This window comes from Olivibacter sp. EAT-5, assembly GCF_044784325.1.
In the GTDB taxonomy this organism is placed as follows: Bacteria; Bacteroidota; Bacteroidia; order Sphingobacteriales; family Sphingobacteriaceae; genus Olivibacter; species Olivibacter oleidegradans.
This window is the reverse complement of the sequence record NZ_CP173028.1, coordinates 5,880,285-6,694,695: the sequence shown is the minus strand read 5'-3', so window position 1 is coordinate 6,694,695 and position 814,411 is coordinate 5,880,285. Positions and strand designations below refer to the sequence as shown.

737 protein-coding genes, 7 tRNA genes, 3 rRNA genes, 2 pseudogenes and 1 riboswitch (1 of these 750 running past the window's edge) are annotated in these 814,411 nt (G+C 41.2%); of the genes and pseudogenes, 431 read left to right on the top strand and 318 right to left on the bottom strand.

Annotated elements, in window-relative coordinates:
- Positions 1-899 precede the first annotated feature (899 nt).
- The 6 genes from ACH11B_RS28365 to rrf all read left to right on the top strand — a co-directional run bounded on the left by ACH11B_RS28365 (position 900) and on the right by rrf (position 6,411).
- Entirely contained in the window at positions 900-1,061 is a 162-nt protein-coding gene (locus ACH11B_RS28365; RefSeq protein WP_157622172.1) for a hypothetical protein, read from the top strand.
- 162 nt (positions 1,062-1,223) lie between these two features.
- Positions 1,224-2,745: ribosomal RNA gene (locus ACH11B_RS28360) — 16S ribosomal RNA — on the top strand.
- A 116-nt stretch (positions 2,746-2,861) separates the two neighbouring features.
- Positions 2,862-2,935: transfer RNA gene (locus ACH11B_RS28355), tRNA-Ile, on the top strand.
- A gap of 58 nt (positions 2,936-2,993) precedes the next feature.
- Positions 2,994-3,067: transfer RNA gene (locus tag ACH11B_RS28350), tRNA-Ala, on the top strand.
- Between the two features lie 213 nt (positions 3,068-3,280).
- Positions 3,281-6,157, top strand: a 23S ribosomal RNA gene (locus tag ACH11B_RS28345).
- A 142-nt stretch (positions 6,158-6,299) separates the two neighbouring features.
- Positions 6,300-6,411: ribosomal RNA gene (gene rrf / locus ACH11B_RS28340) — 5S ribosomal RNA — on the top strand.
- Together the 16S, 23S and 5S rRNA genes with 2 tRNA genes alongside form the textbook arrangement of a ribosomal RNA operon.
- A gap of 366 nt (positions 6,412-6,777) precedes the next feature.
- Here rrf and ACH11B_RS28335 read toward each other — a convergent pair.
- Complete coding sequence (locus tag ACH11B_RS28335; protein ID WP_130858591.1) at positions 6,778-8,043, bottom strand: pseudouridine synthase; 1,266 nt, start codon at positions 8,041-8,043, stop codon at positions 6,778-6,780.
- 211 nt (positions 8,044-8,254) lie between these two features.
- On the opposite strand from ACH11B_RS28335, the gene ACH11B_RS28330 reads away from it, so the two are divergent.
- The 4 genes from ACH11B_RS28330 to ACH11B_RS28315 all read left to right on the top strand — a co-directional run bounded on the left by ACH11B_RS28330 (position 8,255) and on the right by ACH11B_RS28315 (position 13,142).
- Positions 8,255-9,049, top strand: a complete 795-nt coding sequence (locus ACH11B_RS28330; protein ID WP_013668456.1) for a lytic transglycosylase domain-containing protein — start codon at positions 8,255-8,257, stop codon at positions 9,047-9,049.
- A gap of 221 nt (positions 9,050-9,270) precedes the next feature.
- Positions 9,271-12,129 (top strand): excinuclease ABC subunit UvrA, encoded by a 2,859-nt coding sequence (uvrA, locus tag ACH11B_RS28325; RefSeq protein ID WP_377611584.1) that lies wholly within the window; start codon positions 9,271-9,273, stop codon positions 12,127-12,129.
- Between the two features lie 11 nt (positions 12,130-12,140).
- Complete coding sequence (locus ACH11B_RS28320; protein ID WP_013668454.1) at positions 12,141-12,461, top strand: iron-sulfur cluster assembly protein; 321 nt, start codon at positions 12,141-12,143, stop codon at positions 12,459-12,461.
- Between the two features lie 9 nt (positions 12,462-12,470).
- Entirely contained in the window at positions 12,471-13,142 is a 672-nt protein-coding gene (locus ACH11B_RS28315; RefSeq protein WP_377611581.1) for an MgtC/SapB family protein, read from the top strand.
- Positions 13,143-13,158: 16 nt separating this feature from the next.
- Here ACH11B_RS28315 and ACH11B_RS28310 read toward each other — a convergent pair whose 3' ends face one another.
- Both ACH11B_RS28310 and ACH11B_RS28305 read right to left on the bottom strand, forming a co-directional pair.
- A complete protein-coding gene (locus ACH11B_RS28310; RefSeq protein WP_130858589.1) occupies positions 13,159-14,427 on the bottom strand; it encodes a cation:proton antiporter in 1,269 nt (422 codons plus the stop codon).
- 30 nt (positions 14,428-14,457) lie between these two features.
- Positions 14,458-14,952, bottom strand: a complete 495-nt coding sequence (locus ACH11B_RS28305) for a cation:proton antiporter regulatory subunit (protein WP_013668451.1) — start codon at positions 14,950-14,952, stop codon at positions 14,458-14,460.
- A gap of 178 nt (positions 14,953-15,130) precedes the next feature.
- A riboswitch (cobalamin riboswitch) is annotated at positions 15,131-15,333 on the top strand.
- A 142-nt stretch (positions 15,334-15,475) separates the two neighbouring features.
- On the opposite strand from ACH11B_RS28305, the gene metE reads away from it, so the two are divergent.
- Positions 15,476-17,797 (top strand): 5-methyltetrahydropteroyltriglutamate--homocysteine S-methyltransferase, encoded by a 2,322-nt coding sequence (metE, locus tag ACH11B_RS28300; RefSeq protein ID WP_130858588.1) that lies wholly within the window; start codon positions 15,476-15,478, stop codon positions 17,795-17,797.
- Positions 17,798-17,966: 169 nt separating this feature from the next.
- Positions 17,967-19,466, top strand: coding sequence for an NAD(P)H-hydrate dehydratase (locus ACH11B_RS28295; RefSeq protein ID WP_130858587.1), 1,500 nt, complete (start codon positions 17,967-17,969; stop codon positions 19,464-19,466).
- An 11-nt stretch (positions 19,467-19,477) separates the two neighbouring features.
- Here the strand turns inward: ACH11B_RS28295 and lipA are convergent, their stop codons facing one another.
- The gene (gene lipA, locus ACH11B_RS28290) at positions 19,478-20,359 is read right to left on the bottom strand and encodes a lipoyl synthase (protein ID WP_130858586.1); all 882 of its coding nucleotides are present in this window, start codon (positions 20,357-20,359) and stop codon (positions 19,478-19,480) included.
- A 105-nt stretch (positions 20,360-20,464) separates the two neighbouring features.
- Between lipA and ACH11B_RS28285 the strand changes: the two genes are divergently transcribed.
- Positions 20,465-20,878: an OsmC family protein gene (locus ACH11B_RS28285; protein WP_377611579.1), complete on the top strand. Its 414-nt coding sequence runs from the start codon at positions 20,465-20,467 to the stop codon at positions 20,876-20,878.
- Here ACH11B_RS28285 and ytxJ read toward each other — a convergent pair.
- The 4 genes from ytxJ to ACH11B_RS28265 form a co-directional block, all read right to left on the bottom strand.
- Positions 20,862-21,194 (bottom strand): bacillithiol system redox-active protein YtxJ, encoded by a 333-nt coding sequence (gene ytxJ, locus ACH11B_RS28280; RefSeq protein WP_013668446.1) that lies wholly within the window; start codon positions 21,192-21,194, stop codon positions 20,862-20,864. The genes ACH11B_RS28285 and ytxJ overlap by 17 nt on opposite strands.
- 9 nt (positions 21,195-21,203) lie before the next feature.
- Positions 21,204-21,923 carry a hypothetical protein gene (locus ACH11B_RS28275; RefSeq protein WP_130858584.1) on the bottom strand — a complete coding sequence of 240 codons (720 nt, stop codon included), beginning with the start codon at positions 21,921-21,923 and terminating at the stop codon, positions 21,204-21,206.
- Between the two features lie 370 nt (positions 21,924-22,293).
- The gene (gene ribH / locus ACH11B_RS28270) at positions 22,294-22,788 is read right to left on the bottom strand and encodes a 6,7-dimethyl-8-ribityllumazine synthase (protein WP_013668444.1); all 495 of its coding nucleotides are present in this window, start codon (positions 22,786-22,788) and stop codon (positions 22,294-22,296) included.
- Positions 22,789-22,820: 32 nt separating this feature from the next.
- Positions 22,821-23,474, bottom strand: a complete 654-nt coding sequence (locus tag ACH11B_RS28265; RefSeq protein ID WP_013668443.1) for a tol-pal system YbgF family protein — start codon at positions 23,472-23,474, stop codon at positions 22,821-22,823.
- Between the two features lie 184 nt (positions 23,475-23,658).
- Here ACH11B_RS28265 and recF point away from each other — a divergent pair, with 184 nt between their 5' ends.
- On the top strand, positions 23,659-24,756 hold the full coding sequence (recF, locus tag ACH11B_RS28260) for a DNA replication/repair protein RecF (RefSeq protein WP_130858583.1): 1,098 nt from the start codon (positions 23,659-23,661) through the stop codon (positions 24,754-24,756).
- A gap of 245 nt (positions 24,757-25,001) precedes the next feature.
- A complete protein-coding gene (locus ACH11B_RS28255; RefSeq protein WP_013668441.1) occupies positions 25,002-25,292 on the top strand; it encodes a DUF721 domain-containing protein in 291 nt (96 codons plus the stop codon).
- Here the strand turns inward: ACH11B_RS28255 and ACH11B_RS28250 are convergent.
- From ACH11B_RS28250 to ACH11B_RS28240, 3 genes are read right to left on the bottom strand one after another with little or no spacing between them, the layout of a single operon-like run.
- Entirely contained in the window at positions 25,287-25,799 is a 513-nt protein-coding gene (locus ACH11B_RS28250; protein ID WP_130858582.1) for a shikimate kinase, read from the bottom strand. The two genes, ACH11B_RS28255 and ACH11B_RS28250, sit on opposite strands and share 6 nt — an antisense overlap.
- A gap of 13 nt (positions 25,800-25,812) precedes the next feature.
- On the bottom strand, positions 25,813-26,997 hold the full coding sequence (locus tag ACH11B_RS28245) for a BT_3928 family protein (RefSeq protein WP_130858581.1): 1,185 nt from the start codon (positions 26,995-26,997) through the stop codon (positions 25,813-25,815).
- 6 nt (positions 26,998-27,003) lie between these two features.
- The gene (locus ACH11B_RS28240) at positions 27,004-27,564 is read right to left on the bottom strand and encodes a DUF1599 domain-containing protein (protein ID WP_013668438.1); all 561 of its coding nucleotides are present in this window, start codon (positions 27,562-27,564) and stop codon (positions 27,004-27,006) included.
- Between the two features lie 227 nt (positions 27,565-27,791).
- On the opposite strand from ACH11B_RS28240, the gene folP reads away from it, so the two are divergent.
- On the top strand, positions 27,792-28,649 hold the full coding sequence (gene folP, locus ACH11B_RS28235) for a dihydropteroate synthase (RefSeq protein ID WP_013668437.1): 858 nt from the start codon (positions 27,792-27,794) through the stop codon (positions 28,647-28,649).
- On the top strand, positions 28,642-29,667 hold the full coding sequence (locus ACH11B_RS28230) for a YCF48-related protein (RefSeq protein WP_130858580.1): 1,026 nt from the start codon (positions 28,642-28,644) through the stop codon (positions 29,665-29,667). The genes folP and ACH11B_RS28230 overlap by 8 nt, the downstream gene beginning before the upstream one ends.
- A 96-nt stretch (positions 29,668-29,763) precedes the next feature.
- Here ACH11B_RS28230 and ACH11B_RS28225 read toward each other — a convergent pair whose 3' ends face one another.
- Together ACH11B_RS28225 and ACH11B_RS28220 are read right to left on the bottom strand one after the other, a co-directional pair.
- A complete protein-coding gene (locus ACH11B_RS28225) occupies positions 29,764-30,909 on the bottom strand; it encodes an MFS transporter (protein ID WP_149106250.1) in 1,146 nt (381 codons plus the stop codon).
- Between the two features lie 59 nt (positions 30,910-30,968).
- Positions 30,969-32,087: a M42 family metallopeptidase gene (locus ACH11B_RS28220; RefSeq protein WP_013668434.1), complete on the bottom strand. Its 1,119-nt coding sequence runs from the start codon at positions 32,085-32,087 to the stop codon at positions 30,969-30,971.
- Between the two features lie 256 nt (positions 32,088-32,343).
- Here ACH11B_RS28220 and ACH11B_RS28215 point away from each other — a divergent pair, with 256 nt between their 5' ends.
- Both ACH11B_RS28215 and ACH11B_RS28210 read left to right on the top strand, forming a co-directional pair.
- Positions 32,344-33,186 carry an alpha/beta fold hydrolase gene (locus tag ACH11B_RS28215; protein WP_130858578.1) on the top strand — a complete coding sequence of 281 codons (843 nt, stop codon included), beginning with the start codon at positions 32,344-32,346 and terminating at the stop codon, positions 33,184-33,186.
- Positions 33,187-33,335: 149 nt separating this feature from the next.
- Entirely contained in the window at positions 33,336-34,304 is a 969-nt protein-coding gene (locus ACH11B_RS28210; protein ID WP_013668432.1) for an isopenicillin N synthase family oxygenase, read from the top strand.
- A 108-nt stretch (positions 34,305-34,412) separates the two neighbouring features.
- On the opposite strand, the gene ACH11B_RS28205 is transcribed toward ACH11B_RS28210, so the two are convergent.
- On the bottom strand, positions 34,413-35,849 hold the full coding sequence (locus ACH11B_RS28205) for an NAD-dependent succinate-semialdehyde dehydrogenase (RefSeq protein WP_130858577.1): 1,437 nt from the start codon (positions 35,847-35,849) through the stop codon (positions 34,413-34,415).
- A gap of 238 nt (positions 35,850-36,087) precedes the next feature.
- On the opposite strand from ACH11B_RS28205, the gene ACH11B_RS28200 reads away from it, so the two are divergent.
- From ACH11B_RS28200 to gldN, 4 genes are all read left to right on the top strand, one after another.
- On the top strand, positions 36,088-37,095 hold the full coding sequence (locus ACH11B_RS28200) for a DUF4271 domain-containing protein (RefSeq protein ID WP_130858576.1): 1,008 nt from the start codon (positions 36,088-36,090) through the stop codon (positions 37,093-37,095).
- A gap of 21 nt (positions 37,096-37,116) precedes the next feature.
- Positions 37,117-37,881 carry a uroporphyrinogen-III synthase gene (locus ACH11B_RS28195; protein WP_013668429.1) on the top strand — a complete coding sequence of 255 codons (765 nt, stop codon included), beginning with the start codon at positions 37,117-37,119 and terminating at the stop codon, positions 37,879-37,881.
- A 296-nt stretch (positions 37,882-38,177) separates the two neighbouring features.
- On the top strand, positions 38,178-39,473 hold the full coding sequence (locus ACH11B_RS28190) for a gliding motility-associated lipoprotein (protein WP_013668428.1): 1,296 nt from the start codon (positions 38,178-38,180) through the stop codon (positions 39,471-39,473).
- A gap of 10 nt (positions 39,474-39,483) precedes the next feature.
- Complete coding sequence (gene gldN, locus ACH11B_RS28185) at positions 39,484-40,350, top strand: gliding motility protein GldN (protein WP_130858575.1); 867 nt, start codon at positions 39,484-39,486, stop codon at positions 40,348-40,350.
- Positions 40,351-40,415: 65 nt separating this feature from the next.
- Here the strand turns inward: gldN and uvrC are convergent, their stop codons facing one another.
- Genes uvrC through ACH11B_RS28170 form a run of 3 tightly spaced genes read right to left on the bottom strand, consistent with a single transcriptional unit; the run spans position 40,416 to position 47,202 of the window.
- Positions 40,416-42,215: an excinuclease ABC subunit UvrC gene (gene uvrC / locus ACH11B_RS28180; protein ID WP_377611576.1), complete on the bottom strand. Its 1,800-nt coding sequence runs from the start codon at positions 42,213-42,215 to the stop codon at positions 40,416-40,418.
- Between the two features lie 2 nt (positions 42,216-42,217).
- On the bottom strand, positions 42,218-44,458 hold the full coding sequence (locus tag ACH11B_RS28175; protein ID WP_130858573.1) for a transglycosylase domain-containing protein: 2,241 nt from the start codon (positions 44,456-44,458) through the stop codon (positions 42,218-42,220).
- A 14-nt stretch (positions 44,459-44,472) separates the two neighbouring features.
- Positions 44,473-47,202, bottom strand: coding sequence for a tetratricopeptide repeat protein (locus ACH11B_RS28170; protein WP_377611574.1), 2,730 nt, complete (start codon positions 47,200-47,202; stop codon positions 44,473-44,475).
- Between the two features lie 461 nt (positions 47,203-47,663).
- Between ACH11B_RS28170 and ACH11B_RS28165 the strand changes: the two genes are divergently transcribed.
- The 11 genes from ACH11B_RS28165 to ACH11B_RS28115 all read left to right on the top strand — a co-directional run bounded on the left by ACH11B_RS28165 (position 47,664) and on the right by ACH11B_RS28115 (position 55,662).
- A complete protein-coding gene (locus tag ACH11B_RS28165; protein ID WP_013668423.1) occupies positions 47,664-47,894 on the top strand; it encodes an AtpZ/AtpI family protein in 231 nt (76 codons plus the stop codon).
- An 18-nt stretch (positions 47,895-47,912) separates the two neighbouring features.
- On the top strand, positions 47,913-48,302 hold the full coding sequence (locus tag ACH11B_RS28160) for a hypothetical protein (protein WP_130858571.1): 390 nt from the start codon (positions 47,913-47,915) through the stop codon (positions 48,300-48,302).
- Between the two features lie 14 nt (positions 48,303-48,316).
- Positions 48,317-49,489 (top strand): F0F1 ATP synthase subunit A, encoded by a 1,173-nt coding sequence (gene atpB / locus ACH11B_RS28155; protein ID WP_013668421.1) that lies wholly within the window; start codon positions 48,317-48,319, stop codon positions 49,487-49,489.
- A gap of 48 nt (positions 49,490-49,537) precedes the next feature.
- Entirely contained in the window at positions 49,538-49,744 is a 207-nt protein-coding gene (gene atpE / locus ACH11B_RS28150) for an ATP synthase F0 subunit C (protein ID WP_010601523.1), read from the top strand.
- Between the two features lie 111 nt (positions 49,745-49,855).
- Positions 49,856-50,350 (top strand): F0F1 ATP synthase subunit B, encoded by a 495-nt coding sequence (locus tag ACH11B_RS28145; RefSeq protein ID WP_013668420.1) that lies wholly within the window; start codon positions 49,856-49,858, stop codon positions 50,348-50,350.
- 22 nt (positions 50,351-50,372) lie between these two features.
- Positions 50,373-50,909, top strand: a complete 537-nt coding sequence (atpH, locus tag ACH11B_RS28140) for an ATP synthase F1 subunit delta (protein ID WP_013668419.1) — start codon at positions 50,373-50,375, stop codon at positions 50,907-50,909.
- 44 nt (positions 50,910-50,953) lie between these two features.
- Positions 50,954-52,528: a F0F1 ATP synthase subunit alpha gene (atpA, locus tag ACH11B_RS28135; RefSeq protein ID WP_130858570.1), complete on the top strand. Its 1,575-nt coding sequence runs from the start codon at positions 50,954-50,956 to the stop codon at positions 52,526-52,528.
- Between the two features lie 103 nt (positions 52,529-52,631).
- Positions 52,632-53,519 carry an ATP synthase F1 subunit gamma gene (gene atpG / locus ACH11B_RS28130; protein ID WP_013668417.1) on the top strand — a complete coding sequence of 296 codons (888 nt, stop codon included), beginning with the start codon at positions 52,632-52,634 and terminating at the stop codon, positions 53,517-53,519.
- 267 nt (positions 53,520-53,786) lie between these two features.
- The gene (locus ACH11B_RS28125; RefSeq protein WP_013668416.1) at positions 53,787-54,005 is read left to right on the top strand and encodes a hypothetical protein; all 219 of its coding nucleotides are present in this window, start codon (positions 53,787-53,789) and stop codon (positions 54,003-54,005) included.
- An 86-nt stretch (positions 54,006-54,091) separates the two neighbouring features.
- Positions 54,092-54,859 (top strand): 5'-nucleotidase, lipoprotein e(P4) family, encoded by a 768-nt coding sequence (locus ACH11B_RS28120; protein ID WP_013668415.1) that lies wholly within the window; start codon positions 54,092-54,094, stop codon positions 54,857-54,859.
- A 143-nt stretch (positions 54,860-55,002) separates the two neighbouring features.
- Positions 55,003-55,662, top strand: a complete 660-nt coding sequence (locus ACH11B_RS28115; RefSeq protein ID WP_377611571.1) for a hypothetical protein — start codon at positions 55,003-55,005, stop codon at positions 55,660-55,662.
- Positions 55,663-55,679: 17 nt separating this feature from the next.
- Here ACH11B_RS28115 and ACH11B_RS28110 read toward each other — a convergent pair whose 3' ends face one another.
- Entirely contained in the window at positions 55,680-56,723 is a 1,044-nt protein-coding gene (locus ACH11B_RS28110) for a gliding motility protein (RefSeq protein WP_013668413.1), read from the bottom strand.
- Positions 56,724-57,119: 396 nt separating this feature from the next.
- Here ACH11B_RS28110 and ACH11B_RS28105 point away from each other — a divergent pair, with 396 nt between their 5' ends.
- From ACH11B_RS28105 to ACH11B_RS28095, 3 genes are all read left to right on the top strand, one after another.
- A complete protein-coding gene (locus ACH11B_RS28105) occupies positions 57,120-57,806 on the top strand; it encodes an outer membrane beta-barrel protein (protein ID WP_013668412.1) in 687 nt (228 codons plus the stop codon).
- Positions 57,807-57,829: 23 nt separating this feature from the next.
- Positions 57,830-59,473, top strand: coding sequence for an NAD+ synthase (locus ACH11B_RS28100; protein WP_377611569.1), 1,644 nt, complete (start codon positions 57,830-57,832; stop codon positions 59,471-59,473).
- A 95-nt stretch (positions 59,474-59,568) separates the two neighbouring features.
- Entirely contained in the window at positions 59,569-60,123 is a 555-nt protein-coding gene (locus ACH11B_RS28095; protein WP_013668410.1) for a DUF4136 domain-containing protein, read from the top strand.
- A 210-nt stretch (positions 60,124-60,333) separates the two neighbouring features.
- Here ACH11B_RS28095 and lnt read toward each other — a convergent pair whose 3' ends face one another.
- The 3 genes from lnt to rsmI form a co-directional block, all read right to left on the bottom strand.
- Complete coding sequence (gene lnt / locus ACH11B_RS28090; protein ID WP_377611567.1) at positions 60,334-61,974, bottom strand: apolipoprotein N-acyltransferase; 1,641 nt, start codon at positions 61,972-61,974, stop codon at positions 60,334-60,336.
- Position 61,975: 1 nt separating this feature from the next.
- Entirely contained in the window at positions 61,976-62,614 is a 639-nt protein-coding gene (locus ACH11B_RS28085) for a PH domain-containing protein (protein ID WP_013668408.1), read from the bottom strand.
- A gap of 133 nt (positions 62,615-62,747) precedes the next feature.
- A complete protein-coding gene (gene rsmI / locus ACH11B_RS28080; protein WP_013668407.1) occupies positions 62,748-63,413 on the bottom strand; it encodes a 16S rRNA (cytidine(1402)-2'-O)-methyltransferase in 666 nt (221 codons plus the stop codon).
- Positions 63,414-63,636: 223 nt separating this feature from the next.
- Between rsmI and serS the strand changes: the two genes are divergently transcribed.
- A complete protein-coding gene (gene serS / locus ACH11B_RS28075; protein WP_013668406.1) occupies positions 63,637-64,908 on the top strand; it encodes a serine--tRNA ligase in 1,272 nt (423 codons plus the stop codon).
- Positions 64,909-65,247: 339 nt separating this feature from the next.
- Here serS and ACH11B_RS28070 read toward each other — a convergent pair whose 3' ends face one another.
- Positions 65,248-65,958 (bottom strand): hypothetical protein, encoded by a 711-nt coding sequence (locus ACH11B_RS28070; RefSeq protein WP_013668405.1) that lies wholly within the window; start codon positions 65,956-65,958, stop codon positions 65,248-65,250.
- Between the two features lie 481 nt (positions 65,959-66,439).
- Here ACH11B_RS28070 and ACH11B_RS28065 point away from each other — a divergent pair, with 481 nt between their 5' ends.
- Positions 66,440-68,497 (top strand): dipeptidyl-peptidase 3 family protein, encoded by a 2,058-nt coding sequence (locus ACH11B_RS28065; protein WP_377611564.1) that lies wholly within the window; start codon positions 66,440-66,442, stop codon positions 68,495-68,497.
- A gap of 103 nt (positions 68,498-68,600) precedes the next feature.
- The gene (locus ACH11B_RS28060) at positions 68,601-69,257 is read left to right on the top strand and encodes an HAD family phosphatase (protein WP_013668403.1); all 657 of its coding nucleotides are present in this window, start codon (positions 68,601-68,603) and stop codon (positions 69,255-69,257) included.
- An 84-nt stretch (positions 69,258-69,341) separates the two neighbouring features.
- Here the strand turns inward: ACH11B_RS28060 and ACH11B_RS28055 are convergent, their stop codons facing one another.
- The 5 genes from ACH11B_RS28055 to yihA all read right to left on the bottom strand — a co-directional run bounded on the left by ACH11B_RS28055 (position 69,342) and on the right by yihA (position 74,462).
- Positions 69,342-69,938, bottom strand: a complete 597-nt coding sequence (locus ACH11B_RS28055) for a TIGR00730 family Rossman fold protein (RefSeq protein WP_377611562.1) — start codon at positions 69,936-69,938, stop codon at positions 69,342-69,344.
- Positions 69,922-71,643, bottom strand: coding sequence for a M3 family oligoendopeptidase (locus ACH11B_RS28050; protein WP_377611560.1), 1,722 nt, complete (start codon positions 71,641-71,643; stop codon positions 69,922-69,924). The genes ACH11B_RS28055 and ACH11B_RS28050 overlap by 17 nt, the downstream gene beginning before the upstream one ends.
- A gap of 51 nt (positions 71,644-71,694) precedes the next feature.
- Complete coding sequence (locus tag ACH11B_RS28045; RefSeq protein WP_377611558.1) at positions 71,695-72,531, bottom strand: hypothetical protein; 837 nt, start codon at positions 72,529-72,531, stop codon at positions 71,695-71,697.
- Between the two features lie 410 nt (positions 72,532-72,941).
- Positions 72,942-73,796: a UbiA-like polyprenyltransferase gene (locus tag ACH11B_RS28040; RefSeq protein ID WP_377611556.1), complete on the bottom strand. Its 855-nt coding sequence runs from the start codon at positions 73,794-73,796 to the stop codon at positions 72,942-72,944.
- 63 nt (positions 73,797-73,859) lie between these two features.
- Positions 73,860-74,462 (bottom strand): ribosome biogenesis GTP-binding protein YihA/YsxC, encoded by a 603-nt coding sequence (gene yihA, locus ACH11B_RS28035; RefSeq protein ID WP_041387796.1) that lies wholly within the window; start codon positions 74,460-74,462, stop codon positions 73,860-73,862.
- 199 nt (positions 74,463-74,661) lie between these two features.
- On the opposite strand from yihA, the gene ubiE reads away from it, so the two are divergent.
- The 21 genes from ubiE (at position 74,662) to ACH11B_RS27930 (ending at position 96,548) form a co-directional block, all read left to right on the top strand.
- Positions 74,662-75,396 (top strand): bifunctional demethylmenaquinone methyltransferase/2-methoxy-6-polyprenyl-1,4-benzoquinol methylase UbiE, encoded by a 735-nt coding sequence (gene ubiE / locus ACH11B_RS28030; RefSeq protein ID WP_013668396.1) that lies wholly within the window; start codon positions 74,662-74,664, stop codon positions 75,394-75,396.
- A complete protein-coding gene (locus ACH11B_RS28025) occupies positions 75,393-76,220 on the top strand; it encodes a hypothetical protein (protein ID WP_013668395.1) in 828 nt (275 codons plus the stop codon). Before ubiE ends, ACH11B_RS28025 begins: the two co-directional genes overlap by 4 nt.
- 142 nt (positions 76,221-76,362) lie before the next feature.
- Entirely contained in the window at positions 76,363-77,130 is a 768-nt protein-coding gene (locus ACH11B_RS28020; RefSeq protein ID WP_377611554.1) for an SDR family oxidoreductase, read from the top strand.
- Between the two features lie 226 nt (positions 77,131-77,356).
- Complete coding sequence (locus tag ACH11B_RS28015) at positions 77,357-77,812, top strand: GatB/YqeY domain-containing protein (RefSeq protein ID WP_013668393.1); 456 nt, start codon at positions 77,357-77,359, stop codon at positions 77,810-77,812.
- Positions 77,813-77,870: 58 nt separating this feature from the next.
- Positions 77,871-78,632: an alpha/beta fold hydrolase gene (locus tag ACH11B_RS28010; protein ID WP_013668392.1), complete on the top strand. Its 762-nt coding sequence runs from the start codon at positions 77,871-77,873 to the stop codon at positions 78,630-78,632.
- A gap of 142 nt (positions 78,633-78,774) precedes the next feature.
- Entirely contained in the window at positions 78,775-79,440 is a 666-nt protein-coding gene (locus tag ACH11B_RS28005; protein ID WP_013668391.1) for a CBS domain-containing protein, read from the top strand.
- A gap of 88 nt (positions 79,441-79,528) precedes the next feature.
- A complete protein-coding gene (locus tag ACH11B_RS28000) occupies positions 79,529-80,419 on the top strand; it encodes an NAD kinase (RefSeq protein WP_377611552.1) in 891 nt (296 codons plus the stop codon).
- 286 nt (positions 80,420-80,705) lie between these two features.
- A complete protein-coding gene (locus ACH11B_RS27995; protein ID WP_377611550.1) occupies positions 80,706-81,521 on the top strand; it encodes a DUF6089 family protein in 816 nt (271 codons plus the stop codon).
- A gap of 7 nt (positions 81,522-81,528) precedes the next feature.
- Positions 81,529-82,269 (top strand): isoprenyl transferase, encoded by a 741-nt coding sequence (locus ACH11B_RS27990; RefSeq protein ID WP_377611548.1) that lies wholly within the window; start codon positions 81,529-81,531, stop codon positions 82,267-82,269.
- Between the two features lie 117 nt (positions 82,270-82,386).
- Entirely contained in the window at positions 82,387-84,954 is a 2,568-nt protein-coding gene (bamA, locus tag ACH11B_RS27985) for an outer membrane protein assembly factor BamA (RefSeq protein ID WP_013668387.1), read from the top strand.
- Positions 84,955-85,239: 285 nt separating this feature from the next.
- Positions 85,240-85,776, top strand: coding sequence for an OmpH family outer membrane protein (locus ACH11B_RS27980; RefSeq protein WP_013668386.1), 537 nt, complete (start codon positions 85,240-85,242; stop codon positions 85,774-85,776).
- A gap of 140 nt (positions 85,777-85,916) precedes the next feature.
- Positions 85,917-86,513 (top strand): OmpH family outer membrane protein, encoded by a 597-nt coding sequence (locus ACH11B_RS27975; protein WP_013668385.1) that lies wholly within the window; start codon positions 85,917-85,919, stop codon positions 86,511-86,513.
- A gap of 363 nt (positions 86,514-86,876) precedes the next feature.
- Positions 86,877-88,121, top strand: a complete 1,245-nt coding sequence (hemA, locus tag ACH11B_RS27970) for a glutamyl-tRNA reductase (protein WP_130856470.1) — start codon at positions 86,877-86,879, stop codon at positions 88,119-88,121.
- Positions 88,122-88,394: 273 nt separating this feature from the next.
- Positions 88,395-90,035 (top strand): hydroxymethylbilane synthase, encoded by a 1,641-nt coding sequence (gene hemC, locus ACH11B_RS27965; protein WP_013668383.1) that lies wholly within the window; start codon positions 88,395-88,397, stop codon positions 90,033-90,035.
- Positions 90,036-90,200: 165 nt separating this feature from the next.
- Positions 90,201-91,169, top strand: coding sequence for a porphobilinogen synthase (hemB, locus tag ACH11B_RS27960; RefSeq protein ID WP_289552346.1), 969 nt, complete (start codon positions 90,201-90,203; stop codon positions 91,167-91,169).
- A 133-nt stretch (positions 91,170-91,302) separates the two neighbouring features.
- A complete protein-coding gene (gene hemL, locus ACH11B_RS27955) occupies positions 91,303-92,667 on the top strand; it encodes a glutamate-1-semialdehyde 2,1-aminomutase (protein ID WP_013668381.1) in 1,365 nt (454 codons plus the stop codon).
- Positions 92,668-92,751: 84 nt separating this feature from the next.
- Positions 92,752-93,615 (top strand): sensor histidine kinase KdpD, encoded by an 864-nt coding sequence (locus ACH11B_RS27950; RefSeq protein WP_013668380.1) that lies wholly within the window; start codon positions 92,752-92,754, stop codon positions 93,613-93,615.
- A gap of 2 nt (positions 93,616-93,617) precedes the next feature.
- Positions 93,618-94,328, top strand: coding sequence for a response regulator transcription factor (locus ACH11B_RS27945; RefSeq protein ID WP_013668379.1), 711 nt, complete (start codon positions 93,618-93,620; stop codon positions 94,326-94,328).
- A 3-nt stretch (positions 94,329-94,331) separates the two neighbouring features.
- Positions 94,332-94,844 (top strand): tol-pal system YbgF family protein, encoded by a 513-nt coding sequence (locus ACH11B_RS27940; protein WP_013668378.1) that lies wholly within the window; start codon positions 94,332-94,334, stop codon positions 94,842-94,844.
- A gap of 13 nt (positions 94,845-94,857) precedes the next feature.
- Entirely contained in the window at positions 94,858-95,883 is a 1,026-nt protein-coding gene (gene hemE / locus ACH11B_RS27935; RefSeq protein WP_377611599.1) for a uroporphyrinogen decarboxylase, read from the top strand.
- A 128-nt stretch (positions 95,884-96,011) separates the two neighbouring features.
- Positions 96,012-96,548 carry a CopD family protein gene (locus tag ACH11B_RS27930; RefSeq protein WP_377611546.1) on the top strand — a complete coding sequence of 179 codons (537 nt, stop codon included), beginning with the start codon at positions 96,012-96,014 and terminating at the stop codon, positions 96,546-96,548.
- 1 nt (position 96,549) lies between these two features.
- On the opposite strand, the gene ACH11B_RS27925 is transcribed toward ACH11B_RS27930, so the two are convergent.
- From ACH11B_RS27925 to rpmB, 8 genes are all read right to left on the bottom strand, one after another.
- On the bottom strand, positions 96,550-99,576 hold the full coding sequence (locus ACH11B_RS27925) for a DUF2723 domain-containing protein (RefSeq protein WP_377611545.1): 3,027 nt from the start codon (positions 99,574-99,576) through the stop codon (positions 96,550-96,552).
- Positions 99,577-99,663: 87 nt separating this feature from the next.
- Positions 99,664-100,017: an MmcQ/YjbR family DNA-binding protein gene (locus ACH11B_RS27920; protein WP_013668374.1), complete on the bottom strand. Its 354-nt coding sequence runs from the start codon at positions 100,015-100,017 to the stop codon at positions 99,664-99,666.
- Between the two features lie 90 nt (positions 100,018-100,107).
- Positions 100,108-101,700 (bottom strand): bacillithiol biosynthesis cysteine-adding enzyme BshC, encoded by a 1,593-nt coding sequence (gene bshC / locus ACH11B_RS27915; RefSeq protein ID WP_377611543.1) that lies wholly within the window; start codon positions 101,698-101,700, stop codon positions 100,108-100,110.
- A gap of 110 nt (positions 101,701-101,810) precedes the next feature.
- On the bottom strand, positions 101,811-103,139 hold the full coding sequence (gene rimO, locus ACH11B_RS27910) for a 30S ribosomal protein S12 methylthiotransferase RimO (RefSeq protein WP_013668372.1): 1,329 nt from the start codon (positions 103,137-103,139) through the stop codon (positions 101,811-101,813).
- 13 nt (positions 103,140-103,152) lie between these two features.
- A complete protein-coding gene (gene ftsY, locus ACH11B_RS27905) occupies positions 103,153-104,115 on the bottom strand; it encodes a signal recognition particle-docking protein FtsY (protein WP_013668371.1) in 963 nt (320 codons plus the stop codon).
- 205 nt (positions 104,116-104,320) lie between these two features.
- On the bottom strand, positions 104,321-104,503 hold the full coding sequence (locus ACH11B_RS27900; RefSeq protein WP_013668370.1) for a DUF4295 domain-containing protein: 183 nt from the start codon (positions 104,501-104,503) through the stop codon (positions 104,321-104,323).
- Between the two features lie 44 nt (positions 104,504-104,547).
- Positions 104,548-104,730, bottom strand: coding sequence for a 50S ribosomal protein L33 (rpmG, locus tag ACH11B_RS27895; protein ID WP_013668369.1), 183 nt, complete (start codon positions 104,728-104,730; stop codon positions 104,548-104,550).
- Between the two features lie 80 nt (positions 104,731-104,810).
- Positions 104,811-105,044 carry a 50S ribosomal protein L28 gene (rpmB, locus tag ACH11B_RS27890; RefSeq protein ID WP_013668368.1) on the bottom strand — a complete coding sequence of 78 codons (234 nt, stop codon included), beginning with the start codon at positions 105,042-105,044 and terminating at the stop codon, positions 104,811-104,813.
- A 466-nt stretch (positions 105,045-105,510) separates the two neighbouring features.
- Here rpmB and ACH11B_RS27885 point away from each other — a divergent pair, with 466 nt between their 5' ends.
- The 7 genes from ACH11B_RS27885 to lpxB all read left to right on the top strand — a co-directional run bounded on the left by ACH11B_RS27885 (position 105,511) and on the right by lpxB (position 112,662).
- Positions 105,511-107,088 carry an MFS transporter gene (locus ACH11B_RS27885; protein ID WP_130856477.1) on the top strand — a complete coding sequence of 526 codons (1,578 nt, stop codon included), beginning with the start codon at positions 105,511-105,513 and terminating at the stop codon, positions 107,086-107,088.
- Between the two features lie 24 nt (positions 107,089-107,112).
- Positions 107,113-107,331 (top strand): DUF6814 family protein, encoded by a 219-nt coding sequence (locus ACH11B_RS27880; RefSeq protein ID WP_130856478.1) that lies wholly within the window; start codon positions 107,113-107,115, stop codon positions 107,329-107,331.
- A 258-nt stretch (positions 107,332-107,589) separates the two neighbouring features.
- A complete protein-coding gene (gene acs, locus ACH11B_RS27875; protein WP_013668365.1) occupies positions 107,590-109,509 on the top strand; it encodes an acetate--CoA ligase in 1,920 nt (639 codons plus the stop codon).
- A gap of 111 nt (positions 109,510-109,620) precedes the next feature.
- A complete protein-coding gene (locus ACH11B_RS27870) occupies positions 109,621-109,806 on the top strand; it encodes a CsbD family protein (RefSeq protein ID WP_013668364.1) in 186 nt (61 codons plus the stop codon).
- A 526-nt stretch (positions 109,807-110,332) separates the two neighbouring features.
- Positions 110,333-111,103: a 5'/3'-nucleotidase SurE gene (gene surE / locus ACH11B_RS27865; protein WP_013668363.1), complete on the top strand. Its 771-nt coding sequence runs from the start codon at positions 110,333-110,335 to the stop codon at positions 111,101-111,103.
- A 134-nt stretch (positions 111,104-111,237) separates the two neighbouring features.
- A complete protein-coding gene (locus tag ACH11B_RS27860) occupies positions 111,238-111,504 on the top strand; it encodes a hypothetical protein (protein WP_013668362.1) in 267 nt (88 codons plus the stop codon).
- 18 nt (positions 111,505-111,522) lie between these two features.
- Positions 111,523-112,662 carry a lipid-A-disaccharide synthase gene (lpxB, locus tag ACH11B_RS27855; protein ID WP_377611540.1) on the top strand — a complete coding sequence of 380 codons (1,140 nt, stop codon included), beginning with the start codon at positions 111,523-111,525 and terminating at the stop codon, positions 112,660-112,662.
- 27 nt (positions 112,663-112,689) lie between these two features.
- Here the strand turns inward: lpxB and ACH11B_RS27850 are convergent, their stop codons facing one another.
- The 5 genes from ACH11B_RS27850 to ACH11B_RS27830 all read right to left on the bottom strand — a co-directional run bounded on the left by ACH11B_RS27850 (position 112,690) and on the right by ACH11B_RS27830 (position 122,927).
- On the bottom strand, positions 112,690-114,351 hold the full coding sequence (locus ACH11B_RS27850) for a BNR-repeat neuraminidase N-terminal domain-containing protein (protein WP_377611538.1): 1,662 nt from the start codon (positions 114,349-114,351) through the stop codon (positions 112,690-112,692).
- A 10-nt stretch (positions 114,352-114,361) separates the two neighbouring features.
- Positions 114,362-115,843: a sulfatase gene (locus ACH11B_RS27845; protein ID WP_377611536.1), complete on the bottom strand. Its 1,482-nt coding sequence runs from the start codon at positions 115,841-115,843 to the stop codon at positions 114,362-114,364.
- Positions 115,844-115,893: 50 nt separating this feature from the next.
- Positions 115,894-117,348: a RagB/SusD family nutrient uptake outer membrane protein gene (locus tag ACH11B_RS27840; RefSeq protein ID WP_377611534.1), complete on the bottom strand. Its 1,455-nt coding sequence runs from the start codon at positions 117,346-117,348 to the stop codon at positions 115,894-115,896.
- Positions 117,349-117,359: 11 nt separating this feature from the next.
- On the bottom strand, positions 117,360-120,530 hold the full coding sequence (locus tag ACH11B_RS27835) for a SusC/RagA family TonB-linked outer membrane protein (protein WP_377611532.1): 3,171 nt from the start codon (positions 120,528-120,530) through the stop codon (positions 117,360-117,362).
- Between the two features lie 309 nt (positions 120,531-120,839).
- Positions 120,840-122,927 carry a TonB-dependent receptor gene (locus tag ACH11B_RS27830; protein ID WP_377611530.1) on the bottom strand — a complete coding sequence of 696 codons (2,088 nt, stop codon included), beginning with the start codon at positions 122,925-122,927 and terminating at the stop codon, positions 120,840-120,842.
- An 81-nt stretch (positions 122,928-123,008) separates the two neighbouring features.
- Between ACH11B_RS27830 and ACH11B_RS27825 the strand changes: the two genes are divergently transcribed.
- The gene (locus ACH11B_RS27825; RefSeq protein WP_377611528.1) at positions 123,009-123,845 is read left to right on the top strand and encodes a hypothetical protein; all 837 of its coding nucleotides are present in this window, start codon (positions 123,009-123,011) and stop codon (positions 123,843-123,845) included.
- Here the strand turns inward: ACH11B_RS27825 and ACH11B_RS27820 are convergent.
- From ACH11B_RS27820 to ACH11B_RS27805, 4 genes are all read right to left on the bottom strand, one after another.
- On the bottom strand, positions 123,835-124,011 hold the full coding sequence (locus tag ACH11B_RS27820) for a hypothetical protein (protein WP_377611526.1): 177 nt from the start codon (positions 124,009-124,011) through the stop codon (positions 123,835-123,837). The genes ACH11B_RS27825 and ACH11B_RS27820 overlap by 11 nt on opposite strands.
- A gap of 332 nt (positions 124,012-124,343) precedes the next feature.
- The gene (locus tag ACH11B_RS27815; RefSeq protein WP_013668353.1) at positions 124,344-124,718 is read right to left on the bottom strand and encodes a GreA/GreB family elongation factor; all 375 of its coding nucleotides are present in this window, start codon (positions 124,716-124,718) and stop codon (positions 124,344-124,346) included.
- A 330-nt stretch (positions 124,719-125,048) separates the two neighbouring features.
- Positions 125,049-125,525: an OsmC family protein gene (locus ACH11B_RS27810; RefSeq protein ID WP_377611524.1), complete on the bottom strand. Its 477-nt coding sequence runs from the start codon at positions 125,523-125,525 to the stop codon at positions 125,049-125,051.
- A gap of 63 nt (positions 125,526-125,588) precedes the next feature.
- The gene (locus ACH11B_RS27805; RefSeq protein WP_013668351.1) at positions 125,589-126,056 is read right to left on the bottom strand and encodes a nucleoside triphosphate pyrophosphohydrolase family protein; all 468 of its coding nucleotides are present in this window, start codon (positions 126,054-126,056) and stop codon (positions 125,589-125,591) included.
- 211 nt (positions 126,057-126,267) lie between these two features.
- Here ACH11B_RS27805 and ACH11B_RS27800 point away from each other — a divergent pair, with 211 nt between their 5' ends.
- The gene (locus ACH11B_RS27800) at positions 126,268-126,618 is read left to right on the top strand and encodes a single-stranded DNA-binding protein (protein ID WP_130856485.1); all 351 of its coding nucleotides are present in this window, start codon (positions 126,268-126,270) and stop codon (positions 126,616-126,618) included.
- 50 nt (positions 126,619-126,668) lie between these two features.
- Here the strand turns inward: ACH11B_RS27800 and ACH11B_RS27795 are convergent, their stop codons facing one another.
- The 4 genes from ACH11B_RS27795 to ACH11B_RS27780 form a co-directional block, all read right to left on the bottom strand.
- The gene (locus tag ACH11B_RS27795; protein WP_013668349.1) at positions 126,669-127,187 is read right to left on the bottom strand and encodes a hypothetical protein; all 519 of its coding nucleotides are present in this window, start codon (positions 127,185-127,187) and stop codon (positions 126,669-126,671) included.
- Positions 127,188-127,265: 78 nt separating this feature from the next.
- The gene (locus ACH11B_RS27790) at positions 127,266-127,970 is read right to left on the bottom strand and encodes an SDR family NAD(P)-dependent oxidoreductase (protein WP_377611522.1); all 705 of its coding nucleotides are present in this window, start codon (positions 127,968-127,970) and stop codon (positions 127,266-127,268) included.
- A 77-nt stretch (positions 127,971-128,047) separates the two neighbouring features.
- Positions 128,048-128,950, bottom strand: a complete 903-nt coding sequence (locus ACH11B_RS27785) for a lysylphosphatidylglycerol synthase transmembrane domain-containing protein (RefSeq protein ID WP_377611520.1) — start codon at positions 128,948-128,950, stop codon at positions 128,048-128,050.
- Between the two features lie 5 nt (positions 128,951-128,955).
- Positions 128,956-129,306: a hypothetical protein gene (locus ACH11B_RS27780; protein WP_013668346.1), complete on the bottom strand. Its 351-nt coding sequence runs from the start codon at positions 129,304-129,306 to the stop codon at positions 128,956-128,958.
- 250 nt (positions 129,307-129,556) lie between these two features.
- Here ACH11B_RS27780 and ACH11B_RS27775 point away from each other — a divergent pair, with 250 nt between their 5' ends.
- Together ACH11B_RS27775 and ACH11B_RS27770 are read left to right on the top strand one after the other, a co-directional pair.
- Positions 129,557-130,078 (top strand): hypothetical protein, encoded by a 522-nt coding sequence (locus ACH11B_RS27775; RefSeq protein WP_013668345.1) that lies wholly within the window; start codon positions 129,557-129,559, stop codon positions 130,076-130,078.
- Positions 130,079-130,267: 189 nt separating this feature from the next.
- Positions 130,268-131,452: an aminopeptidase C gene (locus ACH11B_RS27770; RefSeq protein WP_207303764.1), complete on the top strand. Its 1,185-nt coding sequence runs from the start codon at positions 130,268-130,270 to the stop codon at positions 131,450-131,452.
- 64 nt (positions 131,453-131,516) lie between these two features.
- Here the strand turns inward: ACH11B_RS27770 and ACH11B_RS27765 are convergent, their stop codons facing one another.
- Positions 131,517-134,552: a DUF2723 domain-containing protein gene (locus tag ACH11B_RS27765; RefSeq protein WP_377611517.1), complete on the bottom strand. Its 3,036-nt coding sequence runs from the start codon at positions 134,550-134,552 to the stop codon at positions 131,517-131,519.
- A gap of 283 nt (positions 134,553-134,835) precedes the next feature.
- On the opposite strand from ACH11B_RS27765, the gene ACH11B_RS27760 reads away from it, so the two are divergent.
- The 7 genes from ACH11B_RS27760 (at position 134,836) to ACH11B_RS27730 (ending at position 140,590) form a co-directional block, all read left to right on the top strand.
- Positions 134,836-134,906 (top strand) — tRNA-Gln (locus ACH11B_RS27760).
- A 67-nt stretch (positions 134,907-134,973) separates the two neighbouring features.
- On the top strand, positions 134,974-135,930 hold the full coding sequence (locus ACH11B_RS27755; RefSeq protein ID WP_013668342.1) for a ribose-phosphate pyrophosphokinase: 957 nt from the start codon (positions 134,974-134,976) through the stop codon (positions 135,928-135,930).
- Between the two features lie 90 nt (positions 135,931-136,020).
- Positions 136,021-136,608 carry a 50S ribosomal protein L25/general stress protein Ctc gene (locus ACH11B_RS27750; RefSeq protein ID WP_013668341.1) on the top strand — a complete coding sequence of 196 codons (588 nt, stop codon included), beginning with the start codon at positions 136,021-136,023 and terminating at the stop codon, positions 136,606-136,608.
- A 68-nt stretch (positions 136,609-136,676) separates the two neighbouring features.
- Positions 136,677-137,237: an aminoacyl-tRNA hydrolase gene (pth, locus tag ACH11B_RS27745; protein ID WP_013668340.1), complete on the top strand. Its 561-nt coding sequence runs from the start codon at positions 136,677-136,679 to the stop codon at positions 137,235-137,237.
- Between the two features lie 61 nt (positions 137,238-137,298).
- Positions 137,299-137,643 (top strand): ArsC family reductase, encoded by a 345-nt coding sequence (locus tag ACH11B_RS27740; RefSeq protein WP_377611515.1) that lies wholly within the window; start codon positions 137,299-137,301, stop codon positions 137,641-137,643.
- Positions 137,644-137,778: 135 nt separating this feature from the next.
- Positions 137,779-139,743: a M1 family metallopeptidase gene (locus ACH11B_RS27735; protein ID WP_130856491.1), complete on the top strand. Its 1,965-nt coding sequence runs from the start codon at positions 137,779-137,781 to the stop codon at positions 139,741-139,743.
- Between the two features lie 82 nt (positions 139,744-139,825).
- Positions 139,826-140,590, top strand: coding sequence for a hypothetical protein (locus ACH11B_RS27730; protein WP_013668337.1), 765 nt, complete (start codon positions 139,826-139,828; stop codon positions 140,588-140,590).
- Here ACH11B_RS27730 and ACH11B_RS27725 read toward each other — a convergent pair.
- The 9 genes from ACH11B_RS27725 to hisG all read right to left on the bottom strand — a co-directional run bounded on the left by ACH11B_RS27725 (position 140,583) and on the right by hisG (position 148,963).
- Positions 140,583-141,500, bottom strand: coding sequence for a WD40 repeat domain-containing protein (locus ACH11B_RS27725; protein ID WP_377611513.1), 918 nt, complete (start codon positions 141,498-141,500; stop codon positions 140,583-140,585). The two genes, ACH11B_RS27730 and ACH11B_RS27725, sit on opposite strands and share 8 nt — an antisense overlap.
- A gap of 2 nt (positions 141,501-141,502) precedes the next feature.
- Entirely contained in the window at positions 141,503-142,090 is a 588-nt protein-coding gene (gene hisIE / locus ACH11B_RS27720; RefSeq protein WP_013668335.1) for a bifunctional phosphoribosyl-AMP cyclohydrolase/phosphoribosyl-ATP diphosphatase HisIE, read from the bottom strand.
- Positions 142,091-142,107: 17 nt separating this feature from the next.
- The gene (gene hisF / locus ACH11B_RS27715) at positions 142,108-142,896 is read right to left on the bottom strand and encodes an imidazole glycerol phosphate synthase subunit HisF (RefSeq protein ID WP_013668334.1); all 789 of its coding nucleotides are present in this window, start codon (positions 142,894-142,896) and stop codon (positions 142,108-142,110) included.
- The gene (locus ACH11B_RS27710; RefSeq protein WP_130856495.1) at positions 142,866-143,615 is read right to left on the bottom strand and encodes a HisA/HisF-related TIM barrel protein; all 750 of its coding nucleotides are present in this window, start codon (positions 143,613-143,615) and stop codon (positions 142,866-142,868) included. The genes hisF and ACH11B_RS27710 overlap by 31 nt, the downstream gene beginning before the upstream one ends.
- Positions 143,616-143,627: 12 nt before the next feature.
- Positions 143,628-144,218 carry an imidazole glycerol phosphate synthase subunit HisH gene (gene hisH / locus ACH11B_RS27705; protein WP_013668332.1) on the bottom strand — a complete coding sequence of 197 codons (591 nt, stop codon included), beginning with the start codon at positions 144,216-144,218 and terminating at the stop codon, positions 143,628-143,630.
- A 108-nt stretch (positions 144,219-144,326) separates the two neighbouring features.
- Complete coding sequence (gene hisB / locus ACH11B_RS27700) at positions 144,327-145,484, bottom strand: bifunctional histidinol-phosphatase/imidazoleglycerol-phosphate dehydratase HisB (protein WP_242627218.1); 1,158 nt, start codon at positions 145,482-145,484, stop codon at positions 144,327-144,329.
- A gap of 73 nt (positions 145,485-145,557) precedes the next feature.
- Entirely contained in the window at positions 145,558-146,622 is a 1,065-nt protein-coding gene (gene hisC, locus ACH11B_RS27695) for a histidinol-phosphate transaminase (RefSeq protein ID WP_377611510.1), read from the bottom strand.
- 59 nt (positions 146,623-146,681) lie between these two features.
- Positions 146,682-147,980 (bottom strand): histidinol dehydrogenase, encoded by a 1,299-nt coding sequence (gene hisD, locus ACH11B_RS27690; protein WP_377611508.1) that lies wholly within the window; start codon positions 147,978-147,980, stop codon positions 146,682-146,684.
- A gap of 131 nt (positions 147,981-148,111) precedes the next feature.
- Complete coding sequence (hisG, locus tag ACH11B_RS27685; protein ID WP_377611506.1) at positions 148,112-148,963, bottom strand: ATP phosphoribosyltransferase; 852 nt, start codon at positions 148,961-148,963, stop codon at positions 148,112-148,114.
- A 391-nt stretch (positions 148,964-149,354) separates the two neighbouring features.
- Here hisG and ACH11B_RS27680 point away from each other — a divergent pair, with 391 nt between their 5' ends.
- The 10 genes from ACH11B_RS27680 to ACH11B_RS27635 all read left to right on the top strand — a co-directional run bounded on the left by ACH11B_RS27680 (position 149,355) and on the right by ACH11B_RS27635 (position 162,784).
- The gene (locus ACH11B_RS27680; RefSeq protein ID WP_377611504.1) at positions 149,355-150,620 is read left to right on the top strand and encodes a condensation domain-containing protein; all 1,266 of its coding nucleotides are present in this window, start codon (positions 149,355-149,357) and stop codon (positions 150,618-150,620) included.
- A gap of 153 nt (positions 150,621-150,773) precedes the next feature.
- Positions 150,774-153,221, top strand: a complete 2,448-nt coding sequence (locus ACH11B_RS27675) for a glycoside hydrolase family 31 protein (protein WP_013668326.1) — start codon at positions 150,774-150,776, stop codon at positions 153,219-153,221.
- Between the two features lie 143 nt (positions 153,222-153,364).
- Entirely contained in the window at positions 153,365-155,275 is a 1,911-nt protein-coding gene (glgB, locus tag ACH11B_RS27670; RefSeq protein WP_377611502.1) for a 1,4-alpha-glucan branching protein GlgB, read from the top strand.
- Positions 155,276-155,287: 12 nt separating this feature from the next.
- Positions 155,288-156,709, top strand: a complete 1,422-nt coding sequence (locus tag ACH11B_RS27665; RefSeq protein WP_377611500.1) for a glycogen synthase — start codon at positions 155,288-155,290, stop codon at positions 156,707-156,709.
- A 1-nt stretch (position 156,710) separates the two neighbouring features.
- Positions 156,711-157,982, top strand: coding sequence for a glucose-1-phosphate adenylyltransferase (locus ACH11B_RS27660; protein ID WP_013668323.1), 1,272 nt, complete (start codon positions 156,711-156,713; stop codon positions 157,980-157,982).
- Positions 157,983-158,248: 266 nt separating this feature from the next.
- Positions 158,249-159,520, top strand: a complete 1,272-nt coding sequence (locus ACH11B_RS27655) for a dihydroorotase family protein (protein ID WP_377611498.1) — start codon at positions 158,249-158,251, stop codon at positions 159,518-159,520.
- A 1-nt stretch (position 159,521) separates the two neighbouring features.
- On the top strand, positions 159,522-160,193 hold the full coding sequence (locus ACH11B_RS27650; protein WP_377611497.1) for a hypothetical protein: 672 nt from the start codon (positions 159,522-159,524) through the stop codon (positions 160,191-160,193).
- 6 nt (positions 160,194-160,199) lie between these two features.
- The gene (locus ACH11B_RS27645) at positions 160,200-160,784 is read left to right on the top strand and encodes a DUF4199 domain-containing protein (RefSeq protein WP_013668320.1); all 585 of its coding nucleotides are present in this window, start codon (positions 160,200-160,202) and stop codon (positions 160,782-160,784) included.
- Between the two features lie 38 nt (positions 160,785-160,822).
- A complete protein-coding gene (locus ACH11B_RS27640) occupies positions 160,823-161,773 on the top strand; it encodes a glycosyltransferase family 2 protein (RefSeq protein ID WP_013668319.1) in 951 nt (316 codons plus the stop codon).
- A gap of 21 nt (positions 161,774-161,794) precedes the next feature.
- Complete coding sequence (locus ACH11B_RS27635) at positions 161,795-162,784, top strand: glycosyltransferase (RefSeq protein ID WP_377611597.1); 990 nt, start codon at positions 161,795-161,797, stop codon at positions 162,782-162,784.
- 8 nt (positions 162,785-162,792) lie between these two features.
- Here the strand turns inward: ACH11B_RS27635 and ACH11B_RS27630 are convergent, their stop codons facing one another.
- Both ACH11B_RS27630 and ACH11B_RS27625 read right to left on the bottom strand, forming a co-directional pair.
- Positions 162,793-163,149 carry a PleD family two-component system response regulator gene (locus ACH11B_RS27630; RefSeq protein WP_013668317.1) on the bottom strand — a complete coding sequence of 119 codons (357 nt, stop codon included), beginning with the start codon at positions 163,147-163,149 and terminating at the stop codon, positions 162,793-162,795.
- Complete coding sequence (locus ACH11B_RS27625) at positions 163,124-164,686, bottom strand: PAS domain-containing protein (protein WP_377611494.1); 1,563 nt, start codon at positions 164,684-164,686, stop codon at positions 163,124-163,126. The genes ACH11B_RS27630 and ACH11B_RS27625 overlap by 26 nt, the downstream gene beginning before the upstream one ends.
- Before the next feature lie 642 nt (positions 164,687-165,328).
- Here ACH11B_RS27625 and ACH11B_RS27620 point away from each other — a divergent pair.
- From ACH11B_RS27620 to ACH11B_RS27605, 4 genes are all read left to right on the top strand, one after another.
- Positions 165,329-165,700: a PleD family two-component system response regulator gene (locus ACH11B_RS27620; protein ID WP_157622309.1), complete on the top strand. Its 372-nt coding sequence runs from the start codon at positions 165,329-165,331 to the stop codon at positions 165,698-165,700.
- Between the two features lie 31 nt (positions 165,701-165,731).
- Positions 165,732-165,932, top strand: a complete 201-nt coding sequence (locus ACH11B_RS27615; RefSeq protein WP_013668314.1) for a YwbE family protein — start codon at positions 165,732-165,734, stop codon at positions 165,930-165,932.
- Positions 165,933-166,089: 157 nt separating this feature from the next.
- Positions 166,090-166,806 carry an exonuclease domain-containing protein gene (locus tag ACH11B_RS27610; protein ID WP_377611492.1) on the top strand — a complete coding sequence of 239 codons (717 nt, stop codon included), beginning with the start codon at positions 166,090-166,092 and terminating at the stop codon, positions 166,804-166,806.
- Between the two features lie 49 nt (positions 166,807-166,855).
- Complete coding sequence (locus ACH11B_RS27605; protein ID WP_013668312.1) at positions 166,856-168,343, top strand: DUF294 nucleotidyltransferase-like domain-containing protein; 1,488 nt, start codon at positions 166,856-166,858, stop codon at positions 168,341-168,343.
- Between the two features lie 11 nt (positions 168,344-168,354).
- On the opposite strand, the gene ACH11B_RS27600 is transcribed toward ACH11B_RS27605, so the two are convergent.
- The 5 genes from ACH11B_RS27600 to ACH11B_RS27580 all read right to left on the bottom strand — a co-directional run bounded on the left by ACH11B_RS27600 (position 168,355) and on the right by ACH11B_RS27580 (position 179,771).
- On the bottom strand, positions 168,355-169,668 hold the full coding sequence (locus ACH11B_RS27600; protein ID WP_013668311.1) for a gluconate:H+ symporter: 1,314 nt from the start codon (positions 169,666-169,668) through the stop codon (positions 168,355-168,357).
- A 209-nt stretch (positions 169,669-169,877) separates the two neighbouring features.
- The gene (locus ACH11B_RS27595; RefSeq protein ID WP_130856506.1) at positions 169,878-171,509 is read right to left on the bottom strand and encodes a RagB/SusD family nutrient uptake outer membrane protein; all 1,632 of its coding nucleotides are present in this window, start codon (positions 171,507-171,509) and stop codon (positions 169,878-169,880) included.
- Positions 171,510-171,521: 12 nt separating this feature from the next.
- Positions 171,522-174,599 (bottom strand): SusC/RagA family TonB-linked outer membrane protein, encoded by a 3,078-nt coding sequence (locus ACH11B_RS27590; RefSeq protein WP_377611490.1) that lies wholly within the window; start codon positions 174,597-174,599, stop codon positions 171,522-171,524.
- A 459-nt stretch (positions 174,600-175,058) separates the two neighbouring features.
- Positions 175,059-176,576, bottom strand: a complete 1,518-nt coding sequence (locus ACH11B_RS27585) for a RagB/SusD family nutrient uptake outer membrane protein (RefSeq protein ID WP_289552310.1) — start codon at positions 176,574-176,576, stop codon at positions 175,059-175,061.
- Between the two features lie 18 nt (positions 176,577-176,594).
- Positions 176,595-179,771, bottom strand: a complete 3,177-nt coding sequence (locus ACH11B_RS27580; protein WP_013668307.1) for a TonB-dependent receptor — start codon at positions 179,769-179,771, stop codon at positions 176,595-176,597.
- Positions 179,772-180,143: 372 nt separating this feature from the next.
- On the opposite strand from ACH11B_RS27580, the gene ACH11B_RS27575 reads away from it, so the two are divergent.
- A complete protein-coding gene (locus ACH11B_RS27575; protein WP_013668306.1) occupies positions 180,144-181,166 on the top strand; it encodes a LacI family DNA-binding transcriptional regulator in 1,023 nt (340 codons plus the stop codon).
- Between the two features lie 44 nt (positions 181,167-181,210).
- Here ACH11B_RS27575 and ACH11B_RS27570 read toward each other — a convergent pair whose 3' ends face one another.
- Both ACH11B_RS27570 and ACH11B_RS27565 read right to left on the bottom strand, forming a co-directional pair.
- On the bottom strand, positions 181,211-181,771 hold the full coding sequence (locus ACH11B_RS27570; protein ID WP_130856508.1) for a UbiX family flavin prenyltransferase: 561 nt from the start codon (positions 181,769-181,771) through the stop codon (positions 181,211-181,213).
- A 14-nt stretch (positions 181,772-181,785) separates the two neighbouring features.
- On the bottom strand, positions 181,786-183,702 hold the full coding sequence (locus ACH11B_RS27565) for a gamma-glutamyltransferase family protein (RefSeq protein WP_377611488.1): 1,917 nt from the start codon (positions 183,700-183,702) through the stop codon (positions 181,786-181,788).
- 169 nt (positions 183,703-183,871) lie between these two features.
- Here ACH11B_RS27565 and glk point away from each other — a divergent pair, with 169 nt between their 5' ends.
- The gene (glk, locus tag ACH11B_RS27560; protein ID WP_013668303.1) at positions 183,872-184,906 is read left to right on the top strand and encodes a glucokinase; all 1,035 of its coding nucleotides are present in this window, start codon (positions 183,872-183,874) and stop codon (positions 184,904-184,906) included.
- A 7-nt stretch (positions 184,907-184,913) separates the two neighbouring features.
- On the opposite strand, the gene ACH11B_RS27555 is transcribed toward glk, so the two are convergent.
- A complete protein-coding gene (locus ACH11B_RS27555; RefSeq protein WP_289552306.1) occupies positions 184,914-185,309 on the bottom strand; it encodes a VOC family protein in 396 nt (131 codons plus the stop codon).
- Between the two features lie 224 nt (positions 185,310-185,533).
- Here ACH11B_RS27555 and ACH11B_RS27550 point away from each other — a divergent pair, with 224 nt between their 5' ends.
- The gene (locus tag ACH11B_RS27550) at positions 185,534-187,048 is read left to right on the top strand and encodes an arylsulfatase (RefSeq protein ID WP_289552305.1); all 1,515 of its coding nucleotides are present in this window, start codon (positions 185,534-185,536) and stop codon (positions 187,046-187,048) included.
- Positions 187,049-187,197: 149 nt separating this feature from the next.
- Entirely contained in the window at positions 187,198-188,127 is a 930-nt protein-coding gene (locus ACH11B_RS27545; protein WP_149106238.1) for a DNA-3-methyladenine glycosylase, read from the top strand.
- Here ACH11B_RS27545 and ACH11B_RS27540 read toward each other — a convergent pair.
- Both ACH11B_RS27540 and ACH11B_RS27535 read right to left on the bottom strand, forming a co-directional pair.
- Positions 188,102-188,815 carry a 2OG-Fe(II) oxygenase gene (locus ACH11B_RS27540; protein ID WP_130856512.1) on the bottom strand — a complete coding sequence of 238 codons (714 nt, stop codon included), beginning with the start codon at positions 188,813-188,815 and terminating at the stop codon, positions 188,102-188,104. The genes ACH11B_RS27545 and ACH11B_RS27540 overlap by 26 nt on opposite strands.
- 1 nt (position 188,816) lies before the next feature.
- On the bottom strand, positions 188,817-189,092 hold the full coding sequence (locus ACH11B_RS27535) for an Ada metal-binding domain-containing protein (RefSeq protein WP_289552300.1): 276 nt from the start codon (positions 189,090-189,092) through the stop codon (positions 188,817-188,819).
- 205 nt (positions 189,093-189,297) lie between these two features.
- On the opposite strand from ACH11B_RS27535, the gene aqpZ reads away from it, so the two are divergent.
- The gene (gene aqpZ / locus ACH11B_RS27530; RefSeq protein WP_013668298.1) at positions 189,298-190,008 is read left to right on the top strand and encodes an aquaporin Z; all 711 of its coding nucleotides are present in this window, start codon (positions 189,298-189,300) and stop codon (positions 190,006-190,008) included.
- A gap of 108 nt (positions 190,009-190,116) precedes the next feature.
- Here the strand turns inward: aqpZ and ACH11B_RS27525 are convergent, their stop codons facing one another.
- Positions 190,117-191,433, bottom strand: coding sequence for a MutS-related protein (locus ACH11B_RS27525; RefSeq protein WP_377611484.1), 1,317 nt, complete (start codon positions 191,431-191,433; stop codon positions 190,117-190,119).
- 173 nt (positions 191,434-191,606) lie between these two features.
- On the opposite strand from ACH11B_RS27525, the gene ACH11B_RS27520 reads away from it, so the two are divergent.
- Positions 191,607-193,712, top strand: a complete 2,106-nt coding sequence (locus ACH11B_RS27520) for an HRDC domain-containing protein (RefSeq protein ID WP_377611482.1) — start codon at positions 191,607-191,609, stop codon at positions 193,710-193,712.
- A 22-nt stretch (positions 193,713-193,734) separates the two neighbouring features.
- On the opposite strand, the gene ACH11B_RS27515 is transcribed toward ACH11B_RS27520, so the two are convergent.
- Positions 193,735-194,235, bottom strand: a complete 501-nt coding sequence (locus ACH11B_RS27515) for a hypothetical protein (protein WP_130856516.1) — start codon at positions 194,233-194,235, stop codon at positions 193,735-193,737.
- A 404-nt stretch (positions 194,236-194,639) separates the two neighbouring features.
- Between ACH11B_RS27515 and ACH11B_RS27510 the strand changes: the two genes are divergently transcribed.
- The 3 genes from ACH11B_RS27510 to ACH11B_RS27500 all read left to right on the top strand — a co-directional run bounded on the left by ACH11B_RS27510 (position 194,640) and on the right by ACH11B_RS27500 (position 199,617).
- Entirely contained in the window at positions 194,640-197,207 is a 2,568-nt protein-coding gene (locus ACH11B_RS27510; RefSeq protein ID WP_377611480.1) for a TonB-dependent receptor, read from the top strand.
- Between the two features lie 422 nt (positions 197,208-197,629).
- On the top strand, positions 197,630-198,832 hold the full coding sequence (locus ACH11B_RS27505) for a myo-inositol-1-phosphate synthase (protein ID WP_013668292.1): 1,203 nt from the start codon (positions 197,630-197,632) through the stop codon (positions 198,830-198,832).
- Positions 198,833-199,005: 173 nt separating this feature from the next.
- The gene (locus ACH11B_RS27500) at positions 199,006-199,617 is read left to right on the top strand and encodes an FMN-binding negative transcriptional regulator (RefSeq protein ID WP_377611477.1); all 612 of its coding nucleotides are present in this window, start codon (positions 199,006-199,008) and stop codon (positions 199,615-199,617) included.
- Between the two features lie 33 nt (positions 199,618-199,650).
- Here the strand turns inward: ACH11B_RS27500 and ACH11B_RS27495 are convergent, their stop codons facing one another.
- On the bottom strand, positions 199,651-200,139 hold the full coding sequence (locus ACH11B_RS27495; protein WP_377611475.1) for a DinB family protein: 489 nt from the start codon (positions 200,137-200,139) through the stop codon (positions 199,651-199,653).
- Between the two features lie 234 nt (positions 200,140-200,373).
- Between ACH11B_RS27495 and ACH11B_RS27490 the strand changes: the two genes are divergently transcribed.
- Positions 200,374-200,841, top strand: coding sequence for a MarR family winged helix-turn-helix transcriptional regulator (locus ACH11B_RS27490; RefSeq protein WP_013668289.1), 468 nt, complete (start codon positions 200,374-200,376; stop codon positions 200,839-200,841).
- A gap of 2 nt (positions 200,842-200,843) precedes the next feature.
- Entirely contained in the window at positions 200,844-201,347 is a 504-nt protein-coding gene (locus ACH11B_RS27485) for a transposase (protein ID WP_289552289.1), read from the top strand.
- A gap of 11 nt (positions 201,348-201,358) precedes the next feature.
- Here ACH11B_RS27485 and ACH11B_RS27480 read toward each other — a convergent pair whose 3' ends face one another.
- Entirely contained in the window at positions 201,359-202,456 is a 1,098-nt protein-coding gene (locus ACH11B_RS27480; protein ID WP_130856521.1) for an acyltransferase, read from the bottom strand.
- A gap of 371 nt (positions 202,457-202,827) precedes the next feature.
- Here ACH11B_RS27480 and ACH11B_RS27475 point away from each other — a divergent pair, with 371 nt between their 5' ends.
- The 3 genes from ACH11B_RS27475 (at position 202,828) to ACH11B_RS27465 (ending at position 204,469) form a co-directional block, all read left to right on the top strand.
- Entirely contained in the window at positions 202,828-203,367 is a 540-nt protein-coding gene (locus ACH11B_RS27475; protein ID WP_289552288.1) for a chromate transporter, read from the top strand.
- A 25-nt stretch (positions 203,368-203,392) separates the two neighbouring features.
- Complete coding sequence (locus tag ACH11B_RS27470) at positions 203,393-203,917, top strand: chromate transporter (RefSeq protein ID WP_246860326.1); 525 nt, start codon at positions 203,393-203,395, stop codon at positions 203,915-203,917.
- Positions 203,918-204,040: 123 nt separating this feature from the next.
- A complete protein-coding gene (locus ACH11B_RS27465) occupies positions 204,041-204,469 on the top strand; it encodes a molybdenum cofactor biosynthesis protein MoaE (RefSeq protein ID WP_377611472.1) in 429 nt (142 codons plus the stop codon).
- A 53-nt stretch (positions 204,470-204,522) separates the two neighbouring features.
- On the opposite strand, the gene ACH11B_RS27460 is transcribed toward ACH11B_RS27465, so the two are convergent.
- Complete coding sequence (locus ACH11B_RS27460; protein ID WP_377611470.1) at positions 204,523-205,287, bottom strand: DNA alkylation repair protein; 765 nt, start codon at positions 205,285-205,287, stop codon at positions 204,523-204,525.
- Positions 205,288-205,499: 212 nt separating this feature from the next.
- Between ACH11B_RS27460 and ACH11B_RS27455 the strand changes: the two genes are divergently transcribed.
- Positions 205,500-206,777 (top strand): Gfo/Idh/MocA family protein, encoded by a 1,278-nt coding sequence (locus ACH11B_RS27455; protein ID WP_377611468.1) that lies wholly within the window; start codon positions 205,500-205,502, stop codon positions 206,775-206,777.
- 8 nt (positions 206,778-206,785) lie between these two features.
- Here the strand turns inward: ACH11B_RS27455 and ACH11B_RS27450 are convergent, their stop codons facing one another.
- A complete protein-coding gene (locus tag ACH11B_RS27450; RefSeq protein ID WP_377611466.1) occupies positions 206,786-206,998 on the bottom strand; it encodes a hypothetical protein in 213 nt (70 codons plus the stop codon).
- A gap of 303 nt (positions 206,999-207,301) precedes the next feature.
- Between ACH11B_RS27450 and ACH11B_RS27445 the strand changes: the two genes are divergently transcribed.
- The 4 genes from ACH11B_RS27445 (at position 207,302) to gap (ending at position 210,390) form a co-directional block, all read left to right on the top strand.
- On the top strand, positions 207,302-207,676 hold the full coding sequence (locus ACH11B_RS27445) for a DoxX family protein (RefSeq protein WP_041388762.1): 375 nt from the start codon (positions 207,302-207,304) through the stop codon (positions 207,674-207,676).
- A gap of 187 nt (positions 207,677-207,863) precedes the next feature.
- Positions 207,864-208,370, top strand: coding sequence for a hypothetical protein (locus tag ACH11B_RS27440; protein ID WP_130856526.1), 507 nt, complete (start codon positions 207,864-207,866; stop codon positions 208,368-208,370).
- Between the two features lie 420 nt (positions 208,371-208,790).
- Positions 208,791-209,249: a MaoC family dehydratase gene (locus ACH11B_RS27435; protein ID WP_130856527.1), complete on the top strand. Its 459-nt coding sequence runs from the start codon at positions 208,791-208,793 to the stop codon at positions 209,247-209,249.
- A gap of 142 nt (positions 209,250-209,391) precedes the next feature.
- Positions 209,392-210,390, top strand: coding sequence for a type I glyceraldehyde-3-phosphate dehydrogenase (gene gap, locus ACH11B_RS27430; protein WP_377611464.1), 999 nt, complete (start codon positions 209,392-209,394; stop codon positions 210,388-210,390).
- Positions 210,391-210,441: 51 nt separating this feature from the next.
- On the opposite strand, the gene ACH11B_RS27425 is transcribed toward gap, so the two are convergent.
- Together ACH11B_RS27425 and ACH11B_RS27420 are read right to left on the bottom strand one after the other, a co-directional pair.
- Entirely contained in the window at positions 210,442-211,431 is a 990-nt protein-coding gene (locus tag ACH11B_RS27425) for a GlxA family transcriptional regulator (RefSeq protein WP_130856529.1), read from the bottom strand.
- A gap of 96 nt (positions 211,432-211,527) precedes the next feature.
- Positions 211,528-211,875 carry an ABC transporter permease gene (locus tag ACH11B_RS27420; RefSeq protein ID WP_256377679.1) on the bottom strand — a complete coding sequence of 116 codons (348 nt, stop codon included), beginning with the start codon at positions 211,873-211,875 and terminating at the stop codon, positions 211,528-211,530.
- Between the two features lie 150 nt (positions 211,876-212,025).
- Here ACH11B_RS27420 and ACH11B_RS27415 point away from each other — a divergent pair, with 150 nt between their 5' ends.
- From ACH11B_RS27415 to ACH11B_RS27390, 6 genes are all read left to right on the top strand, one after another.
- Entirely contained in the window at positions 212,026-215,118 is a 3,093-nt protein-coding gene (locus ACH11B_RS27415) for a TonB-dependent receptor (RefSeq protein ID WP_130856531.1), read from the top strand.
- Positions 215,119-215,135: 17 nt separating this feature from the next.
- Positions 215,136-216,668, top strand: coding sequence for a RagB/SusD family nutrient uptake outer membrane protein (locus tag ACH11B_RS27410; RefSeq protein ID WP_130856532.1), 1,533 nt, complete (start codon positions 215,136-215,138; stop codon positions 216,666-216,668).
- 37 nt (positions 216,669-216,705) lie between these two features.
- Complete coding sequence (locus tag ACH11B_RS27405; protein ID WP_377611461.1) at positions 216,706-219,549, top strand: sugar-binding domain-containing protein; 2,844 nt, start codon at positions 216,706-216,708, stop codon at positions 219,547-219,549.
- A 260-nt stretch (positions 219,550-219,809) separates the two neighbouring features.
- Positions 219,810-220,706, top strand: coding sequence for a glycoside hydrolase family 43 protein (locus ACH11B_RS27400; RefSeq protein ID WP_377611459.1), 897 nt, complete (start codon positions 219,810-219,812; stop codon positions 220,704-220,706).
- A gap of 122 nt (positions 220,707-220,828) precedes the next feature.
- Positions 220,829-221,332 carry a hypothetical protein gene (locus ACH11B_RS27395; protein WP_377611457.1) on the top strand — a complete coding sequence of 168 codons (504 nt, stop codon included), beginning with the start codon at positions 220,829-220,831 and terminating at the stop codon, positions 221,330-221,332.
- Between the two features lie 203 nt (positions 221,333-221,535).
- Entirely contained in the window at positions 221,536-221,754 is a 219-nt protein-coding gene (locus ACH11B_RS27390; RefSeq protein ID WP_013668270.1) for a hypothetical protein, read from the top strand.
- 166 nt (positions 221,755-221,920) lie between these two features.
- Here the strand turns inward: ACH11B_RS27390 and ACH11B_RS27385 are convergent, their stop codons facing one another.
- On the bottom strand, positions 221,921-222,148 hold the full coding sequence (locus tag ACH11B_RS27385) for a hypothetical protein (RefSeq protein WP_149106223.1): 228 nt from the start codon (positions 222,146-222,148) through the stop codon (positions 221,921-221,923).
- Positions 222,149-222,384: 236 nt separating this feature from the next.
- On the opposite strand from ACH11B_RS27385, the gene ACH11B_RS27380 reads away from it, so the two are divergent.
- Positions 222,385-223,371 carry a family 43 glycosylhydrolase gene (locus tag ACH11B_RS27380; protein WP_165446995.1) on the top strand — a complete coding sequence of 329 codons (987 nt, stop codon included), beginning with the start codon at positions 222,385-222,387 and terminating at the stop codon, positions 223,369-223,371.
- Positions 223,372-223,742: 371 nt separating this feature from the next.
- Here the strand turns inward: ACH11B_RS27380 and ACH11B_RS27375 are convergent, their stop codons facing one another.
- Positions 223,743-223,895, bottom strand: a complete 153-nt coding sequence (locus ACH11B_RS27375) for a lmo0937 family membrane protein (RefSeq protein ID WP_013668267.1) — start codon at positions 223,893-223,895, stop codon at positions 223,743-223,745.
- 199 nt (positions 223,896-224,094) lie between these two features.
- Between ACH11B_RS27375 and ACH11B_RS27370 the strand changes: the two genes are divergently transcribed.
- From ACH11B_RS27370 to ACH11B_RS27360, 3 genes are all read left to right on the top strand, one after another.
- Positions 224,095-224,418: a hypothetical protein gene (locus ACH11B_RS27370; protein ID WP_130856537.1), complete on the top strand. Its 324-nt coding sequence runs from the start codon at positions 224,095-224,097 to the stop codon at positions 224,416-224,418.
- 257 nt (positions 224,419-224,675) lie between these two features.
- Positions 224,676-225,227 (top strand): ferritin-like domain-containing protein, encoded by a 552-nt coding sequence (locus tag ACH11B_RS27365; RefSeq protein WP_130856538.1) that lies wholly within the window; start codon positions 224,676-224,678, stop codon positions 225,225-225,227.
- 12 nt (positions 225,228-225,239) lie between these two features.
- Positions 225,240-227,426, top strand: a complete 2,187-nt coding sequence (locus ACH11B_RS27360) for a catalase (RefSeq protein WP_377611454.1) — start codon at positions 225,240-225,242, stop codon at positions 227,424-227,426.
- Between the two features lie 30 nt (positions 227,427-227,456).
- Here the strand turns inward: ACH11B_RS27360 and ACH11B_RS27355 are convergent, their stop codons facing one another.
- A complete protein-coding gene (locus ACH11B_RS27355; RefSeq protein WP_289552279.1) occupies positions 227,457-227,942 on the bottom strand; it encodes an ankyrin repeat domain-containing protein in 486 nt (161 codons plus the stop codon).
- 119 nt (positions 227,943-228,061) lie between these two features.
- Complete coding sequence (locus ACH11B_RS27350) at positions 228,062-228,304, bottom strand: SGNH/GDSL hydrolase family protein (RefSeq protein ID WP_377611452.1); 243 nt, start codon at positions 228,302-228,304, stop codon at positions 228,062-228,064.
- 162 nt (positions 228,305-228,466) lie between these two features.
- Between ACH11B_RS27350 and ACH11B_RS27345 the strand changes: the two genes are divergently transcribed.
- Positions 228,467-228,537, top strand: a tRNA-Cys gene (locus tag ACH11B_RS27345).
- 423 nt (positions 228,538-228,960) lie between these two features.
- On the opposite strand, the gene ACH11B_RS27340 is transcribed toward ACH11B_RS27345, so the two are convergent.
- From ACH11B_RS27340 to ACH11B_RS27330, 3 genes are all read right to left on the bottom strand, one after another.
- A complete protein-coding gene (locus tag ACH11B_RS27340; protein ID WP_013668262.1) occupies positions 228,961-229,311 on the bottom strand; it encodes a DUF2200 domain-containing protein in 351 nt (116 codons plus the stop codon).
- A 10-nt stretch (positions 229,312-229,321) separates the two neighbouring features.
- The gene (locus tag ACH11B_RS27335; protein ID WP_377611450.1) at positions 229,322-229,879 is read right to left on the bottom strand and encodes a dihydrofolate reductase family protein; all 558 of its coding nucleotides are present in this window, start codon (positions 229,877-229,879) and stop codon (positions 229,322-229,324) included.
- Positions 229,880-230,111: 232 nt separating this feature from the next.
- The gene (locus ACH11B_RS27330) at positions 230,112-230,696 is read right to left on the bottom strand and encodes a class I SAM-dependent methyltransferase (RefSeq protein WP_377611448.1); all 585 of its coding nucleotides are present in this window, start codon (positions 230,694-230,696) and stop codon (positions 230,112-230,114) included.
- A gap of 234 nt (positions 230,697-230,930) precedes the next feature.
- On the opposite strand from ACH11B_RS27330, the gene ACH11B_RS27325 reads away from it, so the two are divergent.
- The 3 genes from ACH11B_RS27325 (at position 230,931) to ACH11B_RS27315 (ending at position 234,742) form a co-directional block, all read left to right on the top strand.
- Positions 230,931-231,467, top strand: coding sequence for a DUF4168 domain-containing protein (locus tag ACH11B_RS27325; RefSeq protein WP_013668259.1), 537 nt, complete (start codon positions 230,931-230,933; stop codon positions 231,465-231,467).
- 401 nt (positions 231,468-231,868) lie between these two features.
- The gene (locus ACH11B_RS27320; RefSeq protein ID WP_289552273.1) at positions 231,869-234,331 is read left to right on the top strand and encodes a TonB-dependent receptor; all 2,463 of its coding nucleotides are present in this window, start codon (positions 231,869-231,871) and stop codon (positions 234,329-234,331) included.
- Positions 234,332-234,343: 12 nt separating this feature from the next.
- Positions 234,344-234,742 carry a hypothetical protein gene (locus ACH11B_RS27315; RefSeq protein WP_149106220.1) on the top strand — a complete coding sequence of 133 codons (399 nt, stop codon included), beginning with the start codon at positions 234,344-234,346 and terminating at the stop codon, positions 234,740-234,742.
- Positions 234,743-234,920: 178 nt separating this feature from the next.
- Here the strand turns inward: ACH11B_RS27315 and ACH11B_RS27310 are convergent, their stop codons facing one another.
- Both ACH11B_RS27310 and ACH11B_RS27305 read right to left on the bottom strand, forming a co-directional pair.
- On the bottom strand, positions 234,921-235,646 hold the full coding sequence (locus ACH11B_RS27310) for a hypothetical protein (RefSeq protein ID WP_377611445.1): 726 nt from the start codon (positions 235,644-235,646) through the stop codon (positions 234,921-234,923).
- A gap of 130 nt (positions 235,647-235,776) precedes the next feature.
- Positions 235,777-239,784, bottom strand: a complete 4,008-nt coding sequence (locus ACH11B_RS27305) for a two-component regulator propeller domain-containing protein (RefSeq protein WP_149106219.1) — start codon at positions 239,782-239,784, stop codon at positions 235,777-235,779.
- A 165-nt stretch (positions 239,785-239,949) separates the two neighbouring features.
- On the opposite strand from ACH11B_RS27305, the gene ACH11B_RS27300 reads away from it, so the two are divergent.
- The 5 genes from ACH11B_RS27300 to ACH11B_RS27280 all read left to right on the top strand — a co-directional run bounded on the left by ACH11B_RS27300 (position 239,950) and on the right by ACH11B_RS27280 (position 249,192).
- Positions 239,950-241,620, top strand: coding sequence for an arylsulfatase (locus ACH11B_RS27300; RefSeq protein WP_246860323.1), 1,671 nt, complete (start codon positions 239,950-239,952; stop codon positions 241,618-241,620).
- A 144-nt stretch (positions 241,621-241,764) separates the two neighbouring features.
- On the top strand, positions 241,765-244,860 hold the full coding sequence (locus ACH11B_RS27295) for a SusC/RagA family TonB-linked outer membrane protein (RefSeq protein ID WP_377611443.1): 3,096 nt from the start codon (positions 241,765-241,767) through the stop codon (positions 244,858-244,860).
- A gap of 46 nt (positions 244,861-244,906) precedes the next feature.
- Positions 244,907-246,379 (top strand): RagB/SusD family nutrient uptake outer membrane protein, encoded by a 1,473-nt coding sequence (locus ACH11B_RS27290; protein WP_377611441.1) that lies wholly within the window; start codon positions 244,907-244,909, stop codon positions 246,377-246,379.
- Between the two features lie 27 nt (positions 246,380-246,406).
- A complete protein-coding gene (locus ACH11B_RS27285) occupies positions 246,407-247,564 on the top strand; it encodes a family 43 glycosylhydrolase (RefSeq protein ID WP_377611439.1) in 1,158 nt (385 codons plus the stop codon).
- Between the two features lie 107 nt (positions 247,565-247,671).
- Positions 247,672-249,192: an arylsulfatase gene (locus tag ACH11B_RS27280; protein WP_377611437.1), complete on the top strand. Its 1,521-nt coding sequence runs from the start codon at positions 247,672-247,674 to the stop codon at positions 249,190-249,192.
- Positions 249,193-249,223: 31 nt separating this feature from the next.
- On the opposite strand, the gene ACH11B_RS27275 is transcribed toward ACH11B_RS27280, so the two are convergent.
- Both ACH11B_RS27275 and ACH11B_RS27270 read right to left on the bottom strand, forming a co-directional pair.
- Complete coding sequence (locus ACH11B_RS27275; RefSeq protein ID WP_130856552.1) at positions 249,224-250,141, bottom strand: AEC family transporter; 918 nt, start codon at positions 250,139-250,141, stop codon at positions 249,224-249,226.
- Entirely contained in the window at positions 250,141-251,664 is a 1,524-nt protein-coding gene (locus tag ACH11B_RS27270) for an FAD/NAD(P)-binding protein (RefSeq protein ID WP_377611435.1), read from the bottom strand. Before ACH11B_RS27270 ends, ACH11B_RS27275 begins: the two co-directional genes overlap by 1 nt.
- A 178-nt stretch (positions 251,665-251,842) precedes the next feature.
- Here ACH11B_RS27270 and ACH11B_RS27265 point away from each other — a divergent pair, with 178 nt between their 5' ends.
- The 3 genes from ACH11B_RS27265 to ACH11B_RS27255 all read left to right on the top strand — a co-directional run bounded on the left by ACH11B_RS27265 (position 251,843) and on the right by ACH11B_RS27255 (position 254,144).
- Complete coding sequence (locus tag ACH11B_RS27265; protein ID WP_377611433.1) at positions 251,843-252,280, top strand: hypothetical protein; 438 nt, start codon at positions 251,843-251,845, stop codon at positions 252,278-252,280.
- Position 252,281: 1 nt separating this feature from the next.
- On the top strand, positions 252,282-253,001 hold the full coding sequence (locus ACH11B_RS27260) for a DUF3891 family protein (RefSeq protein ID WP_130856555.1): 720 nt from the start codon (positions 252,282-252,284) through the stop codon (positions 252,999-253,001).
- A 120-nt stretch (positions 253,002-253,121) separates the two neighbouring features.
- Complete coding sequence (locus tag ACH11B_RS27255) at positions 253,122-254,144, top strand: LLM class flavin-dependent oxidoreductase (protein ID WP_013668244.1); 1,023 nt, start codon at positions 253,122-253,124, stop codon at positions 254,142-254,144.
- A 1-nt stretch (position 254,145) separates the two neighbouring features.
- Here ACH11B_RS27255 and ACH11B_RS27250 read toward each other — a convergent pair whose 3' ends face one another.
- Genes ACH11B_RS27250 through ACH11B_RS27235 form a run of 4 tightly spaced genes read right to left on the bottom strand, consistent with a single transcriptional unit; the run spans position 254,146 to position 255,779 of the window.
- On the bottom strand, positions 254,146-254,604 hold the full coding sequence (locus ACH11B_RS27250; RefSeq protein ID WP_404273993.1) for a glyoxalase: 459 nt from the start codon (positions 254,602-254,604) through the stop codon (positions 254,146-254,148).
- On the bottom strand, positions 254,594-254,977 hold the full coding sequence (locus ACH11B_RS27245; RefSeq protein WP_013668242.1) for a DUF1801 domain-containing protein: 384 nt from the start codon (positions 254,975-254,977) through the stop codon (positions 254,594-254,596). The genes ACH11B_RS27250 and ACH11B_RS27245 overlap by 11 nt, the downstream gene beginning before the upstream one ends.
- Positions 254,970-255,344: a DoxX family protein gene (locus ACH11B_RS27240; protein WP_013668241.1), complete on the bottom strand. Its 375-nt coding sequence runs from the start codon at positions 255,342-255,344 to the stop codon at positions 254,970-254,972. The genes ACH11B_RS27245 and ACH11B_RS27240 overlap by 8 nt, the downstream gene beginning before the upstream one ends.
- 12 nt (positions 255,345-255,356) lie before the next feature.
- Positions 255,357-255,779 (bottom strand): SRPBCC family protein, encoded by a 423-nt coding sequence (locus tag ACH11B_RS27235; protein WP_130856559.1) that lies wholly within the window; start codon positions 255,777-255,779, stop codon positions 255,357-255,359.
- 145 nt (positions 255,780-255,924) lie between these two features.
- Between ACH11B_RS27235 and ACH11B_RS27230 the strand changes: the two genes are divergently transcribed.
- On the top strand, positions 255,925-256,902 hold the full coding sequence (locus ACH11B_RS27230) for a GlxA family transcriptional regulator (RefSeq protein ID WP_377611428.1): 978 nt from the start codon (positions 255,925-255,927) through the stop codon (positions 256,900-256,902).
- Positions 256,903-257,024: 122 nt separating this feature from the next.
- On the opposite strand, the gene ACH11B_RS27225 is transcribed toward ACH11B_RS27230, so the two are convergent.
- Positions 257,025-257,411, bottom strand: a complete 387-nt coding sequence (locus ACH11B_RS27225) for a VOC family protein (protein ID WP_013668238.1) — start codon at positions 257,409-257,411, stop codon at positions 257,025-257,027.
- A 37-nt stretch (positions 257,412-257,448) separates the two neighbouring features.
- Positions 257,449-258,132 carry an RNA polymerase sigma factor gene (locus ACH11B_RS27220; RefSeq protein ID WP_377611426.1) on the bottom strand — a complete coding sequence of 228 codons (684 nt, stop codon included), beginning with the start codon at positions 258,130-258,132 and terminating at the stop codon, positions 257,449-257,451.
- Positions 258,133-258,328: 196 nt separating this feature from the next.
- On the opposite strand from ACH11B_RS27220, the gene ACH11B_RS27215 reads away from it, so the two are divergent.
- On the top strand, positions 258,329-258,775 hold the full coding sequence (locus tag ACH11B_RS27215) for a DUF1572 family protein (protein ID WP_377611424.1): 447 nt from the start codon (positions 258,329-258,331) through the stop codon (positions 258,773-258,775).
- A 175-nt stretch (positions 258,776-258,950) separates the two neighbouring features.
- Here the strand turns inward: ACH11B_RS27215 and ACH11B_RS27210 are convergent, their stop codons facing one another.
- The 6 genes from ACH11B_RS27210 to ACH11B_RS27185 all read right to left on the bottom strand — a co-directional run bounded on the left by ACH11B_RS27210 (position 258,951) and on the right by ACH11B_RS27185 (position 264,063).
- On the bottom strand, positions 258,951-259,883 hold the full coding sequence (locus ACH11B_RS27210; RefSeq protein WP_377611422.1) for a transporter: 933 nt from the start codon (positions 259,881-259,883) through the stop codon (positions 258,951-258,953).
- A 6-nt stretch (positions 259,884-259,889) separates the two neighbouring features.
- Positions 259,890-260,957 (bottom strand): cytochrome-c peroxidase, encoded by a 1,068-nt coding sequence (locus tag ACH11B_RS27205; protein WP_377611420.1) that lies wholly within the window; start codon positions 260,955-260,957, stop codon positions 259,890-259,892.
- A gap of 7 nt (positions 260,958-260,964) precedes the next feature.
- Positions 260,965-261,843 (bottom strand): MbnP family protein, encoded by an 879-nt coding sequence (locus tag ACH11B_RS27200; protein WP_377611418.1) that lies wholly within the window; start codon positions 261,841-261,843, stop codon positions 260,965-260,967.
- A 165-nt stretch (positions 261,844-262,008) separates the two neighbouring features.
- Positions 262,009-262,383, bottom strand: coding sequence for a hypothetical protein (locus tag ACH11B_RS27195; RefSeq protein WP_149106210.1), 375 nt, complete (start codon positions 262,381-262,383; stop codon positions 262,009-262,011).
- 132 nt (positions 262,384-262,515) lie between these two features.
- A complete protein-coding gene (locus ACH11B_RS27190) occupies positions 262,516-262,980 on the bottom strand; it encodes a hypothetical protein (protein WP_013668231.1) in 465 nt (154 codons plus the stop codon).
- Positions 262,981-263,040: 60 nt separating this feature from the next.
- Positions 263,041-264,063, bottom strand: coding sequence for a YafY family protein (locus ACH11B_RS27185; protein WP_013668230.1), 1,023 nt, complete (start codon positions 264,061-264,063; stop codon positions 263,041-263,043).
- Positions 264,064-264,241: 178 nt separating this feature from the next.
- On the opposite strand from ACH11B_RS27185, the gene ACH11B_RS27180 reads away from it, so the two are divergent.
- Positions 264,242-265,717, top strand: a complete 1,476-nt coding sequence (locus tag ACH11B_RS27180) for an RtcB family protein (protein WP_377611416.1) — start codon at positions 264,242-264,244, stop codon at positions 265,715-265,717.
- A gap of 126 nt (positions 265,718-265,843) precedes the next feature.
- Here the strand turns inward: ACH11B_RS27180 and ACH11B_RS27175 are convergent, their stop codons facing one another.
- Both ACH11B_RS27175 and ACH11B_RS27170 read right to left on the bottom strand, forming a co-directional pair.
- Positions 265,844-266,620, bottom strand: coding sequence for an SDR family oxidoreductase (locus ACH11B_RS27175; protein ID WP_377611414.1), 777 nt, complete (start codon positions 266,618-266,620; stop codon positions 265,844-265,846).
- A 67-nt stretch (positions 266,621-266,687) separates the two neighbouring features.
- Complete coding sequence (locus ACH11B_RS27170; protein WP_041388747.1) at positions 266,688-267,266, bottom strand: TetR/AcrR family transcriptional regulator; 579 nt, start codon at positions 267,264-267,266, stop codon at positions 266,688-266,690.
- Positions 267,267-267,536: 270 nt separating this feature from the next.
- Between ACH11B_RS27170 and ACH11B_RS27165 the strand changes: the two genes are divergently transcribed.
- Positions 267,537-268,649, top strand: coding sequence for an acyltransferase (locus ACH11B_RS27165; RefSeq protein WP_130856567.1), 1,113 nt, complete (start codon positions 267,537-267,539; stop codon positions 268,647-268,649).
- A 28-nt stretch (positions 268,650-268,677) separates the two neighbouring features.
- Here the strand turns inward: ACH11B_RS27165 and ACH11B_RS27160 are convergent, their stop codons facing one another.
- From ACH11B_RS27160 to ACH11B_RS27140, 5 genes are all read right to left on the bottom strand, one after another.
- Positions 268,678-271,068 (bottom strand): ABC transporter permease, encoded by a 2,391-nt coding sequence (locus tag ACH11B_RS27160; protein WP_149106206.1) that lies wholly within the window; start codon positions 271,066-271,068, stop codon positions 268,678-268,680.
- Between the two features lie 369 nt (positions 271,069-271,437).
- A complete protein-coding gene (locus tag ACH11B_RS27155) occupies positions 271,438-271,890 on the bottom strand; it encodes a VOC family protein (RefSeq protein ID WP_149106205.1) in 453 nt (150 codons plus the stop codon).
- A 367-nt stretch (positions 271,891-272,257) separates the two neighbouring features.
- Positions 272,258-272,467, bottom strand: coding sequence for a hypothetical protein (locus tag ACH11B_RS27150; RefSeq protein ID WP_130856570.1), 210 nt, complete (start codon positions 272,465-272,467; stop codon positions 272,258-272,260).
- A gap of 488 nt (positions 272,468-272,955) precedes the next feature.
- Entirely contained in the window at positions 272,956-273,459 is a 504-nt protein-coding gene (locus ACH11B_RS27145) for an SRPBCC domain-containing protein (RefSeq protein WP_149106204.1), read from the bottom strand.
- A gap of 150 nt (positions 273,460-273,609) precedes the next feature.
- The gene (locus ACH11B_RS27140) at positions 273,610-273,924 is read right to left on the bottom strand and encodes an ArsR/SmtB family transcription factor (protein ID WP_377611411.1); all 315 of its coding nucleotides are present in this window, start codon (positions 273,922-273,924) and stop codon (positions 273,610-273,612) included.
- A 441-nt stretch (positions 273,925-274,365) separates the two neighbouring features.
- On the opposite strand from ACH11B_RS27140, the gene ACH11B_RS27135 reads away from it, so the two are divergent.
- The 4 genes from ACH11B_RS27135 (at position 274,366) to ACH11B_RS27120 (ending at position 277,536) form a co-directional block, all read left to right on the top strand.
- On the top strand, positions 274,366-275,469 hold the full coding sequence (locus ACH11B_RS27135; RefSeq protein ID WP_289552252.1) for a sensor histidine kinase: 1,104 nt from the start codon (positions 274,366-274,368) through the stop codon (positions 275,467-275,469).
- The gene (locus ACH11B_RS27130) at positions 275,466-276,233 is read left to right on the top strand and encodes a LytR/AlgR family response regulator transcription factor (protein ID WP_377611409.1); all 768 of its coding nucleotides are present in this window, start codon (positions 275,466-275,468) and stop codon (positions 276,231-276,233) included. The genes ACH11B_RS27135 and ACH11B_RS27130 overlap by 4 nt, the downstream gene beginning before the upstream one ends.
- A 176-nt stretch (positions 276,234-276,409) precedes the next feature.
- Entirely contained in the window at positions 276,410-276,811 is a 402-nt protein-coding gene (locus ACH11B_RS27125) for a hypothetical protein (protein ID WP_130856574.1), read from the top strand.
- Between the two features lie 233 nt (positions 276,812-277,044).
- Positions 277,045-277,536: a cupin domain-containing protein gene (locus tag ACH11B_RS27120; RefSeq protein WP_377611407.1), complete on the top strand. Its 492-nt coding sequence runs from the start codon at positions 277,045-277,047 to the stop codon at positions 277,534-277,536.
- An 11-nt stretch (positions 277,537-277,547) separates the two neighbouring features.
- Here ACH11B_RS27120 and ACH11B_RS27115 read toward each other — a convergent pair whose 3' ends face one another.
- The 3 genes from ACH11B_RS27115 to ACH11B_RS27105 all read right to left on the bottom strand — a co-directional run bounded on the left by ACH11B_RS27115 (position 277,548) and on the right by ACH11B_RS27105 (position 281,457).
- Positions 277,548-278,096: a hypothetical protein gene (locus ACH11B_RS27115; protein WP_246860320.1), complete on the bottom strand. Its 549-nt coding sequence runs from the start codon at positions 278,094-278,096 to the stop codon at positions 277,548-277,550.
- Positions 278,097-279,669: 1,573 nt separating this feature from the next.
- Positions 279,670-280,305: an ATP-binding cassette domain-containing protein gene (locus tag ACH11B_RS27110; RefSeq protein ID WP_377611404.1), complete on the bottom strand. Its 636-nt coding sequence runs from the start codon at positions 280,303-280,305 to the stop codon at positions 279,670-279,672.
- Between the two features lie 645 nt (positions 280,306-280,950).
- Entirely contained in the window at positions 280,951-281,457 is a 507-nt protein-coding gene (locus ACH11B_RS27105; RefSeq protein WP_149106201.1) for an O-acetyl-ADP-ribose deacetylase, read from the bottom strand.
- A gap of 230 nt (positions 281,458-281,687) precedes the next feature.
- Here ACH11B_RS27105 and ACH11B_RS27100 point away from each other — a divergent pair, with 230 nt between their 5' ends.
- Complete coding sequence (locus ACH11B_RS27100) at positions 281,688-281,861, top strand: hypothetical protein (protein WP_157622304.1); 174 nt, start codon at positions 281,688-281,690, stop codon at positions 281,859-281,861.
- Between the two features lie 17 nt (positions 281,862-281,878).
- On the opposite strand, the gene ACH11B_RS27095 is transcribed toward ACH11B_RS27100, so the two are convergent.
- Complete coding sequence (locus ACH11B_RS27095) at positions 281,879-283,237, bottom strand: sulfatase-like hydrolase/transferase (RefSeq protein ID WP_289552249.1); 1,359 nt, start codon at positions 283,235-283,237, stop codon at positions 281,879-281,881.
- Positions 283,238-283,635: 398 nt separating this feature from the next.
- Here ACH11B_RS27095 and ACH11B_RS27090 point away from each other — a divergent pair, with 398 nt between their 5' ends.
- The 6 genes from ACH11B_RS27090 to ACH11B_RS27065 all read left to right on the top strand — a co-directional run bounded on the left by ACH11B_RS27090 (position 283,636) and on the right by ACH11B_RS27065 (position 294,625).
- Positions 283,636-284,223, top strand: a complete 588-nt coding sequence (locus ACH11B_RS27090) for an RNA polymerase sigma-70 factor (RefSeq protein WP_377611400.1) — start codon at positions 283,636-283,638, stop codon at positions 284,221-284,223.
- A gap of 63 nt (positions 284,224-284,286) precedes the next feature.
- On the top strand, positions 284,287-285,225 hold the full coding sequence (locus ACH11B_RS27085) for a FecR family protein (protein ID WP_377611398.1): 939 nt from the start codon (positions 284,287-284,289) through the stop codon (positions 285,223-285,225).
- Between the two features lie 256 nt (positions 285,226-285,481).
- On the top strand, positions 285,482-288,964 hold the full coding sequence (locus ACH11B_RS27080) for a SusC/RagA family TonB-linked outer membrane protein (RefSeq protein ID WP_377611396.1): 3,483 nt from the start codon (positions 285,482-285,484) through the stop codon (positions 288,962-288,964).
- 40 nt (positions 288,965-289,004) lie between these two features.
- Positions 289,005-290,453, top strand: a complete 1,449-nt coding sequence (locus ACH11B_RS27075) for a RagB/SusD family nutrient uptake outer membrane protein (protein WP_377477747.1) — start codon at positions 289,005-289,007, stop codon at positions 290,451-290,453.
- Positions 290,454-290,464: 11 nt separating this feature from the next.
- Positions 290,465-293,008: a zinc-dependent metalloprotease gene (locus ACH11B_RS27070; protein WP_377611394.1), complete on the top strand. Its 2,544-nt coding sequence runs from the start codon at positions 290,465-290,467 to the stop codon at positions 293,006-293,008.
- A 9-nt stretch (positions 293,009-293,017) separates the two neighbouring features.
- Positions 293,018-294,625, top strand: a complete 1,608-nt coding sequence (locus ACH11B_RS27065; RefSeq protein ID WP_377611392.1) for an amidohydrolase — start codon at positions 293,018-293,020, stop codon at positions 294,623-294,625.
- Positions 294,626-294,817: 192 nt separating this feature from the next.
- Here ACH11B_RS27065 and ACH11B_RS27060 read toward each other — a convergent pair whose 3' ends face one another.
- Entirely contained in the window at positions 294,818-295,729 is a 912-nt protein-coding gene (locus tag ACH11B_RS27060) for an AraC family transcriptional regulator (RefSeq protein ID WP_289552240.1), read from the bottom strand.
- A 55-nt stretch (positions 295,730-295,784) separates the two neighbouring features.
- The gene (locus ACH11B_RS27055) at positions 295,785-296,591 is read right to left on the bottom strand and encodes an SDR family oxidoreductase (RefSeq protein WP_377611390.1); all 807 of its coding nucleotides are present in this window, start codon (positions 296,589-296,591) and stop codon (positions 295,785-295,787) included.
- A gap of 380 nt (positions 296,592-296,971) precedes the next feature.
- On the opposite strand from ACH11B_RS27055, the gene ACH11B_RS27050 reads away from it, so the two are divergent.
- Both ACH11B_RS27050 and ACH11B_RS27045 read left to right on the top strand, forming a co-directional pair.
- On the top strand, positions 296,972-297,277 hold the full coding sequence (locus ACH11B_RS27050; protein WP_130856586.1) for a helix-turn-helix transcriptional regulator: 306 nt from the start codon (positions 296,972-296,974) through the stop codon (positions 297,275-297,277).
- 49 nt (positions 297,278-297,326) lie between these two features.
- The gene (locus ACH11B_RS27045; protein WP_377611387.1) at positions 297,327-298,292 is read left to right on the top strand and encodes a zinc-dependent alcohol dehydrogenase family protein; all 966 of its coding nucleotides are present in this window, start codon (positions 297,327-297,329) and stop codon (positions 298,290-298,292) included.
- A 156-nt stretch (positions 298,293-298,448) separates the two neighbouring features.
- Here ACH11B_RS27045 and ACH11B_RS27040 read toward each other — a convergent pair whose 3' ends face one another.
- Positions 298,449-299,819, bottom strand: coding sequence for an alginate export family protein (locus ACH11B_RS27040; RefSeq protein ID WP_377611385.1), 1,371 nt, complete (start codon positions 299,817-299,819; stop codon positions 298,449-298,451).
- Positions 299,820-300,325: 506 nt separating this feature from the next.
- Here ACH11B_RS27040 and ACH11B_RS27035 point away from each other — a divergent pair.
- Positions 300,326-302,863: a tetratricopeptide repeat protein gene (locus tag ACH11B_RS27035; protein ID WP_377611383.1), complete on the top strand. Its 2,538-nt coding sequence runs from the start codon at positions 300,326-300,328 to the stop codon at positions 302,861-302,863.
- A 137-nt stretch (positions 302,864-303,000) separates the two neighbouring features.
- Here ACH11B_RS27035 and ACH11B_RS27030 read toward each other — a convergent pair whose 3' ends face one another.
- The 4 genes from ACH11B_RS27030 to ACH11B_RS27015 all read right to left on the bottom strand — a co-directional run bounded on the left by ACH11B_RS27030 (position 303,001) and on the right by ACH11B_RS27015 (position 305,777).
- Complete coding sequence (locus ACH11B_RS27030; protein ID WP_130856590.1) at positions 303,001-303,426, bottom strand: VOC family protein; 426 nt, start codon at positions 303,424-303,426, stop codon at positions 303,001-303,003.
- 82 nt (positions 303,427-303,508) lie between these two features.
- Positions 303,509-304,276, bottom strand: coding sequence for an AraC family transcriptional regulator (locus ACH11B_RS27025; RefSeq protein ID WP_130856591.1), 768 nt, complete (start codon positions 304,274-304,276; stop codon positions 303,509-303,511).
- A gap of 244 nt (positions 304,277-304,520) precedes the next feature.
- Positions 304,521-305,351, bottom strand: coding sequence for a sialate O-acetylesterase (locus tag ACH11B_RS27020; RefSeq protein ID WP_377611381.1), 831 nt, complete (start codon positions 305,349-305,351; stop codon positions 304,521-304,523).
- An 81-nt stretch (positions 305,352-305,432) separates the two neighbouring features.
- Positions 305,433-305,777: a helix-turn-helix domain-containing protein gene (locus tag ACH11B_RS27015; RefSeq protein ID WP_149106187.1), complete on the bottom strand. Its 345-nt coding sequence runs from the start codon at positions 305,775-305,777 to the stop codon at positions 305,433-305,435.
- Positions 305,778-305,863: 86 nt separating this feature from the next.
- Between ACH11B_RS27015 and ACH11B_RS27010 the strand changes: the two genes are divergently transcribed.
- Entirely contained in the window at positions 305,864-306,373 is a 510-nt protein-coding gene (locus tag ACH11B_RS27010) for a dihydrofolate reductase family protein (protein ID WP_149106186.1), read from the top strand.
- A 77-nt stretch (positions 306,374-306,450) separates the two neighbouring features.
- On the opposite strand, the gene ACH11B_RS27005 is transcribed toward ACH11B_RS27010, so the two are convergent.
- Both ACH11B_RS27005 and ACH11B_RS27000 read right to left on the bottom strand, forming a co-directional pair.
- Entirely contained in the window at positions 306,451-307,338 is an 888-nt protein-coding gene (locus tag ACH11B_RS27005; RefSeq protein ID WP_377611376.1) for a helix-turn-helix domain-containing protein, read from the bottom strand.
- Positions 307,339-307,346: 8 nt separating this feature from the next.
- A complete protein-coding gene (locus tag ACH11B_RS27000) occupies positions 307,347-308,285 on the bottom strand; it encodes an aldo/keto reductase (protein WP_377611595.1) in 939 nt (312 codons plus the stop codon).
- Between the two features lie 326 nt (positions 308,286-308,611).
- On the opposite strand from ACH11B_RS27000, the gene ACH11B_RS26995 reads away from it, so the two are divergent.
- Both ACH11B_RS26995 and ACH11B_RS26990 read left to right on the top strand, forming a co-directional pair.
- Positions 308,612-309,559 (top strand): AraC family transcriptional regulator, encoded by a 948-nt coding sequence (locus tag ACH11B_RS26995; RefSeq protein WP_289552229.1) that lies wholly within the window; start codon positions 308,612-308,614, stop codon positions 309,557-309,559.
- Positions 309,560-309,656: 97 nt separating this feature from the next.
- Entirely contained in the window at positions 309,657-310,850 is a 1,194-nt protein-coding gene (locus ACH11B_RS26990; RefSeq protein ID WP_377611374.1) for an MFS transporter, read from the top strand.
- Between the two features lie 137 nt (positions 310,851-310,987).
- On the opposite strand, the gene ACH11B_RS26985 is transcribed toward ACH11B_RS26990, so the two are convergent.
- Complete coding sequence (locus tag ACH11B_RS26985) at positions 310,988-311,335, bottom strand: helix-turn-helix domain-containing protein (RefSeq protein WP_013668201.1); 348 nt, start codon at positions 311,333-311,335, stop codon at positions 310,988-310,990.
- 87 nt (positions 311,336-311,422) lie between these two features.
- On the opposite strand from ACH11B_RS26985, the gene ACH11B_RS26980 reads away from it, so the two are divergent.
- The 3 genes from ACH11B_RS26980 (at position 311,423) to ACH11B_RS26970 (ending at position 313,673) form a co-directional block, all read left to right on the top strand.
- A complete protein-coding gene (locus ACH11B_RS26980) occupies positions 311,423-311,839 on the top strand; it encodes a hypothetical protein (RefSeq protein WP_149106181.1) in 417 nt (138 codons plus the stop codon).
- 88 nt (positions 311,840-311,927) lie between these two features.
- Positions 311,928-312,782, top strand: coding sequence for a helix-turn-helix domain-containing protein (locus tag ACH11B_RS26975; RefSeq protein ID WP_377611372.1), 855 nt, complete (start codon positions 311,928-311,930; stop codon positions 312,780-312,782).
- Positions 312,783-312,845: 63 nt separating this feature from the next.
- Entirely contained in the window at positions 312,846-313,673 is an 828-nt protein-coding gene (locus ACH11B_RS26970) for an NAD(P)-dependent oxidoreductase (protein ID WP_013668198.1), read from the top strand.
- Positions 313,674-313,835: 162 nt separating this feature from the next.
- Here ACH11B_RS26970 and ACH11B_RS26965 read toward each other — a convergent pair whose 3' ends face one another.
- Positions 313,836-314,732: a flavin reductase family protein gene (locus ACH11B_RS26965; RefSeq protein WP_377611370.1), complete on the bottom strand. Its 897-nt coding sequence runs from the start codon at positions 314,730-314,732 to the stop codon at positions 313,836-313,838.
- A gap of 22 nt (positions 314,733-314,754) precedes the next feature.
- A complete protein-coding gene (locus tag ACH11B_RS26960; protein ID WP_377611368.1) occupies positions 314,755-315,432 on the bottom strand; it encodes an ATP-binding cassette domain-containing protein in 678 nt (225 codons plus the stop codon).
- A 740-nt stretch (positions 315,433-316,172) separates the two neighbouring features.
- Here ACH11B_RS26960 and ACH11B_RS26955 point away from each other — a divergent pair.
- Positions 316,173-316,616 carry a GNAT family N-acetyltransferase gene (locus tag ACH11B_RS26955; protein WP_149106177.1) on the top strand — a complete coding sequence of 148 codons (444 nt, stop codon included), beginning with the start codon at positions 316,173-316,175 and terminating at the stop codon, positions 316,614-316,616.
- 298 nt (positions 316,617-316,914) lie between these two features.
- Here the strand turns inward: ACH11B_RS26955 and ACH11B_RS26950 are convergent, their stop codons facing one another.
- Both ACH11B_RS26950 and ACH11B_RS26945 read right to left on the bottom strand, forming a co-directional pair.
- Positions 316,915-317,763 (bottom strand): AraC family transcriptional regulator, encoded by an 849-nt coding sequence (locus tag ACH11B_RS26950; protein ID WP_130856601.1) that lies wholly within the window; start codon positions 317,761-317,763, stop codon positions 316,915-316,917.
- Between the two features lie 148 nt (positions 317,764-317,911).
- Complete coding sequence (locus ACH11B_RS26945; protein WP_377611365.1) at positions 317,912-318,880, bottom strand: SDR family NAD(P)-dependent oxidoreductase; 969 nt, start codon at positions 318,878-318,880, stop codon at positions 317,912-317,914.
- A gap of 681 nt (positions 318,881-319,561) precedes the next feature.
- Here ACH11B_RS26945 and ACH11B_RS26940 point away from each other — a divergent pair.
- From ACH11B_RS26940 to ACH11B_RS26880, 13 genes are all read left to right on the top strand, one after another.
- Positions 319,562-321,169, top strand: coding sequence for a vitamin K epoxide reductase family protein (locus ACH11B_RS26940; protein WP_168204601.1), 1,608 nt, complete (start codon positions 319,562-319,564; stop codon positions 321,167-321,169).
- Between the two features lie 368 nt (positions 321,170-321,537).
- Positions 321,538-322,803, top strand: a complete 1,266-nt coding sequence (locus ACH11B_RS26935; protein ID WP_377611363.1) for a site-specific integrase — start codon at positions 321,538-321,540, stop codon at positions 322,801-322,803.
- Between the two features lie 671 nt (positions 322,804-323,474).
- Entirely contained in the window at positions 323,475-323,867 is a 393-nt protein-coding gene (locus ACH11B_RS26930; protein WP_003012830.1) for a single-stranded DNA-binding protein, read from the top strand.
- 44 nt (positions 323,868-323,911) lie between these two features.
- On the top strand, positions 323,912-324,985 hold the full coding sequence (locus ACH11B_RS26925; protein ID WP_003012828.1) for a DUF932 domain-containing protein: 1,074 nt from the start codon (positions 323,912-323,914) through the stop codon (positions 324,983-324,985).
- A 51-nt stretch (positions 324,986-325,036) separates the two neighbouring features.
- Positions 325,037-325,234, top strand: coding sequence for a DNA-binding protein (locus ACH11B_RS26920; RefSeq protein ID WP_081445179.1), 198 nt, complete (start codon positions 325,037-325,039; stop codon positions 325,232-325,234).
- Between the two features lie 9 nt (positions 325,235-325,243).
- Positions 325,244-325,441 (top strand): hypothetical protein, encoded by a 198-nt coding sequence (locus ACH11B_RS26915; protein ID WP_003012824.1) that lies wholly within the window; start codon positions 325,244-325,246, stop codon positions 325,439-325,441.
- Positions 325,442-325,453: 12 nt separating this feature from the next.
- Positions 325,454-325,993: a PRTRC system protein E gene (locus tag ACH11B_RS26910; RefSeq protein ID WP_003012822.1), complete on the top strand. Its 540-nt coding sequence runs from the start codon at positions 325,454-325,456 to the stop codon at positions 325,991-325,993.
- Between the two features lie 18 nt (positions 325,994-326,011).
- Positions 326,012-326,230 carry a PRTRC system protein C gene (locus tag ACH11B_RS26905; RefSeq protein ID WP_003012820.1) on the top strand — a complete coding sequence of 73 codons (219 nt, stop codon included), beginning with the start codon at positions 326,012-326,014 and terminating at the stop codon, positions 326,228-326,230.
- Positions 326,231-326,247: 17 nt separating this feature from the next.
- A complete protein-coding gene (locus ACH11B_RS26900) occupies positions 326,248-327,402 on the top strand; it encodes a hypothetical protein (RefSeq protein WP_003012818.1) in 1,155 nt (384 codons plus the stop codon).
- 12 nt (positions 327,403-327,414) lie between these two features.
- Positions 327,415-328,128: a PRTRC system protein B gene (locus ACH11B_RS26895; RefSeq protein WP_377611359.1), complete on the top strand. Its 714-nt coding sequence runs from the start codon at positions 327,415-327,417 to the stop codon at positions 328,126-328,128.
- The gene (locus ACH11B_RS26890) at positions 328,128-328,934 is read left to right on the top strand and encodes a PRTRC system ThiF family protein (RefSeq protein ID WP_003012815.1); all 807 of its coding nucleotides are present in this window, start codon (positions 328,128-328,130) and stop codon (positions 328,932-328,934) included. Before ACH11B_RS26895 ends, ACH11B_RS26890 begins: the two co-directional genes overlap by 1 nt.
- A 317-nt stretch (positions 328,935-329,251) precedes the next feature.
- Positions 329,252-331,204, top strand: a complete 1,953-nt coding sequence (locus ACH11B_RS26885) for an AAA family ATPase (RefSeq protein WP_003012813.1) — start codon at positions 329,252-329,254, stop codon at positions 331,202-331,204.
- Complete coding sequence (locus ACH11B_RS26880; protein WP_003012811.1) at positions 331,201-332,049, top strand: HNH endonuclease; 849 nt, start codon at positions 331,201-331,203, stop codon at positions 332,047-332,049. The genes ACH11B_RS26885 and ACH11B_RS26880 overlap by 4 nt, the downstream gene beginning before the upstream one ends.
- 17 nt (positions 332,050-332,066) lie before the next feature.
- Here the strand turns inward: ACH11B_RS26880 and ACH11B_RS26875 are convergent, their stop codons facing one another.
- The 17 genes from ACH11B_RS26875 to ACH11B_RS26795 form a co-directional block, all read right to left on the bottom strand.
- Entirely contained in the window at positions 332,067-332,459 is a 393-nt protein-coding gene (locus ACH11B_RS26875; RefSeq protein WP_003012809.1) for a response regulator transcription factor, read from the bottom strand.
- A 277-nt stretch (positions 332,460-332,736) separates the two neighbouring features.
- The gene (locus ACH11B_RS26870; RefSeq protein WP_003012807.1) at positions 332,737-333,030 is read right to left on the bottom strand and encodes a helix-turn-helix domain-containing protein; all 294 of its coding nucleotides are present in this window, start codon (positions 333,028-333,030) and stop codon (positions 332,737-332,739) included.
- Positions 333,011-333,322 carry a helix-turn-helix domain-containing protein gene (locus tag ACH11B_RS26865; RefSeq protein ID WP_003012805.1) on the bottom strand — a complete coding sequence of 104 codons (312 nt, stop codon included), beginning with the start codon at positions 333,320-333,322 and terminating at the stop codon, positions 333,011-333,013. The genes ACH11B_RS26870 and ACH11B_RS26865 overlap by 20 nt, the downstream gene beginning before the upstream one ends.
- A 151-nt stretch (positions 333,323-333,473) precedes the next feature.
- Positions 333,474-334,274 carry a TIGR02391 family protein gene (locus ACH11B_RS26860; protein ID WP_003012803.1) on the bottom strand — a complete coding sequence of 267 codons (801 nt, stop codon included), beginning with the start codon at positions 334,272-334,274 and terminating at the stop codon, positions 333,474-333,476.
- Between the two features lie 25 nt (positions 334,275-334,299).
- Positions 334,300-334,572, bottom strand: a complete 273-nt coding sequence (locus ACH11B_RS26855) for a hypothetical protein (RefSeq protein WP_003012802.1) — start codon at positions 334,570-334,572, stop codon at positions 334,300-334,302.
- A 130-nt stretch (positions 334,573-334,702) separates the two neighbouring features.
- Positions 334,703-335,152 (bottom strand): DUF3872 domain-containing protein, encoded by a 450-nt coding sequence (locus ACH11B_RS26850; protein ID WP_377611355.1) that lies wholly within the window; start codon positions 335,150-335,152, stop codon positions 334,703-334,705.
- A 12-nt stretch (positions 335,153-335,164) separates the two neighbouring features.
- Positions 335,165-335,725 carry a conjugal transfer protein TraO gene (locus tag ACH11B_RS26845; protein WP_377611353.1) on the bottom strand — a complete coding sequence of 187 codons (561 nt, stop codon included), beginning with the start codon at positions 335,723-335,725 and terminating at the stop codon, positions 335,165-335,167.
- A 20-nt stretch (positions 335,726-335,745) separates the two neighbouring features.
- Positions 335,746-336,645 (bottom strand): conjugative transposon protein TraN, encoded by a 900-nt coding sequence (gene traN / locus ACH11B_RS26840; RefSeq protein ID WP_003012796.1) that lies wholly within the window; start codon positions 336,643-336,645, stop codon positions 335,746-335,748.
- Between the two features lie 24 nt (positions 336,646-336,669).
- On the bottom strand, positions 336,670-338,010 hold the full coding sequence (gene traM, locus ACH11B_RS26835; protein ID WP_003012794.1) for a conjugative transposon protein TraM: 1,341 nt from the start codon (positions 338,008-338,010) through the stop codon (positions 336,670-336,672).
- Positions 337,997-338,281, bottom strand: a complete 285-nt coding sequence (locus ACH11B_RS26830) for a hypothetical protein (RefSeq protein ID WP_003012792.1) — start codon at positions 338,279-338,281, stop codon at positions 337,997-337,999. Before ACH11B_RS26830 ends, traM begins: the two co-directional genes overlap by 14 nt.
- Before the next feature lie 18 nt (positions 338,282-338,299).
- Complete coding sequence (locus ACH11B_RS26825; RefSeq protein ID WP_003012791.1) at positions 338,300-338,728, bottom strand: hypothetical protein; 429 nt, start codon at positions 338,726-338,728, stop codon at positions 338,300-338,302.
- Between the two features lie 12 nt (positions 338,729-338,740).
- Positions 338,741-339,364 (bottom strand): conjugative transposon protein TraK, encoded by a 624-nt coding sequence (traK, locus tag ACH11B_RS26820; protein WP_003012789.1) that lies wholly within the window; start codon positions 339,362-339,364, stop codon positions 338,741-338,743.
- A 19-nt stretch (positions 339,365-339,383) separates the two neighbouring features.
- A complete protein-coding gene (gene traJ, locus ACH11B_RS26815; protein WP_003012787.1) occupies positions 339,384-340,379 on the bottom strand; it encodes a conjugative transposon protein TraJ in 996 nt (331 codons plus the stop codon).
- 3 nt (positions 340,380-340,382) lie between these two features.
- Positions 340,383-341,015 (bottom strand): DUF4141 domain-containing protein, encoded by a 633-nt coding sequence (locus tag ACH11B_RS26810; RefSeq protein WP_003012786.1) that lies wholly within the window; start codon positions 341,013-341,015, stop codon positions 340,383-340,385.
- 28 nt (positions 341,016-341,043) lie between these two features.
- Entirely contained in the window at positions 341,044-343,548 is a 2,505-nt protein-coding gene (locus ACH11B_RS26805) for a TraG family conjugative transposon ATPase (RefSeq protein WP_377611349.1), read from the bottom strand.
- Positions 343,545-343,874 carry a DUF4133 domain-containing protein gene (locus ACH11B_RS26800; protein WP_003012779.1) on the bottom strand — a complete coding sequence of 110 codons (330 nt, stop codon included), beginning with the start codon at positions 343,872-343,874 and terminating at the stop codon, positions 343,545-343,547. Before ACH11B_RS26800 ends, ACH11B_RS26805 begins: the two co-directional genes overlap by 4 nt.
- An 11-nt stretch (positions 343,875-343,885) precedes the next feature.
- Positions 343,886-344,191: a DUF4134 domain-containing protein gene (locus ACH11B_RS26795; RefSeq protein WP_003012776.1), complete on the bottom strand. Its 306-nt coding sequence runs from the start codon at positions 344,189-344,191 to the stop codon at positions 343,886-343,888.
- 182 nt (positions 344,192-344,373) lie between these two features.
- On the opposite strand from ACH11B_RS26795, the gene ACH11B_RS26790 reads away from it, so the two are divergent.
- Together ACH11B_RS26790 and ACH11B_RS26785 are read left to right on the top strand one after the other, a co-directional pair.
- Complete coding sequence (locus ACH11B_RS26790) at positions 344,374-345,510, top strand: DUF3800 domain-containing protein (protein ID WP_003012773.1); 1,137 nt, start codon at positions 344,374-344,376, stop codon at positions 345,508-345,510.
- An 85-nt stretch (positions 345,511-345,595) separates the two neighbouring features.
- Positions 345,596-346,432 carry an IS982 family transposase gene (locus ACH11B_RS26785; RefSeq protein WP_377611346.1) on the top strand — a complete coding sequence of 279 codons (837 nt, stop codon included), beginning with the start codon at positions 345,596-345,598 and terminating at the stop codon, positions 346,430-346,432.
- Positions 346,433-346,526: 94 nt separating this feature from the next.
- Here the strand turns inward: ACH11B_RS26785 and ACH11B_RS26780 are convergent, their stop codons facing one another.
- From ACH11B_RS26780 to ACH11B_RS26740, 9 genes are all read right to left on the bottom strand, one after another.
- Positions 346,527-346,946 (bottom strand): DUF6527 family protein, encoded by a 420-nt coding sequence (locus tag ACH11B_RS26780; RefSeq protein WP_239016316.1) that lies wholly within the window; start codon positions 346,944-346,946, stop codon positions 346,527-346,529.
- Positions 346,930-348,111 (bottom strand): ThiF family adenylyltransferase, encoded by a 1,182-nt coding sequence (locus ACH11B_RS26775; RefSeq protein WP_003012767.1) that lies wholly within the window; start codon positions 348,109-348,111, stop codon positions 346,930-346,932. Before ACH11B_RS26775 ends, ACH11B_RS26780 begins: the two co-directional genes overlap by 17 nt.
- On the bottom strand, positions 348,086-348,787 hold the full coding sequence (locus tag ACH11B_RS26770) for a multiubiquitin domain-containing protein (RefSeq protein WP_003012765.1): 702 nt from the start codon (positions 348,785-348,787) through the stop codon (positions 348,086-348,088). The genes ACH11B_RS26775 and ACH11B_RS26770 overlap by 26 nt, the downstream gene beginning before the upstream one ends.
- A gap of 317 nt (positions 348,788-349,104) precedes the next feature.
- Positions 349,105-349,350: a DUF2188 domain-containing protein gene (locus ACH11B_RS26765; protein ID WP_003012762.1), complete on the bottom strand. Its 246-nt coding sequence runs from the start codon at positions 349,348-349,350 to the stop codon at positions 349,105-349,107.
- A 24-nt stretch (positions 349,351-349,374) separates the two neighbouring features.
- Positions 349,375-351,855 carry a S8 family peptidase gene (locus ACH11B_RS26760; protein WP_003012758.1) on the bottom strand — a complete coding sequence of 827 codons (2,481 nt, stop codon included), beginning with the start codon at positions 351,853-351,855 and terminating at the stop codon, positions 349,375-349,377.
- A 3-nt stretch (positions 351,856-351,858) separates the two neighbouring features.
- On the bottom strand, positions 351,859-352,977 hold the full coding sequence (locus tag ACH11B_RS26755; protein WP_157600624.1) for an AAA family ATPase: 1,119 nt from the start codon (positions 352,975-352,977) through the stop codon (positions 351,859-351,861).
- A gap of 269 nt (positions 352,978-353,246) precedes the next feature.
- The gene (locus ACH11B_RS26750) at positions 353,247-353,882 is read right to left on the bottom strand and encodes a hypothetical protein (RefSeq protein WP_003012752.1); all 636 of its coding nucleotides are present in this window, start codon (positions 353,880-353,882) and stop codon (positions 353,247-353,249) included.
- Positions 353,883-353,893: 11 nt separating this feature from the next.
- Positions 353,894-354,343 carry a DUF3408 domain-containing protein gene (locus ACH11B_RS26745; RefSeq protein WP_201694357.1) on the bottom strand — a complete coding sequence of 150 codons (450 nt, stop codon included), beginning with the start codon at positions 354,341-354,343 and terminating at the stop codon, positions 353,894-353,896.
- 4 nt (positions 354,344-354,347) lie between these two features.
- Positions 354,348-355,115 (bottom strand): ParA family protein, encoded by a 768-nt coding sequence (locus ACH11B_RS26740; RefSeq protein WP_003012747.1) that lies wholly within the window; start codon positions 355,113-355,115, stop codon positions 354,348-354,350.
- A 747-nt stretch (positions 355,116-355,862) separates the two neighbouring features.
- Here ACH11B_RS26740 and mobA point away from each other — a divergent pair.
- Together mobA and mobB are read left to right on the top strand one after the other, a co-directional pair.
- Positions 355,863-356,300 (top strand): conjugal transfer protein MobA, encoded by a 438-nt coding sequence (gene mobA / locus ACH11B_RS26735; RefSeq protein WP_003012739.1) that lies wholly within the window; start codon positions 355,863-355,865, stop codon positions 356,298-356,300.
- Between the two features lie 2 nt (positions 356,301-356,302).
- Positions 356,303-357,589, top strand: coding sequence for a conjugal transfer protein MobB (mobB, locus tag ACH11B_RS26730; RefSeq protein WP_003012738.1), 1,287 nt, complete (start codon positions 356,303-356,305; stop codon positions 357,587-357,589).
- Between the two features lie 18 nt (positions 357,590-357,607).
- Here the strand turns inward: mobB and ACH11B_RS26725 are convergent, their stop codons facing one another.
- A complete protein-coding gene (locus ACH11B_RS26725) occupies positions 357,608-357,772 on the bottom strand; it encodes a hypothetical protein (protein WP_003012737.1) in 165 nt (54 codons plus the stop codon).
- A gap of 605 nt (positions 357,773-358,377) precedes the next feature.
- Between ACH11B_RS26725 and mobC the strand changes: the two genes are divergently transcribed.
- From mobC to ACH11B_RS26595, 26 genes are all read left to right on the top strand, one after another.
- Positions 358,378-360,378: a conjugal transfer protein MobC gene (gene mobC, locus ACH11B_RS26720; protein WP_003012731.1), complete on the top strand. Its 2,001-nt coding sequence runs from the start codon at positions 358,378-358,380 to the stop codon at positions 360,376-360,378.
- 133 nt (positions 360,379-360,511) lie between these two features.
- A complete protein-coding gene (locus ACH11B_RS26715) occupies positions 360,512-361,135 on the top strand; it encodes a Crp/Fnr family transcriptional regulator (RefSeq protein ID WP_003012728.1) in 624 nt (207 codons plus the stop codon).
- Positions 361,136-361,195: 60 nt separating this feature from the next.
- Entirely contained in the window at positions 361,196-361,993 is a 798-nt protein-coding gene (locus tag ACH11B_RS26710) for a sulfite exporter TauE/SafE family protein (protein WP_201694358.1), read from the top strand.
- 12 nt (positions 361,994-362,005) lie between these two features.
- Entirely contained in the window at positions 362,006-363,265 is a 1,260-nt protein-coding gene (locus ACH11B_RS26705) for an FAD/NAD(P)-binding oxidoreductase (protein ID WP_377611339.1), read from the top strand.
- Between the two features lie 98 nt (positions 363,266-363,363).
- Positions 363,364-364,782, top strand: coding sequence for a rhodanese-like domain-containing protein (locus tag ACH11B_RS26700; RefSeq protein ID WP_377611337.1), 1,419 nt, complete (start codon positions 363,364-363,366; stop codon positions 364,780-364,782).
- An 11-nt stretch (positions 364,783-364,793) separates the two neighbouring features.
- Entirely contained in the window at positions 364,794-365,108 is a 315-nt protein-coding gene (locus ACH11B_RS26695; protein WP_003012713.1) for a rhodanese-like domain-containing protein, read from the top strand.
- Entirely contained in the window at positions 365,101-365,739 is a 639-nt protein-coding gene (locus ACH11B_RS26690) for a methyltransferase domain-containing protein (RefSeq protein WP_003012711.1), read from the top strand. The genes ACH11B_RS26695 and ACH11B_RS26690 overlap by 8 nt, the downstream gene beginning before the upstream one ends.
- On the top strand, positions 365,736-365,945 hold the full coding sequence (locus tag ACH11B_RS26685; RefSeq protein WP_003012710.1) for a DUF2892 domain-containing protein: 210 nt from the start codon (positions 365,736-365,738) through the stop codon (positions 365,943-365,945). Before ACH11B_RS26690 ends, ACH11B_RS26685 begins: the two co-directional genes overlap by 4 nt.
- On the top strand, positions 365,942-366,181 hold the full coding sequence (locus ACH11B_RS26680) for a hypothetical protein (RefSeq protein ID WP_003012708.1): 240 nt from the start codon (positions 365,942-365,944) through the stop codon (positions 366,179-366,181). Before ACH11B_RS26685 ends, ACH11B_RS26680 begins: the two co-directional genes overlap by 4 nt.
- Positions 366,165-366,395 carry a DUF6132 family protein gene (locus ACH11B_RS26675; RefSeq protein WP_003012707.1) on the top strand — a complete coding sequence of 77 codons (231 nt, stop codon included), beginning with the start codon at positions 366,165-366,167 and terminating at the stop codon, positions 366,393-366,395. Before ACH11B_RS26680 ends, ACH11B_RS26675 begins: the two co-directional genes overlap by 17 nt.
- The gene (gene trxA, locus ACH11B_RS26670) at positions 366,364-366,657 is read left to right on the top strand and encodes a thioredoxin (protein WP_003012703.1); all 294 of its coding nucleotides are present in this window, start codon (positions 366,364-366,366) and stop codon (positions 366,655-366,657) included. The genes ACH11B_RS26675 and trxA overlap by 32 nt, the downstream gene beginning before the upstream one ends.
- An 8-nt stretch (positions 366,658-366,665) precedes the next feature.
- Complete coding sequence (locus ACH11B_RS26665) at positions 366,666-367,229, top strand: YeeE/YedE family protein (RefSeq protein WP_003012699.1); 564 nt, start codon at positions 366,666-366,668, stop codon at positions 367,227-367,229.
- Positions 367,230-367,241: 12 nt separating this feature from the next.
- Positions 367,242-367,742, top strand: coding sequence for a DUF6691 family protein (locus tag ACH11B_RS26660; RefSeq protein WP_003012696.1), 501 nt, complete (start codon positions 367,242-367,244; stop codon positions 367,740-367,742).
- A gap of 8 nt (positions 367,743-367,750) precedes the next feature.
- On the top strand, positions 367,751-368,482 hold the full coding sequence (locus ACH11B_RS26655) for a DUF2490 domain-containing protein (protein ID WP_003012694.1): 732 nt from the start codon (positions 367,751-367,753) through the stop codon (positions 368,480-368,482).
- A gap of 97 nt (positions 368,483-368,579) precedes the next feature.
- On the top strand, positions 368,580-370,055 hold the full coding sequence (locus ACH11B_RS26650; RefSeq protein WP_157600622.1) for a rhodanese-like domain-containing protein: 1,476 nt from the start codon (positions 368,580-368,582) through the stop codon (positions 370,053-370,055).
- Between the two features lie 723 nt (positions 370,056-370,778).
- Positions 370,779-372,146 (top strand): TolC family protein, encoded by a 1,368-nt coding sequence (locus ACH11B_RS26645; protein ID WP_232279867.1) that lies wholly within the window; start codon positions 370,779-370,781, stop codon positions 372,144-372,146.
- A 10-nt stretch (positions 372,147-372,156) separates the two neighbouring features.
- Positions 372,157-375,333, top strand: a complete 3,177-nt coding sequence (locus ACH11B_RS26640) for an efflux RND transporter permease subunit (protein WP_113663476.1) — start codon at positions 372,157-372,159, stop codon at positions 375,331-375,333.
- A gap of 23 nt (positions 375,334-375,356) precedes the next feature.
- On the top strand, positions 375,357-376,466 hold the full coding sequence (locus ACH11B_RS26635) for an efflux RND transporter periplasmic adaptor subunit (RefSeq protein WP_003012682.1): 1,110 nt from the start codon (positions 375,357-375,359) through the stop codon (positions 376,464-376,466).
- A gap of 4 nt (positions 376,467-376,470) precedes the next feature.
- Positions 376,471-377,037, top strand: a complete 567-nt coding sequence (locus ACH11B_RS26630) for a TlpA disulfide reductase family protein (protein ID WP_003012680.1) — start codon at positions 376,471-376,473, stop codon at positions 377,035-377,037.
- Positions 377,038-377,085: 48 nt separating this feature from the next.
- Positions 377,086-377,532: a protein-disulfide reductase DsbD N-terminal domain-containing protein gene (locus ACH11B_RS26625; protein ID WP_003012678.1), complete on the top strand. Its 447-nt coding sequence runs from the start codon at positions 377,086-377,088 to the stop codon at positions 377,530-377,532.
- Positions 377,533-377,542: 10 nt separating this feature from the next.
- The gene (locus ACH11B_RS26620) at positions 377,543-379,219 is read left to right on the top strand and encodes a protein-disulfide reductase DsbD (RefSeq protein ID WP_003012676.1); all 1,677 of its coding nucleotides are present in this window, start codon (positions 377,543-377,545) and stop codon (positions 379,217-379,219) included.
- Between the two features lie 30 nt (positions 379,220-379,249).
- Positions 379,250-379,825 carry a TlpA disulfide reductase family protein gene (locus ACH11B_RS26615; RefSeq protein ID WP_003012674.1) on the top strand — a complete coding sequence of 192 codons (576 nt, stop codon included), beginning with the start codon at positions 379,250-379,252 and terminating at the stop codon, positions 379,823-379,825.
- Between the two features lie 18 nt (positions 379,826-379,843).
- Positions 379,844-380,470 (top strand): TlpA disulfide reductase family protein, encoded by a 627-nt coding sequence (locus tag ACH11B_RS26610; RefSeq protein ID WP_003012672.1) that lies wholly within the window; start codon positions 379,844-379,846, stop codon positions 380,468-380,470.
- 21 nt (positions 380,471-380,491) lie between these two features.
- Complete coding sequence (locus tag ACH11B_RS26605; RefSeq protein WP_003012668.1) at positions 380,492-380,947, top strand: DsrE family protein; 456 nt, start codon at positions 380,492-380,494, stop codon at positions 380,945-380,947.
- A 33-nt stretch (positions 380,948-380,980) separates the two neighbouring features.
- Complete coding sequence (locus tag ACH11B_RS26600) at positions 380,981-382,399, top strand: bifunctional UDP-sugar hydrolase/5'-nucleotidase (protein WP_003012665.1); 1,419 nt, start codon at positions 380,981-380,983, stop codon at positions 382,397-382,399.
- Positions 382,400-382,454: 55 nt separating this feature from the next.
- A complete protein-coding gene (locus ACH11B_RS26595) occupies positions 382,455-383,282 on the top strand; it encodes an RteC domain-containing protein (protein ID WP_039990588.1) in 828 nt (275 codons plus the stop codon).
- Positions 383,283-383,356: 74 nt separating this feature from the next.
- Here ACH11B_RS26595 and ACH11B_RS26590 read toward each other — a convergent pair whose 3' ends face one another.
- Both ACH11B_RS26590 and ACH11B_RS26585 read right to left on the bottom strand, forming a co-directional pair.
- Complete coding sequence (locus ACH11B_RS26590) at positions 383,357-388,792, bottom strand: N-6 DNA methylase (protein ID WP_003012661.1); 5,436 nt, start codon at positions 388,790-388,792, stop codon at positions 383,357-383,359.
- On the bottom strand, positions 388,779-389,216 hold the full coding sequence (locus tag ACH11B_RS26585) for a DUF1896 domain-containing protein (RefSeq protein WP_003012658.1): 438 nt from the start codon (positions 389,214-389,216) through the stop codon (positions 388,779-388,781). Before ACH11B_RS26585 ends, ACH11B_RS26590 begins: the two co-directional genes overlap by 14 nt.
- 226 nt (positions 389,217-389,442) lie before the next feature.
- On the opposite strand from ACH11B_RS26585, the gene ACH11B_RS26580 reads away from it, so the two are divergent.
- From ACH11B_RS26580 to arsB (ACH11B_RS26565), 4 genes are read left to right on the top strand one after another with little or no spacing between them, the layout of a single operon-like run.
- The gene (locus ACH11B_RS26580) at positions 389,443-389,772 is read left to right on the top strand and encodes a helix-turn-helix transcriptional regulator (RefSeq protein ID WP_003012655.1); all 330 of its coding nucleotides are present in this window, start codon (positions 389,443-389,445) and stop codon (positions 389,770-389,772) included.
- 58 nt (positions 389,773-389,830) lie between these two features.
- Entirely contained in the window at positions 389,831-390,295 is a 465-nt protein-coding gene (locus tag ACH11B_RS26575; protein WP_003012652.1) for a DUF6428 family protein, read from the top strand.
- A 19-nt stretch (positions 390,296-390,314) separates the two neighbouring features.
- A complete protein-coding gene (locus ACH11B_RS26570) occupies positions 390,315-390,926 on the top strand; it encodes a low molecular weight phosphatase family protein (RefSeq protein ID WP_003012649.1) in 612 nt (203 codons plus the stop codon).
- 6 nt (positions 390,927-390,932) lie between these two features.
- On the top strand, positions 390,933-391,961 hold the full coding sequence (gene arsB / locus ACH11B_RS26565) for an ACR3 family arsenite efflux transporter (protein ID WP_377611326.1): 1,029 nt from the start codon (positions 390,933-390,935) through the stop codon (positions 391,959-391,961).
- Between the two features lie 74 nt (positions 391,962-392,035).
- On the opposite strand, the gene ACH11B_RS26560 is transcribed toward arsB (ACH11B_RS26565), so the two are convergent.
- The 6 genes from ACH11B_RS26560 to ACH11B_RS26535 form a co-directional block, all read right to left on the bottom strand.
- Positions 392,036-392,917: an ORF6N domain-containing protein gene (locus ACH11B_RS26560; RefSeq protein WP_003012645.1), complete on the bottom strand. Its 882-nt coding sequence runs from the start codon at positions 392,915-392,917 to the stop codon at positions 392,036-392,038.
- A complete protein-coding gene (locus tag ACH11B_RS26555; RefSeq protein ID WP_003012643.1) occupies positions 392,917-395,004 on the bottom strand; it encodes a type IA DNA topoisomerase in 2,088 nt (695 codons plus the stop codon). Before ACH11B_RS26555 ends, ACH11B_RS26560 begins: the two co-directional genes overlap by 1 nt.
- Positions 395,005-395,010: 6 nt before the next feature.
- Positions 395,011-396,486, bottom strand: coding sequence for a DUF3945 domain-containing protein (locus ACH11B_RS26550; RefSeq protein ID WP_003012642.1), 1,476 nt, complete (start codon positions 396,484-396,486; stop codon positions 395,011-395,013).
- Between the two features lie 85 nt (positions 396,487-396,571).
- A complete protein-coding gene (locus ACH11B_RS26545; protein WP_002996071.1) occupies positions 396,572-396,880 on the bottom strand; it encodes a helix-turn-helix domain-containing protein in 309 nt (102 codons plus the stop codon).
- Between the two features lie 25 nt (positions 396,881-396,905).
- The gene (locus ACH11B_RS26540) at positions 396,906-397,259 is read right to left on the bottom strand and encodes a helix-turn-helix domain-containing protein (protein ID WP_003012640.1); all 354 of its coding nucleotides are present in this window, start codon (positions 397,257-397,259) and stop codon (positions 396,906-396,908) included.
- Positions 397,260-397,506: 247 nt separating this feature from the next.
- Positions 397,507-398,358, bottom strand: coding sequence for an RteC domain-containing protein (locus ACH11B_RS26535; RefSeq protein WP_003012636.1), 852 nt, complete (start codon positions 398,356-398,358; stop codon positions 397,507-397,509).
- A gap of 318 nt (positions 398,359-398,676) precedes the next feature.
- On the opposite strand from ACH11B_RS26535, the gene ACH11B_RS26530 reads away from it, so the two are divergent.
- From ACH11B_RS26530 to ACH11B_RS26505, 6 genes are all read left to right on the top strand, one after another.
- The gene (locus tag ACH11B_RS26530) at positions 398,677-399,912 is read left to right on the top strand and encodes a DUF262 domain-containing protein (RefSeq protein ID WP_377611593.1); all 1,236 of its coding nucleotides are present in this window, start codon (positions 398,677-398,679) and stop codon (positions 399,910-399,912) included.
- A gap of 320 nt (positions 399,913-400,232) precedes the next feature.
- Positions 400,233-401,459 (top strand): caspase domain-containing protein, encoded by a 1,227-nt coding sequence (locus ACH11B_RS26525; protein ID WP_377611321.1) that lies wholly within the window; start codon positions 400,233-400,235, stop codon positions 401,457-401,459.
- 616 nt (positions 401,460-402,075) lie between these two features.
- Positions 402,076-402,258 carry a hypothetical protein gene (locus ACH11B_RS26520; protein WP_377611319.1) on the top strand — a complete coding sequence of 61 codons (183 nt, stop codon included), beginning with the start codon at positions 402,076-402,078 and terminating at the stop codon, positions 402,256-402,258.
- A gap of 260 nt (positions 402,259-402,518) precedes the next feature.
- On the top strand, positions 402,519-403,166 hold the full coding sequence (locus tag ACH11B_RS26515; protein WP_377611317.1) for a hypothetical protein: 648 nt from the start codon (positions 402,519-402,521) through the stop codon (positions 403,164-403,166).
- 1,037 nt (positions 403,167-404,203) lie between these two features.
- Positions 404,204-404,917 (top strand): toll/interleukin-1 receptor domain-containing protein, encoded by a 714-nt coding sequence (locus ACH11B_RS26510; RefSeq protein ID WP_377611315.1) that lies wholly within the window; start codon positions 404,204-404,206, stop codon positions 404,915-404,917.
- 111 nt (positions 404,918-405,028) lie between these two features.
- The gene (locus ACH11B_RS26505; protein WP_377611313.1) at positions 405,029-405,424 is read left to right on the top strand and encodes a hypothetical protein; all 396 of its coding nucleotides are present in this window, start codon (positions 405,029-405,031) and stop codon (positions 405,422-405,424) included.
- Between the two features lie 338 nt (positions 405,425-405,762).
- Here the strand turns inward: ACH11B_RS26505 and ACH11B_RS26500 are convergent, their stop codons facing one another.
- The 4 genes from ACH11B_RS26500 to ACH11B_RS26485 form a co-directional block, all read right to left on the bottom strand.
- Complete coding sequence (locus ACH11B_RS26500) at positions 405,763-406,620, bottom strand: helix-turn-helix domain-containing protein (protein ID WP_377611311.1); 858 nt, start codon at positions 406,618-406,620, stop codon at positions 405,763-405,765.
- A gap of 34 nt (positions 406,621-406,654) precedes the next feature.
- Positions 406,655-407,515: an AbiJ-NTD4 domain-containing protein gene (locus ACH11B_RS26495; RefSeq protein WP_377611309.1), complete on the bottom strand. Its 861-nt coding sequence runs from the start codon at positions 407,513-407,515 to the stop codon at positions 406,655-406,657.
- Between the two features lie 254 nt (positions 407,516-407,769).
- Entirely contained in the window at positions 407,770-408,162 is a 393-nt protein-coding gene (locus tag ACH11B_RS26490) for a hypothetical protein (protein WP_377611307.1), read from the bottom strand.
- Between the two features lie 195 nt (positions 408,163-408,357).
- Positions 408,358-408,603, bottom strand: a complete 246-nt coding sequence (locus ACH11B_RS26485; protein WP_377611305.1) for a helix-turn-helix transcriptional regulator — start codon at positions 408,601-408,603, stop codon at positions 408,358-408,360.
- A 378-nt stretch (positions 408,604-408,981) separates the two neighbouring features.
- On the opposite strand from ACH11B_RS26485, the gene ACH11B_RS26480 reads away from it, so the two are divergent.
- The 4 genes from ACH11B_RS26480 to ACH11B_RS26465 all read left to right on the top strand — a co-directional run bounded on the left by ACH11B_RS26480 (position 408,982) and on the right by ACH11B_RS26465 (position 415,806).
- Positions 408,982-409,122: a hypothetical protein gene (locus ACH11B_RS26480; protein ID WP_168204594.1), complete on the top strand. Its 141-nt coding sequence runs from the start codon at positions 408,982-408,984 to the stop codon at positions 409,120-409,122.
- Positions 409,123-409,407: 285 nt separating this feature from the next.
- The gene (locus tag ACH11B_RS26475; RefSeq protein ID WP_377611303.1) at positions 409,408-411,267 is read left to right on the top strand and encodes a TlpA family protein disulfide reductase; all 1,860 of its coding nucleotides are present in this window, start codon (positions 409,408-409,410) and stop codon (positions 411,265-411,267) included.
- Positions 411,264-414,449 (top strand): SusC/RagA family TonB-linked outer membrane protein, encoded by a 3,186-nt coding sequence (locus ACH11B_RS26470; RefSeq protein ID WP_377611301.1) that lies wholly within the window; start codon positions 411,264-411,266, stop codon positions 414,447-414,449. The genes ACH11B_RS26475 and ACH11B_RS26470 overlap by 4 nt, the downstream gene beginning before the upstream one ends.
- 4 nt (positions 414,450-414,453) lie before the next feature.
- Positions 414,454-415,806: a RagB/SusD family nutrient uptake outer membrane protein gene (locus ACH11B_RS26465; RefSeq protein ID WP_377611299.1), complete on the top strand. Its 1,353-nt coding sequence runs from the start codon at positions 414,454-414,456 to the stop codon at positions 415,804-415,806.
- 116 nt (positions 415,807-415,922) lie between these two features.
- Here the strand turns inward: ACH11B_RS26465 and ACH11B_RS26460 are convergent, their stop codons facing one another.
- The 3 genes from ACH11B_RS26460 to ACH11B_RS26450 all read right to left on the bottom strand — a co-directional run bounded on the left by ACH11B_RS26460 (position 415,923) and on the right by ACH11B_RS26450 (position 417,581).
- The gene (locus ACH11B_RS26460) at positions 415,923-416,252 is read right to left on the bottom strand and encodes a hypothetical protein (RefSeq protein ID WP_377611297.1); all 330 of its coding nucleotides are present in this window, start codon (positions 416,250-416,252) and stop codon (positions 415,923-415,925) included.
- Between the two features lie 65 nt (positions 416,253-416,317).
- Positions 416,318-416,797 (bottom strand): MauE/DoxX family redox-associated membrane protein, encoded by a 480-nt coding sequence (locus ACH11B_RS26455; RefSeq protein ID WP_377611296.1) that lies wholly within the window; start codon positions 416,795-416,797, stop codon positions 416,318-416,320.
- A gap of 187 nt (positions 416,798-416,984) precedes the next feature.
- Positions 416,985-417,581, bottom strand: a complete 597-nt coding sequence (locus ACH11B_RS26450) for a Crp/Fnr family transcriptional regulator (RefSeq protein ID WP_377611294.1) — start codon at positions 417,579-417,581, stop codon at positions 416,985-416,987.
- 499 nt (positions 417,582-418,080) lie between these two features.
- On the opposite strand from ACH11B_RS26450, the gene ACH11B_RS26445 reads away from it, so the two are divergent.
- From ACH11B_RS26445 to ACH11B_RS26430, 4 genes are read left to right on the top strand one after another with little or no spacing between them, the layout of a single operon-like run.
- Positions 418,081-419,115, top strand: coding sequence for a hypothetical protein (locus ACH11B_RS26445; RefSeq protein WP_377611292.1), 1,035 nt, complete (start codon positions 418,081-418,083; stop codon positions 419,113-419,115).
- The gene (locus ACH11B_RS26440) at positions 419,103-420,188 is read left to right on the top strand and encodes a sensor histidine kinase (protein WP_377611290.1); all 1,086 of its coding nucleotides are present in this window, start codon (positions 419,103-419,105) and stop codon (positions 420,186-420,188) included. The genes ACH11B_RS26445 and ACH11B_RS26440 overlap by 13 nt, the downstream gene beginning before the upstream one ends.
- Positions 420,189-420,190: 2 nt before the next feature.
- On the top strand, positions 420,191-420,925 hold the full coding sequence (locus tag ACH11B_RS26435) for a LytTR family DNA-binding domain-containing protein (protein WP_130856664.1): 735 nt from the start codon (positions 420,191-420,193) through the stop codon (positions 420,923-420,925).
- The gene (locus tag ACH11B_RS26430; protein ID WP_377611287.1) at positions 420,926-421,519 is read left to right on the top strand and encodes a hypothetical protein; all 594 of its coding nucleotides are present in this window, start codon (positions 420,926-420,928) and stop codon (positions 421,517-421,519) included. It abuts the gene before it with no gap.
- On the opposite strand, the gene ACH11B_RS26425 is transcribed toward ACH11B_RS26430, so the two are convergent.
- A complete protein-coding gene (locus ACH11B_RS26425) occupies positions 421,500-421,751 on the bottom strand; it encodes a hypothetical protein (RefSeq protein WP_130856666.1) in 252 nt (83 codons plus the stop codon). The two genes, ACH11B_RS26430 and ACH11B_RS26425, sit on opposite strands and share 20 nt — an antisense overlap.
- 289 nt (positions 421,752-422,040) lie before the next feature.
- On the opposite strand from ACH11B_RS26425, the gene ACH11B_RS26420 reads away from it, so the two are divergent.
- Entirely contained in the window at positions 422,041-422,355 is a 315-nt protein-coding gene (locus tag ACH11B_RS26420) for a hypothetical protein (protein ID WP_377477611.1), read from the top strand.
- Between the two features lie 76 nt (positions 422,356-422,431).
- On the opposite strand, the gene ACH11B_RS26415 is transcribed toward ACH11B_RS26420, so the two are convergent.
- The 4 genes from ACH11B_RS26415 to ACH11B_RS26400 all read right to left on the bottom strand — a co-directional run bounded on the left by ACH11B_RS26415 (position 422,432) and on the right by ACH11B_RS26400 (position 427,915).
- Positions 422,432-423,604, bottom strand: a complete 1,173-nt coding sequence (locus tag ACH11B_RS26415; protein WP_377477609.1) for a PepSY-associated TM helix domain-containing protein — start codon at positions 423,602-423,604, stop codon at positions 422,432-422,434.
- 50 nt (positions 423,605-423,654) lie between these two features.
- Positions 423,655-426,243 carry a TonB-dependent siderophore receptor gene (locus ACH11B_RS26410; RefSeq protein WP_377611285.1) on the bottom strand — a complete coding sequence of 863 codons (2,589 nt, stop codon included), beginning with the start codon at positions 426,241-426,243 and terminating at the stop codon, positions 423,655-423,657.
- 93 nt (positions 426,244-426,336) lie between these two features.
- A complete protein-coding gene (locus ACH11B_RS26405) occupies positions 426,337-427,302 on the bottom strand; it encodes a FecR family protein (RefSeq protein WP_377477605.1) in 966 nt (321 codons plus the stop codon).
- Between the two features lie 58 nt (positions 427,303-427,360).
- The gene (locus ACH11B_RS26400) at positions 427,361-427,915 is read right to left on the bottom strand and encodes an RNA polymerase sigma-70 factor (RefSeq protein ID WP_168204590.1); all 555 of its coding nucleotides are present in this window, start codon (positions 427,913-427,915) and stop codon (positions 427,361-427,363) included.
- A gap of 685 nt (positions 427,916-428,600) precedes the next feature.
- On the opposite strand from ACH11B_RS26400, the gene ACH11B_RS26395 reads away from it, so the two are divergent.
- From ACH11B_RS26395 to ACH11B_RS26330, 14 genes are all read left to right on the top strand, one after another.
- Positions 428,601-429,242 carry a DUF6266 family protein gene (locus ACH11B_RS26395; protein WP_377611283.1) on the top strand — a complete coding sequence of 214 codons (642 nt, stop codon included), beginning with the start codon at positions 428,601-428,603 and terminating at the stop codon, positions 429,240-429,242.
- A gap of 51 nt (positions 429,243-429,293) precedes the next feature.
- Positions 429,294-429,839: a DUF6266 family protein gene (locus ACH11B_RS26390; protein ID WP_377611281.1), complete on the top strand. Its 546-nt coding sequence runs from the start codon at positions 429,294-429,296 to the stop codon at positions 429,837-429,839.
- A 263-nt stretch (positions 429,840-430,102) separates the two neighbouring features.
- A complete protein-coding gene (locus ACH11B_RS26385) occupies positions 430,103-430,534 on the top strand; it encodes a DUF5675 family protein (protein WP_377611279.1) in 432 nt (143 codons plus the stop codon).
- A 422-nt stretch (positions 430,535-430,956) separates the two neighbouring features.
- Positions 430,957-431,178, top strand: coding sequence for a hypothetical protein (locus ACH11B_RS26380; RefSeq protein WP_377611277.1), 222 nt, complete (start codon positions 430,957-430,959; stop codon positions 431,176-431,178).
- A 65-nt stretch (positions 431,179-431,243) separates the two neighbouring features.
- Positions 431,244-431,456 carry a hypothetical protein gene (locus ACH11B_RS26375; protein ID WP_377611275.1) on the top strand — a complete coding sequence of 71 codons (213 nt, stop codon included), beginning with the start codon at positions 431,244-431,246 and terminating at the stop codon, positions 431,454-431,456.
- A 236-nt stretch (positions 431,457-431,692) separates the two neighbouring features.
- Positions 431,693-433,003, top strand: a complete 1,311-nt coding sequence (locus ACH11B_RS26370) for an NAD(P)/FAD-dependent oxidoreductase (RefSeq protein ID WP_377611273.1) — start codon at positions 431,693-431,695, stop codon at positions 433,001-433,003.
- 189 nt (positions 433,004-433,192) lie between these two features.
- A complete protein-coding gene (locus ACH11B_RS26365) occupies positions 433,193-433,933 on the top strand; it encodes an SDR family NAD(P)-dependent oxidoreductase (RefSeq protein WP_377611271.1) in 741 nt (246 codons plus the stop codon).
- Between the two features lie 136 nt (positions 433,934-434,069).
- Complete coding sequence (locus ACH11B_RS26360) at positions 434,070-434,714, top strand: response regulator (RefSeq protein WP_377477593.1); 645 nt, start codon at positions 434,070-434,072, stop codon at positions 434,712-434,714.
- Positions 434,715-434,820: 106 nt separating this feature from the next.
- On the top strand, positions 434,821-435,651 hold the full coding sequence (locus ACH11B_RS26355; protein WP_013668115.1) for an AraC family transcriptional regulator: 831 nt from the start codon (positions 434,821-434,823) through the stop codon (positions 435,649-435,651).
- A 202-nt stretch (positions 435,652-435,853) separates the two neighbouring features.
- Entirely contained in the window at positions 435,854-436,453 is a 600-nt protein-coding gene (locus tag ACH11B_RS26350; protein WP_041387768.1) for a TetR/AcrR family transcriptional regulator, read from the top strand.
- A 78-nt stretch (positions 436,454-436,531) separates the two neighbouring features.
- Positions 436,532-437,668 carry an efflux RND transporter periplasmic adaptor subunit gene (locus ACH11B_RS26345; protein WP_013668113.1) on the top strand — a complete coding sequence of 379 codons (1,137 nt, stop codon included), beginning with the start codon at positions 436,532-436,534 and terminating at the stop codon, positions 437,666-437,668.
- Positions 437,669-437,686: 18 nt separating this feature from the next.
- The gene (locus ACH11B_RS26340) at positions 437,687-440,884 is read left to right on the top strand and encodes an efflux RND transporter permease subunit (protein ID WP_149106102.1); all 3,198 of its coding nucleotides are present in this window, start codon (positions 437,687-437,689) and stop codon (positions 440,882-440,884) included.
- 28 nt (positions 440,885-440,912) lie between these two features.
- Positions 440,913-442,328 (top strand): TolC family protein, encoded by a 1,416-nt coding sequence (locus ACH11B_RS26335; RefSeq protein WP_013668111.1) that lies wholly within the window; start codon positions 440,913-440,915, stop codon positions 442,326-442,328.
- Positions 442,329-442,477: 149 nt separating this feature from the next.
- A complete protein-coding gene (locus ACH11B_RS26330) occupies positions 442,478-443,260 on the top strand; it encodes an alpha/beta hydrolase (RefSeq protein WP_013668110.1) in 783 nt (260 codons plus the stop codon).
- A gap of 82 nt (positions 443,261-443,342) precedes the next feature.
- Here ACH11B_RS26330 and ACH11B_RS26325 read toward each other — a convergent pair whose 3' ends face one another.
- The 3 genes from ACH11B_RS26325 to ACH11B_RS26315 are packed head-to-tail and all read right to left on the bottom strand — an operon-like array spanning position 443,343 to position 445,735.
- Positions 443,343-444,296 (bottom strand): helix-turn-helix domain-containing protein, encoded by a 954-nt coding sequence (locus ACH11B_RS26325; protein ID WP_149106101.1) that lies wholly within the window; start codon positions 444,294-444,296, stop codon positions 443,343-443,345.
- Positions 444,297-444,338: 42 nt separating this feature from the next.
- Positions 444,339-444,785, bottom strand: a complete 447-nt coding sequence (locus ACH11B_RS26320; protein ID WP_377477585.1) for a hypothetical protein — start codon at positions 444,783-444,785, stop codon at positions 444,339-444,341.
- Positions 444,782-445,735, bottom strand: coding sequence for a heme-binding domain-containing protein (locus ACH11B_RS26315; protein ID WP_377477583.1), 954 nt, complete (start codon positions 445,733-445,735; stop codon positions 444,782-444,784). Before ACH11B_RS26315 ends, ACH11B_RS26320 begins: the two co-directional genes overlap by 4 nt.
- Before the next feature lie 500 nt (positions 445,736-446,235).
- Here ACH11B_RS26315 and ACH11B_RS26310 point away from each other — a divergent pair, with 500 nt between their 5' ends.
- On the top strand, positions 446,236-446,601 hold the full coding sequence (locus ACH11B_RS26310) for a helix-turn-helix domain-containing protein (protein ID WP_149106098.1): 366 nt from the start codon (positions 446,236-446,238) through the stop codon (positions 446,599-446,601).
- Here ACH11B_RS26310 and ACH11B_RS26305 read toward each other — a convergent pair.
- From ACH11B_RS26305 to ACH11B_RS26290, 4 genes are all read right to left on the bottom strand, one after another.
- The gene (locus tag ACH11B_RS26305) at positions 446,598-447,596 is read right to left on the bottom strand and encodes an alpha/beta hydrolase (protein ID WP_013668104.1); all 999 of its coding nucleotides are present in this window, start codon (positions 447,594-447,596) and stop codon (positions 446,598-446,600) included. The genes ACH11B_RS26310 and ACH11B_RS26305 overlap by 4 nt on opposite strands.
- Positions 447,597-447,840: 244 nt before the next feature.
- A complete protein-coding gene (locus ACH11B_RS26300) occupies positions 447,841-451,527 on the bottom strand; it encodes a sigma 54-interacting transcriptional regulator (protein WP_377477580.1) in 3,687 nt (1,228 codons plus the stop codon).
- Positions 451,528-451,806: 279 nt separating this feature from the next.
- A complete protein-coding gene (locus tag ACH11B_RS26295; protein WP_168204587.1) occupies positions 451,807-452,793 on the bottom strand; it encodes an alpha/beta hydrolase in 987 nt (328 codons plus the stop codon).
- An 80-nt stretch (positions 452,794-452,873) separates the two neighbouring features.
- Entirely contained in the window at positions 452,874-454,406 is a 1,533-nt protein-coding gene (locus ACH11B_RS26290; RefSeq protein ID WP_377611265.1) for a catalase, read from the bottom strand.
- Between the two features lie 218 nt (positions 454,407-454,624).
- On the opposite strand from ACH11B_RS26290, the gene ACH11B_RS26285 reads away from it, so the two are divergent.
- Entirely contained in the window at positions 454,625-456,763 is a 2,139-nt protein-coding gene (locus ACH11B_RS26285; RefSeq protein WP_377611263.1) for a sigma 54-interacting transcriptional regulator, read from the top strand.
- A 188-nt stretch (positions 456,764-456,951) separates the two neighbouring features.
- Positions 456,952-457,644 (top strand): LytTR family DNA-binding domain-containing protein, encoded by a 693-nt coding sequence (locus tag ACH11B_RS26280; RefSeq protein WP_149106093.1) that lies wholly within the window; start codon positions 456,952-456,954, stop codon positions 457,642-457,644.
- Positions 457,645-457,661: 17 nt separating this feature from the next.
- On the opposite strand, the gene ACH11B_RS26275 is transcribed toward ACH11B_RS26280, so the two are convergent.
- Complete coding sequence (locus tag ACH11B_RS26275) at positions 457,662-458,183, bottom strand: RNA polymerase sigma-70 factor (RefSeq protein ID WP_013668098.1); 522 nt, start codon at positions 458,181-458,183, stop codon at positions 457,662-457,664.
- Positions 458,184-458,763: 580 nt separating this feature from the next.
- Between ACH11B_RS26275 and ACH11B_RS26270 the strand changes: the two genes are divergently transcribed.
- Positions 458,764-461,394, top strand: coding sequence for a sigma 54-interacting transcriptional regulator (locus ACH11B_RS26270; protein ID WP_377611261.1), 2,631 nt, complete (start codon positions 458,764-458,766; stop codon positions 461,392-461,394).
- A gap of 33 nt (positions 461,395-461,427) precedes the next feature.
- Here ACH11B_RS26270 and ACH11B_RS26265 read toward each other — a convergent pair whose 3' ends face one another.
- Complete coding sequence (locus tag ACH11B_RS26265; RefSeq protein WP_377611259.1) at positions 461,428-462,006, bottom strand: NUDIX domain-containing protein; 579 nt, start codon at positions 462,004-462,006, stop codon at positions 461,428-461,430.
- A gap of 204 nt (positions 462,007-462,210) precedes the next feature.
- Here ACH11B_RS26265 and ACH11B_RS26260 point away from each other — a divergent pair, with 204 nt between their 5' ends.
- The 11 genes from ACH11B_RS26260 (at position 462,211) to ACH11B_RS26210 (ending at position 468,449) form a co-directional block, all read left to right on the top strand.
- Positions 462,211-462,975: an SDR family oxidoreductase gene (locus ACH11B_RS26260; protein ID WP_013668094.1), complete on the top strand. Its 765-nt coding sequence runs from the start codon at positions 462,211-462,213 to the stop codon at positions 462,973-462,975.
- A gap of 183 nt (positions 462,976-463,158) precedes the next feature.
- Positions 463,159-463,593: a hypothetical protein gene (locus ACH11B_RS26255; RefSeq protein WP_377477572.1), complete on the top strand. Its 435-nt coding sequence runs from the start codon at positions 463,159-463,161 to the stop codon at positions 463,591-463,593.
- Entirely contained in the window at positions 463,562-464,446 is an 885-nt protein-coding gene (locus ACH11B_RS26250) for a pirin family protein (protein WP_149106092.1), read from the top strand. Before ACH11B_RS26255 ends, ACH11B_RS26250 begins: the two co-directional genes overlap by 32 nt.
- Positions 464,447-464,575: 129 nt before the next feature.
- On the top strand, positions 464,576-464,917 hold the full coding sequence (locus ACH11B_RS26245; RefSeq protein ID WP_013668091.1) for a YciI family protein: 342 nt from the start codon (positions 464,576-464,578) through the stop codon (positions 464,915-464,917).
- A gap of 53 nt (positions 464,918-464,970) precedes the next feature.
- Positions 464,971-465,330, top strand: coding sequence for a YciI family protein (locus tag ACH11B_RS26240; RefSeq protein ID WP_013668090.1), 360 nt, complete (start codon positions 464,971-464,973; stop codon positions 465,328-465,330).
- Positions 465,331-465,430: 100 nt separating this feature from the next.
- The gene (locus ACH11B_RS26235) at positions 465,431-466,102 is read left to right on the top strand and encodes a succinate dehydrogenase cytochrome b subunit (protein WP_377611257.1); all 672 of its coding nucleotides are present in this window, start codon (positions 465,431-465,433) and stop codon (positions 466,100-466,102) included.
- A 36-nt stretch (positions 466,103-466,138) separates the two neighbouring features.
- Positions 466,139-466,543 carry a thioesterase gene (locus ACH11B_RS26230; protein ID WP_013668088.1) on the top strand — a complete coding sequence of 135 codons (405 nt, stop codon included), beginning with the start codon at positions 466,139-466,141 and terminating at the stop codon, positions 466,541-466,543.
- 56 nt (positions 466,544-466,599) lie between these two features.
- A complete protein-coding gene (locus ACH11B_RS26225; protein WP_013668087.1) occupies positions 466,600-467,052 on the top strand; it encodes a carboxymuconolactone decarboxylase family protein in 453 nt (150 codons plus the stop codon).
- Positions 467,053-467,068: 16 nt separating this feature from the next.
- A complete protein-coding gene (locus tag ACH11B_RS26220) occupies positions 467,069-467,410 on the top strand; it encodes a YciI family protein (protein ID WP_013668086.1) in 342 nt (113 codons plus the stop codon).
- Between the two features lie 138 nt (positions 467,411-467,548).
- On the top strand, positions 467,549-467,734 hold the full coding sequence (locus ACH11B_RS26215; protein ID WP_013668085.1) for a hypothetical protein: 186 nt from the start codon (positions 467,549-467,551) through the stop codon (positions 467,732-467,734).
- 43 nt (positions 467,735-467,777) lie between these two features.
- Positions 467,778-468,449, top strand: a complete 672-nt coding sequence (locus tag ACH11B_RS26210; protein WP_149106089.1) for a potassium channel family protein — start codon at positions 467,778-467,780, stop codon at positions 468,447-468,449.
- A gap of 39 nt (positions 468,450-468,488) precedes the next feature.
- On the opposite strand, the gene ACH11B_RS26205 is transcribed toward ACH11B_RS26210, so the two are convergent.
- Positions 468,489-469,505: a bestrophin family protein gene (locus tag ACH11B_RS26205; RefSeq protein WP_149106088.1), complete on the bottom strand. Its 1,017-nt coding sequence runs from the start codon at positions 469,503-469,505 to the stop codon at positions 468,489-468,491.
- A 295-nt stretch (positions 469,506-469,800) separates the two neighbouring features.
- Between ACH11B_RS26205 and ACH11B_RS26200 the strand changes: the two genes are divergently transcribed.
- Complete coding sequence (locus ACH11B_RS26200; protein ID WP_377611255.1) at positions 469,801-470,712, top strand: oxidoreductase; 912 nt, start codon at positions 469,801-469,803, stop codon at positions 470,710-470,712.
- A 26-nt stretch (positions 470,713-470,738) separates the two neighbouring features.
- Positions 470,739-471,539 (top strand): helix-turn-helix domain-containing protein, encoded by an 801-nt coding sequence (locus ACH11B_RS26195; RefSeq protein WP_377611253.1) that lies wholly within the window; start codon positions 470,739-470,741, stop codon positions 471,537-471,539.
- 63 nt (positions 471,540-471,602) lie between these two features.
- On the opposite strand, the gene ACH11B_RS26190 is transcribed toward ACH11B_RS26195, so the two are convergent.
- The 3 genes from ACH11B_RS26190 to ACH11B_RS26180 all read right to left on the bottom strand — a co-directional run bounded on the left by ACH11B_RS26190 (position 471,603) and on the right by ACH11B_RS26180 (position 473,645).
- On the bottom strand, positions 471,603-472,064 hold the full coding sequence (locus ACH11B_RS26190) for a DoxX family protein (RefSeq protein ID WP_377611251.1): 462 nt from the start codon (positions 472,062-472,064) through the stop codon (positions 471,603-471,605).
- A gap of 2 nt (positions 472,065-472,066) precedes the next feature.
- Entirely contained in the window at positions 472,067-472,816 is a 750-nt protein-coding gene (locus tag ACH11B_RS26185) for an SDR family oxidoreductase (protein ID WP_377611249.1), read from the bottom strand.
- Between the two features lie 193 nt (positions 472,817-473,009).
- Positions 473,010-473,645, bottom strand: coding sequence for an FMN-dependent NADH-azoreductase (locus tag ACH11B_RS26180; RefSeq protein WP_149106084.1), 636 nt, complete (start codon positions 473,643-473,645; stop codon positions 473,010-473,012).
- Positions 473,646-474,101: 456 nt separating this feature from the next.
- Here ACH11B_RS26180 and ACH11B_RS26175 point away from each other — a divergent pair, with 456 nt between their 5' ends.
- The 5 genes from ACH11B_RS26175 to ACH11B_RS26155 all read left to right on the top strand — a co-directional run bounded on the left by ACH11B_RS26175 (position 474,102) and on the right by ACH11B_RS26155 (position 480,139).
- Positions 474,102-474,974 (top strand): AraC family transcriptional regulator, encoded by an 873-nt coding sequence (locus tag ACH11B_RS26175; protein WP_149106083.1) that lies wholly within the window; start codon positions 474,102-474,104, stop codon positions 474,972-474,974.
- Positions 474,975-475,086: 112 nt separating this feature from the next.
- Complete coding sequence (locus tag ACH11B_RS26170) at positions 475,087-476,466, top strand: TolC family protein (RefSeq protein WP_168204586.1); 1,380 nt, start codon at positions 475,087-475,089, stop codon at positions 476,464-476,466.
- The gene (locus ACH11B_RS26165; protein WP_377477568.1) at positions 476,456-477,502 is read left to right on the top strand and encodes an HlyD family secretion protein; all 1,047 of its coding nucleotides are present in this window, start codon (positions 476,456-476,458) and stop codon (positions 477,500-477,502) included. The genes ACH11B_RS26170 and ACH11B_RS26165 overlap by 11 nt, the downstream gene beginning before the upstream one ends.
- 2 nt (positions 477,503-477,504) lie before the next feature.
- Positions 477,505-479,085 (top strand): MFS transporter, encoded by a 1,581-nt coding sequence (locus tag ACH11B_RS26160; RefSeq protein WP_377611247.1) that lies wholly within the window; start codon positions 477,505-477,507, stop codon positions 479,083-479,085.
- 100 nt (positions 479,086-479,185) lie between these two features.
- Complete coding sequence (locus ACH11B_RS26155; RefSeq protein ID WP_149106079.1) at positions 479,186-480,139, top strand: aldehyde reductase; 954 nt, start codon at positions 479,186-479,188, stop codon at positions 480,137-480,139.
- Between the two features lie 14 nt (positions 480,140-480,153).
- Here ACH11B_RS26155 and ACH11B_RS26150 read toward each other — a convergent pair whose 3' ends face one another.
- From ACH11B_RS26150 to ACH11B_RS26135, 4 genes are all read right to left on the bottom strand, one after another.
- Positions 480,154-481,965, bottom strand: coding sequence for a RagB/SusD family nutrient uptake outer membrane protein (locus ACH11B_RS26150; RefSeq protein ID WP_377611244.1), 1,812 nt, complete (start codon positions 481,963-481,965; stop codon positions 480,154-480,156).
- 11 nt (positions 481,966-481,976) lie between these two features.
- Positions 481,977-485,462, bottom strand: coding sequence for a TonB-dependent receptor (locus ACH11B_RS26145; RefSeq protein WP_377611242.1), 3,486 nt, complete (start codon positions 485,460-485,462; stop codon positions 481,977-481,979).
- A 16-nt stretch (positions 485,463-485,478) separates the two neighbouring features.
- On the bottom strand, positions 485,479-486,453 hold the full coding sequence (locus tag ACH11B_RS26140) for a FecR family protein (RefSeq protein ID WP_149106076.1): 975 nt from the start codon (positions 486,451-486,453) through the stop codon (positions 485,479-485,481).
- A 75-nt stretch (positions 486,454-486,528) separates the two neighbouring features.
- On the bottom strand, positions 486,529-487,077 hold the full coding sequence (locus ACH11B_RS26135; protein WP_149106075.1) for an RNA polymerase sigma-70 factor: 549 nt from the start codon (positions 487,075-487,077) through the stop codon (positions 486,529-486,531).
- Positions 487,078-487,480: 403 nt separating this feature from the next.
- Between ACH11B_RS26135 and ACH11B_RS26130 the strand changes: the two genes are divergently transcribed.
- Entirely contained in the window at positions 487,481-487,936 is a 456-nt protein-coding gene (locus ACH11B_RS26130) for a DUF305 domain-containing protein (protein WP_377611240.1), read from the top strand.
- Positions 487,937-488,004: 68 nt separating this feature from the next.
- Here ACH11B_RS26130 and ACH11B_RS26125 read toward each other — a convergent pair whose 3' ends face one another.
- The 7 genes from ACH11B_RS26125 to ACH11B_RS26095 all read right to left on the bottom strand — a co-directional run bounded on the left by ACH11B_RS26125 (position 488,005) and on the right by ACH11B_RS26095 (position 495,003).
- Positions 488,005-488,337 (bottom strand): helix-turn-helix domain-containing protein, encoded by a 333-nt coding sequence (locus ACH11B_RS26125; RefSeq protein WP_377611238.1) that lies wholly within the window; start codon positions 488,335-488,337, stop codon positions 488,005-488,007.
- A 103-nt stretch (positions 488,338-488,440) separates the two neighbouring features.
- Complete coding sequence (locus ACH11B_RS26120) at positions 488,441-488,878, bottom strand: hypothetical protein (RefSeq protein WP_377611236.1); 438 nt, start codon at positions 488,876-488,878, stop codon at positions 488,441-488,443.
- Positions 488,879-489,252: 374 nt separating this feature from the next.
- The gene (locus ACH11B_RS26115) at positions 489,253-490,008 is read right to left on the bottom strand and encodes a M17 family peptidase N-terminal domain-containing protein (protein WP_377611234.1); all 756 of its coding nucleotides are present in this window, start codon (positions 490,006-490,008) and stop codon (positions 489,253-489,255) included.
- A 100-nt stretch (positions 490,009-490,108) separates the two neighbouring features.
- Positions 490,109-491,473 carry an alginate export family protein gene (locus tag ACH11B_RS26110; protein ID WP_377611232.1) on the bottom strand — a complete coding sequence of 455 codons (1,365 nt, stop codon included), beginning with the start codon at positions 491,471-491,473 and terminating at the stop codon, positions 490,109-490,111.
- 43 nt (positions 491,474-491,516) lie between these two features.
- Positions 491,517-493,292: an amidohydrolase gene (locus ACH11B_RS26105; protein ID WP_377611229.1), complete on the bottom strand. Its 1,776-nt coding sequence runs from the start codon at positions 493,290-493,292 to the stop codon at positions 491,517-491,519.
- Positions 493,293-493,349: 57 nt separating this feature from the next.
- Positions 493,350-494,039 (bottom strand): hydrolase, encoded by a 690-nt coding sequence (locus ACH11B_RS26100; RefSeq protein ID WP_149106072.1) that lies wholly within the window; start codon positions 494,037-494,039, stop codon positions 493,350-493,352.
- Between the two features lie 385 nt (positions 494,040-494,424).
- Positions 494,425-495,003 (bottom strand): Crp/Fnr family transcriptional regulator, encoded by a 579-nt coding sequence (locus ACH11B_RS26095; protein ID WP_130856675.1) that lies wholly within the window; start codon positions 495,001-495,003, stop codon positions 494,425-494,427.
- Between the two features lie 469 nt (positions 495,004-495,472).
- Here ACH11B_RS26095 and ACH11B_RS26090 point away from each other — a divergent pair, with 469 nt between their 5' ends.
- The gene (locus tag ACH11B_RS26090) at positions 495,473-496,570 is read left to right on the top strand and encodes a Fic family protein (protein ID WP_377611227.1); all 1,098 of its coding nucleotides are present in this window, start codon (positions 495,473-495,475) and stop codon (positions 496,568-496,570) included.
- 103 nt (positions 496,571-496,673) lie between these two features.
- Here ACH11B_RS26090 and ACH11B_RS26085 read toward each other — a convergent pair whose 3' ends face one another.
- Together ACH11B_RS26085 and ACH11B_RS26080 are read right to left on the bottom strand one after the other, a co-directional pair.
- Complete coding sequence (locus ACH11B_RS26085) at positions 496,674-497,390, bottom strand: LytR/AlgR family response regulator transcription factor (protein ID WP_377611225.1); 717 nt, start codon at positions 497,388-497,390, stop codon at positions 496,674-496,676.
- Positions 497,387-498,463 carry a sensor histidine kinase gene (locus ACH11B_RS26080; protein ID WP_377611223.1) on the bottom strand — a complete coding sequence of 359 codons (1,077 nt, stop codon included), beginning with the start codon at positions 498,461-498,463 and terminating at the stop codon, positions 497,387-497,389. The genes ACH11B_RS26085 and ACH11B_RS26080 overlap by 4 nt, the downstream gene beginning before the upstream one ends.
- Before the next feature lie 302 nt (positions 498,464-498,765).
- On the opposite strand from ACH11B_RS26080, the gene ACH11B_RS26075 reads away from it, so the two are divergent.
- The 4 genes from ACH11B_RS26075 (at position 498,766) to ACH11B_RS26060 (ending at position 503,681) form a co-directional block, all read left to right on the top strand.
- On the top strand, positions 498,766-498,990 hold the full coding sequence (locus ACH11B_RS26075) for a hypothetical protein (RefSeq protein ID WP_130856679.1): 225 nt from the start codon (positions 498,766-498,768) through the stop codon (positions 498,988-498,990).
- 59 nt (positions 498,991-499,049) lie between these two features.
- The gene (locus ACH11B_RS26070; protein ID WP_377611221.1) at positions 499,050-501,374 is read left to right on the top strand and encodes a carboxypeptidase-like regulatory domain-containing protein; all 2,325 of its coding nucleotides are present in this window, start codon (positions 499,050-499,052) and stop codon (positions 501,372-501,374) included.
- Between the two features lie 17 nt (positions 501,375-501,391).
- Positions 501,392-502,204, top strand: a complete 813-nt coding sequence (locus ACH11B_RS26065) for a DUF4249 domain-containing protein (protein WP_377611219.1) — start codon at positions 501,392-501,394, stop codon at positions 502,202-502,204.
- Positions 502,205-503,102: 898 nt separating this feature from the next.
- The gene (locus ACH11B_RS26060) at positions 503,103-503,681 is read left to right on the top strand and encodes a GNAT family N-acetyltransferase (RefSeq protein WP_377611217.1); all 579 of its coding nucleotides are present in this window, start codon (positions 503,103-503,105) and stop codon (positions 503,679-503,681) included.
- Between the two features lie 28 nt (positions 503,682-503,709).
- On the opposite strand, the gene ACH11B_RS26055 is transcribed toward ACH11B_RS26060, so the two are convergent.
- From ACH11B_RS26055 to ACH11B_RS26035, 5 genes are all read right to left on the bottom strand, one after another.
- Complete coding sequence (locus ACH11B_RS26055) at positions 503,710-504,798, bottom strand: serine hydrolase domain-containing protein (protein WP_377611215.1); 1,089 nt, start codon at positions 504,796-504,798, stop codon at positions 503,710-503,712.
- A gap of 893 nt (positions 504,799-505,691) precedes the next feature.
- Positions 505,692-505,919 carry a type II toxin-antitoxin system RelE/ParE family toxin gene (locus ACH11B_RS26050; protein WP_207303773.1) on the bottom strand — a complete coding sequence of 76 codons (228 nt, stop codon included), beginning with the start codon at positions 505,917-505,919 and terminating at the stop codon, positions 505,692-505,694.
- On the bottom strand, positions 505,913-506,128 hold the full coding sequence (locus ACH11B_RS26045) for a hypothetical protein (RefSeq protein ID WP_130856692.1): 216 nt from the start codon (positions 506,126-506,128) through the stop codon (positions 505,913-505,915). The genes ACH11B_RS26050 and ACH11B_RS26045 overlap by 7 nt, the downstream gene beginning before the upstream one ends.
- Before the next feature lie 353 nt (positions 506,129-506,481).
- The gene (locus ACH11B_RS26040; RefSeq protein ID WP_377611212.1) at positions 506,482-507,330 is read right to left on the bottom strand and encodes a transporter; all 849 of its coding nucleotides are present in this window, start codon (positions 507,328-507,330) and stop codon (positions 506,482-506,484) included.
- 148 nt (positions 507,331-507,478) lie between these two features.
- Entirely contained in the window at positions 507,479-508,771 is a 1,293-nt protein-coding gene (locus tag ACH11B_RS26035) for a sensor histidine kinase (protein ID WP_377611210.1), read from the bottom strand.
- Between the two features lie 215 nt (positions 508,772-508,986).
- Between ACH11B_RS26035 and ACH11B_RS26030 the strand changes: the two genes are divergently transcribed.
- The 6 genes from ACH11B_RS26030 (at position 508,987) to ACH11B_RS26005 (ending at position 518,292) form a co-directional block, all read left to right on the top strand.
- Positions 508,987-510,024, top strand: coding sequence for a LacI family DNA-binding transcriptional regulator (locus tag ACH11B_RS26030; protein ID WP_130856695.1), 1,038 nt, complete (start codon positions 508,987-508,989; stop codon positions 510,022-510,024).
- Between the two features lie 142 nt (positions 510,025-510,166).
- Positions 510,167-513,283: a SusC/RagA family TonB-linked outer membrane protein gene (locus tag ACH11B_RS26025; protein WP_377611208.1), complete on the top strand. Its 3,117-nt coding sequence runs from the start codon at positions 510,167-510,169 to the stop codon at positions 513,281-513,283.
- Between the two features lie 96 nt (positions 513,284-513,379).
- Complete coding sequence (locus tag ACH11B_RS26020; RefSeq protein WP_130856697.1) at positions 513,380-514,861, top strand: RagB/SusD family nutrient uptake outer membrane protein; 1,482 nt, start codon at positions 513,380-513,382, stop codon at positions 514,859-514,861.
- A 38-nt stretch (positions 514,862-514,899) separates the two neighbouring features.
- Positions 514,900-516,057, top strand: a complete 1,158-nt coding sequence (locus ACH11B_RS26015; protein ID WP_377611206.1) for a glycoside hydrolase family 130 protein — start codon at positions 514,900-514,902, stop codon at positions 516,055-516,057.
- A gap of 37 nt (positions 516,058-516,094) precedes the next feature.
- Complete coding sequence (locus ACH11B_RS26010) at positions 516,095-516,958, top strand: ROK family protein (RefSeq protein ID WP_377611204.1); 864 nt, start codon at positions 516,095-516,097, stop codon at positions 516,956-516,958.
- Between the two features lie 11 nt (positions 516,959-516,969).
- Positions 516,970-518,292, top strand: coding sequence for a sugar porter family MFS transporter (locus ACH11B_RS26005; RefSeq protein ID WP_149106061.1), 1,323 nt, complete (start codon positions 516,970-516,972; stop codon positions 518,290-518,292).
- A gap of 175 nt (positions 518,293-518,467) precedes the next feature.
- On the opposite strand, the gene ACH11B_RS26000 is transcribed toward ACH11B_RS26005, so the two are convergent.
- The 3 genes from ACH11B_RS26000 to ACH11B_RS25990 all read right to left on the bottom strand — a co-directional run bounded on the left by ACH11B_RS26000 (position 518,468) and on the right by ACH11B_RS25990 (position 521,983).
- The gene (locus tag ACH11B_RS26000) at positions 518,468-519,394 is read right to left on the bottom strand and encodes an AraC family transcriptional regulator (protein WP_149106060.1); all 927 of its coding nucleotides are present in this window, start codon (positions 519,392-519,394) and stop codon (positions 518,468-518,470) included.
- A 72-nt stretch (positions 519,395-519,466) separates the two neighbouring features.
- Positions 519,467-520,342, bottom strand: a complete 876-nt coding sequence (locus tag ACH11B_RS25995; protein ID WP_377611202.1) for an SDR family oxidoreductase — start codon at positions 520,340-520,342, stop codon at positions 519,467-519,469.
- A 408-nt stretch (positions 520,343-520,750) separates the two neighbouring features.
- The gene (locus tag ACH11B_RS25990; RefSeq protein WP_377611200.1) at positions 520,751-521,983 is read right to left on the bottom strand and encodes a thioredoxin family protein; all 1,233 of its coding nucleotides are present in this window, start codon (positions 521,981-521,983) and stop codon (positions 520,751-520,753) included.
- A 406-nt stretch (positions 521,984-522,389) separates the two neighbouring features.
- Between ACH11B_RS25990 and ACH11B_RS25985 the strand changes: the two genes are divergently transcribed.
- The 3 genes and pseudogenes from ACH11B_RS25985 (at position 522,390) to ACH11B_RS25975 (ending at position 524,319) form a co-directional block, all read left to right on the top strand.
- Positions 522,390-522,593 carry a DUF2281 domain-containing protein gene (locus ACH11B_RS25985; protein WP_149106057.1) on the top strand — a complete coding sequence of 68 codons (204 nt, stop codon included), beginning with the start codon at positions 522,390-522,392 and terminating at the stop codon, positions 522,591-522,593.
- 24 nt (positions 522,594-522,617) lie between these two features.
- Positions 522,618-522,980: pseudogene (locus ACH11B_RS25980) on the top strand (type II toxin-antitoxin system VapC family toxin); the annotation flags it as partial.
- A 430-nt stretch (positions 522,981-523,410) separates the two neighbouring features.
- Positions 523,411-524,319 carry a carbohydrate kinase gene (locus tag ACH11B_RS25975; protein WP_377611198.1) on the top strand — a complete coding sequence of 303 codons (909 nt, stop codon included), beginning with the start codon at positions 523,411-523,413 and terminating at the stop codon, positions 524,317-524,319.
- A 12-nt stretch (positions 524,320-524,331) separates the two neighbouring features.
- On the opposite strand, the gene ACH11B_RS25970 is transcribed toward ACH11B_RS25975, so the two are convergent.
- On the bottom strand, positions 524,332-527,100 hold the full coding sequence (locus tag ACH11B_RS25970) for a substrate-binding domain-containing protein (RefSeq protein ID WP_130856707.1): 2,769 nt from the start codon (positions 527,098-527,100) through the stop codon (positions 524,332-524,334).
- Positions 527,101-527,417: 317 nt separating this feature from the next.
- On the opposite strand from ACH11B_RS25970, the gene ACH11B_RS25965 reads away from it, so the two are divergent.
- From ACH11B_RS25965 to ACH11B_RS25945, 5 genes are all read left to right on the top strand, one after another.
- Positions 527,418-528,755, top strand: a complete 1,338-nt coding sequence (locus ACH11B_RS25965) for a sugar porter family MFS transporter (RefSeq protein WP_130856708.1) — start codon at positions 527,418-527,420, stop codon at positions 528,753-528,755.
- Between the two features lie 53 nt (positions 528,756-528,808).
- A complete protein-coding gene (locus tag ACH11B_RS25960) occupies positions 528,809-531,931 on the top strand; it encodes a SusC/RagA family TonB-linked outer membrane protein (protein ID WP_377611195.1) in 3,123 nt (1,040 codons plus the stop codon).
- A gap of 39 nt (positions 531,932-531,970) precedes the next feature.
- Positions 531,971-533,692, top strand: a complete 1,722-nt coding sequence (locus tag ACH11B_RS25955; RefSeq protein WP_377611193.1) for a RagB/SusD family nutrient uptake outer membrane protein — start codon at positions 531,971-531,973, stop codon at positions 533,690-533,692.
- Between the two features lie 85 nt (positions 533,693-533,777).
- Positions 533,778-535,349, top strand: coding sequence for a glycoside hydrolase family 172 protein (locus ACH11B_RS25950; RefSeq protein ID WP_377611191.1), 1,572 nt, complete (start codon positions 533,778-533,780; stop codon positions 535,347-535,349).
- A gap of 84 nt (positions 535,350-535,433) precedes the next feature.
- Complete coding sequence (locus ACH11B_RS25945; RefSeq protein ID WP_377611189.1) at positions 535,434-537,077, top strand: 2,6-beta-D-fructofuranosidase; 1,644 nt, start codon at positions 535,434-535,436, stop codon at positions 537,075-537,077.
- Between the two features lie 166 nt (positions 537,078-537,243).
- Here the strand turns inward: ACH11B_RS25945 and ACH11B_RS25940 are convergent, their stop codons facing one another.
- A complete protein-coding gene (locus ACH11B_RS25940) occupies positions 537,244-538,248 on the bottom strand; it encodes a terpene synthase family protein (protein WP_377611187.1) in 1,005 nt (334 codons plus the stop codon).
- Between the two features lie 1,144 nt (positions 538,249-539,392).
- Positions 539,393-539,488, bottom strand: a pseudogene (locus ACH11B_RS25935) (hypothetical protein); the annotation flags it as partial.
- Between the two features lie 398 nt (positions 539,489-539,886).
- Between ACH11B_RS25935 and ACH11B_RS25930 the strand changes: the two are divergent.
- The 7 genes from ACH11B_RS25930 (at position 539,887) to ACH11B_RS25900 (ending at position 544,168) form a co-directional block, all read left to right on the top strand.
- Positions 539,887-540,216, top strand: a complete 330-nt coding sequence (locus ACH11B_RS25930; protein WP_013667996.1) for a helix-turn-helix transcriptional regulator — start codon at positions 539,887-539,889, stop codon at positions 540,214-540,216.
- A gap of 37 nt (positions 540,217-540,253) precedes the next feature.
- On the top strand, positions 540,254-540,817 hold the full coding sequence (locus tag ACH11B_RS25925; protein WP_377611184.1) for a DUF6428 family protein: 564 nt from the start codon (positions 540,254-540,256) through the stop codon (positions 540,815-540,817).
- Between the two features lie 13 nt (positions 540,818-540,830).
- On the top strand, positions 540,831-541,322 hold the full coding sequence (locus ACH11B_RS25920; RefSeq protein ID WP_130856715.1) for a GNAT family N-acetyltransferase: 492 nt from the start codon (positions 540,831-540,833) through the stop codon (positions 541,320-541,322).
- 17 nt (positions 541,323-541,339) lie between these two features.
- Entirely contained in the window at positions 541,340-541,777 is a 438-nt protein-coding gene (locus tag ACH11B_RS25915) for an arsenate reductase ArsC (RefSeq protein WP_130856716.1), read from the top strand.
- Positions 541,764-542,822 (top strand): ACR3 family arsenite efflux transporter, encoded by a 1,059-nt coding sequence (gene arsB, locus ACH11B_RS25910; RefSeq protein ID WP_130856717.1) that lies wholly within the window; start codon positions 541,764-541,766, stop codon positions 542,820-542,822. The genes ACH11B_RS25915 and arsB (ACH11B_RS25910) overlap by 14 nt, the downstream gene beginning before the upstream one ends.
- A gap of 305 nt (positions 542,823-543,127) precedes the next feature.
- On the top strand, positions 543,128-543,691 hold the full coding sequence (locus tag ACH11B_RS25905; protein ID WP_130856718.1) for an AraC family transcriptional regulator: 564 nt from the start codon (positions 543,128-543,130) through the stop codon (positions 543,689-543,691).
- Between the two features lie 258 nt (positions 543,692-543,949).
- On the top strand, positions 543,950-544,168 hold the full coding sequence (locus tag ACH11B_RS25900; protein ID WP_130856719.1) for a heavy-metal-associated domain-containing protein: 219 nt from the start codon (positions 543,950-543,952) through the stop codon (positions 544,166-544,168).
- Positions 544,169-544,322: 154 nt separating this feature from the next.
- Here the strand turns inward: ACH11B_RS25900 and ACH11B_RS25895 are convergent, their stop codons facing one another.
- On the bottom strand, positions 544,323-544,766 hold the full coding sequence (locus tag ACH11B_RS25895) for an SRPBCC domain-containing protein (RefSeq protein WP_130856720.1): 444 nt from the start codon (positions 544,764-544,766) through the stop codon (positions 544,323-544,325).
- A 325-nt stretch (positions 544,767-545,091) separates the two neighbouring features.
- Positions 545,092-547,443, bottom strand: a complete 2,352-nt coding sequence (locus ACH11B_RS25890) for an ABC transporter permease (RefSeq protein WP_377611181.1) — start codon at positions 547,441-547,443, stop codon at positions 545,092-545,094.
- A 253-nt stretch (positions 547,444-547,696) separates the two neighbouring features.
- Here ACH11B_RS25890 and ACH11B_RS25885 point away from each other — a divergent pair, with 253 nt between their 5' ends.
- Both ACH11B_RS25885 and ACH11B_RS25880 read left to right on the top strand, forming a co-directional pair.
- Positions 547,697-548,698: an aldo/keto reductase gene (locus tag ACH11B_RS25885; RefSeq protein WP_149106049.1), complete on the top strand. Its 1,002-nt coding sequence runs from the start codon at positions 547,697-547,699 to the stop codon at positions 548,696-548,698.
- An 80-nt stretch (positions 548,699-548,778) separates the two neighbouring features.
- The gene (locus ACH11B_RS25880; RefSeq protein ID WP_377611179.1) at positions 548,779-550,299 is read left to right on the top strand and encodes a GH3 auxin-responsive promoter family protein; all 1,521 of its coding nucleotides are present in this window, start codon (positions 548,779-548,781) and stop codon (positions 550,297-550,299) included.
- On the opposite strand, the gene ACH11B_RS25875 is transcribed toward ACH11B_RS25880, so the two are convergent.
- The 3 genes from ACH11B_RS25875 to ACH11B_RS25865 form a co-directional block, all read right to left on the bottom strand.
- Positions 550,291-550,902 carry a hypothetical protein gene (locus ACH11B_RS25875; RefSeq protein WP_165447006.1) on the bottom strand — a complete coding sequence of 204 codons (612 nt, stop codon included), beginning with the start codon at positions 550,900-550,902 and terminating at the stop codon, positions 550,291-550,293. The genes ACH11B_RS25880 and ACH11B_RS25875 overlap by 9 nt on opposite strands.
- 359 nt (positions 550,903-551,261) lie before the next feature.
- Positions 551,262-552,110 carry an oxidoreductase gene (locus ACH11B_RS25870; protein WP_130856724.1) on the bottom strand — a complete coding sequence of 283 codons (849 nt, stop codon included), beginning with the start codon at positions 552,108-552,110 and terminating at the stop codon, positions 551,262-551,264.
- A 64-nt stretch (positions 552,111-552,174) separates the two neighbouring features.
- On the bottom strand, positions 552,175-553,077 hold the full coding sequence (locus ACH11B_RS25865) for an AraC family transcriptional regulator (protein WP_130856725.1): 903 nt from the start codon (positions 553,075-553,077) through the stop codon (positions 552,175-552,177).
- Positions 553,078-553,268: 191 nt separating this feature from the next.
- On the opposite strand from ACH11B_RS25865, the gene ACH11B_RS25860 reads away from it, so the two are divergent.
- Positions 553,269-553,505: a hypothetical protein gene (locus ACH11B_RS25860; protein ID WP_130856726.1), complete on the top strand. Its 237-nt coding sequence runs from the start codon at positions 553,269-553,271 to the stop codon at positions 553,503-553,505.
- 109 nt (positions 553,506-553,614) lie between these two features.
- Here the strand turns inward: ACH11B_RS25860 and ACH11B_RS25855 are convergent, their stop codons facing one another.
- The 9 genes from ACH11B_RS25855 to ACH11B_RS25815 form a co-directional block, all read right to left on the bottom strand.
- A complete protein-coding gene (locus ACH11B_RS25855) occupies positions 553,615-555,030 on the bottom strand; it encodes an arylsulfatase (RefSeq protein ID WP_130856727.1) in 1,416 nt (471 codons plus the stop codon).
- 50 nt (positions 555,031-555,080) lie between these two features.
- Entirely contained in the window at positions 555,081-556,589 is a 1,509-nt protein-coding gene (locus ACH11B_RS25850) for a RagB/SusD family nutrient uptake outer membrane protein (protein WP_242627241.1), read from the bottom strand.
- Between the two features lie 34 nt (positions 556,590-556,623).
- Positions 556,624-559,701, bottom strand: a complete 3,078-nt coding sequence (locus ACH11B_RS25845) for a SusC/RagA family TonB-linked outer membrane protein (protein ID WP_377611176.1) — start codon at positions 559,699-559,701, stop codon at positions 556,624-556,626.
- Between the two features lie 212 nt (positions 559,702-559,913).
- Positions 559,914-560,540: a TlpA disulfide reductase family protein gene (locus ACH11B_RS25840; protein WP_130856730.1), complete on the bottom strand. Its 627-nt coding sequence runs from the start codon at positions 560,538-560,540 to the stop codon at positions 559,914-559,916.
- Positions 560,541-560,569: 29 nt separating this feature from the next.
- Complete coding sequence (locus tag ACH11B_RS25835; protein ID WP_149106043.1) at positions 560,570-561,136, bottom strand: TlpA disulfide reductase family protein; 567 nt, start codon at positions 561,134-561,136, stop codon at positions 560,570-560,572.
- 115 nt (positions 561,137-561,251) lie between these two features.
- Positions 561,252-561,647 carry a hypothetical protein gene (locus tag ACH11B_RS25830; protein WP_149106042.1) on the bottom strand — a complete coding sequence of 132 codons (396 nt, stop codon included), beginning with the start codon at positions 561,645-561,647 and terminating at the stop codon, positions 561,252-561,254.
- Between the two features lie 173 nt (positions 561,648-561,820).
- Positions 561,821-564,031 carry a molybdopterin cofactor-binding domain-containing protein gene (locus ACH11B_RS25825; protein WP_377611174.1) on the bottom strand — a complete coding sequence of 737 codons (2,211 nt, stop codon included), beginning with the start codon at positions 564,029-564,031 and terminating at the stop codon, positions 561,821-561,823.
- Positions 564,032-564,059: 28 nt separating this feature from the next.
- A complete protein-coding gene (locus tag ACH11B_RS25820) occupies positions 564,060-564,683 on the bottom strand; it encodes a hypothetical protein (RefSeq protein ID WP_377611172.1) in 624 nt (207 codons plus the stop codon).
- Positions 564,684-564,696: 13 nt separating this feature from the next.
- Positions 564,697-565,167, bottom strand: coding sequence for a (2Fe-2S)-binding protein (locus ACH11B_RS25815; RefSeq protein WP_130856735.1), 471 nt, complete (start codon positions 565,165-565,167; stop codon positions 564,697-564,699).
- A gap of 747 nt (positions 565,168-565,914) precedes the next feature.
- Here ACH11B_RS25815 and ACH11B_RS25810 point away from each other — a divergent pair.
- The 5 genes from ACH11B_RS25810 to ACH11B_RS25790 all read left to right on the top strand — a co-directional run bounded on the left by ACH11B_RS25810 (position 565,915) and on the right by ACH11B_RS25790 (position 570,582).
- On the top strand, positions 565,915-567,066 hold the full coding sequence (locus tag ACH11B_RS25810; protein WP_149106040.1) for a histidine decarboxylase: 1,152 nt from the start codon (positions 565,915-565,917) through the stop codon (positions 567,064-567,066).
- 47 nt (positions 567,067-567,113) lie between these two features.
- Positions 567,114-567,758 carry a GNAT family N-acetyltransferase gene (locus tag ACH11B_RS25805; protein WP_149106039.1) on the top strand — a complete coding sequence of 215 codons (645 nt, stop codon included), beginning with the start codon at positions 567,114-567,116 and terminating at the stop codon, positions 567,756-567,758.
- A 519-nt stretch (positions 567,759-568,277) separates the two neighbouring features.
- Positions 568,278-568,922, top strand: a complete 645-nt coding sequence (locus ACH11B_RS25800; RefSeq protein WP_289552133.1) for a response regulator transcription factor — start codon at positions 568,278-568,280, stop codon at positions 568,920-568,922.
- A gap of 203 nt (positions 568,923-569,125) precedes the next feature.
- Positions 569,126-569,938 (top strand): AraC family transcriptional regulator, encoded by an 813-nt coding sequence (locus tag ACH11B_RS25795; RefSeq protein WP_130856736.1) that lies wholly within the window; start codon positions 569,126-569,128, stop codon positions 569,936-569,938.
- 74 nt (positions 569,939-570,012) lie between these two features.
- Positions 570,013-570,582: a DUF417 family protein gene (locus ACH11B_RS25790; protein ID WP_377611170.1), complete on the top strand. Its 570-nt coding sequence runs from the start codon at positions 570,013-570,015 to the stop codon at positions 570,580-570,582.
- Between the two features lie 197 nt (positions 570,583-570,779).
- Here the strand turns inward: ACH11B_RS25790 and ACH11B_RS25785 are convergent, their stop codons facing one another.
- Both ACH11B_RS25785 and ACH11B_RS25780 read right to left on the bottom strand, forming a co-directional pair.
- Positions 570,780-571,301 carry an N-acetyltransferase gene (locus tag ACH11B_RS25785; protein ID WP_013667966.1) on the bottom strand — a complete coding sequence of 174 codons (522 nt, stop codon included), beginning with the start codon at positions 571,299-571,301 and terminating at the stop codon, positions 570,780-570,782.
- A 139-nt stretch (positions 571,302-571,440) separates the two neighbouring features.
- On the bottom strand, positions 571,441-572,667 hold the full coding sequence (locus tag ACH11B_RS25780) for an alkaline phosphatase family protein (RefSeq protein WP_149106035.1): 1,227 nt from the start codon (positions 572,665-572,667) through the stop codon (positions 571,441-571,443).
- A 330-nt stretch (positions 572,668-572,997) separates the two neighbouring features.
- Between ACH11B_RS25780 and ACH11B_RS25775 the strand changes: the two genes are divergently transcribed.
- The 5 genes from ACH11B_RS25775 (at position 572,998) to ACH11B_RS25755 (ending at position 579,827) form a co-directional block, all read left to right on the top strand.
- Positions 572,998-573,591: a TetR family transcriptional regulator gene (locus ACH11B_RS25775; protein ID WP_130856739.1), complete on the top strand. Its 594-nt coding sequence runs from the start codon at positions 572,998-573,000 to the stop codon at positions 573,589-573,591.
- A 243-nt stretch (positions 573,592-573,834) separates the two neighbouring features.
- Complete coding sequence (locus tag ACH11B_RS25770; protein WP_377611168.1) at positions 573,835-577,146, top strand: SusC/RagA family TonB-linked outer membrane protein; 3,312 nt, start codon at positions 573,835-573,837, stop codon at positions 577,144-577,146.
- A gap of 11 nt (positions 577,147-577,157) precedes the next feature.
- Positions 577,158-578,990: a RagB/SusD family nutrient uptake outer membrane protein gene (locus ACH11B_RS25765; protein ID WP_377611166.1), complete on the top strand. Its 1,833-nt coding sequence runs from the start codon at positions 577,158-577,160 to the stop codon at positions 578,988-578,990.
- A gap of 238 nt (positions 578,991-579,228) precedes the next feature.
- Positions 579,229-579,480, top strand: a complete 252-nt coding sequence (locus ACH11B_RS25760) for an NAD(P)H-dependent oxidoreductase (RefSeq protein WP_377611164.1) — start codon at positions 579,229-579,231, stop codon at positions 579,478-579,480.
- Complete coding sequence (locus tag ACH11B_RS25755; RefSeq protein WP_377611162.1) at positions 579,480-579,827, top strand: FMN-dependent NADH-azoreductase; 348 nt, start codon at positions 579,480-579,482, stop codon at positions 579,825-579,827. The genes ACH11B_RS25760 and ACH11B_RS25755 overlap by 1 nt, the downstream gene beginning before the upstream one ends.
- Before the next feature lie 106 nt (positions 579,828-579,933).
- Here ACH11B_RS25755 and ACH11B_RS25750 read toward each other — a convergent pair whose 3' ends face one another.
- Complete coding sequence (locus ACH11B_RS25750) at positions 579,934-580,662, bottom strand: LytTR family DNA-binding domain-containing protein (RefSeq protein WP_149106031.1); 729 nt, start codon at positions 580,660-580,662, stop codon at positions 579,934-579,936.
- The gene (locus ACH11B_RS25745) at positions 580,659-581,741 is read right to left on the bottom strand and encodes a sensor histidine kinase (protein WP_149106030.1); all 1,083 of its coding nucleotides are present in this window, start codon (positions 581,739-581,741) and stop codon (positions 580,659-580,661) included. Before ACH11B_RS25745 ends, ACH11B_RS25750 begins: the two co-directional genes overlap by 4 nt.
- A 304-nt stretch (positions 581,742-582,045) precedes the next feature.
- On the opposite strand from ACH11B_RS25745, the gene ACH11B_RS25740 reads away from it, so the two are divergent.
- The 10 genes from ACH11B_RS25740 (at position 582,046) to ACH11B_RS25695 (ending at position 591,380) form a co-directional block, all read left to right on the top strand.
- The gene (locus tag ACH11B_RS25740; RefSeq protein ID WP_149106029.1) at positions 582,046-583,080 is read left to right on the top strand and encodes a hypothetical protein; all 1,035 of its coding nucleotides are present in this window, start codon (positions 582,046-582,048) and stop codon (positions 583,078-583,080) included.
- Between the two features lie 14 nt (positions 583,081-583,094).
- The gene (locus ACH11B_RS25735; protein WP_149106028.1) at positions 583,095-583,316 is read left to right on the top strand and encodes a hypothetical protein; all 222 of its coding nucleotides are present in this window, start codon (positions 583,095-583,097) and stop codon (positions 583,314-583,316) included.
- Positions 583,225-583,515, top strand: coding sequence for a tyrosine-protein phosphatase (locus ACH11B_RS25730; RefSeq protein WP_354004747.1), 291 nt, complete (start codon positions 583,225-583,227; stop codon positions 583,513-583,515). Before ACH11B_RS25735 ends, ACH11B_RS25730 begins: the two co-directional genes overlap by 92 nt.
- Positions 583,516-583,632: 117 nt before the next feature.
- On the top strand, positions 583,633-583,905 hold the full coding sequence (locus ACH11B_RS25725; protein WP_130856748.1) for a hypothetical protein: 273 nt from the start codon (positions 583,633-583,635) through the stop codon (positions 583,903-583,905).
- A gap of 374 nt (positions 583,906-584,279) precedes the next feature.
- Complete coding sequence (locus ACH11B_RS25720; protein ID WP_377611160.1) at positions 584,280-584,747, top strand: hypothetical protein; 468 nt, start codon at positions 584,280-584,282, stop codon at positions 584,745-584,747.
- Positions 584,748-584,869: 122 nt separating this feature from the next.
- The gene (locus ACH11B_RS25715) at positions 584,870-585,559 is read left to right on the top strand and encodes a LuxR C-terminal-related transcriptional regulator (RefSeq protein ID WP_149106025.1); all 690 of its coding nucleotides are present in this window, start codon (positions 584,870-584,872) and stop codon (positions 585,557-585,559) included.
- 169 nt (positions 585,560-585,728) lie between these two features.
- Positions 585,729-587,291 carry a PAS domain-containing sensor histidine kinase gene (locus ACH11B_RS25710; protein ID WP_246860312.1) on the top strand — a complete coding sequence of 521 codons (1,563 nt, stop codon included), beginning with the start codon at positions 585,729-585,731 and terminating at the stop codon, positions 587,289-587,291.
- Between the two features lie 50 nt (positions 587,292-587,341).
- A complete protein-coding gene (locus tag ACH11B_RS25705) occupies positions 587,342-587,698 on the top strand; it encodes a PleD family two-component system response regulator (RefSeq protein WP_130856752.1) in 357 nt (118 codons plus the stop codon).
- A 168-nt stretch (positions 587,699-587,866) separates the two neighbouring features.
- The gene (locus tag ACH11B_RS25700) at positions 587,867-588,472 is read left to right on the top strand and encodes a response regulator transcription factor (protein WP_149106024.1); all 606 of its coding nucleotides are present in this window, start codon (positions 587,867-587,869) and stop codon (positions 588,470-588,472) included.
- 88 nt (positions 588,473-588,560) lie between these two features.
- Positions 588,561-591,380 (top strand): SdrD B-like domain-containing protein, encoded by a 2,820-nt coding sequence (locus tag ACH11B_RS25695; protein ID WP_149106023.1) that lies wholly within the window; start codon positions 588,561-588,563, stop codon positions 591,378-591,380.
- A gap of 3 nt (positions 591,381-591,383) precedes the next feature.
- On the opposite strand, the gene ACH11B_RS25690 is transcribed toward ACH11B_RS25695, so the two are convergent.
- From ACH11B_RS25690 to ACH11B_RS25680, 3 genes are all read right to left on the bottom strand, one after another.
- Entirely contained in the window at positions 591,384-592,787 is a 1,404-nt protein-coding gene (locus ACH11B_RS25690) for a hypothetical protein (protein ID WP_377611158.1), read from the bottom strand.
- Positions 592,762-593,442 (bottom strand): hypothetical protein, encoded by a 681-nt coding sequence (locus ACH11B_RS25685; protein WP_149106021.1) that lies wholly within the window; start codon positions 593,440-593,442, stop codon positions 592,762-592,764. The genes ACH11B_RS25690 and ACH11B_RS25685 overlap by 26 nt, the downstream gene beginning before the upstream one ends.
- Before the next feature lie 178 nt (positions 593,443-593,620).
- A complete protein-coding gene (locus tag ACH11B_RS25680; RefSeq protein WP_130856757.1) occupies positions 593,621-594,154 on the bottom strand; it encodes a hypothetical protein in 534 nt (177 codons plus the stop codon).
- A 293-nt stretch (positions 594,155-594,447) separates the two neighbouring features.
- Between ACH11B_RS25680 and ACH11B_RS25675 the strand changes: the two genes are divergently transcribed.
- The 5 genes from ACH11B_RS25675 (at position 594,448) to ACH11B_RS25655 (ending at position 598,739) form a co-directional block, all read left to right on the top strand.
- Complete coding sequence (locus ACH11B_RS25675) at positions 594,448-595,275, top strand: PstS family phosphate ABC transporter substrate-binding protein (RefSeq protein WP_377611156.1); 828 nt, start codon at positions 594,448-594,450, stop codon at positions 595,273-595,275.
- Between the two features lie 11 nt (positions 595,276-595,286).
- On the top strand, positions 595,287-596,177 hold the full coding sequence (pstC, locus tag ACH11B_RS25670; RefSeq protein WP_013667950.1) for a phosphate ABC transporter permease subunit PstC: 891 nt from the start codon (positions 595,287-595,289) through the stop codon (positions 596,175-596,177).
- Between the two features lie 2 nt (positions 596,178-596,179).
- On the top strand, positions 596,180-597,025 hold the full coding sequence (pstA, locus tag ACH11B_RS25665; RefSeq protein WP_013667949.1) for a phosphate ABC transporter permease PstA: 846 nt from the start codon (positions 596,180-596,182) through the stop codon (positions 597,023-597,025).
- Entirely contained in the window at positions 597,015-597,776 is a 762-nt protein-coding gene (pstB, locus tag ACH11B_RS25660) for a phosphate ABC transporter ATP-binding protein PstB (RefSeq protein WP_130856758.1), read from the top strand. The genes pstA and pstB overlap by 11 nt, the downstream gene beginning before the upstream one ends.
- A gap of 243 nt (positions 597,777-598,019) precedes the next feature.
- Positions 598,020-598,739: a metallophosphoesterase family protein gene (locus ACH11B_RS25655; RefSeq protein WP_377611154.1), complete on the top strand. Its 720-nt coding sequence runs from the start codon at positions 598,020-598,022 to the stop codon at positions 598,737-598,739.
- Between the two features lie 19 nt (positions 598,740-598,758).
- Here ACH11B_RS25655 and ACH11B_RS25650 read toward each other — a convergent pair whose 3' ends face one another.
- The 3 genes from ACH11B_RS25650 to ACH11B_RS25640 all read right to left on the bottom strand — a co-directional run bounded on the left by ACH11B_RS25650 (position 598,759) and on the right by ACH11B_RS25640 (position 600,150).
- Entirely contained in the window at positions 598,759-599,151 is a 393-nt protein-coding gene (locus ACH11B_RS25650; RefSeq protein WP_377611153.1) for a response regulator, read from the bottom strand.
- Positions 599,152-599,264: 113 nt separating this feature from the next.
- Positions 599,265-599,549 carry a hypothetical protein gene (locus tag ACH11B_RS25645; RefSeq protein ID WP_377611151.1) on the bottom strand — a complete coding sequence of 95 codons (285 nt, stop codon included), beginning with the start codon at positions 599,547-599,549 and terminating at the stop codon, positions 599,265-599,267.
- Between the two features lie 355 nt (positions 599,550-599,904).
- Positions 599,905-600,150 carry a hypothetical protein gene (locus tag ACH11B_RS25640; protein ID WP_377611149.1) on the bottom strand — a complete coding sequence of 82 codons (246 nt, stop codon included), beginning with the start codon at positions 600,148-600,150 and terminating at the stop codon, positions 599,905-599,907.
- 418 nt (positions 600,151-600,568) lie between these two features.
- On the opposite strand from ACH11B_RS25640, the gene ACH11B_RS25635 reads away from it, so the two are divergent.
- The 11 genes from ACH11B_RS25635 to ACH11B_RS25585 all read left to right on the top strand — a co-directional run bounded on the left by ACH11B_RS25635 (position 600,569) and on the right by ACH11B_RS25585 (position 615,193).
- A complete protein-coding gene (locus tag ACH11B_RS25635; protein WP_377611147.1) occupies positions 600,569-601,051 on the top strand; it encodes a Crp/Fnr family transcriptional regulator in 483 nt (160 codons plus the stop codon).
- Between the two features lie 82 nt (positions 601,052-601,133).
- Positions 601,134-602,405 (top strand): adenylosuccinate synthase, encoded by a 1,272-nt coding sequence (locus tag ACH11B_RS25630; RefSeq protein WP_377611145.1) that lies wholly within the window; start codon positions 601,134-601,136, stop codon positions 602,403-602,405.
- An 82-nt stretch (positions 602,406-602,487) separates the two neighbouring features.
- Positions 602,488-603,528: a succinylglutamate desuccinylase/aspartoacylase family protein gene (locus tag ACH11B_RS25625; RefSeq protein ID WP_377611143.1), complete on the top strand. Its 1,041-nt coding sequence runs from the start codon at positions 602,488-602,490 to the stop codon at positions 603,526-603,528.
- A 286-nt stretch (positions 603,529-603,814) separates the two neighbouring features.
- Entirely contained in the window at positions 603,815-605,248 is a 1,434-nt protein-coding gene (locus ACH11B_RS25620; protein ID WP_377611141.1) for a phytoene desaturase family protein, read from the top strand.
- A 267-nt stretch (positions 605,249-605,515) separates the two neighbouring features.
- Positions 605,516-608,569: a SusC/RagA family TonB-linked outer membrane protein gene (locus ACH11B_RS25615; protein ID WP_377611139.1), complete on the top strand. Its 3,054-nt coding sequence runs from the start codon at positions 605,516-605,518 to the stop codon at positions 608,567-608,569.
- A gap of 11 nt (positions 608,570-608,580) precedes the next feature.
- A complete protein-coding gene (locus tag ACH11B_RS25610; RefSeq protein ID WP_242627243.1) occupies positions 608,581-609,915 on the top strand; it encodes a RagB/SusD family nutrient uptake outer membrane protein in 1,335 nt (444 codons plus the stop codon).
- 13 nt (positions 609,916-609,928) lie between these two features.
- On the top strand, positions 609,929-611,296 hold the full coding sequence (locus ACH11B_RS25605) for a DoxX family protein (RefSeq protein WP_377611137.1): 1,368 nt from the start codon (positions 609,929-609,931) through the stop codon (positions 611,294-611,296).
- A gap of 12 nt (positions 611,297-611,308) precedes the next feature.
- Positions 611,309-612,937, top strand: a complete 1,629-nt coding sequence (locus ACH11B_RS25600) for a hypothetical protein (protein WP_377611135.1) — start codon at positions 611,309-611,311, stop codon at positions 612,935-612,937.
- Positions 612,921-613,493 (top strand): c-type cytochrome, encoded by a 573-nt coding sequence (locus ACH11B_RS25595; RefSeq protein WP_377611133.1) that lies wholly within the window; start codon positions 612,921-612,923, stop codon positions 613,491-613,493. The genes ACH11B_RS25600 and ACH11B_RS25595 overlap by 17 nt, the downstream gene beginning before the upstream one ends.
- Positions 613,494-613,495: 2 nt before the next feature.
- Positions 613,496-614,758 carry a sulfite dehydrogenase gene (soxC, locus tag ACH11B_RS25590; protein WP_377611131.1) on the top strand — a complete coding sequence of 421 codons (1,263 nt, stop codon included), beginning with the start codon at positions 613,496-613,498 and terminating at the stop codon, positions 614,756-614,758.
- 72 nt (positions 614,759-614,830) lie between these two features.
- A complete protein-coding gene (locus ACH11B_RS25585; RefSeq protein ID WP_377611129.1) occupies positions 614,831-615,193 on the top strand; it encodes a response regulator in 363 nt (120 codons plus the stop codon).
- A 76-nt stretch (positions 615,194-615,269) separates the two neighbouring features.
- On the opposite strand, the gene ACH11B_RS25580 is transcribed toward ACH11B_RS25585, so the two are convergent.
- The 4 genes from ACH11B_RS25580 to ACH11B_RS25565 form a co-directional block, all read right to left on the bottom strand.
- Positions 615,270-616,031 (bottom strand): hypothetical protein, encoded by a 762-nt coding sequence (locus ACH11B_RS25580; RefSeq protein WP_377611127.1) that lies wholly within the window; start codon positions 616,029-616,031, stop codon positions 615,270-615,272.
- 112 nt (positions 616,032-616,143) lie between these two features.
- On the bottom strand, positions 616,144-616,440 hold the full coding sequence (locus ACH11B_RS25575; RefSeq protein WP_377611125.1) for a hypothetical protein: 297 nt from the start codon (positions 616,438-616,440) through the stop codon (positions 616,144-616,146).
- On the bottom strand, positions 616,415-616,933 hold the full coding sequence (locus ACH11B_RS25570) for a hypothetical protein (protein ID WP_377611123.1): 519 nt from the start codon (positions 616,931-616,933) through the stop codon (positions 616,415-616,417). The genes ACH11B_RS25575 and ACH11B_RS25570 overlap by 26 nt, the downstream gene beginning before the upstream one ends.
- 561 nt (positions 616,934-617,494) lie before the next feature.
- Positions 617,495-617,710, bottom strand: coding sequence for a hypothetical protein (locus ACH11B_RS25565; RefSeq protein ID WP_377611121.1), 216 nt, complete (start codon positions 617,708-617,710; stop codon positions 617,495-617,497).
- Between the two features lie 488 nt (positions 617,711-618,198).
- Here ACH11B_RS25565 and ACH11B_RS25560 point away from each other — a divergent pair, with 488 nt between their 5' ends.
- Positions 618,199-618,924: an MBL fold metallo-hydrolase gene (locus tag ACH11B_RS25560; RefSeq protein WP_377611119.1), complete on the top strand. Its 726-nt coding sequence runs from the start codon at positions 618,199-618,201 to the stop codon at positions 618,922-618,924.
- Between the two features lie 157 nt (positions 618,925-619,081).
- Positions 619,082-622,111, top strand: a complete 3,030-nt coding sequence (locus ACH11B_RS25555; RefSeq protein WP_377611117.1) for an amino acid adenylation domain-containing protein — start codon at positions 619,082-619,084, stop codon at positions 622,109-622,111.
- Between the two features lie 37 nt (positions 622,112-622,148).
- On the opposite strand, the gene ACH11B_RS25550 is transcribed toward ACH11B_RS25555, so the two are convergent.
- From ACH11B_RS25550 to ACH11B_RS25480, 15 genes are all read right to left on the bottom strand, one after another.
- On the bottom strand, positions 622,149-622,676 hold the full coding sequence (locus ACH11B_RS25550; protein ID WP_130856775.1) for a GNAT family N-acetyltransferase: 528 nt from the start codon (positions 622,674-622,676) through the stop codon (positions 622,149-622,151).
- A gap of 87 nt (positions 622,677-622,763) precedes the next feature.
- Entirely contained in the window at positions 622,764-624,158 is a 1,395-nt protein-coding gene (locus tag ACH11B_RS25545) for a PLP-dependent aminotransferase family protein (RefSeq protein ID WP_377611115.1), read from the bottom strand.
- Between the two features lie 110 nt (positions 624,159-624,268).
- A complete protein-coding gene (locus ACH11B_RS25540) occupies positions 624,269-626,248 on the bottom strand; it encodes a glycoside hydrolase family 127 protein (protein ID WP_149106017.1) in 1,980 nt (659 codons plus the stop codon).
- A 7-nt stretch (positions 626,249-626,255) separates the two neighbouring features.
- Positions 626,256-628,331: a beta-L-arabinofuranosidase domain-containing protein gene (locus ACH11B_RS25535; protein WP_377611112.1), complete on the bottom strand. Its 2,076-nt coding sequence runs from the start codon at positions 628,329-628,331 to the stop codon at positions 626,256-626,258.
- A gap of 19 nt (positions 628,332-628,350) precedes the next feature.
- Positions 628,351-629,958: a RagB/SusD family nutrient uptake outer membrane protein gene (locus tag ACH11B_RS25530; RefSeq protein WP_377611110.1), complete on the bottom strand. Its 1,608-nt coding sequence runs from the start codon at positions 629,956-629,958 to the stop codon at positions 628,351-628,353.
- Between the two features lie 11 nt (positions 629,959-629,969).
- The gene (locus tag ACH11B_RS25525) at positions 629,970-633,242 is read right to left on the bottom strand and encodes a TonB-dependent receptor (RefSeq protein ID WP_149106014.1); all 3,273 of its coding nucleotides are present in this window, start codon (positions 633,240-633,242) and stop codon (positions 629,970-629,972) included.
- A gap of 173 nt (positions 633,243-633,415) precedes the next feature.
- Positions 633,416-634,612 (bottom strand): FecR family protein, encoded by a 1,197-nt coding sequence (locus ACH11B_RS25520; RefSeq protein ID WP_377611107.1) that lies wholly within the window; start codon positions 634,610-634,612, stop codon positions 633,416-633,418.
- Between the two features lie 91 nt (positions 634,613-634,703).
- Positions 634,704-635,270, bottom strand: coding sequence for an RNA polymerase sigma factor (locus ACH11B_RS25515; protein WP_168204581.1), 567 nt, complete (start codon positions 635,268-635,270; stop codon positions 634,704-634,706).
- Between the two features lie 118 nt (positions 635,271-635,388).
- The gene (locus tag ACH11B_RS25510; RefSeq protein ID WP_149106011.1) at positions 635,389-636,042 is read right to left on the bottom strand and encodes a DUF1349 domain-containing protein; all 654 of its coding nucleotides are present in this window, start codon (positions 636,040-636,042) and stop codon (positions 635,389-635,391) included.
- Between the two features lie 53 nt (positions 636,043-636,095).
- Entirely contained in the window at positions 636,096-636,584 is a 489-nt protein-coding gene (locus ACH11B_RS25505; protein WP_149106010.1) for a hypothetical protein, read from the bottom strand.
- A gap of 1 nt (position 636,585) precedes the next feature.
- Positions 636,586-637,740 carry a zinc-dependent alcohol dehydrogenase gene (locus ACH11B_RS25500; RefSeq protein WP_149106009.1) on the bottom strand — a complete coding sequence of 385 codons (1,155 nt, stop codon included), beginning with the start codon at positions 637,738-637,740 and terminating at the stop codon, positions 636,586-636,588.
- Between the two features lie 138 nt (positions 637,741-637,878).
- Positions 637,879-639,060, bottom strand: coding sequence for a lycopene cyclase family protein (locus tag ACH11B_RS25495; RefSeq protein ID WP_130856785.1), 1,182 nt, complete (start codon positions 639,058-639,060; stop codon positions 637,879-637,881).
- Positions 639,023-639,514 (bottom strand): sterol desaturase family protein, encoded by a 492-nt coding sequence (locus ACH11B_RS25490; protein WP_130856786.1) that lies wholly within the window; start codon positions 639,512-639,514, stop codon positions 639,023-639,025. Before ACH11B_RS25490 ends, ACH11B_RS25495 begins: the two co-directional genes overlap by 38 nt.
- Before the next feature lie 20 nt (positions 639,515-639,534).
- Positions 639,535-640,380, bottom strand: a complete 846-nt coding sequence (locus ACH11B_RS25485; RefSeq protein WP_130856787.1) for a phytoene/squalene synthase family protein — start codon at positions 640,378-640,380, stop codon at positions 639,535-639,537.
- Positions 640,381-640,388: 8 nt separating this feature from the next.
- Entirely contained in the window at positions 640,389-641,888 is a 1,500-nt protein-coding gene (locus ACH11B_RS25480) for an NAD(P)/FAD-dependent oxidoreductase (RefSeq protein WP_149106006.1), read from the bottom strand.
- Between the two features lie 111 nt (positions 641,889-641,999).
- Here ACH11B_RS25480 and ACH11B_RS25475 point away from each other — a divergent pair, with 111 nt between their 5' ends.
- Positions 642,000-642,698, top strand: a complete 699-nt coding sequence (locus tag ACH11B_RS25475; protein WP_130856789.1) for a winged helix DNA-binding protein — start codon at positions 642,000-642,002, stop codon at positions 642,696-642,698.
- Positions 642,695-643,147 carry a DUF2141 domain-containing protein gene (locus tag ACH11B_RS25470; protein ID WP_130856790.1) on the top strand — a complete coding sequence of 151 codons (453 nt, stop codon included), beginning with the start codon at positions 642,695-642,697 and terminating at the stop codon, positions 643,145-643,147. The genes ACH11B_RS25475 and ACH11B_RS25470 overlap by 4 nt, the downstream gene beginning before the upstream one ends.
- Position 643,148: 1 nt before the next feature.
- Here the strand turns inward: ACH11B_RS25470 and ACH11B_RS25465 are convergent, their stop codons facing one another.
- The 5 genes from ACH11B_RS25465 to ACH11B_RS25445 form a co-directional block, all read right to left on the bottom strand.
- Positions 643,149-644,639: an alpha-L-fucosidase gene (locus ACH11B_RS25465; protein WP_149106004.1), complete on the bottom strand. Its 1,491-nt coding sequence runs from the start codon at positions 644,637-644,639 to the stop codon at positions 643,149-643,151.
- A 12-nt stretch (positions 644,640-644,651) separates the two neighbouring features.
- The gene (locus ACH11B_RS25460; RefSeq protein ID WP_377611103.1) at positions 644,652-645,890 is read right to left on the bottom strand and encodes a glycoside hydrolase family 88 protein; all 1,239 of its coding nucleotides are present in this window, start codon (positions 645,888-645,890) and stop codon (positions 644,652-644,654) included.
- Positions 645,891-645,915: 25 nt separating this feature from the next.
- Positions 645,916-647,673 (bottom strand): RagB/SusD family nutrient uptake outer membrane protein, encoded by a 1,758-nt coding sequence (locus ACH11B_RS25455; RefSeq protein WP_130856793.1) that lies wholly within the window; start codon positions 647,671-647,673, stop codon positions 645,916-645,918.
- A gap of 12 nt (positions 647,674-647,685) precedes the next feature.
- Entirely contained in the window at positions 647,686-651,210 is a 3,525-nt protein-coding gene (locus ACH11B_RS25450; RefSeq protein ID WP_377611101.1) for a SusC/RagA family TonB-linked outer membrane protein, read from the bottom strand.
- 209 nt (positions 651,211-651,419) lie between these two features.
- A complete protein-coding gene (locus ACH11B_RS25445; RefSeq protein WP_377611099.1) occupies positions 651,420-652,589 on the bottom strand; it encodes a FecR family protein in 1,170 nt (389 codons plus the stop codon).
- A gap of 99 nt (positions 652,590-652,688) precedes the next feature.
- Between ACH11B_RS25445 and ACH11B_RS25440 the strand changes: the two genes are divergently transcribed.
- Positions 652,689-653,270, top strand: coding sequence for an RNA polymerase sigma factor (locus tag ACH11B_RS25440; protein WP_377611097.1), 582 nt, complete (start codon positions 652,689-652,691; stop codon positions 653,268-653,270).
- A 21-nt stretch (positions 653,271-653,291) separates the two neighbouring features.
- Here ACH11B_RS25440 and ACH11B_RS25435 read toward each other — a convergent pair whose 3' ends face one another.
- Both ACH11B_RS25435 and ACH11B_RS25430 read right to left on the bottom strand, forming a co-directional pair.
- A complete protein-coding gene (locus ACH11B_RS25435; RefSeq protein WP_013667910.1) occupies positions 653,292-653,780 on the bottom strand; it encodes a DUF6097 family protein in 489 nt (162 codons plus the stop codon).
- 4 nt (positions 653,781-653,784) lie between these two features.
- Complete coding sequence (locus tag ACH11B_RS25430; RefSeq protein WP_130856797.1) at positions 653,785-654,492, bottom strand: hypothetical protein; 708 nt, start codon at positions 654,490-654,492, stop codon at positions 653,785-653,787.
- A 348-nt stretch (positions 654,493-654,840) separates the two neighbouring features.
- Here ACH11B_RS25430 and ACH11B_RS25425 point away from each other — a divergent pair, with 348 nt between their 5' ends.
- From ACH11B_RS25425 to ACH11B_RS25410, 4 genes are all read left to right on the top strand, one after another.
- A complete protein-coding gene (locus tag ACH11B_RS25425) occupies positions 654,841-655,134 on the top strand; it encodes a hypothetical protein (protein WP_013667908.1) in 294 nt (97 codons plus the stop codon).
- A gap of 71 nt (positions 655,135-655,205) precedes the next feature.
- Entirely contained in the window at positions 655,206-655,418 is a 213-nt protein-coding gene (locus ACH11B_RS25420; protein ID WP_013667907.1) for a hypothetical protein, read from the top strand.
- A 235-nt stretch (positions 655,419-655,653) separates the two neighbouring features.
- Positions 655,654-656,106: a carboxymuconolactone decarboxylase family protein gene (locus ACH11B_RS25415; protein WP_377611095.1), complete on the top strand. Its 453-nt coding sequence runs from the start codon at positions 655,654-655,656 to the stop codon at positions 656,104-656,106.
- Between the two features lie 180 nt (positions 656,107-656,286).
- Positions 656,287-656,541 (top strand): hypothetical protein, encoded by a 255-nt coding sequence (locus tag ACH11B_RS25410; RefSeq protein ID WP_377611093.1) that lies wholly within the window; start codon positions 656,287-656,289, stop codon positions 656,539-656,541.
- An 89-nt stretch (positions 656,542-656,630) separates the two neighbouring features.
- On the opposite strand, the gene ACH11B_RS25405 is transcribed toward ACH11B_RS25410, so the two are convergent.
- Both ACH11B_RS25405 and ACH11B_RS25400 read right to left on the bottom strand, forming a co-directional pair.
- Positions 656,631-657,449 carry an NYN domain-containing protein gene (locus ACH11B_RS25405; RefSeq protein ID WP_130856800.1) on the bottom strand — a complete coding sequence of 273 codons (819 nt, stop codon included), beginning with the start codon at positions 657,447-657,449 and terminating at the stop codon, positions 656,631-656,633.
- A 185-nt stretch (positions 657,450-657,634) separates the two neighbouring features.
- Positions 657,635-657,826 (bottom strand): cold-shock protein, encoded by a 192-nt coding sequence (locus ACH11B_RS25400; RefSeq protein WP_013667904.1) that lies wholly within the window; start codon positions 657,824-657,826, stop codon positions 657,635-657,637.
- Positions 657,827-658,093: 267 nt separating this feature from the next.
- Between ACH11B_RS25400 and ACH11B_RS25395 the strand changes: the two genes are divergently transcribed.
- Complete coding sequence (locus ACH11B_RS25395) at positions 658,094-658,477, top strand: PAS domain-containing protein (protein ID WP_083812330.1); 384 nt, start codon at positions 658,094-658,096, stop codon at positions 658,475-658,477.
- A gap of 41 nt (positions 658,478-658,518) precedes the next feature.
- Here the strand turns inward: ACH11B_RS25395 and ACH11B_RS25390 are convergent, their stop codons facing one another.
- The 7 genes from ACH11B_RS25390 to ACH11B_RS25360 all read right to left on the bottom strand — a co-directional run bounded on the left by ACH11B_RS25390 (position 658,519) and on the right by ACH11B_RS25360 (position 662,570).
- Entirely contained in the window at positions 658,519-658,779 is a 261-nt protein-coding gene (locus ACH11B_RS25390; protein WP_013667903.1) for a hypothetical protein, read from the bottom strand.
- A gap of 97 nt (positions 658,780-658,876) precedes the next feature.
- On the bottom strand, positions 658,877-659,323 hold the full coding sequence (locus ACH11B_RS25385; RefSeq protein WP_013667902.1) for a hypothetical protein: 447 nt from the start codon (positions 659,321-659,323) through the stop codon (positions 658,877-658,879).
- A complete protein-coding gene (locus ACH11B_RS25380; RefSeq protein ID WP_130856803.1) occupies positions 659,323-659,880 on the bottom strand; it encodes a hypothetical protein in 558 nt (185 codons plus the stop codon). The genes ACH11B_RS25385 and ACH11B_RS25380 overlap by 1 nt, the downstream gene beginning before the upstream one ends.
- Positions 659,881-660,006: 126 nt before the next feature.
- Positions 660,007-660,447: a carboxymuconolactone decarboxylase family protein gene (locus ACH11B_RS25375; protein WP_013667900.1), complete on the bottom strand. Its 441-nt coding sequence runs from the start codon at positions 660,445-660,447 to the stop codon at positions 660,007-660,009.
- 70 nt (positions 660,448-660,517) lie between these two features.
- Positions 660,518-661,093, bottom strand: a complete 576-nt coding sequence (locus ACH11B_RS25370) for a Crp/Fnr family transcriptional regulator (RefSeq protein ID WP_377611089.1) — start codon at positions 661,091-661,093, stop codon at positions 660,518-660,520.
- A 388-nt stretch (positions 661,094-661,481) separates the two neighbouring features.
- On the bottom strand, positions 661,482-661,958 hold the full coding sequence (locus ACH11B_RS25365) for a hypothetical protein (RefSeq protein WP_377611087.1): 477 nt from the start codon (positions 661,956-661,958) through the stop codon (positions 661,482-661,484).
- Positions 661,959-662,096: 138 nt separating this feature from the next.
- Positions 662,097-662,570, bottom strand: a complete 474-nt coding sequence (locus tag ACH11B_RS25360) for a helix-turn-helix domain-containing protein (RefSeq protein WP_377611085.1) — start codon at positions 662,568-662,570, stop codon at positions 662,097-662,099.
- 86 nt (positions 662,571-662,656) lie between these two features.
- Between ACH11B_RS25360 and ACH11B_RS25355 the strand changes: the two genes are divergently transcribed.
- The 39 genes from ACH11B_RS25355 to ACH11B_RS25165 all read left to right on the top strand — a co-directional run bounded on the left by ACH11B_RS25355 (position 662,657) and on the right by ACH11B_RS25165 (position 690,121).
- The gene (locus tag ACH11B_RS25355; protein WP_377611084.1) at positions 662,657-662,893 is read left to right on the top strand and encodes a hypothetical protein; all 237 of its coding nucleotides are present in this window, start codon (positions 662,657-662,659) and stop codon (positions 662,891-662,893) included.
- Positions 662,894-662,914: 21 nt separating this feature from the next.
- Entirely contained in the window at positions 662,915-663,154 is a 240-nt protein-coding gene (locus tag ACH11B_RS25350; RefSeq protein ID WP_377611082.1) for a hypothetical protein, read from the top strand.
- 84 nt (positions 663,155-663,238) lie between these two features.
- A complete protein-coding gene (locus ACH11B_RS25345; protein ID WP_377611080.1) occupies positions 663,239-663,394 on the top strand; it encodes a hypothetical protein in 156 nt (51 codons plus the stop codon).
- A gap of 13 nt (positions 663,395-663,407) precedes the next feature.
- Complete coding sequence (locus tag ACH11B_RS25340) at positions 663,408-663,869, top strand: hypothetical protein (protein WP_377611078.1); 462 nt, start codon at positions 663,408-663,410, stop codon at positions 663,867-663,869.
- Between the two features lie 194 nt (positions 663,870-664,063).
- Complete coding sequence (locus tag ACH11B_RS25335) at positions 664,064-664,435, top strand: hypothetical protein (protein ID WP_377611076.1); 372 nt, start codon at positions 664,064-664,066, stop codon at positions 664,433-664,435.
- 4 nt (positions 664,436-664,439) lie between these two features.
- On the top strand, positions 664,440-664,823 hold the full coding sequence (locus tag ACH11B_RS25330; protein ID WP_377611075.1) for a hypothetical protein: 384 nt from the start codon (positions 664,440-664,442) through the stop codon (positions 664,821-664,823).
- A gap of 2 nt (positions 664,824-664,825) precedes the next feature.
- Positions 664,826-665,176 carry a DUF4406 domain-containing protein gene (locus ACH11B_RS25325; protein ID WP_377611073.1) on the top strand — a complete coding sequence of 117 codons (351 nt, stop codon included), beginning with the start codon at positions 664,826-664,828 and terminating at the stop codon, positions 665,174-665,176.
- Positions 665,177-665,287: 111 nt separating this feature from the next.
- Complete coding sequence (locus ACH11B_RS25320) at positions 665,288-666,154, top strand: HNH endonuclease signature motif containing protein (RefSeq protein WP_377611071.1); 867 nt, start codon at positions 665,288-665,290, stop codon at positions 666,152-666,154.
- Positions 666,151-666,561, top strand: coding sequence for a hypothetical protein (locus ACH11B_RS25315; protein WP_377611069.1), 411 nt, complete (start codon positions 666,151-666,153; stop codon positions 666,559-666,561). The genes ACH11B_RS25320 and ACH11B_RS25315 overlap by 4 nt, the downstream gene beginning before the upstream one ends.
- A 2-nt stretch (positions 666,562-666,563) precedes the next feature.
- Complete coding sequence (locus tag ACH11B_RS25310) at positions 666,564-666,788, top strand: hypothetical protein (RefSeq protein WP_377611067.1); 225 nt, start codon at positions 666,564-666,566, stop codon at positions 666,786-666,788.
- A 180-nt stretch (positions 666,789-666,968) separates the two neighbouring features.
- The gene (locus ACH11B_RS25305; protein ID WP_404273992.1) at positions 666,969-669,815 is read left to right on the top strand and encodes a primase-helicase family protein; all 2,847 of its coding nucleotides are present in this window, start codon (positions 666,969-666,971) and stop codon (positions 669,813-669,815) included.
- A gap of 2 nt (positions 669,816-669,817) precedes the next feature.
- On the top strand, positions 669,818-670,045 hold the full coding sequence (locus ACH11B_RS25300) for a hypothetical protein (protein WP_377611063.1): 228 nt from the start codon (positions 669,818-669,820) through the stop codon (positions 670,043-670,045).
- A gap of 1 nt (position 670,046) precedes the next feature.
- The gene (locus tag ACH11B_RS25295) at positions 670,047-670,799 is read left to right on the top strand and encodes a hypothetical protein (protein ID WP_377611061.1); all 753 of its coding nucleotides are present in this window, start codon (positions 670,047-670,049) and stop codon (positions 670,797-670,799) included.
- Positions 670,800-670,809: 10 nt separating this feature from the next.
- Positions 670,810-671,001, top strand: coding sequence for a hypothetical protein (locus ACH11B_RS25290; protein WP_377611059.1), 192 nt, complete (start codon positions 670,810-670,812; stop codon positions 670,999-671,001).
- A gap of 252 nt (positions 671,002-671,253) precedes the next feature.
- Complete coding sequence (locus tag ACH11B_RS25285) at positions 671,254-671,790, top strand: hypothetical protein (protein WP_377611057.1); 537 nt, start codon at positions 671,254-671,256, stop codon at positions 671,788-671,790.
- Positions 671,791-671,795: 5 nt separating this feature from the next.
- Entirely contained in the window at positions 671,796-672,182 is a 387-nt protein-coding gene (locus tag ACH11B_RS25280; protein ID WP_377611055.1) for a hypothetical protein, read from the top strand.
- Positions 672,183-672,400: 218 nt separating this feature from the next.
- Positions 672,401-673,360, top strand: a complete 960-nt coding sequence (locus ACH11B_RS25275; protein ID WP_377611053.1) for a reverse transcriptase domain-containing protein — start codon at positions 672,401-672,403, stop codon at positions 673,358-673,360.
- Positions 673,347-673,637: a hypothetical protein gene (locus ACH11B_RS25270; RefSeq protein WP_377611051.1), complete on the top strand. Its 291-nt coding sequence runs from the start codon at positions 673,347-673,349 to the stop codon at positions 673,635-673,637. The genes ACH11B_RS25275 and ACH11B_RS25270 overlap by 14 nt, the downstream gene beginning before the upstream one ends.
- A 46-nt stretch (positions 673,638-673,683) precedes the next feature.
- Positions 673,684-673,854, top strand: coding sequence for a hypothetical protein (locus tag ACH11B_RS25265; RefSeq protein WP_377611049.1), 171 nt, complete (start codon positions 673,684-673,686; stop codon positions 673,852-673,854).
- A 151-nt stretch (positions 673,855-674,005) separates the two neighbouring features.
- Complete coding sequence (locus tag ACH11B_RS25260) at positions 674,006-674,302, top strand: hypothetical protein (RefSeq protein WP_377611047.1); 297 nt, start codon at positions 674,006-674,008, stop codon at positions 674,300-674,302.
- 86 nt (positions 674,303-674,388) lie between these two features.
- The gene (locus tag ACH11B_RS25255; RefSeq protein WP_377611045.1) at positions 674,389-674,832 is read left to right on the top strand and encodes a hypothetical protein; all 444 of its coding nucleotides are present in this window, start codon (positions 674,389-674,391) and stop codon (positions 674,830-674,832) included.
- Between the two features lie 558 nt (positions 674,833-675,390).
- The gene (locus tag ACH11B_RS25250; protein WP_377611043.1) at positions 675,391-675,912 is read left to right on the top strand and encodes a hypothetical protein; all 522 of its coding nucleotides are present in this window, start codon (positions 675,391-675,393) and stop codon (positions 675,910-675,912) included.
- A gap of 95 nt (positions 675,913-676,007) precedes the next feature.
- Positions 676,008-676,403: a hypothetical protein gene (locus tag ACH11B_RS25245; protein ID WP_377611041.1), complete on the top strand. Its 396-nt coding sequence runs from the start codon at positions 676,008-676,010 to the stop codon at positions 676,401-676,403.
- 59 nt (positions 676,404-676,462) lie between these two features.
- Complete coding sequence (locus ACH11B_RS25240; RefSeq protein ID WP_377611040.1) at positions 676,463-677,380, top strand: S49 family peptidase; 918 nt, start codon at positions 676,463-676,465, stop codon at positions 677,378-677,380.
- A 25-nt stretch (positions 677,381-677,405) separates the two neighbouring features.
- The gene (locus ACH11B_RS25235) at positions 677,406-679,007 is read left to right on the top strand and encodes a hypothetical protein (RefSeq protein WP_377611038.1); all 1,602 of its coding nucleotides are present in this window, start codon (positions 677,406-677,408) and stop codon (positions 679,005-679,007) included.
- Between the two features lie 98 nt (positions 679,008-679,105).
- Positions 679,106-679,657, top strand: a complete 552-nt coding sequence (locus ACH11B_RS25230; protein ID WP_377611036.1) for a hypothetical protein — start codon at positions 679,106-679,108, stop codon at positions 679,655-679,657.
- 63 nt (positions 679,658-679,720) lie between these two features.
- A complete protein-coding gene (locus ACH11B_RS25225; RefSeq protein ID WP_377611034.1) occupies positions 679,721-680,671 on the top strand; it encodes a hypothetical protein in 951 nt (316 codons plus the stop codon).
- Positions 680,671-681,171, top strand: coding sequence for an N-acetylmuramoyl-L-alanine amidase (locus ACH11B_RS25220; protein WP_377611032.1), 501 nt, complete (start codon positions 680,671-680,673; stop codon positions 681,169-681,171). Before ACH11B_RS25225 ends, ACH11B_RS25220 begins: the two co-directional genes overlap by 1 nt.
- Positions 681,168-681,920 carry a hypothetical protein gene (locus ACH11B_RS25215; RefSeq protein WP_377611030.1) on the top strand — a complete coding sequence of 251 codons (753 nt, stop codon included), beginning with the start codon at positions 681,168-681,170 and terminating at the stop codon, positions 681,918-681,920. Before ACH11B_RS25220 ends, ACH11B_RS25215 begins: the two co-directional genes overlap by 4 nt.
- A 45-nt stretch (positions 681,921-681,965) precedes the next feature.
- Positions 681,966-682,895 (top strand): hypothetical protein, encoded by a 930-nt coding sequence (locus tag ACH11B_RS25210; RefSeq protein ID WP_377611029.1) that lies wholly within the window; start codon positions 681,966-681,968, stop codon positions 682,893-682,895.
- Positions 682,864-684,606, top strand: coding sequence for a hypothetical protein (locus ACH11B_RS25205; RefSeq protein ID WP_377611027.1), 1,743 nt, complete (start codon positions 682,864-682,866; stop codon positions 684,604-684,606). Before ACH11B_RS25210 ends, ACH11B_RS25205 begins: the two co-directional genes overlap by 32 nt.
- Before the next feature lie 163 nt (positions 684,607-684,769).
- Positions 684,770-685,087 carry a hypothetical protein gene (locus ACH11B_RS25200; RefSeq protein WP_377611025.1) on the top strand — a complete coding sequence of 106 codons (318 nt, stop codon included), beginning with the start codon at positions 684,770-684,772 and terminating at the stop codon, positions 685,085-685,087.
- A 348-nt stretch (positions 685,088-685,435) separates the two neighbouring features.
- Complete coding sequence (locus ACH11B_RS25195) at positions 685,436-685,678, top strand: hypothetical protein (RefSeq protein WP_377611023.1); 243 nt, start codon at positions 685,436-685,438, stop codon at positions 685,676-685,678.
- Between the two features lies 1 nt (position 685,679).
- A complete protein-coding gene (locus ACH11B_RS25190) occupies positions 685,680-687,059 on the top strand; it encodes a hypothetical protein (protein WP_377611021.1) in 1,380 nt (459 codons plus the stop codon).
- 1 nt (position 687,060) lies between these two features.
- Positions 687,061-687,420, top strand: coding sequence for an MW1434 family type I TA system toxin (locus tag ACH11B_RS25185; protein WP_377611019.1), 360 nt, complete (start codon positions 687,061-687,063; stop codon positions 687,418-687,420).
- A 20-nt stretch (positions 687,421-687,440) separates the two neighbouring features.
- On the top strand, positions 687,441-688,421 hold the full coding sequence (locus tag ACH11B_RS25180; RefSeq protein WP_377611017.1) for a DUF6712 family protein: 981 nt from the start codon (positions 687,441-687,443) through the stop codon (positions 688,419-688,421).
- Positions 688,390-689,370: a hypothetical protein gene (locus ACH11B_RS25175; protein WP_377611015.1), complete on the top strand. Its 981-nt coding sequence runs from the start codon at positions 688,390-688,392 to the stop codon at positions 689,368-689,370. Before ACH11B_RS25180 ends, ACH11B_RS25175 begins: the two co-directional genes overlap by 32 nt.
- The gene (locus ACH11B_RS25170; RefSeq protein WP_377611014.1) at positions 689,367-689,792 is read left to right on the top strand and encodes a hypothetical protein; all 426 of its coding nucleotides are present in this window, start codon (positions 689,367-689,369) and stop codon (positions 689,790-689,792) included. The genes ACH11B_RS25175 and ACH11B_RS25170 overlap by 4 nt, the downstream gene beginning before the upstream one ends.
- An 11-nt stretch (positions 689,793-689,803) precedes the next feature.
- Entirely contained in the window at positions 689,804-690,121 is a 318-nt protein-coding gene (locus tag ACH11B_RS25165; RefSeq protein ID WP_377611012.1) for a hypothetical protein, read from the top strand.
- A gap of 509 nt (positions 690,122-690,630) precedes the next feature.
- On the opposite strand, the gene ACH11B_RS25160 is transcribed toward ACH11B_RS25165, so the two are convergent.
- On the bottom strand, positions 690,631-690,894 hold the full coding sequence (locus ACH11B_RS25160; protein ID WP_377611010.1) for a hypothetical protein: 264 nt from the start codon (positions 690,892-690,894) through the stop codon (positions 690,631-690,633).
- A 146-nt stretch (positions 690,895-691,040) separates the two neighbouring features.
- On the opposite strand from ACH11B_RS25160, the gene ACH11B_RS25155 reads away from it, so the two are divergent.
- A complete protein-coding gene (locus ACH11B_RS25155; protein ID WP_377611008.1) occupies positions 691,041-691,439 on the top strand; it encodes a hypothetical protein in 399 nt (132 codons plus the stop codon).
- Complete coding sequence (locus tag ACH11B_RS25150) at positions 691,432-695,769, top strand: phage tail tape measure protein (protein ID WP_377611006.1); 4,338 nt, start codon at positions 691,432-691,434, stop codon at positions 695,767-695,769. Before ACH11B_RS25155 ends, ACH11B_RS25150 begins: the two co-directional genes overlap by 8 nt.
- A gap of 51 nt (positions 695,770-695,820) precedes the next feature.
- On the opposite strand, the gene ACH11B_RS25145 is transcribed toward ACH11B_RS25150, so the two are convergent.
- Positions 695,821-696,861, bottom strand: a complete 1,041-nt coding sequence (locus ACH11B_RS25145; RefSeq protein WP_377611004.1) for a serine protease — start codon at positions 696,859-696,861, stop codon at positions 695,821-695,823.
- 106 nt (positions 696,862-696,967) lie between these two features.
- On the opposite strand from ACH11B_RS25145, the gene ACH11B_RS25140 reads away from it, so the two are divergent.
- The 6 genes from ACH11B_RS25140 to ACH11B_RS25115 all read left to right on the top strand — a co-directional run bounded on the left by ACH11B_RS25140 (position 696,968) and on the right by ACH11B_RS25115 (position 703,816).
- Positions 696,968-698,779: a hypothetical protein gene (locus ACH11B_RS25140; protein ID WP_377611002.1), complete on the top strand. Its 1,812-nt coding sequence runs from the start codon at positions 696,968-696,970 to the stop codon at positions 698,777-698,779.
- A 77-nt stretch (positions 698,780-698,856) separates the two neighbouring features.
- Entirely contained in the window at positions 698,857-699,141 is a 285-nt protein-coding gene (locus ACH11B_RS25135) for a hypothetical protein (protein WP_377611000.1), read from the top strand.
- A gap of 2 nt (positions 699,142-699,143) precedes the next feature.
- Positions 699,144-699,872: a hypothetical protein gene (locus tag ACH11B_RS25130; protein ID WP_377610998.1), complete on the top strand. Its 729-nt coding sequence runs from the start codon at positions 699,144-699,146 to the stop codon at positions 699,870-699,872.
- A gap of 2 nt (positions 699,873-699,874) precedes the next feature.
- Positions 699,875-701,104 carry a hypothetical protein gene (locus ACH11B_RS25125; protein ID WP_377610996.1) on the top strand — a complete coding sequence of 410 codons (1,230 nt, stop codon included), beginning with the start codon at positions 699,875-699,877 and terminating at the stop codon, positions 701,102-701,104.
- The gene (locus tag ACH11B_RS25120) at positions 701,101-702,969 is read left to right on the top strand and encodes a hypothetical protein (protein WP_377610994.1); all 1,869 of its coding nucleotides are present in this window, start codon (positions 701,101-701,103) and stop codon (positions 702,967-702,969) included. Before ACH11B_RS25125 ends, ACH11B_RS25120 begins: the two co-directional genes overlap by 4 nt.
- A 1-nt stretch (position 702,970) precedes the next feature.
- A complete protein-coding gene (locus ACH11B_RS25115) occupies positions 702,971-703,816 on the top strand; it encodes a hypothetical protein (protein WP_377610992.1) in 846 nt (281 codons plus the stop codon).
- Between the two features lie 358 nt (positions 703,817-704,174).
- Here the strand turns inward: ACH11B_RS25115 and ACH11B_RS25110 are convergent, their stop codons facing one another.
- The 4 genes from ACH11B_RS25110 to ACH11B_RS25095 form a co-directional block, all read right to left on the bottom strand.
- Entirely contained in the window at positions 704,175-705,431 is a 1,257-nt protein-coding gene (locus tag ACH11B_RS25110) for a tyrosine-type recombinase/integrase (RefSeq protein WP_377610990.1), read from the bottom strand.
- A gap of 124 nt (positions 705,432-705,555) precedes the next feature.
- Positions 705,556-705,641, bottom strand: a tRNA-Leu gene (locus ACH11B_RS25105).
- A gap of 51 nt (positions 705,642-705,692) precedes the next feature.
- A tRNA-Gly gene (locus ACH11B_RS25100) sits at positions 705,693-705,765 on the bottom strand.
- A gap of 100 nt (positions 705,766-705,865) precedes the next feature.
- The gene (locus ACH11B_RS25095) at positions 705,866-706,354 is read right to left on the bottom strand and encodes a regulatory protein RecX (RefSeq protein ID WP_377610989.1); all 489 of its coding nucleotides are present in this window, start codon (positions 706,352-706,354) and stop codon (positions 705,866-705,868) included.
- A 154-nt stretch (positions 706,355-706,508) separates the two neighbouring features.
- Here ACH11B_RS25095 and ACH11B_RS25090 point away from each other — a divergent pair, with 154 nt between their 5' ends.
- Both ACH11B_RS25090 and ACH11B_RS25085 read left to right on the top strand, forming a co-directional pair.
- A complete protein-coding gene (locus tag ACH11B_RS25090; protein WP_377610988.1) occupies positions 706,509-708,971 on the top strand; it encodes a bifunctional UDP-N-acetylmuramoyl-tripeptide:D-alanyl-D-alanine ligase/alanine racemase in 2,463 nt (820 codons plus the stop codon).
- A gap of 19 nt (positions 708,972-708,990) precedes the next feature.
- Positions 708,991-709,623 (top strand): DUF502 domain-containing protein, encoded by a 633-nt coding sequence (locus tag ACH11B_RS25085; RefSeq protein ID WP_013667895.1) that lies wholly within the window; start codon positions 708,991-708,993, stop codon positions 709,621-709,623.
- 17 nt (positions 709,624-709,640) lie between these two features.
- Here ACH11B_RS25085 and ACH11B_RS25080 read toward each other — a convergent pair whose 3' ends face one another.
- From ACH11B_RS25080 to ACH11B_RS25060, 5 genes are all read right to left on the bottom strand, one after another.
- On the bottom strand, positions 709,641-710,819 hold the full coding sequence (locus ACH11B_RS25080; RefSeq protein WP_130856807.1) for a class I SAM-dependent methyltransferase: 1,179 nt from the start codon (positions 710,817-710,819) through the stop codon (positions 709,641-709,643).
- A 104-nt stretch (positions 710,820-710,923) separates the two neighbouring features.
- Complete coding sequence (locus ACH11B_RS25075) at positions 710,924-712,192, bottom strand: aspartate kinase (RefSeq protein ID WP_013667893.1); 1,269 nt, start codon at positions 712,190-712,192, stop codon at positions 710,924-710,926.
- Positions 712,192-712,968 carry an RsiV family protein gene (locus tag ACH11B_RS25070; RefSeq protein ID WP_377610986.1) on the bottom strand — a complete coding sequence of 259 codons (777 nt, stop codon included), beginning with the start codon at positions 712,966-712,968 and terminating at the stop codon, positions 712,192-712,194. Before ACH11B_RS25070 ends, ACH11B_RS25075 begins: the two co-directional genes overlap by 1 nt.
- Before the next feature lie 122 nt (positions 712,969-713,090).
- Complete coding sequence (locus ACH11B_RS25065; protein WP_013667891.1) at positions 713,091-713,531, bottom strand: GNAT family N-acetyltransferase; 441 nt, start codon at positions 713,529-713,531, stop codon at positions 713,091-713,093.
- An 825-nt stretch (positions 713,532-714,356) separates the two neighbouring features.
- Entirely contained in the window at positions 714,357-715,022 is a 666-nt protein-coding gene (locus tag ACH11B_RS25060; RefSeq protein WP_130856810.1) for a YggS family pyridoxal phosphate-dependent enzyme, read from the bottom strand.
- A 149-nt stretch (positions 715,023-715,171) separates the two neighbouring features.
- Between ACH11B_RS25060 and ACH11B_RS25055 the strand changes: the two genes are divergently transcribed.
- The 5 genes from ACH11B_RS25055 (at position 715,172) to ACH11B_RS25035 (ending at position 720,680) form a co-directional block, all read left to right on the top strand.
- Complete coding sequence (locus tag ACH11B_RS25055; protein ID WP_130856811.1) at positions 715,172-715,828, top strand: DUF4296 domain-containing protein; 657 nt, start codon at positions 715,172-715,174, stop codon at positions 715,826-715,828.
- Between the two features lie 141 nt (positions 715,829-715,969).
- The gene (locus ACH11B_RS25050; protein WP_149106000.1) at positions 715,970-718,339 is read left to right on the top strand and encodes an endonuclease MutS2; all 2,370 of its coding nucleotides are present in this window, start codon (positions 715,970-715,972) and stop codon (positions 718,337-718,339) included.
- A gap of 474 nt (positions 718,340-718,813) precedes the next feature.
- Positions 718,814-719,509 (top strand): CoA transferase subunit A, encoded by a 696-nt coding sequence (locus ACH11B_RS25045; RefSeq protein WP_130856813.1) that lies wholly within the window; start codon positions 718,814-718,816, stop codon positions 719,507-719,509.
- A gap of 70 nt (positions 719,510-719,579) precedes the next feature.
- The gene (locus tag ACH11B_RS25040) at positions 719,580-719,945 is read left to right on the top strand and encodes a four helix bundle protein (RefSeq protein ID WP_130856814.1); all 366 of its coding nucleotides are present in this window, start codon (positions 719,580-719,582) and stop codon (positions 719,943-719,945) included.
- Positions 719,946-720,020: 75 nt separating this feature from the next.
- On the top strand, positions 720,021-720,680 hold the full coding sequence (locus ACH11B_RS25035; protein WP_377610984.1) for a CoA transferase subunit B: 660 nt from the start codon (positions 720,021-720,023) through the stop codon (positions 720,678-720,680).
- Here ACH11B_RS25035 and ACH11B_RS25030 read toward each other — a convergent pair.
- The 3 genes from ACH11B_RS25030 to ACH11B_RS25020 form a co-directional block, all read right to left on the bottom strand.
- The gene (locus ACH11B_RS25030) at positions 720,677-721,309 is read right to left on the bottom strand and encodes a uridine kinase (RefSeq protein WP_013667883.1); all 633 of its coding nucleotides are present in this window, start codon (positions 721,307-721,309) and stop codon (positions 720,677-720,679) included. The genes ACH11B_RS25035 and ACH11B_RS25030 overlap by 4 nt on opposite strands.
- 188 nt (positions 721,310-721,497) lie before the next feature.
- A complete protein-coding gene (locus ACH11B_RS25025) occupies positions 721,498-722,454 on the bottom strand; it encodes a LysM peptidoglycan-binding domain-containing protein (RefSeq protein WP_013667882.1) in 957 nt (318 codons plus the stop codon).
- A gap of 11 nt (positions 722,455-722,465) precedes the next feature.
- Positions 722,466-723,209 (bottom strand): DUF4905 domain-containing protein, encoded by a 744-nt coding sequence (locus ACH11B_RS25020; RefSeq protein WP_130856817.1) that lies wholly within the window; start codon positions 723,207-723,209, stop codon positions 722,466-722,468.
- Between the two features lie 144 nt (positions 723,210-723,353).
- Between ACH11B_RS25020 and ACH11B_RS25015 the strand changes: the two genes are divergently transcribed.
- From ACH11B_RS25015 to ACH11B_RS25005, 3 genes are all read left to right on the top strand, one after another.
- The gene (locus ACH11B_RS25015) at positions 723,354-724,730 is read left to right on the top strand and encodes a nodulation protein NfeD (RefSeq protein ID WP_377610982.1); all 1,377 of its coding nucleotides are present in this window, start codon (positions 723,354-723,356) and stop codon (positions 724,728-724,730) included.
- Between the two features lie 84 nt (positions 724,731-724,814).
- The gene (locus ACH11B_RS25010; RefSeq protein ID WP_013667879.1) at positions 724,815-725,294 is read left to right on the top strand and encodes a Dps family protein; all 480 of its coding nucleotides are present in this window, start codon (positions 724,815-724,817) and stop codon (positions 725,292-725,294) included.
- 204 nt (positions 725,295-725,498) lie between these two features.
- The gene (locus ACH11B_RS25005) at positions 725,499-725,774 is read left to right on the top strand and encodes a hypothetical protein (RefSeq protein WP_377610980.1); all 276 of its coding nucleotides are present in this window, start codon (positions 725,499-725,501) and stop codon (positions 725,772-725,774) included.
- Positions 725,775-725,832: 58 nt separating this feature from the next.
- Here ACH11B_RS25005 and ACH11B_RS25000 read toward each other — a convergent pair whose 3' ends face one another.
- From ACH11B_RS25000 to ACH11B_RS24990, 3 genes are read right to left on the bottom strand one after another with little or no spacing between them, the layout of a single operon-like run.
- Entirely contained in the window at positions 725,833-726,798 is a 966-nt protein-coding gene (locus tag ACH11B_RS25000; RefSeq protein ID WP_377610978.1) for a DUF5777 family beta-barrel protein, read from the bottom strand.
- Positions 726,799-726,806: 8 nt separating this feature from the next.
- The gene (locus ACH11B_RS24995) at positions 726,807-727,364 is read right to left on the bottom strand and encodes a YceI family protein (RefSeq protein ID WP_377610977.1); all 558 of its coding nucleotides are present in this window, start codon (positions 727,362-727,364) and stop codon (positions 726,807-726,809) included.
- A gap of 12 nt (positions 727,365-727,376) precedes the next feature.
- Positions 727,377-727,751 (bottom strand): hypothetical protein, encoded by a 375-nt coding sequence (locus ACH11B_RS24990; RefSeq protein ID WP_130856821.1) that lies wholly within the window; start codon positions 727,749-727,751, stop codon positions 727,377-727,379.
- Between the two features lie 137 nt (positions 727,752-727,888).
- On the opposite strand from ACH11B_RS24990, the gene ACH11B_RS24985 reads away from it, so the two are divergent.
- Both ACH11B_RS24985 and ACH11B_RS24980 read left to right on the top strand, forming a co-directional pair.
- Positions 727,889-728,533: an RNA polymerase sigma factor gene (locus ACH11B_RS24985; RefSeq protein WP_246860311.1), complete on the top strand. Its 645-nt coding sequence runs from the start codon at positions 727,889-727,891 to the stop codon at positions 728,531-728,533.
- Between the two features lie 5 nt (positions 728,534-728,538).
- Positions 728,539-729,693: a hypothetical protein gene (locus ACH11B_RS24980; RefSeq protein WP_377610974.1), complete on the top strand. Its 1,155-nt coding sequence runs from the start codon at positions 728,539-728,541 to the stop codon at positions 729,691-729,693.
- A gap of 388 nt (positions 729,694-730,081) precedes the next feature.
- On the opposite strand, the gene ACH11B_RS24975 is transcribed toward ACH11B_RS24980, so the two are convergent.
- From ACH11B_RS24975 to ACH11B_RS24965, 3 genes are all read right to left on the bottom strand, one after another.
- On the bottom strand, positions 730,082-730,546 hold the full coding sequence (locus ACH11B_RS24975) for a hypothetical protein (RefSeq protein WP_377610972.1): 465 nt from the start codon (positions 730,544-730,546) through the stop codon (positions 730,082-730,084).
- A gap of 180 nt (positions 730,547-730,726) precedes the next feature.
- A complete protein-coding gene (locus tag ACH11B_RS24970) occupies positions 730,727-732,259 on the bottom strand; it encodes an OmpP1/FadL family transporter (protein WP_130856825.1) in 1,533 nt (510 codons plus the stop codon).
- Between the two features lie 110 nt (positions 732,260-732,369).
- The gene (locus ACH11B_RS24965; protein ID WP_149105994.1) at positions 732,370-733,566 is read right to left on the bottom strand and encodes a hypothetical protein; all 1,197 of its coding nucleotides are present in this window, start codon (positions 733,564-733,566) and stop codon (positions 732,370-732,372) included.
- A 231-nt stretch (positions 733,567-733,797) separates the two neighbouring features.
- Here ACH11B_RS24965 and proS point away from each other — a divergent pair, with 231 nt between their 5' ends.
- The 3 genes from proS (at position 733,798) to ACH11B_RS24950 (ending at position 737,483) form a co-directional block, all read left to right on the top strand.
- Positions 733,798-735,270, top strand: coding sequence for a proline--tRNA ligase (gene proS, locus ACH11B_RS24960; protein ID WP_377610971.1), 1,473 nt, complete (start codon positions 733,798-733,800; stop codon positions 735,268-735,270).
- Between the two features lie 133 nt (positions 735,271-735,403).
- The gene (locus ACH11B_RS24955; RefSeq protein WP_377610969.1) at positions 735,404-736,546 is read left to right on the top strand and encodes a cystathionine gamma-synthase; all 1,143 of its coding nucleotides are present in this window, start codon (positions 735,404-735,406) and stop codon (positions 736,544-736,546) included.
- Between the two features lie 70 nt (positions 736,547-736,616).
- A complete protein-coding gene (locus ACH11B_RS24950; protein ID WP_377610967.1) occupies positions 736,617-737,483 on the top strand; it encodes a TIGR02757 family protein in 867 nt (288 codons plus the stop codon).
- Positions 737,484-737,606: 123 nt separating this feature from the next.
- On the opposite strand, the gene mnmD is transcribed toward ACH11B_RS24950, so the two are convergent.
- Positions 737,607-738,284, bottom strand: a complete 678-nt coding sequence (gene mnmD / locus ACH11B_RS24945) for a tRNA (5-methylaminomethyl-2-thiouridine)(34)-methyltransferase MnmD (protein WP_130858506.1) — start codon at positions 738,282-738,284, stop codon at positions 737,607-737,609.
- Between the two features lie 40 nt (positions 738,285-738,324).
- On the bottom strand, positions 738,325-739,662 hold the full coding sequence (locus ACH11B_RS24940) for an MBL fold metallo-hydrolase (protein ID WP_377610965.1): 1,338 nt from the start codon (positions 739,660-739,662) through the stop codon (positions 738,325-738,327).
- Positions 739,663-739,735: 73 nt separating this feature from the next.
- On the opposite strand from ACH11B_RS24940, the gene ACH11B_RS24935 reads away from it, so the two are divergent.
- The 4 genes from ACH11B_RS24935 to ACH11B_RS24920 all read left to right on the top strand — a co-directional run bounded on the left by ACH11B_RS24935 (position 739,736) and on the right by ACH11B_RS24920 (position 746,998).
- Positions 739,736-740,617, top strand: a complete 882-nt coding sequence (locus ACH11B_RS24935; RefSeq protein WP_377610963.1) for a hypothetical protein — start codon at positions 739,736-739,738, stop codon at positions 740,615-740,617.
- A 344-nt stretch (positions 740,618-740,961) separates the two neighbouring features.
- Positions 740,962-743,790: a TonB-dependent receptor gene (locus ACH11B_RS24930; protein ID WP_377610961.1), complete on the top strand. Its 2,829-nt coding sequence runs from the start codon at positions 740,962-740,964 to the stop codon at positions 743,788-743,790.
- A gap of 160 nt (positions 743,791-743,950) precedes the next feature.
- Positions 743,951-745,585 (top strand): tetratricopeptide repeat protein, encoded by a 1,635-nt coding sequence (locus ACH11B_RS24925; RefSeq protein WP_130858502.1) that lies wholly within the window; start codon positions 743,951-743,953, stop codon positions 745,583-745,585.
- Positions 745,586-745,903: 318 nt separating this feature from the next.
- Positions 745,904-746,998, top strand: a complete 1,095-nt coding sequence (locus ACH11B_RS24920) for a phytase (RefSeq protein WP_013667861.1) — start codon at positions 745,904-745,906, stop codon at positions 746,996-746,998.
- 85 nt (positions 746,999-747,083) lie between these two features.
- Here the strand turns inward: ACH11B_RS24920 and ACH11B_RS24915 are convergent, their stop codons facing one another.
- From ACH11B_RS24915 to ACH11B_RS24905, 3 genes are all read right to left on the bottom strand, one after another.
- Positions 747,084-747,332, bottom strand: coding sequence for a hypothetical protein (locus ACH11B_RS24915; RefSeq protein ID WP_377610958.1), 249 nt, complete (start codon positions 747,330-747,332; stop codon positions 747,084-747,086).
- Positions 747,333-747,489: 157 nt separating this feature from the next.
- Positions 747,490-748,197, bottom strand: coding sequence for a LytR/AlgR family response regulator transcription factor (locus ACH11B_RS24910; protein WP_377610956.1), 708 nt, complete (start codon positions 748,195-748,197; stop codon positions 747,490-747,492).
- Complete coding sequence (locus tag ACH11B_RS24905; RefSeq protein WP_289552020.1) at positions 748,194-749,219, bottom strand: sensor histidine kinase; 1,026 nt, start codon at positions 749,217-749,219, stop codon at positions 748,194-748,196. The genes ACH11B_RS24910 and ACH11B_RS24905 overlap by 4 nt, the downstream gene beginning before the upstream one ends.
- Positions 749,220-749,589: 370 nt before the next feature.
- Here ACH11B_RS24905 and ACH11B_RS24900 point away from each other — a divergent pair, with 370 nt between their 5' ends.
- The gene (locus ACH11B_RS24900; RefSeq protein ID WP_377610954.1) at positions 749,590-750,669 is read left to right on the top strand and encodes a PLP-dependent cysteine synthase family protein; all 1,080 of its coding nucleotides are present in this window, start codon (positions 749,590-749,592) and stop codon (positions 750,667-750,669) included.
- Between the two features lie 78 nt (positions 750,670-750,747).
- Here ACH11B_RS24900 and ACH11B_RS24895 read toward each other — a convergent pair whose 3' ends face one another.
- Positions 750,748-752,802, bottom strand: coding sequence for a M13 family metallopeptidase (locus ACH11B_RS24895; RefSeq protein WP_377610952.1), 2,055 nt, complete (start codon positions 752,800-752,802; stop codon positions 750,748-750,750).
- 333 nt (positions 752,803-753,135) lie between these two features.
- On the opposite strand from ACH11B_RS24895, the gene ACH11B_RS24890 reads away from it, so the two are divergent.
- From ACH11B_RS24890 to ACH11B_RS24850, 9 genes are all read left to right on the top strand, one after another.
- A complete protein-coding gene (locus ACH11B_RS24890; protein ID WP_013667855.1) occupies positions 753,136-753,786 on the top strand; it encodes a TetR/AcrR family transcriptional regulator in 651 nt (216 codons plus the stop codon).
- 31 nt (positions 753,787-753,817) lie between these two features.
- On the top strand, positions 753,818-755,182 hold the full coding sequence (locus ACH11B_RS24885) for a TolC family protein (protein ID WP_377610950.1): 1,365 nt from the start codon (positions 753,818-753,820) through the stop codon (positions 755,180-755,182).
- 4 nt (positions 755,183-755,186) lie between these two features.
- Positions 755,187-756,230, top strand: a complete 1,044-nt coding sequence (locus ACH11B_RS24880; RefSeq protein ID WP_377610948.1) for an efflux RND transporter periplasmic adaptor subunit — start codon at positions 755,187-755,189, stop codon at positions 756,228-756,230.
- A gap of 188 nt (positions 756,231-756,418) precedes the next feature.
- Positions 756,419-759,463, top strand: coding sequence for an efflux RND transporter permease subunit (locus tag ACH11B_RS24875; RefSeq protein WP_377610946.1), 3,045 nt, complete (start codon positions 756,419-756,421; stop codon positions 759,461-759,463).
- Positions 759,464-759,484: 21 nt separating this feature from the next.
- Positions 759,485-760,633, top strand: coding sequence for a glycerate kinase (locus ACH11B_RS24870; protein ID WP_377610944.1), 1,149 nt, complete (start codon positions 759,485-759,487; stop codon positions 760,631-760,633).
- Positions 760,634-760,707: 74 nt separating this feature from the next.
- Positions 760,708-760,781, top strand: a tRNA-Pro gene (locus ACH11B_RS24865).
- Positions 760,782-761,359: 578 nt separating this feature from the next.
- Positions 761,360-761,683 carry a helix-turn-helix transcriptional regulator gene (locus ACH11B_RS24860; protein ID WP_242627407.1) on the top strand — a complete coding sequence of 108 codons (324 nt, stop codon included), beginning with the start codon at positions 761,360-761,362 and terminating at the stop codon, positions 761,681-761,683.
- Positions 761,683-762,522 (top strand): SRPBCC domain-containing protein, encoded by an 840-nt coding sequence (locus ACH11B_RS24855; protein WP_377610942.1) that lies wholly within the window; start codon positions 761,683-761,685, stop codon positions 762,520-762,522. The genes ACH11B_RS24860 and ACH11B_RS24855 overlap by 1 nt, the downstream gene beginning before the upstream one ends.
- A 223-nt stretch (positions 762,523-762,745) precedes the next feature.
- Entirely contained in the window at positions 762,746-763,387 is a 642-nt protein-coding gene (locus ACH11B_RS24850; RefSeq protein WP_377610940.1) for a DNA alkylation repair protein, read from the top strand.
- Between the two features lie 85 nt (positions 763,388-763,472).
- Here the strand turns inward: ACH11B_RS24850 and ACH11B_RS24845 are convergent, their stop codons facing one another.
- The 4 genes from ACH11B_RS24845 to ACH11B_RS24830 form a co-directional block, all read right to left on the bottom strand.
- The gene (locus ACH11B_RS24845) at positions 763,473-764,420 is read right to left on the bottom strand and encodes a hypothetical protein (RefSeq protein ID WP_130858491.1); all 948 of its coding nucleotides are present in this window, start codon (positions 764,418-764,420) and stop codon (positions 763,473-763,475) included.
- Between the two features lie 337 nt (positions 764,421-764,757).
- The gene (locus ACH11B_RS24840; RefSeq protein WP_130858490.1) at positions 764,758-765,870 is read right to left on the bottom strand and encodes an AraC family transcriptional regulator; all 1,113 of its coding nucleotides are present in this window, start codon (positions 765,868-765,870) and stop codon (positions 764,758-764,760) included.
- A 518-nt stretch (positions 765,871-766,388) separates the two neighbouring features.
- Entirely contained in the window at positions 766,389-767,132 is a 744-nt protein-coding gene (locus tag ACH11B_RS24835) for an SDR family oxidoreductase (protein WP_130858489.1), read from the bottom strand.
- Positions 767,133-767,150: 18 nt separating this feature from the next.
- Positions 767,151-768,113 carry a ketopantoate reductase family protein gene (locus ACH11B_RS24830; protein WP_013667816.1) on the bottom strand — a complete coding sequence of 321 codons (963 nt, stop codon included), beginning with the start codon at positions 768,111-768,113 and terminating at the stop codon, positions 767,151-767,153.
- Between the two features lie 238 nt (positions 768,114-768,351).
- On the opposite strand from ACH11B_RS24830, the gene ACH11B_RS24825 reads away from it, so the two are divergent.
- The 7 genes from ACH11B_RS24825 (at position 768,352) to ACH11B_RS24795 (ending at position 776,710) form a co-directional block, all read left to right on the top strand.
- Positions 768,352-769,788, top strand: a complete 1,437-nt coding sequence (locus ACH11B_RS24825) for a PLP-dependent aminotransferase family protein (protein WP_289552008.1) — start codon at positions 768,352-768,354, stop codon at positions 769,786-769,788.
- Between the two features lie 112 nt (positions 769,789-769,900).
- On the top strand, positions 769,901-771,163 hold the full coding sequence (locus tag ACH11B_RS24820) for an exo-alpha-sialidase (protein WP_242627406.1): 1,263 nt from the start codon (positions 769,901-769,903) through the stop codon (positions 771,161-771,163).
- Positions 771,164-771,233: 70 nt separating this feature from the next.
- The gene (locus tag ACH11B_RS24815; RefSeq protein ID WP_289552005.1) at positions 771,234-772,196 is read left to right on the top strand and encodes a dihydrodipicolinate synthase family protein; all 963 of its coding nucleotides are present in this window, start codon (positions 771,234-771,236) and stop codon (positions 772,194-772,196) included.
- Positions 772,193-773,338 carry an exo-alpha-sialidase gene (locus ACH11B_RS24810; RefSeq protein WP_130858486.1) on the top strand — a complete coding sequence of 382 codons (1,146 nt, stop codon included), beginning with the start codon at positions 772,193-772,195 and terminating at the stop codon, positions 773,336-773,338. The genes ACH11B_RS24815 and ACH11B_RS24810 overlap by 4 nt, the downstream gene beginning before the upstream one ends.
- Before the next feature lie 74 nt (positions 773,339-773,412).
- A complete protein-coding gene (locus ACH11B_RS24805; RefSeq protein WP_377610938.1) occupies positions 773,413-774,348 on the top strand; it encodes a dihydrodipicolinate synthase family protein in 936 nt (311 codons plus the stop codon).
- A 26-nt stretch (positions 774,349-774,374) separates the two neighbouring features.
- Positions 774,375-775,490 (top strand): galactose oxidase, encoded by a 1,116-nt coding sequence (locus ACH11B_RS24800; RefSeq protein WP_130858484.1) that lies wholly within the window; start codon positions 774,375-774,377, stop codon positions 775,488-775,490.
- Complete coding sequence (locus tag ACH11B_RS24795) at positions 775,490-776,710, top strand: MFS transporter (RefSeq protein ID WP_013667809.1); 1,221 nt, start codon at positions 775,490-775,492, stop codon at positions 776,708-776,710. The genes ACH11B_RS24800 and ACH11B_RS24795 overlap by 1 nt, the downstream gene beginning before the upstream one ends.
- A gap of 2 nt (positions 776,711-776,712) precedes the next feature.
- Here ACH11B_RS24795 and ACH11B_RS24790 read toward each other — a convergent pair whose 3' ends face one another.
- The 6 genes from ACH11B_RS24790 to ACH11B_RS24765 all read right to left on the bottom strand — a co-directional run bounded on the left by ACH11B_RS24790 (position 776,713) and on the right by ACH11B_RS24765 (position 782,101).
- Positions 776,713-777,684, bottom strand: coding sequence for a 2-dehydro-3-deoxygalactonokinase (locus ACH11B_RS24790; protein WP_130858483.1), 972 nt, complete (start codon positions 777,682-777,684; stop codon positions 776,713-776,715).
- Positions 777,684-778,991: an MFS transporter gene (locus ACH11B_RS24785; protein WP_130858482.1), complete on the bottom strand. Its 1,308-nt coding sequence runs from the start codon at positions 778,989-778,991 to the stop codon at positions 777,684-777,686. Before ACH11B_RS24785 ends, ACH11B_RS24790 begins: the two co-directional genes overlap by 1 nt.
- A 97-nt stretch (positions 778,992-779,088) precedes the next feature.
- Complete coding sequence (gene dgoD / locus ACH11B_RS24780) at positions 779,089-780,237, bottom strand: galactonate dehydratase (RefSeq protein WP_013667806.1); 1,149 nt, start codon at positions 780,235-780,237, stop codon at positions 779,089-779,091.
- An 11-nt stretch (positions 780,238-780,248) separates the two neighbouring features.
- Complete coding sequence (locus ACH11B_RS24775) at positions 780,249-780,872, bottom strand: bifunctional 4-hydroxy-2-oxoglutarate aldolase/2-dehydro-3-deoxy-phosphogluconate aldolase (protein WP_377610935.1); 624 nt, start codon at positions 780,870-780,872, stop codon at positions 780,249-780,251.
- A 230-nt stretch (positions 780,873-781,102) separates the two neighbouring features.
- A complete protein-coding gene (locus ACH11B_RS24770) occupies positions 781,103-781,774 on the bottom strand; it encodes a YceI family protein (protein WP_013667804.1) in 672 nt (223 codons plus the stop codon).
- 153 nt (positions 781,775-781,927) lie between these two features.
- Positions 781,928-782,101: a hypothetical protein gene (locus ACH11B_RS24765; protein ID WP_013667803.1), complete on the bottom strand. Its 174-nt coding sequence runs from the start codon at positions 782,099-782,101 to the stop codon at positions 781,928-781,930.
- Positions 782,102-782,174: 73 nt separating this feature from the next.
- On the opposite strand from ACH11B_RS24765, the gene ACH11B_RS24760 reads away from it, so the two are divergent.
- Both ACH11B_RS24760 and ACH11B_RS24755 read left to right on the top strand, forming a co-directional pair.
- Entirely contained in the window at positions 782,175-782,894 is a 720-nt protein-coding gene (locus tag ACH11B_RS24760) for a DUF92 domain-containing protein (RefSeq protein WP_404273991.1), read from the top strand.
- A gap of 63 nt (positions 782,895-782,957) precedes the next feature.
- The gene (locus ACH11B_RS24755; RefSeq protein WP_013667801.1) at positions 782,958-784,208 is read left to right on the top strand and encodes a PQQ-dependent sugar dehydrogenase; all 1,251 of its coding nucleotides are present in this window, start codon (positions 782,958-782,960) and stop codon (positions 784,206-784,208) included.
- A gap of 75 nt (positions 784,209-784,283) precedes the next feature.
- Here ACH11B_RS24755 and ACH11B_RS24750 read toward each other — a convergent pair whose 3' ends face one another.
- The 4 genes from ACH11B_RS24750 to ACH11B_RS24735 form a co-directional block, all read right to left on the bottom strand.
- Entirely contained in the window at positions 784,284-784,553 is a 270-nt protein-coding gene (locus ACH11B_RS24750) for a hypothetical protein (RefSeq protein WP_130858478.1), read from the bottom strand.
- Positions 784,554-784,622: 69 nt separating this feature from the next.
- On the bottom strand, positions 784,623-784,835 hold the full coding sequence (locus ACH11B_RS24745) for a hypothetical protein (protein ID WP_377610931.1): 213 nt from the start codon (positions 784,833-784,835) through the stop codon (positions 784,623-784,625).
- Between the two features lie 90 nt (positions 784,836-784,925).
- Positions 784,926-785,309: a co-chaperone GroES family protein gene (locus ACH11B_RS24740; protein ID WP_013667798.1), complete on the bottom strand. Its 384-nt coding sequence runs from the start codon at positions 785,307-785,309 to the stop codon at positions 784,926-784,928.
- 131 nt (positions 785,310-785,440) lie between these two features.
- Positions 785,441-786,226, bottom strand: a complete 786-nt coding sequence (locus tag ACH11B_RS24735) for an alpha/beta fold hydrolase (RefSeq protein ID WP_377610929.1) — start codon at positions 786,224-786,226, stop codon at positions 785,441-785,443.
- Between the two features lie 202 nt (positions 786,227-786,428).
- Between ACH11B_RS24735 and ACH11B_RS24730 the strand changes: the two genes are divergently transcribed.
- The 5 genes from ACH11B_RS24730 (at position 786,429) to ACH11B_RS24710 (ending at position 795,771) form a co-directional block, all read left to right on the top strand.
- The gene (locus tag ACH11B_RS24730) at positions 786,429-786,743 is read left to right on the top strand and encodes a hypothetical protein (protein WP_130858475.1); all 315 of its coding nucleotides are present in this window, start codon (positions 786,429-786,431) and stop codon (positions 786,741-786,743) included.
- A 192-nt stretch (positions 786,744-786,935) separates the two neighbouring features.
- Positions 786,936-790,841, top strand: a complete 3,906-nt coding sequence (locus ACH11B_RS24725; RefSeq protein WP_377610927.1) for a PAS domain S-box protein — start codon at positions 786,936-786,938, stop codon at positions 790,839-790,841.
- A gap of 7 nt (positions 790,842-790,848) precedes the next feature.
- Positions 790,849-791,211, top strand: coding sequence for a response regulator transcription factor (locus ACH11B_RS24720; RefSeq protein ID WP_130858473.1), 363 nt, complete (start codon positions 790,849-790,851; stop codon positions 791,209-791,211).
- Between the two features lie 19 nt (positions 791,212-791,230).
- The gene (locus ACH11B_RS24715) at positions 791,231-792,307 is read left to right on the top strand and encodes a hypothetical protein (RefSeq protein WP_377610925.1); all 1,077 of its coding nucleotides are present in this window, start codon (positions 791,231-791,233) and stop codon (positions 792,305-792,307) included.
- A 119-nt stretch (positions 792,308-792,426) separates the two neighbouring features.
- Positions 792,427-795,771 carry a sulfatase-like hydrolase/transferase gene (locus ACH11B_RS24710; protein ID WP_377610923.1) on the top strand — a complete coding sequence of 1,115 codons (3,345 nt, stop codon included), beginning with the start codon at positions 792,427-792,429 and terminating at the stop codon, positions 795,769-795,771.
- Here ACH11B_RS24710 and ACH11B_RS24705 read toward each other — a convergent pair.
- Positions 795,768-797,006 carry a YaiO family outer membrane beta-barrel protein gene (locus ACH11B_RS24705; RefSeq protein WP_377610921.1) on the bottom strand — a complete coding sequence of 413 codons (1,239 nt, stop codon included), beginning with the start codon at positions 797,004-797,006 and terminating at the stop codon, positions 795,768-795,770. The genes ACH11B_RS24710 and ACH11B_RS24705 overlap by 4 nt on opposite strands.
- A gap of 419 nt (positions 797,007-797,425) precedes the next feature.
- Between ACH11B_RS24705 and ACH11B_RS24700 the strand changes: the two genes are divergently transcribed.
- A complete protein-coding gene (locus ACH11B_RS24700; protein ID WP_013667795.1) occupies positions 797,426-797,869 on the top strand; it encodes an SgcJ/EcaC family oxidoreductase in 444 nt (147 codons plus the stop codon).
- Between the two features lie 88 nt (positions 797,870-797,957).
- On the opposite strand, the gene ACH11B_RS24695 is transcribed toward ACH11B_RS24700, so the two are convergent.
- On the bottom strand, positions 797,958-798,074 hold the full coding sequence (locus tag ACH11B_RS24695; protein WP_377611591.1) for a helix-turn-helix domain-containing protein: 117 nt from the start codon (positions 798,072-798,074) through the stop codon (positions 797,958-797,960).
- A 77-nt stretch (positions 798,075-798,151) separates the two neighbouring features.
- On the opposite strand from ACH11B_RS24695, the gene ACH11B_RS24690 reads away from it, so the two are divergent.
- The gene (locus ACH11B_RS24690) at positions 798,152-798,478 is read left to right on the top strand and encodes a hypothetical protein (protein ID WP_377610919.1); all 327 of its coding nucleotides are present in this window, start codon (positions 798,152-798,154) and stop codon (positions 798,476-798,478) included.
- An 11-nt stretch (positions 798,479-798,489) separates the two neighbouring features.
- Positions 798,490-800,925: a glycoside hydrolase family 2 TIM barrel-domain containing protein gene (locus ACH11B_RS24685; protein WP_377610917.1), complete on the top strand. Its 2,436-nt coding sequence runs from the start codon at positions 798,490-798,492 to the stop codon at positions 800,923-800,925.
- 141 nt (positions 800,926-801,066) lie between these two features.
- Here ACH11B_RS24685 and ACH11B_RS24680 read toward each other — a convergent pair whose 3' ends face one another.
- The gene (locus ACH11B_RS24680; RefSeq protein WP_377610915.1) at positions 801,067-803,346 is read right to left on the bottom strand and encodes a GH92 family glycosyl hydrolase; all 2,280 of its coding nucleotides are present in this window, start codon (positions 803,344-803,346) and stop codon (positions 801,067-801,069) included.
- Between the two features lie 121 nt (positions 803,347-803,467).
- Complete coding sequence (locus ACH11B_RS24675) at positions 803,468-804,442, bottom strand: helix-turn-helix domain-containing protein (protein ID WP_377610913.1); 975 nt, start codon at positions 804,440-804,442, stop codon at positions 803,468-803,470.
- A 73-nt stretch (positions 804,443-804,515) separates the two neighbouring features.
- Between ACH11B_RS24675 and ACH11B_RS24670 the strand changes: the two genes are divergently transcribed.
- From ACH11B_RS24670 to ACH11B_RS24660, 3 genes are read left to right on the top strand one after another with little or no spacing between them, the layout of a single operon-like run.
- Complete coding sequence (locus tag ACH11B_RS24670; RefSeq protein WP_377610911.1) at positions 804,516-804,917, top strand: hypothetical protein; 402 nt, start codon at positions 804,516-804,518, stop codon at positions 804,915-804,917.
- Positions 804,918-804,922: 5 nt separating this feature from the next.
- Positions 804,923-805,351 carry a nuclear transport factor 2 family protein gene (locus tag ACH11B_RS24665; RefSeq protein ID WP_377610909.1) on the top strand — a complete coding sequence of 143 codons (429 nt, stop codon included), beginning with the start codon at positions 804,923-804,925 and terminating at the stop codon, positions 805,349-805,351.
- 46 nt (positions 805,352-805,397) lie between these two features.
- Positions 805,398-805,757, top strand: a complete 360-nt coding sequence (locus tag ACH11B_RS24660) for a hypothetical protein (protein WP_013667789.1) — start codon at positions 805,398-805,400, stop codon at positions 805,755-805,757.
- 50 nt (positions 805,758-805,807) lie between these two features.
- On the opposite strand, the gene ACH11B_RS24655 is transcribed toward ACH11B_RS24660, so the two are convergent.
- The 3 genes from ACH11B_RS24655 to ACH11B_RS24645 all read right to left on the bottom strand — a co-directional run bounded on the left by ACH11B_RS24655 (position 805,808) and on the right by ACH11B_RS24645 (position 810,383).
- A complete protein-coding gene (locus tag ACH11B_RS24655) occupies positions 805,808-808,120 on the bottom strand; it encodes a GH92 family glycosyl hydrolase (RefSeq protein WP_377477500.1) in 2,313 nt (770 codons plus the stop codon).
- A gap of 41 nt (positions 808,121-808,161) precedes the next feature.
- On the bottom strand, positions 808,162-809,094 hold the full coding sequence (locus ACH11B_RS24650; protein WP_130858460.1) for an endonuclease/exonuclease/phosphatase family protein: 933 nt from the start codon (positions 809,092-809,094) through the stop codon (positions 808,162-808,164).
- A gap of 254 nt (positions 809,095-809,348) precedes the next feature.
- Positions 809,349-810,383 carry an LLM class flavin-dependent oxidoreductase gene (locus ACH11B_RS24645; RefSeq protein WP_130858459.1) on the bottom strand — a complete coding sequence of 345 codons (1,035 nt, stop codon included), beginning with the start codon at positions 810,381-810,383 and terminating at the stop codon, positions 809,349-809,351.
- Positions 810,384-810,584: 201 nt separating this feature from the next.
- On the opposite strand from ACH11B_RS24645, the gene ACH11B_RS24640 reads away from it, so the two are divergent.
- Entirely contained in the window at positions 810,585-811,949 is a 1,365-nt protein-coding gene (locus tag ACH11B_RS24640; RefSeq protein ID WP_130858458.1) for a sulfatase-like hydrolase/transferase, read from the top strand.
- 119 nt (positions 811,950-812,068) lie between these two features.
- Here the strand turns inward: ACH11B_RS24640 and ACH11B_RS24635 are convergent, their stop codons facing one another.
- Positions 812,069-812,539, bottom strand: a complete 471-nt coding sequence (locus tag ACH11B_RS24635) for a hypothetical protein (RefSeq protein WP_130858457.1) — start codon at positions 812,537-812,539, stop codon at positions 812,069-812,071.
- A 155-nt stretch (positions 812,540-812,694) separates the two neighbouring features.
- The gene (locus ACH11B_RS24630; protein ID WP_013667783.1) at positions 812,695-812,889 is read right to left on the bottom strand and encodes a hypothetical protein; all 195 of its coding nucleotides are present in this window, start codon (positions 812,887-812,889) and stop codon (positions 812,695-812,697) included.
- A gap of 469 nt (positions 812,890-813,358) precedes the next feature.
- Here ACH11B_RS24630 and ACH11B_RS24625 point away from each other — a divergent pair, with 469 nt between their 5' ends.
- Positions 813,359-814,411 carry the 5' portion of a gluconokinase gene (locus ACH11B_RS24625; protein WP_130858456.1) on the top strand. It continues 441 nt past the right edge of the window, so the window shows 1,053 of its 1,494 coding nt (coding positions 1-1,053); the start codon lies at positions 813,359-813,361; its stop codon lies off the right edge, out of view.

The window sequence follows — 814,411 nt, the reverse complement described above, 5'->3', positions numbered from 1 at the left end:
ACCGTAAATTCTAATATTCTGATTATCAATAATCGAAGGTTAAAATGTTAATAACCTATCGGAGAGTCGAAGTTCACAAAAAAAAACAACTAAAAAAATTAAAATTTAAATAATGTTTTAACTGATTGTTTTATAGTTTATTATATCGTTTATATGCTGTTTATCTATACTTGTTTTTTGGAATGTGAAATTTTTCCACAACCAGATAAAGTGTGGTTTTTTTCACCCATGTTTTTGTGCTTTTTTTTGGTAAAAAATGATAGTTGAATTCCCTTCGGTGAGGGTTCTATGTCTGCCATAAATTTCTCAAATTAATCCTAAAAAAAAAATAAAAATTTAAATTGGCTTTTTCTTTTGTCCCGCTGTTCGATAAGGGAGTTTATGAAGCAGTTTAAAAAATGAGTGACTATTATATATAGGCGATAAGATTGGCTATCAATCGCAGCGGACAATTATCATGCTGTTTAAATGTCATTTAACAGAGCTTACTTGTCTAGTACTATAAAAGGTGTTATGAATCTATTCATAGTACCCCTAAATGGAGCTAGATCTTTTTTCGGCGCTGCCTTCCCGCATGGTCTGTAGATCGCGTAAGTACAAATGGTGCATCAAATAACGAAAGGAGTAAAGGATAAGATACGGCAGGTTCTAAGTTATACGATTTATGAATGAATCCATATTCAAAGCTTGCATAGCGGGAGGAAAAAAAACGATTTGATTTCCAGTTTGTTGTAAAAAAAGCTGTGGTCCGGGGCGCGAAACATTTGCGGGAACGGCGGAGATTCGTACCTTTGCCATCCCGTTCGGAAGGCGGGCGCTCCGCAAACGAAGGGATGCGGTTGTTTTTTGAGGTACGGAGGTGAACGGCAGGGGAGGAAAAAATATTTTAAAAAAATATTTTGGAGAAAAGAAAAAAGCTGTTACCTTTGCACTCCCAATCGGGAGAGAGGGGACGACGGAACGGGCGCGATGCCCGGGAAGGTGAAAGAAAAAAGCAGGAAGTACCGGAGGGGAGACCCGATGGATACGGCGGAGGCCGAAGCGTGAGCGGAGGCGTTTAAAGTTCTTTAAGAAATCAGATTCATGTAGCGTAACGGACGGCCTGTTTTTTGGCGGAAGTCAAAAGGACAGGCCTGAACGGTCCGTCGGCCGGAAGATACAAAAAAGATCGGAAGGCTGCACTGAAAGAAGTGCGAAAGCCGAGATCGGAAACTTAACATTATACAATGGAGAGTTTGATCCTGGCTCAGGATGAACGCTAGCGGCAGGCCTAATACATGCAAGTCGAACGGGATCGGGGGCTTCGGTCCCCGTGAGAGTGGCGCACGGGTGCGTAACGCGTGAGCAACCTGCCCGTCCCAGGGGGATAGCCCGGAGAAATCCGGATTAATACCGCATGAGAATGCAGGTCCGCATGGGCCTTCATTTAAATATTCATAGGGGACGGATGGGCTCGCGTGACATTAGCTGGTTGGCGGGGTAACGGCCCACCAAGGCGACGATGTCTAGGGGCTCTGAGAGGAGAAACCCCCACACTGGTACTGAGACACGGACCAGACTCCTACGGGAGGCAGCAGTAAGGAATATTGGTCAATGGGGGGAACCCTGAACCAGCCATGCCGCGTGCAGGAAGACGGCCCTACGGGTTGTAAACTGCTTTTGCACGGGAATAACCCCCGGTATGTATACCGGGCTGAATGTACCGTGAGAATAAGGATCGGCTAACTCCGTGCCAGCAGCCGCGGTAATACGGAGGATCCGAGCGTTATCCGGAATTATTGGGTTTAAAGGGTGCGTAGGCGGCGCGCTAAGTCAGGGGTGAAAGACGGTGGCTCAACCATCGCAGTGCCTTTGATACTGGCGCGCTTGAATGTACCTGAGGTAGGCGGAATGTGGCAAGTAGCGGTGAAATGCATAGATATGCCACAGAACACCGATTGCGAAGGCAGCTTACCAAAGTACGATTGACGCTGAGGCACGAAAGCGTGGGGATCGAACAGGATTAGATACCCTGGTAGTCCACGCCCTAAACGATGAACACTCGATGTCGGCGATAGACGGTCGGCGTCCAAGCGAAAGCGTTAAGTGTTCCACCTGGGGAGTACGCCCGCAAGGGTGAAACTCAAAGGAATTGACGGGGGCCCGCACAAGCGGAGGAGCATGTGGTTTAATTCGATGATACGCGAGGAACCTTACCCGGGCTTGAAAGTTACTGAATTGTCCAGAGATGGACAGGTCCTTCGGGACAGGAAACTAGGTGCTGCATGGCTGTCGTCAGCTCGTGCCGTGAGGTGTTGGGTTAAGTCCCGCAACGAGCGCAACCCCTATGTTTAGTTGCCAGCACGTCAAGGTGGGGACTCTAAACAGACTGCCTGTGCAAACAGAGAGGAAGGCGGGGACGACGTCAAGTCATCATGGCCCTTACGTCCGGGGCTACACACGTGCTACAATGGGGGGTACAGAGGGCAGCGACACCGCGAGGTGAAGCCAATCTCAGAAAGCCCCTCACAGTTCGGATCGGGGTCTGCAACTCGACCCCGTGAAGTTGGATTCGCTAGTAATCGCGTATCAGCAATGACGCGGTGAATACGTTCCCGGGCCTTGTACACACCGCCCGTCAAGCCATGAAAGCCGGGGGTACCTAAAGCATGTAACCGCAAGGAGCGTGTCAGGGTAAAACCGGTAATTGGGGCTAAGTCGTAACAAGGTAGCCGTACCGGAAGGTGCGGCTGGAATACCTCCTTTCTAGAGGGCCCTCGGGCCGTTCGGTTACGCCATGAAGATTTCTTGAAAAAAGAGAAAGAGAAAAAAGAGGAAAGTGCCACAGTGCCCCTTCGGGGTCACCGGTGCGGAAGCGAAGCAGTCCCGTAGCTCAGTTGGTCAGAGCACTACACTGATAATGTAGGGGTCAGCAGTTCAAATCTGCTCGGGACTACCTGAAAGAGGGAGGCCGTCCGGGAAACCGGAGGCGGGCGGTCCTGTCCACGTAACGGGGGGAATTAGCTCAGCTGGCTAGAGCACCTGCCTTGCACGCAGGGGGTCAACGGTTCGAATCCGTTATTCTCCACGCTTTTCAAATTCAAAAGTAAAAATTCAAAATTCAAAAACGCGGTACGCCGGTCGTTTTTACTTTTTGATTTTGACTTTTTAATCTGAAAAAAAAGTTCTTTGACATATCGGAAGAAAAAACACAAGAGAAGACAACAGCAGAGACGTTTCTTTCCTACGGGGAAGGGACATGACACAAAAGCATCCCCGTACGGCAAAAGGGTACGGGGAGAAGAAAGTAAGAAAGGGCACACGGGGGATGCCTAGGCTCTCGGAGGCGATGAAGGACGTGATAAGCTGCGATAAGCGCCGGGGATCTGCAAATGAGATGAGATCCGGCGATTTCCGAATGGGGAAACCCGGCATGTTGAAGACATGCCGTTTAACAACGCGAACGCGCCGAACTGAAACATCTAAGTAGGCGCAGGAAAAGAAAATAATAATGATTTCCTGAGTAGTGGCGAGCGAAAGGGAAAGAGCCCAAACCGGATATGTTACGGCATATGCGGGGTTGTAGGACCACAATGTGGTACAGTCGGAAGAAGTGGAAGGGTCTGGGAAGGCCCGCCGTAGAGCATGAGAGCTGCGTACACGCAATGAAGACCGGCCTAGTGAGTTCCTGAGTACCGCGGGGTCGGAGACGCCCTGTGGGAATCCGGCGGCACCATCCGCCAAGGCTAAATACTACCGAGAGACCGATAGTGGACCAGTACCGTGAGGGAAAGGTGAAAAGAACCCCGAACAGGGGAGTGAAAGAGAACCTGAAACCGTGTGCTTACAAACTGTCGGAGCCCCAATGGGGGTGACGGCGTGCCTTTTGCATAATGAGCCTACGAGTTACACTTCACTGGCGAGGTTAAGCGGTTAAGCCGCGCAGCCGAAGCGAAAGCGAGTCTGAACAGGGCGTACAGTCAGTGGAGGTAGACGCGAAACCTTGTGATCTACCCATGGGCAGGTTGAAGGTGCGGTAACACGTACTGGAGGACCGAACCGATAAACGTTGAAAAGTTTCCGGATGACCTGTGGGTAGGGGTGAAAGGCCAATCAAACTGGGAAATAGCTCGTACTCCCCGAAATGTTTTTAGGAACAGCGTGGACATTGAGTCTTCCGGAGGTAGAGCTACCGATTGGGTGCGGGGGAGTCACATCCTACCAAATCCAGACGAACTCCGAATACCGGGAGATATGGTCCGCAGTGAGGCGCAGGGTGCTAAGGTCCTGCGCCGAGAGGGAAAGAACCCAGACCACCGGCTAAGGTCCCCGAGTGTACGCTAAGTTGAACTAACGAGGTCCGGTTGCCCAGACAGCTAGGATGTTGGCTTGGAAGCAGCCATTCATTTAAAGAGTGCGTAACAGCTCACTAGTCGAGCGGCCGGGCGTGGATAATAAACGGGCATAAAGTGTACCACCGAAGCCGTGGGATAGAAATATCGGTAGGGGAGCATTCCGGCACGGGAGAAGCGGTTACGTGAGTATCCGTGGACGTTCCGGAAAAGCAAATGTAGGCATAAGTAACGATAAGGCGGGCGAGAAACCCGCCCACCGAAAGACCAAGGTTTCCTGATCAACGCTAATCGGATCAGGGTAAGTCGGGACCTAACGCGGACCCGAAAGGGGCAGCGGATGGCCAACGGGTAAAGATTCCCGTACTCTTGTATGCTGCGAAGCGGGGACGGAGGAGTGACACCGCCGCGCACTGACGGAATAGTGCGTTGAAGGCCGTAGGTAAACGTGACCCAGGCAAATCCGGGTCGTGTGCCGAAGGCCGAAAGTACGGCAAACCTCCGGGGGCGCCGATAGCGCGGGTAACCATACTCCCGAGAAAAGCCGCTAAGCTTCAGGCATATAAGACCCGTACCGCAAACCGACACAGGTGGTCGGGGAGAGAATCCCAAGGTGCTCGAGTGAATCATGGCTAAGGAACTCGGCAAAATGGCCCTGTAACTTCGGGAGAAGGGGCGCTTCCTCCGGCGACGGAGAAGCCGCAGTGAAAAGGCCCAGGCGACTGTTTAACAAAAACATATGGCTTTGCCAAATCGAAAGATGACGTATAAGGCCTGACACCTGCCCGGTGCCGGAAGGTTAAGAGGGGATGTCAACCTTCGGGTGAAGCATTGAATCGAAGCCCCGGTAAACGGCGGCCGTAACTATAACGGTCCTAAGGTAGCGAAATTCCTTGTCGGGTAAGTTCCGACCTGCACGAATGGTGTAACGATCTGGGCGCTGTCTCGGCCATGAGCTCGGTGAAATTGTGGTACCGGTGAAGACGCCGGTTACCCGCAACGGGACGGAAAGACCCCATGAACCTTCACTATAGCTTAACATTGGGACTGGGTGCAGGATGTGTAGGATAGGCGGGAGATTGTGAAGCGGGTTCGCCAGGATCCGCGGAATCGTCCTTGAAATACCGCCCTTTCTGTATCCGGTTCCTAACCCCCCTTTGGGGGGGACATTGTTTGGTGGGTAGTTTGACTGGGGTGGTCGCCTCCAAAAAGGTAACGGAGGCTTTCAAAGGTAAGCTCAGTACGCTTGGTAACCGTACGCGGAGTGCAATGGCAAAAGCTTGCTTGACTGTGAGACATACAAGTCGGACAGGGTCGAAAGACGGACATAGTGATCCGGTGGTTCTGCATGGAAGGGCCATCGCTCAAAGGATAAAAGGTACTCTGGGGATAACAGGCTGATCTCCCCCAAGAGCTCATATCGACGGGGAGGTTTGGCACCTCGATGTCGGCTCGTCACATCCTGGGGCTGGAGAAGGTCCCAAGGGTTCGGCTGTTCGCCGATTAAAGTGGCACGCGAGCTGGGTTCAGAACGTCGCGAGACAGTTCGGTCCCTATCTGTTGTGGGCGCAGGAAGTCTGAGTGGGGCTGACCTTAGTACGAGAGGACCGGGTTGGACCGGCCGCTGGTGAATCTGTTATGCCGCCAGGTGTACGGCAGAGTAGCTATGCCGGGAATAGATAAGCGCTGAAAGCATCTAAGTGCGAAACTAGCCACGAGATGAGACTTCCTTACAGGGCCGTGGGAGACTACCACGTCGATAGGCGGCAGGTGTAAAGGTAGAGATACCACAGCCGAGCCGTACTAATAGCCCGAAGCTTTCTCAAGCGCAGCAGGCTGTTGTCTTCCTGTTTTTTTTCTTCCGTTATATATGTCGACCGGGTTATAAGTTGTAGGTTATAGGTTATAAGTTGCAGGTTATGGGAACTTAAAACGAATAACTTAAAACGTAAAACTCAGATAAGATATTCAGGTGCCTATATCGGCGGTGTCCACCTCTTCCCATCCCGAACAGAGAAGTTAAGCCCGCCAGAGCCGATGGTACTGCAGTAACATGTGGGAGAGTAGGTCGGTGCCGATCTTTACAGAAGGCCGCCGTGCATTGCACGGCGGCCTTTCCTGTTTTGATGTCCATCGGTTTGTAATCATGTCGGAGCAGCTTATCGTAAGCCGTCAAAGTTACCCTCGGCTGCGGAGAAACTTCCCATGTGGCAGGACTTGAATTTATTAACCTGAAAATCCTTTCCCAGTTGATTATAAAGGAAAAAAGGATCGGCACGGAATTGATGCCAATGCTGTAATAATTGCTTTTCTAAGGAATTTCCTTGTAAACAAGGAATCAGTGTTAACTAAAGAAATCGTAACGGGAAGGAATGAGATTTTTTTAAATATAAAAAGGCGCTTATTAGTATGATAAGCGCCCTTTCTTTTTATGCGCAAAATTGAATTATTTAATAAAATGCTTTAGCTGGATAATTTCTTTTTCTTCTAGATACCTCCAACGGCCTCTTGGTAAATCTTTTTTAGTTAGGTTCGCATATATTACACGATCTAGTTTTATAACATCATAGCCTAAAGATTCAAATATGCGCCGCACGATTCTATTTCTACCACTATGAATCTGTATCCCAATTTCCCGTTTACTTGCTCCTTGAATATAACTTACTTCATCGGGTTTAATGAAGCCATCTTCTAGTTCAACCCCATAGCCTATTTTGTTGAAATCTCCCTGGGTTAAGCTCTTATTTAGCTCCACATGATATATTTTCATGATGTTGTTTCTCGGATGAGAGAGCTTCTCTGCCAGATTACCATCGTTTGTCAAAAGCAGAAGGCCTGTCGTATTTCTGTCTAATCGACCTACAGGATAAATCCGCTCTCTTGAGGCCTTTTCAACCAAATGCATCACCGTTTTTCTTTCTTGTGGATCATCAGTTGTGGTAATATAGTCTTTAGGCTTGTTCAGAAGCACATACACCATTTTTTCCCTTTTCAACTTCTCACCATTATATCTTATTTCATCTTTCGCAGCATCGACCTTTGTGCCTAATTCCGTAACAACCACACCGTTCACTGTCACAACTCCTGCCTGTATGAGTTCGTCCGCCTTTCGGCGTGAACAAACACCTGAATTCGCAATATAGCGGTTAAGCCTGATTAAACCATTTTCTTCTCTTTCTTTTGAAAAGCGCTGTTCGTTGGATTTAAATTTATCACGCTTTGTGTTGCCATAAGATCGGTTACCCATTTTTTCATCGGAACGATACCTTGATCCCTCAGCAAAATTGTTGTCAGACTTAAACCTCGTATTTTGATTTTTCCTGTCCGACGAGTAAGGCCGTTCGTCTCTTGTGTTTCTTCTAGTTCCCGAATAGGACCTTTCTTGTTTATTATATCTATCTGTTTTGTTCGTTTGATTTGTACTGGAAGATCGGTCGTCCCTTTTGTGTTTTTGACTTCCGTAATTCGATTTTTTTGAAAAGGCCGATTTTTCCTCTTTGTCTCTAAATTCTTTGTTGTTATCGCTTTGTGAGAACGAACGCGTAGAATAAGGTTTATCGCTTCGTTGATTCCTGTCTTCATCCCTCGAAGAAGAACGTTTTACATAGGGGGACTTGTCATCTCGACTGTTCCTGGTGTCGTTCCTTGAAGAAGAACGTCTTGAATAAGCGGATTTGTCATCTCGACTGTTCCTTTTGTTGCTGAATGGCATAATTATTTTATCCGTAAAATTATCTCGCAAAGGTACTCAAAATAATGAGTATTAAAGTACTTTGAATGTGAATTTTACCAAAATATTAGACTTATATTATACGTATAAAATTTCACATAATCAAGGTGTGTTTTGTAAGTGTTTGTATTGTAAGGAAATAATTTTTATATTTGCTGCGCTTTTTTGCATAACCAAAACAGAAAGGTAAAAAATGATAAAAAAACACCTATGTACAAGCGTGGTGGTTTTAGTTGTTTTAGTTCTTTCAAAAATGTTTATTTACAGCCGGCCTGTAGTTGAGCATCGAACTTATAACGCCATACCAGCAAGTACAAAAAGTGGGTCAAAAAGTAAGAGATCTTTATTTGCGAGCTTAAATTTTGCAGATGAATATCTTCCAGTAGGAGATGAAAATGTTGAACGAAAGATTAAGCGTTCTTTAAAAGCACACTCCTTTGAGCGACTTAAGACTCACAAACTTCACAAGAATGCGAAAGCATGGTTCCCAAAAATTGAACCTATTCTTCGCGCATACGGAATCCCAGAAGACTTCAAGTATTTGCCACTTGTCGAAAGTGGGTTGATCGAAGGCACCTCACACAAAGGAGCGGCAGGTCTATGGCAATTTATGCCAGCTACCGCGAAGGCTTTCGGATTAAAAGTTGGACCGTCCTTCGATGAGCGCCTTGACGTAGAAAAGTCTACTGAGGCAGCATGCAAGTATTTGAAAGTCTTATATAAAGATTTTGGAAACTGGACACTCGTAGCTGCGGCTTATAATGTAGGAGGAGGGAGCCTTAGAAAGACTATCCGTCGACAGAACGAGGAAGATTACTATAAACTGAAGCTGAATAAAGAGACAGCTAATTACGTTTATAAACTAATTTCTACGAAAGAGGTTATTGAAAACCCAACAAGCTACGGATATAAGGGTGTCAGCAGCCCAAACTCAAAACTTGCGCTTGATGCCAACCATGAAAGCGAGGGACATTCCGATCGGCTGTAGCTTATTACGCTGATATAAAAAAAGTCGCAGCTTATGCTGTGACTTTTTTTGTTAATTTTTTTAGCAAAAATGGTTAGTATTGACGTAGCTTTGATTGTATATCGAAGTAATTTACCTAAGTTTGTACTATGCTTTGGCTGTTGAGGAGAGGTTAAAAATACTAAATAAAAGCATCAGCGATTATCCCTTGACAGATTCACAATTTATATCCTTTTTTATACATGAGTAATCGGAATACACCTGATTTAGGAGAGCAAAGTGAACTTGAAGTTTTTGGCGCGCGTGTTCACAATCTAAAGAATATAGACGTTGTGATACCACGGAACGAGCTGATAGTAATAACAGGTTTAAGCGGAAGTGGTAAATCGTCACTTGCATTTGATACAATTTACGCCGAGGGACAGCGGCGTTATATGGAGACTTTTAGTGCTTACAGTAGGCAATTTATGGGGGGCATGGAACGCCCTGATGTAGACAAAATTGCTGGTCTAAGTCCTGTAATTGCAATCGAGCAGAAAACAACCAGTAAAAATCCGCGGTCTACAGTTGGCACTATTACTGAAATATATGATTTTATGCGATTACTGTATGCCCGTATTGGCGAAGCATATTCATATGTTACGGGCCGTAAAATGGAACGGATGTCCGAAGATCAGATTATTACAAGAATATTAACACAATTTGATGGGCAAGCCGTGAATATTTTGGCCCCTTTAGTAAAAGGCCGAAAAGGGCATTATAGAGAACTGTTTGAGCAGATTCGCAAACAAGGCTTTGTTAAAGTGAGAGTTGACGGTGAGATGATGGATTTAGTACCTAAAATGCAGGTTGATCGATACAAGATTCATGATATCGAAATGGTTATCGATCGGTTGACGATTAGTGAGCAAGAGAGAAAGCGGCTTCAAGCATCTATTCAACAGGCTATGAAAGCAGCCAAAGGAATCATAAAGCTGAGTGACCAAGATAATAATGAATATTTCTTTAGTCGTTACTTAATGGATCCGGAAAGTGGCATTTCTTATGATGAGCCACAGCCCAACACTTTTTCTTTTAATTCGCCGTATGGTGCCTGTGACCAATGCGACGGTCTAGGTTATGTGTTTGAAATCGACAAGGAGTCCGTTATACCTAACCCAAAATTAAGCATTCTTAAAGGAGGAATAGCTCCGCTGGGAGAGTATAAAGACAATTGGACCTTTCAGCAGTTAAAGGCTGTTGCCAAGAAATATGAGTTTTCATTGTCTGAGCCTCTAAATAAGCTTACAGAAGAACAGTTGGACATATTGTTAAATGGTTCGCCTGATTTAATAACAGTGCCCGTTGCCTATAACAAGTGGAATGTTAAAGAATACAAGATAACCTTTGACGGAATATTTAAACTACTGGAAGAACAATCTGAACGGAAAACGGAAGACATTGAACTTTTCAGGGTGATGAAGAAATGTCCAGCTTGCAGTGGTGCACGACTAAAAAAAGAATCTCTTCATTTCAAGCTTGCTAATAAGAACATATCCGAACTGGCAAATATGGATGTTGTAGCGCTTAGCTCTTGGTTTTCTTCTTTAAAAGAGAAACTAAATGAACGTCAGATCGTGATAGCCGAGGAAATTTTAAAAGAAATCATTAATCGTTTGAATTTTCTGTTAAACGTTGGTTTAGGTTATCTTACGTTGGATCGTACTGCAAAAACGCTATCTGGTGGGGAGGCACAGAGGATACGTTTGGCTACTCAAATAGGATCACAGTTAGTTAATGTACTATATATTCTGGACGAGCCGAGCATTGGTTTGCACCAACGAGATAATGCGCGTCTAATTAATGCATTAAAAGATCTTCGCGACATCGGTAATTCAGTGCTTGTTGTGGAGCACGATAAGGATATGATATTAGAAGCTGATTATGTTATCGATATGGGCCCCGCGGCCGGCCTCAATGGCGGGGTGGTCGTTGCACAAGGGAAGCCTACGCAGATTAAAGAAGCTGATACGTTAACCGCCGCATATTTAAATGGCACAAAGCAAATCCGTGTACCGAAAAATAGAAGAACAGGCAATGGCTTTCATTTACGCTTAAGAGGGGCTACGGGCAACAATTTAAAAAATGTTTCAGTAGATTTTCCATTGGGAACGTTGATTTCGGTTACTGGTGTGTCAGGAAGTGGTAAATCAACTTTAATTACGGAAACTCTTTATCCAATTCTTAACCACCATTTTTTTAGGGCAAAAAAGACTCCGATGCCTTATGCGAAGATTGAGGGCTTAGAGCATATTGATAAAGTAATCGAAATAGATCAGACTCCAATAGGCCGGACACCTCGGTCAAATCCATCAACGTATACTGGCGTATTTTCAGACATTCGAAGTCTATTTGTTCAGCTTCCTGAAGCTAAAATTCGTGGATATAAGCCAGGTAGATTTTCATTCAATGTTAAAGGTGGACGTTGCGAAGTTTGTCAGGGAGCCGGAATGAAGGTGATTGAAATGAATTTTTTGCCGGATGTACAAGTACCATGTGAAGGATGTAATGGAAAACGTTATAATAGGGAAACGCTCGAAGTAAGATATAAAGGAAAATCTATCAGCGATGTGCTAGATATGAGTATTGACGAAGCTGTTCCGTTTTTTGAGTCAATTCCTGCAATTTATCGGAAAATCAAAACATTGCAAGATGTTGGCCTGGGATATCTCACTTTAGGACAATCTTCCGTAACTTTATCCGGAGGTGAGGCACAACGGGTAAAATTAGCAACTGAATTATCAAAGAAAGATACCGGGAATACATTCTATATACTTGATGAACCCACAACAGGACTACACTTCGAAGACGTTAACGTTCTGTTGGGTGTTTTAAATCGATTAGTAGATCGGGGTAATACCGTTCTGGTTATAGAGCATAATTTAGACGTTATTAAGGTTTCGGACTGGATTATAGATTTAGGCCCTGAAGGTGGAGCGGGTGGGGGAAAAATTCTTTTTAGCGGAACGCCTGAGGAGATGGTGAAAAATAAGAAGAGTGAGACGGCTCGTTTTCTTAAAACAGAGCTTCTGGAAAGCGTCAAAGAGAGTATTGCTAAATAATTCGATATAACATGATAGTTTTAGATAAACTTGGAATAGCGGATAAAATCAAGTCAGAGTTAGAAACAGTTTTCGATCCTGAGATTCCTGTTAATATATGTGAGCTAGGACTTGTCTACGAGATTATTACCAAAGAGGATGGGACGGCTAAAATAGTTATGACGCTTACAGCACCAGCCTGTCCGGTTGCAGGTGAGTTGTTGGATGAAGTGCAACGAAAGGTAGCGAAGGTGGAGGGAGTAAAGAATGCTCTTGTGGAGCTTACGTTCGAGCCTAAATGGGATAAAAGTATGATGAGTGAGGAAGCTCGATTGGAGTTGGGATTTATGTAAAAATGTTTTATGTTATCCTATCAGGAAACCGTTATACGTCTTGTGCTGGCAGCTGCATTTGGCGCTGCTGTGGGATTAGAGCGCGAGCGTAAGAATTGGGCTGCGGGTATGCGCACCCATATGATGGTCTGTCTTGGCGCTTCTTTGATGATGATGGTGTCGTCTTTCGGTTTTTCGGATATTCTCAAAACAGGGCATGTAACTTTAGATCCTTCTCGTGTCGCGGCTCAGGTAGTGAGCGGTATAGGTTTCTTAGGTGCAGGCACCATTATGTTTCTAAAACAGGGCATTGTGAAGGGGCTTACGACAGCCTCAGGATTATGGACCGTTGCCGGAATTGGTTTGGCCTGCGGTGGTGGCATGTATTTTGCCGCGCTAATTGCAACAATCTTTGTTCTTATTATATTGTGGGTTTTGCAACCGCTAGAAAAGCGACTTGTACAACGTTATGCACCTCGTATCCTACGTTTAACGCTTACCAACGATACCAATCCGATGAGATTCGTTGACGAATGGTTAGATACGGAGCAATTAAAGCTGGCCAATTTGTTTTTTGATAAGGCTAATAATGAGATCACTATTGAAATTGGGTTTCAGGGGCAGAAAGACAAAGAGATCTTGGCTGCCATAGACAAAATTCAACATCATAGTTCCATCAAAGAGATTGCTTGGAGAAAATAATAATAATATTTGTAGGTTATTTATCTTCTACCTGTACTTGCTCCGCACTCTTCGCTTCTAATGCCTCAAGCGTTTTCGCTGGTTGCTTATCCTTCGCATATAATCCTCCTCCAAATATTCCATGCCAGATATTTCTGGATTCTTTGGTTAATATTGGAGCAACGATAGCTAGAATTAGCACGTATACGACCACAAAAGACTGGATAATCGGATTAAGCCCTCCCGCTTTGCCTATGTTAGCCATGATAATGGAAAACTCTCCTCTAGCAGATAAGGTAAAGCCAATATCAAAAGAAGTTTTCTTTTTCAACCCAGCAAAATGTGAAGCAAAATAACCAGAGGCGAGATTTCCGAAGATAGTTATCAATGCAGCTATAGCTCCCCACATGACGGCGCCTCCAAGGGAAAAAGGATCAATGGATAAACCGAAGCTAAAGAAGAACATCGCACCAAAATAGTCTTTATATGGCAATACGATTTGTTCTATTCGTTTAATATATTGAGAATCAGCAAGAACGAGGCCTGCCATCAGCGCCCCAATCGCTTCAGCAACGTGAATTGTTTCCGAAAAGCCAGCAACTAAGAATAGAAGTGAGAAAATTATCAGTATAAATAGTTCGCCCGATTTAACATTTAGTACCTTATCGATATAAGGGATCACCTTCCTTCCGAGAACCAAAAAAAGCAGAATGAAGGCAAGTGCTAGTAAGGAGGTGCTGGCTACGGTCCAAAATGAGCCACCACCGGTTAGAACCAAACCGGAAAGAAAAGAGATATGCATGGCTATAAACAAGTCGTCAAACATGATCATACCCATAATAACCTCCGTTTCCGGGTTTGCGGTTCGCTTTAAGTCTGTCAACACTTTTGCAACAATTGCTGTGGACGAGCTGGTCATGATGCCGCATAGAATCATCATTTCCGCAAAAGGTAAATTCATCATCCACCCCACTAATAAACCGGAAACAAAATTTAGAAACACATAGATTGATCCGCCGGATACAATTGCTTTTCCCGATTTTATGAGCCGTCCAACTGAAAACTCAAGACCTAGATAGAAAAGTAAAAACAAAACACCTAATCTGCCCATGAAATCGATAAAGGGTTTGCTTTCAGTGAATTGCAAATCGATTAAACCGATTGTTGGTGCGTGTTCTCCCAAGGCCATGCCAATCAAAATAAAGAAAGGTATAACTGAAAAACGCAGTTTATTGGCTAATAGACCTACTAAAGCAACAAGTCCAACGGCTATTCCAATTTCTAAGATCAGGGTTTCTGTATGCATACTTTCACATGGGTTTTCCTATAAGGTTAACTATACAACTTGATAGCTTTTTAATAATTCTTTTAACGCTTTTATATTACTCCGCTTTCCAGCAACCACTAACGTAGTACCGGGTGTTATTAAATAGTCAGGACCTGGGTTTATTACGCTGTCTTCATTTTTAATCGCTGCAATAATAGAAGCCCCGGTTTTTTGCCTAACGCCTAATTGTCCGATAGTTTGTTGATTAATGACTGCCTTTTCTTCGATTTTATACCATTCAATAACAAGATCATTAACTGCTAACTCCATCGTCTCAAGAGCCTTGGGTTTGTAAGATAAACCACCTATAATACCTGCTACTTGACGAGACTCCTCATCATTTAGTGTCATTACACATTTAGATTCATTCTCTTCCTCATCTAAACGATACAACTCGCGATTACCATCATCGTGGATAACCACTACCATGTTATCACCGGCTCCGGTTTCAATTTGGTATTTCTTACCTATACCAGGTAAGTCACTTTCCCTAACTATAGACATTTTGATCCTTAATTTAGTTAACAATATATGAGTTGGGCGCCATTGCCAACCCTGTACTATCTGTTTGGCGGAAATTTTATTATTGTAGTAGTCTACCTATTATGTCGAATACTTTGTAAACAAATTGCAAAGTTACTAAAAATATCTTAGGTTTGGAGACTTGTTAATCAAGTAATACTCAGATTGAGCGTTTAATGGTTTCCCTTAACGGGAATTAATAAGGAACCATGTGCAAATCATGGGCTGTCGCGCAACTGTAAGCATTCTCCCTCTTGGGATAGGTTTTACATACCACAGTCACTGTTCAGGAAAATCCAGAATGGGAAGACGTAAAACGGACGAATGCAAGCCAGGAGACTTGCCATTGAATTTTCAACAGGCTTTCGCGAGAAGAAGCTGTGTTGAGGCCCATTTAGTATACTACTCCTTTATCGGAGCCTGTCGTACTATGCCTTAAACTTCCTTCTTTACAAGCCGCGGGTTTTTGAAAAAGAACAAGTGTTATTCATTAAATTATTTAACTATGTTGTTTACAAACAATTTAGGGTACCCGCGCATTGGTGCCCAACGGGAATTAAAAAAGGCAAGTGAGGCCTTTTGGAGCGGTAAGATTACGAGAAAAGAGCTATTGGATGCAGGACTTAAAATCCGCGCTACTAATTGGAAAATTCAAAAGGAAATAGGAATAGATCTTATCCCTTCGAATGATTTCTCTTTCTATGATCAAGTATTGGACACAACACTGATGGTAGGGGCTATCCCTGCGCGGTATCACGGACTTGCAGCAAATAAGAGTTCGGAACATGAACTAGATCTCTATTTTGCTATGGCAAGAGGTTTCCAACATGAGGGTATCGATGTCACTGCAATGGAAATGACTAAATGGTTTGACACCAATTACCATTACCTAGTGCCGGAATTTACAAAGAATCAGCAGTTCAGTCTTTTTTCGGAAAAAATTATCAACGAATATTACGAGGCGAAACAATTGGGTGTCGATACCAAACCGGTATTGATCGGGCCAATAACTTATCTTCTATTGGGTAAAGAAAAGGAAGCGGGTTTCGATCGCTTAGATTTAATCGAGGCATTACTGCCTGTTTATGAAGAGGTGATTGGGAGATTGCGAAAGTATGGGGTGAAATGGATTCAATTCGATGAACCTTTTTTGGCATTGGATTTACCTGATAAAGCTCGCAAGTTATATCAGCAGGTCTATAAGCGTTTAGCTAAAAGTGCCGGGGATACTAAACTTTTAATTGCAACCTATTTCGAGGGAGTAAATGATAATTTAGAGGTCGCTTTGTCACTTCCTATTAATGCGTTACATTTAGATCTTGTCAGGGCAGCAAATCAACTCGAAGCAGTGCTGGATAACATACCGAACGAGCTTATTTTGTCTTTAGGAGTCGTGGATGGTCGAAATATTTGGAAAAATGATTATGAACGCTCTCTCACACTGATTGACAAAGCAATCCGGAAAATCGGTAAGGAGCGGATATGGATTGCCCCTTCATGTTCGCTGTTACATGTTCCATGTGACTTGGCTTATGAGGATAATGAAGAGACATTACCACTGGAAGTGAAGGACTGGCTTGCTTTTGCTAAACAAAAATTGGAAGAAGTAAAAGATCTGGCCTTGTTACGAAGCGAGTATGAAGATACAGCTGTTCTTCAGCGATTTAAGGATAACAAAGTTTCGCAAAATCGGCGTAAGACTTCTGCCTTAATTCATCATCAAGAGGTAAAAGACCGTGTTAATGCAATTTCAGATAAAGATACAAACAGGCGTAGCGTTTTTGCGGAGCGAAAAGCAAAGCAGCTCGAAACGTTAAACCTGCCCTTATATCCAACCACTACCATCGGTTCATTTCCGCAGACAAAAGAAGTGAGGGGCTGGCGGGCGAAATTTAAAAAAGGAGAAATCACCATTGATGAATACGAAAATCTAATTAGAGCAGAAACAAAAGAGGCGATTGCCTGGCAAGAGCAGGTCGGTTTGGATGTCCTGGTACATGGGGAGTTCGAAAGGAATGATATGGTTGAATATTTTGGCGAGCAATTACAGGGCTATGCCTTCACAAAGAACGGATGGGTGCAAAGTTACGGATCACGTTGCGTAAAACCGCCCGTTTTATTTGGTGATGTTAGCCGACCAAAAGACATGACGGTATATTGGACGTCTTATGCCCAGTCAATTACTCGACTGCCTGTAAAAGGGATGTTAACGGGGCCGGTCACCATTCTACAATGGTCATTTGTAAGAGATGATCAACCTCGCTGGCAAACTGCTTTTCAAATCGCACTAGCCATAAGAGATGAAGTACTGGCATTGGAGCACGCAGGTATTAAGATAATACAGATAGATGAGCCAGCTATTCGGGAAGGACTGCCCTTGCGTCAAAAAGACCAACGAGATTATTTAAACTGGGCAGTAAAAGCTTTTAGATTAACTGCTGCTGGTGTCGAGGATGATACCCAGATCCATACTCATATGTGCTACTCTGAATTTAATGACATTATTTCAGACATCGCTGCTATGGATGCTGATGTTATTACTATCGAAACGTCTCGTTCACAAATGGAATTACTGGACGCTTTTGCTAACTTTAACTATCCAAATGACATCGGTCCGGGAGTTTATGACATCCATTCCCCGAGAATTCCAAGTAAGGAGGAGATGATCTCGCTAATGGACAAAGCATCGGCTGTAATAAATCCTAAACAATTATGGGTAAATCCGGACTGTGGACTAAAAACAAGAGCTTGGCCGGAAACAAAAGCAGCGCTGGAAGCAATGGTGGACGCTGCAAAAACACTCAGAGGTGTCATAGAAGTCGTTTAATAATGAATAGGCTTTTTTCAGTTTGAGCTGTGCAGCTTGTTTTCTTCTAAATAAGCCTCAATAGCGACGGATATTGATGAGTCCCTTATTAATAGATAACGTATTACGTTTCCTATAATAAGGGATTTATCTATGTTTAATATGCCACTTTTTTTGGTTAACTTACGCTATGCAAAATTTATTGACAGCTTCTCAAATTCGGGAGGTGGATGCTTATACGATAATAAATGAACCAGTTTCGTCCATTGATTTAATGGAACGAGCAGCCGAGGCTTTTGTGAATAAGTTTGTTAGTTTATATACAGACCGCCCATCTGTAATAATTTGCTGTGGCACGGGAAATAATGGTGGAGACGGTCTAGCCATAGCTCGTTTACTTTTCGAAAGAGGTTATACCAATATTGTGGTATGGATAGTTAGGTATAATAATAAAAAAACTGATGACTTTGAGGTCAACTATAAACGATTATTGACCTATTCTATTCAAGTTCAAGAATTATTTCCCGCTGAGCAGCTCCCTTCGATAACAGCTGACGTTGTGATTGATGCACTTTTCGGTTCAGGATTGAATAAGCCACTAATTGATCCTTGGCGTTCCCTTGTTAGATACATTAATAAAGAGGCAAAGGTGGTAGTTTCGGTCGATATTCCAACCGGAATGCCTGCAGAAGGCAATATGGAGACTTTCGAAAATGTTATTATCGCGCAGGATGTGATTACTTTTCAAGCACCTAAGATAAGTTTCTTATTTCCCGAAAGCGGAAAGTTTTTGAAACGCTTCCATGTGGTGGATATCGGTTTGCACCAAGGTTTTATGGCCTCCTTGGATACTGAATTTTGTTCGATTATGAATGACGATATCCGTTCTCGCTTAAAGGTGCGAGAGAATTTTAGTCATAAGGGTACCTATGGACATGCCTGCATATTGGCTGGCAATGAGCATACAATGGGAGCTGCATTGCTGTCTGCTGAAGCTTGTTTATATACAGGAGCGGGGCTGACTACTGTTTGTATCCCGTCAAGCGGATTAAGCGCCCTGAATACTCGATTGCCCGAGGTAATGGCACTTGACCGATCAAAACTATCAGAATTAGGAACAGGGAAGTATAAGTCATTAGGCATAGGCCCGGGTTTAGGAACGGGAGAGGAAATAAGGGGATGTTTAAGCGAATTGTTAGCAGATGATCTCCCCCCCCTCGTGTTGGATGCAGATGCGTTAAATGTAGTGGCAGCAAATAAAAACTTGCTGACGCTATTAAAAGCGGAAACAATCCTTACACCTCATATGAAAGAATTTGACCGCCTTTTTGGACATAGTGATCACTGGTGGGATCGTGTCATAAAAGCAAGAACAGAAGCTTCAAGGAGGAAACTAATCATTGTACTAAAAAATCGATATACCTTTGTGGCTCTGCCTGATGGCAAGATATGGGTTAACTTTACGGGAAATCCCGCTATGGCGAGTGGCGGTATGGGCGATGTATTGACGGGCATTTTAGTAGCCTTATTGGCGCAGGGTTATAAAGCAGCAGATGCTGCAATATTAGGTGTTTTTATACATGGAAAAGCAGGAGACCTATTAGCTGCAGAGGGCATGGGTGTAATACCCGCAAGCTGTTTGATAAAAAAAATCCCCAATGTTATTGAGGATTTTTCGTCGTCGATATAGACATAAATCAATTATTGCATATCGAATAAATGCTTTTCTGCATGGTAAGAAGAACGTACCAAAGGTCCACTTTCTACATATTTAAAGCCCATCTTTAAGCCAATATCCTGATAATGTTTAAATTGCTCGGGCGTAATCCATTCAATTACGGGGTGATGAGCTTTCGTCGGTTGTAAATATTGTCCCAACGTGAGAATATGCACACCGGCATCATATAAATCCTGCATCGCCTCAATCACATCAGCTTCCGTCTCACCGAAACCAAGCATTATACCAGACTTCGTGCGTAAGCCTGCAGCAGATATTCTTCTTAAACATTCAAGGCTTCTGTCATATTTGGCTTGTATACGTACTTCTCTTGTGAGACGTCGAACAGTCTCTAAATTATGAGATACGACTTCAGGACGTACCGCTAATACCCGATCTAAATTCTCCCAAATGCCTTTAAAATCCGGTATGAGTGTCTCTAGAGTTGTTCCGGGACTTTCCCTTCGAATGGCATTTACTGTTTCGGCCCAAATAGTCGATCCACCATCTTTCAAATCATCTCGATCTACCGAAGTAATTACGCAATGCTTTACCTGCATGAGCTTAACAGAGGTGGCTACACGCATGGGTTCATCTAATTCAACCGCTTTTGGCCGGCCAGTCGCTACTGCACAAAACGAGCACGACCGGGTACAGATATTCCCGAGAATCATAAATGTCGCTGTACCTGCACCCCAACACTCACCCATATTAGGACAATTACCACTTTCGCAGATGGTATGGAGTTTATGTTCGTCTACTAAACCTCTTACATGTTTATATTCTTTACCTACAGGAAGCTTAACACGTAACCAATCTGGCTTGCGCTGCAATTGATTGGCAGGGATAACGGGTAGTTCAATCATAACACAAAAGTAATTAATAATTTTCTAAATTAGCGGCGTATTTTGTGTCAACTTGGACAGTTGCACACACAGACAATAGCTTATTACATTCTAATTATATTTACAATGACTACTGTTCGAACAACCTATTTAGGCGATTTGCGTACCGAAGCAATACACCTGCAATCGCAATCGAAAATAATAACCGATGCACCGGTTGACAATCAAGGTAAAGGAGAGGCTTTTTCGCCGACCGATCTCTTGGCTGCTTCGCTTACCAGCTGCATGCTAACTATCATGGGTATTGCTGCGCAAGCTCACGAGATCTCACTTGGAAAAATAGAAGCAGCCACCACGAAGATTATGCAGTCAAACCCACGAAAAATTGCAGAAATACAAGTTGTACTGAATTTCGCTGATAATGTAAACTATTCGGATCATGACCAACGCATTTTGCAAAAGGCAGCGGAAACCTGTCCAGTTTACTTAAGCTTACATCCTGATATTAAGAAAACCCTAACTTTTAATTGGCCATCTTAACAACAATCTTGGCGACTTCTATTTCATTGTGCGATTCGTTATATACACAATCATCGCCCTTAATTAACAGTACCTGGGGAGATTCGTGCCGTACTTTCCATTTATCAGCGATTTGATTAGATATCTCACGATATTTAATCAAATCGACCAAGTACACTGGGGTTTCTTCTGGTATCAGGGACGACTCAAATTCGAACGTTCTTTTTGCCATACTGCTCACAGGACAGCGCGTACTATGTTTGAAAATAATGGCATACGAGTTTGATGCCGCTATCGTTTCAAGCGTATCTTGTGTGTTCAGTTCAATCCACTTCATATGTATCAGCTATGGTTTTGAAAATTTATCAGATTCTACGTTAATAAGGGCGGAAACAATGGGGAATTTTATAAAAAAGCCATCGTTTGTATCTGTAAAGGTAGTAGCAAGGGTGAGTCCGCCTCCTACATCTTTGAAATCAGATGTCACAAAATTGTATTTAATATAGCCACCCTCGTCCAGTGTTTGCCATTGAAAGATCCGACCCGTATTGGTATCGATGTATATTTTTGTACGGAATTCTGCGCTATCTGTAGGTGACTGTCGAATTTCAATTACGTTGTATCGAACGCTTCCTATTAGCTCGGCTTCTTTTACGGTGAGTAGGGACGATTCTGTCAGATTCCTGGGCGGAAATAACCAAAATGTTTCTGTATTAAAGGCATTGATTATGGAAGAAATTAGAAGAGCCGCCGAATCACTATTGTTTATTGTTTTATTATCTACAAAGGCTCTGCCTTTATTATTTTCCGTATTAAATAATGCAATAATTTTCTGCTCTTGCTCATTTGTTCCCTCAAAACGACAGTTGCCGGTGTTTCGATCCCATATATATGCATGTTCCCGGGAGAGTGTTTTGTTTAGGTTCGATTTACAGCTAAACATAAAGTAACGAGCTTCATTCCAACCTTGTTTGCCACCCAGCCCCTGCCATATTAGATCAACTATTTGATCCTTGGTTTGGGCAGAAGTTTGTTTTTCGGAAAAGAAGGAAAGTAAAAACAGCATTAAAAAAAAAGCATGTTTAATCTTTAGAATACACATTTTCCTTTGTTTGTTAATTTATATGCTAAATTTCCAGGTTCGCTATAAATCATAGGTGAACTAACTGAAAAAACTTGGCACATTATTCGGGAACAAGTTATGCGTTAAATTGTTTCAAGCGAGGGTATTTAAGATTAAAAACTACCGCTTATCGTAGCCTTTTTGCCTTCGGATAGGAGTTGTAAGCCGGACATGTTTTACGAGCGCAGCCCTGGGATAAAAGCATACCTAAAGCGAGCACTAACATATAAATCAGTAAATTTCTCATGATCCATTTATTATATAAAACACGTAAACATAGCCTAAATATAGGTAATTTACAAATATTTTATAGCTAAGCTTGTATTGATTTGCTCAAGTTGGCCATTTGAATGGCAGTAACCGCTGCCTCTTCGCCCTTATTGCCATGTTTACCTCCCGCTCGTTCCAACGCTTGTTCCAATGTGTTGGTAGTGAGTACGCCGAAGATGACCGGTTTATTGTGTTTCAGGGATACATTTGTAATACCATTTGCTACGGCATCGCATATGAAAGTAAAATGCGGAGTATCACCCTGGATAACACAGCCTATGCATATTACTGCATCAATTTGCTTTTTACGCAGAATAATATCGGCGCCGGCGCTTAATTCATAGCTCCCAGGTACGTTCAAGATGTGAATTTTATGATCAGCGGCGCCTTGTTTCAAAAGCAGATTGTATGCGCCTTCTAAAAGGGGAGAGGTCACTTGTGCATTCCATTGTGCAACAACAATAGCAATCTCCAAATCGGATGCAGAGCCCACTTCAATATGGGAGAAGTCAGACAAATTTTTTAAGTTCGTTGCCATTTAAATAGTCTCAGTCGTATAATCGCACAAGATTAACGGGCTTCACATCGAGCAATATAACCATCAATGATAGAAGCTTCATAGCTCTGTGGGTAGTCTTTTTTAATTTTTTGGTAATTCTCTAATGCCGATTTATAATCGTTTTGTGCTTCGTACACCAAGCCCAATTTTTTTAGAAATAAAGGAGCCGTAAAAGAGTTGTCGCTCTTACTTGCCGCTTTTTTGTATTGATCGGCCGCCTTTTTATAGTCTTTTAATTCAGTGTAGGCGTCACCCAATAGACCTGTTACCAGCGGGTCTATAATTGGGCTTCCGGTATCTGAATATTTTGATAAGGCATTGACAGCTTCCTGGTATTTACCTTGACGCAAATACAAACCACCTAAGTACGCATTCGCCACATTAGCCGATTTTGTGTTCGAATATTCTTCTGCAATTTCTTTAAAGCCAGGGTAAGAACCATCTCCATCAATCGCTCTATTCTGTAAAGAATCTACCATAGCGTACTCTTCTGCCTTAAACATTTCATTGGTAGCTCTTTCTGCCCTTGGTGCCAGATAGAAACGTTGATAACCGATATAAAGTAAAATTAAAACAACAATTCCAATGGCAATAAATGCTAGACTCTTTTGATTATCGCGGATAAAACTTCCTGTTCCGCCGTTTTTTGTATTATTAACGCTCACGTTATTTTTTGGTTAATTTGAGTTCAGTTTTTTAAGATTGCAAAAATACATTTTTAAACCTTAGATACAAGAACCTAAGGTAAAAGATTTTTAGCAGAGGTATAAGCCCGTATCCCATCCAGCTTATAACCTCGCCTTCCAACCTAATTTGTGTCTTGCTGCTTATTTATCTATGTTTGTACCTATGTGGGTTAAAGAATTAACGGTAATCAATTTTAAAAATTATGAAGAGGCGTCGTTGACATTTGCACCTGGCGTAAATGCTTTCACCGGTGATAATGGTGCAGGGAAAACGAATATTTTAGATGCATTGCATTACCTTTCCTTGTGTAAGAGTTACTTTAACCCAATAGATTCGCAGCAAATCAAACAACAAGCTGACTTTTTTATGGTACAGGGTGTGTTTGAAAAGGGCGATCAGGAAGACGTTTTAGCTTGTAGCTTAAAACGAAACCAAAAAAAACAATTTAAGAAAAATAAAAAGGATTACCAGCGCTTAGCCGATCATATAGGCGTATATCCCTTGGTAATGATTTCTCCTAATGATTCTTTTATTATTTCAGAAGGAAGCGAGGAGAGGCGTAAGTTTATAGATAATGTCATCTCACAAACGGATAATCGATATCTGGACGATTTGATCTTATATAATAAGTATCTTCAAAGTAGAAATAGCTTATTGAAGCAACAAGCGTTGAGCAAAAACTACGATGATGATTTATTAGCAGTATATAATGAACAACTAGTTTTGGTAGGTGAGCAGATTTTTGAGAAACGTAAACTTTTTATTAATCCCTTCATAGAAATTTTTAACAAACACTATCAATACCTTACCAATGATACCGAACCAGTTGAGCTGGTTTACGAATCGCAGTTGTTTGAGAACAGGTTTGTCGATTTGCTGAACAACACGTTATCAAAGGACCGTGCCTTGGAACGAACTACGACAGGTATCCATAAGGATGATTTGTTATTTACTATTCATGGGATGCCATTGAAGAAGTTCGGTTCACAGGGGCAGCAAAAGTCGTTTTTAATTGCATTGAAGCTGGCACAATATAGCTTTTTGCGCGAAAGAAAAGGATTTAAGCCTTTGTTACTGTTAGACGATATTTTTGATAAATTAGATGACAAGCGTACCAGAAAGTTAATGGAAATGGTTTCCCACGATGATTTTGGGCAGATTTTTATTACTGATACCAGTGCTGAACGTGTTCGAAATACCTTTCATGGAATTGATGTTGACGTTCGTATTTTTGAGGTTTCCAACGGAAAAATACGATAACGGAGGCCAATAATGCAAACTAGCTAATATGTCAGTTAGCGTTTCGGTTAATGTTGAAAACTTTTGCTTAAAATGACTAGTCTATTTGTAACTTTGACGTCAATACGTGAGCCAATAATAGTTTTTGATACGAATGACAAGCGGAAATAAAAAGAATAGGTTGGCTTAATCTTTTGGTCAAATAAAAAGCCATCGTTGAGCAGGCTTTGCTATATTTTGACATCAATATTTTATCCAAATTACAAATGGGCCGTACAAATGATAAGACATTGAAAGAAGCGATTAGTCAATACCTAGACGCATTGAAACTGCGGCGGAAATTTGATGAAACTTCTATATTGGCTGCATGGCCCGACTTAATGGGAACTGCGATCGCCAATCGCACGAGACAATTATTTATACGGGACAAGAAGCTGTTCGTAAGAGTAGAATCGGCTGTTATAAAAAATGAGCTGATCCTGATGCGTTCTCAGATTATAGGCAAACTTAATGAATATGTAGGCCGAGTAGTAATCGAAGATGTAGTTATTCTATAAGTTCAAGTTTTTTATAAGCTCATCAATATTGAGATCGATGACATTGATATGATGATGTGCTTGAGCATAATATGGATGCCGAACGAGCATTCGCTCATTGATGAATTCAAAAATTTGTTCTTCACTCAAATCCTGTATCAATGGTCGTTTATGTCTTTTGCTTGCGGCTAATCGTTTCGCCAAAGCGGCTGTGGGGATTTGCAGATAGATCGTGATGCCATTTTTATTCATCCATTCCATATTGTCGAAGAAGCAAGGCGCTCCACCTCCAGTCGCTATCACTGCAGCTTCGGGAGCCGAAAGATTTTGTAGGATATCTCTTTCTTTGACACGAAAAGCTTCCTCTCCATGCTTCTTAAAATAGTCAGTAATGGACATACCTGCCTGCTCTACGAAAGTTTCATCTAAGTCTATGAATTTTCTATTTAACGCTTGGGCCAGCTTTTTACCATTCGTAGTTTTTCCAACACCCATAAAGCCCACTAGGAAGATATGTTTTTTTAACATGAAATATAACTGCTTATTCTAAATGTTCAAAATATCGTTTGGCTAAGGTTTCAAAAGTAGGAAGCGTGCGATAGTGCCACTTTTTGACAACGACGCCATCTTTAAGTAAAATGATACCGGGATTCGCCCGTACCATGCTTTTTAGAGGAACCGCATCGGCAAAAAAGGTTTCTGCATAAAGTTTAGTCTGATGGTCAAGTTCGCTCACGTCTTGTGCTGTACTAGCCGTGAGTAGCACCGCTCGAACATTATACTCTTCCGAAGCCCGTTTCGCAAGATCATTCACTTTATTCAATGCCTTTGGATTTGTCTGATCAAGATTATAGGCAACAAATATCAGGTTGTAATAAGGGTTTTCAATGATTTCCTTTGTATAATCAACACCCTGAGCATCGGTTATACTCAAATCTTTAATGGGGGCTTGATATCCCTCTTTTATTAAACGGCTTGTGGGTTCGCCTATAACTTCCCAATTTTCATCTTTCCAAAGCTCCTGCTGAAGATAAACCTTATCTGTCACCGATTTGGTCTCCTGAGTCGTTTTATTTTGAAGTGTATAGGTGATTTCATATTCATCCAACGGTGCTCCTTTGGGAACGTGCATCAAGGCAGGTAGATTATTTCCTTCTTTATAAGGGAGGAAATCGATGAAGGGTAAAAAACTGTAAGTGTAAACTCCAATTCCTATGCTTAGAACAATGGCAGCCGAAAGGGTAAGTGCTTGGCTGATCTCATTGGAAAACAGAGGCTGTATTTTTTTTCTGTTCAAAAAAATAATGAGAATGAAAAATGACAGAATCAAATCCTTGCTAAAAGACTGCCACGGTGTCAGTTTTATAGCATCGCCGAAGCAGCCACAAGAAGTTACTACATTGAAAAATGCCGAATAAAAAGTAAGAAAGGTGAAAAACACTATAAGTAGCAGTAGGCCGAGAGCCACCTTTTTGCTATATAAGCCGAAAAGCAATAAAATTCCGAGCACTATTTCCAAACTGCATAAAACAATGGCAAAAGCAACGGCATAGTTGTTAAGGAATGCTACATGAAAGACCTCAAAATATTCTTGAAGTTTGTATGAAAATCCTATCGGATCATTCGCTTTGATTAATCCGGAGAAAACAAATAAAAAGCCAACGAACAAACGGGAAAATATCAATAGAAAGGAACTTTTATGTTGCTTTACGGTTGTAGCGTTCATAGCATTTTATATGTTTGGAACTTGTTCTTCCTCCAGGTGCCTTAATTTTATAAGTGCGAAAACGGAGTAGTTAAGCATATCCTGATAATTAGCTTTTACGCCCTCAGAGGCAAGAGTTAATCCGCTGTTATCCTCAATTTGTTTTACCCTGAATATTTTCATCAAAATCAAGTCAGTGAGTGAGCCGATACGGAGGTCTCTCCAAGCCTCACCATAATCGTGATTTTTTGAAAGCATTAGCTCTTTTGTTTCGTTAATATATCGGTCATACAATTCTTTCACTTTTTCAATAGGCAAATTCTCCTCTGTATCGGCCGGCAGCTCGAGTTGAATCATGGCAATTATACAGTAATTGATAATACCAATGTACTCAGACGGAATATCATCGGGAATTTTGGCGAATTTGTTTTCTTCAATTGTCCGGATCCGTTGGGCCTTAATGAAAATCTGATCGGTAACAGAGGGCAGCCGCATAATGCGCCAAGCCGTCCCATAGTCCGCCGCTTTTTTCACAAACAGATCTCTACACTTGCTAATTATTATATCGTAAGCCGTCGATGTATTCATTTGGTTCCTGTTCACGTGTATTTATCATTCTCTTAAGTCTTGCAAACCTAACACAAAAAAAAATCTATTTCGAATATATCGAATTGAAATTTAAAAAAACACATCGGAATGTAAAAGCCCCTTGTCAGAAATCAATTTATTGCATGATAATCGCTTTTTCTCTAAGTTTGCAAAAGATAGTCGATCCTAAGCATTAACTCGGGTTCAATACCTGCTCAATTAGATATATGAAATTTTGCAATGTAGGCGGTAAATTGTTGGATTTCCACATACCCAAGATAATGGGGATACTCAATATGACACCCGATTCTTTTTTTGATGGTGGAAAGCATAACAACCTTAATAATGCATTGGATAGAGTGGGAACGATGTTAGAAGAAGGGGCGGATATAATAGATGTTGGTGCTTACTCGTCGCGACCTGGTGCACGCGTGGTGGATTTCCAAGAGGAGTTGGACCGATTACTACCAATAGTTGATGCTATTCGAAAAACTTACCCAAACGCTGTTTTATCCATTGATACCTTTCGTGCGGATGTTGCTATCGAGGCAGTTAAATACGGTGCTCATATAATTAACGACATTGGAGGAGGAAATCTTGACGAAAAAATGTTTACTACTATCGCCAGACTGGGTGTTCCCTATGTACTTATGCACAGTAAAGGGACGCCCGAAACCATGCAAAATGAAACCGCTTATCAAGATCTGATAAACGATATTACCAGTGATCTAACAAAGAAGATAGAGGCGTTGCGTTCAGCAGGGGTCAAGGATATTATAGTTGATCCCGGCTTCGGTTTTGCCAAAACATTAGAACAGAACTATCTGTTACTGAGTAGGATTGAAGAGTTGAGAGTCTTGGGGCTTCCCATATTGGGTGCCGTGTCGAGAAAATCAATGATATATAAGCTGTTAAATAGCAGTCCTCAAGAAGCATTAAACGGAACCAGTGTATTAAATACAATCTTACTGTTTAAAGGCGTTGAAATGATCAGGGTACATGATGTTAAAGAAGCGGTTGAAGTCAGAAAACTCGTCATGAAAACCCGTGCCGGTGAAGCTAAAAGGAGTTCATACTATGAATAAATTTATACTATCTTTTATTTTTTTTATTGTTATAGATGCCGCAAAAGGTCAGCAATACAAGCTAGAGAAACTGCAAGAAGGAAACGAAGTCAGCTTCAGAGGAATGTCTATTCCAAATGACAGTGTGGCTTGGATTACCGGAACGAAAGGAACCATCGCGAAAACAACAGATGGAGGCAAAAACTGGACTTGGCTAATTGCCAAGGGTTACGAAGATTTCGATTTTCGGTCAGTAGTGGCTTTTTCAGATAAAAAAGCGGTTATGGTAAATGCGGGAAGCCCTGCTGTCATTCTATTAACTGAAGATGGAGGAGAGTCGTGGGAAAAAGTGCATAGTTACGATATCAAGGAGATATTTTACGACGGCATGGGGTTTTGGGATGAGAAAAGGGGAATCGTATTTGGCGACCCTATAGAGGGGAAACTTCAGCTTGTCGCGACAGAGGATGGTGGACGTACTTGGCTAAATATTAGTGACGAAGCTAACGTCCAAATGAAAGCAGGAGAAGCGGGCTTTGCGGCAAGTGGTACCAGCATTCGAACAGTAGGAAATGGTTTAGTGTGGATTGGAACCGGTGGAACGCAAGCACGTTTGTTGTTTTCTTATAACTTCGGACAATCTTGGACGAGTTATAAAGTACCTATTGAACAGGGCGAAGCTTCGCAAGGTATATTTTCGTTAGCGATAAACGGACAAAAACAGCTCGTTGCTATTGGAGGTGATTATAAGAATTTTAAAAACAACAACAATGTAATCCAATTATCAGGCAATGGCATAACATGGAATGCACCCAAAACCAGGTTGTCTGGCTTTAAATCCTGTGTTGAATTTATTAATGATACGTTAGTTATTGCAACAGGCACATCAGGCACCGATCTTTCCATGGATAGCGGACAATCATGGAAATTAATGGATGAAAAAGGTTATAATGTGGTCCGATCTTCCGAAAGCGGCCGTTTTGTTCTGTTAGCAGGCGATAAAGGAAGTATTTATCGGTTAGTGGAACCAAATAAATAGTTTTTGAACGATGGAAGAGTCGGGAATGATCATTTTGAATCTCTATTTCCATTAACTATCAACTAACAGGTAATTATTTCTGTATAAAATTAATACCTACTGCCGTTTCGTATTAATAAGAATATTGCATAAGATTAGTATGCTAATGCCTATACAGAATATATTCCAACCGCCCATATGAAACAGAAAAATCCCAATAGCTGATCCCGCGGCACCTCCTATAAAGGTGGAGGTCATAAATACAGTGTTGAATCGATTTCTAGCGTCCGGTTTTAACGAATAGATGAGCGTTTGATTGCTAATCTGTAAAGCTTGATGACCTATATCTATTAAAACGATGCCTATGATGAGCAGGATTATTTTACTACCCGTAAAATAAAAAGCAACATATCCAAGTAGTTGTGCTAATAAACCTAATAAAGATATCTTTTTAACAACCGCTATACTTCCGCTACTTCGCTTACCAACCAAAGGGGCTGCCAATGCACCGGAGGCCCCAATAATGCCAAATAAACCGATCTGAACTGTATTGTATTCAAAGGGCTTAGCCGATAAAAATAAAACCATAGTAACCCAAAAGGCACTCATGCTGGCAAATGATATGGCATTGCTGATCGATGCGATTCGTAGTTGCGAAAATGTTTTTACATAGTAGATAATCGATAACATAAGCGATTGATAAGTACCTTGGTAGGTAGGCTTGCTTTTCACAAATACCCTTTGCATGATTAATACTAGGAGAAAGCAGATAGTGGCGGCTGTATAATACATTTGTCGCCAACCGAAAGTGTACCCAATATAGCCACTTAATGATCTGGAAGAGACAATGCCTATCAACAGCCCTCCCATTACCAGGCCGATCACACTGCCTCGTTTTTCCTCGGGAGCAAGGCTGGCCGCTAGCGGAATAATCAGTTGCGGGACAATCGAAAACAATCCGATGAGAAAGCATAGTACCTGTAGAAGAAGGAATGATTTTGTAAAGGCCGCACCGAGGAGGACAATAACGGAAAAAGTGGTTGTAACGATAATCTGTTGTTTCTTTTCCAATAGGTCACCTAGCGGAACAAAGAGTAACAGACCTGCTGCATAACCTAATTGGGTAATATAAGTAATGCTTCCGGCTTCTGCCTCCCGTATACCAAAATCGTCTGCTATAAGAGGTAGCAGAGGTTGGCAATAATACAGGTTAGCAACGACCAAGCCGCAGCAAATGGCCATAAACAACGTGAGGTACTTCATTAAGATATAGCTAAGCATCTCGTACGCCTAAGTGATATAGGCATACGAGTGCAATTAAATTATTTGGCAAAAGTTCTGAAGTCCTGATCAGCTTTGATATTTAAAAGTACTTCGTATATTAATCGAATTACATTATCAACATCTTCTTTATGAATCATTTCGACCGTGGTATGCATATATCGGAGTGGGAGAGATATGAGCGCCGATGGCACCCCCCCATTAGAATAGGCGAAAGCGTCTGTGTCGGTACCGGTTACTCGTGAAGAAGCCTGTCGTTGGAAAGGAATTTTCTTTTCAATGGCTGTATCGATCAGGAGCTTGTTTAAGTTAATTTGAATTGACGGCGCATAAGAGATGACGGGACCTTTTCCGCATGCCAAATCACCTTGTGTGATTTTGTTGATCATCGGCGTCTGCGTGTCATGCGTCACATCCGTTATAATAGCGAGATTAGGTTTAATGGTTTGGGTGATCATTTCGGCACCGCGTAAACCAACCTCTTCTTGTACCGCATTTACAATATATAAAGAGAAAGGTAATTTCTTTTTGTTTTCTTTCAGCAATCTGGCAACTTCTGCAATCATAAGACCTCCGGCCCGATTGTCGAGCGCACGGCCGACATAGTAACGGTCGTTCAATAACATGAACTCATCCTCATAGGTAATAACTGATCCCACATGAATACCCAGCGCTTCAACTTCTTCTTTGCTTGTACAGCCACAATCGAGAAAAATGTTTTTTAAAGAAGGCGCTTCTTCTTTTTCCCCGCCTCTGGTATGAATGGCAGGCCAACCAAATACAGCCTTGACAACGCCCTTGTCGCCATGTATATTCACGCGTTTAGACGGTGCAATTTGATGGTCAGAGCCGCCATTCCTGATAACATAAATGAGACCGTCATTTGTAATATAGTTAACAAACCACGAAATTTCATCTGAATGAGCCTCTATCACCACCTTATAAGTAGCCTTTGGATTAATTACTGCTACCGCCGTGCCATAGCTGTCTGTAAATGTTTCGTCTACATAAGGTTTTATATAATCTAACCAAATACGTTGCCCTTCCCATTCGTAGCCTGTAGGTGAAGGATTGTTTATGTACTTCTCGAAAAAGCGCAGAGCTTTTTCATTGACAATTGCAACCGGATGCTGATCGGTATTCTTTTTTGATTTTGCCATATATGTGATAATGTTCCTTAAAAAAGGCTTAATACTGTAAAGTTAGCAAAAGTACAAAGTTTTAATTAATTACGTTCGTCGATCACCGTCACGTAGGCAACCGGATTGGGTCTTTAATAGGATGTTTCATTCGGGAAACATTAAAGGTCTTTCTCTATATCGTAATTAAAGAATGGACCCCACGTATGGGTGTGACTTACAAACATTTTAGTTTTCTCTGCGTTATTGGAAGAAACTCACCTTCAAGGTAAAAAATATGAATTTCATAGAAAGGTTTGATCAGGGAAGTCAAGATCGCATTATTTTATGCTACGAAGACATAGGAGAGGGTCAGCCTCTTGTGTTTATTCACGGATGGCCGTCCAGTCATCTAATGTGGGAGCCGCAGGTGGACTTTTTTGTTCAGCAAGGTTTTAGGTCCATCGCCTATGACAGAAGAGGTTTTGGCATGTCGTCCCGTCCATTACATGGTTATGATTATGATACGCTGGCTGATGATTTGAATGATATATTGGTGCAGCTTGATTTACACCAGGTGATCTTAGTCGGATTTTCAATGGGTGGAGGTGAAGTTGCTCGATACTTTACTCGTTATGGTAGCAGTCGGATTCATAAGGTTGTGTTACTTAGCTCTGTTACACCTTATATGCTTAAAACTGCTGATAACCCGGATGGTCTGGAGGCAAAGGTATTTAATGAAATGATTGACGGGCTCGTGAGCGATCGACCTGCCTTTTTGGAAAGCTTCTTTAATGATTTTTTTGGTGTTAATTTGGTTAATAAACCGGTAAGTAAAGCGATGTTGGAATATCAAATGTCGATTGCACTTACAGCGTCTCCCATAGCCACCAAGCAATGCGTAAAAGCTTTTTCGGAAACCGATTTCCGTGATGACCTAGCTAATATTTCGGTTCCCACGCTCATCGTTCATGGCGATGCCGACAAAATTGTTCCGGAAGATATAAGTGCTAATGTGGCTTGTACATTAATAGCAAATTGCCAATTTATTCTTTATCCAGGTGCCCCACATGGTCTGTTTTTGACACACAAAGAAAGATTGAATAACGATTTGTTGTTATTCTTTCGTGATTCGCTGTGATAAGTTTAAGGTGTATTGATACGTCTTCTCAATAGATGTATATAGGAGATTAAATCGCTGATCATAAATCAGATAGTTGGAATATTTTCTTCATCATTCACATATTTAAAAAAGCTTCGTATCTTTAATTTCGATTAAGAGCCACCAATATGCTGAATACTACAATTAATATCCCTCGTCTCAACCTGTTAGATTTTACAGAAGGGACCGCTGAACAACGGAAGCAATTTTCTGATGATATCGGGAAAGCTTTTACAGATACCGGGTTTGTCACTGTTGCCAATCACGGAATGAACAAAGAACTCATCGATGAATTATATGAAGTTGTTAAACAGTTTTTTGCTTTACCGGAAGAGGCAAAGCGTGCTTATGAGATACCCGGTTTAGCTGGACAGCGTGGTTACACAGCAAAAGGCAAAGAAAAGGCAAAGGATGCGAAGACCCCGGACTTGAAAGAATTTTGGCAGCGCGGCCAAACGATTATTGGCGATGAAACGTTGAGAGCATCGTATCCTGAAAATGTAGAAGTACGGGAGCTACCGCGCTTTAATGCTGTAACAGAGGAAGTTTACCGTCGTCTGGAAACTGCCGGACGTGCGTTATTAAAAGCAATTGCCGGTTTTTTGGAATTGGAAGAGGATTATTTTGAAGACAAAGTCATTAACGGCAATTCCATCTTGCGCGCGATACATTATTTTCCTATTGAAAACCCGGATGAGATAGCGCCCGATGCCGTTAGGGCCGGGGCGCACGAAGATATTAATTTAATTACCTTACTGATAGGTGCGAGTGCAGATGGATTAGAGGTACTAACAAGAAACGGTACATGGTATCCGGTAAAAGCATATGGCGAGGATATTGTCGTTAACGTTGGGGATATGCTGCAAAGACTTACTAACAATAAGTTAAAATCTACAACGCATCGCGTGGTCAACCCGCCTAAAGAGCTCATGAAAACCTCACGTTATTCTGTGCCATTTTTTTTACATCCTAAAGCTGAAATGAGTCTGGCTGCTTTAGAAAATTGTGTCGATGCAAGCCATCCTAAGATTTATCCGGATTGTACCGCTGGTGAATATTTAGATGAACGACTCCGGGAGATTGGGCTGAAGATGTAGTTTAAGGTGTAAAGTATAAGGTTTAGATATGAGGTATTAGGTGTTAGGTAGGTGAAAACTTAAGAAAGCCCTCAAATCCTAACGCCTAACGCCTAACTCCCATCCTCCCTAAACCCCAAAACACAAATATTTTATTTCCATATATTCTTCAAGTCCGTATTTGGAACCTTCGCGGCCAAGCCCGGATTCCTTTATGCCACCAAATGGTGCAACCGCTGTTGAAATGGCTCCTTCGTTTATACCCACCATACCGGCCTCCAATGCTTCTGCTACACGCCAACAACGTTTAACGTTTTCACTGTAAAAGTAAGCAGCAAGCCCAAATTCCGTATTGTTCGCCAAATTTATAGCCTCTTGTTCCGTTTTAAATCGAAATAGGGAGACGATCGGACCAAAAGTTTCTTCATGTGCAATCTTTGCATTTAAGGGAACGTCACTTAGCACAGTCGGTTCAAAGAATAAATTAGCGATGGGTTTTCCGCCTGTAAGCACTATTGCACCCTTTTTTACAGCGTCTTGTACATGGTCTTCAACCTTTTTTAGTCCATTTTGATTGATTAACGGGCCAACTTTTACTCCTTTTTCTAAGCCATTTCCGACTTTTAAATCCGCAATGGCTTCACTTATTCGCTGCGCAAACTTTTCGTAAATTGCATCCTGCACCAAAAATCGGTTTACCGCGACACAAGTTTGGCCCGAGTTTCTGAATTTTGAGGCAATAGCACCTTGAACTGCCAACTCTATGTTTGCATCATCAAACACAATAAACGGTGCATTTCCTCCAAGCTCTAATGAGATTTTTTTAATAGTAGATGCAGCTTGTTGCATAAGCGTTTTACCAACCGCGGTTGAGCCGGTAAAAGATATTTTCCTTATGGCGGGACTGGTACATAAAAGCTTACCGATACCAGCTGAATCCTTTCCCGTTACAACATTGAGTACACCTTTTGGCAAGCCTGCCTCTACTGCGAGACGAGCAACGGCTATGGCTGTAAGTGGTGTTTGAGAGGCTGGTTTTAATACAACCGTACAGCCAGCGGCCAGTGCCGGTGCCACCTTCCTAGTTACCATAGCTAACGGAAAATTCCAGGGAGTAATAGCGGCACTAACGCCCACCGGCTGTCGTAATGTCACAATTTGTTTATCATTCGTAGGCGATGGGATGTGATCACCGTAGGCACGATACGTTTCTTCTGCAAACCAACTAACGAATGAGGCACCATAGTTTACCTCAATTCTGCTTTCTTCCAATGGCTTACCTGACTCCATCGTTATAATTTCCGCTATTTCTTCGGTGTGCTTGATAAGTAAATCATACCATTTCTTTAAAACAGTACTGCGTTCGGCAATCGAAGTCGCTTTCCACGATATCCAAGCCTCCTCAGCAGAATCTATAGCTTGCTCAATGTCTTTAGCTGTAAGATCAGTTACGGAAATGATCGCTTCGCCTGTTGCAGGATTGATGACATCAAATGTTTTTCTTCCGGTTATTGGCTCGCCATTTATAAATGCGGCACCATTAATCAATTTATTTCTTGTTTTCATTTCGTAATCTTTAAAGCGGTTTTAACACCTCAAATAGCCAGCGGCTCAATATAATCGTTATAAAGTTAACACTAATTTCGTTTCTTGGTTTTTGTCTATAGAACCGATTATGGCGATCGAGGGCTTCTAAATACGTTTATTAAATGATTCCATTGATGAAGCTAGCTAAAGTATCGTTTTGTCTATTTCTTTTAGCTGGAAACAACTAACTTTGCAGCTTAAATCCGATTCAATATAGATGCTAAAAATTCGGCTGGTTTTTCTATTACTGTTTAGTTTTGCTTTTTTTTCTGCCATTGCCGTTCAGGACACGTCGTCACGTAAACCAGTGCCTCTCTCTTTGAAGTACCTAGTAAGAGACTCAGCCCGTTTTGCACGGGCCATTGAAAAGCAGCGTGTTAAGGACTCGCTAGAGCGAGTTGCAGATTCACTGGCGCTAGTCCGTGATTCGATGCGTATGCACTATATAAAACCCCTTGCTCGCGGAAGTAAGAACCAATTTTTAGATAGTTTGAGAAAGGTTTACATTATTACGGATGGGAATACACTTGTATGGGGGAAAAATATTAACTACAGCGGAAGTAAGCAACTGGGGGTACGAAAGGTACATCGGCCTCGGTGGGTTTTATATACTGTGTTTTCCCTGTTCTTGTTTTTTGCACTCATTAGAATGTTTTTTATGAAAGACCTAGAAGCAATAGCTACGTCTTTTTATAGTAATAGAGTCCTTTTGCAGGTTAGTAAAGAAGATAATCTAATCACGTCTTGGCCTTTCGTGTTTCTATATCTATTATTCGGATTCACCATTGGACTTTTTTTGTATTTGTACGTTTCGTATGGCCAGCTTCAACTGGGATATTCGGAAATAGGTCTTTTTTTTACTATTACTGCGCTTGTATTGATGCTATTTGTCGTTAAAATATTAATAACCCGAGCAATCGGTTTTGTATTTGGTATTCAAAAACTTGTGAGAGACTATATTTCTATATTATATTTAAGTTATTTTAATGCTGCTATAATTTTTCTTCCTTTACTTTTGGTATTGAGTTTAGTGCCGACAAATCATGTAAAAGTTTGGATACTAGTTTCTTGTGCTGTAGGTCTTTTTGTCTTTGCTATGCAGTTTTTGCGCGCCTCAAATACCGTTTTAAAAAGCTATCAGTTTTCAAAGTTTTATTTATTTATTTATCTTTGCACCCTCGAAGTTGGTCCAATACTTATTTTGATCAAGTTATTAGGCATTTAACCGAAACAAAAATAAACACACGTGGCAGCAGAAGATAGAGAAAAAAAAGTAAAAAGCATCTTAGTAACCTTACCGAGACCTGAGAATGATAAATCGCCTTATTTTGCTTTAGCTAGCAAGTATAATTTGAAGCTCGATTTCAGAGCGTTTATTCATGTTGAGGGTGTTCCGGCTAGAGAATTTAGAAAGGAAAGGATTAATCTGGCCGATTTCACGGCAGTGATTTTTACCAGTAGAAATGCTGCGGATCATTTTTTCCGGATTTGCGAAGAGATGCGGTATGAGGTTCCGGCCGACCTTAAGTACTTCTGTTTATCGGAAACAATAGCACTTTATTTACAAAAGTACATCCAATACAGAAAGCGGAAAATTTTCTTCGGTAAGCAGACTGCCCAAGATTTGGAAGAAGTACTCAAAAAGCATGCAAAGGAGAAATTTTTGTATCCTTGTTCGGATGTAGCCAATGAAGAAACGCAAAATTGGTTACAGGAAAACGGTTACGATTTTACTCCTGCAGTATTATTCAGAACTGTTGTAAGTGATCTGTCTGATCTTGCAAATGTGTTTTACGATATTATTGTGTTTTTCAGTCCATCAAGCATTCAATCACTATTTGAGAACTTTCCTGACTTTAAACAAAATGATACGCGTATTGCTGCTTTCGGACCCAGCACCCATCAAGCAATAGCCGATAGAAATTTGATACTAGATATTGCCGCACCTACACCTGAAGCTCCAAGTATGACCATGGCCGTTGAACAGTACATTAAGAAAGTTAATAAGTAGTATAGTTTTAGAAAACTGAAATAATATATAGTAGCAGAACCTAAAAAGTTCTGCTTTTTTTATGGTTATTAAATTGAAGTAGAATTTGATAACCTTATTCGTTTGCATCGAATTACTTTTCTATTTGTAATTCAGTTAGTCGCATCCCTGAAAAATCTGTCAGTTCAAATAATGAACAAAATGAACAAAGTTTAGCCTGATAAGTCAAATTATATTTGTTACAAGGCTGTAATGCGTTCTAAGAGCTGCTTTACTTTTGCTGATTGAGTGATTATGAGGTGGTTATAATGATCAATATGAGGAAAATTTACTATTGTTGTTTTGCGTTGTTGTCCTTTTTTGTTTGTGCGTGTGGTAATCGTAAAGCAGGCGGTGAACTTACAGGTGTTAGACTGAAAGGACTTAAATCGAGTAAGGCCCCAAAAGGAATGGTTTTTATTCCTGCTGGAAGCTTTATAGCCGGTCAGTCTGATGAAGATATCACCAGTGCACAAATCGCACAAAACAGGCAGTTTACACAATCTGCTTTTTTTATGGACGAGACTGAGATTTCAAATAGTCAATATAGGCAGTTTGTCAATTGGGTAAGGGATTCCATCGCCATCACCCAGTATTTAAATGATCCTTCATATTTTATACAGGGAAAGGAAGGTGATAATGCGGGGCAACGTTTTATCGATTGGCAAAAGGTAGGGGACGGCAATGGTTTATGGGGAAAGAAGAATGATAATAAAGATGCCTTAAATCAGATGTACTATCAGGGAGATGATCGCATTTTTGGTCGAGACGAGTTAGATGTACGTTTGCTCAAATATCATTACGAAATTTATAATCATCGCATGGCCGCCGCTAATAAAAATAACAAAAACATGCGACGCTCGGATTTTATTATTCGCGACACGATCGGGATTTATCCGGACACCTTGGTATGGCTAGCCGATTTCTCTTATGCTCAAAACGAACCTATGGTAGAAGGATATTTTTCGCATCCGGCTTTTCAGGATTATCCTGTGGTGGGAGTCAATTGGCGACAAGCGAGAGCGTTTGCTGTATGGCGTACTCGTTTATATGAAAATTACGCCCAAAGGGTTGGCCTTTCTCGATTAGCTCGCTTATCGTACGAATTACCTTCAGAACACCAATGGGAATACGCAGCCAGGGGAGGACTAAATGGGGCCCCTTATCCGTGGGGCGGACCAACTATCCGAAATGCAAAAGGGTGTTTAATGGCAAATTTTAAACCTGGCAGAGGGAATTATGCAGATGATGGAGGTGCTTATACGGTGCCTGTACACTCTTATTTTCCCAACGACTATGGACTTTACAATATGGCAGGAAATGTGGCAGAATGGACAGCCTCTTCATTCGAGGAATCGTCATCATCGTTTATCCACGATATGAATCCAACGTATTCATATGAGGCGAAAAGTAATGATCCTGAAATACTTAAACGGAAAGTTGTTAGAGGTGGGTCGTGGAAGGACATTGGTTACTTTTTACAGAACTCTACCCGAACTTATGAGTACCAGGATACAGCCAAATCTTATATCGGGTTTAGATGTGTAACTTCATACGCGGGACGCGATTTATAGAACGATAGATATGAAACGACTATTTTTTACTTGCATCGGTTTATTGGTTCTATGTCAGGCATATGGACAACAGGAAAATTTATCGAACAGCGTTACACCGATACAGGATGGACCGCCGGTAGACGGCTACTATGTTAAGTCTGACATCGAGAATAGGAAAGTGATTCCTTATTCGCACATAAGAAGTGTTGACGTAATGTATAGTAAACGAGTATGGCGTGAAATTGATCTGCGCGACCGGTTAAATGCTAGTTTCGCTTCTCCTAAATCGCGGCTCATGGATATTTTGATGGAAGCAATTAAAGCCGGTGAGCTGACAGCCTATGATCCTACACCCTCTAAGGACGATCCAAACGGCGACAGCTTTAAAACAACTTTAGATCCGTCTAAGCTAATGAGCAACTTGGCTGATAGTGTATTTGTTCCTGAATTTGATGCTGAGGGCAACCAGATCGGCGGGAGTTTTCAATCAGGTGAATTCAATACTGATAGCGTGTTAAAATTCAGAATCAAGGAAGATTGGATATTTGATAAGCAACGATCGGTTTTTGAACCCCGTATTATTGGGATTGCACCTTTAGTTTCCGTGAAGGCTGCTGATGTTTATTTAGACCCGCAGCCAGCATTTTGGGTATACTTTCCGGAAGCTAGACACATATTGGTAAATAAAGAGGTAGTAAACAGAAACAACGATGCTACCGGTTTAAGCTATGATGATGTATTTACAAAAAGGATATTCGCTAGCTATATCGTTAAACAATCAAATCCTGAAGACCTGCGAATTAAGGATTACAAAGAAGGAATCGATAAGCTATACGAATCGGAACGCATCAAGCAAGCCTTGATGGATTACGAGCACGATTTGTGGAGTTATTGATATAACTTTTTAGGATTAGCTATTACGTGTTAGTTGTCCTTTTTAAGTATTAACAACGGAAATCGTTAGCTGTTAAAATACGCTAGTACCGCTTCGGCTTGTTTTGTATTGACCACTTCCATAAGCTGCTCTTTGGATGCTTCCCTGATCTTTTTTACAGATTTAAAGTTTACTAACAACTTCTCTGCACTTGTTCTGCCAATACCGGGAATTTGCTCTAATTCCGTTTGGAAAGTTTTTCTGCTGCGCTGGTTTCTGTGGAAAGTGATCCCAAATCGATGGGCTTCATCACGTAAATGCTGTATGATTTTTAAAGTTTCCGATCTTTTGTCAAGATATAAGGGATACTGATCTCCGGGGTAGTAAAGCTCTTCTAAACGTTTAGCAATACCGATAACCGTAACTTTTGATTCGATACCTAGTGTTTTAAGGCTTTTTAAGGCTGCCGATAATTGTCCTTTACCTCCGTCAATAATAATTAGTTGCGGTAATGAACTACCTTCATCTAACATGCGTTTATACCGACGGAACACAGCTTCTTCCATCGTAGCAAAGTCGTTCGGGCCTTCAACAGTTTTAACATTAAAATGCCTATAATCTTTTTTAGACGGCTTGGCATCTTTAAATACGACAATTGCTGATACAGGATATTTACCCTGAAAGTTCGAATTATCGAAACATTCGATGTGTTTAGGTAATACATTGAGCCGTAAATCCTCTTTCATCTTATTAAGCAGCCGTTCTGTTTTGAGCTCCGGATTTAACTTTTCATACTGGTCCAAGCGTTCCCGTTTGAAAAAACTTACGTTTTTATAAGAAAGGTCCAATAACTTTTTCTTATCGCCTAACTGAGGAACGGTCTGTTTGAAGTTGGGGCTTTCAATGTCGAGGTTAAAAGGAACGATAATTTCTTTGGATGTACTATTGAAGCGGGTGCGAAGTTCCTGAACGGCTAAGCTGAGCAATTCCTGATCACTTTCATCTAATCTCTTTTTCAGCTCAAGAGTTTGCGTTTGTATAACCGTTCCGTTCATTACCTTTAAGAAATTAACAAAAGCATATCCTTCTTCAGAGGCAATATTAAACACATCTACATCGTTGATGGTGTTGCTTACGATCGTAGATTTACTTTGATAATTACTCAGAAGCTCTAACTTTTGCTTAAGAACATGTGCTAACTCGAACTGGAGATTATTGGTGGCATGTTCTAAATTGGCTTTTAATTGCTTGAATACGACACCGGTTTTCCCATTGAGGATATCTTTTATACTTTCGATATTCTGATTATATTCTTCTTCTGTTTGGTACGCTTGGCAAGGACCTTTACAATTGCCGATTTGATATTCCAAACAAACCCGAAATTTCCCTTGTTCAATATTGTTAACCGTTAATGGTAGGTTACAGGTACGCAGTGGAAAAATTTCTTTGATTACACTTAAAATGGCGTGCATCATCCCTACCGAAGCGTAGGGCCCAAAGTATTTTGAACCGTCTTTAATAATTTTACGTGTCCAGAAAATTCGAGGGAAGCGCTCATTTTTAATGACAATCCACGGGTAAGTTTTATCATCTTTTAAGAGAACATTATACCGAGGTTGATGCTTTTTGATAAGGCTGTTTTCCAATAGCCACGCATCGATCTCCGTATCTACAATAGTAAAGGAAATCTTGTTGATCTTTCTAACGAGAACACGTGTTTTCGCATTGTGCAGGTATTCGTCTTTAACGAAGTAAGAGCTTACTCGATTTTTTAAGTCTTTGGCCTTCCCAATGTAAATGAGCGTACCTTGCTTATCGTAATATTGATAAACACCGGGCTTATGGGGTATTTTTTTTAACTCTTCCCTGTAGTCAAATGTGCCCATAACTAAAAATCCAGCCGATCGTCAATCTTACCTTCCTCTTCTGAAGGGTAGTCATATTGGTATTTGCCACAGTCCAGTTCCCGTTGCAGGCCACCTGGCGGCAGTTCAAAATCACCCTGACTATATTTTAAATTCTTGTCGGCGTATACTTTTTGCATGAAGAGGGCAAACATCGGTAATGCGGCATTAGCACCTTGGCCAAGCCTAGTGCTGCTAAAGTGTATACTTCGCTCGTCGGCTCCTGTCCATACCCCACTTACCAACTGCGGTGTTACGCCAATAAACCAGGCATCGGAGTTAGCTTGGGAAGTACCGGTTTTTCCGCCGATCGGATTAAGCAATTTGTATTTCCATCGAATTCGGCCGCCGGAGCCACTTTGCACCACACCTTTCAGCATATCAACCATAACATAGGCTGACTGATCGTTCATGACCACTTTGACTTTTTTCGTGTGTTCGTAAATCAGCGCACCATTCTTGTCCTCGATGCGTAAGAGATAGATAGGTTCTGTCCAAACCCCGTGATTTACAAAGGTAGAATAGGCGCCTACCATATCATAAACAGAGGCATCAAAAGTTCCCAGGGCGATGGAGGGGTAGGCTGGTACCTCCGAAGTGATGCCCATATTTTTTATCAAGTTAGCTACATTCTGCGCACCAACACGTTGGATAACATCGGCTGTAGCCCAGTTTTGCGAATGCGCTAATGCCGTTTTAAGGGTAATAGGACCGGCAATTGTACCCTCACTTTTCGGTGCCCAGCCGTCGACATTAATGGGCGTATTGGGCACTTTAAAGCAAGGTGAATAGCCATTGTCAATAGCAACTGCATAAGTAAAAGGTTTTGCCGTAGACCCAACTTGACGTGTTCCCATTTTGACTTGGTCGTATTTATAATGCGAGAAGTTAATGCCTCCAACCCAAGCTTTTACATGCCCGGTTTGCGGCTCCATCGACATCATGGCATTCCGCAAAATCAGTTTGTTGTATTTGATAGAATCAAGCGGCGTCATGGTGGTGTCCAAATCGCCCTTCCAACTGAACACGGTCATTTTAACCGGTGTATTGAAATTCTTCTTAACTTCATCTTCAGAAAGGTCACCTTGTTTTAACCATCTGTAGCGATCCGATTGTTTTACCGCTCTATCGATCAGGGTTTCCAGGCCTTTAAATGGGTCTCGACCCTTATATTGGTTGTTGAAAGTTACTTGCAACTCGCGCATCATTTCCTTTTGGGCCTCTTCGGCATAGACTTGCATTCTCGAATCGATGGTGGTGTAAATTTTCAAACCATCACGATCCAGGTCGTATGGGGTACCATCCGCTTTAGTGATCGATAGCTTATTAAATATATTCTTTATGTCGCTTTTTAATACAGCCCTTAAATAAGGCGCAACACCGTCACCATATACATTTGGTCGGAATGCGAGTCCCAGCGGTTGTTCTTTATAGTTTGCAGTTTGTTCGGCTGTAAGAAAACCTGCTTTTCGCATATTTTCCAAAACAGTATTTCGTCTATTCAATGAATTTTTGGGATAGCGGATAGGTGAATAAATACCTGGTCCTTTTAACATTCCGACTAAAACGGCCGCTTGTGGTGCCGTCAACTTCGAAGGAGTTGTATTGAAATACGTACGCGCTGCGGATTTAATGCCATAGGTGTTATAGGCTCCGAAGTCGACCGTATTCAAATACATGGTTAATATCTCCTCTTTGGTGTAATTACGTTCTAAACGTACTGCTATGATCCACTCCTGGAGTTTTTGAATAAATCGTTTGGAAAAGGAACGTGCTCTTCCTTCCTCTTGAAACAGATTTAAGGCCAATTGTTGCGTAATGGTGCTTGCGCCTTGTTTCTTGCCAATAAGGTTATAAAAGAGTATCGTGAAAGTACGCTTGAAATCAATACCGGAGTGAGTATTAAAGCGAATATCTTCCGTCGCAATCAGTGCTTGAATGAGAGCCGGTGATAATTCTTTATAAGTAACATTCGATCTATTTTGGACATAATAAGTGCCGAGAACGACGCCGTCGGCTGAGATAATTTCGGAAGATAAGTTGCTTTTAGGGTTTTCGAGGTCCCTAAAGGAAGGTAACTCACCAAATAAGCCAAGGCCTACACTTGTAAGAAACAAGAAACCTAATATAATGAGTCCTACAACCAATTTCCAAAAAGAAAAGGTGTAGCGTCTAATGTCGTTGTTTGTTAATTTATTGTTTTGCTTTTTTGTGTTTCTTTGCATTTTTCTATATGCCTTTAGCGTTGTTCCTGATATTTGATGAAATAATCATTCACTTTATCGAAATCATCGAGTCCTTGCAGAAATTGCTCTGTTATAAGGAACGTATTATAACTCGCTGATGGTATTTTCATAATATTTTTTAATTGTGTTACCATTTTCTCGGCATAAGCGTTTGCCTCGTCATAGGTGAAAAATTTGCCAATATACAACAGCTGTAATTCATCATCAATCTTTTTTAGTTGATGGATTAGGTTTTTTGAAGGATACTGCCCTCGGTTAAATTGACCAATTCCATATCGAGAGGGACTTAGATTTACGTTTGGATGTTGTACGTTGATAACGAAATAGTACACTGCCGAATCCGGTAAAAGGGCCAAATCCCTATAACTATTGACATGTTCACCAGGCTTATATTCCGCCACTTGAATGCTTCCTTGAAGATTCACTTTTTTATTGAAAGGAGTTACCTGAATGCCTGGTTGATTTTTAGACAAATTTCCTGCCAAATTTCGACGAGGAGTAGGAGTAGGCGCAGCCATTTCCCGATTAAAGGCCAATTCGGGCCACTTAGTGAGAATAGGTTCATCTACAAATTGCTCTCTGCCTGCTTCAATGTCCATTATTGCGACTTTCCTCTCCTGCAAAGATAGTCTATTCGAATCAATATAGCTTAGATGTTGTTCTATTAGAGGTGTAATCAATTCATTATTAGGATAATCGGATTTAATTTGTTTTAATTCTTGTTCAAAAGTGTCTAATGGGCTCGTTCTGCCAATTGCCAATGCCTTTAGATAGGCCAATTGAGCTGCAATAGCGGGTCTATCATCTCCGTCTATAAGGGTGTTAATGCTATCGGTTAATGCAATCACTTGGTCGAACTGTTTTTCCCCATAAAGTGTATATACTTCGCCATAAAGGTTGTTCAATGTTTGTGATTCCTGATTCAACTTATTGAGGTAATCAGGATCTTGAATAACTTTGGCATAAATTGACTGTGGAGAAGAAGACAGGAGCTGGTTTTTATAGCGCGAGCTTTTCTCGAGCTCGCCTAGCTCGCTATACAACCTGTAAAGATTATAGTTAATCAGATCTTTTTCTGTCAACTGTGGAAAGCGAGCTAATAACGTGGTGTAAACTTTGGCGGCAGCTTCTTTATCTTGTAGGTTATCGCGGTAAATTTCGCCCAGCTTAACATAAGCGTAAATTATTTTCCGGTTAGACTCTTTTAAAGACTCTTCTGTCAAGGGAATCGCCTGAATAAAGTTTTCCTTTTCCGCTAATGCGGCCAACTCGTTCGTCATCGAATCTTTCTTGATCTCCAAGAGCTCTGTCTCGTTGGCATATGACGCATCCGTACCCTTATTTTTAAAACGCCAATTATCTTCCAATGAACGATTGCCCCACCGTCTTCGAAAGGCACTGAGCCCACTGCTTACGGCTGCCGGATTATTGAAATAGAAGCTTGTTGAAGTCGCCCCCTTATTCGCTGCATCACGAAGGGGTACATCGTTAAAGTTTAGGTTTTGCGTTTGATTGGCTGATACATTTGTCTGAGCAACGGATTTTTCTTGAAGTTTTCGGTGCTCAAAGATACTGTCTATTTTTTTTACTCTGGCCTCATCCGGTAATTTTGCCAGCATTTGAAGGGTGTCTTGTGTGGAAATGGTATTTAAATGAAGCACTAGCTCATCTAAGTGGCTGACTTTTGATCGAATCAGTTCATAGTTCGGAAAATTGGTGTCTATAAGCGTTGAGGTACTGTCATAATAAAGTTTCGATTTTTCATAGGCACCCTGTTCAAAATAAAGATCGGCCATCTTCAAATAGGTGAGGGCTCGCTGAAAATTATTGGTACTCTGCTCTTTTAATGATGAATTGAAACTTTTCAAGGCTTCTTCTTTCTTTTCTGCCTGCAGATAGGTCTCGCCTATGATATAGTGGATTTGGTCAGTGAACCCCCTGTTTTTATCGTCTTTGAGCATCCTTTTAAGCTTGGATATGGTATTAACATACGAGGAGTCCCCCTCATTTTTTTGCATAAAGACCTCATTCAATTGTGCGTTGAAAGCCATTTCAAAAGAAGCGTTGCTTTTGATAACCCGCTTAAAATGAGCCGAAGCTCCAACGTAGTCTTTTTGCTTTTGCAATAATTGACCTAGCAGGTAATGCCAGCGTAATTTCTCTTTCGCGTCCTTACTTTCGTCAATAGCTAGATTAAGCGACTGTATCGCATGGTCAAGGTCGCCAGTTTCAATGTCATATTTAGCTCTTGTTGCGTAAGCCAAGGCCGAAGTGTGTTTATTTCCGGCGGCGACACTAAAAGTAGAATCCAGTACTTTTGCGGCTTGCTTTACATAGCCAATTTGGAGAAGTGCCCGACATTTCCAGGCCAAAGACGCTTCTAGTAGCTCGGTTTTACCTGGAGTTACGGTATTGATTACATAGGAAAAAAATTCGGCGGCGTTGTAATAGTTGCCCTTTTCGTAGTTAGCTCTTGCCATGATAAAATAAGCATCATCTATATACTTGCTGTCGCTCTTATCATTGATAATAGTAACTGCTTTCTGTATAACAGAGTCCATCAGTTTGGCATTTGAGGAAATACTCGCTTCATTCGGTTCAATAAAAACCGGCAATGGATGTTGATAATTGGGCTTTGCCAAGCTAATCCGGTTTTGTTCCGCATCATGCAATATTTTTTTTGAATTATATAGAATATTGAACTTGGTGGTAATGTTTTGCATCAAGTCTGTTTTTACCCCCTTTTCTTTTTTATTAAGGAAGCAGCTCGATAAGAATAGTACGCTGATAAACAGGATATGGAATGTAATTTTAGGCTTTTTCAATGGATAATTGGTGGATAAAATGGTTTCTGGAAAGATATAATGCGGATTTATGCTTCTGCGTCGATGAGTCATCAATTTAAAAATATATACAAAGTTAAATCTCTTTTGCTAATCTGAAAATCTTATTATAACTCCGCTGATCCGCTTTCAACACTAATTATAAAGATACAGTTTTTGTTATTGCTAACAAAGGATTCTTCCAGATACGTTGTAGTTTTAGATGACCTTTTTTAAAAAATATTCAATGCCTAATTGTCAGTCATCATCCGGACGCAAGCACTGTTAAAAGACGCCTATTTTATTTTGGATTGCTCGAATAATAAGCATTTTAGCTAAGTTTGCATCTTCAAGGATACAACATGAAACCTAAAAGAGATCGATCAGACTTTCAGAAGGAAGGAAAAGCATATGTCTATTATACGGGATTAGGATTTCAAATGATTGCGACCATTGGTGTATTTGCTTTTATTGGTTATAAGATCGATATGGCAAAAAAGGGGGATGTGGGTATTTACACGGGCCTGTTTTCGCTAGTAGGCGTTTGTGTAAGCCTATATTCTACCATTCGATCGGTTTTGAATAAAAAATAGCATATATTAAGAAGGCGCATGACATTACTAAGATTTACCCTCTTTTACGGAATTTTCGGGTTGGTATTAGCCTTATTATCTTATTTGCTTTCTGTGCTTTTTCAAGGGCATGCGTTGTTGGCGTCCAATTATTGGCTCATTTTTCTTTTTCTTTTTTTTCTTACCTACATTGCCTATCTGGTTTCTTACTTCGGGATTCAAAAAACACCTCAAACAGGGGTTTTGGCCATAATGGGAGGGATAATTTTGAAGCTACTCTTTGCCCTATCCTTTGCTTTGGTGATCTTGATGAAAACAGCTGAAAACCAGCTAGTTTTTGCGTTGAATTATTTTTCTTTATATTTATTATTTACACTCTTTGAAGTTATGTCTTTGTTGCGTAACTTGCGCCACCAAAATAATAAGTAAAAATCACGGAATAAATGAAATTTAGCCACTTTTTGACTTCAAAAAAATCAGGAATACTAGCGTTTTTTGCCGTTTTCTTCGCTTTTTTGAACGCCAATGCCCAAAATCATGATCATGGTCAACATGCAGATTCGACCGCAGTAGAACAGGTGGAAGCAGGCCATCATGAAAACCATGAAGAAAAAGAGTTTGATATTACGAGTTTTATCTTTCATCATATAGGTGATTCGCATGAATTTCACTTTTGGGGACATGGCGAAAGTTGGACAGGTTTGTATCTTCCGGTTATTCTTTATACACATAATGGGTTGGTTACTTTTAGTGCAAAAGAATTTCATTTGAATGATGATGGCAGTGTAGTAGTGGAAAAGGCGGGTATGCGTTTTGCTCGCTCGCACGGAAAAATCTATTACGCCGCAGAGGAGGCAGTGCATGGAAGTTATGTACATCATGAGCAGAACACTGATGGACAAGAGGTGGTGACGAATTCCCGTCCGATTGACTTATCGATCACCAAGAACGTATTTACGATTTTCTTATCGGTTGCTATTTTGCTTATTGTATTTCTAACGGTAGCGAAAGGTTACAGGAAACGCGAAGGTAGGGCTCCGAAGGGGTTACAGTCTGTATTGGAACCGATCATTATATTTGTTAGGGACGATATTGCAAAACCTAATTTAGGACATAAATACGAGAGATATATGCCGTATCTTTTAACGGTTTTCTTTTTTATTTGGTTGAATAATATGCTGGGTTTGGTACCTTTCTTCCCGGGAGGTGCCAATGTTACCGGGAATATTGCTATTACTATGATATTGGCTTTATTTACATTGATTATCATCTTGTTCAGTGGTAATAAGTATTATTGGGGCCATATTTTTAACCCCCCCGTTCCATGGTGGTTGAAACCGTTGATGATCCCTGTTGAAATTTTCGGAATCTTTACAAAGCCTTTTGCTTTGATGATCCGTTTGTTTGCGAATATCACCGCAGGTCACATACTTGTGCTGTCTCTACTATGTTTGGTATTCATTTTTAAATCGCTAGCTGTAGCACCGGTATCCGTGTTTTTTGTTGTATTTATCGGTGCCATTGAATTGTTAGTAGCCTTTATTCAAGCTTTTATCTTTACCATTTTATCTGCGCTTTTTATTGGAATGGCTATAGAAGAGCATGCTGACCACTAGAAAATTATTAAACATTATTGTTAAACTAAATATATAAATTAAATCAAAATGACTGGAACATTAGCTGCAATTGGAGCAGGTCTAGCTGCGATAGGCGCTGGATTAGGTATTGGTAAAATCGGTGGTTCTGCAATGGAAAGCATCGCTCGCCAACCTGAGGCTGCTTCAAAAATTCAAACTGCGATGTTGATCGCTGCTGCCTTCATTGAGGCTGTTGCGTTATTCGCTGTGGTTGTTTCTTTAATTGCAAAATAAGGAAACCCCGAATGAAAAAAGGGAGCCTATCCTCGGGATTGCCGTTTATAGGCTCTTTTCACAGACATTAAAGCACCGTTTATATATAAAAGCACTTAATTAATACACAATATGGATTTACTCATCCCTGAGATTGGCTTAATTTTTTGGCATACCCTTTCGTTTTTGCTATTGTTGTTTTTACTGGCAAAATTTGCATGGAAGCCGGTGATGAAAGCGATTGGAGATCGCGAACGCTCAATTGAAAATGCGTTAGATGCAGCGGAAAAAGCGAAACAGGAAATGGCACGCTTAACAAATGAAAATGAACAATTGTTAAAAGACGCCAGAGCCGAGCGCGATCTTATTTTAAAAGAGGCTCGCGAAATAAAAGAGCAGCTATTGAAAGATGCAAAAGAACAAGCGCAGTTGGAAGGAAACAGAATGATTGAAAAGGCACGTATTGAAATTAACAATCAAAAGGCCATCGCAATGGCTGATGTTAAAAACCAAGTGTCTAAGCTTTCATTGGAAATTGCCCGTAAAGTTTTACAACAAGAGTTAGCGGATAAGAACAAGCAAGAAGCTTTAGTCGGTGAGTTGTTGAAAGAGGTGAAATTAAACTAATCAGCTAAATCCTATTAAAGATATGTCAGAATTTAAGGTTTCATCTAGATACGCTAAAGCACTGTTGGATTTATCCATCGAGCAAGGTGCGCTTGATCAGGTACGAGCGGAAATAGGGCAGCTAATCGCCGTAGTTAAAGACCACGTGGAATTGCAGGCGGTATTGAAGAATCCGATTATCAAACACGATAAGAAAATCAACATACTTACTGCACTTTTTGGAGCGAAGTTTAGCTCGGTTGTGATCGGATTTTTTAAAATTATGATCAACAAAGGACGAGGAGATATTCTGTATGCAACTGCACAGGAGTTTGTCCGCGAATACAATGAATACAAAGGCATTGTTACCGCCAAGGTAAGCTCGGCTGCTCCATTATCAGCTGAGAATGTGGCTCAATTGAAGCAGCTTATTGCCTCTTCAACAGGCAAGGAAGTAATCCTTGAGAACTCGGTTGATGCCGATTTAATAGGCGGTTTTGTGGTAACTGTAGGCGACAGGCAAGTTGATGCGAGTTTAGCAGGTCGTCTGAATAAGTTAGATAGGGCTTTTCATGCCTAATTATTGTAAAGGTTTAAAAGAGAAATATATAAAATAAAGATAAAATGGTAGAGGTAAGACCAGATGAAGTATCGGCAATCTTAAGAGAACAATTGTCGAACTTTAAATCAGAAGCCGAACTAGAAGAAGTTGGTACCGTACTCCAGGTGGGAGATGGTATTGCTCGGGTTTACGGCCTAACCAAAGTCCAATCAGGTGAATTGGTTGAATTTGAAAACGGATTACAAGGAATTGTACTTAATCTTGAAGAAGATAATGTAGGGGTGGTGTTGCTAGGACCTTCAGATGAAATCAAGGAAGGTGATACCATTAAACGGACCAATAAAATTGCTTCCATCAACGTTGGTGAAGGAATGCTTGGACGTGTTGTAAATACGTTGGGACAGCCGATAGACGGAAAAGGTCCGATTACCGGTAAAACTTATGAGATGCCTATTGAGCGAAAAGCTCCAGGCGTTATCTATCGTCAACCAGTAAATGAACCGCTTCAAACGGGAATTAAAGCTATCGACGCAATGATTCCGATCGGTCGTGGACAACGGGAGTTGGTGATCGGCGATCGTCAGGTGGGTAAAACGGCAGTTTGTATCGATACCATTCTTAATCAAAAGGAATTTTACGATGCAGGTGAACCCGTATATTGTATTTATGTGGCTGTGGGACAAAAGAATTCAACCGTTGCCAATATCGTTCGTACTTTAGAAGAAAGGGGAGCATTGGCTTATACGATCGTAGTTTCAGCTTCTGCTTCCGAACCGGCACCTATGCAATTCTATGCGCCCATGGCAGGTGCTGCAATTGGTGAATTTTTCCGCGATACAGGTCGCCCGGCCCTGATTGTATATGATGACTTGTCTAAACAGGCTGTGGCTTATCGCGAAGTATCTTTGTTACTTCGTCGCCCTCCCGGACGTGAGGCTTATCCTGGGGATGTATTTTACCTTCACAGCCGCCTTTTAGAGCGCGCTGCAAAGATCAATGCGTCTGATGAAATTGCACGCAACATGAACGACCTTCCGGAATCATTGAAAGGCATTGTTAAGGGAGGAGGATCGTTGACAGCGTTGCCTATTATAGAAACACAGGCAGGCGATGTATCTGCTTATATTCCAACAAATGTAATTTCAATTACTGATGGTCAGATATTCCTAGAGTCTAACTTGTTCAATGCTGGTGTAAGACCTGCTATTAACGTTGGTATTTCGGTGTCTCGTGTTGGAGGTAATGCGCAAATAAAGTCGATGAAGAAAGTTGCCGGAACTCTCAAATTAGATCAGGCACAATATCGCGAATTGGAAGCTTTTGCCAAGTTCGGATCGGATCTGGATGCTGCAACAAAGGGCGTGCTTGACAAAGGTGTGAGAAACGTTGAGATTTTGAAGCAAGGTCAGTTTGCACCGGTGCCTGTGGAAAAACAAGTTGCTATTATCTACGCAGGTGTCAAGGGCTTGTTCCGTAGTGTTCCTGTAAATAAGGTGAAGGAGTTTGAGGCTAACTATCTGCAACAGTTGGAGTTACGTCATCCTGAAGTGCTTAAGGACTTGAAGGCTGGTAAATTCACGGATGATATTACCGCTGTTTTAGATAAGGTAGCTAAAGAGATAGCTGCTAGTTATTAATTTTTTGGTATCAAGACGCAGATATCAGGACATAAGACTAAATGCAGGCAGATGGAAGGTGTAGTCTTGATACTTATTACCTGATACTCGCTACTAATAAAATATGGCTAATTTAAAAGAAGTTAGAAATCGAATTGCATCTGTAAGCTCTACACAGCAGATTACAAGAGCCATGAAAATGGTGTCAGCTGCGAAGTTAAAGCGCGCTACCAATGCGATTGTACAATTACGACCTTACGCTGAAAAGTTGAAAGACATTTTAGCTAATTTATCAGCTTCAGTGGAAGGTACTTCTTCTCCGTTTATGGCTGTTCGGAAACCAAAAAAGATTTTACTGGTTGTAGTAACTTCTAACCGTGGTTTAGCGGGCGCTTTTAACGCAAATGTGATAAAGGCAACCAATCTGTTGATTACCGAGAAATATCAAGAGCAACATCGCAAAGGAAACGTAAAGATTATTGCTATTGGAAAGAAGGGACAGGATTATTACCGAAAGAATAAATATGAGGTTTTAGGTAACCATACCGAGCTGTTTTCGAAACTGAATTTTGAGAATACCTCAAAGATCACCGAAGAAATCATGGATGGTTTTATAAACGGTGAATTCGATCGAGTTGAACTTATCTATAATCAGTTTAAAAATGCTGCTGTCCAATTCTTAAAGACCGAGCAACTTTTACCTTTGCTTCCTGCTGAAAAGGATGAAGCAAAGACTTCTCAGAATGTAGTCGATTATATTTTGGAGCCGTCGAAAGAAGAGATTATTCAGGAGTTAATACCAAAGTCCATAAAAATACAGTTATATAAGGCGGTTCTGGATTCGCATGCTTCAGAGCATGGGGCCCGGATGACTGCAATGGATAAAGCTACCGACAATGCGGGGGAATTGCTTAAATCACTTAAGCTTTCTTATAACCAAGCACGTCAGGCGGCTATTACTACTGAGCTTACTGAAATTGTCAGTGGCGCAGCGGCTTTGTCCAACGGCTAGTAAGCTACGACTATTTAAAAAAGGCCTCCACAATACACTGTGGAGGCCTTTTTTTATTTGAAGGACAGACCCGTCTTATCTATCCGTTAACAATGGTTATGCGACCGTAGGAAGCCATGAAAGTCTATTAAAGAGAACGTTTATGAATAACACCGTATTGACTAGCTAACAAGCGTCCCTGCTATTTTTCTACTTAAATACGTAACAAAGCACCAAATATTTTTATTCCATCAAAAAAAGTTTATTTTTGCATACAAAGAAATTATTATGGCAAATTCAGCAGAGCAGAGACCTCACGTCAGTACCGATAATAATGCAAATCAGACTCATTATTACGTAACCTTGGTTGTGGCTATAGCCTTTGGCTTAGCCGGTACCTTTTTCCGTTTCATACAGGATTCTTTTTTGTTCACTTCCATTTCTAATATTCTATTGATTATCGGTAGTTTTATAGCTTTCCGTACGGTTTTCAGAATAATGAAATAAAGCAACCGAATCTTAAAATATAAGAAGGCGTGAAGTTTTTCGCGCCTTTTTTATTGCCGGTAATTTCAAAAAAATCTTATAAACAAATGGTTAGCAAATATCTATTTACAGTGAGTGTTCTCTTTGCCATAGCAAGCGCCCATGGGCAGGAGTTCCATCGGGATTATACCAATGCGGTTTTATGGCAACAACAATCGGGAGAATATCGGGCTTTATGTTTTCAGGCCTATAATTACGCGCATAGTAGTCTTGATAAGGCCTTAAAAGAGTACTCGAAGTTACCTAAATGTGTTATTGTAGACATCGATGAAACGTTATTGGATAATTCTCCGCAAAGCGGTCAGGCTGTTCTATCGAAGAAAGCCTTTGATTTGGCTGAATGGAAGCGTTGGACCGGAATGGCCATTGCTGACACGGTTCCTGGAGCGTGCTCATTTCTCCAATATGCCGCTTCAAAAAAAGTCGCAGTTTTTTATATCAGTAATCGGGATCAAAGCGAAATTCCCGCCACCATGCAGAATTTGAAGCAATTTGGATTTCCTTATGTCGATACGGACCACCTATTGTTTAGAGATAGTACCTCTAATAAACAATCAAGAAGAAACCAAGTGGCTAAAACGCATCATATAGCCATGTTGGTCGGTGACAATTTAAGTGATTTTTCTACCATTTTCTATCAAGAAGGTAAGGATACAAAGAAAGTGGTGGATCAACATGCGGGGAAGTTCGGAACCACGTTTATTATGCTTCCAAACCCCATGTATGGGGATTGGGAACAATCTTTATATCCAAAAGGGAATTTAACAGAAGCAGAGAAGGCAACTATTCGATTGAAAAAAATAAAAGGCTATTAAAGGTCGCTGTTTTGCTTAAACCTATTACCGGATTTTCTGTCTAATTAGCAGCTGAACAAGTTAAGTGATAGAAATAGCTATGCGTTTTTGGCGAACAATTGACAAAAAACGAGGTTATCATCTATATCAAATTAGATATGGTTATGAAGGGTAAAATGATTTTGACACTCCTATTACTTTTGGTAGGTAGTACATGGGGATTTGCCGGTTCTCAGGATTCGGTGCAACATATTCAAAAACTAGAGATTGGGCATAAGAAGAAAAAGAGCTTCACTACAAAACGTCAAGATTCTACTTTGGTGCTAACTATCGATACATTGATTATGCAAGACAAATCTTCCCTTGAATTCTTCGGAAAGAAAAAGGTGAAGCTAAAAATTCACTATGCGGAAATTCCAAAGCAAGCTTATATTATTGGTACCGATAGTAAGAACAATGGGTCGGATATGGATATTCAAATCCATTTTGCAAAACTTGGAGCACTTTACGTATTAGCAGGAGGACGTGATGCCAACAATGGGACACGTACTTACCCTAACGGGAACGGGGGAAATGTTACATTCCGCTACGATAAGTCGGGCATTAACCCCCAGCAGGAAGATAAAGAGCAAACTGCTTACTTACGAATAGATACGCGGGCCGGTGGTTATCGAGTAAATCCCCAATCCGATCTATACAATATTTACACACAGATCGGAATGGGAATTCGGGCTGGCGGCGGCCGGTTGGGCGGTGTGCCTCAAGGACAAATCTATTCCGGATCCCCGGGTAAGGATGGTAAAGTTACTGTAGAAAGCTTCTAACTGAAATCGGATAGCGATTAGTTAATGCCTTTATAGCGAGCATCTCGCAGTAGTTGTTGAGCATCTTCAATACGGAGTAAGTCCATTAAAGACGTTTGAGGATGCGCTTCCATATATTTTTTTACTATTTGCCAGCCTAAATAAATACCTAACTTCGGCGCTGACTCGTTGTGACTGCCAAGTTCGGGTGTAAAAGGAGCTTCGCCAAAGTGTTTCTGAATTTTATAGTAGTCAGTTTCGTACAGCAAATTCTCCTCTAAAAACCAGGCCCATATATCTTTTTCGTAAGTGTTAGCCCAATTTATCTGCGCGGCGGTATAGCCGATTTTTAAACTATCAGCTAGGAGAGGCATCGACCTGTCCATGAGGTACATGATTTTTCCATTGTACAGCATTAGATCCAGCATACTTGGATTTCCTTTATCCGGTTCCGGAAATAGCTCTTCCCGCAGGTAAGTTTCAACCGTACGAGGCACGATATTCTCCTGCGTAAATCTTCGCGATATATAGAGTGGGATGCTTTTAATTAAAGCTGGATAAAACGGCGAGTTGGCACCTAAGAACATGTCTAGTCCAATACCAATATAATGCTCGTTAATGGGGGATTGGACGGTGAAGCCTGAGAAAAAGGCGATGAATTTTGGAATCTCTATGTTTGGGAAATAATACTTTAGATGTTTAAAGGCAATCGTTAGCTGCTCTTCTTGTGCGTTTAAAGTTGGATAAGTTTGTGAAATACTTTTTTTCAGCGCTATAAAATCACGACTCTGTAATATTTTTCTATAATTGTTGAAAAGCTCCGAGGTGTCTTGTAGATTTCCTGCTTGGAGCATATGCGTTATAAAGTCGCTATAAAATTGATCGTATTTTTTTTGCCATTGCGAATGCTTTTCAGATAGGTTATACGCGGTAAGGCTATCCAAGGATTGGTCGAAACGTTCGATTTTAATGTCAAGTTGGATGTTGCTTACATCAGGCTCTTGCCTATGCTTACATGCCATCAAAGTAATAGTCAAAAAAAAGAGGTAGATTTGTGCGCCTTTCAAATTAAGTGCCTTCATGCTTGTGATGATAGGCCGCTAAATTAATAATATAAAAAGTAAAAAGTGGAAAGGAAAGTTTATTTCGAGGTACGTGGAATAGGGAAATGGTTAAGTAGAGGAATAGTTGAGTAGTTAATGAGCCGATTAGCCAATGTGATGATGGGCTTATGCGAGCTTAAAGCATACTGCTTAGAGCTGATAAAATGGTTGAGTAGTTAATTAGAGCCGGTTAGCCAATGTGATGATGGGCTTATGCGAGCTTAAAGCATACTGCTTATGGCTTAGAGCCTTAGTACAGTAACTGTAATACATCAAAGCACTCGACACTCAACGTCTCAACTACTTAACGTCTTGACCATTCAACATTTTAACGACTAACGTTTTTTAATAACTTCAACGAATAACAAAAGATCAATGAAAATAAACATACCATTTAAAAAATTGGCGCTTATTACAAGCATATTTTTTTTCATGTTATCAAGTGCTAATAGCCAGGATTACTATGCATCAAAGTATGATAATAAGCGTATCAGTTTAGGAATTATGTTGTCGCCCAACATTAACTGGTTGCGGTACGGCGACTTTGATGTGAAGTCAAATACAGCTAAAATAGGTTACAATTACGGCTTAGTCGCCGATTTTGCGTTTTCAGAGAATTATTATTTTTCAAGTGGTTTGTTGATTGATAACTTGCGCGCTCAATCAGAAACCTATCAGAATGGACCTGAAGGGAACGATTTTGTGATCAATAACTATCGATTACAATATGCCCAAATTCCCTTAGGCGTAAAACTAAAAAGCACCCAAAAATATTATAGAAGTTATTATGGCCAGTTCGGCTTTACTTTAGGCGTTAAATTAAGTGCGAAGCAAGAAATATTAAACAGTAACAGGGTCGTAGTCCAAGAATCCAATAATATGAAAGGTAGCGCCGATATTTTCAGATTAGGTCTCCAAATAGGAGGAGGGGTCGAATGGCTGTTAGATCATAATTTGCGGCTTATGACGGGACTAAGCTTTAATAACGGATTTACACGTGTCATTAAACACGGAGGGGCTAATAATTCTTATTTTGCCTTTAATCTTGGTATACTTTTTTAATAAACGGATAGGTTCAGTAACATATGATTATAGCGATTGCGCAGACAAACTACCATATTGGTAATTTTGAGAGAAACACAGAAAAAATTATAGCAACAATAGCTGAGGCTAAAAGGAAAGGCGCTGATCTGGTGGTGTTTCCGGAAATCACAATAGGCGGCTATTTAGCTAAAGATTTATTTCGATATCGTTCTTTTCTGGATGCCTGCGAGACAAGTATTGAACAGATTGCAGCATCTTGTGTTGGGATCGCCTGTATTATTGGTGCTCCTGTAAGGAGTAAGCTGACCAAAGGAAAGCAGCTATATAATGCTGCGCTTTTTATCGTAGACGGAGCGGTAAAGGACACGGTTCACAAAACCCTTTTGCCGGATTATGATGTATTTGACGAATACCGGTATTTTGAACCAAATAATACCTTTAAGTGTGTCGATTATAAAGGGAACCGCATTGCACTTACTATATGCGAAGATTTATGGAATGAGCATTTCCCTTCCCTTTATCCGCAAGATCCCATGATCGAACTGGCAAAGCAACAGCCGAACATTATGATCAATGTCGCCGCTTCTCCATTTTCTGAAAGCCATTTTGAAGCTCGCTGCGCCGTTGTAACCGCCCATAGCAAGCGGCATGCATTGCCTGCGCTGTATGTCAATACCATAGGTGCTCATGCAGACATCATCTTTGATGGACGTTCGTTAGTGTTTGATGAGAAAGCTAAATTGATAGATGTGCTGAATCCTTTCGCCGAGGATCTTCGTTATTACCAGCTCAACGGGAAAGAGCTTGTTGCACGACAGTTAACCACTGTTTATAAAGAACCTGAGTCAATTGTTAATATTCATGAAGCTTTGGTTCTCGGAATCAAAGATTTTTTTGCAAAATCGGGCTTTAAAAAAGCCATATTAGGATTGTCTGGAGGCATCGATTCTGCAGTGGTTGCGGCTTTAGCCTGTGAGGCATTGGGATCTACGAATGTTATGGGAGTGTTGATGCCTTCCATTTATTCAACCGGGCATTCCGTAGACGATGCCATGGATTTGGTAGGGAATCTAGGGTGTTTACATGAAGTGATTCCGATTAAAGAGGCGACGGAAGCTTTCGATAATATGATGATGAAGGCCTTCAAAGGAAAGGAAAACGATATTACCGAAGAAAACATACAAGCACGTGTACGTGCAATCGTTTTGATGGCTATGTCTAATAAGCATGGCTATATTTTATTGAACACTTCTAATAAAAGCGAGGCAGCCGTTGGTTATGGAACCCTCTATGGAGATATGGCCGGTTCCTTGGGTGTTATCGGCGATGTACTCAAAACGAAAGTCTATCAGCTTGCCCATTATATTAACCGTAACGGCATTGTTATTCCGGAAAATACTATTACTAAAGCACCGTCGGCTGAATTACGACCCGATCAAAAGGATTCGGATTCGTTGCCTGAGTATAACGTGCTCGACGCGATACTGCATCGTTATGTAGAACTTGAGATGAGCAGCAAAGAAATTATAGCTGATGGTTTCGATGAAGCTTTGGTACAACGTGTTATTAAGTTAGTAGTAGGTTCAGAATTTAAGCGATTTCAGTCGCCTCCCATTTTACGTGTTACACGAAAAGCATTTGGCGTAGGTCGGGCGATGCCTTTGGTAGCTAAACATCCTTTTTAAAGTAAAATATTGTTACAATGCATTAAATTTTTCTAATCTGTAGCAACTTGGCATTAAATTCGTTATTTTTATAACACAATTGGGAGGTAAGTAAAATGAAAACAAAGTGGTTCCTGTTGGTTGTGGCAGTCGTGATGATAGCTGCCTGCTCACCATATAAATACTATACAACACAGAGTAAAAACGGGGCTTTTTCTCAGTATAAAACCTATGCTTGGTTACCGGGATTAGATTCGCTTTCTAAATCGTACTACAATAACTCAATAGCTGAGGAGAATATTTACGAAGCAGCGGATGCTGCGCTGAAAGCGAGGGGTTTGACTTATGATAAAAGCAATCCTGATTTGCTCTTTAGATATAAAGCGATCGTAAACAACACCAGTAGAACTATCTATGCGCCAATGTATGGCGGATGGGGTTGGGGCTGGGGTTGGGGTCCTTACTGGGGTTGGGGCATGGGAGGTGCTGTCGGTAGAGAGCGCTATCGTGCCGGTCATATTATCATAGAGGCAATCGATGCCAAAACAAAGAAGATTGTATGGCAAGGAAGAGGTACGGGTGAAGTTAGAAATCCTGAAAAAGCAGTAAATGACCTGCCGGTAGTTGTGCAAAATATTATGAAACAATATCCGGTAATGGCCCAGAACTAAGAATTTTTTAAGTGATGATTTGAAAAGGGGTTCTTCTGTTAGATTGAGCCCCTTTTTTAGTTTATAGTTGTGGTCTATACCGTCATGCTATTCTTTATTTGTTTATTCCAGTACTTATGAACTGACTTCGTTCATTATCACATGCGCTAATTATCTACTGAGTGATCTTCTACACAACAACGCAACCTCATGGGCTAATTAACTCATACCTCATCGACTAACCACTCCACGACCAAACCGTTTAAAAAAAGTTCCCAAAAGTAAAACCAAGTAGATTGCACATCCAAAGCAAGCTGCATAAGCAAAATAGTCGCCCGTTGCTGTATAGAACGTTATTTCTTCATTCAGATTAATATCTGCTTTAAGCGCAGTTGGTACCCACCATTCGCTCTGGCTAACGATATCCCCCCGTTGGTTGATAAAGGCTGAAATACCCGTATTAGCTGCCCGCGCCACCCATCGTCGGTTTTCTATAGCTCTCAATTTAGCGTAAGCCAAATGTTGGCTTTTACCGGAGGTGTTGCCCCACCAGCCGTCGTTTGTGATTACAGCGATAAATTGAGCGCCCTGTCGTACGTATTCAGCTACATAATTTCCCCAAATGGATTCATAACAAATGACGGGGGCAGCTCCAATGCCGCTTTGCGAGTAGAAGACCGAAGGTTTTTCTTGCGAACCATAACTCCCGGTGCTACCGCCGAATGCGGCAAATAAAGGTTTTAAAAAGGATAGATACGAAAATGGTGTTTGTTCAACACCTGGTACCAATTTCGATTTATGATAGAATTGCACTTTTGAGGAATTGTCAATTAGTACGGCAGCATTAAAAACGTCATAGTATTTGGATACGTTACTGAATTGACGAGCAGATGGTGTTTGAAGCGAATCGTACAACTGCATTGATTCAATCCCGGATAATACATTTCCGTTTTTATAATTATACAGAAAATCCCGTATGCGAAGATAGCTGTCGTTATTCCTTATTTCCTCTTCATTTACTCCGGGCGGTCTTTCAGGAATTGCTGATTCGGGCCAAATAAAAAATTCGGTATTTGTTTGTGCTTTATCTCTTGATAGTCGAATAAGGTTCTCAACTTGAGTGGCGACAGGTATATTGCCGAATTTGCCATAGGGGTCAATATTTGGTTGTACTACCACCACATTAGAGGGACTTTCATGCTCCTCATACGAGAAATATTGTACTAACGAAATAATAGATGGAATTAGAACTGCTAAGGCAAAACGTATAAATTGTTTGAAGTTTAGCGTGGAAGTTTTCTCATAAATTCGTTTACGTAGTACAAGAAATAAAGCAATGTTGCACAACCAGATCCAAGCCGTTCCGCCATAAACTCCGGTGTAGGCATACCATTGAATTAATTGATGTGTATTGGAAAAACCGTTTCCCAAGGTCATCCAAGGAAATGCGAGATCCCAGCTTTGATGGAGATATTCATAACCGATCCACAAGCACACAAGTCCAACGAGGCTACCGGATACACTATATCGTTTTCTGAGTTGATAGTAGAGCCTAAATACGATAGCTATCATTAAGGCGGCCAAGCCAAAAGGTATTAAGCTAATAAAAATAGCGATATAGGCTGGCATTACTGCACTTATTGCATTATATACCCAGTAAATTGAAGTTGTATTCCATATCAGCGCTGTAAAACCGGCTAAAAGAAATATTTTTTGTCCTTTCTTTGTTGTGTCATCTAAAATAACACGTTCAATAGCCATTAATAAAGGGACGAAAGCTATCAAAAGAAGTAGAGCAGAATAAGGAACGGGCGGCCAGCCCAGCCATAATAAAAAGGCACTTATTAGGGCCCAAATGTAATTGTTCTTCACCTTAAAATTGAGATAGGATTTCGTTTTTCTTATTTTCGTATTCGGCTTGTGTGATTAGCTGCTTTTCAAATAGCGTTTTCAGCTTCTTCAATTTGATGGTTACTTCGTCCTCCTGTTCGGCGGGTGTTTTAAGGACCGGCTCTTCTTCCGGTTTCAGTGGTGGTTCAATAGGTAATTCCTCCGGTAATGATTTTAACATAACAGGAGGTGTCGCGGCCTTTTTTAATTCTATTTCTCGTAGACGTTGCTCTTCCCGCTTCCTTTCGAGTGCTTCATTAGCTAGTTGATAAAGTTTTCTAGCTTGCACTTTCGGAATATATTCTACCGTTAAGTTCTCGCCACTTTGCGGAATTACCGTAAATTTTGCTCCAAAGAATTCCTCTTTAAACGTCACATCTTTTACATCCTGCCAAGTAAATATCTCAAAATTGGTAGTAAGACCTAGTTTAGCAGACTCACAAAGAATGATTCGCTTGCTGGTAATTACAACACAATCAGGTAGCAGTGTAACCGCTGGTTTTTTTTGTACAGCAATATAAGTGATCACTTCACCGGAAGTAAGCATGTCTTTTAACTTGCTTACGAGTTTTTCTACCACTTTAGGGTCTTGTTCCTCGTTTAGATATTGTTCTATGTACATCTTTTAAGTAAAATTCAAAATTCAAAATAAAGAATATAGGGTAAGTCGTTGAGACGTTAAGTCGTACATTCGACCATTCCCATTTCCTATTCAATTCACTCACATCGGCAACTCACAACTAAGCCATGCTAATTTACGATTTTCCTGCCACACAAATTACAAACTCCCCTTTTATCGGATTGTTTTTAAAATGTGTCAATACAGTTTCGATTGTGCCCCTTACATTTTCCTCGTATATTTTACTGATCTCTCGTGATACAGAAATAAAGCGGTCTTTCCCGAAATATATACTAAATTCCTCCAAGGTTTTTAGAATGCGGTGGGGCGACTCGTAAAAAATAGTAGTTCTCTCTTCGTCAATGAGCGATTTGAGTTTTGTTTGTCGGCCTTTTTTTATCGGTAGAAAGCCTTCAAAGACAAAGCTGTCTGTAGGTAATCCCGAATTTACCAATGCCGGAACAAAAGCTGTTGCGCCGGGAAGGCAAGAAACTTCCAGTCCATTTTTTATAGCTTCTCGGACTAACAGAAAACCAGGGTCAGAAATGGCGGGTGTTCCCGCATCGGATATGAGTGCTACTTTTTTACCTTCTTTTAAAAAGCGAATAATCTCGTTCAAGGCCTTATGCTCGTTATGTTGATGGTGAGCATAAGCCTTTTTATCAATCCCAAAATGCTTGAGAAGAGGCGCACTTGTACGTGTGTCCTCAGCCAAAATGATATCAGCCTCTTTTAGAATACGTATGGCACGGAATGTCATGTCTTCTAAATTGCCGACGGGTGTTGGAACGATATAAAGCATTTGTCTGTTATTAAGATCAAGTCATGGGTGTGAGGTGTCAAGAGATACCTGGATGCTACCGATGGCTTTTTATGAACATATCTTACTTACTTTTAAAGATATCAATGAGCTCGCTTTTTGCCATCCCTACAGGAGGGCAGGCCATCCCTACGGGAGCCAAGTTTTTGAATTTTTACTTTTTACTTTTTACTTTTAATATCTTTGTCTGCAAAAATAAGAATATATGTTGCAAATTAGCTATATCCGCGAGAATAGAGAGGATGTGATTAAGCGCTTACAAGTGCGTAATTTCGGTCAATTGGAATTGGTAGATGAAGTCATTCGTTTAGATGAAGACATTCGTTCCATCAAAACCCGATCAGAGTCCATTGCAGCGGAAGGTAATGCAGCAGCGAAACAAATTGGCGAATTAATGCGTCAAGGGAAAAGAGAAGAAGCGGAAGAAATCAAAACCCGGTCAGGAGAATACAAAGAACAGCTAAAAGTATTAAACGAAGAGTTAGGCTCTTTGGAAGAGCAGTTTTTTCAGAAAATTGTTCAATTACCCAATCTCCCCTACAAAGATGTACCCATGGGTAAAACAGCGGAAGACAATGAAATTGTATTGGAGCACGGTGAAAAGCCTGTTTTACCTGAAAATGCGTTGCCACATTGGGAATTGGCAGCCAAATATGATATCATTGATTTTGAGTTAGGAGTTAAGGTTAGTGGGGCTGGTTTTCCTGTTTATAAAGGAAAAGGAGCTAAACTTCAACGCGCTTTGATCAATTTCTTTTTGGATCAAGCAATTGAAAATGGTTATCGGGAAGTACAGGTGCCTATTTTAATCAATGGGGATTCGGGTTTTGGAACAGGACAATTACCGGACAAAGAAGGGCAAATGTATTACGTAACCGATGATGACTTATACCTTATTCCTACAGCGGAGGTGCCGGTAACCAATATGTATAGAGGGGAGATTCTCAAGGAGGAGGATTTTCCTATAAAAAATACGGCATATACACCTTGTTTTAGACGAGAAGCCGGATCCTATGGAGCACACGTTCGAGGATTGAATCGGCTACATCAGTTTGATAAAGTAGAATTGGTTCAGATCGTTCACCCCGAAAAATCGTATGACGTATTGGAGGAAATGAGCAAGTATGTGCAATCACTGTTGCAAAAGCTACAACTACCGTACCGAGTGTTACGCTTATGTGGCGGGGATATGGGCTTTGCCTCTGCTATGACCTATGATATGGAAGTATGGAGTGGCGCACAGCAACGATGGTTGGAGGTTTCTTCTGTTTCTAATTTTGAAACTTTTCAAAGTAACCGTTTAAAGGCACGATTTAAAGGACAGGATGGGAAAATGCATTTAGCCCATACGCTCAATGGAAGTGCTTTGGCACTTCCGAGGATTGTTGCTTGTATTTTGGAGGAAAACCAAACAGATCAAGGAATCAAAGTCCCATCGGTACTTGTGCCTTATACAGGTTTCGAATGGATTGATTAAGAAAAGTGGAATAGTTGAGTGGCTAATTAGCCGATTAGCCAATGGGATGATGGGTTTATGTGGGTTTAAAGTGTTACTGTTTATGGCTTAGAGCTGGTAAATGGTTGAGTGGTTAATTAGCCGATTAGCCAATGGGATGATGGGTTTATGTGGGTTTAAAGCATTACTGTTTATGGCTTAGAGCTGGTAAATGGTTGAGTGGTTAATTAGCCGATTAGCCAATGGGATGATGGCCTTATGTGGGTTTAAAGCGTTACTGGTTATGGCTTCTTGGTACTGTAACTGTAATACATCAACCACTAACCACTAAACATCTTAACTAGTTTACCACTCAACAACTTAAGATATATGCTTCATCAATGTGCGCTTGGCCAGCGGTAACAATGTCTGATCGAGTGGAAAAGTAATATCGCTTTCCACATGGTAAACCGCCGGATTGGGTAGCTTTTTCCGTTTGTGTATAAGATCTTTACGAATCGACTCCGGTGTTCCGTAAAGAAAATGCCGATCGTATTTGGTAACGTAATGCATATGAACGCCACGATATTTTTCGTCTTTTCCTTCAAACAAAGTCACTTGATATTCATATACTAAAATGCCTTTCTCATCTCCGTTTTTTAATAGCATATATCCATTATATGGGTAAAGCGGCATTACTCCAATCGACTCAATGGTCAAACGGCTCTCTACAAAATCATAAATCTCTTTTCCTTCTTTTAAGACGCTACCTAACTTTACGATAGCGTAACTGATAATGCGTTCGATCTCCATCATTAATTCATCGTCGTTCACTAGCTTTTCATAGGTTAATTTTACTGCTTCCGTATCGGCATGGGTTAAACGCACCGGAAAAGAATCTTGCAGTGTTGTCTTATCCTTCTTGAACTTTTGTAAATTATTATAATGAAAGACCAAATCATTTAAGTTAGGATATAGCCTATTTTTGTGGAAATGATGGTTGATTTCTTTAAGATAGGCTAAAAGGTGATATTTCTTGTATTCAAAATCCAAGGGAATTTCGATAAACCAATCGGCATTTAATTTAGACATATTAACCTCCGGTTTTATATGTTTAAGTTATGAAAAATTTATCGAATATACAAATCAGCTATCCATCAGCTTTTTTACCTGTATTAAAAGCAACTAACTACTCAACCATTGCCGATGCTCTAAGCCATAAGCAGTACGCTTTAAGCCCGCAATAAGCCCATCATCACATTGGCTCATCGGCTCATCAACTACTTAACAATTTCCCTACTCAACCATTGCCGATGCTCTAAGCCATAAGCAGTACGCTTTAAGCCCGCAATAAGCTCATCATCACATTGGCTCATCGGCTCATCAACTACTTAACAATTTCCCTACTCAACCATTGCCGATGCTCTAAGCCATAAGCAGTACGCTTTAAACCCGCAATAAGCTCATTATCACATTGGCTCATCGGCTAATCAACTACTTAACAATTTCCCTACCAACTATTTCCTACTATTTCCTAAACTAGTACCTTTACAAGCTAAATTAGAACCACAATATGATGAAGAAAAAAAATCGGAGCATTTGGCTCTTTAGTGTACTAGCAGTCGCACTTTTACCCGCTTGCAATACTTCTGAAAAGCAAACTTCAGTTAAGGACACGTTTAAAGTTTCCGTCGATTCCTTCGCAGACCTCGAAATCTTACGTTATCAGGTACCGGGCTGGGAACAACTTACATTAAAACAAAAGACTTTCGCGTATTATCTCTATCAAGCGGCACTTTCGGGTCGTGATATTATCTATGATCAAAGAGGAAAGTATAATTTAACAATTAGGAAGACGTTAGAAGCCATTTGGCATAACCCTAAAACGGAGCAATCCGGAGATGAATGGGAGAAATTTAAGGTTTATTCAGGACAATTTTGGTTCAGTAACGGGAATCATCATCATTATTCAAACGATAAATTTGTGCCTACTTGCACTTTTGACTACTTTGCTAAATTGGTGAAGGCTTGCGACGAAAAGTCGCTCCCGTTAAATGAAGGCGAGACTGTAGAAGCCTTTTTGGCAAAAATGAAAGAGATCATCTTTGATCCGTCGGTTGAGTCTAAAATGGTTAACTTGACAGAGGGTATTGATCACGTTGCGCAGTCGTCTAACAATTTTTATGAAGGTGTTACACAACAGGAAGTCGAAAATTTTTACAATTCATTTCCACATACAGGGCAAGATCCGGAATGGGGCCTGAATAGTAAAGTTACCAAAGAATCGGGCAAGTTGATTGAACGTGTTTGGAAAATGGGCGGCATGTATGATGCAGCCATCAAGCAGATGGTGCATTGGATTGAGAAAGCTATTCCATTAGCGGAAAATGACCAACAGAAAAAATCGCTGTCGTTGCTCGTAGATTATTATAGAACGGGCGACTTAAAAAAATGGGATGAGTACAATATTGCATGGGTACAAGATACCACTGCTACCATTGATTTTGCGAATGGTTTTATCGAAGTTTACAACGATGCCATCGGCATGAAAGGTAGCTATGAAGCCGTTCTTTCCCTAAAGGATTTCGAAAGTACCAAACGAATTAAAGCCATCGCGGATCAGGCGCAATGGTTCGAAGACAATTCACCATTGATAGCAGAGCATAAGAAGAAAAAAGTAAAGGGAATCAGTGCCAAAGCTATCACGGCAATTGTAGAAGCAGGTGATGCCGCTCCTAGTACTCCTATCGGAATTAATTTACCGAACTCTGACTGGTTACGCAAAGAGTATGGCTCAAAGTCAGTGTCTTTGAGCAATATCATACATGCTTATAATGAAAGTAGTGCCAGCAGCGGGTTCTTGGATGAGTTTGTTAATAATCCGAAAAAATTGGAGCGTATGAAACAATTTGGGAACCTGGGAAGCGATTTGCATACCGATATGCATGAATGTATAGGTCACGCTTCGGGCCAGATAAATTCGGGAGTTGGAACTCCGGACAAAACCTTGAAAAGCTATGCTTCGTGCCTAGAAGAAGCTCGCGCTGATCTCGTTGCCTTGTACTATGTGATGGATCCTAAATTAGTTGAAATAGGCGTTATGCCTTCTTTAGAGGTCGGGAAAGCCGAATACGATAACTATATGATGAACGGTTTAATGACGCAGTTGACACGGCTAAAGTTAGGTGATAATATAGAAGAAGCCCACATGCGCAATCGTGCGTTGAATGCTTACTGGGTATATGAGCGCGGGAAGAATGATAAAGTTGTTGAATTCATCAAAGCTAACGGTAAAACCTATGTGCAGATCAATGATTATGAAAAATTGCGTACTTTGTTTGGCGAGCTGCTAAGAGAAATCCAACGCATTAAATCTGAAGGTGATTATGAAGCGGGTAAAAATCTCGTTGAAAACTACGGCGTGAAGGTTGATCAAGCGCTGCATAAAGAGGTGTTGGAGCGGTATGCGAAATTAAATCTCAAGCCGTATAAGGGCTTCATACAGCCAAAATTGATTGCAATAGAAGAAGATGGACGAATAACGGATGTTAAAATCGAATATCCCACTTCTTTTTACGAACAAATGTTGGAATATGGGAAAACGTATGGCTTCTTACCGATAAAGAATTAGAACGGTGCGAGAAGTACGGTATAGGGTGTAAGGTCTAAGGAGTACGGTATAGGGTGTAAGGATTAGGCTTTTCACCTTATACCTTTATCACTATCTTTGCGGCATGAATCATCGAGCCGTAATTTTCGATATGGATGGAGTCATTTGTCATACCAACCCATATCATGCAGAAGCGTTTAAGCAATTTTTTGATAAAAGATCAATTCCGTATACCGAACAGGAATTCATAGATCATATGTATGGTAAGCATAATAGCTATATCATGAAGTATTTTCTAAAAAAAGAGCTTAGTGATGAGGAGGTGAAGGAACTGGAGGACGAAAAGGAATTGTTATTCAGGACCATTTATGCCAATCATATTGACCCTATACCAGGATTTCTGAGTTTTTTGTCGAGCTTGAAAGATGCAGGATATAAAACCGGGGTGGCTACTTCGGCGCCTTACTTAAATCTCGAGCTTATTTTGGACAAGTTAGCATTCGCGCCTCAAATGGAATCGGTATTAAGCAGTGAAGATGTAGAAAAGCATAAGCCTAATCCCGAAGTATATTTAAAATCGGCGAAAAATTTGCAGGTATTACCAACGGGCTGTGTTGTTTTTGAAGATTCATTTTCGGGCGTGACGGCAGCGGTCAATGCAGGCATGAAGGTTGTTGGAGTTCTTTCTTCTCATACCAAAGAAGAACTACCACCCTGTGACTACTATATCCGCAATTACCACGATATTGACCTGGAGACTCTCGATCGGTTATTTCGCTAGCTTGTTAAATAGTAACAGTGGCAGCAGCACGAGCACGCTCTCTCTTATTGATGTTGCTACAGTTCGTGCCGCTGCTACATTTAACTACACTTCTTCCTCACTGCTGATCCACTTGCCTACAACGGGAGCTTCATACGAATACATCTGCTCAATCAGCGTATCAATATCCTGATTAACCAATAACATATTACGATTGCTTTCCTTTAAGAGGCCGTTATTGACCATTTGATCGAGCAATAAGACGAGGTGGTCATAAAAGCTATCTGTGTTGAGCAGCCCGATGGGCTTTTTATGTAGGCCAAGTTGGGCCCAGGTAATAATTTCAAACAGCTCTTCCATGGTTCCAAAACCTCCCGGCAACGCTATAAAACCATCAGACAGATCATGCATCTTTGTTTTACGTTGATGCATGGTTTCAACGATATGCAGTTCGGTAATACCTCCATGTGCCAACTCCTTCTTTTTTAGAAAATCAGGTATGATACCGACGACTCTGCCCTTCTTGCTCAACGCGCCATCCGCAACGGCTCCCATTAAGCCTACTTTAGCGCCACCATATACAAGTTGAATACCCTTTTGCGCTAACGTTTCGCCAAGTAAAAAGGCTTGTTCCATGTAACTGCTTTTCAGTCCGTTACTAGATCCGCAAAATACGGTAATACTCTTAATGTTGTTCTTCATATAATTTTTCCAATTCTGCTTTCACAAATTGTATCAGCTCTTTTATGTAAGTTTGGCTGAAATCGAAGGCAATTCCAGCCGTTTGATAAATTTCGGGAATTGTTTTCGTGTACCCCAGTTTAAGGGCATCTATGTATTGCCTTAAACCTAATTCAGGGTTTTCCTTATAATTTTTCCATACAGCAATCGCTCCCAATTGAGCCATACCATATTCAATATAATAGAACGGTACCTCGTAGATATGCAGCTGCTTTTGCCAAAGGAACGATTTTGCCTCCTCTTGGCCGTCCCAGTTCGCGAAATTATGGCCAAAGCGATCAAAAATCTCATTCCATGCGATAGCCCGTTGTTCCTCCGTATGGTCGGGATTAGTATAGAGCCAATGCTGGAATTGATCAACGGTAGCCACCCAAGGTAAGGTTTTCAATACATCTTCCAGTTGTTCTCGTTTGGCGCGTACGAGATCCTCATGGTTTTCGAAGAACGAATCCCAGTAATCCATCGAAATGAGCTCCATGCTCATGGATGCTAGTTCGGCAATCTCACTGGTAAGGTGCTTGAAGTCGTTCAGTTCTAAGTCGGCAGTTAGAAAGGTATGCAAAGCATGCCCCCCCTCATGGACCATAGTTGTTAAATCTCTGAATGTGTTGGCCGAATTCATAAAAATAAACGGAGCACCGCTTTCCGCTAAGGGATAGTTATAGCCACCGGGAGCTTTCCCTTTTCTGCTTTCCACATCAAAAAGTTCACGTGCTTGCATAATTTCGATGTATTTGCCAATAGATGGATCTAATCGGTTGAAACAAGCAGCGGTTTTTTCGATCAGTTCTTGTCCGTTATCAAAAGGTTTAAGCGCTGGTTTTCCCGTAATATCCACTTCCAGATCCCACGGCTTTAGCTCGTTAATCTGAAGCGCATTTCTACGTATTTCTGCTTTTTCTAGCAAAAGCGGAACCACTTCTTTTTCGATTGCTGCATGGAAGGCATAACAGTCTTGAGGAGTATAGTCAAAACGACCTAGGGATTGAAACATATAATCGCGATAATTTTCAAAACCGGCATTCAGCGCTACTTGGTGTCTTAGCTTCAGTAAACGGTTAAAAAGACTATTCAACTGATCTTTATCTTGTAGGCGCCTGTTGTTTATGCGCTGCCAAACCTCTACCCGTTTTTGCTGGTTAGTAGCCTTTAAAAATGTAGCCGCTTGGGGAAGCGTATAACTTTTACCATCAACTTCCACCTCCATATTTCCGGTGATGGATTGATATTTTTGCTGTTCCACCTGCAATTCGGTTAAAAGTGGGATGTTTTCCTCTCTAAATATTTCCAACGCTTTCTTAACCCCCCTCAAATAGATAAAATACTTTTCTTGATCCAATTCCTTTACAAAGGGGGATTCTATAAGTTTTTTATTTAATAAATTGGCAATGGGTGCTATTTTCGGCTCAATCTCCGTAGCGAAATATTGAAAATCTTGAAGTAATTTCTCATCTGTTGTATCGCATGTCATACGGATATAACGCCAAGCGAAATCTTCTTCCAAAACTGCTTCTAATTCACTACGGTCAAGCATCCATTGTTCCAATGCTTCTTTGGAATCAATGGATCGATTTTGTAAGTCTTGAAACAAAGGATTCAGATTTTCCCATAAGATGGACAAATCTTGTGATACAAATCGACGGTTAATTTTATTTGGTGTCTGCATATATCTTTTTATGAACGTTTGAAGTGGAAAGGACATTAATTTCTTTGTCCCTTATTCCCATTTTATAGCGATTGTATTAAGCGGTACGCCCTTATTGGCTAAAGGCTTAGCTTCATGTTGATTAAATGGAGGATAGGAGACAAAAGCTCCGTTTTTAATGTATTCGATGGCTGTAATCGCTGCAGCGACCAACTTTTTATTGTTTGAATAAGAATGGCAGTCTGCATTGCCATAATATCTAAGTTGTGTACAACACATTAACAGTTTATTATCCACTGATCCTAGGTGTACACTTCCCTGTATTTTCGCAAAGTGCGATTGATTTAACGGGATTATGATCTCCTGTGTTTGATGGTGGGTATGAGATGGTTTTTCTAAGTCAATGATTAAAAAAAGAAATCTGATTGAAGCTGCATACATCTTTAAATGGTTCGGAAAAACCTCCGTCGGATTATGCTCATTTACCATGATCTTTATTTCTCCTGTAGGGCTATAAAGGAGTTCTAGCGGGCTTTTATATATCAATGATTCAATAGCTGTGTGCCTGTTTAAGTTCAAACCGAGCAGCATTTTAATATTATGGTCTTCGAATCTTTTAGTTTCTGATGGATGTATCGGCTCCTTTCTGAAAATTTGTTTGCAAACCTCAGTTAATCTATTGTGTATACCATCATATTTATATTCATCTAAAACAGGCTTTAAAGCTATTTTTAACTGCTTCCCTACGGCGCTGCCCAAACCGAAAGTTTTTTGGGCCGCAACACTTCCCGGTGAAAAATTATGGGGCTTAGTGGAGGCCCTTTTTGTAAAGTGCTTGCCGTTACGATGATAATGAACATGATCACCTAATTTTCCGCTAAGGGTAATATCACTTGTTTGTTTTGCCATAGTATTACCAATTAGTCGGCATTTTACAATATTTTTCGTAAATTTGCAAAGTATTCCTTCCAACACCTAAAAGCTTCCTAATTTCAATAATTACATCAGATTTTTCAATGTTTGAATCCACGTCAAGTCCACGTGAAATCCACCTTTAGTCCACGTCATATCCACCTATCATTCGGTATACCTCCGCTATCCATCCGTATTTCATTGCTTTTCTATAGAACGTATATAGTACGGATGTTACAGGAATATCATAGGAATGGAAGACGGATGAGAAAGGGATCTCCCAGGACATCTATTTAAGCAGGGCTTTTATTTGCTTTTGACCGGAAAAGCATCGGGTAGTGCAAACACTTACTCTTTTTCCATTGTGTCTACTGTCATATTAATAATAGCACCTTTTTAGTAAAGGCTTAACCAAAGAAATAAATATCCAATAAAAAGAACATAGCAAAAATAACGGAGGCAATCCCATTGGTGGTCATAAACGCCCGATTAACTCGTCGTAAGTCGGTAGGACTTACGATAAGATGTTGATAGACGAGTAGCGAACAATAAAAAAGAACACCTATAATATAGAACCAACTTAAATGTAGATAAAACATAGGGATGATTACGCAACAAGCCGATAGTATATGTAAAACTTCGGAAATACGTAATGCACCCTTCTTGCCAAAGTAAGCCGGTATCGAGTTTAAATGATGGCTTCGATCAAATTCTTCATCCTGTAAAGCGTAGATAATGTCAAAACCGCTTACCCAGAAGAGTACAGAGAACGCATATAACACCGGTACGATATTGAAGCTGCCCGTTACAACCAAATAAGCACCGAGAGGAGCTAAACCTAGACCTAATCCCAATACCAAATGGCACAGAGGCGTTATACGTTTGGTATAGCTGTAAAACAATACAACAAATAGTGCTACAGGCGAGAGGTAAAAGCAAACAGGATTAATAAAATAGGTGGCTATTACAAAAATAATGCAGTTTATGATGGTGAAAATTAGTGCGCTCTTTGCACTTATACGGCCTGCTGGAATATCACGCATAGCTGTGCGGGGATTAAGCGCATCAATATCCCTGTCTAGATAACGATTAAAGGCCATGGCGGCATTACGCGCTGAAACCATACAGATCAACATCAGTAACAGTAACAACCAATTGAACGTATAATTGGTTGTGTGAATGGCTAAAAAGAAACCAATAAAAGCAAAGGGCATCGCAAAAATGCTATGTGCAAAAAGAACAAGCGATAGGTATTTTTTCATTTGTGTAATTGTAACGGCGTGCTACGCACCGGCTGATGTCAGCTTATGTTTATATCGATGATATTAAACGGTGAATCTCTGATTAACTTCGTCAATTAAACCAAGTACTTCGTCGCACCCATTTCGGGTTTCGGACGAGGTGAGTATATGTGGTGGAACTTCTTCAAACCAAGTTAAAAGAGCCTTACGAAACAGTTCTATATTATGTTCCGATTTTATTTTAGACTGTTTATCAGCCTTGGTAAAAATAAGAATAAAGGGAATGCCTTTTTCTCCCAACAAACAGCAAAAATCCAAATCATTTTTTTGTGGTGTTAATCTGCTGTCTATCAGCACGAATACACATTGTAGATTCTCCCGGTTAAATAGGTATTTTTTTATAAATTTTTCCCATTCGCTGCGATTTGTTTTAGAGGTTTTTGCATAACCGTACCCCGGTAAATCTACCAAAAACCACTCCTTGTTAACTAAAAAATGGTTTATTAACTGCGTTTTTCCGGGTGTTTGCGAAGTTTTTGCTAAACCTTTATGCTGAGTTAACGCATTGATCAATGAAGATTTTCCCACATTTGAACGTCCTATAAAGGCGTATTCAGGAATCGTAGGAGGAGGAAGCTTATCTATCCTTGTGTTGCTACAAACAAATTCAGCACTTTTTATGATCATAATAGGCAAAGATAGCATTTTAGTTGTACGTTTTAAGCCGTAAATAGTTGAGTAGGGAAATGGTTGATAACAGACAAGGGATAGGATACTCGGCATAAGACATGACACATTATGTCTGCAACGCTAGTCGACCACTCACAACGATTATTACATAGAGACCCTTGGCGAAGAACGCAATTTTGTATAAGTTTGCGTACGCATGGATTCAAACACAATTACCCCATATAAAGATGACAAGGTAGGCAAGAAACAACAGGTCGCTACCATGTTCAATAATATATCGAAGACCTACGATTTCCTCAATCACTTTTTATCTTTTGGTATTGATATCATATGGCGAAAAAAGGCGATTAGGTCGCTCCGCCAATTGCAACCTAAAAAAATATTGGATGTAGCTACCGGGACGGGTGATTTTGCCTTTGAGGCTATTAATATACTGAAGCCTGATAAAATAGTCGGAGTTGATATTTCTGAAGGGATGTTAGCGGTTGCCAAGGAGAAAATCGCAAAGCGAGGTGTGGGCAATAAATTTGAAGTAGTGTTGGGAGATTCGGAGGGTTTACCTTTTGATGATGGATCATTCGATGCCGTTACGGTCGCTTTTGGCGTTCGCAATTTTGAAAACCTGGAAAAAGGTCTTGCTGATATTTGTCGCGTGTTAAGGCCGGGAGGGAAAGCGGTTATATTGGAATTTTCAAATCCAAAAACTTTTCCCATGAAGCAACTTTACAGTGTTTATTCCAGGACACTCATGCCTTTCTTCGGAAGATTGTTCTCCAAAGATCGGGAGGCTTATAGCTATTTGCCGGAGTCAGTTGTACAATTTCCGGATGGTGAGCGGTTTACAACAATTCTTGATCGAGTAGGTTTTTCAAAAACAGTGTGTAGACCGCAAACTTTCGGTATTTGTAGCATTTATATAGGCACAAAATGATGATAAAAAAAGGTATTGCATTGGGCGTTATGCTCGTTTTTTCTTTTGTTGCGAGTGCGCAAAAAAGAATGACTTTACCTTTTAGCGGCGAGTACGATGAAGATCAGATACTTCATCTCGGCTTTTTCTTTACCTATCAGACTTCTTATTATAAGGCCACAAAAAATGCCCATTGGCAATCATCCAATGGTGGTGTTCCGGGAAGAAGGTTGGTAGGGTTAAAAACGCCTGCCGCCATGGGCGGAGTAGGCTTCGGCATCCCAATTGATGTACGGATTGGTGGGAATGCAAATTTTATTGTCAGGCCCACATATTTGATATTCGCTAATCAGTCGTTGGACTATACGTTTTTGGACGAAGCCACAGGCGAACGGGTTACGATATCTAAATATCATAAAGAGGAACCCAACCCTAATGCAAGCGGCAACAGCTTAGATAAGAACTTTTTTGCATTTGAAATGCCTGTTCTATTTAAGTTTAAATCGGATATGAAAAAGATCTACGGCGAAGATAAATATCGGGGCTACCTTGTTGGAGGTGCAAAATTCAGTAGAAATATAGGACGGAACAAATACTATAACGAGCTTACAGAAAATCGTCCGGAATTCATGCCCCTTATTGTAAAACCTTATTATTTTTCATATGAAGCAGGGGTAGGTGTCGATTTGTTTTTTGAGTACTTCAAGATGTCGGCAGAGTTAAAATGGTCGCAAACCATGAATAGCATTCTCGATAAAAAATGGAAGAACTTACCCAATCCTTTTATGGAACCACTTGATAAACTATCGCTAAGAAGTATCCAATTCAGTTTGATATTTGAGTAGTTGGCTGAACGAGTCTTTTATGAGGGAGTGATTTCAGAAAGCATAAAAGGAGATGGACTTACATAGATAAAAGAACAAAACAGAAGGAATTCATTTAAAAATATCGTGTTTACCTTGAGCAGTATAACACGATAAAAATAACATGTTAGGAATGAAGACGGTCTTTATAACAGGTGCAAGCTCCGGAATTGGTTTTGCCTGCGCGGAAATATTTGCAAGGGAAAAGTACAACCTTTTATTGGCATCCCGCCGGGTAGACCGATTGCATGCCATGGCTACTGATCTACAAAATAAATATGGCGTTCAGATTCATGCAATAGGTTTAGATGTACGGGATAAGAACCTAGTACAAAAGGTATGGAATGAATTACCTGAAAATTGGAAGGTTATTGATGTTTTAATCAACAATGCAGGTTTGAGTCAGGGATTGGAACCGATACAAGAAGGCAACACTGACGATTGGGATCGCATGATTGATACTAATTTGAAGGGCTTACTTTATGTTACGAGAGCCGTAGCTCCTGCTATGCAAGAGAGAAAGACAGGACATATCATCAATATCGGTTCGATTGCCGGGAAGGAAGTTTATCCAAATGGAAACGTGTACTGTTCAACAAAGCATGCAGTAGATGCCTTGACGAAAGCGATGCGAATCGATTTGTTGCCGTATAATATAAAGGTCACAAGTGTTGATCCGGGAGCAGTCGAAACTGAGTTTTCCGTTGTTCGGTTTAAAGGTGATAGAGAGAGAGCTAAAAAAGTATATGAAGGTTTTACTCCCTTGTCTGCCGAGGACGTTGCAGAAGCTATTTGGTTCGCAGCTTCCCGTCCACCCCATGTAAATGTAAATGATTTATTGCTAATGCCAACGGCTCAGGCAACCAGCACTCTTTTCCATAAGGAGCCATAAAATATTTTTATCGAAACTTGGATTGTATGCTATTTTGTGGTTATTTTGAGACTGATCGATTAGCAGGAAAGGTAAATCTTAAGTAAATACTTGTTCCTGTTTACCTGTTTTATGTGTAAAATAATTAGTTTTGCCCAAAAAGTAATGTCGCGGTAGCTTATAATATAGGGAACAATCCCAAACGTTAAATAATTCGCATCACAAAGGTGCATAATATAAAATGAATATGGCTCTTGAGAACACGATAAATCAGGATATTAAAGCGGCTATGTTAGCCAAAAACGAGGCTCGGTTGAGAGGATTGAGAGCAATTAAATCTGCTCTTTTACTAGCGAAGACAGAAAAAGGAGCAACCGAAACGTTAACGGAGGAAACAGAGGTAAAAGTCCTACAAAAACTCGTTAAGCAGCGTAAAGAATCGGCTGAGATTTATTTGCAACAAAACAGACAGGATCTTTATCAAATAGAAAAAGAAGAACAGGACGTTATAGAAGAATACTTACCCAAACAGCTCAGTAGGGAAGAGATCGTTGCAGAGGTACAACGTGTAGTACAAGAGGTGGGTGCAACAAGCGTCAAAGATATGGGCAAAGTAATGGGCCTTATTAATCAGCGTTTAGCAGGCAAAGCTGATGGAAAGACGATAGCAGAAGTAGTTAAGGAGCAGTTAAGTGCCTTATAGGAGGTGCTAAACATGATTGCATTTCATCAAAAGTTATATAGATACTAGGAATTATTATATGGAGTTGACCATTAAGGAAGATAAGGGTTTTAAATATATAGATGAAGGTACAGGAGAAGTGGTGCTTATGCTCCATGGTTTAATGGGAGCCTTAAGTAACTGGGAAGATACAGTTAGCGAATTGAAAGAGACCCATAGAGTGATCATCCCCATGTTGCCGATATACGATATGCCGATAATCTCAACGGGTGTTAAAAGTTTAACAAAATGGTTTGAAAAATTTGTTAACCACCTCAAGTTAAACAATTTTGTACTAATCGGTAATTCTTTAGGAGGCCATGTGGCTCTCATGTATGTCGCGGAGCACCAAAATAAAGTGAAAGCGCTGGTATTGACGGGAAGCTCAGGATTATATGAAAATTCATTTGGCGGCTCATTTCCCAGAAGGGAAAGCTACGATTATATAAAGGAAAAGGTAGAGTTTACCTTTTACGATCCAAAAATAGCTACTAAGGAACTAGTAGATGAAGTTTTCGAAACCGTAAATAATAAAGAGCGAGTCATTAAAACAATCGCTATGGCTAAATCGGCAATTCGGCATAATATGGCCAAGGAATTGCCAAATATTAAAATCCGAGTAGGCTTAATTTGGGGGAAAAATGATAAAATTACGCCGCCGGAAGTAGCGGAGGAATTTTTAGAAAAACTGCCCAATGCTGAATTGACCTGGATCGATCAGTGTGGCCATGCTCCAATGATGGAACAACCTTTGCAGTTTAATCAACACTTAAAAGCATTTTTGAATAAACTGGATGCATAGGTATTATCAAAAAAGACCTCTTTTTTGATAAGGGATTAAACCAAACGTTGTTTTTATCGTATATATAAATAGTTATTGATGACTCGCGCGATGAGAAATTGCAGCACTCATTACCCGATTAACTAAAAAAGTAAAAGCAACGATGACTACAGGTGAAATCATAAAAAACGACATATTTCCAGTCCGTCCGGAAGATACCTTACAATTTCTTTTGGATAGAATGACTGAATATAAAGTGTCGCAACTTCCTGTAGTGCAGAATAACGCTTACTTGGGTTTGGTTATTGAAGATGATCTTTTGGAGCATGTGGGAGAGATGCGCTTGGAAGCGGTTGCATCCAAGCATGCCTTAAAACTGATTTTTGCCTTCGAAAATCAACACGTTTATGACGCGCTACGTCTTTTTCATGCACATAGCTTGGATATATTGCCGATTGTGGATGAACAACAGCAGTACAAAGGTGTGATTACGTTGAAAAATCTAACAGATTTCCTGGCAGAAAACATGGCGTCCGATGCAGAAGGCGGAATCATTGTGTTGGAAATAGGAAATAGAGATAACTCATTGTCCCATATATCACAAATTATCGAATCAGATAATACCCAGATTCTCAGTTCAAGTGTCAGAAGCTTTCCTGACTCAACGCGGCTTGAAATCACATTGAAATTAAATAGAACGGATATATCTTCTATTGTGGCAGCGTTTTTAAGGCACGATTATATCGTCAAGGGAATTTATAATGATAAGAGAGGCTACGACTCTACCCGGGATCGGTATGATCAGTTAATGAGGTACCTGGATTTATGATTTTACGGATGAAACAGACAGACGATATGACACAGCCGACCGCCTCATGCGATCAAAGCTTCATCTCCGTTAAGAATAAATTATTTTAATGAAAATAGCTATATACGGAAGAGAGTTTCAGAATGCTGTCATTCAATATGTACAAGCGTTGTTCGATCTTTTAGCAGCAGAAGATATCGAAATATGGGTATATCAACCTTTCAATGAATTTTTAGCCGATAAAATAGCTTGGAGGAAGGAAACCCACTCCTTTTATTCTTATACAGACCTTCCCGGTGATACCCGGTTTATGTTGAGCCTTGGCGGTGACGGAACCATGTTGGCAGCCGTTTCCATTATCGGTGATAGCGGTATTCCGGTGACCGGTATAAATTTTGGGCGACTTGGTTTTTTGGCAAGTATCAATAAAGACAAAATTGAACATGCGCTTGCCCAACTGCTTAGCGGGAATTATGATATCGAAAAGAGGGTCTTGCTCGCTACCTATAAAGGTAATGGGCCGGAACCGGATGGGAGGCAATTAGCTTTTGCTTTAAATGATATTACAATCATTAAAAAAGATAGCTCTGCTATGATAACGGTTCATGCTTATGTAAATAACGAACTGTTAAATGCTTATTGGGCGGATGGACTTATCATCGCGACTCCGACGGGTTCTACTGCATATTCATTGAGCTGCGGTGGGCCAATTGTAATGCCCGGCTCGGGAAACTTTATCATTACACCTATTTCACCTCATAACCTAAATGTCAGACCTATCGTGGTATCAGACAGTAGCACGATCCGTATCGAAGTCGAAAGCAGAAGCGACTCTTTTTTGTTTTCTTATGATTCAACAACTGAAACGGTTAATACCGGGGCAGCGATCCATATACGGAAGGCCGATTATGCTGTTAATCTGATTCGGCTAAAGCAAGAAAGTTTTTTTAGTACCATACGCCATAAACTTTTGTGGGGGCTGGACACGAGGAACTATTAGTGAAAATAGTAACGTAGTTGAGTAAGAAACTTATTAATTAGTCAATATGATAATTACTAATGTGATAATGAGGGTCCAATGCGAACGAAAGCTGACAGCCGGTTAATGAGCCAATGGGGAATAAGTACCGTGCGTAACTAAAACAGACAGTGCCGATTGCTGAAGGCTGAAGATGTCATGGACCACTCAATAACTAATAACCGCTCAATAACTAATAGCTAAAACCTAACCGCTTATATAAAATTTCTCTTATCTTTACCACCTTTATTGGAGATGCATGCACGTTATGCTAAAAAATACATCGCTGCTAGTTGCGGTTATGCTTCTTGTGACAAATGTAGGAAGATCTCAGGACTGGGAGTTTGGGCTTAGTGGGGGCATGTCAGGTTATATGGGAGAATTGAATCCTACTAATCCGCTTAAGTTAAATGACTGGACGCTTGGTTTACTCGTGAGAAAAAACCTAAGCAGAAATTGGGCAGTGCGGTTTAATTTTCTTCGCGCCAATACACAGGGTGATGGAGCTTCCAATTCCAACGAATTTGTAAGACAGCAGCAACTGTATTTTAAATCACCAATATATGAGGCATCGCTAGTAGGTGAGTTTAATTTTTTTAAATTTGAACCGTCATATGGTCGGGTTTCTTATACTCCTTATCTGTTTGCGGGTATTGGAGGTTTTCATTTTCAGCCAAAGAACTATAATTTTGACGGAGAATTAGTAAATCTACACGATTATCAAACGGAAGGTGTTGATTACAAAAGGTATGCGCTTAGTATTCCCTTTGGCGTAGGGTTTCGTTATAATCTGCGCGGGCCCTGGACAGTTGGAGTGGAGTTGGGATATCGCATAGCATTTACCGATTACATAGATGATATAAGTGGAGATTACATAAATGGATTTGATTGGGTGCCGGGAAGAAACAGGTTGGGGGATGAAGAGCTCAATCAACGGCTGTATTTTATTGATCCATCGCAGCAAATGCTCGTGGGAACGCAGCGAGGTGATGGCCGACAAAAAGACACGTATATGTTAGCCACCTTTACGGTAACATATGCGATATTTAGGGCAGGATGTCCTGTTTATATAAAGAAGAATTAGCTTTACGATGACTAATGTTGAACTGATAGATCGCAGTAAGTTGCCGCGACATATAGCCATCATTATGGATGGAAATGGACGCTGGGCAAAAGAACGCGGTAAGTTGAGAGTGTTTGGCCATAAACGTGGTGTGGACTCGGTGCGAGATGTTTTAGAAGGTGCTGTGGAAATCGGTGTACCTTTTTTAACCCTATATACATTTTCTGCTGAAAACTGGAACCGCCCGAAATTGGAGGTGGCCGCCCTTATGGAGTTGTTAGTGTCTTCAATTGGTAAAGAAACAAAACGATTGATGTCAAATGGCGTGAAGCTAAACGCGATCGGAAATCTCGATCTGTTGCCTGCTAAAGCGTTAGCGCATTTAAAACAGTGTATGGAAGAAACGGCGTCCAATACCAAATGTACGTTGACGCTGGCCTTGAGCTACAGTTCCCGCTGGGAGATTGCAGACGCAGCAAAAAAAATAGCACAGTCTGTTCAACAGGGTTTATTGAAAGCTGACGATATCGACGAAGCCCTGTTTGCTCAGCATCTTAATTCTTATCCTCTACCTGATCCCGAACTTATGATCCGCACAAGCGGAGAACAGCGCATCAGTAATTACTTACTATGGCAATTAGCTTACGCTGAATTGTATTTTACCAGCAAATTATGGCCGGATTTTAGAAGGGATGACCTGTATGCCGCTATTGTTGAGTTTCAAAATCGAGAGCGCAGATTCGGCTTAACCAGCGAACAATTAAAATAAGTATTTTAACTTTATATATATCAAAATATCAAAAGCTAACGTTCAAAATTTGAAAAAAAATAGTTTAACAAAAATTAACAACTGTTTATTTTACTTTAGCGGCGATAAATAAATTCAATGAAGCGACTTTTTCTTTTAATAGGTTTTTGTTTGATAGGAGCGCAAATTGCTTCAGCACAACTTCGAGTAGGTAATTCGTCTAGGCAAACGGGTGGGTCTGGCTACCTGAATCCAAAGGATTATATTATTGGAGGTGTTACAATAAGTGGTACTAAGTTTTTAGATAACGATGTATTATTGACGATTTCGAAACTTTCTGTCGGTGATCGTATTGAAGTACCCGGAGAAGCAACTTCCAACGCAATCAAGAACCTATGGTCGCAAGGGCTTTTCGATAATATTGAACTTACCATAGACCAGGTTCGGGGTGATACAGTATTTTTTAATATTGACGTGGTAGAACGACCGCGTTTAACGCGTATCGACCTGGATGGTTTGAGTAAAAGTCAAACAGAGGAGGTTAGAAAGCGACTAAACGAAAATACGGGGAAAATCATTAACGAAAACTTACTGAATACCACCCGAAATACGATTAAACGTTACCTTAGGGAAAAGGGCTATTTATATCCTGATATTAACATTTCGCAAGTAAAAGATACAACAGAAGCAAATAACCAAATTCTAAAAGTCGCAGTTAAGAAAAATAAAAAAGTAAAAGCGAAAGAAATTAACTTCACCGGTAATAAAGAATTTTCCGATGCGAAAATGCATAAATACCTGAAAAAAGTGAAGCAAAAGAGGTGGTGGCGGTTTTGGGGCCCCGGTAAATTTAACTATGAAAAATATGCTGAGGGTAAAGAGGCGCTTATTTCGAAGATGCGCAGTAAAGGTTATCGCGATGCAACCATTGTTCGGGATTCTGTTACCCAGTTGAATCGAAAAAATGTTCGCATTGACATTGATGTGTATGAAGGGCCAAAGTATTACTTTGGTGACATAACCTGGTCGGGTAACGCAAAATATACCGACGAAACACTTAGCAAGATCTTGGGGATAGAAAAGGGAGAGGTATTCAGTGAAGAGAAATTGAATACCAAATTGTTAGGCCCATCCAAAACAGGAGCCGATGTTTCTGCCTATTATATGGATGATGGTTATTTGACCTTCCAGGTAGATCCTGTGCAGACAAAAATCTATGGGGATACCATTGATTTGGAAATGCGTATGTACGAAGGACCACAGTATGATGTCAATCGGATTGTGCTAAAAGGAAACGACGTGACAAACGATAAAGTGGTTCGGCGTCAACTACAAACGAAACCGGGACAAAAATTCTCCAAGACGAATATCATGCGGGATATCCGTGAAATTGCCACCTTAGGTAATTTTGACGAATCCAAGACTTCACCGGTGCCGAAGCCAAACCCAGCCGATGGAACGGTCGATATTGAATATACGGTGGCTGAAAAACCTTCCGATCAAGTGGAATTGTCTGGAGGTTTCGGAGCGGGACGTATTATCGGTACCTTAGGTTTAACGTTCAATAACTTCTCTACCAAAAATCTATTTAATAAAAAAGCTTGGAAACCGCTTCCTCGTGGAGACGGGCAAAAGCTAAGCTTGAGAGGCCAAACGAGTGGTAAATCGTATCAATCCTATAGCTTCTCTTTTTCTGAGCCTTGGCTAGGAGGGAAGAAACCGATTTATTTTGGTATAAGTGCCTTTACTTCTATGTCGGCCTATGGCGGTTACGATTATTATACCGGCCGCGAGAACGTTACGGAGAGTACCCCCAAAATCCGGATGAACGGTGTAACGGTTAGCTTAGGTAAGCGTTTAAAATGGCCCGACTATTATTTTCAGGTAAACTATTCGTTAAACTTACAACAATATAAGTTGCGTAATTACGATGCTTACTTCCTGTTTAGAAATGGTACATCTTATAATATTAACTTAACGCAAGAGATAAGCCGGAACTCGCTGAGCGATCCGATTTTCCCTACCTCCGGATCGAATTTGCGCTTCACGATACAGGCAACGCCTCCTTATTCTTTGTTTAATAATATCAATTATCCTACGGCGCCGGATCATATCCGTTATCGTTGGGTAGAATATCACAAATGGAAATTTGATTCGCAGTGGTTTCAAACGGTTGTGGGTAAACTGGTATTTAAAGCTCAAGCTCAATTTGGATTTATTGGCTCTTATAGTAAAGTTACCGGTACCTCGGCCTTTGAGCGCTTTAAGTTAGGGGGCGATGGTATGATGGGCTTCGACTTTCTACAAGGTTCTGAAGTAGTTGCCATGCGCGGTTATGCCAATGGTTATGTGATACCGGAAACGAAAACAAACAGCCAGGATATTCAAATTGCAAGAAACTCCGGTAGCCCGATTTATACACGTTATCAGATGGAGTTGCGTTACCCTGTCATGATGAATGAGCAGGCGAAGGTCTTCTTGCTTGGATTCGCTGACGCGGGTAATACCTGGGATGCCTTTAAAGATTTCAATCCGTTTAAGGTGCGTCGTTCGGTGGGTATAGGCGCGCGCATTTTCCTTCCAATATTTGGTTTATTAGGAATTGATTATGGACATGCCTTCGATCCTATACCGGGGGTTGATAGAAGCCAGTGGCGCCAACCATTCACGTTCAGTATTATGCAACAGATGGGAGGATTTAACTAGTAATAGGACATCAGACGTAAGTAGTAGGATATAGACATAAGAAACAGGATAATGTAAGGGAGTGGAAAAGACGGTGAGACTTGTGCTGATACCTGATACTTTAGTCTTGATACTGATATCTTGATGCCAAAAGAATTGCTAAAAAATGTTAAATTTTATATCTAAAATATAGGAATGGTATTATATTTGGCATTCATTAAGAAAAGATGAGGTCTTTCATCCCGATTAGTCAGGTTAAACCTTGGCTGAAAAGTCGAGTCTGAAAGAACATAAAGAAATGATCATATGAACACTAAAAAAATATTCTTAACGTTAGCTTTTATATTTATTGCCGGCGCTTCTGCATTCGCTCAACGCTTTGCTTATGTAGATAGTGAATACATATTAAAGCACATTCCGGAATATGTTTCTGCGCAGAAGCAACTGGAAGATATGTCCGAAAAATGGCAAAAGGAAGTGGATGCTCGGTACAGCAGCATAGAAAGAATGTATAAGGCTTATCAACAAGATCAGGTGATGTTGAGCGATGAGATGAGAAAGAAAAGAGAGGACGAGATTGTGCAGAAGGAACGTGAGACTAAAGAGTTTCAAAAGAAAATTTTTGGCTTTGAAGGTGATCTGTACAAGGAACGCCTTAAACTAATCAAGCCGATACAAGAGCGTGTTTCCAAAGCCATACAAGCGGTTGCCGAAAGCCAAAATCTAGACGTGGTACTCGATAAAGGAAGTGAAGTGACATTCTTGTACTCTAATCCGAGGTTGGATAAAAGCAATGATGTAATCACTCGCTTGGGTTATAAACCGGAGGCACTTGCAAAATAGAGAATACTTGCTTAAAATTGCACCAATTTTCAAATCCGTAGCTGAGCTTTTGCCTACTACGGATTGTGTTGTGTAAAATGTAATTAACTTAAACAAAAATTATAGACGGCTCTGTTGAGTCAACAAAATTAAAATTGCGAATGAAACATTTATTTAAGTCGGTTTTAGTAGCTGCAGGATTATTTTTAACAGTTGGCGCTGTGAGTGCACAACAAAAAATTGGACACGTGAATTCACAGGAGATTTTGCTTCTAATGCCGGAGTACAAAACAGCCAATCAAACATTGGAAACTTTTGTAGGTACTAAACGTACTGAGATTCAACAAATGGATGCTGAGCGTCAAAAAAAGATCACAGCATTTATGGACAAGCAAAAAACCAGAAGCGAAGCTAATAAAGAAACAGTAGATAAAGAATTGCAAACCTTAAGTACAGAAATCCAGCAGATGGAAGGACGTATGGGAGAGGTGCAGCAGAAGGCAGAACAGGAAGTAGGTGCGAAAAGAGAAGAGGTGTTCCAACCGGTTTTTGAAAAAGCAGAAAAGGCTATTCAAGCGGTGGCAAAGGAAAAAGGTTATGCCTATATCCTAGATATTGCACAACAATCTGTTTTATATTTTGAGGGAGGAGATGATATTAGTGCTGCAGTAAAAACGAAGTTAGGAATCGATCCAAATGCGAAACCGGTAGCACCGGCAGCCACGACGCCTACTACTACCACTCCAGCAACAAAATAAGTGATTTAAAGGTAAAGAAAACCGTTTCTATTTATAGGAACGGTTTTTTTGTTTTATGAGGAGGGTGAGAAGAGAGGAGTAGGGTGTAAGGTATAGGGTGTAAGGTATAGGGGATGAGGTGTAGGGTATAGGGTATAAGGTGTAAGGTATAGGGTATAGGGTGTAAGGTATAGGGTATAGGGTATAGGGTATAACGAGTGAGGTATAAGGTGTGATTAGATGCCGGGCCTCAGAAGCTAAACTCTTGAAATCCCTATTATTTAAAAACATTCTAAATAGCTGTGTTTGACAAAGTTTTGACACTGTAACAAGCGTATAGATGTACTTTTGTCGACAGTATAATATAGAGAGGGTAAAGAGACCTTGGAGCATCTTAAAGTAATAGCATTTACACACAAGCACGTTGACCTAAAAGATTTAGGCAATTTGGTTATTTGTAATGAAGAGCTTGAAAGCCGATTGATTAACGTCAAAAACAATTTTGACATCGAAGAGATTTTTTACGTAGGCACATGCAATCGGGTTGAATTCGTTTTTCATGGAAAACATACCTTAACAAGTGAGTTCGTGAAGAACTTTTTGCGTGGATTGAATTTTTGTGTGCCTGATGAACAATTTGATCAATTTCTTAATCAGGTGACTACTTATGAAGGACTGGATGCTTTACATCATTTATTTAGGATGTCCTGTTCTTTGGAGAGTTTAGTTGTCGGAGAAAAGGAAATATTAGCGCAGGTTCGACGAGCTTATGAAAGATGTCGTAAAGGGGGATTAACGGGTGATTTTATGCGCTTAATGATGAACAGTTTGGTGAAGACGGCTAAGGAGGTTTATACGCATACCATGATCTCCCGTAATCCGGTGTCCGTTGTATCATTAGCCTATCGTAAATTAAGAGATCTCAAGTTCACTGATAATCCCCGTATCTTATTAGTAGGCGCAGGTGAAACCAACCAAAATATCTCAAAATACCTACAAAAACATAAATTTTCAAACTTCGTAGTATTCAACCGTACAATGGATAAAGCGGAACGTTTAGCGAAAGAGTTAAATGGCCGAGCCTTTCCATTAAGCGAGTTAAGGCACTATAAGGAAGGATTTGATATACTGATTACCTGTACAGGTTCTACAGAACCCGTTATTACATCGTCTATTTATGCCAGTTTGCTAAATGGGGAGACATCCAAGAAGATAGTCGTTGATTTGGCAATCCCGAACGATGTTTCGGAGGAGGTACTTGCTGAAAACGCAATACACTACATAGAAGTTAGCGGCTTGCAAGCAATTGCGAATAAGAATCTTCAGGAACGTTATAACGAACTTATCCACGCGGAAAGAATTATTGAAAGCAATGTTGCCGAGTTTTTACCTATTTTAAAACAACGAAAGGTAGAAATAGCCATGCGCCAGGTACCCGAAAGAGTGAAGGAAATAAAATCTTTTGCATTGAATACGGTATTTGCTAACGAGCTTAATTCCTTGGATGCCAGTTCCAGAGAGGTTTTGGAAAAGGTTATTAACTATATGGAGAAAAAATATATCAGCGGTCCGATGGTGCTTGCAAAGGAAATATTAATCGCAAAAAGCAAAGAGGCGGCAGAAAATTAGAGGGTAGGGTTTCTTTCTACACATTGCTTTTAGCTTATCACATTATTTTTTTTATTTTTATAGCAATTAAAGATGGTTATCTAACAATACACCATCTTTTTTGGCATTTAGTGAAGTGTTTTAGTTGAAGCATCGGACTCTAGCTGCGCTGAATGGATTCAATGAATAGATAGCGGACGAATAAAGGGAGTATTCCAAGGGCGGAATAAAAGTTGAGTTGGGTAATGAGGGTTAGAAAATGGATTATTTACAATTGCAACATATATTATAAAGGTGGACAGAACGCTTATTATTGGAACAAGAGGTAGCGATTTGGCTTTGTGGCAAGCTAACCATGTGAAAGATCGTTTAGCTACAATTGGCGTACAAGCAGAGCTTAAAGTTATTAAAACACAGGGAGATAATATACAGCATCTTCGTTTAGATAAATTAGAAGGCAAGGGTTTTTTTACGAAAGAATTGGAAGAAGAACTGCTTGCTGAAAAAATCGACATTGCCGTACATTCGCACAAAGATCTTCCTACTGCAAATCCACCCGGATTAAGAATTGCAGCGGTATCTGAAAGAGAAGATCCTTCAGAATTATTGATTATTCTGAAAGATTGCGTTGATCTTAAGAAAAGATTATCCGTTAAACATAACGCCATTGTTGGCACTTCCTCCAATCGGCGGAAAGCACAGTTGTTGGCTTTCAGACCGGATTTGGAAATCGAAGATTTACGAGGTAATGTAAATACTCGTTTACAAAAGTTGCGTGATGAAAAATATGATGCTATCATGTTGGCAAAAGCGGGTGTTGAACGTTTGAAATTAGATTTAAGCGAGTTTCATGTGGAAATCATACCTCCAACGGAAATTATTCCGGCTCCCGCTCAGGGAGTTTTAGCTATTCAAATTCGTGAATCCGATCATACATTGTATGAAGTTTTGCAAAAACTGCATCAAAAAGATGTGGCTGAAACTATAGGAGTAGAGCGTAAAGTCCTTAACCTTTTTGAAGGAGGATGTCATATGCCATTAGGTTGTTACTGTCGGAAAACTACAACCGGTTATGAAGTTTGGACTGCAAAAGCTAAAGACGGAGAAAGCTTTCCTACACGTTTATATCTTAAAGCGGAAAGTGCTGCTGGCTTGGCAGAAGAGATTGTAGAGAAATTTGATCCGGATAGAAAATTGCCAAGTTCCGTTTTTATCACCCGTGAACTTGCTGACACCTCTTTTCTGAAGCGGTCCTTGGAACAACATCATATAAAAGTTGAAGGGCGATCGCTCATTAAAATTTTTTCCATTATAAATACCTTGGATCCATATATACTCAAATATGTTCGATGGGTATTTTTTAGTAGTAAAAATGGAATCGAAAATTTTTTCAAGCTTAAACCGAGACTTAGTAAACATGTGCAATATGCCGTAGTTGGTCGGGGTTCCGAAGAAGCTTTAAGAAGCCATGGGATTATACCTGCGTTCACTGGAGAAGCCGAGGGGATTGAAATGGAAAAAGTGGGAGATGCCTTCGCCCAAGTAGCAGCAGGTTCTACAGTACTATTTCCTCGCGCAAAAGGCTCGCTGCAAACCATTCAAAGTCGGCTAACTGCCGATACGAAGGTTATTGATTTACCGGTTTATGAAACGCGTATTGATGAGCAGGTAGAAGGCTCGGGAGCGGATGTCCTAATCTTTACTAGTCCAACCAATGTTGAAGCCTACTTTAAGGATAACCTGGTAGAGCCGGGGCAGAAAGTGATCAGTATCGGTAACTCTACAGGAAAAAAGCTCGAGGAAATAGGAGTTCAATACACATTGCCTTTCTCACCTGACGAGCTAGGGTTGGCAGAAGCAGTTTTTGCACTGAATTACAGTAAGGGAAAGCCAACGAAAAATGATTCATCAGGAACTGTCACCCCATTGCTATAATATGTTTTGCTACTTCAATCGCACATTTTCATGCTTATCTTTGTAACAAGAAAAATCTCAAAAGCTTCGTGTACGAGCACCTCCCTTTTTCTTTCGAAAATACCTGGTGTTTAGCTTGTAAAGCTACGAGATTTGTCTTGAGAGATTAAGATTAAAAAAAAGAAAATGATTTATCGACAACGTAGATTACGTAAAAATCCAATTGTGAGGGAGATGGTGGCAGAAACTCATCTGTCAAAGGATATGTTTATATATCCTTATTTTATCGTTCCAGGAAATCAAATAAAACATGCCTTGCCCTCCTTACCGGGTATACACCATTTTTCTATTGATAAACTGATAGAGGACGTAGCAATTGGATTGAAACTGGGCGTTAATAAAATCATGCTTTTTGGGGTTGGAGAAGAGAAGAGTGCGGATGCACACACGGCTTATGATCACCATGGGCTGGTTCCTAAAGCCATCAGAGCACTTCGAGAAGCTTTTGGTGAAGATCTATATATTGTAACGGATGTCTGTGTATGTTCTTACACGACACACGGACACTGTGGGATTTTAGAACATGATTATGTTCAGAATGATGCCACCATCGACGTGTTAACAAAAATGTCACTCGCGCATGCGGAGGCCGGGGCGGATATGTTAGCTCCTTCCGATATGATGGACGGCAGAATTAGTGCAATCAGAAAGGCACTGGATGAAAATAACCTGGTAAACGTAGCGATTATGTCGCATGCAACAAAATTTGCTTCCTCTTATTATGGTCCATTCAGGGAAGCAGCAGATTGTGCTCCAAGCAAAGGAGATCGAAAGGCTTATCAGATGGATTTCAGAAATCCTAATGAGGCATTAAGAGAAGCCTTTTTAGATGAGCAAGAGGGCGCTGATGTGCTAATGATTAAACCGGCTTTAGCTTATCTGGATGTTATTAGTAGGATCAAGGATGAAACCACTTTGCCTTTGGCATGCTATAATGTTTCAGGCGAATTTGCAATGGTTAAAGCAGCTGCGCAAAACGGCTGGATAGACGAGCAAAAAATTGTAATGGAAACCATGTATGCTTTTGCTCGTGCGGGTGCTCGTATAATTACCACTTATCATATTAGAGATATGGTAGAGCAGCAGTGGATTTAATGGAATGTTGAGTAGTTAAATAGGGAAGTAGTTAAGTGGTTAAGAATGATGAATACCCCACTTAACGTTTTAACGACTCTACTACTTAACGTCTAGACAACTCAACTACTTAACGTTTCAACAAATAACGAACATGTTAGATTCCATAAAAAAAATGTTTTCGGGAAATGAGGAAGAGGTACGGGTGGCCGGGTCTAAAGCAGACATATCGCGCGAGAAGTCTGCAATTTTGTTTGAGAAAGCAAAAAAGTACTTTCCGGGTGGCGTAAATTCGCCTGTGCGGGCTTTTAAATCGGTATACGGCACGCCTTTATTCATTGAGAAAGGCGATGGATGTTTTTTGTGGGACGCTGATGGAAATCAGTTTATAGATTTCTGTTGCTCTTGGGGTCCGCTTATTCTTGGCCATAATCATCCCAAAATAAGGGAAGCCGTCATTTCTACACTCCAGCATGGGCTGAGTTTCGGAGCACCAACAGCCTTGGAAAATGAATTAGCGGAGTTAATTCTAAAAAATAATAAATATATCCAAAAGCTACGATTTGTCAGTTCCGGTACAGAGGCTGTTATGTCGGCCATCCGTTTGGCTAGGGGCTATACCAAAAGGGATAAGATCATTAAATTTGAGGGCTGTTACCATGGGCATTCGGATTCTTTATTGGTAAAAGCTGGCTCTGGATTGGTAACTTTTGGTGAGACTTCCTCTTTAGGTGTGCCTAAAGCATTTGCCGATGAAACAGTGGTAATCGGCTTGAACGATAAAGAGGCTTTGGAACGTGCTTTTGCTGAATTTAAAGAAGAAATTGCAGCTGTTATTATTGAGGGAATCCCTGCAAATAACGGCTTATTGATGCAGAATAAAGAATATATCGAATTTCTGCGTAAGATAACAAGCGATCACGGGAGTTTACTTATTTTTGATGAAGTGATTACCGGTTTTCGTCTGGGATTTGAAGGCGCAGCAGCTTATTACGACGTGCATCCGGATATTATAACCTACGGAAAAATAATTGGGGGAGGGATGCCTGTTGGCGCTTATGGATCCTCGGAGGAAATTATGGGTTATATTTCACCGGACGGTGGCGTTTACCAGGCAGGCACCTTATCCGGCAATCCGGTTGCGATGGCTGCGGGGATTGCACAGCTAAGCGAACTGAATAAACCCGGATTTTATAAAGAATTAAATAAGAAGGCAGCTGAATTTTCAGCTTCCATACAACGATATGCAAGCGCAAAAAATTATAAGGTACGTGTGTTTAACGTAGGGTCTATATTTTGGATTGCCTTTACTGATAAAGATAATATCCAGGCCGCATCTGATATTGAAGCAGAAAGCATGGATAAATATAAGGTAATGCATCGGGAATTGCTGAATAGAGGTGTCTACCTCGGACCTTCGGGCTATGAGGTTGGTTTTGTTTCGGCTGCCCATTCGAAAATAGAACTAGAGAAAGCGAAAAGGGCTATATTTGAAAGCTTGGATGTGGTGTTTAAGTAGGTGTTAGGACTTAGGTATTAGCTTTTAGCTTATAAGCTTGAATTAGCTAACAACTAACAACTAACAACTAACAACTAATTAGGTATGCGAAAGCCATTGTTTTTATTTTATTTTCTTGTCTTCTATGCAATAGCGCAGATTGTATGGTGGGGAATGCTTTTAATGGAACTGGAGCCATTACGAAAAGGCATGGTGATAGGTGAGGGGTTTATTTTTATGACCATCTTTTTGGTGGGTGCTATTAAGCTGAAAAGAGCTTTCGTACACGAGCATAAAACACATAAACAACAACATAACTTTCTTCTTTCCGTTACACACGAGCTAAAGTCGCCCTTAGCTTCAATTAAATTGTATATACAAACCATATTAAAACGTGATCTGAATAAAGAGCAACGGGATCAATTCCTATCAAATTCTCTAAAAGATATTGAGCGTCTAGACGATTTAGTGGAAAATGTGCTGCTAGCAACTAAACTGGAAAGTGTAGGCAAAAGTATTCCAAAAGAGGAATTTGATTTTTCTGAGCTGACCGGACGAATAGCTGATCGATTGCAGGTACATTCCTGCACCTCCCAGATTATTAAAACGGATATTCAGCCAAACATTTTTTTTGTCGGTGATAAGCTGGCTATCACTTCAGTTGTCACCAATTTAATTGAGAATGCTATCAAATATTCGCCACCGTGTGCACATGTTAATGTGCGACTGTATAAACAAGATGGGCAGATACGGTTCTCAGTGGCTGATTTAGGAATAGGCATTAATGATGAGGAAAAAAAACGTATTTTTAATAAATTTTATCGTGTAGGGAGTGAAGATACCCGTAAAACTAAAGGTACGGGATTAGGGTTATACATTGTAAAATCAGTATTAGATAAACACAACGCCCAAATTAAAGTATTAAATAACACTCCTACAGGGAGCATTTTTGATGTAACATTTAATTGATTATGCAAGCAAAACAACGCATACTTCTCGTAGAAGATGAAGAGCACTTGCTCGAAGCCATCAAGTTGAATCTTGAATTGGAAGGATATAAAGTAACTACTGCTACAGATGGAAAAAAGGCACTTAAAAAGTTCAAGGAAGAACGATTTAATTTGATCATCCTTGATGTCATGATACCGGAAATTGATGGATTCCAAGTTGCTGAGACTATTCGACTGGAAAATACAGAAGTGCCCATTATGTTCCTCACGGCCAAGAATACAAGCGAAGATCGTATTACCGGTTTAAAAAAAGGTGCTGATGATTATCTAGTTAAACCTTTCAACCTGGAAGAACTTATCCTTCGAGTGGGCAATTTAGTGAGAAGAGGCATGAAAGGTGACGACCTGAAAGAGTTAAATTCTTATCAAATCGGTGACAAAACGATTTATTTCAACTCGTTCGAGTTACACCACGCCGACGGAACGATTACCGCTTTAACAAAAAAAGAAACGATGCTCCTTAAGTTATTAATCGAGCGAAGAAATGAAGCCGTTTCCCGCGAGCAGATTTTAGAAACCGTTTGGAATTACGATGTGTATCCTTCAACACGCACTATCGATAACTTTATTTTGACCTTCCGTAAGTATTTTGAGCCAGATCAGAAAAACCCGATCTATTTCCACTCGATCAGAGGTGTTGGTTATAAGTTTACCGATAACAAGACACATTAGCCTATGATGACTTCAAAAGCTCGACTAGGTGTTATCGTGCTTGCTTTATTGCTATTAGCCTATACGGTGTATGCAAAGACATACCAATTGACAGCCTTAATGGTTTGTTTGATCGGCTATACGATATGGAGTTACTATAGAGAAGGTACTGTACTCTTGGCTTCTGAGGCTTTTAAGAAGAAACAATATGATTTAGCGCGTAACCTTTTGGCCGATATCAAGAATCCTGATCATCTGCGAAAGAGGAGACGAAATTACTATGAATTTATCAGCGGTAGCTTGGATCTGCAATTACTTAATTATGATAGTGCGGAAAGACATTTCCAAATTGCCAGTAGATTGCCTTTTCGACGGAAAAGTGATAAGGCACTGATTTTTGTAAACCTGGCGAATATCAACTTAATGAAGAAAGACTATGATCGGGTGAAGACGTATCTGGAAAAGGTGAAGGAATTGGAAGTGAGTAGTCGAATTGCCCAGATTGTAAATAGAATAGAAAACGAAATACCAAAATAACGTGACCACAGCTATAAAAGATAGTTTATTTATCAGAGCTGCTTTTTCGCAGCCAACAGAACGCCCCCCGGTATGGATGATGCGGCAAGCGGGCAGATTTATGAAAGAATACTGGGATATAAAAAATAAATATTCTTTCTTGGAAATGTGTAAGACGCCTGAAATAGCGGCGGATGTAACCATGCTGCCTGTCGATTTGTTGGGAATTGATGCAGCTATTCTTTTTTCAGATATATTGGTAACGGCGGAAGCGATGGGCGGTGAATTGAGTTTTACGCAGGGAGTGGGGCCTAAATTTGCAAATCCGGTACGAAATGAAAGCGATATCGATGCCTTGCAAACCGACGTCGCGTATAAACTACAATATGTAGCTGATGCTATTCAGGTTATCCAACAACGACTTAATGGAGCAATTCCTTTAATAGGCTTTGCCGGGGCCCCTTTTACGGTTCTAAGTTATTTAATCGAAGGTGGATCATCCAAAGATTTTAAGCTTACTAAGCTTTTTTTGAACAACCAGCCGGAATTAGCCCATAAATTGTTAAAGAAGATTGCTGATGTGACGGTTACTTATCTGAACATGCAGATAAAGGCCGGAGTGAATGCGTTGCAGCTATTTGACAGTTGGGCACTTGCATTATCATGGGATGATTATAGCGAATTTTCTCACCAATATAATGTGGGAATTATTGCGCAACTTGATCGAAAAGATATACCGGTTATTTCTTTCTGTAAGGGAAGTTCAGTGTTTGCACCACTAATGGCCGAGGCGAAACCAGATGTGATCTCGGTCGACTGGAACGCAGACTTGAAACAAATAAAAAACAATTTGCCGAAAGGAATAGCCGTACAGGGTAACTTAGATCCCTTTATCTTATATGCTGACAAAGCGGTAATAAAGAAAAAAATTTTACATCTCTTCGAACGTATGCGTGGTGAGGAAGGTTTTATCTTCAATTTAGGACATGGCATCATGCCGGATATTCCTTTTGATAACGTAAAGTATGCAATTGATGTAGTAAAGGAGTTCAGGTATTAAGTTTTTTGTTGTCTGTTGTTGGTTATTTGTTATTCGTCCTAGATTTGATATTCTGGTTTAATCATTATCATAAAAGACATACATTTCTAATAACTAACAACTAATAACTAACAACTAATAACGGAAAAATGTATTTATACGCAAAGGCTGTACATATTATCTTTGTTGTCTGCTGGATGGCGGGCCTATTTTATATGGTCAGGCTATTTATTTATCATACAGAAGCAAAACAGCAGCCTGAAAACGAGTACCGCATTTTACATAAGCAGTTCGTTTTGATGGAACGCAAGTTGTGGTGGATTATCGCTACTCCATCTATGTATTTAACCATTATTGCTGCAGCGGTGATGATGCACCTGAATCCGGCTTGGTGGTCTCAACCGTGGATGCATGTCAAACTTACTTTTGTTTTAGGATTGATTGTCTATCATTTTATTTGCCAACGAATTATGTTTCAGCTGGCGGGAGAAACGAGCAAGTGGACCTCCATTAAACTTAGATTATGGAATGAATTAGCAACGGTTTTATTATTTGCTATCGTTTTTACGGTGGTGCTAAAAAGCGCTATAAACTGGATATATGGCGTGGTAGGTCTGGTACTATTTGCTGTCATGCTGATGATAGCTGTTAAGATCTACAAGAAGATACGGGAAAAGAGCAATTAGCCTATTGGCTAATTGCTGTTATTTTTCTTTCGAGCATGGCGTACTGGTTACCTAAGTATTTTTCCATATCCATCTGTTTGTATTTTTTGGAATTGTCTAGCATAGCATTCAAGAGGCCCATGCCTAAGCGAATATTACGTTCGTCTATAACATTTGGTTTATCTTTTGCGATTGCTAAATTATAATTGAGCTGCTCTATAATATAGTCGCCATTTCTTTTCATAAGCTCATTTGCTTTATTTTTTTCGTTTACTTCATATAAGGTATCCGATATAAAATAATAGTCAATCGCTTGATTCATACTTAAAACCTGTTTTGGAAGTACCTCTAGACACTTATTGACGACATCTTTGGCTTTTGCTTTTTGATCAACTTCCAGGAGCTCTCTAGATAAAATATTAAAATTGTTCGTGTATTGCGGAACGATGTTCCGGGTAAGGGGATCTAAGTAATTTAACTTATTCACATTCGCCCAGTTATATCGATGCATCAAGTTATGATACATAGCCCACCTATTGGTGTGCTGCGTATCGACCGGAGCCTTGGCAGTTGCTTTGGTGTTGGTTTTAGCTAAGTCTACCGGCATTAATCGGTATAACAGTCCTTCGTTTACGAAGTATTTGTCCAATCCCAGGGTTTCACTTGGTGGAATTTTGACAAAATAAATGGGACGCTTCCACGCATTATTTTTCAAAAGATCCAAAATTGCTAAGTCACCACGGGTGATATAGTTACGATTGAAATCCCATTCCATGCTATCGGTTATGAAGTCTTGCCAAGCTTTTGGTACCACCTTGTTTTTCATTACATCTTCCTTATTTACCATCAGCTTCATCTTCTTGGTAGGTAGAAAATTTTCTCCGGTGCGATCAGATTTGTCGTCGGGATGGTCCGACAACATAATGTCTAATAAATCTTTAATTTCCACCGGCTTGTCAATATGGTAATCCTCGTATACCAGATAGTCCCTTACACCTTTATCTACTTTTGCGGGTTCGATGTCTATAGGCAAGGGCGCTGAATTGTTGATCCTTTTGCGCATCTGCTTTAAATACCAATCAGAATTCAGATAGCCAATATTAACGATCCTGACATCCGGACGAATTCCTTCTACCTCTTGTGCATACCAAATAGGGAAGGTGTCGTTATCACCATAAGTAAATAAAATGGCATTTGGTTCACAAGATGCAAGATAATTGCGCGCATATAGATCTCTAGTTGTATACTTTTCCGATCGATCGTGATCATCCCAGCCCTGGTATAATAATAAAAACGGAACGGCGAGTAGACAGAGGAGCGTTGTTGAGAAAACCAACGATCGTTTCTTAGCTAGACTAGTCAATGCAATAACGCCAAGGCCAATCCAGATAGCGAAAGCGTAGAAAGCCCCTACATAAGCATAATCACGTTCGCGTGGTTGCATAGGTGTGTCGTTTAAATAAAGAACGATTGCCAATCCAGTGAAAAAGAAAAGAAGCAATACGATACTCATATCTTTTCTATTATGCTGATAGTGCCACCCTAAACCAATTAAGCCCAGTAGTAGTGGAAGAAAATAAAAGTGATTGCGAGATGGATCTTGCTTAACAGATGACGGTAAATCATATTGGCCTCCTAAACGCATATGATCGATCGCTTTAATTCCGCTTAGCCAATTTCCATCCGTAAGATTGCCGAATTGTCCCGATTCGTCGTTTTGCCTTCCAACAAAATTCCACATAAAATAACGCCAGAACATAACGCCTGCTTGATAGCTTGTGAAAAACTGCAAATTGCTCCAAAACGTTGGACGTTCATTTTCTGCTAAACGAAGCCAATGTTTGTAAAAATCGCTATCCTTTTGGCTGTGCACGCGTGGGAATAATGTCGTGCGATCATAGGTATATTCTGATTTATGTCCTACAATGGTGTATTTCTCGGCGTCTTTTCTATAAATCGGTGCTCCGTTTTCTACGGCGATCGGGTTGGAATCAAAATACTGACCTACGATTAATGGGCTGCGAGGGTATTGATCACGCGTTACGTATTCTAGGAAGGAGAAAATGTTGTCGGGATGATTATTATTGAGCGAAGGATTGGCTGTCCCTCTAACAAATACCATAACGAAGGAGCTATATCCAAAGAGCACAAAGCAGAAACAAAGTAGTATCAAATTTAGTTGAGCCTTATTGTATTTAATGGAATAGCGAATGCTAAGAATGATTGCTGTAACCAATAATATGATAAAGGTGAAGATGCCACTTCCAAACCCAAGTCCTAAGGTGTTGACGAAGAAAACATCAAATTGTGCGACCGCTTTAATTAAATATTGTATGACACCCCATAAAATAGCGCCTAGTAGAAGAAAGCTAATACCGAGCTGTTTAATAATTCCTCTTGTCGTAATTTGCTTTGCGTTCTTGAAGTAAATTACCAGGGTAAGTACGGGAATAGTTAACAAGTTTAATAAATGTACTCCGATGGATAGCCCAATAATATAGGCGATTAAGACAATCCACTTTGATGACCTTACTTCATGTGCGTGGTTTTCCCACTTCAAAATAAGCCAGAACAAAATCGCCGTGCATAAAGAAGACAAAGCATATACTTCGCTTTCCACCGCCGAAAACCAGAAGCTGTCTGAAAAAGCAAAGGCCAGAGAACCTACTATACCAGCTCCTAAAAGCTTGACTGTGATTAGCAGAGATAGTGAATGGTCTTCAGTAACAAGTATTTTTTTCGCCAATGAGGTAATAGTCCAGAACAAGAACAACACCGTAAGGCCGCTGCAAACAGCAGAACCTGTATTCATCCAGTAAGCCAGTGATGTTTTGTCGCCCAATGCAAGGTTGGAAAAAATATTTTGCAACATTAGGAAGAGGGGTGCTCCAGGCTGGTGTACAATCTCCAGTTTATAAGCAGCGGCGATAAATTCGCCACAATCCCAAAAACTAACGGTTGGCTCTTTAGTAAGAAAGTAGATGAAGGTCGCAATAAATGCGCATAGCCAACCAATAAGATCGTTCAACTTTTTGTAGGTCTTCTCCATAATAAGGCGTTTTGTTAGCTAAAATTAACGGAGAAAATGTTAAAAGTGTCGGGCGAAATGTTAAATATATGAATGTATATGTTTTTGTTACGACAACGTCTCTTTGATTCGTTGTGGAAGGCTGTTATAAACGAGTTCGTAACTATGGTCGATGAGTTCTGTAAGCTGCTTAAAGGAGAGCTCCCCGTTTGCTTGTACTGTGTTCCAGTGTTTTTTATTCATATGATAACCGGGAAGAACACTTGAGGGATACTGTTCTCGTAACTCAATAGCTCGTTCGGGATCACATTTTACGTTAAAAGATAATGGTTGTGCATCAAGGCCAGTCAAAAGAAAGACTTTTTCTCCGATTTTAAAAACTAGCGTGTCCGGACCAAAGGGGAATCCTTCCGTCACTCCTCTTTTGCTTAGGCAATATGTCCTTAGTTCTTCGATGTTCATTTTTTAAGTAAAAATTCAAAATTCAAAATTCAAAATTCAAAATTCAAAATTCAAATTTTAGGTTAACACCTAACACTTAATAACCAATAACTAATACAATATCGTAAACTTCATATCCAGCGGGTTGAAGAATTTGAGTAGATCGTTTATGAGCTCGTCACCGTATTTCACATAGAGTAATCCAAAATTCTCCACCCGCTCTTGAAGTCCACCATTTGGAAAAAATTTCTCCTTTATTTTGTCTATCTGTGATACAGCGTCTTCAAAGTTCAGTTTATCTGCTTTAACAAATTTCTTTTCGAGGTTATTGATTGCTTTACATAACCTGGTTTTTATAGCCTCTGCACTGGGACGTAAGGTAGGATCAATCTTAGTGGCTCTTTCTTTAATACGTTCAAATATAGCTTCCATCTCAAGCCACTCATCATTTAAATTAAGGCGATGTTTTGAGTGTATACGTACATATTCTCTTTTTAACTCGTTTGCGTCGCGAAAGAGACTTTTAAATGTTAAATTGAGCCTAAAAATTTTATAGTCGAGATGCTCATTAGATACGATTGCAGAGTTACGAGGAAGTAGAATGGGAAAGTCCACCTTATAATGATCGAAATTACTCTTTAATTGCAACCAGTACACAATTTCTGCACCGCCGCCGATATAACAGAGATTAGGCAAAACAACTTCCTGATAGAGCGGCCGCATCACCACGTTTGGGCTGAAACGCTCAGGGTGGTTTTCAATTTCTTTTACTAATTCTTCCTCTGAGAAAAATAAATTATGGTGCAATACCTCAAAATCGCCTGATGTTGTTTGAACGATCCGTTCCCGGTACTCTTCCGTCAAGTAAAAAAAATTGATTTCTCGGGCATGAACTTGCGTTTCGAAACCAGCTTTCTCTAAGGCCTCCGTTGTATGTGTAATATTGTGGTAACTACGTTGTTCTAGAATATCTTCTTTGATATAGGGAGCGAAAAGCGTTTTTAAGTCGCGATGATCAGCATCCATTACAACCAACCCGTGTTTTCCGAACAAACCGTTCACTAAATAGCGGGTAGCGTCAGCCAAGTTGGTATGCTGCAAGTACGCTTCTTCAACCAGCCTGGCTAGCTTATCTGAATTGTGACTTAAGCCAAGTAATTTTTGGTATTTCTTCACGGTACGTGCCATGGATAGTGTTTCCATTCGACCCGTGGCAGCCTGAGCAGGGATGTCCCATTTAATCAATTCGCCCTGCAATTGGGTGTGGTTAATCTCAGCGAAGTCGTGGTCTTCTGTCGCCATCCAATAAATAGGAACAAAATGGTAGTCAGGGAACTTTTCTTTTAATTGCTTGCACAACTTGATCGTACTGACAATTTTGAAGATAAAGTACAAAGGACCGGTGAAAATGTTTAGCTGATGTCCGGTGGTTATCGTAAAAGTGTTCGCTTCTTCCAGTAGGTTGATGTTGTTTTTAACTTCTAATGGAAGATTGTGGAAAGCGCTATATTGATCTCTGAGTGTATTTACCAATACCTTGCGGTTAGTCCGATTCGCTTTCTTCTGATTAATTTGCTTTTCAAAACCGGCAATATCCGGACTGTTGCCCAAGAAGGATGTTAGTTTTTTATCTTGTGCTATATACGCTAAGAGCGTTTCGGAAAAACTATTGGTATCGCTGTAATTAATATAACTTGCTTTCATGTTTTATATAGGCTTTCAGCAATCAGCCGTCGGCAATCACATAATATAGCTACAATAATAACTTATAAAACCGATTGTTTTCGTCCTTTTATCGTCAATTTAATAAATCCTTAGGATTTGACGGTTCCGTAAAGATCAAAGTCCTCAGCTCTATCGATGTGAACATCAACAAATCTCCCCACAGCCGCATAATTGTTATTTGCTGCAATCAATACTTCGTTGTCTACTTCCGGCGAGTCATATTCTGTGCGGCCAATGAAATATCCCTCTTCTACTCGGTCGATCAGGACCTTATACGTATTTCCGACTTTCTCTTGGTTAATTTCGTAAGATATACCCTGTTGAATTTCCATAATTTGCTCCACTCGCGATTCCTTTTCTTCCTGAGGTACATCATCAACTAAAGAGAAAGCATGCGTTTTTTCCTCATGAGAGTAGGTAAAGCAGCCTAAACGATCGAATCGAGTACGTTCGACCCATTCCATCATTTCAGCAAAATCTTGTTCTGTTTCTCCTGGGTAGCCACAGATTAACGTGGTACGAAGCGCAATATTCGGTACTTTGTCGCGAATTGCATTTACCAAGTCGATCGTTTTTTGTTTGGTAATTCCCCTGCGCATGGATTTTAGCATATTATCAGCAATGTGTTGCAAAGGCATATCTAAGTAATTGCAAATATTTTGCCTTTCATTCATCACATCCAATACATCCATCGGAAAACCTGATGGATAGGCGTATTGCAAACGTATCCATTCAATACCTTCCACATCGGATAAGTTTCTTAAGAGATCCGCTAAGTTTCTTTTTCCGTATAAGTCCAAACCATAATAGGTCAAATCTTGCGCGATTAGTATAAGCTCTTTTGTGCCGTTTTTTGCCAGGTGTTTCGCTTCGCTAACTAAATCCTCGATGGGTTTCGATATATGTTTTCCACGCATTAAAGGAATAGCACAAAAGGAGCAGGGGCGATTACAACCTTCGGCGATTTTAAAATAGGCATAATGCGAAGGGGTTGTTAACATCCGCTCACCCAATAGCTCGTGCTTATAATCGGCGCCTACACTTGCTAATAGCTGCTGTAAATCGTTGGTTCCGAAATAGGCATCCACATTCGGGATTTCCGTTTCCAGTTCAGGTTTATACCGTTCTGACAAGCAGCCCGTTACAATCACTTTTTCCAGCTTGCCTTCTTCCTTCAACGCACTGTATTGCAGAATGGTATCGATAGATTCTTGTTTGGCATTATCGATAAATCCACAAGTATTGATAACGACAATGTCGTTTTTAGAAATATTATTAGCCTCATGCACAACTTCCATCTGATTACCACGAAGTTGCCCCATAAGCACTTCACTATCGTGAATGTTTTTTGAACAACCCAGTGTGATGACATTGACACGTGGTTTCGATGGTAAGTTGTTTATTTTTTTTGTTCTCATTCTTCTACTATCCCTATTTAAAAAGGGAATCCACAAATTCTTTTTTATTAAATAATTGCAAATCGTTTATTCCTTCGCCGACACCGATGTATTTTACCGGTATTTTAAATTGATCCGAAATCCCGATGACAACGCCGCCTTTGGCAGTTCCATCAAGTTTTGTCAATGCTAATGCGTTGACATCAGTTGCTTGGGTAAATTGTTTGCATTGTTCGATGGCATTTTGCCCGGTGGATGCGTCAAGTACAAGTAGTATTTCGTGCGGTGCACCCGGTACCACTTTTTTCATCACGTTTTTGATCTTCGTCAGCTCATTCATTAAGGCAAGCTTATTATGCAAACGCCCGGCAGTATCAATAATAGCGACATCCTCTTGATTTGCTACCGCTGATTGGATGGTGTCAAAAGCCACGGAAGCGGGATCAGAGCCCATGGCCTGTGCAACGACGCGAACGCCCACTCTTTCTCCCCACAGTTTTATTTGATCGACTGCGGCCGCCCTAAAGGTATCGGCAGCACCCAAGACGACCTTATTCCCTGCTTGTTTCAGTTTATGTGCGAGTTTTCCAATGGTTGTAGTTTTACCAACACCATTTACACCAACAACCATAATAACATAAGGCTTATGGTTGCCGTATTCAAAATTCTCGAAATCGTTGCTGTTGTTTTCGGCTAATAACTCTTGTATTTCTTCCCGTAGAATTCCGTTTAGTTCCGAAGTATTGATGTATTTATCGCGGGCTACCCGGTCTTCAATGCGCTCGATTATTTTCAAGGTGGTGGTAACACCTACATCTGAGGTAACTAGCACTTCTTCCAGATCGTCCAATACTTCTTCATCAACGGTTGATTTCCCTACCACTGCTTTTGTGATTTTCGTAAAGAAACCCTCCTTGGTTTTTTCTAAGCCTTTATCCAGCGCTTCCTGCGCTTCCGGGGTCTGCTCTTTCTTCTTGAAAAAATCGAATAATCCCATAATATTAAGATGCCAGAATCTAGTTTTTGTTGGTAAAGGTACTAAATTGACCGTAATTTATTGTTTGCTCAGTATCAAGATCTCAGCTTTCCGCTAAATGGTGATGACGTGCCGGCCAATAGCCGATCATTGATGAAGGACGGTAACAAAAAAAGCCCTTCCAATATGTTATCGGAACGGCTTTTTTATTTCTCAACTTAATAAATTAAGCGTTGCTTTCGGCAACAATCTCTTTTGCAGCTTCCACTGCATCCTTGATATGATCGTTGTGAGCAATTAATTCTTTAAAAGTATAAGCACCTGTTTTCGGTGATCTAACCGCAGTAATTACTTTCGTGTAATCTTTACCTTTACCGGTTTTAAGGGTTGCAACGGTTTTCTTAGCCATTTTCTTTTATTTTTATGCTCTTTCGAGCTGTTGTTATCAAAGATTTATTTAATCTCTTTATGAACGGTTACTTTTTTAAGTACAGGGTTGTATTTTTTCAACTCTAAGCGTTCAGTAGTGTTTTTCTTATTCTTGGTGGAAATATAACGAGACATTCCCGGTAAACCACTTTCTTTATGTTCAGTGCACTCTAAGATTACTTGAACTCTATTACCTTTTTTAGCCATTGTTATTTGTCTTAATGCCGCAATTCTGCGGGATATTTTTTAACAGGATCGATAGATCACTATGCGTGATAACGTAGGAACTAAACGTATCCTTTTTTTATGAACTTATTAATAACTGCAGTAATACCATTTTTGTTGATGGTTTTGATTGCAGAAGTTGAAACTTTCAACGTAATCCAACGGTTTTCTTCCGGGATAAAGAACCTTTTAGTTTGAAGGTTTGGGTAAAATTTACGTTTGGTTTTAACGTTTGAGTTAGAAACGTTATATCCATTCATTGCTGCTTTACCGGTTAAATCACAAATTCTTGACATGACTATATGATGTTCGTTCTATTTTAAAAAACAATTTTCTCAAAGAGTTTGCAAATATCTGAAAATGTTTTTTCTTATGCAAGTGTTTTTTAAAGGATTATAAAAAAAGCAGTTCATCATTGCCACCGTCCAAATAGATGATTGCGTTAGGATATGAAGAGATTCGTCGGCTACCCGTATTTTATAGGTATTAGCACCAGCTATCATACGGTAGCGTGAAGTTATTGAATAAATCCAAATATTCAACAGATTGATAATGTCGCCTGTTAACTATTTTCTGCCTTACATAAAAAGATACATAAATAATCGCTATGAAGTTCAGTAATCGAACAACACGATCCTGTCTACGCCGATAAATTCTAAACAAAAAAACGCTTACTGAAAGTAATTATTTCCGGTATTATTATTACTTTGCGAAAGGGCAATGCCTAGGAAATAAAACCTTATTTTAAACCATTATTGAATTATGAACGAACCGTTATCGGTTAAACCGACTACTACTAAAGGCTTATGGAAAGTTATTGGAGCCTCTTCACTGGGAACACTTATCGAATGGTATGATTTTTACATCTTTGGCAGTTTGGCCGTTATTATCTCGACGAAATTTTTTCCGGCAGATAATCCAACGGCGGCTTTCCTATCGACATTAGCGACCTTTGCAGCGGGGTTTGTTGTCAGACCTTTCGGGGCTCTCTTTTTTGGTAGGTTAGGCGATATGATCGGTAGGAAGTATACCTTTATGGTAACACTGCTGGTGATGGGCTTATCGACCGTGGCTATTGGATTAATCCCCGAATATAAAACCATTGGATTTTTAGCCCCCATTTTAATTTTACTACTTAGACTTTTACAGGGTTTGGCACTTGGCGGTGAGTATGGTGGAGCAGCTACTTATGTCGCGGAACATGCCGAGCCACATCGGAGGGGAGAAAGGACATCCTGGATACAGACAACAGCTTCTTTCGGCTTATTTATTTCCCTTGCTGTTATTTTGCTAACCCGCAAATGCATGTCCAATGAAGCGTTTATGGACTGGGGCTGGCGGATACCCTTTTTGATCTCGATATTAATGGTTATTGTGAGCTACTTTATCCGAAAGAATATGGATGAATCGCCCTTATTCAAAAAGGTAAAGGCGGAAGGTAAAACTTCTAAAAACCCACTTAAAGAGTCTTTTGGTCACCGATACAACTTTAAATTTGTGCTTTTGGCGCTGTTTGGAGCAGCGATGGGGCAGGGTGTGGTATTTTATACCGGACAATTTTATACACTTTCATTTTTGCAAAGAGTTTGCCACGTCGATTTTGACCAAACAAACTATATATTAGGTATCGCTATTTTTTTAGGTACAGGACTCTTTATCTTTTTTGGTTGGTTATCCGATAAAATTGGTCGAAAGATTGTAATGATGACCGGGATGCTACTGGCTATTCTTACCTATCGGCCAATTTTCGATAAATTGTATCAGTTAGCAGATGTAGGAGAAAAAAAGGAACAAATAGATGCGTTGAAAAATACAATGAAGAGAGAGCCTGTACCGGATGGGGATTTCGGCGCAAAAGAGAGGTTGGTTACTACAATACACAGAGTGTATGAGGATGGTACACAGAAGGATGAAATTAGCAGACAGTACGTGGATCCTATCGATGGCCATATTATTCATCGAGAGGATGTTGTTTCTATTAAATTGGTCACAAAGGATATGTGGATAGCGATTGGACTCATATTTTTGCAGGTTTTATATGTTACCATGGTATATGGTCCAATCGCTGCCTTTTTGGTGGAGATGTTTCCTGTAAAAATCCGCTATACCTCCATGTCTTTACCTTATCATATAGGAAATGGTGTTTTTGGTGGATTGATGCCTACTGTCGCGACTTATCTGGTTGCGAAAGCTCAATCTGCTAACGATGCTGCGCAGGCAGCCGGAAAAGCATTGCCTTTTGACAAACCGTATTTAGAAGGACTTTGGTATCCTATTATTATCATAGGAGTGAGCTTCCTTATTGGGATTGTCTATTTATCGAATAAAAAGACCGAGTAGTTGTTTTTGTTAATCTAATTAGCTATGCGTTACATAAAAAAATATTTAGGTGTTCTTTGGATCGTGCTTGCCGTTGTTTCGGGCTATTATTTAATAGTAAGTCAGGCTATCCCCCAATTTCAAAGTGAAAAACCCGAAGACTTGGTGCCGGCGATTGTTTATACCTTTGTGTTAATGCCGATTATAAGTGGTGGATTGCTTGTGTTCGGATGGTACGCCTTACTCGGAGAGTACGACGATTAGTCGGCTCGTTTTTCCCTTTTCTGTTATTTCAAAATGTGCTTGGCTGAATATAAATAATAATTGGCCGAATCGGATAACTGCTTGATTAAATTGTACATAGTCCCTTGGAAAGGGCAACAAAGATTATTAACTTGGGTGCAAAAAATCAAATATATTTAAAAAGCTAACCGTTTAGAATGCAAAAGGTAGTTCCTGATTCTTTCCATTCTAATCACGCACTAAGGGAATAAACGATAAACTAAACTAAATTAATAACCAATGAATTTAAAAGTTAGGTCATTTGAGGATTACAAGGAAACGTACAAAAAGAGCGTCGAGCGGCCGGAGGAATTTTGGTCAGGCATAGCAGAAGAGTTTAAATGGCGTAAAAAGTGGGATAAAGTATTAAGCTGGGATTTTAAAGGTCCGGATGTTAGGTGGTTTGAAGGTGGGAAATTGAATATTACCGAGAACTGTTTGGATCGTCATATCCAAGAGTTGGGAGATAAACCCGCTATTATTTGGGAACCGAACGATCCGAACGAAAATTATCGTATATTAAGTTATAAACAATTACTTTTCAATGTTGAGCAGTTTGCCAACGTATTAAAAAACAACGACATTGTTAAGGGCGATCGCGTCTGTATCTACCTCCCTATGGTGCCTGAGCTAGCAATTGCCGTATTGGCGTGTGCTCGTATTGGAGCAGTTCATTCGGTTGTTTTTGGTGGATTTTCTGCTCAATCTATTGCTGATCGGATCAATGATGCGCAATGTAAATTGGTGATTACCGCAGATGGCAGTTTTAGAGGCACAAAAGTAATTGAGTTAAAAGATATTGTAGATGATGCCTTGGGACAATGTAAATCAGTGGAAAGAGTGATCGTTCTGACGCGAACACGCACGCCCGTTTCGATGATAAAAGGCCGTGATGTATGGTGGGAAGACGAGATTAAAAAAGTGGAGACACAGGGCAACCCCCATTTTCCGGCAGAGGAGATGGATGCAGAAGATATGTTGTTCATATTGTATACATCCGGTTCAACAGGAAGCCCGAAAGGGGTGGTGCATACATGCGGCGGCTATATGGTTTATACCGGCTATACTTTTGCAAATACTTTTCAGTATGAAAGGGGAGACGTGTATTTCTGTACGGCGGACATAGGCTGGATTACCGGACACTCCTATATCGTGTATGGCCCTTTGTCGCAGGGTGCCACCTCCTTAATGTTTGAGGGAATTCCCACCTATCCGGATGCGGGACGTCTTTGGGATATTGTTGAAAAGCACAGGGTTAATATTGTATACACGGCGCCAACTGCTATCCGTTCATTGATGGGTTTCGGAGACGAATATGTGGAGGGTAAAGACCTGAGCAGCATTAAAACCCTGGGATCGGTCGGTGAACCCATTAATGAAGAAGCCTGGAAATGGTTCGATGAAAAAGTAGGTCATGGAAAAGCGCCTATCGTAGATACCTATTGGCAAACGGAGACGGGAGGTTTTATTATTAGTCCGATCGCAGGAATTACACCAACGGTACCGAGTTACGCCATGTTTCCGCAACCGGGTATACAATTGGCCTTAATGGATGAAAATGGGAGGGAAATAGAAGGGAATGATGTTAGCGGTAATCTATGCGTTAAATTCCCTTGGCCGGGCATGTTGCGAACAACATACGGCGATCATGAACGTTGTAGAAAAACCTATTTTGCTACTTACGAAAATATGTACTTTACAGGGGATGGTTGTTTGCGGGATAAGGATGGGTACTACCGTATTACCGGCCGTGTGGATGACGTACTGAACGTTTCGGGACATCGTATCGGAACGGCGGAGGTAGAAGATGCCATAAACCGTCACAGCGATGTAGTGGAATCAGCCGTTGTGGGGTATCCGCATGCAATTAAAGGACAAGGAATATATGCCTTTGTCGTTGCAGGAGATCATTTAAAAGATGCGGATTTAATGCGGGGAGATATTAATAAAACCGTTTCCCGTATCATTGGAGCTATCGCTAAACCGGAAAAAATCCAGTTTGTTACCGGGTTGCCAAAGACCAGATCAGGGAAGATCATGCGACGGATCCTTCGCAAAATTGCGGAAGGTGACACTTCAAATCTCGGTGATACGACTACTTTGTTAGATCCGGAAGTAGTTGAAGAAATAAAGAAAGGTGCGGAAGCCTTACGTGGATAGGTCAATAACCGTATTTTTAAGCAACGACTTTTGAAGTGCTAAAACAATTTGCTTCTATGCTTGTTTAACTAGAAAAGAATAAAATTATTTACTTATTAAAAACTAGTCGAAATGAGCAATTTGAAGCTAAAAGGAATGTGGAACGAAGTTAAGGGTAAAGCAAAACAGGCTTATGCCGATTTAACCGATGATGATTTATTGTATGAAGAGGGGAAGGAAGATGAGTTAATTGGGCGTTTGCAAAAGAAGACCGGAAAAACAAGAGATCAGGTGGTGGATTGGTTGAATAACCTGTAGGCTTTACGTTCAGTACTTTAAATAAGAGAGAGGATGGCAATAGATGTCATCCTCTCTTGTTATATATAGCCAGATGTTGGATTCCGTATTCGTTCCTAATAAAGGAACTATTTTTTAATCAACTTTTTCTTGGCAAAAAGTTGAACAAAAGCCAAGGCTATGTAGGCTACCTTGCAACTGATTGCAAAAGCATTTACGGCGCATATTGGAGCCGTTTCACTTCCTCAATCCGCTTGGATATTGCAAGGTGAACGATTGTGCACATGCTTTGCTGCTCGTTGCGTCGGTATCCTCCAAGGCCATTCTTCCGGCACACAGGGGCACATTCCGCTAAAGATACGTCCGATTAAACGTAAAAGCTCTTTAAATATCGCCTAGAAATTTGCGGCTTGCATGTTGATGCACTCCCGCAACGAATAAAAGTGACTAAAAAAATAGTTCATTTTACCTTATTATGAGATCGGCAAAATCTGGAATCAACCAGCTTTGGTTATATTTATAAACCAAGGTTTAGTATCTTCGCAACATGACAAAGCAAAAGCCAACAATATTGGTAGTAAACGATGATGGGATTACGGCACCCGGCATTAAGGTGTTAATGGAAGAAATGCAAATGTTGGGAAAGGTAACAGTTGTTGCGCCTGAAAGCCCTCAGTCGGGAATGGGACATGCCATAACCATAGGTAAACCACTCCGTGTTGATCCGGTAAATATATATCCTCATGTTGAGATGTATCGATGCTCCGGAACGCCCGTAGACTGTGTGAAGTTAGCGGTCAACAAGATCTTCAAAGGACGTAAGCCGGATCTTTGTGTATCAGGTATTAACCATGGACTAAATAATTCAATCAACGTATTATATAGCGGAACCATGTCAGCAGCCGTTGAGGGCGCTATAGAAGGTATACCGTCTGTCGGGTTTTCTTATGACGATCATAATTTAGATGCCGATTTTGAAAATTGCAGGCCATTTGTACGGGAAATTGCAAGCCAAGTCTTAAAGAACGGCCTTCAGTTGGGAACGTTGTTGAATGTAAATTTCCCTCAAGGCGCGATTAAAGGAGTGAAGGTATGTAGACAAGCTGATGCAAAATGGGCGGAGGAATTTGAAGAACGTATCGATCCCTATCATCGGCCGTATTATTGGCTTACCGGTAAGTTCGTGTTGAACGATAGGGGAGAAGATACGGACGTATGGGCGCTAAAGCATAACTTTGCGTCTTTGGTACCTGTGCAATTTGATATGACTGCACACCATGCTATCCCTCAGCTGAATTCGTGGTCGTTTGATGTGTAGCTTTGTTGAAGTTAAACAGTTGAGCTATTAAGTAGGACAATAGTTGAGGAGTTCATGAGCCAATGTGATGATGGGCCGATGGACTTGTAGCCATAACTGAGACTGACTAACGAGCAGCTGATAGCTGAATAAATATGTTAAAAAAGAATAACCCACTGCTTGGCATTTTGTTAGGTGCTATTGCTCCTTTAATTGCTTTTTTATTTAATGAATATACAAGCTTAGGTAGTAAGTTTGCAGACAAACCGCTGACATTGTATGCCATTGCGGGGGCAGTAAATTTACTTATAGTCAGGTATTGTTATAAACAGCAGGCCTCGAAAACAGGTGGAAGTGTTATGGGGATCACCTTTATTGGTTTGATATTGATTTTATATTTCAAAGGTGGCATAAAGGTTTAAATAGGATACACGATTGATATGAAATATTATATTATCGCGGGCGAGAGCTCCGGTGATTTACATGGAGCTAATCTGATCCGCGAATTAGCGAAACAACAGGGCTCAGATGTCCAATTTAGGGTTGTGGGGGGAGATCGTATGGAGCAAGCGAGCCAACAGAAAGCCGTTTTACATGTGCGGGACATGTCCTTTATGGGTTTTGTTGAAGTGTTATTGAACTTAAAAAGTATTCTTAAAAACTTAAAAATTGTTAAAAAAGACCTCCTCGCATACCGTCCTGACGCCTTGGTTCTGATTGATTTTCCCGGATTTAATTTGAAGATTGCGTCCTTTGCTAAGCAACATAATATAAAGGTTTTCTATTATATCTCGCCGAAAGTTTGGGCCTGGAATACAGGTAGGGTAAAAAAGATCAAACGTATCGTTGATCATATGTTCTGTATCCTCCCTTTTGAAGTCGATTTCTATAAACACTGGAACATGCACGTTGATTATGTAGGGAATCCGCTATTAGATGCGGTCACCTTACATCATCCGGACACGACATTTAAAGCGCGTTATGGATTGGAAGGTAAAAAAATAATTGCACTGCTACCTGGAAGTAGAAAAATGGAGATAAGCAAGCTACTCCCTGAAATGGTGAAGCTCGCTAAACTTTTTCCGGGGCACCAATTTGTAATAGCGGGTGCCCCTAACTTAAATACTCATTTTTACAGGCAATTTCTAGATAATGATAATATACCGCTCGTTTTCGGACAGACATATGATTTATTGCAGCATGCAGAAGCAGCAGTTGTTGCCAGTGGAACGGCGACGTTAGAAACGGCTCTGCTAAACGTTCCGCAAGTTGTTGTATATAAAGCAAATGCGTTGTCCATCGCCATCGGGCGGATGGTGATCAAAGTCGATTATATTTCTTTGGTTAATCTGATCATGAATAAAGAGATCGTTAAAGAATTGATACAAAAGGAAGCTAATCATCATACCATTGCCGAAGAATTGGATCAATTACTGAACAATAAGGCTTATCGGGAAGAGATGCTTGCGCAATACAAGTCCCTGCATGAACGGATGGGCCTGCCTGGCGCATCAACAAAAGTAGCACAGTACATATTGCGATATCTTCAGCAAGGCACACCTAAGAGAGTTTCTCATTAAAATTCACGATTTTTAACGTGATGATGGCTATTTTTCAGGCCATTCGCTTACAGCTATTTTTTGAAAGACCATATCGGCTTGACTACTTTCATATAAAATACCAATATGTTGTTCATCCACAGCGGCAATACACGAATATCCTCTGCCTTTCCATTCATCCAAAAGCACCCAGTATTTTTGTGGCCATGTTTGGCCGTCATTAGTGCTAACTTTAATCGTTAAGTGATCTCTATCCGTTTTTGAGTTTGGATTGGAAAACAGTAAAAGATGCCGTTGTTTTCCTGCATCCATAAACGAATGTTTATACAAGCTCGCCATACAAACCGGTTCGGGCAGTGCATGAAAAGCGCTTGGGTGTTGAGTCCATGTCTTGCCCATATCACGGGTTACACAAACGGCCCGGCCGTTGTTGGAGCCTATCTCGCCTTTGTTTTTATTAGCCCGCATATTGAGCATAAGCGATCGGTCTGCAAGTTGTACAACGGCGCATTCAGTCGTCGCTACCTCATTTAAGGCTCTTTTGGCGGTTTGCCATGTTTTTCCGCTATCCTTACTATATGTGATGGTTGAAAATGGCGTGCCTAAAGAATCACGACCCTGAGTGGGAAAAACCAGTGTACCATCGTTCAATACAATGCCATTACCAGGTGCCGGAGCAAAGAGCCACCAATCTTTCTTTTTACACATTTTTGTAATGTTCAGCGGTTTGCTCCAAGTTTTACCGTCATCGGTACTTTTAACCAGCATAAATTGTGATGTTTGCTTTATCCCGAATCCAGGTTGAGAGCCCTTGTTTTTCCATTGATGGTTCCAATGGTCGCTGTTTTCCTTTAAACCTTTTACCCACTGTCCATCTTTGTCGATAATACCGTGCATCCACAATGCTGCAATGTAAATGGTATTTGAGTTTTTGTCAACAAGTATGCATGCATCTGATACACCATTAAATTTTTCCGGTAAGCCTCCCCATTTGCCCATATCCATTGCAATTGTTAGAGGCTCCCAGGTTTGTCCACCATTGGTACTTCGACGGAGACCGATATCTATATCTCCTTGTAAGTCGCGAGAGCTTTCTCTGCGGGCATCAAAAATGGCAAGCAAAGTCCCTTTGGGAGTGACGGCCAAACCAGGAATGCGTGCGGTATGTATGCCATTTTCCATGCGCTGATGTATGGCAATGCCGATGCGTTGTTCCATTATTGGACGGTCGGTTATTCTCACATCGGTGGATTCATTAAAGTGTACATCTTCTAATTGGAAAGCTATTTTATGTAGCAAATTGGCTTGATCAGTAAGACGACAGGTGACCCAAAGATAATGTATTCCCGGATTTAGTTCCGTATCACCCTCTAGGGTTATATTGGCTTTAGGATTGGCTTTTTTACCGAAGAGCTTCAGTGCTGTCGACATTTTGTTCAACAGCGTGTCTTTGCCTGTATAGTATACCTCTACAGTATTTAAATCTTGAATAGCTGTTGTGCCTTGTGTTTGCAAGGAGAGAGCTTTAAGCTGATGCGGTTTTGTGCCCTCTATGGTAATTTTGATCCGAAGTACCGGGTTTACCGATTTTCCAATTAAAATTGGAACTTGAAATTGTGTCTGTTCAATTTGGATAACCGGTTTAGCCATAGACAGATGGAAAAAAATGCCAAACACATAAATTAGTAATGATATTTTGTAAATACTCATGGTTCTTAATCTATCGATTTTTAACCGGAAGTGCTTTCTGCCATCCGTCATCTAACAACTGTTTCAGTGTGATCTTTATGTTATCGTATTGCTTCATTGCCGCTAAGTTTTTTTCTTCTAATCGGCCATTTGCTTGATAACGATAAAGTTCTGTGAATTCAATCGTGCCATTTTTAAAATTACGCCATTCGGTATAACGAAAATCTTTTGTACGTACCGAATAACCCATCACCCTAGGTAGGTTTTTATACATCCAGGGGCGTGGAAATTGGCTAAAGGCCGCCTTTTTCCAAGGTCTTTCCGGAGCTTCCATTAATGGAACCATGCTGAGCCCGTCTAATTCGTCGGGAATGGACAAACCTGCCAGTTGAGCTAAGGTGGGGTACAGGTCGACCGACTCCACAATGCCATCGGTATATACACCTTTATTTTTGATATTAGGTGCGGAAATGATCAATGGGATGCGGGTATCCGACTCAAAATTCGTGCTTTTGCACCAAAGACCGAGTTCACCCAAGTGATAACCGTGGTCGCTCCAAAGCACAATGATCGTGTTATCCATTAAACCTTGCTTGTTCAGTTCATCTAACAGTCTACCGATTTGCATATCGGTATACGTGACGCTGGCATAATAGCCATGGCGTAATTGACGAATTTTATCCGGAGGTATTGGTCCTTCGTCCGGAACGTCTGTATAACCTCTTAGTTCTGTGGAATTATGTAAGGCAATTTCAGGTACATTTTGAGGCGGTGCAGGCTGTTGTGGCATAGGGATTTCATCTCGTTTATAATAATCCCAATATTTTTTTGGAGCCGTAAAAGGTAAATGCGGCCTGCGAAATCCTACCGCTAGAAAAAAGGGTTTATCTTTAATCTCTCTAAGAACTTTTATGGCAGCATTACATACCATACCATCAACGTATGCACTATCAGGTACATTTACACATTCGACAGCTGCCGCTTTCCCCTTGGCTTTGCTGTTTTTTTTAAGCACATATTTATGTCCAACAGTACCCGTTACTGCCATGATCTCAGGAGCCGACCATGAAATCGAATCTTGCGAAGCTGCAGGATCATGATAAATTTTACCAACACACAGCGATTGATAGCCGTTTTCTTTAAAATATTGCGGTAGTGTAACTGCATTTGGAAGGGCCTTGCGGAAGTGGGTCTCTAAGTCCCAAACTTTCGTTACATCAGGCCGTCGTCCAGTTAATAAAGAGGCACGCGAAGGCCCGCAAACAGCTTGTTGGCAATAGGCATTGTTAAAAACAATGCCATTTTTTGCTAAACGGTCAATGTTAGGCGTTATGATCACTGAATCACCATAACATCCCAACTGATTTCTTAGATCATCAACGGCTATAAATAAAACATTGACTTTTTTAGCAGTTGTCGACCGCGGTAATATTTGTGCATAAAGATTTGGAACTACCATCAATACCAGCATAGTAATGATAACTGTAGTCATTTTCTTGATCTCGGACATCATACCCTCTAATTTAGCGATTAACTCAAAAGTAGATTATTTTTATACTTGTATTAATAGCCAGGTGTTTGGATAATGTTGGGATTCGTGTTAATCGAGTTGTTGTGAACCGGCCAAAGGAGAATATTCTGTTCGTTTTCGCGACCTACTAAACTAGGAACATCGCTGAACACAACACCAAATCGAATCAGATCCCACCAGATTTTCCCTTCAGCTACGAACTCTTTCTTCCGTTCGTCCAGAATCGCCCGATCTACTTGCTGTTTTGATAATATAGTAGGATAAAAATTAGTTATACCATAAGCTCGTAGGCTAACGGCGTTAAGCCGTTCAATCGCCAGGGCCGAATTACCCAAAGCGTTTTCAATTTCGGCACTCATCAGTAAGGCATCCGCGTATCGGTAAACGATAATGTCCGAATCAAAAACGCGAGTTTGATTCTGCCAGCTACCCGCATACTTATTGATCCATTGAAAAGTTGCATTCTTCGGTTCATCAAAAAAAGTTTCAAAACTTACGTTTGTCCGTTGATCATCTGCATTTTCCGACAGGAAGTCCTTATATTCATCCGTTAAGAAAATCCATTGTTGATGACTACCTACCTTAATCGGATTTTCTATGTATTGTGCCGATATGTATTGTAAAGGTACTAGGTGATCCGCAGGATAGCCGCCTGTATACTCATCCATTACAAAGCTCCATGCAAATATGATTTCTTGGTTAAGTTTGTTTTTGAACACACTTGAAAAATCATTCATTAATGTATAATTGGAGTTGTTCAAAACGACATCAATGGCTTGCTTTGCTGAATTTAAGGCTGCATCACCTCCGTTCCTCACCTTAGCGATCCACAAATAGTAATCTGCTTGCAATAGATTGATCGCTCCCTTTGATGCTAAATTGCGGTCGGTCACGTTTTCAGGCATGAGCGAATTAGCTGCTTCCAGGTCGACTTTCACCTGCTCGAACACACGGTCGGCGGGCTCTCGGGAAGGATAGAGGCCTTCTTGTTCACCGGACTCGAATCCATCGATTAATACAGGCGCATCTCCCCAAACGCGGCCAATCCAGTAATAACAAAACGCGCGAACAAATAGCGCGTTGGCTAGCACCTTGTTCTTGTCTGCTTCGTCAGCAAAGGAAATGGTAGGCGTATATTTCAGGATAAGATTGCAATCGTTGATTGTCGTATACAGGTTTTGCCAGTTAGCATGCGTGTGTGAACTGTTCAATTGATTGGTAAACGGGTCACTATAAGTTGCATTGGTGGCCAAACCCTTTCCCCATAGGCCAGATCGGTACTCTCCCCAGAAAATATAAGCATCCGCAAAAGAGGAACGCATTTTATTGTACACGCCATACATTGCCGCAGTGGCATCCCCTTCATCCGCCCACATGGCGGGGGCTGTAATAGCGCTTTTTTGATCAACATCCAATTTGTCATGGCATGCTTGCATTACGAGCGAGCTGACCATTATAGAGATTAGATAATATCGTTTGATTTTCATAATGTTTAGATTTACAGGGTGATTTTAGCGCCAATCGAAAATCTTCTGATTGGAGGATAGTTGTAATATGCACTGCCACTGGCATTACTATACGTAGTAGAAGCGCCTACTTCCGGTGAAATGCCCGTGCCCCGCACGGCGGAGAAATAATGCAGATTATTGCCGGAAAGGGTAAGAACCATGCTTTTTACCCCCAATTTGCTGAAAACGCTCTCGGGTAGACGATATTGTAGGGTTACTTCCCGGATACAGAGGTAGTCTCCTTTGTAATTGAAGACGTTAGACGTTCTCGAAAAGTTCGAATTACCGGCATCCGGATCGTTCGCCGTAAACCGGGCATATTTCGTGTCATCACCTTCTTGCTTCCATGTCTCCTTCACTCTGTCCACAAGTGTATAATTGTTGGCGAAGGTATTCATGAAATAGCGCATATACGCATTATGGTTGATGGAATGACCCAATGCCCAATCCACAAAGATATTTAGACTAAAGTTTTTGTAAGAAAAGGAGTTGTTCAATCCACCGGTAGTGTGTGGCACCGTTACGCCTAGCTCAAATTGGTCCATATTATTGATTCGTCCATCACCGTTACGATCCACCCATTCATAGTCGCCGGGCAGCTTGCGTCCGCGAACGCTCTTTCCGTCTGCAGGATCCCAGCCTCGAGCGCTCTCATCATATCGCGCATTTGCCGCTTGTTCGGCGTTTTGAAGGATATGATCTACCATATAACCGTAATATCTATACAAAGGTTCCCCTTCAGCCGTACCACCATAAGCTGTTCCATCCGATAAAGTGATTCCACCGATACGATTCCGATCACGGCCATTGTCGGGCAATTCAAGTACTTTATTCTTAACAAAGCTCCAGGTAAGCTTAGAATCCCAAGAAAAGGCGTCCGTCTGAATGTTTCGTGATGACAATTCAAGATCATAACCATAGAACCGTACCTTACCGACATTGGTTTGCACATTATTAAACCCGGAAGTATTGGGCAGCTCCATGCTGAAAAGAAGATCTTCCGTGATTTTGTTGAAATAATCGGCGCTGATTGAAATCCGACTGTTAACAACATTCAGATCGAAACCTGCATCGAACTGCGTAGAGGTTTCCCAAGTCAGTTTTCTGTTTTGCATAATATTCGGCAGAATACCCGCATTTCCGTTATATCGTGCATCGGTGGCGAAGCGACCCAGGGCATCGTATAATCCGATGGAGTTATTACCTGTTTGCCCGTAACTTGCCCGCAACTTTAGGTAGTTAATCAATCGGTTGTCTCTTAGGAAATTTTCATCCGACATAATCCAACCACCGGATACACCCGGAAAAAAGCCCCAGCGATTTTCTTTTGCAAATAAGGACGACCCATCCATTCGGAAGGTGGCCATCAGAAGGTATTTTTGTTTAAAATTGTAAGACAACCGCCCAAAATAACCGATAAGGACCTGTTTGTCAAAATTACTGTCCGCACCGGTTTTGTTCGGCCCGGCAGTAAGTGTGGGTACTTTATCCGAGCTAGCGCCCGTGGCGCTGGCGGAAAATCCTTTGTTATCTGTAACCTGATAAGAGTAACCTGCCATTCCGGACACGGTATGTTTGCTGTCAAAAGTCTCGTCATAAGAAAGATAGGCATCCAGTTTTGTTCGTTCCAGCTCTCCGAATTCCGCTTTAGTGGTCCGAAGGCCACTGAATTCGTGAGCTTTCTCAAAATAGTCATATTGCGTGACATGGCTATAGTTAGAAACTTGAACATTGGCCTTTAATTGGTCTAAAATCCGGTAATTTAATCCTCCAATCAACGAAAGTCGTTTGTCTTTATTTGCTACATCCCGTGTGTAGTCCCACCAAACCGGGTTTGGCGAGCTGGCATTATAGCCAGGTGTTGGCCGTCCATCAGCATAGTATACTTTCTGGGTAGGGGGAGTGGCTAGGCCTCTGGCAATCACGTTCATCTGGTTCTCGAACTGACTTGACTGTGTTGATGAGAAGTCAAAAACGGTGTTCAGCGTAAGTCGATCGGATATTTTTACATCAGTCTTTGCGCGCGCACTATAACGTTTATAACCGGTCCCTAAGGCTACCCCCGCGTCATCCGTATAACCTCCGCTCGCTGCATAGCGAAGAAATTCGTTACCGCCATCTACACCCAGGTAGTAATTTTGCCAAAGCGCTTCGCGGAACATCAGCGATTGGTAATCGTTATCCTGATAGATTAAAGTTTTACTTGGATCCAATGGATCCGGCATCGAATGATACCCTGCAGGCACAGCTTCACCCTCCCTTAGGTATCGAGTGGAATAAAGCGAATTTTCATCATTGCCCGAACTGGCCGAATATCCCGAAGCGTTGTTGTACTCAGGGGTCGGACTCAAGGCCACGGCGGGCCTTACCGTATTGATATAGTCGCGCGCGTTCATGAAGTCAATTAGCGTTTCCGGCTCCTGATATGCAAGGCTTGCGTCAAAAGTGATCAGTGGCGTTTGTGAAGCTGAACCTTTTTTCGTAGTAATCAGCACGACCCCATTGGATGCGCGTGATCCATAGATGGCAGTCGAAGCAGCATCTTTCAGTACTTCAATTGATTCAACATCATTGGGATTGATCCCCGAAAAAGCTCGTTCTACTCCATCCACCAAGACTAACGGATCGTTTGATTTATTAATGGACGAGCCCCCACGTATCCGAAAAACGGCATCTGCTCCCGGTGTATTGTTAGATTGATACACCCGTGCGCCGGCAACTTTTCCTCTCAATCCTTCTCCCACTGTGCTGATGGGAATGTCTCGCAAAACTTCTCCTTCAATTTTTGTAATCGCCGAAGTAATTGTTCTGCGGGATTGTGTACCATAACCAACCACTACTACTTCATCTAAATTTTCATGTGTCTCGGTCAGCGTGATGATAACTTCATTGGAAGCCGGGATTGCAGTTTCTTTTGTTTCAAAACCAATGGTTGAAAAAACAAGTGTTCCACCTGAAGAGGGAACGTCGATACGAAATGCACCGCCTTCATTCGTGGTGGCTTTTACAGCCGAACCCTTAAGTGAGACGGTCACCCCTTCTAACGGCTTTCCGTCAGCCCCACTGACAGTGCCGGTAACCTTTCTGTCTTGTGCGACTGCAAGTTGCGTTGCAAAAGCAGTGCAATACAAAAAAATAATGAATAACAAACGAACCTTCATAACATCGTGTTAAGTTTACTAATTGGAATTGGTTATTATGTAGAACATATAAACAAATATAATAGACTTAATTCCGTATTTCAAAACTTTTGTTAAAAAATCGAAAGTGGATTTTTTGTAGTGAAGGAATGTCTATTAAAAATTGCTTATAACTGGTTTTTTAGTTCTTATGTAGAACATATTTCAAATATACGATATATCTGATCAAAACAAAAAAATGTGTAGATCTTATTTTTTTGAGAAAGAAGTGAAAGAGTTAACAATTACGCCATTTACCAAGCATATGACGAATTTCCTAGACTCAAGCAATTACAGTTGTACATTCAGGCCCATATAATAATTGCGTGGCATCGCTGCGTTGTAATAGCGCCCACCAAAGGCATTAATGTCATTTCCCAAGCTGTAATTTTCGTTCAATAAATTATCAATTCCAGCAAATAGTTGGAGTCTGGTTGTTCCGAAGATTGATTTTTCCCAGCTAAGTTTGCTTTGTACTAAGTGATATCTTTTTGCATAAGCTGTATTGGCATCGTTCAAAGGGATGGAAGAGGTATAATTATGTTGAAGATAAAAACTGAATTTTTTTGGGAAAAGTATGTGCATTCCGCTCACTACAGTCTCTCCGGGTACTCCTGTTAGTTTATTCCCGGAATAGTTATTTCCATTATCGCGGTAATCATCAAACCTAAAGTGACTCCATGTAAAGTTGCTTGAAAGACGCAATCCATTAATAAACCGATGCGTATCGGGTTGTAAGATCCACGCACTTACAGCGGCCTCCACACCCCGTTGTTTAACGCCTCCTGCATTGGTAAAAAACTCTTCTCCATTTTCATTGCTTAAACGTACGATCGCATCCTGCATTCGATAGCTGAACACTGAAATATCCAATTGGAATCTATTGCTGCTGCTCTGCCATCTGACGCCGGTTTCTTTGTTCCAACCTGTCTCCGGCTGTAGTGCGGTGTTAATAATTTTATCCGAGGATCTTACTTCCGCAGCAGTAGGTGGAGAAAAGCCTCTTCCAACAGAAGCTCTCCAGCTGATAGCTGGCGTAATTAAATAAGAGGCTGCCACCCTCGGCATCCACGTTGGTTTAAAATCCACTATTTGATACTGATCATTGGTCTCTGGGAAAAGACCTTTGTAAGCATATTTATAATAGTTAAGACTTAAGGCGGCTTCTATATTCAGCCGCTTTGCTAAGTCGCCTGAAAAACGGATAAAGTAAAAGTGTTGATAATTTTTAAGCGCGTCTCCGGCTTGTTCCTTTCCCTGCACACCTCCATTATTGTCGAAATTAAGTATATCGGCTTTACTTTGCTGCCATTCTATGCCTGCATCTGCTTGCCAAGCGAAATTTGAGTGAAATTGGCCGGTATAAGAGAAATAGGAACGCACTCCATAATTATGTTCATATCTTTTTTCAAAGTTCGTTATAAAAGGATTCTTAAAATCGGTATACGATCCGAATACAGAAAATACGTGCTTAAGATGACTTGTTAAGAAGGCATCGTGAATAAGACCTCCCAAAAGGGTGTTGTTGTAAATCGCTGCCTGCTGTTGTGTAGCTCCGGGATTAGGACCTGCGGCTGGTCTTGCCTGCTTGGGATTTTCTGCATATTGTGCTTCAGTAAGTCCTCCCGGTGTTCTGTAAGCCATACTGGAGTATAGACCGATAAAACGTAATTCGTTCTTTTCGGTATATTTGAAACGTTGGGCAGTTTGTATAAAGTGTCGATGACTGGCGGTATTTTCGCGATATCCGTCTGATCGTTGATAAGCATAATCTAAGCCTACATTATACTTGTTGTTGACCACATAATTGCCGGTAAGGTGATGATGGAACAATCCATAAGAGCCTGCGCTTTCTCTTATACCCCATGTGGTGGAGGGGTTACTTTGCAGTCCATTCGGTGTCATAATAACTACTCCGCCTGAGTTTGCACCAAATAAGCTCCCATCTGGTCCCTTTAAAATGGTAATATTATGAAGTGTAGATGGGTCGATGGAATTCAAATAGGTGTTGCCACTGGCATCGGTTAAGGGCACTTCGTCTACGTATATTTTAACGTTTCTTACACCAAAGGGAGACCGCAGTAAGCTCCCTCGGATCGACAGTCGGTAGCTACCGGGCGAGCGTTCCTCCATGCGCACACCGGGAATTGTGTTAAAAGCCGGTAGCAAGGTGGTCCCCTGTTGCAAATTCAATAATTCTTTATCAATGAGACCAACAGAACTTGTCAGTTGAAGATAGGGCTGTGTTCTTAAGTAAGCTCTTACGGAAGCCGTAGGTAACTGACGTAAGGTATCAGGTGTTTTTTCTTGTGCGCGGCTTTCTTCAATAGATGATAGGCAAAGGCTTAGAAAAAGTAATGCAAAAAAACTAAATTTCATTTTTTGTCTCAGGATATTAAACTAAAGTAGTAAAAGCTTGTCAAATAAGCAATCGTAGACTTATTATTAAATCGTATCTTTATGAATAGACTGTTTTCCCTTCTTGGTTTGACATTTCTGTTTTCTTCCTGTTCGACCTATTATGTGAGTAAATTAAATAGCCCTGATCTAAATAAGAACGATGAAACGGGTGTGTTCGTTTTTGAAAACGATTCTGTACAAGTTACTTATAATTTTTTCGGAGAGAACGCGCCGGTTACCATTGACGTATATAATAAACTAAAGGAACCCCTTTATATCGACTGGCAGCGATCGGCATTGATTGTTGGTGACCAAGCAACCAGTTACGTAGGAGACAACCTGGTTATTAAGGGACGCAGTTTGTCTACCGGTTCGAGTTACCGCACTTTCGATGATTGGCGTACGTCACTAAGTGAGGGTGCCTTTGCCGGTACAGCAACTGTTCCGCAAAGCATAACATTTATACCACCTCATTCGAAGATAAAACAGACCAAATTGAAACTCGCTAATTTGTTTTATGAAAATATAGCTGACTCAAGCTATAGAAGTGTCGACCTTGCAACGATTGATGGGGCGATGCGAAAAATTAAAGTAAGAAATTACACACAAGAAAACACACCCCTTACCCTCAGAAGCTATTTAACAATGTATGTGCGTGACGATAAAACCGAAAAAACGAAACGAATGGTCTTCGAACAGAATTTTTATGTAAATCAAGTATCGAAGCTCGGGATAAGCCCTGCCAATCTTTTAAGCTTTAAAAGCAAAAGAGGAGATACTTTCTTTAACAAGAAGACAAAGGGGCGGGGCGTTGCATTAGTAACTGCTGCAGTGGCTATTGGTACGCTGGGATATGTCGCTAACGAAAGAAACGAAACAGCGCGGTCTATTGATTGAGTAAGGATTCGTTCTTTACCAATAGCACTTCATCTTGTTTGATGAATAGGTAACCAAATTCATAACAGAAAAAATACTTGCTTCCTTTGGCGGTATTGAGTATATGCGTATAATGTTTGAAATCAAAACCCATGTTTGAAAGGTCCTCTTTGAGGACCTTTTTCATTCCGTTGGGATTGAGATCCATTATTATCCGCCTATTCCTTTTGAGTATAGCGTTTATGCGACGAACATAGTTCTGATCTTGAGTTTTCAGTTTATTGTTGAAATTACTTCGGCAGGCATCGTTGCAGAACTTTTTATCTGAACGACCGATTAAAGGCTCCTGGCAATCTAAACAAAACCGATTCATAGTTAAATGCGCGATTAGTGTTGCTCAATAGGCTGAATGTTGCAATATACCAAAATAAACAACGAATGCTACGGCGCGACTAGAGAATGAATAAACTGAACAATTTAAATTTTTCGATTTCATCCTGAAAATTATCCGGTGTTTGCTCACTCTACTTTCAATATAACATATCTTTTTATACCTATCGGCATTTTCCATTCTACCTGATCACCTTCTTTAAATCCGATTAGGGCAGAACCCATGGGGGTAAGAACAGATATTTTCTGTTGCTTCATATCGGCCAAGTCGGGTGTTACGATACGAAATACCATGGTGTTTTGGCTATCGAGATCTTTTACCATAACTTGCGAATTGAGTTTCACCCGTTCCTTTTCAATGGCATCTTTTGCAAGAACCTTTGCTCGCCCTAACTCATAAGCCAGCGACATGGTCTGGTCGGGATTATTGGAAGGTCTTACGTGTTTGATGAGTACATTATAGTCTTCCTCGGATAATACAACTTGATTTTTTAGATTATTCATATTCTTTATAGTTTTATAGATAGCAAAATTAAATTGAACGAAATTGCAGAAGCTCATCAATCAGGATGAGCTTAGAAAAATTATTGAATGCTAAGTGATTTTTCCCCGAGACTAAGTGGATTTCTTGAAAGGGAAGTCCGGGGTTTGCATGTGGAATTCCTTAAGACTGGAAAAACGGTAAAAACTCTCCATACAACGATGAATTGTATAGAAGGAGATCTTCCCTAAATGACCTTGTAATGTCTTTTCCACAATAGCAAAGCTATGTAAAATTTGTAGGAAAGACAATAGTTTCCTGCAACGGTTCAGTAATAACAGTAAGGGAATCATTTATCCCTGTTTCACTGAACACGTAGGGTGATGGTGTACTTTAAAATTAACTGAGTTAGCGATAAAACAAAGTTCATTTGCTTTCTTATGAAGGGCGATTGCCGTTTTTATCATATCTTCTTCGGCGATAATCACACTTGGGTGAAGGTGAGCCTCGCTGAAAGCGCCTCCACCTTCATTTGTTTCAATCATGGATGCCGTCGCATCATCCGTATACGCTAGAACTGTTATCTTGGCCTCTGCGCATAGATGCAAATACCACAGCATATGACAGCTCGATAAGGATGCGAGCAAAAGCTCTTCGGGATTATATTTAGTACGATCCCCTCTAAAAGCGGGATCGGAAGAGCCTTCTATAACTACTTTTTGATTAACAGCTATTTTATAACTTCTATCATATGCACTATAGTTCGCCGTACCTTTCCCCAAATTACCCGTCCATTCCGTTTGAAGTCGGTATTGATGTGTTTTCTGCATGGTGGAAAATATAAATAAAATACAGCTCGTTTGTAAGCCGGTTTCTTTAGAACAAATGATCTGTTAACTTTCGATAATACCTTTAAGGTTGGCCGGAGAATAGTTGATCGACTTCAAGGTCTTGCGGTCTTCCGTTCTATATACCAAGTATAGATCTTCCTGTTGCTCGTAGAAACAGTCGACACCTTTGTTTTTATAATGAAGTACCGTTGCCTCGGCTTCTTCTATACTTTTGCAGGCTTTGCTCATGTTTGAACGTTGGACCTCGTCAAAAAGTGTCTTGAACTTTTCTGCTAAACCAAATTCAAGAATAGCTCCTGACAGCACATATTGAATATCGCAAAGCGCATCCGCAACTTCTACAATGTCGTTGTTTTGGATAGCCTCTTCTAATTCTTTCAATTCTTCGGCAATGAGTGAAACACGTAGTTTGCAACGTTGTTCACTGGGAATTGTGGGATCTTCAAGAATAGGATGTTTAAATGTTTTATGAAATTCTGCGACCGAGGTAAGCGTTATGGGATCCTGCATGATGATAATAAAATTTTTTTCAAACATAAAAAAAATGGAGGAAATCACGGCAATCAATAAGTGATCTCACGGAAAGATTTATTGGTCGTTTTCGGTTTCTTTAACCGTTTATAAACGGATATAAACGGATATACCCGTTTATTATACGACTAGATCATGGAGCTGTGCGAAATTTGTGGGTACATACAGTTTTTCAAATTAATCAATAATTATGAGCACTTTAAAAAACAGCGTAAGATTGACAGGCTTTTTAGGGAATAAACCTGTTATTAAAAAATTTGGCGATAACAAATGTTTAGCGCGTGTATCACTTGCAACCAACGAGCGTTACAAAAATCAAGAAGGAGAATGGTTAACGGATACTCAATGGCATCAACTGGTTTTTTGGGGGAAAGAAGCTTCCTTTGTTGAAAAAAGTTTGGATAAGGGAAGTGAAATATCCATCGAAGGAAGATTAATCAATCGAAGCTACACGGATAAAGAGGGGGTAATCAGATATGCCACGGAAATCGTTGTCAATGAGGTGCAGGCAATTCGTAAGATGGAAACGCATTCTGAATAGCTATCGGAGCATTGTCCCGCTACGGTCCTAGTGGGACAATTGCATAAAAATTAAATGTTTTTTGTATTAAAACTCTTACGAGTATACGGGCCGGGAACAGCATGATCCCCCTCTTTGAATACAAAATTTACCACTTTAATATTTGCTAAGTCAGTAAAAGCATACGTTGCTTCTGCCAGGTAAGTAAGAGCACCGGTTGTTCCCATTTGCTGCGTCAAAAAAGTAGCATTTGGAATATTGACTAATAACGTATCGTGGCTGGTTTTTCCAAGTTCTAATTTAATTTCAGGGTATTTGATATTTAGTGCTTCAGCAAGTTCTTCTTTATTTAAAGGAACTTTACTCTTCTGTGGATTCGCCTGTAGCTCTATGCGTGTTGTATTTGAGTCAACAACAGCAATAAAGGGCAAGGTCAGCGTTTTGCTCGCTGAGGAAATAGTTTTCGCTGTATCAACGGTGTCTGAGCTAGTTCGATTAGCTTTATTCTCTTGTTCGTTTCGACAAGCGAAAATTAAAAAGGACATCATTGTTATAATGATAATTCTTGTGAATGACTTTTTTGCTCTCATGTGATTTTTACTAAAGTCCAAAAATTCCTTTTGATACTGACTTGCAAGCGTCTAGAACTTGCAGATCATCATTGCATTTTATGGTGTTGTAACCGCCACCGGTAATACTTTCCCATTAAAAAACTTATGTCCGGTCAATGCAAAATCCGCAATATATTTACCCATTTCAAAAGCAGCAATCGGTGATTGGTAATCAGGGAACGCTTTTTCAAGCATTTCTGTTTGTGCCGACCCCAGTGCGAGACAGTTGATGTGAATCTTTCTCTCTGCAAATTCAACGGCCAAGCACTCTGTCAGTGTATGAAGTGCCGCTTTACTCGCCGAGTAGGCTGCCAGACCTGGAAATTTTACGCTACCCTGAAATCCGCCCATGCTGCCGATATTTAAGATATGGCTTCCAGCCGGCATGATTGGACAAAGGTGCTTAATCATTTTTACATGTCCTAAAACATTTGTTTGTAACATTTCTGCAAAATCAATCGTGCTCGTTTCTTCAAAAGATTTATTGATGAGAACCCCGGCGTTGTTAATTAATATATCAACATGACCTATTTTTTCTACAATAAACGGCAACAGACCCGACTCATAGTCATCATGGACGATGTCAAATCTTGCCGGATATATATTGCAATCGGGATTTAGACCTTTAGCTATTTCGAACAGCTTTTTTAGCTTATCATGTGATCGGGCCAAAGCCACGACATGATGTTCATTTAGTAAGATTAGCTCCAAAACGGCTTCAAATCCTACACCGCTGCTCGCACCCGTTATTACTATATTCATATTTAACACTAGTTTTCACCTACTATGCACTACATTCCAGTGCTGTAAATGTTTATATAAAGTTAATATTCTTTTCCTTAGTCGGCTAAATCTATCTCATTGGTTTCGGGAAGCTTTTCCTCTCCCAAGGCTTTCGGATGAAAGGTGAAATAGGAGCCCAGCAAGGATATAATTGCTGATATAAAGTATGATATTAAACTGATCAAGATCGCACGGTGGGAGTCTAAATGGAAAAAATCTGACCCATACATAAATACGACTTCCCTTGCTCCTAATCCGCCTATTGACAAAGGAATCACCGCAACAATTTGCGAAAGCAAAAAGAGCAATAGGTAAGGAGAGAATTTGCCTTCGAAATGTAGTCCATACAAAATGCATATCGCGCAAATTACCTGTAGTGATTGAACACCCAATGCCTTGAGGTGCTTGAAAGTAAATGAATAGGCATAGTCATTAAAAAATCGGCGCATAATTAAATAATATATAATCGTTCCGATGATGACTACGAGAATGGGGATCCAATTGGGAATGCCAAGTTTTGGAATGAAAATAACGAGTGCAGCAGTTATCAGACAGAGAGCCCATAAACCACTTAGTCTGTCAAAAAAAACGCATGACAGTAACTTTCTTCCTTTTACTTGATATTTTTTACGCAAAAAGTATATTTTGTAACCATCGCCACCTATACCACCGGGTAATGATATGTTATAGAACATACCCAACAAGTACAATTTGAAATTGTATAACTCCGGAAGATTGAGGTTAATGCCGTTGAAAAACGTATTTAGTCGCCATGCGGAGATAACAATCGAAATAAAGAAGCTCAAAAAGCCAAGGAAGAGAAACAAAGGGTCAGATTTTGTGAAAACTTCCTTCAAGTCGTTCAAACTTACTTTAGTAAATACTAAATATAAGGCCAGGGCGGTAACGGCAAATTTTAAGAGTAATTTGGAAGTAGTCCAGAGTGTCTGTTTGGTCATTGGGGCTATTTATAGATCAGAGGAGCTAAGCGGATAAAGAGCATGATTACATAAATGATCAGAAGTAAGGTGTTTAGCGAGAGCATCCAGTTGAGGTCTGTTTTTTCGTGGCGAGCCCTTCCTGTTAAGATTAATAAGGTTAAAAAGCTTAAAAATAAGATTAACGGAAATACAAAGACCCATTTGTTTTCAATATACACGTAAGTAGTTTCCATTTTTGCGCCGATCTCATCGTCTACAAAAACAGGGATAACAGCTGCTGCCAAGATAAGGATAAAAAGGCGTACCAATAATTTGGAAACAAATTTACTTATGGTATGATTTTTGGATATGGATTTCTTAGAACTAGACTTCATGTACTTATTTTGTTATTTTTTTGCAGCTGCCTATAATTAAATCGAGCGATAATAATTTTAAAAAGCTGCACAATGCTATATATTTGCGTTGCGTTTTTTATTACTGAAACCTTTACAAAGGAAACAAATGTACAACTTTATTGTATTAAGATTAAAATCTATCACTAAAGAATAAACGGCTATCGGATGCGATTCGTATCGCAATCGGAGTAATCTTTAGTGAGTACTTTACCATTAATAACTAGTAAGAATGAAAACAACTTTGAAACTTTTAATTTTAGTACCCTTTCTGTTCTTTTTCGTTGGTTGTTCATCCTCGAAACAAGCAGTATCGTCATCCTCGCCTAGTTCCGGACAATGGAAGAGAGGTGTGAAGGGACAATGGGTACTTAATAGTGTTGAGAAAAAGAACTTTCCCTCAGGCGCTAATGTGAAGCGTATTTTTGATGAAGCACCGATTGATTGCTTTATAGGAAGTACTTGGAACTTGATCGCTAATGGAAAAGGCACCATTACGTTCTCAACTGATGGTGAACTTTGCGCACCTGGTGCAACACGAGACATTTTTTGGTCGATTTATGAACCTGAAAATGGGGGAGAGGCTCAATTTCAATTTAAAAAGCTTTATCCCGGAGAAAAAGCTAAAAATGTAACTGAAGGTTACCGGTTGGATTTGGCTTATGCAGATGAGCAAACATTTACTTTACAAATGCCCGTAAATACGGGAGGTAATAACGACTCGTTTTTGGAATTTAAATTCAGTAAACGCTAAGTTAGCTTAATAAAGATTTTACAAAGCTCTGTAAGCAATTAAGTTACAGGGCTTTTGTTCTTTTTTGGGTATCGTGAATAAGCACATTTTACCACGAACCTTCCAATATATCAACCTCTTCTTGTAGTTTGTTTCCTAAAATTCTACATTTACGGCCCTAAACATATTTCACGCATGCTAAAATTTAATATGAAAACGCTCGTCGTTGCCGCGGCTTTCTTTATCGCAGGCAGTGGGCAGAGCTTTGCACAAGACAATCTGGTGAGGGCGCTTCAGAACAACCGAAGCGACAGCAGTAAATTCGGATTTAAGTTTACAGAAGTAATCAACCTGCAAAATACATCTGTAAAGAATCAAGGGTCATCGGGTACATGTTGGAGTTATTCAGGAAATTCCTTCCTTGAGTCTGAAATGATCAGAAATGGGCGAGAGCCGGTAGAAATATCTCAATTATTTACCGCAAGAAATGTATATATTGAGAAAGGCAAAAATTATGTTCGTTTACATGGTGGTTTGAGTTTGGGCGAAGGCGGGCAACTGCACGATGTGATCAATATGTATCGTAAATATGGTGCGGTGCCTCGTGACGTATATACCGGATTAAATTATGGAACGGAGGGGAACAAGTTGGCAGAAATGAGCGCGATGACAGATGCCATATTAGCTGCGGTTGTGAAAAATCCGAATGGTAAGTTAACGCCCAATTGGATCAGTGCCTATACCAATACAATTGATACTTATTTAGGGAAAGTTCCTGAAACGTTCAATTACAAAGGGAAAAGTTATACACCAAAATCCTTTGCTAAAGAAGTGATCGGCTTAAATGCGGATGACTATATAGAGCTTTCTTCTTTTAAAGACCATCCTTATTATAGTAAATTTACGCTTCTGATTCCGGACAATTGGTCTTTTGATCAAGTTTATAATGTTTCAATGACCGATATCACTGCTATTATCGATCATGCATTAAAAAATGGGTATACGGTAGGTTGGGCTACAGATGTAAGTGAGAAAGGGTTCAGTTGGAAAAACGGCGTGGCTTATGTGCCCGAGAAAGCTTATGAAAAAATGACGGAGGAAGAGAAGGCGACTATGTTCAATGGTCCGAAGCCTGAATTGGCCATAACGGAAGATTTGAGGCAACAAGCTTTTGACGATTATTCTACCACAGATGATCATGGAATGCATATCGTAGGTTTAGCCAAAGATCAAAATGGTAAGGAGTATTATATAGTGAAAAATTCGTGGGGTGTATCAAACGATTATAACGGTTATCTTTACGTGACCAAAGCCTTTGTCCAATTTAAAACCACTGCGTTTATGTTGCACAAAGGGGGCTTGCCTAAAGATATAGCTAAAAAATTAGGATTGTAGCTTGTTCATTATGCTGCTTAGAAAAAAAAAAGCGCCTATTGACAAATGCGATAGGCGCTTTTTTTTAGCCTTGGGGAGTTCCCGAAAATAGCTTTTCGATATTGTTTAAGGCGTCTTCCAAAGCCTTTGCTTGTTTGCTTTGTTTATACTCTTTAGCAAGTTCCGCTGAACTGTAGATAATCTGTGTGCCGATTTGAATGTTTTGCATTTCTAAATTAGGCTTTGTGTTTGCAATTGCGATGTAATACCGCAGAAGCTCATCTACATATTTGCCATTTTGTTCCAAGAGTGCATTTGCTTTATCAGTCATACCAACCTGATACAATTGTCGAGACAAGAAATATAGCACCCTTGATTGGCCAAGTGAGTAAATACGTTTCGGAACCACAGCTAAGCATCTTTCCAATACCTTTTTAGCTTCCTCCTTGCGTCCATCTTCATATAAAGTCTGGCTAAGTGTACTGAAGTTGTTGATAATCAAAGAAAGCATTCCATAAGACTCATGATCAAGATAACGTGCCTTGGCCATATTGCCCCATACAAATTTATTCATCGTATTATCATAGAGGGCATCGACATTTACAGTTTCTCCCATCCGCATCTGCTCTTCCGTCTTATTAAATTTAACCGGCATGAGTCGTAATGCGAAACCTTCATTAATCAGGTAGTTGTCAAGACCCAAATAGTTACTGTTAGGTACGGTTGTAGCAAAATAGATCGGCCGTTTCCAGTTGTTATGTACCAAAATATCAAACATGGCCAATTCTGCTTTAGATACAAAATCCTTATTATAGGTCCAAACCATTGTATCCACAATATTATTATCCCATTTTGTAGGAACTACCTTGTTTTTCAAAACGTCAGCCTTATTTACCGTCAGTTTAAAGTTTTTGGTAAACAGATAGTTTGACCGACTACCATCTTGGTATTCAACTTGATCATTTGGATTGTCGGACAACAAAACGTCCAGAACGGAGCTTAATTCAATCGGTTGCTTGAATCCGGCATCCATAAAAGATAAACCATCACGTGTTCCTTGTTTAAACTGACTATCCTTCATAGTGATAGGCAGGGCATCCGCTTCGTTCACTTTTTCTTTCATTTGGCGTACATACCAATCTGCGCTCAATAAACTAAGATTAACAATGCGGACGTCGGGTCTGAAATTTTCAACTTCCTGCACATACCAAAGCGGGTAGGTGTCATTGTCTCCATATGTAAACAAAATAGCGTTAGGCGCACAGGATTGCAAATAATCTTTTGCGAGATCCCTTGCTACATATTTAGTAGAGCGATCGTGATCATCCCAACCTTCTTTCGCCATTAAAACAGGAGCTGCGAGTAAGCCAATGAGCGTAGCCGCGATGCCTGCTGTTTTGGCATTGGTTCTCTTCTGTAGCATATCAGCCAGGCCAATGACGCCTAATCCGATCCAAATAGCAAAAGCGTAAAAAGATCCTGCATACGCATAATCGCGTTCGCGTGGTTGGAGTGGCGTTTGGTTAAGATAAAGTACAATAGCCAAACCGGTAAAGAAAAAGAGCAGACCAACAATACCGGCATCTTTTTGATGACGCTTAAAGTGCCATAATGCGCCAATTATACCTAGAATTAGAGGCAATCCATAAAATTTGTTATTCGAGGGATCTGTTTTTAATGATTCAGGTAGTGCGTCCTGGCCACCTAGGCGGGCTTGGTCAATTGGTTTGATACCCGTAATCCAATTCCCTTCGGTGAAGCTGCCGTCACCTTTTTGATCATTTTGTCTTCCAACAAAATTCCAGAAAAAATAGCGGGCATACATATGTCCGACTTGGTAAGTGAAAAAGAAACTGAGGTTGTTTCCGAAAGTCGGTTGGTCGTTCTCTCCCAAGTTTAACCAGCTTCTGTAAAATTGCGGATGCCCTCTTCCCGGATCATTACTATAAATACGCGGGAATATGGTTTCGCGATCATAAACATAACTGTATTTTTTTCCTATATTCTCATACTTTTCTTCGCCTTTGATATAACTGTTGCCTCCTTCCTTCCGATCAATAATTTTTGAGGTAAAGTAGGGTCCTTTCAATAGTGGTTCTTCACCATATTGTTCGCGATTAAGATAACCCAAAAATGAAAATGCGTTATCGGGATCACTATTGTTTAAGCTTGGATCAGCTTTTGCACGTACTAAAATCATAGCAAAAGAACCATATCCAAAAATAATAAAGCATATGCCCAGCAAAATAAGATTGAGCCGGGGTTTTGCTTTTTTAATTGAGTGGAATATGCCAAATGTCAAGCCTCCTATTACCAATAAAGCAAAGAATACAACACCGGTACCAAAGCCCAGACCCAATGTGTTGACAAAGAAAAGGTCAAAATAGGCGGCAAACTTGATTAAGTACTGAATGATTCCCCATAGTACAAATGCCACAATAACACAGCCGATAAGAAGGGTTTTAAAAACACCGCTATTAGTCGGACTTTTAACCCGTTTAAAATAAACGACCAGTGCCAATGCCGGAATGGTTAACAAATTGAGCAAGTGAACACCAATAGAAAGCCCCATTACATAAGCTATTAATAATAGCCATTTGTCGGCACGGGGTTCCTCTGCATGAGCTTCCCATTTCAAGATTGCCCAGAACACGATAGCAGTACACAGTGAGGACATAGCGTACACTTCGGACTCCACAGCAGAAAACCAAAAAGTGTCTGAAAAGGAATAAGCCAAAGCGCCCACAAGGCCTGCACCCATAATTTGAATGAGATTCCCCTGTGTAAGTTCTGTACCGCTTCTCCATAGTACTTTACGCGCTAACGCGGTGATGGTCCAAAACAAGAACAGAATGGTTAAGCCACTGGAAACAGCAGACCCAAAGTTCATCCAATAGGCAATGGACTCTTTATTGCCGAAAGCCAAATTGCTAAAGATATTTTGCAACATCAAAAAAAGTGGGGCGCCGGGCTGATGCACAATCTGCATCTTATAGGCCGCTGCGATAAATTCACCACAGTCCCAATAACTGGCTGTAGGTTCTAGGGTTAACACATAAACTAAGGTGGACACCATAAATGTTATCCATCCAAGTAAATTGTTTGTTTTGTTATAATCCATCAGTTACTATTGTTTATTTCATTCTTTTATGCCCATACCTTGTTAGGATAAACGCATAATATATCATTATAATACAATTAAGTGCCGAAAATAAGTATTAGTATTGATATAAAGGAAAAATTAAAAAGTAAAAAGTAAAAAAAGGGGTAGTGAAAAAAATCCGCTTGATATTCAAGTAGGTGCTAAAAAAGCGAAAAAAAATGAATAAAATATTTTGAGTATTTAGAATATCGCTTTATATTTGCACTCCGTTTACGGCAGAAGGCTGATAAACACAAAGGATTGCCCGATAGTATAAAGGTAGTACAACTGATTTTGGTTCAGTTTGTCTAGGTTCGAATCCTGGTCGGGCAACATAACAAAAGAGAACTCGGGTCGTTTTAAAACGGCCCGAATTTTTTTAAACACCAAACCCGCACTCATGCCTCTTCAATTTAACACGGTTAAATTATTTGCCGGATCTGGTAGCAAAGAACTGGCTCAAAAAATCTCTCAAGCTTATGGAAAGGAATTAGGTGAGATGACTTTGTCTCGCTTTAGTGATGGTGAATTCCAGCCTTTTTATAACGAATCGGTTCGTGGTAGCGACGTATTTTTGATTCAGTCTACCTATCAGCCCACTGATAACTTATTTGAATTGCTTTTAATGATTGATGCTGCAAAAAGAGCATCTGCCCACTATATAACGGCAGTGGTGCCCTATTTTGGGTTTGCCCGTCAGGATCGCAAAGACAAACCTCGGGTGGCTATAGGGGCGAAGATGATCGCAAATTTGTTGACAGCTGCGGGGGCTCATCGGATTATGACAATGGATCTGCATGCCGCTCAAATTCAAGGTTTCTTCGATATACCTGTTGACCACTTAGATGCGGCGAGCATTTTTGTGCCTTATATAAAATCGCTGAATCTTCCCAATCTTACAATAGCTTCGCCTGACATGGGCGGTTCTTACCGAGCGCGAACCTTCGCCAAATACTTTAATGCCGAAGTGGTTATTTGCGATAAACAGCGCAAGCGGGCGAATGAGATTGAATCAATGTCTATTATCGGCGATGTAACGGGGCAAGATATTGTGTTAATAGATGATATTTGCGATACCGCCGGTACTTTGTCAAAAGCAGCTTCCCTCATCATGGAAAATGGTGCCAGCAGCGTACGGGCTGTATGTACGCATCCCGTCCTTTCCGGCAAGGCTTACGAGACGGTAGAGAACTCGGTATTAAGCGAATTGATCGTTACCGATACAATTCCTTTAAAGGGAGAGAGCAGCAAAATCAAGGTGTTATCGACGGCTGACTTATTTGCACGTGCGATAACAAACATCAATGAGCACGGATCAATAAGTGATCTGTTCAAAATTTTTGATCAAAATAGATAATCGATCAAAATTTTTTCTATCTTTGCAGCCTTGAAAAACGGAGTATATCATTATATTCTAGACGTATAAAAAATTAATAAATACAAATAAATGAAATCAATTGCTATTAGCGGTTCTCCTAGAGAGAACGTAGGGAAAAGAGACGCAAAAGAATTACGCTACGCCGGTAAGGTGCCTGCTGTTCTTTACGGAGGTGGTGAACAATATCACTTCGCTGTGTCCGCAGCTGATTTGAAACCTTTGATTTATACACCTGAAGTTAATTTCGTAGATCTTGAAATTAGCGGAAAGAAGTATCAAGCAATCGTTCAAGAAGCACAATATCATCCGCTTACGGATCAAATTATTCACGTTGACTTTTTGGCTTTAAGTGATGATAAAGCTGTATCAATGAATATTCCTATTGCCTTGACAGGCACATCACCCGGTGTAAAAATGGGAGGTAAGTTGGTTCAGAAATTGCGTAAATTACGTGTAAAAGCCTTACCTAAAGATATGCCTCAAGTGATTGAAGTAAGCTTGGAGTCATTAGAAGTAGGTAAGTCAGTACGTGTCGGTGCGGTGGAAGTTAAAAATGCTAAAATCCTTAACAATGCTGATGATACGATCGTTTCAGTAATTATGTCGCGTGCATTAAAACAAGCTGAACAGGAAGCTGCTAAAGCCGGTAAAAAATAAAAATCTTTTTAAGAATTTACCAAAAGCATCCGGTGATCAGCATCGGATGCTTTTTTTATAGGGTAAAAATGAAATATTTAATCGTTGGTTTAGGTAATATCGGGCAGGAATACGCGGACACAAGACATAATATAGGGTTTATGGTAGCGGATGAACTCGTAAAAGAATTTGGTGCCGGGTATTCTACCTTGAAATATGCTTTTTATTCGGAATTTAAACATAAGGGTAGAACCGTTCATGTCATTAAGCCCACTACTTATATGAACTTGAGTGGAAAGGCTGTTAACTATTGGATGCATGAGCTTAAAATACCTATTTCCAATGTTTTGGTTATTGTGGATGACTTAGCTATACCTTTTGGAAGCGTTCGTATCAAACCGAAAGGGAGTGCTGCCGGACATAACGGACTCAAAAATATCGAAGCCCTTTGTGGAGGACAGCAATACCCACGTTTGCGCTTTGGTATTGGTGATAACTACCCAAAGGGGCGGCAAATAGATTATGTTTTAGGACCATTCGATCAAGAAGAAAAAGCCGACTTACCGGCACTTATTGCACATTCCGTGGAAGCAATTAAGAGTTTCGTAACGGTAGGCTTGGAATTGACAATGACAAATTTTAATAAATAACTGTAGTTAAAGCTGTAGGGGTTAGCCATTAGCTAATACCTAAGTGTTAAATATTAAAAATATGAAAGTTTACGGAATCAAAAACTGCAACACGGTAAAGAAAGCATTGGATTGGTTAAATAAGAACCACGTTTCTTACGAATTTCAGGATTTCAAGAAGTTAGGTGTCAGTGAAGATACTTTAGCACGTTGGGAAAAGGAAGTGAGCTGGGAATCCTTAGTAAATAAAAAAGGTACAACTTGGCGAAGTTTAAGCGATGCGGAAAAAACGGCAGTCATAGATCAGCAAGCGGCCAATAAATTGATGCAAGCAAAAACCAGCATTATTAAGAGACCGGTTATTGAATCGCCGAAAGGCCTGATTCTTGGGTTTGACGAAAAGGAATACCAAGATAAACTAAAATAATTGTTACAAAGGCTTAAAATAGATATTTTAAGCCTTTATTTTTATAGGCAGCCTTAAAAATAAAGTTATATTAGCGGCTTATAGTCAAAGCCAAGGCAAATTTTTGCCTTACAAATTATTTTTCGATTTATAAGTATGCTAAAACAACAACCCTTCATTGCGCTCATTGCTTTTATTCTTACGATAGGGACCTCCTTTGGTCAGACTGTCCCTGCGCCAAGCAAATACGATTATGAAAAAGCCTTTGCCCCGATCTTTTATACCCAAAATGGAAACGAATATCGGTCAGCTAGCGGGAAACCTGGCGTAAAATATTGGCAGAATCGTGTTAACTATACAATAAAAGTTCGCTTGAATGAGGAACGCAAAGAGATAGAAGGCGTTGTATATTTAGATTATACCAATAACAGTCCGGATAGGCTTGACTTCCTGTGGTTACAATTGGATCAAAACCTTTTCTCGAAAAAGAGTCGCGGGGCACAGATCGTTCCGGTAGGAAAAAGCAGATACGGTTCGCATGATACACCTTTTGACGGAGGCTATACGATTGAGGCTGTTAAAGGAGCCGATGGTAAGAGTATAGCTTATCAGGTCAATGATACAAGAATGCAAGTTTTCTTACCGGAAGCTTTGGACGCAACGGGAGGAAACACCAAGCTTGCCATCCATTATCGCTATACGATACCGGATTATGGCGCAGATAGAACCGGCATACTGCAAACTGCCCATGGGGATATTTTCGCCATTGCACAATGGTATCCCAGAATGGCTGTTTATGATGATGTGTTAGGCTGGAATGTACAGCCTTATACAGGTCCGGGCGAATTTTATTTAGAATACGGTGATTTCAATGTTGAAATTACGGCTCCTAGCAAACATATTGTCGTCTGTGGAGGAGAGCTGTTAAATCCCGATGAAGTCTATACCGAGGAGCAGCTAAAAAGATGGGAAAAAGCTAAAAAAAGCGATAAAACTGTTATGATCCGTTCCGGTGAAGAAGTGACAAACCCAACATCCAGGCCACAGGGCAAAAAAGAACTGACTTGGCGATTTAGACTTAATCGTAGCAGAGATATTGCTTGGGCTTCATCGAGCTCGTTTATTATTGATGCCGCAAAAATTAACTTACCTAACGGACAAACATCAATGGCCGTGTCTGCCTATCCGATGGAAAGTAATGGTAATAATGCGTGGGAACGATCAACAGAATATACGAAATCATCTATAGAATATTATTCAAGCAAATGGTATCCCTATCCTTATCCGATTGCCGTAAATGTTGCCTCGAACATAGGAGGGATGGAGTATCCGGGAATTGTTTTCTGTAGAAGCACCGCCAAAGCAAGCAGCCTGTGGGGCGTAACAGACCACGAATTTGGTCATATCTGGTTTCCTATGATTGTGGGAAGTAACGAGCGTCTGTATGCCTGGATGGATGAAGGATTCAATAGCTTTATCAATACCCTATCAAAAGAAGCGTTTAATAACGGTGAATACAGAACAGCGAAATACAATGGACATGATTTGGCGCGTGTTTATTTTAGCGATGACGTTGAACCTATTATGTCGTCTCCACAAAATATGAAGGAAAGTAATATAGGGACACTTGCCTACAGGAAGCCACAGTTGGCATTAACAATTTTGCGCGAACATATATTGGGCGAGGAACGATTCGATAGGGCTTTTAAAACTTATATTGACTATTGGGCCTATAAACACCCTACACCATTTGATTTCTTTAGAACCATCGAGAACGTGGCAGGCGAAAATTTAAGTTGGTTTTGGCGGTCATGGTTTCAGTATAATTGGAAATTGGATCAAGCGGTTGAAGGCGTGAAATATGTAGAAAACGATCCTGCCAAAGGTGCGATCATCACCGTTTCCAATCTCGAGGAAATGCCTATGCCGCTCATAGTTGAAATTGTATCAGCAAACGGTAACAAGCAGCGGATAAAGCTTCCGGTAGAAATTTGGGAAAGAAATCAGACATTCTCATTTAAAGTGGCTACAAATGAAAGGCTTAAATCGGTTGTTATTGATCCTGATAAAGTTTTTCCGGACATTAATCCTGCCAATAATAATTGGACCGATGTGCAATAAATGTTAAATTTTATGTTTTAGCTAACACTTTTCGCCAAAAACTGTTTAGTTTGTACCTGAAAATACCAGATTCATTGAATATATGATAAAGCCTTTTATATTATTTTCCTTGCTATTGGCTAGTGTTATTACCGTAAGTGCTCAGGATCGTTTTAGAGGGATTGTGCTGGAATATAAGAGTAACGAGCTAATGCCGGAGGTTTCGGTGAAGAATTTAAATAAGCATGATAGTACGCGTAGTAATAGATCAGGGGAATTTTCTCTTCGAGCCGATAAGGATGATATTCTGGTGTTTTCTTACCCAGGTTACCGTACGGACAGTTTAGTAGTAACAGATTTTGCTTTAAAAAGAGTATACCTCACCTCCGTTAACGATCCTCGAATGTTGGATGAGGTCAATATTAACGCTTTGACTAATAGCCGGATTGCCGAAGAGAAAGAACGTTTGAGAAAAGAAGGGCAGTTTGCGAATACAGTTTCAGGAGGAAGTAGCACAAATGGTACACAGCGTATGGGAGGAATTGGTTTTTCTCCCTCACGCATATTTGGGAAGGGCGCTCGTAACGCCCGAAGACAATATAGAATGTTGGAAGTAGAAAGTAATAATCGGATTATAGATGCGCGATTTACAGAGGAGTTGATTACAAGCTTGACACCATTAAGAGGAGAAGATTTGAGCTTATTTATGGCAAAATATCGTCCGAAAGCGTCATTCATTCAGGAAGCGAATGACGAGACCCTCCGTCTATACATTATGGATTCTTATAATAAGTATAAAGATTTAAGCTCCGCGGCCAAGGAGAAAATTAAGCTGGATAATAAGGAACCCGAAAAGCGTGCTAAATAAGCTCTGTATTCCAAATAAGGACCATTTTATCATCGCTTACTGAGGCGAAGGTATGATCGTTGATCCAGGTTATATTATTTATCGATAAACGATGCGTTTCGTACCCTTTTTCCAAACTAATATTTTTCATTAAGGAATAATCCGTGGCGCGCCATATCTTAATGCTTTTATCGCGGCTCGCGGTAGTAAATAAGGGAAAGCTTGGGTGGTAAGCGATGCCATAAATGCTAAACATATGTGCCGTGATATTTCTATTTAATAAAAAATCTTTTGTCTCGAATACATTTAATTGTGCGTCGCGTCCGCCGGTTAATAGAAAGTTGCCATCGGGAGAAAATGTGAGTGCAGTAATGGCGGCACTATGCTCATTGATTTCTTGAAATTGCAGATAGTCCCGGGCATGAAATAATCTTATTTTACTGTCTTTTGCACCGAACGCGATGGTATCTTCGGTGCGGTTAAGTGCAATGCAGCGGACCGTTTCTGCAGACACATTGAAATGATATAGCAACTTGAAATTCACAGTGTCCCAGATAGATACCGTACCATCTTCTGACGACACAATCAGCTCAGGTTTTGTACGGAAGGCCTGTATCCCGAAAATCGGCTTTTCGTGATGTTGCAGTCTAGCCACCACCAAATGTTTTTCAACATCCACAATAGTCACCAAACCGCTTCTTTCGCCAATGGCTAGTAATTTGCCGGCAGGAAGGTAGTGCAGCGCATATACAGAGCTTTTTACAGGGAGGAGTATTCTTTTAAATTTACCTACATCGAGATCCCATTCCACCACACCTTTGTCATTGCCTGCCGTGAACAGCATAGAGGGAGTACTTCCCGTCTCAACGGCAAAGATCGGATTTTGATGCCCTGATAAAGTATATTTCTTATTAACCTCTATTCTGTTCATGACTATTTATGATGCCGTTTAGCTAAATTCTCAGCAATACGTACCAAGGGGATGTTTTTTTCTCTCAATAGAACAAGTAAATGAAAGATCAGGTCTGATGATTCGTTAATAAAATCCATGTCTGATTCTTTCAGTGCAGCTATAACGGTCTCTACAGCTTCTTCTCCCACTTTTTGCGCGATTTTATTAATGCCTTTGTCCCGCAGTTTGTTTACATAAGAACTTTCATTAGGATTGATAAAGCGATCATCAATAATTTTTTCTAATTGAAAAATGAAATTTTGATTAAAATCAGTTTTGAAGCAACTTCTAGATCCGGTATGACAGGTTGGGCCTTTTGGATTTACCTTAATTAGTAGGGTGTCGTTATCACAATCAACAGACGCTTCAACCAGCTCTAAGTAATTACCGCTTTCTTCTCCCTTTGTCCATAAGCGATTCTTAGTGCGTGAGAAGAAGGTGACACGTTGTTCTTTTTGCGTCTTTTCCCATGCCTCTTCATTCATGTAACCCAGCATAAGTACTTCTAATGTTTGATAATCCTGAATGACAGCGGGAACTAAGCCTGCTCCTTTATTAAAATCTAGCATTTTTAAAATAAATTACATTAACGGACTTCTATACCATGTGCTCTCAGTGTTCCCTTCAGGTCAGGTATACGAATTTCCCCATAGTGAAAAACGGAAGCTGCTAAAGCAGCATCTACCTGTGTTTCTAAGAAAACATCTACAAAATGTTGTTGATTGCCCGCTCCGCCGGAGGCAATAATAGGTATACTTAAGCTCTGATTAACAGTACGGAGTAACTTGCAATCAAAACCATTCTTTGTTCCGTCATGGTCCATGGATGTGAGTAATATTTCGCCGGCGCCTCTGCTTTCGGCCTCCTTTATCCACTCTTCTGTAAGGATATCCGTTTTTATCCGTCCACCATTGAGGTGAACATAATTTTTGCCGTCAACGTATTTCGTGTCAATAGCGACAACAACGAATTGAATACCAAATGCATCGGCCAGTTCGTCGATTAATCCTGGATTTCTAACAGCTGCAGAATTAATGGAAATTTTATCTGCACCGGAATTTAATAATATATCTGCATCGCCAATCTCATGTATGCCTCCGCCAATGGTAAAAGGAATATTCACATTTCTCGCAACGGCTTTGACCATATCAATCGTTGTCTTGCGTTTTTCGTGCGTGGCGGTTATATCCAGAAAAACCAATTCATCAGCATCTTGCTTGGAATATTGCCATGCCAGCTCAACTGGATCACCCGCATCGCGTAAATCGACAAAGTTAACTCCTTTAACGGTTCTCCCATCCTTTACATCCAAGCAAGGGATAATACGCTTAGCAACGCCCGTATTTAAAAATTGATCAGTGAGCGAAGGTTCCATTCTTTTATCTCTTCAATACTTATTCTATTTTCGTATATGGCTTTTCCAACAACACATGCTTCTATCCGAAGTTCGTCGAGGGCTTTGATATCATCCATGGAACTGATACCACCGGAGGCAATTAATTTGATGATAGGGGAGTGATCTAAAAGTTTTTTATACAAATCAATACCCGCTCCGCCAAGTTTTCCGTCCTTGTTGATGTCTGTGCAAAGGAACCTGAAGAAGCCCAAACCAAGGCATCTGTCTATATAATCGATTAACTTTAAAGGTGAACTTTCCATCCAGCCCGAATATTTAATGACCTCGTCTAGTACGTCTATAGCAACTACAATGTGATCGGAACATTTGATCCCATTACAGTAAAGGTGGCTAAGCTCATCTAAAAACTCCGGATTGGTGATGGCTTGCGTTCCAACGATGACGCGATGTATACCGGAGTCAATCAATTCCTTAACCTTATCGATGCTTCTGACCCCACCGCCGTACTGAACCTTCATGTCGGTTTTTTTGATAATGTCAAAAAGATACTGTTGATTGCTGAAATCGCCTTTTGCGCCATTGAGATCAATAATATGTACAAATTCGGTGCCGTTCGACTGATATTTTTCTATCATCTCCTCCAAACTGATATCATAGGTGGTAATATCATCGTATTTACCTTCTCGTAAACGAACTACCTTTTTATCCAATATATCGATTGCTGGAATAATATACATGACTTTTCTTGATTAGATTGTACAAAAATTTTTTAATAATTGTTCTCCTGCTTCTCCTGATTTTTCAGGGTGAAATTGGACTCCATAAAAATTGTTAAACTGTATAGCTGAAGAAAACTTAAGACCATACGTTGTATAAGCGAGTGTAAAAGTAGGATTATATTCGATAAAATAAGAGTGGACAAAATAAAAATATGCATCAGCCGGTATTCCTTTAAAAAGGTTATTATCATAACTTGAATTCACGCTATTCCATCCCATGTGAGGAACTTTATAGGGGATCTTATGAGCAAAATGCAGTGTGTCAATATCCATAATATGCAATAATTGAGCATTTCCTTCTTCCGAATGGCGCGTCAGTAATTGCATGCCGACGCAAATTCCCAACACCGGTTTTGTCAGAGCCTTTATCGAATTAACTAGTCCTGATGTTTGCAGTTTCTGCATGGCGGCTCCTGCATGGCCAACGCCGGGTATAATAATGTGACTATATCGATCCATATTATCTCCTGCATTAACCATACCATATTTTAAGCTCAGCCGATCGAGCGCGGCAGTCAACGAAAAAATGTTGCCCGCACCGTAGTTTATTATTCCAATCATGTTTAGCTATTCGCCTTTAGCACACAGCTATCAGCTCTAAAAAATTACCAATATTATTACTATCTACTCAAACCGCTACATTCACCCTACACCTTACACCCTAAACCTTTAAAGCACACCTTTCGTACTGGGAAGTTCCATTCGGTCGGGATCCCTTTTTACCGCCATTTTAATCGCTTTGGCAAAAGCCTTAAAAATTGCCTCGATTTTGTGATGCTCATTTTGTCCTTCTGCTTTAATGTTCAGATTACATTTAGCTGCATCTGAAAAGGATTTAAAAAAGTGGATAAACATTTCTGTAGGCATTTCACCTATTTTTTCGCGCTTAAATTCCGCCTCCCATACCAGCCAGTTTCTTCCCCCGAAATCCAAAGCTACTTGTGCCAGGCAATCATCCATCGGTAAACAAAAACCATATCGTTCGATGCCTCTTTTATCACCCAGTGCTTTCAATATCGTTTCTCCCAATGCCAAGGCAGTATCTTCGATTGTGTGATGTTCGTCGATGTGAAGATCGCCCTTTGTCTTTATCGTCAAGTCCATGCTTCCGTGGCGAGCTAATTGATCAAGCATATGATCGAAAAATGGAAGACCTGTTTCGATTGCCGCTTGACCTTTCCCATCCAAGTTGACAGAGACGTAAATATCTGTTTCATTCGTTGTTCGTTGATGCACCGCCGCGCGATTGCCAACTTTCAAAAATTCATACACTTTTTTGAACTCGGTTGTTTCTAAGGCAATAACACCGGCATCAACGAGAAGGTTTTCATTTGCTCCAAGTGCGTCGTTATTTCGTAACCAGATAGCCTTTGCACCTAGATTCTGTGCAAGACGCACATCGTTAATCCGATCACCTATAACATAGGAGTTCGCTAAATCATACTTTTCGGTATCAAAATACTCTTTTAGCATACCGATGCCTGGTTTTCTGGTTTCCGCTTGTTCATGTGGAAAAGTACGATCGATGTGCTCTTTGCTAAAGTGCACGCCTTCACCGGCGAAAGTTTCCATAATGAAGCGGTGTACAGGCCAAAAATTGGCTTCAGGATGCGAATCGGTACCTAAACCGTCTTGATTAGTCACTAAAACTAATTCATAGTCCAATTCTTTGGCTATCCGGGGTAAGTATTGTAATGCCCCGGGATAAAATTTAAGTTTCTCAAAGGAATCTATCTGTTCATCTTCCGGTTCAATAATCAATGTTCCATCGCGGTCGATGAACAAAATTCGCTTTTTATTATTGCTACTAGCCATATTATCGATCATTCTTTACAATCTAGCCAAGCACGCCACCGTTGTGTTTGCTTAGCTTTCTGTTTTATTATCCAAAAGTACTATTCTACTGACCATTAACCAACGGATACGTGCGAAGTGCATGTAAGAGTTGCTGGTTTTCTTCGGGAGTGCCTATAGTTATACGTAGGCATCCTTCGCATAATATGACCGACGATCGGTCGCGTACAATAATGCCTAGTTCAACAAGGTATTTGTAAATTTCCCGAGGGGTAGTCATTTTTACCAAGATGAAATTTGCCTCCGAAGGATAGATGTATTGTATAAGCGGGAGCGTTGAGAGGTCTTTAACTAATTTCTCTCTTTCTCTGACGGTAGTCTTTATCCATGTGTTGATTTCGTCTACATTTTCAAGAGCTTGTATTGCAAGTGTTTGAGACGCTTCGTTAATGTTGTATGGCGGCTTTATTTTGTTAAGCACATCAATGATATCGCGGGCCGCAAAAGCCATTCCTATTCTCAATCCCGCCAATCCCCAAGCCTTAGAAAGCGTTTGCAGCACTACCAGGTTATTATATTCTGTCAACTCTTGTATAAAAGATCGTTGTTTGGCGAAGTTTATATAGGCTTCATCTACCACTACTATACCGTTGAAGTTATTCAACAGCGTTTCTATATCTGCTCTATTGATCGAATTCCCGGTAGGATTGTTGGGCGAACAGATGAAAATAATTTTACTGTTTTCATCGATCGTCTCAGCTATGCTATTAAGGTCTAACTGGAATTCTGTCGTCAGCGGGACGCGCTTAATTAAAACATCATTGATATTGGCGGATACTTCATACATTCCATAGGTTGGCGGAACAATAATAATATTGTCTATACCCGGGCGACAAAAGGCCCTCAATAGAAGGTCAATTGCTTCGTCGCTTCCATTGCCAACAAAAATATGTTCCGTAGGAACACCTTTGATTTGGTTGACTTTTTCCTTTAAGTTTAATTGTAGTGGGTCCGGATATCGGTTGTAATTTACAGGTAAAGGTGAACCAAATGCATTTTCATTTGCATCTAATAAGATAGAAGCTTCTCCTTTAAATTCGTCACGAGCGGAAGAATAAGGTGTAAGCTTTCTAATATTGTCCCTTAACAGGTTTTGAATGTTGATGGTCATTTTTAAAGTAAAAAGTAAAATGTAAAAAGCTTGCCACCCGTAGGGGTGGTAAAAAAATGCTACTCAGGTTTATGCCTTAATCTAACGCTTACAGCGTTTTTATGTGCGTGTAATCCTTCAAGTTCTGCCAATATTTCAACGGTAGGACCTAATTGGTTTATTCCAATTGGCGTAATGTGTTGAAAAGTTATTTTTTTAATAAAAGAATCTACTGACACACCGGAATAAGCCTTTGCATAAGCACTTGTCGGTAACGTGTGATTCGTTCCTGAAGCATAATCTCCCACGCTTTCAGGTGTTAAGTGCCCTAAGAAAACCGATCCGGCATTGATTATTTTGTTTATAATAGATTGCCAGTCATCGAGCGCAAGAATTAAGTGCTCCGGGGCATAGGCATTGCTGAACGACATCGCTTGTGTTAAATCACTGCAAAGCACGGCATAGGAATGAGCGATGGCCGCTTTAGCTATTTCAACTCTTGGGAGCGCTTCTACCTGTTTAGCTAGCTCTTGATTAACTTGTTCTATAAGGGATTCACTATCACTAACCAAGATAGCTTGACTATCTTTTCCATGTTCAGCCTGTGCAAGCAGATCGGCTGCTACATAAATAGGATTGCTCGTCTTATCAGCTATAATGAGTACTTCCGAGGGGCCGGCGGGCATGTCGATCGCCGTATTCGTGGTAGCTTGTACAATGGTTTTAGCCTTTGTTACAAATTGGTTGCCCGGACCGAAAATCTTGTCAACTTTCGGAATGGTTGCAGTGCCATATGCCATGGCGGCGATCGCTTGGGCACCGCCGACCAGATAAATGCGTTTAATTTTTAATAAATATGCACAATAAGCAATATAGCCATTTATAAGTCCACTGGTTTGTGGGGGGCAACATACGACAATTTCTTTGCATCCCGCGATTCGAGCAGGAACACCAAGCATAAGAAAAGTACTTGGAAGTACAGCCGACCCACCGGGAACGTAAAGTCCTACACGCTCAATGGGGCGCGCCTCCCTCCAACACGTGACGCCTTGCATCGTGTCGATCTTCTTTTCCTTACGTAATTGATTTTGATGAAATTTGTAAATGTTGTTAAAAGCGATTTCCAACGCCCTTTGCTGGTCTCTACCAATGCTGGTTGCTAGTAACTGAATATCGTCCTCTTCAATATACAAGCGATCCAGTTTAACTTTGTCGAACCGTTCCGTAAAGTCAAACAGTGCGGCATCGCCCTTCTGTCGGACATTTTGGATAATATTGTCAACCGTTTCCTGAATGGTATGAGCCGGATCTGTATTGCGAATAATCAGCTGGCTTAATGCATCAGGGGAAAGCTCCTTATAGTTATATGTGTTTAACATGCTTTACTTGTATTAGGATAAAGTATCAAGACGAAAGTATCAGGACAGGTAGACGTTATTTTTCTTCACCTTCTTATACGGTTGTCTTGCATCTTGCTACATACGTCTTGCTACCAATATCTTGGGTCCAATTACATAATAATCTTTTCAATGGGCATGACAACAATTCCCTGAGCACCGGCGGCTTTGAGTTTATTTATTTTTTCCCAAAAGTCACGCTCTTGTATGGCCGTATGGACGGCTACCCAACCTTCCTCGGCAAGAGGCACCACCGTTGGACTTTTTACGCCGGGGAGCAGGTCTACTATTATTTGAAGATTTTCTCTTTTCACATTAAGTACAACGTATTTAGTTTCCTTTGCCTTCAAAACGGATTGAATTCGCTGCATTAGCTCTTTCACAGCTTCTTCTTTTTCGATTCCATTTTTGCCGATTAGGATGGCCTCAGATGACATAACGTCAGCAAAAGGTTTTAAGCCATTACTTTTTAAGGTGCCTCCTGTGGAAACGATATCGCATATAGCATCACTTAATCCTAATCCAGGCGAAATTTCAACTGATCCGGATATGGTGCGAATGGTTGCATTAATTTGATTGTCAGAAAGGTATTTTTTTAGGATGTTGGGGTAAGAAGTGGCAATGGCTCGCCCCTCTAAATCATTTATTTGTACTAATTCGCTTTCATTTGGTATGGCAATCTTCAAAGTACATTTTCCAAAACCAAGGCGTTGCAAAAAATGTACATTGACTCCAGTTTCACTAATCACATTTTCACCGACAATACCTAAATCGGCGATCCCATCTTGAACGTACTCCGGTATATCATCATCCCGTAAGAAAAGAATTTCCAGTGGAAAATTGGATACGGAAGATATGAGTGAGCTTTTATAATTTTCGAAAGTTAGGCCACAGTTTTTTAATAACTCTACAGATTTTTCGTTTAATCTACCCGACTTTTGGATAGCTATTTTTAAGGATGACATGGATAGTATAATATTTTATTACATGTATCAAAGCACATGCAGATGAATATAAAAAAGTAAATGAATCGGGGTTTAACTGCTTCACGTAGAAACATACTTATTACATATCGCCACAAGGGCGATGATGGAAATGTACGTGATGTGTGAAGACTTTTAACATTTTCTTATTCTGAACTTCTTTGTTAAGAAGAATGTTGCAAATATAGGATTCAATTTTGTTTTTGCAAATAAAAGGTGAATTTTATTAGCAAAAATTCATGTGTAACAAAAACGATAGTACTTCACTTTTTAGGTTTTTTACTTATCTTCACATTAAATATGGGATGAATGCCTCGTGTTATGAGACATTGACCTTGCCTATTAGTTTGGTCCCATAGCCTATTATAAGCAAATGAAAAGAAAATTAACTTTTCTGGAAGGAACTTTATATGCTGGCGGTGCCATTGCCAATAATGTCGTTACGACGGTTACGATTCGTGGAAGCTTTAGTAAGGCATGTTTACAGGCGGCTCTCGATAAAGTACAACGGAGACATCCTCTTTTAAATGTTCACATTGAGCAAGATGTTAGCAGTGCGCCCTATTTTGTCCAAGCTACAATAAAAAAAGATATTCAAGTCCGAGTTATTAACCGTCTTACCGACGACGATTGGAAAAGCGAATTCGTGCGGGAATGTCTCGCCCCCTTCGATGCCACTGATAGCTTACTTTTACGTGTTGTGTGGATTAGAGGCGAGATTCTTTCAGACTTAATGTTTGTTGGCCACCATTGTATTTGTGATGGCAGATCCGTGCTGAATTTAATGAATGAGACCCTCTGTGTATTAGGGAACCCTGCAATGGATATTGGTAGCTATGACCGATTTTCGTCTGTGCTCGATTTTATCCCGGAGCATGTAAAACGTAATAAGGGTAACAGGTTTATCGCCAAATGCCTTCCAATGATAGTAAAAACGGCATTACGCTTTGCCTCCTTTAAGAAAGAAATCAATCGATGTAACCCCTATTTTATTCATTGGAATTTAAGCAAAGAAGAATCAAAAGCGATTCTTGAACAATGCAAGCTTAAAGGATTTTCTATCCATGCCTTTTTGAGCGCCGTATTTTTGACTGCTTATGGTGATGTTGATGGCAGAAGGCGATGTGTAAAACTCTTTTGTTCGATCGATATGAGAAGATTTATTAAGGAAGTAAAAAATGACATGCTCTTTGCTTTTCCTGCAATGGTCCCCCTACATCTGAAAAAAAGTTCCGCTCGAAACATTTGGCAACAAGCGGAGATGTTAAAGGTTGCATTAGCAAAACGTATGGAAAAGTTAACGGTTTATGATACGTTGGTTTTTAGTGAAGGGCTCACGCCGTTAATACCGCAAATAACCAACTATGCAAAGAAAGACAAAGGGACGCACGCCTTTACTTTTTCAAATATGGGACGTGTTCAATTGGAGGAGCACTACGGCGCACTTGCCATTGAAAACTTGTACGCGCCAGCTAGTCTCTTTGCTTTGGGTAATCCTTCTACCTTATCCATTACCAGCTTTAAGGGACAGATCGATTTTATGTTTACATCAGACGAAAACTTCCTGTCTTATCCTGTGGCACGAGCCTTTCAAACGCGCGCGCTTGAAATTATTCGGACTTCTCTTTCGACCAAGTGAATGTAAAAAAAGCGGTAAAAAAAGACATCAATTCTTAGGGCAGATCGTCGTAGATATCCAGTATAAATGAAACAATTATAAATCGTTTTCAGACTATTGCATTCATACCGCAAATACTGTACATTGGCTATATAAATTTGAAATTGACGGAATATGGCTGAGACAATTAATAAAGATGCAATTGAACCGATTCAGGAAGAGACGTTAGAATCCGGTATACAACATGTTAATAACCCGGTACTGGATTTGCCGCAGATTGTGAAAAAGTATCTTCAAAAGATCACAGGATATGTACAAAGAGGTAATAGTTACGTGTTTACAGATGGTTCTGCCGCTGTAGAAGTAAAGGTGGTAAGTGATGAAATCATACGGATTAGGCTAGCACCCCATAGCCAATTTTTAGACGATTTTTCTTATGCAGTTCCAAATCCTGATCAACATGTAGCGCTTTACGCATTTCAGGAAGAAGAGGATACTTATAGCGTAAGTACTAATACTGTGACTTGCGTCATCAATAAAAAGGATTTCTTGATATCTTTTCAGGACCGTGAAGGACAGGTTATCAATCGGGATCACACGCCGATGCATTGGGAAGAAAATCCGGATTTTGGGGGGTATTATGTTTATTGTACCAAAGTTGCGGAAGAGCAAGAAGCTTTTTATGGTGTAGGCGATAAACCCACGCACCTAAATTTGCGTGGTAAAAGATTGACCAATTGGAATTCAGACACCTATTCATTTTCCTTTGATCAAGATCCCTTGTATCGAAGTATCCCTTTTTATATTGGATTGAACAAAGGGGAGGCTTATGGAATTTTCTTTGACAATACGTTCAAAACCTATTTTGATTTTGCTGCTGAAAAACATGACCAAACCAGCTTTTGGTCGGAGGGAGGTGAGCTACAATACTATTACATTCATGGCCCCCATATGATGGACGTCGTGAAGCGCTATCATAGTATTACAGGTACTCATTATTTACCTCCCTTGTGGGCTTTGGGATTTCACCAATGCCGATGGAGCTATTATCCGGAAAGCAAAGTACACGAAATAGCGGCAGGTTTTCGATCCAGAAATATTCCCTGCGATGCCATATATCTCGATATCGATTACATGGATGGTTATCGCTGCTTTACTTGGAATAAACATTATTTCCCAAATCCAAAAAAGATGATCAAAACCTTGGCAGATCAGGGATTTAAAACGGTTGTTATTATAGACCCGGGTATTAAAGTGGATGATAATTATTGGGTATTTAAAGAAGGCAAAGAAAACAAATATTTCTGTAGAAGAGGTGATGATTATTTTATGGAAGGTCATGTATGGCCTGGACGATGTCAGTTTCCTGATTTTACCAATCCCGAAACACGTGAATGGTGGGGCGGTTTATTCAAGGGGTTGGTTGATGTCGGGGTAGCCGGCGTATGGAACGATATGAATGAACCGGCTGTATTTGGTCGTGGTACATTCCCGAACGATGTGAGACATAACTACGACGGCTACCGGGGCTCTCATCGCAAAGCGCATAATGTATATGGAATGCAGATGGTACGAGCCACCTATGAAGGGCTTAAGAAATTGAATCATGGTAAGCGACCATTCACTATAACCCGAGCGGCCTATGCCGGAACTCAACGATATTCTTCCGTCTGGACGGGCGACAATGTGGCTACTTGGGAACATCTTCGTTTGGGTGTTCTGCAGCTCCAACGGCTTTCGGTATCGGGTATGTCTTTTTGTGGAACAGATATCGGTGGATTTAGCGGTGAACCTGATGGCGAATTGTTTACTAGGTGGATCCAATTTGGGGTGTTCTCACCTTTTATGAGAGCACATTCGGCCGGCGATACAAGAGAGCGGGAACCTTGGAGTTTTGGTGCGGAACTAGAAGCAATCAACAAAAAGTTCATCGAGCTTCGCTATAAGTTTCTACCTTACATTTATTCGGTTTTTTGGGAACATGCGCAGTATGGCTTTCCGATTCTGAGACCGATCTCTATGCTAGAGCAGGCAATAGAATCGAATATCCCAAGAGAGGAGGAGTTTTCTTTTGGTGATAAGGTGTTGGTTTCTCCTGTAGTCAATCCTGGACAAGTGAGCAAAAAAGTTTATCTACCTGCGGGTTACTGGTATCACTATTGGTCTGATACGGTGTTAAAAGGGGGGGAAGAACACGATATAGCAACGCCGTTAGATGAAATGCCTTTATTTATCAAAGCAGGAGCCGTAATTCCCGAGTATCCTGTTATGCAATACGTGGACCTTCGGCAGGTTGATAGTTTAAAGCTAAGAGTTTATTACGCGGACATAGAAGTGAATTCTTTCCTTTATGAAGATCATGGCGATACGTTTGCCTACGAACAGGAGATTTACCTTGAGAAAAAAATTGTACTAAAAGGCGAAAAAAATAGCTTAACCTTAAACCAAACGATCGATGGATTGTTTACAGAGAGATATGAAACTTATAAACTGAGTTTTATAGGTTTACCATTTGAAATAAATAGAATATTGGTTGATAATCGAATTACTGAATGGAAAGAAGAAGAAGGGGTTCCTACTATTCAGGTTGATAAAGATTTCCGGAATATTGTTGTCGAATAAAGAGTCAGAAGGGCGAAGGTTTGACGTAACGGTCAATATTCTCTTTTGTAGAAATGAAATGTGTCTCCGAAATAAGTTCGGACAGGTTGCTTTTTAGCTAAAGTAATCATTATAGAGCGCACCTAACTGTAAAAAAACACTATATGCATAATACTGTTGAAGTATTCTCACTGTTTACTGATTTTGATGTTAGTCTTTTCAAAGCAGGAAAACATTTTAAGTTATACGAAAAGTTCGGTGCTCATCATCTAGAAAAAGAGGAAAGAAAAGGAACTTATTTTGCCGTTTGGGCGCCTAATGCCCGATCAGTCAGCGTAATTGGTGATTTTAATGGATGGAACCCCCATTTGCACCACTTATATATTCGATGGGATGCCTCCGGTATTTGGGAGGGCTTCATTCCTGACGTGCCTTTAGGGGCCAATTATAAGTATCTTATCAAGACGGCAACCGGAGAAAATCTGGAAAAGGGAGATCCCTTTGCTTTAGTTTGGGAAACACCGCCAAAAACTGCTTCTAAAGTCGGTACCACCTGGTATGAATGGAAGGATCAGGATTGGATGGAGAAACGGCATCTTCACAATGGTTTGGATAGGCCTATATCTGTATATGAATTACACCTGGGGTCTTGGATGCGAGACCCCGAGCATCCTGATCATTTATTAAGTTACGGGCAGATTGCTGATAAATTGGTACCCTACATTAAAGAGGCCGGTTTTACGCACGTAGAGTTTATGCCTATCATGGAGCATCCTTACTATCCTTCATGGGGTTATCAAGTAACCGGCTATTTCGCCGCCAGTGCTCGTTACGGTCCACCGCAAGAACTCATGTATCTCATTGAGCAACTGCACCGGAACGATATTGGTGTATTTCTCGACTGGGTTCCTTCACACTTTCCGGGGGATGCTCACGGGTTGTATCGATTCGATGGATCGCATTTATACGAACACCAAGATCCACGACAGGGATATCATCCCGATTGGAGCTCCTATATCTTTAATTATGGACGAAATGAAGTTAGGGCCTTTTTGATAAGTAATGCAATATTTTGGCTGGACCGATTTCATGCGGATGGTTTAAGGGTAGATGCGGTGGCTTCTATGTTATATTTAGATTATTCGCGCAATGCAGGTGAATGGATACCGAATGAATACGGTGGTCGTGAGAACTTGGAAGCGGTGAGTTTCCTTAAAGAACTAAATGAAGCCGTTTATGCAAATTTTGCTGATGTGCAAACAATTGCTGAGGAATCGACGGCTTGGCCGGGAGTTAGTAGACCTACTTTTACCGGTGGTTTGGGATTTGGCATGAAATGGATGATGGGGTGGATGCATGATACCTTGAACTACTTTAAACAGGACCCCGTTTATCGTAAGTATAATCATCAACAGATAACTTTCAGTACCGTATACGCCTTTCATGAAAATTTTATGCTTCCCTTGTCGCATGATGAGGTTGTGCATGGAAAACATTCGTTAATCTACAAAATGCCCGGGGATGAATGGCAACGTTTCGCAAACCTCCGGGCGTTATATCTTTATATGTTTACGCATTCGGGCACTAAACTTTTATTTATGGGAGGTGAGTTCGGACAAACTGCGGAATGGGATTACAACCAATCGCTAGATTGGCATTTGCTCAATTTTCCGCCACACGAAGGCTTATTTCGTTTTGTGAAAGATTTAAATAATTTATATAAGACGCAACCCGCTTTATATGAAAAAAGTTTTTCGCCGGAGGGTTTTGAATGGGTAGAATTGGGTGACCATGAAAATTCGGTGCTTGTTTATTATCGGAAAGGGAGATCGGAGAAGGATGACTTGGTTGTTATATTAAATCTGACGCCTGTAGTGCGATATTATTATCGTATCGGTCTTCCTCATAAAGGAACTTATGAGGTACTATTGAATTCAGACGATAAAGTATATTTTGGAAGTGGAATTAACTGCGAGCCTATTAAAGCCGAACCTTATCATTGGATGAACAAGGCCTATTCGGCGAAGTTTACGCTACCTCCATTAAGTGGTGTAGTTTTGAAAAGGACAAGGTAAAACGAAAGAAAAATGCGTGTAATTCATTTCGCCGCGGAATGTTATCCTGTGGCCAAAGTTGGTGGTTTAGCGGACGTGCTGGGTTCTTTACCCAAATATCAGCGGAAGGCTGGAATTGAATCCTCCGTTGTGATGCCTTTCTATAACAAGACTTTTGTACAGAATAATGAGTTCGAAGTTCTACACGAAGGTAGCATCCAACAAGGCAATTCCTCTTACCATTACAGCGTTTTACGAGAACGCAGCAATCTGCTAGGCTTTGAGTTAATTTTGATTAAAATACCTGGCTTACTTGATCGGGAGGAAGTATATAGCTACCCGGATGAAAGCGAACAATTCTTGGCTTTTCAACATGCCGCTTTGGATTGGCTATGTGCAACTTACCAACGGCCCGACATTATACACTGCCATGATCATCATGCAGGTCTGATTCCATTTTATATTGAAAATGTGGATCAATTTAACTTGTTAAAGGGTGTTCCAACAGTTGCCACCGTTCACAATGGACAGTATCAGGGATGGCTAAGCTGGAATAGCGCTTCGCTCATGCCCACTTTTGATACGTGGCGATGGGGCTTGCTCGATTGGAACGGATTAATTAACCCCTTAGCAGCCCTAATCAAATGTTGTTGGGCTTACACGACGGTTTCAGAAGGATATTTACATGAGTTATACGTAAGAGCTAATGGTTTGGAGGGCCTTTTTGAGGGTGAAAGGACGAAGTCATATGGGATTGTAAATGGGATTGATACAGAGGTTTGGGATACGGCTACCGATCCCATGCTTGAAAATAATTTTTCACCAGCTGCTGTTAAGAAGGGTAAAGGAAGTAATAAGAGCATCCTATGTGATACTTACGGTATGGACGCAAGTCTACCATTGTTCGTATTCATCGGTCGTTTTGCTTTGGAGAAGGGAGCTGATCTATTAGCATCTGTTCTCGTATCTGTTTTAGAACGGTTTGAAGGAGAGGTTAATTTCTTCGTTTTAGGATCAGGAGATAAGGGCATCGAAGCGTCATTATTAAAAATACGCGAACAATTTTCACAACATTTGGCCTTGTTTATTGGTTATAATGAAGAACTGGCTCACCAAGTATATGCCGGTGCAGATTTTTTATTGATGCCGTCTCGAGTTGAACCCTGCGGGTTAAATCAATTGTATGCTATGCGTTACGGAACGGTGCCTGTAGTACATGCAACAGGAGGGCTGAAAGATACCGTGGTAGATATCGATCGAGAAGGGTATGGTGTCTTATTTAATGACATTAGTGTTAACGGGGTTTGCGAGGGCATTGAACGCGCTTTGCACTTTTGGCGTCAAACGGACCAAAAGCAGCAGACTGCCCTAAGGAAGAAATTAATGAAGCTCGACTTTTCCTGGGAAAAATCGGCAGCCAAGTATACAGATTTATATAAAAAACTAATTAATTAATATGACTCCAAAGGTAATATCCATCGTGCTAGGAGGGGGGAGGGGTTCCCGGTTAGCACCCTTAACTGATAAACGGTCAAAGCCAGCGGTGCCAATTGCCGGTAAATATCGCTTAGTCGACATACCTATTTCCAACTGTTTGAATTCGGGATTCAATCGAATTTTTGTATTGACCCAATACAATTCGGCATCACTAAATACGCATATTAAAAACACTTATAACTTTAGTGTTTTCAGTAAAGGATTCGTTGATATTATCGCTGCCGAACAGACGATTGAAGGAGATAAATGGTTTCAGGGAACCGCTGATGCCGTGCGGCACTCTTTACGTTACATGGTCAATCACGATTATGATTTTATCCTTATTTTATCGGGCGATCAACTCTATCAGATAGATTTCCAGGAGATGATCGAATTTCATATTAGTAAGAAAGCAGAAATCACCATTGCCACGATTCCCGTTAACGCAAAGGACGCTACTTCTTTTGGTATATTGAAATCTGATGATGAGGGGCATATTACCTCCTTTATAGAAAAGCCTAAAACAGAATTGCTTGTTGACTGGAGTTCGGAGGTAAGTGACGAAATGAAAGATGCGGGAAGGGTTTATCTCGCTTCGATGGGAATTTACGTTTTTAGTAAAGGGGTACTAAACGACCTGCTAACACAAAATCAGGGATTGGATTTCGGTAAAGAACTGATACCTGATGCAATTACCGATCAAAAGAAAGTGATAAGCTATCAATATGATGGCTATTGGACTGATATTGGTAACATTGATTCTTTCTTTGAAGCTAATATTGGTTTAACAGATGAAATACCTGCCTTTAACCTCTTTGATAAACAGAGTATTTTTACAAGACCCCGTATGCTACCTCCATCTAAAATGGCTGCGACTACACTCTATAATGCTATTGTGGCGGATGGTTGTATTATTGCAGCGAAGGAAATCGAACGCTCGGTTATCGGCGTCCGTTCTAGGATAGGGAAGGGTACGGTTATCAAGAATACCTATATGATGGGGAGTGATTTTTATCAAAACCTTGAAGAGCTTGAAGATGCAAAGAGAACTAACAAGCCCATTGTTGGGGTTGGAGAAGATTGCTATATTGACACTGCAATTTTAGATAAGAGCTGTTCAATCGGTAACAATGTACAGATTAAAGGTGGCCCACATCTGCCGGATGGAGACTTTGAAACCTATACGGTGAAGGACGGCATTATCGTTATTAAGAAACGAGCCGTGATTGCGGATAATACGATTATCGGTTAATTGTCGGCCAACTCGCAGTTAGCTAACGATCGTATCAGCTAACTGGCACATCAAATTCAGTACAAAATATTCGTTAGCATTAACGACTATTTTGTACTTTTGTTTTTTAATGAAAGTTCCTCAGATTGTACTTCATTCTTCAATGAGTTTTATAACCCCATCGGTTATATTAAAACAATTTTTCCCTTTTTGCACGATGTTGTCAAGCTTTTCAATGAAAGCCACTGACACTTTATATTTATTTGTCAAAAAACGTATTGTTTTACATGGATAAAATACTGATAAAGTCTGCCACGTTAGCCTTTCCCGGACATGAAAAAAATGGTCAAACGCTAGATGTTCTCATCAATCGGGGTATGGTCGAGACCATTGAAAATAAGAATATCATAAACGACGAAGATGCAACGGTTATTGACGCTAATGGACAATACTTGGCTCCGGGATTTTTCGATTTAAACGTAAATTTAGGCGAGCCGGGATTGGAGACAAAGGAGACGATTGAAAGCGGTTGTGCCGCTGCTGCGGCAGGTGGTTTTACCGGATTAGCGATGCAACCTAACACAGAGCCTGCCCTACATAGTAAAGGAGAGATATCCATGGTTTTGAATTTAGCGAGAAATCAACTGGTATCTATTTACCCGATTGGAGCTATAAGTAAAGGGAGAACGGGTAATGATCTGGCAGAGCTTTATGATATGAAGTTAGCGGGAGCTGTTGCTTTTTCCAATGGCAATAAAAGTATTCAACAGGCAGAACTAATGAGTAGAGCACTCCTCTACTGCAAGGGATTCGGTGCACTGATCATGTCTTTTGCGGAGGATGCTTCGATTGCAAATCACTCAAAAATGAATGAGGGTGTTATGAGTACCTATTTGGGAATGAAGGGAAATCCCGGGCTTGCTGAAGAATTGATGATATCGAGAGATTTATCGCTCGCTAATTACCACAACACTGCTATTCATTTTAGCACAATTAGTACAAAAGGGAGTGTATCCCTGATAAGGGAAGCCAAGCAGAAGGGAATACAGGTCACTTGTGACGTCGCCGCTCATCATCTGGTTTTAACGGATGATCGTGTCGCCGGTTTCGATAGTAATTATAAGGTGAGCCCCCCGTTGAGAACAGCAGAAGATATACAGGCATTGAAAGAAGGGCTATTAGACGGTACGATCGATGCGATTGTTTCTCAGCATACGCCCCATGAAGTAGAATATAAGCGCGTAGAGTTTGAAATTGCAAAAAATGGTATAATCGGCCTTCAAACTACTTTGCCTTTGCTACTCGAGGCACAATTATCAATCGATTTAATAATAGAAAAAATTTCAATAAGGCCGCGCGAGATTTTATCGCTTCCGACGCCATCTTTGACCGTTGGAGCTGCTGCGAATTTAGTTTTGTTTAATCCGAAAGAAAATTGGACCTTTGATATAAATACAAACTATTCCAAATCGATTAATAGTCCTTTTTATGGCGCTACTTTAATGGGCAAAGTAAATTTGGTGGTGAATAATAATAAGGTATATAGTACACTAAATTAATATGATGGACGCACGTATTGAGAAAGCATTAACTGCTGCACTTTCTGCTTTTGATAAGATAAACGGAACAAACGAGGTTTTTCGAACGAATTTATTCGCAGCTTTTAATAGCGATGAGAGCTATATGCAAAAGGTGGATTTGTTAGACGAATGTTTTGATGCTTATCCTTCTTATGAAGATTTAAGGGAAATTGCGTTCGACCTCTTGCTGATGAACTTTTTTGCAGCAGATGTCGAAAAATTGGAAGAGGATTATCTCGAATCGGAGGAGTGGGAAGATATTGAAGAGCAGACTATAGATCGGGGAACCGAGTTGCTCAATTTGCTGTTATACTTAAGAGAATGCATTGATGAGGAAATCGAGCCGGAGTTAAGTGATTTTCTAAAAGAATTCCTGTTGGTAGATGAAGATGAATTTCAAGATGAACATCGTATTTATGAACCGATGATTGCCAACCAAATATTAGTAGAGAGCAATTATAAAGAAATAAGTCGAGTAGCAGCTAATCTTGGCGAGGAGCAAGAGCTGGCTGGGCTGTTTTATCCGATAATGAGCTTCTTTGCCGAACAGAATCCATCGGAAAGCCAATTTACCGAATATCTAAGAGCTAGTGGCGATCCGTCAATGGACGTAGCGGTTTATGCACTTATAGTGGCCTATAATAAAAACTAAAAGTAAATGGAAAACAACAGCTTATTACGGAAAGAAGGAGCTAAGTTAGGGATTGTAGTGGGAATACTGATGATTGTATTAACCATTATTCCCATGTACTATTATGCTTCCAGTTCCTCGTTTTGGATGGTCATTATTGGCCCGGTCATCACCGGCTTTTTTCTTCCTTTAGTATTAGCTATTTTATTCACATTTAGATTGCGAGGAACTATCGGCGGCTATTGGAGTTTTAAGCAAGCTGTAATCGGTGTTTTTTCCATGTTGCTTGTGGCAAGCTTTATTTCCTCAGTCTCCGGATTTGTTTTTGAGAAGTATATAGAGCCTGATATGAGAGAACGCTATATGCGTAACATAGCGAATAACTCAATTGAGTACATGGAGAAATCGGGTGCTGATGCTGAGCAGATTGACACGCAACTGGAAAAGATAGATGAGCAAATAGAAAAGGCAGGTGAAGTTAATATTGTTAATACGTTGCGTGGTTTTGCGATCTCTACTATTGTTGTTTTCGTGATTGCTCTAATATTTGGTGCTTTATTTAAGAAAGAACGACCCATATTTCAAACAATCTCTGAAGAACCTCAGGAATAAACCGATAAACAAATCATTTGATAATTGCTTATTAACACATGGATATATCTGTCGTCATACCTTTGTACAATGAAGTTGAATCTTTATCTGAATTGGTGGCATGGATTAAACGGGTAAATGATGAGAACAGCTTCAGTTACGAAGTGATTATGATAGATGACGGTAGCACAGACGGTTCATGGCGTGAAATTGAGGCGCTAAAATTAACCTATCCTGAAATTTATGCCATTAAATTTCGGCGGAATTATGGGAAATCAGCTGCATTGAATGTCGGTTTTGCAGCTGCATCGGGCGATGTTGTTATCACCATGGATGCTGACTTACAAGATAGTCCGGATGAGATACCGGTTCTTTTTCATCGAATAAAAGAGGAAAAGCTGGATTTGTTGTCTGGATACAAACAAAAAAGGCATGACCCTTTAAATAAAACGCTGCCTACCAAACTTTTTAATGCGGTGACACGCAGGGTTTCAGGTATCAATAACTTACATGATTTCAATTGCGGGCTGAAGGCTTATCGAAAGGATGTAGTTAAAAATATAGAGGTTTACGGAGAGATGCACCGTTATATCCCCGTTATTGCAAAATGGGCAGGCTTTACAAAAATAGAAGAACAGGTTGTAAAGCATTATCCTAGGAAGTATGGCACGACCAAATTCGGTTTCAGTCGATTTATCAATGGTTTTTTAGACTTACTGTCAATATTTTTTGTTGGCAAATTTAGTAAAAGACCGATGCATTTTTTTGGAAGTCTAGGTGTACTGAGTTTTATGGGAGGCTTTATTATGACTCTTTGGCTGATTTCGGATAAACTGATCAGCATATCGAAAGGTACCTCCTATCGAAATGTTACCGATCAACCTTTGTTTTACATTGCTCTAGTTGCAATTATAGTAGGTACGCAGCTATTTTTAACCGGCTTTATTGCTGAGTTAGTCTCGCGCAATGCACATGACCGAAATAATTATCAAATAGAAAAAGTGATCTAGATAGCTTTTATTTTCCGCATGATTTTCTTTTCAATTATTATTCCTTTATATAATCGACCGCAAGAAATAGACGAGCTTCTGTTTACACTGGTGCAGCAAGGCTATCCTGAATTTGAAGTGCTGGTGATTGAGGATGGATCTACAAATAGTGCCGGGAAGATCGTTGAAAGCTACCGGGATAAACTTAATCTTCGATATTTTTTCAAACCCAACGAAGGGCAAGGTTTCAGTCGAAACTTTGGTTTCGAACGTGCAAAGGGAGATTACTTTATTGTATTCGACTCTGATTGTTTGATTCCGGCTAACTATCTACAGCTGGTTAACGATTATCTATCTCTTCATAAGTTGGACGCTTATGGCGGTCCCGATGCCGCACATGCGTCGTTTACACCCATTCAGAAAGCTATTAGTTATTCCATGACATCGCCCCTTACTACCGGTGGGATTAGAGGGAATAAAAAGCATATCGGGCAGTTTCATCCTCGAAGTTTCAATATGGGCGTTTCCAGAGAGGTGTGGGAGGCCGTTGGTGGATATAAGTTGACTAGATTAGGGGAGGATATAGAATATAGTATACGGATTCAAAGAGCAGGATTTAAGATCGGCCTAATCCCCGAAGCCATTGTCTATCACAAACGGAGAACTGATTTTAGTCAGTTTTATAAACAGCTTCATTTTTTTGGAAGAGCTAGAATTAATATTTACAAACACTTTCCCTTAGAGCTGAAACTTGTCCATTTTTTTCCGGCACTTTTTACGCTATTTTTAATTTTTACCGTCGCACTGAATTTTTTACAAGGTTTTATTTTGTTTAGAATTCCATTAGTTACATGGTGTTGTAATTTTCTGCTAGGGGTCTATGTCTTATTACTTTTTTTCCACGCTTGGTCTCAGAGCAAGTCGCTTAGGGTGGCGGGCCTTGGTGTGGTAGCTGCTATGATTCAATTAACTGCCTATGGTTTGGGATTCATGCAGGATTTTTGGAAAAAGGTGATATTAAATAAAAAATAGTAAGTAATTTATCCAAGCGCAACGATTTTATTGTTTAAATCCTCGATATTAAAAGGTTTTGCTATATAATCGTCAGCACCAACTTCGGATGCTATACGTTCGCTTTCTCTGCCAGCGGAAAACATAATGATCGGTAAGTGAGCAGTTTCTTTATTGTTCTTTAAAATTCTCACAATTTCGTCCCCCATTAATAAGGGCATCCAGATATCGATTAACAGCAAGTCGGGCTTTTCCGATGAAATTCTTGGAAGCAAACGTGAGCTATTGGACTCCAGTAATACCTGATATCCATAGCTTTCCAATAATAAGCCCGTAATGTCTAATATGCCTTCATCATCATCACATATCATAATTTTCTTTATCATGATCTTGGTATTTTAGGGGTAATGTAAAACTAAAGGTGGCGCCTTCTCCGATTGTACTTTCAACCCAAAGGGTTCCTTTATGTTTTTTTATGATCTGGTTGCTTATATACAGACCGACACCGATGCCGGGATACTGTTTCTGTATTTCGTCCACCCGATAAAAAGAATCAAATATTTTCTTCTGATATTGATGGTCTACACCCAAACCATAATCGGTAATTGAAACTTTTATGAAATCACTTAATCGTGAAAGATGTATATTAATTGATCTATTGACGGGGGAAAATTTAATGGAGTTAGTTAATAAGTTTAAGATGACTTGCTCCAGGCGCAGTCTATCTCCTATATAATAATTACTTGCTGCTCCCTGAACCTCGAAATGGTTATCATGATATTTTCCTCGTAATTTATCTACGACCTCTAAGATCATTGCGTCAAAGTCAAATGCCTGTTTGGTAAGTTCTATTCTTCCGGTTTTAATTTTGGATGCATCCAAGAGGTCAATAACCAGATGCTCCAATTTGTCTACATAAGATTTTGTCTTATTGAGTGTTCCCTTAAGTGTTTCGCTTGCATCAGGAGGAAGCATCCGTTGTGTTAATTGTAAACTCGCTGTAATGGCTGTTAACGGAGTTTTAAGTTCATGACTGGCTGTACTTAGAAAGTCATCTTTTCTTTTCTCGAGCTCCCGTAACTCCGTTATATCGCTAATCGCTAAAATGATGTTTGCATTAGTCGTGTGTGATATAAAATGAGCATCAAAATTCAATACTTTTTTTCCGACACGAGTTGGAAAGTCTTCCAACAAATAATCCTTTATGCTTGTTTTTTTTGAGCTTAATTGCTCAGCGAGGTTTTGTAGCCCCATAGTGTTCCACTTCCCGTTGTCGATGCCCAGGATATGCTGGTCCAGTACCTCGTCCTCGGCAATATGGAAAGTTTTAAGGAAAGATCTATTGACCTTTATAATATGAAGATTCTCCGTCAAAATCAACACGGAATCCCTAACGGTGTCTATTACGGCCGTCAGGAGACCTTCATCATCCGATAGATTGTTGTCATGTTCAACCAACGTTTTTTTTACTTTAAGTTTTTCTACTCGGAGCTGCTGATTGGTTAGTTTTAAGCGAGTAACATCGTTTTGAACACCAATATAATAAGTAACATTATTTTCCTCGTCTCTTATTGGTTGTAAGCGAAGTTGATTCCAAAATACAGATCCGTCTTTTTTATAGTTTTTTATTTCTATTTCACATGGCTGCCCCAGATGCAAGGCTGTTTTGATGACTTTTTTTTGTTCTTCGTTGTCATCATTGCCTTGTAAAAAACGACAATTATGGCCAATAACTTCATTGCGCGAATAGCCAGTGAGCTCTTCAAATGCCTTGTTGCAGTAGACAATGGGATAATCGGGCTGCGAGCAATCGGTTATTACTACACCGACTTTTGTAGTATCTAAAGCGGTTAGTAGCAGATCCAATTCCCTATTGTAAGTACGAGCGGAAAATGAAAATTTATTTTCGTCAATTTGCTTCATACATTAGCAGTATAGTATCCTATGCCTAGCAAAATAGGAGATGTTTTGTATAATAAAGTAGTCAAACTCCCCCACTTTCTATTTACAACTTAATATTACAAACTTCAAACCAAAGTAATTTAATGGTAAATTTACGTAAACGAAAGATGCTTGAATTGCTCACATTCTATACAAATTAAATATGGAAAAAAATATCATGGATAATCATGCAAGGGGAGGGATTGACAGTTGATAAATGAGCCTGTTCAACGTGAACAAAAAATTAACAAAAAAATGATAAATGGATTTGGTTTTAAAAATCAACTTGTTGAGTGTTTTTAAGGCTTGTTTGTGGGTTAAAGCTGAGATTTTGGTTGAATATTTGATAACAAGACATACTGACGTTGCGATGGCCAACGTTATAAAAATAATTCAATACGATTATTTCTTGAATGGGTATAGAAACACATATGGAGTTGTTGTTTTGGATTATATCGGAATAAATTAATAAAAGAAGCGTCTACTCAGTGAATGACGATTGGTCATTGTGGCTTTGCCCGCTTCAAAATTTTAAAAGTAAGACTGATATACTTGCATAAACCACCGCTTAAAGTAGGTGATAAAATATGCGAGTTGATGATTATCAAAAAAATAGGATTTAAAATGAAGAATATTCTTTGCGTAGATGACGATACGGATTTCGCGGCAATGGTTGCGGATATACTAAAACCGGAGGGCTACGATGTTAAAATAGATACAGGAAAAAATATGCACAGTATTTTGAGAACCGGAAAGTTTGGGTTGGTTCTACTAGATGAACGCCTCATGTGGATGTGGGGTAGTGATTTGTGCATGGAATTAAAGCAGAATCCGTTAACAAGCCATATTCCGGTTGCGATGGTATCCGCTTCCGATGATATAGCAAAAATTAAAGAGCGATGTGGAGCAGAAGCCTACGTGAAGAAACCATTTGAGCTAATGCATTTTTTGCATTTAGTGGACGAATTATATTTGTATAAAGATGAAGTCGCCTAAATAGTGTATACTTGAATATATTTAGAAAGGTATGAGCAACGGACAATATCGTAAGGAAATTTTTAGAGGACAAAATGTAGGGATTATCCTGAAGAAAGATCAGCGTACGGGGAACATTACTTATGGCTATGTCAAGGATATTTTAACATCGGCCACCTTTCACTCCAGAGGAATTAAAGTTCGACTCGAAGATGGGCAGATCGGAAGAGTTGCCGAAATCTTGGAAGATTAATAGAATAAATACTAAGCGGGTGTCTCCTATGCTTGTCAAAGACAAATGTAGGAGACACCTTCGTTTTATAATAGCCGAGCAATGAATAATTCAATATAAACAGCAGGATTTTACGTCTCTTATTGCACTTGTTATTAAAAAGAGTTATTTTTCTTGCATGCAAGAATATCTTTTATTTATTGACACGGAAACAACGGGGCTACCCAAAAAGTGGACGGTAGGATATTCTACAAAAGATAATTGGCCAAGTGCCGTTCAAGTCGCTTGGATTGTGTTTACAAAGGACGGAAGGGAAATCAAGCGAGAAAATTTCTATGTGAACGAAGACGATGTGGTGGTTAGTCGGCAAGCGCAATTAGTGCATCGGATAAAGGGTTCATACTTAAGAACGTTTGGAGTACCGCGTTGTGCCGTAATGGAAAAACTCAGCAGTGATCTCCGGCAATTTAAACCTCTAGTCGTGGGGCACTTTGTCGCACTCGACTTTCATGTATTGGGGGCGGATTTTTATCGCTGCGCTATGGAAAACCCACTTGGCGATTTACGCCTATTTTGTACCATGTTAGCGAGTTCTGGATACGTTAAAAAACCTTGGATAAAATACCTCCGTTTAAACGAACTCTACCAGGAACTTTTTGAAAAGGAGCTGGAGAAGGCCCATAATGCTTTATTAGATGCAGACGCCACAGCAAAGAGTTATTTTGAGCTGGTCAAAAGAAAAGAAGTTACAGAAGAAACAATTGAAGAACAGCAAGTCAAATTATCAAAACAACTGATTCTTGATAAGTCACCATGGAGCATATCAACGGTGTTAATAATTTTGTTTTTTTTGATTGCTTTAATTGTCTGTTCGTTAGTTTTCAAGCGTTTATAAGTCATTTATATGCACTTCAATTAATGACTATAGTTTTATAGAAAAACTCATGGATAATACAAAAGAACAAGCCCCTTCATTTGATGAAAGTTACCTGATGCCTGAACAGGTCTATTCGAGAAGAATCAGTGATATAGCTTTCAGGGAGCTGGTGACCTGCAAAGAAAGCATGCCGGTGTACGAAGCCGCCCGTATTATGGCTGCCAATAAGGTTAGTTGTTTGTTTGTCACCAGTGAAAGTGGAAATATCGACGGCTTCATTACTGATATAACGTTGCGTGATAATGTGATCGCGAAAAAAGCTGATCTTACTAAACCTGTGTATTATTTTATGGATCGCGCCATAGAGTCAATTTCCATTGATACCTATATATATGAAGCGCTGCTGACGATGTATGAAACAAAATTACGCTATTTGCTGGTAGAGTCAGAAGGCAAATACGTAGGATTTGTTAGCAGAAATAAATTGATGAGTGAACAAGCTCAATCGCCATTAGTCTTTATTCAATCTGTAAAATTAGCTAGAACGAGTATCGAGTTAAAAGAGAAGTGGTCTCGTGTTCCGTACATTGTCAATCAGTTATTGAGTAAAGGTGTACAAGCTGAGATTGTTAATCAATTAATAACCGCTATTGCTGATACAATTGCGCAGAATGTAATAGAAGAAGTGTTGAGCGAAATGAGCAATCCACCCTCTAAATTCGTTTTTATGGTGTTGGGAAGCGAGGGACGTAAAGAACAGACTTTGAAAACAGATCAGGATAATGCGCTAATTTATGAGGATAAGGCGAACGAACATCGGGAAGAAGTTCGGAAATGGTTCCTTGAGTTTGCGCAAAAAGTGTCTGATCGATTGCATTTTGTAGGCTTCGCGTATTGTACGGGGGGCTATATGGCGAGTAATCCACAATGGACACACTCCTTATCGCATTGGAAGAGCAATTATAAAAAATGGATGGAGGAATCGCTTCCGGAGACTGCCATTAAATTTTCGACTTTTTTTGATTGCCGATTGATTTATGGAGATAAAGCAATCATGGATAATCTTCGAGACTTTCTAGATGTAGAGCTTCAGCAGCCTTTAGAGAAGTTTTTTGTGTATTTGGCTAAAAATGCCTTGCAATACGTGCCGCCATTAACGTTCTTTAAACCAATTAAGACGATAACAGTACAAGGCCGCGAGGTCTTTGATATTAAAAAAGCGATGACCCCAATCGTAGACTTGGTGCGTGTTTATGCTCTACGGAATCGGATTTTTTTAGAGAATACCGGAGAACGAATGAAAATGTTGCGAGATATGGGCGTGTTCACTGAAAATCAATATCAGGAATTAAGCTTATCTTATTATTACTTAATGACAATGCGTCTAAAAAATCAGGCGGTGCGCATGATCGTTGATAAGGGTGAGCCGGACAACTATATTGATATTGATAAGATTACACGTATTGAACGTGTTACCTTAAAGGAAATTTTTAAGACTGTGGAAAATTTCCAGTCGGGTATACGTATTAAGTTTACCAATAATTTATTAGGATAAAATCGTTGATCTTATACAACCAGATTTAACAACAGAACACCGATGAGGCCGACGATGGCAACAATGGATTCCATTACCGACCAAGTTAGCACGGTATCTTTGATCGTCAGATTAAAGTACTCCTTAAACATCCAGAAGCCTGAATCATTGACATGTGAGAAGGCTAAACTACCTGCGCCGACCGCTAGCACCATCAAATTAGGGTCAGTTCCAGTGGATTGAATCAGTGGTAGAATCATCGATCCGGTCGTCAATCCCGCTACAGTTGCCGATCCGACGCATATTCGTATAATAGCCGCTATTAACCAACCTAAGGCAAGCGGCGGAACCGGAAGTGCTCTCAATGAAGTAGCAATCTCCTCGCTTACACCGGTTTGTGTAAATACTTCTTTGAGCGCTCCTGAACCGGCAATAATCAAAATGATGGTAGCAACGTCCTTCACCGCTTGCGTACAATGATTCATTAAATCGTCCATTTTAAGTTTTTGAACGACTCCCAAGGAGAAAAGTGAATAAAAAAATACAATCATCAAAACCACCGATGGCGAACTCAGAAATATTAATAGCTGTTGAACTGTTGGACTCAACGTAAATACATGTTGGATAAATGTCGTTGCAATTAGTAGTATAACGGGCAACAATGCCGTAAAAAAGCTATTAAAAGTGCCTGGTAATTGATCATCGGGTAAGTCTTCTGAAATGAATGTCTGTAAGGGTTGCGATGGGATTTTTTTGAGAAATTGTGCAAAGAAAGGACCGGCGATAATGATAGCCGGTATAGCAAGAGCGAAGCCATATACAAGCGTTAAACCCATATTGGCGTTGAATTGGATAACCAGTGCGGAGGGTGAAGGATGAGGGGGTAAAAAGCCATGCGTAACCGACAGCGCTGCTAACATAGGCAAGCCAATGAAGACCGCCGGAAGTTTATATTTATAGACTACCGAAAAAATAAGGGGCACCATCAGCACAAAACCTACTCCGTAAAAAAGTGGAATACCGATGATAAAGCCAACAATCATCATGGCCCACTGAATTTTTTTTTGCCCCACCCACGACATCATCACCGCGGCTATTTTTTGCGCAGCACCGCTTACAGCAATGATTTTACCGAACATGGCTCCAAACGTAATTAATATTAGTAAGGATGATAAAATATCGCCAATTCCTTTCTCTAATGTTGTCGCAATTTTATCAATAGATAAGCCTAAAGTAGCTGCGGCAAAGATTGAAACGAGTAAAAAGGCAGGGAAGGGATGTACTTTGAATGTATTAATCAGTAGGATTAACAAGAAAATGGATAGGGCAATGTAAACTAGGGTCATTGGTGTCTGTTTTGTTGGTACTGTGTTAGGCAAATTAACAGAATTGTTTTATTTATAAAAATAATGAACGAATATTGTTGAGAATATCTTTTAAAGTCAAGATGGCAAAGAGTTTTGATTGAGAAGCCATGCTCCCAACTGACCGTAAAATTGGTGGTACATCATTGGATATGATAAAAAGGCGCTCATTTTTTGAGCGCCTCTGTTGTTTAGTATCCCGGATTTTGCTTCAAATTTGGATTAATGGCAATTTGCGTATTCGGAATCGGATACAATTCCCGGTTTGGGTCACTACTAGGTCTGTGATCCCACCAAGCGGCTGTTGTATACTTTCCAAAACGAATAAGATCGGTACGTCTTTTTCCTTCAAAAATAAATTCACGACCTCGCTCAGCCAATAATTCATCTAGTGTCAAGCTTGCCGTTGTATATTGTGCAGCAGGCCAATCTTCGGCGGAAAAGGCTCGTTTTCTACTTTCATTAATTAAATTTACTGCCTCTTGGGTGGCAACACCGCCATTTTTTCGCATAATGGCCTCTGCTTTATTAAAGTATATTTCGGTAAGACGATAGATCATATAGTGGTTTTCACGATAGTTGGCATCTTGTAAGGTCCCGGATTTATATTTATTGAATCTAGCTCCACTATTTTCTTCTCCTTGTGCCATACCGCCTGCGCTGGTTAAGTCTCCCTCGCTTTCACGGCGGATACTGTTTACAAAAACAATAGGTTTTCCGCTCCATTCTTCCGTGCCTAACACCGGTGTTTGTGTGCCATATTTGTATTGTGGGCCGAACAAAAACCACTCTTTCTTGCGTAAGTCGTTTTCAGTGTAAGCATCAAAAGCGGTTGGTATCACTACGAAGGCATTCCATCCGCCGTATCCGACATTAAGTACATCTTTCATATAATCATAGCCCATAAAGAAGCCGCCCCAATCAAATGCGAAACCTCCTTTTTGACTATATGCAAATTGAAAAAGAGCCTCTGTTGCACGTTGATTCGTATTACTAAATGTAGACGTCAGATCAGCAGCCAGGTTAGGACCACCCCCTAAGCCGCCCCCTTCACCATTTAAAACCTGATCACAGGCTGCAATACACTCGTCCCACATGGGCTGTCCTACCCACTTTTCAGCATTAAGATAGAGTTCTGCTAGCATGGCGTATCCCGCAGCCTTGTTTACTCTTCCAATTAATGCATCCGAAAGCGGTAATAAATTAGGAACATTTTCTTCAAGCTCCTTTTGTATGAAAGCAAAGACTTCCGTACGTGGTTTGGTCTCTGGATTGGCTATTTCTTCAGACACTTCTTCAACAATGGGTACATTGCCCCATAATTCCATTATTTTCATGTAATTATAAGCGCGAAGTACCTTGAGTTCTGCAATGATCGCATTCAGTTCGTCAGGCTCCATGCCAACCTTTTCTGGTGGGGTTGCTTGAATCCGATTGAGCGCGTTGTTAACATAACCTAAGCCTGTCCACATTCCAATCCAAGCATCGCGTGTGCGAGATTCATTGTCTGTCCATGTGTGATAATGCTGTCTAAAATGATCTCCTGCATCATAGCCATGTCTGCCTTTTTGCGGCCAGGCCAATTGATCAGACGACAATTCCGAATGGTAGTAATAACCACTGCCTCCGGTAGGCGCTAGCCATGATTGCATATGGGTCATTGGGCGTAAGGCCGCTTGCAATACTTCTCTTCTGTTGTTGAGAAATTTATCGTTGCTTATTTCGCTATAAGGATTTTCGTCCAGTTTGGTACAAGCTTGATAGCTCATTGCTATCATACCAAATACAGAAATATATATAGATTTTTTTAGGAGTTGTTTCATCTTTTTATGTTTTTAAAATCCAACATTTACACCAAGCGTGAATGATTTGGTTCGAGGATAGAAACCACGACCGTCTATACCTGTCGTAAAACCAGTGTCTTGAATTTCAGGGTCTATTCCACTGTAGCCCGTGAATGTTGCTAAATTTCTGCCGGCAGCGTATATTCTTAAATTTCTTATATAGTTCGAACTCAATTTGAATGTATACCCTAAAGTGACATTATCCAATTTTACAAAATCACCTTTTTCTAAGTAGTAATCCGAGTATTGCGGATCATCGTTCAGCTGGTTATGGGTAGTAATGGCACTTTTGAAGATATTATTTGGAAGCCATTTCTTGTTTCCAAAATACATTTCTTTGGTATTCAGAATGTCAAAACCGAATTTACCCCTGAAAAATACCGTAAGATCAAAGTTTTTGTAGCGTAATGTATTATTAAGGGATAGATTGTATTTCGGAACACCATTTCCGATTATGGTAAGATCGTCGTTATTCATTTCACTGGTAGTTGCCACCGATCCATCAGCTTTATAAAATTGCCATTTCCCATCGTCTGTGAAGCCCGCAAATCGTTTTCCATAGAAATTACCAACCTTACCTCCTTCTTCAAGACGAATGGCGTTTCCAAGATTGCCTGGAGAGGGCAGCCCTCCGAACTCAAGGAAATTAGCCTGAAATACATCACTTGATAACTGTTTTAGCCGGTTATTTTGCAAGCTACCAGCCAAATCGATGTTCCATGTGAAGTTGTCTTTTTTAACCGGGGTGCCGCTCAGTATCAATTCAACGCCTTTGTTCGTTATTGAGCCCACATTCATTAAGATCTTGTCGCGAACGAAAGATGGTTGCTGCGCATTATAGTCATATATTAAATCCTTCGTTAAACGGTTATAAACATCTAATGAACCGGAAAGTCTATTGTCTAATAAGGCAAAATCCAAACCGAAGTTCCACTCGGCTTTGCGCTCCCACTTAAGGTTAGGATTGGCGTTTCTTGCTGGGCCAAATGTTTGATAATAAGTTCCATCCATTAAGTATGTGCCTCCAGTACTAAGCGTAAGCAGGGATTGGTAATTACTTATATCTTGATTGCCTGTAACACCATAGCCAACTCGTAACTTTAAATTATTGAAAAGTGTTGTATTCTTTAAAAATTCCTCTTCACTGATGGTCCAACCGATAGATGCCGCGGGAAAGTTTCCCCATTTATTGTTCTCACCAAAGCGGCTAGAACCCTCTCTCCGAAGAATAAATTGTGCAGAGTATTTTCCTAAATAAGAATAGTTTATTCGACCAAAAAAAGCTACAAGCGTATTGTCATCTTTAAAACTGCCCATACCCGGGCGAGGCAGTAGCGTGTTATTAATAGCGCTACCACCACCAAGATTCCAATCCAACATGGCGTCATTAGTAAAGCCGTTATTATTCACATTAAACTTTTCTAGCGTATTATATTGATAACTATAGCCTATTGTCGCGTTTAACGAATGGTCATCTGCGATCGTAGTGGTATAGTCGAGCGTCGATTCGAAGGTCTGCGACCAGGTGAGGTAGTTCGCTTTAGCGGCATATCCCATCCCCTGATATTCAGAATTTTGCCGTTGATCCCAATCATTGATCGAGCGATACCTCCGATCGTTATATTCATCCCGAACATAGGAGCCAAAGGCAGAAGCTTTTAGGCCTTCTATAATGTTGTAGGTAAATCGAGCATCACCACTGATAGTAGATTGATTACGTTCAAAAATGCGGTTCTCTAATCTGGAAAGGGGATTATAATTGTTAAAGCCTTGGGTCTCTAAAAAGGAACCATCGGGATTTCTAATCGGAGCCGTCGGATTTCGCTGTATCGCTTGTTCAAAATCAGAACCCGTTGTCTTTCCGTAATCTACCGAGTTGATATCGTCATTTACGCCGCCACCCAATAAGTTCGCCTTACTTAAGTTGGCTGCTAAGTTAAATTGCATCTCCAGTCGATCTTGCAATCCCTTTTGATTCACATTAACCCGTCCGCCAAATTGCCGCCTCCCATTTTCTTTTGCAATCCCTTGTGCGTTGTTAAAATAAAGTGACGCACGGTAATTCGACTTTTCACTTCCTCCTGACGCTGCTAAGTTATGGTAATGGCTAAAGTTGTCTTTGTTTACCAGCTCGTCGTATAAGTCTGTGGATCCGCCTAAATCCAAATCCTGAGCGATTAATCCCTGATTGATCAGATCGCGGAATTCGGATGCTGATAGATACTCCGGCTTTTTATCTACTGACTCATGCTGTATATAAGTAGAGTAGTCATACCTCGGTTCCCCTGCCTTACCCTTTTTTGTGGTAATTAAAATTACGCCCGCATTTCCGCGTGTACCATAAATGGCAGCAGCGGATCCATCTTTTAAAACTGAGAAAGATTCGATATCATCTTGTTGCAGTAAATCCAGGTTACCTCCCGGAATACCGTCGATAACGATCAGCGGTGTCGTGCCTCCTTTTAATGAATTAATCCCTCTTAACTGAATTGAAGTAGTCGAATTTGGATTGTTCCCTTGTGTGCGCGTAATATTCAAACCAGCTACTTTTCCCTGGATTAAATCCATGGGTGATCGTGTTCCCCCTGCATTGAAGTCTTCGGCCTTCACATTAGCAACCGCTGAATTGATTTCGCTCCGCTTTTGTGTACCGTATCCCACAACAACGACTTCCTCTAAATTATTGCTCTCCTCCCGTAAGGATACATTGACAATACTTCTATTACCAACAGGTTGCTCTGCGCTTAAATAACCTAAATAGCTAAACACCAGCACATCATTTGTTGAAGCTTCGATCTGAAAGCGGCCCTTTTCATCAGTTGTTACTCCTTTTGATGAGCCTTTTATTAAAACCGAAACTCCCGGTAAAGGAGCTTGATCTGTTGCGCTCGTTACCGTTCCGGCGATTGTCTTCTGCTGTTGTTTGAACGAGCGGGTGGTCGATTTGGAAGCGAATCTACTTGACGCTTCGGCAAAAGATGGGACGCCTGGCATCCCAATGGAAATTAACAAAGCCAAACTTCCCGTTAAGGCCATGCTTTTAATTGGTCTGTTTTTTTGATTGGTCATAAATGTTTAATAATCAAGTTTATAAATTGATCGGTGAGCAAAAAATCAAGTCAATAAATACTCACCTCACTAAATCGCTTTAGTAAAATAATCGAAAAAAAGGCCTTTGTTATCCTAAGAAAATGTAGATACGCTAAACTGTTTTAGTTTTTTTATCATAGTTTAAATGGTTTTTGTTAGTTTATATAGTTTCAAAAGGCTAACTTCTTAAGAAAAAAATTAATATCAAAGAGTTTTTGCTAATTTGTGAAATGTATACACAACTAACAATATTATTTGGCAAGTAGATTGACGGTAATGCACACTCTTTTTGTCATGAATAAAAACGTTGCTCGTGATCATAGAGGAGGGGTAAAAAAAACAGCAATTTTCCAAAAGGAAAATTGCTGTTTTGCATTTATCTAAAGAAGCCTTAAAAACTGCGCTATCTTTTGACTCGGTGCGATGAGTACGACCCCATTACCATCCGGGATTATTTGGCGCTAAATTAGGATTCGCCTGAAGTTCTCGTTGAGGTATTGGTAATAATAAGTACTTTTCTGTCCAAGTGGTACCGCTTTCGTTTCTATAGCCTATTAAGTCAACAAAGCTATTAGCCGCTAAGTTATAGGCTTTACGCGTCCGTTGGATGTCGAAATAAGCTTTATTTTCATAGCATAGTTCGTGATATCTTTCACGCCAAACAGCTTCCCTAAATTGGCTTTGTGATAAGCCACTTAATGGTGCCAATCCTGCTCTTTGTCTTACTTTATTCAAAGAAGCATAGGCTGCATCGGTAGGTCCGTTAACCTCATTTTCAGCTTCGGCATGAATTAAATATACTTCCGGCATGCGGATTAACGTAAAGTTGATGTCCGGTGTTAAGTCGCCATTAACACCCGAAGAAGCTTCCAACCAATATTTATATAAGGCTGGTGGAAAGGTAATAGTTCCGGTACCATTTTTTGCCCTTGGGGCACTGGTAAAGAAAAATCCGCGTTCGGCGCTACGTTTATCACCCGCTTCATAACTGTTAACAAACTCTCGACGTGGAACCAATGAACCATATTCATCACCGTGTCTAGAGATTGAGGAATTATAAGGAATAATCATTTGGGTGATGTTATTTTCCGCTACACCGCCCAGGTATTGTACCTGTAAAATGAATTCCCCTAAATTTTTATTCGGTCTATCGTGGAGAAACTCCAAATTACTAAACAAGGGATACCAGGCATCACCCTGTGTAGTTACTTCGGCTGCTTTGGCCGCTGCTAACTGATAATATTCAGCACCCTTATTTAAAGGATAGCCCGCCATTGTAAGATAAACATTGGCCAATAGTGATTTAACTGCCCCTTTAGATGCTCTTCCCGTCCGGTCTACATCTGGTATAGAAGAATTTTCAGCGGCTGTTAAATCATTGACAATAAGCTCATATATTTCTTCTTTATTGGCTCTTTGAGGGCGTAATTGACTATCGTCTGTTGGATCAACCGGCTGTGTTACCAATGGGATATCCCCAAACAGTCGGGTAAGAAAGAAATAATAGTATGCACGCAAAAAATGAGCTTGACCCATCAAATTAGATTTTTGAGTGTCATTCATATCAATCTGCGGAATGCGGCTTATTGCTACATTGGCATTTGCTATACCTTCATAAAAGCCTTGCCAATAGCTGTAAAAGCCGGGGTTCTCGGTTCCGGTTGTGTGGTTGATAACACCCAAGTTAAAGTTACTTTGTGAATTTGTCGAAGCATGGCCAACGAGTAATTCGAGGTTTATCCAGGGGCTCTCACCATAACCAATCCCATCACCGCTTGTGTTGGCTCTTAAATTGGTGTAAATACCGTTAACAAAGGTCTGAGCTTGTGTTGCATTCTGAAAATAGCTATCCTGTGTTGGATTACTCTTGTTGTTTTCATCCAGGAAGCTCTCGCTGCACGAACTCGCTGTAAGTAAAGTTGCAGCTGCAAAGATGGATATTATAGATTTTTTCATCGTTCTTTCGTGTATAAGTTAAAAGGTTGCGTTTAATCCGAAGGTAAACGTCATGGGTTTTGGGTAATCATGAAACTCAATGCCTTGTGCAAAAGTGTCATCATAAGTAGTAACTTCCGGATCATAGCCACTGTAATCTGTTATTAAGAAAAAGTTTTGGACAGATGCGTACACTCTCAGTCTGCTTAACTTGATCTTTTCCAATGCACTAGAAGGAAGGTTATAACCTAGCATTAAGTTTTTACCGCGAATAAAAGACCCGTCTTCCACTTTATGTGAATCGAGTAAGGTGTCGTAACGTACACCCGCACCTCTTATTTGGGCAATCGGTGTATTTTGATTCTCCGGCGTCCATGCGTTCAAGACCGTGGCATAGCTATTAGCAATACCCGTGCGATCTTCCGATGAATGTTGACTCATGCGGAAAACATCGTTTCCGTAAGAATATTGTAATTCGAGCGTAAGATCAAAATTCTTGTAGCGCAAGGTATTAAAGAAGCCACCATAGAAATCAGGAATACCTTTTCCAAGAATAGTTCTATCCGCGTCATTTATCTGGCCGTCATTATTCAGGTCACGATACTTGATGTCGCCCGGCAAACGGTTATATCTGGCTGCCTCCGCTTCTTCGGCAGTGCTCCAAGTACCTTCTCTGATCAATCCATAGAAACTACCTACGGGGTTGCCGACACGTAAAATATTACTGTTACTTCCAATGAAGAATGGGTTCATAAATACGTCTTCATTATTTGTACCCAAAGCCGTTACCTCATTCTTTAGATAAGAGAAGTTTAACGCGGTAGTCCAAGAGAAGTCGCCTTTGTCAATATTTACCGTATTGATTCCAAATTCAAATCCACTGTTCTTCATGTCTCCAATATTTGTCATCATGCTTGTGTATCCACTAGAAGCCGGAACAGGTGCGGCAAGAAGTAGGTCAGAAGTTTTCTTAAGATAAGCATCGAAGACAATGTTGATGCGATCATTCAATAAACCCAAATCAAAACCGGCATTATATTGCGCTGTTTTTTCCCATTTTAAGTTCGGGTTTGGTAATGTGCTAATAACGGTTCCCGCTGATAAACGTCCATCAAACACATAATTACCTGATTGTAAGTTGGCTCTAGACAGATAACTATCAATTTCGGAGTTACCGGTTAAACCGTAGCTTAAACGTAACTTCAGATTGCTAACTGTTTCGCTCCCTTTTAAAAAGTCCTCTTCCGAAATACGCCAAGCGGCTGCCGCGGATGGGAAAAAAGCAAACTTATTGTTTTCACCGAAGCGAGATGATCCATCAAAACGACCGGTAAGAGTTAATAAGTACTTATCTTTATAGCCGTAGTTAGCACGGGCAAAATAAGAATTCATTTGATAGTTTTGCACATCGGAAGTAGGCGGCATTGGTGTAGCTCCCATACCAAGGTTATTCCACTGATAAAAGTCGTCAGCGATATCATTAGCCGATGCCTCCCATTCTAATACTTCAAACTTTTGCGCTTCTGTACCTAGCGTTGCACTAATTGTATGATCGCCGAATGTTCTGTTGTAATTGATGTGGTTAGACCATTGCCAAAAGAATGAACTTTCAGCGCCAATTCTTGCAAAAGTTCTTCCTAAACCACCATCGAAGTTCGATAAACTACTTACAAAATAAGGTTGATGTTGGTCGCGTACGTTTGCACCAATAGTTGAAGTAAAGTCTAAGCCTTCCATTAAGGTAACCTTAGCATAGGCATTACCTGTGAATACATTGCGTTTATACAGACGCGTTATTTCATCAGCTTGTGCCCGAGGGTTGTCACCGGTTTCTAAACCATCATAGTCTTCACGACGACCGTATGTGCCATCAGGATACTTGTAAGGAATGAACGGAACCATTTCAATCATCATGCGGGGTGGGATATTTCCCCCGACACCATCATCCTGTCTGCGTTCTGTGTTGTTAGAGTAACTGATCGTTCCACCAACTTTAAGCCAATCGCGCACTTGATGATCAATAACGGCGCGTGCGCTATATCGTTTTTGAAAACTATTTACAATAATCCCTTGGTCGTCAAAATATCCTAAATAAAGACCATAAGTTGATTTATCGCTTCCTCCTGTAAAAGATAAATTGTGAGATTGACCAATAGCTGTACGGGTTAATAGATCTTGCCAATCTACGTCGTAAAGAGGCTGTCCATCAGCGGTGAACAGTTCTCGGTTGCCGAAAGTGTTGCCAACGGCATAGCGCTTGTGCTTCTCAACAGGGTTTTCATATCGACCCGCTGCAAAGCCTTCCGGGTCATATTTTTGTGCATTTTGATAACCTAAAGCTTCTATCTCCATCCATTCCGCGGAGTTGAGTACATCTTGCTTACGTGTCATTTTGTTCACGGTCATAAAGGCATCATAGTTGATCTGGCTTTGTCCTTTTTTACCGCGTTTGGTAGTGATCATAATAACACCGTTTGCCCCGCGTGTTCCGTAGATCGCCGTTGAAGATGCATCTTTTAGAACATCAACTGATTCGATATCACTTGGGTTGATGGTGGATATATCTTCTGTAAAGATAATTCCATCAACAACGTAAAGTGGCTCATTTGTTGCGTTAATTGAACTAAATCCACGGATACGAACTTGTGTTCTACCACCTGGTCTTCCCGAGTTTGTTGATGCATTAACACCCGCTATCCGACCACTAAGTGCTTGGTTTACGTTTTGTGCCGGGCGCTGCGTTAGTTCTTCAGACTTAACGCCCGCAACGGAACCGGTAATATCTACTTTTCTTTGTGTTCCATATCCGACGACAACCACCTCATCTAAACTTTGGCTATCCTCTTGTAGTGCTACATTTAAATTGGTAGAGCTTCCGACAGTTCTTTCCGTCGTTAAAAAACCTATATAGCTGAATACTAGTATATCAGAAGAAGAAGCTTCAATGGTGAATTGTCCTTTTTCATTGGTAGTAACACCTTTTGAGGATCCTTTTACCAACACAGAAACACCAGGTAAGGGCGTTTGGTCGGTCGCACTGGTAACTGTACCGGCAATTTGTTGTTGCTTCTTATTCGCAAGATAAGTAGCATTGGAAGTTAACCTGTTGGAAGCCGCAGCCTGCGAAGGGCAGAAGGGGATCCCAACAGAAATCAACAAAGCCAAACTTCCTGTTAAGGCTATGTTTTTAATTGGTTTGTTTTTTTGATTGGTCATAAATGCTTAATAATCAGAATGTAAAATGCTTGATTTCGTACGGAATTGTAAATAGATTGTTACTAAATCGCTTTAGGAACGATCTAAAAAAATAAGAAGCGTGGTATTAACCAGCTAAATTGTTTTAGTTTTAAAGGCACAAATTTCGTTCATCATGGTCACCGTGGTTTGTTAGCTTGTTTTATTAATAGTCGGCTAACTTCTTAATAAAAATGTTAATATCAAAGAACTTTTTAAAATTTATACTGGAATAGGGATGGTTTGAGAATCTTTTTAACAATTATGTGAAAACGATTGCCTTTTTCTTTCTTTAAATATTATCTTTACCACAACCTTATCAGCTAAACAATGCTATTACCAATTGCATAATCAATGAAAAGAAATAGAATCTCCATTAAAGATATTTCGAAGGCCTTAGGGCTTTCCAATACGACCATCTCTTTCATCTTGAATGGGAAGGCCGAGGAAATGCGAATAAGCGCGCAAGTTGCTGAACGTGTTTTAGCTTATGTAAAAGAGGTAGGCTATACACCTAATTACTTAGCAAGAGGCTTGGTGACAGGTAAAACTAATACAATAGGATTTATAGTAGAGAATATTGGCAATCCTTTTTTCTCGCAAATCGCCTCGCTAATAGAAGAACAGGCTTATAATAACGGCTACAAGATAATTTACAGTAGTACAAATGGACAGACAGAAAAGGCGGTTGAACTTATACGGATGTTCAGAGACCGGGGGGTGGATGGCTACATAATTTGCCCTACAGAAGGCCTGGAAGACGAAATCAAACAATTGAGGGAAGAAAATAGGCCAGTTGTACTTTTCGACAGATACTTGCCGAAAATTGATTCCCATTATATAGGAATTAATAATGAAAATGCAATGTATGAAGCCTGCCGGCATTTGGCGAACAAAGGAAAGAAGCATATAGCTTTAATCACGACTGATTCGCAACAAACTCAGATGCTTAGTAGGTTGGAAGGTTACAAAAAATTAATAAAAGAGCGAAATTTGAATGAATATATTTTATACATTCCTTATAGGGAAAGAAAAGAACGATTGTTGTCCGATTTTGAAGAATTTCTAAAGAAAAATCCAATGATCGATAGCGTCTGCTTTGCTACCAATTATTTAGCGGTAGGGGGCTTGGAAGTAATGAGACATCGTAAAATAAAGATTCCGACAAAAATTTCGGTACTAGCATTTGACGATAATGAGGCACTTCGCCTATTTCAACCAGCCATAACTGCGGTTGAACAACCTCTTGAGGATATGGCAAAATTAATTATTGATCGATTGCTTGTTGATTTAAAGCTTGGTAAAGTTACGGATAAAACCTTTCATAAAGAACTATCTGCTCAATTGATTTTAAGAGATTCAACCGAGAAAGCTTAAGTTATGAGCTCCATTTGATAACCGAACATAACAAAGGAGCCGGTTTACTTTTCCCATCTAGGAATGTCTATATCGAAACCGAATAAATCGAGTGCCCGTGCCACGGTGTGGGTAATCATTTCATCGATTGTTTGAGGTTGCATATAGAAGGCTGGCACAGGGGGCATCACAACACCTCCCATTTCAGTTACCTGTAGCATTGTTTTTATGTGCCCAGCATGTAATGGTGTTTCCCTAAAAAGTAGAACCAATCTTCGCCTTTCTTTTAATGTTACATCCGCTGCACGTGATAAAAGCGAGCTGGTTACGCCTGTAGCTATTTCCGACAAGGTTTTTACTGAACAGGGTGCAATTAACATGCCCATCGTTTTAAAAGATCCACTGGAAATAGCAGCCCCAACATCCGACAGGGCATAAACCCTATGGGCCAGCGAAACCACATGTTCATGTTTATAACCCGTTTCATAGGTTCGTACCATTTCGGCGGCCTTGCTTATAATGAGATGTGTTTCAATATCCAGTTCTTGCAGCAGTTCAAGTGCCTTTATTCCATATTGGATCCCCGTGGCTCCACTAATACCTACTATTATTCTTCTTTTAGTCATTTCTTTCAAAGGCTTTACCAACCGATACCGTAATCCTCTCCATGGTTACTGCTCCCTCCCCAAAAGGTGCCATGTTCCTGATCGACAAAGATAGCATTTATCGGTCCACTCGTACGTTCGCCGAAAGTCATGTTGTAGCCCATCTGTTTTAAGGTATTTCTTATTCCCTCTTTAGTGTTGCTATTTAACAAGATGCTTCCCGATTTTGGTATCCTATCTTTCATTTGAGTACCACCCAACGACAGCCAAAGTTGATTGCTGTTAATGTTGGCTGCTTCCGTTGCTTGCTGTACAGTCATGCCGAACTCAACAATATTAAGAAAGAATTGAAGGAGGTTCTGATCCTGTGTATCTCCTCCCTGTACAGCGAAAGCCAGAAACGGCTTGCCATTTTTTAATGCTAAGGAAGGTGTTAATGTCACTCGGGGCCGTTTGCCTGGTTGTATCACGTTGTAAGGATTAACGATTGAATCCAAAACAAAACTTTGTAAGCGTTGGCTCATACCGATTCCGGTATTTCCGGCAATGCAGGCGGGCACCCAACCACCGCTCGGTGTAATTGCAACAAGCCATCCTTCTTTATCCGCTGCAACAACACTAGTAGTCCCTCTCCAAAGTCGATCACGATATAGACTGTCTTCCGCTGTCTCACTGTTTAGTAGGGCTTGATTTGAAGCGTCGTGTTTAGGTACAAAATCCTTAATCTTTTCGTTACTGTTGCTGTCTAGCAACAAAGATCTTTTCTTTAAAAGACCTTTAAACGGATTGCTTTCATTTTGGAACGGAAAGGGATCTCCAGGTAATGCAATCATGAGGTTCCTGTCTTTTGGTATCATTGCTGCCCGTTTTTTGGCGTAATTTTTATCAAGCAACCCACTAATAGGAGGACGTGGCCTGAAGTAAGGATCTCCATAGTAAAAGTCTCTATCTGCGAATGCCAAATTCATTGTTTGATATAGGGTATGAATATATTGAGCAGAATTATATCCCAAATTTTTGAGATCAAAATTTTCGAGAATATTCAAACTCTGTAACAAGGCAGGGCCTTGCGTCCACTCTTGAAGTTTATATACCTCAACCCCACGATAATTTACATGAAGAGGTTCTTCTTCGATGGGTGTCCAGTTTGCCAAGTCGGCCTTTGTAATTAGACCTCCTTGCTCAGCTGAACCGCGTACGAATTCATCGGCAATATCACCTTTGTAAAAGCGATTATAAGCAGCCATAATTGCCTCTTCTCTGTTTTTGCCTTCTTTCAAGGCTTGTTGCTCGGCCTCTACCAGTTTGTTGAGTGTAGCAAACAGCTGTGGTTGACGAAAAATTTCTCCAGCTGCAGGAGCCTCCCGCTTACTACCAAGATGCGGTAGAAAAACGGCTTTACTATAAGGCCATTCTTTTATTTTTTCTTTATTACGTTCAATACTGTTCGCGGTTTGAGCATCAATTGGATACCCAGCGGCCATTTCGATTGAAGGATTCAAAACTTCTTGCAGACTTAGAGAACCATATTTGGCCAACATATAGCAAAGTCCACCTGGCGTACCTGGCGTTATTGCTGCCAAAGGACCGTATTCGGGTGGAAAGTCGTAGCCCTTCGATTTAAAAAAGTCAACAGTCGCGCCGGTAGGGGCAACACCCAAAGCATTGATGGCGATCACTTTCTTCGTTGTCGGGTTATAGATAAGTGCTTGAGTTTCCCCACCCCAACTTAAAACGTCCCACATTGTGCATGTTGCAGCAAGCATGGCACAGGCTGCGTCAACGGCGTTTCCTCCTTTCTGGAAGATCATGGCTCCGGCAGTAGCAGCGAGCGGCTTACCGGTTATCGCCATCCAATTTTTACCGTATAGAGGTGGTTTCTGTGTTTGTTGACTGTAAGAGGCTTTAGTAATTAACAAAAAAATGCAAAGGTATAGGGTAAATGATTTCATAAAAAGTGTCTGTTTTGACGGTGAATCAAATATAGGAAAATTGACCATATAGTGCTAACGAAGGCTTATGGCATAACTACTGTATTAAACAATAATCATTTTAATGTGTAGAAAAAGAAAGGAGAAGCAATCAAAATGCACGCTTCCGTGTTTATAGAAAAAACATAATATGACCCGTATACCGCTTTATTTACCCAATAAACAAAATGGAAAAAATGTCTTATTGCTTGCTGCTGATATTGGAGGCACAAAAACAAGCCTAGGTACGTTTAAGGTAGAAGATGCACAAATTAAGTTACTACGGGAGCAAACCTTTCCGTCCCGAGATTATTTATCTTTCGATCAGATTTTAGATGAATATTTAAGAAATGATGTTAATTCACCACCTGAAGTGTTATCTATTGGTGTAGCAGGACCCGTGGTAAATAATGCCGTAAAATTGACTAATTTATCATGGAATATTGATGCCAAGATGCTGCAACAAAATAGCGGGTGGAGTAAAGTATGTATATTGAATGACCTGGAAGCAATGGCTTATGGTTTAGCGGGAATTGCAAAAGATGATTTGGCAACGTTATATTCGGGAGAACCTGAGGCCGGGAATATTGCTATCCTAGCACCGGGTACCGGATTGGGAGAAGCAGGGCTTTTTTGGGATGGAAAATTCTATCGGCCTTTTGCTACGGAAGGAGGTCATAGCGAATTCTCGCCGCGTACTGAAACGGATATAGAACTTTTTCATTATTTACGAAACGAAAGTCCGTTGATCAGTTGGGAGCATTTGATTTCGGGGGCCGGGATATACCGAATTTATTCCTTTCTACGGGATGTAAAAGGCTATAAAGAACCTGCTTGGTTGAGCGAAAAATTAACTACGGAAGACCCCGCTGCGGTGGTAAGCCACACAGCAATGCGTGAATTAAACGATGGATGCGTTAAAGCCATGCAGTTATTTGTAAGTTATATGGCTCGAGAAGCCACTAGTTTGGTTCTTAAATTGAAAGCTACAGGTGGTTTATACCTGGGAGGGGGGATTCCTCCAAAAATTTATCCACTCTTACGCGATGAGCTGTTCCGGCAGCAGTTTATCCAAAGTGATCGCATGGAGCTTTTATTGCAGCGTATTCCTATACACCTAATTCTAAAGAACCGAACTGCATTGACGGGAGCAGCATATTATGGAGCCTTTGGTAAAGAGCTATAGTCCCCTGTTATACACGCTCTTCGAGTATTGATAGAATATTGCCGGCAGGGTCTGCAAACCAAGCTATTTTGGGGCCTGGCCCTGTGCCATCAGCATTAGCGATACCTCGTTCGTCGGTGCGAATTTCTCCTGTATATGAAAGGAAATGAACACCGTCGGCAGAAAGTTGATTAACCGTACTGACTATGTCTTCTACCACAAAGTTAAGTACGGTAAAAGTGGCAGGTTGATGGTTCTTTTTTGGATAGATAATAATGGTATGACCACCTGTCAAATGAAGTTCGAGCACATCCATCTCGGCACGTGTCACCTGTAATCCTAATGTGTTTTTGTAAAAAGCTTCAGCTTTCTCCATATCATCAGCTGAATAACTGCTGAATGTCTTGCGAGTTTGTAATATCATCTTTGTTTATTTTAAGCGCCTCACCATTCGCAACGCATCTTAGCTGTCCTGCACTGATTGATAACAATAAAATATCAATCTTGTTCTACTCACTTGCCATCGAAACATTTGCCTCGCAAACGGTTGCGTTTACATTGCTTTTGGTTTTAAGTATTTTAAGCCGTAAAATTGCTCAGAACGCCAATATGGAACCGAAATCGAAAACACTAAATGTATAACTTATTATGAAATCTAATAGATTAATGCGGTGGCTTGCAATAGTTGGTCAAGTAATAATTTTTGTCCTGCCTTTAATGGGATACGCGCAGAATAATACGTTGCCGCCTAACATTATCTATATTTATGCGGACGATCTCGGCTATGGTGACATCAGTCCTTATGGACAGAAAAGAATAAAAACGCCTTATTTGGATCAAATGGCGAAAGAAGGCATGCAATTTACCAATCATTATACAAGCACACCGGTTTGTGCGCCCGCACGTTGTATGCTGCTGACGGGTAAGCATGGTGGCCATTCCTATATTAGGGGAAACTATGAGATGGGTGGTTTTCCGGACAGCTTAGAAGGCGGGCAAATGCCCCTTCCGGAGGGGACTTATACACTTGCTAAAATGCTAAAAAAAGCCGGATATGCGACCGGTTTAATAGGAAAATGGGGATTGGGAATGCATAATACCACCGGTTCTCCCTTAAAGCAGGGCTTCGATTATTATTTTGGTTATTTGGATCAGAAACAAGCGCATAATTATTACCCTTCTCACTTATGGGAAAATGATCAATATGTTAAATTAGGGAATCCGGATATATTTGTGCATCGCTCTGTCGATTCCTTGAAAGCAGATGATACTGATTTTGATTACTTCAAAGGTAATAGCTATGCCCCTGGTCTAATGACAGACAAGGCGCTTCGGTTTATCGAAAGATCTAAAGAGAGACGTTTTTTTCTTTACCTGCCCTATACGATTCCCCACGTGTCGCTTCAAGCTCCCGACGAATATGTAAATCAATATAAAGATCGGTTTAACGATCAACCTTATTATGGGCAGCATGGGTATGCGGCCACGAAATATCCCCGAGCAACCTACGCTGCATTGATATCCTATTTGGATGCACAGGTCGGTCTCATTTTACAAAAATTAAAAGAGCTGGGTTTAGATGAACGGACGATTGTTATGTTTTCGAGTGATAACGGGACCGCGTTCAATGGAGGTGTGGATTATACCTTCTTTGATAGTACTGCAGGTTTAAGAGGTCTGAAGATGGATGTTTTTGAAGGAGGAATTAAAGAGCCATTTCTGGTACGATGGCCCGGTAAAATAAAACCAAACAGCAAAACGGACCACGTTTCGGCGCAATACGACTTGATGGCGACTATAGCGGATCTTATCGGAGAGGATGCAGGTAATACAGATGGCATTTCGTTTCTCCCTACTTTGCTTGGGAAAGAGAAAAAACAAAAACAGCATAAATTTCTATACTTTGAATATCCGGAAAAGGGAGGCCAACTGGCAATTCGGAAAGGGGATTGGAAAGCAATCAAGCTTAATATGAAAGGGAATCGAAAAGCGAAATGGATGTTGTTTAATCTTGGAGAGGATCCCCGCGAAACCAATGACCTGGCACAACAGCATGCCGAACTATTGCATGAATTTGATAGAATTGTTGCTCGGGAGCACCAACCTGCTCACATCCTGGATTGGGAGATTGTTGATAATAAACTTCAAAATGAGAAAAGGTAGAATTTGAGTGGCCGGTTTAAAAAATCACCATAGCACCGGTTCCCTATTAGGACAACCAATGGGTTTCGAAGATAGGGGTAAACGTGCTTTGTGAAAATTCGAGTAAGAAACGGATTGTAGACCAGTCTTACTTTCCTTAATTTCGACTCATGCAAAATCAGCATTTGATAATACCGGTTAACGGACCTCTTAACTTCAAAGAGTGTTTGTGGTTTCTCGATAGAGGATATGATGACTGTTTGATTCGCATTTATGACGATCATTTTCGAAAGGCGCTGATTGTAGAAAATGAAAAGATCATTTTGGATGTTTTTGGAGATACCGAAGGACTTAAAGTGACAATAGCAGGTAAAGTGTTAGAAGAAGAAACGATTGTTTATATTAAACAGTATTTAGCTGAATGGTTTGATCTTGAAAATAACTTAGAGAATTACTATGCGATTGTATCCTCTTCCGGGAAATTGAACTACATGTCCACCGCTTTTTATGGTTTGCGATTAATCGGTATTCCGGATCTTTTTGAAGCTATTGTTTGGTGCATTATAGGACAACAGATCAATTTGACATTTGCTTATAAAATAAAAAGGCGCTTGGTAGAGGAGTATGGCCGTTGTGTTGTTTATCAGGGCGATACTTATTATGTTTTTCCCTCTCCTCAGGATTTTATAGCCGTAAATCCACAGGACCTACTGAAAATACAACTCTCCAAGAGTAAAGCTAACTATATCATTGAGGTAGCTAAAGCCTTTTTAGAAGGTAGAATCAGTAAGAAAATTGTAGCAGGTTTACCAAGTTTCGAATTGAAACAGCAGTTATTAATGTCTGTGAAGGGAATTGGTCTTTGGACAGCAAATTATGTCTTGATGAAATGTTTACGAGTGCATAATAGCATACCTTACGGAGACGCAGGACTACTGAACGCGCTTGTGAAATTTCATATAATAGAAGACAAAAAAGACTTAGTTGGCACTAAGCAGTTCTTCAGACAGTTTAAGGACTGGGAATCTTACATCGTCTTCTATTTATGGCATAGTCTTTCGAAGGATGCGAAAATTAATTCAGCGCATCATGAAAAATAATACCAAGCGCGTATCGCTGACCGGTATGCAATGGACTCACGCCGTGTTTCATGTTCACTTTATGAAAACCTTTTACTCCCTTTACAGATCGGAAATTTGTAGTGAATATTAATAGGTCGCCTTGATTGAGCTGTAGTACATTAGCCTTTGATTGTGCACGTGGCACCTGTTCGGTGATGACAAATTCACCGCCCGTGTAGTCCTTTCCGATTTGATTGAGCATAATAACCATTTGCAGGGGAAAGTAAACGGTTCCGTATAAATCCTGATGCAAGGTATTAAATCCTCCCTCGTGGTACTTTAATATCAATACCGTAGGTTTCGTCTGTCCCTGCTCATGGCAATGTCTTTGCATTTCATTAAAAGTTGAAGGAAACGCAGCGTTTATTTTTAGTTCATTCATCCAACGATTGGCCACTGATACAATCTTTGGATAAATACCTTCACGCAACGCCAAAATTGGCTCAGGCAAAGGATATTTAAAATACTTATACTCACCCAAACCGAAACGATACCTTTCCATTAGAATGGTCTTTCTGTAACGGGTGTCGTTATCATATGAGTTTATTAGTTCCTCACATAAATCGGTGGAGAAAAGGTTCTTTATAATTACAAAACCCTTTTCATGCAAAGACCTGGAAATGCGGCTCCAATCTTGTGTTTCAATTAATGAAAAAATTTGTTCCATCTTATTTAAAGTAATGTTTTTGAGTTAATTTCCATTTTTCATACGCACTCCGCAGGCAATGGCCACACGGGCGATATCCTTTCGCAACGGCTTCCTGTTCGTCATAGAAAAATACACGATGTGCCACTTTCATACGTTTGCCCGAACCACATGACAATAAACCATATATTTTTTTTGGCCAATAACCTGCCAAGCTGACTTTTTTTTTATGAATTAATGCCCGAAGTTTGATCATTCTCTCTCCTCCGGTTTTGCCAAGTTCAATATGTCGATACATTATAATAAAACATTTCTTCAAAATAAATTAATGTTCAAGTATTGTAAAACCCGAATATTGCTGCTTTTTAAAAAGTACACAGGTTTGCACAATAGTGTGGTTTACTGTAACGGCAATTAAAAAAATTACTTTTCTTTAAAATAAATTAATATATTTACCTAGCGTAAATCGCTAATAATCACTTTCCAATTAATAATAACAGATTATGAAAAACTATTTCGCAGAATTTTTCGGAACTTTCTGGTTGGTTTTTGGCGGCTGTGGCAGCGCGTTGTTTGCTGCGGGTATACCAGATTTAGGCATTGGCTATATGGGAGTAGCGTTTGCTTTCGGTTTAACAGTCCTTACTATGGCCTACGCTGTAGGTCATGTTTCAGGAGGGCATTTTAATCCTGCAGTCTCTATTGGACTTTTAGTAGGCGGCCGTTTTCAGGCCAAGGATTTGCTGCCATACATTCTTTCGCAGGTTTTGGGAGCGCTTGCTGCCGGCGCAATTCTTTATTTAATATTAACCGGCAATGCGAACCCTGTTGCGATTGATAATACGAAGGCAGGGGCGTTTGCAGCAAATGGGTATGGTGTCTTGTCGCCCCATGGTTATCAATTTGGTGCCGCTTTTTTAGCAGAAGCGGTATTAACGGCTTTCTTCCTGATTGTTATACTGGGAGCGACCGATAAGTTTGCGAATGGTAAATTTGCCGGTATAGCCATTGGGTTGGCACTTACTTTAATTCACTTGATTTCAATTCCCATAACAAATACATCGGTGAACCCTGCTCGTTCTACTTCGCAAGCGATAATTGCCGGAGGCGAATATCTTAGTCAGTTATGGTTGTTTTGGGCAGCACCCATAATAGGAGCAATTATAGGAGCCTTAATTTATAAATCACTTATTCAGAAAAGCGACCCAAGCTGATCTTGTAAAAAGGTATATCTTGACAAGCGGGGTAAACAATTTGTTATCCCGCTCGTTACATTGAAGGTTGGCATTAGTGGCCGGTGTCGTTATTATTAGTCATATCGTTTAGCATTTCCAAGATCCCTTCGTTTTTAAAAGCCAAGTGCCAATCCGGTCGCTTGTGATACCATCTAATAAGATATGGTTAAAGGTTGGTCCGTTTGTTCCGAATTGGGTTTGAAAATGCTTGAATTGAATGGGAGTGATATCTTTTAAATTATGGGCAATTTCTACCAAATGACTTGAAATCACAAAGAGGCTGTTTGGGTGCTTCGAAAAAGCTTCAACTATTAACAATGAACATTCATAGGCATCTTTTACATTGGTACCCCTAAAGAGTTCATCGAAGATAATAAGTAGATTTTTGCGCGTAGAAAGCTCTTGTGCAACGAATTTTACGCGTAAGACCTCGTTGTAAAAATGGCTGCGTCCCTGTGTTAGGTCGTCCGCAAGATTGATTGTTGTCAGTAAGCCGTTAAACAATCCAGTTGTCATCTTTTTTGCCGGTATAGGAAAACCAATATGAGCGAGATAGGTTGCGATGGCAATTGATTTCATTAATGTCGATTTTCCGGACATATTTACCCCCGTAAGAAAGCATAGATGATTATTCGCTGTTAGGCTGAAGTCGTTAACAATGGGATTGTGTAAAAAGGGATGAAAAACTGCCTTCAGCTCGAGCCTGCTTTTGTCATGTTGGATATATTGGGGAAAAGAGAAGGAATGCTTTTTTGCCGCCAATGCAACGGAATAATAGGCATCTAATTGATAAACATAATTCAGTATGTCCCGAATTTCTTGTCTATAAATTTTCCTTATTAAATAGTCGCAACGTTCTAATCGAATTCCTTTTAACTTCCGGTAATTTTTTTCTAAGCAATTCCTTATGAACGCATCGGCATAGATTGTGTTTATCAATATGGATAAGTTCTTGATAAAAGAAACTTGGCCTTTTTTCTGTAATTCTTGACAAAGCTCGTTCAGGAAAGATATCGTATCCAGTATTTCGATTAAGCCACGTTGCTTATTATATTGTTCCTGTTTCTTTTTATATTGATATTGAATTGATTTTTTCAAGGCTCGAAAGAAGGAATATTTTTTTGGACTATCTGAATTCGCTAAATAAAATTCAATAAAGTCCATCGGTTCTTTCTGAAAGGATATATTTTCGATTTCCTCGTAAAGAAATCTTAAATCCTCAACCCGTGTTTGTAAGTCATATATGTTCCTGAGCGGCGTTTGAAAGAGTTCTTTTAGGCGTGTTTTACCGCCAAGGGTAGTTGTATAATCGAAGTAAGCATAAACGCTGCGATTGTATTTTGGACTTTCGAAAAGCTGTAAATCGTCTATAGTTTGATTATCAATCAAAAACGTATCATTCATGTTTAGGGTGTTAATCGGCCTTTTCGTTTTAACGTATAAAAACATAATTTGTTGTTCTACTGAAAAGTAGTCTAAATTTCAGAAAATGCGTAAAACAGGAAAAGGCATGATATGATTTTTCTACCTTTGCTGACGAGTCTTGCTACGAATTTCGCAGATACATCGTAAATTATATGAACTTAAATGTTATTCATAGGCGCGTTATCGATTTTTTAACAAAAACGGATAAACCCGTTTTTTTAACAGGTAAAGCAGGAACGGGCAAGACTACCTTTCTTCACTATCTAAAGACTACTATAGCAAAGAACATCGCGATAGTAGCTCCCACCGCAATAGCTGCTTTAAATGCAGGTGGTGTTACTATCAATTCGCTTTTCCAAATACCTTTCGGGCCGCTGATTCCTCGAAAAGATCTCGGTGATTTCAAAGATCATAAGGCGGTTCGCATGGCGCCCGACAAAGCAAAGATGCTCATCAGTCTACAGTTGCTCATTATTGATGAAATCAGTATGGTTCGCGCAGATGTCATTGACAGAATTGATTTGATTTTGAGAAGTATTAAAGGTTCTGACAGGCCATTTGGCGGCGTTCAGTTACTCATGATTGGCGATCTCTATCAATTACCTCCGGTTTATCAGAATGATTGGCCTATCTTAAAGCAGTATTATACCAGCCCCTATTTTTTCAGTAGTTGGATTTTTGCGTCTTTTCCGTTAGTCAGTTTCGAACTTACGGAAGTTTTTAGGCAGGCAGATCCCACTTTTATTAACATTCTAAACAGCATAAGGGATGGCAATGTCGATGAATCGCTTCTTTCTGTTTTGAATCGGCAATTTAAACCGGGAATGGCTGCTGCCGAGCTGACTGACTATATTACGCTTTCGACACATAATCGCTCTGTGGGAGAGATCAACGAGACCCGCTTAAGAGATTTGGAAGGAGAGATCATGGTTTATAAGGCGATTATTGCCGGCGATTTTCCTAAAGACGCCTATCCTGCTGAACCGGAACTACGTCTTAAGGTGGGTGCGCAAGTTATTTTTATAAAAAACGATTCAAGTGGTAAGAAGCAATATTATAATGGGCGGACGGCTTGCGTTTTAAAGGCAACACACGACAGTATACAGGTCCGCTTTCTAGATGATGATTCTATATTTGACGTGATGCCGGAGACTTGGGAATACACCAAATATGCTCTCAATGAGTTGGAAGGGAAAATAGCGTCATCATCCAATGGTTCTTTTACGCAATATCCAATCAAACTGGCCTGGGCAATTACTATTCATAAGAGTCAAGGTTTGACATTTGATAAAGCGGTGATCGATGTGGAGGCTGCATTTGCACACGGCCAAACATATGTGGCGCTCAGCCGGTGTAGAAATTTGGAAGGATTGATATTAAAGGCACCCGTAAAAGCCGAGAATGTAATGACAGATGCACGCATAACTTCGTTTATGCATCAAAGTCGAATGCAAAGTGAAGAGGCTGACTTGCTAAGCCATGCGATGTTAGAACAGGAGTATAAGTTAATTGCGGATATCTTTGACTTTAAGAACATCGAAATTGAATGGAACCTCTTGAAGTCCATGTTACAATCTTCAGTCAATGAGGTTTCCGTTGCCACTCGTGTGAATGAGATTGAGCAGCTTTTAGTCGATCAGGTGAGAAAAGTGGCTGACAAATTCTTGAGGCGAGAATTGAATAATTTAGATTACCGGCTTCCGTTGGCGCAAGGCAATTTTACACTTCGCTTAAAACAAGCGGTAACCTATTTCAAGCCCAAAGTCGAATTGCTATTGGATATGGTAAAAGAAATACTAACGTTACCAATAGAAGAGGGACTCGACCCTGAATTTTTTGAGATATACAATCAGTTTGTAATGCATCTGAAAGGGAAACTGGCCGTCTTACAGATTGATCCGGTCCAAGTCGATAGCCAAAAATTATCATCAGTATCGATGGAGGCTGCCATAAATTACGTTCCGGTTTATCAAGTAGGAAAAAAAGGGATGAACGAACCTAAAATTAGCGACTTGGTTAATCCCTTATTACTCGACGAAATTTTCGCTTGGCGAACGAAAAATAGCGAAAAGAGAGGGGTTGCAGACTATCTCATTTTGAGTGAACAACTTTGTATCGCTATTGCAGCCAAATCGCCAAAATCCTTGGGAGAGTTAGCTCAAATTAAAGGTATAGGGGTCGGAAAAGCCAAAGAATTGGGAGATGAATTTGTGAAGATTATTCGTCAGTTTTACGGAGAACGTGATCTGTTCGGTTAGCGATCCGGAAACTTTTTAATAACTAAACCCTTTTAAGGATTCGTTCGTTAAAAACAAGCCAATTTGCTAGGAAGGGTAGTGGTAAGCCGATCATGCCTATCAAAATTAGGAGTTCTTTTATTGCATTACCTGCCTTAAACTCGCCCTTCGGAGTGCTGCTTAGTGGCACGATCAGGAAATTCATGATAACCCAAATCGAAAAGCCAAAAAAGATACCGGATAACACTTTATATTTCGATATAATCGGAAGCCGATGGTATATTACACAAAAAACTATCGTAAATGAAAGCGCAATACCGTAGTGTAGAAATAATCCGAGGAGAATTGCCGGCATTCCTGTTGAAAAAGCTTCTGAACCAAGTACCCCACTTGCAATATACTTGAAAATAAACAGCGGGTTCTTTCCCGTTTCTAAATAGTATTTTATGAAGGCTGCAGTTATATCCAACGTTCCTACAATTAACCCGACGATAAAAATTCGTACGACCACAGGTAATAACCGTAAATCAGATTGATTTTTCATTGCTATAAATTTGTTTCAATGACCATAAAGGCTTGTCTATTACAAGCAGGCACCGGATTTATTGAGAGAACAGTTGACTTAAATAATATAATGATGATTTCATAACCGGTTATTAACGTAGTGCAAGTGGCAACATCTACACAAAAGAACAAAATTTTGTTTACATTTTGCATTTCCGCACCATTGTTATCGCATTCTATCAACCGAGAAAGAATACAAAACATAAGCGCAGAAATTACTTGGTGTTAAATTACTTTATGTTCTCCCATGGTAATTTGTCCTGGATAAAATAGCGTCATCTCCATTAATAAATGCGCATTAATAAGCGTCCTCATTATTTCTATAAAATCTACGGAATATCAAAAGAATATCTATATTTGTCTACTTATTCTATAGATTTTATTATGTTTAAACAAAAGCTACTTTTCCTTTTTCTAATCACACTAATCTCGCAGTTTGTTTTTGCACAGCAAACGGTCACGGGAATTGTTAAAGATGCCAATGATGTGGCTATTCTTGGTGCAACAGTATTAATAAAGGGTACTAATTTAAAAGCTGTTACTGACGTTAATGGTGAATTCACCATTCAAGGGACAACAACTTTGCCGTTTACACTTTCTGTCAGTTCCGTAGGATTCAGAACAAAAGAAGTGCAGGTCCAACAGGCGAGTGGAAACAAGTTCAATATTGTATTACTTGCCGATGATTTCCAGCTTTCAGAAGTTGCCGTAACGGCTAGGCGTCGTACAGAACGTGTGCAAAATGTTCCCATTCCTATTTCTGTTGTCGGCGGAGCTCGTGTTGAAAATGCAGGTGCATTCAATGTTAATCGTCTAAAAGAATTGGTGCCAGCGGTGCAACTATATTCATCTAATCCTAGAAATACGACTTTGAATATTAGGGGGTTAGGTTCGACGTTTGGACTTACGAATGATGGCATAGACCCCGGTGTAGGTTTCTACGTCGATGGCGTCTACTTTGCACGCCCAGCAGCAACTACACTCGATTTTATTGATGTTGAGCGAATAGAGGTGCTGCGAGGTCCCCAAGGTACGCTATTTGGAAAGAATACGACAGCAGGAGCTTTCAACATCACTACTCGTAAACCTAGCTTTACACCGGAGGTTAATTTCGAAGCGAGCTATGGAAATTTTGGTTATGTCCAGGCAAAAAGCTCCGTTACCGGTCCCCTGACGAAAAATTTGGCAGCCCGAGTTTCTTTTTCCGGTACGCAGCGCGATGGTGTATTATATAACGTCGCTACCGATCAAAACGTAAATGATCTTAATAATTTAGGCTTTCGAGGACAATTACTTTATGCACCTTCCAATAACGTCAATATTCTATTTGCGGGTGATGTGTCAAGACAGCGTCCCAATGGTTATGCCCAAGTTGTCGCCGGGGTAGTTCCTACACAAAGAGCAGCTTATCGGCAATTTGAACAAATTATTGCCGATCTGGGATATAATCTACCAAGCCGTAATCCTTTTGATAGAAAAATAGACCACGACACACCTTGGCGATCAGATAATGACTTAGGAGGTGTTTCTTTGAATGCAGATATTAAAATCGGATCAGGTACATTGACTTCAACGACCGCGTGGCGATATTGGAACTGGAATCCCTCAAACGATCGCGATTTTACAGGGCTCCCGGTTTTATCGCTCTCACAAGCGCCTTCCAAACATCAACAATGGTCGCAGGAAATTCGCTATGCCGGTGATCTTTCATCCCGTCTAAGTGGAGTGTTTGGTGTTTATGCGATCGGACAACGATTGAAGACAGATCCATACCATACGGAGGAATCAGGTGCAGCGCAATGGCGGTTCTCGCAAAATTCAACGAGTGATTTATGGGCCACACCGGGATTGCTCGATGGATACGGTATTCGGACATATTCAAAGCTTACGTCTTTTAGTGGGGCAGTATTTGGCCAGCTCGACTGGTCGATCACAGACCAAATACATCTATTGCCAGGACTGAGGTTTAATTACGATGACAAAAAAGTAGATTTCAACCGCCAAACTTATGGAGGGCTTCAAACCGATGACCCAGCCCTTTTGGCAATTAAAAGAGCAGTTTATACGGATCAGGTATTTAACGCAAATACCGATAATACGAATCTTTCCGGCCAACTAACCCTAGCGTATAAACCCAATGATCGTATCAATTCTTACGCTACTTTCTCAACTAACTACAAACCGGTAGGACTTAACCTCGGGGGGTTACCTACTAATAACGGTGAGCCAATGCTGGAACTGGCAGAAATTAAACCGGAATATGTTACACATTACGAAATTGGGATAAAAACTACTCCTTTGGACAATGCTACTTTAAATTTTTCTGTTTATAATACAGATATCAAAGATTTTCAAACGCAAGTGCAAACCGCGGAAGTAGGCGTAAATCGTGGTTATTTAGCAAACGCAGAAAAAGTGAGGGTACGCGGAGCAGAGCTTGATGGTAATGTGTTTATTGGCAACGTTTTTTCATTATATGGAGCGCTCTCGTATACCGACGGTAAGTACATTTCCTTTAAAAATGCACCTGTTCCGTTAGAAGAAACGGGCGGAGAGTCTGCCTTCAAGGATATTTCAGGCGGTAAGCTGCCTGGAATTTCAAAATGGGCGGGATCTTTAGGTGGACAAGTTGACATTCCGGGTAAATTCCTTACTTTAGGCGGGAGCTACTTTTTCGCGATTGATTCTTATTTTCGTTCTTCATTTTCATCGAGCCCGTCTCCATCTCAATATTTAAATGTGGACGGTTATCTTTTACTGAACGCGCGACTCGGGTTTCAAGCGAGTCAAAGTGTATCGTTCTTTATCTGGAGTAGAAACTTGCTAGATAAAGATTACTTCGAGCAATTGCTTCCCGCTGCAGGCAATGCTGGTCACTATGCTGCTGTGCTGGGTGACCCACGTACATTTGGAGCGACTATTCGTTACAGTTTTGGTAGAACGGTACGATAGGTTTACCGATCTGAAATAAAAAGGGGCTTGATAGTTGACTCAAGGCCCTTTTTTCTTATTGGGGGCTGATCGTCGCTAAAACCGATATGGTATCCGGTATCTGTTTCCGATAACCTACTACCAATTTAATTCGCATCTTTTGAAAAAAACTCACTGTCTATAACTTGCTCATAGCCTTACTATAACGGAAAATTATCCGATATTTACATTTAGAATATACCAATATCTTGACTATGTTAATAAAAAAGTAAAACTTTCAAAAAAAAGATATTTTATTCGATGAGAATTTTAAACCATTGGCTACCTTTGGAACCAATAATTTTAACCACAGGTAATTTAAAGAAGCAGTAATAAGTTGTATCCGTCCGCAAACTTACTTTAAATACTTGTTTTACATGAAAAAAAATAATATATTTTAACTAATGGAACATAAAATAAAAGTCGCAATCCTGGGTGTAGGAAATTGCGCAAGCTCATTGGTACAAGGTGTTGAGTATTATACTAACCACCCCGATCAAAAATCTGGCTTAATGACAGATGACATTGGAGGATATCGTGCTGCTGACATTGAATTTGTTTGCGGATTTGATGTCGACGAGCGGAAAATCGGAAAAACTTTGAAAGATGCTATTTTTGAGAAACCAAATTGTACAATGGTTTTATATGATCAAATCAGCTCCAATGCACCCATATATCCATCCGTTGTTCTTGATGGTGTTTCACCAATGATGGCTTCCTACCCGGAGGCGCAAAGATTCAAAGTTGCGGAATCATTGAAAGCCACAGATATGCTCGATAGTAGCTCAACATATGACAAAGGTCTTGTTGAAGTCTTCCGTGAGCAGATTATTAACCAGCTAAAGGCGCATCAGGTTGAGATTCTGATCAATTATCTGCCTGTTGGTTCACAAATTGCCACGGAATTTTTTGCAGAAATTTGTTTAGAGCTAGGCATTTCACTTGTAAATTGTATTCCGGTATTTATTGCTTCTGATCCTGCCTGGGAGCAAAGATTTATTGATGCAGGCATTCCGATTATTGGAGATGATATGAGAAGCCAATTCGGAGCGAGTATTTTATCGCAAATGCTGCAAGAACTTGCGTTTGCGCGCGGACATCACGTAAAAGCCCATATTCAAAGAAATATTGGAGGGAATACCGATTTTTTGAATATGGAAGACAAGAATCGCTTGAAATCGAAGAAGATTTCCAAAGAGAATGTTATTAGAGCACAAAACGATATCAGGAACATATCTACTGAGAATAGCTTTTTGCACGCAGGGCCATCGGAGTATATTGCTTATTATGGAGACAACAAAGTGGCCAATTTTAGGTTAGAACTCGAAGGGTTTATGGGGGCACCGGTGATATTAGACGCACAATTATCTGTTCAGGATTCTCCAAATTCCGCTGGCGTCGTAATTGATGCTATACGATATGTATATGTAGCTAGGGAATTGGGAATCGTCGGAGCATTACGTGGGCCGTCTGCCGCAACTCAGAAAACCCCTCCTGAACAAATGATGTTCAGCCAAGCTTTGGAGGAATGTCATGCTTTAGCAAAACGCGAATTGACAACGTCTACAAGGAGTCAGCTTAAAAATACCCAATTGGTTACGGAGTAAATCTTTCGTAAACTAGACAGGAAACGGCAAGTGCATGAATAAGTACGTGCCGTTTTTTTATAGGATTCTAGGATAATTCACGAAAGCCTCCTCTTTTCGCAATGCTACTTTCGGGAGGAAACACCATACTTCTAATAGATGTTGTTAAAATTGTTTTAAAGACGGTGAAATAGATGTATATTCCGAAAAATTTTGTATTTAAACACCAAGATGACTTACTGGAGTTTATAAAAGCGAACAGTTTTGGTCTTATCATAAATGGGAATGAGCAGATGGTTCCGGTGGCAACGCACTTGCCCTTCGCCATTGAACACCAAAACGGACAATTAATATTAAAGTCGCATTTTGCCAAAGCGAATACGCAATGGAAGTCGATAGAAGAAAAGAGTGTTTTGGTGGTGTTTTCGGGGCCGCATGCTTATATTTCGCCTAAAAATTATGAAAAGATAGAAAGCGTCCCGACGTGGAATTATGTTGCGGTTCATGTTTATGGAACCGTTAGTTTAATATGGGAGCGGGAAGAAATATTACGGGTACTTAGTGCTACTATCAATTTCTATGATAAGGACTATAATGAGCAATGGAAATCGTTGCCAAAGGAGTATATCGACCGAATGATTAAGGGCATTGTTGCGTTTAAATTAGAAGTATCGAATATTCAAGGAGTTAAAAAGCTAAGTCAGAATAAAACGCGTTTGGAACGGGAAAAAATCATTAATGACTTACAGTCCCATAGCGATTTAAGTGATCAGCAGTTAGCAATGTATATGCGGAAGGAGTTGTAAATACGATTGATCTTATCTTAAATACATTCAGCATTAATGCCACCATCCATTTACTTTTCTAATTAGGACGATTTGTCCGACATGATACGCATTGTGATCTAAAATCAACAAGGCCTCATTAAACACGCTTTGCCCCGTACCGTGATCAAAGCGTTTAAAAATTTCCATGCTTTCTCGTATTAATTCGATGAAGGCCTGATGATCTTCCCGAATTTTATCCTGCGTTTGCTTCCACTCCAAGCTGTTTTTTGGACTACTCTGTTTAGGCCAGTAACCTGAGGGCCAGTCAGGAGACCGGTAACTCGGATTGCGACAAAATTCCAATATATCAAATTGAGAAATACGAATATGTTCTGTTAGCTGCCAAATATTATAAGGAAAAGTTTCGTTTTTTTGTCCGGCCTGCTCCCAAGAAAGCCCATGTATTGCGTCGAAGAGGTCAACATGTGCGCCACTCGTTACAAAACGATCTAATAACTGCTCTTTTACTTGCACGACGATATTATTTGTTGAGATTTCCATGCACATAAAAGAATTTAGATGCCGATTTTGTTTTAAGGAATTGCAAAATGTTAAAACCTGCCACAAATTTTTGCCAGCAGGCAACTTGAAAAAGTAAGAAAGCGGCTTGCTTTCAGGCAGAACTAAGATACATGAGCAGCTCTACTCTTAACCTCGGGGAAAAAATGAATTGATTTGTATGATTTTGTTTTTTATCTTTGCAACTAAGATATTTAGTTGCTAATATATTTTGAAATGACCGATAGAACGAAAGAGCAGCAAGCTCAAAACTTTAGATCCCTCAGCAGGAAGTATTCAGACACCTCTATATTAATGCACGAAGCGATTGCTCGTGAAATAGGATTATCGGGTACAGATCATAAATACTTAGGTTTTATAATACAAAATGGAGAAATGACTGCCGGTGAGCTTTCCAGATTAACAGGTCTGACAACAGGGGCTGTCACAGGCTTGGTAGATCGGCTGGAGAAAAAAAAATTAGTCAAAAGGAAGTTTGATAGCGAGGATAGACGCAAAGTAATTATTGTGCCGAACACCAAAAATACCTTAAAGCTATTAAATCCCTTTTTTGATAAATTAAATGAAAAAACATCTAAGCTGGTGAATTCCTTTTCCGATCAAGAAATCACCGTACTTGAAAAGTATTTTACTTCTGCCATTGATATTATGAATGAAATGATTGAACAGTTAAGAAAACAATAAATATGGAATACGGCGCAAATTATATTGTAAGGGCTGAGACATGGCTCTTCATTACGACACTTGTTTACTTTCTGATGAATGGGGCGCAAATTTTTGAAACTGCAGTGATTGTTCCTAAATGGACAGCTTCACCACCTGAATCCTTTCAGTTACTGGGAGGAAGGTATGGCCTAAACTTAAAGACTTTCTGGATTGTTGTCCATACCATTCACGAGATCACCTTTGTAGTGGCACTCATTTTTTGTTGGAAAATAATGCCCATTAGAAATTGGTTGCTGCTTCTTTTCTTCTTGCATATGGCAGTCAGAGCTTGGACACTGATGTATTTTGCACCTAACATTATGACATTCCAAGATGTTGCCAATGGAGCTGCTTCAGAAACCGATTTGTTGGATAGGGCAAATCTTTGGCGAACACTTAACTATATTCGCGTAAGCATTTTTATTTTGATATCATGTGGTTTAATACCATTGTATATATCCATTATAAATATGAAAACTCGATAAAGCGCTTTTTATTATTTATCCCAATCTCTCTTGAATTTATTTTTGAGGTAGGTTCGTATTGGAAGATCCAGTACGCGAAAAACGAAATAGGCGAAAATGATTATAGTGATGACTGCTAAAAGTACAATGATACGTAATTGAGACCAAGTTGGATGGAACTGTTCCACATAGCTCATAAATATCCAGATAAACGGATAATGAATCATATAAAGCGGATAGGAAATATCTCCCAAAAATTTGCAGATATTATTGGAAGATGATGGAACATTAACTCCTACACCGAGCACAATTAAGAACGGAAAGTAGAAGATCACAATAAACGGATCTAACACCCAATTGATTTTTTCAGAAAAAGGAATAAAGAAAGTAATTGCGAGTAAGCTTCCAAGCAAGATAAATCCTAATCTATTTTTGATGACCCAGTTAGAACGATAAACTAGCATGCCTACTAAGAAAGAGTAAGAGATACGGATACCGCCACCTCGAATATTGTCTGCTCCCCATCCCACACCCAAGTAGTTTGATCGATAGGCTTCGTAACATAGCGCAAGAGCTGCAATGCCGGTGAGACACCACAGTATCTTGTTACGGAATTTATAAAGGAATAAAGCGTAGGAAATATTCGCAATATATTCCCAAAATAATGACCAGGTGGGTGGGTTTAAATGAAATAAATTAAAGTATCTTTCCGGCACTGCAGGATATGGGATTAATAAGGAAGAGCTTGCAAACATGAGCGCAATCTGAATGGGGCTAAATTCTTTATACAGATCGCTGAAGGGATCATACAAAAAACCAAGTAAACCGATGATCGAGCCGATAATAACGAGCGGGTGCAAGCGTATGAGCCTTAGTTTAAGAAACGAAATAAAGCCGATGCTATCCATCTTATTATCGTAGGCGTATGCAATCACAAAGCCTGATAAACAAAAGAAGAAATCAACCGCTAAGTAGCTATGTGCTATAAAATTATCGTGATAGTCCGGAGTAGCTATTTCCATGAAGTGAAATATGAGCACTGCTATTGCGGCGATTCCCCTTAATCCGTCCAGAATCTCAAAATGCTGCTTTGTCTTTAAAAGGCTAAAATTCGGTTTTGTTTTATACATGTTTAATCGGTGGAAACTCGCAGGACATTCAAAGAAATATCTTTCCTAAAGCATCTCACAAATAAAGTCAAAAAATGGATGACTATCGTGAACGTCTGTCTCAGTTTTTCTAAATTTCGTCTCATCCGATTTGCTTTTTCTAATTTGAAAATATATGGCTCTATCATCGATAGATTGTCTCTGAACTTATTAGGCTAGTTGTTTTCTGAAGCGGAAATTATCATCTTTTTTATTCTTTAGGTTATATTTCTTTTTTATTAAAAATTGCCCAAAAAAGCGCCTTTTTTTGTATCTTTATAAGATAAAATATAACCCCGGTATAACAAAAGAGAAGACGTTGTACAGAAGTTTTTTACCTTTTTTTAGTTTGAATGTTCTTTAAATTATTTGTCACTTTCACTAGAATCGGTTTGTTTACAATTGGTGGTGGATATGCAGTTATCCCGTTAATAGAACGGGATATTGTGTCCCGAGGTTGGCTGTCTAAGGAAGAATTTTATGAATTGCTATCCATTACGGAATCTTTACCAGGTGTTTTTGCTACTAACATTGCTGCACTTGTAGGTTATAAAATAAACGGGCTAAAGGGTGGTGCGATAGCCGCATTAGGAACTATTGTAGCGCCCTTTGCAATCATCATTATGATAGCTGCTTTTTTTAGTAGATTTCAGGAAAATATATGGGTCACAAAAGCATTCAAAGCCCTGCGTCCAGCGGTGGTCGCACTTATTGTGGCGCCTTGTTTCTCGGCGATAAAAGCTAATAAACTTACTTATAAGACAGCGATTATACCTATTGTGGCATTACTCATAATGTGGCAAGGACATGTATCGCCAATTTTCATTGTTGTTTTTGGCTGTATTGCCGGAATAATCTATAATATTTTCAAAGAAAAAAATAAGAGGAGATAGGGTGATTTTTTTTAGACTATTTTGGGTGTTTACAAAGATTGGTGTTTTTGGCTTTGGAGGTGGTTATGCCATGCTCTCATTGATTCAGGACGAAGTTGTGGAAAAAAACAATTGGATGACGAAACAGCAATTTACCGATCTAATAGCGGTATCTCAAATGACGCCCGGACCAATTGGGATAAATACAGCGACCTATGCCGGATATACAGCCCTTGAAAATTCGGGAAGCTCTCCCTTTGTGTCTATTTTGGGGTCAGTCGTAGCCACCTTCTCTTTATGCTTACCTTCGTTTATTCTGATTATCTTAATATCTTACTTTTTTAGTCGTTTTCGAAGCAATAAATATTTTGCCTGGGCCATGACTGGAGTTCGGTTATTAAGCGTTGCATTAATAGGACTTGCAGCGGTGTCTTTAATGAACCACGAAAACTTTATAGATTACTTCAGTCCTTTACTGTTTCTGGGGGCACTGTTCCTATCTGTTCGATATAAATTACATCCGGTTTTTGTAATAGCCGTTGCAGCGGTTATAGGAATCTTTATATATTAATCATTGAGGAAATACTTTGTGTTTTGGGCTTTAACTACGCTATCGCATCCACTTGCTGCATTAGATGAATTTATTAAAACCTTGCACATAAATTACTAATTTAGCATAGTTATATTTATAAAAATGAAACAGATATTTCAACATGGCCCGATAAGTCCATCATTCATCTCAGAAAGCATTGCCAAACATGCCACGAAAACAGAAATAGGGGCTCATAATATTTTTTTAGGTCAGGTACGAGCTGATTTAATTGATGGAAAGGAAGTTGTTGCCATAGCATATACTGCTTATGAAGAAATGGCATTGGAAAAAATGCACAATATCCGTGAAGAGATTTTCGACAAGTATGCGTTGACGTGTATGCACGTACACCATAGCTTAGGCGTTGTGAAGACGGGAGAAATTTGCCTTTTTGTATTCACTTCTTCACAGCACCGTAAGGCAGCAATTGAAGCATGTACGGAAGTAGTTGAGAGAATCAAGATCGAATTACCCATTTGGGGTAAAGAACTGTTCCACGATCAGAAATATCAGTGGAAGATAAACCAATAGGCAGCGTAAATTCTATGTTTAGCTAATTCAAGTTTTTCAAGGTGCGTTTAGTGCTACTTATCAACTGTATCAGCTAATAATAAGTCAATTTTCCGACTTGCACGTTTTACGATCCACATAGTATGTTTATTATTAGACTTTGCCCATCTTCTAAGTAAAGGCATGGTAGCATCCTTATCTACTTTCAGCCAATCGGTTAGATGGTTAGCAACGGATTTTTTCACAAACAAGACAGGGTCTTCTTTTAATATTTCCAGAATTTTAAAAACTTTTTCAGGACAATGATTAAAGGTGTCTAATCTTGTAGCCCACGGTAGTTTTGGGCGCAATCCTTCCGATGCCAAGCGCCGCAAGTGAAAATTGTCAGATTGCGCCCACTTTTCCATTATTTGCAACGTATGTGCAGGGAAGTTTCTTATAAAGGGACGTATCGCATATTCTCCTGTGTTTCTTTTGGTTATCTCGGCAATTGCTCGCATAGAAACATTGTAATCTGATAAGCCGTACTTTTCTACATATTTACCGATGGGTAAAACCCAGTAAAAATTGGTGAACATTCCCGTCTCCTTCGGATTTTCTTCTCCTAATATGGAAAGTAGTATATGAATAGCTTCTTTGTATGCAAACGGTAAATGAATATCTAACAAATCAGCAATCACCTCCACCCGTTGGGTATAAGTTTTGCCCTTTGTGCTGACAGCAACCTCTTTAATAAAAGCCGCTGATTGAAAGTCAGTATATCGTTTTACTATCTTTTCTGCTAGAAGACATGCTAAATCTTCTCCAAATTTGTCTGTAATACTATAACTAGTTCCCATATTGTCTAAAGTATTTCTTGTCTACCAAGGCGAAAACAACTGCTGTACAACTTTTCCGACAGCTAAGTTAAGATAGCTCATGTGAATCTAATTGTAAAAATCGGACACTTGTTAGAAAACAAATTATTGCTTGGTTCTTTTAGATTTGCTATCTTGTACGTACTTAGTCAGTTATATGCTAAATAAACCAGAACGCCTTTAAGTAAACCAAAATGAAAAGAAAAGATTTTATTAAAAACACCCTAATCGGGGCGGTTGGTATTACCATATTGCCGAGGCATGTATTGGGCGGTCAGGGCTTTTTAGCGCCCAGCGATCGGATCAATTTAGGTTATATAGGAACCGGAAAACAGAATAGTTACTTACTTAAGGCTATCGCTAAATGTCCGGAGACTATGGTACTAGCCGCCAGCGATGTGGATAAGCAGAAGTTACAACGTTTTGTTCAAGCTGCTATTGTCGAAAATAAAAAGAAGGCAGCAGCAGAAGTAGCAGCCTACAGACAGTATCGCGAGCTGTTAGATAGGAAAGATATTGATGCGGTTGTGATTGCTTCTCCGGATCATTGGCACGCCCAAATGGTTGTAGATGCGGCAAAAGCCGGAAAAGATATTTATTGTGAAAAACCTCTTTCCTTAACCATTGCGGAAGGCAGAGCGATGGTAGATGCCGTTGGTAAGTATAAAAGAGTTTTTCAAACCGGAAGTATGCAAAGATCTCAACAATATTTCAGAGATGCCGTGAATTTGGTAAGAAATGGCTATATCGGAGAGATTAAAGAGATCAACGTTTCGATTGGTGGACCTGTCAGGGCATGCGATTTACCAACTTTGCCGACACCGGATTATTTGGACTGGGATAACTGGATTGGCCCTTCCTTGTATCGGGGGTACCATCCCACACTTTCGCCACCTTTAGGTGATGAAAGCTGGGCCGGCTGGCGAAATTACCACGGCTTTGGTGGCGGTTATGTAACGGATTGGGGCGCTCATATGTTCGATATTGTCCAGTGGGCTCTGGATATGGACCGATCGGGTCCTGTAGAGTTTGTGCCTCCACAACAACCGCTCGCACAAGAGGGTTTGTATTTTAAATATGCGAACGGCATTCAGGTAAATCATAAAAGATGGATAGAAGGTAATGCAATACAATTCGTAGGTACCAATGGGACGATTGAAGTGGCAAGAGAATTCCTTCGTTCAAAACCCGAGCCGCTAGCCAAAATCACACTTAAGGCGAGCGATAAGAAAGTATACCATAGTGAAAATCACTATCAAGATTGGATTAATGCTGTTAAGGCCAGAAAGCAACCTATTGTGGATGTAGAGACAGGGCATCGCACAGCAACAGTTTGCAATGCAGTGAATATTGCTTATGAATTACAGAAGTCTTTACAGTGGGATCCTAAGAAGGAAATATTTGATAATGTCTATGCAAATGGAATGTTGTCAAGACCATATCGAGGAAACTGGGATTTTAACGATTTTTAACTGGAACATTAATCTGTTACGGGCTTCGGAAAAAGAACTTTGGCTCCACCATTTATGTCGTTCATATTATAAGGTTTTAGGTATAAATTAAACTCATCGTAATTCATTGATTCGGAAATCACTATTCGTGTCAAAATATTGATAAAGAGAACAATAAGAAGAAAAATATGTTGCTGTGGATAGAAGTTGAAAAGAATCAATATGGTAACTAACATCATCATTATTACATTAGTAAGTATTGCTATAATAGCAATACTTATATGGTTCCTTCGGAAAAATCGAAGAGATCGGAAAGATATGGAGAGGACCATCCATTTACGAGACGTCAACCCTGAAAAACATAAAGATGAGCAGGTTTAGCAGCGTTCTTTTTTTGTCGTAGACGCCCCCTTCCTTTGCCGTAATCGCTACTGTTTTGTAACAGGTAATTTACTATTTTTGTTAAGCTTAATGGCAAATAAAATATGTCCGTGATTAAACAAATTAGAAGTGGACAAATGCCGATAAATCATAAATTAGTCAATATGAAAATTGTAAAAACTATTCTCTGCGTGTTATTTGGCTTGATGTTCATCAACGCCGGATTGGACAAATTTTTTCACTACATGCCCGTTCCGCCAATGGAAGGCGAGATGTTGAAGGTCGGACAGGCCTTTATGCAGATTAAGTGGTTATTCCCTTTAATAGGTGCCATAGAAGTAATAGGCGGATTGTTGTTTATCTTGCCCAGGACAAGAGCTCTTGGAGCCATTGTGATTCTTCCTGTTATGGTAGGTGTCATATTACACAATGCCGTCTATATGCCGTCCGGATTGGCGATTGCCGGTGTTATGTTTTTAATAAATCTTTGGGTGATTTTTGATAATTGGAAAAAATACCAGGTTCTTGTAAGTGAATAACTTCAGATCAATAGCGAATTTTACTGATTATTATTCTAAGAAAAATTTTAGAAACAGATCAAACAGGTGGCATTCCTTCAAATGAAGCCACTTGTTTATTTTTTCTAAAGAGTAGCATTTACAAGACATTTTTCGTCATTCAGTAAACGGCAACCTAAAATATGATATTAATAATTAGACCTTAATAATGAAAACGAAAACCTATGCCTTATTTATGTTAATTTTATTAGTTACTTATTTGGGGTTTAGCTGCAAAAAAGCAGAAAGAAGCCCATGTGAAGGTTTGTTAAACGAATCACAGCCAAAACAAATTGGATTTGTGTTCGTTAACAAACAGACTGATGAAAACATTATTATAGCTAATAAGCTGGATACCGCAGTTATTAAAATAAGATCTGCGAATATCGTAAAGTCATATCCCAAAATGATTATTAACAACGATAGAAATCCATTAAATGGTACACTTATATTGATTATTCCGGAGACAGGAGAAGGAGATTACCCATTTAGCATTGACGTAGCTAATTTCGGGAGGGTGGAATTGTCCTATTCTATTAACCAAATAAAAAGTAATGACATATGTAAGCCCTATTACTATTCCATGAGTAGTATTGAGGTTAAAAGTCACCCTTTTGAATATTTCGAAAACGAGCATATACTAGGTAGAAAAAATCTGCTAAAAATACTATTGTAAGATTTAGATGGTCTGTTGGTATTTCATTGTGTGTTAGGCTTATCTCACCACAAACAACTGGGTTGATGCCGAAAAAAATTCTCTGTCCTGAATCATCGTTCCCGTATTGACCCTACCACTTTGGTTGGCGAATATGTCATTGAGATTGAAGAGGTGCGAGAATGGAAGTGTGTAAATAGGAGGTGGTATATGACGCGGAACCTTTAAAAGTATGAAATTGTAGCTTGTTTAGAGTAATGGGCTGTTTTGAAGGTTGAATCCTGAAAAGAACAGTCTTTGTAAATATACTTTACAGAAATAAATCTCCTTTATAAGAGACCCCGTTGTCATTTCATATTTTTTCAATACTTTTATGCCGTTGACCTTGAGTCGAGAGCCAAAAAACGTTTACGGAAATATTCATTAACCATTTAAATATATATGTTAGTAATCAATAATTTTGAGGAGTATCAATCGCATGTGGGAGAGGAACTTGGTGTTTCCGATTGGCATAAAATAGATCAATCGCAAATTGACAAATTCGCCGATGCGACATTAGATCATCAATGGATACATGTAGATAAGGAGCGAGCCGAAAGTGAGGGGCCGTTCAAAAGTACCATTGCTCATGGTTATTTAACACTGTCATTAATTCCATATTTATGGAAGCAGATTGCGGATGTACGGAATATTAAAATGGAAATAAATTATGGTATAGAAAACCTGAAGTTTGGACAGCCAGTCTTAGTAGATAATGAAGTTCAGTTAAAAGCAAAACTTGTTTCCGCTGTTAACTTGAGAGGTGTTACCAAAGTTGTTATTGAAGCCACGCTCGCTATTAAAGATCAACCCAAGCCAGCATATACGGGTAATGTAGTATTCTTATACCATTTTATATAGCCCCTTGTGGTTGAGAGGACAAATGAAGATCGGCCTTACTTTACCGGAGGTCCGTTGTATCTATTAGTTGGCAGAAATTGTTGGTTTTTTGTCTTTTCTGACATGAATAAGGAATGGTAGCTTTGTTTAAAAAGATAAAGTTATGATTAAAGTTGCAATTAATGGGTTCGGTCGTATCGGTCGTTTAGCACTCCGTGAAATGGTGAATAATGATAAATTGGAAGTTGTTGCTATTAATGATTTAGCAGATCCTTCCATGTTATCTTACTTGCTGAAATACGATTCCATACATGGAAGGTTTGAAAAAGATGTTGATTACACTACAGATGCCCTTGTTGTTGATGGAAAGAAAATCACGGTGTACACAGAGCGTGAGCCATCAAAGCTGCCATGGAGAGATGATAATATTGATGTGGTATTGGAATGCACAGGAATTTTCGAATCCAAAGAGAGAGCAAAGGCGCACTTGGAGGCGGGGGCTAAAAAAGTGATTATTTCCGCACCATCTGATAAAGAAGTTAAGACAATCGTCTATAATGTAAATCACCAGCTGCTTAACGCCAGCGACAAACTAATCAGTTGTGCTTCTTGTACAACGAATTGTTTGGCACCGATGGCTAAAGTACTGAATGATAATTTTAGCATTATTGCCGGCCAAATGACAACCATTCATGCTTATACCAACTCACAACCCTTAATGGATACTCCGGATCTAAAAGGAAATTATCGTAAATCGAGAGCAGCGGGGGACAGTATCATTCCCTATACCACGGGAGCGGCAAAAGCGATAGGCCTAGTGATTCCTGAATTAGAGGGAAAACTTGATGGTTCGTCCCAACGGGTTCCTGTCCATGCAGGATCCGTTGTTGAATTGTTTACCGTACTTGAGAAAGAAACGAGTGCAAAAGAAATCAATACAACGATGCGAGCCGCAGCTAATGAATCATACGGATATACAGAAGATTTCATTGTCTCGGCAGATACATTAGGCATACGTTATGGTTCGCTTTTCGATGCTACCCAAACAAAGATTGTAACGGTTGGCGACAAACAGTTAGTAAAAACTGTTTCTTGGTATGATAATGAAATGTCTTTTGTATCGCAAATGGTTCGCACGGTGGCCTATTTCGGTTCCTTATAGAACTTTTGTGTCTCAGCGGGGACTGACTGTAAATTGTCGTTCTCGCTGATATTAAGCGATTGCGGTAGTAAAGTTTCTGCGATAGTCACTAGGAGTTGTTTTCAAGTGACGTAAGAACAAGCGGCGTAGTCCCTCGGTGCTTCCGATTCCGCACTCACAGCAGATTTCGTCCAATGTCAATTGGGTTTCCTCTAATCGCCGGCGTGCCATTTCAAGTCGTATTTTTTCAATATATTTTGCCGGGGTAATTCCGGTTTCTCGTAAAAAGACACGCGCGAAGTTTCTAGGACTCATAGAAACTTTCTCAGCCAAGAACGCTACGCTCAGCTCATCCTCCAAATGATCGATAATCCAATCTTGGGCAACTTTAATAGGTTCGTAATCCACCGTTTGATGCATGAGAATACTGCTAAATTGTGATTGATTTCCAGGGCGTTTTAGGTATAGGACCAATATTTTTGCTACCATAACGGCTATATCACGACCGAAGTCTTCTTCTACCATTGCAAGTGATAAATCCATACCGGTGGAGATACCTGCAGATGTATATATATTCCCATCCTTGACATAAATGGCGTCTTTTTCTACTTTTATTTCCGGATAGAGCGACGCCATTTTATCGCAAACCTGCCAATGTGAAGTCACTCGTTTGCCATTCAATAGGCCAGCTTCCGCCAAAATGAAAGCACCGGCACAAATGGATCCTATACGGCGTATTTTACTAATATTTTCTTTGAGCCAACTAGCGATTTTCTCGATTATGGAACTACAGGCATTGCCTTTTCCGGCAAATAAGATGGTATCTATTTCGTAATCGATCGAGTCAATCCCTCCCTCGCAAACAATGGGCAAACCCGCCGATGTATTGACTACGAAGGATGAATCCGCCGAAAGGACGTGGGTAACATAGGCTCTCTTTATTTCGGGTTTATGCCCCCTGACGTAGTCGGCAGCTTTCGTAAAAACTTCCAAAGGACCTGCTATGTCTAAAATAGAAGTCATTGGAGGAACTATAATAACGATATGTTTCGTATTATCCACGCTTATTTTTAAGGAGAACGAAAATAGGTAAAATGGCAGAAAATACAAAAATCATGTTTTTCTGCCATTACTAATTAATTAAAGTTTCCTTATAAACTAAGAATAGCCTAGCTCGCCTGACGTTTGAATATCCACGTTGCAACAGGCATTGCTATAGCAATAATAGCGATGCACCAAATAAACGCCAACCAGGTCGAATTTCCAGATGGTTACTACCAGCCAAGCACGCATGGCGTTGATAACGTGTGTGAGTGATTGATTTTCAGCGAAAAATCGTAGTGCCTTAGGCATGGTGTCAGTAGGGACGAAGGCACTAGAGGCAAATGTCAGTGGGAAAATTACGACAAACCCTGTCCATTGTGCTGCTTCCAAACTTTTAACGAATAAGCCTAAGATGGCCGATAACCAGGATATAGCCAAAGTAAACAGCAAAGCAAGAACAATGACCAGTCCCCATCAATAGGAGTGGTCATCCCTTAAGTAGATCAAAAGAATATTTTCCATCTTTTACCCACAATTGTCTATTTTTTGCGGATCGACGCAACGTAGTTTTGCAATACCACGGGGCGATCATTTAACCAAAATAAATCTTTTATGCTACCAATTAAATCAAGTCTCAATCAGAAGGGTGCACGGACTTTGTCCAGGACGATTCTTTGTATCCTTTGCTTTCTCATTCCACTTGCATCAAGTGCACAGGACGACGGAGAACAACAAATACGAGGGAAGATCACCGACCCTGTAGGACAAGCTATTCCTGGAGTTTCGATTACGGTTAAGGGAATGTCTGCCAAAGGGACGTCTTCCGACTCTGAAGGTAATTTTCAATTAAGTGCTAACTCACAAGATGTGCTGGTAATAAGCGCTATCGGTTATATTACCCAAGAAGTAAAAATAGGTGAGCAACAGGTTCTCCATATTCAACTTGCAACCGATAATACAACGTTGGACGAAGTAGTAGTAGTTGGGTATGGTACACAAAAAAGATCAAATATAACTGGAGCAATTGCGTCTATTTCGGCTGAAGATATTGTTTCTGAGGGTTTTAGTAATGTTGGGCAAGCCATTCAAGGTAAAGTAGCCGGTGTACAAATAGAATCAGGGGGTGGCAATCCGGGATCGGGTGTGCGCGTACTGATTCGCGGAACAGGATCGTTGAACAATAATAACCCACTTTACATTGTCGATGGTGTACAGGTTGATAACATCAATAACATAGCACCTAATGATATCGCATCCATGGACGTGTTAAAAGACGCCTCTGCAGCCGCTATATACGGGTCGCGTGCAGCTAATGGCGTCGTATTGGTAACAACCAAGTCAGGTAAAAAAGGAGATCATATTATTGCGCTTAATGCTTATTATGGCTTTCAAAAATTGGCCAAGAAGTTAGACGTCCTCAATGCGCAGGAATGGGCATCAGTAAGCAATGCAGCACACGATAATGCTGGTTTAGCACGTCTTGAAGTTGCGGAAAACTATGCACAGTTAGCAGATGTAGATTGGCAAGATGAAATCTTCCACAAGTCGCCAATGCAAAATTACAATATGAATGCTGCCGGTGGGGGTGAAAATTATAACTATAGTATTTCGGGAGATTACCTTGGTCAAGAAGGGATCGTTCGTACCACTGGGTACGAACGATATAATCTGCGAATTAAATCAGATCTTACCAAAGGCCGTGTAAAGATTGGGGAAACTATTATTCTCTCGGACGAAAAATGGCGAAACATGTCAGGAGGTTGGGGAGGCCAGGGTGGCGGTCCAGTTGGTGCAGCTCTTAAAATGATTCCTGTTTTCGATATATACAATCCAGATGCCGTTGGAGGTTTTGGCGGAGCTTATGGTCCCGTGGTCAACGTAGCTAACCCTCTTGCTCAACTGCATTTGGATAGGCCGGAATACTCAGTGGCTAATGCTCTTATCAACGCCTATGCGGAGGTCAGTATTATTGACGGATTAAAATATAAATATAATGCAGGATATACCCGAACCTATGGGAAGGATTTCGCTTATCAGCATCCCTATGAAGTAGGTACCTTATTTATTAATCGAATGGCTAACCTCTATGAAAGACGTACGGAAAAACAAGTTATCTTGCAAGAGCACACGTTAACGTACGATAAACAGTGGAACAAACATAGTTTACAGGGAATGGCAGGTTATACCTATCAGAATACAAGATATCGGGAGCTGAGCGGGCGTAAAAGTGGTATGCCCCGAGGAATTGAGGTGCTTGATGCCGGAACCACTAATACTGTTACAGGCAGTAATGCGCTCGAGAACACCTTAATTTCGTATTTTGGAAGATTAATATATACCTTTGATGACAAATACACGCTGACCGCAATTATCCGCAGAGATGGTTCCTCTCGCTTTGGTGAAGCCTATAAGTACGGTAATTTTCCTTCTTTAGCGGCCGCTTGGAATGTATCGAATGAGTCGTTTTTCAAAGATGCCGTTCCGGCAATCAGTTCCTTCAAGATTCGGGCAGGTTATGGCAAGCTAGGTAACCAGGAAATCTCAGATTATCAGTTCCTGGCCAATATAAACCCTAATATCAACTATGTCATTGGAGCAGATCAACATTTGATGCCAGGTGCAACACAGGTGGCTTTTGCTACACCGGATATACGATGGGAAAGCTCGGAAACGTACAATGCGGGTATAGACTTAGGGCTCTTCAATAACAAGCTATCGGTGATCGCTGATTATTTTGTGAAAAATAGCAATGATATACTTTTGCAGGTTCCCATACCCTTATCTACCGGAGCCAGCGCCGCCAGTCCGTTTATCAACGCAGGGAGCATACGTAACAAAGGTTTTGAAGCAGATCTTTCCTTTGCCGATGAAAAAGGTGATTTTTCTTATGGCATTAATGCCACTTTTTCAACAATCTCGAATGAAGTGTTGGCACTCGGCACCGGGTCTCAACAGATTTTTGGGGGGCAGCCAACTCATCACGGCGCTTCTGCAACGGTAACGCAAGCGGGTTGGCCAGTTGGAGCTTTCTACTTGATTCATGCAGATGGTATATTTCAATCAGAACAGGAAGTACAGCAGCATAGCTTAAATGGTCAACTGATTCAACCGAATGCTAAACCGGGAGATATCCGTTTCAGGGACGTTAATAACGATGGTAAAATCGATCAAAATGATCGGCAATATGCGGGGAGCCCGAATCCTAAATTCAGCTACGGATTTGGGGGGAATTTGCGCTGGAAGAATATCGACCTCAACTTGTTCTTTCAGGGTACTTACGGCAACAAAATCTATAATGGTTTACGCCAAGATTTAGAAGGCATGAACTTAGAGTTTAATTACCTGAAAACTACGCTAAACGCATGGACTCCACAGAACACGAATACAAATATGCCTCGGGCAGTGATAAATGACCCGAATCTTAATAGCCAAACTAGCGACCGTTTTTTAGAAAGCGGATCCTACCTGCGACTTCGTACAGTACAGCTCGGCTATACACTTCCATCTGCCACATTGGAGCATTTGAAGATAAACAATTGTAGATTCTACGTGAGTTTGGATAATGTTTTCACGATCTCAAAATATAAAGGCTATAACCCGGATTTGGGAAGGACGGGGAGCGTTTTAAATCGAGGAGTTGATTTTGGGCATATTGCTTATCCATTGGCACAAACTGCCATGCTAGGCGTACAGGTTTCTTTTTAAAAGCTAAATCTAAGAAAATGAATATTGAATATATATCACAAGTAAAGCGTGTAATTACCGCTGTGTTGATCGTCAGTGTGATGATATTTGCAGTAGGCTGCACGGATAAACTGTCGTTGGAAAATCCAAATACACAGACGGATGCTAATTTTTGGAAAAATGAAGAAGACGTATTAAGCGGCCTTGCCGCTACCTATAAAGTGCTAAAAGATATTAATCGCGGATATTTCGGAGTAAGAGGGGTGGAGCTGTCAAATGGGAGAGGCGACGATTTTTTTATCAGAAATGATGTGCAGTCTCTTTATCAGTTATCTACTTTTACTAATAATCCTACTACTACAACCCCCAGAGATATTTATGACGGTTTCTTTAGGGGAATCTTTAGGGCAAATCAAGTGATCGAAAATACGCCTAATGCATCGATTGATGAAGCAAAAAAAGCAGAGCTAATAGCAGAAGCGAAGTTTCTCCGTGCTTTGAACTACTTTTATCTGATTATCAATTTTGGAGACGTACCGCTTATTTCTTCAGTACCGAAGGAGCGCGAACAATATTTTGCGCCCCCTGCCAATCAGACAGACCTTTGGAATTTTATAATTGCGGATCTTACAGAAGCGAAGAATACGTTGCCGCTCAACTATTCGGATGTTTACATTGGTAGAGCAACCAACGGAGCTGCCATTGCGCAGTTAGGGAAAGTTTATTTATATATGGAACGTTGGGAAGATGCAGCAAATGAGTTGGACATTATAACGAAAGCTCCTTATGATTATACCCTGCTGGATGATTACGAGCATAATTTTATGGCCGCCTATGATAACAACAAAGAATCCCTGTTTGAGGTTCAAATGCAAAATGTGGGCGGACCGCAACCTTGGGCAGGAGAGAATGCTAATGAGTCGCAGGGCACCACGGTGGCACAGGAATTCGCACCGGCCGAAGTTGCCGGTTGGTTTGAAGCTTTTCCTACCAACAAGATATTCCAGGCTTTCCAACAGGAAAAAACAGTGGATGGTGATTTCGACGCACGTATGTATGCGTCGTTGGTATGGGACTACCCAGGGGCCTTGTATTACAATCGTCCTTTTTCAACAATTAAGAAACAATTCGGCTTCAATGCCATGATTCGTAAATACCAAAATTGGAGAAATAATGATGAAGGAATTTTTATTTCCGAGAATAATGAAAAAGTCATTCGCTTTGCAGACGTTTTGTTAATGCGGGCTGAGGCTTTGGTGCAATTGGGGCGGATAGAAGAAGCATATCCGCTTATAGACAGAATAAGAACGCGTGCTAAACTCGCTCCGCTTGCGGCGGGGAAAAACCAGCAGGCTATGATGATAGAGATTATGCATCAGCGCATGCTCGAGTTTTTTAGAGAAGGATTGCGATTTTATGATTTAAGGCGTTGGGGTAAACTAGCGGATGAAATAGCGGCAAGTGATAAAGAGGGCCGACAGTTTTTAACGCTTCCACGCCATGAACTGTTTCCAATTCCACAAGATGAGTTGAATACAAATCCAAATATGGTTCAAAATCCCAATTGGTAATGTACCAAATGAATACGAAAATTTAAAAACGATTATAATGACCATGAATAAATTGCTCTTACTTTCTTGTTTTGCGTTGTTCGCAGCTTGTAAGGTAGACAAGTCGACGCAGAGCCATCTTGATCTGACAGGTGAATGGACTTTTTCATTGGATACAGCGGATATTGGCGAAAGGGAAAAATGGTTTACAAGGCGTCTAAAGGAAAAAGTGAAGCTGCCAGGCTCAACCACTACAAATGGTAAAGGCTTCGATATAGATGTCCATACGCCTTGGACGGGGGGCATCGTTGATTCTTCTTACTTTACGGATACAGCGTATGCTCGCTATCGTAAGGCAGGGAATATAAAAGTACCGTTTTGGTTGCAACCAGTGAAATATTATAAAGGGGCTGCTTGGTATCAAAAGGAGATTCAAATACCTGATAGTGCTTATCAGGAGGGTACAGAGCTTGTCATCGAGCGGGTCCATTGGGAAAGTTCGGTTTGGTTAGACAGCGTAAAGCTGGGAACTGAAAATAGCTTAAGCACGCCGCACCGCTTTTTGTTTAAAGGGAGTCTCAAGCCTGGAAAGCACTTGCTCACTATTCGTATTGACAATAGGGTTAAAACCATCGATGTTGGTCCCAATGCACATAGTATTACTGATCATACGCAAACCAACTGGAATGGAATGATCGGAAAGATGACCTTGAAGCCATTGGAAAGACTGCGTGTAGAGAGCTTACAGGTTTTTCCTGATCTATCAAAGAAAACAGTGGCTGTCCGTGCACGTATTGTAAATATAAGTCGGCCGGTAAACGCTTCTTTGACACTTTATGCAACAGAGAAAGCGGGCGAGAGATTGAAAGACGTGCAACAAACATTAGTTCTCACAGGTGGTGTTAATGAAATAAAAATAGACTATCCGATGGGAAATGCCGTTAAGACCTGGGACGAATTTAACCCCAATTTATATACCATGATAGCTAGTTTAGTGGTAGAAGGGAAGTCCTTTGGGTATCAAACAGACTTTGGGATGCGTGAGATAGCCCTTAAGGGAAAGGAAATCACTTTAAACGGACGGCCTGTTTTTTTACGTGGTACACTGGAAAGTGCCATTTTTCCACTTACAGGATATCCGGCAACGGACGTTGCATCGTGGGCGAAGATTATCAAAACCTGTAAGGCCTACGGGTTAAACCACCTTCGTTTTCATTCTTGGTGCCCTCCGGAAGCAGCTTTCAGAGCCGCCGATAGCCTTGGGATGTATCTTCAAATAGAATGTGCATCATGGGCAAATCAGGGTGCTACGATCGGAGATGGCAAACCCCTGGATGATTATATCTATCGTGAAAGCGAGCGGATCGTGACACAGTATGGAAATCACCCCTCATTTTTAATGATGGCGTACGGAAATGAACCTAGCGGAAAAAATCATGTTGCGTATCTTCGAAAATTTGTGGAGACATGGAAAGCCAAAGATGGGAGGCGTTTATACACTACCGCGGCGGGTTGGCCTGCCATCGCAGAAAATGACTACAACAACATACCGGAACCGCGAATACAATCCTGGGGTGAAGGATTGAACTCGATCATTAATAAGCAAAAACCGAGAAGTGATTACGATTGGCACGAGCGTATTGCTCAATTCGACATTCCTACGATCAGTCATGAAATTGGCCAATGGTGTGTGTATCCGGATTTTAAAGAAATAAGCGCCTATACAGGCGTAATGAAAGCAAGAAACTTAGAGATTTTCCGCGATCGCTTACGCGAAACCGGAATGGACACTTTAGCTGATCAGTTTTTGCAAGCATCAGGTAAGTTGCAGACATTATGTTATAAGGCCGATATTGAAGCGGCTCTGCGAACACCTGGTTTTGCGGGCTTTCAACTATTAGATCTGCACGATTTTCCCGGTCAAGGTACGGCTTTGGTAGGTGTGTTAAATGCGTTTTGGAAGGATAAGGGCTATGTAGATGGTAAAACTTATAGGCAATTTTGTAATAGTACCGTACCACTGGCACGTTTTCCCAATTTTATATATACCAACGATCAATTATTAAAAGTCCCCTTAGAAATTGCTCATTATGGGGCAGAAGAAAAAAGCAATGTGAGCGTAAAATGGCAAATTATTGATGAGGCACAGCATGTTTATGGTACCGGAAGTCTTTTGATGAATACGCTGCGGATCGGAAACAACCAACAAGCCGGTGCCGTCACTATGAATTTGAATGAGATAAAAGAAGCGAAGAAACTCACGCTTATAGTGACCTTAGGTCAATACGCGAATCAGTGGGATTTCTTCGTTTTTCCAAAAACGCTGCCAAATGTAAATAGCGAAGTGTATGTGACAGCTAGCTTTGATCAAAAAGCAAGGGAGCTACTGGCAAGCGGAGGTAAAGTGCTGTACACTTTAAGAAAAGGTGTTCTTAAGAAAGATAAGGGAGGCGATATCGCTTTAGGCTTTTCAAGCATTTTTTGGAATACAGCTTGGACGCGTGGGCAGGCGCCTGTTACGCTTGGCCTCCTCTGCGACCCTCAACATCCGGCATTTCAACATTTTCCAACGGATTTCCATTCCAACTGGCAGTGGTGGGATGCAATTACTCATGCCGATGCTATGCGGCTCGATAGAATCAATCCAACGTTAAAGCCTATTGTTCGCGTAATTGACGATTGGTTTACGGCAAGACCGTTAGGATTAGTTTTTGAGGCCAACATAGGAAAGGGTAAACTGATCGTGTCTGCAATCGATTTATTGACGGACCGTCAAAACAGGCCGGAGGCTCGTCAATTATTATATAGCCTTAGTGCCTACATGCAGTCATCTTCCTTCGCTCCTAAGACAACATTGCAGGAAAATGAGATTGCTCAGTTGGCACATAATAATAAATTTTAGATGTACCACCTACCAATATGTGGGGGTACATTTTCCAGGACACTTAGGCCTAATTGATGTTAGCTTTTAACACGTTAGCCACTTCCTTTTGTGAGGTCATTCCAGGTACAATATGGACATGATGCTCATTTTCTTGAAAAGTTAATTGAAAAAGTATACCTTGAGATGATCTATTGAATAAATGAGAAATAGGGCACTTCGTTCTTTTGTTATAATATGTATTTTTAGCACCTACGTTTGCAGGCAAAATAACATGTCAGATGTCTAAGATAATGAAGCTCGACTTTAATAAGATTACCCCGTTTTTTGTCGTATATTTAGGAATGTGCCAAATTCTTTTGGCTCAACATACAAATGCCGTGATCCCTGGTGATTTTGCAGACCCATCCATTATAAGACAAGAGAATACCTATTATGCGATCGGTACATCGAGTGAGTGGGGACCGCATTTTCCGATTTTTAAATCTACTGACTTGAACAACTGGCAGCAAGTTGGTTTTTTGTTTGAAGACGCTCCAAAGTGGACCAAAGGATCATTTTGGGCTCCCGAGTACTATTTCCATAAGGGAACCTATTATGTTTATTATACAGCTCGAAGAAAGAGCGATGGTGTTTCCTGTATTGGCGTGGCAACTTCCAGATTCCCCGACCGTGGCTTTAAGGATCAAGGTGTTTTAATAGAATATGGAAAGGAAGCAATTGATGCTTTTGTTGTGAACGACAATGGACAGTTATATATCACGTGGAAAGCATACGGTTTGGACAAAAGACCAATTGAAATTTTAGGGTGTCAACTGTCAGACGATGGACTTTCTTTAATGGGGAAGCCTTTTACCATGCTAAAGGATACAAGAGGCGCAGGAATTGAGGGGCAAAGTATTTTAAAGAAGGATCGCTATTACTACTTGTTTTATTCTGCCGGTGCCTGTTGTGGTCTCGAATGCACCTATAATGTACGAGTGGCACGTGCAGAAGCAATCGAGGGGCCTTATGAAGAATATGATAGTAATCCTATTTTAAGTGATTTAGACGGTTGGAAATGTCCCGGACATGGCACTTTTGTTGAAGATAAGGACGGAAAATCCTTTTATATATATCATGCTTATAATAAGAAGAGCCACGTTTTCACAGGAAGGAAGGGCATATTTCCGAATTAGCATGGAAGGGTGAATGGCCAGTCTTTGGTAAGGCCATTTCAGCCAAATTTGCCTATAATGATAGCCATCATGATTTTAGAAAAAACGAAGAGCAGGCCTACTGGCAATGGGATTTTCGAAATATGCAACCAAAGATTCAAAGGCAAAATGGGCAATTACTTCTTTCAGGGAAGTATGATGTGGCAAGCAGCGCCGGAATAGCGCTAACTTTAAGACCGTATAGCGTTGCTTATGAAATCAGTACACTCGTTCTAAATAATAATGAAGCAATCAAAGGATTGGTTGTTTACGGTGATGAAAATGCGTCAATTGGAGTTGCGAGTGAGGGTGACGAGGTGGTTTTCTGGGTAATAAAGGACGGAAAGCGAGAGGTGCTCGATAGGCAACCTTTATCAAAAAAGCAGTACCCGGTTTATTTAAAGATGCGAATATCTCCTGATTTTACCTGTAGTGCATATTGGAAGCAGTCTAACGAATGGCAAGAATTAGTTGGCAAAAATTACAAATATGCAATTGATTTTTTGCCACCTTGGGATCGTAGTCCCCGGCCCGGATTAAATTTTAAAGGACCGCAGGGTAACGAGGCGGCATTTCAATTCTTTAACCTGGACTATCTAGAACCGTAAGGTGCGATTGGTTTTTATAGATATAGTCATCTTCATGTTTATTACATAAAACCACTGTTTCGTTACAATGTTCTGTTTTTGGCTTTTGCGGTGATAATAAAGTGTTTATATTTGAAATGGACGCCGAAGCGAAATTATGTTGATTTATTTCAGATAGCTGAATCGTAATATAAAATCACTCATCGAAAATTTAATCGCAAGCTATGGAAACGTTGAAATTTATGACAGACATCAATTCACCTATGGAAATGGGCCGTATTAAGTCTATTCTTGATAAGTTTTCTGAAATCCGAGAATGGAAAATTGATTTTGACTCTATTTATAACCTATTGATAGTCCAGGCAATTAACTTAAAGGGTGCCGTGTTGGCTGAAGCGCTTCACCGAATGGGCTATAATGCCACTTTGCTATATGAGGAATAGCTTTTGTAAAGCTATTCCCGGCGTCTAGCTAAGCACAAATTTTTTATCCTTTAGTTGCATTAATAACGGAAATCCCCAGCTAATTTTATTGTAAATGATCGGTTGAGCGTGCTTGTATATTAGGCCATTATTGTAGCTCTAATGAGAAAAGCTGATTGATCGTGTTTTATAATCGATCCTTCATCATTAGTTTATCAATGTTAAGCTCGCTTATATGGAGTTTGCCGATTTTTCCGGTTTTAATTCGCAACAGGCCTATAGCTATTGCTCCTATTGCAAGCGCCCCAATAGCCATTGCCCCGATAGCGATTGCGCCAAGGGCAACACGACTAGCCGCGGCCTGTCCAACGATATTGTTTTTAGCGGTGTTTTCCAAAAAAAGTTTCCTTTTCATCCTCGTACTTTCTTTTGATTTATTGATTTTTTCTATCTCCTTGATCTAGCAACAACATTTTAAAGAAAGATAAGTTTAACAGGTTTTGTATTAAGCAAATTTGTGCGTTTCACTTGGGATTAACTTATCAAATGAGTCAAATCGCAGTTATTTTGATACATTATAGTTGTTTTAAACTCCATAAAATTTTGTTATTTAGCTTTCGATGCTAATCATAGATCATTCAGACCACTAATATGAGACAGGAAATGCGCTTACCCCTTATCGTTACAGGCTTCTTCTTTATCCTTCTTTGGTTCGGAAACTTATATGCTCAGGAGAAGCCCGAAATGTACTTTACTGATCGATCGTCGGGAAAACCCATTGCTAAAGATCCTAAAGTAATATATTTTAATGATGCATATTGGATGTATTATTCCATTCCTGGCAAAGAGGGGAAGGGTTGGCATATTGGTATTGCAAAAAGCAATAATTTGATCGATTGGGAGAAAGTTGGAACATTGAATAAAATGTCGACTTATGAGCAAAATGGCTTATGTGCTCCCGGTGCCTTGGTACGTGGTGACACCATTCACCTTTTTTATCAAACATATGGCAATGGTCCTAAAGACGCCATCTGCCACGCCTATTCCACTGACGGAATTCATTTTACTAGAAATAACAGTAATCCAATTTTTAGACCTACAGGTGATTGGAATAATGGTCGCGCAATCGATGCAGAAGTTTGTTTTTTTCAAGAGCAATATTTTCTCTTTTTTGCTACACGAGACCCTAAAGGTGAAATACAGATGCAGGGAGTTGCTGTTGCTCCTAAGGGCACTGATTTCAGCAAAGCGCATTGGAAACTAGCTCATGATGGTCCTATTTTAAAGCCCGAGCTGCCTTGGGAAGGTAGCTGTATTGAAGCTGCTTCTGTGATCGAAAAGGACAATACCTTATATATGTTCTATGCAGGAAGTTATAACAATGATCCACAACAAATTGGATTGGCAAAAAGTGAAGATGGAGTCCATTGGAAACGTGTAGTACAGGAACCTTTTTTGGCAAATGGCAAGGCCGGAACCTGGAATCAAAGTGAGTCCGGCCACCCGGATATCTTTAAAACAAAAAATGGAAAATACTATTTGTTTTTTCAAGGAAATAACACCGGAGATGGGCTGTCCTGGTATCTTTCGAACATACAATTAAAATGGACGGAGGCATTGCCGAAAATTCATAATTAAACCACACAGCAGGTTCCAACCATTCAATAGGCAGATGGCTCTTTAGAGATATATTACGCCTCGTCCAAAATAAGGCGATGTCCTTTCGAATGTGAAACTATCGAACGACCATAGGGGTAACGAACTTCTTTGTGCTCATTTTCTATTTGTTTTTAAATGATTGTACAAAGGTGGTTGGTTAGGATTGATACATTTAGCTCAATTAACGATAGTTGTAGGTAAACGGAGAATCTTTCTTTGTTAAGTGGTGGGTTAGTCGTTGAGCTCGTTCATCAGTATGTTTTTTAATAGAATGGATTGAACAATCCATATATGAAAGTAGCTTGAAGCTAATAAGCTCCAAGCTAATCTTCTGCAAAAAGAAAAATCGTTTATGCAGCGCCTCTTATTACTCTCAGTAGTATAGCAATAATAGCAATAACCAACAATACGTGAATAATTCCTCCCTGAGCGTAACCGCCAAAAAAGCTAATTGCCCAAATAATAACGAGCACAACGGCTACAATATAAAGTAAATTTCCCATAGGTTTTTAAATTTTAATTTAAATAAGATGTTATCTAATAAATAAGCAATTGGCCAAAATTGTTTTAAAAAAAAATAGAAATGTATTCTTGCAGGGCGTACTTGAATGACTAGGCGATGCCGCTATCAGCCAAGCTTCCGAAATCGCACTTCGCTAAACACTTTAACTCCCTAATTGTTAGCAAAGAAAAGAACTTATTATGGCTGATAATAAAAACGAGTCATACCTTCCTGTGCCTTGGGAATATCGCGAGGTAGTAGAAGAAGAGATCAGTAAAAGAAGTAGGGGTAAAATTTTCTTTTTCGACGCAAACAATCAAGTTGCTGAAGCAAAGGGGAGTGTCACTCGCATAGAAGAGAAGAAAAGCGAAGGCGTTTTTGTGGTTTTGGATACAGGGAGTGAAATACGCATAGATAGAATAATAACGCTGTTTGGTAAAATCGGGGCTGCTTACAATGAATATGATGCATATGCCAATGCCTGCCTGGATTGTTTGGGTGGATATGAAAAGGAAGATCTATAGAAGAGGATAGACTATCGTCAAAGACTTGCTCCTGAAAATGGAGAGAAAATTTAGACAGTGCTATGTGAGGAAGGTATAAACGGATCAACGATGTTCTCCGTTTAAGTAATCCATTTGAATTAAGTCAAACTTCAATCTGACGCAGACTTATTAATTGTTACAAACAATTCGCGTAAAGACGAAGTTTTATAATAGATCCAGATAACGAGTAAATCTATCTACAGCAACAGTAAAAATAAACCAATAAAATCATCACTATGAAAAATGAAACAGGCACAGAGCCTAAATTTAAAACAAAAACTTCTGTAACAGCAGAGCCCGCGTTAAGGGCCTTGTTCCTGGACGGTATCATGGATATCTACTGGGCAGAGAACCATTTGGTCAAAAATCTTCCTAAAATGGTTAAGGAGGCTACTTCTCCAAAACTTGCTACGGCAATTCAAAATCACTTAAAAGAGACGATAGGACACGTCGCTAGGCTCGAGCAGGTGTTTAGTTTACTTGGCGAAAAAGCAATTGCTAAAAAATGTGATGCTATGGAAGGGTTAACCAAGGAAGGAGAAAGCATTATCGAAAGCACCGAGGCACAAACCGCGACGCGAGATGTAGGCATCATTTTGGCCGCACAAAAAGTCGAGCACTACGAAATTGCCAGCTACGGGGGGCTTCAGCAGCTCGCTGTTACTTTGGGTTTAAATGAAGTTGCAAATCTCTTAGAGCAAACCCTCATCGAAGAAAAGACTGCTGATCAATTATTAACTGACGTGGCTGAAAATGATATAAATTATCAAGCCGCGGAGGAAGCTTAAAGAACAAAACAAATGGCTAAACAAAAAATAAAACAATCAAAAGATCAACCTGTGAATAAGAAGATCGAGGAATTAGAGCCAGATAAGGAACAGAGTACCGGTCAATTCCTGACTACTAATCAGGGTGTAAAAGTTAATGATGATCAAAATTCGCTGAAGGGAGGTGAACGCGGTGCGACACTTTTGGAGGATTTTATACTACGCGAAAAGATCACGCATTTTGACCATGAGCGCATACCCGAACGTATTGTGCACGCCCGTGGTTCCGGTGCTCATGGAGTATTTAAACTATATGAGCCCTTGGATAAATACACCAAGGCACATTTTTTAAATGATATGACAGCAGAGACACCTGTATTTGTCCGTTTTTCAACAGTGGCAGGGTCTAGGGGATCAACCGACTTAGCTAGGGATGTCCGAGGATTCGCTGTAAAGTTTTATACACAAGAGGGAATTTTCGACTTGGTCGGCAATAATATGCCCGTGTTCTTTATACAGGATGCTATTAAGTTCCCTGATCTAGTTCATGCCGTAAAACCGGAGCCGGATAATGAGATTCCACAGGCGGCTTCTGCACATGACACGTTCTGGGATTTTATCTCCCTAATGCCTGAATCGGCCCATATGATTATGTGGCTCATGAGCGACCGGGCGATTCCGCGCAGCTATCGGATGATGGAAGGTTTCGGTGTTCATACCTTCCGTTTTATAAACGAAAAGGGAGAGGCCAGCTTTGTAAAGTTTCACTGGAAACCATTGTTAGGAGTCCATTCAGTGGCATGGGATGAAGCACAGAATATTTCGGGTAAAGATCCTGATTTTCATAGACGGGATTTATGGGAAGCGATAGAAAGTGGGGCCTTCCCCGAATGGGAACTGGGCGTACAAATTGTGCCGGAGGCAGACGAATTCAAGTTCGATTTTGATCTTTTAGATGCTACCAAGATTATTCCGGAGGAGTTGGTGCCTGTAAAGCGTATTGGAAAGATGACATTGAACCGTAATCCGGATAATTTTTTTGCCGAAACGGAGCAAGCTGCTTTTCATGTAGGTCATATTGTACCTGGGATTGATTTTACTAATGATCCTTTACTCCAAGGACGATTGTTCTCTTACACAGATACACAATTGATTCGTTTAGGTGGTCCCAATTTTCATGAAATTCCCATCAATAGATCGATCGTACCTGTCCATAACAACCAGCGGGATGGTTATATGCGACAGCAGATAAACAAAGGCAAATCCAGTTATAATCCGAATTCATTAGGTAACGGAGATCCTATACAAGCGAAAGCTTCTGAAGGCGGGTTTGCAAGTTATCAGGAACGTATTGATGCAAAAAAAGTACGTGCACGGAGCAAGAGTTTTTTCGATCATTTTAGTCAGGCGCGTTTGTTTTTTAATAGCCAGTCCGACCCGGAGAAAAATCACCTAATTGATGCTTTCTCCTTTGAACTTGGTAAAGTCAAAACCGTTGCCGTAAGGCAACGGATGATTGGTATTTTGTCCCTAATCGATAAAGGGCTTGCTTCAGAAGTGGCCTACGCGCTTGGCTTAAAAGTACCTCAAAAGCCTGAGCAACCTATCAATCATAGTATTCCTGCCGATGGTAACGCCGCTGATTATCAACCGACGCAGGTAGAGTCTTCACTGGCTCGTTCAGAAGCGTTGAGTATGAAAAATACAGTTAAAGATCGCATTATTTCAAGGAAGATCGCTTTTCTAGTAGCTGATGGAGTAAATGCGCAATCTATAAACAACATGAAAACTGCTCTAGTCTCTGAAGGAGCTGTAGTGCATATCATTGCGCCGAGACTTAATGCAGTCGTCAGTATGGACGGAGAGGAGGTGCCAGTTGATGAAAGCTTTTTAACGGCAGCCTCTGTTTTGTATGATGCCGTTTATGTGCCTGGAGGTACAAACAGCGTTGCAACGCTTGAAGCCGAGGCAAATGCCGTTCACTTTTTGAATGAAGCCTTCAAACATTGCAAAGCCATTGCGGCTGATGAACAAGCCATACAGGTGCTCGAAGCAACCTACTTTGCGAATAAATTACCCGCTGATTTTTCTGAAGAGACGATATTGGCCGAAGGTGTTGCAGTAAGCTCCGACCAGAAAAAATTAGCGCGGCTGTTTATAAAGGCCATTGCTTTACATCGATTTTGGGAACGGGAGAAACCACGGCAGGTGCCTGCGTAAGATAGATAAAGCCATCTTATAGGGATGGCTTTATTCAGTAATATATTTTTCAATTATTGTAATGGCCTCTTCGTTGCCCTGTTGAGCAGCTAGATCAAGTACGGTTAATCCTCTTTTTTCGAGAATCGTCACGTCGGCCCCATGATTAAGTAATAATTCAACCAAATTATTTCTCCCGAATAGGGCAGCAAACATGATAGCCGTCCCACCATTTCCATGTTGTATGTTTAAATCTGCGCCATGGCTAATTAAGAGCTCGGCGATATCGGGATACCCTTTAAAAGCAACGCCCATCAGAGCGGTATTGCCACCAAAATCTTGGGCGTTAACGTCTACACCTGCTTCAAGTAGCAGCTTTGCAGCCGCATATCGGTTATTATAACATGCAATAATGAGTGGTGTGTAACCTCTTTCGTCCCGCTCATCCAAGTTTGCTCTCTCGGTGATATATGCTTGTAGCTGCTGTAAGTCGCCTATTCTTGCTGCGTTGATTAGGCTATTTATTTCCTTGTTCATGAATTAACCAATTGATTTAATACTTGCACGATTGAGTGGTAAACCGTCGACCTTACAGTGGATAACGCATACTTTGCTGAAATGTTTGGTATCACGTTATTTGTTAATCGCGTGCTCAATTACTTGTTAATCGTTTCTGAAATTCTCGTGAACCTCAAATCTGTTAAATGTTGTACCATCATTGTTGCTTCGTGATCGGTACCGATTAGCTGCTTAGCTGTTATAAAAAAAATGTCTTTATATTTTTCGTTTTTTAAAGCTGATAAATTCGAAATACTTTCATTTTGTCGTGTTACATTATTGCCCACCTGCCCAAAATACCCGTTTTCCCTAATTATACTTTCGATTAGCACACCACCCATTTATTCAAATCAATACCGGGCTTCTTCTTTCATAGTTTTAAAAAATCAACACCTTTTGACGAAACAGAAAAAGATATCAGTCACATAAATATACATTTTTCTGTGATTGTTTTGTGCCGAGTAAAGATGACAGACATTACTAAATTTGTTCTATAAACAAAAGGTCGGATGGCCGAGCGGTTAGGCAGAGCTCCGCAAGAGATCCCAGAGTGGTTCGAATCCACTTCCGACCTCAAGTCAGAAATATACTTCTATGTACTTTCTCCACTAGTTGGAGTTCACCTGAATTAATTAAACCGCCCTTGATCGCATCATAAAGGACGGTTTTTTTACATCGATTCTTATGGCAATTTAATATGTGAAGGCTAGCTTTGATATTCCACGTGTTCAGTGGTACAGGTAAATTTTTTTCATTCTGTTTGGCCGTCCTTTTTTGAGATTTAAGGACGGCTTTTCTTATTTCACCCTAATCTGTCACAACGATATTTGAAGAACAATTCATTATAAGTTCATTTGAGCTGCCTCTTTATTTTTTGAAGAGGTGGCTTTTTTTTCTTATACGGTATTAATTTCAGAAGCCTACCTTTATCGGTAGCAAGTAAAATGATAATTAATGTGTTAGACTACCGCTCAAATTTTGAGCGGTGGTTTTTTCTTTATTTTCTTAAAATCTTTTCCATCGTCTTGCCTTTAGCCAGTTCATCCACCAATTTATCCAAATAGCGAATCTTCTGCATGAGTTTGTCTTCAATTTCTTCCACGCGATATCCACAGATAACACCTGTGATTTTTGAAACGTTCGGATTTATTTGTGGCGCTTGAGCAAAAAAAGTTTCAAAATTTGTTTTATCGTCGAGGTGTTGTTGCAGCGCGTCTTCATCATATCCGGTCAGCCAGTATATTATTTCGTCAACTTCCGCTTTCGTACGGCCCTTTTTTTCCGCCTTTTGTATATAATGGGGATATACGCCGGCAAAAGACATTTTGTAAACTCTTGTATTATCCATTTTTTTCAAGTTATTGCTCAGGGGCACTTGTGTACTTTAATACTACACCGCCCGTCAAGAGCTGTTGTGTTGAAACGAGCGATAAATTTTTTGACGAAATTCCTTGTTTGAAAAGAGGTCTTCCGCTTCCTAAAATTATAGGTGCAATACCAATACGGTATTCGTCAAATAAATTGTCATTTATAAAAGTTTCTGAGAGATTAGCGCTACCAAATACATATAGATCCTTAGCACTTTGCGTTTTGAGTTTGCTAATTTCTGCCGAAGCATTACCGCTGATTAATTTGGAGTTATTCCATGTTGCCGTTTTCAATGTTGTCGAGAAAACAATCTTCGGTATACTGTTCATAAGGTCGGCAATTTCCCCTTTAGCTTTCGTCCAGTGAGCGGCCATACCCTCATATGTTATCCGCCCAAAAATAAGATAATCCGCTGCGTGCAACTGTTCGAGGCTTAATTTTTCAAGTTCTTGCCCCCATACACTGTTATGAAAACTTAGGTCCCAATGTTGGCTACCTTCAAAGTAACCGTCGAGGGTGATGATGTTCCACATTATTAACTTGGTCATTTTTTTATTTTTTAGATTAAAATTGGTTCTGCTTATTGTGTTTTTACACTGATTTACTTACTTCAAATATACAGAACAACAAAATGGATACAAAGATAGGAGTATAACTTATTCACATGCATTACACGTTTTTAAAGAAAGGTGAAATGCAAGAAGCTGATTTGAATAAGCTTGTGGAAGTAAAAGCAGGTGAAATAAATATGATAAATCTTTAAATATAAAGCAATTGACCTTATCGGACTTTGACAGCATGATAGTAATGATTTTCACCATCGTCTTCAAATTCTTCTATCAAGGACAATCCAACAGCCGATAGTATTTCTTTGTATTTTTTCGTGCCAAGCGATCTTGATTGTTGTCCGGTAAGGATATCCGTCCATTCACTTATTGAAGATGGGGCCGTGAATAACAATTTACCGCCAATCCGCAATACTTCGGCCATCTTCCGTATCACCATGGCTTGGTTATCCTTGGATAATAAAAATAATAACCCCCATGCGATAATGGCATCGAAACTACGGTTAAAGAATAATGAATCTTCTACCTGTTCGCAGGCAATAGGGCAGTGCGGGAAGTTTTTCCGAAAAGCTTGAGCTAATGTAGGTGATGCGTCCACTCCGTAAACCGACATGCCTTCATCTATCAAAACTTTCGTAATCGGAATGCCTGTTCCACAACCGAGATCTAATATAACTGAACCTTTTGGAAGTGTTTGCGCCCACATGCTGACGGAAGATGCACCGATTCCGTCAACAATTTGCCCACGAACTTCACTAAAGGTCTTTGCGACTTTTTCATAACCATTTGATTTGTCCATTTTTATTTCTTGGGTGTGAAGTTACGATGTGCCATTTATAGCCCTGTAATAAAGATAAAGAAAATATCAATCAAATTGAGCAATGAAACATCCTTTTAAATTAGCGCTTTTAAAAGAATAACCAGATCATTGTTCATAAATCTTAACGGGTTGGGCAATCTTAATTAAGCCAATGGGCAATAATATCATGTCATTACGTTATAATAATAAGTACATCTATTAAAATAGGAAAAAATGAAAGCATTTAACAGAATTAGAAGAAGGTATAATACAGCTTTGGGTGCATTTGCATTGCTATTAATTGTTTTGAGCAGTTCAGTCGTATATGGTCAAGCACCCGTCCAAACGCAAACACCACAGGTAAAAGAAGATTTTAATGAGCAGGAGTTGGATCGTTTCCTCAATGCCAATCAAAAGATAACCGCGATTCAGACAGAAGCACAAGGCGAGATGGTGAAAATTATAGAGAAGGAAGGAATGTCGGTAGATAAATTCAATGCCATGGCAGAAGCGCAACAAAAGCAGGACAGCACCGCTGCGAAGCAAGATCCGAAAGATCTGGCCGTATTCCAAAAGGCGGCAGAACAAATAAATGGCATGCAGCAGGGGTTGGAAGGAAAGATGACCAAGGCGGTCGAAGAAGAAGGCTTAAAGGTCGAGACCTATTTGCAGATTGCACAAGCCTATCAACAAAGTGAGAAAGTCAGGGGGATATTAGATAAGAAGATGAAAGAAAAACAGAACTCCGTACCCAGAGCGGAGCAGAAATGAGAAATCTGCCACCTTATAAGATAGAACGATTTATCTTATTTGAAGAAAATGTAAAAAGGCTTGTTGAACACAAGCCTTTTTACATTTTTACCTATTAGTCTAACAAATTAAAAGCCTCAGTGTGATCTCTTCGCTTACCTTCTTGTTCCGGTAGTGTAGAAACTGCCTTAGTTAAGTACCAAGGTATTTGGTGTCAATACCGCCTTTCTGTACAGCCTTTTAAACCTTCACATCCTCGATGCCTTTTAGCTGTACCGTATCAGTGCAAGGCGTGAATTCAGATCGGTTAAGTTTTCCTAATGCAATCCATCGTAAAGCGTAAAGAAACGGTGTCAAAATAATTTGTGGGAATCAAAATTAATCTATTCTTTTGTATTTGGAATTAATCTAAATAAACAGTAATGAAAATAACACTACACGTTCAGTTATTCGTAACCCTTATACTGACAAGTCTGGCTGTCTTTGCGCAGCAAAACGGCGTTGTTCGCGGAACAGTTTTAACATCAGACGGAAATCCGGCACCGTATGTATCTGTTGTATTAACTGGTACTGGCCAAGGGGCCGTAACCAATACCGGGGGAGAATATAAAATCAGTAATGTAAAACCGGGAAATTATATCCTGAAAGCCACCGCAGTTGGAGCAAATAGTGAAACACAATCCGTTGCGGTGAAGCTGGGAGAGACCGTTACCGCCAACTTTAATATTACTTATAATTCAGCACAACTACAGGAGGTTAATATAAAAGCAGGTCATACCAATAAGTTTGCTGTTAAAAAGACAGATGCGTCAGCAAAAATGCCGCTGCGAAATCTGGAAAATCCACAGAATATTTCCATTATTTCAGGTGATTTACTTGCCGAACAACAACTATTTAGGGTGGAGGACGCCCTAAAAAATGCTCCTGGCGTCCATAAAATGTGGGATGCAGTAGGGCGAGCCGGAATTGGAGGTCCAATTTTTAGCCAACGAGGATTCATAACGAATATAAAAGCTCGCAATGGCATATCGGGAAATGTTGCTTCAAGCATTGATGCGGTGAATATCGAACGCATCGAAGTCATCAAAGGCCCATCAGCCACCTTATTTGGTAATACAATTACTTCTTATGGCGGATTGATTAACAGAGTCATGAAAACACCGTATGATAGTTTGGGAGGCAGGATAGATTACAGTACAGGAAGCTTCGGGCTCAATAGAATATCCGCAGATGTCAATACCCCCTTGAATGCCGATAAATCTGTATTGGTTAGGGTAAATTCAGCTTATACAACACAACATTCTTTCCGTGATGCAGGCTTTAGTAAAAGCTTTGCTTTCGCTCCTAGTTTAAGTTATAAGGTAAACGATAAGCTGAACTTTAATTTAGACGCAGAAATCTTTTCAGGGAAAGCCAACGACTTTATGGGCGTTTTTTTCTATGGCAATACCGTGGATAACTTAGGTACGGACCGGATCGATGAGATTAACATCGATTATGACAAAGCATTTCTCAATAATAGTTTATATAACAAATCCGAAAATATCAATTTATTCGGTGCGATGAACTATCAAATAAATAAGGACTGGAAATTACAAACCAATGTATCGGTAACCAACAGCTCTTCGGAAGGTCGAACACCTTATTTAATGCTCGTTCCTAACGCTTTGTTGGGGATCGCTACTCCTGGAGCGGACAACCTGGCACGAATGGTGTGGTCGCCGAATGGAAGCGATCATGCAATAGAAATACAGCCTTTGTTGCAAGGTGATTTCAAAATAGGGGGGATGAGAAATAGGCTGACTGTGGGACTGGATTATTTTAAGTATAAGAGTAATATTTCTTATGAGCGTTTTATCAATGTATTCGGCGGTCAACAGACACCTGATTTCTTTGATCTCGTGCCTGCTACAGGACCGGCACCAAACTACAACGACTTTAACGAGGATAAAGTTTCAACCTTATACGGAACTAAACCTTTATTAAACTACGAACCAAATTCAAACACCAATACCTACAGTGCCTTTATGTTTGATGCACTCAATATTACGGACAAACTGATTGCATTAGCAGGAATCAGGATTGACCGTTTCTTTAATAGGGGCATTTATAATGCGACCACCGATATCACTTCTGATAGTTACGCTCAAACGGCATTCTCGCCAAAGTTCGGTTTGATTTATCAGGTTGTAAAAGATCAAGTATCGGTATTCGGTAATTACCAGAACGGTTTTACAAATAAAACGGGCGTTGACTATGAAGGTAAAAGCTTTAAGCCGGAAGAGGCCAATCAGCTAGAGGGTGGCGTAAAACTGGACGCATTTGGTGGAAAATTATCGGGTACTTTTAGTTATTACAATATCAAAGTGAAGGATATCGTTCGCCCCTACGCGCAAATACCAAATCAAAACATTCAGGATGGCACCCAATTAAGTAAGGGTTTTGAAGCCGAGATTGTAGCCAATCCAATTAACGGACTTAATATTATCGCCGGTTATGCCTATAACGACAGTAAATATGAAAAAATTGATGCAGATGGTGCCAGTGGCGGCTTAAACGGTCTGCGACCCGAAACTTCAGGCCCCACCCACTTAAGTAATCTATATATAAGTTACCGTATTCCTTTCGGGTTAGCAGAAGGGTTGGGCATTAGCTTTGGTGGTAACTACGCCAGTAAAAACTACTTGGTCAATTCAGTTGCAGCTGGAAAAATCTATGCACCCGCTTACATTGTTATCAATTCATCCATATTTTACGACCTAAAGAAATTTAGAATTACCTTCTCAGCCAACAATATTGGAAATGAGAAATATTGGACAGGTTATTCCACATTCAATTCACAAGCACCGCGTAACTTCATTGTGGGCGCCGGGTTAAAATTTTAAAAAATGGAAATTATGAACATCCAGCATAGAATCGCCTTTATCTGGCTTATGATCGCACTTTGTTATCTGTTTCACAGCAGTTACCACTTTAGCCAGGCCGTATTTGGTATGGACATAAAAATACCTGGCGCTACGGGTAAAGTTCCGGTAAGTATGCACCTGATGCGATTTGTACTTGAAGTGTTCAGTATGTTGTTAGCCTTATTAACACTCTATATTAAAAAGAAAGGTTTCATATTGTTCCTTTTTACCTGGGCGATTATGCTACTCCTTTTAAATGTGTTTCATTTAGGAGAAACAATCTACAAAGAATCAGATAATATCTCACAAGTCGGTTTGCTCAGTTTTGTAGTTGTAGCTAATTTCTTTTTAGTGCTTGACGTTAGAAAGTGGAAGGCAGTGATGTCTTAAATGTTCCTATTGTGGAGTGAATAAGATCCGTTTTCGAAAGTGACTTGTTACGATTGTAAACCCTATTAAAATAGGCCCCTAAAAGAAGATATCTCTTGCAATTACATAGGAGATATCTTCTTTACAACGCTTATTTGCTTTTCTATAAATCAAAAAAATCAGTTAGATTAATGTTAAATTATTTACTTTTCTTAAAGTCCTCATACGACTGTTTGATGTAATCGTACAGTTCGTAATTCGTCCATTTTTTAATGTCCTCTATAGTTGGTCTGTACGCAGCTTTAAATGCGTTGATTTCGTAATCGTTAATGGCGACTACCTGCTTGATCGTCTGTGTATTGAATTTAGCATCAACTTCCTCAAGTTCAATCTGTTGGTTAATATATTTATTGAATCTCCTCACTTTTTCGCCGTCCTTACCGAGGAGCTCACGAAAAAAAGTTATTGGACTCCCTCCAAAAGGTGATAGCAACGTTATCGGCGGTTTTCCGCCGAAGTAAATGCTGTTTTGTTTGTTGTAATCAACTGCAGTCTTTTTCAAAAAGGTTTTATTGTTAATAGCTGCGTTTATATCAACTTCTTCCAAAAGAATAGTATTGTCTAAATACACGGTCATATGATCATGACTACTTATTATGACATACTTTTTGGAAAAGCCTCGGAGGTATACTTCCAACGAGTCGCCAATCTGGGCATCGATATAAAAATTGCCCAGATTATCAGGTCTAGTAGAAATCTTTTTCTTCATGTTCCTTATATCCGCTTCTGTTACTTTTATCTGATAACCACTGCTCTTGACCCCATTTATCACAATCGTACCACTTATTTTTTGCATCTGACCATACAGACCACCTGCCGTCAAAGATAGAATTATAAGAATTAGAAAGGACCGATAACTAGTCATAGGCTCTAAATTAGCAATAAAGAAGCTTGTAGTCGAAAGGCTTAACATCATTTAACGAAATCAGAGTATAAATCGGTTCTTACAAGGCCAAAAATATTGTATAGCATTATAAGCAAATGTTACTATATCACTAATCTTTACTTTTATCAAAATGCACCTCTTTGTATTTCTGAGGAGAAAGCTGATAGTGCTTTTTAAAGACCCTACTAAAGTAATTCGGTTCGCGATAGCCGCAATGGTAAGAGATCTCGTTAACGGGGACATCCTTTTCCAACATCATCAATGCTTTTTTTAGGCGATATTCATTCAGTAATTCTGTGGCGTTTTTTTGTAGAATACGCTTAAGATTGAGATGTAAAGAGGTTCGGCTTGTATTCAGTTCATTCGCTAAATCTTCTACGGATAGGTCTGGGTTTTTATAATGCCGCTCCAAAGCGCTACTTAATTTGGTAAGAAAGTCCTGATCCCGGTTATTGCCAACAACAGGGTTATCAATAAAAGCACCTAGTCCTATTACATGTTCCCGTAAACTAATTCTTGATTTGACCATATTGGCTACTACCAACTCCAGTTCATTTAAGTTAAACGGTTTGCCGATATAGGCATCGGCACCTACATCCAATCCGTTTACCCTGATCTGTTCATCCTGATTGTCAGACAAAAGGATAAACGGAATATGATCAAACTGTTTATTTTGTTTTATCCTTAAACATAGGTCCAGCCCAGTGGTTTTAGGCATCTTAACATCACTGATAATAATGTCAGGAGATGTTTTACAGATCTTTTTCCATGCTATATCTCCGTTTGAGGCAGTTATTACCGAGTACGTCTTCTGAAAATGTTGTGCCAGAAATTTCAATAATTCTTTATTATCTTCTACTAAAAGTAGCGTATAATGCCGGTCTAGTCGTTGCTCTTTTTTTTCAATAGGCGGGGAGATGACATCCATATTGACGTCAGTTTCCGATGGATTTTGTTGTTCGCTTTGTTGTTCAGTTAATTGTTCGTATACTGGAAGACTGAAAAAAATCGTCGTACCGTTGCCAAGTGTGCTGGAAGCTTCAATGCTGCCTTCAAGGCTTTTAACCAAGTGGTGCACTAAGGCCATACCGATTCCCGAACCTGAGATGTCAGTCTGGGAGGGCGAGCGATAAAAAGGGTCAAATAGGTGTTTCAAATCGGTCGTAGACATGCCTGTTCCGGTATCACTGATGACAAAATCTGCTCTATTCTGTCCGTCTTGAAGAGTTGTTCGCATAGATACCGAAACACTACCCGCTTGGGTGTGTTTCAAAGCATTTGACAAGATGTTCGATATTATTTTTTCCAGTTTATCGCTATCAAAAAAAACATTAAGTCCGTCTATCTCCGTCTCAAAAGAAATAGCAATATCTTTTTCCTTTGCCAAGGGCTCAAAAGCGTTAACGATTTGCCGTACAAAAGCGGTCATATCCAATCGATTAAAATGCACAGACAGGTCGTCTCCCTCTACCTTTCTGAATTCCGCTAGCTGGTGAATGAGCTTAAATAATTTGGATGCATTCTTTTTGATATGTGATAGCTCCACATGTTGCTTGAGATCGATATTCTTCTCATTTATAAATTTGTCGATGGATGCAAGAATAAGTGTTAAGGGCGTTTTAAATTCATGGGATATAAAAGTGAAGAAGTTAATCCGATGTTGTGTAAGTGCTTTTGTTTTATCCTTCTCCATATGCGCGAGTTGAATCTCCAAACGCTTTTCATGAATAAAGCGTACAAAACGGGTATATATATAAATACATAGGCATAAGAGAAATGCATAAAAGAGGTAGGCCAGGTTGGTGCGGTAAAAAGGAGGAGCCACATGGATACTAATACTTTGTTGCTGGCCGGTAAAACCGCCTGCGTCATCTAGGGTTTTGACATGCAGTGTATAGCGGCCTGGTGACAAGTTGGTATAGGTTGCGCTCGTTTTATCACCAACATAATTCCATCGATCCTCAAATCCCTCTAAATAGTAAGCGTAGTTGGTGCTTGTTGGGTTTGCATAGTTGATGGTGATATAATTTATGGTAAATACATTCTGATCATAAGATAAACTAATTTGACGGGCGTAACCGAGCTGATGCTTCAAAACTGTAGAATCGGAATCCGGGTGTACTTCCTTATTGAATAACTGAAAGGTTGTAAAAACCAGGGGATAGGATTGCCTGTCTACCTGCATCTTCAATGGATTAAAATAGCATAAGCCATTAATGCTGCCGAAATAAAAAGTGCCGTCGCTGCCTCGCAAGAAAGATTTAAAGTTAAATTGATTCGTACTCAAGCCATGCCTATTATCATAGTTTATAAATCTTTTCGTGTTTGGATTCCACCTGGAAATACCTAAGTTGGTACTGAGCCAAATAAAACCGGCATCGTCCTCCAGTATGCCATAGACATTGTTATTAGCCAAGCCGGTAATTGTGGTATAATGTTGAAAAGCATCTGTTTCAGCATGATAAACACATACGCCGCCGTCTAACGTACCGAACCATAAACGCTGGTGACGATCTTTATACACACTGATTAGCTGATTGCTTAATAAAGGCGCATTTTTACCCGTGTTAGTATAGTGTTTCATGGTTTTAGATAGCGGGTTGTATCGGTAAATGCCATCCTGTCTGGTACAGATCCATAAATCACCATTTTTGTCTTCGGTGAGATCATATATGAATTTATCGCCTAAAATTTCCGGAGCAAGTAAAGTGAACTTGCCTGTTATATAGTTAAATTGATTCAAGCCCTGTTGAGTACCCACCCAGAGTATGCCGCGACTATCCTGATATATCGCATATACTTGATTGTTGGAAAGTGAGTTGCGATCGGCCGGATTCTTCGCATAAATAGTGGTCGTTCGCTTATTAAGGTCAAAGCGGTGCAAGCCTCCAAAAAAGGTTCCAGCCCATACATTTCCATAAGAATCTGTATGGAGTGCATGGACATTGTTGGTATTGAGATAAAAGGGGGCGGTGTTTTTATTAATTCGACTAAAAGCTGCGGTAGATGGATCGTAGATAGAAATACCACCATCTTCGGTTGCAATCCATAATCGGTGCAAGCTGTCTTCCATTAATTGACTGACAGCTTTTCCTCCCAAACCATTATTTTTATCGGTTGGTAGCATGCTCTGAAAACCATCACTTCCTACCGGGATGTAGTTGACTCCGCCAAAATAAGTGCCTATCCAAACTGTACCCTCTTTACCGATAAAGGTAGAATAGATAGCTTTATCATTTAGCTTTTTAGGCTCGTTATTGAAGGATTGCGAATGATTCTCCGTTCGGCCTGTTTTAATATCATATATATAAAGGCCATTTTCGGTGCCTATATATAAAAGTTCATCTTTGTCTGCTGTGATTGATCGAACGGTACTGTTCTCGGTGTTTTCTTCATTCGTAAAGGGCAGTGAAGTAAATTGTCGCTTTTCATCGTTATAAAGATAAAGTCCACGCGATGTAGCCAGCCAAATACGATTTTTCAAATCGCGATGCATTTGGAAGATGGTAAAATTGGAGAATGACAGCGGAGGAAAAGAGCTCGTAGTGAAGGTATGCTCAATATCACCTGCCTCATTGATAAGAAGAATACGCCGGTCGATAGCAATCAACAATCTGTTTGTAGATAGAGGGCAAATGGCTCTCGCGAATCCCTTAAGCAGTAGACTCGTTCTACCGTTTTTGATTTGAAATAAGCCTCTAGATGTACCTATATAAAGCACGCTTTGTTCTTCCGATATGAAAATTACAGCGGGCCTTTCCGAATTTAAAGGGTGGGCTATCAATCGATCTTGACGTAGATCGTAGCGGTAAAGTCCGTGATTGGTACCCACATATATGTTTTTTTGATGGCTCAGTAAAGCATTAATCTGATTGGTTGACGTTCCAGGTGGTGCAGCATCAATATAATAACTTCTAACATGACGACAATCGAATCGATTTAGGCCTTCTCGGGTGCCGAACCACATAAAGCCCTGTTCGTCTTGGGTGATAGCATAAACCGTATTGTGCGACAAACCTTGGCTTGAGGTTATTTTACGGAAGCGTATATCGCTACCTTTCGTTGCCTGTATCAGCAACAATAAAAAGAAAACGCAGGTGTAGAATTGCTTACGCATTGATTAGTCTATCGAGATCCGACGAAATTCCTAAAAAAATAGAAAATCGCTTTAAATGGGTTTAAGATACGGTTTTTGAACGAATGTCCTATAAAATTTAACATGTGTGCTACTGATGATAGCGTTTTTCGTCTAACATTGCTCTTGCAAACCAATCATACACTTATGGCTTTTTTTCGACACGCAAAAATTCTATGCTTATTGTTTATTTGGTTAATTTATGCAGCCGGGGTCTCGGCGCAAAATAAACCTAATATCATTATTGTAATGGCAGATGATTTGGGTTTCTCAGACATAGGCTGTTATGGAGGAGAAATTAAGACGCCTAATTTGGATCGACTCGCTTCACACGGTTTACGAATGACGAGTTTTTATAATGCCAGTCGATGTTGCCCAACACGGGCCTCCCTACTAACCGGGCAATATCCACATACAGCTGGTATCGGGAATATGACAAGCGATCAAGGGCAACCTGGATACAGAGGTTTTTTACAACCCAATGTAGTCACAATCGCTCAGGTATTAAAAGGAGCCGGCTACCAAACAGGAATGGTAGGTAAATGGCATGTTTCTGAAACAGAACCCTTACCAACTAAAGAGGAACAATTGGCTTGGCTCGATCATCAGATCACTAATCGCGACTTTTCAGATACTTTGTCATATCCTGTACATAAAGGTTTTGATAAATATTATGGTAATATTTGGGGCGTAGTAGACTATTTCGACCCATTTTCCTTGGTGAATGGCACGCGGCCGATTCAGTCAGTTCCCAAAGATTTCTATTACACTAATGCTATTGGGGATAGTACGGCCTCTTATATAAGGCAATTCGCACAAAAAGAGGTGCCGTTTTTTATGTATGTCGCCTTTACGGCGCCCCATTGGCCACTACAAGCATTGGAAAGTGATATCCGCAAATACGAAAATACATATAAAAAGGGCTGGAACTACATTCGTGAAAAACGTTATCAAAAAATGCTGAAGTTGGGACTGATTAAGCCTAATCAAGTAAAGCTTTCGAGATTTATGACACCAGAAAGGGGCTGGGAGAAAAACGCTGACAGTCTTTGGGATGCGCGTGCAATGGCGGTTCATGCGGCAATGGTAGACCGTCTGGATCAAAATATTGGCAAGATGATGGATGCGCTTCAGAAATCGGGCCAGCTTGACAATACGCTTATTGTTTTCCTTTCAGATAATGGCGCTAGCCCCGAGCAACCCGCTAAATTTGGCCCAGGTTTCGATCGCTCAGGAACGACGCGAGATAGTAGGAAGATCAGTTTTTCTGTCAACAAGGATGTAATGCCTGGCCCGCAAACAACACACTTCGGCATCGGACCAGAGTGGGCAAACGTATCCTGTACACCCTTTCGTTATTGGAAATCTAAAGAACATGAGGGAGGAATCGCCACGCCATTTATCGCTTATTGGCCAAATAAGATAAAGGCACAAAATAAAATCAGCGACGAACCCGCACATATTATTGATTTGATGTCCACTTGTACCGATATCGCGGGGGCAATATACCCTGAGACCTTTGAAGGACATCGTATCACACCTACACCGGGAAAAAGCCTATTGCCTCTGTGGACCGGTAAGCAGAAAGCACATCTTCATGACGAATTGTTCTGGGAACACAACGGTGCTGCTGCCCTGCGACAGGGCGATTGGAAAATTGTTCGGGTAGATATCAATGCGCCATGGGAACTTTATGACTTAGCGAAAGATCGTTCAGAAACCCAAAACCTGTCGGCTACTTATCCTCAAAGAATGGAAGCTATGAAGAAAAAATGGGAAGAATTAGCCAACCGGTACAGCGTTTTTCCGAAACCTTAAGACGCATGATGCCATCTAGATAGCGAGTCATCATTGTATCGGGTGAAATATAATGGAATCCCACCTTATCGGTGGGTAGGAAGGCATTTATTCTGACTAAAATGACGAGAGTATAAATACTTTGATAATACCTAACCAATAATTATGGATCGATTAAAAATAGAAAAGCTTACCAATAGGCTAAAGCACTTCCTATGGATAAGCCTGATGCTAGTACATATGCATCAACTTGCAGCTCAACAGACAAGCGTTAACGGAAAAGTGACTGATCAAGTAGGACAGGCACTGTCCGGTGTAAGTGTATCCGTTAAAGGGGCATCTTTGGCAACGATGACGGACGAAAAGGGCCGGTTTGCACTGAATGGCGTCCAAACAAACGCAACCTTAAAATTCACGTATGTAGGTTACAAAACACAAGAACTAGGCTTAAACGGGAGACATAACCTGTCAGTAACCCTGATAGCTGAAAGTACCGCTTTAGACGAGATTGTTGTTATAGGTTACGGAGCGGTGGCAAAAAGTGATCTCACCGGTTCTGTGTCATCTGTCAAGGCAGAAGACTTAACAAAGGGTGCAAATGTTAACATGCAACAGGCCCTACAGGGGAGAACGTCAGGTGTGCAGATTTATCAGAAAAGCGGCGAGCCAGGTGCAGCAATGAGTGTACAAATCCGTGGAATCACTTCCATCACCGGAAATAACGCTCCCTTATATGTGATTGATGGAATGCCCGTGAATGATGCAGCCGCTATCGGCGCAGCCGGTGTAGGGGGAGCGACGAACAATCCGAATAATCGTACACCACTAAACGCTCTTAACCCGGCAGACATCGCCTCGATAGAAATATTGAAAGATGCTTCTGCTACAGCTATCTACGGCTCGCGTGGTGCCAACGGTGTTGTCTTGATCACCACAAAAAAGGGGAAAGCGGGAAAAATTACAGTAACTTATGATGCAAGTTATGGACAGCAGCAGGTGGCTAAGACACAGCGCTATATGACTGCTGAAGAATATACCTCTGCCATTAATGGCATCATTCAAGAAGGACAGTTGAACGGCAGCGTATACCAACCCGTAGAGGCGAGCACTTACAATACCAATTGGCAGGACCTCTTATTGAAAAACGCACCAATACAAAGTCATGATGTGTCTTTTAGTGGTGGAAATGAGCTTACCAAGTTTCACATTTCGGCAGGCTATTTTGATCAAGAAGGGGTGATGTTAAATTCGTCTACTAAGCGGTATAACGCGCGAGTTAACCTGGAAACGGGTGTGGCATCGAAGTATAATGTGGGCATTAACCTCGCTACGGCCTATATAAAGGATCATTATAACGCAAATGGAACAGGTTTAAATGATAATGCCAGCGCCCTTTATATGGCACAGAATTACGATCCAACGGTCCCTCCTTATAATCCGGACGGTTCTTACTATCGTTCACCTTTAATGGCGCCGATGGATAACCCGCTAGCAGTCATTAATGGGCAGTACTCGGTAGGCGATACCTATCGAACTTTTGGAAACCTCTACGCCGAGTATTTTATTCTTCCTTCCTTATCAGCAAAAGCAAGGCTTGGAGCAGATATCAATATCTCACAACGAAACTTCTGGATAGATCCTTCCACGCTTACCGGCGCTTCCTATAATGGTTATGCTGACGCCCGTGATGGAAAACGAACATATTATTTGGTGGAGGGTACATTGAATTATAATAAAACTTTTGGTGAGCATAGTTTGTCAGCCGTTGCAGGTTCAACCTATGAGCGATACACCTCCAGCTCGTTAATTGCCAATTCGCGGGACTTCGCATTACCTGATTTGACATACTTCGGTATCGGATCGGGGGATGCAATGCTAAATGGGGTAGGCAATGGCGCACAGGAAAATATTTTATTATCATATCTGGGGCGGATAAACTACTCCTATGCCGGTAAATATTTGTTCACCGGATCGATACGTGCCGACGGCTCGGCTCGGTTCGGTCCGGAGCATCGCTTCGGGTATTTCCCTTCTGCGGCATTTGCTTGGAAAATGAAGCAAGAAGATTTTTTGAAGAACACGAACCTTATAGATGACTTGAAGTTTAGAGCTAGTTATGGCGCTACCGGCAACCAACCTAATGTAAATTATCTTTATTATTCAACCTATGCTGCAGGCAGAGTTGCCGTTTTTGATGGAGAGAAAGTAACCAGTATCGCCCCTACCAGAAGCTCAAATTCGTACTTAAGATGGGAATCTGCCCATCAAATTGACATTGGGTTGGATTTTGCCTTTTTCAGTTCTAAACTTTCTGGTAGCATAGACTATTATAACCGAAAAACTTCGAACCTGCTGTATAACGTTCCTCAACCTTTAAGTTCAGGTTTCGCTGGTCGGACAGAAAATGTGGGCAGTATGCGCAATACGGGGATGGAGTTTTCGATTAATGGTGTAATTGTTGAAAACGAGGATTTCAAGGTAGATGCCAATTTTAATATCACAACGTTAAAAAATAGGGTGTTGAGCTTAGGAAATGTTGAACAATTTATCGGCTCGGGTCCTGGAAATATCGGTCAGTATAGCATATTAAAACCGGGAGAGTCAATGGGCTCGTTTTATGGCTACATCGTGGATGGCGTTTGGCAAGAAGGAGACGATTTTTCGTTGGCTCAACCGGGTGTTAGACCCGGTGATCTGAAATACAGGGACTTCGATAATAACAAAATCATCAATGCAGATGATCGCGTCATCTTAGGTAAATCCTTGCCAGACTTCTTTTATGGTTTTAACGCAAACATGCGCTACAAAAAACTAGCTTTATCTATTTTTTTAGAAGGCTCAAAAGGAGCTAAGATGCTCAATAGTAGTCTGGTAGATTCTTATTATGCCGTTGATTTTCGCCGTAATAAACTGGCTGAGCTATATCTTAACCGATGGACAGCAGCCAATCCAAGTAACGAGTATCCCTCTTTTATTCCGGGTGATGTACAGGGTGCCAGACAAATAACGAATAAAACCGTAGAAGACGCATCTTATCTACGTATACAATCCGTTCGCTTATCTTATCAGATCCCTTTACCTGAAAAACTATTTATTCGCAAGGCAACGGTATTTGTTAACGGACAGAACTTATACACGTTTACCAGCTATTCAGGAGTAGACCCTGCGGTTAATGCAATCGGAGATGATATCCTGCGGGTAGATTATAATTCATACCCACTTACAAGGACATTTACGGCGGGGATTAATGTGCAGTTTTAGTTTGGTAAAGTATGTAAATATATTTTTTATAGAAAAATTTATGCAGATGAAAAAAATCACTCAATATATTACATTGTTGCTTTTGGGAAGCCTTTCGTCCTGTAGCGATGTATTAGATGTAACGCCGAATTCTGAATTTGCACCAGGCAACGTGCTCACAACAGAAGCTGGTATCAAGTCACTTTTATTTTCCGCCTATGCGCAACAACAAACGCAGCAGAATTCGCGCTTTATTATTAACGATTCGGAGGTATGCACTGATATGGCTTTCAATTCGGGCGGAGCAGAAAACGGACAATTATTACACTTAATTAATTTTAGCTGGGAGCCTACTTTAGGTACTTTTGAAGGTGATATGTGGGCACCGAATTACCGCTGTATCCGCGACGCTAACGGAGTAATTGAAAATATAGAGGGGGTAAATGCTTCGGAAGAAAGTAAGAAACTGATTCTAGCGGAAGCGCGCGCACTGCGTGCACAGGCTTTTGCTATTTTATATAATTTCTTTGGGCCGGTACCTCTTCGCCTTTCCACTGAACAAACAGGCGATTTAGCAAGAGCAACTGAGGAAGAAATAAAAAACTTCATCGAATTAGAATTTCTTGCAGCGATCCCCGATCTACCGGATCCAGGACAGGAGGAAGCCTTTGGTCGCTTCAATAAAGGAAACGCAAGCGGTATTTTGGCAAAGTTTTACTTAAATACTAAGCAATGGCAAAAAGCGGCAGATGCTTGTAAAACCATTATTGATTTTAATTACTATAGCATCGGTCAATATGCCTTTAAAGATCTTTTTCGAGTAGAAAACGAAGGAATGAACAACCGCGAAATGCTATTAGTATTACCTTGTCGTAATGAAGTAGATTTCGGAAACTGGTTTATGGCCGGAGCCCTTCCGCCAAATTTTAAAAGCACAGCTCAACTTCCTGAGTTTGTTTACCAGGCATCTATGTCTAACTTCGCAACCCAATACCGTTTAAGGACCGCCTTTGTAAATAGTATGGCGGAAAACGACCAGCGGCGTACGTTGATCTGTACCAGTTATGTAAATAATAACAACGTAACAGTAAATATACTCAATGACGACAATGCCCGAAGCTTTAAATATTGGGATAACAGCACCATCGGAAATAACAGCGGAAACGACGTGCCTGTATTGCGCTACGCAGATATTTTATTATCGCGTGCAGAAGCGTTGAATGAGCTATCCGGGCCCTCGGAAGAAGCATTTGCACTTATTAATCAGATACGTAAAAGAGCCGGTTTGCCCGATTTAACACTTACCGAAGCAGGGACGAAAGAACTTTTCAGAGAAGCTCTGTTTAAAGAGAGAGGCTGGGAATTTATCTCTGAAGGTAAAAGGAGGGAAGATTTAATCAGACAAGGAACCTTCTTGTCGTCGGCAATAGCAAGAGGGGTGTCAGCTACTTTAGCAACGCCAGATAAACTTCTATTCCCCATTCCACAATCCGAAATCCAAGCGAATAAACTTTGCGTACAGAACAAGGGGTATAATTAGAGATTTTATTAACACACTAAGACGGCTATGTTAACCAAACGGATAAAATTCATACTCCTTATATTATGTTTAAGCTATTGCATTGGTCACGCTCAAAACCGGAGCAAGCGTCAATCTTTCAGTGATCCTCGCGCACCCGTGGGAGATTCATTGCTTACAGTTCCTCCAACGGTAAAACCATTGTTAGACGTATGGATGCGTGATACTTATGTGATGCTCGGACCTGACGGGAATTATTATTTAACCGGAACAACCGCCTCCCCGGGGAGGCGGTTTGCCGGACAAGTGCATTGCTGGGACTATAATGATGGTCTATATTTATGGCGTTCACCAGACCTTAAGAACTGGGAATCAATGGGTAGAATTTGGTCGTTCGACGAGAATGCCGCTACCTGGCAGAGGGTTGGTAAACCCATCAAAAAGGGATCAGTATCCCTAAACGGCGATCCCCTTGATTCAATGTATCGAGCCGTATGGGCGCCTGAATTACACTATATAAAAAGCAAGAAGAAATGGTTGCTCATTGCCTGTTTAAATGGTAATCAGGGATCTTTCGTTTTAGAGAGTATTTCAGGAAAACCGGAAGGGCCTTATCGCAATATCAAAGGAAATGAACAGCATGCTATTTTCGATAACATTGACCTCAGCGCCTTCGAAGATGAGGACGGTGAGGTTTATCTCGTCGGTCATGATCATTATATCGCTCGTATGAAGAATGATCTGAGTGATATCGCGGAGCCTTTTAAGCAACTTAAAGAAACACCTTATGCTAAAGAACCTTATATCGAAGGCGTGTGGTTGACCAAGCATCATGGCAAATACCAGTTATTACAAACGGTATGGTCTGTACCGCTTTCCAATGGTCGCTATACATATTTAAGAAAGGAAACACCCGGTGAACAATTACATAGCTATGATGTGGTCGTGGCAGAATCGGATTATATTTACGGACCTTACGGACCGCGATACCCCGCTATTTTGGAAGGAGGACATAATAATCTGTTTCAGGATAAAAGCGGCCATTGGTGGTCAACCATCTTTTTTAATCCACGCGGCGCTATGGGTAAGAAATTCTCCCAAACCTGCCGCCCCGCTCTTGTGCCTGTAAAGTGGGAAGACAATCGACTAAAGCCTGATATTAAAGCCGCAGCCGATTTCTATTCAACCGTTAATTCAGAGAAATGATGAACAGCAAGGATGCTTATTTGTTTCTGCTAAAAGCAGGCTTGGTTTAAAGATAACCTGGAGAATATGAATTTTTACTATTAGGCATTGATTTTCATTCAAAGAAGATGATAAAAAATATCTTTTACACCCTTGTCATCCCGATTGTATTCAGCTCTTGCCAGCAAAAGAACACTTCGCCGGTAAAAAAGCCCAATATCATTATTATTTATGCAGACGATCTTGGCTATGGTGATTTAAGTTGCTATGGAGCAAGCGCAGTGCAAACAACCCATATAGATAGACTGGCAGCGGAAGGCTTACGTTTCACCAATGCCTATTCCGAGGCTTCAACCTGTACACCGTCACGTTATGCGATGCTGACGGGAAGATATGCTTTTCGAAACGACGCGGCTATTTTGCCCGGTGATGCACCTTTGATTATTGAACCCGATCGTGAAACCTTGGCGTCGATGTTGAAGAAGGCTGGCTATACTGCAGGCGTAGTTGGTAAGTGGCACTTAGGTTTGGGCAACGGAAGTCCGGATTGGAATGCGGACATAAAGCCTGGGCCCTTGGAGATAGGTTTTGATTATAGTTTTTTATTACCAGCCACGGCTGATCGTGTGCCTACGGTATATGTAGAAAATCGTCGTGTTGTTGATTTAGACCATCGAGATCCGATCCAGGTGGATTATAATAAAAAAATAGGAAAAGATCCCATTGGTCTCGAACATCCCAAAATGCTGAAGATGGCGGCTGACACCCAGCACAGCGGAACTATTGTTAACGGAGTCAGCCGTATAGGTTATATGACGGGCGGGCATCAAGCTTATTGGAAAGATGAAGATTTTGCTGACGTATTTACGGATAAGGCGAAAGCGTTTATCCATCAACATCAGAATGAGCCCTTTTTTCTCTATTATGCACTGCCACATATTCATGTGCCACGTATGCCGAATAATAAATACGTGGGCACTACCAACATGGGACCTAGGGGAGACCTCATTGTTGAAATGGATGCCATGGTGGGGGAGATTATGAAAACGCTGAAAGATTTAAATCTCGATAAAAACACACTCGTCATTTTCAGTAGCGATAATGGGCCGGTACTTGACGATGGTTATGGCGATCATGCAGAAGAATTGATTGGCAACCATAAGCCGGCCGGTATATACCGAGGAGGGAAGTACAGCGCCTTCGAAGGCGGATTGCGGATGCCGATGATTGTTCGTTGGCCAAATGAGATACAGCCCGGAATTAGCGATGCGGTCATTAATCAGATCGATTTTTTTGCTTCCTTGGCAAACCTTACCGGAGTTAAAATCGATCGAGAGACAATCGCACCTGATAGCGAAAACTTACTTGATGCATTAACGGGAAAGTCAAAGAAAGGGCGTCGCGTTATGCTACAGGAATCGTTTACGATGGCTATTCGAGAGGAGAACTGGAAGTATATTGAACCGGTCTCCAAAAAAATACCCGATTGGTTGGATAATAAAACGGTTGAAACGGGTCTGCAACAAGAGCCGCAGTTATATGATTTAAAGCACGATCCCCGGGAACAACGAAATTTAGCCGGCAAATATCCTGATAAAGTGGCTGAACTGGCTGGTAAGTTAAAAGAGATTATGGAAAAAAAGAATTAGCATCACGGCTGTTTTTGATTTATTCGCCGAATCAAAATAGCAGCAAGCACAATATAGGAACCAAAACAAGTGAAATGATAGAAGAAATCCCAACCAATAGGGCTGAATTCTTTTTTTCAGTTTCCAGAAAGGACGCGAAGACCACAAGGTTTGCAGCAATAGGAAAACTAGCAATCAGCCCCATTAATTTCGATTTATCATCGTCAAGTATTTGCATAAATTGTTTTTCAAGACATAACAACAGGACCAGAAGTACCGCGCCCGAGATGTAGCGCAAGCCTAATATTTTAGCAAAATTCCATAATCGTATCTGTTGGAAATTGATGTCCGCCAGCGTGAGGCCAATGATGAACATTCCGGAAGCCGAAACTGTCCAGCCTACCACATCGCCAATAAGTTCAGCTCTTTGAGGTAAGTTCACGCTAAACAAGTTCAATAGCACCGCGATAATACAGGCATACAGAGCAGGTATACGAAAAACGTTTTTCGCAGCCTCTTTCACAGGAAGACCTTTCGTGCGCGATATCAGATAATAACCTATGGTGTCACCGTAAAATACATTGCCTACATACGCGCTGATAATTAATGGCATTTGTTCATTACCAAAAAGAGCCATTACAACCGGGATCCCAAACCATCCAATGTTATAGTAGGAAAAGCTACCTTTCAAAAGACTACCATTAAAATCTTTTGCTACAAAACGTTTACAGATAATAGCAGGTATATTCATTGCCAAGGCAAGAACAAAGATTATAGATCCAACCACAGCGCTTTCCGATAGCTCGGCCTGGAGCATATTTTCAATGATAAGTAAGGGAATTAAAAGGTATAAAAGAATTTTTGAAATCCATTTACTGCCCAACTGCCATCTTTTTTTAGCAAAGAACCCAATAAGAATGAAGCCGTAGAGAGGTAGTACCTTGTTAAGAAGTTCTTGCAATAACTCCATTATTGAAATTGACGAATGAGATCATCCGTCAGGAGATCTGCTTGTTCCACATTAAACCATAACGAATTTACATCCAATTGCAATCCCGTAATCGGATGCCCAAGCGCGTAGAACGGCGTCCTTTCCTCTGATGAAACGTCTTTGACCCGCAGCGTATTCAGATCCACTATCAGTCCACCGGCGCCATACTCTTGAATATACTTTTTGCTTAATAAAGCTTGTAACAACTTTTGATCTTCCATCTTATGAATGACGCTCGCCGGTCCGGAGGCATTGATGACAAAGTCCGCTTCGTAGGTATGGCCGTCCTCCGTCTTCAATACAAATTTATTTCCTTTCCATTTGATGTCCTCGCTATTGCCGATAACCTCCAACTGATTTGATTTCAATAGGTTCATTATCTTAATGCCATTCTCCATGGGTACCGCATGCCGGTTAATGTCAAAATAGGGCTTTATCCATTTAACGAACAAAATTTTCTGATCAACGGGTAATAATTTCCATATAGCGTAAGTCTCTTCCCGTAAAGAATACAGAATATTTTGAAACAAACTGTCACCATTCATAGCTTGTCTTATGTCTTCTTCTAATAATTGAAGATGATTTTTATTGACTCGTTCTTCGGTCGCCCAGTCCAGCTTACGTTCAAGATAACCTTCTACTTCACTCCGAAATAGGCGTATTAAATCCTTAACTCGCAATGACCGGCGATTCTCGCGGATCAGGGTCTTGATAGTAGATAGCGTTAATACTTTTCGCTGAAATGGTTTTTCCGATGCCGATTGAACCCGCGGCAAAAGCCCTCTCAATGAAAAAAACGTAATCGGACCTTTATGCCCGTTTGCAACCAAAGTAATCAAAGCATCAATGGCTGTCAAACTACTACCCACAATACTTATCTTCGCATATTTATCCTGAATGGTTTGTATAATTCTTTTTGATGGCCAGGGGGAACCGATATACCTTTCCAAGCCCTTTAGGTTCTCAAACGTTGCTGCTTCGGGCGTGCCTGTCGCCAATATAACATAATCGACAAGGTAGCTATGATCGGAGGCTGATCTCAATATAACACGCTTATCTTTCTGCACTTCGGCATCAACGATTTCTACTTGCTGTTTACTCACCTCAATGCCCTTTTGCCGGGCTAGCTGCCAATACTCATCCAGCATGGCCTGAACATACTTACCGTAAAGCATTCTCGGCGGGTAGGCATCGGGATGAGGACTTACTTGAGGGAATTCCTGCTCAATCCTGTCTTTATGATCATGCATCCATCGTACAAAATGCAATCGTTCTTGCGGAAACAATCCCATTAAACCAGCCTTTGTGTTTAATAAATGTCCTTCTTGTCCGGTTCCATAGGCCAAACCAGTGCCAAATTCACCTTTCTTTTCGAATAGTATAATCGAAAGTATCTTGGACGGCTTGGTTATTATATATTTTAATACAAGTTGTATAAAGCAGGTAACACCACTGGCACCCGATCCGACAATGGCAACTGTCATTTTAAGCTTATGATCCATATGACTTAATAAACGTCGTCCAATCCATATTGTTTAGCACTTCAAGGTAAGCCTTCATATGCGTGTCGAACAACAGAGTTGGCAAGGGACAGCAACTAAAGACGTTTTTATCCAGCATAGATCATAACATAAACATCTTTGCCCGATACTTGTTGATTGAGTATCATGTTTATATCAAATGACCAAAGAAAAATTGTCCGTAAAAGAAAAGATGACGAAAGCCCGCGAATTAGAGCGTGAAGGAGATATGTCAGCCGCTGTCAAGATATATAAGGGCATCATACAAACCGATCCACTACACTCGGCAGCATACAATCGCCTGATGATTATCTATCGAAGACAGAAGCAATATCGGGATGAACTCGTTGTTATCAAGCAGGGCATTGATGCCTATGAAAAAGATCTATGGGATGATCAGATGGCTTGGAAGAAAGCGAATCGCCGCTCTGCTACCGTTAGCCGAAGCCTTGCTAAATCACTTGGCCTCTTGGATGACAAAGGAAGGCCTACCTATGAAGATCCGCATATTAACACTTGGAGAAAAAGAGAAGCGGTGGCTCGCAGAAAACTCGACACCGAAAAAAAAAGCGAAGTGAATAGACTTATTACCGAATAAAATGATTGTAACTTATACCGATAGGGGATTCGAAATTGTACTCCAAAGGCATCACGGGCGATTAGCAGCGGCCATTTTAAATCAGCTTAAATGGTTAGAAGCAGATCCTTTCAAACTGGATGTGCTGTTTGCGACGGGAATACACGACGACACCTATAATGAATTCGAGGTTGAAGGGATTATCAACCGGTTTAAAGGGCCAAAAGATTTCAAAATGGAGTCCTTCAACCTTCAGCGTTGTGAGGCTTTATTGAAGAAAGGTCTTACCCGAAGTCTATACGTTGCGCTCTTGTTATCTTTTCATATTCAATTCTTGTATGCAACTGAATCCGATGAATCGGCGCAATATTGTAAAAGTTTACAATCGTTGCAGCATAAATGGATGGCGGAGCTTGGGATCGATAGGGATACAGTACAAGCCCATTATGCGATTTTGCAATGGTGCGATGCGCTATCACTGATCCTTTGCCAAGATCAGATTCCCCCCGAAGGGAGAAAGTTGGAAGTCAGTCAGGGGCCGGAAGCCCGCAGTTATTATGTTTTTGACAAAAGCGGTAGTATATTAAGTGTTGATCCCTGGCCTTTTACGGATAACGAATTTGAGCTTACCCTTGAATACAGAATCCTTCCTCGTCTCGAATATCAAAATGATGCTGTCTTTAAAGAGTCACTTTGGGAGAGCACCGTTCACTTTAGAAAGATTAATTTTGCTAAAATCTAACGAGCGTATTTTTGTAAAGGAAATGTCTCGTTTAACAAAGCGAGCTTGCGGTAGCAAGCAGTATTTGAGTATATTTGGCAGTAACGAAAATAATTGAGATCGTTTTTACTATAGTTACTTATGAAAAAAATAGGATTTTTATCCTTCGGGCACTGGTCTAATCATCCGGCATATAGCACTCGCACAGCTAGTGACACCCTGCTTCAATCCATCGATCTGGCTGTAGCTGCGGAAGAGATTGGCCTGGATGGAGCCTATTTCCGTGTGCATCATTTTGCTGCTCAATTAGCATCCCCCTTTCCATTGCTATCAGCCATTGGTGCTAAAACAAAAAAAATAGAGATCGGCACCGGTGTGATCGATATGCGTTACGAAAACCCATTGTATATGGTGGAAGATGCGGGTGCTGCCGACCTTATTTCAGGTGGCCGGTTGCAATTGGGAATCAGTAGGGGGTCGCCGGAACAAGTAATCGACGGCTGGCGCTATTTCGGTTATGAATTGATGGAAGGAGAAACTGATGCGGATATGGGACGCCGTAAAGCGCTGGAATTTTTGAAAAGGCTAGACGGTGTCGGTTTTGCACAACCCAATCCATATCCTATGTTTCCGAACCCACCGGGACTGTTACGCTTGGAACCACATGCTAAAGGTTTACGAGAGCGGATCTGGTGGGGCGCTGCATCCAACAGTACAGCCGTTTGGGCCGCCGAAAATGGTATGAACCTGCAAAGCTCTACCTTGAAATACGACGAAAGTGGGAAACCCTTTCATGTTCAGCAAGCAGAACAGATTCGGTTGTACAAAGAAGCTTGGAAAAAGGCGGGTCACCAACGTGAACCAAGGGTGTCTGTTAGCCGATCAATATTTGCCTTAATGAACGATCAAGATCGCTACTACTTCGGACAGGAAGTTAGTCGTGACGATAAAATTGGAATGATTGAAAAAGATAAACGTGCAATTTTCGGGCGAAGTTATGCAGCCGAACCTGATAAACTCATCAAGGAATTGGAGCAGGACGAAGCTATCCAAGAAGCGGATACACTTCTTCTAACGATACCCAATACCCTGGGAGTGGATTATAATGTACATCTCTTGTCCGCGATATTGGAACATGTAGCGCCGGAATTGGGATGGCGCTAAGTCAGATGCCCAATACCCATCCCACGTCAAAAGCATCGGTTATTTCGATTAATTTTTGATCGTCAGGATCGGGTATAATCCGGTCCTTTTTATTTGCTAACAATTTTTTTATCAGCGCTTTTCTTTCATAAACGTTGGTGCAATGTAGAAAAATAGATATATAATTTCCAATGGTCCTTCCTTCGTTGTGTACCAAGTCGGAGCCGTAAATAATGATGTTGTCGGAAACGAGCGATCCTACAACTACCGGTATTTCTGTATATCCTTGTAATTCTTTTTCAAAGGTTTCAAATTGTAATCTGCCACCAAAGCAGGTTTGATAAAAAGTGAGGGCCTTTCTGCAATTACCCGAAAAGGTAATGAAAATGGCCGACACTAATTTGCCAGTAGCAAATTCCTGAAACACCTTCTCGGGGCTTGTCTTCGTTAGCTTACGTTGCGAAATCATATTACTTGCCATTTTTATCCTCCACCCTTTCCTCATTCTCTTTTTTTCGGAATGATACGATTTTTCTAATCAATGCTTCGGGTAGTGGTTTATCCATTGGAATCTGAATGGCCGCTTTACTGGTTTTATACCCTTTGAGATCAGCCTTGAAATGTTCCCAAAATACTTCGCTGTAGGGATTCGACAAGGTGATGTGTTTCGGGAAAGCGCAATAGTAGATCAGGTAACCATTATATTTAAAACAAGGTATTTGATAGCTTATACTTTCCGCTACATCAGGCACCAATTCGTGAATGATTTTTCTGATGGTTTGCATTCGCACGAGGGTTTCACCGCTAAAATCCTGATGATACTCATCAATAGTTTGATAATTGGTCTTAGCCATTTGCATGGATTTTGTTGTTATAAATGTAAGAAACTGCTAGAATAGCCAGTACCACCAATGGCATTAACATAAAACCAATGTTTTTATCTACACATGCGTGGCTGATGAATGCGAAAACCAAATTAAAGGTAAGCCCTGCATAGGCCCATTCCTTTAGCTTGTTCGGTGTTTTGGGGAGAGAAATCGCCAACACTCCCAGTGCTTTGCAGATAATAAGCGTATAGGCAAAGTAATCGGGATAACCCAACGGTTTTGTACCCGCGTTTACATATTCCGGCGCAAATAGTAGGGTGCCAAGGGGCATTACACCTTCCCAAAGTATGATGATGGTGGTTGCTACCCAAAAGATTGTTTTATTCTTTTTCACTTTGCTAATGAATTAATGGATCGATTCAACATATTTTACAAAATTGTCCAAGATAGCCTGCCATCCCTGTTTCTGAAATTCGGGATCATTTTCCGTTTCAGGATCAAACATAGTTTCAATATTCGTTTTACCATTTTGCTCGGTAAACAGTGTAGTGGCTCTTCTTCCATCAGCCATGGTATAAGTAATTTCCTTGTGTAGTTCCACTTTGTCATAAACACCCTCGAAGTCAAATCCGAAGCTGCCATCTTTAGCCTCCATTCTATTCTTGAATTTACCACCGGTTCTCAAGTCGTTTTCACTGCTTGGACAATGCCAACTTGGATCAGGAGTGTTCCATTGCATAATATCATTTGGTGTATTCCATGCTTTCCAAACTTTTTCCAAGGGAGCATTTGCTGTTGCTTCTACCGTAATTTTTGATGCTTGTGTCATTGTTTTTAATTTTTATTTGTTAAAATCTTATAATCCAAAATTACAACGGCTTAGCGAGTTATGGCTGTTGTGAAAATGACAACTTTAGGGGTGAATTGTGACAAACTTTTTTTTATCTTGCGACTTAATAGTAAGGATTTAATTTATGCAAGTTTCTGTTTTTGTACCGGAGTATGGCGTAATTGAAGCGGTTACACCACCATTTAGAACCTTTAATACTGCTAATGAGTTTTTAAACACTTTTGGTAAAAAGCCGATCTTCGAGGTTGAATATGTAGGTTTAAAAGAATATGTACCTGCCAATAACGGCGAATACACAATCAAAACCAATAGATTGCTCAAAGATGTGTCGAAAACGGACCTACTTATCATCCCGCCTGCCTATGGTGACACTGCCAAGGGCGTACAAGCCAACGCAGAAGCAATACCTTATTTTAAAAAATTGCATGAAAAAGGTTCGAGTATTGCCAGCTTATGTATCGGTGCATTTCTTTTAGCAGAAACGGGTTTACTCAATGGGAAAAAATGCTCCACACATTGGGCTTATATCAACGAATTTAAAGAAAGATATCCCGAAGTGGAGGTAGAGGATGGTGCGATAATAACCGAACATGACAACATCTACAGCAGCGGCGGAGCAAGCAGCTTGTGGAATTTAATATTATATCTGGTTGAAAAGTTCGCCGACAGAGAAACAGCCATCATGATTTCAAAATATTTTGCTTTAGATATAGGGAGAGATAGTCAATCTCAGTTTGCAATATTTAAAGGTCAACGGAATCATGGTGATGATGATATTAAAAAAGTGCAAGATTATATCGAGAAACATTATCAAAATAAAATAACCATTGAAACGCTGGCAAACCTAATCAATACAAGTCGTAGAACTTTTGAAAGAAAATTTAAAGATGCAACCAACAATACCCCTGTTGAGTACATACAACGAGTAAGAATAGAAGCTGCAAAAAAATTCTTCGAAGCATCACGAAAAAATGTGACAGAAACCATGTTTGATGTAGGCTATACGGATACAAAGGCATTTAGAGACATATTTAAAAAGATTACTGGCCTTACGCCCATTGAGTATAGAAATAGGTTTGCAAGGGTTACGAACGAGGTGTAACGGTTACAACAAGTAGGAGAAAGCTGTCTCGCAGACATTCATTCGAAAGTTAAGGGAAAAAAGCCCGAAACATACCGAAGTCTGTCGGGCTTTTCATAAGAGTACTAATTTGGTATGGCCTGCTATTTTCTTAAGGGCAAGTCGCCAGACTGGTAAAATGCGAGCGGATGACCGTCAGGATCCGAGAAATCGGCGCTCCAACCACCCGGAGCTTCCGTTACCGGCGTAACCACTTCTACGCCCTCTTTAGCCAGATTTTCCACCACCGTTTCAATGTAACCCTCTTCCAGTTCGAACACTACGATCGGCGAACGGCCGATTTCTTCTTTTCCTTCAAAAAAAAGTAGTTCGACACCATTACCTATCGTAGCCAGTAGCCAATCCGGTTCATCGCCTCCAGGTTGGCGTTCCACTTCGATTCCCAAAATTTCTCTGTAAAAACGTTCGGTACGACTGATATCGCTCACGTTGAAAAGAACTGCGATACCTTTTTTAAGTTTTACTCCCATGTTGATTTTTTTAAAGTTTTAAATATTGTCCAGGATCTTAACCCGATTTATCATGGTCATTGTTGCCGGGAAATTCTTTTTTGTGAGCAGGAGAAGAAGATATTCTAAATAAATGTCCATCAGGGTCGTGGCTGCCAATAACTCGCCCGAATAATTGCTGCTTTATATCGTTGGCATGCTTGAATGTTTGTAAAAGAGATTGGCGCATTAATCCGCTAGGTAGAGTATGCGTTAAAATTTCAGGTCCTTCCGATTCAAAACCTACGGTGGCATAAGTTTTCCATTCTCTTCGTAAGGCGGTTAATCGCTGGCGCAGGGCGGTATCCGGAATGTCCAGTAGATATAAAATTTCCTTTTTGCTCAGGCCGCCGTTGATTAGTCGTGCCAGTATTCGGAGGGATGGGCGGAGCGGAACAATAAAGTTTTCCGGAAGTCTACCTATATCAGTATCAGTACGGTTCGGATCATCACCCTGATACCCTTCTTCCCGCTTTCTACGCCGGCCTTCTGTACGGGCAATGAAAGCGGCATGGTTACGTAAAAAGCCTCTTCCCCAAGCCATAAAACGAGCGTCCAGGAAATCCTTTCCCGTTCTAACCGCTTCAAGAAGCAGGTCTTGTACCAAATCATCCACTTCTTCCGGCCGACGAGAGTATTGTTTCGCAATTTGATACATTTCTTCAATCGGGGGTTGGTTTTGATCGCGCGGCCTAAAGGTCATATATTGTCAGTTTTGATTACGTAAACGAAAATAACAACAAAAACCGTCCTTACTAGCGGTGCTTTTGATTTTCTTCTTGTATTGATTTAGAATGAATTTCTAAACCAGCCTCCGATTTTTCAGTGATTACCTTTTTTTGACTTATCGCTGGTTTTTTTAATTGTTATAAATTATTACCTTGCCCATTCAAATATCAATGATGGTAACTGTATTGAAACAATTGTTCTTGCGCGACCTCGGCAAGTTGAAAACAGAAATAACCTTATACCAAAACGAGCAAAGAATATGGCATGTTGAAAAGCAGATCGCTAATACCGCCGGTAATCTATGCTTGCACCTCATAGGCAATTTAAATACCTACATAGGTGCCGAATTTGCGCAAACGGGCTATGTTCGGAATCGCCCACTTGAGTTTTCCGCTAAGGATGTGCCAAGATCCGAACTGATCAGGCGCATTGATGAAACCATATCGGTGATAGAAATTGCTTTCGGTAAATTAAGTGATGAGCAACTGACGGCAGAATATCCACAAGATGTATTGGATCAGAAAGTTACGAATGGTTATTTCTTAACACATCTTGCTATGCATCTTTCATATCACCTCGGGCAAATCAATTATCACAGACGTTTGCTGGATAATTGATTCACTTAATTATCCGGCAAACAGTTTTTTATAATCGTGAATGAAGCCGTGTCTATTTTTACAATCAATAGATTTCCTCATGTAGGTGCATGGCGAACAAATGGATGATCAATAGCAGGCGACCATTAGGACTGAACCTTTGGATTTTATTTAATTGCCTCATTTTCCTTGTTGCTTAAAAAGAGACAGAAAGGTGAGTCATTAATCTGTTCCCCGCGTGAACGCGCTTATCTGCCAAATGCTGATCAACCGGTAGCTGATAATTAGCACCGAGAGCGTATCTGCCAATGTTTAACTCAAGCCCTGCAATGGCCGAGGTAAGGTTTCCTCCCGACTGGTTTATATAAAAGCGTCTATAAGATACATCCTGTTCCGCTTTTTCGTAACGTATTCCTATATTCGGCGCAATTCTAAGCTTTTGATCGATTAAGAATTTGTAGTAAAAAAGCGCATTACCGGTGAATTTATTTCCATAGCGATATTCGTATTGATTCTCGGTATTGAATTTATATAATAAGTTCAGGTTAAATCCCATGTCCATCAGACGCGCGTCGTAAGTGACGTTGAACGTGAAGTCTGTGCTGCCTGTTCCCAATTGGAAATTATTGGGCGAATCGGCGGAGGCGCTTGCACGTTCGGAGTTATCATATTCGCCACTGGGCACTTTCACGCCTGCGCCCGCCCATAGGGAGTGGTTGAACAGCTTGAATTTGGTGGTGGTGTTACCCCCTTCAAAGATACGGTAATAGGCCATTGCCGCAATATCACCCAATCCGCTCTTTTCACCGTACTCTTCCATGGCATTAACCCGACGTTGGTTGAAATTGAACGGTAGAAAAGCCATCACCCTGACCCGATCACCAAAGTTGTAAGCGCCCCATAGCTCCACTATCTGATATGTTTCATCCGCAGTGAGTGGTGTATGCCGGCCCTCGGGGCCAAGATGCGTTTGCATGGTATTGTATTGATACCGCAAGCCAATAAAGCGTTTATTAAAGTCAGGCAAAATGCCCAGATAGTAGCTTCCGACACCACAGCCACAGATGTCACAAGCTTTTGCGGAAACATAACATAAAACCATAATACAAATCAAAAGTAGTTCTCTCATTTTTCTTTAATTGATAACAAAGCCACCGCCCGGTTCCGATAGCAGTTGTTTTTTTACAAAAGTTTCATCATTCAATGTGTTAAGGAAATTCAATAAATCCTCCTTCTCGACATCTGTCATAGCAACCCCTCGTGTTCCGTCCATGTGCCGGAAACCCATGTCCAGATTTTCCGTATGCTGCATAAATTTCCGGTAATGGTCCAGTACGCCACTCAATGTATAAATACTGCCATCATGCATATAGGGAGCCGACCATTTTAAATTACGCAAGCTGGGTACCTTGAATTTTAATTTATCTGTAGGGTTCAAGGTTACGGCATAGCGCCCCTCGTCACCTGCTGGATTTCGTCCCAGTCCATTGTCATGAAAATCGCCATCAGTAAACAGCGGTTCGCTATGGCAGCGAGAACAATTGTTCTGGAAAAATAGGTAGCCACGCTGTTCCGACTCAGTAAAAGAGATACCCTTTTCCCCGCGGATCACCTGATCGTATTTGCTGTTATCACTAACTGCCATTAGCATAAACTGAGACAATGCTTTAGACATTTTCGCCGAAGTGATCTCTCTGCTTCCAAAGGCCTTTTCAAAAAGTGTAGGATAATCCGGGTGCGCTCTCAGCTTTACTAGTACGTTCGGCACCCTTTCACCCATCTCAACCGGGTTTTCAATAGGAACAATGGAAAGGAGGTCGAGATTAAACACCCCACCATCCCAAAAAAACGCTTTGTTCCAAGCGAGATTCATGATAGGCATGGGATTACGGATACCCAATTGATCGTCAATCCCGTGACTAACATCGTGTCCGTGGTGGGTAAAATTGGCCGATTGAATATGGCAGCTGGCACAGGAAATCGTATTGTTGCGAGATAGACGTGGTTCATGGAACAGGCGCTTACCTAATTCAAAACCAGCCTCCGTTACTTCGTTTTCGGTGAATTTGTAAACAGGTTCGGGAAAATGTCCCGGTTTTAAAAAACCGGGAAATAATTCGTCAAGGTCTGGCAAGGTTTCATTCGCTTTTTTACAGGCATATGCAACAATTACCAGCCCGATTAAAACAATCCATTTTTTCATGGCTTTATTATAATTGATCCTCACTGGTTACACCATTTTCAGTATGATCATGCGTAAACATATCCAGAAAGTTATCGGCGATGTATTGGCTGTATTCGCTGAACATAACATTAGGGTGTTCAGCGATGCTGAAAGTATGTGTGCCGTTAAACACTTTCATCAGATCAACAAAAAGATGTACATTGCTGCGGTAGCCAGCCCTTACCTGCGCAACACCTGCTTTTGTTAAGTCTATCGTAATTGTCTTGATATTATTCAAGGTAGGCGCATTGTATCCGCCGAAGCCACCGATATGATACTTAAACTGCTTCCGTCCTGTTGGGTCGCCCTGTTGATCATCTGATATTACCGGCGAATTGCCTTCAAACTTGAAGAAAATATAGCCACTGTTCCACCCCCAGTACATGCCCTGCGTTTCGTGGTCACCTGTGGTCGGGTCAAGTACGCCTGTGCGTGCATCAAGCCCCATGGTACTGCGCGCACTATCCACGCCTAATACAAAAGAAACCTGAGTATAATCCCCTTCGGGAACTTTCACTTTTGCAAAACGGGAGCCACGATTATCACCATATACCAAAAAATAACTTTCTTCAACCGGATCCTGAGGCACGGCATATTCCGATCCATCCGCCTTTTTTACCTTAATATTACTAATATAATATTGTACACGGGATACAGTGAAGGCTTCACCTTTGGCGTTTATATACGGTTTATTGGTATTGTTGAATTGTAATCCGTAATCGCTCACTAGGTTATCGAACTCGATCGAAAAGTCACCCGTTTTCGTGCTATCGATATCCGGAGATTCCACCTTCTTACAACTGACTACAGTTAGCATGAATAAGCCTATCCATGCCATCATTTTCCATTTTATTAAGTTTGTCATTTTCTATTATTAAGTTTTTTGTTAAAAATCGATTCTTTCAATAGCGTATAGGCATAGGGGTTCAGTGCCAACGTAAATAGGCATGAATTATCCACGTGCAGGCAATAGGCTTGTACAACCGGTATAACCTACATAATGCTTTCGAAAAATATAAATTGAGGAATGTTAGATTATTTTAGGAGGTAAAAATGGCTTGTTTGTATAGAGATATCTATAGAGGATGCCGTAGGACGGATGGTTCTCCGATAGATGTACCGGAAATGGACTTTGCAAATGGAGCATCTCTGAAACCACCATCGTAACTTCCGCCTTAGAGGAAGCGGCACCCCGCGAACCTTTTTCGGACTCTTCCAATTTCTTCAGTTTTTTCATCAGGACACACTGTCCGTTACACTGCATCTCAGGTTTATCCCGATTTTCACATAGAGCCCGGATAATATAATTTCTGTTAACCTGAAACCAAGTCAATACACCAAGACTTCCAAGACATTGAAACGTCAATGTAAATAATAACAGATAGACCAGTGTTTTTCTGACCATTTCCAGTGTAGTGTGTAAAGCGATTTCGATCAGCCGAATTGCAGCTGACGAAAAAATATAAATAAACAAAAAGCTACGCAGCCATGTAAAGGATGGTTGTCTTTATACATGGACGAATAAAAGAAAAATTGTTTAGCTGAGAGGAGGGTGGAAGATGGACCCCAGCGCGGGGGGCTGGTATAGCAGATTTCCCCCATAGATGAAGGTCTCCTTTTTGACGGTGGTAACAGGATGTTTCACTGTTCTGAAATCAATCGGAGCTGCAAGCACCTGAAAATCCTTTAATTTTAGCTCAGGGTTTTTGTTTTCCCGTTCGCGTTCTTTCTTCAGCTTTTTCATCAAAAGACATGTCCCCGCACAAGACGGAGCCATAGCGGTGTTTCTATTCTCACACAGATTATTAGCTATATAGGATCGGTTGGCATAAAATGCAGTCATGATGAATAGTCCGGCGCAGCTTTGCAATAGCACAATTGGAATTAAAAATATAATGGCCAGACGTTTCAAAATAACAGAGTCTTTTATTTTAAATGCTACGAATATAAGAGTTTGCGGCCATTTGGCATAATCAAATACCAATTTTATCAAATTATGCAATCAATTATTTTTATAGGAGTTAAGTGAAACGTGTATAATGCATAAGGATTTGATTTCGTCTTAAGTTTCCTTTACCCCATATCGCTCTAATGCTTTTACTAGTTGCTGCTTTATCTGTTTTACCAAGATTTTCGGTCCTAATACCTTTATTTTAGCGCCAAAACCCAATAATTCCCGTTCGAGCTCAAAATTTAAAATTACCTTGATACTAAAGATCTTACCGTTATCTTGGTCGCTTAATAGTTTTTGCGTGTGATGCAAGGGTTTAGTTATAACATAAGGTGCATTATCTGCATCGATCCAAAAAACTACTTCGCACTCCCGTTGGTCGGGTGTTTTCGTTACACCAATACAATTATCATAATAGGTTGCCAGATCCAATGTTCTATTTTCCCTATACGGTTCTTCGCGTTCTTCCACGGCTTGTATCCGATCCAGAGCCAAGTTCATAATGTGCGCATTCCGTTTATGCGGCATGCCCAATACAAACCAGCGGTTGCGATATTCTTTCAATAGGTACCCACTGAAGCAGAAGCTACTAGCCTCCCGGGCTTTAAAGGATTGATAGGTAATACAGATGGTTTTCTTGGCTGCAATCGCTTTACGTATTACCTCTAGCCATTCCAGACCCTTCAGGTCATCGTTCTTTTCAAAATCAATTACAGGCGTACTTTGCGTTTTTTGCGAATAAATCTTGTCTTCTAATTTACTTACCAGTTCGTTCAGATCGGTAAAATGGTTCAAGCCCTTAAATTGTTTTAATAATCCGGACACTTCACTCAACACTTCCATGTCCTGTTGATTCAGCGGGATACTGGTAATACTATAATTCTTGTCGCTGTAGGTGTAATATTTCTTATCAACCACTACAATAGGTGCTTCGTAACCTAACTTGTTACTGCGCATCATGGCTATATCCGCCTGCACGGTACGACGACTTACGCCCGTATCGATTCCATGGTATTCATAAATGGCATCGCTACAAGCTTCAATCAAGTCTTCAAGTGTCCACTTTTTAAAACGATTTTGGAGACATTGGTCGATCGTGCGGTAGCGAATCAAGGCGTTGCGGTTAATCGGCATAGTATCAGCAAATATTTTGAATGAATTTATATAATATTTCTTTACTGCGCAAATAGGTTGCGTACTTGTTATTTCTCTTTGTATTATCAAAAGCAGAGACATTTGATGAAACTCCGTTTCCAAACCGGAAAAGCGAGATTAGTTTAGAGACTTTAAGCGTACAATAAAATTAATAGATATGGAAAAGGAAAAGATAAGCAACAACGAGTTAAAGGCATTAGGGATCAATGCTGTGGAAGTACTAGTCAATTTTAGCCGCGTAGCCAATGGTTTGTTAAAGCATAACGTAATGAATAAACCCGAAATACTGGCTAATCTAGAAGCTTTAATTGATGATCCTATGCCATATACATTAAAGAAAGGTGGTAAATTCAAAAACCTGGCAGAAGATGTGATTGATTTGCGAAAAGAGGGTAAGTTTGTTAAACAAGAACGTAGCAACTTTAAACTGAAAGAAGAAATAGTTGACTTCCCGGTATGGGGCTTGGAACAGATTGAAGTAGGAGCCTTATCACAAATGCGGACAGCGGTACAATTACCGATTGCGGTCGCCGGTGCCTTAATGCCGGATGCTCATCAAGGTTATGGGCTTCCCATTGGCGGAGTGTTGGCCACTACGGCCAACACGATTATTCCATTTGCTGTGGGTGTCGATATTGCATGCCGTATATGTTTAAGTATATTTGATCTACCTGCTGAGACACTCGATACCGAAACCGATAAATTAAAGAATCTGTTAGTTGATCACACCTATTTTGGTATGGGCTGTACTACCAAATCATATTTTGACAGCTCCTTATTCGATAGTAAAACCTGGGGAGAGACCAAGATAATCCGCAGTTTAAAGGATAAGGCGTACGCTCAATTAGGAACCAGTGGAACCGGTAACCATTTTGTAGAATGGGGTGAACTAACCTTAGGCGAAGGTGCCTTGAATGATATACCGGCGGGTAAGTATTTAGCGCTGCTTTCGCACTCCGGCTCTCGGGGCTTTGGAGGTGCAATTGCAAATCATTACAGTAGGATAGCGATGACTAAAACCAAACTTCCGGGCGAGGCTAAACATTTAGCATGGCTTGATCTGGATAAAGACGAAGGACAGGAATACTGGATAGCCATGAACTTGGCAGGGGAATATGCCAGTGCCAACCATCATGAAATCCATAACAAAATAGCACGGGCCTTAGGACTTAGACCCATCATGATGATCGAGAACCATCACAACTTTGCCTGGAAAGAGCAACTGGCTGATGGTACCGAAGTAATGGTACACCGTAAAGGTACTACGCCGGCAGGTGAGGGTGTGTTGGGAATTATTCCAGGTAGTATGAGTGCGCCCGGCTTTTTAGTACGCGGTAAAGGTCATACGCCAAGCATCAACTCGGCCAGTCACGGCGCGGGCAGGGCCATGAGTCGTAGTGCAGCTTTCAAAACGTTGGATAGAGCGGTCGTTGCCGCTGACTTAGTTGACAAACGCATCACCCTGCTGGGAAGCGATCTCGACGAAGCATCTATGGCATATAAGAATATCCATACGGTAATGGCTGCTCAACATGATCTGGTTGACGTGTTGGCTAAATTTGAGCCAAGAATAGTCAGAATGGCAGATGCACGCGAGAAACCGGAGGATCAAGGAAGTTGTTCTACCAAATGATTAGTGTGTAGACCAGTTACTAATTTGCTGCTATGAAAGGGCTGGAGGCCTATATTTTGCAATTTGCCAAACTGAGTCCAACATATACCTGCCCGCAACTAGGCGGGCAGGAAGATAACGGTTAAATCATATTGCCGAACTAACGCCGCCGTCAACCAGGTAATTGGAACCTGTGATATATTGTGCTTCCGGAGACGTAAGGAACCTCACCAAATTAGCAATTTCTTCGGGGGTAGCCATTCTGCCCAACGGAATATCCCCAATTTTGCTCATAACGAGTTTAAAGGCTTCATCTACCGTTGTATTTGATGACTTTGCTAAATTTTCAATAAAGTCCTGCATCAATTGAGTTCTCACTGCTCCGGGTGAAACAGTGTTTACACGTATACCTTTTGAGCCAACTTCGTTCGCCAATGCTTTACTGTATGCATTTAATGCCGCTTTGGCTACAGAATAAGTCATTGTAATATCCCAAATCGGCTGTTGTGCAACATAAGTGGAAATGTTGATAATTACACCACTTTGCTGTTCAATCATAGTCGGCAATAATGCTTTGTTAATACGGACGGCGGACATTAAGTTCAATTGTAATTCATTGTTCCAATGCTCGTCCGAAAGTGTGCTGAAACCGCCACCAGGTCCCAGATTACCTCCAGCATTATTCACGATAATGTCGATTTTTCCATATTTATCCAAAATTTCTTTTGCGACGATGTTTGCACTTTCGGGTTGAGCAAGATCGGCAGCAATAAAATAATACCTGTTTGGATTTTCCGTCGGTTCGGTTCTGGCAGTTACAATAATTTGAGCGCCTCCGTCGCTTAATTTGTCCGCAATCGCTTTTCCGATACCTTTTGTACCGCCTGTTACCAAGGCAATCTGTCCTTCTAAAAAACTGTTCATAATGAATACTTGAATTGAATGTTTATATTAATTTTGAAACGTTTGTTTTAAAATAAGTCAAAAAAATTTAACACCTTAATTGGCGAATGATAAAATCTGCCATATTTAAAATTTTATTTCGATCTTGATGTAAAATGAATGAATTGTACCAACCGATAAATGTACTAACAAGATAATCCGCAACAGTATCTGCGTTCTCGTTTTGACCAATCTGATGCTGGCTTTGTGCTTTTTCTACTAAATCTTTCAAAAACCGGTGTGTAAAATTATCATAGGATGTTATGATCGCCTGTATTTCCGGGTCGTCTCCTTCTATTTCAAAAGTCGCCTTTACGCACAGGCAGCTGTTCGGTTCAGTCGTAATGATGTCTGCTGCATCTTTAATAAAGCTTTCAAGAGCCTGGATCGGCGAGGCGAAACTTATATAACGCTGCTCAACCGCATCAATTCGCATTTTTATATAATGCTTGATACACCTAACAAACAAGCGATGTTTATCGCCTATTGTGTTATAAAGACTGCTACTATTAATTTGCATAGCATCAGTTAAGTCGCGCATAGAAGTAGCCGCATAACCTTTTTTCCAGAAGACTTCCATTGCCTTCTGTATGGCTTGTTCTTCATCAAATTCTATCAATCTTGCCATGATGAAACAAAGATAAAATATTTTTGAAACAATTGTTTTAAAATTTCAAGAATTTCTGCTGGATGCAATCATCACTTCAGGCTATTTTTTTGTGGCTAATGTTATTGAGTTCTCATGGTCTCTTCTATTCGGCCTGAGAGCTATTCGCATGCCATTCAAAATGAGACAATATGTCTGAACTTTGATAAGATCTTGTAAGATCCGGTGATCCCTTTTATCTAATTTTAGCAGCTCACTAATGGCCGATATTAGTTTCTATTCCCAAAATCAATGAATAACAATAATCTTTTCACAAAACCCCATTACCCTATATTAGACGGTTTACGAGGTATTGCAGCCATAATTGTAGTTACTTTTCACTTGAGCGAACCCCTGTCGACCGGAAATCTGGACAACCTTGTGAACCATGGTTATCTGGCCGTTGATTTTTTCTTTCTGTTATCAGGTTTTGTGATCGGCTATGCTTATGACGATCGTTGGCATAAAATGACGCTCGGAAGCTTCTTAAAACGTCGGGTCGAGCGACTTCACCCTTTGGTAATTCTGGGAATGACCCTCGGAGCGATCGGATTCTATTTTACCGATTCGGCAATCTGGCCACTTATCCATACGGTTCCCTTGTGGAAGTTACTTCTGGTCATGCTGATAGGATATACAATATTACCGGTACCATTAGCTCTCGATATTCGAGGTTGGGAGGAAATGCATCCGCTCAACAGTGTCGGTTGGTCTTTGTTTTTTGAATATATTGCTAACATCCTTTATGCCACGATAGTAAGAAAATTCTCAAATAAGGCATTAGCGGTTTTTGTTTTCATAGCAGCAGTAGCACTTGCTCATTTTGCTATTACCAGCCCCAAAGGTGATGTAAGCGGCGGCTGGACGTTGAATGCCGAACACATGCGCATCGGGATTACCCGAACAATATATCCCTTTTTTGCAGGCTTGTTACTTTCCCGTGTAGCGAAATTAACCCGCATCCGGAACGCCTTTACATGGTGCAGTATTTTAGTAGCCACGGTACTGTATATGCCACGGATTGGTGGCGCGGAACATCTTTGGCTGAACGGTGTTTATGAATCTGTATGTATCATCTTCGTTTTTCCCCTTATTGTATATCTGGGTGCTAGTGGCATTGTTTCTACAAAAACGGAACGTAAGCTATGTAAATTTCTTGGCGACATCTCGTATCCACTTTATCTGGTGCATTATCCCTTTGTTTACTTTTATGTTGCTTGGATCAGTAACAATAAGGGGGTAACCATTCTACAGGCCTGGCCATACGCCTTACTTATTTTATGCGGCTCCATCGTTTTGGCTTATGTCGCCCTGAAGTGGTATGACGAGCCTGTGCGGAAATGGTTGAGAAAAAAACTTGGTTAAGTACTATAAATGTAGTTATTCTTAAAGTTTATTCATTTCTTAAAGCGTGTATCGGATTGGCAAAAGCGGTTTTTAAGCAATGCCAAATAACCGTTGTAAAAGCGATAATGAAGGTGATCAGTAAAGATATAGCAAATGTCCACCAACTGATTGGACTCTTATAGGCAAAATTTTCAAGCCATTGATGAATAAAATACCAAGTTAGCGGCCAGGCGATCACATTGCCGATAATAACCATCAATAGTACATCTACCGATAAAAGCGTTACCAAGTTTTGGATGCTTGCACCTATTATTTTGCGAATTCCAATTTCTTTCGTCCGAATTTCAGCTGTATAACCAATAAGGCCTAATAGCCCCAAACACGAGATTATGATTCCAAGCAATGTAAATGCCAACACAATAGATGTCATTGTATTTTCCTTCTTGTAAAGAGAATTCACCTTTTCATCTAAAAAAGTGTAGGAGAATAAGGTGTTGGGAGCTATTTGCCTCACTTTCTTTTGAAGGAAAGCAAGCGTACTTTCGACGTTTCCTCCCCTTATTTTAATGAGCATGGTACCTGTTTTTTGAGGTGCATATTCCAATACAAGCGGTTCAATTTGATGGTGTAAGGATTCAAAATTAAAGTCTTTAATAACACCCACAATATTGCCTTGTCTTTCAATTGTGTGATTCGTGAGCGACTGGTTAACCGGGTTTTCGAGTTCAAGTTTCGCTACGGCTTGTTCGTTGAGAATAAAAGCACTTGAGTCACCAAATGCTTTTGAAAAGTTTCGACCTTCTTTCAACGTAATATTAAGAGCGTTCAAAAAATTATCATCTACGCGAACGACTTTTAAAGTTCCAAAGTCCTTATTTTCCGGGTTTTTAGTAGGAGCAATAAACTCAACGCTCAGGGGGTCGCCGATTATGTTTGATGTTCTGGCGACGGATAGAATATTTGGATTAGCGAGAAACTCAGTTTGTAATAACGAAGAGTTACTTTCTAAGGTCTTTTTAAAATCTCCGTATAATTTGGCCACAATGACTTGGTCTTTATCAAATCCCAATTCTTTGTTTCTAAAATATTGCATTTGTTGATAAATCAATAAAGTTGAAGTAATCAACAAGCCTGCTATGATAAATTGAAATACAACAAGAGACTTCCTGACGTATACTGCCGTTGTATTTGGTGTTTTAATCGATTTCAAAGCTTTTACCGGTAGGAAAGAAGACGCAAACAAAGAGGGAAATAATCCTGAAATTAAGGTGATTGTAAAAAGGATCGCTAGTATAATTGATAAATTTCCGTGTTGCATGATATCCGAAAGCGTATTGGATTTGCCCGTTAATTGGTTATAAAATGGAAGGATCAGCCAATATAACACAACAGCTAGCAGGGTAGAAATGAAGGTGAGTAAGAAGGCCTCTAACAGAAACTGCAGAATGAGCTGTTTTCGGCTAGCGCCTACAATTTTTCTGACGCCGACTTCTTTTAAGCGCTTTAATGCTTGTGTGGTGAATAAATTAATGAAATTGACACAGGCCATAAGCAAAACAAGCGCTTCAATAGCAATAAAAATATAGATATAAGTCATGCTACCGTTTGGGCTCAATTCTTGCGCTAAATTCGATTTAAGATGAATATCAGTGAGTGCTTGTACCCGAGCACTCTGTGCAAATTCCGCTATTTGTTCATCACTAGCCTCTCCTTTTAGGTAGTTTACATAAAATTGCGTCAAGTCTCGCTTAATACGTTTAATAGACTCCTTATGGTTAAGCTGCACATAGGTCCACCCAAACATCCATCCCTTGCTTTGCGTCCATCCTGGATAAGTTTTTTCAACAAGCGACATAAAAGTGGGCATGGAGACAAGAAAATCAAACTTAAGATGGGTGTTTTCGGGTAAGTCATCTATCACCGCTTTAACCCGAAAAGCTTCCTCGTCCTGAAAGATCAATTGTTCTCCTAAAGGGTTCTTTTTACCAAACAGCTTTTTAGCAACAGATTTGGTTAGTACGATCGTGGAAGGTTCTTTCAATGCTTGAAAAGCATTTCCGATAATGCTGTTTAAATCAAACATATGGACTGTGGAACTATCGGTATAGAAACCCTCTATTTCCATCTGGTTGTTATCATTTGTGCGCGCGACGTTAGTTCCGGCCTGTGCGAAGCGTGTTGTTCGCTCTATTTCAGGGAAATAATTTTTTAATCCCTCAGCTAAAGGTGGAGCGGATTTAGACCATTCCGTATATACCATTCTGTAAATACGGTCGTGTTTTGGGAATGATTTGTCATAATTGAGCTCCTCTTTAATATATAATGTTAAAAATAGCGTACATACGATGCCCAAGGCTAGCCCCAGCAGGTTGAACAGACTGTTAGCTTTATATCGAAATATATTTCGCCAAGCGATTTTGAAATAATTTTTCAGCATAATCTCTGTATTTAATAACGCTTTAGTTATCTGGATAATAATTGGTATGTTTTAGATCATTAGTCTTATTGTCCAATATATACAGTATTGGTTAAATTCAATTATTCAATAAATACCTTACCAAAATACTTTCATAAAACTAAGTGATTGTAAATCATATTTTTATGCTTAAATAAAATAAAAGTCCTGTGCGAAATCGGACGCATACTGTTCGGTTTCGCACAGGATTTCCTTAACCCCACAAAGCTGTTCGCTGTTCCATTCCCAATATCGACCGTTTTGCTATCAATTATACTGACTCGCATTAGCATTGCTTTCCCGCTCTCAAACTCAAATTATTCATTAGACGGAATAGTTGAGATCTCCTTCTTACTTATTATCAAGTTGTTCGGCCAATCCTATGAGAAGTCCTTCCGGTCCGCGGATATAGCACAGTCTATAGCTGTTTTCATACTGGACTACTTCGCCGACAAGCTCAGCGCCGTGCCGTCGTAGCCTAATGAGTAATTCATCGATGTCGTCTACGGTAAACATAGCCCGTAAATAACCAAATGCGTTCACAGGAGCGGTCCGATGGTCGGAGATGACGGCTGGCCTGAGAAAACGTGAAATTTCAAGGCGGCTATGACCGTCAGGTGTGACCATCATGGCAACCTCTACATGCTGGTTGCCAAGTCCCGTAATGCGGCCTGCCCATTCCCCTTCAATCGTGGCTCGCCCTTCGAGCTCTAAGCCAAGCTCTTCGAAGAATGAAATGGTCTCATCGAGGGATTCTACCACAATGCCGATATTATCCATCCGCAGTAATTTACTTTTTGCCATAATAATCTTTTTATAAGTCAAATGATGATCGGGTGATTTCGTAGCTTTCTTTCAGAGAAACATCCCCGGTCGAACAAAAACGAATTTAGATAAAAGAAGCAAAATAGATCTAAGCCAAAAAATCGATAAGGCGTTTCTTGTTATAATTAACAACCTCATTCGGTTTATATTTGCTTTTACCCGTTCTTCGGTGCTGATGTCATCGGTTCCGTAAAACAATTATATAACCGGAGATAGAAACTTCTACATCATTAGAATGATATTGGCTGTACCATCAAGTAGCGCATTTTAAGGTTTGCGTCGCAATCGTTCATAGACTAATAAATCCTTTAAGATTTTTCAAATGAACAAGCGGGCTTCGAACTAGCTACTCCTTAGAAAAAACATCATAGATCCATAAGCCAACGGCCGCTAAGATTCCATATAATAAAGTGAAAAAGGTTGGCATGACGATTACCACCAAAAATTCTTTTCGCACAGAAATAGTCCATACAAAAAGCGATATCCAAAGGACAACTCCAATAACGAGAAGAAGACGTCTGATTCCGGGTGGAGGTAGGTTAAATTTGGCTTTCATAAGGTTTTTATCTAAGATAGCCATAAAACAACCTAAATATGGTATACAATTTAATATGAAAACTTGAGAAATATTATATATTGAAAGATGACTAATGCGATTAAAACAAAGTTCACGATAGAACCTGTCAGACAATTTGTAAAGAGTTTTTAATAGAGATAGGTACAATAAGGCTTAATGAACGCGATATCATACTATCTGTCCGAGCTGCAGGAGAAGGTTGTGACGTAGTCATGGTCCTTGAGTGACAACAACATGCCTGTTCCAGCACCATAACCAAGGTGTTCGATAAAGCAACATCCTGAATCACGCAAGATGTTGCTTTTGTTTGTCCTATCATTACATCTGATTAAAGCAAATACACAACGTGTCGTTTTACTTAAAGATGAATTTTTTATCGTATTAAAATCAACACGCGTCCTCTTTGATAGCAGTAGGTTGAGAAATACGAGAAAATCAAGTTGCCGGTTTGCTATAAGCTAATTCGCTTACTTTGTTAAGGTCAATAACAATTCATCCAACTGCTGAAAATCTACGGTCATTCCTTCTTTAAAGCCCATCTCAATTTCCGTTTCGAGATCGGCAAGTGAATCATAGGTCAGTAACATGTCTACACGGACCTTATCACCCACTTCTATAAAATTGTTCTCCCATAAATTTACGGGAAATGCAGGATTTATCGTGCCGTTTTCATCACTGAATCCGCCTTTCGACGCAAATGATTTTTCTGTTACAATAGAAATGAAATTCGTTCTAGCGTAATGCCTTTCGCCTTCAGGACTTACCATAGCGTAAAGCCAAAAGCCACCTACCCGAAAATCCATCGTCTTCGTTTCGGCCCTCCAAGGTTGTGGTCCCCACCATTGGTCGAGTAATTCCGAGGTTGTCCACGCTTGCCAGACTAATTTTAAGCTGGCATTAAATTCACGTTTGATTTCGATTGTCATGTTTTCCTTGTTGACGGTGAAGTCAAATAATAAATTGCTGTTCATGATTTCCATTTTTATGTTCAAAATATTTTTTGCGTCGTTCAAAATCTATTAAATCCATCTTTTTTAACTCTTTCACACACTCCGAATGAGGTCAATCAGCACTTTTACCGCTCTCGTCATTTGTGCTCAGTTGTTTCTGTTTTCCATCGGTTACTTATTTTGCATTTTTGCCAATAATTTATCGAGATTATCAAAGCGGTTTTCCCAGATTTTTCGGAAGTGTTCCAGCCATTTGTCTATTTCTTTCATTTTATCAATCTCAAGCTGATAATAGATTTCTCTGCCTCTTTGTTCATGTTTTATGAGTTCGCATTCTGTCAAGATGCGCAGGTGCTTGGAAACCGACTGGCGAGTTGTGTTGAAATGCTCGGCAATCGCATTAGGTGTCATGGCCTGTATGGCAATTAACGTTATGATAGCCCTTCTTGTTGGGTCGGCTATAGCTTGGAAAACATCCCTTCTCATTTTTTTATTAAATTAAGAAACCAATTGGTTGCAAATATATGTGCAACTTTTCGGTTTCGCAAATTTTCTTTCAACTTTTTATCCGGTCTTTTTAACAGATATTTTGCAAGCTCCTTTTCTTAAGTAGGTAGGGTAAGATACAATATACTCCATTCCTGAAACCGAACATAGCAATCGGGGGCCTTTCGGTTTGTTTCGATTTCTCCTGATTATTGTAGTAGTAAACAAAAGGTAAGCAGACCTTTAAAGGCATCTATCAAGATCAACGCTCAGTATTTCGCTTTAATAAAGCTGAAAGTCATTTCAATACACTATTCAGACACTTCAAGTCATTGCATTTAAAAATTTGTTCAAAAGATGCTTGCTTTGCGAAATATATTTCAACAAGACAATCGTTTTATTCAAGAAGTAAATGGTAATTTGGTTTTCTGTCTTTTAAAAATGATGCGCAATCAAGAAGAAACAGTTCATGTAAAAGGAAAAAGTAAGGCAAAGCGGTTTATTCTGGTTGCGTTTACTTTTATTTGTTCATATGTAACTTCGTTCACTATATTTCCCTATGCCTATTGGAAAAGTTATTTCGGCATGCCAATTTTCTCGCTCGTCATTGACGTGTTGATCAATTTAGTATTTTGTTTGGTAATCGTAGAGTTAAGTCTCTTTATCGATCACATATTAAATAAGAAAATATCATGGATAACTCATCCTATAAGGCGCTTACTGGTCCAAACACTATTACACATCTTAGGCACCCTGTTCCTCATCATATGTTTGGTTTTTCTTTATTATGTGTTTGGTAAACAAAATACTAATCAGTCACCTTATGTAGGCCTAAGAGAAGGGTTATATACGGTTATCGCGGTCATACTGTGGGCGCTAATGGTCAGCGGTTTAAACACAGGATATTATTTACTTGTCAATTGGAAGACCGCCACAATGACGGCCGCAGCCTATAAAATAAAAGCTGCAGAGCACAAACAACTAGCAGCTGAGATTGAGCTGCAAGCCTTAAAGTTACAACTTGATCCACATTTTGTATTCAATAACCTGAGCGTGCTTTCAGAATTAATACTAAAAGACCAACAGTTAGGGTACGCCTATACGGAAAATTTTACAAAAGTTTATCGGTATCTATTGGTCAACTCGAAAAAGAAGTTAGTTCCTTTGTCCGAAGAACTTAAATTTCTAGATGCCTATCTCTTTCTTATTCACAATCGCATGGGGAGTGGGAGCGTCTTTCAGATCAATATTGATGAATCGAAGCTTAACATGTTGATTCCACCTATCACACTTCAAATCTTCATCGAAAATGCACTAAAGTATAATCGTACAGAGGAGGAAGATCCCTTGGTCGTCCATATTTATTCCAATGACCAGGACGAGTTGGTGGTATCCAATTCCCTATTGCCTTTGATAAAAAAGCCTCATTCTACAGGCATAGGTTTAAAAAATATCATCAGTCGCTATGCGCTATTGAGCGACAGAGTGCCCTCTGTGGAGCAAAGCGATAAAACTTTTACGGTAAAAGTACCCCTTATCACATGAAGCATACAATAAGAAAAATATTGATCCTCGAGGATGAAAAGCTAAATGCCGAACGAATCCAACGGTTAATGCGCAAAATAAGACCACAAATCGAGATTGTCAATGTCTTGCCCAGCGTTAAAAAGACCGTGGATTGGCTTGCCGACAACGATAATCCTGATTTGATTATCATGGATATTCAACTGGCAGATGGCCTAAGTTTTGAGATTTTTAACCTAACAGACGTGAAATGCCCGGTCATATTTACAACAGCGTACGACGAATATGCAGTTAAGGCATTCAAATATAATAGTGTGGATTATCTGCTCAAACCTATAGAAAAGGATGAGTTGGAAGCTGCCATTCTAAAATTTGAAAACACCGTACAGCAGCCATACCAGCAGTATGCATTAATCGAAGGGTTACTTAACCATATCCAGCCGAAAGTATACCGCGCACGTTTTCTTCTTCCATATCGTGATGGTTATAGGAAGATTCAAGTCGAGGACATTGCTTTTTTTTATGCGCATATGAACGTCAGTTTTGCCAATCTAATGAACGGAGAAAGAGTGGTAGTTCCGCAGACCCTGGAAACATTGGAGCAGGAACTGGATCCGAGGTTTTTTTTTAGGGCGAACCGCCAATACATCATTCACGTCAACTCCATTGAAAAGGTCTATAATTTTTTCAATGGCAAATTAAAGCTTCACATAAAAGACAGTACAGACCAGGTTATCGTAAGTAGAACCAAAGCTCCTTTATTTAAATCGTGGTTAGATTATTAACTAACGATTTCTCCATCGGCTAAGTTACTCCTCGAGGTATCGTTGCGCTTTTACAGTTTGCTGTGTCAATCCGCCACTCTATGCTAAACTTTAATCACTTCACCAAAAAAGTAACCGTTCTCGATGGAGAGGAGGTTTACTTTTGTGCCTTAAGATTAACACAAAATTTAAGAAAAATGAAAAAAGCAATTTTAAGCGTCTTTTTGGGATTCTTCTTTTTTAACATGTCGTATGCACAAAAGTATTTCGGAAAAACCTACACGGCTACAAAAAATGTCGATGAGTTTTATGATCCTGCCGATGTTGAAAAGGAATACACGGTTATGGGGAAAACTGAGCTTGCAAAAGGTTTTCGCTCATTGGAAAAAACACAGCAGAAAATTATCGACTTGGCAAAAGAAAAAGGAGCTGATGGTATCATTTTTTCGATTGAAGAAGAGGTTCTTGGAACCTCCAGTTCAACTGGTGGTAGCGTAAATGAAAAAAAGAAGAACAAAACAACCGTTGTTGGAAGTAGTACCACTATGGATTTAAAAGAAAAGAAAATCAGGGCAACCTTTATAAAATACAAAGAATGATTTGCTGCAACAAAGCCGTTTAGAAAACGGCTTTGTTGTTCTCCGATATAGGTCGATGAACAGTATGTTGTTTAAGTTGCGAACAATAGGCTTTAGTGGTTCTACCGGAACGGTAGTTACAATAGAAAATGAAATGATGATTATAAGGAAGTGGAAGCCGGTGAGACTTATGATTTTCGTCGAAAAAAGTATTTTTACACCAACATTAGCATATTACTAAAATTAAGATGAGCATGAATTCGACACAAGCAGATTACTGGATAAATCATTTAAGATTAAAACCACACCCAGAAGGAGGATATTACAATGAAGTCTTCCGCTCGAAGCAGCAAGTAACAAGGAAGGGAGAAAGTCAACTAAAAAATTCGTGCACTTCCATCCATTACCTGCTACAAAATGCTGATTTTTCCAGTTTTCATAAACTTCAATCAGACGAAATATGGTACTTTCATGTGGGTTCCCCACTTCACATTCATATCCTCAGACCAGATGGCCAATATGAAAGGAAGGAACTCTCCATTAATGAGACAGGGTCATTATCTGTAATCATCGAAGCTGGGGCATGGTTTGCTGCGGAAATTCCCACCCGCCGCGGTTTTTCTCTTTCAAGCTGCGTGGTTGCTCCAGGTTTTGAATTCTCAGAATTCGAGCTTGGAGAAAAAGATAAGTTAATTGACAGGTATCCTGCTCATACAGAAATTATTGATAGACTTTGTCTAAAATGATTTTCATAAAGTTAATTACCATTGTAAGGAGCCGAAAACTTTCCATCAGTTACGGTTATGTATTCATCACCGCCGGATAGCCTTAATTTTCCCGAAAAGGTTCCTTTTACGCCCCAATCTGTCAAGCTTGTGATGTTAAGTGTAAATTCGGTACCCGTGCTTCTGCCGCCACTATATACAGTGGTCCAAGTCTTTCCATCCTTAGCATGCTGTATATAGTACTGACCATCCAGCTCTGGAGTGCTTCCACCGGCTACCGAATAGGTCTTTTCTTCTGCGCCCTCCGGTAAAACCAAATCAATACCAAAACCGGGAGATGTCGCTGTATTCTCTTCTTCCCAGCCGCTAATTACCACAAAATGTATGGTTTCTTCAGCGGGTTTGTCATTGGCATTTACATGATAGTTAAAACGATGTTCTTTACCATTTAGCTTACAAATCAAGTATTTCTCTGCAGAATCATCAATATCACCATCGCTTTTATTACAGGCGGATAGTCCGGCAAGTATAAATAGTGTGCATATTATAATGGAGAAGTTCGTTATTTTGTTTGTTTTCATGAAAATACAATTTGGATCCTTTGACTTAGCCCAAAAATAGTTTCTAATAAAAGTAGACGCAATCAATAAAAGCCAGCCTAAGATGAGCCTCGTACATAGATTATATAAAGCGCAAATCTAAAGAGACATTCTTATTAGATACAATACCCGTAAATAAGTATTTTTTTCTACCATTAATAGGGGAGGGCTCCTGTAGAGTCCTAGCTTTACAGCTTTTATTTTATAGACTCACAATAGTTTTTTTTCTCGATATGAATTGATTCAGGCAGGAGCGTATTACAATGAAGGCCTCCGTAATGAGCAGCCGGTAATGTTTTTCTTTTAAGCTGTATGGTTGAAAAAATAAACACTCTCAACGGAGGCCCAATTTACATTTGTCCAGCGTTAGAGCTAAGTCCTGGACCATCGCTATAATGACATAAATCCGTCTCAATATGTTCATTAGCTGGCATCTATTTGATCACCAAATACGAGCGTTTATAATAGGTGAAATAAAAAAAAGCAAAGGAAAAGGCCAAGTTTATTAAAATCAGAACAAAAGGTAAATCATATAGAACCAGTATCAAAGCAGCACTAAACCAAATAAAAACCCATTTTAAGAACGACTTCATAGTTGCAGAATTAAAGTATAGTATAGCTCTAATAAGCAATAGACCACTAAGGCTAATTAATAAAAATAAAAAGACTGAAGATGCGGGCAAAATGAAACATATCCCTATGTATTCTAGAAGTAATAGGGTGCAATAACCGAGGACTCGCATTGTATATACCTTGATCCTGCTATAGGGTAGTTGCTGAATAAAATATAAGTGATTTTGTGAAAATCGATACTCCAAATAAACGATTACACTCTGGACAATCACCGTTACGAGTGCAGTTATTGCGATTAACCGTATAGGTTCATCGACTTCAAAGATTGAGATCTTTAAAATTAGCAATGCGATAGAAGAGAAAATTTTAGTAATCAAAAAAGGTATTTTATGTTTTAAAAGAATTTCATAAAAAAATGCATTGAAAGGAGTTTTTCGAAGTTTTCTTGTAAGTGCTGTTAAGTTAAAGCCGCTTTCTTGTTCAAATTTCGCAAAGTTAAAACGATATAGGTATATGAAGGTGCTGATAATCACTAAAATTATTAGATAGAGCCCGCATAATAAAGGTATCAAAAGGTCAAGTACAATCAAGCCATAAATAGTTGCAAGCAGCCAATAAATAACGAGTGGGATAAAGAGATAAAGTTGAAACATAAACCAAACATAAAACTGCTTTGAAAGTGGAAGAGCGTTTATGCTATACCGCCAAAACGTATGCTCTGCCAATCTGCTCGCTTTCCAGACGTACAACCAACATTTAAATGTGTATAACAACCATAGGGCACACGCTATTAGCGTAATAATAGGAGATTGAACAAAACTGAGTAGCAATACCAGATAGATTGTTCGCTCCTCTCCGGCGGGAATGTGTCCGGCAGTTTTAATGAATAGACCATAACCGAATATCAGAATGAAAGACAGAATTAAAAAACCGGCATTCATTTTATAATACTCTTTCCCGAAAGCTTTTATAGGATATCTAGCTAAGGACATTGTATCGTTTCTGTTTCAATTTTTTTGTCACGAATAATAAAAGTACTGGTAATGGGCAGAGCAGAAGAGATACTATAGTGGGAAGTTATTATGAAATTTGTTCCGATCATCATGCTTTTTTTTATCGACTCTACAAGCTTATCGATGGCATCGTCGTCCAATGTAATAAATGGTTCGTCCAATAGGATAAGCTCCGGCTTGCCCGTAAAGGCTATAACAAGTGAGAGCTTTTTTAACATTCCGGCTGAATAACTTTCTATTTGGTAACCTAAATAATCATCCATGCCGAAGTCGCTTATAAGATGCGCCAATGTTTGTAACGAACCGTTTTTTGCACTAAGAAAAAGATTGATCATATCCCATCCTGTAAAAAAAGGAGGAAATAACGGCTCGCTCTCAGCAAAGTTGATTAGTTTTCGGTAAGCAATAGGATGTTTCTTCAAATTGATCCTTTCATTAAAAATCACGGATCCCTTAAAGTCGATCAATCCCGCCAAAATTTTAAGTAAGGTGCTCTTGCCGGAACCATTACGCCCTTTAATCCAAGTGATTCCAGTGCTAAGCTTTGCGCTTGAGCTTACTAGAACTGTATTATTCCTGTAGTTTTTTGATAAATTGTTGATCATCAGCATATAATTTAGATTTACACTGATTGACTTTGTTACATTCGCACTGTTTTAACTCTTATTTAAACTTCTTATTTTCTCTTTGACCATTTTGCAGCAGCAGGCTAGTGAGTGTTTAGGTCGTGACATGTAGTGGAACGTCAGCAAGTGGCTGAATTCTAATGAGCGAATATTGTTAGTGAAGCATTATGCTTTGAAAGATGCGGTTTTTTTACTATGATACAATTCTATAGCTTTCATATAATTGCTAACTCCTTTAGGTGGTGTCAAATAATATACAAATCTCGATAATTCGCTATGATTCTTGCCTGTTGAGGTTGAGCGGATATCACGCTTTGACTGCCGTTTTTTAAAATAGCCCTCCATTAAAACCAATACCTATTCATCTCGTTTAAGAATCTATTGTCTTCAATAGGATATTTAGAACTCAAAACAGCATCTATCCCACATTTCGGACAGATCGCGGTTTCGCCGTTAATATCATTGATCCATTCGAAAATCTCAGATGGAGGGTATGTCTTTTTACAATAAAAACAGCCACATAATTTGCTGCTTAATATTTCTTGTCTATGCGAAGAACTGCCTTTGTGCGCAATTTTTAAATAACTGATATGATAAGTCTCTTTCATTGATTTCTTTGGAAAGTTATATCAGCTCCTCATAAATCCAATAATTCTCCTCATCATAACATACAAACGTTACTTTAATCTCTGCGCTACTGAAGTTGAGAAATTCCTTGACGGTATCAATTGCGATTTCGGCAGCCCGATCTTTGGGAAATCGATAGACACCTGTACTAATATTCGGAAAAGCGATCGACTGGAGCTGATGTTCAACCGCTAATGCCAAACTGCTTCTGTAAGCTGAGGCGAGCAGCGCTTCTTCATTGTTTTTGCCCCCATTCCAAGTTGGACCTACTGTATGAATCACAAATTTCGCCGGGAGATTACCACCCGTAGTGATAACGGCTTCGCCCACCATACAGCCTCCTTGTTTTGCACGGATGCGCTGGCATTCTTCCAATATCGCTGGGCCACCCGCACGATGGATAGCTCCGTCAACGCCACCACCACCGAGCAAGGATGAATTAGCCGCGTTTACAATGGCATCCACCTCAAGTTTTGTAATATCTCCTTTTAAAAGCTCTATCATATATATACAAAGGTGCTATTATTTTGTATACTTAATTATTTATTAAAGAAGTCCTTTTTGTAGTAAACCATTTTCTTTTTAAAAAGTTGATATATTTCTATGAAGAAGCCTTCATCAACTCTTCATAAGTAATCTCTCCTAAGGTAGATCTTTGCAGCGCTACCGCTAAAGTATTTACCCTGTTATGGCGCTCTCGGCAATAGTGCAAATATGCAAAGCAAGTTCGAAAGATGGATATGAAATATGACTTTGACGAAAGCCGAATCCGTATTGAATATGCTAGTTCGATCGGAAAACTCGAACAAGAGGCCAGATTAAATAGGGTAGGACTATGGCATGACCATAATCCCATTGCACCGTGGAAATGGCGTAAGCCGAAAACAGTAGTTGGTAATCCTAATTAAACAAAGCGACATGGATCTTATTCTTTTACACCCCACTCTTTTGGTGCTACAAATCCCTTTCTGCCCTGCCCATAGGGAGGAACTTGTTTCGAACTTTTGATCGAATTATACGTTTCCAATTTTGTTTTTAAATCCTTGTAAATAGTCGTTTCTGTATCTTTTAAATCTTTTCTTTCCCCTATATCTCGGGATATATTAAATAAAACATCCGTTTGTAATTTCATTATCGAGTTATTATTACCTGCTTCTATTAATTTCCAATTACTGTTTACCAGCGCTCCCTCCCCAAGGTAGAAATTTCGCTGTATGCCTGATTTGCTTCCATTTAATACCGGGTATATGCTTATTCCGTCCAACGGGTTCTCGGGTGCTTCTGTAATTCCGGCTATATCCAGCAAGGTTGGTAAAACATCTACATACCCGGTTACCTGCTCCATAGTCTTTCCTCCTTTTAACTTTGCAGGCCATTTTATAATGGCCGGTGCCCTTACGCCGCCTTCCCATTCGGTAAATTTAGACCCTTTCAGTTCTCCGGATGACCCGGGAGAATCCGGGGCATACCCGTTGTCACTAAAGAAAAGAACGATGGTGTTATCTTCTATGTTCAATGTTTTCAATATTTCTAAGACCTTCCCAATGTTCCCATCTAAACTCCTGACCATGGCTGCATAAGTTTGCTTTTTAAGATCGTCTTCTCCGCGAGGTTTTAATAGGTCTTCTTCTTTTGCTTGAAACGGCCCATGAGGCGCATTAAAAGCCAAGTACATAAAGAATGGGTTTTCTTCCTGACTGTACTGCCTAATCCTTTTTACCGCCTCATCCGCAAGTAAGTCTGTCGCGTAACCTTCATCATAGCTTGAATTAAAATCATTATGCCAATCTAATTCGCCCTCTCGTTTATGCGTAAAATAATCGATCGCTCCATTTAAATGACCATAGAAATGGGTGAAACCCCTATGTAAGGGATGATATTTTAAGGAGGCATGTCCCAGATGCCATTTTCCGATAATTGCCCTGTTCTTATAACCCGCTTTAGCCAGATATTCGGGCAAAAAGGTCTCGTCAGTGTTCACGCCAAATTTAGACCAGGGTGGAATAACGGTTTCTCTTAAACCAAACCTGTCCGGATAACGACCGGTCATCAGTCCGGCACGGGTAGGGGAGCAGACTGCCGCCGTGTAGAACCGGTTTAAGCGAATTCCGTCTTTTGCTAACTGATCGATTACAGGGGTTTTGATGGTGCCTCCCAGATATCCTAAATCTCCCCATCCCAGATCATCTGCCAGAATAATTAGAATATTAGGTTTTTTCGATTGCGCCATAAGCAGGATGACGTGCATGCATAGCAATACGATTAGTAATGTTACTCTTTTCATATGATCTGACTTAAGCAAATACTATTTCAGTTTTCCTTCTTTATCTACTTTAAAAGTAGAGAAAAGTGGAATGAATTGCTAATTTTAAATAAGAGGAAAATCCGATGAGGAGGCTGCAGAAATCGAGGAGGTATCCGTTGACTTCATTCAAGTCCATGCAGATTTAGCAAAGAAGAACTGAACAAAATTCCATTAATAGAAAAAAAGCCATCTCCTTTACTATCTGCAAGTCGTTTTCGATGGCCTGTATCAAAAATAATCGATATTAAAATGTAAAAAAGAAAACAGATTTGTTGTTTTTGTATGGCAATTAAATTAAATTCGTGTCAATTAACCGTTATATCCCCCCTGTTAAACTGACTAAAGGACGTGTTTTTAAAAAAAAATATTCCATTTTTATGTCAGTAAGCAAGAAAATGTCGGACATCGATATCTTCCTAAAACTAAAATCGGGCAATACTAAAGCTTTTGAGCTAATTTATCATAAATATTGGTCGAAACTTTTTGATCAAGCCTATAAAAGACTTGCTGACGAAGAAATTGTTAAAGAATTTATACAAGAGTTATTTACGGAATTGTGGCAGAATAGAGAGGTAATACAAATTCATACTTCCATTTCATCTTATCTGCACCAGGCTTTAAAATTTAAAATATATAACTACTACAAATTACAGCAAGTACAAGACCGTTATAGACAATTCGTCTATGAGCAACATGGCCCCCATTCAACAAATAATTTAACAGAAGAACGGATAAATTACATCGACCTACATCAAGCTTTAAAAAAAAGTATTGAAAAATTACCTAATCAAACCAGGCGCGCCTATAAATTAAAGCAAGAAGGCGGGTTAACCTATCCCGAAATTGCTGCCGTTCTAAAAATATCAACCAGTACTGTAGAAAAACATATTATCAAAGCACTTAAAGTAATCAGGAAGGAGCTTAAACACTTCATTTGGCTATTATTTACCATATTTTTAAAATAATCGAAAAAAAAAGTAGAGGTACTATGCCTGTTAAATTTACTATTAATTGTATTTACATCCCGAATGGATCAAAATAACATACATAGAGCAGAAGAAAACCAGATGTCCCGGCGTTTTGAAGCTTGGTATAATGCAGCAGATCACTGTAAAGCATATACCGAAACACTTTCTGCACAAACAAAGCAAGCGCTTGGCAATGATATGTTATTCCAGATCAAAACACGCGCAAATATATCGTCCCCGAAGAAGTATAAACCTTCGAATCAAATGCTTTGGTGTGCCGCTACTGTTATTTTATTATTTGCGGTCTTTGTATTCTTACAAAATGGTCCTACCATAACATATACAACAGGCTATGGCGAGATCAAAATGATTCATTTACCCGACGGATCGCAAGTAAAATTAAATGGCCATTCCCGTTTATATTATCGTAAAAGAAATTTTAACGCCCACCGGGAAGTTTGGTTAAATGGTGAGGCAAGCTTTGTTGTTGTACATAAGCAAAACAATCAACGGTTTAGCGTACATGTATCCGACAGCACCTCTATTGAGGTCCTAGGCACAGAATTCAATGTGCAAAATAGAAACCAAACTTTGATAGCATTACGCGAAGGTAAAATCAATTTTCGATGTATTAGTAAACAAGACAGTTATAAAATCGAGATGCAACCGGGGCAGCATTTTATGCTGGCTAAAAACAGTCGTGATTATCAGCTGAAAAACGATGTTGCCATCGATGCGTTTTTTCTTTGGCAAAAGCACAAGCTATTACTTAGCAACAGCACACTTAACGAAGTGATTTCCGTATTAAAAGCAACTCAAGGTGTAGAAATCGTCCTAAAAGATGACAGGTTACTAAAGAGAGATGCTTCAGGATCTATGCCCTTAAATGTGGATATTGAAGAGATGATTTCTAACATTGCATTATTATACGATCTGGATATTAAGAGAATGAACAATCGATTCTTATTTCAGTCAAAGCAACACATTACACACCAATAGGAGTCGATAAAAGCCATCATTATTGCAAAAAGCTACACGCATTTTTGTGCGTAACGGCTCTTTATTGTCTTTTTTTAACATTCAAACCCACAAACATGAGATCATTACTAATCAACATCATTATGCGCTGCTAAGCCAACCGTCTAATTAGCAACAGAACAGGTAAGATTGACCTTGTACTACCCAAATCAGTAATATCCATTTCTGGTTAATGAAACCGTTTTGCCTTTTAACAAACAATCCTAAAACAAATATTATGGCTCGTAAAATTCTAAAAATCATATGTCTAACAATGGTATTGAGTGTGTTTATGCCTCCAAAGCTCATAAAATTGATGGCAGCTAGTTCTGAATCCTTCAGCCCTTCTTTTCAAACGGTGAGTCTCGAGGAGGCTTTAAAAAAGCTGGAAGAAAAGTTCCATGTCTCCATTGCATATCGTAGCGGATTATTAAAAAATAATCAGATAGATATGTCCGTACTTCAGCATGCATCCACGATCGAAGCAGCCTTATCGAGCGCATTAGCAGACCGAAAGTTAAGCTTCAAGAAGAACAATGATCGGTTTTTCGTCATTATCGAAAAAAATATACCGAGCCAGGTAGCTGCCGTACAATCAAAGCCGGTAAATGTACAACAGCGAAGCGTACGTGGTGTAGTGACAGACGAGCAGGGGCAACCCATTCCATTTGCAGCAGTGAAAATAAAGGGCACTACCTTGGTAACGAGTACAAACGAAAAAGGCCAATTTGTTATTAATAATTTACCCCCTGATGCAATTTTAATCATTACCTATATGGGATACAGACCAACGGAAGTGCCTGTGTCCGGTAAAGCCGAGGTAAACCTACAAATGGAACCGGTAGCTGCAGAGTTAAATGAGGTAGTGGTAGTAGGTTACGGTGTACAGCGAAAAGAAGAATTTACAGGTTCTGCAACCCGCATAGGAGGAGAAAAACTGGCCGATCAACCCGTTCAGAGTTTCGACCAGGCATTAGCCGGCAGGGCATCGGGTGTCAATATAGCGCAACCTAATGGTGTATTAAACAATGCTCCCGTTATCCGTATCAGAGGTGTTAACTCCATTTCTCAAAGTTCTTATCCACTTATTGTGGTGGATGGAATTCCGATCAATGCAGGAGAAAGTGTCTCATCGAATGCCAATGTTACTAATAACCCTTTAGGAGATATCAATCCGGCGGATATCGAATCGGTTAATATATTAAAAGATGCGGCCTCCACTTCCATTTATGGTTCCAGAGGTGCCGCAGGTGTCATGATCATTACCACTAAAAGAGGTAAAACCGGCAAAGCACGCGTAAATTATGAGGGATGGACGGGCATATCCAACCCGGTAAGACTGCCAACAATGCTTAATGCTGCTCAATTTATGGAGATAAAAAACGAAGCTGTACTGAATTCGAAGATTTTAAGTGGGAACGCTGCTAACGACAATGTCGCGAGTGCGTATTTCTTCCCCACTTATAAGGAGGATGGATCATTAGTGGACACACGCTGGTATGATGAAACTTATCGCACCGGTTTTTCCCATAATCATAGTCTTAATGTGACCGGGGGTTCAGAGGATACCAAATATTTCTTTTCTACCAATTACTCAGATCAAAAAGGCTTTATCCGAAATAACGAATTTGACAGAATTGGCGTGCGTTTCAATGTAGATCATAATTTAACGAACTGGTTAAAACTAACAGGAGGAGCTAATTATACGCGCAGTAATAATCAATCTCCCAACACGGGATCACTCCGGGGGAACGCTTTCTTACTCACCGGTATTGCTCGTTTAGCTTGGCTAACGGCCCCCAATGTTAGTCCGTATAATCCCGATGGCACTTACAATATAGCTAGCAGTACCAATTCGATGGGGATGGGAAACAATACAGTAGTTAGTAATTTCTATAATCCTACCGCCTTATTGGGTTTGAACCGATACGATGCACAGAATGATCATATTATTGGAAATGTGGGAGCTACGGTAACCTTGTTGAAAGGCTTAGATTTCAAAACAAGTTATGCATTGGATTGGACTAAAGTGGAAAACAAAACATTCGAAAGTGCCCTACACGGACCGGGTTTTACCCCTCAAGGTAATGCTGTCAACACAATTAACAATATCAACACCTGGAATTGGAGCAATACGATGTCCTTCAGAAGAGCTTTTGGTCAGCACAACCTTTCCTTATTAGGTGGCTATGAAGTGCAGCATTTTTATTTCAATCGATGGGGTGCTACCCGTACACAGGTATCCGATGAGTATTATGAAAATTTTGAGGGAAGCTATGGACGTATTATACCCTTTGGAAGTATGCTAGATGCCGAATCTTCGTTGATCTCTTATATTTCGAGGATAAACTATGATTTCGACAAGCGTTATTTTTTAACGATCAACTTCCGAAGAGATGGTAATTCCATACTCGGAGAAAAAACAAAATTCGGAAATTTCGGCGGGGCTTCCATTGGCTGGACACTTTCAGAGGAGAATTTCTATAAAGGGTCTTCTCTAGCGGAAACCTTAAACAGTATAAAATTGCGTGGTAGTTGGGGGCGGGTAGGAAATGCCAATAATCCAAACAAGTTTGCCTCGCTCAATCTTTATGAATCGGCTCTGTATGGAGATGCACCTATGTTGAACTACTATCAAGCCGGAAATAGCGGTTTGGAGTGGGAAACCAGTGACCAGACCAATATTGGAGCGGACTTAGGTTTTTTCAACGACCGTTTGCAAGTAGAAATGACTTATTTCTATAATAACGTAAATGGATTAATTCTCAATGCTCCGCAAACGCCGTCGAAAGGAATACCCAATAACGGCATTATGTTAAATGTTGGCTCTATGTACAATCGCGGATTTGAATTCACCTTCAATGCCCGTGTTTTAGAACAAAACGGTTTTACCTGGAATTCATCGTTTAACTTTACAACGATTAAAAACCGTGTTACAGCCTTGGCAGAAGGCAATGCCGACATTGTTGGTTCTACCAGTACGGCGGCAGAAGCCACTAATATTACCCGGGTTGGCTATTCCGTTGGAAGTTTATATGGAGCCAAAACGGATGGTGTAAATCCCGAAACAGGACAGCGTATTTTCATCAACCGCGCCGGCGAGCGGGTGCAATATAGTCATGCGGTGGCTGCGGGCGAAAGCAGATGGACCTATCTGGACGGTTCACCTGCTCAGGCAATTTCGGGCGCCGACTATTACCTGCTGGGAAATGCCCTTCCAACCTGGTATGGTGGGTTTGACAACACACTTCAGTATAAAAACTTTGACCTCAACTTAAGTTTTGTATATTCCGGTGGTAATTATATCCAAAATGGCACCAAAGCTACCCTGCGCGATCAGCGCTTCTGGAATAATTACACCGAAATCTATGATCGGTGGACAAGCCCGGGCCAGCAGACAGATATCCCGCGCCTCGTGTATGGCGATGTTATTTCAAACGGCTCATCTTATCCCATATCAGAAAATGTGGAAAAAGCAGATTTTCTCAGATTGCAAACCGCGTCATTGGGCTATCGGCTTCCGACAAAACTGCTGGGCAAATCCGGCATTAGTTCGGTGCGTTTTTATGGTCAGGTGTTCAACGCATTCATCATTACAGGCTACAGTGGTTCAGACCCGGCACTTTCTTCCAATGGTAACGACAATCTAACGCCGGGCGTTGATAAAAATTCTGTACCACAGGCACGCACTTTCACACTCGGTGTCAACGTAGGCTTCTAGCAAGACCTCATTTTAAAAAAAAGCGATAAAACTATAGGTTATGAACAATAAAAAATATAAGACTTTAAAACAGGGTATTCAATCAATCATGATTACCGTGCTATGCTTTATTTCTTGTAGCGAGCAGGAATACCTGCATCCGGATCCCACTACTTATATTCCGCAAGAACAAACATTTGACACCCCTGAACGTGTGCTGGCTTTGGTAAATGGATTATATCGGGGCATGAAAGACCAGCAATTTTATGGCGGTCGTTATTACATTTACTGCGAAGTGCGAGGTGAAGAATATATTAATAGAACCGCCAATCTTTTTACGGCTTTTGATTCCTGGAATCATACCTTAAATGCCGGTTCCAACGAAGTGCAAAACCTCTGGGCTGCAGCATATCGTACCATTAATTTATGCAATGTTTTTTTACAAGGATTAGTTGACAATGCAGATAAAGTAGATCCCGAAGCAGCTACCGCATACGCTGCCGAAGCTAAATTTGTGCGGGCAGTTTCTTATTTCGCCCTGGTAACCCTATACGCAAGACCTTATATCGAGAACAATGGCAATGCGCCGGGTTTACCCTTACGTCTACTGGCCGAAACTTCCTCGGCCAACAATTCATTAGCCCGCAGTACAGTAGCCGAAGTATATGCACAAATACTGAAAGATCTCGATGAAGCCGAAACGGGCCTGCCGTTATCCTATGGTACGCCTCTACTCAATACCACGCGCGCTCACCGCAACACGGCCATTGCTTTCAAAACGCGTGTTTACCTTACGATGGGAAATTACAGTATGGTGATACAAGAAGCGCAGAAAATCGTTTCGGCCAATGCACCGTACCGAGCCGAAACAGGTGTTGCCCATGCGCTACAAGACGACGCTACTATTCCTTTTTTATCAAATAATTATACCACAACAGAGTCTATCTTTAGTATGCCCATGACTGATTTAGATTCTACCACCGGTCAATCGTCCATAGGATACAATCTCAATACCTCGCCAGGAAATTCGGAGTATAATTTAAACCCACTGGGTATCATCGCCGACACGGAGTGGCGCGAAAACGATCAACGCCGACTGTTCATTACCGGTGGAGCTACCAAGTATCTCAAAAAATACAGCAAGCCTTCTCCATTTTTAGATTATATTCCTGTGATCCGATACGCCGAAGTGTTACTTAATTATGCCGAGGCGGCAGCGCATGTGGAAGATCTTGATAAAGCACGCGATCTGCTAACATATGTTAGAAACCGGGCTGATGCATCTTATCAGTTCCCAACAAGTGCCATCAATAATGTAGACGCTCTGATCCAAACGATTTTACATGAACGCCGAATTGAGTTTTTAGGCGAAGGATTGCGTTCTAATGATCTGTTGCGTACTTTGCAGACTATTCCTGCAAAGGGTACTGCTCCAGCTGTTTCACCAACAGAAGAAGCCTATATTTTTCCCTTGCCCAATTCAGAACTATTAACTAACAAAGATTTATAAACAAGAAGAACATGATGTGTCTAAAAAAAACGATTACAAGGTGTTTCCTGATAACGTTGTCCCTTATCGGTGGATTGCTACCCTACCAAACCCTTCGGGCACAGAAATCGATAGCTACTCCCGTTGTAACAGGAAGTATCTCCGATTTCATCAAAAATCTAAAAGCGTATCCCGGTTATTTTAATTTCTATTACGATGAAAAAAATGATAAGATTTATCTGGAAATAGACAAGCTAGGGACTGAATTTTTGTATTACACCTCGCTTACCGATGGGGTAGGTTCCGGCGGGCCGGAAAGGGGACAGGCAACAGCAGTTATTGCTAAATTTATCCAAGTAGGCCAGAAGATCTTGCTGGTAGAGCCCAACTATGCTTACCGGGCGATAACCGATAATAAAGACGAGCAAAAAGCAGTAGAAAACGCCTTTGCTCAGTCCGTTATCTGGTCATTCAAAGTGTTGGCGGTAGGGCAGGGGAAAGTACTCATTGACCTGAGCCCGTTCTTGGTACGAGATAGTCAGAAGATAGCTTCCAGTATTGGGCGTAACAACCTTCCCGGTCTCCATATTGGTGCTTCACAACAGATGGGCCCGGCTTATAATTTTGATGAAAGCAGATCGGCCATCTATTTAGACAATACTAAAAACTTTCCAAAAAACACAGAATTCGAAGCCATCATCACTTTTACAGGAGGCAGCGTCCAGGGCAGAGGTTGGGGGATGGGGCCCGGTATCGCGCCGGACCCCAATGCAGTTACCGTGAAGATGCATCAATCATTCGTGGAGCTGCCCGAAGCTGGCTATAAGCCCCGTAAATTTGATCCGCGCTCCGGTTTTAATATGTATAGCTACATGGATTTTTCCGCTTCCATGAAAGAACCCGTCGTTAAACGTTTTACTCGTAGGCAACGCCTGGAAAAAAAAGATCCTACGGCTGCGCTCAGTGAGCCGGTAAAACCGATCGTTTACTATGTTGACCGTGGTGCGCCCGCACTGATCAAGAAAGCACTCATCGAAGGCGGTTCCTGGTGGAATCAAGCTTTCGAGGCGGCCGGATATAAGAATGCCTTTCAGATCAAAGAGCTACCGGAAGGTGCTGATCCCATGGATATTCGATATAACATCGTCAATTGGATTAACCGTACCGGAAACCCCAGGGCTTTTTCAACCGGTATGTCCCATATAGATCCCCGTACCGGTGAAATTATTAAAGGTGTGGTAACATTGGGAGCAGACAGGCATCGGCAAGATTACCTGATTGTGGAAGGGCTTTTGCAGCAATATGAAGATGGAAAAGAAGTAAATGATGATATGCAGAATTTTGCGCTCGCACGTATTCGTCAGCTTTCCGCTCATGAGATTGGTCACACCCTTGGCTTATATCATAATTTTACTTCCAGCACGAAAAACAGGGCATCGGTAATGGATTATCCCTTCCCTCGCTTTAGTATGGACAACCAAGGTAAAATAAATGTAGCAGATGCGTATGCCGTAGGTATAGGTGAGTGGGATAAGCGTGCCATTATCTGGGGATACCAAGACTTCCCCGAAGGAACCGATGAAAACAAGGCCCTCGATGATATTATGAAAGAAACCCTCGCTCAAGGGCATATCTTCATTCCCGATATCGGCGGTTATGTCCATCCCATCGCCAATCAATGGGATGAAGGTACCAATGCACCTAACGAGTTAAAACGCCTGTTGCAAATCAGGAATCGACTATTACAAAATTTTTCAGAGAAAGCCATTCCCGAAGGTGCACCCATGGCCACCTTGGAAGAAGTATTGGTGCCTATCTATCTCCTCCACCGTTATCAGATAGAAGCCGCAGCCAAGTCTTTAGGTGGTTTGTATTTTACCCATGCCCTAAAGAATGACGGACAAGTTATTACCAAACTCATTGAACCCCAAGAACAATGGAAGGCCTTTGATGCCTTAATCAGCACAATCCAGGCAGACGCGCTCTCACTGCCGGAGCAGCTAATACAGAAAATCCCGCCCCGGCCTTCGGGATATCCGCAGACCCGTGAAGTCTTTAATCGTTATACAGGCCCTACTTTTGATCCTATCGCCGCGGCAGAGACAGTGGCCAGCACAACGCTTGGTCATCTATTAGACCCTGCGCGGGCAGCCAGGTTAATTGAGTACCAAGGCAGAGACGATAAACAACCCGGTTTTATTCCCATGGCCGAAAGGCTTTTAGAGCTCACTTGGAAGAAACCCCTCGTTGGCGGCTATAAGGGAGCATTACAAGCCATGGTAAATAATGTTACGTTGCAGTATTTGCTACAGTTAGCAGCCGGTAAGGAGACGTCCACCGTGGTGAAAGGGCAAGCCATCTATTTAATCGAGAACCTAGCCACTTGGATGCAAGATCATCTCGGCAATGCATCACCGGCTTACGCCTCTAATTTACACTTTGGTTTAACTCAAATTAAATCTTTCCGGGAAAATCCTTCAAAATTTGAAATCGAAGCCCCTATGCAAATGCCTCCCGGTGCTCCCATAGGAACCCCGTCACTTCATTTTATAGACCAAATGTGTTCATTCAATTAAATGCTCAACATGAAGAAACATCAAATTAGCAACCTTCTATTCATCAGTGTAGTATTCTATATAATACAAGTTGGATGTGTGCCTCCACTTTTCGCTCAAAAAATCAATGCCAAGAAATTAGCTACTTTAAAAAAAGAGCTTATTCTTGAAATTGATAAAGAACAGAAAAAGAGCCAGGAAATGGTAGATATGGTTTTTAGTTTCGGCGAATTGGGTTTTCAGGAAGAAGAAACATCTCGCTATCTAACCGGGATTCTAAAGGAAAACGGTTTTTCCATCGAGCAGGGCATTTCCGGTGTTCCAACAGCCTGGTTAGCGAGATGGGGAAACGGTAAGCCCGTTATCGCTATTGGCAGTGACATTGATTGCATACCCAAAGCCTCGCAAAAGCCCGGAGTAGCCTTTCATGCTCCCCTAGTGGAGGGGGCGCCCGGGCATGGCGAAGGTCATAATTCGGGTGTTCCTTTAAATATTACTGCTGCACTGGCTCTAAAAAAGATAATGGAACGCGAACACATCAGCGGTACCTTGGTCTTATGGCCAGGGGTTGCAGAAGAGCAATTGGGTACAAAAGCTTACTATGTACGTGACGGTTATTTTAAAGATATTGACGCTTGTATCTTCACCCATGTAGCAAACAACTTGGGGGTATCCTATGGCGACAGTGGCGGGAACGGCATGATTTCCGTTAAGTTCAATTTCGAGGGCGAAGCAGCCCATTCCGGTGGTGCCCCTTGGCGTGGAAAAAGTGCTTTAGACGCCGTAGAACTCATGAATGCAGGTTGGAATTACCACCGCGAACATATGGAGCCCACACAGCGTTCTCATTACGTGATAACCGATGGCGGCGATCAGCCAAATGTAGTTCCATCTAAAGCATCGGTATGGTATTATTTTAGGGAGAAAACCTATCCAAAGATCATGCAAATGTACGAAGATGGCATTCGGATCGGTGAGGGCGCCGCGAAAATGACCAATACCAAGATGACCTACGAAGTGTTGGGAAGCGCTTGGCCCGGACATTTCAATCAAACAATCGCCGAAACCATGTACAAGAACATTCAAGCAGTGGGTCTACCCACATGGAGCGCTCAGGATCAACAACTCGCCAAAGCGATACAAAAAGAACTCGGAGTTAAAGAAGAAGGAATGAACGTAGAATTAAGTAAACTCGGTATTCCCAATGCCAATCCATCCCTCATGGGCGGCGGGTCTGATGATATTGCTGACATTGCTTGGAATGTGCCAACCGTGGTGTTGCGTTACCCCTCCAATATTCCCGGTTTACCGGGCCATCATTGGGCTAACGCCATTGCCATGGCAACGCCTATTGCACATAAAGGTGTTATCGCCGGGGCAAAAGTGGAAGCGCTTACGTTACTGGATATGCTAGTAGATCCACAAATTATTAAAGACGCTTGGACTTATTTTAATGAGGTACAAACCAAGGAAATAAAATATACGCCCTTGGTTTCAGAAAAAAATAAACCCGCTACTTTTCTGAATAAAAAAATAATGGAAGAATTCCGTCCGCTCATGAAAAAATACTATTATGATCCTAGCAAATACGGCACTTATCTTGAGCAATTAGGAATTAGCTACCCGACGGTAAGGTAAGATATTTATAAAAGGTGCTTCAGCCAGCAAGACGAGTATAATTCAACGCACGCAGATTCCGGGATAAATCATTTAATGTTAAAATTACCTTTTTCACAGCCTGCAGCAACCTGTTCCATCTTGGAACAGGTTGATTTTATCTTTAATTCATCAGATTTATAATATTATACCAGCGCTGCAGATAAGTATAGATCAGTTGAATGAACGGCGAAACTCAAGGGGTGATAGATCGGTTTTCTTTTTGAACAGTTTGTTAAAAGACTGAGGATACTCAAAGCCTAATTGATAAGCTATTTCGGCTACTGAAAGTGTAGTGGTACTCAGGTACTCTTTCGCTTTCTCCACCATTTTGTTGTGGATATGTTGCTGTGCGCCCTGTCCGGTTAGCGATCGAAGCATATCACTCAGATAATGTGAGGAAAGAGCAAGTTGCTCAGCCAAATACTCCACCGTTGGCGGCCCGTTCTTTAAAGCTGCTGAATCTGATAAGTAAGTGGTCAACAAATTATCCATTTTGCTTAACAAATCGTGGTTCACAGCCTTCCGGGTGATGAATTGTCGTTCGTAGAAGCGTTTGCTGTAGTTAAGCAGCAGATCGATCTGTGACAGTACAATCTCCTGGGTATGGCGGTCAATATATTTTATCTCTTGGTCGATCTTGTCAAAGATATCGACCACATTTTGTTCTTCCTGCTCTGAAAGATGCAGCGCTTCATAAACCGCGTAAGAGAAAAAACCATAGTTTTTGATCGCTACAGCAAGCGGATGCCCGTATAGTAGATCCGGATGAAACAACAGCGCATGGCCTGTGCCAACGCTACCTTTGGATAAGTCGTCTTCAGGTATTTCCAGAGTTTGTACCTGACCGGCAGCAATAAAGGTCATCAAGCCTTTGTCAAAATCATAGTATTGTTGTCCGTATTTTACTTTGCTGGTGATTTCTTTCTTTAACGATACGCAATAAAAATTAAGCGAATATTGCTTCCACATGGGATCATTGATAAAGCGAAGATCCTCCACGCGGAACAAGCTGATCAGTGGGTGAACAGGATCAGACAGGCCATGCCTACGATGAAACTCGGTAATGGAGCTAATTGTTACCATACTGTTATACAAATGTAGTAATAGGCTCGCAGTTTTAACCGTTTGCCTGTTTATTTCATTTACTTAAAAATTGCTGTCTGATCTCTATACGAAAAGCTTCCTTGCCGATCTCCAGTTGTTTTTGATATAGTGCATTGGCGTCATTACCTGCCACATAGCGTATTTGATCTTTACCGTCAGTGGCCGCCTCATAAACTATTGCTGCTATCTGCTCAGGCGTTGACGCAGCCTTCATCATCATGTCAATATTGGTAAAGAGTTTATCCTCTAATTCTTTATAAGCAGGATGAAAGCTTCTGTCAAGCGAGCGGCCAAGAAATTCAGTAGAGATACCGCCCGGTGCGATGGTTTTAATACCGATATTATACAGTGCTAATTCAAAAGACATGCTCTCAGACCAACCCTCTATGCCAAATTTGGTTGCATGGTAAATAGAATGCAACGGAAAGCCCAAAAAGCCGCCCATTGAAGTAGTACTGATAAATAAACCCTGCTTTCTTTCGCGGAAATGCGGCGTAAAAGCTTGCGTAACTCTGATAACACCTAAAAGATTGGTGTTAATCTCCCTTAATATCTGCTCATCGGATAATGCTTCTAAGGATCCCATAAGCCCATAACCGGCATTATTAAAAACAACATCAATATCGTTGGAAGCGATTGCGGTAGATACCGCTGCATTGATATTGTCAAGATCGGTCACATCAAGCTGTTGTACGTTGACGTTTTCGAGATTAGCCAAGTCACCGGCTTTATCAGGGTTGCGCATGGTGGCTATAACTTTCCAGCCTTTTTGCTGAAATAGTTTGGCAGTGGCTCTGCCTAAGCCTGTTGAAGCGCCCGTTATAAAAATTGTTTTTTGCATATTGATATTTTAGTAAGTTTAGGCAAAAGTAAGCATAGCAGAAACTGCAAATGTTTCCAAACCGGACAAGCTTGTGTTCAAAATACCGTTTTCAACATTTTCGCAGTTGGATATAAAATCCAGTCTGTTATCGCATCCTATCTATTCTTTATGGTAGTGCTTTTCATTGGTGTTCTAATAACCCCACACACCGCTGTCCGGGACAATAGTGTTTAGCAAAAGCATAGGACTCTACCTATCTGACTTTAGCACAGCCTCAATAGATAGATATAACACATTTTCATCAAAGCTGAAGTTTAGGCTGAACACTGCAAATACTAGACCCTAAAAATACGTATTAATTATTTGTAGGTATTTAGGAAATTTCCTAAATTTGTAGAATGGAATTATTGGAAGTCATCAAGTCGCTATCGAACGAGACACGTTTAAACATTCTTAAATGGTTGAAAGACCCTTATGCACATTTTCCTGAAGAGGAGCTTAGTGAAAAAACATCCGAAGTAGGCGTATGTGTATCCGATATCGCCAAAAAAGCGGGAATGTCGGTGCCTACCGTTTCTGAATATTTAAAAACCATGTCGGCTGCTAATGTTTTGATTGCTACAAGAAATGGGCAATGGACATATTATAAAAGGAACGAGCAATTAATCCAGGATTTAGCAATGCATATAAAAGATAGACTCTAAAAATTTTTAATATATAATTTAGGTATTTACCTAATTAACTAAATACAATATGAAAGCAGCAATATTAAAGGAGTTCGGACCCGTCGAAAATTTTGAAATTGTAGAAATGCCGGTACCAAAACCCGGGTTCAGGGAAGTGTTGGTCAGGGTACTTGCAACTTCTGTCAATCCTTTAGATTATCAAGTACGGCGTGGGGATTATAAAAATGAATTGGACTTACCCGTCATCACAGGCCATGATATCTCCGGTGAAATAGTGGAACTCGGTGCGGGAGTAGAAAATTTTAAAATCGGTGATGAAGTTTATTATACCCCCGAAATTTTTAAGGGGCAGGGAAGTTATGCGCAGTATCACTGTGCTCACGAGTCTATCATTGGGCGAAAACCAAAAAACATTAGCCATCTGGAAGCTGCAACACTTCCTTTAGCAGCGGGTACAGCTTGGGAGATGCTGGTTACAAGAGCACAACTAAAAATCAACCAGTCTATTTTGATTCACGGGGGTGCCGGTGGTGTAGGAATACCAACTATTCAAATTGCAAAAGCTATGGGAGGAACTGTCTTTACTACCGCACGAAAAGTCCATCATAAATTTCTTATTGAACTGGGAGCTGACTATGTGATTGACTATGAAAATGAAAATTACATCCATGCTATTCAACAATTGACACGTAATAAAGGAGTTGATGTAATTATTGATACCATTGGAGGAAATACGCTCGCTGACAGCGGGAAGATTCTTAGTCAAATGGGGCAGGTAGTTACATTGGTTGATATCGAAAAACCTCAGAACCTTATTGACGCATGGGGGAAAAACGCCACTTACCATTTTGTCTTTACCCGACAGAATAGAAATAAACTCGATGAGTTAACCCGATTGGTTGAAAATAAAAAGCTGAAGCCAATTTTAAATAAGGTCTTTTCACTGTCGGAAATAGGTAAGGCTCATCGTTTATTGGAAACCAAAGCCGGTGATGAAAATTTTTATGGTAAAATTGGAATAGATATGGAATAAATGCCATTACTGAAAATTTTGTTTCACCACATTCTATTTATAAAAATGGCGGAGTGCAAACGGTCGGTCCATTTAAGGACTCTCATGTTTTGCCTTCCCCCGGTGATTGTTATAGGGATCATGAATCACAGGCAGCGGATTTTCATACATTGCTGATCAAAATTTAAAACCTAAGAGTGAACTAATAAAAACCCCATCTTTATGTTGCGGTATTACGTCGTTAATAAAATCCCCGGTGTTAAAATATTGTAGGCCGGCATTGTAGTTTAGAAATTTGCTGATCTGCCAGGATACTGTAGTAATGTAAGCCGTGCCAATATAATGGCTGTCTGAATTTGAGGAAGCCAGCCTGAGTGTACCATCAGGGAGGTAAATACCGTCATGCAGGGATTGCCGCCACGAGAAGACCGTTTCAAAGGAAAGCAGTACATGCCCGACCGGGGTCCAGCTCAAATTGGGGTGAATAGAAAGCAGGTTTGCCGGACCGGCCTGTGGATTCATGCCGAAATAACCGCCGTTCGGATATAAAGCGTTAAATGTGCCCAGTTTGCCATCGTCTTTGGTGTCGTCGCCTGAAATAAAATCGCTGCGGAGCTTTATTGTCGGAACCCCGTTCAGATTAGTGAAACGATAAGTGATATCCATCGAGCCGCCCCAGGCGCGGATATCTGCCGCGCCAAATTTGCCCAATTGATAACCGATCTCAAAGTTGTAGAGCAGTTCATTTCCGTTCGCCCACAATCGGGTGCCGACGGTATGGCGGGATTCAGTGGCAACACCATCATCAAACCGGGCTTCATCCCGGTGAGTACCCATATAGTAAAGGTCGATATTGAGCATTTTATCTGCAGTATGTGTACTATAAACGCCCCATAGACTCGATTTTCGGCTAATAGTGGCATTATCAAACACACCGGTTTTTACACGGCCGGCCGCCATGACAAAAGCATCAACATTCCATTTTGGAGCAGCATATGCCACTTTGGCTCCGTCGAAATACAAACGAAGATTGGGACCCTCGCGAACATCAAGCAGTCGGCCGCTACCATACTGCAGTTCCTGTCGTCCTAATCGGATGGTCATTTTGCCATCCATTCCCTTGTAAGGGATTAGATCTATGAAAAGATTCTGAACGTTCAGCTGATCCTCATCAATAGGCCGCGGTCCGTTCTTTCGTCCGTTCTCCAAACCGCTTCGCAACTGCCCGAAGATCCTGATCCTGTCATTTAGGTGCAGATCGGCATGCAGTTGGTATCGCTGTAGCAAGAAAATATTTCTGCCGATATTACTTGCGCCCCAGTCTTCGTGCTGCGCCCCGTCCAGTTCGGCTCGCAGCTCGCCACCGAAAGAAACATAGGCTTTTCCACTTTCCGAAAGCGGCAGGTATTTCAAGCTATTGTAAAAGGTCCGGGTACTATCCTTTAAAGCTGAATAATCTTCATTAAAACGTAACAGCTTAAAGTTTTGGGCATAGGAAAATTTGACCAATATAAAGAAACCCATTAGCAATACAGTTTTTAGTTTCATCAGCTGCGCATATTATTGATTGATCTATCGATCCGTTTTAGTTGAGGTCGTTTTCCTTTCATCGTGTATCCGTGTACTGCATGAACATCGTTATAAGATGCCATACAAATCTCAGTATCAGAATGCAACGGAACGAAGATGTTTGTAGGAAAAGTAAGTAGACAAAAGTCTACTTTTTTAATTTTGATTACTTATCTACAAAATATGAAAAAGCGCGGGGACGATTTGGGCTTTTTTGTATACGCTTCGCTGTTTTCCGGTATCTCCTAGCTAAAAATAGAACCGATTAAGTTTGTTTCCGACATGTTGACGAAGGTAATTGCACGATAGCTATTTACATTGCCAAAGATTGGGAAATGGTGGATGGCATAATTGCATTTTGTTAGTTCCTGTGCAATTCTGTGAAAAGATTTTAAATACGTAAATTTGTGCATTTATTGAAAAAGTAAATTGGCTTTTTATCGCCTCGAAGGAATGTTGGAAGAGCTCAGAAATACAGACGAACAATGATATCAAAAGAAAGGATCGGTTATAACTACCTGAAATACCTGCTTACCGCAGCCTTTTCAGCCTTGCTAGTTATGGGGTATGCGCAGGAGGAAAAAGAACAGCAGGAAGAGAAGCAGCAAGCCACTGAAAAGCTAGACGAAGGGCAATCTACGCCTATGGGGTCCATCGATGTCGTACGTGATTACCGGCCGATGCTGGCCGATGCCGTAAAGATCCGTCGGAGTCCGGATATGAATATCAAACGCGAAGCGCTTGAAATCGAGCTGCGCCGTATCGCTGCCGCCACGTATTTTGCACAGAACAAATTCAAACAAGCTTACTACGTTAAATTAATTGAACGCTACCCGGATGCTTCACGCAGCAATATCGATAATTTCCGGATCGGCTCTATCGCCTATTTAGCAGGCGAATACGAAAGAGCAAACTCTATTCTGGAGAAAGTGGCAGATCCGGATGCCTTTTATCAGGGCTCATTGATTACTTTGGGCCATATTGCCGTTGAAACCGGCGATAAGCAACGTGCACGGGATGTGTTCGTGAAAGCGTCCAGGCTGGATTTCGATCAGGCATTGAAATTAGATGGGCTGTTTAATTATGCTAAAATCTTATATGAATTAGACTCCGCCCAGGTTGCTCAGGAGGTCCTTCAGAAATATATCGCTCAGAAATATGCGGATCGTAAACCTGATGCTGAAAATACAGAGAATGTGGAAACCCTGTTGGCCGAGGTCTTGTCGGGTACGAGCAATTTCCATGCAGGGGTAGCTATGCTGGAATCGTTCAAAAGCAGGGGGCGGGAAGCCGATATGGTCTACCAAAAGGTAACGTATTACCGCGGACTGGAGTTTTATAATGAGCGCGCTTTCGAAAACAGCATATCCCTGTTCATGCGATCGGAAAAATTCCCAATCGATGCGGAAATGGCGGCGTTGGCCACGTATTGGAAAGCGGAGGCGATGTATGAAGTGCGTAAGTACAGAGAGGCGGTAGAAAACTTTTCCCGGTTCCTTCGGTTGCCCGCCGCCCGAAACACAAATGTATACAATTATGCAAATTATGGCTTGGCTTATGCGGCGTTTCGCAACGACAGCTTTAGCATAGCGGCCGATTATTTTGAACGCTTTTTGGCTGTCGAAGGAAGTTCGCTAGAGGAAAATATGCGTCATGACGTAATTGCCCGTTTGGGTGATTCGTATCTGTCCCTGCGCAATTACGACCGAGCCAACGAATACTACGACCAGCTGATCAACAGCAAAGCTCCTAATCAGGACTATGCGTTGTTCCAGCGCGGTATTATTCAGGGATTGCAGGGCGACAATGAAGCCAAACTCAGCACCCTAAGGTCCGTTATCGAACAATTCCCCGGTTCGAACTATGCAGACGACGTGGCTTTTGAGGTTCCATACACGTATTTCATTACCGAAGATTACGATGCCGCCATCGAAGGGTTGCAACAGATGATCGAACAATACCCCCGCAGCAGCTATGTCCCCCGGGCATTGATGACCATCGGGCTTGTTCAGTACAATAAAGATGAAACTGAAGCCGCGAAGGCCACCTTTCAGCGGGTGGTAGAGAAATATCCCACAACCGAAGAGGCAAAGCAGGCGCTGCGTTCCATTGAAAACATCTATCTGGATCAAGGGGATGCCTCGAGTTATATTCAATACGCAACCGGTGCCAATATCGGTGATCTGAGTACTGCGGAGCAGGATAACCTAGCTTTTCAGGTGGCCAATTCCTTGTTTACCAGGGGAGAGTACGGACCGGCTGTGGAAGCGATTAATGCATATTTTGATAAATTCCCAAAACCCATACAGGAAAAACATGCCCGTTATATCCGCGGGGTGAGTTTGTACCATACCGGGCACCCGAAGGAAGCCCTGCACGACCTAAACATTATCTTGAACGACTGGACGAGCCAGTATACGGAGAAGACCTTGCTAACGGTTGCTGCCTTATACCTGAGCTTGAAGGAATACAACGAGGCCATCGTGCATCTCAAAAAACTGGAGCTCGTTTCAGAATATAGAAAAAATTATGGCTATGCGGTAACTAACCTAATGATTTGTTATTTCGAAATCGGCGACTTCGAGCAGGTGGCCAAGTATGCGAAGTTGATTAAGAATTACGATCGGTCGTCTGAAGAGGACATTGCCAAGGCACACTTATACAGCGCACGGGCCATGCTGCAGGAAGGGAAAGTGGAACCTGCCATGGATGAACTGAATCAGGCGGCGTTGAAGAGCCGAACGGCAGTCGGCGCAGAGGCAAGGTACCGCATAGGGCAACTGCAGTATCAAGACAAAGAATACGACAAAGCACAGGAAACAGCCTTTGATGTGATCAACAACATGGGTGCATATGACTATTGGGTGGCCAAAAGCTTCATTCTGCTTGCGGATGCCTATGCGGGCAAGGGCGATAAGCTCCAAGCGAGGAAGACGTTGGAAAGTGTGATTAAAAACTATGAAGAAGATGATGACGTCATTCCTTCAGCAAAAGAACGTTTACAGAAATTGAAGAATAAGTAACAGAAATATTCCGTTAATAAATATTTTCATTGGCCGGATCTTATAAAGCATTCGGTCGAACCCAAGGTCGTTTGAATAACAATTGGCGAAGTAGCAGATTCGGTCACTTCGCCAACGCATTGTAACATATAATCGTTTTAAACTTCCTCCAAAGTCTTAATGTCAAACTTTTTCATTTTTAAATAAGCGTCCAGTACTTTCTGCGATTTTTCAGGATCACTCAACAGTTTCGGTAAAACTGTAGGAACTACCTGCCATGACATTCCATATTTATCCTTCAGCCAACCACAATTTCCTTCTTGCCCACCCCCGGATGTCAATTTTTCCCAATAATGGTCAATTTCCTCCTGTGTGTCACAGTCAATAACAAAGGATACGGCTTCATTGAATGTAAAATTTGGTCCGCCATTTAAACCCATAAACTTTTTTCCGTCCAATTCAAACGTTACCACCATCTGATTGTCAGCGGTGATTTTTGAATTTGGAAAAATTGAGCAATAAAACTTAGCTGCCTCTTGTGCTTGCCCGTCAAACCACAAACACGGATAAATCGGATTTTTCATTTCAAATAAATTTTTAAAGTTTTGATATTGCAAATGTAGGATGCCGCAATACCTCAAAATAGAATGATCCCGACAAAATATCTTATTGCTTACCTAAGTTCAGATACGCTTTAGGTGTTAAATTTGTAAACTCCTTGAATGTTCTTATAAAGTGGCTTTGGTCAGCGTAACCATTATTAAATACGATATCAGTCAGCTGCTTAAACAGTCCGGTATTTAGTTGCTGAAAGGCAGAATTGAACTGGGCTATTCTTCGATATTGATCTGGTGAAATCCCTACCTCCTTTTTAAACATTCTCTGAAAAGTCCGTTCTGTTACAAAAATCTCGTTTTGAGCTTTTGTTAAAATCTGTTTTGAAGGATTTTCAGCAATTAGCTTCGTAGCATAATCAATAAGTTTATTGGAAATTTGTATTTTATTAATAAGATCGAAAATGAAACCATCCAAAATGGTCAACATTGCCTGAATGGATAGGGCATTTAGTAATTTTTCCTGTAGCTCATTCGCTACTTTGTAGTCTACTAAATTTAAGTTAATAGGATTGTCTGTAAATTCTTGGGCAGAAAAGCCAAAAAGAGCCTTTAAAGAAAACGGCTTAAAAAAGTAGGCAATAAGTGTAAAGTTGTCAGAGAATGTGATTTTTTCAGGAAGGACCGTCTGTCCAAAAAGAGTTAAATAATTTTTGGTGTTGTTAATCGTGCCTAACGTATTTTGAAAAAGTAGCGTCGGTTTGCCATTTGCAAAAAGAGGCAGCGAGAAATTGTCTTTAACATCATAATTTTCAATGATGAGAATTTCGTCAACATATTCGGCAATTTTTTGAGCCGGTTTTAATCTACTTCCTTTCAATTTTCAAACTTTGTTAATGCTTACAATTACGACATTTTATAAAACAGCTTGATATGTAACCTATGTGTGCTGTGGCCCCATGTGACAGAGAAGTACAGTCGACATCATCATGTATCTCAAAGATAAGAAATATGCAAGACCGTCAAAATAAGACGCTTAAAAAATATCTCACCGTTGAGAAATCTGCTAGGAGTGAAGTTACATCCGTCCTCATAAATCCGGTAATAAAACGTTGATATATTCCCTACGAAAAAGTCTTCATCAACTCTTCATAAGTAATCTCTCCTAAGGTGAACTTTTCCAGTGCCATATACCTTTTTTCCGCTAAAGTATTCACCCTATTATGACACTTTTCCACTAGTTCTTTTTCATTTGGTAACGGCTCATATATATGTTTGTTTTTAAGATACGCTTCATAGTACCTTATACCAAATATACGTTGTGACATTGCATCATGATGGATACCGTCCGGGTTGGCTGTAAGTCCTTCAGCAGTTACGTAATAGCAGTTTTTGTTATCCATTGCATATTTTTGCAGTTCTTCATTAATGAGTTTGTATTCTATACACCCTGCTCCAAATGCTACCTTACCCAAGTAATCGCCCAATGCGCCTATAATAAATGGAATATTAGGCGCTGATAACGCTCTTCTTATTTCATCAAATATCCGCGATATTTTCTCACGGTACACCTTGTGTTTTCCATCGTGACTATCACTTTCTCCCTGGTGCCATAATACGCCCGCTAATTCGCTATCTTCCATTGCGAATTTGGCTTCATTGATTGCATGGCGAAATAATGTCCCATCTATCGACCACTCATCAATCGAGCTGCCTCCCTCTGCACATGGAATGAGACCAATTTTTTCTCCTTCATGATCGCTACACCATGCCTCTGCAAATGATGCCGACAACCCGACGCCGGCAATTGGTCTGTCAAAATGAATAGGTTCAGTCATCATTTGCCATCTGCCATTTCGCAACATCATAATTCGCTCATTGTAAATCGAAGGTACTTCATGTGTAAATCCACGGCCTGCCATATTCGATTGGCCGATTAGTAAAAATGACTTCATTTCCATCTATTGTATAATATATAAATGCTAAGCGTATTGGGCTTCGCATTAAAAGCATAAATTGCTTTAGATTGTAGAAACCTAACCTGTCTTTATTTTTTTTCTGTGCTTCAATCCAAATTCAAGTAAAGCATTAATTACGGGCAGCGTCTGTAGGGCATGGTCTGTAATAGCATAGGAAACCGTAACAGGTCTTGTGTTATTAACCGTTCTCGTAATCAATAAGTTTTGTTCCAGATGCAGTAATTCTTTCGATAAAATTTTAGGGGAAATCCCTACCACCATTTGCTGCAAGTCTTTAAAACGCATTTCACCGAACGATAAATTTCGAAGAATACAAATTTTCCATTTTCCGCCAAGCAGTTCAATCGCATCCCGCAATGCTAGCATGCTCTCTTTTGAAGGTTCTCTTTCATTACATTGCATATAGTTACTTTCCTAAAGGTAATGAATATCAAATATAAAGTAATTATCCAATAGTTTTGACGCTGAAAACTTAAAATATAAGAGTTATGAAAATAATAATCGTTGCAAATATCGCTGCAAATGGAAAAGTGTTGGTGTCAGATCACCCGCACCATCAACTACCACAGGAGACGATGGATTTTTATCTGAAGTTGGTCAATCAGATCGGGAACCTGGTTATTGGAGCAAGAACTTTTGAGAACTTTGAGAAGTTTCCCGATCATGTAAAAGCGTTATTCAAAAATGTCGAAATTGTCGTATTAGCTGATAAATCTTTTATTTCATCTACATATCCCGTAGTAAATAAACCTACAGAAGCAATCGACTATTTTTCGAAAAAGGGATTTACAGAAATTGCAATCGGGGGAGGAACAGGCACCTTTAATGCTTTCCTAGAGGGTAATTTTGTAACGGATATATATTTTAACATTAGTCCGATAATTACTGCCCACGGTGGTAGTCTCGGCACTGATAATAGCAACCTTAATTTAAGATTTAAGCTAGCCGGTTCCGAGCTCCGTGATAATTCCGTTCAGCTGCATTTGATAAAAAGTTGATTCTCTGATACAAATCTTACATTTTAACGCTATCAACTTTCGATACTAGATCATTAAATGTATGTAAAATCCGGTAATCAGTTAAAAGTCTGCCGAAATGCCTGCGGCGATAAATTCGTCTTCTTCTTAAAAAGCGTGCTAAAGGACTGCGCATGCTCAAAGCCCAATGCATAGGCAATTTGGCTGACAGAAAGATTGGTCGTGGAGAGTTTCTCTTTAGCTTTCGCGATCAATTTTTCATGAATATGCTGCTGTGTGTTCTGTCCGGTATGAACCCGAAGCAGGTCGCTCAGGTAGTTTGGCGACAGGTTCATCTGTGCAGCAATATATTGTACCGTAAGCAAACCCTGTACCCCGTTGTTATAATAATCATCGATCAACTGCTCGAACCGGGTCAGCAGCGCTGAATTATTATTTTTGCGGGTCAAAAACTGCCGTTCATAAAAACGGTTGGAATATTTTAGCAGGCTCTCGATATGTGTCAGAATGATCTCCTGCGTATGCTTATCGATATGACGGCACTCCCTCTCAATTTTATGGAAGATCGTGATCAGGTCGTCTTCTTCCTCGGCCGACAGGTGCAGCGCTTCATTAACCGCATAATCAAAAAAACCGTAGTGATGAATGCTGTTCGCCAGCGTATGCCGTAGCAGGAAGTCCGGGTGAAAGATCAGCAGATAACCAGACCCGCATTCCATATTTTGCAGGTCCAGCTGTTGCACCTGGTTAGGTGCGGTAAAACTCAATACGCCTTTATCGTAATCATAATGCTGCTGCCCGTACCTGATCTTGCCTTTGGCGTCGCGTTTGAGCGCCACGCAATAAAAGCGGTTAACGAAACCTTTCCAGATATCGTCTTCCAAAAAAACACTTTCCGCCAGATTGATCACGCTCACCTGCGGGTGGCGAGGTTCGGGCAATGACAGGAGTCGGTGAAATTCTGATATGGAGTTAATTGCGTTCATACACAAAATTAATCAATTAAACCCATACTGAACTCATCGTAAGGTGCACCCGTATCCGTACCTAAAGGTACGATGCTTTCCAGTTGTGAAAGTTCTGCCTCCGTCAAGTCAATGGTAGTCGCCGCCAGGTTTTGCTCCAGGTACTTTCTGCGTTTTGTTCCCGGGATCGGTAAAATACCCTTGCTCATGATCCAGGCCAAAGCCAGCTGCGAAGAAGTTACGTTCTTTTCTTCAGCCATGGCTTCAATTGCCTTGACCAATTCAAGATTCTTATTAAACATCTCGCCTTGGAAACGCGGAATCGCTCTGCGGAAATCGTTCTCCGGCAGGTCATCGATGCTTTTGATCTGTCCCGATAAAAAGCCACGGCCCAATGGTGAGTAAGCTACAAACCCGATACCCAGTTCCTTTAATGTCGCTAACACTCCGCGTTCTTCCACCGTTCGTTCAAATAAAGAATACTCGCTTTGTACTGCGGTGATAGGGTGTACGGCATGCGCACGCTTAACCGTTTCAGACGATACTTCCGACAGACCGATATAACCTACTTTACCTTCTTTAACCAGCTCGGCCATGGCTTCCACCGTTTCCTCGATCGGCGTATTTTTATCCAGACGGTGTAGGTAATACAAATCGATGTAACCCGTATCGAGATTCTTCAGCGAACGCTCTAAAGATTTCTTTACATAATCCCTTTTACCATTGATGGCCCAAGTCACTTTATTGTTGTCATCGATCTCCCAGCCAAACTTGGTGGCCAGAATATACTGATCGCGTTTACCGTTGATTGCCTTCGCAATGAGCTGCTCGTTTTTCAGCGGTCCATACAGATCGGCAGTATCCAAGAAATTGCCGCCCAGCTCGAGCGAACGGTGAATCGTCGCGATCGCTTCCTGCTCATCCGCAGGCCCGTACATATGGCCTTCTTCAAAACCCGTCATACCCATACAGCCCAGGCCGACCATCGGCACAACCAAACCCTGGCTGCCCAATGCAATTTGTTTAATTTCCATGATCCAAAGGTCGGTAAACCAACTTGCGCGCGTGTATGCAAATCCCTGAAGCTTGTAAGCAAATCAAGGAATGATTTAGTGAATTCTTTGGAGAAACTGGCCGCGAAAATCCATCATCATTCTGCATACCAGACTGTCTTGTCGAACGACATGCTATTTAACTCAACCATCCATGGGATACTTTTTGAGAGCATCGCTTTCAGACCTAATTACATCCGAAGAGGAATTTTTACTTAAATTTACGGTGGTCTTTTTAGTTTATGCCAAATACCAAAGTTTATATTCCCTGGCTCGATAAAATCAGCGACTTCTACGATACTTTTCGGATCGGGAAGGCTGAGAATAATTTTTTTACGATTATGCGGATGGAAGACCAATCAAAAGATAAGTTATTGTTCATGCCGCTCTTTCGTGGAAATTTTTTTCGGCTTGTCATTTGCAAAACACCGGGGCTCCGATTCCTGTTGCCCGACGAAACCGTAAGTACATCCTCAAACTCTATCTATTTTGCGTATCCAGGCAAGATAGAAAGCTGGCAACGTGTGGAAACCATATATGGCTACCTCATTTGTTTTACGCCGGAATTTGCGGAAATCGACCCACTAGGGCCGAGGTTTGAAAAAGACTTTCCCTTCTTCATGAACGGAGCCAATTCAATTTTAAGGGTATCGCAGGAAGATATGGATGCCGTAGGACGTATAGCCGAAACGTTGCTCAGCGAAATGAAATCCGGTCATGCGGATAATTTTGAAATGATACAACCGCTGTTAAGGGTGCTGCTTATTAGTGTCCGTCGCCTGTACTATAAAGACAAAGAGGCAAAAACAGATTTTCAGTTAAAACAGGCATCCCTTATGATCAGGTTCAGGAAAGTGTTGGATAGTTATTCTATCGATGCACCCAGCAAAAGAAAAGAGCACAAACCAACCGTAAAAAATATTGCAGATGAACTACACCTCACACCCAGTCATTTGAACTTTCTTGTCAAGAAGTATACTGGGCACACCGCGTTGCACCATATCCATGAACAGATATTGCTGGAGGCAAAAAGCCTGTTGACACATACGGATCTTCAGGTATCGGAAATAGCTGACCTGCTACAATTCAATGAAGCACCTTATTTCAACCGGTTTTTTAAGAAAATGACGGGTATCACACCCACGGCTTACCGCGATGATGCCCTTCAACTCATGCGACGCCCACTCTAAAGCCAAAATCGATAAAAAGTCCAATCATCACCTGAATTGGTATAAGCGATATTCTTTTCATCCTCCCGAAATTTGGGCGATTACAATAAAGAAAAGAATGAGCAAATTAAATAAAAGCGGCGAAACAGCCGTACAGGCGTCTATGCTACCAGTCTATATCGTATCACTGGCTACTTTCATTATCATCTTTCAAGGCTTTATGGTCGCACCGCTACTGCCCATGCTTTCCGAGCAGTTCGGTACTACTGTCCGTCACGTCAGTTTTATCGAACCTGCCTACTTACTCGGGTATGGACTGTTCACATTGGTATATGCATCACTTAGCGACCGCTTCGGTAGGTTCCGGATTATCGTATTTAGCCTTTTTATGTTTTGCTTATTTACTTTGTCGACTGCTTTTGTAAACGGAGTCAACCAGATGATTTTCCTAAGGTTATTGACAGGAATTGGTGCTGCAGGTGTTGCTCCTACAACCATTAGTTGGATTGGTGATTCCTATCCTTACGAAAAGCGGGGTCACGCCCTCGGCGTTTTTTTCGGCGCCATGGCAGGCGGTACGGCATTTGGAGCCACCACAGGGGCATTAATTACTTCCCTGATAGGTTGGCAATGGCTTTTTGCGGAAGTTGCAGCTATCGGATTGGCTATTTTGGTTCTGATATTGATGCAGCAAAAGAACATCTTCGGAAAAACCAAAGCTGCGGTAAAAAAAAGGGATAATATTATACTGTCTATCCAGAGTATTTTGTCGACCGGAAGGGCCAAGCGGACCTATCTTTATGTAATGTTCAACGGTATGTTCCATAGTGGTGTTTTTGCGTGGTTGGGTTATTTCTTCTATAAGAATTATGGGTTGAACGAATTTCAGATCGGTCTTGCCTTATTAGGTTATGGTATTCCGGGGCTGTTGTTGGGTCCATTGTTGGGCAGGTTAGCTGACCGCTACGGAAGAAATAAGATAATACCTGTGGGCTTAGCGCTAAGCGGTATAACCGTGCTACTACTAAGCCAGAATTTCAGCCTTGCCGCATCTCATGTTTTAGTAGCATTGCTATCTTTAGGATTTGACTTATCCCATCCTTTGTTTGCTGCCATTGTCACTACATTCAGTTCCAAAAAAGGCATTGCTACCGGACTTTTCGCTTTTTCCCTTTTCACAGGTTACGGTCTGGGAAGTCTCGTATTGAGCCTGATCGTCAATATCGGTCTAGATAGCGCATTTCAGCTATTTGGCGCTAGTATTTTGATAGCAGCAGTTTGTTCGATATTTGTTTTTAGAAATGAAAAGTAATAATAACTTTCTTCTCCATTTAAAATCTTGCTTAATGCCCCTAAAAAGCTGAAATGGATAGGAGTTGGAACGTATCTTGAATGATTCCGATTTAAACTATTTGGTAATAATAAGTAAAGAGATAAAAACTGATAATATTATAACTCCTTTCTGATTTTCTCTTTATGCTTTTTACCCCAAACTTCCATTGGCCTTATAATATCGTGAAGCGAAAATGTATAGTCTACAACGGAATATTCGATTTTAACCGGGTATTCGTTCACGAGGGTTCTTTTAATCAAAAAATTATCCTCCAAATGTTTCAACTCTTTCGACAAAACGCGATTTGTAATTTTCGGAATAGAATTAGCTATGTCATTAAAACGCTTGTTACCCTTATAAATAGATAGGATGATTGGTAATTTCCATTTACCACCAATTACATACATTGTATCTTGTACCGCCCTGATATTCTCTTGAAACAGGTTTTCTTCTTCTTTTGTCATAAATTAAGTATCCTTTTGTATATAGGTATCAAATGTATACTTTCTTGCTAATATATTTGCACTATTAACTGTAAAAGATAATTGATAATGATTAGAAAAGATGATAAAGAAATTCTTGTTTCCATGGTGGAAACAATGACAAAATCTACATCAGGATTAGAAAGCACAAAAAATTGGGCAACAAATGCCTTATGGTACGATATCCCACCTTTTGCTTCGCGCGGTATTCAACCTGCTATAAAAAAATTAGATACTACTTTTAGCAACTTTAAATCGTGTAAAATTTCTATTCTTCACACGGACACATTTCTAAGCAAGGATATTGGCATTGTATGCACCATTCAAAAAGCAGAAATTGTACTCGTAAATGATGTTAAGAAGACCTTATTATTCCGAGAAACAGACTGTTTCAAAAAAGACGAAAAGAATGAATGGCTTTTAATTCACCAACACACTTCTGTTCCGAATGGAGGAGATTGGGACGGGAGTATAGTTACAGAATAAAAGTTAATTGAATAATGGTTCCAACCTCACTTATATTGAAATATAAAGATTAATTGGTAAATTCGCTTAAAGGTGATCGTTAGAAACTATGCCCCTTAATACTTTTCCTGAAAATCTGAGCCAGAACAAAGAGCTCTCTATACGTATCGTTTCTCCGGAGTTTGGCCATATATCATCAGAGATGGCGGTTCAATACGGTTCTGCTCAACGGCTACCTTATTATTTCTTTCTTTTCGTGCTGCGCGGGAACAGCCAAGAGGTCATAGACGGGAAAACGATCGAAGTAGGCGAACATGAGCTTTTTTTTGCGTTACCCCACCAACTTAGGCAACTGCCTACAACCGACCATAGCGCAGACTATTATAAATTGGGGTTTGACGATGAGTGCCTTTCGCGATTGCCGAAAAAGTTCCCTTTTTTGCTCAACCCTCTGAACCGGCAAAAAATCAGTTTTCCACCCGATGCTGCACTTAGACTTCGGAATACGTTTAAGATTTTGAACGAACTGCTACGTACTGCCGACAATGATCCGGAGCTGATTCTGGCTTACCTGAACAGCTTGCTTACAGAAATAAACGCCGCTTATTATGCATTACATAAGAAGCACACGGCAGCGGGTCTTGATAAGTTTTTAGGGTTCAAACTATTTGTAGAAGATAATCTTACTGATCAACCTGCCATCACGGAGATCGCCGATAAGCTGGCCTTAAGCACAGATTGTTTGTATAGAATCGTAAAACAGCATTCCGGCGTTTCACCTAAGGAATTCATCACAGACCGTTTGATCATGGAGGCCAGACGCAGAATGTATAATAACCAAAATACATCGGTAAAGGAACTGGCATTTGAGCTCGGCTTTAATGACCCGAGTTATTTTTCGCGTCTGTTCAAAAAGGTAACCGGTAAAACGATAGCCGCTTTTTACCGGGATTTGTCCTTGTAAAAGCGGTTTTTGTCCGAATCTTATTAGTACATTAGCCGCACTTTTGTCCAAAACGATTTAATTATGGACAAACAATTTGGTAAAATATTGCTAACCGGTGCAACCGGGTTAGTTGGGTCAAGGCTTTTGCCTCGCCTTGTTAAAGCGGGATATGATTGTTTTGCACTGGTACGTGGCAAAGAAGTCGCGACCGGAGTAACGGCTGTGCAAGGCGACTTGTTTGATCCGGCGACACTTCAAGAAGCTGTAAAAGACGCCGTAGCTGTTATTCACCTGGCAGCCGTGTTCCGGTCAACGGATATGGACCTGATCTGGAAAAGTAATCTGGAGGGTACGCGCAATCTCATTGATGCCGTAAAGAGCAACGCTCCTGATGCCCGTTTCATATTTGCAAGTACCAGCCATGTTTACGATATAAATAGCCCACACCCCGGTCGGGAGGATGATGCGCTTAACCCGCAACATGCCTATCCGGCTAGCAAAGTTGCTGCGGAAAATGAGTTGAGTGAAAGCGGATTGAATTGGTCTGTTCTGCGCTTCCCATTTGTTTATGGTGATGGTGACGGCCACCTGGAAGAATTACCTAAACATGTGGTTGCTGCAAAATTTCATCCGGCTATGCGGATGAGCACCATCCACCATCGCGATATATACACGGCTATCATCATGGCTTTGCAAGGGATCATGGATGGGCGAGTGGTCAATATCGCAGATGAGGCCCCAACGACATTATACGAGCTCTTGCAGCTTGTTGGCGAAACGATGACTTCATCCGCAGAGCCGTTGATAAACCCTTGGTATCTTCATGCCGATGCCTCGCTCGCCCGTAGCTTGGGCTTTCAACCTTCGATAAGAACCGTTTATCAGGCGGCACAAGAAAACCTGCTCTGACAAATACTTGATCTTCTTTTCGTCGCGCCGGAATTACATCCGTGTTTCACCGGCGCGTAACTTGAACTATTCGCCATAGAGGATATCTACTTACAATTTTTCTTTCAATATTACCCCTATTGGATATTTAGCTCTCCCCCGTTCGAAATGGAAGAGTACAAACTACATCAACAACACTTTCCATGCATCCATTACACGGCCGTTATCTAACAAATGTTTGGCTTTTAAATGCAGGCGTGTGGTGCGGTTGTGGCGGTCGGTAGTAGCATCAAGTAGTTCTTTCATTTCATCGGTTTTGCGAAAGGCTTCCACCTCCTCATCGGATGGTAGCGTTTTAACAAGCCCCAATAACCCTAAATTGTTCCCGGTTAATACGTTGGAGTTTTTAACCTCTTCAGGAAAAGCATCTACGCCGATACCTATTCCGGCATAATCGATCGGCTTGGCAATTTTAAATAAATTATCGCTGGTTACCCTGCAATACCAATCACCGCCTAAACGAGCCACCAAATCTATTTTATGAGGGTCTATTTTGCCATTTGCATCCAAAATACCTTCATAGATATGCATCCGTTTCACCTCTGCGATAATCAAATTACCTGCTCCTCCATTTTTTCCCAGCGATATCACCTCATTCACTGCACATTCCAATTGAACGGTCGATTCCGCTACCCTGGGCGGCTTTACCGTCTCCGAGGCCAATTCGGTAAACCCCGCTTTCGAAAACTCATTTACTCCTTTTGGATAATCTAAACTGGTTAAATAGGTCTGTTGAACCATATCATAGTTCACCATATTAATCACACATTCAGGTATTTCCAAAACGTTTTCAAGCGTATGCTTAGTGGTATTATCCCGCGCTCTGCTTGTTGGCGAAAAAACGCATATCGGAGGATTGATACTAAATACATTAAAAAAACTAAACGGACTTAAATTAACCTCGCCGTTTTTATTAATAGTGGATGCAAAACATATTGGTCGGGGTGCAATGGCATAGTGCAAATAACCTTGCATTTCCGTCGGTGTTAATGATGACGCATCAAAAGTTTTTAACCTCATTCAAATTTTTATTAGCGTGAGTTCAATCTTCAGAAAATGTACCCTTGGGAACATAGCCGAGATATTCCAGTTCAACATTTTTCGTTATTTTCACCAAAGCCCCATCGTTTAGTAAAAAGAGCTTGTTGCTTACATCCATTATGTTTCGGAAATTGTGATCGCTTACCAAGATTCCCTTCTTATACGGATTACGCGTAAGTAAATCTTGGATTTCCGATTGAAATATCGGTTCAATTCCGGAAAAAGGTTCGTCCAGTAACACAAAAGGATGGTCCATATGCAGTATGGTGGATACTTCCAGGTATTTTAATTCTCCACCGGAAAGATGTCGGATTTTTGAGAAAAGAATCGACTCAATCCTTTTATTTTTTTTGAGGTCTTCAAAACGGTTGCTATTAAGTAAAAACTTCAACAGTTTCTGAACGGTGGCGTCTTTCGGAAAAATGGATGTCTGCGGAATATACCCCACCAATTTCTTTGCAAACGGAGTTTTACATACCTGTCCATTAATTCTGATAAATTTATTGGATGGTTCAAGCGTGCCAAAGATGATTTCAAACAGCGAAGATTTACCGCTGCCATTCCGACCCAATATCCCAATAATTTCTTCCGAAGAACAACTCAAATAGCAATCCGTTAAGAGTTGCCTATGATTACCAACATGGAGCTGAATAGAGTCAATTTCTAGCTTGTTCATCATAAAAGAAAGCTGAATACAGTATACATAAGTAATGCAATAATGCAGTTTGCGAAAAAGCCAAAGAGTATTAATTGCGTTTTTTTATACCCTAAATTTCTGTACATGTAATACTGGTATTTGTATCTCTCAAAGAAAAATAAGGTAAGCCCGTAAGCAAAAGTAGGAAGTGATATAACGAAAACCCTCAGCGTCAAATCCGGAGCTGAATATGCAAATGTCGAAAAGACAAATGCAAAGGAAAAATTCGCGACGAAAATCCGCTTATAGAAGTGTAAAAAAACGTTCATGGTGTTTATTTTCCGGTTACTCTACTTGAGCTACTCCTTAAGAAGCCTTGGTTATATGTAAATTCATTTTTATCGTTTTTGAGTGGTGTGTCAGTCGATACAATATAATGATTATTTTGATAAAGATATATATTCAATGTAATGTAACTTATAACATCTTTGCGCTTACATTTAATAATTATAGGTAGCTTTTTCAGAGCTATACGCTTCTTCGATCTACGGGGCAGCATTCTTAAACATAAAGCAATATGTTTTAAAAATACTTGTATCTTGCATTAACAAAGGTCATTACTCAGTTAAGTACTTTAAAATTTGATCCTGATGCATAATAAAGTAATGTTGGTTTTTGGACATGGTCATATTTTAGCAATTGAACCTGCATTAAAAAGGATCATGGAAAAACAATAAGATTCCCTCGTATCGAAGGTTAATGTAGAATTATAAAAATATAGAATGGATAATACCGCTATTATACGCGCATTAGTTGTTGATGTGGAGAAAATAGAACCACTGTTTTCGCTTTACAGAGAATTCTATGGGATGAGGAAGGACAGGTCGGCAGCGATTGAATTTTTAAGAGCGCGCCTCGAAAACGAGGAGTCAACTCTATTTTACGCAAAAAAGGATGGACGAATAATCGGCTTTGTTCAATTATATCCAAGCTTCTCATCCGCATCATTAAAAAAGGTTTTTATTTTAAACGATCTATACGTATTGGAGTCTGAGCGAGGAAAAGGTGTCGCGAAGCTACTGATGGGTAAAGCTATTGAATTCTGTACAGAGCAGAAGTGTGCACGAATTTCATTGAGTACGGCGAAAGACAACCCTGCGCAAAAGCTTTATGAGGAAGTTGGGTTTAAAGAGAGCACCTTTAAATTTTACAATTATAACTTATGAGAATCTAAAACAATTGGACGGGATATGCCCGGAATTTTTATACCCAAGTTACCCCTCAAGTTGGGCGATTGTTAACTGTAAGTGCTCATCCCATTTACTGCTTTCAGCAGCATATCCTTTTGCCAGTATCATTCTTTCGGATTGAATGGTAATTATATTGCACTGTAAATTTTGATGTTCGGCTCACCCTTTAAGTAAGGTTCCAGAGATGTTAAAACATGCTATTAAGAAGTCGCTTAACAGGTATTCCCGTTTGTTTTCCTTGGCAAACCCTTGTCTCCTTGCATTATTTTAAGTTTCAATGTTCGGGCGTGGATTTAAAGTTTGCGGCGGGCTTGGCAGGTTGGTTCAGCAATTCAGTTGGGGCATAGCCAAAATGTTTCTTAAATGCGTATGAAAAGTGCGACAGGTTTTCAAAGCCTGTTTCGTAACAGACGTCAATCGGGCGCTTCTGTTTTTCCGTAAACTGGTAATGTGCCAATTCCAGCCGCTTTTGCGTGAGCCACCGTTGTGGGGTAGTATGAAACACTTTGCTGAAGTCTCTTTTAAAGGTAGTGAGGCTTCTCCCGGTCAGGTAAGCGAATTTTTCCAGGGGAAGGTTAAACATAAAGTTCTTTTCCATATAGTCGGTCAGATCAATTTTTCCCGGTTCTTCAAAATTGGTCAGTATGTTGTCTATGCTTTTGTCAATCGCCCTCAGGATACTAATGGCCTCCGTAATTTTTAATGACGCGATATGCTCCGGCAGCTCGTTCATTTCAAAATACGGGACCAGGGAAGATAAACAACTTTCCAGCAGCGGATGATTGTTGAAATGATAGATTTTCGGCGGTTCCAAGATTTTGGCAACTCCATTCTGATTGGCATAAAAATCCCTTAATCTCGCTGTGGAAAGATGCATCACGACTGTCTGATGCGGTTTGCCGTCTTTGGGATAATTAATGATGGTTGCGAGCTGGTTTCTTGGAATCAGGAAAATATCACCCTCTCTAAAAATATAAGTCGCATCTGCCAGAACAATTTTTGTTTCGCCCGAAATGAACCAGATCAGCATATGGTGCTCAAACAGAATGTCTGATTTGAAAAACTTATCCTCGTAACAGGAAAGTTTGATATCATCCGTTATGTATTTGGCTTCGTATTGCATAGCTGTTTCTTATTGTAATCCCGTACGGAAAAATTACTGTAAAAGTAAAGAATATCAGTTAATCTACTTTGTTTAAAAGTCCTGTTAAACTTTCGAAGAAAGGCAGACAGATTTATCTTTCAACGTTTTTATTCCCTTTAGTTTGATATTAACTCAGTGGAAAAGAGATGCCGCTGGTTTCTTCGCTCCATTTCCACAGGCGTTTGGCATCAGCCTCGTCCAACGAATAGCGTTTTACGCCCCGAGACGGCCCGCTGTCGGATGCTAACGGTGCAACATCTGCATCCTCACAGTACACACCACCCATATTATCAAGCAAAGGCGTAGTGGCACACCATACCGTTGTGGCAGCACCCTGCGGTATCGTTTTGAGTGAAGCCAAGACTTCGGGCAACATATTACCCTGTTCGTCCACAAAACCCATTTTTACAAATAATTCCAAGGGTGCTTCCCTTCCAAGTTCAGTTCCCGCAATGGAACCCGGATGCAGGCTATATGCCCGTATATTGAAGGCTTTGGCCCGATTGTCCAGTTCAAGCGCGAACAAATTACTGGCCGTTTTGGATTGACCATACGCCTGTAATGTTTCGTATGTACGATGCTGAAAGTTGGGGTCATCAAAATCGAAGGTTCCGAACTGGTGACCGTGGGAAGATACATTGATGACCCTGGCACCATTCGCTTGTTTGAGAGCAGGCCATAGCTTTGCTGTTAACCGGAATTGTGCCAGGTAATTGGTCGCCAGTTGTGATTCAATACCATGGCTGTTGTGGCGAAGCGGTACCCACATAATGCCGGCATTGTTGATGAGCAGATGCAGAGGCCTGCCAGAGTTCAGAAACTTTTGTGCAAAGGCATCAATAGAAGCCGGATTCATCAGGTCCATCGGCTCTATTTCGACATTGGCGATTCCATCCAGGTTACGCTTTGCTTTTTCTACATTTCTTGCCGGTACGACGACAGTTGCCCCGGCCTGTGCCAATGTTTTGGTAGTTTCCTGACCGATACCTGTGTTACCACCTGTTATAACGGCGATTTTCCCTGAAAGGTCAATACCTTTGATGATGTCTACTGCTGTTGATTCCGCGTTGAAGCCCGAGCCTATTGGCTGTTGCAATGCTCCCTGATAATTGTTTTTTTCCATCTTTTAGAAATTTTATTCGTTATTGATGAAACAAAGGTAAACAGGCAATCAAAGTCCGGCTTTGTTCAAACGTCCGAAGTTGCTTTGTTTAAAAGTCCATTGTTTTTGATGGCATATGCAAGAGTAGAATGCTTTTTATACATCTACTTTTTGTTATATAAGATGAAGTCCGAGAAACATTTTCCGACTGAAAGACTGAAACGTTACATCAAATATTTTGTGGTGTCGGAGAATGAATTGGAAAATGAATATAAAGTTTTCCCTTCCTCAGGTTTAGTCATCGGTTTTCAATACAAGGGAAGCACTGGTAATTGCCAACGCAGCAAAAAGTGAAGATCGCGATCGCTACCTAAACCTCTGCCAATAATTGTTGCCCGGCGGCAGACCAAACGTTTCTTTCAATCGCGATGGATTTTAATTGTAATGCGATAACGTTTAGATATCTCAATTTAACGTTAATAAGTGTCTCCTATCGGTGATAAATTGTTTCATTAGTGTAAGCTGTAGCTCTTTATGTGTAAAGTCTGGTAGATTATGTGTAAACTTTTTCATAGGCCTCGGGGATTTTTATATCATTGCAACAAGCATATAGTTGAACCACTTAGAAGGTAAGACTCGATAACCAATGTAACCAATTTCCTAATTATGAAAGGTATGCTGTTAGAAAGGGATATTTTGCTAGATGTTGCATATACACTATTGAAAGAGCTAGATGTCAAAGTGTCTAAATCTACATTTTCAAAAGAGATCAAGAGTCATCCGGATTATCCAAGCCTGTTGTCCATTTCAGATACGTTAAAATATTTTGGTGTTGACAATCTCCCAATACAGGCATCCCCAGCATCATTGGAACCGAATATGCTACCCTGTTTGGTACAGATTCAGCATAAAGAAGGCGACGTTCTTTCCATAGTAAGATCTATCAACGGCAGTAACGTTTCTTATTTGAATCCAACAACACTTCGATATTCATCAAAGTCATTAGAAAGCTTTGCAGATATCTGCTCAAATAATCTGCTTTTAGTTGAGCCTACACTTTCAGCAAAGCAGAACCACGATCGCGAAAGCTTGCTTTCGGATCGACAACGTCACGTGTTAAATACCGTTGCGTTACTTCTTGTTCCTGTATTAACACTACTGCTCACTTTTTATCTTTATACTGAACTAGGAAGTGGAGGATGGCCGTACATAGCCTATAATGTGCTTTTGCTGGTCGGTGCTACAGCCACTATGTTATTGCTTATGTCATCTCTTCACGTAGACACAAGCCTCGTAAAAATGTTTTGCGGAAGCGCAGCATCAACTTCTCCTTGTTCGCAGGTTTCCGGTTCAAAAGGGGCAAAGTTGTTTGGTCATAGTTTAGTACTGTTAGGTGGTACATTCTTTTTAGGAAGTTTATTGTTTTTAATACTCCAAGCTGCATATGCTCCCGTTTCTTACCATTTTCTGTTTTTTTTAAACGTTTTAGTCGTACCTGTCATTGTTTATTCCCTTTATCAACAAGCCTTCGTTCTTAGAAAGTGGTGTGCATTGTGCCTAATCGTACAAAGTGTACTCGTTTTGCAGTTGACGGTCGGCTTTTACGATGGCTGGATACAGCAGATCATTTTTCAAGAGAGTCAGGTTATACTGTCATCCACGTTAATTGTATGTCTTTCATTCGTATACTTGATTTTAAACTTGCTAGTTCCCTATATAGCAACCGTAAAAAAGGAGCAACAGAAACTATTTCGTTTCGAGCGCTTGAAAAAAGATCCGACAATGTTTCAAGATTTGCTGTCCGTTCAGCAACCTATCGTAAACGAAAATAAATTATTAGGCTTTCGATTCGGTTTCCCGGACGCAGAAATAAACATCGTAAAAGTCTGCAACCCATATTGCGATCCTTGTTCGCGGGCGCATGCTATTTTAGACGAAATTATTGATCGTAACGATAACGTCTGTTTACAGATCATTTTTTCTCGTCCAAATAATGACCAACATGCCGATACAATCCGACATTTCTTGTCCCTTTCACGTCAGTACGACCAAAGTGAATTAAAAGCTGCTATTTACGACTGGTACTTAAGTGATCAAAAGGATTTAAGAAGCTTCAAAGAAAAGTACCCATCAATCCATGCTGAAAAATTTGACCACGAAATGGAAAACATGCAACAGTGGTGCGTCGATAATGACATTCGATACACACCAACCATATATATAAATGGGCGAAGGATCCCCTCATTCTATACAGTAGAGGATTTAAAGTATTTTTTGCTATAGTGTTCCTTGCTGATGTTTGCTAGAGATCGTCGGTAGTCTCCAAGGGAGAGTATTGACAAAGGGTTGGTCGACCTTCAAAAAAGTGACCAATATCAATTATTTTTTTTAAAAAATATTAGGAGAAAGCAAAAATAAGCAAAACGGTTAAGACCGTTCATATACAGTGGTTTATAAAACGTGAGGAAAAATTTGGAAGTAGGTGTCCGACAAGTTTTGGGCTTAAAATGACAAGGTTAGGTTACTAAATCGTTACTGAATACAACTAACCGAATGATGATATAACAACCTATATTTCAGTTATTTGCACCGATTTTCGTATTCCCTTGTAACTCAATGAAAGTTAATTTTAAACGTTAAACATTTGAGTTATGGAACAAGAGAAAAGATCCACGTTCAAACTGCTTTTCTACCTGAAGAAAAATGAACCGAAGAAGAACGGGAACGTCCCTGTTATGGGGCGTATCACTATTGACGGAACACCAAAATCCTTTAGTACCAAACTGGACATCAACCCCAATAATTGGGATTTAAAACACGGAAGGGTTTTGGGCAAAAGTGCGCAGGCGCTGAGTACCAATCTTAAATTGGACAATATACGGGTGCGTATCAATAAGATTTACGATGATATGCTCAAAGATGAAGGCTTTGCAACTGCACAAAAAGTAAAGCTATCATTTTTGGGAGTTGGTGTAATGGATGATGCCATCCTTAAAGTATTCAAGGACCAGAATGAGGATTTTGAAAGAATGGTCAGCAAGGGCAAACGTTCTCAAAACACCTACAATAAATACAAGACCGTTTACAATCATCTGTCCGAATTTATCAGGGAACGCTATCACAGGGAGGATATGGCGTTTCGGGAACTTACCTCAGACTTTATTCGGGAGTTCGATTTCTTTCTCCGCATAGATAAGGAGTGTACACATAACACAGTTTGGGTTTATACCATGCCGGTTATTGCTTTGGCAGAACTGGCAATTAAAAAAGGCTTGATTAGACAAAACCCTTTTGAAGATTATGAAATCAGCATGGAAGAAACTGATCGTAGCTATCTTTTGAAGAAGGATGTAGAAAAGTTAATGCTTCTAAAACCGTCCAAGCCCAAATACGAACTTGTAAAAGACCTCTTTATTTTCAGTTGCTTTACAGGGCTTTCTTATGTTGATATTCAAAAGCTGAAATGGAGCAACATACAGTCCTTTTTTGATGGCCACCAATGGATCATTTGCAGAAGAAAAAAATCAGACGTTGCTTCAAACGTCCGCCTATTGGAAATTCCGAAGCGTATTATTGAGAAATACAGGGGCGTTACACGCAATGAGTATGTTTTTCCGGTTCCTTCCAATGCAACCTGCAATAGTCATGTAAAGAAATTGATAGAGGACGCGGAAATTATTACAGAACAGAAAGTAACTTTCCATACTGCACGTCACACATTTGCTACCATGTTCGTGACCGAAGGTGTACCACTTGAAAGCCTTAGCAAAATGATGGGGCATAAAAATATTTCCACCACACAGATTTATGCAAAGATCACAAGTCAGAAAATCAGTAAGGACATGGATTTAGTATCACATAAATTCGCCGGAATGGAAGCTGCATTTATTGAAATGGAAGAAGAGGTTCTTGTGTAAAATTATTATTTACTTACAAATCGAAGCAGGATTAAGTCCTGCTTTTTTTATGCCCATACTTAATCCTTAAAGCACATTTATTTCTCCGGCACACCCTCTGCCATAAAAGAGCTTTGACAGGATGTATTGATAAACCATACAAAAAATCTTCCCCTCTGCTGCTCAACTACATTTTTAGTATCGTTTACGTGGCTTCCCAGGCCACGATAATTTGAAAAAATAAAAGGTCTTTAAAAATTTCTGTTACAACTGAATACAGATTTTGTAATCACACAGAACCGTTTCCTAATGCCTTTTCCACCTGCTTCCACATAGTTTTTATTCAAGAGCCGGTATGCCGCTTTTGTTCCATTTCAAGAGCAAAGGTATGATCGTGTTCTTAACCCAGGAACAAGGTCTTGCCCTTGGGTTTGCCAAAAAATCTCCACCCATGCGGGTCGTATTTGTTTGGCAAAACCTTGTTCCTGCTAAACACTAACCTTTTATGCTCGTGAAACGAAACAAAGCATACTCCGGCTCTTTAGACGAATAAAAAAAATGTCAGTAATGGAAAAATACAGCATTGGAAACGGTAACAGAGTGAAACGAAACTTCAGCACCTCCTCTCATTACCGAATAAATCTAAAAAAATCAAATCAGAACAAATTTCATAACGCAAAAAAGTAGAAAACATGAACATCACAGGAAGACTGACAAGGGATGCGGAAGTACGCACAACGTCACAGGACAAACAAGTAGTAAACTTTTCGATAGCGACCAATGACAGCTACCGTAACAAACAGGGCGAACGCATAGAGCAAACAACCTACTTCGACTGCTCATACTGGATAAGCCCCAACGTAGCGAAGATACTCACCAAAGGCACATTGGTAGAGCTGACAGGCAGGGTAAGTGCAAGGGCGTGGACTGGCAATGACGGAGAAGCACACGCAGGGCTGAATTTCCATACCTCAAACATCAAACTGCACGGAGGTGGCAAGAAATCAGAAACCGTACAGGCTACCCCACAAACAGGAAGCAACACTACAACAGGGCAAGGCACAGAGGACGACCTCCCATTTTAACAAAGAGCATTAAATCATTTTTCAACATCAAAATTTTAAGCATCATGGCACATAATATCAATTTCAACGAGAGAACAGGGCGTTATTCATTCTTTAGCGTACAACAAAAAGCATGGCACGGTTTAGGGCAAATCGTGGAGCAATACCCGACAAGCGAGGAAGCTATCAAATACGCAGGGTTAGATTATGAGGTAGTAAAATCCCCACTGTTTACCAAAGGTTCGGGCATAATCGAAACAGCTAACGGCATAGAGATAGGCAGTAGCGAATTGGAAGTACCCAACTATTTCGCCAACATACGCACCGATAACAATGCTGTATTGGGTGTGGTGGGCAAAGACTATCACATTGTACAAAACCGTGAAGCCTTCAATTTCTTTGACGCCATTGTTGGTGGTGGCGAGGGTATTCTGTACGAAACCGCAGGAGCATTAGGCAACGGAGAACGCATATTCATCACCGCAAAACTTCCTGACTATATCCGTGTAGGCAATGGCGATGACGTGACAGCAAAATATATCTTCCTCACGACTTCGCACGATGGTAGCGGAAGCATTACCGCAGCATTTACACCTATCAGGATTGTATGCCAAAATACCCTTAACGCTTCGCTTCGCAACATGAGCAATGTTGTACGCATCAAGCACACTTCGGGAGCAAAACAACGTTTGGAAAACGCTCACAAGGTTATGGGCTTGGCAAACACCCTAAGCAAACAGTTAGAAGGCATTTTCAATGAGTGGACTAAGGTAAAAGTAACGGACAGGGAAGTAAGAAAGTTAATCCAATTGGCACTTTGCCCGAATAAGGAAACGCTTGACCTACTCAAAAAAGGTGCAGAGGATGAAGTTTCTACGCTGTTCAAAAATACCGTAGAGGATGCCTTTGCATACGCAATGATAAGCGATACACAGCAAATGGACACCACTAAAGGCACATTGTTCGGGGCTTACAACGCTGTTACAGGCTACTATCAGAATGTACGCAACTATAAGAATGATGAAGCCAAGTTGCAAAGTATTGTAATGGGCGGCACTGCACAGTTAAAGACCCAAAAGGCTTTTGAACTATGCACCTCCTTTGCAACAGACGGAGCAGAAATTCTAAACCTTAATTAAATAACTAAAGGCTACCGCCTTAAACGGTGGTAGCCTACTAAAAATATGGTGATGAAATCAAAATCAATAGACGAAGCGAAAAGTATGGCTAAATATAAAAGCCTTGAAACTGTGCATAAGGATGAAGCCATATACATCATTTATTGCAGTAGAAGCGAGTATTTCTATGTAGATACGGACAGCTTAATACGGCTTTGGGAACGGCTGATAGGCTACTATGAAAATGGGGTTTATACCACTGAAAAATAACCTCATAATATGATGCAAGTAACAGATTTGAACGGTTGCCCTATTGAGGTAACCAACCTTAGTGAAGCCATAAAAATGGCGAGGCAATATAAAGAATACCGACATGAGGATAAAAGTTTCTCCGAGTTTGACAAACGGCAAAAAGCCTACTGGACGGATATGTACGAGAAACTGACAGCAATCAAAAAAAGATTAGACGACAATTAAAATTTAAGAACAATGAACGCAAATTTTTTCAATCAGATAGCACAGTTGGATTTTACAGGTAATCTGCAACTGACCATAGCAAAAGGCAATGACAGTAACCTTATTGTATCGGTTTTGCTCAATAACGAAGGGTGCGGAGATAACGCTAAAAACCTAATCCCCCCTTTGACCTTTAACGCCACTCCGCAGGAGTTTGACGAGGGATTTTTTGAGCAGATAACCACGCCTATACAAAAGGCTTCGGGCTTAATGGTGGATATGGAAGCATTTATGAAACAATTGGAGGAAGCCAAAAAAAATTCCGCAATGGAGAAAGAGAAAGCCGATAAGCAGAAGAAAGAGCAGGAAGCCAAAGACAAAAAATTCAAAGATGGAATGGCAAAGGCTGAAGAACTGGAGAAAGAGGGCAAGTTCCGTGATGCGTGGATGAAAGTACCCGATATAACAGAGTTTCCCGAAAAAGCAGACGAGATACGCAAACGCAAGGGCGAACTATCCGCAAAATTTTCAACACCGAGCCTTTTCGGAGCAGAACAGGAACAGATTGTTTAACGCCAAAATTCAGAAACCATGTTATTAGCAACGCAATTAGAAAGAGTATTTATACTTAACGATAAAGGACAGCAAATAAAACTGACCGACCCCGAACCAAAATGGAGCGTGGAAGCCGTGATGAATTTCTATGCAAATTCTTACCCTATATTGACCACCGCAGAAGTATCTGCCCCTGTTATCCGTGACGATACAGTACAGTACCGATTTGAGAGTGTAATGGGAACTAAAGGTTAAACCAAAAAGCAAAAACGATGAACTATGCAACGCAACATCATATCGGGTACTATCAAAACCCCACAGCAACCCAAACAGCGGACTTTGCACAGACAGTTGGGCGAGTTCGCAGACTGGATGCAAAGACCAAAGGACGCAAACGAGATACGGAAAGACAAATTGAAAGCCGTACCGATAGCCATGCTACCAATGGTTTTCTAAGATGTTCATTCCTCCCGAAACTGCAAGAAGCGGAAACGGCACAGGCTTGTAAGAAATCTGAAAAAACGGAAAGGGATTTTTACCAGTCCCTTTCCAAACTTGCAGGACATTACGGCATACAACCTATGCAGTCCAGGCAATACGGCTATCCCTACAATATCGCTTTGGCTTTGGATGATACAGAAGAACAGTTAAGGAAAAAGTTTCGTGATTGGGAAGAAATACGTTTGATACAGGATAGTAAGAAAACGTATTTCGTAAGCGAGGAACGGTACAGTACAGGTGCAACCCTGTATTATATTCCTATAGTGCCATTGTACCGACTATCCAAGAACCCTAACCGTAAGCAAGCCGTACAGCTATTGCAGTCCGTGTGTGCCTACCTGTACCACATTGCAGATGTTCCTTATTATCGGCAGGAAAGCAGTTACCTGTATTGGATGTATGAAATGGTAACGGAGTGGATTGTATGCGATGATGAGAACGAGGACACGCCAACCTATTTAAACGAGATTAGGCAAGCAGAACAGATAGGCGAACGTATGGAGCAGAAGATTTACAACGGGCAGAATTTGAGCCGATTTAAAGAGCGTTTAATTGCTTTTAAAATCAAAGACAGCTTTGACCAAGATTGTTACAAACTGGCAAGCGAAGCCTTTGCCCTGTATGGACAATTCCCGACTGCCACCATAAACCGAAATGCCCTGCCAAACGGAGAAGCTAACGAGGAAGATATGGAAAATAGTATAGGGATGGAAAAGTATGTTTCCTTTTGTGCCGATGCAAAAGGCATTTTATTTCAAACACTTTTCGACAGCGTTAACACCGAGTTGCAGGAATACGGACAGATGGAAGAACCCACCATTGTGAAACGGTTTGATGGTAGTGACATTACCGCCAATACCCTTGAATTTGAAAACCGTGTTTTCGCCTTAATTGAGGAATTGATATACATACTGAATAACTATTAGATACAGCAAGCGATGAAAGATATAACACAAGACTTTGGAACACTTTACCACCCCTTATCGGCTTTGGTTTTCTACCAGACCAAAGGAAGTAGTAAAACCACCTATGTAGAGCATTTTGATATGGATAAGAACGGTAATCCTATCAACGCCCATCCTTTGACCGAACGGGAAGCCAAAGTATTGGCAAAAGCACTTAATACGGAAAAGGAAAAGAGCAAGGCATTTTTAAAATCTAACGGCATTATGCCTACCAACGTCCTGCACATTAATCCGAGTGAAAACGGTACGGTGCTTTGGTACACCAAAGCAAGAAAAACCAAAATGTACTTTACGGAAAGTCTTGAAATACCAAACGGCACGGCAGAAGTACCTGCAATGCTTTGGTATGCAAGCAAACAGAGCCTTGTTGTTTTCGCCCTCGATAAAGACCGCAGACCTACCGAGAAAACCGCATTGTTTCACGCTCCGTTTTTCAACGTGTACGAGGATGGACACGTATGTATGGGTAATGTAAATGTGAACATCAAAAATTCGGCTTCGATGGAAGAATTTATACAGGAGTGGGAAAGCTATTTTTTTAACAGCTATTTCAGCCACTTGGTAAACGATCACAACCCCATAAAAGGGAATTGTATGAGCCTTTGGAAAGACCTTATCAGCACAGACAAAACCTTTCCTAAAGAGGTATTGAAAAAGACAAACAAGACCATAAAAACGATATTGTAATGAACACAGAAATTTTAAAAGTCCATTTTACGGACAGCTATCTGATAAATCCCACTAATCCGATAACGGTAAACGTAATCGGTGCAGGTGGCACAGGCTCAAAAGTAATGACCGCTTTGCTTGAAATGAACCACAGCCTAATCGAGTTAGGACACGCAGGATTATTTGTACGTCTTTGGGACGACGATATTATTACCCAAGCCAATTTAGGCAGACAGCGTTTCGCTGAATGTGAGGTCGGGTTGTACAAGTCCGTTGCCATTATCAACCGCATCAATCGTTGGGCAGGTACGAACTGGAAAGCCGAAGCAAGGAAATTTGAAAAAGACAGTAAGGAAAGGTTGCCCGAAAACACAGGAGCAAGTATTTATATTTCTTGTGTGGACAGCGTAAAAGCAAGGTTTGAGATTGCGGACATATTAAACGGATTGAACAACGGCAAAGCTTATTCCAACCGCCCACGCTATTGGCTGGACTTTGGCAACAGCCAACATACAGGACAGGTTATATTATCTACAATAGGAACGATACAGCAACCCAAGTCCGAGAAATACGAAACGGTGGCAAGCCTGCCAATGATTACGGATGAATTTGGCGAGTTGCTCAAACAATCCGAACTGGAAGATGATACGCCAAGCTGTTCCCTTGCTGAAGCGTTGGAAAAGCAGGATTTGTTTATCAATTCATCTTTGGTGCAGATGGGTTGCTCCCTGTTATGGGGTTTGTTCCGTAACGGATTGACACCATACAGGGGATTTTTTCACAACCTGAAGGATTTCCGTACCCACCCTATAAAAGTCGCCTGATTGGAAAATCGGGCGGCAAAAAGACACTCCCTCCCGATGGTCGGGGCAGTCTTTTTGCATCAAAGCGGTGCAACCCCTTTGCCAAAATAGGATACCCACGCACCATTCCTTCCGACACATTTTACCAAACAGGTTGCGGCATTATTTGAGGGATATTCATTATCCCTTTCGTTGTTTTAGGGAGCTTCTTTTCTTACCACATTGGCGACCTAAGAAAAGAAGCAAAAGAACGCCGCTTGCTTGATAAAAATCATTTGTCGAAGGACACGCTTAATTTTTTAAATTTGATGTTCAACTACATCATTGATAAGAGTTAAATGAAAAATCAGCTAAAAATTATTGCAGTAAACATTCTTGAAGAATGTGTAGATCATATTAAAAAGAATTTAAAAACAAATAATCCTTACCCATTCTATAACGATTATGAGTTGGTGAAAATTGAAAAATCAGAGAAGTTACAAATTGTAAAAAAAGAAAATGAAAAATTAAATTATGATTTTTTCAATATTAACAAATCAAAAGCACCAGCAATAAGTATTAGTGCGATTGTTGGTAAAAATGGCAGTGGAAAAAGCGCATTGATTGATATAGTTCTAAGACTAATAAATAATATATCCTACAAAATACTTTCTGATAAAGTAGATGCCGATCTTATGTTTGTTGAGGGGGTTTTTGCTCAATTGTATTTCTCAATTGGAGATCAATATTACCTACTGCAACAGCAAGGTGAAAGTATTATTTTATATCACTTCTCTTCAGGAAAATGGAACAATGTGAGGGATGCTAAAAAAGTCTTGGGGGAACACTTTTTCTATACAATTGTAATGAACTACTCGTTACATGCTTTCAACACACTGGAATACAAAGAAGAATGGGATAAAGTAAAAAAAGACTGTTGGCTTCGTGGAATTTTTCATAAAAATGACGGCTACCAAACGCCAGTTGTTTTAAATCCAATGCGTACAAATGGTAATATCAACATTTCCAGAGAAAATGCTTTAGCTAATGACAGATTAATTTCCCTGCTTTTCAATGAAAAAAAACAGCGTAATGCACTATTTACAGAAATTAACGAGAAAAATTCTGTCGAGTCAATTACTATTACTCTAGAAAGAAAAAAAATAGATGAAAAATGGGGCAAAATTATAGACAATTGGAAAAAAGCTGGCAATAGGATAGAAAATGATTTTTTTGATGGATTGAGGGATAAAATTATTAATCTATGGAAGCACAAATATCAATTTAAAACAACAAAAAAAGAAGATGAAGAATATGATGCGGCTTTACTTTATCTTGTATACAAGACTATTAAGGTATCACAATACGATGCATTCGATAATTTCGCTCCATTATCCCCCTTGTATTCAGAAGATTGGACTAAAAAAACAGATGAGGAACTTAAAAATTTAATTGAAGAAATTGATAAAGATAAAAGTCACCTAACTTTCAGAATAAAACAAGTATTAGCTTTCCTTGAATTAAGACATATTTCAGCAAAGAATTATTCTATTGATGAATTTGCCAAATCTATTGATGGCATACACAATCTTAGAAAATGGAGATATATCGATCTTATCCCCCCTCATTGTTTTGAAACCGATATACAATTGAAAGAAAAAAATAGTAACAAGATGGCTTACTCTTTTTCTAAACTTAGTTCAGGGGAAAAACAGTTAGTGTATACTACTAGCTCTATCCTGTATCATATAAGAAATCTCAATTCAATTGAAGGTAATTTGCGTAGGGTTAAATACAATCATATAAACATTATTTTAGACGAAATAGAGCTATATTTTCATCCTGAGTTTCAAAGGCAATTTGTTAATAATCTTATACTTAACATCCAAAATATGGAGTTTCATATTGCTAGCATAAATATTCAAATGGCAACACATTCTCCATTTATTTTGTCTGACATTCCAAAAAAGAATGTCTTGTTTTTGGAATATGGAAGCAACATTGTTGATGAGATGCAAGAAGATACTTTTGGAGCAAACATTCACACTCTTTTACAGCATGGTTTTTTTCTAAATGGTGTTCCAATCGGTGATTTTGCTAAACAGAAAATCAACCAAATGTTTGCAAGGCTTCATAAGGGAGAATGTTCGGATGAATTATTTAATGAAATACTGTTGGTAGGTGAACCATTTATAAAAAGTCAATTATTGAAAAAGTATAATGAATTAAAACCAGTAGAATATTCAGATTTAAAAGATGAACTTCGAAAACTTCGTGCTGAACTGAATGAATTAAAGAATAGCAACCAATGATAAAAATCAATCGTAGTAATTTAGCAATTATAGCAGGCAATTATTTAAAAGAATTGAAAAAGAAAAGGTTCAATAAAAAGAAGAATAATGTTCTACAAAATTTCTGGGTAAACAACAAAGATAGAATCATCAAATCAAATGATTTAAATAGTATTATTCAAGAATTTCAAGCTTTAAATCAAGATGGTTTCGATGACTTTAAAAAATATATGATAGGACAATATGAAGAGATATTTTATAATCAAAAAATAGGTAAATGGTTATCTAAACAACTTGATATAAAAACTTGTCCATACTGCAATCGACAATACACTTTTACAATAGAAAAAGGAACTAAAACTATTCGTCCTGAGTTTGATCATTTTCATTCAAAATCAGAATTTCCTTATTTAGCTCTTTCATTTTACAATTTAATCCCTTCTTGTTCTATTTGTAATCATACAAAACTTGATGATTTAATAGATACAAGTCCTTATAACGAGGGATTTGAAGATAACTTTAAGTTTAGAGTTAAAACCAAAACTGGCGAAGAAGAATCATTGGATTGGGCCTTAGAGGAAAACATTGAAATTGATTTTTCAGACACTAATCTAAATATTGGAGCATTTGCTCTAAAGGAACTATATAATGAACATATTGATTATGTGAAAGAAATAATAGACAAAGCACAAGCTTATAATCATAGTTATTATACTTCACTAATCGATTCCTACAAGGGGCTCGGAAAACAAGAGGCCGATATTGATCGGTTTATTTGGGGAAATTATCTTGAAAATGCAGAACATGAAAGACGTCCCTTATCGAAACTCACTAGGGATATATTACAGCAGTTAAAGATAAAATAAAAATATTAAAACTTCTATCAGCCATAGACAGCTTGGTCAATGGCTCTTTTAAAATCATCCACATCACTACCAAACAGCAGATAACTTGAAAAACCAATATCCAAAAGAGATTTCCCAACTTTCTCATCATCTATATCACTATGAGCAATCAGTTTGATCACAGGATATTCTGTTTTTAATTTGTGAAGCTGCACCAGCACATTTTGGTCGTAAAAATCCAAATCAATAATACAGATTTTGGGAAGTTTATTCAATGAAGACAATTGAGATAGTCCATCCTCAATATTTTCTGACCGACATAGGATTTTCATTTCGGATGCAGCGAGATCTTTACAGATGCTATCGGTTATCGGGCTTTTATCATTAATAAAAGACAGAGAGATTGTTTTTTGTGCAGTACCAGTTTCCATATCATACCTTTTTTGTGTTGATGTAGCCCTGCACAAAAAGAAAGCGCAGGCAACTACACTTACCGCACATTGAGGTACTGGTATACCCGACAACGAATAAGCGAGCGCCCACGCCTATAGCGTGAGCGTTCCTACTTATCTGTCCCGTTGTCTAAAAATTACCAGTTTTCAATGTGGGACTTAAAGCAAAAACACTTTAAGTATTTCTATATTTTCAACGGTAAAGATACTAAACTCGTTCCTTTTCGATAGCATGTATGGCAAAAAAAGGTTGCAATCATTTTGGTTTAGCGGAAACGTAATTTCGCTCCAGTATGGTCAGAATATCGCTTTCCTTATAAATAATCTTACCGGCTATTTGTACATACGGCAGTATGCTATCATCACGATATTGCTGTAAAGTCCGTTTGCTGATATGGAGTAGCTTGCACACTTCTTCTCCAGACAGATATATTTCCCCATTCATTACAGGGTGGTAGTTTTTCAGTATTTCTTCGATACGGCTTCGCAACCGTTTTATCATCTTCTGTTGTGTGATGATTTCTTCGGCTTCATTCGTCAGTAAATCCATTTTCGGCAGTATTGTACGGCTGTCCGACTTCAAGCAAAGCCTGTACATCCGAGAGTTTATAGTAGTTCTTACGGTTCAATCTGGAATAAGGCAATAACCCTTTGTCCTTGTACGTCTGTAAAGTCCGCTTGGTAATGTTCATCATCAGACACACTTCCTGGTTATCGAGCCATTGTTCTTCATTAAATATAGATGTGTATTTCTGTGTGGCATTTTCGGTCAATTCCAAAAGTGCCTTCAGTTCATTTTTCATTCCATCCAATGCGGATTTTTGTATTGCGATTACTTCCATTGTTTGCTCAATTTTGCTATGGAAGTCGAATTTATAAAGACTTAATACTGCATTGGGGAATGTTGCAGAGTTTGGCTTTGAGAAGTAGTGTTTGGCGGTTTACTATCCTGTAAAAACAAAAAATCGGATAGTTACTAAGCTATCCGATTTATTATTTAAGTCCTGTTTTATAAGTATTATCAAGTTTGTTGTGAATTATTGTTGCTATAACCAAAACTTCTGTCATTTGTGAGAGTTGGGTATCCTCCAATATCTTTGGATTGTGTGCCTTTGGATTTCTGTACATAGAAAAAAATCCTTTACAGAAGTTTCCAAAGCCTTTATGTTCACTTTCTTCGCTCGGATTAGTTAGAGTATTAAAAGCAAGCATAGGTCTTTTGTCTTTTCCCAACGCAAAACAATCATCAACTAAATCTGCTCCGTCTGAAGTATAGCCACTTTTTTGCCTAAGCCTTTCTGCGACACTTTTTGTAATTTCAAGTATAGCGTGAAAATAGTTTTCCTTTAACCATTCAGCTTCGCAGTAAGGCAAAATTTCTGAGTGAACCCCAATGCCGTGTACTTTTTCTTTGATTTTAAGTGATCTGCTTTTAGCTTCTGAAATGGTTTTAGCCCTGTCAACTTGTCGTGGTTGTCCAGTTTTATCAATTTCTATTCCTTCATAAACCAGTTTCTCATTGATAGTGGTTCTATCCTTTTCAAATTCATCTTCTGAATTGTATCTTTTTGGGTTTAATAGTCTGACAACGAACGCTAAAACATTATTTCCACACATATCTTGAACTTGTCTTTCTTTTAAAGCATAAAATAGTCTATCTGTTTTGTTTGTACCAAATTGAGATTGAGAAATGCCAGCACCAGATAAATGTTCTGTAATTTTCGTATGTGTTAGCATATTTGAAATAATATCTGATATATTTCGTAGGGTAATGTCATCAAAGGATTTTGTCATTTTATAATTCTCTCTTTTAAACTTCTTATCTTATTTTTTGTATCTCTACACTCTGCTTTTCTTTATCTTTTTTCTCACGAGAGTAAACCCACAGCGATAATAGGCCGAATATAATCAGGGCGTATGCTATCCATTTACCAACCCTTTCAATCAATTTAATGAAAACCGAACTTTCATAAGATGAAAAACCCTCTGCCCCCATAGGGCTGCGCCTGTAAAACTTTCTCCGGTTAATCCAATAACGAAGACCCAAGCCTGCAACCAAAAATATGATACCTATAACTAGTGATGCGACCATAACAAAAACACTTTATTTCCACTATTTGAATTTAAGAAAAATATTTTTTCAACCTATAAACGATTTGTACTTAACGCGGAAACGGCTTACCCATCGGATAAGCCGTTTTTAATGAATTGAAATACTGCTCTTAATCGCTGCTGTTAAACTGAAAGCTCACTTGCTTTTCATTTCCGAAGCTATCCGAAATCCAAACATCAAATGATTGCGATACGGAAGACGTTGAAGTGTAGTATAGACGAAACTGCTCCGTTGGTAGCTGGTACAGGTCATTGGGCTGATACGGCGGTTCATCGTAGTATTGCAGCGTTCCCTGCCCGTCAAACTGGAAATAGCGGAGGAAATACTGCGTGCTGCTGTAATTGCCCGTACGCTGTATGGTAATGCGTATTTCTACCGTCTGCCCGTTGGCAACGTCTTTAGGCAGTGGCATTACACTGACCTCAAAAGGAAAATTGTTCTGTATTTCAAGTTCATCATCTTTGCTGCAAGATACCAGCGTAACCGAAGCTGTGAGGATTGCCAGGAATACATATAATGGCAGTAGCCCTGTTCTGAATTTATTGAATATTGCTATCATCGTTTTTACGTTTTAAAAGTTAAACCTTAAACCCACACCGGCGGATGGACGGAACTGTTCCAAATCCGTCCCCCACAGAACTTTAGTACGCCCATGCAGGACTAATACAAAACGGTCGGACAGGTACGTTTCAAAAGTGAGGCGACCGCCTGCTCCGTAGATAAAATTATCTTCGCTCAATATCTTCGCACCGTCGTACAACATCGCTTCTCCCCGGTTGATGCTTTCGTAGCCGACCACGCCTGTTACGGCGAAATTCAGCGTGATATTCTTTCGGGCATCGCCCAACAAGAAGAAACTGTAACCGCCCTCTGCGGAATAGGTTTCCTGCGGTTTGCGGAGGTCTTTGTACCCGTGGTACTGGTGGGTATATTCCAACGCCCAAAGTTGGTAGTTGCCATTCTTACCGTTTACTGTCATCGCTGCGCTGATGTAGTAATCATTGCCAATCTTATCATCGGACAACACACCTGCACTTATTTCCATTCCTTTCTGCTTCGGCAGCATTCTTTGCGCCTGTGCAGCCGTGATGCCTATCAGGACAATCAACACGGTGTAGATATACTTTTTCATATTATTGCTTTATAGGGTTATTAAAATTTCAGGTGCATATCGTTAATCAAACGGGCTTTGATTAAATCGGAATTTTCGACTTGCAATGTTTGATGTCTGCCACCGTTTTTCTCAAAAATCTCAATCAGCAGCACCTTGTCATCGGCAATGGTAAACTGGTCTAACAGGAATACGTTTTGTTCGGTCGATTGTCCGGCAATGCCGTCCAATGGCTTGTAAGTTCTCAAAGGTGTTAAAGGACGTTCCTGGACTACGGTGCGTTTGGCTACCTTTTTATCCACCACTTTGAAATTGATAAAATCAATCTGAAACGGCACATTGGTACGGTTTCTCAATTCCGTATGGAAATAGTATTTGCCGTTGTGTATGTAAATGCCTTTGAGGATAAACTGGATGCCGAAGCTCTTAGCCCCGATATGCTTTACAATACGCTTATCTTTTTTGTAAATGGTTTCCAGTAGCAAGCCTGCCAGTGAGGGCGAATTGTTGCCCAATTCTTCAAAAAGCACATCGTTACCGTTGGCTTTATCCACCGCCTTTTGCATTGTGAGCAGGTCGTAGCTCAATACCTCCGGGTAGGAACTGTAATACACGTTGAAGCTGTAAAAACGCCCGTCATTCGTGATAACGGAAAAATTCGTTTCCGGCTCAAAGTCCCTAACTGATGCTTTTACACGCAACACGTTTTCTGCATCTTCAGCTTTCCCTGCAATCAGGTATTCGCTGCCCAAATCCACGTAGCGAATGGCGGTCGGGAAAATCAGGTGCGACGTTTTATCGTAGGTAACTTCCATACGGTACGGTTCTATCTTTCCCAATGCAAGCGGTGTTTTTGCTGTTGCACTGTCCTGTGCATAGGTTGTTACGGCAAAGCCGAGTATCAGGGCAAAAGCCCAAAAGGTTTTTAAATGATTTTTCATTGTTTTATTTATTTGAGTTCAACATTATTTTTTCGATACGAGGAAGACCTGATAGCCCGCTTTCAGTGTAACCTTTGGCGTTCTTACTTTCTTGGCGAAATAGCCCGAAATACCCTGTACCACGCCACGGCTTAGGTCAGCGGCTACCTGCTGTCCGGCATTCTGCGTGAGCATTACGCTTGTTCCCCCGGTCTGGCTCATATTGCCCGCCATTTCGGTAAGGGCGTTCATTTCCGGCGAATAAGGCGCGTACAAGCCCTGCTGTCCGTCCAAATCATAAATGGTAATATCAACCGGGATGATGTTGCCCTCCAGTTCTACGGAGGTAACTTTTAATTGCAGCCTGCCATTCTGAAATTTGGCATTAGCCGTTACAATCGTTCCTTTGGGGATGGTACGTTGCGGGGTTTTAGCAGGCTCTAACAAGCGTAAGCGCACACCCGTTTCGCCAACTACCGTTTGGGCTTCGTGTACACAGGCTTTGATACTGTTTTTGGGTTGTACTACCTCTTCAGTAGAACCTGCGGTATAAAACCCACGGTTTTTTGTTTGGCTCCAATCGGCTGCAAAGGCACTGTCCGACGGTTCACGGTACAGGGCTGATACAATGTTCTTTCTTGTGGGTGTAAACGATACGAATTGCTCTTTTTGGTTAGCACCCGCAGCTCCCGTAGTTGCACCGTTTGCAGGAGCAGCATTTCCGGTATTGGCATTTTGCGGCAGATACTTTGCAGCCATTTCATAGGATTTCTCCATTAATTTGAGTTGGTCGTCAACGGTGGCCACAGGTGGCACATCTTTTTCCGACAACTTCGCTTTCAGTTCGTCCACCTGCTTACGCAGTTCCATTGTTTCAGAATTGTTGTCCTGATAGAATGAACCCAATGTACTTTGCGCATTGCGATAGCTGTTCAATGCCGAATTTCCGTTTCGTCCCGAATTTCTGCCACCACCGCCAAAGCCGTCGCTTTCCTCTTCTTCAGGAAGCTGTTCATTGGTCGGCACGTCCTTGTCTTCTGTATTCCAGTAGTCGGAAAGTGTTGTAAGTGCATTACGTTTTTCCTGATCCTTGCGTTCGAGCATTTCCTGCTCATACGCCTTGCTTTTATCATCGGGCATTCCTGCTCCGGTAGCCTGCGGCACGGCATCGTTCAGCCCGATATTTTCGACTGCCTTTTTATCTTTCGACGGTTTAAATATCAGGTACATACAGCCGAGAAATACCACGCCCATCAAAAGGAATATGATTGGCTTTTTGAGCTTGTCGGCTTTGTTCTGTGTGCCGTCTTGCAGCACATCAGCGGTTTCATTCGGGTTCCCCTCTGTTACCCGAACAACCGATTTTTTGTTCTCATTTTCTTTCATAAATCTGATTTTTTAAAATTGTTGATACACTGTCTTGCAACCTTGCAGGGTTTTTACTTTTGAGGACAGGGTTTTCGATATGCTCTATGACCATACCGCTACCGGACTTTGAGGTGTCGTACATCACTTTGCAAATGACCGCTATGGTAAGCAGCAGGTAACCCACAAAGAAGTACAGCGTATATTGGTGCTGCTTGCGTAAAGGCAACGCCCGCCAACAGTCGTCCAGCTTGTCAAAGTACCTGTCCATATTTGCTCTTAATTTTTTCATAGTCTTACTATTTCTGTGTTATAGCTTGAAACGCTTAGGACTTTTACCCGCCTTTTGCTTCGGCTCACCGTTGACCAGTGCGACCGCTTCCTTTAATTGGGGTGCGGACATTACTGACAGGTTTGCCAGTTCCGATTTTTTGAGCAGTTGCCCAAAGCCGTCTTTCTTGGCTATTTCCATACGGTTCAATGAGAACTTGCCGTTCAGGTACTTTACCCACATACTGCATTCTACACGGGGCTTGTCGTCGCCCGACCATTGCAGGTAGCCTGTCAGCAACAAGTCCTGCTTAGGCAAAGTATCTGCACCTTTTTGGCAGCTTTCGAGGTAATCGCTGATGCTGTCTTTCAGCTTTCCGGCATACGCACCCTGCGTATGGAAATACCCGTTATATCCTTTGTCGGTAAGGATTTTTGCGAAAGTGCTTAAATCTGATAATGCTTCCATAAGATTGTTTTTTTAGCGTTCGATGACCTCTATATCCTTATTTTCCACGACTGCAAATTTTTCAATATTGAAGCCCTGCGGATTATTGTCGGAACGAACGGAGTTGACGAGATAGCAGGAAGTAATCAGGTTACGCCTGGTTACGTTGCTCGAACGGATGATGAATTGTTTGGCGTAGGTATGCACCGCATACGGGTAGTTGTCGAAGTTGCACACCACACTATCTACCTCTATACGCTGCTGCACGTTCCCCGAAATGATACGGCTGTAATAGCCCTTTTCTGATAAGTCCTTGTAATAATCGAAAGCACTTTTGTCGGCAAGGTTGAATGCCCTGCTCATATTGCTTTCGATAGCGTTCTTGTCGGGGGCAAGCGTAAAGAACAGTTCGTGAAATCTCCTGACGTGTTCCCTTGCCTCAACCGGGCGGTTGATGCTCGCATCCTGCGACAAGGCAAGCATCAGGGATTTTCCATTATCCAGTACATAGATTTTTTGGCGTTGTTCTTCTGCAAAGCGGTAGGAACGCCATACGGCGTAACCTACCACGCCAATGCAGAGAACCGCAAACACAATGGCATATAGTCTTATCTGCCTAAAGCTGTTTTCGATATTTCTTAGCGTTTTAAATTCCATTTTTTAGAATGATTAATGATTATTTATTCATCAGTTTACCGCCGATGTTTCCAACTGTGGAACCTGCGCCTGCTCCGGCGATGTTTCCGGCTTTCATTGCTGTGGAGTTTACATTGCGGGTAAAGTTTCCAGCGCCTCCGGCTTGGATTACCCAACCTGTTACCGTCGGGATAGTGAAGTACCCGATGATGCCGATTATCATAAAGATGATGTACACGGTATTGCTCGTATCAGGTATATAGGTGGGGTCGGCAAGCATTGCTATATCCCGTTCTAAAATGAGGGATTGTATTCTTGCCAACATTGAGCTGAACAAATCCGAAACGGGAAGCCACAGGTAAACGCTGACGTACCTCGTGAGCCATTGCGTGAGCGTGGACTGAAAGCCGTCCCATACGGAAATAGCAAAGGCTATTGGTCCGAGTATGGAGAGGACTATCAGAAAAAAAGTTCGTATGGTATCAATGACCAAAGCCGCCGCCTGAAAGAGTATTTCCAGTAGATTGCGAAACCAGTCCTTTATGGCTTTCTCTATCTTGTAGGCTTGCCTGTCCATATACATTCCCGCCATTGTTCCAATGTCGGAGGGCGACCAACCCAGTTCGTCCAGTTTCTTATCAAACTCTTCGTCTGATACCATATAGGCGGTTTCGGGGTTCCTGACCATTGCCTCATATTCCAACTGGTCTTTCTGCTGTTGCAGTTCGTTCAGGTCAAGCACCTGGTCTTCGAGTATTTGGTGGGTTCCTACCACCACCGGGCTAAGTACCGCATTGATGGTTCCCAGTACGATGGTCGGGAAGAACATAATACAAAGCCCTAAAGCGAATGGGCGCAGCAAAGGGAACATATCAATAGGTTCGGCACGGCTTAAAGCCTGCCAAACCTTTAATGCCACATAGAACAATGCTCCCAATCCCGCCAAACCCTTAGCGACTGCCGCCATATCGCCTGCAAGCGGCATCATATCATCATAAAGCGACCGCAGGAGTTCGTGAAGATTATCCCATTCCATAGTTTACCAGTATTTTTGGTTAGCAGTTCCGTAGAGTTCAAGCACTCTTTGGGCATCGTTTTTCTTTTTCGCTCTTAGGTAGCTTACAGAAATGTTTTTGTTGGTGTAGTAGCGTACAAGGCTGTGGTAATCCTTTACCTCTTTGTACACACGGTCAATCACATCCATACGTTCCTTGTCATTTAGTGATAGGTCTGTGGCGGTTATAATCTGCTTCAGCTCCTTAAGCAGTTCGGTACTTTCATTGAGCAGTGCCGAATAACCGTTGCCGATAGCGGTCAATTCCTGCGGTGTGAAATTTGGGTCGTTCATCATTTTACCGAAATTCTGCACGTACATTTCGGAAACATCGCCTACCAACAAAACCGTTTGCTGCACCTTACGGGCATCTTTCACAAGGTTATTGATGGCTTTCAGCTTGTCGTAATATTCCTTGCCCTGCTCGTACACTTTCTTCACTTCGTTGAAGTTTTTTACCACGTTGCTCACGGTGGAAGAAGTCTGTACGATTTCGTTTGCAGAGTTGATAATGCCCGAAGCCAAATTTGCGGGGTCGGTTACAACCCATTGGGCTTTTGCTGACGGTGCTACGGCGAGCATCAGTGCCGTACACACCAGATACAATACTTTTTTCATTGTTTCTGAATTTTTAAATTGTTAATGACTATTGATTTGAATTGTCCCTCCTTTGCATTGCGATATGCTTAATGGCGAGTTCTACATTGCCGTCCAGTTCGGAAGCAAGCTGCATCACTTCCATTTTTTCGGTTTCTTCGGTCGTATAGGCGAGGTATTCCTCCAAACTAACTTCGGTGGCATAGACTGCCGAGTGCGTACCACCTAAGCCAATCCAAACCTCTTTGTAAAGTCGGCTTGCATCGTTGTTCATATTGATGGAAAGTACCTGCCCTTTCTCTTTGTCCGTAAGCCCCAACATCGCCTGTATGTCATCAAACTTGTTCATATACTTGCGTTGGTCAAGCAGGATTTTACAGTCGGAGTTGTTGATGATACTTTCTTTCACTATGGGCGATTGGATGATGTCGTCAACTTCCTGCGTAACGACAATCGCTTCTCCGAAGAATTTGCGGACGGTCTTAAACAGGTACTTGATGTATTCTGCCATTCCCTCTTTGGCTATCGCTTTCCAAGCCTCTTCAATCAGGATGAGCTTGCGAATACCTTTCAGTCGGCGCATCTTGTTGATGAACACCTCCATAATGATGATGGTCACAATGGGAAAAAGGATTTTGTGGTCTTTAATCGCATCAATTTCAAACACGATAAAGCGTTTGGAAAGCAGGTCTAACTGCTTGTTGGAGTTCAGCAGGTAATCGTATTCGCCACCCTTGTAATAGGGTTCGAGTACGTTCAGAAAGTTGGCAATGTCAAAGTCTTTTTCCCTGACCTGCTTTTCTTCCAGTACCTTGCGGTAGTCGCCTTTTACATACTCATAGAAACCGTTGAATGACGGGTACACATCTGCCGTCTTGATACGCTCGATATAACCGCTTACCGCATTGGAAAGGGCAACTTCTTCAGAACGGGTTGGCGGCTCATCATCACGTTTCCAAAGCGTGAGTATCAAAGTCTTGATACTTTCCCTCTTTTCAATGTCGAACACACCATCATCGGTATAAAAAGGGTTAAAGGCAATCGGGTTATCTTCGGTGTAAGTGAAGTAAACACCGTCTTCGCCTTTGGTCTTTCCTTTGATGAGTTCGCATAAGCCCTGATAAGAGTTACCCGTATCTACCAACAGTACGTGTGCGCCCTGTTCGTAATACTGCCGTACCATATGGTTAGTGAAGAACGACTTACCCGAACCCGACGGACCAAGTATGAACTTGTTCCGGTTCGTGATGATACCCCGCTTCATAGGCAGGTCGGAAATATCCAAATGGATAGGTTTTCCTGTAAGCCTGTCAGCCATCTTGATACCGAACGGCGAGGGCGAATTGTGGTAGTTGGTTTCTTCCGTGAAGAAGCACAGCGCAGGTTCGATAAAAGTGTAAAAACTTTCCTCACTAGGAAAGTCGCCCGCATTGCCCGGCATACCAGCCCAATACGAGGTAGCCACGTCCGTTGTGTTGTGGCGTGGCTTACACTCCATCAGTGCCAATGCACTACCGCAATCGTTCTTTAGCTGCTTCAGTTCCGCAGGGTCTTCCGACCACGCCATAATGTTGAAGTGCGCACGGATAGAAGACAGCCCGAAGCTGTGGGCTTCGTTCAGGTACTTTTCTATCCACTCTTTGTTGATTTGGTTGGCACGGCTGTACCTCGCCAGCGAGTGCATATTCCGTGCGGACTTCTCAAACTTTTGCAGGTTGTCTTCGCTGTTATCCAAAAACAAATACTGGTTGTAGATGTGGTTGCAGCTTAACAACAAGCCCACAGGCGCAGCGAATGATAAACGGCAGTCGCTACGGTCGGTAGATAGCTTTTCAAAACGGGTATCTGCCGATACCGTTCCGGGCAGGTCGTCCGTATCGGAAAGCGTGTGCAGGCACAACCTTTTGTTGCCGATACGCACTTCTTCACCTCCCAATGCGATGTCCTGCATTGGAGTTCCGGCATCTCTTGACAGTGTTAGGTACTGTTCCAGCAATCCCTGGTTCCCATCCGCACCGATTATGTCCTCTTCCGTAAGGCTTTGCAACTTGATAAAACCGCTATCGTTTACGATGCGCTCAAACTGAGCAACAGCTTCCATAAAACGGTGAATGGCTTCCTTATCCCTGATTTCCTTTGGTATCAATACACCTTTGCATAGAGATGAGAAATTACTCTGCATACGCATACGCTCTTTGGTAGTTTTAGTCAGGAACAGGTAGCAATAGTGGTTAAGGAACGGTCGTTCATTGAAATGGCGTTGATAAGACTTTGCGAGAAAGCTTTGGTCTTCCTTCGCCATATCAGGTGCGTAGCTTTCTTTGATGTACCAATCCTGTTTGTGGATAACCGTAAAATCCGGCAAAGTCTTAATGGCCTTGTGCCAGGCAGAATGAATTGCTTCGTATTCTGCTGAGGCTACAGTAAACAGCTCCGGTAAACGCACTTCAAAGCAGGCGGTGATGTCCGCATCTTTGGAAAGGATGCAATTGTTTTCTACTGCCAGTAGCGGAAACTTGCTCTCCAGTGTTGTGGTCTTTGCTACATTTCTCATACGGCATTCGATTTACGGGTGAACTTTATGTAGCGGTGTACCGGCTTGCGACAGATGATGTAGCGGGGGTGCCTCTTATTGGCTGCTATCTTCATCAGCCCGTGTTCACCGTACTTGCGGTTCAGCGAAAAGGTCTGCCATACAATGAGCGAAGCACCGCCTGCTCCGAGGAACAGGCAGATGTAAGAGTTTACGCCTGCCATATACAGTATCATCACGAGGATAAGCGTACCGAGCAACCCGCCTGCGAAAATGAACAGGTATTGCGCTTTCAACCCTTTAAATTCCACTGTCCTTCCTATGCCTTTGTTGATATTGTAATTCATAAGGCAAGGGATTAAAGGAAGAATGAGCGCAGGATGGTAGCCGCAACAATCAAGAAGATACACGCACCAAACCACGAAGCTGCGGTCTTGCTCGTATCAGGGTCGCCGGAACTGAACTTGTTATACACCTTAACGCCCCCGATTAACCCAACTACCGCACCGATGGCGTAGATTAATTGCGTTGCGGGGTCGAAATAACTTGTTACCATTTGGGTAGCCTCGTTGATACCCGCCGAGCCGTTTCCCTGTGCGAACGCACCAATTCCTGACAGCATTGCCACGGCTGCCAGCAAAACTTTTTTTCTCTTTTTTTCCATAATTGAAACACATTAATTTGTTACTGTTTATCCCGCACCTTGCGAGCCTTCGGGACAAATGTCTTGTGGAAAAAGAGGCGTTATAAGAAAGTGGCAGTCAGAGGAAGTGTTTGGCGGTGAGTGGCAGTATTAGGAGGCATTTTTATAACTTAGCCACATATTTATTTTAATTAGCTAACACTATGATTGATTTTGAAATAGCCGAAATTGAGGCAGCTAATCAATTTGCCCGATTGCTAAATCCAAGGGTAGATTTTACAACACCATATACATTCTATTATGATGAAACCAATAATATCAAAACATTCTATGTAAGAGAAAATGATTTCAATTATACATTTACGGCAAACTTCGTTTTGGGAGGACTTCTACATCAAGGAGCAGTACCCGATGTACAGCCATTGATAGATAGTTTTAAATTGCAGAAAACAGCCGAGGAAGTGAAATTCAAACATATCGCATTTGGAGATTTTCTTGATTGTCTAAAATCCCAGAAATTGAATCTCTTCTTTGGCTTTCTAAAGGATAGCGATCTTTATGTCCATTATTCTAGCTTAAATATTCTTTACTGGTCAGTAGTTGATATCGTAGACTCTGCTATAATGAATTCTGACCAGGCTATGCAATTGGGGCATGGATTTGACAATCGACTAAAGAATGACCTGTACAAACTCTGTCGTCTTGAAATAGATGCCGTTATTCAGCTTTTTTATGGTTTCGAATATCCTAATGTTAAACCTGAGAATATTGGTAATTTCATAGAAGCACTGAGCAATCTTTTTGAACCATATCTTACGATACCAGAATTTCATTTTGGGTTGGAATCTTTGCGGCAGATATTGAAAGAGGCTAAAAAGAAAGGTGAGCTAGCTTTTGTTATGGATGAAAAAGATTATATTCTGCTAGCAGATCTAACACATTTTTACCTTAGACCTATTTATACTTTCAAAAATTCAACTCATATATTTGATAATGAAGATTCCATCCGAGAAGCTTTGAATGGCTACAGAATGCTAGATAAAGGAGTGGAGTTTAAAAACTATTCGTTTGTCGATTCTCAGGATAGCCAATTGACACAACTATCGGATATTTTCGTCGGTTTCATGGGTAAATATACCAATTACAGGAATACTCACAGTATGGATGAGATTAAAGCAGATCTCGACTCTTTCTCAGCGCTACAATTAGAAAACATGAAGCTATTTATTGATATTATTAATAAATCAGATCAGAAAAATCCTGCCTTTCTACACGCAATAGATAGTTATGAAGAGGTAATGAAATTTGGGGAACTATGCGAAATTATTGCAGGAAAATAACCTTAATTAATTCAAGTTGCTAGTTAAGGAATAAAAAGTAAGCATCAAAAATGAGAGATTTGGTTAACGACAACTAAACACTCAAATGATGATGCTTACCAGGGACAAAATTATTTCAGTTTTTTGTTTAATCGATGATATTTTGAAAGGAATTGGACATGTGGAGGATAAGAGGCGCAAAGTTAGTGACAGCGAGGTGATATTGACAGCTATAGTTTCATCAACCAGCTTCTACGGAAACCATTCGTCTGCAATCCATTTTATGAAGCAGTACGGATTTATTCCCGACATGCTCGACAAGAGCAGGTTCAACAGACGGCTCCATCAAGTTGGCACGCTGCTCTATAGCCTGTTCGAGATTGTCAGCGGCTACTTTAAAGAATTTTGCTGTGAGCTGCATTACATCATCGACTCCTTTCCGGTGGCCGTCTGCAACAACATGCGGATTCCGAACTGCAGGATAGTGAACGACAAAAAGTGGAGGGGCTACACCGCAAGCATGAGAAGTTATTTTTATGGCGTAAAGGTGCAGCTGCTTACCACCGGGGACGGCATACCCATAGCGTTCCATTTTACACCGGGAAAGACAGCCGATGCAAAGGCACTGGGTAAAATGATAGACAAGCTTCCGGCAGAGGCTTCGGTATACGGCGACAGCGCTTATCTGGATTATCGGCTGGAAGACAGCGCTTTTGAAAGAAAGGCTGTATTGTTGAAAATCCAGAGAAAATCCAATTCCAAAAGGATGGATACCGTGGAACAGAGGCGGGAAAAGCTGAAAATGAGAAAAAGGGTAGAAACAGCTATCAGCGATATTAAAAAGATGTTCCCGAGAACGATACACGCAGTAACCTTAGATGGATTCCTAATAAAATTAACGCTGTTTGTTTTTGGGTTGCAACTAAGCAAAGCAATTAACTAGCAACTTGAATTAATTAGTATTAGATAAGCAAAAGATAATAAATGAATAAAGCCGAAGAATTACCTTCGGCTTTATAGAAATAAAAATCAAAGTTCTAAAATCGAAAGAATTTGGAGATTTTCTGCCAAATAGTGGATTTTTGACTTTCTTGAATAACTGGTTCTTCTTTTGGAATCTCCGGCATTTCAAAATACTCCGTCTTACGTTCTAAGTCATTTTCTCTACCTAGACGGATTTCCTTTTCTGTCCAATGACCGGCAAACTCAATCTTATTGTTCCTTATCCAATAATGAGACTGACATTCAAAATTCCAATTGCCTATAGACGGATGAAGCGTAATTGATTTGCCATTAAATGTCAACCTCCAATCTGTCGGAGATAATGGAGTCACTACTTCATTACCACAGCCACATACACATTTATGTATTGCAGTGCAGTATTCGATTGAGACGTATAAAATGCCCTCCTCAACCTTCTCAGGAATGAATTCAACGAACTTATGCTGTAACGACATCTTCATTAAAAATTTTAGATGTACTAATAGCATATGAGCTATGATGCTCATTTTCCAAATCAACATAAATTCCAGATAGCTTCTTCCATCTCAGGATAGCAAAAATTGCATTCAATGCATTTAATTCCGCAATCTGAATATTAGTAGCATATTCGTTATTATCGGAGTCTTCTGAAAAAATCCGAAGAGGTAAATGGTCATTCTTGTCACGGGTGGCAGAAGTAACTCTTACAGCACCCGTAAGCTTGTCATCAACGACATTCACACCTAAACCTACATCAGAGAACGGAATACCGATACTAGCCAAGTAATCTGTTATCATTTTCCTAGCTGCATTTTTATCAACACATACAAATACATAATCCATTTTATCTAATTCTAATAGATTCTCTTTTTTCACATAGTAGTCATGGATATAAATGTACTTGTGCATGTTAGAATACAACTTTTGATAATATGCAGCCTTTCTCGAATTTTCATTAAGGTCACTCATTGATGCAGCACCTGGCGAACGGAATGCATTGTGTTGGTCAAAGCTATCCCCATCAAAAAGATGGATTTCCTTCACCGGTGTTTTAGCAACCATATCTAAAATATATGCTCCAGTTCCTCCTAAACCAACAATTGCAATTTTCTGTCCTTCTAATTTTGCATTAATTACTTCTATGTTAGCTCGACTCGAATTGGTATCAATGTACTGGAATACTGTTTCATTAGCACTGTCTACTATCACCTTAAAAGTCTTTTCCGTTACTGAAGAATCCAGATATTTAGCCGGTGCCGAAATGATGTCTGCATACCTCTTGACCTTTTCATAGTAGTTCGGATATCCGGCAGGAGGCTTATTTGAAAAAGATCTGTTTACCGTAATCTGATGGTTCAGTACAGAATTAGAATTACTATGTTGAATGGCAGTGATAATTGTACCGTCAGAACCACAGGGATTATCCCCGATAAAATGTATAACATGATTATCCGGAGTTGCTGTCTTGTTATTATTGCTTAACGTGAGTGTACTTACTAACACTCCGTATAGTATCTGCCTGTTTTGATCGACATAGGGTATATGGTGGATAAGTAAATATCCACCACGTACCTCGATCTCATAACCTTCGTCTCTTAGACGCTTAAGGTCTGGACTATGATTTATCAGTTGCTGTGACATCGAAGATCATTTTATTTTTGACACGAACAACTGAACCTTTAACCATAGTGCCTTCTGGTTTAGGTTCCCAGCCTCTGCTATAAGTAACCGTATAACCCTTGTTTGGGTTATTATCGTATGATCCGAAAGCTAACACAACCAACTGCTCAAAAGAGATGTTTGCTTCTTTCCAAATATGTGGACGAGCATTGACAATAATTGTAAACTCAGTAGGTCTTGGTTTAGAGAAAAACTTCTCTTTACCCGGACGAGCTAAATCAACGACTTCATCATCTAATATTTGATCGTCTTGCCAACCTTCCTTGATGTCAAGGAAGATATCATCTTCAGCAGATATATTGCCCAGTTCTCTGATTTGAACACCTCTTATGTATTGCTTATACCAAGTAAAGGGTTTGTTATTAATGAAGAACTGAAGCTTTTTCTTTACGAAGAAATACTCGGTTTCAGGTCGAGCCAAGTTAACTTGTTTCTCATTTTCAATAAGCTCATCCTGATATGGTTTGCTAATTGACAAAAACAACTCGGTATCTAAAGGTATCCCAGCTAGTTGTTTTAATTCTGCCCCTGTTTTGTACTGATCAAATGTTTCATACTCTTTGCCTTCTATTACAAAAGTTAGAGGTACTTTTGAATTTTGGGAATGCGATTCCCCTTGATGATTATTTGAATTCATCTTGAATTTTAATTTGATATTAATTAATATTTAATTGCTTATTGCCTATCATTTCGACAATAAATAGAGCGTACCCTACGATAGTTTAATTCTGATGCAATTGAAATTTTATTCTATTAATACCAAGCCCAACTACCTGAATTGTACGGGTAGAAGGTTTAAAATCACGAAAAGCTTGTTTATTTCAAATAAAGGAGGTAGTTTTGAAGTGCGAAAACAATACCACCAAGAGCCTTGCAAGGGCTTTTGTTTCCTTTAAAGGAATTTGAAGCCAGGTGATTTAAGCCTGGTTTTTTATTTTCTTAATCTTTTTTTCATTAGAACTTAGTGTCTTTAATTGACTTTGGATCATTTCCTGGCTTTACAGTGTCGCTATCTCGTATAGGTCCACCATTTGGTCGGTGTATCCTAACTTCTCCGCCACCATTATTTGATGAAAACTGTTTTGCAAGTTGTTCCGCTTGCTTTTGAGTGCTAACAATGGCCGAAGCCTTTTTGCCACCCTCTTTTTGGACATTCCAACCTTCTTGTCCTTTCTTCTGTGTTACATGATAATTTGCCATAATAATATTTTTAGTTTTCGTAAATTAAACTCTTGGTACAATTCGAGCGGCAGTTTTAATATCAACAGCTTGAACTCCGAGTGATTGCAACATTTGTCGCATGTCATTAAATACCGGTTTTTCACTATTAGGATCTGAAATGGTTAATATCGCTGTAAATGGTACTCCTGCAGCAGGTATAGTTACACCATCTCTTGATAAGTACTCGACATCTAGCTTCCATTCTGTAGATGGTCCAACTCCACGGGGGAATGTTTTCTCATAAACTTTCACAGGACTCCATTTGAACGAATGTTCAATCTGATCCTTTTCATACAAACTACCATCACCATCTTCTGGCGTATAAATAGCATTTAATCTTCCTTTATAATTACCGTCCTTTTGCAACTGTCTTAAGGCTGCGTCAATATTTATTCTGACAAACTCAGAGCCAAATCTATAATCAAATCTCGGTGTGCTTACTATCGTGAGTTTAGCATGTCCAAAACATTTACCGTCTCTCACCAAACTTGAAGGCCAAGAAAATTTGAAACTCATTTTATGTCCACTTATAGCACGGTTTGCAAATACTAATGTTATTGCGGACGGATTTCCATTCAAAATATCTTCTGAACCATCAGGCATGCCAAATCCAACCAAATGTTTGGTAACATTTCTTAAGTTCTTATCATTAAGGGATTCAGGTAATACCGCATGATGAATACCAAGAGCTATTAATGTTTCCCTTGAAACGACACCTTCGATCGAATAGTCAAGACTAGCTAAGGTCTTTGCCACATTAGGTGCAGCATAACTGGTTCCACAACCATCGACAATTTTACTCGTAGGATCTAAAGATAGAAGGCCGTGTCCCAATGACGGATGAATAGTTCCTGACCCACCTATATGTGCAAAATCAGGTTTAAGGCCAACTCGTAAGCCGGGACCACGACAACTATAGTTGCTTAAAGCATATGGAACTACGCCATCCAAATGTGGCGGGTTTAATGCTGAAACGCTAATGTTACGACAGCTTTCAGCTGGTTTTTTAATAGCGTCATTTCTAGAAGATGCTAATATTTTCAATGCATCAAAATGATCAGAAGGCCATTCCTTTCTTATATCCCTTGGATGAGTATTACCTGCCGAAATAACAAAAACAACATCATTTTCTTCGGCAATTTTATCTAGAATTTGGGCTGGGACACTATATCCAGTTGTTGATGCGTGTTCTTCTATATTCAAGCTAAAGTTAAATATTCTAACTCCTGTTCTAGCTTTTAATTCTTGAACAGCAGTTTCAAGCTCATTGAAAAATTCTAAGGGTTTTGAATAGTATGAGCTATATCTATCTACACGAGGTAAAATATCAAGATCTATAATTTTACAACCATCAATTTCCCTGCAAATAGCATTTCCATTTAATTGTTGCCCAAATATTGCTAATCCTGCTATAAAAGTACCGTGATTTTCATCTTTGTCAGCATTGCTGATTAATCCCCAACGGTCCTCAATCCAGTCGCCATAAATATCTGAAACACCTCCATCTACAATACATACTTTAGGATATGAACCTTTATGGTCAGGGGCTGAAATAGTAAAGTTTTCACCTTTCAACTGAGACTTGACAGTTAGGCTTTGTGTAATGATTGGGGGAAGAGTAACCTTTTTTACCAATGGATGATTTCCCAAATATTCCAACAATTGGTTATGTCTTTCCAAATTTAAGTCAATTGATTTTCTCTCTCCCGATTTGCCAGCTGTTGATGATGAGTAGAGCTGTATTACGGGTGTTGAATCACTATTTTCTAATTTAATGCCGAACACAACCGCTGAACCCTGACCAGTCGTAATTCTTGAGACAAATATGCCTGTCCCTAAATTTGCAATACCTCCAAAAAAACTATCAAATAATTCAAATTTGTATTTACTCAGCAAATCCCAATCTTGTCTCACTGGCGGAGCTTCAAATAATTCCACCATATATGCTCCACCAGTTTGAGGGTTAGATAGCCAGTTTACAGCTTCTTTAACAGAAAAGCTTCTTTTATCACTCGCAGTGTAAGGTGCTATTTCTTCAATTGCACCGATTTCGCTCCTCAATCTTGAAGGATTAGGCTCATTCTTGCCGTTCTTTTCTTTATATCTAGTTTCGGTTTCAGCCTGTCCAACTTTATTATTTATTTTGTCTATACTTTCAGGAGTTAGCTCTACAAATAACTCTCCTAAATCACCTGCTCCAATTACTGGTGCAATATCTCTTTTAAAAACTTGTGAAGTTGGTCGATGACTTTTGGCTAATGCGGATTGCTTTAACGTAACTTTTGCATAAGAAACTCTGGAAAAGCTACTTACCAATTGCATGCTTTTAATCTCGTTGAGTTGATTTTGAATATTATCTCGATGCTCAATAAATTCATTATCATTTCCGGCAAAAAAGTCTTTTGAGCCGCCTCCGCCATTGTTTTCTAAAGCCTCAATAAAAGCGTCGCTATTTAATACGATTTGAACAGGACTATTTGCCATAACTTATATTTTTTCAGAATCTTTGAATTTTGACAACTGCTTACTTAAAGTTGATGGTGTCATCCCGAACAGAGAGGCAATATCTTTCTGTTTAAAAAAGTAAACTTTGTCATTTAATAACATATTGATAAAATCTTCATCACTATGAAGCATTATGTTTCTCTTTTTGGTGTCAACTCTCCCAGAATTGAGTAAGGCAAATTGTTTCATGACCTCTACGATATTGCTTTTTTTTTCAAGCACAAAAGCTCTTTTCAGCCATTTAGAAAGCATTTCAGCATCCGCACCGGATGAACCATCCAGGCACCATGCTAAAAACTTTATTTCGCTTTCATTGAATTCTAATGGTTTAATAAAACTGTTAAGCAATTGAATCATAACTTCAGGAGAAGGCTTGGGGATTTCAACCTGAATATCAAACCGTCTCCAAATAGCAGGATCTAAAAGACTTTCATGATTAGTTACCCCGATGGTAAAACCTTTTTCGTGGCGGGAATCAAGACTTTGTAATAGTGTATTAACTACTCTTTTGACTTCACCAACCTCTTGCGGGTCATTGCGAAGCTTAGCTATTGCATCAAACTCATCAAGGAGTAAAATGCACTTATATCTATTGGCAAATGCAAATAAATTTCCAATGTTACGAGAAGTCGTACCAAGATAGGAAGACATCAAACCTTCCAACCTTGCAAGAACTACAGGTAATCCAATTTGTTTAGCAATCCATTTGGCTAAATGAGTTTTTCCAGTCCCAGGTGCTCCATAAATTAAACAAGAACTTGCTGGTGTTGCATTGATTTCCATTAGTTGATCAAATTTCCTCCATTCATTTACAATTGATTGAATTGCAAGTTGAATGTTATCATCGAACATCGGAGCTGTTTCTGGAAGATTATCAGGAAAAAAAATCTCTGCTAATGGTGTTGATGTTTCCTTGTCTACAGGGATAGAAGTTTTAGTAGTCAATTCTTCGCCTTTTAATACCACAAAAGATCTTTGAATCTTACTAGGAGCCATGTCGAGTGCTGATTCGGAAGCAACTAACAATGCCTGCAATGATTTTGCCTCTTTGGTAAAGCCATCTTTTTCAAGACTTTCTTTCAGTCTTCTGATTTGATGCATGATAGCTTCGTTTGGTGTTGCTAGTGCGGATCTGCTTAAAGCTTGTATTATACTGAAGTATTTGAGCATTTACTTTGTTTATTTCTTGTTTACGAAAGCAAATATAGAAATAAATTTCCAATATTCAAATGTTATTTCCTTTTATTAATGATAAATTTCCAAAATAACGAAACAGTTTCCATATTAAGACTTAAGAGATTGATGTAAATAGGTGAATGTTAGTTACATTTGACGCATCTAAACCCTAATCAACGCAAAAGGGAGTTTGCCTACACAAACTCCCCAATGTCAAAATCACTCAAGTCATTTTTCCGCAAAGTGGAAGAACCGTCCTCCGTTTCATCAAAAAGGGTGCTATCTAAAAGCTCGGCAATTTTTCGGGAAGCACCCTCTATGGAATTTTCCAGTAAGCTGAATAATTCAGTTCCTTGTAATTTCTGAACTATGGCAACCGCTGTTTCCTTTTGGGATTGTTCCAAATTTTCTTTTTGGAGCAATGTTCCCATGGAGCTTAGTTCATCGTAGGTAACCCCTTGGGCAAGACTGTTATCGCCACCGGATATTCCGTAGCTGTTCCATTCTTCTTCCTCTTCGTCCAAATCAGGTATATTGCTGAAAACTTCGTCCAGTTCTTCCTGCGGAACTTGAATACTGACGTTTTCGTTCTCGTCGTATTCGATGTCTAAATTATCAGAGTTTATCTCCGGTTCCATTATTTGACGTTCATTGGCAGTTTTTGGCACTAATTGGCTCTTTATTGGCTTAGGCTGTCCCATAATATCGGGGAGGTTCGGGTTAACCTTTTCCTGCACAGGCTTTTCCTCCGAACTTTTTTTAATGACAATCTTGTCTTGCAAAAGCAGGGCAATGACGATGAGCAGACAAATCACAATTACTATTTCCATAACCAGGTGCTTTAAAAAATAGGTTTAAACTTTTCGTTGAAATCATCTGTGATTGCTTTCTCAAACATTTCAAAATGATGTTCCAGTATATTGTCAAGGTAAGCATACAGGGGTATGGCATCCTTACCAATAACCTGTACAATACGGGATAGCCGTTCGTGGTATTCCTGCCGGATATAAATGCTTTTATCGCCCCGTTTTGTCATTGTGTGGGTTTTCAAAAAGTGTTCGCCGTAGCTCCCGTCAAGGTTTTTCTTGGTGCGGTTCCGTTCCCTTTGTACTGGCTTGCTTCGAAGTAATTCTTCCTGTTTTGCTTCTTCTTTTACAGTTTCCTTTTTCGGTTCTTCAGATGGTTCGGGAGGAAGCTGTATGCCGTCTTTTTTAATGCCGTCTACCATCAGGTTCATCATCAACTCTTCGTTGATGTCTGGCGTGGCTTTCCTTTTATTATCTTTTTCCATAAGGCTATAATTGAACGATTTTTAAAAATTCATTGATGAACAAATCCAATTGGCAGGCTTTCATCAAGCGTTCATCGGGAGGCATTACAGTAGAACGGAAAACCACTTTGCTACCCGCTTCACTTTCTTTTCGAAAACGGGTACTGTTCTTCACTTGGCTTTGCATCAGGCTTAACCCCAGTTGAGCTATAAGCTGGTTGTACACGCCATATAATGGCGTGCTTTCCCTGCCATCCACCTGGTTCCAAAACAGGTTAATGGTCTGTATGGAAGTTTCGCCTTTTTTCATAATCACGTCCTGTAAAAGCTGTGTGAAGATGAGCGTACTTTCCATTACTACACGGTCTGCCGTGATGGGTGTAAAAATGTGGTGCATACCTGCTAATGCTTTCAGGATGCCGGGCGTGTTCACTGTTCCCGGCAGGTCGAAGAACAGCACATCAAGCGGGATGGGATAAGTGTTTACAAATTCGTGCGCCGCATCCAGTACGCTATCCGCTTTGTGCTGCATAATGGAATAGGCTTTTTTGTTGATGGTGGTAAATTGCTTATATGCCAGTTTTTTCAACGCCTCGTTTTCCATTACCATTGCCAAATCACGGGTTTTCATTTTCATCAGGCTATGCTGCGGAAAATCCGCATCAAATACGGCTACGTTGTAGCCCAAGCGATAGTGCATCGTACTGGCGACAAGCGTAGTGAATGTGCTTTTGCCAACGCCGCCTTTTTGAGAAGAAAAGGCGACAAACAGAGGTTTCTTTTTTGTGTCCATATTTTTAAAATTTAAAGTTTTCAAATTCCTGTTTTCAGGCTTGCAGGCGTTCCGGAAAGCCGTTCTGATTTCACACTTTCATTCAGGAAAGCTATCAGGGTTGCCTGCTTCCTTGCAGTACAGTAGCCTTGCAATCATTCCGGTAGCTTATCAGGCAGGCTTGCCGTCATTCTTTCATTCCGTCAATCAACCAATCATTCAGGCGAGCCGTATAGTTGGATAGCAAGTGTTCACGCTTTCGGGCAGTCGTGCAATCTTGCTTTCTTGCTTTCTTGCATTCCTGCAATCAGGGAGGCAGGTTTGCCTACGTTCCTGAATGCGTGCTGTCTGCTATTCCTGAAGCACGGGCTGCCTGTCTTCCTGCCATCATTCAAGAGCAAAGAACCAATCAATTTCATTCGATTGTACGCCTGTGGCATTGTTTGGCGGTGTGTTGCACTGTTTGGCACTGTGGCACAGTGCAACGCTATCGGGAACAGGGCTTTACTTTGTATTGTGATTTTTATTAACGGATTTATGCAAATGACTTTTGACATATTGGGAGGTAACGGGAACGGCAACAAGCCGTTTTTCCCTGTTACATCCAATCCGTCCCGCAGGGCGGATTTTTGTGTTCACCGGAACACGGCAAGTTGTGTTTTGAGGCACTCTAAACCGAGTTTAGTGCCTCAAAACAACTTGCCCTTTGCAGGGGGCAGAAAAAACCTCCGAAGTCGGCTTTTCGTGTAGATTATAAATGGATTAGTGATGAACGAGAACAATAACAGTAAACAGAACAAAGGCGGGCGCAAGCCGAAGCTCGACCCCAGCACACACCGCCACGTATTCCGATTGACAGATAAGGAAAATGCCAAACTTTTATCGCTTTTTGAAGCATCAGGAATGCCCAATAAAGCCAAGTTTATCATTTCACAGTTGTTCGGAAAGGAAATGAAGTCGGTTAAAATTGATAAAGGAACGGTTGATTTTTATATGCGGCTGACTTCGTTTCACAGTCAGTTCCGGGCAATAGGTGTAAACTATAACCAGATTGTAAAGCTGCTGTACCGCCATTTTTCGGAGAAAAAAGCCGCAGCATTTCTTTACAAACTGGAAAAACAGACGGCTGAAATGGCAATGTTGTGTCAAAAAATCATTCAGATAACCGAAGAGTTTGAAGCCAAACACCTCAAAAAACAGCCGTAGAAATGATAGCTAAAATCGGAAGAAGTGAAAATTTATACGGTGCGTTGGCGTATAACAACCTGAAAATCGAAAAGGAAAACGGGCAAATTTTGTTCGCTAATAAGATTATTGAAACCGCAAACGGACAATATACCGTCGCACAATTAGCCCAATCTTTCGCTCCGTATCTGCTGGCAAACCGCAATACGGAAAAACATACGCTGCATATTTCGCTCAATCCCGACCCGAATGATACCGTTAGTGATGATAAATTTAGGGAAATGGCACAGCAGTATATGCGTGAAATGGGCTACGGCGAACAGCCTTTTATCGTATTCAAACATACCGATATTGACCGTAGCCACATTCATATTGTTTCGGTTTGCGTGGACGAAAACGGCAAAAAGATTTCGGACAAGTTCGAGAAAATGCGATCTATGAATGTTTGCCGAGAATTGGAAAAACAGCACCATTTAATACCAGCCACGGACAAGGAGCGCCAGCAGAACGACAAGGTTTTCCGCCCCGTAAATTACAAAGCTGGCGATGTCAAAAGCCAAATAGCTTCAGTAGTGCGCCACCTGCCAAACTATTATCAATTCCAAACTTTGGGCGAATACAATGCCTTGCTTTCCCTGTTTAATATTACTACTGAAAAAGTGGAGGGAGAGTTACACGGCAAGGCACAGCAGGGTTTGTTGTACATTCCATTGAATGAAAAAGGAGAAAGAGCCGGACATCCGTTCAAGGCTTCTTTGTTTGGAAAAAGTGCAGGACTGGCAGGTTTGGAATTGCATTTTGCGAAATGCAAAACGGCTTTGAAAGACCACCCGACTAAGCAGACCTTAAAATCAGCCGTTACCATTGCCCTGCAAACCACGAGCGATGAGCAGGCTTTTAAAAAGCAGTTGGGCGAACAGGGCATTAATGTAGTGGTACGCAGAAACGATACAGGACGGATCTACGGTATGACATTCATCGACCACAATTCAAAAAAGGTATGGAACGGATCACGGCTGGCAAAAGAACTTTCTGCCAACGTATTTAATGATTATTGGAACAACAACATTAAGCCCAACATCAAAGAGCCTGATGAGTTAAAACCAAAAACAACAAGAACAAATTATGCAGATCTTCCTACGGAAGAACCGCACCATTTATTTGATTTTATTAATACCGATAAAAATGAAGACGGATTAGTTGAAGCGTTGGGCGGTTTGCTTATTCCCGAAGCCCAGGGCGAAGATTACGAGGAACAGGATTTTGCCAACCGAATGAAGAAGAAACGTAAACGCAAGCGAGGGCATTAATAGATTTTTATGTGCTTATTATGTAGCAACTCTTAGCCCCAAAGCATAACTCCACTGCAAAATCTTAGGTGCAGTGGGTGTTTTGAACTGATAAATACCGTAGATGTATAATGCAGAAAGTACGAACGCTCCCCAGCTTAGCCCGATACACAAGATACTTTCCCGTTCAGTAATACTGAACATTCCGGCTACTATTGATTTTATGATAAATGCAGAAACTATACAGCATAGTAGCACACAGATTGCCCAGGGCAATACCCATAGCTTCCGGTTCTTTCGCCGTAACCCGATAATGGTTCCTTTCAAAAAATAAACGATGCAGAAAATAAAGTAGGCAAATAAGATGGAGAACCCCCAAACTTTAAAGTTATCAGTTTCTTTGCCCCTTAGTTTTTGTGACAGTAAAAATCCGGCATAAAAGAACACACCGAAAATCGCCCCGATTTTTAGAACGAAAAAAAAACTTTATTATTCCCGACATTAATCCGGTAGCAGCTTGACTTTCTTTGCTTTTCCGAATTTCATATTCGTCTTCAGTTTCTCCGGGATACGCATCTGGATTGTTCCAATTCATCGCATTCCTCTTTTAAATCTTGCTTGTTCCAACTAATGAGAAAAGCAAACTGATTTTCACAACTATAAATTTAAAAAAAATGATTGAATTATCTGCAAAGGATTAGAGCCACTTACAGCCAAACACTGCCATTTAATGCCACTGACTGCCACATTCTTATAACCGCACTATACAGCCCATAAATTCACGCCCGAACATTTAAAATTTTATAAAAATGCAGGGAGAAGACGATTTAAGAGGCTTAGCCAAAATAATGGCTTTTATGCGTGCAGTAAGTATCATCATAGTGTTGATGCACTTGTATTGGTTCTGTTACGGGTTCTTTATAGAACGTGGCTGGACATTAGAATTAATCAACAAAATATTGGGCAATTTTCAGCGAACAGCAGGGCTGTTTTCGCATACCCTTTATACCAAAGCCTTTGCATTAGTATTGCTGGCGTTGAGCTGTTTGGGAACTAAGGGCGTTAAAGATGAAAAAATTACGTGGAGCAAAATCTATGTGGCTTTGGGGATTGGTTTTTTATTGTTCTTTCTCAACACGCCATTGCTAAAACTATCCCCGGCAACAGGCACATTCCTGTATATGCTGACTATATCGTCAGGCTATATCGCCTTACTGATGGCTGGTGTATGGATGAGCCGATTGCTGCGCACTAACCTGATGGACGACGTTTTCAATAATGAAAACGAGAGCTTCCAGCAGGAAACCAAATTGATGGAAAATGAATATTCCGTCAACCTGCCCACCAAATTTTACTACAAAGGCAAATGGAACAACGGTTGGATAAACATTGTAAATCCTTTCAGGGCATCCATCGTGTTGGGTACTCCGGGTTCCGGTAAATCGTATGCCATCGTAAACAACTATATCAAGCAGCAGATTGAGAAAGGCTTTAGTATGTACATCTACGATTTCAAATTCGACGACCTTTCTACCATCGCTTACAATCATTTGCTGAAGCACAGGGATAAATACAAAGTTCAGCCAAAATTTTACGTGATAAATTTTGACGACCCACGCAAGAGCCACCGTTGCAATCCACTCAATCCCGATTTTATGACGGATATATCCGATGCCTACGAAGCGGCTTATACCATAATGCTGAACCTCAACAGGTCGTGGATACAGAAGCAAGGCGATTTTTTCGTGGAAAGCCCGATTATCCTGCTTGCTGCCATTATTTGGTTTTTGAAAATTTATGATAATGGCAAGCATTGCACTTTCCCTCACGCTATTGAATTGCTGAATAAAAAATACGCAGACGTATTTACAATATTGACATCATATCCTGAACTGGAAAATTATTTATCGCCCTTTATGGATGCGTGGCAGGGCGGCGCACAAGACCAATTACAGGGACAGATTGCATCGGCAAAAATTCCGTTATCAAGAATGATTAGCCCACAATTGTATTGGGTTATGACAGGCGATGATTTTTCATTAGACATCAATAACCCGGCAGCGCCTAAAATTTTGTGCGTGGGTAATAATCCCGACCGCCAAAACATTTACTCCGCAGCATTGGGTTTGTACAATTCAAGAATTGTAAAGCTCATTAATAAAAAAGGGCAATTAAAGAGTTCCGTTATCATAGACGAATTGCCCACGATTTATTTCAGGGGACTGGACAATCTTATCGCAACGGCGAGAAGTAATAAGGTGGCTGTATGTTTGGGCTTTCAGGATTTTAGTCAATTAATACGGGATTATGGCGATAAAGAAGCTAAGGTTATTCAGAACACGGTCGGTAATATTTTTAGCGGGCAGGTTGTGGGCGAAACTGCAAAGAGCCTATCTGAACGCTTTGGAAAAGTATTGCAGAAAAGGCAGAGTATGACGATCAACCGTAATGATAAATCCACCTCTATTTCTACACAGTTAGACAGCCTTATTCCGGCTTCCAAAATTTCAACCTTAACGCAGGGTATGTTTGTAGGTTCTGTATCAGATAACTTTGAGGAACGCATTGAGCAAAAGATTTTCCACGCCGAAATTGTAGTGGATAATGAAAAGGTAGCTGCCGAAACTAAAGCCTATCAGCAAATACCACAAATCCTATCTTTTGTAGATGAACAGGGCGAGGATAAAATGAAACAGCAAATTGAAAGCAATTACAAACAGATAAAATCAGACATCCTGACTATTGTTGTAAGTGAAATGGAACGCATCAAGAACGACCCGAACTTGCAGCATTTGGTGCAAGAGGGATAAAATCATTCATTTTGTAACAAAAGTTACTGTATATAGCAAGCAGATTGTGTAAATTTGCAGGTTGCGTATTTCAATATGGTAATTAGCAGATATATAACCGTATTATGAATAAGTAAGCCTTAAAAATTTGCAGATGGAACCATTGGAACAGATAACAGAATTTAAATCCTCTCCTGAATTGGTGGGGAAACTCTATGAAAACAGCATACGAAAAGAATATGAAGCAGGAAGCGTTATTCTGAATGAAAATTCATCCATTCGTTCTATTCCTATTGTTACTAAAGGAACCCTTAAAGTTATCCGAACAGAAGAAGACGGCAGGGAGATTTTGCTGTATTACATCAAAGCCGGAGAAAGCTGCATTATGTCATTTTTGGGTGGGATGCACAATGAAACAAGCAAGGTCAAAGCCGAAGTGGAAGAGGATGCAGAAATCCTTTTTTTGCCAATGGATAAAGTAGCCTTGTTCATCAAAGAGTACCCCCAATGGCTGGACTATATCTTCCGTTTGTACCACAAGCGTTTCGAGGAACTTTTAGAAATAGTCAATGCCATCACTTTTAAAAAGATAGATGAACGCTTATTGGCTCTGCTGCGCAAGAAGCAGGAACTTACCGGAAATAATATCCTGAACATTACCCACGAACAATTAGCCAATGAATTGGGTACTGCCCGTGTAGTCGTGTCGAGGCTGCTGAAACAGTTGGAAGAAATGGGGACGGTTCGATTGGGCAGGAACAAAATCACCCTTATGTAACAAATGTAACTGTACAGGTTTTTGGATTGGTGCAAATTTGTAGTATCAATTCAGAAATCTATGGATATAGCAGGGTATTCGGCATCAATTTTTATTGGTATTTCTTTAGGGCTAATCGGTGGCGGTGGCAGTATTCTGACTGTTCCTGTACTGGTTTACCTGTTTAGCCTTGATGCAGTATTGGCTACCGCTTACTCCCTTTTCATCGTTGGCTCAACGAGCGTTGTCGGTTCATTCTCTTATTTCAAAAAAGGATTGGTCAGTATCAAAACAGCACTTGTTTTCGGTATTCCGTCCATTGCATCTATTTTTTTGACAAGGGAATATGTACTTCCGGCTATCCCGCAAGAGGTCTTCACTATCGGGAACTACACCATAACCAAGAATATGCTGTTGATGCTGCTCTTTGCCATACTGATGATTGCAGCATCTTACAGTATGATAAAAAAAATCAGAAAGGAAGATGATGAAGCATTACAAAAGCAACAAATTAATTATCTGCAAATTCTATTACAGGGAATTTTTATCGGCGTGATAACCGGACTGATTGGCGCAGGCGGTGGCTTCCTGATAATCCCTGCTTTGGTAAACCTGCTGAAATTGCCGATGAAAACAGCCGTAGGCACATCATTGGTCATTATTTCCATCAACTCTTTAATGGGCTTCCTCTTTTCCCTGCCCCATACTTCCGTACAATGGGGCTTTCTATTAAGCATCGCTTCCATTGCCATCATCGGCATACTGATAGGCAGTTACCTTTCTACAAAAATAAAGGCTTCCAAGTTGAAGCCCGCTTTCGGATGGTTTGTGCTGGTAATGGGCATCTACATCATCGTTAAGGAAACATTGTTACACTAAAATCATTGTCATATGGAAAAGCATTTTCAAATACTCATTATTGGCGGAGGTACGGGAGGTATTATGGTTGCTGCTCAATTAAAGAACAAGCAACCCGGTTTATCCATTGCCATTATTGAACCGTCCGAAAAGCACTACTATCAGCCCGCTTTTACATTGGTAGGTGCAGGCACTTACAAAATGGAGAAGACCATCATGGAAGAAGCATCGCTCATTCCCTCCGGCGTGGAATGGATTAAAGACAAGGCAACGATACTCCGCCCCGAAGAAAACAAGGTGGAAACAGAAAAATGCGGCAGCATCGGTTATGATTACTTAATCGTAGCTGCGGGGCTTGTGTACGACCTTTCATTGATAGCTGGCTTGGAAGAAGCCCTTGCCAAAGGCGTAGTTTGCAGCAACTACATAGACCCTGAATATACGTGGAAATGCTTGCAGGGCTTCAAAGGAGGCAACGCCATTTTTACACAGCCCACCACACCCATTAAATGTGGTGGCGCACCACAGAAGATTATGTATCTGGCGGCAGATTATTTCAAAAGGAAAGGACTGGATAAAAAAACAAATGTGGTGTTTGCCACGCCAGGTTCAGTCATTTTCGGCGTAAAGGTTATTGCCGAAACACTCATGAAAGTTATCCATCGGTATAACGTTCATTTCAAACCATTCTATGCCCCGGTAAAGATTGACCCCGACAAGAAAATTGCCTATTTCCAGAACATCGCACCCGATGAAAACAAGTGTGTGGTCAACGAGGGCAATGTTTTAGGAGAACGGGTACAGGGGCAGTCCGTCATTGAAATACCGTTTGATTTCCTGCATCTGGCTCCCCCGCAGGTTGCTCCCGGATTTCTGATAAAATCAGGTTTGTGCAATGAGGCAGGATGGCTGAATGTGGATATAAACAGCCTGCAACACAAGACATACCCTAACATTTTCGGATTGGGCGACGTAGCGGCATTGCCAACGGCGAAAACAGGTGCAGCCATTCGCAAGCAGGCTCCCGTAGTGGTGGATAATATCCTGAAACTACTTGCCCATAAGCCCGCAGACAATAAATCTTATGACGGGTATTCGTCCTGCCCATTGGTTACAGGGTACGGCAAAATGACACTCGCAGAGTTTAATTATAAGAATGAGTTTACACCCGACCCTATGCTGAAATTTATGCTGGTGTTCAACAGCTACAAAGAGCATTGGCGGTTGTGGCTGCTAAAGAAATATATGCTCCCCTATATGTACTGGAATAAAATGATGAAAGGGAAAATGTAGTCTTCCTGTCCTTATGTAACTAAAGTAGCTGTACAGGAAAAATAAGTAACGGAAATTTGCAGTAGTAAAAAGAATGATAACGATAAAAATAAATCAGTATGTTTTTTCAACACGTTTATGATAAAAGTTTGGCACAGGGCAGTTATGTAATAGGCTGTCAGGCTACGGGCGAGGCAATCGTAATAGATGCCCAAAGGGATATTGATGTATATCTCGAAATCGCAAAGCAGAATAATATCCGCATCACGCACATTGCCGAAACCCACATACACGCAGACTTTCTTTGCGGTTCAAGGGAACTGGCGGCAGTAACCGGGGCAACGATGTACCTTTCGGACGAGGGAGGCGAAAACTGGCAATATCAATTCCCGCACAAAGGGCTGAAAGACGGCAATATGATTAGAGTGGGCAACCTCACATTGGAGGTAATGCACACACCTGGTCACACGCCCGAAAGCATCAGCTTTTTACTGACCGACCATCCGGCAACGGACAAGCCCGTTATGGTATTCACAGGCGATTTTGTATTTGTCGGCGATATTGGTCGTCCTGATTTGTTAGAGAAAGCCGCAGGACTTATCGGAACAAAAGAAGCCGGAGCCAAACAGATGTTCCAATCGTTGAAAAAGTTTGCTGCGCTTCCCGAATACGTTCAGGTATGGTCGGCACACGGGGCAGGCTCCGCTTGTGGTAAGTCTTTGGGAGCGGTGCATAGCTCTACCGTAGGGTACGAAAAAATCCGCAATTGGGCGTTCCAGTATAGCGAAGATGAAAACGGATTTACCGAATACCTGTTAGCCGACCAGCCGGAGCCGCCGAAGTATTTTGCAATGATGAAGCATTTGAACAAAGTTTATCGTCCACTCTTGATAGAAGTTCCGAAACACCCGAAGCTATCCAAAGAACAATTTGTTTCTGCCTATGAAAAAGGCATCAGGGTAATAGATACCCGCAATAAGGCAGATTTCGCTAAAGGCTTTATTCCCGGTAGCCTGAACATTCAGGGAAATAACTCTTTTTCTACGTGGTGCGGTTGGTTGCTGAACTATCAGGAGCAGTTTATTTTGGTAGCTGATGACAGCCAGATGGAAGATTTGACCCGTAAGCTGATGCGTATCGGTTTGGACAACATCTACGGTTACATTTCGGATGTAAACGATATGGGCATTGCACTCCAGAGCGCAGACGTGATTGCTTTGGACGAATTTAAGACCTACATCGGGCAGGATAATGTGCAGATAGTCGATGTTCGGGGAGCAACCGAATATGAGGCAGGACACATAGACGGTGCGGATAATGTTTTTGTCGGAACCCTGCCGGACAACCTCGATAAAATCAGTAAAGACAAACAGGTGGTCATCCATTGTCAGGCGGGCGACCGTTCGGCAATCGCTTATTCCATACTGGCTAAAAACGGCTTTGAAAACGTAAAGAATTTTTCCGGCGGTATGAAAGAATGGTTAGCAGTAGAGGGTAAAACAGTCGGGTGCAAAGAAGCATCGTGTACGAACGCTTAAAATAAAAAACTATGGGATTTTTTTCAGCCTTATTCGGCAACACGGATAACAACCGGCTTACCGAAGCCATAAAAGACGGGGCTTTCCTGGTAGATGTACGTACACCTGCCGAGTTTGCGGAGGGAAGCGTAAAAGGAGCCGTAAACATTCCGTTGGATAAAATACCAACAGAATTATCAAAATTCAAGGGAAAGGAAAATATCGTTGTGTTTTGTAGGAGCGGAAACAGAAGTGGACAGGCAAAAAGCATTTTGGAGCAGAATGGCTTTCATAATGTCATCAACGGCGGAACCTGGCAGAACGTAAATCAGCTGGTCAATGAGTAAAAAAGAAAAAGACGTACAATGTTGCCTAACGCAGTGCGAAAATCCACTTGACCAAAACTATTGGGACGAGCGTTGGCTGAAGAATGAAACAGGTTGGGATATGGGACAGGCTTCACCTGCCATTACCAAATATATGGAACAATACCCCAACAAAAATGCGGCTATTCTCATTCCGGGTTGTGGCAATGCCTATGAAGCAGAATACTTGCTTGTAAAAGGATTTATGAATATTACATTGATTGATATTGCACCCAAAGCCGTTGAAACGTTGAAAGAAAAATTTTCCGGTACGCCACAGGTAAAGGTGCTGTGCGGGGATTTTTTTGGTCATGAGGGCAATTACGATTTAATCATCGAGCAAACATTTTTTTGTGCCATCCCGCCGGGCAGGCGAAAGGAGTATGCAGAGAAAACGGCTTCCCTGCTAAACGAAAATGGCAAAATAATAGGCGTACTGTTCGACAAACAATTTAACCAATCGTTTCCACCGTTTGGAGGTTGCCCTTGCGAATACAAACCCATCTTTGAGCCACATTTTACCATTAAGACAATGGATGGCTGTTACAACAGTATTCCGTCAAGAACCAAATCGGAAGTGTTTATCAACCTGATAAAAAAACAGAAAAGATGAAAAAGAATATGGGAACAGCGGACAAAACCATCCGCATCGGGATAGCCGTTGTTATTGCGGTATTGTATTTCACCAACGTTATTTCGGGAACGTGGGCAATCCTATTGGGCATTTTGGCAATCGCCTTTATACTTACATCGTTTATCAGCTTTTGCCCCCTTTACTTCCCGTTTGGTATAAACACTTTTAAAAAGAAGAAAAGATGAAGCAAAGCATTTTAAACGGTTGGAATTTGATGCGTATAGTGCGCTTGGCATTGGGCCTCCTCGTTATGGTGCAGGGCTTTCAGGCAAATGAGTGGCTGCTCGTTGCATTGGGCGCACTGTTTTCATTAATGCCCTTGTTCAACATAGGCTGTTGCGGTGCTTCGGGCTGCAATACACCCGTTTCACGGCGAAGCAGTAAAAAAATAGAAGATACAACGTATGAAGAAGTTCGCTAAAAAACATTTGTTTACCCTAATCGGTATGGCTATCGGGGCAGTCGCAGGTTATTTCTATTGGAGATTTATCGGTTGCAGTACGGGAAGTTGCGCCATTACTTCCAACCCGGTCAACAGTACCCTTTACGGCGCAGCTATGGGCGGGCTACTGTCATCAACATTTAAAAAAAACAAAAAAGAGTATGACGTTTCAGGAGATAATAAACAGCGATAAGCCCATATTGGTAGATTTCTTTGCCGAATGGTGCGGACCCTGTAAAATGATGTCGCCCATTCTGGAAGAATTAAAGCAGCGTGTAGGCGATGATGCCAGCATTATCAAAATTGATGTGGACAAGAACCCCCAGGTGGCAGCAGCTTATCAGGTGCGGGGTGTGCCTACCCTCATTATATTTAAAAAGGGAGAAATACGCTGGCGGCAGTCCGGTATTTTCCCGGCGAATGAACTGGAAAGATTAATTAACGAAAACAGATAAAATCATAAATGTTAGAATTCTTGAAACAGCCCTGGGCTTGGTACGTTGCAGGTCCATTAGTCGGGTTAACCGTACCCTTGCTATTATTTATTGGCAACAAATCATTTGGCATCAGTTCCTCGCTACGGCATATATGTGCATCCTGTATGCCTGCGGGTATCCCGTTCTTTAAATACGATTGGAAAAAAGAAGTGTGGAACCTGTTTTTTGTGTTCGGGATATTTTTGGGCGGAGCTATTGCCGTTAGCCTGTTATCAAATCCGGCTCCCGTTGAGGTCAATCCAAAACTGGCACAGGAATTAGCGGGCTACGGCATTACCAACTATAACAATCTAATCCCTGAAGATATTATCAACTGGCAATCCTTACTGACCCTAAAGGGTTTTATCCTGATGGTAGTAGGAGGATTTTTAGTAGGCTTCGGCACACGTTATGCGGGTGGCTGTACCAGCGGACACGCCATTATGGGATTGTCTAATTTACAGTTGCCCTCGCTGATTGCCACCATCTGTTTTATGATTGGCGGTTTCATTATGGCGAACCTCATTTTACCGTTTATACTTTCATTATAACCCTGACAAGAAATGCAACAAAACAGAGATATAGAAAAAGATTTACAACTTCGTGAACTGGATGCGATGTGTGTCAACGAAAGCCGTTTGGAACACAAATGGTATCATAACATCAAATACCTGATAATCGGCATACTGTTCGGTATCGTATTCGTAAAATCGGAAGTCGTAAGCTGGTTCCGCATACAGGAAATGTTCCGACTGCAATCGTTCCATATGTACGGCATTATCGGGAGTGCGGTCTTAACGGGTATGATCTCCGTTTTCCTGATAAAGAAATTCAATATCAAAACCATTTACGGCGAACCTATTAAAATTGCTCCTAAAACATTCAATAAAGGGCAAATCTATGGCGCTCTGATTTTTGGTTTGGGCTGGGCAATAACCGGAGCCTGTCCGGGTCCCTTGTTTGCACAAATCGGAACGGGGGCTACCGTTATTGCCGTTACCCTGTTGAGTGCCATTACAGGTACTTGGGTGTATGGCTTGCTAAGGGAAAAACTGCCTCATTAATACCGTTTATGTATCGGTTTAAACGATTGCTGGCAACAGCAATGTGGGTTTTTATTGCCCAAACTTTACAGGCACAAAAACATTACAACGCTTGGTTTCGCAGTACGTTAAGCGTTCCTGTCGGCGAAAAATTCAAAGTAGATAATGAGTTTCAGCACAGGCGACAGAGCGGATTTCAAAACGGGAATATGCTGGATAACAACCTGATGTTTACATTCAGGAATTGGGTACACTACCAGCATAACCCCAACCTAAAGTTTTCCGTTTCGCCGTTTGCCTATTTTTCCCATTACCGCATTATTCAGGATAAGCCAGATAAAGAAGCTGCACCTAATAGTGAGGTACGGTTTTCAGTAGCAGAAGAATTACAGCACAAAATATACAAGCGTATTTACCTTGTGAACAGGAATGCTTTGGAATACCGTATTATCAATAACCAACAACCCAACGTTATAAGGTTCCGTACACGTTTCGGTGGTCGGTATGAATTGACCGAACAACTTAAACTTACCCTATTTGACGAGTTCTTTATCAACGTAACGGGAACTTCTTCAGCACAGTTTCCCGACCATAACAGGACAGGGCTGAACATTGAATACAGCGTGTTGCCCAATCTGAAATTTGATGTCGGCTACATATACCTTATCCGGTTTTCTGTCCCGTCGGCATCCGGCAATATCAGGTTATACGAAAACAATATGTTCCTTAATTTGACCTATCAACTGAAAAATAACAAATAACACCACCACAACATCATTTACCTTATGTAACAAAAGTTACAGTACAGGGAGGACAGATAGTCTAAATTTGTGGGTTACGAATTTCAAAAAGATGATTATGCTGACCAAAGCAAAGTTTACCACTACTATAGCTTTATTTATAATCTTGTTCTTACAAGGAAATCAATTACAAGCCCAAAGCTATTTTTTCGAGCGGGTATATGATGAAACATTGGCGCAGGCAAGTTTTGTGATAGGCGATTTAAAAACCAAAGAAGCTATTGTTATAGACCCGAAGCGGGATATGGATACTTACTTGGAAATTGCCAAAGCTAACCACCTCAATATAACCAAAGTAGCCGAAACACATATCCACGCCGATTTTTTAAGCGGTTCCCGTGAACTGGCAGCCGTTACCAATGCGGAGTTGCTACTGTCCGATGAGGGCGGAGCGGATTGGCAATATCAGTTTCTACACACCGGGCTGAAAGACGGCAGTATCATCTCTATCGGGCAGGTGGAACTGAAAGTAATGCACACGCCCGGACACACGCCCGAAAGCATCACTTTTTTGGTAAGAGATACGAAAGTTCCAGCCACACCACAAAGAGCCATTACGGGAGATTTTATTTTCGTGGGCGATGTTGGTCGTCCTGACCTGCTGGAAAAAGCAGCCGGGCAGGTCGGCTCACAGGAGCTTGGAGCAAAAAAGCTTTATGCTTCTATTCAAAAGTTTTCCCGATTGCCTGACGATTTGGAGATATGGGCAGGACACGGAGCAGGTTCATTCTGTGGCAAGAGCCTAAGCACCATTCCACATTCTACCTTAAAAGAAGAAAAGCAGAACAGCAAAGCCTTTCAATTTAAAAATGATGAAAAAGGTTTTGTAAAATACATTTTGGACGGACAGCCGACCCCGCCCAACTATTTTGCCGTGATGAAGCAACTCAACAAGGTGGAACGTCCGTTGCTTATTCAAGTTCCTGTTCATCCAAAACTCAACCAGCCAGCATTTCAAAAAGCCATTGACAACAAATTGCTGGTTATTGATACCCGCAGCAAAAACGAGGTTGTCAAAGGTCACATTCCGGGCAGCCTGCATATCGAAAACGGAAAATCATTTTCCACTTGGGTAGGTTCTTTGGTAGATTATCAACCTCAAATCGTATTGATAACCGATGAAAGCCACACGGAAGACCTGACCCGTAAGCTGATGCGTATCGGGATGGATAATATCTACGGTTTTGTGACCGACTTGGATAAGATGAATGTGGCACTGGAAAAATCCGACCTCGTTAGTATCGGGGAACTGAAAAAGCACCTGGATAAAAAAGACGTTCAAATCATAGATGTGCGAACCGAGAGCGAATACCATAACGGACACATCAAAGGCGTGGAAAATATGGTGCTGACCTCATTGGAAAACAACATGGACAAAATCAGCAAAGACAAACCTGTTATCGTGCATTGTCAAAGCGGGGTACGGGCAGCAATGGCATATTCCATACTGAAAAGGAACGGCGTGAAAAATCTTAAAATGTATTCGGGAGGTATCAACGAATGGACGGAACAAAAAAACGAGTTAGTGAAATAAGGGTTTCTTCAGATAGTGTTAAATCATACAAGGGGTGCGTGGCAACACTTCTTTTCCTAACGATAGTAAAAGCATATATAAGCAAACTGCATCGTATTTCACTGTTTTTCGTGTTAAAAAAGCATAAAACAGGCGTAATTGTTTGCGACCTTAATCAAATAAAACTATTTTTGTAAATTGATGAACAGGACTATACCAAATATTTTAACGAATTGCAAGCGATACTTTTTAGTATTCGCCACGTTCTTGTTGGTATTGCTTACATCCTGCTCGATCAAAAGCAGCATTAAAATTTTTGCAGGTCTGCCAACACAGACAGAAAGTGGTTTTCCTAAAACTCATCAGAGTTTCCCGACAAGCTCTCTGGAAAAATGTAGCAAGATTGAAACTGCCGACAACCAGATTGTCCAAAACTTTAATTTTAAGGCGAACGATTTTCTACCCGTTCTTCTTTTTACGGCTTCCTTTCTTTTCCTTATCGGCTTCTGCCCATTAAACAAAGAAAACAAACATCCACTTTATAGCGGTAGCAACAAAATCCGAAGTTCTATTCCTATCTTTTTGGAATACCGGAAGCTCATCATCCACTTTGCCCGCTAATTCTCTTTTCCTATTGACTGCGATGCGGTTTCAATAGGCTTTCTATTGTTTTCATTTTAAAATAATCTTAGGTCGTTTTAACCGACCTCTCCAAAATTGTATCGTAATATGATAAAACATATTATGGCAACCACATTATTATGGTTAGCCATTGTTGCTGCGCTTCCACTATATGCGCAGCAACAACAGGAATATACTTTAGGCAGCTTGTGGTCTAAAGTCGAAGAAAATTATCCCGGAGTTGGAGCCAAAATGTCGGCGATTGATGCTGCAAAGTATAACCAACGGGCGGTAAAAGGCAATATGCTGCCGCAGGTAAACGCACAGGCACAGAATACCTACGGTACTTACGAGGGAAGCGCAGGCGGATTTTTCCCACAGCCCGGCTTTTTCAATGTAAATGGTTCAGTGCCGTTAGACGGCAGTACCACCGCAGCTAATACCTTTGGCTCCGCCATTGTCAATTGGGAATTGTTCTCTTTCGGAAAGCTCCGTAAGCAAAACGAGGCTGCCGGAGCGTTGTATGATAAATCAGTGAGTGATAAAGATGCGTATGTCCTCAACCTTAAAAAGATATTATCTGAAAGATACATTACCCTTTTGTACAACAATGCCAAGTTGCAGTGGACAAAGAACAACGCCGAACGCCTGAACGATATTCGCAAAATCACTTCCGGTTTATCAGCATCAGGTCTTAGACCTGCTGCAGACAGCCTGCTTGCTTCATCGTCTTATGTACAGGCAATGGGCGAATACGATAAATGGAATGGCTTTAAAAATGCCGCTTACATCAAGCTGTTAGAACTGTACGGCGATGATACCGTTAATTATACAGCATCCGCTAACCGTTTCGACAATCCCGCCGAAAATAGCTTGAACAAGGTAAACACCATCAATCCCTCGCACCCCATTTTAGATGCTTTGGATAAACAGTCCGAGTATTACACGTTGAGCGGCGAGGCACAAAAAAGGTCTTCTTTGCCCTCTATCAATCTGTTGGGCGGTTATGCCTACCGGGGTACGGGCATCAGTCCCAACGGAAAGGTATCGGGAGCGTGGAAAGACGGGTTCAGGAATACCACCAATAATTTTTTGGCGGGTATCGGCATCACGTGGAATTTGACGAGCCTGCATACCAACCGGATGAAAGGCGAGCAACTTTTTAAAGAAGCCGAAAGTACCAAATTACTCCATTCGCAATACGAGCAGGCAATGCAGGCAGATTTGTCCGCTTCGCAGGCAAAAATCGTTCAGCAGTACCAGCAGCTTCAGAAAACGAAACTTGCCGTACAGCAGTCGCAGGATGCTTACAATATGTACCTCGCAAGGTATAAAAGCGGTTTGATCACGTTAAGCGAACTGTTACAGATACGCATTTTGCTGGAACAGGCAGAGAACGCCCACATCGAGGCTTCCCGTGAGTATTGGGTATTGCTGGCTTATGAAGCGGAGCTGACTGCCGATTTCGACTTTTTGTTTAACAACCTTTAAATAATCGTATATGAACATTATAAGATTTGCGTTAAGGAAACCTATTGCGATTATGGTTGTCGTACTGGCGATAGCTTTCTTTTCCTACAATACCATTAAAAAAATAAACGTAGATATATTCCCCGAAGTGGAATTACCTGCGATGTATGTGGCTATGCCTTACGGTGGTTTGTCCCCCGCCTATATGGACGGGTTTATGGCAAACGAGTTCCAAAAGGTACTCCTGTTTGTCAGTGGTGTAAAGAACATTGATTTTAAAAGTGTACAGGGTTTGACCCTGATGAAGCTGACCTTTTATCCCGGAACCGATATGTCGCAGGCTGCCGGAGAGGTATCTACTTCCGTTTCACGGGCAATGGGCTTCCTGCCGCCCGGAGCCGTCCCGCCGATGGTGGTACGCTTTGACGGTAGTTCGCTTCCGGTAGGAAACCTTGTGTTTGAAAGCGACCAGCGTTCCGTAAATGAAATACAGACATTGGCATTGACCAAAATACGCCCGATGTTCGTACAAATTCCGGGCATCACTTCTCCTGCGCCTTTTGGCGGTAACATCCGTTCCATTGTCATTAACATTGACCCCGAAGCAATGCAGGCGAACGGGTTAAGCCCCGAAGATATTACGGTAGCCATTACCAAAAACAGTCTTCCGTCGCCTGCTGGAAATATCCGCATTGGCGATGAAAACCTGATGGCTCCGATTAATTCTATTGCCAAAGGACCTCAAGAATTGTTGAAAACCCCTGTAAAAACAAGCGATAACCGTACAGTATATGTTGGCGATGTTGCCCGTGTAGAAGACGGCGCAGACCAGACCGTAGGCTACGCTTTGGTTAACGGCAAACGTTCGGTTTACCTGCCTATTATCAAGAAAGCAGATGCTTCCACATTGGATGCCGTGGAGAACCTAAAGGCAGCCATTCCGATGCTGAAAGACCAATTGCCGGAAGATGTAAAGGTCAGCTATGAATTTGACCAATCGAATTATATAGAGCGTTCTCTTTCCAACCTGATACACGAGGGTATTTTGGGAGCGGTATTTACAGGATTGATGATATTATTGTTCCTGGGCGATACCCGTGGAGCAATCATTGTGGTACTGACCATTCCGATTGCCATTCTTGCAGCAGTTACCACATTGTACCTTTTCGGACAGACCATTAATATTATGACATTGAGCGGGCTGGCTTTGTCCATTGGTATTCTCGTCGATGAAGCCACGGTAACGATAGAGAACATACACCAGCATATGGAAATGGGCAAGCCCAAACAGCGGGCGATTATAGATGCCCTGCTTGAAATCTCTATCCCCAAATTGCTGATTTTGCTGTGTATTCTTGCGGTATTGACACCTGCCTTTATTATGACAGGCATTCCAAAAGATATGTTTATGCCTTTGTCAATGGCAGTTGCCTTTGCGATGATAGCTTCCTTTTTGGCTTCGCAGACCTTTGTGCCTATACTGGCAAACTGGATGATGAAGAATAAGCACAACACGGAAGCCAACACACCGAGAAAGCGGGCTTTCTTCGATAAGTTCCGTGTAAACTATTCATTCAAGATGCGCAAATGGTCAACTAAAGCCATACCGCTTTTTGTGGTTTATGTATTGGTTGCAGGTGCTATTTCAGGCTTATTATTGACTGTTGTAGGTACGGATGTAATGCCCGTTTCCAATAACGGCGATTTTCAGATACGCATAGATGCTCCGTCAGGAAGCAGGCTCGAAAAGACCGAGCAGATTGTCAAAGATATTACCAATGATATTAAAGCAGAACTTCCCGAAAACGGATTGAATATTACTTCCGCATTTGTGGGGATGCACCCCGCAGGTTCGCCTATCAACCCGATATTCCTTTTCAGTAATTCATCAAACGAAGCGGTGTTGCAAATATCCGTCAATAAGGAAGTGTACGGCGGTTCGATGGAAGATTTTAAAGAGAAAGTCCGTAAAAAGATTATAGAAAAGCATCCCGAAGTCGCATTCAATTTTGAACCGATGGAACTGACCGAAAAGATTATGGGTCAGGGTGCGATGACACCTATCGAGGTTAAAGTCGGAGCAGGTCAGGTAAAAGGAGCTTATGCCCACGCATCAAAGATTGAGGCAAACCTGAAAAATGTTCCGTATCTGCGTGATGTACGCATTGCCGAACCTGTTGCTTACCCAAGTATGGAGATTGAAGTAAACCGTGACCTTGCCGGGCAGTTCGGTTTGACGATGCAGGATATTACCCGCAGCCTTATTACGGCTACTTCATCCACCCGTTTTACAGATAAAAACCTTTGGATTGACCCGAAATCGGGATTGGTATTCCAAACTCAGGTACAGATACCGGAGGGTATTATGTCGGAGGAAAGATTGCGCTCGCTTCCGTTGAAAGCCGGAAGTCTTCGCCCCGTATTGGAAGATGTGGCAACCATACGCAGGGTTACGGCTCCTGCACAGGTAAACCGTAAGGGACCGAACCGTTATGTTACCATTGTTGCCAATCTGTATGACAAGGATTTGGGTACGGCATCAAGGGCAGTAAAGCAGGCGATTAAAGATGCGGGCGAAGCACCTCGTGGTACTGTGGTATGGACAGAGGGAACATTACAGTTATTGGATGATACATTGGGCAGTCTTTTGGCAGGTTTAGGAGTAGCTATTATTGCCATATTCCTGATGCTTTCGGCTTATTACCAGTCGTTCAAAGTGCCTTTGATTATCCTTTCAGTATTGCCTGCCGTGATTGCGGGCAGCCTTATCATTTTATTCCTGACAGGCAGTACACTTAACCTGCAATCCTATATGGGTATTATTATGTCGCTTGGGGTATCGGTTTCCAATGCGGTGTTATTGGTCAATCAGGCAGAATATTACCGTACAAAAATGGCGCTAAGACCTGTTAATGCCGCAAGGCTGGCAGCTTCGTCAAGGTTAAGACCTGTATTAATGACCGCCGCAGCGATGCTTGCCGGGATGTTGCCAATGGCATTGGGCTTAGGCGATGGTGCAGAGCAGGTAGCACCATTGGGCAGGGCTGTTATTGGTGGCTTGATTGCCTCTACTGTAACCATCCTGTTATTGGTTCCGCATTTCTTTTCATCTATGATGTCAAGGACGAAAGTCATAAGCCCGTCATTAGACCCTGACGATTGCGAGAGCAGGTATTATGCAGAACAATCCGGTAAACAAACGATATAATAAACTTTAAAACAATCATTACAATGTATCACAGCATTTCAATAAATAGAAAATCAACAGTAGTATTGGCATTGGCTACCTCGCTGGTATTGCTGCTTTCCGCTTGTTCCCAAAAAGAAAAGGAAAAAGAGCAGGCTAAAACCGAACAGCCCAAAGCAGTGAGTTATAAGACGGCTCCTGTACAGTTCATCAATCCCGAATACGAAATTTCGGTTCCGGCAGAACTGAAACCCTACGAGCAGGTAGCCGTATTCGCAAAGGTTACGGGCTTTGTGCAAAAAATGTACGTTGACCGTGGCGACAGGGTTCGTAAAGGGCAGCTTTTGGCAGTTTTGGAAGCTCCCGAAATGCAGCAGCAATATCTTTCGAGCAAATCATCGGAGCAAAAAGTACATAGTGATTATCTGTATGCTAAACAGGCTTATGACCGATTGGTTACGGCTTCCAAAACAACGGGAGCCGTAGCGGATATTGAACTCGACAGGGCTAAAAGTGCGATGGAAAGTGCCAAATCCGCTTATGATGCTTCGAGAGCAGGTACAGCGCATTCTTCGCAGTTGCAGCAGTATTTACGCATTACAGCACCTTTCGACGGGATTATTACACAAAGAAATGTTTCCGTTGGTGCTTTGGCGGGTACAGGAAGCAATACGCCTTTGTTTATGATGGCGCAGGGCAATAAGCTACGCCTAACATTATCCCTACCGGAAAAACACGCAGCATCCGTAAAACAGGGTATGACCGCAACGTTTACCGTTAGCTCGCAGCCGGGCAAAACATTCGATGCCAAACTTTCCCGTACATCGGGATTGCTTGACCAGCAAGACCGCTCGCTTACATTGGAGTTTGACGTGAACAATCCGTCTGGCGAATTGCAGGGTGGCGATTACGCCCAGGTTAAGCTCAAATTACAGCGTAAAGCCCCGTCCTATTGGGTTAAGAGTAAGTCCGTCCTGAATACACAGTCGGGTATGTATGTTTTAACGATGAACAACGACGAAGTAAAACGGGTAGCCGTAAATGAGGGCATCCGTTTAGATACGCTGACAGAGGTTTTCGGCAACCTTTCTCCAGAAGACAAAATCATTATCAAACCTTCGGAAGAAATCAAAGAGGGTAAAATAAATAAATAGGATTATGAGCGCATACATCAAAAGAATTGCCTTGCTCCCGCTAATGGTCATTACGGGATGGGCATACGCATCAATGAACGGAAACGGCATTGACGGAAAGATGACCGTAAATCAAGGCACTAATGGCGAACGCCAATTAGTGTCCGATGAACAGCAAACACCTGATTTGAAGTTCAAGGACGAAAACGGTAAAACCGTTTCGTTACACTCGTTAAAAGGAAAGGTTGTCTTTATCAATCTTTGGGCAACTTGGTGTCCGCCCTGCATCCACGAAATGCCCTCCATCAATGAACTGCGGAAGACCTTTAAGGACAATAAGGATTTGGTATTCCTGATGGTCGATGTGGACGGGAATATAGAAAAGTCAAAAGAGTGGATGAAGAAGAAAAAATTTGACCTCCCTGTACACGTTCCCGATAGTGAAATACCTCGTGAACTATTTGCAGGTTCTATCCCAACCACCATTATAGTAGATAAGCAAAACAACATCATCGGTAGGCAGGTGGGCGGTGCTGACTATTCTTCAAAAGAAGTCATTAACCTATTGACAAAACTTTTAAACGAAAAATAGTTGGCAATAGATAAGAAAAATATTCAGTAACAATTAAATGGTAATACAATGAAAAAGACAATATTTTTTGTGGCACTCTTATTTATAAGTGCCGCATCATTCGGACAAATACTAAAGCCTGTAAAATGGTCTTATGCTTCAAAGAAAATCAACGACAAAGAGGCGGTGCTGCTTTTAAAGGCAACCATAGATGACGGCTGGCATATCTATTCGCAGACAGTTCCTAAAAATGGTCCGCAACCGACAAGTTTTTCGTTCCAATCGTCGAAAGCCTACCAATTGAGCGGAAAGGTAATAGCAGCTAAACCTATTGTCAAACACGACCCTACTTTTGATATGGAAGTGGGCTACTACAAAAAATCTGTGGTGTTCCAGCAAAAGATAAAATTAACGGGCAATGCGCCTACGGTAAAAGGGACACTTACCTATATGGTTTGTAACGACAAGCAATGCTTACCGCCTGAAGAATTGACGTTCAGCATTGCTGTGAAATAAAGTATATCTTATGAAATTAATAGCGAAAATAATAACGATACTATTCATCAGCGGGCTGATGTCTGTTACTGCAAATGCGCAGACGGACAGCCTTGTTTCGTATGATGAGGTGGAGTTTACGGAAATAACGGGACAGCAAACCGTTCAGCAGGACAGTATCGCACCATCCGCAGATCCGAAGACTTCGGTAAGCGAGGGAAAAGAAGCTACATTACAAAAGAATGAAACCACAACAGATACAGGTTCATTATGGGCAATCTTTATTGCGGGCTTCATTGGTGGCTTTGCGGCATTGCTGATGCCCTGCATCTTCCCGATGTTGCCCTTAACCGTAAGTTTCTTTACCAAGAGCGGACACACCAAAGGCAGGGCGGTAACGCAGGCAATGATATATGGCTTATCCATTATACTCATTTATGTGCTATTGGGCATTCTCATTACCGTAATATTCGGTGCTGATGCGCTTAACAGCCTTTCCACAAACGGGATTTTTAATTTCGCATTCTTTGCCCTTTTGGTCGTATTCGCTTTTTCCTTTTTCGGGGCGTTCGAGCTTTCGCTCCCTGCTTCGCTTGCAAATAAATTAGACCGTAAGGCAGACCGTGGTGGTTTGTTGGGGCTTTTCTTTATGGCAGCAACATTGGCGGTCGTATCGTTTTCCTGCACAGGTCCGATTATCGGAACGTTACTGGTACAGGCTGCCACAATGGGCGAGCTTTTAGGTCCCGCTATCGGGATGCTGGGCTTTGCGTTGGCTTTGGCAATACCGTTTACACTTTTCGCAATGTTCCCAAGCCTTTTAAAAAGTCTTCCGTCTTCGGGTGGCTGGCTAAACAGTGTAAAGATTACGCTCGGCTTTTTGGAGCTGGCACTTGCTTTGAAATTTTTGAGCAATGTTGACCTTGCCTATCATTGGAACTGGTTTGACAGGGAAGTCTTTTTGGCACTCTGGATTATTATTTTCGGGTATTTGGGCTTTTATTTATTGGGCAAGCTCCGGTTTCCCGGCGACAGCCCTGCTGTAAATATAAGCCTGCCAAGAATGGTGCTTTCAATGGTGGTGCTTGCCTTTACCCTGTATATGGTTCCGGGATTGTGGGGCGCACCCTTAAAATCCATTTCGGCATTTTTACCGCCACAGGCAACGCAGGATTTTGACCTGTACACGCCCTCATTGAGTGGAACACAGGCAAGCCATTCAACGGGCAGTAAAGCTCATAAATATTCAGACATATTCCACGCTCCGTTAAACCTGAACGTATTTTTTGATTATGACGAGGGAATGGAATATGCGAAAAAAGCGGGTAAGCCAGTGATGCTCGATTTTACAGGGCACGCCTGCGTAAACTGCCGTAAAATGGAAGCATCGGTATGGTCTGATAAAGATGTACTCCGGCTATTGAATGAAGAGTTGGTTATAATACAGCTTTATGTGGACGACAAGACCGCCTTGCCACAGGCAGAGCAATCTGTATCATCGTTCAGTGGCAAAAATATCCGTACCATAGGCAATAAATGGAGCGATTTTCAGGCGAGTAGATACAACGCCAATTCGCAACCCTTTTATGTGCTTTTAAACCCCGCCAACGAAGAAATTTTGGTAAACCCTATCGGAGCAGACTATGACCCGAAAAGCTATCACAGCTTTCTCCAATCGGCAATAGACCGATACAAGAGTAAGAATTAAAAGAATTAGACAACAGTAAAATTATTCAATATGAAAATGCAATTTAAAAATTTGGTAGTTCGTTCCGGGATTTTCATCATCACAGCCATTTCGCTGGCAGCTTGTGGAAATACGGATAAGGGCAAAGAAAACGCATCAGATAGAGGGAACGCTCCAATGGAGGAAGTAGCGGAAGCGGAAGCTCCGGTTTCGACAACTTCGGATATTTCCTTTAAGGATGAAAGCGGAAAAACCGTAGCCTTAAACTCATTAAAAGGTAAAGTTGTATTCATCAACTTTTGGGCTACGTGGTGTCCGCCCTGCATCCATGAAATGCCGTCCATCAACAAGCTAAAGCAGACTTATAAAGACAAGGATATTGTGTTCCTGATGGTGGACGTGGATAACAATATGGAAAAATCCGCTGCTTTTATGAAAGACAACAAGTATGATCTGCCTGTGTATGTTCCTGTGGACAATATTCCACCTGATTATTTAGGCAGTGCTATCCCGACTACGGTTATACTGGATAAAAGTGGCGATATGATAGCCCGTATGGAGGGTGGCAGGGATTATACAAGCCCCGAAATTACCAAAGCGCTGAATGAATTGGTCGAAAGCAACTAACAGATAAAAACAGGAACTATGTTGAAAAATAAAGAAGTTTCAGAAGAAAAAAAGCCATCTGGAAATAAGTTTTCACTCTTCATCAGAAAAAATGCTCAATATATCGTATTGGTAATCGCCGTTATTATACTGGTAAACCCCGATGCAAAATCATTCGTGCTTCGTCAGTTAATGGCAACAGGGCTTTTTAATGCGAGTATAGATAAAAAGGGCGATGGCACGGTAAGCCAGGCGAACACAGATTTTGATTTTGCTGATGAAAAAGGAAATATTCAAAATACCGCATCACTACGTGGCAAAGTTGTATTTATAAACTTTTGGGCTTCGTGGTGTCCGCCTTGCAGGGCTGAATTTCCCTCTATCGAAACGCTTTATACCCAATTCAAGGATAACCCTGATATATTCTTTCTGACAATCAACGAGGACAGCGACCCTGCAACTGGTAAGGCATACCTTGAAAAAGAAAAATTTTCAGTCCCGATGTATCAGTCAAATGGCAATGTTCCGGCAGAGATTTACTCCGGTGCATTGCCTACTACCGTTGTATTGGATAAGAACGGAAAAGTCAGATTGCACCACGCAGGATTTGCGAATTACGCATCAGACAAGTTCGTAAGACAGATAGAAGAGTTAATAAATGAATAACGAAACAAAAGGAATTTTAAAATGAAAAGATTACAAGCCTTGTTTATAGGGATATTGTGTTTTACATCTGTAAGCGCTTTTGCACAACAAAAAACCGATACCGTTTTTGAACCTGCAAAAGCATATAAAAAGCATTACAATGCCCTATACATTTTGAACGAAGCAGAAGATAAAAAAATTAGAGGAATGCTTCGCAATATAAATAATGTACTGAATGACCCACGACTGAAAGGCAAGCTGCACATTGAAGTTGTTGCATTTTCTGACGGCGTGGAAATGTATAAAAAAGCTAATAGCTATCAGGAAATATTGATTGCGCTAAAAGACAAGGGCGTTGTATTCGCTCAATGTTCAAAAACGATGGAGGAACGAAAAATTGAAAAAAAAGAACTGTTTGATTTCGTGAATTACGTTCCGAGCGGTAACGGGGAAATCATATTAAGGCAATATGAGGGGTGGGCGATTGTTCATCCTTAATCAAAAAATGTTTCAAACCCAAAATTCAATATTATGGAATTATCAATAGGATTTATAAACGATGTACACGGCTATCTCGAACCGCACCCCGAACTGTTTTACAACAAGAATGGAGAATATGTAAAAACAGCAGGCGGATATGCAAGGATTGCAACCATTTTCGAGAAGATAAAAAGCGAAAATGAACATGTCTTATTTTTCGATGGGGGCGACACCTTTCACGGCACTTTGCCCGTGGTATCTTCAAAGGGCGAAGCACTTATACCCATTTTAAACCAGCTCGGTCTTAGCGGAATGGTTGGGCATTGGGATTTCGCTTACACACCCGAGCATCTTGTTACGTTGGCAGAACAGCTTAATTACCCTGTACTGGCGATTAATGTTTTTAACGGGGACGGCACACTGTTCCTAAAGCCGTATTCATTTATCGAGGTTGGCAATATCAAAGTAGCTGTGATAGGAATTTGCGCCAACATCATAGATAAAACAATGCCCGATAAATTTAGCAAAGGGATCTATGTAACCGATGCGATGCAGGAAATAAACGGCTACGTGGAGGAAGTGAGAGATCAGGGAGCTGACTTGGTTATACTTTTATCCCACAACGGCTTTCCGCAGGATATTGAATCGCTGAAACACACCAACGGTATTGATATTTGCCTTAGTGCACATACGCACAACAGGCTGTATGAACCTGTAAAAGTGAATGACACTCTTATAATCCAATGCGGCTGCCACGGTTCTTTTGTGGGACACTTAAAGCTATCTGTTTCAGACCATAAAATCACACACCACGAATATGAACTTATAGAAGTGAATGAGCAAGTTGCCAGCGATAAATCTATGGAACAGATGGTAAATGATATTATGGTTTCGTACAGAAGCCTGCAAAAGCAGCTTGTCGGAAAAACGGAAACAATCTTACACCGATATTCAACATTTTCATCGTCAATGGATGATTTGCTGCTAAAAGCAATCAGCAATGCGGCAGATGTGAAGATTGCTTTTTCAAACGGTTGGCGATATGGTGCGCCTATTGATAAGGGAGATATTACCGTGTGGGATTTGTACAATATGGTTCCGATGAACCCGGTTATAACTACTGTGGATATGACAGGGCAAGAGATAATTGATATGCTTGAAGAAAACTTTGAGCGTACTTTTTCAGCCAATCCTATGCAGCAAATGGGCGGATATTGCAAAAGGCATATTGGGTTGCAAATTAAGTTCCATATCGAAAATCCCTGTGGCTACCGAATAGAAGAAATCTTGTTTGAGGGCATACATCTTAATAAGCAAAGCACCTATAAGGTTGCCTACATTACCCAACAAGGTGTTTCGGATAAATACGGTAGTAACAGAATAGATTTAGAAGTAACTACCATACAAGCCCTAATTACTTACTTGAACGAAAGTAACGTTGGTGCAAATACCAATTTTTCGGGAGAATGAACCTGTGAGAATACGGGGTTTTACTCATAATTATTTTAACATTAAGCCTAATGCTATGGAAAAACAATATGAACATTGCGTACAAAAGTTAGACCATAAGATTGAAGAACTGACAGCCGAAACGGAGAACCCGATTGTCTTAGCCCATCAGTTAATAGAACTCCTATTAGGCTGTATGGCTGAACTAAAATCTTATGTAATGGAAAATGGTTTTAAAAATTCAGACGAAGAGATATATTTCTTCAAACATATAAAACCTGTTTTCCTCTCAAAACTTATTTATTACAATGCCATCTATAAAATAGAAACTAAAAAGCCTTATGGTAATGGCAAAGCCATAAAGAAATATATAGGCAATGAGCTTGCAAAGCTGAAAAGGTTTTTCGATAACAATCTCGACTTTTATAAGTATTACAGAACCAACAACACCTACCTTGATGAAAAATATTTTATCAGGGGCAAGTATGATATAAAATTGAGCTTAGATACTTATTACTTTGAAACAGACCATAACTTTACCACATCCCACGATTATAAAGTCGCTAAAATAATAGCAAATGATCTGATACAAGTCTATTTGGAAGACCAGCTTAATTATAGCAGTAAGAAAAAGACATCGGAAAAATCACCATTAAACTGGACGGCAAGCAAAACCGCATTAACGGAACTGATATACGCTTTGTATGCACAAGGCGTGTTTGACAATGGAAATGCCGATATTAAAATAATCGCCAAAACATTTGAAACCACCTTTAATATTGATTTGGGCGACTTCTACCATACATTTATGGAATTGAAAGCACGAAAGATAAACCGCACCAAATTCATTGACAGTTTGCGGGATGCACTGCTAAAACGGATGGACGAGCAGCAAGAAGACTAGCAATAAAAATTTGATAAGAAAGAAAACGAGGACTTGCAGATCCTCGTTCACTTTTTTGTTTGCTCCCATTACAATTACAGTACCCCTCGTGGCAGATGAACACCTTTCGTCCGTACAATACTTTCAGAAACCTTTTGATTTTCTTGCTTTTTTTCGGCTTGTTCCGCAGGTTCTTCTTGCGTTTCGGGTTTTATGGATAAGTGTATTTTACGTTCAACAGAAGCCAGCTCCGTTTTGAGTTCGCTCAATCGGCTCTCTTTACTCCATGTACCGTTCAGCACTTCCTGAAGAACAGGTAAATCCTTTTGTATTTCGGCTATTTTCTTTTGCTCCTGTTCAATGTAGGCGGGTAGCTTCTCCAAAGCATTAAGGAAATTAGCAGATGCCAGCTTTTCATCTTTAGCGATGATCCCGTTGTTATACGTGTATTTGATATTGCCCTCGCCCTGTATCAGAAAACGGTTTACCCGAATATCCACGCCCTCTTTTTGTGACATTTCCGTTTTTACCAAAAGCTGAAAACCATAAAGACTGCCGATTTCCTCATAATCTCCACCTGTACGCGATTTGTCCGAAAGCTGGTTGAGCTTTGCACCGATCTGTTTTATATCTGCATTGGACGGTAAGCCGTCCAGCTTAATAAGGTTTGCAACAGTACCGTCAGGCAGTTTTTGGATGCGCCCTTCCAGGTTATTCCAATCGAGGCTCATCCGGTCGAAGCGGGATTGGGCTTTGTCCAATTCTGCCGTATAATCGTCCAACTTGTATTTGGCACTATACTTAGAACGGTTGAACGATTGCCTTTCGCTTTCCAGCCCGGCAATCTGTTTTTCTATTTTGGCTTTTTCCAAAAGGTCTGTATTCCCCATAAGGATAGCTACGTACTCCGAAAAGTTCATACCCGATTTTTCGTCCATACTGCCCTCGTCAATCGTCCGTTTGCCGAGATTGTTGGATTTTAATTGGTTTATGAATAGCTGTTTGTTGTACAGTAGGTTGAACTTATAGCTGTCCAACGATTTTTCTACTGCATAGATAATTACGTCCACTTTGTTATTATTAAAATGTTTAGCGATTTCATTGCCTTTCCGGATAGCCCGACCGTCCCTTTGGGCAAGGTCGCTCGGTCGCCACGGCGTATCCAGATGATGTACGGCAACGGCTCTTTTCTGTGCGTTTACACCTGTACCGAGCATACTCGTTGAGCCGAACAGCACACGGATTTTACCGCTGTTCATTCCATTGATAAGCTCCTTGCGTTGCTTGTCATTTTTTGCTTCCTGTATAAACCGGATTTCGTGTGCAGGTATGCCGTGGTCTTCCACGAGCTTGCGCTTAATTTCGGAGTACACATTCCATTCGTTCGGCTTGTATGTTCCCAAATCCGAGAAAACGAACTGCGTACCTTTCTGTACATTAAACTTGTTGTAATACTTGGCGATGTTTGCTGCGCAGTGCGAAGCCTTGTTATCAGGGTGGTCTTTGTAATGCGGGCTTACCATCCGCATATCGAGCGACATCTTACGGGCGTAATCCGTAGCGATGAGCATCTTGGCTTTTTCTTCTTTTTTAGATAGCGGTTCTCTGCCGAGCAATTCGCCTTTGCCAGTTTTGGCAAACTCCATCAGCTTTTCGATAAACTTCTCCTGGTCAGGCGTAGGCGGTATGTTATAGAATATCTCGTTCTTTTCGGGGCGGTCTATGCCAATCATTTCGGCTGTCCGATAATCCGTGATTTCGGAATAGAATTGAGCCAGTTCAGGCACTTTGATAAAATAGCGGAAACGCTCTTTTGCTACGATATTGTTAGCTACCGAAAATTCATAATCGGTTGTTTTCTTCGCATAGATTGCCGCCCACGCATCAAAGGATTTGATACCCTGTTTTGCCAACGCCCGTGGTCGCAGGTATTTGAAAAGCAGGTATAATTCGGTAAGCGAATTGCTGATGGTTGTTCCCGAAAGAAAGGTTGCACCCATATCCGCATCAATACGCTCCTGTATGGTACGAACGGCAAAGAGCAGGTTCATTGCCTTTTGACTGCCTTGTGGGTTGCCCAATCCCGCTACCCGTGAATGCCTTGTATTGAACATCAGGTTTTTGAATTGGTGGCTTTCGTCCACAAACAAATGGTCGATGCCCATCATCTTGAAATCAACTATATCATCTTTGCGGTTTTCAATATCGTGTTGCAGGGTTTTGAGCTTTACTTCGAGGTTTTCTTTTTGTTTTTCTGCTCCGGTAAGCATCCATTTGGTTACATCATCGCCCTGGCTTCGTAATACATCGAGGTTTTCCTCTACACTGTCCAATTCTACTTGCAGAATTTCCTTTTGTATTTCGGGCGATTGGGGTATCATTCCGAACTGGTCGTGTGTCAATATCACGCAGTCCCACTCGTTGTTTTTAATATCGCCGAAAATCCGCTTGCGTTTTTCGGGCGTAAAGTCATCAATACCGGGATAGAGAATTTTGGCGTGGGGATAGGCGGTGCGGTAGGCTTCGGCTATTTCAGGTATATTCGCTTTCAGCCCGATAATCATCGGCTTGTGGGCTAAACCCAAACGCTTCATTTCCTGTGCGCCTGTACACATTATCAACGTCTTTCCTGCACCCACTTCGTGATCGCAGATAGCGCCGTTGTTCATCTTTATCATCCAGACTGCATCCTTTTGGCTTGAATACAGGTCGTCAATCTTTAATCCCCTGCGGTCTAATCCCGGAAACTCCTGATGTGTGCCGTCATAATTCGGTCGGACAAAACAGTTAAATGTGTCGTTGTATTGGTCGGTCAGCCTTGTTTTGAACTCATCATTCTGGGCGTGAAGCCAGTCGGTAAAGGCAGTTCGGATTTCGTCAATCTTGGTGTTCGCCATTTGTATGGCTTCCATATCTCGCACCTTGACATCCTTGCCATCTACCTCTACGGTTTTTGATATATCAGGTGTGGTATTGACGAGGGCGTGTTTGAGCAGGGCAATTCCGTCATAAGTCCGATTTTGGGCTTTGACCGCATATTTGTCCCAAATATGTACGTTCTTCTGCTTGCAGGTTACGGAAAAATCATCGGCACTATCCGAATAATGCACCCGGACTTCTGCATCGAAAAGGTGTGATGCAAACCGTGCATAAATACCCGTGGGTATCCAGCGTTCGCCTAAATTAAAATCGAGTTCTTCAAATTCAATTCGTGCCGGTCGGGCTTCTTCCAAAACGCTAAGGCTTTCTTTGGCTTCGGCATCATCGGGATTGTTTTCGAGGTAGCTTCTTACTTCCGCCGCTTTTTCAACCACGTTGCCTGCAACCCAGCGTTCCGTTATTTCATATTCCTGCTCCAACGGGTTGAAGAAGATCCTGCCGTGCAATGCTTCTTTCAGCGTATCGGCAGGCATACTGCTGATTTCGGACATATAGTCCAAATCCACGCTTCCGTATTTGTTCAGCGAAGCCGCTAACGCCTCATCGGGATTGTCTGTTGCTATCGTTGCTGTAGAAAAACTTACCGGACGGCTGAATATATCCGCCTTGTGTATCACGCCGCCCACAACACGCTCCAAATAGGGCATTTCCTTACCTGCATTATCTGTCTTAATGAGCTTGATATTCTCGGCATTGTTCAGATTGCCGTATCTTTTGACAAAGGCATCGTACAATCGGTTAAGGTTTTCCCTTTCTTCCTTATGTTCAGTTTGTTGCTGGGCTTCTTTGGTGTAAAGCTGTTGGTAAACATCACGTACCCCGATATACGCTTCGGCTCTTGCTTTTTGTAAAGTGGGTAATTGCAACGGGTGGAAAATAGCCGTACTGTCTGCGGTATCTACACTTTGCAGATAGCCCACCCAGCCATTGTCCACCACAAGGCAATCGTTTCTATGGAACGATTGCAGCTCGCCACTAAACGGCGCAGGTTCGGGAATGGCATTAATAATGGTGTTAGGAATGGCTGGCTTATCAGCTTGGCCATTCTCGTCTTGTTGCGAAAATAAATCGCCGATTATTTCCTGTTTTTTTCCGTTGGATGATGTATTACCGTTGGCAGAATTGTTAGAAACAGGAGGCACATAAGGTTGTTGCATTGCAGAACTGAACAGGTCGGGCTGGCGACCGATAGGCATTCGTGTTCTTCGGGTAGTCTGCCTTTTGGTTTGCGTTGCTTTCTTTGGCGGAGCAAGAACGGCTACAGGTTCGTCCGCATTTTCAAACAGGTCGAAAATGCTTAACTGCTTTAATTCCTGTGGACTTTCCTGTATTACGGTGTGTGTTGCAAAAATCGGTGGTTCGGGCTGGATGATTTCACGCTCAACAACGGGAGGCGGAATTACTGGCGTTGGAATTTGTATCAAAGGTTCATCATTCTGTTCGCTCCTGTATAAAGATACATTCAGATACTTGCCAAAATCATCTGAAAGCATTTTTTTGAGGTCATCGGCAATGCCCTCAACGCCGTCTTTGTGTATAAAGATTAATGCAGGTTGCCCGTATGGGTCGGTATCTAATTTCCAATCGGTATGTACAATTCTTGTACTATCCTGAAATAAAGCATTGTTAGGTGTATCTTGCTCGGTTCGGTTGCTTATGCAAAACAATTCTTCCGTATCGGTCAATCCTTGCTTTGCCGTATTCTTTTGCAGGATAATCAGGTCGCTTCCGACTTCTGTACCTGCATAATCCGTGAACAGGTTATTAGGTAAGCGGACGGCTGAAACCAAATTGTTATCCTGCATTAATGCCCTGCGTATCGGCTCATTCTTTGGACTGTTTAAAATGCCTTGTGAGGTAATGAAAACCTGTAAACCGCCCTCACGGAGCATATCATTACCTTTCAAAAAGAAATAGTTATGAATGCTTCGGGCAGCTTGCTCTTTTGCAGGGTTCCTGCTACGGGAATAAGAAAGGTCGAAAACCGAAGTATCGCCAAAAGGGATGTTACTGGCAACGACATCGTAGCTGTTTTGTTCCTTTTCGGGTATTTCCTCAAAACCGCTTATGCGGATATTGCTTTCGGGATAAAGTTGCTTTAAGATTTTACCTGTCAGCAGATCCTTTTCATAGGCTGTAACTTTTACCTGTTGGTTTTCAGAAAAGGATTGTATAAACGAGCCGATACCTGCGGACGGTTCGAGGAATTTATCAATCTTCAAACCGCTATCACGCAATGCGGAAGAAACGGCATCTATAATCTGCGGTGGTGTATAGAATGCCGTGAGTACGGAGCTGCGCATACTGTCCACATAGCGTTTGTATTGCTTTTCGTCTGTGGCGTTCTCTTTTAAGACCTGATGCAGTTCCTGTGTAATGGGGAAAAGGCCGTGTTCGGTTTTTCTCCAATTATTGATGTCAATTTCATTCTCTACGGGGTTCAGAACGAATTTAAGACCGCCAAATCCGCTGTATTGCATCATTAGCAGTCTTTCGCCTGCGGAGGCTTGTCGGTTCTCCTTTTCCAGTTTAAAAGCAATCCGCAGGGCATCAATATTCTCTTGGAGATGTTGGCGTTTACTGAAGCCCATTTTCGGCTATCCATATTGCGATTGCTCCGGTTATCTCGGTATAGAGCTGGTCAAACTCTGTGGTATAAGCGAAATCATCGGTTAGTTCATATTGGGCAAAAACAGGTTCGCACAGACGGAACATTTTCAGGGCAAATGGTCGCAGTTCTTCGTCTGCCATCAGGGTATCAAACTCATTGCAGACCACTTGAAAAATGGTATCGAAACGGGAAAAGTGCAAGCCCTCAAACAGTATGTAATTGGCTATCTCGTTGCACTGTTCAATAGCATTTCCCGAACTGAAAGCACCCTCGTAAGCGTTGGCAGCCCACGAAGAACGCTGGTCTATAAATTTCTGGTCGCCTGCTTTTTCGGGGAAGCCGGAATTAAGGTGTTCTTGCAGTCGTAATCTGTAATACGACAAGTCTTTTTGCTGTGTATCCATACTATAATTTTGTTTAGAATTTTACGTAAAGCCTAAAATTATAGCGGTAGATAAGCGGGTTTGGAAATGTGGCAGGGTTTGGCTTTGAGAGGTAGTGTTTTGCTATTTGTGATGGATAACTGAAATGAAGATGTGTAAAGAATTAAGTATCGGAATATAAATTTTCGTAAAACTATTTTGTGGTTTAAATAATTTATCGTAATATTGCGATGAAATTAGATGTAAGATGGGCTTAACAAAAACAGAAATATTTACAGAACAGCAAAACAGCTTAGCAACCTCTTTAAAGGCATTGGCTCATCCTGCCCGTATAGCTATCCTGCAATACATCATTAAACAGAATGCTTGCATTTGTAATGACTTAGTTGAGGAATTAGGGTTGGCACAGGCTACGATTTCACAACATTTAAAAGAGCTTAAAAACATTGGTGTCATTAAAGGCAATATAGAGGGAACAAGTGTGTGCTATTGTATTGATGAAAATGTTTGGCAGCAGATTAAAAAGGAAATCAATAATTTCTTTATAAATAATGTAGGAGTTGATAAATGCTGTTAAGCATTTTTTTTGAATATGTTAATCGTAATAAAGCAATATAACAATTAAATAAAAAACAATGAAACTATCAAACATCAAAGAAATCTTACCAACATTAGATAATGTTGAATTTCAGTTAGAGAATGGAACATTTGTTCCCGAACATTTTCACGTTACAGAAATAGGCGTAATTACAAAACACTTTATTGATTGTGGCGGAACAATTAGAAACGAAAAAGTTGTCAATTTCCAATTATGGAATGCAAACAACTTTGAACACCGATTAAAGCCCACCAAACTATTAAACATCATCAAACTATCCGAAGAAAAATTAGGTATTGAGGATGCCGAAATAGAAGTAGAATATCAAAGCGAAACAGTTGGCAAATACGATTTGGATTTTAACGGAAACCAATTTGTTCTGAAGAACAAACAAACCGCTTGTCTGGCAAGTGATGCCTGTGGTATTCCTGCCGAAAAACAGAAAGTAAAATTATCAGAGCTGAACAATGCCTGTTGTACACCAAATTCGGGATGTTGCTAAACACTAAAAAGAAAATACGATGTATCAAAAACTAATCGAAACCATTAGCAACAAAATAGACGTTCACAGCATCAGCGAAGAACGCAAAGCCATATTACAGCCGTTGATGGATTTTGTACAGCAAAAAGTAAACAACAGGCAGGATGTGAATATCAATTTCATTTGTACCCACAATTCCCGAAGAAGCCATTTATCACAGGTTTGGGCACAGGTAGCATCAGCACATTTTAATATCCCCAATGTACACTGTTATTCGGGTGGTACGGAAGAAACGGCACTGTTCCCGAAAGTCGCAGAAACATTGACCAATAAGGGATTTAAGATTTTCAAAATTGCAGACAATAATAATCCTGTATATGCTATAAAATACAGCGATAATGCTTTGCCTGTTATCGGCTTTTCAAAAAAATACGATAGCCCTTTCAATCCTGTATCAGCATTCGTAGCCATTATGACCTGTTCACAGGCAGATGGTGGCTGTCCTTTTATTGCAGGTGCAGAAAAAAGAATACCTATCACATTTGAAGACCCTAAAATATCGGACAATACACCGGAGCAATCAAAGGTATATGCAGAGAGAAGTTTGCAGATAGCAACCGAAATGTTTTATGTCTTTTCAAAAATCAGTTAATAACCAATGCAACCAAAACTAAAATTTCTTGACCGTTACCTAACCTTATGGATATTCCTTGCAATGGCAGCAGGTATAGGATTGGGACATTTCTTTCCGGGTATCTCAAAAATTACGGACAGCCTATCCGCAGGCACTACAAATATTCCTTTGGCAATAGGTCTGATACTGATGATGTACCCGCCATTGGCGAAAGTGGATTATTCATTATTGCCCCAAGCGTTTAAGGATAAAAATGTAATTGGCATATCCTTATTGCTCAATTGGGTTATCGGTACAGTGTTGATGTTCGGATTAGCCGTTTTGTTTTTACGCAACGAACCCGATTATATGGCAGGCTTGATACTGATAGGTTTGGCAAGATGTATCGCAATGGTAATCGTATGGAGTGATTTAGCAAAAGCCAATAGAGAATATACAGCGATGTTAGTTGCGTTAAACAGTATCTTTCAGGTACTTTCTTACAGCTTCTTAGTTTGGTTATTCATCAACGTATTACCAAGCAAATTAGGCTTAGCCAATTTCAATGTAAGCGTATCAATGAAAGATGTAACAGAAAGCGTATTGATATATTTAGGCATTCCTTTCTTGTCAGGTTTCATAAGCCGTTACGCATTGGTAAAATCAAAAGGCATAGAATGGTACAATAGGAAATTTGTCCCTGCTATTTCGCCTATTACTTTATATGCTTTGTTATTTACTATCGTGCTGATGTTTAGCTTAAAAGGCGATAAAATAGTAGAGTTACCAATGGATGTGGTAAAAGTTGCCATACCGTTAGTAATCTATTTTGTACTGATGTTTTTCGTGAGCTTCTTTATCAATAAATCTTTAAACGTTCCTTACGACAAAAATGCCTCAATAGCCTTTACAGCCACAGGAAACAATTTTGAATTGGCAATAGCCGTAGCAATAGCGGTTTTTGGTATTCAATCTCCACAGGCGTTTGTAGGCGTTATAGGACCGTTGGTAGAAGTTCCTGTACTGATATTATTAGTAAGAGCAAGTTTATGGCTAAAGAAGAAATACTATTAAAGCTAATTTTAGAACGTTAAGGTATTTTAAGTGTCAAAATAGAAAGAAGCCCTCCGGATTTCAGAGGTTTTTATTTATTGTGTGTTTAATATTTGGAGCATCCTGCCGACTTCAATATCCATCCGTGAAAAGGCAAACCATTTTTTGCCCAGGTCTTTGAGCGATGCCCCGATATGGTAAAGTTCTGTTTGGTCTATTATCATAAATCGGTCGTGGGCATCGGAGAAAGTCTTAACCTCAATCGGGGCATATTGGCTGTTGTACCGTTGTACATCCAGCCGTAACTGATTGCTGATAGTTTTGGTATAGATTGTCGCCGTTACATTGTCTTTACGCTTTCCCAACAAAGTAAGTACCGTATCATCCACGTAGTTATCCAGCAGGATAATGGAGCTGCTGGCACTTCGTACAATATCCGACACAAAGGCGTAGGCATCGAAAACCTGACCGTTGTAAAAGATGCCTTTTTCGCTGTGGAGCTTGTCGCTTTCCAAAGCCTTAAAGATTTGCTCAATTTTTTGGTCGGCTTGTAATTGCTTCAATTCGATATTGTCCAAACGATGAAACAGTGAGGCGTTGCTGATAAGCATACGCCGCATTTCTACAAAAGCATCCATAATCTCAATACTGACTTTTACGGCAACATCCGAACGAAGCACCGCAGACAGCATCGCAATTCCCTGTTCGCAAAAAACGTAGGGCAGGTAACGTCTTCCGCCTCGCCCTACGTTTGAGGTTCCAATTTGGAACCTCAAAAAATCGCTTTCCTCATCAGTCAGTTGGAAACAGAACTTTTCGGGAAACCTGTCTAAATTCCGTTTTACCGCTTTGTTCAGTATTTTAGTTTCTACTTCATAAAGTGTGGCAAGGTTGCTGTCCAGCATTACCTGTTTACCACGAATGGTATAAATCAGGTTCCTGATTTCTTTGGGTATGATAGTTGGCTTATTTTCCATTACTTCTTGTAGCTTTTGTTTTTGGCAAATTCAAAAGAGGTTTTGTAATCTTTATCTAATACGATGTAAGCATCAAACTTTTTTCCTGCTTTGCTTTTCATTCCTTTGATAAGATTGGTTTTTCCTTTATTCACAAGGCTTTCAATATCAGCTACGCTGATTTGCACTTCACACACATTGCGGAACTGTACCCAATTACAATTTTCATCAGGGCATTTGACAATCTTATCACGGATAATGAGTTGCTGGTTTTTGCATTTCGGGCAAACCAATTTCGGCAGATTGTTTTGAGCAATGGAAGTTTGCAGCAGTTCATCAGTAATGGATTTCGCAAAAGTTTCCATTTCTTTTTGGAATGCACCTGCATCCGCTTCGCTGTTTTCGATTTTCTGCAATGCTAATTCCCATTCGGCGGTCATTGCCACATCAGCAATTTTTTGGTCTTTAACCAATTCGTACACCTGCAATCCTTTTTCGGTAGGTATCAAAGATTTCTTTTCCCTTTGGATATAGTTACGGGTAAATAGGGTTTCAATAATCGCTGCTCTTGTGGCAGGCGTACCGATGCCGATATTTTGCAGGGCTTTCCTTTCCTCTTCATTTTCGATTTCTTTCCCTGCGGTTTCCATAGCCGACAAAAGCCCCGCTTCGGTATAAAGCAGGGGCGGTTTGGTTTTCTTTTCGAGAACGGTAGCCTCTTTTACTTTGAGTTCATCGCCCTTTTTCAATTCGGGCAAATCCTGTATGGGTTCGGCATAGTCTTCCGAAAAATTACCTTTAATCATACGCCAGCCAGCTTCCAAAATTTTACAGCCTTTTGCCGTAAATTCATAGTGTATTGCCTGTAAGGAAACAACGGTTATTTCTTTGATACAGGCTTGCGAAATGGCTTCGAGCAATCGAAAGGCAATCATATCATACAGCGCATTTTCGTCCGCACTCAATACGGACGGGATTTTATCTGTAATCAATAATCCGTGGTGGTCGGTAACACGCAAATCGTTTACGATACGTTTATTGAAACGCCCCCATTTTATTTTGGATAAAGAAACTTTGCAGGTTTCCCTGTTTTGTAATGCCCTTACGAGGTTAGGAATTTCAGCCCACATATCTTCAGGAATGTATTTGCTTCCCGTACGTGGATAGGTAATAAACTTCTTTTCGTAAAGGCTTTGGGCAATATTCAGCGTTTTTTCGGCAGAGAGGTTCAGCTTTTTGTTGGCTTCCTTTTGCAAGCCTGTGAGGTCAAAAAGCAGGGGCGGTTGCTCGGTTACATTTTTACTTTCTACGGAGGTAACAGTTACAGTATTGCCGTTCCTTTCAATAGAACTTAATGTATCATCTGCCAACTTTTTATCCTGCCATTTGGTTGTGGAAATGCTTTTAAAATCAATTTGCTCTTTGTTGTGCAAGAGCTGTATCTGCCAGTATTTCTGAACGGAGAAATTTTTGTTGTCGAGGTAGCGTTTACAAATCAAAGCCAATGTAGGTGTTTGCACCCTGCCGAGCGAATAAATGCCGTTGCCTGCGGCTATGCTCAATGCCTGTGTAGCATTGATGCCTACGAGCCAATCGGCACGGCTTCTGCCTTGTGCTGCCTGATACAAGCCGTCAAATTCCTTTCCGTCTTTCAGACTGGCAAAGCATTGTTTAATGGCTTTTTCTGTAAGCGAGCTTATCCATAATCGTTGGAAAGGTTTGTTGCATTTGAGGTGGCTGTAAATGTACCGAAAGATGAGTTCGCCCTCCCGACCAGCATCCGTTGCCACAATAAGGCTTTCACTTTGGTTAAACAGCTTTTCAATAACTTTTAGTTGTTTCAGTGCGCCTGCATCGGTTTGATAGCCTTTGTCCTTTTTCACTTTTCGGACGGTCAGCATAAAAGGGTTTGGAAGTATCGGCAAAGATGCCTTGTCAAACCCTGAAATACCGTAATCTTCGGGCATTCCCAATCCTATCAGATGTCCGAATGCCCACGTAACAAAATAGCCGTTACCCGTAAGGTAGCCGTCCTTTTTATCGTATGCACCCACAAATCCGGCTATTTCCCTTGCTACGCTTGGTTTTTCTGCGATTATTGTTTTCATATTGATTTACACTTTTCTGCCTTTAGATTTTGCAGGGGCTTTGGGTTTGTTCTGTTGATCCTGCTGTTTTTCATTTTTTGGTCTTTGTTGTCCCGATTTCAAAGGCTCGTTGACATTTTTGGTCGCTTCGTTGGTTTTGCCCTCCGAATTGACGGCAGTCTGCGTTTTGTGGCTTTCGGCAGTTTCTACCCGTGCTTTATACTGACCAGGAAACTCAAAATTGGTTTTTCCGGTATCTTTATCAAAAGTGATATAACCCTTATATGGCTGGTCTTTTTTATCTTTCAGTTCAACATAAATAGTTTGTCCAGCTTTGAACTTGTTGTACTGCTCATCATCAAGTTCCTTACCTCTAAAGGTTTTAGGCGCTTCCTGCGGTTGGCTTTGTTCACTGCTTTGCTGATTGTTCTGTTGGTTCGTTTGCGCCTGCTGATTGTTGTTGGTTCTGTCAAACAGGAACTCAACATATCTTTTGTCCGCATTGAACTGAACATTGGCACTAAACTCATCACCCTTTTTAGAAATCATCCCCTCCAAATAAAGCGGCTTGCCATCCAATAAGGTTTGCTTTTGCTCATCGTTCAATTTCACGCCCTTAATCTCATCGGGGATTTTGATAAATTCTGTCTTTAGGGCTATCAGCTCATTGGTCAGCCTGTCCACACTGATGATGGACGGCATCAGTTCTCCTGTTTTGGAATTTACCAAATTTACCACACGCCCCATATTGCCTGTTTCGAGCAGGTTTTTCTTGTCCTCATCGGTAAATTTGTGTCCGAAAAACTCAAAGTTCAAGTTTGGCTCTTTCCTGATGCCGTGTATCGCTGCCACAACTGTTCCGTCCGGTGCGTTCTGTAAGGATAAGCGGGCATCCGTGCGTACAATAGCACCGCCGAGATTTACGCTTACAGGTACAAGGTCATTGGTTTTATAACCTCTTAGCAATGGGTCTAAAAGGTTCAATTTTTCGAGGCGTTCTTTACCTATTCCCAGATTGTTCATTGTTTCCCAATCAATCTGCTCCGGTTTAAAGCGATATTCGCTGTTGTCCGTAGTTGTCAGTGTTGTTGCCATATCATTTTTATTTTCTTGTTTTTGTTCATTTTGTTCATTTTGCGGTTCGGCTTTTACCTCGTTCTTTTTCATTTCTTTTGCACCTTCGGGCGTAGGATTATCTATCTGCTTTTGCATTTCCTGTGCCTTGTCTAAGGCTTCATCAGCCGATACTTTGAAGAATGAAAAATTGGTGGGATTTTTTATCTGCCTCCAAAAATTGGAGAAGAAGTTGGAGAACAAATCGCCGTGCTTGTCCACACGCATAAACTGGCTTTCATTTTCCTTTGTGGGGTCGGAAGTCTTTAAGTTGCCGTTTTCATCAATGCCAGTAACAGCCTGGATTTTGTTCTTTTGCTTATCCAATACCAGCAATATATCCGATAGCTGTTCGGGGATTACTTGTTTATTTTCTGTTTCTTCGCTCATAATTTGAATATTTTAAAGTTCAAATACCGAATGTATAGGTAGCGTTCGCTCGCTTGCCCGATGTGGCAGTCAAAGGCAGTGTTTGTCATCCATTGGCGTTCAGTTTGGGCAGAGGCGGATTAAAACTTTCCCTGATGAACTGATGCACGTCTGATAGTTTGTAATACAGCTTTCCGCTTATCGTGTAATACGGCAACTTGCCGATGGAGCGGTAGCGTTGCAGGGAACGATTGCTGATTTTCAGCATTTGCAGTAAATCCTGATTGTCGAGCAATTCCTCTCCGTCAATGCTGTTACGCTTCTTTTGTAAGCTGTCTATATTGTCGCCCAGCATATCGAGGCGTTCCATTAAGCGTTCCATCCACGCCAAAAATTCCATTCTGTCAATATTCATAGAAATATGCTTTTGAGGGTTCAACCTATTTTTTATCTGCCTTTAGCTTCCTGCCTTTTTCGATATAGCTTTTTCCCTTAGCCATAAGCTCTTGTACAAATTCATCGCTGCTTTGTATGGCATTGGCATTGAGCAGATCCTTGATTGCTCCAATCGTATAGAAGTATTGCCCGTAGAGTTTTGAATAAGCTATTTCGCCTTTGGTACGCATACGCCACAAAGTCTTTTCGCTAATGTGCAGGTATTGGCATACCTCGTGGTTGTTCAGCCACAGGTCATCGTAGCCTGTATCATTCAGCCTTTTGAGATAATCGGCAATCGTATTGATACGGCTGTTAAGCTGTTGCCACGCTTCTTCTTCGATAGTGATTATTTTCATTGCATTGCTATTAATGTTCACAATGCAAAATTGCTAAGGGTGGGAGAGTTTGTCTGCCAATGTCTGCCAATTGGTTTGGCGGTTTTTTGAAAATTTTTGCAATTGCATAAAACCATTATTCAGTAAGGGTTTTGAGGCTTTTGAATTATTTATTACAGCATTTTGCTCCAATTTGCCAATGGGCAGAGATGGGCAAAAAAAAGTAGTACACGGAAATGTACTGCTTTGAAAAAATGGCTTTTGATAGTCAAAGGTCTTTATCCATATATTCTTCCAATGAAATTTTGAGTTGGTCTAAAAACGCTGTTCGGGAGCCAGCACGGGTTTTCATTCTGTGGAAAGCGTGGTGTATATCGTTTACAGGAGTTCGAAACAGGATTTGGAAAATCAAAGCCAGTTTTCGTATGCCTATATTTCCATTAGAAACAGAACTGGAAGCATACAGGGCATATATCAGTTCGATAAGTGCGTTTTGTGAATTTGTCCACGAAATGTCCTTACTGATTTCCTCATTCAGATTTAATAGAACCAGGTCTGGGTTTTCTTCGGGATTTATTTTGTTTAGTAAATAAGTATAGAGTAGTTCATTGGCAATAATATGGGCTATTTTGTTATCGTAATAAGTGGAAAAACTAAGGTCTATTTCAAAAACTCCGCTATTCAAACCATCGTGGTAATTAATTTTCCCGAGCATAAAGTAGCTGTGGTCACGGTCAGTTCTTCCAGCACGGTAATACCTGTAAAAATAAGTGTTGCAAATACTCTCTTTATATTCTGATTTGAGAGATTTTAACTCATTCTCGACAAAGCTCTGATATATTTCTCCTATATTGACAGGGCACGTTGTTTCGATGCGGAAAACTTTGTTATAGTAAATGAGCTTTCCTAAGATTTGTGGTTTGATGTTTTTGAAAAAGTCAATTTCCTGTCCTTCATTTTTAAATCCGTCTTTTAACACTTTGCCTTTTACATTTTGCATCATCTCATTTAGGAATAAGGTCATTTGGTATGCCTCTTCCGCAGTTGGCGTTAGTTCGGAGGTCAGTTTATTTTCCTGATGCCTGATTTGCGATAATATTTTACTCAACAGAATTTCCATAGCACAATCGTTTTATAATTATCACTATCTTTCTTGGAATACATCTATTATTGATAACCCAAAATTTGGAAAATATAATGAGTTAAATATCACAGGTTCCCCACAGTGGGGGGATTTTTTTGATAATTTTTGTATGGGAGGGGTGCAATAAAGGGTAAAGTACATTGTTGCTTTACCCTTTATTTTTCTATATTTGCAATATTGATTTACAAGGTAATCAGATGAAAGCGAGTGCAGTAAGCACCATTACTAAATCATTACCGATTGGATTTTCCACTCTTGTAAACTACTCTTTATTAGCCACTTTGGGCTTAATTAATCTTTTTCATTAAAAAGCCAAATTTCACGAAGGAGCTTAAGCAAGAAATAACGAGAAGGACTGATGCCAACGTATTAGAAAGCTTCGATAATCTTCGATATAATAAGCCGGCTCCGATTTCAACTCCAATTGATGAAATTTTAACTGATGTAAGCCAAAATAAGTACCTGATAAGACCAAGTTACCAAAGAGAGGAAAAAATAACATTATTGAAAGCTTCCTCGATTATTGAGAGCATTTTACTGGGTATTGCACTACCTCCCATATTTATTTTTAAGCGTCTTGATGGGGTTAAAGAAGTTATCGATGGCCAACAAAGATTATTATCTATACTAGGTTTTTTAGGTAAGGCATATCGCAGCGAAAAAAACGAGCTAATGTTTTCAAAACATAATAACTATAAATTAAAGGGTTTGGAAATACTATCCGGATTAAATGGTACAAGCTATCAAAAACTTTCAGAGGATTTTAGTGAAAAACTACTTGATTTTGCAATAGATGTAATCATCATAGAAGAGGCTCTGAATAAAGACTTCGAGCCGACAGACCTTTTCATAAGATTAAATAATAAACCATATCCGATTAAATCTAATTCGTTCGAAATGTGGAATTCTACAATTGATACGAAAGTCATTCAAACAATTAAGACAGTGACAAACAAACATATTGAATGGTTTTTCATTAAAGAAACAGACATTGATCCCGAGGAAAGAAATGATAGGATGGAAAACGAAGAATTTGTGACTATTCTAGCGTATTTAATTTACAATAGCCTATATGATAGTTATGACAAAATTATTGGTTTCTTTAAGAAATCTGATGCATTATCCTGCAGATTAGTTTATAAAACGGGCTTAACAGATTTTCTTGGTAGATTAGAACAAGAGGAAAAAGAGAAGGAAGTATTTTTAAATTGTATAATACTTACGGAAAAGATTATCACAAACCTTGGCATGGCCTTAGGTCAAGATAGGCCTACAAAGGAGAATTTAAATACGTTTTTAAATGTTTCAAACAAGCCGACATATAGAAGGTCACTCCAAGATTTTTATATCATATGGATCTATTTGATCAGTTTCTCTCAACCTCATCTTATAACTGAGGACAAGCTGGGAACAATGATAGAACTGTTAAAGTACTTCAGAAATACCAAAGGCGACAAAGTCGATGATAAATTTGTAGAGAATTTTCATAAAAAATTAAAATCGTTTTACCCAAGCGAGAATGTAAACTGAATCTTAACGCTAGAAGAATTCTATCTGACATTAAGGTGATTTATAGATTGTAAACGCAAAATGGTTTGCTATGATAAGCTCTCAATTCGATAATTGCGGTTTTGAAGCAAAATTTCTCGAAAATTAAATAGGATGATACAAACGTAAATGGTTGGTTTTTTCGGAAATATACGTAAACATTGTTATTCGAATATTATTGGCTTTGCTTGCCGAGGTGGGCGTTTGCCTACATTTGAACAAAAAGCGTATTATTGTAACAGTTAATCCGGGTTGATCGAACAGGATTCAACGTGACTTTTCCGATAAATTATATTAGACAAATGCCCGGACTGAAATACCTATTTGTAATTGCAATTGATGAGTATGAAGACGATTATTATCCGAATCTGCATAATGCGAAGATTGATGCGGGCCGGCTTATAAAAATCCTAACCAAAGCTTACGGATTTAAATTGGTGTGCGCTCCGATATTTGACAAAAGGGCATCCAGGGCAAATATTATCGAAGCGGTTAACAGCCTGATTGCCTCAACCAACCGGGAGGATAGCCTGCTGATCTATTTCGCTGGCCATGGAGAATTGCATCAACAGACGGGCGGCGGCTATTGGGTGCCTCATGAGGCAACTCAAAGGGTCAGCAGCTGGGTTTCGAACTCTACCTTGATGGAGCTTGTTGGTGCCATCACCGCTAGGCATATCCTGATAATTTCAGATTCCTGTTTCTCTGGAACTTTATGTGAAATGTATCGAGGAGCGGAAGAACGTCATTACACGAAAATTGAGCAAATGCGTTCGCGTTGGGTGTTATCTTCCGGACGGATCGAAAAGGTTTCTGATGGACAGGCTGGTGCTGGAAGTCCCTTTGCTAATGCCCTAATAGGTTTTCTAGAAAAGAACGATAACAGAACGTTTTCCTTTTCGGAAATGGCAGCGCAGGTACTTAAAGTGACTGGAATTTCAGCAAATCAGCAGCCAATGTTCGGGGCTCTGAACAAGTGGGGGCATGAGGGTGGTCAGATCGTATTCAGAAGGGATGACGAGCATAGTGTGACACAGAAGGAGGATGATGAATTGTTGAAGGTAGTGGTTCCCTACCGTGTGGCGTTGGATCTGAAAAAAGTGGGTGTAAAAACGAAATCCATCTTTGGCTATTACGGTGATCCTAGCAGTCCCATGGTAAAGGCTTTTTGTGGAAGCGAACGTTTTCTTTGCTGGGCCTACACTTATGATGAGCTTGCAGCGCTCATACCTCATGAAATTGAGGTTGATGAAAACACTTATCTGGCTACTGACCAAGGCTATGACAGGCTCGACTCGCAGGATATAGAAGCGAGGTATCTTCATGCAGAAGTCACCTTTCAAAAGACATTTGTTATCGACACACCTTATATGGCGATCTGTCGATGTGATGGCAGAATGGTGGCCTTTAGCATCACAGAGGATGGAAAGTATCGCAATCTCATTCGTTGGGGGATAAACCACGCCGATACTGCAGGTCAGATGCTTCTCGCTTTGTTTGAAGAGAAGAAAGTAGATGTCTCGAACTAGGTAAGGAGCGATTGCTGATCTATTTGTACAGGCCTTCCAACACGGCAATAGCTTCGAGATTCTCTATCCGATTGCGTTACCTCTTTCAGATAAGTGCGCGGCGCAGTCTGAACTGCCTTTCCATAAACCTTTGCTGCGAGAAAATAAAACTAATTATTGGCACTTGTGCAATACTTTTTCCGCTAGTTGTATTGCCTAATCAGGGCGAGCGAGACTAATCCGCGGAGAACAGTATTGTAGCAATCCTTTTAAGTAGAGTAACTTCCGCGCCGTTCATACCTTTGCTTGACTCGCACTCCTCAAGCTCTGCTTTTTTAAAGGAGCAATAGGTTCTTCGTCATCATAGTAAGAACAGATATTTTATTGAGTTCTTTGCTAATCTATAATTGCAGTTCACTGTCAATAGAGGATCTTGCATAAATATCTTTAACGTTGATAGCAGTTTTATTGATCTTCCTTTCAAAATCCGTTGCATTAAGGTTTTCGTCTTCTTCTACATCAGGGCGTTACAGAGGTTTTTAGTTCCTCAGTTTGGTTGCTGATGCTTACTCGCGTAAAATTGTAGGTTACTCATTGTACGTACGTTGCAGGTCATAAGTTGTCTTAAGCGTTGTAAATGGCTATTTTAACATGGCAGTACGAATTCTCGTTTTACTTGCTCCATCATTCGGATCGAGGCATACAATATTGCTGCAATGTATACACTGAGATACTTCAACGCTTCGGTATTGCCGTAAGTATGACGCAAAACGGAAGTTTGTATGACAATGCGGTAGACCAAGAAGCAATGGCATCTTAAAGAACGAGTTTTAACCAAAAAGGGTTTCTCAGAACCATGCAGATGTATAACCTTTTTAAATATTTTAATTGCTTTATTAAGATTTTAATTCTACTTTTGGCTCGGAACCGAGCGCCCCAGATATGAGTGACTGAAACGCAAGATTAATTATATTACTGACAAGCCAAGTAACAGCAAATTTTAGTTAAACCAGCTGGCATAGGTTGTCTTTAAACACTCATGATGCCGATTTTAAGTCCAGCTATTAACAAAATATTGCTATGAAACTTGAAATCACAAAACACTGCGCGGATTCACTGCGCTCTTTTCTCCAAAATAACTTCGGAATACAGATAAAGTCATCACATGCTCATGAGCTTGTTGCTGCGTGTTTTGGTTATTCCTCTCGCGCAGCTTTACTGGCGGATACAAAATGTCCGATTAGTAACTTAAAGCAGGCCGAAATTTTAGTTCTAACCCCAACTGCTGAAATTAAAAAACGACGAAAGGAACTTAAAGGACTACCAGAAAATTTGCCTGATAACCTAGTCGAAGGTGTTTACTTTTCCCTTTATGAAAAAAAATGGATTTTGCATACAATTCGACCAACTTTGGAAGAATTGGGAAAAGCCCTTGCTGACCAACATTTGAAGTCGAAACCTGCTTACTTTAGAGACATGAAGGTTCAGCGGCAGGATGTTAAGTTAGAATTTCATAACGACGAAGTGACAATAGTAGTTTTTCGCGAATACGCTTCTCCAAGTCTTTTATTACCATTTCAACAAGGTAGGAAAGGAGTTGTCGATGCATTCCAGCTTAAACGGGTAGCAGGCTTTATTGGCTATCTAAAGACAAATCATCATTATACGGAAGCGGAAACTTTGGACGTAGCCATAGAAAAATGGAGAATGGTAGCCAACGATCACTGAGTGAACATAATCTTACTCAAGGTTAGACGAAGTCCGAAGCACATCAGAATTGGCCTGTTTAAATGCATTACCTTGTAATTTTAATATCATGCAAATGATTGCAAATTCGTCAGGTATTACAGGGCGAGCTATGAGCAATTAAGATTATAGCGTTATTAGAGATGTAATAGAGAGGATAAATGCGCTATGACTTAATAACGACTAAATAGTTTTTAAATTGCCAGATGGAAAATAATTTTTAGTATCCAACAATGCATTGTGGGTATTAAGAGACGAAATAAACATTGATTAATAAAAAGGGAATAAGCTGCTTTATAATCGTGAATAACTAACACATTGTGCAAAAGTTCGGATAGCAGCTTGCTTTATAAGTGTATATATTTGTGTAATATTGAGAGAAGAGGCTGTGTGTTCATGATAAACTTTTGCTTGTTTGAAAAGTAGATTTGATGAAGGCTTAGTGTGGAGGAACTTAGACAATTAACCTATTTATCCAACACTTATAAACAAGATCAGATGACTAAACCTCTAATGAGGATAAGATTTGTTGCGGTAAAATATTCCGCAACCCTTGTGGATAACTTGCATAACATAGCAACTAAAAAAAGTAGTATTTTTGTTTAATTCAATATTTTAGAAGTAAGAAAACTAGTAATAATATGGTGAAGAAAGAATAAAGAAGCAAGAGGAGATTCAAAAAGTAAGAGCTAAGTGCTGGTAACACTTAGCCCTCTGAAATTTGTATCATCCGTACCTAGAAAGGCAGGATAAAGTGTTTTCTCAAAATTTAAACGCGAAATAAAGAGATTTGTTTCGTATAACCAAAAAAATCTACGGAAACCGTAAAAATACTTTTCCCTTCTAGTGTACCTTGGGGTCGATACGTGTCCCATGTCTTATACGAAAAATCACGTTTTCATGGGATAATAAAGTGCTGAAGCTGTGCTTGGTCGGGTTCTTTTCGACTTTTTTTCTTAATTACTTTTCAGCGTTGGTACGTAAGTGTAAAACTATAAATTCATTTAAATATAAAAAATATGGCAAGATGTACAGCACCAGTAAATGGTCATCGCACAGCAAGTGGCGCAGCAGCCTGTCCAGCGTGCGGCAGTCGCTATAGTCGCGGCTACAATTCATACTCAAGTTACTCATCACCATACCCTTCGTCGGGATATAGCTCGAGTAGCCGTAGCGGTGGAAGCGGATCTGAAAGAACTATTAAACCACGTTGGTCGAAATCAGGCTCTACCATTTTATACACACCTGCAGAGATTAGGACACTCTCCCCTGTCCGTGAAAATTTTGAGAAGCGATCATCCATTCCTGACCTTCGTGACGTCTTTCTTTGCCACGCATGGGACGACCGAAAAGGGGCCGCCAAGGAACTACACGATTTACTCGAATCGAATGGCGTTTCGGTTTGGTTCAGTGAAAAGGATATCCTGCTGGGGTCATCTTTGCTCCGAGAAATTGACAAGGGATTAGTCAAATCAAGAGTCGGAATAGTGTTGGTAACTCCTGCACTACTGCGCCGACTCGCAGGAGAGGGCATTGCTGATAAAGAGCTTTCTGCACTTTTGGCACGAGATCTTCTCGTTCCGATCTTACACGACACGACCTATGAAGCTTTACGTGAGGTAAGTCCTTTACTCGGCTCCAGAAGTGGCCTTAGTACTTCAGAGGAAACAATGGTTGGTGTCGCAGCCAAGTTAGCCGAACTGGTTGCCCCCGAGTCAGCGATAAATTGTTAATTGTCTATGTGGATGATTTCAATTAAGAGCGTTAGTGTGTAGGTCTATTGTTTAGCTAGGCGCTTTATAGCGCCTAGCTATTTACAATTGTAAACATGTATAAAAATAGCTATGAATGAGAAAAAAGCTTTAGAGTTGGATGGTGTTTTGAAATCATTACCGTATAACGGATCGCCGCAAATTTACTCCTTTACATCTGTCGATGAGGAAAATAACATTCATATGTTAGCTGCGAATGACTTTGTTACGGCAAAAGAATTGACAGGTAACAAGTTCGTTCTAAATCTGACTAGTGAAGGTAAGAGTTTTGTTTTGAATGGTGGGTTTATTAAACAATTAGCTGACAAAAAGATCGGAGAATCAGATAAAATTCTTCAAAGACAGAGCTGGAAAGCGGCTATTCGGAATTCAACGCTGGCTCTCATAGTGTCTATTCTTGCGTTTCTTTTTTCTTTGAGAGAGTATTTGTTTATGTTATGTCACTGGATTACTGAGTTGATAACTTAACTGTTTGATGACGAGCCTAAATAATGGATATTACAGTTAAATAGTGCCAGCCAATTTTTGTGCCATTTTTGATTTAGCATATATTACCTATTAGTTACATCGCAGAACGATTACGGATCGTTTGTGCCAATTTAAGAGATCAAGGACTACCTTGTCGTATCATATAAATTGTAGCGACATGGCCAACAAACTTGCTGTCTTTGAGCTTCTCGTTCTGTCTTAGGTAGGTATTTAGGAGGTCTATTATCTTAACGACATATTTGGATGAGAGAAAAGTGCGGAAAGGAAAATTAAGTGACGAATAAGATCAGCCTATTCAGCTCTACAGTTTGCGTGATTTATATCCAATGATTTGTTGACAGTTCCGTAATTTTAGTTTTCCCAATGTTAGGTTTTGCATTGTCAGCATAGGCGGTCCATGTTATCTCTTTATCGAGCAACATATAATTTGATTTTATCTTAACATCCAAAGTCTTTCTAATGCTAAGAGAGGGTAAAATTGCTAAAGGATGGTTTCCTTTTTCTTGATTTGACCAATTAATTGTTTGTGTATTATTTCTCCCAGAGTGTTGAAACAATATGTCTGTCGGTAACTCTATCTTGGCGTTAAAGTAATTTGCCAAAACCGAACCTCGATTTATGGCACGGCAGTAAAGATGATAAACTTGCCTATCAATAGCACTGTGTTGAATAAATGTGCCAAGCATAAACTCAAGATATACATTGGGCTGTTTGGCTCTATTCATTATATCCTTAATTTCGTAATCATACATAGGTTCACAATTAAAGTTGAATCTTTTGTAATATTTTTTATCGTCGGCTTGATGAGCTTGATCCGATCTTGGTATTTCTACAATGTAGATAGCCTTTTCTCCTATAGGTATTGGATGAACAATCAAACCATCAATACGAGGTCTAATTTTGCTGTTTATTATTTGCTCGAGCCACTCTTTGGAAATTTTTTCTCTATCTATTGGATCCAACTCTGATGGTAGATGTCTATTAATCGCATCTTCTCTCATGCCATAAATAATGAGTCCACCATCCGAATTAGCAAACGATGATACATCTTTAGAGATTTCAATGGTTTTTCTGTCTTCTTTTGCGAGAGATCCTGAGGCTTTGTAATCCAAATTTAAGTGCTCCTCGACTTGATTCTCTATGAGAGAGTTTAGATAATCGATGTTAAATTCCATAAAAGTTTACCTATAACCGTGGAGTAAAGTTAACTTAATCGAGTTCACTTGTCTTTACTAACAAGTAATTGACAAACGCGCTGCAAGCAACAAGCATGAATTTTGCGTCCTCTTGCTTTAATGATGATTCACTGAGTAAGGAGTGTCTTATTCCGCCGCCATCACTAGTATAACCATATAAGCTAGAAAAAGAATTCTTTAGTGCTGGATGGATCTCATGCCTTTTTTCAGCCTCTTTTAATGCTTGTCCTAGCGTTGCTTTCGGATTATTTGTTGCAATACAGCAAAACGATTCGATCGCGCTTATTGACTCTTTAATGGAGTTGCGATAATCGGGGCTTTTTCTGTCAGACAATAATTCCAATGCCCGTCTAAGATGTGTCTGAACGGGTTTGTATTTCGAAGTTTGTTGTGCAGCTTCTTCAATAGACGACATTTCTTCTTCTGAGCTAATTTCTGTGATTAATTTATCTACAAACCGATAAGCTGAGAGGTTTTGCTCTAAAATTTTGTTTGCAAGAATGTAAAACTCTTTGTTAGTCTTATTATCATAACCACCTTCTCGAACTTCAAGCTCGTAATTATTGGGAATAAACTCTAAGATATCGAACATTTCATTCCAACTTGATGTTAAAAAGTCGTCTTTTAATTTATTTAATATTTTTGGGGTATAACTATCAAGCTCGTCAAGCCTGTTGCCATAGTACTTCACCCAAATTCTGTTAATCAAAAAGTAAATGCTTTTATCCGTTTCAGAAATCCATGTTCCGAATCTTTTAAGATAGAAAATTGTAAGCGCATTCCAAAGTTGATTTCTCAGAACTGCATCAGCGCTTTCTCTCTGTATTATTTCTCTGACTGGTTTGAGGCCTATTCTCTGTGAAAATGATTTCATAAAATTTGAGTAAGTAGGAATAATATTTTCTGTTTTCGATCTATTTATTCTGATCTTTGTCCATCTCCAACGCACTTATCAAGTTCACAAGAAGTACATTTTGTTCTCTACGAACGATTTATCCAATTGTCAATGATACGATAAAAGAGGTAGATAACTAAGGCAATGACGCCTAAGTAAATCGAAACGACTAAAAGAGTATAGTACATAATAAAGGTTGCCTTTTGGATGAAGTGGTAAAATTAGTTGCATTTTTATGAAGTCTTTTTAATAATGCTCTTTTTCAATTTTTTTATTTTCTTTAACCGAGCTCGACGGTTGTCAATTTTTTCGTAAATCAGCATTCTCATTTTTCTTCTGGTATGTATCAAAAAAGATAATTCGCCACCGATCTCCATTTGGAGAAATACCGCTATATCACCATCTAACAAACCACGCTCTACCTCTTCATCGATATATAATATCTCTCTGATTTCAGTTACACCTGTGATGTCTATACCGTTCGCGACTAGCCTAACGTGGGTTAATAGTATTAATCCATTACTAGTGAGCGGGATCGTAAACTCCTTTTTCTTTTTGAATTTCTTGTTATAAAATCCTAAACTTTTTATCAAGGTTACCGTTCTTATTACCTTAATTTTGTCCATCAGCTTTGATTGTATTCTTAAGACATTGCCATCATTTGCTGTTTACGTAGACCTTACTGCTGCGATCATGCTTGCGGTTATTTTGTAACCATCAATATTTTGATCGTCCATAGTCCATTTTTTCGCATTGGGCTTTGCATTTTCGACAATGTAGCTAGAAGATCATTTACTCAACCATTTCCATGTCGACTTGTTCTAATCCCTTACTTTTTTTGATTTAAACGCTTCAACTGTGCTGCTGCTCCAATCGCTAGGATAGAAAAGCTCTCTTATGTCAATGCGCAAATACTCCGCAATTTGAGCAAAGGTTGTTAACGACGGTTGTTGATGATTATTAACCCATCTAGATACCGTCTCTTTCTTAACTTTTAAAAATTTTACTATATCATTGTTCTCTACCCCGAGTTCTTCAAAAACCTCTGCTAAACGGTTTAATTTCATTTCTATAAATAAATTTCTTTTTTAGTTGACTTTTAAAGTCAACTTTGTATATTTGCATTAGTAAAACGCGACAGTAAAGAGTAGAAGATTCTACTTTAACGATGTCTCTCTCGTTTGAGAAAACCGCCAAATTGCCTACGAGAAGACCGTGAGTTCGCCAGATTCTATTGGATATGTTATCTTTGATGATATATTACCGATAGAGGCGGACTTCATGTTAGTCTTTTTTGAAGGCAAAGCGTAAATCTCGAGTAGATTTGTGCAAGGGTTAGCTTGGCGGTTATCCCTCAATCAAAAAAGCATTGGAGCCGCCCTATTGGTTTCTATAGGTAAAAAGGTCCAAAGTTTTTTGACATCGTTTCCATAAAATCAGGAATTATGAAAACGAAAAAAACCAAACCGACTAGTTACTTAAATCACAAATTACTTGTGTGGTCCGTCATCCAGAATGGCGCCTTACGAGTACATCCCAAATCCCTTCAATCACCTTTAAAGAACATCATCGCTTCACCTGAATAGGTGGATCAAAAGATAAACAGGCTGTGGATAGCATAGGGAAGAAGCAAAGAAGCTCAACCCGAAGCAGGCTATAAAAAGCCATATCTCAGTCTGTCACCGATCCTATTCCAATAAGAAAACGATTGTTCGCTTAGGCTTGGAGTAGGTCAGATCTTTTGGTTATTGCAATTACCTCTAAAGATAGTGGCTTTCTTTCAAACCCGCAAATAATTTGTGCCTTGTTGGTGATATGGGGTCGGTTTTTTCTAAAATTTTTTAAACCTAAACCGAATTAAATCGACCAAAATGAAAGCATTTTTACGCTTAATGGGAGGGGTGTGTGCTGTTGGGAAGTTATTAGTTCAAGCCATCTCTCGAAAGAATAAAATATTAAATACAGCGCGCAAGAGTTCACTAACGATGAATGATGAGCGATTAGTGATGAGTGCGCTCGTTTCCTTTGCTTACAGATCCTTCGTCCTGTTCTGTAACGAGATTAGGATGACATGTGAGGTGAAGCCGGTAAGTAGGACGCGCTGTATACAAAAAATAAATGAAAAAACTACCTGTAACTCGCGAGTTACAGGAAAATGGGGTTTAAGAGGTGTTCAGGGCGCTTTTTGTTGGTTTTTTGCTGCTAAAAATTGTATAAAAAAGTACTGGAAATTTAGGTGCAGATACCTTTTTTCGTCGCAAAATGGGGCTGACGAGAATATGATTGAGGCTATGAGGCGGAGAAGACTGCCACGTCGTAAACTCCTCGCAGTGAAGCGTAGTGGTAAGGCCTCGCGCGGCCTTAAACCTTACACCGTATACCTTATAACCCTAAAGATCTTGTTCTGTGTTTGTTTGGCACACGCCCGGCAGTCCTCCTCCCCGGAGGCTGCCCACGGCGTGGCTTCATCCGCAGATTCTATTAGGCCGCTACAAATAGGGGACACCATTCCGGAAGCCTTATGGCATATGCCTCTGCAAATGGTAAAAGCAGGGCAGGAGGGAAGCAGCACCGTAACGCTTAGTGTTTACAGGGGTAAACTTATTATTCTGGATTTTTGGGCGACGTGGTGTACAGTGTGTCTAGCGTCTTTTCCAAAGATTGATTCCCTTCAGCAACAGTTTAGTAACGAGGTGAAAATATTACTGGTTAACGCTTCCGAAAGTGCAGATCGAGTGCGGGCTCGTTTGCCGCTAAAGAAAAGGACGATGACCGTTGATATGGTTTATGAGAAGAAAGTACTGCGTCAGTCTTTCCCTTTTAGATCGATACCTCACCATATCTGGATCGGGACGGACGGAAAAGTTGTTGCCATTACAAGTGGGAATAATACCGATGCACGCAGTATTGGGAGTTATCTGAATGAACAGAAAATTGCTTTACCCACCAAAGTAGATCTGCAGGATTTTGATCCAAAAACACCTCTGTGGTTGGAAGGAAATGGACGACATGAGGATCAACTGATGGGCTATGCTTATGTCATGCGCTATATCCCGGGTATCCCGAATAGTTTTCAAAAAGAGGTGGATAGCCTCGGAAGGTTTCGCTCCATCCGGACGGGTAACCGCTCCGTTGCTGATTTGTACAGTATTCTGGTAGGTGGTCTGGAATGGTACAACAATCCTTTTAACCGGGCAAACAGGATAATACTTGAAACCAAGAAACCGGCGGAACTGCAGCTTCCACAGGATAAGGCCACGTGGGACGATTGGAAACAGGAACATTACTATGTCTACGAGATGCGTGTGCCGGAGCACTATCAGGGTGATGGAGCGGATCTGATGCGGCAAGATCTGGAAAGGTATTTTCCCTATACCGGGAAACTGGAAGATCGGAGCGTGCCATGTTTGGTCCTAACTACCGCGAAGCGCCACAATGATTCGAAAACCAAAGAGGGGAAGCCACGCATTCTGAAACAGGGAAATAGTTTGGAGCTGATCAATCAACCGGTTGATGTGCTAATACGCATTTTACAAAAACAACTGAAAGCACTCAATTTACCTATTATATCGGAGCAAACGCGCTCTTTTAACCTAAACCTTACATTAAATATGGAAACAACAAACCTAAACCAGCTGAGCAAAGAGCTGGCCATTTATGGCCTGGCACTAAAAAAACAGAAACGGAAAATTCCAATGTTGGTGATCCGCGATAAGGAGGTAAATCAATGAAAACCGCCTTATGCTCTCTGTTATTGATACTGGTTGGCGCTACGATTCATGTACAGAGCCAAACCCTAACGGGCAAAGTGCTGGATCGGGAAAACCAACAACCCTTACCTTGGGTAACCGTGCAATCATTGAAAACCGCCGAGGTCGTGCGAACGGATAGTCTGGGCAACTTCCATTTACTGAAACGGGCCGTGGGCGATTCTATACGCGCTAGCCTAATGGGTTATGAAACGGTTACGCTGGAATTGACTGATCTGTCTAAGCCGATCAGATTGCTGTTGGCTAAAAGTGCGCAGACCTTAGAGGAGGTGACTATTTCGACTGGCTATTACTCCCTGCCGAAGGAAAGGGCTACGGGTGCCTTTACACAGTTGGATAACGAATTGCTGAACCGTAGTGTGAGTACGGATATTATCAGTCGCCTGGAAGGAGTCACCAATTCGCTGGCTTTTGATCATCGGAATACCAGTCAAAGCCAACCTGAGCTGCGTGTGCGCGGCTTAGGCTCGCTCTATGCCAATAATTCTCCCCTGATTGTGCTGGACAATTTTCCTTACGAAGGGGATATCAATAATATCAACCCCAACGATATTGAAAATATCACCATCTTAAAAGATGCGGCCGCTGCATCCATATGGGGTGCCCGTGCAGGAAATGGCGTCATTGTGATCAATACCAAGAAAGGACGTTATCAGCAGCCCGTCAGTATTAACCTGGTAAGCAACGTCCAGCTGGCGCAAAGACCTGATTTATTTTACAATCCGAATTTTTCGAGGTCAGTCGACTTTCTGGAAGTGGAACATGCACTTTTTGAGAATGGTTTTTATCAGGAAAATGATTGGACGGCATTAACTCCTGCGGTGGAAGCGCTGATAGCGTATCGTGATGGGCAATTGGATGATGCCGGGTTACGGCAACGTTGGGACGAATTTGCGGCTACGGATGTAAGGCAGGAAGCGCAGGATCTGTTGTACCGCCATGCCATTAACCAGCAGTATGCTTTGAACCTGCGTGGTGGTGGTGAAAAGTATCTCTTTTACACCTCAGCGGGTTTCGATAAAAATTTAAGCAGTACCGTTGGTAACAGCTTTCAACGGATATCGCTTAATTTCAATAATACCTTCGAAGTTTCGTCCGCTTTGGAAATTTCTGCGGCTTTGGCCTATCTGCAAACCAGGGCTGAAAATAACGGACTGGAATTGTCGGGCATTCTTTCGGGAGCTAATCAGCAACTATACCCTTATGCAAATTTACTGGATGCGGAAGGGAATCCTGCAATGATTGCACGGAATTATCGGAGTAGTTATATTGATGGGGCTGTAAGCGAGGGGCTGCTCGACTGGTCATACCGGCCCATGAAAGAAAGGGCGCTTTTTGATAATGTACAGAGGGGAAGCGAGGTCCGTCTGAATACAGGCCTGAACTACCGTTTTCTGAAGCATTTCAATCTCGATATTAAATATCAATACCAACGCCTGCTCAGCCGTAGTCGGGATTACGATGATCCGGATAGTTACCGGGTAAGGAACTTGGTGAATATGTATACGCAGGCGGACGGAACACGTGTTTTTCCGGAAGGAGCGATCTTGAAGTTAAATAACACGGAAACGCAGGCGCATTCGCTGAGGGGGCAGTTGAATTATAACCAGCAATTTGATGGACAGGAAATAAGTGTTTTGGCAGGCGCAGAGGTACGGGAGGCGAGAACAAAGGGTGATGGCATCGAATACTATGGCTATGATGATGAGGTGCTTACCTTTCAGCAGCAATTCGATTTTGTTACGCGCTATCCTACAAGGCCCCGCGCTACCGCTCGTTTGCCGCTTCCGCTGGCGTCGATTACGGAGGGGCTTGATCGTTTTGTGTCGGCTTTTGTGAACGCGGCTTATACTTATCAGCAGAAATATACCTTATCTGCCAGTGCCCGATGGGATGCTTCTAACCTTTTTGGTGTAAAGACAAACCAACGGGTGGTACCCTTGTGGTCGGTAGGCGCAAAATGGCGTTTGGATAAAGAGGCCTTTTATGATTTTGAATCACTTCCCTCGTTGGCTTTACGGGTTACTTACGGCTATAACGGAAATATTGATCGTTCCATGACGGCCTTTAATACGGCTGTCTATAGTACCAATACCACTACAGGCCTGCGCCAGGCTTCGATCCGTAACGTAGGCAATCCGAACCTGCGCTGGGAGCGCATCGGTACCTTGAACCTGGGCCTAGATTTTGAAACAAAGAACGGTTTCTTGCAAGGTACGGTAGATTATTTTATTAAAAATGGTAAGGACTTATTGGGTGATGTATTGGTAGATCCTACCATGGGCTATGACATTTCTTTTGTGAACGCTTTTCGGATAAACAACGCTGGTTTACGCACGCAGGGTTTTGATGTCCAGCTGGGTGCTGATTTAGTGAAACGCAGATTGGGATGGCGTATGGATATTTTAGCGAATTATGTAAGGAACAAAGTGACGGAATATAATGGGCCGGAGAACTTGCTCGGATTTTCATCCAACTACGGTATTCCCCCACAGAAAGGTAAATCACTCGATGCTTTTTATAGTATACCTTGGTATGGGTTGGATGGGCAAACGGGCGATCCTTTGGTAATGGTAGACGGGGTGTTGGGTACAGATTATGCAAATTATTGGCGAACGGTAGATAGCTATGACGATTTGATCTATAGCGGCTTAACGTTTCCGCCTTTTTCCGGGTCTTGGCGGAATACTTTTTCTTATAAATCATGGGCCTTAAGCTTCAATATTACCTTTAAAACCGGTTACCATTTTAGGCAGAGTGCCATCAGCTACGCTTCTTTATTGAATAGTAGGGTAGGGCATCGCGATCTGGAATACAGATGGCAGCAACCGGGCGATGAGCGCTGGACAACTGTGCCGTCCCTGCCATTAAATGTAAACAGTAACCGAGAAAACAGCTATCTGACGGCGGAGATATTGGTACATCGTGGGGATCATATCCGTCTGCAGGATATCAATCTCAGCTACCGGTTCGTGGCTGCTGAACTGCGCAGCTTGGGTATTAAGAGTGCGAAGTTATTTGCCTATGCAAATAACCTGGCTATACTTTGGCGGGCTAATAAATTGGGGGTAGATCCGGATAGGCCCAATGCTACTTTACTGCCTCCGCGTATGTTGGCTCTTGGTTTAAACCTTAACTTCTGATATAATGACAATACAAAAATGGATGGGGCTTTGCTTCCTAAGCTTCGTTGCAAGCGCCTGTGGAGATTATCTGGACATCAAACCCGACAAACGTTTGGTGGTACCCAGCACGTTAAAAGACCTGCAAGCAATTCTTGATAATTATTCGGTAATGAATATGGAATCGACCCCGTCTTTGGGGGTGGTAGCCAGCGATGATTATTACTTAACTTATAACGATTGGCAAACGGCCAATCTGAATGATCGGAACACCTATGCCTGGGAAAAAGATGTGTTTGAAGCCACAGATAACCGGCCTACGGATTGGTTTATTCCCTATCGTATGATCAATTACGCCAATATTGCGTTGGAAGGCCTTGACAAGATAGTGCCAAATAATTCTGAACTTGCTGCGTGGAATGGTATTAAAGGCAGTGCGCTGTTTTTTAGGGCTTGGGGCCACTATCAATTGGCACAACTGTTTTGTAAGGACTATGATGCGGCTACAGCTACACAAGATGCCGGATTGATTTTACGGCGGGAGTCTGATGTGGAGGCGACCCTAAGCAGAAGTTCGGTGCAAGATAGTTATGATTTCTTCTTACATGATTTGCAGGAAGCTGCTAAGTTGCTACCTATACAAGTGTTTACAACGGCGCGGCCTAGCAGGGTTGCGGTTTATGCCTTGCTGGCACGAATCTATTTGCAGATGCGCAATTACGGACTGGCCCTAGCTTATGCCGATGATGCTTTAGCCTTACAGACGGATTTATTGGATTATAGCTCATTGGATACTTCCTTAGCTTATCCAATCGAGCAGTTTAATAAGGAAGTGATCTTTCAGGCAACCATGAATTACAAAGGAGTACTTTCGGCAGCGAAGCTGCGTGTTGACTCGCTGTTATATGCTTCTTATGACGATGCCGATCTCCGTAAAGCGGTATACTTTTGGGACAATAAGGGTGTGTTAACCTTCAAGGGATCATATGATGGGTCGCTTCGCCTGTTCAGTGGTTTATCGACATCAGAGGTTTACTTAATCAAAGCGGAATGCGAGGCGCGCCTCGGAAATGAAGTGGAGGGAAGAGAAACCTTGGGCAGGTTGCTACGGCTGCGTTATAGGGATGGGCAAGTGCCTTTATCTGAAGAGCCTCTTTTAAGGCAGGTTCTAAATGAACGAAGAAAAGAGTTGATTTTAAGGGGCCTGAGATGGTCTGATTTGCGACGATTGAATAAAGAGGAACCCTATCAGAAAACACTGATAAGGCAGTTGGACAATCGGCAGCGGGTATTGCTGCCCAACAGTAACCTTTACACCTTTCCTTTTCCGGATATTGTAATTTCATTGAACGGAGTGGAACAGAATCCACGGGATTAACACAAATGGGACCATGTAAGTTAAGGCATGGTCCCATTTTTTTTCCCTTGCGAAAGGTTTTCCTAAAAATTGGTTACGCTACTTTTATAGCGTTAAACAGAAGAAATTACTAAACCTTATGGCTGTTTTTCTTCGCGTTCTGTAAAGGCCATATCAGAAGAACTAAGCTCGCTTAGGTTACTGATAGGCGCATCGTCAGTCGGATTCAAGTTGAAGTGCTGACGATCCAATCCAATGGCACACAGTTCTCCCGATCCCGGACAAGTAGTTTGCGGATCAATTGGATTTGCCTGCACCACACCGGTTGCTTCGTCCGCTTCGTACCAGTTGTAATCGGCCCTTGCGTTTGCACTTCCAGCCTTTACGGCTATGGTGCTTCCCGCGAGCACCAATGCGGCCATCATATAAAGGCCATTCTTTAAAATTGGGCTAGTTAATTTAGCCATGGTATGGACTTTTTATCCCGTCAAAAAGTTTCCCTTAAAATACGATCTAATTAAAAGAATAATGGTTATTTATTTGTTGCCAGTTTGGTTGGCTCACCCATTCGCCCGGCTTCCCCGAGGCTAGGCGAATGCTGTATGTTGCGTGTTGAATAAATCCCCCAAATGGAAATCAATAGGAAAAAGAGGTTGAAGAAAAAATGCTGTTTCCAGCTAAGGAACCTAATGACACTCCCACAAGCACAGGGTGTTTTTTCCCAAAAACCTAATAAGGCCATGCCTATATAAATGGTAAAGACCAACAGCAATAAGGAGGAGAGGTACATGGCCCATTTGCGGGTCTTGCTATTGATTAATAGCAATGCCACTACCACAGCTTCTGCAAATGGCAATAGCCAAAGTAGCGCCTGGCCAATTGCCGATGGAAGTGGCTGGCGGAGGATCCCTGCTTTGAAACTGCCATAATCGACTAATTTATCTACTGTTACAGGCACCCATAGTATCAATAATAAGAGTGTTGTGATGGTTATAAAACGTGCTGTCTTCATATGCCTTTTTTTTAATTTAACCTCCAAGCGGACTGCCGATCTTTCTTTCCGTGATCGGCAGTCGGCCTGCGATGGAACGGTTTCTACCTCTCGTTTTCCATATTTTCAAAACTAGGCCATGGATGCGACAGCCAATGCTATCTAGGTAGCATTAGAAGCGGCTCTAGGTAGCATTTGTATGAAACACTTAGGATCTAAGCTTTTTAAGTAGTTTTCTGAAAGTGTTGCGGTTTAAGTTGAGGTAATCGGCTAGGATGTAATGGGGCACACGTTCTGCAATGCCCGGATAGTGTAGCAAGAGCAATTGAACACGGTGGATAGCAGCAGACCGTAACCAATAGCTGTAGCGAACTAAGCGCAATTCGTACTGGGCAACAAGCCGGGTTAATAGGGGGTGGAGGGATGGCCACTCATCTAATAGGCGCTTTAGGTGGCTGGTGGGTAATTGGAGCAGAACACTGTCGTCCAGTGTTTGCAGGCTTTCGGTACGCATGCCACCAAATAGGAAACTATCTGCTTGGAAAATAACATCTCCTTTTTTCCAAAGAAAAAGGGTGTAGTAGTTTTGGGTGTTTTTGTCATATGCAACGCTCCGGCTCACCCCACGCACTACATACCATAAATAACCCTCTTCGGCAGGGCCTGGATACTCCAGATAATGAAAGGCAGGCACTTCTAGTAAATTGATGAATTGATTTAAACGGTCTGCAAGGTGCAGGGGTAGGTTAAAAGATTGGCTTAGTAAAATCAGTGCATCGTTAATATACTTTTCTTTCGCTGTCATGTCTAGGTTTTTTATCAGAAAAAAGCAAATAAATAGCTTTTTAAAATTTGATCAAGTGACAGGGGTGACACTGCGCACTCGTTTTAAGAATCAGTGCTGCAATACGGTATAATAACAAGGCTGTTTAGGTGACATAAGGTGTATTCTCTAATGGAAATTTTTGTAAAAATGCAATTTCGGTACCCGTAAAAGTAATTACGGCCGATTTATTTAGATTTTTACAGAAAAAATTAGATGTTTGAACCGTGATCACCAAATCTCATAGCTATTGAGTAGGTTAATACCGATGCCTTCGATAAAATCGGTACTTAAATTAAACAATAGATAAAATGTTAAAACCGTTGATTTTACCTGAACAAGCCCTAGGATTCTCCGATCTGTGTTTTCGCTACGGAATCATGAATTTGATTGACGATTGTGAGTATTGGGATCTTTAATTTTTTCAAGCACTGCCCGGCTCTAAGGGCAGTGTTTTTATAAACCATTTATGTAAATAATCATGTTAAACAATTATGAAAATAAATTAATCAGCCTGAAGCAGCGGCTGGCGAAGTCATCATGGAAATGCCATCCGCAGATGCTGAATGCTTATGCTTTCTTCAGTGCCAATCTAACGCATTTTATGCCTGGCGTTCCGGCTACTTTGCATCAGAAATGGTTTAGTGAAGCCATTTTAAATAGGCAATGGAACAGACTTGATGAATCATTTTTTAACGATGAACACCCTTTTATAATTCAAGGATGGGATGAAGTATACTTGGAACGGTTAAGGAAACGACCCGGATTGATCTGCACGTTTCATACGGGGTCTTACCGGCTAATTAATTATTTACTATACAGATCACAAATTCCTTTAGCGCTGCTGATAGGCGATTATGCATATCGCGAGCAAAGGCATTTCTTTGATAAGATCAAAGAAGGAATGCGTTCTACTTCAAGAAAAACTGCCTTTTCAACATTAAATGCAACAGATCCAAAGGTGGCGTTTAAAATGAAACGTGCGCTTGAACAGGGATCGAATGTTTTAACGTATTTGGATGGGTACCAAGGAGCGCAGGCTATAGCGGGCGTCAATACCGTGCGCACACCTTTTTTGGCACAGCATCAATTGCTTCGGAAAGGTTTGCCTTACCTTGCCTACAAACTGGATGTGCCGATTTATACGCTTTGCTGTTTCCGTGAAGCAGACAAGAGTCTCAGCTATATATGGCTCGGCCCTTTTGAAAAAAAAGAGATGACACTGCCGGATTTTATTGAGTACACCTTGTATAAAATCTATAGTGGTTTTGCTTCTTACTTACAACATTATCCGGCACAATGGCAAAATTGGTCGAGCTTACACCTCTATGCTAATCGAAATGATTTCTTTGTGCCCGCAAAAAAACAACCGGAAAGTAGAAGAGAACCTCAGGAGATGTTGCACGCTCTGCTAGCCCTTGGTGATGATTTCTTTCTATTGGATAAGCTAACCTATAAGGCCTATCAAATCCCTCAATCTCAGTTTAACGTTTTGCATCAACAATGGTACAATTAACACAATTTAAACTATCGCCCGGTCAACAAAAGCTACTGGGCATCCAAGTAGCTTGTTGGTTACTTTATTTCGGTATCGTGTATATCGGCACCCGATTAAATTTTCCGCAACAACGTGTCGGTACGCTTATTGGAATTTTTGTTCTAAAAGTGATTGTATTTTACCTTTTGCTAGGGATCCTATTTCTGGTATTCAATAAGAAGCATTGGTACAAAGGATTACTGCTATTGCTAATATTTTATTTTTTGGCAGCACCAGGTGCATATTTATATCTCTACAAGTTGATGGTTCATTTGGGCTTTAAGGTAAATCAAAAGGTACCCCCACTAGATTGGAGTTTTCTAGGGCGCATGGCGAAGCATTATATTTTATTGGTCATTTTTGCTGTGGGGCTTTTTGTTTTTTTGAAATACCGCGCATACAAAAATAAGCAAATAGAAATGGCCATTATTGAATATAAGACAAAGATGTATGCAGCGTTGATGGCGAAAGAACTAGAAAAGCTAAAATACGACGTATTAGCGAAGCAAGCTGATCCGCACTTTGTGCATAATATTTTTAATTTATTCTTCGGAGAATTACTTAAATATTCGCCTCGCTGGGCCCAACTAATGGCCTCATTCTCTGGTCTAACGCGCTATACGTTTACACATGCGTCTCAAGGTACCCGCAAAATTGTCGTATCGAAAGAGTGGCAGCAGGTAGAAGCCGCTCTTGCTTTGCAACAAGCCCGTTTTCCGGAAATTCCAATCCTGAAACCCGAAGTGCAAGGAGCGTTTGCAGGCCAGCGTGTATTGCCCATGGCCTTCATTACACCCTTGGAAAATGCGTTTAAGTATGGTGATTTTACAGGCGACGGAGATGCGCTTTACATAAAATTACTTTTGACAGATGACCTGGTTGAATTTACCTGTAGGAATCGCTTTGATCGGCGGTCAAGACCGATCACGTCAAGTGGAACAGGTTTGTCAAACTTAAGGAGAAGGTTGGAGATCGTATTTAAAAATGAATTTCAATTAACGGTGTCGGAAGAAGAAGCATATTTTACTGTAAAAATTAGCATTAACCAATAAATATGATAAATGAATACTCAATTAAGCAAGTCTTTAACTGCATGGTAGTAGATGATGAGCAGGCTTCTGTTACCATTGTTAAGAATTACATTAGCGCAATACCAAACTTAAATTTGGTTTGTTCAACAACGAACCCCGAGGAAGTACCTGCTTTATTGGAAAGGCATAGAATTGATTTACTCTTTTTAGATATTCACATGAAAGGGAAAGATGGTTGGGCGGTTAGGCGGATAGTGGAACCGGATATTCATGTAGTATTTTGTTCAGCGGACAATCGCTTAGGTAGCGAGGTCTTTGATGTGGATGGAGTGGATTATCTGGTAAAGCCATTTACGTTCGATCGTTTCAGTAAAGCGGTAGAACGGGTGATTAATCGGAGTAATGGGCTGCAATATAGTGGTGAGGCGGACGATTTAGATGCAGTCATATCTGTGAAAACAGGTAAAAGTAAAAAGGATATTATTGAATTAGTTGATATCGATTATATCACCACAAATTATAAACGGGTACAGATTCACACTATAAACGGGGTGATTACAGTAGACCATACGTTAAGTGAGTTGATGCAGCGTCTTTCATCGCCGCGTTTTATTCAAGTAAGCAAGTCAACCATCGTAGCCCGTAACCGTATCGCTACTGTACAGGCGAAGTGCGTGATACTGAAAGGTAAAAATAAAACCGTTTTATCTGTTGGGGCGAAGTTTAAAGCGAACGTGCAAGCTTTATATCCGTCGTAAATGGGAAGTGGCATGAATGATTGGCGGGAAAGGTTGAAGCGTATAGAAAAACTTTTGGCTTATTTCAAGGAGGAGAAATTATCGGAACATTGGCAAAAGGACGACTTGCTGCGATTACAAGACGCTTTTATGTTATTGCTTACGGAAATACAGCAGTATTTTGGCGATATGCAACAGGAGTTACTTTCGCGTGGTGAGCTGATTAACCTCTGGGATGAGGAGAAGTTGCACATTCCACTTACCAAGAAGTTGTTTGGAATGGATCATTACCGCTTTTATAAGGAAGTGTGGGATGAATTAAATGCGGTATTATCGGTGCAGAAAGAGACAGAGGATTTATATTTTCGAGTGTCTATCTCAGCGATGCAATTACTTTTCTTGATTCATCTGATGCACGAGGCACGTATTGTGGAAACACCTAAGAAAGGCAACTTATTCCGGTTTATTAGTAAGCATATTGGCACGCTGCAGCATGAAGAGTTATCGTACGAAAGCCTGCGGAAAAAGTACCATACTGCTGATCGCAATACCATTATAAAGGTAAGGCGCTTACTGATGGACTTGGTTAATCTGATTAATAACCACCACCTCTAACATTCGTGTTTAAGAGATAGAGCATCTGCCTTTGGTCTAGGAAATCCATGAGTTCATTAAACCAGGGAATAGTGTAAACAGGATTGTGTGCTATGTCCTGATGGCCAAGATCTATGATGTTTTGTAGGGTATAGAGCTTTTGCCGCTTGCAGATGTCTTGGAAATTTTTGCTAAATCCCAAAGTGTATATTTTTTGGGATAGGAGGTCTTGAGTATTGATAATTGCTGCCATGTTAATAATGCAACGGGCCGTACATTCAGCACCTCTGGGGTCTCAAACCCATTGCACATGAACAAACTGACACCCGCGCATTGGCGGGCGATCAGTCTATTTACCATGTGCATTCAATAATTTGAGACTTCGAGGTGCTTGGTGAATAGCTGTCGCTAAATAATTTATATGTTAAATATTCCTTTTTATATCATCTGTTAATTTTTAAAATTCTTCTCTCAAAGATATTGATAAAATGCTGATGAGGCAAGAATCAATTTTTAAGCTATAAACCCTAAATCAAATCATCATGAACGCAAGACCTAAAGGGCCTGCGCCATGCCCGCAGTGTGCTTATCTCCTTCGCTTATTGTATCGCGAAGTGAGAGGCCTTAAAGAATATACACTCGAAATCCAACGCTTCATTCTCCAAAAGGAAAAGGAAGAAACCGTTTACCGTGATGCGGCTTATACGATGGATCGGGTGGGGATTAGCAAAAGCACCCTATTGCGTTGCCAGAATCAGGGTGAAATCCGTGTCGCAAAGATTGTGAACAGGAAAAAGCTCTATCGCGATCAGGATGTGGAACGGCTTAGAAAAACCTATTGGAGCTTGGATGCCTAACCCGGGATGTTAAAAGTCTTCAATCGCCCCGGCGAGGTCTTTTTTTGCGCCCTAGCGCCTATTTCTCATCATCGTATCAGTCGCCTTTCGTTAACTTTCTGTTTTTTCTACCGCCTTTTCTTCTGTTATACCAGATGAAAAATCCGGTAAGAGGAAGGGATGCGGAAATAAGCGATGCAGAAAATGCTAGTATTTTGCCGGGCAAGCCCAGAATGCTGCCCACATGAAGATCGTAATACATGGCCCTAAATTTGGTTCCGGTGGGTTGCTCCCGAAAGCGATGGGTCTCCATCACGGTTCCTGTTTGTGTGTTGTATGTACGCACGATGGTTTGGTAAACTTTTTCGAAACGTACCAGCGTATTGATTTGCGCGGTTTGGCTGTCTTTTGGGAAATAAAACAAATATCCCAGCGCACCGGGGTATTGGCTTTTTAGATCATGTAATATGGCATCATAGGGATCCATTTGCGCGGTGTTATATGGAAATGATGTCGGTTTCGTTACTATGTTAGCATTTGGCTGTTGCTTTTGATTCAGCGCTCCTTCAACTTGGCGGGCAAGCCAGGGGAAGGCCCATAAGATACCCGTTAGTGCAATGATGAGGCCTAAGCTAAGCATATAAAAGCCCAATATGCTGTGCAGCTCGTAATTTTTTCGCTTGATACCGGTGCCGGATTTCCAACGAAACCAAAAGCGTTTTCGTCTTGCCTTTTTGCTTTTAGGCCACCATAAGTAGAGCCCGCTAAGGAGCAGCAGGACATACATAAGCGTGGCAAAGCCCACCATCGGCTGTCCGATGGCCGTATCCAGCAATAAACTCCAATGGAGATAAAGAATGATGCGGAAAAATTCAAACTCGGAATTTTCGTGATGCATGATTTGACCGCTGTGAGGATCAATAAAAAGGGATTCGTAGTATTTCTTTTCTTCCCAGTACCAAAGCCCGCTTTTTTCATTTTCTTTAAAAGCACGAAAATGCCACGTTTTAGCGGGGTTATTGTATAGCTCAAGTGTGGATACCGGCTTTTCAGCCCCCCAGTATGCCTGAGCGGTGTGCATGAGCTGAGAAAAGGAGAGCGTTTGCCCTGCGGTGGCTTCGGTTTGCCGGTTACGGGGATGAATGACGGATTTTATTTCTACTTCAAAGGCGAGAATACAGCCTGTTAGGCCCAATAGAAGGACGATTGCGCCGGAGCTCATTCCGAGCCAGAGATGCAAGGCAGATACAATTTTTTTTAGTTGAGTCATCGTTGTAATGGCGCCGGGCAGGCTCTTTTGCCCGGCGCTATAATGGTATGTTAAAACCGGAAGTTGAGATTGGCTGCGAAGTTGGCAGGGGCTTGCGGGTTTCCCCAGTAGTCCCAATACCGCTTGTCAAAGAGGTTGTTGGCCTTTAACTGTATACCCCAGGCTTGCTTTTGATAGTAAATAACGGCATTTGCCAAGCTGTAGGACGGTATGAAAAAGGTATTATCCGTGGCGCGGTACATTTTGTCCACATAGTTCATACCTACACCAACTCCCAGACCTTTCAATCGTTTCTGAAAGGTGTACGAGGCCCAGATATTGGCTACGTTTTCCGGTGCGTTGGCTGCTTTATTACCCTCAATGGCCGGGTCCGAAGCGCTGACGATGCGGTTGTTATTATAGGCATAACCTGCCACTATATTAAGCCCGGTTAAGGGCTGTGCAATCAGTTCGAGGTCTATCCCTTTACTGACCTGTTCACCATCCTGCACAATGAACAGTGCTGCATTGGTGCGTGTGGCATTATCTATTTTGATATAATAGTAACTGGCGGTGAAGCTAAACTTTTTGTTGAAGAGTTCTGTCTTTACACCGCCTTCGGCCTGATTGGCAAATAGGGGATCTAATACCTGTCTGCTGCCATCGGGCTGCAGCGCCGGGGCTACATTTTGGAAACCGCTCATGTAGTTTCCAAATAGGGAAAGTTGTTGGGGTATCAGCTGATAAACGAGTCCGAATTTGGGTGCAAAGGATGTCTGCTCAAAACCGTCGTCCGACCCTTCCGTGGCTTCCCTGTCAAAACGGTCCATCCGTAGCGATAACATGGCAGAAAGCCGGGGCAGCAGTTCTATCATATCGGAAGCATAAACACTGATGGTGTTTTGTGTGGGGGAAGGGAAGGGGGCATAGCTTACCAGCTCATCAATACTTTGCCGGAGCACGGGCTGAAAGGGTTGCGTAACATCAATCTGATCGATTACCTGGGCTTCGGCAAAGAGAAAGTTGGAGGCGTAATGACGATAATTAGCACCTAACAGCAATTTATGACGGATGCTGCCTGTTGCAAATGTACCGTTAATGTTATGTTGTAAATTGGTGTAACCGTTGTAAACGGGGCCATATACAGCAGATGCCCTTACAGCGGTGCGGGGAGACATCCATATTACGGGACGCTGATAACTACGCTCCACATCTTCCGAAACGTATGAAAAGAGGGTGGTGGATTTAAAGTTGTCTGACAGCTTGTAAACGGCTTCGGCATAGATGCGGGTAGCACGGTTTTTTACATCCACATTATCATGGTAAAGCGTTTTGCGATAATCTAAAAGGATATCACTGGGCTGTTGAATATCCGCCGAGCGGATCAGAAAATTCATGGGTTGTGTATTGTGTACATGCAATAGCTCGGCATCTACGTTTAGGGACAGCCTTTCATTGACACGATAACTCAAACTGGGCGCCACCAGGAACGTATTGTTAAAGCCGTAGGAAAGGAAACTTCTTTCCCGGTGCAGTGCGCTATTGATACGAAAAAGTACTTTCTTTTCGGCGTCAAGGGGTGTGTTAAAGTCAATCGTTACCCTGTTCAGTCCAAAGCTTCCGGTGGTATAGCTGAGTTCTGTTCGTTTTGCTTCAATGGGTTTTTTGGTAACGAGGTTTACTACTCCGCCGAATGACGAAACGGAGGAACCGAAAAGCGTGCCTGAGGGGCCTTTCAGCACTTCGATGCGCTCGATATTGGCTAGATCCATCGCAGAGCGCTCGGAAGTGGATTCCATACCATTTCTGGCATTGATGCCCACACCAAAGCCACGGAAGTAGGCGCTAAGGCCGCCTGAGGGATTGGTAACGGGTACGGCTCCGGCAGCATTTCGGATGGCATCAGCAATGGTATAGGAAACTTGTTCTTGCATGAGCTGTTTGGTAACAACGCTGTACACCTGGGGATTTTCCAGATTGCTCAGGGGCATGCGCGCAACATAGTCCGTTTCTTTGTTGGCAAAACGGTTTGCACGCTCGCCGTTTACGACCACTTCCTGTAGGGCCTGGGCATCTTCATAGAGAGTAATGGAAATATCGTTGGTATGGTTGGCTTGTACCTGCACTTCTTTTGCCTGCCGTTTGACACCTACGTAATCGGCAGTTAATTGGTAGGTACCCACTTCTATCTGCCGGAACTGGAAGCGGCCGTTCTCATCTGCCTGCATCTTGTTGCTACCCAGGCTCACGGTGACATAGCCTGCGGGCCGCCCATCGTTGGTGCGAACTTCGCCTCGGATAGTTCCTTTACCGGCGGATGGTTGCAGGTTAATGCGGTTACCATTTACCGCTAGTTGGCCAATGCCATTGGGAAAGAGCTGTTGCAGTGCATCTTCGAGGGTTACATGATCAAGATGGACGCTTGTTTGTCTTGCCACATCAAGCAGATCGGCACTGTAAACGAATGTACACCCGCTATGGGTCTCTAAGGCTTCTAGGATCTGGGAAACAGACACGTTGTTTAAGTGGACGCTAATGCGTTTTTTCAATAGGCTGGTTTGTGCTGTGGCGGATAAAGCGATGAGTAATATGCATAAGAGAATACTGGCCTTTTTCCAAATAACGGAAAATGCCTTGGTGCTATACGGCAAAAAGTTCATATTTTTGATGACAGTAATGTGATTGATTAAGAATTCATTGCTCGGCCCGGTGAACAATTTTGGCGATGCGTACACCGGGCTATTTTGTTGTATTTACTTGATGAATAAGACCTCCTTGTTTTTAATTTTATACTGAATATGTAAAGCAAAAGCGATGTCGTGCACTACCTCTTTGAGGGTAGCATTTTTGAAATGTGCCCTTACTTTTGTGTTTGCGAGTGCCGCATCGGTTATCTTGACATCGGTATCGTACCATCTTTCCAGCTCTAAAGCAACCTCTGCTAAAGGTATGTGATCAAATCGAAGTTGGCCGTTTTTCCAGCCGCTGTAGTGCTGGCTGTTTACCTTTTTCTCTTGGAGTGATCCGGCTATATGCTGGCCCTGCATACCCGCAGAAAGGGTCAGGGTATCTGTCGCTCCTATTGCGCTCACTTGCACCTTGCCTGTTTCAACGGTTACGACTTCTTTGCCGGGTTTCCGACTGTTGACGTTGAACTGGGTTCCGAGTACACGGATCTGAACTTCTCCGGCTTCTACCTGAAAGGGTTGGGCGGGATTTTGCTGTATGTCGAAAAAGCCTTCTCCTTGCAGGATGACGTGCCGTTGTTCTTTTGAAAAATGAACCGGATACTGGAGTGTACTCCCCGCATGCAGGTAAACTTTGCTGCCATCGGATAAAATGACTTGCATTTGTTTTCCTTTTGCTACGGTAACTGTTTTATACGGAACGGAATCTTTTTGAGGGGTAAACAGGTCCTGATGCGTCCAGAGGTAGCTGCCGATGCCCATCAGGAAAATAATCGAGGCGGCTACTTTTATTAGCGTTTGCTTATAAAAAGGGCTTTTTATATTTGGTGCCGGCGCATCATCCAGCTGGCTTTGCTGGGTGATGCGCTGCCAAAGCACTGACTTCATAGTGGCTTCGTTTTGGACGGTACGCAGGGCATGATCCCGATCAGGAGGAGTGCCACTGGCGATCCAAGCTTCCACGCGCTGCCGTTCTTCGGGCGAGCATTGTCCTAACCAGTATTTTTTCAACAAACCGTGATCTACCTCCATGCGAACGTTTATTACACTAGTCGGATCTGGACGGATTTACCCTTAGTTGAAAGTGAAATTATTTTTGGCTGCGCTGTAAATGAAGATTTTCTTTTAGAAAACGTAGGGCCTTGGTAAGGTGAGCTTCTACCGTTTTTTCAGAGAGCTTTAACTGCGATGCGATTTCCGGGATGCTGAGGCCACTGTTTCTGCTTAAGCTGTAAACCTGTTTGCACCTGCAAGGCAGGTTGTTTACCAAGCCCTGCACAAAGCGGTGGAGATCACGGTAATAAATAGTTTCCTCGGTATTATTGACGGTATCGCAAAAGTCTTGAGAAAGGCAGCTGTGCTGATCCTCCCGTTTATATTTTTCACGAAAAAAATCATTAATCTTAAGCCTGGCCGCGCGATATAGGTAATATTCTACCTCACTGTGTAGCTGAATGCTGTCTTTTCTGTTCCAAAGAGAGCAAAAGATGTCTTGTACGATATCCATTGCCAGGTCATCATCCTGGGTATAATACTGGCAAAATGCAACTAATCTTTTCCAATATAGATCAAATAGTGCACGAAAGCTCTGCTCGTCAAGCAAGTTTACTAGGTGTGCGCTTTTGTTTCTCTTGAAAATCTTCACAAAAATTAGGATCTGTTGACTTTACCCGCACAAATATAGAAAACTATATGGATTAATTCTAAATAATAATAACATGGAAAGTCTTCTGTTTTTTAGTGCCAACGGGGTCAGCTCAGCGAAATTTGATAGTCTTACAGGGGCTTATGGATCGGGTATGATACGATCTTGATAGCGATGATTATCTTGGAATTTAACCGTACAAATGGTTCTAAAGTCTAAGACGCAATGGCATTCGGTTCGTTGTGGCATGGATTGATATGCTGCTGCTGTGATAAATACCTAATTAATTCGACAGACTTTTAGGTTTTTTTCAGATTCTGATCAGGTTTTTACCAGATTTATCTGGTCAGGATCTGGTCGGACCTGATCAATACCTGGGAAAAGGCGAAGTTGCCTTGGTGTTAGTACGAATTTGTTAACAGGTGTTATGCGCTAAGTGCAAACGTTCTTCTGCTTGGAAGTACCCAGGCAGCAAGGTGCGGTGGCAGGATAATAGCCGCCTTAATTAGTAGCGGTTTACGCTTCTCCTACGCGTCAACTTTCCAGATTATCCGCTTCACATCCGCTTCAAGTGCTTTCCCTCGCTGTTTTAACCTGAATAGGCTCTTTATGTTTGTGCCATGAAGCAAGAAATACCGGTATAAATGATTGCGGATTGTATGGTTAAACTTTTAAATTTTAAACAATGGGAAGAATTAGAAACGGAGCCAACGGTGGCTTCAAAGGTAAGGCAGGAAGTGTGATCGGCAGCAGTTGGAAAAGTATAGACTATATCAAAGGGCTCTACAAAAAGCGTTCAAAACCGGCTACGGAAGAGCAGCTGATGCAACAGGCTAAATTTTCGCTGATCACGGCTTTTCTCTTTCCGATCAAGGCGCTGTTGCGTATCGGCTTTGGTCTGAAAAAGGCTAATACGAATACGGCAATGAACATGGCCCTGAAAGCGAATATTATGGATGCCGTGGTAGGTGCTTATCCCGATTATATGTTGGATTACAGCAAGATCAAACTGAGCACGGGTGGGCTATTTACGGCAGGCAGTGAAACCATAACGCGTACGGGCACTGAACTGACAGTTACCTGGAATGCCACCGTAAATCCGATAAGTGGCAATATCGACGATTCGGTTTATGTTCTGGTGTACCACCCCGCTTCCGAGCAGTTCCTGACGACTGATGTAGTGCCGTTGCGGAGCGACGGTGAGGCAAGTATTAATATCCCTGCTCATATCACCGCCGGTGAAGGGCACGCATGGATATTCTATGCGGAGCGAAAAGCGAAAGAGGTTTCTAAAAGCATCTATTTAGGAACGGTGTCATTTGATTAACCGGCAAGGTGGCGCCAATAGCGGCGCCACCTGCCTTTAATGTATGGGTATATGCTACTGATATCTGAACAGAATGGAAGGAAAAAAGAGGACCTGAATGGAAAACTCGTTTCGCAAACACGTTTGACAATAGCGGTACGCTATTTATCGCCGCTGCGTAAGATCATTGCCATGGGCTATGGAAAGCACAATAAAAGGAGTGCATTTAATATGGCCGTAGCCGATGCGATGCGTTATGCCATTGAGGGGATGTATCCTGATCTAACGGTAAATCCGCAAAAGGTTCGCCTTACACGGGGAGGGGTGCTCCATCCTTTGAATCCTGCGGCGGTGCGTATTGGAGATAAATTGACGGTAACTTTTGACCCGGGCTTTGATAAACTATACGGCTTCGGTGATGACGAAGTAATACTATGTGCTTATAATCCGGACGTAGGTGTGGCGGGTATTAATGAGGAAAGGTGCAGGAGGCAGGATGGTGCGCTGGAATTACAGCTGCCCGTGCAATTGGCGGATGCAGCCGTGACGGTTTACCTGTTTGCACGCGATCGCTCCGGCAAGCGCTTTTCTAACAGTGTCTTTCTGGGAGTACTTTAGCGGCGAGTTGCGGGAGATGTTGAGTAGTTAAATAGTTGGTAGTTAAATAGTTGAGTGGTTGAGTAGATTTATTAGTGTTGAGTTATGAACGATGCCTGCCTGCCGGTAGGCAGGAATTTTGAGTGAGTGCCTACCGCTTATAGCCTACAGCATAAAGCTGATAGCTGACATCCGAAAGCTGACTGCTGACGGCGGACAGCCAATACTTAAAGCCCATTGCCTGAAGCTTACAGCTAATCCCTAACCCCTAAAAACTAAATGATATGATTAAACTAATAAGAATCGCCGAAGGCATAAACACGACCCTCGGCCAGTTATACATTGACAATCTCTTCCAGTGCTATATTCTGGAAGATAAAATACGGGATGAAAAAATCCCGGGAGAAACGGCCATCCCGGCGGGGACCTATCAATTGGGTTTGAATAAGCTGGCGGGTATGAACGCGAAATATCAGAGCCGATACAGTTCCATGCATAAGGGAATGGTAGAAATCAGAGGTATTCCCAATTTCAGTTTGGTGTTCTTCCATATCGGCAATTACCACACCGACACTCGTGGTTGCCCCTTAACCGGAAGTTATTATCAGCTCATTAACGGCGATTATCGGGTACTGCATTCGGCAGATGCTTATAGAAGGGTGTATCCTTTATTAGCAAAGGCCGCTGCCGCGGGGAGTAGTTTAGTTGTCGAGTAATTTCGTTTACTTTTTTTCCTTCAGCTGAAAAAAGTAACAAAAAAAAGCCGCGGCTGAAATCTTCCTTCGAATGTTTCTGCTATTACTTAGCCTGTGGTAACCGGAATATTTGAGGCCGATTTATAGGATATGATGGACCCTCCCTTCGAAATCGTACATTTCGGAACAGCAGTGCTTAAAAGGGATATAGTGCGCAGAGCAAAACGGCCTTATAGTAGCTATGGCAACAGTGCGAGCTTATACCTTAAAGCTTACAACTTATTGATCGCTGATAGCTGACATCCGAAAGCCGATAGCTTATACCTAATTTCTAACCTCTAAAAGCTAAATAACAATGAAACCGAGATGTAAATAACATTGACACACGGGGGCAATGATTATTTACTCGAGCTCTCATCAACCATTAAAAAGAAAATAAACGGATGAAATCATTAGAATTAATAACCTTATTAGGTACGATCATCAGTATTTTATTATCAATTATAGCCTATTTCTTAAAACAGTTACATGGTAACTTCCGGAAAATGGAGCAGGATGTGTCTATCATGAAAGCGAGTATACAATTGCTGAAAGCAGATTTAAAAGCGAATTATAATTTACTGCGACAGCGGATGGAGTTTTTGGAGAATCGCTATAGGCCATAGGCTGTAAACCAACAGCCAATAACCAATAACCAATAACTAACAACGAATAACAAATAACGAAAAATATGAAAACTGAAATAACAGAAAGAATCAAATCCCCAACACCGAAGTTCTTTAAAAGAATAAGAACCATCGGTTTAACCTTGGGTGCGGTAGGCGGGGCGTTGCTAACAGCTCCTATTACTTTACCGGCAACGGTAGTTACCATCGCCGGTTACCTCGCAACGGCCGGTATTGTAGCATCAGCCATCTCAACGGTGGCGAAGGAAGATAAGTGAGTAAAGGGTGTCTCCTATGGTTGTTCTAAACAAATGTAGGAGATACCTCTTGTAGTAGCAATCCGAAATCTCTCATCCCATCTTTTCCTTGTTTCATCCTTTTAATAGCCCGTTTAAACGAATACTAATTGTACTTCTACCTTACCTTTTTAGTTTTGGTGACTTTTGATATGCAGAACAGCTTCAGATCCGGTATTTCTGTTATGTTAAAATGCAGCTATAAAAATCTCTTAAATATGAAAAGGTTAGATGATACGGACTCAAAAAAACACATAATTGTTGTTGGCGGAGGTTTTGCAGGTTTGAACTTTGCCAGACAGATAGCCAACAATAAATATTACGACCTCACCTTATTGGATAGAAATAACTATAATTATTTTACGCCATTGCTTTATCAAGTAGCTACCGGCTTTTTAGACCCGGCGAGTATCAGTTACCCTTTTCGTATGCTGTTTAGAAAAACAGGTATCAAATTTAGAATGGCTGAAGTGAAGTATGTTGATACCAATACGAAAACGCTCCACTTAAATGATGGTAAAATCACCTATGATCAGTTAGTTTTTGCTGCCGGTGCAAAAACCAATTTTTTTGGCAATGCGGAAATGCCGGGGAAAACATTATCACTGAAAGGAATAGACGATGCAATAGCGATGCGGAATGAGCTGATCAGAACAATGGAAAAAGCGGCCGTTGAAGTGGATTTAGAAGAACGTAAGAAACTCTTAACCTTCGTGATTGTGGGTGGTGGTGCTACGGGAGTGGAAATTGCCGGTGTTTTTGCAGAAATGAAAAAGTATATAGTTGCTAAAGATTATCCGGAGCTAAAGGATGCGGAGGGCGCTATTTATATTGTAGACGGCCATGAAAATCTGCTCGCACCAATGAGTAAAAAAACACATAAAGCGGCTTATGATACCCTATGCCGCCTGGGCGTAAACATTAAGTTGCATACGGTCGTTTCAAGCTATGAAGATGATAGAGTGACCTTCTCCGACGGGCAATTTGTGGAGGCTAAGACCGTAATATGGTGTGCAGGCGTTACGGCTAATGTGTTTGATGGCATTCCTGCAAGTAGTTTAGGACCCGGCAATAGGATCAAGACAGATCAGTTCAGCCAGGTTCTCGGATTGGAAAATGTATATGCGATAGGTGATATTAGCATACAGGAGACGGATGCGGTTTACCCGAAAGGACATCCGCAGCTAGCACAACCGGCCATTCAACAGGGGCGCCACCTTGCGAAGAATTTTCTGGCAATTGCTAAAGAAAGGGAACCTAAACCTTTTAAATATTTTGATAAAGGCGATATGGCCATTATTGGGCGAAATTACGCAGTGGCGGATCTCTTTAAACATAAGCTTCATTTCGGTGGCTTTTTAGGCTTAATGAGTTGGCTGTTTATCCATATCATGTCGCTCGTTAATTATAACAATAAAATTAAAACATTTTATGGATGGCTCATTGCTTATCTAACACGTGATCAACATTTAAGAATGATTTTTAAGGAGCCCTTAAAAGAAGAACAGGAAGATAATGCTTTACCGTGACCTAAACTGAGCCGCGTACCGTGGGAACCGGAACAGGAACAATTGTCATAGCGCTGTTATAACTGAAAATAGGCTAATTTATAAGTGTTTGATAACAAGTAATTCCTACCCTGTTTGCCATTACTTACCCTAGGGTAAGTGCTTGATAACGTGATGGACAAGTTGGTCTTTTGTGCAAAAATCAAGAATATGAAGAAGAGTATTTTAATTACCGGGGGCTCGTCGGGTATAGGCGAGGGGCTGGCACGTCATTTTTATGCTAAAGGTTGGCGTGTGTTGATTACCGGGCGTAATCAAAAACGCTTATCGGCCTTAAAAAATGAATTGCCGGGGCTTTATACAGCGGAATATGATAGTTTACAAGAGGGACAAGAACAACAATTTATTGAGTTTATTCAAGACGAATGGGCGGGTCGGTTAGATGTGTTGGTAAATAATGCCGGCCATGTTGCATTAACGCCTTTGGAAGGGGTTCATAAAACGGTATTGGAAGCGATGTATCGCGTTCACCTCATCGCTCCCACAATGTTAACATCGGTGTGTCTCCCTTTTTTAGCAAAGACAAAAGGACAAGTCGTTAATGTAAGCAGCAGTCATGGTACTAAAGCCTTTGCACAACTGAGTGCTTACGGTTCTGCAAAAGCCGGCCTAAATATGTTAACGAAGATTTGGGCCTTGGAGCTGGCTCCTTTGGGCATTCGGGTGAATTCGTTGGCTCCGGGGCCTACAGATACACCGGTATTGGCACATGCCGGACTGTCCGAAGAAATTATAGCTGCAATACATCGAGAAGAAGCTGAATCGGTGCCGCTCATGAGACGTGGAAGTGTTGAGGATATGGTAGCAAATGCGGCTTTATTAATCGATTCGGGGTCAACTTGGGTAACGGGTGTGGTGCTGCCGGTTGATGGTGGAGTATCTATAAGTTAGCGGCTACGGCAGGGCTCGCTTTTTTAACGAGCTTTGCCGATTTAATGCTTTGTCCAATTCCGGTAATTCAATTGTCCCTATAAAAAAAGGTTTTGTGAATGCAATATAAATTAGTTGGAGGATAAAATTCGTGAAAGTGAAGATAGCCATATTTGATGAGCATGAGGATAGTATCGCGGCCATCGAAACGCTTTTAAAAAGTGAGGGAAGTTTTGATGTTGTAGGTCGCTTTTATAATACGAATGCCTGCGTGCAAAAAGTTTTAACATGTGATGCTGATGTGGTGTTGATTGATATAGCGTCATCGGGTAGGATGGGCATTGCTGCTATCAAAGAGCTGAGATCAAAACTTCCATACCTTAAAATAGTGGTACAAACGGCATTGGAGGATGGCGAATGTGTCTTCAAGTGCATCAAGGCAGGTGCTGTAGGCTATGTGTTGAAAAAGAATGCAAAGCAATGGTTGATTTCGACCATTAAGGACTTACAGCACGATGGGGCACCGATGGCTCCTATTATTGCAAAAAAATTATTCAACTTTATCTACAGAAAATGTGATGAAAGGAGAAGTGTAAAAATTAACAGAGATTATCAACTTACTTTAAGAGAGAAAACCATTTTGAATTACCTGGTTAGGGGATTAAGTTATAAAATGATCGGGCATGAATTGGGCATCTCGTATGAAACTATTCGTAGTCATATGAAAAAAGTTTACAGAAAGCTTGAGGTATCATCGTTAACGGAGGTGGTTGCGAAAGCTATCAAGCAGGAGATTGTTTAGCCATCCGCAGGATGATCTCGATGATGTTATATTTTATGATATGGTATAAAATGTTTTGGTATTTACATATATTTGTATATTATTTCTTTTTATAGTAAATATCATCATGAAAAAAGAAGATTTATACGAGCCGTTTTCGGTCAGTGTGCAAGTGTTGGAGAAATACCCCGTAGATAAACATAAGCATAGTTTTTTCGAACTGGTGTATGTGTTATCGGGGGCCGGTGAACAGCGGATCAATGAAAATAAGTTCACCTATCAGGCCGGTGATATGTTTCTGCTAACACCTGGTGATTCGCATTGTTTTGATATACAAGAGACGACAACTTTTTTCTTTCTTAGGTTTAATAATATCTATTTGAAAAGCAGCGGGATTGTAAAAGATAATGTGAATAGATTGGAGCATGCTTTGATGAATGTTAACCAGGTTCCCGGGTCCATCCTGAAAAATGAATCGGATAAACCTTTTGTGCGCATGGTGATTGATGCAATGATCCGTGAGCAGGTGAATAGGGATTTGTGTTGGGATAAAATTACGTTGCAATTGGTTAATACTTTGATTTCGTATGTGTGCAGGAATATTGAAAAGTATCAGCCTGCTGAAATAAAGGATGATAAAGAAGAGAAGCTTTTTGATATTTTGCAGTATATCCAATCAAATATCTATAGCCCAAAATCAATTATGGCTGAAAGTATCAGTGAAAAGTTTAATCTGTCTGTTTCGTACATTGGACGGTATTTTAAGAAAAATCATGGTAAAACCATGCAGGAATATGTTTCTAACTACCGGGCTAAGATGATTGAAAATCGCTTAATCCACAGTAATATGAGGATGTCGGAAATTGTGGATGAATTTGGTTTTGTGGATGAAAGTCATCTTAATAAGTTCTTTAAGAAACATACGGGACGTACGCCATCTGAATTTAGGAAAAACTAAGCTGCTTACTTCTTATTTTATTATAACAGTTTGGAGGTCGCATTTTGTATGCGACCTCTTTTTTTATGGGCTTCTGTCATTGTATTGTATCTTTTATTAAAAGGTATTTTTTTACTGAATTAAGGAAAAAATGTACAAATAGTTGTGTTTAAAAATGTAAGAATTTTGTTCCTATTAAATTAAGTACAAAATGAATCGTCTTATGACAACTAGTAAAAGGATAGAACGCCTGAAGGAGCAGACCAAAAAGAGCATCTTCTTTGCAGCTCTGAAGATCATTAGGGAAGAGGGATGTCAAGGCTTGAGTATGCGTAAAATCGCCCAGGAAATCGAATATACCGCTCCAGCCATTTATGAATATTTCGCTGGCAAGGAAGCATTGATCATCGAACTAAAACGGTATGGGTTCTTGTTGCTTACAAAACGTGTGCGTCTCGCTGCTTCGCTTAGTACCGATCCTTCAGAACAAATCAAATCTATGTGGTTAGCATATTGGGATTTTGCGCTTCTCGAAACGGAATTGTACCAGTTAATGTTTGGCTTGGATGTGCATGCCATTGACGACTATAAGAGTAATCTCGACTGCGAAGTAATCAGTCAGTTATTTCAAGAAGTCATTGAACGGTTAACGCTTACTACCAGCGAAGAGACCTTAAAGATTAAACTCTTCACGTACTGGTCGTTGGTGCACGGCCTTCTAACACTGCAATTGACACAGGACCTAAACGGAACTTTTAGCCGCAAAATATTGCTGGAAGGTATCGAAGGAATCTCTAAATCCATGCATCACAAAAAAATTTAAATCTACATAAACGGTGATAAACGATTTAATATCCATCGCCTATTTAACATATCAAACACGCAATTCAATAAAATTATCATGAATAAAAATTATCTAGGATTTCTGATAGCTATGCTTACGTTATCCGCATGTTCAAACAAAAAGGAAACTAGTCAAACAGCTTCTGCTACACCCGCAGAAGTCATTACTCTACGTGCTTCGGAAGAAACCGTGACGCAGGTGTATCCCGCAAAATTGGAAGGGGTTTCCGATGTCGAAATAAGACCACAGGTGTCTGGCATTTTGGAGAAAATTTTAGTAGAAGAAGGCGTTTTTGTAAGCAAAGGGCAGCCTTTGTTTCAGATAGATGCACGCCCATACCGCGAGTCGTACAATACGGCACTTGCTGAATTACAGGCAGTGAAAGCGAGTGTAAATAACGCAAAAATTGAACTGGATAAGATAAAACCGCTTGTTGAAAATAAGGTTTATTCAAATTATCAACTTCAAAGTGCCCAACTGGCCTATGATGCTGCAGTAGCAAATAAAGCGCAAGCGGAAGCCAAATTGGGTAATGCAGCAATTACGTTAGCCTATACTACGATCAAAGCGCCGGTTAGCGGCTATGTAGGTCGTTTATTTAAAAAGGTTGGTAGTATAGTTGCTCCCGGTGATGTTCAACAGCTAACCTATTTGTCTGACAATCATGAAATACATGCTTATTTCACCATGGGTGAAATCGATTTCACCGAACTAAAAGAGAAGCTTGAGGGAGCTAATATCATGGATAAACTTAAAAATGCCCCTGCGGCAACATTGATTCTTGCCGGAAGCCGTCCTTATAACAAAGAAGGTAGGTTGGATATGATTGATGCTGCCTTTGATAAAAACACAGGAGCCATTACCCTTCGTGCGTCTTTCCCTAATGACGATGGTTTGCTGAAGTCGGGTAACTCCGGAAAGATACAATTGGCGTTTAAGCAGCAAAATGTTGTCTCCATACCGCAGGCCGCCACCTTCGAAATACAGGATAAAGTTTTTGTTTATCAAGTGGATAAAAATAATGAGGTTCATAAGGCTCCGTTGGTCATTTCGGGCGTATCTGGACAACATTACTTTGTCTCGTCCGGCGTAAAGACAGGCGATAGAATTGTGCTAAAAGGAATGGGGATCTTGAAAGATGGGATGAAAATCAGTCCCGTCGATCCCAAGGCGAAAATTACTAAAGTTAATTAAAATTAAAGCGAACATATCATGTTAAAAACATTCATTCAACGGCCGGTTGTTGCTACCGTAGTCTCGATTATCTTGGTGATATTAGGGATAGTAGGCCTCATAAAGCTTCCCGTTCAACAATTTCCGGATATTGCGCCTCCTGCAGTTCAGGTTTCAGCATCTTACCCCGGCGCCAATGCCGAAACCTTATTAAGGTCTGTTGCTCCTCCTTTGGAAGAGGCTATCAATGGTGTGGAGAATATGAGTTATATGTCTTCTTCTTCAAACAACGATGGTACCCTCAGTATAACCATTTATTTTAAGCTGGGGACCGACCCGGACCAAGCGGCAGTTAACGTACAAAATCGGGTTGCCTCAGCAACGGGACTACTACCGGCCGAAGTTGTGCAGGCAGGTATCACAACCCAGAAGGTTCAGAATGCAATCATTATGGGTATTAACTTATACAGCGAAGATCCGGAGCTTTATGATTATACCTTTTTGGCAAACTATGCTGCTATCAATATACAGCCTGAAATAAAACGTATTCCCGGTGTCGGACAAGCGAATCTTTTTGGCGGTAGCAAGGACTACTCCATGCGTATTTGGTTAAATCCTGCCCAGATGGCTTCTTATAATATCACACCCAATGAGGTGATGGCTGCCGTTAGGAGCAAAAACCAAGAAGCTGCTCCCGGGCGATTCGGAGAAATGAGCAAGCAATCTTTTGAGTATGTCATTAAGTACGCAGGCAAGTATAATAGGCCGGAAGATTATGCACGTATGATTATCCGCTCGAATGCAGATGGGTCTTTTTTGCGATTGAGAGATGTGGCGAAGGTGGAGTTGGATTCGTATACCTACGGTAGTTTTAATAAAGTAGATGATAAACCCGGGGTATCCATCATCATGTTGCAGCTTCCAGGCTCAAATTCACGCGAAATCCAACTGGCGATAGAAGAGCTGATGGTCAAAGCAGCTAAGGATTTTCCGGAAGGTATTAAGTATCAAATTTTATATAATACAAAAGATGCATTGGACCAATCGATCGGGCAGGTTAAGCATACGCTGATCGAAGCATTTATATTGGTTTTTATTGTCGTGTTTCTATTCCTGCAGGATTTTCGTTCGACGCTTATCCCCGCTATTGCAGTACCTGTTGCGCTAATCGGTACGTTTTTCTTCATGTCTTTGCTCGGATTCTCGATCAACCTGTTAACGCTTTTTGCGCTGGTATTGGCGATCGGTATCGTAGTGGATGATGCGATTGTGGTAGTGGAGGCTATCCATGCGAAACTGGAGCACAGTACCATGAATGCCAAACAGGCTACTTTATCTGCTATGCATGAAATTACGGGTGCTATTATATCGATCACCTTGGTAATGGCGGCCGTATTTGTACCGGTGGCTTTTATGGAAGGATCGGCAGGTGTTTTCTATCGGCAGTTTGCTTTAACCTTGGCGATTGCGATTGTTATTTCGGCGATTAACGCCCTTACGCTGAGTCCGGCGCTGGCGGCATTATTCCTTAAAGGTGTTCAATATACGGATGCCAACGGCAATAAGGCGGTAAACTTTAAGGAGCGGTTTTTTATTGCTTTCAATAAAGGTTTTGAAACTGTTACCGAAAGGTACATTGGTGGTGTTAAAAAGTTGATTCGTCATAAGTGGTTAAGTTTAGGTGGTTTGGTGATCGTGATTGTGATAACCGGGTGGATGATTAAGAAAATACCAACGGGTTTTATTCCCTCTGAAGACCAAGGTTTCATAGCAATAGCCATCTCTTTGCCGCCCGGGGCGTCGTTAGCACGAACCCAGGATATGATGGCTGAAGCTTCGGATAAACTGAAGGATATGGAATCTAAATTAATATTCAACCAAATAATCGGTTTTAACATGCTCACGCAATCTACCAGTCCTTCATCGGGTGTAGCATTCTTTAGGTTGAAAAAAGACAAGGAACGAGGTGAAATGAATGATATCGGCCCCATTATGGCCGAAATCCAACAGCGTCTGGCAAGTATCCAAGGTGCGCAATTCTTCGTTTTTACCTTACCGACAGTACCTGGTTTTAGTAATGTTGATGCGTTGGATCTTGTGTTGGAAGATCGGGCAGGGGGTGACTTGAACAAATTCAGCGGCGTTGCGAATGAATTTATCACTGCGCTTATGCAAAGACCGGAAATAGCAGTTGCTTTTACCACCTTCCGTGCCGATTATCCTCAGGTGGAAATGGTGCTGGATCATGAGAAAATCGAGCAGCTGGGGGTTGATGAGAAAGAAATATTGAGTACGATGCAGGCATATTTTGGTAGTGCACAGGTTTCCGATTTTAATCGCTTTGGTAAATATTATAGGGTAATGGTACAGGCGGATAAAAGGGATAGGGCCGAACCTTCCTCATTGGATAATGTATACGTGAAGAATAAAGCCGGTCAAATGGTTCCTATTAATACCTTGTTAACGCTAAAAAGAGTTTTTGGGCCGGAAACGATTACACGCTATAATTTATATAACTCAATCGGCATAAATGCAATCCCTAAGCCCGGCTTTAGCTCCGGCGATGCTATTAATGCCGTGCGTGAGGTAGCGATACAATACCTGCCAAACGGTTACGCTTACGAGTTTTCCGGTATGACTAAAGAGGAAATTGCATCAGGTGGACAGGCCGTGTTTGTGTTCTTACTGTCCTTGTTGTTTGTTTATTTCTTATTGGCCGCGCAATACAATAGTTATATCCTTCCCTTTGCGATTATTTTGTCGATACCAACCGGTTTGATCGGCGTTTTTACAGCCATTGGGTTAACCGGAATCGAGAATAACATTTACGTTCAGGTTGCCCTGATTATGCTCATCGGATTATTGGCGAAGAATGCAATTCTAATTGTTGAATTTGCTGTACAGCGGCGGCAGGCAGGCTATTCACTGGTTGATGCAGCGGTTGAAGCGGCTAAGCTAAGGCTAAGACCCATTATTATGACATCTATTGCTTTTGTAGTGGGCATTACCCCAATGATGCGTGCAACAGGACCTTCTGCGATAGGGAATCACTCCATAAGTATTGGTGCTGCGGGAGGGATGCTAAGTGGGGTGCTACTGGGGTTGTTTATTATTCCGGTACTTTTTGTAGTATTTCAAGCATTGCAGGAAAAGATTTCTAAAGGGAAAGGAATGGCGCCCGAGGCTGAGTACAATGTCTCTCCTGATCTTGTTACCACGTCGTCGACCACTATCTAATTGATAAACATAATATAAAGATCAAAGAATGAAAATTAAAATAGATAAATGGCTGTTGCTATTAGTTTTAGTGGCAATAAGCGCCTGTAAGGTGTCAAAGGATGTTAGCGTGCCGCAAGAAAATTTACCGGATACCTTCAGAAATGCTGAACAGATAGCAGATACGGCGTCTTTTGCGGATATATCGTGGAAAGCAGTTTTTACTGATCAAACATTGGTGTTGTTGATTGATAAGGCCATTGCTAAGAACCATGATATGCAATTGGCTCTTAAGAATATTGATGCCGCGCAGCTGATGGTGAAGCAGGTAAAATGGAATCATGCGCCCTCAGTAGGTGTAAATGTGTCGGGCAGTACTGCCAACCCTTCTGATAACAGCTTAAATGGGTTAACATTAGGACAATTTCTTGGCACGAATCATATCGAAGATTATTCCGCAAACCTCACCTTATCCTGGGAAGCAGATATTTGGGGTCGGATACGAAGCCAGAGCAAAGCTGCACTTGCGCAGTATTTGCAGACGCAAGAAGCCCGAAAAGCAATACAAACCAATCTGGTGGCAAGTATAGCGCAGGGGTATTATCGCTTATTAATGTTTGATGAACAGCTACGTATCGCGAAAAGGAATCTTGATTTGAATGACAGTACCTTGCGGATTGTGCGCTTGCAATACGATGCCGGATTGGTAACACTCGCGGCTCTTCAGCAGTCGCAGGCGCAACGAATGGAGGTGGCACAATTACTGCCTCAGCTAGAACAGCGTATTATCTTGCAAGAAAATGCCTTACAGCTTTTGACGGGCGAACTGCCCGCTCCATTAAATCGCAAAGGGCTATTAGACGATATCACGTTTCCTGATACGTTGAATGCCGGTATACCTATACGGCTGTTGAGCCGTCGACCTGACATAAAGAGCCAAGAACTTGAATTGACTGTTGCGAATGCGAAGGTAGGCATTAGTAAAGCCGCGATGTACCCTACACTGCGCATTACAGCTAGCGGCGGATTAAATTCATTGGAAGCAAGTGATTGGTTTAAAACACCGAGCTCTCTTTTTGGTGTTGTTGCCGGCAGCGTTTTTCAGCCGATATTACAACAGAAACAAATGCGGACGCAGTACAAGCTTACCCTAGTGGAAAGAGAAAAATCGGTTATCAAATTTAGACAGTCTGTTTTAGTAGCCGTAGGAGAGGTGTCTGATGCCTTGGCGAAGATTGAGAAGCTTAGGCAGACCCAATCGATAGCTGTTGATCGGGTGGATGCCTTGCAACAGGCAACTTTCAATGCGAATTTGTTATTTAAAAACGGAAAGGCGAACTACTTAGAAGTGATCGTTGCGCAAGGCAATGTATTAAAAGGGGAGCTGGAGCTTGCTGAAATAAAGACATCTATGCTCAGCGCGGTGTCTGAACTATACCGAAGTTTGGGCGGAGGTTGGAACTAAGGACTAGTTGATTGGATCGTATCTGTTAGCTAGCGCCTCCCGCGAACCAAGGTTAAGTTCGGGTAGAAAAATATACAAATGGAAGCGTCATCCATCCATTTTCCTGATAGTATCTATGGCCGACTTTTGTAGAAATTAAATTCAAAAAAATGAAAACAGTTAATTATTCAAAAGGCAAAGTGGCATTGATAGTAGCCGTCGTTTTAGCCAATCTAGCCGTGGTGGCACCGCAAGCATTAGCGCAAAAGAAGAAAGTTAAAAATGTAGTGATCGTTCACGGTGCATTCGCCGATGGGTCGGGATGGAAAAGCATTTATGATATTCTATCAGCGAAAGGTTATGAGGTAAGCATTGTGCAGAATCCATTGACGTCCTTAAAAGATGATGTTGAAGCGACGAATCGGATAATCGATAGGCAAGACGGACCGGTGGTTTTAGTTGGGCATTCTTGGGGCGGTACGGTTATTACAGAAGCAGGTAATCACAGCAAAGTAGCCGCTTTGGTGTATGTGGCCGCCCATCAACCGGATGAGGGCGAGAATACCATACAATGGGTAAAGACAGCACCTGTACTTCCGGAGAACGGTATCCTCCCCCCGGACGATAAGGGTTACGTGTATTACGATAGAGCAAAATTTCATGCGGGATTTGCGGCAGACGTTCCCGCCGAGGAAGCGGCTTTCATGTTTGCATCTCAACAACCGATAAATGGGGCTGGATTTGTGGAAACAATAACCAAAGCTGCCTGGAGAACGAAACCCTCTTATGGTATTGTAGCTACTGAAGATAAAAGTATTAACCCTGATATTGAACGGAATCTGTATAAACGCTCGGGCACAAAAACCGTTGAAGTGAAAGGTAGCCATGTGATTTTTATGACGCATCCGGAGGAGGTTGCCGATGTAATCATTGCCGCATCAGAAAATCAGTAGGTATCTGTAATTCGTTGTCTATGCTTAAGCCTGGATTTACTCATGGAGTAATTTTCAGGCTTTTTTGTCTTCACGTAAGCGACTAAGTGAGGCTGTTTGCCAACTGGCTACCAGATTCATTAGCTATCAGGATGGGCGATGGTTGAGTGTTTTGTTTTTGCGTATTACCTTCCCCGTGCCTTAGTACATTCCTGTAGAGTAAGGGTGAAAGACTTGCTTTGTTTTTAAAGTATTTGCTAAAGTGGTATTCATCATGGAAGCCGAGATTAAAAGCAATTTCTTTTATAGGTTTTTCGGTTAAATAAAGCTCTCTTCGTGCCTCAAGTAATATTCTTTCTGCTATTAGGGCTGTTATGGTTTTATCACAATGCGTTTTGACAATTCTCCCCAACGTTTTTACCGAGACATTCAGTAGTGCTGCATACTCACTTGGATTGTGCAACTTTTTGTAGTGCTCATCAATAGCCTTCTTTAACTTTCTAAGAATTTTGGCTTGATGGGTGGTGTCAAGTGATTCAGAAAATATGGTAGGGGTATGGTTTTTTAGTTTGACGCGGGCAGCTTGAATAATTAAAATCTTGAGGTAGGCCACCAATAGGTCGAACTGACCCGCAGCTTCCGTGACGATTGCCAATTCAATTTGTTGAAATAAATTGTCGAACAGCGGAAGATCCACATCGTTGATCTGAATGATGGAACTTCGCCTATCGCGGCTAAAAATAATATTGTCGCATGAGACTTCACTTTGCTGTTTTATCGTATAAAAAAAATCGGGATGAACGTTCATCACGATACCGCTTAATGTCTCTCCTTTTAGAGAGAAAGGGTATTCCGGCTCAAAGAAGAGCAGGGTGTTTTTTGTGATTGGAAATGTGCTGAATTCGGCTTGCAGATCGCCGTTTCCTTCTTGGATCCAGGCAACTGAAAATTGACTTAACCTTTGAGTTTTTTCTATGCAATGATCTTGTGGGAAACGTGAAAACCGAAAGCTGATGCATTGGTCGATGGGACTGGTAAGAAATAAGGGGTATTTCATGATGGCTTTTTAATTAAAATGGGGTGTGTAAGTTGAATACAATTAGGGCAATACGACTAGTTGCTGATTCATAATAAAGGAGATGCGTTGTGTTCTATCAATAGGAAGATCCGCGGAGAATGGACTGTCGAAACAGTCAAGTTTATAGATCGGAACCACTTGACCTTCTTTTGAGCTTATTTTTACCGTTTCAATACATAATAAGGCCCCATTAATCTTACTACCGTACCAAAAGGTATTCGGTTGCTGACGCCAGGTGACAAGCTTGTATAACTCGTTATTTTCGCGCGGCTTCTGCGCTAATTTGTTTTTAAGGGCGAGTTCATTGCCGAATAATACAGCAATTGTGTTTGCTTTCTCATTAATTAACATGGTAATAACCCGAAGGCTGTCGTTTTGGAAAGATAAGTCACGGATGTGACTTGTATAATTATTGGTACAAGCGCTGGCCAATAAAAGGATAAGTCCATATAAAATGCTGCGTTTCATCGTTGTTCGGGTTGTTGTTTAGTAGAAAGGTTAAATACAAAATCGTTCTGTTCGACCGTCTTATGGCAGTCGATACATTCAGTGCTTAAAATAAGTGCATCTCCGTATGGCTTTAGTTGCAGACCGTCAAACCGTGCAAATCCCCACCCACCGGTACTGCGATACTTTCTTTTGTCTTTTACCATGTATTGCAGGTTAATGAATTTACCCGGTCGCACCTGGCCATCTTTATCTTCCAGTTTTTGCCACATGGCCTTTACAATAATGGAACCTTTTGGCCATGGATTGATGTTTTTATTTTGAATTGCTTGTGCAGCGATGGGATTTGCATACAGTACGCGCATGGTACCATTATCAAATCTGGATGTTGTACTCATGACCTGCCAGGTCTTATATGCAGGTATATGTTCAATGCCATTTGGAGAAACACTTTTACGGGCGACTTTATTTTTTGTCCACCCATTGTATTGTGTTAGCGCTATTTCTGTTGCGGTAGAATCTGCCGGTTGCTTTATGGCAAAACCGTCAATATAGGCTTTGAGTATATGTCGGTCAGCAATGGTTATGTGTGCTTTCGGATGAACCTGCAAATAAGACATAAGCGGCATTCTGTCGGCTCTGATTACATTATATACATCCCATAATTTTGCTCTTTTTTCCGATGGATGTAAGGTGTCCCACACGGAAAAGTTCAAGTGCCGTCGCCCTTCTTCTACATCTTTTCTAACGGCAATGGAAATGATAGGCAGTTTATCAAACCAGGCGAGTTTCGTTTCGTTCGAATGGCAATCATAACAGGCTTTTCTGAGTATGTTTTTGACATCTTCGGGAGCCTCTATTTCACTTACTGTTGGGCCATTATTGATGCCACGACCGCCATAGCCGGCAAATAGAAGCGCCGCTAGTGCTGTAAGTAAGACGATGAAAAACTGGAAATTACGTTTTGACATGATAATCGTGTTTAGTTTTTATCAAAAGTACTTCGAGTGGTGTTTCAAGTGCGGGATTTTTAGGTGAATGGCTTGAATGCAACGTTCAACTTGATGAAAATCGGGATAAGCAAAATTAGATTGAGACGTATTCACCGACGAATAGCTCCTGTTCAACGAAAAGTCGGCTGATCGATCTGAAAAGATGGGATATTTGAGTAAAACGATTGTGCCGAAAATCTAAATTGTAAAATTATGAAGAAAACAATTGATGTTTCATTGCTAACTTTAACAGCTTTATATGTATGCTCGATACCTTTGTACCTGTATCATTTGTATGCTGACGGTATTACTGGCGAAAGCGGGTTTGAGACGTTCATATACTACAAGCATTTGCTGTTTTTATTTTTGTTCCTGTTGTTTGACCGATATGGGATGAGATCAAATGTGTCCATGGATGCTTCTTAATGGATTGTAATTAGTGTAACAAATTTTATTTTTGATAGAAAGCTATTTTAAGTATGAGCTACAGTAGACAAGCAACGTTAAGTTGTGATAATAATAGTGATGCTAGCTGTTCTGTGGAAGCTGCGCTTTCCATTATCAGTGGAAAATGGAAACTGAAAATATATAAAATATTGCAACAGGGCACTCCTGTTCGTTTTTCGATGATTGCTAAAGGTTTGGGTGACGTTTCTGAAAAATCACTGAGCTTTCAATTGCGGGAGATGGAAAACGATGGCCTCATTGCTCGAACAGTTTATCCGGAAGTACCGCCTCGGGTGGAATATAGCCTGACCGATTTGGGTAAGTCTCTTCAGATTGTTTTTGAATCGCTGGACGTATGGGGAAAAGCCTATATCAAGGCGAATAAATTAGGTGTTTAAAGGTGTTTTTTTAGCTCTGCACCGCTGTGTGCAAAAAGTGAACGGGTTTGAGGAAGCTCTGCCAGGGCGTTGAATAAACCGAAGTCATGTATGACACCGTTGTAAGTAACCGTTGTTACCAGAACGCCTGCTTTGTCTAATTTTCGTCCGAAAGCTTCGGCTTCTGCTCGCAAAGGATCATTCTCGGCTATTTGTATAAAGGTTCTCGGCAATCCGGCGAGCTGGTCTAAACTGGCGCTGAGTGGAGAAAAATAAATTTCATTTTTATCTTCTTCACAACGCGCATATTGATCGGCTACCCAATTTCGCAAAGAAGAGGCAAAGCGATGGATAATAGTCGGAAGAACTGCAGAAAGTTCTCTTGAAACTCCGCTTGTAATGGGGCATATTAATACCAGTAAACGAAACTGTATTTTGTTTTCCACACTGGCCATCATGGCAATTGCGGCCGCCATATTTCCTCCTGCACTGTTTCCAACTAAGCCGATGCGATCGGCAAAGATGTCGAGCTCTTCTGCATGTTGTGCAATCCATACGCATGCCGCATATATTTCTGTCAGAGCTTGCGGATATTTTGATTCCGGCGAGGGCGTATAATTAATAGAGATACCGGCGCACTGCGACTCTACTACCAAGTCTCGTATCATACGTTTATGCGATTCAAAATTACCGAATACCCAACCACCCCCACAAATGAAAATAAAAGCCGGCAAAGTGCCCGTTTGCGATTTCGGCTTTACTATTTCCAGCGAAAGGGTAAAACCATCGGCGTTGATGTGTTTGGTATAAACGATGACGCCCGATAAATCGGTTTCAATAGCGTTCTGTGTTTCGAAGAATTTCTTTCGAGCGTCGTTGATATTTAACTTATTCAAATCTACCTTGGAGATATCAATGGTTTCCAAGAAATCCTTGGTCTTTTGCGATAGTTTTTCCCAATTGTTGAACTCTTCTGACTCGTTGGCTTTTCTATTTGCTGATGACGGTTTTTTCATGCTAAAACTTTTCTTATCATGCGTTGATAAAGAAAACCGCACTACGCTCTTCCGCAATTTTTTAAGCGTTATTGCAGCGAGGTGCTTGCGCATCTTTTGTCATGATAATTCGTTCACAGTTGCCAAAAGTGATGCCAAGGTATAATGGTCAATAAGTCAGTGTGTTATACATTTTTATGGTTCGTAAAATTACGATTTTTCGTAAAAAATCGTAATTTCATGTCGCGAAAGGAAGTCGCTCTATCTACAATTTATAGGTTTTGGATAAACCAAGACGTTTTATTTTGCTATAAACGGTGGTAGCGGGTAATCCCAATAATTTAGCTGCACCACCCGGCCCGGCGACTTTGCCATTGCACTGCCTCAAAACACTCATTAAATGTTGCTTTTCACTCTCTTTTAGTGAATAACCATTGTTGTAAACAGTTGTTGAAGCATGCTCGTTGGCGGGTGCCAATGGAGCGTTTTCGGGCAAACCTATTTCTTTGATGATTTTTCCGCTTGTCATGAGCATCGCGCGCTCTATATAGTGTTCAAGCTCTCTGACGTTTCCCGGCCAATTATAATGTAATAGCTTTTGCATAACATCCTGCGACAGACCGCTTATTTCTTTGCCGATTTTTCGGTTATATTTCTGAATAAAATGTTGTACAAGCATGGTCATATCTTGCTTCCTGTCTCGAAGTGCCGGGGCCATTATTGGAAAGACATTTAGCCGATAAAATAAGTCGGCCCGGAAGGTCCCTGCCGTAACTTCTTGCTGCAGATTTCTGTTGGTGGCGGCGATGATACGCACATTCACCTTGATTGCCGTACTGCCACCAACCCGTTCAAATTCCCGTTCTTGCAAAACACGTAATAATTTAACCTGAAGCTCTAAAGGCATTTCGCCTACCTCATCAAGAAACAGCGTTCCTTGGTGAGCCAGTTCGAACTTTCCGATTTTGCGTTCAAAAGCGCCGGTGAAACTGCCCTTTTCATGGCCGAATAGCTCACTTTCAATTAAGTTTGCCGGCATCGCGGCGCAGTTGATTTTTACCATTAATTTATTTTTTCGAGCGGAATGATTATGTATGGCTCTTGCAAGCAACTCTTTTCCTGTACCGGTTTCCCCGGATATAAGTACGGTGCTGTCTGATTGGGATACTTGATCTATGAGGTGAAAAACGTTTTGCATTAAGGGCGAATCACCTATGATCTCACTATACTCATAATGTGTCTTAATCTCTTCGTGCAGCAGTAAATTCTCTTCCTCCAGTTTCCTTTTATAACTTTCAATTTGTTGAAATTGCTTCGCTATTTTCGCACTCGATATTAAATTTGAAACCGCAACCGCAATCTGAGATGAAATGCCTCGTATGATGCCGAGCTTTTCGGGTGGAAAACTGTTGTCATGATCACTGAAGAGCAATAGGAAGCCCATGTATTTTCCTTCTACTTTAATTGCCAATACACCTATTTCCTTGATACCGCTCTCATAGTTCATCTCTACAAATGCGGGCATAGACCGATCATGTCGTGCTTCTTCTGTTTTGAAAAGTTCAAGCTGCCCTGACGTTATCGGTTTTTGAAAGAGCGGACATTTCATCGAAAAACGATTGTTTTTGACAATTTCATCAAACTTAGGGTGATTGAAATTTCGAGAATGTGGATCTAAAATGAATGGGCTGGTGGTTTCGCCCCCTTCGTCTATTAAACCGATCACTGAATGGGAAAAGTAGAAGATTTTCTTCAGTTTTTCATTGACAATATGTGAAAAATCTTCGCTACTCTTAATCGCTGCAAATTGATTGCTTAGCTCTAGCAGTTGTGCCTGTTCTTGTTCCCGTTTCTTAAGTGATTCATAAGATTTTGCATTTTTTAATGCAATCGTGAGATAGGGAACAAGCATGTTGAACCGTTCGGTTGCTTGTTCCAGATCCGTATCTGTTGGAAATGTTGTAAACAAAACTGCACTGATATCGTGTTCAATTGGTATTGGAAAACAACCGATAGTCGTTGGTTCGCTGTTTTCCGATGTAGGAGTAAGAAAGGGGCGGAGTTCATTGGGTAAATCTTTGGCTTCCATAAACGTCGCATCCTTTTTGACAACAAGTTTTAACAACTGGTGCCCCGCTATATTTTCCCACTGCGTATCACTCAATATGAGGTTGTCTGATTGATGGTTTTGAAAGGTATTAATGGTTAATAATGAAAACTGTTTTTCAACGCTTTTAACCAGAACGATAGAGGCTTTTTCAAAGGAAATGACGTTTGTTAAACCGTTAAAGATAAAATCGAACAAATCGATGCTATTTTGAAAAGAAGCTAAACTTTTTCCTAAATCAATAAGCGACCGACGTTGCTTTTCCTTTGTTGCCAATAGGTCTTTCGAAATAAGCGAATTGGTAGTCAACGACAGAAGAAAACTCAGGGAAAATTTGAAAAATGGTTCCAGTTCCGGAAAACCTGTCTTTTCTGAAAATAGCATCAAACTTCCAATAAACTTTCCATCGTTTTGTAGGGTAATGATTAACGCTGTTTTGATTCCGGTTTCTTTACAGAACGCAAGATGTTCTGCTTTAAGTGCTTTGTTGACGGGAAGATTCTTAACGTCATAAACCTCGACCGAGTACTCTTCGTTGCATGTTTGTAATTCTGTAAGCGAAGAAAGGCAATTAGTTAACCATTCTTTAAAATAAGGATGGGCTCTTCGCTTAGCCTCGAAATGATTTAGGTAAGAGCCATCACGGGTGAGCTCTTTTAAAGGAATCAATAGCGCTATGTCATTATATTCCCATATCTTCCGCAGATGCTCTGATAATATAGGTAAAAAGCCCTCGCTGGTATAAACTGATGATAGTGCTAAACGTAACTCTTTTATAAAAGCTCTTTCATTACTAATCCGGAGCTGCTCTTCTTGTCCTTTCAAGAACAAAAGCTTCTCTACAATAGATGCTTCGAAAGGCTCAATTGCTTTCAAGTTAATATCATGGTCGTTAGGTGTATAGATTGAAAGTACAGCAATTACATGATCACCATCGATAAGCGGTATGTTGTACATATTGATTTCTGCGCCGTTTTCTTCTATAATAATCTCCTTTTGCAAGGTTCTGCTGGTAAATACCAGATCGATGACGGATCCGGACAGGTTTAATCCTGAACAACGGAACGCAAAACTAACGGTTTGGTCATCCGTTGTTTTTTTGGTGTCCAAAAACATGCAATAACGTTCGTAATCAGCACTAATTATAGAAATGTTGGCATGTTCTGCTCCTATATAGGGAAGAAAATGCCTTAATAGCCAATTTTTTACTTCTTTCTTGGTATAACAGGTAGCCAGTATCGTGTGCAATCGCCTTTCTTGCTGATGTAGCTCAATAGCACGTGTTAGCAATTTCGTTTCCTGTATTTTTGAGAAAGCTAAACGGAGGTATAACGCAATTGACTTACATAAGATGAACAGGTTTTCCGGGTCTGTTCCGTTCCCGGAAGATTTATCGAAAAACAACGCGAAGTCGTGATTCAATTCGAGAATGGGTATCGCTACCACCTCCTCCGCGCGGAGCATAGTGAAAATAGCGGCGATACCATTTCCTTTACCGATTCCGTGGCTGTCGATTTCGAGAAAAAGGGGTACGCCTGCTTCAACAACCTTATTGAAGTAGTTGTCAAAATAATCACATGGTGATTCCTGATAAACCCGAAAAAATTCTGATTGCTTATCTGAAATAGAAAGCAAATGATCGATAGAGTAGGTTATTTTGTCTTCATTTAGGCGACAAAGCAGGATACTCGTCGTGCCAAAAATTGGCTTCAGTCGTTGTCTCAAAATCGACAACATTTCCTCAATCGATTTGGCCTTACTCAAAGACAAGGATAATTTTTCAAGAATGTCTTCTCTGTTGAACGATACGCTTGTTGGATAACCCATTTCGAAACCATTTTTCATATCATATATTTTTTGTCTCCTCGCATAAAGCGATGATTTTCAATTTAATTTGCAGGCTGATCGTTTGAGTAGCTGATCTTGCTATATTGTTTAAAACCCTAAACGAGCGACATGAAAAAAATACTCATACGAAACAATAATTTTTATTGAAAAAAGATACTGCTATTGGCTGCTGTGGTTTAGTAATGACAGAACTTATTGAGTAAGTGACTTGTTTTAAAAAAAAAAAAGCCTTTCCTCAACATGAGGAAAGGCTTTCGCTACCACAATATATGAAAACTATTCAGACAGCGCCTTTTTAATTACGGTAGCTGCTTGTAATAAGGCCGTTTGAACGGCAGGAATTTCTGCAATCGGGTTCAGTAAGCCATAATCATGGATCAAACCTTGATAGCGTGTTAATGTAACAGGTACACCTGCTTCATCCAACTTTCTGGCATAGGCCTCACCTTCATCTCTTAGCACGTCGTTTTCGGCAGTCTGCACTAATGCCGGCGGAAGTCCCTTCAGCTGTTCGACACTGGCTTGCAAGGGTGATGCATATATTTCCTTCCGTTTATTTTTCTCAGGCAAATAGTTGTCCCAGAACCATATCATCATATTACGGGTAAGAAAACGTTCGTTGGCCATCTGATGGTAAGATTCAGTGTCAAAGTCCGCGTCTGTTACGGGCCATAGGAGCACTTGAAGTTTCAGCATTGGGCCTTTTTTTTCTTTTGCCATAAGGGCGACGGAAGCGGCCATATTTCCTCCCACGCTATTGCCAACAATGGCTAAATTTTTACCGTTTACGCCTATCTCATGCCCCTTTTCAGCAACCCATTTTGTGGCTGCGTATAGTTGATTGATTGCAATGGGATACTTGGCTTCCGGAGACGGCGTATAGTCGGGAAATACTGCTACGGCACCACTTCCTACTACTAAATCACGTACTAGGCGCTTGTGGGTAGGATAGTCACCTAACACCCATCCACCACCATGTACATAAATAAAGACAGGTGCGTTGCTTTTTACGCCAACCGGTTTAACAATATGAATGGTAACGGTTTGGCCGTCTTGCGTAATTTCTTTTTCTGATTCTTCAATGCCGGCGTAGTTGACGGTTACGGAATTTTGTGCGTCCACGAGTACTTGCCTCGCATCACTAGGCGAAAGTTTTTCAATCGGCTCGCCCTTGCCTGCGTTTAGTGCTTTTAGAAAACCACGCACCTCTCGGAGGATATGTGGATCGTTTTCCGCTTTAATTGTTTGATTTGTTTGTGCCATGATAACTGAATTTAGCGTTAGACATACTATCCATGTAAAGATAATTGGGTTGATTATTGTATTTTTCATATTATAAAAATTTAATGGGTAAACGGTATTGGTGTATTGATCTTTTGGTTTTTGACACAGGGGCTGCTCTGATAAGAGGGCGGGCTAACACCTAAACCTTCTGCTATTATTTGTGCCAGCGTCTGATCTACTTGGCAGAAATGGTAAAGCTGGCGATGAATAATTTCCAGCGATTTTTCACCGGTAATGCCCTGCATTGACTTGATGATATTTAAACAGAGGTCGCCGCGCTCTTTATCATCCAACACTTCCCTGAATAAAACCCCGGGTTGGCTATAATGGTCATTTTCTCCTTCGCTATTTCTATCATACCAGTCGGCTATGGCGTTGCCCAGTTTTATAGGAAGCTCCTTATACTCATGCTCAATAAATAATTGATCAAAACTGTTTGGGTAATAATTTGCGGAACCATCTCCATTGTTAGTTACGGTCATCAACCCATCGCGTTGATAATTATGTACTGCGAATAGGCATTGGTTGACCGGGATCTGTTCATAATTGACACCCAGCCGATAGCGTTGGGCATCTGGATAGGAGAGGATTCTGCCTTGGAGCACTTTATCAGGCGAGTAGCTAATACCATCTATTACATGGGCCGGTGCGAAAGCGAGCTGCTCGACTTGGGCAAAATAGTTACTTGGATTTTTGTTCAGTTCCAATACCCCTACTTCTATCAGAGGGAATTCTTTTTGGCTCCAGGTTTTGGTGATATCAAACGGGTTAAAAGCTAATTTGCTGCATTGATCGGTCGTCATCACCTGAATAAATAAGGTCCATTTGGGAAAATTGCCGCTTTCGATTGCCTCGAATAAATCCCGTTGCGAAAAATCAGGATCTGCACTGCGCATTTGTAGGGCTTCGTCATGGCTGAAATTCTTGATGCCCTGTTGTGTACGAAAGTGAAACTTGACGTATACACGTTCATTTTTTGCGTTGATCATGCTAAAGGCATGACTGCCATAACCATGCATGTGCCGTAAACCATAGGGGGTTCCTCTATTGCTCATTAAAATGAGTACTTGATGCAAACTTTCGGGATTAAAGCTGAAAAAGTCCCATATGCGGGTAGCGCTGCGTAGGTTGTGATAGGGGTCGCGTTTTTGGCTATGGATAAAGTCTGAAAATTTTTTAGGATCTTTTATGAAAAAAACGGGTGTATTATTGCCTACCAAATCCCAATTACCATCTTCCGTATAGAATTTGACAGCAAATCCTCTCGGATCTCTTTCTGAGTCGGCACTGCCTTTTTCTCCCGCAATGGTAGACATGCGCAAGATTATTTTCGTCTGTTTACCTAGCTGATTAAAAAGTTTAGCCCGTGTATATCGAGTAATATCTTTGGTAACTGTAAAGGTTCCGAAGGCGGCAGAACCTTTTGCATGAACCACACGTTCCGGGATCCGCTCTCTGTTAAAGTGAGCCATTTTTTCATGCAATATATAGTCTTCCAACAGCAGTGGCCCACGGGGGCCTACACTGCGAGAATCTTGTTCATATACGTAAGGAATCCCGGATGCGGACCTGAGTTTGAATAGATCTTCCATTGTATTAATTTTGTGTTTTGATACCTGTTATTTAGTTACTTTATGGCGTAGATACCGCAATATATTTACCTGCCCATAAACAGCTGACTTTACAAATCATTGGTGAAGGTAATTCAGTAGTGGATGGCCCTGTTTTTTTTTCGATGAATAAGGGATATCAATAGCCGAATAACAAAAAAATAATCATGAAATTTATTCGAATTAAAAGCTAACATGACATGTCAAAGGTTGAAGAGCGAGTACCCGAAAAACATTTAGACGCAGCATCCTTGCTGACAAGAGATTCTATGATTCACCTAAGTCAGTTGCTTGCCACGATTCGCACGAAAGAAGAGTTGCAACTTTTTGTACGAAATCAGTTGTTTTCGTTGGTATCCTTCAAAGAAGGATTGGTTTGCATCTTTGATAAAACAACCGAAAACTATAACCCCTTTTTTGCCAGCCATTCATTTGAACAATTATCTTTCGATGAGCAGCTATGGCACGCGACACTGGCACGCGAATCAAAGGCTATAAATGAGGCAGTCGATCGCTCTGAGTTGCAAGGTAACTTGTTTACCTTCAATATGTTTGAGCAGCTTGTGGTGGATGGCCATTTCGCTGAGATTTCAATGGATCATCTGGTGTTGGTAGGATGTCGCTTACAAATGGGCGATCATCTGGTTGGTTTACTTTGCCTTGTTCTAAATAAATCACAATATCACGCTAGTTATGCGGAGAAAATGTTAGCATGGATTTCAGGCCATTTAACAACGGTTTTAGCGAATATATTAGCGGCAGAACAATTACAGAGAAGAGAATATGAGCAGCGCGCGTTACTGGCAATCAGTAACGATTTTGCAGCAATAAAAAATTCCGGGGATTTTTTGGATATCGTCAATCTTAAACTGAAAAAGCTTTTTGATTTTTCGCATAGCGTGCTGAGCTTGATAACGGAGGATGGTAAATACCTATACCCTTATATTTTTGATCCAAAAAACCCCAATATAAGCCATCGCCTTTATGAGGGTGCGATAAAACTTAAGTTTTCAACCAATTATCATATTTTTAAAGAACCTTTGGATACCGGTGATGTCTTGGTTTATTCGGTAGATGAGCTGATGAAAGACAAAGATGCGCCAGTCTTCATAAAAATAAATCATGACAACAAGATGAAGGAGATGGCCGTGCTGGCCTTAGGAACGGAGGGATCTTACACCGGATTTATTCAGTTTTGGACCCGCGTGGAGGGTACATTTTCTCCTTCATGTTTAGATATTATTCGTAGCGTATCGCAACAGTTGGCAATCGCTTTATCCAATTTATTGGCAAAGGATAAAATTGCCGAGCAGTTAGCCGAGATAGAGCTTTATAAACGTAAATTGGAGGAACAGAATATATCGCTTCAAGAAGAGTTGAGTGCACAGTACAGGTATAGCGAAATCGTAGGGGAGGGAAAGGCTATCAAGTCGGTATTTAACGCCATTGGACAGGTAGCAAACTCGGATAGTACTGTTCTTATTGCCGGTGAAACGGGTACAGGTAAAGAGTTGATTGCTAAAGAAATTCACAACCGCTCTAAACGGAGTGCTAAATTAATGGTTAAGATCAATTGCGCGGCGATACCGCTGAATTTAATAGAAAGTGAATTATTTGGGCATGAAAAAGGTAGTTTTACAGGTGCCGGCGAGCGGAAGTTGGGTAAATTTGAACTGGCAAATGGTGGGACGCTTTTTCTTGACGAGGTTGGAGAGATGCCGATGGAAGTACAGTCAAAACTATTACGTGTACTGCAAGAACGAGAAATTGAACGCGTAGGTGCTAACTTTCCGATACCGATTGATGTACGGATTATTGCTGCAACAAATCGAAATCTGTTGCATGAAGTAACGGCCGGAAACTTCCGGGCGGATTTATATTACCGCTTAAATGTGTTTCCGATAAATGTCCCCCCGTTGCGGGAACGAAAGGAGGACATACCCATATTAGTTGAACACTTTTTGGATAAACATGCAAAGAAAATAGGAAAGAAACTAGTTGGCGTGTCGAGAGAGGTCCTTCGGAAGTTTCGGGATTATGATTGGCCCGGAAACGTGCGAGAACTGGAACATGTTATCGAACGCAGCATTCTAATGGCATCGCAAGCGCTCATTACCGAAGCTTATTTGCCGGATAGACATCTTGATAAAATTGTTTCGCAACCCAGCGAGCTATCTTCTACATTAACACACGAAATGCATCAAATTACGCAAGTATTGCGATCGTGTGGTGGTAAAGTATCCGGCCCCGGGGGAGCAGCGGAGCTATTGGGAATCCCACCTTCTACTTTATTCAGTAAATTAAAGCGTTTGGGGATCAAACGAAATTACGCCTTGTAAATTTTTATGTGGGCTAGCATTGCGTAAAATTACGCGTGTAGCAAATGGGGTGTGTTTCGTAATATTATGTCGTGTTTTTACGCGTCGTCGCTGATTTACGATTATTGTTTTATGTAATTATCTGTTTTTCAGTGTTTTATTTTTGGTATCAAGATTGAATATCATTTGCCAAATAAAATTGCCAAGACATGAATTGCTTAATCATTGACGACGACGAACACACTAGAAAAACGATGATTGACTTAGCGGAGCAGTCTGCTATCGTTTCATCTATTTTCCATTGTTCGAATGGCCTCGAAGCTCATGAGTACCTCCATCAAAGCCGACCGGATTTATTGCTTGTAGATGTGAAGGTGCTTAAGCTTCCAGGTGCAGAATTAATTACGCAGTCGATTGAAAGTTTACCTTCTCTCATTTTAACTTCTACAGGCTCCGCGTATCTAAGAAAATTTTCGAATTTTAACGTGATTGATTACTTAAAGAAGCCGTTAGAGATTGATCGGTTTATGCTAGCTTTGAATAGGGCTCGTATAATGATACGTGCACAACAGCTACTAAAAAAGGAAGGAAGCGAATTTATTTATGTTCGTGATAGAACTTGTTTCCGTCGATTGGATATAAACGAAGTGCTTTATGTGGAGGCAATGGGAGACTATGTGAAAATTCATCTTCAGAACAGCTTTTTTCTAACGCACTCAACCTTGAAGACCGTTGAAGATCGATTACCATCGGAATTGTTTATCCGTATTCATCGTAAGTACATAGTAGCACTTAGTAAGATCGAGATGATACAAGAAAATGCGTTGATTGTTGGTGGCACTTTTTTGCCAATTGCCGAGAGGCATCGGAAAATACTGGGTAATAAAATAACTGTTTTGTAGAAACGGGCCGTTTAAGGTTAAGATAGACATTTTACTTTTTTTCGTAATGTAAGCAGTGCTCGGTACAGTTGGTTTTCGATGGTTCTGACAGATAAATTGAGTTTTTGGGCTATTTCGGTTGATCTTAAGCCGTTTCCATAAAATAAACAAAAGATTTGCTGTTGCTTTTCCGGAAGTTCTTTAACCTGTTTATGGACCTGTTTTATCAGATCACCTTGCAGAAAATTATATTCTGCTGATTGCTGAAAATCCAGTTCGTCTAATCTAAGTTGTAGTGCTTGTGTGTTTTTAAATTTTTGTTCGAGTAGCGAGCGGCGCAAATGGTCAACGCAGGCATTTTTGACAGCGGTATAAAGCAGCTTTATTTGCTCATCATCCGGTAACAGGAATAGTTTTTTTTTCCATATACGAATAAAAACATCATGGACAATGTCTTCCGAAATAGCGGGTGAACTAAATTTACTTGCAAATGCTATCAGGTTGGGCGCATATTTTAAATAAAGCGCCTTGAAATCTTCTAGATCTTTATTTGACGACATTCAAACCAGTAACAAGGGTAAAGACGCTGATTATGCCACACACTGATAGCGTGCCGCCGACAAGTTTTTTAGGTAGGCCTTTACGGAGCCCAACGAACCGAAGAAGATGAAGAAACAGAAACTGCCAAGTGTACATTATATCTTTTAAGATGAACTATTATGTACCCTGACAATCTATTTTCAAAAAATGGACAAATTAGGAACTAAATATGGAGAAACGAAACTCACATGTGAAGCACTTTTTTTATCATGCGAAATGTTTGCACGAACGAATATTTTATTTCGGGTACATCTATCGGGCTGTTTGGCAACCCATAATATAGCAGGATAATATGTATGCATTTGCTAATGGTGCTAAAAAGCTTGTGTATTGTAATCGTAAACATTCTCATGATATATTTTAGTTTTTTTGACGCGCTAACGGTTTTTCTGAATTCGCAAAACAGCTTCTAGTTGCGTAATCGAACCAACTTGTTAGTTACTATCAAAAATACCGGGCGGAACAACTTAGGTGAATGGCAAAAACACGTAATGAGTTGTATGTTTTTCCGTCAACTTTTATTTTTCTATATAAATCTTTATGTATAAGTTGATAAAAAAAATAAGCGATATGGAATTCGGTATGGATTACTATCAACGGGAAAGGCAAGTTATTCTGCAACTTAGCGAAGACATTACCCGGATTCATAAAAAAGCCGATTTGATGGCACTTTTATCATTACGAATAAAAAGCTATTTCTATTACGTTCATGCCATCGTTACGCTTATTGATGAAACGGAAAATGTATATCGTCCATTCATATTAGATCCAACTTCATCTCCTTTAAGGGACCATCCGGAATATCCTACCTTGATCAAAACAGGTTTCGATTTAGATGAACCTTTCATACAGCAGGTTTTAGCGGCTGATGGACCTGTATCATTTCTACTTGAAGAGGTGATTTCGCACCCTAAAAGCCCCTCTTTTTTGCGCGTAAATTACGCATGTGGCATCAAAGAAATATTGATGACACCGCTAAAAAGCAATGGCAGAACCGTTGCTTTTCTACATGTTTATGCTGACAATAAAGACAGTTTTACACCAGCGTTTAGGAGTCTTATTAAAGGGATTGCTCCCCAGATTTCTCATGCCGTCTCTAATGTTATCAGAAACGAATTGATTGTTCAGAAAGAGGAGAATAATAAAATTTTACTGGATGCAAGTTACGATTTATCGGGTGTACGAAATCGTGAAGATTTGGCCATGGCTGTTCGTCAATCGCTAAAGAGATTGAAGGCTTTAAAAGGGTATGTTATCTGCACTATTAACGACGACCGCCTAACGACGAGCACATATATTTACGACAACATCACTATGCCGGAAAATGAAGACCTATCGGAGATGTTGGACTTCCAATATCTTATTAATGATGGTTTGCAAGATCGGGTATTGGCAAGTCCCATTCCGATTTTTATTAATATTGATTCGGAAATCGACCGAGGCATTACGGCAAACTATATCTGTTTTTGGAAATCGATGGGCTTCAGAAAAATGATCGGTGTTGCGCTTCGTAATGGGAATACAGATTTAGGTATCCTGTGGATAGGTATTGATGATATCAACTTAACGTTGTTGAAAGGTATCTGTTTGCAGATTTCCATAGCGATGGCCAATATTATGGCAAACGATGCATTAGTTAAAAAACAGGAACAACAGCAATTACTGCTTAACTTCTGCGATGATATCGCAGGCGTGCGTACAAAAGCCGACTTACGGGTTGCTATCTTCAATGTGTTCGACAAGTTATTGAATACCAAGTTGGCGATGCTCAATCTACTCGAAGATGACGGCCTTACGCTTCGGCACTATATGTGGGACGAAAGTCTGTTCCATCATGTTAAAGACAGTTTTGAAGAACGGTTGAACGCCCGGCTTGACATTCATGAGAACTATACCGTTCGGGTGTTGAATAGCAATGACGCTATTATATTGAATGTGGAAGAGGAATTAAAAAGGGATCCGGGTAATCCCTACGCGCAGTTGTGGAAAGAAGTTGGGTTCAAATATACTTATGCAACAGCCTTACGGGTGGGAAACACCGATATTGGCACTTTATGGGTCTTGAGTGATGCTATCAATAGGGAGTTTATTAAGGGCATTTGTTCCCAGATTTCCGTTGCATGTGCCAATATTCGAGCGAATGAACGTATACTGGCTTATAAGCGCATTCTGGAGACTGAAAACGAATTGCTTAAAGAGCAAATGAAGACCATCTATAATTTCGAGGAAATCATAGGCAGAGGTGACGCTATGCAAAAGGTGTATGGACTAATGAGCATGGTTGCCGAATCAAACTCAACCGTTCTTTTAACAGGTGAAACGGGGACGGGAAAGGAGTTGATCGCCCGTGCTATTCACAATGCATCCTCTCGTAAGAATAAAGTGATGGTAAAAGTGAATTGTGCCGCATTGCCTGCAAATCTGATCGAAAGCGAATTGTTCGGCCATGAGAAAGGAGCTTTTACAGGCGCCTTAGAAAAGCGTATTGGAAAATTCGAGATGGCAAATAACGGCACCTTGTTCCTTGATGAGATTGGCGAGATGCCATTGGATGCGCAGGTAAAACTACTCCGAGTTCTTCAAGAGAAGGAGTTGGAAAGAATTGGTGGCACCACTACCATTAAAGTAAATGTCCGTATTATAGCGGCAACCAACCGTAATTTAGCGACAGAAGTAGCGGAAGGCCGTTTTCGGTCTGACCTTTTCTACCGACTTAATGTTTTTCCTATTCATTTACCTCCACTTCGCGATCGGCGATCGGATATCGCCTTGCTTGCACAGTTTTTTCTGGATCGGTATAGCAAAAATACCGGAAAGAACGTGAAAGTTCTTTCAGCACGGGTTATAAAGGAATTGAACGGCTATAGCTGGCCTGGAAATGTCCGCGAATTAGAGCATGTGATCGAACGCAGTGTTTTAATGACAACCGACTCTGTCATTCGAGATGTTTATTTGCCTGTAAAAAGTGATGATGCAGTAAACGAAACCAATGTATCGAATAGAACCTTGGAGCAGGTTGAAAGAGCCCATATCATTGATACACTCAAACGTTGCGACGGTAAGCTTGCAGGGCCCGGCGGCGCGGCGGAATACCTCGATGTTCCATCTACTACCCTCCATTCCAAACTAAAAAAGCTAGCTATAAAGAAGTCGGATTATTTCGCTGAATGAAATAAAAATAATAATCGGATTGATGGCCAACTGCTATTGTAATATACAATCCCTGGTAAGATTCTCAAAAACTTCTACCACACCTCCTACAACGGCAGCTTCTTGAAGATAATTCTTATACGAGAAGTAAGCAACCGCCTCGATTTCATTGCTTGCCTCGATTTGTTCATGTAGTTCGTATAAAAAGCAATCTTGTGTCATGATTACGTTATCAGGTTCACCATATGCGGCTGCTTTAATATGGCAATAAAATGTCAACAATTCAGTTTTCAGTTCAATATTCAGCTCTTCACGTATTTCCCTTTGAAGAGATTGGATGGAGGTTTCTCCTGCATCCACTTTACCACCAGGTAGGTACCAAGCTTTTTTGTTTTTACTGAAAGCTAATAGTAACTTGTTATCTTTAATAACAATCAATCCTGCAGTGGGCAAGTTTATTGGGATCGTCTGATTATTTGTACTTGCTTTCATGTTATTTATTATTATTGCATTCGCGGTAATTCCTTTTATTTCCTGCTGCAAACTTAGATAAATTGCGTTAAATACAATATTGTCGTATTGCATATTAAAGCGATTTGTCGTTCTCCCTTCCATCATTGAGATCGTTTTCATTAAGGAAATATCCAAAATAGCGAGATATGGCTTGATGCTCTAAAGGAGAAATGATACGAAATTTCGAGTATTATTACGAGGAATGACGATATATCGTGGCGTTTTTTATTGTCTATTTGTTTTAACAAATTGATTTTCAATTATTTAATTGAGTGGCACGTGGCTTGTCTTACTGATTGCGACATTAACTTTAAATGAAATTTTATGAAAATCGTAGTAATTGGAGGCTCCGGCCTTATTGGTAGCAAGCTGGTACACAATCTTCGAATGCTTGGTCATGAAGTGTTTGCAGCTTCACCTGCAACGGGTGTAAACACGATTACGGGTGAAGGCTTGGCGCAAGCCCTTGAAAATGCACAGATCGTTGTGGATGTAGCCAACTCCCCATCTTTTGAAGATAAAGCCGTATTGGAGTTTTTTGAAACTTCCGGCCGTAATTTGCTGGCGGCCGAGAAAGCGGCCGGTGTTGGCCACCATGTAGCCTTGTCGGTTGTTGGTACAGAACTGCTTGCGGAGAGTGGTTATTTCAGAGGCAAAATTGCGCAAGAAAAATTAATTCGCGAATCAGGTATGCCGTATACCATTGTCCATTCCACTCAGTTCTTTGAATTCTTAGGTGGCATAGCCAAGTCAGCCGCTGAAGGTGATGAAGTTCGCTTGCCTACTGCTTTTGTGCAACCCATTTCTTCTGATGATGTTGCTGCAGCCTTAACGGAGGTGACTTTAAATAGTCCTGTTAATGGTGTTGTAGAAATAGCCGGACCCGAACGTTTCCGTATGCCCGATTTGATGCAACAGTATTTTGCTGTTACCAACGATTCGCGCAAGATTGTGGGCGATCCTCAGGCCCGGTATTTTGGGGCGTTGTTAACGGATGAAATGCTTTTACCGGCCGGGATGGCGCATTTAGGTAATAATCGCATGATGAATTGGCTGGAAACGCAGCGCAAAATCGAAAAGGCTTCGTAGAACATTGTTTGACTTCGTAACGAAGATGACGGGTGCCAGCTCCCGGAGGAGGCTGTAAGGGATGTGCACTTTCCACCCGTTCGTGCACAAGCTAAATCCACGTCGGCATGGAATTTCCATGAAACACCGATCAGTTACACCGGGAAACGAAGAAAGAGCAAATTGAATCAAAAAATTAAAACGATGAAAATAATTGATTTTATCCTGCGAATGTTTAATCTGCGCTTGCAGATAAGCCGAGCAATTGACAGCTTTTACAGCCCCTCTCAAGAACAAGGGCCTAGCGAATGTATGACTTACGGCAGTGAGTTCGTGGATGATGAAGTCCGAATGGTAGATCAACCTATGAAAAGAAACCTTGTTTCGAGCATTTCCCTGGATGATTTCCCGCAACTTGGACAGGTTCCGTACCTCTTGGTTCCATACCACGGAGAAGATGAGCTACCTAAAAAGAAGAAGGGAAAGAAAAGCGAAAAAAAGTACAGTTTTCTCAACTCCAATATTTTAGTGGTGAATCAAGTTCACAACGATTCAGAAGGTGCCGTTCTGTCAGAAATTCCATTTCCTTGGAATCAATTCAAGTTATATGCACTCTCTCCGAATATCGAGGCTAATTAAATCGTCCTTCATTGGTAACCGGGATTTTTCAGTGGTAAAGGTACGCGCGTCTTCCTTTGATGGTTTAATGGATCCGTTGCTTGGTTTCGAACATTTTAAAATGAGTACACAGGCCATTCGCCCGCGTCCTTACGCAGGCATGTGCATCATTACTTATCTTTTTAGTGATTCGGCACCTTACCGCATACTGGATACGGCAGGAACCGATCTGATTCTCCAGCCTACATGTTTAAGTTGGGCACAAGCGGGAAGAGGCTTGGTTCAAACAGCCTCTCCTGATCCTGAAGGGTATTTTTCGCATGGTTTACAGATCCTGCTTGATATCCCTGGCAAACATAAACAATTGGATCCAAAGGCGATCGGCTGTATTGATGCACAGGCTATTCCTGAACGACTTGATTCGGGGGTTAACATTCGGGTTGTGATTGATTACGATGGAGAAAGCAAGGTAAATCCAATTGATACCCAACGCGCCTTTACGTTTTTACATATTAAGATCGCAAACGGTGAAAATTTTGTCTACGATTTGCCGATCGGTTGGAACGGTACGACTCATCTGTTGAGTGGCGCTGTAAGGGTGCAAACCAATGTTGACATTAAATACCTCAGTGCCGGGACAACAGTAGCTTTTGGAGAGTCTTCCTTCATAGAACGTTTGGCTTTTATTGCGCATGCCGAAAGCGAGCTCTTGTTTTTCAGTGGTTTACCAATTCAGGAGCAGACTTACAACTCCGGAACTATGTTTATGTCATCAACTGAAGAATTAGGGAAGGCCATTGCCGATTACGAAGAAGGAAAAATGGGTTTTATAACGCTAATGGAAGGGAAATGGAAAATTATCCCACCGGTGTGAGAGACCCAATCAACGGAAATGATCCTATCTGATAAATTGATCGTACTAAAACAAGCAGTTTAACCTGGGCAGCAATTGCCCAACAATTTGATACATATATTTTTTTAAAACAATTAAAACAGAACGAAAATGAATGAGTATTTAGTAGTTGTCCACAGAGACATCACCAGCAAAAACCCAAAACCTACCGCAGAGCAAATGCAATCGGCAATGAAACCTTATCAGGAATGGATCGCTTCTATCGGAGCGCAAGACAAGTTGGTAGCTCCTCCTAAACGCTGGGATATCGGGGGCCGGGTTATTAAAGGTGAGAAGTTTGATGTAAGTGAAGGCCCATTAGCAACAGATAACCTTTCTATTGGCGGCCTTTTCTTGGTAAAGGCAAATGATTATGATGAAGCCGTTGAGCTTGCTAAGGCTTGTCCGATTATCCAATACGGTGCTGTGGTGGAAGTACGTGCAGCCATCTAGGCATGATAGCAATCATGATTCAATAAATTTTTAAACACTTAAAACATACGAAAATGAATGAGTATTTAGTAGTTGTCCACAGAGACATTACCAGCAAGAACCCAAAACCTACCGCAGAGCAAATGCAAATGGCAATGAAACCTTATCAGGATTGGATCGCATCTATTGCGGCTCAAGATAAATTGGTTGCCCCTCCAAAACGTTGGGATGTGGGCGGACGAGTAATTAAAGCAACGAAATCGATGGCAAAGGTAAGCGAAGGTCCGTTGGTAACCGAGAACCTTTCTATTGGCGGTCTTTTCTTGGTGAAAGCCGATGATTACAAGGAAGCAGTTAAACTTGCAAAAGCTTGTCCGATCATCCAATACGGAGCCATTGTAGAGGTTCGTGAGGCTATCCCTCCTGTACAATAATTAAATGAGTGTGTCTAAAAGTTGCTTTCTTGTCGTTATGCCAGGCGAGGAGCTTTTAGACACCTCAACTCATATAGGCAAAATAGTAGATATTAAAAGTATGAATTGGCTTATAACAACATTCACAAGTTCTGTTGGCAAGAAATTTACAATGGCATTAACCGGCTTATTTCTGATCAGCTTTCTCATTGTTCATGCTAGTATTAATGCGCTTATATTCTATAACGACGGGGGAAAGATTTTTACGTTAGGGGCCCATTTTATGGCAACAAATCCTATTATTCGAAGTATTGAAGTTATTCTGATAGCAGGTTTATTGCTCCATATTATTCAAGGATTGCTCCTTTGGCGGGCAAATCGGGCGGCAAGACCCATTCGGTATGCCGTGGTAAAACACCCACCGCAGAGCACTTGGTACAGCAGGAGTATGACTTTATTGGGAACGTTGATTTTGTTATTCTTGATTATACATACGTCGAATTTCTGGATACCAAATCGGACCCATCAATTTTTGTATGATGAAGAATTGCCTCTCTACGAGATGATGATTGAAAGGTTCAGTAACCCGATTGAAGTTATTATCTATCTCTTGGGATCTTTCTCTTTGTTTTGGCATCTTTTGCATGGCTTTGCCAGTGCTTTTCAAAGCTTAGGGTTAGATCACAATAAATACAGGGGCTTAATTCGCTTTTCAGGCAACGCGTTTGCGGTGATCATTTGTTTAACCTTTGCCATGATGCCTATTTCAATCTATTTGCAGTGGATCAAGTAGGTGAACCCGGGATGGGCAAGATATTTAGCTATGACGATGGAGTACATAAAAAAGTATACTGCAAAAGAAGAACATATCAATTTGCAAGGCAATATAGACGGTTTATATGTTCCGTATTATTTAGCGGATTGCCGCCAATCTTTTATTCATGATGTCTTGAAATTCGATATCGAAGAAGAGGCTCGAAATGGCATAGGCATGGTGCTGTCTAAATATAATATCGATATTTTTCGAACATTAAAAGGAGGAAGTAAATTTTCAGTAAGCTGTACCGTTTCTATAGATAGAAACACGCCAACACTTCTCTATTTTAAACAAGCCGTAACCTTAAGGGGCAAACTTACCACCCGCGGGTTGTTTTCATGGACTTGCAGACCCACCAACGGCGGTCGGTCCTTTTTACCTCCTTCATTATCAAAACAGTTGGACAGGTTATATTAGAGGGGATGTCCAATTTTCAATAATCATTTGTCAATAAAGTAATAACAATAAAAAAGATGGAAACTAGAATTAATGCATTTGAAAAAGGAAAAAAAGCAATGGGTGCTTTATTTACATTAAGCGGATACCTAAAGAAAGCCACGATTGAGCGCGAGCTTCTGGAGCTGGTGGATTTTAGAGTTTCACAGATTAACGGTTGTGCATACTGTTTGGATATGCACTCGAAAGAGTTGAGAGCCATGGGCGAGACCGAGCAACGCCTTTATAGCTTGAGTGCGTGGAGGGAATGTCCATATTATACATCGCGTGAGCGGGCCGCTTTGGCCTGGGCAGAAGCCATCACAAAAACGGAGGTTACCGATGAGGTTTACCGTACAGCGAAAGAAGCTTTCTCTGATGAAGAATTGGTTGATTTAACGCTGGGTATAACAACTATCAATACCTGGAACCGTTTTAACCTGGCTTTCGCCAATACTCCCGGTTCCTATCAAGTAGGTATGTTTGGCTAATTTCATCCCAATAGCTATGAACGAATTTTTGATGATTTTCAGACGCGATTTTGAAACCGAAGACGCGCAACCGTCGCCGATAAGTTTGGAAAAACATTTACAGGAGTGGCAAGAATGGTACAGTAACCTTGCAGCACAGAATCTGTTGGTACAACCATTACGCCGTTGGGACGGCAGCGGAAAGATTGTTAAGAAAAACAAGAGTGTCATAAATGGCCCTTATGCAGAGATTAAGGAATCGGTAGGCGGGATGATCGTGGTGCTTGCTGATGATTATGAGGAAGCAGCCGAAATTGCGAAAGATGCGCCGATTTTGAAATTGGGAGGCAACGTAGAAATCCGTATGGCCGTGCGATAATATGCCCCTGAGCTTCCTGGTTAAGCTGTTAAAAATTGCGTGAACTTGTTTCATGTTGCCGGGAAGCCACGAATCCCCGTCGAGCACGGGGATTCTATTATTTTAACGGAAGTGTTCAATTAATCAATATAAAATACCATGAGTAAGTTTCACACATTTACATCACCCGAAAACCTGTCGGTGATGATTAATTTAAAGAAGATCGCAGCTGTGTCAGCGTTGCGCGATGGCAAATCTAATATCCTATTGGATAATGGTCATAACATAATAGTAGAAGAGCAGGTCCATAATATACAAACCGAGCTAGATAGCGATAAACAGTAAGGCTCGCCTCCTAAATACTGCGTTTAGGTTTTTAACCGTAAGTATGAAGCAACTATTTATAAAGCGTAAATACGAATTATTACTGTTTGCACTGATGCAACATCTCTACATGGGGGCATTGGTAAGTGATATACGTTTTTACATCGAAGTATTATGGCCGATCAATATGCTTATTCTTTCGTTAGCCAGCATCGTTGTTTTTATGAAAAGAGGGCGGGCGAAAACCATGTTCAGAAATGTGATGGCTATTGTTGTCATCACATTTCCTATTTTGTTACCACTCTTTCAAAAGTGCCCTATCTATATGTTTATGCTCAACCTATGTTACGTTATATTTTTTGTTTTTATTTTTTTAGAAGTCTTTCGTTTTTTGGTTAAACCAAGCTATATCAATACCGATATTATCTCCGCCGCTGCCTGTGGGGTGTTTTTAATTATTGAAATATTCGTCTTCGTCTTTCAGCTTTTTGCGTATCACAATCATACTGCTTTTAAAGGACTTGACTATACAAGTCCGGCGTACATCTTTACTGACTTGGTGTATTATTGTTCTATTACTTTTACGACGATCGGTTATGGAGACATTACACCCAACATTCATAATACGAAGCTTATCGCTTCTTTAATAGGTGTTATCGGTCAGTTTTATTCTGTCGTCCTTTTAGGTATTCTCATCAGCAAGTTTACCGGATCTATAAATAGCACTAAAAAGTAGCTATTGATTAGTTAATTGCTGTCTTTTAAGTACGGTGTTTTACATCAAGATATCGTTTATAGGTTCATAGGATGCAGGCAGATTGGTTTCACCTAACATCTCCCGTAATTCAATTTCGATACTTCTACTCATATGGGTGATGGGGACATCATTAGCACCTCCTTCAAAGGGATTTTCAGTTGATTCTCCTATTTGCTCCAATACTAAAAATACCCAGCCGATCAGGACACTTAGCGGAACAGCAAGCCAAATAATGTGTGAACCATATTTGTCAATCAGTTTGGAAAACTCGCCGATAAAGCCAAGAGGTAAAAAAAAGCATAGCGCAGACGTGAAATAGAGACTGATGCTTGAGAATTGCCTTGGATACGGAAAGTTCTTGATACGTTCGCACTTGCCTTGGCTGTCTAATAGACTTTTTAATTGATTTTCCAATGCAATGTAGTTTGGGGCAATGAGCATATCTTTTTCGTTCAATTTTCGTAAATGAGCCGACTGGAAGCGAATTAAATGGGTAGCACGATTTTTTGTAAGAAGTGCAGCTTGCAATTCTTCTGCTGATAGGAAGGGTTTTATTTCATTTTCTAAATTACCTTCCCATTCCGGAACATGATAGTATCGTAGAAACTCGCGATTATAACTTCTGGTTTGTATATTTTCCCAGCTCTTTGTTTCGCGTAGTTGGAAGCGAAGTGCTGTTAACCACGCAAAGTGACGGTAGATGAACTGCCTTTGTAAGGCAATTTCTTCTTCTTTATTTTCAAGTCGTAAAAAGTCTTTGACCATAATACCAAACGTCCGACTATCTGTTTCGATTGATCCGAGTATCTGTCGTGCTTCCCAAGTGCGATTATAGGTTTGCGTATTTCGAAATCCGGAAATAAAAGCCGTGGCGGTTCCAAGTAAAGCTACAGGTACCCATGGGATGGCTAACCATTCTAGGTGGAAGAAATAAAATAGAGTGGTAAAGATGACACTAAATGCAAGTATTTTGTATACTTTGACGCGTGTCCACCAGATAAAGTGTTTGATTTTATAGTTGTTTGCGGTATTCATTGTATTTTATAACGGAGCGTTTTGTCTGATTATCGTATTGAAAATTTGTTAAATTATGCGCCGTAAAATTAAAGCCTACAATTTTTTTTTATGCAGTATTTATAAGCTTAAAGCCATTTTTAATCACCTATATAGGGGATATACCAAGGTACTTTTTGCTTATTAGTGCCATGATTAAATACAGGATGAGTAGAAAAGGGTTAATGAACGTTATAACAAAGTAGATTTGGACTTTGCAACAAAGTGAGTTGTTGCTTTTTTAGAGAACTTTGTCGCATTAATAAATGAATATACTATGTGGACAACGAAAGACATGCCTGATTTATCAGGTAAAGTAGCGATTGTAACAGGAGCCAACACCGGTGTTGGCTTTGAAACAGCAAAAGCGTTATACGAAGCAGGGGCATCGGTTACGATTGCAGCGCGAGACGAGCAGAAAATTAAGCAAGCAATTGAACGGATACGAGCTACGGGAAGCGGAACCGGCTCGCTTGAGGTAGGAATTCTTGATTTGGCCAGTTTAACGAGTGTCAAGCATTTTGCTGATCAGTTCAAAACCCGTTATGAACGCTTAGATCTGCTGATCAATAATGCGGGGGTAATGATTCCGCCGGCATCTAAAACGGAGGATGGATTTGAATTGCAATTTGGCGTGAATTTCCTTGGACATTTTGCTTTAACAGGGTTTTTGCTCCCATTGTTGGAGAAGGCAGCGAGGGCGCGTGTAGTGACGCTTTCTAGCGGTGCGGCCATCCGCGCTGAAGGGATTGATTTCGATAATTTAAAATTAGAGAAGCCTTATGACGCTTGGCGCGAATACGCGGTCAGTAAATTGGCGGATGTGATTTTCACAAATGAACTTAACCGCCGGTTGCAGGCAAGTAATAGTAGTGTGCTATCTGTGGCTGCTCATCCAGGGGTTACACGCACGGATCTGCAACGTCATATTCCGAATGATGAACTTGAAGTATTGCTTGCTCAATTTGATAGCGTGATGGAACCTTGGCAGGGAGCCTTGCCTACCTTGTTTGCGGCTACGTATCCTAGTGTCAAAGGGGGGGATTTCTATGGACCGGATGGCGACCATGAATATGTCGGTTATCCCGCGCTTTCAAAGCATGCTACTGCCTATATGCATGATGAGGTTTTGGCTACACACTTGTGGGCGTATGCCGAAAGGGCCACGGGTGTTCACTACTTTCTATAAGTTTGGATCATTAAATTGAAATCATTTTGCGCGTCACTAATATTCACTCTTGCCATTTAGGCCCTGAAATTTCGCCGGAGCAGTTTATTTCAGATCATTTTTTTCTTTGTTTGCTGCGGGGATCCATGGTTGCCTATGATGGCCAAAAGACCTATACTTTACAACCCGGCGATTATTGCATCGCTCGGAGAAATCATTTGGTACGGTATACTAAATACAAGGATCATGATCGCTTTGAGAAAATCATCATCACCTTTGATGAACCTTTTCTGAGAAAATTTCTGGAACGCTATCCGACTGATTTTTCTGCAACGATTAATAATGACTCCTTTGTTTTTGTACAGAAAGAGACACTCATTGCTAATTTTATCCAATCGTTAAAGCCTTATTATAATGGTGAAGAAACAATTGACGAAGTCTTTGCAGACATCAAACGCGAAGAGTTGCTGCTGATTCTGCTACGGGCCGAACCCAACTTGGCAGCCGTTTTTTTCAATTTTGGTGCACCGGCGAAAATCGACCTAGAGGAATTTATGAATAGAAACTTCCGTTTTAATATCAGTTTGGAACGCTTTGCTTTTTTAACGGGCAGAAGTCTTTCATCTTTTAAACGGGATTTTTACAACATCTTCCATGATACACCTCGGAATTGGTTGAGAAAAAAACGATTGGATGAAGCACATTTTCAGTTAAGCAAAAATAATCTAAAAACAAGTGAGGTTTACCTGGAAGTTGGATTTGAGGACTTGTCGCATTTTTCTTTTGCGTTTAAAAAGCAGTTTGGTTACACCCCCAGTGAGCTTACATACGGAAAAAATGCTAAATAAAATAATGCAGGCTTAAGCTTAACGACGCGGAAAGCCTGCATTGTTATCAAAAATAATTGCCTTCTATATGAAGCTGAAAGTCTTCTTTCTTCTACTCGCGTATGCATCAAGGCTCCAGGTGTAACTTTCTACTTTTGTCAACAATAAGCTTGCGAAGCTGACAACAAAAACCGAATAATTAAACGGTGCTCTGTAGTTCAGGAAGAACAGCATACTAATAGCAAACAATAAGGTAAGTAGAAAGCTTCCGAGAGCCGCCAAACGAGTTTTGTATCCGATAATCAATAAAACAGCAATTACGCATTCTGCTACAGTGGCAAGAATCCCAAGAAAAGAAGCCATTGGTAAATTAACATAGGGTATAAGCAAGTGGGTATAATCGACAAAATGCTGCCAATTACCCCAGCCAACCCCAGGATCTCCCGGTTGTCCGAGCCATCCTAATCGATCCATAACAGGTAGTAAAAAGCCAATGCCCAGGGCGAGTCGCAGCAATAATTGAGCAATCGAATTTTTTGTTTCCATATTTATATAATTTTCCCGCTTAACCACTCCTTCATGGCAACCTTTCCGAGATGAGCCGAACCCTCTGGAACTAAAGCAGATTTCGCGATTGTCGCGCCGAAATACTCATGTTTGTCGGTTGGAATTATTTTTTTTGCGCTGTCATTCTGTTTGAGGTAGGCAGTTACGAAGTTAATTAAATCGTCTTTTTCTGGTCCTGCTATCTCTTCAAGGGCATTAGTGGGCTGTTCAAGCGCAAATTCTGTAACGAAGGCGGCCACATCTACGGCGGCTATCGGCTGAAAGCTTATATCGGAAACATAAACGTCATTACCTTGCGTGCCAATTGCTGCAACTGTTGGTACAAACTCTAAAAACTGTGTACTCCGGATAATGGTATATGGTGTGCCGGAAGCTTTGATTAGGTCTTCTTGCATTTTTTTTGCGCGCATATAGCCCATGTTTTGCATGCGATCTACGCCAACAATTGATAAGGCTACATGATGTTTTACAGAGGCTTTACTTTTCGCAGCTATCAGGTTGCGGCCAGCTGTTTGAAAAAAATCGAGTGCAGGCGCATCGTCAAACGATTTCGAATTTGCTAGGTCAATGATGATGTCTGTACCTGCCATTGCTTCATCAAGTCCTGTGCCTGTAAGGGCGTCAATGCCGTTTGTGGGTGATCCTGGTATCACATCATGGCCAAGTTTGGTAAGGTTGCGTGCTACCATCGTTCCGATAAGGCCTGTGCCACCGATAATTAAAATTTTCATAGTATTTAAAGGTTACTTGTTTTATGTGTATTATCATTCATTTTCTCGTTTTTAGCGCCAAGTCTATATGTTTTTTTAGTTAAACGAATAGCGCATCAAAACTACTCATGCGAAAAAAAAATATCTTCAGCACCTGCAAATCAGGGTGAATGTATTAAACGTATACCAGGATTTAAAGTCCTCTTCTTGATGTTTAACGCACAGGGGTAATTAAGTGATCTAATGTTTTTCGAATAGCTTCTAAACGCGTCTCTACGGTATCCCTATCAAACTCTATTCCCTCAAAAAGGAGTTCCTGCACATCATCTATCCCCATAATATGAAAGACGGTTTTTAAGTAATCACTTTGAAAATTAAGGTGTGCATTAAATTCGCCTTTTGAGTAGCCGCTGTTCCCGCGCGAGATCAGTAGATATACACTTTTATTTTGAAGTAGACCTCGATAAGGATCAGCCGGAATACCGGTAATTTGAATAGTTTCGTTAACCCGTATTACCTGATCGATGTAGGCTTTTAAGCTACTTGGAACAGACCAATTGTACATGGGGGTAGCTACCACAATTACGTCTGCTTCTTTGAGTTCTTTGATGAGTGTATCGCTGATTTTTAATGCTTCGAGATCCTCTTCTGAGCGGAGATGTGCTGGTTTAAATGCCCCTGCAATCCAGGCTTCTGTTACATGGGGTATGTCTCCTTTTCCTAATTCTCTATATATAATCTGTGCCGTTGGTTGCTTATTTATCCAGCTTTCAACAAAGTGCTTGCTTAGGCGTCTGCTAATAGATCTGTCGGTACGGGGACTTGCATTGATAATTAAAACTTTACTCATTTTATTTTTATTTATAGCTTGTAAGAACAGTTATTAATTTTTTCTACATAAGATTGCTGGAAAATGAATGCGTAAAACTAACTCCGCACTTGCTGGGTATAGTCGGATTTTCGTTGAATCACCTTTTTACCGCGTTGAATTGGCTTGTTAATCGGATGAGTGCCCTGGATTAGCTAATCATCAATGAAGATGATTCTTTTATTGGTCCTTTGATTTTGGAGAAAAATTAATTACATCTTTCGTTTAACGACCTAAATAGGCTGTTTGTCTCAGTAAAAGCCTTAACCATCGAAATTTTAGGGAAGCAAACGGGTGTTGTTTTAATTTTAATGAAGATTATACAATGTGTCAAGTATTTATACGGAATAGGCGATTTGTCCAATAAATCAGATGAAAAAGGGGATTAAGTAGCTTATCTGCCTGTTATTTTTGCATAGAATTGAGGTGACAAAAGTAATGACAACAAAAATTCCAACATGGCCGCTCAAGGAACATTTATCCGGTATACGTATCAATAGGATGAGTGACACCTATCTTACCGGTCTTTTTGAGGATATTTCGAAATTGCATCGGAACGACCATTTTCTGCTAATTAAGTTCGTGCGAGGCGAAGCTGAACTTTTGGTGGATTTTAAAAAAGCGTCGCTTGGTCTTGGAAGCATTTTTTTTCTACAGCCCGGACAGGTTTTGCAGATGGTTCGTTTTCAGCAAGTTGAAGGTTGGGTATTATATCTGGATAATAAGCTGATTGATGATCATGTTCGCCTAATGATTGAGGATTCGCTTTTTAGAGGGCCACTGCTCTCATTGACGGAGTCAGATTCGGAATGGTTCAATAGCTATTTGTCTTTATTACTAAAGACCTATTATGACCAAGATTTTTCGAGCCTTCATAGACATATTCTAACCGCTATGGTTGCACCTATCGTTTATAAGGTAGCCTCTATATTTCAGGCGAATGCAAGTAGTTTGGTGGATCGGCACTCACAGCGGAGTGTGGAGCTCACGAAGGTTTTTAAATGCTTTGTAAGGAATCGTTTCAAAGAGCTCAAGAAACCGAAAGATTATGCGGGTTTGATGCATATTTCAATCAGTTATTTAAACGATACAGTAAAGTCGGTAACCGGCTTTACACTTTCCTATTTTATCCAGCAGGAAATGCTGCGGGAGGCACAGCGATTGCTTTGTTATACGGATTTGAGTGTAAAGGAGATTTCGTCATCCTTAGGTTACGAAGATTACAAATATTTCAATCGTCTTTTTAGCAAACTTACCAAAACCTCGCCGGGGCGATTCAGAAAAGAATTTAAACAAACAAAAACTAGTTGACGAAGCAAGGCTGAGTTAATATAAAATTTTATGGCTTTTAATTTTTACGGAAACTATCCGTAAGGAATATCCTTTGCCCTGATTTTTCAAAGTGATTGCTGATTAAATGGATATGAAGATAATTAATATGATAACAGGTAAAATAACAAAATGGCTGAAGCTTCCTTATTTAAGCACCGTCATTTTCTGCGTTCAACTATGTTTGCAAGCAAATGCACAATCTACCGATGCAAGAATTGGACTCAGTTTAGCGGATGCCATAGCACGTGCCAGGGAGGCGAATAAGCTAATTGGTGTCGCGCGGAAGGAACAGCAAGCCGCGAGCGTCGATCTTGTGGAAGCGAAGCGTGAAGCACTACCACAGGTCAATGCAAGCTTGGGATACCAACGATATAGCGAGATTACCTTGTATGAAGGATTATTCGGAGAGGTGAGTCATCAAACTAAGCCACCTAACTCCAATGCAGGTGGATTAAATGTCGAGTCTTCGTTTAATCTCTATGCGGGTGGAAGGCAAAAAGCGATTATTCAGGGCCTTAAACTTAAAAATGAACTGGCTGCACTTAATACAGAAGAAACAGAGGCGAATATTGGACTGCAGACAGCGCTTCGTTATTTAGAGCTGGTTAAGATTTATTATCAGCAGCAGGTGATAGTCGATCAAGTGGACAGAACGCGTATCCTTAGGAAAAATATAGAAGCCTTATATGCCAATGGTAAAGTAACCAGGAGCGACCTGCTCCGCGCGGAGGTTTTATTATCCAATGCGGAAGTTAATCAACAAGCAAGCACAAATGATTATGCGATCGGCAATGAGCAACTAAATGTGCTGCTAGGATTGGATGATCATACGCTGGTTATTCCTAGTGATACAAATGCACTTGTGCTTATTGACAGTGCACGTATTAGTGGCATGCAACAGGGGGATGTGCACATCTATAGCTTATTGAAAATCGATAAGAATATCGAAATTCAACAGCGTCGGATTCAACAGCTAGCCTCTTTTAATCTACCCTCAGTTTCTTTATTTGCCGGTTATGGCTTTAATTATCCTAATAATTTTTTCTTCCCTCCACAAGATCAAACGGTTGGTATAGGTATGGCAGGTATCAAACTGAGCTATAATATTTCCTCCTTATATCAGAATAGGAACCGCATTAGTGCGGCCCGGATCCGTGTGGATGGCCTGAAACAACAAAAGGAATGGGTGCAGGAAGGTGTCCAACAAGAGATCAGGGCATTAATTATTAAATATCATGAAGCGTTAAGCCGAATAGCGGTGGTTAAAACATCAATCGAACAGGCTAAAATAAACTACGATATACAGAACACTAAATACCTGAATCAATTAAGCTTATTGACCGATTTGCTGCAGGCGGATAATTTATATCAAGAGGCTAGATTCAGCTATATACAAACCAATATCAATGCACTAGCGATCTATTATCGCTTATTATTTGTTACCGGAAAAATTTACGAAAATGAAATCTAAACAAAACGAACTGATAGGACTGAGCAATAAAATTACGCTGGGTGTCTCGTTGCTCGCAATGTGTGTCGGCGTATTTTACTTTCTACGTTATATGGCTTATATTAACGATTACGAGGATACCAATGACGCGCAGGTTGAATCATATATTAACCCCGTTTCTGCTAGGGTTGGTGGTTTTATTGATCGCGTGCTTTTCGAAGAGCATCAACAAGTGAAGCGGGGGGATACTTTGTTGGTACTGGATAACCGTGAGTATCTGCAAAAAGTGAAGGAAGCAGAAGCGTTACTCGAAGATACGGAAGCACAGCTAGGTGTTCTTGCTGCCAGCATTCATAGTGCAAAAACAGCCACCTTAGTCAACAAAGATCAGATAAGCGCGGCAAAGGCTAAACTTTGGCAGCAGGAACAGGAAGTTGGACGCTTCAGAAATCTATTAAGTGCCGAGGCGGTGACTGTATCCGACTTTGAAGTTGTGCAAACTAAATACGATGTATTAAAAAGCGATTACAGTGCAGCAAATAATAGCCTTAAAACAAATAACAGCAAAGTGCTGGAACTGGAAGCGAGGTATAAATCGTTAATCGCAGCCAAGAAAAGAGCTGAGGCTACGTTGGATTTGGCTAGGCTCAATTTAAGTTATACGGTTATTACCTCACCGTATACTGGATTTACCGGTAGAAAAGCACTATTAGAAGGGCAACAGATACAGCCTGGGCAGCCCTTGGTATCGGTCGTGAATAGTAAGCTGAAATGGGTGATCGCCAACTTCAAAGAAACGCAGGTGGCGGCAATGTTTGTGGGGCAGTCAGTCAAAATCGAAGCGGACGCTTTTCCCGAAAAGCGCTTCCATGGCCGAATTGAAGCTATTGCGGCGTCTACCGGCTCGAAATTTTCTTTGCTGCCGACCGACAATTCGACTGGGAATTTTGTTAAGATTATACAAAGAATCCCTGTTAAAATCGCTTTTGAAGAAGGTGAAGCTGATGTTTTGAAAGCTGGCATGAATGTGAAAGTAATTGTGAAGAAAAGACGTTAAAGATGGGACCTGCTATTTTTTTTCATGGCTGGACATTGCGAAGAATCCACCTGCTTAGAGGCATTTTGATTTTAATTATGTTTGCCGCCATTGCGCAATTTGCGTCTTTCGCGTTGATTCAGGGGCATGTAGTTGCTTTTTACGGTGCGCAAGCAGAGGATGTTTCTTTTGCATGGCTAATAGCTTATGTTGGTATTGCAACGGCCCTACCGCTGCAGTTTAAAGTGGCTGGCTCGTTTAACGTCAGAACCTATCTTTTACTATCTTTTTTATTAAGTATGACGCTGAATTTAGGGTTTACGTATACACAAAATTTGTGGTTATTCTCGGTACTTCGTTTTTTTACAGGAGTGACTACATGCCTCGTTGTTGGGCGTACACTGGTGCTACTTTTTACAACCTTGCCAGAAACAAAACGTGTTTTGATAGGGACCTCTTTTTTCTTTTCCTTGATTTTAATTGGTGGCCCACTGGTGAGCTGGGGCGCCTCTTGGGTGGTGGATAGGATGGATTGGACCGCTTTTTATTACGTGCTGATGGGATTGCAACTATTAGCCATGGCTTTTGTTATTGCAGTCTTTAAGGGAAACACACCGCAAGCCAAAATACCACCTGCTGACTGGCCTGGCGCGATGCTCTTTGCCATTGCTGGGGGAGCGCTGGCTTTCGCAATGATCTATGGACCAAGATATTATTGGCTGGCTGATCCGCCAATTGAGATAGCGGCCGTCCTAGTGCTTATCTTCACTTTGTTGTTTATATGGCGGCAGCGTATAATATCCTTTCCGCTTATTGATCTGGTTGTATTCAAATATCGAAGGTTTATCTTCGGTCTGCTGCTGCTTATTTTCTTTTACGGTGTGAAGGATAGCTTGAATTTAATTTATGGTTATGCTGTTTCGGTTAAGGGATGGAGCGCTCAAGATATCGTGGAAGCGACTACTTTTAACGTAGTGGGGATTGTATTGGCAACCATTATTTCTGTAATAGCTATTCTGCAGCACAAAAGAAATTTGATACCCTTGATATTAGTGGGCTTCTTAGTACTTTTCGCTTATCATCTTTACTTTTCTACGCTAATCAGCCACGACCTTTCGGTAGCGAACTTGTCGATTCCGATTTTTACGCACGGATTTGCCTGTGGATTGCTATTTGTGCCGATAAGTATACTTTGCATCACCGCTTTGCCTCCCCAAAATGCGCTAACAGGTATTGTGATTTGTACGTATGCACGCTTTATTGCCTCCCTAAATTCAATAGCGGGTTTTTTTACCTTACAGCTTGTTTGCAACCGGAAACATACAGATGTTTTTATAGCGAATCTTAATTTTCTTAATCAGCAATTTGTGGAACGAAGAAGCTTTTTCGACAATTTTTTGCTTGCTACAGGTTTTTCAAACGCTGATGCAGGTAAGATATCTAATACAATGCTTGCCAAATCGCTGGCAACACAAGCACAGCTCGCTACCATACGGAGTATCTTTCTCTTGTTTACCGCGATGATTGGATTGATGATCCTCTTCTTATTCATCTATCTATTATGGAGCTGGAAACAAAGGTTAGTCGCTCAAAGAGTGTCATAATTATTAGGAATGTATGGACGGCAAAACAAAGTTAATTTGGACCTTGCAACAAAACTACCTGCGGTTTTATTGCAGAGTTTTGTGGTAAACAAACGAAACAATGGAAAATCAAACCGTATTGGTAACCGGTGGCACCGGCTTTGTAGCAGTGCATACGGTACTGCAGTTATTGCAAAAAAATTATCGCGTCAGAACCACCGTTCGTACTTTTGCTAGAAAGGATGACGTTATTAAGGCTTTGATGGGTAGCGGAATCAGCAATCTTGACAATTTATCCTTCTTTGAGGCTGATTTAAATGAGGATAGTGGATGGGCAGAAGCTATACAGGGTTGTGATTATGTGTTACATGTAGCATCACCTTTCCCCGCGGAAGAACCCGCAGACGAAAATGAGTTAATTAAGCCAGCGCGTGATGGCGCATTAAGGGTATTAAAGGCTGCGCGAGACGCAGGTGTAAAGCGGGTGGTTTTGACTTCTTCTTTTGCGGCTATTGGTTACAGTATTGATTCGAAAAACCATGTGTATACGGAAGATGATTGGACCGACCCAACTGCTGCAATTCCACCCTATATAAAATCAAAAACAGTGGCAGAAAAAGCAGCTTGGACCTTTATGGAAAGGGAAGGCGGTAATCTGGAGCTGTCTGTTATTAACCCGGTGGGCATCTTCGGCCCGATACTGGGAGCTATTTCTTCCGCTTCGGTAGATGTGGTCATCAAAGGAATCACGAATGGAATAACCCGTCAGAGTCCGCCATTTACCATGGGCGTGGTAGATGTGCGGGATATAGCAGACATTCACATCAAGGCGATGTTGCATCCCCAAGCAAAAGGGCAGCGTTTCTTGGCAACCTCAGACGGTATTATGAGCTTTTACGATGTAGCACAGCTGATTAAACGAGAGAGACCACAGCTTGCAGCTAATATTGCTGACATGACGAATACGGACAAGTCCTTTTATATCAAGTTAAGCAACGAAAAGGCCAAGTCTGTTTTAAATTGGCAGCCGCGTACAAAGGAGGAAGCTATTCTTGCGAGTGTAGATAGCCTGTAGCCTTGATACAGAACCTAGTAACCTGGGTTCTGTACTATTTTACTATTAGCAGCGATGACAGTATATGGAATGGGGTTCATATACATTTTTTTGCTAAATACATGTGGGTGATTATTTAATGGAAGTCGTTCATACTGCCATTCTCCTGCGTTGTCGTTAGGACTGCTATTTTGTATTTTCATGCCGTGTAGAGGTTTATTCATCACATCGAAGGCGATGCGCCAACGAATTAAATCGTAAAAACGTTTGTTTTCAAAGCAAAGCTCTACACGCCTTTCGTTCCGAATCACCTCGCGCATTTGCTCCTGCGTAAGCACACTGGCCCCGTAAGTATCCTCAATACTCGGTAAGCCACGCTTAGTTCGGAGTTCATTTATAACCGCATATACTTCATTGGGGCCGTAGGCTTCGTTTTGCGCTTCAGCAAAATTCAACAGTACTTCCGCATAACGTATAAAAATATAGTTGATGCCATAACTCCAGGCAGCGGGTTCATTATCTGGATCCATCCGCTTTTTAAAATAATAACCTGTTCGGGTTACATCCGACTGAGCAAGTTCAATTTCATTTTTTGAAGGATTAACGCGGTCAATACGAGTATAAATCGTATCTGTCTGAGGCATCCAATTCATCTTATAAGGTGCGCCATCGTATACAATGAAATAGTAAAAGCGTGGCTCTCGATTGAGGTAGGGATGTTTGGGGTCATAACCCGACTGTGAGTCGGAAATAGGTAATCCGTTAGCCATCCGAAAGGCATCGACTAGTTCTTGTGTTGGACAGAAATTGCCCCAAGTATAATATTTACCGAGTATGTAGGTGGGTCCACCTTTTTGGGCAAAATCACTTTCTAAATTTGTAACATTGGCTTTTAACTGCCTATCCCAAATAACCTCTGAATTATACTCTGTAGCTTCCGACCATAACAATTCCATATTATCAAACAATCTGTAGGTACCACCGTATAGATCAATAAATTTTCGATTGGTAGCTGCTGCGATTTCCCAACGACGCTGATCGTAATTACCGAAGCCCACCAAGGTTGTTTGTTCGGCAGCGGCACCGGTTCCTTCAGCCGCTGCGGGGATGCTACTATTAAAACTCGGGCTGGCTGCATATAGTTCAACCCAACCGCACAGCGCCAATGCGGCACCCAGCGTTGCTCTGCCCGCATCACTGTCACCGTTGTTATATTTAACTGCTAAATAAGCGTTATCAACGATATCCTTTAATTCGCTAATGATGAAATTAAAGGTTTCTTCGAAAGTATTTCGTTTTCGATAAAGCAATTCGTCGGGCATCTCTTTCCTGTCTAGCGGTTCTGTAAGGAGTACCAGACCGCCGATATGCTGCCAAAGTCCGGCATAAAAAAAGGCACGTAAAAATCGGACTTCATCTCTTCTTTTGTTATACCAAGCTGTTGAGTAATTATTCTTATGAAGCTCGGTTTGTTGTAAAAACTCATTACAGCGGCGCACTTTATCGTATGTATACGACCATCCCGTGAAATCATTGGCTACTGCATCTTGAATCATTGGATGGCCATCTTCTATTTCTGGAGTGACAATACCTTGCTTCCATTGCCAGGATAGCCAATAAGGACCACCATCATTATCGTCTGTATAATTGTCTAAAGGGTCGGGCGTATTAGGTCTATTTAGTCGTTGGTAGATGCCATTCAAATAGACATCGGCATTCGCTTCACTTGCCCACTGTGTTTGTTCTGTTAGTGTATTGGTTGGTGTTGTGTCGAGAAATTTATTACAGGAGATATGCACGCTTATTATCATGCAGGTGAGAATGCGAATAAGTAGGCTGCGTTTCATATTGTTTCGTTTTAGAAGGAGATATTCATGCCAACTGTGTAATTTTTTTGGAGCGGATAAGACTCCTCGCGTGATTCATAATTAGTTTCAGGATCCATGAAGTTTAAACTACTCCAAGTAAAAATGTTATCGCCTGAAAGATAAAAGCGAAGGGCTGAAATGCCTGCTTTTTGTGTCAGTTTTTTGGGCAATGTATAACCGATAACCAGGTTTTTTAATCGGAGATAATTAGTGTTTCGCATCCAAAAAGAACTTGAATAAGGCCCAAAGCCGTTTGAATATTGTAGATTTGTTGTGTTTTTTTGAGCCGGAGCCTGCGATATCCGTGGGTAAATTGCGTTTTGCCTATCCGGGCGCCAATAATTATTGAAATATTCATAGGATACGTTGGCATTATTCAGTCTGAAAGGGATTGTTTGATATCCTTGAATGTTAATGCTCGCTTGTGCTGCTCCCTGAAAAAACGCACTCAGATCAAATCCTTTCCAGCTTGCCCCCAAGGTAAAACCATAAGTTATACGTGGATATGGTGCATAACCGACAACGGTCTCATCCCATGAATCAATCTTCCCGTCGGGCTGGCCGTTCGGTCCGCTTAAATCGGCGTACTTTACATCGCCTGGATATAGGATAGCGCCGAATTGATCAATGTAATAACCGTCATTCGCATTAATGATTCCGTCTCCGTTCTTATCATCTGCCGTTGAAAACAACCCTACAGCTTTATAGCCAAAAGGTGTGAGCCAAGGTCTTCCTGTGCGACGCCTATGGGTGTTGTTATAAGTATCGAGTGATTCATAAACCTGATCCATTCTGTTTTTGGCATAACTGAAATTGGCGTTAACATTTAATGCTAGGCCATTCGCAAATGAATGCTTACCTCCCAACTCAAACTCTACGCCCCGGTTAGTCATAACGCCTGCATTTTCTTCCGCAAGGGCGAGTCCGTATTCAACGGGGACAGTCACATTGGGTGATAGCAACATGCCACTTCTTTTTTGTTGGAATACATCGGCCGCTACCGAAATACGGCCGTTGAAAAGTGTCGCATCGATACCAATGTTGCTGCTTCTGCTTACTTCCCAGGTAATGGATGGGTTTGGTTCGCGACGCATTTCTGACCCCTGAACAAAACTGTCGCCAAATAGATATGCGTTATTGATAAGATTGTAAACAGAGAGGTATTGGAAGGCATTGGGGGTTAAGTTCCCCGCTTTCCCCCATGAGCCGCGTATTTTGAGATCGTTCAGCCAATTCGTCTTATTTTTTAAAAAACTTTCCTCTGAAATTCGCCAACCGAATGAGAAAGCGGGAAAAAAAGCCCACCGTCGTCCCGGCGCAAAAAAAGAATGACCATCATATCGGCCCGAAGCTTCCATTAAATATTTTTGACTGTAGCTATAATTGAAACGGTAAACCAATCCCGTTTGGGTGGCTCTTGAGCTTGAACCGGCATTGTCAAACTGGATTTTGTCGGAGGGGCCGAAATTTAACTCATCTAGCTCTAATTGGAACCCACGGCGCGCGGCCATTATCCATCGGTTTCTGGTATCCCGTGCTTCAAAAACGGCAAGCCCGCCTATTTCATGCTTGCCGAAACTGCGATTGTAGTTTAAATAAAATTGACCGGTGTACCGATCATTTTTGTCGTCTTGCTGACGTAAAGAGGTTATTTCCTGGCCATTCACCGTACGGGTAAAGCGATTCGTTTCGGCGCGGCTATCGAACAGGTAATAATAATAAGGTTTGGTCCAGGTTTTTCTATACTGGAAGTTAGGATCATAACTCAATACGGCTTTTGCACGTAAACCTTTAATGAAAGGAAGTTTTTGCTCAAGTCCAACACTTAGTAGAAGCGTGTTATTATTGAAACGGTCATAAGATCCGCTGTTCAATTCGCCTAAAGGGCTTTTACCTCCTGATTCGCCCCAAAGACCGTTGCTATAGTAAAGGCTATGTATCGGCGTATAGCTTATGCCGATGGGCGAGGGTCCAGCATTCCGGTTTTCTACTGTGCCATTCATGGATAGCAACAAACGCGTGTCTTTGAACACCTGAAAATCGACTTTGCTATTTATGCTGTAACGCCTATAGTATAGATTGTCATACATTCCCTTTTGATTAAAATAGCCAACTCCAAGATAATAGTTAGTTTGAGGACTTCCACCACTTACTTGTGCACTGTAACTTTCAATAGGTGTGTTTAATTTAACCATCTCATTTATGTAATTGCTATTGGGGTATTCATCTGGGTTGGTGGCGTGAAGTTGCTGATAATCGGCAATGAGTTGCTCTGAAAAGGGTAAAGCGCCTCCTGTAGGAATTTGATGGTTATTGTCATTCAGGTAGGCCTCATTCCTTAGTCGCATATAATCTTGGGCATTCAACATTTGGGGGATAACTGTAGGCCTTTGTATCCCGAAGTAAGAATTCAGTGTCAACTTTGCTTTCCCTTCTTTACCACTTTTAGTGGTAATCAGCATAACGCCATTGGCACCACCTAATCCATAAGGCGCAATGGCAGTGGCATCCTTCAATATGCTTACGGATTCAATATCGTTCATATTAACTTGGTTAATGTTGTCACGAATGATACCGTCAATAACAATTAAAGGACTTTTATTACCGGTAGTTGCAACGCCACGGATATAGAAAGTTGGATTATCTTCGCCGGGTTTGCCACTTATAGGCCGTATGCTTACTCCAGCTAAACGCCCTGCTATCGTATTCGATAGGTTAGCCGCATTGGATTTATTCAGCTCTACTCCTGAAATATGGCTGACAGCGGATAGCTTGATGCTTTCTTTTTGTTCGCCGTAGGCAACGACGATAATTTCGTCTAAATTTTCAATGCGTTCATTTAGAATGATCGTTAATGGACTGTCATTGTCAAAATTAACTTCCTTGGATAAATAGCCAACATATGATACTTTTAGAACTCCTTTTGAGGGTGCCTTAAAAAAAAAACGCCCCTGCTCATCAGTCGATGTGGTGGTTTGAGAACCCTTTAAGAAAATACTAACTCCCATTATACGATTTCCAAGCGTATCTTGTACCCATCCGGTAATGGTTTCTTTATCGTTAAAAGATGATGATGCCAACGGGTTAGATATCTTCTCCTTTTCGCGACCTTCATCAGTTATAATAATATGCTTTTTTTGAATGGTATATTTTAGCTTGGTTTGTTTTCGAAGGTCTTCAAGGACCTGGTGGATCGTAGCGTCTTTTCTTTCAATGGTTATTTTAATGCTTACGTCTATATCTTCGGATTGATAAAAAAACAAGAACTCAGATTGCTTTTCAATTTCTTGTAAAACTCTTTGCAGGTTTACCGCCTTAAAGGACAAGTTGAGTCTTCTTGTTTGCGCATAGTCATCCACCTCTCGTGCAAACGAGTGTGGACTTACGGCGAGTAACATGATAATCAGCAGGATTGACATGCGTCGTATGCTAAAATACGGAAAAGAGATAGGTAGGTTGTTATTTTTTACTTCCATCGTTAAAAACCTCCATTCACTTAATGATTATATTATTATTCGTAAAGGTGTATGTTATTGGAATGGATATCTTAATAATGGCTAAAATGTCATCGATGGATTGCTCTTTCCTAAATGTACCTGTAAATTTCTTAGTCGCTAGTGCAGGGTTTTCGATTTGGAAACTAAAGCCATAGATATGCGATAGCCTACTTAAAATTTCATTTAAAGTCTGATCTGCGAAGTAATAATAACCTTCGACCCAAGATGCATAACGGTTGGCGTCAACAACCTGTACTTTTTGCGAATTGCTTTTACGGTTATAGATCAGTTGCTGGTTAGGCTTTAAGATTGCTTTTTCACGGAGTCCTTTGGTAGTCATGCTAACAGCCCCCTCTAACAGCGTTGTCGTATAGTATAGGTCATTTGGATAAGCTTGTACGTTAAATTTTGTTCCCAAAACTTGTATGTCTTGCAAAGCTGTTTTTACGATAAATGCCTTCTCTTTGTTCTGTGAAACATTAAATAGCGCTTCTCCCTTCAAATAGACGACACGTTGTTTGTCATTGAAGGCAGGAGCGAGAGAAAAGGTGCTGTTAGGGCCCAACATGACGTTTGTTCCGTCAGGAAGTACAAGCTGATCCGCTTTGGTTGTGTTGCCGGTTATATAAAGAGTTGCCGGCGTATTATCTTTGTTGGAAAAAATTAACAGATAAAGGAGTGTGCCGACTATAACCAGCGCGACTGCTGCTGCGTATTTTAAAAAAGAATAATTCAAAAAGCTTCCGGTTCTGGCGGGTGCGGGATCTTGTTTAGCAAGAAGGCGCTGCCAGCTTGCTTCGATGTCGATTTCTTTGCTTTCATTGCCAGCTTCCTTCCAAAACTTAAATTCAAAAAACAGTTGTTTGTTTTCGTTACTAGCGTTTACCCACTCATAAAATGCTCGTTCTGCCTCCGTATCCAGCGTGTTTTGGAGGTATTGTTCGAACAATTCGTATGGCGTTTCTTTCATATTTTTTTCCTGTTTTAGCTGTAACGAACAGTTTATAAAAACTACTCACAAAAAAAATTAATTTATCGTGCCATGTTATATTTTAAAAAAGACAAATAGATAAATAAAAGCCATCGGAATCTTTTTACGAAGAATAAGCAAGGTTCGATATAGCTGGTTTTCTACAGTACGTACCGACAAATTGAGATCTCGTGCTATTTCACTCGCTTTCATTTGCTCAAGATATGACATTCGAAATATCTGTTGTTTTTTCTCTGGCAGTTCTTCTATATGTTTAAAAATGATAGCCATCAGATCATTCTGCATAAATATACTTTCGGATGACTTGAAAAAATCAAGTTCATCTAGTTTTAGCTGAATGGCATGATGGTCCACAAATCGCTTTGCCAGTTTGAGCTTTCTTAAATGATCAATACAGGCGTTCCGAACGGCTGTATATAGAATCTTTTTCACTTCCGATTCCGGCAGACGGAAAATCTGCTTGTCCCATAACCTTACAAAAACATCGTGGACAACATCTTCTACGAAATGCGCGTCGATAAATTTTTCGGCAAAACGTAACAGCATAGGGGCATATTTGAGATAAAGCACCTTATAATGTTCTATTTCCTTACTCCTCAACATGAAGTGTTTTTAATTTGGATATCGCATGAAAATGTTGGTCGATTACGGTTTGTAAGCTTAGAACAAAGCTAACATTTCATAATAAATTTTTCTAAAAAATTAACAATATGGGTAGTGTTGGAGTTGTGAATTTAGTTGAGTAGTTGATTTGTTGGGTAAGTTTTTTTGAAGTGATGAGTTATGAGTGTTGAGTGATGCCTGCCTGCCGGTAGGCAGGAATTTTTTTACCCCCTTTATAGCCGAAAGCTGAAATAATTAGCCAATGTGATGATTAGCCAATTTGATGATGGCTGGTGCTGCCTAAAGCTGAAAAGATTTTGTGAGCTGCTTCTTTAGCTTTTTTGTAAACAATTTCTTACAAGGCTTGTATTCATAACAACACGTAGAGATAACGATAAAGATTATGAATAGGAATTATAACAAATTGGCTATCACCCTGGTGCTCTCGTTTATCATTATGTATGCCATCATGTTTCTGAACGTGAACGCTATAGACCACATTTACATCAACATAACGCGCATTTATATGACCTTGTTGATGGTGTCGGCCATGGCTATCCTCATGCTTTACAGGATGCCAATGATGTACACCAATAAGAAGAAAAACCGCACAATAACCATTGTGTCGCTGCTGGTATTCATCCTTTCCTTTGTAGGTGTACATAAGCAAATCGGTGTGGCTGATATACAGTATATGCGGGGCATGATTCCGCATCACTCCATTGCCATCATGACCAGCAAAAATGCGGATATCAAAGATCCACGCGTGCGCAAACTCGCCGACGGCATTATTGAAACCCAGGTGAAAGAAATTGCAGAAATGAAAAGCTTAATTGATAGTTTGAAACATGCGGAATAGAAATTACCTCCGTTCACGAACCTATAAAAGCCTGAATTCTTGTAGGTTCAGCGCTCTTATTGTTTATTTCAATTAAATGATTGCCTAAACGCCAGAGTCGATAAGTCTGTCTTGGATTTAAATAGTTTACTGAAGGATTGGGAATGTTCAAAACCGAGTGCATAAGCAATTTCGGAAACCGATAAGTTGGTAGTAGAAAGTTTTTCTTTGGCCTTTTCAATCAGTTTGTTGTGAGTATGTTGCTGCGTACTTTGCCCGGTGAGTACTTTGAGGAGCGTACTTAAGTATTTTTGGGAGACATGCAAATGATCTGCAATATCTTGGACAAGGGGTAAGCCTTTCGAAATTAAATCGTCCTGATCAAAATAATGATTTAAAAATTCTTCCAGACGATGCAGCACCTGATGATTGGATTTTTCTCTTGTGATGAACTGACGGTGGTAGAACCTCTCGGAATAAGCCAGTAAGGTTTCAATTTGCGAAATAATGATCTGCTTACTGAACTTATCGATATTCGCATGGTATTCCTGCCGGATTTTTTTCGATAATCCCGTTCAGTGTGGCTTCTTCTTTTTCTGATAAAAATAAGGCCTCATTGATGGCGTATTCCATAAAAAATCGGGATGTACAAGCAACATCCAACCCGAATGAACTTGGGCAGAACGGGGGGGCAATCCTAAAAACCTGATTCGGTACAATAAATCCCATAACGCCTTCGTCAAATTCGTATGCCTGCTGTCCGTATTTCATTTTGAAATCAATACCTCTTTTTAGCGATACCTGATAAAAATCAAATGCCCAACTTTTAGTGCTGATATCGGCAGTACGTGGAACGGAGCCGAAATCGATGACACTGATAAGCGGATGCTCGGGCTGCGCTAAATCATGCGATTTATGAAATTCGCTGATGGTCTTTAATCGGATGGGGGGCTTGTTTTCCATTTTCAATAAGCGTTTTTGGCTATACAGGTTTGTCATTGCCAGAAATGCAGCAATGACAAACGATGTGTTTCCGCTGCTGTAATTGCTTATCCCGTCTGCGCTTCTATGAGCGTGTAAATATACGGCTTAATTTTCTTTCCGGAAGTTCTGGCGATTGCTGTAAAAAAGTAAACGGAGTGGCTAGTCGAATGGTTGAGTAGGGGAGGTTTAATTAGCCAATTAGCCAATGAGCTAATTTGGTAATGGGTTGGTGCTGACTGAAGCTGACTGACATCCGACAGCCGAAATCCGATAACTAAAATCTATAGTTTACTGTCTGCTAAGTTTGCCGAGCAGAGCGCCCGGCAAAGATTCTGTGAGAAAGCCAGGGGTTGTCAATTCTTGAAAGCGGTGATGGCTTCCTTGATGCCATTACCTGCTGTTTCAAAAAACGAGGGCCCGGCAAGAAGGTATACTTTTTTCAATGGTTTAAATTGAGCGAGTTTTTGCGTTTTTAAACCATTTTGTGTGCGGTATTCGTTGATGATGCCTTTTACCACATTTCCGGATACTACGGCTGTTTTACTGTCAATACCCGCATCCTTCAAATCACTGGCAAATGCTATGTTAGTAACACCTAGTTTCAACGCTTCGCGAGCGGCAATTGCTCCCACGGAAATCATAATGTCTTCGTTAAAATTATTTCGGTTACCAAGCCCTATCAGCAATAGTTTTTTTGCGCCTAGCACTTTTTCGTCTGGGGTAATAAGAAAAGTTTCCAGAAAGTGCCCATCAAATTTACCTGTTTTACGAATTTCGGTGAGCTGACCTTTCAGCGCTTCGTCAAGGTGAACCAACCCGTTAAGAGCAGCAGGTAAGGCAGGTGGAGAATTAAAAATATCTCCTTCTGTATATTCAAACACACAGGCTATTTGTAAATCGGCCACGGCAGCGGAAGGCCCTTGTACCAAACCAATTAATGAAATCCCATCAACACTGCCCCACTCTTTTGAGGTCCCTACGGGGCTTGCTTGTGTGGTTTTTGTGGAAACGGTTTGCGCAAAGGTAGCCATGCTCCCTGCAGCAAAAAATACCATCCATAGGGTTTGTAAAGTCACTGCTTTAATAAAGCTGAGTTGTTGATTTTTCATTTTTATACGATTTAATATTATTGTTAATAACAGCAATACAGGCATGTTAACTCGGTGTATTAGAACGGCGGAGATAGGGGCGGTTTATCTTTCATTTTGGTTAAAATTTAAATCCGATGACGGAACTTGCAAAGAAGCCGTCTTTATACTGCGGTATTACGTCCTTTATGTAATCTCCCGTTTTAAAGTATTGTATGCCGATATTGAAATTTAAAAAACGATTTATATCCCAGGATACACTTGTGAGGTATGCCGTTCCGATGTATCTTTTTGCGGAGTTTGAAGACGACATGTTGAACGATCCATCGGGACGGTAAACGCCGTCTTGCAAAGAATAGCGCCAGTTGAACACAACATCCAACGTGAGTGCTACGTTTTTAGCGGCATTCCATGCAAGGTAAGGATGAAGGTCTATTAAATTTACGGGGCCCACTTGGGGGTTGAATCCAAAATACCCCCCTTTTGGGTACAAGGGATTAAATGTTCCCAATGTACCATCGCCCTTGGTTTTGTCGCCTGAAATGTAATCGTGGCGAAGGTTTATGGTAGGGGCCCCCGGTATGTATTCAAACATATAGCCCACCTCCGCTGATGCTGTCCACGCTTTTATATTGCCGATACCGAATTTTCCGAACTGATAGGCTCCTTCAAAATTATATATAAAACCACCGCCTCTTCTCCAAAACCGGGCACCGAGTGTATGCCGGGATTCTTTGGCTACACCTTCATCAAACGTAGCATCGGCACGGTTAATGCCGAGGTAATAAAAATCAAAATTGCCACTTTGCTGAATAATATACGTGCTGTAAATACCCCAAAGGTTGGCTTCACGTGTGGAGCTATTGTCAAAAAAGCCAGTGTTTATTTTGGCCTCCGCCATAACAAAAGCGTCAACATTTAAGCTTGGTGATGCATAAGCAAGTTTAGCTCCATCAAAATAAAGACGAAGATTAGGACCATCTCGTACGTCAATCAAACGACCGCTGCCATATTGGATTTCTTGTCGGCCTACACGAAGTATAAGCGCTTTATCCAATTTGCGATAGGCCAGAAAATCAACAAAGAGATTTTCGACATTTAGTTTATCCTCGTCAATACGGCGCGGACCGTTCTTGCGTCCATTTTCTAAACCGCTCCGCAATTGCCCGAAAAAACGAATGCGATTTCCCACATGCAAATCAGCGTGGACTTGATAACGCTGAAGCAAAAAAACATCTCGGCCAACGCGCATTTCTCCCCAGTCTTCATTGGCGGAGTAATCCAATTCTTCGCGTACTTCCCCTCCAAGTGAAAGGTAAATAGCACCGGTTTGGGAAAGAGGGATGTATTTTATCTTGTTGTAAAAAGTTCTTGTACTGTCTTTCAGTGCTGAATAATCTTCATCATACCGCATCAGCTGAAAACGCTGCGCCAGCATATGCATCGGTACAGACAATAAGAACAAGTATAATAAAATAGGCCTCATACGTTGACTTTCAGAATACTTAACTTCGGACGGTGCTAAAACCTTAATTTTTCTGGTATCCGCCAAAATACTTCACGGGCGACCAGGCGGGGATAACCGGAAGTGTAGCGGGTGCTACGGTTTTGTATTCTTCATTTCCGTATACTATCTTTCCGTCTACAATGGTGAGCTTAGCAGTGATGTTTTTGATTTCTTCTTCGTTTACCGTGAAATAGTCTTTATCGAGGATCGCCAGGTCGGCGAAATATCCTTTTTCAATCTTTCCTTTTAACGTGTCTTTAATCAACTTGTACCCTCCGTAGGTTAAAAGACCCAATGCGGTTTTTCGGTCCAGTGTATTATCCTTTGCCATTACCTGTGTGCCGCCAATGGTTTTACCTGAGGTAATCCAATACAAGGCCACCCACGGATTGTAGCTTGCTACGCGGGTTCCATCTGTGCCTAAACCTACGGGTAGCCCAAGTGCTAACATACGTTTCACGGGAGGAGCTGCCAATGCACCTTTTTTGCCATAACGGTGGATGAAGCTTTCGCCCTGATAGGCCATTCGATGTTGCACGGCTATACCACCGCCCAGCGCTTTTATACGTTTGAGGTTTTCATCTGTTACCGTTTCTGCGTGATCAATAAACCAAACCAGCCCATTGAGTGGTGTCTCCCTGTCAATATCTTCAATCACGTTCAGGAAGCGGGTGATGCTTTCATTATAGGTGGCGTGAATACGAAATGGCCACCGTTTTTTTACTAATAATGAGAGTACTTCCTTCATGTTTTTTTCCATGGTAGGTGGTAGTTCGGGGCGGGGAAAAAGAAAATTTTCGAAATCGGCCCCATCCATTACCAAATTCTCACCGCCGCCTTCTACGTAATAATCTACATCGTTAAAACCGTTGTGCCCGTGATCGTCTATTTCTACCATTCCTGTCCATTTGCTATAATCGGCAAGCTCTGTACCTTTTTTCTGGGCAAAGAGGTAATAAGGCAAACGTACCGTTATTTTTCCTTCTTTATTCAGCTCGTCGGTAATGCCGTAATCATCCGGAAAATTTTGGAAACCGCCACCGGCATCCATCACGCCGGTTATCCCCAGGCGGTTAAGTTCCGTCATATATTGCAGCGTTGAGTTTACCTTTTCATCGTGCGAAAGCTCGGGCAGTTTTGCCAAGGTAGAATATAAGATCGATGCGTTCGGCTCTGCCACTAGGAGCCCAGTGGGGTTACCTTCGGTGTCTTTTTCAATCAAACCCTGGAAGGGATTAGGGGTGTCGCCGTTGATGGCTAATTTTTTCAATCCTGCCTTGTTGAGCCAGGCCTTGCCATACAGGTAAAGAATGAAGGTAGGTACATCGCCAGTGGCTTCATTGATTTCTGCCAAAGTGGGTAATCGTTTTTCTTCAAACTGGTATTCGTTCCAACCACCTACTACGCGAACCCATTGCCCTTCGGGTGTGCGGGCCGACTGCTCTTTGAGCATTTGCAGGGCTTTTTTTAGCGAAGTAACACCATCCCAGCGTAGTTCGGTATTATAGAAGCGGCCACCACGGATAACGTGCAAGTGACTGTCAAATAAACCGGGGATAATACGGCTTCCACGGGCGTCTATTACCTTTGTTTTGCTTGTTTTCAGTTTGAGTATTTGAGCGTTGGTTCCGGTTTGTAGAATTTTGTTGCCGGCGACGGCCACTGCCTGTACTTCCGCGTTTTCATCGCTGAGCGTCGTGATTTTTCCGTTAATGATAACGATGTCCGCTTCTTGGGCGTGTACCGCAATAGAGCTGAAAAGTAGAAATAAGAGAGGTAGCGTTTTAACTATATTCATGTTGTGAACTGTTATTTAATGCAAAAGCAGGAACTAAGCCTGCTTCGATTGATAGAATTAGTGTTTTAGCATATCGTGGGCATATAGTATACCGAGGCCGTACGCACCGCCATATTTTTTTACTAAATCGGTTACGGGTTTGTAGGTTTCCTGTCTTGCCCAATCGCGTTGCAATTCTAACAAATACTGAATAGCAGTTATGGGTTTTGCACCCATTTGTACCATACGGGTAACAGCTTGCTCATGCGCCTCTTTACTGACATCGCCGCAAGCGTCTGTAATCACGTACACTTCATATCCTTCGCTGATAGCAGATAATGTAGGGCCTACGATACAAACACTGGTCCACAACCCGGCGAAAACAATTTTCTTTTTATTCTTTCCGGTAATTGCTTGGTGTGCATTTGTATCTTCCCATGTGTTCATGGTGGTTCTGTCTATATAACCGCTTGTAGATTGTGGATAGAACGCTTCTATCTCGGGAAATACCGGTCCGCTAAATGATTTCTCGGCCACAGTGGTGACCACCGTGGGCACTTTAAATATTTTGGAGGCACCGGCTACAATACCGACATTATTCCTCAATTCATCCATTGTAATGCTCTTCGTGGCAAAAGACATTTGCCCTTCGTGATCAATCATTACCAACGTATGGTTGGTAGGGTTTAATAGCTCGGGGCTTGGTTTTTGCGCAAATGCCGCTATTGAAAATGATACGACAGCGAATGTGGAAAGTAACTTTTTCATTTTAGTTTTTGTTGTTGTGATTGCTATAATTAATTGTGTTTCTGCCTTGTGTTTGATATGTTTTTTAAGAGGTTCGTGTACAAAGCTTTTTGTTAAGCAAAACTAGGGACTCTATGGGCGCTTTCCATTGAACTGGTTCAAGAAATGATAAGCCCATAAAGTTTTTATGTGACACTTTGGAGTAGGGCGCTTTCCGCTTAATGCGGTATGTTTATTTTCGAAAAACCCACCTCGCTTTAGGATGGCAGGTGAAGGTGGTATGGGATCAATTCAAAACAAATAGCTTTGCTTTACGTGGAGTATTGGCCGCAGGTGTTTTTTATATAACGTTAATTTCAGCAAAAACCGGAATTTCGAGGCTTATTCTGCTATGTTGTCCGCCAAATTATTTTCCGGAAAGACGCTTTCTTATTTTACTTAGAAACTCAGCCGATATGCCTAGGTAGGAGGCGATATAGTGTTGTGCCACTCTTGTGGGGATGCCGGGGTATAGTTTCAAAAAGTCTAAATAGCGGTCTGTTGCACTCTTGGAGATCGTATGAAGCACTCTATTTTGAAACGTACATAAATGGCGCTGTACGATGATGCGGAAGAATCGTTCGAATTTAGGGATCTTCTTTAAAAGTATTTCTTTGGTTTGGGGGGTCACTATATAGAGCTCGCAGTCCTCCATGGTTTCAATAATCATCTGTGAAGGTGTTTGTTCGTGAAACGAGGCCATATTACTTACCCACCAATCTTCTACTGAAAATAAAAGTGTTACTTCAAGGCCATCTTCGTCAATATAATAGGACCTGATGCAGCCCTTCTGGATATAAACTTCAAATTTGCAAATCTCACCCTGTTGAAGCAGAATAGTTTTTTTAGGTACTTTCTTGAAAGTTAGCAGTTCGGTGAAGAATTGCGTTTCATCTTTGGTTAATGTAATATGCTTGCTTACATTGTTAATAATATTTGAATACATAAATCTGTATTAGCAGTTCAATTTTGGCCGATTGCTTTTTTAAAATGTTTCCGCTGCTGTAATTGCTTATCCAGTCTGCACTTCTATGAGCGTGTAAATATACGGCTTAATTTTCTTTCCGGAAGCTGATGGCTGAAAGCTGAAATAATTAGCCAATGTGATGATTAGCCAATTTGATGATTAGCCAATGAGCCAATGAGGCGATGTGATAATAAGCTAGTGCGACTGAAAGCCGACGCAAATAAGTGATGAGTGATGAGTGATGCCTGCCTGCCGGTAGGCAGGAGTTATGAGTGTTGAATGATGAATTTTTTTTGTTGTCCCTTATAGCCGAAAGCTGAAATAATTAGCCAATGTGATGATGAGTGCGAAAGTCTAACAAAAAGCAAAGACCTGAGCCGATTATTTCTTTTAATCGGCTCAAAAAAACGTTATATTTGAGCCGATTAATTATGCTAATCGGCTCATTATGTACAACTGGCAATATAAAGATTGGCCCAATTTTACCTATTCAACAACACACCTGGCATCTACCGGTGTTGCATTTGCTAAGGAACTCGGCTTGATAGGTGGTCTTATAACCGGCTTGAATGATGAGTTGAGGCAGGAGGCTCTAATAGAGGTTCTGATAGCAGAGGCCATCAAAACATCTGAAATCGAAGGAGAATATATGAGCCGTGAAGATGTTATGTCTTCTATCAAGAGAAATTTAGGGTTAAATGATGAAGCTCCCGTTCGCGATAAGCGAGCGACCGGGATAGCTAAATTGATGACCACTGTTAGAACAGATGCTGCGGAAAAGTTGTCTCTCAATATGATCCGGCATTGGCATCAACTTTTAATGGAGGGCTTTCCCAAAATTAGTGGAGGCGAATGGCGTAAAGGTGAAGAGCCGATGCAGGTTGTCTCGGGCGCTTATGGAAAAGAGACTATACATTACGAGGCACCTCCATCTTCCCAAGTGCCAAAAGAGATGGAACAGTTTATGGACTGGTTTCACCGCGATCATTTTGACGTAAAAGACGACATCATGCGGGCTTTGTTAAAGGCTGCAGTAGCCCATGTTTATTTTGAATCTATCCATCCCTTTGAAGATGGAAACGGACGCGTTGGAAGAGCCCTGGCCGAATATACACTCTCCAACACACTCGGGAGCCCTGTTTTGCTGTCCATATCTAAAACCATTGAAAAAGACAAAAAGCAATATTACGATGCACTAAAGCAGGCACAAGCGGGCTTAGACTTAACAGCATGGATTCATTATTTTACGCAGGTTATAGTAGAGGCACAACGAAATGCAAGAGAGCTGGTTGAGTTCACCGTAAAAAAGGCCAAATTTTTTGATCGGTTTACCGCTCTTCTGAATGAGCGGGAATTAAAGGTCATTAAACGAATGCTGGAAAATGGATTGGAGGGCTTTGAAGGTGGAATGACGGCTAAAAAGTTCATGGCGATAACCAAAACTTCTAAAGCAACTGCTACGCGAGATTTACAGCATTTGCATGCTATAGGGATTTTAAATCAAATTGGTGCCGGCAGATCTGTTAGGTACGAATTGGTTTTGTAAATGCGCGTTCGTGGAAATAAGTGATGCCTGCCTGCCGGTAGGCAGGAATTTTTTGTTGCTGCCCTTTATAGCCGAAAGCTGACTGCTGATGGCTGACAGCTAATCACAAGCTATCGGGGAGATTTTTACCTAGATATATTTCAAAAAAAGCCCGCTTGAAAACTTCGCCGATCGGGATTTCGGCATTTTTTATATAAATAGTGTGCACATCAAACGAATCGATGCGCTTGAGGTTTACCAAGTAAGATTTACTCACTCTGACAAAACGACCGGGCTTTAGGTATCCGGAAATTGTCTTCAGGTTCATGGCGGTGACGATCTTGTTATTTTCTGTAAAGATCACGACATAATCTTTTAATCCCTGAACATACAAAATATCGTCGAAGAAAATTTTGTGGTAGCGCCGCTCGGCTTTTATAAGGATAAAATCACTTTCGATACTTTCTGTAATCCCTTGCTTGTCTAAAAGGCCGCGATAGAAAAACGCCTTTGCGATGGCCCGCTCTAATCGTTCTCTTTCAACCGGCTTTACGAGGTAATCGATCGCATCGGCTTCATAACTTTCTAAAGCATATTCGGAGTAGGCGGTAACAAAAATCACCAATATTTCCTTTGGAAGTGATGCGGCAAAATTTACCCCGTTTATTCCGGGCATCTCTACATCTAAAAAAATAAGATCGACGGGATTGTTGCTGATAAAATCATGGGCTTTTCTTGCACTGTTGAAACTGCCTAATATGACGATATCCGGAATTCCTTGCAGGTGCAATAGTATCCCTTCCCTGGCCAATGGCTCATCGTCGACGATAATACAATTCATATCGGTATACTTAAGATTACTTTATATAAATCGTCCCCATTGTCGATGTCAAGTTTGTAGCTCTTTCCATATAATAAATCTAATCGACGAATAATGTTGGCAAGTCCCAGCCCACCCGTTCGTATAAAAAAAGGTTCATTCGGTTTTGTATTGACACAGGTAAAGATCAACCTTTTTCCGATGTTTTTAAAACATAATGAAATGCTCGAAGGCGCTTCGGTATCTGCACTGTGCTTCACGGCGTTTTCTACAAAAGTAAGAAAAAGACCGGGGGGTATTGAAGTGTCCAATAAATCGGTAGGTTGTTCGTTGGTAATTTCAAAGCTAAATTCGTCACGCCTAATTTTTTCCAGTGCTAAGAAATCCCGTAAAAATTCAATTTCTGACTGTAACGATACGGTCTGTCCACGAGTTTCATAGAGTTGATAGCGCAAAAACTGAGATAGCTTCTTGATAACGGTTGAGGCTTTTTGCGGATCTTTTGAAATCAGTACATTGACGTTGTTGAGCATGTTAAACAGAAAATGTGGATTAATCTGGTTCTTTAGTTCACGAAGCTCAATCTGCAAGGTGTTTTTTTCCAGATCATTAATCCGTGTGGAGTCTTTTTTCCACCGCTGCAATAGCTTAATTGAGGTGGAGGCTATTACGGCTATGCCCAATATGTTCAAATTATCTATGATGGTAGCAAGTGGGCCGTAATTCTCCTGATCGTTTGTCAATCGATAGGTTTTGAAAAAGTAGTCGAAGATACCGTTTGACAGCACCTGCATGATCGATATCATGATCAGGATCATCATCAGGATTGTAAATAAGTAAACGAAATAACGGTCTTTGAACAATAGCTTGGGAACAAGAATATACATGTTCATATACACCATCGGTATAAATAGCAGTAATTTTGTAGCACCATAAAATAGGTCGTAATTTCCTGCATACCTCTTTGTTCCATTGAAATTCGGAATTTCAGTTAAGATGATGTAAATCCAGATCAGTAAATGCCGATAAATCCGATACTTGTCTTCGACAAGAAAATCTACAAACCAGTGTTGTCGGGAGGAATTGTCTTTCATTTACAATATTAGTGAGCACACCCAATTATGCTATACCAAAGTAAGGTAAAAGATTGTTGTCGTAAACTGATTTTTATACAAACCTACCTTTTTTTTATATAAACCTACCAATTTCACCGTATTAGGGGATGCTTCTGACCGGCCTTTCGGGCATCATATACAAATAAGACCGATAGCCGGATTTGGTATAAAAAACCACCCCCCTTTGTATAAAAAAACAGCCGGACATTATACCTCCATATACATTTGTCCCACACTAATTCCGAGCAACAGCAGGGATTTTTCAAATAAAAAAAGAGATTATGGATCAGGTGCTAATTTTTAAAACAGACGTTGATTGTATGGACGATGTAAATCGGCTAGCCGCTCTTTTAGAATCAACCGGTAAGGTTAGGCAATGGAGTTTTGATCTTACGGATTGCGACAGAGTCTTGCGGCTTGTCTCAACCGATCTGCATCCCCGAACAATTGAAAAATTATTACGAGCAGAGGGGATCTGCTGCGAAAACATGGCTTATGAATTATAACGAATAACTACCCTCGGCTAATAGCAACGTATCACATTCACCGACATCAATTATATTTAATGAGTAGATCACTGTTTTTAATTATCCTGCTACTTCCAGGCTTAAGTAGCTATGCGCAAAAGAAATTCACGATCCATGGAACGATCAAAGATGCCAGCACAGGAGAGACCCTTATCGGGGCGTCCATAAGGGTGCAGGGCTTTAGTGCTTTAGGTACTACCACCAATAGCTATGGCTTTTATTCGCTCTCCCCCGTGGAAGGAGAACACACCCTGTTGTTTAGTTATATAGGCTATGAAACGGTTGTTGAAAAGGTTTCATTGCATGGCAATCAAACGTTGAACGTATCGCTTACACCGAGGGGTACATTAGAGGAAGTGGTTATCCGGGCAGATCGTTCAGATCATGATCAAATCCGATCGCCACAGATGGGGGTAGAGAAACTCAATATGGCACAGATCAATATGGTGCCCGTAGTAATGGGTGAGCGGGATATTTTAAAGACAGTCACGCTTATGCCCGGCATTAAATCGGGAGGAGAAGGGAACACGGGGTTCTACGTTCGGGGTGGTGCTGCCGACCAGAACCTTATTCTTCTGGATGAAGCGCCTGTCTATAATGCATCTCATTTACTGGGCTTTTTCTCTACCTTTAATTCGGACGCCATCAAAGACGTGAGTATTTATAAAGGTGGGATGCCCGCTGAATACGGAGGGCGCTTATCATCTGTGCTTGATGTAAAGATGAATGAGGGCAATAATAAAAGATTTACCGTTGAGGGTGGCCTGGGATTGATTGCTTCTCGTTTAAAGGTGGAAGGGCCGATTGTGAAAAATAAAGGATCTTTTATGATAAGCGGCCGCAGAACATATGTGGACCTATTTCTGAAGGCTTCCTCGGATTCTACGGTTAATAGCAGTACCTTATATTTTTATGATCTGAACGCCAAAGCCAATTATCATTTTGACGACAAGAACGCGCTCTATTTATCGGGGTATTTCGGTAAGGACGTATTGGGCGTGCAGGATATCTTCGGGACGGATTGGGGCAACAGCACGGCTACTATACGGTTTAATCACTTGTTCAGTAGTAAGCTGTTTTCTAATACTTCCCTGATTTACAGTAATTATCGGTACGCCGTTCAACAGTTTCAAAATGAGGAGGATGTTAAGATTACCTCGCGTATACGGGATTTTAATCTGAAACAGGATTTTCAGTACACACTAAATAGTAATCATGCCATCAAATTTGGCGCAAATGTGGTGCATCACAAAATATCGCCGGGCGATATCCGCGCTAGCGCTAATTCCAGTTTTAATGATCTCCATGTAGAAGATCGATACGGTTATGAGGCTGCAGTTTACGCGAGCGACGAGTGGAAGCCAACGGATAAGCTTACATTGCTTTATGGGCTACGCTTGAATGGGATGTTTGTGATGGGCCCCGGAACGTTTAAAACATACAATCCGGATGGGACGGTCTCAACAACTACAGCAGTTGGCTCAGGCGATCTGGTGAAATCCTACCTTATGCTGGAGCCACGGTTTTCTGCTAGTTATCTGTTGAACGATCGGACTTCGGTTAAGTTGTCCTATAATCGCAATACGCAAAATATACACTTGCTCAGCAACTCTACCAGTAGTACGCCTACTGATCTGTACGTGATGAGTAGTAATAATATTAAGCCGGAAATTGCCGATCAGCTATCAACCGGATATTTCCGGAATTTCAGCGATAATAATTACGAATTCTCTGCTGAAGTTTATTATAAATGGATGCAAAACCAGATTGACTATAAAGACGGTGCTGAACTGATGGTTAATCAGGATGCTGAATCACAGTTAACCTATGGTATGGGAAGGGCTTACGGCATGGAGTTATTTGTGAAAAAGAGACACGGCCGACTCAATGGCTGGATCGGTTATACCTTATCACGCACGGAAAGAAAGTTTGATGCAATAAACCAAGGTAATTATTACCCTGCACGGCAGGATAGAACGCATGATCTTTCAATCGTGGGAATTTACAAATTAAATGATCGTTGGACTATCTCCGGTACGTTTATATACGGAACGGGCAATGCGGTTACTTATCCTACCGGCAAGTATAGCCTCGGCGATCGAACCAGGTTTTCTTATTCGGAACGCAATGGGTATCGCCTACCGGCTACGCACCGGCTGGATATAGGGGCTACCCTAGAAGGAAAAGAGCATAAGCGCTATCACTCGAGCTGGACTTTTAGTATTTACAACGTATATGGCTACCACAATCCTTATGCAATTACTTTTCGGGATAGCAAGACCAATCCAAATACTACTGAGGCGGTACGGACGAGTCTGTTTCCCATACCGATACCTTCTGTAACCTGGAACTTTAAATTTTAACATTTATACAAGCACGGATGAAAAATTCAATAAACTGCATCATTTATCTCCTTATCGTTTCTTTTCTATGCTCCTGCGAAAGGGTGATTGAACTCGAGCTACGAGATGATATAGGACGCCTGGTGATAGAGGCAAACTTTCATGATCAACAGGGCGCGCAAACTGTTCGGCTTAGCACCAACGTTCGTTTCTCGGAACCAAATACCTATCCCCCTGTGACGGGCGCGCAAGTTACTGTGGAAGACGACGCGGGTAACACTTATATATTTAAGGAGGGCCCCGCCGGTATATATACAACCGATACGGTGGCTGGTGTTTATGGAAGAACTTATTCGTTGAAGGTGCTTACGGGAGATACAACGTTTAGTGCCCGGTCAAAAATGCCTTCCCCGGTAAAATTGGATTCGATAACCGCCCGAAAGGATGAATTCGGAGATAATGAAAATGCGCGGATAATCAGTGTCCATTATCAGGATCCTGCGGGCGTTTCTAATCAATACCGGTTTGTCTTGTACTTGAACGGCGTACTTGTTAAACGCGATTTTGTGAATGACGATCGGTTTAGCGACGGACGTTCTGTTGAATTGGATCTACCTTTAGGCGATGATGACAATGATTTAGAAGTACTTCCGGGCGACCGTGTTGAGGTGGAGATGCAATGTATCGATAAGCCAATTTACACCTATTGGTATTCATTGGCCTCGCAGCAGGGAAGCGATGGCCCGGGTGGAAGCGTAACCCCGGCAGACCCACCTACGAATATCACACCCACATCATTGGGATATTTTAGTGCACATACCACGGAAAGAAAAAGTATAACGGTGAAATAGTATTGATGGAGTTTGTTGGTTATTGGTTGTTAGTTATTGGTTGTTAGTTATTAGTTATTGGTTATTGGTTATTCGTTGTTAGTTATTAGTTATTCGTTATTGGTTATTCGTTGTGAGATTAGTTAATGAGCCGATTAGCCGATGTGATGATGAGCCAATTAGCCGATGAGCCAATTAGTTAATTGGTCAATTAGTCAATGGCGTTGAACCGTTGGATAGGGAAGTAGTTAAGTTGTTGAGTAGTTAAGTTGTTGAGTAGTTAAGTTGTTGAGAAGTTAAATAGTTGAGTAGGGAAGTGGTTGAGTTGTTGAGTTGCCTGTTGTGTGAAGGGGTAAATTTTTTAGCGAAAATTATGCAGCCTTGATCCTTTTGTTTCTTTTCCCATCAAGGGGAAAAGAAAATGAAAATTTTAATTAAAAAAAATAACAATGAAAATTAGAAGAAAAGCCGATACAAATGATGAGCGATGCCTGCCTGCCGGTAGGCAGGAATTTTTTGTTGCCGCCCTTTATAGCGGAAAGCTGACTGCTGATGGCTGAAAGCTGGAAATAGCCAATGAGCCAATGTGATGATGAGCATTTTATAAGTGATGAGTTATGAGTGTTGAATGATGAGTCTTTTTGTTGTCCCTTATAGCGGAAAGCTGACTACTGATGGCTGAAAGCTGGAAATAGCCAATGAGCTAATGTGATGATGAGCTAATGTCATGATGGGGCTGGTGATACCTAAAGCCTACAGCTTATAGCATACGGCCTTAAAAGCTTACACCTATTGATCGCTGACATCCGATAGCTAAACCATAGCAAGGGATAACAATAAAAACCTCAAAAGAAACAAACCGGGGAGAACGGTGTTTATTATTGGATAGACCAACGAGCTTGGAAATAAGAAATGGCCTATGGAGATCAAGATTGCTCAAATATCGGACGAAGCAGGTGCCTTCGCTGCATTGACTTTAGCTTTCAGCGCTGATCCGATGGCGCGCTGGTCTTTACCGGACCCCGCAAAATATTTAGCCGTATTTCCCGCCTTAGCCAAGGCCTTTGGCGGAAACTCATTTACTGAGGGGACAGCCTACCTGGCTAATGGCTTTGCCGGTGCTGCTTTGTGGCTGCGACCCGGTGCCCGATCTGATGAGGAAGCTTTAATGAAGCTGTTCGATGAAAATGTGGAAGGGGAGGTGAAAAAAGATATGCCGGGGATTTTTGAACAGATGGAGAAATTTCATCCAACCGAGCCGCACTGGTATTTGCCGATGATAGGTGTAGACCCGGCCTTTCAAGGGGCGGGAGTGGGCTCCGCATTGATGGCGGAGGCGCTCAAGACCGTCGACAGGGATGGATTGATCGCCTATCTTGAATCTTCGAACCCGAAGAATATACCACTATATGAGCAACATGGTTTTGAAGTTATTGGCGAAATCCAATCAGGCAATTCACCGGTTTTACGGCCCATGTTGCGTAGCGCGCGACGGTAATGTATAATAACCGGTTAATGTGTTCTGGCTAATGAATTAAGGTCTTTATAATCTCGTTTTGAAAGGTGTTGAGGCTGGTGGTATACATATTGGTAAGGAGTATAATCGTAATTTTCTCCTGTGGGATATACAGCAGCCGTGTTGTTGTTCCCCAAATGGAACCTTGCCGCTCATTCATAACAACTTCGCGATTATTGATCTGTAATTTTCGGATCCATAAACCGAAACCATAGGATTCTAAATAGGGTGTCAGCATCATCTTTAAACTGGAATTAGCAAGTAATCCACCGTTATATAACGCTTCTGAAAACAATAGAAGGTCTTCGGCGGTGGAGTACATCGCTCCGGCTGAATAGAAGTTTTCGATATAATAAAATGGATCGTTTTTTAGTTCTTTGGAGCTCTCATCTATGCTATAAACAGCGGCTAGATTTTCTGTTACTTGCTGATAGGAGCACATCCCCGAATGATGCATCTTCAAGGGCTGCAATAGTTGGGTTCTCAATACTTCTTCATAAGGCCTACCATAAATTGCCTCAATAATTTTGCCTAAGATCACATAATCTGCATTATTGTAACTATAATGTTTGCCGGGTTCATTTTCCATTTTGCCACTACAATATCGCTGTAAAATTTCGTCGGTGGTGTACTTCTTCAAAAACATGGAAGGTACTTCATTCGGGTTTTCGCCGGCCTCGCTGTTTTCTATACCGGAGGTGGCGGTTAAAAGGTGAAAAATGCTTGCCTTATCGCCGGCTGCTCCGGTGTAATTGGGTAAATACGTTTTTATCGTAGCATGTAGGTCCAATTTACCTGTTTCGTATAATTGCATAATCAGAACAGCTGTGAACAGCTTGGTAATGGAAGCAATCTTATACTTCGTATCCGGTTGATTGGGTACGTCAAATTGGAAATTGGCCGTTCCAAAACTCTTCAGGTATGTTTTGTTTGCCTGTTTTACTAAAATGGTTCCATTGTAATGGTTCGCTTTTGCATATTTATCGATAAACTTTTCGGTATGCTTCCACTGGCCTAATGAGTCAGTTGTCAGAAGCAGGAAATAAGCAATCCATATAAAAGTTCTCACTGTATTAAAAATAGATAGCGTGTTTAACATAATTTGTGTTGTTTGCTAAACGCACACGAATTAAATGCCATAATTATAATTAGTTGTTTTTGAGTGTCTTGATTGTGTTTTTGCTCCTTTTCATTGCACGTTTTCGAACAGCAAATGTTCGCTTTTGGTCTTCGTTATTTTGAGTTGTTGACTAGCCGGTTAGCCAATTAGCCAATTAGCCGATTAGTTAATTGGTCAATTAGTCAATGGCGTTGAACCGTTGGATAGGGAAGTGGTTGAGTTGTTGAGTAGTTAAGTTGTTGAGAAGTTAAATAGTTGAGTAGGGAAGCGGTTGAGTTGTTGAGTTGCCTGTTGTGTGTTGCGCGTGATGAAATCACACGGGGCTCTCGCGTGTAGGACAAAACGGCCTCATAAGATGAGCGTTAAGAAAAATTTGCATAGTGAGGAAAAGAAACAGTGTGAAGAAGTGAGGGACGAACGGCTCCGCGCTGTTGTGTGAAGGGGCAAATTTTTTAGCGAAAATTATGCAGCCTTGATCCTTTTGTTTCTTTTCCCATCAAGGGGAAAAGAAAATGAAAATTTTAATTAAAAAAAATAACCATAAAATTAATAGAAGAAAAGCCGACACAAATGATGAGCGATGCCTGCCTGCCGGTAGGCAGGAATTTTTTTGTTGCCGCCCCTTATAGCGGAAAGCTGACTGCTGATGGCTGAAAGCTGAAATAATTAGCCAATTTGATGATGAGCCATGTGATGCACAAGCCTTACACCCTAAAGCTTATAGCTTACGGCCTTACCAGTAGCTATATTCGTTAGTGCCTACAGGTTAGAGCCTATCGCTTACTGCTTTATAAGTAGCGGTGAAAGTGCTTAATACAACTTTGGATTTCTTTTTGTATGTCTTAACCTTATGATTCTAATTTCGTCAGGCATTACCCGGTATGAAACGCGTAAATGATACTTTTCGAAGGCTCTCCAAGATCCATCATTATCGGTTTTGTACTTATCGAGAGGAAACTTTTTGGATGTAATGGCAGTGCTAGCGTCAGATCGATAATCGTATCCCTGACTTTTTCAGCATTCTGCAATGAATCTAAAGAAATTTTTTTAAAAACCTTCTTTAGTTCTTCCTGGGCTTGTTTGCTCCAAATAACTACCATTTGGCTGCTTGATCTTTTAGATCTTTCGCAGAAATAAATTCACCACGTTCTATTTCATTATTTCCATTTTCAAGGTCTTCATTATATTCTGCTAAAGTCTGAGCTCCTTCGCTTGTTTGAAATCTTATACCCATTAATTTTAGAGTGCTTAAAAGCCATTCTCTTTTGGAAGCATCCTTAATTTTATCTATATCTATTATCAGTTCCATTTGTGTAATCCCTCTAAAACAAAAATACACTTTCCTGATCGTTTTTTCAAGCGTATAAAAATTTGCTCAGCATGAGAAGGGCTAGTGCGACTGAAAGCCGACGCAAATAAGTTATGCCTGCCTGCCGGTAGGCAGGAGTTATGAGTGTTGAGTGATGAATTTTTTTGTTACCCCCGTTATAGCCGAAAGCTGACTGCTGATGGCTGAAAGCTGAAATAATTAGCCAATTTGATAATGGCTGGTGCTGCCTAAAGCCTAGAGCTTATAGCATAAACCTTATTAGCGGTAACACCAAGTAAAGCCGAAAGCTGATATCCGAAAGCTGAAAAACTAACCCCTAAGGGCCATCCAAATCATATCTCGACAAGCAGTCCAAAGAAGTACGTTTTGCTTGCCTGAGTCTGTAGGCCATAATACAATCCACCGTCAACCATGATTTTTTTCGATATTTCATATTGTAGGGCCATATCAATAAAATTACGCCATTCATGCCCTTTGAAATCATAGGTATAATAGGTTTCCAAAAATCCTTTGAGATTTTTGAACACCTTATGACTGATAACGGCTGATTGTAAAAACTCCGTATGCATACCATTGCCAACGTCATCCTTCAAGCGATCGCCTTCTACCTGTAGACCGAGTTTCCACTCACCGGGCAGCTTTAATTCTAACGGGATAATAATTCCCCCTTCATATTCTTTATTGTCTGAATAGTTGTTTGTGGGTAGTTTAACATAGGCCATGCATCCGAAAGCGACATTTCCGTGATCGTTCCCATAGAGATTTTGCTTTAACCGCAAGATCACATCACCAAAGCCACTCTTCGACTGGACGTTTCCTGAAGAGATGGAGCGACTGCGTTGACGGCCATAACTTTGTACCTTGATCTGAAAATCCATCGTATTCGTTAAGCCAAATCTCAAATTTGCCTGGTGCAAAAGATAAGTGGATTGAATGGCTTCATCGGTTCGCTGACGTTCATAGTTGAACAGATCCGCTTCGTACATGAAGTGTCCTGCATCTATGGTATAAGGCGATTCGGTTTCATCTGGACGGTCTGCCCCGATTTCGTCTCTTAAGAGCGATTCGGGTGTCGGATTGAAAATAGAAAATTGGTTTTTGAGCTTAGCGGTGTCTTGCTGAGCCGAAGCGCTGATTACAAAAAATATTGCCGGTAATAGTATGATGAAGCGTTTTTTCACAAGGAAATGCATAAGTTTCTTCCTAAAACACTTAAGTTGACTAAAGGTTTTACAGATATTGGTACGGCATAGCTGATTCTTTCCCCCGAATTTTTTGCGGGCCTTTTCAATCTGTTTGGATATACCGAAAGATGAAGACGCTTATCGACTAGGACAGGGGAAGTCGTACTACAAAGGTGGTTCCGCCCAATGCGTTTGCATTACAATGAATGGAGCCTCCTAACGCCTCGGTATATTGTTTGCACATCATCAGGCCCAAACCACTATTGATTCGATACGTGTCTGCAGAATTTTCAAAGGATTTGGATATCTTTTCAGCGACCGATTGACTCTCTCCCGATCCGCTATCGGCGACAGAGATAAGGGCGGTTTTACCTTCTTTACGCGTTTTTAGATGGATTTCTCCGCCTTCTTTAGTGAATTTTATGGCGTTATCAATTAAGTTTCGGATGATAAGCTGTGTGATCGCTTCGTTGCTTATAATATGCAATGGAGAACTACTATTTAGCACAAGCTTTATTCGCTTGTGCTGGGCGAGATGTGTGTATAGTTCTGAACTATGTCGTAAACTTTTGGTGAGATCAACGGTAGATAGCTGCATTTGATCTACATGGTAGTAATCTTTAGACCAATGCAATACACTGTTCAGTAGCTGCTGTGTGCGATTTGTTAAATCGAGAAGATGTTGTTCGATTATTTCTTTCTCTTCTGTTGTCAAACTCTCATAAAAAAGACGATCAAGGTAGGATTGTATGCCCGAGATCGGTGAGCGTAAATCGTGTGAAAGAATTGATATCAAGCGAATTTTTTCATCGTTGAGTAAGCCGAGAAGCTTGGATTGTTTTTCTACAGTTTTGCGTTCAACTGTGTAATGAAAAACGAAGGTTATTACACCGGCCGCAACCAATAACGACACAACGAGATAAGTAATAAGATTGTCTAAAAAATAAATAGAGCGGCTCGTATAGGTGCTTTTTATACTATCGGGAAAATTAAATTCGATTATTAGCAAGAGAATTATTAAGGTATTATGAAGAATAGTCCAGAAAATGTATTGATGCTTAGGCGATATCATCATGGTTGCCAGATAAACACCTAATAAAAGAAAGAGGGTGGGGCCGGCGACACCTGCATTGTAGAAATAATTGATGGCCAATAGCAGATTAAGGCAGACGGCTATGATCACAAAAGTCTGTAAGTATCGATTCTTGATGGTTGATTGATAATAGGCCGCGCCAAGAAGTACTGCGGCGACGAGTGAAATTAACGCAGGATAGTAGAGGCCGGATAAACTGTTAAATATAAGTGTGCCCAATACCAGAACAAAGCCGATGAAAGTAAAGGCGTTAAATAGACGATGTTGTAAAGTAAATTGCTTTGGGTTACCAACGATCTTAGAGAAAAGATGTTGAAAATTCAAGGCGGTGAAGGTATGTATCATCTGTTGATCGTATTGGAGAAGGTGTTGCAACAAATGTAGATAAATATGTACTGAAATACAATGAATATGAAAATAGTAGCACAAACCTTATGCCTTAAAACCTACAGCCTATTGCTCACTGCCTCCAGCTAAAAATGACTGTGTCGCTTGTAAATATCTCCAAAAATTGAGACATTCGCTCAAGCCTTTCTCAATTAGGGCGTATATAATGCGATATGGCGGAGAAGAAACCCTCGATTAATGACATAGCAAAACATCTTAAAGTTGCCAAATCTACGGTATCTTTTATCATCAATGGGAAAGCGGAAGCTCATAGGATAAGTAAAGAACAGGAGCAGCGGGTGCTTAACTATGTCAAAGAAATCGGTTTTAAACCCAATTATATGGCGCAAAGCCTCGCAACAGGTAGATCGAACAGCATAGGCCTGATTGTGGAAAATATTGGGGACTCTTTCTTTGGGCCGATTGCGCTAATGATTGAGAAGCAGGCGAAAAAAAGTGGTTACCGGATCATTTATAGTAGTACGCTGGGCGATACCCAAGCCGCACTTTCGGTGTTGGATTTGTTTCGTGATACGAAGGTAGATGGTTTTATCGTTGCACCTCCTTTACATATAGAAGAACAGATCAAGACAATCATAGACGATGGTGTACCGGTGGTAATTTTCGATCGGATGCTGGAAGGAGTGGAAACGGATTACGTGGGGACGAATAACCGGGAAATGGTGGTGGAGGCCTGTGAGCATCTCCTGAAGCAGGGCTTCCAACATATTGCTTTTGTTTCGCTGGCCTCTTCTCAAAGCCAGATGAAAGAAAGACTGGATGGCTACCTTAGCTGTGTCGGCACTTGCGGCCAATCGCCTATCGTACTGGAAATGGATTATAATGACGAAGGAGACAGTCGGAAAAAAGAGATTATTAAATTTCTTCAATCACATCCACAGATAGATGCGATTGTTTTTGCAACGAATTATTTATGTATCAGTGGGTTGGAGGCTATCCGTGAACTGGGCTTGAAGATACCGGAACAAATTGGTATTGTTGTATTCGATGAACACGACCTCTTTCGGCTGTTTACACCTTCCATTACTTCGATTGTACAACCCCTGGAGCAGTTAAGCGCTGCTATTTTTGACAACTTATTGAAGCGGATCAACGGCAAATCTTCCACGCATGGACCGAACGTACAAGTAATCCCCTCGAAATTGATTATTCGCGAATCGAGCATTAAACCAAAAAAACTTCGAAAATAACCTTGCTAAACTGGTTTTTTTAATTTAGTTTTGAAACGTCTTTCGGACTAACCTTTTTTTTAGCCAATCAGAAAAACCGGTTTTCCTAGACTTTACGATTTATTGCTAATAAATTATGAATTAACACCTAACTAATTGTATCATGAACAGTAAAAACTTATGGGTTAAACTATGCCTGGCTGCGCTTCCGTGTGTACTGCACCCGGCGCTTTCAACGGCCGCTGAGGGGAAGGGCGAGCTTGTTAGCGCAATCGGACAGCAGCAGCGCATTAGTGGAAAAGTGCTGGATGCTGCCGGTCAACCACTGCCAGGGGCAACCGTCCGCATAAAGGGCGGAACGGCCGTAACATCTACCGATGTGAACGGACAATTCACCTTGCCGGCTGAAAATGGACAGCAAATCTCCGTGTCCTTTACGGGTTACTTATCCACCGAAATAACGGTTACCGGCAACGGCAATTTGGTGATTACCTTAAAGGAGGATGCTGCTGCCCTGGATGAGGTAGTGGTGGTAGGTTATTCTTCTCAGCGGAGATCTTCGGTTACCGGAGCTGTAGCTTCAGTTAATATGACGGACGTTGAGTCGAGACGGGTGCCTAATGTGGCGCAGTCGCTACAGGGCCAGGTGGCCGGTGTGCAAATTACGCAAAGCAGTGGTGCCCCGGGGGACGGCATCAATGTGAGAATCCGTGGCGAAGGTACCATTGGCAATAATAACCCGCTTTATGTGGTAGATGGTGTACCGTCTAGGGATATAACTTTTCTGAATCCTTCTGATATTGAGTCGATGTCTGTACTAAAAGACGCTTCGGCTGCCGCAATCTATGGTTCGCGGGCGTCAGCGGGTGTGGTGGTGATTACCACTAAACAGGGCAAGATCGGGCAAAGTTCTATTAATATAAATTACTTTGGCGGGCTGCAACAGGCTACGAATCTGCCTAAGTTGCTGAACACGCAGCAATACCTGAATGTGCTTGAAAAAGCATGGAACAATTCGGGGATTACGGGCACGAACCCCTATACAGCGGATAAATCGCGTACCGATCTGGCCAATACGGATTGGTTGGACGAGCTGTTTGAAACGGGTAAGACGAATAGTGTCGAGCTATCGGCCAGCGGAGGAACGGAAAAAACGCAGTACTTGATTTCGGGCGGTTATTATCGGCAGAATGGTATTGTCATTTTCGATAACGATAAATACGAGCGGATTAACTTTAGGGTAAATGTTAACAGTGCATTGTCAGACCGATTCAAAATTGGTACGAACATGCAGATGACCTATTCGAAGCGGGATCAGATATCGGCAAAAGGTGATGCGCCGGGCATTATAAGGCACGCTTTATTAAGACCTCCGCTATTGAGCGTGTATAAAGATCCATCTGATCCAACCTGGTCTGCCGCTGATCCCTTTACCGATTTGCCGTTTTACAGAAATAACCAAGTGAATACGGGCTATGAGAGCAATAAATATGAATATACCCGCAACCCGGTAGCGGCAGCTTATTTTACCGATAATGTGTTCTCACGGATCAAGACCTTCGGCAACGTGTTTGGCGAGTATGCGTTGCTTGCGGATAAATCATTAAAGTTCCGAACAAATGTGGGGATCGACCTCAATGTAAACCATACCAAAGCCTTTTTTGAAAATTATGGTGACGATGATGGGAGCGCGGGCCCTAATGACCTTGGTAAGGGACGGATTAATCGGCCAGAGGGTTTAAATGAAGATCGTGGAACTGATTTCACCTTGACCTGGAATAATGTGCTTTCTTATGATAAAACATTTGGATCGCATCATATCAGCGCGCTGGCGGGAACGGAATATATTAAGAATAATGGAGCTTCAATCAATGGGTCTCGTCGGCGTTACGATTATACCTTACCAACTTTCCGCTACCTGGATTATGGTAGTACCTTGCTCGATGTATGGAACGGCGGATCGGGATCAGAATATGCGCTGTTCAGTATCTTCGGATCGGCAAGTTATGAGTATGAGGGTAAATATATGGTGACAGCGAATCTGCGGGCGGACGAATCTTCGCGTTTCGGTGAAAACCATCGGTGGGGTTATTTTCCGTCGGTTTCTGCTGGATGGACGGTCAGCAAAGAACAGTTTATGCAAAACGTGAAGTGGATTAGCGATCTTCGTCTGCGCGCGAGTACCGGTACGCTGGGAAATCAGGAGATTGATAATTATGCGTATCTGACCTTGATGAAACGGGTGGGTGAGAACTACCTGATTGATCGTTACGGAAATCCCGATCTGAAATGGGAAACCACTGTACAGCATAATATCGGTTTGGATGCGTCGTTCTTTGGAGATCATGTTTCTTTCTCGGCCGACTATTTTATAAAGGATACACGCGACATCCTCTTGCCAATTTCGCTTCCCAGTTTGGTGGGGAACGTGCAACCTACCATCGTTAATGCAGGACAGGTAAAGAACAAAGGGTTTGAGTTTTCACTGGGATACCGGAATAGTACGGCCGGTGGTTTCCGCTATGGATTGAACGCAAACCTCGCAACCCTATCGAATGAAGTGGTGAAGTTACATCCGAATGTACCTTATATCAGTGGTACGGCAACGCGTACGCAGGTAGGTAATCCTTTGAATGCCTATTTCGGCTATGTGGTGGAGGGAATTTATCAAAACCAGGCGGAAGTGAACAGTCATTTGTCCGGTGTTTCGAATCCGACGCAAAAACCAGGCGATATCCGTTTTAAAAATCTAAACGGTGATGGCATGATCAATGATCAGGATCGTGATTTTATGGGAAACCCTATTCCTAAATTAACCTACGGACTTAACCTTACTGCTGCGTACAAGGGCTTTGACCTGGCCGTGCTGATACAAGGTGTGCAGGGTGTTGATCGCTATAACGACGGTAGAAAGATACTGGATTTTGATACGCGACCGTTCAACTACACGACAGATGTGCTTGGCGCCTGGGATGGTGAAGGAAGTAGTAACACCATTCCGAGGGTGACTTTCAATGACAACGGCAGCAGCCGGGTTTCGAGCATCATCCTGGAGGATGCATCGTATGCACGATTGAAAAACGTAGAGCTTGGTTATTCTTTTGGATCGCTGATCAGCGATACAAAGGTGCTGAAAAATATGCGCGTGTATGTTTCGGGGCAAAACCTGTTGACCTGGACAGATTATAAGGGGCTGGATCCGGAATCGACCGATCTGATCGATATGGGAACATACCCATCTTCCAGAACCTTTTTGTTCGGTATCAATGTAACTTTTTAACCTTAAATACAAGTAACTGAAAGCCTGTCTTGGTGGTTCCTAACATAACAAATAGTGTGTGATGCGCAACTTTCGTTACTTCAAAAAATAATAGCAATGAAAACATATATTTATAGCAGTTTGCTGGGCTTGGGCTTAATGCTCGCGGCCTGTAATATGGAAAAAGACCCGATCGGTCTGCTTACGCCGGATCAGATCAGCGACAGTCCGTCGGAGGCAACGTTGACCTCGGCCGTCAATAGTACGTACGAACCGCTCCGTAATACAACGGGCTTTCTGGGTGATGGTAGTTGGACGCGCGGGCTGTTTATTCGTCCTGATTTTGTGATGGAGGATATTGCCGGAGGTGATATGAATAAAAAATGGGTGTCTGACGGTGATCAGGCCTGGATGGATGAGGTGGGGCGCTTTTCGTTCACGGCGGATAACCCCGCGTTTAATGGCCTCTGGACTTATGCTTTTGAGGGCGTGTCGAGAGCTAATCTGGCAATCGATAAACTGGGTAATCCGGAAACGGTGCAGCAGGCCGGTGTTTCGCAGGATCTGGCGAGACGTATGTTGGGAGAGGTGCTTTTCCTTCGTGCTTATTATTATTTCGAGCTGGTGACCAATTTCGGAGATGTGCCGCTTTTGACAAAACCGCTGACCGACTTCGACGAAGCTTATGAAGTGGCGGTACGGGTACCGAAAGAACAGATCTGGCAACAGATAAATGCGGATCTACAACAGGCAGCGCAATTGATTCCGGATACGAGACGCGCTGCTGAAAATGAGCCTTGGCGTGTTTCGTGGGGTGCCGTATTGGCTCTTGAGGCCAAGGTAGCTTTATTCAACGAACAATGGCAAGAAGTGTTGACTAAGATCGATAGGTTGCAGCAGAAGGGGTATTTCAACCTGAATAGCAATTATTTCGATAGCTTTAGCAATAGTAAAAAGTTTAACGACCGGGAAGTGATTTTTGCGTATAACCACACGCAAGGGACTTTGCCAAAAAATGGTAATGGCATTGGTTCGCTCTTGGGTTGGGGTTTTCTTGCGCCTACGGATGACTTTGTCGCCTCGTTTGAACCGAACGACCCGCGTTTGGATTATACGGTTAATGTAGCGGATCGCTTAGTGTATAAATTAATGGGGGAACTGAATGCTGCTAATCGCGGAAATGGCGACTCGCCAACCAACAAAATTCTGATACGTTGGGCAGATGTTCTTCTCTGGAAGGCGGAAGCCTATCTGGAAACAGGCGATTATCAGCAGGCTATTCGTCTGATAAATGAGGTACGTGCCCGTGCTCGGAACACCTCTACGGTTACGGGCGGAACAGCACCAAGTGGAACACTACCGGACCGCAATTTACAGGTGACAGATCCGGCCATAATCAAAGCTTGGCTTATGCAGGAAAGGAGAGCGGAGTTAGGTTTTGAACATCATCGCTTTAGCGACTTGAGACGATGGGGAGTGGCCGAACAAGTGCTGAAGGCTATGGGTAAGAATTTTAATCCCAATCATTATCTGTATCCGGTGCCGCAGCGGGAGATCGATTTGTCGGGTGGTACGATTACGCAGAACAGTGGATATTAACTTTTCAACGAAAATGATTTATTAATTAAAGTACGAATATGAAGAAGCGATTTTTGCCAGTGATAATGGCAATGGGAATATGCGTTGCCGGAGTTCTTACTTCACAGGCGCAGCATAAAACAAATAAACTACCTGATTGGGCCTTCGGCGGTTTTGTCCGCCCGGCTGGTGTAAACCCGGTTATTTCTCCGCGCGAAAATACCACGTTTCTTGACCCGATGAGTAGGAAGGATGTTGCTTGGGAATCTAATGATACGTTTAACCCGGCAGCGGCCGTAAAGGATGGTGAAGTTGTTGTCCTGTACCGTGCCGAAGATAAGTTCGGTGTGAAAATAGGCCATCGTACCTCGCGTCTGGGGTATGCAGTTAGTAAAGATGGTCTTTCTTTTACGAGAAAGGATAAGCCCGTTTTTTATCCGGCGAATGATGGACAGAAAGATTTCGAATGGCCGGGGGGAACGGAAGATCCGCGAGTGGCTGTTACGGAGGATGGTACTTACGTGATGTTTTATACCCAATGGAACAGAAAAATCGCGCGATTGGGCGTGGCTACTTCGAAGGATTTAGTGCATTGGGAAAAGCATGGGCAAATTTTTGCGAAAGCGAAAAACGCGGCGCTGATTGTGGATAAATTCCATAAATCAGCCTCCATTGTGACAACGGTGAAAAATGATAAGCAGGTAATTACCAAAGTGAATGGCAAGTACTGGATGTATTGGGGCGAAAATGGAGTTTTCGGAGCGACATCGGATAATTTGATAGACTGGGAACCTGTTGTGGATGGGAACGGGGCCCTGAAGGCGTTCATTTCGCCGAGAGCAGGGTACTTCGATAGCGATTTAACGGAATGTGGCCCGCCTGCGGTGTTAACAGAAAAGGGTATTTTGCTATTATACAATGGAAAAAATAATCCGGAACGTGGGGATAAGCGTTTTAACCGGGGAACTTACAGTGCAGGCCAGGTGCTTTTTGATCGGAATGATCCGACAAAGGTCATCGGCCGATTGGATGTGCCGTTCTTGAGGCCAATGGAACCGTTTGAGAAGAGTGGGCAATATAGAGATGGAACGGTGTTTATTGAAGGGTTGGTTTATTTCGGGAAAAAATGGTATCTGTATTACGGTTGCGCGGATTCAAAAGTAGGGGTTGCCGTTTATGATCCGGCCAATCCGGCACAGCCCGACCCGTTGCCTTGATATACGTTTAAAAGGTGAAAAATTATTTTAATTCTATATGCAAACAACTGTCCTTAGTGCAGACGTAGGAGGCTCGCATATTACTGCGGCCGTCATTCATCCGGTAACGCAATCGATAGTCGATGATACATTAATCCGCAAAAAAATTGATGCGCATGCTCCGGCCTCCACTATTCTGGAGGCCTGGACTTGTGCCTTGATTGAGGCGCAAGAGGCCTCTGGCAAGCAATGTACAGACCTAGCGGTGTCTATGCCCGGTCCTTTCGACTACGAAAACGGAATCTCATTGATCAAAGGCATGAATAAATATGAGGCGCTGTATGGCTTTAACGTGAAAGAGGTCTTTGCTAAACGAGTGAAACTACCGCCCAGTCGCGTCCGCTTTTTGAATGATGCGGAAGCTTTTCTCCGTGGCGAGATCATAGGCAGTAACTTGGCGGAGAAAAGCCAGGTTCTGGGGTTGACAATGGGAACTGGCCTGGGAACCGCATTTTTCAACTCAGGAGTAGTAAAAGATCTGAATCTCGGTTCCTCCCGCTTTCTGGATGGGATAGCGGAAGATTATATATCAACCCGTGGCTTATTAACTTATTATCGCTCTTTAGGCGGTGCCGGAATTGATGATGTCAAATCATTGGCTGAAGTGATTTCCGGAGATCGTAAGGCAAAAGAGACAATGGCCCAATTGGCCCATTGGTTGGCCGATTTCCTTTTAATTCATTTGACAGCACTAAAGCCCGATGCGGTGATTATAGGCGGGAATATCAGTAAAGCTTACCACTTATTTCTGCCGGAGGTTGTTGAAAGGCTTGCTGCACAAAAAATTCTTGTTCCGATAAAAGTAGCGATGATGGGAGAGCAGGCTGCTCTTCTCGGCGCTGCTTCATTGATTAATAGTTAAACATAGCATAAATGAACGCTATTTCCAAATATGGCTTTGCCATTCGATGCTCACTCATTGCATCTTTAGGAGGTTTTCTTTTTGGTTTTGAAACAGCCGTTATTTCCGGCGCGGAAAAAAACATACAGCAACTCTGGACACTTAATTCGTTTTGGCAGGGATTCACCGTATCTGCCAGTTTGATTGGAACGGTTATAGGCGCGATGGTGGCCAGTATACCGGCGCAGCAATTTGGACGTAAAAAAGTATTGATCGTGGTTGCCCTTGCTTATTTATGTTCAGCCGTGGGATGTGCTTTATCGTACACCTGGTTATTGTTCATCTTATTCCGATTCATCGGTGGGCTGGCCGTTGGTGTATCTTCCGTTGTTGGGCCTATTTATATTTCGGAAATTGCTCCTGCTGAGCGCCGGGGTCGGTTGACAGCCTCTTTTCAGTTTATGATTGTGCTGGGAATATTTATTGCCTATCTGACAAATTTTCTTTTTGTGGGACTGGGCGATGAAGCTTGGCGCTGGATGTTGGGTATTATGGTGGTGCCTTCGGTACTCTTTTTTTGCCTTCTGCAGCTTGTTCCGGAGAGCCCACGGTGGTTGGCTATCAATAGTTATAACGATAAGGCGCATGCTGTCTTTCGTAAATTGGGAGAGGAGGAAGCTATGAACAGCGTATTACAGGCTGATCAAGTGGGTAAAGGAGCGCACGACCGTTTATTTCAAAAGAAATATCTGAAGCCCATTTTGTATGCTGTTATATTGGCGATGTTTAACCAGTTAAGTGGTATCAATGCCATTCTCTATTATGCTCCTCGCATTTTTGAATTGGCGGGTTTTGATCAAAAGTTGGCTTATCTGCAGCCGGTATTTATAGGAGGCGCTAATTTATTGTTTACCTGCCTGGCGATGTTCTTCATCGATAAGTTTGGTCGAAAACGACTGCTGTTGATCGGTAGTTTAGGAATGTTTGTGTTTTTGGGCTTGGTTGCCCATGCTTTTAGTCAGGGTATCGCAGCCGCTTCTTCGGTGCTAATTTATTTGATCGGTTTTATTGCATTCTTTGCCTTTTCGCAAGGCGCGGTAATCTGGGTTTTTATCTCGGAGATATTCCCGAATAGCGTTCGCTCTCAGGGTAGCTCGCTCGGTAGTTTCACCCATTGGATCATGGCTGCCGTCATTTCTTGGCTCTTTCCGATTATCGCCGAAGGTAGTCCTAATGGCGGTTATTATTCTTTTATCTTTTACAGTCTGATGATGGCTGTTTCTTTTTTCTTCATTTGGAGATTTATGCCGGAAACTAAAGGGAAATCACTGGAGGAAATTCAAGAAGCCTTGTAGTTCCGTATTGGTTGTTGGTTATTCGTTATTGGTTGTTGGTTATTGGTTATTCGTTATTGGTTGTTCGTTATTGGTTGTTCGTGTAGCGGAGTGATGCGGGATTATTGAAGCGACAGAAGCAGTGGCAGGAGCACCAGCTAAAGCTGAAAACCGACGGCTGAAAGCTGACGGCAGTTTAATTAAACGATTGCCTAAACTCGATTGGTGATAGATCGGTCTTGGATTTGAACAGTTTACTGAACGATTGTGAATGTTCGAAACCCAAGGCGTAAGCTATTTCGGAAACTGATAAATTGGTGGTCGAAAGTTTTTCTTTGGCCTTGTCGATCAGTTTGTTGTGAATATGCTGTTGGGTGCTTTGCCCGGTGAGAACTTTGAGTAAGGTACTTAAATATTTTTGCGAGATGTGCAGCTGATCGGCAACGTACTGAACGGAGGGTAGACCTCTTGAAATCAAATCTTCTTGATCGAAATAATGATTTAAAAGCTCTTCCAGACGATGCAACACCTGATGGTTGGATTTTTCTCTGGTGAGGAACTGACGATGATAAAACCGTTCGGAATAACTCAATAAAGTTTCAATTTGCGAAATAATGATCTGTTTGCTGAACTTGTCGATATTGGCATGGTATTCCTGACGGATATTCTCGATGATGGCATTCAACGTTGCCTCTTCTTTTTCTGATAGGAATAGCGCCTCGTTTATCGCATAATCAAAATATTCATACTGTTTAATGGCTTTTGCTAAGGGTGTATTCCAGAAAAAATCGGGGTGAACTAGCAACATCCAACCGGAGCGAATTTGGTTTTGCGTAGCATGGGGTTCGTGTTCGATTTTAAAAACTTGATTTGGTGCAATAAATCCCAAAACGCCTTCATCAAAATCGTATGCCTGCTGTCCGTATTTCATTTTGAAATCGATGCCTCTTTTTAGCGATACTTGATAAAAATCAAATATCCAACTTTTGCCACGGATATCGGCTGAACGTGGAATGGTACCAAAATCAATGACGCTGATGAGCGGATGTTCGGGTTGTGCTAAACCGCGTGATTTATGAAATTCGCTGATGGTTTTTAACCGGATGGGTGACTGGTTTTCCATGATCGAGCTTAATTTTTGGGTGTAAAAGTTTGTCATTGCGGCGAACCGACAATGACAAACTGATGTTTAAATTTAGAAATAATTTTCCTGCATATCTTCTAATAAACCAATATGCGTGGGTTTCCAGTCCAGCTGTTCTTGTGTTTTGCTTCCGATAGCGGCGCCTTCAAAGGTAATGAAACGACCCATCCAGTCAAAATGTGTTACAATGGCTTCTCCTGAAACGGATTGAACAGGTAACTGCAATTGTTTGCCGATTAACGTGGCAATTGTTTTTATTTCAATGGATTGATCGCCCACAACATTATACACGGCTCCTTTCGCTGCTTTCTCTACAGCCAAGCGGTAAGCTTTGGCCGCATCTAAACGATGTACCGCCGACCAATGGTTTTTCCCTTCCTCCGGATAGGCCGAAACACCATTTTTGCGTGCCTGTGCGATAATAAACGGAATAAAGCCTTTATCGCCTTTGTCATGAACGGATGGTGGTAAACGAACTACCGACGCATGAACGCCTGCTTCTGACAGTGCCAAGGTCGTGGCTTCTGAAGGTCGTGGTGAATTTCCAACCGGACTTTCTTCTGTAATAAAGCCATTGATAGGGGTTAATCCTAACATGCCGGAGGTTACCACCAGAGGTTTGTTGGTGCCTGCCAAGACATTTCCCATAGTCTGGATAGCGGTTTTATCCACTTCACCTGCTTTTTGGTATTGCGTAAAATCATGGATAAAAGCGGTGTGAATAATGCCGTCGGCCTGTGAGGCGCCTTGTTTTAAAATTTCTAAATCTTCAAGCGTTCCTAATAAAACCGATGCGCCTGCATCACGGATAATTTTCGCGGATGCTTCTGAACGTGCCAAGCCGATGACATGATGTCCTGCTTGGATCAATTCCTTCACTACTGCCGAGCCGATGAAGCCTGATGCTCCTGTTACAAATATGTTCATCTTTTAACTATTTTGTTTGATACAAAGTTCCTGTATGGACGAAATAATACTGTAGCCGAACGTCAGATTGCTGTAGCCGAAAGGGTAGTTGTGAGAGTAGTTAAGTGGTTGAGTAGGTTTTTTTAAGTGATGGTTATGAGCGTTGAATGATGAATAGTAGCCGTGGAAGTGGCACTTGTTTGTCGTTGGGTAGGCTAACGAAAGCCTAAAGCTGAAGTCAATAATTAGCCAATTTGATGTTGGGTGATGAGTTTTTTTATAAGCGATGAATGATGCCTGCCTGCCGGTAGGCAGGAATTTTTTTGTTGCCGCCCCTTATAGCCGAAAGCTGACTGCTGATAGCTGAAAGCCGAATGCCGGTTGCTAATTCCTAAAACCTATAGCACATTACTGCTAGCCAAGTAGATTTCAGTTTATTTTCTGTTTGATACGATCAATCAACTGATTGAATTGGGGGTTGTTGGGACGTAATTGACTCAACCTTTCTGCCCAGCGTAGGGCGTCTTTCAATGCCGGGTCGCCATTGTTTAATACCATGTCAAAGGTATTGCTGGCCTCATAGAGATAAACACAGATCTCGCCGGTGTAGATTTTTTGCGCGAAGGCTTTGTCTTCGGCTGTAATTTCAGTGCTATCCCTTTCTCCGCTATAATAGGGTTGCATAAGCGCAGTATAACGCCGTTTGTCTTCTGCTTGTATGCTGTCTGTTGCTATATCCATGCTGTTGGCCACGAAAGCATAACCCGCTTTTTTAGCTATTTCGGTGTCTTTTGCGCGCTGTGCGTAGCGTAACTGCAACAGATAAAGGTGTCCTTGCTGCTTGCGACTTAGCTGCTGTTTGAGTGCGTCCATCTGATTAAAAAGACTGGGTATGTCTTGTAAGCGGTTTTCTCGCAGCGCGGCGCTAGCTGCATCTGTTAATAAGTTAAAGAGCACGGGTGCCAGTTTTTGCCGCCTTGTTTGGTCTACCGTAGGATAGGTTTTTAGTAATAGGTCAAAAGCAGCCCCTTTGGCATGGTTGAGATTGTCACGGATGAAATCAATGTTAGCCGGGTTTTCACGCTCGGTACTGCTTTGGGCCTTGATATAGGCATCAAATGCTAAGCTGTTATCAAGGCCTAAATCTTTCTTCTGGATGATATAGGTTTTTAGAAAATGCGGATCCCGATTGCCCCCTTCAAATTGCTTATCCATTTTAGCTAATACCTGCTCGCGATTTTTTGCTACTGCGTCATGCGCATAAGCCATAAAGGTGTCCGGCTCTTGGTAATCCACCACTCGTGCCAATAACACACCTTCGGGTGTCAGGTAAAGATAGGTTGGATAAGCGTGTACTTCGTATTGCTTGACGAGCTTTATACCTTCGCCCCGCTCTGCATTCAGTTTGTAATTGATGAATGCCTTGTTATATACGGCGCCTACGGCTGCAAGGGGTAGCACCTCTTGGTCCATTCGTTTACAGGGAGGGCACCAATCGGTATAAACATCCACAAAAATAGGCTTGTTCTGTTCCCTCGCAAGCTGCAACAGGGCCTTCCACGATCCTTCAAAGAATTGTACACCGTCTTCTGCGCTAGCGAGTAAGGGAGAAAGGATTAAACCTATATAGAGGAGCGTATTTGCCAGGATGCTTTTCATCATTCAATAATTAGCAGGTTTAAAATAAATATCGCTTATGAAGTGCAATGATACGAATATAAGGAATTTTGGGGATTAGTTGAGTAGTTAAGTGGTTGAGTAGTTAAGTGGTTGAGTGGTTAAGTAGTTGAGTGGTTGAGTTGTAGAATAGTTGAGTAGTTAAGTTGTTTAGTAGTTAAGTTGTAGAATAGTGGCAGTGGCAGTTGCCAAGGCGGTAGCGCGAGCTCAAACCTTATACCCTAAAGCTTATACCTTTACTGGGAGTATGAGCCGATTAGCCCCTTATAGCCGAAAGCTGATGGCCGAAAGCTGATGGCTGAAAGCTGGTTGCTGAAACGGGTGATAAGTTTAGCGTTGTAGGTTGTATGGAAGATCGATTTTGTGTATCTTTAACATAAATTTCAATGGAATGGAACAGCTTCAATTGATAGAAAAAGTGAAAAAGATACCACCTGCTTATCAGCAGGAAGTAGAGGATTTTATTGATTTTATCTTAGAAAAAAAAGTTGCTAAAGAGAAAAAAGTTAAACGCAAGTTAGGTTTGTTGAAGGGCAAACTGAGCATGGATAGTGATTTTGATGCACCTTTAGATGATTTCAAGGATTACATGTAATGGGACAGTTTTCTTCTTGATACACATGTACTTCTTTGGATGCAAGATGATAATGATCAGCTTCCTGATCATATTAAAGAAGCTTTAAGTGACGCTTCGAACGATCTTTATATTAGTATAGTATCGATTTGGGAAGTGGTGATTAAAAAGTCTTTAGGTAAACTTCGTCTTGGCTATAGCATTGATGAATTAATACAGTCATGTGTTTTTAGTAATATTATAATCCTTCCACTTCAACCGGCATTTTTGTTAACATTGGAAAAACTTCCTTTTCATCATCGAGATCCGTTTGATAAGATTATCGCTGCCACAGCGATAGAGTTAAACTGTCAGCTTATTTCCAAAGACGCAAATATGAAGAAATATGATCTAGACGTTCTTTGGTAATTGTCGCTGAACATAAAGTTTATAGCAGTTATTAGTTATGCTCTGCCATCCGATAGCTGGAAGCTAATTCCTAAAACCTTAAAGTCTACAGCTTATACCTTTACTGGGAGTATGAGCCGATTATTTCTTTTAATCGGCTCAAATATGTACAACTGGCAATATAAAGATTGGCCTAATTTCATTACCTTAAAGCTTAAAACTTATAGCTTACACCTTATTGATCGCTGACTGCCGAAAGCTGCCATCCGATAGCTGAAAGCTAATGCTGACGGCTGCTCCTAAGCCCCATGGTACGGAATTAAAGAAAAATGGCACGATATAAGAAGGGTTTTAGTAATAATGTCTTTAACTTAGTCTTACAAAGAACAAACCGAGTTTAACGATCTCGCCTATACGTTTGAGATTTAACACTCATAGATAATTTAATTGGATGAAAAAAGTAGTTTGTTTTGGAGAAGTGCTTTGGGACGTGCTTCCTGAAGGGAAAAAACCGGGCGGTGCCCCCATGAATGTAGCTTATCATCTAAACCGGCTAGGGATAGCGAGTTATATGGTAAGTCGGGTCGGCGATGATCCGTTGGGAGAAGAACTGACTATGTTCTTGAAAAAAATGGGTTTGTCTACCGAATACATTCAACTGGATAAAGATCAAAAAACCAGTGAAGTGATTGCTACGGAGGGAGCCAATCACGAGATGAGCTATGAGATCGTACAGCCGGTGGCTTGGGATTTTATTCGTTTCGATAGTCAAACAGCTAATTTGGTTGAAAACGCTGATTTAATGGTGTTTGGTAGTTTGGCCGCCCGCAGTGAGCTTAGCCGCGCTACACTGTATGATCTGATTGCGCACGCTAAATTGAGACTTTTTGATGTTAATTTTCGTGCACCGCATTATGAACAAGCTACTATTGAATACCTACTGGACAAGGCTGACATCGTAAAACTGAACAACCATGAACTGCGCATTATTGCCTCGTGGTTTGGTGATGAAGGCGGTCAGGAACACGAGCACGTAAATCGTTTGCAGGACAAATATAAGATCGGAGAGATCATTGTAACCAAAGGTGGAGAGGGTGCTTCTTACTATACGCCTATGGAACGATATGATTTCAAAGCATATCCGGTTATTGTGAAAGATACGGTTGGTAGCGGCGACTCTTTTTTGGCTGCTTTTGTAGCGCAAAAGTTATTAGGGAAATCGACGGAAGATATATTGGATTATGCGGCTGCATTGGGGGCTTATGTTACCTCGCAGGCAGGAGCCAACCCGGATTACAAAAGCTCCGATTTAGTACGTTTTATGTGGCAGAAGCAGTTAGAGCAACTCAAATGGCAATGAGATCAAAAAATGTTATTTGATTTTACTTTTATACTGACTGGGCGAGTATCCAAATTTGGCTTTGAAAGTGGTTGAAAAATAGCTGGGGCTGGAAAAACCCACGGCGTAGGTGATTTCTGCAACATTTAAAGATTCATGTTTAAGCAGGTAAGAGGCCTTTTTTAATCTGCGCTCCAGAATATATTCATTAACGGTCATGCCGGTCAACGATTTAACTTTTCGATACAGATGCATGCGGGAAATTCCGATCAGCCGACAAATATCGTCCACACAGAATCGATCGTTACTGAGGTTTTCTTCCACCACGCCGGAAAAGTCGTTTAACAATTTTTTGTCCAACGAGCTTAATTTGACACTTTCTGTCGGGAGCTCAATATTGCTGGTAAAATGACTTTTTAATACTTTTCTGTTCTTGATTAACGCTCTAATACTCGCCGAAAGATTGCTGATCAGGAACGGTTTCGTGATGTACATGTCTACCATGGCATCCATGCCTGAAACAAGCTGCTCCGAACTTGCTTGGGCGGTAAGAAGGATGATCGGAATATGAGAGGTCTTAAGATCGTTCTTTAAGGTCCTGCATACCTCTTTACCGGATATTTCGGGTATAACATTATCGGTAATAATGAGGTCGGGTACCTTTTCTCTGGCAAGTTGAATGGCTTCGGGGCCGTTGGTGGTGTAGAATACATCGTATTCATCGCTCAGCTCTGCCACTAAATAGTTTAAAAGATCGGGGTTGTCTTCCACAATGAGTAAAGAGTGATCCTTTAAGCCACAGGATTCCGTTTGTTTGATGTCTAGCATTTCGATGTCTGAAACGATGGTATACATGGCAGATTTTTCGTCCTTCTTAAGTACCGGGTCATGAAGAACACCTTTTTCGCGTTCGCTTAAATGCTCGTTTCCCAGTGGAAGCGTAACTGTGAAAGTAGAACCCTGTTCTTTGACTGATGCTACCTGAATGTCTCCTTTGTGTTTGTGGATAATCTCTTTTGCTAAAGATAAACCGATACCGAAGCCATTGGATGGAGAATTGTCTGCCTGATAGTAGGGGTCAAAAATCAAGGCGAGATCTTTTTCATGCATCCCAATACCTGAATCTTTGATCTGAATGCTTACTTCACTTCCGCAGCGGGCTATGTAAACTTTGATGAAACCTCCGGCGTTTACAAACTTGAAGGCATTTGACAAGAGATTCAACAGGGCTTTATCAAGCATATTGACATCAAACCATACCGGTATTTCTTTTTCTGCAGGAACAAAGGACAGTTGCACTTGTCTTTTTAAAGCGTATACTTTAAAAGGTTCGATGAGATCACGGACAAAGGAGACCAAATTGTTTGGTGAGGCCTGTATTAAGTAGCCTTCTATTTCTATCTTTCTGAAATCTAACAACTGATTGACGATATTCAGCAGTTGTACCGAATTACGTTGCACCGCTTTTAACTTATCAGCAGCCAATGGCAAGAGGCGGGGATCTTTTACCATATCCTCGATGGGCGATAAGATCAGTGTTAAGGGCGTTCGCAGCTCATGGGTAATGTTGGTAAAAAAGTTTAAGCGTGCTTCTGTGCCGGCAGCGGCTTGTTTTGACATTTCAATTAACTGCTTCCGTTGGGTGTCGATTTCTATATTCTTCTTAGCTAGATTTTTATTGATTTTTCTGTTATCTCTTAGTAGAATGACTACAATGCTTCCAAAAATGAGCGACAATACGAGCAACACAATAATGGTATTGAGTACAACCTGCTGGCTTTTATAAACTAATTTCTGTTCGTCCAGTAGTTTACGTTGATTGTAAATGTCGTCTTTCTGGCTACTGATCATGGCAGCCTGCATCTTCATGACACGCACATTACTTGAGTCAATTACAATGGAACTCAATTTGTTCTCTTTTCTGAAGGGGAGGCCTTTCAAAATGTCCAGAGCTGTCCGAATGGCCTCTTTGCCGAGTGTAGGATACACCAGGGAGGCGGTAATTTTTCCGTCGTATACCATATCCAACCCTCCTCCTTCACCAAAACAGGCGTCCACGCCGACAATGGGAATATGTTTTTCAGGATAATATTTGTTAAGAATTTTTCGTGCTCCCAGCGCCATGTTATCATTATGGGCAAAAATGGCATCTATGTCCTTCAACTGCCAGTGTATCTTGCTCAAGATATTTTTGGTGGTGTCTTCCATCCAATCGCCGGATACCGTTTTGGCAATCTTTAAAGCTTTTAACTGATTAAGTGCGGCGAAGAAGCCGGTACTTCTGTCTATCGCCGGAGAGGAACCGGATAAGCCCGTGATTTCTACAACTTTCCCTTTGTTGCCAATAAGCTGCGATAGATACTGGCCCGCCATTTCGCCGATTTCCACATTATCAGCACCGATGAATGCCGTATAGCCATTTCCCTTCACTTCCCGATCTATTACAATGACAGGAATGCCACGATCCATCACTTTTTTTACGGTGGCAGTTAGGGGTTCGGCTTCGTTTGGTGAAATTATTAAAAGATCAATTCCTTTTTCAATAAGCGTATCTACCTGGGCGCGTTGCGTGGTACTGTTGCCACTGGCCTCTAAATAATGAAAATCAACTTCCGGATGAAGGCTTAGCTCAGTCAACATTTCCGCAAGCATGTTTTTTCTCCATAGATCGTTACCCGTGCATTGGGAGAATCCGATGGTAAACTTATTATGCTTTTTGTTAGTGCTGCAGGAAATTATCAACCCGAAACCCAAAAGTAAAAACACCACCACATAGGATCGATTGAAAAAAATGGTATTCATGATTTATAATTCAGTTTTAAGCCACCAATTATTGACGCTAGGTTTTGGCAAATATAAGAGATTGGATCTTTTGGGGAGAGAAAAAAGCATTTTCGCCATTTAGGTGGTTAAACACCGATGGTATAATACTTGAAAAAGATGGTACGCTGACGAAAACGTACAGTGAATAATTCATCTTTGTTTTTGTAATTATTTGATAGTCAGATGGATAATTTTTGTTATAAAAATGAAATGATTTGATCATTTGCAGCAGCTCCTTCTCTTTTTACCGGCCTACCTTGCACAGCAAATTCAACAAATCAAGATAGATCTATATTATGAAAAATCACATGGTGAAACTATGGTCGGTAGTGGTGGCTTTGGGCGGCTTTCTTTTTGGCTTCGACACTGCAGTTATTTCCGGGGCCGAAAAAGCCATTGAGCAATATTGGCAGCTCACGATTTTTGAACATGGCTTTACCATTTCGGTGGCGCTCATCGGAACCGTTATTGGATCGTTACTCGGATCCTATCCGACGGATAAATTGGGACGTAAAAAAACATTATACCTGGTGGCATTGGCCTATCTTTTTGCTTCTCTTGGAACGGCATTTACCACCAGCTGGCACCTTTTTGTACTCTTCCGTTTTATTGGTGGCTTGGGCGTAGGTGCTTCTTCGGTTACGGCACCTATTTATATATCAGAAATCGCACCGTCGGATAGGCGCGGTGCATTGGTAGGGCTGTTTCAATTTAATGTTGTATTGGGAATTTTGATCTCCTACTTGTCTAACTATTTAATCAATCAGTTAGAGGGAGAGTCATGGCGCTTAATGCTGGGCATCCAGGCCGTGCCGTCTCTCCTTTTCCTAATAGCGATTTATTTTATTCGAGAAAGCCCAAGATGGTTGCTGACGAATGGATTGCGGAGAGAAGAAGCTATAGAAACATTAAGTATTATCAACCCACTAGGTTATCAACAAGAGCTCATTGCAATTGAAAATACAGCAAAACTAAAAGCCGTTAACAAACAGCCAGCCCTCTTTGTAAAAGCGTATCGCAGGCCATTGGTATTGGCCGGGCTGTTTGCGCTCTTTAATCAATTTTCAGGCATTAATGCCATTATTTACTATGCACCACGCATTTTTGAAATGGCCGGGTTGGGTGTTCATTCTTCATTGCTTTCAACAATCGGCATTGGTATGACCAATTTTGTGTTTACGCTATTGGCTGTCCAATTGATTGATAAGGTAGGTAGACGAATGTTGATGAAAATTGGCTCCATTGGCATTATTATTTCCCTTCTACTGGTTGTTTTTTCTTTTAATAATCCGGCATCATCAGGTATGTATATTTCGCTGTACTTTATGCTTTTTATCGCCTGTTTTGCCTTCTCTCAAGGGGCCGTTATTTGGGTCTTTATTGCAGAAATTTTTCCCAATCAGGTGCGGGCAAAGGGGCAAACCTTTGGAAGTTCTATCCACTGGATTTTGGCGGCGTTGGTGACTTTTTCCTTTCCTATACTGGCAGAGGCGCTTGGAGGCATGATGACCTTTCTATTCTTTGCGATAATGATGGTGTTGCAACTGGTGTTTGTGATTTGGTGGATGCCCGAAACGAAAGGTATCAGCTTAGAAGCTATCGAGGCACAATTGGCCAATGAGCCACTGACATAACTTGTCTATTAACCATATAATAAACCGAAACTAATCTAATTAATTAACCAAATATGAAAAAGCAAGTATTGATTGCATACTGTATAAGTATGTTTTTTCTCCTTCGTGCGGCGGCGCAGGAAGTTGTAATCTCCGGAATAGTACGAGATACAAGCTCGGTTCCGCTGGAAGGAGTTACGGTGTCTATTGTTGGAAAAACCGGTTCTGTTATTACTGACAATAAGGGGATGTATCGCATTGCGGCGGCTGTTGGGCAAAGCATCTCCTTCAGTATGTTGGGAAGTGAATCGGTCCGGGTGACGATTAGAAACGGCGACCCGATCAATGTGGTCATGAAAACCAGCTTGAATGCCCTTGAGGATGTTATTGTAACGGGCTATACCTCAGAGCGCAAAAAGGACTTAACGGGTGCTGTTTCTGTTGTTAAAATGGCAGATATTGAAAATGTGCCGCTGGGCAACCCGGTAAAAGCTATGCAAGGGCGGGTTCCGGGAGTAGAGGTTGGCGCGAGCGGTGCACCGAATGGGGGTGTTACGGTGCGCATGCGAGGCCAAACCACACTGAATATTAGCAATGACCCCCTGTATATTATAGATGGCGTGCCAACGCAAAGGGGATTACAGGAGATTAATCAGAACGACATCGAATCGATGCAGGTATTACGCGATGCATCGGCTGCTTCGATTTATGGATCGAGAGCGGCAGCGGGAGTGATTATTGTGACCACCAAGCGAGGTAAATCAGGCCTTAGGCGGATTGATGTAGATGCTTCACATTCCCTGCAGTTTTATAATAGTAAAATTAATACCTTGAATACCGATCAGCGCGCACGGGCTTATTGGCAGGCTGCTGTAAATGACGGACGTTTCGGCCCGTCTCGTAATAATCCGCAGGATCCTTCTACCTTAAGTTTGATTTACGATTTTGATTGGAATAAGGATTTTTCGAATCCGCAATTGAATGCGGTAATCCTAGGGCAATACGTGGATCCTGAGCAGTCGATGCACACATCGGACACCCGGTGGTTTGACGAAGTTTCGCGGGTTTCGCAGATTAAACAATATAATGTTGCTCTTTCCAATGGCGGACAGCATGGAACGTCCTTCTTCTCGTTAGGTTATTATGACAATGAGGGTATCATCAAACGTACGCGAAGCCAGCGATTAACCTTACGTATGAATGTAGACCATGCACTGTTTAACGGTAAACTGAAGATAGGGGAGAATCTAAACCTTTCGTATTTTAAGGACGCACAAATACCAACGGGCGACGTCACCTCGCTGGCCTTGATATTGAATCCCATTTTACCGGTTCGTACGGTTAATGGTGGTTGGGGTGGCCCCGTGGCCGGGATGGACGATCGGCAAAATCCGGTCAGATTGATCGAAGATAATAGACAGAATAACAACCACTTTGCCCGCATTTTGAGCAGTACTTTTGCGGATCTTTCCGTTTTACCGGGCTTGAATTTCAGAACGGCTTTTAATGTGGATTATGCAGGTACTTTTTATCGTCATTTGCAGTTGCCATACCGGTCAGGCTTTTTAAACAGTGATGTTACGCAGGTTAATACCAATTTCGACTACAGTGGATCATTAACCTGGCAAAATATATTGACCTATGACTTGAATTCGAATGACCACCGTGTTAATTTCCTTTTGGGATCTGAAACGGTTAATAATAGGTACCAGGGATTTAATGCCAGTGCACAAGGGTTAGCTATTGCCGATCTGAACTATGCTTACTTGACGCAAGGTACGCGAAATATACTTGCCCGCGGCGATGGCAATTCGGACGCGCTACAGTCATTTTTCTTTAAAGCAAACTATAATTATCATGATCGATACTTAGCTTCTGTGACCATTCGGAGAGATGGTTCGAGTAAGTTCGGTTCGAACAATCGCTACGCGAATTTCCCCGCCGCCTCTCTGGGATGGCGCATCAGTGAAGAGGCCTTTTTTAAAGACAATGTAAATTTCATTTCGGATTTTAAACTCCGGTATAGCTGGGGGCAAACGGGTAATCAAAGCATTCCTGCATATGCTACCTATTCACTCTATCGTGCCATTTATGGAACGGACCTGACCTGGGAACCAAGCGAAGGCAGCGCTTATGACATAGGTGGACAGGGCACCGGTACGCTTCCTACCGGATATACCGCCATCCAAACCGGAAACCCGGATCTTAAATGGGAAACCACCACGCAATCTAATTTTGGAGCGGATTTTGGATTGTTCTCCAATCGGCTTATCGGTTCAGTTGAATATTATATAAAGAATACAGACGATATTTTGATCAGCCCGCCTTACTTGGGCGTAGTAGGTGAAGGGGGAAATACATGGATTAACGGTGCTTCGCTGCAAAACAAGGGCTTGGAGGCGGCGATCAGTTATAGCCAAGATTTGACCGAGGATATTCAATTGGATATTGCGGCTAATATTACCAGAAACCGTTTAAAGATAACAGCGCTTCCTAACAATGCAATTATCGGTTACCCAGGTAATGGTACAACCTACACGATTATCGGACACTCGCCAAATACGCACTTCGGTTGGGTGGCTGATGGCTTGTTCACGACGCAAGAGGAAGTTGATAACAGCCCGGAACAGCCGGGAAAGGCACTTGGTCGCATCCGTTACCTTGACCTTGATCAGAATGGACGGATTGATAATAACGACCAGCAGTACTTAGGTACCTCGGATCCTGATTTTACTTACGGCTTGAATTTAAACCTAAGCTATAAGCGATTCAATATTGCCGTTTTCTTTCAGGGCGTACAGGGAGGAGTCGTAAATAATAGCTATAAAAATCTGACAGATTTTACTTCGCTGGCACCGGGATCAAATTGGGGCAGCCGCGTAATGGATGCTTGGACCCCTGAGAACGCCGGGGCAAGTGTTCCTGCCTTAACTTTGGTCAATACGAATAATGAGAACAGATTTTCAACCTATTTTTTAGAGCCTAGAAGTTATTTCAAATTACGGAACATTGAAATCGGATATGATCTGAAGGATGCTTTTGAAAGGTTTAATGTAACGCGGGCACGTGTATACATGCAGGCATCTAACTTGCTACGTTGGAAGAACCGGGCCTATACAGCTCCAGATCCTGAAAATCCGGGGAACGCCTATCCGATACCGGTAATTGCAACAGTGGGTTTTAATCTATCCTTCTAATATATTTTCCATCATCATCTGATTTAAAAATACTAGCAAATGAAAAATTTACCTGTCATAATATTGGTTGTGTATGCCATCTTGTTTTTTGGCTGCTCGAAAAATTTGGAAAAACTGCCGCAAGGCGTCGTGTTTAATGAAAATCTGAAAACACCCGAAAATGTGGAGGCGATGGTAATCAGTGCTTACTCAGCCTTGGGTAATGATCATTGGAGTACACCTTATACAACGATGTGGGCCTACGGAAGTGTGCGGGGCGGAGACGCTTACAAGGGCGGGGGCGGAACGGGCGACCAGAACGACGTGCACGCTTACGAATTGTTTTCAATCAATCGGGTAGACCTCGGAGAAAGTGATGGTACTTGGTTCCGTTTGTATGTGGGCGTGGCGAGATGTAATGCAGCCTTAGCGCTGCTGAATGAAATAGGTGATGACATATTCCCACAGAAGTTAATGCGCATTGCTGAAGTACGTTTCCTTCGGGCACACTTTTATTTTCTATTAAAAATTCTTTTTAAACGAGTACCTTACATCGACGAAAGTGTTGAAAAATCAGCCTATCAAACTATCGGGAATGATCTGTACAGTAACGATGAACTATGGACAAAAATAGCAGAAGATTTTCGCTTTGCTACACAGCATTTACCGCTGGCGCAGGCAGAGTCATCGCGTATTACAAAGGGGGCTGCCCAATCTTACCTAGCAAAAACATTGCTTTACCAAAGTTATGTGCAGGATGATCAGCATAATGTGTTATCAAAAGACCAAGCGAAATTGAATGAAGTAGTAGCGTATTGCGACAGTGTGATCAGTTCGGGAAGATATCGCCTTTCTGAAGATTTTGCGGAAAATTTTCTTTCCGAATATGAAAATGGTCCAGAGACGGTATTTGCCATCGTTTTCTCAAAAAGCGACGGCACACCACAAGGACGGATTAATGCCGGTGTGGGAACCAATTATCCTATGAACCAGGAATATGGTTGCTGTGGATTTCACCAGCCGAGTTCTAATCTGGTGAACGCATTTAAAACGAATGCTGACGGATTGCCGCTGCTGGATGACTATAATACCCATGATGTTGTCCCTACCGGAGATTTTAAAATGCAAAGCTTCGATACGCGTTTGGATCATACTGTGGCCATTCCCGGACATCCCTATAAATACCAAAAAGATCTGGTGTTTCAGGCTTCATGGAATCGTGACAATGCCACTTATGGCAACTTTATGAGTATGAAAGAAACGGTTGCTTATACCGATCCGACTTTTATGAAATATCCACCTTTTATGTCGAGCGCTAAAGATTGGCCGGTGATTAGGTATGCGGATGTGTTACTCATAAAAGCGGAAGCTTTAATTGAACTGGGACGTGAACAAGAGGCACTGCCACTAATTAATTTGATTAGGCAACGCGCGCAGAAAAGTGCGGCACGATTGACGCAGGCAGATGGTAGGCCTACTTCCAGTTACTTTATCGATACTTATCAGCCAGGAGTGAATTGCGTTTGGACCAATGAATTTGCGCGTAAAGCGCTACGTTTTGAACGCAGATTGGAATTTGCTATGGAAGGTTATCGCTTTTTTGACCTCGTTCGGTGGGGTATTGCGGCCGAGTTTATTAATGATTATTTTTCTGCTGAGCAAAGAAGAACACCCCATTTGGCGGGCGCCGCTTTCAAAAAAAACAGAGATGAGTATTTACCGATCCCACAGAATCAAATTAACTTTAGTCAGGGTTTATACGTGCAGAACTTCGGCTGGTAATTAAATTCCTCTATAAAATACGTCATTCATGGCATATAAAATGAATTTGTCTAAGTTTGAAAAAGGGAACCAATAAATAAATCAAATGAAAACTAAAATTCTTTTACTGATTTGTGCAACCATTGGTTTTGCAGTCCGTTACGGCCATTGTCAGGAAGTGGTCAATACGGAGAAGTTATTGCAGGAGATGCGTGAGGTTGAGGAGGTTGCTCGCTATCCCGAACCTACATATACATTAAAACAAGTAAGCAGTTATGACAGAAGATCCACCGTGCGCAATAGGGCGGGATGGTTTGCAAATAGTGATTTTAATCAGTTTATCCGTCGGGAAGAGCATGAAGGACGAGAAGAGCATGTGATGATGGACGCTGAAGGCCCAGGTGCAATTGTCCGTTTTTGGCTCACCTGTTTGGAAAAACCCGGAACGATGCGTTTTTATTTTGATCATGAAAAGGAAGCTAGGATTACGGTTCCCGGGTTTGATTTATTGAAGGCAGGATTGGGGTTGGGGCCGGCATTGTTGAACCCGCATACGAATTATGATCCGCGGGGAAAGGGAGGGAATACGTTATATTTACCTTTGGTTTATGCGAAGCATTGCAAAATAACATGGGAGTTTGCTGATAGTGCAAGTAAAAAGAAGCCTCATTATTATCAGATCAACTACCGAACATATCCAAAAAATATAAAAGCCGAAACGTTTTCCTTTGAGCAGTTACGACGATTAAAAAAAGAAATTGATAATACAGAAAGTGTCCTTTGGAACCCATCGGCAAATTTTAGCGTAACGGATTCTATCTCAAAAAAATTGAACCCTGCGGAGGAATGTGCGCTGAATTTAAGGGATGCTCATAAGGCTATTCGTCTGCTTAAAATCCAAATGAGTAAGTTAAACCGCGATCAGGAGGCGCTCTGGAGGAACGTGGTATTAAAAATATCCTTTGATGGCAAGGAAACGGTATTGTGCCCCTTGGGTGATTTTATAGGTAGCGGCTATGGGGGGAGTGATATAGCAAGTTGGTACAGAACGCTCGCAAATAAACAAACGCTCGTCTCACGATGGGTGATGCCTTTTCAGAAGTCGGCAGTGATACGCTTAATCAATAACAATAATTTTCCTGTTGAATTAAGTCTTTCAGTTGGAACGGATGATTTTAAATGGGATGAACGAGCAATGTATTTTCATGCCTTCACAAAAATGGAAGAACAGGTATGGGACGCTAAATGGGATTATGATGTGGAGAAGAACCCGAAAGGGGATGCCCGCGCACCGATTGACTGGAATTTCATTGCGATCAAAGGTAAAGGGGTATATGTTGGTAATACCTTAGCGACGCTGAATCATATGAATTCATGGTACGGGGAAGGGGATGCTAAAGCTTATGTCGACGGGGAAGCTTTTCCGTCTGAATTTGGTACAGGATTGGAGGATTATTACAACACCTCATGGGCGCCGGTGGTTATTTACCAAACACCTTTTGCCAATGCAACACGGGCGGATCATACTTCGTCAACAGGACATAATACATTTACCCGGACGCGCATACTGGATGCCATACCTTTTAGTAAGCAATTTTCATTTGATATGGAAATGCTCAGCTGGGATAGTGGTTATGTGGATATTGCGGCAACAACCTATTGGTATGCCAGGCCTTGATGTACGGGCGATGATAATAAGAAGCAATAAATAAAGAATGACTAGCCTTTGGCTCGACTTAATAAATGATAAAAAAACAAACAGATGAGAACTTTTGCGATCAAATTTTTAACAATAGCCCTGCTGTCGATTAACTATCTTCCATTAAGTGCAGGTGAAATTGAAATCAAAATCAATAAGAAATACCTTAACTTTCCGGTATCACATAAGGAAGAGCGCCGGAAGATGACTTTCAGTGTGGATGGTAAAGCTGATCTTTCGGTGGTTATTAGACTGACTAAAGCTACACCTGATTATTGGGTTTTTAAAGATGTTTCGGATTTGCGAGGAAAAACATTGAAGATAAGCTATGAGGGTGATGAGGCAGGACTGGCGAAAATTTATCAGAATGATAAACTGGCTGGACAAGATAGCCTTTATAAAGAGAAAAATCGGCCACAGTTTCATTTCACGACCCGCAGGGGATGGATCAATGATCCGAATGGTTTACTTTTTTATGAGGGGGAGTATCATTTGTTTTACCAGCATAATCCTTATGAGAATGAATGGGAGAATATGCACTGGGGGCATGCAGTGAGTAAAGATTTGGTACACTGGACGGAGTTGCCGGATGCACTTTATCCGGATGAGCTGGGAACGATGTTTTCAGGTTCGGCTGTAATCGATTATAACAATACAGCTGGTTATAATAAAGGTAAAACGCCCGCTATGGTAGCTGCTTATACGGCAGCCGGGCCGGATAAGCAGGTGCAGTGTATTGCCTACAGCCTCGATAAAGGGCGGACGTTTACAAAATACGAATCGAATCCAATCATTGATTCCAAAGCGAAGTGGAATAGCCCGGACACGCGCGATCCGAAGGTGTTTTGGTACAAGCCGGGAAAACACTGGGTAATGGTGCTTAACGAGCGGGATGGTCATTCTATCTATACGTCTAACGATTTGAAAAAGTGGAACTACGAAAGTCATGTTACCGGTTTTTGGGAGTGCCCCGAACTTTTCGAACTGCCGGTAGATGGGGATATGAATAATACCAAATGGGTGATGTATGGAGCTTCCGGTACTTATATGCTGGGGTCTTTTGATGGGAAAGTGTTTAAGCCGGAAGCTGGTAAATATGTCTATACAACAGGATCAGTTTATGCAGCACAAACCTTTACGGATATGCCGGACGGACGACGTGTGCAAATTGGCTGGGGACAAATAACACATCCCGGTATGCCTTTTAGAGGGATGATGCAATTGCCAACGGAGCTAACGCTGCGCAATACGAAAGAGGGTCCTCGCCTTTTTAGTCGGCCCGTTAAAGAAACGGAACAACTTTTTACATCGGTTCGGAAGGAAACGAACTTAACAACCGAACGTGCTAATCAATTGCTTGCATCATATTCGGAGGCGGATGGCTTGCGCGTGAAGACGACCATTAAATTGTCTCATGCCACTAGTGCCGGGCTTAATCTTTTTGGGCAACGAATTGTAGATTATGATTTGAATTATAATAAACTGAATGGTCTGTTTTATTCGCCGAACGATCCAACCAGTATGGAAATTTCGGCCGATATTTACATCGATAAAACCAGCGTTGAAGTATTTATTGATGGCGGTGCCTACTCTTATTCCATGCCTAGAAAAGCGGAAGACAATAATAAAGAGGGCTTTCATTTCTGGGGAAATAATATTGAGATAACTGATTTGGAGATCTTAAACGTTCGATCTATCTGGAATTAGGGATGATGTTTGTGACCTGCTAGTAGTGCTAAATAGTTCAGTCGGTAAGTAGTAAAATAGCGCTAATAACGTGGCTGCGGCACCACTGAAAACCAAAAACAGGGAATTAGTAATGCCAGCCGGTAGGCATTACTAATTTTCTTAATACTTAAATATAAATGTCGCTTTATTCCGGGCTTTGGTATTCGGGTTCTACATAGCCACCCGGAACGTAGCGGGATTTATCATTGGTATGCCAGGCGTATACGCCTTGTATCATAATCCCGATTGAATATACGTAATCATAGGCAAGTTCCTGCCACTGCCCGAAATTTGGTAAGTGCTCGTGTAGTATCTTAAACTCGTTTAGAAGCTTATTATGATAATCCAGGGCCATCTTATAGGCTTCTTCCCATGATACGTCATTTTCATTGTGTATAACTTTTACGATATTGATGACATCACCTTTCCGACTCAACTCCTTCGGTAATGAGATTATGTCGTTATGCACGCCGATCATAAGGGCTGCCAAGGTGTGCAAGCTCAAAATATGGGGATGTTCTAACACCTCATCGGGCAAATTGCGAAAATCTTTTTGCATGGCTACATATTTACAAAAAGGTAAACCGCCACTGGTATCTTCGCGAAGTACCAAATAGACTGGGAATGGGGGTATAGTATCAGCCTTCATATAGCGTTTTTCATCCTGATAACCGATTAACAGGGTATGAATACTAGCTATGAATTTATCATACAGCCGCTGTGGCATGCCACATTTAATGGCCCGTTGCCTTATTAAGTAGAACTGACGGAATATGCCGAAGTCTGTAGGCTCTTCTTTCTCTTGTCCACTGAGTATGGCCATACTCCGTTGTCTTATGCGACACATTTCTTCGTAGCTACAATGGTCAAAATAATCATCCATCATGGCTCCATTGGCTGCGAAACTTGCGATCGGAAATAGCTCATCCAGCGTTTTTAAGAAGGGTAAACCACGGGCTGCTATATCTGTCAGCACATGCTTTTTGTGTGTTTCGCGTGCTTTCTCGGAATGAAAGGTATAATCTGTATCGATCCAATTATAATATATTTCCCGCATCTCTTGCGCAAAGGGAGAAATTAGATTAGGGAAAGGATATTCAGGACGTTGCATGTTCTGGAATAATGCGTAGAATTCTTGTTCCTTTGTCATTGTGTCGAGTTTTTAACGATTTAAACATGCCGCAGCTGCTCTGTTAACAGCACGATTACTATTCCATAAAGAAACTTACGTTTATAATATTAAGTAAATATAATTATCTATTTATTAAAAAAGGAAAGTTCATTCTGTTCATTTTGTTCGATGTCAGTGAGAGCCGTTGGTTGAGTAGCTAAGTAGTTGAGTTGTTGAGTGGTTAAGTAGTTGAGTTGTTGAGTAGCTAAGTTGTTAAGTAGTTGAGTGGTTAAGTAGTTGAGTTGTCGAGTGGTTAAGTAGTTGAGTAGTTAAGTGGTTGAGTCGTGAGTTGTCGTTGCAAGTGATGAAATCACACGGGGCTCTCGCGGGTAGTACAAAACGGCCTTCTAGGGTGAGCGTAAAGAAAATTCAATTAGAAGGGTAGAAAAAACGTTATGCGAAGAAGTGGAGGGAAAGAAATGAGGATTGGGGCGGCTCCGCAGAACGGCGCGGGGCAATTGAATTTTTAGCGAAACCTAGACAGCCTTGACTTTTGGTTCTTTTTGTCAAGAAAAAGAACAACAAATAATATTAATTAGAAATAATCATGAAATCCTTAGAAGGAAAGCCGACATCCGAAAGCTGATACAAATGATGAGTGATGAATTTCAGTTGTGAGGATAGTTAACTAGTTGAGTAGTTAAGTGGTTAAGTTGTTGAGTGGTTAAGTAGTTGAGTAGTTAAGTGGTTAAGTAGTTGAGTTGTTGAGTGGTTAAGTAGTTGAGTTGTCGAGTGGTTAAATGGTTGAGTAGTTAAGTGGTTGAGTCGTGAGTTGTCGTTGCAAGTGATGAAATCACACGGGGCTCTCGCGGGTGGTACAAAACGGCCTTCTAGGGTGAGCGTAAAGAAAATTCAATTAGAAGGGTAGAAAAAACGTTATGCGAAGAAGTGGAGGGAAAGAAATGAGGATTGGGGCGGCTCCGCAGAACGGCGCGGGGCAATTGAATTTTTAGCGAAACCTAGACAGCCTTGACTTTTGGTTCTTTTTGTCAAGAAAAAGAACAACAAATAATATTAATTAAAAATAATAATGAAATCCTTAGAAGGAAAGCCGACATCCGAAAGCTGATACAAATGATGAGTGATGAATTTCAGTTGTGAGGATAGTTAACTAGTTGAGTAGTTAAGTGGTTAAGTAGTTGAGTTGTTGAGTGGTTAAGTAGTTGAGTTGTCGAGTCGTTAAGTAGTTGAGTTGTCGAGTGGTTAAGTAGTTGAGTTGTCGAGTGGTTAAATAGTTGAGTAGTTAAGTGGTTGAGTCGTGAGTTGTCGTTGCAAGTGATGAAATCACACGGGGCTCTCGCGGATAGTACAAAACGGCCTTCTAGGGTGAGCGTAAAGAAAATTCAATTAGAAGGGTAGAAAAAACGTTATGCGAAGAAGTGGAGGGAAAGAAATGAGGATTGGGGCGGCTCCGCAGAACGGCGCGGGGCAATTGAATTTTTAGCGAAACCTAGACAGCCTTGACTTTTGGTTCTTTTTGTCAAGAAAAAGAACAACAAATAATATTAATTAAAAATAATCATGAAATCCTTAGAAGGAAAGCCGACATCCGAAAGCTGCTAGCACTATTTGCATCTTAAAAATATTTATCGTAATATTGCAATAAATAATAAGATCATGGGCGTTACCAGAACAGAAATATTTACGGAAGAGCAGAACAGAATAGCTGTTCTTTTGAAAGCAATGGCCCATCCCGCCCGTATTGCCATCTTGCAATACATCATGGCTTCAAAGACTTGTATCAATGGGGATCTGGTGGAAGAGCTGGGTTTGGCGCAAGCAACTATATCGCAGCATTTAAAAGAACTTAAAACAGCGGGATTGATACAGGGTACCATTGAAGGGGTCAGTGTCTGCTATTGCATTCACCCTGAAAATTGGCAGCTGCTGAAAGAAACAGTAGGCGCTTTTTTAAATGGATATGTGCCGAACAACGAGTGCTGTTAAAAAAATTTTTACCTATATATCGTTAAATTGCAATATTATGAATACGACGGAACTAATGACTTGGGGCGATTTCAAATCCCAATTGACAAGGAATGTAGAGGCTATTTTACAATTTCAGTACGCCGAAGATAAATGGGTGGATGCCTCATACCATATCACCGAGATTAAACAAGCGCCTATTACTTCGGTTGATTGTGGAGGTGTGATGAATGCCTGGACGGAGATTATTGTGCAGCTTTGGGAGCCGGCTTCGGACGGTTCGGAAAGGGCCATGAAGGTGGGTAAAGCCTTGTCGATTATTGAATTGGTAGAGAAGTCCCTTCCTTTAAATCCTGGCGGTATTGTTAAGATTGAATTTGGTAATTCGGAATTTGATACCCGTCAACTATTTCCGGGGAACTTGATTTTGAAAGGTGAAAACCTCGTAGTTGACCTTATTCCGGATGCTACGCAATGCAAAGCGATTGGGCGTGGTGGTAGTTGTGGTCCGAAGGATCAGAACGGAACATGCTGTGTGCCCGCTCAGGAAGAAGAAAGCCAAAATAGGATGGTCAATCTAGCGACTATCCAAAGTTGTACCCCCGGATCCGGATGCTGCTAAAACAAATTAACTAATGGAAATTAGTATCATTACTGAAACAGACTGGCCCGCAGTGCGCGCTATTTATCTACAGGGAATAGCAACTGGCCAGGCAACTTTTCAAACAGAAGCACCAAGTTGGGAGGATTGGGATCGATCGCATCTCAGGCATTCTCGTTTTTTAGCAAGCGTTGATGGGAGCGTTGCGGGATGGGCGGCTCTTTCTCCGGTTTCAAGTCGTTGCGTTTATGCCGGTGTGGCGGAAGTAAGTGTATACGTACATGAAGATTACCGTGGAAAAGGTGTGGGTGATTTGTTGATGAATACACTCATAGAAAGTAGCGAAGCGCAAGGTCTCTGGACTCTTCAGTCCGGTATTTTCCCGGAAAATGAGGCAAGTATTCGCCTACATGAAAAGCATGGCTTTCGGAAATTGGGCTATCGGGAAAAGGTTGGTAAACACGAGAATACGTGGCGCAATACGATATTAATGGAACGTCGGAGTAAGACGGTAGGAATTGACTAAATAAAACAAAAAGAACAATGAAGAAAATTTTGGTATTATGTACCGGCAATAGCTGCCGCAGTCAGTTGGCAGAAGGTTATTTACGGCATTTTGCGCAAGGAAAGGCTGAGGTATACAGCGCGGGAATTGAAACGCACGGCGTTAATCCGAAAGCGATACAGGTCATGAAAGAGGACGGTATCGACATCTCCGGGCACACCTCCAATCATGTAGATGAATACAGCCATATTGATTTCGATTATGTCATCACCGTGTGTGACAATGCAAAGGAAAGCTGTCCTTACTTCCCTACCAAAGCGAAGCAGTTTCATCACAATTTTCCCGATCCGGCAAAGGCGGTGGGCACTTCAGAAGAAATCCTGAACGAGTTCCGGGCGGTCAGGGATCTGGTTAAAGCCTATATGAAGGATTTTATCGATGAACATGTTAATAACGAACGATATGTCAGCGAATAATTGCGCACCGATTGCCGGCCGTAAACAGTTAAGCTTTCTTGATCGTTATCTGACTTTATGGATTTTTCTCGCCATGGCCATAGGTGTTGGAATGGGTTATTTTATTCCGTCTACAGCGGCTTTTATTAATTCGTACTCGAGTGGCACAACAAACATTCCCTTGGCGATCGGCTTGATATTAATGATGTATCCGCCTTTGGCAAAGGTGAAGTATGAAAACTTAGGGAACGTATTTAAAGATGTAAAGGTGCTCAGCGTCTCGCTGATTCTAAATTGGCTAATAGGCCCGCTACTGATGTTCTTTTTAGCCGTCACGTTTTTAAGAGATTATCCCGAATATATGATTGGCTTGATCTTGATCGGTTTGGCGCGTTGTATTGCTATGGTGGTGGTTTGGAATGAACTTGCTGAAGGAAACCGAGAATATGCAGCGGGGCTAATTGCGCTTAACAGTATATTTCAGGTACTGTTCTATAGCGTATTCGCTTATATTTTTATTACGGTACTCCCTCCTTTATTCGGAATTGAAGGGGCAGAAGTACACATTACCATCAGCGAAATAGCCAAAAGCGTAGGTATTTATCTGGGGATTCCTTTTGCCATGGGACTGATCAGTCGCTACGGGCTGATTGCTATGAAAGGAGAGCAATGGTTTCAGGAAAAGTTTCTGCCTTTTATATCACCTATTACGCTGATTGCCTTGTTATTTACCATCGTGGTCATGTTCAGTCTAAAAGGCGAATTGATTGTGCAGATTCCGATGGATGTGGTTCGGATAGCCCTTCCTTTGGTTATTTATTTTACTTTTATGTTCATTTTCAGTTTCATGATCGGCAAACGTTTCGGAGCGGATTATTCAAAAAACACGTCGATCGCTTTTACAGCAACCGGAAATAATTTTGAGCTGGCTATTGCTGTAGCGATTGGGGTGTTCGGGATCAATTCGGGCCAAGCCTTTGCGGGAGTTATCGGCCCCTTGGTAGAGGTCCCCGCATTGATTGCCCTGGTTAATCTCGCATTTTGGTTTAGAAGGAAATATTATTGAGTTTTAGTTGAGTTGTTGAGTCGTTGAGTAGTTAAGTAGTTGCGTAGGCTTTTCGTAAGTGATGAATGAATTGTGGAATAGTTGATAGTGAGTGGGGAATAGTTAATCGTTAACAGTGAGTAGGGAATAGTTAATAGTGAGTAGGGAATAGTTACTAGGAGCTTTATGGGGCGTAAGACATGTTCTCAACTAACAGGTTCCCTTGTTCACTGAGGCAGTTGGATGGAGTGGATGAGATATGAATGTGAATGTTGAGTAGCAGGCGCACCTTGTTTTATTTCGTTAGTTTGCAGTTTAGAAAGGGTATGAATACATTATTTGTGAAAAATATGGTCTGTAACCGTTGTATTATGGTGGTACAGCATGAACTGGATAAACTTGGCATCGCCGCTAAAAGCGTCAAATTGGGTGAGGTTAGTCTTACTGATGAATTATCGGTTGAACAGAAAGATGCATTAAAGCAGGCTTTGAATCCCTTAGGCTTTGAGTTAATTGACGACAAAAAAAGCCGCACCATTGAGAAGATAAAGAATATAATTATTGATTTGGTTCATCACAGGGATAATGATGCTAAAACGAATCTTTCAGATGTGCTAAGCGACAGATTGAACCATGATTATAATTACTTGTCTAACTTGTTTTCTGAAGTAGAAGGGACGACGATCGAAAAGTATTTTATTGCGCAAAAAATAGAAAAAGTAAAGGAGCTGCTGGTATATGATGAACTGTCGTTGAGCGAGATTGCTTACCGTCTGAATTATTCGAGTGTTGCCTATTTAAGTAATCAGTTCAAAAAAGTAACCGGACTTTCCCCAAGCCATTTTAAACAAATACGCGAGGATAAAAGAAAGCCTTTGGATAAAGTGTAATAATAGACTCTCCACTCCTTCAATTTAACAATCATTGCCGAAATTCCATAAGAAATAATGCGCCTCAGGGCTTGATGAACGATTTTTTTTAAGCCGATGGCTACCTGTGCAGCAAGGATATGACGTTGCCACTAATAACTTGGAATAACATCGAGAAACTAACAGTAAATCTCATAAATCAAACAAGAAATTGTACAACAAGGGGCATCAACATTGTACCGAAATTTGGCGTATTAAATAACACTAAATTTTAAAACAATGGAGAACAAAGAATATCAATTCAAAACCAATCTTAACTGTGGCGGATGTGTATCAAAAGTTCAACCGGATTTAGATAGTGCAGACGGTATCTGTCACTGGCATGTTGATACAGATAATGCAGACAAAATCCTTACCGTCAGTTCGAAGGGCATTACAAAGGATGAGGTAGTCGCGATCATCCAACGCAAGGGTTTCAAAGCCGAGCCGATAGCCTAACGATTTCGAAAGTAGTTTGAATGAGTAGAAATAGTTAAGTAGTTAAGTAGGAAAGTAGTTTTACCAGCAACCTTCGAGAATGTCCGGCCGTTAAGAGCCGGACATTCTTTTTTAATCGAACCAAACGTCGTTATCTAAAAGAAGCGAAGGGAAACTATTGTTCCGAGAGTGTTTTAACGGTTTCCAGTCCTTCGGTAAACCCTTTGCTCATCATATCCACCCATTCTTCTCCCACTTGTACGGACGCTTTCAGTGTAGTGAAGCCGTTGGTTTCAGAAAGGTGATATTCTTCTAATGAGCCTGCCCAGCTTTTAACCTGCTCGCTGGTGGTGTCTTCTTTACCATCCATTATTTCTCCAACGTGCTCGAATACCACGTCGTAGGGTTCGTTTTTACTTTTAATGGTACTTACCATGCCGTTGCCATTGTTATCCAGGAAAAGTGTTCTACCACCTACCTGCCAATCGCTTTGCATGCGGGAACCGCCATTTGGATTAAAAGCGTTTGTCCATTTTGAATAGGTGTCGTCATTCCAAAGTACATCCCAAACTTTTTGGGCGGGTGCTTTAATTTCTTTTGTGAATTCTAATGTTCTCATAAGTTTATTTTTATTTTATTTCAGACCCATTTTATTAATAACAAAACTATCGAAAAATTGAAAGAGATATTAGGGTATAAACGTCAAATTGTGAGGGGGATTGCGACTTATTGCAGGTGCCGGAGTTGTTGAGTAGCTCAGTGGTTGAGTTCTAGAATTGTCGTAATAGCAATAGTGCCTACATACAGGCAGGCTAGCTGACTGCCGATATCCGAAATCCATAATTAGCCAATGAGCCGATTAGCCAATTTGATGATGGGGCCGGCACTGCCTAAAGCCGAAGGCTGACTGCTGAAAGCTAATTTCTAAAACCTATTAACTAACCTTACTCCTCTTTTATTGCCTTAATTGGATTGCCGGTAGCGGCGATGAAGCTACGGATAAAAACAGTAGTCCCGGCAATAAAGAGCGTAACCAGCAAGCCGACCATAAAATGTAAAGGGCTTATTTTAATCTGATAGGCAAATTCTTGTAGCCAACTGTGCATAGCGTACCAGGCAATGGGTACGGCTATTACGAAGGAGATGCCGATCAATATGACAAAGTCTTTTAAGAAGAGCAGCACAATATTGTTTACTGATGCACCCAACACTTTGCGGACACCAATCTCTTTTACACGTTGAACGGCCATTAATGACACTAATCCGAGCAGCCCTACGCAGCTGATAAGAATGGCAATAAACGTAAACACTTTAAAGGTATTATAGAGTGTTTGCTCGCGTTCATATAATCTTGCAAGCTTATTATCAATGAATTCATAATTGAATAAAGATTCGGGATTGAGCACTGACCATTCTTTGTTGATGGACGCGATGGTCTGTTTGATGTGGTTCGATTGAAGCTTCACACTTGCTTGCTGAAATCTTTCAGGATTGTAATAAAGAAAGCAAGCCCTGATTTTTTTGTGCTTGGATTCGCTTTGAAAATCGGCCACCACGCCCTGAATTTCTGCCCGACGATCGCCTACTGTTATCTGCTGTCCCAACGCATCATTATAATTTTGTATTCCTAATCGGTTTACAAGGGTTTTATTGACGACAATTCTCAAAATACTGTCCTGCGGCATAATGCTCTTGGTAATAGGTGATCCAGCCAACATTTTTAATCCAAACATGGAAAAATAATTTTCATCTACCACCTTCATTTCGGTTACATCTACTTCTTGCATGCCCAAATTCGGCGCAGAAAAAGGCATATAATTATTGTTGTAAGCCGGCGCAACGGAAGCAAAACTAAAGTCTTTAACACCGGGTTGGTTTGAAAGTAGCTGACGCAATCCCTCGGGGTTTTTTCCCATATCAAAAGTGATAATGGATTCTTTATCAAAACCAATGTCTTTATTAAGAAAGAAATCCATCTGCTTGGCTACAATAAAGGTGCTTATAATGAGCAATTGAGTTACCAAAAACTGAATACCGATCAGTCCTCTTTTTAAGATGGTAGTTCCTTTAACGGCAGTTGAGAAAGACGACTTTAAAATCTGCAATTGATTGAAACGCGACTGGATCAAGGCGGGGTATACGCCGGAGATCAAAATCGCGAATAGTGAAATAATAAAAAGGCCAATAAGAACATCTATGTGTAAAAGCTGATTGGCGTTGATACGGGTACCAAAGAATCCTTCCGTATAAGGGATAAATAACAATAGACAACCTATTGCCAGTCCTAATGCAATGATCACTTGAATGACTATTTCTGAGAGCGCACTTTTAATAATCTGAATGGGCTTGGCACCGATTACTTTTCGGATGCCCACATCTTTGGAGCGTTTTAAAGCAAAAGCGGTAGCCATATTTACAAAATTAATGCAGGCGATTACTAAAATGAATAAACCAACTGCTGCTAAACCGTATATGCTTTTTTTAGACCGCGGCATACTGGTCTGGTTGAGATATCGTTGATCGTAATGTATATCGGTTAATGGTTGTAACAATAGCGTAGCTTTTTCTTTTTCAACGGCTTCGCGCCAATTTTTTTTAATAAAGGCCGGAAGCCTTTGTTCAACAGTGGCGGCGGATAGTTTTTCAGGTAAAGTAACGTATAGGTATCCTCCTTGTATCGACCAAAAATTGCTCGTTTCATCATGGAATGTTGCCCAAGAGACCAATGATTTAAAGGTTAAATGGGTATTACCGGGTAGGTCTTTAATAAGACCGGTTACCTTCAGTTCCCAATCGTTATCCATACGGATGGTCTGCCCGATAGGGTTCTGATCTCCGAAATATTGTTTTGCGGTGCTCTCGGTAAGTACAATCGTATTCGGTGCTTCCAAGGCTGAATTGGGATCACCTGCCAACCAAACTAAATCAAATATCTTGGCAAATTCATTATCGGCAGCGGCAACGTCTTTTAGGATAAAACGTTCGTGATTGATCTCGATCATACTTTCTCGCCAATAATAGTATTGTGAAACGTGTTCCAGCTCAGGAAAATCATTTCTGAGGGCGGGTGCAACGGCAAATGAAACACTTGGATTATAATCCAAACCCAACGACGTAACCCGGTAAGTTCTGGCTGCTTGCTTATGATATTGATCATAACTAAGCTCATTCCGAACAATGAGAAAGATTAATATGCAAGAGGCAAGCCCTAAGGCCAAGCCGAAAATATTAATGGCAGCATAAGATTTATAACGAGCTATGGATCGTATCGCTATCCGAAAATAATGTCTGAACATATCGTAATAAATTGGATTGCTAAAATCAGCTCAAATAGGAAGCCATTTTATATAAACGATTGTAAGGCGATTCAAAGGCCATTTTATGCTGAAACGCTGTACGAATATGAACACTTGTTGTTCGGTTTTGTTAATAGGACGGTGGTTAAGTGGTGGGTAGGACTTTCCGGCAAGCAATTAAGTGAGACTCGAGAAAAACAATTAGGTTTTTAAATGGTAAATAAAAGGGGGAATGTAAAACGGAATAAACATTATGAAAACATGGATTAAGGAAGGTGCTTTTCACCTGAAAGAAAAACTAGGGCTAGGTGGTGTCGCTATCGGTACAGCGTTTGAAAAAATAAGCCATGACCAAGCGCAGGAAGTTTTAGCAAAGGCTTGGGACGTAGGTATACGTTACTACGATACTTCGCCTTGGTATGGGCTCACTAAAAGTGAGCGGGCTTTCGGAACGTTCTTAGGGGATAAAGTACGGGAAGATTTCGTTTTTTCTACTAAAGTAGGTCGGCTTTTCCGCGAGGTCCCTGAAAAGCAAGTTCCACCTACCATGTGGCAAGATCCTTTGCCCTATGATTTTGAACATAACTATACTGCGGACGCAGTGAAGCGATCGCTGGACGATAGTTTGAAACGCACAGGATTAGATCGGATTGACATCGTTTTCGTGCATGATTTATCAGAAGATCAGGTGGGCGATCGATATCCTTATTTCCTGAAACAGGCGACAGAGGGCGCCTTCAAGGTGTTAAGCGATTATCGGGATCAGGGCATTATTAATGCTTGGGGTATGGGCGTTAATCAGATAGAGCCCATTCTTGATTGCATCGAGCGGGCCGATCCGGATATCTGCTTATCAGCCACGCAATATTCTATTCTGGCACATGAAGACGCCGTTGACCGCCTTTTGCCTGCCGTAAGAAAGGCCGGGGTACAACTGGTATCGGGTGCGGGCTATAATTCCGGATTTATAGCTGGACGCGATCGTTATAATTATAAAGAAGTTATTCCAAAAGGCTTCCGAGAAAAAAGGGATCGCATTGATGCGATTGCCAGGCGCCATGGGATTGACATCATCACGGCCGCCCTCCATTTTGTACTGGCAGCAGACGAGTTTGTATCCATCATCCCGGGCGCCAGCAAACCTGAACAGGTAATATCAAATGCGAAGGCTTTGGAAACACCGGTTCCTACCGCTTTTTGGCAAGAACTAAAAGCGGAAGGTTTGTTGTACGAGCAGGCGCAGGTACCGGTATAGCCATCACTGATGAGTTTTAATCGGGAACTAACAAAAATAATGTTGCCACAGTAGTGGCGTAACTGATTGATCAAATTTCTATGGCCATCATAGGTAAAATCATTAAGCAGGCAATTCATCTTTCGGATGCGATTGGTACGGAAGCCGACCCAGTGAAAGAACAAAATCGGGTATTGGGAAAACTTTTGGAAAAAGCCCAGCTTACCGCTTTCGGAAAACAATATGATTTTCAAAAGATCTTAACGCACAAATCTTTGATTCAAGCTTTTCAACAGGCGGTACCGATTTTTGATTATGATAAGTTGTATGCTGAATGGTGGCATTACCTACTGGCGGGACATCAAAATGTTACCTGGCCGGGTGGACAGTCGTACTTTGCTATAAGCAGCGGCACCACAAGCAACAGTAAATACATACCTGTAACCGAGGATATGCTGGAAGCGATCCGTAGAGCGGGCATCCAACAAATAACAAGCTTAAAGAACTTTGACCTCCCACCCACATTTTTTGAAAAGCAAATATTGATGCTCGGTAGCAGTACTAACCTGATTCAAAAGGATGATCACCTGGAGGGGGAAATCAGCGGGATCAGTGCGGCAAATATTCCTTTTTGGTTTAGAAAGTTCTATAAGCCCGGAAGCGAAATTGCTTCGCTGGATAACTGGGAACAGAAAATAAGACAGATAGCAGAGCGGGCGCCCGAGTGGGATATTGGTAGCATTACGGGTATTCCGTCATGGACGGAACTGATGTTAAAGGAAATCATTTCTTTTAATAAATTGAATACCATTCATGACGTATGGCCGAATTTGGCAGTATATACTTCCGGTGGCGTGGCCTTTGAACCCTATCGGAAGAGCTTCGAGAAACTAGTTGCGAAACCACTTGTCTATATTGATACTTATTTGGCCTCCGAAGGCTACCTGGCTACACAAAAACGTCCGGACGCCGACATGGCTTTGATTACGGATAATGGCGTATTCTTTGAGTTTGTGCCCTTCACTGAGGCAAATATGGAAAAAGACGGGACGATTAAACCGCAGGCGCAGGTGCTAAGTATTGCGGAGGTAGAAGAGAACGTGAATTATGTTCTCCTTATTTCGACCGTAGCGGGCGCTTGGCGCTATATGATTGGCGACACCGTGATGGTGACCAACAAAGAGAGAATGGAGATTAAGATAAGTGGGCGTACCAAGCATTATTTAAATGTGGTGGGTGAGCAATTATCCGTTTACCAAATGAATGAAGCGATGCGTTTGGTGGAAAGGGAATTTAATACCACGATTGAAGAATTCACGGTTGCGGCTTTGGTGAACGATGGCGATTACAAAAATCGATGGATTCTGGGAACAACTAACCTATCGGCTGATGCCACGAAAGTAGCCGATTACCTGGACAATCAATTACGTGCTTTGAACAAGAACTATGATGTGGCAAGAAACAAGGCGCTAAAATCGGTAGAGGTAAAACTGGTTCCTATTAACCATTTTTATGAGTGGAGTGCACAAACCAAGAAGCTCGGTGGACAGGTGAAGATACCAAGGGTGATGAAAGATAACGAGTTTTTGGCCTTAGAGAAGTTTTTGAATGCTTTAGGGTAGCTCCCGCTCTTCCTCTAATGCTTTAACTTGTTCTACAATTTCATCGGGCGAGGTATATAATCGGGCAATTCGATCTTTATAAGCTTGTGGTATATCCGCATGTTCGAGAATAAAGCGTTTTGTTTCTATGATATAGGCGCCCAAACCATGGTTTACCGCAAAGGTATCAGCGATAAGTTCCGCGCGCTGAATGAACTTTTTTGAAAGCAGGTAGGAAATCCCAAAACCAATTATGCTCCAGGTACTTCTTGATTCATAATCCATAATATGCCCAAGTTCATGGCCAATCCATCCAATTATAATACTATCGGGGAGTTGATGGATCGGGATAGCGGTATGGGTGAGCCGAAACAGAGCGCTGATATTTATTTTGTAGATTCTGTTTTCTTTTCTCCGGAGCAATGATAAGGCCGCCGGTTGGGCTTGCATAACCGATTTTTTGATGTGTTGTTTAAATTCGAAGCGAATATGGGTGTCCTGAAGTTCCGGATAATAGGAAAGGGCTTTCAGTACATTTGCTTCAATAATTTTTGGAATCTCTTTATTTTTCTTGAAGTCGGCAAAGGAGGCGGTGTTACTGTTCAGCTGTAAAAGGTGGGTCATAAGTATAATATTGATAAAAGCACACATAATCCGATTATTGATTTGTATTCGAAGCGCGAATGCTTCGTCGCGGGTCATAACAAAAAAGCCGTCGGCTACTTTATTAACCAGCGGCTTTCCGAAATGTTTCGCGGAGCTAACGGTGATTGAAGTGGACAGTGGATAATAAGTCGATGTGACGAGGTTTTAAGCGAAGAATTATGAATTCGGAGTGATGAATAGTGGCAGTTGCAGTAGTACTACGCCGCTGATTGTTAATAGCCAAGAGAAATGATGCTTGCCTGCCGACAGGCAGGAGCTATGAGCGATAAGCTATGAGGTGCCTAACGCTTATAGCTTATCGCCAGCTTGTTGTAAACTTAATAATCAGTCGATTTGGTCAGAGCTTCCCATTGTTTATAGCTGGAGGCTAGGAGCTCTAGCTTACTAAAGGCACGTGCATAAGCATCGCTGCCCAGCAGTAAGTATACAGGCGGTTCGGGCATTTCAGCGAGCTCGATCATCGCCTTTGCCGCCTTTTCAGGATCGCCGGCCTGATGACCGTTCATCTGGGTATAGCGTTCATGTGAAGCTCTGATGTTAGCGTAAGCATCGATTTTTCTTTCTGACAACACAAGCGAATCGGTTTGCAGGAAATTGGTACGGAAGGCTCCCGGTGCAATAACCGTTACCTTGATGCCTAGCTCTTTAACTTCATCGGCCAATACTTCACTTAAACCGATTATGGCATGTTTTGCTGCGCCATAAACCGACCAGCCAATAGCCGGTGCAATACCTGCAATAGAGGAAATATTGATGATATGCCCTGAAGCTTGTGCGCGTAGGATGGGCAGTGCATGACGAATGACATTAATCGTTCCGAATACATTAATATCAAAACTGTCACGCGTTTCCTTGTCCGTTAATTCTTCGATACTACCGCCAATACCATAGCCGGCATTATTCACAACTACGTCTATTTGGCCGAAGGTTTGATGAGCCTGCCGGATGGCTGCGGCTACATCTTGATCACTGCTCAGATCTACCTGAAGTGGAAGAAAGGCTTCGCCTTTAAAATTTATCGCATTAATCAAGCTTGTGCTGTTTCGGGAAGTTGCAACCACTTGGTGGCCAATCTGTAATAATTGTTTCGCTAAAGCGAGTCCGAGGCCTTTAGAGGCCCCTGTAATAAACCATACTTTCTTATTTTCCATATTGTTTGTATTCATATGGCAAAGGTATAACGGACACAAGCGTAGCTGTTTGGGTGAATCAAACGGATGCTATTGAAATTCAAACAAGTCGGATGGAAGTAGGTGTAACTTTAGTTTGTTTCTTAAAGAAAGAGGTAAAATAGGACGGATGGGCGAAACCGAGGCTATAACTGATCTCGGAGATATTCCAGTTGGTATGTTTCAATAATGCCGTGGCTTCGGCTGCCATGCGCTCGGCGATGTGAGCGGTGGTTGTTTTTCCGGTTGTTAGTCGAACCGCACGGTTGAGATGGTTTACGTGTACGCCTAGCTTGTCAGCGAAATCACTTGGCGATCGCATTTGAATGGGCTGACCGGGTAAATCGATCGGAAACTGGCGTTCCAGTAAAGCCATAAATATGGAAGTGATTCTCGCATTGGTGTCCGGATGGTGGTATAGCTGTTCATGCGGTTCCATTTTCATAGCGCAATGAAGCAGTTCGGATACATAATTACGCAGCAGGTCGTACTTAAAGCGATAATCCGAATGCATCTCGTTCAGCATTTTCTCAAATAGGGTAGCTACTTCTAATTCCCGCGTTTCGTTTAAAGCATATACGGGTTTTCCGCCAGGTGTGAACATTGGCAAATCGTGGATTCCCTTTCGAAAACTTTCCGTGTAAAATGATTCTTTAAAAACGCAAAAGAATCCGGTGGACTGTTTATCTAAACGCTCAAAGCGATAGGGGACAGCCGGGTTGAAAAAAAGGAGTGTGCTGCCGGCAAAGGCGATGCTTTTATCGGCATAATGACAGCGGTGTTGCCCGTTAATAAGCATAATCTTGTAAAAGTCGTACCGAGCATAGGGCGAGGCCGCTGTACTGCTATTTCTACTGTCCGTTAAGCGGAAAACGTTAAAAGCTTCCACACCATTCGCGGATAGCGAAGGGTTTTTGTCGAATTTGCGGGCATAAAATGCTTCTAGACTTTGGATAGCTGGCATATACAAAAATACAGATTTTATCGTATTTCTTGGTTTCAACTTTATTGCGCGCGCTGTTTTCTCACTTATTTACAAAATAAAAACAGTCGCAACTATCTTTCTGAGGTTTTGTTAATTACATAATTTACCAGATCCATGAAGTTGTTCTTTTAAGGATCGGGTTTTTACGGATGTTGTAAAAAATGTAGGAAATGGAATACGAAGAAATACCGGTAGCGATTACACCACTTGAAGAAAGACGTTTTGATTTTGATTTGACGGAGAACCAGTCTTTCAACTATTATAGAATCACCTGTGATGGAAAGGTGCTTTACATTGACGAAAACTTCGACTATATTGAAGGGGATATGCCCGTTGAATGGCGAAAGCCTGCCATTGCGCGTTTGCAAACGCTTATCAAGGCAAGGGAACATCCTGATGGTCCGTGACCAAGGGATAACGGGACAGGATTCAGTGATAAGTTAAGAACCTCCACCTCCTTCAGTTTTAACCAAATTTTAGGGTCGAAACAAAGGGAGTGGAGATATATCTATTCTTTTATTCCCACGGGAAAATGGGATTATCTGTGTGTGCTTCTTGCATGAATCCGGCAATTTTTTTAACAATTTCAGGATGTTGGAAAGCGATGTTATTCTTCTCGGCTCTGTCGACTGATAGATCGTACAGCTCAATCGGTGCGCCACCATCTGCCTTTACATTTAAGCGGACACCTTTCCATTTGCCGTAACGTACGGCCTGTTTACTGCCTTGTTCATGAAATTCCCAGTATAGATATTCATGCTGCTTTTGTGTTCCTTGTCCCTTTAGCGTATTTACGAATGAGATACCATCGGTAGATGCGGCAGTTGCTGCGCCGCCTAGTTCGGCGAACGTAGGGAAAATGTCCCAGAATGCGCCAATGAACTCGCTCTGTTGCCCCACACGGATTGCCTTTGGCCACTTGGCGACAAAGGGCACACGTATTCCGCCTTCATACAAGTCGCGTTTTATTCCACGAAGCCCTCCGGAACTTTGAAAGAAGGTAGGATCTGCTCCGCCTTCTTTGTGCGGGCCATTATCACTGGTGAAAATGATCAATGTATTTTCATCCAATCCTAAACTGCGTAATTTTTCCTCTATCTGGCCGACATATAAGTCCAACCGGGCCACCATTGCTGCAAAGGTAGCATGCGGATACTGTTGAGAAGCGTAGCCGCCGGATTTCGCACCCTTGCCATAGTCGAAGCCTTTGAAAGGCTTTTCCTCAAATTTACCTTTGTAATACTGAAAAATGCTATCGTCCGGTACCAAGAGCTCGGCATGGGGGAGGATATAGGGAAGAAAAAGGAAAAAGGGCCGGTCCTTATGCTCCTCGATAAAGCCAAGTGCCTGCTCTTGTATCAGATCGGGTGCATATTGCTTATGGTATTCCAGATCGCCATTTTCGGTTAAGACTACTTTCTCGCTATTGTCCCACAGATGGGTGGGATAATAACGGTGCGCTAACGACTGGCAGTTGTAACCGTAAAAGCGGTCGAAGCCCTGCTTGTTCGGATCGCCTTCGGAACCGACTGGGCCGAGGCCCCATTTACCGAAGGCGCCGGTTTGGTAACCCGCCTTTTTCAGCGTCTCCGCGATCGTCTCTACCGAATCAGGAATAGGGTATTGTCCTTCAGGCTCTACCCCGAGGTTGCCACGGATAAAGGTGTGACCGGTATGTTGCCCGCTCATCAGCGCGGATCTGGAAGGCGCACATACAGCGGTGCCGGCATAAAACTGATTGAAGCGAATTCCCTCTTTTGCCAGTCGGTCCAGATTCGGTGTGTTGATCAGCCGTTGGCCATTGAAGCCCACATCTCCATAACCAAGATCATCCGCTAGAATAAAAATAATATTTGGTTTTTTTTCCTGCGCTTTCGCATTAAATAGCAGGCATAGTGTCATTAGTAAGGGTAATAGCAAAAACTTCTTCATTCGATTATAATTGTTGTTGTGATGTATCCATGGTTGTTAGCGGCCATTGCTTAATTTCCATAACCGGGGTTTTGTGCCAATGCCGGATTCTCCTGTATGGCGATGGCCGGAATAGGCCAAAGATTATCCCGTTGCGGATCAAACCGTCTGGTATCGATGCGTTGCCCCTTGTCGTTGTAAATATCGCCATTAAGAACTTCTTGTGCAATGCCCCAGCGTCTTATATCGTAATAATAGAGCCCTTCTCCTGCCAATTCAATGCGTCGTTCATGACGTATTTCTCGTCGTAATTCGTCCTGCGATAAACTGGTGGATAATCCGGGCATCCCTATACGGGACCTTATTTGCTGTAAGGCATTGTAAACGGATTGATCTGGGCCGTAAGCTTCATTTTGTGCCTCCGCGTACATCAGCAAGACATCTGCATAACGTAGCAGGATATAGTTTAATTCGGATTGCCCATCCGGAATTGTCGCAGCTGGTATGTCGTCTTTAAATACCGTATATTTTTTCTGCCCATATCCTGTTCGCGGATATTGTCCCTCGGTCACCACCGCTCCCTTGAATAAACTGCCCTTAACAATTACCGTTGCCTGTAAGCGCGGGTCTCTATTTTCGTAAGGCTTGGCCGGATCATATAGGTTTGACTGACCGATGTTTTTTCCTTCGCGATCGTAATAGTCATTAACCAGATTAGGTAAGGGCCCGATGTTATTATACTGATCCAGGTTGATATCAAATCCGTGCGTAAATTCAGGAAACTTAAACTGTACATCAAATATGACTTCTTCATTTCCTTCATTTTCCAGGTAAAACAATCCGCGATAGTCCGGAAATAGTTGATAGTTGTTGGCGTCAATTACTTCTTTGGCGGTCTTGGCTGCCTCTTCCCACTGCCTCGCGTAAAGCAGTATGCGTGCTTTGAATGCCAGGGCGGCACCACTGGTAGCCCTTCCTTTTTCGTTGGCACCATAGCTTGCGGGTAGATCGGGAATGGCTTCATTCAGATCACGCAATAGCTGTGTATAAATTTCCTCGGCTGTGTTTCTGGGTAAATTCGATTGGGTGGCATCATTGGTTGCATCCAAAATAAGCGGCGCCCCTCCGAAAAGATTCCATAAAGGAAAGTAAAATACGGCCCGTAGGAATTTCGCCTCAGCAGTATAACGTTTACGCCTGCTTTCATCCATTTCAACCTTGCCGATATTAGCCAATAGGTTATTGGCTCGCCCGATACCTTGATAAGCTCCTTGCCAAACGGTATAAAATAGCGCCGTATTGGCATTGTGCTGCCCTTGTGCTACCAAATTGTAATCGCCCTGATAGCGGTAGGCGTTAGGCGACAGGTTTTCAAAATAAAGAGGTGTTGTACCACCATATAAACCATTATGCAGCAACGATGCGTATACACCGTTCAGGCTGGCAACCACGCGCTCTTCGGTTTCCCAGTAATTATCATCAGTATATCGGTCGGTAGGCTCCACATCAAGAAAAGAGGAGCAGCTACCAAAGCACAAAAGTAGGCTTCCTATTATGAAATATTTGCTAAATGTTTTCATTCTTATATAAAATCTATTCATGGTGAGGACAACATTAGAGGGTTAAATTTACCCCTGCGGTAATGGATTTATAGTTAGGGTAATCGATCATATTGGCTCGCGTCAGGTTCCGCTCTGGATCGCCTAATTTAAAGTCCGTAAAGGTTAAATAGTTCTGAGCGTTTACGAAAACCTTGAACCTTCGGATATGTAGACGTTCCAGCCAAGCGCCGGGTAAACTGTAAGCAAGTTGAATATTCTTAAGTCGCAAGTAGCTGGCATCTTTGATCCAGAAATCAGAGGTTAGAAAATTTTGCGGGTAACCGGAAGAGGTGGTAAGGATAGGTAGCCGCGCCCCGGGATTTTCGGGCGTCCACGAGTCGGTCAACCATTCGTTTGTTACACCTGCCCCGTTCCGATAAGGGAAGGCTAGATTGCCGTTGGCATAGGTGTCTACATCCGCTACTCCCTGAAAGAATAAATCAAGATCTACGTTTTTGTAGGAGCCGCTCAAGGTGAAACCGTAGGTATATTTAGGAATGCTATTGCCGATCACTATGCGGTCGTTATTATCGACGATACCGTCTTGGTTTTGGTCGACATAGCGGATATCACCGGGTCGGGTGTTGGCGGCCTGAAAGGCATGTTGTTCAATTTCGGCCTCGTTCTGAAAAATACCGGCCGACTGTAATCCGTAAAAGGCACTTATCGGATCGCCTTTTCTTATGATGGTAACACCATCGTAATAGATGTTACCTTTTACATCCAATACTTCATTTTTTAAGTAGGCTAGGTTTCCGCCCACCCGATAGCGAAAATCGCCGATAGCGTCCTGATACGCTAAAGAGACTTCGATACCTTTGTTGGACACTTTTCCGATATTACGGAAAGGACCCGTTAAATTGCCTACCTGTGCAGGAACATTTACCTGTCTTAGGATTTCACTGGTCGTTTTATCGAACAAATCTAGTTGGAAGGCCAATTTTCCTTGTAAAATATCAAAATCGACACCAATATTGGTCATGGTGGTTTTCTCCCAGGAGATAGAGGGATCGGCAAGTTGGATAATGGCGGTTCCGGGTACCACATTGTTGTTAAAGCTGTAATTGTTTCCTAAGCTAATGGCGTTGACATAACTGTAGAGTGGTATGTTCTGATTGCCGAGTTGGCCCCAAGATGCGCGGAGCTTCAGGTTATCGATCCAGCTTGCTTCTGCTAAAAAGTTTTCTCTGTTCAGTCTCCAAGCGCCGGAGAAAGATGGAAATAGGCCCCAGCGTTTACCGTTGGCAAAGCGGGACGATCCGTCATAGCGCACATTCGCTTCGAATATATATTTGTCGCGAAAACTATAGTTTATCCGCCCGAAATACGACTGTAGGCGCGATTGCGATGAAGTGCCGCCCACCGCAGGTGCAGTACTTCCGGCATCCAGCTCGTTCAATTCATTGCCCAGGTAACCTTGGTTATAAGCGTCAAAATCGCTGTCGTCAAAACGCTCCATGCTGAATCCCGCTAAAGCATTGACGGAGTGATCACCAAACTGACGGGTAAAATTCAACGTATGGAAGTTGGTCAGGTTTACGCCTTCCGTTGCAATCTGTTTCACGCCGCGCGCCGGAATGTTACCCATGGGGGTGACAACTCCCGTTTTGGGGTTGGTCAATGAAATCTGCGGATAGGCATATTTCTCTCTGCCGAAAAAGATATTGGCAGCGGCGGTAATTTTATAAGTTAAATTAAGCGGAAGTTTAACTTCTGCAAAAACGTTGGCTAGTGTACGGTATCGATGATTTCTGCGAAAACCTTCATAAGAGAGGGCTAACGGGTTCCGGAAAAAATTATGGCCCGGGACGCGTACCCACTGATCGGCATAGCTTCCATCCTGCGCGTAGGGAACTTGCATGGGCAAACCTCTGTATAGGAGCCCCATGATGCCTCCTTCTCCATTGCCTTCGTCGGCGGTATAGGCGCTCTCGCGATCGTTCCAGAAAGTACCGGCCAGATTAGCGCCTATTTTTAACCAGGAATTGAGATCAGATTGTACATTGCTGTTCAAAGTATACTTCTTGGCATCAGTTGCGATAAGCACACCATCTTGATTCAAATAACCGAAAGATAGCGAGAAGGTGGTTTTTTCGCCACCACCGGATAATCGGAGATTATGTTCTTGGATGGGGGCATTTCTGTACATAACGTCGAACCAGTTCGTATTGGGATATATAAAGGGATCAGTTCCGTTGCGGTATTCATCTAACAGTTCCGTCCCATACTCTGCCGGTTTTCCTTCGTTGGTCAGTGCACGATTTTTACCTTCCATGTACTGAATGGCGTTGGAAACAACATCCGGTTTAAAGGTTGACCGCTGGGAACCGACGTAAATGTTATAGTCTACTTGGAACTGGCCTTTTTGTCCGGTTTTTGTTTTTACGAGGATCACGCCATTTGCCGCTCGGTTACCGTAGATGGCGGCGGAGGCGGCATCTTTCAATACCGATATACTTTCGATATCGTTCGGGTTCACTTCACTTAGTGGGTATTCAATTCCATCCACCAGCACCAAGGGATTGTTATTATTCAATGTACCGACGCCTCGTATACGAATGGTGTTTCCTTCCGCTCCGGGACGTCCCTTATTCTGATTAACATAAACGCCGTTAGCTCCCTGAAGGGCCTGTGTAGAATTAGTGATCGGTCTGTTGGAAAGGAATTTCGAATCTACGGTAGCCACCGCGCCGGTAAGCGTGCTTTTCTTTTGGGTGCCGTAGCCGACCACCACAACGTCTTCGAGTTCATTTAAATCAGGCTCTAATTGAACAACGATGTCACTGCTATTCACTACGAGCTTGACGGTCTTATAACCTACATAGCTGGCAATTAACGTGTAGGGAAATTTTTGGCCGGTTACGAAGTTAAATCGTCCGTTTCCATCGGATGTTGCCCGGTGCGTGGTGCCTTCCAGGGTAAGGGTAGCCCCTGCGACGGCTTCGCCCGTATGGGCGTCCTGTACTTTACCGCTGAGGGTTGAGTTGATAAGGGGTTTGGTTTGCTGTGCGCGAAGTGTGACATAGCTTCCTATGAACAGCAAGAATAAAGGAATAAGGCTTTTGGGCCTTGTTCTAACAAGTAAAATCATTTTTTCGATATGGTTAAGTTCAAGTAAACAATACAGGTCTTTTTCCCTGCTGCCAGACTGTAAAAAGTCGTAGCAAAAATAGAATAAAATATATAATACACAAACTATATAGATTTAGTAGTTATTTAAAAATAAAAATATGCCGCACCCCAACTTGGTGTCGGCATCATAGTAATATATTATCAAGACCGCATACTTCCCTCGTTCAACGCTTATTCCTGAATCAATTCTTCCAGCTGCTTATTGAATTTATCGGATGCATAGTTGGCAAAACCGGTATGATGAAATCTTATTTTCCCATTCTTATCCAGTACGACAGTTGTAGGCAACGTTCCGGCGTAAATAGAGGCCGGAACATTGCCTTTTGCCCTATAGATGGGTATGGAGTACTTTTCTCTCTTTAAATAAGTGTATGCTGTAGCTAAATCTTTATCTTCATTAATCGTCAAAAAGAAAATAGCGGGATGCTCTTTGAAATTTGCATAGAGCTTTTCTATCGATGGAAATTCTGCCCTGCATGGCGGGCACCAGGAAGCCCAAAAATTAATAAATACCACTTTGCCTCGTAGTGAGGAGGTGTTTTGAATACGCCCTTTGTCGTCTTCAAAGTCAAAATCAACAATCGATTGATCTGTGGCATCGAAACTCTTTTGGTCTATCGAGGCATTAAACAATCCGGTAAGCATAAGCTGCCGAAGCACCATCGATTTTGCTCCGGGACTGATCAGCATGGTCAACGCAATAATTCCCATTAGGATAGAAAACGCATTTTTTCGGACAAATTGCCAAAACTTATTTGCTGACGATTTTTCCGTTGAAATCTCCTTATTATTAAACATAGTTCGTTTCTATTTACTTTTGTTAATGCTTATTCATCACTTTTAATCAACGCATTCAAGGCTGTTACCATTTGAGGATCTGCATAATCCCGACCACCTTCCATGCGGGCAATTAGATTCCCCTTTTTGTCTAGTATTACCGTTGTTGGAATGGCATCTCCCAAAAAACTTGGTGGTATTTCACTGGCGGGAACATACACCGGTAAGTCGTACTGATTTTTTTCCATAAAGCCGGTCGATTTTTTGATATTCGCATCGACGTCTACCATCAGGAATACAATATGGTCATTACCATTAAAAGACTGCTTTAATTTATTAATGGAGGGCATTTCCTGTATACAGGGAGGGCACCAGGTTGCCCAAAAATTAATGAATACCACTTTGCCTTTTAGTGAACTTAATGATACGGTTTTACCCTTTTGATCCTGAAATATCAGATCTGCCGTTTGGCTCATGCTTGAAGCTTGTGTTTCGCTATGTCCTTTCGTAGGATTTTTTTCTTCATGTGTTGCGTTGTTCCCACAGGCCATTATAAAAATCGTTACCATAACCAACGCGCCTGTGCGGATTGCCGGATTTATAAATTGTGTCTTCATGACCGCTTATTTAAATAATTATTACTTCTTGTAAAGTGCTGATGATCTAAAATGAATAAAGTTGTTGTCTATTGATGCCTTGCAGCTAATAGAAAAAAGAGAAAGGGAAGTGGTATTAAATGACGAGTTTTCGGTATTGAAGAAAGAGAGGAACAATATTAGGAACTTTTAGTTTCCTATAAAACAGATTAGATTGACCTTTATAAATCCGGAAACCGAGTAGAAGTAAAAACGCCGCGATAAAAATGACGCTGGGAAGTAATTTGTTGGTATGGTGAGACATCGATTTGGTGATGACCGAATCTGTTGTTGACCCACTCATACATTGTCCAAGAATGTTCCCTACGACACCGCTTTTAGCATGGCCTTGTTCAACGTTTATCGGAATACCTGCAAGACTTTTGATGCCACTTTTAATTGGACAGGACGTCAGTAGCGTTAAAAGCATGGTTACAAATACGAGACCGTATGGGTAATATGTTTTTATCCTATTTGATAACGTGCGGATCATTTATTGTGCAATTTAAGCTATTTTAATGAACACGACAAGACATGCCTGTCCTTTTTAGACTTTTTAACAGATAGCATCACGAAGTTCATGGCTTAAAGTAGCAATTTATAAGAAAGCCGATCAGTGAAATCCGATCGGCTTTCTTATATTCATTGACAACTGAATAATGTATATTACACGGATGCAAGGCTGAAAGGCAGCCGCCTAATTCTCTTCCCACTCAAGTCGTACACGGCATTAGCCAGCGCGGGAGCGAAAGGTGGTAGTCCCGGTTCTCCCACGCCGCCCGCATCCTCGGCATTGTCGATGATGTGTACCTCAACCGGCGGCATATCCGCAATGCGGGGCATATTATAGTCGTAGAAATTTTTCTGGTCAACCAGTCCGTCGGTAAAAGTGACTTCATGCAAAGCTGCAGCACCTAGCCCCATGGCAACGCTGCCTTCAACCTGAGCGTGGATAATATCGGGGTTTACATACCAGCCACAATCGATTACGGCCCATACTTTATCTATTTTAATTCCTCCCTCCGGAATGCGAGAAACTTTTACTACCTGGCCTACCGTTGAATTAAAACATTCTGTAATCGCCACGCCATACCCTTTGTTAGTACCCCGCGATTTCCATCCGGAAACCGCTTCCAGTTTATCGATTAGTTTATGAACGCGTTCATCCGGCAAATGCTGTCGACGAAACTCAAGCGGATCGGTACCGGCGGCAACTGCTAACTCGTCAATAAAGCTTTCGTAAGCAAATCCATTGGTGGATGCGTATACCGAACGCCACCATAGAACCGGTATGGGAAGCTCAAAGGTGACATCAGCGATGCTAAGATGCGGGATCGACTGTGTATAGGGCTTAAGGAAACCCTCACTGGTGCTTCCGTTAGGCTTTGACCGGTCGTTACTACTGAAATGGCCAATATTTTGTCCACAGAGACGGACTTTCATCGCCTCAATTTTACCTGCCTTTACAACCCCTTCACATCGATAGGATATGCCGGGGCGATAGGGGCCCTGGGTTGCATCATCTTCGCGGGTCCAGACAACCTGTACGGGTTTTCCGAGTTCTTTTGATATCGCGGCAGCCTCAAAAGGGTAGTCCATGAAGGCTTTACGTCCGAAGCCTCCGCCTAGAAAAGTCATATTGACCTTCACGTTTTGCCATGGAATACTGAACTCTTGGGCAATCGCGTCCTGAACCATTTCGGGGGCTTGTATCGGCCCCCAAATTTCTACCGTATCGCCTTTCCAATGAGCGATACAGTTCACCGGCTCCATCGCGTAGTGCGATTGGTAAGGTGTTTCGTATAACACGTCTAACTTGGCGTCGGTGCTGGCGGCGGTAATGACTTCCGATGGATTGCCTTGCGTTTGAAAGATCAAGCCTTCTTGACCGGAAAGTAGTTCTTTTTGTCGCCTATAGATTTCAGGGGTGCTTATATGTTCAAAATTGCTATCATCCCATTCAACTTTTAAGGCCTTTTTGCCTTGCATTGCCGCCCAAGTTGAATCGGCTACGACAGCGACCCCTTCGCGCCAGGTGTTAAAAACTTTCATCCTTACTTTGAAGACCTTCGTTACCCCTTTTACTTTCATCGTGTCCGAATCGTCGAAAGATCGGACAGTGCCGCGCATGCGGGGATTGCGCTCCACCGTAGCGAACAACATATCGGGAATACGCTTATCAAGTCCGAAAACGGCACTGCCATTGGTCTTTAATGGTGTATCGATCCGACGGCTCGCTTTCCGTATCAGCTTGTATTCGGAAACGGGCTTTAACGGAACTTCCTTAGGCGGCTGAAGTTTTGATGCAGCAACAACCAATTGCCCATAATGGAGCTTCTTTCCGGAAGGCTTATGGATAACGTGACCGGATGCTGCGTAACAGGTCGATACATCTACCTTCCATTGATTGGCGGCCGCCTGTACGAGCATCATGCGGGCAGTAGCGCTTAGCTTGAGCAGTTTTTTATAGCTTCCGCGAATAGTTGAACTGCCACCGGTAATCTGTCCTCCATATTCGTTCCGATTGCCCGGAGCAAAGGATACCTGAATATCTTTTAGATCTACTTCCAACTCTTCGGCGATAATTTGAGGAACCGAATGATAGGAACCCTGGCCCATTTCGGCGCGGTGGTCAAACAAGGTTACTTGACCGTTTGTATCGATATGTATCCATGCATTTAGTGATACTAAAGGGGCTTCGTTATCCGCTGCTGTTTCTCCTGCAAGTATATTTACGATGTGGGCGCCAGCGGGAAAATAAAAGCCCAGCGCCAATGCTGCTGAACCCAGGCCAGCGGCTTTTAAAAAAATTTTCCGTGAAAGACGCGTGGCCTCTTCTTGTGAATATTGGCTATTTCGCTTAAGTGAATCCTTCATATGTGCGATGCTTTCTTACCTTGTATTATTAATTTGCGGGTGGCGCATAAGCTCCTGTTTCCAACCACTCAATCCAGGCCTTTTTGAATTCCGCATGGCTCAACGGTGGTTTGGTGCGCCCTTTTCCCATATTCCATCCGGCAAGTACCAAGTCGTCGTCAGCATGTTCAATCAGTTGTTGCTTGTTTTTATGGCCGTTTTGTTGAGGATCTAACAACTGCTTTGCAAGTTCATGGGCTGTTTTACCCTGAAAAACCATTTTCATGTCTGCCGGAGGAAGGTGCCAGTTGGGATTTCCGGGAGGCGTGTGCGGTCCAGGTGTATTTTCAGGTTGATGGCAGTTTGCACACTTCATCGCGAAGAGACCTTTGCCATCTGCCCCTCTTTTTGGCAACATGGTATGCAAATGGCTGTCGTCGCCTTGTAGGGGCACATCGCCGGCGGGATGGCAGTTTACACATCGGGGGCTCATCAGCACGGCATATACTTTGTTAAACGCTCTGACTGATCGAACACTGTCATCGGCCAACTTCCTTTTGCTAATCGGTCTACCGGTATCGCGTGCGTAAGTGTTCTCTTTACCGGTATAAAGAGAGAACCCGAGTGCAGCAATCATTACGGCGTAAATAATCAATTTGAGCTTTTTTGCCATAGGTCTTCCTTAATTATCGTTCTGATGTTTTCTGCTGTAGTTCGGCGGCGAGATGTATAGCTTTACGTATGCGCAGATACGTGCCACACCGGCATATATTGCCCGCCATGGCATTGTCGATATCTTCATCACTTGGATTGGGTTTTTCTCGCAGTAATACGGCGGCCGACATAATCTGGCCGGAGTGACAGTAACCGCATTGTGGTACGTCCACTGCGGCCCAGGCTTGCTGCAAAGGATGGTCGTTTTTTTCCGACAGACCCTCAATGGTAGTAACATGTTTACCCGCAACCCTGCTTAATTTAGTTATGCAGGATCGGACCGCCTCTCCATCAAGATGTACGACGCAGGCGCCACATTGTGCGACACCGCAGCCATATTTGGTGCCGGTGAGCCCGACGACATCCCGTAAGGCCCAAAGCAATGGCATGTTGGGGTCCAGATCAAGCTGATACGTTTTGTTGTTGACTGTAAATGAAATCATTGGCTAAATTTTGTCATCCTACTATCAAAGTTAATCTTATTACCGGATTTGGGCTAATGATTATCAAACATTTTCTTAAGATATTCAAACAACTAGTTAAGTGGAGTAGTTGAGTGGTTAAGTAGTTGAAAGGTTTTCTTTGAATAATAGGCTGATGATGATTTGCAGCGTTTGTTTGCACCGGTTTAGCAAGATTATATTGCTAAACCGGAGTGAATAAGTGCCTTTTTTGTTATTCCAAAGGCACTAATTGAAACAGCGCGTTATCCGCTAAACTATGCATTAGATCTGTTGATTAGGGTGCTTAAGAACACGCCTTTCGTTAATGGTCACTCGGCACAAATGTATGGATATGATATAAAGTCAATGTTAAATCCTGTTTGATTTAATTGTTTGCCTTCCTCATGCTATTCCTATTGGTTTTTCGTAAAGCCGTAGTGCTGCCGATACGGCATTCTAATAGCCCGACTTCCCAATGTTAACGTTAATAAGTGAAAAAAGAATAACATATAACTTAAAGTTAGCCATCGTAAAATTTCTATATAGGATAGAAAAATAACTACAATTTACTTTTTTTCAATGTTTTCGTGTAAGGTGGGGATGGATTTGTGTAAACATTTCATGCTAGTTTAGATCTGAAATTATATTCGTGTGGTTGAGGACTCTTTTAGTGAGCTAATGGTTGCTGAATGAAGATCAACATAAAGATGGAATTACTCGAGTGTTAAACCACCATTTTCATATAAAATGACAACTGAAGACAAAGAACAATTAAACCGTCAAATGGACGTAATTGTCCAGCGGGCAGCAAATTCTATTGGTTATCCTTTCGCCACGGATTTCAATTATAGCGAGCTTTATCCCTTGCTGGGTTATTCCCTTAATAATATAGGAGACCCTTTCATCGAATCAACTTATAAAGTTAGCTCTCGTGCATTGGAACGGGAAGTGTTAGCTTTTTTTGCTGAATTATTTAGGGCACCTAAGGATAACTGGTGGGGTTATGCCACCAACGGTGGTAGTGAAGGTAATTTGTACGGCCTTTATGTTGCCCGAGAACTGTACTCACGAGCGATCGTCTATTATTCGACCTCGAGTCATTACAGTGTGCCCAAAAGCATTCATCTACTGGGTATGCAATCGATTATAATTCGCACCCAAGCCAACGGTGAGATGGATTATGAGGATTTGGAAGCATCTATCAAATCGAATCGACAACGACCGGTTATAGTGGTTGCCAACGTCGGGACGACAATGACCGAAGCCAAGGATAACGTTGCCACAATCCGGCAACTTTTAAAGGATACTGCTATAAATTCTTATTACATTCATTGTGATGCGGCGCTTGCTGGCAATTATTTGCCTTTATTGGAAGAAGATCCAACATTTGATTTCGCCCATGGCGCAGACAGTATAGCTTGTAGCGGTCATAAGTTTATTGGTTCGCCAATGCCTTGTGGAGTGGTGATTGTACGAAAAAATTACAAAGATCGAATTGGCCAGCCGGTACCTTATATAGGTTCGTTGGACAGTACAATAACTGGCTCCCGAAATGGCCATGGCCCTTTGTTTTTGTGGTATGCCATTAAAAAATACGGAAGGGAAGGACTCGTCCAGCGCGCCGTTGAAAGTGTTTCTTTGGCTTCTTATACGCAATCAAGACTACAGGCGGCAGGTATACCGGCCTGGCGCAACAGAAATGCGATTACCCTCGTATTTCCTGAACCCGCCTTATCAATCCGTGCAAAATGGCAATTAGCAACAGAAGCTGGGCAATCCCACTTGATTTGTATGCCAGGCGTTTCAAAAGAAACAATCGATCATTTCGTAGACGAAATTTCTATTGTGCCGTCAAAAAAGGATGCAGAAGAGTCGGGAGAATATATGTTGTCCTATTAACTAATTGGATGCCCAACATTAGAACCATTACATAATTTTAAATTGATATGAATAACACTTTAGAAAACTTAGAAACTAAACAGAAGCTTCCTGACCCCATCCAAATTAAAAGTCCCGAACCTTGGCAATGGAACGTACTAGCGAAAGCCTTTTTGAACGATCCTGTATTGAAGTTCTGGATTGGTGAAAAGACGAACGAAGCGGTATTGAGAGATTTTTTTGAGGCCGTAGTGAAAGATGCACTTGAGTCCGGAGGCGCAGTGTTTAGCAGCCCGGACCAGCAGGTTGTTCTGGTTTGGACATGGCACGGTTACAGTCTTCAAGAACCGGGTGAGTGGAAGAAGCGCTGGTATGAGATTCTTGATCCAGAAGGAGTAAAACGCTATTATGAACTCTATAGAGCAGGCGATGTTGAGATCGATTCTGCAAAGCTAAAAGGATGTATGCTGCCCGATTATATGGGAGTATTACCGCAATCTCAAGGCCGCGGTTATGGTAGCCACATTCTTAAATGGACCTTGAACCATTATGATAAACTTGGCTATGAAACACCGTTTCTTCTTGCTAGCACTCGAAGATCGGCAAAACTTTATGGACCTTTGGTGGGCTTTCATATACATAAAGAGGTGTTACTTGATAATAGCGAAAATGCACCTGTGGCGGTGTTTATGAAACGGAACGCCCTAAAGTAACGCTAATTTTTCCGCATTTGCTATAAAAGTGTCCGATAATGCTTTGGACACTTTTTTTAAGGACTATTGTTCTAGCGCAATCAGAACATCAAGTTTGAGGCACCAGCATTGGACCTTGAGTCTGCCGAACCTTATCGGTTGCGGCAACCCGCCGTCTAACCATTTGTAATGAACAATCTATTGCATCAAAATAAAGAAAAAGAGTGGTTTCACCAAGAGCTTTAAGGTATACTTTTTATATGCGTGAACGGAATGAACATGAAGCGGAGTAATGAACGGTTTGAATAACGTCTGGTTCGGTCATATATATATATTTGTTCAACCTACCGATAATGAGGGTAAATTAAAGACGACACGTTACGATATGTTGCTTACTAATAGGATCTCTATGAGTACATTTTTACTTCTTTTTCAAAAAAACCTGATACAATTTTCGGTCTTTCGATTGAACCGAATATTTATAAAATTTTCGGTTCGCTCATTTATAAATCCAATTATATATCATTAAGTATTTAGATCATGCCATTACAAATAACTGTTGCCGATGATCGCGTTGCCGAGCGCCTGGGCTTGAAGTTTATTATCGAAAATTGGCTGCCAGGGACAATAGTTTCTTTGGCCGAGAACCTAACAGAATGTAAAAGAATTTTGTCGCAACAACAAATTGATATCATACTCCTGGATAGCGATATCTTGGACGCTAATAGTTTTTACCTGATAAGATCATTGAAGGAAAATCAAAGAAGTACAAGAATTTTACTATTCTCTACTTATGATGAATTGGTATATGGTGAACGATACCTAGATGCTGGGGCCGATGGTTTCTTACAGAAGAACGAAAACGAAGAACGGATTAAAGAGGCTTTGAGCGTAATACTCCGTGGCGAAAAATACGTCAGCAATAGATTAAAGGAGCATTTGTTAAACAAACGGTTTAATCTAAAACATCAATCTTTGAGTCCGCTAAACAAATTGACTGACCGCGAAATGGAGGTCTGCCAGATGTTAATCAAAGGTATGAGAGTAAGCGAAATCGCTGATACATTGGTGCTGCATACGTCTACTATCGGTACGTACAAATCCAAGATTTATAAGAAGCTTCGCGTTAAGAATCTAGTTGACTTACTGTCAAAATTTAAGATGCACATGTTAAGTTGCGAGTAGAGGACACATGATATTTGTATGAGCCGCACACTTATATTTGACGGTTAAAATTCACTAGTTGACAAGCATGTAAAGCTTGTATTCGCGTATGGTAATGACAACACAGGCGCTGATATTGAATAGGGGTATAGGCAAAGTATAGCACTTGCAACCATATTAATTAAGTATAATTAGAAAAGAAAAAATCAAGTTAACTTTGCCTTATGCTTTCTATCCGTACCATTGGCAACGAAGTACAAACTCAAGATAATGAGTTCTATCAAATTTTCCTGCTCCGCGATCCGATGGAGATGACGGTAGATTTTACGAACTATAAAACCGCTCCGTACTCTTTACTTTGCCTAAGCCCGTATCAACATTTGAGTTGGTTAAAAGGTCCGTTGACAACCGGTTTGCAATTGCTGTTTCACGGAGATTTCTATTGTATTGAATACCATAAAAAAGAAGTGGCTTGCAACGGCCTGCTTTTTAATAACATCTATCTACAACCTCATGTTAACTTGGGAAAGGAAATATATCTTGAGATCGAGCAACTTGTTCGCAAAATGGAGAAGGAACTAAAGGTTGGCCTTGAATTTTCTGATGCGGTGGTCAAAGCCTACCTGCAATTGATCTTGGCTTTATCGAGTCAAGTGAAGAAGCATCAGATTAATCTACATGAAATTCCACAGCAGGAGGATATAGGTGAGGGGCGCATTTTTCAGCAATTACTGGAAGCAAATTTTATGAGGGAAAAGTCTGTGAATTTTTATGCGCAACATTTTAACCTCAGTATAGATGCCTTTAGTAAAAAAATCAAGAAACATTTAGGTAAAGCGCCTTCTATTTTTATTCAAGATCGGATTATATTGGAATCGAAAAAGCTTTTACACCTGACGTATCAATCAATAAAAGAAATCGCTGTACAACTAAATTTTGATGATGAACATTATTTCAGTCGTTACTTTAAAAAAAATGTGGGTATCTCTCCATCGGAATTTCGCTCGAAAGTGGGGATTTCCATTGCGGCAAAATAGTGTACCATAATGCCGTTTCTGTCCATTTTATAAACCTAAGCGGCCCGCTACCTTTGTTCAATAGAAAATAAAATATGAAACAGCTATTGAACGTTTTAGCAAATGGACAAGCGAGTTTTGTTCATCTTATGCGTATTGTCATTTTTATTGTAATGGCTTGGATAGGAGGATTGAAAGCCTTTCAATATGAGGCTGATGGAATTGTCCCTTTTGTTGCCAACAGTCCATTTATGAGCTTCTTTTACACAAAGAATGCACCGGAATACCAGCAGTATAAAAACCCGGAAGGGAAGACAGTAGCTAAAAATGTGGCCTGGCATAAACAAAATGGGACCTACCTTTTTGCTTTCGGCTTGGGCACCGTCATCATTGTTATTGGACTATTGACCTTAGCAGGGATATGGTCGGCACGAATAGGCCTGCTGGGCGGATTGTTAACTGCCGCCATGTCGATCGTAACCTTATCCTTCCTCATCACCACACCGGAGGTATATGTGCCAAATTTGGGAGGCGATTTTCCAACGCCCAATTACGGCTTTCCTTATCTCTCAGGCGCGGGCAGATTGGTTCTTAAGGATATTATTATGATGGTAGGTGGGCTGTTAGTTGCATCAGATGCTGCCAAACGGATACAAGGGTGCTGAGAGCAATCGATTAGCAAAGAAAATAACCGCTCATCGTTCGTGGTCTTTAATGTCATTATAATGCAGGCTTGTTATTTTTATGGTGACTTCGAAAACAAGTTGCCAAACTTGTCCAATTCAATTAGTAGAACCCATTCCCTTCCCCGGGGTGGGTTTTTTAATAAAAATTATTAAGCAATGACTGACATGGAAACGGCTTATTTCAGATTCTTTTTCATCATAATATCCGTTTGCTCATCGGTGCCCATTTTGAAAATGTGCTTATCGAATGCAACGAATCCGTTCTTTTCATAAAATCGGATAGCTCGTGGATTTTCTTCCCAAACCCCGAGCCAGATGTATACTTTGTTTAACGATTTTGCCACTTCGAGCGCCTTTTCATAAAGAAGCTGTCCGACCTTTTTTCCGTGATGGCTACTTTTTACATAGATACGCTCAATTTCCAATGCTTCGTCGCCTTGTTCTTCGGTTTGCGCATGGCCCACATTAATTTTCAGATAACCTACCGCCTCTTCTCCGTCCCAGGCAATGAAGAATAACGATTCTGCATTATTTAGTTCGGTTCTGATCTTTTCTTCGCTGAAATTTGCCTCCAAATAGGTGCGCATGTCGGCTTCGGAATTACTGGCTGCAAAGGTTTCAAAGAAGGTTGTTCGGCCAAGGTCTTGAATAACTTTTAACTCGCCAAGCGACGCTTTACTAACTGCTATCGACTTCATGATCATACGGTCTTTCAAAATAAAGATTTGAATAGCTCTTTTTTGCAAATATACCGGAATATCTAATTTCGAAAGACAGCGGCCGGCCAAAAGCAGTTAAACCCTTAAACGATAAGCATATTAGATATGCAGGTAACCTTTATTCGGTTACCCAGCGATTGACCGTATTGTCTTGCGTTTCCAACACTATTTTATAAAAAGGGGAAGGAATATCTTTGATAGAAACAAGCGCATGTTTACCGGTTAATGGATACGTGCCCATGAGCCGATATTCATCTTCTTTGCCCGTTTTTTTATTATTGGTGGTGGATAGCCAGATCTTCACTTCGCCCTCCTGCTTCAGGGGAGTCCAAAAAATGTCGAGGTGTTCTTTTAGGCGATGAACTTTTGGAAGCGCTATTGCTACTTCACCCATTAAAGAAATACCATCCAATTCGCGTGCGGCTATTGTCGGAACAGGAATCTCCATATATCGGGCAATGGTAGGTAGAATATCAACGACAGAAGGGTATAGCATTGCACTATAGGTGTTTTTAAGTGGCCTGTTGCTGAGAATCCATGCTGAGCGCTGGCGAAAGGACTGCCCCCCATGGCCTTTACCATCTTTTTCTGCTCTTCCGTGATCCGTAGTTACCAGGAGTAGCCAGTCTTCGTTGAATTTTTTTTCGCGTTCGTCTATAGCGGCCATAATTTGCCCAACCTCTTCATCTACCTTTTGTATAGCCTCTGTGTATTCGGGGCTGTCGCCATACATGTGGCCCATATCGTCCGTGTGTTCGAGGTATACCCAGGAGAGGTCGGGTGCCCGCTCGGCAATCGATTCGGCAGCTTTAGCGCTAACTGCCTGATCAATTGCCAACATAAACCGGCGTTTCGCGTCATGTGGATATTTCACTGTGTCCAATTCCAACCCATCGAACGCTTCGTCCATCTTAATGTAATTCGTTTGTGCCAGGTTCTCGCCGATTAACTTCGTTCTGTTATCTTGCCAACTGGAAAAAACGGCAATTTTTTTCTTTGGAAAAGCATCTTTCAGTAAACGGAAAATCGTTGGATAGTTGTAATTGGGATCTTTGATATCATTATCCGGAACGTTGTGTTTGTTATACCAAACGCCTGTTAGTACATTGTTATAGCCTACAGCAGAAATTGTTGGCGATTCACTATACGAGCCTGCTTCACCCCCTTGGTAAGCGCGAAGGTAGGCGCCTTTCGCCATCAACTTTTTCATATTTGGCACGTCTGTTCGCTCCAATGCATCGGCTGAAATGCCATCTGCAATTATGAAAACTACCTTTTTTTGTCGTTGTGCAATGACGGGGCCAAAGCACATACAGAATAGAACTAAAATACTAAGTTTTTTCATCTATTTAAATTTGCTTTTTAGTGGTGATGAAGCTATCAGATTTATTCATTCCCCTGTGTGGTTTGAATAAATCATGATGGTTTCATGTTTTAAATCTTTCGGCAAAAATCAAATATCCCGAATTATCCCCATAATCAGAAAGGATTGATTAACTTGGTTCTTTAATAGGGATGACATTGGGTTTTTCTTTTTGTCGCACTTACATTCATTGCGGTAAAATTCAGCTTGAGCAGTTAAGCCATCATTAAGAAATCTTTATTTTATTAATTAATTGAATGTTCATTCAATAATAACTCATCTATTTGTAACCGATTTCAGTACGATAAATATATGGGTAGAAAAAGTATAAAAGATATCAGGAAACAGGAGATTATCAAAGTCTTCTATAAAGTAGCAAAAAAAATTGGTTACGCCAATACTTCAATAGCAAAAGTGGCTAAAGTGATGAATATAAACCCCAGCCTTATCATCCATTATTTTGCTACTAAAGAGGATTTAAAGGAAGCGTTGATCGATTACTTATTGGAACGCTATCTGCTGATTTTCAACATAGACAAGGAAAAAGATTATAGCCTGACAGACCTCTACGATATTATTGATCGACTCTTTTCAAAGAAATGGAACAAATTATTTGATGATAGTCTATTCTACGACTTTTATGCAGAGAGTTTCCGGAACAAACAAATTAGGCGTAAATACATTACCATTCTCGACTCGTTACGATCGATGCTTAGCACCATACTCGCTAAATTGAACGACCGGGAACAGCTGCGTCTAACGAACCCAGCGCATACGGCTGATCTGATTTTTATTTTTCTGGATGGCGCTTATTTTTATTTATCGTTGGTAGAAGATAAGTCGATGGTCGAAAATAGACTCAATCAATACAAAGAGGAAGTTTATGATCTGTTAAAGTTAACCTAGCGTCTCCTACAAGCATTCCTTCCTAATTTGCTATTCTGTCTGCATATTTCGGAAGCGGACTTGCGCATCTTTATTGATCGTAACAACGCCGCCATAAGGTTAGTGGCCTATGATAGTGACTGACAGTAAGTGTCTTTTTTTTTTTAATTGAATGAATGTTCAATTAAAATAACGATATATTAATTCCTCCTTAACATCTGAAATTCATCTTTGTTGCCAGATCCCTAATCTTAAAAAATAGTTATGAAACAGATTTTACTGTTATTTGTCATAAGCCCGCTGATCATCTGGCAGTATGGGGTATATGGCCGACAGGTGCGTCAAGATGACCGCACAATTTCCGGAACGGTGAAAGACTCGATTGGCGAAACACTGCCCGGTGTGAGTATTGCCATTGTTGGTAAGACACAGGGAACGTCGACAACGATAGACGGCGTTTTCTCTTTAAAAGTAAAAACAGGGGATGTGCTGCATATCTCTGCCATTGGTTATTTGCCGCAAGAGGTAAAGGTAACAGCGGCTGAGCATTACGACATCATATTGGCCGATGACAAACAAAGCCTTAACGAAGTTGTCGTGGTTGGTTACGGAACACAGAAGAAAGTGAACCTATCCGGTGCGGTCGACCAAGTGAAAGCAACAGACCTACAGAATCGGCCAATAGCAAATGTTGCGCAAGGTTTGCAGGGAATGGTGCCAAATTTAAATATCCGCTTTGCATCCGGTGGTCCGGGTGAAGCGGCGGACATCAACATTCGGGGCATCACTTCCATCAATGGTGGCGGGCCGCTTATATTGGTTGATGGTGTGCAGATAAGTGCCGCTGAACTGAACCTGATAGCGCCACAGGACATTGAGACGATGTCGGTGATCAAAGATGCGTCCGCTGCGGCCATCTATGGGGCGCGGGCGGCATTTGGGGTGATTTTAATTAAAACTAAAACAGGCGCTGTAGCGGGTGCTACCGTCAGCTACTCCAATAATTTCAGCCTAAATAAACCTACCGTTTTGCCGAAAATGGTGACAGACCCTTACATCTTTTCGCGTTTACTGGAATTATCTACCGATAATACCCCTTGGGATAACGTTAATTATAGCGATCAATTTTACCAATATGCCAAAGAACGATCGGATAATCCGTCTATCGCCGGGGTACGGGTAAATCCTACCGATCCCAGCTTATGGGAATATATGGGTAATCGAGACTGGAGCCGCTATTTTATGGATGATTATAACTTCAACCAAAATCACGACCTCGCCATTAGCGGCGTGAGCGAAAACAATAAAGCACAATATTACCTATCAGGCGGCTATAACAGACAGAACAGTCCGTTAACCTTGGCCGATGATTACAATGAACGCTATAGTCTGCGCGCTAAAATTGATTATAACTTAAAGAAGTGGCTTAAAGTTGGGAATAACACCTATTATACCTATACGAACCGAAAATCGCCGACCCGATTTTACAGCAATCCCAGCCAAGCTTCCTCATCACTGCCTGTTACGAACACTCCTTTCAGTATTTATGATCTGTATACTATTTTTCCTACTTCATGGGATAAGAATCCGGATGGCACCTGGGCAAATGAAACCGTAGGTCGGCTGGCCGCCCAACTAGTTGACGGTGGTGCAACGACGGTGAAACAAAACATGATTCAGTCTACCTTCACCACGGAGATGTCTTTTTGGGATAAGTTGCTCACCGTTAATAGTGATTTTACCTTTAGAAATACCTCCATCAACACGAATTCTTATAATACCAAATATCAAATCGGATATGGTCCGAATGATGTACGTGAGGAAGGAGAGAATAGTGCCAGAAGAGATGCCGAATCTATTACCTATCAAGTATTCAATATCTATGGGACATTGAATAAAAGCTTCGGAAAACACAGTTTGTCGGCCATTGTGGGGTATAACCAGGAAAATTACCGTGACGAATTTTTTTATGTCAGCAAACAGGACCTGATTTCTTCATCTTATCCCACGATTGGCTTAGCCACAGGATTGACCAATGGCGAGGAAGATATCAGGACCTATGCGCTTAGAGGTGCTTTCGGTCGAGTCAATTATATTTATAATGACCGTTATATCGTGGAATTCAACGGAAGATATGACGGCTCTTCACGCTTTCCCAAAAATAAACGCTTCGGATTTTTCCCTTCCGCTTCCGCTGCATGGCGGATCGATCAGGAGTCTTTTATGGACGGTATCCGTCAGACCGTCAATAATCTAAAGCTTCGGGCTTCCTATGGTTCCTTAGGAAATCAGAACGTGGCCAACTACGGCTATCTTCCTTTCATGGAGGCTTCACAGTCCGGTTACCTGATCGGTGATTCGCGCCCGACCATGATCAGTCCGCCGCTCCTGGTTTCACCCAATTATACGTGGGAAAAGGTGAATACACTTAATGTCGGTTTGGATATGGGGCTCCTCCAGGATCGTATTACGCTGACTTTCGACATGTATAAACGGAACACCCTCAATATGTTAACACGCGGAAAGGAGCTCCCCGGCGTATTGGGTGCCGTTGAGCCGAGTGAAAATGCTGCCGACCTGCAAACCAAGGGTTGGGAGCTTTCATTTGGATATCAGAATAAATATGAGGTTGGCGGAAGCCCACTGACCTTCCAGGGCCGCTTTGTACTCTCCGATTCTAAAACACATATTACACGGTTTGATAATCCGAACGGAAGCATCCTGCAATACTACAAAGGAATGGAGCTGGGGGAAATCTGGGGATTGCAAAGCAACGGACTTTTTGCCAATACCGACGAGATTGCACAATTAGACGAGTCAGCTATTATTCCTTGGGGTGCGTTACAGATTGTACCGGGATGGCCCAAATATATCGATCGGGACGGTAACGGAAAAATTGAAAAGGGCTATACGCTGGACGACACAAAGGATTTAACCGTAATCGGAAATTCAACACCACGCTACCAGTTTGGTCTTGATCTAAACTCCTCGTGGAAAAATTTTGATGTCAGGGTCTTTTTACAAGGTGTTGGAAAACGGGATTATTATCCAATCGATTACCTTTATTGGGGCTTTTACCAACAGCCCTACGGAAATATCTATGAGCATTTGCTCGACTTTTATAGACCTACCGGCGATAGTGATGAACAAAGGGCGCGTCATTCGCAATCTTATCTGAACCTCGGACTTGCAGATGCAAATCCCAACGGAAAATACCCGATTATGCAATCGTGGTTGGCTGATGCTAACCTAGGAACAAGAATTGACGATGCGATGGGATTGGCCATTCCCCAAACCGGCTATCTGCTTAACGGTTCGTATCTGCGTATAAAAAATATTACAATCGGTTACACTTTACCTGAAACATTGATAAAAAAAATAGGCTTGGCCCGTCTTCGCATTTATGCCTCCGGTGAGAACCTCTTCGAATGGTCGGGAATCAAAGATTTTTATGATCCCGAAAGTACGAACGCAAATATCAATACCGATCCGACCAGTGGCATCGGTAGAAAAGGAAATGGAATGACTTACCCTTTTCAAAGGAGTTATTCGGTAGGAATCAATGCCATCTTTTAAAAAATAAAAACATGTCAGCAATAGAATATACAAAGAAGAACAAGTTTCTTAAAATCGGCCTGTTCATCGGACTCCTAGCCCTTTCGACAGTAAGCTGTAATGATGATTTTTTGGAAAAAACACCCGAAACGGATATTGACGCGGGCAATTTTTTCAATACGGAAGGAGACTTAAACTTATATATTTATAATCTTTACAATTTTCCTTCTACCGGTATTTATACAGCAGATGCTTATAACTTAACCGACAATGCCTTCTCGACGGGCAATGTGGAATTGAAAACCATGATGACCACCAATCCTTCTTCTACCACAATTACCGGTGGGTGGGACTGGGGCCAGCTCAGAAATGTTAATTTCTTTTTGGCGCATTTCCGGAGGGCCAACGCTGCAGAGGACCGCTTAAACCACTTCGAAGGTTTAGCCCGTTTTTTCCGTGCCCGCTTTTATGTTGATAAAATAAAACGCTATTCGGATGTTCCCTGGATAGATGTACCATTGGAAGCAAACAGCGAAGACATTTTATTTGCCGGGCGTGACTCACGGGAAACCGTGGTCGACCACCTCATCGAAGACTATGAGTTCGCAATGAACAATGTGGATGTTTCGGCCCCTAAAGGAGCCGTGAACCGTTGGGTGGTCAAAGCTGATTATGCCCGCTTTTTGTTATATGAAGGAACTTTTCGGAAATACCATGCTGAACTGAACTTGTCAGAATCAGCTGATGAACTGCTACAAAAAGCCGCCGCTGTGGCGAAAGAAATTATGGACAGCGGGACCTTTAGTCTCTATTCTACCGGAAAACCGAATGAAGACTATGGGAGCCTTTTCGCAAGTGCGGATCTCTCAAGCAATCCGGAAATCATATTTGGTCGGTTTTACCAAGCGAATGTGCTGAATGGAGATAGTGGCGAAGGGGTTTTCGGCAACTATGAGACTTATCCGCAAAAGGATCTCGTACAGGCGTATCTTATGAAGGACGGTTCTTTTTATAGCAGTCGCCCTAACTATCAGCAAAACGAGTTTGTTGAAGAATTCAGCAACCGCGATCCGCGTTTATATCAAACTTTTGCTTATCCGGGATGGGTTTTGGTGCGCTCCGGTACTTATGCGCAGGGAACGGGTTTATATGTGCAACAGTTGGCGAAGAACTTTTCGGGTTATCATCAGATTAAAGGCTTTTATAATACAACAGATCAGGATGTACGGAATAATATGGATGTGCCGCTTTATCGCTTTGCTGAGGTCCTGTTGATTTATGCGGAAGCTAGGGCCGAATTAGCGCAACTTACGCAAGGCGACTTGGATATTACGGTGAATAAATTAAGGGATCGTGTTGGTATGCCACACATGACCTTAAACCCGCCAATGGATCCAGTTGAAGCTGCCAAATTTCCCAACCTTTCGTCTGCACAGCGCAGCGAATTATTGGAAATCAGGAGGGAACGTAGGGTAGAACTGGCAATGGAGGGTTTACGACATGATGATTTGATGCGGTGGGAGGCGGGAAAAGTACTGGAAAAGGAACCACAGGGAATCTATTTTGCTTCGTTGGGAAAACATGATTTAACGGGTGACGGCGTGCCTGATATTTATTTGCTTCCTGCTTCGCAATCGATCCCTAACGATAAAGAAACCAACAGTTTGGGTAAGGTGCTCCAATACTACCGCGTTGGTACCTTCGGTCAGGACGTATCGGTCTTCTTAGGAGGAGCAAACGCGGGAAATATTCAGATAATAGAAGATGTAGGAACATTTGTAGCCCCTAAATATTATTATCGACCGATTCCGCAACAACAGATTATGCTCAATCCCAATCTTAAACAGATTTTTGATTGGGAATAATTGAAATATTCATAAGGGTGCCTAAAAAGCTTAGATTGTCATTAGGCACCCTCTACTTCCTTCCTATCAACTACGCTATTTGGGAAAGCCGCGAGATAATTGCCCACCTTATTGTTTACTTAGTCACGTAAGTTCTTGATCTAAATCAATCGAATTTCTTAACCTATGTTATTTCGGGCAGCGAGCTGCTTGCCTAATTTTACCTCATAAAACAAATCAAAAAATTATTAGAGATAAAATGGCAAGGATTCTAAATATTATTTCTAGCCCAAGGGGCGAGCAATCGAACAGTATCAAGTTAGCGAATGCGGTAATCGACCGCCTTAGAGAAAAGGAGCCTGCATCTTTTGTAAAAGTGAAAGATTTAACGCGTAACCCGTTCCCTCATCTGGAAGAAGTGCATCTCAATGCTTTTTTACACCAGCTGAGAAATACACAGATGAGAATAGGGCAGCTATACAACATTCCAATCAGGCGATTCAGGAAATAATGGATGCGGATATTTTGGTAATTGGTGCTCCAATGTACAACTTTGGTATTTCATCTACCTTGAAAGCATGGATTGATCATATTACACGCGCAGGAATTACCTTTAAATATACGCCGGAGGGCCTGGTAGGTCTGATAACGGGAAAGAAAGCCTACGTAGCGGTAACAACAGGCGGCATTTACAGCTCCGGCGACTATAAATCCTTCGATTTCGTGACACCGTATCTTAAAATGGCTCTGGGATTTATAGGCATTACCGATGTTACTTTTATTCGGGGCGAAGGTTTTGCCGTATCGGCGGTTCAGGAAACTGCATTGGATACGGCCATCGATAGTATTGTAGTGTAAAGTAGTAACTGTGATATAATTAGAAAGATAGGCGTCGATCCTCGCGTGTTTGCTGCGGTCGGCGTCTAAAGTCTCGGGAAATTACCTAAAATAAAGACAAATTTGATCAGGGAATATCTGGATTGGAGACATTGCCTAAATATTCCTTAAAAAAATCATTTTTGTAGACTTCTCCTAAAGGTATTTCATTATCTGTTAGATAAATGGTATGATGGTCGAATGATTCAACATATTTCTTGTTAACCACATACGATTTACTTACACGGACGAATATCCCGGAAGGAATTTTCTGATGGATGGCCTTTAAGTTCATCGCTGTTATCAGTTTCTGGCTTTTGGTATAAATCACGACATAGTCTTTGAGTCCTTCGATAAATCGGATATCTTCGAAGTTTATCCGATAAAATCGACGATCAGATTTGACGATCAAGTACTGCTCCGTATTCGCTTCAATGGTGTTCTTTTCCGTAGCATGCGAAAGCAGCGTTTTATATATTTCGGCTTTATGTATTGCTTTTTCCAAGCGGGATTTATCAACGGGTTTTAAAAGGTAATCAATGGCGTCAAGCTCATAGCTTTTTAAGGCATATTGCGGATAGGCGGTTGTAAAAATGGTGAGCACCTGGTTGGGGATTTGTGCAGCAAACTCCAGGCCGGTTACCATAGGCATCTGAATATCGAGAAAGATAAGATCTACTTCATTGGTGCTTATAAAATCGAGCGCTGCCGGCGCATTGGAGAATTTGCCCAGCATGTCAAGGTCAGAGACATCTTTAATCAGCGCGTGCATTTCATCTCTCGCCAATGGTTCGTCGTCTACGATAATACAATTCATATCGGTAAGATTAAGTGAACATGGTATTCGTTTACTTTAGAAGTGGTATTTAATGTATAACTATCGCCGTATAATAAATGTAGCCGTCTCTTAACATTTGCCAGCCCAAGTCCGCTGTTCTTTTTATCTGAAGCGACATAATTGGGATCTATTGAATTAACACAATCAAAATAAAGTTTATGATTATTTACGTTTATGTCAATACGGATATAAGATTCCCCTTGCTTTATATCAATGCTATGTTTGATGGCATTCTCGACGAAAGTGGTGAAAATATTGGCGGGTAAAAAAATAGCATTTAAGTTATGTATCGTCGACTGATCATTGACCTCAACCTGAAAGTTATCCCGGCGGATCTTCTCTAATTCGAGGAAGTTAGTTAGGAAATCAATCTCGGATCGGAGCGGTGTTTTTTCTACATTATTTTCATAAAGTTGATAACGAAGAAACTCAGATAATTTCATGATAACGAGCGTCGCTTTTTCAGGGTTACTGCGAACCAGCGCTTTAATCCCATTCAGCATGTTAAAAAGAAAATGCGGATTGATCTGATTTCGTAACTCGTTTAGTTCCATGGTGAGGGTGAGGTTTTTAAGATCAGACATCCGCTCATTATCGCGTATCCAACGTTGAAATAACTTGATCATCGTGGTAACCAATATGACTGGTGTTAATATGAGTGTAGTTTCATAGAATCCTTTAGCAGGGTTGCCCTTTTGATAGTTTACAGAAACGTTTTGTGGGTCGAGTGTGTTTTCCAGTAAAAACTTCATCATAAAGAGGCATATCATTACCAGTAGGAGTAAAGACACTATATATAGTACATATTTACCTTTGAAGAAAAATTTAGGGATCAAAATATTCATATTCACATAGAACATGAATATTAAATGAGCAAAAACACAAAACCGACGATAATAACGATAAAGCCCCGTGTATTCTGATAAGGGATTTGTAAAGGAGATCATAACAAAGAGGCCTAAAAAGAGAAAAATATGTCGAAACGCTCGATAACGCTCGTCTACAATTAGTCGGATAATCGCTGTATTCTTTATTTCTAATGATTCCTGCTGCTGCATTGGGGAAGATCAAATTCTTAGCAAAGATAATTCGATAAGCAGTATGTACACTAGTTTTTATACTAACCTTGTTATTTATTATACCAAATCTACCATAGAAAGGCTTTAGTATAATATGTAAGGGCTTTGGTCTAAAAACCCAAAAAAGTCAGAAGCTTATGCTTTTCTTTGGACTGTTAATCCCATATCGGATTATATGGAAAGTAAAAATGACTCCGAAATATCGTTACTTGATTATCGCCGAGTAGTACCGGTTTATCCTGTAACGTCTGCCATAGCATCAACATAAAAAAATCTCGATTAAATGGATAATTTAAAGAAAACCAGCTTCCTTCTGTTTAACTTATTGGCACTGTGTTCAGCAAAATGTTTTTCGCAACAGAAAGACAGCCTGTATAGGGCAACATCCGATAGTTTAAACATACGAAAAAAAGCCGTGGCCTATGTAGCCGATAAATTTGCCTTTACCCGTCCATTGAATATCGAGTTCATTCAGACGGCACCTTACAAATTTACTTCCGAGAAAGGCCCCAATGCGATTCCGGAGAGTAAGGTTAATCACATTAGACAGGCCGACATTAGCGCTAATTTTAATTTTATAAAAAGAAAGACGTGGCTTTTGGGCGCAACAGCCGGTTATCGATACACCTCACTAAACACAGATTTGTCGTTACCCACCGGTGCAATTAAAACGGTGGATGAAGATTATCATTACCTCTTTTCAGCCTTGACCCTTACCTATTTCTCTAAGCTATTTAACAAACGGACCATCTATACCTCTAGCATTTCCGGTGATGGCAGTGACCGACATTTCGAAAGGGTTAAAGGGCTGTTGACCGCCACTATGGTGTTGAAAGCCAATCAACGCACCAGGTTAATGGTTGGAATGTTGGTTAATATCGATCCCAGCGCACAAACACCATTTATACCAACCTTTTCTTATGAGCATAAATTCAATAATGGGCTTATAGCCGACATTGTACTGCCAAGAAATATTTACCTTCGAAAATATGTCTTTAACAATGGGCGTCTGTCTTTGGGAACCGAATTAGATAGAACTTCTTTTTATGTTTACGATCTTGACGGCACTTCACAGCGATATGAATACAGGCAATTGGATCTTAATTCGGGATTGGTGTATGAACATCTTTTAGCAAAATATTTTGTGCTCACGGCTAAGACGGGAATGAAATTGACAACATCAGGCCGATTATTCCGGAAAGAAGATTCTTTTGGCGATCCGGTATTTCAAACAAGTCCTGATCCAACATTCTACATTAATTTGGGGGTATCCTTTAATCCGTTTTCGTTTCTGGTAAGGAAGAATAAGACACATTAAAGCAAGCAAATAACATGATCAAAGTTTTTAGAACCGATGTTGAGCATCTCCAGGAGGCTGAACGCATCATTCGTCTTCTTTCTCGAATCTACCCAGGCTCGAAAATCAATTTTGATCTGGAAGACAAAGATAATATCTTGCGTATTGAAGGCGCTTTTTTTACTACACAAGATATCATACGCTGCGTTGGAAAAAGCGGTTATACCTGCGTCGAACTGCCCATTGTTTGGAGTTAACCTTGAAGAACTCCCTGCTTTCCTGACAGCATTTTATAGTCGGGTAGATCCACTGGCAATTCGTTACAAACCGTTATTCCAAGCCCTGTTAACAATGTACGAAAAGCAGGCGGTTTTTCATCACTGCACCGGCCGCCGCGATCGTACGGGAATTGCAACAGCCTTAATATTGAACATATTGCAAGTTTCTCAACATTGAAAGCGGGTTAACCTGCGTTTTAGTATTTGCCTTCCTTCTTTAAAATATCATTTTAAATAAACAAAATGGCTAGTCTATGGTTCCATAATGAATACTATTTGATGAAAAATACGGCAAATGGAGCGCAGCAATTCTCATATCCATGAAGAAATAGGTTCTGTTCTTGAACTGAATTACGTATATACTGTATTGACTCCTATTGTCTTCCCTTACCGTAAAATGTATTGCTGTTACTATGGTATTTCGGATACAATATTCGGGTTTGGTAGCACCATTGAGGAATCTATACACAGTTGGCATCTTGAACTCTGTGTCCGGATGTCTGATCTAAATGAGGACGATATACTGGGACAGGAAATAAAGTCGAAACTGCTAGGTGAGATGTGGTGACCGGTAACCATTGTATATAAATATCGACTTTTTCTCGATTAATAGCATGGAAAGATTCTCAGTCTACAGCGAATCGTGTCTTCTCATCTTAGCTGACGCAAGGGTCCGGCCCGAAGCCTTCCTTTATAAACTTACGTTGAAGATCACAATTACTGTTTACGGCATTGCATTTTAGTTAAGATCAACGGCAAACGTATTAAACTAACACTTGTTGTAGTATAAGTTTTGAAAAAGTAGGATATTGCATATAAAAGAAACCTATTGTATTTTTGTTTGTTAGCCTATTTTTATTAATGTATTAGTTGCTAGTCTAAAAAATTAACTAAAAATTATTTTTGCTTGGTAATTTGGTATATTGTCGCCATTTGGATATCATGGGGAAAAAGAGCATTAAACTTTCAGACGGGACTACTTATCTTGAACTTTTAGAACACGTACACCTCGATGGAAAAGTGAACGTTTTGGTGCGGATAAGTAGACGTAGCGACGACTCCATAACAAGTCTTGATTTTGAGGTACCCTTTCAAGAGGTACATTTGTTGCACCGATATTTTGACGATTTCATGCGTGATCACAAGCAGCTGATCGAGGACTACACAAAGAAACAAACGAATAAAATACGAAAGCTGAAAGATTTATACCATGATTGCGAAGCAATCGGTTCATTCAGTATTGAGGAAGTAACCGAACTGCAAAAATTGGACATTCCCTTTCTCTCTTTGTTGGCGCTTGAATTGAAAATGCCCGTTGACGAATTGAACACGTTCCTTAGATCGCATCGACTGCCCTTTTTACTATTGAAGCGCATTTTGGAACGAAATTATCTCGGCAATTCTTCGTAATCCTTGATTTATGAAGGAGTGATTTTTGGTATCAAATCAAGAGCTTTTTCCTATAGAAAAGCGAACAAAAATCTTTCTTTGTTGTTCAAGACTTTAGAAACCGTAATTTCTGTCGTTCTACAATGAAAAAAGTAAAAATCTCAATTATAAGGGAGGGATCCGCCCTGTTGAAAAATGGACTCGCAATTAGTGAAAACCAAACATGTAGTTTCCAATATTATCAAAGTGTAGATGATTTTATCGAAAATTATCGCGTTCCCCCAAAAATTTTATTCCTATTTCAAACGAAGACAAAGCGGGTGGACGAAACTACATTGACGAAAGTCAAACACAATATCGGTGTTGCGGGAAAACTTGTTTTGGTGGATGAGTTGGCTTGTTATACTCATTTCTCCAACTTCCGGACTTACCTAAATGGTTATGTCTCCAGAAATTTTTTTTATGATTACTGCCTGACTATAATTAAGTTGTTGTTAGCAGGCGAGTACGTGCTTTCACCTGAAACTTCCTTTGAGATCGCCGAAAATTTTGTTCGCTTATCAGGTCTTGCACTCAATGGAAAAATACCTTTGATCAGTGAGCAAGAAAAAATGGTTTTGCATTATGTCATTGAAGGATACACCAATGCGGAAATTGGAAGCGAGCTGAAAATGCCTGCTTGTAGGGTAGGAGTCTGTATTGATAGGTTATGCAAGAAGGCCATGGTATCGGATCGGCCGGCTTTAATTCGTTGGGTAACCTTGCATGCCTATGAACTGTTCAATTGGAAATTGATTGACAAGCAGCGATGTATAGGAGTCAGTTCGGCTTAATAGGCTGAGCTGTTTCCATAAGGACATTTTTTTAAATTATTTTTTAACAGGTTTCATACGTTTTAGGCTAAAGGGAGGCAATATAGATTTGATGACGGAAATAATACCAGTTTGACGAAAAAAACCGGCGTCGGTTTTGATAGATAATTCACCAAAGACGACCTTGACAATGATGACAGATCCGAAGACGAATAGTGCTCAGTTATTTTCTAGCCCACTAATTTCCGAGGCAAACGTGTTAAATCAGCAATTGGTAAACGTTAATAAGCAATTACGAGATAGTGAAACACGTTTTGCCGCATTTGTGAAAGCCACGTCCGATGTCATTTATCGGATGAACGCAGATTGGACCATTATGCTCGAACTTCAGGGCCGTGAATTTCTCGAAGATACAGGGGAACCCATTCAGCATTGGATGGATAAGTACATCCATTCCGAAGATAAGGAACAGATCTTGCATGTCATCCAAGAAGCAATACGCACTAAGAGTATTTTTCAACTGGAACACCGAGTGAAACGGCTTGACGGTAAAATGGGTTGGGCATCTTCTCGTGCTATTCCAATTGTGGACCGAGATGGCAATATAATTGAATGGTTTGGAACCACCAGTGACATTACGCAACGGAAGCAAGCGGAAGAAGCCTTACGTCGATCGAAAGACGAACTGGAACAACAGAAAAGGCTTTATGAGGCAGTAACGGCAAGTACACCGGATCTTGTCTACGTGTTTGATTTACAATACAAATTTACCTATGCTAACAAGGCCTTACTTATAATGTGGGGCAAAAACACCTTGGAAGAGGCAAAGGGTAAGGGGCTTCGTGAATTGGGCTATGAAGAATGGCATGCCGAAATGCACGAGCGGGAGATTGACGAAGTGGTTGCAACGAAACGATTGATAAGAGGCGAGGTTGCTTTCCCTCATGCTACACTTGGCAGACGCATTTATGATTATATCTTTTCGCCGGTATTTGACGCAAACAATGAAATTGTTGCGGTGGCAGGTACAACCCGTGATATTACCGAGATGAGGCAACTTTCGGAACAAAAGGACGAATTCTTGGCTATGGCCTCACACGAATTAAAAACACCGGTGACGGTAATTAAGGCCTATACCCAAATCTTTCATCGTTCTGCGCAAGAAGCGAATGACAAGCAAGCAGCAGCTCTTTCCTTAAAAATGGAGGCGCAGATTGATAAGTTAACATCGCGAATAGCGGAACTACTTGATGTGTCGAGAATACAAGGTGGAAAGCTACACTTGCAAGAAAAACATTTCGACTTCAATGAATTGATTGATAGTGTGGTGGAGGAAATACAACGAACTACCCAGCGGCATCAGATCATTAGGCGTTTAACAACATCAAAAAAGGTGTTTGGTGATCAAGATCGGATTGGGCAGGTTGTCATCAATTTGTTAACTAATGCGATTAAGTATTCTCCTCAGTCAGATGTTATCTATGTATACACCAAGCTGGTTAATGAGAATCAACGCGATCGCATCGTATTCTCTGTGGAAGATTTTGGCATTGGCATTCCTGAAGCTGACCAAGAAAGGATATTCGAGCGATTTTATCGCGTAACCGGTGGAAATCAAAATACGTATCCGGGTTTAGGACTGGGGCTTTATATTTGTTCGGAAATCATCAAATGGCACGGAGGAACCATTTGGTTGGAAAACAAAAAAGAGGGGGGCTCTATTTTTTCATTTTCATTGCTTCTAAAGAAATAAAGGGAACATAATCAGCTAAACGTTGTTAAAAGTTAAAGCTTGGCATAAAGATGAGAAAGAAAAAGGTAATGATCATAGATAATGATCCAGGTATCCTTGATTCTGTCAAATTATTGCTTGAGGTATGTAATTATGACGTTGAAGCCACTGACGACTTAAGCATAGTAACAGACTCACGGCATGAGCTTCCGGATATTTTATTATTGGATATTTGGATGTCAGGTGTGAACGGAAAAGACGTTTGTAAACAGCTCAAAAGCCGAGACCTAACACGTCAACTACCCATTATTATGTTTTCCGCAAACAGAGACATCGCGAAAATCGCCCAAGAAGCCGGAGCCGATGATTATATAGCCAAGCCTTTTGAACTAAACGATATGCTTGAAAAAATAGAGCGATATACTTAATAGTGCCGCACGCCATTGAGAAGAAAACGAGTATGTCTTAGCTCGGTATAAGATAATTTGTTCTCGTTTATTCACTATAATTTGTAAATAATTTCTCAATATTTCTCGATTTTTCTCAAACTAATTGTTGGTATAATTGTTCTTTGTTACCAAGTATAAAGAATAATTATGGTAAGCGTAGGTATAATAGAATCGGATGAACAGATGAGAGCTACAATTCGGACGCTCTTATTGAACCAAAGAAGTCAGGAATTCAACATCCTTTTCGAGCTGGAGCGCGCCAATAACCTGCTCCATCAAAAGGCCCTGTCACCACAACTGATCTTAGTTGAACTTAAAGGATATTCGACAAGAGTGATTAAACAGATAAGAATTCAGTTTCCAAAAACAAATATAATCATATTAAGCGAAATCGCTAATATCGCGACTGTACTGGAGGCCCTTCGCGCGGGCGCCGTTAGCTATTTGTTAAAGTCTACTTGCTTAAATAATATAGCACCGGCTTTAATCGCAACTCATAAAGGTGGGTCTGTTATTAGCCCTTTTATTTCCCGCGAAATGGTGGAAAGGATACATGATGCAAAACGACGAGAGGATCTACTTTCCGCGCGCGAATTGCAGATTGCTAACGGGCTTGCTGATGGGTTGAGTTATAAGCTAGTAGCCGATCGCTACAATTTGGCAGTTGACACGGTACGGGTTTATATTAAACGGATTTATCGCAAGTTAAACATAAACAGTAAGGGGGAATTGATCGCACAATTAAAATATTAAGAATCATCACATCGTTATGTGACATCTGCTTTTTCTAGGTCCGCTTTGTAAATAGAATATTTGTTTTTGGGATTTATGTACTTCTGTCATGCTTGTGAAAGCTCTTATAGCCATATTGATCCTTTTTTTCTCTATAGTTTGGTGCATCGGTTATGTATATGCGCAAGACTTAACGGTTAGCTGTGTTTTCGAGAGAGATACCTTAATTATAAAGCCAAGTAGTACATTTAGTAATAAACTTGTAGTAAAAAACCATACTATTGATGAGGTCTTCTTAACAATTGAATCGACCGGCAAATCTTCCAATAAGGCGCTGATCGCTTTACCTGACACAATTAGACTCGATCCGGGAGAGGAAAAGCGGTTCCCCGTAAAATACATAGCGGATAAACAGACTATCGTCGAAAATTTACAACGCTTTGAGGTTCGGTTAAATGTCTTAGATCAGGAAATGGAGGCGCTGCCTAATGCCTTCTTCTATACTCAATTAGCGGATACACGTACCTTAACACTCCAAACAGAACAACCGGTTTACTTCTTGCAACCAAGTACAAACCAAACGCAGCTGATGCTGAATTGTGTAAACAATGGCTTAATTCCCATTTCCTTTCGTTTGGTTTTAAGCGAAGTTCCTGAAGGATTGGAGTTTATAGGCGAGCAGATGAGTCTTACATTGCCGGCAGGTGCGCGCCAATTGATTCCGTTCATTGCTCGAAACAAAACGAATAGCCGTCAGGCAGCTGATTTTTCCGTCACTATTCAAGCAGTAGACGCTAGTGGTCAGCAATTAGCCGTACATCGCGTACGCATTCAACACGTGAATAGTGTAAGCTCGTTTTTCAGTAATGCGCCTTTCGCACAAACACCTAATAATACGGCCGCTTTTCGATATCTCAGTTTAAATCAGTATAATGAAATTTACCAAATGCAGGCGAATGGCCAGCTCACTATGGCGAATAAACACGAACTTGACTATCGTTTAAATCTGGATTATTATCAGCAGCTGGGCGGTGTTAATCTCTATGATACCTATTTGTCTTATGAAAATCAAAATTGGGGGCTGAAGTTGGGTAACATTTATGAGAACTTAGATTACGCGCTGAGCGGCCGTGGTGCCCGGGCCAGTTATCGCATCAATGAGGTGGACCGCGTAAGCGTATATGCTCTTCAGAATAATTATATGCTGGCTTCTCAAATATTCAATGATTTGCCGAACGAAAATATATTAGCCGTGAATTATAGTTTTTTGAAAAACGGGCAAGAGGGGCGATTGACTTACTTGCATAGCCACCAATCATTTAATGCGTTGAACAGTCATCAGGTCAGTGTTGCAGTTCCTCTGAAGCTAGGTGCGCAACATGATTTGAAAATAGAAGCAGGTTATAGCCAGGAAACTTTTACGGACATTGCAAGCACTCGGCGAGCAGTAGCTGGGGGAATCGATTACTCAATCACACATAAAGGGTATCAATTCAGCACCAATAACTATTACAGCAGTCCTTATTTTACCGGGCTTCGACGCGGAATTTTGCAAAGCGATAGTCGAATTATAAAATCAACAGAGGATGGCGGGACATACTCCCTACGTATTAGCTTGCTGAATAATCGACCTTCCTATCAAGGTCGAAGATACGGATATGGTTATCTCCCTTTTCAAAATAGTATCTATTCCTATGAAATAGGTTATGGTAAAAATTTGGGAAGATTTCGGCTGGAAATGAAGCCTTACCTCATGCAACAAAGCTTACGGAATGGTACCTACTCATCGGAGGGTGAAGCCGCGTCGCGATGGCGATCTTCGGCGGGGCGAATGCTATTGAATGTGGGTTATGCAGCTCCTATACATAGTTTTTATCTGCACGTTGATCATGGCTATGTTTATGAAAGCACGATGCCGATGGCTCCAAGCTCTTACCATTCTTTGCGGATTAACGGAAGCTATACCAATCCTTTGTTCGGTATTAGCACTTATATCCAAATAAATCCCTATTACCTCAGCGATCTGTTTGCAAACGTAAATGATGTAGCTTACCGCTTATATTCAATAGGCCCCAATACTAATTTTACAGCGTTTAAAAATAAGTTGCAGGTACAATTGGCAGCGATGTATAATTATTATGGCTTTACAGATACGCGTAATTATTCTGTAAATGGAACGGCAAGGTGGAATCTGAAGGGAAATTGGGCAGTTACAGGCGATATGTTCTATACATTGGTGACCATGCAAACAGCACTGCCTGAGGAAGTAGGTCTGAATTATGTTCGTTCTTCATTTGATACGCGACAGATACGGATCGGTATTGAAAAACAGTTTGCTGCCATGCAGACATCCAACGGCAAGAGAATCCGCCTCATCTATTATCAGGATCTTAACAACAATGGCAATCGAGACGAAGGAGAATCGTACATTTCGGGTCTCATGGTTAAAATAAATGATCAAACTGCTGTGACCGATAAATCCGGTCAGGCGGAATTTCAGCATATGCCAGTAGGAAACTATACCGTCGACTTGCTGAGTACAAAGGGCTGGACGAGTGCGCAACCAATATCCTTGGTCCTAAACAAGAATATATCCCTGGAAATTCCGCTGACACAAACCAAGTTACTGCAGGGCGAAATGCAAGTTATGGGTAAAAACTATCAGCTAACGGCTCCACTACTGTCGGGTATTCGCTTGATTGCCGTCGATTCGCAAGGAAGGGTCTATAGAACGTTAACCGATCAGAATGGGAGATACACTTTTTATTTAGCTCCTGATATTTATGAGGTTTCCGTTGAAACCGATGAAATGCCATTTACTATAGAAAATAAAATAGAGAAGATCGATATGAAGGCAGCACCGGATAAATACGTTTTAGATTTTAAATATTATGACCAACGCCGTAAAGTAGACGTTAGAAAATTCTAGTGCCTAAAGTGTAGTAAAACTGTAAATAACGGTAGCACTATAAGTGCCGGGTGCTTTACCGAGCAATTGCGACATTGCTGTGTTCGGAATACTATAACGGATATCCAACGTTCGATCGATCGTGGGATTAGCATTATTTATAAGTTGTTGTGGTGTAGTGGAAAGAGTAACTGTATTAACTCCTGTTTGCCCGGCAGAGGCGCCTATACGCAAAATATTTACAGGTATTTGGCCACCGGCTCCCGAAAAGTTAGCGGTTGATGAACGTACGTAGAGACTATAGGGAGTTGTTTTACTAATACGTAAATGTTGCGTCATATCTCTCGTTATGCCTTGACGGTAATCCGTCACATCATCAAAAACAAAGTTAACATTTGGCTGCAAAGCAATCAACTCCGCTAAATCACTGACGATGACTTGTAAAGTACTGCTTCGCTGCACCTGTAATGAGCCTGTAGGATAAGCACTGGCCAATTTACTCCAGGTATAAGTAATGGGCACTGAATAGGTTCCCGCTTGTACAAAACCTGTTTTCAGATTGTTTCCCGTAATGGAAAATGCTGCAGTTAATGCTTGATTATTGTTCGTAGGCACGGCTATGCCCGAAGCAGCCGTTAATGCTTGTGATGTGGTGGATAACATGATCGGCGTAGCATTGGTGATATTGGATAGCGTTGAATTGACAAGCCCAACCGAAGTGCTAGGTGTTTGATTATAAGAACTATTCGTGTTGAAAGAAAACTGCGTGTTACTTGCTTGCAAGCTCAGAAGATAGGGCACCGTAGTTGATACAGAGATATTGCCGGCAGCGCTGATACCGGCGCTGTTTCTGAAAAAACTCAAATTGTTTACTGGCAAGCTTAGCGACGATAACGTAGCCTGAGGGGCAATAAATCCAGGTACGTTTATATCTAAATTCGGCGTAGTAGGTGTTATCTGATTGGGGGATAGCAGTCCTGTTCTGAAGTTAATAGGCGTACGATAAATGCCCGATATCCAAGTGTGGCTGCCCGTTGATATACGATAGTCCGCAATAACGGCGCCTGACGAAATACTGGCCAATGCTGCGTATAATAAAGCGTAGGAAGTACTCAGGGTGACTTCTGCTGAGACACCTATTAAGGAAAGAGAGCCGATACTTCGTAACCGTATATGCGCGATATTCAGTGGCACAGTAGACGTTCCTCCAACCGTATTGGTAAAATTGGGACTATTGGCTTTCACCTCAATATTCGGCACCAACCCAATTAAGCTCGAATACGTTCCACTTGCCAAGGTAGCTGTATAATCTGAACGTGCTGTAATATTGGCTTGGGGCAAATTAATGACGATTTGTCCGTAGGCTGGAGCTGAAAGCAGGAGCCATCCCAATAGTAGCTTGTTAATAATCAATTTCTTTTTCTGCAACACGCAAATCATAATTATCTCCCGCGTCTAGGATGGCAACTCCTAAGTGTTTTCCCTTTAATGAAATTGGTAAATCGACGTAAATCCATTGTTGTGCATGGGGAAGCATGGCGATAGCGGTGGTTTTGATGGGGATTTCTGCGCCGGTTTGCACATTTGTCAACTCGAAACGTACATGCGCATCTTTATTGATTTCTCCCGTGTTCTTAACCTTCAGTGCAACGCGACGAACACTGTCTGTTTCTAATTTTATGATACCCTGATCTTCAAAAGCGACAAAATCCAACTCGCCCGGTGTTAGTCCCGGTGGCACGTGATAGATCTGCACGCCGACCTCTAAAAGCACATTTACGCCTAGTTGCTTCTTTTCTTTTGAAAGCTTGGTCTGCTCTTTCATTTGCGTAAAAAAAAGCATACTGTTGGTCAAGCCGCGTGCGCCTGCATCCTTTGGTACGGTCATTGACACGAGTATGCGTTTTGTTTCGTTCGGGTTAAGGTTAATGGTAGATTCCGAAAGTCTGATCCAGCGACTATTGGAATGTTCCACATCACCTGGGGCGTCGTAAACCTTTCGACCGATCGAATCGCGATGCCAATCTTTTAATGCCGTAATAAAATTGAACGATATTGACGAGTTGTTGGTAAGAGTAATCACTTCTTGGACCGTCTCGCCGGGAAGCCCCTTAAAAAAAATCCGAGACGGTGATATCGATATTCCTTGAGCGAAACAGTTCCAAGTGCATAACAAATAAAAAATCACTGAGAGCAAAGAAGTGCGAATTCTCCATCGCCTGATCAATTCCAAGTAACACCTGTCATATATCATGCATCGATCAAATTTGCGTTGCTGTATAAATCACCGTAGTAGAATATACTTCGGGCACTTTATCAATTAAAGAAGTAGCATCGGGTATGGTGTAATTGATATTATAAGTTGTGCCGATTGTAGCTGGGCCATCAGTAACTAAAGTTCCTGCGGTGGATGATAATGGGACTATCGCAGGCGTTCCGCCACCGGTAGTGGAAGGGTCAACACTTACTTGGACAACACTCAGTGGAATGGGCGAAGCGTTCTCAGGTATTACCGTAAACTCTTCCGTTGCTTGTACAGTGACTTCGTAATCCTGATTACTTACCACCGTGAAATGTCCCACTTTCGGTTCAACCTGTGGTGTGGTGTAGTCTTCAGGTGTGCTATATACGAAAGTTACGTTTGGATCTGCACCTAAATCAATGGATATAACCGGAGCGGTTAGGTCGATCGAAACGGTCACATTACCTGTTTGATCTGTTTGTGCTTGAGCTAGCTGGAATTGTGCTATTAATGCTAACAGCAATATTCCCGAAAATAAAAATAGCTTTTTCATAATTATTTGAATAGTTTAATTTCCATATCCATAGAGAGAACACAAAAATTATACTTATTCTGTTTCGTGTCCAATCATTCATGTCACATATAGATGTTACGAAGTGATAGATCGAGGGGTTATAGTTGCCAAATGCTTATTGATGTAGCTCGGGTAACCATTCTATTGCTTATTTACTAGTCACAGTCTTCCGGAATAGTTGAGGCGTTGTAATAGGTGTTTTCCTTTATGTAAAATACATATTCTGCTAACATTAATTTAGTAGATTTGTTTAATTGCCAAACAAGCGACTTATGTGGTATCGGTTTGTCTTTCTGTTACTTATATGTGCCTGTAGCAATGATAGTCGATCTGTTAAGGTAAAAGGATCGGATACGGAGGTGAACTTGGCGGTAACCCTTGCAGAACGTTTCTATAAAGTGAACCCCGCTTTTAGCGTAGCAATATCCGGTGGAGGGTCCGGTTTGGGAATCGCCTCTTTACTGAATGGGCAAGCAGATATCGCTAATTCTTCACGACGTTTAAACGCAGAAGAAGATAGTTTATTCAAGGTTAAAAAGATAAAGCTACACACGATTGTCTTTGCAGAGGACGCTACGGCTTTTATTGTACACAAGGAATTTCCGTTAGACACCATCAATATACCCACTTTAAGAAAGGTTTTAAGCGGTCGGTACCGAACATGGAAGCCAGTGACGGGAACGAGCATGCCGATTAATATTTATGGGCGGCAAAGCAATTCCGGAACACATGCTTTTGTTCAAGAAAGGCTGGGTATTCGATTTAGCAGAGATGCAAAGGAGATGAACGGAAATGCGCAGATTATGGAAGGCATTAAGGCGGATCGTTCGGGCATTGGCTATGTGGGCGCTGGATACATCGCTCACGAAGCGAAGGAACGTGCTGTAAAAGTTCTTTATATACGCGACCCAAAAAAGGCGACCGCTGTTTCTCCCTTAGACGAAAAAGCAATCATGGAAAAACGTTATGCCTTTCAGCGTCCCTTATATCAATTTATTCCGAGTACTTCTTGGGAGAAAGTTAAGACTTTTATCGATTTTGAGCGGAGCGAAGAAGGAAAGTCAATTATAAAGGCTTCCGGCTACTATATCACCCGATAAATCCCCTGGCTATGCAATTAAGTGCTAAAGAAAAAATCGATCTCCTCGCTAAATGGCTTTTTCGGGCAACCGGTATGCTCATTATCGCCATTCTTGGTGGAATTTTTTTTATGCTGTTATGGAATACTGTCGCCTTCTTGATTGAGGTTAAGCCGCTGGACTTTATAACCGGTACCCAGTGGAATCCGGGAGGTACTCCCGCCACTTATGGCATCCTTCCCTTATTAGTCAGTACTTGTTTAGTCACCTTTGGTGCCATGTTGATAGCAATCCCAATAGGAATTGGTACGGCAGCCTTTCTTTCCGAATATGCCAATAGAAGGCTGCGGAATATTCTTAAACCGGCTATTGAAATGCTGGCAGCCGTTCCCTCTGTAGCTATTGGCTTTTTAGGAATTGTTATTTTAAGCCCACAACTAGGAGAATTATCGAATCAACCGAACGGTTTGAATGCACTCAATGGTGCCATTCTTTTAGCGATTATGGCACTACCTACCATTATAACGGTTACAGAAGATGCCTTACATAGCTTGCCGCAGTCTTATAAGGAAGCTAGTTTCGGCTTGGGCGCAAATCGTTGGCAAACGCTGTGTAAAATCACCATTCCGAGTAGTGCACCCGGGATATTGGCTGCCGTCATGTTAGGCGTTGGCCGTGCTTTAGGTGAAACAATGACCGTACTAATGGCAACCGGTAATGCGGCTGCCTTTCCGAAAGGATTTTTCCACTCCGTACGCACCATTACTGCAACAATTGCCATTGAGATGGGAGAGGTGCCTTATCAAACAACGCATTACTATAGTTTATTTGCCATCGCTACGGTTCTCTTCCTGTTTACTTTAGTCGTTAACCTAGTAGGTGAATATTACGTTAACAAGTTTAAGAAATATCAAGCTCCTTAGCCATGAATAGATTAACATCAATTATTGAATGGGGGACTTTGCTTCTTTGTACAGGCTTAGTCTGCATTTTTCTTTTGATCATTATCGGTGATATCATCGGAAAAGGAGCACCCGTGCTAACTTGGGACTTTGTTAGTACACTGCCTACAGATGGTATGACCAATGGGGGAATTTTGCCGGCAATAATAGGTACGGTAATGCTGACCTTAATTACTGCAGTGGTGGCTGCGCCCTTTGGCATAGGCTGTGCTATTTACCTCAATGAGTATGCTCCTAACACTTGGTTTACGCGTCTTATTCGCGCTTCTATACGTAATTTGGCCGGAGTGCCTTCCATTATTTACGGTCTCTTTGGCCTGGCGCTGTTTGTACAGGGATTAAACATGGGGACATCCCTCTTGTCGGCAGGCTTTACTTTAGGTCTGTTGTCGCTGCCTTATATCATTACCACTACAGAAGAAGCGTTGCGTCGAATTCCGGCAAGCACGCGTGAAGGCGCTTTGGGGGTAGGTGCTACACAATTTGAATCCATTCGTGACATGGTACTACCGTCCGCGTTACCGGGTATCCTTACGGGTATGGTATTAGCTTTATCGAGAGCGGCCGGAGAAACCGCACCGATCCTTTTTACCGGCGTTGCTTTTTATATCAACAACCCCACCGGTTATCTCAACCAAGAGTTTATGGCCTTGCCATACCATTTGTATATGTTATCAACACAGCACCAAGCCATTGAGGAGGTGAGACCCTTGGCTTATGGAACGGCGCTGATTTTGATTATGGTGGTTTTTATATTGAACAGCATCGCCTTTTATATACGTTATAAACACAGTAAAAATGAAGGATAGTCAGACGAAGCTTGCGGCCTCAGGAATAAATCTTTGGTTCGGATCTAAGCAGGTACTTAAGAACATCCATGTCCGTTTTGAAAAAAATAAAGTAACGGCACTCATTGGACCTTCGGGTTGTGGAAAAAGCACCTTGTTACGTTGCTTTAACAGGATGCACGACTTGACCTCCGACGCTCGTATAGAAGGAGATTTTTTGTTGGATGGTAAAAATATTTATGATGCTGATTTTCCCGTTACACAGGTTAGAAGACGTATTGGAATGGTCTTTCAAAAACCGAATCCCTTTCCAAAAAGCATTTATGAAAATATAAACTATGGTTTGAAAATTAATCAAGTGCCGAAAGAACAACGGTCAAGAATCGTTGAAAATGCGCTGAAAGAAAGTTTTATTTGGGAAGAAGTAAAAGATGATTTGCTAAGACCGGCCACCCGCTTGTCGGGTGGCCAACAGCAGCGTCTTTGTATTGCCCGGGCCGTAGCACTCCGACCGGAAGTGATTTTGATGGATGAGCCTTGTTCCGCGCTTGATCCGATAAGCACTTCGAAGATAGAAGAGCTTATTGTTAAATTGAAGGAAAATTATACCATTGTCATTGTTACCCATAACATGCAGCAAGCACAGCGTATTGCCGACAAAACAGTATTTATGTACCTAGGCGAAATAATTGAGGAGAATAATACCATGTCGCTCTTTAATAATCCGCAACATGAACTGACTGCGAATTATGTGGGTGGCAAATTCGGATAACCTAACGGATTTAGACCGCTCCCTATACAATATGTAGATTTAAAACCGGTAGATCTATATAAAGACCATCATCCTTACTATTATTATTCATGCGGTATTAGAACCTCCTTGGACTTGGTTGAAATGAATATATTATTTTAAACCTTGTGATGTTCCGTTTGTTCTTGAAATAGGTGTATCTTCGGAAAATAAGATCGTTGTAAAATACGGAGCATTGTATACTTAATTTTAGCGCTTGATTGCATGCATAAGAAAATAGCATTTTTGACGGATACCCATCTGGGGGAACAGTTTACCTTGGATCAGGGTGTTGACGGTGTAAGAAATCTGGAAGCCGTTTTGAACGACGTCCGTTCGAAGGGAATAACGGAAGTGATTTGCGGAGGGGACATAGGAGACCCAAAGGTGAACGCACAGTTCATTAAATTATTTGATGTGCCACAGATTCGTTTCCGATTGATTCTAGGCAATCACGATAAATTTCATGAGGTGATAAAGCATTTTCAAGTCGATGCTCAATTTGTTGACAATGAGTTGTTTTATAGTGAAAAGGTAGGTCAATTCAAGTATGTTTTTATGGATTCTTCGTCCGGTAGCATTAGTCGCGGTCAACAAGAATGGTTAAAGACGCAGTTAGTAGATGAACAGCAGGTTGTTATCTTTATTCATCATCCGCTCCTTAAAGTAAACACACCTGTCGACGGCGAATATCCATTAAGTGGTCGGGAAACAATAGTTGATTTACTAACGCAATCTGCATCCAAAATATATGTATGTTGTGGACACTATCACATGGCCGATTCGCAGGTTTACAGAAATATTAATCAATACGTTTCGCCTGCGGTATCTTATCAGTTCGTTAAAAACGCCAGCCAAATTGAAATTGACAATAAGCGATTAGGGTACAGTATCATTGAAATAAATGATGACGATATTGCAATACACCCGGTATTCTTACGATAAACCTAACCCCCTTTATACTTTAGTGCGCAACATTAGCGACTCTATAGAGTTCTTCATATTGTTGGGAATTGATGGGTTTCATTAGATAATCTTTTACGCAAGTAAGGGATAGACTTCGTATTCTGTCCTCAATAGCAGGGGATGAACTTACGATATAAATATGCGTATTTTCTGTAAGGCAGGTCTTCCTTAATTTATCAATTAGCTGCCAGCCATTCATAATCGGAAGATTAAGATCTACCAGTAGAAGCTTAGGCATAGATAAAGAAGTTAATTCAACCGACCGAAAATACGCATAAGCGTCTATCCCATTGGTGAAACTTACCGTATCGATATCACCGGCGATTTTTTGAAATTGCTTTTTAGCCAATAGCTGAAATATTGGATCGTCGTCCACAATACATATCTTCATAACCAACCACTTGATTACAGTTAAACGTGAAAATATGTGAAAAGTTTATGTGAAATTAATTTTTATCTCTTACGAAAAAAAATATAATGAACGCCGGACACACAAATGTGTGCTTAATTTGTTTTTTTATCTTCTGATAGACAGTTTTTTATGCGTTGTCTATCAGAAGATGTAAGGTAAGATGTAGGATCGGATAATCCTGAAAAATAATAATCGGCTAAGGACATGGGGGGAAGGCTAAGCCACTCCATGGTGCGGGTGTCATTGAGATCGAACAGATCATTCATGCTTGATTCTGACACAAATAAATGATCATTCAAAATGATAATAGGAATTTCAGCAACGTTATCAGATGAAACAGATAAACCAAGTTGTGCGGCAAGTTCATAGATGCTCATTTATGATTCGTAAAATAGGATTGCAAATATAGGTATATATTGTTGCAAATGAAAAAAATATCACAACATTATTGAGATATAGTTGCATAAAAAGTGTATATTTTTGTTACCATGTTGCAGGGCTTAAAAGCATTATATATTGTTATCCGAAACGGGGAAGCGATTTGTTTTGAAACGAATCTTCGGGCCTTTGTACGAAAATTTGAAGAGATCGAAGGAGAATCGAGAAATTTTGACTTCTTTTATCGGAAATTTAAAAAAGAAAGGCTTTTTAAGTTAACGTTGTCGGGAAAGGAATATACCTTTCAAAAATTGTTATAGAATTGTATAGGCCACTATCATATTACTGAACATCTCATCGTTTAATTCTTTTTTCCAACTGCTGAAAATGATATTCTTTGCCTTCTATTATAAAAGAGAAGGATTGGATTTTACCTGCTAGAATCTGTTGTTCTTCCACCATCTTCCTAAATCTATCTACGTGCCCTTGGCTGCCAAGATAATTGCCGAAACGCTCCCATAAATCTTCTAAACGAGATGCATAAGCAATCACCTCATCTTGATGAATGATAACAAAGAGAAACATTGAAAATTTGGTCATAGTGAAACTATTGGTTACACATACAAGTTCTTCATCGTGTATTTTAATTCTTACTTTCCGTTGGTTGTTACATTTACATACAGATTCTTATACCTGCCTAAGTTTATGTAGAAATTAGGGATGATTTAAGAAAATAAATAGCAAATTATACAAAGTTGCTATTGTTGGCGAAAACTTAATCTTTACACGATCTAAAGATAAATTTATTCGATTAGAAGCGCAAACAGATAAATGTCCGGTGGATCGATAAGAAGCAGCAGATGCTGCGGGTTGTTTTTTAATTTTTGTCAATTGACAATTGCTTCACGATATTTGGTAGCTACCTTTATAGAATGGAAGAATTATTAGCGTATCTCGCTCAATTTGGAAGACTCACGCACAAAGGGAGCGGCTTTTAAAAGAGCTTGTAAAAGAAGTTTTGATCCATAAGGGCGCATATTTCGTTGAAGCTGGAAAAATCTGTTCGAGCCTCGGTTTTGTGCAGGAGGGCATCTTTCGGTCTTGTTATTACAATAAATTTGGGGATGATTTTACGAGGTATTTTGTCTATGAAGGTCGATTAATAGGCGATATAAACGGTTTTATTGATCGTATTGCCTCCACAGAATATATTGAAGCGATAACTGATGCACGTATTTATCTTTTGAACCGGGAAGATTTTGAGCTTTTAGATCACGAACTTCCAAATTGGTCAACCATTTTTGTAAAACTGAATGCAGCCGTATTGGAGAACAAAATGAAAACAGCTAGCAATATGTTGGTGCAGGACGGACAAACGCGTTATTTGAACTTCCTCAATCATTATCCGGGACTGTCTAATCGTATTCCCCAATCAATGTTGGCCTCCTATCTTGGAATAACTCCCTCCTCGTTAAGTCGTATCCGAAGAAATATATCCTAAACGAAAGCATTCTTGTCAAATGGCAATGGGAATTTAAAAATTAGCGATCAAATTTGGATCGTAATTATTTAATTCATCAAATATGAAAACAGATGTTGTTTTAGGTCTTCAGTGGGGAGACGAAGGTAAAGGTAAAATCGTTGATGTTCTGTGTGACCGGTATCAAGTGGTGGCCCGATATCACGGTGGATCAAATGCCGGACATACCCTGGAATTTAATGGACAGAAGGTGGTGCTTAGCGTTCTACCGTCCGGAATTTTTAACCGAAAAATTCGTAATGTAATTGGCAGCGGTGTTGTATTGGATGTGGCTGCATTACGGCGCGAGCTGAATGCACTCGAGTCCTTGGGGCACCGGGTCATCGATTGGCAGAATCTGCTTATTTCGAAAAAGGCACATTTGGTTTTGCCGACACATTGCCTCCTGGATCGCTTTGCAGAGGAGCGCTTAGGAGAACGGAAAATTGGATCCACTCAGAAAGGGATTGCTCCAGCCTATGCGGACAAAATTCTTCGCAAAGGTATTCGTGTTGGTGATCTCTTGCAACCCGACTTTGCGCTACGCTGTCGAAAATTGATGGAGGACCATGCTAAACAACTGCAGGTATTGTTTTCAGAAGAAATTGACCTGGAAACACTTTATCAAAAGTTTATGGAAAACATCAATATTTTACGCCAGTTCACCCTTATCGATACCGAACCCGTACTCCAGGAAATTTTAAATAGCGGAGGCCGGATATTAGCGGAAGGAGCTCAGGCGACTCTACTGGATTTAGATCATGGCTCTTACCCTTTCGTGACTTCCTCTAGTACGCTTTCCGGGGGTGCCTGTGTGGGCTTGGGAATCGCTCCGCAGCGAATAGGAGAGGTATACGGGGTCTTTAAAGCGTATTGCACTCGTGTTGGAAATGGGCCCTTTCCAACCGAAATAAAAAATGGAGACACCAAAAAATTAAGGGAATTAGGCAATGAATTCGGTGCTGTAACCAAAAGGCCGCGAAGAACGGGGTGGTTGGATCTCCCTGCCTTGAAATATGCGATTATGCTGAACGGTGTTACTAAATTGATCATTACCAAGGTGGATGTTCTCAGCGCCATGGAAACTGTTCAGGTCTGTACACATTATTTGGTAGATGGCAAACGAATGGATCTCGTGTCAACCTGGGTGGACAGTGATAAGGCGACACCTGTTTTTAAAGAATTTAAAAGTTGGGGCAATGTAAACGGGATCCGTGAAAAATCACAATTGCCGGTGACCTTAATAGACTATGTTACATTTTTGGAGAAAGAGCTCGGGATACCAATTGTCTATGTCTCCGTTGGTCCGGATAGAACGCAGATGGTCGAAAGATAAAAGTACGATTTCTTCATTTTCGAATTTCGTATATTAGCCTCGCACGTGTTAAACGGGCTTTCAAGAATTCAAAACACGATCGATGCGATATATCCTATTCATAGTAATGTCTCTTTATTTTCAAACTACTTTCGCGCAAAGCCTTTTAAAGGGAGCGTTGGATGGAGCGAGACCGAGGAAAGAAAACCTCAGTTTACGAGTTGATAACCATAAGGATAGCTTGCTTGCTTTGCCTGTATCGGTAATGAGAGGAGCAAAACCCGGACCAATCTTCACAATCGTTGCTGGTATACATGGCTTTGAATATCCGCCTATTATTGCTGTTCAGGAGCTGATGAAGGAAATAGATACAAAGCAATTGACAGGCACCCTTATCATTATTCCGGTTGCGAACACTGCTTCTTTCTACCGTAGATCACCCTTTGTCAATCCGATAGATCATAAGAATCTTAATAAATCCTTCCCGGGTAAATACGATGGCACCGCTACGGAGCGTTTAGCGCATCTAATTAGTCAGCAGGTTATCCCCAACAGTGATGTTTTTCTCGATATTCACGGCGGTGATGCAAATGAAGACTTGTTACCTTTTGTTTGTTATTATGACCGTCGGGATAAAGCAGAACAAACGAGGGTGGCAAAGCGATTAGCAGAAGCAAGCGGCTTCGAGCATATCGTATCATATCCATACACTATTAGCGACGATGAAGCGGCACTTTATGCATTTAAACAAGCTGTTCAAGATGGAAGAATCGCATTGAGTATCGAATGTGGCAAACTGGGAACGGTACAGATCAGTGCGGTAAAGAAGATAAAACAAGCCGTATACAATTGTTTAAAAGAAATGGACATGTACACGGATGCAACAAAATCAGACCTTGCCCGGACCAAGGTGCACTATAACCGGCAAGAATATATCAGCTCACATGGCCAAGGCATTTTCTATAGCACCTTGCTTGCGGGGGATCGGGTTACCAAGGGACAACAGCTGGGATATATCACGGATGTTTTCGGAAATAAATTGCAGGATGTTATTGCAGGGGTGCCGGGTGTTATTCTATATAAAGTAGGAACGCCCCCGGTTAATAAGGGTGAAACACTTTTCTGTATCGCATATTCCGAGTAACGGAAATGCTGATTACGACCAACTTATAATTTGTTTATAAGATTTCCTGTGTACGGAGGTTCAGCTGCCAAAATTGCGGCGTCCTATGGATAACGGGTTGCCCATGGGAGGCACAGTTAAAGGCTTTACTATATAGTGCGACTAGGTTGTCCGTCTGAAAAAAAACATATCTATTTGGTGGATTTTTATTAGTTTAGCAAAAAGGTTCGTAGGGTCCTGAGGTTTAGTGATGTAAAAAGCCGATAAAATGATATGCAAAGACGTCCACTGAAGAAAGGAGCGATGAATGCCTAATACTGATTATGATGCAGTAGTAGTTGGCTCAGGTCCTAACGGTTTAGCCGCCGCTATTTTATTGCAACAACAAGGCTTAAATGTGTTGATTGTTGAAGGCAAGGACGTTATCGGAGGTGGTATGCGTAGTGCAGAATTAACATTGCCCGGTTTCATACATGACATTTGTTCGGCAGTGCATCCCATGGCAGCGGCCTCTCCATTTCTTGGTAGCTTGCCTTTGGCGGATTATGGTTTGCGTTATATCGATCCCACGGTATTAGCGGCCCATCCACTTGACGGGGGAACGGCTGCGGCCTTATACAAGGATATTGGACAAACTGCGGAGACTTTAGGTATAGACCGAGCATATTATTCGGACTTGATTGAACCGCTGGTAACTTCGTGGCCGGATATTGTAAATGATTTATTAGGGCCGTTCGGTTTTCCTAAACACCCATGGAAATACTTAGGGTTTGGTTTAAAGGCGGGACTTCCAGCTACCTTGTTTTCAAAACGCTTTAAAGGGAAAGAGTTAAAAGCTTTATTTGCAGGTATGGCTGCGCACAGCCTCTTAAATCTTGACCAACTCACTACGTCTGCAATTGCCTTGGTACTTACAATGGCAGGCCATCGCAGCGGTTGGCCAATTGTAGAGGGAGGAAGCCAGCAGTTGGCGCAAAGCATGGCAGCTTATTTTTGCGCATTGGGCGGTAAGATTGAAACAGGTATTTGGATTCGGTCGCTTGCACAATTACCCAAAGCACGTGCTGTTTTTTTTGATATATCGCCCAAACAGCTACTAGCTATTGCAGGGCACCGTTTTACCTCTTTGTATCGCAAGCAACTAAGTCGTTACCGTTATGGTGCAGGTCTCTTCAAGATCGATTGGGCCTTGAGTGAACCTGTTCCGTTTATCGCGGAATCGTGTAGGCAGGCAGGAACTATACATATCGGTAACACTTTTGAAGAAATTGCATTTTCAGAGAAACTGGTGGCTCAAGGTAGACATCCCGAAAAACCTTTTGTGCTGTTTGCACAGCAGAGCTTGTTCGACGCTTCACGTGCGCCAAAGGGAAAGCAGGTAGGGTGGGGGTATTGTCATGTGCCTAATGGTTCGACAAAAGATATGACGGAGCAGATAGAAAATCAGGTAGAACGGTACGCTCCTGGATTTCGTGACCTTATCTTGGCCCGTCATATTACCAATACGGAAGACCTTGAAAATTATAATCCAAACTATATAGGTGGAGATGTAAATGGTGGTGCGTTGGATTTGAGACAACTTTTTACACGCCCTGCACTCCGTTTTTCACCTTATCGTACTTCTGCCAAAGGACTTTATATCTGTTCTGCTTCAACACCGCCTGGAGGAGGAGTGCATGGAATGGGCGGTTTCCATGCGGCTAAACAAGCACTGAAGGATATTTTCAACGTAACGATTTAGTCCACAAGTGAAAGATAGAACTGTTTTTGTAAAAAAAAGTATATAAAAAAGGTAGATATTATATTCTTTTCAATTTTTTTGTAACTTTGGCTCGAAGATGCGCATCTTGATTTTAAATTAGAACGATTATGAAGATAAAGAATTTACATGCTTTCGTTTTTCGATGTTGATTTGGAGACCAAAATATAAATAAACTATAGGATTTTAATCATTGATCATGATCAATTGGCGTTGCGTGATCAAGCTTTGTAACTTAACCCATTTTTTATGCAAACTCAAAAGAGGAGGGCACAATCCGTGCCATCTCTCCTTTCATTACTTTTTATCATCTTTTTTACGGAACAGTTAGTTGCCCAGCAAACTAAACCGCTTATCAATTCTACACTTCAGGGGCAAGTGCTCGATTCAATAACAAAAGAACCATTACCGGGTGCATTGGTACACATAGAAGGCACTACGCATAGTGTATCCACGGACGAGGAAGGAAAATTTGGCTTTGTTACGGGACAAATATTTCCTTATACACTTGAAATCTCTTATATCGGTTATGAAAAGAAAAAAATAATCGCATCAGAAGCGAAGATTGAAATTTTGCTCAAGCCAGGGTTCAATCAGTTAAACGATGTAGTGGTTGTAGGTTATACTACGCAACAGCGGAAAAACTTAATCGGTTCGGTTACGAAAGTGAATCCTGCTGAGAGTAAGGATATTCCGGCAGGTGGTTTTGATGCGCAATTGCAGGGTAAAGTATCGGGTGTTCAAATTTCCAGCAACACAGGTGTACCTGGGGAAGCTGTAAATATACGTTTACGGGGGGCAACCTCCATCAATGCCAGCAATGATCCCTTATATGTTATCGACGGGGTATTTTTAAATACCAACAGTTTACAAACTGTTAATACAGGAGGTAAGGCAACATCTCCTATAGCCGATATCAATCCGGCAGATATAGAAAGTATTGAGGTTTTAAAAGATGCAGAAGCAACGGCGCTCTATGGTTCCCGTGGTGCAAATGGCGTTATTATTATTACAACCAAACGAGGTAATTTTAATCAGAAGCCGAAGGTGGCACTCAATCTTTCACAGGGAATAGCAAAGGCAGCGAAACTTTGGGAGCTAACAACCGGGCCTGAGCATGCTACGCTGGTAAATGAATACTATCGAAATATTGGTCAACCAGAGCTCTTTCGTCCGGTAACGGAAGTGATAAATGGCATTGCAGGCAGAGGTTTGCCGGAAGAGCAGCAAACCTATGATCGCCTTGGTGAGGCTTTTCGTACGGCAGCATTAACCAATGTCGATCTGTCAATCAGTGGAGGCGCTATCGGGACCCGTTATTATATTGGTGGGGGATACAATCGACAGGAATCCATTCTCAAACCCATCAGTTTTGACCGGCTTAGCTTTAAGGTGAACCTCGATCAAAAAATCAGTGATCGTGTCCAGATAGGAACCAGTAATACCATCGGCCGAACCGGAAGAAATCAAGCTCGTGCAGGTGATGGCCCTCAGGGCGGTTTATTACAGGCAGCCTTACATACTCCTACTTACCTTTCCCCTTATAATGATCAGGGGGTGCTGGTTGGCAGAGCTGGATTTGACAACCTGACGCTATTATTGGAAAATTATGACGTACACAGCACCAGTTTGCGTTATATCGGAAATTTGTATGCAGATATTCAGCTGTCGTCCGACTTAAAATTCCGTTCAACTTTCAGCTTGGATTATAATAATTACGATGAAAGCGAATATTGGAACAACTTACTTATTGCAGGCAGTCCGAACGGTTTAGCCACCTCGGCTATCGGACAGTCTACCACGTGGATCAATGAACAAACCATAACCTATCGAAAAAAAGTCAATCAAAGGCATGATTTCGGTATATTGGTAGGTAATACTTTACAAGGTTCAACCCTTAAGCGCACATCGGCAACAGGCAGGGGGTTTGCCAGTAACGACTTTAAATTGATCTCTTCAGCTGCAACCACTACAAGCAGTCAAGATTGGGAGAAATACAACCTGGCTTCTTTTTTTGGTCGAATCGATTATGCTTTTGACGATAAATATTTGATCGATTTTTCTCTGCGTGCCGACGGCTCTTCGCGTTTCGGGTCTGCTGACCTGTGGGGCTATTTTCCTGCGGTAGGTGCAGCCTGGCGTATCAAACGTGAGAATTTCTTAAAGAACCTCGCTTATTTAGATGACCTCAAAATTCGTGCAAGTTATGGTAGCACCGGAAATCAGAACGGTATCGGTGCTTTTGCAGCGCGCAGACTTTGGTCGGGCATCGGCTCTTCTTATCAAGGGATTCCAGGGATCGCACCTGAGCAATTAGCAAACAGCGAGCTCCGCTGGGAGCGGACCGACCAATTGAATATTGGACTGGATGCAACCTTGTTCAAACAGGCACTGGACATCTCGTTCAATTGGTATCGTAAATATACGAAAGATGGTTTACTTCCGGTTACGCTAGCAGCCACAACCGGTTATGACAGTTATACGAGTAACGCTGCGGAAATCAGTAATAAGGGACTGGAGCTGGCATTGGTCAGTCGGAATATCCGAAAAACGGATTTCTCCTGGCAAAGTTCCTTTAATATTGCGCGAAACGTAAATAAAATAGAAAAGCTGGAGAATCCCTTAAACTACGGTAGCCGTGATCTCATCCTTTTTCAAGAAGGGCACCCACTATATTCCTTTTGGGTTTATAATCAATTATATGTAGATCCGCAAACAGGGGATGTGGTTTATGAGGACGTAAATGAAGATGGTAGGATTACAGTAGCTGATCGGAAAATTATGGGCAGTATTTGGCCGGATTTTTATGGCGGCCTAACCAACAATTTCACCTTTAAAGGTTTCGACGCAAATATCTTCTTCGTATTCTCTTACGGCAATGAGATCTATAACCATAATCGATTTTTCGGGGAAGCGGGGGGCGCGCGTGACGCAGCTCGGGTCATCTTTGCCTCCAACTTAGACAGATGGCAGCAGCCCGGTGATATAACGGATGTGCCCCGATCGGATGGTGTAAATGTGAATAACTACAAAGATGGTGGCAGCAGGTGGTTGGAAGATGGTTCATACCTACGTTTGCGGTCGCTTACTATCGGTTATACCTTGCCGAAGCATGTAACAGATCGCTGGCATTTGGATCGTTTACGCTTCTATTTGCAAGGGAATAATTTGTTTACCTGGACTAAGTACAGCGGTTTGGATCCGGAAGCTGCTGCTAGCAGCGATCCAAATGAGCAGGGTATTGACTTGGGAACACCTCCGCAACCAAGGAGCTTTCAACTGGGGATTAATTTAACGCTTTAATGGATTTTTTCATGACGACATTAAAAAATACAACTTTTGTTGCCTTTATCATGGCTATGGTTTCCTGCAGTAAATTTTTAGATGTTGAACCAAAGGCTTCTATTTCAGGCGAAAATATTATTGTAGACGAAACTTCTGCAAATGCCGCTTTGAATGGTGTGTATAGTGCATTGCGAACTTATTACAGTGTCGACTTCCAGTCAATTGCTTATCTATCCGGAGATAATATTCAGTGGACAGGTTCGCAATCGCAGGTGCAGGAATTTATAAACCATCAAGTGAATGCAGAGAACGCAACAATCACGAATACCTGGAAGGAAATTTATGTAGCCGTCAACAGAGCAAATCAAGTAATTAAAAACGTAAATGAGTTGGCAGCCAACGTTATCAGTGAAGATGTACGAAAGCGAATTGCCGGCGAAGCTTACTTTATTCGGGCGCTTGCCTATTTCGACTTGGCTCGTACTTGGGGTGGTGTTCCATTGATTACTGAACCTACGGCCGGTCCTACCGACAACGTGGGTATTGCACGTAGTTCAATAGAGGAGACTTATAATCTGGTTCTGGCTGATCTGAATCGAGCAGAGGAATTACTGCAGGAGACTACCAACCGATTCCAAGCTACAAAGAAAACGGTACGGGCCTTGAAAGCTCGTTATTTTCTTTATCGGGAAAATTGGCAACAGGCAGCAGACTATGCTAGCCTCTTAATCGACGATCAAGCTAATTATAGCTTATTAAATCCCTATTATTCCTTTTTTGCGGACGGAGTGACTGGAACCCGTGAGTCGGTCTTTGAAATTTTTTACAATGCCAATGAGGTGAATCCTCATCGTGGGCAATGGCAGCCACAACAAAATGGAGGGACACGTCAATGGGCGCCGAATAACACGTTCGTGAATTTAGTGAACGATCCAACAATAGGTGGTTCGCGCAGTGCGCTTGTGGCGAAAGACAATCAGAACAGATGGTATGGTAATCTTTATTACCGTAGCCCTGCCACCGATCCCACCTATGTCATTAGGATAGCTGAATTGTACTTAATCCGCGCGGAAGCTAATGCACAGCTCGGAAAACTGGAAGAAGCAGTTCGTGATTTAAATGCAATACGGAACCGTGCCGGTGTACCGCAAACGGCTGTAGGTACGCAAAATGAGCTTTTACTGGCTATTGAAAATGAGCGACGGTTAGAGTTTGGTTTGGAAGCCCATAGATGGTTTGATTTGGTACGAACAGGCAGGGCACAGACCGTGCTTAATATCAGTGATACTAATCGTTTATTGATGCCCTTGCCAGCCGAACAGATTTTAGTAGACAGCGCGCTAGAACAAAATCCGGGATATTAAAATAAGATATAGTATGGCAAATTCAACTATTGAGAAACCACCTCACTGGAGTAGCTTTGAAAAGATTATTTTTCGTTTCTTTTTGATCTATTTACTACTTCAAGCTTTACCGTTAGATTGGAAGTATTGGGCAAATATTTTCAAAATCGATTGGTTTCACCCAACTTTAACCGATCTGTTCAATATAAGTCGGTATACGCCCCAACTGTTATCTTCTTATATGGCAGGCGATTATTGGGGTTTGAATACCTTTGCTGATTGGTCAATTTTAGCATTGATTGCGCTTATTGGTACGCTAGCGTGGAGTGTTTTTGATCGTGGTACGCCACGCGCGTATGATCGCTGGTACTATTTTCTTCGCGTAATTTTACGTTATCGCCTGGCTTTGGGTGTCATTGCTTACGGCTATTTAAAACTATTTCCTTTGCAATCTCCTCCACCAACACTGAGTGATTTGAATACCCCTTATGGTGATCTGTCAGCCTGGAAAATTTTTTCGCTTAGTTTGGGTGTAGCCCCCTCTTTTGAAAGTTTTTTGGGCTTTGTGGAAATCCTAGCCGGACTGCTCTTATTATATCGAAAAACTGTATTCATCGCAACTTTCATTATCCTTAGCTTTACAGGAAATGTGTTTCTTTCCAATTTGGCTTATGAAGGGGGAGAGGCAACATATAGCTTATACCTCATTCAATTTGCCCTTGTTTTGCTGGCTTATGATGCGCCTCGTCTGTATACGTTACTCACGCTTGAACGCGCTGCAGTACCCGCCCGATTCAAACCCGAATATGTAACAAATTACGGTTCTATTGGAAGAATGGTGTTAAAACTCGGCTTTTTATTGTTTTTTGTCGTACTCTATGGGCAACGAGCTTATACGCAATATCGAATGGGGGGCTATCAATTTTCTTCCCGTTCCGGTTTATTAAGGGAAGGCTTTTATGATGTAAGTTCTTTTGTATACGATGGAAAGGAACTTCCGTATGTCAGCAAAAGCAGTTTACGTTGGCGAAATGTGGTTGTGGAAAAATGGCCAACCCTTAGTATACAAACGGCAGTTGGACTGAAACCCGATACACATAACGTCGAAGTAATACATCGCAATGACGAAGCTAAGGCCTATGAATTTGCCGGTAATGGTGCTAGGCGCTACTATCGTTGTGAAAAAAACGATGGAGGAGGACTTACCCTGAATGCCCTACAAAACCATAACGAATTGACGAAATTTTCTTTTTCAACGATCTTCCTTTCGGATAGCACCATCCGGTTGATTGGAAAGGATGCTGCTCAAAAAGTGATCGATATACACTTGCGCAAAATAGATAAGAAATACCTATTAAAGGAAGCGAAGAAAGTGGGCAGACGCAGCCAACTCATATTATAAATTTTAAAAGCCATGGATTCATCAATTGTTTCACCTATTCATTCTTCGATTTCAGAAGAAGCTGTCCAAAATGCAGTGAGCCCTAGTGGCGATGTTTGGAACAAGGGGCAGAAGTTCGGTTTCCGATTGCTGTTTTTGTTTTTTGTTCTCATGTCTATTCCTTGGAATATCCGTTGGTATACAGATCTATTTGCAATTGATTGGACGAGTCTCCACTATCGTGACTTATATGACATTGCGCGGTTTCAACCTTCTTTCCCTATGTTAACTAAGTGGCTTCCCGAGTGGTATGGCTATAATGACTGGATTATCGTATTGTTGTTTTCCTTAATTGGTGCGCTATTATGGAGCGCAGTTGACAAAAAGGCCAGGGATTATCGTAAATTGTATTACTGGTTAATGGTCGTTGCTCGTTATCGCGCCGGAATCGGTATCATCGGTTTTGCCTTCACAAAAGTGCTCCCGGTTCAAATGCCTTATCCGTCAGAAGGCTTGTTGAATACAAATTTTGGTGATTTGACGCCGCAAAAAATCTACTGGTTATCTATCGGTATTGTACCCTGGTATCAGGTGTTTGCAGGTATTGTAGAATTGTTGGCCGGTAGTTTGTTGTTTTTTAGAAAAACAACTTTTTACGGAGCAGCCCTGCTGGTCGGCGCACTAGGCAGTATTACTTTTGTAAATTTTGCTTATGACGGAGGCGTGCATATTTATGCTTCTTATTTCGTGCTCTTTGGCTCATTTATTCTGAGCTATTATGTGCCTGATATCTATCGCTTAATGATTTTGGAACAAGTAACCGTGCCAAGACATTACTACCCTAAATTTCGAAGAAATTGGCAGCATGTTGTCCGTTTCGGTTTAAAGACAGTGGTCCTCGTTTTGTTCTTAGGCGTACTATTTTATGTGCAACTGCTCAATTTTTGGTATGATCCTTATAAGCAACCCTCATCTCCGGGCCTTGCAAAACTCCGAGGCTATTATCAGGTTGATGAATTTTATCTAAATGGCAAGTTAATTCCTTTTAATCCAAATGACTCATTACGGTGGCAGGATTTAACCTTCGAAAAGTGGAGTAGCTTAACCTTTAAAGTTAATAGGGCGCAATCATTGGATTTATCCAATGGGGGTGGTAGCCCGATCCGCGATGTGGATCGTACCTTCGAGATTGCCGGTGTTGCTGGTGGGCGCCGGGTTTATCACTATTATGCAGATACGATTACGCAAACGCTTTATCTGGAAGATAAGAATATTGCTGCGGCACGCTTCCCTGCAAGCGTTAAAAGACGAAATGTTGACTATCCAAATAGGCAAGGAGCCGGGCAAACTGCGATTGATGATATTTATCCAGCGGATTGGATAAGTTCTACGGCTTGGCAGCATATTGGAAAGGAAGATCAAATGATCGACCCACGAGGGGCAACGGCTAGAAGATCCAGAGACTTCGTCAAAGCACCGCTCCCCCTTATTCGAAATAAAATGGTCTTGCAATATAGGACGAGTGATAATGGCTCGACGGTGGTTCTAGAGGGATTAAATGAGTCGCGAGATTCCATTAAAGTGGTATTAAAGCGTCAGCATCGGAATTATACTTTAACCAAAAGCACCTTGGACGCAGGATCCTATGATCGTAAAGAATAAATTGTATACAGCCATTCTATTTTTCATAGGTACTTTTTGGAGCTGCCAACCGTCACCTAAAGATGTAGCTATTCGTCCACGAGAGGAAAACTACCCGGAAAGCTTTGGTTTTGGAAGGATAGTAAAAGAAAATGAAATTACCCAATTCGCAATTTCGGTTGCTCCGAATGGTAAGGGATTACCTGCAGGCAACGGAAATGCAAAAGAAGGAGCGCTAATTTATCAACAAAAATGTGCTTCCTGTCATGGAAAGACAGGCGAGGGAGGGGTTTATGATCGATTAGTAGGAGACCATGGGGTAAAAGAAAAAACCATCGGAAATTACTGGCCGTATGCGACCACCTTGTTTGACTATATAAGGAGAGCAATGCCTTATAATGCACCAGGCTCGCTTGCTAATGATGAAGTTTATCATTTGACGGCTTATTTATTGTCGGCCAATTCATTAATTGCGGATACACTGCACATTAACTCGATTACTTTGCCTAAAGTAAAAATGCCTAATAGATACAAATTTATTTCGGATGATAGGCGTGATGGGCCAATGATTAAGTGAATATGAAAGAGGATAACAAAATAATAAATACGCGGGCAGCTGATAACTTATCCAACTTAAAAATGGATCGGCGAAGTATGTTAAAGGGTACCGCAGCGCTTGGTTTGGTATTGGTTGAAGACTCTTTGGGCCGGGTTACGCAAGTGGCAAGGCAAACACTCCCGACACCGATAACCAACGCAACTAAAATTCAAGGAGCGCCTCCCGGTATTTTAGGCACACGTTCAGTTTTTGAGAAACCGGTTAAATTGCCATCTTTTACTTCGGCGAGAACCCCTTTGCAAGACCTGTATGGAACAATTACACCTGCCGACTTGCACTTTGAGCGAGATCACGCAGGTGTGCCGTTTATTGATCCCTCCAAGCATGACCTGCTTATTCATGGGATGGTTGAAAAACCAATGTCGTTTACCCTAGAGGATATCAAGCGTTTTCCTGTATTTACGCGCATCTGCTTTATTGAATGTTCAGGAAATTTTCGGACCGGAAAGACGACGTTGACACCACAGGAAATTTGCGGATTGACCAGTCAAAGTGAGTGGACCGGCGTTATGCTGTCGACACTTTTTCGAGAGGTTGGCATCAAGAGTAAAGCTAGTTGGTTTATTGCAGAAGGAGGGGATGCGGCTTTGATGACACGAAGTATTCCTTTAAACAAGGCATTTGATGATGCCATGATTGTGTATGCACAGAATGGAGAGGCTATACGGCCTGAGCAAGGTTATCCCCTGCGACTGTTATTGCCCGGATGGGAAGGTAATACGCAAATTAAGTGGTTAAAACGAATTGAATTGACCGATCAGCCTTATATGACACGCGAAGAGACATCGAAGTATACAGAACCTATAGCCGGTGGGAAAATCAGGCAGTTTAGTTTCGTCATGGATGCACGCTCTATCATTACATTTCCATCTTATCCGTTGCAAATCTCCAGGGGATGGGTTGAAATTAGAGGAATTGCTTGGAGCGGGAGAGGCAGGATCCGGCGGGTAGAGGTAAGTGTGGATGCGGGAAGGTCTTGGCAGGAAGCTTCACTACAGGAACCGATTTTACGTAAGGCCCATACTGCATTTCGATATTTGTGGCATTGGAATGGAAGAGCAACATTGATCATGAGCAGAGCCATAGATGAAACAGGATACCGGCAGCCGAGTTATCGTGAGTTAGTTAAAGCAAGGGGAAGCAAGGGCGGATATCATTTCAATCCGATCACCGTTTGGGAAATCAACGGAAACGGAGAGGTGTTTCTTGTTAATGATCGCTAATAATTGAAAAAAGAATGAATTTAATTAGTAGTTAATTTGCGAATTGCTTCTCAAGTGCTATTTTTGTGGACTATGGCGAAACGCATCCTTATCCTAGACGACGATAAAGACATTTTATATTTTTGTTCCATCATTAGTGAGGAATTAGGGCTTGAAGTAGAAACAAGCAATACAACGGAGGATATTGTTTCGCAAGTGCAAGCGAAATCGCCGGATATCATTCTTTTGGACAATTGGATGCCTGGGCCGGGTGGATTAAAGTCTATTGCCTTATTAAAGGGGGACGTTCGGTTTAAGCATATTCCAATTATTTTCTTTTCAGCTAATAACGATTTTGATAAAATAGCACAAAATTCACAAGCTGATGTTTACCTAAAGAAGCCTTTTGATGTTGAACAGTTAGAGCGAGTAATTTTGCAATACTTGAAAAATTGACGTTTTAAGCTGAATGATGCTAATTTAATGGCCGTATTTGAAGTTACCGCTTTCACGATATGTTTCTTCTACTAAATTAAATGCGATATTGTGCCCAATTTCTTTGAATTAATCCTTTAGTAAGTTGCTGCTGACCACGTGTACTTGACTGGAAGCTGGGACTGTCCGATTTAGGATCACCTTTTAGTAAACTTTTTAATATTACGAAGATAGCTATGATCCAAACAACTAAGCCCATGTTGACTTTTGCTGAATAGGATTCCCCATACAATGGCGATGGCTGAAGGAAGTAAAAAGTTATTCGTAAGGCAAATATAATAGCAACGCAGCTGAAAATGACGGGTTTTAGCTTGTTAACAGAAAAAAACTTCGTTATTTTTTTGTATAGCCACGAAAAGTCAACAAAAATTAAGTACAATAGACTTTGACTCATAAACGGAATATTCAAAAACAGTGTATTGCCTAAATGGAAAAAGCACGCTATAAGTAACCATAATCGCCAAGCTCGCTTTGAATGTAAGAGAAAGAAAATCGGAGAGAGCTCAAAAATCACAGCAGCATAGTCCATCGATTCCAAAAGAAGAGGTGGAAAACTAGCAACATATGTTGATAATAAGTAATTACGGCCTTGATCTGAAATTCCACGTTGCGACCAGCCCAAAAAGCCATTGGTTGACAGATCGAAATCTACCCATGCAAGTGCTTTACCTGCCCCTGCCGTGAACATTGCGAAGCAGATAAATACACTAAGAACGGCTAATGCCATATTGGTCCATTCGGTTTTTAAGGCTTTGTCCGGCCAAAGAGCTAAGTCGCAACCCCAATTTGAAAAAGTCATGCATAATAGTAAGGCATAAATTAAGTTTTCGTGATCCACTTTGCCAAATGAATATTGAAAACTAAGCCCTAACAGGCAGGCAGCCAAAAAGAAAATAGAACCTATTCGTGCTTTAATCCCTAACGTAATGGAAATCAAACCAAGAAGTATGATAATATCGATCGATTGAAAAAAAAACAGTATTTGGAAAACTGTTGAATAGATTGCTGAGACATAAAGGAGGAGGCGAAAATAGCGCTTTGGGAACGCTGGCAATCCACGCGAAATTTGGTGTGTTCACAAATAGGAAAAATAACCCAAATATAATTCTAAAGGCACATAGCGATTTAATGTCGAGCTGCGTAGTGTTGAAAATACGACTCCATAAAAGAATATGGATAGATTCAGTCCAAGTTAATAATGCTTTCATAAGAATTGTTTTTTAAGTCTGATAAATGGCCCGCGGTTTTTCCACGTCTTGTCGTCTGCACGACCTTAACTGCCGAACTTTCGAACTCCTCTGTTATTAACCAATCCCTTAGCCATCTTTTAACGGCGATTATATCCGCTGTATTTGCATTTCTAGGTTTAAGTCTTTTCTTCAGTTTTCCAATTAAACCCGATGAACGTAATGTATCAATGGAATTTTTTTTTAACCCGAATGCTTGAAGTATAATAGGCTTATGGTATTGAGTGGGGATTGGAGCGAGTAAAGTCTTTGTATCGATTTTTTCCCATTCCCCTGATTTTTTCTGACCATATAAGCTTATGTCTTTAATCACCCTTTCCTCGGGATTGACAGGTACTTTTATAGCTCCGGTCGGCAACATTACTGCAGGAAAGATTTCGCCATTATGTCCCCACTTTTCCCTGAGCAGAAATGGGACTATAAGTATAAGCATAAGCCATAATGTAAATTTCATTTTAATCATAATTTAAAAATAATTGGTTTATGTCTAATGGATGTTTGAAAAATAAATAAAAAGGACAGTGGGTTAATGTTTTTATGCCATTATCCTTTTGTAAATCTATAACTTCACTTATAAAGTCATAACTCTGAAAATGTTATAAAAAAATATGTTTATTGTATCATGCTTGTAGATTTAGTGTCGGCTAATAACCTGGATAAAATTAGGTCAAATTTCTGATGTTTGGTATATCGGTTTGACTATCAACGATTGAATGGGGAATTTTGTGAAGTTATTTCATGACTTCGCAAATGTGAAATCGTCATTTTCCTTTTAAGAAGGAGCGTGCCGGTCGACTCGAATTTTGTTTGATTAATGTGATTATTAGTTTTAGATTTTAATATGAGCTAATTGATTGTATATAAAATGAGCAAGCGTAATTTGTTTTTGCGTAAATGTAACATATCTGCACAGGGCCTGTTTCTGATATGTCCAAAACTTCACGCGAGTTCGTGGTGCGCTAACGAATATAGGGAAACATCCACGGATAGAGTTATTTAGGTTCAATGCCAATCATTAATTCAACGGGAGATGTAGAACTGATTTAACCGAATTATCTTCGCTTAGTGGATCTCCAAGTTCGCCATCTATTACTAAATAGCCGAGACCATTCCTGTAGCAATAATCTTCTGCCTCATCCCAGTTCTGGGCTAATATATTCGGCCCGATAAACATTTGTATTTCCTGCGTGTCAGGATTGATCGCCTGAAGGTGTGTAGTGAAGGTTTTCATATATTAATTGAGATCGCAACAATCCCTATATGTTCGCATTTTTAAGACCTTATTATGGTTGATTAAATTCATAGGATCAACGTTATGAAACAATGTTCCCAGAGCAAACATAGATAAATTGCTTTTATATGCAAAAAAAAAGTGTACATAATGCGACTATTCGTGTACGATAACTTTACACAACGCTTCTTCAAGCTATCTAAGGCCATTTCTTATTGAAAATTCCTTTTCTGTGGGAACTGAATTTTTAATGAGCGATTTATCAACAACTATTTAGTTCAAGGCATATGGAAACCTTATAGAGTCATCAGAGTAAAAGGCCCCATAAAACCATGGGAATTTGATTAAATATGAAGGGGATAAAATCTCTCTTAAAAAAGCTATTTTTATGGCGCTGCTCGACCGGGTTCTTTCAAATGCGGAATGAACCATAGTATTAGTATGGTAAGTAGAATAAATTAACTGAAACATAGGAGCTTATTTCCAATATGAAAATCATACCACTAAAAGAAGGTAACTACAGTGTCAGTAAAAATAAAGAATTTACAAAACTGAATGAATTGTCACCTGCCGCCGATCTAAAGATGGCAATTAATCCCTTTTTAGTAATTACAGATCAAGAATATCTTCTGTTAGATGTTGGCCTGGGTTTAGTGGATGACGTAAATAAGCCGCTGATACATAGCTTGTTGGAGCAGGAGCAAGTAAAGCCTTCGCGAATTACGAAAATATTACTTTCTCATCTACATAAGGACCATATGGCAGGGCTCGGTAGAATGGAAGAGGGAAGGTTTGTACCCAATTTTCCGGAAGCGAAGATTTTTTTGCAGAAACGTGAATTGGCTTTTGCCTTGGAACAGAAGGATGTTCCATCTTACAATCCTCGACTGCTTGAAAAATTAGCTGAATTACCAAACCTGATTTTTATGGAGGACGATGAGGGGATGATCAGTAATGAAATCTCTTATCAGGTAACTGGTGGACATTCTCCTTTTCATCAGGTTTTTTGGATACGAGAACAGAAACAAACAGCCTTCTATGGGGCCGATAATTTACCGCAACGCGGTTATTTAAAGTTACATATTGCCTATAAAAGTGATTATGATGGTAAAAAGGCAATGATGCTTCGCCAAGAGTGGGAACGGAAGGCCAATAAAGAGCATTGGGCCGTACTTCTATATCATGATATGAAGCTGCCGATATTGAGATTTTAGGGCGATTGAATTGGCTATACATATTTATATATATTTAACCTATAATTAACAAAAAGAGGTTAATAGTAAGTTTAGTCTCGGCTAAAGTACTTTATGTGTAAAATTTTTTCTTGTATAACCATAAATTGCAAAATTGTATTTGTTAAATAAAGATACTATGCAAATACAAGAACCTATTTTAGACAACGATCACTGTACTCATATAGTAGATCGATTGGAGGCCATTGCTTTACGACTTTCCCACAAAGTAGCTTTGGTGTTTGAGGGTACGGAGTATACGTACCAATTTCTAAATGAAGAGGCTAACCGACTAGCCCATTATTTACGAAGTAAAGGGATAACCCATGGATATAAAGTGGCGGTTTGCCTGCGTCAATCACCGCAGCGGATTATCGCTTTTCTGGCCGTGTTAAAAGCGGGGGCTGCCTATGTGCCCATTGATGGTCAGCTCCCGGAAAGCCGTATTCAAACGATGATTGACGATGCAGGGGTCGACTTACTTATAACGGAGCAATGTTATGATTTAACCGCAGGAAATTCGGGGGTCAAAAGTGTGATGCTTGATATGCCGGATCACATTGATTTAGCTCAATATCCAGACAATAATTTAGAACGAATAGTAGAAGCAGATAGCTGTGCGTATATTATCTATACATCAGGTAGTAGTGGTAAACCGAAAGGAGTAATGATCAGCCACGGCGCTTTTTATCATTTTGTGAGTCGACAAGCTAAGGTATTGGACATTAACACAGACAGTAGAACTTTACAGTTCGCTTCCCCAAGCTTTGATGCGGCAGTTATCGATATTTGGGTGCCCTTATTACAGGGCGCTACGGTGGTCTTGTACCCGAACAATAAGATTGTGGGGGAACCTCTGTTGGATTTTATAGTAGCGAATCACATTGATATAGTGCCTCTATTACCACCCGCTGTGCTCGCTTCTTTGCCTGTCAATAAACCTATAGGTAATCTTCATACCATTGCCATAGGGGGTGAAGCAAGTGTAGAGAGCACGGTTCGTAAATGGTATAAGCGAGTCAAGCTGATTAACAGTTATGGGCCTACCGAAACGACCGTAGCGGTAACCAACTATCTGTTTGACCAAGATCCTAACCCTCGTATCATCGGTTCAGCGCTTCCGGGAATTGGTCTTTGGGTTTTAGATGCAGAAATGGAACAGGTACCTGTTGGAGGGATCGGTGAATTGTACATAAGTGGTCCGCAATTGGCTTTAGGTTATATTAATCGTTCTGATGAGACAGAAAAAGCTTTTATAAAAGCTCCATCGTGGTTTGTGAATGAACAGGCTGCCGAGCCCAGACTTTATCGTACGGGCGACCGGGTTATAAAGCGCGCAGATGGCATGCTAGAGTATGTGGGAAGGGAAGATGAACAAGTTAAAATTAGAGGATACCGTATTGAATTGGCTGAGATAGAACATCATATTGCAAAGTTGCCTCAAGTGGCAAGGGCTGCGGTGAAAGTGCATCGTCCCGAGCTGGGTTTGCCATCATTGACTGCATTCGTCCAGCCTATTGCTAATGTTGATGAACATACATTCAGCGATGTCAGGGTCAAGTTGCAACAATTAATGCCTGCATACATGGTCCCGGACAAAGTGGTTGTAATGGAGAAACTGCCACTAACTCATGCGGGAAAAGTCGATAAATCGCAATTGCTAATCCCTTCACAGGAAGATAAAAAAGGTATATCTATTCGGAGAGAGACAAATCTGACCGAGCTTGTTACAAGGATATGGAAAGACTTGCTAGGTTTGGAGCAAATTTCAACCTATGCGAACTTTTTTGACCTGGGCGGACACTCTTTATTGCTGGCCCAATTGCACATGCAATTACCGGAAATGGTGCGGGCCCGAATCGCTTTGCCGGAACTTTATACTTACTCAACCATAAAAGGTTTTGTAGAAGAAGTTGAAAAGAGATTGAATGAAACAGAGGTGTCGCAAAAAATAAAAGCGGAGCAGACTGTCAAAGAATTACTGAATGATGCCGAGCTCCTTTTCGATTTTACCATAGGCGATCTACCAAGTGCAGATGTGTTAGCCAGGCCCCAACATATTTTTCTGACCGGTAGTACCGGCTTTGTAGGCTCGCATCTCTTGGAAGAGCTTCTTCATCAGCACCCACAGGCTTTGATTTATTGCCTCGTAAGAGCTGAAAGTGAAAAAATGGCAAAGAAGAGGCTTACTGATACGTTCGATAAGTTTAAACTTAAATGGCATGCTGATTATGACCACCGTGTGAAGGTTGAAGTGGGGGATCTTTCGCTTTCGAATTTTGGTTTGGAAGATGAACGTTACGCCTATTTAGTGGACACCATCGAAGTGATCTACCACTCTGGTAGCTCGGTGAGTTACGTACAGCCGTATCAACTCATTAAAAAGCCGAATATAGATGGCTTACACCATATTTTACACCTAGCGGTTACTCGTAAAGTCAAATATCTTGTATTACTATCCTCCATGGGCGTGTTTAGTTGGGGGCGGCCTTTTACAGGTAAAACCTGGATGTATGAAGATGATCCAATAGAGCAGAACCTGGATGCGGTAAGTCGCGATTTAGGTTACATACAAAGTAAATGGGTGATGGAAAGCATCGCAGAAAAGGCCAAATACAAAGGCGTGCCGATCATTAATTTCCGATTAGGCTTTGCAGTTTGTCACAGCACTTCCGGTGCTACCGTTAAGAATCAATGGTGGGGAGCCTTAATTCGCAGCTGTGCAGAATTGCAATCATTCCCTTTGGTGATGGGGTTGAAAGATGAATTGACGACCGTGGATTATATGTGCAAGGCAATCACCCATATTGGAAAAAAGCCTGAAGCAGTGGGTCTAAATTTTCACTTGTCGCCTTTGCCGGAAAATGATGTTTCGCTGACCGATTTCTGTGCTAAGATGAATGAATATTTTGGATTGAAACTAGAAGGAATGGCGTATCAACAATGGCTAAATCAATGGCGTTATCATAATGAACTCCCAATATACCCACTTTTAAGCCTGTTCACGGAAGATGTACATGAAGGCAAATGTTTGGTAGAAGCCTATGAAAACACCTACTACTATGATCGAAGCAATACCCAACGCTTTTTGGATGAAATTGATCTAAAGCCGCCCGCATTTACAAAAGAAATCATGCGCCCTTACCTTCAATTTATTGGGGTCATCTAATTGTTTGAATGATATAAAGGAGTAGGAACCTACTCCTTTATATTGTATTTTGATGGATACGTTTAATCAGATACGTTGATGCTAATGGTAATTCTTCCATTTGATAAACGCCGTTTTCTCTACAAAAGCCATTTTGTTCGAAAAACGAAACGAGGGGGTTCTCCAAATATTCGTTAATCCATATAAGATCATAGGACTTCGAAACGGATACGCATTTATCTAATAATGATTCTTTTATCGCCTGTTCTTTATGGTCTTGCAGAATGCCGAAATCGGCAATTCGGATCAGCCGCTGTTGGCTTAAATAGGTGGGTCTTTCTCCTTTGGTGGTTAAACGGGCATAACCAACCGCTTTGTCGTTCGCATATACAACGAGCCATTGATTCGATAAACTATTTATTTCGCGAATAAGCTCATCTTCATTGAAATGTTTTGATAGATAATTCTCGAGTGTTTCCGGGCTCAATAAATGTACATATTTTTCGGTGGCAATAGTGCTTGTTAATTGCATTAAGTCATTTATTCCTTGCTCCGTTCCGACGGTAAATTTAGTTATGATTCTCATTCTTGTAGCATTATGAAGTATACGAAAGTATATAACATTTCAGTAGCATCCTCGATACAGAAATACTAAGACTCTTCAGTACAGCATTTAATGAATATATTTTCCAATTGATTTTATTGCCTCAATTTTCTTAGATGAATATTTGTCCGAGAAAACGACCCTAAAATGATTTTCAAAGGCGTTGGAAAAAGAAAAAGTGTCACCGGGTGTAAACCTGATTCCTGTTTCCTCGCATTTACGATAAAATAGGTCAACATCGATATGCTTTGGCAGTTTTACCCAGAGATTATATCCCCCTTTTGGATCGCTGATTTGCGTTCCCCTTGGAAAACATTCATTTAGTAAGTCAATGGTAAATTGTGCATTTTTTGCGAGTTGTGCTCTAAAAGAACGAATATGTCGTTGATAGCTGGCATTCGATAGCAAGCGATGAACAGTTTCCTGATAAATAGGGGATACTGTACTTCCCAGAACGAACTTAATCTGTTCGGCGCGATGCATAAAATGAGCCGTCGATAGCCATCCTAGCCGAACCCCCGGAGCCAAGGTTTTAGCATAAGAAGAGTAGGTCATTACCGAACCACTTTCGTCGAAACTCCTAATAGTTGAAGGTCGTTCTCCATTAAAAGGAAGGTCGCCATAAATATCATTCTCTATTACGATAAGCCCATGCTTTTGTGCAATGGAAAGAAGACTCTGTTTTTCCTCATCCGTCATCATCGCTCCCGTAGGATTGTGAAAGTTGGGCGTAATGACGAGTGCCTTTACGTTGTTTTTGAGACAGGCTTTCCGTAAGAAATCGAGGTCAAATCCTATTTTAGTGGTAAAAGGAATCTCTATTACTTTTAACTTAAGCACCCTTGCAACTTCAAGAACGGAAAAGACACAAGGGCTTTCGATGGCAATGACATCATTGGTTTCGCAGACTGAACTGAGCGCAATATAAAGAGCTTGTAGGGCTCCGTCAGTAATTAGTAATTCGTCAGGCGAAATAATCGTTCGGTAAATGGCCGCATGACTGATAATTTTATGTTTTAAATCCTGTAAACCATTTGAATCGTAATACCGCAAGAGACCAGCACTTTTATCCCGGATCACTTGCTGCATGGTGCGTAATAACAGTTTCTGAGGAATTAGGAGGTCTCCCGGAGCAGCGACATTAAACTCGGATACAGACCTCTTCAGATTTGCTGAAGTAGTATGGAAGCGATTATTTACAAATATCGGATCTCTTACAATCGGATATACGGTGTTTTCCAGGTCTGTAATCGGTTCACTTACGTAGTAGCCTTTCTTTGGAACGCTGGTCACTAATCCCTGACTTACAAGTCGTTCATAACCGTGTTGCACAGTAGTTGTACTCAAATGGTGCATTTTTTTTAAGTCGCGTACTGAAGGCAATCTTTGCCCTGGCTGATAAATACCCTTACGAATATTTTTTTCAATGGATACAGTGAATACTTCAAATTTATACGACCTCATATAACTGTACTGCCTGTTTAAATATATGTTGCTTTAGAAGCAAACATAACCATTTTAACTATTGGAAAACAGGACAGTACAGTTTAATATCGTCGGTACAGCTAGCTTAACTAAAGACCCTTCGAATTAATCAGCACATTTTTTATTTTAGTAGGTAACCACACTTGCATTTCACCATTGCCTCGATTAGCCCAACAGAAATAAGGAATCGCTGTGATCGTTTGCTTGGTAACCTGAATCGATTTTCCATCACTCGATGGAGTGGCTGCCGGCAGTTTGCTTTGTAAAGTAACTACCCCGCCCAGTAGATCTTTTTGAAAGCTTGCTGTAAAATGGGCGTCTGGAGGTACGATGAAGTTCATAGCGTTATCCTGATTGTCAACTTGCTCTACACAGTAAACGAGTGGTCCGCGTTGTAGGGCAATACGATTTTTATTGGCGACGACTTGATCGTTGGCCGCAATCTTTTTTACTTCCAATGGCATTTGAATACTGACAGCATCGTTCTTGTCCCAAATTCGATCTATAACAACATAACCTTTTTCGATTTGATAAGGAACATTCTTACCATTGACTTGCAAGGTGTATTTGTTTTCCGTAGTGTCTAAAAATCGATAAGTATCGCCTGGAGCTGGTTGACCGAGCAGCCAGCCAGGTATGCGGATATGTAACGGGAACTTTCTTTTTCTATCGGGCGTTACCCGAATATTAACATCGCCCTGCCATGGATAACCGGTCTGTTGTGCTATTTCAACAGTACCTTGGGATAAAGGAATGGCAGCTTTACTGCCTACAAATAGGTTCACCCAAACCGCTTTATCTGAATGTGCATAAATATAATCGCCCAAAGATTCCACTAAACGTGCAATATTGGAAGGACAGCAAGCAGTGCCGAACCACTCGCTTCGGCCGTAGCCGCCATGTGATGCGAGTGGGTTTCCATAGAAAAAACGATTGCCGCTATAGGAGAGACCGTCCAGCGCGCCATTATACAAACTTCGTTCGAGTATGTCGAAATATTTAGCTTCGCCGGTAAGTAGATTCATTCGCTGGTTCCAGAAAACCATGCCGACGGAGGCACAGGTTTCGCAATAAGCGCTGGCATTGGGAAGATCGTAATCTTGACTAAAACCTTCATTTTTTGCAGTGGACCCAATGCCTCCGGTGATATACATATTACGGTATACGACATCTTGCCAAACTGTTTGCATCGCTTGCATGTACTCGGTATTGCCTGTGGCGGCTCCCACATCAGCGGCGCCTGTATAAAGATACATTGCCCGCACCGCATGTCCTGTAATTTCCTTTTGATCTTTCAACGGCACGGCGTCTTGGCAGCGAGCCGGATCTTTTAAGTCGTCCCATGTATGGCCCTTACCGTAACCGCGTCCTCGCTGTTGAAGAAACCAGTCTGCTAACGCTAAATAGCGTTCTTTTTTTGTCATATGATACAGCTTGACCAAAGCTAACTCGATTTCCTGGTGCCCGCTCACCCAAGGCCGGTTTTGTTGCCGAAAAGTAGAATCTATATGATCGGCAAAACGAGTAGCAACTTCCAGGAGTTTTGTTTTGCCGGTGGTATTATAATAAGCAACAGCAGCTTCGATAAGATGACCTGCACAGTAATCTTCATGCATATCCATGTCCGTCCATCGTTTATCTAATCCATTAAGTGTATAGTACGTATTCAAATATCCATCAGGCAGCTGTGCAGCGGCTATTTTATCAATCCACTCATCGGCTTTTTGCTCTAATTGCTGATCGGGGTGGTTTTTGAGCGAATAAGCGATCGCTTCCAAGGCTTTGTAAACATCCGAATCATCGTAATAAATTCCTTCGTGTTTTTCGCCCGAATGTTGTGCCACTTTCTCGAAATTTCGAATACGGGGTGTTTTAACTTCGGTCTGCTCTATACAGACCGGAATGGTTACTTCGCTCACTGTTTTGATTTTTGGCGTCCAAAATTGATCGGTTATTTCAACCTTCGAAAAGTTGACGGGCCGTATAGAGGACAATGTCTCCTGCGCATAAGCATTTCCTATTGCGAATAGGAAGTAACTGCCGATATAAAGCATTCTTTTTCTCGTCATGATATTTTTAATTAATTACAGGGAATTGTGTGATTCGTAAGGTAGTGCAACCATAGGGAATCAAGGTGATTGGGATTTCTTCTTCCGCTGCTTCCGTAAATTGATGGGGAAGCGGGCCCGCCATGTTTTTATAGAGTTTCCACTCCGGAATTTTTTTAGCTTTGGTCTGAAGGATAATCGGTGCGCCGGATAAATTCCATGGATATTGACCGTTTGCCTTGTTCTTTATGACTTCAAAGCCGCTCTGAGGATCTGCGATCGTTTTCGATAGTAAACCGAAATTCCAATCCGATTTGGGATGCACTTCGAGGTAGTCGCCAAAATAGTCGCCGTCGTTCACTTTACGCCAATCCTCATCGATTTTCAACGCGTATACCAGCGGTCCGCGCTCTACGGCAACGGATAGTTCAGCCCAGCGACTGGTTTCAATTTGCATAGGCAAAACAAGGGTTATTTGATCTCCATTTTTCCAGAGGCGACTGATTTTTACGATGCTGCCTGGCTTAACCTCTTCATTACTTAGTTCGCCGTTTATCTTAATTTGTGCATTTTTTGCCCAATGTGGAATGCGTAGATGAAAAGGGAAACTTAAATCCTTTTTGCTATGAATGGTAAAATGAATACGCTCATCGAAAGGATAATAGGTGTCTTCGGAGATTTCGATGGGCTGTCCGTTTACTTGTGCTTTTACGTGGCTAGGACCGTACAAAAGCGCCGCTACGCCTCCGTCGGCCGTTTGATACCAGAGGTTTTGTACAAGCTTGGGCCATCCTTGGTGCATATTGGCTGTACAACAGGGATACCCCGTAAGTAATCCATAACATTGATCAGTACCTTGGTGCCCATCATCTTCGAAAAAATTACGTTTGGCGCGGGAAATCATAACTTGGTTTGCGCTTTGAAAATATTGCCGATAATTAAAGTCGTCCGTAGCTTGTGTAGGCATGGCATTATAGGCGATTTTTTCGATTCGATCGGCAAATTCCGTGTCGCCTGTAATGGTCAGCATACTTTCTAAGGAGAAGAGCATTTCGACCACCGAGCAGAATTCAATACCTTGCGTAGGCGCGTTCCCATGGAGAGGTTCGTCTCCACCGTACATGCCCTGCGCTTGACCGTGAAAGATAGCGATGTCATTAAAGGCTTTTTTTACTGCTTCGATATAGGTCGAATCGGGATGCTGTTGATAATAAATAACCGGTGTTTTAATACCTTGAGCAAGATTAACACAATGGAAGCTTTGCAACTGACCAACATGTAATTTATCGATAAGCGCTTGCTTAAATGGATAAGTATTGCCGGTGTTATATGGGTAGAGATGTTCAATACCATCCTGTTTTGTGCCGTAAGCGCCTGAAAACACCTTTGTATAGGGAAAAGTCTGTTGATAAATCAGATTACCTAAATCCAATAGAAAGTTTTCGCCCGTCACGTTGTACAACCAATAAACGACCATTAAATTGTCAGCTCCTCTGCGATTTCCCCAAAAAGACCATTGGTCCAAGGGATGCTGGGGAAGTTCTTGCAGCTGATATTTAAAATATTTAGTCAGCGCTTCAATAACGCGTTTATCGCCTGTGGCGCTGTAATATTGTTGGAGCACTTTTAGCATAACCATACGAGGCCACCAATCTTCTACGGGCTCTTTTTGAATACCGGGTTCGGGCTCTGGTTTTTCCGCAAGGGGTTTAGGTCCAAGATAACCGTCTTCACGCTGGTTGTTCAAAGTCCATTCAATCCAAGGTTTCACTTTGTTAATAAGAGCTTGGTCTTTCAAAATATACGCTAAAGGAAGTAAACCATCGACCCAATAGGGGCCTCTTTCCCACGCATCGCCATCGCCACCCAACCAGCCGTTTCGCGAGCCAATTACTTGCGGATAACGTGCATCCAAGTGTCCGGTAAGTCCGGCTTTCATTCGATTAAGTTGATCTGCCAGCCAACCCTTTGCTTGTATATTACCCAGCGGGAGCTCGAGGTAAGGATTAGGACGTAGGGGGCTACGATTCTGTACTTGCGCCTCGCTTGCAACGCCTAGGCCGAAAGCAAGAAGAATAAAACATATAACTTGTTTTGTTTTCATCGTTGTATGAAGCATGATGTTAGTAACCTTGGTTTTGTGTTAAATTAGGATTCGAGTTGATGGTCTGCTGCGGAATCGGGAAGATAATACGATAATCACCATTTGGTTTATGTGATAGCCAACTTTTGCTGGTAAATATGCCAAAGCGAATCATGTCGCGTCGACGGTGACCTTCCCAAGCGAATTCCCACCCGAGTTCATCAAGCATGCGTCCATATTGTATGGGTGCTGTGTTGCCTTCATCTATTATTTTATAATCTTCTACATAACCATAAGGATAGCGACTGTTCTGCTGCAGCTCACTACCGGTTACATTCGCTTTTTCAGGATTATTTCTGAAAGCCCGGTTTCTTACTTGGCTAACTAACATCGCTGCTTCATCTGCGCTGCCGTTACGCAACAGGCACTCGGCCTTCATCAGCAGGATATCAGCATATCGGAAGAACGGAAAATCATTATCTAAATTATGCATGGCCCCCATCTTGACGGTAAATTTATTCATCCGATAACCTTCTGATTCACCGGTGTACAATCCGTCCGGAATTGCTTTTGTGAATACAAGCGGCTTGCCAGCTTGATCGTATGCACCCAGAAGTGCTGTCTTGCCATCGGCGGCAAATTGAGGCCCCATCAACCAAGTGTCGGCTAAGCGTCCGTCAACAGGATCATAGCTGTCGATAAATTGTGGTACGGCCATGGCTGAACCGGAACCCCAAGGGGTGGCTTGCATATTCGCCTTGGCTTTTAGCGAGGCGTGCCAAGAAAACATATGGAAGAGAAAACCACCGCCAACAGTTTCATTGAAGGGAACGGCAAATATAATTTCCGGAGAATTTTCATTAAAGGTGCTAAATATCTCCCTAAAGTTGGTGTTTAGACTGTATTTACCAGAGCTGATCACATCATTGCATTGTTGTATGCAATCTTGCCAGGCGGGTGCACCACTGTAAACTTCTGCATTGAGATACACATTAGCTAACAGGGATTTCGCGGCCCATTTATTAAATCGACCATAGAAAAGCTGGTCACGATCTTCACTTAGTGCGGGGATGGCAGCGTTGATTTCCGAAACAATGAATTGATAAAGTTCAGCTCTCGACACTTTAGCCGGAAGCTGAGTGCTGACTGTTGTAACGAGGGGTGCATCGCCAAAATTATCACAAACGAGCCAATAAAAAAAAGCACGTATTACTCTTACTTCTGCTATGATGCTTTCTTTTGTTAATCCGTCACTTAAGGGAATTTTGTCCGCTTCAAATAAGCTTATAATGCGATTGGCGTTGATTACACCTTTATAGAAGCTGTTCCACATGGCACTCATTTGCTCGTTTTCTGAATTCCATGTATGTAAGTGGATTCTCTTGTATATGCCACCATCATCCCAACCAGAGGCATTAGCAGGCATGACCAACTCATCCGAGGAAGTTTCCTGTACGCCCGCCCAATTGTGATGGTCGAAAAGTTCACGCATATTGGCATAGAGAATGCCGGTTGCCTGATAAGCATTGGTGTAGGTTAACTGATCATCAGTTACCTCAGTATATAAGATTTCGTCTAGGTCATTGTTGCAAGCAGAGAGCATAATGACGAATAAAAAAAACGGTATATAATATGTTAGTGTTTTCATCTTTCAAGGACTTAAAAAGTTAAGAATGCACCCAAGGTGTAACTAGTAGTAGACGGATAACGATTTTTATTATCAATACCCGGAGATAAGCCGCTAATACTTACTTCGGGATCTATCCCTTTATAACCGGTAATGGTAGCTAGGTTCGAAATCGATCCATACAGACGTACGCGCTTAATGTATTTGCCGGTAGCCGGAAGATTATAACCCAAAGTGACATTGTCGATTTTCCAGTAGTCGCCATTTTCTATATAATAACTTACGTAATTAAGGGATTGATCATCGGCAAGTGGACGTTTGTCAAAGACGTTGTTATAGGCTGAATTGAGTAAATTACCGCGTGTAAGCATCACCGGGTTGCCATAGAACATTTCGGGCATATTCAAGATTTGGAAACCGAAGGCACCACGCATAGTAATATTCAAATCGAAATTTTTGTATACTATAGTGTTGTTCCAGCTTGCGTAATATTTCGGTAACCCATTGCCTATAATTTGCTTGTCATCGGCTTGTTGATTGGCTATGGGCTTTGGGTTGCCATCTTTGCCTTCAATAATCCAATAGCCGTTCTCATCAATATCAACGGTCTTAAATCCATAGAAATTGCCTATAGGCTGACCCACTTGCACGCGATGGGTACGTTGTTGAATCGGTTCACCCGTTTCTCCGGTATCAAAGTAACCGCTAGCGAGCTGGAAGTTCTCATCAGATAAGGATAAAATCTTATTACTGTTGGTGGAAAAGTTTACGGATGTACGCCACTGAAAGTCGCCCGTTTGCAGAGGTACACCGTTCACCTGCAACTCGACTCCCTTATTCTGCATAGAGGCTGCATTCGCTTGAATCGTATTGTACAAATAGGGTGGGGTAGGTACCGGATAATCCATTAACAAATCTTTTGTGGTTCTTCTGTAGTAGTCGACCGAACCGGACAAACGGTTGTCAAAGAACCCAAAATCAAGACCCATATTTAACTCCTCTTTCTTCTCCCAACGTAGATCGGGATTCGGATTTAGCGAAGGATTCACTACCTGAATCCATTGTCCATTAACAAGACTATAGGTATCAAAGTTAACTAGGCTTAAGGATTGATACGGATCGGGTGGTTCCGTACCGGTGATGCCGAACCCTGCCCGAAATTTTAGGTTACTAAGAGCTTTGACATCTTGGAAAAAAAGCTCGCGGATGGCATTCCACCCTACTGAAACTGCCGGAAAATTACCCCATTTGCTGTTTCGTCCAAACTTAGAAGACCCCTCATGACGAATGCTGGCCATTAGTAGGTACTTTTCTTTATAATTGTAGTTTAGTCTGAAAAAATAACCGACTAACTTGTTCTCGCTTTGTAAGGAATTCTCAGGCGCTTGTCCGCGTTTTAAGGCTAATCCGGCTCCCATATTGTTATATGAAAAATCATCCGTCGGAAAATCCCAGTTTTGCATCCAATAATCTTGGTAATTATTGTTTCGCCAACTGTAACCGATTAAGCCGGTAATTTCATGGTCTTTAATAATTGTATGGTAGTCAGCTGTCAATTCTAACAGATCCTCTTGCGTGCGTGTGGTGCCTCTGGAAGCGTAACCATTTCTTCCATCTCGAATGGTTGAGAAATGCTTCTTTGTTTCGTAGTAACCCCGGGTGCTATTATAAAGATCGCGCGAAAGTAAAAGCTTTACATGGATGTCTTGTGTAGGCGAATAAGTGATATTGCCAAACGTTCTGAAATTGTTGTTCTGAATGAGTCCCTGTGTTTCTTCCAAGAGCGCTACGGGATTCATATAGTCGGTTTTCTCTATCCGCTCTACCCATGTCCCGTTATCATCTTTTAGACGATCAGTCGGATTAAAAGTAAGTCCGTTTCTGTACACATCTCCTCGGAAGCTCGTACCGTCTGCGCCGGAAAAATATTTTTGTTGATAACCATTTATATTGGCATTCAATTTTAACTTACCGTCAAACATCTGATGATTAAACTCAATGCGTGGGAAAAGTACTTGGTTGTTCGACCTTTTGATAATACCTTCAAGATTTCTGTAATTTACATTAGCGATATAATTGGTTTTACTGTTTCCGCCTTTTAAACTGATATTATATACTTGTGAAATAGGTGTTTGTGTTATTTCGTCCAACCAATCGGTCTCGTAACCATAATCAGTAGCACCTGGCCTTCCCTCAGCCACCCGTTGACGGTATTGAGCAGCATCCATAAAATCCAGTCTTCTGGCAATACTTTGTGTGGTAAAATAGGTGTTGACGTCAATAGTTGCGGGTGTTTCCCCATTTACTTTTTTGGTGGTAATCAGAATAACCCCATTGGTGCCCCGTGTACCATAAATGGCCGCCGCAGAGCCATCTTTCAGGATATCGATGGACTCGATATCTTCCGGTGCAACGGTAAACAGCGTTCCGGGTACACCATCAATTAACACCAAAGGGGCACTACTGGCTAAAATAGAGGGTACTCCCCGGAGATTAACTTGAGCAGTTGCAACCGGATTGGCATCGGGTGATACTACACTTAGACCGGCAACTTTACCACGAATCAATTGTGCAGCGTCATTTACCGAACCTTGCACGAAATCTTCTGATTTAACACTGGCAATGGCGGTGGTAATTTGTTCGCGTTTTTGTGTGCCATATCCTACTACTACCACTTCATTAAGCGTATTCGCATCTTCTTTTAAGGTAATATCAATCGTGTTTTGGTTCTTAATGGGTGCTTCTTGTGTAACATAACCAATATAGCTGAATAAAAGAGTTGCATTTTCCTGAGAAATCGAGAGCTTATAAAGCCCATCTACATTGCTTGTTGTACCGGTGTTAGTACCTTTTATCTTTATACTAACGCCTTGTAGGGGTAGTCCTTTCTCGTCTCTCACTACTCCACTGACAAATTGCTGAAAGGTAGCAACGCTTTTTACTACCCGATGGATGCCTTTCAAAACAATCGTTCGTTGCATGATTTTGAATGATAGCGGTTGGTTTTCCAAGCTTTTTTTCAGTGCTTCTTCAATGGATACGTTTTTAAGATCGACGGTGATGGGGCTGGCTTTCTCTATATCCATCTTATCGAACAGAAAATGATACCCACTTTGCTGTTCAATTAACTTGAGGATCTCAGTGACGGAAGCTTCTTCCTTTTTTAAGGTTATCCCTTGACTATAACTTTTGGCACTGACCTGCATCAGGGCTAATAGTAGTATAAACGCAGTAAGTTTCATAGTCAATAATAATTGCTGCAGGAACGGCCGATCACATAGCGCGGCCTTTGAAATAAATTTCATTACTTTTGTTGTGTTTGGGTTAATAAATGTTGTCAGACCAATGTGGAAATAACTCCAAGCTTTTCGGAGAGTGGTACCAGCACTCTCCGTTTTACTGTCATTCTTATTGTTTTTATTCGCTCATCATGTTTGGGTTTACGTTATTGGTTAGGCTCAAAGACGAAGCTTTGCAGTTAGTTTTTAATCAAGACTTTTCTTCCTCGTATTTCGTAATTTACGCCGGTATAGGCAAGCATATTCATCAACTCAGATAGATTGACATTTCTGGAAACGCTTCCATTCAGTAATTTCTTGGATCGAACACCGGTATATTCCACTTCAATATCATACCATCTGGCCACTTGTTCCATAACGTGCTGAATACTAGCGTCCTTAAATATAAAGACGCCATTTTTCCAGGCAATTTCACTTTCTATGTCAGCATGATCAGTTATAGTAATGGTCTCATTGCGATGCAGTAATGCTTGTTGGCCCGGTTTTAACAACTTCGCCTGTGTCCCGCGCTTTATTTTAACTGCTCCGTTAACCAGGGTGGTTTTAACTACCGTTTCGTTATCGTAATCCAATAAATTAAAATCAGTGCCCAATACATGCACTTCTAAATGCCTACTAATCACTTTAAATGCCTTGTTTGAATGTTTAGCAATCTCAAAGTAAGCCTCACCACTTAATTCTACCTTGCGTTCATTGCCATGGAACTGCGAAGGAAATCGTAAGGAACTTGCTGCGTTTAACCAGACCTTACTTCCATCGGGCAGCCGTATTTGGTATTGACCCCCTCTAGGCGTTGCTACGATATTCCAACGCTGTGTTGGCGTTTCATCATTTTTTATTGTACCGGCATCAATGATGAGTTCTCCGTCAGCTATTTTCTTTATAGATATACCTTTCTCATTGGCTAAAAGGCCGTTCGGTGAGTCGTTCAGTATAATGGTAGTTCCGTCTGCCATTCTTAAGGTGGCTTTGTTTCCTCCCGGTAAAATATCGCTTTCCTTACTTGGCGCAGTGTTTGTCGTTTGCAAATTCAGCGGTTTGTTTTTTTGCTGAAGAATAAAAACGCCGAAAGCAAGTCCCGCTAAGACTGCCGCGGTAGCCGCAAGTTTGACATATAGGGACAGAGAATGACGCTTGGAGATGGGGCGCGCTACTTTCTTTCCTAATATTTGTTTGAGCATCTCTTCGCTTTTTAGCTTTTCTGCTAACAGGGGCGATACAAGAGTCTCATCATAGATGGCCTGTAACACTTGATCGATCTCTTCTTTCGGAAGAGTATCTAACAGTAACAACAGTTCATCTAACTCCTCACGATGAATACTTTTATTTAAAAAACGATTTAGCAAAAAATAAAATCTTTCTGAAACGCTGTTCATATTATTATAAATGGTTATGTCCCTTGCTAGCAAGCGAGACTATATAAAAGACAATAAAAAATAAAAAAAGGGGGTAGCGACTAGCGAAAAATTAAAACTTTATTTTAATGAGCAAAAAGAGAAGAAGGTAAATATGCTTTTTCAGGTAGCTGATAACCGTACCGGTTGCAAGTTTTAGGTAGCTTTTAACGGTCTCTTTAGAAATCCCCATTCGATCGGCTATTTCCGCGTATTTTAAGTGTTCATGCTTACTTAGCAAATAAACTCTTTGCTGTTGAGGAGGAAGCGTATCGATCGCCTGATCAAGCAAAAGATGATAGTTTGTTAACTCATCTTCGCTAAACAGCCTACTGTGTTCGTGTTTCCAGTGTTGGCGGACTGCTTTTTCTTTTACCGCCTGCTTTAGACAATTGAGGCTATGGTTCTTCGAAACAGTAAATAGATAGGCTTTAAAATTTTTAACAGCGGTTAATTGCGCTCGGTTTGTCCATATTTTGAGAAAGACATCCTGCACAATTTCCTCCGTAAGCTCATAGGAGTCTGTCAGCTTATAAACAAATGTAGCCAGGTGTAAATGATATTGACGAAAAAGAAGCGAAAAGGCGTGTTCATTGCCCTTTGATACTTGTAATATCAATTCTTTTTCCTCGAAAGCCACTAGGTCTGCGATTTGGTTTACTGCAAACAAAAATAGGCAATCAATGCAGAATTCCAAGCATTGGCGATAATCATTGTCTAATAAATTAGAAAAGGAAGGATATTTTTAATTCTTGCAATTATTCTGAAGCGTTCTTTTTCAACCACTCAATCCGACGTTGATCAGGTAAATGCTTGACGGTAAATTCTTCGAACTTGGCGGTAAAACCATCGCCATCGGGACAAGCTGCCATCAAACCAACCTGCACAGGCCGATTGTCCTCTAAGGGAGCGTTGCGCAGCATGATATAGTTTTTGTCGTCGAAGGAGTAAAAAAATTCAATGGCATCCAAGCGTCTTATCGCTTTTATCCAAATGTGAGGCGGGATTTTTTCCAATCGTACCACACTCCAATCGCTTTTTCCGTGCGTTACTACCGCACTTACATTGAGTTTGCCATCCACAAATTCGACCCCCGCCTTGATCCAGTTTTCATGGTCGGTTCGGATCATTAAACCCATTTGATCAAAGCGCGCCTGGTACTGGCCAATGAGTTTCACCTTCGCTTCGAATTCACCTCCATAGTTAGCATAATAAAAAGGTGCGTCATCTACGGTAAATCCGTAATGCGAAACTCGCCAATAATCACTTTTAGGGGTCACCTCCATCGTGAATTGTCGACCATCTATTTTCCATTCGGCGGGCTCATTAAACCAAGTCATTTTTTCGAGGGTCTGAGCTTTAGGTGCGAGCGGTAACAAACAGAATAAAGGTACAAGGGCGAATATTTTCATAATGATGCATTTGAGCACCAAAAATAGGAAAAGCCTTGGGGCAAAAAAATAAATTACCGCTTATTTTTTCCGTGTCGAAGAAGAAGGATTAGGCAGCTTGTTATCACCACAACCGTTGCCGCTTTTTTAATGACACCGTTTCGATCATGTTTCCAACGTGCTTTATACCCTTTCTCTGCAAAGATGTTTGGGATATGCCCACGGCGTAGGTCGTCAAACAAGCCCTCTATCACATCAATCCGGTCGGCCAACAATAAGGGTAACCAATGGCGGTATCGATTTTCGCTGTATCTGAAGGCAAAACGTCTAACGATTCCACTTAAACCTTTTGGAGGTAAGGTATTGCCAAATACAGCGCTAATAGTTGGCCTTTCGTTAGAGTGGAGGATTTCCACGTCCTTTACCTGTAGACTTGGGCGGTCCCAATGAGTACGAGCATGGTCGTCACCTGTATAGTTTTTTAGGGGGTAAGTAGGTTCGTTTTCAGGATCTGCGTCGATACCCCAACCTTTTATGTGTGAATAATCCTTTGTCTCTTTCATATTATATTTTTGCTTTGGGTGGTATGAGTACAGGTTTTATGCAATTGTCTAACTTAGATGAAAACATACGATAAGCGTCGGATACCTCTTCCAATGGTAGCCGATGTGTGATAATGCCTTTGGGATTTAACCGCCCTGCCATAACATGATCTATAAGCTTAGGTAATACGCGTTTTACGGACGCTTGGTTAGCGCGAATGGTGATGCCTTTGTTTACTACGTTGCCGATGGGGATCAGATTGTCGGTAGGTCCGTATACGCCTACAATGGATACAATGCCTCCTTTTTTAACCGAATTGATTGCCCAATGAAGTGCCGTAGCCGAACCTGCTTGCAAGAGCAATTTTCTTCCAGTGATGGTTTGCATGGCATTACCGGCAGCGTCGCCACCAACAGCATCAATACACACGTCAGCACCAAACCAATCGGTTGTTTTTTTAATGAAGAGAACCGGGTCTTCCATCGAGCGAAAATTATAAGCCTCGCATTGTGCGTAATTTTTAACGAATTCCAGTCGATATTCCAAGTGGTCAATAACGATAACACGGCCGGCACCGAATAGCCAGGCGCATTTTGCCGTCATAATACCTATTGGCCCGGCTCCAAAAATAACTACTGTATCACCCTTTTTGATGCCTCCCATCTCGGCTGCCTGATAGGCGGTAGGCACCACATCGGCTAATAATACCGCATCGTCCGGATCCATCTCGGGAGGTATGCGGGTCGGTCCGACATTAGCGTAAGGGACACGGACGTACTCCGCTTGTCCACCATCGTAACCACCTGCTGTATGCGAATAACCGAAGATACCGCCAACAGCAGTTGCTTCAGGGTTTGATTCATGACAATTGCCATATAATTCCTGTTTACAAAAGGCACATTTACCGCAAGCTATATTGAAGGGTACAAGCACATGATCGCTAACCTGAATTTCGGTTACTTGCGATCCCACTTCTTCTACAATGCCGATAAACTCGTGGCCAAAAGTGCTGCCGACGCGTGTATCGGGTACTAGTCCATGATACAAGTGTAGATCAGAACCGCATATGCAGGAGCGAGTAACTCGAACAATAGCGTCCTCTGGATGTAGGATTTTTGGATATGGTTTTTCATCAGTCCGGACTCTAAACGGTCCTCGGTAGTTCATTGCTAACATAAATTCGGTGTTAAATATAAACATCACTAGCTATAGCACTTAACAGGAGAATGCAGATGAAGTTTTCCTTGATTGACGAAACCGTATTTTTACGTAATCGTATAAATACGGTGGATCATTTATATACAGATTAATTGCTTACTTATCGCGAACGATCTCTCGCCAAGCCATTCTTAAAAAAAATAAAACTGGCAGTTTGCGGAAAATATTAATTTCTTGCCAAAGTGTGCTTTGGTTCGCTAAAAATTTGAACATGCTGTTAGCGTTATTTCGATGAAACATACTAAAAAATAATGAGGCGCCTTTTTCTGGAAATTCTTTAAGGATTCGTAACATAACGCGGTCATAAAAAAGAAAACGTTTAGCCTGAAGCTTATGGAAGGGAAGTGGCAATCGGTCTTGTGCGAGTTGTTGAACGATGTGTTTGACATGTTGTTGCACAAAAGTGAAGGTATAGCCTGAAGATGGCTTGCTGCAACCACCCGCTGTGCCAATTGGAATGATGCGATTTGACGGACTCCCAAACGCATAATCGGTCATCGGAATGACGCCGGTCTCTTTGCCTAATACATTAAAACTAAAAGTGTCAATATGTTCGTCAATATATGTGGTTAGTAATGCTTGGAGGTATTGATCGGAATAAATTTGTTTACTGAATATGGTAAACTCAACAAGCGCCTCATGTGCTGTCTTGGGTAATACATAGCAAAAAGATACATGTGTATCTTGTGTCGCCCTAAAGTCCATTAAACACGCTTTTTGCGGATCGAAAATCGGCTCTTCACTTTTTATAAACCAACCTATAAACTGTTGATAAAGTATGTGCCCTTTGTGTCTCTCTAATTCAGCCAACTGGAAACGACTATCGAATACAAGGGGCGCAAAAAATAGTCCCTCCTCCGTATGAACAGCGACTGTTGTACCGAGGTCTTTGCAATCGACTACATCGCGAGATAGTAGATGGATGTTTTGCTGTTTACGAAGTATATTGAAAACGTAACGCCGATAGTCATCTGAATGCACCATTTTGTATTTCATAGGTGCTAATTCTTTTGCTAACTGACGTGTACCCTCGTAAAAGGTAGCAATGGACCACGTTTTACTAACTAAGCTATCCCACCAATCAGCACCATTTTCCCAAAAGCACCAGGTACGCCCCTGATATTGCTGCTGACTTTTTTCCAAGAGTAAGATACGCTTACGACCCGTTATTTTATTCTTTAGTAGGCTCACAGCTAGACTTAATCCAGCTAGGCCCGCACCGATAATAATGTAATCGAAGTTATTGTCGCTGGGCGCTGTTGTTGTTGAGATCGTCATCACGTTTTATTTTTGCTCGGTATTTTTTTTCAACGTATAAAAATCCAAACGACTCCCCGTTCTCCGGACCAAGATGTTTATGGTGCATTTTATGTGCCCAGCGGAGTTGCCTGATGTAGCGATTTTTTGATCTGGTAAACCATTTTACACGCTGATGGATAATGATATCATGAACAAAAAAGTAAGCTATACCATAAAGCAATATGCCTGTACCTAGGCAATAATACCATGGATTTTCTCGCATATGGCCAAAATAAAAGCATAGCATACTTGGAATGGAAAAAATAAAGGCAAACCAATCATTTTTTTCCAGTTTACTGTGATTAGGCTCGTGATGATCGCGATGAAGCGACCATAAAAAACCATGCATTACGTAGCGGTGAGTTGCCCAAGTAATAGGTTCCATGAGCACAAAAACAAGTATAGTCAACCCGATATATAATAACATATCCATTGTTTAAACTAGTTAAAATTCTATTGAAATCCAAGGCGATTACCAACTTTGATTTGTAGTAGAAGAAGCATTTTTTTTATTGGAGGAACACTTACTCGGCTTGATAGCAATTGTTCAGGCGTGATCCCCTTAATTTTCTGAAAGAGGCAGAAGTAATATTTATAAGCTACCAATACTCCAAAGCGGGCCTTTGCCGGCAATTGGAGAATGCCCGCGTAAGCCCTTTCAAAATCCTTCGAGATGTCCATCTCTATTAACTCCTTCTCCGACCGGGAAAGGCAATGTAAATCAATCTGGGGAAAATAACTTCTTTCTAAATTCTTTAAGTCGTCTGCTAAGTCGCGCAGGAAATTGACTTTTTGGAATGCCGCACCAAGTGAAGTGGCGGCTGGTGCAAGCATTTTTGCTTGCTCATAATTGCCATCACAGAACACCTGAAGACACATCAAACCAACTACTTCGGCCGATCCATAAATATAGCGGCTAAGCTCCTCCTTTGTGGTCCAATCTTTTTTTTCCAAATCGGAGTGCATGCTGTCAAAAAATGCTTCGATTAGTTCATGCCCGATATTGTATTGATTTACAGTGAGCTGAAAACTCTGTAAAATTGGATTCAAACTTATTTTTTGATCTATTGCGTCGAAAGTGTCCTTTTTGAACTGCGCTAACAATATGGCCTTGGGATAATTATGAAAGGTATCAACAATTTCATCGGCTAAGCGGACAAAACCGTAAATTCCATGAATCGGCGCATGTAATTCTGGATGAAAAAGTTTGATTGCCGACGAGAAGGAGCTACTGTAATTAACCGTAATCGTTTTGCTGCAAAGATAACTGGTCGAATTAAAGAGGTCAATTGTATTCATAGATTTCGCTAGCTAATAATTACTCCTTTTTGTTTTGCCAAATACTGATCTGCTTGCTCAGCCACCATTTTGCCAGATAGTATGGACGGTGGAAGCCCGGGACCTGGGACGGTCAGTTGACCACAGTAAAAGAGATTTTCTACCTTTTTGCTCCTTAAACGAGGCTTGCCAAAGGCTGTTTGCTTGAGTGTATTCGCTAAACCGTAGGCATTCCCTAAATATGCATGATAGTCTGTTATAAACTCTTGAATACTGTAATCCTTATAATAAATTACGTGATCGGTGATATCCGTTTTAAGGTGGTGCTCTAAACGGCTGATTAGATGTTTGAAATATTTCGCCCTAAGAGAAGGGTCATCTCCTTTTAAACCAGCTGCTATCGGCACCAACAAAAATAGATTTTCGCAACCTGAAGGGGCTACGCTCGGGTCACTTACAGATGGAGCGCACGCGTAAAATAAAGGTTTTTCCGGCCACGATGGATTTTTATACAGAGAAGAAGCGTGATTCTCAAAATCAGTGTCGAAAAACAGATTGTGATGATTTAAGTCGAGTCGCTTATTAATGCCTATATAGTATAACAGACAGGAAGGAGCCATCGATCGGCTTTCCCAATACTGTTCACTATATTGTTGATAATTTGCGGGAAGAAGCTGCTCGATGTGATGATAATCGCCGGCGCCTATCACTAAATCGGTAGATAAACGTTCGTCATAACTGTTTAGATAGTTTGCTTTTCCTAATGAAACTTCAATGTGGTCGATATCGACATTAAAACGAAACGTGACACCCAGCTCGAGGGCGAGCGCATAAATAGCGCTGACGATTCGGGACATACCTCCTCTAGGATACCACGTTCCAAGAACAATGTCGGCATAGTTCATAAGACTATACATCGCCGGAATTTTTTCAGGCATAGCACCTAAAAAAATAACTGGAAATTGCATTATTCGCCTGATTTTTGGGTGCTCGAAATATCGGTTCACATGCTGCTCCATATTGCGAAGCGGTTGTAATCGTCGCAAAAGTGTGTAAATATCCTTACTTAAGAATTCGTCAAAACGTAAAGCGGGTTTTAACGCAAATCGATGCATTCCTATTTCGTACTTCTCTCTGGCATCTTTTATATAATAGCGTAATCTTCCAGCACTACCTGGTTCCAGTTTTTCAAATTTTTCACCTAAACCTTCAATGGATGATGGCACTTCGAATTTGCCATCATTGAAATACACACTATAGGAAGGTTCTAAACGAATCAGTTCATAGTAATTACTAATCTTTTTTCCAAAGTCCGAGAAGAACTGCTCGAATACTTCCGGCATCCAGTACCAACTTGGCCCCATATCGAACGTAAATCCTTTATTCGTAAAATTTCTGACGCGACCGCCAGGCTCTAAATTTTTTTCATATACTGTCACTTGGTAACCTTTTTTTTGAAGATAGCAGCTGGCTACCATTCCCGAAATACCCGCTCCTATAATGGATATGGATGGCTTTTTATGCGTCATAAGGATGAATAACTAATTTGTATGTAATAATACAAAAAATCAATAAATAAGTTTTAAAACATACTAAAATCTTTGTTGTTTATTTTGATACATTTGTGTTTAATTACTGACATGGATTACAATTTAGTGATACAGCTGTTGTCCGAACTTAGGCAATACGAACAGGAGATGAATAGATCTCCCGACAATATTCATTCTTTTGCAACTTGGTTAATTAATAAGCGCGATTTCAATGATGCTGCGGATGAAAGTTTGTTTATGCGAATAAATTGGCATGGGAAAGATCGCGGCGGTAAGGCCCATTATAATGCATCTCATTTGATTACAGCTGTAGGTAGGCATAAAATGAACTACATTCGGCAAGCGCTAGACGGGACTGCTTTCGATACTTACGACGAGTTTGCCTTTATGTTGAGCTTGGTTTTCAAAGGCAATTATTCTCCATCTAAATTAATTGAAACTCACCTTCAACTTAAACCGACAGGAATCGAGGTTATACGCCGCTTGTTAAAGAAACAATTAGTAGAACAAACACCTTCCGAAACAGACAAAAGAGCGAAAGTTCTGTCTGCCACGACGCTGGGAAAGCAAGCTTTTTATTTGGCTTTGCAACGCATTAATAAAGTTACTGATCTCATTATGTCGCCGTTGTCGGAAAAGGAGCATCTCGTATTACTATCGTTACTGCAAAAATTGGATCAACGACATCGCCCGATTTATTCGTTGGATAAAAAGAGCTCTTTTGATGAATTGATTTCGATGTTTGAATCGGATAACCCTCAATATTCAGATCCAAAAAATGAAAAATGATGTTTAGTTCCTGTCATCGTCTATTATTTTGCTTATTTACGTTTGTTTTTTGTTATATAGGGCTACGTGCGCAGCAAAAAAGTGTGCTTCGGGTCGATGTTTGCAATCTAAAAAATAATAAAGGAGTTTTATACGCGGCTCTTTATAGAAATCAACAGTCTTTTTTAAATGAAAAGGAATGTTACGCCAGTAAGATTGTTGAGAGCAATCACGCCGACACGCTATCTTTTTTCTTTGAAGAACTACCGATAGGTAAATATGCGCTCGCTATTTTTTTTGACAAAAATGGTAACGGTCGAATGGATACAAATTTCTTAGGTATCCCCAAAGAACCCTTTGGTTTTTCGGCGAGAAAGATGCCCTTATTTAAGGCACCTCGTTTCGATGAAGCGTCCTTTGTGCTAAAACCCGATAATAACAAGCTTGTTATAAAGTTGATTTCTTTTTAAGCTATTCAGGCTCGCGTTTAAAACTTACCTTTAGTGTATAGCCGTTTGGCAAATTGATAATTGATAAAGGTAAAGTTACTTCCAAGCCGTCAATTTTTTGTGCGAATGCTACTTTGCCGAAACCGAGAATTTCTACCTTTTGTATAGTCCTGATTTCTTTTGAAAAGGCTTTAATTAAGATGTTCGAATGAGAGGACGTTTTGAGTGCTATGGCATATACCGAACCGTTTTTTTGTGTAAACCAAAAATCGGTCGGGCTGATCTGTAGTGTGAAACCTTCTTTCTCCCGCTGTTCTGTATCGGTAATTTTATATTCCGCAGGGCCTTCATGGTTTATACGCCATGGTCTTGTGCCATAAATGGCTTCTTGATTCACCTGAAGCCATTTGCCAATCGATTGCAGATTGTTAATGACCATTTCGGGTACGGAACCATCGGCACGTGGACCGATGTTGAGCATATAATTCCCACCTTTGCTAACTATTTCCAGCAACCAATAAAGTAGCTCCTCTTTACTTTTCCAATCCTGATCATAGGACTTATAACCCCATGAATTATTGAAGGTTCCGACAGTTTCCCAAGGAATAGCGTATTGTTCCTTTTTTGTGGGGATCTTATTATCACCCGGAATAGCATAATCGCCCATCTGATTACCTATGCGTTCTGAAATAATAATCTTGGGATTAATATCATAAACTGTTTTATAGAATCGGAAACTTTGTTCGGGTTTCATTAAACCCGGCATATCAAACCAGATGTAACGTATGTCTTTAAATTGGTAAAGTAATTCTTTGACTTGGGGTACCGATTTGTTGTCTAGGTATGACTGAAAACTATTTGGACTGGGATCCCATAGGTTAGCACCAAAAGCGTCGGTTCGTTTTCCCTCTCTATCATTCATCGTTTTGGTTTCTTTATACTGCGCATCAGCACCATCGGCCCAATCAATGTTATGAGAATAGTAAACGCCGAAACGTAAACCGAATTTTCGACAGGCCTGGTTGAACTCTGCTATAATATCGCGATTAAATGGAGAGGCGTCAACAACATTGAAAGGACTTGCTTTCGATTTGAACAACGCAAAGCCGTCATGATGCTTTGCGGTGATGACGATGTATTTCATCCCGGCGTCCTTGGCCATTTTAGCAATAGCATTGGCATCAAAGGTACTTGGGTTAAATTCGTCCGCCAATTTGGCGTATTGTTTTCGTGAAATCTTCGCGACAAGCTGAATCCACTCTGCAACGCTGGGACTTCCCATTTCTTCCATTTTTTTTCCTTCCCAAATTCCGCCGGGAATGGCGTACAACCCCCAATGAATGAACAGCCCGAATTTTAGGTCTTGAAATTCCTCCAAAGCAGTGGCCTTACTTCTATTCATTTCTCGCCAACGTTCCTTCATTGTCTGTTCAGACTGCGCAATGGCTGTCTGCGTGGCAACAGAGGTTATAACAGAAAATAAACTGATAAGCAAGTAGAATCGGATCGTCATGGTTTGAATAAGTTAAGTGTGTGAATTCTTTTGGATGCGTAAAAGTGCTTCCAGAAAATAATAGTCGGCATATACTAAGGGTACATCAATCTCACCTCCATGAGGAATACTGCCTACGCTATGTTTTAGCAGAAAATAGCCATTTGTGCCGGCTTGAGCCATATACCTGTCCGTACTCAATGATTGCAGAATTTTCTTTGCAGTGCTGTAAAATAAGCGTTTATGCTTTTCTTCTACATAAGTACTGAGCTCAAGCAGTGCCGAGCTGGTAATTGCAGCCGCTGATGCATCCCTTGGAATTTCTTTAAACTTGGAGGCATCATAATCCCAGTTTGGCTGATAACCTGCTTGTCCGACATGGAAATCCCAATAGGGGATAAGGTCACTGGGCAAGTGTTGATGATTGATATAATATTCCGCCATTTTGATGGCGGAATGGAGAAATTTCGTGTCTTTAGTTTCCCGATACATAACCGTAAAGCCATAAAGTCCCCAAGCCTGTCCTCTTGACCAAGCCGAATTGTCGGCATAACCCTGAGCCGTTTCTCTACTCAGTACCACTCCCGTTAAAGGATCATAATTGACCACGTGATAAGAACTATAATCTGGACGATAGTGGTTTTTTAGCGTTGTTTCAGCATGTTTTATGGCAATGGTTCTGAAAGAGCTATCGCCTGAAAGCTGTGATGCCAGAAAAAGCAGCTCCAGGTTCATCATATTATCAATAATTACCGGAAATTGATAAACCGATTGGCCATCCCACGAACTAAAACTGTTCCACGATTGGATGGCACCGACTTTTGAATTGTAGCGACTAACAAGCGATTTGGCACTTTGAATCAGTATTTTCTTATAGCACGTGTCGCCGGTTAGCCGGTATGCATTGCCATAGCTAGAATTCATCATAAATCCGATGTCATGATGATCTGTATTGTATTGATTTGCTTCTAATGAATGGGTCCATTTTTGAGCGGCTGCTTTCCACTTATTGTCTTTGGTATACTCATATAGATACCACAGACACCCTGGCCAGAAACCACCGGTCCAATCATGGATATCAGTATAGCTAGTTTTTCCATTGGCATCGGTCGATCGTGGATAGCGACTTAGATCGGTTGCAGCGGATAATAGGAGGGTGTATTGTCGCGCTGCCCGATCGAAACTTCGTTGGACAATATCTTGCCTGTCATGGTTAAATGAAACCAGTAGCAAAGTCAATAATAAGGTGTATGGGAATAAAAACTTTTTCATCTTTAATAATTTACGGCATGCTGATTTAATCAATCCAACCCGGGTTCTGTTTCAAGTTGGGATTCATTTGGATTTCATTTGATGGTATGGGCCAGGTATACAGATGATCACCTTTATAGCTATAATCGCTGACATTGGCACCCCAAATCTGCTTTCGACCATTTCCGACCTGGAAAACCTTTTCTTTCCAAGTAGCCCATCGTAATTCATCGAAATAGTTAATACCTTCATTAGGAAATTCCACTCTTCGTTCATTGCGAATACGCTCGCGCAAGTCTTCTTGTCCTGTCACGGTAGTGGCTGTATTTGAATTTAACAAGGCAACACCCGCCCGCGCCCGTACTTCATTCACTTTTTCGACTGCCTCTGATAGCAGCCCTTGTTCGTTGAGGGCCTCGGCCCACATCAATAGCACATCTGCGTACCGCAGAATAGGAAAATCGATCGGCCCAAAATTCCGGTCTACTAGTTCAGTAACCCCTTCGGCTACAAACTTTCTATAAAAGTAAAAGAAATTGATCTGTGTGTCGCTTTGAATATCACCATCGATTGGCGCTTGCGCCCTAAAGGGCCAACGCATATGTTGTATACTTTCCACATTAGTAAAATTATAGGCACCGCGGAAGGTTGCATAAGGAGTAACTATATTCGCCTGCAAACGGGGATCACGGTTATCGTAGGCTGCCTTAATGCGTTCTTCGTTACCCTGTGGTAGATAAAGCTCCATTTTTGCACCACGTAATGCAGCAGCGGCTTTTTCACTTTCGGTTAGGTTATCGCGTAAGAAAAACACCTCCCTTTCATTAACGGAAAGTTTTGTGTAGCCGGGAATAACCGCGTCCCAGCTGAATTTCGATCCATCCATATTTTCATAAAGATCCACGAGATGCGGAGAGGGCATATAATAGTTCCAGCCGCGAGTGTAAGCGGAGGGCCATCCGCAGAATAGCTGGAAATTGTTTCCGTAACCAAATTCACTACGATTTTGAATTGAAAATATCATCTCTGACGACTGTTCATTGGCTTCCTTAAACAGAGCTTTGTAGTCAGCGAATAAAGTATGTCCGGCATCCTTCACCTTTTGGAAATCTGCAGCGGCCAATGCCCAATCGGTCTTGTATAGATAAATCTTTCCACGCAAGGCGTAGGCCGCTGCCTTGGTGACGTGTCCATAGTTTCCATCTCCGGTAGCGTATCGTTCCGGTAGTTGTGGTTCATTAATACAGTCGCTAAGATCAGCTAAAACCTGATCCCATACCTCTTCTTCGGTATTTCTTGGCTTAACCGCTTCTGTTGCCGTGAAAGGTTCCAAATAGATAGGCACCCCCTTATATACTTGATTTAATCGGAAATAGAAGTAGGCCCTCAAAAATTTACATTCAGCAATATACCTTGCCTTCTTTTCCGTACTAGATGGTGACTTCTGCGGAATGTTCTTTATGCCATCATTGGCCCGTTGGATGCCTTCATACATCATCTGCCAGATATTTAAGAACAAAGGATCGCCGGCAGTAATCGTACCTGTTAATAAGGGCTCATCCCAACGTCCTTGTCCTGTAAATGAGAATCTGTCCATCTGATACAGTTCATAGGGCGAAACGAGTCCGCTATGCCCCATTTTTAATCGTAACGCATTATAGACGCCGGCGACACCTAAATCGGTTAGGTTATCCGTAGTCCACATCGTGGTGCTGGAAACAGAAGAATAGGGGGAAGTATCCAATAGGTCTTTTTTGCAACTACAAAGAGCGCTAATCATTAATATCGCGAATATTTTTTTCATGATCATCTGAGTTTAAAAGGTTAGATTTATGCCTAATGAATATTGACGCATGGTGGGGTAATTCGGTTCATTAGTGCCTGATGCATTGTCGGGGTTTAAAGACCCGGGTGGGATTTCAGGATCCAAACCCGGAAATTTGGTGAACGTTAACAAATTCTCGCCAGCTAAGTAAACCCGAAGCTTGGAGATGGAAAATCGGTTAGCAAAATTACTCGGTATGGTATAACCGATCTGTAAATTTCTAAGTTTGACAAAGGATGCATCATAGAAATAGAAATTACTGGTTCGGCCGTTTTGTGCATCGGTGACTCCCTTTAGGCGCGGATAATGTCCTTGGATATTGTTAGCCGGATCATTGGGATTTGTTTCGTTGTAATAGTAATGATTGTCAGCCACTAAAAGTGGAACTGATTTACCTTGTGCTACGATCGATTGGTTTAAATAAATCGTATTCCAATAATAGGACATTCCCGTGGCCGCCGACCAAATCATAGAAAAGTCGAATCCTTTATAAGCCATGTTAACGCTTAAACCGAAGTTGTAAGCGGGTGTGGCACGTTTGTTCATAAACTGTTGATCGTAGACATTGCCGTATATACCATCACCATTTAAATCCGCATAGATTAAATCGCCATACCAGATCTTAGTAGGATCAATACCATCTGCCGGCTGGAAGCTGTAACCGGCCGCAACCATCTGCTTTAACCATTCCATGTCCTCCGGTGTGCGGATCATGCCATCATGCGGTCCACCGTTTATGTTGACAGAACCGTCGGCCAAAAAATGGTCACCCGTACCTTGATAGATATTGTACAGGTAAAACTCGTTAATAGCATGCCCCTCCAAAATTCGTGTGTTGCTTCCATTTGAAACCTGGCCAATGTTGGATTGATAAACACGGTTTCCCGTGGCATCAGTTATGAAGCCCTCCTGCAAGCGTCCTTTGTATTTTTCAACCCGATTGGTGTTGTATGCAAAATTGCCGGAAATTGAATATTGGAAATCGTTAGCTTTTCCCTGATATCCCAAGCTCAATTCGACCCCCTTTTTGCTTACCTCAGCAATATTCATTGTCGCCGCTGCCGCAGTGCCGGTAGTTGCGGGAATATTTGGAACAAAGAGGATTCCGTCCGTATACCCCCGGTAAAAATCAACTTCGAAATTAAGCTTCCCTTTCCACGTGATACCGGAGATGCCAAGATTGGTTGTCGTGGTTGTTTCCCAATGGAGTAAATCGTTACCAAGTTTCGTCTGCGCCAAGCCTCGTACCGCTTGATTGTTAAAAGAATAGGGAACGGTACCATATGTCGGCAAATGGTCATAATTGCCGGAAGCATTATTGCCGGTTCGGCCCCAAGAGGCGCGAATGCGAAGATCATCGATAAAGGATTTAATAGACGACATAAAGCGCTCTTCGGAAATCCGCCAACCAGCAGAAAATGCAGGGAACAAGCCCCAGCGACGCGCGGCTCCAAAGCGCGACGAGCCGTCATAGCGTATGACTACTTCTCCAAGATAGCGCTGGTTAAAAGCATAATTGAGACGACCGAATACCGATCGCAAACCATAATCTGTTTCATCTCCGTTAATGCCAGTCATGGTTGTGCCTGAATTTAATGTCGTTAAATCAGGATGTATCAAGCCTAATTTAGCAGCATCAAAATTATATTGGTTATAATATTGTTCGTTGTAACCCAATATCGCACCAAAGTCGTGTTTTCCAAGGGTGTTGTTGTAACGTAAAACGTTATCGATTATCACATTATAGCTTTTGTACAAAGAATATCGGGTTGTCATTTGTGCTGGAGTTTGTGCAGCTGTACTTAGCTGATTGGTTGCAAAATTCCATTTCTCATAGGGGATAGGATGGGTGTTATTCTCCGTATACGAATTGTCGTAGTGAACTTTCGTTTCAAATTCCAAGCCTTTTACTATGTTTAATTTTGCAAAAATTGTACTATTGATGCGGTTCACCTGGTTTTTTCCCCCTTGGCTGTTTAGGTAAGCTAATGCATTATTGGCCGTTGCCGACTCTTCGGCTGCTGCGGGAAATCCATAAACTCCGTTATAGTTGGGGTATACACCTGGTACCGTTTGCGTTAAGTATGAATACGCCGTGGCAACATCAGCGACACTGGTGTTTTGAATATCACCGAATGTTTGCGTACCCACGGTAAGGAATTTGGCTACTTTAGCTTGAAGGTTAACGCGCATCCGAATATTGTCGGCACCGGTTAAGGGCATTGTTCCAGGATTATCAAAATAACCTACAGAGAAAAGATACTGGGTGTTTTCTGTTCCCCCATTCAAGGTTAGGTTATGGTTTTGTAATAGCTTCCGTTGGCCAAAAAGTACTTTTCCCCAATCAGTATTGGGATAGGCGACATCATTAGGAATGCCGTGTTCGGTTAAACCATTCGGATCTTTCGCCGCTGTCTCCCATTTATCGATTGTTGCGTCCGTATATATAGCAGCTTGCCCAAGGTTCATAAAACCTTCATTTACCAACCGCATATGCCTGGCATAATCCGTAACAAATTGGGGCATGTTATTGGGCCTAAGCATGGAGGTCATACCCGTATAGGATACATTTGTTTTTCCCTTCGTGCCTTTCTTAGTCGTAATCAAAATAACGCCGTTTGATCCGAGGGATCCGTAAATAGCTGCGCTGGCAGCATCCTTCAAAACGGAAATTGCCTCCACATCATTTGGATTTACGGCATCCATAGAACCTACAATACCATCGATAACCACTAAAGGGGAGGTGCCGTTTAAGGTTCCTGTTCCACGTACTAAAATGTTGGACCCATCCGCTCCAGGTTTTCCGGTGCTCGCTTGCACATTGACCCCTGCTGCAAGGCCTGCTAGCGAGGATGATAAGGTGGATGCAGAGCGATTTTCTAACGAAGATGCGTTAATGGTGGCAACAGCCCCAATTACATTCTCCTTTTTTTGTGTTCCATAGCCCACTATCACCACTTCGTTCAGATCGTTAATCAGTGGTTTCATGGAGATTGTTAGCGTAGCTTGGCCATTTAGGTTGATCTCCTGAGCTTCGTATCCTAAAAATTGCACTAAAAGAATTCCTGTACGGAGATTAATCTTGCATTGGAAATGGCCTTCGTCATCGGTTGTAATTGTTTCGCCACTGCTTTTGTTTTTTATCGTGACACCTGCTAAGGGTTTGTCCTGTTCGTCTACTACAATTCCCGTCAGTAATTCTTCTTGTTGTGATATAACGGATACTTTTCTTTGCAATAGGATTGTCTTACCGCGGATGTTATAGTCTAAGGACTGATTAGCAAAACAGGCGTCGAGTACTTCTCTGATATCTTTGTTTCGCATATCTACCGTAATAGGTTGCAACTCTTGTGCAACACGATTATTATAGAGAAAATCGTAATCTGCCTGCTGCCTGATCTTTGCGACGATCTCTTTTAGTGTTGCATTTTTAGCCTTAAGGGTGATTTTCTGTGCAAAGCTAGAAGCATGCACTTGCAACATAGCTAATACAACCAGTAATGCGGTCAGTTTCATTTTTAGCAAGATGTGACGGAAACAATACGGTATCGTACCGAATGACGTTTCGATAAAATTTTTATACATTTGATTGTTGGGTTTAAAATTGTTTAGAAGCAATGAATTTATTTACCTAACTGTAGCCTGTGCTACTGAGCCGGAAATGCGCCAACATTTCCGGTTTCTTTTTTTCTCCTTTCTTTTTTGGTTAGCGTTGATTTATTTCATTATTTGTGCTCGTTGTTATCCATCACGATAAGCTTTCTTCCCTGAAGTTTAAACCGAATATTGCCGAGTGTCGTCAAATCACGGAGAATATCTTGTAGGTTGGCATTGCGGGAAAAGGTCCCTCCGTAACGATCGGTGTTGTCAGTTTGTTGATAGCTTACTTCTACATCATACCAACGTTCAATAACCGGCATAATTTGTTGGATGCTTTGATTATCAAATATAAAGTAGCCGTTTTTCCAAGAAATAATATCTGCCGGATTTACTGTACGTACTTGCATATTTCCGCGATTCTTTTGGACGACTGCTTGCTGGTTTGGATATAGTTGTTTAGTGTTTGCTGATGTAGGTTCTTTCACCACTACACTCCCAGATAGCAAGGTAGTTTGGACAAGGGACTCTTCTGGGTACGCTTTAATATTGAAACTGGTGCCCAGCACTTGCACGATGCTGCCCTCACTTCGGACAACGAAAGGCTGTTGAGTCCGTTTAGCAACTTCGAAATAGGCCTCGCCCGCTAGTGTGATAACTCTTTCTTTCAGATTGGCGAATGAACTGGGAAAACTGAGCGTTGAACCAGCATTAAGCCACACCTTCGTACCATCTGCTAATTCCAATTGATATTCACCACCTTTTGGGACATGAAGTGTGTTAATTATATTTGCATCTTGCTTTGTCTTTTGGTCCTTTGCTTTATATACTACACGCCCTTCGTCTTTTGTAATTAAGGCTTCCTCGTTGGCTATTGTACCGTTTTGGGTGTCGTCTAATTGAATGGTGCTACCGTCGGCAAGTGTCAGAGTTGCCTTATTTTTTCCAGGAACTATAGGAGATTCACTTGCTTTCGCTATATGCCGCGTTGATTGTTTCATTGGTTTTAAAAGATGGATATAAGAACCGATTAGTAAAACACCGACAATGGCGGCTGCCGCATAGTACCACAATTTCTTAACCGTTCGCGTGTTTCCTGAAGATGAAAGTGCGGTGGTTTCTTTAATACGTTCGAAAATGGATTCTTTTATGTCGTTCTCAATACCGAACTTTTCATCCCATGGCTTATCGTCTAGCCGAAACTCCTGCCAATACTCTCGTAAACGTTGCTTTTCCTCGGCGCTACACAGTCCTTGGGTATATTTTTTATAGAGTGCAATAAAATCTTCTCGATTCATAAGATTAACTGGTTATTATGGTAGTGACAAAAAATTAAAGGCACACACATAAAAATTTTATTTTTTTTCGAGAATGTGTTTTATTTGCAGAAACCAATTATGTCAAGCAGCAAACTAACCGACCTTGAATTATGGTTCGCGGTAAAGCGAAGTGATCAGCGAGCATTTAGTTCCCTGTACGATCGATATTGGTCAAAAATCTATACAACTTCTTATAGCTATCTGCGCGATAAAGAATTGGCAGCAAATGTAGTACACGATGTGTTTACCTCGCTTTGGTTACGAAGAGACGCGTTGATGATCCAATCATTTGAAGCGTACGTAACGAGAGCTACCAAATACATTATCTTCCGGAATTTGTCCCAGCTTCGAAAAAATTTAATGGAATATGAGGACGATTTAGAACGAAAGTTGAAAGATGATACAACTAACAGGGGAGAAGAAAGGCTAGTACAAGACGAATCGATGCAACTTGTTCAATATTACTTATCGGCACTACCCGCTCGATGTCAGGAGATCTTTTCGATGAGCCGATTTGACCAGTTGTCTAATGAGGAGATTGCCCAACAGCTCGGAATTTCAAAAAGAACGGTAGAAAATCAACTCACCTATGCTTTGAAACATTTAAGAATGCATTTAAAAGAATTAAGTATTATCTGCTTGTTTTTGTTGGTATCTTAATACAGCTTGTTCATTTATTCGTTATGAAGTGTGGGAATTTTTTAAATGTTGACGGAATTCATTCCATGCTTGCTGATAAGCTTTGCCACCACCCCGAGTGCTTCTCATATAGCTATTTCCTATTTGAACACTTACTAGGAGAAAAAGAAGAACAATTGCTAGTATAATGGTCACCGGTAGTATATGACTAAACATCCAACTAAATACCTGCTTTTGAATAAAATACTCAGGAAAGAGAAGGTTTGTCAAGTATATTCCCCCGATAACGAGACCTATCAACAGGGCTATGGATACCGTGATTGATTTCCACAGCTTGCCTTTTTTCAGAACGGCTGAATAGCTATTCGTATGACTCCATTTTTCCAGCTCAACCAATTGTTCATCTAAATTATCTTCAATTTTTTTTACCGGAATTTGATGTTGATCAATCCATTGATGACAATAAAGTAATTGTTCTTTGAGGTGCGCCACTTGCTGTAGCGAACTTCCTAAACTATGTAAAAAACCCATAATCTCAATTCTCAAATTTAATAACCCGTCCTATAGTATAGTTAGCTCTTTGCATGTCTTTTGGGTAAGCAATAAGCACATCTTCTTGTACAATTTCTTCCATTAGATGTTTAATAACGCGCTCTTGACTAGCTCCGAAATTCCCGATTGATAGTTCACTTTGCCTATTATCCATATTATCTTCTACTAGGGTGTTACTTCTGACAATAAAGATGGAGTCACCTTCAATCTTCATGACCTTAACCAATCCGATTCCATTTATACTTTGCTCATCTGCGGTATTAATAAAAGATACACGTAAAATATCTCCCTGTTTTAACTGCCTTAAACGATTGTACAACGTTTCTTTCCGAGTGGCAGCTTCCGCTGATTTTTTTGCATTTATCTTTGGCATTACAACCGATAGGACAGCAATAGCGATTAAGAAAATGATTGTATTTCTGAAGAAGCCAATTTGAAAAGGGACAGCCTCCTTTAGTACTTCAGCCTCCTTTTTTATAAGGTCACTCCAATCTGCTTTTAGAATTTCCTTTCCTTGAATCGTATAAAGCCGACTTTTCTTAACACTCGCTGGGAACCAAGGTCCCAACCAAGAGATATAATGTTGGCTAATTGCCAATACGAAGGACTCTTCAACTTGCGCGTTCTTGAGCTTTCCCTGAATGTTTTTTTGGATAAGTTGTTTTTCGTTAATGGAGTAAATAAAAATCATGTGTGAAAATTTGTAATAGGTAAGGCTGTTGTCAAAAATTAAGCCATGGTTCATTTAATGGTGTTCTTTCCGTACTAATGTTGTTGTAAATTTTTGGGAGACAGGGCTTAGCTAGCATTGTTTTATAATTTCTTGTCACTGACAAGTGGCATGACAAATGGTCGTATTTTTTCTTTCGCACTATTTTGTGAGCGATGCTTGCATTTCCAATGTGGAAGCTGTTTTTATATTGACTCACTATATATATAGCAAACTTTCTTTTGTAATCGTTTGTTATACAGCAAAACCAATAGCTTTCTCAGAAGTATGTAGGATGGGAAAGTAATATTTAAATTATGAAAATGTCTGATGCATTTTGCACACGAGTTAAGTGGTATCACTTGTTTTCTCATCAAGTCTATTGAAATGGAAGTTAATCTAGATAGAAAATTGATCGATGAACTTATTGTCAAAGGGTATACTGTATTGGTTTCTTCAATGCACTCAACTGGGAATTATTGCCTATTGACGCCAAAAAAGTGGGACTTGGAGGCAATTAACAGTAATCAATTTGCTGCCTTGGGAGAAGAAGAGATTATTTTGCTGGATGACCTGCTACTTTTTAATTGTGATGAATTTAATGGTTATAAGGTAGTTAACTAAATAGCACCCATCGAAAACTACAGGTGAAACAATTAAAATGGTCTCTATGTTTTATAGTAAACTATTTACCCATGGATTCCTTTGATATTACGGTGGCCGGCAAGGTCTATCTGATAAAACCCGCACTTAACAGTTCGGAGCTGTCTTTCACAACCGATGTCGATAATAGTGAAGTACTATTCAAGGACAGTGGGGATGGCATTATTGCTATTACAACCAATGCGGATATTGAAGTAAAGCTTTTGGAAAAGATTGCCAAAGAGATAGAAAAACAGATAAGCTAAGCCTACTAAAAAATCCCTCAACAGGCGATGAGGGATTTTACAACTATGCTACTAAAACGAGACGAAAAACACTCGTCTATTTAATAACAGATCCTATAGCTCATTGTTCTGAGAAACATAAATAACTAACGAAGTTGTTGAATTTCAAATTTGTATTGACTTGTTAAAAAAAAACAAATAATATGTCCAATCGCGAATACTCAATTGTCATAGGGGTATAAAAACAAAATATATCATGGAACAGAGAATTAATTTTCAGACTAAAGGACAGAATGCATTAAAGGCTTTATTCGGTGTTGGTGCCTATTTGAAAAAATCGTCAATTGAAAAAAATCTTCAAGAATTGGTACATTTTAGAATATCACAGATAAATAAATGTGCCTATTGCTTGGATATGCATTCCAAGGAACTTCGAGCCGCAGGCGAAACAGAGCAGCGTCTGTATGGTTTAAGTGCATGGCGAGAAACACCTTATTTTTCTGCACGCGAAAGGGCTGCTTTGGCTTGGGCAGAAGCGGTCAATCATTGCGATGTGCCTGATAACATCTACCAAGAAGCAAAGGCCCATTTTTCTGATGAGGAGCTTGTGGACTTAACTTTAACCGTTGGCGCAATCAATGTATGGAATCGACTTAATATTGCTTTTCATACGGTGCCCGGTGACTATAAAGTAGGTCAATTTGGATAAGCGGTTTTTTAGACGCGGTTTCTAAAAAGGTTGCCCGGAAGGAAGGGCAACCTTTATTGTATCGTAGAAAGTAGGGAAATGAAGCGATTAATCGACCAATGTTTTTTTAATTATGACCGCCGCCTGAAGTATAGCCGTTTTAATTGCAGGTACATGAGCTATTGGATTTAGTAAGCCGTAGTGAAACATCCGCGCGCCGTATGGCCCAATGCCGCTTATACTCAGGTAAAAAGGCCAAATGGAGTAATCGGACGAAGCGTTCGTACGGAGCGATGGCGATATACCGAATGGGATGCCGGTAAAGCAGGAGCCGAGCTTTATGATCATGAAACGGACGCCAACGAGTTCTATAATTTGACAGATGATCCGGCTTATGAGAAAATAAAGCAGGAGCTGATTATAGCGCTAAAAAAGCGATTCCCTCCCGGTGAGTAATCTCTAATATCTGTTTGCGTAAGTTTTGGCGTAGCGAATTTAATATAGGCTTGAATAATCACTATTTGTCGAAGAGTTAATCATCGTCATTATTTTGCTTTTTTACGACTTGACTTTAGAAGTTCCCGATTCTTGATATATACGTGTTTGATTTTAGAATTTTCGACATTCTTTTCTTCGATTTCGAAATGTCGACTAAGTGATTTAAAGAAGGGTGTCAGTTTGCTAAACCCGTATATACGAGGATCAAAATCGGGTTTCCTTTTGTTCAGCAAGGCACCAAGTTCAGCGAGTGATGCCCATCCGCTTTCATCGGCAACGTCATCAATCGTGTTCTTTATTAATTTAAGAAAATTATGGCTGATGCTTTCTGCGTCCGCACTCCGAAGAGATTCCCGCTCGGTAGGTTCCTTTTCTTTATTTAGCGCTTGTGTTCCACTGCCTGTAGACTCGCGGCTATTATATAGAATCTCAATATAAATGAATTTATCGCAAGCAGCAATAAATGGTTTAGGTGTTTTCTTTTGACCTATGCCTAATACAAGCTTTCCCGACTCTCTGAGTCGAATGGCAAGTCTTGTAAAATCGCTATCGCTGGAGACAATGCAAAAACCATCCACTTTTTGGGTATGGAGTATATCCATTGCATCTATTATAAGTGCAGAATCGGTTGCGTTTTTCCCCGTGGTATAACTGTACTGCTGTATGGGCGTGATGGCATGAGTAAGTAATGGTTCTTTCCACCCGGCAACATAGGTGCTAGTCCAGTCGCCATAGATTCGTTTGATAGAAGGAGTGCCATGCCGCTTTACCTCATCTAAAATACCTTCTATCTTAGTACTTGAAACGTTATCTGCATCAATAAGAACGGCAATATTCAAATCTGCATTTTCTTTTTTTATACCCATTGCATCATCTTGTATGATCCATATTAAATACTTTATTGCAAAGATATCAATAAACTTTTTTAAGGGGTACTATCGATCCTGTAACGATACGCGAGTTATTCATTGTTTACCGAATAGCAATTATCAAAAATAAAACCGCATCAATTTGCATTGATGCGGTTTAAAGACAATATCATGGAGTTGTATTAAATCAACTTAACATTTACTGCATTTGGACCTTTTTGGCCTTGTTGTACTTCAAATGAAACATCATCATTTTCACGAATACGGTCTTTCAACCCGGAGCTGTGAACAAAAATTTCGCGTCCGCCATCTTGTGGAGTAATAAAACCGAATCCTTTGGTTTCATTGAAGAATTTTACTATGCCTTTTTGCATGGTGTAATAGATAAAATAAAAAAATATATTAATTGCTATAAAGATACGTATAATTTATTGATATACAAGTTTTTTTGATTTTAGTTTCGCTGTGTTCGGAGCCTGTTACAATACGTGGTTTAATATTTGTTGTCTATTCAAAGGATGATCGTTGCCGTATGGCCTACGTAACGAACTTGTTAAAAATATGTTGGCCTTATTAAGCATCAAACTTTGCAAACAAATTATACCCCTTAATTGTTTCATAGATAGTTTAGATCAGAAAGTATGAAGAGGACATCTGCTCCCTCATTACCGGACCGGTTCCACGAGGTTATGCTCCGAACAGTATCGCCGGATGTAGGCCACTTAGAAGTGGACAGCGAGCATCAAATTGTAAAGGTAGATAAAAAAGCTGCCGAATTATTGGGATATTCCGATGTAAATCTGGAAGGAAGTAGCTTGTGGGATGTATTGTGCGAAAAACTACCCGCCTATCATTATCAGACAATTAATATGGCCATATTGAAGCGAATGGAACATGTAGTTTATACAACGCTAAATATATCCGGTTCCAGCGTTTGTCTAAAAATAATGCCAAAGCAACAAGGACTGAGGATTACGATTTCAACTCGGATTCCATCTGATTTTTCAGGAAGAACAGAATTGTAATGATTGTTTAAAGGGCGCAAGTTTCGACTTTTAGCAATTGATTATAACCGGTATCGTAGCGAAATGGAATGCCAGATAGCTTGCGCGAAAGCAGGATCATCATCTGATCCGCTAAAATACCATTGTGATGCTGACCTCTCTAAGGTTTGCACGATACCATCTAATAAGATTTTGACCGATGTATCGGTCTTCTTGATGTCTTTATTTAGTATTCTAACCTCGTAGTCTATGTTCTTGAAAGTTACCCTTAGGGGTTGGCTTTTATAAAAATATGTCTCGTCAGGTAAAATCGTATCTTCCATAAAGCAGACGCAAAAATAATTTTTTCGCGAATTTTTTCTTAATTGTTTTCAAAATCGTGTACGTAATTGACATTTTCGATGGTTAATGGAAACAAGGTCATTTTCGTAGTTTTCTATTAAAAACGATTTTACGCAAAAGATGAAAGCCGTTTGTGAACTTGCCGCTTGCTTTCAGTATAGGTAAACTGAGTACTGCGAGTAACGAAATCGCCGCAGACGTCCCCAAAGCTCCCCCATATCCGTTAAAAAAACTACTCGTATTGAGATAAACCGTGCAAAAGACAAGTCCGGCAGCACCGATCAAAAAATAATTTGAAACAAGACGTGCGGATACCATACCAATAAAGGACGAACCGATAAAAACCACAGGAATATTCGTCGTGAGGTATGGGGATAAAAGCTTGGGAAATAAAAAGAAGAAGATCGCAATAGTTAAAGATAAAAAGGCTGATGAGCGGACAGGACCTTGCTTTAGATGTTCGTTGACATAGAAAGTGCTAATTGCGGCAGCAAAGCTTACAATGAATAAAATCAGTACAGACATCAGAAAATAAGAAAAAAAATCAAAGATGTAATGGTTACACCGGCAAATGCGAGAACACCTAACTTGCCACCAAGACCTGAAAAAAGGCTCTTGGAGAGAATCATCAACATGCCCGTGAAGATACTGGCGGCTAATATGAAAAGCATACTTGATGCCACCTTGGTACTTGACATCCCGATAAAGGCTCCGCAATAAAAAGCGGGCGGAAGCTGTTTTAAATAATGTGAACGCTTATTTAAATTCGGAAGAAAGGAGGCACTTGTTCCTACCATGCCCGCCGCCATGACAGGCCCTAAATGTAATATGTTATTTATATAATAGGAACATAAAGCACCAACAGGAATCCAGAGAGCGACGAAAATGTGCTCATAAGTATGTTCTTCGTGGTGGAGGGGCGCCCTAAGATATGTTATGGTAAGCGCGATGGAAATGAAGATAACAAAGATCGGAATGAAAGTAGTACGCTGATGCTCTAAAAGAATAGCAATAAGAAATAAGCTTTGGATAATTAATAAAAAGAGTACAAAAGATATGCGGATCGTTTTCTTCCAGTTCATTAATGTTTTTTTGCGGGTGCAAAATTAAAACTAAAAATGAAAGAAGATGTCTAAAAAGATATTTTCTTCGCGTGTCGAGCGACACTTTTTTAGACATCTCCTTTATCACCGCATTATACTGGATGTTTATTTGGAAATCGGTAAATGGGTAGTAATCGCGATTCGATTCCAAGCATTGATCGTAACAATAGCCATGATTAACTGTGATAAGTAATGCTCGTCAAATAGGTTGGCGGCTTGCTCATATACTTCATTAGATACGCCTCCCTGATGGATAAGTGTCATTTGTTCTGTCAGGGCCAATATAGCCTTTTCCTCTTCATCAAATAGATCGGTTTCACGCCAAGCACTAAGCAAAAACAAACGCTGTGCTGTTTCACCACCTTTTATGGCATCTTTTGTATGCATATCCAAACAAAAGGCACAACCGTTTATCTGCGAAGCCCGCACTTTTAGCAACTCCTTATGCGATTTCTTCAGTGAAGTTCCCTGTAAATATTTTTCCAATCCAAACATAGCTGAATAAGCGGCCGGTTCTACAGCCTGCACATTGACTCTCGTTTTCATAATCTTACAATTTGTATTTCTTTATGGATTCAAAGGTCGGGAAGAAGGTGGAGATAAATCTTAAACTGGTTTAAGAACGTATTTTAGCTCTGAGTTCACTAAGGTACTCAGGTGTAAAGCCAAGGTAGGATGCCAATAAGTACTGCGGGATTCGCTGGATGAAGGAAGGATAATTCGTACTAAAATGCCGGTACAATTCTTCTTTGGAGAAGTCATATAGGTATTTCATGCGCATTTGAGAAGCTGCAAAAGCATGTTGAAAAGTTAGACGGAAATATTTTTCCATAATCGGAAATCGATCAAGTAGTTTATCTTGCACGATACGGTCGATAATCAAGACTTCTGTTTTTTCTACCGCTTGAATAAAAAAAGACGTCGCTGCCTGATATTGAAAAGCCATATAATCGCTTATCCACCAATTTTCGATGGCAAACTGTGTTGTCTGTTCAACTCCTTTTTCATTAACAAAGTACATTCGTAAACAACCCTTTATCACAAAATAATTGGATTTACATATTTGACCTTCAGTTAATAGAAAATCTTTCTTTTGTAAACTTCTGCCGCTAAAATAAGGAATCACGTCAAGAAAGTCTTCTGCAGATATTTTAATGAATTTTCGTAAATGATGAAGTAGTTCTTGCGCCATATATACAGCTATTTAAAATACTAAGATAAAATTTTATATGGTTATCGGTTTTGTTTTTTACGAAAGTGCTCTTTTCCTTGACGGAAGGAACCAAACCAAAGAACGAATTGATGAATCCATTCTGGACATTTTTACTATTCAATCGAAGGTGAAGAGGTCATAATTTATTACAAAAAAAGCCGCAGTTTTAGCAACTGCGGCTTTCGTACCTAGGGCGGGAATATCTGTTTTCCTGTGATTCAGCTAGTTGTAAAATTATTTTGTTATAAGTTTTGTTGCGTTCACAAAATTTAATCAAGTTAACTGAGCAAGGGCGGGAAAAGCGACCCAAAAAGGATCTCTCGGGTGTTTGAAACAGTCCAGTTTTAAGATTGCCGAAAGGTCGGTGTCACTTTTTGATGGCCATGCCGGATCCTTGATAGCCTTTTATAAGAATGTTTCCCTCTTTTGTTGTGTAGGTTATCGGAGATATTTTCAGGTTGATAATACCCGTTGCTCCGACTTCTAATGCTTTTTCGTACAGTTGCTTTATAACCCCTTCTTCTGTAGCCTCAACGTAAGTACCCTTCTTCACATATCCTGTTTTCGAAGGTCCTGAATAAACGTCATCTTTAAATTTCGCTTCCTTAATTTCTTTGGGTGGAGCGGCCATATCTGTTTCGGCATATCCGCTTATAAAAATTGACGATAGAGATGAGATTGGGGAGTAGTTGAAGTTGACAGAGTTGGATTCTGTGATAAAAAAACCGTTTTTTGAGTAACTAGAATAGTCTATACTCTTAGTGTTATAAACTACGGAATTTCGATACATTGAACATGAAGTTAGAAGCGCTAAAGCCGCTCCGATCGGTAATAGTTTTTTCATATATTTCTTTTGGGTTAATGGTTATTTTATAGACGAATTTGTTCTTTATGGTTGCCAGTATATTATACGATTTCGTTCTGATTGATTGTTGTTGATTATTTGGCTTCAGGTTTTACATATATCACTCTTAACCAACGGTTACCCGGCGGCGATGTTGCTTTTATTTGGGTCTTTCGGTTCTATAAGAGCTTTTAGTCTCTTGTTCTCTTCAGTCAATATTTCAATTAGGTTTCGCTGAGTTTCTACATGAGCCTTAAGCTCACTTATCAGGTCGTCCTTTGGGTCGTTGTAAGAAGCTAATGATTCATTAATAAGCGGATATTCTTCATTTTCAGCATTTTTATAATTATTGTCCGCCAACATCATGTCACCATCGTTAAGATCAAACCACTTCCTACTAACCTTTAACTTATCTTCTAGTTTTTGCCCCATTGTCTTTGGCACATGGCCTGAACTTAAAATTTCAGACACATAGGATTTTGACATCCCAATGGCTTTAGCAAACTCAGAATCATTTTTAAAACCTAGTTTCTCAATAACTAAAATCAATCTAGTTAATTTTTCCGAACTTTTTTTCGCTTGATTATCAGGCATTTCTAGTAAAATATTCATTTTTCCGAACTTTTAATTTGTAATGTTCGGAATTACGAACTAAATTTGTAACAACAAAACGGTAATAACAAAACAAATATACCATTATGAACACAACAATCAACGTGGATGCAAGAGAAATTCTTTTTATTAAAGAACACGCACCGAAAGGATTCTCTCGGATAATCGCCGATTCATTACAATCGGAGGGGATAACCGTAGATCGGGTAACCGTTCACAAAGAAATATCTACGCTTAAAACCAACTATAACAAGCAGGTGATCGAGACCGCTCGTCGCCTCCTTAAGGCAATTAAAGGTGTCGAGTTTCAGGCTGGAAATTAAGTTTAGTTAAGGCAACCGATCATGACAAAATCCGATGTAATGCCAGGCGTAAAGTTCTACAGAAAAGACATGCCAAAGGTCCATTATACGTTTCGTTTGTTGGGCATTCGAGGTATTTGGGTCTACCGAAAGAACGGCAAGTTCGTCGGTCAGGTGGGAGAGGTCACCGACGAAGGATTCTCAATTGCTAACATGGTGATGGAAGAGGTGTCTACCGCCTTCATACCATTCGACAAACTAGAAATTCATAAACGGGATTAATATTAAGTGAGCGCGGATACGCGCATCACTGTGTGAAAAACCTAACCACAATAAGTGTAAACCAATATGAGAAATTGCACAGTTATGAAAAGAATATTCACCCTTTTGATCTTGGCCTTTTCGGTTGCGGCATGCGACAAAGAGGACATAGCCCCGGTAAAAAAACCAGCGAGCGAGCTTCCGGAACATCCTTGGGAGCTAAAGCGGAAAGACGATGTAAAGCTTGTTATCAAACCTTAATAATCAAATCGCCATGATGCAATGGACCTTAACCAACAAAGCTAATGCCGTGGGAGTACACATTAGCTACAGCAAACCGCTAAAACCGAAGAACGAAAACTTCTTGTTGCCTAGTCCGCAGGACGCTCAAAAGTTCCTTGAAGGCAGACAACGGAAAATTATACTGGATATCATGACGTCATATGTGAAACAGCGCCTTCATGCTTTCAAGTATTACAGGAACGCGTATGGCATGGACTCACTGATCGAATCCGCTAGCCGACTGCTGAATGAGCTTACCCTTCAAAGGGAAAGCAATAACCCCTTGATCGTCGTTGCCTCCGCGGTTTGGTGGCTCGAAGCTGACCTTCGATTGATCGCTCCGCCCGATCATTCTCACTTTCGCCATTACTATAACGAGGTTATAGATCCGCTGATCAATTACTGCCGAGACCTAAGTGCTGCACATCGAATTAAAGTTCGAACACATAGATAATGCTACCAGGGGAAAGCCATCTGCAACGCTCTTTGAGGTTCCTAAGGCTACCAATTAACCGCTAAGCTGTTTGCAGACCGCTTAGTAATAACAGACAGGATAACCAGCAATCGTTCTTTAATCCTGCTAACATATCCCGATCGCCTCCGATAGCTGGCCGGAGGTTTTTTAAACAACTTAATAAAAACTCTAAAATGACTAACGATAGGCAGTTTAAACAAATGGAAGCGCTTCTTAAGATTTTTACAATGCTTGAGGAGATACCCGGCCCAGAAGAGCAGAAACGGGAAATTGTTGAAAAAAAAAGACTCTTGGAAAAAACCATTGAAGCATGTAAGCGCTTCGACGAACTGATGAATGCAGTTGGTGCGCCCACCTGCACCTGTATCAGGGATAAGAATCTCGGACTGATTAGAAAGATCGAAGGAAACGGTGGTAACAATATAAAACTATCTTTTTCAGAATCTTCCGTTATAGCTGTCCACTATACTAAGGAAATAGGTTTGCGACACTGCGCAGTAGTTCCGATCAATTATTGTCCATTCTGTGGTCAAAAAATTCACTAGAATCATGAAGGATCAAAACCCAATTACCATCATTTATGGCACGAACGGATCAGGAAAGTCCGCTTTATCAAAAGCATTGATGTTACCAGGCCGTAATGTGTTTTCCACAGGAGGTATTGTCAGGTCAGGTCTAACTGATTTACTTAAAAGACCGGGTGTTACGGAGAGCGACATAATTTTAATAGACGACTTAAGACCAAAATTTTTGGAGTTTCTCGTTATGATATGCAAATCTGATGAGCTTCTATTTATTCCAAAAAATAGGTCCGTCTATAGAATAAAGAGACCGATTGTAATTGCCAATCTAGACGAAGCAATCGCCGTTATTCCGGAAGAAATTTCAGGCCTTCCACACGCTCGAATCCTTAAACTAACAAGAGAGAAATAGCCATGGAAAGAAAAATTTACATCTCAGGCCCCATAACCGGCATGCCCAACGATAATCGCGAGGCGTTTGCCGATGCTACCCGCACACTTCGTAGCAAAGGGTATCTGGTTTGCAATCCGCATGAGCTCGTTTACGCCGTCCCCTCCGGCTCCCCCTGGAGTGTATACATGAGAGTTTGCATCGAAGCGCTTACCCATGTCACGGACGTGGTTATGCTAGAAGGATGGGAGAGAAGTAGAGGAGCACAGCTCGAAAACCTTCTCGCAATTCAGCTTGAAATCGATGTCCATTACAGTATCGAACAATTTTTAAAGGAGGAACAACAATGCTTACAGTCCAATTCTACCAATTAGCCTTAGTAGGATCTGCCCTGTGCTGGCTCTGTATTGCCTGGCTGATCATCCGCTCGTCAAAAAATCGCCGCAAGAAGCAAGTTCAACGCATTGAGAAACAAAGGAGGAGAAATGCCTAAGAGCCAGTTCACCAAAGAAATGGAAGCTTTTGTCAGAGCGAATTACATGGACTTACCTGCTTCAGAGATGTCTCGTGTCTTAGGGATAGCTGCTGGGATTATTTGTAGAAACATGAGAAGACTCGGACTCAAAACACCAAAGGAAGTTTCTAGAAAATGGGCGGCCAGCAAATTGAAGGGCAGAACCCGGGCGACCGCTAAACAAGATGAGTTCATCAAAGCACATGCGCTGACTATGCCGCTTAAAAGAATGGCTAGAACTTTGGGTGTGGGCGACACTTTGGTTAAGCTTAGAATGAAACATCTCGGTATCGTCGTGCCTCAAGAACTAAGGGATAAGTGGGCAGAGCAATCTAGACTGAAAAAAGGCAACGTACCTCCTAATAAAGGGAAAAAGCAGGTAGAATATATGTCTGCCGAATCAATAGAACGATCGAAGGCTACTCGTTTCAAGAAAGGGAATATCCCGGCTAACGCCTTTGAAAAGGACGGAGTAATTACGATTAGGAATGATAAACGAGGAGTTCCCTACAAACACATAAGGATTGCTTTAGGCGAATGGGAATATCTGCACATATATAATTGGAAAACTGCAAATGGACAAGTTCCGGACGGCCATGTGGTAGCCTTTAAAGATGGCGATACGTTGAACCCGGACATAAGTAACCTTGAGCTGATTACAATGGGTGAGAATATGTTACGTAATTCGGGCACGATGAACCTGCCCGACGGGATGATCTCGGTATACTTAGCACCACGTGACAGAGAGCTTAGGAAAGAAATTCTAAAACACCCCGAACTGATTGAACTTAAACGTCAACAGATTTTATTACAGAGAGAGATAAAAAGCAAATCATGAAACTTTTTGAAATTGAAAAATTCCTTTACCAGGTAAAGGATAGAGTAGTTGTCTACAAAGGATCCGAGCAGCGAGTGCTTCGTTTTTCCATCAACGAAAAAACTGTCAAGATCGTAACAGACAAAGATGATATCACCTTTCTCACGGAAGATTTTAATCCGGACGATTTTCCGATGGCAGCGGAAGCCGTCGCTAATATTCCTTCGTTACCTGAGCCAATGCCGCTAGGCGGAATTTTGGGATCCTCCGGTGTTGATTTTATAAAACTTGCTAAGGAAAACATCGATCAGGTGAAGCGAAATAAAGAGTATATCCCCCAAGCCTCTGCCATCAACGAACAGCTGAAGACAATGGTTGAGTTCGCTAAAGTGCAGTTGGAATTTGCAAAGCTCGTAACACGTAAATAGCAATGAAAAAGAAAGAACCTATAACCGATTTAGAACTATTCGAGAAGCTTTTCGCACCGGAAACGCCACGCAAAACAACCGGTAAACTTGAATACCGCGTACGTGATCTGGATGGTGCCAAAATAAATACGCTTCATATCATTAAAACAAAGAAGCTCAATTTAGAAATTGTTTCCATTGGCAACATGCCGACCATGCGATCATTCTTTGTACAACCAATAGGATAACCGATCAGAACCAAACCAGTAATGCAGAACTACAAAATATCCAAAGACGACATTTTACAGCACACCAACGGCGGCCTTGATATATTCCGGTTCTATATAAAGGATATCGACGATTATGCCGGTACGCGGAAGAAATTCAAGCTGCACGAAGAAAATACCCCGTCATCATCCATCAAGAAAATGAGCGACGGTAATTGGGTGGTTGCTGATTTCGGTGATGATGGACGGTGGCGCAATGGGATTGCCTTCGCGCAAAAAATGGAACGGTTGGATTTTGGTGATACTATTAAGCTGCTGGCCAATCGTCACGGAATTGCCTCCGCCGAACAGGTTGATAGCATGTTTGCGCCCAAATTTAGTTCTTCTGACGCAAAGCCCGATCAACCGAACGGCCACTGGGAATTCGAGTACCTCGACGAAGTTCCCGAGTCCTGGTTAAAGATCCTGTTTGCCGATAAAGTTTGGGCTTATATCGAGTACAAATACAGAAATGTAGCGGGCGAGGCCGAACGGAAAGAAGAGGTGCTGAAAGAACTTCGCGAAATACTGCTTAAGCAGCACTGGCATGCCCTTAGTTCCTACACCATGATCAAGGATCGAAAGGCAACAAAGATCGAATCGGCGGAATACTACCCGATATTTTGCATCGAGGAAACAACCCGGAAAGGAGATAAGGACGTCACCTTCCGAAAAATATACCAGCCCAAAGCTGCTAAAAAGAAAAACAGGTTCTTTTACAACGGTGATTTCGATCCGAAGTTTTTGCACGGCCTCATGCAAGCTGAAAAGATGTTTCAGGAATTGCAGGACGAAAAGGCCGCCGAGGAACCGACCGAAAAGAAAGACGATGACGACAACGAAGTAAAGCTGGAAGAGATCATTTACTGCACGGGAGGATCCGATGCACTTAACCTTAGTGCCCTTGGATACTATGCCGTATATCCTGCATCCGAATATTTCCGGATGGATCCACGTTTGTTAAAGAAACTGTTCTCGCTCGCAAAGAATGTGTACACCTGTCCTGATCTGGACGAGACTGGCCAGCGCCAAAACTTCAAGCTTTGCATGGATCCCGAAGATGAGCGGTACCTCGATATCAAAGTGGTCGAGCTTCCCGCTGCGCTTCAAGAACATCGCGATAATTACGACCGCCCCTGTAAAGATGTTCGCGATTATCTAAAATACTACAAGGCAAAAGATTTCCGGAATCTCGTTAAGAGTGCACGCGAATTCCGATTCTGGGACATGCACAAAGCCATGGATAAAAACGGCAGCGTAAAGATGAAATTCGGGCGCCCTGTGTATGAGTATAAGCTAAGTAACGAGCGCGTCTATAAATTCCTACAGCGCAACGGTTTCTATCGCCACATGATCAGTGACGACGTGGAAGAGTTCATTCATATATCGGGCAACCTGGTTCAGGTGGTCAAAGCTCCGGCTATCAAAGGCTTTCTTGTCGACTTCCTCCGCGAACGCTTTTTCCCTGAAGAACTGATAAACCTGGTGCACCGATCGCCTCAATTGAATGAGGCCTCATTCTCAGCGCTCGATACGATTGATTTAAACTTCACCGATTACGAGAAGACCGAGCAATACATGTTTTTCAAGAACGGTACCTGGCGTATCGATACCAACGGCATCGAGGTGCTTAAACCTGCGGATGTGAAGCGAAAGGTATGGGAAAGCAAGATCCTGCCGTGGTCGCCAACGAAGTTGCCGCCGATGTTCACCATTACCCAGGATAAAGAAACGGGTGACTTCGATATCGAAATACACAACCAGGAATGTTTGTTCTTCCGTTTCCTGATCAACACGAGCCGAATATTCTGGCGGAAAGAGTTTGAAGACAACTTGGTCGGAAAATCGCAGGAAGAGCAAGACGAGTACCACCAAGCGCATCGCTTCGATATTGCGGGGCCTAATCTGGCCGATCATGAGATACGCATACAGAAAATGCATCTCATGAATAAAATATACGCTATCGGATACCTGATGCATCGCTATAAGAATCCTTCGAGGCCATGGTGCGTATTCTCCATGGACGATAAGAAAAGCGAAGACGGGTTAAGTCACGGGGGTTCGGGTAAGTCCATCTTCGGTAAAGCCGTCAGTTATTTCAAAACAACCGTCAACTTTGACGGTCGGGATAACGATCTATTCAAGGATAAGCACGTGTTCGAACGTGTAAACCGCCAAACGGATCTGCTGATTTTTGATGATGCCGGTAAGTACTTCGCCTTTGAACGGCTGTTTTCCATCATCACAGGAGATTTGGTTGTGAACCCAAAAGGTAAAAGTCACATCACGCTAACGTTCAACGAGACGGGAAAGATGTTGATCAGTACCAACTTTACGCCTACGGAACTATCGCCGACGGTTCTTCGTCGACTTTTGTTCACCGGCTTTAGCGATTTCTATCACGTGTCCAACAATGGAGAGTACAACGAAACACACCAGCCATTTAATGACTTCAACAAGAACCTGTTCGATGACTTTACACCCAACGAATGGAACCTGTTCATAAACTTCATGGCTCAATGTTGCCAGGCGTTCCTGGTGCATGAAAAGATTGAAGCACCAATGGAGAACATGAATGCCCGAAACCTGCAAAGCGTGATGGGCGTGTCGTTCCTCATGTGGGCAGAAAGTTATTTCAGCGAAGAAAGCGGCCGTCGGGATGCCTTCGTTCCCGTGCACGTTGCCTTGGAAGACTACAAGCGCGAGTGTGGTGTAAAGATGATCACCACGCAGGGCTTTAACCAAAAAGTAAAAGCCTTTGCACAGCTTAAAAACCTGATTAACGGACCGAAAGAACTGCTCAACAAGGACGGACGAATTGCCAAGTACTACGATGCACTTGAGTTCGATAACCGAAACAAAAAGTGGTTCCGTCCCGGCAATAAAAAGACCACCAATTTTTATTACCTGCAAACACCCGGTAAGGAACTAACCGAAAATATATGCGACCCTACGAAAGGTGACGAACCACCGCTGCCCAGTGTACCGGAGGAGCAATATGACTTTTAGCCATGTACAACCAGTATGCACATATCGAATACCTTCCCCTTCAACCCCATGACAGATTTGTCGACGGTTTGGGAAGACAATTTACAGTCGATTATGTCGCGCCGGCATCAGGCGATTACGGATCCTTCCTCATCTTTCATGAGGAAGGAAAACCTGACCGTACCGATATCTGGCAACCCTACGAGGAAATGGTAAAGCTGTTGAACAATAACAATATAAGGAGGATTTAAAATGTATACGCTACTGAGCCTGTTTGATTACTCAGGAAATTGGAGTAAACCGTTTGAAGATAGGGGTTGGAATGTTATTCGTTGGGACATTAAACTATCCGAGTTTATGGATATAATGTCGTTGTCTAACGCCGAGATATCGTTGGATCTCTTCGAAAGCATAGACGGCATTATTGCCGCGCCGCCCTGTACAGACTTTACGGTTAGCGGCGCACAATATTGGCCAATTAAAGACGCAGATGGAAGGACGGAAACATCATTAGAGTATGTCAGACAGGTGCTTCGATTAGCAGATCTTTTCGAGCCGACAGACCCTGAATACGACGGCCCGTTTTTTTGGACCCTAGAAAATCCAGTTGGCAGACTCCCTAAGCTTTTGCCAGCGCTAAACGATTTCGGAGGGGCATATTATTTTCACCCTTACGAGTTTGCTGGCTATACAAGTCCTACAAAAGACGATCTCGCTCGCTTAGACAATTTACGTTTACTCGACGGAAAAGGGTTATCAGATAGTGATATCGATCTGATACTGGAAACAAACGCCTACACTAAAAAGACAGGATTGTGGGGAAACTTCAATCGAGATATCCGTAAGGATCCGATAGAACCCATTAAAGCTTCATCGCAAGGAACCTTTACCCAACGGTATGGAGGCAAAAGCGAAAACACCAAAGAAAAAAGAAGCAATACGCCTCGCGGGTTTGCGGAAGCTTTTTGTATTGCTAACCTAGACTATCGATCATATTTAAATTAAAACAAAGGTTATGATAACAGAACTCGAAACAAACAACCATGCAGATCTTGGAGATCCGATGGGAAACTACGCAGATGCAGAGAACGAGAACAAAGTGCGTGCATCTCTTTTTATGACGCTGTTAATATTGTTTTCACCTGCTATTGTTGTGGCTATTATCGCCGTAACGATAATGATGGTAGTTAAATGGATGGGAGGGTGATGCAATGGAAACGCAAAAGCCAAGACGTCAAACAAACCGACAGATACACTTGATTCAGGTTCTTAGGCATAAGCTGAAACGGCGATACGTTGTAGATAACTTACGCAGAGAGATCGATATAACGCCTTTCACAAGTTTCGATGAAATACCAGTGCCTGACAGGTATTATGTACGCCAATTGGCCAAAACAGGATTCAGTATTCAGTTAACAATTTTTAATCAAAAACAAATCATCAATAGCGAAAGCATAGAATGGGAACAATAACCGACAAGGCTTGGGAAGAATCAGAAGAGCAAAGTAAATCAATTAATAATAATAAAATGGAAACACTACAAATCAGTAAAAGCAATGCGTTGGCCGCATTTAGAAGCACGGATCAGAAAGGGAAAGCTCTTTTGTCTACACTTTTTGGTGCCGAAATTTTCAGTCAGAATGTTATCGACAGAATCAAATCGTTTGAAGATGTCCTGGATGATCAAGGGATTTCGAAGGAGCAATGGTTGAAGTCCATTGACGGGATTTCCGATGATGAAATAGCCTACAAACAAATTAAGCTTATCGTTAAGTCACTCAACGAAGGGTGGGAGCCGAACTGGTCGGATGGTGGTCAGTATAAATACTATCCCTGGTTTGAATTCGATTCTTCGGGTCCCGGCTTCTCGTACCTCGCCTACGACTACGATAGCACGGGTTCGCTCCTCGGCTCCCGCCTTGTATATAAAAGTAGCGAGCTGGCCAGATATGCAGGAAAACAATTTGAATCCATTTATAACAAATTTTTAAACTAATCATAATGAACATTACAGAGACAGTTAAATCATACGAAGACGTATGTAAGATCCTGGGGATTGATCCAGTTAAATCGCTTCCGTTTCCGGAGCCTCAAACAGAGGAAGAGAAAGCCATCAACGGCTTTACCAAAGTAATTAGATCTATTGCCGTTCTAAATGAAGGATGGAAACCAGACTGGACGGATTTCGATCAACTTAAGTACTACCCGTGGTTTTATATGAAGAAAAACCATTCTTCGGGTCCCGGCTTCTCGTACAGCGGCTACGACTACGATAACGCGTATTCGTACCTCGGCTCCCGCCTTGTGCTTAAAAGCAGAGAACTGGCGAAGCATATGGCAGAATATTTTCTGGATGATTATAAAAGCTTTATGGTGATAGAAAGCTAAGTCACGTAAAGGTGGTGCGTCGCTTTGGCTGTTTTCTTCGAGTCCCAGCTTCTCGTACAACGACTACAACTACGATAACACGAATTCGAACCTCAGCTCCCACATTGCTTATAAGATAATAGTGGCGCAGACCTTGCCAACACGGCAAAAGACAACATGTTTGAAAGGGCGTTGGTAACCATTACAAATGGTGAACACGACCGATAAAGCAAAGGCTGATGAAAAGATTGAATAATTTATACAGCAGGATATACGACATAAGGAATCTGGAACTGGCAGACGCTATTGCCAGGAAAGGCAAGGGTGATCAGATTGGTGTGCGAAAGCACGATCTGAACGGGGAGAAAAATATCGTGGATCTACACAATATGCTTAAGTCAAAAAGCTTCGTTACGTCTCGATACACTACTTTCACTATTTACGAACCAAAGGAAAGAGAGATCAGCCGATTACCTTATTTCCCTGATCGAATTGTACACCATGCTGTTATGAATGTACTGGAGCCGATATTCGTTTCCGTTTTCACGGCCGACACATACAGCTGCATTAAGAGCAAAGGAATTCATGCAGCGCAGCGGGCACTTCGGAAAGCATTACAAGATAGAGACGGAACTATATATTGTCTTAAGCTGGATGTAAAGAAGTTCTATCCAAGCATCGATCATGTAATACTGAAATCCCTGCTCAGGAGGAAAATTAAGGACGGCGATTTGCTTTGGTTGCTCGACGGGATAATTGATAGCGCTCCAGGTGTTCCTATCGGAAATTACCTTAGTCAGTATTTCGCTAACTTTTATATGTCCTACTTTGATCACTGGATCAAGGAACGGATAGGAGTAAAGTATTATTTTCGTTATGCTGACGATATGGTTATCCTTTCCGATTGCAAAGAACATTTGCACCAATTGCTTTATGAAATCCGCTCTTATTTGTGCACCAATCTTAAGTTAAGCATTAAAGAAAACTACCAGGTATTCCCGGTCGCTTCTAGGGGAATTGACTTTGTTGGCTACCGGTTCTATCATACGCACACGTTGCTTCGTAAGAGCATTAAAAAATCATTTGCTCGTGCTGTAGCGAAAGGAAAAAGCAGAGAATCAATTGCGGCGTACATAGGATGGGCCAAACATGCGGATTGCCGGAACCTGGTCAAAAAACTAACGAATGAAAACCTTTAAAGAATTTGGAATAAAACCTACAAAACAAGGCTTTACGGGCGACAAGATCAAAATAAGTAAAATATTGAACAAAGAAATAAATGTTCTCGACTTCAAAATCGAAAGCTCGCAGTTCAAAGGAAAGTGTCTACATATGCAGATTGAATGCGGTGAAAGGAAGTTTGTCGTATTTACCGGATCAACGGGACTGATCGATATGATACAACGGGTTCCGTCGGACGGATTGCCGTTCAGCACCACGATCGTAGAAGAGAATGAAAGATTTGAATTCACATAATATAGGTAATAAATAAAAATCAATTTAAAAGAAAGGAGTAGTAATCATGAACAAAGCAAAAGGATTAAGGGATTTGCATTTTCACGGAGAAAAATTCTTGACTGAGGGTAAGATTTACGAAGGTAGAGTAGCCGAGGAAGAATTTGAAACAGTAGACGACAAAGGGACGCCCATATTTTTTAATATAGGGATTGACGTAAAACTAATTGAGGAATAATGGATTTGATCCTAATTTTTATAAGCATCGTCCTTATCGGGATAGGATATGAACAGAGGGGAATTAAAAACGCTATTAAAAATACTTTAAATAACAAAGATTAACCTTAGGTTACCGACATGGATGTCGGTAACCCCTAAACTATCAAAAAATGAATAACGAATCGAAAAGAATATTAAAAGCCGAATGGCTGAAAAACGGGTACGATGTTGCGCTAGTTAACGATGTGCTTGATCTAATGGATAACAAAGCACGACTGGCTAAAGATCAGGAATGGGTAGCGATACCTGATTTGAGGTTTCTTACGTGTGTAAAAGAGCATACGCACGAACATTGGCAGGATCTGTTAAACAGTGAGGTTGATCTACGCACTGTTGAGGATGATATAAAATTGGGTGTTACGTTCGCCTTTTACACAATGGATTCAAAACTGGCTTGGGAGCGATAGAATTTTACCGCGGTAGTGTTCTAAAATAATCTAACGGGTTATTTGTTGAAATAATTCATAAATTAGAACAAACCAATTGAACAAAAATGGAAACACAACAATTCATTCGAACGTATGATATCAAGCTTGACTTTAAGATTAGTGAGGGTTATTTCGGTGATCTTTTCGGAAAAGAACTAACCGCGCACAAAAGAAGTTATGGAGGTATGCATAAAGAAAGATTCTTGAGAGATCTTTCGGAATCCGATAAAATTCAAAAGTATTTAGTAGAAAAGAGCAGGTCCGACAAATATTGGGACGCGGATACTTGCCGAAGGCTTTTGTTACAGGTATACGATCTTTTTCGAAAGGAAAGGGATAATGATGACCATTGGGAGATCCATATGCGGTTGCTGCTCCCCGACCTCAACTGTATCAAGATTGTAGACGGAAACAATTTTGTTGAGCTGGATGAAAAGGGATTTGTCCGCCATTACACAATAGTTGACGGAATAAGGATCCAGATAAAGCAACCAGCCGAATCAAACTGAATTTAAGCCCCTCACGGGGCTTTTTTATTTCGAACGACCTAACATCCATTCCCGTTCCCTCGTTGAATTTACGCGCTCGCAACGCAGCGCACACAAGCGACCCATCGGGGCGCACCTTTCTCACTCCGGGCCGTCGGCAGCCGTTCTCTTTCAATCTCTTATATATTATTTTAAAAATTTCTGTAATTCTGTAATAAAAGAAAATCTAAGGTATAATTATCAGAAAGAGAGGGTTTTAAGTCCTTACAAATTTTTGTAAGGAAAATTTACTTCTTACAAAAAAGTTGTAATAAAATTGCTCCTTACAAATCCTTACAAACTTGGAATTTCATCATTACAAAAACGTTGTCGTGTAATTATCTGATAATCAGATAATATTACAACCTTACAACCTTACAAAAAAAATCGGCTTTTTTAAGACCTCTGTTTTAAAACGGCTTCATTCTCGAGAAGAAAACAGCCCGGGCATAGAACATTACATATCAATTTGATATACTATTTTTTGATTGATAAAGTGACTTATTAGTAGTATTTTTATGCTAACAAATCATTATTGATATGGACGTTCTTATAAACATCAAAAAGGAGTACTTACGTAATTACCTGGGCTTCTTATTTGCATTCGAAGACGGTGCGTATTCCGTTTTCAGACACACCGATTTTGGTAAGCTGCTTGTTTCCCTGGTCAAGTATTCTGATAAACCGGTGGACCACATCAAGACGGAGCAAACCGTTCGTATTATTCTACCGAAAACGAGAGCTACCCGGACCGCTGAAAAGCATTACCTCTACTACACCAGAGAAGACCAGGCGAAACTAAACGATTTTCTTGAAGCCATCTTCAATATCGATTTCGACCAGTTCTTTTTGGCCGGTGTAAAACTTGGCGTTGAGCAGAAGGAAATCGTAAATGATTTTATTGTGAACAGACGGTTGACCAGCATGATCGGAAACATCGAAACGATCAAAAAAAGAAGCTATCGAACAACCTTGGATTTACAGAAAAAAGCGCTCGACAAGCTATATAAGCGGGCACATTATCGAAATATTTCTATAACAAACTACCTTCGAGCAATTTAATTATTGATAATCAGCTAGTTATATCTTTAAAAAGAAAATTGTGCTAAATTTAGAAACATTGATTCTAAAATCGACCCCAACCAAATCAGGCAACCATGAACCAAAAATTCAACACCATAGTTAATCTACAGGCAACCCGACTAGACGACATTATTCTGTACGCACACAATCCAAAAGGCTCGGGTAAAATACAGTCACTGAAATGGCATCCCATCAAGTTATCAATGTCCGGACAGTCGCTTGCTATCGACACGGAGTACACCGAGGCCGGTCCGCGGTATAAAATAGCAGCGAACCTACGGTTAAAAGAACAGTTCTCTTGGGATATAAATTACGGAATTGTATTAGTCGCGGAATTTTGCGGAGGTGAAATTCGCATAATCGGCACACCTCACATCCCCGTCAGGTTAGAGAACGACTGGAACCTAACGCAAAAAAGACTTTCATTCACCCATGTAACATCCGTTTTTCCATTGATTTATACGCTTTAAGGTCCTTTCTATAGGCCTAATAGATAGATAATATTGCTTTAACAAAAGCAACCTTATCTATGCGTAATAGGAATTTCTTACTCACATCCCAAATAATTCGCGGGCATTGGTTTATGCACCCCGAAGAAGTGATGGCTGCTGGCTTACAGTTGCAAGAGCTTTTTGATATCAGCCAGAGCAGGAGTAATTCTTCGTTTACTGAGATTGGCCCATTACCCAAAATGGTCATCAGTGCTAACGATTCAAATGAAGAAGTCCCATCATATGACGAAGCGCAATCAGATGCAATAGCGCTATTTAGTGTTTCCGGAACCATGTTGAAGTACGGCACAATGTGCTCTTACGGTACAGCAGAAATTGCCGAGGATATATTATTGGCAGCCGAGAATAAAAACATAAAAGCTGCTGTATTTGAAATCGATTCAGGCGGTGGCGCTGTAAACTCTGTACCTCCATTGGCATATGCCGTTCGGAAATTCAAATCTTCGGGTAAATCAATAATCGCTCTTATCGATTCAGCGTATTCAGCGGCTTACTGGCTTGCCAGTGAATGTGACCACATCATGGCTGGAAACAGTGTATCTGCTGGGGCTGGATCCATAGGTGTAATGATGAGTTTTGCTGACGCGAAAGGTTATTATGAGCAAAGAGGGTATAAGGTTCACACCATTTATGCACCGGAAAGTTCTGAGAAAAATAAACCATTTGAATTAGCGCTCGAAGGTAAATATGAAATGATACAGACAGAGCAACTCTCACCATTAGCTGTAAAGTTTCAGAATACTGTAAAAGCAAACAGACAAGGTAAGCTAAAGATGGACGATGGTGATAAGGTCCTTAAAGGTAAAACCTATATGTCTGAGGCAGCTCTTGATATTGGTCTCATCGACAGTATAGGAAACAGAGACCGGGCGATAAGCTGGGCAAGAGATCGGGTAACAGCTTACAATTTCATGCAAGAATTCAATCAACAATAATTTCAAATCAACCTAAACCAGTAACATGAAAAATTTAAAAATGATGGCCGCCGTCGTATTGAAGACCTTAGGTTTAACTGCCTTTGGAAAGAATACAGATGGAAAGGAGATGCTGACGGAGGAGCAAAAGGCGACGCTCGCCTCTATGTTCGGAGATAACTTCAGCAAGATGTTTTCTAAAGCGCTTGAGGAGGGCGTGACTGCCTCCGTGGACAACCAAGAAGAGACTCCGCAGGAAAGTTCTACAGCCGAGGGATTGATGAACGCGCTACGGGATCATCACAGTACAGTGGTTGCTAGCCAATTGTCTGACTTACAGGCTCAGTTAAAACAGGCAAACAAGGAAAAGCAAAATCTTCAAAATTTAGTGAATGCTATGTCTGATGAGACCGAAGCAAATCCTTCTGCGGAATTTCCAAAAGATTTCGAAAGAAATCCAAAGGTGCAGTCAGTCATGAAGGTAGACATGAATGCTGCGCATTACGCTGCCGCAAAAACATTTGTTCAAACGGGATCAGCTGGTGCTGTGCCGAAGGGAGCAACTATAGAAGTGGCAGACCTGAAAACGGAGTTTGGTAAATACTTGAATATAAATGGTAATAACCTGGATATAATCAAGCAATTATTTACCGGGTTTACTTCTTCTCAGTATTTCACTTCGGTATTGGCTACTACGGAGTACAGGGCAATCAGAGCATTGATTACATCGGTTGTTCAGCAGTTTAGTGCGAAATGGACACCGCTCGGAAAAGCAAAGTTCACGCCTATCAAAATCATCAACCGTAGGCATAAAATTAACTATCCTATAATTCCTGCAGAGGTATTGGATAGTTACATGTTCAAACTATACGATGAAGGCTTGGCTCCTGATCAGATGCCGATTACTAAATACATCTGGAATGAGTTGTTGTACCCTCAGATCCTTAACGATATCGAGTTGAGAATGATCTTCAAAGGTAAGTATGTAGAGCACACGGGCGATACCGCTACACCTCCTGAAGATGGTATGGACGGATTGGAAACTATATTGGTAGAATCAAAAGCTTCCGGGACGTCTAACATTCCGTTTTTCAACAAATATCCGAACTACGATTATCGTACAGCTACGGATCAGGAAGTGTTGAACTTCTTTAACGACTTCGTCGCATGGATCAGCCCGCTTTATGCAGGTGTAAGCATGAATATTTACGTTTCTCCTGAACACCTTTCAAGATATCAGGCGGCTTATAAAAATAAGTGGGGTCAAAATAGCGGCCAGGACGGAGACTTTGGAACCAAACGGATCGATTTCTCAAACAAGTACCTGGTAGCTTTAGACGGAATGTACGCGTCTCCTATAGTATTCTCTACGCCTAAGGCAAACATGTTGAAGCTTCGTCATAAAAACGAGGTTCCAAATGTGATCAATGATGTGCAAAAGCATGATTACGAAGTTCGTTTATACGGGGAGTTCTGGTTATCTGTTGGGTTCGCTATTGAAGAAGCGGTGTTTGCATTTGTTCCTGCGGGTTACAATCCAAAGGCACAGATCACCAGAAATTGGGGAGCCTACGATACTTATCAAGACTGGAAGTACGCTGACGACGAAACAGGATCTGACGCTGGATCAACAGCTGGTGGAATATAGTTCAATCAACCAAACCGACCGGTAGGAGTTAAAAGCCCTACCGGTTAATTAAAGAAATCAACCTTAAACCCTGCCTTCAGGCAATAAAAACTTAAACAATGGCACGAGTATCCATTTATAAAAAGGGCGTTAATCCCGGTACGGCCCGTCCTAAAAACCCGAACCTTATCATTCTTTTTGCCAACGACATCGAAACTATCCCTGAGCGCGATGCAAACGGCGTGTTAATCTCAGGAGATATCGTTCTGAAAGCCGGTGCACAGGCGGTTGAGTTATACTTAACCCCCTCAACAATTTCACGGGCACCTACAACCGAAGGTGATCCGGACGAGAGCGGATATATAGACGCCGTTTCAGGTTCGCATCCAGGCAACGAGTTGGAATACGATGAACTGGAACAACAGCTCATGGGTGAAGACCTGATTCTGATTACACGCGAGTGTGGGGACGCTAAAGGAACCCGTCTGCACGGTACAAAATGTAATCCTATGAAACTACAGGTGGAAGGTCAAGATAACAACGAGGCAGTTAAATCTATGTTGACCTTCACTCAGGTACAACGGTCTCGATTCAAAGCAGCTCACTATCGTGGTGCAATCCCAACGATAGCTCCTGCACCGGTTGACGGTTCCGGAGTTGGCGGACTTTAATCTATAAATCAACAAAGGTCATCCTCCCGGATGGCCTTTTCCTATTAACCTAACAAAAATAAAATGGCAAAAAAGAAAACAGCTGCTAAAACGGAAGAAAACGCAGCGCCTATTACCGAAGAAACAAAGGCTCCTGTTATCGAGCAGCCCGAAGAAACAAAGTCGCCGATTTCCGAAAATTCTGAGGAGATCAAGGAAGAAACGCTGGCTACCGATGATAATGTTAATGAATCGTCAATTGATCAGGATGAATCCGTTGAGCTTAGCATAGACGATCAGCCTTTAACAATCGTGATTCCCTATCTAAAAAATGAAGCATCTGACGATGAGTTGCTCTATGCATTAAGGGCATGGGAAAAGAATCTGCCCAACTGCAAGGTTATTATTGTTGGTGATAGCGAGGAATACTTCAGCGACGAAGTGGTACACGTGGCTCACGAAAAAACTTCCAAGAATCCGCAGATCGACGTAACACACAAGTTGCTGGTTGCTATCGCGAGTGGTCGTCTGCCGGAAAGGTTCGTGCTTTCAAATGACGATATATTTCCGTTAGGGGAAGTTTTGCCGCCTGACATATACACACTGAAAGCCTTCGGAACGCTTGGGGCAGGTACGGGCAAAAGTGGTGGCGTGTATAATGAGAATGCGGTACGAACTGCTGATTTGTTGAAAGAACAGGGTTTTCCCATTCACAGATACGGAACCCATACGCCAATGTTTTTATACACCAAGGAACTGGCGGAATTGATAGACCTATACGAAGCGGAGTCGCAAGGTACACTTTTGACTTCTCTGTATTTCAACACCTATTATCCAACGGCCAGACCTACACAGGTTACAGGCGGTAAGGACGATCCAATTCTCGCATCGGTATACCGCTCTAATGTGGAGGCTGGATTGCTGAAAGAAGTATTCGCCAAGCGTAAGTTTATGAACGTAAATAACGATGGCTGGAAGGCGGTAAAGCCGTACTTCGAAAAAATGTATCCCAACAAATCAAGATTCGAAAAATAATGAGAAAGATTAAATGGATCGCTATTCATTGCACGGCGGGATATGGTGACGTTGATTCGATCAAACGCTATTGGAAAAACGTTTTGGGGTGGAAGGAGGTTGGTTATCACTTTTTTATATACAGGAACGGAACGGTGGTTCAGCTTGCTGATATTTCCAAAGTAACCAACGGTGTTAAAGGTTTCAATTCAAATTCGGTGCATATCTCTTATCAGGGTGGTGTGGAACTGAATAACGTTAATAAAGCAAAGGATACCCGCACGCCCGAGCAAAAGCAAGCGATACTCCAAACAATCAAAACCATTTACGATCAGTTGAAGTTTAACCAGGATGTTTCGGATATCAGGATTCAGGGGCATCGTGATTTTAGTCCCGATAAGAACGGAAATGGTGTCGTCGATCCCTGGGAACGGATAAAGGAATGCCCATCGTTTGACGCGATTCCCGAATACGCCTGGATTAAAGGCCCCGAATCATTGAGGCAAAAGGGTATTATATGACAAGTGTCTTCTCTTCAAACTCCGCAGACCTGCGGAATCAGGTTAATAATTGGTTAGTTGCCGACAGCCCTCATGCCGAGGGTTGTCGGTTTTTTGAATTAATACCGGGAATAAAACACCAAAAGGTACTACTGCGCATACTATTGAGGGGAAGGAAACACCACAATCATTTATTGAAAACCATTCTCCAAAACCACTTCGGGTTGATACAACCGAAGGAAACATCTCTGATCAAGAATGAAAAGAAAGCGAAAGAACTTGTTTCAACTACGGAAAACAAACCTTCCTTTCGTGACGAATGGCCCTTCTTGTCCGATCCGGATTGTCCGCCGGAACTGAAGATATTGGCCGCCGATAAAATAACCGCCTACAACAATATGCGAGCGGCACATAAGCGCCTATTCGATAGTGCTTCCGATGGAGATCAGTTCGCCGCCGTGCACGATCTCGTTTCCAATTACATAGAAAACTATCGAATCTATAACGAACTTAAATGCTATAAGGTCACCGGTAAGATTTTAGGCAAACATTCAATTTGGGTAGAAATGCAACGACTTAAATCCATTAGGCAGTCCAGTCCCGTCGAGCTCCCTTTGATGGCAAAAAAACTGCAACACAACATCTGGCGTATAAAATCGGAAATAGCCAAAGGTGATAAACCCCATCTTCGTCCGGAGCGAGAAAAAAAGATCAGGGAAAAACAGCGCGAACTACAGGAAATCGGTAGGTTAATAGCTAGTTATAAGTAGTTTTCGTCCTTTCTAAAGCCTCGTTTCAGCAATAATTTCGGTATTATGGAAGATAATTTAGGCTTGGGCCTCGACCCAGAACAATACGAAGAGCTTGAGGTAATAGCCGGTTTGGGTCGTTCCAATGAGGAAATAGCCCTTTACTACGGTATCGACTTCAAAAAGTTCCAATACTTCGCGGAAGATAAAGAATCGTTGCTTTATTATCACCTAACCAGGGGACGGCTAAACGCTTCAATAAAGGAAGAGCTGGCCATATTCAACAAAACCTCCGGCGGCAGCGTCGAACATTCTAAACGCTTACAGGAAATAAGACGTAACAGGAGCTTTAAGGTTGCCAAAGACGATGTATTTGGAGTTCTGGAAAAAGGGCAGTTCGAAGCAATTCAGAGCTATATTTTAGGCACTAATAAAAAGTCGCTCAATAAAGACGAGCAACTGTACATAGAAACGCTCACCATGATTTCGTCGCTCGACCGAAAATACGGAAGAGCCAAAACCATCGATTTTCTTTCTAAAGGCTTTGGGTTAAAATCCAGTCGTTGCACCGAACTGTACGACGAAGCAATAAATCTGTTCTATGCTGATCGCAACGTGGAAATGAAAGCGCTGCGCCATAAAAAAGCCGAAAGGCTGGAAGAGATGGCCCGTGTTGCATTTGAAATGGCCGAAACATCCCGCGATCTAGAAGTGGCCGGCAACCTTGAAGTACAGGCGGCCAAATTAAGGGGAATGGATAAGCCGGAAGTGGAACGGCTTCCGAAAGAAGTATACCGGAAACCTTATGTTGTCTATTCCCTAAACCCGGAAGACGTAGGCATGCCAGCTGTTAATCGTCAGGAGATCGCTAATCAGATCGATTTGTTGGAGATTCCCGAGTCAGAAAAAATACGTCTTCGTGCTGACGCGCGCATAGAAACCGTTCAACTTAAACAATACCTCAGTGAGCTACAGGAAGAAAGTAAAACGCAATAGTCCCAACGCCCAGGTTCAGTTTAGTAACTGGACGGCTCAATTGGCAAGTATGTGCGCAACGAATTCCCTTGTTGCGATTCTGGGAAGAGGATCCTCAAAAACCACCGAATTTCTCGTCAATAGGTTGATTGATATGGCATTTGATATGCCGGGGGCTCCTGTTTGTTGGGTATCGGACACTTATTCAAACCTTACCAAGAACGTATTGCCATCGGTGCTGGAAGGTTTGCAGCGAAAAGGGTGGGTAGAAGGCGTACATTTTGTGGTCGGGAAAATACCGCCTTCATTTACAGAGGCAGAAAAGGAGGATCTTCCGAGGGATATTCGAGAACATTTTTGGAAACCTTTCAATCCAATCGTGTCGTATAAGCATACCATTGTATTCTTTACGGGCTTCAATATAACCTTCGGCTCGCTAGATCGCCCGGCATCACTCGCGGGTAGATCTTATGTACATGTATTCGGTGACGAGGTCAAGTATTTTCCCGAACGCAAGATCGCTAACCTGTTAAAGGCTGTCCGTGGTTATAAAGTCAAATACGGGAATTCGGTTTACTATCGCGGTCGAACCTTCACAACAGACATGCCTAATACCGCCCATATAGGCGAGCACGATTGGATACTACGGATGGGGGCGAAGATGAATCCGGAGGCAATTGCGTTGGTTGCTCAGGTTTCTTTTGCGCTCAACGAGGCTTTACAGGAATACCTGGTTGCTGAGGAGTCGGGCAATAGGGAAGAGGCCGTAAAGAAGAGAAGGACCTATGAGCGGTGGTACGAACGGTGGCAGCTCGTTAGATTGCGTAAAGAGGCACATCTCTTGTATTTCATTGCATCCAGTTACATTAATGTTGATATCCTGACACTTGAATGGTTTGAAGACGCTATCAACGATGACTTAGGGGATGTGAAGACCGCAGTGTTATCGATCAGGGCAATGATCGAAAGCGGAGATCGCTTTTATTCGAATCTAGGCGAGCAACACTTTTACGATGACGGTACCGATGAGGTATGGGCCAATACTTTCGGTTTGCGTGACGAGGAAGACTGCCGCATTTTGAAGTATCATCAACGGGATATGCCGATCGACGGAGGGATGGATTTCGGCAATATGATGTCACTTACGTTGGCACAACCTGATGGTAAAAAATATCGCTGCCTGAAATTTATGTATACGCTTACACCTGATTGGATTCCCGATCTGGCAAAGCAATTTCTAGCCTACTACAAACCACATCGAAAGAAAGTGCTTAATCTGTATTACGACCGTGCAGGTAACAACCTGCAAAAAGCCAGGCAGGACTACGCCTCGCAGGTTAAAAAAGCAATTGAGCAGGACGAGAACGGAGTAAAGACAGGCTGGACAGTGGTGTTAATGTCACAGAATCAGGGAAATATTGGAAAGAACGAGGAGTATAACTTTATGAATGTGTTGCTTGGGGGACACAATAAAATGTTGCCGCAGGTACTTATCGATAGATATCATTGCAAACCGCTTAAGTGTTCACTTGAATTGGCGCCTGCCAAAAAGGATTATTCCGGTAAAATGGTTAAAGATAAACGGAGCGAGAACCTAAATGTAAAACGGCTGGTCTATGAGTCAACAAACCCAAGCGACAGCTTTAAATATTTAATGATGCGTAAGAACTGGCGAAAGCTAGCCTTTGTGACTACCTCTCAATCTGCCGGAGATGTGTCAACGAAGGGATAATTGACCTTAAAATCTGTCCTTTAAAAACGGTACTTCGGTGCCGATCTTAGATTCAACGAACAGGGCTTCTAAGCTTCCTGTAAAGCAAGCGACGGAAGCATTAAACAATATTGTCACCTAAACCTTAGGCAGTCTTTCGGGGCTGCCTTTAAAAGAAAAAACTATGAAGAGACGCATGTTAAGTACAATCGGAGTAGGAGTTGGTGCATTGGCCATGGCTTTAGCTGCAAACTCGTTGTCCTATGTAAACAACGCTCCGCAAACTGTCAAAGAGGTAAAGGCTACATTGTCAGAGACAAAGAAAGCGCGAACCAAAGTGGTTAACCAGATAGGAGGTATTCCGCTCGAATCGTACGTTCCAAATTACGGAATGAGCCCGAAAGAATACGGAATTCGTTTCGGAAATGGCCGCTCCAGAAAAGGTAAACTCAACCTAAATAAGTTGAGCCATAATTGTAAAGTAAAATCACGAATGTCATGATGGATAAATTTTTCCCTTTCCTAGCTTTAGTTATTTGGTTTATTATGTTGTTGGTGATGTGCCTAACGATTATACCATTACTGGCAATAATGTGGCTTGACGAGGATGGTCTTTTTTTTCGGTTCGGAAAATCACTAGTAGATAAATTGTAATTATGGCATACTTGATTTTTACTTTATGTTTTTCTTTTTTATCGATTGGTAATAAGGATAATATAGGGGAGTACCTCTTCTTTTTATTCGCATCACTTTGCTTCTTTCTTTGGATTGATCACGTAAAGTGTTACCGGGCTAAACAAACAACTGATTTTTGGTTTTAGCGATGCATGTCTTTGACGCCATAAAGAAAATGAGAGAGCTTTCCGAGAAAGGAATTGCTTTTTCGTTTTCATATACCAGCTATAGCAGAGAACGATTTAAGACGGACGGAATCGTTACAGTAGATCGCGCTAGACTGCGTCCCAGAACCAAAGAAAAGTATAATGAATTTCACGAGCTGCTTGAAGAATACATCGACTTATCTAACAACGAACCTCGCCGCTTTTGGCGCTGCACTTTAATGTCATTCAATAATCAACCTACGCACTTATAAGATGTCTACAGAAGGAACTATTAAACGACTTAACGAAAAAACCGCTATCATACACAATGATGTGGGCTGTTACGCCATTTCGGAGGACTATTCTAACACCGGCACCTGGCACAACATTTTGCAGAACGACAGTAAGGTCAATTGGGAAACGGATCCTGTGATTGTGATGGGAAAGAAAGTTGTTCCCTATGGCGTAAATAATGACCTGCCTGTAATGATCCGTAATGTCATGGACGATAATAACCTCGCCCCGGGGATAATTGAACGGCAAATTGGCTTACTTTATGGCGACGGCCCTCGTTTGTTCCGAGAAGAATACGGAGATAACGGGGAAATCGTAAGGATGTGGTACAAGGATAACGAGATACTTAACTGGTGTGCTCCCTGGATCAGACGCTATTTGGATATGGCTATGGTTGAATATAAGCATTTAAAGGGCTTTTTTACCCGTAGATCGCTCAATAAAGGAGCTAGAATAGGCATCAACACCAGGATAAATAAGATTGAAATTGTACCCGCTGCTGACGCAAGGCTTGCTTTTCCTGAAAATGGCTATCGGTTGGAAGACGTAAAACAGATCTACGTCGGCGATTTTGAGAACAACTGCTATAAAACGGGAATAGCAACTTATCCTGTTTGGAACGTAAACGATCCTTTTGCCAACAAGGTAAGCATGAGTTACCATAACAATTACAGCTTTGCCAGAAACTTCTATTCCGTTCCTTCTTACTATGGTGCCCTTAGGTGGTTAATGCGGTCGAGCGATATTCCCGACATCATTAAGTATCTGACGGAAAACGGTGTTGCTGTAGCTTTTCATATCCATTCCCCTGCGGGTTATTGGGATCAGAAACGAGATAAGTTGATCGAAAAATATCCGGAAGAAACCCCGAACCAGATCGATAAACGATTGGAACAGATAAAGGATGAGACTTTCCAGCGTATTCAACGAGTGCTGGCGGGAAAAAAGAATGCCGGTAAGTTCATTGAGACGGTAGACTTTTACGACGGAATGAGTGGCGATCAGCTCAACCAGTGGAAGGTTGAACCTATCGATCAAAAGATAAAGGATTTCATAGAGGCGCAGCTTAAAGTTGCTACAACTGCGGACAGCGCGACAACTTCAGGTATGGGGCTGCATCCTTCATTATCAAATTTGATTGTAAACGGGCAGTTATCCTCTGGAGCACAAATGTTATATGCACTCAAGCTGTTTCTGGCAAGTGACGTTAGCATTCCGGAGGAGGTCATATTCGAACCAATCAACCAGGCGATTGCCGCTAATTTCCCTAAATCAGACCTTAGAATGGGATTTTATAGAAGGATAGTACAGGCAGAAGATAGCATAACCAGTTCCGAACGACTTAAAAATGTAGTATAAAATGAAAACACAAAATCTAACTTATTATGAGGCCTTAGAGGCCGCCTCAAACGGGGAATTAATTGCTAGAAAGAACTGGCTTGATAGTTCTGTATTCGCATTTCAAAGGCCTTGTGACGACTTGCCTATTAACATATTGTTGTCTGCTAAATCCTTGCCTAAGCAATTAAAGGATTATTACGAACGTAAACATCAGCCCATCGTACCAGACAATATTCCGAAAGTCCGATTCTCAGCTTATATGTGTTTAAAGGCCTATGACGATTCGGTAATTAATGGATGGGAGCCTAGTGAAGACGATATTTCTGCGAACGATTGGTGTGTTCTGGAATCGGCTCCAAAGGCGTTATTTAACAACTAATCAGTTATTAATTTTCAATTATGGCCGAAAACACCACAATAATAACCACAACCAGTGAGCTAAAGCAGCTCACCGGATCCTTTTATGCAAACAACGATTTCACCAAGATCCGTACCGATATCGAGCTTGAATCAGAAAAGTTGAAAGATCTTATCGGCGATGCTGTATTTGAGCGTGCGCTTACTGAATATGACCCACCAACACCAAGCGAAGACGATGATTTAGGGGAACCAAAAGAACAAACACCCTTGGTTAATCATGTGCAGCTTCCGATTGCTTTAATGTCGGCATACCGTTTCTACCAAAGCAATATAGTAAGTCACGAAGATGGCGGTCGTAAGGTAAAAATAGACAGCGATAACGAAAAAATGGCGTGGCAATGGATGCTTGACCGTGATGATGAAGCGCAGCTTAAGAAAGCGCAGCGGGCAATTGACAGGTTAATTGCCTACCTGGATAATTCAGATATAACGGAGTGGTTAACCGGGGACAAGAAATTAGCTGCAAAGGACTTGTTTTTACCTAATCCGGCAACGTTTCAGCAGGTGTTTCCAATTGATAATTCGCCTCGATTCTACTATATGGCGCTTCCTTTCATCAAGTCTGAGCAGAACAAAACCCTTCGCCCGGCAATGGGAGAGGATTATTCGGCTTTGTTGACAGCGTTTCGAACCAACACTCTGACAAACGATCAGTATACTTTGCTTGCATTAGTGCAGGAAGCGCTTGCTTTACGCACGATATCGGTTTGTGTTCGTCGACTTTCTTTACAGGTGCTCCCGGAAGGAATTGTTCAGGGGTACCGTACTTATCTTGACAGTATGAAGGGAAGCAAATCGCCTGATCTGGGTACATTGAAATTATACACCAGGTTCATTGACGATGAAGCGGACGAGGCGATGGGTGAGCTGCGTAAATGGCGTAACCGTAACACACCCGGCGCTAATGATCCGGTTCTACTTCCAAACAATGATCCCTGCAATAAATATTTCAGAACCTGATATGCATACGTTAGAAGTTCCGGACAAAAATAAGACGATACTTATTCCCGACCATTGGGATGAGTGCACCAAAAGAGAGGTTAACGATTTGTTCTGTCGAGCGCTCCATGTTGTGTTGGACAATGTCACGATGTACGATTATTACCTGTATGCGCTGAAGAGGCTGGACATATTTAAGCCAGGACTAAAAGTGTCAATTTACAGCAAGGTGTTGGGTGAACGGTGGCGACAGCAATACTTCTCTGCCATTTATTTCTATGCATCAAAAACATTGTCCTGGGCATTCAAAACAAATAAAGAGGGTCGAATGGAATTAAACTACAATACGGTGCGTCAAAATCTGCCGATGATTCAGGTGGGGCGTAAAAAGCTATATGGGCCGAGCGACCTGTTGGAAGATCTCACCTTCGGAGAATTCAGAAATGCCAAAGCAGAGCTAGATAAGCACTACCTCTTCGCAAAGGATCCGGAAACACGAGCGGAGTCGGAAGAGGCAATGGATGCATTTATGGCCTGTCTATATCGTCCCGCCGAACGCAGGGCGAAAGAAGCAAACGACGATCCGAAATCACGTGCACCTTTTAATGCAAAACACATCAATACCAGATATACGCGAAAGATCCCGATGTGGAAGAAAATGCAGGTAATGCTATGGTTTACCTATTGTATTTCCTATATCCAAACAGAGGATCTGTTGCTGGATGGAAACGAAATCAACTTTAGTCCTATATTCCCTAAATCCCTTGACGATGATAAAGAACGCGAAGTCAAACTTAATTCCCGAGGTACCGGATGGACGGGTCTCTTGCACAGTGTCGCAAAAGAAGGAGTCTTCGGAGACGCTGAAAAAACAGACCAAACCTTATTGTTCGATGTCCTGCTCTACATGTACAAAAATCACCTCGACAATATCAAAATTCAACAACAGCAAAAACGAAAGAGCTCATGATTAAAATAACCGATTTTAACACAATATGTGACGAGCTTAAGACAGTCGCGGGAGCCAAAGGTTATGTGCTCAGCGCGACGGAAGAGAACCTGGTAAATAAATTGAAAGACAGGGCCGGGCTACAGTTGGCTTGCATCATTCCCATGCTTTCGACCAGTGGTGATCTCAGCGGATTTATTGATGAGACTACGACGATGTTCTGGGCGATTGAAAAACACGTCGACGGCCAGACGGATAAAAGCGAGCTACAGCAGTACCAGCGTACGCAAGATGCGATCATGAAGGTACGAACACATATAATTTCAATGGCCGAAGACGGTTGTTCTGACTTTAACAATCTTGACCTGAACAGCATGATCATTGAGCCTGTTTGGGTGTCAAAGGGAAGTTGGAACGGTTGGAGTTTGGAGCTTACTTTTTAGTATATTTGAATATGAAGAAAACAAAGCCTATCCCCAGACCAATAACCAAAAGCAACAAACTTTTTGATGCAGTTAACGCACTGTTGGCTAAGCGTGGTCCAAACGGAAAACCTTTAATGGTACGCGCTGGATCTAACTTCATGACTTATCCGGAACTTATTGCAGGGCCTGAGAAAGAAAACTTTGTAAAGAATCTGTTCTACTACCTTCGGTTGAAGGGTTTTATTTCTGAACACGGCACCATGTATATTAAAGACATTGAAGACGGATCAACCATTGCTGAGTATTCAAATAAGTACGGAGCGATCCTTGTAAATAATCAAGTGTGATAAAAGGAACTGAGATACCTGTACGCACAAAGAGCTTTGCAGTTTTGCAAGGCTCTTTTTTTTGAGAATCAAGTTGAAAAAACCGATTAGTTTAATTTTCAGGCAGATTTTACAGCGATTAAGCTGGTTATTTATTGAAATTGTTTTTGAAAATCAACGTGTTACGGAATTGAAAGGGGAAGGCGATTTTTGTTCACACACGCGAGACGCCGGGCCGCCCTGCGCCGGAAATGCAATTGCACGCCCTGGCCCCGGGATGGATATATGACGGTGCTTTGATATTTTTAATGTATTAATGAATATAAAAATATGCTTTATTGTAGTATTTAAGAGGTCTGACCCTTCGTTTTTACTTGTTGCAAATGGTGCTTGATTTACAAGGTATTACGTTTGTCATGAGGTCATCTGGCAACGCCTGACCATATAGGCCGATTCCCTTCTCTCATAGGCCGGGTTGACTGTTGAATGAATGGATTGGACTTACTTATAGGACTAGCTAAGATAGGATGCTAGGCCCTGGTACGAGGTGTTATCTCTTTCAATACCGAATCCATTGCTTTAAATAGCTTTATTACAAAGTCATATCTCCATTTTAATGGGCGTAGCGATGTATAACGCCATTCGTTCGTATCATCATAGTGGCGGAACCGATGCCTGATATTATGCTTGTCCGTTATATCTATATAGTAATTCCCGTCAAAATAAATGACGTTGTAGTTTATTGAAACAGTTCTTCCTTCGAAGTCAATCGATATAATCCCGCTATACTCCATTTTGCTAATATTTTTAGTACAAAACTAAGCAACATTTATATTTATTCGCAAATAAAACTCGACAAGAACATGGTTATATCCGTTGAGGTCGTGTCCTTTCTACCCCCAAGCCCTTAAAATACCTTAGCTTATACATTAGTATAGCTATGGCATCAACCTCAATCGTTAAAACCAAATTCATTCAGAACGTGCTGAATGATGAAGGTGACCGCTTCATTAAAAACCAAACCTTTGCGATCCGGGCTAAGCTCAACAAACGCTCCGGTACACTGCTTTCCGAACGCACTAAACACGTAAGCTCGACCTCAACTATGCAGGCTAGGCTAGGTCTTAGATTCCCCGAATACCTGCGTTTGCTTGACCTACGAAAACGGACGAAACGGAAAGGATCCAGAGGGACCGACGCGAAAGGATATCGTATCTACAACCGATTTGCCCAAGGTCATTATTACTCCATTGCCCGTCGACTTCAAAACGATTTTACACCGGAGGTACAACAGGTAATACGCAATAGCTGGGGAAAGAGAGGAGGCGGCAATGGCTAAGTCGAAACTGAAATCGGAAGATTTGATGCTCAATATTATCGTTAACGGTAATAAGGCGCAAAGCGATATCGCGAAATTGGGCAGGGAGATACAGGATGCTAAAACCAAAACACGCGATCTTGAACGCCAGCAAAAGGAGCTGGAAAAGCAAGGTAAACGGGATTCGGATGCATACCGGCAACTTACTGCCGAAATAAATAAAAACAACCAGGCAATCGATCAAAATAGACAAAAGCTTGCTGCGTTGAACCAAAGCCTTAAACTGGAAGAACAAACCGAAAAACAATTAGAGGCACAGCTTAAAAACATTATTCGTCTGCGGAAAGAAGCTGTCCCTGACTCCGCTCCATATAAAGCTTATTCTGATCAGATCGAGGCGATAAAGAACCGGTTGGCCGAACTTAGAAATGGTGCTAAGGAAACGGACAGCGCTTTCGAACGGTTAAGTAATGGTTTTCAAAAGTACTTTGCGATAATGACGGGCGCTATCGCTTCTTTTATCGCTTCCTTATCCAGTATTAAGAAGGCGGTTGAAGATTATGCTGCATTTGACGACGTGCTTGCCAGTGTGCAGAAAACAACCGGATTAACGAAAACAGCGGTAAAAGAACTAAATAAGGAACTGACCGAAATTGAAACCAGGACAAGTCAGGAAGATCTTTTGGGACTTGGACGTATTGGAGGAAAGCTTGGTATTAACGAGTTAGACGACCTTGCCGGATTCGTAAGGGCGACCAATCAAATTGTTGTTGCACTTAACGAAGACTTAGGAGGCAATGTAGAGGAGACGGTTAATCAGCTCGGTAAACTGGTCGATATCTTCGGATTGAAGGAAGTGTACGGCATGGAAGATGCTTTGCTTAAAGTAGGGTCTGCTATTAATGAGCTGGGGGCAAATAGTACGGCTTCAGAAGCCTATTTGGTTGACTTTACCAACAGGATGGCCGGTATTGCGCCAATTACCGGGCTGACCATAGATCAGATACTTGGTCTCGGCGCTACTCTGGATCAGTTTGGGCAGTCTTCCGAGGTGTCCACCACGGCTTTAAGCAAGCTGTTCATCAAAATGGCGCAGGAAGCCGATAAATATTCTCGCTACGCGGGCATGAGTGTCACCGAATTTAAGGATCTCTTAGAGAAAGATTTCATGGCCGCTTTTCAACGTGTATTGGAAGGTGTTCGCGGCAATGCTAACGGCATTAATGAATTGGCCGCTAGCTTAGGGGATCTTGGTGTTGACGGTGGTCGGGTGGTTGCAGTCTTGGGTACACTGGCCAATAATACCGATGCGCTTCGTACGCAGTTGGATTTAGCCAGTGTGTCACTGAGGGAAGGAACTTCTATTACGAAGGAATACAACACCATGAACGAAACGGCAGCCGCCGAGTTGGATAAGAAAAAGAAAGAAGTAAAGGCGCTATGGGTAGAACTTGGGGAGCGGCTATGGCCTGCTTACACTACCGGGTTGGGTGTTCTTTCTTCGTTTATCCAGGCCGTAAAAACGATCATTGGATTTGTTGCTGAAAACCGCAAGGTGATTATTACCCTCACAACTGCTATTGTGTCTTATTATGCCACTGTTAGGTTAATGCAGGCATACCGTTTTGCTGTGATAGCCTTGTCTTTTGCTTATGAGACGCTGTTTGGAAGCGCAACAAGGGCTGCTGCCGCTCAAAAACTAAACAATACAGCCGCGGCTGCCGGACAGGTAATTGTAACGGCTTATAGGGTTGTTGTTCTTTCTTTTGCCGTCGCGTACAATGTGCTAACCGGTAACATGGCAAGGGCGGCAGCTGCGCAGCGGCTTCTTAATGCGACCATGTTGGCCAACCCGGTAGGAATCGTAGTAGCTGCTGTAGCAGCTTTAAGCACTGCTATTTATTTATATACCCGTAGAGCCACAGAAGCCGAACGAGTTACTAAGCTGTTAGCAGATGCAAACGGGGAAGTAGAAAAGGCTGTTTCAGCTGAACGATCTGAATTGGAGCGTAATACGAAAGCCATCAGTGACAATACGCTTACACGTGATGAAAAACTCACAGCCGTTAAAAACCTGCGCGCATTGATGCCTGACGTATTACAGGATTATACCAATGAAGAGATATTGGCAGGTAAGGCAACGGAAGCTATTGCCAGACAGACCGAAGCGTTATTGCTACAGGCGAAGGTCAGAGCGGGTCAGGGTGTTTTGGCTAAGCGATATGAGGAGCGGGCCGAGTTGGTTGAGCGTAGAAGGCAAGGTCTTGCCGGAGCATCCATGTGGGAGCGACTTACGGCCGGATTTAGGGCCACGAACGGAAAGTCGACGGCTCAAGCCTATGAAGAGATGTTGGACGAGCAGATCAAGATAATTGATGAGGCCAATGATGTGTTTGGAGAGGAAGTTTTGAAAAGCCAGGCTAAACTGAATGCCATGTTGGTTAAAAGGCCTGATCCGTTAGTCGTTGGCTCTGTAACTCCATCAGGTGATGGTTCGGATTCAAAAGCTAACAAAGCCCGTCTTAAAGCGCTTGAGGAAGAGCAAAAGAACTATAATGAGCGGTTAAAGGCCGCTAATCTGTTCCGTGAAAATCTAAGCGAGCTGACCGATCAGCAGCTTCAGCAGCTGCTTGCTTTGCAAAAGCAGCATCAAACCAAAATGGATGAAATCAACAAGCAATTTGGTCATTCAGAAAAAACCATCACCCTTACTGCTCAAGTTGAAATTGATAAACGTGCTAAAGCTTACGAGACGGAGCAAAATCGAATTATCGCTTCCCAAAAATCAACAATAGAACAGGAGAATGATGCTCATCAATTACGGTTGGAGAAGGCGGGATTGGCTGGTAAGCAGCGTGAAGATTTAACCGCACATCAGCTTAAGGTTTTGGAGATATTGGAGCAGACGCATCAAGCGAATCTTAATAAGCTTGATGCACAGGCAATGAAGAAGGAGATCGAAGAAAGGCAGCAAAATTTCCAAAACGAGCTTTCGGAAATGCGGATACGGAATAATGAAGAGCTTTCGCAGGTTAAGACTCTTGCGGACGCTAAACTTAAGTTAGAAGGTTCTGTTTCTCCAAAGGTCTTGCAGCAGGTAAAAACTTTGCAAGAAGCCAGAAAGCTACTTAATAAGAAATATCAGCAGGAAGAAAATGAACTGACAAAGAAAAACCTCGAAGCGCTATTAAGTGATTTACAAACAGTATTAGATACGGGCGAATGGAAGGGTATTGATTTATCGGATAAAATAATAAGTGATGAAGAAAAGAAAGGTTTGATGGACAAAGTAACCGAGATCAAGAAGATATTGGCCGGTCTTCTTTTAGAATCACTCCCAGGTAAAGAAGAGAACGATTATGGTAACATGGATATTCTAGGAATGACAAAAGATCAATGGTTAGGTTTGTTTAAAAATCTGGATGATACTAAAAGAACGTTTCTAGAGGTAATGGCTGTAGCGCAGTCATTTCAGCAATTGTGGGGACAATACAATCAAATGGTCTCTGCTGGCGAAAAAAGGGCGCTACAAGAGTTTGAGCAGGCTACACAAAAGAAAAAGGACGCATTACAGGCACAGCTTGACAGTGGTCGTATTTCTCAGGAGGCATATAACAAGCGTGTCGAAAAGCTCGATAAGGATCTTGACAAGAGGCGTGCTCAAATGGAGTACAACCAAGCCAAGCGCGACCGTGCTTTAGCGATCGCTTCGGCTATTACCAATACAGCCGTAGCTGTTACTAAGGCGTTACCCAACCTTTTCCTTGCCGCCTTGGTTGGTTCAATGGGTGCACTGCAGTTAGCCACAATCCTTAAAACGCCTTTACCTGCTGTACCGGGTAGAGAAGAGGGGGGCTTTGCTGTTCAGCGTGAACAAGATGGTAAAGTGTTTAATGCCCGCCGGTCCCGTAAGCGAATGGGTATGATCAATCGACCTTCTATCCTGGTGGCTGAGAATGGCCGAGAATTCGTGCTAAGTAATCAGGCGGTCGAAAATCCCGAACTGCGGCCGTTGATAAGTGTGATCGATACCGCGCAGCGTAACGGTACCATCAGTACCATTGGCATGGAAGATGTAATGGCACAAACCATGGCGAACCGAACGATGCAAGGCCGTGCATCTGGTGGAACTTATTCCGGAGATCCTGTTTCCTCTGGTTCGTCAACTACTGGATCCGTCAATCCATATGAAGCCACAAATGAACTGCTTCGGAAAAACCTTGAAGCAACGGATAGGTTGAATGAAACCATCAAGAGAGGTATTACCGCCGAAGTTGCTATACTTGGTAAAAACGGTTTTCGCGAAAAAATGAACGAACTGACTGCGATTGAAAAGGATGCAAACATTTAGGTGACTCGGCCATCGAAGACCCGATGGCCGAAATATTTTATTGTTTTACAGTTAACCGTATACTTTTTGTAGTTCATCGATGGGTATCGCGGCATAGTATGGTGGTTTTCCTTTCTCTTTAAAATCATCTTTATTGAAAAATTCATTCGTTACAACACCTATAACATCACCGTATTTATTTATTAATGGGCTGCCTGAATTACCAGAAGAGGTCTTTGCCGAGAAGATAATGAATTCACCTTGTTCGCTATAACTGGAAACCGAGGCATTCACCTCTCCGACATGCGACGACATTGGGGTGAACCGAGAATTCACTTCACCTTTGTGAGCAATAAGATAAGCATCAGCTGTCATTGGTATACTAGGAAAGCCTATAGTCAATACTTCATCTAGCACATTAAATCCGTGAGCTGCCAAGAAAGGTGATTCGAAAATATCTGTCTCTTCAAAGTCAATAACTACAATATCTCTTCCTGTTTTATGATACGTTATGTCTGTTGTAGTTAGAAAGGTGTCGTCATCTAAAGAGAACTTAAGATCATCCATTTGCACGTTGTGAAGGCATGTTACGATTCGCTTTTGTCCGTCGAAAGCAAGAACGAACGCCGTTCCAATTTGATGTATTCCATTAATTTTTCCCGTCACTCGAAGTACACTGCTTTTATACCGGTCAAGGATCTTAGGAAATCCAAAGATTAAATTTATAATCGTTCCTCTATTTAAAACAAACAAACCCTGATTTGTAATTTTATACCGAATGTCAGCAGGCCTGTTTGTTCCTGTTGCTATAAGAGGGTCTTGCCTTACAATTAAATCATGAGCTTCGAATTTCTCTATAATTTTTAGAAAGTACGGCATCTGAATACCGCCGACCTGAGGTGCTAAATGTGTGGCGATCTCTTGTATACTCAATCCAAAGTAGTTAAATTCCTGGTCAATCTTTTCCGTACTGAGCTTATTAGCGATGATTATTTTCCTCATTATACTGTGCTCGTAATAGAGCTTGTTATAGAGCTCGTTGTTGGTGACAATATATCCGAATACCTCAAGGGCTTTTTCTACAAGAAGTTCAACGTTCGATGGTGTAGTCATAATATTTACAAGTTTTGTTAAATGTAGTGAGAAAATTTGAGCTGAAAAACCTACGTCCTTTCTCCACACGCCATTCCAGCATACCTTCGAATAAAACATCGAAAGTATGCTGGAAATTATCATTAACCGTGAACCCGTCGACATTCCCGATAATGTTCAGATAGCCCTGACTATCGAAAATCCGTTCATGCTTCAAGATCGGACACCAACACCTTACTCACTTAACTTCGACCTTAATCCTACACCACGCAATCTCAGGCTGTTTAAGTACCCTAACCGTATCACCGCCAAATCTGTTTATACAGAGTTGGACTGCGTGATTCGCTTCCGATCCATCAATATCGCTACGGGAGTTATTAAACTTAACAACTTCGATCAAACCTTGAAGGTCAACTTCAAAGGTGTAAGCATTGCGGATACCCTTAGAAAGAATCTGTATGAGCAATCGCTCGAAGCGTACAAGTTCGGAACGGGCACAACACCGCCATCACCCATCGACTTTACAACGGGTGCTGGTAAGGATTATGCTGACTTATGGCAGGATGCGAAGAATTATCCGTCCGCTTATCCATTCGCTATCGGTCCAGTACGTTATGCAAGCGGTGAGTGGTACTTGTGGGAGCGTTCGGCCCGACCTGGTTCGCCCCCCGCAGTCATAAAAGGAATGCCGGATATATCGTCAGCCGCCATGTACTTCAATTTTTTCGTTCCCACTACTGGAAAATGGATGCTCGAAGATGGCGACGACCGCTTTCACTCGCCTATTTATCCATTCCCTTATGTACATTATATGTTCGACACGATATTTGGTAACACCCTTCGATCAAATCCGTTTAAGAACGGAGACCTAAGTAAACTGGTTACCTTTGCTTCTTATCATCCTAACTGGCGTGGCGCTCAGTACCAAACACGCCTCCGCATGAACGGTATGCAGGTGGATACCAAACCGGATGTTGCTCAATATCCATTTCATGTATACCTGGAAACGAGGCTTCCTAAGATGGGCGCGAATGACTATGTGCGCGAAATGTTAAAAATAATTTGCGGTACCTTGTTTTCGCGTCGTGGTAAGTGGGAGGTAAAGCTTAATGATGAAATCTTGGCATCAACTGCCGTGGACGATTGGGATGCAAAGCTAATCAATAACCTAACGAGCACCTTGCAAAATAAGCAGGCATACAATTACGGATATGCTGACGACAATAGCGACGATACGACGACAGCCGATCAGACCGTCACCAGTGTCCAGGCTATTTATGATCAAACTTTGACTGAAGGCGGATCCCGTGATTATTATGTGTCCACCACGGGTGAGCGTTATAATAAATCAATAGAAGACGGACAGGCTTACATTACACCTCTTACTTATAACTTTGGTAAGTATGATAGCGAAGATTCTGACGAAAACAAGTTCGATATGAATCCGTCAATCGTGCCTTTGCCAATGACGGTCGACTATTTCTGGGACGTCAAGAACCTGCCGAATGGAACAAACACACCGGACAATATGTATTTCTGGCATGTGCCTTCCTATGGTGGGGATAGGTTAGTACGTCCTGAGCAGGTTAATGTGTTGCTGTTTCACGGCATGAAACAGGGCTTCAGGCCGGAAGACTCTTATCCTTTCCTATCGCCCTACAACTATGATCTAAAAGGCAACAAAATCGCCAGCTTCAATTTACGATGGGAAGGAGAGGAAGGTTTATTGAACACCTATCATCAACGGTATAAAGCTTGGGTAGAGAAGGATAGAATGAAAATAAGCGGTACGTTTCTTTTGTCGCCGCTCGATCTGCACCAGCTCGACCTAAGCAAAAAGAAGTATGTCAAGGGGCGTCATTTCTTCGTGGAGAAAATAAGCCTTACCATTCGGAAGAATCGAATAGACCCGGCACAGGTTGATCTTTTGGAGGCTTAGCTAGTCGTTTAGTGCCTGTCCTTTCTAAACCTATAGCCGTAAAGTAGCTTCGCTAAAGAAACGGATAAATAAAGAACATGCTTAAAAAATTCATTCTCGAAAACATTAGGAAAGAACCGGCAATCGTGCTTTTGGCAATCATGTTCTTCTACTTTATCTATAACGAAATGAGCAAAAGCAAGGCTGAAACAAATTGCGAAGTGAGGCTCGATAAAAAGGATAGCATCATCGTGGCACAGCAGAGTAGGTTGTTCGATATGATACTTAAGCAGAACGAATACAAAACGAACGCACGGGCAAGCGACTCCCTTTTACGCGAAAAAACGGAGCCACAAGTGAAACAAATACTTAATGAAAAATAGCTATGAAGAATTTTATTTTCGCACTGATCGTTGTTGCTCTGGGCGTGAGCAACGTGATATCCATAAGAAGTTGTTCGTCCGAACGGAGGGACAAAGAGCAGGCAGAGAAGTTTATTGAGCGGATGGCTCAGGGAGGCATAGCAGCTCCATTGGCGCCTGTCGATACGGTTAGAGACTCCGTTAATGGTGTCAATCTGAATGTTTATAAACCGACTGTGCACAATGGCGAAAATGTAGCGGACAGCTACGCGATATCGCCCGGCTTCGTTGATAGTCTCCAGATGGCCCTTGATAAATCCGTGTCTTCAGGAAAGGCGAAGGACCGGGAAATCCTAAGTCTAAGCAAGATGAACGTAGCCTTACAGGCTCAGTTGCAGGGGACCTATTCGCGCGACACGCTCGGTAGGTTGTGGGCAACTGCAAAAGATGATGTGTTTAATGTTCGATTCAATGTCGATAGCGGTCGTTTTGATATTGGGGCGAATATACCATTGGCGTTTGCTGATTACACCGTCGGCAGCGGATGGTTCAAACCAAAGAAGTTTTATACAGCAACTTACAGTCCGGATAACAGGATCCAGTTTAATAATGTTTATACCGTGAGGAGGAACCCTGACTTTAAAAGAAGTCAATGGAGTCTGGGTGCGACATTCGGCCCAACTGTTACGCCTGATGGGTTTAATTATCTAGGTATCACCTTTGGATTTCAATATCGAATTAAAGAGTTTTAAGTATGCCGATCATTCAGAAGCCGGAAGCATTGAATCACTCGGCCACCTTGCCGGACATAATCTTGGAAACATCCGACGCCGTTGATTTTGTTCTGAATCGTGGAGCCGACACTATAATAGAGGAGAGGTACTATCCAGATGGGAGCAATCGCATTAAGATTAGGCTGCGCGATCTGATTGACGACTTGATCGGCCCAGCAATGCCATCTTTCGATCAAGATTTGACGATTCAGTCCGATAACTTAGCCGATTTTGCGAGCACCGTAAATGAAATCAGCGGTTACAACTACACGGCGAAGAGCAATATCATATACGAGAGTACTCAGATTAGGATTTTGAACATGGACGATGAGGAGGAGTGGTTAACTATATCTCCACTTGGTACGATCTCGTTCCAAGCAAAGCGAATTATTAGCGCAAACTCTAGAATTGTTGTCACGCAACTGGATCCTGTATATGGAACGGAGATGTTTACCTTCAGCGTCATAAAAGGTTACCTGCAACGCCAACCGTTCAACCTGGATTACTTTCTTAAGAGCAATTGGCTGACACAGCAGCCGCGAACAAAAATCCTCAAGCTTCAGGATCCCGAATGGCTTAACTGCTACACGCCTGTTGCCTGCTCTGTAAAAGTACAGGCAACTTATGACGATGACACGATGCAGCGTTACGACCTAGTTGAACTCGATGCAGAAAAGTACTACTCGATTGACGTTCGCCCCGGTCGAATCGCGTCGATGTCCGTTAAAAAGCTAGTGGCTTATGAAGTATGGACGGAGGCGGGCGGAATCCAAACCAGGTATAAGCAAGCTTATTGGATTACTGATCAGTATTACGATTATTACGATGTTTTCCTATTCGAGAATCGTTTTGGAGGCATCGACTCAATAGTGTTCACCGGGCAACTTACGCGCAGAGATTCGATTGTAGTTGAAAGTGCTGTCTTTGACGAAGAAACTTTCGATTATTTTGTGGATCCGGACTTAACGATCGAGAAGCACACCGGATACTTTCTTTCACCACAACACCGAAACCATGCGCTCGACTTCCTTAGAAGCAAACAGAAGTACCATATCGTCGGTGGCAAGCCGGTACGAATAAGCGTAAGCGCAACACAGTACGAAAGCATCGACGGCCAGTTGAACAGCTTTCCCTTTACCTTCCGTTATTCGGACGTAAAAGATAACATACCAAACCTAGGCACAACCTTAAACAACCTTACCATACAATGAACATCGTTAATATCAAACCAGACCTAAATGCGCTAGAAAAGCCAACGGACTACAGCAACCTGTACCTGCCAGCTCAGCAAGGCTTCGAAGAAAAGTTTCGTGGACTTCCTTTGTACGATCTCCTAGTTGAACTTATTTCGCGTCTCCCAGAAGGCACGCTCGGTTCGTTCTTCAAAGGAGAACCCGCCGCTGATTTTAATCCAGGCATACCAACATCTCCCGTTATTTATAAAGCGCGTGCCGGCATGACCTATCAACACTTTCTGGATCAGAACGGGCAGCCCATAACTATACCGACAAAAGTTGGAGAACAGTGGGTTTCTTCTCCCTATCTGGTTTGGAAAGATGATTATTGGATCACCGATTGGACTTTGGTTGATAAACCGGATTTGAGTGGTGAGTATGTGCCGGTTTCGCAAAAAAACGCCCCTAATGGTGTTGCCGCTTTGGATGAGAATGGAAATTTGTCCGGATATACAACTGATGAAGATTTTTCACCTGTAAAGCAATATGTAGAAACTATTCAACCGGTGTTAATGGCTACTGACATAGATGGATACATAATGGCTTTTATAGATTCTGAGAACCATTTGCTTGGAGGATGGCGTAGTGATGGTAGCTTCGACGTGCCTAAGCTGTTAGATTCCAGCGTGTCATTTTCTAAACTTAATGCAGACGCAACCGATTTAATGTTACGGCCGATTAATTCAGATACAGGATATATTGGCGGATGGTTCGATTCTGAAGATCGCATACTTTTAGGAATAAAGAGCAACGGAGAAGTGTATATACCTAATATTTCTACTGCCGATGGCGCGAGGTTTTTACAACTTAACGCCGAAGATACTGGATATATTGGCGGATGGTTCGATGCTGAAAACCGCATACTTTTAGGAATAAAGAGCAACGGAAGGGTGACGTTTCTAAATGAAGATTTGGAAGACTTGAAGATTAGAGTGGCTACATTGGAGAACGGAGAAACCGGGATAAAGGACGTTATATGTGTAGGAGATAGTCTTACAGCTGCGACTTATCCGTCACAACTTCAAATCTTACTTGGAGAATCTTACAGAGTTGTAAACAGAGGTGTGGGGGGTGAAAACGTGCCTACAATAGCCGCTAGGGTTGGAGCCGTTCCAGCGGTTTTATCCGGGGACGTTATACTCCCTGCTCTATCTACTGATCGGGTAGAGATTGCTAACTATGCAGCCGTTGAGAATAGGTTGAAAAATAAATATGACGGCAGAACGATAAATTGGATACGTTCTCCAACTAACACCCTTAATTCAGTCTATGTGGCTGACATAGAGTGTAACCTAATTATCGAGGGAGCAAATCCAGATGGTACCGTTAGCCCTGATGCAAAAATATACTTGCGCAGATTGGTTAATAGCGACAGTCCAACGCAGCTTAAAGCGGGGATGCCTATATACCCGGTTACAGCTAAATTATATCGAAAACCATATGCTGGGGTGTATTTTATTGGACAGAATAGGGGTTATGACGTAAACGGCGTAGATGATAACGCAGTCCTCGTTGCCTATTACCGAAAGCTGATAGACTTTCTTGGAACTCCAAATTATCTTGTGGTAGGTCTACATACTCAATCGGAGGCTCAACGAGCTGATCTCGAAGAGTTGATGTTAAAAGAATTCGGACTTCGTTACATAAACCTGCGGGAATACATGACGTTGTATGGGCTTGCAGACGCCGGACTAACGCCTACATCCGAAGATATTGCTGCTATGGCGGAAGGACGTACACCTCCTAGTCTTATGACCGATGGAACGCATTTTACGCCAAAAGGATATTCCTTACTGGCCGCGCTGATACACAAAAGAATGAAACAATTAAATATAGCTTAATATGGCAAATGGACTTATGATCAAGTTATCTGTAGCAGCTACAGATAACACTTTACCTAAAATACCCGTAGTTCTTAACAACGGAAGTATAGTACTCGTAGACAATAACAAGGACATGGTAAATATAAACTCTTTGAAGAGCAATGTCGATGCCGCAACGTCCGGTGTTGTACAGGTGCCTCTAGTGAACAGAGCGGCAGATTACGCGTCCGCTCTTGGAATTAATACGCCAACCGTTAGGATTGACGTGGAGTATAACAAAAAAATAGAATTGTCCCAAACGACTGCAAAAGGTGGGTTGCACATCTCCGTAGGTGCAAGTGCCGGCATGACTTCAGCTGGCGCAAAAATATCCATTGCCAGTACCATTGTGAGTTATTTGTCAGCCAATAGAACACACAATATGTTTGCAAGTATATGGGGTAGGACGACAAGAGCCGGAAACGTCGGGCTTCAATACCCGCTAAACTTAGGGTTTAATGCTAACAACAATTTTATAACTGTAAACGGAGGTCAAACCAGTTCACCGGGAAGAGGCGATTTAGGTGTCGATCGATTGGGTGATACGCTTACTTTGGGTATGTTTAAAGCAACAGCTGCCGGGCCATTCAATCTAAGAAATGCCGAACAATCTGATATAATTAATCCATGGATCATGTCTTGGTCCCAGTTGATGTCCCTTCCGGGCGATTTTGTTGCACCCGGTTTTATTGTGTATAGACTTTATTTAGAGGATTTAACAGTTTCAGGAAGAACTTATGCGCAAGCCAAAGCAGACGATGACGCCCTTTATTCTTACGCAATAACTGGAAGGCTTGCCGGAGATACTTGGACTAATCCTAGCTAACAATGCAAACCACTGCACTAAACATCAGTCAAGTATCTCCGAATGTATGTTGTGGTTTAAACGATTTGAATAATGCTCCAACTCTACAGAAATAACACCCCTTCGGAAACCCTCCCGTTAACACGTGATGTTCAATACCAACAGAGCGAGCATAAAATAGTCAAGTATCTCCGAATGTATGTTGTGGTTTAAACGATTTGAATAACAATTAGTGATGGGAAAAATAATCTCCGAGATAAAATAAAACGCCCCAGCGTCTCTTTAGTCTCTCGCAAGAAAAAGAGAAAATGCACCTACATTCTGCCGAGGGCTTTGTTGCGGACGTGATAGCAACGGTGTTCACTAACGAAAGGGTTCACTAACGAAAGCTTATATCCTCAAACCCTTCCTGTATCTCCAGAGCCTTCTTCACCATATATTCTCGATCTAGGTGGGCATAGCGAGCGGTTGTTTCAATCTTGCTATGCCCCATTACTTTTTGCAGCGCAAATAAGTTTCCGACAGTGGTCATAAATAAATATCCGTAAGTATGCCTGGCGACATGCGCGGTAAGGTTCTTTTTTATTTCAGCTTTTGCGGCCAGTTCCTTAAGTGTACGGTTGTACTCAACTTTTGATGGCAACGTAAAGAAGGTTTTAAGCGAATCGTCAATATAGAATTTCGCCATCGGTACCAAGGGAACGTGAACAATTTTAGGCTTTCGCTTGTGACCTTTGTACATGGTGAATGTCAGCATATTCTTTGTTACCATCCAGTTTTTTCCGGCTCTGTAAACATCCGATATACGAAGGCTGGTAAAGCAGGTGAATAGAAAAGCCTTTAATACATTGAATTGTACGCCCGTAAGCAATCGTTCATCATAGATCATCATAAGCCTTCGGAGTTCATCCCGATCAAGAAAGATGGTTTCCTCTTCCGGTTTTGGGTTTGGAAATTCGATAGCATCCTTGTCAACGGATATCGTCACCTCATCATCTGCCAAATTTAGATAGTGCTTTAGGTCTTTTATTTTTGTCCAGGTTGTGCTTACCCTCAAACCTTCACCGCCAAGGTCCTTATCCTTTCGCATCCACGCTTTGAAGGTAGCCATCCATTTCGTGTCGATCTCATCAAACCGTACTGCCGGTTGATATCGTTTGATGGTATAGATCGTACTGCCTACATTTTTGTAAGTCTGTTCTTCGATCAGGCGCTTTTTTAATAGATACCTTCTGGTGTGCTCCATGTACGCAATCAAAGATGTCCGGACATTTTTTAATCCCGTCTCGCGGTGGAATGCCGACAGTGTTAATCTTTTCCTGGCTAACCGATAATTTTTGGCAATCTCGTTGTACTGCGCACGGTCGTCCATGATCATCATGTTGAAATCGTTAACGTCCGGATCCGATTTAAACCGGGGCAGCAACCGGGAGCCTTCCAAGTCGACCTTATCGACCGGCCATTTGATATGTAATTTGATTTCGTCTGTCTCACGGGAACCCGTGGACCCGATGTACACCTGAATGTAAAGCGAAACTTCGCCGCTAACAGGAATGTACTGCTTGTTGTACCATAGTTTAGAAGAAAATGTAAACATGGAGTTGGTAGAATCTTTGCGTGATAAATGTGCCTTCATGTGGTTTTGTAGCAATTTTGTAGCAAACCACAGGAAAACGTTAATTCTACCAAGGGGAAATCCCTCTTTTTGATTGGTTAAAGCCACTTCCGAAGATTTTTCCGTCTCCGGAAGTAGACCTCTGTACCTAGGGCGGGAATCGAACCCGCACTCGCTTTAAGGCGAACAGGATTTTAAGTCCTGCGTGTCTACCAGTTCCACCACCTAGGCAGCTATACTAGCTTTTAAAATTAAAATCCTTTCTCGAGAGAAAGGATTCGGAGCGAAAGACGAGGTTCGAACTCGCGACCTCAACCTTGGCAAGGTTGCGCTCTACCAACTGAGCTACTTTCGCTTGTTTCGATCTTTTTGAGACCGTTTTTCCGTTTTGGTGATGCAAATATAGGCAGTTTTCAATTTCTGGCAAATTATTTTTTAAAAAAATGTAAAGTATTTTATAAGTTATTGTTAGTCAGTATATCAAAAATAAAGTCGTTTTCATAGCCTTTGGACAGTGCGTACTGAGCCAACTTATTTCTTCGTTTATAAGGGTCTGATTCTTTCAAATGCGCTGCTTTTTTTTCTAACAATCCACGCAACTTATCATAATATGCTTGTTGGTTGATTTGGTTCAAAGCATCTTGAATAAGTCGCTGTGAAATTTGATGCAATTTTAGTCCCTGTCTGATTTTTATCTTACCCCAACTTTTGATCGTAAACTTTCCCGAAGCATAGGCTAAAGCAAAGCGTTCTTCGTTTAAGAAATTTTCGGTAATAAGATCAGCAATAATTTCTTCAACATCCACTGGATGAAGCCCCCAGCTGTAAAGCTTATCACGCATTTCTTGTTGGCTCCTTTCTTGATAGGCACAGTAGCTTTCCGCTTTTGATTTGGCCTGTTGTCTTGTCAGCTTTTTTTGTTTTATCTCTTTCTCGTAGTCCATACTTCTAAAGTCGTAAAAAATTGCCGTATTCCTAAAAAATACTCAATTTTGGACCTGCAAAGGTAAATGGTTAGAAAAAGGTTCTAAAACCACTGCTTATTCAAAGAAAGACGGCTTTCTTTTGGCCTTTCCAAATATCCAGATATAGCATGAAATGAGCAATAAGATTTATACTGTACAAGATATAGCAACTATTGTTGCAGTAGCTTCCGAATTAATTGATCCTTCAGCCATTGTTTATACGCTAGCCTATGATAGTCGCAAAATAACGGATGCGAAACACGCTCTTTTTTTTGCGCTGCCTGGAAGGAGAGACGGACATCAATATGTGCAAGAGGCCTACCGTGCAGGTGTCAGGAATTTTGTTGTTAGGCCAGAAGCTGTTAACATTACCGATTACCTTAATTGCAATTGGCTTTTTGTACAGGATACACTGCATGCATTACAACAGTTGGCTACCTACCATCGGAAGCAATTTGCATATCCTGTGATTGCGATTACAGGAAGTAATGGCAAAACTATCGTAAAGGAATGGCTTTATCAATTACTATCTCCGGAATACCAAATTGTTCGGAGCCCAAAAAGTTATAACTCACAGCTTGGTGTACCTTTATCACTCTGGCAAATGGATGGACAACATAATTTAGCCATTATTGAAGCCGGTATTAGTAAAGTAGGTGAAATGGAAGCCATTGAAAGAATGGTGAAGCCAACAATTGGTATATTAACAAACATCGGCCATGCTCATGATGATGGTTTTGCTTCCACTAAAGAAAAGACCATTGAAAAGTTAAAGCTTTTTAAAGATGCTGATAAAATCGTTTATAACCCGATATACGTAGATTCAGCAATAGAGGTGCCTGGTCGACATCATTTTACATGGAGAATCGGCAAAGGCGCTCAGCTGGAGGTAACTGCTTCTCTCAAGGAAAACGGATCGCAATACGTGTTAGAAGCAACGTACCTTCAACAGTCTTATGTGCTAACTGTGCCATTCGTGGATAAGGCTTCTATAGAAAATCTCGTTTGTTGCTGGGCCCTTATGTTAGCAATAGGTTATGAAGCGATGGTTATCGTTGATCGTGTGAAACGTCTCCTTCCTGTAAGTATGCGTTTAGAACTTAAAAAGGGCATTAATAACAACTCGATTATCGATGATTCGTATAGCAACGATCTGTCATCTTTACTGATCGCTTTAGACTTTCTGAAACAACAGCAACAACATTCACGTAAAATGCTGATACTTTCCGATTTACCGACAGTAGGGCAAAATCAAACGGCACTTTATACAAAAGTAGCCTCCATGCTCGAAGGCAAAGGACTTGATCGATTGATTGGCGTAGGAAAACACCTTCGTCAACATGCAGCATTATTTCGTATGGATACCCAATTCTTTGATACAACGGAACAATTGCTGACAAATATACCTAAGCTTGAGATTCGAGATAGTACAATACTCATTAAAGGCAGTCGGGTTTTCGGCTTTGAAAACATCAGTAAAGCGCTTACGCTACAAACGCACGAAACTACGTTGGAAATCAATCTAAATGCGCTGGAGCACAATTTGAATGTTTATAAATCATTGTTGCAGCAAGGCACTAAATTGATGGTAATGGTAAAAGCTTTTTCCTATGGGAGTGGAAGTTTTGAAATTGCTAATTTGTTACAATTTAATAAAGTGGATTACCTAACGGTTGCTTATGCCGATGAAGGGATTGCTCTTCGAAAAAGTGGTATCACGCTTCCTATCGTAGTAATGAGCCCCGGAGAGGATACTTTCGAACAAATGATTGAGTATCGTCTTGAACCGGAGATATATAGCTTTTCTGAACTCGAAGCTTTTATCAGCAAGTTGCCTTCAGAAAAGATGGAAGCCTATCCGGTACACATTAAGGTGGATACAGGTATGCATCGATTAGGCTTTGAACCGGACGATGTGGATCGATTATTGGCCAAATTGAAAAGAACCGATAAAATAGTCGTAAAAAGTGTATTTTCGCACTTGGCGGCAAGCGGGATCCGGGAACACGATAACTTTACATCAGAACAGATACGGTTATTTGATGTTTTTACGCAAGATTTAACGCGTGGCTTAGGTTATCATTTTATTAGGCATATAGCTAATACATCTGCTATTTCCCGCTTTCCGCAAGCACAATTTGATATGGTTCGTTTGGGCATCGGGCTATATGGTGTCTCAGCAGATGAATATCGTTCTTTGCCATTGCAGTCGGTAACTCGCCTCCGTACGGGGATTACCCAAGTTAAGTATATAAAGGCTGGAGATACAGTGGGTTATAATAGGAACGGGCGTTTAAGCGGCGACGGCACCATTGCTACGGTAAAGATCGGTTATGCCGATGGATACAGTCGAAGGTTTGGCAATGGCGTTGGAAAGATGCTTATAAAAGGAATGCTTGTACCCACTGTTGGAGATATTTGTATGGATATGTGTATGTTGGATGTTACAGGGATTGATGTTAGGGAAGGAGAGGAGGTTTTGGTAATGGGAGAGGAACTTTCTCCAGAAACATTGGCAAAAGCGATCGGGACTATCCCATACGAAATCCTAACAAGTATTTCACAACGCGTAAGACGCGTTTATTACTTTGAATAAATTTAATCTACCCCATAAAATGTCGAATAGAACATTGTTGAGATTGTTATTAAACTACCTAATCAAAGGAGTTTTGTTTTTGGTGCCTTTAGCAGGTGCCTTACTATTGATCTTTTGGATCGTAGCAACAATTGATTCCGCTTTAAATCTAAGTTGGCTGATACGCGACGAAACAGGACAACCGCTGTATATACCGGGCTTAGGTATTGTCATAATGATCCTGATATTAATTCTTGCCGGTGTGATCGTTACCAATTTTATTACCGAGCCAATCTATAATCGATTGTATAAATTGTTAAACCGAGTACCGCTATTCAGTACATTGTATTCGTCGATTAAAGATTTTACAGAGGCATTTGTTGGGGATGAGAAAAAATTTAACGAGCCGGTTCTGGTAGAAGTGAATGAAACGGGACTCAAGAAAATCGGCTTTCTTACGCAGCACGATCTTCGTAAAATACACTTGCCGGAAGATGTTATTGTTTATTTTCCGTATTCCTACTCTTTTGCCGGGCAAGTTTGTGTGGTAAAGGCAAAACGTGTAACACCGCTAAAAATGAGCGCAACAGATGCCATGAAGCTCGTGGTTTCGGGTGGGGTAAGCGGATTAGAACACGAGGAGATGAAAGATATAAAGCCCTCTGCCGAATAGTTAATGGTGATCTTAATTTAACGCTTTCTGCAAAATAGTACAAGAAGCTGTTCTTGGGGGCCGGTGCAGAAAAATAGATACTGATCACCGCCATCTTTTATTTTGTGCTTCTTTTTTAATTCTTGCGGTTTCAATGGAAAATTTCTCGTGGATACATTTCCTTGAGTTGAATTCTTATTTTTTTTGAAATCACTATACGTTTCTACTTTAATAACCTCAAAACAGCGGCCAATAAAGCCTTCTTTGAAAGTTTCGGAGGTATATAAATGGGTATGTTGATGCAACTTCGATAAGTTGAAATGAACGGCCGTATATTTAAAACACCCTGCCTTTAACAGCGCTGCATCCGGTTCATATAAGTACCTCCCGGGATTATCAAAAACAGGTTGGCTCGTTTTCTCCTGTTCCTCGTTGAAGCGCAAAATGTCTGAAGTCTTGTTGCTAAGCGCCACACAATGAAAAGTGATTGCGTTTGTAGGGTTATTACGCAAAACAAATAGCAGCTCTTTGCATTCGTTGTGTACACTGATAATGTGAACGTCGGTAACTCCCGAAAGTTCATGAACAGCTGCCTGTATATCCAAAAGCGGTGCGGCTTTTATTAACACAGTTTTACCTCTCTGTTTAAGCAAAGGTCCATGCATAACTACGTCGGGCTCACAATCGCTTAGCCTAAACACCTTTTGCTGTTTGACTCTTCGCGAGGGATCGATGTAAATGAAATCAAAAACTTTATCGGAGGAATGAAGGTAGCCGATGCCGTCATTCGGGAAAAATTGAATATTCGTAACGCCAAGTTGTTTGGCATTATGCTCGGCTATCCGTGATAAAGAGGCATTGCGCTCGCAATGAATTACTTGCTGTGCGCGTTGAGCAAAGTAATAGTCGTCAACGCCGAATCCGCCGGTAATATCGACAATCGAGCTGCCGACATTTATTAATCCTCTTTTATAGGCGCCGGTAAGTGATGAAGAAGACTGTTCGAGTCCCAAGAGGCCCGGGTAATAGATATTCGTTGTATTAAACCATTGCGGTAATTTTTTTTGAGCTCGCTTCATCCCATCTAGCTGCTCGGCCAGTTCAGGGGCGCTTACATCCGGAAAGGGACTTTTCCCTAAGGCTATTGAAGCGGGAGATGCTTGGATATGATCCCGCAAGAAATTTTGCACTTCCGGTTTTAAAATCGCTTGGTTCATTTTTTTGGGTTTTTAGGGACTAGTAATCAACTTGCAGCAATCGACTATCGCCCATATAATCACAACAGCTAATCAACTCCTCGACGACTCTTCAACTCAACGAACTAACTACCCACCGATCGAATAAGCATTTGGCAGGTATAGTTATCCTGTAACTGCATGATCACTTCTTTATTTATCAATACCCGTTCAATTGTTTGCGGATTATGATATCGTATGGTTACGAGCTCCAAGTCGCGTGTAAACTCCACATCATATTGTTTTTTCAACTCTTTAATCAGAGAAACGATATTTTGTTCATCATAATCGACGCTCACCGAAAAACTAACTGCACTATTGTGCATCATATTGATCTTTAACCGATGTTTGGCAAACACATCAAAGATGTGACTGAAGTTATCCTCAACTATAAAAGAAAAGTCCTTGGGCAAAATAGAAATGAGTACCTGATTTACTTTAAAGATGAAAGAGGAGACCGGTAATGTATTATTGGTTGCCCTTATGATTGTGCCGTTGTTCTTGGTATCAACAAAAGAGCGTACGGCTAGCGCAATCCCCTTGTTTTGTAAAGGTTTAATTGTTTTCGGATGTATTACCGTGGCTCCATAATAAGTAAGCTCAATCGCATCTAAATAAGAAAGTTCAGGTATTAATTCAGTTGAGTCGAACCATTTTGGGTCTGCATTGAGCACCCCGGGAACATCCTTCCATATCGTTACTAGCTCTGCATCTAAGGAAGCAGCAAAAATGGCTGCGGTATAATCAGAGCCTTCTCTGCCTAGGGTAGTCGTGAAATTTTCAGAGGTGCTACCAATAAAGCCTTGAGTAACCAGTATATTTTTCTCCAATAGAGCGGGAATCGAAGATCGCATGCTGCGTTCGGTCTTTTCCCAATTTACCTGCCCTTCTCGAAAAGTATTATCGGTGTGGATATAGTTTCTAGCATCAATCCAAAGACTATGTATATCAACTTTTCTCAGGTATGCTTCTATAATGCGCGAAGAGACCAGCTCACCAATAGAAACAATCTGATCATACAAGTAATCATAAGCGTCTTGCGGCTCCTCTTCAATGATCCAATCGATCTCAACAAATAAATTGGCGACCTCGTCAAAAATGGAATGCTGTTTATCTTCAAATAGCTCGTCTAGCACCTGTTCATGAAATTTTTTGGCTTTTTCGAAAAGGTTGTATAGCTCTGGCTCTTGGTTATAATAGGCCTTTGTTACTTCTTCCAATAAATTCGTAGTTTTGCCCATGGCTGAAACTACAATAATAAGCTGTTGATCTTTATAATCTTCTACGATACGGGCAACATTTCTAACCCCGTCGGCATCCTTTACAGATGCACCTCCAAATTTAAATACCTGCATTAATTTGTTGTAATATTCTGTCTTAGCTGGGTTCGTATATGTTTGCCTTCCTCCGTCATCAATGAGTCGATCTGCTCGTAGGGAATCATCAATTCTGTGATGCCTGCTGCGTAAGGTTTGATTTCATATACATTATACAAAAATAATAAACCTTTTGGGGTAAGGGTAAAGTTATTGTTTAAATGAAAACGATTATCTTCAAAAAAATAGGATTCGTCCAGTGCTTGCTCGGTAGATAGTCCCTCCTGTTTTCTGAATATCACTTCTGCTATCTTGGTTAGCGATTGTTGCTTTTCCACAGGGATAATCTTTTCAAGTCCAATGGTGTCGACTTTTAACGGATCGTAATTGTAAAAAAGTGTATTATAGTTCCCGTGTGCTCCGCCTGTATAGTCGCTAAGTTCTAAGGATAGAGAAAGAAAAGAAGGTTTGTTTTGTAATACCTTTGCGTGCATTTCAGAATACCAGGCACGGGGATATTCGTCCATTTTTACAAAATCTTCATAGTTTTCAATAAATGCTTTTGCTTCTTGTTCAATTGAATTATATTGCGTGTCGGGCTGCCTATTAGCTGTAAACTGTCTTTTGATTAAATCATTGATTTCCTTTTGTTCAAATTCAGGAAAAATCGCTTTGAAATAAGTCGTGTCTTTTTTTCCATCGTTATCCACAACCTCCTTACTTGATAATATATAATGCTGATACCGATAACGGAGCGTGTCAGCTTTTGCGACAGTTTTCCGTTCGTTGTTAAGATTGCATGATAGGAACAGCATGTTTGCACAAGTTAGTAGCAGGCTAGCGTTTATCAGTAAAGATTTTTTTATTCTAAACATATCAGCACTTTATTAAAGGAAGAGACAAAACGGCATATTAGACAAATTAACAAGGTAATCTATTAATTGTTTATCGAAACGTTAACCCATTCGGAATCAAAAGTTGCGCGATACTTTTTGTAAAAGTTTATCGCAGGCTCATTCCACTCCAATACTTGCCATACCATACCGCTATAGCCTTTGTTCTGCATCTCTTCAATAACTTTATCAAACAGAAGCTTGCCGATACCACGACCTCGCATTTCTTGGGTAACAATTAAGTCCTCTAAATAAAGCCGTCGCCCTTTCCAAGTCGAATAACGTGTATAGTATAAAGCAATACCTTGTATAACGCCGTCAATTTCAGCTACAAAAGCCTCCCATACGGGATTCGCTCCAAAGCCGGCATCTTCCATTTCTTCCAGACTAACGGTCACCTCTTCCGGGGCCCTCTCATACAAGGCTAACTCATGTATCAATTCTAAAATTCTCGAACAGTCTTCTTTTTGCGCTTTACGTATCATGCTTTGTGTAATAAAATAGTCAAGTAGTTTAGTAGGGAAATAGTTGGGGAGTAGTTAAGTAGTTAAGTAGGAAAGTAGTTAAGTAGTCACCTAACTATTCAACGTCTCAACGACTCAACCATTTAACGACTCAACAACTAGTTAAGTAGTTTAGTAGGAAAGTAGTTAAGTAGTCACTAACTATTCAACGTCTCAACGACTTAACCATTTAACGACTCAACTATTTAACGTTTCAACAACTAGTTAAGTAGTTTAGTAGGAAAATAGTTAAGTAGTCACCTAACTATTCAACGTCTCAACGACTTAACCATTTAACGACTCAACAACTAGTTAAGTAGTTTAGTAGGAAAGTAGTTAAGTAGTCACCTAACTATTCAACGTCTCAACGTCTCAACTATTCAACGACTCAACTATTTAACGTTTCAACAACTAGTTAAGTAGTTTAGTAGGAAAATAGTTAAGTAGTCACCTAACTATTCAACGTCTCAACGACTCAACCATTTAACGACTCAACAACAAGTTAAGTAGTTTAGTAGGAAAGTAGTTAAGTAGTCACCTAACTATTCAACGTCTCAACGACTCAACCATTTAACGACTCAACAACTAGTTAAGTAGTTAAGTAGGAAAGTAGTTAAGTAGTCACCTAACTATTCAACGTCTCAACGACTTAACCATTTAACGACTCAACTATTTAACGTTTCAACTATTTAACGTTTCAACAACTAGTTAAGTAGTTTAGTAGGAAAGTAGTTAAGTAGTCACTAACTATTCAACGTCTCAACGACTCAACTATTTAACGACTCAACAACTTAACGTCTCAACAACTCAACGTGACCCAAATATGGTGCTTCCCAATCTAATCATTGTACTCCCTTGTTCAATGGCAATTTTATAGTCGGACGACATACCCATCGATAACTCCTTGAAAGCGTCGTCTTTTCGAAAGAAGCTGGCTTTAATGCCATTAAAAAGTGTTTTTAACTCATAGAATTCTTCTTTGATCAGCTTCTCATTATCGGTATTGGTAGCAATTCCCATTAGACCAACAATACGAACATTTTTAAGTATGCTGAATTCGTCGGATCGTAGTAGTTCGATTACTTCGTCGTAAGCCAAGCCAAATTTCGTTTCCTCGTCCGCAATATAAATTTGCAAAAGACAATCAATGATTCGGTCATGTTTTGACGCCTGTTTATTAATTTCCTGAAGCAATTTCAAACTGTCAACAGATTGAATTAATTTGATAAAGGGCGCAAGATATTTTACCTTATTTGTTTGTAAATGACCGATCATATGCCATTCAATATCTTTCGGTAAAACTTCGTATTTATCGCGCAACTCTTGTACCTGGTTTTCTCCAAACGTGCGCTGTCCGGCGTCATAAGCTTCTTGAATCTCAGTTACTGACTTGGTTTTTGAAACGGCTACCAATGTTACACCTACCGAATCTGTTTCTTTTTTAATCTTTTCTAAATTATCACTAATACTCATTTCTCTTATCAATTTTTTTCGCCCGCCCACACTTGTACCTTTCTTGGACAATTACTCATCGCAACCTAAACGCCTGCTTTAAAGCGGACGCAAAGGTAACTAATTGCATATGAAAAGCATTTTATCTAAGTTTGTGCGAATTTAAAGAAATGACTCGGTTATTAATAGTAATTCTTTCAGTGTTTTTGTTAGCGGCTTGTAATAAGGAGAAGGTGCCTGAAGGAGTTATCGCCCAAAAGAAGATGGTCCCACTTTTATGTGATTTTCATCTGGCTGAAGGATACCTGTCTTCCTTACCCATGGATTCGTCTCGATTGCTGGCGAAAAATTATTATGCTTCCATCTTTAAAAAATATGACACTGATTCGGCTGGGTTTAACAAAAGCCTCGTCTTCTATTCAAAAGATCCGGGCTTATTGAATCAGATTTATGCCGAGGTGCAAAAGCGGTTGCAGCAATATCAAAAGGATGAACAAGCGAAGATAGATGCAAAAATGAGAAAGGTCTTCGTGGCCGATTCTTTAAAGAGTGCGTCCATTAAAGATAGTCTAGACAAAATAAAGGCTGATTCGGTGAATTTTCAGTTGACCAAAAATTTACTTTATCGGAAGCATACCGATTCGGCTAACCGTAAATCGGAGGCATGGTCTTTGCCCCTGGAGAAGGCATTGGTTAAACGAATCCTTTATATTCCGAATGGAAATAGCGAATTGAGTAAGTTGTTGTTACCCATAGATTCAATCAAGAAGTCCAAACCGGCAGACTCGTTGAAAATAAAGGGGCCGGTTAAGTCGAAGAGGCGTTAAGTTGTTAATTAGCCAAATTTTTAATTAGCCAATTAGTCAATGGTTAAAAGTTGAGTAGTTAAGTAGTGGAGTAGTAAGTACTTGAGTAGGGACTAACCCTCTGCGGCTTACAGCCTACAGCGCTACCTAAAGTTAAATAGAATGATATATCCTCAGAATGCTGTTGATAAATTGGGTTTTACCGAAATCAAGGCACTAATAAAAGCATACTGTTTAAGTGAAATGGGAAGGCAAATGGTGGACAAAATCCAGCCGATGCATCAGTTTGACCAGATCAATAAATTCATGCGTCAAACCTATGAATTTAAAGAAATATTACTGAACGATTCCCCCTTGCCCATAGAACATTTGTATCCCATACGTGCCCTCGCAGAAAAGGCTAGGGTAGAGGGGGTGTTTTTGACAGAAGAAGAGTTTTTTCATGTGCTACTGTCGTTGAAAACTGTATTTGCAGTTATCCGATATTTTAACGACCGAAATGGACATTATCCTAATCTGGAAGCATTATTCGAGCACTTGCCAATAGAAAAAGGGATTGTAAATGCTATTGAACGCGTAATCGATGCGAAAGGTAAAATTAAGCCCAACGCCTCATCGCTTCTCTCAGAAATTATCACCAATATTGCCAAAGCAGAGCAGGAGGCGCGCAAACGGATTGACCATGTTTTTAAAAGCGCTCAGGGAAACGGCTGGACGGCAGACGGAAACCTAACCGTTCGAGATGGCCGTTTATGCATCCCGCTATTGGCAGAAAACAAACGCAAGTTGAAGGGCTTTATTCATGACGAATCGGCTACGGGGCAAACGGTATTCATCGAACCCGAAGAAGTTTTTCATTTAAACAACAAAGTCCGCGATCTTGAATTTGATAAGCGAAGAGAAGTGATCCGTATTTTAATTGAATTAACGGATACATTACGTCCCAATATTCCGCTCTTGTTAGCCTATCATGGATTGCTTAGTAAACTTGATTTTGTGCGAGCCAAGGCACTATTTGCAATCGAATTGGAAGCGGATATGCCACAGTTATCAAAAGAAGCTGCCGTTGAACTGATAAACGCCAGACACCCCCTTCTGATGCTCAATTTTAAGAAGGAGAAACAAACAGTTGTGCCGTTGAATGTCAAAATAGATAATCAGCAGCGCGTAATCGTTGTTTCAGGACCTAATGCAGGCGGAAAATCGGTAGCGATGAAAACCATCGGCTTGTTGCAAATAATGGCCCAAGCCGGATTATTGATTCCGGCGGACGAGTCGTCGACGATAGGTGTTTTTAAACAATTTTTTGCTGATATCGGCGATGACCAGTCGATCGAAAGTGACTTAAGTACCTATAGTGCTCATCTTTCGAAGATGAAATACTTTACGGAACACGCGAACGGTAAAACGTTGGTGCTTATTGACGAATTTGGCACAGGTACTGATCCACAATTCGGTGGCCCGATAGCGGAAGCGGTATTGGAAGTTTTGAACCGTAAAAAAATAAGAGGGGTAGTTACTACTCACTATTCTAATTTGAAGAACTTTGCTAATGCGACAGAAGGCCTGGAAAATGCTTCCATGCTTTTTGATAATGCAGCCATGCATCCACTTTATATTTTAGAAATCGGGAAACCGGGTAGTTCTTATGCTTTTGAAATTGCACAAAAAATTGGATTGCCAACGGAGGTTCTACAAGCAGCAAAACAAAAGATAGGTGCACAACAAAAGCGGGTTGACACCTTACTTGTTGACTTAGAGCGGGAAAAGAAGACAATCCTGGATACCAAGCGTTTAGTTGAGAAAAGAGAAACTGCGCTCAATAAGTTACAACAAGATACCGAAGCTTTGCAACGCTATTTAGACGAGAATAAAAAGACAATCCTTAAACAAGCTAAGCTAGAAGCCCAGGAAATTATAAAAAATGCCAACAGGTTAGTGGAAAACACGATTTCAGAAATTAAGGAGAGCAAAGCAGATAGAGAGAGAACGAAGGCAGCTAGACAACACTTGCAGCAAGAGCTTGAACGCCACCAACTCAATGAACCAAAAACGAAAGGAGCTACGGTCGCTAATAACCAAGAAATACACGTTGGCGATTGGGTGAAAATTATAGAATCAGGTAATGTGGCTCAGGTACTGGAAGTTGCGAAAGATAACCTTATCTTGGCGATGGGTGATTTGCGATCGGTGGTGAAAAGAAAACGTGTAGAAAAAGTAGCAACAAAAGAGGTTCCAAAAGAAATTCGTAAATCTCATAGCGCAATGGTTACCGAAGAGTTAACGGGATTTTATCCTGAATTGGATGTAAGGGGCATGCGCACAGAAGACGCCCTTCAGGCGATCGAAAAGCACCTAGATAAGGCCATTATGTTGGGTTTTCCAAGCCTAAAGGTTATTCACGGTAAAGGAGATGGTATTCTTAGAAAAATGATACGGGATTATTTACGTAAATATTCGCAGGTTAACAGGATGGAAGACGAACATGCTGATAGAGGCGGTGATGGAATAACGTATGTATATTTGAATTAGCCTATCGAATGGGCTAATTCTTTACCTATTGGGACATTTTTTACAACGCTTGCCCTTCTTATATTTTTTGCAACACTTCTTGAACTCACAACAACCGGTATAAGGATTCAGTCCTTTGTGGTTTTCAGGATCTAACGGGCAGCCATTTCTTACCAGCTCCATCTCAAAAATGTTCAATACCTTCATCTTCATCAATTTACGCTGCCAAAGGTAAGTATTATTTAAATTAATTCTAAATGTTTTTTGGAATTGTTAAGTCACTGAGTTGTGGAGTGGTTGAGTAGTTAATTCGCTAATTAGCCGATTAGCCAATGTGATGATTAGCTAATGTGATAACGAGGGGCAGCGTTCTTAGTTACGCGCATCAGTCGGCTTATGGCTTACAGCCTATAGTTTATTGTTTACAGCCTTTTGTTTTATAGAACCAAAATTGTAAATTAACGTCGTTGCAGCCGATTTTTAAACTTGATAGCCATGATTAATAAAGTAGTGAACAATGCCGATGAAGCTATTAGAGACATTCAGGATGGAATGACACTTATGCTCGGGGGATTTGGTCTATGCGGGATACCCGAGAATTGCATTGCCGCATTGGTGAAAAAAGAAGTGAAAGACTTAACATGTATTTCCAATAATGCCGGTGTAGATGATTTCGGAATCGGTTTAATGCTTCAAAAAAGGCAGCTAAAAAAGATGATCGCGTCTTACGTTGGAGAAAATGCAGAATTTGAGCGTCAGCTACTTTCGGGAGAACTGGAGGTTGAGTTAATACCGCAAGGCACCTTGGCCACTCGATGCTTGGCGGCCGGTTATGGAATGCCGGCAATCTTTACACCGGCAGGAGTAGGAACCGAAGTGGCAGAAGGTAAAGAAATCAGAAGATTTAACGATAAAGACTATTTGTTAGAAATGGCATTCAATGCTGATTTTGCCATTGTAAAGGCTTGGAAAGGAGATACAACCGGGAATCTTATCTTTCGCTCAACGGCCCGTAATTTTAATCCTATCATGGCCATGGCCGGAAAAATAACCATTGCGGAAGTCGAGGAGTTGTTACCTGTTGGATCCTTGGATCCGGATCATATCCATACGCCTGGGATTTATGTACATCGCATATTCCAAGGAGAAAAATATGAAAAAAGAATTGAGAAGAGAACCATAAGGGAGTAGTCAAGTAGACCAATTGTTAAGTAGTTAAGTAGTGAGATTCGCATCAAAAATTGAAAAACAGTACAATTCAATGACCAGCACGTTTGAGGATCTAGAGGTTTGGAAACACTGTCGAAGCTTTAGAAACAAATTGGGTGAAGTTATAAAACTTCTTCCGAATGAAGAAAAATATAGGTTATCAGATCAATTGAAAAGAGCAGCTAGATCAGTTACTGCAAATATTGCGGAAGGGTACGGCCGATTTCATTATCAAGAAAACATCCAATTTTGTAGACAATCAAGAGGGTCACTGTATGAGATACTCGATCATTTAATATGTGCTTTGGATGAACAATATATTGACAACGCCACATTTGATAAATGCAAAGCCGATCTAGAAAAATGTATAGCACTTTTGAATGGATATATACTTTACCTTAAGAAACGAAAGGAATGACAATATATTCGACACTGCTGTTAACTACTTAACAACTCAACAACTTAACAACTTAACAACTTAACAACTAACACCATGACCCTAGACAAACAAGGAATAGCCAAACGCATTGCGCAGGAAATAAAAGACGGTTATTACGTTAACCTCGGTATCGGTATACCAACCTTGGTAGCCAATTATATACCTGAAGATATCCAGGTGGTATTGCAATCGGAGAATGGTTTGCTTGGTATGGGACCATATCCTTCGGAAGAGGAAGTCGACCCGGATTTAATTAATGCGGGCAAACAAACGGTTACAACGCTTCCCGGATCGGCAATATTTGACTCAGCAATGAGTTTTGGAATGATCCGGGCTCAGAAGGTAGATTTGACGATTCTGGGAGCTATGGAGGTTTCGGAAAATGGCGATATTGCCAATTGGAAAATACCGGGCAAAATGGTCAAGGGAATGGGGGGAGCCATGGATCTGGTAGCCTCTGCCAAAAATATCATTGTTGCGATGCAACAGGTTAACAAGGAAGGTGAAAGTAAATTGCTTCCATCCTGCACCTTGCCTTTGACAGGAGTGAGGTGCGTTCGGAAGATTGTTACCGAGTTAGCCGTCTTTGTTATTGAACCACACGGAGGCTTTCGCCTCTTAGAAAGAGCACCTGGACTGAGTGTGGATGAAATCCGGAATGCAACCGCCGGCAAGTTTATAGCCGGTGATAATATTCCGGAAATGAGACTTTAAAATAGTTTTTTCCGTAAGCGTGCGGAAATTTCATCAGTTACTTGTACCATCATCGCGGTATCGTCCTTATTGTTTTCGATAATTAAATCACACTGCGATTTGTAGGGAAAAAGATATTCATCAAAGCTGGGGAGTACGTGATTATACCATTTGTATTTGACATCTTCCTCAAAATACCCCCGTTCGATAAGGTCCCGTCGAAGTCGGCGCTCTAATGCAATATGTTCATCTGCGTGAAGAAATATACGCTCGTCCAGAAGTGTATTGATTTCTTCAAAATGGAAAATAAATAGCCCCTCTACTATTAATAAGGGAGCTGGCTTTATCTCCAACATTTTTGGCTTAATTGCCGGATTATTAAAAGTGTATTCTTCTTTAAAGACCGTCTTCCCTGCAATCAGCGCGCTAATATCATGATAAAAGAGCGTTCGGTTGATAGCAGCAGGTACATCAAAATTATACAGTTTGTTTTCCTCTTGCGTTTTGGTGTTGGCTGGCAGGTAATAATCATCCTGAGAGATTAACGTAACTTCATGATCTTTGAAGTGATTAAGAAAACACTTCAGAAAGAACGTCTTTCCCGAACCACTACTGCCAGCGATACCAATGACATAAGGTTTTTTAGACATTTTTTTAGCTATTAGACTTTAGTTATTCGTTATTAGCTATTCGTTGTTAGTATTGATTCACTACTTAACTATTATTAAGGCGTAAGCTATAGCCGTAGGCTTTAATCTCACGTAGTCCCATTATCAAATTAGCTAATTAACTACATGACATCTTTACGACTCAACCACTCAACTACTTAACCACTTAACTAATAAGAGATATTAACCTGAAACCGTCTGTCAATTACACCGATTAATGAAGCCACGGATTTGGAAATAACGATGATAGCATCTTTATTTTCCGATGTCTCATTGAATTTACCTACAACCTTTGCATAAGTAGTTCGATTGGTCATCGGGTTGGTAATTTTAACTACGGTGCCGACCGGAGCGGAGTTATGCAAGGCGAGCATTTTGCCGCTTTCGCCATTTAAGTCGTCCATCCAGATTCCAATGCCGCTTGCTGTCACCTGCTTGATTCCGTAGCGATTGGCCGGTGTGCTATCCTCTTTAGGTGTTTCTTCCGGTTCTTCTTCAATCGTATTGGCGTTGCCGCTTGCAACCTGCTGTTCGTTTTCGCTTGTTACACCGTTTAACTCTTCGTTGCTAATTACTTTCTTTGGAACACTGGGATCAGTGGCGGCTTCCTCTATAGATGTATTCGGGATTCTGATTAATTGCCCCTCCTTTAAAGAGTTGCCGGATAAATTGTTCGCTTGTTTAATCGCATCAACAGTTACTCCAAAGCGTTTTGAAATGGAAAAAAGCGTTTCCTTTGCACCTACTTTGTATTCAATATAATCGGTTCCCTGGGAGGTAATAGCTGCACCGCCATTAACGGGAGGTTTTGAGCTAGGAGTCGCAGTTTTTACAACATTGTTTGCAGGGTTCGAGAAGGGTGCGCCGGTCGGAATTTTAACGACATCACCAGCTTTGAGCGACTTATTAGCATTAAAATCAATGATGTCTTTTGGCTTCAGGTTGTATTTGCGTCCAAGAGAGTAGTAAGATTCTCTGGTCTGTAGTTTATGTAGAATTACTTTTTTACCATTTTGATTTTCAACTCCTATCGAATCCCTTGTTATCGGATTCGCAAAAACAACACTACTTGTTAAGACACAGGCAACAGTCACGCCTAAGCCTTTTAATATTTTTTTATTCTTCATATACATTACAATTATACAAAATACGAAACAATTTCTCGTTTATTATTCGTTACAAAAAACAATTGTTGGCCAACCATAAAAAAGACTTCCGGCAGCAGATGATCTAATCGATCAACTATACATTCCTTAAATTGTACGTTGTGCTCTTGAATAACCGTTAATATGAGTTGTAACTTATCTTCTTTCCTCTCATGATAGGCCCAAAGCTCTTTACCGTCAGTTTCCAGAAAGAAATAGGGGCCAACTAAAGTGCTTGTAATTGGAAGTGGAGGAGTCCGGTGAACAGGGGAGGCCGAGCGTATATTTCTGGGCAAAGGCGACAGTTTATTTAGTAATGTATGATTTTCAAGTATACTTCCCGACAAAGGCTCCAGCAAGCTGACCGCATTCGTATCTGAAAATCGTTGCTTTACCGCTATTCCTTCCTGTGTAAGCTCTACGAATTGCAGATTGAATTGCTCCCAGGTGACCTGTTTACTATGTATATCGATAGCTACAAGTCCCTGCGTTTGCCCTTGGTTTGGTTGCGGATAATGCTGCAGGAACAGTTGGTTGGTATTCACCGCTGCCAGCGTCCACCAACGATCGCCATAGTGTATGTGATCGGATAACAAACGACCACTGCGATAATGAATAACCGAAAAGTAGGGCAGCCCATCCTGATCTCTCCATTCGATGGCAAGCATACCGGATAGTTCATGGATGTCTATCTTCCAAATAGTGCCTTCATATAAGTAAGAAAATGCTTTTGTCATTCGTTAACGATTATTGCTACCCTCTTTCATCTTTCTTCTATAACCATCTGACAAAAATAGTATCTTTATATGGAAAATCCCTTTAAAAGCGTGCAAAGGAAAAGAAGCTTTATCGGTAAAAGGAGAAAAATAAAGACAATGCTCATGATAAAAGACAGAAGCCTACGGCAGTGGCTTTCAATAGGACTGTTAATTGCGTTATTTTCACCCGGTTCTGTAATAGGCAAAACGCAGGAAACGGCCACCGTTTATCAATATCACTTAAGTGAAGAAATTGGCCCGGCAGCCTGGCGTAAAACTGAAAAAGCATTTAGTGCAGCTAAAGCACATCATGCCGATTATATTTTAATCGAAATCAATACCTACGGTGGAATGCTTAATTACGCCGATTCCATACGAACTAAGATATTAGAGTCGGAGCTGAAAACCATTGCTTTTATAAACCATAATGCGGCTTCTGCCGGTGCGCTGGTGGCCCTTGCCTGTGATAAAATCTATATGGTTAAAGGTGCAAGCATAGGGGCTGCCAGCGTGGTAAATCCTCAAGGAGAGGTGATGCCGGAGAAATATCAATCCTATATGCGGAGCTTAATGCGGGCAACGGCTGAAGCAAAGGGGAGAGATCCACGAGTAGCAGAAGCTTTTGTGGACCCGGATATCGTGCTACCGGAATTAAAAGAGGCTGGCAAAGTACTTACTTTGACGACACAAGAAGCGCTAAAAATTGGTATGATCAATGGCGAAGTGGTTAGTTCGACAGACATACTTGCTAAAGAAGGTCTAAAAGGGGCATCTATCACCCGGTATCAAAGCACATGGGTTGATAGCTTTATTAATTTTCTTATCAATCCGGCAGTGAGTAGCGTGCTGATTTTACTGATTATTGGCGGAATTTATTTCGAAATGCAAACGCCGGGCATCGGCTTTGCATTGATTGTTGCCATCATAGCTGCACTTCTATTCTTTGCTCCGTTATATATCCAGGGATTGGCCGATAATTGGGAGATCGCCTTATTCATAATCGGTATTATTTTGCTGTTACTCGAAGTCTTTGTCATACCGGGTTTTGGTGTTGCGGGTATTCTGGGAATCATTGCATTGGTATGTGGACTGGCATTCAGCATGGTGCCCAATCAGAACTTTAACTTTCAACCTGTTGAGCCTAACCAAGTAATGACTTCCTTCGTTATTGTAATCGCTGCTACTATTGCTTCTATTATTCTTTGTGTCATTTTCGGCAAAAGCATTCTGCGTTCCAGTGCATTTCAACGGCTGGTTTTAGCCGATGAGCAACAGTCGGGTAAAGGATACGTCTCTTCTGTAAGAAATCTTAATTTAATTAACAAAGAAGGAGTCGCCAAGACGGCCTTGCGTCCTTCGGGTAAAATCGAGATTGAAGGGAAATGGTATGATGCCGTGGCCTTAGATGGGTTCATCGATAAGGATACTATTGTTTATGTTGAAAAGCACGAGAACTATAATCTTTTTGTCAGAAAAAAGAAGGACGATCAGGTGTATTAAACAATTCATAAGCCAAAACGTTATAAGTAGGTCATTCCCGGCATGCAGATCGCATGCTTAGGGTACTAACAAAAAATATAATGTATGAATCCAAAAGCAATTAGTTTAGAAGAGAAAAAATTAAGACCTGTTGTAGATCACCTAAATGATTTATTGGCAAACTATCATGTTCACTATCAAAAACTACGTGGTTGTCATTGGAATGTAAGAGGCTCGCACTTCTTTACATTACATGCTAAATTTGAAGAATTATATAATAATGCGATTACAACCATTGATGAGCTAGCAGAGCGTATACTAACCTTAGGGAAATCACCGCTCAGCCGATATCAGGACTATCTTGAGACAGCGGAGATCAAGGAAATAGATACCATCGGAATGTCGGATGTCGATCTGGTGAAAGCTGTGGTAGAGGACCTTGAAGTATTGATCGCTTTGCAACGGGACCTGCTAGAAATTACGGACGAAGCAAATGATGAAGGTTCCAACGATATGGTGAACGCATTTATGCAGTTTAACGAAAAGCAAAACTGGATGTTAAGAGCCTTTCTCAATAAGCAATAACACCTTGAATTTATACATTGGGCTTGTCTAAAAGTTCGTTTTCTTGCGTCGTCGAGCGTAGCGGTATTGATATGGCATAGATACGGGAGAATGGCAACCTGAGACAAGCCTTTGTATTTCAATCTACCTTTTAACAATTAATTAATACAGTATGTAGGCTCCTAAAGTAGCAAACTATTTATTTTTGATAAATAGTTTATGTTCATGTCTTTAGAAACAATTAACTTGTTAGGTTGGATCGGCGTTGCCTGTTGTACTTCCGGTTACTTGTTGGTTAGCCTAGGTTATATTCATTCCAATGGTTGGAAATACCAGTTGCTAAACGCATTAGGTGGATTATTTCTCGTAATCAGTGCTTTTTACAATCACGATACACCAAACACGGTAGCTAACGGGCTGTGGGCACTTATTGGGTTGATTAGCCTTATTAAGTTTGCGCTGCAAGGTGCCGTTAAAAAAGTGACTGCTAAGCGTTCATAGCCCAGCAGTCAGTGCGATTTTCTAAACTTTAACCCTTGTTCCTTAGGGTGGTCAATCGCTAATACCCACCCACTTTTCCTTCTCTATCTTTATTAAATGAAAATCTTCTAGATATACTAAAGCCCCATCTATACTGCCCTTTACCCCAAGATGTCGTAGTTTCCGGTATAAATTGCGATTCCTGAATGGCTGTGGCATTAGTGAAATTTAAATGGAAGACATGGCCGCCTGTTTCGATTTCTAAACCAACACCTAAGGCGTCGTAGAACTTCTGCTGATTGACGTTTTCTACGTATTCCTTTTTGTCTTTGCTTCTAAAAGGAAGAAAGTAGTCTGCTACAATAGCCATCCGTTTGCTAATCTTTAACCGACCACCGGCACCTAAGGCAAATACACCATTTTGATCGCCAAAAATCGTATAGTTCCGATGTACGTAACTCGGAATAAGTTCAAAAGAAAAGCTAGGACTAAATTTTCGTGCCACAATCAACTGACTAACATAGGTTATCCGATCGCCGAAATTCTTATAAGAGGTCGAGGCTGTAGGATCGTCAGAAGCCTTAACACCGCTTACCGTCCCACTTCCAAAAAAGGCAAGACTTACCGGAATAGCGTTATCAGTAGTTTGTTCTAGAAAACGATATTTGAAATTGGCTTCATATAATTGTGTTGCCGCAGTGGCACCCTTTGCACGGGCAATCCCAACATTAAATCGGTCAGATATACCATAATCAAAACCAATGCGGATGTCTGTCGACTGATCAAGACCGAAGAAATTTCCGATACCTCCACTACCTCCTGCAATATCTCCAAATCGGTGATCTACCCGGAATTCGAGTTCCTTTTTATGGATCGTTTCGGTCGACTGTGCATTGATTAAATGGTTGGACTTAAAAGTGGCACTCACCTTTTCGCGCGTGGTACTATCCTCTTGAATTAGCGCCTCTAAATCGCTCTGCGCGAACAAACGAGAAAAGGGAATGATCAATAGAAAATAAGGGAGAAAAAATGTGATACGCTTCATAGGATGACTTAAGGAGTTTTAGCTTGGTAAATAGCAGCAACCTTAACGTCTAAGGTTTCTGCTATATTTTTTATAACGATGGTTGGAACTTCAATATCATGGTCGGCCGTTTTTACCTTGAACGTACAGCTAGCTGTGATCGCACCATTGTTCACGGTTATTTTAACCGGTGCAGTGTAACTTTTAGCAACACCATGAACGGTAAGTACACCGCTAACCATGCATTGGTAGGTCCCATCGTTTCTCAATTTTCCAGGATCATTTATTTTTCCCTTAAATTCAGAAAACGGATATCGGTCGCTCTCCATATAATTTTCATTGAAATGTTCCTGCATTAATTTTTTTTTGAATTGAAACGTGGTGTTTTTCACCTTGAATACAATGTCTCCCGTATTTACGTCCAGTGCGGAAAGTCCGTTTTTACTAACACCTTCTATATCTTCAACGGGCGTACTGCTAAAAAAAGATATCGTAGCCCCGTTACTTACAAAGGTGCTCTGTGCCTTTGAAACTGCAACAGAGAGAGGGATTATAAGAAATAAGGATAAAACTATTTTCTGAATCATAATTTCTAATTGTTATTGTTCCGGCATATTACGATCAAACCAGGCTTTTAATAGCGCTTTTTCGTTAGCACTTAGTGAACCGCCGACAGGCATGGTACCAGTTACTAGCACGACATTGTTGATTCTCGCTCCATTATCCCGAACAGATGCAAAGCCGGAGAAAGTCCAACGGCCACTTGCACCGCCACCTGCAGCATGGCAACCGGCGCATTTCGTTTGAAACAGGGCTCCGGCGAAGTTGCTATAACTAACATTTTCAGCGGTTACTTCTTCATTGCCAGGTTTTTCAGGCTCCACTGCTTGATCTTTAGAACAGCTGTATAGAACAGCGATAAAACTTGCTAAAACAGCAAGTGTGTAAAGTGATTTTTTTTTCGTGACTTTCATAAGCTAACCTATTCGTTTTATTTTTTTTGATTGATACTCTAAATACGGAGCGCATGACAAAAGGGTTGCCTAGCTTTATAAAAATTGCAAAATATTTGTTACCAATTTTGTCATTACACGCACAAATAATTTTAGCTTTGAAGCAACCTTTTTTTTACGGCATTCGTAATGCTTATTGGAAGGAGGGCTTGGTGGCACCAAAGGAGAATCAGGAAGAAGTCATATCGAAGCTAATACAGGGATGTATTAAAGAGGATCGGAATTCTCAAAAGGAACTCTATAGACATTACTATGCATATTCGATGGGAATTTGCCAACGTTATGCGAGTAATAAAATAGACGCCGCCAGCATTATGAACGATGGTTTTTTTAAGGTATTTAAGCATATCAAGAAATACGACCACACTAAACCTTTTACTGCTTGGATAGGTCGTATTATGGCCAATGCGGCAATCGATTATTATAGAGCTAACCTTAAATTTGCAGGAAATGAAAATATAATGGATTACGATCAGGCCGGGTCTGACGAAGCAATTTATGAGAAACTAAACTATCAAGACCTATTATTCATGGTACAGTCGTTAAGCCCGTCCTATCGTACGGTTTTTAACCTCTATGCAATTGAAGGATATAGCCATGAAGAAATAGCAGGAATGTTGCATATTTCTGTCGGAACATCCAAATCTAACCTGTTTAAGGCCAGGGCAAAATTGATGGAGATGCTAAAGGCGATCGACTTGAATGTCGGCAGAAATGAAGCAGACAAGAACCTTAGTGAATAAGTGTGATGGAGAAGAAGAAACTCGATGATCTATTCAGAGAAGGGTTGAACAACCCGGAAGTATCTTACGATGAGATGCACTGGATAGCTATGGAAGAAAAGCTCGTCAACAATAGGAAAAAGAAGGTAAGACTTATTTGGCTTAGCTCTTTAAGTGCCGCTGCGGCTGTTATACTGGTTTTTCTTGTCATCTGGTGGCCCATTACACGTGATCAGTCTGTTGAAGTGGTTAAAAAGGAAGATAGTATCATATCTAAAAAAACGCATATAGATAAGCCGGTACCACCTGTTGTCGATCAGATCGTTAAAAATGATAAGGCGCCATCGAAGAATACGTCACCAACGATTTCCATCCCTCTTCTTGAAGACAAATCTAACGAACGAACGGGTAGATTGGAAGTTATATCGGAAAACATATATAAAGATACCTTAACAGTGCAAGCAGGAACGAACGGCTTACTTGGAAAAGTAGGACAAAGCCTAAAACCAGCACCTGTATATTCATTTAATACATCAGATGCAGAAATTTTGTCTGAACCAAAATTAACGATCAACCGAGAAAGAAGACCATCTTACTTAACCATCTTAGCAGCGCCTGATTTAACAAGCGTACGAGGTGCCGGTAATCCTCAGCTAAGCCAAAATATTGGTGTATTATATACGCTACCATTAAGTAAGAAATTAAGCGTTTCAGGCGGCGTATTATACGCACGAAAGAATTATAACTCACCTTACAGTTTTTACCGGCCCAAAATACAAAGAAGCTACGGAGCAACACCCAGTCAGGTAGATGCTGCTTGCGATGTGCTGGATGTACCTATAGAACTTAATTATCAGGTTTACAATAAAGGTGCAACCCGTATTACCTTGAACGGAGGTGCTTCCAGCTATTTCATGTTACGAGAGCAATATGAATTTAGTTACGATACCGGTGATCCATATAAAGATAAGCAACGCACTAACTATGAAGTAAGAGGGCAAAATAACCATCCTTTTGGCGTAGCGAATATTTCGGCAACTTTTGAACAACAGTTGAACAACCAAGTCACAATCGGCGTTAGGCCATTTGTCAAATTACCTTTAACAGGGATCGGTTATGGGCGGACAAAACTGGACTCAAAGGGCTTAGCCGTTTCGGTTAGTTTTAAATTGGGAAAATAGTTAAGTGGTTGAGTAGCTAATTAGCCGATTAGCTAATGAGATCATCAGATGGCTTAGAGCTTATTGCTGCTTATAGCTTAAATTATTCATAAGTATTTATTTTCAATGGTATTATTCATAGTTGTTTGCTTTTTATTGGCATTCATGAGCTCGTTGCGCTCGGTTCATGAGCTCCTTACGGTCGGTTAGTCAATAGTTAAATAGTTGAGTTGTGGAGTTGCTAATTAGCCGATAAGCCGATTAGCCAATTTGATGATGGAGCTAGTGTTGCCTAAAGCTTACAGCGTATAGCTTACGACCCTATTAGTAGCAGTAGCACCGACTAAAGCCGAAAGCTGATATCCGAAAGCTGAAGTCAATAAAGCCGATTGCTGAAAGCTACAGTCTTTTAAGCCGTTTTGGTTAGTAAATATTCTACGAAACAAGCCAGAATATAATCCCATCCTTCCGGTGCATCCATCATTTCCCGGTAAGCAGGGCCGTTTTCGCCATGCTTTGAAAAATTTCGATGTTCCAAAATCATCGTTGTGCATTCATTGCCTTTGCTAAAGGAAATTTCCACCTCACTAGCTTTGTCAGGGTTTGGTTCGGGCACACGGTTAGGCCCTATTTGCCAAAGAAAAGTTAAAGTATATGGATCAAATTTTATAATTCGCCCCCAATCACACTGAAAGCCGTATGGGCCTATTTCAGTAAGAAAACCATTGACGGTCGGATTGACTTTGATGGCAACCAACTCTTCTTTCGACCAAGTGTACTCTTTAGGCCACCAAATTCCCAAATCACTCAGAAAAATATCAAAAGACCTTTGCAAAGGTGCATCAAACATTATTTTTTTTCTAATATCTCCCATATTACTTTTGTTATGGCTGCTTTGACACTTACCGTATCTTGCTAACAAGTGAAGGATGAATTGGTTTGGGAGACTTCACTTTAGCGATGCAGAAATCTACAGGATTGGCTTCCAATAAACGGAAAAGGGCTAAGTATCTTTACTTAACCCTTTTTATATTTTGCGATTACGATTATCGCACTAAAATTTAGCGCCAATAGTTAAGAACACATTGTTACGGGTATTTTTAACGCTGGCAATAGGCGAATTTACCGGATAATCAGCAGCTAGAGCGTACGGCGTTGTATCATACTCTTGTCTCCAGTTTTGATAAGTTGCATCGACGTAATAGTTGCCAAAGCGGAAACCTAAACCACCGGTAATCGATTGTGCTTTATAATCTACGTTTTCGTAAGGATTGCCCGTATGGTTATAACCGGCGCGAATCATAAATTGTGGCGTAACAACATATTCACCACCGACCTTTAAGTTAACGGCTCCTTTATATGTATTTTTTATGTCTTCTGCATATTGCATATCAAGGTCAGCAACATCTGTAGTGATTTTCATGCTTTTATAGTTGACGAATTCGACGTCTGCGCTGATCAGACCTTTGCTAAATACCGCGGAAATACCACCATTTACACGATATGGCGTCCTTAAATTGTAGTCATATGAACTGTACTCCGGCTCGTATTCATACCACGAAATTTCCGCACCTGTTTCCGGGTGAAAGTTAGTAATCCCATAATAATCTGAATAATCAGTTGACATATTATACCAAGTAGGTGTCGTGGCCGAAAGTCCGATACGAATAATGTCGGTAGGGCGATAAATTAATCCAAGCTTTACATTTACACCGGCGCCTTTTGTATGCCCTTCGTAATCATCATCGTAGTAATAATCGGAATTCAATAATTCGTTGTAGAAACGAGGATCATCAGAACCTTGTTGTGGGTTTAGGAAACGAGAGCCTTGGTCTACGACTCTATCATCGAACAGGTAGCCATCCTCTTCAAACCGCCTATAGGTGCGATGATCAATAGAAGAAAATGCAACGGATGCACCTAGATAAAGTTTATTGCTGTAGTTGGCCCCAAATGACAGGTTGGTTTCTGATTGAGATCCCTTAGTTTGTGTGAAAGAACGTTGTGTATTATCCGGAACACCCATAGGGAAATACAGATTGTCTGCGCCAATATCAACTAAACCCGCATCCCAACCAAAGTCGTGAGCAACACCTGTTCTAGGATCGGCCATATAGTCGGCAATACTTGATTCGTTGTTTTGTCCTGAATAATTCAAGTTGGATATAAAGCTGTTCGTTTTATTATAACTTAAACCTACATTGAAGTTAAGCCAACCCTGATCTAGATTAGCACCTCTCGCACGCATAGACGGGAGATTAAAAACGATACCTAACTGATTTAAACCGAAGCGATCTCGGGTGCTCTCTGTTTGGGAACCAAAGTAAGTGGCTTTATTCTTATCACCGAAATAATCGAGCGATAAGCTTATGTCGGAATTGTTGAAAAAACCAAGACCAGCGGGGTTACCGGCGATGTTGCTAATATCCCCACCCAGTGCCGTTTGCGCATTTCCCATCGCTTTAAAGCGAGCTGTGGCGCCTTGCTCGTATTGTGAAAATAAAAGCGACTCATCCAAATTTTGACCCCTAGAAGCAACCGCTGTAAATAAAAACAGACAAAGAGTTGCTAATTTCTTATTATTCATGAGAAGTAAATTAATTAGTAATAAGTGGATTGCTTTATGTTATGTAATAATAAAGCCGACTAATTTTGAAACAATTGATCAAAAAAGGTCGGCTTTATTTTTATCTAAGATTATCGTCCTCCGCGACCTCTAGACGAGCTGCCGGAACCGCCGCCACCGCCTCTGCTCATGCCACCACCGCCGCTAAATCCTCCGGACGAACGACTCGGAGACGGAGTATAGGATGGCCTTGAGGTAGGGCGTGAATAACCTTCACTCGGTCTTGAATTAGTTGGTCGAGCTGGTCTGGAATAAGATCCTGAAGGTCTAGTAACGCCAGGTCTTGAGCCTGTTGTAGCTGGACGGGAATAACCGGGTCTTGACAAGCCTTCGGATCTTCCATAATTCGGTCTGCTAATTGCAGGTCTACTGCCTCTTGCCGAACCGTTATATGATGAACCTCTTGATGAGTTAATATTGGCATCGGATGAAGACCGGCCGCCTCGACCTCTATAGCTTGAAGCCGACCCACCGGAAACCACACCTCTGGCAGGTCTTGAACTACCTGAAGTAACCCGTCCGGTAACACCTCGGTTAATTCGAGTTATAGACGATCTTGACCCTCTATAGTTATCGGCATATGAACGAGGCTGATAGTTTCCGCGGCTTATGTAACCACCACCCCAGCCCCAGCCTGGATAGCCCCAGCCGCCACCCCAGTAGCCGCCGCCCCAGCCCCAGCCAGCGCCGTAATAGGAGTAGGGTCCCCACCAAGGTGAGTACCAGCCGCCCCAGCCACCAGCGTAATATGGGTTACCCCAGTATCCGCCCCAGCCGAAGCCACCACCCCAACCCCAGCCACTTCTCCAACCAAAACCTAAGCCGAAGCCGCCGCCCCAGCCAAAACCACCGCCCCAGCCGGCATAGCCATACCAAGGGTCAAAAAATGGGTCGTAATAGGACATGCCTGGTGTCGCATAGTAAAAGCGATTGATACGATTGGCATATTCAGAGTCGCTATATTCGTCTGCATATGCATCCCCATAGCTGTCCGCATATTCATCGTCGTAATATCTTCCATTCTGATCTGCATATTGGTCGGCATAAGCATTGGTATCCGTATCTGCATATTCATCGTAACCTTCTGCAGGCTCGGCATACTCATCGTAATAGTCCGGGCTGCGATAGGCGATCTCCTTTGCCTTTGTCTTCCCTCCATAAACATCATCCTGAAAAGTATTCTGTGCGTACTGACTGGTAGCGCAAGATCCTAAGGATAAGGCACCTATCAATATGGCACTTTTTATGATTAATGGTTTACTTTTCATTGTTCTTTCCTTTCAAATAATTTTGTGGTCTTTATAACGTTAGACACCGTTAAACCGAAAAGGTTTAATAGGTAAACGGTTGTAAAAATGCGTCTGCTACAAAAATAATTTAATAATCCTTACATTCGCAAAATGGAAGTAACTTTACAGTGATTTTAACATTTTTAACAAATTTTAACAGTTCCTTTTGCTTCCCATTTAAGGTACAATTTTTATTCCAAACATACAACAATGAGTAAAGGTATAACTAGCAGAAATGAAGACTATTCGCAATGGTATAATGAATTAGTAAGTAAAGCCGATTTAGCAGAACATTCCGCCGTACGTGGATGTATGGTTATTAAGCCCTATGGATACGCTATATGGGAAAAAATGCAAGCGGCACTTGACCAAATGTTTAAAGACACCGGCCACAGCAACGCCTATTTTCCGCTCTTCATACCAAAGTCATTTTTTTCAAAAGAGGCTTCTCACGTGGAAGGTTTTGCCACAGAGTGTGCCGTTGTGACACACTACCGTCTTAAAAATGATGGAAATGGACAAATCATTGTTGACGAAGAGGCAAAATTAGAGGAAGAGTTAATTGTAAGACCAACCTCGGAAACCATTATATGGAATACTTACAAAGGCTGGATACAGTCTTATCGCGATTTACCCATCTTGGTCAATCAATGGGCCAATGTCGTACGTTGGGAGATGCGCACGCGTCTATTTTTGAGAACAGCTGAATTTTTATGGCAAGAAGGGCATACGGCGCATGCCACAAGCGAGGAAGCTGTGGAAGAAACAGAACGTATGCTGAATGTATACGCTACTTTTGCCGAAGAATGGATGGCTTTACCTGTGGTTCGTGGAAGAAAAACGGAAAACGAACGTTTTGCGGGAGCTTTAGATACCTATTGCATCGAGGCGCTTATGCAAGATGGTAAAGCTTTACAGGCAGGCACCTCCCACTTTTTAGGGCAGAATTTTGCAAAGGCCTTTGACGTTAAATTTACGTCGAAAGAAGGCAAGCTGGATTATGTATGGGCAACCTCTTGGGGGGTATCTACCCGCTTGATGGGTGCTTTAATTATGGCCCACTCGGATGATGCTGGATTGGTTTTGCCTCCTAAATTAGCGCCTATCCAGGTAGTTATTGTACCGATTTATAAAACAAAAGAAGAGAGCCGGCAGATAGGCGCACTTGCCGATAACTTAATAGCACAGTTGAAGCAAAAGGGGATTTCCGTCAAATATGACGACCGTGATACGCAACGTCCCGGATTCAAATTTGCCGAATGGGAGCTTAAAGGAGTGCCGGTCCGTGTAGCGATAGGAGCTCGTGATTTGCAAAATGGAACTGTGGAGCTGGCAAGAAGGGATACGCAAAGCAAAGAAACGGTTCCGCAAACAGGATTAGCGGAAGCCATCGAACAATTATTAATTACTATACAGGAGAATATCTACCAAAAAGCACTAACTTACCGCGATGCACACATTACCGAAGTAAATTCTTATGAAGAATTTAAAAAGGTGCTAGAAGGGGAGGGCGGCTTTATCTCGGCCCATTGGGATGGTACAGTAGAAACAGAGAAAAGAGTGAAGGAGGAAACCAAAGCGACCATCCGCTGTATTCCTCTTAATAATAAAGAGGAAGAAGGAACGTGTATATTTACGGGCAAACCATCAAAACAACGGGTGTTGTTTGCTAAGGCTTATTAATTGGTTATTAGTTATCGGTTACTGGTTCTTAGTCATAATCGATAATTGGTTATTAGTTATTAGTTCTTGTTCATAGTCAATAACTAACAACTAACAACGAATAACTAACAACTAACAACGAATAACGAAATTTATGAAATTCGCAACAAAAGCTATACATGCAGGGCAGCATCCCGATCCGACAACCGGAGCGGTGATGACGCCGATTTATCAGACATCGACGTACTGGCAACAATCGCCTGGGGAGCATAAAGGTTATGAATACTCGCGAGGTACCAATCCGACGCGCAAAGCACTGGAGGAATGTATTGCAGCCTTGGAAAATGCTAAATATGGTTTGGCTTTCTCCAGTGGTATGGCCGCTACCGATACGGTGCTACGCTTGCTAAAGCCAGGGGACGAGGTTATTACGGGTAATGATTTATACGGCGGTTCGTATCGGATCTTTACAAAAGTGTTTGAGAAGTTTGGTATTAAGTTCCATTTTGTTGACTTCACGCGGCCTGAAACTATCCGGTCTTATTTAAACGATCGAACAAAGCTGATCTGGATTGAAACTCCTACGAATCCAACGATGCAAATTGTTGATATTGAAGCGGTAGGACTCATTGCGAAAGAGGCTGGCGTTCTATATGTAGTGGACAATACCTTTGCTTCGCCTTATTTACAAAATCCGATCGATTTAGGCGCAGATATTGTAATGCATTCAGTTACGAAATATATAGCCGGACATAGCGATGTGGTGATGGGCGCTTTAGTCACCAATAATGAAGAATTGTATAAGCAATTGTTCTTTTATTATAACGCATGTGGCGGTACACCGGGGCCTCAAGATAGTTTCCTGGCTCTTCGCGGTATAAAAACGCTTCATCTTCGTATGAAAGCTCATTGTGAGAATGGTAGGCAGATAGCCCAATTCTTACGGAATCATCCAAGAATTGAAAAGGTATATTGGCCGGGTTTTGAAGACCACCCAAATCATGAAGTAGCTAAAAAACAGATGCGCGATTTCGGTGGTATGATTTCCATTGCTTTAAAGGACGCCTCCCTACAGGATACCTTCAAAGTAGCTTCCTCGTTTAAAGTTTTTTCTTTAGCCGAATCGTTGGGAGGTGTCGAATCTTTGATCAACCATCCCGCTACCATGACCCACGGCTCTATTCCAAAAGAAATTAGAGAAAAAGTCGGAGTTGTTGATAATCTAATCCGTATTAGTGTTGGTGTCGAAGATATTGAAGACCTTTTGAAAGATTTGGAGCAAGCTCTTAAGTTATAAGCTTTAGGTTATACGTTGTACGAATTAATAGCTGTTTGTTGACCACTAATCACTAAATGCTAACTGCTAAATGCTTCATTTAAAAAACTTCCTCGATCGTAAGGTTGAACAATATAATCAGCCTGGATTTATTGAAAATGATCCGATCTGCATTCCGCATCAATTTTCAGTAAAGCAGGATGTGGAAATCATGGGCTTTTTCGCAGCGGTATTAGCTTGGGGACAACGGAAAACCATTATCAATAAATGCCGCGAACTAATTGACAGAATGGATGGAAAGCCTTATGCGTTTATTATAGGACATGAACCAGATGATTTGAAAGGCTTGTTGGGCTTCAAGCATCGAACTTTTAATGATACCGACTTGCTGTATTTCGTCAGCTTTTTCAGAGCGCATTATGAACGTTTTAACTCCCTGGAGGATGCGTTTTTGCCTTCATCGATGTCGAGCGAGTTTAGGGAAGACTTTTTAATGGAAGGGCAGGAAGAAGCTGTATCAAGTCAAGAGATGAGCAGTAATGTGTGTTATCAAACTGAGCTTATACGTCCGAATTTAAAGGTTGAAGATGCATTGAATCGTTTTCGGGCATATTTTTTTAGTTTACCGGATTACCCTACCCGCACACGAAAACATATCAGTTCACCGGCTCAAAAGTCAACTTGTAAACGCCTTAATATGTTTTTACGCTGGATGGTTCGCAATGATCTTCGAGGAGTGGATTTCGGTATTTGGAAGCGAATAAGAATGAGCGAGTTAATTTGTCCCTGCGATGTTCATGTTGAACGGGTTGCCAGGCATTTAGGTTTAATTACGCGTAAACAGACGGATTGGAATACGGCTGTTGAACTAACAGACAACCTTCGACTACTAGATGCCAACGATCCCGTGAAATACGACTTTGCTTTATTCGGGCTGGGGGTTGAAGGGGAATTGTAAATTGTCGAGTGGTTGAGAAGTCAAAACGTTGAGTAGTTGAGACGTTAATTGAGAGGTCAAAACATTGAGTAGTCGAGATTTTACTACTTAACTATTTAACAACTTAACCATTCCACTACCTAATTAACCAATTTTAACAGCCCTTAACATCTCCCGCTTTCCCGGTGCTCCGGGTGCTTTTTCTATGGAAAATCCCAGACTTTTCATCGTACGCTTTAGGTTGCCTGTAATAGCATAGGTTACAAATACGCCTCCCGGTTTTAGAAAGGAACATGCATGTTCAAGCGTTTCCAATGTCCACATTTCCGGCTGATGAATCGCAGCGAAGGCATCAAAATAAAGTACGTCAACACGTTGTTTGCTGTTGAAGCTAAGTACTTCTTGATGGGCAATCGTTAAGTCTATTTCGTTCACTAAACATTGCGGATTGGATAGAGCTTGGCCATAATGCTCCAAGAATGAATGCCAAAGAGTAGCATCTACTTCTTTGTCATAACCCGTTTGTGCAATCACCTCAACTTCGAGTGGATAGGCTTCAATACCGGTATAGGTTAATTTAATGTTTTGTTTCAAGCAATAATCCGCGGTCAACAAAAAATTAAGACCTGTTCCGAATCCTACCTCTAGAATCGATACTTTCTCATTTTGTGAAGTTAACCCCTGTTGGAGGAGGTATTGTAACCCGGATTGAAGAAATACATGCCTGCTTTCCTGCACCGCTCCATGCTTGGAGTGATAATGCTCTCCGACCGTTTCATGGAAAATAGTTTTCGAGCCGTCAGCGGTTATTACAAAGTTCATCTTCTTCTTATAATTATTGGCTAATTAGCCAATTTGGTAATTAGCTAATTGGAGAAAATTCATGTACAGCAGTACTTAAATCGTATACAGGTACCGCTACACGAGCGGCAATAATGCTCGAGCCGATAGCCGAGCGATAGCCGCCGGCGCAATGTACGACAATCGGCTTTTCTTCCGGTATTGCTTGAAGCGATTCCCGTAATCGGGGCAGGGGTATATGAATGGCTTCCTTAAACAACTTGCCCTTCTTTAGCTCGCTATCATTGCGAATGTCGATAATTGTAAAGTCAGTTTCGTTTTCTTTGAAAAAAGAAAGATCGAACGCTGGACTTACATTACTGCTTTCCGTTGATGTGAGATAGCCTTTACACTGACTCTCATAACCGATCTTGGCCAGTTTACGCAATAAACCATCCGCGTTTCGTTCTTCCGCAACAATTAAATAGAATGATTCGCCCGGCCCAACAATACTGCCGACCCAGGTCTCAAATTTGTTGCCATCCGGAATATTAATGGCATGTGGATAATGCCCGGCTTTGAATACATGTGCAGGGCGCGTATCGATGAGCAAAGCGGTAGTGTTTTCAATTTCTGATTCCACTATACGTATAATGTGTGCCAAGCTTGCTTCCAAATCGTCGGCCCCCGAACGATTGATTGCTACATCATGGACAAAGTACTTTGGAATAAAAGGCTGGTCATCCATTAGCAATTCTACAAATTCCGACTCTTCCATGGGGCGTAAAACCGGGTTTTCTTTGAGCTCTTTGCCAATAGTGCTTTGTAACTCTTTACTCATGCTCCTGCCACAAAGCGAGCCAGGGCCGTGTGCTGGATAGACTACCACGTCAGCCGGTAACTTCATGATTTTGCTGTGCAAGGTATGATACATGGCTTTTGCCAATTCGGTCGCTTTTGCCTTTACATTTCCAACATTTTCGCGAAGATCAGGTCGTCCAACGTCTCCAACGAAAAGGGTATCACCTGTAAATAAAGCCAATTCTTTTCCGGTTTGATCGCTCAACAGTACACAAATACTGTCGGGTGAATGTCCGGGAGTATTAAGTGCTTTTAAGGTATGACTACCAATTTCAATCACATCGTTTTCGTCAAAAGATTGATGTGGATAATCCGCTTCTACTAATTTACTGGTATATATGGCGGCTCCCGTACGTTTATGAAGCTCCAAATGACTGCTCACAAAATCTGCATGAGGATGTGTTTCAATGATGCCGATAATTTTGGCATGATTTTCTCTTGCAAAGGCGAGGTACGGCTCAGGATCTCTTGCCGGATCAACCAGTACCATTTCGTTATTACTAACAATAGCGTAAGAAGCATGGGAGAGCCCGGTGTCGTAAAATTGTTCTATCTGCATGTCAACCAAAATATGGGCAAAGGTACAAAAAATGGTCAGGGAGGGGGAACCTTTAATTGTCAAATAAATTACTATGCGTTTAATTATTCACATCATCGGTATATCGTTTCTTCTTACCGTATTCTGCCCCATAGAACAAGGTAAATTTGGAGAAGCAATCGATAAAGGCGAGATTACTTATGACGCTATCGACGAAGCTTCGGGTTTAGTCTGCAGTGGTTATAATCCAGGTTATTTCTGGACACACAACGATAGCGGTGATCAGGCCCGTGTGTTTTTGCTGGATAGCGCGGCGAGACATAAAACAACCTATTATTTAGAAGGAATTGACGCCCGTGATTGGGAAGATATGGCTGCCATGAAAGATAGCGGGAAGTCTTATTTATTAGTTGGCGATATTGGCGACAATTTGGCAAAACATTCAACTATTTATATTCATAAGTTTGAAGAGCCAAAAATTAATGAGAACAACGTTGTTGATACCATTCCTAAACAGTCCATTACAACGTACACTCTTCGCTATGAAGACGGTCCGAAAGACGCTGAGTCCCTATTTTTCGACCCTATTGATAAAAGGCTCTATATTATAAGTAAGCGCGACCTGCATGTTGGTGTCTATGAAGCGATACTTCCTGCACAGAAAACTGATACGATTACCCTGAAAAAGCGTATTTCCATTCCTTATACCTTTGTTACAAGTGCCGATATCTCGCCGGATGGTAAGGAGGTGCTGATAAAAAATCTACTGAATGTGTATTATTGGAAGCGTAAGCAAGGTGAATCTATACCCGAAATGTTTCGTCATGAAGGCATTATGCAGCCTTATCAGCCCGAACCGCAAGGCGAAGCAATCACTTTTGCACGGGACGGGTCCGGCTATTATACAACAAGTGAAAAACCTTTTGGATTGCCCGCACATATTTATTTTCATAAGAGGCATGCGGGCTTTAAGTAATAGGCTATAAGCTATAAGCAATAGGCTATAAGCTATAAGCCTTATGGATATCATACTCCACCTTATACCTTCAATCTTACTTCTCACTGCTCCAAAGCTAACTTCTATTTAACATAAACTTAATGGTTCTTTTGTTTGTTTGTAAGTGTTTGTTAATGAGTATTTTGTGCTTTGTTTTTATCTGCTTGCTGCTATGCTGTTAACGGTTGAAAGGGCTAGGTATATATTTTGTAACGTTTGCCTTTTCATGGAAATGGTGAGGTTCATCAACTTTGTAACATGAACAAGTGAGATGTTAATATCAAGCTGTCATGTCTTAAGTGAAATACTAAACCATCAAAGAAATGAAAAAACTTTTTACAAGCTGTTTGCTCTTGACCTTATCCTTTATCGCTTTTGCACAACAGCATGGAGTAATTTCCGGAAAAGTGCAAGAATCGCTTACAAGAGCTTCCTTGCCGGGAGCCACTGTACGCCTCAATGTTGGAAACCGTTATACTATATCAGGTCAAAATGGCGACTATGAATTTTTAAATGTGCCTGCAGGAACCTATGAAATGGAAGTAATTTATATGGGTTATCAAAGGGCAAAGCAGCAGGTCCTGGTAACTGCGGGGGAAAATACAGTTATCAATTTTATGTTAGAAGACGGTTCCGTTACGATGGACGAGGTAGTCATTATGGGTGATCGTCTCCGAGGACAGGCCAGGGCGCTTAATCAACAAAAAAGTAAATCTAATATCACCAATATCATTTCATCTGATCAAGTAGGACGTTTCCCTGATGCTAATATCGGTGACGCCTTGCGGCGCGTTCCTGGTATTACCATGCAGAATGACCAAGGAGAAGCCCGCAATATTATCGTGCGTGGATTGTCACCGGAGTTAAATTCCGTGACACTCAATGGCGATCGGATCCCTTCGGCAGAAGGTGACAATCGACGGGTACAAATGGATTTAATCCCCTCGGATATGATTTCAACCATCGAGGTGAATAAAACGTTAACGCCCGACATGGACGCGGATGCCATCGGTGGATCGGTGAACTTGATTACGAGGGCCTCACCAAATGGGCAACGGATATCGGCAACCTTAGCAGGCGGTTATAACCCCTTACACCAAACACCCATTTATACCGGTGCTTTTGTTTATGGAAACCGTTTTGCTAATAACAAATTCGGTATGGTGTTGAGTGGCTCTTACAACAATAATCAACTGGGCTCCGAAGGTATTGAAGGCGAATGGGAACAGGATAAAGATGGCAATGCGTGGCTATCTCGCGAAGATATTCGAAGATACAATGTGCACCGTGTTAGAAGAAGTGTGGCGGGAGCTTTTGATTATAAAATTAATGAGAATCATAGTTTATATGCTAATCTCATGTACAATTGGCGGGACGACTGGGAAAACCGATATCGTGTGCGAACCGATATGGAATTGGCGGAAGAAGATCTGGGAGTGGCGGGAGGTTTTAAACTCGATAAAATTTCGCGCGAAACTAAAGGGGGCATCGGTAATAACCGCGTTGATTATGCTCGCTTAGAAGACCAACGTGTGCAAAACTATTCATTGGGTGGGAATCACCTGCTGGGTTCGTCCTTGGATATGGATTGGGCAGTGAGTTATGCGAAGGCAAGTGAAGACCGGCCACATGAACGATACATTAACTACGAATACGAAAGCGAAGAAGACTTATTGATCCAACAAGTGCCCTCTTCTAATGATCGCCCGGTAGATTTAGTGTATGACCGTCCAAATGCTGGTTTAAGTCAACTTGACGCCATCAGCGAAAATCATGATTATACCGATGAAACCGAACTAGGTGCAAAACTGAACTTTCGGGTTCCTTTCTCCTTGATTGACGGTGAAAAAGGTCGCTTGCGTTTTGGTGCCCGCTTACGTCTGAAAGAGAAGGAACGGAGAAATGAATTCTTTGAATACACACCACTTGGCGGACAATATGATGTTTTAGGCAATGTGCAAACTGTCAATTGGACAGGTGCCTTTGAACCAGGTAACCAATATGCACCCGGTTTATTTGCCGACAAGCATTTATTGGGTAACCTTGATTTGACAGATGCGTCTCAGTTTGAGCAAGAGGATAAACCCGATGAGTATTTATCCGCAAATTATAAAGCCAAAGAACGAATAACCGCTGGTTATATTCGTTGGGATCAGGATTTCAATAGTCAATTGTCCATGATTTTAGGGGCAAGGATCGAACATACCAATATCGACTATACCGGAAATGTGGTGGCCGATGAGGAAGAACTGGCAGGTACAAGGTCTGTTAAAAATAGTTATACAAACGTATTACCGAGTGTAACTTTTAAGTATGTTCCTCAAGAAGACTTGGTATTAAGAGGTGCTGTTACAACGAGCTTGGCCAGACCGAACTATTATGCGATCGCCCCTTATGTACAGTCTAACATAGACGATGGTTTTGTCGTGGCGGGTAATCCGGATCTAAAAGCGACTTATGCTTGGAACTTCGATCTCATGGCGGAGAAGTATTTTAAGTCGGTCGGTATTATTTCCGGAGGTGTATATTATAAAAACTTGAAGAATTTTATTTATAAATACAGTAATAGAGATTATACGGCAGAACAGTTTGCAAACGATTTTCCAGGAGCAAGCAATTTAATTCCGGAAGGAGAAACTTGGCGTTTTGTGCAGGATCGTAACGGCGATAATGTGGATGTTTATGGTTTTGAGCTTGCTATTCAGCGTCAATTGGACTTCCTGCCCGGTAAATTCCTGAAAGGTTTTGGCGTATATGCCAACTACACCTACACCAAGTCGAAAGCGAAAGGTATTGCGGATGCGGATGGTAATCCGAGAGGTAATATGACTTTGCCACAAACTGCCCCACATATGGTGAATGGTTCGTTATCGTGGGAAAATAAACGCTTTTCCGCGCGTGTCTCAGCCAATTATACAGCTGCTTACATCGATGAAATAGGATCCGATGCTTTTAGCGATTTTTATTACGATAGCCAATTCTTCTTAGATGCAAATGCTTCGTATAAATTCGGAAAGTATATGCGCGTGTTTGCAGAAGCTAATAACCTGACCAATCAATCGTTACGCTATTATTGGGGCGCCAGTAATCGTCCGATGCAAAATGAGTTTTATAAACCACGTTATAATCTAGGTCTTAAGTTTGATATGTAAGTAATAATAGAAAAATAAAAGGGGCTGTCATGCACTAGATAGCCCTTTTTATTATAGACCTAGGTCATGGTATATAACTGCGGCAACTTCGTTTATTAAGCGAACACTTTATAAGATTTTAATTAACAATAAATTAACATCAGGCGATTATTTTTGTGATATGGTACGTTTTCGTGTCTGTATCTTTGCAATTGCCTGGATATTATGCTATCCACGTTTTTTAACAGCGCAAACACCTTCTGCTGTTTTGGATATTGGGTATTTAGATCTGTATGATATTCGACCTTCCGATTCCTTATTAGTCATAGAGAATGAACGTTATCTGCAAGCCGAAAGGCAAGACGATAAGCTTAAACAAGCCTTATCCTTGCAAAAGATGGGGCAGATATGTTATAACTCGGGCCTCTTCGCACAGTCATTAAATTACCATCTACAAGCAGAAAAACTGCTGGAGCGAGGAAACCAAAGTCAACGAGCGGCAAACCTGAATGATTTAGCTCTCTTGTTATTTTTAAACAATCAAAGAGAAGAAGCTAAACGCCTTTATTTCCAAGCCTTAAATAGCTATAAAAGATCAGAAGATGTTAAAGGACAAGGAAATACTTATGGAAATCTTGGGCATCTTTATGAAAAATGTAGCGATTACGACAGCGCTTTTTACTTTCAACAAAAGGCTATGCAAGCCTTTGAGCAAATAAATGACTTAGACGGCATAGCTTTAATCAACGAGAATTTAGGAAGTATTTATGAAGACAAGGGAAGGTATGTTGAGGCCTATCAATACTTTACCAAAGCATTGAATCGTTTTAAAGCGAACGATAATATTCCAATGCTAATTGATGCCTATAATAACATAGGAGATATCAACAGAAAGACGGGCAAATACCAAGAGGCCTTGATCTATACCGGACTGGCCGAAAAGTTAGCTAAAGAAAACAAAGCATGGAGCAGATTAAGTAGTGCTTATAGGGACCTAGGGAAGACCTATAGTTTTCTGAAAAATGCGGATAGTGCATTTTACTATTTAGAGTTGAGTCGGAAGCTGTATATCGAAATCTATAATGAAGATAGTAAAAACCAAGCTGCTCTGCTTAAGGTACTTTACGATATTGATCGTAAAGACGCCCGCATCGCACAATTGGCGAAGGAGCGCAGAACGGCCATTATTATCTATGCAACACTTGGTATTATCGCTTGTTTATTGGTTCTTTTATTCATAATCGTGGTGAGAAACCAGCGGCAAAAAATACGCAATGAAAGGCAGCTTCGCGATCAGGAAACGGATTTGCTGCAGGCTAAGCAACGTTTAATGGAAGTCGAGCTGCAAAATAAAAAACTTCAGGAAGAGCAATTACAGATCGAAATCGAAAGCAAAGCAAAAGAAATTACGTCTCATACGCTCCAGGCAATTGAAAAAAATAAATTGCTGGAGGAAATGAAACTGGCTTTGACTGAAATTATTCGAAACGATAGTAGAAGCTATAAAAAAGAGCTTAGGCAATTACTCAATAAGATTAACCAAAGCTTTCATAAAGAAGCTAGCTGGGTTGATTTCCGAAGAGTATTCGAAGAAATTAATCAAGATTTCTTTCTGCATTTACAACAGATTAACCCTGATTTATCTGCGGCAGATCTGCGCCTGGTTTCCCTCATTAAACTCAACATGAATACACCGGACATGGCTGCCCTCTTGGGTATCTCTACAGACAGTCTTCGTGTATCCAGGTATCGTCTTCGTAAAAAATTAGGTGTCGAGCCGGGCAAGAGTTTAACGGCATTTCTTCAAGCTATATAAAGCGTTCTTGTTTATGGTTTAATTAGGCTTTCCACTCGAATACTTGATACTATTGTTACTATTAACAAAGGTTTGATAAGGATTTAATAAGGTGTTGACAAAGGGTTAATAAGGGTAATATCCTTATTAACTCTTTATTAAAACTCTATAAATGCATCATTAATACTATTTCAATAACAGAGAAGAGGTGGGCATAATCTAAATTTAGGACGTATTGTTACAAATTGTTGCCTTTATTTTTAATCATGTTCACTATTTGTAACGCTTGAAAATTGATTTAATTCAGTCAATAAAGGCATTTTTGTGAGAAAAAGAATAATGAACAAAAGAAATAAAGTATACTTCGTTTTAGCGTTTATGGCTACTGTACTGGCTTTTGGTTGTCAATCGGCTAGCAATAAAAATGATAGTAAATCAACTCAACCATTGGATCACCCAACAGATACATTAGTTGCAACGGTCATTACCGAAAAGGTTAAACATGATAGTGATGATCCGGCCATTTGGATTAATTCGGAACAGGTGGAAAAAAGCCTAATTATCGGAACGGATAAAGATAGTGATGGAGCTCTCTATGCTTTTAATCTGCAGGGGAAAATTGTCAAAAGAGTAGAGGGGATTAAAAGGCCGAATAACGTTGATATTGCTTACGGTTTTCAATTGAACGGGAAAAGTGTGGACATTGCGGTGTTGACTGAGCGTGAAACAAATAAAATACGAGTTTTTACGCTGCCTGATTTAAGTCCCGTGGATAACGGCGGAATAGATGTATTTGTAGGTGAAGAGGAGCGAGCTCCAATGGGCATTGCTTTGTATACGCGGCCGAGAGACAAGCAAGTATTTGCGGTGGTAGGCAGAAAATCGGGCCCGGCAGTGGGTTATTTATGGCAATATCGGTTAAGAGACAATGGAGCCGGATCTGTCAGCGGTGACCTTGTACGGAAATTTGGGAAGTATAGTGGCAAGAAGGAAATTGAAGCCATTGCGGTCGATAACGAACTGGGCTATATCTATTATTCCGATGAACAAACGGGGATTCGGAAATATATGGCTGATCCTGCGGTAAATAATAATGAAGAACTAGCTCTTTTCGGACAAAGTGGTTTTTCAAAGGATCATGAAGGAATTGCTATTTACAAAACGGGGGCTGAAACCGGTTATATTCTCGTGTCTAACCAAGGCTCGCATACCTTTATGGTTTATCCTCGGGAAGGAACTAAAGCCAATAAAAACGAATATCCTTTATTAGCTGAAATTCCTGTTAGTGCAATGGAGACGGATGGAGCCGACGCTAGTTCCGTAAATTTAGGAGCGCAATTTCCTGAAGGGATTTTGGTGGCTATGAGTACCAACCGAACCTTTCATGTCTTTGATTGGAGAAAAGTAAACGAGCGAATTATCTCGAAAAAATAAAGGGTTGTTTATCATTGTTTCGTAATAACAAAACGCCGTCTGCGCAACTTGTGCAGACGGCATTGTCAAAACCCACTCCAGTAAATTAACGTTCTTCTTTATCTTGCCTGTATTCAATCTGATCGCAATGATGTACGTGTTTCCCAAAAGGCCTATTGCCTCGCCATTGGAAAGCGAAAATATTGGCTGCTATAAAAAGAAAAATAATGAGAATTGCAGCGACTTTCGAAATGGTCGCCAACACAGGCTTGCGGGAAAATCCCCCATAAATGTAGCCGATTATAAAAATCATGCAGGCTACAAAAAGTATCCGAATTGCAATGAAGACTAACATAATACCAAATTTTAAAATTAAACCTTCTCATAAGGCTTTCACCAAATTTCCTTTTTGATGCAGTTTTTTGCCTTACTGATTTAAAATTAGTGGCTTTGATTTTAGTATTTTAGGAAAGTAGACCAGGATAGCATATGTGTCGACAAACAGCAAAAATTTAACTTCCGAGATTCAATAATTGATTAACTCGTTCCTTGAAAGATTCGCCAATCGGGATTTCTTGGTCTCGAATGCATACGAAATCACGTTTAACGGTCGTGATTTTATTTGCAGCAACCAGGTAAGATTTATGTGTACGTATAAAAGAAAAAGGCTGTAATCGTTCTTCTATCGATTTCATGGTCATGCGCGTCAACACGGGTTTGGATGTAGAGGATAAGTGAATTTTAATATAGTCCTTAAGCCCTTCCACATAGTCTATTTCGTTTATCAAAATCTTAACTAAAGTATACTCAACATGAACGAAGAAGTGATCCGTCTCCTCCTTTTTTGGTGTTACGGCGGTTTGCATGGCGAACAAGTCCTGTGCGCGATTGCAAGCTTTTAAAAATCTCTTAAAGCCAAAGGGCTTTAAGAGATAGTCTACCACCTGTAGATTAAAACCTTCTAACGCATATTGCTCATAAGCGGTAACCAAGATGATCAATGGTGGTTTTTTGAGTGTCTGCAGAAATTCCAGGCCACTTATTTGCGGCATTTGTATATCCAGAAAAATCAAATCGATCGGTTCTTGGTGCAATACAGCTGCCGCTTCCAGCGCATTTCTACAGGATTTTATTAAATTTAGAAAGGGTACTTGCCGAATATTATCTTCCATCAGCTCTCGCACCAATACTTCATCATCTACAATTAAACACCTCATCATATTAGTTTAAGTGTAAGTTGTATGCAAAACAGATTATTGTCTGCATTGGTTTTTAATGCGTATTTCTCTTTATATAAAAGTTCTAAACGCTGTTTCGTGTTCTCCAGTCCTATACCACTTGATCGTTCATGGACGGTTTTATGCTGGCTTTGATAGTGATTTCGAACTTCAAAAAAGAGCACGTCATCCTGTACTGTCAAAGAGATATGGATTTGTGGAGCTTCCAAGTGGGTAACACCGTGTTTAAAAGCATTTTCAACAAATGGTATAAGCAACATGGGTTCAATAACATATTGCTTGTCCTCGGCTGGCCTTGACAGCTGGCTGATTATCCTGACTTCTTGCCCAAATCGCAAGGCTTGCAGCTGAATGTAATTTTCTAAATATTCAATTTCCTTGATTAAAGCGACTTTTTTGCCTTCTGTGTCGTAAAGCATGTAACGCATTATACCTGACAACATAATAAGGGATTCTTCTAATTTATCAGATTTTTTTCGGGCAAGGGACACCATGTTGGTCAATACGTTGAAAAGGAAATGCGGACTGATTTGCGTGCGGAGAAATTTAAGTTCGGCCTGTAATTGAACCGCTAGCCGTTCTTTTTGTAATCGTTCTGCTCGAATCCTGTTTAACACCATACGGTAAACAAAACTTATGACAAAGACAAGAATGGAAGGAGCGAAGAGGAATCTATAAACCAAAGGACTACGGGGAATTTCAGCAAAATAGTTTAAAAGCAGCCAATGCTTTAATCGGAGAGAAACGAAAATTAACAAGAGGCTACCAACTATATATAACCACCAGAATCGTTTATTGAATAGCTTTGGATAAAGAAAATAGGCATTTCCATAAAATATGGCGGCATGTATTATGCCTGTTAGTGTAAAGAGCCAACCGGGTATAGCACCAATTTGATAATTATTGTCAGCAGATCCGATAAGATAGGGCAAAAGCAATAGGACGCTCCATATAAAAATATGAAGAGCCACATGGACTTGCTTGAAGGATAAGGATGTTAACATGCTAACAATGCTTCTTTATCAAGTTTTAAATGAAAGTAAGGAAATAGATTTGCTTGTGCAATCGGTTGTTCGCTACTATATACAATAAGGTTGTTATTGACGACGATTCAGGCATTTGTGTAGACAAAACATAAAATCAACGTACTTGCTTATGCCGATTGCGATCGTAATTAAGGGAATTTCATTGTTTATATAAAAAAGACTACCTTTGCTGCTAATATCGGCGCTCAGCCTTTGTCTTAATAAGTGTGGAGTTAATTTAACCAATAAAATACTTCGCTAAAAAAAATAACCCTTTGTCTACTAAGTCTATATAGAATTTTCTAAAGAATATAGGGCGATTTTTTTATCAACAAATAAATTGAATACAATGAACTTTATTTCAAAAGAAGAGGTATTAAGCGCTTGCCTATCGCCTGAATTGGATAGTCGATTCAAGCATTTATGGCATTTAGTAGGTAATACGCCGGTGCTGGAATTACATTACAAATATCTTGGAAAAGCCAATAAGATTTACGTCAAGTGCGAACATTATAATCTAACCGGAAGTATTAAAGACCGGATGGCTTTATATATTATGTATAAAGCTTATTTAGGGTGTCAAATAAAACCAACTGACACCATCGTTGAAGCAACGAGTGGGAATACGGGAATAGCCTTTTCAGCGATTGGCAGGGCGCTTGGGCACCCGGTTAAAATTATCATGCCTAACTGGCTTAGTCGCGAACGTATTGACATCATAAAAAGCATGGGAGCCGAGATTGTGTTGGTGAGTAAAGAGGAGGGTGGCTTTTTGGGAAGTATTAAAATGAGTGAAGAGATGGCTGAGAGAGGCGGTGTGTTTTTACCTCGCCAATTTGAAAACAGGTATAATTGTGAAGCACATGAACGAACAACAGGACGTGAAATTTGGGAACAATTAAAAAGCAAAGGTCTACAGCCAGATGCTTTTGTTGCCGGAGTCGGCACCGGTGGGACGGTCATGGGTGTAGGAAGTTATTTACGCAGTGTACATCCCCAAGTTCGGATTCATCCTTTGGAACCGGCCGAAAGTCCTACGCTATCTACAGGATATAAAGTTGGCTCGCACCGGATACAAGGGATATCTGATGAATTTATACCGGCCATTGTTCAGTTAGATCAATTGGACAAGGTAGTTCGGGCGAATGATGGTGATGCTATTTTGATGGCCCAAAAATTGGCCGAACAGTTAGGATTGGCCGTAGGAATCTCCTCGGGTGCTAATGTGATTGGAGCCATTAAGCTGAAGGAAGAATTGGGGGAAGATGCAGTTATTGTTACTTTGCTATGTGATGACAATAAAAAGTACTTAAGCACCGATTTGGTTAGAGAAGAACCCGTAAGAGACGGATATATCGCTATGGCAGTTGACTTTAAAGAATATCATCCTATCTGTCGTTTAAAAGAACCTATGTTTGGAGCTTATTGAGATTTAAGGTAAGGTTTTAGGTATAGGGTATAAGGTATGCCGCCCCCTTATACCCTATACCCTACGCTTTATACCTTTCTACCAAACCCTGATTCGTTCATTCTCCGGTTTGTATAGCTTATCGCCTTCTTTTACATTAAAGGCTTTATACCAAGCATCCATATTAACTAGGGGGCCGATTGTCCGTGCTGTAGCAGGTGCATGGGGATCCACCAAAATCAATTGAGCGGCTGTTTCAGGTGTAGTATTCATACGCCATACCTGAGCCCATGATAAAAAGAAACGCTGATCAGGGGTAAAACCATCAATCTTTTCGTTGGATTGCCCTTGAGGAGTCTTTTTGAATGCTGCATAGGCCATGGCCAAACCGCCCAAATCCGCTAGATTTTCTCCCAAGGTGAGCTTGCCCTTTACATGAAGTGTATCAAGAACGGTGTAGCCATTGTATTGCTCCACCACCTTATTCGCCAATTTTTTGAAATTATCCGCATCTTCTTTTGTCCACCAGTCTTTTAAGTTACCATCGGCAGCGTATTGCCTTCCCTGATCGTCAAAGCCATGCGTCATCTCATGACCGATGACGGCGCCGATCCCACCATAATTAACTGCATCATCTGCCGAAAAGTCAAAAAACGGAAATTGTAAAATACCGGCTGGGAAAGCAATTTCATTGTTTGCCGGATTGTAATAAGCATTCACAGTCGGCGGTGTCATACCCCAACGTGTTCTGTCTACCGGTTTGCCTAACTGGTCCACCATGTCGTTATAGTTCCATATCTTGGCACGGCGGATATTTCCATAATAATCATCCTTCTTTATTTCCAAACCGTCATAGGTTTCCCATTTATCGGGATAGCCGATTTTGGGTGTGAAGGCCTGTAGTTTTTCAATGGCCTTTTTCTTGGTCGTTTCACTCATCCAGTCCAGTGTCTTGATTCGTTCCTCGTAAGTTTCCGATAAGTTCTTTACCAATTCAACCATTCGTTTTTTTGCATCAGGTTTGAAATATTTGGCTACATATAATTGGCCTAATAAGTCACCGATGGAACGATCAATCACTTCAAAACTGCGTTGCCAACGGGGTGTCATCTCTTTCTGACCTGTCAGGGCCTGTGTGAAAGCAAAATTAGCTTTGACAAAAGGCGTGCTTAAGTGTGGTGCTGCAGTTTTAAGCATATTCCATTGCAAATATGTTTTCCATTCGTCAACCGATTTTTTTGCAAGTAGCTTAGATGCCTCGACGAAAAATGAAGGATTGTTGACTATTACGCTGTCTGCATCCTCAATCTTTAGCGTACTAAAAGTCGTCTCCCAATTGAGTTGGGGAGCGTTCTTCTTTAAGTCGGCTAATGTAAGTTTGTTGTAGGTTCTGTAGGGATCTCGCATATCCTCCCGACTCCATTCGGCTTTCGCGAGAGCAGCTTCTATATTCCATATTTGTTCAAACTTTTTAACCGTTTCCGTGTCGTTAGTTCCTGCCAGGGTAAATAGCTGCTGAACATAAGTTTCGTAAGCTTGTTTAATATCACGATTTCTCGTGTTATTAACTAGATAATAGTCGCGATCAGGGAGTGTGAGTCCACCTTGACCAAATTGCGCAATGTTGGCTGCTGTATTTTTTTCGTCTTGATCGACGTAAAAATTATAAAGAGGGGAACCAATTCCAATTGTTCGCTGAAATGCAATTTCTTTGACAACGCCATCGATATCCTTTATACTGTTGATGCGCGTTAAATCATCTTTAATTGGTTCTTTGCCCGCAGCATCGATCCCAACGCTATCCATCGCACTCGAGAAAAAATCCCCCACGCGTTGTTCCACGCTACCTGTTTTTGCATCTTTTTTTGTGGAAACCTCTTCCAAAATGCTCTTTACTGCTTTTGCGTTAAAATCTCGTAGTTGGTTGAAGCTACCCCAACGCGTTTCTTTGGCCGGTACTGGATTGTTTTTCAGCCAGACGCCGCTTGCATAATGAAAAAAATCATCTCCCGATTTAAAAGTTGTGTCCATATTGGCAGGATCGATTAGTTTCTCAGGAGTATTAGTGAGTGTTGTGCTCTTTTCAGCTTGCGAGCAGCCTTGAAAGATAGCAAAGGCCAGACTGCAGTAAAGTAAAGGGGAATAATACTTCATGTGTGTTAAATTATTTGTTGTAGAAATTTGGCAAATTGAATCATTAAGTTAAAAATAAACAATTCTTTTTTATAGATACCCAAATGTTTATTGCTTATTTGAACAAATACCGATTTGTTAATCGGCCAATTTTTTTGAACGAAGGTAAAATTTTTGTTTTTGAATATATATGGATTGGTGTAACAATATTATAAGACGGAGAGGTTTTCGGTGTCTGCCGCAAGCTAATTAATGACACCTCTCGACTAACATCTAAGAGCTTATTACAAAATAAATTTGGAAATATTAACACTGTTAACTATGTTTGCTGTGTTATTTGCTTGAGGTATAAAAATGGGAATAAAGGAACGCAAAGAGAGGCATAAAGAAGATTTGCGTCAGCGTATTTTAGACGCTGCGAAAGTGCTGTTTTTGAAAGAAGGTTATGAAGCTACTTCTATCCGGAAAATAGCATCAGCCATTGAGTTCAGTCCGACTACCATTTATCTTTATTATAAAGATAAAAACGATATTATCTATACGTTACAGAAGGAAGGATTCAAGGTGTTGCGCACTAAATTTTCTGCCCTTAGTAACGTGGATGACCCATTTGAGCGCTTGAAAGCGATGGGGCGAACCTATTTGCAGTTTTCCATGGAAAATCGTGAATTTTATGAACTTATGTTCATCATGAAGGAGCCTTTGGAATATCTTCAGAAAATTTGCGGTAGCGAGGCAGAGCAGTGGGACGATGGTGTGGAGGCTTTTAACTTTCTGGTTTATACGATCGCTGAATGTCAACGATCCGGTTATTTTAAGGGACATGACACTAAAATGTTTTCCTTGTTGGTTTGGTCGACCGTACACGGTTTGTGTGCGCTTAATATGCACGGGCATATCACCCATGTCGTTGAGAAGCATTTGATTGAGCTAAAGGAGGGGACTCAAATTCTTGATTGCGCTTTTGATAGTTATATTAAATTTTTGGAACAGATAAAAGGTTAATTTTTTTATTCATTAAAGAACACTGTTAATAATGAAAACACTGTTTATAATAGCTTGTTGCTTAGTGTTACTGATTCCTTTCTTGTCGAGGGCGCAAATCAGTACACTAGATGCTTATATCGAGGAGGGAAGACATAACAATTTAGTGCTCAAGCAAAAAAACATTTCCTTGGATAAGGCGATGTTGGCTCTCCAGACAGCAAAGAGTATGTACCAGCCAAGCGTTGCTCTTCAGGCAACTTATAGCACGGCCTCGGGAGGTCGAAATATATTATTGCCTTTAGGTGATTTGATGAACCCGGTATATACGACCTTGAATCAATTGACAAATTCTCAAGACTTTCCTCAGCTGCAGAACGAATCGATCAATTTTTTGCCAAAGAACTATTATGACGCTCGGATTAGAACGACGGTACCCATTATTAATACGGATATTGGATACAATAAGCGGATTAATGAACAACAGGTTCATTTACAAGAATTTGAGGTGCAGACTTACGAGCGTGAATTGGTGAAAAATATTAAGTCGGCCTATTTCAACTTTTTAAATGCACACCAAGCTGTAAAAATATATGAATCGGCATTAAAACTGGCTGAGGAATCCAAGCGGGTTAACGAACGTCTATTGGCAAACGGTAAAGGACTACCGGCCTATGTGCTTCGCGCTAACAGCGAAATCGAGCAGGTAAGATCGCAGGTTACCCAGGCGGAGCAACAACAAATAAACGCTCGGTTATATTTTAACGCATTACTCAACAGAAAAGGAGAGACATTCATAGATACTCTGTATAATGCTGATGCGGCCTTGGAAAAAGCAACTGTTCTGTTACAGGCAGATCCTGATATTCAGTCACGTGAGGAGTTGAAATCACTTCAACAAGTGATAGCTATCAATGAAAATGTCATTAAGATGAACAAAAAGTTTTCCATTCCTAAGATTAGCGGATTTTTGGATTTGGGCTCACAAGCGGAACAAATGCGTTTCAACGATCAATCGCGTTATTTGATGGTTGGTTTGCAATTTGATTTGCCTATATATACCGGTAATAGAAACCGCATAAAAATCAAGCAGTCGCAATTAGAGTTGGCTGACGCATCTCTTAATAGAGCGCATGTGCAGCAACAACTGGAAGTGAGCTCGAGGATCGCGAAGAACAATCTGATTGCCGCGTGGCAGAATTATCACTCTTCTTTAAAACAATTAGAGGCTGCCGCGTCTTATCAACGGCTGATTGAAAAGGGGTATAAAGTAGGTTCTAATACATACATTGAAACAATTGACGCAAGAAATCAATTAACCACCGCTCAATTATCTACACTCATTAATAAATATAACGTCTTGTTGGCTGCCGCGGAGTTGGAAAGGGAAACAGCCACTTATCCATTAAAAAAATAAGGTTATGAATAGATTTGGTTCTCTATTAGTACTTCTGGTTGCTTTTGTTTCCTGTAAAAGCACCAGCGATCGATCGGCCGATGGGCTCCGTGAGGATACGATACCCGTAAAATTATTAACATTATCTCAGAAATCGGTAGGACAGCAAATCAAGACATCCGGCGTTTTTACAACCGACAACGAAGCGATTCTTTCTTTTAAAAATGGTGGCGTAGTTAGTAAGATATATGTGAAAGAGGGTGATGCCGTACAAACCGGTCAATTGTTGGCAACGTTGAATCCGACAGAGGTTGCTGCGAGTGTCGGACAGGCTAAGCTTTCTGAGGAAAAAGCACAACGTGATTTTCAGCGGGCGCAAGCCTTATTCAAAGATAGTGTGGCTACCCTTGAACAGTTACAGAATGCCGAAACTGCCCTTCGAATTGCCCAAGAGCAATTGCGGGCAGCCAATTATAATCGAAATCAAACTGAGATTAGGGCGGCTTCAGCAGGTTATGTGCTGAAACGCTTTGTGAATGACGGGCAAGTTGTGGGTCCGGGAAGTCCTGTGCTTCAGTTGAATAGGACGGGGGGCAGCGATTGGCAGTTGAAAGTAGGTGTGAGTGATCAACAGTGGTCGCGTATAGCGGTCGGTGATTCTGCTATTATCTCTTCCGAAGTGCTTGGGAACAAGGTGGCGGCGCTGGTTTATAAAAAATCGGAGGGGATCGACCCCGCTTCCGGTGTATTCACCATTATGCTTAAACTTCTTCCGGGTGATTACGGCAAAAAAATCGGTACGGGTATGTTTGCCCAAGCTGTCATACAGACGAAGGAAGATGCGTCTCATTGGCAAATACCCTACGACGCTATTTTAGATGGCGATGCCGGAAAGGCTTTTGTTTTCGTTACGAATGACGGAAAAACAGCTAGGCAGGTTGAGGTAAAGGTAGATGCTATTCAACAAAATACGGTGTCAATCTCAGCGGGATTGGAAAACACCCCATCGTTGATTATTTCAGGAAATGCCTATTTAACAGATGGGTCACCAATTAAAGTGGTTAAGTAGTTAAGTAGTTGAGTGGTTAAGTAGTTAAGTAGTTGAGTGGTTAAGTAGTTAAGTAGTTGAGTGGTTAAGTAGTTGAGTGGTTAAGTGGTTAAGTAGTTGTGTGGTTAAGTAGTTGAGTAGTTAAGTAGTAGAGCAGGAATTCGTTAAGTAGCAGAAAGCTGATTGCTGACTGCTGAAAGCTAAAAAAAATGAACCTTTCATCGTATGCAATAAAGAACAGCCAGTTCACCTTGATTATGGTCATCATGGCGGTAGTAGTGGGCATAAGCACTATGTTAAGCATGCCAAGGGCAGAAGATCCGGAAATGCAAACGCCTATGTTTCCGGTGGTAGTGGTATATCCCGGGACAAGTCCAAAAGATATGGAGGAACTGGTGGTTAAGCCGATGGAAACGAAGATATATGGCTTGGATGATATTAAGCGGATTAAAACTACCATTTTAAATGGGCTCGCTGTATTAACGGTGGAGTATAAATTTGAAAGTGATTACGATAGTAAATATCAGGAGCTGGTGCGGGAAATCGGAGCATTACGCGCAGAGTTGCCTCAAGATATTTATAATATAGACATTCAGAAGGTGGAACCCAGCGGGGTAAATGTTGTTCAGTTGGCGTTAATATCCCAAAATGCATCCCGAAAGGCATTAAAGAAAGTAGCCGAAAATCTACAAGATGAATTGGAGAAGATTCCGTCACTCAAAGAAGTGAAAATAAGTGGTTTGCCCGAGCAGCTGGTGCGCATAGATGTTCACCCCGATCGTTTGGCGCAGATGCGTATTCCACTTAACACGGTGATGGAAGCGGTTCAAAGTGAAGCCGCTAATATTCCGGGCGGTAGCATATTGGGCGGGGGGAAGTCCTTCAGTGTCAAAACCAGCGGTAACTACCAAAGTATCGATGAGATTGGGAATACGATTGTATTTAGTAGCGAAGGGAAGAATGTATTGTTAAAGGATGTTGCGGATGTTTATCCGGACTTTGCACCTGATGACCACATTACCCGCCTAAATGGTTACCGTTGCTTGTTAATTAATGCGGCACAGAAATCCGGTGAAAATATAAGCAAAACGCAAGAGGCTTATTTGCCTGTTATTGAAAAATTTAAGCAAAGCTTGCCAAAAAACATGGATTTGGTGTTGCACTTTGATCAGGCGGAGAATGTTAATCATCGCTTGAGCGGTTTGGGTATTGATTTTTTAATTGCTGTTTCATTGGTTTTAATTACCTTATTGCCATTAGGAAATCGGGCTTCCATGGTCGTGATGATAGCGATACCTCTTTCTCTTTCCATTGGTTTAGTGCTCTTACATATTTTTGGTTTCAGTTTAAACCAATTAAGTATCGTTGGTTTTGTTGTTGCACTGGGACTTTTGGTGGACGACAGCATCGTTGTGGTTGAAAACATAGAACGATGGCTGCGGGAAGGACATTCAAGGCTTGATGCTGCGATAAAAGGAACAGGGCAAATTGCTATGGCGGTTCTGGGTTGTACGGCAACGCTGGTCATTGCCTTTATGCCATTAATGTTTATGCCGGAAGCTTCCGGTGATTTCATTAGAAGTTTGCCGGTAGCCGTTATCAGCACCGTCATTGCCTCGATGATTATTGCGCTGACGGTTGTGCCCTTTCTATCAAGTCGTTTGTTGAAAGCGCATGAGAACCCGGAAGGAAATGCTGTATTAAGGGCTTTTCAACGGATTATTCACGGAACCTATGCCGTCTTGCTGGATAAGGCGCTTAAAAAACCGTGGATCGCGATATTGGTGGCAGGCATCATTTTCATTGGTTCGCTGGGTTTGATTCCTGTCATTGGCTTCAGTTTGTTCCCGGCATCGGAGAAGCCACAATTTTTAATTGATATTTCTGCACCACAGCAAGCAAGTATATTTTATACCGATAGCATTACCAGACAAATAGAACGAGAATTAAAATCGATTCCTCAAGTGCAGTATTATACAGCGAATGTGGGCAAAGGTAACCCACGTATTTACTATAACGTTGCCCAACAAAATCAGCGCACCGACTTTGCTGAAATTTTCGTTCAACTTAGGAGTGACGTTAAATCAGATGAAAAGGTCGCCATTATCGAAAGGTTAAGAGATGCGTGGACGCCGTACCCGGGCGCTAAGGTAGAAGTAAAAGATTTTGAGCAAGGCGTGCCCATTATATCACCGGTTGAAGTTCGTTTGTTTGGTGAAAATTTAGACACTTTACGATCGTTGGCCGCTCATGTTGAACAAACTTTAAAAGAAACAGAAGGGACTATTTATGTGAATAACCCCGTTAAGAACTATAAAACCGATATTCGTTTAAGCATTAACAAGGAAAAAGCACTAAGTCTTGGCGTGCCTAGTGTTTCCATCGATAGAACAATTCGTATGGCGTTGGCAGGTATCGATTTAGCTACTTATACAAATCCTGCTTCAGACGATGACGACTACCGTATACGCCTTAGCGTGCCAAGAGCGGCTTATCCGGATTTATCGGTACTAAATAATCTTTACGTAAACAATGTACAAGGCGTAGCTATACCATTAAAGCAATTAGCCGAAGTCGGCTTTGAGTCGTCGCCTGTCAGCATAAATCACATCAACAAGATACGAACGATTTCGGTTAATGCGTTTGTTAAGAAAGGGTATTTAAATGACCGAGTTATCAATGAGGTAATTAAGAAGATGGATAGTATGAAGCTACCAACCGGTTACCACTACGAAATGGGTGGTGAAGTAGAAAGTAGACAAGAGTCATTCGGTGGGTTTGGAACCGTCATTATGGTTACTGTTTTTCTCTTTATTGCGGTACTCGTATTAGAATTCAAGACCTTCAAGAGTACGCTTATTGTTCTTTCAGTCATTCCATTAGGTATCGTCGGGGCGGTACTGGCGTTGCTGGTCACCGGTAACACGTTATCCTTTGTAGCCACGATCGGTATTGTGGCGTTAGCAGGCATAGAGGTCAAGAACACAATTTTGCTGGTGGATTTTACCAATCAACTCAGGCGTGAAGGTATGGAATTGAATGAGGCAATTGAGAAGGCAGGTGAAATAAGATTTTTACCTATCATTCTAACGACACTGACAGCCATTGGCGGTTTGCTACCGATTGCTTGGTCGAGTAATCCCCTCATTTCGCCTTTGGCTATTGTTATGATAGGCGGATTAATTAGCTCGACCCTTCTGTCGCGGATCATAACACCGGTCGTATATAAACTCATGCCGCCACGAATTGATTAACAGCCTGGCAAAAGAATAGTTATGCAGATACTCATAGCACCTAATGCGTTTAAGAATAGCTTGGCGGCCGATCAAGCAGCCATTGCACTGGCTGAAGGCCTGAAAGAGAGTGGGCTGATATGTTCCCTTAGCTGTTTTCCAATTGGAGACGGGGGCGATGGCACCATGAAGTTGCTGATCAAACATCTGTGTCTGAATACTGTTGAAGTCAATACAATTGATCCTTTAGGTAGGCCAATCAAGGCCAATTACGGCTATGATCAGAAGACTGCTACTGCGTACATTGAAATGGCCGATGCATCGGGGATACGATTGCTAGCCGACAATGAACTAAATCCCATGAAGGCAACGAGTCAGGGAACCGGACTTATGATAAAGGATGCTCTAGTCAGGGGTGCAAGATATATTATTTTAGGTGTAGGAGGTTCGGCAACCGTGGATGGAGCTTGTGGTATATTAAGCGCAATGGGCGCCAAGTTTCTAGATAAAAAGGGGGAGGAGCTAAAGGTATCTCCATTGGAACTTTTGAAACTTGATAGAATTGATTTGTCGGGATTAGACAAGCGAATTGAATACTGTCGGTTTACTGTTTTAACAGATGTAAAAAATAAGCTGCTAGGGAGCAAGGGGGCCGCTTTTGTATTTGGACCACAAAAAGGTGCTTCCGTGGAACAACAGGAGATATTGGACGATTTTTTAGAGCATTTGAATTGTATCTGGACAACTCAGCTAAAGAAAGATGCCAGTCGGTTAATAGGAGGTGGTGCAGCAGGTGGGGTGGCTGCGGGATTGTGGGCTATGTTGGATGCCGAGCTATTGAATGGGATTGATTATTTCTTGAAAGTGACAGACTTCGATAAAAAGCTCATCAAAGCCGATTTGCTGATAACAGGAGAGGGGGCTATTGACTTACAAACATTGGATGGAAAAGGCCCTTTCGGTGTGGCATATAGGGCGAAAGCCTTGGGACTACCTGTCATCGGAGTAGCCGGTAACGTCCCCTTGCAAACGAATGAACAAATGGATGCTTATTTTGATATCTTAATTCCAACGGGGCATGGAGCAGTGTCCCTTGAGGAACTAAAAAAATGTACTGCTGAAAACCTAGAACGCACCGGCAAATTGATAGGAAAGTTCCTACAATTTGCATCAAAAAAAACTGTTAAATAAATTTTATTTATTAGAAAACAAATTCTATATTTGCACTCCGTTTACAAAAGAATACGATTGTTAAATGGAAAGATCGGGGTGTAGCGTAGCCCGGTATCGCGCCACATTTGGGATGTGGAGGTCGTAGGTTCGAATCCTGCCACCCCGACAGACAAAAAGCTCTTGCGAAAGCAAGGGCTTTTGTTGTTTTACAACGAGCCAAGCTTGCTTGAGCGAGTTGTAAAACAACAAAAGCCAAGCACGTAGTGCGGAGCTTTTTGTCTGTCATCCTCACCTATAGGATCACCGAGCGCAGCGAGGTAATCCAGCGGGAGCCGAGTTCACCAGTTCAATCAGTAAACAACAAAAGCCAAGCACGTAGTGCGGAGCTTTTTGTCTGTCATCCTCACCTATAGGATCACCGAGCGCAGCGAGGTAATCCAGCGGGAGCCGAGTTCACCAGTTCAATCAGTAAACAACAAAAGCCCAATCACGTAGTGCGGAGCTTTTTGTCTGTCATCCTCACCTATAGGATCACCGAGCGCAGCGAGGTAATCCTGCTACCCTTCCTATACCCAACTTCTGTCAATGGAATGGAGGTCGAGCACGTAAGCATATTGCTCGATTTATTGCTATCCGTTAATGGCTAATAAGTTATGCTTCCAAGGTATTAATTGAAATTAAGTATAAAAAAAATTGCGCAAGTAAATGCTTGCTTTTATATTTGCAAGCAAATACTTGCATATTATGGAGACACGAAGAGATGTATTTCAAGCTATTGCAGACCCGACACGGAGAGCTATTATCGGTATGATTGCAAAAGAACCTGTCAATGTCAACACCATTGCTGAACAGTTTGATGTAAGTCGGCAAGCCATATCACTCCATTTAAAAATATTAGCAGAATGTGGTTTGCTAAATATGAAGCAACAAGGACGTGAACGGATTTGCGAAGCAAAATTGGAAAAACTGAACGAAATAAACGAATGGGTATCACAGTACAAACAGTTTTGGGAAAGCAAATTGGACGCATTGGGCAAATTTCTTAACAACAATAAAAGATCAAAATAATGAACAAGAAAATAGTAGTAATCGAACGTATTTACGAAGCCACGATGGAAAAAGTTTGGGAAGCTCTTACGAATAAAGACCAAATGAAACAGTGGTATTTTGACGTATCCGACTTCAAAGCAGAAGTTGGATTTGAGTTTCAATTTTCTGCAGAAAACGAGGGGAAAATATATTTGCACAAGTGTCAGGTTGTGGAAGCTAAGCCAATAACAAAAATTGCTTATACTTGGAGCTATGAGGGTTATGAGGGACAATCATTAGTAACATTTGAGTTGTTTAGTGAAGACGAGAACAAAACCCGTTTGAAACTGACCCATTCAGGTACGGACAGCTTTCTGTCGCATCCTGACTTCGAAAAAGCAGATTTCAATGAGGGTTGGGAAAGTATCCTTGGGCAATCGCTTCGCAATTTTGTGGAAACAGGCAGCTTTAACAAGTCAATTCGCATTCGGGCAAGTCTGAAAAATATTTGGGATATTGTTCTTAATCCTAATAATCAATGGGGAACAGCATTTGGTGGAGGTGCGATTGCAGAAACAGATTGGAATGAAGGCTCGCTAATTATTTGGAGAGATGCAGAAAACAATATCGGTGCAACTGGAGTAGTAGAAGTTCATAGACCGGAAGAATATTTACAACTGCATTACTATGATGATGTGGAACAGAAACCCGAAACCGCATTAGGCGATTACTATGAGAAGTATCGTATCGTTCCTGATAAAGACGGATACATACTTTCCATTGAAGTTGGTAAAATGGCAAAAAGCGATATTCCGTTTCATCAGAAAATGTGGGATGATGCGATAAACATTATCAAGGAACTCTCCGAAAAAGAATAAAACAAAAATTCAAGCTTACTGTATGGATTATTTAGGGTATATAATTGGGATTATCGTCACCTTTGTTATTGGATTTTTAGCTTTGGAAACAAGGCTAATTAAGATGGAAAATACAACCGAAACAAACACAAAGAAATATTTTCCTGAATCGAGAACAACAAGGTAAGCGGACGGTTATTCAAGGTCAGAAATTGTTTATTTCTCCGAAAACAAAAAGATTGATATGGAACTCTCTTCACAAGCGAAAAACATCTTGGCTCAGATCAATGCTAAAACTAAGCTGGGAGACCTACGAAAAATTGCGGGTGAGATAAAAAAAGACCACGAATTGGCTTTGGAGCTTTGGTCAACAGGCCAATTTTTACCCCGACAGTTGGCAATTTTGATTATGGACAAAAAGCAACTCTCGCAAAAACTCATTGACAATTTGGATAACGACATGAAGCAACATCATGAAGATGAAAGACTTCAACTAATAGACTGGTTAATGGCAAACCAACTTTCAAAAGACAAAAAGACTATTTCATTAATGGAAACTTGGGAAAACAGTCAATCTTCACTACAAAGACGAATTTTTTGGTATTACCAAGCTCGTTTACGTTGGGTTGGACAAACGCCACCGTCAAATAGTGAAGAATTGCTTTCTAAAATTGAAGCACGTATCGAAAAAGAAGTGCCTGAAGTTCAATGGGCAATGAATTTCACGACGGCTCAAATCGGAATTTTTGAAGAGAAGTATCGTCCGAGATGTGTTGCACTGGGAGAACGTACAGGGCTGTATAAAGATGAAATAGTTGCTAAAAATTGTACACCCAATTATTTGCCCAAATTAATAGCCATACAAGTAGCTAAGCTGAAAAAATAAAGGAGTAGCGTATAGATGGATGAACAAATAGCGGGCTAACAAAAGTTGCCAAAACCCGCACTGGAAATAGCTGTTTTTACATTTATTATTTCCTGTCTAACCAGTGTATAATATTAAGCAGAAATTGGGCATTCTGTGTTGCTGCGGGATGATTCATGCCTCTTTTCTCACTTTTGACACCTTGGAGCTGCGCTGAAAAAGGTGCCCCGTCACCGAATATGACAATTCTTCCTTTACCAAATTCTAAATATGCGCCATTCACTAGCCCTCTTCCGGAAATATAAGGAATAGTGTCTGATAATCTTTTTCTTATTTGGGAAACATAGCTAGGGAGGTAGATGCGGTAATCGTCGCCCAATACAGAAATTACATGGGCATGAGTCGGAACAATAAATCCCGTTCCACCCCAGCACATAATGCTATCGATTTTTTTACCGGGACGATTGGTAATCTCATTTAAAATAAGTGTTTTTTTTTCTTTTGAAAATATCTCTGGCCGACCATCCTTTCGAATAGCGAAGCCATTTAGTATGTTGATTCCAAATCTTCCTGCTAGTTCATTGACCGAGGCACCGCAGGGCATATGATCCGTTACAAGAAATAAGCTTCCCCCATTGGCTACCCAATGGCAGAGTTCATTTATTTCGTCTTGGGAAAAGGCCGACCTCGCCGGTAAATCCCAGTCTTCCATATCATACATCGCATTGACGCTTACATAGATCTCGGCTTTTTTTAAAAGTTCTAGAGTCACCTTTTCTTTACTGCTTACTACCTGATAACCGTCACTTGTTAGCAGTTTACCAAAGGCGGCATAGGTCCCCTTCAATGTCGACGCATTATTATGGGCTTCATCAAATAATATTACGGGGCCATTTCCAACCCCGTACATAGGGATGGAAACCGAATAATTAAAGTTTTCGTCCGTCACTTGCTGTGCTATTCCATCAGCTGTCCAAACGACTAATATATACCAAATGACGAAAATTCGATTAAAATCTTCCATATCATAACCTTCTATTTTGCTTTGATCCATACATCGTCTCGAAACATGAGACCTGTGTCGCTTCTTTATCATTCAATAAAAAAATAAGTGGGAAGGCAATGTACGGCCGGGGGGCTGTGCAAAACAGCTTATTGCAAGAAATACGTTTCCGAATAAAATGCTGCCGATGACCACACGAATCTTTTGGAGCGATTGCAGACTTGTTCATTGGATTCATCCGATTATGATTTATTTTTTAATGGTCATATGGAATACGCATGCGCTTGTGTTTTTCGAACATGCGTATTTCGTAATTATCTTATGATGCAATGATAACCCTTCAGTGATTAGAAGAAGTTCGGGTGGATGCAAATGAACGGAATTGCTGTCAACTAGTCTTTGAATTTGCTTTAATGTATTCTTTAGGTGTGAGCTTAGTCGCTTTTTTAAAGGTGGTATAAAATGTAGTTTTGGAATTAAAACCAGCTCTGATTGCAACACCGAGCATATCTAAATGCTTGGTGTCTTCTGATAAGAGTAATGATTTTGCTTCCTCGGTCCGTAACTCATTTATAAACTGATAAAAGCTCTTACCAAGCCCGTTATTGAGAACATAAGAGAGTTCATGGGTGCTGATGCCAATTTTACCGGAAAGCACTGAAAGTGTCAAACTTGGATCGAGGTACAACTTTTCACTGTCTGTTTTTCTCGTAACGATGGATTTGAGCTCCTCCACTTGTTCTGCGGTAAGCCGTTCATTTAACACTTTCTGGGGTGCAATCCCGTCTTTTTCCGGCGGTTGATATGCCTCGATAGCATAAATTGATTTCTGAGACAGCGTTGAATAGGCCAAAAGAATTATTCCTAAAAAATAAAGGATTGGGGAGTAATAAGTTACGTGAATGCTGGATATGCTCAGTATGCGGATAAAAATCAAAACTAACACGGAAATCAATAGATATCTTAGCCATTCCAGATCTATTTTATCGGTAAAAGAAGAAACTCGTTTTATATTCTTTTGGTGACGACGGAGCAACAAGAAACAGACGATCCAATAATAAACCATCTGGCCAAAAGAAAAATATCGAACGATAAAGCCGATCCACGGAGGTAATATCGGCAGATGGTATTGCCCATTAAAGAATTTTGGCATTAAGTACACCAAAGAAAATACAAGGAAAAGCAAAAAAGGAACGAAGTGGAGAAGCTTATCTTTTTTTGGTAAAGATGGGGACACGTAGCCGGTTACTGCCATATATAGACAGGGAAGCATCGCCCATCTTGGTAGCTCGAGCAGATGAATAAGGAAACTGCCACCTATTTCAAATTCTTCTAGAAAAAGTTGCGTAAAACTGCATGCCAGAATAAAATAGAATGCCCCAAGCCATCGGTTGGCTTGGGTATTTACTTTATCAAATCCAATAAAGAGCAGGGATCCTAATAGCCATAATGCTCCGCCCGAAAAGGCATAAAAAGCAGCTAAGGTATTTATTTCAGACATTAGATATTTTGGACTGTTTTCGTAAATTTATGGTATTTGCGTGAAAGTATGAATTACATATTCCAGATCGGCATAGCCCAATTGTTAATCCTGGCATGTGCTCTTTCTGTATGACACAAGCCATCTTGGTCATCAACCGGTTTAACGCAGGCATTTCGCAATCATAATGCTGTGCTTTAGCGATACTGCTTGATATCGCGATAGGAGGTATTCCCAAAAATAAGATGCTACACTTGGTCATAACTGTTGTTTTTACCAAAGTACATAGGTCTTTATTTTGTACAGTTCGATGTTATCCAACCGAACTAAAAATGCGAGGTTCAATGAAAAACCATTAGGGCGATATGCAGTGTTTAGCGCTTGATAAAAATCATCTTGGATCGTCTTGTATGGGAGCGGAATTTACTCGGGCGAGTATGTCCCATCAATTTTACAAGCACCTTGTCATGAGGTTTTGATACGGTTTATAAATAGGTGTTTTTTCTTTATGTTTTATCTTTTAAGTGGTTAAAATTCATCTATTTGCCTCCGGTGACATCGATGAAAATGCCTGTAGAATACGAAGATTTTTCTGACGCAAGCCATAAAATAGCTTCAGCTACTTCTTCTGTCAAACCACCTCTTTTCAATGGTATGCCTTCTTTTAGTCGATTAATTCTATCAGGTTCCCCGCCATCGGCATGTATATCGGTATAGATAAATGCAGGACGAACGGCATTTACCCGAATACCCTCGTCCGCCACCTCTTTAGACAATCCGATCGTAAGGCTATCCAACGCTCCTTTAGTGGCTGCATAATCAATATACTCAAAAGGTGCACCGGTTCTGGAAGCAATGGATGAAACATTAACAATGGTGCCGCCTTTGCCACCTAATTTTGTAGACATACGTTTAATCGCTTCCTTACAACAAAGAAACGAACCAAGGATGTTGGCTTTGAACATCCGCTGTAACCTGGCATAATCCATATCGACAAGCTTCATCTGATGTTCCAGTATGCCTGCATTGTTAACGAGGCAATGGAGATTTCCAAACCGGCTATCAATTACGGAAAACAAATGAAGGATTTCATCTTCTTTAGAAACGTCGGCCTGAATTGCAATGGCTTCGCCTCCCATGGAAAGAATTTGGTTGACAACCTCATTCGCTGCCTTATGATTTTTTTGGTAATTAACTGCTACTGCATAACCATTTCGGGCGGCAAGAAGCGCTGTCGCAGCGCCAATTCCTCTACTTGCACCTGTTATTAGTATTGTTTTCATAGTAATACTTTCTTTCCTTTATAATTTGCCAATTACTTCCGTATCTATAATGTTTTGGGTAAGCTCTGATTTGAGCTTGATAAGCTCGCCCAACAATCTGGTTTCACGAACGCTGTCCTGCTGATGCATCTGCTCCGCTATCCGTACTATTTCATGATTCAGCGTTTCTATTTCCGTTCTTCTTTTGTTTCGAATATCCTGTAAAGTCGATATCGCTTGTCCTTCAGACAACTGACTTATTTGCAGCAAACCGGTTTCGACTTCGTCCTGACGAATTGCTATCCCTTTTTCTGTAGCAATATTAATACATTCTACAATGATTCTGCGTGCAATTTTTAGCGCGTCCTGACTTCTATGAAATATACCATTGTCAATTTCCAATAAGGGGCAAATGGAATTGAAAACGCAATTTATAATAGCTTTCTTCCAAATAATATGCTGTAAGTGGAGTTCGCTTCTGAACCTAAAATTTGGTGTATTGAGGTGGTTGACAACCCTTTCCAGATCAGCCTTATTTCCCCGTTCAATACCGATTGGACAAATGTCTACGGGCTTAAACCTTATATTAGATTGGTTGATTAGCTGACTAGTTACGAAGAGTACACAACGGTATAGCTGTGGATATCCGTGATCTAGAAAGGACTGCTCTATACCTAACCCATTTTGCAAGAGAACAATAGGGGAGTTACCTGTTCTTCCTTTTAGTGCACGCGCCAATTGTTCATTCCCAAACGATTTGTTGGAGAGAACAACAATGCCATCAATCATTGGAAGCGAATCCAATGTTGTAATTTTGACATTGGCTTCGAGGGTCACGCCATTTTGGATTTCAATACCTATACGCCTGGTTGTTGTGCAAGCATCTTTTACCCTTCCTCTGATTACGGTCACTTTTCTTCCGGCAAGTTTAAGGAAAACGGCGAGCGCTTTGCCGATGGCTCCTGAACCGATAATAAATATGTGTTTTTGAACTGAGTCCATTGTTGCTGGTTTTAGGCGATCTTACGGTACATACTATAGTAGGTGTTTTTTCGGGATCGGATATTTCCCGGAAATGCAAGAATAAGTAGTTCGCGATTTGCGAAAAGAAAACCTGTTTTTATCTCATTGTGTGCCATCGTATTTACGTTCGTTTTGATAAACAAAGTTCGATAAAACATCTTTATGATAGCAGATGCAGATATGTTATTTTTGATGGTAGCAGTTAAATGAATAACGAATGAAAAAAGTTAAAGAGAAATTAGATTTCATGTATATACGGATCGCCAAAGTTATTGAGCAACAAATCTTAAATGGTGCTTTACGAACAGGTGATAAGCTTCCTTCTTTAAGGACTATTTGCCGTGAATATGGAGTAAGTCAGAATACGGCATTAAGTGCATATTATAATCTGGAAAGTAAAATGTTGATTGAAACGAAACCTCAATCGGGATATTATGTGCGTTATTCCAAAACGAAAGTCCCGGCGCTTCCTCAAATTACCAAACCCGAGGCCGAAGCACATTATGCCGACAGCGAGCTATTAGTTCGCAAAATTTATGACGGTTTGGGAGAAGATGGCCATTTGGCACTTGCTTTAGGGATTCCGGCGAATGAATTGTTGCCTATTGCAAAACTCAATAAGGGTTTAACAGTGGCGATGAGAGAGTTAAAAGGAAGCGGCGTAATGTATGATAAAATCGAAGGGAATGAAAGATTACGACGTCAGATTGCCCGATGGTCTTTTGCGATGGAGGGGCATTTGAACCACGACGAAATTATCACAACCGGCGGTTGCTTGAATGCATTATCTTACTGCATGATGGCATTAACAAAAAGAGGCGATACGGTGGCGATGGAAAGCCCGATTTCGTTTGGAATGCTGCAACTAGCTCAGGTTTTAGGTGTTAAAGTATTAGAATTGCCCTCGGATCCTCAGCATGGTATTGATTTAAATGCGTTGGAAGATGCACTGAAGGCAAACAAAATAAATGTATGTCTTTTTATCAGCAATTTCAGTAATCCGCTAGGCAGTTGTATGCCGGATGAAAATAAGAAGCAGACCGTACGTCTCTTGGAAAAATATAACATCCCACTTATTGAGAATGATCTCAATGGCGATATATATTTTGGTCAACAACGTCCGAAATCATGCAAGACTTACGATGAAAGTGGGTTAGTGCTATGGTGCAGCTCCGTGTCGAAAACGCTTGCCCCGGGCTATCGGGTCGGTTGGGTCGCTCCTGGAAAATTCAAAAACGAGGTAAGGCGAATGAAACTCTATCATAGTATTTCATCCACGTCTGTTACCCACGAAGTTATTGCGTGGTTTCTCGAAACCGGTCGGTACGAGAGTCATCTCCGCAAACTAAGGCACACACTTCACGGCAACATGTTGAAATTTTCAAGGGCTATTTCAGACTATTTCCCTGAGGGGACAATGGCCACCAGACCGCGAGGAGGATTTGTTATCTGGGTAGAATTACCCAAGGCTATCGATGCTGTCACTCTTTATGAAAAGTGTTTGAGATATAAAATTAGTTTTGCTCCGGGCAGAATATTCACCTTACAAAACCAATACGATAACTGCCTCCGGTTAAACTACGGACTATTGTGGGATGAGAAATTGGAAAGAGATCTTAAGTTGTTGGGAGAACTTGCCTGTAGAGAATTGTGATAGCCAATTCTGCGAGCCGAGGAAGTTTTTCGATAAAAATTTGGAAATATTTAAAATAGTTGTCACATTTGATATGTACTACATAAGTACTAATAGCTAAATATAAATCTAAATGAATAACGTTAAAATGTGGACTACTAAACCAATTAATCTGGCATACCTCGGTTTAGGTTTTGTTTTGTCTATCGCATTGAGTTGCGCTAAAGTAACAAATGCCGATCGAGAAAAACTACCGGGTCTTGATCAGGAGCAAAGTCTTACTGAGCATGCAGCCTTAGCAGCACCAATTAACACGCGGATAATTGTTTTTAACGGAGGTAGTGAAGGGATTTACCATTCGTACCGTATTCCGTCTATTATTAAAACCAAGAATGGAACGCTGGTAGCTTTTGCGGAAGGTAGGCGCTGGAGTCCAAGCGACTATGGCGATATCAATGTGGTATTTAAAAGGTCGATGGATAACGGAACAACCTGGTCGGCATTAGGAGAGGTAGTGGGAAAAGGAAATGGTACCTGGGGAAATCCCACAGCTGTTTATGACCCTTCGGTAGGCGTAAACGGTAGAATATGGCTCTTTTTAGAATGGAACGACGAATTCAAAACCAAATGGTCGGATTTTCAAGCTTGGGGTGATAGAAGAATTCATACTTCATACAGTGATGATCATGGCGCTAATTGGTCTGATCCCGTAGATCGCACCGGTACATTAACTCCTTTGAGTTATAAATGGGATTGTGTTGGTCCAGGGATCGGTATCAGAACTGTTTACGATCATCCAGGTAGATTAATTGTTCCGGCATACGGAAGAAATATTTATAGTGATGATCATGGAGCGACCTGGAGTTATGAACCTGTCCCGGGTGGTACGGATGAAAGTACCATCGTTGAGCTAATGAACGGAAGTTTAATGCGGAATGATCGTCCCAATACAACGGAGTGGAATATTTCAAAAACAAGAAGGAAGTCTGTGGGGTCAATTTCCGGAAATTTCTCTTCTTTTTCTGCTGTTTCCGCTCTTCCCGATCCGAAGTGCGAGGGCTCTATACTTCGATATAATGTGGATGATCCGAATAGAATAATTTTTTTAAATCCAAACGGCACAAGTCAACGCTGTAATATGACTGTTCGCATCAGCTATGATGATGGAGAGACCTGGCCAATAAGCAGAGCTTTGTACAACAGCGGAAACTGCAATTATACGACAAGTACCGTGGTTTACGGTGGATACTCGAGCATGGTCAAGACCTCGGATTATTGCATTGGTGCGCTGATTGAATATAATGAAAATGTACACGATTCAGCCAACAGTAACAAATCTATTGAGTTCAACAAATTTAACCTAGCCTGGATATTGAATGGCCGCACGGAACCGTAATTAAAAAGAAGCTTTATTGGGAGTATGAATAATCGAAGACTAAAAGTTAGGAAATTGAAGATAAAACAAAATGGTTCCACTAAAAGCAAATGAGATCTACGGTAATTGGGCAACTTTGTTGCTTCCACTTGATGATGACGAAAGTATTAATTTTAAACAATTGGAAGATGAGATAGACACGCTAATTGCCCATGGAGTGAACGGAATTTATTCAAATGGTACGGCTGGAGAATTTTACAATCAAACTGAAGACGAATTTGATCAGATAAATGAAATTTTAGCCACAAAATGTAACGCTGCATCCATGCCTTTTCAGATCGGATGCTCGCATATGAGTCCTAAAATATCCTTGGAACGATTAAAACGAGCCAAACTGCTAAAACCGTCTGCCGTTCAAGTCATTTTGCCGGATTGGTTTGTGCCGTCTCAGGCGGAGATTATCCATTTTTTAACGCGATTGGCGGAAGAAGCTGATCCGATTAGATTGGTTTTGTATAACCCACCGCATGCGAAAACGAAACTTTTACCGAGTGACTTTGCAGAGATTCTACTAGCAGGAATTCCCTTGGCGGGATGTAAGGTTTCGGGAGGAGACGAGAAGTGGTATCGGGAGATGAGCGAGTTGCCGGTTCCGTTTTCAGTATTTGTACCCGGGCATCAACTCGCAACCGGCATCTCCCAAGGGGCCCATGGTACCTATTCTAATGTCGCTTGCTTACACCCTGCGTTTGCCCAAAACTGGTATAACGATATGGTGAACAAAACAGGTGATCCGTTCGAAATGCAATCGCGTATTCAACAATTTATGCAGCAATGCATGGTGCCTTATATTCGGGATCAAGCTTATGCTAACCAAGCGGTGGATAAGTTTATGGCTGCGGTAGGTGGATGGACACCTATAAGTACCCGTTTGCGATGGCCGTATCGCTGGATTCCCGAAGAAGAAATACACGTTGTTAAGCAGCGATGTGCCGAGCTTTTGCCGGAAGTTTTTATGCAACGAAGCACAAAAAATCAAAACACAAAGCCATGAGAGAGAATAAATTTAAATATCTGTATCTACTGATCAACTTTTTAATTGTTGGTTACGGATGTGTGGCCGGGCAACATACTTCTGAGCGAATGGCTGTGGATAGCAGTATTGTCTTTACTCCGAATGAACGCTATGCATCAACGCGGATTCCTGCGCTCGTAATGAGTAAAAAAGGCACCTTATTGGCCTTTTGTGAAGGTCGGATCGGTACCGCGAGCGACTGGTCAGAAATGGATTTGTTGATGCGTCGAAGCAAAGATGGAGGGCGCACTTGGGAAGCCCCAATCGTTATTGCTCCCAAGAAAAGTGGCCCTACCAGTAATCCCACGCCTATCGTTGACAGTAAGGGGACAATTCACCTGCTTTATCAGCGGGATTACGCAAGAGCTTATTATACTTTTTCTACCGATGATGGAGAAACCTGGAGCCCTGCCATGGATATCACCGCCACTTTTGACGCCTTTAAGCCAGCGTATGATTGGAAAGTATTAGCACCTGGCCCCGGACATAGCATTCAGCTAAAAAATGGCAGATTGCTTGTCCCGGTTTGGTTGAGTGATCCTGCTAAGACGGTACCTCATCGGAGCCACGCCCCTTCTTGCATTGCAACCATTTATAGCGATGATCTCGGAAAAACGTGGAAACGAGGTGAAATCATCGCTAAAAACTCGGCTGAATTTAAAAATCCCAGCGAAACCATGGCAGTTCAATTAAAGGACGGAAGGGTAATGGTGAATATCAGAAATACTTCGGAAAAACATTTGCGTGGTGTAAGCTATAGTAAGGACGGCATCAGCGGATGGTCGAAACCTGTCTTTGATGAAGAACTTTTCGATCCGATCTGCATGGCTAGTATTATTAGGTTATCCGACAGGAAGAAAGGTATCCTATTTCTCAATCCTGATAGCCGCGATATTCCAAAACATCCCCGTAAAAACTTAACTGCTAAAGTCAGCTATGACGAGGGACAGACGTGGCCTATTAGTAAGCTGATTCACGAAGGGCCATCCGGCTATTCAGATGTTGCGGTAGGGGCGGATGGAACCGTTTATTGCTTGTTTGAAACAAATTCGGGAAAAGACTGGAACTATAACATCGTGTTGAAGACCTTTAAGCTTGACTGGCTGACCGATAATAAATAATAATAACTTATCGTGAAACGAAAATTGTGCACTGAGTTGTTTGGAAATAAATAAAACTTACAATAAATAAATATATGAATAAAATTACCGGATTAATAGCGGCAACTTTTGCGGCGTATCACGAAGATGGAACAATAAATCTGAATATTATCCCGAGAATAGTAGATAAAATGGTAGCCGATGGATTATCTGGTGTGTTTATTTGCGGAACGAATGGAGAGGGGCCGAATTTAACGGTGGAAGAACGCATGGCTATTGCTGAGGCCTATGTGAAAGCTGCTAATAAACGGATATTGGTACTGGTGCACGTTGGACACAGTTCGATTGCGGACTGTCAACGATTGGCAGCCCATGCAGAACAGATTGGCGCTGATGCTATTTCTTCCGTCGCAGCTTTTTACTTTAAACCTACTACTGTGAGCAATCTGGTGAATAGTATGGCTCAGATTGCTTCTGCAGCACCTCATACACCCTTCTACTATTATCATATCCCTACATTAACGGGCATCGCCATTGATATGCTCGCCTTCTTGGAACAGGCTGAAAAAGTGATCCCTAATTTTGCCGGACTTAAATATACCGCCTCTACCTTACATGAATATCAAGCCTGTCTAAACTATAAAGGGGGTAAGTTTGATGTGCTGTTCGGCTACGATGAGATGCTTCTACCGGCACTTGCCGTTGGCGCGATGGGAGCTATTGGTAGCACTTATACTTTTTCTGCATCGCTCTATTTACAACTATTAAGGTATTATAAAAACGGACATTATGAGGAAGCGGCAAACATGCAATTGCATTCGGTTAACATGGTGCGTTGTCTTGTAAAATATCCGCCGATTCCTGCGCAACGGGCAATCATGAAGATGATAGGCTTTGATCTCGGTCCTTGTCGGCTACCACTTGAGCCGCTAAATGAAGACGACGTGCTGCAGCTGAAAAACGCCTTAGATGTGAACGGTTTTTTTGACGTGGTGAAGCAGGCTTCGGAAATACTGAGCGAAGAGCAGTGAGCTGTAAAATATAATTGAATGTTAGCATGGACAGATCTTCTTATTCACTTCTCATTTTTCTTATGACTTTTTCTTTAAATAAAGGAGTGGCGCAGTTCGTTTCTACAAATCAATTAAAATGGGATGAGCTGCAAGCACTCCCGGATCCGATTGGATTTGCGGGTTCTTTTGTTGGAGTCAGCAATGGCGCACTTTTGGTTATAGGTGGTGCAAATTTTCCCGATGGCGGTGCGCCTTGGACCGGTTCTGATAAGGTATGGTACGATCGGGTATTCGCACTAGACAACCCAAACGCCAAATGGAAAGAAGTAGGGAGGTTGTCGCAACCATTAGGTTATGGAGTATCCGTATCTTGGAGAAATGCAGTGATTCTTATCGGAGGGAGTAATGAAAATGGTCATCACAAGGAAGTTTGGATGTTGCGATATGACAACGGAAGAATTGAAAAAAGTACATTGCCCGATTTACCCCACCCATTAGCCAATTGTACAGGGGTACTGTTAGGAGATGTTATTTATATAGCGGGCGGTATCAGGAAACCGGACTCCAAGACAACGGAGAAAAATTTTTGGGCATTGGATCTTGCTGCCGATACGAAAGAATGGAAGGTACTTGACCCTTGGCCGGGACCGTCCAGAATGTTAGCGGTTGCAGGTGTTCAGCATCGTAAATTGTATTTATTCAGCGGAGCAAAGCTGGTGGATGGAGTTAGGGAATACCTGAAAGATGCCTATGAATATACCCCCCAGGTAGGGTGGAAGAAAATAGCCGATCTTCCCCAATCAGTTGTAGCGGCGCCAAATCCGGCTTATGGTATTAACAAATACCATCTTTTAATTTTTGGAGGCGATGATGGGAAGCTGGCTGCAAAAGCAAATCAATTGAAACAGCAACACCCCGGTTTTTCTACGAACATTTTAGATTATGATGTGTCCACAAATACCTGGAAGAAAATAGGAGAGGTTCCCACTGATAAAAAAGAAGATGCAATTGCCAATCCAAATGGGAGCAGCTGGGCTCCGGTAACGACCAGTTTAACTATATGGAACGATGCTGTCATAATACCGGGGGGAGAAGTAAGACCTGCCGTTCGTACCCCTCGCGTGCTAAGACTGACACCTGAAAAAATAACGGATCAATAATGAAACATACTGTTAATCGTTACGCATGGCTTATTGTAGCTTTATTATGGGTAGTAGCCTTCTTAAATTACCTTGATCGTATATTAATAACTTCGATGCACGATCCTATTGTGGCTGATTTCAAACTGTCGGATGCACAATTCGGTCTATTGACGTCGGTCTTTCTTTGGTCGTATGGGATTTTAAGTCCCTTTGGAGGTTTCTTCGCCGACAAGTACAGTAGAAAGAAAGTGATTGTTTTTAGCGTTATGGTGTGGTCGGCGGTTACCTTATGGACAGGTTTTGCAAGCTCTTTTTCCGAAATGCTAGTTGCGCGCATCATCATGGGTATAAGTGAGGCATGTTATATTCCTGCCGCTTTGGCCCTAATAACCGATTACCACCGAGGGCGGACACGGTCGCTGGCAACCGGTTTACATATGAGTGGTCTATATGCCGGATTAGCATTGGGCGGTATCGGTGGGTACATTGCAGAACTATGGGGATGGCGCTATGGCTTTCACGTTTTTGGTATTGTTGGAATTGTTTATTCTTTTATTTTATTAAAAATTTTAAAAGATCATCAACGCACGCAAAGTGATTTAACGGAAGTAGTTCCAATCGATTTAGAAGTTAACATCCGTGGGGCACTGAAAAATCTTTTTAGTAAGGCCTCGTTTTACGTTCTCTTGTTTTATTTTGCAGTGTTAGGTATTGTAAATTGGCTTGTTTACGGTTGGTTACCTACCTTTCTTAAAGAGCATTTTCACCTTGACCTCGGCGAAGCCGGAATTTCCGCCACCGGATACATTCAGATCGGTTCATTTATTGGCGTCATCGTAGGAGGGATTTTGGCAGATCGTTGGACTCGTAAAAACAATAGGGGCCGAATTTATATGCTTATTATCGGTTTTACTTTGGGCGCCCCGTTTCTTTTTTTAATGGCATCTACTTCTGTCTTTGGCATTGCCATCATTGCGATGCTGATCTTTGGTCTGGCAAGAGGATTTAATGATGCTAACCTGATGCCTATTTTAAGGCAAGTGGCCGATGATCGATATATCGCTACGGGCTATGGTTTCCTCAATTTTCTGAGTACCATCGTAGGAGGGCTGATGGTATATGTTGGAGGCGCATTGAAAGATGCACAGATTGATCTCTCGATTATTTATCAGTTCTCCGCTGTCCTGCTACTTTTGGCCACTTGGACGTTATTTGCCGTTAAAGTAAAAAAAGATTAGTGTTAAGCGAGAAGGGATGAACTATCTTTCATTCTTGAGAAAATTGTTGCCTGCCCTTGAATCAAAGCCCGATCGGCATCCCATGACTGTATAATCTCAATACCGAGGGTCGAACACGCCAAGGTATATAAGGAACGGTGCGCGGGCCCCCCAAGTAAGTATATGGATTTTTTTGATTCCAGACTCGCTAGCTCCGCTCCAATAAGCAGCCCACTGAGGTAGTAATAGTTCTGTTGTTTAGAAAGGCGTTCCAATACTTGATTGGTCCGAACTAGAAAACTATGGTGAAGTAGATCGGTGGTTTGGCTTAGCTGTACTGCTTCCATAAAACTTTTCTGATTTGCCCGACTATTTAAATCTTCTCCCGCGGCTATAGATCCTGACAAGATACTTTTTGTTGAAAGGAGATCAAAAAATTCGCCGGTCATAAAGGTTTTGAAACCGATAATCCGGCGATCTTTTATTAGAACATGTTTTGGATGCGTACCTGGAAGAACGAACAGCTGCTCGGACTCATCGTTTCCGATCAATTGAGCACAGCCCACTATTTTGGTCTCTTCTCCTCGCATAACGTCGTTTTCAGTTCTTGCACCGGAGACAATAATAAGCGGATTGGTCGTCTCGTCACTTTTATACATTTCGATGTGCAAGTCAGAACCATCTATTTCAAAGGGTAGAACTTTATAAGGTAAATCAATGAGCCCTATCGTAGACGATGCCATTCCTGATAGTACTACAGGTATTCCCTTAAGCGAAACACGAAGCTTCTCGCTTAGTATTCGGATGTGGTTCGTTATGATTGAAGTGTAAAACAAAACACGATTCGTCGCAGGCTCGTTTTGTTGCCAAGCGGTAAATGTCTCCAAAATACCTGAATCGTTTTTTATTTCGGCAAGTATCTTGAAACTTTTTACCTCAACTAGGCGTAATCGAAAGGAACTTGTTCCCCAATCGCAGCTTAAAAATGTATCCATTAAATTTCACTATTTGGTAATTCAGCAATATCATTAGATTTTATGCGTTCAACATTTCCCACTAAAAAGAGGTAAGAACAGGCACCTAGGAGGCCAAGCGAAGCAACAAAAATCAAAGCAGGTGCAAAATTACCACCACTTGCCAAAAAGCCAATGGCTATGGGAACGATAATGCCGGACGACTGGCCGATAAAATTGAAAACACCGCCCGTTATATCAATCAAATGTTTCGGTGCAAGGGTAGAAACAAATATCCAGGTGATCGAAGCAAAGCCGACACCAAAAAAAGACAAAGACATAAATAAAATCACCAGACTAGGTGCATTGACATAATTAGCACCCAAAATGAGTACAGAGATTAAAAGACCAATTATGATAGGACGTTTACGTGCTTTTGCCGCTGAAATGCCTTTTCGAATCAAATAATCGGAGAGGAAGCCAGAGCAAAGCACACCCAAGAACGCAGCAAGATACGGTATAGAAGCCCAATATCCCGATTGGATGAAGCCCATTCCGCGGTAGTCAACCAAGTATTTAGGAAACCAGGTAAGAAAAAACCATAAGGTAGAATTCACAGCGAACTGACCAATGTAAATGCCCCACAATTTTCTGTAGGATAATACTTCCCTTAGATCGGACCACCGGAAGCTTCTTTTCGGACCGGTCCCTGTAAGCGTTCGGTCCAATAAGCCACCTCCGCTTTCTATAACTTCGAGCTCGGCTTTATTGACTTTTGTATGTTTCATCGGATCACGGTAAAAAAAATACCAGACAAAACCCCAAATGACGCCGATGAGTCCCGTTACAACAAAAAGACCCTTCCACCCTACATAAGCTTGAATTTTTGAAAGTATCGGCATTAAAAAAGCAAGACCTAAAAACTGGCCGGACGTATAAATTCCTATGGCCGATGCTCTTTCATTTTCCGGAAACCAGGCACTAACTACGCGGTTATTAATTGGAAAGGCCGGCGCTTCGAATGCGCCTGTTATCATACGTAGCCCGAACAAAGTGGCAAAGCCTTTGGCAAAACCTTGTATGAGGGTTGCAAAGGACCAGCTAATGAGGCTGACTGCGTATAATATTCTTGGACTAATATGCTTGACTAAAATTCCGCCCGGGATTTGAAATAAAAGATAGGTCCAGCTAAAGGCTGAAAAGATAAGCCCCATCTGTACGGATGAGAATTTAAATTCTTTACCAATATCAGATGCCGCCACGGCTAGATTACTTCGATCCATGTAGTTTATAACTACATTTACAAAGATCAGAAAGAGCATCTGATGCCTGATTTTTGTCGGTTTCATATTTAGGTATTAGCTTTTAGCAGGTAGTTATCAGTTGTAATTAATTAGCTATCGGCTTTTCGTAGTCAGACAAACCGGTTAGAACGCAATAACTCAATTACCATTCGGCTACGCTGCCATCCTGATGCCTCCAAACCGGATTTTTCCAATTGTGCCCAATGGCAGCCATTTTTCTTACATGTTCTTCATTAATTTCAATACCTAGTCCCGGTTTGTCAGGGATGTTTACATAGCCCCCATCATATTCAAATACGGTTTTATCTACGAGATAATCGAGCAAATCACTTCCCTCATTATAGTGTATACCTAAACTTTGCTCTTGAATAAAAGCATTATGACAGGTAGCATCGACCTGTAAGCAGGCGGCAAGCGCTATTGGGCCGAGCGGGCAATGCGGAGCTGCCGCTACGTCAAACGCTTCTGCCATGGAGATGATTTTTTTGCATTCGGTAATACCGCCGGCATGCGAAAGATCAGGCTGGATAATATCAGCATATCCTTCTTTCAGCAAAGCCTTGAATTGCCATTTAGAAAACATCCGCTCCCCGGTTGCGATTGGAATAGCCACATGGTTGGCGATTTCTCGCAGATCCTCGTTATTCTCGGGTAGTACAGGCTCTTCGATAAACATCGGTCTATAGCGCTCCAGCTCTTTTGCCAATATTTTTGCCATGGGTTTATGTACCCTTCCGTGGAAGTCGATCCCTATCCCAAAAGCCGGACCAACAGCCTCTCGTACCGCTGCAATCCTTGCAACCGCTTCGTCTATCTTATCATAGCTGTCGACATACTGGAGTTCTTCAGTGGCATTCATTTTTACCGCAAGAAAGCCTTGTTCAGCCATTTTTTTCGCTGCTAAGCCAACTTCTGCCGGACGATCGCCTCCAATCCAGGAGTAGACTTTCATTTTGTCTTTCGCTTTTCCTCCCAATAGCTGGTGAATAGGGGCATTATAAAATTTACCTTTGATGTCCCACAACGCTTGGTCAATACCGGCAATTGCACTCATTATAATCGGCCCACCGCGATAGAAGCCTGCGCGATATAGCACATTCCAATGATCTTCAATATGCATTGGATCTTTACCCATCAGGTATTCCATCAATTCGTCGACTGCTGTTTTTACTGTCGCCGCTTTACCTTCGATCACCGGTTCTCCCCAACCCACGATCCCTTCATCGGTTTCTATTTTTAAAAACAACCATCGTGGAGGTACCTGAAATAATTCATAACTTTTAATCTTCATCTGAATTGCTATTATACGTTAACTGCTTCTACAAATTTTCTAGCGGTATGGGTGAGGTTTAGCAGGTATTGGCCGGTCACTTGTTGCTTGGTATCCACGAGCGCACTTCCGATTCCGAAGCCTACGGCTCCTGCTTTTTTAAAGTTTGCAATATTATCGATCGTGATGCCACCGGTTGGGAGCAAAGGAATGTGTGGCAGCGGACCGGCAATGTCTTTTAGATAAGATGGTGAAGTAGCCGGGAAAACTTTTATAATATCCGCGCCCATTTGGTAAGCTTGGTAAATTTCCGTCGCTGTATAGGCACCCGGAATGCTTACCCTGTTTAGGCTCTTGGTCGTCTCAATGACCCTCTTATCCAATATAGGAGAAAGAATAAAATGCGCACCGGCATGAATGGCATCTTTTGCCATCGTGCTATCCAGTACAGTTCCGGCGCCGATAATGAGCTTATCGCCCAGTTTATTGCTCACCTGCTCGATGGCAGCCAGAGGTTCGGTGGAATTCATGGTAATCTCTAATAAACGGATTCCCCCGTCATACAGTGCTTCCGCAATAGAGAGGATATCCTTTGGATCTGCTCCTCTAACAATCGCAACTAATTGATTTTCTTTAATGTGCTGCAGTATAGACATAAGTGCTGATGTTAGCGTATATAAGTGGAAATATTACAACGCGACCTAAGATAAAAAGAAAACCTTAAAAATGGGCGGTCATTTTTATTATAGATAACAATGTGGTAGAAAATGACTTAGTTAGCGACTTGCTATATTATTTGGATGAGTATATGAATTGGTGTAGGACTAGTGACATAAAAAAAGGCCTGAACATTGACGTCAGGCCTTCATAAACTACTTTTTTGGAATTATTTTTTAACAGCTTTCAAATCAAAGCCGATTTCAACGTCTTTGCTGATCGCCCAATTTTCAGGACTTCCTTCTGTTTTATAGTTGATACCCCAAGCGCTTCTATCGATCGTGAACTTTGCTTTAGCCGTCACTTCGTTTTCAGCTACCGTAAGTTGTGCAGGGAACGTTATATTGAGGGTGCTATCTTTTAACGTTAAATTGCCACTGACCAAATTAGTAGCACCGGGAAGCAAACTTTTTTGCTTGGTGCTGTCGTAAGGTGCTACAGCGGTGATGACAAATTTTGCAGCAGGATGTTTTGCGACGTCAAAAAAATCAGCACTTTTTAGATGACCTTCTAAATCTGTATGTTTTTTGCCCTCTTCGGTAACAGACTTAGGATCAACTTGCAGACTGGCAAGACTTACTTCCAAATCGCCTGCGGTTACCGTCCCGTTTTCAACGGATAATGAACCACCTGTAACCTTAATGTTTCCAAAACGAGGAGCTAAGCCGCCTTTATGAGTACCTTGCCAAGTGACCTGACTAGCGGTTGTATCGATGCTGTAAGAACTACCGGTTGCCGCCGCAGCTTCCTGTTTTTCCTCGGTTTTCGCTTGATCGCTTGTTGAACCACCACATGCTGCTAAAAGGAGCACGAGGGCGAATGCTGGGATAATTGTCTTCATACGCTATTTTTTTGTTTAAATGTCTACAAAAATAGTAGATTGGATTGATAAATAAAATAGCTGCTAAAATAATAAATGTTTAAACATCAAATGATCGTGCATTTGCATTTTACGTGCGCTGCTATATAAGGGGTAGCAACGCACGCAAACGAACTATTTAAACAAAGACATAACAAAAGCTAGTGTGAGTTTTGTTTCTCTCGCGATTTCGTCATAGGAAAATCCATCTTTTTTCATTCCCTTTGCAACGGCGATCAGTTCTTTTACGCCTGGTTTTTTGATAAGTATTTCACTATTTCCCTTCAATGATAATGTTGTGGAATTCATAGCGCAATTGTTTTATGTGTGATGGGGTAAAGGTAGAAACTCTAATAATAATAATTTGTTAAATGATGTTATATTGGATAATCCTGACAATTTAATGGGAAATTCTTCGCTAATTCTTTGTTTTGTATTATTAATCTGTGCCATGTTAGCCGTTCTCACGAAAAAGCTAACGGTTTCTGCTGCCGGGCTAGCCTCTTGTATCGGCTTGTTGGTTTTTTATGTTATGGGAATCAAGGAATTGTTGATGTTATGCTTATTTTTTGGCCTTGCCGTATTGGCAACTTCACATAAGAAAATAGATAAAGCGCGGTTACTTGCCTTATCTAAGCATGAAGAAACACGGGGAGCGGGACAGGTGTTTGCAAATGGAGGTGTTGCCGGATTGCTAGCAGTTTTATGCTTGATAGATGTGTCGCATACCGATGTCTATAAAATCATGATGGTCGGCAGTCTTGCAGCGGCATTGGCAGATACTTTGTCTTCCGAATTAGGTACCCTTTATGGCCGTTCTTTTTATAACATGTTAACTTTCAAACACGACATCCGAGGTGAAGATGGTGTCGTCAGCGTGGAAGGTACCTTGATAGGACTTATGGCTTCAGCTTTAATGGGGATTGTTTATGCAGGATTGAATAAAGTAGCCGTCTTTATCGCTATTGCGGGTTTTTTAGGTAACCTGTTCGATTCTATTTTAGGTGCGAGTTTGGAAAGAAAGCAATATTTGGGAAATAATGGCGTAAATTTTCTTAATACGCTTCTGGGAGCTTTGATGGTACTCTTCTTTTTTTGTTAGTGTAGGATTAATTGCTGATATAAATAAAATTCAATAGTTTTATAATCGCAAAAAAGATAAACTATGTCATATAACTCAACATTTTTAGGATTGCTTTCCGGATTAGCATTATCTGTTGCCTCTTGTAGTTCTTCAGCCAATAAGAACGGCGGACCGGTAGGCGCGGATACAACCAGCTTACCACCGGTAGAGACGGGTTCACCGAATAGCGACTATAAACCAGCTTTCGCAGGACAAACGCGTATAGGCGCTGTAAAAACAAGCACTCCTTACGAGGTCACCGTACTCAACAAAGAATTGAAAAATCCTTGGGGTATCACCTGTCTACCGGATGGAAGGTTTCTGATTACTGAAAAAGGTGGTACGATGCGGATTGTTGCAAAAGACGGTAAAATCAGCGAGGCCATTACGGGCTTACCTAAGGTTGATGCAAGGGGACAAGGTGGTTTACTGGGGCTAACCATAGACCCTGACTTTGCAAATAACCGGATGGTTTATTGGGTTTTTTCAGAACCTAAGGCCGGCGGCAACTTGACAGCAGTTGGCAAAGGTAAGTTAGCTGCTGACGAAAAGACAATTGAGCAGGCGCAAGTCATTTACGAAGCGACACCTGTTCATGATGGAACATTACATTATGGTGGTCGTATTCTCTTTGATAAAACAGGTAATCTCATCGTGAGCACCGGCGAGCGTTCTGATCTGGAAACAAGACCTCAAGCCCAAGACTTGAAGTCGGGCTTAGGTAAAATTCTTCGAATTACAAAGGACGGTAAACCTGCTCCAGGTAACCCCTTCGAGGGTAAGGGGGATGCGCGCCCTGAGATTTATTCATATGGCCATAGAAATGTGCAAGGCCTAGCTTTTCATCCTACGACGGGCGATCTTTGGGAAACCGAGTTTGGACCAAGGGGAGGTGATGAAGTAAATCGTATTCTTCCAGGTAAAAACTATGGTTGGCCGATTATAACCTATGGTATCGAATACAGTGGGAAAAAAATTGGCGATAGCATTCAACAAAAGGAAGGTTTAGAGCAGCCTATTTATTACTATGACCCTGTAATTTCACCCAGCGGTATTACCTTTTACAGCAGCGACGTGATTCCTGAATGGAAGGATAACCTATTTATCTCCGCCTTGAGTGGTGTGCACATAGCTCGTCTTGTTATTCAGGATAATAAGGTAGTTGGAGAGGAAAGACTGCTAGCCGATCAAGCGCAACGTTTCCGGGCAATAACAGAAGGACCGGACGGTGCCCTGTATGCAGTTACTGATTCCGGATGGTTGTTTCGAGTAGGTAAAAAAGCAGGCGAATAAAACCCTGACCGACAGTATAAAAAACAAAAGGTTCCTTGTTAAAAAGAACCTTTTGTTTTTATGTGGCTACCAAGCTCACTCGTCATAAAATAACTCCGGATAGCTTTCCCGTTCGTACTGATGGAGATGCCGCTCCGCTACTTCCCTAAAGCCAAGCGCACCTAATCTTTCTATGTTTTGTTTTAAGTAGATGATTATCCGATCTCGAGTATAGACTTCCCGTCGGTGGCTTAAAATCGTTTCCCACGTCAATTTAGGATAAATACGTTGAAGATGCTCCTTTCGGTTAATATAAGGATTGAATTTATCCGCCTGTAATAAGTAAAAATTTATCTCTTCTTTCATTTGTTTGCTAACATTATTAGCAAAAATAGGTAAAGATAAGTTTGCTTGCAAGTTGGCTTAGCAGCAACATCAAATAGAGTCGGTACTCAGCGAATCCTTTGTTGTCAACTCGTCCGTCGGTTGGTCATTGCGCATATTGTTATCGTTAGTCGTAGGCGCTTCTACGGTATCTCGATAAGAATCACCTTCCGTTTCGTTTTCCTGGCCATTTTGTCCACAGCCAATAATCGATAAAAATAAACAAGCTGATAGTGTTGCGAATAGCTTTTTAAGATTTTTCATAATAGAAATAATTTGTTGCTTAACTTAACAGTCATGAGGTGATATTGTTTAGTCAAGCAACAAATTTGAAAATCGCCGCCATGCAAAGAATTAGAGTTCTTCTTCTCTTTCCAGCATTAAAATGGCCCCTTGCGGAACAATGAAGTATTTTTCACCCTGATACAAGATCTCGGTGGAGCCGTTTACCAAGAAAATTGCTAAATCTCCTTCCTTCGCCTGTAGGGGGATATATTTTACCTTCTCTTCTTGTGGCTTCCAAGCATCATCTTCATCAGCGGGTACGGGAATAGCATAACCTGGCCCTGTTTTTATAACATAACCCTGTTGCACCTTTTCCTTCTCCTGAACCCCGGGTGGTAGATAGAGCCCGCTTTCTGTCCGCTCATTAGGTTTCGCCGGTTTTACCAGCACCCGATCTCCTACAACAATCAACTTTTTCAGTTTATTATTTTCTGTCAAATGAATGGTCATCATGCAAAATCAATCCTTTTTTCGAGCCTCAGCAAAAGCTGTGCAACAAGGATGGAAGATGTCATATTGACATTACTAAATCTTGTCTATCCGTTTTGATGGCAGTATAATTATAAGGAGTGCGTTTTCCGGCATCATTTCCCAAGAAAGTCGTTAATCAAAGCTACAAAGAAGACCGGCATATTGCTTGTTTTATTTGGCGCACAAATTTCCCCTAGATAATCACCGTGCCCACCAGGTAGAATGGCCAGTTGTGCATGCGGTAACATCCGGGAAAGTTCAAGTGCGTGCTCGGTACGAATTACATCCGTATCGCCATTCACGACAAGCACAGGAACCTGAATGCTCTTTATTTGCTCATCGCTTATATCTTTAAATGCAAGCATTCTAGCCTTATCCCGCTCAAACATGGCTTGTAGCCCCTTTGGGTCAGGATTAATAGCGTAATAGGCGTCTTTCAATGGTTGTGGCATATTATCAAGTGTTGCTTGCTCCATACCCTCAAAAAAGCCGGGTTGCAGTCCGCCGCGCTTATAATTGGAAGAGGCCACAATAAGCTTGTCTACTAAATCGGGGTGTCGTATAGCAATTTGCAAGCAGGTGGTACCTCCGTTGCTGAACCCCATAAAGCTCGCTTTCTTAATGCTCAGCTGCTTTAAGAGTGCCGCGACATCATCTGCATCCTGTTCGAAACTGAGTGGCCTATCGATATCAGTAGTGTGCCCATGCGCCTGTAGCTCTACTGCAATTACTTGATGTGCTTTGGCAAGTTCGGGTAAAATGCGGCCGAAAGTAGTTGCAATGGTTGATCCTCCTCCATGTAATAATACCAAGGGATTACCTTTACCATGGATTTCATAATACATTTTCAGGCCATTTACTTGGGCATAACTGCCAATTTGTGTTTGTTGAGCTTTCATAGATAAAAAAACTAGCATTAATAATGTAATGGTTGGTAATCTACGTGTCATGATGAATGTAAATTTGAACGTAAATTTAAGTTGAATTAGTGAATGTGAGCACTCGAAATGCGGCAATATCCGGGTATATAGCGACAAGTTATAACCGTTTGCTAAACCAAAACGTGTTTCGCCAGTCTAACCAGTAACAATCGAATCAATTATGAACAAAAAGCTATTTTTACCTATTTTATTGAGTATGATGTCCTGCGTCGGCACATCTTATCTTGGAGATCGATTTAATCCGACGATGCATATGGATGTTTATTATGCAAGCAAAGACGTTAAAAAAGACTATAAAGTTATCGGACATATATCTTCGAAGGTTTTGCTCAATGAAGAAGTGGCGAAGCGGAAAATAGTTGAAAAGGCTAAAGCTGTCGGTGCAGATGGAGTTATTATTCATGGCATTGAATATACAGGCGGCGAAGATGCTGATTCATACTATAAGGCAGAGGCAATTCAATACAATAATTAGACTATGATGATCACGTACAAAGAGTATACTGCAACCAGCTTTCATGTGAATTATTGTGATACTTGTGTCGGTTTTATGAAAATTAGGTCGTTTTGATTCGACATTGATATTTCTAAATCATCTTACATTTCTTTATAAAGAACTTAATTTGTTTTTGTTTGTTGTATATTAGGTGTACAATAAATCCAAATTATGATAAGTTTTCCAATTCCTGAAAACGAGAAAGAGCGCGTGCAGGCGCTGAGAAATTATGATATACTTGATTCACTTGAAGAGGAAGACTTTGATAGCATTACTGAAGCGGCTAGTTTGATTTGCGACACCCCAATTTCGCTTATATCACTTATTGACGAAAACAGACAGTGGTTTAAATCGAAGAAAGGTATCGATACGGTTGAAATGAGCCGTGATATTTCCTTTTGCCAGTATACCATTTTAAATGACAGCGTTTTCCAAGTAAACGATACAGCAAAAGATAGCCGATTTGTTCATAACCCACTCGTTACAGGAGATCCAAATATCGCTTTTTACGCAGGTTACCCGTTAATTGATCCTCGCGGATATGCATTGGGAGCATTATGTGTTATCGATAAAAAGCCGAAAGAATTAAACGAAAAGCAGAAAAGACTTCTTGAGCTTTTGGCTAAGCAGGTGGTTACTTTAATACTTGAGAGAAAGAATACCCAAGAAGCAAAGTACTTTTCTAAATTGTTTGACATATCAAAAGATTTGATCAGCTCGGTCACCTCCGAAGGCATCATAAAAATGGTGAATCCCGCTTTCCAAGACCTTTTAGGTTGGCGAGAAAGCGAGTTGCTTGGAAAGAAACTTTTAACGTTTGTTTATCCGGATGATATCAGGAAGACAGAGGACGAACTTTCAGATAGGCGATCCGGAAAGAACACCATTCATTTTACTAATCGTTTATTGGCAAAAGACGGATCTAATCGAACGATCCAATGGTCTGTAACTCCTAATATCGGAGAAAATGAGATTTTCGTCGTTGGTCGTGATATGACGGAAGAAACGCTAAAGAATCAAGAGCTAGAGATAAGCGAAAATAAACTTCGTTCTTTTTTTGAGAATTCTCAGGGCCTGATGTGTACACACGACTTAGCGGGCAATATTTTGTCGGTCAATCAAGCAGGTGCTGCCATACTAGGCTATAAAAAGGAAGAAATTCTAGGAATGTCCTTATTCGATTTAGTTCCACCCTATCATCACGAATTTCTGAAAGGATATTTGAATCGTATCAAATTAAATCGCAAAGATACAGGGCTTATGAAAACGCTTCATAAAGACGGACAGCCCTTGTTTTGGCTCTATAATAATGTGTTAGAGCAAGACGCAGAAGGTAACGATTACATTATTGGAAATGCGATTGACATGACTGAGCGTTTGAAGTTGGAGGGTGATCTCAAGAAGACGAAAGAAATGTTGGAGCAGACCAACCGCGTCGCGCGGGTTGGCGGCTGGGAGGTAGATTTAACGAATAATAGAATTATATGGTCGGATGTTACAAAAAGTATTCATGAAGTCGCAGTCGATTATGAACCGACCATTGAACAGGCATTGGCCTTTTATGAAGACGAGAATCGTGCGTATATAGAAGAAGCATTTCAAGAAGCCGTGACGAAAGGCATACCTTATGACTTAGAATTACAGTTACGCACCGCAAAGAAACGATTGATTTGGGTCAGAAGCCACGGACAACCCGAAATGATAGAAGGTGTATGCAAACGGATTTTCGGTACTTTCCAAGATATAGATCAAAAGAAGCGGGCAGAAGTTGCATTAATAGAGGAAAGGGCCAGGCTTCGAACGTTCATTGAGCATGCGCCGGCGGCTGTAGCAATGTTAGACAAAGATTTAAGATATATTGCCGTCAGCAAACGATGGTATGAAAGTTATCATTTAGCAGATGTGAGTATTATTGGCAAATCACATTACGATGTTTTTCCGAATCTTCCTGACGATTGGAAAGAAATTCATAAAAAATGTCTGAATGGCGAGGTGCATAAAAAAAATGACGATGTCTGGACGCCACCGGGATGGGACCACGAACAACACCTTATTTGGGAAATCAGACCTTGGCGTCACTTTAATAATGAAGTGGGGGGACTGGTTATGTTTACGCAGGATATAACAGAAAGTTTTGAAAAGAGCGAGGAATTGCGGAAGGCAAAAAAAATAGCGGAACAAGCCAGCAAAGCTAAATCTGAATTTCTTGCTAACATGAGCCACGAAATAAGAACGCCTCTCAACGGTGTGATTGGCTTTACTGATCTGATATTAAAAACTTCATTAAATGATACGCAGAAACAGTATCTCACGATCGTTAATGATTCTGCAGTTTCGCTTTTAGCGATTATTAATGATATCCTTGATTTTTCTAAAATCGAAGCGGGTAAACTGGAGCTGAATTCTGAAAGAATAGACTTATTTGACTTGAGTGAACAGGTAATAAACGTTATCACCTACCAAGCTCAAAAGAAAGGATTGGAATTAATTCTCGATATGTCTCCTCATCTTCCGCGTTTTATCTGGGCGGACGATGCACGATTAAAACAAATACTTATTAATTTACTGGGTAATGCCGTCAAATTTACAGAAATAGGAGAAATAGAACTGAAAATAGAAGAAGTACAAATAAGCGCCTCAGATAACAAAACTACTTTGCGGTTTTCCGTAACAGATACGGGTATCGGTATTCAACGAGACAAACAACATGAAATTTTTGAGGCTTTTGCCCAAGAAGATAGTACTATTACTAAGAAATATGGGGGAACAGGTTTAGGTCTTACTATTTCCAATAAATTGTTAGCGTTAATGGGCAGTCATCTGCAGCTGGAAAGCGAGGTCGGGATTGGAAGCACGTTCTTTTTTAACTTAGAAACGTCGTTTGAGCTTGGAGATCCTGCAGGAAATGGTGATTTAAACGACTTGCAATCTGTTTTGATCGTAGATGATAATGATCATAATAGGATGATACTGGAACGGATGTTGGCGTTGAAAAATATTCATTCTGAATCTGTTAGTAATGGCTTCGATGCCCTGCAAAAATTATACGACAATAAAAAATATGATTTACTGATTGTAGACTACCAGATGCCGATTTTAGATGGCTTAGAGGTAATTAGAAAAATACGACAGAGCCCAAAAGTGGAATATTCCAACATTCCAATTATTTTGCTATACAGTTCATCTGAAGACGAAGATATTGTTAAACAATCAAATGAATTAATGGTAACACGGGTAAGGAAACCGATTAATACGAAAGAGATGTACGAGGCTCTTAAGCGAACGCAAAAGATTGATGTAGTAAATGGTGAAGAAAGCGATCGGTTGCCATCTAAAGCTGTCGTTCGTCCTTTTAATGTGCTTATTGCCGAAGATAATGCGGTTAATATGTTGTTAACGAGCACAATTATCGAACGCATTGCCCCACTTGCGTCAATTGAAAAAGCTGAAAATGGTTTGCTTGCGGTAGAGGCCTGCAAAGTCAAAATGCCAGACCTTATTTTTATGGACATTCAAATGCCCGAACTTAATGGAATAGAAGCAACACGTAGCATTCGGTCTTTGCCCTCCGGCGTTGATGTTATCATAATAGCACTTACTGCCGGCAATGTGAAAGGGGAGATGGAGAAATGCTTAGATGCCGGGTTTAATGATTTTATCGCAAAACCTATTGTGGAAGCAGATATTGAGTTAAAGATCAAGACCTGGCTTTTTAAGGAAAAAACAGATGAGATAACGGTCGATTTACACGTCGATTATCATATGATGGACGACTACGCCGCTGGCGATGAAACGTTTAAAAGGGAATTCATAAAATTGACCATATCTGAGTTAGAAGGTACCGTCAAGAAAATAGAACAAGCTCAAGAAGAACAAGATCTTCAGTCTTTAAAAAAGATAGGGCATAAATTGCTAGGAACCTCAAGAACGGCCGGTTTGCTTCTTCTGAATGAACTTGCCGAGGAACTTGAAAGGGCTGACAGTATAGTAGAAATTACTCGGCAAGACTTGTTGCGCAAGATTTTTGAAGAAATAAAAATAGTAAAGAAAATAATTGGAATTACACCTTTTAACTAGTAGCTGAATGATTATTTTAATTGCAGAAGATGACGAGTTAATACGGAAAACTCTTGAGTTCAGGCTGTCAAAGGAAAACCATCAAATAATTTCTGCCATTGATGGAAAGGATGCCCTTGAGAAAATAAAGGAAACACTCCCCGATCTGGTTATCACGGATATTATGATGCCTTATGTTTCGGGTTTAGAAATAGTGACTGCCGTTCGCGCCATAAAAGAAAAAGCGATACCCATTATTATTCTTTCGGGATTAGGCCAAGAAGAAGTTGTTTTGGACGCTTTTAAGTTGGGTGCTGATGATTTTATTGTCAAACCGTTTAGTCCAGGAGAGCTTATTCTTCGTATTAAACGTTTTACCGTTGGACGCTAAATAGAATTCTGTATTAATTATGCAGTTGAACGAAACACTTCTTGGCTTACCCATTATTGATTTCTTTTGGGCAACTCTCGTGATGGTAAGTCTTCTCTTCCTGGTTTTTATTGTCATTTTGTTTTTTTTGATTGAAAAAAACCGTGCTGCAGATTTAAGGAAATCTTGGCAACAGCTAATAGCCATCGTAATATATGAGGCGGCATCCGCTGATATTCCATTGCAGCCGCCCACGGCGCTAAATGACCATTTAACTAATCGAAGATTTAGAAAATACTTAGCAAGAAGTTTAGTGAATGCGGAAAAAAGTCTTTCAGGTATTGCAGCGTCCAATTTAAAGGTAGTTTATAAACAACTGAGGTTAGACAAAGACAGTATAGCAAGGTTGTCCAGCAGGCATGCGCATATTGTGGCTTCCGCTATACAAGAATTAAGTGCCATGCAAATCTCGGAAGCGGAACCCGAAATTGTAAGTTTGGTAAATCATTATAAGGACATTATTAGATTAGAAGCACAGTACGGCTTAGTTAGGTTGAAGGGGTTCCAAGGGTTGGCTTTCTTAGATGATTTGCAAAATCCAATTTCAGATTGGCAGCAGCTTAAGCTGCTAAGTGCGATCGGGCAATTACCACTTAATGCAGCACATCATGTTCAGTGTTGGTTAAATTCGGATAATCAGAGCGTTGTTATATTTGCATTGAAGCTTATTGCAAAATTTCAATTACTTGAACTCCATGAAAACGTCTTATTAAAAATTTCGGCATCTTCAATAAAAGTACAAATGCAGTCGCTGAAAACGCTAGAACGTATTTCTCAAGAAAATACAGCGGCTGCTGTCATTGAGGTTTATGATAACGCATCTGACGCATACAAAATGCGGGCTATTCGTGTCTTAGAGAATATTGCAGGCATAAATGAACTAAATTTTTTATTACATGAATTCTATAATAATGACAACAGTAAAGTTAGATTAGGTGCAGCCCGAGCTATTTTAAACTGTTCCGCAAAAGGAGTTGCTGTCCTGGAAGAGACCAAGAAGCAACTCGATGAACCAGCTAAAACAATTATTAACCAAGCTATGGAAGGGCATTATTAATGAACTGGCAGTTAATTTTTTATGAATTCTTTACGTTTGGAATCCTACTTTATGCCATATTATTATGTTTAGTGTATTTATGGATAGGGCTTTTTTCGTTGGGTGCGATTATAAAGCATATGCGTAAAAATAGCTTTACGGACTATCGTCTCTTAGCTACTTCTACTAACGCTCCAAGCTTTAGTTTATTGGCTCCGGCGTACAATGAATCAGCCACTATTGTAGAAAATGTACGTTCCCTTCTTTCCATTCATTATGTCAACCTGGAAATTATTATTGTCAATGATGGAAGCAAAGATAACTCTTTGCAAAAATTGATTGATGCGTATGAACTTTTTAAGGCCGATTTTTACGTCGATTATGTATTGCCAACGAAGGAAGTTAGGGGAGTGTACAAAAGTAAGAATCCCGCATTTAAGAAGCTATTAGTCGTTGATAAAGAGAATGGTGGAAAAGCAGATGCTTTAAATGTGGGGATAAATATCGCAAGTAACGACTATGCAGTATGTATAGATGTAGATTGCATCTTAGAGCAGGATGCTATCTTGAAGCTAGCGAAACCTTTCATGGAAGAAACAGATAAACGGACAATTGCTTGTGGTGGTATTATCCGATTGGCTAACGATTGTAGGATAGAAAATGGTAAGCTTGTTGAAGTAAAGCTGCCAAAAAGTTGGTTAGCTCGTTCCCAAGCATTGGAGTATATTCGGGCTTTTTTGCTGGGAAGACTTGCCTGGAGTCGTGCAAATGGCTTGTTGCTGATATCGGGTGCATTCGGGGCATTCGATAAAGAAATCATACTCAAGGCAGGTGGCTATGATCACGGCACAGTTGGAGAAGATATGGAGTTGGTTGTCCGAATGAGGCGCTACATGGAAGAGCAGAATGAAGCGTACCGTGTTGTAAATATACCTGATCCTTTATGCTGGACAGAAGCACCGGATAGCTTTAAAATTCTTGGTCGTCAACGTAATAGATGGATGCGTGGCACAATTGAGACCTTATGGAAACATAAGAAATTATTTTTTAATCCGAAATATGGCATTACGGGTTTAATTAGTTATCCATATTGGTTTTTATTTGAATTTTTAGGGCCGATAATAGAATTTATAGGGTTTATAGGTTTTTTTGTTTTCCTCATACTGGGATTAGTTGATTGGCCCGCTTTCTTTATTTTGCTCGGTTTCGTCATGGTGTTCGGCGTTCTCTACTCTATTTACGCCATCTTGGTTGATACTGTAACCTATCGTGTTTATAGAAGGAATACCGATGTCGTAAAATTAGTGTTAACAGCTATTCTAGAACCTTTCTTGTTCCATCCTTTTGTGGTATTATCTGCAGTCCGGGGACTCCGTGATTATTTACTCAAGAAAAAAGCCTGGGGAGATATGACGCGACGGGGTTTTAATGCCAAGCAGGCATCTCAACACTCATCAGCAGCTGAAACGTCATCCCAACGTTTTAACATGCTGGTATCCCCTTATATTAATTTATCTATTGTTTTTTTAGGGCTGTTATTGATCGCTAGCTTCATTGAATTTATCGTTTATACACAGCAATTTGGTCCATTATCAAATGGTGGTGTACTTTTTGCGCAAATGCTTTTCAATCAATTTTTATTTTGGCTTTCGGCAAGCTTCTTTAGTTTTATAGTTTTTTACATCCTTCGTTTTATCTCCCCGAAATGGGCCTTAATTGTAACGGCCGGCATTTTTGTACTTATCCTTTTAGTACAAACTATTCTTGTTCAATATTTTCTTGTATCGCTTGTTCCATTAGGTGCTGATATTTATAGTTACTCATCGTCTGAAATTAAACAAACAATCGGTTCATCCGGCGCAATCAATGTTGTCAATGTTCTAAAGCTACTTATTGTCATCTTTGTCGGTATTGCATGTTTTAGTTGGATAAAGTTGAGAAAGATGTGGTCTATGGCATTTATCGGTTTCTTTTTTGTCGCGGGAATAGGGTCGTTTTTAGTCAATTCGGATAAATTATTTAGAGACCATTGGTCGACTAGCGATTTTGAAAAGAGCCTCGTAACCAATAAATCGAATTATTTTTATAGACAAAGCTACCTAAATTATTTTCCTGGTGGCCTTTTACAATTTAATAATGAACAGACATCGGTAGGAGATATGGAAGTTTCCGTTAAGGAATACTACTATTTAGATCCACTGAACTACCCTTTCTTAAGAGTAGACAAAACGGAAGATGTACTAAGTCCCTTTTTTCGCAAAAGCGAGAAAAAACCTAATATTATTATTCTTTTAATGGAAGGATTTGGTCGGGCATTCGTTAACGAGGGAGCTTATTTAGGCAACTTTACGCCATTCTTGGATTCCCTTGCTAAACAGGGGCTTTACTGGGAAAATTGCCTAAGCGCAGGTGGGAGAACTTTTGCCGCTCTACCATCGGTATTGGCATCGTTACCATTTGGAGAACATGGTTTTTTGGAGCTGGGCGAACAAATGCCCTTACATTATTCATTGTTGAACGTACTACAGAAAAATGGATACCACAGCTCATTTTATTATGGAGGGGATGCCTCGTTTGATCATATGGACATCTTTTTGAAGAAAAATGATTTATCCGAATTGAATGATGGAAAAACGTTTCCGCCTAGCTATAAAAAATTACCTGCTTTAAATGATTTCAGCTGGGGATATGATGATCAATCGCTATTTAACCATTTTTTAAAGAGCCGGAATGAGAATGATAAACAACCACAAGTAAGCGTGCTTCTATCCGTTTCAACACATAATCCTTTTCTTATCAATAACCCGGATTTTTTTGCAAAACGATTCGACGAACGACTTGCTGATATTACCTCTAATCCGCAAAAGCGTATTGAATTAAGGCGATATGCTTTACAACTCACAAGTGTGTTGAATGCAGACGATGCATTAAGATCGTTTTTTATGGCCTATCGACAAAGGAACGATTACAATCAAACTATTTTTATTATCACCGGCGATCACAGAATGCCCGAGATACCTATGCGTACAAAAATAGATCGTTATCATGTTCCGTTAATTATATATTCGCCGCTGTTGAAACGCACTGCAAAACTGACCAACATTGTTAGTCATTTAGATATAACGCCTTCACTACTCCGTTTTCTAAATAAGCAATATTCCATACAGATTCCCGAAAATGTTACCTGGTTAGGGAACGGTTTGGATACCTTGTCAACTATGGTGAGTGAACAGGGCTTGCCACTAATGCAGACGAAATCACAATTAATCGATTTTGTTATGGGTAAATATCATCTAAACGAAGAGTCTTTATACATGTTTACGGAGGGGCTGGATGAGGAAGTTGTTCAGGACAGTCGTATTCGGGATGAATTGCGTGCGGCCTTTCATCGATATAAAGAGAAAAACGATCGATTCATAAAGAACAACTCGTTGCTTCCGGATTCACTATTGCGTTTCATTAGCGGCCCACTTTCAAATCATTAAAACCGCTTTTGATAGGAGATACCGATATCTAGCTGGTTCCCTTTGATGGTAGGCTGATATTCTTGCCTGAAAAAGCTTGCGTTCACATTAAATATATGGAGGTTTTTTACTGAGAAATTGTATTCAAGCATTATTTTGTTGGTACGTAGTTTATAGGCTTCCTCCAAAAGGACGTTTGTATTTTTATCGTCCGGTGATATACCCGTGCCGATAGCGGCACCGAAATAGTCGTTCGCTCCCCCGATATAATAACGGGTGGTGAATGTATAAGATTGCGATATGTCTTCATTATCAGGAGTAAGATAAGTACGAAAATTAAACCAAAAGTTTCTAAAATATTTTCCTACCGATGCGGTATACATCCAAGTGGCGTCAGTAAAATAAAGTTGTCTATAACCAATCTCGGCCTCAAAGCTTTTCGGTAAATTGGCGTAAAGTGAGGCGCCCGTACGATATTTGGGAAATACTCCGACATCGCCCGAGTATCCCGCATTTAGATACATGTAGAACATTTTTGAAATTCTGGGATAAGCTTCTAGTTCATATTGAAAACCATTGGTTTTGAAACGGTTTGCATAATTCAGTTTGGCTATAACCGATCCGAATTTCGTTTGTCTTTTATAGCTGATACCGGCCAAATGCCAGGGATCATCAAATTGTTTATTAAAATGGACAAAATTATAGACAATACCTATCGCATTTAATGCACTGTTGTCTGAAATCCGTGCCGCCAATGCTCGGGCTTCAGTATTTTGGTTGTTGATATTCAATAGATTACCAATCACTTGCTCGGCCTCTCGATAATTTGTTTCAGCATATAATATACGGGATTTTAGTAATAACAAATCTTCAGAAGAAGCGTTTATGGTTAAACCTTGATTAACTAGGTTTAGTGCTTTATGATTATTATCGTTCCAGTACTCAAGCGAGGCGTAAGCCAAAAAAAGATCTTCCGATGTTACGCCTCGCAAAAGGATGTTTTCAAATACGTTTCTTGCGCTGTCCGGTTGATCGGTCCAAGTATATACCCGACCTAAGAAAATGGCAACATCCGTATAATCGGGCGATTGAGCTAACGCCCTTTTTGCCAATTGTTTAGCCTTCTCATAATTTTTTTGCTCGAAAGCTGCATTCCTTGCTTCGGTGAAGAGATCGTCAGATGTTTTCGTTTGAGCAAAGGTAAAAAACGGCATCAAAAGGATTGATACTAAAAGATGGACCCTCATACAGTGCATGAAACTTATTTTTAGTTTATTGTTTTATGAATAATAAACATAAGCATTCTAATTGATATTTCTTTATGAAATTCTCTTCATGAAAATACCAGACTAGAACATCTATTTATTGTAACATCATTTTTAAGTTCTTTGTTTAGGTCTATAAGTAATTAATACTAGTGGATATTGAAAATAAAAGCAAAACTGTTGTTCACCAATGCAACCATTTTAATACCCTTGCGTCTTTTTATTAGCTAATGTGAAAAGTAACCTGTTCGGTTAACCGATTGAATCTGGTTGTTTACCGATGATTTGCAATGGTTAACGGAAAAACAGTGGCCATTTGCGTTGACGCTATCTATTTTTACGCTAATAATTGACCTGAGCGATATATGATGAAAACCGATACTATTTTACATGATTTAAAAGCCAGTCATATGAACCAACATTCGATGGATGTAAAAGCTATTCAAGAAGCCAACCGCTCGATTTACCAGGCGTTTGAAACCTTAGATTTCAAGGCTGCAGGCGAGCATCTCACCGAGGATTGCGATTATATAACGTTTAATGGGATGCATCTTAAAGGAAGGGCCGCCTATGTACGGGCCCACAAAGAGCTGATGAACAATTTTATGTTCAAAGGAGCTAAGTTGGAAGGGGATATTACCGATATTCGTTTTCTCAATGAAAAGACTGTTGTCGTTATAGCTAGAGGAGCCATTAAATTTAGATGGCAGAAGAAAGTGGCACCCAATCGTTTATCGATTAATACGTCTGTATGGGTGCGTGATCCCTCTGGGAAATGGAAAATGACCGCCTTTCATAATTGCCGCATTCAAAAAATGGGATGGTTTAGTAAATGGTTGATGAAAAGAAAATAGTGGCGAAATAAGTAGCTGTTTGGCTGCAAGATACATGGTATCTAATCGTGATTGATCTGTAACGACAGATTCCGACACTCGGCCGATTTTACTTCTTTTCTAAATCTTTTAAATATTGCGTAGGCGTTTTACCAAACTCGTTTTTGAAAGCTTTGGTAAAATAGGATTGAGTTTGTATTCCGACCCGGAATATAACTTCTGCAATCGGATGTCTTACCCGGTTTTAGTTTACAGCTTCCTATTCAGCCTGCTCGATCAACCAATATATCTGAAGCGCGTGAGTTGGTAATCAATGGAGGAATCGAAGAAGCTACTGCATTACCCATCAGTATTGGCCTCATCGACTCCGATGGGCAATGTTTCTCGAAAGAGATAACACTGAAATCAACCGATTCACTGATTCGGATTCCACTCGATTTACTTCAGCAGGGAAAGACCTTTCTTTTACCTCGCCCGTATCCTGGATTTTTGCCGCAATGGTTTTTAAGTAGTTTGGAAAAGATGCTCGATATCCAAAAAATAGATAAATTGCAAATCTATATTGAAAGAGATAACTTATTGTTGAACAAGTCGCTGGGATTATACTTAGAGGCTATTTGGTTAGCGTAACGATTTTATTCATGAAGAAGCGTATGGCGGTTACCCTATGGGCGACGATGGCAGTCAGCCTGTTGTCGGCTCAGGTACGAAAAGAAATTTATTTAAATAAAGGGTGGTCTTTTCAGCGAGGCGATATAAAAGGAGCCGAACAACCTGATTTTAACGATCAAAATTGGCAAAAAATAAATATTCCGCACGATTGGGCTATCACCGGTCCGTTTGATAAAGAAATCGATAAACAAACGGTAGCCATTACGCAAAATGGTGAAACGATACCTAGCGAAAAAACGGGCCGCACCGGCGCACTTCCCTACATAGGAGTAGGATGGTACCGGACGACGTTGCCGAAAGAATCTTTAGCCGGCCGCCGTGCAAGCATTATATTCGACGGAGCTATGAGCGAAGCACGGGTCTATATCAACGGAAAAGAAGTGGGATTTTGGCCCTATGGCTATAACTCTTTTCATTTCGATATCACTCCTTTTTTAGGGGTTGAAGGCGAAAATGTGTTAGCCGTTCGGTTGGAAAATCAACCGGAATCTTCGCGTTGGTATCCGGGAGCAGGTTTATATCGGCCTGTTCGGCTATTATTTACAAATGAAACTGCGGTGGTGCCCTGGGGCCTATCGGTTACCACGCCAGTGGTATCCGACAGTTTAGCACAAATTAGTATAAAGGCAGAACTGAATGCGCACCAAAACAAGAAATTGCGGACAGTAACAACCGTTCTCGATCAGAAAAGCCATGTACTTCTCACAAAGGAGGCGAATTTAGTTTGGCGTGGAATTCCGATAGAGGAAAATCTAATATTGGAGCGACCTGCATTGTGGTCGCCCGAGCGCCCAGCTTTGTACTTAGCAAAGATCGAACTTTATGATGGTGATCGATTAGTGGATGTGGATTCCGTTCGCTTCGGTATTCGTGAGGTAAAGGTCAACGCTCACGGTGGTTTTATGTTAAACGGAAAATCTAGAAAGATTAAGGGCGTTTGCTTGCACCATGATTTAGGCCCTTTGGGTGCCGCCATTAATAAAGCGGCTTTGAAACGGCAACTTTTAATTATGAAAGAAATGGGCGCGGACGCCATTCGCACGGCTCACAACATGCCCTCACCCTGGCAAATGGAGCTTTGTGATGAACTGGGATTGATGGTGATGGCCGAGAGCTTTGACGAGTGGAAAGCTGCAAAATGTAAAAACGGTTATAATCGTTTCTTTGACCAATGGGCAGAGCGCGATTTAGTAAATTTGATTCGCTGTCACCGCAATCATCCGTCCATTGTGATGTGGAGCATTGGCAATGAAGTGCCCGAACAAAGCATGGACAGAGGTAATCGAATAGCTAAGCGCCTGCAGGATATTTGCCATCGCGAAGACCCGACACGGCCTGTTACCATAGGGATGGATCGTGTAGATAATGCAATTGCCAACAATTTTGCGGCACTCTTAGATGTGCCGGGATTGAACTACCGCACCCACCGTTATCAAATTGCTTACGATAAGCTACCTCAAGGTTTTATTTTGGGTTCCGAAACAGCTTCAACAGTCAGTTCGCGTGGTGTTTATAAATATCCGGTACAACCTTATCAACAAAAAACCTATCCGGATGCCCAAAGCTCATCATATGATCTGGAGAGCTGCAGTTGGTCGAATTTACCGGAAGAGGATTGGGAACTGCAAGATGATAAACCTTGGGTAATAGGAGAGTTTGTATGGACGGGGTTTGATTATCTGGGAGAACCGACACCTTATGATCAGGTTTGGCCTTCCAGAAGTTCTTATTTCGGAATTTGCGATTTAGCGGGATTACCAAAAGATCGCTACTATCTTTACCGTAGTAAATGGAATCAAGAAGCGCACACCCTGCATCTATTACCACATTGGACATGGTCAGGTAAGGAAGGCGATACCATCCCCGTGTATTGCTATACAGATTTCCCTGAAGCGGAACTCTTTGTGAATGGCGTCAGCCAGGGAAGAATCAAGAAAAATCCAGCGAGCAAATTAGACCGTTATCGATTGCGTTGGAACAAGGTGGTATACCAACCAGGTACGTTAAAAGTAGTAGCCTATAATGAAAACGGTGCCATAGCTCAGGAAAAGGAAGTACATACTGCAGGAAAGCCTAGCGGTTTAAGATTAAGTGCCGATAGAAATCAACTGATTGCTGATGGAGTAGATCTGTCTTTTATAACGGTTGAAGTGATTGACAGCGAGGGTAATCTCTGCCCGGATGCCGCTATTCCCTTGTCTTTTACGGTAGAAGGTTCAGGTAGCTTTAAGGCCGTCTGTAATGGAGACGCAACGTCTTTAGAGCCTTTTCAAATCCCACAAATGAAAACGTTTAATGGAAAGCTGGTCTTTATTGTACAAGCTGCGGAGAAGAAGGGGGCAATTCGTGTGAAGGTAAGCGGAGCTCAGTTGAAAAGTGAAAGGATGACCTTGGAAGTTGAGTAGCTAATGTGATGATTAGTTAATGTGACGATTAGCTGATGGTTGAGTGGTTGAAACGTTGAGTAGAGAAGTGGTTAATGTGATAATGATGGCCTGCCTTTCAACAGGTAGGCCATCACTACGAGAGGCAAGCTTTTTTAATTTTTAATTTTTACTTTTTAATCTATCATTCATCTTAAACGATGGCGGAATGGCGTCATCTCCGGTGGCCCAGGTTTTGTTGGGATGTTTCCCCATAACCAGTTCAAGTTTACCGCCTTTCATCAAATCTTCATGGCTAAACCAGGATTTGTTCCAGGATACGCCATTGAGTTTTGCTGACTGGATGTATTTGTTGTCAGGTGAATAATTCTCGCAAACCACGCTGAATGTTTTACCCTCACCGATGTCCAGCGTGGCACTTTCGAAGGATGGACTTCCGATGACATACATGGGTAAACCGGGGGTGATGGGATAAAAGCCCAATTGGGAGAACACGACGAAAGAAGTAAGGCCTCCACCATCCTCATCACCTGGGATGCCCATCAAATCGTTGCGGAACCATTGCTGAAGTAATGTACGCACCCGTTTTTGCGAACGCCAGGGTTGTCCCGCATAATTGTATAGATAGGGGATATGCATGGCGGGTTCATTACCCATTGAAAATTGACCAACATTTCCACTATGATCCGCATAAATATGGTAAAAATCGGGTCTTCCTTTACCCAACGGCGTACTGAACATATCTTCCAAGGCATCAACAAATGCCTGTTTTCCGCCGATTAATTGTACGAGATCACCAATGTTATGAGGTACGTCGAAGCGATAAACATAACCGGTATTTTCATCATAAGCATCGCGGCCACCGATACCGGGAGGAAATCGGTAATCCATATGAGGCATAAAAACCCCAAAGGTATCTTTTGGATGGAAAAATTTTGTTTCAGGATTAAAGACTTTGCGATAGTTTAGGCTTCTTTCCGAAAAGTATTTGGCTTCATCCGTTTTTCCAAGCTTGCTAGCTATTTGCGATAAACACCATTCATCATATACTGTGCCGAGTGTTACCGCAATGGGTTGCCTGCGTTCCCAACTGTGCACTTCCGGTACGGTTTCCTTTTCGCCTGGTGCCAAGGAAGGAAAATAGCCGTGGTCTTTATAGAATTGATCCAGTACGCCTGCTGGTTTAGCCGACCAGGGAGCTAAGGTTTTCTCTGTGATGGCTGCCTTGGCTACCCGATAAGCTTCTTCCAAATTAAAATTCCGAAGCCCTTTATTATATGCGTCTGCAACCATCGCCACTGCATGATTGGAGTTCATCCTACGACTATCCCCCGTAACCTCGGGAAAATTAGGCATCCACGCGCGCGGCATTTGTTGCGTCATAACAATATAGGAATTAATCATGTTTGCCTCCATTTCCGGCTCAATCAATATGCGAAGTGGGTGGGTCGCCCGATAGGTGTCCCAGATCCAATCGTCGGTGTAAAAGGGTCTGCCTTTGTCGTCATGGACTTTACCATCGTAAGCACTGAAATATTTTCCATCTTCAGAAAGGCAGATCATCCTTTCGTAAGTCCGATACAAAGACGTATAGAAGACAGTTTTTGCATCCTCATCGGTGCCGGTAACTTTTATTTTGTTCAATGTCTGATTCCAAATGTCGCGCCCCCTTTTTGAAATCGTCGCTAAATCAAAATCCCTAATCTCCCTACGAAGATTTCTTTTTGCCTGCTCCGTACTGATAAAGGATACACCATAACGTAGCTTTATTTTAGTGGTGCCTTTAGGATATTGTACGATAAAATAGGCATCTTCGCCCTTTGTGCTTTTATCGTTTGTGCCGACCTTATCACCTTGATGTGTTCCAATAACAATAGGCTGCACATCCGTTTCCAAGTAGATATATACCTTGGTCTGTTTATCTAAATTCTGGTATCCACTAATATGCCGGTTGTCATGAGATAGTTCACCATTTCGGGTGTTGAAAATCAAATAGGTGTCTTTCTCCGGGTGATTGAAATGAAGCTCATAAATACCGGATTGATGCGAAGGAGCATATTGTACCGCAACATCCTGTTCATCAAGGTCTACACTATAGAAATAAGGTTTGATTACTTCATTGTCGTAGCTCAAGGGAAGTACATGCTTGATATCTTTTACCACTCCTTGAAAAGGACTTAAATTAAACGCGGAACTTCCCCGATGACTGGTTACAATAAGCGGTAAGCCCCTCAGTACGTTTCCCGTGAAATTTTCGCGCTCCGGATAGACACGCAAAAGACTGTTAGGTAAATGGACCGTCGGATAAGTTGGAACAAGCAGATGACTGATATTTCCGATATAAGGATTAATATAGTCGACCGGATCTTTTGCTGTTTGCGCAAAAAGTTTAGTCGCAAATACCACTGAAAGTAAAATGGTTAAAATAGTTGGTCGTTTCATGATTGTAAAGTGTTGACTATGTACTTTAAGCCAAAAGGTATAAACTTATTTGCCGTAAATATAAGCTTAGTATTTTGTTTTTGAAATTACTAATATGTTTTAGCAGTAATGAAAGAGATTTTTACAGTTGCCGTTTAATGGCACCGGGTGCTTGTCCATACCATTTTTTAAAACTGTGCAAGAAAGAGGCGGGTTCCGCATAGCCTAGTAGGTAGCCAATGTCAGCGATGGCATAGCCATCGTGTCGTAATAAAAGCAAAGCAAGTTCTTTATTTAAACTATCCGTCAGCATCCGGAAGCTTAATTGCTCTTTTGCTAAAATGCGCTGAAATGTACGCGGGCTGAGATTAAAATTTTCTGCAACCTGTTCTAACTTGGGAAGGGCCGGTGTAGCTAGATTCAGTGCCGCAATTTTTACTTTATTGGCAAAGGTCTCGTCATCCATTTTGATTCGCTCAATGAATTGTAAGTATTGAGGAACCAGGTAATCTAAACAATGCTTACGATAGCTTCTGATTGTCGACTTTAACACGATGTTCTCGAATTCGATTTCGTGGTGTTTCCCATAGGTGAAGTCTTCCGGATAGTGGCTGTCGTAATAGGGTGAGCGCGCCTGAATCTCGATACCTTTTACGCACATCATCCGAAGCTCTTTCATAATAATCGTTTGTACACACTCCAGTACGATCCGGCTAAGATGATTCGGGCCGTCTTTAATGGAAAGCTGAATCGTATATCTTCCTTGAGAAAGTCTGCTGTCTAGTTGGACAATGGGTAAAGTGGCGTCGACAAAGTTGCGTAAATAATACAGTCCTTCTTCTACACTGGTTGCTTGCAAAGATATCTGATAAATGAGGCCTAATGCGTTTAAGTTAAGGAAACTACCAACGCGCAGTCCAAGATACTCATCTTGTAATTGCAGTCTTACCTGATCAAGGATATCATAGAACAAATCGGTCGAAATAACGGTATGTCCATCATGCAGATGGGCAAATAGCGAGGTTGGTAAACGATCGTTATCTAGCAGGTTTTTTCCATGCTGACGGATAGATAAGTAATTAATAAAGGCCTGTAGATGTACCGCGAGGATTTGCATGTTGTTTTCAGATTGTCGCAAAATATCAATTTTTCCTTAGCAATGAAAGATAATTTTGATAAAAAAAACAGCTATGGAAAGATTAAAAAAAGTAATGTTTGTGAATGCGCTAAGCTCAGGTGCAACGGGTTTGTTACTAATTGTTTTATCCGAAAATATTGCCGAGCTTTTTAAAGTATCAAATGGGATTCCACTCGTTGCAGTGGGTGCCTTTTTAGTAGCTTTTGCCTGTTTGGTTTACTACGCGAGCCGTCGAAGTCAAGCAAAGCCACAAGCTGTAAAGCTCGTTATTACACTTGATATTATTTGGGTATTAGTCAGTGTCCTGATTTTGATAACCGATGCCTTTCGTCTGTCGCCTGTTGGGAATCTGGCAGTTAGTCTGGTAGCTATTTGGGTAGCACTCATGGCATATTTGCAGCATCGCTGTCTCCGAGATGGCTCATCAAATACAAAAAATTTAGTTAATACATAAAACATATGAAAACGATAGCAACTGCTCAAAGCGCGCAAACAAAAGATGTCGTATACAATTACATGGAGGCTTTGGCCAATAGAGATTTAACGAAAATCATGAGACTGTTTGCTGAATCGGTGGATTGGTATATTCCCGGTAATTTTAGTCGCGCTAGCTGGTTGGGTAAAAGGAGTGCCAAGTCAGAGATACGTATGTTTTTCGAGGATCTATGGTCGAATACGAAACCACTGACAGCCTCGATTCAGTATCTGTTTGTTGACGATGAAGTAGCGATTGTTGTAGGCGAATTCTCTACGAAAATGCTGCCTACTGATCAGGTCGTTGATTCACTTTTCTCTATTCTGATAAGAGTACAAGAAGGGCTGATAAGTCAATACCGCCTACTGGAAGATAGTTATGCTGTATCAGAGGCGCTTGGTGGCAGTAACTAAAACACTATTCAGCATTATGGGTTATATTATAATAATATGAACAGCTATGGAAAAATCAAGCAAGACAGTATCCTTATCTTTTGATGACTATAAAGATATGGCAGAACCATTGAAAATACCTGCTAATTTTGATTCAAATGCACCTGTGGTGGATCAGGTAATTTATACCTTAGGGTATATGATGGAGGGGACTGTGGAAGACATCGCCAATAAGTTGATCGAGTTCAATCCTTCCTTATCTATTGATGACGCAAAGCAATACAGCAATGATGTTTTGGTAAAACTTCACGAGCTGGCAAAGGTGAACACAATGCATGTAAAAGGTCAATTAAAATACCACTTACATAAGGAGGTTGTGTCTCATAGGGGACAAATAGATCCAGATGAGCTAGAATTGGAGCGATAGGAAACAAAACATCAAAGGAAGCCTACCTAGGAGACTTCCTTTGATGTTTCTTATTTCTCTAAGGTCTTTTCTATTTCCTTACTGAAAGAATAAGGTGCGTCGGTTGGTGCTATACCTCTTTCTTTGTTGGGTGTTTTTTCCATTTGATAGACAATATTCGCTCCACCCTGTAAATCACTGTGTAGAAAATAATTCTTACCATAAGCTTTACCGTTCAATTCAACGCGATTAATGTAGCGGTGATCGCTGCTGTTCCTAGGTGCCTTAATGGTTACTTGCTTACCATTCTCTAAATGCAGTTTAACCACCTTAAATAAAGGTGAACCAATAACGTATTGGTCGGTTCCAGGACATACCGGATAAAATCCGAGCGCTGAGAAGACATACCAAGCGGAAGTCTGACCATTGTCTTCATCTCCACAATAGCCGTCCGGACCAGCGGCATAAAGCTTATCCATAACCTCCCGAGCCCAATACTGTGTTTTCCATGGCTCAGCTGCATAGTTATATAAGTAGATCATATGCTGAATCGGTTGGTTTCCATGAGCATACTGCCCCATATTCATCACTTGCATTTCCCGCATTTCATGTATCATGGAGCGGCTTTTCATACCTTCAGCGCCTGGAATAATAAAAACCGAGTCGAGCATTTTGGTAAAAGCGCCATTACCGCCCATTAGGTCAATCAAGCCCTGCGGGTCATGGAAGACCGACCAGCTGTAATGCCAACTATTTCCTTCCGTAAAATCTCGGCTCCAATCAGTGCCCTTAAATGCGCCGGAAAAACTGCCATCCGCTTTTCGGCCACGCATCAGCTTGTAGTGGATGTCGAACACATTTTTATAATTCATGGCCCTTTTTGCATAGATGGCTATTTCTTTTTGCGGCTTGTTAAGTTTTTTTCCTAAGGTATAGATTGCCCAGTCGTCATACGCATATTCCAGGGTACGGGCAACGTTCTGATTAATGTCTAGATCATTGGGGATATAGCCGTATTGATTGTATTCTTGATAACCTTTACGTCCGGATGCGGAGACTGTGGGGTGCACGTTATTAGCGCCATGTTTTAATGCCTCCCATAGGGTTTCGATGTCATAACCCTTTAGACCTTTAATATAGGCATCTGCTACTACAGAAGCGGAGTTGTTGCCTACCATAATGTCGCGGTGTCCCGGACTGGCCCATTCGGGTAAGAAACCACTCTCTTTATAGGCATTTACCAACCCTTCCTGCATTTTCACATTCATTGAAGGATATAAGAGATTAAGGAATGGAAATAAAGAACGGAAGGTGTCCCAAAATCCGGTATCCGTAAACATATAGCCTGGCAAAACCTTTCCATTGTATGGACTATAATGAACGATTTTCCCTTCGGCGTTTATTTCATAAAAGCTCCTTGGGAAGAGAACCGAACGGTACAGACAAGAGTAAAAAGTACGTAGGTTATTGATGTTTTCATCGGCAATTTCAATCTTACCGAGCGTTTTGTTCCATACCTCTTTTCCCCTTGATGCAAGTTGATCAAAATTGTCGGCACCCAGTTCTTTCAGGTTGATAGCCGCCTGTTCAAAGCTTATGAAAGAGGAAGCAACCCGTGCATGTACTTGTTCGCCTTTAGCGGTAGCAAAACCAATAATAGCCCCGCTATGATCTGCTTGTACTTCCAAAGGTTTCTCTTGAATGCGCTTTTGATCAACCGTTGCCTGATAAGTAAAATCCTTATCGAAAACAATAACGAAATAATTTTTGAAGTTGTCGGGCACTCCGCCACTGTTGCGTGTGGTGTACCCGATTATTTTGCGTTCCTCGGGTATAACCTTAACATAAGAGCCTTTATCAAAAGCGTCGATAGTTACATAGGCGTTTTTCGTTTCAGGGAATGTGAACCGAAACATGGCCGCCCTTTCGGTCGGCGTAATTTCGGTGACCACATCGTGATCCGCTAAATACACCTTATAATAATAAGGCTTTGCGATCTCCGCTTTATGGGAAAACCAACTGGCACGCTCGTCTTCGTCGAATACCGGTTTGTCCGTTAATGGCATCAAGGAGAATTGTCCATAGTCGTTCATCCAAGGACTTGGTTGATGAGTCTGTTTAAAACCCTTTATCTTGTCAGCTGTATAGGTGTAAACCCATCCATCGCCCATTTTACCGGTTTGCGGAACCCAAAAGTTCATGCCCCAGGGCAGAGCAATGGCGGGATAGGTATTGCCGGTAGAGAGCTCGAATTTGGATTGCGTACCAACCAATGTGTTCACATATGAAACAGGATCAGTGTTTTCTTGGCCCATAATGAATGTGCGCGTAAAGAGCAGGGCTGTAACAATAAAAGTCGTTTTAAAGTGGGCTTTCAATTTCATTTTTTAGTTTTTTCAGATAGCACAAATAGTAGAGGAGAAGATTAAGGCATGTCAAGACTGATCATGACCGGAAAATGATCTGAAGGTACACGTGCACGATGATCTGTTAACCGCACTTCTTTAGGGAAATTACCCGATTGATAGGCATCTTGCGGATTTTGTAGCATCGAGCGATAAGTGTCGGTCAGAATGCCATATTTATGAACTTTAAAGTCTGTTGTTAAGAAAATGTGATCGATGCGACTGTCCGTTTTACTATTTGGATTGAAGTTATTGAAAGTGCCGTTCGTTACGTATCTGAAAGGAGCCGCCTCAAAAGCATCTTGTAAAATATGAGATTGCTCCAATACTTGATAACTGTCGCTATGCTGATCGACGTTAAAGTCGCCGGTAAGAATGGCGGTGTGATTTCCTGCCAATTCTTTGACCTTACTCAGAATAAGTTTCGCACTTTCCTTTCTGGCAGTCGTACCCACATGATCAAAATGCACGTTAAAAAAGTAGAGCGTTTTCCCATTTGCTTTTACTTGCAGCTTGGCCCAGCTACAAATCCGAGGAAGAACAGCGTCCCAGCCCTTATTAGGATAGTCTGTTTGCGTGGAAAGCCAAAAATCTCCGTGATCTAGCAAATCAAATTTTTCCATATTATAAAATATCGCGGAGTATTCGCCTGCCTGCTTTCCGTCATCACGTCCTACACCGGTATAGTTATAATTAGGTAAGCTGCTTTTCAGGTCTTCCAGTTGATGATATAAGCCTTCCTGTGTGCCAAAGATATCAAATTCATGAAACCGAATTAAGTCGGCGATAATGGGATAACGTTGTTTCCAGCCATCGCCACGTGCAGCATCCTCTTTGTTATTATCATTTCGAATATTATAAGTAGCCACGTAAAAACGTTGTGCAAATAGAGAAGAGGAGAGTAAGCTAAGACAGATTAGCAAAAGCAAGCTTTTTTTCTTTAGTAAATACATTGATCGTTTGTTTTAGTTTTAATAAAGCTAAATTGATTTAGCGTAATCAGTGTTTTAGTTACCGAATTTGAAAATGGAGAAAGACGGGAACGGCTACCTGGTTATACTAAGTCAATGGCTCCTACAAAACTAAGCTTTTTGGCGCGAAAATAAAGTTTACTATGTATTTTTGTCTTTACATGTTGTTTAAGCACAATCGGAATTTTTCAGGCATTGTTTCAGCTTACGTAAACGATCTTTAGCCTGAGTAAGTTTTATTTACCCAGCGCTTTTCGCACTGCCGGTGCTACTTTGGTACCTAACAATTCAATGGTTGTCATCAATTCTTTATGCGGAGGGGCACCCACATCGGCATGTAGCAGAAAGCGGGTCAAGCCAAAAAGTTCCTGATGATAAAGTATTTTATCCACCACCTGATTGACATCGCCGATAAAAAGGGCACCATCACGGCTTCGGCCACCTTCAAACTGCTCTTTTGTATACGGTGCCCAGCCGCGGTCTTTCCCGATGCGATTCATTTGCTCAGCATATAAAGGGAAATAACGATCGGCTAGCTCTTGACCATGCGTGCCAATCAGTCCATGTGAATGCGTAGCGATCCGCATTTTTGCCGGATCATGACCAGCCTTTATGTATTCCTGTTTATACAATTCAAAAAAAGGTTTAAATTGTATCGGCATGCCACCGATAATGGCGATGATTAATGGCAGTCCTAACCGACCTGCTCTCATGACCGATTGAGGAGTACCTCCAACGGCAACCCAAATATCCAAGCCCTTTCCGGTAGCGCGGGGTAGTACCTGTTGTTCTTCCAAAGGTGCGCGGAATCGGCCTTTCCAAGTAATCACTTCGTTTTTATTAATAGCAAGTAAGAGATCTAATTTTTCCGCAAACAGACCATTGTAATCGCCTAGGTTATATCCAAACAGAGGGAAGGATTCGGTGAAACTACCTCGTCCGACTGTAATTTCGGCCCGACCGTTTGATATCAAATCCACACTGGAAAAATTCTGATAGGTGCGGACAGGATCCGTTGAACTGAGTACCGTTACCGAACTGGTCAGTTTAATCTGTTTAGTCATACCAGCTGCCGCAGCCAGTATAATCTCCGGACTGGAAACAGCGAAATCAGGGCGGTGGTGCTCGCCAATGCCGAAAACATCTAGTCCGACTTCATCTGCCAATTTTATTTCTTCCAGTATCTCTTTTATCCGCTCCTGAGCGGATTGAAAGGTCTTTGTATCGTGATTATACGATAAATCGCCAAACATGCTTAAGCCTAATTCCATAGTAATTTTTCGTAATTTCCTAAACGTAATCGCCTTAAGGGTACCCTTTGTAAGGTATTGCCATCATTAAGGGCTTTACTGTTAATTGTAATCAAAGGTAAGAACTCGTTTATTGTCTGTTCTTGATGTAGGATAATAAGTTTTATAGATTCTTGCAAAAATGATTGGGTCTTAACGACTGAATCTATAATTTTACAGCCTATGTGGATAAAAAAAATAATTCTTACAGCCTTATATTGTTTTTACCTGTTCGGTTCCGGAAGCGCGCAAGAGCGTCCCAATATTATTCTTGTATTGGCCGATGATATGGGATACTCCGATTTAGGTTGTTATGGTAGCCCTAGCATATCGACCCCTTTTTTGGATTCAATGGCTGCTAATGGGGTTCGTGCTACCGATTTCATGGTGACGAGTCCTTCCTGTACGCCTTCACGTGCATCCTTATTGACCGGACGTTATGCTTCTCGTTATAATCTTCCGGATCCGATAGGCCCTGGATCAACATTAGGGCTGCCGGACGAAGAAATAACCATTGCCGAGATGTTAAAAGAAGTGGGGTATCGCACCGCTTTAGTAGGAAAATGGCACCTAGGAGATAAGCATGATTTCAACTATCCAACGGGGCAGGGCTTTGATTCATTTTTTGGCATGTTGTATAGCCATGATTATCGCGATCCCTACGTGAAAACAGATACGACAATTAAAATTTTTCGAAACCGAAAGCCTGCGATACAAGGTCCCGCCGATTCTAATTTAAGTCGGATTTACAGCGAAGAAGTTATCCGTTTTATTAAAGAACAAAGGAAAGATCAACCCTTTTTTCTATACTACGCCCATAATATGCCTCACTTACCGGTCGCTTTAGCTGCCGAAGCCGATCGGATGAAAGCGTTGCACTTTGGAGGAGCCTTGGGTGCTGTTGTAGAAGATTTGGATAAGCAGCTGGCTTTGATGTGGAAAACATTGGAAGAGCAAGGATTGGCCGATAATACCATGTTGATTTTTTCCAGTGATAACGGACCATGGATTGAGTATCCTATTAGAATGAGTGGCGACGGTGTTACAAAAAATTGGCATGTGGGCACTGCGGGCATGTTCAAGGGGTCTAAAGCACAGACTTATGAGGGCGGGGTACGTGTGCCGTTTATTGTTTACTGGAAAGGACGCACACCAAAAGGAGCCGTACTGCGAAGTGCGATTAGCAACGTAGATGTATTACCTACTTTAGCTGAATTGACGGATGCCTCATTACCTAAAGCACGCGAATTGGATGGGCAATCAATCGCCCCATTGCTCATGGGAAAAGCTAAAGATCTGGATTTTGAACACCGTCCTATTTACTTGGTTAATCATGGCAACGTGGAAGCAGTAAGAAGTGGTAGTTGGAAATATCGGGAGTTGCCAGCTGGCATAAATAATAATTCAGGAAAAGCTTATCCTGCAGCCAAAGAGCTTTTTAATGTTTCCTATGACCCGAGTGAGCGAACCAATGTTATCGACGAATTCCCTGAAAAAGCAAAAGAGCTAAAAAAGTTGTTTGATGCTTTCAACGCAACATCCAAATAGAAATTAAGTAGCGCGCCGGTAGCAGAAGAAGGGGCTGTCTTCTGTGTTGGAAAACAGGCCCCTATATTCAGGTACGATTTTCTTTTCTAGCAATAGGTAGTGTAGGGTCAATAGAAATATTACTTCGCGTATTTACTTTCGAAATCGTTCGAAGCTTTGTTGACGTCATTAGCAGCGGTTTCGAAGGCGTTATTAATATTTTCTAGCAATTGTTGTTCGGTTTGAGGGTCTTCTTTTTTATTGGCGCGTATATCAATTAGCTTCGGATAATCGTCGGTTACAATTTTTTGATAAGCTTTCAAGCCGCTTAATATCCCTTTTTGAAGCACTTCGTCACCATTAAAATCGCCCGCTTTTTCTACTTTTGCAATCTGCTCACTTAAACTTGTTTCCCAAGCTTTTCTTACCTCTGATGCTTTGCTGTAATCGGCAGCAGTCATGGCAGCGTTCATGTCGTTAATATGCTTTTCGTTGTCATTAATTACGGTCATTAATTCATTGTTATACGCCGCAGGATCTTTTGGTTGACTGCAATTATAAGCGGTCAGTAAACATAAGATCATAGATAAACCGATAAATACTTTTTTCATGGAAATTCTTTTAAGATAAATACTTTTTTAGAGCAAAGATAATTTCGCATTTAGTACGTGTAAATCGCTGTTTTTAGGGGTTTTTAAGGAAGCAATGAGCTTAAAGCGAGATGGTCAGCTTGTTGCTATTCTTCTCTCAGACCAGCGACCGAATTTTATCGAAGATCTTTTAACTGCTTTAATACTTCATCCACTGTTTGTGAAATGGTTACTTTATTTCCATTGACTAAGTTTAGTATGGTTTGTTGTGTGGGTGTGGGGTTTTCTAAGGGATAAAACGAAAAAATCTGATCAATATGTATCCATTCAGTCAATCCTGTTGGATGCATTATTTTGATAAATCTTGTCATATGCGAAAAAACGATGTTTGAATGCAGGAAAAAATAAAGATATGAAATTTTATTTAGCTAATGTGAGAATCTGGCGATGTTTCGGTGTTTTCATGGTTTTTTGTTTGCTTGTTTTTATCGAAAAGAAGTGTAGTTGGCGATAAATAGTTTTTTTTCTCTGTTATTGAAGTGATTTTGTGTTTCTCGCAACGTTAGTTCTAAGTAAATACTTGACAGACTGCTGCTGTTGTGATATACGTAATTTTTTGATTGTCCGATGAGAAAAATATGCTTCTTATTTCCGGGAGGAAATAAGAGATTGCTGAATATTGCAATGTAAAGAGCACGCAATTTCGGAAAATCCATTATGTGTAATATTTTCTGCTATAAAACTCTTCGAATAAAGGACTAACCACTATATTTATATTTTACAATTTTCTCTTCTTAATGGAGAGATAAAATCATTTTAAAGCTGAGGAGCTTACTTCATATGGAATATATTATAGCCGTGGATATTGGAACTACGAGTACAAAGGCTTTGGCTTTTAATTTACAAGGGCAGGTGATAACCGAACACCGCATGTCCTATCCGGTTATTTCTCCTTTACCCACTTATAGTGAACAAGATCCCGAAGTCCTGTTCGAAGCCGTCATCAACTGTATCGCCGCAGTGCGTCAAGTTATGAATGGAAATCAGGCAGCGACGGCATTACGCGGTATCAGTTTCAGTAGTGCGATGCATGGCCTTATGGCCGTAGACTCAGCGGGAAGGCCGCTAACCAATTGTATTATCTGGGCGGACACCAGGAGTGAAGCATTTGCGACGCAATTAAAGGGCACATCTTTAGGCCACGATATATATTTGAAGACAGGTACACCTATTCATCCCATGTCGCCACTTTGCAAGCTTGGGTGGATGAAAGAAAACCAGGTTGATATTTTTAAGGCGGCATATAAATTTATCTCTATTAAGGAATACGTATTCTTTAAATTATTTGGAACCTATATCGTTGACGTATCCATAGCTTCTGCCACGGGATTATTGGAAACGGCTAAGCAGCAATGGTATAATCCTGCATTGTCGTTACTAGATCTTTCTGCCGAGCGTTTATCTTCATTAGTGCCGATTACGCATATTTCAAGAGGCCTAAACGCGCACTATGCCGATTTTATGAGGCTTCCGATCGATACTCCCTTTATTGTAGGTGGAAGTGATGGCTGTTTAGCCAATATAGGTGCACAAGCCATGGATGCAGGCGTTGCCTCTGTTACGATTGGAACCAGTGGGGCTATACGCGTGGTATCAGACAAACCGGCACGGGATGAAAAGGAACGGATTTTCAGCTACGTAATATCACCTGAAACCTATGTGCTGGGTGGGGCAGTGAATAACGGCGCCAATATTCTGCAGTGGTATCAGGAAGGTTTTGTGTCTTCAAATGGACAAGCGTTGGAGGAAACAATTCCCTTATTGACTCAACAAGCCGCTGCGATAAGCCCCGGATCCAATGGTTTGGTTTTCCTGCCTTATTTGACAGGCGAA

What these genes read in the sequence shown, in the direction of transcription:
- ACH11B_RS28335 (WP_130858591.1), bottom strand. Translation starts at nt 8,043, where the DNA reads ATGCCATTCAGCAACAAAAGGAACAGTCGAGATGACAAATCCGCTTAT.
- ACH11B_RS28330 (WP_013668456.1), top strand. Translation starts at nt 8,255, where the DNA reads ATGATAAAAAAACACCTATGTACAAGCGTGGTGGTTTTAGTTGTTTTA.
- uvrA (WP_377611584.1), top strand. Translation starts at nt 9,271, where the DNA reads ATGAGTAATCGGAATACACCTGATTTAGGAGAGCAAAGTGAACTTGAA.
- ACH11B_RS28320 (WP_013668454.1), top strand. Translation starts at nt 12,141, where the DNA reads ATGATAGTTTTAGATAAACTTGGAATAGCGGATAAAATCAAGTCAGAG.
- ACH11B_RS28315 (WP_377611581.1), top strand. Translation starts at nt 12,471, where the DNA reads ATGTTATCCTATCAGGAAACCGTTATACGTCTTGTGCTGGCAGCTGCA.
- ACH11B_RS28310 (WP_130858589.1), bottom strand. Translation starts at nt 14,427, where the DNA reads ATGCATACAGAAACCCTGATCTTAGAAATTGGAATAGCCGTTGGACTT.
- ACH11B_RS28305 (WP_013668451.1), bottom strand. Translation starts at nt 14,952, where the DNA reads ATGTCTATAGTTAGGGAAAGTGACTTACCTGGTATAGGTAAGAAATAC.
- metE (WP_130858588.1), top strand. Translation starts at nt 15,476, where the DNA reads ATGTTGTTTACAAACAATTTAGGGTACCCGCGCATTGGTGCCCAACGG.
- ACH11B_RS28295 (WP_130858587.1), top strand. Translation starts at nt 17,967, where the DNA reads ATGCAAAATTTATTGACAGCTTCTCAAATTCGGGAGGTGGATGCTTAT.
- lipA (WP_130858586.1), bottom strand. Translation starts at nt 20,359, where the DNA reads ATGATTGAACTACCCGTTATCCCTGCCAATCAATTGCAGCGCAAGCCA.
- ACH11B_RS28285 (WP_377611579.1), top strand. Translation starts at nt 20,465, where the DNA reads ATGACTACTGTTCGAACAACCTATTTAGGCGATTTGCGTACCGAAGCA.
- ytxJ (WP_013668446.1), bottom strand. Translation starts at nt 21,194, where the DNA reads ATGAAGTGGATTGAACTGAACACACAAGATACGCTTGAAACGATAGCG.
- ACH11B_RS28275 (WP_130858584.1), bottom strand. Translation starts at nt 21,923, where the DNA reads ATGCTGTTTTTACTTTCCTTCTTTTCCGAAAAACAAACTTCTGCCCAA.
- ribH (WP_013668444.1), bottom strand. Translation starts at nt 22,788, where the DNA reads ATGGCAACGAACTTAAAAAATTTGTCTGACTTCTCCCATATTGAAGTG.
- recF (WP_130858583.1), top strand. Translation starts at nt 23,659, where the DNA reads ATGTGGGTTAAAGAATTAACGGTAATCAATTTTAAAAATTATGAAGAG.
- ACH11B_RS28255 (WP_013668441.1), top strand. Translation starts at nt 25,002, where the DNA reads ATGGGCCGTACAAATGATAAGACATTGAAAGAAGCGATTAGTCAATAC.
- ACH11B_RS28250 (WP_130858582.1), bottom strand. Translation starts at nt 25,799, where the DNA reads ATGTTAAAAAAACATATCTTCCTAGTGGGCTTTATGGGTGTTGGAAAA.
- ACH11B_RS28245 (WP_130858581.1), bottom strand. Translation starts at nt 26,997, where the DNA reads ATGAACGCTACAACCGTAAAGCAACATAAAAGTTCCTTTCTATTGATA.
- ACH11B_RS28240 (WP_013668438.1), bottom strand. Translation starts at nt 27,564, where the DNA reads ATGAATACATCGACGGCTTACGATATAATAATTAGCAAGTGTAGAGAT.
- folP (WP_013668437.1), top strand. Translation starts at nt 27,792, where the DNA reads ATGAAATTTTGCAATGTAGGCGGTAAATTGTTGGATTTCCACATACCC.
- ACH11B_RS28230 (WP_130858580.1), top strand. Translation starts at nt 28,642, where the DNA reads ATGAATAAATTTATACTATCTTTTATTTTTTTTATTGTTATAGATGCC.
- ACH11B_RS28225 (WP_149106250.1), bottom strand. Translation starts at nt 30,909, where the DNA reads ATGAAGTACCTCACGTTGTTTATGGCCATTTGCTGCGGCTTGGTCGTT.
- ACH11B_RS28220 (WP_013668434.1), bottom strand. Translation starts at nt 32,087, where the DNA reads ATGGCAAAATCAAAAAAGAATACCGATCAGCATCCGGTTGCAATTGTC.
- ACH11B_RS28215 (WP_130858578.1), top strand. Translation starts at nt 32,344, where the DNA reads ATGAATTTCATAGAAAGGTTTGATCAGGGAAGTCAAGATCGCATTATT.
- ACH11B_RS28210 (WP_013668432.1), top strand. Translation starts at nt 33,336, where the DNA reads ATGCTGAATACTACAATTAATATCCCTCGTCTCAACCTGTTAGATTTT.
- ACH11B_RS28205 (WP_130858577.1), bottom strand. Translation starts at nt 35,849, where the DNA reads ATGAAAACAAGAAATAAATTGATTAATGGTGCCGCATTTATAAATGGC.
- ACH11B_RS28200 (WP_130858576.1), top strand. Translation starts at nt 36,088, where the DNA reads ATGCTAAAAATTCGGCTGGTTTTTCTATTACTGTTTAGTTTTGCTTTT.
- ACH11B_RS28190 (WP_013668428.1), top strand. Translation starts at nt 38,178, where the DNA reads ATGAGGAAAATTTACTATTGTTGTTTTGCGTTGTTGTCCTTTTTTGTT.
- gldN (WP_130858575.1), top strand. Translation starts at nt 39,484, where the DNA reads ATGAAACGACTATTTTTTACTTGCATCGGTTTATTGGTTCTATGTCAG.
- uvrC (WP_377611576.1), bottom strand. Translation starts at nt 42,215, where the DNA reads ATGGGCACATTTGACTACAGGGAAGAGTTAAAAAAAATACCCCATAAG.
- ACH11B_RS28175 (WP_130858573.1), bottom strand. Translation starts at nt 44,458, where the DNA reads ATGCAAAGAAACACAAAAAAGCAAAACAATAAATTAACAAACAACGAC.
- ACH11B_RS28170 (WP_377611574.1), bottom strand. Translation starts at nt 47,202, where the DNA reads ATGCAAAACATTACCACCAAGTTCAATATTCTATATAATTCAAAAAAA.
- ACH11B_RS28165 (WP_013668423.1), top strand. Translation starts at nt 47,664, where the DNA reads ATGAAACCTAAAAGAGATCGATCAGACTTTCAGAAGGAAGGAAAAGCA.
- ACH11B_RS28160 (WP_130858571.1), top strand. Translation starts at nt 47,913, where the DNA reads ATGACATTACTAAGATTTACCCTCTTTTACGGAATTTTCGGGTTGGTA.
- atpB (WP_013668421.1), top strand. Translation starts at nt 48,317, where the DNA reads ATGAAATTTAGCCACTTTTTGACTTCAAAAAAATCAGGAATACTAGCG.
- atpE (WP_010601523.1), top strand. Translation starts at nt 49,538, where the DNA reads ATGACTGGAACATTAGCTGCAATTGGAGCAGGTCTAGCTGCGATAGGC.
- ACH11B_RS28145 (WP_013668420.1), top strand. Translation starts at nt 49,856, where the DNA reads ATGGATTTACTCATCCCTGAGATTGGCTTAATTTTTTGGCATACCCTT.
- atpH (WP_013668419.1), top strand. Translation starts at nt 50,373, where the DNA reads ATGTCAGAATTTAAGGTTTCATCTAGATACGCTAAAGCACTGTTGGAT.
- atpA (WP_130858570.1), top strand. Translation starts at nt 50,954, where the DNA reads ATGGTAGAGGTAAGACCAGATGAAGTATCGGCAATCTTAAGAGAACAA.
- atpG (WP_013668417.1), top strand. Translation starts at nt 52,632, where the DNA reads ATGGCTAATTTAAAAGAAGTTAGAAATCGAATTGCATCTGTAAGCTCT.
- ACH11B_RS28125 (WP_013668416.1), top strand. Translation starts at nt 53,787, where the DNA reads ATGGCAAATTCAGCAGAGCAGAGACCTCACGTCAGTACCGATAATAAT.
- ACH11B_RS28120 (WP_013668415.1), top strand. Translation starts at nt 54,092, where the DNA reads ATGGTTAGCAAATATCTATTTACAGTGAGTGTTCTCTTTGCCATAGCA.
- ACH11B_RS28115 (WP_377611571.1), top strand. Translation starts at nt 55,003, where the DNA reads ATGAAGGGTAAAATGATTTTGACACTCCTATTACTTTTGGTAGGTAGT.
- ACH11B_RS28110 (WP_013668413.1), bottom strand. Translation starts at nt 56,723, where the DNA reads ATGAAGGCACTTAATTTGAAAGGCGCACAAATCTACCTCTTTTTTTTG.
- ACH11B_RS28105 (WP_013668412.1), top strand. Translation starts at nt 57,120, where the DNA reads ATGAAAATAAACATACCATTTAAAAAATTGGCGCTTATTACAAGCATA.
- ACH11B_RS28100 (WP_377611569.1), top strand. Translation starts at nt 57,830, where the DNA reads ATGATTATAGCGATTGCGCAGACAAACTACCATATTGGTAATTTTGAG.
- ACH11B_RS28095 (WP_013668410.1), top strand. Translation starts at nt 59,569, where the DNA reads ATGAAAACAAAGTGGTTCCTGTTGGTTGTGGCAGTCGTGATGATAGCT.
- ACH11B_RS28085 (WP_013668408.1), bottom strand. Translation starts at nt 62,614, where the DNA reads ATGTACATAGAACAATATCTAAACGAGGAACAAGACCCTAAAGTGGTA.
- rsmI (WP_013668407.1), bottom strand. Translation starts at nt 63,413, where the DNA reads ATGCTTTATATCGTTCCAACACCCGTCGGCAATTTAGAAGACATGACA.
- serS (WP_013668406.1), top strand. Translation starts at nt 63,637, where the DNA reads ATGTTGCAAATTAGCTATATCCGCGAGAATAGAGAGGATGTGATTAAG.
- ACH11B_RS28070 (WP_013668405.1), bottom strand. Translation starts at nt 65,958, where the DNA reads ATGTCTAAATTAAATGCCGATTGGTTTATCGAAATTCCCTTGGATTTT.
- ACH11B_RS28065 (WP_377611564.1), top strand. Translation starts at nt 66,440, where the DNA reads ATGATGAAGAAAAAAAATCGGAGCATTTGGCTCTTTAGTGTACTAGCA.
- ACH11B_RS28060 (WP_013668403.1), top strand. Translation starts at nt 68,601, where the DNA reads ATGAATCATCGAGCCGTAATTTTCGATATGGATGGAGTCATTTGTCAT.
- ACH11B_RS28055 (WP_377611562.1), bottom strand. Translation starts at nt 69,938, where the DNA reads ATGAAGAACAACATTAAGAGTATTACCGTATTTTGCGGATCTAGTAAC.
- ACH11B_RS28050 (WP_377611560.1), bottom strand. Translation starts at nt 71,643, where the DNA reads ATGCAGACACCAAATAAAATTAACCGTCGATTTGTATCACAAGATTTG.
- ACH11B_RS28045 (WP_377611558.1), bottom strand. Translation starts at nt 72,531, where the DNA reads ATGGCAAAACAAACAAGTGATATTACCCTTAGCGGAAAATTAGGTGAT.
- ACH11B_RS28040 (WP_377611556.1), bottom strand. Translation starts at nt 73,796, where the DNA reads ATGAAAAAATACCTATCGCTTGTTCTTTTTGCACATAGCATTTTTGCG.
- yihA (WP_041387796.1), bottom strand. Translation starts at nt 74,462, where the DNA reads ATGATCATAAAAAGTGCTGAATTTGTTTGTAGCAACACAAGGATAGAT.
- ubiE (WP_013668396.1), top strand. Translation starts at nt 74,662, where the DNA reads ATGGATTCAAACACAATTACCCCATATAAAGATGACAAGGTAGGCAAG.
- ACH11B_RS28025 (WP_013668395.1), top strand. Translation starts at nt 75,393, where the DNA reads ATGATGATAAAAAAAGGTATTGCATTGGGCGTTATGCTCGTTTTTTCT.
- ACH11B_RS28020 (WP_377611554.1), top strand. Translation starts at nt 76,363, where the DNA reads ATGTTAGGAATGAAGACGGTCTTTATAACAGGTGCAAGCTCCGGAATT.
- ACH11B_RS28015 (WP_013668393.1), top strand. Translation starts at nt 77,357, where the DNA reads ATGGCTCTTGAGAACACGATAAATCAGGATATTAAAGCGGCTATGTTA.
- ACH11B_RS28010 (WP_013668392.1), top strand. Translation starts at nt 77,871, where the DNA reads ATGGAGTTGACCATTAAGGAAGATAAGGGTTTTAAATATATAGATGAA.
- ACH11B_RS28005 (WP_013668391.1), top strand. Translation starts at nt 78,775, where the DNA reads ATGACTACAGGTGAAATCATAAAAAACGACATATTTCCAGTCCGTCCG.
- ACH11B_RS28000 (WP_377611552.1), top strand. Translation starts at nt 79,529, where the DNA reads ATGAAAATAGCTATATACGGAAGAGAGTTTCAGAATGCTGTCATTCAA.
- ACH11B_RS27995 (WP_377611550.1), top strand. Translation starts at nt 80,706, where the DNA reads ATGCTAAAAAATACATCGCTGCTAGTTGCGGTTATGCTTCTTGTGACA.
- ACH11B_RS27990 (WP_377611548.1), top strand. Translation starts at nt 81,529, where the DNA reads ATGACTAATGTTGAACTGATAGATCGCAGTAAGTTGCCGCGACATATA.
- bamA (WP_013668387.1), top strand. Translation starts at nt 82,387, where the DNA reads ATGAAGCGACTTTTTCTTTTAATAGGTTTTTGTTTGATAGGAGCGCAA.
- ACH11B_RS27980 (WP_013668386.1), top strand. Translation starts at nt 85,240, where the DNA reads ATGAACACTAAAAAAATATTCTTAACGTTAGCTTTTATATTTATTGCC.
- ACH11B_RS27975 (WP_013668385.1), top strand. Translation starts at nt 85,917, where the DNA reads ATGAAACATTTATTTAAGTCGGTTTTAGTAGCTGCAGGATTATTTTTA.
- hemB (WP_289552346.1), top strand. Translation starts at nt 90,201, where the DNA reads ATGATTTATCGACAACGTAGATTACGTAAAAATCCAATTGTGAGGGAG.
- hemL (WP_013668381.1), top strand. Translation starts at nt 91,303, where the DNA reads ATGTTAGATTCCATAAAAAAAATGTTTTCGGGAAATGAGGAAGAGGTA.
- ACH11B_RS27950 (WP_013668380.1), top strand. Translation starts at nt 92,752, where the DNA reads ATGCGAAAGCCATTGTTTTTATTTTATTTTCTTGTCTTCTATGCAATA.
- ACH11B_RS27945 (WP_013668379.1), top strand. Translation starts at nt 93,618, where the DNA reads ATGCAAGCAAAACAACGCATACTTCTCGTAGAAGATGAAGAGCACTTG.
- ACH11B_RS27940 (WP_013668378.1), top strand. Translation starts at nt 94,332, where the DNA reads ATGATGACTTCAAAAGCTCGACTAGGTGTTATCGTGCTTGCTTTATTG.
- ACH11B_RS27930 (WP_377611546.1), top strand. Translation starts at nt 96,012, where the DNA reads ATGTATTTATACGCAAAGGCTGTACATATTATCTTTGTTGTCTGCTGG.
- ACH11B_RS27925 (WP_377611545.1), bottom strand. Translation starts at nt 99,576, where the DNA reads ATGGAGAAGACCTACAAAAAGTTGAACGATCTTATTGGTTGGCTATGC.
- ACH11B_RS27920 (WP_013668374.1), bottom strand. Translation starts at nt 100,017, where the DNA reads ATGAACATCGAAGAACTAAGGACATATTGCCTAAGCAAAAGAGGAGTG.
- bshC (WP_377611543.1), bottom strand. Translation starts at nt 101,700, where the DNA reads ATGAAAGCAAGTTATATTAATTACAGCGATACCAATAGTTTTTCCGAA.
- rimO (WP_013668372.1), bottom strand. Translation starts at nt 103,139, where the DNA reads ATGAGAACAAAAAAAATAAACAACTTACCATCGAAACCACGTGTCAAT.
- ftsY (WP_013668371.1), bottom strand. Translation starts at nt 104,115, where the DNA reads ATGGGATTATTCGATTTTTTCAAGAAGAAAGAGCAGACCCCGGAAGCG.
- ACH11B_RS27900 (WP_013668370.1), bottom strand. Translation starts at nt 104,503, where the DNA reads ATGGCTAAGAAAACCGTTGCAACCCTTAAAACCGGTAAAGGTAAAGAT.
- rpmG (WP_013668369.1), bottom strand. Translation starts at nt 104,730, where the DNA reads ATGGCTAAAAAAGGTAATAGAGTTCAAGTAATCTTAGAGTGCACTGAA.
- rpmB (WP_013668368.1), bottom strand. Translation starts at nt 105,044, where the DNA reads ATGTCAAGAATTTGTGATTTAACCGGTAAAGCAGCAATGAATGGATAT.
- ACH11B_RS27885 (WP_130856477.1), top strand. Translation starts at nt 105,511, where the DNA reads ATGAACGAACCGTTATCGGTTAAACCGACTACTACTAAAGGCTTATGG.
- ACH11B_RS27880 (WP_130856478.1), top strand. Translation starts at nt 107,113, where the DNA reads ATGCGTTACATAAAAAAATATTTAGGTGTTCTTTGGATCGTGCTTGCC.
- acs (WP_013668365.1), top strand. Translation starts at nt 107,590, where the DNA reads ATGAATTTAAAAGTTAGGTCATTTGAGGATTACAAGGAAACGTACAAA.
- ACH11B_RS27870 (WP_013668364.1), top strand. Translation starts at nt 109,621, where the DNA reads ATGAGCAATTTGAAGCTAAAAGGAATGTGGAACGAAGTTAAGGGTAAA.
- surE (WP_013668363.1), top strand. Translation starts at nt 110,333, where the DNA reads ATGACAAAGCAAAAGCCAACAATATTGGTAGTAAACGATGATGGGATT.
- ACH11B_RS27860 (WP_013668362.1), top strand. Translation starts at nt 111,238, where the DNA reads ATGTTAAAAAAGAATAACCCACTGCTTGGCATTTTGTTAGGTGCTATT.
- lpxB (WP_377611540.1), top strand. Translation starts at nt 111,523, where the DNA reads ATGAAATATTATATTATCGCGGGCGAGAGCTCCGGTGATTTACATGGA.
- ACH11B_RS27850 (WP_377611538.1), bottom strand. Translation starts at nt 114,351, where the DNA reads ATGAGTATTTACAAAATATCATTACTAATTTATGTGTTTGGCATTTTT.
- ACH11B_RS27845 (WP_377611536.1), bottom strand. Translation starts at nt 115,843, where the DNA reads ATGATGTCCGAGATCAAGAAAATGACTACAGTTATCATTACTATGCTG.
- ACH11B_RS27840 (WP_377611534.1), bottom strand. Translation starts at nt 117,348, where the DNA reads ATGAAAATCAAACGATATTATCTAATCTCTATAATGGTCAGCTCGCTC.
- ACH11B_RS27835 (WP_377611532.1), bottom strand. Translation starts at nt 120,530, where the DNA reads ATGAAGGTTCGTTTGTTATTCATTATTTTTTTGTATTGCACTGCTTTT.
- ACH11B_RS27830 (WP_377611530.1), bottom strand. Translation starts at nt 122,927, where the DNA reads ATGAAATTTAGTTTTTTTGCATTACTTTTTCTAAGCCTTTGCCTATCA.
- ACH11B_RS27825 (WP_377611528.1), top strand. Translation starts at nt 123,009, where the DNA reads ATGAATAGACTGTTTTCCCTTCTTGGTTTGACATTTCTGTTTTCTTCC.
- ACH11B_RS27820 (WP_377611526.1), bottom strand. Translation starts at nt 124,011, where the DNA reads ATGAAAAAGGTCCTCAAAGAGGACCTTTCAAACATGGGTTTTGATTTC.
- ACH11B_RS27815 (WP_013668353.1), bottom strand. Translation starts at nt 124,718, where the DNA reads ATGAATAATCTAAAAAATCAAGTTGTATTATCCGAGGAAGACTATAAT.
- ACH11B_RS27810 (WP_377611524.1), bottom strand. Translation starts at nt 125,525, where the DNA reads ATGCAGAAAACACATCAATACCGACTTCAAACGGAATGGACGGGTAAT.
- ACH11B_RS27805 (WP_013668351.1), bottom strand. Translation starts at nt 126,056, where the DNA reads ATGCAGGATCCCATAACGCTTACCTCGGTCGCAGAATTTCATAAAACA.
- ACH11B_RS27800 (WP_130856485.1), top strand. Translation starts at nt 126,268, where the DNA reads ATGAGCACTTTAAAAAACAGCGTAAGATTGACAGGCTTTTTAGGGAAT.
- ACH11B_RS27795 (WP_013668349.1), bottom strand. Translation starts at nt 127,187, where the DNA reads ATGAGAGCAAAAAAGTCATTCACAAGAATTATCATTATAACAATGATG.
- ACH11B_RS27790 (WP_377611522.1), bottom strand. Translation starts at nt 127,970, where the DNA reads ATGAATATAGTAATAACGGGTGCGAGCAGCGGTGTAGGATTTGAAGCC.
- ACH11B_RS27785 (WP_377611520.1), bottom strand. Translation starts at nt 128,950, where the DNA reads ATGACCAAACAGACACTCTGGACTACTTCCAAATTACTCTTAAAATTT.
- ACH11B_RS27780 (WP_013668346.1), bottom strand. Translation starts at nt 129,306, where the DNA reads ATGAAGTCTAGTTCTAAGAAATCCATATCCAAAAATCATACCATAAGT.
- ACH11B_RS27775 (WP_013668345.1), top strand. Translation starts at nt 129,557, where the DNA reads ATGAAAACAACTTTGAAACTTTTAATTTTAGTACCCTTTCTGTTCTTT.
- ACH11B_RS27770 (WP_207303764.1), top strand. Translation starts at nt 130,268, where the DNA reads ATGAAAACGCTCGTCGTTGCCGCGGCTTTCTTTATCGCAGGCAGTGGG.
- ACH11B_RS27765 (WP_377611517.1), bottom strand. Translation starts at nt 134,552, where the DNA reads ATGGATTATAACAAAACAAACAATTTACTTGGATGGATAACATTTATG.
- ACH11B_RS27755 (WP_013668342.1), top strand. Translation starts at nt 134,974, where the DNA reads ATGCCTCTTCAATTTAACACGGTTAAATTATTTGCCGGATCTGGTAGC.
- ACH11B_RS27750 (WP_013668341.1), top strand. Translation starts at nt 136,021, where the DNA reads ATGAAATCAATTGCTATTAGCGGTTCTCCTAGAGAGAACGTAGGGAAA.
- pth (WP_013668340.1), top strand. Translation starts at nt 136,677, where the DNA reads ATGAAATATTTAATCGTTGGTTTAGGTAATATCGGGCAGGAATACGCG.
- ACH11B_RS27740 (WP_377611515.1), top strand. Translation starts at nt 137,299, where the DNA reads ATGAAAGTTTACGGAATCAAAAACTGCAACACGGTAAAGAAAGCATTG.
- ACH11B_RS27735 (WP_130856491.1), top strand. Translation starts at nt 137,779, where the DNA reads ATGCTAAAACAACAACCCTTCATTGCGCTCATTGCTTTTATTCTTACG.
- ACH11B_RS27730 (WP_013668337.1), top strand. Translation starts at nt 139,826, where the DNA reads ATGATAAAGCCTTTTATATTATTTTCCTTGCTATTGGCTAGTGTTATT.
- ACH11B_RS27725 (WP_377611513.1), bottom strand. Translation starts at nt 141,500, where the DNA reads ATGAACAGAATAGAGGTTAATAAGAAATATACTTTATCAGGGCATCAA.
- hisIE (WP_013668335.1), bottom strand. Translation starts at nt 142,090, where the DNA reads ATGCTAGATTTTAATAAAGGAGCAGGCTTAGTTCCCGCTGTCATTCAG.
- hisF (WP_013668334.1), bottom strand. Translation starts at nt 142,896, where the DNA reads ATGGAACCTTCGCTCACTGATCAATTTTTAAATACGGGCGTTGCTAAG.
- ACH11B_RS27710 (WP_130856495.1), bottom strand. Translation starts at nt 143,615, where the DNA reads ATGTATATTATTCCAGCAATCGATATATTGGATAAAAAGGTAGTTCGT.
- hisH (WP_013668332.1), bottom strand. Translation starts at nt 144,218, where the DNA reads ATGATTGGAATAATAAACTACGGTGCGGGCAACATTTTTTCGTTGACT.
- hisB (WP_242627218.1), bottom strand. Translation starts at nt 145,484, where the DNA reads ATGATCGATAATATGGCTAGTAGCAATAATAAAAAGCGAATTTTGTTC.
- hisC (WP_377611510.1), bottom strand. Translation starts at nt 146,622, where the DNA reads ATGACCATCAACATTCAAAACCTGTTAAGGGACAATATTAGAAAGCTT.
- hisD (WP_377611508.1), bottom strand. Translation starts at nt 147,980, where the DNA reads ATGTTAAACACATATAACTATAAGGAGCTTTCCCCTGATGCATTAAGC.
- hisG (WP_377611506.1), bottom strand. Translation starts at nt 148,963, where the DNA reads ATGTCATCCTTAAAAATAGCTATCCAAAAGTCGGGTAGATTAAACGAA.
- ACH11B_RS27680 (WP_377611504.1), top strand. Translation starts at nt 149,355, where the DNA reads ATGAAAAGAAAATTAACTTTTCTGGAAGGAACTTTATATGCTGGCGGT.
- ACH11B_RS27675 (WP_013668326.1), top strand. Translation starts at nt 150,774, where the DNA reads ATGGCTGAGACAATTAATAAAGATGCAATTGAACCGATTCAGGAAGAG.
- glgB (WP_377611502.1), top strand. Translation starts at nt 153,365, where the DNA reads ATGCATAATACTGTTGAAGTATTCTCACTGTTTACTGATTTTGATGTT.
- ACH11B_RS27665 (WP_377611500.1), top strand. Translation starts at nt 155,288, where the DNA reads ATGCGTGTAATTCATTTCGCCGCGGAATGTTATCCTGTGGCCAAAGTT.
- ACH11B_RS27660 (WP_013668323.1), top strand. Translation starts at nt 156,711, where the DNA reads ATGACTCCAAAGGTAATATCCATCGTGCTAGGAGGGGGGAGGGGTTCC.
- ACH11B_RS27655 (WP_377611498.1), top strand. Translation starts at nt 158,249, where the DNA reads ATGGATAAAATACTGATAAAGTCTGCCACGTTAGCCTTTCCCGGACAT.
- ACH11B_RS27650 (WP_377611497.1), top strand. Translation starts at nt 159,522, where the DNA reads ATGATGGACGCACGTATTGAGAAAGCATTAACTGCTGCACTTTCTGCT.
- ACH11B_RS27645 (WP_013668320.1), top strand. Translation starts at nt 160,200, where the DNA reads ATGGAAAACAACAGCTTATTACGGAAAGAAGGAGCTAAGTTAGGGATT.
- ACH11B_RS27640 (WP_013668319.1), top strand. Translation starts at nt 160,823, where the DNA reads ATGGATATATCTGTCGTCATACCTTTGTACAATGAAGTTGAATCTTTA.
- ACH11B_RS27630 (WP_013668317.1), bottom strand. Translation starts at nt 163,149, where the DNA reads ATGATAAAGAAAATTATGATATGTGATGATGATGAAGGCATATTAGAC.
- ACH11B_RS27625 (WP_377611494.1), bottom strand. Translation starts at nt 164,686, where the DNA reads ATGAAGCAAATTGACGAAAATAAATTTTCATTTTCCGCTCGTACTTAC.
- ACH11B_RS27620 (WP_157622309.1), top strand. Translation starts at nt 165,329, where the DNA reads ATGAAGAATATTCTTTGCGTAGATGACGATACGGATTTCGCGGCAATG.
- ACH11B_RS27615 (WP_013668314.1), top strand. Translation starts at nt 165,732, where the DNA reads ATGAGCAACGGACAATATCGTAAGGAAATTTTTAGAGGACAAAATGTA.
- ACH11B_RS27610 (WP_377611492.1), top strand. Translation starts at nt 166,090, where the DNA reads ATGCAAGAATATCTTTTATTTATTGACACGGAAACAACGGGGCTACCC.
- ACH11B_RS27605 (WP_013668312.1), top strand. Translation starts at nt 166,856, where the DNA reads ATGGATAATACAAAAGAACAAGCCCCTTCATTTGATGAAAGTTACCTG.
- ACH11B_RS27600 (WP_013668311.1), bottom strand. Translation starts at nt 169,668, where the DNA reads ATGACCCTAGTTTACATTGCCCTATCCATTTTCTTGTTAATCCTACTG.
- ACH11B_RS27595 (WP_130856506.1), bottom strand. Translation starts at nt 171,509, where the DNA reads ATGAAACAACTCCTAAAAAAATCTATATATATTTCTGTATTTGGTATG.
- ACH11B_RS27590 (WP_377611490.1), bottom strand. Translation starts at nt 174,599, where the DNA reads ATGACCAATCAAAAAAACAGACCAATTAAAAGCATGGCCTTAACGGGA.
- ACH11B_RS27585 (WP_289552310.1), bottom strand. Translation starts at nt 176,576, where the DNA reads ATGAAAAAATCTATAATATCCATCTTTGCAGCTGCAACTTTACTTACA.
- ACH11B_RS27580 (WP_013668307.1), bottom strand. Translation starts at nt 179,771, where the DNA reads ATGACCAATCAAAAAAACAAACCAATTAAAAACATAGCCTTAACAGGA.
- ACH11B_RS27575 (WP_013668306.1), top strand. Translation starts at nt 180,144, where the DNA reads ATGAAAAGAAATAGAATCTCCATTAAAGATATTTCGAAGGCCTTAGGG.
- ACH11B_RS27570 (WP_130856508.1), bottom strand. Translation starts at nt 181,771, where the DNA reads ATGACTAAAAGAAGAATAATAGTAGGTATTAGTGGAGCCACGGGGATC.
- ACH11B_RS27565 (WP_377611488.1), bottom strand. Translation starts at nt 183,702, where the DNA reads ATGAAATCATTTACCCTATACCTTTGCATTTTTTTGTTAATTACTAAA.
- glk (WP_013668303.1), top strand. Translation starts at nt 183,872, where the DNA reads ATGACCCGTATACCGCTTTATTTACCCAATAAACAAAATGGAAAAAAT.
- ACH11B_RS27555 (WP_289552306.1), bottom strand. Translation starts at nt 185,309, where the DNA reads ATGATATTACAAACTCGCAAGACATTCAGCAGTTATTCAGCTGATGAT.
- ACH11B_RS27550 (WP_289552305.1), top strand. Translation starts at nt 185,534, where the DNA reads ATGAAATCTAATAGATTAATGCGGTGGCTTGCAATAGTTGGTCAAGTA.
- ACH11B_RS27545 (WP_149106238.1), top strand. Translation starts at nt 187,198, where the DNA reads ATGCAAAATCAGCATTTGATAATACCGGTTAACGGACCTCTTAACTTC.
- ACH11B_RS27540 (WP_130856512.1), bottom strand. Translation starts at nt 188,815, where the DNA reads ATGGAACAAATTTTTTCATTAATTGAAACACAAGATTGGAGCCGCATT.
- ACH11B_RS27535 (WP_289552300.1), bottom strand. Translation starts at nt 189,092, where the DNA reads ATGTATCGACATATTGAACTTGGCAAAACCGGAGGAGAGAGAATGATC.
- aqpZ (WP_013668298.1), top strand. Translation starts at nt 189,298, where the DNA reads ATGAAAAACTATTTCGCAGAATTTTTCGGAACTTTCTGGTTGGTTTTT.
- ACH11B_RS27525 (WP_377611484.1), bottom strand. Translation starts at nt 191,433, where the DNA reads ATGAATGATACGTTTTTGATTGATAATCAAACTATAGACGATTTACAG.
- ACH11B_RS27520 (WP_377611482.1), top strand. Translation starts at nt 191,607, where the DNA reads ATGAACTTAAATGTTATTCATAGGCGCGTTATCGATTTTTTAACAAAA.
- ACH11B_RS27515 (WP_130856516.1), bottom strand. Translation starts at nt 194,235, where the DNA reads ATGAAAAATCAATCTGATTTACGGTTATTACCTGTGGTCGTACGAATT.
- ACH11B_RS27510 (WP_377611480.1), top strand. Translation starts at nt 194,640, where the DNA reads ATGTTTAAACAAAAGCTACTTTTCCTTTTTCTAATCACACTAATCTCG.
- ACH11B_RS27505 (WP_013668292.1), top strand. Translation starts at nt 197,630, where the DNA reads ATGGAACATAAAATAAAAGTCGCAATCCTGGGTGTAGGAAATTGCGCA.
- ACH11B_RS27500 (WP_377611477.1), top strand. Translation starts at nt 199,006, where the DNA reads ATGTATATTCCGAAAAATTTTGTATTTAAACACCAAGATGACTTACTG.
- ACH11B_RS27495 (WP_377611475.1), bottom strand. Translation starts at nt 200,139, where the DNA reads ATGGAAATCTCAACAAATAATATCGTCGTGCAAGTAAAAGAGCAGTTA.
- ACH11B_RS27490 (WP_013668289.1), top strand. Translation starts at nt 200,374, where the DNA reads ATGACCGATAGAACGAAAGAGCAGCAAGCTCAAAACTTTAGATCCCTC.
- ACH11B_RS27485 (WP_289552289.1), top strand. Translation starts at nt 200,844, where the DNA reads ATGGAATACGGCGCAAATTATATTGTAAGGGCTGAGACATGGCTCTTC.
- ACH11B_RS27480 (WP_130856521.1), bottom strand. Translation starts at nt 202,456, where the DNA reads ATGTATAAAACAAAACCGAATTTTAGCCTTTTAAAGACAAAGCAGCAT.
- ACH11B_RS27475 (WP_289552288.1), top strand. Translation starts at nt 202,828, where the DNA reads ATGTTCTTTAAATTATTTGTCACTTTCACTAGAATCGGTTTGTTTACA.
- ACH11B_RS27465 (WP_377611472.1), top strand. Translation starts at nt 204,041, where the DNA reads ATGAAACAGATATTTCAACATGGCCCGATAAGTCCATCATTCATCTCA.
- ACH11B_RS27460 (WP_377611470.1), bottom strand. Translation starts at nt 205,287, where the DNA reads ATGGGAACTAGTTATAGTATTACAGACAAATTTGGAGAAGATTTAGCA.
- ACH11B_RS27455 (WP_377611468.1), top strand. Translation starts at nt 205,500, where the DNA reads ATGAAAAGAAAAGATTTTATTAAAAACACCCTAATCGGGGCGGTTGGT.
- ACH11B_RS27450 (WP_377611466.1), bottom strand. Translation starts at nt 206,998, where the DNA reads ATGATGATGTTAGTTACCATATTGATTCTTTTCAACTTCTATCCACAG.
- ACH11B_RS27445 (WP_041388762.1), top strand. Translation starts at nt 207,302, where the DNA reads ATGAAAATTGTAAAAACTATTCTCTGCGTGTTATTTGGCTTGATGTTC.
- ACH11B_RS27440 (WP_130856526.1), top strand. Translation starts at nt 207,864, where the DNA reads ATGAAAACGAAAACCTATGCCTTATTTATGTTAATTTTATTAGTTACT.
- ACH11B_RS27435 (WP_130856527.1), top strand. Translation starts at nt 208,791, where the DNA reads ATGTTAGTAATCAATAATTTTGAGGAGTATCAATCGCATGTGGGAGAG.
- gap (WP_377611464.1), top strand. Translation starts at nt 209,392, where the DNA reads ATGATTAAAGTTGCAATTAATGGGTTCGGTCGTATCGGTCGTTTAGCA.
- ACH11B_RS27415 (WP_130856531.1), top strand. Translation starts at nt 212,026, where the DNA reads ATGCTACCAATTAAATCAAGTCTCAATCAGAAGGGTGCACGGACTTTG.
- ACH11B_RS27410 (WP_130856532.1), top strand. Translation starts at nt 215,136, where the DNA reads ATGAATATTGAATATATATCACAAGTAAAGCGTGTAATTACCGCTGTG.
- ACH11B_RS27405 (WP_377611461.1), top strand. Translation starts at nt 216,706, where the DNA reads ATGACCATGAATAAATTGCTCTTACTTTCTTGTTTTGCGTTGTTCGCA.
- ACH11B_RS27400 (WP_377611459.1), top strand. Translation starts at nt 219,810, where the DNA reads ATGTCTAAGATAATGAAGCTCGACTTTAATAAGATTACCCCGTTTTTT.
- ACH11B_RS27395 (WP_377611457.1), top strand. Translation starts at nt 220,829, where the DNA reads ATGCAACCAAAGATTCAAAGGCAAAATGGGCAATTACTTCTTTCAGGG.
- ACH11B_RS27390 (WP_013668270.1), top strand. Translation starts at nt 221,536, where the DNA reads ATGGAAACGTTGAAATTTATGACAGACATCAATTCACCTATGGAAATG.
- ACH11B_RS27385 (WP_149106223.1), bottom strand. Translation starts at nt 222,148, where the DNA reads ATGAAAAGGAAACTTTTTTTGGAAAACACCGCTAAAAACAATATCGTT.
- ACH11B_RS27380 (WP_165446995.1), top strand. Translation starts at nt 222,385, where the DNA reads ATGAGACAGGAAATGCGCTTACCCCTTATCGTTACAGGCTTCTTCTTT.
- ACH11B_RS27375 (WP_013668267.1), bottom strand. Translation starts at nt 223,895, where the DNA reads ATGGGAAATTTACTTTATATTGTAGCCGTTGTGCTCGTTATTATTTGG.
- ACH11B_RS27370 (WP_130856537.1), top strand. Translation starts at nt 224,095, where the DNA reads ATGGCTGATAATAAAAACGAGTCATACCTTCCTGTGCCTTGGGAATAT.
- ACH11B_RS27365 (WP_130856538.1), top strand. Translation starts at nt 224,676, where the DNA reads ATGAAAAATGAAACAGGCACAGAGCCTAAATTTAAAACAAAAACTTCT.
- ACH11B_RS27360 (WP_377611454.1), top strand. Translation starts at nt 225,240, where the DNA reads ATGGCTAAACAAAAAATAAAACAATCAAAAGATCAACCTGTGAATAAG.
- ACH11B_RS27355 (WP_289552279.1), bottom strand. Translation starts at nt 227,942, where the DNA reads ATGAACAAGGAAATAAATAGCCTAATCAACGCAGCAAGAATAGGCGAC.
- ACH11B_RS27350 (WP_377611452.1), bottom strand. Translation starts at nt 228,304, where the DNA reads ATGGGTGGTGTGCTAATCGAAAGTATAATTAGGGAAAACGGGTATTTT.
- ACH11B_RS27340 (WP_013668262.1), bottom strand. Translation starts at nt 229,311, where the DNA reads ATGGATAATACAAGAGTTTACAAAATGTCTTTTGCCGGCGTATATCCC.
- ACH11B_RS27335 (WP_377611450.1), bottom strand. Translation starts at nt 229,879, where the DNA reads ATGACCAAGTTAATAATGTGGAACATCATCACCCTCGACGGTTACTTT.
- ACH11B_RS27330 (WP_377611448.1), bottom strand. Translation starts at nt 230,696, where the DNA reads ATGGACAAATCAAATGGTTATGAAAAAGTCGCAAAGACCTTTAGTGAA.
- ACH11B_RS27325 (WP_013668259.1), top strand. Translation starts at nt 230,931, where the DNA reads ATGAAAGCATTTAACAGAATTAGAAGAAGGTATAATACAGCTTTGGGT.
- ACH11B_RS27320 (WP_289552273.1), top strand. Translation starts at nt 231,869, where the DNA reads ATGAAAATAACACTACACGTTCAGTTATTCGTAACCCTTATACTGACA.
- ACH11B_RS27315 (WP_149106220.1), top strand. Translation starts at nt 234,344, where the DNA reads ATGAACATCCAGCATAGAATCGCCTTTATCTGGCTTATGATCGCACTT.
- ACH11B_RS27310 (WP_377611445.1), bottom strand. Translation starts at nt 235,646, where the DNA reads ATGACTAGTTATCGGTCCTTTCTAATTCTTATAATTCTATCTTTGACG.
- ACH11B_RS27305 (WP_149106219.1), bottom strand. Translation starts at nt 239,784, where the DNA reads ATGCGTAAGCAATTCTACACCTGCGTTTTCTTTTTATTGTTGCTGATA.
- ACH11B_RS27300 (WP_246860323.1), top strand. Translation starts at nt 239,950, where the DNA reads ATGGCTTTTTTTCGACACGCAAAAATTCTATGCTTATTGTTTATTTGG.
- ACH11B_RS27295 (WP_377611443.1), top strand. Translation starts at nt 241,765, where the DNA reads ATGGATCGATTAAAAATAGAAAAGCTTACCAATAGGCTAAAGCACTTC.
- ACH11B_RS27290 (WP_377611441.1), top strand. Translation starts at nt 244,907, where the DNA reads ATGAAAAAAATCACTCAATATATTACATTGTTGCTTTTGGGAAGCCTT.
- ACH11B_RS27285 (WP_377611439.1), top strand. Translation starts at nt 246,407, where the DNA reads ATGTTAACCAAACGGATAAAATTCATACTCCTTATATTATGTTTAAGC.
- ACH11B_RS27280 (WP_377611437.1), top strand. Translation starts at nt 247,672, where the DNA reads ATGATAAAAAATATCTTTTACACCCTTGTCATCCCGATTGTATTCAGC.
- ACH11B_RS27275 (WP_130856552.1), bottom strand. Translation starts at nt 250,141, where the DNA reads ATGGAGTTATTGCAAGAACTTCTTAACAAGGTACTACCTCTCTACGGC.
- ACH11B_RS27270 (WP_377611435.1), bottom strand. Translation starts at nt 251,664, where the DNA reads ATGGATCATAAGCTTAAAATGACAGTTGCCATTGTCGGATCGGGTGCC.
- ACH11B_RS27265 (WP_377611433.1), top strand. Translation starts at nt 251,843, where the DNA reads ATGACCAAAGAAAAATTGTCCGTAAAAGAAAAGATGACGAAAGCCCGC.
- ACH11B_RS27260 (WP_130856555.1), top strand. Translation starts at nt 252,282, where the DNA reads ATGATTGTAACTTATACCGATAGGGGATTCGAAATTGTACTCCAAAGG.
- ACH11B_RS27255 (WP_013668244.1), top strand. Translation starts at nt 253,122, where the DNA reads ATGAAAAAAATAGGATTTTTATCCTTCGGGCACTGGTCTAATCATCCG.
- ACH11B_RS27250 (WP_404273993.1), bottom strand. Translation starts at nt 254,604, where the DNA reads ATGGCAAGTAATATGATTTCGCAACGTAAGCTAACGAAGACAAGCCCC.
- ACH11B_RS27245 (WP_013668242.1), bottom strand. Translation starts at nt 254,977, where the DNA reads ATGGCTAAGACCAATTATCAAACTATTGATGAGTATCATCAGGATTTT.
- ACH11B_RS27235 (WP_130856559.1), bottom strand. Translation starts at nt 255,779, where the DNA reads ATGACACAAGCATCAAAAATTACGGTAGAAGCAACAGCAAATGCTCCC.
- ACH11B_RS27230 (WP_377611428.1), top strand. Translation starts at nt 255,925, where the DNA reads ATGCAAGTTTCTGTTTTTGTACCGGAGTATGGCGTAATTGAAGCGGTT.
- ACH11B_RS27225 (WP_013668238.1), bottom strand. Translation starts at nt 257,411, where the DNA reads ATGGGAGTAAAACTTAAAAAAGGTATCGCAGTTCTTTTCAACGTGAGC.
- ACH11B_RS27220 (WP_377611426.1), bottom strand. Translation starts at nt 258,132, where the DNA reads ATGACCTTTAGGCCGCGCGATCAAAACCAACCCCCGATTGAAGAAATG.
- ACH11B_RS27215 (WP_377611424.1), top strand. Translation starts at nt 258,329, where the DNA reads ATGATGGTAACTGTATTGAAACAATTGTTCTTGCGCGACCTCGGCAAG.
- ACH11B_RS27210 (WP_377611422.1), bottom strand. Translation starts at nt 259,883, where the DNA reads ATGAGAGAACTACTTTTGATTTGTATTATGGTTTTATGTTATGTTTCC.
- ACH11B_RS27205 (WP_377611420.1), bottom strand. Translation starts at nt 260,957, where the DNA reads ATGAAAAAATGGATTGTTTTAATCGGGCTGGTAATTGTTGCATATGCC.
- ACH11B_RS27200 (WP_377611418.1), bottom strand. Translation starts at nt 261,843, where the DNA reads ATGACAAACTTAATAAAATGGAAAATGATGGCATGGATAGGCTTATTC.
- ACH11B_RS27195 (WP_149106210.1), bottom strand. Translation starts at nt 262,383, where the DNA reads ATGGTCAGAAAAACACTGGTCTATCTGTTATTATTTACATTGACGTTT.
- ACH11B_RS27185 (WP_013668230.1), bottom strand. Translation starts at nt 264,063, where the DNA reads ATGCCGATTAACCGCAACGCCTTGATTCGCTACCGCACGATCGACCAA.
- ACH11B_RS27180 (WP_377611416.1), top strand. Translation starts at nt 264,242, where the DNA reads ATGGAAAAGGAAAAGATAAGCAACAACGAGTTAAAGGCATTAGGGATC.
- ACH11B_RS27175 (WP_377611414.1), bottom strand. Translation starts at nt 266,620, where the DNA reads ATGAACAGTTTTTTAGAAGGACAGATTGCCTTGGTAACAGGCGGTACA.
- ACH11B_RS27170 (WP_041388747.1), bottom strand. Translation starts at nt 267,266, where the DNA reads ATGGCAAGATTGATAGAATTTGATGAAGAACAAGCCATACAGAAGGCA.
- ACH11B_RS27165 (WP_130856567.1), top strand. Translation starts at nt 267,537, where the DNA reads ATGAATAACAATAATCTTTTCACAAAACCCCATTACCCTATATTAGAC.
- ACH11B_RS27160 (WP_149106206.1), bottom strand. Translation starts at nt 271,068, where the DNA reads ATGCTGAAAAATTATTTCAAAATCGCTTGGCGAAATATATTTCGATAT.
- ACH11B_RS27155 (WP_149106205.1), bottom strand. Translation starts at nt 271,890, where the DNA reads ATGGCAAAAAGTAAATTACTGCGGATGGATAATATCGGCATTGTGGTA.
- ACH11B_RS27150 (WP_130856570.1), bottom strand. Translation starts at nt 272,467, where the DNA reads ATGAAAGCCAAATTTAACCTACCTCCACCCGGAATCAGACGTCTTCTT.
- ACH11B_RS27145 (WP_149106204.1), bottom strand. Translation starts at nt 273,459, where the DNA reads ATGAACAGCAATTTATTATTTGACTTCACCGTCAACAAGGAAAACATG.
- ACH11B_RS27140 (WP_377611411.1), bottom strand. Translation starts at nt 273,924, where the DNA reads ATGAGAAGGGATGTTTTCCAAGCTATAGCCGACCCAACAAGAAGGGCT.
- ACH11B_RS27135 (WP_289552252.1), top strand. Translation starts at nt 274,366, where the DNA reads ATGATGCGCAATCAAGAAGAAACAGTTCATGTAAAAGGAAAAAGTAAG.
- ACH11B_RS27130 (WP_377611409.1), top strand. Translation starts at nt 275,466, where the DNA reads ATGAAGCATACAATAAGAAAAATATTGATCCTCGAGGATGAAAAGCTA.
- ACH11B_RS27125 (WP_130856574.1), top strand. Translation starts at nt 276,410, where the DNA reads ATGAAAAAAGCAATTTTAAGCGTCTTTTTGGGATTCTTCTTTTTTAAC.
- ACH11B_RS27120 (WP_377611407.1), top strand. Translation starts at nt 277,045, where the DNA reads ATGAATTCGACACAAGCAGATTACTGGATAAATCATTTAAGATTAAAA.
- ACH11B_RS27115 (WP_246860320.1), bottom strand. Translation starts at nt 278,096, where the DNA reads ATGAAAACAAACAAAATAACGAACTTCTCCATTATAATATGCACACTA.
- ACH11B_RS27110 (WP_377611404.1), bottom strand. Translation starts at nt 280,305, where the DNA reads ATGATCAACAATTTATCAAAAAACTACAGGAATAATACAGTTCTAGTA.
- ACH11B_RS27105 (WP_149106201.1), bottom strand. Translation starts at nt 281,457, where the DNA reads ATGATAGAGCTTTTAAAAGGAGATATTACAAAACTTGAGGTGGATGCC.
- ACH11B_RS27100 (WP_157622304.1), top strand. Translation starts at nt 281,688, where the DNA reads ATGGATATGAAATATGACTTTGACGAAAGCCGAATCCGTATTGAATAT.
- ACH11B_RS27095 (WP_289552249.1), bottom strand. Translation starts at nt 283,237, where the DNA reads ATGAAAAGAGTAACATTACTAATCGTATTGCTATGCATGCACGTCATC.
- ACH11B_RS27090 (WP_377611400.1), top strand. Translation starts at nt 283,636, where the DNA reads ATGTCAGTAAGCAAGAAAATGTCGGACATCGATATCTTCCTAAAACTA.
- ACH11B_RS27085 (WP_377611398.1), top strand. Translation starts at nt 284,287, where the DNA reads ATGGATCAAAATAACATACATAGAGCAGAAGAAAACCAGATGTCCCGG.
- ACH11B_RS27080 (WP_377611396.1), top strand. Translation starts at nt 285,482, where the DNA reads ATGGCTCGTAAAATTCTAAAAATCATATGTCTAACAATGGTATTGAGT.
- ACH11B_RS27075 (WP_377477747.1), top strand. Translation starts at nt 289,005, where the DNA reads ATGAACAATAAAAAATATAAGACTTTAAAACAGGGTATTCAATCAATC.
- ACH11B_RS27070 (WP_377611394.1), top strand. Translation starts at nt 290,465, where the DNA reads ATGATGTGTCTAAAAAAAACGATTACAAGGTGTTTCCTGATAACGTTG.
- ACH11B_RS27065 (WP_377611392.1), top strand. Translation starts at nt 293,018, where the DNA reads ATGAAGAAACATCAAATTAGCAACCTTCTATTCATCAGTGTAGTATTC.
- ACH11B_RS27060 (WP_289552240.1), bottom strand. Translation starts at nt 295,729, where the DNA reads ATGGTAACAATTAGCTCCATTACCGAGTTTCATCGTAGGCATGGCCTG.
- ACH11B_RS27055 (WP_377611390.1), bottom strand. Translation starts at nt 296,591, where the DNA reads ATGCAAAAAACAATTTTTATAACGGGCGCTTCAACAGGCTTAGGCAGA.
- ACH11B_RS27050 (WP_130856586.1), top strand. Translation starts at nt 296,972, where the DNA reads ATGGAATTATTGGAAGTCATCAAGTCGCTATCGAACGAGACACGTTTA.
- ACH11B_RS27045 (WP_377611387.1), top strand. Translation starts at nt 297,327, where the DNA reads ATGAAAGCAGCAATATTAAAGGAGTTCGGACCCGTCGAAAATTTTGAA.
- ACH11B_RS27040 (WP_377611385.1), bottom strand. Translation starts at nt 299,819, where the DNA reads ATGAAACTAAAAACTGTATTGCTAATGGGTTTCTTTATATTGGTCAAA.
- ACH11B_RS27035 (WP_377611383.1), top strand. Translation starts at nt 300,326, where the DNA reads ATGATATCAAAAGAAAGGATCGGTTATAACTACCTGAAATACCTGCTT.
- ACH11B_RS27030 (WP_130856590.1), bottom strand. Translation starts at nt 303,426, where the DNA reads ATGAAAAATCCGATTTATCCGTGTTTGTGGTTTGACGGGCAAGCACAA.
- ACH11B_RS27020 (WP_377611381.1), bottom strand. Translation starts at nt 305,351, where the DNA reads ATGAAGTCATTTTTACTAATCGGCCAATCGAATATGGCAGGCCGTGGA.
- ACH11B_RS27015 (WP_149106187.1), bottom strand. Translation starts at nt 305,777, where the DNA reads ATGCAATGTAATGAAAGAGAACCTTCAAAAGAGAGCATGCTAGCATTG.
- ACH11B_RS27010 (WP_149106186.1), top strand. Translation starts at nt 305,864, where the DNA reads ATGAAAATAATAATCGTTGCAAATATCGCTGCAAATGGAAAAGTGTTG.
- ACH11B_RS27005 (WP_377611376.1), bottom strand. Translation starts at nt 307,338, where the DNA reads ATGAACGCAATTAACTCCATATCAGAATTTCACCGACTCCTGTCATTG.
- ACH11B_RS27000 (WP_377611595.1), bottom strand. Translation starts at nt 308,285, where the DNA reads ATGGGTATGACGGGTTTTGAAGAAGGCCATATGTACGGGCCTGCGGAT.
- ACH11B_RS26995 (WP_289552229.1), top strand. Translation starts at nt 308,612, where the DNA reads ATGCCAAATACCAAAGTTTATATTCCCTGGCTCGATAAAATCAGCGAC.
- ACH11B_RS26990 (WP_377611374.1), top strand. Translation starts at nt 309,657, where the DNA reads ATGAGCAAATTAAATAAAAGCGGCGAAACAGCCGTACAGGCGTCTATG.
- ACH11B_RS26985 (WP_013668201.1), bottom strand. Translation starts at nt 311,335, where the DNA reads ATGACAAAAGAAGAAGAAAACCTGTTTCAAGAGAATATCAGGGCGGTA.
- ACH11B_RS26980 (WP_149106181.1), top strand. Translation starts at nt 311,423, where the DNA reads ATGATTAGAAAAGATGATAAAGAAATTCTTGTTTCCATGGTGGAAACA.
- ACH11B_RS26975 (WP_377611372.1), top strand. Translation starts at nt 311,928, where the DNA reads ATGCCCCTTAATACTTTTCCTGAAAATCTGAGCCAGAACAAAGAGCTC.
- ACH11B_RS26970 (WP_013668198.1), top strand. Translation starts at nt 312,846, where the DNA reads ATGGACAAACAATTTGGTAAAATATTGCTAACCGGTGCAACCGGGTTA.
- ACH11B_RS26965 (WP_377611370.1), bottom strand. Translation starts at nt 314,732, where the DNA reads ATGAGGTTAAAAACTTTTGATGCGTCATCATTAACACCGACGGAAATG.
- ACH11B_RS26960 (WP_377611368.1), bottom strand. Translation starts at nt 315,432, where the DNA reads ATGATGAACAAGCTAGAAATTGACTCTATTCAGCTCCATGTTGGTAAT.
- ACH11B_RS26955 (WP_149106177.1), top strand. Translation starts at nt 316,173, where the DNA reads ATGGATAATACCGCTATTATACGCGCATTAGTTGTTGATGTGGAGAAA.
- ACH11B_RS26950 (WP_130856601.1), bottom strand. Translation starts at nt 317,763, where the DNA reads ATGCAATACGAAGCCAAATACATAACGGATGATATCAAACTTTCCTGT.
- ACH11B_RS26940 (WP_168204601.1), top strand. Translation starts at nt 319,562, where the DNA reads ATGCTGTTAGAAAGGGATATTTTGCTAGATGTTGCATATACACTATTG.
- ACH11B_RS26935 (WP_377611363.1), top strand. Translation starts at nt 321,538, where the DNA reads ATGGAACAAGAGAAAAGATCCACGTTCAAACTGCTTTTCTACCTGAAG.
- ACH11B_RS26930 (WP_003012830.1), top strand. Translation starts at nt 323,475, where the DNA reads ATGAACATCACAGGAAGACTGACAAGGGATGCGGAAGTACGCACAACG.
- ACH11B_RS26925 (WP_003012828.1), top strand. Translation starts at nt 323,912, where the DNA reads ATGGCACATAATATCAATTTCAACGAGAGAACAGGGCGTTATTCATTC.
- ACH11B_RS26920 (WP_081445179.1), top strand. Translation starts at nt 325,037, where the DNA reads ATGAAATCAAAATCAATAGACGAAGCGAAAAGTATGGCTAAATATAAA.
- ACH11B_RS26915 (WP_003012824.1), top strand. Translation starts at nt 325,244, where the DNA reads ATGATGCAAGTAACAGATTTGAACGGTTGCCCTATTGAGGTAACCAAC.
- ACH11B_RS26910 (WP_003012822.1), top strand. Translation starts at nt 325,454, where the DNA reads ATGAACGCAAATTTTTTCAATCAGATAGCACAGTTGGATTTTACAGGT.
- ACH11B_RS26905 (WP_003012820.1), top strand. Translation starts at nt 326,012, where the DNA reads ATGTTATTAGCAACGCAATTAGAAAGAGTATTTATACTTAACGATAAA.
- ACH11B_RS26900 (WP_003012818.1), top strand. Translation starts at nt 326,248, where the DNA reads ATGAACTATGCAACGCAACATCATATCGGGTACTATCAAAACCCCACA.
- ACH11B_RS26895 (WP_377611359.1), top strand. Translation starts at nt 327,415, where the DNA reads ATGAAAGATATAACACAAGACTTTGGAACACTTTACCACCCCTTATCG.
- ACH11B_RS26890 (WP_003012815.1), top strand. Translation starts at nt 328,128, where the DNA reads ATGAACACAGAAATTTTAAAAGTCCATTTTACGGACAGCTATCTGATA.
- ACH11B_RS26885 (WP_003012813.1), top strand. Translation starts at nt 329,252, where the DNA reads ATGAAAAATCAGCTAAAAATTATTGCAGTAAACATTCTTGAAGAATGT.
- ACH11B_RS26880 (WP_003012811.1), top strand. Translation starts at nt 331,201, where the DNA reads ATGATAAAAATCAATCGTAGTAATTTAGCAATTATAGCAGGCAATTAT.
- ACH11B_RS26875 (WP_003012809.1), bottom strand. Translation starts at nt 332,459, where the DNA reads ATGGAAACTGGTACTGCACAAAAAACAATCTCTCTGTCTTTTATTAAT.
- ACH11B_RS26870 (WP_003012807.1), bottom strand. Translation starts at nt 333,030, where the DNA reads ATGGATTTACTGACGAATGAAGCCGAAGAAATCATCACACAACAGAAG.
- ACH11B_RS26865 (WP_003012805.1), bottom strand. Translation starts at nt 333,322, where the DNA reads ATGGAAGTAATCGCAATACAAAAATCCGCATTGGATGGAATGAAAAAT.
- ACH11B_RS26860 (WP_003012803.1), bottom strand. Translation starts at nt 334,274, where the DNA reads ATGACAAAATCCTTTGATGACATTACCCTACGAAATATATCAGATATT.
- ACH11B_RS26855 (WP_003012802.1), bottom strand. Translation starts at nt 334,572, where the DNA reads ATGGTCGCATCACTAGTTATAGGTATCATATTTTTGGTTGCAGGCTTG.
- ACH11B_RS26850 (WP_377611355.1), bottom strand. Translation starts at nt 335,152, where the DNA reads ATGATAGCAATATTCAATAAATTCAGAACAGGGCTACTGCCATTATAT.
- ACH11B_RS26845 (WP_377611353.1), bottom strand. Translation starts at nt 335,725, where the DNA reads ATGAAAAAGTATATCTACACCGTGTTGATTGTCCTGATAGGCATCACG.
- traN (WP_003012796.1), bottom strand. Translation starts at nt 336,645, where the DNA reads ATGAAAAATCATTTAAAAACCTTTTGGGCTTTTGCCCTGATACTCGGC.
- traM (WP_003012794.1), bottom strand. Translation starts at nt 338,010, where the DNA reads ATGAAAGAAAATGAGAACAAAAAATCGGTTGTTCGGGTAACAGAGGGG.
- ACH11B_RS26830 (WP_003012792.1), bottom strand. Translation starts at nt 338,281, where the DNA reads ATGAAAAAATTAAGAGCAAATATGGACAGGTACTTTGACAAGCTGGAC.
- ACH11B_RS26825 (WP_003012791.1), bottom strand. Translation starts at nt 338,728, where the DNA reads ATGGAAGCATTATCAGATTTAAGCACTTTCGCAAAAATCCTTACCGAC.
- traK (WP_003012789.1), bottom strand. Translation starts at nt 339,364, where the DNA reads ATGGAATTTAAAACGCTAAGAAATATCGAAAACAGCTTTAGGCAGATA.
- traJ (WP_003012787.1), bottom strand. Translation starts at nt 340,379, where the DNA reads ATGGAATGGGATAATCTTCACGAACTCCTGCGGTCGCTTTATGATGAT.
- ACH11B_RS26810 (WP_003012786.1), bottom strand. Translation starts at nt 341,015, where the DNA reads ATGAAAAAAGTATTGTATCTGGTGTGTACGGCACTGATGCTCGCCGTA.
- ACH11B_RS26805 (WP_377611349.1), bottom strand. Translation starts at nt 343,548, where the DNA reads ATGAGAAATGTAGCAAAGACCACAACACTGGAGAGCAAGTTTCCGCTA.
- ACH11B_RS26800 (WP_003012779.1), bottom strand. Translation starts at nt 343,874, where the DNA reads ATGAATTACAATATCAACAAAGGCATAGGAAGGACAGTGGAATTTAAA.
- ACH11B_RS26795 (WP_003012776.1), bottom strand. Translation starts at nt 344,191, where the DNA reads ATGGAAAAAAAGAGAAAAAAAGTTTTGCTGGCAGCCGTGGCAATGCTG.
- ACH11B_RS26790 (WP_003012773.1), top strand. Translation starts at nt 344,374, where the DNA reads ATGATTGATTTTGAAATAGCCGAAATTGAGGCAGCTAATCAATTTGCC.
- ACH11B_RS26785 (WP_377611346.1), top strand. Translation starts at nt 345,596, where the DNA reads ATGATGATGCTTACCAGGGACAAAATTATTTCAGTTTTTTGTTTAATC.
- ACH11B_RS26780 (WP_239016316.1), bottom strand. Translation starts at nt 346,946, where the DNA reads ATGTCGTTACAGCATAAGTTCGTTGAATTCATTCCTGAGAAGGTTGAG.
- ACH11B_RS26775 (WP_003012767.1), bottom strand. Translation starts at nt 348,111, where the DNA reads ATGTCACAGCAACTGATAAATCATAGTCCAGACCTTAAGCGTCTAAGA.
- ACH11B_RS26770 (WP_003012765.1), bottom strand. Translation starts at nt 348,787, where the DNA reads ATGAATTCAAATAATCATCAAGGGGAATCGCATTCCCAAAATTCAAAA.
- ACH11B_RS26765 (WP_003012762.1), bottom strand. Translation starts at nt 349,350, where the DNA reads ATGGCAAATTATCATGTAACACAGAAGAAAGGACAAGAAGGTTGGAAT.
- ACH11B_RS26760 (WP_003012758.1), bottom strand. Translation starts at nt 351,855, where the DNA reads ATGGCAAATAGTCCTGTTCAAATCGTATTAAATAGCGACGCTTTTATT.
- ACH11B_RS26755 (WP_157600624.1), bottom strand. Translation starts at nt 352,977, where the DNA reads ATGCATCAAATCAGAAGACTGAAAGAAAGTCTTGAAAAAGATGGCTTT.
- ACH11B_RS26750 (WP_003012752.1), bottom strand. Translation starts at nt 353,882, where the DNA reads ATGGAAATAGTAATTGTGATTTGTCTGCTCATCGTCATTGCCCTGCTT.
- ACH11B_RS26745 (WP_201694357.1), bottom strand. Translation starts at nt 354,343, where the DNA reads ATGGAAAAAGATAATAAAAGGAAAGCCACGCCAGACATCAACGAAGAG.
- ACH11B_RS26740 (WP_003012747.1), bottom strand. Translation starts at nt 355,115, where the DNA reads ATGGACACAAAAAAGAAACCTCTGTTTGTCGCCTTTTCTTCTCAAAAA.
- mobA (WP_003012739.1), top strand. Translation starts at nt 355,863, where the DNA reads ATGAACGAGAACAATAACAGTAAACAGAACAAAGGCGGGCGCAAGCCG.
- mobB (WP_003012738.1), top strand. Translation starts at nt 356,303, where the DNA reads ATGATAGCTAAAATCGGAAGAAGTGAAAATTTATACGGTGCGTTGGCG.
- ACH11B_RS26725 (WP_003012737.1), bottom strand. Translation starts at nt 357,772, where the DNA reads ATGTTCAGTATTACTGAACGGGAAAGTATCTTGTGTATCGGGCTAAGC.
- mobC (WP_003012731.1), top strand. Translation starts at nt 358,378, where the DNA reads ATGCAGGGAGAAGACGATTTAAGAGGCTTAGCCAAAATAATGGCTTTT.
- ACH11B_RS26715 (WP_003012728.1), top strand. Translation starts at nt 360,512, where the DNA reads ATGGAACCATTGGAACAGATAACAGAATTTAAATCCTCTCCTGAATTG.
- ACH11B_RS26710 (WP_201694358.1), top strand. Translation starts at nt 361,196, where the DNA reads ATGGATATAGCAGGGTATTCGGCATCAATTTTTATTGGTATTTCTTTA.
- ACH11B_RS26705 (WP_377611339.1), top strand. Translation starts at nt 362,006, where the DNA reads ATGGAAAAGCATTTTCAAATACTCATTATTGGCGGAGGTACGGGAGGT.
- ACH11B_RS26700 (WP_377611337.1), top strand. Translation starts at nt 363,364, where the DNA reads ATGTTTTTTCAACACGTTTATGATAAAAGTTTGGCACAGGGCAGTTAT.
- ACH11B_RS26695 (WP_003012713.1), top strand. Translation starts at nt 364,794, where the DNA reads ATGGGATTTTTTTCAGCCTTATTCGGCAACACGGATAACAACCGGCTT.
- ACH11B_RS26690 (WP_003012711.1), top strand. Translation starts at nt 365,101, where the DNA reads ATGAGTAAAAAAGAAAAAGACGTACAATGTTGCCTAACGCAGTGCGAA.
- ACH11B_RS26685 (WP_003012710.1), top strand. Translation starts at nt 365,736, where the DNA reads ATGAAAAAGAATATGGGAACAGCGGACAAAACCATCCGCATCGGGATA.
- ACH11B_RS26680 (WP_003012708.1), top strand. Translation starts at nt 365,942, where the DNA reads ATGAAGCAAAGCATTTTAAACGGTTGGAATTTGATGCGTATAGTGCGC.
- ACH11B_RS26675 (WP_003012707.1), top strand. Translation starts at nt 366,165, where the DNA reads ATGAAGAAGTTCGCTAAAAAACATTTGTTTACCCTAATCGGTATGGCT.
- trxA (WP_003012703.1), top strand. Translation starts at nt 366,364, where the DNA reads ATGACGTTTCAGGAGATAATAAACAGCGATAAGCCCATATTGGTAGAT.
- ACH11B_RS26665 (WP_003012699.1), top strand. Translation starts at nt 366,666, where the DNA reads ATGTTAGAATTCTTGAAACAGCCCTGGGCTTGGTACGTTGCAGGTCCA.
- ACH11B_RS26660 (WP_003012696.1), top strand. Translation starts at nt 367,242, where the DNA reads ATGCAACAAAACAGAGATATAGAAAAAGATTTACAACTTCGTGAACTG.
- ACH11B_RS26655 (WP_003012694.1), top strand. Translation starts at nt 367,751, where the DNA reads ATGTATCGGTTTAAACGATTGCTGGCAACAGCAATGTGGGTTTTTATT.
- ACH11B_RS26650 (WP_157600622.1), top strand. Translation starts at nt 368,580, where the DNA reads ATGCTGACCAAAGCAAAGTTTACCACTACTATAGCTTTATTTATAATC.
- ACH11B_RS26645 (WP_232279867.1), top strand. Translation starts at nt 370,779, where the DNA reads ATGGCAACCACATTATTATGGTTAGCCATTGTTGCTGCGCTTCCACTA.
- ACH11B_RS26640 (WP_113663476.1), top strand. Translation starts at nt 372,157, where the DNA reads ATGAACATTATAAGATTTGCGTTAAGGAAACCTATTGCGATTATGGTT.
- ACH11B_RS26635 (WP_003012682.1), top strand. Translation starts at nt 375,357, where the DNA reads ATGTATCACAGCATTTCAATAAATAGAAAATCAACAGTAGTATTGGCA.
- ACH11B_RS26630 (WP_003012680.1), top strand. Translation starts at nt 376,471, where the DNA reads ATGAGCGCATACATCAAAAGAATTGCCTTGCTCCCGCTAATGGTCATT.
- ACH11B_RS26625 (WP_003012678.1), top strand. Translation starts at nt 377,086, where the DNA reads ATGAAAAAGACAATATTTTTTGTGGCACTCTTATTTATAAGTGCCGCA.
- ACH11B_RS26620 (WP_003012676.1), top strand. Translation starts at nt 377,543, where the DNA reads ATGAAATTAATAGCGAAAATAATAACGATACTATTCATCAGCGGGCTG.
- ACH11B_RS26615 (WP_003012674.1), top strand. Translation starts at nt 379,250, where the DNA reads ATGAAAATGCAATTTAAAAATTTGGTAGTTCGTTCCGGGATTTTCATC.
- ACH11B_RS26610 (WP_003012672.1), top strand. Translation starts at nt 379,844, where the DNA reads ATGTTGAAAAATAAAGAAGTTTCAGAAGAAAAAAAGCCATCTGGAAAT.
- ACH11B_RS26605 (WP_003012668.1), top strand. Translation starts at nt 380,492, where the DNA reads ATGAAAAGATTACAAGCCTTGTTTATAGGGATATTGTGTTTTACATCT.
- ACH11B_RS26600 (WP_003012665.1), top strand. Translation starts at nt 380,981, where the DNA reads ATGGAATTATCAATAGGATTTATAAACGATGTACACGGCTATCTCGAA.
- ACH11B_RS26595 (WP_039990588.1), top strand. Translation starts at nt 382,455, where the DNA reads ATGGAAAAACAATATGAACATTGCGTACAAAAGTTAGACCATAAGATT.
- ACH11B_RS26590 (WP_003012661.1), bottom strand. Translation starts at nt 388,792, where the DNA reads ATGGGCTTCAGTAAACGCCAACATCTCCAAGAGAATATTGATGCCCTG.
- ACH11B_RS26585 (WP_003012658.1), bottom strand. Translation starts at nt 389,216, where the DNA reads ATGGATACACAGCAAAAAGACTTGTCGTATTACAGATTACGACTGCAA.
- ACH11B_RS26580 (WP_003012655.1), top strand. Translation starts at nt 389,443, where the DNA reads ATGGGCTTAACAAAAACAGAAATATTTACAGAACAGCAAAACAGCTTA.
- ACH11B_RS26575 (WP_003012652.1), top strand. Translation starts at nt 389,831, where the DNA reads ATGAAACTATCAAACATCAAAGAAATCTTACCAACATTAGATAATGTT.
- ACH11B_RS26570 (WP_003012649.1), top strand. Translation starts at nt 390,315, where the DNA reads ATGTATCAAAAACTAATCGAAACCATTAGCAACAAAATAGACGTTCAC.
- arsB (WP_377611326.1), top strand. Translation starts at nt 390,933, where the DNA reads ATGCAACCAAAACTAAAATTTCTTGACCGTTACCTAACCTTATGGATA.
- ACH11B_RS26560 (WP_003012645.1), bottom strand. Translation starts at nt 392,917, where the DNA reads ATGGAAAATAAGCCAACTATCATACCCAAAGAAATCAGGAACCTGATT.
- ACH11B_RS26555 (WP_003012643.1), bottom strand. Translation starts at nt 395,004, where the DNA reads ATGAAAACAATAATCGCAGAAAAACCAAGCGTAGCAAGGGAAATAGCC.
- ACH11B_RS26550 (WP_003012642.1), bottom strand. Translation starts at nt 396,486, where the DNA reads ATGAGCGAAGAAACAGAAAATAAACAAGTAATCCCCGAACAGCTATCG.
- ACH11B_RS26545 (WP_002996071.1), bottom strand. Translation starts at nt 396,880, where the DNA reads ATGAATATTGACAGAATGGAATTTTTGGCGTGGATGGAACGCTTAATG.
- ACH11B_RS26540 (WP_003012640.1), bottom strand. Translation starts at nt 397,259, where the DNA reads ATGAAAATAATCACTATCGAAGAAGAAGCGTGGCAACAGCTTAACAGC.
- ACH11B_RS26535 (WP_003012636.1), bottom strand. Translation starts at nt 398,358, where the DNA reads ATGGAAATTCTGTTGAGTAAAATATTATCGCAAATCAGGCATCAGGAA.
- ACH11B_RS26525 (WP_377611321.1), top strand. Translation starts at nt 400,233, where the DNA reads ATGCCCGGACTGAAATACCTATTTGTAATTGCAATTGATGAGTATGAA.
- ACH11B_RS26520 (WP_377611319.1), top strand. Translation starts at nt 402,076, where the DNA reads ATGGCTATTTTAACATGGCAGTACGAATTCTCGTTTTACTTGCTCCAT.
- ACH11B_RS26515 (WP_377611317.1), top strand. Translation starts at nt 402,519, where the DNA reads ATGAAACTTGAAATCACAAAACACTGCGCGGATTCACTGCGCTCTTTT.
- ACH11B_RS26510 (WP_377611315.1), top strand. Translation starts at nt 404,204, where the DNA reads ATGGCAAGATGTACAGCACCAGTAAATGGTCATCGCACAGCAAGTGGC.
- ACH11B_RS26505 (WP_377611313.1), top strand. Translation starts at nt 405,029, where the DNA reads ATGAATGAGAAAAAAGCTTTAGAGTTGGATGGTGTTTTGAAATCATTA.
- ACH11B_RS26500 (WP_377611311.1), bottom strand. Translation starts at nt 406,620, where the DNA reads ATGGAATTTAACATCGATTATCTAAACTCTCTCATAGAGAATCAAGTC.
- ACH11B_RS26495 (WP_377611309.1), bottom strand. Translation starts at nt 407,515, where the DNA reads ATGAAATCATTTTCACAGAGAATAGGCCTCAAACCAGTCAGAGAAATA.
- ACH11B_RS26490 (WP_377611307.1), bottom strand. Translation starts at nt 408,162, where the DNA reads ATGGACAAAATTAAGGTAATAAGAACGGTAACCTTGATAAAAAGTTTA.
- ACH11B_RS26485 (WP_377611305.1), bottom strand. Translation starts at nt 408,603, where the DNA reads ATGAAATTAAACCGTTTAGCAGAGGTTTTTGAAGAACTCGGGGTAGAG.
- ACH11B_RS26480 (WP_168204594.1), top strand. Translation starts at nt 408,982, where the DNA reads ATGAAAACGAAAAAAACCAAACCGACTAGTTACTTAAATCACAAATTA.
- ACH11B_RS26475 (WP_377611303.1), top strand. Translation starts at nt 409,408, where the DNA reads ATGAAAGCATTTTTACGCTTAATGGGAGGGGTGTGTGCTGTTGGGAAG.
- ACH11B_RS26470 (WP_377611301.1), top strand. Translation starts at nt 411,264, where the DNA reads ATGAAAACCGCCTTATGCTCTCTGTTATTGATACTGGTTGGCGCTACG.
- ACH11B_RS26465 (WP_377611299.1), top strand. Translation starts at nt 414,454, where the DNA reads ATGACAATACAAAAATGGATGGGGCTTTGCTTCCTAAGCTTCGTTGCA.
- ACH11B_RS26460 (WP_377611297.1), bottom strand. Translation starts at nt 416,252, where the DNA reads ATGGCTAAATTAACTAGCCCAATTTTAAAGAATGGCCTTTATATGATG.
- ACH11B_RS26455 (WP_377611296.1), bottom strand. Translation starts at nt 416,797, where the DNA reads ATGAAGACAGCACGTTTTATAACCATCACAACACTCTTATTATTGATA.
- ACH11B_RS26450 (WP_377611294.1), bottom strand. Translation starts at nt 417,581, where the DNA reads ATGACAGCGAAAGAAAAGTATATTAACGATGCACTGATTTTACTAAGC.
- ACH11B_RS26445 (WP_377611292.1), top strand. Translation starts at nt 418,081, where the DNA reads ATGTTAAACAATTATGAAAATAAATTAATCAGCCTGAAGCAGCGGCTG.
- ACH11B_RS26440 (WP_377611290.1), top strand. Translation starts at nt 419,103, where the DNA reads ATGGTACAATTAACACAATTTAAACTATCGCCCGGTCAACAAAAGCTA.
- ACH11B_RS26435 (WP_130856664.1), top strand. Translation starts at nt 420,191, where the DNA reads ATGATAAATGAATACTCAATTAAGCAAGTCTTTAACTGCATGGTAGTA.
- ACH11B_RS26430 (WP_377611287.1), top strand. Translation starts at nt 420,926, where the DNA reads ATGGGAAGTGGCATGAATGATTGGCGGGAAAGGTTGAAGCGTATAGAA.
- ACH11B_RS26425 (WP_130856666.1), bottom strand. Translation starts at nt 421,751, where the DNA reads ATGGCAGCAATTATCAATACTCAAGACCTCCTATCCCAAAAAATATAC.
- ACH11B_RS26420 (WP_377477611.1), top strand. Translation starts at nt 422,041, where the DNA reads ATGAACGCAAGACCTAAAGGGCCTGCGCCATGCCCGCAGTGTGCTTAT.
- ACH11B_RS26415 (WP_377477609.1), bottom strand. Translation starts at nt 423,604, where the DNA reads ATGACTCAACTAAAAAAAATTGTATCTGCCTTGCATCTCTGGCTCGGA.
- ACH11B_RS26410 (WP_377611285.1), bottom strand. Translation starts at nt 426,243, where the DNA reads ATGAACTTTTTGCCGTATAGCACCAAGGCATTTTCCGTTATTTGGAAA.
- ACH11B_RS26405 (WP_377477605.1), bottom strand. Translation starts at nt 427,302, where the DNA reads ATGGAGGTAGATCACGGTTTGTTGAAAAAATACTGGTTAGGACAATGC.
- ACH11B_RS26395 (WP_377611283.1), top strand. Translation starts at nt 428,601, where the DNA reads ATGGGAAGAATTAGAAACGGAGCCAACGGTGGCTTCAAAGGTAAGGCA.
- ACH11B_RS26390 (WP_377611281.1), top strand. Translation starts at nt 429,294, where the DNA reads ATGCTACTGATATCTGAACAGAATGGAAGGAAAAAAGAGGACCTGAAT.
- ACH11B_RS26385 (WP_377611279.1), top strand. Translation starts at nt 430,103, where the DNA reads ATGATTAAACTAATAAGAATCGCCGAAGGCATAAACACGACCCTCGGC.
- ACH11B_RS26380 (WP_377611277.1), top strand. Translation starts at nt 430,957, where the DNA reads ATGAAATCATTAGAATTAATAACCTTATTAGGTACGATCATCAGTATT.
- ACH11B_RS26375 (WP_377611275.1), top strand. Translation starts at nt 431,244, where the DNA reads ATGAAAACTGAAATAACAGAAAGAATCAAATCCCCAACACCGAAGTTC.
- ACH11B_RS26370 (WP_377611273.1), top strand. Translation starts at nt 431,693, where the DNA reads ATGAAAAGGTTAGATGATACGGACTCAAAAAAACACATAATTGTTGTT.
- ACH11B_RS26365 (WP_377611271.1), top strand. Translation starts at nt 433,193, where the DNA reads ATGAAGAAGAGTATTTTAATTACCGGGGGCTCGTCGGGTATAGGCGAG.
- ACH11B_RS26355 (WP_013668115.1), top strand. Translation starts at nt 434,821, where the DNA reads ATGAAAAAAGAAGATTTATACGAGCCGTTTTCGGTCAGTGTGCAAGTG.
- ACH11B_RS26350 (WP_041387768.1), top strand. Translation starts at nt 435,854, where the DNA reads ATGACAACTAGTAAAAGGATAGAACGCCTGAAGGAGCAGACCAAAAAG.
- ACH11B_RS26345 (WP_013668113.1), top strand. Translation starts at nt 436,532, where the DNA reads ATGAATAAAAATTATCTAGGATTTCTGATAGCTATGCTTACGTTATCC.
- ACH11B_RS26340 (WP_149106102.1), top strand. Translation starts at nt 437,687, where the DNA reads ATGTTAAAAACATTCATTCAACGGCCGGTTGTTGCTACCGTAGTCTCG.
- ACH11B_RS26335 (WP_013668111.1), top strand. Translation starts at nt 440,913, where the DNA reads ATGAAAATTAAAATAGATAAATGGCTGTTGCTATTAGTTTTAGTGGCA.
- ACH11B_RS26330 (WP_013668110.1), top strand. Translation starts at nt 442,478, where the DNA reads ATGAAAACAGTTAATTATTCAAAAGGCAAAGTGGCATTGATAGTAGCC.
- ACH11B_RS26325 (WP_149106101.1), bottom strand. Translation starts at nt 444,296, where the DNA reads ATGAAATACCCCTTATTTCTTACCAGTCCCATCGACCAATGCATCAGC.
- ACH11B_RS26320 (WP_377477585.1), bottom strand. Translation starts at nt 444,785, where the DNA reads ATGAAACGCAGCATTTTATATGGACTTATCCTTTTATTGGCCAGCGCT.
- ACH11B_RS26315 (WP_377477583.1), bottom strand. Translation starts at nt 445,735, where the DNA reads ATGTCAAAACGTAATTTCCAGTTTTTCATCGTCTTACTTACAGCACTA.
- ACH11B_RS26310 (WP_149106098.1), top strand. Translation starts at nt 446,236, where the DNA reads ATGAGCTACAGTAGACAAGCAACGTTAAGTTGTGATAATAATAGTGAT.
- ACH11B_RS26305 (WP_013668104.1), bottom strand. Translation starts at nt 447,596, where the DNA reads ATGAAAAAACCGTCATCAGCAAATAGAAAAGCCAACGAGTCAGAAGAG.
- ACH11B_RS26300 (WP_377477580.1), bottom strand. Translation starts at nt 451,527, where the DNA reads ATGAAAAATGGTTTCGAAATGGGTTATCCAACAAGCGTATCGTTCAAC.
- ACH11B_RS26295 (WP_168204587.1), bottom strand. Translation starts at nt 452,793, where the DNA reads ATGGCACAAACAAATCAAACAATTAAAGCGGAAAACGATCCACATATC.
- ACH11B_RS26290 (WP_377611265.1), bottom strand. Translation starts at nt 454,406, where the DNA reads ATGGAAGATCTATTCAAACTCAGGTCCGCATCCGGGATTCCTTACGTA.
- ACH11B_RS26285 (WP_377611263.1), top strand. Translation starts at nt 454,625, where the DNA reads ATGTCAAAGGTTGAAGAGCGAGTACCCGAAAAACATTTAGACGCAGCA.
- ACH11B_RS26280 (WP_149106093.1), top strand. Translation starts at nt 456,952, where the DNA reads ATGAATTGCTTAATCATTGACGACGACGAACACACTAGAAAAACGATG.
- ACH11B_RS26275 (WP_013668098.1), bottom strand. Translation starts at nt 458,183, where the DNA reads ATGTCGTCAAATAAAGATCTAGAAGATTTCAAGGCGCTTTATTTAAAA.
- ACH11B_RS26270 (WP_377611261.1), top strand. Translation starts at nt 458,764, where the DNA reads ATGTATAAGTTGATAAAAAAAATAAGCGATATGGAATTCGGTATGGAT.
- ACH11B_RS26265 (WP_377611259.1), bottom strand. Translation starts at nt 462,006, where the DNA reads ATGAAAACGATCTCAATGATGGAAGGGAGAACGACAAATCGCTTTAAT.
- ACH11B_RS26260 (WP_013668094.1), top strand. Translation starts at nt 462,211, where the DNA reads ATGAAAATCGTAGTAATTGGAGGCTCCGGCCTTATTGGTAGCAAGCTG.
- ACH11B_RS26255 (WP_377477572.1), top strand. Translation starts at nt 463,159, where the DNA reads ATGAAAATAATTGATTTTATCCTGCGAATGTTTAATCTGCGCTTGCAG.
- ACH11B_RS26250 (WP_149106092.1), top strand. Translation starts at nt 463,562, where the DNA reads ATGCACTCTCTCCGAATATCGAGGCTAATTAAATCGTCCTTCATTGGT.
- ACH11B_RS26245 (WP_013668091.1), top strand. Translation starts at nt 464,576, where the DNA reads ATGAATGAGTATTTAGTAGTTGTCCACAGAGACATCACCAGCAAAAAC.
- ACH11B_RS26240 (WP_013668090.1), top strand. Translation starts at nt 464,971, where the DNA reads ATGAATGAGTATTTAGTAGTTGTCCACAGAGACATTACCAGCAAGAAC.
- ACH11B_RS26235 (WP_377611257.1), top strand. Translation starts at nt 465,431, where the DNA reads ATGAATTGGCTTATAACAACATTCACAAGTTCTGTTGGCAAGAAATTT.
- ACH11B_RS26230 (WP_013668088.1), top strand. Translation starts at nt 466,139, where the DNA reads ATGGAGTACATAAAAAAGTATACTGCAAAAGAAGAACATATCAATTTG.
- ACH11B_RS26225 (WP_013668087.1), top strand. Translation starts at nt 466,600, where the DNA reads ATGGAAACTAGAATTAATGCATTTGAAAAAGGAAAAAAAGCAATGGGT.
- ACH11B_RS26220 (WP_013668086.1), top strand. Translation starts at nt 467,069, where the DNA reads ATGAACGAATTTTTGATGATTTTCAGACGCGATTTTGAAACCGAAGAC.
- ACH11B_RS26215 (WP_013668085.1), top strand. Translation starts at nt 467,549, where the DNA reads ATGAGTAAGTTTCACACATTTACATCACCCGAAAACCTGTCGGTGATG.
- ACH11B_RS26210 (WP_149106089.1), top strand. Translation starts at nt 467,778, where the DNA reads ATGAAGCAACTATTTATAAAGCGTAAATACGAATTATTACTGTTTGCA.
- ACH11B_RS26205 (WP_149106088.1), bottom strand. Translation starts at nt 469,505, where the DNA reads ATGAATACCGCAAACAACTATAAAATCAAACACTTTATCTGGTGGACA.
- ACH11B_RS26200 (WP_377611255.1), top strand. Translation starts at nt 469,801, where the DNA reads ATGTGGACAACGAAAGACATGCCTGATTTATCAGGTAAAGTAGCGATT.
- ACH11B_RS26190 (WP_377611251.1), bottom strand. Translation starts at nt 472,064, where the DNA reads ATGGAAACAAAAAATTCGATTGCTCAATTATTGCTGCGACTCGCCCTG.
- ACH11B_RS26185 (WP_377611249.1), bottom strand. Translation starts at nt 472,816, where the DNA reads ATGAAAATTTTAATTATCGGTGGCACAGGCCTTATCGGAACGATGGTA.
- ACH11B_RS26180 (WP_149106084.1), bottom strand. Translation starts at nt 473,645, where the DNA reads ATGAGTAAAGTTTTAATTATCAATGCAAGTCCCCGTACCGACAGATCT.
- ACH11B_RS26175 (WP_149106083.1), top strand. Translation starts at nt 474,102, where the DNA reads ATGACAACAAAAATTCCAACATGGCCGCTCAAGGAACATTTATCCGGT.
- ACH11B_RS26170 (WP_168204586.1), top strand. Translation starts at nt 475,087, where the DNA reads ATGAAGATAATTAATATGATAACAGGTAAAATAACAAAATGGCTGAAG.
- ACH11B_RS26165 (WP_377477568.1), top strand. Translation starts at nt 476,456, where the DNA reads ATGAAATCTAAACAAAACGAACTGATAGGACTGAGCAATAAAATTACG.
- ACH11B_RS26160 (WP_377611247.1), top strand. Translation starts at nt 477,505, where the DNA reads ATGGGACCTGCTATTTTTTTTCATGGCTGGACATTGCGAAGAATCCAC.
- ACH11B_RS26155 (WP_149106079.1), top strand. Translation starts at nt 479,186, where the DNA reads ATGGAAAATCAAACCGTATTGGTAACCGGTGGCACCGGCTTTGTAGCA.
- ACH11B_RS26150 (WP_377611244.1), bottom strand. Translation starts at nt 481,965, where the DNA reads ATGAAACGCAGCCTACTTATTCGCATTCTCACCTGCATGATAATAAGC.
- ACH11B_RS26145 (WP_377611242.1), bottom strand. Translation starts at nt 485,462, where the DNA reads ATGGAAGTAAAAAATAACAACCTACCTATCTCTTTTCCGTATTTTAGC.
- ACH11B_RS26140 (WP_149106076.1), bottom strand. Translation starts at nt 486,453, where the DNA reads ATGAAAGAAACGCCATACGAATTGTTCGAACAATACCTCCAAAACACG.
- ACH11B_RS26135 (WP_149106075.1), bottom strand. Translation starts at nt 487,077, where the DNA reads ATGTTGAGGAGTAAGGAAATAGAACATTATAAGGTGCTTTATCTCAAA.
- ACH11B_RS26130 (WP_377611240.1), top strand. Translation starts at nt 487,481, where the DNA reads ATGAATAGGAATTATAACAAATTGGCTATCACCCTGGTGCTCTCGTTT.
- ACH11B_RS26120 (WP_377611236.1), bottom strand. Translation starts at nt 488,878, where the DNA reads ATGGAAAACAAGCCCCCCATCCGATTAAAGACCATCAGCGAATTTCAT.
- ACH11B_RS26115 (WP_377611234.1), bottom strand. Translation starts at nt 490,008, where the DNA reads ATGAAAAATCAACAACTCAGCTTTATTAAAGCAGTGACTTTACAAACC.
- ACH11B_RS26110 (WP_377611232.1), bottom strand. Translation starts at nt 491,473, where the DNA reads ATGAGGCCTATTTTATTATACTTGTTCTTATTGTCTGTACCGATGCAT.
- ACH11B_RS26105 (WP_377611229.1), bottom strand. Translation starts at nt 493,292, where the DNA reads ATGAATATAGTTAAAACGCTACCTCTCTTATTTCTACTTTTCAGCTCT.
- ACH11B_RS26100 (WP_149106072.1), bottom strand. Translation starts at nt 494,039, where the DNA reads ATGAAAAAGTTACTTTCCACATTCGCTGTCGTATCATTTTCAATAGCG.
- ACH11B_RS26095 (WP_130856675.1), bottom strand. Translation starts at nt 495,003, where the DNA reads ATGTATTCAAATATTATTAACAATGTAAGCAAGCATATTACATTAACC.
- ACH11B_RS26090 (WP_377611227.1), top strand. Translation starts at nt 495,473, where the DNA reads ATGTACAACTGGCAATATAAAGATTGGCCCAATTTTACCTATTCAACA.
- ACH11B_RS26085 (WP_377611225.1), bottom strand. Translation starts at nt 497,390, where the DNA reads ATGAATTGTATTATCGTCGACGATGAGCCATTGGCCAGGGAAGGGATA.
- ACH11B_RS26080 (WP_377611223.1), bottom strand. Translation starts at nt 498,463, where the DNA reads ATGAAAGACAATTCCTCCCGACAACACTGGTTTGTAGATTTTCTTGTC.
- ACH11B_RS26075 (WP_130856679.1), top strand. Translation starts at nt 498,766, where the DNA reads ATGGATCAGGTGCTAATTTTTAAAACAGACGTTGATTGTATGGACGAT.
- ACH11B_RS26070 (WP_377611221.1), top strand. Translation starts at nt 499,050, where the DNA reads ATGAGTAGATCACTGTTTTTAATTATCCTGCTACTTCCAGGCTTAAGT.
- ACH11B_RS26065 (WP_377611219.1), top strand. Translation starts at nt 501,392, where the DNA reads ATGAAAAATTCAATAAACTGCATCATTTATCTCCTTATCGTTTCTTTT.
- ACH11B_RS26060 (WP_377611217.1), top strand. Translation starts at nt 503,103, where the DNA reads ATGGAGATCAAGATTGCTCAAATATCGGACGAAGCAGGTGCCTTCGCT.
- ACH11B_RS26055 (WP_377611215.1), bottom strand. Translation starts at nt 504,798, where the DNA reads ATGTTAAACACGCTATCTATTTTTAATACAGTGAGAACTTTTATATGG.
- ACH11B_RS26050 (WP_207303773.1), bottom strand. Translation starts at nt 505,919, where the DNA reads ATGGTAGTTATTTGGAGCAAACAAGCCCAGGAAGAACTAAAGAAGGTT.
- ACH11B_RS26045 (WP_130856692.1), bottom strand. Translation starts at nt 506,128, where the DNA reads ATGGAACTGATAATAGATATAGATAAAATTAAGGATGCTTCCAAAAGA.
- ACH11B_RS26035 (WP_377611210.1), bottom strand. Translation starts at nt 508,771, where the DNA reads ATGATACATACCTTCACCGCCTTGAATTTTCAACATCTTTTCTCTAAG.
- ACH11B_RS26030 (WP_130856695.1), top strand. Translation starts at nt 508,987, where the DNA reads ATGGCGGAGAAGAAACCCTCGATTAATGACATAGCAAAACATCTTAAA.
- ACH11B_RS26025 (WP_377611208.1), top strand. Translation starts at nt 510,167, where the DNA reads ATGAACAGTAAAAACTTATGGGTTAAACTATGCCTGGCTGCGCTTCCG.
- ACH11B_RS26020 (WP_130856697.1), top strand. Translation starts at nt 513,380, where the DNA reads ATGAAAACATATATTTATAGCAGTTTGCTGGGCTTGGGCTTAATGCTC.
- ACH11B_RS26015 (WP_377611206.1), top strand. Translation starts at nt 514,900, where the DNA reads ATGAAGAAGCGATTTTTGCCAGTGATAATGGCAATGGGAATATGCGTT.
- ACH11B_RS26010 (WP_377611204.1), top strand. Translation starts at nt 516,095, where the DNA reads ATGCAAACAACTGTCCTTAGTGCAGACGTAGGAGGCTCGCATATTACT.
- ACH11B_RS26005 (WP_149106061.1), top strand. Translation starts at nt 516,970, where the DNA reads ATGAACGCTATTTCCAAATATGGCTTTGCCATTCGATGCTCACTCATT.
- ACH11B_RS26000 (WP_149106060.1), bottom strand. Translation starts at nt 519,394, where the DNA reads ATGGAAAACCAGTCACCCATCCGGTTAAAAACCATCAGCGAATTTCAT.
- ACH11B_RS25995 (WP_377611202.1), bottom strand. Translation starts at nt 520,342, where the DNA reads ATGAACATATTTGTAACAGGAGCATCAGGCTTCATCGGCTCGGCAGTA.
- ACH11B_RS25990 (WP_377611200.1), bottom strand. Translation starts at nt 521,983, where the DNA reads ATGATGAAAAGCATCCTGGCAAATACGCTCCTCTATATAGGTTTAATC.
- ACH11B_RS25985 (WP_149106057.1), top strand. Translation starts at nt 522,390, where the DNA reads ATGGAACAGCTTCAATTGATAGAAAAAGTGAAAAAGATACCACCTGCT.
- ACH11B_RS25975 (WP_377611198.1), top strand. Translation starts at nt 523,411, where the DNA reads ATGAAAAAAGTAGTTTGTTTTGGAGAAGTGCTTTGGGACGTGCTTCCT.
- ACH11B_RS25970 (WP_130856707.1), bottom strand. Translation starts at nt 527,100, where the DNA reads ATGAATACCATTTTTTTCAATCGATCCTATGTGGTGGTGTTTTTACTT.
- ACH11B_RS25965 (WP_130856708.1), top strand. Translation starts at nt 527,418, where the DNA reads ATGAAAAATCACATGGTGAAACTATGGTCGGTAGTGGTGGCTTTGGGC.
- ACH11B_RS25960 (WP_377611195.1), top strand. Translation starts at nt 528,809, where the DNA reads ATGAAAAAGCAAGTATTGATTGCATACTGTATAAGTATGTTTTTTCTC.
- ACH11B_RS25955 (WP_377611193.1), top strand. Translation starts at nt 531,971, where the DNA reads ATGAAAAATTTACCTGTCATAATATTGGTTGTGTATGCCATCTTGTTT.
- ACH11B_RS25950 (WP_377611191.1), top strand. Translation starts at nt 533,778, where the DNA reads ATGAAAACTAAAATTCTTTTACTGATTTGTGCAACCATTGGTTTTGCA.
- ACH11B_RS25945 (WP_377611189.1), top strand. Translation starts at nt 535,434, where the DNA reads ATGAGAACTTTTGCGATCAAATTTTTAACAATAGCCCTGCTGTCGATT.
- ACH11B_RS25940 (WP_377611187.1), bottom strand. Translation starts at nt 538,248, where the DNA reads ATGACAAAGGAACAAGAATTCTACGCATTATTCCAGAACATGCAACGT.
- ACH11B_RS25930 (WP_013667996.1), top strand. Translation starts at nt 539,887, where the DNA reads ATGGGCGTTACCAGAACAGAAATATTTACGGAAGAGCAGAACAGAATA.
- ACH11B_RS25925 (WP_377611184.1), top strand. Translation starts at nt 540,254, where the DNA reads ATGAATACGACGGAACTAATGACTTGGGGCGATTTCAAATCCCAATTG.
- ACH11B_RS25920 (WP_130856715.1), top strand. Translation starts at nt 540,831, where the DNA reads ATGGAAATTAGTATCATTACTGAAACAGACTGGCCCGCAGTGCGCGCT.
- ACH11B_RS25915 (WP_130856716.1), top strand. Translation starts at nt 541,340, where the DNA reads ATGAAGAAAATTTTGGTATTATGTACCGGCAATAGCTGCCGCAGTCAG.
- arsB (WP_130856717.1), top strand. Translation starts at nt 541,764, where the DNA reads ATGTCAGCGAATAATTGCGCACCGATTGCCGGCCGTAAACAGTTAAGC.
- ACH11B_RS25905 (WP_130856718.1), top strand. Translation starts at nt 543,128, where the DNA reads ATGAATACATTATTTGTGAAAAATATGGTCTGTAACCGTTGTATTATG.
- ACH11B_RS25900 (WP_130856719.1), top strand. Translation starts at nt 543,950, where the DNA reads ATGGAGAACAAAGAATATCAATTCAAAACCAATCTTAACTGTGGCGGA.
- ACH11B_RS25895 (WP_130856720.1), bottom strand. Translation starts at nt 544,766, where the DNA reads ATGAGAACATTAGAATTCACAAAAGAAATTAAAGCACCCGCCCAAAAA.
- ACH11B_RS25890 (WP_377611181.1), bottom strand. Translation starts at nt 547,443, where the DNA reads ATGTTCAGACATTATTTTCGGATAGCGATACGATCCATAGCTCGTTAT.
- ACH11B_RS25885 (WP_149106049.1), top strand. Translation starts at nt 547,697, where the DNA reads ATGAAAACATGGATTAAGGAAGGTGCTTTTCACCTGAAAGAAAAACTA.
- ACH11B_RS25880 (WP_377611179.1), top strand. Translation starts at nt 548,779, where the DNA reads ATGGCCATCATAGGTAAAATCATTAAGCAGGCAATTCATCTTTCGGAT.
- ACH11B_RS25875 (WP_165447006.1), bottom strand. Translation starts at nt 550,902, where the DNA reads ATGACCCACCTTTTACAGCTGAACAGTAACACCGCCTCCTTTGCCGAC.
- ACH11B_RS25870 (WP_130856724.1), bottom strand. Translation starts at nt 552,110, where the DNA reads ATGAATACAAACAATATGGAAAATAAGAAAGTATGGTTTATTACAGGG.
- ACH11B_RS25865 (WP_130856725.1), bottom strand. Translation starts at nt 553,077, where the DNA reads ATGCCAGCTATCCAAAGTCTAGAAGCATTTTATGCCCGCAAATTCGAC.
- ACH11B_RS25860 (WP_130856726.1), top strand. Translation starts at nt 553,269, where the DNA reads ATGGAATACGAAGAAATACCGGTAGCGATTACACCACTTGAAGAAAGA.
- ACH11B_RS25855 (WP_130856727.1), bottom strand. Translation starts at nt 555,030, where the DNA reads ATGAAGAAGTTTTTGCTATTACCCTTACTAATGACACTATGCCTGCTA.
- ACH11B_RS25850 (WP_242627241.1), bottom strand. Translation starts at nt 556,589, where the DNA reads ATGAAAACATTTAGCAAATATTTCATAATAGGAAGCCTACTTTTGTGC.
- ACH11B_RS25845 (WP_377611176.1), bottom strand. Translation starts at nt 559,701, where the DNA reads ATGATTTTACTTGTTAGAACAAGGCCCAAAAGCCTTATTCCTTTATTC.
- ACH11B_RS25840 (WP_130856730.1), bottom strand. Translation starts at nt 560,540, where the DNA reads ATGTTTAATAATAAGGAGATTTCAACGGAAAAATCGTCAGCAAATAAG.
- ACH11B_RS25835 (WP_149106043.1), bottom strand. Translation starts at nt 561,136, where the DNA reads ATGAAGACACAATTTATAAATCCGGCAATCCGCACAGGCGCGTTGGTT.
- ACH11B_RS25830 (WP_149106042.1), bottom strand. Translation starts at nt 561,647, where the DNA reads ATGATCCGCACGTTATCAAATAGGATAAAAACATATTACCCATACGGT.
- ACH11B_RS25825 (WP_377611174.1), bottom strand. Translation starts at nt 564,031, where the DNA reads ATGAAGGATTCACTTAAGCGAAATAGCCAATATTCACAAGAAGAGGCC.
- ACH11B_RS25820 (WP_377611172.1), bottom strand. Translation starts at nt 564,683, where the DNA reads ATGGCAAAAAAGCTCAAATTGATTATTTACGCCGTAATGATTGCTGCA.
- ACH11B_RS25815 (WP_130856735.1), bottom strand. Translation starts at nt 565,167, where the DNA reads ATGATTTCATTTACAGTCAACAACAAAACGTATCAGCTTGATCTGGAC.
- ACH11B_RS25810 (WP_149106040.1), top strand. Translation starts at nt 565,915, where the DNA reads ATGACAACTGAAGACAAAGAACAATTAAACCGTCAAATGGACGTAATT.
- ACH11B_RS25805 (WP_149106039.1), top strand. Translation starts at nt 567,114, where the DNA reads ATGAATAACACTTTAGAAAACTTAGAAACTAAACAGAAGCTTCCTGAC.
- ACH11B_RS25800 (WP_289552133.1), top strand. Translation starts at nt 568,278, where the DNA reads ATGCCATTACAAATAACTGTTGCCGATGATCGCGTTGCCGAGCGCCTG.
- ACH11B_RS25795 (WP_130856736.1), top strand. Translation starts at nt 569,126, where the DNA reads ATGCTTTCTATCCGTACCATTGGCAACGAAGTACAAACTCAAGATAAT.
- ACH11B_RS25790 (WP_377611170.1), top strand. Translation starts at nt 570,013, where the DNA reads ATGAAACAGCTATTGAACGTTTTAGCAAATGGACAAGCGAGTTTTGTT.
- ACH11B_RS25785 (WP_013667966.1), bottom strand. Translation starts at nt 571,301, where the DNA reads ATGAAGTCGATAGCAGTTAGTAAAGCGTCGCTTGGCGAGTTAAAAGTT.
- ACH11B_RS25780 (WP_149106035.1), bottom strand. Translation starts at nt 572,667, where the DNA reads ATGAAAAAACTTAGTATTTTAGTTCTATTCTGTATGTGCTTTGGCCCC.
- ACH11B_RS25775 (WP_130856739.1), top strand. Translation starts at nt 572,998, where the DNA reads ATGGGTAGAAAAAGTATAAAAGATATCAGGAAACAGGAGATTATCAAA.
- ACH11B_RS25770 (WP_377611168.1), top strand. Translation starts at nt 573,835, where the DNA reads ATGAAACAGATTTTACTGTTATTTGTCATAAGCCCGCTGATCATCTGG.
- ACH11B_RS25765 (WP_377611166.1), top strand. Translation starts at nt 577,158, where the DNA reads ATGTCAGCAATAGAATATACAAAGAAGAACAAGTTTCTTAAAATCGGC.
- ACH11B_RS25760 (WP_377611164.1), top strand. Translation starts at nt 579,229, where the DNA reads ATGGCAAGGATTCTAAATATTATTTCTAGCCCAAGGGGCGAGCAATCG.
- ACH11B_RS25755 (WP_377611162.1), top strand. Translation starts at nt 579,480, where the DNA reads ATGGATGCGGATATTTTGGTAATTGGTGCTCCAATGTACAACTTTGGT.
- ACH11B_RS25750 (WP_149106031.1), bottom strand. Translation starts at nt 580,662, where the DNA reads ATGAATTGTATTATCGTAGACGACGAACCATTGGCGAGAGATGAAATG.
- ACH11B_RS25745 (WP_149106030.1), bottom strand. Translation starts at nt 581,741, where the DNA reads ATGCAGCAGCAGGAATCATTAGAAATAAAGAATACAGCGATTATCCGA.
- ACH11B_RS25740 (WP_149106029.1), top strand. Translation starts at nt 582,046, where the DNA reads ATGGATAATTTAAAGAAAACCAGCTTCCTTCTGTTTAACTTATTGGCA.
- ACH11B_RS25735 (WP_149106028.1), top strand. Translation starts at nt 583,095, where the DNA reads ATGATCAAAGTTTTTAGAACCGATGTTGAGCATCTCCAGGAGGCTGAA.
- ACH11B_RS25725 (WP_130856748.1), top strand. Translation starts at nt 583,633, where the DNA reads ATGGAGCGCAGCAATTCTCATATCCATGAAGAAATAGGTTCTGTTCTT.
- ACH11B_RS25720 (WP_377611160.1), top strand. Translation starts at nt 584,280, where the DNA reads ATGGGGAAAAAGAGCATTAAACTTTCAGACGGGACTACTTATCTTGAA.
- ACH11B_RS25715 (WP_149106025.1), top strand. Translation starts at nt 584,870, where the DNA reads ATGAAAAAAGTAAAAATCTCAATTATAAGGGAGGGATCCGCCCTGTTG.
- ACH11B_RS25710 (WP_246860312.1), top strand. Translation starts at nt 585,729, where the DNA reads ATGATGACAGATCCGAAGACGAATAGTGCTCAGTTATTTTCTAGCCCA.
- ACH11B_RS25705 (WP_130856752.1), top strand. Translation starts at nt 587,342, where the DNA reads ATGAGAAAGAAAAAGGTAATGATCATAGATAATGATCCAGGTATCCTT.
- ACH11B_RS25700 (WP_149106024.1), top strand. Translation starts at nt 587,867, where the DNA reads ATGGTAAGCGTAGGTATAATAGAATCGGATGAACAGATGAGAGCTACA.
- ACH11B_RS25695 (WP_149106023.1), top strand. Translation starts at nt 588,561, where the DNA reads ATGCTTGTGAAAGCTCTTATAGCCATATTGATCCTTTTTTTCTCTATA.
- ACH11B_RS25680 (WP_130856757.1), bottom strand. Translation starts at nt 594,154, where the DNA reads ATGAAAAAGCTATTTTTATTTTCGGGAATATTGCTGTTAGCATTAATA.
- ACH11B_RS25675 (WP_377611156.1), top strand. Translation starts at nt 594,448, where the DNA reads ATGTGGTATCGGTTTGTCTTTCTGTTACTTATATGTGCCTGTAGCAAT.
- pstC (WP_013667950.1), top strand. Translation starts at nt 595,287, where the DNA reads ATGCAATTAAGTGCTAAAGAAAAAATCGATCTCCTCGCTAAATGGCTT.
- pstA (WP_013667949.1), top strand. Translation starts at nt 596,180, where the DNA reads ATGAATAGATTAACATCAATTATTGAATGGGGGACTTTGCTTCTTTGT.
- pstB (WP_130856758.1), top strand. Translation starts at nt 597,015, where the DNA reads ATGAAGGATAGTCAGACGAAGCTTGCGGCCTCAGGAATAAATCTTTGG.
- ACH11B_RS25655 (WP_377611154.1), top strand. Translation starts at nt 598,020, where the DNA reads ATGCATAAGAAAATAGCATTTTTGACGGATACCCATCTGGGGGAACAG.
- ACH11B_RS25650 (WP_377611153.1), bottom strand. Translation starts at nt 599,151, where the DNA reads ATGAAGATATGTATTGTGGACGACGATCCAATATTTCAGCTATTGGCT.
- ACH11B_RS25645 (WP_377611151.1), bottom strand. Translation starts at nt 599,549, where the DNA reads ATGAGCATCTATGAACTTGCCGCACAACTTGGTTTATCTGTTTCATCT.
- ACH11B_RS25640 (WP_377611149.1), bottom strand. Translation starts at nt 600,150, where the DNA reads ATGACCAAATTTTCAATGTTTCTCTTTGTTATCATTCATCAAGATGAG.
- ACH11B_RS25630 (WP_377611145.1), top strand. Translation starts at nt 601,134, where the DNA reads ATGAAAACAGATGTTGTTTTAGGTCTTCAGTGGGGAGACGAAGGTAAA.
- ACH11B_RS25625 (WP_377611143.1), top strand. Translation starts at nt 602,488, where the DNA reads ATGCGATATATCCTATTCATAGTAATGTCTCTTTATTTTCAAACTACT.
- ACH11B_RS25620 (WP_377611141.1), top strand. Translation starts at nt 603,815, where the DNA reads ATGCCTAATACTGATTATGATGCAGTAGTAGTTGGCTCAGGTCCTAAC.
- ACH11B_RS25615 (WP_377611139.1), top strand. Translation starts at nt 605,516, where the DNA reads ATGCAAACTCAAAAGAGGAGGGCACAATCCGTGCCATCTCTCCTTTCA.
- ACH11B_RS25610 (WP_242627243.1), top strand. Translation starts at nt 608,581, where the DNA reads ATGACGACATTAAAAAATACAACTTTTGTTGCCTTTATCATGGCTATG.
- ACH11B_RS25605 (WP_377611137.1), top strand. Translation starts at nt 609,929, where the DNA reads ATGGCAAATTCAACTATTGAGAAACCACCTCACTGGAGTAGCTTTGAA.
- ACH11B_RS25600 (WP_377611135.1), top strand. Translation starts at nt 611,309, where the DNA reads ATGGATTCATCAATTGTTTCACCTATTCATTCTTCGATTTCAGAAGAA.
- ACH11B_RS25595 (WP_377611133.1), top strand. Translation starts at nt 612,921, where the DNA reads ATGATCGTAAAGAATAAATTGTATACAGCCATTCTATTTTTCATAGGT.
- soxC (WP_377611131.1), top strand. Translation starts at nt 613,496, where the DNA reads ATGAAAGAGGATAACAAAATAATAAATACGCGGGCAGCTGATAACTTA.
- ACH11B_RS25585 (WP_377611129.1), top strand. Translation starts at nt 614,831, where the DNA reads ATGGCGAAACGCATCCTTATCCTAGACGACGATAAAGACATTTTATAT.
- ACH11B_RS25580 (WP_377611127.1), bottom strand. Translation starts at nt 616,031, where the DNA reads ATGACTTTTTCAAATTGGGGTTGCGACTTAGCTCTTTGGCCGGACAAA.
- ACH11B_RS25575 (WP_377611125.1), bottom strand. Translation starts at nt 616,440, where the DNA reads ATGAAAGCATTATTAACTTGGACTGAATCTATCCATATTCTTTTATGG.
- ACH11B_RS25570 (WP_377611123.1), bottom strand. Translation starts at nt 616,933, where the DNA reads ATGAAATTTACATTATGGCTTATGCTTATACTTATAGTCCCATTTCTG.
- ACH11B_RS25565 (WP_377611121.1), bottom strand. Translation starts at nt 617,710, where the DNA reads ATGAAAACCTTCACTACACACCTTCAGGCGATCAATCCTGACACGCAG.
- ACH11B_RS25560 (WP_377611119.1), top strand. Translation starts at nt 618,199, where the DNA reads ATGAAAATCATACCACTAAAAGAAGGTAACTACAGTGTCAGTAAAAAT.
- ACH11B_RS25555 (WP_377611117.1), top strand. Translation starts at nt 619,082, where the DNA reads ATGCAAATACAAGAACCTATTTTAGACAACGATCACTGTACTCATATA.
- ACH11B_RS25550 (WP_130856775.1), bottom strand. Translation starts at nt 622,676, where the DNA reads ATGAGAATCATAACTAAATTTACCGTCGGAACGGAGCAAGGAATAAAT.
- ACH11B_RS25545 (WP_377611115.1), bottom strand. Translation starts at nt 624,158, where the DNA reads ATGAGGTCGTATAAATTTGAAGTATTCACTGTATCCATTGAAAAAAAT.
- ACH11B_RS25540 (WP_149106017.1), bottom strand. Translation starts at nt 626,248, where the DNA reads ATGACGAGAAAAAGAATGCTTTATATCGGCAGTTACTTCCTATTCGCA.
- ACH11B_RS25535 (WP_377611112.1), bottom strand. Translation starts at nt 628,331, where the DNA reads ATGAAAACAAAACAAGTTATATGTTTTATTCTTCTTGCTTTCGGCCTA.
- ACH11B_RS25530 (WP_377611110.1), bottom strand. Translation starts at nt 629,958, where the DNA reads ATGAAAACACTAACATATTATATACCGTTTTTTTTATTCGTCATTATG.
- ACH11B_RS25525 (WP_149106014.1), bottom strand. Translation starts at nt 633,242, where the DNA reads ATGAAATTTATTTCAAAGGCCGCGCTATGTGATCGGCCGTTCCTGCAG.
- ACH11B_RS25520 (WP_377611107.1), bottom strand. Translation starts at nt 634,612, where the DNA reads ATGAACAGCGTTTCAGAAAGATTTTATTTTTTGCTAAATCGTTTTTTA.
- ACH11B_RS25510 (WP_149106011.1), bottom strand. Translation starts at nt 636,042, where the DNA reads ATGAAAATATTCGCCCTTGTACCTTTATTCTGTTTGTTACCGCTCGCA.
- ACH11B_RS25505 (WP_149106010.1), bottom strand. Translation starts at nt 636,584, where the DNA reads ATGAAAGAGACAAAGGATTATTCACACATAAAAGGTTGGGGTATCGAC.
- ACH11B_RS25500 (WP_149106009.1), bottom strand. Translation starts at nt 637,740, where the DNA reads ATGTTAGCAATGAACTACCGAGGACCGTTTAGAGTCCGGACTGATGAA.
- ACH11B_RS25495 (WP_130856785.1), bottom strand. Translation starts at nt 639,060, where the DNA reads ATGACGATCTCAACAACAACAGCGCCCAGCGACAATAACTTCGATTAC.
- ACH11B_RS25490 (WP_130856786.1), bottom strand. Translation starts at nt 639,514, where the DNA reads ATGGATATGTTATTATATATCGGGTTGACTATACTTGTTTTTGTGCTC.
- ACH11B_RS25485 (WP_130856787.1), bottom strand. Translation starts at nt 640,380, where the DNA reads ATGAATACAATTGACCTCTTTAATTCGACCAGTTATCTTTGCAGCAAA.
- ACH11B_RS25480 (WP_149106006.1), bottom strand. Translation starts at nt 641,888, where the DNA reads ATGACGCATAAAAAGCCATCCATATCCATTATAGGAGCGGGTATTTCG.
- ACH11B_RS25475 (WP_130856789.1), top strand. Translation starts at nt 642,000, where the DNA reads ATGGATTACAATTTAGTGATACAGCTGTTGTCCGAACTTAGGCAATAC.
- ACH11B_RS25470 (WP_130856790.1), top strand. Translation starts at nt 642,695, where the DNA reads ATGATGTTTAGTTCCTGTCATCGTCTATTATTTTGCTTATTTACGTTT.
- ACH11B_RS25465 (WP_149106004.1), bottom strand. Translation starts at nt 644,639, where the DNA reads ATGACGATCCGATTCTACTTGCTTATCAGTTTATTTTCTGTTATAACC.
- ACH11B_RS25460 (WP_377611103.1), bottom strand. Translation starts at nt 645,890, where the DNA reads ATGAAAAAGTTTTTATTCCCATACACCTTATTATTGACTTTGCTACTG.
- ACH11B_RS25455 (WP_130856793.1), bottom strand. Translation starts at nt 647,673, where the DNA reads ATGAAAAAAATATTCGCGATATTAATGATTAGCGCTCTTTGTAGTTGC.
- ACH11B_RS25450 (WP_377611101.1), bottom strand. Translation starts at nt 651,210, where the DNA reads ATGAAACTGACCGCATTACTGGTTGTATTAGCTATGTTGCAAGTGCAT.
- ACH11B_RS25445 (WP_377611099.1), bottom strand. Translation starts at nt 652,589, where the DNA reads ATGAATCGAGAAGATTTTATTGCACTCTATAAAAAATATACCCAAGGA.
- ACH11B_RS25440 (WP_377611097.1), top strand. Translation starts at nt 652,689, where the DNA reads ATGTCAAGCAGCAAACTAACCGACCTTGAATTATGGTTCGCGGTAAAG.
- ACH11B_RS25435 (WP_013667910.1), bottom strand. Translation starts at nt 653,780, where the DNA reads ATGGGTTTTTTACATAGTTTAGGAAGTTCGCTACAGCAAGTGGCGCAC.
- ACH11B_RS25430 (WP_130856797.1), bottom strand. Translation starts at nt 654,492, where the DNA reads ATGATTTTTATTTACTCCATTAACGAAAAACAACTTATCCAAAAAAAC.
- ACH11B_RS25425 (WP_013667908.1), top strand. Translation starts at nt 654,841, where the DNA reads ATGCATTTTGCACACGAGTTAAGTGGTATCACTTGTTTTCTCATCAAG.
- ACH11B_RS25420 (WP_013667907.1), top strand. Translation starts at nt 655,206, where the DNA reads ATGGATTCCTTTGATATTACGGTGGCCGGCAAGGTCTATCTGATAAAA.
- ACH11B_RS25415 (WP_377611095.1), top strand. Translation starts at nt 655,654, where the DNA reads ATGGAACAGAGAATTAATTTTCAGACTAAAGGACAGAATGCATTAAAG.
- ACH11B_RS25405 (WP_130856800.1), bottom strand. Translation starts at nt 657,449, where the DNA reads ATGGGTATAAAAAAAGAAAATGCAGATTTGAATATTGCCGTTCTTATT.
- ACH11B_RS25400 (WP_013667904.1), bottom strand. Translation starts at nt 657,826, where the DNA reads ATGCAAAAAGGCATAGTAAAATTCTTCAATGAAACCAAAGGATTCGGT.
- ACH11B_RS25395 (WP_083812330.1), top strand. Translation starts at nt 658,094, where the DNA reads ATGAAGAGGACATCTGCTCCCTCATTACCGGACCGGTTCCACGAGGTT.
- ACH11B_RS25390 (WP_013667903.1), bottom strand. Translation starts at nt 658,779, where the DNA reads ATGGAAGATACGATTTTACCTGACGAGACATATTTTTATAAAAGCCAA.
- ACH11B_RS25385 (WP_013667902.1), bottom strand. Translation starts at nt 659,323, where the DNA reads ATGTCTGTACTGATTTTATTCATTGTAAGCTTTGCTGCCGCAATTAGC.
- ACH11B_RS25380 (WP_130856803.1), bottom strand. Translation starts at nt 659,880, where the DNA reads ATGAACTGGAAGAAAACGATCCGCATATCTTTTGTACTCTTTTTATTA.
- ACH11B_RS25375 (WP_013667900.1), bottom strand. Translation starts at nt 660,447, where the DNA reads ATGAAAACGAGAGTCAATGTGCAGGCTGTAGAACCGGCCGCTTATTCA.
- ACH11B_RS25370 (WP_377611089.1), bottom strand. Translation starts at nt 661,093, where the DNA reads ATGGCGCAAGAACTACTTCATCATTTACGAAAATTCATTAAAATATCT.
- ACH11B_RS25365 (WP_377611087.1), bottom strand. Translation starts at nt 661,958, where the DNA reads ATGAAAAAACTATTACCGATCGGAGCGGCTTTAGCGCTTCTAACTTCA.
- ACH11B_RS25360 (WP_377611085.1), bottom strand. Translation starts at nt 662,570, where the DNA reads ATGAATATTTTACTAGAAATGCCTGATAATCAAGCGAAAAAAAGTTCG.
- ACH11B_RS25355 (WP_377611084.1), top strand. Translation starts at nt 662,657, where the DNA reads ATGAACACAACAATCAACGTGGATGCAAGAGAAATTCTTTTTATTAAA.
- ACH11B_RS25350 (WP_377611082.1), top strand. Translation starts at nt 662,915, where the DNA reads ATGACAAAATCCGATGTAATGCCAGGCGTAAAGTTCTACAGAAAAGAC.
- ACH11B_RS25345 (WP_377611080.1), top strand. Translation starts at nt 663,239, where the DNA reads ATGAAAAGAATATTCACCCTTTTGATCTTGGCCTTTTCGGTTGCGGCA.
- ACH11B_RS25340 (WP_377611078.1), top strand. Translation starts at nt 663,408, where the DNA reads ATGATGCAATGGACCTTAACCAACAAAGCTAATGCCGTGGGAGTACAC.
- ACH11B_RS25335 (WP_377611076.1), top strand. Translation starts at nt 664,064, where the DNA reads ATGACTAACGATAGGCAGTTTAAACAAATGGAAGCGCTTCTTAAGATT.
- ACH11B_RS25330 (WP_377611075.1), top strand. Translation starts at nt 664,440, where the DNA reads ATGAAGGATCAAAACCCAATTACCATCATTTATGGCACGAACGGATCA.
- ACH11B_RS25325 (WP_377611073.1), top strand. Translation starts at nt 664,826, where the DNA reads ATGGAAAGAAAAATTTACATCTCAGGCCCCATAACCGGCATGCCCAAC.
- ACH11B_RS25320 (WP_377611071.1), top strand. Translation starts at nt 665,288, where the DNA reads ATGCCTAAGAGCCAGTTCACCAAAGAAATGGAAGCTTTTGTCAGAGCG.
- ACH11B_RS25315 (WP_377611069.1), top strand. Translation starts at nt 666,151, where the DNA reads ATGAAACTTTTTGAAATTGAAAAATTCCTTTACCAGGTAAAGGATAGA.
- ACH11B_RS25310 (WP_377611067.1), top strand. Translation starts at nt 666,564, where the DNA reads ATGAAAAAGAAAGAACCTATAACCGATTTAGAACTATTCGAGAAGCTT.
- ACH11B_RS25305 (WP_404273992.1), top strand. Translation starts at nt 666,969, where the DNA reads ATGAGCGACGGTAATTGGGTGGTTGCTGATTTCGGTGATGATGGACGG.
- ACH11B_RS25300 (WP_377611063.1), top strand. Translation starts at nt 669,818, where the DNA reads ATGTACAACCAGTATGCACATATCGAATACCTTCCCCTTCAACCCCAT.
- ACH11B_RS25295 (WP_377611061.1), top strand. Translation starts at nt 670,047, where the DNA reads ATGTATACGCTACTGAGCCTGTTTGATTACTCAGGAAATTGGAGTAAA.
- ACH11B_RS25290 (WP_377611059.1), top strand. Translation starts at nt 670,810, where the DNA reads ATGATAACAGAACTCGAAACAAACAACCATGCAGATCTTGGAGATCCG.
- ACH11B_RS25285 (WP_377611057.1), top strand. Translation starts at nt 671,254, where the DNA reads ATGGGAACAATAACCGACAAGGCTTGGGAAGAATCAGAAGAGCAAAGT.
- ACH11B_RS25280 (WP_377611055.1), top strand. Translation starts at nt 671,796, where the DNA reads ATGAACATTACAGAGACAGTTAAATCATACGAAGACGTATGTAAGATC.
- ACH11B_RS25275 (WP_377611053.1), top strand. Translation starts at nt 672,401, where the DNA reads ATGAAAAGATTGAATAATTTATACAGCAGGATATACGACATAAGGAAT.
- ACH11B_RS25270 (WP_377611051.1), top strand. Translation starts at nt 673,347, where the DNA reads ATGAAAACCTTTAAAGAATTTGGAATAAAACCTACAAAACAAGGCTTT.
- ACH11B_RS25265 (WP_377611049.1), top strand. Translation starts at nt 673,684, where the DNA reads ATGAACAAAGCAAAAGGATTAAGGGATTTGCATTTTCACGGAGAAAAA.
- ACH11B_RS25260 (WP_377611047.1), top strand. Translation starts at nt 674,006, where the DNA reads ATGAATAACGAATCGAAAAGAATATTAAAAGCCGAATGGCTGAAAAAC.
- ACH11B_RS25255 (WP_377611045.1), top strand. Translation starts at nt 674,389, where the DNA reads ATGGAAACACAACAATTCATTCGAACGTATGATATCAAGCTTGACTTT.
- ACH11B_RS25250 (WP_377611043.1), top strand. Translation starts at nt 675,391, where the DNA reads ATGGACGTTCTTATAAACATCAAAAAGGAGTACTTACGTAATTACCTG.
- ACH11B_RS25245 (WP_377611041.1), top strand. Translation starts at nt 676,008, where the DNA reads ATGAACCAAAAATTCAACACCATAGTTAATCTACAGGCAACCCGACTA.
- ACH11B_RS25240 (WP_377611040.1), top strand. Translation starts at nt 676,463, where the DNA reads ATGCGTAATAGGAATTTCTTACTCACATCCCAAATAATTCGCGGGCAT.
- ACH11B_RS25235 (WP_377611038.1), top strand. Translation starts at nt 677,406, where the DNA reads ATGAAAAATTTAAAAATGATGGCCGCCGTCGTATTGAAGACCTTAGGT.
- ACH11B_RS25230 (WP_377611036.1), top strand. Translation starts at nt 679,106, where the DNA reads ATGGCACGAGTATCCATTTATAAAAAGGGCGTTAATCCCGGTACGGCC.
- ACH11B_RS25225 (WP_377611034.1), top strand. Translation starts at nt 679,721, where the DNA reads ATGGCAAAAAAGAAAACAGCTGCTAAAACGGAAGAAAACGCAGCGCCT.
- ACH11B_RS25220 (WP_377611032.1), top strand. Translation starts at nt 680,671, where the DNA reads ATGAGAAAGATTAAATGGATCGCTATTCATTGCACGGCGGGATATGGT.
- ACH11B_RS25215 (WP_377611030.1), top strand. Translation starts at nt 681,168, where the DNA reads ATGACAAGTGTCTTCTCTTCAAACTCCGCAGACCTGCGGAATCAGGTT.
- ACH11B_RS25210 (WP_377611029.1), top strand. Translation starts at nt 681,966, where the DNA reads ATGGAAGATAATTTAGGCTTGGGCCTCGACCCAGAACAATACGAAGAG.
- ACH11B_RS25200 (WP_377611025.1), top strand. Translation starts at nt 684,770, where the DNA reads ATGAAGAGACGCATGTTAAGTACAATCGGAGTAGGAGTTGGTGCATTG.
- ACH11B_RS25195 (WP_377611023.1), top strand. Translation starts at nt 685,436, where the DNA reads ATGAGAGAGCTTTCCGAGAAAGGAATTGCTTTTTCGTTTTCATATACC.
- ACH11B_RS25190 (WP_377611021.1), top strand. Translation starts at nt 685,680, where the DNA reads ATGTCTACAGAAGGAACTATTAAACGACTTAACGAAAAAACCGCTATC.
- ACH11B_RS25185 (WP_377611019.1), top strand. Translation starts at nt 687,061, where the DNA reads ATGAAAACACAAAATCTAACTTATTATGAGGCCTTAGAGGCCGCCTCA.
- ACH11B_RS25180 (WP_377611017.1), top strand. Translation starts at nt 687,441, where the DNA reads ATGGCCGAAAACACCACAATAATAACCACAACCAGTGAGCTAAAGCAG.
- ACH11B_RS25175 (WP_377611015.1), top strand. Translation starts at nt 688,390, where the DNA reads ATGATCCCTGCAATAAATATTTCAGAACCTGATATGCATACGTTAGAA.
- ACH11B_RS25170 (WP_377611014.1), top strand. Translation starts at nt 689,367, where the DNA reads ATGATTAAAATAACCGATTTTAACACAATATGTGACGAGCTTAAGACA.
- ACH11B_RS25165 (WP_377611012.1), top strand. Translation starts at nt 689,804, where the DNA reads ATGAAGAAAACAAAGCCTATCCCCAGACCAATAACCAAAAGCAACAAA.
- ACH11B_RS25160 (WP_377611010.1), bottom strand. Translation starts at nt 690,894, where the DNA reads ATGGAGTATAGCGGGATTATATCGATTGACTTCGAAGGAAGAACTGTT.
- ACH11B_RS25155 (WP_377611008.1), top strand. Translation starts at nt 691,041, where the DNA reads ATGGCATCAACCTCAATCGTTAAAACCAAATTCATTCAGAACGTGCTG.
- ACH11B_RS25150 (WP_377611006.1), top strand. Translation starts at nt 691,432, where the DNA reads ATGGCTAAGTCGAAACTGAAATCGGAAGATTTGATGCTCAATATTATC.
- ACH11B_RS25145 (WP_377611004.1), bottom strand. Translation starts at nt 696,861, where the DNA reads ATGACTACACCATCGAACGTTGAACTTCTTGTAGAAAAAGCCCTTGAG.
- ACH11B_RS25140 (WP_377611002.1), top strand. Translation starts at nt 696,968, where the DNA reads ATGCTGGAAATTATCATTAACCGTGAACCCGTCGACATTCCCGATAAT.
- ACH11B_RS25135 (WP_377611000.1), top strand. Translation starts at nt 698,857, where the DNA reads ATGCTTAAAAAATTCATTCTCGAAAACATTAGGAAAGAACCGGCAATC.
- ACH11B_RS25130 (WP_377610998.1), top strand. Translation starts at nt 699,144, where the DNA reads ATGAAGAATTTTATTTTCGCACTGATCGTTGTTGCTCTGGGCGTGAGC.
- ACH11B_RS25125 (WP_377610996.1), top strand. Translation starts at nt 699,875, where the DNA reads ATGCCGATCATTCAGAAGCCGGAAGCATTGAATCACTCGGCCACCTTG.
- ACH11B_RS25120 (WP_377610994.1), top strand. Translation starts at nt 701,101, where the DNA reads ATGAACATCGTTAATATCAAACCAGACCTAAATGCGCTAGAAAAGCCA.
- ACH11B_RS25115 (WP_377610992.1), top strand. Translation starts at nt 702,971, where the DNA reads ATGGCAAATGGACTTATGATCAAGTTATCTGTAGCAGCTACAGATAAC.
- ACH11B_RS25110 (WP_377610990.1), bottom strand. Translation starts at nt 705,431, where the DNA reads ATGAAGGCACATTTATCACGCAAAGATTCTACCAACTCCATGTTTACA.
- ACH11B_RS25095 (WP_377610989.1), bottom strand. Translation starts at nt 706,354, where the DNA reads ATGGACTACGAGAAAGAGATAAAACAAAAAAAGCTGACAAGACAACAG.
- ACH11B_RS25090 (WP_377610988.1), top strand. Translation starts at nt 706,509, where the DNA reads ATGAGCAATAAGATTTATACTGTACAAGATATAGCAACTATTGTTGCA.
- ACH11B_RS25085 (WP_013667895.1), top strand. Translation starts at nt 708,991, where the DNA reads ATGTCGAATAGAACATTGTTGAGATTGTTATTAAACTACCTAATCAAA.
- ACH11B_RS25080 (WP_130856807.1), bottom strand. Translation starts at nt 710,819, where the DNA reads ATGAACCAAGCGATTTTAAAACCGGAAGTGCAAAATTTCTTGCGGGAT.
- ACH11B_RS25075 (WP_013667893.1), bottom strand. Translation starts at nt 712,192, where the DNA reads ATGCAGGTATTTAAATTTGGAGGTGCATCTGTAAAGGATGCCGACGGG.
- ACH11B_RS25070 (WP_377610986.1), bottom strand. Translation starts at nt 712,968, where the DNA reads ATGCTGTTCCTATCATGCAATCTTAACAACGAACGGAAAACTGTCGCA.
- ACH11B_RS25065 (WP_013667891.1), bottom strand. Translation starts at nt 713,531, where the DNA reads ATGATACGTAAAGCGCAAAAAGAAGACTGTTCGAGAATTTTAGAATTG.
- ACH11B_RS25060 (WP_130856810.1), bottom strand. Translation starts at nt 715,022, where the DNA reads ATGAGTATTAGTGATAATTTAGAAAAGATTAAAAAAGAAACAGATTCG.
- ACH11B_RS25055 (WP_130856811.1), top strand. Translation starts at nt 715,172, where the DNA reads ATGACTCGGTTATTAATAGTAATTCTTTCAGTGTTTTTGTTAGCGGCT.
- ACH11B_RS25050 (WP_149106000.1), top strand. Translation starts at nt 715,970, where the DNA reads ATGATATATCCTCAGAATGCTGTTGATAAATTGGGTTTTACCGAAATC.
- ACH11B_RS25045 (WP_130856813.1), top strand. Translation starts at nt 718,814, where the DNA reads ATGATTAATAAAGTAGTGAACAATGCCGATGAAGCTATTAGAGACATT.
- ACH11B_RS25040 (WP_130856814.1), top strand. Translation starts at nt 719,580, where the DNA reads ATGACCAGCACGTTTGAGGATCTAGAGGTTTGGAAACACTGTCGAAGC.
- ACH11B_RS25035 (WP_377610984.1), top strand. Translation starts at nt 720,021, where the DNA reads ATGACCCTAGACAAACAAGGAATAGCCAAACGCATTGCGCAGGAAATA.
- ACH11B_RS25030 (WP_013667883.1), bottom strand. Translation starts at nt 721,309, where the DNA reads ATGTCTAAAAAACCTTATGTCATTGGTATCGCTGGCAGTAGTGGTTCG.
- ACH11B_RS25025 (WP_013667882.1), bottom strand. Translation starts at nt 722,454, where the DNA reads ATGAAGAATAAAAAAATATTAAAAGGCTTAGGCGTGACTGTTGCCTGT.
- ACH11B_RS25020 (WP_130856817.1), bottom strand. Translation starts at nt 723,209, where the DNA reads ATGACAAAAGCATTTTCTTACTTATATGAAGGCACTATTTGGAAGATA.
- ACH11B_RS25015 (WP_377610982.1), top strand. Translation starts at nt 723,354, where the DNA reads ATGATAAAAGACAGAAGCCTACGGCAGTGGCTTTCAATAGGACTGTTA.
- ACH11B_RS25010 (WP_013667879.1), top strand. Translation starts at nt 724,815, where the DNA reads ATGAATCCAAAAGCAATTAGTTTAGAAGAGAAAAAATTAAGACCTGTT.
- ACH11B_RS25005 (WP_377610980.1), top strand. Translation starts at nt 725,499, where the DNA reads ATGTCTTTAGAAACAATTAACTTGTTAGGTTGGATCGGCGTTGCCTGT.
- ACH11B_RS25000 (WP_377610978.1), bottom strand. Translation starts at nt 726,798, where the DNA reads ATGAAGCGTATCACATTTTTTCTCCCTTATTTTCTATTGATCATTCCC.
- ACH11B_RS24995 (WP_377610977.1), bottom strand. Translation starts at nt 727,364, where the DNA reads ATGATTCAGAAAATAGTTTTATCCTTATTTCTTATAATCCCTCTCTCT.
- ACH11B_RS24990 (WP_130856821.1), bottom strand. Translation starts at nt 727,751, where the DNA reads ATGAAAGTCACGAAAAAAAAATCACTTTACACACTTGCTGTTTTAGCA.
- ACH11B_RS24980 (WP_377610974.1), top strand. Translation starts at nt 728,539, where the DNA reads ATGGAGAAGAAGAAACTCGATGATCTATTCAGAGAAGGGTTGAACAAC.
- ACH11B_RS24975 (WP_377610972.1), bottom strand. Translation starts at nt 730,546, where the DNA reads ATGGGAGATATTAGAAAAAAAATAATGTTTGATGCACCTTTGCAAAGG.
- ACH11B_RS24970 (WP_130856825.1), bottom strand. Translation starts at nt 732,259, where the DNA reads ATGAATAATAAGAAATTAGCAACTCTTTGTCTGTTTTTATTTACAGCG.
- ACH11B_RS24965 (WP_149105994.1), bottom strand. Translation starts at nt 733,566, where the DNA reads ATGAAAAGTAAACCATTAATCATAAAAAGTGCCATATTGATAGGTGCC.
- proS (WP_377610971.1), top strand. Translation starts at nt 733,798, where the DNA reads ATGAGTAAAGGTATAACTAGCAGAAATGAAGACTATTCGCAATGGTAT.
- ACH11B_RS24955 (WP_377610969.1), top strand. Translation starts at nt 735,404, where the DNA reads ATGAAATTCGCAACAAAAGCTATACATGCAGGGCAGCATCCCGATCCG.
- ACH11B_RS24950 (WP_377610967.1), top strand. Translation starts at nt 736,617, where the DNA reads ATGCTTCATTTAAAAAACTTCCTCGATCGTAAGGTTGAACAATATAAT.
- mnmD (WP_130858506.1), bottom strand. Translation starts at nt 738,284, where the DNA reads ATGAACTTTGTAATAACCGCTGACGGCTCGAAAACTATTTTCCATGAA.
- ACH11B_RS24940 (WP_377610965.1), bottom strand. Translation starts at nt 739,662, where the DNA reads ATGCAGATAGAACAATTTTACGACACCGGGCTCTCCCATGCTTCTTAC.
- ACH11B_RS24935 (WP_377610963.1), top strand. Translation starts at nt 739,736, where the DNA reads ATGCGTTTAATTATTCACATCATCGGTATATCGTTTCTTCTTACCGTA.
- ACH11B_RS24930 (WP_377610961.1), top strand. Translation starts at nt 740,962, where the DNA reads ATGAAAAAACTTTTTACAAGCTGTTTGCTCTTGACCTTATCCTTTATC.
- ACH11B_RS24925 (WP_130858502.1), top strand. Translation starts at nt 743,951, where the DNA reads ATGGTACGTTTTCGTGTCTGTATCTTTGCAATTGCCTGGATATTATGC.
- ACH11B_RS24920 (WP_013667861.1), top strand. Translation starts at nt 745,904, where the DNA reads ATGAACAAAAGAAATAAAGTATACTTCGTTTTAGCGTTTATGGCTACT.
- ACH11B_RS24915 (WP_377610958.1), bottom strand. Translation starts at nt 747,332, where the DNA reads ATGTTAGTCTTCATTGCAATTCGGATACTTTTTGTAGCCTGCATGATT.
- ACH11B_RS24910 (WP_377610956.1), bottom strand. Translation starts at nt 748,197, where the DNA reads ATGATGAGGTGTTTAATTGTAGATGATGAAGTATTGGTGCGAGAGCTG.
- ACH11B_RS24905 (WP_289552020.1), bottom strand. Translation starts at nt 749,219, where the DNA reads ATGTTAACATCCTTATCCTTCAAGCAAGTCCATGTGGCTCTTCATATT.
- ACH11B_RS24900 (WP_377610954.1), top strand. Translation starts at nt 749,590, where the DNA reads ATGAACTTTATTTCAAAAGAAGAGGTATTAAGCGCTTGCCTATCGCCT.
- ACH11B_RS24895 (WP_377610952.1), bottom strand. Translation starts at nt 752,802, where the DNA reads ATGAAGTATTATTCCCCTTTACTTTACTGCAGTCTGGCCTTTGCTATC.
- ACH11B_RS24890 (WP_013667855.1), top strand. Translation starts at nt 753,136, where the DNA reads ATGGGAATAAAGGAACGCAAAGAGAGGCATAAAGAAGATTTGCGTCAG.
- ACH11B_RS24885 (WP_377610950.1), top strand. Translation starts at nt 753,818, where the DNA reads ATGAAAACACTGTTTATAATAGCTTGTTGCTTAGTGTTACTGATTCCT.
- ACH11B_RS24880 (WP_377610948.1), top strand. Translation starts at nt 755,187, where the DNA reads ATGAATAGATTTGGTTCTCTATTAGTACTTCTGGTTGCTTTTGTTTCC.
- ACH11B_RS24875 (WP_377610946.1), top strand. Translation starts at nt 756,419, where the DNA reads ATGAACCTTTCATCGTATGCAATAAAGAACAGCCAGTTCACCTTGATT.
- ACH11B_RS24870 (WP_377610944.1), top strand. Translation starts at nt 759,485, where the DNA reads ATGCAGATACTCATAGCACCTAATGCGTTTAAGAATAGCTTGGCGGCC.
- ACH11B_RS24860 (WP_242627407.1), top strand. Translation starts at nt 761,360, where the DNA reads ATGGAGACACGAAGAGATGTATTTCAAGCTATTGCAGACCCGACACGG.
- ACH11B_RS24855 (WP_377610942.1), top strand. Translation starts at nt 761,683, where the DNA reads ATGAACAAGAAAATAGTAGTAATCGAACGTATTTACGAAGCCACGATG.
- ACH11B_RS24850 (WP_377610940.1), top strand. Translation starts at nt 762,746, where the DNA reads ATGGAACTCTCTTCACAAGCGAAAAACATCTTGGCTCAGATCAATGCT.
- ACH11B_RS24845 (WP_130858491.1), bottom strand. Translation starts at nt 764,420, where the DNA reads ATGGATCAAAGCAAAATAGAAGGTTATGATATGGAAGATTTTAATCGA.
- ACH11B_RS24840 (WP_130858490.1), bottom strand. Translation starts at nt 765,870, where the DNA reads ATGTCTGAAATAAATACCTTAGCTGCTTTTTATGCCTTTTCGGGCGGA.
- ACH11B_RS24835 (WP_130858489.1), bottom strand. Translation starts at nt 767,132, where the DNA reads ATGAAAACAATACTAATAACAGGTGCAAGTAGAGGAATTGGCGCTGCG.
- ACH11B_RS24830 (WP_013667816.1), bottom strand. Translation starts at nt 768,113, where the DNA reads ATGGACTCAGTTCAAAAACACATATTTATTATCGGTTCAGGAGCCATC.
- ACH11B_RS24825 (WP_289552008.1), top strand. Translation starts at nt 768,352, where the DNA reads ATGAAAAAAGTTAAAGAGAAATTAGATTTCATGTATATACGGATCGCC.
- ACH11B_RS24820 (WP_242627406.1), top strand. Translation starts at nt 769,901, where the DNA reads ATGAATAACGTTAAAATGTGGACTACTAAACCAATTAATCTGGCATAC.
- ACH11B_RS24815 (WP_289552005.1), top strand. Translation starts at nt 771,234, where the DNA reads ATGGTTCCACTAAAAGCAAATGAGATCTACGGTAATTGGGCAACTTTG.
- ACH11B_RS24810 (WP_130858486.1), top strand. Translation starts at nt 772,193, where the DNA reads ATGAGAGAGAATAAATTTAAATATCTGTATCTACTGATCAACTTTTTA.
- ACH11B_RS24805 (WP_377610938.1), top strand. Translation starts at nt 773,413, where the DNA reads ATGAATAAAATTACCGGATTAATAGCGGCAACTTTTGCGGCGTATCAC.
- ACH11B_RS24800 (WP_130858484.1), top strand. Translation starts at nt 774,375, where the DNA reads ATGGACAGATCTTCTTATTCACTTCTCATTTTTCTTATGACTTTTTCT.
- ACH11B_RS24795 (WP_013667809.1), top strand. Translation starts at nt 775,490, where the DNA reads ATGAAACATACTGTTAATCGTTACGCATGGCTTATTGTAGCTTTATTA.
- ACH11B_RS24790 (WP_130858483.1), bottom strand. Translation starts at nt 777,684, where the DNA reads ATGGATACATTTTTAAGCTGCGATTGGGGAACAAGTTCCTTTCGATTA.
- ACH11B_RS24785 (WP_130858482.1), bottom strand. Translation starts at nt 778,991, where the DNA reads ATGAAACCGACAAAAATCAGGCATCAGATGCTCTTTCTGATCTTTGTA.
- dgoD (WP_013667806.1), bottom strand. Translation starts at nt 780,237, where the DNA reads ATGAAGATTAAAAGTTATGAATTATTTCAGGTACCTCCACGATGGTTG.
- ACH11B_RS24775 (WP_377610935.1), bottom strand. Translation starts at nt 780,872, where the DNA reads ATGTCTATACTGCAGCACATTAAAGAAAATCAATTAGTTGCGATTGTT.
- ACH11B_RS24770 (WP_013667804.1), bottom strand. Translation starts at nt 781,774, where the DNA reads ATGAAGACAATTATCCCAGCATTCGCCCTCGTGCTCCTTTTAGCAGCA.
- ACH11B_RS24765 (WP_013667803.1), bottom strand. Translation starts at nt 782,101, where the DNA reads ATGAATTCCACAACATTATCATTGAAGGGAAATAGTGAAATACTTATC.
- ACH11B_RS24755 (WP_013667801.1), top strand. Translation starts at nt 782,958, where the DNA reads ATGTCATATAACTCAACATTTTTAGGATTGCTTTCCGGATTAGCATTA.
- ACH11B_RS24750 (WP_130858478.1), bottom strand. Translation starts at nt 784,553, where the DNA reads ATGAAAGAAGAGATAAATTTTTACTTATTACAGGCGGATAAATTCAAT.
- ACH11B_RS24745 (WP_377610931.1), bottom strand. Translation starts at nt 784,835, where the DNA reads ATGAAAAATCTTAAAAAGCTATTCGCAACACTATCAGCTTGTTTATTT.
- ACH11B_RS24740 (WP_013667798.1), bottom strand. Translation starts at nt 785,309, where the DNA reads ATGATGACCATTCATTTGACAGAAAATAATAAACTGAAAAAGTTGATT.
- ACH11B_RS24735 (WP_377610929.1), bottom strand. Translation starts at nt 786,226, where the DNA reads ATGAAAGCTCAACAAACACAAATTGGCAGTTATGCCCAAGTAAATGGC.
- ACH11B_RS24730 (WP_130858475.1), top strand. Translation starts at nt 786,429, where the DNA reads ATGAACAAAAAGCTATTTTTACCTATTTTATTGAGTATGATGTCCTGC.
- ACH11B_RS24725 (WP_377610927.1), top strand. Translation starts at nt 786,936, where the DNA reads ATGATAAGTTTTCCAATTCCTGAAAACGAGAAAGAGCGCGTGCAGGCG.
- ACH11B_RS24720 (WP_130858473.1), top strand. Translation starts at nt 790,849, where the DNA reads ATGATTATTTTAATTGCAGAAGATGACGAGTTAATACGGAAAACTCTT.
- ACH11B_RS24715 (WP_377610925.1), top strand. Translation starts at nt 791,231, where the DNA reads ATGCAGTTGAACGAAACACTTCTTGGCTTACCCATTATTGATTTCTTT.
- ACH11B_RS24710 (WP_377610923.1), top strand. Translation starts at nt 792,427, where the DNA reads ATGCGTAAAAATAGCTTTACGGACTATCGTCTCTTAGCTACTTCTACT.
- ACH11B_RS24705 (WP_377610921.1), bottom strand. Translation starts at nt 797,006, where the DNA reads ATGCACTGTATGAGGGTCCATCTTTTAGTATCAATCCTTTTGATGCCG.
- ACH11B_RS24700 (WP_013667795.1), top strand. Translation starts at nt 797,426, where the DNA reads ATGAACCAACATTCGATGGATGTAAAAGCTATTCAAGAAGCCAACCGC.
- ACH11B_RS24685 (WP_377610917.1), top strand. Translation starts at nt 798,490, where the DNA reads ATGAAGAAGCGTATGGCGGTTACCCTATGGGCGACGATGGCAGTCAGC.
- ACH11B_RS24680 (WP_377610915.1), bottom strand. Translation starts at nt 803,346, where the DNA reads ATGAAACGACCAACTATTTTAACCATTTTACTTTCAGTGGTATTTGCG.
- ACH11B_RS24675 (WP_377610913.1), bottom strand. Translation starts at nt 804,442, where the DNA reads ATGCAAATCCTCGCGGTACATCTACAGGCCTTTATTAATTACTTATCT.
- ACH11B_RS24670 (WP_377610911.1), top strand. Translation starts at nt 804,516, where the DNA reads ATGGAAAGATTAAAAAAAGTAATGTTTGTGAATGCGCTAAGCTCAGGT.
- ACH11B_RS24665 (WP_377610909.1), top strand. Translation starts at nt 804,923, where the DNA reads ATGAAAACGATAGCAACTGCTCAAAGCGCGCAAACAAAAGATGTCGTA.
- ACH11B_RS24660 (WP_013667789.1), top strand. Translation starts at nt 805,398, where the DNA reads ATGGAAAAATCAAGCAAGACAGTATCCTTATCTTTTGATGACTATAAA.
- ACH11B_RS24655 (WP_377477500.1), bottom strand. Translation starts at nt 808,120, where the DNA reads ATGAAATTGAAAGCCCACTTTAAAACGACTTTTATTGTTACAGCCCTG.
- ACH11B_RS24650 (WP_130858460.1), bottom strand. Translation starts at nt 809,094, where the DNA reads ATGTATTTACTAAAGAAAAAAAGCTTGCTTTTGCTAATCTGTCTTAGC.
- ACH11B_RS24645 (WP_130858459.1), bottom strand. Translation starts at nt 810,383, where the DNA reads ATGGAATTAGGCTTAAGCATGTTTGGCGATTTATCGTATAATCACGAT.
- ACH11B_RS24640 (WP_130858458.1), top strand. Translation starts at nt 810,585, where the DNA reads ATGTGGATAAAAAAAATAATTCTTACAGCCTTATATTGTTTTTACCTG.
- ACH11B_RS24635 (WP_130858457.1), bottom strand. Translation starts at nt 812,539, where the DNA reads ATGAAAAAAGTATTTATCGGTTTATCTATGATCTTATGTTTACTGACC.
- ACH11B_RS24630 (WP_013667783.1), bottom strand. Translation starts at nt 812,889, where the DNA reads ATGACAAGATTTATCAAAATAATGCATCCAACAGGATTGACTGAATGG.